General features: G+C 38.6%; 684 protein-coding genes, 7 tRNA genes and 3 riboswitches (1 of these 694 running past the window's edge). Of the genes, 414 read left to right on the forward strand and 277 right to left on the reverse strand.

Annotation, left to right across the window (positions count from 1 at the left end; translation table 11 throughout):
• From PSF86_RS01095 to PSF86_RS01110, 4 genes are all read right to left on the reverse strand, one after another.
• On the reverse strand, positions 1-222 hold the 5' portion of the coding sequence (locus PSF86_RS01095; protein WP_277898207.1) for a hypothetical protein. 75 nt of this gene lie to the left of the window's left edge; 222 of the gene's 297 nt are visible here — the first part of the coding sequence; it begins with the start codon at positions 220-222; its stop codon lies beyond the left edge, outside the window.
• A gap of 466 nt (positions 223-688) precedes the next feature.
• Positions 689-988: a hypothetical protein gene (locus tag PSF86_RS01100; RefSeq protein WP_277898208.1), complete on the reverse strand. Its 300-nt coding sequence runs from the start codon at positions 986-988 to the stop codon at positions 689-691.
• Between the two features lie 206 nt (positions 989-1,194).
• Complete coding sequence (locus tag PSF86_RS01105; RefSeq protein WP_277898209.1) at positions 1,195-2,121, reverse strand: DUF6807 family protein; 927 nt, start codon at positions 2,119-2,121, stop codon at positions 1,195-1,197.
• A gap of 10 nt (positions 2,122-2,131) precedes the next feature.
• Complete coding sequence (locus PSF86_RS01110; protein ID WP_277898210.1) at positions 2,132-4,567, reverse strand: M14 family metallopeptidase; 2,436 nt, start codon at positions 4,565-4,567, stop codon at positions 2,132-2,134.
• Positions 4,568-4,872: 305 nt separating this feature from the next.
• On the opposite strand from PSF86_RS01110, the gene bshC reads away from it, so the two are divergent.
• Positions 4,873-6,486, forward strand: a complete 1,614-nt coding sequence (gene bshC / locus PSF86_RS01115) for a bacillithiol biosynthesis cysteine-adding enzyme BshC (RefSeq protein WP_277898211.1) — start codon at positions 4,873-4,875, stop codon at positions 6,484-6,486.
• Between the two features lie 684 nt (positions 6,487-7,170).
• On the opposite strand, the gene PSF86_RS01120 is transcribed toward bshC, so the two are convergent.
• Together PSF86_RS01120 and rnhB are read right to left on the reverse strand one after the other, a co-directional pair.
• A complete protein-coding gene (locus PSF86_RS01120; protein ID WP_277898212.1) occupies positions 7,171-9,618 on the reverse strand; it encodes a ribonuclease HII in 2,448 nt (815 codons plus the stop codon).
• A 448-nt stretch (positions 9,619-10,066) separates the two neighbouring features.
• Complete coding sequence (gene rnhB, locus PSF86_RS01125) at positions 10,067-10,663, reverse strand: ribonuclease HII (protein WP_277898213.1); 597 nt, start codon at positions 10,661-10,663, stop codon at positions 10,067-10,069.
• A 364-nt stretch (positions 10,664-11,027) separates the two neighbouring features.
• Between rnhB and PSF86_RS01130 the strand changes: the two genes are divergently transcribed.
• From PSF86_RS01130 to PSF86_RS01140, 3 genes are all read left to right on the forward strand, one after another.
• A complete protein-coding gene (locus PSF86_RS01130) occupies positions 11,028-13,007 on the forward strand; it encodes a putative porin (protein ID WP_277898214.1) in 1,980 nt (659 codons plus the stop codon).
• 60 nt (positions 13,008-13,067) lie between these two features.
• Positions 13,068-14,153, forward strand: coding sequence for an aminotransferase class V-fold PLP-dependent enzyme (locus tag PSF86_RS01135; RefSeq protein WP_277898215.1), 1,086 nt, complete (start codon positions 13,068-13,070; stop codon positions 14,151-14,153).
• Between the two features lie 156 nt (positions 14,154-14,309).
• Positions 14,310-14,606, forward strand: coding sequence for an isoamylase early set domain-containing protein (locus PSF86_RS01140; protein WP_277898216.1), 297 nt, complete (start codon positions 14,310-14,312; stop codon positions 14,604-14,606).
• 21 nt (positions 14,607-14,627) lie between these two features.
• Here PSF86_RS01140 and PSF86_RS01145 read toward each other — a convergent pair whose 3' ends face one another.
• The 9 genes from PSF86_RS01145 to PSF86_RS01185 all read right to left on the reverse strand — a co-directional run bounded on the left by PSF86_RS01145 (position 14,628) and on the right by PSF86_RS01185 (position 24,442).
• Positions 14,628-15,401 carry a hypothetical protein gene (locus PSF86_RS01145; RefSeq protein ID WP_277898217.1) on the reverse strand — a complete coding sequence of 258 codons (774 nt, stop codon included), beginning with the start codon at positions 15,399-15,401 and terminating at the stop codon, positions 14,628-14,630.
• 2 nt (positions 15,402-15,403) lie between these two features.
• The gene (locus PSF86_RS01150; protein WP_277898218.1) at positions 15,404-16,372 is read right to left on the reverse strand and encodes an L-histidine N(alpha)-methyltransferase; all 969 of its coding nucleotides are present in this window, start codon (positions 16,370-16,372) and stop codon (positions 15,404-15,406) included.
• A gap of 5 nt (positions 16,373-16,377) precedes the next feature.
• On the reverse strand, positions 16,378-17,541 hold the full coding sequence (gene egtB, locus PSF86_RS01155; RefSeq protein WP_277898219.1) for an ergothioneine biosynthesis protein EgtB: 1,164 nt from the start codon (positions 17,539-17,541) through the stop codon (positions 16,378-16,380).
• A gap of 331 nt (positions 17,542-17,872) precedes the next feature.
• Positions 17,873-18,697, reverse strand: a complete 825-nt coding sequence (locus tag PSF86_RS01160) for a thymidylate synthase (RefSeq protein WP_277898860.1) — start codon at positions 18,695-18,697, stop codon at positions 17,873-17,875.
• Positions 18,698-18,936: 239 nt separating this feature from the next.
• Positions 18,937-19,992, reverse strand: a complete 1,056-nt coding sequence (locus tag PSF86_RS01165; protein ID WP_277898220.1) for a hypothetical protein — start codon at positions 19,990-19,992, stop codon at positions 18,937-18,939.
• A 123-nt stretch (positions 19,993-20,115) separates the two neighbouring features.
• Positions 20,116-21,783, reverse strand: a complete 1,668-nt coding sequence (locus PSF86_RS01170; protein ID WP_277898221.1) for a NupC/NupG family nucleoside CNT transporter — start codon at positions 21,781-21,783, stop codon at positions 20,116-20,118.
• Positions 21,784-21,849: 66 nt separating this feature from the next.
• Entirely contained in the window at positions 21,850-22,470 is a 621-nt protein-coding gene (locus PSF86_RS01175; protein WP_277898222.1) for a bifunctional nuclease family protein, read from the reverse strand.
• A gap of 86 nt (positions 22,471-22,556) precedes the next feature.
• Positions 22,557-23,525 (reverse strand): electron transfer flavoprotein subunit alpha/FixB family protein, encoded by a 969-nt coding sequence (locus PSF86_RS01180; protein WP_277898223.1) that lies wholly within the window; start codon positions 23,523-23,525, stop codon positions 22,557-22,559.
• A gap of 176 nt (positions 23,526-23,701) precedes the next feature.
• Positions 23,702-24,442: an electron transfer flavoprotein subunit beta/FixA family protein gene (locus PSF86_RS01185; RefSeq protein WP_277898224.1), complete on the reverse strand. Its 741-nt coding sequence runs from the start codon at positions 24,440-24,442 to the stop codon at positions 23,702-23,704.
• 176 nt (positions 24,443-24,618) lie between these two features.
• Here PSF86_RS01185 and PSF86_RS01190 point away from each other — a divergent pair, with 176 nt between their 5' ends.
• The 4 genes from PSF86_RS01190 (at position 24,619) to PSF86_RS01205 (ending at position 31,319) form a co-directional block, all read left to right on the forward strand.
• Positions 24,619-25,596, forward strand: coding sequence for a pyruvate dehydrogenase complex E1 component subunit beta (locus tag PSF86_RS01190; protein ID WP_277898225.1), 978 nt, complete (start codon positions 24,619-24,621; stop codon positions 25,594-25,596).
• A gap of 62 nt (positions 25,597-25,658) precedes the next feature.
• A complete protein-coding gene (locus PSF86_RS01195; protein WP_277898226.1) occupies positions 25,659-28,151 on the forward strand; it encodes a DUF5686 and carboxypeptidase-like regulatory domain-containing protein in 2,493 nt (830 codons plus the stop codon).
• A 169-nt stretch (positions 28,152-28,320) separates the two neighbouring features.
• Positions 28,321-28,848: an inorganic diphosphatase gene (locus PSF86_RS01200; protein WP_277898227.1), complete on the forward strand. Its 528-nt coding sequence runs from the start codon at positions 28,321-28,323 to the stop codon at positions 28,846-28,848.
• A gap of 116 nt (positions 28,849-28,964) precedes the next feature.
• Positions 28,965-31,319 (forward strand): sodium-translocating pyrophosphatase, encoded by a 2,355-nt coding sequence (locus tag PSF86_RS01205; RefSeq protein WP_277898228.1) that lies wholly within the window; start codon positions 28,965-28,967, stop codon positions 31,317-31,319.
• A 209-nt stretch (positions 31,320-31,528) separates the two neighbouring features.
• Here PSF86_RS01205 and PSF86_RS01210 read toward each other — a convergent pair whose 3' ends face one another.
• On the reverse strand, positions 31,529-32,146 hold the full coding sequence (locus PSF86_RS01210) for a deoxynucleoside kinase (RefSeq protein ID WP_277898229.1): 618 nt from the start codon (positions 32,144-32,146) through the stop codon (positions 31,529-31,531).
• Positions 32,147-32,532: 386 nt separating this feature from the next.
• Here PSF86_RS01210 and metK point away from each other — a divergent pair, with 386 nt between their 5' ends.
• The 16 genes from metK to PSF86_RS01290 all read left to right on the forward strand — a co-directional run bounded on the left by metK (position 32,533) and on the right by PSF86_RS01290 (position 53,519).
• A complete protein-coding gene (gene metK, locus PSF86_RS01215) occupies positions 32,533-33,807 on the forward strand; it encodes a methionine adenosyltransferase (RefSeq protein WP_277898230.1) in 1,275 nt (424 codons plus the stop codon).
• A gap of 447 nt (positions 33,808-34,254) precedes the next feature.
• Positions 34,255-37,653 carry a bifunctional aspartate kinase/homoserine dehydrogenase I gene (gene thrA / locus PSF86_RS01220; protein ID WP_277898231.1) on the forward strand — a complete coding sequence of 1,133 codons (3,399 nt, stop codon included), beginning with the start codon at positions 34,255-34,257 and terminating at the stop codon, positions 37,651-37,653.
• Between the two features lie 120 nt (positions 37,654-37,773).
• Positions 37,774-38,943: a trans-sulfuration enzyme family protein gene (locus tag PSF86_RS01225; RefSeq protein WP_277898232.1), complete on the forward strand. Its 1,170-nt coding sequence runs from the start codon at positions 37,774-37,776 to the stop codon at positions 38,941-38,943.
• A gap of 98 nt (positions 38,944-39,041) precedes the next feature.
• Entirely contained in the window at positions 39,042-39,299 is a 258-nt protein-coding gene (locus tag PSF86_RS01230) for a DUF2061 domain-containing protein (RefSeq protein ID WP_277898233.1), read from the forward strand.
• Between the two features lie 95 nt (positions 39,300-39,394).
• Positions 39,395-41,500 carry a ferredoxin-like domain-containing protein gene (locus PSF86_RS01235; protein ID WP_277898234.1) on the forward strand — a complete coding sequence of 702 codons (2,106 nt, stop codon included), beginning with the start codon at positions 39,395-39,397 and terminating at the stop codon, positions 41,498-41,500.
• Entirely contained in the window at positions 41,487-42,257 is a 771-nt protein-coding gene (gene cobA / locus PSF86_RS01240; RefSeq protein ID WP_277898235.1) for a uroporphyrinogen-III C-methyltransferase, read from the forward strand. Before PSF86_RS01235 ends, cobA begins: the two co-directional genes overlap by 14 nt.
• Before the next feature lie 8 nt (positions 42,258-42,265).
• Positions 42,266-42,844 carry a precorrin-2 dehydrogenase/sirohydrochlorin ferrochelatase family protein gene (locus PSF86_RS01245; protein ID WP_277898236.1) on the forward strand — a complete coding sequence of 193 codons (579 nt, stop codon included), beginning with the start codon at positions 42,266-42,268 and terminating at the stop codon, positions 42,842-42,844.
• 42 nt (positions 42,845-42,886) lie between these two features.
• Positions 42,887-43,942: an NAD(P)/FAD-dependent oxidoreductase gene (locus tag PSF86_RS01250; protein ID WP_277898237.1), complete on the forward strand. Its 1,056-nt coding sequence runs from the start codon at positions 42,887-42,889 to the stop codon at positions 43,940-43,942.
• Between the two features lie 292 nt (positions 43,943-44,234).
• Positions 44,235-44,537 (forward strand): hypothetical protein, encoded by a 303-nt coding sequence (locus PSF86_RS01255; protein WP_277898238.1) that lies wholly within the window; start codon positions 44,235-44,237, stop codon positions 44,535-44,537.
• Positions 44,538-44,773: 236 nt separating this feature from the next.
• Positions 44,774-44,944, forward strand: a riboswitch (SAM riboswitch).
• A 103-nt stretch (positions 44,945-45,047) separates the two neighbouring features.
• Positions 45,048-46,055 carry a homocysteine S-methyltransferase family protein gene (locus tag PSF86_RS01260; protein WP_277898239.1) on the forward strand — a complete coding sequence of 336 codons (1,008 nt, stop codon included), beginning with the start codon at positions 45,048-45,050 and terminating at the stop codon, positions 46,053-46,055.
• A 45-nt stretch (positions 46,056-46,100) separates the two neighbouring features.
• Complete coding sequence (gene metH / locus PSF86_RS01265; RefSeq protein ID WP_407933302.1) at positions 46,101-48,830, forward strand: methionine synthase; 2,730 nt, start codon at positions 46,101-46,103, stop codon at positions 48,828-48,830.
• Between the two features lie 155 nt (positions 48,831-48,985).
• Entirely contained in the window at positions 48,986-49,225 is a 240-nt protein-coding gene (locus PSF86_RS01270; protein WP_277898241.1) for a hypothetical protein, read from the forward strand.
• Between the two features lie 71 nt (positions 49,226-49,296).
• Entirely contained in the window at positions 49,297-50,250 is a 954-nt protein-coding gene (gene metF, locus PSF86_RS01275) for a methylenetetrahydrofolate reductase [NAD(P)H] (protein ID WP_277898242.1), read from the forward strand.
• A gap of 35 nt (positions 50,251-50,285) precedes the next feature.
• Complete coding sequence (locus tag PSF86_RS01280; RefSeq protein WP_277898243.1) at positions 50,286-51,392, forward strand: acyloxyacyl hydrolase; 1,107 nt, start codon at positions 50,286-50,288, stop codon at positions 51,390-51,392.
• Positions 51,393-51,403: 11 nt separating this feature from the next.
• The gene (locus PSF86_RS01285; protein WP_277898244.1) at positions 51,404-52,171 is read left to right on the forward strand and encodes a head GIN domain-containing protein; all 768 of its coding nucleotides are present in this window, start codon (positions 51,404-51,406) and stop codon (positions 52,169-52,171) included.
• A gap of 70 nt (positions 52,172-52,241) precedes the next feature.
• Positions 52,242-53,519 carry an NAD(P)/FAD-dependent oxidoreductase gene (locus PSF86_RS01290; protein WP_277898245.1) on the forward strand — a complete coding sequence of 426 codons (1,278 nt, stop codon included), beginning with the start codon at positions 52,242-52,244 and terminating at the stop codon, positions 53,517-53,519.
• Positions 53,520-53,628: 109 nt separating this feature from the next.
• Here the strand turns inward: PSF86_RS01290 and PSF86_RS01295 are convergent, their stop codons facing one another.
• Positions 53,629-54,312: an aspartate/glutamate racemase family protein gene (locus tag PSF86_RS01295; RefSeq protein ID WP_277898246.1), complete on the reverse strand. Its 684-nt coding sequence runs from the start codon at positions 54,310-54,312 to the stop codon at positions 53,629-53,631.
• Positions 54,313-54,522: 210 nt separating this feature from the next.
• The gene (locus PSF86_RS01300; protein WP_277898247.1) at positions 54,523-55,215 is read right to left on the reverse strand and encodes a hypothetical protein; all 693 of its coding nucleotides are present in this window, start codon (positions 55,213-55,215) and stop codon (positions 54,523-54,525) included.
• A 579-nt stretch (positions 55,216-55,794) separates the two neighbouring features.
• Here PSF86_RS01300 and PSF86_RS01305 point away from each other — a divergent pair.
• Entirely contained in the window at positions 55,795-56,253 is a 459-nt protein-coding gene (locus PSF86_RS01305) for a lipocalin-like domain-containing protein (protein ID WP_277898248.1), read from the forward strand.
• A 4-nt stretch (positions 56,254-56,257) separates the two neighbouring features.
• On the opposite strand, the gene gldA is transcribed toward PSF86_RS01305, so the two are convergent.
• Entirely contained in the window at positions 56,258-57,154 is an 897-nt protein-coding gene (gene gldA / locus PSF86_RS01310; RefSeq protein WP_277898249.1) for a gliding motility-associated ABC transporter ATP-binding subunit GldA, read from the reverse strand.
• A 276-nt stretch (positions 57,155-57,430) separates the two neighbouring features.
• Positions 57,431-58,618: a nicotinate phosphoribosyltransferase gene (gene pncB / locus PSF86_RS01315; protein WP_277898250.1), complete on the reverse strand. Its 1,188-nt coding sequence runs from the start codon at positions 58,616-58,618 to the stop codon at positions 57,431-57,433.
• 381 nt (positions 58,619-58,999) lie between these two features.
• On the opposite strand from pncB, the gene PSF86_RS01320 reads away from it, so the two are divergent.
• From PSF86_RS01320 to dnaG, 16 genes are all read left to right on the forward strand, one after another.
• A complete protein-coding gene (locus PSF86_RS01320) occupies positions 59,000-59,827 on the forward strand; it encodes a prephenate dehydratase (RefSeq protein WP_277898251.1) in 828 nt (275 codons plus the stop codon).
• Positions 59,824-60,969 (forward strand): pyridoxal phosphate-dependent aminotransferase, encoded by a 1,146-nt coding sequence (locus tag PSF86_RS01325; RefSeq protein ID WP_277898252.1) that lies wholly within the window; start codon positions 59,824-59,826, stop codon positions 60,967-60,969. The genes PSF86_RS01320 and PSF86_RS01325 overlap by 4 nt, the downstream gene beginning before the upstream one ends.
• A gap of 51 nt (positions 60,970-61,020) precedes the next feature.
• Complete coding sequence (locus PSF86_RS01330) at positions 61,021-61,881, forward strand: prephenate dehydrogenase (protein WP_277898253.1); 861 nt, start codon at positions 61,021-61,023, stop codon at positions 61,879-61,881.
• 11 nt (positions 61,882-61,892) lie between these two features.
• Positions 61,893-62,972, forward strand: a complete 1,080-nt coding sequence (locus PSF86_RS01335) for a bifunctional 3-deoxy-7-phosphoheptulonate synthase/chorismate mutase type II (RefSeq protein WP_277898254.1) — start codon at positions 61,893-61,895, stop codon at positions 62,970-62,972.
• Positions 62,973-63,164: 192 nt separating this feature from the next.
• On the forward strand, positions 63,165-64,112 hold the full coding sequence (gene rsgA, locus PSF86_RS01340; RefSeq protein ID WP_277898255.1) for a ribosome small subunit-dependent GTPase A: 948 nt from the start codon (positions 63,165-63,167) through the stop codon (positions 64,110-64,112).
• A gap of 168 nt (positions 64,113-64,280) precedes the next feature.
• A complete protein-coding gene (gene dtd, locus PSF86_RS01345; RefSeq protein WP_277898256.1) occupies positions 64,281-64,730 on the forward strand; it encodes a D-aminoacyl-tRNA deacylase in 450 nt (149 codons plus the stop codon).
• A gap of 89 nt (positions 64,731-64,819) precedes the next feature.
• The gene (locus PSF86_RS01350; protein WP_277898257.1) at positions 64,820-66,739 is read left to right on the forward strand and encodes a DUF3858 domain-containing protein; all 1,920 of its coding nucleotides are present in this window, start codon (positions 64,820-64,822) and stop codon (positions 66,737-66,739) included.
• Positions 66,740-66,743: 4 nt separating this feature from the next.
• Positions 66,744-68,750 carry a DUF3858 domain-containing protein gene (locus PSF86_RS01355; protein ID WP_277898258.1) on the forward strand — a complete coding sequence of 669 codons (2,007 nt, stop codon included), beginning with the start codon at positions 66,744-66,746 and terminating at the stop codon, positions 68,748-68,750.
• 2 nt (positions 68,751-68,752) lie between these two features.
• On the forward strand, positions 68,753-69,079 hold the full coding sequence (locus tag PSF86_RS01360; protein WP_277898259.1) for a nucleotide pyrophosphohydrolase: 327 nt from the start codon (positions 68,753-68,755) through the stop codon (positions 69,077-69,079).
• 35 nt (positions 69,080-69,114) lie between these two features.
• Positions 69,115-70,344: a 3-phosphoshikimate 1-carboxyvinyltransferase gene (aroA, locus tag PSF86_RS01365; protein ID WP_277898260.1), complete on the forward strand. Its 1,230-nt coding sequence runs from the start codon at positions 69,115-69,117 to the stop codon at positions 70,342-70,344.
• A 296-nt stretch (positions 70,345-70,640) separates the two neighbouring features.
• Complete coding sequence (gene queA / locus PSF86_RS01370) at positions 70,641-71,690, forward strand: tRNA preQ1(34) S-adenosylmethionine ribosyltransferase-isomerase QueA (protein WP_277898261.1); 1,050 nt, start codon at positions 70,641-70,643, stop codon at positions 71,688-71,690.
• 230 nt (positions 71,691-71,920) lie between these two features.
• Positions 71,921-72,961 carry a dual-specificity RNA methyltransferase RlmN gene (gene rlmN, locus PSF86_RS01375; RefSeq protein WP_277898262.1) on the forward strand — a complete coding sequence of 347 codons (1,041 nt, stop codon included), beginning with the start codon at positions 71,921-71,923 and terminating at the stop codon, positions 72,959-72,961.
• A gap of 90 nt (positions 72,962-73,051) precedes the next feature.
• A complete protein-coding gene (locus tag PSF86_RS01380) occupies positions 73,052-73,789 on the forward strand; it encodes a phosphatase PAP2 family protein (RefSeq protein WP_277898263.1) in 738 nt (245 codons plus the stop codon).
• Positions 73,790-73,971: 182 nt separating this feature from the next.
• Positions 73,972-74,373, forward strand: a complete 402-nt coding sequence (locus PSF86_RS01385; protein WP_277898264.1) for a hypothetical protein — start codon at positions 73,972-73,974, stop codon at positions 74,371-74,373.
• A 54-nt stretch (positions 74,374-74,427) separates the two neighbouring features.
• A complete protein-coding gene (locus tag PSF86_RS01390) occupies positions 74,428-75,405 on the forward strand; it encodes a polyprenyl synthetase family protein (protein ID WP_277898265.1) in 978 nt (325 codons plus the stop codon).
• Between the two features lie 264 nt (positions 75,406-75,669).
• Positions 75,670-77,673: a DNA primase gene (dnaG, locus tag PSF86_RS01395; protein WP_277898266.1), complete on the forward strand. Its 2,004-nt coding sequence runs from the start codon at positions 75,670-75,672 to the stop codon at positions 77,671-77,673.
• Positions 77,674-77,723: 50 nt separating this feature from the next.
• Here the strand turns inward: dnaG and PSF86_RS01400 are convergent, their stop codons facing one another.
• Positions 77,724-78,353, reverse strand: a complete 630-nt coding sequence (locus PSF86_RS01400) for a response regulator (protein ID WP_277898267.1) — start codon at positions 78,351-78,353, stop codon at positions 77,724-77,726.
• A 177-nt stretch (positions 78,354-78,530) separates the two neighbouring features.
• On the reverse strand, positions 78,531-79,319 hold the full coding sequence (gene nadE, locus PSF86_RS01405) for an NAD(+) synthase (RefSeq protein ID WP_277898268.1): 789 nt from the start codon (positions 79,317-79,319) through the stop codon (positions 78,531-78,533).
• Between the two features lie 214 nt (positions 79,320-79,533).
• On the opposite strand from nadE, the gene gldB reads away from it, so the two are divergent.
• From gldB to PSF86_RS01420, 3 genes are all read left to right on the forward strand, one after another.
• Positions 79,534-80,490 carry a gliding motility lipoprotein GldB gene (gene gldB, locus PSF86_RS01410; protein ID WP_277898269.1) on the forward strand — a complete coding sequence of 319 codons (957 nt, stop codon included), beginning with the start codon at positions 79,534-79,536 and terminating at the stop codon, positions 80,488-80,490.
• A complete protein-coding gene (gene gldC / locus PSF86_RS01415; RefSeq protein WP_277898270.1) occupies positions 80,490-80,825 on the forward strand; it encodes a gliding motility protein GldC in 336 nt (111 codons plus the stop codon). Before gldB ends, gldC begins: the two co-directional genes overlap by 1 nt.
• Before the next feature lie 148 nt (positions 80,826-80,973).
• Complete coding sequence (locus PSF86_RS01420; RefSeq protein ID WP_277898271.1) at positions 80,974-81,444, forward strand: DUF4252 domain-containing protein; 471 nt, start codon at positions 80,974-80,976, stop codon at positions 81,442-81,444.
• A 4-nt stretch (positions 81,445-81,448) separates the two neighbouring features.
• Here PSF86_RS01420 and yihA read toward each other — a convergent pair whose 3' ends face one another.
• Both yihA and PSF86_RS01430 read right to left on the reverse strand, forming a co-directional pair.
• Positions 81,449-82,057 (reverse strand): ribosome biogenesis GTP-binding protein YihA/YsxC, encoded by a 609-nt coding sequence (gene yihA / locus PSF86_RS01425; RefSeq protein WP_277898861.1) that lies wholly within the window; start codon positions 82,055-82,057, stop codon positions 81,449-81,451.
• Between the two features lie 10 nt (positions 82,058-82,067).
• Positions 82,068-82,832, reverse strand: coding sequence for an alpha/beta fold hydrolase (locus PSF86_RS01430; RefSeq protein WP_277898272.1), 765 nt, complete (start codon positions 82,830-82,832; stop codon positions 82,068-82,070).
• Positions 82,833-83,121: 289 nt separating this feature from the next.
• Here PSF86_RS01430 and mraZ point away from each other — a divergent pair, with 289 nt between their 5' ends.
• From mraZ to PSF86_RS01505, 15 genes are all read left to right on the forward strand, one after another.
• Positions 83,122-83,601 (forward strand): division/cell wall cluster transcriptional repressor MraZ, encoded by a 480-nt coding sequence (gene mraZ / locus PSF86_RS01435; protein WP_277898273.1) that lies wholly within the window; start codon positions 83,122-83,124, stop codon positions 83,599-83,601.
• Complete coding sequence (gene rsmH / locus PSF86_RS01440) at positions 83,588-84,484, forward strand: 16S rRNA (cytosine(1402)-N(4))-methyltransferase RsmH (RefSeq protein WP_277898274.1); 897 nt, start codon at positions 83,588-83,590, stop codon at positions 84,482-84,484. Before mraZ ends, rsmH begins: the two co-directional genes overlap by 14 nt.
• Before the next feature lie 13 nt (positions 84,485-84,497).
• The gene (locus PSF86_RS01445) at positions 84,498-84,815 is read left to right on the forward strand and encodes an FtsL-like putative cell division protein (protein ID WP_277898275.1); all 318 of its coding nucleotides are present in this window, start codon (positions 84,498-84,500) and stop codon (positions 84,813-84,815) included.
• 3 nt (positions 84,816-84,818) lie between these two features.
• Entirely contained in the window at positions 84,819-86,828 is a 2,010-nt protein-coding gene (locus PSF86_RS01450) for a penicillin-binding protein (protein ID WP_277898276.1), read from the forward strand.
• Positions 86,825-88,288 carry a UDP-N-acetylmuramoyl-L-alanyl-D-glutamate--2,6-diaminopimelate ligase gene (locus tag PSF86_RS01455; RefSeq protein WP_277898277.1) on the forward strand — a complete coding sequence of 488 codons (1,464 nt, stop codon included), beginning with the start codon at positions 86,825-86,827 and terminating at the stop codon, positions 88,286-88,288. Before PSF86_RS01450 ends, PSF86_RS01455 begins: the two co-directional genes overlap by 4 nt.
• Positions 88,289-88,329: 41 nt before the next feature.
• Positions 88,330-89,562 (forward strand): phospho-N-acetylmuramoyl-pentapeptide-transferase, encoded by a 1,233-nt coding sequence (gene mraY, locus PSF86_RS01460; RefSeq protein WP_277898278.1) that lies wholly within the window; start codon positions 88,330-88,332, stop codon positions 89,560-89,562.
• On the forward strand, positions 89,562-90,896 hold the full coding sequence (murD, locus tag PSF86_RS01465; protein ID WP_277898279.1) for a UDP-N-acetylmuramoyl-L-alanine--D-glutamate ligase: 1,335 nt from the start codon (positions 89,562-89,564) through the stop codon (positions 90,894-90,896). Before mraY ends, murD begins: the two co-directional genes overlap by 1 nt.
• A gap of 13 nt (positions 90,897-90,909) precedes the next feature.
• Complete coding sequence (locus tag PSF86_RS01470; protein ID WP_277898280.1) at positions 90,910-92,112, forward strand: FtsW/RodA/SpoVE family cell cycle protein; 1,203 nt, start codon at positions 90,910-90,912, stop codon at positions 92,110-92,112.
• Positions 92,099-93,196 (forward strand): undecaprenyldiphospho-muramoylpentapeptide beta-N-acetylglucosaminyltransferase, encoded by a 1,098-nt coding sequence (gene murG, locus PSF86_RS01475; RefSeq protein ID WP_277898281.1) that lies wholly within the window; start codon positions 92,099-92,101, stop codon positions 93,194-93,196. Before PSF86_RS01470 ends, murG begins: the two co-directional genes overlap by 14 nt.
• Before the next feature lie 7 nt (positions 93,197-93,203).
• Entirely contained in the window at positions 93,204-94,559 is a 1,356-nt protein-coding gene (gene murC / locus PSF86_RS01480; RefSeq protein WP_277898282.1) for a UDP-N-acetylmuramate--L-alanine ligase, read from the forward strand.
• Positions 94,543-95,262 (forward strand): cell division protein FtsQ/DivIB, encoded by a 720-nt coding sequence (locus PSF86_RS01485; protein WP_277898283.1) that lies wholly within the window; start codon positions 94,543-94,545, stop codon positions 95,260-95,262. Before murC ends, PSF86_RS01485 begins: the two co-directional genes overlap by 17 nt.
• A gap of 3 nt (positions 95,263-95,265) precedes the next feature.
• On the forward strand, positions 95,266-96,612 hold the full coding sequence (ftsA, locus tag PSF86_RS01490) for a cell division protein FtsA (protein ID WP_277898284.1): 1,347 nt from the start codon (positions 95,266-95,268) through the stop codon (positions 96,610-96,612).
• 78 nt (positions 96,613-96,690) lie between these two features.
• The gene (gene ftsZ / locus PSF86_RS01495) at positions 96,691-98,622 is read left to right on the forward strand and encodes a cell division protein FtsZ (protein WP_277898285.1); all 1,932 of its coding nucleotides are present in this window, start codon (positions 96,691-96,693) and stop codon (positions 98,620-98,622) included.
• Positions 98,623-98,725: 103 nt separating this feature from the next.
• On the forward strand, positions 98,726-99,175 hold the full coding sequence (locus PSF86_RS01500) for a GatB/YqeY domain-containing protein (protein WP_277898286.1): 450 nt from the start codon (positions 98,726-98,728) through the stop codon (positions 99,173-99,175).
• 35 nt (positions 99,176-99,210) lie between these two features.
• Positions 99,211-99,287 (forward strand) — tRNA-Arg (locus PSF86_RS01505).
• A gap of 285 nt (positions 99,288-99,572) precedes the next feature.
• On the opposite strand, the gene PSF86_RS01510 is transcribed toward PSF86_RS01505, so the two are convergent.
• Positions 99,573-102,083 carry a hypothetical protein gene (locus tag PSF86_RS01510; RefSeq protein WP_277898287.1) on the reverse strand — a complete coding sequence of 837 codons (2,511 nt, stop codon included), beginning with the start codon at positions 102,081-102,083 and terminating at the stop codon, positions 99,573-99,575.
• A 650-nt stretch (positions 102,084-102,733) separates the two neighbouring features.
• On the opposite strand from PSF86_RS01510, the gene PSF86_RS01515 reads away from it, so the two are divergent.
• From PSF86_RS01515 to fucP, 24 genes are all read left to right on the forward strand, one after another.
• Positions 102,734-105,919 (forward strand): SusC/RagA family TonB-linked outer membrane protein, encoded by a 3,186-nt coding sequence (locus PSF86_RS01515; protein ID WP_277898288.1) that lies wholly within the window; start codon positions 102,734-102,736, stop codon positions 105,917-105,919.
• 10 nt (positions 105,920-105,929) lie between these two features.
• The gene (locus PSF86_RS01520; RefSeq protein WP_277898289.1) at positions 105,930-107,759 is read left to right on the forward strand and encodes a RagB/SusD family nutrient uptake outer membrane protein; all 1,830 of its coding nucleotides are present in this window, start codon (positions 105,930-105,932) and stop codon (positions 107,757-107,759) included.
• A 20-nt stretch (positions 107,760-107,779) separates the two neighbouring features.
• Positions 107,780-108,502: a DUF3823 domain-containing protein gene (locus tag PSF86_RS01525; protein ID WP_277898290.1), complete on the forward strand. Its 723-nt coding sequence runs from the start codon at positions 107,780-107,782 to the stop codon at positions 108,500-108,502.
• Between the two features lie 14 nt (positions 108,503-108,516).
• Positions 108,517-109,956 (forward strand): GDSL-type esterase/lipase family protein, encoded by a 1,440-nt coding sequence (locus tag PSF86_RS01530; protein ID WP_277898291.1) that lies wholly within the window; start codon positions 108,517-108,519, stop codon positions 109,954-109,956.
• 19 nt (positions 109,957-109,975) lie between these two features.
• Positions 109,976-110,845 (forward strand): ROK family protein, encoded by an 870-nt coding sequence (locus tag PSF86_RS01535; RefSeq protein WP_277898292.1) that lies wholly within the window; start codon positions 109,976-109,978, stop codon positions 110,843-110,845.
• Positions 110,846-110,868: 23 nt separating this feature from the next.
• On the forward strand, positions 110,869-112,146 hold the full coding sequence (locus tag PSF86_RS01540) for a glycoside hydrolase family 99 protein (RefSeq protein ID WP_277898293.1): 1,278 nt from the start codon (positions 110,869-110,871) through the stop codon (positions 112,144-112,146).
• A gap of 10 nt (positions 112,147-112,156) precedes the next feature.
• Positions 112,157-113,422, forward strand: coding sequence for a glycoside hydrolase family 99 protein (locus PSF86_RS01545; RefSeq protein ID WP_277898294.1), 1,266 nt, complete (start codon positions 112,157-112,159; stop codon positions 113,420-113,422).
• Positions 113,423-113,469: 47 nt separating this feature from the next.
• Positions 113,470-114,480, forward strand: a complete 1,011-nt coding sequence (locus PSF86_RS01550) for a family 43 glycosylhydrolase (protein WP_277898295.1) — start codon at positions 113,470-113,472, stop codon at positions 114,478-114,480.
• 43 nt (positions 114,481-114,523) lie between these two features.
• Complete coding sequence (locus tag PSF86_RS01555; protein ID WP_277898296.1) at positions 114,524-116,275, forward strand: family 43 glycosylhydrolase; 1,752 nt, start codon at positions 114,524-114,526, stop codon at positions 116,273-116,275.
• Positions 116,276-116,976: 701 nt separating this feature from the next.
• Positions 116,977-120,036, forward strand: a complete 3,060-nt coding sequence (locus tag PSF86_RS01560) for a SusC/RagA family TonB-linked outer membrane protein (RefSeq protein ID WP_277898297.1) — start codon at positions 116,977-116,979, stop codon at positions 120,034-120,036.
• 98 nt (positions 120,037-120,134) lie between these two features.
• Positions 120,135-121,628, forward strand: coding sequence for a RagB/SusD family nutrient uptake outer membrane protein (locus PSF86_RS01565; RefSeq protein ID WP_277898298.1), 1,494 nt, complete (start codon positions 120,135-120,137; stop codon positions 121,626-121,628).
• A gap of 249 nt (positions 121,629-121,877) precedes the next feature.
• Entirely contained in the window at positions 121,878-123,824 is a 1,947-nt protein-coding gene (locus tag PSF86_RS01570; RefSeq protein WP_277898299.1) for an SGNH/GDSL hydrolase family protein, read from the forward strand.
• A gap of 2 nt (positions 123,825-123,826) precedes the next feature.
• The gene (locus PSF86_RS01575) at positions 123,827-124,216 is read left to right on the forward strand and encodes a hypothetical protein (protein WP_277898300.1); all 390 of its coding nucleotides are present in this window, start codon (positions 123,827-123,829) and stop codon (positions 124,214-124,216) included.
• 13 nt (positions 124,217-124,229) lie between these two features.
• Complete coding sequence (locus PSF86_RS01580) at positions 124,230-124,379, forward strand: DUF5989 family protein (RefSeq protein ID WP_277898301.1); 150 nt, start codon at positions 124,230-124,232, stop codon at positions 124,377-124,379.
• Positions 124,380-126,182, forward strand: coding sequence for a carbamoyltransferase family protein (locus tag PSF86_RS01585; protein ID WP_277898302.1), 1,803 nt, complete (start codon positions 124,380-124,382; stop codon positions 126,180-126,182). It begins immediately after the preceding gene.
• Positions 126,170-127,450, forward strand: coding sequence for a hypothetical protein (locus PSF86_RS01590; RefSeq protein WP_277898303.1), 1,281 nt, complete (start codon positions 126,170-126,172; stop codon positions 127,448-127,450). Before PSF86_RS01585 ends, PSF86_RS01590 begins: the two co-directional genes overlap by 13 nt.
• Before the next feature lie 12 nt (positions 127,451-127,462).
• Positions 127,463-129,703 (forward strand): GH92 family glycosyl hydrolase, encoded by a 2,241-nt coding sequence (locus PSF86_RS01595; RefSeq protein ID WP_277898304.1) that lies wholly within the window; start codon positions 127,463-127,465, stop codon positions 129,701-129,703.
• A gap of 22 nt (positions 129,704-129,725) precedes the next feature.
• The gene (locus PSF86_RS01600) at positions 129,726-131,981 is read left to right on the forward strand and encodes a glycoside hydrolase family 3 N-terminal domain-containing protein (RefSeq protein ID WP_277898305.1); all 2,256 of its coding nucleotides are present in this window, start codon (positions 129,726-129,728) and stop codon (positions 131,979-131,981) included.
• Positions 131,981-135,250 carry a glycoside hydrolase family 2 protein gene (locus PSF86_RS01605; RefSeq protein ID WP_277898306.1) on the forward strand — a complete coding sequence of 1,090 codons (3,270 nt, stop codon included), beginning with the start codon at positions 131,981-131,983 and terminating at the stop codon, positions 135,248-135,250. The genes PSF86_RS01600 and PSF86_RS01605 overlap by 1 nt, the downstream gene beginning before the upstream one ends.
• 11 nt (positions 135,251-135,261) lie before the next feature.
• Complete coding sequence (locus tag PSF86_RS01610; RefSeq protein WP_277898307.1) at positions 135,262-138,117, forward strand: glycoside hydrolase family 3 C-terminal domain-containing protein; 2,856 nt, start codon at positions 135,262-135,264, stop codon at positions 138,115-138,117.
• Between the two features lie 20 nt (positions 138,118-138,137).
• Positions 138,138-140,612 (forward strand): glycoside hydrolase family 95 protein, encoded by a 2,475-nt coding sequence (locus PSF86_RS01615; protein WP_277898308.1) that lies wholly within the window; start codon positions 138,138-138,140, stop codon positions 140,610-140,612.
• 7 nt (positions 140,613-140,619) lie between these two features.
• The gene (locus tag PSF86_RS01620) at positions 140,620-142,932 is read left to right on the forward strand and encodes a GH92 family glycosyl hydrolase (RefSeq protein ID WP_277898309.1); all 2,313 of its coding nucleotides are present in this window, start codon (positions 140,620-140,622) and stop codon (positions 142,930-142,932) included.
• Positions 142,922-145,528: a glycoside hydrolase family 3 C-terminal domain-containing protein gene (locus PSF86_RS01625; RefSeq protein WP_277898310.1), complete on the forward strand. Its 2,607-nt coding sequence runs from the start codon at positions 142,922-142,924 to the stop codon at positions 145,526-145,528. The genes PSF86_RS01620 and PSF86_RS01625 overlap by 11 nt, the downstream gene beginning before the upstream one ends.
• A gap of 2 nt (positions 145,529-145,530) precedes the next feature.
• Positions 145,531-146,847, forward strand: coding sequence for an L-fucose:H+ symporter permease (gene fucP / locus PSF86_RS01630; protein WP_277898311.1), 1,317 nt, complete (start codon positions 145,531-145,533; stop codon positions 146,845-146,847).
• 311 nt (positions 146,848-147,158) lie between these two features.
• Here fucP and PSF86_RS01635 read toward each other — a convergent pair whose 3' ends face one another.
• Positions 147,159-147,476: a hypothetical protein gene (locus PSF86_RS01635; protein WP_277898312.1), complete on the reverse strand. Its 318-nt coding sequence runs from the start codon at positions 147,474-147,476 to the stop codon at positions 147,159-147,161.
• Between the two features lie 188 nt (positions 147,477-147,664).
• Positions 147,665-148,525: an SDR family oxidoreductase gene (locus tag PSF86_RS01640; protein ID WP_277898313.1), complete on the reverse strand. Its 861-nt coding sequence runs from the start codon at positions 148,523-148,525 to the stop codon at positions 147,665-147,667.
• Between the two features lie 136 nt (positions 148,526-148,661).
• Here PSF86_RS01640 and PSF86_RS01645 point away from each other — a divergent pair, with 136 nt between their 5' ends.
• The gene (locus PSF86_RS01645) at positions 148,662-149,015 is read left to right on the forward strand and encodes a winged helix-turn-helix transcriptional regulator (RefSeq protein ID WP_338424008.1); all 354 of its coding nucleotides are present in this window, start codon (positions 148,662-148,664) and stop codon (positions 149,013-149,015) included.
• Between the two features lie 20 nt (positions 149,016-149,035).
• Here PSF86_RS01645 and PSF86_RS01650 read toward each other — a convergent pair whose 3' ends face one another.
• The 4 genes from PSF86_RS01650 to PSF86_RS01665 all read right to left on the reverse strand — a co-directional run bounded on the left by PSF86_RS01650 (position 149,036) and on the right by PSF86_RS01665 (position 152,200).
• Positions 149,036-149,554 carry a GNAT family N-acetyltransferase gene (locus PSF86_RS01650; RefSeq protein ID WP_277898314.1) on the reverse strand — a complete coding sequence of 173 codons (519 nt, stop codon included), beginning with the start codon at positions 149,552-149,554 and terminating at the stop codon, positions 149,036-149,038.
• 14 nt (positions 149,555-149,568) lie between these two features.
• The gene (locus tag PSF86_RS01655; protein ID WP_277898315.1) at positions 149,569-150,108 is read right to left on the reverse strand and encodes a protein kinase family protein; all 540 of its coding nucleotides are present in this window, start codon (positions 150,106-150,108) and stop codon (positions 149,569-149,571) included.
• A 339-nt stretch (positions 150,109-150,447) separates the two neighbouring features.
• Positions 150,448-151,365, reverse strand: coding sequence for a helix-turn-helix domain-containing protein (locus PSF86_RS01660; RefSeq protein WP_277898316.1), 918 nt, complete (start codon positions 151,363-151,365; stop codon positions 150,448-150,450).
• Between the two features lies 1 nt (position 151,366).
• Positions 151,367-152,200: an SDR family oxidoreductase gene (locus PSF86_RS01665; protein WP_277898317.1), complete on the reverse strand. Its 834-nt coding sequence runs from the start codon at positions 152,198-152,200 to the stop codon at positions 151,367-151,369.
• A gap of 861 nt (positions 152,201-153,061) precedes the next feature.
• Here PSF86_RS01665 and PSF86_RS01670 point away from each other — a divergent pair.
• From PSF86_RS01670 to PSF86_RS01715, 10 genes are all read left to right on the forward strand, one after another.
• Positions 153,062-155,272 carry an alpha-galactosidase gene (locus PSF86_RS01670; RefSeq protein WP_277898318.1) on the forward strand — a complete coding sequence of 737 codons (2,211 nt, stop codon included), beginning with the start codon at positions 153,062-153,064 and terminating at the stop codon, positions 155,270-155,272.
• A 47-nt stretch (positions 155,273-155,319) separates the two neighbouring features.
• A complete protein-coding gene (locus tag PSF86_RS01675) occupies positions 155,320-156,336 on the forward strand; it encodes a GntR family transcriptional regulator (protein WP_277898319.1) in 1,017 nt (338 codons plus the stop codon).
• A 2-nt stretch (positions 156,337-156,338) separates the two neighbouring features.
• Positions 156,339-157,934, forward strand: a complete 1,596-nt coding sequence (locus tag PSF86_RS01680) for a solute:sodium symporter family transporter (RefSeq protein ID WP_277898320.1) — start codon at positions 156,339-156,341, stop codon at positions 157,932-157,934.
• A 191-nt stretch (positions 157,935-158,125) separates the two neighbouring features.
• Complete coding sequence (locus PSF86_RS01685; RefSeq protein ID WP_277898321.1) at positions 158,126-161,197, forward strand: SusC/RagA family TonB-linked outer membrane protein; 3,072 nt, start codon at positions 158,126-158,128, stop codon at positions 161,195-161,197.
• 31 nt (positions 161,198-161,228) lie between these two features.
• Positions 161,229-162,743 (forward strand): RagB/SusD family nutrient uptake outer membrane protein, encoded by a 1,515-nt coding sequence (locus PSF86_RS01690; RefSeq protein WP_277898322.1) that lies wholly within the window; start codon positions 161,229-161,231, stop codon positions 162,741-162,743.
• Positions 162,744-162,801: 58 nt separating this feature from the next.
• Complete coding sequence (locus PSF86_RS01695; RefSeq protein ID WP_277898323.1) at positions 162,802-164,754, forward strand: glycoside hydrolase family 97 protein; 1,953 nt, start codon at positions 162,802-162,804, stop codon at positions 164,752-164,754.
• Positions 164,755-164,836: 82 nt separating this feature from the next.
• The gene (locus PSF86_RS01700; protein WP_277898324.1) at positions 164,837-168,352 is read left to right on the forward strand and encodes a T9SS type A sorting domain-containing protein; all 3,516 of its coding nucleotides are present in this window, start codon (positions 164,837-164,839) and stop codon (positions 168,350-168,352) included.
• Between the two features lie 43 nt (positions 168,353-168,395).
• Positions 168,396-169,094 carry a hypothetical protein gene (locus PSF86_RS01705; protein ID WP_277898325.1) on the forward strand — a complete coding sequence of 233 codons (699 nt, stop codon included), beginning with the start codon at positions 168,396-168,398 and terminating at the stop codon, positions 169,092-169,094.
• A 19-nt stretch (positions 169,095-169,113) separates the two neighbouring features.
• A complete protein-coding gene (locus PSF86_RS01710; protein WP_277898326.1) occupies positions 169,114-171,477 on the forward strand; it encodes a glycoside hydrolase family 95 protein in 2,364 nt (787 codons plus the stop codon).
• A complete protein-coding gene (locus PSF86_RS01715; RefSeq protein WP_277898327.1) occupies positions 171,455-173,476 on the forward strand; it encodes a sialate O-acetylesterase in 2,022 nt (673 codons plus the stop codon). The genes PSF86_RS01710 and PSF86_RS01715 overlap by 23 nt, the downstream gene beginning before the upstream one ends.
• Before the next feature lie 243 nt (positions 173,477-173,719).
• Here the strand turns inward: PSF86_RS01715 and PSF86_RS01720 are convergent, their stop codons facing one another.
• The 3 genes from PSF86_RS01720 to PSF86_RS01730 form a co-directional block, all read right to left on the reverse strand.
• Complete coding sequence (locus tag PSF86_RS01720) at positions 173,720-177,052, reverse strand: DUF5107 domain-containing protein (protein ID WP_277898328.1); 3,333 nt, start codon at positions 177,050-177,052, stop codon at positions 173,720-173,722.
• 18 nt (positions 177,053-177,070) lie between these two features.
• Positions 177,071-178,477, reverse strand: a complete 1,407-nt coding sequence (locus PSF86_RS01725; protein WP_277898329.1) for a sugar porter family MFS transporter — start codon at positions 178,475-178,477, stop codon at positions 177,071-177,073.
• A gap of 124 nt (positions 178,478-178,601) precedes the next feature.
• Positions 178,602-179,495 (reverse strand): AraC family transcriptional regulator, encoded by an 894-nt coding sequence (locus PSF86_RS01730; RefSeq protein WP_277898330.1) that lies wholly within the window; start codon positions 179,493-179,495, stop codon positions 178,602-178,604.
• A 139-nt stretch (positions 179,496-179,634) separates the two neighbouring features.
• Here PSF86_RS01730 and PSF86_RS01735 point away from each other — a divergent pair, with 139 nt between their 5' ends.
• Complete coding sequence (locus PSF86_RS01735) at positions 179,635-180,660, forward strand: aldose epimerase family protein (protein ID WP_277898331.1); 1,026 nt, start codon at positions 179,635-179,637, stop codon at positions 180,658-180,660.
• Positions 180,661-180,917: 257 nt separating this feature from the next.
• Here the strand turns inward: PSF86_RS01735 and PSF86_RS01740 are convergent, their stop codons facing one another.
• The 4 genes from PSF86_RS01740 to PSF86_RS01755 all read right to left on the reverse strand — a co-directional run bounded on the left by PSF86_RS01740 (position 180,918) and on the right by PSF86_RS01755 (position 183,511).
• Positions 180,918-181,664 (reverse strand): GNAT family N-acetyltransferase, encoded by a 747-nt coding sequence (locus PSF86_RS01740; RefSeq protein ID WP_277898332.1) that lies wholly within the window; start codon positions 181,662-181,664, stop codon positions 180,918-180,920.
• Positions 181,665-181,671: 7 nt separating this feature from the next.
• The gene (locus tag PSF86_RS01745; protein WP_277898333.1) at positions 181,672-182,121 is read right to left on the reverse strand and encodes a DMT family transporter; all 450 of its coding nucleotides are present in this window, start codon (positions 182,119-182,121) and stop codon (positions 181,672-181,674) included.
• Positions 182,122-182,140: 19 nt separating this feature from the next.
• Complete coding sequence (locus PSF86_RS01750) at positions 182,141-182,839, reverse strand: dienelactone hydrolase family protein (protein WP_277898334.1); 699 nt, start codon at positions 182,837-182,839, stop codon at positions 182,141-182,143.
• 72 nt (positions 182,840-182,911) lie between these two features.
• Positions 182,912-183,511 (reverse strand): Crp/Fnr family transcriptional regulator, encoded by a 600-nt coding sequence (locus tag PSF86_RS01755; protein WP_277898335.1) that lies wholly within the window; start codon positions 183,509-183,511, stop codon positions 182,912-182,914.
• Positions 183,512-183,763: 252 nt separating this feature from the next.
• Here PSF86_RS01755 and PSF86_RS01760 point away from each other — a divergent pair, with 252 nt between their 5' ends.
• The 6 genes from PSF86_RS01760 to PSF86_RS01785 all read left to right on the forward strand — a co-directional run bounded on the left by PSF86_RS01760 (position 183,764) and on the right by PSF86_RS01785 (position 195,637).
• Positions 183,764-186,481, forward strand: a complete 2,718-nt coding sequence (locus PSF86_RS01760) for a substrate-binding domain-containing protein (RefSeq protein ID WP_277898336.1) — start codon at positions 183,764-183,766, stop codon at positions 186,479-186,481.
• A 244-nt stretch (positions 186,482-186,725) separates the two neighbouring features.
• Positions 186,726-188,066, forward strand: coding sequence for a sugar porter family MFS transporter (locus PSF86_RS01765; RefSeq protein WP_277898337.1), 1,341 nt, complete (start codon positions 186,726-186,728; stop codon positions 188,064-188,066).
• Between the two features lie 69 nt (positions 188,067-188,135).
• Positions 188,136-191,234 (forward strand): SusC/RagA family TonB-linked outer membrane protein, encoded by a 3,099-nt coding sequence (locus PSF86_RS01770; RefSeq protein WP_277898338.1) that lies wholly within the window; start codon positions 188,136-188,138, stop codon positions 191,232-191,234.
• 18 nt (positions 191,235-191,252) lie between these two features.
• A complete protein-coding gene (locus PSF86_RS01775; protein ID WP_277898339.1) occupies positions 191,253-192,950 on the forward strand; it encodes a RagB/SusD family nutrient uptake outer membrane protein in 1,698 nt (565 codons plus the stop codon).
• Between the two features lie 50 nt (positions 192,951-193,000).
• Positions 193,001-194,692 (forward strand): glycoside hydrolase family 32 protein, encoded by a 1,692-nt coding sequence (locus PSF86_RS01780; RefSeq protein WP_277898340.1) that lies wholly within the window; start codon positions 193,001-193,003, stop codon positions 194,690-194,692.
• Positions 194,693-194,734: 42 nt separating this feature from the next.
• Positions 194,735-195,637: a carbohydrate kinase family protein gene (locus tag PSF86_RS01785; protein WP_277898341.1), complete on the forward strand. Its 903-nt coding sequence runs from the start codon at positions 194,735-194,737 to the stop codon at positions 195,635-195,637.
• Positions 195,638-195,858: 221 nt separating this feature from the next.
• Here the strand turns inward: PSF86_RS01785 and PSF86_RS01790 are convergent, their stop codons facing one another.
• Together PSF86_RS01790 and PSF86_RS01795 are read right to left on the reverse strand one after the other, a co-directional pair.
• Positions 195,859-196,248 carry a hypothetical protein gene (locus tag PSF86_RS01790; protein ID WP_277898342.1) on the reverse strand — a complete coding sequence of 130 codons (390 nt, stop codon included), beginning with the start codon at positions 196,246-196,248 and terminating at the stop codon, positions 195,859-195,861.
• A gap of 116 nt (positions 196,249-196,364) precedes the next feature.
• On the reverse strand, positions 196,365-197,081 hold the full coding sequence (locus PSF86_RS01795) for a FadR/GntR family transcriptional regulator (protein ID WP_277898343.1): 717 nt from the start codon (positions 197,079-197,081) through the stop codon (positions 196,365-196,367).
• Positions 197,082-197,209: 128 nt separating this feature from the next.
• On the opposite strand from PSF86_RS01795, the gene PSF86_RS01800 reads away from it, so the two are divergent.
• From PSF86_RS01800 to PSF86_RS01845, 10 genes are all read left to right on the forward strand, one after another.
• The gene (locus PSF86_RS01800) at positions 197,210-200,503 is read left to right on the forward strand and encodes a SusC/RagA family TonB-linked outer membrane protein (RefSeq protein ID WP_277898344.1); all 3,294 of its coding nucleotides are present in this window, start codon (positions 197,210-197,212) and stop codon (positions 200,501-200,503) included.
• A 17-nt stretch (positions 200,504-200,520) separates the two neighbouring features.
• Positions 200,521-201,972, forward strand: a complete 1,452-nt coding sequence (locus tag PSF86_RS01805) for a RagB/SusD family nutrient uptake outer membrane protein (protein ID WP_277898345.1) — start codon at positions 200,521-200,523, stop codon at positions 201,970-201,972.
• Between the two features lie 153 nt (positions 201,973-202,125).
• The gene (locus PSF86_RS01810) at positions 202,126-203,040 is read left to right on the forward strand and encodes a dihydrodipicolinate synthase family protein (RefSeq protein WP_277898346.1); all 915 of its coding nucleotides are present in this window, start codon (positions 202,126-202,128) and stop codon (positions 203,038-203,040) included.
• Positions 203,041-203,053: 13 nt separating this feature from the next.
• Complete coding sequence (locus tag PSF86_RS01815) at positions 203,054-205,681, forward strand: sodium:solute symporter family protein (protein WP_277898347.1); 2,628 nt, start codon at positions 203,054-203,056, stop codon at positions 205,679-205,681.
• A 17-nt stretch (positions 205,682-205,698) separates the two neighbouring features.
• Positions 205,699-207,369, forward strand: a complete 1,671-nt coding sequence (locus PSF86_RS01820) for a sialidase family protein (protein WP_277898348.1) — start codon at positions 205,699-205,701, stop codon at positions 207,367-207,369.
• Positions 207,370-207,443: 74 nt separating this feature from the next.
• Positions 207,444-208,604, forward strand: a complete 1,161-nt coding sequence (locus PSF86_RS01825) for a sialidase family protein (protein ID WP_277898349.1) — start codon at positions 207,444-207,446, stop codon at positions 208,602-208,604.
• A 31-nt stretch (positions 208,605-208,635) separates the two neighbouring features.
• Complete coding sequence (locus PSF86_RS01830) at positions 208,636-210,156, forward strand: PKD domain-containing protein (RefSeq protein ID WP_277898350.1); 1,521 nt, start codon at positions 208,636-208,638, stop codon at positions 210,154-210,156.
• 102 nt (positions 210,157-210,258) lie between these two features.
• Positions 210,259-213,429, forward strand: a complete 3,171-nt coding sequence (gene lacZ / locus PSF86_RS01835; RefSeq protein ID WP_277898351.1) for a beta-galactosidase, LacZ type — start codon at positions 210,259-210,261, stop codon at positions 213,427-213,429.
• A gap of 233 nt (positions 213,430-213,662) precedes the next feature.
• Positions 213,663-214,424: a DeoR/GlpR family DNA-binding transcription regulator gene (locus tag PSF86_RS01840; protein WP_335964760.1), complete on the forward strand. Its 762-nt coding sequence runs from the start codon at positions 213,663-213,665 to the stop codon at positions 214,422-214,424.
• A gap of 258 nt (positions 214,425-214,682) precedes the next feature.
• Positions 214,683-215,363: a GDSL-type esterase/lipase family protein gene (locus PSF86_RS01845; RefSeq protein WP_277898352.1), complete on the forward strand. Its 681-nt coding sequence runs from the start codon at positions 214,683-214,685 to the stop codon at positions 215,361-215,363.
• 28 nt (positions 215,364-215,391) lie between these two features.
• On the opposite strand, the gene PSF86_RS01850 is transcribed toward PSF86_RS01845, so the two are convergent.
• From PSF86_RS01850 to PSF86_RS01865, 4 genes are all read right to left on the reverse strand, one after another.
• The gene (locus PSF86_RS01850) at positions 215,392-216,330 is read right to left on the reverse strand and encodes an HAD family hydrolase (RefSeq protein ID WP_277898353.1); all 939 of its coding nucleotides are present in this window, start codon (positions 216,328-216,330) and stop codon (positions 215,392-215,394) included.
• A 12-nt stretch (positions 216,331-216,342) separates the two neighbouring features.
• Positions 216,343-217,128 carry a glycerophosphodiester phosphodiesterase gene (locus PSF86_RS01855; RefSeq protein WP_277898354.1) on the reverse strand — a complete coding sequence of 262 codons (786 nt, stop codon included), beginning with the start codon at positions 217,126-217,128 and terminating at the stop codon, positions 216,343-216,345.
• Between the two features lie 180 nt (positions 217,129-217,308).
• Positions 217,309-218,739 (reverse strand): SusD/RagB family nutrient-binding outer membrane lipoprotein, encoded by a 1,431-nt coding sequence (locus PSF86_RS01860; RefSeq protein ID WP_277898355.1) that lies wholly within the window; start codon positions 218,737-218,739, stop codon positions 217,309-217,311.
• A 10-nt stretch (positions 218,740-218,749) separates the two neighbouring features.
• Positions 218,750-221,908: a SusC/RagA family TonB-linked outer membrane protein gene (locus PSF86_RS01865; protein WP_277898356.1), complete on the reverse strand. Its 3,159-nt coding sequence runs from the start codon at positions 221,906-221,908 to the stop codon at positions 218,750-218,752.
• Between the two features lie 187 nt (positions 221,909-222,095).
• Here PSF86_RS01865 and PSF86_RS01870 point away from each other — a divergent pair, with 187 nt between their 5' ends.
• From PSF86_RS01870 to PSF86_RS01910, 9 genes are all read left to right on the forward strand, one after another.
• Positions 222,096-223,736, forward strand: a complete 1,641-nt coding sequence (locus PSF86_RS01870) for a glycerol-3-phosphate dehydrogenase/oxidase (protein WP_277898357.1) — start codon at positions 222,096-222,098, stop codon at positions 223,734-223,736.
• A 25-nt stretch (positions 223,737-223,761) separates the two neighbouring features.
• Positions 223,762-225,252, forward strand: coding sequence for a glycerol kinase GlpK (gene glpK / locus PSF86_RS01875; protein WP_277898358.1), 1,491 nt, complete (start codon positions 223,762-223,764; stop codon positions 225,250-225,252).
• Positions 225,253-225,269: 17 nt separating this feature from the next.
• Positions 225,270-226,001, forward strand: a complete 732-nt coding sequence (locus PSF86_RS01880) for an MIP/aquaporin family protein (RefSeq protein ID WP_277898359.1) — start codon at positions 225,270-225,272, stop codon at positions 225,999-226,001.
• Positions 226,002-226,023: 22 nt separating this feature from the next.
• Positions 226,024-227,223 carry a phospholipase D-like domain-containing protein gene (locus PSF86_RS01885; RefSeq protein ID WP_277898360.1) on the forward strand — a complete coding sequence of 400 codons (1,200 nt, stop codon included), beginning with the start codon at positions 226,024-226,026 and terminating at the stop codon, positions 227,221-227,223.
• 342 nt (positions 227,224-227,565) lie between these two features.
• A complete protein-coding gene (locus tag PSF86_RS01890; RefSeq protein WP_277898361.1) occupies positions 227,566-228,138 on the forward strand; it encodes an RNA polymerase sigma factor in 573 nt (190 codons plus the stop codon).
• 49 nt (positions 228,139-228,187) lie between these two features.
• Positions 228,188-229,321: a FecR family protein gene (locus PSF86_RS01895; RefSeq protein WP_277898362.1), complete on the forward strand. Its 1,134-nt coding sequence runs from the start codon at positions 228,188-228,190 to the stop codon at positions 229,319-229,321.
• A gap of 92 nt (positions 229,322-229,413) precedes the next feature.
• Positions 229,414-232,770 carry a SusC/RagA family TonB-linked outer membrane protein gene (locus PSF86_RS01900; RefSeq protein ID WP_277898363.1) on the forward strand — a complete coding sequence of 1,119 codons (3,357 nt, stop codon included), beginning with the start codon at positions 229,414-229,416 and terminating at the stop codon, positions 232,768-232,770.
• Between the two features lie 11 nt (positions 232,771-232,781).
• Positions 232,782-234,410, forward strand: a complete 1,629-nt coding sequence (locus PSF86_RS01905) for a RagB/SusD family nutrient uptake outer membrane protein (RefSeq protein WP_277898364.1) — start codon at positions 232,782-232,784, stop codon at positions 234,408-234,410.
• Between the two features lie 125 nt (positions 234,411-234,535).
• On the forward strand, positions 234,536-236,563 hold the full coding sequence (locus PSF86_RS01910; protein ID WP_277898365.1) for a sulfatase-like hydrolase/transferase: 2,028 nt from the start codon (positions 234,536-234,538) through the stop codon (positions 236,561-236,563).
• Between the two features lie 146 nt (positions 236,564-236,709).
• On the opposite strand, the gene susR is transcribed toward PSF86_RS01910, so the two are convergent.
• Positions 236,710-238,308 carry a SusR family glycan utilization regulator gene (susR, locus tag PSF86_RS01915; protein WP_277898366.1) on the reverse strand — a complete coding sequence of 533 codons (1,599 nt, stop codon included), beginning with the start codon at positions 238,306-238,308 and terminating at the stop codon, positions 236,710-236,712.
• 422 nt (positions 238,309-238,730) lie between these two features.
• Between susR and PSF86_RS01920 the strand changes: the two genes are divergently transcribed.
• From PSF86_RS01920 to PSF86_RS01960, 9 genes are all read left to right on the forward strand, one after another.
• Positions 238,731-239,255 (forward strand): DUF5004 domain-containing protein, encoded by a 525-nt coding sequence (locus PSF86_RS01920; protein ID WP_277898367.1) that lies wholly within the window; start codon positions 238,731-238,733, stop codon positions 239,253-239,255.
• A 7-nt stretch (positions 239,256-239,262) separates the two neighbouring features.
• On the forward strand, positions 239,263-240,336 hold the full coding sequence (locus tag PSF86_RS01925) for a hypothetical protein (protein ID WP_277898368.1): 1,074 nt from the start codon (positions 239,263-239,265) through the stop codon (positions 240,334-240,336).
• A gap of 40 nt (positions 240,337-240,376) precedes the next feature.
• Entirely contained in the window at positions 240,377-243,310 is a 2,934-nt protein-coding gene (locus tag PSF86_RS01930; protein WP_277898369.1) for a SusC/RagA family TonB-linked outer membrane protein, read from the forward strand.
• Between the two features lie 30 nt (positions 243,311-243,340).
• On the forward strand, positions 243,341-244,843 hold the full coding sequence (locus tag PSF86_RS01935; protein ID WP_277898370.1) for a RagB/SusD family nutrient uptake outer membrane protein: 1,503 nt from the start codon (positions 243,341-243,343) through the stop codon (positions 244,841-244,843).
• 126 nt (positions 244,844-244,969) lie between these two features.
• On the forward strand, positions 244,970-246,232 hold the full coding sequence (locus PSF86_RS01940) for a glycoside hydrolase family 99 protein (protein WP_277898371.1): 1,263 nt from the start codon (positions 244,970-244,972) through the stop codon (positions 246,230-246,232).
• Positions 246,233-246,255: 23 nt separating this feature from the next.
• The gene (locus PSF86_RS01945) at positions 246,256-248,268 is read left to right on the forward strand and encodes a glycoside hydrolase family 97 protein (RefSeq protein ID WP_277898372.1); all 2,013 of its coding nucleotides are present in this window, start codon (positions 246,256-246,258) and stop codon (positions 248,266-248,268) included.
• Positions 248,269-248,481: 213 nt separating this feature from the next.
• On the forward strand, positions 248,482-249,441 hold the full coding sequence (locus tag PSF86_RS01950) for a sugar phosphate isomerase/epimerase family protein (protein WP_277898373.1): 960 nt from the start codon (positions 248,482-248,484) through the stop codon (positions 249,439-249,441).
• A 43-nt stretch (positions 249,442-249,484) separates the two neighbouring features.
• Positions 249,485-251,068 carry a beta-N-acetylhexosaminidase gene (locus PSF86_RS01955; protein ID WP_277898374.1) on the forward strand — a complete coding sequence of 528 codons (1,584 nt, stop codon included), beginning with the start codon at positions 249,485-249,487 and terminating at the stop codon, positions 251,066-251,068.
• A gap of 199 nt (positions 251,069-251,267) precedes the next feature.
• Positions 251,268-251,341: transfer RNA gene (locus tag PSF86_RS01960), tRNA-Arg, on the forward strand.
• A 503-nt stretch (positions 251,342-251,844) separates the two neighbouring features.
• Here PSF86_RS01960 and PSF86_RS01965 read toward each other — a convergent pair.
• From PSF86_RS01965 to PSF86_RS01975, 3 genes are all read right to left on the reverse strand, one after another.
• Positions 251,845-252,222, reverse strand: a complete 378-nt coding sequence (locus PSF86_RS01965; RefSeq protein ID WP_277898375.1) for a hypothetical protein — start codon at positions 252,220-252,222, stop codon at positions 251,845-251,847.
• A gap of 292 nt (positions 252,223-252,514) precedes the next feature.
• Positions 252,515-253,498: a nucleotidyl transferase AbiEii/AbiGii toxin family protein gene (locus tag PSF86_RS01970; RefSeq protein WP_277898376.1), complete on the reverse strand. Its 984-nt coding sequence runs from the start codon at positions 253,496-253,498 to the stop codon at positions 252,515-252,517.
• Positions 253,495-254,220, reverse strand: coding sequence for a DUF6088 family protein (locus tag PSF86_RS01975; RefSeq protein WP_277898377.1), 726 nt, complete (start codon positions 254,218-254,220; stop codon positions 253,495-253,497). The genes PSF86_RS01970 and PSF86_RS01975 overlap by 4 nt, the downstream gene beginning before the upstream one ends.
• A gap of 538 nt (positions 254,221-254,758) precedes the next feature.
• Here PSF86_RS01975 and PSF86_RS01980 point away from each other — a divergent pair.
• From PSF86_RS01980 to PSF86_RS01995, 4 genes are all read left to right on the forward strand, one after another.
• Positions 254,759-255,607, forward strand: a complete 849-nt coding sequence (locus tag PSF86_RS01980; protein ID WP_277898378.1) for an immunoglobulin domain-containing protein — start codon at positions 254,759-254,761, stop codon at positions 255,605-255,607.
• A gap of 34 nt (positions 255,608-255,641) precedes the next feature.
• On the forward strand, positions 255,642-256,532 hold the full coding sequence (locus tag PSF86_RS01985; protein ID WP_277898379.1) for a hypothetical protein: 891 nt from the start codon (positions 255,642-255,644) through the stop codon (positions 256,530-256,532).
• Positions 256,533-256,571: 39 nt separating this feature from the next.
• Positions 256,572-257,753: a T9SS type B sorting domain-containing protein gene (locus tag PSF86_RS01990; RefSeq protein ID WP_277898380.1), complete on the forward strand. Its 1,182-nt coding sequence runs from the start codon at positions 256,572-256,574 to the stop codon at positions 257,751-257,753.
• A gap of 700 nt (positions 257,754-258,453) precedes the next feature.
• Complete coding sequence (locus PSF86_RS01995) at positions 258,454-258,891, forward strand: hypothetical protein (protein WP_277898381.1); 438 nt, start codon at positions 258,454-258,456, stop codon at positions 258,889-258,891.
• Here PSF86_RS01995 and PSF86_RS02000 read toward each other — a convergent pair.
• From PSF86_RS02000 to PSF86_RS02015, 4 genes are all read right to left on the reverse strand, one after another.
• On the reverse strand, positions 258,874-259,155 hold the full coding sequence (locus PSF86_RS02000; protein ID WP_277898382.1) for a hypothetical protein: 282 nt from the start codon (positions 259,153-259,155) through the stop codon (positions 258,874-258,876). The genes PSF86_RS01995 and PSF86_RS02000 overlap by 18 nt on opposite strands.
• A gap of 28 nt (positions 259,156-259,183) precedes the next feature.
• On the reverse strand, positions 259,184-259,642 hold the full coding sequence (locus tag PSF86_RS02005) for a hypothetical protein (protein ID WP_277898383.1): 459 nt from the start codon (positions 259,640-259,642) through the stop codon (positions 259,184-259,186).
• 22 nt (positions 259,643-259,664) lie between these two features.
• Entirely contained in the window at positions 259,665-259,847 is a 183-nt protein-coding gene (locus PSF86_RS02010) for a hypothetical protein (protein ID WP_277898384.1), read from the reverse strand.
• A 547-nt stretch (positions 259,848-260,394) separates the two neighbouring features.
• A complete protein-coding gene (locus PSF86_RS02015) occupies positions 260,395-261,450 on the reverse strand; it encodes a LacI family DNA-binding transcriptional regulator (RefSeq protein WP_277898385.1) in 1,056 nt (351 codons plus the stop codon).
• Positions 261,451-261,740: 290 nt separating this feature from the next.
• Between PSF86_RS02015 and PSF86_RS02020 the strand changes: the two genes are divergently transcribed.
• From PSF86_RS02020 to PSF86_RS02140, 25 genes are all read left to right on the forward strand, one after another.
• A complete protein-coding gene (locus tag PSF86_RS02020) occupies positions 261,741-263,942 on the forward strand; it encodes a formylglycine-generating enzyme family protein (RefSeq protein WP_277898386.1) in 2,202 nt (733 codons plus the stop codon).
• Positions 263,943-264,117: 175 nt separating this feature from the next.
• Positions 264,118-267,243, forward strand: a complete 3,126-nt coding sequence (locus tag PSF86_RS02025) for a SusC/RagA family TonB-linked outer membrane protein (RefSeq protein ID WP_277898387.1) — start codon at positions 264,118-264,120, stop codon at positions 267,241-267,243.
• A gap of 32 nt (positions 267,244-267,275) precedes the next feature.
• A complete protein-coding gene (locus tag PSF86_RS02030) occupies positions 267,276-268,856 on the forward strand; it encodes a RagB/SusD family nutrient uptake outer membrane protein (protein ID WP_277898388.1) in 1,581 nt (526 codons plus the stop codon).
• Positions 268,857-268,935: 79 nt separating this feature from the next.
• A complete protein-coding gene (locus PSF86_RS02035) occupies positions 268,936-270,552 on the forward strand; it encodes an ADP-ribosylglycohydrolase family protein (protein ID WP_277898389.1) in 1,617 nt (538 codons plus the stop codon).
• Between the two features lie 84 nt (positions 270,553-270,636).
• Positions 270,637-271,581 (forward strand): ribokinase, encoded by a 945-nt coding sequence (gene rbsK, locus PSF86_RS02040; protein ID WP_277898390.1) that lies wholly within the window; start codon positions 270,637-270,639, stop codon positions 271,579-271,581.
• Positions 271,582-271,606: 25 nt separating this feature from the next.
• Positions 271,607-272,611: a GRP family sugar transporter gene (locus PSF86_RS02045; RefSeq protein WP_277898391.1), complete on the forward strand. Its 1,005-nt coding sequence runs from the start codon at positions 271,607-271,609 to the stop codon at positions 272,609-272,611.
• 307 nt (positions 272,612-272,918) lie between these two features.
• A complete protein-coding gene (locus PSF86_RS02050; protein ID WP_277898392.1) occupies positions 272,919-273,209 on the forward strand; it encodes an RNA polymerase alpha subunit C-terminal domain-containing protein in 291 nt (96 codons plus the stop codon).
• Between the two features lie 69 nt (positions 273,210-273,278).
• Positions 273,279-273,875 carry a dihydrofolate reductase family protein gene (locus PSF86_RS02055; RefSeq protein ID WP_277898393.1) on the forward strand — a complete coding sequence of 199 codons (597 nt, stop codon included), beginning with the start codon at positions 273,279-273,281 and terminating at the stop codon, positions 273,873-273,875.
• 118 nt (positions 273,876-273,993) lie between these two features.
• Positions 273,994-274,470, forward strand: a complete 477-nt coding sequence (locus PSF86_RS02060) for an anthrone oxygenase family protein (RefSeq protein WP_277898394.1) — start codon at positions 273,994-273,996, stop codon at positions 274,468-274,470.
• Positions 274,471-274,514: 44 nt separating this feature from the next.
• Positions 274,515-275,003 carry a hypothetical protein gene (locus tag PSF86_RS02065; protein ID WP_277898395.1) on the forward strand — a complete coding sequence of 163 codons (489 nt, stop codon included), beginning with the start codon at positions 274,515-274,517 and terminating at the stop codon, positions 275,001-275,003.
• A gap of 144 nt (positions 275,004-275,147) precedes the next feature.
• The gene (locus tag PSF86_RS02070) at positions 275,148-275,597 is read left to right on the forward strand and encodes an SRPBCC family protein (RefSeq protein ID WP_277898396.1); all 450 of its coding nucleotides are present in this window, start codon (positions 275,148-275,150) and stop codon (positions 275,595-275,597) included.
• 134 nt (positions 275,598-275,731) lie between these two features.
• Positions 275,732-276,148, forward strand: a complete 417-nt coding sequence (locus PSF86_RS02075; protein WP_277898397.1) for a DoxX family protein — start codon at positions 275,732-275,734, stop codon at positions 276,146-276,148.
• Entirely contained in the window at positions 276,141-276,500 is a 360-nt protein-coding gene (locus tag PSF86_RS02080; RefSeq protein WP_277898398.1) for an iron chaperone, read from the forward strand. Before PSF86_RS02075 ends, PSF86_RS02080 begins: the two co-directional genes overlap by 8 nt.
• A 166-nt stretch (positions 276,501-276,666) precedes the next feature.
• Positions 276,667-277,095, forward strand: coding sequence for a VOC family protein (locus PSF86_RS02085; protein WP_277898399.1), 429 nt, complete (start codon positions 276,667-276,669; stop codon positions 277,093-277,095).
• Positions 277,096-277,166: 71 nt separating this feature from the next.
• On the forward strand, positions 277,167-278,393 hold the full coding sequence (locus tag PSF86_RS02090) for an alpha/beta hydrolase-fold protein (protein WP_277898400.1): 1,227 nt from the start codon (positions 277,167-277,169) through the stop codon (positions 278,391-278,393).
• Positions 278,394-278,885: 492 nt separating this feature from the next.
• The gene (arr, locus tag PSF86_RS17825; protein ID WP_407933307.1) at positions 278,886-279,293 is read left to right on the forward strand and encodes an NAD(+)--rifampin ADP-ribosyltransferase; all 408 of its coding nucleotides are present in this window, start codon (positions 278,886-278,888) and stop codon (positions 279,291-279,293) included.
• A gap of 125 nt (positions 279,294-279,418) precedes the next feature.
• Positions 279,419-280,291, forward strand: coding sequence for a sugar phosphate isomerase/epimerase family protein (locus PSF86_RS02100; protein WP_277898402.1), 873 nt, complete (start codon positions 279,419-279,421; stop codon positions 280,289-280,291).
• Positions 280,292-280,598: 307 nt separating this feature from the next.
• Positions 280,599-281,159 (forward strand): RNA polymerase sigma-70 factor, encoded by a 561-nt coding sequence (locus PSF86_RS02105; protein ID WP_277898403.1) that lies wholly within the window; start codon positions 280,599-280,601, stop codon positions 281,157-281,159.
• A gap of 70 nt (positions 281,160-281,229) precedes the next feature.
• Positions 281,230-282,375: a FecR family protein gene (locus PSF86_RS02110; RefSeq protein WP_277898404.1), complete on the forward strand. Its 1,146-nt coding sequence runs from the start codon at positions 281,230-281,232 to the stop codon at positions 282,373-282,375.
• Positions 282,376-282,545: 170 nt separating this feature from the next.
• Positions 282,546-285,863 carry a TonB-dependent receptor gene (locus PSF86_RS02115; protein WP_277898405.1) on the forward strand — a complete coding sequence of 1,106 codons (3,318 nt, stop codon included), beginning with the start codon at positions 282,546-282,548 and terminating at the stop codon, positions 285,861-285,863.
• A gap of 23 nt (positions 285,864-285,886) precedes the next feature.
• Entirely contained in the window at positions 285,887-287,365 is a 1,479-nt protein-coding gene (locus PSF86_RS02120; protein WP_277898406.1) for a RagB/SusD family nutrient uptake outer membrane protein, read from the forward strand.
• Between the two features lie 65 nt (positions 287,366-287,430).
• Entirely contained in the window at positions 287,431-289,032 is a 1,602-nt protein-coding gene (locus PSF86_RS02125; protein ID WP_277898407.1) for a sulfatase family protein, read from the forward strand.
• A gap of 34 nt (positions 289,033-289,066) precedes the next feature.
• Complete coding sequence (locus PSF86_RS02130) at positions 289,067-290,749, forward strand: FAD-dependent oxidoreductase (protein WP_277898408.1); 1,683 nt, start codon at positions 289,067-289,069, stop codon at positions 290,747-290,749.
• Positions 290,750-290,757: 8 nt separating this feature from the next.
• Entirely contained in the window at positions 290,758-292,212 is a 1,455-nt protein-coding gene (locus tag PSF86_RS02135) for a carbon starvation CstA family protein (RefSeq protein ID WP_277898409.1), read from the forward strand.
• Complete coding sequence (locus PSF86_RS02140; protein ID WP_277898410.1) at positions 292,212-292,943, forward strand: SGNH/GDSL hydrolase family protein; 732 nt, start codon at positions 292,212-292,214, stop codon at positions 292,941-292,943. Before PSF86_RS02135 ends, PSF86_RS02140 begins: the two co-directional genes overlap by 1 nt.
• 83 nt (positions 292,944-293,026) lie before the next feature.
• On the opposite strand, the gene PSF86_RS02145 is transcribed toward PSF86_RS02140, so the two are convergent.
• The 5 genes from PSF86_RS02145 to PSF86_RS02165 form a co-directional block, all read right to left on the reverse strand.
• A complete protein-coding gene (locus PSF86_RS02145) occupies positions 293,027-293,824 on the reverse strand; it encodes a 6-phosphogluconolactonase (RefSeq protein ID WP_277898411.1) in 798 nt (265 codons plus the stop codon).
• Positions 293,825-293,827: 3 nt separating this feature from the next.
• A complete protein-coding gene (locus PSF86_RS02150) occupies positions 293,828-294,052 on the reverse strand; it encodes a hypothetical protein (RefSeq protein WP_277898412.1) in 225 nt (74 codons plus the stop codon).
• A gap of 39 nt (positions 294,053-294,091) precedes the next feature.
• The gene (locus PSF86_RS02155; protein WP_277898413.1) at positions 294,092-295,267 is read right to left on the reverse strand and encodes an AraC family transcriptional regulator; all 1,176 of its coding nucleotides are present in this window, start codon (positions 295,265-295,267) and stop codon (positions 294,092-294,094) included.
• 140 nt (positions 295,268-295,407) lie between these two features.
• A complete protein-coding gene (locus tag PSF86_RS02160) occupies positions 295,408-297,018 on the reverse strand; it encodes a SusD/RagB family nutrient-binding outer membrane lipoprotein (protein ID WP_277898414.1) in 1,611 nt (536 codons plus the stop codon).
• Between the two features lie 12 nt (positions 297,019-297,030).
• Entirely contained in the window at positions 297,031-300,246 is a 3,216-nt protein-coding gene (locus PSF86_RS02165; RefSeq protein ID WP_277898415.1) for a SusC/RagA family TonB-linked outer membrane protein, read from the reverse strand.
• A 610-nt stretch (positions 300,247-300,856) separates the two neighbouring features.
• Between PSF86_RS02165 and PSF86_RS02170 the strand changes: the two genes are divergently transcribed.
• From PSF86_RS02170 to PSF86_RS02235, 14 genes are all read left to right on the forward strand, one after another.
• Positions 300,857-302,932 carry a glycosyl hydrolase family 18 protein gene (locus tag PSF86_RS02170; RefSeq protein WP_277898416.1) on the forward strand — a complete coding sequence of 692 codons (2,076 nt, stop codon included), beginning with the start codon at positions 300,857-300,859 and terminating at the stop codon, positions 302,930-302,932.
• A 209-nt stretch (positions 302,933-303,141) separates the two neighbouring features.
• Positions 303,142-304,224 (forward strand): glycoside hydrolase family 5 protein, encoded by a 1,083-nt coding sequence (locus tag PSF86_RS02175; RefSeq protein ID WP_277898417.1) that lies wholly within the window; start codon positions 303,142-303,144, stop codon positions 304,222-304,224.
• 24 nt (positions 304,225-304,248) lie between these two features.
• Positions 304,249-305,817 (forward strand): beta-N-acetylhexosaminidase, encoded by a 1,569-nt coding sequence (locus tag PSF86_RS02180; protein WP_277898418.1) that lies wholly within the window; start codon positions 304,249-304,251, stop codon positions 305,815-305,817.
• 26 nt (positions 305,818-305,843) lie between these two features.
• Complete coding sequence (locus PSF86_RS02185) at positions 305,844-307,316, forward strand: sodium:solute symporter family protein (protein WP_277898419.1); 1,473 nt, start codon at positions 305,844-305,846, stop codon at positions 307,314-307,316.
• 23 nt (positions 307,317-307,339) lie between these two features.
• Entirely contained in the window at positions 307,340-308,473 is a 1,134-nt protein-coding gene (locus PSF86_RS02190; protein WP_277898420.1) for an N-acetylglucosamine-6-phosphate deacetylase, read from the forward strand.
• Between the two features lie 263 nt (positions 308,474-308,736).
• Positions 308,737-309,330, forward strand: a complete 594-nt coding sequence (locus PSF86_RS02195; protein ID WP_277898421.1) for an RNA polymerase sigma factor — start codon at positions 308,737-308,739, stop codon at positions 309,328-309,330.
• A gap of 69 nt (positions 309,331-309,399) precedes the next feature.
• Positions 309,400-310,389: a FecR family protein gene (locus tag PSF86_RS02200; protein WP_277898422.1), complete on the forward strand. Its 990-nt coding sequence runs from the start codon at positions 309,400-309,402 to the stop codon at positions 310,387-310,389.
• A gap of 143 nt (positions 310,390-310,532) precedes the next feature.
• On the forward strand, positions 310,533-311,906 hold the full coding sequence (locus tag PSF86_RS02205) for a sulfatase family protein (protein ID WP_277898423.1): 1,374 nt from the start codon (positions 310,533-310,535) through the stop codon (positions 311,904-311,906).
• A gap of 186 nt (positions 311,907-312,092) precedes the next feature.
• Positions 312,093-315,377: a TonB-dependent receptor gene (locus tag PSF86_RS02210; RefSeq protein WP_277898424.1), complete on the forward strand. Its 3,285-nt coding sequence runs from the start codon at positions 312,093-312,095 to the stop codon at positions 315,375-315,377.
• Between the two features lie 11 nt (positions 315,378-315,388).
• The gene (locus PSF86_RS02215) at positions 315,389-317,044 is read left to right on the forward strand and encodes a RagB/SusD family nutrient uptake outer membrane protein (RefSeq protein ID WP_277898425.1); all 1,656 of its coding nucleotides are present in this window, start codon (positions 315,389-315,391) and stop codon (positions 317,042-317,044) included.
• Between the two features lie 53 nt (positions 317,045-317,097).
• Positions 317,098-318,573, forward strand: coding sequence for a sulfatase (locus PSF86_RS02220; protein WP_277898426.1), 1,476 nt, complete (start codon positions 317,098-317,100; stop codon positions 318,571-318,573).
• Positions 318,574-318,609: 36 nt separating this feature from the next.
• On the forward strand, positions 318,610-320,475 hold the full coding sequence (locus tag PSF86_RS02225; protein ID WP_277898427.1) for a sulfatase family protein: 1,866 nt from the start codon (positions 318,610-318,612) through the stop codon (positions 320,473-320,475).
• Between the two features lie 425 nt (positions 320,476-320,900).
• A complete protein-coding gene (locus tag PSF86_RS02230; RefSeq protein ID WP_277898428.1) occupies positions 320,901-323,402 on the forward strand; it encodes a TonB-dependent receptor in 2,502 nt (833 codons plus the stop codon).
• A gap of 65 nt (positions 323,403-323,467) precedes the next feature.
• Positions 323,468-324,595, forward strand: coding sequence for a PepSY-associated TM helix domain-containing protein (locus PSF86_RS02235; RefSeq protein WP_277898429.1), 1,128 nt, complete (start codon positions 323,468-323,470; stop codon positions 324,593-324,595).
• A 363-nt stretch (positions 324,596-324,958) separates the two neighbouring features.
• On the opposite strand, the gene PSF86_RS02240 is transcribed toward PSF86_RS02235, so the two are convergent.
• From PSF86_RS02240 to PSF86_RS02255, 4 genes are all read right to left on the reverse strand, one after another.
• A complete protein-coding gene (locus tag PSF86_RS02240) occupies positions 324,959-325,615 on the reverse strand; it encodes a cysteine hydrolase family protein (protein WP_277898430.1) in 657 nt (218 codons plus the stop codon).
• Between the two features lie 271 nt (positions 325,616-325,886).
• Positions 325,887-327,092 carry a M23 family metallopeptidase gene (locus PSF86_RS02245; protein ID WP_277898431.1) on the reverse strand — a complete coding sequence of 402 codons (1,206 nt, stop codon included), beginning with the start codon at positions 327,090-327,092 and terminating at the stop codon, positions 325,887-325,889.
• A gap of 110 nt (positions 327,093-327,202) precedes the next feature.
• Entirely contained in the window at positions 327,203-327,661 is a 459-nt protein-coding gene (locus PSF86_RS02250) for a RidA family protein (RefSeq protein WP_277898432.1), read from the reverse strand.
• Positions 327,662-327,923: 262 nt separating this feature from the next.
• The gene (locus tag PSF86_RS02255) at positions 327,924-328,787 is read right to left on the reverse strand and encodes an AraC family transcriptional regulator (RefSeq protein WP_277898433.1); all 864 of its coding nucleotides are present in this window, start codon (positions 328,785-328,787) and stop codon (positions 327,924-327,926) included.
• 131 nt (positions 328,788-328,918) lie between these two features.
• On the opposite strand from PSF86_RS02255, the gene PSF86_RS02260 reads away from it, so the two are divergent.
• Positions 328,919-329,740, forward strand: coding sequence for an alpha/beta fold hydrolase (locus tag PSF86_RS02260; RefSeq protein WP_277898434.1), 822 nt, complete (start codon positions 328,919-328,921; stop codon positions 329,738-329,740).
• A gap of 345 nt (positions 329,741-330,085) precedes the next feature.
• On the opposite strand, the gene PSF86_RS02265 is transcribed toward PSF86_RS02260, so the two are convergent.
• The 7 genes from PSF86_RS02265 to PSF86_RS02295 form a co-directional block, all read right to left on the reverse strand.
• On the reverse strand, positions 330,086-330,964 hold the full coding sequence (locus PSF86_RS02265) for a retropepsin-like aspartic protease (RefSeq protein WP_277898435.1): 879 nt from the start codon (positions 330,962-330,964) through the stop codon (positions 330,086-330,088).
• A 186-nt stretch (positions 330,965-331,150) separates the two neighbouring features.
• The gene (locus tag PSF86_RS02270; protein ID WP_277898436.1) at positions 331,151-331,519 is read right to left on the reverse strand and encodes a hypothetical protein; all 369 of its coding nucleotides are present in this window, start codon (positions 331,517-331,519) and stop codon (positions 331,151-331,153) included.
• 419 nt (positions 331,520-331,938) lie between these two features.
• Positions 331,939-333,354, reverse strand: a complete 1,416-nt coding sequence (locus PSF86_RS02275; RefSeq protein WP_277898437.1) for a purine-cytosine permease family protein — start codon at positions 333,352-333,354, stop codon at positions 331,939-331,941.
• A gap of 16 nt (positions 333,355-333,370) precedes the next feature.
• The gene (locus PSF86_RS02280) at positions 333,371-334,516 is read right to left on the reverse strand and encodes an alpha-hydroxy acid oxidase (protein WP_277898438.1); all 1,146 of its coding nucleotides are present in this window, start codon (positions 334,514-334,516) and stop codon (positions 333,371-333,373) included.
• An 11-nt stretch (positions 334,517-334,527) separates the two neighbouring features.
• Positions 334,528-335,901 carry an FGGY-family carbohydrate kinase gene (locus PSF86_RS02285; RefSeq protein WP_277898439.1) on the reverse strand — a complete coding sequence of 458 codons (1,374 nt, stop codon included), beginning with the start codon at positions 335,899-335,901 and terminating at the stop codon, positions 334,528-334,530.
• A 10-nt stretch (positions 335,902-335,911) separates the two neighbouring features.
• Positions 335,912-337,189, reverse strand: a complete 1,278-nt coding sequence (locus PSF86_RS02290) for a sugar isomerase (protein ID WP_277898440.1) — start codon at positions 337,187-337,189, stop codon at positions 335,912-335,914.
• A 111-nt stretch (positions 337,190-337,300) separates the two neighbouring features.
• Positions 337,301-339,397 (reverse strand): bifunctional aldolase/short-chain dehydrogenase, encoded by a 2,097-nt coding sequence (locus tag PSF86_RS02295; RefSeq protein ID WP_277898441.1) that lies wholly within the window; start codon positions 339,395-339,397, stop codon positions 337,301-337,303.
• A gap of 177 nt (positions 339,398-339,574) precedes the next feature.
• Between PSF86_RS02295 and PSF86_RS02300 the strand changes: the two genes are divergently transcribed.
• The 8 genes from PSF86_RS02300 (at position 339,575) to PSF86_RS02335 (ending at position 358,339) form a co-directional block, all read left to right on the forward strand.
• Positions 339,575-340,621 carry a GntR family transcriptional regulator gene (locus PSF86_RS02300; protein WP_277898442.1) on the forward strand — a complete coding sequence of 349 codons (1,047 nt, stop codon included), beginning with the start codon at positions 339,575-339,577 and terminating at the stop codon, positions 340,619-340,621.
• 95 nt (positions 340,622-340,716) lie between these two features.
• Positions 340,717-342,438, forward strand: coding sequence for a DUF3863 domain-containing protein (locus tag PSF86_RS02305; protein ID WP_277898443.1), 1,722 nt, complete (start codon positions 340,717-340,719; stop codon positions 342,436-342,438).
• Between the two features lie 363 nt (positions 342,439-342,801).
• On the forward strand, positions 342,802-345,912 hold the full coding sequence (locus tag PSF86_RS02310) for a SusC/RagA family TonB-linked outer membrane protein (protein WP_277898444.1): 3,111 nt from the start codon (positions 342,802-342,804) through the stop codon (positions 345,910-345,912).
• A 10-nt stretch (positions 345,913-345,922) separates the two neighbouring features.
• Positions 345,923-347,452: a RagB/SusD family nutrient uptake outer membrane protein gene (locus tag PSF86_RS02315; protein ID WP_277898445.1), complete on the forward strand. Its 1,530-nt coding sequence runs from the start codon at positions 345,923-345,925 to the stop codon at positions 347,450-347,452.
• 19 nt (positions 347,453-347,471) lie between these two features.
• On the forward strand, positions 347,472-350,243 hold the full coding sequence (locus PSF86_RS02320) for an alpha-L-rhamnosidase (protein ID WP_277898446.1): 2,772 nt from the start codon (positions 347,472-347,474) through the stop codon (positions 350,241-350,243).
• Between the two features lie 333 nt (positions 350,244-350,576).
• Positions 350,577-350,852, forward strand: coding sequence for a glycoside hydrolase family protein (locus PSF86_RS02325; protein ID WP_277898447.1), 276 nt, complete (start codon positions 350,577-350,579; stop codon positions 350,850-350,852).
• Between the two features lie 177 nt (positions 350,853-351,029).
• Positions 351,030-354,881, forward strand: coding sequence for a TIM-barrel domain-containing protein (locus PSF86_RS02330; protein WP_277898448.1), 3,852 nt, complete (start codon positions 351,030-351,032; stop codon positions 354,879-354,881).
• 80 nt (positions 354,882-354,961) lie between these two features.
• A complete protein-coding gene (locus tag PSF86_RS02335) occupies positions 354,962-358,339 on the forward strand; it encodes a glycoside hydrolase family 2 TIM barrel-domain containing protein (RefSeq protein ID WP_277898449.1) in 3,378 nt (1,125 codons plus the stop codon).
• A 68-nt stretch (positions 358,340-358,407) separates the two neighbouring features.
• Here PSF86_RS02335 and PSF86_RS02340 read toward each other — a convergent pair whose 3' ends face one another.
• The 8 genes from PSF86_RS02340 to PSF86_RS02375 form a co-directional block, all read right to left on the reverse strand.
• Positions 358,408-358,821 carry a DUF6691 family protein gene (locus tag PSF86_RS02340; RefSeq protein ID WP_277898450.1) on the reverse strand — a complete coding sequence of 138 codons (414 nt, stop codon included), beginning with the start codon at positions 358,819-358,821 and terminating at the stop codon, positions 358,408-358,410.
• Positions 358,822-358,825: 4 nt separating this feature from the next.
• Positions 358,826-359,386, reverse strand: a complete 561-nt coding sequence (locus PSF86_RS02345) for a YeeE/YedE family protein (protein WP_277898451.1) — start codon at positions 359,384-359,386, stop codon at positions 358,826-358,828.
• 120 nt (positions 359,387-359,506) lie between these two features.
• Positions 359,507-360,925, reverse strand: coding sequence for an MBL fold metallo-hydrolase (locus PSF86_RS02350; RefSeq protein WP_277898452.1), 1,419 nt, complete (start codon positions 360,923-360,925; stop codon positions 359,507-359,509).
• A gap of 113 nt (positions 360,926-361,038) precedes the next feature.
• On the reverse strand, positions 361,039-361,839 hold the full coding sequence (locus PSF86_RS02355) for a sulfite exporter TauE/SafE family protein (RefSeq protein ID WP_277898453.1): 801 nt from the start codon (positions 361,837-361,839) through the stop codon (positions 361,039-361,041).
• Positions 361,840-361,898: 59 nt separating this feature from the next.
• The gene (locus PSF86_RS02360; RefSeq protein WP_277898454.1) at positions 361,899-362,525 is read right to left on the reverse strand and encodes a Crp/Fnr family transcriptional regulator; all 627 of its coding nucleotides are present in this window, start codon (positions 362,523-362,525) and stop codon (positions 361,899-361,901) included.
• A gap of 89 nt (positions 362,526-362,614) precedes the next feature.
• Positions 362,615-363,535, reverse strand: coding sequence for a helix-turn-helix domain-containing protein (locus PSF86_RS02365; RefSeq protein WP_277898455.1), 921 nt, complete (start codon positions 363,533-363,535; stop codon positions 362,615-362,617).
• 15 nt (positions 363,536-363,550) lie between these two features.
• Complete coding sequence (locus PSF86_RS02370; protein WP_277898456.1) at positions 363,551-364,453, reverse strand: NAD(P)H-binding protein; 903 nt, start codon at positions 364,451-364,453, stop codon at positions 363,551-363,553.
• Positions 364,454-364,713: 260 nt separating this feature from the next.
• Positions 364,714-365,685: a helix-turn-helix transcriptional regulator gene (locus tag PSF86_RS02375; protein ID WP_277898457.1), complete on the reverse strand. Its 972-nt coding sequence runs from the start codon at positions 365,683-365,685 to the stop codon at positions 364,714-364,716.
• Between the two features lie 155 nt (positions 365,686-365,840).
• Here PSF86_RS02375 and PSF86_RS02380 point away from each other — a divergent pair, with 155 nt between their 5' ends.
• The 8 genes from PSF86_RS02380 to PSF86_RS02415 all read left to right on the forward strand — a co-directional run bounded on the left by PSF86_RS02380 (position 365,841) and on the right by PSF86_RS02415 (position 375,831).
• Positions 365,841-366,482, forward strand: a complete 642-nt coding sequence (locus tag PSF86_RS02380; protein ID WP_277898458.1) for a class I SAM-dependent methyltransferase — start codon at positions 365,841-365,843, stop codon at positions 366,480-366,482.
• A gap of 143 nt (positions 366,483-366,625) precedes the next feature.
• A complete protein-coding gene (locus tag PSF86_RS02385) occupies positions 366,626-367,681 on the forward strand; it encodes an NAD(P)/FAD-dependent oxidoreductase (protein ID WP_277898459.1) in 1,056 nt (351 codons plus the stop codon).
• Positions 367,682-367,766: 85 nt separating this feature from the next.
• Positions 367,767-368,060, forward strand: a complete 294-nt coding sequence (locus PSF86_RS02390; protein ID WP_277898460.1) for a hypothetical protein — start codon at positions 367,767-367,769, stop codon at positions 368,058-368,060.
• Positions 368,061-368,074: 14 nt separating this feature from the next.
• Positions 368,075-369,655 carry a PepSY-associated TM helix domain-containing protein gene (locus PSF86_RS02395; RefSeq protein WP_277898461.1) on the forward strand — a complete coding sequence of 527 codons (1,581 nt, stop codon included), beginning with the start codon at positions 368,075-368,077 and terminating at the stop codon, positions 369,653-369,655.
• 112 nt (positions 369,656-369,767) lie between these two features.
• The gene (locus PSF86_RS02400) at positions 369,768-372,143 is read left to right on the forward strand and encodes a TonB-dependent receptor (protein ID WP_277898462.1); all 2,376 of its coding nucleotides are present in this window, start codon (positions 369,768-369,770) and stop codon (positions 372,141-372,143) included.
• Between the two features lie 31 nt (positions 372,144-372,174).
• Complete coding sequence (locus PSF86_RS02405; protein WP_277898463.1) at positions 372,175-373,431, forward strand: DUF4374 domain-containing protein; 1,257 nt, start codon at positions 372,175-372,177, stop codon at positions 373,429-373,431.
• Between the two features lie 63 nt (positions 373,432-373,494).
• Positions 373,495-374,760 carry a DUF4374 domain-containing protein gene (locus PSF86_RS02410; RefSeq protein ID WP_277898464.1) on the forward strand — a complete coding sequence of 422 codons (1,266 nt, stop codon included), beginning with the start codon at positions 373,495-373,497 and terminating at the stop codon, positions 374,758-374,760.
• A 156-nt stretch (positions 374,761-374,916) separates the two neighbouring features.
• Positions 374,917-375,831 carry an NAD(P)/FAD-dependent oxidoreductase gene (locus PSF86_RS02415; protein ID WP_277898465.1) on the forward strand — a complete coding sequence of 305 codons (915 nt, stop codon included), beginning with the start codon at positions 374,917-374,919 and terminating at the stop codon, positions 375,829-375,831.
• Positions 375,832-376,125: 294 nt separating this feature from the next.
• Here the strand turns inward: PSF86_RS02415 and PSF86_RS02420 are convergent, their stop codons facing one another.
• Positions 376,126-376,599: a hypothetical protein gene (locus tag PSF86_RS02420; RefSeq protein WP_277898466.1), complete on the reverse strand. Its 474-nt coding sequence runs from the start codon at positions 376,597-376,599 to the stop codon at positions 376,126-376,128.
• A gap of 1,205 nt (positions 376,600-377,804) precedes the next feature.
• Between PSF86_RS02420 and PSF86_RS02425 the strand changes: the two genes are divergently transcribed.
• From PSF86_RS02425 to PSF86_RS02435, 3 genes are read left to right on the forward strand one after another with little or no spacing between them, the layout of a single operon-like run.
• The gene (locus tag PSF86_RS02425; protein WP_277898467.1) at positions 377,805-380,822 is read left to right on the forward strand and encodes a SusC/RagA family TonB-linked outer membrane protein; all 3,018 of its coding nucleotides are present in this window, start codon (positions 377,805-377,807) and stop codon (positions 380,820-380,822) included.
• An 11-nt stretch (positions 380,823-380,833) separates the two neighbouring features.
• Positions 380,834-382,252, forward strand: a complete 1,419-nt coding sequence (locus PSF86_RS02430; RefSeq protein WP_277898468.1) for a RagB/SusD family nutrient uptake outer membrane protein — start codon at positions 380,834-380,836, stop codon at positions 382,250-382,252.
• A 15-nt stretch (positions 382,253-382,267) separates the two neighbouring features.
• Positions 382,268-385,135: a M16 family metallopeptidase gene (locus PSF86_RS02435; RefSeq protein ID WP_277898469.1), complete on the forward strand. Its 2,868-nt coding sequence runs from the start codon at positions 382,268-382,270 to the stop codon at positions 385,133-385,135.
• Positions 385,136-385,250: 115 nt separating this feature from the next.
• Here PSF86_RS02435 and PSF86_RS02440 read toward each other — a convergent pair whose 3' ends face one another.
• The 5 genes from PSF86_RS02440 to PSF86_RS02460 all read right to left on the reverse strand — a co-directional run bounded on the left by PSF86_RS02440 (position 385,251) and on the right by PSF86_RS02460 (position 389,366).
• Entirely contained in the window at positions 385,251-385,514 is a 264-nt protein-coding gene (locus PSF86_RS02440; protein WP_277898470.1) for a DUF6520 family protein, read from the reverse strand.
• Between the two features lie 198 nt (positions 385,515-385,712).
• The gene (locus PSF86_RS02445; protein ID WP_277898471.1) at positions 385,713-386,174 is read right to left on the reverse strand and encodes a MauE/DoxX family redox-associated membrane protein; all 462 of its coding nucleotides are present in this window, start codon (positions 386,172-386,174) and stop codon (positions 385,713-385,715) included.
• A gap of 203 nt (positions 386,175-386,377) precedes the next feature.
• Complete coding sequence (locus PSF86_RS02450) at positions 386,378-387,055, reverse strand: response regulator (RefSeq protein ID WP_277898472.1); 678 nt, start codon at positions 387,053-387,055, stop codon at positions 386,378-386,380.
• 7 nt (positions 387,056-387,062) lie between these two features.
• On the reverse strand, positions 387,063-389,084 hold the full coding sequence (locus PSF86_RS02455) for a tetratricopeptide repeat-containing sensor histidine kinase (RefSeq protein ID WP_277898473.1): 2,022 nt from the start codon (positions 389,082-389,084) through the stop codon (positions 387,063-387,065).
• 123 nt (positions 389,085-389,207) lie between these two features.
• Positions 389,208-389,366, reverse strand: coding sequence for a hypothetical protein (locus PSF86_RS02460; protein WP_277898474.1), 159 nt, complete (start codon positions 389,364-389,366; stop codon positions 389,208-389,210).
• Between the two features lie 300 nt (positions 389,367-389,666).
• Between PSF86_RS02460 and PSF86_RS02465 the strand changes: the two genes are divergently transcribed.
• A complete protein-coding gene (locus PSF86_RS02465) occupies positions 389,667-390,512 on the forward strand; it encodes an RteC domain-containing protein (protein WP_277898475.1) in 846 nt (281 codons plus the stop codon).
• 44 nt (positions 390,513-390,556) lie between these two features.
• Here PSF86_RS02465 and PSF86_RS02470 read toward each other — a convergent pair whose 3' ends face one another.
• Both PSF86_RS02470 and PSF86_RS02475 read right to left on the reverse strand, forming a co-directional pair.
• Positions 390,557-391,528 carry a WD40 repeat domain-containing protein gene (locus PSF86_RS02470; protein WP_277898476.1) on the reverse strand — a complete coding sequence of 324 codons (972 nt, stop codon included), beginning with the start codon at positions 391,526-391,528 and terminating at the stop codon, positions 390,557-390,559.
• The gene (locus PSF86_RS02475) at positions 391,529-392,029 is read right to left on the reverse strand and encodes a hypothetical protein (protein WP_277898477.1); all 501 of its coding nucleotides are present in this window, start codon (positions 392,027-392,029) and stop codon (positions 391,529-391,531) included.
• Between the two features lie 301 nt (positions 392,030-392,330).
• On the opposite strand from PSF86_RS02475, the gene PSF86_RS02480 reads away from it, so the two are divergent.
• From PSF86_RS02480 to PSF86_RS02600, 25 genes are all read left to right on the forward strand, one after another.
• On the forward strand, positions 392,331-392,927 hold the full coding sequence (locus PSF86_RS02480; protein WP_277898478.1) for a Crp/Fnr family transcriptional regulator: 597 nt from the start codon (positions 392,331-392,333) through the stop codon (positions 392,925-392,927).
• Positions 392,928-392,993: 66 nt separating this feature from the next.
• A complete protein-coding gene (locus PSF86_RS02485; RefSeq protein ID WP_277898479.1) occupies positions 392,994-393,872 on the forward strand; it encodes a pirin family protein in 879 nt (292 codons plus the stop codon).
• Positions 393,873-393,926: 54 nt separating this feature from the next.
• On the forward strand, positions 393,927-394,244 hold the full coding sequence (locus PSF86_RS02490; RefSeq protein WP_277898480.1) for a GNAT family N-acetyltransferase: 318 nt from the start codon (positions 393,927-393,929) through the stop codon (positions 394,242-394,244).
• The gene (locus PSF86_RS02495) at positions 394,241-394,816 is read left to right on the forward strand and encodes a TMEM175 family protein (protein WP_277898481.1); all 576 of its coding nucleotides are present in this window, start codon (positions 394,241-394,243) and stop codon (positions 394,814-394,816) included. Before PSF86_RS02490 ends, PSF86_RS02495 begins: the two co-directional genes overlap by 4 nt.
• Positions 394,817-394,823: 7 nt before the next feature.
• Positions 394,824-395,129: a phosphoribosylpyrophosphate synthetase gene (locus PSF86_RS02500; protein ID WP_277898482.1), complete on the forward strand. Its 306-nt coding sequence runs from the start codon at positions 394,824-394,826 to the stop codon at positions 395,127-395,129.
• Position 395,130: 1 nt separating this feature from the next.
• Entirely contained in the window at positions 395,131-396,039 is a 909-nt protein-coding gene (locus PSF86_RS02505) for a pirin family protein (RefSeq protein WP_277898483.1), read from the forward strand.
• 488 nt (positions 396,040-396,527) lie between these two features.
• A complete protein-coding gene (locus PSF86_RS02510; protein ID WP_277898484.1) occupies positions 396,528-396,806 on the forward strand; it encodes a helix-turn-helix domain-containing protein in 279 nt (92 codons plus the stop codon).
• Positions 396,807-396,893: 87 nt separating this feature from the next.
• Complete coding sequence (locus PSF86_RS02515) at positions 396,894-397,553, forward strand: ATPase (RefSeq protein WP_277898485.1); 660 nt, start codon at positions 396,894-396,896, stop codon at positions 397,551-397,553.
• A 1-nt stretch (position 397,554) separates the two neighbouring features.
• Entirely contained in the window at positions 397,555-400,302 is a 2,748-nt protein-coding gene (locus PSF86_RS02520) for an alpha-L-rhamnosidase (protein WP_277898486.1), read from the forward strand.
• A gap of 272 nt (positions 400,303-400,574) precedes the next feature.
• Positions 400,575-401,474, forward strand: a complete 900-nt coding sequence (locus tag PSF86_RS02525) for a hypothetical protein (RefSeq protein WP_277898487.1) — start codon at positions 400,575-400,577, stop codon at positions 401,472-401,474.
• 167 nt (positions 401,475-401,641) lie between these two features.
• Complete coding sequence (locus PSF86_RS02530; RefSeq protein ID WP_277898488.1) at positions 401,642-402,064, forward strand: hypothetical protein; 423 nt, start codon at positions 401,642-401,644, stop codon at positions 402,062-402,064.
• A gap of 158 nt (positions 402,065-402,222) precedes the next feature.
• The gene (locus PSF86_RS02535) at positions 402,223-403,308 is read left to right on the forward strand and encodes an efflux RND transporter periplasmic adaptor subunit (protein ID WP_277898489.1); all 1,086 of its coding nucleotides are present in this window, start codon (positions 402,223-402,225) and stop codon (positions 403,306-403,308) included.
• A gap of 23 nt (positions 403,309-403,331) precedes the next feature.
• Positions 403,332-406,574 carry an efflux RND transporter permease subunit gene (locus tag PSF86_RS02540; protein WP_277898490.1) on the forward strand — a complete coding sequence of 1,081 codons (3,243 nt, stop codon included), beginning with the start codon at positions 403,332-403,334 and terminating at the stop codon, positions 406,572-406,574.
• 13 nt (positions 406,575-406,587) lie between these two features.
• Positions 406,588-408,021, forward strand: a complete 1,434-nt coding sequence (locus PSF86_RS02545; RefSeq protein WP_277898491.1) for a TolC family protein — start codon at positions 406,588-406,590, stop codon at positions 408,019-408,021.
• 450 nt (positions 408,022-408,471) lie between these two features.
• Positions 408,472-409,473: a hypothetical protein gene (locus PSF86_RS02550; protein WP_277898492.1), complete on the forward strand. Its 1,002-nt coding sequence runs from the start codon at positions 408,472-408,474 to the stop codon at positions 409,471-409,473.
• A 21-nt stretch (positions 409,474-409,494) separates the two neighbouring features.
• Positions 409,495-410,391, forward strand: coding sequence for a tail fiber protein (locus tag PSF86_RS02555; RefSeq protein WP_277898493.1), 897 nt, complete (start codon positions 409,495-409,497; stop codon positions 410,389-410,391).
• Entirely contained in the window at positions 410,384-411,352 is a 969-nt protein-coding gene (locus tag PSF86_RS02560) for a hypothetical protein (protein WP_277898494.1), read from the forward strand. Before PSF86_RS02555 ends, PSF86_RS02560 begins: the two co-directional genes overlap by 8 nt.
• A 1-nt stretch (position 411,353) precedes the next feature.
• Complete coding sequence (locus tag PSF86_RS02565; RefSeq protein ID WP_277898495.1) at positions 411,354-412,589, forward strand: hypothetical protein; 1,236 nt, start codon at positions 411,354-411,356, stop codon at positions 412,587-412,589.
• 10 nt (positions 412,590-412,599) lie between these two features.
• Positions 412,600-413,625 carry a hypothetical protein gene (locus PSF86_RS02570; RefSeq protein WP_277898496.1) on the forward strand — a complete coding sequence of 342 codons (1,026 nt, stop codon included), beginning with the start codon at positions 412,600-412,602 and terminating at the stop codon, positions 413,623-413,625.
• A complete protein-coding gene (locus PSF86_RS02575) occupies positions 413,618-414,496 on the forward strand; it encodes a hypothetical protein (protein ID WP_277898497.1) in 879 nt (292 codons plus the stop codon). The genes PSF86_RS02570 and PSF86_RS02575 overlap by 8 nt, the downstream gene beginning before the upstream one ends.
• On the forward strand, positions 414,493-414,966 hold the full coding sequence (locus tag PSF86_RS02580; RefSeq protein ID WP_277898498.1) for a T9SS type A sorting domain-containing protein: 474 nt from the start codon (positions 414,493-414,495) through the stop codon (positions 414,964-414,966). The genes PSF86_RS02575 and PSF86_RS02580 overlap by 4 nt, the downstream gene beginning before the upstream one ends.
• 15 nt (positions 414,967-414,981) lie before the next feature.
• Positions 414,982-421,614 (forward strand): RHS repeat-associated core domain-containing protein, encoded by a 6,633-nt coding sequence (locus PSF86_RS02585; protein ID WP_277898499.1) that lies wholly within the window; start codon positions 414,982-414,984, stop codon positions 421,612-421,614.
• Positions 421,605-422,267, forward strand: coding sequence for a hypothetical protein (locus PSF86_RS02590; protein ID WP_277898500.1), 663 nt, complete (start codon positions 421,605-421,607; stop codon positions 422,265-422,267). Before PSF86_RS02585 ends, PSF86_RS02590 begins: the two co-directional genes overlap by 10 nt.
• 284 nt (positions 422,268-422,551) lie before the next feature.
• Positions 422,552-423,679, forward strand: coding sequence for an ATP-binding protein (locus PSF86_RS02595; protein ID WP_277898501.1), 1,128 nt, complete (start codon positions 422,552-422,554; stop codon positions 423,677-423,679).
• 21 nt (positions 423,680-423,700) lie between these two features.
• A complete protein-coding gene (locus PSF86_RS02600; protein WP_277898502.1) occupies positions 423,701-424,147 on the forward strand; it encodes a PH domain-containing protein in 447 nt (148 codons plus the stop codon).
• A gap of 382 nt (positions 424,148-424,529) precedes the next feature.
• Here PSF86_RS02600 and PSF86_RS02605 read toward each other — a convergent pair whose 3' ends face one another.
• The 3 genes from PSF86_RS02605 to PSF86_RS02615 are packed head-to-tail and all read right to left on the reverse strand — an operon-like array spanning position 424,530 to position 427,016.
• Complete coding sequence (locus PSF86_RS02605) at positions 424,530-425,117, reverse strand: porin family protein (RefSeq protein WP_277898503.1); 588 nt, start codon at positions 425,115-425,117, stop codon at positions 424,530-424,532.
• Between the two features lie 56 nt (positions 425,118-425,173).
• The gene (locus PSF86_RS02610) at positions 425,174-426,127 is read right to left on the reverse strand and encodes a transketolase family protein (protein WP_277898504.1); all 954 of its coding nucleotides are present in this window, start codon (positions 426,125-426,127) and stop codon (positions 425,174-425,176) included.
• 43 nt (positions 426,128-426,170) lie between these two features.
• The gene (locus PSF86_RS02615; protein ID WP_277898505.1) at positions 426,171-427,016 is read right to left on the reverse strand and encodes a transketolase; all 846 of its coding nucleotides are present in this window, start codon (positions 427,014-427,016) and stop codon (positions 426,171-426,173) included.
• Positions 427,017-427,288: 272 nt separating this feature from the next.
• On the opposite strand from PSF86_RS02615, the gene tgt reads away from it, so the two are divergent.
• The 27 genes from tgt to PSF86_RS02750 all read left to right on the forward strand — a co-directional run bounded on the left by tgt (position 427,289) and on the right by PSF86_RS02750 (position 456,548).
• Entirely contained in the window at positions 427,289-428,419 is a 1,131-nt protein-coding gene (gene tgt / locus PSF86_RS02620) for a tRNA guanosine(34) transglycosylase Tgt (RefSeq protein WP_277898506.1), read from the forward strand.
• Between the two features lie 65 nt (positions 428,420-428,484).
• Positions 428,485-429,564 (forward strand): LptF/LptG family permease, encoded by a 1,080-nt coding sequence (locus PSF86_RS02625; protein ID WP_277898507.1) that lies wholly within the window; start codon positions 428,485-428,487, stop codon positions 429,562-429,564.
• Positions 429,551-430,453, forward strand: a complete 903-nt coding sequence (locus PSF86_RS02630) for a DMT family transporter (RefSeq protein ID WP_277898508.1) — start codon at positions 429,551-429,553, stop codon at positions 430,451-430,453. The genes PSF86_RS02625 and PSF86_RS02630 overlap by 14 nt, the downstream gene beginning before the upstream one ends.
• A gap of 47 nt (positions 430,454-430,500) precedes the next feature.
• Complete coding sequence (locus PSF86_RS02635) at positions 430,501-431,454, forward strand: acetyl-CoA carboxylase carboxyltransferase subunit alpha (RefSeq protein ID WP_277898509.1); 954 nt, start codon at positions 430,501-430,503, stop codon at positions 431,452-431,454.
• 169 nt (positions 431,455-431,623) lie between these two features.
• Positions 431,624-433,171, forward strand: a complete 1,548-nt coding sequence (gene dnaB / locus PSF86_RS02640; protein ID WP_277898510.1) for a replicative DNA helicase — start codon at positions 431,624-431,626, stop codon at positions 433,169-433,171.
• A gap of 185 nt (positions 433,172-433,356) precedes the next feature.
• Positions 433,357-434,151: a 3'(2'),5'-bisphosphate nucleotidase CysQ gene (gene cysQ, locus PSF86_RS02645; RefSeq protein ID WP_277898511.1), complete on the forward strand. Its 795-nt coding sequence runs from the start codon at positions 433,357-433,359 to the stop codon at positions 434,149-434,151.
• Complete coding sequence (locus tag PSF86_RS02650; RefSeq protein ID WP_277898512.1) at positions 434,152-434,568, forward strand: DUF2061 domain-containing protein; 417 nt, start codon at positions 434,152-434,154, stop codon at positions 434,566-434,568.
• Positions 434,569-435,162, forward strand: a complete 594-nt coding sequence (gene cysC / locus PSF86_RS02655; protein WP_277898513.1) for an adenylyl-sulfate kinase — start codon at positions 434,569-434,571, stop codon at positions 435,160-435,162.
• A gap of 2 nt (positions 435,163-435,164) precedes the next feature.
• Complete coding sequence (gene cysD, locus PSF86_RS02660) at positions 435,165-436,070, forward strand: sulfate adenylyltransferase subunit CysD (RefSeq protein WP_277898514.1); 906 nt, start codon at positions 435,165-435,167, stop codon at positions 436,068-436,070.
• Positions 436,071-436,091: 21 nt separating this feature from the next.
• Entirely contained in the window at positions 436,092-437,348 is a 1,257-nt protein-coding gene (gene cysN, locus PSF86_RS02665) for a sulfate adenylyltransferase subunit CysN (protein WP_277898515.1), read from the forward strand.
• A 111-nt stretch (positions 437,349-437,459) separates the two neighbouring features.
• Positions 437,460-439,166, forward strand: a complete 1,707-nt coding sequence (locus PSF86_RS02670) for an AMP-binding protein (RefSeq protein ID WP_277898516.1) — start codon at positions 437,460-437,462, stop codon at positions 439,164-439,166.
• 10 nt (positions 439,167-439,176) lie between these two features.
• Complete coding sequence (locus PSF86_RS02675) at positions 439,177-440,307, forward strand: cytochrome P450 (protein WP_277898517.1); 1,131 nt, start codon at positions 439,177-439,179, stop codon at positions 440,305-440,307.
• Between the two features lie 10 nt (positions 440,308-440,317).
• Entirely contained in the window at positions 440,318-441,457 is a 1,140-nt protein-coding gene (locus PSF86_RS02680) for a cytochrome P450 (protein ID WP_277898518.1), read from the forward strand.
• A gap of 7 nt (positions 441,458-441,464) precedes the next feature.
• The gene (locus PSF86_RS02685; protein ID WP_277898519.1) at positions 441,465-441,710 is read left to right on the forward strand and encodes an acyl carrier protein; all 246 of its coding nucleotides are present in this window, start codon (positions 441,465-441,467) and stop codon (positions 441,708-441,710) included.
• Entirely contained in the window at positions 441,707-443,395 is a 1,689-nt protein-coding gene (locus tag PSF86_RS02690; protein ID WP_277898520.1) for a carbamoyltransferase family protein, read from the forward strand. The genes PSF86_RS02685 and PSF86_RS02690 overlap by 4 nt, the downstream gene beginning before the upstream one ends.
• A 6-nt stretch (positions 443,396-443,401) precedes the next feature.
• A complete protein-coding gene (locus PSF86_RS02695; RefSeq protein ID WP_277898521.1) occupies positions 443,402-444,937 on the forward strand; it encodes an MBOAT family O-acyltransferase in 1,536 nt (511 codons plus the stop codon).
• The gene (locus PSF86_RS02700) at positions 444,924-445,877 is read left to right on the forward strand and encodes a hypothetical protein (RefSeq protein WP_277898522.1); all 954 of its coding nucleotides are present in this window, start codon (positions 444,924-444,926) and stop codon (positions 445,875-445,877) included. Before PSF86_RS02695 ends, PSF86_RS02700 begins: the two co-directional genes overlap by 14 nt.
• Positions 445,878-446,088: 211 nt before the next feature.
• Complete coding sequence (locus PSF86_RS02705; protein ID WP_277898523.1) at positions 446,089-447,354, forward strand: nucleotide sugar dehydrogenase; 1,266 nt, start codon at positions 446,089-446,091, stop codon at positions 447,352-447,354.
• 11 nt (positions 447,355-447,365) lie between these two features.
• Positions 447,366-448,442 carry a dTDP-glucose 4,6-dehydratase gene (rfbB, locus tag PSF86_RS02710; protein ID WP_277898524.1) on the forward strand — a complete coding sequence of 359 codons (1,077 nt, stop codon included), beginning with the start codon at positions 447,366-447,368 and terminating at the stop codon, positions 448,440-448,442.
• Between the two features lie 50 nt (positions 448,443-448,492).
• On the forward strand, positions 448,493-449,353 hold the full coding sequence (rfbA, locus tag PSF86_RS02715; RefSeq protein WP_277898525.1) for a glucose-1-phosphate thymidylyltransferase RfbA: 861 nt from the start codon (positions 448,493-448,495) through the stop codon (positions 449,351-449,353).
• Positions 449,354-449,408: 55 nt separating this feature from the next.
• Positions 449,409-449,963, forward strand: a complete 555-nt coding sequence (gene rfbC / locus PSF86_RS02720; protein WP_277898526.1) for a dTDP-4-dehydrorhamnose 3,5-epimerase — start codon at positions 449,409-449,411, stop codon at positions 449,961-449,963.
• 31 nt (positions 449,964-449,994) lie between these two features.
• A complete protein-coding gene (gene rfbD / locus PSF86_RS02725; protein WP_277898527.1) occupies positions 449,995-450,828 on the forward strand; it encodes a dTDP-4-dehydrorhamnose reductase in 834 nt (277 codons plus the stop codon).
• 191 nt (positions 450,829-451,019) lie between these two features.
• Positions 451,020-452,156 (forward strand): non-hydrolyzing UDP-N-acetylglucosamine 2-epimerase, encoded by a 1,137-nt coding sequence (gene wecB, locus PSF86_RS02730; protein ID WP_277898528.1) that lies wholly within the window; start codon positions 451,020-451,022, stop codon positions 452,154-452,156.
• Positions 452,149-453,360: a UDP-N-acetyl-D-mannosamine dehydrogenase gene (gene wecC / locus PSF86_RS02735; RefSeq protein WP_277898529.1), complete on the forward strand. Its 1,212-nt coding sequence runs from the start codon at positions 452,149-452,151 to the stop codon at positions 453,358-453,360. The genes wecB and wecC overlap by 8 nt, the downstream gene beginning before the upstream one ends.
• A gap of 208 nt (positions 453,361-453,568) precedes the next feature.
• On the forward strand, positions 453,569-454,798 hold the full coding sequence (locus PSF86_RS02740; protein WP_277898530.1) for an MATE family efflux transporter: 1,230 nt from the start codon (positions 453,569-453,571) through the stop codon (positions 454,796-454,798).
• The gene (locus tag PSF86_RS02745; RefSeq protein ID WP_277898531.1) at positions 454,788-455,282 is read left to right on the forward strand and encodes an acyltransferase; all 495 of its coding nucleotides are present in this window, start codon (positions 454,788-454,790) and stop codon (positions 455,280-455,282) included. Before PSF86_RS02740 ends, PSF86_RS02745 begins: the two co-directional genes overlap by 11 nt.
• Positions 455,283-455,291: 9 nt before the next feature.
• Positions 455,292-456,548 (forward strand): DUF6369 family protein, encoded by a 1,257-nt coding sequence (locus PSF86_RS02750; RefSeq protein WP_277898532.1) that lies wholly within the window; start codon positions 455,292-455,294, stop codon positions 456,546-456,548.
• Here the strand turns inward: PSF86_RS02750 and PSF86_RS02755 are convergent.
• Positions 456,482-457,771 carry an O-antigen ligase family protein gene (locus PSF86_RS02755; protein WP_277898533.1) on the reverse strand — a complete coding sequence of 430 codons (1,290 nt, stop codon included), beginning with the start codon at positions 457,769-457,771 and terminating at the stop codon, positions 456,482-456,484. The genes PSF86_RS02750 and PSF86_RS02755 overlap by 67 nt on opposite strands.
• 202 nt (positions 457,772-457,973) lie before the next feature.
• On the opposite strand from PSF86_RS02755, the gene PSF86_RS02760 reads away from it, so the two are divergent.
• From PSF86_RS02760 to PSF86_RS02805, 10 genes are all read left to right on the forward strand, one after another.
• The gene (locus PSF86_RS02760; protein ID WP_277898534.1) at positions 457,974-459,176 is read left to right on the forward strand and encodes a glycosyltransferase family 4 protein; all 1,203 of its coding nucleotides are present in this window, start codon (positions 457,974-457,976) and stop codon (positions 459,174-459,176) included.
• Between the two features lie 21 nt (positions 459,177-459,197).
• Positions 459,198-459,473, forward strand: coding sequence for a hypothetical protein (locus tag PSF86_RS02765; RefSeq protein ID WP_277898535.1), 276 nt, complete (start codon positions 459,198-459,200; stop codon positions 459,471-459,473).
• Positions 459,473-460,471 (forward strand): 3-oxoacyl-ACP synthase III family protein, encoded by a 999-nt coding sequence (locus tag PSF86_RS02770; RefSeq protein ID WP_277898536.1) that lies wholly within the window; start codon positions 459,473-459,475, stop codon positions 460,469-460,471. The genes PSF86_RS02765 and PSF86_RS02770 overlap by 1 nt, the downstream gene beginning before the upstream one ends.
• 7 nt (positions 460,472-460,478) lie before the next feature.
• On the forward strand, positions 460,479-461,390 hold the full coding sequence (locus tag PSF86_RS02775) for an AAC(3) family N-acetyltransferase (protein WP_277898537.1): 912 nt from the start codon (positions 460,479-460,481) through the stop codon (positions 461,388-461,390).
• 4 nt (positions 461,391-461,394) lie between these two features.
• The gene (locus PSF86_RS02780; RefSeq protein ID WP_277898538.1) at positions 461,395-462,384 is read left to right on the forward strand and encodes a polysaccharide deacetylase family protein; all 990 of its coding nucleotides are present in this window, start codon (positions 461,395-461,397) and stop codon (positions 462,382-462,384) included.
• 18 nt (positions 462,385-462,402) lie between these two features.
• Positions 462,403-463,101: a WecB/TagA/CpsF family glycosyltransferase gene (locus tag PSF86_RS02785; protein ID WP_277898539.1), complete on the forward strand. Its 699-nt coding sequence runs from the start codon at positions 462,403-462,405 to the stop codon at positions 463,099-463,101.
• Positions 463,102-463,869 (forward strand): methionyl-tRNA formyltransferase, encoded by a 768-nt coding sequence (locus PSF86_RS02790; RefSeq protein WP_277898540.1) that lies wholly within the window; start codon positions 463,102-463,104, stop codon positions 463,867-463,869. It begins immediately after the preceding gene.
• On the forward strand, positions 463,869-464,720 hold the full coding sequence (locus PSF86_RS02795; RefSeq protein ID WP_277898541.1) for a polysaccharide deacetylase family protein: 852 nt from the start codon (positions 463,869-463,871) through the stop codon (positions 464,718-464,720). Before PSF86_RS02790 ends, PSF86_RS02795 begins: the two co-directional genes overlap by 1 nt.
• Before the next feature lie 96 nt (positions 464,721-464,816).
• On the forward strand, positions 464,817-465,956 hold the full coding sequence (locus tag PSF86_RS02800) for an MraY family glycosyltransferase (protein ID WP_277898542.1): 1,140 nt from the start codon (positions 464,817-464,819) through the stop codon (positions 465,954-465,956).
• Positions 465,957-466,004: 48 nt separating this feature from the next.
• On the forward strand, positions 466,005-467,282 hold the full coding sequence (locus PSF86_RS02805) for an O-antigen ligase family protein (RefSeq protein ID WP_277898543.1): 1,278 nt from the start codon (positions 466,005-466,007) through the stop codon (positions 467,280-467,282).
• A 28-nt stretch (positions 467,283-467,310) separates the two neighbouring features.
• Here PSF86_RS02805 and PSF86_RS02810 read toward each other — a convergent pair whose 3' ends face one another.
• The 8 genes from PSF86_RS02810 to PSF86_RS02845 all read right to left on the reverse strand — a co-directional run bounded on the left by PSF86_RS02810 (position 467,311) and on the right by PSF86_RS02845 (position 479,386).
• Positions 467,311-469,359, reverse strand: a complete 2,049-nt coding sequence (locus PSF86_RS02810) for a tetratricopeptide repeat-containing sensor histidine kinase (RefSeq protein WP_277898544.1) — start codon at positions 469,357-469,359, stop codon at positions 467,311-467,313.
• Between the two features lie 167 nt (positions 469,360-469,526).
• Positions 469,527-471,479, reverse strand: coding sequence for a DUF349 domain-containing protein (locus PSF86_RS02815; protein WP_277898545.1), 1,953 nt, complete (start codon positions 471,477-471,479; stop codon positions 469,527-469,529).
• Between the two features lie 717 nt (positions 471,480-472,196).
• Positions 472,197-472,934 (reverse strand): shikimate dehydrogenase family protein, encoded by a 738-nt coding sequence (locus tag PSF86_RS02820; RefSeq protein ID WP_277898546.1) that lies wholly within the window; start codon positions 472,932-472,934, stop codon positions 472,197-472,199.
• The gene (locus PSF86_RS02825; RefSeq protein ID WP_277898547.1) at positions 472,927-473,949 is read right to left on the reverse strand and encodes a DUF368 domain-containing protein; all 1,023 of its coding nucleotides are present in this window, start codon (positions 473,947-473,949) and stop codon (positions 472,927-472,929) included. The genes PSF86_RS02820 and PSF86_RS02825 overlap by 8 nt, the downstream gene beginning before the upstream one ends.
• A gap of 2 nt (positions 473,950-473,951) precedes the next feature.
• Positions 473,952-474,866 (reverse strand): polyprenyl-phosphate transporter, encoded by a 915-nt coding sequence (locus PSF86_RS02830; protein WP_277898548.1) that lies wholly within the window; start codon positions 474,864-474,866, stop codon positions 473,952-473,954.
• Between the two features lie 32 nt (positions 474,867-474,898).
• The gene (locus tag PSF86_RS02835; RefSeq protein WP_277898549.1) at positions 474,899-476,302 is read right to left on the reverse strand and encodes a tetratricopeptide repeat protein; all 1,404 of its coding nucleotides are present in this window, start codon (positions 476,300-476,302) and stop codon (positions 474,899-474,901) included.
• Positions 476,303-476,390: 88 nt separating this feature from the next.
• Entirely contained in the window at positions 476,391-477,584 is a 1,194-nt protein-coding gene (locus PSF86_RS02840; RefSeq protein ID WP_277898550.1) for an aspartate aminotransferase family protein, read from the reverse strand.
• Complete coding sequence (locus PSF86_RS02845) at positions 477,581-479,386, reverse strand: OstA-like protein (RefSeq protein WP_407933303.1); 1,806 nt, start codon at positions 479,384-479,386, stop codon at positions 477,581-477,583. The genes PSF86_RS02840 and PSF86_RS02845 overlap by 4 nt, the downstream gene beginning before the upstream one ends.
• A gap of 367 nt (positions 479,387-479,753) precedes the next feature.
• Here PSF86_RS02845 and PSF86_RS02850 point away from each other — a divergent pair, with 367 nt between their 5' ends.
• Positions 479,754-482,915: a SusC/RagA family TonB-linked outer membrane protein gene (locus PSF86_RS02850; protein ID WP_277898551.1), complete on the forward strand. Its 3,162-nt coding sequence runs from the start codon at positions 479,754-479,756 to the stop codon at positions 482,913-482,915.
• A gap of 12 nt (positions 482,916-482,927) precedes the next feature.
• Positions 482,928-484,379 carry a SusD/RagB family nutrient-binding outer membrane lipoprotein gene (locus PSF86_RS02855; protein WP_277898552.1) on the forward strand — a complete coding sequence of 484 codons (1,452 nt, stop codon included), beginning with the start codon at positions 482,928-482,930 and terminating at the stop codon, positions 484,377-484,379.
• A gap of 124 nt (positions 484,380-484,503) precedes the next feature.
• On the opposite strand, the gene PSF86_RS02860 is transcribed toward PSF86_RS02855, so the two are convergent.
• From PSF86_RS02860 to PSF86_RS02880, 5 genes are all read right to left on the reverse strand, one after another.
• Positions 484,504-485,775 carry an adenylosuccinate synthase gene (locus tag PSF86_RS02860; protein WP_277898553.1) on the reverse strand — a complete coding sequence of 424 codons (1,272 nt, stop codon included), beginning with the start codon at positions 485,773-485,775 and terminating at the stop codon, positions 484,504-484,506.
• A gap of 18 nt (positions 485,776-485,793) precedes the next feature.
• Positions 485,794-486,237, reverse strand: coding sequence for a Fur family transcriptional regulator (locus tag PSF86_RS02865; protein ID WP_277898554.1), 444 nt, complete (start codon positions 486,235-486,237; stop codon positions 485,794-485,796).
• A gap of 41 nt (positions 486,238-486,278) precedes the next feature.
• Positions 486,279-488,483 carry a RelA/SpoT family protein gene (locus PSF86_RS02870; RefSeq protein WP_277898555.1) on the reverse strand — a complete coding sequence of 735 codons (2,205 nt, stop codon included), beginning with the start codon at positions 488,481-488,483 and terminating at the stop codon, positions 486,279-486,281.
• Between the two features lie 121 nt (positions 488,484-488,604).
• Entirely contained in the window at positions 488,605-489,843 is a 1,239-nt protein-coding gene (locus PSF86_RS02875; protein ID WP_277898556.1) for a M48 family metallopeptidase, read from the reverse strand.
• A 65-nt stretch (positions 489,844-489,908) separates the two neighbouring features.
• Positions 489,909-490,709, reverse strand: a complete 801-nt coding sequence (locus PSF86_RS02880) for a TrmH family RNA methyltransferase (protein ID WP_277898557.1) — start codon at positions 490,707-490,709, stop codon at positions 489,909-489,911.
• A gap of 261 nt (positions 490,710-490,970) precedes the next feature.
• Here PSF86_RS02880 and PSF86_RS02885 point away from each other — a divergent pair, with 261 nt between their 5' ends.
• Genes PSF86_RS02885 through PSF86_RS02900 form a run of 4 tightly spaced genes read left to right on the forward strand, consistent with a single transcriptional unit; the run spans position 490,971 to position 496,070 of the window.
• Positions 490,971-491,642 (forward strand): TetR/AcrR family transcriptional regulator, encoded by a 672-nt coding sequence (locus tag PSF86_RS02885; RefSeq protein WP_277898558.1) that lies wholly within the window; start codon positions 490,971-490,973, stop codon positions 491,640-491,642.
• The gene (locus tag PSF86_RS02890) at positions 491,639-493,285 is read left to right on the forward strand and encodes a peptidase domain-containing ABC transporter (protein ID WP_277898559.1); all 1,647 of its coding nucleotides are present in this window, start codon (positions 491,639-491,641) and stop codon (positions 493,283-493,285) included. Before PSF86_RS02885 ends, PSF86_RS02890 begins: the two co-directional genes overlap by 4 nt.
• Positions 493,286-493,288: 3 nt before the next feature.
• The gene (locus tag PSF86_RS02895) at positions 493,289-494,656 is read left to right on the forward strand and encodes an HlyD family secretion protein (protein ID WP_277898560.1); all 1,368 of its coding nucleotides are present in this window, start codon (positions 493,289-493,291) and stop codon (positions 494,654-494,656) included.
• Positions 494,634-496,070 carry a TolC family protein gene (locus PSF86_RS02900; protein ID WP_277898561.1) on the forward strand — a complete coding sequence of 479 codons (1,437 nt, stop codon included), beginning with the start codon at positions 494,634-494,636 and terminating at the stop codon, positions 496,068-496,070. Before PSF86_RS02895 ends, PSF86_RS02900 begins: the two co-directional genes overlap by 23 nt.
• Before the next feature lie 433 nt (positions 496,071-496,503).
• Here PSF86_RS02900 and PSF86_RS17830 read toward each other — a convergent pair whose 3' ends face one another.
• From PSF86_RS17830 to PSF86_RS02915, 4 genes are all read right to left on the reverse strand, one after another.
• Complete coding sequence (locus PSF86_RS17830) at positions 496,504-496,710, reverse strand: zinc-ribbon domain-containing protein (RefSeq protein WP_407933304.1); 207 nt, start codon at positions 496,708-496,710, stop codon at positions 496,504-496,506.
• Between the two features lie 51 nt (positions 496,711-496,761).
• Entirely contained in the window at positions 496,762-498,057 is a 1,296-nt protein-coding gene (locus tag PSF86_RS02905) for an amidohydrolase family protein (protein WP_277898562.1), read from the reverse strand.
• Between the two features lie 7 nt (positions 498,058-498,064).
• Entirely contained in the window at positions 498,065-501,070 is a 3,006-nt protein-coding gene (locus PSF86_RS02910; RefSeq protein ID WP_277898563.1) for an amidohydrolase family protein, read from the reverse strand.
• A 76-nt stretch (positions 501,071-501,146) separates the two neighbouring features.
• Complete coding sequence (locus PSF86_RS02915; protein WP_338424010.1) at positions 501,147-502,157, reverse strand: DUF3810 domain-containing protein; 1,011 nt, start codon at positions 502,155-502,157, stop codon at positions 501,147-501,149.
• Between the two features lie 183 nt (positions 502,158-502,340).
• Here PSF86_RS02915 and PSF86_RS02920 point away from each other — a divergent pair, with 183 nt between their 5' ends.
• On the forward strand, positions 502,341-503,804 hold the full coding sequence (locus PSF86_RS02920; RefSeq protein ID WP_277898565.1) for an aminoacyl-histidine dipeptidase: 1,464 nt from the start codon (positions 502,341-502,343) through the stop codon (positions 503,802-503,804).
• A gap of 46 nt (positions 503,805-503,850) precedes the next feature.
• On the opposite strand, the gene PSF86_RS02925 is transcribed toward PSF86_RS02920, so the two are convergent.
• The 5 genes from PSF86_RS02925 to PSF86_RS02945 form a co-directional block, all read right to left on the reverse strand.
• The gene (locus tag PSF86_RS02925) at positions 503,851-504,384 is read right to left on the reverse strand and encodes an NADPH-dependent FMN reductase (protein ID WP_277898566.1); all 534 of its coding nucleotides are present in this window, start codon (positions 504,382-504,384) and stop codon (positions 503,851-503,853) included.
• A 356-nt stretch (positions 504,385-504,740) separates the two neighbouring features.
• Positions 504,741-504,890, reverse strand: coding sequence for a hypothetical protein (locus tag PSF86_RS02930; RefSeq protein WP_277898567.1), 150 nt, complete (start codon positions 504,888-504,890; stop codon positions 504,741-504,743).
• An 850-nt stretch (positions 504,891-505,740) separates the two neighbouring features.
• The gene (locus PSF86_RS02935; protein ID WP_277898568.1) at positions 505,741-506,856 is read right to left on the reverse strand and encodes a peptidylprolyl isomerase; all 1,116 of its coding nucleotides are present in this window, start codon (positions 506,854-506,856) and stop codon (positions 505,741-505,743) included.
• Positions 506,857-506,867: 11 nt separating this feature from the next.
• A complete protein-coding gene (gene gldI / locus PSF86_RS02940) occupies positions 506,868-507,434 on the reverse strand; it encodes a gliding motility-associated peptidyl-prolyl isomerase GldI (RefSeq protein ID WP_277898569.1) in 567 nt (188 codons plus the stop codon).
• Positions 507,431-508,444, reverse strand: a complete 1,014-nt coding sequence (locus tag PSF86_RS02945) for a DHH family phosphoesterase (protein WP_277898570.1) — start codon at positions 508,442-508,444, stop codon at positions 507,431-507,433. Before PSF86_RS02945 ends, gldI begins: the two co-directional genes overlap by 4 nt.
• A gap of 74 nt (positions 508,445-508,518) precedes the next feature.
• Here PSF86_RS02945 and PSF86_RS02950 point away from each other — a divergent pair, with 74 nt between their 5' ends.
• Positions 508,519-509,547, forward strand: coding sequence for an alkaline phosphatase D family protein (locus PSF86_RS02950; protein WP_277898571.1), 1,029 nt, complete (start codon positions 508,519-508,521; stop codon positions 509,545-509,547).
• Positions 509,548-509,757: 210 nt separating this feature from the next.
• On the forward strand, positions 509,758-510,177 hold the full coding sequence (locus PSF86_RS02955; RefSeq protein WP_277898572.1) for a nucleoside-diphosphate kinase: 420 nt from the start codon (positions 509,758-509,760) through the stop codon (positions 510,175-510,177).
• 246 nt (positions 510,178-510,423) lie between these two features.
• Here the strand turns inward: PSF86_RS02955 and PSF86_RS02960 are convergent, their stop codons facing one another.
• From PSF86_RS02960 to recF, 5 genes are all read right to left on the reverse strand, one after another.
• Complete coding sequence (locus PSF86_RS02960) at positions 510,424-510,720, reverse strand: DciA family protein (RefSeq protein ID WP_277898573.1); 297 nt, start codon at positions 510,718-510,720, stop codon at positions 510,424-510,426.
• A gap of 27 nt (positions 510,721-510,747) precedes the next feature.
• A complete protein-coding gene (locus tag PSF86_RS02965) occupies positions 510,748-511,182 on the reverse strand; it encodes a hypothetical protein (protein WP_277898574.1) in 435 nt (144 codons plus the stop codon).
• Positions 511,183-511,325: 143 nt separating this feature from the next.
• Positions 511,326-511,670 (reverse strand): hypothetical protein, encoded by a 345-nt coding sequence (locus PSF86_RS02970; RefSeq protein WP_277898575.1) that lies wholly within the window; start codon positions 511,668-511,670, stop codon positions 511,326-511,328.
• Positions 511,667-512,971, reverse strand: coding sequence for a voltage-gated chloride channel family protein (locus PSF86_RS02975; protein WP_277898576.1), 1,305 nt, complete (start codon positions 512,969-512,971; stop codon positions 511,667-511,669). Before PSF86_RS02975 ends, PSF86_RS02970 begins: the two co-directional genes overlap by 4 nt.
• A gap of 39 nt (positions 512,972-513,010) precedes the next feature.
• Positions 513,011-513,074: riboswitch (Fluoride riboswitch) on the reverse strand.
• A 51-nt stretch (positions 513,075-513,125) separates the two neighbouring features.
• Positions 513,126-514,205 (reverse strand): DNA replication/repair protein RecF, encoded by a 1,080-nt coding sequence (gene recF, locus PSF86_RS02980; RefSeq protein WP_277898577.1) that lies wholly within the window; start codon positions 514,203-514,205, stop codon positions 513,126-513,128.
• Between the two features lie 131 nt (positions 514,206-514,336).
• On the opposite strand from recF, the gene PSF86_RS02985 reads away from it, so the two are divergent.
• The 7 genes from PSF86_RS02985 to PSF86_RS03015 all read left to right on the forward strand — a co-directional run bounded on the left by PSF86_RS02985 (position 514,337) and on the right by PSF86_RS03015 (position 520,769).
• A complete protein-coding gene (locus PSF86_RS02985) occupies positions 514,337-515,101 on the forward strand; it encodes a tetratricopeptide repeat protein (RefSeq protein ID WP_277898578.1) in 765 nt (254 codons plus the stop codon).
• A 66-nt stretch (positions 515,102-515,167) separates the two neighbouring features.
• A complete protein-coding gene (ribH, locus tag PSF86_RS02990; RefSeq protein ID WP_277898579.1) occupies positions 515,168-515,650 on the forward strand; it encodes a 6,7-dimethyl-8-ribityllumazine synthase in 483 nt (160 codons plus the stop codon).
• Between the two features lie 243 nt (positions 515,651-515,893).
• Complete coding sequence (locus PSF86_RS02995; RefSeq protein ID WP_277898580.1) at positions 515,894-516,187, forward strand: hypothetical protein; 294 nt, start codon at positions 515,894-515,896, stop codon at positions 516,185-516,187.
• Positions 516,187-518,022 carry a DNA mismatch repair endonuclease MutL gene (gene mutL, locus PSF86_RS03000; protein WP_277898581.1) on the forward strand — a complete coding sequence of 612 codons (1,836 nt, stop codon included), beginning with the start codon at positions 516,187-516,189 and terminating at the stop codon, positions 518,020-518,022. The genes PSF86_RS02995 and mutL overlap by 1 nt, the downstream gene beginning before the upstream one ends.
• Before the next feature lie 21 nt (positions 518,023-518,043).
• Complete coding sequence (locus PSF86_RS03005; protein WP_277898582.1) at positions 518,044-518,787, forward strand: rhomboid family intramembrane serine protease; 744 nt, start codon at positions 518,044-518,046, stop codon at positions 518,785-518,787.
• A 63-nt stretch (positions 518,788-518,850) separates the two neighbouring features.
• The gene (locus PSF86_RS03010; protein ID WP_277898583.1) at positions 518,851-519,723 is read left to right on the forward strand and encodes a rhomboid family intramembrane serine protease; all 873 of its coding nucleotides are present in this window, start codon (positions 518,851-518,853) and stop codon (positions 519,721-519,723) included.
• 32 nt (positions 519,724-519,755) lie between these two features.
• Positions 519,756-520,769, forward strand: a complete 1,014-nt coding sequence (locus tag PSF86_RS03015) for an endonuclease/exonuclease/phosphatase family protein (RefSeq protein ID WP_277898584.1) — start codon at positions 519,756-519,758, stop codon at positions 520,767-520,769.
• A 178-nt stretch (positions 520,770-520,947) separates the two neighbouring features.
• Here PSF86_RS03015 and PSF86_RS03020 read toward each other — a convergent pair whose 3' ends face one another.
• The 7 genes from PSF86_RS03020 to PSF86_RS03050 form a co-directional block, all read right to left on the reverse strand.
• A complete protein-coding gene (locus PSF86_RS03020; protein WP_277898585.1) occupies positions 520,948-521,259 on the reverse strand; it encodes a DUF6122 family protein in 312 nt (103 codons plus the stop codon).
• Positions 521,260-521,270: 11 nt separating this feature from the next.
• Complete coding sequence (locus PSF86_RS03025; RefSeq protein ID WP_277898586.1) at positions 521,271-521,906, reverse strand: WbqC family protein; 636 nt, start codon at positions 521,904-521,906, stop codon at positions 521,271-521,273.
• 113 nt (positions 521,907-522,019) lie between these two features.
• Positions 522,020-523,576 (reverse strand): signal peptidase I, encoded by a 1,557-nt coding sequence (gene lepB / locus PSF86_RS03030; RefSeq protein WP_277898587.1) that lies wholly within the window; start codon positions 523,574-523,576, stop codon positions 522,020-522,022.
• 117 nt (positions 523,577-523,693) lie between these two features.
• Positions 523,694-524,398, reverse strand: coding sequence for a 4-hydroxy-tetrahydrodipicolinate reductase (gene dapB, locus PSF86_RS03035; RefSeq protein ID WP_277898588.1), 705 nt, complete (start codon positions 524,396-524,398; stop codon positions 523,694-523,696).
• Positions 524,399-524,487: 89 nt separating this feature from the next.
• Positions 524,488-525,249 carry a DUF5683 domain-containing protein gene (locus PSF86_RS03040; RefSeq protein WP_277898589.1) on the reverse strand — a complete coding sequence of 254 codons (762 nt, stop codon included), beginning with the start codon at positions 525,247-525,249 and terminating at the stop codon, positions 524,488-524,490.
• Positions 525,249-526,145 carry a ParB/RepB/Spo0J family partition protein gene (locus PSF86_RS03045; RefSeq protein ID WP_277898590.1) on the reverse strand — a complete coding sequence of 299 codons (897 nt, stop codon included), beginning with the start codon at positions 526,143-526,145 and terminating at the stop codon, positions 525,249-525,251. The genes PSF86_RS03040 and PSF86_RS03045 overlap by 1 nt, the downstream gene beginning before the upstream one ends.
• Positions 526,146-526,919 (reverse strand): ParA family protein, encoded by a 774-nt coding sequence (locus tag PSF86_RS03050; protein ID WP_277898591.1) that lies wholly within the window; start codon positions 526,917-526,919, stop codon positions 526,146-526,148.
• Positions 526,920-527,395: 476 nt separating this feature from the next.
• Between PSF86_RS03050 and PSF86_RS03055 the strand changes: the two genes are divergently transcribed.
• Complete coding sequence (locus PSF86_RS03055; RefSeq protein WP_277898592.1) at positions 527,396-527,692, forward strand: helix-turn-helix domain-containing protein; 297 nt, start codon at positions 527,396-527,398, stop codon at positions 527,690-527,692.
• Entirely contained in the window at positions 527,679-528,494 is an 816-nt protein-coding gene (locus tag PSF86_RS03060; protein WP_277898593.1) for a DUF3800 domain-containing protein, read from the forward strand. Before PSF86_RS03055 ends, PSF86_RS03060 begins: the two co-directional genes overlap by 14 nt.
• Before the next feature lie 1,047 nt (positions 528,495-529,541).
• On the opposite strand, the gene PSF86_RS03065 is transcribed toward PSF86_RS03060, so the two are convergent.
• From PSF86_RS03065 to udk, 5 genes are all read right to left on the reverse strand, one after another.
• Positions 529,542-530,420, reverse strand: coding sequence for an SDR family oxidoreductase (locus tag PSF86_RS03065; protein ID WP_277898594.1), 879 nt, complete (start codon positions 530,418-530,420; stop codon positions 529,542-529,544).
• A gap of 137 nt (positions 530,421-530,557) precedes the next feature.
• Entirely contained in the window at positions 530,558-532,681 is a 2,124-nt protein-coding gene (gene scpA / locus PSF86_RS03070; protein WP_277898595.1) for a methylmalonyl-CoA mutase, read from the reverse strand.
• Positions 532,678-534,051, reverse strand: coding sequence for a methylmalonyl-CoA mutase subunit beta (locus tag PSF86_RS03075; protein WP_277898596.1), 1,374 nt, complete (start codon positions 534,049-534,051; stop codon positions 532,678-532,680). Before PSF86_RS03075 ends, scpA begins: the two co-directional genes overlap by 4 nt.
• A 128-nt stretch (positions 534,052-534,179) precedes the next feature.
• Positions 534,180-534,506, reverse strand: a complete 327-nt coding sequence (locus tag PSF86_RS03080; protein ID WP_277898597.1) for an FtsB family cell division protein — start codon at positions 534,504-534,506, stop codon at positions 534,180-534,182.
• A 2-nt stretch (positions 534,507-534,508) separates the two neighbouring features.
• Positions 534,509-535,117: a uridine kinase gene (gene udk, locus PSF86_RS03085; RefSeq protein WP_277898598.1), complete on the reverse strand. Its 609-nt coding sequence runs from the start codon at positions 535,115-535,117 to the stop codon at positions 534,509-534,511.
• Between the two features lie 415 nt (positions 535,118-535,532).
• On the opposite strand from udk, the gene PSF86_RS03090 reads away from it, so the two are divergent.
• The 11 genes from PSF86_RS03090 to PSF86_RS03140 all read left to right on the forward strand — a co-directional run bounded on the left by PSF86_RS03090 (position 535,533) and on the right by PSF86_RS03140 (position 545,952).
• A complete protein-coding gene (locus PSF86_RS03090; protein ID WP_277898599.1) occupies positions 535,533-535,862 on the forward strand; it encodes a four-helix bundle copper-binding protein in 330 nt (109 codons plus the stop codon).
• A gap of 20 nt (positions 535,863-535,882) precedes the next feature.
• Complete coding sequence (locus PSF86_RS03095) at positions 535,883-536,122, forward strand: DUF7218 family protein (protein ID WP_277898600.1); 240 nt, start codon at positions 535,883-535,885, stop codon at positions 536,120-536,122.
• A 76-nt stretch (positions 536,123-536,198) separates the two neighbouring features.
• Entirely contained in the window at positions 536,199-536,555 is a 357-nt protein-coding gene (locus tag PSF86_RS03100; protein ID WP_277898601.1) for a hypothetical protein, read from the forward strand.
• A 106-nt stretch (positions 536,556-536,661) separates the two neighbouring features.
• Positions 536,662-538,341, forward strand: coding sequence for an AraC family transcriptional regulator (locus PSF86_RS03105; RefSeq protein WP_277898602.1), 1,680 nt, complete (start codon positions 536,662-536,664; stop codon positions 538,339-538,341).
• Positions 538,342-538,489: 148 nt separating this feature from the next.
• Positions 538,490-539,044 carry a hypothetical protein gene (locus tag PSF86_RS03110; protein WP_277898603.1) on the forward strand — a complete coding sequence of 185 codons (555 nt, stop codon included), beginning with the start codon at positions 538,490-538,492 and terminating at the stop codon, positions 539,042-539,044.
• Between the two features lie 89 nt (positions 539,045-539,133).
• Positions 539,134-542,898 (forward strand): T9SS type B sorting domain-containing protein, encoded by a 3,765-nt coding sequence (locus PSF86_RS03115; protein WP_277898604.1) that lies wholly within the window; start codon positions 539,134-539,136, stop codon positions 542,896-542,898.
• Between the two features lies 1 nt (position 542,899).
• Positions 542,900-543,817 carry a PorP/SprF family type IX secretion system membrane protein gene (locus PSF86_RS03120; protein WP_277898605.1) on the forward strand — a complete coding sequence of 306 codons (918 nt, stop codon included), beginning with the start codon at positions 542,900-542,902 and terminating at the stop codon, positions 543,815-543,817.
• A gap of 213 nt (positions 543,818-544,030) precedes the next feature.
• A complete protein-coding gene (locus PSF86_RS03125) occupies positions 544,031-544,414 on the forward strand; it encodes a DoxX family protein (RefSeq protein WP_277898606.1) in 384 nt (127 codons plus the stop codon).
• 25 nt (positions 544,415-544,439) lie between these two features.
• Complete coding sequence (locus PSF86_RS03130) at positions 544,440-544,712, forward strand: Kazal-type serine protease inhibitor family protein (protein ID WP_277898607.1); 273 nt, start codon at positions 544,440-544,442, stop codon at positions 544,710-544,712.
• 2 nt (positions 544,713-544,714) lie between these two features.
• Positions 544,715-545,512, forward strand: a complete 798-nt coding sequence (locus tag PSF86_RS03135; RefSeq protein WP_277898608.1) for an AraC family transcriptional regulator — start codon at positions 544,715-544,717, stop codon at positions 545,510-545,512.
• 86 nt (positions 545,513-545,598) lie between these two features.
• A complete protein-coding gene (locus PSF86_RS03140) occupies positions 545,599-545,952 on the forward strand; it encodes a cupin domain-containing protein (protein WP_277898609.1) in 354 nt (117 codons plus the stop codon).
• A 25-nt stretch (positions 545,953-545,977) separates the two neighbouring features.
• Here PSF86_RS03140 and PSF86_RS03145 read toward each other — a convergent pair whose 3' ends face one another.
• Positions 545,978-546,958, reverse strand: a complete 981-nt coding sequence (locus PSF86_RS03145) for a GlxA family transcriptional regulator (RefSeq protein ID WP_277898610.1) — start codon at positions 546,956-546,958, stop codon at positions 545,978-545,980.
• Positions 546,959-547,075: 117 nt separating this feature from the next.
• Here PSF86_RS03145 and PSF86_RS03150 point away from each other — a divergent pair, with 117 nt between their 5' ends.
• From PSF86_RS03150 to PSF86_RS03175, 6 genes are all read left to right on the forward strand, one after another.
• Positions 547,076-547,492 carry an SRPBCC family protein gene (locus PSF86_RS03150; protein WP_277898611.1) on the forward strand — a complete coding sequence of 139 codons (417 nt, stop codon included), beginning with the start codon at positions 547,076-547,078 and terminating at the stop codon, positions 547,490-547,492.
• 56 nt (positions 547,493-547,548) lie between these two features.
• Positions 547,549-547,767 carry a DUF4287 domain-containing protein gene (locus tag PSF86_RS03155; protein WP_277898612.1) on the forward strand — a complete coding sequence of 73 codons (219 nt, stop codon included), beginning with the start codon at positions 547,549-547,551 and terminating at the stop codon, positions 547,765-547,767.
• A gap of 45 nt (positions 547,768-547,812) precedes the next feature.
• Positions 547,813-548,229, forward strand: coding sequence for a VOC family protein (locus PSF86_RS03160; protein ID WP_277898613.1), 417 nt, complete (start codon positions 547,813-547,815; stop codon positions 548,227-548,229).
• A 595-nt stretch (positions 548,230-548,824) separates the two neighbouring features.
• A complete protein-coding gene (locus PSF86_RS03165; RefSeq protein ID WP_277898614.1) occupies positions 548,825-550,594 on the forward strand; it encodes a hypothetical protein in 1,770 nt (589 codons plus the stop codon).
• 192 nt (positions 550,595-550,786) lie between these two features.
• On the forward strand, positions 550,787-554,713 hold the full coding sequence (locus PSF86_RS03170) for an MBG domain-containing protein (protein WP_277898615.1): 3,927 nt from the start codon (positions 550,787-550,789) through the stop codon (positions 554,711-554,713).
• 30 nt (positions 554,714-554,743) lie between these two features.
• Entirely contained in the window at positions 554,744-556,060 is a 1,317-nt protein-coding gene (locus tag PSF86_RS03175) for an OmpA family protein (protein WP_277898616.1), read from the forward strand.
• A 52-nt stretch (positions 556,061-556,112) separates the two neighbouring features.
• On the opposite strand, the gene PSF86_RS03180 is transcribed toward PSF86_RS03175, so the two are convergent.
• From PSF86_RS03180 to PSF86_RS03205, 6 genes are all read right to left on the reverse strand, one after another.
• Positions 556,113-556,186, reverse strand: a tRNA-Pro gene (locus tag PSF86_RS03180).
• Positions 556,187-556,258: 72 nt separating this feature from the next.
• Positions 556,259-556,828 carry an RNA polymerase sigma factor gene (locus PSF86_RS03185; protein WP_277898617.1) on the reverse strand — a complete coding sequence of 190 codons (570 nt, stop codon included), beginning with the start codon at positions 556,826-556,828 and terminating at the stop codon, positions 556,259-556,261.
• 156 nt (positions 556,829-556,984) lie between these two features.
• The gene (locus tag PSF86_RS03190; RefSeq protein WP_277898618.1) at positions 556,985-557,860 is read right to left on the reverse strand and encodes an endonuclease/exonuclease/phosphatase family protein; all 876 of its coding nucleotides are present in this window, start codon (positions 557,858-557,860) and stop codon (positions 556,985-556,987) included.
• Between the two features lie 13 nt (positions 557,861-557,873).
• On the reverse strand, positions 557,874-559,613 hold the full coding sequence (locus PSF86_RS03195) for a RagB/SusD family nutrient uptake outer membrane protein (RefSeq protein ID WP_277898619.1): 1,740 nt from the start codon (positions 559,611-559,613) through the stop codon (positions 557,874-557,876).
• A gap of 12 nt (positions 559,614-559,625) precedes the next feature.
• Positions 559,626-563,147, reverse strand: coding sequence for a SusC/RagA family TonB-linked outer membrane protein (locus tag PSF86_RS03200; protein WP_277898620.1), 3,522 nt, complete (start codon positions 563,145-563,147; stop codon positions 559,626-559,628).
• Between the two features lie 101 nt (positions 563,148-563,248).
• Complete coding sequence (locus tag PSF86_RS03205; RefSeq protein ID WP_277898621.1) at positions 563,249-564,193, reverse strand: FecR family protein; 945 nt, start codon at positions 564,191-564,193, stop codon at positions 563,249-563,251.
• 309 nt (positions 564,194-564,502) lie between these two features.
• Here PSF86_RS03205 and PSF86_RS03210 point away from each other — a divergent pair, with 309 nt between their 5' ends.
• The 3 genes from PSF86_RS03210 (at position 564,503) to PSF86_RS03220 (ending at position 568,094) form a co-directional block, all read left to right on the forward strand.
• Positions 564,503-565,753 (forward strand): hypothetical protein, encoded by a 1,251-nt coding sequence (locus PSF86_RS03210; protein ID WP_277898622.1) that lies wholly within the window; start codon positions 564,503-564,505, stop codon positions 565,751-565,753.
• 242 nt (positions 565,754-565,995) lie between these two features.
• A complete protein-coding gene (locus PSF86_RS03215) occupies positions 565,996-566,895 on the forward strand; it encodes an SMP-30/gluconolactonase/LRE family protein (RefSeq protein ID WP_277898623.1) in 900 nt (299 codons plus the stop codon).
• 614 nt (positions 566,896-567,509) lie between these two features.
• Complete coding sequence (locus PSF86_RS03220) at positions 567,510-568,094, forward strand: helix-turn-helix domain-containing protein (protein WP_277898624.1); 585 nt, start codon at positions 567,510-567,512, stop codon at positions 568,092-568,094.
• Between the two features lie 277 nt (positions 568,095-568,371).
• On the opposite strand, the gene PSF86_RS03225 is transcribed toward PSF86_RS03220, so the two are convergent.
• From PSF86_RS03225 to PSF86_RS03240, 5 genes are all read right to left on the reverse strand, one after another.
• Positions 568,372-569,262, reverse strand: a complete 891-nt coding sequence (locus PSF86_RS03225; RefSeq protein ID WP_277898625.1) for a PhzF family phenazine biosynthesis protein — start codon at positions 569,260-569,262, stop codon at positions 568,372-568,374.
• Positions 569,263-569,315: 53 nt separating this feature from the next.
• Positions 569,316-569,825: a DinB family protein gene (locus PSF86_RS03230; RefSeq protein WP_277898626.1), complete on the reverse strand. Its 510-nt coding sequence runs from the start codon at positions 569,823-569,825 to the stop codon at positions 569,316-569,318.
• Positions 569,826-569,848: 23 nt separating this feature from the next.
• Positions 569,849-570,034 carry a hypothetical protein gene (locus PSF86_RS03235; protein ID WP_277898627.1) on the reverse strand — a complete coding sequence of 62 codons (186 nt, stop codon included), beginning with the start codon at positions 570,032-570,034 and terminating at the stop codon, positions 569,849-569,851.
• Complete coding sequence (locus PSF86_RS17770; protein WP_338424011.1) at positions 570,003-570,185, reverse strand: hypothetical protein; 183 nt, start codon at positions 570,183-570,185, stop codon at positions 570,003-570,005. Before PSF86_RS17770 ends, PSF86_RS03235 begins: the two co-directional genes overlap by 32 nt.
• 434 nt (positions 570,186-570,619) lie before the next feature.
• The gene (locus PSF86_RS03240; protein WP_277898628.1) at positions 570,620-570,832 is read right to left on the reverse strand and encodes a hypothetical protein; all 213 of its coding nucleotides are present in this window, start codon (positions 570,830-570,832) and stop codon (positions 570,620-570,622) included.
• A 67-nt stretch (positions 570,833-570,899) separates the two neighbouring features.
• Here PSF86_RS03240 and PSF86_RS03245 point away from each other — a divergent pair, with 67 nt between their 5' ends.
• Both PSF86_RS03245 and PSF86_RS03250 read left to right on the forward strand, forming a co-directional pair.
• Positions 570,900-571,766, forward strand: coding sequence for a helix-turn-helix domain-containing protein (locus PSF86_RS03245; RefSeq protein ID WP_277898629.1), 867 nt, complete (start codon positions 570,900-570,902; stop codon positions 571,764-571,766).
• A 77-nt stretch (positions 571,767-571,843) separates the two neighbouring features.
• Complete coding sequence (locus PSF86_RS03250; RefSeq protein ID WP_277898630.1) at positions 571,844-572,407, forward strand: sugar O-acetyltransferase; 564 nt, start codon at positions 571,844-571,846, stop codon at positions 572,405-572,407.
• 106 nt (positions 572,408-572,513) lie between these two features.
• Here the strand turns inward: PSF86_RS03250 and PSF86_RS03255 are convergent, their stop codons facing one another.
• From PSF86_RS03255 to PSF86_RS03280, 6 genes are all read right to left on the reverse strand, one after another.
• The gene (locus PSF86_RS03255) at positions 572,514-574,064 is read right to left on the reverse strand and encodes a Fic family protein (protein ID WP_277898631.1); all 1,551 of its coding nucleotides are present in this window, start codon (positions 574,062-574,064) and stop codon (positions 572,514-572,516) included.
• Between the two features lie 447 nt (positions 574,065-574,511).
• Positions 574,512-575,186, reverse strand: coding sequence for a winged helix-turn-helix domain-containing protein (locus tag PSF86_RS03260; protein ID WP_072319405.1), 675 nt, complete (start codon positions 575,184-575,186; stop codon positions 574,512-574,514).
• 84 nt (positions 575,187-575,270) lie between these two features.
• Positions 575,271-576,602: a DUF3570 domain-containing protein gene (locus tag PSF86_RS03265; RefSeq protein ID WP_072319406.1), complete on the reverse strand. Its 1,332-nt coding sequence runs from the start codon at positions 576,600-576,602 to the stop codon at positions 575,271-575,273.
• 7 nt (positions 576,603-576,609) lie between these two features.
• Positions 576,610-576,822, reverse strand: coding sequence for a DUF4266 domain-containing protein (locus PSF86_RS03270; RefSeq protein WP_072319407.1), 213 nt, complete (start codon positions 576,820-576,822; stop codon positions 576,610-576,612).
• Positions 576,819-577,760 carry an FAD:protein FMN transferase gene (locus tag PSF86_RS03275; RefSeq protein ID WP_277898632.1) on the reverse strand — a complete coding sequence of 314 codons (942 nt, stop codon included), beginning with the start codon at positions 577,758-577,760 and terminating at the stop codon, positions 576,819-576,821. The genes PSF86_RS03270 and PSF86_RS03275 overlap by 4 nt, the downstream gene beginning before the upstream one ends.
• A gap of 43 nt (positions 577,761-577,803) precedes the next feature.
• Entirely contained in the window at positions 577,804-578,250 is a 447-nt protein-coding gene (locus tag PSF86_RS03280; RefSeq protein ID WP_072319409.1) for a thioredoxin family protein, read from the reverse strand.
• A 148-nt stretch (positions 578,251-578,398) separates the two neighbouring features.
• Here PSF86_RS03280 and PSF86_RS03285 point away from each other — a divergent pair, with 148 nt between their 5' ends.
• The 11 genes from PSF86_RS03285 to PSF86_RS03335 all read left to right on the forward strand — a co-directional run bounded on the left by PSF86_RS03285 (position 578,399) and on the right by PSF86_RS03335 (position 591,110).
• Complete coding sequence (locus tag PSF86_RS03285) at positions 578,399-579,067, forward strand: response regulator transcription factor (protein ID WP_072319410.1); 669 nt, start codon at positions 578,399-578,401, stop codon at positions 579,065-579,067.
• A 20-nt stretch (positions 579,068-579,087) separates the two neighbouring features.
• Entirely contained in the window at positions 579,088-580,461 is a 1,374-nt protein-coding gene (locus PSF86_RS03290) for a sensor histidine kinase (RefSeq protein WP_072319411.1), read from the forward strand.
• A 100-nt stretch (positions 580,462-580,561) separates the two neighbouring features.
• Positions 580,562-580,999: a DUF2231 domain-containing protein gene (locus PSF86_RS03295; RefSeq protein ID WP_072319412.1), complete on the forward strand. Its 438-nt coding sequence runs from the start codon at positions 580,562-580,564 to the stop codon at positions 580,997-580,999.
• Between the two features lie 41 nt (positions 581,000-581,040).
• The gene (locus tag PSF86_RS03300; RefSeq protein ID WP_277898634.1) at positions 581,041-581,769 is read left to right on the forward strand and encodes a rubrerythrin family protein; all 729 of its coding nucleotides are present in this window, start codon (positions 581,041-581,043) and stop codon (positions 581,767-581,769) included.
• A gap of 193 nt (positions 581,770-581,962) precedes the next feature.
• Positions 581,963-586,306 carry a CusA/CzcA family heavy metal efflux RND transporter gene (locus tag PSF86_RS03305; protein WP_072319413.1) on the forward strand — a complete coding sequence of 1,448 codons (4,344 nt, stop codon included), beginning with the start codon at positions 581,963-581,965 and terminating at the stop codon, positions 586,304-586,306.
• Positions 586,307-586,316: 10 nt separating this feature from the next.
• On the forward strand, positions 586,317-587,486 hold the full coding sequence (locus tag PSF86_RS03310) for an efflux RND transporter periplasmic adaptor subunit (RefSeq protein WP_072319414.1): 1,170 nt from the start codon (positions 586,317-586,319) through the stop codon (positions 587,484-587,486).
• An 11-nt stretch (positions 587,487-587,497) separates the two neighbouring features.
• The gene (locus tag PSF86_RS03315) at positions 587,498-588,196 is read left to right on the forward strand and encodes a VIT1/CCC1 transporter family protein (RefSeq protein ID WP_072319415.1); all 699 of its coding nucleotides are present in this window, start codon (positions 587,498-587,500) and stop codon (positions 588,194-588,196) included.
• Between the two features lie 81 nt (positions 588,197-588,277).
• Positions 588,278-589,129, forward strand: coding sequence for an RteC domain-containing protein (locus PSF86_RS03320; RefSeq protein WP_072319416.1), 852 nt, complete (start codon positions 588,278-588,280; stop codon positions 589,127-589,129).
• 295 nt (positions 589,130-589,424) lie between these two features.
• Positions 589,425-589,709 (forward strand): helix-turn-helix domain-containing protein, encoded by a 285-nt coding sequence (locus PSF86_RS03325; RefSeq protein ID WP_072319417.1) that lies wholly within the window; start codon positions 589,425-589,427, stop codon positions 589,707-589,709.
• A gap of 2 nt (positions 589,710-589,711) precedes the next feature.
• Positions 589,712-590,464, forward strand: a complete 753-nt coding sequence (locus tag PSF86_RS03330; RefSeq protein WP_072319418.1) for a hypothetical protein — start codon at positions 589,712-589,714, stop codon at positions 590,462-590,464.
• On the forward strand, positions 590,448-591,110 hold the full coding sequence (locus PSF86_RS03335; RefSeq protein WP_072319419.1) for a P-loop NTPase family protein: 663 nt from the start codon (positions 590,448-590,450) through the stop codon (positions 591,108-591,110). The genes PSF86_RS03330 and PSF86_RS03335 overlap by 17 nt, the downstream gene beginning before the upstream one ends.
• A gap of 82 nt (positions 591,111-591,192) precedes the next feature.
• Here the strand turns inward: PSF86_RS03335 and PSF86_RS03340 are convergent, their stop codons facing one another.
• The 6 genes from PSF86_RS03340 to PSF86_RS03365 all read right to left on the reverse strand — a co-directional run bounded on the left by PSF86_RS03340 (position 591,193) and on the right by PSF86_RS03365 (position 595,337).
• Positions 591,193-591,399, reverse strand: coding sequence for a GDCCVxC domain-containing (seleno)protein (locus tag PSF86_RS03340; protein WP_072319420.1), 207 nt, complete (start codon positions 591,397-591,399; stop codon positions 591,193-591,195).
• A gap of 12 nt (positions 591,400-591,411) precedes the next feature.
• Complete coding sequence (locus PSF86_RS03345; protein ID WP_009781463.1) at positions 591,412-592,758, reverse strand: dihydrolipoyl dehydrogenase family protein; 1,347 nt, start codon at positions 592,756-592,758, stop codon at positions 591,412-591,414.
• A gap of 1 nt (position 592,759) precedes the next feature.
• Complete coding sequence (gene merTP / locus PSF86_RS03350; RefSeq protein WP_121344427.1) at positions 592,760-593,362, reverse strand: mercuric transport protein MerTP; 603 nt, start codon at positions 593,360-593,362, stop codon at positions 592,760-592,762.
• Entirely contained in the window at positions 593,359-593,733 is a 375-nt protein-coding gene (locus tag PSF86_RS03355; protein ID WP_277898635.1) for an ArsR/SmtB family transcription factor, read from the reverse strand. The genes merTP and PSF86_RS03355 overlap by 4 nt, the downstream gene beginning before the upstream one ends.
• Before the next feature lie 135 nt (positions 593,734-593,868).
• Positions 593,869-594,546, reverse strand: a complete 678-nt coding sequence (locus PSF86_RS03360) for a class I SAM-dependent methyltransferase (protein WP_277898636.1) — start codon at positions 594,544-594,546, stop codon at positions 593,869-593,871.
• Positions 594,547-594,689: 143 nt separating this feature from the next.
• Positions 594,690-595,337: an N-acetylmuramoyl-L-alanine amidase family protein gene (locus tag PSF86_RS03365; RefSeq protein ID WP_277898637.1), complete on the reverse strand. Its 648-nt coding sequence runs from the start codon at positions 595,335-595,337 to the stop codon at positions 594,690-594,692.
• A 189-nt stretch (positions 595,338-595,526) separates the two neighbouring features.
• Here PSF86_RS03365 and PSF86_RS03370 point away from each other — a divergent pair, with 189 nt between their 5' ends.
• The 9 genes from PSF86_RS03370 to PSF86_RS03410 are packed head-to-tail and all read left to right on the forward strand — an operon-like array spanning position 595,527 to position 602,804.
• Positions 595,527-595,814 carry a hypothetical protein gene (locus tag PSF86_RS03370; protein WP_031428457.1) on the forward strand — a complete coding sequence of 96 codons (288 nt, stop codon included), beginning with the start codon at positions 595,527-595,529 and terminating at the stop codon, positions 595,812-595,814.
• Between the two features lie 33 nt (positions 595,815-595,847).
• Positions 595,848-596,126: a hypothetical protein gene (locus PSF86_RS03375; protein WP_277898638.1), complete on the forward strand. Its 279-nt coding sequence runs from the start codon at positions 595,848-595,850 to the stop codon at positions 596,124-596,126.
• On the forward strand, positions 596,119-598,521 hold the full coding sequence (locus PSF86_RS03380; protein WP_277898639.1) for a TraG family conjugative transposon ATPase: 2,403 nt from the start codon (positions 596,119-596,121) through the stop codon (positions 598,519-598,521). The genes PSF86_RS03375 and PSF86_RS03380 overlap by 8 nt, the downstream gene beginning before the upstream one ends.
• A gap of 4 nt (positions 598,522-598,525) precedes the next feature.
• A complete protein-coding gene (locus tag PSF86_RS03385; RefSeq protein WP_277898640.1) occupies positions 598,526-599,113 on the forward strand; it encodes a TrbJ/VirB5 family protein in 588 nt (195 codons plus the stop codon).
• A gap of 2 nt (positions 599,114-599,115) precedes the next feature.
• Positions 599,116-599,958 carry a hypothetical protein gene (locus PSF86_RS03390; protein ID WP_277898641.1) on the forward strand — a complete coding sequence of 281 codons (843 nt, stop codon included), beginning with the start codon at positions 599,116-599,118 and terminating at the stop codon, positions 599,956-599,958.
• Positions 599,959-599,969: 11 nt separating this feature from the next.
• Positions 599,970-600,584 (forward strand): conjugal transfer protein TraK, encoded by a 615-nt coding sequence (locus PSF86_RS03395; RefSeq protein ID WP_277898642.1) that lies wholly within the window; start codon positions 599,970-599,972, stop codon positions 600,582-600,584.
• 52 nt (positions 600,585-600,636) lie between these two features.
• The gene (gene traM / locus PSF86_RS03400; RefSeq protein ID WP_277898643.1) at positions 600,637-601,566 is read left to right on the forward strand and encodes a conjugative transposon protein TraM; all 930 of its coding nucleotides are present in this window, start codon (positions 600,637-600,639) and stop codon (positions 601,564-601,566) included.
• 31 nt (positions 601,567-601,597) lie between these two features.
• Positions 601,598-602,431 (forward strand): DUF4138 domain-containing protein, encoded by an 834-nt coding sequence (locus PSF86_RS03405; protein WP_277898644.1) that lies wholly within the window; start codon positions 601,598-601,600, stop codon positions 602,429-602,431.
• Between the two features lie 7 nt (positions 602,432-602,438).
• Complete coding sequence (locus PSF86_RS03410) at positions 602,439-602,804, forward strand: nuclear transport factor 2 family protein (protein WP_277898645.1); 366 nt, start codon at positions 602,439-602,441, stop codon at positions 602,802-602,804.
• A 5-nt stretch (positions 602,805-602,809) separates the two neighbouring features.
• On the opposite strand, the gene PSF86_RS03415 is transcribed toward PSF86_RS03410, so the two are convergent.
• A complete protein-coding gene (locus PSF86_RS03415) occupies positions 602,810-603,598 on the reverse strand; it encodes a nucleotidyl transferase AbiEii/AbiGii toxin family protein (protein WP_277898646.1) in 789 nt (262 codons plus the stop codon).
• On the reverse strand, positions 603,595-604,383 hold the full coding sequence (locus tag PSF86_RS03420) for a type IV toxin-antitoxin system AbiEi family antitoxin domain-containing protein (RefSeq protein ID WP_277898647.1): 789 nt from the start codon (positions 604,381-604,383) through the stop codon (positions 603,595-603,597). The genes PSF86_RS03415 and PSF86_RS03420 overlap by 4 nt, the downstream gene beginning before the upstream one ends.
• Positions 604,384-604,562: 179 nt before the next feature.
• On the opposite strand from PSF86_RS03420, the gene PSF86_RS03425 reads away from it, so the two are divergent.
• The 4 genes from PSF86_RS03425 to PSF86_RS03440 are packed head-to-tail and all read left to right on the forward strand — an operon-like array spanning position 604,563 to position 608,900.
• Positions 604,563-605,786 (forward strand): SIR2 family protein, encoded by a 1,224-nt coding sequence (locus PSF86_RS03425; protein ID WP_277898648.1) that lies wholly within the window; start codon positions 604,563-604,565, stop codon positions 605,784-605,786.
• Positions 605,776-607,641 carry an ATP-binding protein gene (locus PSF86_RS03430; RefSeq protein WP_277898649.1) on the forward strand — a complete coding sequence of 622 codons (1,866 nt, stop codon included), beginning with the start codon at positions 605,776-605,778 and terminating at the stop codon, positions 607,639-607,641. Before PSF86_RS03425 ends, PSF86_RS03430 begins: the two co-directional genes overlap by 11 nt.
• A 6-nt stretch (positions 607,642-607,647) precedes the next feature.
• On the forward strand, positions 607,648-607,857 hold the full coding sequence (locus PSF86_RS03435) for a KTSC domain-containing protein (protein ID WP_236979784.1): 210 nt from the start codon (positions 607,648-607,650) through the stop codon (positions 607,855-607,857).
• Between the two features lie 5 nt (positions 607,858-607,862).
• Positions 607,863-608,900 carry a putative PDDEXK endonuclease gene (locus tag PSF86_RS03440; protein WP_277898650.1) on the forward strand — a complete coding sequence of 346 codons (1,038 nt, stop codon included), beginning with the start codon at positions 607,863-607,865 and terminating at the stop codon, positions 608,898-608,900.
• On the opposite strand, the gene PSF86_RS03445 is transcribed toward PSF86_RS03440, so the two are convergent.
• The 9 genes from PSF86_RS03445 to PSF86_RS03485 form a co-directional block, all read right to left on the reverse strand.
• On the reverse strand, positions 608,901-610,481 hold the full coding sequence (locus tag PSF86_RS03445) for a type IV secretory system conjugative DNA transfer family protein (protein ID WP_277898651.1): 1,581 nt from the start codon (positions 610,479-610,481) through the stop codon (positions 608,901-608,903). It abuts the gene before it with no gap.
• 9 nt (positions 610,482-610,490) lie between these two features.
• Positions 610,491-611,522, reverse strand: a complete 1,032-nt coding sequence (gene mobB / locus PSF86_RS03450; RefSeq protein WP_277898652.1) for a MobB family relaxase — start codon at positions 611,520-611,522, stop codon at positions 610,491-610,493.
• An 11-nt stretch (positions 611,523-611,533) separates the two neighbouring features.
• The gene (locus tag PSF86_RS03455) at positions 611,534-611,914 is read right to left on the reverse strand and encodes a BfmA/BtgA family mobilization protein (RefSeq protein ID WP_150543776.1); all 381 of its coding nucleotides are present in this window, start codon (positions 611,912-611,914) and stop codon (positions 611,534-611,536) included.
• A gap of 545 nt (positions 611,915-612,459) precedes the next feature.
• A complete protein-coding gene (locus PSF86_RS03460; protein WP_277898653.1) occupies positions 612,460-612,657 on the reverse strand; it encodes a hypothetical protein in 198 nt (65 codons plus the stop codon).
• A 23-nt stretch (positions 612,658-612,680) separates the two neighbouring features.
• The gene (locus PSF86_RS03465) at positions 612,681-613,106 is read right to left on the reverse strand and encodes a DUF6876 family protein (RefSeq protein WP_277898654.1); all 426 of its coding nucleotides are present in this window, start codon (positions 613,104-613,106) and stop codon (positions 612,681-612,683) included.
• Positions 613,107-613,182: 76 nt separating this feature from the next.
• A complete protein-coding gene (locus PSF86_RS03470; protein WP_277898655.1) occupies positions 613,183-613,539 on the reverse strand; it encodes a single-stranded DNA-binding protein in 357 nt (118 codons plus the stop codon).
• Positions 613,540-614,447: 908 nt separating this feature from the next.
• Positions 614,448-615,002: a hypothetical protein gene (locus PSF86_RS03475; RefSeq protein ID WP_277898656.1), complete on the reverse strand. Its 555-nt coding sequence runs from the start codon at positions 615,000-615,002 to the stop codon at positions 614,448-614,450.
• A 78-nt stretch (positions 615,003-615,080) separates the two neighbouring features.
• Positions 615,081-615,881: a 4-hydroxy-tetrahydrodipicolinate reductase gene (gene dapB / locus PSF86_RS03480; protein WP_277898657.1), complete on the reverse strand. Its 801-nt coding sequence runs from the start codon at positions 615,879-615,881 to the stop codon at positions 615,081-615,083.
• Positions 615,882-616,116: 235 nt separating this feature from the next.
• Positions 616,117-616,596 carry a MarR family transcriptional regulator gene (locus tag PSF86_RS03485; protein WP_277898658.1) on the reverse strand — a complete coding sequence of 160 codons (480 nt, stop codon included), beginning with the start codon at positions 616,594-616,596 and terminating at the stop codon, positions 616,117-616,119.
• A 385-nt stretch (positions 616,597-616,981) separates the two neighbouring features.
• On the opposite strand from PSF86_RS03485, the gene PSF86_RS03490 reads away from it, so the two are divergent.
• The gene (locus tag PSF86_RS03490) at positions 616,982-617,155 is read left to right on the forward strand and encodes a hypothetical protein (RefSeq protein WP_277898659.1); all 174 of its coding nucleotides are present in this window, start codon (positions 616,982-616,984) and stop codon (positions 617,153-617,155) included.
• A 90-nt stretch (positions 617,156-617,245) separates the two neighbouring features.
• On the opposite strand, the gene PSF86_RS03495 is transcribed toward PSF86_RS03490, so the two are convergent.
• The 4 genes from PSF86_RS03495 to PSF86_RS03510 all read right to left on the reverse strand — a co-directional run bounded on the left by PSF86_RS03495 (position 617,246) and on the right by PSF86_RS03510 (position 620,646).
• The gene (locus PSF86_RS03495) at positions 617,246-618,082 is read right to left on the reverse strand and encodes a DUF932 domain-containing protein (RefSeq protein WP_277898660.1); all 837 of its coding nucleotides are present in this window, start codon (positions 618,080-618,082) and stop codon (positions 617,246-617,248) included.
• A 248-nt stretch (positions 618,083-618,330) separates the two neighbouring features.
• Positions 618,331-618,738: a hypothetical protein gene (locus PSF86_RS03500; protein WP_128767234.1), complete on the reverse strand. Its 408-nt coding sequence runs from the start codon at positions 618,736-618,738 to the stop codon at positions 618,331-618,333.
• 352 nt (positions 618,739-619,090) lie between these two features.
• A complete protein-coding gene (locus PSF86_RS03505) occupies positions 619,091-620,344 on the reverse strand; it encodes a site-specific integrase (RefSeq protein ID WP_277898661.1) in 1,254 nt (417 codons plus the stop codon).
• 227 nt (positions 620,345-620,571) lie between these two features.
• A tRNA-Pro gene (locus PSF86_RS03510) sits at positions 620,572-620,646 on the reverse strand.
• A 201-nt stretch (positions 620,647-620,847) separates the two neighbouring features.
• Here PSF86_RS03510 and PSF86_RS03515 point away from each other — a divergent pair.
• The 4 genes from PSF86_RS03515 (at position 620,848) to PSF86_RS03530 (ending at position 628,647) form a co-directional block, all read left to right on the forward strand.
• Positions 620,848-621,963 carry a PQQ-dependent sugar dehydrogenase gene (locus PSF86_RS03515; protein ID WP_277898662.1) on the forward strand — a complete coding sequence of 372 codons (1,116 nt, stop codon included), beginning with the start codon at positions 620,848-620,850 and terminating at the stop codon, positions 621,961-621,963.
• 177 nt (positions 621,964-622,140) lie between these two features.
• Positions 622,141-623,334: an MFS transporter gene (locus PSF86_RS03520; protein ID WP_277898663.1), complete on the forward strand. Its 1,194-nt coding sequence runs from the start codon at positions 622,141-622,143 to the stop codon at positions 623,332-623,334.
• A gap of 233 nt (positions 623,335-623,567) precedes the next feature.
• Entirely contained in the window at positions 623,568-627,026 is a 3,459-nt protein-coding gene (locus PSF86_RS03525; protein WP_277898865.1) for a methylmalonyl-CoA mutase family protein, read from the forward strand.
• Between the two features lie 115 nt (positions 627,027-627,141).
• Positions 627,142-628,647: an ATP-binding cassette domain-containing protein gene (locus PSF86_RS03530; protein WP_277898664.1), complete on the forward strand. Its 1,506-nt coding sequence runs from the start codon at positions 627,142-627,144 to the stop codon at positions 628,645-628,647.
• A gap of 73 nt (positions 628,648-628,720) precedes the next feature.
• Here PSF86_RS03530 and PSF86_RS03535 read toward each other — a convergent pair whose 3' ends face one another.
• Positions 628,721-629,149, reverse strand: a complete 429-nt coding sequence (locus PSF86_RS03535; protein ID WP_277898665.1) for a hypothetical protein — start codon at positions 629,147-629,149, stop codon at positions 628,721-628,723.
• A gap of 111 nt (positions 629,150-629,260) precedes the next feature.
• Between PSF86_RS03535 and PSF86_RS03540 the strand changes: the two genes are divergently transcribed.
• Positions 629,261-629,704 (forward strand): Lrp/AsnC family transcriptional regulator, encoded by a 444-nt coding sequence (locus PSF86_RS03540; protein WP_277898666.1) that lies wholly within the window; start codon positions 629,261-629,263, stop codon positions 629,702-629,704.
• A gap of 37 nt (positions 629,705-629,741) precedes the next feature.
• On the opposite strand, the gene PSF86_RS03545 is transcribed toward PSF86_RS03540, so the two are convergent.
• The gene (locus tag PSF86_RS03545; RefSeq protein WP_277898667.1) at positions 629,742-630,305 is read right to left on the reverse strand and encodes a DUF1543 domain-containing protein; all 564 of its coding nucleotides are present in this window, start codon (positions 630,303-630,305) and stop codon (positions 629,742-629,744) included.
• A 192-nt stretch (positions 630,306-630,497) separates the two neighbouring features.
• Here PSF86_RS03545 and PSF86_RS03550 point away from each other — a divergent pair, with 192 nt between their 5' ends.
• Both PSF86_RS03550 and PSF86_RS03555 read left to right on the forward strand, forming a co-directional pair.
• On the forward strand, positions 630,498-631,883 hold the full coding sequence (locus PSF86_RS03550) for an alpha/beta hydrolase (protein ID WP_277898668.1): 1,386 nt from the start codon (positions 630,498-630,500) through the stop codon (positions 631,881-631,883).
• A gap of 40 nt (positions 631,884-631,923) precedes the next feature.
• A complete protein-coding gene (locus PSF86_RS03555) occupies positions 631,924-632,658 on the forward strand; it encodes a class I SAM-dependent methyltransferase (RefSeq protein ID WP_277898669.1) in 735 nt (244 codons plus the stop codon).
• A 22-nt stretch (positions 632,659-632,680) separates the two neighbouring features.
• Here the strand turns inward: PSF86_RS03555 and PSF86_RS03560 are convergent, their stop codons facing one another.
• Entirely contained in the window at positions 632,681-633,910 is a 1,230-nt protein-coding gene (locus PSF86_RS03560; protein ID WP_277898670.1) for an MFS transporter, read from the reverse strand.
• Between the two features lie 292 nt (positions 633,911-634,202).
• On the opposite strand from PSF86_RS03560, the gene PSF86_RS03565 reads away from it, so the two are divergent.
• Positions 634,203-634,865 carry a DUF1684 domain-containing protein gene (locus PSF86_RS03565; protein ID WP_277898671.1) on the forward strand — a complete coding sequence of 221 codons (663 nt, stop codon included), beginning with the start codon at positions 634,203-634,205 and terminating at the stop codon, positions 634,863-634,865.
• 164 nt (positions 634,866-635,029) lie between these two features.
• Positions 635,030-635,599, forward strand: coding sequence for a PAS domain-containing protein (locus PSF86_RS03570; protein ID WP_277898672.1), 570 nt, complete (start codon positions 635,030-635,032; stop codon positions 635,597-635,599).
• Between the two features lie 653 nt (positions 635,600-636,252).
• Here PSF86_RS03570 and PSF86_RS03575 read toward each other — a convergent pair.
• The 5 genes from PSF86_RS03575 to PSF86_RS03595 all read right to left on the reverse strand — a co-directional run bounded on the left by PSF86_RS03575 (position 636,253) and on the right by PSF86_RS03595 (position 640,819).
• Positions 636,253-637,314 carry a porin gene (locus PSF86_RS03575; protein ID WP_277898673.1) on the reverse strand — a complete coding sequence of 354 codons (1,062 nt, stop codon included), beginning with the start codon at positions 637,312-637,314 and terminating at the stop codon, positions 636,253-636,255.
• 141 nt (positions 637,315-637,455) lie between these two features.
• Positions 637,456-638,685 carry an ammonium transporter gene (locus tag PSF86_RS03580; protein ID WP_277898674.1) on the reverse strand — a complete coding sequence of 410 codons (1,230 nt, stop codon included), beginning with the start codon at positions 638,683-638,685 and terminating at the stop codon, positions 637,456-637,458.
• 28 nt (positions 638,686-638,713) lie between these two features.
• Positions 638,714-639,052 carry a P-II family nitrogen regulator gene (locus PSF86_RS03585; protein ID WP_277898675.1) on the reverse strand — a complete coding sequence of 113 codons (339 nt, stop codon included), beginning with the start codon at positions 639,050-639,052 and terminating at the stop codon, positions 638,714-638,716.
• 304 nt (positions 639,053-639,356) lie between these two features.
• Positions 639,357-639,728 carry a fluoride efflux transporter CrcB gene (gene crcB, locus PSF86_RS03590; RefSeq protein WP_277898676.1) on the reverse strand — a complete coding sequence of 124 codons (372 nt, stop codon included), beginning with the start codon at positions 639,726-639,728 and terminating at the stop codon, positions 639,357-639,359.
• A gap of 41 nt (positions 639,729-639,769) precedes the next feature.
• Entirely contained in the window at positions 639,770-640,819 is a 1,050-nt protein-coding gene (locus PSF86_RS03595; protein ID WP_277898677.1) for an SRPBCC family protein, read from the reverse strand.
• Between the two features lie 683 nt (positions 640,820-641,502).
• Between PSF86_RS03595 and PSF86_RS03605 the strand changes: the two genes are divergently transcribed.
• Positions 641,503-641,889 (forward strand): nucleoside triphosphate pyrophosphohydrolase family protein, encoded by a 387-nt coding sequence (locus PSF86_RS03605; protein ID WP_277898679.1) that lies wholly within the window; start codon positions 641,503-641,505, stop codon positions 641,887-641,889.
• A gap of 60 nt (positions 641,890-641,949) precedes the next feature.
• Here PSF86_RS03605 and PSF86_RS03610 read toward each other — a convergent pair whose 3' ends face one another.
• A complete protein-coding gene (locus PSF86_RS03610) occupies positions 641,950-643,020 on the reverse strand; it encodes a branched-chain amino acid aminotransferase (RefSeq protein WP_277898680.1) in 1,071 nt (356 codons plus the stop codon).
• A gap of 107 nt (positions 643,021-643,127) precedes the next feature.
• On the opposite strand from PSF86_RS03610, the gene PSF86_RS03615 reads away from it, so the two are divergent.
• The 3 genes from PSF86_RS03615 to PSF86_RS03625 all read left to right on the forward strand — a co-directional run bounded on the left by PSF86_RS03615 (position 643,128) and on the right by PSF86_RS03625 (position 645,445).
• Positions 643,128-643,622, forward strand: a complete 495-nt coding sequence (locus PSF86_RS03615; protein ID WP_277898681.1) for a DUF4920 domain-containing protein — start codon at positions 643,128-643,130, stop codon at positions 643,620-643,622.
• A gap of 19 nt (positions 643,623-643,641) precedes the next feature.
• Positions 643,642-644,319: a tRNA (5-methylaminomethyl-2-thiouridine)(34)-methyltransferase MnmC2 gene (gene mnmC2 / locus PSF86_RS03620; RefSeq protein WP_277898866.1), complete on the forward strand. Its 678-nt coding sequence runs from the start codon at positions 643,642-643,644 to the stop codon at positions 644,317-644,319.
• Positions 644,320-644,509: 190 nt separating this feature from the next.
• Complete coding sequence (locus tag PSF86_RS03625) at positions 644,510-645,445, forward strand: TIGR01777 family oxidoreductase (protein ID WP_277898682.1); 936 nt, start codon at positions 644,510-644,512, stop codon at positions 645,443-645,445.
• 27 nt (positions 645,446-645,472) lie between these two features.
• On the opposite strand, the gene PSF86_RS03630 is transcribed toward PSF86_RS03625, so the two are convergent.
• Positions 645,473-646,144: a YceI family protein gene (locus PSF86_RS03630; RefSeq protein WP_277898683.1), complete on the reverse strand. Its 672-nt coding sequence runs from the start codon at positions 646,142-646,144 to the stop codon at positions 645,473-645,475.
• 229 nt (positions 646,145-646,373) lie between these two features.
• Here PSF86_RS03630 and PSF86_RS03635 point away from each other — a divergent pair, with 229 nt between their 5' ends.
• The 6 genes from PSF86_RS03635 to PSF86_RS03660 all read left to right on the forward strand — a co-directional run bounded on the left by PSF86_RS03635 (position 646,374) and on the right by PSF86_RS03660 (position 652,874).
• Complete coding sequence (locus tag PSF86_RS03635) at positions 646,374-646,931, forward strand: nucleotide exchange factor GrpE (RefSeq protein ID WP_277898684.1); 558 nt, start codon at positions 646,374-646,376, stop codon at positions 646,929-646,931.
• A 93-nt stretch (positions 646,932-647,024) separates the two neighbouring features.
• The gene (gene dnaJ / locus PSF86_RS03640) at positions 647,025-648,146 is read left to right on the forward strand and encodes a molecular chaperone DnaJ (RefSeq protein ID WP_277898685.1); all 1,122 of its coding nucleotides are present in this window, start codon (positions 647,025-647,027) and stop codon (positions 648,144-648,146) included.
• Positions 648,147-648,388: 242 nt separating this feature from the next.
• Entirely contained in the window at positions 648,389-649,315 is a 927-nt protein-coding gene (locus PSF86_RS03645; RefSeq protein ID WP_277898686.1) for an ABC transporter ATP-binding protein, read from the forward strand.
• Positions 649,316-650,653 carry an ABC transporter permease gene (locus PSF86_RS03650; RefSeq protein WP_277898687.1) on the forward strand — a complete coding sequence of 446 codons (1,338 nt, stop codon included), beginning with the start codon at positions 649,316-649,318 and terminating at the stop codon, positions 650,651-650,653. It abuts the gene before it with no gap.
• A 46-nt stretch (positions 650,654-650,699) separates the two neighbouring features.
• A complete protein-coding gene (locus tag PSF86_RS03655) occupies positions 650,700-651,548 on the forward strand; it encodes a mechanosensitive ion channel family protein (RefSeq protein WP_277898688.1) in 849 nt (282 codons plus the stop codon).
• 162 nt (positions 651,549-651,710) lie between these two features.
• Positions 651,711-652,874 carry a sigma-54-dependent transcriptional regulator gene (locus tag PSF86_RS03660; protein WP_277898689.1) on the forward strand — a complete coding sequence of 388 codons (1,164 nt, stop codon included), beginning with the start codon at positions 651,711-651,713 and terminating at the stop codon, positions 652,872-652,874.
• Positions 652,875-652,945: 71 nt separating this feature from the next.
• Here the strand turns inward: PSF86_RS03660 and PSF86_RS03665 are convergent, their stop codons facing one another.
• Positions 652,946-653,620: an MBL fold metallo-hydrolase gene (locus tag PSF86_RS03665; RefSeq protein ID WP_277898690.1), complete on the reverse strand. Its 675-nt coding sequence runs from the start codon at positions 653,618-653,620 to the stop codon at positions 652,946-652,948.
• Positions 653,621-654,121: 501 nt separating this feature from the next.
• Positions 654,122-654,946, reverse strand: a complete 825-nt coding sequence (locus PSF86_RS03670; RefSeq protein WP_277898691.1) for a hypothetical protein — start codon at positions 654,944-654,946, stop codon at positions 654,122-654,124.
• A gap of 128 nt (positions 654,947-655,074) precedes the next feature.
• On the opposite strand from PSF86_RS03670, the gene PSF86_RS03675 reads away from it, so the two are divergent.
• The 9 genes from PSF86_RS03675 (at position 655,075) to yidC (ending at position 667,357) form a co-directional block, all read left to right on the forward strand.
• Positions 655,075-655,953 (forward strand): PPK2 family polyphosphate kinase, encoded by an 879-nt coding sequence (locus tag PSF86_RS03675; protein ID WP_277898692.1) that lies wholly within the window; start codon positions 655,075-655,077, stop codon positions 655,951-655,953.
• 61 nt (positions 655,954-656,014) lie between these two features.
• Positions 656,015-657,364, forward strand: coding sequence for a M20/M25/M40 family metallo-hydrolase (locus PSF86_RS03680; RefSeq protein WP_407933308.1), 1,350 nt, complete (start codon positions 656,015-656,017; stop codon positions 657,362-657,364).
• A 270-nt stretch (positions 657,365-657,634) separates the two neighbouring features.
• Positions 657,635-659,032 carry an ArnT family glycosyltransferase gene (locus tag PSF86_RS03685; RefSeq protein WP_277898693.1) on the forward strand — a complete coding sequence of 466 codons (1,398 nt, stop codon included), beginning with the start codon at positions 657,635-657,637 and terminating at the stop codon, positions 659,030-659,032.
• Positions 659,033-659,114: 82 nt separating this feature from the next.
• Positions 659,115-660,644 carry a glutamine-hydrolyzing GMP synthase gene (guaA, locus tag PSF86_RS03690; protein ID WP_277898694.1) on the forward strand — a complete coding sequence of 510 codons (1,530 nt, stop codon included), beginning with the start codon at positions 659,115-659,117 and terminating at the stop codon, positions 660,642-660,644.
• A 149-nt stretch (positions 660,645-660,793) separates the two neighbouring features.
• The gene (locus tag PSF86_RS03695; protein ID WP_277898695.1) at positions 660,794-662,761 is read left to right on the forward strand and encodes an amino acid ABC transporter substrate-binding protein; all 1,968 of its coding nucleotides are present in this window, start codon (positions 660,794-660,796) and stop codon (positions 662,759-662,761) included.
• Positions 662,718-663,122: an OsmC family protein gene (locus PSF86_RS03700; RefSeq protein WP_277898696.1), complete on the forward strand. Its 405-nt coding sequence runs from the start codon at positions 662,718-662,720 to the stop codon at positions 663,120-663,122. Before PSF86_RS03695 ends, PSF86_RS03700 begins: the two co-directional genes overlap by 44 nt.
• Positions 663,123-663,385: 263 nt before the next feature.
• Positions 663,386-663,607 (forward strand): DUF3820 family protein, encoded by a 222-nt coding sequence (locus PSF86_RS03705; RefSeq protein ID WP_277898697.1) that lies wholly within the window; start codon positions 663,386-663,388, stop codon positions 663,605-663,607.
• Between the two features lie 148 nt (positions 663,608-663,755).
• Positions 663,756-665,372 (forward strand): CTP synthase, encoded by a 1,617-nt coding sequence (gene pyrG / locus PSF86_RS03710; RefSeq protein ID WP_277898698.1) that lies wholly within the window; start codon positions 663,756-663,758, stop codon positions 665,370-665,372.
• A gap of 104 nt (positions 665,373-665,476) precedes the next feature.
• Positions 665,477-667,357 (forward strand): membrane protein insertase YidC, encoded by a 1,881-nt coding sequence (yidC, locus tag PSF86_RS03715; RefSeq protein WP_277898699.1) that lies wholly within the window; start codon positions 665,477-665,479, stop codon positions 667,355-667,357.
• 78 nt (positions 667,358-667,435) lie between these two features.
• Here yidC and PSF86_RS03720 read toward each other — a convergent pair whose 3' ends face one another.
• Positions 667,436-668,395, reverse strand: coding sequence for a fasciclin domain-containing protein (locus tag PSF86_RS03720; protein ID WP_277898700.1), 960 nt, complete (start codon positions 668,393-668,395; stop codon positions 667,436-667,438).
• A gap of 165 nt (positions 668,396-668,560) precedes the next feature.
• Between PSF86_RS03720 and mnmA the strand changes: the two genes are divergently transcribed.
• A complete protein-coding gene (gene mnmA / locus PSF86_RS03725; RefSeq protein ID WP_277898701.1) occupies positions 668,561-669,748 on the forward strand; it encodes a tRNA 2-thiouridine(34) synthase MnmA in 1,188 nt (395 codons plus the stop codon).
• Positions 669,749-669,900: 152 nt separating this feature from the next.
• Positions 669,901-670,842 carry an NAD(P)H-dependent flavin oxidoreductase gene (locus PSF86_RS03730; protein WP_277898702.1) on the forward strand — a complete coding sequence of 314 codons (942 nt, stop codon included), beginning with the start codon at positions 669,901-669,903 and terminating at the stop codon, positions 670,840-670,842.
• A gap of 7 nt (positions 670,843-670,849) precedes the next feature.
• Here the strand turns inward: PSF86_RS03730 and PSF86_RS03735 are convergent, their stop codons facing one another.
• The 8 genes from PSF86_RS03735 to PSF86_RS03770 form a co-directional block, all read right to left on the reverse strand.
• A complete protein-coding gene (locus PSF86_RS03735) occupies positions 670,850-671,092 on the reverse strand; it encodes a DUF1456 family protein (protein ID WP_277898703.1) in 243 nt (80 codons plus the stop codon).
• A gap of 249 nt (positions 671,093-671,341) precedes the next feature.
• A complete protein-coding gene (locus tag PSF86_RS03740; RefSeq protein ID WP_277898704.1) occupies positions 671,342-673,132 on the reverse strand; it encodes an acyl-CoA dehydrogenase FadE in 1,791 nt (596 codons plus the stop codon).
• A gap of 116 nt (positions 673,133-673,248) precedes the next feature.
• Complete coding sequence (locus PSF86_RS03745; protein ID WP_277898705.1) at positions 673,249-674,433, reverse strand: acetyl-CoA C-acyltransferase; 1,185 nt, start codon at positions 674,431-674,433, stop codon at positions 673,249-673,251.
• A gap of 112 nt (positions 674,434-674,545) precedes the next feature.
• Positions 674,546-676,951 carry a 3-hydroxyacyl-CoA dehydrogenase/enoyl-CoA hydratase family protein gene (locus PSF86_RS03750; RefSeq protein WP_277898706.1) on the reverse strand — a complete coding sequence of 802 codons (2,406 nt, stop codon included), beginning with the start codon at positions 676,949-676,951 and terminating at the stop codon, positions 674,546-674,548.
• Between the two features lie 34 nt (positions 676,952-676,985).
• Positions 676,986-677,420, reverse strand: a complete 435-nt coding sequence (locus tag PSF86_RS03755) for a MarR family winged helix-turn-helix transcriptional regulator (protein WP_277898707.1) — start codon at positions 677,418-677,420, stop codon at positions 676,986-676,988.
• 162 nt (positions 677,421-677,582) lie between these two features.
• Positions 677,583-679,361, reverse strand: a complete 1,779-nt coding sequence (locus tag PSF86_RS03760) for an AMP-dependent synthetase/ligase (RefSeq protein ID WP_277898708.1) — start codon at positions 679,359-679,361, stop codon at positions 677,583-677,585.
• A 264-nt stretch (positions 679,362-679,625) separates the two neighbouring features.
• Entirely contained in the window at positions 679,626-683,285 is a 3,660-nt protein-coding gene (gene purL / locus PSF86_RS03765) for a phosphoribosylformylglycinamidine synthase (protein ID WP_407933306.1), read from the reverse strand.
• Between the two features lie 133 nt (positions 683,286-683,418).
• The gene (locus tag PSF86_RS03770; protein ID WP_277898709.1) at positions 683,419-684,105 is read right to left on the reverse strand and encodes an SGNH/GDSL hydrolase family protein; all 687 of its coding nucleotides are present in this window, start codon (positions 684,103-684,105) and stop codon (positions 683,419-683,421) included.
• A 126-nt stretch (positions 684,106-684,231) separates the two neighbouring features.
• Here PSF86_RS03770 and PSF86_RS03775 point away from each other — a divergent pair, with 126 nt between their 5' ends.
• Positions 684,232-684,711 carry a GyrI-like domain-containing protein gene (locus tag PSF86_RS03775; protein ID WP_277898710.1) on the forward strand — a complete coding sequence of 160 codons (480 nt, stop codon included), beginning with the start codon at positions 684,232-684,234 and terminating at the stop codon, positions 684,709-684,711.
• On the opposite strand, the gene PSF86_RS03780 is transcribed toward PSF86_RS03775, so the two are convergent.
• A complete protein-coding gene (locus PSF86_RS03780) occupies positions 684,708-685,529 on the reverse strand; it encodes an endonuclease I family protein (protein ID WP_277898711.1) in 822 nt (273 codons plus the stop codon). The two genes, PSF86_RS03775 and PSF86_RS03780, sit on opposite strands and share 4 nt — an antisense overlap.
• Before the next feature lie 30 nt (positions 685,530-685,559).
• Positions 685,560-686,774, reverse strand: coding sequence for an RsmB/NOP family class I SAM-dependent RNA methyltransferase (locus PSF86_RS03785; RefSeq protein ID WP_277898712.1), 1,215 nt, complete (start codon positions 686,772-686,774; stop codon positions 685,560-685,562).
• Between the two features lie 119 nt (positions 686,775-686,893).
• Between PSF86_RS03785 and PSF86_RS03790 the strand changes: the two genes are divergently transcribed.
• On the forward strand, positions 686,894-687,931 hold the full coding sequence (locus PSF86_RS03790; protein WP_277898713.1) for a WD40/YVTN/BNR-like repeat-containing protein: 1,038 nt from the start codon (positions 686,894-686,896) through the stop codon (positions 687,929-687,931).
• A 35-nt stretch (positions 687,932-687,966) separates the two neighbouring features.
• Here the strand turns inward: PSF86_RS03790 and PSF86_RS03795 are convergent, their stop codons facing one another.
• From PSF86_RS03795 to PSF86_RS03825, 7 genes are all read right to left on the reverse strand, one after another.
• A complete protein-coding gene (locus tag PSF86_RS03795) occupies positions 687,967-688,419 on the reverse strand; it encodes a hypothetical protein (protein WP_277898714.1) in 453 nt (150 codons plus the stop codon).
• 102 nt (positions 688,420-688,521) lie between these two features.
• A complete protein-coding gene (locus PSF86_RS03800; RefSeq protein ID WP_277898715.1) occupies positions 688,522-689,031 on the reverse strand; it encodes a hypothetical protein in 510 nt (169 codons plus the stop codon).
• A gap of 96 nt (positions 689,032-689,127) precedes the next feature.
• Entirely contained in the window at positions 689,128-689,661 is a 534-nt protein-coding gene (locus PSF86_RS03805) for an RNA polymerase sigma factor (RefSeq protein WP_277898716.1), read from the reverse strand.
• A gap of 124 nt (positions 689,662-689,785) precedes the next feature.
• A complete protein-coding gene (locus PSF86_RS03810) occupies positions 689,786-691,615 on the reverse strand; it encodes an ABC transporter ATP-binding protein (RefSeq protein ID WP_277898717.1) in 1,830 nt (609 codons plus the stop codon).
• Between the two features lie 281 nt (positions 691,616-691,896).
• Positions 691,897-693,615: a phospho-sugar mutase gene (locus tag PSF86_RS03815; protein ID WP_277898718.1), complete on the reverse strand. Its 1,719-nt coding sequence runs from the start codon at positions 693,613-693,615 to the stop codon at positions 691,897-691,899.
• A 74-nt stretch (positions 693,616-693,689) separates the two neighbouring features.
• The gene (locus PSF86_RS03820) at positions 693,690-694,637 is read right to left on the reverse strand and encodes a glycosyltransferase family 2 protein (RefSeq protein WP_277898719.1); all 948 of its coding nucleotides are present in this window, start codon (positions 694,635-694,637) and stop codon (positions 693,690-693,692) included.
• Positions 694,638-694,678: 41 nt separating this feature from the next.
• Positions 694,679-695,200 (reverse strand): DUF4199 domain-containing protein, encoded by a 522-nt coding sequence (locus PSF86_RS03825; protein WP_277898720.1) that lies wholly within the window; start codon positions 695,198-695,200, stop codon positions 694,679-694,681.
• 178 nt (positions 695,201-695,378) lie between these two features.
• Between PSF86_RS03825 and PSF86_RS03830 the strand changes: the two genes are divergently transcribed.
• Both PSF86_RS03830 and PSF86_RS03835 read left to right on the forward strand, forming a co-directional pair.
• Positions 695,379-695,630 carry a type B 50S ribosomal protein L31 gene (locus tag PSF86_RS03830; RefSeq protein WP_277898721.1) on the forward strand — a complete coding sequence of 84 codons (252 nt, stop codon included), beginning with the start codon at positions 695,379-695,381 and terminating at the stop codon, positions 695,628-695,630.
• Positions 695,631-695,793: 163 nt separating this feature from the next.
• Positions 695,794-696,969, forward strand: a complete 1,176-nt coding sequence (locus PSF86_RS03835; protein WP_277898722.1) for a GlmU family protein — start codon at positions 695,794-695,796, stop codon at positions 696,967-696,969.
• A gap of 108 nt (positions 696,970-697,077) precedes the next feature.
• Here the strand turns inward: PSF86_RS03835 and PSF86_RS03840 are convergent, their stop codons facing one another.
• Positions 697,078-697,593, reverse strand: coding sequence for a DUF2892 domain-containing protein (locus PSF86_RS03840; protein ID WP_277898723.1), 516 nt, complete (start codon positions 697,591-697,593; stop codon positions 697,078-697,080).
• A gap of 168 nt (positions 697,594-697,761) precedes the next feature.
• Here PSF86_RS03840 and rpmH point away from each other — a divergent pair, with 168 nt between their 5' ends.
• A complete protein-coding gene (gene rpmH / locus PSF86_RS03845; RefSeq protein ID WP_105217492.1) occupies positions 697,762-697,920 on the forward strand; it encodes a 50S ribosomal protein L34 in 159 nt (52 codons plus the stop codon).
• 101 nt (positions 697,921-698,021) lie between these two features.
• Positions 698,022-700,874, forward strand: coding sequence for a carbamoyl-phosphate synthase large subunit (carB, locus tag PSF86_RS03850; RefSeq protein ID WP_277898724.1), 2,853 nt, complete (start codon positions 698,022-698,024; stop codon positions 700,872-700,874).
• 85 nt (positions 700,875-700,959) lie between these two features.
• On the opposite strand, the gene PSF86_RS03855 is transcribed toward carB, so the two are convergent.
• The 4 genes from PSF86_RS03855 to PSF86_RS03870 all read right to left on the reverse strand — a co-directional run bounded on the left by PSF86_RS03855 (position 700,960) and on the right by PSF86_RS03870 (position 704,344).
• Entirely contained in the window at positions 700,960-701,664 is a 705-nt protein-coding gene (locus tag PSF86_RS03855; RefSeq protein WP_277898725.1) for a DUF3307 domain-containing protein, read from the reverse strand.
• Positions 701,665-701,674: 10 nt separating this feature from the next.
• Positions 701,675-702,283 (reverse strand): SatD family protein, encoded by a 609-nt coding sequence (locus PSF86_RS03860; protein WP_277898726.1) that lies wholly within the window; start codon positions 702,281-702,283, stop codon positions 701,675-701,677.
• 127 nt (positions 702,284-702,410) lie between these two features.
• Positions 702,411-702,956 (reverse strand): acyl-CoA thioesterase, encoded by a 546-nt coding sequence (locus PSF86_RS03865; RefSeq protein WP_277898727.1) that lies wholly within the window; start codon positions 702,954-702,956, stop codon positions 702,411-702,413.
• A gap of 26 nt (positions 702,957-702,982) precedes the next feature.
• Positions 702,983-704,344 carry a DNA recombination protein RmuC gene (locus PSF86_RS03870; RefSeq protein ID WP_277898728.1) on the reverse strand — a complete coding sequence of 454 codons (1,362 nt, stop codon included), beginning with the start codon at positions 704,342-704,344 and terminating at the stop codon, positions 702,983-702,985.
• A 140-nt stretch (positions 704,345-704,484) separates the two neighbouring features.
• On the opposite strand from PSF86_RS03870, the gene PSF86_RS03875 reads away from it, so the two are divergent.
• The 11 genes from PSF86_RS03875 to PSF86_RS03925 all read left to right on the forward strand — a co-directional run bounded on the left by PSF86_RS03875 (position 704,485) and on the right by PSF86_RS03925 (position 722,415).
• Positions 704,485-707,283 (forward strand): helix-turn-helix and ligand-binding sensor domain-containing protein, encoded by a 2,799-nt coding sequence (locus PSF86_RS03875; RefSeq protein ID WP_277898729.1) that lies wholly within the window; start codon positions 704,485-704,487, stop codon positions 707,281-707,283.
• 388 nt (positions 707,284-707,671) lie between these two features.
• Positions 707,672-710,659: a SusC/RagA family TonB-linked outer membrane protein gene (locus tag PSF86_RS03880; RefSeq protein ID WP_277898730.1), complete on the forward strand. Its 2,988-nt coding sequence runs from the start codon at positions 707,672-707,674 to the stop codon at positions 710,657-710,659.
• A gap of 5 nt (positions 710,660-710,664) precedes the next feature.
• Complete coding sequence (locus tag PSF86_RS03885) at positions 710,665-712,194, forward strand: RagB/SusD family nutrient uptake outer membrane protein (protein ID WP_277898731.1); 1,530 nt, start codon at positions 710,665-710,667, stop codon at positions 712,192-712,194.
• Positions 712,195-712,244: 50 nt separating this feature from the next.
• Positions 712,245-713,303 carry a LamG domain-containing protein gene (locus tag PSF86_RS03890; RefSeq protein ID WP_277898732.1) on the forward strand — a complete coding sequence of 353 codons (1,059 nt, stop codon included), beginning with the start codon at positions 712,245-712,247 and terminating at the stop codon, positions 713,301-713,303.
• Between the two features lie 16 nt (positions 713,304-713,319).
• The gene (locus PSF86_RS03895) at positions 713,320-714,699 is read left to right on the forward strand and encodes a glucoamylase family protein (protein ID WP_277898733.1); all 1,380 of its coding nucleotides are present in this window, start codon (positions 713,320-713,322) and stop codon (positions 714,697-714,699) included.
• Positions 714,700-714,705: 6 nt separating this feature from the next.
• Positions 714,706-715,692 carry a metallophosphoesterase gene (locus tag PSF86_RS03900; protein WP_277898734.1) on the forward strand — a complete coding sequence of 329 codons (987 nt, stop codon included), beginning with the start codon at positions 714,706-714,708 and terminating at the stop codon, positions 715,690-715,692.
• Positions 715,693-715,746: 54 nt separating this feature from the next.
• Entirely contained in the window at positions 715,747-716,541 is a 795-nt protein-coding gene (locus PSF86_RS03905; RefSeq protein ID WP_277898735.1) for a carboxylesterase family protein, read from the forward strand.
• Positions 716,542-716,682: 141 nt separating this feature from the next.
• Positions 716,683-718,953, forward strand: coding sequence for a beta-glucosidase BglX (bglX, locus tag PSF86_RS03910; RefSeq protein WP_277898736.1), 2,271 nt, complete (start codon positions 716,683-716,685; stop codon positions 718,951-718,953).
• Between the two features lie 22 nt (positions 718,954-718,975).
• On the forward strand, positions 718,976-719,890 hold the full coding sequence (locus PSF86_RS03915; protein WP_277898737.1) for an alpha/beta hydrolase: 915 nt from the start codon (positions 718,976-718,978) through the stop codon (positions 719,888-719,890).
• Positions 719,887-721,542: a sulfatase family protein gene (locus PSF86_RS03920; RefSeq protein ID WP_277898738.1), complete on the forward strand. Its 1,656-nt coding sequence runs from the start codon at positions 719,887-719,889 to the stop codon at positions 721,540-721,542. The genes PSF86_RS03915 and PSF86_RS03920 overlap by 4 nt, the downstream gene beginning before the upstream one ends.
• A gap of 39 nt (positions 721,543-721,581) precedes the next feature.
• Positions 721,582-722,415 carry an endonuclease/exonuclease/phosphatase family protein gene (locus PSF86_RS03925; RefSeq protein ID WP_277898739.1) on the forward strand — a complete coding sequence of 278 codons (834 nt, stop codon included), beginning with the start codon at positions 721,582-721,584 and terminating at the stop codon, positions 722,413-722,415.
• A 92-nt stretch (positions 722,416-722,507) separates the two neighbouring features.
• On the opposite strand, the gene PSF86_RS03930 is transcribed toward PSF86_RS03925, so the two are convergent.
• The 3 genes from PSF86_RS03930 to PSF86_RS03940 are packed head-to-tail and all read right to left on the reverse strand — an operon-like array spanning position 722,508 to position 725,507.
• The gene (locus PSF86_RS03930; protein ID WP_338424014.1) at positions 722,508-723,308 is read right to left on the reverse strand and encodes an ABC transporter ATP-binding protein; all 801 of its coding nucleotides are present in this window, start codon (positions 723,306-723,308) and stop codon (positions 722,508-722,510) included.
• Between the two features lie 4 nt (positions 723,309-723,312).
• Entirely contained in the window at positions 723,313-724,344 is a 1,032-nt protein-coding gene (locus PSF86_RS03935; RefSeq protein ID WP_277898740.1) for a FecCD family ABC transporter permease, read from the reverse strand.
• On the reverse strand, positions 724,341-725,507 hold the full coding sequence (locus PSF86_RS03940) for an ABC transporter substrate-binding protein (protein ID WP_277898741.1): 1,167 nt from the start codon (positions 725,505-725,507) through the stop codon (positions 724,341-724,343). The genes PSF86_RS03935 and PSF86_RS03940 overlap by 4 nt, the downstream gene beginning before the upstream one ends.
• Before the next feature lie 141 nt (positions 725,508-725,648).
• A riboswitch (cobalamin riboswitch) is annotated at positions 725,649-725,917 on the forward strand.
• Positions 725,918-725,986: 69 nt separating this feature from the next.
• On the opposite strand from PSF86_RS03940, the gene PSF86_RS03945 reads away from it, so the two are divergent.
• Complete coding sequence (locus tag PSF86_RS03945; protein ID WP_277898742.1) at positions 725,987-727,870, forward strand: TonB-dependent receptor plug domain-containing protein; 1,884 nt, start codon at positions 725,987-725,989, stop codon at positions 727,868-727,870.
• A gap of 59 nt (positions 727,871-727,929) precedes the next feature.
• Here the strand turns inward: PSF86_RS03945 and PSF86_RS03950 are convergent, their stop codons facing one another.
• Positions 727,930-729,426 carry a GFO_1087 family putative carboxy terminal peptidase gene (locus tag PSF86_RS03950; protein WP_277898743.1) on the reverse strand — a complete coding sequence of 499 codons (1,497 nt, stop codon included), beginning with the start codon at positions 729,424-729,426 and terminating at the stop codon, positions 727,930-727,932.
• Positions 729,427-729,622: 196 nt separating this feature from the next.
• On the opposite strand from PSF86_RS03950, the gene PSF86_RS03955 reads away from it, so the two are divergent.
• From PSF86_RS03955 to PSF86_RS03970, 4 genes are all read left to right on the forward strand, one after another.
• Complete coding sequence (locus PSF86_RS03955) at positions 729,623-730,135, forward strand: GFO_1088 family ECF-type sigma factor (RefSeq protein ID WP_277898744.1); 513 nt, start codon at positions 729,623-729,625, stop codon at positions 730,133-730,135.
• A complete protein-coding gene (locus tag PSF86_RS03960) occupies positions 730,119-730,556 on the forward strand; it encodes a PG0215 family putative anti-sigma factor (RefSeq protein WP_277898745.1) in 438 nt (145 codons plus the stop codon). The genes PSF86_RS03955 and PSF86_RS03960 overlap by 17 nt, the downstream gene beginning before the upstream one ends.
• A 20-nt stretch (positions 730,557-730,576) precedes the next feature.
• On the forward strand, positions 730,577-731,131 hold the full coding sequence (locus PSF86_RS03965) for a GFO_1090 family protein (protein WP_277898746.1): 555 nt from the start codon (positions 730,577-730,579) through the stop codon (positions 731,129-731,131).
• Positions 731,132-731,287: 156 nt separating this feature from the next.
• Positions 731,288-731,827: a GFO_1091 family lipoprotein gene (locus PSF86_RS03970; RefSeq protein ID WP_277898747.1), complete on the forward strand. Its 540-nt coding sequence runs from the start codon at positions 731,288-731,290 to the stop codon at positions 731,825-731,827.
• A gap of 99 nt (positions 731,828-731,926) precedes the next feature.
• On the opposite strand, the gene purB is transcribed toward PSF86_RS03970, so the two are convergent.
• Together purB and PSF86_RS03980 are read right to left on the reverse strand one after the other, a co-directional pair.
• Entirely contained in the window at positions 731,927-733,270 is a 1,344-nt protein-coding gene (purB, locus tag PSF86_RS03975; protein ID WP_277898748.1) for an adenylosuccinate lyase, read from the reverse strand.
• Between the two features lie 110 nt (positions 733,271-733,380).
• Positions 733,381-733,935, reverse strand: a complete 555-nt coding sequence (locus PSF86_RS03980) for a hypothetical protein (protein ID WP_277898749.1) — start codon at positions 733,933-733,935, stop codon at positions 733,381-733,383.
• Positions 733,936-734,009: 74 nt separating this feature from the next.
• Here PSF86_RS03980 and PSF86_RS03985 point away from each other — a divergent pair, with 74 nt between their 5' ends.
• Entirely contained in the window at positions 734,010-734,483 is a 474-nt protein-coding gene (locus PSF86_RS03985) for a heme-binding domain-containing protein (RefSeq protein ID WP_277898750.1), read from the forward strand.
• On the opposite strand, the gene PSF86_RS03990 is transcribed toward PSF86_RS03985, so the two are convergent.
• The 6 genes from PSF86_RS03990 to PSF86_RS04015 are packed head-to-tail and all read right to left on the reverse strand — an operon-like array spanning position 734,452 to position 737,338.
• Positions 734,452-735,138, reverse strand: a complete 687-nt coding sequence (locus tag PSF86_RS03990; RefSeq protein WP_277898751.1) for an SIR2 family NAD-dependent protein deacylase — start codon at positions 735,136-735,138, stop codon at positions 734,452-734,454. The genes PSF86_RS03985 and PSF86_RS03990 overlap by 32 nt on opposite strands.
• A gap of 52 nt (positions 735,139-735,190) precedes the next feature.
• Positions 735,191-735,772 carry a YdeI/OmpD-associated family protein gene (locus tag PSF86_RS03995; RefSeq protein WP_277898752.1) on the reverse strand — a complete coding sequence of 194 codons (582 nt, stop codon included), beginning with the start codon at positions 735,770-735,772 and terminating at the stop codon, positions 735,191-735,193.
• A gap of 4 nt (positions 735,773-735,776) precedes the next feature.
• Positions 735,777-736,142, reverse strand: coding sequence for an iron chaperone (locus PSF86_RS04000; RefSeq protein WP_277898753.1), 366 nt, complete (start codon positions 736,140-736,142; stop codon positions 735,777-735,779).
• Positions 736,139-736,534: a DoxX family protein gene (locus PSF86_RS04005; protein WP_277898754.1), complete on the reverse strand. Its 396-nt coding sequence runs from the start codon at positions 736,532-736,534 to the stop codon at positions 736,139-736,141. Before PSF86_RS04005 ends, PSF86_RS04000 begins: the two co-directional genes overlap by 4 nt.
• Positions 736,535-736,541: 7 nt before the next feature.
• On the reverse strand, positions 736,542-737,009 hold the full coding sequence (locus PSF86_RS04010; protein ID WP_277898755.1) for an SRPBCC family protein: 468 nt from the start codon (positions 737,007-737,009) through the stop codon (positions 736,542-736,544).
• Entirely contained in the window at positions 737,009-737,338 is a 330-nt protein-coding gene (locus PSF86_RS04015; RefSeq protein ID WP_277898756.1) for an ArsR/SmtB family transcription factor, read from the reverse strand. The genes PSF86_RS04010 and PSF86_RS04015 overlap by 1 nt, the downstream gene beginning before the upstream one ends.
• Before the next feature lie 211 nt (positions 737,339-737,549).
• On the opposite strand from PSF86_RS04015, the gene PSF86_RS04020 reads away from it, so the two are divergent.
• Complete coding sequence (locus PSF86_RS04020) at positions 737,550-737,915, forward strand: hypothetical protein (RefSeq protein WP_277898871.1); 366 nt, start codon at positions 737,550-737,552, stop codon at positions 737,913-737,915.
• A 29-nt stretch (positions 737,916-737,944) separates the two neighbouring features.
• Here the strand turns inward: PSF86_RS04020 and PSF86_RS04025 are convergent, their stop codons facing one another.
• Positions 737,945-738,490, reverse strand: coding sequence for an NAD(P)H-dependent oxidoreductase (locus tag PSF86_RS04025; RefSeq protein WP_277898757.1), 546 nt, complete (start codon positions 738,488-738,490; stop codon positions 737,945-737,947).
• Positions 738,491-738,590: 100 nt separating this feature from the next.
• Between PSF86_RS04025 and PSF86_RS04030 the strand changes: the two genes are divergently transcribed.
• A complete protein-coding gene (locus PSF86_RS04030) occupies positions 738,591-738,962 on the forward strand; it encodes a winged helix-turn-helix transcriptional regulator (protein ID WP_277898758.1) in 372 nt (123 codons plus the stop codon).
• A 28-nt stretch (positions 738,963-738,990) separates the two neighbouring features.
• Here the strand turns inward: PSF86_RS04030 and PSF86_RS04035 are convergent, their stop codons facing one another.
• Both PSF86_RS04035 and lnt read right to left on the reverse strand, forming a co-directional pair.
• On the reverse strand, positions 738,991-739,854 hold the full coding sequence (locus tag PSF86_RS04035) for a DUF5694 domain-containing protein (RefSeq protein ID WP_277898759.1): 864 nt from the start codon (positions 739,852-739,854) through the stop codon (positions 738,991-738,993).
• Between the two features lie 79 nt (positions 739,855-739,933).
• Positions 739,934-741,520: an apolipoprotein N-acyltransferase gene (lnt, locus tag PSF86_RS04040; protein ID WP_277898760.1), complete on the reverse strand. Its 1,587-nt coding sequence runs from the start codon at positions 741,518-741,520 to the stop codon at positions 739,934-739,936.
• Between the two features lie 151 nt (positions 741,521-741,671).
• Between lnt and PSF86_RS04045 the strand changes: the two genes are divergently transcribed.
• Complete coding sequence (locus PSF86_RS04045; protein WP_277898761.1) at positions 741,672-742,424, forward strand: CDP-alcohol phosphatidyltransferase family protein; 753 nt, start codon at positions 741,672-741,674, stop codon at positions 742,422-742,424.
• Positions 742,425-742,462: 38 nt separating this feature from the next.
• Here PSF86_RS04045 and PSF86_RS04050 read toward each other — a convergent pair whose 3' ends face one another.
• The 6 genes from PSF86_RS04050 to PSF86_RS04075 all read right to left on the reverse strand — a co-directional run bounded on the left by PSF86_RS04050 (position 742,463) and on the right by PSF86_RS04075 (position 746,599).
• Complete coding sequence (locus PSF86_RS04050; RefSeq protein ID WP_277898762.1) at positions 742,463-742,963, reverse strand: META domain-containing protein; 501 nt, start codon at positions 742,961-742,963, stop codon at positions 742,463-742,465.
• A 16-nt stretch (positions 742,964-742,979) separates the two neighbouring features.
• Positions 742,980-743,432 carry an MBOAT family O-acyltransferase gene (locus PSF86_RS04055; protein ID WP_277898763.1) on the reverse strand — a complete coding sequence of 151 codons (453 nt, stop codon included), beginning with the start codon at positions 743,430-743,432 and terminating at the stop codon, positions 742,980-742,982.
• 79 nt (positions 743,433-743,511) lie between these two features.
• Positions 743,512-744,258, reverse strand: coding sequence for an LPS export ABC transporter ATP-binding protein (lptB, locus tag PSF86_RS04060; protein ID WP_277898764.1), 747 nt, complete (start codon positions 744,256-744,258; stop codon positions 743,512-743,514).
• 91 nt (positions 744,259-744,349) lie between these two features.
• Complete coding sequence (locus PSF86_RS04065; RefSeq protein ID WP_277898765.1) at positions 744,350-744,700, reverse strand: carboxymuconolactone decarboxylase family protein; 351 nt, start codon at positions 744,698-744,700, stop codon at positions 744,350-744,352.
• 91 nt (positions 744,701-744,791) lie between these two features.
• Positions 744,792-745,634 carry a twin-arginine translocase subunit TatC gene (tatC, locus tag PSF86_RS04070; protein WP_277898766.1) on the reverse strand — a complete coding sequence of 281 codons (843 nt, stop codon included), beginning with the start codon at positions 745,632-745,634 and terminating at the stop codon, positions 744,792-744,794.
• Positions 745,634-746,599: a KpsF/GutQ family sugar-phosphate isomerase gene (locus tag PSF86_RS04075; protein ID WP_277898767.1), complete on the reverse strand. Its 966-nt coding sequence runs from the start codon at positions 746,597-746,599 to the stop codon at positions 745,634-745,636. The genes tatC and PSF86_RS04075 overlap by 1 nt, the downstream gene beginning before the upstream one ends.
• 86 nt (positions 746,600-746,685) lie before the next feature.
• Between PSF86_RS04075 and recQ the strand changes: the two genes are divergently transcribed.
• Positions 746,686-748,887 carry a DNA helicase RecQ gene (recQ, locus tag PSF86_RS04080; protein ID WP_277898768.1) on the forward strand — a complete coding sequence of 734 codons (2,202 nt, stop codon included), beginning with the start codon at positions 746,686-746,688 and terminating at the stop codon, positions 748,885-748,887.
• 5 nt (positions 748,888-748,892) lie between these two features.
• Here the strand turns inward: recQ and PSF86_RS04085 are convergent, their stop codons facing one another.
• The 3 genes from PSF86_RS04085 to PSF86_RS04095 are packed head-to-tail and all read right to left on the reverse strand — an operon-like array spanning position 748,893 to position 750,904.
• Positions 748,893-749,288: a gamma-glutamylcyclotransferase family protein gene (locus tag PSF86_RS04085; protein WP_277898769.1), complete on the reverse strand. Its 396-nt coding sequence runs from the start codon at positions 749,286-749,288 to the stop codon at positions 748,893-748,895.
• Positions 749,289-749,298: 10 nt separating this feature from the next.
• The gene (locus PSF86_RS04090; protein WP_277898770.1) at positions 749,299-749,799 is read right to left on the reverse strand and encodes a GNAT family N-acetyltransferase; all 501 of its coding nucleotides are present in this window, start codon (positions 749,797-749,799) and stop codon (positions 749,299-749,301) included.
• 37 nt (positions 749,800-749,836) lie between these two features.
• Positions 749,837-750,904, reverse strand: coding sequence for a S66 peptidase family protein (locus PSF86_RS04095; protein ID WP_277898771.1), 1,068 nt, complete (start codon positions 750,902-750,904; stop codon positions 749,837-749,839).
• Between the two features lie 162 nt (positions 750,905-751,066).
• Here PSF86_RS04095 and PSF86_RS04100 point away from each other — a divergent pair, with 162 nt between their 5' ends.
• The 8 genes from PSF86_RS04100 to PSF86_RS04135 all read left to right on the forward strand — a co-directional run bounded on the left by PSF86_RS04100 (position 751,067) and on the right by PSF86_RS04135 (position 756,684).
• Entirely contained in the window at positions 751,067-751,246 is a 180-nt protein-coding gene (locus tag PSF86_RS04100) for a hypothetical protein (protein ID WP_277898772.1), read from the forward strand.
• Between the two features lie 14 nt (positions 751,247-751,260).
• The gene (locus tag PSF86_RS04105) at positions 751,261-752,586 is read left to right on the forward strand and encodes a 2TM domain-containing protein (RefSeq protein WP_277898773.1); all 1,326 of its coding nucleotides are present in this window, start codon (positions 751,261-751,263) and stop codon (positions 752,584-752,586) included.
• A gap of 14 nt (positions 752,587-752,600) precedes the next feature.
• Positions 752,601-752,912: a 2TM domain-containing protein gene (locus tag PSF86_RS04110; protein ID WP_277898774.1), complete on the forward strand. Its 312-nt coding sequence runs from the start codon at positions 752,601-752,603 to the stop codon at positions 752,910-752,912.
• A gap of 12 nt (positions 752,913-752,924) precedes the next feature.
• Complete coding sequence (locus PSF86_RS04115; RefSeq protein ID WP_277898775.1) at positions 752,925-753,242, forward strand: 2TM domain-containing protein; 318 nt, start codon at positions 752,925-752,927, stop codon at positions 753,240-753,242.
• 12 nt (positions 753,243-753,254) lie between these two features.
• Positions 753,255-754,010, forward strand: a complete 756-nt coding sequence (locus PSF86_RS04120) for a LytR/AlgR family response regulator transcription factor (RefSeq protein WP_277898776.1) — start codon at positions 753,255-753,257, stop codon at positions 754,008-754,010.
• 185 nt (positions 754,011-754,195) lie between these two features.
• Positions 754,196-754,381 carry a hypothetical protein gene (locus PSF86_RS04125; RefSeq protein ID WP_277898777.1) on the forward strand — a complete coding sequence of 62 codons (186 nt, stop codon included), beginning with the start codon at positions 754,196-754,198 and terminating at the stop codon, positions 754,379-754,381.
• A gap of 30 nt (positions 754,382-754,411) precedes the next feature.
• Positions 754,412-755,338 (forward strand): alpha/beta fold hydrolase, encoded by a 927-nt coding sequence (locus tag PSF86_RS04130; protein WP_277898778.1) that lies wholly within the window; start codon positions 754,412-754,414, stop codon positions 755,336-755,338.
• Between the two features lie 782 nt (positions 755,339-756,120).
• Positions 756,121-756,684: a PQLLE family protein gene (locus PSF86_RS04135; RefSeq protein ID WP_277898779.1), complete on the forward strand. Its 564-nt coding sequence runs from the start codon at positions 756,121-756,123 to the stop codon at positions 756,682-756,684.
• Positions 756,685-756,750: 66 nt separating this feature from the next.
• On the opposite strand, the gene PSF86_RS04140 is transcribed toward PSF86_RS04135, so the two are convergent.
• The gene (locus PSF86_RS04140; protein ID WP_277898780.1) at positions 756,751-757,947 is read right to left on the reverse strand and encodes an LETM1-related biofilm-associated protein; all 1,197 of its coding nucleotides are present in this window, start codon (positions 757,945-757,947) and stop codon (positions 756,751-756,753) included.
• Between the two features lie 499 nt (positions 757,948-758,446).
• Between PSF86_RS04140 and mgrA the strand changes: the two genes are divergently transcribed.
• Positions 758,447-759,445, forward strand: a complete 999-nt coding sequence (gene mgrA, locus PSF86_RS04145; RefSeq protein WP_277898781.1) for an L-glyceraldehyde 3-phosphate reductase — start codon at positions 758,447-758,449, stop codon at positions 759,443-759,445.
• A gap of 49 nt (positions 759,446-759,494) precedes the next feature.
• Here the strand turns inward: mgrA and PSF86_RS04150 are convergent, their stop codons facing one another.
• Together PSF86_RS04150 and PSF86_RS04155 are read right to left on the reverse strand one after the other, a co-directional pair.
• The gene (locus tag PSF86_RS04150) at positions 759,495-760,244 is read right to left on the reverse strand and encodes a C40 family peptidase (protein WP_277898782.1); all 750 of its coding nucleotides are present in this window, start codon (positions 760,242-760,244) and stop codon (positions 759,495-759,497) included.
• Between the two features lie 24 nt (positions 760,245-760,268).
• Positions 760,269-761,444, reverse strand: coding sequence for an acetyl-CoA C-acyltransferase (locus tag PSF86_RS04155; protein ID WP_277898783.1), 1,176 nt, complete (start codon positions 761,442-761,444; stop codon positions 760,269-760,271).
• A 122-nt stretch (positions 761,445-761,566) separates the two neighbouring features.
• Here PSF86_RS04155 and PSF86_RS04160 point away from each other — a divergent pair, with 122 nt between their 5' ends.
• The 5 genes from PSF86_RS04160 (at position 761,567) to PSF86_RS04180 (ending at position 764,454) form a co-directional block, all read left to right on the forward strand.
• Complete coding sequence (locus tag PSF86_RS04160) at positions 761,567-763,615, forward strand: HD family phosphohydrolase (protein ID WP_277898784.1); 2,049 nt, start codon at positions 761,567-761,569, stop codon at positions 763,613-763,615.
• A 133-nt stretch (positions 763,616-763,748) separates the two neighbouring features.
• Positions 763,749-763,832 (forward strand) — tRNA-Ser (locus PSF86_RS04165).
• Positions 763,833-763,967: 135 nt separating this feature from the next.
• Positions 763,968-764,207: a GIY-YIG nuclease family protein gene (locus PSF86_RS04170; RefSeq protein ID WP_277898785.1), complete on the forward strand. Its 240-nt coding sequence runs from the start codon at positions 763,968-763,970 to the stop codon at positions 764,205-764,207.
• A 6-nt stretch (positions 764,208-764,213) separates the two neighbouring features.
• Positions 764,214-764,288, forward strand: a tRNA-Pro gene (locus PSF86_RS04175).
• 92 nt (positions 764,289-764,380) lie between these two features.
• Positions 764,381-764,454 (forward strand) — tRNA-Arg (locus PSF86_RS04180).
• Between the two features lie 269 nt (positions 764,455-764,723).
• Here the strand turns inward: PSF86_RS04180 and PSF86_RS04185 are convergent.
• From PSF86_RS04185 to PSF86_RS04195, 3 genes are all read right to left on the reverse strand, one after another.
• Positions 764,724-765,122 carry an STAS/SEC14 domain-containing protein gene (locus PSF86_RS04185; protein WP_277898786.1) on the reverse strand — a complete coding sequence of 133 codons (399 nt, stop codon included), beginning with the start codon at positions 765,120-765,122 and terminating at the stop codon, positions 764,724-764,726.
• Between the two features lie 115 nt (positions 765,123-765,237).
• Positions 765,238-766,611: a 30S ribosomal protein S6--L-glutamate ligase gene (gene rimK, locus PSF86_RS04190; RefSeq protein WP_277898787.1), complete on the reverse strand. Its 1,374-nt coding sequence runs from the start codon at positions 766,609-766,611 to the stop codon at positions 765,238-765,240.
• 116 nt (positions 766,612-766,727) lie between these two features.
• Positions 766,728-769,280 carry an ATP-dependent Clp protease ATP-binding subunit gene (locus tag PSF86_RS04195; protein ID WP_277898870.1) on the reverse strand — a complete coding sequence of 851 codons (2,553 nt, stop codon included), beginning with the start codon at positions 769,278-769,280 and terminating at the stop codon, positions 766,728-766,730.
• Positions 769,281-769,546: 266 nt separating this feature from the next.
• Between PSF86_RS04195 and gyrA the strand changes: the two genes are divergently transcribed.
• Both gyrA and PSF86_RS04205 read left to right on the forward strand, forming a co-directional pair.
• Positions 769,547-772,102 carry a DNA gyrase subunit A gene (gene gyrA / locus PSF86_RS04200; protein ID WP_277898788.1) on the forward strand — a complete coding sequence of 852 codons (2,556 nt, stop codon included), beginning with the start codon at positions 769,547-769,549 and terminating at the stop codon, positions 772,100-772,102.
• A 25-nt stretch (positions 772,103-772,127) separates the two neighbouring features.
• Positions 772,128-773,399: a tetratricopeptide repeat protein gene (locus PSF86_RS04205; protein ID WP_277898789.1), complete on the forward strand. Its 1,272-nt coding sequence runs from the start codon at positions 772,128-772,130 to the stop codon at positions 773,397-773,399.
• Between the two features lie 144 nt (positions 773,400-773,543).
• On the opposite strand, the gene PSF86_RS04210 is transcribed toward PSF86_RS04205, so the two are convergent.
• The 6 genes from PSF86_RS04210 to PSF86_RS04235 form a co-directional block, all read right to left on the reverse strand.
• Positions 773,544-774,308 (reverse strand): rhamnogalacturonan acetylesterase, encoded by a 765-nt coding sequence (locus tag PSF86_RS04210; protein ID WP_277898790.1) that lies wholly within the window; start codon positions 774,306-774,308, stop codon positions 773,544-773,546.
• The gene (locus tag PSF86_RS04215; RefSeq protein WP_277898791.1) at positions 774,283-775,269 is read right to left on the reverse strand and encodes a pectinesterase family protein; all 987 of its coding nucleotides are present in this window, start codon (positions 775,267-775,269) and stop codon (positions 774,283-774,285) included. The genes PSF86_RS04210 and PSF86_RS04215 overlap by 26 nt, the downstream gene beginning before the upstream one ends.
• 3 nt (positions 775,270-775,272) lie before the next feature.
• Positions 775,273-776,499, reverse strand: coding sequence for a glycoside hydrolase family 88/105 protein (locus PSF86_RS04220; protein WP_277898792.1), 1,227 nt, complete (start codon positions 776,497-776,499; stop codon positions 775,273-775,275).
• A gap of 11 nt (positions 776,500-776,510) precedes the next feature.
• Positions 776,511-777,542: a DUF4861 family protein gene (locus PSF86_RS04225; RefSeq protein WP_277898793.1), complete on the reverse strand. Its 1,032-nt coding sequence runs from the start codon at positions 777,540-777,542 to the stop codon at positions 776,511-776,513.
• A gap of 114 nt (positions 777,543-777,656) precedes the next feature.
• Positions 777,657-779,279, reverse strand: a complete 1,623-nt coding sequence (locus tag PSF86_RS04230; protein ID WP_277898794.1) for a RagB/SusD family nutrient uptake outer membrane protein — start codon at positions 779,277-779,279, stop codon at positions 777,657-777,659.
• 6 nt (positions 779,280-779,285) lie between these two features.
• Complete coding sequence (locus PSF86_RS04235; protein ID WP_277898795.1) at positions 779,286-782,390, reverse strand: SusC/RagA family TonB-linked outer membrane protein; 3,105 nt, start codon at positions 782,388-782,390, stop codon at positions 779,286-779,288.
• A 321-nt stretch (positions 782,391-782,711) separates the two neighbouring features.
• On the opposite strand from PSF86_RS04235, the gene PSF86_RS04240 reads away from it, so the two are divergent.
• On the forward strand, positions 782,712-783,725 hold the full coding sequence (locus PSF86_RS04240; RefSeq protein ID WP_277898796.1) for a LacI family DNA-binding transcriptional regulator: 1,014 nt from the start codon (positions 782,712-782,714) through the stop codon (positions 783,723-783,725).
• 6 nt (positions 783,726-783,731) lie between these two features.
• Here the strand turns inward: PSF86_RS04240 and PSF86_RS04245 are convergent, their stop codons facing one another.
• From PSF86_RS04245 to tsaD, 25 genes are all read right to left on the reverse strand, one after another.
• Positions 783,732-785,345 (reverse strand): UxaA family hydrolase, encoded by a 1,614-nt coding sequence (locus tag PSF86_RS04245; RefSeq protein WP_277898797.1) that lies wholly within the window; start codon positions 785,343-785,345, stop codon positions 783,732-783,734.
• A gap of 11 nt (positions 785,346-785,356) precedes the next feature.
• Positions 785,357-786,811 carry a tagaturonate reductase gene (locus PSF86_RS04250; RefSeq protein WP_277898798.1) on the reverse strand — a complete coding sequence of 485 codons (1,455 nt, stop codon included), beginning with the start codon at positions 786,809-786,811 and terminating at the stop codon, positions 785,357-785,359.
• Positions 786,812-786,833: 22 nt separating this feature from the next.
• Positions 786,834-788,129, reverse strand: a complete 1,296-nt coding sequence (locus PSF86_RS04255) for a TRAP transporter large permease (protein WP_277898799.1) — start codon at positions 788,127-788,129, stop codon at positions 786,834-786,836.
• A 1-nt stretch (position 788,130) separates the two neighbouring features.
• Positions 788,131-788,592, reverse strand: a complete 462-nt coding sequence (locus tag PSF86_RS04260) for a TRAP transporter small permease (protein WP_277898800.1) — start codon at positions 788,590-788,592, stop codon at positions 788,131-788,133.
• Between the two features lie 2 nt (positions 788,593-788,594).
• On the reverse strand, positions 788,595-789,575 hold the full coding sequence (locus PSF86_RS04265) for a TRAP transporter substrate-binding protein (RefSeq protein ID WP_277898801.1): 981 nt from the start codon (positions 789,573-789,575) through the stop codon (positions 788,595-788,597).
• Complete coding sequence (locus PSF86_RS04270) at positions 789,572-790,240, reverse strand: bifunctional 4-hydroxy-2-oxoglutarate aldolase/2-dehydro-3-deoxy-phosphogluconate aldolase (protein WP_277898802.1); 669 nt, start codon at positions 790,238-790,240, stop codon at positions 789,572-789,574. The genes PSF86_RS04265 and PSF86_RS04270 overlap by 4 nt, the downstream gene beginning before the upstream one ends.
• Positions 790,241-790,270: 30 nt before the next feature.
• Positions 790,271-791,281: a sugar kinase gene (locus PSF86_RS04275; RefSeq protein ID WP_277898803.1), complete on the reverse strand. Its 1,011-nt coding sequence runs from the start codon at positions 791,279-791,281 to the stop codon at positions 790,271-790,273.
• 28 nt (positions 791,282-791,309) lie between these two features.
• Positions 791,310-792,713 carry a glucuronate isomerase gene (uxaC, locus tag PSF86_RS04280; protein WP_277898804.1) on the reverse strand — a complete coding sequence of 468 codons (1,404 nt, stop codon included), beginning with the start codon at positions 792,711-792,713 and terminating at the stop codon, positions 791,310-791,312.
• The gene (locus PSF86_RS04285) at positions 792,714-793,499 is read right to left on the reverse strand and encodes a gluconate 5-dehydrogenase (protein ID WP_277898805.1); all 786 of its coding nucleotides are present in this window, start codon (positions 793,497-793,499) and stop codon (positions 792,714-792,716) included.
• 5 nt (positions 793,500-793,504) lie between these two features.
• Positions 793,505-794,341 carry a 5-dehydro-4-deoxy-D-glucuronate isomerase gene (gene kduI / locus PSF86_RS04290; protein ID WP_277898806.1) on the reverse strand — a complete coding sequence of 279 codons (837 nt, stop codon included), beginning with the start codon at positions 794,339-794,341 and terminating at the stop codon, positions 793,505-793,507.
• Between the two features lie 156 nt (positions 794,342-794,497).
• Positions 794,498-795,688 carry a mannonate dehydratase gene (gene uxuA, locus PSF86_RS04295; RefSeq protein ID WP_277898807.1) on the reverse strand — a complete coding sequence of 397 codons (1,191 nt, stop codon included), beginning with the start codon at positions 795,686-795,688 and terminating at the stop codon, positions 794,498-794,500.
• Positions 795,689-795,710: 22 nt separating this feature from the next.
• Positions 795,711-796,517 carry an SDR family oxidoreductase gene (locus PSF86_RS04300; protein WP_277898808.1) on the reverse strand — a complete coding sequence of 269 codons (807 nt, stop codon included), beginning with the start codon at positions 796,515-796,517 and terminating at the stop codon, positions 795,711-795,713.
• Positions 796,518-796,623: 106 nt separating this feature from the next.
• Positions 796,624-796,971: a cupin domain-containing protein gene (locus PSF86_RS04305; protein WP_277898809.1), complete on the reverse strand. Its 348-nt coding sequence runs from the start codon at positions 796,969-796,971 to the stop codon at positions 796,624-796,626.
• A gap of 11 nt (positions 796,972-796,982) precedes the next feature.
• On the reverse strand, positions 796,983-798,323 hold the full coding sequence (locus PSF86_RS04310) for a Gfo/Idh/MocA family protein (protein ID WP_277898810.1): 1,341 nt from the start codon (positions 798,321-798,323) through the stop codon (positions 796,983-796,985).
• Between the two features lie 4 nt (positions 798,324-798,327).
• A complete protein-coding gene (locus PSF86_RS04315) occupies positions 798,328-799,707 on the reverse strand; it encodes a 3-keto-disaccharide hydrolase (protein ID WP_277898811.1) in 1,380 nt (459 codons plus the stop codon).
• A gap of 113 nt (positions 799,708-799,820) precedes the next feature.
• Positions 799,821-801,428 (reverse strand): RagB/SusD family nutrient uptake outer membrane protein, encoded by a 1,608-nt coding sequence (locus tag PSF86_RS04320; protein ID WP_277898812.1) that lies wholly within the window; start codon positions 801,426-801,428, stop codon positions 799,821-799,823.
• A 21-nt stretch (positions 801,429-801,449) separates the two neighbouring features.
• On the reverse strand, positions 801,450-804,503 hold the full coding sequence (locus PSF86_RS04325) for a SusC/RagA family TonB-linked outer membrane protein (protein WP_277898813.1): 3,054 nt from the start codon (positions 804,501-804,503) through the stop codon (positions 801,450-801,452).
• A 306-nt stretch (positions 804,504-804,809) separates the two neighbouring features.
• Positions 804,810-805,865 carry a LacI family DNA-binding transcriptional regulator gene (locus tag PSF86_RS04330; RefSeq protein WP_277898814.1) on the reverse strand — a complete coding sequence of 352 codons (1,056 nt, stop codon included), beginning with the start codon at positions 805,863-805,865 and terminating at the stop codon, positions 804,810-804,812.
• A gap of 88 nt (positions 805,866-805,953) precedes the next feature.
• On the reverse strand, positions 805,954-807,084 hold the full coding sequence (locus tag PSF86_RS04335) for a class I SAM-dependent methyltransferase (protein WP_338424012.1): 1,131 nt from the start codon (positions 807,082-807,084) through the stop codon (positions 805,954-805,956).
• A gap of 58 nt (positions 807,085-807,142) precedes the next feature.
• Positions 807,143-808,243 (reverse strand): AI-2E family transporter, encoded by a 1,101-nt coding sequence (locus PSF86_RS04340; protein WP_277898816.1) that lies wholly within the window; start codon positions 808,241-808,243, stop codon positions 807,143-807,145.
• 128 nt (positions 808,244-808,371) lie between these two features.
• A complete protein-coding gene (locus tag PSF86_RS04345; RefSeq protein WP_277898817.1) occupies positions 808,372-808,881 on the reverse strand; it encodes a TrmH family RNA methyltransferase in 510 nt (169 codons plus the stop codon).
• 2 nt (positions 808,882-808,883) lie between these two features.
• Entirely contained in the window at positions 808,884-809,531 is a 648-nt protein-coding gene (locus PSF86_RS04350) for a DUF4159 domain-containing protein (RefSeq protein ID WP_277898818.1), read from the reverse strand.
• Positions 809,532-809,614: 83 nt separating this feature from the next.
• Positions 809,615-810,322 (reverse strand): 16S rRNA (uracil(1498)-N(3))-methyltransferase, encoded by a 708-nt coding sequence (locus PSF86_RS04355; RefSeq protein WP_277898819.1) that lies wholly within the window; start codon positions 810,320-810,322, stop codon positions 809,615-809,617.
• Positions 810,323-810,552: 230 nt separating this feature from the next.
• A complete protein-coding gene (locus PSF86_RS04360; RefSeq protein ID WP_277898820.1) occupies positions 810,553-811,590 on the reverse strand; it encodes a serine hydrolase domain-containing protein in 1,038 nt (345 codons plus the stop codon).
• A gap of 674 nt (positions 811,591-812,264) precedes the next feature.
• Entirely contained in the window at positions 812,265-813,287 is a 1,023-nt protein-coding gene (gene tsaD, locus PSF86_RS04365; protein ID WP_277898821.1) for a tRNA (adenosine(37)-N6)-threonylcarbamoyltransferase complex transferase subunit TsaD, read from the reverse strand.
• A gap of 91 nt (positions 813,288-813,378) precedes the next feature.
• Here tsaD and PSF86_RS04370 point away from each other — a divergent pair, with 91 nt between their 5' ends.
• The 4 genes from PSF86_RS04370 (at position 813,379) to PSF86_RS04385 (ending at position 821,250) form a co-directional block, all read left to right on the forward strand.
• On the forward strand, positions 813,379-817,809 hold the full coding sequence (locus PSF86_RS04370) for a translocation/assembly module TamB domain-containing protein (RefSeq protein WP_435369339.1): 4,431 nt from the start codon (positions 813,379-813,381) through the stop codon (positions 817,807-817,809).
• Between the two features lie 377 nt (positions 817,810-818,186).
• A complete protein-coding gene (gene pfkA, locus PSF86_RS04375; RefSeq protein WP_277898823.1) occupies positions 818,187-819,173 on the forward strand; it encodes a 6-phosphofructokinase in 987 nt (328 codons plus the stop codon).
• Between the two features lie 53 nt (positions 819,174-819,226).
• Positions 819,227-820,228: a type I glyceraldehyde-3-phosphate dehydrogenase gene (gap, locus tag PSF86_RS04380; RefSeq protein ID WP_277898824.1), complete on the forward strand. Its 1,002-nt coding sequence runs from the start codon at positions 819,227-819,229 to the stop codon at positions 820,226-820,228.
• Positions 820,229-820,392: 164 nt separating this feature from the next.
• Complete coding sequence (locus PSF86_RS04385) at positions 820,393-821,250, forward strand: N-acetylglucosamine kinase (RefSeq protein WP_277898825.1); 858 nt, start codon at positions 820,393-820,395, stop codon at positions 821,248-821,250.
• A 91-nt stretch (positions 821,251-821,341) separates the two neighbouring features.
• On the opposite strand, the gene PSF86_RS04390 is transcribed toward PSF86_RS04385, so the two are convergent.
• From PSF86_RS04390 to PSF86_RS04400, 3 genes are all read right to left on the reverse strand, one after another.
• Positions 821,342-822,901: a glycoside hydrolase family 10-like protein gene (locus tag PSF86_RS04390; protein ID WP_277898826.1), complete on the reverse strand. Its 1,560-nt coding sequence runs from the start codon at positions 822,899-822,901 to the stop codon at positions 821,342-821,344.
• A 99-nt stretch (positions 822,902-823,000) separates the two neighbouring features.
• The gene (locus PSF86_RS04395; protein ID WP_277898827.1) at positions 823,001-824,713 is read right to left on the reverse strand and encodes a RagB/SusD family nutrient uptake outer membrane protein; all 1,713 of its coding nucleotides are present in this window, start codon (positions 824,711-824,713) and stop codon (positions 823,001-823,003) included.
• A gap of 9 nt (positions 824,714-824,722) precedes the next feature.
• Positions 824,723-827,950, reverse strand: a complete 3,228-nt coding sequence (locus PSF86_RS04400) for a SusC/RagA family TonB-linked outer membrane protein (protein ID WP_277898828.1) — start codon at positions 827,948-827,950, stop codon at positions 824,723-824,725.
• Between the two features lie 279 nt (positions 827,951-828,229).
• Here PSF86_RS04400 and PSF86_RS04405 point away from each other — a divergent pair, with 279 nt between their 5' ends.
• Entirely contained in the window at positions 828,230-828,955 is a 726-nt protein-coding gene (locus tag PSF86_RS04405) for a DeoR/GlpR family DNA-binding transcription regulator (protein WP_338424013.1), read from the forward strand.
• Positions 828,956-829,000: 45 nt separating this feature from the next.
• Here the strand turns inward: PSF86_RS04405 and PSF86_RS04410 are convergent, their stop codons facing one another.
• Both PSF86_RS04410 and PSF86_RS04415 read right to left on the reverse strand, forming a co-directional pair.
• Positions 829,001-829,381 (reverse strand): RidA family protein, encoded by a 381-nt coding sequence (locus tag PSF86_RS04410; RefSeq protein WP_277898830.1) that lies wholly within the window; start codon positions 829,379-829,381, stop codon positions 829,001-829,003.
• A gap of 59 nt (positions 829,382-829,440) precedes the next feature.
• On the reverse strand, positions 829,441-832,137 hold the full coding sequence (locus PSF86_RS04415; RefSeq protein WP_277898831.1) for a putative LPS assembly protein LptD: 2,697 nt from the start codon (positions 832,135-832,137) through the stop codon (positions 829,441-829,443).
• 136 nt (positions 832,138-832,273) lie between these two features.
• On the opposite strand from PSF86_RS04415, the gene PSF86_RS04420 reads away from it, so the two are divergent.
• The 8 genes from PSF86_RS04420 to bshA all read left to right on the forward strand — a co-directional run bounded on the left by PSF86_RS04420 (position 832,274) and on the right by bshA (position 842,029).
• Positions 832,274-833,422 (forward strand): N-acetylmuramoyl-L-alanine amidase, encoded by a 1,149-nt coding sequence (locus tag PSF86_RS04420; protein ID WP_277898832.1) that lies wholly within the window; start codon positions 832,274-832,276, stop codon positions 833,420-833,422.
• 56 nt (positions 833,423-833,478) lie between these two features.
• Entirely contained in the window at positions 833,479-834,435 is a 957-nt protein-coding gene (locus tag PSF86_RS04425; RefSeq protein WP_277898833.1) for an MlaD family protein, read from the forward strand.
• Positions 834,435-835,763, forward strand: coding sequence for a 4Fe-4S dicluster domain-containing protein (locus tag PSF86_RS04430; RefSeq protein ID WP_277898834.1), 1,329 nt, complete (start codon positions 834,435-834,437; stop codon positions 835,761-835,763). Before PSF86_RS04425 ends, PSF86_RS04430 begins: the two co-directional genes overlap by 1 nt.
• Positions 835,764-835,790: 27 nt before the next feature.
• Complete coding sequence (locus PSF86_RS04435) at positions 835,791-836,237, forward strand: LNS2 domain-containing protein (RefSeq protein WP_277898835.1); 447 nt, start codon at positions 835,791-835,793, stop codon at positions 836,235-836,237.
• Between the two features lie 184 nt (positions 836,238-836,421).
• Complete coding sequence (locus PSF86_RS04440; protein ID WP_277898836.1) at positions 836,422-837,213, forward strand: (Fe-S)-binding protein; 792 nt, start codon at positions 836,422-836,424, stop codon at positions 837,211-837,213.
• Between the two features lie 46 nt (positions 837,214-837,259).
• Positions 837,260-837,745, forward strand: coding sequence for an ABC transporter ATPase (locus tag PSF86_RS04445; RefSeq protein ID WP_277898837.1), 486 nt, complete (start codon positions 837,260-837,262; stop codon positions 837,743-837,745).
• 105 nt (positions 837,746-837,850) lie between these two features.
• Positions 837,851-840,775 carry a serine hydrolase domain-containing protein gene (locus tag PSF86_RS04450; RefSeq protein ID WP_277898838.1) on the forward strand — a complete coding sequence of 975 codons (2,925 nt, stop codon included), beginning with the start codon at positions 837,851-837,853 and terminating at the stop codon, positions 840,773-840,775.
• 123 nt (positions 840,776-840,898) lie between these two features.
• Positions 840,899-842,029, forward strand: a complete 1,131-nt coding sequence (bshA, locus tag PSF86_RS04455; protein ID WP_277898839.1) for an N-acetyl-alpha-D-glucosaminyl L-malate synthase BshA — start codon at positions 840,899-840,901, stop codon at positions 842,027-842,029.
• Between the two features lie 16 nt (positions 842,030-842,045).
• On the opposite strand, the gene PSF86_RS04460 is transcribed toward bshA, so the two are convergent.
• A complete protein-coding gene (locus PSF86_RS04460; protein ID WP_277898840.1) occupies positions 842,046-842,708 on the reverse strand; it encodes a pyridoxamine 5'-phosphate oxidase family protein in 663 nt (220 codons plus the stop codon).
• A gap of 9 nt (positions 842,709-842,717) precedes the next feature.
• Positions 842,718-843,284 (reverse strand): cysteine hydrolase family protein, encoded by a 567-nt coding sequence (locus PSF86_RS04465; RefSeq protein ID WP_277898841.1) that lies wholly within the window; start codon positions 843,282-843,284, stop codon positions 842,718-842,720.
• 78 nt (positions 843,285-843,362) lie between these two features.
• Here PSF86_RS04465 and pdxR point away from each other — a divergent pair, with 78 nt between their 5' ends.
• From pdxR to PSF86_RS04480, 3 genes are all read left to right on the forward strand, one after another.
• On the forward strand, positions 843,363-844,838 hold the full coding sequence (gene pdxR / locus PSF86_RS04470; RefSeq protein ID WP_277898842.1) for a MocR-like pyridoxine biosynthesis transcription factor PdxR: 1,476 nt from the start codon (positions 843,363-843,365) through the stop codon (positions 844,836-844,838).
• Positions 844,839-844,916: 78 nt separating this feature from the next.
• Positions 844,917-845,855, forward strand: a complete 939-nt coding sequence (locus tag PSF86_RS04475) for a helix-turn-helix domain-containing protein (protein WP_277898843.1) — start codon at positions 844,917-844,919, stop codon at positions 845,853-845,855.
• Between the two features lie 104 nt (positions 845,856-845,959).
• Positions 845,960-846,727, forward strand: coding sequence for an SDR family NAD(P)-dependent oxidoreductase (locus tag PSF86_RS04480; RefSeq protein WP_277898844.1), 768 nt, complete (start codon positions 845,960-845,962; stop codon positions 846,725-846,727).
• A 702-nt stretch (positions 846,728-847,429) separates the two neighbouring features.
• On the opposite strand, the gene PSF86_RS04485 is transcribed toward PSF86_RS04480, so the two are convergent.
• Positions 847,430-848,401, reverse strand: a complete 972-nt coding sequence (locus PSF86_RS04485) for an NAD(P)-dependent alcohol dehydrogenase (protein WP_277898845.1) — start codon at positions 848,399-848,401, stop codon at positions 847,430-847,432.
• 692 nt (positions 848,402-849,093) lie between these two features.
• Between PSF86_RS04485 and PSF86_RS04490 the strand changes: the two genes are divergently transcribed.
• Positions 849,094-850,044, forward strand: a complete 951-nt coding sequence (locus PSF86_RS04490) for a phosphoribosylaminoimidazolesuccinocarboxamide synthase (protein WP_277898846.1) — start codon at positions 849,094-849,096, stop codon at positions 850,042-850,044.
• Between the two features lie 67 nt (positions 850,045-850,111).
• Here PSF86_RS04490 and PSF86_RS04495 read toward each other — a convergent pair whose 3' ends face one another.
• Complete coding sequence (locus PSF86_RS04495; RefSeq protein WP_277898847.1) at positions 850,112-850,783, reverse strand: hypothetical protein; 672 nt, start codon at positions 850,781-850,783, stop codon at positions 850,112-850,114.
• Positions 850,784-850,941: 158 nt separating this feature from the next.
• Positions 850,942-851,286, reverse strand: coding sequence for a hypothetical protein (locus PSF86_RS04500; RefSeq protein WP_277898848.1), 345 nt, complete (start codon positions 851,284-851,286; stop codon positions 850,942-850,944).
• Between the two features lie 803 nt (positions 851,287-852,089).
• Here PSF86_RS04500 and acs point away from each other — a divergent pair.
• The gene (acs, locus tag PSF86_RS04505; protein WP_277898849.1) at positions 852,090-854,000 is read left to right on the forward strand and encodes an acetate--CoA ligase; all 1,911 of its coding nucleotides are present in this window, start codon (positions 852,090-852,092) and stop codon (positions 853,998-854,000) included.
• A gap of 235 nt (positions 854,001-854,235) precedes the next feature.
• Complete coding sequence (locus PSF86_RS04510) at positions 854,236-854,988, forward strand: DUF6503 family protein (protein WP_277898850.1); 753 nt, start codon at positions 854,236-854,238, stop codon at positions 854,986-854,988.
• A 37-nt stretch (positions 854,989-855,025) separates the two neighbouring features.
• Here the strand turns inward: PSF86_RS04510 and PSF86_RS04515 are convergent, their stop codons facing one another.
• From PSF86_RS04515 to PSF86_RS04535, 5 genes are all read right to left on the reverse strand, one after another.
• Complete coding sequence (locus PSF86_RS04515) at positions 855,026-856,105, reverse strand: DNA topoisomerase IB (protein WP_277898851.1); 1,080 nt, start codon at positions 856,103-856,105, stop codon at positions 855,026-855,028.
• 6 nt (positions 856,106-856,111) lie between these two features.
• The gene (locus tag PSF86_RS04520) at positions 856,112-856,774 is read right to left on the reverse strand and encodes a 3'-5' exonuclease (protein WP_277898852.1); all 663 of its coding nucleotides are present in this window, start codon (positions 856,772-856,774) and stop codon (positions 856,112-856,114) included.
• Positions 856,771-858,690, reverse strand: coding sequence for a DUF294 nucleotidyltransferase-like domain-containing protein (locus PSF86_RS04525; protein WP_277898853.1), 1,920 nt, complete (start codon positions 858,688-858,690; stop codon positions 856,771-856,773). Before PSF86_RS04525 ends, PSF86_RS04520 begins: the two co-directional genes overlap by 4 nt.
• A gap of 64 nt (positions 858,691-858,754) precedes the next feature.
• Positions 858,755-859,306, reverse strand: a complete 552-nt coding sequence (locus tag PSF86_RS04530; protein WP_277898854.1) for an NUDIX hydrolase — start codon at positions 859,304-859,306, stop codon at positions 858,755-858,757.
• Positions 859,307-859,327: 21 nt separating this feature from the next.
• Positions 859,328-860,416 (reverse strand): M42 family metallopeptidase, encoded by a 1,089-nt coding sequence (locus PSF86_RS04535; RefSeq protein WP_277898855.1) that lies wholly within the window; start codon positions 860,414-860,416, stop codon positions 859,328-859,330.
• Positions 860,417-860,652: 236 nt separating this feature from the next.
• On the opposite strand from PSF86_RS04535, the gene PSF86_RS04540 reads away from it, so the two are divergent.
• Entirely contained in the window at positions 860,653-861,420 is a 768-nt protein-coding gene (locus tag PSF86_RS04540) for a DUF4294 domain-containing protein (RefSeq protein WP_277898856.1), read from the forward strand.
• Positions 861,421-861,900 lie beyond the last annotated feature (480 nt).

The following is an 861,900-nucleotide window of genomic DNA, read 5'->3' on the forward strand; positions in this document are numbered from 1 at the left end:
ATAGGTGTTCTCCTCGTTCACATATGCTTTTGTAATTTGAGCTTCAGGATAATCGGCTTGAAGCGCTTCTTGTACTGCTTGAGGAACTTCAGCTACCGCTATTTCCTTATAATCGTCTTGTAACGTTGCTACTTTTGTGTCGTTGTTAGCAACAGCAGGAGTTGCTGCAAATGCTGTTAAACTACCTAATGCCATTGCTACTACTAATACTATCTTTTTCATGATCTTAAAATTTTATGATTAAACTTTGTTTCTATATTTATTTGTTATGTATAGTGCTATTTCTGTACCATTTCTTTTTTTAGAAAGTGTTTTCTTATAATGCATTGATATACAGTATTTTAAATTATTGTAAGGAAAATGGAGTTTGTGGAGCCATTGTGTAATTTATTGATTTACTGTGTAATGAATACTCACTTTCGTTATGTTTTTATGCTGAAAATTGAAAGAAAATAAGAATTTTGTTAAGCAGGATATCTATTTTTTGCTGAAGGATCCGTGTATTTTTGAAGCATCGGCATTTTTTTGAATAAATACAAAGCCAGAAGAGGGAACTGATATGAAAAATGACAAAATAAAAACTGATAAAAAGAAAGCAAGAGATATTTATTGGTTATCGCAAATTATGCAAATAAAAAAGCCTTTCCGGATGGCCCGGAAAGGCTTTTAAGGTATCACCTAAAACGGATTATTGTTGTTCAACCCATTCACCGCTTTCATTGGCAAACAGTGTTCCTGTTTGATCACCAACTTTTACTTCAATCTTATATGTGTTCTCTTCGTTCACATAAGCCTTGGTGATTTCGGCACCTGGGTAATCAGCTTGAAGTGCTTCTTGTACTGCTTGAGGAACTTCAGAAGCTGCAATTTCTTTATAATCGTCTTGTACTGTTGCTACTTTTGTGTCGTTGTTTACAATGGCAGGTGCTGCTGCAAATGCTGTTAAACTACCTAATGCCATTGCTACTACTAAAACTACTTTTTTCATGATATTTAAATTTTACAATTAAACTTTGTATTCGTTATTTGTAGTGCATAGTGCTATTTTCGTACCATTGGCAATCAAGATATTTAAATTACATATAAACAACTGTAAATCAATAAAATATGTTTTTAGTGTTAAATAGATGATTGTGAAATTACTGTGTAATTGTGAAATTTATTGTGTAACGAATGCACACTTTTACGCAAAATTTAAAAATCGAGCAACTTGTTCAATGTAACTTGGTTGGGGTTTTCTTTATAGATAATAAGCCTGTATTTTAAAATAAGAGGCTTTCTGGTTGAAATTTTAATAGCTTTCCGTCCCGGAAAAGCAGCATTTTGCATGCTATTCTCCGATCTTAATATCCATTTATTGTTCGGTTCGGGGTTTTCTTTACCGGCAATTATAATGATACCCGACTTTTCTTTGTTGTTAAAACTGCCTTGAATGTTTATGTGCCTATTTGCCGTAACCGCTTGGTTTGTGGGAACAATATTGACATTGTTTGAATAAAACCCAACATCTTCGGGCAATTTTACCCGTGCCGAGAACCCGCCATAACCTTTTACATCTTTAGAGCCACCTATTTTTAAACTGTCAACCAAAGCCAGTAACGATATTTTAAAATCTATAATTCTGTAGCTAGCTGTGGCGGGCAATACCTTAATTTCGGTATTTTCATCTACAAAGGGCACTTCTTCCCCTTCCAAGGTATATAAAGGAGAGGTCCATTGGGTATGTGCCTTTAATAAAATAGCATCGTTTGCATAATCTTTGGTTTGCACGTTCTTTACATCCCATTTAAAATTCTTACATTCCCAAGAATCCCCTATTTCTTTTTTGCCCATTAAAACTTGGTGCCAGGCCCAAAATATTCCCCGGTGGTGCAAATGGTCGTCGGGGAAGTCTTCGGTTAAAACATTTCCGTCCAGATCAAACAACGGATGGATATAATTGGCCCGTGGGTAATTACCGTTCAACGATTTCTCCTGGCTTTGAAAAAACAATACTTTTTTGCTCCCATCTTTAAGCAGGATACCTTCGGGCGAAACTTCATGGCTAAAATTTTGCCCAAAAGTAGTTGTGGCAGTTAGCATTGTTAAAAATAAAAGGTATTTTATAATTAGTTTCCTCATGGATATGTTTTTACTCAAGCATGAATAGGGCATTTACAAAAAATAATTTCCCGTTTTCCCAAAATCCCCTAAATAAAGGGTCGTCTACCATATATACAATCTTTCCGCGCCCCATGTCCTCACTTCCAAATACTAAACTGTTGTTTTGTAGCTTTTGAGCCTCACTTCCGGCAAAACCTGCCAAAGGTTTTTGGGTATCTTCAATATAAACGGCATTTTCGCTTTCTAAAAACTCGTATGCATCGCCGCTTAGCTTTAAGGTATAGTAAATGTCGTCATATCCATATGCCAAAGGGTGCGTGGGATCTACTTTTGCTTTATAAATAGCGCCGGTAATGGTTTTTTTAATGTATTCGCGGGTACTTATGGCATAAGGCTCCGGTTTTTGTATACTATCGTTCTTTTTTCCATCCTTTTCAACAATCGAGAAGTCATCATCGTTTTCCAATACACTAATGCTGTTTCCCATGGCAATTAGCTTACCGCCTGCACGGATCCAGTCTTTTATGCTTTTCAACCGGTGATCTTCCAGGTTATGAAGCTGCGGAAGTATCAAAATATCATATTCAGCTAAATCAACACGATCAAAATACGCATCGTCGAGAACAGTGACGGGATAGTGCAATTGTTGCTCAAAAAAGTGCCAGACTTCCCCAAAATTCAGTGTAGAAACACTGCCGCCCGATAATGCCGCTATTTTTGGGCTTTTTATCATTTTTACGGCATCCGATCCAAAATCTTTTCCACGATCTACAAAACCGCTCGTTGCGGGGGTAAGTTCTTTATGATATTTGTTTACGGCATCGTTTAAAATAGAAACATAATCTTTTTTATGTGCATTATCTCCTTTTAATATTATCAAACTTCCCCTGTTAAAGGTTTTTCCGTTAATCTCAAAAGGTTCTTCGGCAACCCTAACGTTAATTTTGTTTTTAAGCAGAGCCGTAAGAAAACGTGCATCGTCCATACTGTTCCAGTCCGTAACATAGCCATAGGTAGCATTGTTAACCACCGTAATGGTGTATGCAGGGGCATTGGTATTTGTATTTACAATATTTCCCGTTGCAATGGCGTCCAATCCATATGCATAGGGCAGGGACCAGGCGGTAATGTCGTATGTAAGGGAATCGCTAAGTTTTGTCTGCGGTTCAAACAAAACTTTTACCAAAGTAGCTTTAGGTTGGTTGGTACTTACCACTAAATTGGTGTTATTTTCTGATAAATCCTCATTTTTTTGGTCTTTATAATTAAATCCGCGCAACTTTCCGGTGGTAAAGCCATATTTAATGGAATGTACGTCCAACAAACGGGTAAGCGCACCTATTTTATCCTTATCTCCCGACAGCACATAGCTGTTGTACTCAAAATCCCTATGCCCGTAAAATTTACCAAACTCATCGTTAAGAGCCTTTACATTATTTGCGGCCATTTCTATGGTAGAAAGCCCTGTGGTATAATGGTGAGAAATTCTGTCCTTTAAAGTCAGTGTATCTTTATTGGCCGTAATAACACCCAGTCCCGCGCGGCCACTGCCCCCTTGTTCGTAGGTCATACCTATGGATCCGTTGTAAATGGGGTACGTATCCCCATAACTTGGGTACAGCAAATCAAAAACCTCCTTGGTAAAGTACAACCACCCTTCTTTATCAAAATATTTGGCATGGTTTTTACCAATGGCCGTTTGAAAATCTTTTTGCCAATCTGTAATAACTTCATGCATGGGTTCTGCGGCGGGCGCAAAATAATAGGGGTTATTAATGCCCTGTTCATGAAAATCTACATGAATATGCGGCAACCACTCGTTATAAAGTTTCACGCGCTGCTTACTTTCCTTTTGTGTAACCCATGCCCAGTCTCGGTTAAGGTCGAACATATAATGGTTGGGCCGCCCGGACAACCACCCTTCATGGTGTTCCTTCGAGTTTATATCTACATTATTTGGCGTGTTTTTAAAGCTATTGTACCAATTTACATAGCGGTCGCGCCCATCGGGGTTTATACAAGGATCAAAAACCACAATGGTATTGGCCAGCCAATCTTTTTTTACCGTAAGCACTTCATAAATGGTCTGCATGGAAGCCTCGGTACTCACACTTTCGTTACCATGCACATTATAGCTCAGCCAAACAATGGCTTTCCCGGGAGACGTACCATTTTCAATGGCCTGCATATGTTTTTTTTGTATTGCCTCAAGATTATGTATGTTTTCGGCCGAAGAAACAAAGGCCACGAGCAATTCCCTGCCTTCATAGGTCGTTCCATATGGTTTTAGCTTCATCATCTGTGGAAACTGTTCGGCCAGGTACTCATAATAAGCAATTACCTGGTGGTGCCTTGAAAAATGCGTCCCGAGCTCATAGCCAAGAAATTCCGAAGGCGATTTTACATTTTGCGCAACGCAAATAACAGTAAATAAAAGCGCAAAGAACAAAAGTTTATATCTCATAGATTATTGTTGGGTTGGTTTGTCTAAACTACTAATATAATGCATTGCGCTACATCTTAACTAATTTTTAGCAGCTAAAAGCCCAAAGAATTTTATATTTACTTTTTTTATAATGGCGCTCCACAAAAATTATGATTTCCATAATTTTGTGGCGGGCTTTTCGCTGTATCTGTTTTGCATTTTTAATGCAGTTTAACAAAAAAATGTAGTTAACCATTAAGTTTTTGGTTTAATCCCGACCTATTAGCCATGCAAAACAGGATGCCGCTGCAATCCCTAGCGCGTTTACAGATTTAAACACAACTATGCCAACAAATTACATATCATTTCAAAAAACAGGATATTTTTCCAAGCTCATTTGCAATTATATAAGCCAGGAAGAAACGTTAAGGCCTTTTTACAACAGGTACCCAACGCTAGACAACTTCAAGGGCCAGATAGAAGAAAAGAAAAGCAGTTTCCCCTGTAAAAATCGTGAAATACTGGCATCGGTTTTAAAAAAGCAATACAAAAACATACAGGTAACCACCGCCACGCTCGAACATATAGAGGCTTTAAAGAAAAATAATGCATTTACGGTAGTTACCGGGCATCAATTAAACTTGTTTAGCGGACCGCTGTATTTTCTTTATAAAATTGTTTCCACCATCAACCTCACCAAAAAATTAAACCAAACTTATCCCGGTTCGCACTTTGTGCCCGTGTATTGGATGGCGACCGAGGACCATGACTTCGAGGAAATCAATTATTTTAACTTCAACGGGAAAAAATTTCAATGGCAAGGGCCCAAGACCAGCGAAGAAGGGGGAGCCGTTGGTGAACTTCCCACAAAAGGGTTGGAACAGGTCCTAGAGCTCTTTAGTTTAGAGCTGGGCATGGGAAAAAATGCCGAACAGCTTAAAAAAATGTTCCAACAGGCATACATCGGGCACGATAACCTTACCGATGCTACCCGTTTTTTGGCAAACGAGCTTTTTGGTGACCAAGGGCTGGTAATTATAGATGGGGCAGAGAAAAAACTGAAAGAACTTTTTGTTCCCTACATAAAAAACGAACTTTTTAAACAAGATTCCCACCAAGAAGTATCAAAAACCATTAATGAGCTCAATAAAGTAGACCCATCATACAAAATACAGGTCAATCCAAGGGACATTAACCTTTTTTACCTCGCAAAAGGGCTCCGCGGCCGCATTGTGGAGGTAGATGGGGGCTATGCCGTACACGAGACCGATATTTCATGGAACAAGGACGAGCTGGAAGCACATATAGAGGCGCATCCAGAGCGTTTTTCGCCAAATGTGGTCACGCGTCCGCTGTACCAAGAAGTAATTCTGCCAAACCTATGTTATATAGGCGGCGGCGGCGAATTGGCATACTGGTTAGAACTTAAAAGCTTCTTTAAACAGGAAAAGGTGCCCTTCCCCATGTTGCTTTTGCGTAATTCTGTACTTATCATTACCAAAAAGCAGGCCGATAAGCTGGAAAAACTAAATATCTCCCTCGAACAACTGTTTTTAAAGAAACATTCTTTTATCAATAGAAAAGTTAGGGAAATTAGCAACATAGATATCAATTTCGACCCTCAAAAAGAACATTTGGTTGCACAGTTTCAAGAAATGTACCGCCTTGCCGAACTTACTGACAAATCTTTTCTGGGAGCGGTCAAGGCGCAGGAAGTGAAACAACTAAAAGGGCTCGAACATCTGGAGAAACGCTTGTTAAAGGCACAAAAACGAAAATTATCCGATCAGGTTTCCCGAATGACCGATATACAGAACGAATTGTTCCCAAATGAATCCTTGCAAGAGCGTACCGACAATTTTGCGAACCTATATCAAGCATATGGCCACGTATTTATAAATTTACTGCTCTCAGAATTATATCCGTTAAGGCAAGATTTTGTAGTGATTACCGTTTAGCGGAATTATTGAACAAAATTCAATCATGTTCTAAATTTTAAATGTTCATTTTTTTCATTGATGAAAAACGAACCAACCACGCCCGAACGTAACGCTCGGTATGGACGGGAAAAATCTAGGCAGGCCAAAACAAAACCTAAATATTTCAAAAACCTTCAAATAAGTATGTCCATTGTACCACAGCGGTATTTTTCTAAAACATTTTGGATGAAATTGACACAATTGTGAAAATAACTTCCCTTTAGGGGCCGTGTCTTGTTTTTATATGTTTTTTTAAAGAAAAATTCTTCATCCTTCAACAAAAAACAAGTCAACCGATGCAAAAACTGAAAAAGATGAAGCATGCAGCACAAGTAAGTGCCAATGCTTCATCTTTTCAGTTTTTATCCATACTTGGGCACCGATGTTCCATTTTTTTCAACTTTATTACGCATTTTAGCACCTGTCATCCATTTTTTTCAGCAATAGTAAGCACCTCGGTATACAAATGATATAGATATGAAGCGATAAACCACCAAAAAATAAAGAATATCCTTTTCAAGCTTAGAAATCCTATATATTTGTCGCATTTGCCCGTCCCTGCATGGTTTTGAACACCTTGTAGGTTTTATAGGATACAAAAGCAGGCCTATAAGGACATAAAAAAAGACCTTGCAGGAGTATTTTATAGCGTATTTGGTACGCTTAATTGATTTTGTAGCAGATAACCGAGCTTTTATCGCCCACGGTAATCATTTCCAGCTTTTTATCATTGTCCATATCGGCAAGATCCACAGCAGCATCTCCGTAAACAGGGAAATTTTCAATCATTTTGGCATTGCTGTCAAACAAATAAACCTTATGCGTTTGTTTATCGGTAACCGACACGTATATTTTATCGTAGATGTAAAATATTTTAGGTTGGGTATAGATGCCAAAGTCTAACGTAGCCTTGTTTTCTTTGATGTTCAACATGTTTTCGGAAATCGTGGACAAGGTATGTGCAGTGGCATCGATTAAATGATTTTCCTTTAGATCGAGGGCAATTTTGTTAAGCCTTCCCTGTTGATCCACCTGGATTAGGTCGCCATTGGTATTGGTGGTGGTAAATTTTCCGTTGTAAAGGTATATTTCGTTCCCCGAAAAATCGATATTCCCCTTAACACGCACCCGTACATCGCCGGTTCTGTGGAGAATGTCCAGTTTTCCGTCGCTTTCCTGTAAAACAATATAATCTTTGTTGCCAATACGTATGTGTTTAGGGCTATTTATAACAGTATTGTTGGTTTCTTTTAAGGTAAACCCATTAACGGTTTCGGCATTGCGGTCGTACATTTTTATTTGCTTGCCCATCACAATTAAAAACCGGTAATCTCTGTTGTTGCTATAATCAAAAACAGCCAAGGGCTGGGTAATGGTGCTGTTAAAGCTTAACGGGAACGGGGATACGTCCTCGCCATTCCTGTCTACCACCATGAACTTAGTTGCGGTGGTAAAGGCCAGTTGGAGCCGGCCGTTCCTGTACAGGTCAACTTGAGAGATATTGCCCCTTATTTTGCTGTCCAGTTTCTTTTTCCAGAGCACCTTACCATTGGTGGCGATAAGGTAAAGGTTGTTTTCGTTGTCCTGGACAACAATTTCCATTTTCTTGGTATAATGGTTTAAAACAAACTGAGGCTTGGAAACTATGTCGGCATCCAGTGTGGTGCTGTACAATTGGGTAACCAGATTTGAATTTACCGTAGATGTATTGGCCTTTTTAAGCAAAACATGGAAATGGGCAAAGGTTCCTTCGGAAATGTACTGAAACGCGGCATATTTATAATCTTTAAACGAAGTTTTGGCTATTCCGGTTATAAAATCGGGGTTTAAAATAGAGCCGCTGTCCTTAATTTTTTCAAGATTGGCAATGGCCAGGACCGAAGATTCATCGGCCAGTTCGCTCCTTAAATTGGTGTATGTGGGAACTTGCGCCAAGGTAGCGTTGTTTTGGAAATTAGAAATAATGTCTTCCAGAAGGGCACTGTTTTGTGCAAATACATAATAATCGCCAACCTTTGCAACGTGGGCGGCCTTGATATGTTTGGCAATTTTGGTTAAATGCGTAACAAGTAAGTCGTCTGTGTTGAGCTCCCAAACGGTTTGGTCCCTGTACGTTGATTTTTGCTTGACAAATTGTTGCAGTTTATCTTCAAAATCGATGTTGTCGTTGTTTTTTACGGCAGCCACCTTAACTTGGTTAAGGCCTATTTCTACAAATTCTTCAATATTTTTAAAAAGGGAATCTTTAGGCTGAACAGTCCTTAAGTTATATGGGTTTACAGCAGGGTATGCAATAAAAAAACTGGCATTGAGCGGCACTATTTCGGCCGCATGCGAAGAAGCAGGGCTTTTGTGCTTAAAAAGGTTTAGTGTATTGGGAATAGAATCGCTGGAAGTGGCAATCCCGTTAAGCTTAATATAATCCTGTGCAATGCTGGCATCTACCGAGGTCCAATCGTTAAATTCCACCATATTGTTCGAAAGGTTTTCGGACAGGACGTTCTGGAACAGATTTGCCGACTCTTTATGGTTGATAAAAATATTGGCCGCAATGTTGTTTTGAGCCACCTGATAAAGTTTTTCAAGGTTTTTGTCTGCCTTAAGGTTTCCAGTGTTCCGGATCAGGTTTTCAATAAGTAGCCGGGAAGAAGAACCGATAAAATAGTTGTTTACCGAAGTACTGAAAATTTGCTTTTCGCCTATGGAAAGTATTTTAATGGAAGCTCCTTCATACTTTATTTCTTCGACTTTCCGGTTAACGGTAGAATCTATGCTAAATAAATCGTTATGGTTTTTGCATATAAGCGTATAGTTGAACTCATTTTTCCCGATTTCGGTAAAGGTTAACAGCGAAGTTCCTTTTGGGGTAATGTATTTTAAAGCGTTCAATAAGCCGAAAGTGTTTTTATACGCGGGGGTATTTTTTAAAAGCTTGATAAAGTTGTTGTTGATCAACTCGCTTTTAAACGCTTGATAATCGTTAATCTTAATTACAACATTGGCATTTCTGGGAGTATAAGCAATAAGGCCGGAGGCTGGAGATACGGTTTCCTCTTTACAAGATTGAAATAAAACGATAGCCAAGCATGTAAATACAAAAAATCTTTTCATGAAAGGATAATTTTAGACAAAAATAGAACTTCGAACCCAACTTCTTGATATAAAACATTTTTTTCTGCTCCAACATATTTATTATGGTTTAAGAGTAGTAAAAAAATATTCCTCGTGTAAAAAAAATATTTCATTACTTAAAAAACATGCCTGTATATAAAATATTGTCAATACTGAAACGTGAGAAAGATATTACATGTAATATTCTAACTGTCAAGAAAAATATACTATGATTCATGTGCTAAAGCAAATTAATTTAATATGAGGACAAAGTTTACTTGGATGCTAACGCTATTTATGGCATTGGTTGTACAATTCTCTTTTTCACAAGAGAAAACAATAACCGGGAATGTGATAGACCTAGACGGTATGACATTGCCTATAATAATATTGATTCACAGAATTAGTAAGTTATAAAAGGCCACCTTTTTGGGGTCTTTTTTAAATTCTAAAATTCCAATTTTAACTGTTCGGGTAACAGCCTGAAAGATTTTCGGTGGTATTTTGTAATGCCATATTTTTTAATGGCTTCGCGGTGCTCCATGGTTGGATAGCCTTTGTTTTTTTTCCAATTGTACATAGGGTACTCTTCATGAATCTTTTCCATATATGCATCGCGGTAGGTTTTGGCCAGAATAGAAGCCGCTGCAATACTTAAATATTTACTGTCCCCTTTTACAATACACTCAAACGGAACGTTTTTATAGGGTTTAAATTTATTACCGTCAACAATAATCTGTTCAATAGAAGCATTCAACATATCCAAGGCTTGATGCATACCAAGAATAGAAGCGTTTAAAATATTAATTTTGTCAATTTCCTCTGGGTAAATATGGGCAACCCCAAAATGAGAGGCCTTAGCTTCAATAAGTGGTTTTAGTAAGTTCCTTTTAATTTCGGTCAGTTGTTTAGAATCGTTTATAATGTTATTTTCAAACTCAATAGGCAAAATCACGGCCGCAGCCGTAACAGGCCCTGCCAAGCATCCTCTTCCAGCCTCGTCGGTACCGGCTTCTAATAGTAACTCGCTAAACGATTTAAGCATATAACTATATTATGGGTTTATACAAAAATATATAAATAAGACAGGAAACAATAAATAGGGGCATAAATCATTTTTAGTATTCAGTACGATAAATAAAAAGAGCATAATTTTCCAAATAGGTACAACATGTATATACATAAAATACCCTTTATCTTTTATTCCACAATTTCAAACTTTTAATTTCGTTCAAATAATATACCTTTGCCTTCAAACAGAAATATAAGGACAGGTGTTTTTTTTTGCTTATAAAATAGTTGTCTCATAATTAAAAGGGGATATTTATTTTCAGCACGGAGGCACAATTATTGTAGTACTCCGATTTATAAATAAATTTATCATTAGTTGATTACTAAAATATAAACGTGTGAAATATTTTAATTTCTTGATTTTTTTTCTTGTACTCGGTCTATGTAAAACCAATGCCCAAGAAGTTGAAAACACAAAAGTTGTTAAGGATACAACACTTGTTATCTCTAAAGACGCAAAATCTAATAAAAAGAAAGATAAGGAGTTTTCCATAGAGGATTATAAAATTATCTCTTATCAAAGGGACACCACTACTTTTGATACCACTTTAACCATATACAAAGAATACAAATACAATTATTTGCGGAAAGACGATTTCGAGTTGTTGCCCTTTGCAAATGTTGGACAAACCTATAATATTTTGGGTGCCGAGACCACACAAAAAGGGTTTTACCCCCGAATGGGCGAAGAGGCCAAGTACAATAATTACATGGAAGTAGAGGACATCTCATATTACCGGGTGCCCACACCAACTACCGAATTGTTTTACAAAACTGTTATGGAACAAGGGCAGATCCTGGATGCTATGATTACGCTTAATACTTCCCCTAGGCTAAACATGTCTATTGCCTATAAAGGAATGCGCTCGCTGGGGAAATATCAGCACATACTTTCCAGTACCGGAAATTTTAGGTTTACCACCAATTACCAAACCAAAAACGGAAAATATCAATTAAGGGCACATTACGCTTCTCAGGACATTTTAAATGAAGAAAATGGCGGTTTGGCTGTTCCGGAACAATTTACATCGGGGGATGATGAGTTTATAGACCGTTCCAGGATTGATGTTAAATTTGACGATGCAGAGAATTTTTTGTTGGGAAAACGATATTTTTTAGATCATCAATATTATCTTTTTAAAGAACAAGATTCTCTTAAAAATTATGGGTTGGCAATTGGGCATCAGCTTAATTACGAAACAAAAACATACGAGTTCCGTCAAGATGCTGCAAACGCCTATTTTGGCGAGGCATACCAGGCTGCTGACCTTAATGACAGGGCAAAGTTTAAATCTTTTAACAATCAACTTAATTTAAATTACCGAAGCAAGATTGTCGGAGATGTTACTTTTTTGGTTAATTTTTACAAGTACAATTACTATTTTAACAGTGTTGTGGTAACCCCAAATCAAACAATTACCAATCAGTTAAGAGATAACGAAATATCCGTGGGCGGTAAATGGAAAAAGCAAATAGGCGGTTTCTTCCTTAATGCCGATTTTACCCAGAATATTGTGGGCGATATGGGCGGAACGGTTTTAAATGCCCAAATGGGGTACCAACTTACCAATGATATAAGTGTGGACGCATCATTACATGCATCTTCAAGAATGCCAAACTATAATTTCTTATTATACCAAAGTGATTATAAAAATTATAATTGGCAGTATACAGATACGTTTGAAAAACAAAAAATAAGCACCCTTCAAGGAACTGCAACGCATAAAAAATGGGGAAGTTTGAGCGTAGCTTATACCATACGCGATAAATATGCCTACTTTGAAGAACAATTAATGGAGGGGGACTCTGTTTCGGTTGAAGACGATGTCCAACTTGTATCACCAATACAATTTGGTGGATCTATAAACTCCATGAAGGTTAAATTTAGCAATGACCTGCATTTTTTAAGGAGGTGGGGGCTTGCCAATACCATTATGTATCAAAATGTAAGTCAGAGTGAAAATATTTTAAATGTGCCGGATATTGTAACCAGAAATACATTGTATTATTCCAACCATTTATTTAAAAAAGCACTATACCTACAAGTGGGTGTTACGGCAAAATATTTTACGGAATATTATATGAACTCATATAGCCCCGTGCTTGGCGAACTGCTTATACAAGACCGTGAAGAAATTGGAGGTTTTCCGTTGTTTGACCTCTTTATCAATGCAAAAGTACGCCGAACCAGGATTTATTTAAAAGCCGAACATTTCAATACAATTTTTACCAGCGAATACAACTATTATAGTGCGCCAAACAATCCCTATCGGGATTTTATAGTCCGTTTTGGTGTGGTTTGGAATTTCTTTTCTTAAAAAATCAATTTTATGGACTAAGATATTTACCTTTAAGGTGATATATTTTAGTGAGTAAAAATGACAATAGAACAATTTTCGAAAGGGTTTCCCGTAATCAACCAATATACCTATGTAAATACTGCTGCCTCTGGTTTAATGTACGAAAGTTTAATGGAATGGCGTCAGGAACACGATATAGATTTTTTAATTGGGGGGAGTAGGTTCAGGGAAAGCGCCGGAGAACAAATTGAAGATATCCGTGCACAGGTGGCCGGTTTTTTTAATGCTTCAACACCGAATACCGTTTTAACACCCAATTTTTCATTTGCCCTGAAAACCTTTGTAAACGGAATCGACAAAAACCAAAATATACTTTTATTGGAAGACGATTATCCATCGTTAAACTGGCCGTTTGTAAGTAGCGGATTTAAAAATGTTTCGTATGTAACGGTAAACCCAGACATGGAGGAAAATATACGGGAGGCCTTTAAAAAATTAAAACCCGATATTTTTGCCTTTAGTGTGGTGCAATACTTGAGCGGGGTAAAAATCGATTTAAAATTTATCAAATCATTAAAAAAAGAATATCCAGAAGTACTCTTTATTGCCGATGGGACCCAATACAGTGGAATGTTCGATTTTTCATTTAAAGACTCTGAAATAGATATTTATGGCGGTAGCGGCTATAAGTGGCTTTTGAGCGGCTATGGAAATGGTTATATGCTGTTTGACGATGCCGTAAAAGATAAAATATATCCAAAGTCTTTTGAATTCGAGCCGCAAAAAGAACCTTTTTTGCACGGCGTAAACCATATAAGGGCGCATTTTGAACCCGGTCATTTAGATACTTTAAATTTTGGGAGCTTGGCCTTTTCAATGCAATTGTTCAATGAGGTTGGAATAGCAACCATAGAAAAACATACAAAAAGTATCTCGGCATATGCCATGCAAAAGTTTAAGGAACTCAACTTGCTTACCGAAACGGTGGCCGGGCAAAAAGAACACTCGTCAATTTTTAATCTTCAAATTGATAAAAAGAAACAAGCGGCATTAAAATCTAGAAATGTTACTTTTTCGCTGCGCGGAAGTGGGGCCAGAGTAAGTTTTCATTTGTATAATACCAAAGCCGACATTGATAAAATAGCTAGCATACTTAAACATTAAGCTTCTTTTTCATCAGTTTTGATAGTTAAATTTTGCTAATTTCATTTTTTGGTTAAGGTAGTTTTAATAAAATGATAAATATTTGATTGTTAGTTGCTTATGATGTTTTAAATTTATTCTTTTGAGGTAGGTTTAATCAATTAAAACATAAAGGCAATGGCAATTTCAAAACAATACTTAAAATCAAGACCGGTTTGTAAAGTAACATTTACAGTACCTGCCGAAGAAGCAAATGAAGTAGTGGTAGTTGGCGATTTTAATCAATGGAATCCAGAAGAAGCATCACTAAAAAAATTGAAAAACGGGAATTTTAAAGGGACTTTTGAAATACCAAAAGATAGTACCTATGAATTTCGTTACATTATAGACGGTAATTATACCAATGAAATAGAAGCCGATGCTTTTCAATGGAATGATTATGCCGGGACTGAAAATGCTGTTTTGTTTGTTTAACCGTTAAACGTATAATATACATTACAGGCGTGGGCGTATAATATCGGTAAATTCTTCGTATAATTTATTTACAATATTTAAATCGTAATTATGGTTTACGGGTATTATGGCTCCCTTCCAGTTTCCTAGAACCCAATTGCCCGTTGTTAAATTTGGCAATTGGTCGTAATTTATATTTTTGTCGCCCCATATATAGGCATAATAATATGGCTTGTCGCTTATGCTTCCGTCTGCAATGGCATAACCCAAACCAAATCCTTTTTTCTCAGTTTCTTCGGGGTATACCAGCATTCCGGTATCAAAATGGTGCGGCCAGACATAAATGGAGGATGTTTTTTTAGATGAAATTTTTATTTTTTCTAACGAACGTTGTGCAATATTGCGTTGTTCAACAAGTTGAAGTATAGCTTTTTCATCTGTTGAATCCAAAGCGATAAACGTATCAAATTTGGTATTAAGTTTGAAGCCCAGATTGTAATGAAACTTTCCGGCCTCAAGGCCATAATCGCTAATGGTCTCGCGTATCCAGGCATCGATATCGCTTTGGGTAAGCCCCAAAAGATCGATTTCTTTAAAATCGCTTCCTTTATACAAGCGCAAATAAACATCGGTGTAATTAAGTTCAAGGTAAAATACATTGTTTACAATTTGAGATTGCAATGCACTTTTTTCAATATTCCACAATAAGGCAGACTGGCTATCGTCTTCTCTTTTTTCTAAAAAGCTGTTGCTAAATGCAGCCAGAATCTGGGCCAGATGATGAAATTTATTTTGTATTTCGTTAATGTGTTCCATATTTATATAGCAAACAAAAAGTTTTTAAATAATTGTTGGGCATCTGTATATTGATTAACGATTTTTAGGTTTACTTGTCCGGCAATCCAGTCAATGGTCTTGAGATCGTATTTTTGAGATATTTCCGTATGAATGGTTTCCCAGGCATCAAAATCCACATGGAGGTTCATTTTCCTTATAAAAACGGTTTGCGGTTCTGTAGCAACCAAAAAGCTTTTTGCCGTCCCCGTTTCTGGATTATAGCTTTCCCATTGAATAAATTTGTCGGGATTAAAATTTGCATCCAGCTCGTTATTGATGCGCACCAAAATATTTTTGTTAAAAGCTTCTGTAATACCAGTTTTGTCGCTATATGCCTTGATTATTTTCTTGGGATGTTTTTTTTGGTCGAAGCCCATAAACAATAAATCTTGTTTGTGCATGCTTTTTTGAATGCCCTGCATAAAAGAAATTGCATTTTCGTGAACCATGTTGCCTATATTGGATCCCAACATCATAATTACTTTTTTTCGGTGCTTAAATTCGTTCAGTTCGTGCAGCACATCAAGATACGTTCCTTGTTTTGGCACGACTTCCAACTGGGGGAATTCTTTTTTTAAAGTAGTTTTAAGGTCTAAAAGGGCATGTTTGCTAATATCGATCGGGAGGTAGCTAAATTTATAATTGTTCTTTGTAAGGTATTGCAATAGTATTTTTGTTTTCTTTCCATCACCTGCCCCCAATTCTATAAGGTCGAACCCTTTTTCTTCATCTTTAAAAATTTCGGCAAGAGCAGGTGTGTAAGTATCAATAATTTCATATTCAGCATTGGTTAGGTAATACTCGGGCATTTCCATAATCTGCTGAAAGATTTTATCGCCCTTTTCGTCATAAAAATATTTAGACGAAAGTTTTTTAGGGTACGAGGTCAACCCTTTGTAAACATCTTCTTCAAAGGTGTTTTCTAGTTTTGTAAGTGTGTTTTTTTCCATTGAATTTATCTTTTGGCAAGTCTTATTCCGGTGAATTGCCATCTTAAATGCGGATGAAAAAAATTTCTATATGTATACCGTGTATGGTTTTTTGAAGTAACAACCGAGCCACCCCGCAATACTTTTTGGTTTACCATAAATTTTCCATTGTATTCGCCCAAGGCCCCCGATATTTTTTTATAATAAGGGTAGGGGAGGTATGAGCTTTCGGTCCATTCCCAACGTTTTCCCCAGTCAAAAAATTCTTGTGCTACTTCCCATTCAAATTCGGTTGGAAGTCGGTGCCCTCTCCATTCGGCATAAGCAAAAGCTTCATAATAAGAAACATGGGTTACGGGAGCTTGAAGTTCCACGGGTTTTAATCCCTTAAATGTATATTGGTACCATTCTCCATTTATTTCATGCCAGTATAAAGGGGCATAAATATTGTTGTTTTTTACCCAGTCCCAGCCTTCGGCATGCCAAAAATTAAAGTTGTTGTAGCCTCCGTCCCTTATAAACTCAATATATTCTTCATTGGTAATAAGCTTGTTGGAGATTTTGTAATTATGTAAAAAGACTTTGTGTTTGCCGAGCTCGTTATCAAAACAAAAATCAGTTGTAACGTGGCCAATTTCATAAATTCCTTCGGGGATCTTAAGCCATTTGGATTTTTGTTTTTCAATAGTATTTTCTTCAAACGTTTCGGAGTATTTAGGGAGCAAGGGGTTGTTTCCCAAGATATATTTTATATCGGTAAAAAGTAATTCCTGATGCTGTTTTTCATGGTGAATCCCAATGGTAATCAATCCAGCAATTTCATCGGTCAAATGGTCGTCTAAAAATTCCGACAAATGATTGGTAACATAATCACGGTACCGATATACTTCTTCTACCGAAGGCCGGGTTAAATTCCCTCTATCGGTTCGAAGTATGCGGTCACCCATACTTTCGTAATAACTATTGAATATATAACTGAATTGCGGGTTGTATTCGGTGTAATCTGGATGAAATTTCTTAAGGACAAATTCTTCAAAAAACCAAGTGGTATGCCCTAAATGCCATTTTGGGGGTGAGACGTCAATGGTTGGTTGGACTACATAATCTTCCTGGGTTAATGGCGCGCATATTTCTTCTGTGGTTTGCCTTGTTTGTATAAAATCGCCAATAATTTGGTTGGTGATTATCATAACAGTAATCGTTTTCTTATTGTTCTGTAAATAAATTTAACGATTTTATGTAAAGCTTTTTGTTTTAAGTAGTTAAAAGATGTTAAAAATGGAGATTATGAACTATTGTATTTAAATTTTTTTATAGCCAAACTACCTCTTTATATTCTTGTATTGTTCATAACATTGATTTCATCAGCAACAAAGTATTCAATAGGATCATCTTCTTGATTTTGAGCGGGAGTTACATTCATGTTGCTTTTATTTAATATGTCTAATATTTCCTGTCTAAATTTTTTATTGTCATAAATTACTACGCTGTTTTTAATGGCCCCTATTTTAGAGCAACTTATTAAATGGCCACAACCCCTTTAATATGTGGGTGCGGATCGTAATTTTCCAATGTAAAATCATCAAATTTAAAGTTGAATATATCTTTTACGTCTGGGTTTAATTTCATGATAGGCAATGGTCTTGGGGTTCTGGAAAGTTGCAGTTTCAATTGTTCCGTGTGGTTGTTGTATATATGGGCATCGCCAAAAGTGTGGATAAAATCGCCGGGCTGGTAGCCGCATACTTGTGCCATCATCATGGTAAACAATGCATAAGAGGCAATATTAAATGGAACGCCCAGAAAAATATCGGCACTGCGCTGGTACAATTGACAGGAAAGTTTTCCATTGGCCACATAAAACTGAAAAAATGCATGGCACGGGGGCAATGCGGCTTTTCCATTGGTCACGTTCTCGTCAAAAGAAACCGATGTATCCGGTAAAACGCTTGGGTTCCATGCCGAGACCAGCATTCTTCGGCTGTTCGGATTATTTTTTAGCGTTTCCACAACTTCCTTTATCTGGTCTATTTCCTCACTGTTCCAATTTCTCCATTGGTGGCCATAAACCGGGCCCAGATCTCCATTCTCATCGGCCCACTCGTTCCAAATACGCACGCCATTGTCTTGTAGGTATTTTACATTTGTATCGCCATTTAAAAACCATAGAAGCTCATGAATAATCGATTTTAAATGCAATTTTTTGGTGGTAACCATAGGAAACCCTTCACTTAAATCAAACCGCATCTGGTAACCAAAAACACTTTTGGTCCCCGTTCCGGTTCTGTCCCCTTTTTCATTTCCATGTTCCAAAACATGCCTAACAAGATCGTGATACTGCTTCATGCTGCTCATTCTATAAAGTGAGAAATTATTTGGGCGTTCCCCGACCCCTCCTTCCCGTCGGGTGCGGGGCGGGCTTTCCGAGGTATACGCCTGTATGGCCACTGCCAGTCAGCCGGGGTACCTTACTGTAATCCCTAACGCGCTGTATTGCGAAAATAAAAAAAGCTGTGCATTCATTTTTAAATGCCCGTGTTTATTTATCAAAAGGTTATCAACGTAATTGTAAATGCCATCCAGATTTACTCACTTCCAAAGCTAAAAGTAGGATCCAGTTTAGCGGCTTGCATGCCCACCCTAAAAATTGCATAGGTTACATTTTTAAAAGGGTCTTCGTAATTCCCCGAAACCAGGTCGGCATTGCTAACGCTGGCCGGCACCAGTTTTCCGTAGGTGGGGTAATAAAAGGCATCGGCATTTATAAATTGCATGAAATCCTTTCCCCGGGCCAATACACAAAATCCGGGCGACAAGGCACCTATTTTTATACGTTCGTTACCGCCGGTATAATTGTTTTTGGCTTTTTGCGAAAGCGCCAAGCGTAATGGCCTGCTTTTAAAAAGCACTTCGGGACTTGATTTGTCCAACTTGTTCAACAGTTCGTCAATTAAATTAATGGCACTGTGGGTAATGGCCGGAAAACCAATAGTACTTGTAAACACACGTCCGGTTTTCGATTGAAAAAAATTAAATATACGTTGCCACCATTTGGGTTCTTCGTGCTTTACCACTTCGAAGGTCATTTTTGCCAGTCCGCCGGGAATTTCAATGGGCCTATTGCCAAAAGCCTGCTTAAAATCGGCCTTAAGGTCCTTGGGGGTCGCTGGTTCTTTCTTCTCGTTATTGTAGAGGTCCAGCCCGGCCGCAATACTCCAAAATACAATGTCAAAATTGCTATTGACCGTACTTTCGTCCTGACCGATATTAATGCGCATGGTGGCCCGTGTATTTTTGTCTATTTTTACATCGTCCCCGATATGGAACGATTGCATGTCGAGATTCATCAAAACATCGGGTGTTTCCGTGTTCCCTTCAATACTCGGTGTAACTTCCGAAGATTCAAAAATTGCGGCACCATCTGCTTTGTCAGAAAGTTGAAATACAATAAACTGGTTACTAAGTTCCTTTTCAGAAAGAATAATGCTGTCTTCTTTTGTAAAAATAACCGAGCCCCTGTTTTTTGGTAGCTTGTAGGCGGCTAGTCCTGGATTTTCAACGGCATTGGCTATAGAAGCATCCGTTTCGGGATATAGCTCGGGCACCAAAATGTCTTTTTCCTTAAAATTAAATGGTTTCATGGCAGGCAAATATTTATCAATAAACAATGAGGTTGCTGCTTGGGGAATACCAAAGATAAGGTACTTGTCCCATTGAAAAAAGTATTTGTATAACTGTAGATAATGTTTGCCTTGAAATTTAAGCTATCCAATAATCATCCCGGCAATGGTAGCTGAAAGGAGCGAGGCCAAGGAGCCCCCGATAACAGCTTTCATTCCAAACTCTGATAAATTTTTGCGTTGTCCGGGAGCCAAAGATCCGATGCCTCCAATTTGAATCCCAATGGATGCAAAATTGGCAAATCCACAAAGCATATACGTGGCCATGATAACCGATTTATTGTATGTAAAATGCGTGGTGCTGGCTACATTTTTTAATTCGGCCAATTGAACATAGCCTACAAATTCGCTCGCGGCCAATTTTATACCCAATAACTGCCCCATGAGCATCATATCTTCTTTGGCTACGCCAATGAGCCACATAAGCGGCGCAAAAACGAAACCGAGAATAGACTCAAGGGAAAAAGATTCGTAGGGCGTGTAATTGGCCATAAGGGTATTTAGCGAAGTAATGTGCCCGATTCTTCCGAGGCCATAATTTATCATGGCAATAAAAGCAATAAAAACCAAGAGCATGGCGCCCACATTGGCGGCCAGTTTAAGTCCTTCGGTGGTACCGTTTGCAATTGCATCAAGAATGTTGGAGCCTATTTTATCTGAAGATACTTCAACATCGGTTACAATATCTTCTACTTGAGGATACAGCATTTTAGACACTACAATGGCGCCCGGAGCGGCCATAACTGAAGCGGCCAATAAATGCTTGGCAAATTGCAGGCGCAATGCCGGATCGTCGCCACCTAAAAAACCAATATAGGCGGCAAGCACGCCTCCGGCAACGGTGGCCATACCGCCAACCATGACCAGGAGGATTTCGGATCTGTTCATTCGCTCCAAATAAGCTTTTATCATCAAAGGTGCTTCTGTTTGCCCTAGAAATATATTCCCGGCTACCGATAAACTTTCTGCGCCCGAAATTCCCAATAATTTTGTAAGCACCCAAGCCATTCCCTTTACTATCACCTGAATAATTCCCAAATAGAACAGCACCGATGTCAGGGCAGAGAAAAATACAATGGTTGGCAATACCTGAAAAAGAAAAATATAACCAAAGCTGGTCGTATCCATTAAACCGCCAAGAAGGAATTCGCTCCCGGCGGCCGTAAAATCTAATACAAGAACAAAAATACTTCCCAGCCATTCAAAAGTTTTTTGAACAAACGAGATTTCCAATACGCCAATAGCCAATATTAATTGCGAGGCCAGGCCAATGCCCACGGTTTTCCAGTTAATGGCCCTGCGGTTGCTGCTACACAAAAAAGCAATAAACAATAAGGATAGCATGCCTAAAACGCCCCGCCATAAGCTTTCAAAGCTAAAACCTTGATTGGGTATTATGTTTTGTGCCTCTTTTGAAGAAACCAACGCTTGGCCATTTGCCGAGGATGGCGTAAAATTGTAAGTGGCGGTTTTGTTGCCGAATACCAATGTAGAATCGGTAAGCTCGGCTACTTTATACCTTTCGAGGCTGTCGGCCGGAGTGTCGTAATATAATATAAGGTTGTTGTTTTGGAAGATGTAGCTCCCTTTATAATCAAGGCCTTTTTTTTTGAAACTGAAATCGCCTTCTTTAAACCGTATTTCTTTTATTGAAGATGTATTTTTTTGAGAGCCCCAGTTTTTTTCGATATCCTGAGCAAACAATGCCCCCGTAAAACAAACCGATAATAGTAGGAGTAGTATATTTTTCAACACGTTTTTGTTTAAATAAATTGATGTTAGTTACGGCGGATTGGTTAAATATGCTTAATATAGTTTTTATTTTTCTTCCCTTTTGGAAATCTCATCCCTTATTTTGGCCGCCTTTTCATAATCTTCATTGGCAACGGCACCATCCAACATGGTATAAAGTTCTTGCAGGGAATAGGTTCTGTAGGAAGTATCGGACTTTGACGGTTTGTCTTCATTGCTCAGCACTTCGTCTACAATAATGCTTTCTTCCTGCTGTTCGTCTTCCTTTGGGGAAAATTTTAAATAAATCCCGGCCTTGTCCAGAATGTTTTTGTAAGTAAAAATGGGTGCGTTAAAGCGCAATGCAAGTGCAATGGCGTCGCTGGTACGGGCATCTATAATTTCTTCTATTTTGTCGCGTTCGCAAATAATACTGGAATAAAAAACACCATCTACCAGTTTGTGTATAATTACCTGTTTTACCACAATTTCAAAACGGTCTGCAAAGCTTTTAAAGAGGTCGTGGGTTAAGGGTCTTGGGGGTTTTATCTCTTTTTCCAGTGCAATGGCTATGGATTGTGCTTCAAAGGCCCCGATAACAATGGGCAATTTTCTTTCTCCGTCTACTTCATTCAATATTAAAGCATATGCCCCGTTTTGGGTTTGACTATAAGAAATTCCTTTTATGTTTAATTTTACTAAACTCATACATCATTTAAAATAGCGAGGGCTGTCTAAACAATGGGCAAATCCCAAAATTTAGACAGCCCTTTAGGGGCACAATTTAACAAAAATTATGCGTTATTCGCTTTAAATTCTTTCAATTTTTCAATTAGTTGCGGAACTACTTCAAAGGCATCTCCAACCACACCGTAATCGGCGGCCTTGAAGAATGGAGCTTCCGCGTCGTTGTTTATAACCAGTTTTACTTTGGATGCGTTGATCCCGGCCAAATGCTGAATTGCCCCAGAAATACCAACGGCAACATATAAGTTGGCTGCCACAGGCTTTCCTGTTTGGCCAACATGCTCGCTATGTGGGCGCCAACCCATGTCTGAAACTGGTTTGGAACAGGCGGTGGCTGCACCGAGCACATCGGCTAATTCTTCAATCATTTCCCAATTTTCGGGACCTTTAAGTCCGCGTCCGCCCGATACTACAATTTCTGCATCGGCTATGGTTACTTTGCCCGTTACTTTATCAACATTGGTCACTTCCGTAGAAAAATCGGCTTCATTTAATTCGGGGGAAAAACTTTCTTCGGTTGCGGCACCGTTGTTTTCCTTTAAACCATAGGCATTTTTGGAAAGCCCGATGAGTTTTACTTCCGAAGAAATTTCGGTAATATTGAAAGCTTTATTGGTAAAGGCTGTGCGCTTTACTTTAAATGGGCTGTCGCTTTCCGGTAATGCAACTACATTGGAGGCATAACCGGCATTGAGGTTGATAGCCAATATGGGCGCCATGAATTTTGCATTGGCACTTGAGCTTACTATTACTACTTTACTGTTTTCTTTTTGGGCGGCTTGTTTTAGTACATCGGCATAGGCCTTTGCGTTAAAATTACCCAGCTTATCGTTTTTTACGGTTAAAACCTTGTCGACACCATATTTAGATAATTCATTGGTGCTTTCGGCATTCACGGTTACGGCAGTTACCGTAGCCCCAAGCATATCTGCAACTCCTTTTGCGTAGGAAGCTACTTCTAATGCGGTTTTTTTAAGTTTTCCGTTTTCCGTTTCGGTATAAACAAGAACAGACATATTTTATGAGTTATAAAGTTATAAAGTTGAAAGTTTCAAGATCTTATTGTTTTTACTTGTATTGAGATCCTCTCATTTTTCAGCTTTGTATATTTTTATGTTTTATATGGTTGAAAGTTATAATGTTGCAAAGTTAGAAGGTATAATTACGCTAACTTTTTAACGGTTCAACTTCATTATATTACCTTAGCTTCGTTGTGCAGAAGGTCTACCAGCTCGTCTAAATTATCGGGGGAAATTAATTTAATAGCCCCTTTTGGTGCCGGCTTTTCAAAGAAAACGGCTTTTGTGGCAACGTCGCCACTAACGGGTTCTGTGATGTTGAGTGTTTTTTTACGGGCCATCATGATGCCGCGCATGTTGGGTATTTTAAGGTCGCTTTCTTCAACCAGTCCTTTTTGACCACCGATAACGAGTGGAAAAGTTGTTTTTAAGGTTTCCTTACCACCGTCTATTTCACGGACGGCGGTTGCGGTTTCGCCTTCAACTTCGAGCCCGATACAATTATTAACATAATTTGCATCGATAAGGGTTGCCAGCATTCCCGGAACCATACCCCCGTTATAGTCTATAGATTCCCTTCCGGCAATAATCAAGTTGTAATCTTTAGCAACCTCGGCAAGTTGTTTGGCAACAAAGTAGCCATCGGTTGGGGTTGCGTTTATTCTAATAGCTTCATCGGCACCTATTGCCAGAGCTTTTCGCAGGGTAGGCTCGGTTTCGGGTCCACCAACATTAACCACCGTTACAGAGGCACCTTGTTTTTCCTTGAACCACATGGCACGCGTTAACCCAAATTCGTCATTGGGATTTATAACAAATTGCACGCCATTTGTATCAAACTTTGTATCTCCGTCGGTAAAATTTATCTTTGAGGTAGTGTCCGGTACATGGCTTATACACACTAATATCTTCATATTTTAGCTATTTTTTTGTGATTTTAATGAATGTGCTACGAAGATACTGATAATTTTAAAAATATACTATGCGTGCATAATAATTTTTTATTAAAATCTTATTGAAATAGTTGTATTAGAATTACTATTTTTGCTAAGCTTAAAAAAACAGACGTTAATAATATCAAAAAAAATAGATGAGAACAATTCAGTTTAGAGAAGCGATTTGTGAGGCGATGAGTGAAGAGATGCGTAAAGACGACACTATTTATTTAATGGGTGAAGAAGTTGCAGAATATAATGGTGCCTACAAAGCTTCTAAAGGAATGTTGGATGAATTTGGTCCAGACAGAGTGCTGGATACACCTATTTCCGAATTAGGTTTTGCCGGAATAAGTGTGGGAGCAGCCATGAACGGGAATAGGCCTATTGTTGAGTTTATGACTTTTAATTTCTCCTTGGTTGGAATCGACCAGATTATAAACAATGCAGCAAAAATCCGCCAAATGTCCGGCGGTCAATTTAATTGTTCAATAGTTTTTAGAGGCCCCACCGCTTCTGCGGGTCAATTGGCGGCAACGCACTCGCAAGCTTTTGAAAGCTGGTTTGCCAATTGCCCGGGCTTGAAAGTAGTGGTCCCGTCTAATCCATATGATGCAAAAGGATTGTTGAAGTCTGCAATACGCGACAATGACCCCGTTATATTTATGGAATCCGAGCAGATGTACGGAGACAAAGGTGAAGTTCCCGAAGATGAATACAACATACCATTGGGGGTTGCCGATATTAAAAGGGAAGGAAACGACGTTACTATTGTTTCTTTTGGAAAAATTATAAAAGAAGCCTACAAAGCAGCCGATGAGCTCGAAAAAGAAGGGATTAGTTGTGAGATAATCGATTTAAGAACAGTAAGGCCAATGGACCATGATGCCATTCTTAAATCTGTTAAAAAAACAAACAGACTGGTAATTCTTGAAGAAGCATGGCCTTTTGGAAATGTTGCAACAGAAATAACCTACCAGGTACAATCGCAAATATTTGATTACCTCGATGCGCCAATCATTAAAATAAATACTGCCGATACGCCCGCGCCGTATTCTCCGGTTTTATTGCAGGAATGGTTGCCCAATGCAGGCGATGTTGTAAATGCGGTAAAAAAAGTTTTATACAAATAAAAGATTTTTCACGTTATTATAACTTCACTGACTATCTTTGGTCAGTGAAGTTTTTATTTTTTATGAAGCAAGCATTATCACTACTCATACTATTTTTTTCAATCTCCCTTTGCGCACAAACCAAAGTAAGCGGTGTGGTAGTAGATAATTTTGGCATAGCAGTCCCTTATGCCAATGTAATGTTTCCCGGTTCTACCGAAGGTACCATAACCAACGAAGAAGGCCGCTTTTATTTAGAATCGGACAATACATATACAACGCTTAACATATCCTTGCTGGGTTACACCACAAAAGAAATTCAACTGGATAAAAAGGTTAATTACGGACTGGAAATCGAGCTAACCGAGGGCGAAGAGCTGGACGAAGTGGTTCTCTATTCGGGGAAGCAACCCAAAAAAGGAAATCCCGCCATTGCAATCCTAAAGAAAATATGGGCAAAAAAGAGGCAAAACGGAGTCTATCTTTTCGATCAATATAAATATGATAAATACGAGAAAATAGAGTTCGATTTTAATACCATCGATAGTGCCTTTATGAACAAAAAGCTCTTTAAGGGGATGGAATTTATTTTTGATGAAGTCGATACTTCCAACGTTACGGGAAAAACCTATCTTCCTATTTTTATAAACGAATCGCTTGCCGAGGTTTATGGAGATAATAAGCTCAATGAAAAAATAGAGAAGCTAAAAGCCAATAAAAATTCCGGTTTCAGTACCAATCAAAGTATTATAGCATATGTGAAAGATCTGTATGCCGAATACAACATATACAATAATTACATTAAACTGTTCAACAAAAGCTTTGTAAGTCCGCTTTCCAAAACGGGTGTAGACGTGTACAATTATGTGCTGTCAGACAGTGCCTTTATAGACAATAAATGGTGTTACAACATTATATATTATCCGCGCCGAAAAAACGAAATGACCTTTAAAGGGAATTTTTGGGTAAACGATACCACTTTTGCCGTAAAGGATATTAATATGCAGGCCTCTAAAAGCGCGAATGTAAACTGGGTAAAAGAGCTATACATTGAGCAGGAGTTCGAAGTTTTAAACGATTCTGTTTTTCTGCTGAAGCGCGATTATTTGTTGAGCGATTTTAGTTTGCGCAAAAAAGAAGAATCAAAAGGGTTATACGGAAAACGCACCACTGTGTACGATAATTATGTGTTTAATGAAGAAAAAGCAAAAAGTTTTTATACCAAACGCATAGACCCATACAATCCCGTTGTGTACGACAGAGACAGTACTTTTTGGGAACAAAATAGGCTGGAAAAGCTAAACGACGACGAGAAAGGCGTATATAAAATGCTGGACACATTAAAAACAGTTCCCAAGTTTAAACGTTTATACGATCTGGCTACCATTCTCGTTTCGGGATATGTGGAATTCCCTAAAATAAATTTTGATTATGGACCCATATATTCCAGTTTTGGTTTCAACGAAGCAGAAGGCGTTCGTTTACGTGCCGGCGGAAGAACTTATTTTGGGCCCAACGACCCATGGAGAATTGAAGGCTACACGGCATATGGCTTTAGAGACCAGAAATTTAAGTATGGAATCTCTGCCAAATGGTTGCTGGACAGGAAAAACCGACTTATAGTTGAAGCGGGAACCCGAAGGGACATTGAGCAGCTGGGCGTGAGCCTAACTTCTACCAACGATGTGCTGGGGCGTAGCTTTGCTTCATCGGCCATCTTTACGGCAGGGAGCAACAATACCTTGACCGATATTAATTTAACAACCTTTGGGGTTGGTTACGAGCCAGTTAAAAACTTAAGGCTCCGTACCGGGCTTACCTTCAGGACGCTTAAATCTGCATTGCCGGACGATTTTAATTTGGATTATGTAGATCCCGAGGCACCGGGCGGAATTGCCAGCCAGACCAAGCAGTTCGACATTAAAATGGAACTGGATTATACGCCGGGAAGAAAAACAATTGGTTATGGGGTAGACAGAAACGATGTAAACCGTAATTATGCACGCTTGTTTTTACTTTATACATCGGGACTTAAAGGGTTCTTGGAGAGCGATTTTAACTACGAAAAGCTACAGTTTTACTACCGTCAACCATTTCAGTTGGGTGGTTTGGGAAGGGCTATTACAACTGTAGAAGCCGGTAAAACCTTTGGCGAGGTGCCTTTGGGTTTGTTGAGCCCCATTCCCGGAAACCAGACCTATTTTAGTATTTTTAACACCTTCCCTAATTTAAATTTCTACGAATTTGTAACAGATACTTATGTTTCGGGTCAATTAGAGCATAATTTTAACGGAAGGTTATTGGCAAGGATACCGTTCTTGAAAAAACTTAATTTAAGGGAAATTGTGGGCATTCGAGGAGTTTGGGGCGAAATTTCCGATGAAAACATTGCCTTGAGCGCTCCTGCCGGCGCCATATTGCGGGCCCCAACCGATAAGGTTTATTACGAATACTCATTTGGTATTGCCAATATTTTAAAAATCATTCGTATCGACTTCAACTTCAGAGGGAATTATTTCAAAATCCCCGATGCCAGGAAATTCTCGGTTACGGGCAATTTAGAGTTTGTGTTTTAACGATTGTTAAAATAGTATCAAATAATAATTAACTAAATCTTCCTTTCATTGCTTTTAAAATAGGTTTTCACTATTTTTGCACTCCATTTTAAAGGAGTATATAACAAATTTTATATGAAGGGTTTTTTAATTTAAACCCCATCATTTTAGAGTTTATAATTAAAAAAAGATGAGTTCAGATCAAATAACCTCTTTCGATGTACTAATCGAAATCCCTAAAGGAAGTAGAAATAAATACGAATACGATTTTAAATTGAAGAAAATCCGTTACGACCGTATGATATTCTCATCGATGATGTATCCGGCAGATTATGGTTTCATCCCGGAAACTTTAGCCTTGGACGGCGATCCGTTGGATGTTTTGGTATTGGTAACAGAGCCTACGTTTCCTGGTTGTGTAATGGAAGTAAAGCCTATTGGGGTTTTTCATATGGAAGACGAAAAAGGGCCGGACGAAAAAGTAATCTGTGTTCCGGTTTCAGATCCTATTTGGAACCGTGTAAACGATTTAAGCGAATTAAACCCACATTTAATAAAAGAGATAGAACATTTCTTTCAGGTATATAAAGACTTGGAGAAAAAGAAGGTCTCCATTGGTGGATGGGGCGACTACGCTGAAGCAAAAGAAATTGTTGCCAAATGCGTAAACCGTTTTGAAGACAGCGATGTGCCACGTGAAGAAGTAAGCATCGATTAATTGCAATAATTCCATATTTAACATATATAAAAGCAATGGCAAAAAGCTATTGCTTTTTTTATTCTGGTGATTTTGTTACATTTATCAGAATATTATTTACTAACTAACATTTAAATATGGAATCTAACATAATTTATGTACCTATTTTAATGGCCATTCTAGGCCTTATTTTTATGGGAATAAAAGCAGTTTGGGTAAAAAAACAAGCTGCCGGAAACGAGAAGATGCAATCAATTTCAAAAAGTATAAAAGAAGGCGCCCTGGCTTTCTTGAATGCAGAATACCGCCTTTTGGTTGTTTTCGTTATCATTGCTTCCATAGCCTTATATACCATTTCCATTATTGTTCCAACAACAAGTTGGATGATTGTCCCGGCATTTGTTATCGGGGCTATTTTTTCTGCACTGGCAGGTAATATCGGGATGCGTATTGCCACCGAAGCCAATGCCAGGACTACCGAAGCAGCCAAAACCAGTTTACCGCAGGCCCTTAAGGTTTCCTTTGGGGGCGGTACCGTAATGGGGCTGGGAGTTGCAGGACTGGCCGTATTGGGGCTAAGTTTATTCTTTTTAATTTTTACGGGCCAGTTTTTAGGGAACGGGGCTTCTTTTTATGAAAACATGACCATTGTGCTCGAAGCACTAGCGGGATTTTCGCTGGGGGCCGAGTCTATTGCCCTTTTTGCCCGTGTTGGGGGCGGAATTTACACCAAAGCTGCCGATGTTGGAGCCGATTTGGTAGGAAAGGTTGAAGCAGGAATCCCGGAAGACGACCCCCGTAACCCCGCCACCATAGCCGACAATGTGGGGGATAATGTTGGGGATGTAGCTGGGATGGGAGCCGACCTTTTTGGATCGTATGTAGCAACCGTTTTGGCAGCCATGGTATTGGGAAATTATGTAATTCGCGATATGAGTTTCGAAACCCCTTTTTCTGATGCTTTTAATAATATGGGGCCTATTTTATTACCATTGGTAATTGCCGGTGTTGGTATTTTAGCATCTATAATTGGTACTTTTTTAGTGAAAATTTCCAGTAACAACGCAAAGGAATCCCAAGTGCAACGGGCACTCGATACAGGAAACTGGGTTGCCATTGTTTTAACGCTAATAGCTAGTTTCTTTTTAATTCAATATATGTTGCCCGAAACAATGAACATGAAGTTTTTTGGAAATTCGTACATGGTTGCAGTACCTTCCATGAACGTTTTTTGGTCGGCTTGTATTGGGTTGGCAGTAGGGGCGCTAATTTCTTACGTTACCTCTTTTTATACCAGTTTGGGTAAAAAACCAGTATTGGACATTGTTCAAAATAGTTCTACCGGAGCCGCCACCAATATTATTGCAGGCTTGGCCGTTGGGATGAAATCTACCTTTTGGTCGGTATTGTTATTTGCGGCAGCTATATATGGTTCGTATGAACTGGCCGGATTTTACGGGGTTGCATTGGCGGCCTCTGCCATGATGGCAACTACGGCCATGCAATTGGCTATCGATGCTTTTGGACCTATTGCCGACAATGCCGGCGGTGTGGCCGAAATGAGCGAATTGGAGCCCGAAGTAAGGGAACGTACCGATATTCTGGATTCTGTAGGTAATACCACAGCAGCCGTTGGTAAGGGGTTTGCCATTGCTTCGGCGGCATTAACGGCCTTGGCCTTATTTGCTGCCTATGTTACTTTTACGGGTATTGACGGCATTAATATTTTTAAGGCCGATGTTTTAGCGGCACTTTTTGTAGGTGGGATGATCCCCGTTGTTTTTTCGGCATTGGCCATGAAATCCGTAGGGAAGGCAGCCATGCAGATGGTGCAGGAGGTACGTCGTCAGTTTAAGGAAATTCCCGGGATTTTAGAAGGAACCGGAACACCGGAATATGGCAAATGCGTTGCCATTTCAACCAAAGCAGCATTAAGGGAAATGCTTTTGCCTGGCTTGTTGACCATTATTACACCAATTGTAATAGGATTGATTTTTGGAGCGGAACCTTTAGGCGGGTATATGGCCGGGGTATGCGTATCGGGTGTTATGTGGGCAATTTTTCAAAACAATGCCGGAGGCGCTTGGGATAATGCCAAAAAATCTTTTGAAGCGGGCGTCAAAATCAACGGTGAGATGACTTATAAAGGATCAGATGCGCATAAAGCGGCCGTTACGGGAGATACCGTTGGAGACCCTTTTAAAGATACTTCGGGGCCGTCCATGAACATTTTAATCAAACTTACCTGTTTGGTGGGCTTGGTAATTGCGCCAATTCTTGGCGGGCATTCATCAGAGTCGATGATGGCAAATTCTAAAGAAACCCTTCAAAAACAAATACAAGTTGAGATGCAATCTTCAGCAGAAGTTGAAGCAAAAGCTATTATAACCACTACCAAGACCGTTAACGGAAAAGTGGTTACAGAAGAGAAGGTTATTGAAGGCACGCCGGAAGAAATTCAAGAAAAAGTTGAAGAACTGAAGAAAGAATAGCACACAACCATTAAAATTTAACATAAAAGCATCGATTAATCGACGCTTTTTTTGTGTAAATCATTGTAAATCAAAAAAATATACTTAAATTTGTAATGAAACTGTTGCCCGTAATTATAGAGTAGGATGCGGGTAACTTGGGGTAGTTTTGAGAAGCTAAAAACATTTTATACAAATGTTTTTAGCTTCTTTTCTTATATGTTTTCAGCTTATTCAAAAAGACCGTTAATCTCGGCGTCTATTTTATTTATAATTTCACCTAAATCTTCCGGGTTGTCCACAAAATTATATTTGTCTACGTCGATTACCAATAATTTTCCTTTGTCGTATTCATGAATAAAGGCTTCATAACGCTCGTTCAGCCTGCTTAAGTAATCTATTGAAATGGAATTTTCGTACTCGCGTCCGCGTTTGTGTATCTGGTTGACCAGATTGGGAATGGAGCTGCGTAAATAAATTAACAGGTCGGGCGATTGCACCAAACTTTCCATTAATTGAAATAAAGAAGAATAATTTTCAAAATCCCTATTGGTCATAAGCCCCATGGAATGCAAGTTGGGGGCAAAAATATAGGCGTCCTCATAAATGGTCCTGTCCTGGATTATCTTTTTACCGCTTTCCCGTATTTCAAGAATCTGCCTAAAACGACTGTTCAAGAAATAAATCTGTAGGTTAAAACTCCACCGTTCCATTTGTGTATAGAAATCATCTAAATATGGATTGTCCACAACATCTTCATAATGAGCTTCCCACTTAAAATGTTTTGAAAGCAACCGGGTCAAAGTCGTTTTTCCGGCGCCTATATTACCTGCAATAGCAACGTGCATGGGTTGATCTGTTTTTTTACTGAATTTAATACTTCGGTAAAGATACAAGATATGAGGGTTTGACGAAAAATAATTTTATTTCAGACTTCACAATTATTACATCCTTGTTATTTACCAGGTTAAAGTGATGCTTTTTACCGTTTAAAGGAGTTTCTTTAATATAGGTACATAAATAAACCTTTGATTGATAAAGTTGAAGTATGAAACATAAAAAAAATGGCCAAACATTTTTCATTTTCAATCTTATCCTTACATTTGCATCAAGATTTTGAGGAAAGATTTGACTGATTGCCACCTCGTAAAAAAAGAGCTAAAGCAGTGAGAACTTCTTTAGACGTGCCTGTCAAAATCCTTTCCGAAGTAATAAAGATTAAGAAAAAGCAATTATGGCATACTTATTTACATCGGAGTCGGTTAGTGAAGGACATCCCGATAAAATTGCGGACCAGATCAGCGATGCACTACTGGATAATTTTTTGGCATTCGACCCAGAAAGCAAGGTAGCCTGCGAAACTTTGGTTACAACCGGGCAAGTAGTGTTGGCAGGAGAAGTAAAAAGCCATACCTACTTAGACGTGCAGTCTATTGCACGTGAAGTGATTAATAAAATTGGTTACACCAAAGGAGCTTACCAATTTAGCGGAGATTCTTGTGGTGTTATTTCTTTAATTCACGAACAATCGCAGGATATAAATCAGGGAGTTGACAGGGCATCAAAAGAACTGCAAGGCGCAGGAGACCAAGGAATGATGTTTGGTTATGCCACCAACGAAACTACCAATTACATGCCTTTGGCATTGGATATTTCGCATAAATTATTAATCGCCTTGGCAGAGTTGCGTAGGGAAGGAAAAGAAATTCCGTATTTGCGCCCAGATGCTAAAGCGCAGGTTACCATTGAATATTCTGATGATAACATCCCGCAACGAATCGATACTATTGTAATTTCCACACAGCATGATCCTTTCAATGAAAACGATGGGGTTATGCTTGACCAGATTAAAAAAGATATTCTTGAAATATTAATCCCGAGGGTTAAAAAGCAATTGCCAACATATGTACAAAAATTGTTTAATGATAATATTAAATACCACATAAACCCAACCGGGAAATTTGTAATAGGTGGTCCACATGGCGATTCTGGCCTTACCGGAAGGAAAATTATTGTAGATACCTACGGCGGAAAAGGAGCCCACGGAGGCGGTGCCTTTAGCGGAAAAGACCCAAGCAAGGTAGATCGAAGTGCAGCTTATGCAGCTAGGCACATTGCCAAAAACTTAGTGGCCGCCGGTATTGCCGATGAGGTTTTGGTACAGGTAAGCTATGCAATTGGCGTGGTAGAACCTACGTCTATTTTTGTAAACACTTATGGGACTTCAAAAGTAGAATTGAGCGATGGCAAGATTGCTAAAAAAGTAGCTCAACTATTTGATATGCGCCCATTTGCCATAGAAGAGCGCCTAAAACTACGTAACCCAATTTATTTAGAATCGGCTGCATATGGGCATATGGGGAAAGAGCCAAAAATGATAACGAAGGTTTTTGAATCTCCATACAATGGACGCATTGAAAGGGAAGTTGAGCTTTTTACGTGGGAAAAGCTCGATTATGTAGAAAAAGTGAAAGAAACGTTCGCCTTGGTCGAATGTGTAGAAAAATAAATGCTCCTTTTAATTAAGGATCTAAAAATTAAGTTCCTGTGCAAGGTTTAAAAGAGTCGATTTATCCTCTAAAAAAATCAAAAAGCAGGCATAAGTTCAAACATATTTTGAAATGTTATCAAGAAAGGCTGAAGGAATAGACCTATTGACGCCTTAGCAACCCTTGTTCCTCTCCTTAACCCCTTCAAAGGTGGTGGTGTTTTTTAGCATCCTCCCCTTTGGGGAGGGCTGGGGAGCGGATAAGATAAGAAGGTGCTACATTCTACCCTTGGTACTGAACTTGCTTCCGTACCTGCTAAAATCATTATGAGTTTGATTTAGAGCAGGTATAAGCAAAGTGCCAGAGATAGATAACGTTGAAATTACTTCCTTGTAGTTTTACAGCTTTCTTTTTAACATCGTTTGAAGTTATTTATTAAGACGAATGAATAAAAAATGAATTAAAAGTTGAAAAACGAATTATTACATATTCCATTAAAAAATTTTACCACCTTAAGCGGGGCTACGCAAGATTTAAATTTATCGTACCAGCTATTTGGCAAACCGTTGCATTCGGCTCCGATTGTTATGGTAAATCATGCGCTTACGGGAAACTCCGACGTGAGCGGAAATAATGGCTGGTGGAAAGACCTAATTGGAGATGGAAAAGCCATCGACACCACTATTTACACCATAGTGTCGTTTAATATTCCAGGCAACGGTTACGATGGGTTTATTATCGATAATTACAAAGATTTTGTGGCCCGCGATATTGCCCGAATTTTCTTACTGGGGCTAGAAAGACTGGAAATTTCAAAGTTATATGCACTTATCGGTGGGTCGCTTGGCGGTGGGATTGCATGGGAAATGGCGGCTATAAAACCAGATATTACCCTGCATTTAATTCCGGTGGCAACCGATTGGAAATCGACTGATTGGTTAATTGCCAATTGCCAGATTCAAGAGCAGTTTTTGGTCAACTCCAAACAACCGGTGCACGACGCCCGAATGCATGCCATGTTGTGTTACCGAACACCGGAATCTTTTAAAGAACGTTTCAAAAGGACCACCAACGAAGAATTGCAGGTTTTTAATGTAGAGAGCTGGCTATTGCATCACGGTAAAAAATTGCAAGAGCGTTTTCAGCTTTCTGCGTACAAATTGATGAACCAATTGCTAAAAACCATTGATGTAACCCGCGGAAGGCCCGAACATTTTAATGTGCTGGAAACCATTGATGCTTATGTGCATATTATCGGTGTAAGTTCTGATTTGTTTTTTACGGCCGAAGAAAACAGGGAGACCTACAAACAATTGGCACAATCCAGTGACCGGGTACGATACGGAGAAGTGGTGTCGGTACATGGGCACGATGCCTTTTTAATAGAATATGAACAATTAGAAAAATTGATAGGGGGCATTTTTGAATCGTCCCTAAAAAATAATAAAATGAAAGTATTAAAATTTGGAGGAAAGTCGTTGGCAAATGGCGACGGAATCAACAATGTTGTGGAAATTATTGAGAATAAGGTGAACAATGGCGAACGCATTGCCGTGGTTGTTTCTGCAAGGAACAATGCAACAAACGAATTGGAGAGCATACTCGAAACCGCAGCAAGCAAGCAGGATTACGAACATTTGTTTGACGCTTTTAAAAAGTACCAACTGCAGGATTATCCAAATGTAAACCTTTCAGAAGAATTTGAAAATTTAGGAAAGCTATTTTCGGGGGTAAGCCTGTTGGGCGATTTCAGTACGAAAATAAAAGACGAGGTTTTAGCGCAAGGCGAATTGATTTCGGCTAAACTGGTTACCGAAGTTTTAAAAGAAAAGGGGGTGAACGCCAATTTTACTGATTCAAGAAAACTTATTAAAACCAATGAGCGTTTTGGCGATGCACAGCCTTTGGAAAAGCTTTCAAAAGAAAATGTGCTAAAACATTTTGCACAGCACAATGGGGATACGGTAAATATTATAACCGGCTTTATAGGTTCCAACGAAAAGAATGAAACCACCACTTTGGGAAGGAATGGAAGCAATTATACCGCGGCACTTTTGGCCAATTTCCTCGATGCCGGGGAACTGCAAAACTTTACGCATGTAGATGGTATTTTTACTGCCAACCCCGATTTGGTGCCCACGGCGCAACGTATTGAAGAATTGTCGTTTAACGAAGCAAACGAGCTGGCAAATTTTGGAGCTACTATATTACATGCCAAAACCATTATTCCGTTAATCGAAAAAAACATTCCCCTCCGTATTTTAAATACGTTCAACCACGACAATCTGGGGACGTTAATTACGGCTACGCCCAAAAAAGAGGGCATGAAATCGCTTTCTGTATTAGAAAATGTAGCCTTGGTAAACCTCGAAGGCCGTGGTTTGCTCGGGAAAGCGGGAGTCGATGCACGAATTTTTAACGCTTTGGGTAAAAAAGAAATTAGCGTGAGTATTATTTCGCAAGGTTCTTCAGAGCGGGGCATTGGCTTGGTGGTAAACGCCAAAGATGCCACCGAAGCAATGATTGCCTTGGAAAAGGAATTTGAAAACGATTTTTATTCAAAAGACGTAAATAAAATTTCGGTGGTCGACGATGCATCGGTAATCTCAATTATTGGTCAAGATTTAAGTACCTTTCACAAACCGTATAATGCCTTGATAAAGAATCAAGTAATCCCAATTCTTTTCAATAATACCGTCACTGGGAAGAATGTGAGTTTGGTGGTGAAAAAATCAGAACTGCACAAGGCATTGAATGTAATTCACGGCGAAATTTTCGAAATCTCAAAAAAAATCAACATTGCCATTTTTGGTCATGGCTTGGTTGGCGGAACTTTAATCGATCAAATATTAACATCGGCAGCCAATATCGAGGACCGTAAAAAAATTAAGCTCAACATTTTTGCCGTTGCCAATTCACGCAAATTGTTGTTGGATAAAGATGGAATAAGCAACGATTGGAAAACAGCTATCGCTGCCAGCGAAACGGCATCAAATATCAAAACGGTAATCAATTTTGCGAAGGCGCATCATTTGGAGAACTTAATTGCCATCGATAATACTGCCAGTAAGGACTTTGTGGACAATTATAAAACCATGGTCGAAAACGGGTTCGATTTGGTGTCTTCCAATAAAATAGCAAATACCTTAAGCTTTAATTTTTACAGTGATTTGAGGGATTTGTTGGAGAAAAATCAAAAGCAATATTTGTATGAAACCAATGTGGGCGCTGGGCTTCCGTTAATCGATACTATCAGGATACTTCATCTTTCAGGTGAAAATATTACAAGGATCCGCGGGGTGTTTTCTGGAACGTTGAGCTATTTGTTCAACCGGTTTTCTTCCGAAGAAAAACCTTTCAACGAAATATTAAAAGATACCATTGACAACGGCTTTACCGAACCCGATCCCCGTGAAGACCTATATGGAAACGACGTAGGAAGAAAATTGCTTATCCTGGCAAGGGAATTGGATTTGAAGAATGAATTTGAAGATGTAAACATTCAAAATCTAGTGCCGGAAAATTTAAGAAATGAAGAAGTGCCCGAATTTTTACAGAGCCTGGAACAATTTAACGCCCCTTATCAAGAAATTAAAGATGAGCAGGAAAGCAACCATGTTTTGCGTTATGTAGGCGATTTGCACGGCGATTTACAGCAGGACAAGGGCGAATTGGATGTAAAATTGGTGTCGGTTCCGGCCAATAGCATATTGGGTCAAGTAAAGGGCGCCGATTCTATTTTTGAAATTTACACCGAATCTTATGGTGATAGGCCCATTGTTATCCAAGGAGCCGGAGCGGGAGCTGCGGTAACGGCAAGAGGCGTTTTTGGCGATATTTTAAAACTGGCCGAAAAAGAAAAATAAAATTAGAATAACTCCTGTAAGGTTTTTTACAACCTTGTAGGTATGATTTAAAAAAATAAGCAAAATTAAAGGGAAGTGATTTTAAAATCTTTGACCTTTCAACTTTACAAACTATAAACCATGAACAAAAACCATTTTGAAACCGATGCAATTAGAACTCAAATTGAACGAACCGAATTTTTAGAACATTCGGCACCTCTTTATTTATCTTCAAGTTTTGTTTTTGAGGATGCCGAAGACATGAGAGCATCGTTTGCAGAAGAAAAAGAGCGTAATTTATACAGTCGCTTTACCAACCCAAATACCACCGAATTTGTGGATAAGGTCTGTAAAATGGAAGGTGCCGAAGCAGGATATGCCTTTGCAACGGGAATGTCGGCGGTATTTTCAACCTTCGCGGCATTGCTAAACAGTGGTGACCATGTGGTTTCGGCGCGTTCGGTTTTTGGTTCGACTCATGCCCTGTTTACCAAGTTTTTGCCAAAATGGAACATAGAAACCAGTTATTTTAAGGTAAACGAAGTGGATAAAATAGAAAGTTTAATCCAACCCAATACAAAAATACTGTTTGCAGAAACACCCACCAATCCCGCCGTAGATGTCTTGGATTTGGAATATTTGGGCGAAGTAGCCAAAAAACACAACCTTACTTTAGTAATCGATAATTGTTTTGCAACCCCTTATTTGCAAAAACCAATCGATTTTGGTGCACATATTGTAGTGCATTCGGCCACCAAATTAATGGATGGACAAGGTCGCGTGCTTGGTGGTGTTGCCGTGGGACCAAAAGATTTAATACGCGAAATCTATTTGTTCTCCAGAAACACAGGTCCGGCGCTATCGCCGTTTAATGCATGGGTGCTTTCTAAAAGTTTGGAAACCTTGGCCGTTCGTGTAGACCGCCATTGTGAGAATGCATTAAAGGTGGCAGAATTCTTAGAAACACACTCTCAGGTAAATTTTGTAAAATACCCCTTTTTAAAGTCACATCCGCAATACAAAGTTGCAAAAAAGCAGATGAAACAGGGCGGGAGCATTGTTGCTTTTGAAATAAAGGGGGGCGTTGAAGCCGGAAGAAACTTTTTAAATAACATTAAAATGTGTTCGCTTTCTGCCAACTTGGGCGATACCAGGACTATTGTTACGCATCCCGCATCGACTACGCATAGCAAACTTTCTGAAGAAGACCGTTTGGAAGTTGGAATTTCGGATGGTTTGGTGCGTGTTTCCGTAGGTCTCGAAAACGTTTCAGATGTTATAAATGACCTTAATCAGGCTTTAAGTAGTTAAAATTCCCAAAAATCGTTTGGTTTTTTGGAATTAAATAGTACTTTCGCTTTAAAATTCTATTAACCTATCGACTAAGTAGAGTAATAAAAAAATGAAAGATGATTCTAGACAAGGTTTTACAGACAAATAGCGACAAAAAAGCCAGACAAAAAGCTTCGGGCGACAAAATAAGCAGAAGCATTGCAAAATCGGTTAGTTGGCGTATCGTTGGGACCATGGATACCATTTTAATTTCCTGGTTTGTAACCGGAACATTTAAACTGGCCTTGTCTATTGGATTTATTGAATTGGTAACAAAAATGACACTTTACTTTGTTCACGAACGTGTTTGGGAACGGATAAAGTGGGGGAAATAGGCCAATATATGGAAAAGGAAGTTTTCTAAGAAACGAAATTTAAAAGTTATAGAAAACGGTAAGATTAACGAATTAGTGGCAAAAAATAAGTAAACATGCAAAGTTTTAGAACAGAGATCGAAAATCCCGTTGTAGAAAAAGACATTATAGAATTAGAAAAGAAAATCCGTCTTTTTCGCGAAGGAAAGGTAGACGAAGAACGCTTTAGAAGCCTGCGTTTGGCCCGTGGAGTTTATGGCCAACGGCAAGAAGGCGTTCAAATGGTGCGTATCAAGTTGCCTTACGGAAAGGTAACCGGAGATCAATTGTTGCGTATTTGCGATGTTTCTGATGAATATTCACGCGGAAGATTGCATATTACCACACGTCAAGATATACAAATTCATTACGTTAGTTTAGATAGAACACCAGAACTTTGGGCAGAGCTTGAAAAAAATGATGTTACCATACGTGAAGCCTGCGGGAACACGGTAAGAAATGTAACTGCAAGTCCCGAAGCAGGAATAGACCCAAATGAACCGTTTGACGTTACGCCATATGCACACGCAACGTTTCAGTTCTTTTTAAGAAACCCGATCTGTCAGGAAATGGGACGTAAATTCAAGATGTCGTTCTCATCTTCAGATGATGACACGGCCTTGTCTTATATTCATGATCTTGGATTTCTTCCGAAGATAAAAAACGGGGAAAAAGGATTTAAAGTACTATTGGGCGGTGGTTTGGGCTCGCAACCACGCCATGCCGATGTGATATACGAATTTTTGCCTACCGATCAAATTATTCCGCTTATAGAAAGCGTATTGCGAATATTTGACCGTTACGGAGAACGTGCAAAGCGCTTAAAGGCAAGAATGAAATTCCTCATTAAGGATATTGGTCTGGAAGCATTTTTACAATTAATTGAAGAAGAAAAATTAGCATTAGCGTACCAGTCGTATCCAATTAGTGAAGAAGGTTTTGAGTTTAACCCGTCAATTGTTAGCAACATTACCGTTCCAAAAGTAGATTTAGTTGATGTAGAGGGGTATGAAAAATGGAGGAAATCCAATGTTTTTGCACAAAAACAAGAAGGGCTTTTTTCCATAGGAATTAAAGTTCGTTTAGGCGATTTTTATACAGATAAGGCCCGGAAACTGGCTAACTTGATAAGAAAATATGCCGCTGATGAACTCCGCTTAACATTGCGTCAGGATATTTTAATACGTCATGTAAAAGCAGATTTGTTGCCTTTGTTCTATTTGGAACTCAAGGAACTTGGCTTTACAGAGCTGGGCTACAATTCTACTGCTGATATTACGGCATGCCCCGGAACCGATACCTGTAACCTTGGTATTGCCAGTAGTACCGGTATTGCAGATGTTCTGGAAGATGTATTGAACGAAGAATATCCGCAATATAAAGATAACCGTGAGGTAGCCATAAAAATTAGCGGTTGTATGAATGCATGTGGCCAGCACAACATGGCACATATCGGGTTTCAGGGAATGTCCATTCGTACCAAAGACAAATTGGTAGCTCCGGCGCTCCAGATTTTATTGGGCGGGGGTGTTCTTGGAAATGGACAGGGAAGATTTGCCGATAAAGTGATAAAAGTCCCATCGAAAAGAGGGCCGCAGGCTTTGCGGTTAATTTTAGACGATTTTGGTAAAAACAAAGAAAACGGGGAAGACTTTTTGGCGTATTACGACCGGAAAGAACAGATGTATTTTTACGATTTCTTGAAACCTCTATCAGATACAGAAAATCTAACTGAAGATGATTTTGTAGATTGGGGGCACGATAAAAAATATGTTCAGGAAGTAGGTGTTGGTGAGTGTGCCGGGGTTGTAATAGATTTGGTAGCTACTTTGTTATTTGAAAGTGAAGAAAAAATAGAGAAAGCACAACTTTCTCTTAACGATAAAAAATGGGCAGATAGTATCTATCAGTCTTATACCTCATTGATTAATACGGCGAAAGCTTTATTGATAGGAGAAAACAAAAAAACAAATACCCAAGCGGGCATTATAAATCAGTTTGACGAAGTATTTGTCGCAACAGGAAAGATTTCACTAAACACCACTTTCCCTGATCTTGTTTATCAAATTAAAAAAAATAAACCATCTGAAGCGTTCGCAAAATCGTTTTTAGAAGATGCGCAAGCTTTTTACAAAAAAGCAAATGCTTTCAGAAGATTAGAATTAGCACATGCAGACAAGTAACCAACTAAGACTGACTTTAATAGGGGCAGGTCCGGGCGATCCGGATTTGCTCACTGTTAAGGGTATGAAAGCTTTACAAACAGCCAATGTCGTGCTTTACGATGCCTTGGTAAATCCTGCCTTGTTGGAATATGCCCCAGATGCTGAACACATTTTTGTAGGAAAACGAAAAGGGTGTTATGCCTATCAACAAGAGCAGATTAACGAGCTTATCGTGAGCAGGGCAAAATCGCACGGTCACGTAGTTAGGCTAAAGGGCGGCGATCCCTTTGTTTTTGGACGTGGCGCCGAAGAAATGGAATATGCCATTACGCATGGTATAGAAGCCGTTTTTGTGCCAGGAATATCATCGGCGTTGGCAGTACCTGCATACCAAAACATTCCGCTTACCAAACGGGGAAGCTCCGAAAGTTTTTGGGTAATAACGGGCACCACCAAAGAGCATAAATTATCAAAAGATGTTGAATTAGCGTCAAAATCATCGGCTACGGTGGTTATTTTGATGGGAATGAGCAAATTGTCAGAAATAACGGCTTTGTTCGGAAAGGAAAATAAACAAGAAGTTCCTGTAGCAATTATACAAAGCGGTACAACACCAGAAGAAAAAATAGGCATCGGGACCATTGCGACCATAGAATCTGTGGTGAAAGAAAACAAACTGTCAAACCCGGCAATTATTGTTATTGGCGAAGTGGTAAAGCACCGGGGATTATTATTGAACATAAAAAAAGAGGTTGAATTTATAAGTAGTCATTGAAGTAGAAAATGGAGGAGCGTAACGAACTATATCCGGTATTTTTAAAAGTACATGCATTGCAAATACTTATTGTGGGGGGTGGAAATGTGGCTTTAGAAAAGTTAACATTTCTTCTAAAATCAAGTCCAAATGCAAAGGTATGTTTGTTAGCTCCTTTTTTTCGGGAAGAAACCGTAGCCAAAGCAAAAGTGTTTGGTCTAGAAATAATAAAAGATGCATACCATAAAAAGTACCTGCAAGGAAAAGACATTGTTATAGCCACGACCAATGACGAAACCGTAAATGTACAGGTTTATAAAGATTGCAAAGAAAAAAATATATTGGTAAACGTAGCCGATAACCCACCGTATTGCGATTTTTATATGGGCGGTATTGTTACCAAAGGAAATGTAAAAATAGCCATTTCCACCAATGGAAAATCGCCTACAACAGCCAAAAGACTGCGTCAATTTTTTGAAGAAGTGATTCCTGAAAATATCGATGACCTTGTTCAAAATTTGAATGCATATAGAAAAACCATCAAGGGAAATTTTGAGGAAAAAGTTGAGAAACTAAACGAGTTTACCAAAAGTTTGGTTTCAAAATAGAAAAAGAAAAAGTTAGAAAAGTTAGAAAAAAAAGTAGAAGTCATGATTAAAACAGATATACTTATTATCGGAGCGGGCCCCACGGGACTGTTCACGGTATTTGAAGCAGGTTTGTTAAAACTCAAATGTCATTTAATAGATGCCTTGCCGCAACCTGGCGGACAATGTTCGGAGATTTATCCCAAAAAACCCATTTATGATATTCCGGCCTTTCCGGAAATTCTAGCGGGGGATTTGGTAAACAACCTTTTGGAACAGATAAGGCCATTCGAGGCCGGGTACACCTTGGGCGAGCGTGCAGAGACCATAGAAAGACTGGAAGACGGGACCTTTATCGTAACAACAAACAAAGGCACGCAACATCATGCCCCGGTAGTGGTCATCGCTGGGGGATTGGGGAGCTTTGAGCCCAGGAAGCCGCAACTGGAAAACATTGCCAGGTATGAAGATAATGGCGTTGCATACATGATCAAGGACCCGGAAGCCTACCGGGATAAAAAGGTATTGATAGCCGGGGGCGGCGATTCTGCATTGGACTGGTCCATTTTCTTGGCCGGGGTAGCTTCTGAAGTATATTTGGTTCATAGGCGAAATGAATTTAGGGGCGCCTTGGATTCGGTTGAAAAAGTAGCCGAACTTTCCAAAAAAGGAAAAATCGAACTCATAACCGAAGCCGAAGTAACCCATTTGCACGGAAATGAAAAATTGGAGGCTGTAACCGTAAAACATTTAAAGGACGGGGAGTCTCATATAGAAGTGGATAATTTTATCCCTTTGTTCGGGCTTTCGCCAAAATTGGGGCCTATCGGGAATTGGGGCCTGGAGATTGAAAAAAATGCGATAAAAGTGGACAATTCTTACGATTATGCTACGAACATCCCGGGGATCTATGCCATTGGGGACGTAAACACCTATCCCGGAAAGTTAAAGTTGATCCTCTCCGGTTTCCACGAGGCGGCCATTATGTGCCAAAGTGCTTACCAGCGCATTTTCCCCGATAAGAAATATGTCATGAAATACACCACGGTAGGGGGTGTACAAGGTTTTGACGGCACCAAAAAAGAAGCTAAAAAAGAAGTGGTAAAGAGCATAGTGTAGCTCAATTACCTATAGAGATTATTTAAAGCAACTTTGAAAAAAAGTTACTTTTTTTTATTTATAATAGTTGTTTTTTTGAGTTTATCTTCTTTGTGTTGCAAAAATAACAAATACGATAATGAAGAAAATAAGCTTCCTTTTTATAGCATGCTTTTGTATGTGGAATTCTTCCTTTTCACAAGACGCACAATTGGAAAAGTCAATTTTTGGCATCCAAACAGGACTATTGGGGATTTGGGTGCATAATGAAGCGCGTTTGACCCGAAAATTGCATTGTGTAGCGAAATAGGGTTTGATACCGGTTTTTGGAAGTTCATACGAGGAAGATGGCTTTGCAATGGTCCCCAGTATTGCTCTTGAGCCACGGTACTACTATAATTTTGAAAAGCGCGAAACTAAAGGAAAGAGAATTCATCATAACGTAGCCAATGTAGAAGCTGTAGAAACCATTTCATTTATTCCCAAATGGGGCATCCGAAGAAATATAGGCCAGCATTTTAATTACCAAGTAGGTGTAGGAGAGGGATATTATATAGATGCATACGATTCTGGTCTGGCAATGGATATTCATTTGCGTATTGGCTATACATTGTAGGCAAAATTTATGTTGCTTCTACAAAGCATACAACAAATAAAACGGTTTTGCTTAGCAAACTAGAAATGGACGCACTAAAAAATCATCAATTAAACGGCGCATTTGGCATTGGTTTTAGAGTATATTTCAATCCGTTTTTCAAATAAAAATCATCACATATTTTTAAGCCTTCAAACACTTGTATTCCACTAAAATCTAACTTATATTTGCACCTCATTTGTTCATAACAATATTGCACGTTATCAAGAAAGGTGAAGGGATTAGACCCGTTGAAGCCTTAGCAACCCTTAATCCTTTTCCAGTTTTCCGAAGGAAGTGAGTATATAGCTCCTTTCCCTTTGGGAAGGACTGGGGATGGGCTCAAGAAGGTGCTACGTTCTACCGCGCATGGCGTGGACAGATAACAAAAAACTTCCGGTTTTTTCTTTCTTCTTGATACATATTATTGTAATTATTTTAACGGGTATTTACCCTGTTGAACAATGTTTTGTTTCTTATAAGAAAAAGAAAATGGAAAAAAATATTAAAAAAGAACTCGAAAACAGGATTTTGGTGCTAGACGGGGCCATGGGAACCATGTTGCAACAATATAAATTTACCGAAGAAGATTTTCGTGGCGAACGGTTTAAAGATTTTGGGCACCCGTTGCAGGGGAACAACGATTTACTTTCAATAACACAGCCCAAGGCTATTGCAGAAATTCATGCAAAATATTTTGAAGCCGGAGCCGATATCGTGGAGACCAATACGTTTTCGGGCACCACCATTGCCATGGCTGATTATCATTTGGAAGATATTGTATACGAGCTCAATTTAGAATCGGCTACAATTGCCAAAAAAGTAGCCGATGAATTTACGGCAAAACAGCCAGAAAAACCGCGTTTTGTGGCGGGGGCCATGGGGCCGACCAACCGTACAGCAAGCATGTCGCCCGATGTTAACGATCCTGGGTTCCGGGCCATTACGTTCAATGAATTGCGCATTGCATACAAGCAGCAAGTCGAAGGATTGATTGATGGTGGCGTGGACGTGTTGTTGGTGGAAACTATTTTTGATACCCTAAATGCCAAAGCGGCACTTTTTGCCATTGAAGAGGTAAAAGAAGAGCGCAACATTGATATTCCGGTTATGGTAAGCGGCACTATTACCGATGCTTCGGGAAGAACACTTTCCGGGCAAACGGCCGAGGCCTTTTTAATAAGTATTTCGCATGTACCTTTGTTAAGTGTGGGGTTTAATTGTGCTTTAGGCGCCGACCAATTGATGCCTTATGTAAAAAGATTGTCAGAAAAATCGCCTTTTTATATTTCTGCATATCCAAATGCAGGCTTGCCCAACCATTTTGGCGAATACGATCAAACAGCGGAAGAAATGCAAGCTTTGGTACGCAATTATTTGGAAGAAAATGTAGTGAATATTATTGGCGGATGTTGCGGTACCACACCCGACCACATAAAATTACTGTCTGAAATAGCCAAAGAATATCAACCGAGAAAAGTTTTGGTTGAAAATTATTAATGAATGATGTCATGCTGAGCTTGTTGAAGCACGAATTTATATAAAATGACTAAAAATAAGTTAGTGAAAAATAACACCAATAACCAACAACAAATAGCGAAAGACTACCAACGTGTCCCTTTAGTGCTTTCTGGACTGGAACCTTTGGTAATTGATGAAAATTCTAATTTTATCAATGTTGGGGAACGTACAAACGTAACGGGTTCAAGACGTTTTCTTCGTTTGATAAAAGAAGAAAATTTCGATGAAGCATTAGAGGTTGCCCGTGCCCAGGTTGAAGGTGGCGCCCAGATTATTGATATCAACATGGACGAGGGGATGCTTGACGGGAAAAAGGCAATGGTCACTTTTTTAAACCTCATTGCTGCCGAGCCCGATATTGCCCGTGTACCAATTATGGTAGACAGCTCCAAATGGGAAATTATCGAGGCCGGCCTTCAGGTTGTTCAGGGGAAGGGTATTGTTAATTCCATCAGCTTAAAAGAAGGAGAAGCACAATTTATCCATCATGCCAAACTGGTTAAGCGTTATGGCGCGGCGGTTATTGTAATGGCTTTTGATGAGGTTGGGCAAGCAGATAATTACGAGCGTAGGATTGAAATCTGTAAACGTTCGTATGATATCTTGGTCAACAAGGTTAAATTTTCACCGCAAGACATTATATTCGACCCAAATATTTTTCCGGTTGCCACTGGAATGGAAGAACACCGCCAAAATGCTGTCGACTTTTTCCGGGCCACCAAATGGATTCGTGAAAATCTTCCGCATGCGCATATAAGCGGTGGGGTAAGCAACGTTTCTTTTTCTTTCCGCGGAAACAACACCGTTCGCGAAGCTATGAATGCCGCTTTTTTATATCACGGAATCCAACACGGAATGACCATGGGGATTGTAAACCCCGAAATGCTCGAAATTTACGATGAGATAGATAAAGAACTGTTGGAATACGTAGAAGATGTATTGCTCGATAAGCGCGACGATGCCACCGAACGTTTGTTGGATTATGCCGAAACCGTAAAAGGAAACACCAAGGAAACCGAAAAGCAAAAACAGGAATGGCGTAACGGCAGTTTACAAGACCGTATAACACATTCGTTGGTAAAAGGGGTATTGGAATTTGTAGAAGAAGATGCGGAAGAAGCCCGGCAAGCTGTAGATAAACCCATCGAGGTTATCGAAGGACATTTAATGAACGGGATGAATGTGGTGGGCGACCTCTTTGGAAGCGGAAAAATGTTTTTGCCACAAGTGGTAAAATCGGCGCGGGTAATGAAAAAAGCCGTGGCCTATTTGTTACCGTTCATTGAAGCCGATAAAGATGAAAACTCTCGCTCGGCAGGAAAAGTATTGATGGCAACCGTAAAAGGCGATGTGCACGATATTGGTAAAAATATTGTAAGCGTGGTTTTAGGATGCAACAATTACGAGATCATTGACCTTGGGGTAATGGTCCCGCCCGAAAAAATTATTCAAACGGCCATTGACCAACAAGTGGATATTATTGGTTTAAGCGGCCTTATAACACCTTCATTGGACGAGATGGTGTACTTGGCCAAAGAATTGGAAAAACTCAACTTAAGCATCCCGGTAATGATTGGCGGAGCCACTACTTCAAGGGCGCATACAGCCGTGAAAATTGCCCCCGAATACTCTAAAACGGTGGTGCATGTAAACGATGCCTCCCGCGCCGTAAACGTGGCTGGAAGTTTGTTAAACCCGAAGTTGAAAGAAGAATATGGAATTTCACTCCGAAACGAATACGATAAGCTTCGCGAAGGTTTTTTAAACCGTTCCCGCGAGAAGAATTTTTTAACCATTAAACAGGCCCGGGCCAATAAATTACAACTGGATTGGGAAGAATTTACCCCCCAAACACCAAATTTTATCGGAGTGAAACAAGTAGCAGTTAATTTAGATGAATTAAGAAAATATATAGATTGGACTCCTTTTTTCCGTTCGTGGGAATTGCACGGGAAATATCCGGCCATTCTGAAAGATGAAGTGGTAGGAAAAGAAGCTGCCAAATTATTTGCCGAAGCTACCGAAATGCTGAACAGGATTATTGATGAAAAATGGTTAACCGCAAAAGGCATTTTAGGAATTTTCCCAGCCAATCAAGTAAACGATGATGATATTCAATTATATGACGAAAATGGAAAGGAACTGAATAAATTTCTTACCCTTCGTCAGCAATCAGAAAAAAACAAAAGGGCATCCAATATTGCATTGGCCGATTTTATTGCACCAAAAGAGCATGGAAAACAAGATTATATCGGTGCTTTTTGTGTAACTACCGGATTTGGAGTCGATGAGATATCCAATAGGTATGTAAAAGATCTGGACGATTACAATTCCATTATGATAAAAGCCCTTGCAGATCGATTGGCAGAAGCTTTTGCCGAGTATTTGCACGAACGGGTACGAAAGGAAATTTGGGGTTACGATGCAGCAGAACAGTTAACAAATGAAGAATTAATTAAAGAATCCTATAAAGGAATACGCCCTGCACCGGGCTACCCTGCTTGTCCCGATCATTTGGAGAAAAAAGTAATTTGGGAAATTTTGAATGTTGAAGAAGAAATTGGCGTGAAATTGACAGACAGTTTGGCCATGTGGCCTGCTTCATCGGTGTCTGGCTATTATTTTGCAAATCCTAAAAGTAAATATTTCGGATTGGGAAAAATAAAAGAAGACCAAGTTGCCGATTATGCAAAACGAAGAGGGATTTCTGTTGAAGAAGCTACCAAATGGTTAAACCCAAATATTGCAGATTGATGAATTATAATTATAGAGTTGAAAGTTATAAAGTTGAAAGTTTGGAAGTGAGGAAAAACAAAAAACGGTAATAAACCATAAAACAGGCTTAACTTTCTCCTCATTAACTCTTTAACTTTGAAAACCAGCAACCAACAAAAATAAAATAGAAACAGATGAAAACAGAATTTATAGAACTGTCTTTAGGGAGCCATGTTATTTCTCATGGGTTCGATGCCTTAAACAAAGAAATAACCGAAGAAGTCAATGTAAAAGGCTTCTCCATAAAGGTAGTGGCCATATCAAGGATTAAATCATTAAGCGAAAAATATATTTTAACAGATTACCTTGACGGAAGATGGATTTATTGGGAATACGAAAGTGATTTTGAGGAGCTTAAGAAGCAGTTGTTGTAAGTCTAAATTTTAAAGAAAAGCCAACAGAACAGACAATAATCAACTAGAAAAAGAGAACGAACAACTATAAAATGAAAGTAACCGAACATATAGAAAAAGCTAAAGGGAAAACCTTATTTTCTTTTGAAATAATCCCGCCGCAAAAAGGAAAAAACATACAGGAACTGTACGATAATATAGATCCTTTAATGGAGTTTAATCCGCCTTTTATAGATGTAACCACTTCTCGTGAAGAATTTGTTTATATTGAAAGGGACGGACTTTTCGACAGGAAAATAACGCGGATGCGTCCGGGAACGGTTGGAATATGTGCCGCTTTAAAACATAAATATAACGTAGATACCATACCCCATGTGCTGTGTGGAGGCTTTACAAAAGAAGAAACCGAATACATGCTGGTAGATTGCCAATATCTGGGAATTGAAAATGTAATGGCCCTCCGTGGCGATGCCATGAAACACCAACGCTATTTTGAACCAACCAATGGCGGACATACGTATGCAACCGGTTTGGTAAAACAAATACGCAATATGTGCGAAGGAAAATATTTACATGAAACTATAGAAAAAGCAGACGATTTTAATTTTTGTATCGGCGTTGCCGGCTACCCCGAGAAACATTTGGAAGCTCCTTCGCTCGATTTCGACCTTAATAAATTAAAAGAAAAGGTAGATGCCGGAGCCGATTATATTGTTACACAGATGTTTTTCGACAACAGCAAGTTTTTTGCTTTTGTAAAGAAAGCCCGCGCCGCAGGAATCAATGTGCCCATTATTCCGGGCATAAAGCCCATTGCGGTTAAAAAACACCTTCAGTTATTACCGCAAGTGTTTAAAATAGACCTTCCCGAAAATTTGGTAAATGCCGTAGATGCCTGTAAGAACAATAAGGAAGTGCGCCAGATGGGCATAGAATGGTGCATTGAACAATCAAAAGAATTAAAAGAAGCAGGTGTACCTTTGCTGCATTACTACTCAATGGGTAAATCCGATAATATTAAGGCTATTGCCTCAGCATTATTTTAATAAATAAGATTATTTTTGCAGTCGAAATTAAAATTATGCAACGCGTACTAGCTATTCTATTCTTGGTGTTTTCAAGTGTTTCTTTTGCACAGGAAAACACCAATTCTTATGCATCTTATTTTGATGTAAACTATTTTTATGGAAATATAACCAGGCACAATAACGACATTCTTCACCTAATAACAGCGCATCCCGAGGGTGTTGTTTTCAGTTGGAACAAAAAAACGTACGGAGATAAAGAATGGGAACAGTTGTATAATTATCCCGATTACGGAGCTTCCTTGATTTACCATAATTTCAAGAATGAATACATGGGAAGCAACGTGGCGTTTTACGGGCATTACAATTTTTATTTTTTCAACAGAAATTTAATGTTCCGGGTGGGGCAGGGAATTGCCATAGCCGGAAACCCTTATGATAAAGAAGACAATTATAGGAATGTTGCTTTTGGGTCGAAGTTATTGAGCAGCACTTATTTAATGCTGAATTATAAAAAAGAACGCATTTTTGATAAATTCGGACTTCAAGCCGGACTTACGTTGGTGCATTATTCCAACGGAAACACTAAGGCGCCCAACACCAGTATAAATACAGTTAATCTTAATGTAGGTGTAAATTATCAATTGGATGCCATTAAACCCGAATACATAAAAACCGAAGGCTTAACAAATAGGTTTACCGAGCCCGTACGTTTTAATTTTGTGTTTAGAACGGGCGTTAACGAGAGCGATGTAATCCATAGCGGCCAGTTTCCTTTTTATGTTTTTTCGGTGTATGCCGATAAGCGCCTTAATAAAAAAAGTGCCATTCAACTGGGGACCGATGTGTTCTATTCCAACTTTCTAAAGGAATATATTGAGTATAGCTCGATTGCCTATCCCGAAAGAGGCATCGATGGTTCCGAAGATTACAAGCGCGCCGGAATTTTTATTGGGCATGAACTGTTTATCAATAGGTTTTCTGTTATTGCACAAGCGGGGTATTATGTATATTACCCAATAGATTACGAAGGGCAAATGTATTTGCGGGGCGGTTTAAAGGGGTACATCACCAAAAATAAAAAACTATTTGGAGTGGTAACCGTAAAGGCACATGCTGCACAAGCAGAAGCGGTAGAAATAGGAATTGGTTATAGACTTTAAGATATTTTTAAATGAGAATACTACAAGGCATATATTTAATAACGGGTTTGCTGTTGGCAACAGTATTTTTAGGCTGCAATAGCGAAGATGCCAACGATTGTTTTCAAACCGCAGGTACCATTGTTCAAGAAGAAAGGCCGGCAACCGATTTTTCGCGTATTTTGGTAAACGAAGGCATAACAATGGTGATAAAACAAGCGCCCGAATACAGAGTTGTGGTAGAATCGGGAGAAAACTTAATGAACGACATCCATACCGAAGTAAAAGACGGTCAATTAATATTGACCAATAACAATATTTGCAATTATGTACGCAAATACGAGCTTACAACCATTTTTGTTACTGCTCCCGACATTGCAGAAATACGCAGTGCAACCCAGCGGGAAATCCGTTCTGAAGGCACCATTACTACCGATAAGTTAACGGTTTATTCAGAGAATTATCAAAACAACGAATACTTGACCAGTGCAGCTATTTATTTGAACGTTGATGTAAATCAGTTTCAAATTGTCTTCAATGGTATTTCCAATATTTACATGACCGGAAAAGCAAAAAGCCTGAATATTAACATGGCTTCCGGAAATGGCCGTTTTGAAGGACGTAATTTCCCGGTTGAAAACGCAACTGTTTACCACAGGAGTTCCAACGATGTAATTGTAAAAGCTTCCACCTTGCTAAAAGGCGATATTTATAGCACGGGCGATATTATTTCTGTAGGCGTACCACAAACAGTTGAAATAGTAGAGCACTACAAAGGAAAACTTATTTACGAAGAGTAATTATTGAACCAGATTAACTTTATTCCGGGTAGTTTCTCCTAACTTTGAAGAAATAAAAGTTGTTAAAGAAATGAATACCGATAAGAAAAAGAGAATTGTAGTTATTGGCGGGGGCTTTGCCGGATTGGAACTTATAAAAAAGCTGAAGCATTCGCCTGCTTACGAAGTTATTTTGGTAGATTTAAACAATTATAATTTTTTCCCACCATTATTGTATCAAGTAGCATCGGGTTTTATGGAACCTTCGGCCATTAGTTATCCTTTCAGGAAGATTTTAAGGGGAAAAGAGAACGTACGGTTTCGGTTGGGTGCATTGCAGCAAGTAATTCCCGAAGAAAACAGGGTTGAATTGAGCAACGGGAGCCTTACGTATGATATTTTGGTAATGGCCACCGGGACAGAAACCAATTTTTTTGGCAATGAAAATGTACAAAAATGGTCCTTGCCCATGAAAACCATTGGTGATGCCTTGGCATTGCGAAATTTAGTATTTACCCGATTGGAAAGGGCCACCCGTGTAGAAGACCCATTGCACAGAAAAAAACTATTGTCTTTTGTTATTGCCGGGGCAGGGCCAACTGGTGTTGAGCTTTCGGGTATTTTGGCCGAAATGCGCAAGAATATCCTCCGGAAAGATTACCCCGAACTAAAAAAAGAAGATTTAGGCGATATTTATCTGTTGGACGGGCAAGATTCCGTTTTGGCTACCATGTCTGATAAAACGCAGCATTACACCAAGAAAAAATTAGAAGGATTGGGTGTTATTGTGAAATTGGATACACTGGTACAGGATTTTAAGGAAGACACCGTGTATTTATCTGATGGGACTACTTTAGCATCTAAAAACCTTATATGGGCCGCAGGTGTTTCTGCCAAGGTATTCGACGGTTTTAAAAAAGAAGATTACGGGCGTGGCCGCCGTTTAAAAACCAATGCGTTTAACCGTTTGGAAGCCTACAATAATATTTTTGCCATTGGCGATACCGCTTTACTCACCAAAGATCCGACCTATCCCGATGGGCATCCGCAGGTGGCGCAAGTAGCCTTGCAACAGGCACGCAACCTGGGCGACAACTTTTTAAAGAAAACCGAGGACCAATGGCAGCCTTTTCAATATAGCGACAAAGGGTCCATGGCTATCATAGGGAGAAACAAAGCAGTAACCGATGGGCCCAAAGAGAAATTTTTTATCAATGGTTTTTTGGCGTGGTGCATATGGATTTTTGTGCATATTATGTCACTGGTAAATTACAGGAACCGTATTCGTGCCCTTTACGATTGGATTGGATATTATTTCCACAAAGACCAATCGTTTAGAATGATAATTAAACCAAGGAATGTAAAATAGCTTGTCTAATTGTATGTTGCAAAGGAGAAAGCAACAACCTGGAACATAGAAAAATAGAATTTACGATAGGTGCCATTTCATAATTGGCATTAGTAACAGCAGTTGACTTTTATTGATTTAAGGTGAAATTTACAATGTTTTCAACATGAATTTTTGTTGTATCAAATACCGGAAAGTCGAAATCCTTTTGATCGATTAGCATTGGTATTTCCGTGCATCCTAAAATGAGGCCTTCTGCTCCTCTTTCTATTAATTCATTTGCGTATTGTATAAATTTTAATTTTGATTCTTTATTTATAATTCCTTTTCCGAGCTCATTTTTTACAATCTCCTGTATTTCTTCAATATCTTCTTTTTTTGATGGAACAATGGTTTCAATGTTATATTCCTTCAGTTTATTTCGGTAAAAATCCATTTCCATTGTAAATTTTGTGCCTAACAGCCCTACTTTATGTAGTTTTTGCTTTTTTATTTCTTCTGCAGTGGCAGATGCGATATGAATAATAGGGATGTTAATTTTTGACTGTATTTCATCAGCAAATAAATGGGCTGTATTGGCGCACAAGACTATAAAATCTATATTGTTGGATGTTAAGCTTTTACAAGCGTTGAAAATGAGATCGTAAGAGTTTGTCCACCCTATATCTTGAATATCAGAAAAATTCAAGGAATATATAATACATTCAGCCGAATTAAGCCCTCCTAATTTTTCGTTTATGCCTTGGTTTATATATTTATAATAGTCTAAAGTTGAAGTCCAACTTATTCCACCAACCAATCCTATTTTTTTCATTTTAATGCGTTTTTGTTTTTTTAGCGTGTGCCCAATGTTTACAGTCAGTACGCCATAATTTCGGTTGTATATTCTACCATTGCACAAGTTATTAAAAAATTAAATTTTTAGCATGTAATTAAATTATGTAACAATACAAAACCCATAAATCTATCTAGTTTTTATTGAATTAGTGGGTTATATAATGGTTACTGTTGTTGGCATTAATTATTATTCAATTTTTAAAATGTCTTTCAGTTTTTTTCCAATTGATGTAATCCATATTACAACTTCTCCACCTTTAACAATATATTTATCTGATATTTCATAGTCCCGTTGGTCTTCTACTCTTGTTGGATTATATCCAAACCCACAAATCCCACTATTAATTAACGGAAAAGTATCATCGTCAGGCGCTTCTTCTGTTGATGCTTCAATTTCAATTTTGGATAGGTCACGACCTAAAAAATATTCCAAGTCTCCGTTATATATATTTTGAATTATGCGTGCACCTTGTAAAAACTCCTCGTAAGTTATTTGACTTTCCAGAAATCCACGGAAAAATTGCCCAATGTATTTAGCATCAAGATAATCATCACACTTGTCCAATATGAAAATCAGTTTTTCTCCGATTTTGATTTTCTGTTTTTCCGAGTTATCAATCGAGTCAATCATTTTTTCTCTCTGTTCGATTGGAATATCTTTTAACTCTGTCAAAAAATAAATTATTTTTTTTAGAAAAAGAGCATCTTTTATTGTTGAAGCAGTTTTTCCCATGCCAACGATTGAACCTAAAATCGGAATATCCTTTAAAATTCCGTCATCGAGCATCGAATCCAGTATAACTTCAGTCAAATCTGTCGAAACATTCTGAAGGTCAGAAGTCTTGACTGTTTTTGTTAATGATTTGTCTATTTTATTCAATTCTTGTAACAATTTATTTTAATTAAGTAACCGCTCAATAAACACCAATTTCTTATATAAAACACCTAAAAAATAGTAGTAGCGAAGTATATGGTATTGGTTTAGTTGTTACTAACAATACATATTTCTCTTACAAAATAATAGGTTATAGTGCTTTTTAGTCCTTTTTTTGCTAAAAATACAATTCCAGATACGTCCAGAACCCCTTTGGATAGGTAAAAAATAGGGTTGGATACGTGCCATGCCTGTCCATATAGGTATATAACCTCAAAAGACAGGTGTGTTAACGTATAATTTGGGGTTAAATGCTCTTCTAAATAGGTGCTTGAGGTATTTTTACCAATAAAAAACCCAAAAAAATAGGTATGTCAACGTATCTGGATATATAAAAGACCCCAAAAATTGGTGCATTAACGTATCAGGACATATAAAAAAAACCGCCATATAGTTTGCCCATGTATTGGTATGGTTCTATTTATAGGCTATGGTATTAAAAGGGTCGGGGTCCAAAAATTTTATTTAATTATCTTATCGATTCATCTATATTTGTTTATAGATTAATTTAGACCAACCATAACCATGCAAAAACTTACTTTTCTTATTGCGGTAGCAATCATAAGTATTTCCTGTTCACCTAAAAAAAATCAACCAAAAACGGTGGACAACCCATTGATAGGTACCTGGAGGTTGATTTCGGGAACTACCATTGAGGGATCGGACACCACGGTAACCGATTATACCAGGGACAGGGAAATGATTAAAATTATCAACAAAACACATTTTGCCTTTTTAAACCATGATTTAAACCATGGAAAGGACAGTACAGCGGCTTTTGTGGCCGGCGGGGGCACCTATTCTGTAAAAGACAGTTTGTATACCGAACATTTAACGTATTGCAACTTTAGGGAGTGGGAGGGCAACAGCTTTTCGTTTGTGTATACCGTTCATGGCGACACGCTTGTTACAAAGGGAATTGAAAGAATAGAAGATATCGGGGTAAACCGTATCAATATCGAGAAACTGGTGCGGGAAAAGTAAAAAATTAACTGCTGGTAAGCTCTACGAACAAACTTTCCAGGTTTTTGTTTTTTTGATTGAGTTGAAGCGTTTTGAGTCCGTTGTCATGGGCAAAGTCAAAAACGGTGGCGCGCATATCGGTGTCGGTTTCAAAGGTAATTTCATATACAAAACCAATACTGTTTTTTACCTGTTTGGCCTTTGGCAGTTGTTCCAACAATACTTCTTCCACACGGTAATCAAACTCCACTTCGATAATCTGCTCTTGTGCTTTTCTAAGTTCGGTAAGCTTTTTGTCGGCCACGATCTCACCTTTATTAATAATGATTACCCGGTCGCAAATAGCCTCGACTTCCTGCATGATATGGGTGGAGAGCAGTACGGTTTTTTCTTTCCCAACCCTTTTTATAAGTTTTCTAATCTCGATTAACTGGTTGGGGTCAAGCCCAGTGGTGGGCTCATCGAGAATCAAGACATCGGGGTTGCCAATCAGCGCAGCGGCCAGCCCGACCCTTTGGCGGTATCCCTTAGAAAGGGCGCCTATTTTTTTATTGGCTTCCGGGGTCAACCCGCATTGGGCGATTGTTTCTTCAACAACATTTTTTTTAACCTTGTATAAACTGGCGGTATAACTTAAATATTCACGCACGTACATATCCAAGTGCAACGGGTTGTGCTCAGGCAAATACCCAATGCTTTGTTTTACATCCATCTTTTGGGCATCAATGGCAAAACCGTTTATTTTGGCAGTTCCTCCGGAAGGGCTTAAATAGGTGGTAAGGATTTTCATTAGCGTTGATTTCCCGGCACCATTGGGCCCTAAAAAACCAACGATTTCTCCTTTTTTAAGGGTGAAGGATATATTTTTAAGCGCTTCTTGCGCTCCGTAATTTTTACTTATGTTGAAGACTTCTATGGACATATGCCAAATGTAGTTTTAATGTGTTAAAGTTAAAAGTTGAAATTTAAAAAGTTTTAAAGTTCGATAGTTGAGAGTTCTTCGTTGGTAGTTGATAGTAAATTTAAAAGAACAACCTTGAACAAATACCCTTTCCTCGTTAACTTATTACGTTATGCGGCTTCTCCTTCGTCGAAGTGACTGAAAATCTGGACTCTCAACTCTCAACAACATAGCAACATAACAGCGTAACAACCATAAACCTGAAACTTAAAACTATAAACTCTGCACCATACCCGGTTAAGCAATCCTAAGTAATTCTTTGGCCAAGGCAATCATTTTTTCATCGCCGGTATGCTTGCCGGGCTCGTCCGATAGTTTTACGGTAGGCAGCCATTCGTTGTCGCTAGTGAGTATGTCGGTAAGTTTAATTACAATATTCATGGGTTTCAGGCCAACATCGTTGGTTAAATTAGTGCCTATACCGAAGGAGAGGCCTATTTTTCCTTTACAGGCTTTGGTTATGGATGCTACTTTCTCTGGGTTGAGGCCATCAGAAAATATAATGTATTTGTACAGGGGGTTAATGCCATGGTTTTTATAATGCTCAATGGTTTTTTCGGCAAATTCAATCGGGTCGCCGCTATCGTGCCGGACACCGTCGAAAAGTTTGGCAAATTTGGTGTCGAACTGTTTAAAGAATACTTCCGTGGTGTACGTATCAGACAGTGCAACACCCAAATCGCCACGGTACACGTCTACCCAATGTTCGAGCGACATGGCATTGGCCATTTTAAACCCATACTCGGCCGCATGAAACATAAACCATTCGTGCGCATGCGTACCAATGGGCTTTACATTGTACAGCATTGCCATATGCACGTTGCTGGAACCTATAAAACTTTGCCCTTTATACGATGATAGCGTATGCATAACCTCGCGGTGCGTGCGGTACGAATGCCTTCGCCGGGTACCAAACTCGGCAAAGGTTACGCCCAGTTCGTTGTATAGTTTAATTTTTTCAAGTGTATTGGCCGTTATTTTTTCATCGCTCCAGCGTTTTTGTCCGGTAAGTTTGTAAAACAGCTCGCTAATAAGGGCCAAAATAGGGACTTCCCATAAAATGGTCCTGTACCAATAGCCAGAAATATAAACTTCCAGATTTTCCCCGGTTTGTGATATGGTCACTTCAGAGGGGTCGTAACGGTAACCTTCCAGAAAGTCTACATATGCCGGGTTGAGGTATTGACAGTTTTCTTTAAGGAACTGTTTTTCGCTTTTGGTTAGTTGCAATTGTGCCATTTGGTCTATAGCGGTTCTAAGTACTTGGCCAAATCCTTCAGGGAACTTGTGTGTTCCCCGGTTAATAAATTTATATCTTGCTTTTACGCGTGGAAACAATTTTACCACGGCGCATTGCATGGTAAATTTATAAAAGTCGTTATCAAGGATAGAATTAAAAATTGAAAAGTCGGGATCCTTCAGCATGCCTGTTACAGTTTATTTAGAAAGGTACTACATATTTTTTAATAGCGGCTATTGGCGAGCGTAAATATAGGGCAAAGGGCAAAAAGTGGTTATGGGATTTTTAAAAAAGCGTGATTTTTGAAATTAATTATTTAAAAAAAGTTATGAAATACTCTTTTTTTCAAAAAAAACGGGGCAAAGGGTTTTATTTTTCAAATTAATAATTACATTAGCACCACAAAACAGTATAAAATTCATGTTGGCAAACGCTTATATCTGGAACTTTTACTTTTTCTTCTTTTATTTTTTTAATGAAAGAACGGGACGGTTATAGGTTATTGCTAAAGTAAAATATATAAGGTCCCGGAATTTTTTCGGGACTTTTTTTTATGCAAAATTTAAATGAACAATAAAGTTGCAATACAAGGAATATTAGGTTCTTTTCACCATCAGGTGGCAAAAGAATATTTTGGCGATGATGTAGGCGTAGACGAATGTCTTTCGTTTGATGCCTTGGTAGATAGCCTGTTAAGTAAAACAAGCAGTGTAGGTGTAATGGCCATAGAAAATTCCATTGCAGGGTCCATTATCCCCAATTATGCCCTTATAGACATGAACGGCCTGCACATTATCGGCGAGCATTACATTAACGTACAGCATAATTTATTGGTATTGAAAGGGCAAAGCATCGAGGATATTACCGAAGTATACTCGCACCCAATGGCCTTATTGCAATGCAAGGTGTTCTTTAAGCAATATCCACATATAAAATTGATAGAAGATGCCGATACCGCCGAAGTGGCCCGGAGAATACATCAAGGGCAATTAAAAGGCGTGGGGGCCATTGCAAGCAAGGTTGCAGCCAATATTTTCGATTTGGATATCCTGGCGGAAGGCATACAGACCATGAAAAACAATGCCACACGTTTTGTAATTGTACAAACAAAAAATTCGGTCATACCAAAAGAAGCCATCAACAAGGCATCGGTAATGTTCGAGCTCGGTACCAAAAGAGGGAGCTTGGCAACCGTATTGAACGTAATGAGCGATTGCAAGTTAAACCTGACCAAGATACAGTCGTTGCCAAAAATAGAAACCCCATGGCGTTATTCCTTTTTTGTCGATGTGACTTTTGAACAGTATGAAGATTTTGAAAAGGCAAAGGCATTGCTTAAAATAATGGCATCGCACTTTAAGGTACATGGCGAATATAAAAATGCAAAAAAATGATACAAGTTGCAGACCGTTTACAAACCGTTGAAGAATACTATTTTTCTAAAAAATTAAGAGAAGTAAGAGGATTAATGGCCGAAGGGAAACCCATTATCAACATGGGCATAGGAAGCCCCGATATGGCTCCGTCCAAAGAAGTTTTAGAAGCACTTGTTACTTCGTTGGGAGACGATAAGGCCCACCAGTACCAAAGTTATCAAGGGCTCCCGGAATTGAGGAATGCCGCTGCCAATTTTTATAAAAAGCATTTTCAAGTTGAAGTAGACAGCAATACAGAGTTATTACCGTTAATGGGCTCCAAAGAAGGGATTATGCACATTAGTATGGCTTTTTTGAACGAAGGCGATGAGGTGCTCATTCCAAACCCGGGATATCCAACATACACATCGGTAACAAAGTTGGTGGGCGCAGTACCTAAATATTATGGTTTAACCCAAAAAGGTAGTTGGTTGCCCGATTTGGAAGCTTTGGAAAAAACAGACCTTTCCAAAGTAAAGCTAATGTGGTTAAGCTATCCGCATATGCCAACTGGTGCCAACGCCAATAAAGAGATATTTGAAGGACTGGTGAAATTTGCCAAACGCAATAACATACTGTTGGTAAACGATAACCCCTATAGTTTTGTGCTGAACGAAGAAAGATTGAGCATTTTGGCGGTACCTGGTGCCAAAGAAGTGGCATTAGAGTTAAATTCATTAAGCAAAACATTCAATATGGCCGGTTGGCGCGTAGGGTTTGTTTTGGGGAACGCACGGTTTATTGATGCGGTGCTTAAAGTAAAGAGCAATATGGATAGCGGTATGTTTTACGGTTTGCAAAAAGGAGCGGTAAAGGCATTGGAGCTATCGTCAAAGTGGTATTCAGCGTTGAACAACGTGTACCAAAAACGAAGGGCCTTGATTTTTCAGCTTGCCGATACATTAGGCTGTACGTACAATACAGATGCTTCGGGAATGTTTGTTTGGGCCAAATTGCCTTCAGAAATGCCATCGGCAGAAGCGTTTATAGACAAAATATTGTACGATAAAAGCATCTTTATTACCCCGGGTACCATTTTTGGGAGTAATGGAGAAGGGTACATCCGCTTTTCATTGTGCGTAAAAGAAGAACAGATTAAGGAAGCGATAAATAGGTTTTAAAATGAAACAGAAACAAATTCGTATATCAAAAACCATAAACCATAGACAGTGATGAATGTATTTGTAATAGGGTTAGGGCTCATAGGCGGTTCAATGGCATTAGACATTAAAACCTCCAATAAAGAAGCCAACATTGTAGGGTTTGATGCCAACGAAGCACACATGGAAGAAGCCGTATCTATTGGGTTTATAGATAGAAAAGGAACCCTGGAAGATGCTAAGGAGGCCGATGTGGTAATTGTATCCATTCCCGTAAATGTTTCTTTGGAAGTGATTCCCAAGGTTTTGGACATCGTAAAAGACGATACTTTGGTTTTTGATGTTGGCTCAACAAAAGCGAATATTTGCACTGCTTTAGAAAATCACCCAAAGCGCAGGAACTTTTTAGCAGCACACCCCATTGCCGGGACCGAGTTTTCTGGGCCAAAAGCAGCAATAAGAGGATTGTATACAGGAAAAACAAATATAGTTTGCGAGGTAGAAAAAACAGCCTTTAAATTACAGGAACGGGGCTTTAAAATATTTAACGATCTGGGGATGCGCATTCGTTACATGGACCCAAAGGCGCACGATAAGCACATTGCCTATGTGTCGCATTTATCGCATATCAGTTCGTTTATGTTGGGAAAAACGGTTATCGAAAAAGAAAAAAACGAACGCGATATTTTTGATATGGCAGGCAGTGGATTTGAAAGTACCGTAAGGCTGGCAAAAAGTTCGCCGGCCATGTGGAGCCCCATTTTCGAACAGAACAAAGAAAATGTAATAGAAACGCTTGAAGAATATATAGCAAACCTTCAAAAGTTTAAAGAATTAATGCAACAAGACGATTACAACGCTATCTATAAAGAGATGGCCGATACAAATAGAATAAAGGAAATATTAAAAGGAATTTCAATCAAAACTTCATAAGTAAATTTAAAATGGAAAATTCAGCAGGATTAAGAACATGGTTAGACGGGATGAACTTAGATCATCCGTTAGTAATTGCAGGCCCATGTAGTGCAGAAACAGAAGAGCAGGTATTAAAAATTGCTCACGACCTAAAAGATAGCGATGTAAATTACTTCCGTGCAGGAATATGGAAGCCAAGAACAAGACCTGGAAATTTTGAAGGCGTAGGCTCTATTGGGTTAAAATGGCTAAAAAAAGTTAAAGAAGAAACCGGTTTAAAAACTGCAACTGAAGTAGCCAATAAAGCACATGTAGAACTGGCCTTGGAAAACGATGTGGATTTATTGTGGATTGGCGCACGTTCTACCGTTAGCCCGTTCATTATTCAAGAAATTGCCGATGCCCTGGAAGGGACCGATAAAATTGTATTGGTAAAAAACCCGGTAAACCCAGATTTGGCCCTTTGGTTAGGCGGTATTGAGCGTTTGTACAGCAAGAACATCAAAAACCTCGGGGTTATCCATAGAGGGTTTTCTACTTATGAAAAAACTAAATACAGAAACAATCCGGAATGGCAACTGGCCATTGAGCTTCAAAATAAATTCCCCGATCTTCCATTGATATTAGATCCTTCGCACATTACAGGAAAAAGGGACATGATTTTTGATGTGTCGCAAATGGCGTTGGATTTAAATTACGACGGGTTGATGATTGAAACACATTGCGATCCAGACAATGCATGGAGCGACGCCGCCCAACAGGTTACCCCGCAAAGTCTAAAGCAGATCATGAGGGATTTAAAGATTAGAAAAGAAACCGATGAGGAAGCCGAATACAACAACAAATTAACCAATTGCCGTGCGCAGATTGACGTGATTGATAATTCACTGATAGAAATCCTGGGTAAGCGCATGAAGGTTTCTGATGAAATAGGGAAGTTAAAGAAACAACGCAACGTAGCCGTGCTTCAATCTAAACGATGGAACGAAATTTTAGGGAAAATGGTGCTGGAAGGAGAGCAGAATGGCTTGAGCGAAGAATTTATCTTACGGATATTCAAGGCAATTCACCAAGAATCCATCAATCACCAAGAAAAAATCGTTAAATAATAACAAGAGGTTAAGAAGTCAAAAGTAACTAACATTATGGTTGTGATTTGCTGCTGCGAAAACTGAAATTTACATCAGAAAAATATATAAATTTCAGTTTTACTTCAGGTAAATGCATAAAATTATTTCATTGGATCGGTATTAATTTTCAACGAAATAATTTTGTGTACTTTTGACTTCTAACTTTTCAATATGACAGGATTAGTCTACAAATCAACCGGGAGTTGGTATAATGTAAAGGCCGAAGATGGAACTTTTATTAATTGCAGGATAAAGGGAAAGTTTAGGATTCAAGGAATAAAAAGTACCAATCCCATTGCTGTTGGTGATGTTGTGGACTTTAATCTGGAAACCATCGGCGATGAAAAAATTGGTGTAATCGCTAACATTCACGACCGCAAAAACTATATAATACGCAAGTCTGTAAACCTTTCCAAGCGAACGCACATAATTGCAGCCAACATAGACATAGCTTTTCTATTGGTAACCCTTAAAGATCCGGTAACTTTTACAGATTTTATAGACCGTTTTTTGGTTACTTCAGAGGCATATGATGTTACCCCGGTGTTGCTGTTCAATAAAATAGACACCTATACAGAAGAAGAATTGATAGATGTAGAATATCTGGCCGATGTATATAAAAAAATTGGTTATCAGTGCTTTAAAGTGTCGGCAAAGGTAAATACAAACATAGCGGCAGTCCAAAATATAATGGAAGGGAATACCAGCATATTTTCTGGACATTCGGGAGTTGGAAAATCTACGCTTATAAATTGCATTCAGCCCGGTTTGAATTTAAAAACGGCCGAAATTTCCGAACAACACAAACAAGGCCAACATACCACAACTTTTGCCGAAATGTACGACTTGAGCTTTGATGCCCGGATTATCGATACGCCCGGAATTAAAGGCTTTGGAATTGTAAATATGGACAAATATGAAGTAGGTGATTATTTCCCGGAGTTTTTCAAGCTGAAAAGCCAGTGCAGGTTTAACAACTGTTTACACATAGACGAACCCAAATGCGCGGTAAAAAAAGCATTGGAAAACAACGAAATAGCATGGAGCAGGTATAAAAGCTATTTGCAAATACTTGAAGGCGAAGAAGAAAACTACCGAACCGATATTTATGGAGATTAGCTTTTTTGAGTTCAGAGTTTCAAAGGTGCAAAGCTTTAATCACTTCGACGAAGGAGAAGTCATATAATGTAAGGAGCTAATAAGTTAATAAGGAAAGGGTATTTGTTCAAGGTTGTCCTTTTATATCAACTATCAACCATCAACCCAACAAACAACAAACAACAAAAAATGCGTGTAGTTATTCAAAGAGTAAGTGAAGCAAGCGTTACCATAGAAGGAGAAATAAAATCAGCAATAAAACATGGGCTGCTTATACTTTTAGGGATAGAAGAAGCAGATGCAAAAGAAGATATTGAGTGGTTGTGCAGAAAAATAACCGGCCTCCGTATTTTTAATGACGATAATAATGTAATGAACCTTTCCATAAAAGAAATAAATGGCGATGTAATTGTGGTAAGCCAGTTTACCCTGCATGCTGCTACCAAAAAAGGGAACAGGCCTTCTTATATAAAAGCAGCCAAGCCCAATATTGCCATTCCGCTTTATGAGGCCTTTGTAGCCCAACTGGAAAACGAGCTCGGTAAAAAAGTAGGAACCGGTGAATTTGGTGCCGACATGAAGGTCTCGTTGCTCAATGATGGTCCGGTTACCATTTTAATAGATTCCAAAAATCGATAATAGCGAAAAAAAACACTAAAAAAATAAATATCCTCACTTAGATTTGAGGTTTTTTTATATATTTAGCGTCTAAACAAACCTAACTATTAATGCAAATTAAATCCTATTTAGGAGTATTCTTCGTGCTCTTTAATGTAATGACCGCTGTTTCCCAAGAAGCATTTCAACTTCAATCGATTGTACTAAATACAGCATTGACAAAAGATGCCAATGCCATAATGCGTAATGACAGCATTTCTATAAATATCCCATCGTTTGACAAGATGAGGGTATACAAAGAAGAAGTAGTTACCATATTGAACAAGGCAGGCGATAAATATGCATCAGCTTATGAATATTATAGCGATGACGTAAAAATCAAATCGGTTGAAGCTGTTATTTACGACCAAATGGGTAATGAAATAAAGACATTTAAAAAGAGGGATTTTAAAGACCGAAGTGCTGTTCCCAGAGGCACCCTCTATTCCGATCATAGGATTTTGTACCTAGATTACACGCCAACTTCGTATCCTTATACAATTAAATTTATTTCTGAAATAGAGACCCCGAACACGGTTTCCATACCTATATGGTATTTTGTTTCTGGTTACAACGTGAGCGTAGAAAAAAGTACGTTTCATATTAATTACGGAACAGATGTTACACTTCGTATAAAAGAAGACAACCTTGAAGGTTTCAATATTCAAAAAACTCAAAATGGCAATGACATCACTTATTCTGCACGGTCAATTCCAGCAATTGAATATGAAGATTTAGCACCCAGCCTAATGTACTTTATACCGAAACTCCAAGTAGCGGCCAATCATTTTAACATAAGTGGTATTGAAGGACATGCCTCTAATTGGGAAGAATTGGGAGGATGGATGTACAACAAGATTTTAACAGGTAGAAATATACTTCCCGAGCAAACCATTGCCAAGGCAAAAGCATTGGTGGCAGGAATAGACGACCCGATATTAAAGGCAAAGAAAATATATGAATACGTGCAGGAACAAACACGGTATATAAGCGTTCAAATTGGAATTGGCGGGATTCAGCCTATCATGGCAGAAGAAGTAGACAAGGTGAAATATGGCGATTGCAAAGGGCTTTCAAATTATACAAAAGCCTTGCTGGAAGCCATTGGGGTAGATGCCTATTATACACATGTGGAAGCAGGAAGCCAGATTGTGGATTTTGATGGGCAGTTTGCTTCATTGACGCAGGGGAACCATGCTATTTTGGCCATACCCAATGGCGAGGATTATTGTTGGATAGATTGTACTTCAAGGGTGCTTCCGTTTAATTATGTCGGGGACTTTACCGATAACAGAAAAGTACTTGTTATGAAGCCCGAAGGCGGGCAAATTACAACAACCGTTGCCTATATTAACAGGGATAATGAGTTGCGTAATATAGGCGAAATAGAACTGCATGCAGATGGAAGTGTAGATGCCAGCGTTTCCATTACCACAAAAGGTGTGCTGTATGACAGCCGTTTTTATCTAGGTGAAAGAAATAACGATGATATTGTAAAATCTTATAAAGATTATTGGCATTATATAAACAATCTCTCCCTAAAACAGCCCCGGTTTAAAAACGATAAAGAGAATGTGGTTTTTATGGAAGATGTAAGTTTATCGGCTACTAAATATGCATCGAATATGGGAGACAGGATGTTGGTGAACATCAATCTCTTCGACCGTAATACATATGTGCCCGCAAGGTACAAAGACCGAAAAATGCCCTTCGAGGTTCCAAGGGGCTTTGTCTATAAAGACAGTATAAAGATTAACCTTCCGGAAGGTTTTGAAATTGAGGCCATGCCAAAAAACGAAACCCTGGAGAGCGAATTTGGCAGTTATGCCCTAAACCTTGAAAAAGATTCAGAAAACAATATTATCTATCAAAAGGAATTCTTTTTGAAAAAAGGGTTGTACCCAAAAGAGAAATATGCCGATTATAGAGATTTTAGAAAGCAAATATCCAAACTAGAAAACGCTAAAATAATGTTGATAAACAAAAACTAAAACTATGTTCAAGACTTTTACCCTACTGTTAATCCTGTTTTTTGGAGCTGAAAGTATGTATTGCCAAGATTACGATTTTGGAAAAGTGTCCATAAGTGAACTTGAAGAAAAAATGCACCCCACTGATTCATCAGCGGTAGCTTCAGTTTTATTTGAAAAGAAAAGATCCTATTTTCAATATGTTCAGGACAAAGGTTTTTTGTTGATAACCGAAGTACAAAAACGAATTAAAATATACAATGAAAAAGGATTTGCCTACGGAACCGAAAAAGTCTACTTGTACAAAGGCGATTCTGATGATGAAAATTTATCCTCGTTAAAAGGATATACCTATAATCTGGTAGCTGGTAAGATTGATGAAACCAAGTTAAATAAAAGTGCAGTATTCAATAATGACGAGTCCCGATACTGGAAAAGCGAGACATTTACTTTTCCCAACCTAAAAGAAGGCAGTATAATTGAATATAAATACAATATTACATCTCCTTTTTTATCCAATATACATGAGGTTCAAGTACAAAGGGAGATTCCGGTAGACCAAGTAGAAGCTTCTTTTGAGTTTCCCGAATATTTTTACTTTAAACCATTGATAAAAGGATATTATCCACTTAACATTGCTACTAGCGCCAAAAGCGGCTCGATTAACTTTGTAAATAAAAACAGGTCGAACAATAATGGACATGTTGTAAAAACAACATACAGCAGCCAAAAGTTGGACTATAAAATAAACATCAACTCCATAAACTTATCCAACATTCCTGCGTTAAAAGACGAGCCTTTTGTAAACAATATAGATAACTACAGGGCGAGCATAGATTATGAACTTTCGTATATTAAATTTCCAAACGCCCCTATAGAATACTATGCCACCACTTGGGAAGACGTTACAAAAAAGATTTATAGCTATAGCGATTTTGGCAATGAATTGCGTAAAACCGGATATTTTGAAAAGGATATAGACCCACTTATGGCCAATGCTTCGACCAATGAAGAAAAAGCAGGGCTAATATTCAACTATGTAAAAAATAAAATGGCATGGAACCAAAATTATGGGTATACCTGTCACGATGGAGTAAAAGAAGCATACAAAAAGAATAGTGGCAATATTGCAGAAATTAATTTAATGTTAGCCTCCATGCTTAATTATGCAGGTGTTGAAGCCTATCCGGTATTGGTAAGTACCCGTTCTCATGGCGTTCCATTGTTCCCTACGCAAGAAGGGTTTAACTATGTGGTTACGGCCGCTAAATTGGGAGATGGCTATGTACTTATGGATGCTACAAGTAAATATTCAATCCCGGGAATGTTGCCCACCCGCGCGCTTAATTGGTACGGAAGGATAATAAGAAAAGACGGCAATTCCATGCAAATAGATTTAATGCCCCGGTCTACTTCAAGAGAAGTTGTCAATATGTTGGTAGACATAGATGTCCAAGGTGGGGCAAAAGGAAAAGTTAGAGGGCAGTATTTTGATTATAATGCACTTTCTTATCGGATAAATTATGACCAGAAAGATGAAAACGACATAATTAAAGATAGGTACAATGAAATAGTTATTGATGAATATGAAATAAAGAATAAAAAAGACCTTCAAAAACCAATAATAGAACAGTTTAGTTTCTATGACGAAAGTGCCTACGATTTAATAGCCGATAAAATATACCTATCTCCCTTGTTCTTTTTTGCCATGAAAGAAAACCCTTTTAAATTGGAGAAAAGAGAGTTCCCTATCGACTTTTCGTATCCAAGGGAAGAAAGTTATATGATTAATATCAACGTCCCTGAAGGTTACAAAGTAGAGTCTTTGCCAGACCCCATGAAAATGGTAATCCCGGATGGAATAGGCGAATTTAGTTACATGGTAGTCCAGAACCAACAAATACTTCAACTAAAGGTAGATTTAAAAATTTCTTCGGCAGTGATATCACCACTTTATTATGACGCAATAAAGCAGTACTTTAGCAAAATAATAGAAAAGGAAAAAGAAAAAATTGTAATAAGTCAACTTTAACAATGAATATAAAAAATGCACAAATCGAAGTCGATAAATGGATAAAAGAACACGGGGTACGCTATTTTAACGAGCTTACAAATATGGCCCAACTTACCGAAGAAGTCGGCGAGGTGGCCCGTATTATTGCCCGTCGTTATGGAGAACAAAGTGAAAAGGAAAGCGATAAGAACAAAGATTTGGGCGAAGAACTGGCCGATGTGGTTTTTGTGGTCTTGTGCCTGGCCAATCAAACGGGCATAGATTTGCAGGCATCGTTCGATAAAAAAATGAACCAAAAAGCCAAACGCGACCACAACAGGCATCATAATAACGAAAAACTAAAATAAAAACCAAAAAAAAAGAAACCGCGAGTCTTAAAATTATGAATATATTAATAGCTGCAACCAAAAACACCCTTCATCAGCATATAAATATTACAGGTTCCAAAAGCGAAAGTAACCGTTCCCTTTTACTGCAAGCTTTATACCAGAACGTACAAATAGAAAACATCTCAAACTCAGTCGATGCCCAAGTGATGCAAAAAGGACTTAAAGTACATCACGGAGAAGTGAACATTCACCATGCAGGAACCGCAATGCGCTTCTTAACGGCTTTTTTTGCCACCCAAGAAGGCAGGGATGTGTTGCTAACGGGTTCGCAACGTATGACGGAGCGTCCCATAAAAATATTAGTGGACGCATTGCGCCAATTGGGTGCAGAAATTGAATATGTAAAAAACGATGGCTATCCCCCAATTAAAATTAAAGGGAAAACAATAACCAAAAGTAAAGTGTCGCTGGCCGCCAATGTAAGTAGCCAGTACATCTCTGCTTTATTGTTAAACGCACCCCAACTTGAAAACGGACTGGAATTAACCCTTGAGGGCAAGATTACTTCGGTGCCTTATATTAAAATGACAGTGGCACTGCTCAACGAAATTGGTGCAAATACCAATTTTGAGGGCAATAGTATTACCGTGCGACCATTGAACGCTGCCAATGATACAACTTTGGTGGTGGAATCCGATTGGAGTTCGGCTTCTTACTTTTACAGCATAGTTGCATTGTGCCAAACCGGAACAGAAATTTCTTTGTCGAGTTATAAGGCAAACAGCTTGCAGGGGGACAGTGTTTTACAGGAAGTCTACAGACAATTTGGCGTAGAAACTTCTTTTAATGAAAATATTTTGAAACTTAAAAAAGTAACCGAAATACCCAAAAGCACAAATATCAATATAGATCTGGCCAATGCACCCGATATTGCCCAAACAATTGCTGTTACATGTTTCGGCCTAGGGATAAAATGCGAGCTCTCTGGGCTACATACATTAAAAATTAAGGAAACAGACCGCTTGGAAGCCTTGAAAACAGAGCTCTCTAAATTGGGCGCCCACATAAAGGTAACCGACAAAGAACTTTTTTTAGAGCCCTCTCAAGCCATAAAAGAAAATGTTGAAATAGATACGTATAACGACCATAGGATGGCAATGGCCTTTGCACCACTGGCCTTAAAAGTCCCAATTGTTGTTAACGATGCCGAAGTAGTCTCAAAATCGTACCCGGATTTTTGGAAGGATTTGGAGCAATTGAGCTTTTCCATTACAAAATTGTAAAATTGGGGTCTTTTTTAGGGCTATTTGGTCCCGTTATAAAATGTAATTCCTTGAAAACAAGAAATAATTACCGTTTTCCTTGACAACCCCTGTTTCCATATTGTATATTTGCGGCTCGTAAAAATACGAGTATTGGCAATTTTTGTTGGTTTAATAAAGATTGCCTTTAAATTATAACAGATTTGAACCACAAAAATTAAGTATAAATACTTGCCGATTTTTCAAGATCTATCATTGATTGTTGAATGTCGGTTTTTTATTTGTAATAATTTAGGTTCCTGAAAAAAAATGAATAGATGAAATTATCACATTTTAACTTTGAACTTCCAAAGGAGTTATTAGCAGAGTATCCTTCAGAAAATAGAGATGAATCCCGTTTAATGGTGCTTCATCGAAAAGAACAGAAAATAGAGCATAAACTGTTCAAGGATCTAATCGATTATTTTGACGAAGGCGATGTAATGGTGCTCAACAATACAAAGGTGTTCCCTGCGAGATTGTTTGGTAATAAAGAAAAAACAGGCGCCCGCATTGAGGTATTTCTTTTAAGGGAACTTAATGTAGAACAACGTTTATGGGATGTATTGGTAGACCCTGCTAGAAAGATTAGAATTGGTAATAAACTGTATTTTGGCGACGACGAAAGCTTGGTGGCCGAGGTAATAGACAATACAACCTCCAGAGGACGTACACTCCGTTTTTTATATGACGGTTCTTATGAAGAATTTAGAAAAAAACTAAACGACCTTGGCGAGACCCCGCTTCCAAAATACATTAAAAGAAACGTAGAGCCCGAAGACGAAGAGCGTTACCAAACCATATATGCCAAGTCCGAAGGGGCTGTTGCGGCACCTACGGCCGGATTGCACTTTTCAAAACATTTGTTAAAGCGTTTAGAGATAAAAGGCATCGATTTCGCCGAGCTTACCCTCCATGTTGGTTTAGGAACATTTAACCCAGTTGAGGTAGAAGACCTTTCTAAACATAAAATGGACAGCGAAGAGCTTTTTATAGATCAAAAAGCAGCGGCCATTGTAAACAATGCAAAAGCCAAGAAAAGAAAAGTTTGTGCCATCGGGACTACCGCGATGCGCGGTTTGGAAAGCTCGGTATCGTCAGACCATATGTTAAATCCATATGAAGGATGGACCAACAAATTTATTTTCCCTCCATACGATTTTAGTATAGCCAACTGTATGGTCACCAATTTTCATACGCCAAAATCGACTTTGTTGATGATGATTTCTGCTTTTGCAGGGCACGATTTTATAATGAAAGCATACAAAGAAGCCGTTAAGGAAGGCTATAAGTTTTATTCTTATGGAGATGCCATGTTAATTTTATAAGGTGTAGTGTTCAATAATAATGAAAAGTCCTGTTGTATGTTACAAACAGGGCTTTTTTACTTTTATGGATTACTCCCGTATGATTTCTTAAAAATTGTTTTAGGTTTTTAAGAAATACCCCATGGCAGCGTAGTTATGCCCACATAGCTTAAAAAAGACCTTGCACGATAAAAGCTTTGTGTGGTTTTATATAATTGAAATCCGAAAATCAAAAATGTATCTTTGCACATATGCAGGCAATAAAAAAAGATATCCGGGCATTGACCAAAGAACAATTAAGAACGTTCTTTGAAGCCCATGGCGATAAAGCCTTTCGTGGTAATCAGGTTTATGAATGGTTATGGGGAAAGGCCGCTCACTCTTTTGATGAAATGACGAACATTTCTAAAGAAACACGGCAAATGCTGGAAGATAACTTTGTTATCAACAATATACGCGTGGACCAAATGCAGCGGAGCAATGACGGGACCATAAAAAATGCAGTGCGACTCCATGACGATTTAATTGTAGAATCGGTATTGATACCAACTCCTACCAGAACTACGGCATGCGTATCCAGCCAAGTAGGTTGTAGTTTGGACTGTAAGTTCTGTGCCACGGCCAAGTTAAAGCGCATGCGCAACTTAACCCCCGATGAAATATACGACCAAGTGGTGGCCATAGACAACGAAAGCCGCTTGTATTTCGATCGGCCCTTGTCCAATATAGTTTTTATGGGCATGGGGGAGCCGCTCATGAACTACAATAATGTACTGGCGGCCATAGACAAGATAACTTCCCCGGAAGGGTTAGGTATGTCTCCACGGCGTATTACGGTCTCTACATCTGGGGTACCAAAGATGATAAAAAAAATGGCCGATACCGAAGTAAAGTTCAAGCTGGCCGTATCGTTGCACTCGGCCATAGACGAGGTGCGAACCTCCATTATGCCTTTTAATGCCACTTTTCCGTTGGCCGATTTGCGAGAGGCATTGGAATATTGGTATGGCAAAACCAAAAGCAGGATTACCTACGAGTATGTTGTATGGAAGGGCATAAACGATACACGTAACGACGTGGACGCACTGGTGAAGTTTTGCAAATTTGCCCCGTCCAAGGTAAATTTAATAGAATACAACCCCATTGGCGACGAGGTTTTTAAACAAGCCGACAACAGCGCCATAGAAAAGTACCAACAAATATTAGAGCGAAATGGCATTACGGTAACGGTGCGCCGTTCCAGGGGAAAAGATATAGATGCCGCATGTGGCCAGCTTGCCAATAAGTCATAGTTTAGAATCTTTTTTAATAGGCTTCTCTGTACAATTATTAAGTAGTTGCCTCGTTTCTTTAGCAACTAGTAACGAATTCTGCTATAAATAATGAGAAAGCTTATATTTTTTATTGCCTTACTAATGGCACAAAGTCATTATGGGCAAAAAAACAATCTTCAAGGCACTTTAAATGCACGAGACACAACTTTCCTTGAATTTAATTACAAAGCCTTAATTATTCCTTCAGTAATGATAGGTTATGGGCTCATTGCTACAGAGAGCCATAGTCTAATAGATATCAATAATGGAATAAAAGAAGAAGTTACCGAACACATTGACGAAAAATTCACTGTAGATGACATTTCTCAATACGTTCCCGCAATTGCGGTATATGGGCTTAATATGTTTGGGGTAAAAGGGAAACACAATTTGAAAGATAGGAGCATTGTTTTAGCAACATCATATTTAATAATGAGCAGTAGCATACTTGGCTTAAAGACAATTACCCGAGTTGAAAGGCCCGATGGCAGTTCTAGGAATTCTTTCCCCTCTGGGCATACGGCAACCGCTTTTGTAGGGGCCGAATTTTTGTGGCAAGAATACAAAGATGTTTCCATTTGGTACGGTCTTGCAGGATATGCAGTGGCCACAGGAACAGGGTTTTTTAGAATTTATAACGATAGGCATTGGTTTAGTGATGTTGTTGCCGGAGCCGGGATAGGAATTTTGAGTACAAAGATTGCCTATTGGATTACACCATTTATAGAAAAAAAGTGTTTAAAAAGCGGTACAAAAAGAATAAATATGATAAAGCTTTTGTACCATTTTACAACGGGAAAGAAATAGGAGTTGGTATGGTAATTCAATTTTAATGCAAGACAGTATATGTACAATATGCACAGATTCATCAAAATTTCTTAAATTGTACAGGTAGGTCACTCGCATGCAAGTATGTGTGGCTTTCAAAAGAAAATTAAAACCGCCATACATGGCATTTTAATCTCACTTTGTGAGTAAAACTCAAACCCATGCAATTGCAAAATGGAACACTGGAAATAGTAGACGGTGCACTCTATATCAAGGACGGAAAGAAAGCACAGTACCTTTTTTTAAAAATAGCCCTGTTGCTCAGTGCCTGTATCGGGGTTTTTCATATGTACAATTACTTTCGGGGCGATGCCCATTACAGTATATATGTTATTGTTATGGGAATTATAAGTGCCTTCATATTGATATGGCTTTTTCAATATTCCAATAAAGAGGTAATTTCTTTAGGTGAAATAAAAAAGATAAAGCAAAAAGACAAGATAGTCGGAAAAGTATTTACCATTTACTTAAAGTCGGGGCAGAAACGCAAGTTGACCTTCCCAAAAGAAGCAACCGACATAAAACAACTACTTACATTTTTTAAAGAAAAAGGTTTTTTGTAAAAATAAGAAAAGCCTTTTATATCGTAGTATTTTAATACTATCTTTACGCTTTCTATGAAAGTAGTAGAACAAATCAAGCAGCCTATACGTAAGGAAATGGAACTTTTTGAGAAAAAGTTCCACGATTCCATGTCTTCCAAGGTGGCCTTGCTCAACCGGATTACTTATTATATTGTAAACAGGAAAGGAAAGCAAATGCGGCCCATGTTTGTTTTTCTGGTAGCCAAAATGGTGTCCAATGGGGAAGTTAACGAGCGCACCTACCGCGGGGCCAGTGTTATAGAGTTAATTCATACGGCTACTTTGGTGCACGACGATGTGGTAGACGATAGCAACCGTCGTCGTGGTTTTTTCTCCATTAATGCCCTGTGGAAAAACAAGATTGCCGTACTTGTTGGCGATTACCTGCTTTCCAAGGGCCTGTTACTCTCTATCGACAACGGAGATTTTGATTTGCTCAAGATTATATCCGTGGCTGTCCGCGAGATGAGCGAAGGGGAGCTTCTACAAATAGAAAAAGCCAGGCGATTGGACATTACCGAAGATGTTTATTATGAGATTATACGCCAAAAAACGGCAACCCTAATAGCCGCCTGTTGCAGTTTGGGCGCATGTTCCATAAAACCAAATTCTAATGAAGTGGAACAAATGCGTAAGTTTGGCGAGCTTATTGGCATGGCCTTCCAGATAAAAGACGATTTATTTGATTATACCGATGGCCCTATAGGTAAGCCTACAGGAATAGATATTAAGGAACAAAAAATGACGCTGCCGCTTATCCATGTATTGAACAACGCCGGAAAGGAAGAAAAAAAATGGCTCATTAATTCGGTTAAAAAGCACAACAAAGATAAAAAACGGGTTCAGGAAGTGGTTGCCTTTGTTAAGGAAAAAGGCGGACTTACATACGCCGAAGAAAAAATGATAGTTTTCCAAAAAGAGGCACTTGCGCTTTTGTCCGGTTTTCCACCTTCGCCATATAAAGATTCCTTGGAACTAATGGTAAACTACGTTATAGAGCGTAAAAAGTAGTAGATTTTGCGCATTATTTCCACATGAGAGGCCATACAATTACCTTCTCAATACCTGTAAGGCTTGGATGTGTATTTTTTCCAAGTGATTAAATTGTAAAGTAATATTTTACAGCAAGGTATTCAACAATATAAGTTTTAAGCAAAGTGCCTACTACTGCCTGCCGAATAAAACAAATCGTCACCATATATTTAACAGATATTCATTATTTTTGATTCCCTTTTTTTGGAGAATCTTTATTTTTATAAAAAAGCCGCTTAGATTTTGATTTCAAAAGAAACCATAGATAAAGTATTTGATGCCGCACGGGTAGAGGAGGTGCTTGGCGACTTTGTGCAATTAAAAAAATCGGGTTCTAACTTTAAGGGACTTAGTCCGTTTTCAGACGAGCGTACACCTAGTTTTATGGTGTCGCCGGTTAAGCAGATATGGAAAGACTTTAGTAGTGGCAAAGGCGGGAATGTGGTTGCTTTTTTAATGGAGCATGAGCATTATACATATCCAGAGGCTATTAAATATTTAGCTAAGAAATACAATATAGAAGTTGAGGAAACCGAGCAGACCAATGAAGCCAAGGAAAAAGCAAGTGAACGAGAAAGCATGTATTTGGTTTCGGAGTTTGCCCAAAAAAACTTTCAAAATAATTTAAAAACTACAGAGCCGGGAAAAGCCATTGGCGGGACCTATTTTAAAGAAAGGGGCTTTACCCGGGAAACCATAGATAAGTTTAAACTTGGATACTCTCTGGACGAGTGGGATGCCTTTACCAAAGAAGCGCTGGGTAAAGGGTATCAATTGGAGTTTCTGGAAAAAACCGGGCTCACTATTATTAAGAAAAAAGAGGGAACTACTGAAAAAAGAATGTTCGACCGTTTTAAGGGGCGTGTAATGTTCCCTATTCATTCAATGAGTGGTCGTGTGCTTGGTTTTGGCGGACGTATTTTAACCAACGATAAAAAGGCCGCCAAATATTTAAATTCCCCTGAAAGCGACATTTACCACAAAAGCAAGGTATTGTACGGTATTTATCATGCCAAACAGGCCATTGCAAAGCAGGACAATTGTTATTTGGTAGAAGGGTATACCGATGTTATCCAGTTTCACCAAAGCGGGATAGAGAATGTTGTGGCATCAAGCGGTACCGCATTGACTTCGGAACAAATACGATTGATAAACAGGCTTACCAAAAACATTACGGTATTATTTGATGGCGATGCTGCTGGATTAAGAGCTTCTTTAAGGGGGATAGATTTGATATTGGAGCAGGGCATGAACGTAAAGGTTTGCACATTTCCCGAAGGGCAGGACCCCGATAGTTTTGCCCGGGCGCATACCGATAGTGAGCTAAAGGAGTTTCTCGACCAAAATGCAACCGATTTTATTCGTTTTAAAGCTTCTTTGTTGGTAAAAGATGCCAAGAACGACCCCATTAAAAAGGCAGATACCATTCGGGAGATTGTAAACAGTATCTACAAAATCCCAGACCGTATCCAAAGGGAGGTATACGTGCAGGAATGTTCCCGTATTATGGATATTTCAGAAGATGTGCTTTACAATACGTTGGCTCAGCTAGGAAACAAAGAAGTAGCTGAGGCCAATAAAAAGCATAAGGAGGAGCAAAAAAAGAATACGTTTAACGTAGTTAAAGATGCCGAAAGTACAGCTTCGGGGAAAATAAACCAATTAGATGAACTGGAAAAGGCCATTATTGGGATACTGCTTTTTCATGGAGATAAGACTGAAACTTTTAACGACGTTGTTTTAGAGGAAGATGAAGAAGGCAATATGATCGAAAATGAGGTAAAAGTGGATATGAAGGTTTACGAAAAAATATTTTTGGACCTCCAGACCGATGAAATTGAGTTTGCCAATACCGATTTTAACGAAATATACAACATCCTGATTGAATGTTTTAACGTTGAAGGAGCGCTTAAAATGGATGATTTCCTGCAAAAATTGTCGTTCAAGCAAAATGCAGTCGTGGTAGATATATTGATGAACGAAGAAAAGTATGCACTTTCCAATTGGGAAAGCAAAGATATTTTGGTGAAGGATAAGGATATGTCGGTTCGCTTATTGGTTTTTCAAACCATTTCAATGTTGCGGTTAAAACTTCTTAATATGTTGGTTGATAGTATTCATGAGGCCATTGGTGCTAATAATAATGCTTCGATGGACCAAATGGAAGATATAAAGAACTATTGGAGCTTAAGAAAAATTCTTTCAGATAGGTTTGGTCTGGTTACCAACACTACTTTTTACAATTAAAAAAGGTGCCCGAAAAGGCACCTTTTTTAATTGTAAGGACAAGAAGGTCTTTAGTAAAGTTCCAAGGCTTTTGCCTGTTGCAACATATCGACCATATTGTCTACATTTAATTTTCTCATGAGCCTTGCTTTGTAGGTACTCACGGTTTTCTCATTTAGATTTAGTTCCTCGGCTACTTGTTTATTTCGCTTACCGGCAGACAAAAGTTTTAACACTTCGACTTCACGGGTGGATAATTTTCTAAATAATTTTCGGGGCTTGTTGGTGCTTTCATCAAATGCTAGGCGCTGTGCCAATTCATTGGTGATGAACATACCACCTTCGGCAACCTTTTCAATGGCCCCAGTTAATATTTCAATAGAAGCAGTTTTGGACACATAGCCAGAAGCACCTGCCCGCAAAGTGCTGAGTGCATAAACGTCTTCGGGTTGCCCGCTGTAAATTAGTACTTTAACGTTTCCATAATCTCTTTTTAGTTTTCTCAAGGCGGTAATTCCATTTACTTCGGGAATATCCATTTCCAACAACACCACATCGGGTTGCTTAGATGAGAGTACGCTAAAAAGTTCAGAAGTTGTACTTACATTGCCAATAATCTCGATAATGTCGTTTTTTTTAAGAGCTGTTTCAAGGCCTATCCTTACTATGGGATGGTTATCAGCCACTAGAACTTTAATCATAATTAACCATTTTAAAGTTAGTTTCGAATAAGCCATAACAAAAGAGGATGCTATTCTAGCACCATCATGTTGGCTTGGGGGTATTTTATATTATTTGTAAGTAAATATAGTAAAATAAATCTTACACACCAAATAAAAAAGGGGGTAATTTCGAAAAAAAGTTCTACTCTTTTTTGTTTACCTAAGGCTTGCTGGTATTTCACAAACGGGAATTGGAACCATTTTGTGCTTATTGGCGTTGTGCAATTTGGTATAAATATCGATTATTTGTTTCTCACGCCCTTCAAAATCGGTAGATTTTTTTCCTTCGGATGTCATTTTCATTGCCCATTCCAGTTCGGGGTAAGAAGCACCTATTTGGTCTTCGTCCGTTCGGTCGTCGCCCCATAAACCATCTGTTGGGGCGGCTTTTTGAATGTCTTCGTTAATGCCGAGTTCTTTGGCTATGGAATAGACTTCTGTTTTTAACAAGTCTGCAATCGGGCTAAGGTCTACGCCGCCGTCTCCATACTTGGTATAAAAGCCTACCCCAAAATCTTCTACTTTATTTCCCGTACCCGCCACCAGATATTTATTCAATGCGGCAAAATAGTAAAGAGATGTCATGCGCAAACGGGCTCTTGCATTGGCGAGCGACATAAATCTTTCTTCTTCGTTTTGCACCTTTGGGAAAGAAGCTACGAGACTGTCAAAAACAGGAGTAAGGTCTACTTTTGTCATTTTAACGTTGCTGTAATTACTTTGTAGCCATTTAATGTGGTTTATGGCACGGCTAACTTGATTATCGGCTTGATGAATGGGCATTTCCAAACATAGTACTTCCAGTCCGGTTTTGGCACAAAGCGTGGAGGTGACCGCCGAGTCTATGCCGCCGGAAACACCAATTACAAATCCGTTCATGTTTGCTTTTTCGGCATAATTTTTTAACCAGCTTACAATGTGGGCAATTACTTTATCGGTTTTCATTTATATAAATTTTTTGTTTGCTGAAAATAAGTAAATCATATATTCGTAAAGGTTTGGAAGGTTCAATTCCTCAATTTTTATCGGGAGGGGAAATCACAAGATAGTCGATTTTTTTTGAACGTAATCCTCGTATTCGTTTTAACTTTGTAAGCAAATGTAACAGATTATTAAATTTATCAAAAGGGAAACCTTTAAAGGATTAAAAAATATGCGTATGAACAAAATTTTGGGTTTGCTTATTGCGATATTGATAATTTCTTGCTCAAAAGAAAATAAATTGGAGCAGGAAATAGCAAAAATAGAAGTGCATGTCCGTATTGATAGGTTTGATGAGGTTTTTAATAATTCGTCTACAAAAGACCTTCCGAAGTTAAAAAATAAATACCCTTATTTGTTTCCAGCGGAATATAACGACAGCATTTGGGCAAACAGGATGAACGATACCTTGCAAAAAGAATTGTATGCCGAGATAGACAAACGCTTTGCCGATTTTGAAAACGATACTGCTCAGTTTAGCTCCCTGTTTCAACATATAAAATATTATTTTACAGATTTTAAACCGCCAAAAATAGTTACCGTAATTTCTGATGTTGATTATAAAAACCGGGTTATTTATGCCGATACCCTGCTTTTGCTGGGCCTGGATAATTATTTGGGTCCCGACCATAAGTTTTATAAAGGGATTCAGCAGTACATCAGAAAAAATTTTGAAGCCTCGAAAATCCCTGTCGATATGGCAAAGACCATTGCCAAAAGCAAAGTGCGGCCGCCACAAAACCGCACCTTTATTGCGCAAATGGTTTATTATGGGAAAATATATTACATGGTACATTTGTTTTTACCCAACACGGCCAAGGAAGTCCAGCTTGGCTATACGGATGAAGAATTAAAATGGGCCATTGCCGACGAAGGCTATATTTGGCGCTACTTTGTGGAAAGAGAGCTTCTTTTTTCTACCGATGCCAAACTTCAGGAACGGTTTATCCATCCGGCGCCTTTTTCAAAATTTTATTTAGAGCTCGATAATGAATCTCCCGGTAGATTGGGGCAATATATAGGTTGGCAAATTGTAAATGCATATATGGAAAATAATGAAGTATCTTTGCAGCATATGTTGAATGCTTCGGCCGAAGAAATTTTTAATAACTCAAAATACAAACCCAAAAAATAATGGCAAAATCGCATAGATCGGATATAAACTTACGTATAGAACTCGATGAAAATAAAGTTCCGGAGAAATTGTTTTGGACCGCAAAAGACGGGGGCGTAGAAAATGAAGCCGCTAAGGCTTTATTGCTTTCTGTATGGAACAGCCAGCAACAGGAAACCTTGAAAATTGACCTTTGGACCAAAGATATGCCCGTTGATGAAATGAAAAAATTTATGCACCAGACCTTGGTATCTTTAAGCGATACTTATTTTAGGGCTACCCAAGACGAGAAAATGACGGCTACCATGCGGGATTTTTGCGATTATTTTGCAGAAAAACTGGAATTAAAAAAGTAAAGCATCAAATAGGTGCATGAATTTCCAAAATGGGGCCGCGATGTACTAAAAGTAACTGCCCGAGCTAGTATAGGGAATATTGATTTTAATGTTGGCTGTAACAATATGTGTTGCAATTCGTCGTAAGCATATAACCAATATTTTAATTATGAGAAAAATAGCAATATTAGCAGCAGTTTCCTTTTTGATAGTCTCTTGTGGAGCTTCTACGCCCTACGATTCCTTCAGAAAAGAAAATAAAAAAGACATCGCTTTTTCATTAAGTGCATCCAATTTTTTGGTCAAAATGTTTGTAGATGATGAAGATTTTAGGGAAATCAATAAAGTAGTATCGGGAATTCATAAATACAGAGTGTTGATTAGTGAAGAAGAGAGTTCTCAATATCTTGAAAATGAGTTTGATGATTTTGTTCAGCGAAAAGGCTACGAATCTTTAATGTACGTAAACAGCGACGGTAGCAAAGTGGGGCTTTTTTACTATCAAAAAAGAAACAAAATCAAGGAGGTGCTGTTGAAAGTTAAGGATGATGAAGATTTTGTTGTTTTAAGTGCTGAGGGAAATATAAAAATTAAAGATTTGGACAGGTTAGTGAACAATGCCGTTGCAGAAATAAAATAAAAGGTTAATTTTTTGTAATCTGCTGGTTTATCTGTTCAATGTAACTTAAAACATCTTCTTTTCCGGCTCCAGAAGTTGATGAAGTTACAAAATAATTTGGGGCTTCTTCCCAGATGTCGTCGGTCATTGCCTGTAAGTAATTGTTTACATTCTGGGGAATTTCCACGGGTTTCAACTTATCGGATTTGGTGAAAATAATGGAAAACGGAATTGCATGCTCGCCCAACCATTGCATAAATTCCATATCTATTTTTTGCGGACTGTGGCGAATGTCAATCAAAACAAATGCAGAGACCAATTGGTTACGCTTTTTAAAATATTCGGTTATAAATTTTTGAAATGTATTTTTGAGCTTTTTAGAAACTTTGGCATAACCATACCCTGGTAAATCTACCAAAAACCAGTTTTCGTTAATTTTAAAATGATTGATAAGTTGTGTTTTCCCTGGCCTTCCAGATGTCTTTGCCAAGTGCTTGCGGTTGGTAAGCATGTTGATTAACGAGGATTTCCCAACGTTAGACCGTCCAATAAAGGCATATTCGGGTATTGGCTCTTTAGGGCACTTTTCCACATTAGAGTTGCTCATTACAAAAGAAGCCGATTTTATTTGCATCATTTTAGTTTTATAAATCCCTTTCAGTAAGCCATTTGTCGAGAATCCTATTAAAATCGTTGGGATGTTCCATCATGGGTGCGTGCCCGCATTTGTCTATCCAGAAAATATCAGAGTCTGGCAAAAGCTCATGAAACTCCTTTGCAACGCTAGGTGGCGTAACCGTATCGTTTTCGCCCCAAATAATGCAAGTCGGTGTATGCATGTGCGGAAGGTCTTTGGCCATGTTGTGCCTAATAGCGCTTTTGGCTATGGCCAATGTTTTTATAAGCTTGTTCCGGTCGTTAACCGTTGCAAATACCTCGTCTACAATTTCTTTGGTTGCAACGGCGGGGTCGTAAAAAACATCCTGGCTTTTCTTTTTAATAAATTCGTAATTGCCACGTTTGGGATATCCGTCTCCCATGGCATTTTCATACAGCCCAGAACTCCCCGTAATTACAAGTGCCTTAACTTTTTGGGGATAAAGTTTGGTATGTAAAAGGCCAATATGTCCTCCTAAAGAGTTGCCTAAAAGAATTACTTCCTCCAGCTCTTTATACTCAATGAATTTCTCTAAGTAATTAGCAAAGCTTTTTACGTTTGTCTTCAATAAAGACATTTTGTAAATAGGTAATTCGGGGATTAACACCTTGTATCCTCTTGTTGAAAAATAATCAGCTACATCGTCAAAATTGCTTAACCCCCCCATTAAACCATGCAATACAATCATGGGGGTTCCTTCTCCAACTTCTAAATAAGTAAATTTACCTTCCTTCTTTAAATCGTGTGCCATTAAGGGTTAGTTACATTTCTTCGGGAACAAATATAGGCATTTCGAGCTTATAATAAATCATTTCTGCTCAATGCCGGAATTTGCCCATTTTAAAAATGTAAAATTATGAATTTTCGCTTTCGCCACGGCAATTATGCACTTATTAACAATTTTATAACTATTGGATTTACTGTTGGTTGGCGTAAAAAACGGAGAATTTATCAACAAAGTGGTAAAAAGTGACGAAAAGTGGTAAAAAGTGGTAAATAATTCTCTATATTTGAAAAAGTTAACCGCTAAAACGGATTGAGTGATTCAGTTTTCAGAAGAGTATGAGTGTAAGGCAGATAGCAAAGGGCGCATTATGGTGCCATCTTCTTTGCGTGCCAAATTAGCGCCCGTTCTTAAGGACGGTTTGGTGCTAAAGCGCTCTATTTTTCAAAAATGCCTCGAAGTTTATACCATGGCTGCTTGGGAAAAGGAAATGAAGCAGGTTGGTAAACTAAACCGTTTTGTGAAAAAGAATAACGATTTTATCCGTCAGTTTACGGCAGGAGTGAGAGTGGTGGAGATTGATGCAAATGGAAGACTTTCCCTTCCTAAAAATTTAATGGCGTTTGCGGGGATTGAAAAAGAAGTGGTTCTTTCCGAATCAATCGATAGGATTGAAGTGTGGGACAAGCAAAAATATTATAACGTGCTTGACGAAGGCGCCGGGTCTTTTTCTGACCTTGCCGAAGATGTAATGGGCGGGTTTGAGGTAAACAACTATGAGGATGGAGTATCATAACCCGGTATTGTTGAAGGAGGCTGTAGACGGACTTCATGTGGAAGATGATGGGGTATATGTAGACGTAACATTTGGCGGCGGCGGGCATTCCAGGGAAATATTGGCTAGGCTTGGTGAAAGGGGGCGGTTGATAGCTTTTGATCAAGATGAAGATGCGGCAAGGAATGCAATCGACGATGAACGATTTTTATTGATAGGAGAAAATTTTAGGTTTATAAAGCGTTTTTTGAAATTTAACGGAATAGTAAAGGTTGATGGGGTTTTGGGTGATTTTGGAGTGTCCTCACATCAATTTGATATTCCGGAACGTGGCTTTTCAACGCGTTTTGATGCTGAATTGGACATGAGGATGAGCCAACAAAATCCTGTTTCTGCTTTTGAGGTTGTGAACAACTATGAAGAAGCAGCGTTGCGAAACGTGTTGAGTATGTACGGAGAGCTAAGAAATGCCGGGGCTATTGCAAAAACTATTGTCCAGCAGCGGGCAGAAGCTCCAATAAAAACTACCGAAGGGTTAAAACAGGCCCTGAAGAAGTTTTTGCCTCAGCATAAGGAGCATAAAATATTGGCCCAGATATATCAAGCTATCCGTATTGAAGTCAACCAAGAGGTGCAGGTGCTAAAGGAATTTTTAATGCAAACTGCCGAAATTTTAAACACAGGCGGAAGGCTTAGTTTAATAAGCTACCATTCGTTGGAAGACCGTCTGGTAAAAAGATTTATAAGAAACGGAAAGTTTGAAGGGGAGCCGGAGAAAGATTTTTATGGAAACATCAATGTTCCGTTTAAAAAGGTGGGGGGCTTGATTACGCCTTCCGCAGAAGAAATTAAAGTGAATAATAGGGCGCGAAGCGCTAAACTTAGGATAGCGGAAAAGCTATAGAAAATGAAGTGTTATGAAGAAAGGGATTTTAGATTTATTGAAAGGGAAGTTTCTCATAAGCGATGATTCGGTAAAAAACTGGAGGTTTTTTCTTTTTGTTTCAATATTGGCCGTTATCATGATTTCTAGTGCGCACCATGCCGATAAAAAAGTACATGAACTGGCAAAGTTGAACGATGAGGTAATGGAGCTTAGGAGCGAATTTGTAGATGTCAGGACAAAAGTTCAGCAAGTGAAGCTGGAATCGAACGTAACAGAAAAAGTGGCCGCATCTGGATTGAGGCCTTCTTTAATTCCACCGAAAAAAATAATGGTAGCTCAAAAAAAATAAATTATGCCAATAACCGATAAGAACATATTAAGCCGATTGTATTTTGTGGCCGGATGTATGTTTTTCTTCGCTTTGGCCGTGGTGGTAAAACTTATTACCATTCAAGTAGTAGATGGAGAAAAATACAGGGGGTTGGCAGAACAACGCACTATTAAGAATTTTACAATAGAGCCAAAAAGGGGTAACCTGTATTCAGACGATGGTAGCTTGCTGGCTACTTCCGTTACTAAATATGATATCCGTTTTGATGCAATTACGCCGCAGCACAAAGTTTTTGAGGAAAACTTAAAGCCGTTGTCCGATTCGTTGTCGTTAATACTTGGCAGGCCTGCATCATATTATCAAAATTTACTTCGAAAAGCGCGTGCCAATAAAAACAGGTACTTGCTTATAGCACGCGATCTTGGCTATACAAACTATATCCGTGTTAAAAATTTTCCGCTGTTCAACCTTGGGCCATACAAGGGCGGACTTATCGTTGAACAGGAAACCAAGCGGGAATATCCCTTGGGCGGAATGGCACATAGAAGTGTGGGTTATGAACGCGTAGACGATAAAGGTTATTACACAAGGGTTGGACTGGAAGGTGCTTTTGGCGATTATTTAAGGGGAACGGAAGGACACAGGTTGAAGCAAAAAATAGCAAAAGGACAGTGGAAGCCCATAACCGATTACAATGAGGTCGAGCCAAAAGACGGTTATGATGTGGTTTCGACCATTAATGTAAATATTCAGGATATCGCTCATCATGCTTTGTTGAGCCAATTGGAAAAATACAAGGCCGATCACGGCTCGGTAGTGGTTATGGAGGTGGCTACCGGAGAAATCAAGGCAATCTCAAATCTGGGAAGGACAAAAGGTGGAAAATACTACGAACGGTTAAATTATGCCGTGGGCGAGTCTCACGAACCCGGATCTACCTTTAAGTTGATGTCCATGATTGCTGCTCTGGAAGATCATGCCGTTGATACCACAGATATTATCGATACCGAAAAAGGGGTTATTTCCTTTTACGGAGAGAAGGTAACGGACTCTAAAATTGGAGGCTATGGAAAGATAACGGTAGCTGAAGTTTTGGAGCGTTCGTCAAATGTTGGGATTGTTAAAATTATAGATGGATATTATGGAGACCAGCCCGAAAAATTTGTAAACCGCCTATACAATATGGGACTTAACAAAAAATTGGGCTTGTCCATAAAAGGAGAAGGGGCTCCCATTATTCCACATCCAAACGATAAAGACCGCTGGAGCGGAATAGCATTGCAATGGATGGCCTATGGTTATGGGGTGTCTTTTACGCCATTGCAAACGCTTGCTTTTTATAATGCCGTGGCAAACGGCGGCGAAATGGTAAAACCAAGGTTGATTAAGGAAGTCAGGGAGTGGGACAAGGTAATTTATAAGTTTGACAAAGAAGTTATAAATCCATCAATTTGTTCAAAAGAAACCATAAAAGAAGTACAGGCAATGTTGAAAAATGTAGTGGAATATAAGCATGGAACCGGACATGGATTGTACTCTCCAAATTTTTCAATGGCCGGAAAAACAGGTACCTGTCAAAAAGATTATAGGGATAAAAGCAAGTTGAATTACATATCCAGCTTTGCTGGATACTTTCCTGCCGAAAACCCAAAATACTCATGCATTGTTGTTATTCACGAACCCGATAAAAGCGTTGGTTATTTTGGAGCCGATGTTTCCGGGCCGGTTTTTAAAAGCATAGCACAAAAAATTTATACCAATTCTCCGCTTATAGATACCATTGAAGAATTAAACGAAGAAGATGGAGCAGTAGAAAAAGATTATAAAGCATATTACGCCAAAGTAAAAAAACGAAACGAGATTGTGCCCAATGTTGAGGGAATGAGTGGCATGGATGCTATTTCTATTCTAGAAAACCTTGGATTAAAGGTAAAAATAGAAGGAAGCGGTATTGGCGTGGTAAAAAGCCAGTCGCTTAAAAGTGGAGAAAAAATAAAAACAAACCAAACCATTGTATTGCAATTGTCATGATTTTGTTAAAAGACATATTATACAAAGTGAATATCAATGCTGTAGCCGGTAATACGGTTACCTATGTAAACGATGTTCATTTTGATTCCAGAAAAGTTTCCCTGGATGATGTTTTTGTGGCAGTTCCCGGTACTGTTGTAGATGGTCATGATTATATTACCAAGGCAGTCGAAGCAGGCGCCATTGCTGTAGTATGCGAAAGGCTCCCGGAGCAGCTTGTCAATGGGATTACTTATGTTGAAGTAGAAAATGCACACAAAGCATTGGCGGTAATGGCTGCGAATTTCTACGGAAACCCTTCACAAAACTTAAAATTGATAGGAGTTACCGGAACAAATGGTAAAACAACGGTTACCTCACTTTTGAGCCAGTTATTTACAAAAGCAGGATACAAAACAGGTTTGTTGTCTACGGTTAAGGTAATGGTAGGGAGTAAAGAATATCCGGCAACACATACAACCCCGGATTCCATGACCATTAATAGGTATTTAAAAATGATGAACGATGCCGGGGTAGAGTACTGTTTTATGGAGGTAAGTTCGCATGGCATTCATCAGGAACGCACTATGGGCCTGAACTTTGCAGGCGGTGTTTTTACCAATTTAAGCCATGACCATTTAGATTACCATAAAACATTCGCCGAATACCGAGACACTAAAAAACGCTTTTTTGATGAACTCCCCAAAAATGCTTTTGCCCTCGTTAATGTGGATGATAAAAACGGGGTGGTCATGCTGCAAAACACAAAAGCCAGAAAAATTACCTATGCCTTAAAAACATATGCCGATTATAAAGCCCAAATATTAGAAAATCAATTTACCGGATTGCTTTTAAAAGTAAACGATAACGAAGTCTGGTCGCGTTTAATTGGGAGTTTTAATGCATACAACTTATTGGCCGTTTATGCGGTAGCCGACCTTTTTGAGCTTGATAAACTAGAAATATTAAAATATATAAGCGAACTGGAGAGTGTGGGTGGCCGTTTTCAGTATTTTATTTCAGATGATAAGGTTACGGCCATAGTAGATTATGCACATACACCCGACGCTTTAAAAAATGTCCTGGAAACCATTAATGCCATTCGCACAGGTAACGAAACGTTGATAACGGTTGTAGGCTGTGGGGGCGACAGGGACAAAACAAAACGGCCAATAATGGCAAATATAGCGTCGACCTTGAGCACCAAGGCAATTTTTACTTCTGATAACCCCCGGACCGAAGACCCAAACAAAATTATAGAAGAAATGGAAAGTGGAGTCGAGCCCCAAAATTTTAATAAAACACTTTCTATTGAAGACAGAAAGCAGGCCATAAAAACAGCTTGCCAATTTGCACAGGCAAACGATATCATTCTTATTGCGGGGAAGGGGCATGAAACCTATCAGGAAATAAATGGCGTCCGCAGTGATTTTGACGATATGAAAGTGGTGAAAAAATTATTAACGCACATAAAAAAATAACGCAGCGGTTCCTTTTAGAATAGGGCCAAACAAAAATTTATATGTTATACTATTTATTCGAATTTTTAGAAAAAAACTATCAATTGCCTGGAGCGGGATTATACCAGTTTATCACCTTCAGGGCTGCTGCTGCTGTTATTTTATCATTATTGTTTTCTACCATTTACGGTAAAAGGATTATCAATTATTTACGTGCACAACAAATAGGCGAAAGCGTAAGGGAATTAGGTCTGGAAGGGCAGTCGCAAAAAGCGGGAACCCCGACCATGGGAGGTATCATTATTATCCTGGCTACCATAATTCCCGTATTGCTGTTTGCAAAACTGGAAAATATCTACATAATCGTATTATTGGTAACTACTATTTGGATGGGGGCCATTGGTTTTGTAGACGACTATATTAAGATTTTCAAAAAAGACAAAGAAGGGCTAAAAGGGAGGTTTAAAATCCTTGGCCAAATAGGAATAGGGATTATAGTTGGTGCAACGCTATATTTTCATCCAGAAGTAACCGTAAAAGAAGAATTAAAGGCCCCCAATAATATCGAGGTGGTATCAAATGGAGATGTAACGCAGGAATACGGAGAAGAAGAAAAGTCAACCAAAACCACCATCCCGTTTGTAAAGAACAATGAGTTTGATTACGCAATGTTGATTTCTTGGTTGGGCGATAACTATAAAAGCTACGCATGGCTCATTTTTATCCCTATAGTGATTTTTATTATTACGGCTGTTTCAAATGGGGCAAACCTTACTGATGGAATCGATGGCCTTGCCGCTGGCACATCGGCAATTATAGTGCTTACACTGGGAATTTTCGCATGGATTTCGGGTAACATCATTTTTTCAGACTATTTAAACATAATGTACATTCCGCGTGCCGGGGAAATAACCATATTTATTGCCGCTTTTGCGGGTGGCCTGGTAGGCTTTTTATGGTACAATGCATTCCCTGCCCAAATATTTATGGGAGATACGGGAAGCTTGACCATTGGTGGTATTATAGCTGTTATTGCAATAGCCATTAGAAAGGAGTGGCTTATACCCATTCTCTGCGGAATCTTTTTAGCCGAAAACTTATCGGTGGTAATGCAAGTGAGCTACTTTAAATATACCAAGAAAAAATTTGGCGAAGGGAAACGTATTTTTTTAATGTCGCCCTTGCATCATCATTATCAAAAGAAAGGATATCATGAAAGTAAAATAGTAACCCGTTTTTGGATTATCGGGATCCTTTTGGCAATTGTTACCATTGTAACACTTAAACTGAGGTAATGCAAAGACTGGTTGTGCTAGGCGGGGGAGAAAGCGGAGTTGGGACTGCCGTTTTAGGAAAGCAAAAGGGTTTTGATGTTTTTGTTTCTGATAAAGGAAGAATAAAGGAAAAATATAAAAACGTTCTTATAAATTCTAAAATTGATTGGGAAGAAGAAAAGCATTCAGAAGAAAAAATATTGAATGCAGATCTGGTAATGAAGAGTCCGGGAATACCCGATAAAGCTCCTCTGGTTAACGAACTTTTGAAAAAAGGCATCAAAGTGATTTCAGAAATTGAATTTGCATCGCTTTACACCAGAGCCACAATTATTGGGATTACCGGAAGCAATGGTAAAACCACCACCACCATGCTTACGCACCACATACTTAAAAATGGGGGGCTAAACGTGGGAATGGCAGGAAATATAGGCGATAGCTTTGCCCAAATGGTAGCCAAAAATGATAAAGATATGTATGCACTGGAAATCAGTAGTTTTCAGTTGGATGGCATAGAAACATTTAAGCCTCATATTGCAATAATTACCAATATAACGCCCGATCATTTAGATCGATACGATTATCGGTTCGAAAATTACATCGCATCCAAATTTAGGATCGCCATGAACCAGACCGAAGACGATTACCTTATTTACGATGCCGATGATCCCGTTGTTCGGGATTGGCTGGATAAGCATCCCGTACAATCAAGGTTATTGCCGTTTTCCATTGAAAAAACAGTAGAAAATGGAGCGTATTTAAAAGATGAAAGCATAATAATTAATATAGATAAACAGCATATAGAAATGTCTACAGATACTTTAGCACTAGAAGGGAAACATAATTTGAAGAACGCTATGGCAGCTTCAACAGTAGCGCAATTGGTAAAAATAAGGAAAGCGACCATTAGGGAAAGTTTAGAAAACTTTCAGGGCGCTTCGCACCGCTTGGAAAAAGTATTGAAAATTCAAAACGTGCAATACATAAACGATTCAAAAGCTACCAATGTAAATGCTACGTTCTATGCTTTGGATAGTATGAATACCCCAACGGTTTGGATTGTCGGTGGACAGGACAAGGGAAATGACTATCTGTCTTTAATGCCATTGGTACGGGAAAAGGTAAAGGCGATTGTTTGTCTTGGGCTGGACAACGGTAAGATTATTGAAACTTTTGGGAGCGTTGTAGACTTTATTGTAGAGACAACTTCTATGCAGGATGCTGTTAAAATTAGTAAAGAAGTAGCCGAAAGGGGCGATGCAGTGCTGTTGTCTCCGGCATGTGCTTCATTCGATTTGTTTAAGAATTACGAAGATCGCGGAGACCAGTTTAAACAAGCCGTTAAAAATTTATAAAAACTAAATATACGTGCAGGAATTATTTAAAAATATAAAAGGTGATAAGGCAATATGGGCTGTAGTGGCACTGTTGGCATTGTTTTCTTTTTTACCTGTGTATAGCGCAAGTACCAATTTGGTATACGTGGTAGGCAGCGGTACCACCTTTGGCTATTTGCTCAAGCATGGTATATTGCTGGCATTGGGCGTGGCCATAATTTATGGGGTGCACAAAATACCCTACCGATATTTTAAAGGATTGTCTATTATAGCCATGCCAATAACCATATTACTTTTAATATATACTTTGGCACAGGGGACAACCATTGGTGGGGCAAATGCAAGTAGGTGGATTCAGGTACCGTTTGTGGGCATTACTTTTCAAACGTCAACATTGGCCTCTATTGTCTTGTTGATTCATGTTGCAAGGTATTTGGCAAAAATAAAAAATGAAAAAATAACCTTTAAAGAGAGCATAGTGCCACTTTGGTTGCCAGTGTTCTTGGTTTTGATATTGATTCTCCCTGCCAATTTTTCTACCACGGCCATTATCTTTTTAATGGTTTTGGTATTATGCTTTTTGGGGGGTTATCCATGGAAATATTTAGCAGCAATTGTAGGAGCCGGATTATTGGGCTTAACCATGTTTGTTTTAACGGCCAAAGCTTTTCCGGGGCTATTCCCAAATAGGGTAGACACATGGATAAGCAGGGTTGAAAATTTTGCAGATGAAGGAGATAGTGAGGCCGATTATCAAATAGAAAGAGCAAAAATAGCCATTGCAACCGGCGGAATTGTAGGCGTGGGTGCCGGAAAAAGTGTAATGAAGAATTTCTTGCCCCAAAGCTCATCAGATTTTATATATGCCATTATTATTGAAGAATATGGTTTAATAGGCGGACTTACAATGGTTTTTATTTATTTGCTGCTCCTTTTCAGGATAGTAATAGTAGCACATAAGTCGGAATCCACCTTTGGGAAACTCTTGGTCATTGCAGCTGGATTGCCCATAGTTTTTCAGGCATTTATAAATATGGCGGTTGCCGTAGAGCTATTCCCGGTTACAGGGCAAACATTACCACTTGTAAGTAGCGGCGGTACTTCTATCTGGATGACGTGCCTTTCCATAGGAATTATTTTAAGTGTAAGCGCCAAACGCCAAGAAGATTTGGAACAAATTGAAGAAGAAGCCGATAATCAAAACCCATTAGATATTTTAAGTGAGCAGTTATAGATTTATATTATCAGGAGGAGGCACAGGAGGCCATATATATCCAGCTATTGCCATAGCCAACGAGCTAAAGCAACGGTACCCGGACGCTTCATTCCTCTTTGTAGGTGCTCAAGACAGGATGGAAATGGAAAAAGTGCCGCAGGCAGGCTACGAAATTAAAGGTTTATGGATTTCTGGCATTCAGCGAAAGCTAACGCTTAAAAATTTAATGTTCCCGTTTAAATTAATAAGCAGCATATGGAAGGCAAAAAAAATAGTAAAATCGTTTAAGCCCGATATTGCCGTTGGAACAGGCGGGTATGCAAGCGGGCCATTGTTAAAGGCTGCTTCAGGGAAAAAGATTCCGTGCGTATTGCAGGAACAAAACTCTTTCCCCGGAATAACAAACAAGTGGTTGGCAAAAAACGTAGAAAAGATATTTGTGGCATACAATGGCCTGGATCGCTTTTTTCCTGCTGATAAAATAATAAAAAGCGGAAACCCGGTCCGTCAGGATTTATTAAAGATTGATGATAAAAAAGAAGAAGGCCTTAAATTTTTTCAATTGACCAAGAACTGTAAAACCCTGTTTGTCATGGGCGGAAGTTTAGGAGCGAGGAGAATTAACCAGTTAATTGAAAAAGAGCTAAACTTTTTTAAGGAAAATAACGTACAACTTATATGGCAATGCGGAAAGTTGTACTTCGATGAATATAAAAAGCACCAAGGCGACACCGTAAAAGTGCACGCATTTATTAACGATATGAAACTTGCATATGCCGCTGCCGATATTATTATTTCCCGTGCAGGGGCCATCTCTGTTTCAGAATTGGCCATAGTGGGGAAACCTGTGTTTTTTATCCCATCGCCAAATGTTGCAGAAGACCATCAAACTAAAAATGCTTCAGCAGTTGTAAAAAACAATGCGGCTGTTTTAATCAGGGAAAATGACTTGGACACAACTTTTGAAGAAACATTTTTATCGGTATTTAATTCAGAAGAAAAACAAAAAGAGCTGGGCATCAACATTAAAGCCATGGCGTTGCCAAATGCCACTAGCGATATTGTTGACGAAATAGAAAAATTAATAAAAAAAGTTGCATAAGCATAAAATGGACTTAAATAAAATACATAACGTTTACTTTTTGGGCATAGGCGGCATTGGCATGTCTGGTCTGGCGCGTTATTTTAAGTTCATTGGGAAAAATGTAGCGGGTTACGATAAAGTTTCAACAGAAATTACAGACGGACTTGCAGATTTGGGAATCGATCTTCATTTTGAAGAAGATGTGGATAAAATTCCGCGTAGTTTCAAGGATAAAGAAGCAACGTTGGTGGTATATACGCCTGCGGTGCCCAAAAAGCATCAGGAGTATGTTTATTTTTTGGCAAATGGCTTTGAAATACAAAAACGCGCTGCCGTACTGGGCATCATAACAAAAGATACGTATTGCTTTGCCGTGGCTGGAACTCATGGAAAAACCACTACAAGCGCCATATTGGCCCATATTTTAAAAGAAACGGGAACCCCCATTACAGCCTTTTTGGGTGGGGTTTCAGAAAATTTCAACAGTAATTTTTTAATTGAAGGCAACGAGTATACCGTTGTGGAAGCCGATGAATTCGACAGGTCCTTTTTGCACCTTTCGCCAATGGTAGCTTGCATTACTTCCATAGATGCCGACCACTTGGACATATATGGAAATGAAAACGAAATGAAAAAAACATTCATTGAATTTTCTAAAAAAGTGAAGCCACAAGGAAAGCTTTTTGTAAAAAACGGGTTGCCAATTCAGGGGACTACCTTTGGGATAGAAGACAATTCGGACTTTTCAATCAGAAATATAACAATTACAAACTCAACCTACCTATTCGACCTAGTAACCCCGACAGAAACCATAAATGGGGTTATGTTTAACAAACCAGGAAAACACAATTTGTTAAACGCATTGGCAGCATTGGCAATGGCGACGACTTTAGGCACCCCCCTAAGTCGCCTTGCCAGGGCGCTTGCCAGTTTTAAAGGCATAAAACGCCGCTTTTCATACCAAATCAATGAAAAGGATTTAATTTATATAGACGATTACGCGCATCATCCTACAGAAATAGATGCCGTGTATGAAGCTGTTACGAGTACACACCCAAACAAAAGGATTACGGTGGTATTTCAACCACATTTGTTTTCAAGAACAAAAGATTTCGCCCTAGATTTTTCAAAGAGCTTAGCCCGTTTTGATGAGATTATTTTACTGGACATTTACCCTGCAAGAGAAGAGCCCATTGAAGGAATAACAGCTAATTGGTTGCTGGACATGATAGACCATGGCCACAAACAAAAAGTTGCAAAGCAAGACCTTCCTGAGATTTTGAGAGCAAGCCGTTCTCAAGTCTTTTTAACGCTCGGCGCAGGCGATATCGGACAAGAAGTTAATAGCATAAAAAAAGCGTTAAGTGAAAAAGTATGTTAGTTTTATAAAATTAGTAATAGTGCTCCTTGCATTGGTTTTTATGTATTCTTTTTCAAACAAAAGAAACAATAGCCGTATGTTGAGCAACAATTCCCGTATTGAGTTCCTAAACGATAATGCACATTTTATCACAAGGAACACAGTTAATAAATTGTTGATACAAAATCGGGACACTGCTTCGGGCGTACCCAAAGAAAAATTAGCTTTGAATATTATAGAGAAATCCCTCAACGCCAATAAAATGGTTCAAGAGGCTGATGTCTATGTATCTATAACTGGGGAAGTTGGGGCAAAAATACGTCAGCGTACACCAATTGCAAGAGTGGCGGCTAGTAAACCTTTTTATATTGATGTAAAAGGAGAAACGATGCCGTTATCGCCTGTTTATTCAGCTAGGGTACCTTTAGTAACAGGAAACAGTATAAAAAATAAATTGCCGGAGTTATATACACTGGCCAAATTTATATACGATGATGATTTTTTAAAGATGAACGTAATTGGCATCCAGCAAAAAGAAGATCATTACGAATTAAAATTGAGAACCGAAGATTTTGTTTTGTACCTGAATAAAATAGAAGAACTGGAATCTAAGTTTAATAATTTTAAGGCTTTTTATCAAAAAGGGTTGCACGATAAAACCCTGGATATATATAAGGTTGTAAACCTAAGTTTTGACAATCAGGTAGTGTGTACCAAAAAATAGATTATGGAAAATACTAAATACGCAGTAGGGTTAGACATAGGGACCACAAAAATAGTGGCCATGATCGGTCGTGAGAACGATTATGGAAAGATTGAAATATTAGGTATTGGTAAGTCCAAAAGTTTGGGAGTGCACAGGGGCGTGGTAAACAATATTACCCAAACCATTCAATCAATTCAACAAGCAGTACAGGAATCCGAGAGCGCATCGGGTCTTAAAATAAACGATTGCGTGGTAGGGATAGCCGGACAGCACATAAGAAGTTTGCAACACAGCGATTATATAACCAGACCCGATTCGGAAGAAGTAATCAGCGAAGACGATCTGGACAAACTTTGCAATCAAGTATATAAACTGGTAATGCTTCCCGGGGAAGAAATCATCCATGTATTGCCACAAGAATACAAAGTAGACGGCCAAGCCGAAATAAAAGAACCCATCGGGATGTATGGCGGTCGTTTGGAGGCCAATTTCCACGTGGTCGTGGGGCAGGTATCATCCATTAGAAATATTGGTAGGTGCGTAAAAAGCTCCGGTCTCGATTTGGCCGGTATTACTCTCGAACCCTTGGCGGCGGCCAATGCTGTGTTGAGCCAAGAAGAAAAAGAAGCTGGCGTTGCGTTAATCGATATCGGGGGCGGCACCACCGACCTTGCCATTTTTAAAGACGGAATTATCCGTCATACCGCGGTAATCCCTTTTGGTGGGAATGTAGTTACCGAAGATATAAAAGAAGGCTGTTCCATTATCGAGAAACAGGCCGAATTGTTAAAAATTAAGTTTGGCTCGGCATGGCCCGGCGAAAACAAAGACAACGAAATAGTCTCCATACCCGGTTTAAGGGGAAGGGAACCAAAGGAAATTACATTAAAAAACCTCTCTAAAATTATTCATGCACGCGTTGTGGAGATTATCGAGCAGGTATACATGGAAATTAAAAATTACGGTCATGAAGATCAAAAGAAAAAACTGATTGCCGGAATTGTATTAACGGGCGGTGGAAGCCAGTTAAAGCACCTAAAGCAATTGGTGGAATACATAACGGGCATGGATACCAGAATTGGCTATCCAAATGAGCACTTGGCAGGCGATTCGGATACAGAAATAGCCAGTCCGGTATATGCCACGGCAGTCGGTTTGGTAATGAATGCCATTCAGCAACAAAAAAAGAATGTGCCAAGACAGCCTGAAAACCAGTCGAAAAAAGAAGCACAAGAAACCAAACAAGAAGAACAACCAAACGATTATAATCAAACAGAGCCCCAATCAACTGAGCCAAAAAGAGAAAGAAAATCCTTTCTTGAAAAATGGTCAGAGAAATTAAAAGATTTTTTAGACAATGCAGAATAGTCAACCAACACTAGAAGCAAGCGTTTAAAAAAATATTAGTAAGTAGTAATAGGAAAAAATAGGGTAAAAAAAATTATTATGAGTAGCAACACAGATTTAGGGAACATCTCATTCGACTTACCAAAAAATCAAAGCAATGTAATTAAGGTTATTGGCGTTGGCGGCGGTGGTAGCAATGCAATTAATTACATGTTTCAACAAGGCATAAACGGCGTGGATTTTGTAGTTTGTAATACAGATTCGCAAGCATTGCAAAACACTGGAGTGCCAAATAAAGTACAACTGGGGGTATCTTTAACAGAAGGCCTCGGTGCGGGGGCAAATCCCGAGGTAGGCGAAAAAGCGGCCATAGAAAGCTTGGAAGAATTGCAGTCCATGCTGGACACCAACACCAAAATGGTTTTTATCACTGCCGGTATGGGTGGCGGAACAGGCACCGGAGCGGCACCGGTAATAGCCAAGCTGGCCAAGGATATGGATATCCTAACGGTTGGAATTGTAACCATTCCTTTTCAATTTGAAGGGAAAATGCGTAACGAACAGGCACAACGCGGCGTGGAAAAATTGCGTTCCCATGTCGATTCGCTTATTATGATTAATAACAACAAACTTCGCGAAGTATATGGAAACCTTGGTTTTAAAGCAGGCTTTTCCAAAGCAGACGAAGTATTGGCAACGGCTGCAAGGGGGATTGCAGAAGTTATTACGCACCACTACACGCAAAACATTGACTTAAGAGATGCCAAGACGGTGCTGTCTAACAGCGGAACCGCCATTATGGGGTCTGCAACGGCAACCGGTGCAAACCGAGCGCCCGAAGCCATTATGAAAGCATTGGACTCTCCATTATTGAACGACAACAAAATTACCGGCGCACAAAACGTACTGCTACTTATAGTTTCTGGTGCCGAAGAAATTACCCTAGACGAAATTGGAGAAATCAACGATCATATTCAAAACGAAGCCGGCCACAATGCCAATATTATCATGGGTGTTGGTGAAGACGAAGGTTTGGGCGATGCTATAGCCGTAACCGTAATTGCAACGGGATTTAACCCTGAGCAACAACATGAGATTGTAAATACAGAGGCCAAAAAGATTATCCATACACTGGAAGACGAACAAAAAGCGGTTCACGATCTTACCCCAAAGGCTTCACAAAAGAAATTTACAGCAGCTATTGATGAAGAAAAGTCCGAAGAAAAAAAGGTAGTGAAGCATGTTTTGGTGGACGATTCAGAAGAAGAAAAGATAGTTGAAGACCAACAAATGGAATTGATTCCAACTTCAGAAATTATAAAAAACATCAATGTTATTTATGATGAAGTGACATTGGAAAACGACGATGATTTTATTATAATAGATACCACTGCCAAAATTAAGGACATAGATGTTGTGGACCCAGAAATATTAAAACCAGAGGCCAAAAAGCAGACAATGCTTTCTTTTGACATGCCCTTGCAGGAAGAAGACCGCGAAGAGGAGGAAAACGTAATTACATTCGACCTTTCTGAAGATGTAAGTGATTATGAGGTGAACGACCATGTAGAAATAGTGCCGGTTACCGAAGTTTCGCATGATGGTACGAAGCGTTACAGCTTGGATGATTATATGGAAATGGAAGATCAGCTAAACAATGCAAGGCCAAAAGATAAAAAGGCCGAAAAAGTTGAAAAAGAACTGGATTTTGAAAAAAAGGTAGTCGAAGAAAAGCCGTCCCAAAACCAATCTTCAGACGAAATAGACCCCATGAACAGTTCTATTGAAGACAGTTTAAGGAGCAGGGCCGAAGAACGCAGGCGCAAGCTAAAAGATTTCAACTATAAATTTCATAACAATGCATCAAAAATAGAAGAAATAGAAAAGCAGCCCGCATACAAAAGGATGGGGATAGACCTTGAAAGTCAACAAGAAGAAAATCAATCTTCAAGAACGAGTGTAGGCTCAGATAGCAATGAAGAAATTCAGCTAAGAAGTAATAACTCCTTTTTGCATGATAATGTAGATTAGGGAAAATTGATAATAGCCATAAAACCCGAAATCTTTTTAAGAAGTTTTCGGGTTATTTTTTTATCTTCGCACTGCGAAAAAAGTTTTATAAAACAATAAGACCATGAGTTTACAAGATAAAGTGATGACCGAAATGAAAACTGCCATGAAGGCCAAGGATTCAAAGGCACTGGAAGCCCTTAGGGCGGTTAAGTCTGAACTTTTATTGGCAAAGACAAACGCAGCGTCCAAAGATGGTCTAAGCGAAGAAGAAGAGATAAAGCTTTTGCAAAAACTTGTAAAACAAAGAAAAGATAGTGCAGCTATATACAAAGAGCAGGGGCGGGCAGATTTGGCAGAACCCGAACTGGCACAAGCTACTATTATAGAGAAATTTTTGCCCGAACAATTGAGTGAAGAGGAAATTACAGAAGTGGTTTCTGGAATTATCTCCAAGATAGGTGCAGAAGGGATGAAGGATATGGGGAAAGTAATGGGAATGGCATCGAAAGAACTGGCTGGAAGGGCAGACGGAAAAACCATTTCTACAATTATTAAGGCTAAATTAAATTAAATGTAAAATAAAAATTCCGGCATAAGCAGGAATATGGCCCCGTGGCGCAACTGAATAGCGCATCAGATTTCGGCTCTGAGGGTTGCAGGTTTGAATCCTGCCGGGGTCACCATCGAGGACAAATTGATATTTTTCGATTTGTCCTCTTTTTTGTTTATTTGTAAGTTGCTGTTAATCAATAGTATTATAGCTATTGCTTCATTAATTTTAGTGGTTCAAACTTTTCCAGATATTATCGTTAGTATTTCAGGAAAAATTTTAAAAAGATTATAATTGGCAATTAAGCATAAAAAAGTAATTCCTTCTCAAACTGGATAATTCCCAAATTTGACGAAGAGCCGGTCACTTCAAAATACCCATAAATGTTTAAAGCCCTTAGGGCAAATGCATAGCTATTTTATTTTATAATATTAGAGAAAGACTTAGTGAACTCAGTTCCCAACAACGCTTCATATTCCTTCCTGAAAATATCATAGCACTGTTTTGCTAGTCCTTTTTTTCCTATTTTATAAAGTGATTTACATTTAAGTGTGATGGCTTCTTCATTTAACGGGTCATACTTTAAAATGCAATCTGCTATAGCATTGAGTAAATTTGGGTCAGTTTTCGACTTTGCTATAAACTCTAATCCATTGATGACTCGGTTCGAGAAATCTACTTTAAAAGTGTCCATCCACTCGATTTGAATATTAGGACAAATTTCACCTGCTGATACAGTTTGTAATAGTTTTACAATGGTACCTTCTTTAAGGGGGTGTTCTGATAGTGAATCTAATACTTGTATAGTTTTAATATAATCGCAATATATATTTTCATCCATACTCACTTTCCAATATGTATTGTCGTTTGTTATCTCGATGTTTCCTATTTTTTCAAGCAGTATTCTCAATTTGCTAATATTAACATTCCGATTATTTCTTGCACTACTTTCACTTTTATCAAACCATATTAGTTCAGTCAATTTAATGGAGGAAATACCTTTTTGATTTTTTACTGTATATAATACTATTAACAAGAATAATGATTTTAACGTTGGAGTGAACAGTGCAGTAATGTCTTTTCCTTCTCTATCATATACTTGTAATCCCCCTAAAAGATATATTGCGGACTCTCTTTTTTTGCTACCTTTTAAATAATTAATCTTCTTTGGATAGTTTGCTGTATGACTGATCTTATTTTCTTTTTGTTTGAACTTACTTATTATTTGTTTGATAAAGAATAATATTAAAATCAGAATCATGCCAAAAACTAACCATCTTTCCCAATTTATTAAATAGTTAGGATTATCTTGAAAAACTTCATTTTCGAGTAAAGGTGGATACGCAAGATCGTACAGTTTAATTGTATTATCTGAGGCAGTTACTGCGGTTAATTTGTTTTTTTTATTATTTAGGATCAATGTTCCCCATGACCTTACATCTAGAAAATTATAAGGAATTGAGTCTTGATAAAGGACTTGTTGTGGTTGATCTATAGAGTATCTCACTAAATTTAAATGAGTATTAAAGTTACTATTGTTATATACGAGTGTATAAAAATTTCGAGTTTCTTGGTCAATGATTAAAGATTCTAAGGGGACGAAAGGATTATCACTTGTATTTGTATATTTCCACTTTTGAGAAATATTAAAGTTATTGAAGTTAATTGAGTATAAATCATAATAATATTCACTATTGACTTCTTGCCTTCCTGTTTTACTGCCATAACCACCAAATATTAAGAAATGATCGTTATCTAATATTCCTGCCCCGCTCAAGTAGCGAGGGGAAATGGAATCTTTTATTTCGTAATTAGTCCAGTTTTTATCTATTCGTATATTTTTAATAATATTTTTATATCTATAGTGACCATAACCACCAAATGTAATTAAGGAACTGTCCTTTGGGGAAATTAACTTATTGTGATGCCAAAAATCTGTTTCCAAACAATTTGTATTATTAATACTCCAACTTTTATTTTTTATGTTGAAAATGTTTATATCTTCATTATCAAAGTTATAAGACCATAATTCGTCTGTGTATTTATTGTATATAAAAGTGTTGGATTGGCAGAAATATGGATGTCCTGTATATTTTAAGGTGTCAATATGGTTACTGTTTAAATGATATGCATAGACTGCTTTGGGGTCAATAAAAAAAATACGGTTATTTATATTATCTTTTGCGATGCCTATGAGTTTGTCAAATGTATATTCTCTTTTTTTCTTCCAGTGTAAATGTCGATCAATTTTCCAAATAGGATTATATACTAATGCTTTCTTGCTAGATATTTCATCGTAAACACTATTGTTTTTAGAATGTTTGCCTAAAATCCAATGCCGTATTAATTTGGAATTATGGTTGAAAATTTTAATGTTTTTCAATGTCATTGGGCAAACATCGGTAGTTATGAAAGGCTTAATGTTACTGGCTCCAAAAACAATATTATAATTTTTGATACCATGAATTGTTTTAGATCTTTTGTGTAGAGTATGACCATTAAGAGACAATGAGATTATGGAGTCTTCTTGATTGATTTTTAATTTTATGTTTATCCATTTGTCAAATGAACCATCGGGAATTTCATTCCATTTAACTGTAAATAGAATGGTGTCTTTAACAACTAGCCAAAAATTAGCTTCATTAGTATTTAAGTTAGAAACCAAATCGATATTTAGTTTATCATCACCTATAACTCTAACAATATCTCCATAATAACCATCACCCTTTCTGAAATTGGCATCGAATTCAAGTGTAAAACCTCTCTTTAAAAAAAGGGGATTATCAGGTGTTATATTTAATGATGTACGCTCATCTTGAATAACTTCATGCGAGGCAAAATAAAGGCCTTCATTTAAATAAGTTTGAGCATTAATTATAAAAACGTCACTAATTAGTAAAAAATAGAATGTTAGTTTGAGGATATTCACAATTTTAATTGATGAGTTTATTGCTTGATTTTTTGATTATAAAATATAAAAACTAATATGAAATATTAAGCGAGTTATAGTCATTTAAACTATATATGGTTGATTTGTTAAACTTTCATTGAAATTAGAGTTCTTTAAATTATTAAATGCATTCTAAATTATTAGTGGCTATAGGAATTTATACAAAGTAATAAATTTAATCATTTAATTGAATTTTAGCACTTATTTAGTCGATAATGTAAAAATAAGTATGTTTTTTAATTAAATTAATTAAAATTAAGCGAATTTTAATGTTTTTTTTATCGTTAATTATAATATAATTAAGTACGCTCTCCTTTATTTGCTTGAGTAAAAATTACGTGTATTGTCATATCAATTCAAATAAAACTTAAATCAAAATAAAACTTTTGTACTGTGTTTAAATTCAAAAAATCTGAATTGAACAATATACTTTTATTGTGGTCGTCTTGTCATTATTCATAATTTATATTGAATTGGCACCAACACTACATCGTTGTAGTATGCGAGTTTATATATTCTGTTAATAATCTAAAATATTAGCCTGTGAAAAACAACTTTTGATGTTTTACCTAATAACATCAAAAATAATGTAAAACTACAATTTTAATGAAAACTAAACTACTTGATTTATGAAATTAAACCAACCAAAAAATCATTATTGTAGTAAGTTTGGAAAACTTACTAAAACGTTTTTGTTGTTTGTTGTACTTATAACAACAAATTTATGTTTAATGGGACAGAATAGTCCTAGCCAGAGAAAAATAATAGGAACGATTACTGATGAAGAGGGAATTCCAATACCTGGAGTATCTATTATTTTAAAAAATACAAATAAGGGAACAGTATCAGACTTTGATGGAGGTTATGCCATAGATATTCCTTTAGCTGAAAATGCGACACTTGAATTCAATTATATTGGCTATAAAACAGAAACGATTCCTGTTGAAGACCAATACGAAATTAATGTTGTTATGAAGTTGGATGTAGAGGGGCTAGATGAGGTGGTTGTTGTGGGGTATGGAAAACAGAAAAAGGTTACAGTAACTGGTGCCATTTCCAGTATAACAAGTGATGAAATAACAACAACAAAAAATGAAAATGTTGTTAACACTATGACTGGAAAAATTCCTGGAGTAAGAATATTACAAAAGAGTAGTGAACCGGGATCTTTTGACAATGTATATGATATCAGAGGTTTTGGAAATCCTTTAATAGTGATTGACGGAGTTCCAAGAGGGGGGCTTGAACGCATGGATCCCAATGAAATAGAAAGCATTTCTGTTTTGAAGGATGCCTCAGCAGCAATTTATGGTGTTAGGGCAGCAAACGGTGTTATTCTGGTTACCACTAAAAGAGGGGCAGATAAGTTTGGGAAATTTGACATTAATTATTCTGTGAATACTGCCATGCAACAATTCATGGATTTACCAGATGGAGTAAATGCACTAGAATATATGATGCTTAAAAATGAACAACAGAAAAGAGGTTTTGCTAATAACTTTTTTACTCAAACAGATCCCGCCTTCGGTGAGGCGGATATGGATTTATATAGTAATGGAACATTATTGTCTACGGATTGGATCGGTGCAACAATGAAAAAGGCTGCATTTCAAAATCAGCATAATCTAAATATAAATGGTAGTGGTGAACGGGTACAATATTATTTTAACTTAGGATACCTTGATCAGGAAGGATTGTTTAAAAGCGATGACGTTAACTACAACCGCTGGAATTTTAGATCGAATGTACATATTAAAATATCAGATAATTTAAGAGCTGAAGCACTTTTATCTGGATTCACCGATGAAAAGAATCAGCCAAACAAGGGCATTTGGGAGATGTTTAAGAATGCCTGGAATCAATTACCAACAGATCAATTATATGCTAATAATAATCCTATGTACGTGCAGATGTTACAAAATAATGGAAATGGCAACCCATTAGCAATTAGTGATTCAGACTTTGTTGGAAATCAAAACTATATTAATAAAAACTTTCAAGGACAGGCAGCCATAGAATATGATATTCCAGGTATTAATGGATTGATGGCTAGAGGTATGTATAGTTATGGATTTACAGAAAATAACAATACAGTGATTAATACCTCATATACGCTTTACACATATGATAGGGAAAATGATGAATATATAAGCAATGAAATAAATACACCCTCCACCGTTAATCGCTATTTCGGAAGCTATATTTCTAAGTTGTTTCAGCTTTCATTAAGATATAATCAGAGTTTTGGTAACCATAATTTTAGTGGACTTTTATTGTATGAAGAAAGTAATGCCGAGGCCGACAATTTTTATGCTCAAAGGGAATTTTCATTAGGCATACCTTATCTGTTTGCTGGAAATACAACCAATCAAATTGGTTCAATGAATTCAGGGGGATTATGGGAAACAGTAAATAAAGGATTAGTAGGGAAAGTAAATTATGACTACAGGGGTAAATACCTTGTTGAATTTAGTTTTAGATATGATGGATCTTCAAAATTCAAAAAGGGTTCACAATGGGGGTTCTTCCCCGCAGCGTCATTGGGGTGGCGTATTAGTGAAGAACCATTTATGAAGAAACTCATTTCTCCTGAAGTTTTGAATAATCTTAAATTTCGTGGATCATATGGTAAGCTTGGAGATGATAGCGCCACTGGTTTCCAATACATTTCAGGGTATAATTATCCTGCAACTGGTTATATTTTTGGGGGTGATTACATTAATGGTCTTCAGTCAAGAGGAGTTGTTAACCCAAACCTTACTTGGTATACGGCCAAGACAATGAATTTGGGTATTGATTTTGATTTATGGAACGGCTTATTGGGTGGAACTACAGAATATTTTGTCAGGAATCGAGATGGGCTTTTGGCGACTAGGACTACAACACTTCCCGGAACTGTAGGAACTAATTTACCACAAGAAAATCTCAATAGTGATAGAACAAGTGGTTTTGAATTCCAATTAACTCATAGGAATAATATTAATGAATTTAAATATAATATCAGTGCTAACATATCTACAACCAGGACCAAGTTGATCAATGTTCAACAGACACCTGCAGGGAATTCTTATGAAAACTGGAGAAACAGTATGCAGAATCGATATACGAATATTTGGTGGGGTAAAGAATATGCTGGCCAATTTGAATCTTATGATGAAATTTATAATCATTTAGTAAATACAGGTGGTGGAAATCAAAATATTATTCCGGGAGATTATTATTATGAAGATTTGAATAATGATGGGGTAATCGATTATAAAGATGAACATCCAATTGCAGTTAGGGATTTGCCCTTGGTTAATTTTGGAATGACACTCAATGCCAGTTGGAAAGGTTTTGATGTGAATATTTTAATGCAAGGGGCAACTGACTTTTATGTGCAATATGCAGAACAATTAGCAGAGCCTTTAATGTATGGTAGGAGCGCATTATCACAGTTCATGGATCGTTGGCATACTATAAATCCTGAGGCCGATGTCTTTGACCCATCAACGGAATGGGTACCCGGTAGATACCCTGCTATGGGATCGCCAATAGCGGAAGGAACCAAGGCCGTTCAGGATGCGACATACTTTAGAATTAAAAGTTTGGAAATAGGATATACAATACCTTCAGAGGTGCTCTCCCCAATGGGAATAAATAAGCTTCGCGTATATCTCAACAGTTATAATCTGGCAACATTTACCGGATTAAAAAACAGTGACCCTGAGAGACCTGGAATGGTAGCTGATGGAGCTGATTGGAACTATTCGCAGGGCGGGTATAAATATCCACTTAACAGAACTTTTAACCTTGGATTCAATGTTAGTTTTTAAATTAAAAAAAATGAAGATATTATATAAATATATAGTAGTAGTTATAGGGGTATTGACTGTATCCTGTAATGATTTAGATGTAGATCCTTTAAATATAATTCAAGATAAAGATATATTTAATAACGAAAATGGTGTCGAGGCATATTTTGCTGGAATTTACAACACCCTTCCGGTTGAAGATTTTATTTATAGACAAGATGCGGGTTTTATGAGAAACGATGGTGGTCGATGGCAATGTTTTTATCATCCTGGAGCACTAACGGGAGAACTTGTGGGGCCATATGGTAGTACATATGATGGCGCGGGAGGTTTTGGTTATTGGCCATACTCTGATATAAGAACTGTAAATTATTTGATTCATAATCTACCCGAAAATGCCCAAAACTTTACAGAAAAACAAATTGGGGAGTGGCTAGGGGAAGCATACTTTTGTAGAGCTTTTTTATATTTTTCGCTAGTAAAAAGATATGGTGGAATCCCTATTATAAAAGATGTTCAGAATTACCCAGAGCAAAGTATAGAGGACTTACAGGTTCCAAGGGATAAGGAGATAGATGTTTGGAATTTCATAGCCGATGACTTGGATATGGCGATTGATTTAATGCCTGAGTCTAGTGATAAGGGAAGAGCCAACAAATACGTAGCTGCGGCATTAAAGTCAAGGGCGATGTTATATGCAGGAACAATTGCTAAATATGGCTCACAAAATCATGTTTCAGGTGAAGCTAGGGATTTAGGATTAGTAGGCATCCCCTCGGCAAAGGCGGAAGATCTTTTCAGACAATCCCTTGAAGCATCTAGAATTTTAGATGGGCAGTATTCATTATATAAAAAACGGATGGATGATAAGGAACAGAACTATGTTGATTTGTTTCTGGATCCAGAGAGCCCTGAGAGTATTTGGGTTAAAGACTATTCTTTAACAAGTGGGTCAGCACATAGCTGGGATGCTACTATGACATGTAGATTTATGACGGCCGATGGGCTTTCCAGATCATACCCAACATTGGAAACTGTTGAAAGGTTTGGAGAACTTGATGTGGTAAATGATGATGGAACTCCTAAAAGATTTGATAACTTAAGTGATATAACAGAAGGCATAGAACCTCGTTTATTGGCTTCTGTTTATTTTCCAGGGTCAATGCTAAGAGATATAGAGTTTGATATCCAAAGGGGTATATACGAGCAATTTTCAGGAACTGCTGAAGATGAAATCGGATTGAATCCACCCAATGAACAATATAGACATTTAGCAGGTAGTACAGATGTATTGTTCGAGGGAAAACAAGTGATTGGTTTTACGGGAATAAGTACCAATGGAGACGATAAGACAAGGACTGGGTTTTATGTCAGAAAGTATATTGATTACAATAAAGAACAGTCAAGTTGCGGGTTATATCAGAGCACACAAAGTTGGATTATTATACGGTACGCTGAAGTTTTGTTAAATCGGGCCGAAGCGGCTTATGAATTAGGAGAGGTTGATGAAGCCCTGAATGCTATTAATGATATAAAAGATAGGGCCGGGGCTGGTATTGTGAGTTCCGGAGAACTTACCATAGATGAAATCAGAAATGAACGTAATAAAGAACTGGCATTTGAAAAGCATTATTGGTGGGATTTGAAACGTTGGGCAATTGCTGACAGAGTTTTAGATAATACTAAGTTTCATGGTTTATTACCCTATTACATACTCGATGAGGATAAATACATTTTCCTAAAGGACTTTGAGACATTTCAGCGTACTTACACCTTTGAAAAGAAGTTTTATTATGAACCGATTCCTGGTGGTGAGTTAGGAAAAAATCCTAATCTATATCCAAATAACCCTAATTATTAATTGATTTAAATTCAAACCTTATGAAAAGAAATATAAAAATCAAATCATGGATATTGTTAGTAATCAGCTTATGTCTTTTTGCTTGTAGTGAAGTTGATAACTACAATGGGCCTGATTCTAGCTTTGAAGGACGTATAATAGATGAAACTACAGGTGAAATTTTTGTTACAGAAACGGGCGGAATTCAAATCCAATTAGAGGAACTCAGTTGGAGTGAAACACCTTCCCCCCAACATATACCGATAAAAGAAGATGGAACCTTTGAAGATAGTCAGCTCTTTAGCGGGCACTATTTGGTAATGCCCATTAATGGTCCTTTTTGGCCATTGAATCAAGGTATTGAACTTGATATAAACGGTAGCACTTCTCATGATTTTGAAGTTTTACCCTATTTAAAGATAGAAAATCTTGAGTATAGTTTAGAAGGAAATACACTGGTTTTAAATTTTAATTTGAAAGCTCCAATATCAGAGGGGTTACCTAATGTTTTAGATATAAAGCCATTTGTAAATATTACTAATTATGTCGGTAATGGAGCAACAATTAGCCAGTACAGTGATCCAAATAAAATAGATATAAATGCTGCATGGGATAGTGAAATGGCATCTACGACTTATGAGTTAAGGGTTTCTGATTTAAAGGCAGGGAGAAAATTTTATGCCAGAGTTGGGGCTAGGGTAGATGATAGTTTTAAAAAGTATAATTATTCCCAGATTGTTGAAGTTGATGTTCCTAGTGAGTAAAATCAATTAGAAAAATGAAATCGCAAACAAAGAAGAGCATTATCTATTTATTTCCGTTATTTATTCTTTTGAATGTTTTAACTGTAAAGGCAACAACAAAAATTGTTTGTATTGGAGCCAGTATTACATATGGGGCATTTATAGAGAATCGGGATAAAAAATCATTCCCTAGTCAACTACAATATTTATTAGGGCCAAAATATAAAGTCTTTAACTATGGGGTTAATGGAACAACTATGTTAAAGAATGGTGATAATCCTTATTGGGAAACACTACAATACCGGGAAGCTTTAATTAGCAACCCGGATATTGTTGTAATCGACCTAGGGGGCAATGACAGTAAACAAATTAATAGAAAGTATTTGGGCGAATTATATCAAGATGCAGTTTCATTGATAAAAAACTTCAAGAAATTAAAAAGTACGCCCAGAATTATCGTCTTATTGCCTGTGACATCTTTCGTAAAAGACAAATCAGGAATTTGGGATCCAGTAATAAATAAACAGATTATACCTTCCTTACAACAAGCGGCTATGGATATGGATGTGGAAGTGATTGATATGCATCCATTATTGATTGAACGTGCCGATTTGTACTTAGACATGATACATCCGAATCGAACCGGGTTGGGACTTATGGCAGGAAAATTATGCCAAGTAATTATACAACCTAGGGATCAACAATTTAAGATTGATTTAAGTGAATATGAACTTATACAAAGCTCATTTTATGGTTATAAAAACCAAAACTTTCTATTTAATGGAAGGCAAGCTACAATTGTTGAGCCAAAAATCCCAGCAAGAGGGCATCCCTGGATATGGAGGGCAAGATTTTTTCGACATGAACCTCAAGTTGACATTGCATTATTGGAAATGGGCTTCTATATAGTCTATATCGATACAGCTGAATTATTAGGCAATAAAGCATGCATCAATCATTGGAATTCATTTTATGCTTACTTAAAGCAGTTAGGCCTAAGTAAAAAAGGATTTTTTGAAGGAATGAGCCGTGGGGCTATTTATGTGTTGAACTGGGCTTCTCAAAACCCTGATAAAATTCAAGGCATTTATTTGGACAATCCAGTACTGGACATGAAAAGTTGGCCTATAGGATTAGGCAGTGCAACTCGGGATGAGGAAGTATATAATGCATTTTTGGTGGATTTTAAGATGAATGGTAAGGAATCAAAATTAAAATCTTTTATGGCTAGCCCTATAAATCAAATAGATAAAATTGTTTCAGGAGATTATCCGATTTTAATTTTATGTGCTGATTCTGATAAAGCTTTACCCCCTGAAGAAAATACTTTTATATGGGAAGCAATGAGGAAAAGGTTTAACGGAAATCTCACTATTATACATAAGCCAGGCTATGATCATCATCCACATAGCCTCGAAAATCCTTATCCGATTGTACAATTTATTTCAAATCAATACTATAAATCAATAAAATGACTAAACTATATTTTAACGTATGAAAAATGATGACATAGATTATATAGGGGTTGATATCGGAGGCTCGCATATAACAGTTGCCAGAATCGATAAACAATCAAGATGTATTGAAACGGGATCTATTCAACGAGAATATGTTGATGCTCATATGAACTCAAATGAGATAATAAAAAAATGGGGGGAAAGTATTCAAAAAATAATAAAAAATAAACAAAATACATTAATAGGAATAGCTATGCCCGGACCCTTTGACTATAAAGAGGGCATAAGCTATATAAATGGACAGGATAAATTTGATGACCTCTATAAAAAAAATGTCAAAATACTTATAGCCAATGAATTAAATATGAGGTCCGATCAAATTGAGTTTGTAAATGATGCAGCTAGTTTTTTACAGGGAGAGATTTTATCTATGGGAAAGGAGGGCTTAGACTCTGTTATTGGTATTACCCTCGGGACGGGATTAGGTTCTGCATATACTCAGTATGGTCAAGCATTTGATGCAGATTTATGGAGGTTTCCTTTTAAAAATGGGATTGCTGAAGATTATTTGTCCACGCGTTGGTTTGTGAAAAAATTTTACGAGGCTACAGGCGAAAAAGTTTTCGATTTAAAAGATATTTTGGAAAGGTATCAGCAACATCCATATACTACAAAGATGTTTGCTCATTTCTCAAATAATTTAGCTTCATTTTTATATCAATTCGTTGACCTTAAAGAACCAGAATTAATTGTGATTGGCGGGAACATGAGCAAAGCTGGAAATTACTTTCTAAATGAAGTTGATATTATTTTGAAAAAACAACATATAAATGTTCCGATTAGACTGGCCCGTTTAGGAGAGAAAGCAACTTTAATGGGAGCTGTGTATAATTGGATTATTACTTAAAACTAACCATAATGATAAATCAAATGAAATTAAAAGTTATTTATATATCTATAATAATTTTTGCAGGGTGGCTTATCCCGCAAAATATCAATGCTCAAAACAAGCATTCAACAAAAACAGATTATCCGTCTTATAATGGATTGGTAATGGCCGGATATCAAGGATGGTTTCATCAAAGAGAAGGAAAAATGTATAACGACGAAAAAAATATTAGAATAGATATGTGGCCTGATATGAATGAATATAAAAAAACATATCCAACTGGGTTGAAATTGAAAAATGGTAGTACGGCCTATTTTTTCAGTTCAGATGATAAGAGTACTATCGACCTTCATTTTAAATGGATGAAAGATTATGGTATAGATGGGGTCTTTATGCAACGTTTTTTTAATCCGGCGAAACATCGTAGCAAGATTGCAACTAAAATATTGCAGGATGCTTTTTCAGCAGCTTCAAATGAAGACAGAGCGATAGCCATAATGTATGACTTATCAGGGCTTGCAGCCAAAGGAGAAGATTGTTCCATATTAATTGAGGATTGGAAATTTTTGGTAGATTCTTTAAAGGTTACCAATCAAAACGGGACTCAGACCTATTTACACCATAAAGGGAAACCCTTGGTAGCGATATGGGGGGTAGGATTCCCGGATCGCCCATACAATATTAGGGATATAGGGATAAAGAGGTTCATTGATTTTTTAAAAAACGATCCCGAATATGGGGGTTGTAGTATTATGTTAGGTGTACCCACCTTTTGGAGAACTCTCCAGGCAGATTGTATTAGTGATCCTTATTTGCATGAAGTAATAAAACAGGTCGATATAGTTTTGCCATGGATGGTGCAACGATTTACACCTCTACTTCATAATGATATGGATCGTTACAGGGATTTGATCATAGAAGACTTAAAATGGTGTAATGCGAATGGCATTGATTATGTCCCGTCTATCTATCCCGGCTTTAGTTGGCATAACCTGAGCCGTTTTGAATTTCCGGACGATATAAAACCCTCAGGGTCTATACCTAGGCAAGGAGGGCGTTTTTATTGGCAACAAATAGGGACAGCCTTGAATTCAGGGGTGCAGATGTTGTATGTTGCCATGTTTGATGAAGTAAATGAAGGGACTGCTATTTTTAAAGGATCTGATAATCCTCCTGTTAGTGAATATGCAGAATTTATAAATATGGACGGTGTGCCCTCCGATCATTATCTATGGCTTACCGGTCAGGCAGCCAAAATGCTCAAAGGTGATAAAAAGCTTACACATTCCATGCCCGAAAGGGATTTAGATAGTCATTAACCTTATAGTTATGAAATATTTTAATATTAAGTGGACTCTATATGTCTGTATATTACCATTACTAGCTTTGTCTCAAGAACATAATTCAAGAAGAAATTATTATAAAAAGTATGAATTATCGCAAGGTTTGGTAATGGCAGGATATCAAGGCTGGTTTAATACCCCCAATGATGGGGCTAATAGAGGATGGCATCACTATGAAAGATTGGGGAAATTTGAACCGGGATATTGTACGATTGATCTTTGGCCAGATGTGAGGGAATATAAGGAAACATATAGTACTAATTTTAAATTTCAGGACGGGTCAGAGGCCAAAGTATTTAGTTCGTATGATGCCGGTACCGTAGATTTACATTTTCAGTGGATGCAAACCTATGGCATAGATGGTGTATTTATGCAAAGATTTATTTCTGAAATCCGGAATCCTTCAGGAGCCAAGCATTTTACGACTGTATTGAAGAATGCTACTCAAGCAGCTACGAAGTACGAGAGGGCCATAGCGGTTATGTATGATTTATCCGGAAGCAGTTCTAAAGAAATGAATATTGTTATTAAAGATTGGAAAAGGTTGTTGAAAACATTTAAATATAATAAAAGGGATACCTATCCAAATTATTTGTTTTATAAGGAACGTCCTCTGGTAGCAATTTGGGGAGTAGGTTTTAATGATGGACGAGAGTATACTCTTGAAGATATAAAGATGCTGATTTCGTTTTTTAAGTCAGATGAAGGGGGGAATTGTACTGTGTTACTGGGAGTGCCTACCTACTGGAGAGAACAGGGCAGGGACTGTATTAAAGATCAAGATTTTTTGGATGTTATTAAATCTGCTGATGTAATTCACCCATGGTTTGTCGGTCGTTTTCGTGAAGAAACATATGACAGCTTTAAGGATCTTATTGGGAAGGATCAAAAATGGTGTGAATCCCATGGATTAAGATATATGCCGGTTGTATTTCCAGGGTTTAGTTGGAATAATATGTTGTCCGAAGGACACAAAAGTAGTACTATACCAAGAAATGGTGGTAACTTTTTATGGAAACAGATTAGTGGTGCTTCCAGTCAGGGAGCTTCAATGTTATATGTAGCCATGTTTGATGAAATAGATGAAGGTACTGCGATTTTCAAAATATCCCGTGAAGTACCTATTGGAACAAGTAAGTTTATACCTGTTGCCGAGAATTTGCCAAGTGATTTTTATTTAAAATTGGTAGGAAAGGCATCGTCAATGCTTAAGAATCAAGTTCCTATTCCAGATGTTTTGCCAATAAAATAGTGATATGAGCGAATTTAAATATATTTAATTTTTATAAAAATAGAAAAATGAAAAAAATCCAATCTTTAATTTATGTGATTCTTGTCTCATTGTTTTTTAATGGATGTGAGCAGTCGCAAAAGAAGGAAAAAGTGGCAATCGAGACAGCCGTTATTAATGAAAAAGTTCAAAATCCAATATTCAGAAATATTTTTACTGCAGACCCTTCGGCACATGTGTGGAATGATGGTAGGTTGTACGTATATCCTTCCCATGATATAGCACCTCCAAAAGGATGTGACCTTATGGATAGGTACCATGTATATTCAACAGATGATATGATACACTGGAAAGATCATGGAGAGATACTTTCTTCTAACGATGTGCCTTGGGGACGCGAAGAGGGTGGTTTTATGTGGGCGCCTGATTGTGCCTATAAAGATGGAACCTATTATTTCTACTTTCCTCACCCAAGCGGAAAAGAATGGAACGATACATGGAAAATAGGGGTTGCAACTAGTAAGTACCCAGATAAGAATTTTAAAGTACAAGGCTATATTGAAGGTTTGGATCCTATGATAGATCCATGTGTATTTATTGATGACGATGGACAAGCTTATTTTTATTATGGAGGAGGCGGAAAGTGTCAAGGAGGAAAACTTGCGGAAAACATGACAGAGATACAAGGAAAGATGCAACCGATGGAAGGCCTTGAAGATTTTCATGAGGCAACTTGGGTACATAAAAAAGGAGATATTTATTATTTATCCTATTCAGATAATCATGATGATGGGGAAAAGCACAACCGCATGCGATATGCCACCAGTAAAAATCCGCTAGGACCTTGGACTTATCGGGGAATATATATGGAGCCTACCGATAGCTATACAAATCATGGTTCAATTGTGGAATATAAAGGGAAATGGTATTCTTTTTATCATAATAGTAAACTTTCCGGTGGCCATGATTGGTTAAGATCTGTTTGTGTAGATGAACTTTTTTTTAATACTGACGGCACTATTAAAGTAGTTAAGCAGACATTAGACCCAGATATGAAACCCTTACCGTGGAAGGAATAAGAAAAACATTCTTACTATACAATCAGTTATATAGTTCGTTTTTATGATCAAAAGGGATAAAAAAAATATATATAAAGGTATTATAATAGCAATTAATATTCTAATTATATGTATAACTCATGATGGTTATGCTCAAGAGCATAATATTACCGACATAGTTATAGGAACCTATTGTAATCCGGTTGATATAAGCTATCGTTTTAGCTTGGATTCACCGAGTAGAAGAGAAGCAGCGGATCCGTCAGTAATTCAATTCAAAGGGCAATATTATTTATTTGCATCTAAATCTGGAGGATACTGGAGGTCTTCGGACCTTTTGAAATGGAAGTTTGTCGAAGTTAAAAATTTCCCGACGGAAGACTATGCTCCTACAGCAGTGGTTATAAACGATTCGATTTATATGATGGCATCGTCTGATAAAATCTATCAGGCTAAAGATATTGACAAGGGAACATGGAAGATGATAGCTACTTTACCTTTCGGAGTAATTGACCCTGCCTTCTTTATGGATGATGATGATAAATTGTATCTATATTGGGGATGTTCTGATGTAGATCCATTATATGGAGTGCAATTAGACTACCATCAAAATAAATTTAATTTAATAGGAGAACCGAAGCCTTTAATATATACCAATCCTAATACTAACGGCTGGGAGGTAAGCGGTGATACTAATGAAACGGACGATAAAGCTCCATGGCTCGAAGGAGCCTGGATGAATAAGCATCATGACATTTATTATTTGCAATATGCTAGTCCAGGTACACAATATAAAAGTTACTCCGATGGGGTCTATTATTCAGAAAATCCATTAGGGCCTTTTGTACAGGCAGAAAACAATCCATTTTCTTATAAACCTTCAGGATATGCCAATGGTGCCGGTCACGGAAGTACTTTTAAAGATAAGTACGGGAATTTTTGGCATATAGCTACAGTAACGGTTTCTAACAAGCATATGTTTGAGAGGCGGTTGTCGTTATTTCCAGCTTTTTTCGATCAAGAAGGGGTCTTATTTGCTCAAACTGGTTTTGGAGATTATCCCATGCAGATTCCCAAGGGTAAAGTAATGGGGAAAGATTATGTTTTACCCTTTTGGATGTTATTATCTTATGATAAGCCCGTACAAGTTTCGAGTGAAAAGGAATCTTTTGTTAAAACTAACCTTGCAGATGAAAACTTGAGAACTTTTTGGTCTGCAAAAAGTGGTAATCCTAATGAATGGGCAGAAATTGATCTGCAAAATAATCAAGATGTTTATGCGGTGCAATTAAACTTTTATGAAAACAACTCGGTTATTTATGGAAGACAAAAAGGATTATGCTATCAATATACACTAGAAGGTTCATTAGATAGAAAGAACTGGAAAATTATTGCAGACAAATCTTCTTCTACGATAGATAACCCTCATCAATATATTCAGTTAAAAGAAAAAGAAAGGTTGCGTTACATACGCATAAATAATATTAAAGTACCTTCTGGGAATTTTGCATTATCCGGATTTCGTGTATTTGGAAAAGGATTGGGAAAAGAACCAAAACCGGTCGAACAATTTATAGTAGATAGGCAATGGGACAGAAGGCGAACTCGTTTGAAATGGAAAAATAATAAAAAAGCTATTGGATATATTATTTATTATGGAAACAGTCCCAATAAGCTATACCATAGTTATCTGTTATATAAAAAGAATTCATTTTATCTGAATAGTTTGAATGCAAATCAGCCATATGTTTTTCAAATTTATGCATTTAATGAAAATGGTTTTTCTGAAGCAAGCAAAATGGTTTTAATTAAGTGATTAAACTGAAAACATATACCCTATGTAAATAATAAGGGATTAGTTTAAGTGGCAATATGTGTGATAAAGAATATGATAATAATATATCTCGTGTATTTACTTATGGTTATAGTTAATCAGGGGCTATATATATTATAATATATGTAAAGGATTTTAAAATTCAGTGTTTTCATAAATACCCACTGAGCTAGTTAGCAGGGATAGGAAGGTAGTGTTTCCTATCCCTTTTTTTTGTTGATATTATTTAGCTTTATAGATGATAGCCTTGAGGTTCCTTGATTGTAAATGTACGTATATATAATGAATGATGAATTTTTTGTCGTTTTCCCTCCAAATATAGATGTTCGCCTATTTTAATTAAAAAATTGAATAATATGAGATATTGCCCCACATTATTTGACATATATATAAATATTAATCAAAAATTAAGTTTTTTTTTAGTGTTAATTATATCATTATTAAGCACCCCCTCTTTTCTTTGTTTTAAGAAATTCCAAGCTAACCTATTGTTGTGGGTAATTCAGTTGGGAAATTTTTGGTATATAAATATGCATGAAGAATATTCAATCAAACCTATATAATTTATGAAAATTTTAAACATTAAAAAGGGGCATTCTCTAATGCTTTATTACAAACGGAGCTCGTAAGCTAAAAACTAATACTAACATTAACAACAAACTTCATTTGAATAATTCAATTTTATGAAAAACAAAATTTTAGGTACCAGAAAACGTTCTGGTATGATGCAAAGCTTGTCTTGTACGATATTGCTTTGTATTTTATCGATTTCGTCAAATTTATTTGCACAGACAGCTTCAAACACACAACAGACTATAAAAGGGGTTGTTTATGATGAAAACAGCCAACCTATTCCAGGTGCTACTGTTATTGTAAAAGGGACATCCAAGGGGACTGCTACCGACTTTGACGGTAATTATGAATTAACCATAACTGAACCGGACGCTGTTCTAGAGTTTAGTTACATCGGTTATAAGACCATGGAACTTCCTATAAGCGGACAGACAATTATTGATGCTACCATGGAACTGGATGTTGAAAGCTTGAAGGAAGTGGTAGTTGTAGGATACGGTACACAATTAAAAAGAGATGTAACCGGAGCTACCAGTACTGTAAAGGCAGAAGAAATTGTAAAAAGACCTATTGTTCAGGTTGAGCAGGCTCTGCAAGGAACCGCTTCAGGAGTTGTAGTTACACAAAATAGCGGGCAACCAGGACAAGGAATGAGTGTGCGAATTCGTGGTGCAAACTCCATTACAGGTAATAATGAACCTTTATATGTGATAGATGGGAATATTGGAGGGAATATTACCGGCCTTAATCCTAATGATATAGAATCGATGGAAATTCTTAAAGATGCATCCGCAACAGCAATTTATGGATCTAGAGGAGCCAATGGAGTCGTATTGATAACTACCAAAATGGGAAATTCAGGGAAAATGCAAGTTAACTTTAATACATGGTTAAGCAAGGCAAGTATACCCAAACATTTGGATTTAATGAATGCTTATGATTTTGCCACTGTGGTTAATACTACGAATGTTTCCACGGGGGGATCACCGGCATTTACAGAGGAGGATTTGACCTATTTTCAAGAATGGGGCGGAACCGATTGGCATAAAGAATTAGAACAGAAGCCACTTATTCAAAATTACGATTTAAATATTTCCGGAGGTTCGCCTGAGATGAGATACAGGGTGTCGTATAACCATTTAGATCAACCGGGACTTATTGTTAATCAGTATTTTAAGAAAGATATATTTAGGACAAATCTTGATTTAAAGGCAGGAGAACGAATTGATTTAAAGATAAATTTATCAGCACTTCAGAACAAAGGGAGGAATAATTCATATCAAGGAGACCTGACAGATCCTTTCTCACAAGCTAATATTTGGGATCCAACATCTCCAGTCAGAAATCCTGAAACAGGTCAATATATTAAAAACTCTACCTATGGATCAACCGGGTTTAATCCTGTTGCTCAAGCAAATGGTCAGTTGGAAGACACAAGTTCCAGAAGTATTAATGGAACTGGGGTTTTGGTATATAGAATTACCGACGATCTTACATTTACAACTAATAATACGTATAATATGGGGTCAGGATATAATCAGGCATTTCGTGGACTGGATACCGATGAGGGAAATACGAACGGTGTTAGGGCTACTGTATATTCCAACAAATCATGGTCATTCCAGAACAGTAATTTTTTAACGTATAAAAAGAGTATCGGCGTTCATGATATTACTTTAATGGGCTTGTATGAGCAATACAAATATGAAAATGAATGGGTCCGTGCCAATTCTAATAATTTGTCAACACCTTCATTAGGATATTACAATTTGGGATTGGGGGCCAGTCAACAAACAACATCAGGGTACACATCGGATGCATTACAATCCTATATGGTTAGGGTAAACTATGCGTACAAGAATAAATATTTGTTAACCTCTAGTGTCCGCGTTGACGGATCTTCTCATTTAACAGATAAATACAGTATCTTTCCTTCTATAGCTTTAGGCTGGAATATTTCGGAAGAAAACTTTCTTAAGGATTCAGAGATATTGACAACCTTAAAACTTCGCGCAAGTTATGGAGAGACAGGAAATCAAGCCGTGGGTGCCTACTCAACCATTCCTAGAATTCAAACGGGAGGTCCGTATTTTTATGATGGCGTTACCCCAAGTGTGACTACTCCTTTAGGCCCACCCGTATCCTCGGATTTAAAGTGGGAGATTACCAAACAAACGGACATAGGACTGGATATGGCATTCTTTTATGGAAGGCTAAATCTTGCAGTAGATGTTTATAATAAGAATATCACGGATTTACTTTATAATTATCAAGCTCCATTTTACCTTGGGGGCGATAGCTACCAACGGAATTTGGGGGCATTGAACAATAAGGGGCTGGACTTTTCAATTAGCGGAAACCCAATTGATGGCGATGCTTTTAGTTGGAGTACCAACTTTACAATGTCTTTTAACAGGAACAAAGTAAAAGATTTGGGCGGGTTGGATAATATTCAGGTAAATAATATTGGATCTGCACAATCAGGAACTACTTATCTTAAGGTAGGAAGACCTCTTGGGGAATTTTATGGCTATAAATTTTTGGGGACCTGGAAATCAAGTGAGGCAGCAGAAGCTGCTGAATATGGGATGCAGCCTGGTGATGCCAAATATGAAGATGTAAACGGAGATAATGTATACAATACTGATGATCTTATGGTAATCGGTAATGGATCGCCAGATTTCTCATTTGGGTTCATTAATGATTTGAAATATCAAAATTTTACGTTGAGTTTTATGTTTCAGGGAACGTCCGGAAATGAAATATATTCACAAACCATGGCCTACCTATGGGGAGGACAAGGGCAGGCAAAGACACCTACAACACAAGAAGCATTGAATATGTGGACTCCAGAAAATGAAACAAATAATCCGGCCTTTAGTAATACGGGTAAGAATTTTATCAATAGTAGTCGTTATGTCTACGATGCCAGCTATATCAAACTGAAAAATATCTCTTTAGCCTATGACCTTCCTAAGGGGTTGTTGGATAAATTCGGGCTTAACAATATGCAAATATATATAAGCGGGCAAAATGTATTTACCATCACAGATTATCCAGGTTATGATCCTGAGGTAAACAACGCTCAAAATGCATTGACTCAAGGACTGGAAATGGGAGTGATTCCGAATCCAAGAACCTATACCGTAGGGTTCCGGTTAGGGTTTTGATAAGTAGAGATAATTAGAAAACTTAATATTCATTCATAAAATTATAAATAATGAAAATAAAATATTTAAAACAGTTGCCATTAATTCTCTTATTGGTGATGAGTAGCTGTCAAGATTTAGAAGAAGACCCTAAAGCTGATCTGACCCCCGGGACTTATTTTCAATCACAAAGTGATTTGGACGGGGCGGTGGCATCTATGTATGAAAAATTGGCAAGAGATGGTGCATGGGGCTTTACCAGTAGGATGACTTCATACTTTGGTTCTGACGACTTGACTACGGACCCAGGCTTGAATAAAGCAGATATGAGAGATTTTGATCGTTTGTCGGGGAGTGATGGAAATGCGAGTTTAAGAGCACAATGGGAGGGACCATGGAAGGCAATATATCAAGCAAATAATGTTTTAGATAATTATGAACAGGTGAATTCTACAGAAGAATTAAAATTACAATCTGCGGGGCAGGCATATTTTATGAGAGGGATGTGCTATTATTATTTGGTGCGGACTTTTGGTGAATTACCCATTATTACCACAGAGATTGATGTAAATGACCGCCCACCAAGAGAATCAATCTCTAAAGTATATGACCAGATTGTCAGTGACCTTAATATGGCAATAGAAACTTTGCCCCCATCTTTTGAAGGCGAACCGGGCAAGGCTGATCAAATAGCAGCTAAAGCAATGTTATCGGATGTTTATCTTACCATGGCAGGCTGGCCTTTAAATGATGAACCCAAATATGCCCTATCCGCAAAATTAGCCAAGGAAGTTATGGATACGGGAGAATTTAGCTTAATGGGGGATTATTTGAGTGTGTTTACGACGAACAATAATTCAGAGTCCATTTTTGCTCTACAATATAACGTAGATGCCGGATTGCCTCAAAGGAGTTTTGGGTCTTCAGCAGTGCCTTTGGAAGAAGAGGCTCTTAATGGGATGACAGGATGGGACGATTACTATAGTGAAATAAATTTCTTTTTGAATGCACCAGACTGTAAACGTACTGATGATACATTTTATACAACCTTTAAGTTATTACAGAAACCGGAAAACACCTTTGACCTTGTTCCTTGGGATTCACCCAGAACTAGGGTTCAGCATCCTTATTATAAAAAGTTCAGAGCCGGTTTGGGAGGGGATGGCGTAAATGAAACTGATACTGAAATTATTTCTATGAACCCGAGCACAAATAAGACATTAGAGATTATTCGTTACCCTCAGGTATTATTAAATTATGCTGAAGCATCCACAATGTCTTCAGGAGGGCCTTCTTCGGAAAGCTATGCTGCAATTAACCAGGTTCGTTCAAGAGCTGGTCTAGACGATTTAACAACGGGTCTAAGCAGAGAACAATTTAGGGATTCTGTGGTATATGAAAGGGCATATGAATTTGCAGGTGAATTTGGGATTCGTTGGTTTGATATCGTACGGCTTCAATTATTGCCACAAATAATTAGTGAAAGAGCAGTAGAAAATGAGAATGCATTGTCTCCGATTGCCGTATCTGATCCTGCAAATTATTATTTGGCACCTATACCTGATAATGAAATGAGTAGAAACCCGGAATGGCAACAAAACCCAGGATACTAGGAATAGATTTTTTATAAAAAAGTACCATAATTAAATCATGCATAATTGATTAGTTTTTAGTTAGCTTAAGATGATTCCCTTTGCGGTTATAGGTAATTAATTAAAGTATATGAGCGAATCGACGACGATTATATTTGTTTAATGAAACATAAGGATAATAAATACCATTTAAATAAGTCATTGAATCCAAAACGAGTAACAGTTTATAAGGGGATTTCAATTATAATGCCTTTTTTAATACTCGTTATTATGGAATTAATCCTCCGATTGTTTCACTATGGATATAATCCAGATCTTTTTATACCCTATGATCAAGAAGGGGATTATCTTATTTTTAACCCAGAAGCCTCGAAAAAATACTTTTCGGATATCTCTTATGCAACACAGGGAAACCGTGAACCTTTTAAAAGGGAAAAGCCTTTCGGAACATATAGAATATTCGTTTTAGGGGAATCAACTACCCTTGGCTATCCTTATTTTCACAACGGATCATTTCATAGGTGGTTGGAATATCGTTTTATGAAGGATTATCCAGAAAAGGATATCGAAATTATAAACTTATCATTAACAGCTGTAAATACATATACCATTGCAGGGTTTGCCAAAAGGCTTTCCAGTTATAAACCAGATGCGGTATTAATCTATGTAGGGCACAATGAATATTATGGAGCCATGGGAATAGCATCTACGCAAACTATTGGAGCCAACCCAATATTGGTACAAAGTGTCATATATCTCAGGAAATTTAAAGTTGCCCAGCTAATTTCCAACACACTTACTGCCCTTCGGGGATTATGGAATGAAGAACCTGATTCGGAAAGTTCCAGAATGGCTTTGATGGTTAATAGTGATAATATTTCTTTTGATTCCATTCTTTATAAAAAAGGGCTTTATCAATTTGAATATAATCTTAATAGAACATTGAGACAATTTAGCAAAGAAGGGATTCCGGTTTATATAGGGAACCTTGTTTGTAATGAAAAAGACTTGCCTCCATTTGAAAGCCATATTAGCGATGATACAGATAAGAAATTTATGCCTTTATTCGAACAGGGGGTAGAGGCAATTCGATTGAAAGATACATTAACGGCGTTTCAATATTTGTCAAAAGCCAATAGTGTGTATTCAAGACATGCTCTATGCAATTATTATATGGGAACACTTTTTTATCAAAAAAGGTTATATGACAGTGCAGCCTCCTATTTCTCAAAAGCTATAGATTTTGATGGCCTTAAATTTAGAGCACCTGGTAGTTTTAATGAAATCATCGAGACATTAGCTTCACGATATGAGGGTGTATATTTGGTGGACTGTGACCAATTGTTCAGGAGAGCTTCCATACATAATATACCTGGAGATAATCTTTTTACTGATCACGTGCATCCAAACCTTAGAGGATATGCATTAATGAGTGATGCCTATTTCAGAAAATTAAAAGAAAGCGATGAGTTTTCATTTATGGTAAGAAAGGGCATTTCTCTCAAGGAGCTTTATAGGGAGATGCCCATTACAGCTTTAGACTCTTTATGTGGTAAATATCGTATACAGCATTTAAAGGCCTCATGGCCATATAAAAATGATTATAAATGTAAGCTAAAAATAACTCTCCCCGAAGAAGAAATATCACAAAAAGTGGTCTCCCACAAGCTCAATTGGTTAAAAGCAAATCAGGATTTATATATGTATTATGTACAAAATAATAAGCTGTACAATGCTTCAAAAGTTGCTGAATCGATGGTTTTAGAATTTCCGAAAGACCCAGTTTTTTCCAAAAAGGCGGCTCAGGTATATGGTCAAATAAATATACCGAAAAAAGCATTTTTTTATATGGAAAGATCATTTAAACAGCATTCCTCTTTGGATAAAGCACGATTCCTATTAGTATATGCCTTAAAACTAGACGATCCTAAAACCGCTTTGTCTTATATAAATTATATCGGATTGAATGGCCGCTTTGAAAGGAACAGAATAACCCAGCTTATAAAAACAACACGGGAAATTATAAAACTGAAGGATACCATAGAAAAAGCAAGTCAACCTATACCTATATGGTTGGATATTGCAGACAAGTATAAACTGTTAAATACAAATGAAATGGCTATGGTATACCTGAAAAAAGTTTTAGAGGTGGATCAAGACAATAAAGCAGCTCAAAAATTACTTGCCAACATTAAGAAGAATATAGTAAAAGGATGAATATGGGTATAAAATATAAGGAGATTTCAAAAGAACAAGCGATTGATTTTGGCTTGGTCTGCATATTGCTGGAAGCTATCTATGGGTTTAATGAACCTGATAGAGTTATATATTTATTAATGGCCGGTTTAGTGTTGATATTATTGACTTTTCCTCTTTTGTTGAGGCCATTTGCTTTTTTGTGGTATGGTTTAGCTGGCATTTTAAATAGGGTAAGCAGTTTTTTAACCTTAAGTCTCGTTTATTTTTTGATGGTTACCCCTATTGGTTTCTTTAGAAAGCTATATATGAAAGATGGACTAATGCTTTATATGTTTAAAAAGGGGAACACATCTGTTTTTCATAATGTGGATAAGGATTTTACTTCTGGAGATTTTGAAAGAACCTTTTAAACACTTTGCATCAATGGATTTTATAGTAGAGCTATTTTATTTTCTGAAATATCGTAAGAAATACTGGATGATACCATTAATATGTACTCTTTTGGCATTATCGCTCTTAATGATCGCTACGGGTATATCTGCACTTTCACCATTAATATATTCCGTTTTTTAGATGAGTAGAATAGCAATCATAGGGATATCTGCCTATTTCCATGATAGCGCAGTGGCATTAATTATAGATGGAGAAATTATTGCCGCAGCCCAAGAGGAAAGGTTTAGTAGAATAAAAAATGATGCTAGTTTTCCAATTAACGCGTTGCGGTACATTTTGGAAAGGGCATATATGCATACAGATAAGATATCTGCCGTGGTTTTTTATGAAAAACCTTTTTTAAAGTTTGAGAGAATCGTGGAGATGTACCACATATTTGCCCCATATGGATTTAAGAGCTTTTTGGAGGCTATACCAATCTGGATAAAGGAAAAGCTTTTTTTAAAACGGAAGATACAAGTTGAAATTAAAGGGCTAGGGCTGGGCAATGTACCGCTATTATTTTCTGAGCATCATTTGTCACATGCAGGAAGTGCGTTTTATCCTTCTCCATATGAAAAAGCTGCAATATTAATAGTTGACGGTGTTGGGGAATGGGCAACCATGAGTATAGGATTTGGTTATGGAAAAAATATAAAAATCCTGAAGGAGTTAAGGTTTCCCCATTCATTGGGCTTATTCTATTCGGCTTTTACCCATTATTTGGGATTCCGGGTTAATAATGGAGAATATAAGGTAATGGGGTTAGCACCATATGGCGATATAGGTTCAGAAGAGTGTCAAAGAGTATATAATACCTTGTTGTCCGAGGTGATTGATATTCGGGAAGACGGATCCATATTGCTCAACATGAAATATTTTAATTATGTCAATGGCTTGACCATGACAAATAATGATGAAATATATAACCTCATACAAATACCATATCGTAAATCAGATGACATAATAACTCAAGGTCATAAGAATTTGGCAATGGCCATTCAGAAAATAACAGAAGAGGTAATGATTGCCCTGGCGAAAACAGCAAAGGAAATTACACAATGTAATTATTTGGTATTGGCTGGAGGTGTTGCCCTTAACTGTGTGGCCAATACAAAAATATTGGAGTCCAACTTATATGGAGGTATTTGGGTACAGCCAGCGGCTGGCGATGCTGGTGGGGCCATAGGGGCTGCCTTGAATATATATCATCAGTATTTTCATCGACCCCGAACTGAAAACTATGCCCATAAAATTAGTTCGTATTATTTAGGGCCAAAATATAGCTTAAGTCAAATAGAAACAGTACTCCTAAAGAACCGTGTAAATTATAAGCAATTTCGTGATTCATTTCAACTATACAATGAGGTTGCCTGTATGTTGGAAAAAGGAGCGGTAGTTGGTTGGTTTCAAGGAAGAATGGAGTTCGGGCCAAGGGCATTAGGGAATAGAAGTATTCTAGCAGACCCTAGATTAATTGAAATGCAAAAGCACCTAAATCAAAAAGTAAAATTTAGGGAAGACTTTCGCCCTTTCGCTCCTTGTGTTCTCAAAGAGGATTTCGAAGAATATTTTATGGGGAAAGGAATTTATGATTACATGTTATTTGTAGCCTATTGCAAGGAACATCAGCCATTGAAAGGAGATAAAAACAAGGAAGTTTTAAAAAAAGATTTGAATGTATTTCCCGCAGTTGTCCATTTGGATTATTCTTCAAGGGTCCAATCTGTAGACCGTACCCATAATGAAAAATTATGGAAACTGCTTAAGGCTTTTAAGAAGAAGACCGGGGTTGGGATGTTGGTTAATACCTCTTTTAATGTCATGGATGAGCCTATTGTTTGCTCACCAGAAGATGCCTATAGGAATTTTATAAAGTCAGGAATAGATGTTCTTGTAATGGAAAATTTTTTAATTAAAAAGTATAACAAATGCTCTCTTTGAAAATCTTTATAAAACCGAAAGCTGTAATCTATCTCTGTATTTTCTCTTTGTTTTTTTTCAGAAATGGTTATGCACAAAAAAGCGGAGATTTTTATTTTGATCGAAGGGGAATCTCGCAAAATGTACTGGAAAATTACCTTGACAGGGCTGTTACGATGGTTTATTTTTTAATGCCAGAGAAACCTGAAGGAAAGAGATTGTATCCTTTTCATCAAGATGATGTACGACTAATCCAAAATATTCACCCCAAATTTATTGGAAGGTCTATTTACAGATGGGGAGGAGAGGCTTTGTTAAATAAAGACTCTTTTTGGGATACGGCCCAAAAATGGGTTGACACTATTCATAAATTTGACCGTGAAATTATTTTTCAGGGCTGTTTATTCGAGATTGTTACTAAAGAAGTCGACCAAGTTCAGATTCCAAATTGGGTATTTAAGGATTTTGGAATTCCTGTGGAAGAAAGAACATTTATATATGCTAAAATGCTTAATAAGAGCGGAATGTATGTAGATCATTGGAGAAAAGGGAGTAGTGTCCCTGATATAAGCAGAAAAGAAACCCAAATGTGGTTTTATTATTTGGCTGCATCATATATAAAAATAGGGTGTGAAGCATTACATCTGGGGCAGGTTGAGCTAATAGGCATGAATGACCATGATTTAGAATATTGGAAATTCTTAATAGATAAAATAAGGCTTTTCGCAACTCGTAATGCACGTCGTAATTGGGTTTTATTAGATGCTCATGTCCCCAATCACGGAATGATCAAAAATGGTGAAAGTTTAATTGATTTTAATTCATTTCCACTTCGTATAAAGGAAACCCCTGAAAATTTTTTAGAAGGGAAGTTAGAAGTAGGATATCTGGATGCTTTATATACAAAAAGCAAGGGCTGTTATAGTCCGAGCGGATGGAAATGTGAACATCTTCCTTATCTGGTAGAGTTCGATAATTACGGGAGGGGAAAAACTCCCAATCAAGCAGACCTTACAACACATTTTGTATGGGGTTGGGATGAAATTTCATGGTTTTCACTCCAAAAAGAACCATATAGGAACAAATGGTTATCCTATGCATATCATTGGATTAAGGATACAGATTCATATGGTCATTTACAAATGCCCATAAATAGAATGATTTCATGTCCAAATAATAGCCAGGGAAGTTATCGAGCCAATACGAAATCCGGAAATTGCCCCATAGGATATAATCAAGAAGAAACCATTAAGGCATTATGGTTTAATAATAACAAACAGAAAAAATAATATCTACTTGCGATGGGTTCAAAAATAATGGTCAAATGGATACTAAATATATTGTCTTGTATTCCATTGATACTACAAGCACAAGAGGAGAATTTTACGGATTATGTTGACCCATTCATTGGATCGGGTGGACACGGTCATGTTTTTATAGGAGCTAATGTTCCCTTCGGAGGGGTGCAACTAGGGCCAAATAATATTTATAAAGGATGGGACTGGTGTTCGGGCTATAATTATGCTGACAGTCTTATCATAGGTTTTTCTCATTTAAGGCTTAGTGGAACCGGAATCGGTGACTTGGGCGATATTTTGATAATGCCTTATACCGGTAAAGTCAAATTGAATAAGGGAAAGCAGGAATTCCCTCATAATGGGTATTTGTCAACCTTTAGCCATAATAAAGAGAAAGCTGAACCAGGTTATTACAAAGTAACGATGGATAATAAGGTAATTGTAGAATTGACTAGTACCGAAAGAGTAGGATATCATAAATATCAATTTCCGCCTGATGAGCAATCACAAATTATAATTGACCTAACCGAAGGGATTAACGACCAAACAAAAGAGGCCTTCTTAGAACGTGTAGACAGCCATACCTTGATAGGATATCGTTATTCCTCAGGTTGGGCTAAAAATCAAAAAATTTATTTTGCTATTAAAACCTCTAAAGCCATTGAATCTTTGGAAATATATAGTAATAATAATCGACTGATAGAATCCGAGAGTTATACCGCTACCATGATAAAGGGGTTAATTAGGTTTAAAGAAAGTCCTTTGGATTATGAAATGAAAGTTGGAATTTCACCTGTAAGTACTAAGAATGCCCTGTATAATATAGATAAGGAGGTGCCGGACTGGGATTTTGATAAAATAAAGAAGAAAGCAAGAATAAAATGGAATAATGAACTTTCAAAAATAGAGGTTAGTAGAGAAGATTCAGTAGCAACAAAGATTTTTTATACCTCTATGTACCACTTGTTTATGCACCCTTCTTTATTTAATGATGCTAATGGGGATTACAGGGGGGCTGATGGGAAAGTATATACGAATAAACGATTTAATAACTATAGTGTTTTTTCAACCTGGGACACTTATCGAGCAGTACATCCATTATTTACACTATTACAACCCAAACGTATTAATGATTTTATCGATAGTATGCTTTCCATTGAAATACAACAGGGATATTTGCCTGTTTGGCACCTCCATGGGAATGAAACAGGAACCATGGTGGGGATTAGTAGTCTGCAAATTATAGCGGAAGCAGTTATTAAAGGATATGATGGTTTTGATGTTGACAAAGCATATCAGGCTGTAAAAAGAACCTCTATGTCTGATGTTAGGGGGATGGATTATGTAAAAAATTTAAAACCAATCCCATCAGATAGCAATGTCAAAGAACCTTTAGCGATGGGTATGGAGCTAGCTATAGGTGACGGTAGTACTGCCTTAATGGCTCAATACTTGGGGAATAAAGAGGATTATGAGTATTTCTATAAACGCTCCATGAATTATAAATTGTATTATGATGATGATAAGGGGTTTTTTAGGGGAAAACTTTCAGATGGCTCGTGGAATCCACATTTTGATCCATTTGTTTCAACTGGTCAACGGGCAGAAGATTTTACGGAAGGGAATGCTTGGCAGTACCTATGGTTGGTCCCTCAGGATGTACATGGCTTAATCTCTTTATTGGGAGGGGATTTGGCATTTAATGAGCGTTTGGATCAGTTCTTTCATGTGGAATCTCCGCATGAAGAGGTACTGGTTGATCTTTCTGGAGCTATTGGGCAATATGCACATGGTAACGAACCAAGTCATCACATTGCCTATTTATATAACTATAGTGGAGCCCAGTGGAAATCAGCAGAAAAGATACGTCATATTACAACTTCGTTTTATCATGCATTACCCGATGGAATTATTGGAAATGAAGACTGTGGTCAGATGTCTGCGTGGTATATATTTTCATCTATGGGATTTTATCCGGTATTTCCGGCATCTGGCAAGTATGTTTTTGGGAGCCCTTTATTCAAAAAAGTTAATTTGAATTTGCCAAATGGAAAAAGCTTGTTGATCGAGACAGAAAGCAATGGTCTTGAAAATCTTTATATCCAAAAGATATTTTTCAATGAGAAACCTCTATACAACTCATATATTACCCATGATCAACTTTTAGAAGGAGGGAAATTAAAGTTTGTAATGGGAAATCAACCAAATAAGCAATTCGGACAAAATATAATTAATCGACCATAATTTTAAATTAAATTACCATAGAATGATTAAATCCAAAAAAGCAATTTTCATAGGGTTATTACTAATGCTCTATGGGTGTACCTATAATACTCTTAACCCTATATATAAAGATGCTTCCCAATCTGTAGACAGTAGAGTGGCAGACCTTATTTCTAAAATGACCCTGCAAGAGAAAATAAAACAAATGGATATGTATTGGGGCAAGGAGGTGGCCATCATGAAGGGACATGATGCAATAAAGTTTTCTGAAGAAAAAATTTCACAAATGATGGATTCGTCTGGAATGGGATCAATTCATGATTTTTACCCATTAGATCCTAATATTGGCAATCAAATACAAAAATATGCTTTAGAAAAAACCAGATTAGGAATTCCAGTTATGTTTATAGAGGAAGGGTTACATGGCTATTCTGGTAAAAATAGTACTACTTTTCCCGTTCCATTACAACTTGCCAGTGCCTGGGATTCTACTCTGGTTAAAAAGATAGGTAGGGTAATAGCCAGTGAGAGTCGTATGCACGGTATACATATGATACTGGGGCCGGTCTTGGGACTTGCCAGGGATCCGAGATGGGGACGAGTAGAAGAAACCTTTGGGGAAGATCCATATCTAACTGCCTTAAATGGAACTGCCATGGTTATGGGGTTGCAAGGGGATACCTTAAGTAATGACAATGCCGTTATTGCAGAGCCCAAACATTTTGCCATACATAGTATTCCGGAAGCAGGAAGTAACATAGCTCCAGCATATATTGGGGAAAGAGAAGCTAGATCTAGCTTTTTGGTGCCGTTTGAGATGGCTGTCCGTAAAGGAAAGGCAAAAGGGATCATGGCTGCATATCATGAACTGGACGGCGTCCCTTGTGTATTTAATAAATGGCTTTTAAAATCGGTTTTACGTGACGAATGGGGCTTTAAAGGGTTTGTATTGTCTGATCTTGGAGCTATTCGAATGACTATTGAAAATCATAAAGTAGTAAAAGATACTGTAGAGGCCTTAGCCAATACTCTAAATGCGGGCTTAAATATGCAGTTTTACGATTTTAAACATGAAAGTTTTATGGATGCCATAGTGCAGGCAGTCGATCAGGGGCTATTAGATATGGAAACTATTGATGATGCCGTTGGGGATATTTTGAGGCTAAAGTTTGAACTGGGTCTTTTTGATAACCCGTATGTGAAGGTAAATAATAATTCGGATTTTCATAACAAGAAGCATCAATACCTGGCTTTGGAAGCAGCCCAAAAAAGTATTGTATTGCTTAAAAATGAAAAGGGGATATTGCCTATATCAGGGAAATACGAAAATATCGCTATAATCGGGGATTTAGCTACCAGCACTTATCCAGGAGGATATTCCAATCCAGATAAGAAAACAATTTCAATTTTAGAAGGATTAAAACAACGCTTGGCAACTTCAAAAAGCATTCAATACGAAAAGGGATACAGCTTGAAAGATACATTGGATTCAGAAAAATTAAAGACATCTGCTGTTAAAGTGTCTCAGGCATCAGATCTAGCTATCGTAGTTATAGGTGAAAACATTGAAAAGGTTGGAGAAGGAAAAGATCGTTCAGATTTGGAACTTGATTCGAATCAATTGGAATTGCTAAAAGCAGTCTATGGAACAGGAACCCCTGTGGTTGCTATATTATTTAATGGACGACCCCTAGGTTTAAATTGGGTAGACGAACATATACCTTCTATTGTTGAATCATGGTTCTCCGGAGAAAAAAATGGTTTGGCCGTTGCAGATGTTTTATCCGGAACAGTGAACCCTTCCGGAAAGCTTCCTATAAGTTTTCCCAGATCTGTGGGACAACTTCCTTTTTATTATAACCATAAGCCCTCCTCCAAACATAATTATGTAGATATCGACAATACACCTTTATATAGCTTTGGACATGGTTTGAGCTATACAACCTATGCATATTCTAATTTGCGATTATCGTCTTCGGAAATAGGAATAGAAGACTCCTTAACGGTTAAAATGACCATAACAAATACAGGATCACGCTCAGGGGAAGAAGTGGTACAAGTTTATCTAAACGATATGATAAGCAGCGTGACTACCCCGGTAAAATCTCTTTGTGGTTTTAAAAAAGTATTTCTGGAGCCCAAAGAGAGTAAATCTATAAGTTTTCAACTGCATAATGAAGCCTTTAGACTTTGGAACCAAGAAATGAAACACCTAGTTGAGCCTGGAACCTTTCAAATTATGATAGGAAGTAGCGCTGGCGATATACGATTAATAAAGAATATTGAAATCAAAAAATAATGATAGAAAATAAAATTTTTTTTAAGGTACTTTTTTCATGTACTCTAACCTTTGCACTATGTTTCATTAGTATAGAAATCAGGGCTCAGGATCAAACGTATAACAAGGTTTTTAATCCTGTAAAAGGCATGGTAAGAACTTATGAAAAACCATATAGGGATGAGATTTCCCTTAATGGGAAATGGAAGTTTATGCCAGTGATGGCGAAAGATACCTCTATGTTTATAAGACCGGATGTTTTTCAATGGGAGAATACACCACTTAAGATTCCATCTCCATGGAATGTAAATTCATTTGCAGGGCAAAAAGGAGGAGATTTCGTGACCTATCCATCTTACCCCAAATCATGGGAAAGCGCAAGTATTGGATGGATGCAAAAAGAATTTGAGATTCCTGAATATTGGTTGGGGAATAAACTCATATTGCATTTTAAAGCCATAGCCGGATATGCTAAAATATATGTAAATGGTAATTTTGTGGGGGAGAACCTCGATATATTTTTTTCAACTATAGTTGATGTTTCGAAATATCTAAAAGAAGGAAAAAATGTATTAACCGTTGGTATAGCTAAAGCAAGCTTAACAGATGACCAGGGAAGGTATGGTCGACGAAATTACATTGCCGGATCATTTTGGGGACAGCATATAGCCGGAATTTGGCAAGATGTTTCTTTAATAAAGGTTCCACAGATTAATATCTCAGACGTATACATACAGCCTAAAGTTTCCAAAGATGAACTGACCCTAGCCATAAAGCTTAAAAACAATGGCCATAAAGATGAAAAAATAAAACTACAAACATCAATACAGGTTTGGAACAGGCCACAACCGTTAAGTATAGATAACCTTGCTGAGATTGATGGATTGGAAAAAGAGGTGTTTTCTATAAAATATCCCCAATTAATAAATATTGCCGTAGGGGATAGTGTCGTTGTGTATCTTCATACCAAAGTTGATGGACGGTTACAATACTGGACGCCGGACACTCCAAATTTATATGGAGCTGTTGTAAAGTTGACAAAAGCCTCCGATAATACAGTCCTTGATCAAAAGTATACCCGTTTTGGGTGGCGGGAATTTAAAATTAGGGGGCAAAATTTATATTTAAATGGACGTCCGATAGAACTTAAAGGGGATTCTTGGCATTTTATGGGAATTCCCCAAATGACCCGGAGATATGCCTGGGGATGGTTTAAAATGTTAAAAGATGCGAAAGCCAATGCAGTTCGATTACATGCACAACCCTTTCCGGATTTTTATTTGGATATGGCAGATGAAATGGGGATTTGTGTATTGGATGAAACGGCTATATGGTCCAGTGACGGTGGACCGAGAATGGATTCTGAAGCTTATTGGACTTCTGCAAAATCTCATGTAAAAAATTTGGTATTGCGTGACAGAAATCATCCTGCAGTATTTGGATGGAGTGTTTGTAATGAAACGCTTCCCGTAGCGATTCATGTTTTTCATGCTCCCGAGACTATCATACAACGACAAATAACTGAAATCAACAACTGGATTTCAATAGTAAGGGAAACAGATTCTACAAGGAACTGGATTTCGGGTGATGGAGAAACAATGAAGCCTACTCATCTTCCGACAGTTATCGGTCATTATGGAAATGAAGAATCTATGAAAGAATGGTCGACAATGGGAAAACCATGGGGGATTGGAGAAACTGGAATGGCTTATTATGGAACCCCAAAACAAGTCGCCACTGTAAATGGAAATAGGGCCTATGAGTCTCAATTAGGTAGGATGGAGGGGTTGGCAACGGAGGCTTACAAACTTTTAAACTTACAAAAAAAATATAACGCTGTTTACCGTAGCATATTTAATATAATTTGGTACGGACTTAAACCATTGCCATTGGGGCTTGATAATACCAGTCGTTCCGCCACATTAGAGGATGGTATATTTTTTACTGCATACAAAGAGGGGCAGCCTGGGGTACAACCGGAACGTTTGGGGCCATATACCACTACATTAAATCCTGGCTATGATCCCAATTTGCCACTTTATGAGCCTTGGCCATTGTTCGAAGCTGTAAGGGCTGCAAATAGTAATGATGAATTTGTTATTGGAGACAACCCTATTGAAAAGAATTTTAACCAATCGTCGGCCCCGGCTCCAAGATCAACATTTATAGTTTCAGGTGAACAAAGCAGAATTTATTCCTACTTAACAGATCTGGGGGTAAATAAGGTAAGCTATAAAAGGGCGGGTATTGTTATTGTTGATGCTACCAACCCAGGGGATATCATAAAAGCTAAGAAATATATTCAAAACGGTGTTAGAAAGAATAAAACTTTCTTAATTATGGGAATACACCCCGGGGCAATTTCCTGGCTGACTGAAAGTGTACCTTTTCCTATTAAAATAACAAATAGAAAAGCGACATCCTTTCTTTTAGGCAAACCTGACATTATCAATATGAATATTAATAATGAAGACTTATACTTCAGTGAGTTAGTTAAAAATCCAGTTATGGAAAATGGGTTGTTTATAGACAGCCCCCAAGCAGTATCAATTATTGAAGCATCAAATACAGATTGGGCTTTATGGAATGGACAGGCTGAATATCAAAAAACAGCAGCGGTATATAAAAATGAACTTTTAAAAAAGGAATCTGGCATTGCCTTATATAAGGTGGATACTGGTAGAGGGGTTTATTATCTAACTACTTTAAAACTACTTGATTTAAGAAATAATGCTGATTGGTTAATAAAAAAAATGTTATCCAATTTGGGCGTAACATTTAATGAGCTTTCTGTAAAAGATCTTTCAGTTATGGACAATGACGGTGTGATTGACAGGGCATTATATCTAGAAGAGGGTTCTCAAATTTTAAACATGGATATTGAGAATATCAATGAGGATATAATAACAGAAAAGGTCGTTACATCTAATAATTCAGGATATATTAAAATACCATATGAAAAAAGTAAAAGTAATTCTTACCTCAGTTTTTGGGTAGATTCTCCTAGATCATTAAAAAACTTGCTAATCGAACCTGATATGCCCCGATTAGATTTGATAATCAGTGGTCAAGAACAGTATGTTATTAAAATCAATAATGAAGCATTGGATATGAGAAAAGGCAGGCAAAATTCTTTTAAAGGACTCCCGCTTGAAAAAGGCTGGAATCATATTCAAATATATCCAGAAGGAAAGAACACAAAGGTACCTATTAAGATTGAAATAAAATCAAGTAAAAAAGGCTTTCTAAATAAAATAAAAACGTCATTAATAAATCAAAATAATAATTGAGATTAAGAAATATGAAAAATACACTGTCAATATTTATAGCATTATTTTCTTACGTGGGCATATTAAGTGCTCAACAGACAAACTTTACCTCTGGTAGCGCTACGGTGCAATCTACGGAGGTATCTAAAATTTATGATAAGAATAAGAGCAGTTATTGGTTCTTAACTAAAAATGACCAAAAAACAAATCAACAACTAACACTAACGCTTACTAAGCCGGGAGATGTGTCAGAGTTAACAATCCTGACAAATATGGCCCAGAAGGAGCTATCAATACATAACCTACAATTATTTATTTCCTATGACCCTATGAACATGGGGGATCCAATCAATTACAAAGTAAGCAAAAACGGTGCTGATTATGTTCTTAAATTTCCGCCAAGATATGGGGCACATCTTCAATTAGTATTTGAGGGAAATTCTTTTAATGATTTGGTTAAAATTTTTGAGCTTTCCATAGGCTATGAGCAAAAATCAGATGATGTTCATGATACCTTTAAGTTAGAAGAACAACCTTGGATGGATGCCTCCAGATCGGTAGAGAAACGTGTTACTTTGCTTATAAATTCGATGTCTCAAGAAGATAAAATGGAACTGCTTAGAGAGGGGTGGGGGATTCCCGGTATACCAAGACTCGGAATTCCTTTCATTAATAAAGTAGAGGCCATACATGGATACTCTTATGGTAGTGGCGCCACTATCTTCCCTCAATCAATAGGATTAGGGGCAACATGGGATAAAGCTTTAGTTGAAAAAGTATCGGGCATTATTGGAGATGAAACAGTAAGCGCCCATACCATTCAGGCCTGGTCACCGGTTCTTGATGTAGCTCAGGATGCTCGATGGGGACGTGTTGAAGAGACTTATGGTGAAGATCCCGTATTGGTAACCAAAATTGGGAGTGCTTGGGTAAAAGGATTTAAATCCAGAGGACTTTTCGTAACACCTAAACATTTTGCAGCCCATGGTGCCCCATTGGGTGGTCGTGATTCACATGATATTGGGCTGTCCGAACGGGAAATGCGTGAAATTCACCTAGTGCCTTTCAGAGAAATTATTCAAAAGTATGATGTACAGTCAATTATGGAAGCTTACTCCGACTATTTAGGGGTTCCGGTAGCTAAAAGTAAGGAGCTATTACAAGGTATTTTAAGAGAAGAATGGGGGTTTGATGGCTTTATTGTCAGTGACTGTGGTGCCGTTGGGAATCTGACAGCTCGGAAACATTATACTGCAGAGGACTATATTGTAGCAGCAAATCAGGCTTTAGAGGCTGGTATAGCTACTAATTGCGGTGACGTTTATAATAATTCTGCAGTTATTCAGGCAGCTAAGGATGGTCGATTAAATCAGGAAGCATTGGACAATACATGTAAAACTATTTTAAGAACGATGTTTCGGAATGGACTTTTTGAGAACAACCCTTCCGAACCTTTAGACTGGGATATTATATATCCTGGATGGAATAGCGCGGAACATAAAGCCGTAGCAAGGGAAGCAGCTAGAAAGTCTATCGTTATGCTAAAGAATAAAAATGCTGTATTGCCACTATCTAAATCGCTAAAAAAAATAGCTGTTATTGGCCCGGGGGCTGATGATCTACAACCAGGAGATTATACGGCTAAACTACAGCCTGGACAATTGAAATCGGTTTTGTATGGAATCAAAGAAAGCGTGGATGAAAATACAAATGTTATTTTCGAAAAGGGTTGTGAATTTTTTGATACAAAGAACTCAGATATACAAGCAGCTGTAAAAGCAGTCAGAACTTCGGATGTTGCTGTCCTTGTCCTTGGGGATTGTTCAACTAGTGAAGCCAGCAAAGGTGTTACAAAGACATCGGGAGAAGCAAATGATTATGCAAGTTTGATTCTGCCTGGTGATCAACAGAAACTATTAGAGGCAGTTTGCGCAACAGGAAAACCCGTAATATTAATTTTACAAAGCGGGAGGCCCTATAACCTTAGTTTTGCTAAGGAGCACTGTAACGCAATACTTGTAAATTGGTTGCCAGGTCAAGAAGGGGGACCAGCTACTGCGGACGTGTTATTTGGGGATTATAATCCATCTGGAAAGCTGCCCATGACCTTTCCTAAAAGTGTGGCACAGCTTCCCTTATATTATAATTTTAAAACTTCTGGAAGAGGTTATAATTATGTAGACATGGACTTTTATCCTTTGTATCGTTTTGGTTATGGATTAAGTTATACCCATTTTACTTATTCTAATTTAAAAACCGAAGTTTTAGCAAATGGATCTATCTCAGTAAATATAGATATCACCAATTCCGGCCCTATAGATGGTGAAGAAGTAGTACAATTATATATTACTGATATGTTTGCAAGTGTGAAAACGAGGGTACTTGAATTAAAGGATTTTGAAAAGGTTATGTTAAAGCCGAAACAAACTAAAGCAATCAAGTTTATCCTTAGTCCGTACGCACTTTCATTACTTAATGATAAAATGGACAGGGTTGTTGAAAAAGGTGCTTTTAAAGTCTCAGTAGGGGGAGTTAGCCCAAGATATAAAGCCGGTAATAATATAAAAGAAAGTGTGGGTTATGGATCAGATAATGAGGGTCTTACATCGATAGTTGAATATGGCCAATCTTTTAAAGCAGATTTTCATATAGAACTTCAAAAGTCACAAGAAGCTACAGAAAATAATATAGCATATAAGATAGTGAATTTAGGAAATATTACAGACACCGACAAACTGAAACTTTACGTCAACGGAAAGGAATATACATCACAGAATATAGAATTGGCAGCTGGAGAAGAAAAAATAGTAAAATTTAAACTTCCTCAAATTCTCATTAAAGATGTTATAGTAACGAGTAAATATAAGAGTCTTTCAACCTCTTTGTAATAAATAAATTATTTCATTTTATGGAAAAAATAGTTAAAAATCTGATAGTTGTTATAGCTTTCTATTTGGTACAACCGATGCTATCACAGAACGTTGAACCAGCAAGTATTCGGACAACTGAAATTTCAAATACATGGAAGGACCGTGCTAAGGTCATTTCGAATAAGGAGTTACAAAATGATAAAAATATATTATGGTATGCCGAGCCAGCCAATGAATGGGAGAAAGCTTTACCGCTTGGAAATGGGCAACTTGGGGCTATGGTATTTGGGGGGGTTCAAGATGAAAGAATACAATTGAATGAAAGTACTTTATGGGATGGGTATGCACAGGATGCCAATAATCCGAAAGCACTTTCTGTATTACGGGAAGTCCAGGGTTTGTTGTTCCAGGATCAAAATGAGCGAGCAGTAGCCTTAGCAGAGAAAAATATGTTAGGCATACCTGCCGGGGTTAAATCCTATCAATCTTTGGGAGAATTATGGCTAGATACCCCCCATGATCAGGTGAATGGCTATGTACGGAGTCTGGATATGGAAAATGCCATAGTCCATACGGATTATTCTTATAAAAACACCAAATTTAATAGGGAGGCATTTATTTCTTCAGTGGATAAAGTAATGGTAATACGATTTACTGCGGACAAAAAAGAGAAAATAAATCTATCATTCACATTAAAAAGGGCACAGGATGCCCAGATTCAGGTTGATCCTATAGACTCTAATTCCCTTATATTAAAAGGTCAAATACGCTTAAACACCAAAATGGACACAATCGAAGGACTTAGTTTTTCGGCTCAAGTTAAAGTGATATCACAAGACGGAAAAGTTTCCCAAAAAAATGGTACGATAAAAGTAGAGAATTCAAGTGAGTTGATGATATTGGTGGCGGGAGCAACCAATTACCCAGGATTGGCCCATGCACATACTGGTATATTAAAACCTAAAGATTATCCACTTCATGCATGTAAGGATATTATTGAAAAAGCATCCGATAAATCATATGAACAGTTAAAATCCGATCATATAAAATTTTATAAAAAATTCTTTGACCGGGTTGAAATTAATCTTGGAACAGATAGAATTATGGGATCAAAGTCAACAGCTCTAAGATTGGATGATGCAAAAATTGACGGAAAACCTGATTTGAGATTAATTGAAAATTACTTTCAGTTTGGTAGATATCTCTTAATTTCAAGTTCACAACCAGGCACTATGCCCGCTAATCTACAAGGATTATGGGCCTGGCAAATGCATGCCCCGTGGAATGCCGATTACCATACGAATATTAATTTCCAAATGAACTATTGGCCTACTGAGATTACCAATCTTTCTGAATTGCACCAGCCATATTTTGATTTATTAAGTTCTTTAATTGTTCCAGGGGAACGAACGGCAAACACGATGTATGGAGCAAGAGGATGGGTTGTCCACCATTTAACGGATGCTTGGGGATTTACGGTTCCTGCCGATGGCCCCCAGGGGATATGGCCAATGGGCGCCGCCTGGGCTGTTCGTCAGGCCTGGGATTATTATGCATATACGGGGGATAAAATTTTCTTAAAAAACACTGCCTATCCCTTAATGAAAGGGGCTTCTAGGTTTATTATGGATTTTTTGGTAGAAGCCCCTAATGGAACTGCATGCCCTGGTAAATTAGTGACAAACCCTTCATATTCCCCAGAAAATACCTTTATTAAACCGGATGGTTCAACTTCTGTTTTTACTTACGGAGCTACTATGGATTTACAAATAATCCATGAGCTTCTCACAACAACCAAAGAAGCCGCTGACATTTTAAATATGGATGAATTGTTTCAAAAGGAATGTTTAAAAACCCTTAAACAACTAGCACCAATAAGAATAAGTAAAACTACGGGGAGGATTATGGAATGGGCAGAAGATTATGAGGAGGTAGAGCCACATCATAGGCATACATCACATTTATTTGGATTATATCCTTCAAACCAGATAACAATATTGGAAACCCCAGATTTGGCTAGAGCTGCAAAAAAAACTTTAGAGGGTAGAGGAGATGGCGGGACAGGTTGGAGTCTGGCGTGGAAAATAAATATGTGGAATCGTCTTCATGATGGGGAACATGCATATCTATTGTTATCCAATTTACTTAAAGATAAAACATTGCCAAATTTATTTGATAATCACCCTCCATTTCAAATAGATGGAAATTTTGGTGCCACTGCTGCAATAGCAGAAATGTTTGTTCAGAGCCAATCAAGGGATAAGAATGGAAATTATATAATAGAACTATTACCTTCTTTGCCTAAAGAATTTATAAGGGGCCATGTCTCTGGGCTTTTGGCAAGGGGAGGATTTGAGGTCAGTATTAGCTGGAATAATAAAAAAATAAGGGAGGTTCGAATCAAATCTAATAAAGGTGGTGTCCTGAATATAAAATACAATGGTTTGAGTTTTAAGGGGAAAATGACTCAAGGCACTACAATAAAATTAAACGGGGACCTAAATCGAATATAATATGACAATGAAAATAAAACTAGTTACCAAGGGATTGACTGCTATGGTATTAATAGTACTTTTAAGCAGTTGTGATAAGACTAAATATGATAATCAGGTAAGTCTACCGAATACACCGGTTGATTATGTCAATCCATATATGGGAAATATAAGCCATATGCTCGTGCCTACCTTTCCCACAATTCATTTACCGAACAGTATGTTGCGTGTTTATCCGGAGAGGAATGATTATACAGGGGATCGACTTCATGGACTACCATTAATAGTAACAAGCCATAGGGGGAGTTCTGCTTTTAATTTAAGTCCTTACAGAGGTTCAGAATTCGATTTAAAACCAGTTTTGAATTATTCATATGATCAGGAAAAAATCACCCCTTATTCCTATCAAGTCTACTTAGATGAACAAAATATATCATTGGATTATGGACTTTCCCATCAGTCGGGAATGTATGAAATATCTTTAGAAGGAGATTTAAAGAAAGATGTTTTTTTGATATTGAATTCAAAAAATGGATTTCTTCAATGGGATGGAACTGCGTTTTCAGGGTATCAGAATTTAGCAAACAATACAAAAGTGTTTATTTATTTCAAACCGGAACACCTACCAAAAGAGGTCACTGTTTTAAAAAATGGAGCAAGTATTTCCGGACATCAAACTACAGGTAAGAATGCTAGTTTGATACTTAAGTATGCAGAAAGCATTAAAAAAATAGCCATACAATACGGTGTTTCTTTCATAAGTGAACTTCAGGCGAAAGCAAATATGAAAAGGGAAATAGAAGGCAAAACCCTCGAAAAGATACAACTTTTAGGAAAGGAAATATGGAATGAGTCTCTTGGTAAAATTCAAGTGAAAGGTGGTGATATACAAGACGAGCATGTTTTTTATACTTCTCTTTATCGATGTTTTGAACGCCCTGTTTGCATTTCTGAAGATGGACAATATTTTAGTGCATTTGATGGCAAGGTACATCAAGATAATGGGAGGGACTTTTATACTGATGATTGGATTTGGGATTCTTATAGGGCACATCACCCACTACGAGTTCTTATTGACCCAAAGAAAGAGCAGGATATCTTAAACTCCTTTATCCTTATGTCAGAACAAATGGATAATTTTTGGTTGCCAACTTTTCCGGAAATTACTGGAGATAGTCGACGAATGAACTCCAATCATGGCGTGGCAGCTATAATTGATGGATACAGGAAGGGACTGACAGATTTCGATTTGGAAGCTGCATATAAGGCAGCTAAGGGTGCCATTACTCAAAAAACACTAGCGCCGTGGTCAGGAAAGCCGGCAGGTTGGTTAGATTCCTTTTATAAGGAACATGGATATATTCCTGCTTTATATCCAGATGAGGAGGAAACTGTGGAAGAGGTAAATCATTTTGAAAAGAGACAACCTGTGGCAGTTTCTTTGGGAACGGCCTATGATCAGTGGTGTTTGTCCCAAATAGCTAAAGAACTTCATAAACAAAATGATTATAAGGCTTTTCTTAATGCGTCCTACAATTATAGAAATTTATTTAATACCCAGACGCTCTTTTTTCACCCTAAAGATAAAGAGGGGAAATTTATCGAACCTTTTGATTATGTATTTTCCGGGGGTCTGGGAGCAAGAAACTATTACGGAGAGAATAATGCATGGACATACAGATGGGATGTACAACATAATATCGCTGATTTGATTAACCTAATGGGTGGAAACGAATCCTTTATTTCCAATTTAGATGCTATGTTTTCAGAGCCTATGGGCAAAGGAAAATCTCAGTTTTATGCTCAGTTACCGGACCAAACAGGAAATGTGGGGCAATTTAGCATGGCCAATGAGCCTTCCTTACATATTCCTTATTTATACAATTATGCTGGAGCACCATGGAAAACACAAAAAAGAATACATAAACTGATTCATACTTGGTTTAGAAATGATCTAATGGGAGTACCAGGAGACGAAGATGGGGGCGGTATGTCTTCATTTGTTGTCTTTTCTCAACTTGGATTTTATCCGGTAACTCCGGGATTACCTATCTATAATATAGGAAGTCCATTTTTTGAGAAAAGTACCATTGAGTTAGAAAACGGTAAAAAATTTACCATCATTGCCGAAAATTACTCTATGGAAAATAAATACATACAATCTGCAACCCTAAACGGAACCCCTTTAAATAAGGCATGGTTTACACATCAAGAATTGATGCAAGGAGGAACCCTTAAACTTCTAATGGGATCTAGGGCAAATAAAACTTGGGGAAGTAATCCGGCAATGGTTCCCCCATCCGCTGAACCATATATTAAAACTACAAAAAATGAAAACTAAATTACTTATAAAAAGAATAAAGTTCATAAAATTGATTTCCTTTTTGGTTTTGATACTATTTTTTTTGAATGGATGTCAAAAGAAAAAATCTACTCGTATTTATAAAGATTTTACAAAAGATTTTTCCTTGAGGGTAAATAATCTATTAAGCTATATGACTCTTGAAGAGAAGGTAGGCATGTTGCGTTACGACAATCCGGGAGTCCCCCGTTTGGGAATCCCCCGATACAATTGGTGGAACGAATGTTTACATGGAGTGGCAAGAGCCGGAGAAGCGACAGTTTTCCCTCAGGCAATAGGCTTGGCTTCCAGTTTTGATGAGAGGCTCATGAAAGAAGTAGCAACGGTCATTTCTGATGAAGCTAGGGCAAAACATCAATACTTTAAGAATCAAGGAGTAAGGGGGATATATAGTGGACTTACTTTTTGGTCACCCAATATAAATATCTTCAGGGATCCAAGATGGGGAAGGGGGCAAGAAACATATGGAGAGGATCCATATTTAACTTCTAGAATGGGAGTAAACTTTATACAGGGATTGCAAGGAGATAATCCTAAATACTTGAAGCTAGTGGCAACCGCTAAACATTTTGCAGTTCATAATGGACCAGAAATTTCAAGGCATAGTGATGATTTTGATGTTTCAGACAAGGATTTGAATGAAACTTATTTGCCAGCTTTTGATGCGGCAGTCAATGAGGCTAATGTGCAATCTATTATGTGTGCATACAACGCATTTAGAGGTGTTCCTTGTTGTGCTAATAATCTATTGCTTGATAGTGTTTTACGTAAAAAATGGAAATTCAATGGATATGTGGTTTCTGATTGTGGAGCTATTTCTGATTTTTACAGGGAGGGTGCACATGAGTATGTATCTACAAAGGATGAAGCTGCATCAGTAGGAATTAAATCTGGAACTGACCTGAATTGTGGGGATGTATATCAGAATCTGGATGCTGCCATAAAAAAGGGGTTAGTTGATACAACTTTTATAAATAAATCAGTGAAGAAATTATTGACTACAATGTTCAAATTGGGAATGTTTGATCCTGATAGTATTGTTCCTTATACACAAATTTCCATTGATGAAGTTGCCAATGAAAAGCATATTGATTTGTCAAGGAAAGCTGCTCAAGAATCTATTGTTTTATTAAAGAATAAAATGCAGGCGCTCCCTTTATCTAAAAAGATAAAATCAATAGCTGTGATTGGTCCAAATGCAAATTCATTGGATGCATTATATGGGAACTATCATGGAATTTCTAAAAATCCAATTACACCGGTAAAAGGCATTCAAGAAAAACTCGCTAAAGATGCAGCCATATATTATGCTCCAGGAACACCATATGTGGATGGAATGAATATTTATCAAGATATACCTGAACAAGTATTTTACGTAGACTCTACGCTTTCAAGACGTGGTCTTCAAGGCAAATATTATAAAAGTTTAGATTATACGGGAACCCCGGCTTTGGATAGGGTAGATAAAAAAATGGATTTTAATTGGATGGATAAAATGCCAATTGAACTTCCTTATAATAGTCGATTCTCTATTATATGGAAAGGGATTTTACTGCCTGAATATACAGGGAAATATAAGTTTAAAACTAGAGGTGAAGTTTTTGTTGATGGGAAGAAGGTGGATGGAGAAATATCATTAAAATCTGGAGTGAAATACAATTTTGAGTTCAGAATACACGGTAACCAAATGTATGACGAAACAATTGTTCCAGCAATTAAATTATTATGGGCTAGAACAGATTATGATTATGCTCAGGAAGCTCTTGATGTAGCCAAAAAAGCAGAGGTTGTTATTTTTTGTGGAGGACTCTCACCAAGAATTGAAGGAGAAGAAATGGGAACCTTTAAACTTGAAGGATTTGAATATGGAGATAGAAGTTTATTAAAACTTCCAGATGTTCAAACAAATTTACTAAAGAGAATGAATGCACTAGGGAAAAAAATAATATATGTAAACATGAGCGGAAGTGCTGTGGCCTTTAACTGGGTTAATAAGTATGTTAATGGGATAATCCAAGTATTTTATCCGGGGGAACAGGGAGGCAATGCATTGGCTGATGTTTTATTTGGGGACTATAACCCCTCTGGACGTTTACCGATAACTTTTTATAAATCTGTAGATGACCTAGGGGATTTTAAGGATTATAGCATGAAAGGTAAAACATACCGCTATTTTGAGGGCAGCCCATTATATCCTTTTGGGTATGGTTTGAGTTATTCGAAATTCAAATACAGCGATTTAGTTATTGAACAAGACACATCAAAAGATGAAGTTACATTATCTGTAAAAGTTACCAATAATGGTCATATGGATGGGGAAGAAGTTGTACAGGTATATATGGGGAATAATAAAGTAATTGGGCAGCCTATAAGGAGTTTAAAAGCATTTAAGCGAGTATCAATACCAAAGAATCAATCAGTCAAAGTAGAATTTGTCCTTACCGGAAAATCTCTAAAGTATATTGATCAATATGGGATTTCAAAACCAATTTCAGGCGAAGTTGAATTGACAATAGGTGGAGGCTATGCTACTATTAATGAAAATTATATCAAGAAAAAATTAGAAATAAAATAAAAATGAGAGACCAACTAAAAGAAAAAATTGTGCCAAGGAAAAACTTAGTTCCTTTTATTTTAATAACATCGCTTTTTGCATTATGGGGATTCGCAAACGCAGTTACCGATCCTATGGTTCAGGCTTTTAAAAAAGTTTTAGAACTTTCAAACTCTCAAGCAGCATGGGTACAAATGGCATTTTATGGAGGTTATTTCTGTATGGCATTACCAGCGGCACTCTTTGTGAGAAAGTATTCATATAAAACTGGGGTTTTAATCGGTTTAGGCCTATATGCCTTGGGAGCCTTATTGTTTTATCCAGCAGCAATATCAGGGCAATTTTGGTTTTTTTGTATAGGGTTATACATATTAACTTTTGGGTTAGCTTTTTTGGAAACAACAGCTAACCCATATATTCTTGCTATGGGAGATCCAAAAACTGCTACAAGGAGATTAAATCTGGCACAGGCCTTTAATCCTGTAGGATTGATATTAGGTTTATTAGTGGCACAACAGTTTGTATTGAAAAAACTACAGTCTGATGATATAGTTAATTTTGGTGCATTATCTCAGACTAAGATTGCTATGATCCGTGCCTCTGATTTGATGGTTATACGTAACCCTTATTTAATTCTAGGCCTAGTTGTTATTGGAGTTTTTGTGATGATTATAATAAGTAAGATGCCTCAGGCAAAAAGCGATGGTCAGATTATAGGTCTAGGCAATACATTTAAATCATTATTAAAAAATAAAGGCTACATATCAGGGGTCATTTCACAAGTATTATATGTGGGAGCCCAAATAATGTGCTGGACCTATATATATCAATATGCTGAAGCAATTGCTATTCCGAGTGATATTGCAGCTAATTATCAATTTATGGCATTTATGGCATTCTTAATAGGAAGAGCTATAGGTACCTATTTATTGCGGTTCTTTAATCCAGGTAAATTGCTAATGTATTTTGCGGTATTAGCCTTTCTTTTTACGCTGGGGACCATCTTTATTGAGGGAATTTTAGGGTTGTGTTGTTTGGTTGGAATTTCATTTTGTATGTCACTTATGTTTCCAACTATTTATGGAATAGCACTTGATGGCTTGAATGAAGAAGAGGCCAAAATAGGAGCAGCAGGATTAGTGATGGCTATTGTAGGAGGGGCTTTGATGCCAAAGTTACAAGGGATGATTATAGATTTAGGCGGGACAGGAGTTAAAGATTTGAATTTATTTGGAGTTACAGAAGTAAATTTTTCTTTTATTCTGCCATTGGCTTGCTTTATTGGGATTACTTTATATGGTTATTTTACATATAAAGAGAAAGAAAAACTATATAATTAGGCTAAATATAATGGATTATTATATAGGTTATGATATTGGCAGTACATCAATTAAAGGAGCTTTGATTGAGAATGAAAGTGGTAGGTCAATAAGTGTTTTACATATCCTAAAAATGAAATGAATATAGATTAAATGGGGTAGAATGTACTGAAAGGCAACATCAGGAAAATCGCAGAAGTGAATTTATAGTTGAAATTAAATAAGAAGAATTATCCATAACCTTATATATTTAGTTTAGTGAGATACTCTGATATTTTGTCGTACACAAATATTACTCCTGTTGATTATTTACATGTATAAATGAAAATAAATTATATGATACCCTCTTCAATGACTTCAATTAAATGTTTTATATCTTCAATAAAATGATTTGAAATTTGTATCTCTGGGGTCACCATCGAGGACAAATTGATATTTTTCGATTTGTCCTCTTTTTTGTTTATTTGTAGGTTGCTGTTAATCAATAGTATTATAGCTATTGCTTCATTAATTTTAGTGGTTCGAACTTTTCCAGATATTATCGTTAGCTTTTCAGGAAAAATGGAGGGAATTAACTTTCTTTTAACAAAAATATCTCCCTTTGAATACAGGATATCCAATTTTGAAATACAATTGTATCCTTTTTCCAATAAAGAATTAATATTAAAATTATCACTCTGAAAACCAGACAGTTTAGATTCTGTCTTAATGATTTCTTCTCCGCACTCTGATTTTATAGCACGGAAGTCCTCAGCATCAATATTGCCGTTTAATAAGAGGTTTCTGGTCTTTTTTATTTTTTTATCTTGTTTGGTGACGCTTTTATTTATCCCTGTCTTTATAAATTATAAACCTCTCTTAATGCTTCTGCAAGTGCTTTAGGTTTTCTGCCGATTAGCTTTTCCAAATCTTTAGTTACAATTTCATACTGATGGTTTTTGATATCGGTTGAAAAACCCGCAATTATAGAAACCATAAATTCATTTACACCATTCTGTTTCAATTTCTGTGTGAATTCTTTCAGATTTGCATTGGTATAATTAACTTCTTTGCCAGAGATTTCCGAGAGAGCTTTCGCAACATCGGTATAAGAATACAATTCGCTACCTGCAATTTCGTAGGTTTTATTTTCATGACCGTCTTGCAACAGCACATTAGCTGCAGCTTCCCCCATTTCCCTGCGCAGTGCATAAGGCAATTTTCCATTTCCGGCCGGAAGAAAAATGCCGGTTTCAAAGACATGTTCGCCTACGTGCATCGGGATTACGTCTGTATAAAGTGAGTTACGTAAAAAAGTGTAGGACAATCCACTTTTTTTAATATGACCTTCTGTTTGAAAATGGCTTTCCATCAATTTTTTTGTGGCAGACTTATTTACGTCCTTCAATGAAACGCCTGTATATGCAATATGTTTAATGCCTGCCTTTTTGGCTTCATCCACTACTGCTTTTTGTTGTTCTGCCCTGTTATGGTCTATGGTAGAAATAAGCAATAATTTTTCAATTCCTTCAAAGGCTTTCTCGATCGAGGCAATATCGTCAAAATCGGCAATGCGTACTTGTATGCCCTTTGCTTTTAATGATTGGGCTTTTTCTTCACTTCTTGCCAAAGCGATAAAGCTGTCTACCGATATGTTTTTCTGTAAATGGCTTATTACTGCTGAACCTAAATGTCCTGTTGCTCCTGTTACCAATATCATGATTTCTGTATTTTACGATTAATAATGGCACAAAAGTAGGATATATAGTTACTATTATGCTAATTGTTACCTATTGGTAAGTAGTTACCTTAAAGTAACTATTTTGTTTATCTTTGCAACCAATAAGATTAATAAAATGATGGATAAAAAATCGCTGTCTGAAGATTGCCTCAGAAATCTTCGAGGAATAAAAGACACTCAAGACTTATTGAGTGGCAAGTGGAAAACTTCTATTATTGGGGCGCTATACCATAACGGTAAGTTCAGGTTTATGGAATTAAAAAGGCATATAGATGGCATTGCCCCCAAAGTGTTGTCCAAAGAGTTAAAGGACTTGGAGATGAACCGCCTTATAACGCGTAAGGTAAGAGATACGATGCCTATAACTGTTGAATACGAATTGACCCCTCAAGGCAAAAGCTTGAATAAGGTTATAAATGCTATGGGAGAATGGGGGGTAAGATATAGGGAGTTAATGATGAAAAAATAATTTTTTATGACACTTATTATTTAGGGGCGCTTTAATTTTATTTCAAAGAAGCAAACGTCTGCTCCGTGATAATGGGAAGGCAAGCCTGAAGAGTCATTCAATTTCTTGATTCCTAAAAAATCAAAGCCACATTTTTTGTAATGATTTATTAATTTTTCATTATCACCACAAGTGTCCATTTTGATGAATCGTTTATGCTGGGTATCTGCTAATTCCTTTGCCCAGTCAACAATTATTTTCACGAAATTATTCCCCCTAAAATTGGGGTTTGTTGCTATTCTGTGAATATATATAGAAGATTCTTCTCCTTCGTCTTCCCAAATTTGAGGATCACTGTAAGTTATCGCCCAGATACAAGCTATTTTGTTTTCAATTACCAATTTAAATTGGCGATCTTCCATAACTTCATTGGATATTAATTTTTCATCAAATTCCGGCCATTGATTTTCTGGAAATTTTTCCTTTTGAAAATCAGTAGCCAATTTATAAAGTCTAAATATTTCGGGAATATCGCGTTGTGTACTGTTCGTAATTTTCATATTATTAAGCTACTTTAATTTTTTAATAACACACGGAACGATTTTACTGTTCTGTGATATATTCCATTATCACTCTTTTTTACAGAGGTTCCTATTTCCTTTCCAATTTTTCTATAAAAGTTAAATGATTTCGGGTGGCTACTGCTTACTAGGAGATACTCAAAATTTTTCTTTGCATAATATGGCAAAATAACCTCATTTAACCAATAAGAACCATAGCCATTTCCTTTATCGACAATATGAAAATACTTTAAAAGTACTGTTTTATTTTCTGGAAGATTTGATAAGTCTTCCATTCGATCTAATTCACCTCCCACAATTAATAATACACCAATTATATTTTTGTTTTTTTCAATTGTATGTGTTTCAAAACAAATGCCGGGCTGTTTTTTTAGATTTTCAATATAGCGTATAGAATGATAGAGTTCGTTATAATCATCCCAATCATTTTCTAATTTCCAATTGACATATTTTCCAATAGGAGTTAGAAAATTATGATGAAATTTTTTATGAAGACTAAAAATCACACCTTCTTTGTTGCTTGTTATTTCCATATTACAAAAATATGAAAAGGGTAAATGCTTTAGGTGGTTATTCTATCTTGATTTAAAAAGGTGCCCTTCAGTTTTATACGATACTTTACATCAATAACTTCAATTAAACGCTTTAAATCTTTAATGAAATGATTTTGAACTTTACTATCTAACAATAATAATTATATCATCAAGGAGCAATACCTGCCAGGACGAAAACTTTTCACAAATGCTTGGTCTCATCTCAATCTGCTAAATGACAAATAGATAACCAGTAGTAATTATTGCCTTTATAAAAGGGGAACTCGTTGAACAGATGCTATATTTTGGAGAGTACTTAAATGGTTTTCTTCTTAGCATTTAATTAAACAATGCCCTATACTGTAAAGGTGTTTGGTGGGTTTTCTTTTTAAACATACTACTAAAGGATTGGGGATGTTGAAAACCTAAATTATATGCTATCTCCTTAACGCTTAAATTGGTAGTTGATATTAAATCCTTGGCCTCATTTATTATGAAATTTTGAATATAGGTCTGTGCATTTTGACCAAGGAGGTTCCGTAGCATATCACTGAGATAACTTGGGGACATATTTAATTCTTCTGATAGGTATTGAACTGTAGGAAGCCCTGAAATACTAGCTTTCGTATTTAGATAATCACGAAGTATTTCTTCTATTTTTATTAATAGATCATTGTTTTCAGCATTCCTTGTAAGAAATTGTCGGTTATGAAATCTTCGTGAATAATTTAGAAGAAGATCTATATGAGATATTACCAGATCTTGGCTATAGTTATCAATATTATTTTTTAATTCATTTTTGATTTGTTGGAGCAGCGTCATAATTATTTCATTTTCTTTCTCTGAAAGATGGAGCGCTTCGGCAATAGCATAGGAGAAAAAACCATAGGTGTTAATGACTTTTCCTAAGGCCGAATGACGAATGAAATCTGCTTTAAAAACTAACATAAAACCGGTTACCGGATTATTTGAGATATTGGTGACTGAAAAAATCTGTCCAGGCTTGGTAAAACTCATCATCCCATCATCAAAGTCATAATCGCGCTGTCCATACTTAAACTTTCCTGAAGAACCTATCTTGCAGGCAACGCAATAGAAGTCATAAAAAAAACTTTTCCAAATTTCCCTATCATCAAACTTTATATTTTCAAAGTCAATGACACTTACCAATGGATGGTCGGGCTTATTTAAATGAAATAAGCTATGGAGCTCGGGTATTGATTTTATTTTTACCGGACCGGACTTTTTAATAGACATTTTATTTAAAATCAGTTTGTAAAGATAACTGTTTCCATTTTTCTAATTCTTCCCGTTCCCTTTCACGACTTTCCTTTATTGCATTAAAACTATCAGACCCTAACGGAAGATGTATGGGTGGGGATGACATTTCGGAAATTTTCAGTAAAACTTGAGCCAACTTTTTAGGGTCTCCTAATTGCATACCATCATAGCTTCGGAAAATTTCAACTTGTTTTTCCAAGTTATAACCCTCAATTGCATTTTTGGCAATTGATAGACTATCCTCACTCATAAAACTTGTACGAAAAGTACCAGGTGCCAGAATAGTAACATTGATACCAAAAGGTGCCAATTCCTGTGCAAGAGCTTCGGACATTCCTATTACCGCAAATTTAGAAGCGTTATAGCTGCCATTACCCGCATGCCCTATATATCCCATCATAGAAGAAGTATTTATAATATGGCCACTTTTCTGATTTCGAAGATAAGGAAGTACATGACGTATGACGTTTGCCATTCCAAATAGATTTACATCCATTGTCTTACGGAATTCCGCATTACTTAATTCTTCGATATTTCCCAATAAGTTATATCCTGCGTTATTAACAACAACATCTATGCGTCCAAAATGATGACAACCAATGTTAATAGCTTCCTTAACATCCTGTTCATTTGTGACATCTAAATCAAGGGCTAACAAATCAATCAAATTTCCATCGAGCTTTTCTAACATATTTTTGGGATTTCTCGAAGTAGCGATTACTTTATCTCCATTATTTAAAATAGCTTTTGTTATTTCGAGCCCCATCCCTTTAGATGCTCCGGTAATAAACCACACTTTTTTTGTAACCATAACTTTATTCTTTTTGTATGAAGCAAAATTACATAGCAATTATATTAACGAAGTATTCCAATTGAAGAAATAAGTATTTCAATTGAGTAGGAAGCAAATTGTGAATATTAGTATGCCGGAGATAATAAAAAACTAAACCTTCCATGCAGATTAATGTTTTGTTCTATGTAAGATAACTTGGCTCAATTAATAATACCAATGCCTGCAATTTGAAAACATCTTAAAAAGGACAGTTTCTTGTGATTTATAGGGGCGATGGACAAAGGGTGTATCGAAAAGAAAGAGAATAATTAGCAAAGAAGCGACTTGTGTTTTTACTTTCCGAAGACCAAAGGGGGGGCGTAAAGGGGTCAAACAGGTTATTATGGGTCATGAATTTCCTGATTCAAAATAAAATTTTCATTTATTTTGAAAGGCTTCGTTAGTTATTAATCAGTTGTATTATAGCTATTGCTTCATTGATTTTAGTGGTTCGAACTTTTCCAGATATTATCGTTAGTTTTTCAGGAAAAATGGAAGAAATTAACTTTTTTTAGCGAAATATATCCCTTTAAATACAGGATATACAATTTTGAAATGCAATTACATGCTTTTTTCCAGTAAGGAATTAATATTAAAATTGCCACCTTGAAAACCAGATATTTTAGGTTTTGTTTTGATGATTTCTTCTTCGCACTCTGATTTTATAGTACGGGGGAGTCCTATGCATCAAAATTAGTATTTCCGTCAAGTCTTATATTTAAAAAAAAGAATAAAAGTTTTTTGAATTAATCAATTTATAGTATTATTGTGGAATAGAATAGAACAGTTTAATTAATAGTTGAAATTTAAATAATAATATTTATTAATATCATAGTAAAAATGTCAAGTACTTTATCCAATCTCAAGAAATGTTGCATTATGGCCATGGTAACATTTTTAATTCCATGCCTTTCTTATAGTCAGAAACTAGTTTCTGTTAATACCGAAACCAATGCATTGGTATTTACTGTTAATGAAAATAATGAATTAAATACATTGTATTTTGGGGATAAATTAAAAAATTCTTCAGAATATGAGCTCATTGCAAAGCATTATAAGCAAGGAACGGATTATTCTGAAATTTATAATTCTATATATACCCCGGCAGGGTCTAAAAATCTTTTGGAACCAGCAATAAATATCACGCATACAGATGGAAATACTTCTTTAAGCTTGGAATATATAAATGCTGAAACCAATGAGGTTGAACCTAATGTGCACCTAACTAAAATTGTTTTACAAGACAAAGTCTATGATCTTGAAGTAGACCTTTTCTTCAAAGCTTATTATAAAGAAGATGTTATAGAAACATGGACAGAAATACATAATAATGAAAAGGGGGGAATAAGATTGCATAAATTTGCATCGGTAAATTTGTACCTTTATGGGGATAATGATTTTTGGTTAACCCATTATAGTGGAGATTGGGCTCAGGAGATGAGACCAGAAGAAACAAGATTGTCTCACGGAATCAAAGTATTGGACTCTAAGTTAGGAACACGAGCCAATTTATTTCAACCGTCAGTGTTTATGGTGTCTATAGGAAAACCTGCTACAGATAATGAAGGTACGGTACTAATGGGTGGTTTGGAATGGTCTGGGAACTTTCGCAATGAATTTGAGGTGGACCCATTGAATAACTTACGAATTCTTTCAGGTATTAATAATTATGCTTCTGATTTTGAATTAAAAAAAGGGGAAGCTTTTACTACGCCTAAATTTTGGTTCTCATTATCACGTACCGGAAAAGGAGATGCTAGCCGAAACATTCACAATTGGGCTCGAAACTACAAAGTATTGGACGGAAAAGGCACCCGTTTAACCCTACTTAATAATTGGGAAGCTACATATTTTGATTTCAATGAAAAGAAACTTAAAAAATTAATTGAAGATGCTGATAAGTTGGGAGTAGACCTGTTTTTATTAGACGATGGATGGTTTGGGAACAATTATCCGAGAAATGCCGATAATGCTGGACTTGGTGATTGGGAGGTGAATCAAAAAAAGTTGCCCAACGGAATAGGGACATTGGTAAAGACAGCGGAGAAAAACAACGTCAAATTTGGTATTTGGATAGAGCCGGAAATGGTAAATCCAGATAGTGACTTGTATCATGAACACCCCGAATGGGTAATTAAGCAACCCATGCGTGAGGAACATTACTTTAGGAACCAGCTGGTTTTGGATCTTTCCAACCCAGATGTGCAAGACTTTATATTTAATGTAGTTGATGGCCTCTTTACCGAAAATCCAAATTTGGCGTATATTAAATGGGACTGTAATTCGGTTATTTATAATGCACATTCTGATTATCTTAAAGATGATGAGCAATCTGAATTGTATATAAAGTATGTTCAAGGTCTTTATAATGTACTGGAACGAATTAGAGAAAAATACCCGAAAGTTCCAATGATGTTATGCTCGGGCGGTGGCGGAAGAGTTGATTATGGAGCAATGGAATATTTTACAGAGTTCTGGCCGAGCGACAATACAGATCCGCTTGAGAGAGTGTTTATGCAGTGGGAATATTCATATTTTTATCCATCTTCAGCCATTGCTGCCCATGTTACGGATTGGGGAAATCAATCTATTAAATTTAAGACAGATGTAGCAATGATGGGGAAAATGGGCTTTGATATTGTGGTTGATGAATTGCCCAAAGATGAGCTTGAATTTTGCCAGAGAGCGATAAAGAATTACAATGAGCTGGAAAATGTTATTTGGCAAGGGGATTTATACAAGTTAAAAAACCCATGGAAAAACGAACTGGCTTCTTTAATGTATGTGGGACAGGATAAAAAGAAAGCTATTGTATTTAATTATTTGGTGAATTATCGTTACGAGAAAGGAAGTCATTCTCCAATTAAGTTAAAAGGGTTAAATCCGGCCTCCATATATGAAGTTGAGGAAATTAATGTTTTTCCTGGTCATGAACCAATTATAAATAAAGAGCATTATAGTGGAGATTTCTTAATGAAAATAGGGGTTAATCCAAAGGTAAGCTCGGGGCATCCAAGTGTGGTGCTTCGACTAAAAGAGGTTTCAAATTAGGGTAAATCCAATAGAACATAATATATTTAGCATAAAATAAAATATAAATGGATCAAATTGTCCAGCAAATTAAGGAATTAGAATCTGTTAATTCACTTTCGAAACATGAGCAGATCGTTCAAGGAATTTTGAATGCAATCAATGAAAAACATGTTTCAAAGGGAGATATGTTGCCTTCTGTTAATAAAATGATTCAGGAATTGGGTTTTGCAAGAGAAACCATTGTTAAGGCATATAAGGAACTTGTTCATAGTGGGATTATCGAGTCCAAAAATAGATTGGGATATTTTGTGGCTACTGAGGATACACAGCAGGAGCTGAAAGTAGCTTTAGTTATTTTCGCTTTTGATATTTTTCAAGAAACATTTTATGAAAACTTTAGAAATGGTCTAGGCGATTCCATTCAATTAGATATTTTCTTTCATCATAATAATTTTGAAACATTTGATACAATTGTTAATAATATCAGAGGTAAATATGGAATGTATGTTATAGCGCCTATTCCTCATAAAAGCACCCCTGAATTGTTGAGACAGCTCCCGGTTAATCGGGTTCTGTTGGTGGATAGGTTTGTGAAAACAAAAGAAGATTATAGTTACGTGGTTCAGGAATTTAGAGAATCTTCTTATCAGGCATTTTGTAAACTGAAAGATAAAATCCAGAAGTTTGATCAAGTAGTTTTTTTCTTTAAATCAAATTCTGCCGAACCCAATGAGATATTGGAGTCGTTCAATCAATTTGTGAAAGATCACCATATAAACTCTGTTATTCGCGATAATTATAAGCCGGGATCTTTAGAAAAAGGAAAAGTATATTTTACCATACATAACCTGGAATTATGGGAAATGCTAAAAGATACCAAGGCCAAAGGTTTTGTTTTAGGTAAAGACGTGGGGTTTATTTCTCATAATGATGATATTGTAAAAGAAATCATCTTTGACGGCGTAACCACATTTTCTACTGACTTTTCCAAAATGGGAACACGGGCAGCAGAATTTGTTAAAAGTGGTGAGAAAATTAAAGTAGTTGTTCCAACAGTCCTTATTGAGAGAAACTCTTTGTAAAAATGAATGTAGTTGTATTTGGGAGTTTTGTATTTTGTACATTATTGATAGCAATAATCTCTTATATAAAAACCAGGAAAGATATAACCCGCACAACAGCGGGTTTATTTTTTGCCAATAAAGAGAACAATTTTTGGATTGTGGGGGGTGCCTTGTTCCTAAGTAATATCAGTGCTAATCAGCTTATTGGGGAAAACGAGTCCATTTATATTAACAATATGAGTGTAATGGCTTGGGGGGTAAGCTCCATTTTTGCCATGTTATTGGTGGCTAAATTTATACTCCCCATCTATTTTAAGACCAACTCCATGACTATTCCTGATTATCTGGGCAAGCGATATGACGGTGCTACCAAAAGACTGGTTTCCATAATTTTTTTATGTAGCTACTTGGTAAACTTACTTCCGGCTGTTCTTTATGGAGGAGCGGTAGCTTTTACGGGAATGTTTGATTTTATGGAATTGCCAGGTATGGGGTACTGGCAACAAATTTGGCTTATGGTATGGGTAATTGGTACAATAGGAAGTTTATATTCCATTTATGGAGGCCTTCGTGCAATAACGATATCCGATAGTGTTTTAAGCATAGGGCTATTGTTGATTGGCATAGCATTCCCATACTATGGCTTTAAGGTATTGGGGGGTGGAAATTTTTTTGACGGTTTAGGGATATTGCTATCTCAACATAAGGAACATCTCAACTCAATTGGAACTTCAAGCGATGAAATTCCATTTGGGACCATTTTTACAGGAATGCTTATCATGAATGTTTATTATTGGGGAATGGAGCAATACATAGTTCAACAAGCTATGACAGCCAAAAACTTAAAAGAAAGTCAAAAAGGAATGGCCTTGGCTTGTTTAGGTAAATTGCTATGTCCATTCTTGATAAATATACCTGGTTTAATTGGGGTTCATTTGATAAGCCGTTTAGATAATACTGCTGAAATATTTCCTAAAGTAGTAGGGGAGACCTTGCCCGATATATTAATTGGATTAACGGCAACAGTTGTATTGGGGGCGGCAATTACTACATTCAATGCTGGGCTTAATAGCAGTAGCGCCTTATTCATATTAAATATATACAAACCGCTACAAAGGAAAAGAGGAAAACGGACATCTGAACGTGACCTCACACGAAAAGGTAAACTTTTTCAAATAGTGGTCTCTTTGATAGCCATGTTTACAGCACCTTTTATATTATTTGCAGACAGTGGATTTTATACCTATCTTCAGCAACTGTCCGGAATGTTTTGTGTTCCCATATTTACAATTGTAATACTTGGTTTTGTTAGTAAAAAAGTCTCTCCTTTGGCGGCTAAGTCCGGGGCAATTCTTTTTATTATTTGTTATGTGGTTGCTAATTATGTAATGGAAATACGTTTGCATTATTTACATTTATTAGGGATACTGTTTTTGCTTACTTCAGCTTGGATGCTCCTCTTAGGAGCTCTTTTGCCAAAAAACGAAATAAAAATAATGCCATTGCAGTATTCTGGTAATTTTCAGTCTTGGAAATATCTCAATTATAGTGCAATTCTTCTAATAGTTCTAATGATAGCAGTTTTTCTACTCTTTTCTCCATATGGTATTGCATAAGGTTTTAACAAAGGGTAATAACCGTTAATGATAGTTTACGTGTTTTTCATCTTTTTTTTTAGTGAATTCTTATAAAAAAGAAAAAATATTTGTATTATTGTTTCTGAATAGAATAGTATAGTACAATAACTTTACTTAAAATTCAATTACAAGCAACTAACAATGTAAACTTTAAAAACTAATTTAAAAAGATGGAAAAAAGAATTAGACTCTTATTGACTGTTTCACTTTTAATGTTTTCCGGTTTGGCAATGGCTCAAACGGTAAGTGGGGTGGTAACCGATGAGGATCAAGTACCGCTTCCAGGAGTGAATGTTATCATTGCCGGGAAGAATACTGGAACTGCCACAGATTTTGATGGAAGGTATGAAGTAAATGGTGCAAATGCCGATGATGTATTGACTTTTAGCTATATCGGCTTTGAGACAAAAAAAGAACCTGTGCAAGGACGTCAGGAAATAAATGTTTCTTTAAAAATAGCTTCCGAGGCTCTGGATGAGGTGGTTATTGTAGGGGCTTCCGTTAAGAAAGGAGATTTAACTGGTGCTGTAGTGAATGTTGATGAAGAAGTCCTGGAAGAACGACCAGTAACCAGTATTAATGAAGCTTTGCAAGGGAGGGCCTCAGGTGTTTTTATTCAAAACGATCCTTCTCCCGGAGGAAATGCCAGCATCCGTATACGTGGAAATAACTCACTGCAATATGGGGGGAATCCAATTTTTGTTATAGACGGAATTGTAATGGATGGGGATTTTAACTTGACTAACTTAAACGATGTAGCTTCTATTAATGTACTAAAAGATGCAAGTGCAACTGCACTTTATGGGTCACGAGGAGCTAATGGAGTTGTAGTTGTAACGACCAAAAAAGGTAAAAGCGGTGAGGGGCAAATTAGTTATAAGACATGGATGGGTGTTCAGGAATTCACGAACGAAGATATTACTCTTAATGCAAATGATATTTTCGACTTACGAATCGATGCATTGGTAAATTCACATGTTGCTGATGACTATTTTGCAGCAAATCCAAACGCTTCCAGAGATCAATTTATAAACGAAGAGTTATTGGGAGACAATTCGAATTGGTTTGCCGATTATGAAAAAGAATCATACGCACAAGGTAAAAATTACAATTGGTTAGAAGAAGTTTCCAGATCCGCCATTCAACAAAATCACGCTTTGAGTTTCTCAGGAGGAGGCGAAAAAAATTCATATTACTTGAGCTTTGGATATATAGATCAGGATGGATTGATTAAAGGGTCTTCAAATAAAAGATATACAGGAAGGATCAATGCGGAACAACAAATAAAACCGTGGCTTAAAGTGGGGACCAATACTTCTTATACGAAATCAGTATATGACGAAGTTGACGGGTCGGTATTTGAAGATGCAAGGGGGGCAAATCCCCTATTGCCCATAGAGCGTTACCGGGATACGCTGTTCCTTGCCTGGGGAAATAATTGGGATATCAATGCAGAAAATCCTATTAATAGCTTAAAAATAGAGAAGGATAGAATACGAACCAAACTTGCTTCATCAAACTATGCAGAAGCTAAACCGATAGAAGGTTTAACAATTCGTACAACTTTTGCTGTTGATAATGTGAAACAGGAATATTATGAGTATGTCCCTAGAGATATTCAACAGGCAAAAAGAGATTCATATCTAGGACGGGCAATTCATAATTTAGATTACTCCAATTATTACCAATGGGATAATTCCATTACCTATGAGACCGATTTTGGAAAGCATGATTTAACGGCATTGTTTTCTACTAGTTTAAGTAAAGATGAATTTCATTATACCAATGTATTGGCACGTGACTTTCCAACAGATGACTTTAGTTATTACGATTTAGGAGGGGCTTTTGATAAGCCGAACTTTAGTCTGGGTTCTGATAAAAGTGCGGCTACATTGCAATCTTACCTGGGAAGGTTAAATTATAATTATGACAACCGCTATTTTTTGACATTAACGGGAAGGTATGATGGCTCTTCTCGCTTTTATGATGGTCATAAGTGGGGTTTCTTTCCGTCAGTGGCAGCTTCTTGGAATATAACCAATGAGCAGTTTATGGAGAGTCAACATGTTTTTGATTTAATGAAACTAAGAGTGGGTTATGGTAGTGTTGGTAATCAAAATATACCTAATTATGCTTTCTATAGTTTATACAACCCTGTTTATTCTAATGAACAGGTATCGTTTGTGTCTTCTGGTTTACGTGGTACTCCAAATCTCACTTGGGAAAAACAAGATCAGTTTAACTTGGGGATAGATTTATCTTTATTGAATAATAGACTTTCCATTACCGCTGAATATTTTGATATTGTAAACTCAAATCTTTTAATGAGGAGGACATTATCTACAATTACAGGGTATAGTGCAGCAATTGAAAATATTGGTGAAATGACCAACCGTGGAGTGGAGCTTACCATAAATGGGGTAATAATTGATAACGACAATTTTCATTGGGATGTCTCTGCAAATTTCTCAAAAGACAAGAATAAAATTACCAAACTATACCAGGATGTTGACGCTATTTATAACTTCGGAGGATTTACGGGCACTGATATACAACGAACAGGAAACTTCTTCTTGGAGGAGTCTTTAAACTCTATATATATGTGGGAGTTTGATAGGATAATTCAGCCCGAAGACATGGATTATGTTAATGGTTTGGAGTTGCCCGGAAAAACATTGCAACCTGGAGATATTTTGCCTAAAGATCAGCAAGAAGAAGGAGAAGAAGGTTACGGAGTTATAGATGAGGATGATCGCGTAATTGTAGGGAAACAAGATCCTAAATTTTATGGTGGTTTTTCTACTAGGTTTTCTTGGAAAAACCTATCATTAAATTCAGTATTTACATATTCGTATGGTGCTAAGAAAATAAGTGGTTATTACGAAGGATTAATGAGCGGAACCGGGTTTGGGCCAGCCCATACAGATATGCTCAATAGATGGACCCCTACCCATATGGATACATCGATACCTCGTGCTACCTACGATAATGCGCAACGGTTTGGAGCTGGTGATACTTCATGGGGGCTGCAGGACGCGTCTTATTTAAGGTTGTCTACTATTACTTTATCGTATGATTTACCTGGTGAATTTGCAAGCAAAATCGGGATGTCCAGTCTTAGATTGTATGTTTCTGGAAATAATGTGCTTACTTGGACCGATTACAAAGGTTACGACCCAGAAAATGGCGATTGGTACCCTACCGCAAGAATGCTTGTAACGGGATTGGATGTTACGTTTTAATTGTACTTAAGAATCTATAAAATTCAACAAAATGAAAACAATAATTAATATCAAATATAAATTTTGGGTTGTGTTTCTTTGTGTTGCCATGCTTGAATTGGTTTCATGTTCGGAATATTTAGAGGAGGACCCATATACGAGTTTAACAGAAGAAGAGGTATATGGCAATGAGGAAAACTTAAAGTTATTGATTTCCGGATTGTATACCCAGTGGCGCAACACAAGACAAGATAGAAGTGCCTTGTACATGGTGTTGGGCTCGGATGAAGGCAAGCAAGGTGGGCAGCAGGTTCAAGAGAATAATACACAAGCCGCTCTTGACAAGTATAATGGGGCCATGAATCCATTTAATTCTACATTAGCGGGAGAATGGAATAAGCGTTGGCCTGTTATAAGTGCTGCGGCAAAGGCAGTCCATTATTCACCATCTGATGAATTAAAAGCAGAGGCATCTTTTATAAGAGCATCAATTAATTTCGAATTGGCAATGCTGTGGGGGCCAATCCCCATTATAGACCTGGAAGACATGAAGGAATCCAGACAGCCTCTTAGCGATGTTTTTCAATTTATCATAAATGATTTAGAATTTGCCTCAGAGCATTTACCTTTGACACAGGATGATAAACGAATTCCAACCAAAGGTGCAGCACAAGCATTGCTCGGTAAAGTTTATATGTATGCGCCGGAAGAAACGGGATTGAGAGACTATCAAAAGGCGGTAGATTACTTTGATATGATGATTCCAAATTATGCTTTGATTCCTAATTATAAAGATTTATTCGATACACGATTGGATCAAAATACAAGTGAGGTAATCTATGCTTTCCAATTTAATAATATGTCGCCCGATAATAATATGATACAGCATCATGCGGGATCTAGAGCGGTAGCCGATATGGACTCGAACACGTATTTCGGAGGTTATGATTTGGCACTTCCTACCCAGTATTATTATGAAACTATTTGGGAAGGACAGGACGGAGATACCCGAAGAGAAGTGAGCATTCGATATGACTTTACATTGCCCGATGGAAGAGAACCGCAAATAACCTGGACAGGACAATCGGATGAATTGGAACCTCATATTAAAAAATTTGAGGATATACGAACCCAAGGTGAACAGAACTTTTGGTATTCTGGTGGCTTGGTTTATTATTTAAGGCTTGCAGATATTTTATTGTGTAAAGCAGAGTGTTTGAATGAATTAGGAAGAACGGGCGAGGCAATTAATTTAGTAAATAATACGGTCCGTGCCCGTGCTTATGGAGGAACACTCCCAGCCTCTCAAGCATGGCCATCTGGAACGTCTCAAGCGGAATTTGGTTCAGCAATATTGGATGAGCGAATGAGAGAACTTGGATTTGAAGGATGGAGAAGAATGGACCTTATTAGAACCGGACACTTTGTCGAATATGTTAAAGAGCGAAATCCATGGGCTAAAGAATCTGGAACAATTCAGGATTTTCATAAATGGTATCCTATACCGGAATCTGAAATCAAGCAGAACGATAATATTAATGAAGAAGATCAAAACCCGGGTTATTGATAGCCCGTGGTTTTGGCCTATTTATAAAAGACATTTTTTTATTAAAATTTAAATAACCATGCAAAAACTATTCGTTAAAAACAGAGTGTTGCTTCACCTATACTGTTTTTTTCTATTGTTAACAAGTTGTACTGAAAATCAATCATCGGAACAGATAAAATTGGCTTCAAAAAACGGAGTTAATGAAATTGTATTGTCCTTAACAGACTTGGGGCAACTGACTTACCATGTGAAACGTAATGGAAAAATATTAATTAAACCTTCTCCAATGGGAGTTATTTCTAATGATTATGATTTTACAAATGGGCTGAAGATTGTTGATATTTCATCTGTTCAGGAAAGAACTGAAAAGTACCAACTAAAAGTTGGGCACCAAAGCAAAATAAATCATATACTTCAAACCAAAAGTGTAGTAGTTAAAAATACCAAAGGAGGAACGATGGTTGTTGACTTGGTCTCTGGAGAAGAAGGTGTAGCCTTCAGGTATAGGTTTCCCGAAGCAGATCAAAAAAAGCATACTATAAAGAAGGAAATTACCGGTTTTCATATTGAAAAGAACGCACGGGGGTGGTTACAACCCTATAATAAGGCCGGAGATTATACACCCGGGTATGAGGATTTTTATTTAGAGGTATCCTCTGGAGATTCCATATCCGGAGCTCGAAATCCATCTGTTGGATGGTGCATGCCTGCTCTTTTCAATGTAAATCAAAAGAAGAACTGGGTGTTAATTGCCGAATCGGCTACCGATGGGAGCTTTAGTGGTTGCCACTTAAGGCCAATAGCTGAAGATGGAATATACAGCATTGCTTTTGCAAAGGCTGATGAAGCTTATACACTTCCTTTGGATAAAAATACAGAGGCATTGCCAACGTCAAAATTGCCATGGACAATGCCATGGAGAGTTGTCATTACTGGAGAATCTGCGGGAGATATTTTGCTTTCCACATTGATAACCGATTTAGCACCGGCATCTAAAATTGAAGATACCTCTTGGATTGAAACGGGAAAAGCTTCCTGGTCATGGTGGTCTCATCCTGATGATCATTCACCAGAAATATATAACAGGTTTACGGATTTGGCAGCTAATATGAATTGGAAATATACTTTGTTCGATGCAGGCTGGGAAAAAGCTAATGATGAAGGAGCTATTATTGATAAAGCAATAGCAAAAGGAATTCAGCCCATGGTATGGGGGTATTCTGGTAGCTATTTTAATCCAAAGGAACGTAAGGAACGATTTAAACAATTGGCAGATATGGGCATTAAAGGTGTTAAGATAGATTTTTGGTGTTCTGATAGGCAGGAGGTTATGGGAGCATTACAATCTTTATTTAAGGATGCAGCAAATCAACATTTGTTGGTCAATTTGCACGGGACAACAGTTCCTAGAGGTTGGCACCGAACCTGGCCTAACTTCGTGACAGCCGAAGCTGTGCTAGGAACCGAAAGTTATTTCTATGAAGAGCGTTTTCCGGATATGGCTGCCGGGCAAAATACAATTTTACCTTTTACCAGAAATGTAGCTGGGCCAACAGATTATACACCGGTTGCACTTACAATGAGAAAGTATAAACGCTTAAATACAGCAGTTCATGAATTGGCAACATCTATGATTTATACCTCGGGGGTTATTCATTTTGCAGATTCAAAAGAAATGCTAGAGTCTTTGCCTAACGATGTTCAAAATTTATTAAAGGAAATACCGGCTACTTGGGATCATACAGAGTGTATAATTGGGGAACCGGGTAAAGCAATAGTGTTGGCACGAAAAAGTGGAGAACGTTCATATATAGTCGGAATTAATGGAACCAATTCCGAACAACCTATTCAATTGGACCTTACCAAGTACAATAATAAATCCTCTAGTTATAGGATAATAAAAGAGGGTAAAAACCCACTAATGGAATTTGAATCTAAAATTAATTCTGTTAATTCAAATTTCGTATATAACATAGCGCCAAAGGGCGGGTTTATTATCGAATTCATTGAGGATGAGGCTATGAAATAACGAAGGAATATCATCTAATAAAGACTTAATGTCAATGGAGATAGATTTATATTCATTTACCTAACCTAATAATAACCAACCAATGAATAAAAAAATTACTTTTTTTAGCCTTGTGCTATTTATTATTACCAGTCATATAAGTGCCCAAACTTTTTATGAAGCAGAGAATGGCACTTTATTTGGCGTTGCCAGTATTCAGGATTGTGGAAATTGCTCGGGCGGTAAACAAGTAGGAGATCTGGGATATGATCGATATTTTACTTATGATGTGAGCATTGCCGAAGAAGGAATTTACAGATTGAAGTTTAGCTATTCTTCAGCACAGGATCGTTCTATATTTATTTCGATAAATGGAGATTCTGTCCCAGCACAAGCCCTTTGTAATAATGGAGAGTGGAGTACAAAATCGGATAGGGAAGTGGACGTAAAACTGGTGTCCGGCGTTAACACAATAAAATTTTTCAATGACTATGGATGGGCGCCTAATATTGATGGGTTTTCACTTGAGCTTTTGTCCTATTCCGATACATATTATGAAGCCGAAACCGACTCAAATTTATATGGAGTTGCCAGTATTCAGGATTGTGGGAGTTGTTCAGGGGGTAAACAAGTGGGTGATTTGGGCTATGACCGGTATATGACCTATGATGTTACGGTTGCACAAACGGGGTCTTATAATCTAAAACTAATTTTTAATTCTGGAGACCCACGATCTATTTTTATTTCGGCCAACGACGCTAATTCGCTAGAGCTTTCTTGTTTGTCTGGTGATTGGGGTTTGTACGCCAATCAAGACATAAGTATAAACTTAAACGAAGGGGTTAACACCTTAAAGTTTTATAATGATAATGATTGGGCTCCTAATATTGATGCGTTCTCGTTACGATTAATTCAGGAAGATGCTGGAGAATGTAATGATTGTAATCAATTTACCTATGGAAATGATGGCAAAATGGAATACAATTTACAAACAGGGACATTTGATGTTTTTCAACAAGATCAATTAATAGTACAGGCTTCATATTCAGAAGTATCTAATGGCGATACGTTATTTTCATCTAAAGAGTATTCGCAACGAACAATAAATCAAAGTAGTTTTTCAGATGATTTAGGGAGCGGAATCAAAGTAACAGTTGATTTAACTGACAGTAATTTCCCCGAAATGCAACAAAATTTTTATTTCTATGATGAGCAACCTTTCTTTTTAATGGAAGTTGTAATTCAAGGACAAATTTTGGAAAGTAATTATATGGCACCTATGGTCTCTTCGCATATTGCTCTGGAAGCACAAGGAGATAATCGTCTGTTGGATATTCCCTTTGATAATGATGCTTGGGTTCGTTACAATGCATTATCCTTAGGAGGTCAGGTCACGAATATCAGTTCTGAGGTAACTGCATTCTACGAAAATAATAGTAGAAACGGGATTGTAATCGGATCGGTAGAACATGCAGTCTGGAAGACTGGAATTGAAAGTAGTGGGGTGGGTAATGTATTGAATGATTTTCGTATTTGGGGAGGCTATACTTCGGCATCAGATACCCGCGATGAAAATCCACATGGTAAAATCAAAGGCGATTCCATAAAATCCCCTAAAATTTTTGTCGGTTATTTTGAAGATTGGAGATTGGGGATGGAATCTTACGGAAATGCAGATAAGTTGACAGGAGGAAGATATATAAACGATTGGAATGAAGCAGTGCCTTTTGGCTGGAACAGTTGGGGAAGTATACAATCGGATATTACGCTTGATAAAGCAAAATCGGTAGTTGATTTTTTTGCTGATGAAATTCCAATGTTCAGAAATAATGAAACAGCCTATATAGATTTGGATTCTTACTGGGATAATCTTGTTGAAGGTGGCTTGGAGGGTGACTTTACAAAGCTATCTGAATTTGTGGATTATTGTAACCAGCATAATTTGAAACCAGGAATTTATTGGGCCCCTTTTGTAGATTGGGGAAAGTTTGACCGAAGAGTGGAAGGTAGCACCTATAACTATGCCGATACATGGATTCAAGTCGATGGAGGTTATCATGATGTAGATGGAGCAAGAGCAATGGATCCTACACATCCAGCTACAAGGGATAGGATTGATTTGGTTATCGATAAATTCAAACAGGCAGGTTTTAAGATGATAAAAATTGATTTTATAGGCCATGCAGCTGCAGAAGCAAATACTTATTATGATCCAGATATAACGACAGGGATGCAGGCCTTTAAATCTGGGATGCAGTATCTTACCGATAAGATTGGGGGAGAGATGTTGGTATATGCTGCAATTTCTCCTAACATGGCTTCTGGGCGCTATGTACATATGCGAAGAATAGCCTGTGATGCATATGCCGATATTAATGCTACAGAATATACATTGAACAGTACTTCATATGGGTGGTGGCAATCACAAATTTATGATTATCTAGATGCAGACCATATCGTATTTGGGAATTCAAGTGAAGGAGAAAACAGAGCAAGACTTGCATCAGCTATTGTCACAGGGACCATTATAACCGGGGACGATTTTTCTTCTTCAGGAAATTGGGGAAACACTGCAAAGGAATTATTGCAAAATGAAGCACTTTTAAAACTTGCGAAAAATGGAAAAGCATTTAGGCCGGTCGAAGGTAATACAGGAGATCGTGCTAACGAGGTTTTTGTAAATCAAGTAGATGGGGTTAATTATGTGGCAGTATTTAATTATGGAGACCAAAAATCTTATAATATAGCTCTTGATAGACTAGGGTTTACTAATGAGGGGTATTGTGTTAAAGAACTTTTCACGGGAGATATGTTTGCCTTAAATGGTAATTCATTACAAGTAAATTTGGGCGCAAAGGATGTAGTGTTCTATGAATTTAATTCGGGGGAAAATTCCTGTATTTTCTCATTACCGGACAATTATCAGATTCAATCTACAGATGCAAGTTGTAATGGCAGTAAAGACGGAGAAATAAATATAGATTTCAAGAACGCTGATTATACGTATACCATTGAGATTTCTGGGAAAGAACCAATAATTTTACCCCAACATACTACAAACTATAATGTAAACGAATTATCGGCCGGCTCGTATGAGCTTTGTTTTACCATTGATGAGGCGCAAGATTATAAGCAATGTTTTGAGATAACTATAAGCGAACCCGGAACTATAGATGCGGTTTCGTCTTATAATAAACGTACATCCACCGTTCATATAAGTTTGAAAGGGGCAGAGCGGTATTATGTGGATTTAAATGGAGATGAATTACTTTTTAATTCGGGGGAACATGATTTGAAATTGAGGGATGGGTTAAACGAATTAAGCGTAAGAAGTGACCTCAGTTGTCAAGGAATATATCATGAAAAAATATATGTATCACAAGAGTCCAAGGCTTATCCAAATCCTACTAAGGATTTTGTGCAAATTTCTCTTTCAGATGTTGATGGTGTTGTTCAAACTACAATTCATGATCTTCATGGGAATTTCATCTTGACCAAGAAGGATACTACTATTAATTCAAAAATAACTGTTGATTTAAGTAGTATTAAAGGAGGAGTTTATTTTGTGAATGTTTCTGGGAAAGAATACAATGAAACCTTTAAAGTACTTAAAAAGTGATGCTGTAATAATTTTGTGTCACGTTAAAAAGCTAAAATAAAAAATGAAAGGAATTATTAGAACCATACAACTTTTACTCGTTACAGGTATCTGGACTGGATGTAATAACGATGATACTCCAACTGTTGTTCCGGCTGATGTTCAACTTATTTCACCAACTAAAGATCAGGTATGTGAACCGGGAACAAACTCAGAAACTGAGAACAGCCGTTTAATCTTTGAATGGGAAAAAGCCGAAAATGCCCAGAGTTACGACTTGGTTGTCGATGATATTGAAACAGGAGAGAATTTCATCGTTTATAAGGAGATATATGATACTAAAAAGGAATTGGAGTTGGTGCATAACCGTGCATATTCCTGGCATGTTATCTCAAAAAATATAAACAGTGACGTTCATGGTACCAGTCCGACCTGGAATTTTTATTTTGTTGGGGAACCAAAAAAAAATTATGCACCGTTTCCTTCCAAGCCGTTGTATCCTGATTATGGCAGTACCGTTCAATTAGAAGATGGGAAAGTAACACTGAGATGGGAAACTACAGATCCTGACAAGGATAAATTAACCTATACATTGTTCTTGGATGAAATAGATGGATTGCAAGAGCCTACAGATGAATTTAAAAACATTGAAATTCCATCGTATACGGTTCAACTGGAAGGGGGGACCTATTATTGGAGAGTTAAAGCATCTGATGGTACCAACAGTAGCTATTCTCAAGTATATACATTTACTATTAATTAATATTCTGAATTAAAAAATAATGACAAATACTCATAAGGGATCTTCTCTGTTGTTTTCTATTGGAGCTGCTTTTTTTTGTTTTTTCGGTTGTCAAGCTCAAAAGGACATAAATGCAATTTGGTATACCCACCCGGCTATGGTTTGGGAAGAAACACTTCCATTAGGAAATGGTAGATTGGGAATGACTCCCGATAGTGGAATACGAACGGATAAAATTGTTTTGAACGATATCACCTTATGGTCTGGGCAACCTCAAGACGCCAATAGAAAAGATGCGTACAAATATTTGCCACAAATAAGAGAACTATTAATTGATGGGAAAAATAAGGAGGCAGAAGCTATTATAAATAAACACTTTATAGCCAAAGGAAAAGGTTCTGGTAGTGGAAATGGTGCCGATGTACCATTTGGATGTTACCAAACATTGGGGAATTTATATTTGAATTTTGATTATGGGGAAAAAGCAATTATAGAAGAAGTTGATTATAAGAGAAAGTTGGACATTGATTCGGCAATTGCTTCTTGTGAATTTCGCATAAATGACATCAAATATACACGAGAATACTATACCAGTTTTGATGATGACATAGCTATAATAAAATTGTCTTCAAGTAAACCTGGTAGTATTTCCTTGGAAGTAGGGATGGATCGGCAGGAACGGTTTCAAACTTTTACAAAAGACGGAGCACTTATTATGGAAGGGCAGTTAAATAATGGTACCGATGGTTATGGTATGCGCTATAAAGCAAAAATAGTTCCTTTGATAAATGGTGGCAGAATTCAAAGCACTTCTAACAGTCTGCAAATAGCAGATGCAGATGAGGTGATTCTTCTTATTTCTATGGGAACAGATTATAAAAATAAGGATTATGAAAAGCTAATAGATCGGGAGTTGAAAAGTGGGCTGTCAAAATCAATTGCAGATCAAAGAAAGAAGCATATTGAAAACTATGCCAAACTTTTTAACAGGGTAAGCCTCAAATTAGGCCGTTCGGCAAATAATGAGGTACCTACAGATAAGCGCTTGCATGATTTTAAAGAATATAATGAGGGAGACGATGCCTTGGCGGCTTTATTTTTTCAATTTGGTCGATATTTAAGCATTTCTAGTACACGTCCCGGTATATTACCACCTAACCTTCAGGGGTTATGGGCTAAAAATGTGCAAACTCCATGGAATGGGGATTATCATTTGGATGTAAATATTCAAATGAATCATTGGGCGTTGGAAGTTGCTAATCTATCAGAATTAAACCTTCCACTTAAAGATCTGGTAAAGAGCATGGTTGTTCATGGAGAAAAAACAGCAAAAGCGTATTATAATTCAGATGGATGGGTAGCTCATGTTATTACCAATGTTTGGGGGTATACGGCACCAGGAGAACAAGCGTCTTGGGGTATATCAAATGCTGGTTCAGGGTGGTTGTGTAATAATTTATGGCAGCATTATTTGTATACCAATGATGTGCAATATCTCAAGGAAATCTATCCTATTTTAAAGGGGGTGGCCCAGTTTTATCTGGATATGTTAATAAAAGACCCTAAAACGGGTTGGTGGGTAACGGCACCTTCAGTATCCCCGGAAAATTCATTTTATCTTCAAAATGGCGAACAGACTAATATTTGTATGGGACCAACAATAGACAATCAAATTGTAAGAGAGCTTTTTCAAAATGTCGTTGATGCATCTACAAGCCTAGGTATAGATAAACAGTTCAGTACTGTTTTAGAAAAAAAATTGGAGGTAATCCCACCCGTTGCTGTAATTGGGACTGATGGTAGGATTATGGAATGGTTGCGGTCATATAAAGAGGTAGACCCACAGCACAGGCATATTTCTCATCTCTATGCACTTTATCCAGGAAACCAGATTACCATAGGACATACACCTGATTTAGCAGAAGCAGCCAAAAAAACTTTAATAGCACGTGGCGATGATGGCCCTAGTTGGAGTATCGCCTATAAAATGTTGTTTTGGGCACGTCTTAAAGACGGAAATCATGCGTTTAAGCTTTTGTCAAACATATTAAGGCCAACTAAGGCAACCAATATTAATTATGGTGCCGGAGGAGGTGTTTATTATAACCTTCTTTCTGCAGGGCCTCCTTTTCAAATTGATGGTAATTTTGGAGCAACTGCAGGGATAGCAGAAATGTTGCTACAAAGTCATGCAGGAGTAATCGAATTATTGCCGGCATTACCAGATCAATGGTCGGAACAAGGATATTATAAAGGATTAAAGGCAGAAGGAGGGTATACCGTTGATGTAAAATGGGAGCAGGGAAAGGTGACAGGTTTTATGATTTATTCCAGTTCGAAAAAATCTATTAATGTAAAAGTAAATGGTGTTGTGCAAGTTGTTGAAACAATTAAAAAAGGATAAAAAAATGAGAGTAGGACGTATTAAGCATTGTATGGTTTATTTCTTAAGAATTCAGCTTCTTTTAATATATTTATCAATTTTAGCGGGAAATGCACAGATAAAAGTGCCGGCTTATTTTTCTGACGATATGGTGTTGCAACAAAAAACGAATGTTCCTTTTTTTGGAACAGCTTCTCCTAATACACCTATTGAAATAAAAGTTTCTTGGGCCCCACAATCAATAAAAACCATTTCGGACCCAGATGGTAATTGGGAAACCCCTGTGCCAACCCCTTCCTACGGAGGACCTTATCAAATATCAATTTTAGGTAATGGAGAGATTCTTATAAAGAATGTATTGATAGGTGAAGTTTGGTTGTGTTCAGGGCAATCTAATATGGAAATGCCTTTAGGCGGATGGGGTAAAATTAATAATTATGAAGAGGAGATATTAAATGCCGATTATCCCAAGATTAGGTTGTTACAGGTTGAGCATAAGCAACATAGAGCTCCATCCGATGCAGATAATATCTCAGCTACTTGGCAGTTATGTAATCCTGAATCAATAGCCGGATTTTCGGCTACAGCTTATTTTTTTGCTAGAAAAATATGGGAAGAAACCAAAATTCCAATAGGTCTAATACACAGTTCATGGGGCGGTACGGTTATTGAAGCCTGGATGAGTAAACAATCCCTTAAAAATATCGATGCATTCAACATGGAATTACAAGCATTGACTTCAAAAAAGGCTCAGGATGCTCTTAATGTTATGAACACTTCAAAAATGGAGAATTGGGATAAGACTGTGGAGGTGTTGGATGGCAAGAAAAGCCATTGTTGGACAAAAGCTTCCTATAATGATTCTGGATGGGAGACTATGGCATTGCCTGGATATTGGGAAGATATGGACAAAACATTGAGGGATTTTAATGGAACAATATGGTTTAGGAAATCTATAAAATTAACCGATGTAGAAGCAAGGAGTGATATAGAAATTGTTTTTACAGCAGATGATAATGATAAGCTATGGGTTAATGGCAAATTTATTGGCGCTAGTGAAGGATACGATAAGATTTCAAAATATAGGATTCCAAAGCAGTGTTTAAACGTTGGAGCAAATAGTATAGTGATACGGGTTTTTGATGGAGCCAATCAGGGAGGTATTTATGGAAATGAATTTTTTATAAGGACCTCAGAAAGGCATATACCATTAGCTGGTATATGGAAGTGTCAATTGGGAGTGTCATTACAGGATTTGCCAAAAAAACCAACTATATATCAACAGCAAAATAGACCAAGTGTATTATTTAATGCAATGATTCATCCTTTTGTAAAATTCCCAATAACCGGAGTTCTTTGGTATCAGGGAGAGAGTAATGTTGATAGAGCGCATCAGTATAGAACTTTATTTCCGTTAATGATACAGGATTGGAGGTCACATTATTCTAATAACAGTTTATCATTTTACTTTGTTCAACTTGCTAATTTTAATGAGCCAATAGAGAAGCCCGTGAACTCTTCATGGGCAGAATTGAGAGATGCACAATTACAAACCTATAAAGCGTTGTCTAATACTGGAATGATTGTAACTACGGATATTGGTAATCCTTTTGATATTCACCCTAAGAATAAACAAGAAGTAGGAAGACGATTGGCATTAATTGCCCTAGATAAGAAATATGGTAAAAAAAATGTATTTACAGGCCCTATATATCAAGACTTTAAAGTTGTTAAAAATATCGTGGAAATAAGTTTTGAAAGCACAGGAACAGAGCATGGTTTGGTTGCGGCACATCATGAACCTCTCAAAGGCTTTAGTATTGCAGGGGAGAATAAGGTGTTTTATCAGGGAAAAGCTATTATAAAAGGAAATAAAGTATTTGTTTCATCATCCAAGGTATTAAAACCAAAAGCAGTACGATATAATTGGTCTGATAATCCCCAAGGAAATTTATATAACAGGGATGGATTGCCTGCATCACCGTTTAAAACAGACCAATGGGAAGATATTACAAAATGAAAGTTAAAGATGGATCTCAATTTTGGGACATTTTTTAGTTAGTTTGAAAAGAGCCGGGATTTGTTCCGGCTCTTTTTTAATAATTGGTAGTATCACTAAGGACACTATCCCGAAAAGTGTGTAAAAGTTAAAATATCGAGGAGTTGCAACCCCTGACATGTATTCATCTTAATGGCTCTCCATGTTTCTTCTTTTTTTGATTTAACTGAGCTCAATTGTTAACCGATTCTTCTGAGAATATATTTATTCTTGAGTTATAGAATCGAATAAAAGATGTTTGTATTTAAATATATTTAGATGTATGGTCGCTCCCATATGATTAGGATTAATTGCAATAATTTCATTTAAAAGGTTTTTCGCCTTTTCATATTGATTGAGACCTAAATAACCTAGAGCCATTAAATATGTACAATGAACATAGTTTCGTGTATCTAAATTATCTTCCCAAATCATTAAGTCGGGTAATGATACAGCAAAATAATCAATAGTTATTATGTCATTGCGATGCTCATGTCCATAGTGTATCAATTTCTTAAAGCGCTCAATGGCTTTTTGTACCTCTCCTAATTTTAAATTTGCCAGGCCTTGATAGAAGATTTTGTCCGGTTGTTGATCATTATAATAAATGGCTTCCGTAGGTTCCTCTATACCGGTAGTTGCTTTTTTCCAATATACAAGCGCTTCCTCTGATTTATTTATACAATTAAGAACAATCCCTGTCCAAAAATAAATATCGTTTTCTTGTGCACCATATAGTTTGCCCTCTCCTAAATTATCGGGATAGAATTGCGCTTGTTCTAAATAATTTATTGCATTTTCGTGATGGTCTTTATGAATAGCATTTTTGGCCATTTCGACCAAGCAGGTCACATATTGACCTGTTACCTTACCTTCACCACCTTCCCAAGGGTGAAATTTTCGGTTTTTTATAAGTGTGAATGCTTTTTCGTGTTTTCCTAGTAAATTATACAAGTTAATGCGTTCCAAGTACACATCGTCCCTTTGTATAACAAGCTCTAAGTTAGCTTCCAAAAATGAAAGTCGAAAGACAAGATCATAATTCAGCCGCTTGTATAATTGATCCAATTCCATTAAAATCCTAGCGTCTGTAGGATCTAATTTAAATGCTTTTTCCAAACTCTTTAATGCTTGTTCGGCATCTTTTTTCTTGTTAAAATAGGCAAGCGATAGATTTCGATGTATTGTTGCAAATCCGGAATCAATGGCTATTGACTTTTCCCAACAGCTCATAGCGTCTTCATATTGTTTAGCAGCATACCAAAAATTTCCAAGGTAATAAGGGGCTTTGGCATCGTTAGGATTGTTTAGGATTGCTTGGGAAAGTGCTAATACAGCTTCAATTTGATTAGGAAAGCAATATTTTGGATCGGCTTTCGATCCCTTTTCATAATATAGAGAAGCTTTTTTTATTTCGTTGTTTTGTTCATACATCCAGCCAAGGTAATACCAGCCCATAGGGTATGTTTGATTTCCCTGATTAATACCGGCTTCCAAAAGACGGATACCTTCGTTATACAAACCTGAAGCTGCATAGTCTAAAGCATATTCAATATAATTATGGATATTTCTCCTTGTAAGTTTATGTAGCTCTTCAATAGTTTCTTTTGAATTATCCAATAGATACTTTTCAAATAATACTCCAAAATTAAATGGATCTTTATTCAAGGCAGTTTCTATGTTTTCATATGCGTCAAGATTCTCACCTGTTAACCGTAAAAGAGCAATTTTTAAATGCAAAGCTTTATGGTCATTTGTATTCCGGGATATTGATTTATCGATATGTAATAAAGCATCCTGATAATTTCCAGAAACAGTATCCAATTGCGCAATATGCAAATACCCTGGATTTTGCCATGTTGAGTTCCAAACCGATTTGTAAAAAGCATTATAGGCCTTTTGATGTTTTCCTTGGTACTTTAAAGCAAGGCCGAGATTAAAAAAAGGTTCCCCATCATATGGATTAGGGTTTCTTTCGGTAATAGTAACTATGGACTTTTGAAAGTATGCTTCAGCTTCCTTGAACTTTGCTCTTCGAAGTAGCCATAATCCCATTGCATTGTTACAACGAGTATCCTTTGGATCTCTTTGCAGTGCTTCTTTGTAATAAGGGACTGGGCTAAAAGTGGCGTGTCTGTATTGTTCTAAATGTTGGCCTGTGAGAAATAGCTGTTCATGGTGCTCAATTTCAGAGGGGAGCAATGCAGGTCTTGCTGCATCCGGGATACTTTTAAAATCAGCTTCTTCCCATTTCCATTCGACCAAAATATTGTTTTTATAATCTTGAACCACAATATGAATCCCTTCCATAGATTGGCCTGCCGGATAAGCAATAGACTTTTCATATGAATTTGATGGCGATGCCATGTAAGAATCGACTAAAATAGTTTCATTTGAATTTAGAACCCTTATGGAACAGTTTGGATAGATCCCCGTTGTATGTACCTTTATAATTAAAGAGCCTGCTTTTTGCTCTATATTGACCATGGCGTTTTTGGTTGCATTTTTTATTGCCCCTAAATCCCGATAGGGCATAAAATACTGAACAAAATCTTTTTCCTCCTCTGGCATTAACCATGTAAAGTCCGGTTGATTATCTGTATATACCCCACACATTAACTCTATGTAAGGGCCATCTTCATCGGTTAGATTTCGGTCCCATGCATGACCAAAATTGCCATTTCCCCAGGTCCATTGCTTTTTTCCGGGTGATATATGATGATTAGCTACGTGAAGTAAGCCTGCCTTGGAATCATTTTCATAACCACCTACAAAATTATATTTGGAAGTTATTGCCATATAGGAAGTAGGAACCGGAATGTTTTTATATCGGGATATATCAGTTCCTGGAGAATAATCTACCTTGTAATAAGTCCCTTTAGCAATGGGGAATGAGGAAACATCTCTTTTCCCATGATCGAATACGGCGTTTACATCAGGAGGAAAAACAGATTGGTATGCATCATTTACTTTTACTGCCGGATTCGCCCACCATAAAAAAGTTTGAGGCAAGGGCGTTTTATTATATATTTTGGCTTTAATTTCAATATATGATTTATCTGGATGCAATGTAAATCCAGCCATTCCTTTTGTCCGGAACATTCTCTCCAGTTCACTACACCAAATAGTAGCACTACCATCTTTGTGCTCTTCCATCAGGTAATCAACTGGGTCAAATGTGGTAGGGCGATGGTGCTGCGGCCAATTAAATTCAATCCCTCCAGATATCCAAGGCCCCGTTAATCCAACTAATGCCGGTTTTATAACTTGATTGTAATATACGAAATGGCGTTCCTTTGTTTTATCGTAGGCCATTTGTATTCTTCCTCCCAATTCAGGAAGTACCATAATTTTAATGAATTGATTTTCTAAGAATAAGGCAATATAGGTTTTGTTTATTTTTGTGTCATGAATTTTTTCAATTACAGGGTATGGATATACCGCTCCACTACTACCTTGATAGACCCTTTTTTCAATAAATACTGGGTTCTTTTCGGGAGTTCCTATATCATAGGTAGGTAAAGTAATGTTTTCTTTCCAAATACGTACTTTTTCCATTTTGTTGAGTTTTTTATATTATGATGATTTCGTAGGATTTTTAGGAAATAGAGACTTCTCGATTTCCTCCAAGCTCTTATTTTTAGTTTCTGGAAGTCGGAAGTAAACAAACATAAAGCCCAAAACACATATGAATCCATAAACCCAAAAGGTGCCTGAGGCCCCTAAGTTTTTATTTAGAAGGGGAAATGTTTGTACCAATAAAGCAGATGCTATCCAGAGCGAAAAGGTTGAAATGGCCATTGCGGTACCTCGAAACCTATTTGGGAAAATTTCGGAAATGATAACCCAGGTTACCGGTGCTATCGAAACAGCATATGCGGCAATAGCAAGTAATACCAATATGAGCATAGGCCATCCCGAAACCTGTAAAGCGTACATTGAACCTATTCCCAGATAGACAAGAGAAAGACTGCCAGCACCATATAACATTAATTTTTTTCGCCCGATTTTATCAATGCTAAGCATGGCAATTACAGTGAAAACCAAATTAATACTTCCTGTAATTACAATATTCATAAATAAGTCGTTCATGTTGTACCCCGCAGCAGTAAAAATTTCTTGTGCATAATTGAATATGATGTTAATTCCGCACCATTGTTGAAAAACGGCGAGGATAATACCTATGGATAAAATGGTTGAAGATCTTTTTGAAAAGATTTCTTTAAAGCTGACTTCTGGTTTATTACCATTTAATGTGTCTTCTACTTTTTCACTTTCTAAATCTGCATAAGTTCTTCCGCCAACTTTAGTCAGGATGCTTTTCGCCTTGTCACTTTTTCCTTTTTTTATTAAAAACCTGGGGCTCTCTGGTACAAAAAACATTAGTATAAAAAATAGGCAAGCGGGGATTAATTCGCTCCAAAACATCCATCGCCATCCAGTTTGGCCATTCCATGAGTGTGAAATTTGTATTTGCGAAAATTCCTCAGGGATAGATTCAGAAATCAGCATATTGGTTATTTGTGCAGCTAGAATCCCGATAACAATGGTAAGTTGGTTTATAGAGACAAACATGCCCCGGGTTTTTGGTGGTGTAACTTCAGCAATAAACATAGGCGAAAGGGTAGAAGCCATACCAATTCCCACACCGCCAATAATACGGTAGATAATAAAGTAATTAAAATGTACAGCGGCTCCAGAGCCATAGGCAGAAATGGTGAAGAAAAGGGCCGACATTATTAGTAAGCGTTTTCTTCCAAATCGATCCGCTAGAAAACCGGCAAGTGCAGCACCAATAATGCAGCCAATAAGTGCACTGCTAATAGCCCAGCCTTGGAGGGAAGGGGTATTTGATATGTTAAAATATAATTCATAAAAGGGTTTAGCTCCGCCAATTACAACCCAATCGTAACCAAACAAGAGCCCTCCAAGGGCAGCCACAAGGCAGATGAAGAGCAAAAATGTATAATTGTAGTTTTTCATAACGCTTTAGATGCTTATGATGTAAAACTACTATATACGAAATCGTTTTCTATGGATATTATCTTTAATAAAATGGACTATTCTATTATTTATCACTTAAATAAAGAGACTAAATTATAATAATTTAATGTTGGTAATCTTTTCTGTATTTCAGGGGTGACATATTCATTGTTTTTTTAAACAATCTTGAGAAGTATAGTGGGTCGCTAAATCCCAGAGAAAAGCATATTTCTTTTATGCTCAATGAGGAAAAACTCAAATATTGACAAGCTTTTTGAACCTTTAATTGATTAAAATAGTGTATGGGAGAATAACCGGTTTCTTTTTTAAAAAGCGAAAAATAGTGTGATGGGGAGTAGTTGTGCTGCTTGGCAATATCGCTTACTTTTAGGGGGCTTTCTATGTTTGCTTTCATGTACTCTATAGAAGCTTGGATTGTATTGTTTTCTGAGAAGCGTTTACCAACTCCAATAAAAAACTCCTCGTATAAAAATGAATTTAATAATTGCCATAAGCTTATGTTGGTATATTCTATATTTTGAATACTAAATCCATCTTCCAATACATCAATGAGATTATCAAAAAGACTAATTCTTCTTTCTTCTAAAATGATAGAATTTGCTTTGTTTTTTCCGGACTCTAAAAATTTTTGATACAGGAATCCGGCAGTATTACCTGTAAAATGCAACCAATAAATACTCCATGGATGTACAGTTGAAGCATAATATTTGTGAGGGATGTCAGGGGGGATAATATAATAAGTGTTGGGGGACAAGGAAATTTTCTTTTTATTAATATGGACAAAACCCTGACCATCTCTGCAATAAATTAGAATGTATTGTTTGCTGCCCTTTGCCCGTTGTAAAAAGTGATTGCTTGCGTTTGGAAAAAAACCAATATCCGTGAAATACAAGGTCTTAATTAGCGGATTTTTTTTAATATTGTTTGTAATTTTTTTGGGAAGGACAATCATTCTTTGACCTATAAAGCCATCGTGTATTTTTTCGTTTTTTGTCATGCCATTCAACTGCTATAAGTGTAATTTAGTCCATGTTATTAAAAGCAAAGTCCATTGTATATAGCAGGTATCCCGCTATTTTTGATTGTGTTTATCTAATGCCTAAAGATAGGTATATTGTTAATTATGATGTATATAAATGAATAATAAATGGAATAAGAGTTATTTTGGGAAACATAACAACCAAACTGTCTATCTTTTTAAATATAAAGATAATAATGGCTCCTATGTCGAAATTACAAATTACGGAGCCATAATAAAATCCATATATGTTCCTGATAATAAAGGGGGCTTGAAAAACGTTGTTTTGGGATTTTCAACTTTACAAGGGTACCAGGATGATACTTGTTATATAGGCGCTACCATAGGTAGGTTTGCCAACCGAATAAAAAATGCATCTTTTACATATAATAATGAGGATATAAATTTAGAGGCAAATGACGGGCTTCATCAAAATCATGGCGGTAAAGATGGATTTAACTCTAAAATCTTTGATTATGAAATTAAAGGTCAATTACTTGTTCTATCATTAAAGTCTGCTAGCGGAGAAAGTGGTTTTCCGGGGGATGTTCAATTTGAAGTGCATTATAAATGGGATACGCTATATAACTTGTCGATTTGTTATTTTGCCAGGGCAACAAAGGTTACCCCCTTGAATTTTACAAATCATTGTTATTTCAATTTGACCGGCAGTATGTCGAAAATTTGGGATCATTTCTTAAAAATAGATGCTACTGAAATGTTGGATACGGACTCAGAATTTATTCCCAATGGAAAAATTATTTCTTCAAATTACCCCGTAAATCACAAAAGTCTTGGAGAAAACCTACAAGCAATAGGCCGCGGAATGAATAGCTATTTCATTAGGTCGCAGAAGAGTCAAGATCAGAAAGACAAAATACCAATCTGTTCTTTGTATGAGCCTCATGTTGGGATACGACTGGATGTTTACACATCATATCCTGGTGTACAGATATATACAGGAGATTTTTTAAATGGAAATTATAATAAGAACCAATCATTTCAGCCTTTTCAGGGAATTTGTCTGGAGTGTCAGTTTTATCCTGATAGCCCTAATCATGAACATTTTTCAGATACCTTTCTAATTCCCGGTAAAATATATCGACAAGAAATTATATATTCTTTTGAGACTATTTCGGGGTAGATAAAAAGCAAAAAAACACCAAAATAGCGCTATTTTATTGATGCGACTATTTCCAATTTTAACTCTTGATAATCATGTATTGTCTATTTATGTAATGTAGTAGTGCCAGTTTCATTAAAGGAGTTGAGTATCCGATTAAAAACAATAATTCCATATACGTGAAGATGAGTCAATTACAAGCTATGGTATTACTGATGTTCGTTTTTGATCTTGATAAACGGGCTGATTCTTTAATGAACTATCTAATCGTATTTTGATTAATTATCATAGAACCATACATTTCCATAAATATAATTTTTCATTAAAAAATCTTCAGAAAATCCAACGTTTTTATAGATGTTCTTACCCATGGATGAAGCTTGCAGTGTTGCTAAATTTTTCTTACCATCAATGGCCTGGTTGAGGAGCTTTAAGATTACTTCTTCAGCAAGGCCTTGTTTTCTATATGTGGGAATGATACCCATTCCATGAATTCCTATAACAGTACCTGTTTCGTATGTAATAGCTGTACCTATGGGTTCCGTGTCAAGATAGACCAAATAATAATTAATTTGTTTTTTTGTATGAAGAATGGTGGCTGCTGAAATAACATACCCAAAACTTTGCGGATATATGTTCTCCCAAATAGCTGCTTCTTTGTCCGTAACGATTTTTTTTAGCTGCACCCGTTTTTGATGTTCAAATTTCATCTTTAATTCAAGGGACATTCCTATTTGTTCGGATTTTACAAGAAACCCTCTTTTTTCAAAGAGCTCAAATGCATCACTCTTAAAATCATCCCAATAGCTAATGCTCAATACATGGTTGGAATGCTTTATTACTTGAGATATTTCTTCTATACTATCATAGTCGGCCAATCTGTTGAGCCAAATTCGGTTTGGCCACTGTGCGCCCCGTATAAGGCTGTGACTAAATCTTTTTTCTTCGGTATATTGTCCTGAAGCAGCCCCGGCTATTTGCCATAGAGAAGTTAAATTGTGTATGTTTTCAGTTAAATTTTTCATTTTCATGCTATTTTGAAGTTATCAATAGTATTCCCAATATCATTGCTGCCATTCCCGTTAATCTTTTTGTAGTGATGGGTTCAACTGGTAAATTTAGCCAGCCAAAATGCCCGGCAATAATTGAAAAAATAAGCTGGCCGCACAGTCCTAAAGCCATCATTTTGGCGATGCCAATTTTTGGTATGGCAAAATAGTATAGTGTAATTCCGGTAACGCTAAAAAGGCCTCCAACAAACCATAAGTAGCACGGCACTTGCTTTGCTGTATGTATGCTGATATTATCTTTAGAAAATAGTAAAACAAAAACAATGGCAAATATTGCCCCGCTGGAATAGGTTGAAATCGATGCCAAAATGGGCTTTTTAACTAGGGTTCCTAACTGTGCGCTATATGCAGATTGTACCGCCAAGCATATTCCACCAAAAAAGGCAATTATTGTTGTATAATATTGGTTCATAGCAGTTGCTTTATAAAAGTTATTTCAATATCTCAGCCAAAAATTGAAGTGCATGTTCCCATGCACGATTAGCCATGACTTTGTTGTAATCGGAAGATTTTGGATTGGTAAAAGTATGTTTGCTGTTCCCATATGTAATCAGTTGCCAATCGGCATTGCTTTCCTTCATTTCCAGGATTGAGTTCTCATAATCTTCTTTTGTAACTGTATGGTCATCTGCTGGGTGTTGTATTAAAACTTTGGCATCAAAAGCATCATTATTCCGTCTTGGGTCTTTGTAAAGCGAACCGTGGATGCAGATAATTCCGACAACGGGAAGTTTTCCCCGGGCAGCCTCCAGGGCTCCGGTTCCTCCGAAACAATATCCCATGACTGCTATTTTGTGTGGATTGGCTCCGGCTTTGATTAATTCGGTTAGCGCTACTGAAATCCGTTTTTGATAATGCTCAAAATGTTGTTTGTACCATTTTGAAGTTTTTGAAGCTTCTTCACTGTCTTCAGGAATGTTTCCTTCCCCATAAATATCGGCTATAAAAGCCATATAGCCTTCGGCCTGCAAATTTAAGGCCGCATTTTTTGCTTCGTCATCAATACCCAACCATGCTGGCAATATTAAGATTGCGGGAAGATCTTTTCCTTTATTGGAAGTGATGAATCCATTTAATTTATCATCTTGGCATTTGTAGGAGATTGGCAGTAATTGTTGTGCAGGTCTCATATCTTTTCTGTTTTCTACAAAACAAAAGTATGGGCTTTACATTGTTCGACTCTTTACATATGTTGAGTGGACCTATTTTTCTTTCAATTTTTTACGGATCCGGCTCAATTGCGTGGGTGTGATTCCAAGGTTTGAAGCAATGTGCTGTAATGGAATCCGTTTATCGATATCCGGATATTTATTTAAAAGTTTTTCATATCGGGTGCTTGCATCTTGCATAACGATAGAAATTTCCCTTTGCTCTTTTTCAATAACCCAATTCTTTTCCAGGTAAGCAATGTAAAAATTTTTTAGTTCCTCGTTGGAATAAATCAACTTTTTATATTGTTGGTGGTTAAGGCATAACACGGAGGTGTCTTCAATGGCCTGTAATGTAAATTCGGACGGGGTATTTAATAGAGCTGAAACAGTAGAGCCCGCAAAATGATCTTCCATGAAGATATTTTTATTATAGGTGTTTCCGTGGGCATCGGTAAAATATGCAATTAGGGCGCCATTATGAATGTAGTATAATTTTTTGGATACCTGACCCATAGAAAGCAGCACTTCGTTTCTTTCTAATTTCTGAAATTCGGCTATGTTCGCAACTAGTTGAAATGCTTCATTTGAAATGGGGCAATAGCTCAATATAAACGTCTTCAATTTAGATAAAATTTTTTCTTCTTCAGGCATATGTTTACATTTATTTGTGCGGGGTTAATTTTTCTTCGTGTTGTATACAAATTTATTCTTTATTTAGATGGGTTTTATGATATAACCCAACGTAAAACACAAAAAAATTACGATCTCCCTTTAAGTTAGTATTGTGGGATGATTAAAAAACCATAGCAGCAGCCGTTATATAAAATTTAATGAAACATGCTCCATTAATTTATTTTAATAATTACATTATGTTTGGTTAACTTGGGCTATTATTGCATTATCATGAGGACTTGTTACATACCTTACTTTTTATTAATAATATCAACATGTATTTCCTGTGGGCCCAAGGAGGCCAAGAACCACATTCAGGTTGGTTTTGCACAGGCCATGAGCTCGGATAACTGGAGAAAGGAGATGGAAAAGGGCATGCAGGTCCAATCTTCTTTATATCCTCATGTAAAACTGGAAATAAAAAACGCCAATAATAATGTAGAAAGTCAAATTCAGCAAATCCATGACTTTATTGATGAACGCGTGGACGTTCTTATTGTATCCCCTATTAAGTCCAAACCGGTAACCGCTGCTATTGAAAATGCCTTAAAGGCCGGGATCCCCACCATAATTATAGACCGTAAGATTGATGGCAATAACTATACGGCATATATTGGAGCAAATAATATGGATATAGGAAAAGATGCGGCTAAATATATTTTATCGGGAATAAAAGATTTTACTTCGGTCGTTCAAATTACCGGAGATATAGCCTCATCGCCTGCAAGGGAACGCCAATTAGGGTTTGAATCTGTACTAAAGAAATCAGAAAAAGTGAAACTGGTGGCCACCATACACGGCGATTGGGAGAAACCATCGGTTACGGGGCCTTTGGACAAACTTCTCGATAGCATGACCCCTGGTTATATATTTGCCCATAATGACCGTATGGCCATGGGAGTTTGGGAAGTACTTAAGCAACATGACCTTCAAAATAAAGTAAAAATTGTTGGAGTAGATGGGTTATATGGTCCAAATGGGGGGATACAATATGTAAAGGACAAAATATTATTGGCTACCATTTTATACCCCACGGGTGGGGCAGAAGCAATCGACCTTGCAGTGAAAATAGTTAATGGGGAGTTTGTACATAAAAACAATACGTTGAACACAGTGGTAATCGATTCGGTAAATGTGGATTTGATGCAAAACCAGTTTAATAAACTTGTGGAGCAACAAAACGATATAGAAGGTCAACAACAAGTAATCAATGAGCAAGTAAAGGCCTACCAATCGCAAAACAGCATGATAAAATTAATGATTGGCTTGCTGGTTTTATTGTTGGCATTGGCACTATGGAGCATATATTCAGCTGTAAAAATTAGCCGCAGCAAGCGTAAATTGGAAATAATTAACGAAAAGATAAAAACGCAGCGTAACCAAATAAAAAAGTTTGCTCAACAGTTAAAAGAATCCAACGATAGCAAAATTAATTTTTTTACGGCTTTATCACATGAATTTAAAACCCCGCTCACACTTATTACAAGTTCGGTAGAAACTATTTTTGAACAAAATAAGGCCCTTGTTGGGCAATCTTCTTTTGAAATGAATCTTATTATAAATAATTCCAAACGTTTAATAAGGCTTATTAATGAATTATTGGACTTTAGAAAGTTAGAAACAGATTCTTTTACTTTAAAGCCAAGAAAATCCGATATAAAAGAAATCATGGAACACGTACTTGGCGATTTTAAACTGGAAGCTGTTAAGCACTCCGTTCAATTGAAGGTAAAGTACCCCAAGAGCCCATGCTATCTTTGGGTGGACACCAATGCCCTTGACAAGGTTTTCTTTAACGTGCTCTCCAATGCCATGAAGTTTACACCGGCTCATGGAAAAATAGAGGTCGAAATTTTTGAAGAAGAAGAAAAGGTGAAAATATGCATAAGAGATACCGGAATTGGCATTCCCCAAGAAGACATACAGAATATCTTTAATCCATTTGTACAAGCAAGTAACAATGATAGGCCTAGCTCTGGCTTGGGCTTATATATTGCCAAACAATTTATAGAATTGCACAAAGGAACCATAGCAATCCATACACAAAAGGGAACAGAATTCATTATTGTTATCCCCAAGGGAAATAAACACCTTCAACATATAAAAATATATCCCGATAATATACAAATTACTGAAGAATTTGAGAATCACTTAAAACCTTCTGAACCTGAAAGTATATTGTTTGAGCCCGCATCTGTGCAGGATAATTTTTCTGATTTGCTTATTATTGAAGACAATACAGACCTGTGCCATTTACTGGTAAAACAATTAAAAAACGATTACAATATCTATATCTCCATAGGAAACGATGCCATTGAAAAAGCACTTGATATAATTCCAGATATCGTTATTTGCGATTTAAACCTTCCGGAAACTTCCGGTTTCGAATTGGCCAAAAAACTGAAAGAAGACCTTAGAACTTCACATATCCCGGTTATCGTTTTAACGGCCATGGGCGATGAAGATTCATATATAAAAGCAATGAATGCCGGAGCCGATTTTTATATCACCAAGCCTTTCCAGATGGATGCTCTTAAACAGGTATTAAAAACAATTTTATACAATAGGGAGCGTTTGCGGTATTATTATGCAAATAAATTGGATAGTATTGCAAGTGTTGGTTTTGACAAAGACGAGCAGGACTTTGTAAAAAAAATAAATGCATATGTGCTCGAAAATTTAAACAATCCGGAATTTTCCGTCGAAGAACTGGCTAAGGAATTGCATATATCAAGGGTGCAACTTTACCGAAAGGTCAAGGCCATATTGGGGGTTTCTATCAGTGATTATATAAATGGCGTTCGTTTGGAAAAAGCCCAGGAATTATTACAGGATTCTTCACTCCATATTTCTGAAATTGCATACGGGGTAGGTTTTTCATCACCCGGATATTTTTCCACTGCATTTAAAAATAAATACGGGATTACACCAAAACGCTATAGGAATTAAAAACGATTTTTTTACTTCAACGTTATCGATAACCATTTTTATGTATCAATTTTTAAAGTAATGTTACATAATCAAAACTACAACGTTGTAGGGTTTAATTGGTTGTATGAAGTAACTTGCTGAAAATAAAATTGTTATATATGAATGTGTTATTGATTAACAATTTTAGAACTTTTTGAATTTTCCTTAAAATATAGGTCGGTTTTTTAATCATAGTTTAGTTTTCGAACATTTAAATTATGATATGAATAAATTGATACGCTGGTCAATTACTGCTGCACTGGCAGGATTTCTTTTTGGTTTTGATACCGTGGTTATTTCAGGTGCCGACAAACAACTTCAGGAATTATGGAACACAACCGATGCTTTTCATGGATCGGTGGTAATGGCCATGGCTTTATGGGGAACAGTGGTGGGAGCCATATTCGGCGGCATTCCAACCAACAAGTTCGGAAGAAAAAATACGTTATTCATAATAGGGATATTGTACTTGGTTTCTGCATTAGGTTCTGCTTTGGCAAACGGTCCCTTTACTTTTGCGGCTTTTAGGTTTATAGGGGGCTTGGGGGTAGGCGCTTCTACAATTGCAGCACCTACTTATATATCAGAAATAGCACCTTCAAAAAGCCGTGGACGTTTGGTGTCTTTATATCAGTTTAATATAGTGCTGGGAATATTGATGGCCTTTCTGTCCAATTACCTGTTAAGAGAAGCAGGAAATCAACCTTGGCGATGGATGCTAGGAGTAGAAGCAATTCCTGCTTTTTTATATATGTTCTTTGTGGTTGCCATTCCAAAAAGTCCACGTTGGTTGATTTCTAAATCCAAAAAAACTGAAGCTTCAAAAATATTGAAGACCATTGGCAGTGATTTGGATGTGGAACAATTGTGGACGGAAGTCAACTCAGCAAGTCAAAACAAATTTACTGGAGAATCTATTTTCATAAAAAAGTATAGTTTCCCGTTAATGTTGGCCTTTTTTATTGCCTTTTTTAATCAAATGTCCGGGATCAATGCCTTCCTCTATTATGCCCCCCGCATATTTGAAATAGCCGGATTGGGACAAAGCGCTTCGTTACTGAGTAGTATTGGCGTAGGGGCCATCAACCTTATTTTCACTTTAATTGGGGTATTCCTAATAGATAAAGCTGGAAGGAAACAATTAATGCTCGTCGGTTCTTTTGGGTATATCGTGTCTCTCTTATTGGTAGCCTCGGCTTTCTTTTTTAACTGGGGAGGCCTTTGGGTGCCCATATTCCTTTTTTTGTTTATAGCATCTCATGCTGTTGGGCAGGGTGCCGTTATTTGGGTATTTATTTCTGAGATTTTCCCCAATCATTTACGGGCCTCTGGTCAGGCATTCGGGTCTTCCGTGCATTGGGTGCTGGCGGCCATTGTTCCTTCGGTGGTGCCGGTATTGTTTACATCAATTGGTGCTGGTTATGTATTTCTGTTCTTTGCCTTTATGATGTTTTTGCAACTCCTGTTCGTACTTTTTTTGATGCCCGAAACCAAAGGGAAATCCTTGGAGGTCTTAGGGGAAGAACTATCCTTGAAGACGAAATTAAAATCTAACCGGATATGAAAAATAAAATGCTAACCAGTAATAATTATATATAAAAACAAGCAAACTAAAACTTTAAAACTCAAACTTATGAAGCATTATACTTTATTGTTTTTTTGTTTGTTGTTCTCCTTTTCACTTTGGAGCCAGCAAACGGAAGTTAGCGGTACTATTACCGCCGAAGAAGACCAGATGCCGTTACCCGGGGTAACGGTAATCGTAAAGGGCACTCAAAAGGGGACCGTAACAGATTTTGATGGTAATTATTCCCTTTCAGAAGTAAACCCAGATGCCATACTGGTGATAAGCTATATAGGCTTTTCCACGGTCGAGATTCCCGTAAATGGAAATACTACCATCAATGCCGCCATGAAAATTGATGCACAACAACTGGACGAAGTAGTGCTTACGGGATATACAACGCAGAAAAAGGCAGACATTACAGGAGCGGTTTCTGTGGTTGATATAGCCGAGATGAATAAACAGCCGCAGGCAAACCCAATGCAGGCCATGCAAGGCAGGGTTGCAGGTGTAAAAATAACTTCGGATGGATCCCCGAGCGGAGGAGGTACCAAAGTACTAATTAGAGGGGTCGGTACCCTTAATAACACAGATCCTTTGTACATAATCGATGGAGTGCCTACCAAGTCTGGGATGCAGGAACTAAATCCCAATGACATTGAATCTATTCAAGTATTGAAAGATGCCGCTTCGGCCAGTATTTATGGCTCGCGGGCATCAAACGGAGTTATTGTAATTACCACAAAAACAGGTAAAAATGGAAAGATGCGCGTGAATTTTCAAAACTATACTTCTTTTTCTCAATATGCAAATAGACAGGAAGTGCTAGATGCAGATCAATACGGCCAAGTGCTGTGGCAGGCCATGATAAACGATGGTATAGACCCAAATACCAATAACTTAAGCTATCAATTTGATTGGAGCGAAAACGGTGGAACGCCAACGCTAAACAATATCATTATCCCTGAATATTTGGATGCCGAAAAGACCATAAAATCGGCCAATACAGACTGGTATGATGAAATATCAAGGCTGGGGATAGCACAATCTTATAATTTATCGGTCTCCAATGGGTCTGAAAAAGGAAATTACCTCTTGTCCTTGGGGTATTACGATAACGAAGGTATAATTAAGGAATCTAGCTTCAACCGAATATCGGCAAGGATGAATTCTTCATATAAACTTTTAAACGGCAGGGTTACCATTGGAGAAAACTTTACGATTAACAGAACAGACGAGATTGAAAGTCCAAGTGTATTAGACCCTGCTTTAAAAGCACTTCCTATTATACCCGTTAGAACTGCAGACGGTCAAGGTTGGGGTGGTCCGGTGGGAGGAATGAACGACCGCCAAAACCCTGTAAGGTTATTGGAATACAATAAGGATAACAACAAGGAGTTTCAACGTATTTTCGGGAATGTTTACATAGATGTGGAACCTATTAAAAACCTTCATGTAAAGACAAATCTTGGGATCGATCAGGGAAGTTTTTATCAAAGGACGCTACAAAGGAGTTATGTGTCGGGGTATTTGAAAAACGACCAAAATGCAGTGAACATCGATCAAAATACAACCAATAAAATAACATGGAGCAACACGGCCACATATAACTTTGCCCTCGACAAACATCAGTTTAATCTTTTAGCGGGTACGGAATTATATAGGGAAAAATATCAAAATACCTATTTAAGAAGACAGGATTTTTTATTGGAAACCCCAGAATACATGTATCCCGATGCCGGAACAGGAGAATCTTTTACTGGAGGGGGGGCTACCGGCTATAGCTTGGTTTCCTTTTTTGGAAAATTAGAATATGATTTTGATAGCCGGTATTTATTTTCGGCAACCATTAGAAGGGATGGTTCTTCTCGATTTGGTGCGAACAACCGTTTTGGTACGTTCCCGGCATTTTCTGCCGGATGGCGCATAAGCAACGAAAGCTTTATGAAAAACGCAACCATGATATCCGATCTTAAACTACGGTTGGGATGGGGGCAAACAGGAAACCAAGAAATAGGGAACAACGCCATTTACTCACTGTACATAGCCGATTATGCCGGTGGCGATCCAACTTGGGGAACATCCTATGGTACTGCTTATGACTTTTCGGGCACCGGTAGCGGTTTGTTGCCATCCGGGTTTAGGTCTATACAAATAGGGAACGATGACCTAAAATGGGAAACTACCACACAGACCAATATAGGGTTGGATTTTGGATTTTTTGAACAGCACTTAAGTGGCTCGTTGGATTTTTATTATAAAGAAACCGAAGATATTTTGGTTTTACCACCTTATTTGGGGGCTATTGGAGAAGGCGGTAACCGTTGGGTAAATGGTGCGTCTATGGAAAATAAGGGAGTTGAATTGGCACTTATGTATCGTGGAGGTAATACTAGTGGCTTTACCTATGAAATTTCCGGAAATTTTGCATTGAACAGAAACAAGATAACATACTTGCCCATAGAAGTTCAAAACAATTATGGAGGAAATGGTACAGATGATAATATTCTTGGAAGACCAATTAATTCCATGTATGGATATGTGACCGACGGGCTTTTTAGAACGGATCAGGAACTTCAAAATTCTGCCGAGCAACAAGGGAAAGGTTTGGGAAGGATTCGGTACAAAGATTTAAATTCAGATGGTGTTATCGATGATCTAGACCGCGATTGGATAGGAAACCCGAACCCGAGCTTTACCTATGGACTTAATATGAGTTTTGGATATAAACAATTTGATCTTAATTTGTTTTTTGACGGGGTTGGCGATGTGGATGTTATCAACTCAAGAAAATACCAAACCGATTTTTGGAGCGTAGACGATGTAGGCTCCAATAAGGGAACAAGGCTGCTTAATGCCTGGTCACCAAGCAACCCGAATTCTGATATTCCTGCACTTACAACCATAGACAATAACGCAGAATCCCGGTTTTCGACATATTACATAGAGCCGGGCGATTATTTTAAACTTCGGAACCTACAAATTGGGTATACCATACCGCAAAATACCATTGAGCGTATTGGAATAAGCAAATTAAGGCTGTATACAGGTGGACAAAATCTTTTCACTGTACATAGCAAAGATTTTACCGGCGTGGATCCCGAGAATGCAGCCTTTGGATATCCTTTGCCATTAACAGTAACTTTTGGAATGGACCTTACTTTCTAAACAATAAAAATGAGAATGATGAAAACAATATATTATAGTATTTTAGGACTTTTGACCTTAGTTTTGGCTACTTCCTGCTCAGATTATTTGGAAAACACCCCTAACGCCGTCTTGGAAGAAAACGAATTGATAAACCCCGATAATATTGACGGATTTGTTACTGCTGCATATGCAGCCTTGGGCAACGACCATTACGATAGCCCCTTTAGCTTATGGCCTTATGGAAATGTTCGTTCTGATGATGCCTACAAAGGTGGGAGCGGGCCAAACGATATTCAGGTTTTTCATTTCTTTGAAGTGTCCAATAATATTCGGACCGATTTTGGAGAGCTGGACCGGTTTTGGTACAACTCTTATATAGCCATTTCCCGAGTTAATAAAGCTTTAAATGCTTTAGACCAGATTGATAAAAGTGATTATCCTTTAAAAGACGTCCGAATTGCAGAAATGCATTTTTTAAGAGGACATTTTTATTTTATGCTGAAGGAAATGTTTAAATATGTACCTTATATAACTGAAGATATCCCAATTGAAGAATATGGAAATATATCCAACCGTGAACTCTCTAATGATGGATTATGGGAAGCCATAGCACAAGATTTTGAAAGCGCCGCAGAAAACCTTCCTGCAAACCAAGACCAGATTGGAAGGGTAAATAGTGCTGCAGCATATGCTTACTTAGCAAAGGTAAGATTGTACCAAGCTTACGAACAGGACGAGAATAACAATGTGGTAAAGATCAATCAGGAAAAATTGCAAGAAGTTATTCAAGCTACCGATGAGGTTGTGGGAAAATATCAGTTGGAGGATGATTTTGGCTTTAATTTCCTTCCGGGGAGTTACCAAAACGGCTCCGAATCTGTATTTTCTATTCAGTTTTCAAACAACGACAACACACTTCACGGACGTTTGAATTATTCTGATGTACTATCCACTCCACAAGGTCTTGGATGTTGCGATTTTCAAAAACCGAGCCAGAACCTGGTCAATGCGTTCAAAACTAATTCCGATGGGCTTCCCTTGCTTGATGATTTTAATGATTCAGACTTAGATTATAACAACCTAAATGCAACTACGGTAGACCCTAGATTATATCATACAGTGGCCATTCCTGGATTGCCATATAAATATAACAATTCTTATATTTATCAAGAAAGTTGGAACAGGAGCCCAAGCACGTATGGGTTTTATGCCTCTTTAAAAGAGAACGTTTCCCCCGATTGCGATTGCTTTGTAAACATAGATCCGTTTTATGGCAATTCTAAAAATAGAATTGAAATCCGTTATGCCGATGTTCTATTGATGCGGGCCGAAGCACTTATTGAATTGGGCAGGCACAAAGAGGCGCTGCCGCTGGTAAACCAGATTCGTCAAAGAGCAGGGCAAAGCACTACTTTGATTAACGGGTATGCCAACAATACCCAAGTGGCTTTATACGAAGATGGGGTAAACTGTAATTGGACACAAGATTTTGCCAGAAAAGCAATGCGGTTTGAAAGGAGATTGGAATTTGCCATGGAGGGCAACCGTTTCTTTGACCTTGTAAGATGGGGCGTAGCCGATGAGGTTCTTAATAAATATTATGAAGGGGAAAAAGAAAAGAGGGTTTATTATGAAGAGGCGCATTTTGACCCTAATTTAGAAGAATATTGCCCAATCCCTTTGGCACAAATTAACTTTAGTAGAAACGTGTACAAACAAAATACAGGATATTAGATTTATTAATGATGCATAATATTACAGAGAAAACAAAATTTTTTAAACAGATGAAAAAGTTCTTTATATACATATTTATAGCTACCTTACCAATGCTTGTTATGGCTCAAGATGATCAAAATGGTCAGTCGCAACAGAGCCCCTTAAATATTCAGGCAAGTAAAAAATGGTTGTTGTTGCCCGTTAAAAATGGGGTAAAAAGAGAAAAAGTGGTATTGTACCATGGAAACGAACAACTTAGGTCCTTTGATATTGAATTGACGAATGAAGCCCCCGATTGGTATGCATACCTCGATATTAGTGAGTGGAAGGGTAAATCATTAAAGCTTGATGTTAAAACAGGAGCAAATATGTCCAAAGCGCTTTCAATGATACAACAATCCGATAAGGAAAAGGATGCAAAAACATTGTATCACGAGAAAAAAAGAGCACAGTTTCATTTTTCACCCAAAAGAGGCTGGAATAACGACCCCAATGGGCTGGTGTACTACAAAGGAGAGTATCACCTGTTCTTCCAGCATAACCCCTATGGCGTAGAATGGGGAAATATGCATTGGGGGCATGCGGTAAGCAAAGATTTGGTGCATTGGAAAGAAGTTGGGGAAGCATTATATCCTGATAGTTTTGGAACCATGTTCAGTGGAAGTGCCGTTGTAGATAAAAACAATACAAGTACTTTGGGCAACGACTCTAGGGTTCCCATGGTTTTATTCTATACTGCTGAAGGATCTTGGATTCAGGGACTGGCATACAGTACAGATGGCCGGGAATTTAAAAAATTGAAAAACCCAGTAGTTTCAAAGTTTACGGACGGAAACAGGGACCCAAAGGTAATTTGGCACGAGCCTTCAAAAAAATGGGTAATGGTGGTTTATGTAGAGCTTGAAGGAAAGCAGCATACCATGCACTTCTTAACATCGCCCAACTTAAAAGACTGGGAAACATCGAGTATTGTAAAAGGAGGAATAGACAATGACCGTTATTTATTTGAATGCCCAGAGTTTTATCAGTTGGAGGTAGAAGGAAACCCCGACATTAAGAAGTGGATTTTAACCGGAGCCAATAGCGAATATGCCATTGGCACATTTGATGGTGAAGAATTTACTCCCGAACAGGAAAAACTCAACGGGCAGCATGGAAGGGATTTTTATGCAGCACAAACTTTCAATAACGAACCCAAAGGACGTAGAATAGAAATTGGCTGGTGGCGAACGCATACAGGAGGAGACGGCAATAACTTTAATCAATCCATGAGCATTCCCATGGAAATAAAGCTACTCGAAACATCCGATGGATTGAGAATAGCCCGTCAGCCGGTCGAAGAGTTAAAAGAATTAAGAAAAAAGCACCATACATTTGAAGATAGCGAGATAAATGACGGGAAAGCTTTTCAGTTTAAGAATATTAAAAGCGACCTTTTGGAAATTCACACCAAATTTACTTCTATAACTTCCAACCAGATTGAACTTTCAATTAAAGGGGTGAAAGCAATTTATAACGTAAAAACAGAAACGTTGAGTATCGATGGTGTTGATGCACATTTACCATTAACAAGCAATCAGTTGGACCTTACCATATACGTTGATAGAACCGGACTGGAAATTTTTGCACAAAACGGGGTATTCTTTATGCCTGTCAATATTAATATAGATGGCAATAATAAAGATATCAACCTAACGGTAAAAGGTGGCAGCATACATGCTACAAGTGAAGTATATGAATTGAAGAGTATCTGGAAATAATTTTGAGAAAAGTACAAATGATAAAAAGGATAGTTATTTCTAATGAAAAATGATTTGAAAATTACCTGTTTCGGTGAGGTGCTATGGGATGTGTTTCCGGATGGCGAGAAAATTGGCGGGGCACCGCTAAATGTAGCTTTGAGGCTTCAGAGTTTTGGCGTGCAAACTACCATGATAAGCAGTGTGGGCAAAGACATCCGCGGAAAAGAAATCATAACATATTTAAATTCGGTAGGGATTAATACCAATTGCATTGCGGTTTCTGCTGAATTTCCTACGGGTGTTGTAAATGTAAATCTGGATGAGAACGGATCTGCAAGTTATGAAATTAAATATCCTGTAGCATGGGATAAAATACCGTTGAGCTCATCCATGCTCCAATCCGTAACCCAAGCAGATGCTTTTATCTACGGTAGTTTGGTATGTAGGGATTCGGAGAGCAGAAAATCCTTAATAAACCTGCTTTCAAAATCTAAATATAACATATTGGATGTAAACCTGAGACAAGGTTATTACAGTCATGAGATTCTTATAGAATTAATGAAAAGCGCCGATTTTATAAAATTTAATGATGATGAGCTATTTGAAATTGGCGCAATGATGGGATCCCCATATAATTCATTGGAACAAAACCTTGAATATATAAAATCCTGGGTTAAGGCAACTTCTTTTTGTGTAACAAAAGGAAGGCACGGAGCACTGTTGTTCCATAAAGAAAAGTACTATTATAACAGTGGTTACAAAATAAACGTAAAAGATACCGTTGGGGCTGGCGATTCTTTTTTGGCATCGCTGCTTACCAAACTGTTGGAAGGTGAAAACCCACAGCGTGCCTTGGATTTTGCCTGTGGTATTGGTGCATTGGTAGCCGCTGAAAGTGGCGCTAACCCAATATTGAAAGAAACCCGGATAAATAATTTTATCAACGGGAAAGAGAACGGTTGAAAAATCAATTTGTAGCGTTAGTTAGCATGAAAATGGTACGGATGCGGTTTTACCGTTATTTGTATCATTTTTTTGTATGCTATATTTTTAATCTACTTATTGATAATCCTGTAGGGCACAATGTTTATAGCCCTATTTTTAATTAAACAATAAAGGTCATCCTTTAGAAATTCCCATTCAATTTCGGAGTATTCTTTTTTAGGGTTTTGGTAATGTAAATATCAATGGTAGGGGGTATAGCCTACATTGTTTTCCAAGCTTGTTTGGATGCCATTTTTAACTTCAACATCCTGTATGGCGTCTTTATAGTGTTTTTGGCATAAGATAACAATGTCCTGCCGGGTAACTACTCTTTCGTTTGAGATGAGGCTTTCCCGGTAGGCATATATCTTATCGGAATTTGTGAGTTCGTACCTTCCGCCAATTGTTGATGAAATAAATACCAGGGAATCTTTTTCAAAGGCAACGCCATTGTATAAGCTTAATTTGGAAAACGCATTAATGTTGTTTGCCTCCTCTCTGTCCTTGGTCCAATATTTTACAAAAAGGGTTCCATAATGTTCCGGTTTTTTTGAGTTCAGTATTAAATATGGTGCGGCTGTCCTGCTCATGGACAGGAGGTATAAAACAAATATCTTAGAAGCATGAAAAAACGATATTACAGTCCATTATGTATAAAAGTAGCATCCCAGGAGTCATAGAGATCTATAAATATTACAACTTCAACTTAATGGTTCCTTTTAAAAAAATCCATTTCAAAATAAGTGCTAAAATGCTGGTGCATTAGCTCTTGAAATTCACTTACGGTGCCATTCTCCAAGCACTCAACCAATTGCATATGATCTACTTTTTTTGGCGGGATTTTATGCATTTCTGTTTGGGATTCTATTTCCAAGACATAATCAAAAACAATTTTTAAATATTTTTGAAAACCGTATAGCGTTTCATTTTTAGAAACTTTATATAAATAGGAGTGGAAGCTAATTTCGTAATCAATCTTGTTTTTAGAGCCATCATTCCCTTCATAAGAATGTATAATCTCCTTTAATTTAAAGATATCGTCAGGGGTAACGTTTCTAAATAATGCATTGGCCATCCCTATTTCAAGCATAATCCGTAGTTCAAATAATTCATGTAAGGTAGATTTATCCAAAACACTCGGGTCTAGAACACGTTCTAAGGCCGAAAAAAGATTGAACTTAATTAATTGTATCCCTTTTCTTTTATTTGAAGATATAAGTCCTAACATTCTAAACCTGCTCAAGGCTTCCCTAATTACATTTCTGCTCACGTTCATGCTCTCGGCCAATTCCATCTCTGTGGGAAGGGCATCACCGGGTTTAAATCCATGGTCTTTAAAGTATATCCTCAAGTTTTTCTCTACCTGGTCTACCATACTTTCTTTTTGTACAGGCTTGATGGTTGGTTTGCTTTCTTCTTTCATACTATTTTTTTAAAATCGGTATTGTCGTTTTGTAGGACAAATGTAATAAAGTTTTTCAGTTAATTTTTGTGAATTAAAATAAAATACTATATTAGCACAATAATATTGTCCTACAATATACAAAAATTATGAAATCAATAAACCAACTAACACAAAAAAAAAGGCAGACATGGTGTTTGCTAATACTTATGACCATTGCGTCTATTATGTATGGTCAAGATGGAAAAACTATTACAGGTACTGTTTTTGATGAATCTGGAAATCAACCACTGCCTGGGGTCAATATTACACTCCAGGGAAAAAAGGTGGGCACGACTTCTGATTTTGATGGGAATTACACGCTTCAAGTGCAACCTACTGATGTGCTTGTGTTTTCATACATAGGCTTCCAGGTCGAAAAAATTCCCGTTAAGCAGCAAGAGGTCATAAATGTCTCAATGCAATTAGATGCTCAACAACTGGATGATGTGGTTGTAATTGGGTATGGTAAGCAATCTAGAAATTTAATAAGCAGTTCGGTTTCAAAAGTTAAAACTGAAGAAGTGGAAAATAACCCATCGGCAAATGCTATACAGGCTTTACAGGGTAAGGCGGCCGGCTTGAGCATTCAGGTAAATTCTGGGCAACCGGGCGCCGCCGGACAGGTGTATATACGTGGAGGTACACAGGTAAATGCCAATAGCTCGGCAAATAACCCATTATATATTATTGATGGGGTCTATAGAACTAGTTTGAATGGATTGAATGCTTCTGATATTGAAACGATTCAAGTGCTAAAAGATGCTGCTTCAACCGCTATATATGGTGCTAGGGCAGGTAATGGTATTATTCTCGTTACCACCAAATCTGGTAAAAGGAATACCAAAGGACAGGTAAGGGTAAGTTATAAATCGGGATTGGCACAACAACTTAATACATATCCCTGGACAAGTGCCGAAGATTATATAAGGGTTTCAAGAACTGCGGCAGAGCGGGGGATAAACTTGGAGAAACCTGGCGATAGGCTCGAGAATACAAATTTTGGTTATTCGGTCCAAACGCTTACACAGCGTGGACAATACGGGTTTAATCGTAACACATTAGCTTATTTAGATAATTTAATTGCTATTGAAGGTCAGGCCTATGTTAGTGATTTACTTGAAAATCAAGGATATCAATTAATGGATGATCCCGTGAGTGATAATACCTTAATCTTCAAGGATAATAATTATGATGACCTCATTTTTGTTACGGCCGAGGTGCATGACATTAACTTAGGCTTTAGCGGGGGTAGTGAAACTGGTAATTATAATGTTAGCTTGGGCTATCTGGATCAACAGGGAACATTTCTTGGGACCGGCTTTAAAAGGTTTAGCGGCCTTAGCAACGGAAGTTTTGAAGTGAGCGATCATTTTTTGATTAATTCCGGCGTTAACTTTAGTTATCAAGAGAGTAACCAGATCCAAGACGCTCGCAACTCTATCAATAGATCCTCAAGGTTGCCCCACACACTAAGGCTTTTAAATGATGATGGCACCCCGGCACTTGGAGAGAGTAGAAGCTCGCCAAGGAATAGGTTGCATGAAATGTACTATCAGGACATAGAATCAAAACAATATTTAACAACGTTGAATTTAGGTGCCGAATGGAAGATGTTCGAAGGATTTTCTTTCAAACCGTCAGTTTCATTCTTTAGGGATGAGTCTACGTTTAACTTTTTCGAGAGGGCTTCACCTGAAATCCCAGACCGGGCATCGGTTCGGGAAGAATCTGGATTCAATCAGTTGCTCCTCAATGGATTGTTGAACTATAAAAAAAGTTTTGGCGAACATCATTTCGATGCTTTGTTCGGGGTTAATTATACCAAGGAACGAAGGGAATATATTAGGGGAGAAGGTTCTAATGCCCCTACAGATATAATATCTACCATAAATGCATCGGCAACAGATCAAGAACGGGTTACCAGTAGTATTGTGGAAAACATACTGTTTAGCAATTTTGGTAGGATAAGTTATGACTATATGGGCAAATATTTGGTTTCTGCAAGTTACAGGAATGATGGGGCCTCTCAATTTGCCGAGGAAAACAAATTTGCATTTTTTCCCGCATTCTCTCTGGGATGGAACGTCCATCAAGAGCCTTTTTGGAAAGTTGACTTTATAAGTAAGCTCAAAGTTAGGGGGAGTTGGGGGCAAGCAGGTTCCCTTGCCGGATTGACCATAGAAGATACACAGGGCCAATACGGCACACGTTCTTATAATTTTCAGGGAGGTGCCTTGCTTTCCCAGCTGGCCAACACGCAATTAAAATGGGAGACAACCACAACAATAGATATAGGCCTGGATATAGGAGCATTTGATAATAGGCTGAATTTTTTGGTAGATTATTATAAAAAAACTACCGAAGACCGTTTAATAGACCGCTTATTGCCTCAACAGACCGGTTTTAGCTCCATTAGGGATAATTTAGGAAGTATTCAAAACGAAGGAATTGAGATTGAAGTTGGTGTGGATATCCTGAAGTCGGATAATTTTACATGGCATACCGATTTTAACTATGCATACAACAAAACTAAAGTCGTTGAACTACCCGATAATGAAAGAGCCAAGAACAGGATTCAAGGGGGTGTAATCTACGATCCCGAAACTGGGGGTGAAATGGAAGTTGGTGGATTGGCAGAAGGCGAAAGACCATACGGTATTTGGGCATGGGATTTAATTGGGGTATACGCCACAGACGAAGAGGCAGCTAATGCCCCGGAAGATATGTATGTTTCAGGCTCTAAGTTTGGGGACCCTAAAAATGGTGGTGATGCTATATGGCGCGATGTTAACGGGGATGATAAAATAGATGAAAAGGATTTGGTTTTTGTAGGATATCAAACTCCAAACATGTTGGGGGGAATGGTTAATACGTTTAATTATAAAGGCTTACAGTTGAGAGTAGCCATGGATTACGCTTTTGGCCATGTCATAGCCAACGAATGGCGCGCAAGGGCCAATGGGAATGCCAGAAATAACGTAATGACAACTACCGATGTTTTGGGAGATGATTTTTGGCACAACCAAGGAGATATTGCTAAATACCCAAGGTACGACAATGCTTCTGATTATGATAACGGCTACAGGAACCATGTTAGGGGGTTGGGGGGAACTTCAAACAGTAATATAGGAAGCCGAAATGGCGGTGTAGACAATACGCTTTACTTCCATAAAGGCGACTTTGTTGCTTTTAGGGAGGTTAGCTTATCCTATGCTTTTCCTCTGCAAGATTCCAAGCTCAAGGATTTAGGCCTGTCCGATTTCAACTTAAGTCTAAGTGGTTACAATCTTGGTTATATCACTGCCTATGACGGGTTAACACCAGAAATATACGACGGTGTGGATGAAGGGATTTATCCAAGACCTTTTCAAATAATTTTAGGATTAACAGTTTCCTTTTAATGTTAAAAAAAAGACACATGAAAACTATATATGGTATTTTAATTAGTTGCTTTCTTCTTGTAAGCTTACAATCTTGTATAGAAAGTGCCGTAGAAGCCGAAGTCCCTTCTAGTATAACGGGGGGGAATTTTCCAAAAACGCAAGGAGATTTAAGGGCGTTGCTCACAGGGCTTTACGATGGTGAAAGAGATGAGTATAACAGAACCCTGTATGGAGAAGATAGAGGGGATTCTTTTGAAGTGGGGCTCATAGGTTCGGTATCAGATTCCTGGGGACAGAATTTAAATGGTGGAAATGGCCCTAATTGGCGTGTTAATTATAATTTAATCAATAACGTTAACATTATTATTGCGGCTTCAGAGAATATTGAATTCAATAGTGAAGCCGATAAGGGTCAAATTTTGGGCGAAGCCTACTTTTTAAGGGCCTTTATATACTTTCAGATGGCTAAAATATGGGGCGATGTTCCATTGATTGCTTATCCCGTGGATCAAAATACTGAAATAGTGGGAAGAAGCCCTGTTGCTGAAGTTTTTGCCCTTGTTTTTGCCGACATTGAAATGGCATTAAATTATTTCCCCAACCCAGGTTTTGTTTCTAAATATAGCGCAAGTATGCCTGCAGCCTATGCTTTAAAAGCCGATGCCAGTCTATGGAGGGGTAAAGTTTTAGGTGGTGGCGAGTCCGATTTTACAGCAGCTATAACGGCTATAAATAATATACAAGGGGTAGAACTTCTAGATGACTTTGGGGCTATTTTTGATACCAAGGCAAACAACGAAGTCATATTCAGTATTTTTATGGATTATAATGAACAGGCTGGAATGTACGCTAGTACAGTTACTTCAAGAGATGTGAATGTAGACCCTGTTTTAAATCCTGATGTGCCTACTTCTACAAGTTTCAATGCAAGGCATAACTACAGGCCCAGTGAGATTATTATAAATTTATTTACAAACGATAATGATCAAAGAGCAACAAGGACTTTTATCCCAATCCTTACTCAGGATGGTAATGATGCAGATACAGAACCGGATGTGCTTTCAATTAGTCAAAATAAATTTAAAGGAACCGATTTTAATAACGATACCTTTTATGATAATGATATTATAGTATACAGATGGGCAGATATGTTGCTTTTACGGGCTGAGGCAAAGGCAGCCTTGAACCAAACAACAGGAGCTATTGCCGATTTGAATATTGTAAGGAACCGAGCCAACATTGGGGAATATAATGGCCCAACCGATAAGGTGTCCGTAGAAAAAGAAATCCTGGACGAACGTGGAAGGGAGCTGTTTTTAGAATTGAAACGGTATTGGGATTTGGTTCGCTTTGATGCGGGAGGAACAATTAATATATACAATCAAGTTCCTAACCTTAATGGAAAGAACATACCGGTTCTATGGCCGGTAAATGAAAATGTAATGGCCGAGAATGAACTCATAGAACAAACAGAAGGATATAATTAGAGTAGCCTAGTTAGCAGATTTTAGGGCGGGGATTTATTTCCTTGCCTTAAAATCAATAACAATAACTATCAAAGGCAAAAGCGACCTTATTTTAATAGGTCCTCTATTGTATAGATAACCAGTGATTAACTTCACATTGATACTATTATAAAAATGAAATTAAACTTTAAAGGGTTGATAGCCGCGGGGTTTAGCCCGTTCAATTTAAATGGTGATATTAACCTTAAACAAATACCTGTGCTGGTTGATAAATTAATAAATAATGGCATAAACGGGTTTTATTTAATGGGAAGCACCGGAGAAGGGCTCTCCATAAAAGTAGATAAACGAAACAAAATAGTTGAAGCATATGCCGAGGCAATAAACAAAAGAGTGCCAATAATTGTAAATGTAAGTCATTCCAGTTATGAGGTAAGTGCCGACCTCACACGGCATGCAATTCAAATTGGGGCCGATGCCGTTTCTGCAACGCCTCCAGCTTATTACAGTATTGAGAATCTCGGACAACTAACCTATGCTGTGGAGAAAATTGCAGACTGTCAAGATAGAATACCTTTTATTTACTATCATATTCCAGGTAAAACAGGCCTAAATTTTAAGATGCACCTGTTCCTTGAACAATTGGAAAAGCGGATACCTCAACTTGGAGGTATAAAATATACCGCTCCTGCATTAGATGATTTCATGATTTGCAAGGAAAATTTCGGAGATAGGTTTAAAATGTTTTTTGGTGTCGATGAATTGTTTTTACCTGCCTTGTCAATGGGTGCCGATACTTTTATAGGAAGCACTTACAACTTTATGTCTCCCTATTATCAAACAATATTGAAAAATTATGGTACCGAAAATCATCAACTGGCAGTGGATGCGTACCTTAAAGTAGTTGAGCTTATAGATGTCTTTTTACAGTTTGATGGCCTTGCGGCACAAAAATCTATTATGCAAATGATCGGGCATAATTTTGGGCCTCCAAAGGCTCCTATATTGCCGTTAACAACAAATCAATTTAATGTCCTGGAAAAGAATTTGGAATCTCTTGATTATTTTAAACTCATAAAAGAACATTAAAAAGCTTTTTTAAATGATGATGATTTTTCAAAAGTATAAGTTGCAATATGTTTTACCAGTACTGTTAATGGTATTGTATATTTTTCCTGCAAGGTCTCAAAAACTTGATTCCATAACGGGGTTGCAGCATCAATTTTTACCCAATTTGCCTTCAACCACAGTTTCCGTGCCTTCTTTAGGGTATGCGGGAATGTTTGGTGGCCCGGTGCAAAATGGCATATTGGCAATGGGGGGCGCTAATTTTCCAGAGGGAAAACCTTGGGAGGGAGGAAAAAAAGTCTGGAGCAGCTCTATTTATCTTTTAAGGGATAATAAATGGGAATTGCTAGACGAAAAGTTGCCTTCCCCAATAGGCTATGGCGCTTCTATTGCTATTGATGAAGGTGTTTTATGTATAGGAGGTAACAATCAAAAAGGTGGCTCTTCTAAGGTTTTTTTAGTGAAACTAAATCAAAATGATGAAATATCCATCATAAATTTTCCCCCCTTACCACGGCCTTTGTCCAATCTTACGGCAGTTAGGGTCGAAAACAGCATATATGTTGCCGGTGGAGACAATAAAGGGCAGAGTTATGGCGGTTTTTATCAACTAAATTTAAATGCCCATAAAAAATGGAAGGTTTTAAAAAGCATGCCCGGACCTGCAAGGAGTTTTCATAGTATGGCCGTTCAGGAAACTTCTTTTTCAAAAAAAATATTTGTGTTTGGCGGCAGATCATTGCAAAAGGGAGCTGGTACAGAACTACTCAACACATATACATCTTACAATTTAAAAACACAAAAATGGGACAGCATTTTACCTATAACGGTACATGGTGAAAGTAAAACAATAATGGCGGCTTCGGCTCAGCCCATAGGTTCCATGGGGATTCTTCTTTTTGGGGGGGATGACGGGAAGCTGTTTTCTGAGTTAGAAGCTTTGGAAACAAAAATTAGCAATACCGATAATGATGTTATAAAACAAGGGCTAATAAAGAAAAAGAGCGGTATTCTAGATACACACCCGGGCTTTAGCCCAGAAATATTATCATTCAATACCATTACAAAAAGTTGGATGGTTTACGATTCCATTGCAAGCTTTCCAGTAACTTCTTTGTCTTTTAAAAGTGGTAGGGATTTTTATTTTGTTTCTGGTGAAATCCGCCCTGGAATCAGAACTCCCAAAATAATGCGGTTGTCAATGGGAAGACATCCGAAATCTTTTGGAGCACTTAATTATGGCATACTTATAGCTTACCTTCTCATTTCCCTGTTTATTGGATTATATTTCTCCCGAAAACAAAAATCTACCAATGATTATTTTAAGGGAGGTGGCCGGGTACCTTGGTGGGCCTCTGGTTTAAGTGTGTTTGGGACTTTATTGAGTGCATTGACATTTATGGCAATACCTGCAAAATCATTTTTAACGGATTGGTCTTATTTTTTTCTTAATATGGCAGCTATTCTTATTGTTCCGGTTATTGCAATATATTTTATCCCCTATTTTAACAAGTTAAAAATTAATACGGCTTATGAGTTTCTGGAAGTCAGGTTTAATTATACAGCCCGGGTCTTGGGCAGTATTTCATTTATACTTTTTCAATTGGGGCGCATAGGTATAATTTTGCTTCTTCCTTCTTTGGCTATTTCTATAGTAACGGGTATTCCAGTAGAAGCCAGTATTTTAATTATGGGGTTTTTATGTATGGCGTATACCACGTTTGGAGGGATTGAAGCTGTTATATGGACAGACGTCCTACAGGTTATTGTTTTAATGGGAGGAAGTATTTTGGTTATTTTCTGGATACTTTTCCATTCAGAAACCTCTTTGTTAGATGCAATCGATATGGCCTCTGCCGATCATAAATTCAATATTATAGACTGGGACTTTAACTTTACATCTTCTACCATATGGGTAGTGCTTCTCGGTGGGTTGGCATCTTCTTTGATCACGCAAGGAACAGACCAAACAATTGTGCAGCGTTATCTTACCAGCAGCAGTGTAAAAAATGCAAGAAAAACACTATATACCAATGCAGTACTTACCCTGCCTGCAACGGTTATATTTTTTGGAATCGGCACTTTGCTGTTTATTTTTTATAGTAAAATGCCTGAAAAGCTTTCTCCAGATATACAAATTAACGATTCTATATTTCCATGGTACATAGTCAATGAGCTTCCCATAGGGGTGTCGGGACTTTTAATAGCCGGAGTGTTTTCTGCGGCCATGTCGAGCATTAGCAGTAGTTTGAATTCGGTTTCCACTGCTTTTTGCAATGATTTTTACCAAAAATATTACCCTAAGACCCCAGATTTAAAATTGTTGCTTATTGCTAGGGTCGCAACTTTGGTTATGGGAGCTATTGGGGTTGCTTTTGCATTGTGGATGGCCAATTCTAATATAAAATCATTATGGGATCAATTTTACCGTGTGCTGGGCCTAATAACCGGTGGTCTGGGCGGTATGTTTTTGCTTGGTATTATAACCAAAAGGGCAAATGCAGCCGGTACTTTATGGGGAGTATTGCTAAGTGCGGTGGCGGTATGGTACATAAGCAGTTATACAAAAATTAATTTTTTACTCTATTCATTCATAGGCTTGGCATTGAGCTACCTTCTGGGATATGCCTTGAGCTTGATATTAAAACCAAAGACCAATTAAATAAAAAAATCATAAAAATGTGTCAAGATAATATAATACTCAAACGATTTCTTTGTGCAACCATCTTTATTGCTATGATTGTTTCCTGCACAGAAAAGCCAGAAAATATTATTGTAGAACAACAACAAAAAATTTATCCGGTATTGAAGAATAAGGAGGTCAATCAATTATTGTTGATAGATGTTATACTGAAGGATACTTTGAAGCCGGCTGTTCTAAAAGGAATGAGCATCAATTTAAAAGGTACTGATGTAAACGATTTAAGTTCGGCAAGTATTTTTCATATAAAAGAAAAGCATAAAATAGGGGAGGACCCTATGCTGTTTTCAACCTTAAAAAAGCTTTCAGAAGAAATTACCTTCAAAGGAAATTTCAAACTAAACAAAGAACACAATTACTTTTTACTATCGTGTACACTGAAAGAAAACGTCGATATTACCCATAAAGTAATGGCCTATTGTGAGTCTGTTGCCACCATGGATGGATTTGTTGCCGCTAGACCACTTAAAGCCCCAAAAAAATTAAGAATGGGGGTGGCAGTTAGGAAACATGGGGATGATAATGTACACACCTATCGAATTCCGGGGATGGTTACCACTAATGATGGAATATTGCTAGCCTCTTATGATGTAAGAAGAGACATGTCAAGAGACTTGCAGGGAGACATAGATATAGGAATTAGCAGAAGCTTGGATGGTGGCAATACATGGGAACCAATGATAATTGCCATGGACAAAGGTGAGTATGGAGGCCTGCCAGAAAAGTTTAATGGTATTAGTGACGCCTCTTTACTTGTGGACAAAAAGACGAATACAGTTTACTTGGCCGGACTATGGATGCACGGCGTTATAAATAAAGAAGGAAAATGGATTGAAGGCCTTACCGATGAAAATGATGAATGGAACCATCAATGGAAGAACAAAGGATCCCAGCCTGGATTCGGTATTAAAGAAACTTCTCAATTCCTTATTTCCAAAAGTAACGATAACGGTAAAACATGGGGTCAGCCCATTAACATAACCAAAATGTGTAAGAAAAAAGGATGGTGGCTCTTTGCTCCTGCACCTGGAAGAGGCATTACAATGCATGACGGAACCTTGGTATTTCCAACACAGGGAAGGGATGAGCAAGGAGTATCTTTCTCTAACATTACCTATAGTACAGATAATGGCAAAACATGGAAAACCAGTAATCCAGCACATAATAATACTACCGAATGTGCAGTTGTCGAGCTTTCTCCAGGTGTATTAATGCTAAATATGCGGGATAATAGAAACAGAAAGGATAAAAGCAAAACCAATGGACGTGCCGTCTATATTACAAACGATATGGGTAAAACATGGAAAGAGCATTCTTCTTCGCATAAAGCGCTCCCAGAACCGGTATGTATGGCTTCATTGTATCAATTTAATATAAACAAGGACAATTGCAACAATTCCGTGTTATTGTTTTCTAACCCCAATACCAAAGAAGGCAGGAACAATATCACATTAAAGGCCAGTGTGGATAATGGTAAAACATGGCCAGAAGAAAAGCAGGTTCTCCTCGATGAAGGTTATGGTAGAGGATATTCTTGCATTACCCATGTAGGCAAAGATCATGTGGGGGTACTTTATGAAAGTAGCCAGGCAGATATGACCTTTCAAAAAATACCGCTTAAAGATCTTATGATAAATGATACAAACTAAAAGTTTTAAAAATGGAACAAATTCTTAAACTAAAATCACGAATGTTTATGATGAAGTGCTCAATATTTATATGCATGGCACTATTATTCTCAAATTGCGTAGAGGATCCAGGCGGAAGTTTAATTGTAGACGAAGACAATAATTCTTCTGATGGTACCAAGTATCCTGGAAGCGATGGGATAAACTTTATTTATGAAAAAGGACAGGAAGGGTACTCGTGTTATAGAATACCTGCGCTTTTAAACATAGATGATGAAGTGCTGTTGTCTTTTGCTGAGGCAAGAAAAAACAACTGCTCTGATACCGGAGATATTGATCTGGTTGTAAAAAGGTCTACCGATGGAGGTGCAACTTGGTCTGAAAATATTATGGTATGGAACGATGGTGGCAATACATGTGGGAATCCCGCTCCAGTTTATGACGCAGAAACGGGTGAAATAGTATTGTTGGCTTCTTGGAATAATGGAAACGATGATATTGGTCCCATTAACAGCGGGACTTCCATCGATACCAGAAGGGTATATGTAATTAGATCAGGCGATCAGGGGTTGACCTGGAGCGAACCGGAAGAGATTACTGTCGATGTAAAATTAAATAACTGGCGTTGGTATGCCACTGGACCCGGTTCTGGTATCCAAGTAACCAAAGGAACTTATAAAGGGCGTCTGCTTGTTGGCTGCGATTATATAGACGCTCAACGAAAAGGATATTCTCATGTTATCTATTCAGATGACCATGGGGGATCATGGAAAATTGGAGGCATATCTCCAGAACCCCAAACCAATGAATGCGAAATTGCCGAGTTATCCAATGGGTCACTGATGCTAAATATGCGGAATAGCAACAGTGGGGATAAACGAAGAAAAGTGGCCATAAGTCAAGATGGCGGGGAAAACTGGGATTATCTTGGGCTCGACAATACTTTAATTACGCCTATTGTACAGGCAAGCCTACACAGGTATAGTTTTGAGGGAGACCTTATTGACGAAAATATTTTGTTGTTCTCCAATCCTGCTGATTTTAACGATCGGAAAAACATGACAGTCCGGTTAAGTAACGACGATGGCCAGACCTGGTCAAAGTCTTTAATGCTCCACAATGGTTTCGCAGCCTATTCGGATTTGGCAAATTACAAAGATTACAGAGCCGCGATCCTTTATGAAACTGGCGAGACCGAAGACGATCGATATGACGGAATATCTTTTGAAACCTTTTCGCTTGACAAATTAAAATAACCAATCAAACAAACAACTAAAACCTTAAATTATGAAAAATGTACATTTACCCTCGTTGCTTTACTTTCTGTTACTGACATTATTCTTTTCCTGTAGCGATGACGATAGCTTGGCGGAAAAAAATATGGATGCTGCCTTTAAAGCTGATATTCAAAACATTAATGCTGGGGAAACGGTTCAATTTACAGATATGTCCATTGGAAATATTTCTAAATGGAACTGGACATTTAAAGGGGGAACACCTCCTACATCTTCTCTCCAAAACCCAGAAGTAACATTTAATGCTTCGGGAACGTATGCCGTGTCCCTTCATATTAGTGGTAGCGGGCAATCATCATCTATAAGTAACGAAGAATTTATTGTTGTTAACGCACCTGAAATCCAGGTAGACTTTAAAGCAAATAAGACCAGTGCCAGAGAAGGCGAAAATATAACATTTACAGACATGTCCAGTGGAAATCCCAATAGCTGGAAATGGGAGTTTATCCCTTCAAACGGGGCTTCATTTAGTTCGGAAGAGCAAAACCCAACGGTGGCCTTTGAAGATCCCGGTACATATACCGTAAAACTTACAGCCTCAAATGGAGATAAGTCTAGTCAAGGCGTAAAAAATGATTATTTAACTATAATCGACGCAACTTCTGTTGAAGCAAGCTTTACAGCTGATAAAACAAACACATATACAGGGGCTAGTGTTGCTTATACGGACACTTCAGTAGGAACGGCAACCTCATGGAACTGGACTTTTGAAGGTGGGACTCCAGCAACATCCAATGAACAAAATCCAACGGTAGTTTACAACACTTCCGGAAGGTATAAGGTTACTTTGACGGCCTCGAATAGTGAAAAATCGTCGCTGGTAGAAAAAGAAAATTATATAATGGTTATTCCTGGGGAAAGTTTGGCAGCCTTTTATCCCTTGAACGGAAATGCTAACGATATAGGCCCGAATGCAGTAACTACCAATGTGGCAGGCTCCATAGATTATACAGGTGCAAACAGAAATGGTATGGAGAATACTACAGCTACATTTACAGGAAGCAGCGCTATTATTGCATCAAATAATGCAGCCATGAATTTTGCGACTTCAGATTATAGCGTTGGGTTATGGGTTAAAACCGATAACACTACAAAAATGATGTTATGGCAGGAAAGTGGTGCCAATGGTCCAGGTGATAATCAAACATGGTTGCGTTTGGGAGATAATACCAGTGATAGGCTGTTGCGTTTTGCAACTGAGGATTCTGGTGGAGGCGCTATTTTAAATGTAGGTACTGCGGAAGTCCCAACGGGCGTAGCTGATAATAATTGGCACTTCTTGGTTTGTGTAAGGCAAGGAGGCTTGACCAAGGTGTATGTGGACGGTACTTTATCTAAAGAAATGTCGAAAACAGTAACAAAAGAAGTATCAAATGGACAAGACTTTAAAATCGGAGCCCAAGAAACTTCGCCGGGAGAATTAGGGAACTATTATCAAGGAGCTATAGACGATATTGTTATATACAACAAGGCCTTAACTGAAACAGAAATTGCCACTTTATATGGATTATAAATTTTATAGGATGTGGATATTAAATGGCGCTAAAGGGATATACATATTAAAAAATAATTAATTTGGTTCCACATTATTAATTATTGAAAATATACAAAATACATGACCACATTACCACCCAACATTAAAATCATAATGCTGACCTTGCTATCAGCATTATATGGCTTTTCCCAAAAACACCCAGAATGGGAGGACCTGTCCGTTGTCTCTGTCAATAGGGAAGAGCCACATGCAACTTTTTATGTATATAATTCCCTAGAGGAAGCAAAGAAAAATGATTTTGAAAAATCCGAAAACTATAAATTGTTGAACGGAGCATGGAAATTTCATTTTTCCAGTAAACCTCAAGACCGCCCAACGACATTTCATCAAATGGATTTTAATGTTGATAACTGGGAGGATATTCAAGTGCCGGGAGATTGGCAATTGCAAGGCTATGATTTTCCGCTCTATACAAATATTGAATATCCCTTTCCCATAAACCCACCGTATGTTAATAATTCTTATAACCCGGTAGGCTCGTACAAAAGGAAATTTACAATTCCGAAAACTTGGAACGGGAAAGACGTTTATTTATATTTTGGCGGCGTAAACAGTGCCTTTTACGTATGGGTAAACGGTAAAAAAGTAGGTTATAGCGAAGGGGCAAAAACCCCAGCGGAATTTAACGTTACGCCATATTTGAAAAAAGGCGAAAACGATCTGGCCGTTGAGGTTTACCGTTGGTCGGATGCCAGTTATTTACAAGATCAGGATTTCTGGCGTTTAAGCGGGATAGAACGCGATGTATACCTGTATGCAAAACCTAAAATAAGCATCAAGGATTTTTTTATAGCGGCATCTTTAGACCAAAGTTATACTTTGGGGATGTATTCGGCAAACATACTGCTGAAGAATACATCGAAAAGCAAAAATGGATGTGCCATAGAAGTCACCCTTTGGGATGAAGAAGAGGTTTTGTACAGGGAAGAAAAGCAATTGATGATTAAAGGTGAAGGCAACGATTCTGTTTATTTCGCATATGAACTAAAGAATGTTAAGCCCTGGAGTGCCGAATCACCAGAATTATATACGTCGGTTATCACTTTAAAAGCGGAAGGTGAGGTTCTGATGTCGACCAGCAATAAAGTGGGCTTTAGAAATGTGGAAATAAAAGGCGGAAATCTTTTGGTTAACGGGCAGCCTATTATACTTAAAGGTGTTAATAGGCACGAGCACGATGAGTATACAGGGCACGTAATTTCCAAAGAGAGTATGCTGAGGGACATTCGGCTCATGAAACAAAATAATATCAACGCCGTGAGGACTTCACATTATCCAAACGACCCTTATTGGTATGAGTTGTGCGATACCTATGGTCTGTATGTTTATGATGAAGCTAATATAGAAAGCCATGGCTTTGGTTATGATGAAGACAAAACCCCTGCTAACAAGCCGGAATTTGAAAAGATGCACCACGATAGAATATACAGGATGGTCGAGCGGGATAAAAACCATCCATCGGTTATTGTATGGTCCATGGGGAACGAAGCTGGCGATGGTCCCGCATTTGTAAATAATTATAAATGGATTAAAAACCGCGATGCATCTAGGCCCGTTCATTACGAACGTGCAGAGCTGGGGGAAAATTTTAAAGAGCGGCACACCGATATTATCGCATGGATGTACGCAAGTTTAGAGGATATCGATAAAAATTACATAGGCAAATATCCCGACCGGCCTTTTATATGGTGCGAATATGCACATGCAATGGGAAATAGTAGCGGGAATTTGATCGACCTGTGGAATTACGTGTATAAACACCCGCAACATCAAGGAGGATTTATATGGGATTGGGTAGATCAGGGATTGGTTAAAACAGATAGTTCCGGTACAAAATATTGGGCCTATGGTGGAGATTTTGCCCCAAGCCAGTATCATAACGACGGTAATTTTTGTATGAACGGATTGGTTAACCCAGACAGGTCACCGCATCCGGCATTATTTGAGGTAAAAGATATTTATCAAAATATTGATTTTACTTTAAAAGAAACTCTTAATTATACCTTTGAGGTTAAGAACAGGTTCTTTTTTACAAACTTAAAAGAATATGCCTTTGGTTACGAGCTTATCGAAAATGGAGTGGGCGTAAAGCAAGGCATGTTGAAAAGTTTTGATGTGGCACCCCAAAAATCCATTTCCTTTACCGTACCGGATCTTGCCAATTCCTTAAGCAAATCAAAAGAATATTATATAAATTTTTACGTAAAGACGATAAAACAAAAAGGCTTGGTCCCCCATGAATATATAATTGCGCGTAAACAGATAAAACTAAACCATGGAGTTGAATACGCAAAAATACAAGTGGCTTCTTCACTAAGGGGAGAAAAACCTAGGATAGAAGAAGATGGAGAAAAAATCAAGATTTTTAACCAGCGTTTTTCTGTTGAATTTGACAAAAAGAACGGGCTGTTAAGTTCGTATAAGGTTAATGGATATGAACTGATACAACGCGGGCCTAAAATAAACTTTTGGCGTGCTGCAACCGATAATGATTTTGGAAATGGATTGCCGAAAAGGGGGCATAAATGGAAAAAGGCTTCAGAGCATTACAAAATTAGCTCCTGTAAAATTTTAAACGCATCTAAAGAAAATGTTTCGTTAGAAATTTTATACAATATAGCCGAAGTTTATTCAACTTATAGAACAGTATATACTATTTATGGCGATGGTAGGATTAAGGTAGACAATAAATTTATGTTCGGATGGGAAGATAGCGCAACACCTGAAGAAAAAAAGCAAGGACTTTCGGAGTTGCCAAGATTTGGGATGAACATTATATTGCCCAAGGAATATAACAATGTAGAATGGTATGGGAGAGGGCCTCATGAAAACTATTGGGACCGCAGGCAATCGGCTTTTATGGGTATATACAAGGCCAAAGTAAAGGACTTGTACTTTCCGTACAGTCGCCCACAGGAAAATGGATACCGGACCGACAACCGCTGGGTCAAATTGACTAATGAAGAAGGCATTGGCTTGTTGTTTTCGGGGGTGCCGACCATATCCTTCAGTGCCCATCATAATTATATATCGGACTTTGATGCCGGGAAAAAAAAGCAACAACGGCATACCACAGATATAATCCCCAGGGATTTAATAAGCCTGAACATAGATTATAAGCAGATGGGCGTGGCCGGTGATAATAGCTGGGGAAGAAGAACATACGAAAAGTACCGGTTAAAGCCGGTTAATTGTGAATATAGCTATTACATATACCCCATAAATAAATAGTAAGCAGTTTTTTGTTTTTGATAGTTTACAATTGAATATTACATAACCTTGGCAATAATAATTTTTTAATGTCGATAAGAATGCATAAACATATTGAGTTAATTAATGATTTCAATACTATTTTATAATGCAAAATTAAAAGCTAATTTTATTTTTTATATTTTTAGATAATTATCTTTGTAATTTCTTACATAGATTTTTACCTCCCATATATTTTAAATAAAATTTATTGCATGAGTACTATCGACAGACACAAAAGTATACTTGAAAAAATTAACCAAGAAGGTCAGATCAAAGTTCAATATATATGCGATAAAATGGATGTTTCTCCTGTTACGGCAAGAAAAGATTTGAAGTTTTTGGAAGAAAAAGGGTTGCTATACAGGGTTCATGGTGGCGCTACATTGCATAACCCTTATGCTACCGATAAGCATGTTAGCGAAAAGGAAAAGATTCACTTGGACGAAAAGATGAGCATTGGCCTGGCAGCATCAAAGCTCATTACGGCCAATGACTCTATTTTAATAGGCTCCGGTACAACGGTATTGGCATTGGCAAAAAAAATAGAACCAAAAGAAAATTTAACGGTCATAACATCTGCCTTAAACGTAGCCCTGGAATTAAATAAGCACCTTGAAATCGAGGTTATTCAATTGGGGGGCGTGCTTAGAAAAAGGTCTTCGTCTGTTACAGGACTATATGCAGAAAACAATCTGGCCGATTTTTCTTGTAGCAAATTTTTTTTAGGAGTTGACGGGATTGACCTCGATTTTGGATTGACCACCGCAAATGTCATGGAAGCACACTTAAACAGGCAAATGATTCATGTGTCCCAAAAAACCATTGTGTTGACCGATTCCACAAAATTTGGAAAACGTGGGTTTGGAAAGATTTGCGGCTTTGATCATATTGATGAAATAATTACCGATGAAGGCATCTCTGATTTCACAAAAAATGCCTTGGAAGATTACGGAATCAAGGTAACCATTGTTTAAAAACAGTATGATTGTTTTCGATATTTACCATGCTTTTTTGCAAGAGCAATATCATCAACCTAATTTGTTATAGTGTGTCCTTATTATTAAAATAGTTTATAAAAAGGCTAAAAAACGTTGCTTGAAAATAGTTACAAAACACTTCCCATTAATCAAAATCCCTTCAATTAATAAAATAAAAATTAAATTATTGACGCAGGTTCTATAAAGTTTCTTTATATTACGTATTATTTCTTTTTTTACATTATTTTATTTACTATGAAAACAAAAAGATACGGTTGTATTGTACTTATTACTTTAAGTTTTTGTGTGTTAAATGCGCAAAATAAAACCATAGATACTACGTATAGGCCTAAAACATACAATGTTCAGGTTCGTCAATTTAAAAGCTATCCAGATAATCCAAACGATATTGTATTTTTAGGGAACAGCATAACGGCAAGGGCACATTGGAATGAATTGCTAGGGCTTCCCGATGCACGTAACAGGGGGATATCTGGAGATACGACTTTTGGAGTTCTGGAAAGGTTGGATGAAATAACCGAGGGCAAGCCCGAAAAGATATTTATGCTTATTGGTATTAATGATATTTCGCGCAATTTTCCAGACAGTGTGATTTTAGGGAATTATGAAAAGATAATACAGCACATTCAAAGCAAATCCCCCCATACCAAATTGTTTGTGGAAACAATCCTTCCGGTGAATAGTAATTTTAAAGCTTATGAAAGGCATTACCATAAGGACAATCATATTCTTGAGGTAAATAAAGGGATAAAAGAATTGGCTGATAAATATAGTGTGACCTTGATTGATTTATATCCGTTGTTTTTGGATAATGAAGCTAGGTTGGACGCTAAATATACGGATGAAGGACTTCATCTCAATGAAATTGGTTATTTGCACTGGAAAAAGATCCTCCAACCGTATTTGGCTAACTAAGCTAACATAATCTAACTAATTCTTTTGTTTAATGAGAAGCGTTTATTTTTACGTTCCATGCCCTGGAAACGTAATGTGTCTTTGCATTAACGGTGTCTTTACATGGGACTTCAATTGCGTGATGTTGTGTCCAAAAAGTTTTTAGGGTTTTACCGTTTAATTCCCGCACATTGGTTTCCGAATAGATTTTTTGGTCGTTTGGGTTTACAATAATTTTAATTCCGGTGGAGCGCTCCATCATCTCCAGATCTCCCCTGCTGTTCCCACCAACTATCATGGGGCTTGCTTTTATAAAGGTTTCAATGGTTTTTGCCTTGCCTTCTTCCTGCGGGATAGGGGATACAAGTTGATCGGTAAGAATGCCATTTGAAATAACAGACTTAACCCCTATAATCCTATTTTTAGGAATTCCAAGTTCTTCATTTACAAATCTTTGATAGAGCACTTCGGGTGAGGCAGTGATAACCCATACCTCAAAACCAAATTCTTTAAGGTTTAAAAGGAATTGCTTCATTTCTGGATAGAATTTCTGCCCGTACTTTTCTTTATAGGCATTCATGCCCATTGTTTCTACTTCGCTCACGGGAAGCCCTGCTAAAAAATTTATCCTTCGCTTTACATAATCGGTTCCTTGGTTATCGCCGTGCAATAAAGAATCTACTATGGCCATTTTGGAAACCGAAAGGGAATCTTTTTTGCCTTTATAATGTTCCATGGCATAAGCAAATAGGGCTTCATCGGCTAAATAATATGGCGCTTGACCAAAAAGGGTCCCGTCGCAGTCAAAAACGGCCACTTTTCTTCCTGTTTGGGACATGGTTGAATCGAGGTAGTTTTTTATGCTTGTATTGATCTCCTCATCCCATTGGGGTATTTTTTGATAAACCTGAGCATTTATCGATAAAAAACAGCAGAAAAATAGTAAAAAAATAAAGCTTGTCTGTATGGGGGTTTTTCGACTTTTCATCTTATAAATGGTTTATTGGGTAATTTCCATAAGCTTTTCGGGCGCATCGGTAGTTATAAAATCTGCTTCTAGTTTCAGCATATCCTTCATGTCTTCAGCATTGTTAACGGTCCATACGTTCACGGTCATTTTTTCGTCATGGGCTTCTTTTACCCATTCAGGATGTTCCCTAAATACATTTATGTTGTAATCAATGCCTGTGTAACCATCCAATTTTGCCTTGTTGGGCGCAATATCTCCTTTAAGGTATGCAACTGGTGCATTGGCATCCAATTGATGGACCAATTTTCCGGCATCATAATCAAAACAGATATATTCAACCATCTCGGATCCGTTTAATTCATGGACCATGTCGACCGCCATTTTTGTTAGTGTAAGAGTGCGTTGCTTCCCCGAAGGCGCAGTTTTAATTTCTAATATGAGTTTTGTTTTGTGTTGCTTGAGCCCTTCTTCTAAATATGCTTTTAACGTTGGTGTTTTTTCCCCGTTGGAAAGCGATTTGGAAAGTAGTTCCTTGTATGTTGATGTTTCAATGTCCAGTCCCTGAAAATCCTTGTCGTGATTAACAACCATTATGCTGTCTTTTGTTAGGTGGACATCAAATTCAGAGCCGTAACACCCCAAGTTTATGGCATGCTTTAACGATGCTATTGAATTTTCGGGCACCTGTTGTTTTTTCCATGCCCCACGATGTGCAATAGTGGGGTTTGTTGCATTTTCGCTACAACTTATTAAAAGTAAAGCTGTTCCGGAAATTGCATAAATGAAATGTTTTTTTATAAGTTTAGTAAGGTTCATTTTCCTGTTGAATATGTATGTTGAATAAATATGTTTAAAAGATTGAAATTTATGTTACCGCCCCAAGCCTGGTGAAATGTTTTTCTGGTTGATGGAAAACCAATCGTTTTGACATCCCGAGCTACAGAGCGGTTTTATATTGATGTATTTTTATTTATAAGACGGATTTAAATAATTTGATTATTCGTCCCACCAAACCTTGGTGTTAATATCATCGGGTCCGCCCAGCATCTCAACGGCTTCTTGATAATTTGCCTGATTGTTTATCTGAACATCCGATGGGTAATAAAAACGGGAGGGCATCATGGCGTTGTTCTGCATGGCATCGGTGGTAGGCAAAACCGGTAGCCCTGTACGTCTGTATTCAAACCATTGTTGATAGTCGGTAAAATAGAGGGCATAATATTTCTGAAGCATGATTTGTTCCAAACTTCCATTGTATGCCACATCTGGATTGTCGAAAATAGAATCTTCAACTTCGGCCCCGATTTGTTCGATGGCTGCTTTAACGCCGTTTTCATAATGAGTTTCTGCATTATCGATAAATCCCCTTTGGGCTACTTCGGCTTTAATAAACTCGACCTCTGCATACGTTAGCAAAAATATCTGCATGGGGTTTTCTACTTGTTCTATATTAAAGGTAGATGCATCATAATCAAATTGCGACTCTGGCCCTGAATATGCACTGGGGATACCTTTGTAACCAATCTCCTCATTGTTTTCGTCATGAGCCAAGGTGGCTATAAAAGGTCTTCTGGGATCTTCAAATTGATTCAAGTTATCAAGAAAAAATGAAGCAACTTTTACGTTCAACCGAAAATCCTGTGGTCTTCCCCACGGAGAAACATTTGGTGTTACGCCAGTTACCTGAAGTATAGCCGACTCGTCTGTACTTTCAAATACAGGATATTTACTGGGGTTGTTAATCATGGCGGTTAATTTTTGGAAGGCATTGGTTTCCGTTTTGTTGGAAATTCTAAGCAACAATCTCATGTGGAGCGAATTGGTAAATTTTTTCCATTTCATAACATCATTAAAAAATAGAATGTCTTCCGCATAGATCATATCTTCATCTGTTTCATACATTGCATTGGCTTTTTCCAGGTCGTCCAGAATGGTTTGATATATAGATTCTTGCGAGTCAAATGCCGGGTACAATATACCTCCTTCTCCTTGGCTGGCTTCTGTCATGGGAACAGGGCCGAAAAGATCGGTTAAATTGGCATATACCCATGCGTTTAAAGTTAAAGCAATGGCCTCGTAGTTGGCATCTTCCGCAGAAATTGCCGCTTCTTTCATTTCGTCGATATTGTTTAGCCATCTGTAGTACCAATACCAAGATGAATTTCCTATGTTTTGGCTTACATCGTAGCGATGAAGCCCACCGGAAACACTTGGAAAAGGCAACGAGACTTGCATCAGGTCAAAAGTAATGCTGGCACTTCTATCTGCATTATGTGTTGCAAGACCGTAAATAATAGGGTTTATTAGGGTTCCCGGGCTTATTTCTGAAATGAGGTTCGGGTCTGTGTTTACTTCTTCAAAATCACTCGTGCAACCTGCCATTATATAAGCGGCAAGACAAAATATGATATATTTTATATTTTTCATTGTAGTTGTTTTATAGGTTAACTTTTAAACTAAAACCATAAGTGGCCGGTGAAGGCATTTGTCCCATTTCAATCCCCGGTAAAATAGTGTTGCCGTTTAGTGCGGCCGTTTCGGGGTCGTAAATAGGAAAATCGGATATTACGGCAAGGTTTCTTCCAAAAACACCTATGTTCAACGATCTTATTCCTGTATTGTCTAGCCATTTGCTGGGAAAATCGTAAGAAAGGTTTATTTCCCGTAATTTAATATAAGAGGCATCAAAAGAATTAGATTCGACATTGGCCCTTCTGTAGTATCTTGTGTACCAATCTGGTGTCACTACTTCCGTTGTGTTTTCAGAATAGGTGCCATCGCCATTATCTACAACACCGTCGCCCACAATAAAACCTGTATCCCTTCCGTAGAAAGTTGAGGCTAGCTTTCCTTGCTCTGTAAGCTTGTGGTGTGTTTGCGAGTAGATAATGCCTCCATATTGCCCCGCCATCATGATGTTTACATTAACATTTCCTATTTTGAAATTATTGCTTAAGCCCGCTTCCCAATCAGGGCTGGCATCTCCTATGTATTGAATTTCATCGGGATATGCAGGCAGGCCTCCATCATCATAAACAATACGCCCATCGGGAGACCGCACGAACCCGTAGCCATATATGGCAGTGGTTGTCCCGCCTTCTTTGGCTATAAGTGTTGCCTGGCCTCCAGATCCTATTTCCTGTTGTCCTTCAATGCCGTCGGCTAATTCCATAACACGGTTCCAGTTTCTGGACCAAATTAAGGTTGAGCTCCATTTAAACTTATCAGATTTCATGATTTTTCCCGTTAGGGTAAGTTCTACCCCGCGGTTTCTAACCTCCCCCGAGTTTAGCACTCCGGAGCTGTACCCGGTTGTTATGTCAAGGGGAACGGAAAGGATCTGGTTTTTTGTAACTGTTTGGTATATGGTAGCGTCTAAATTAATCCTATTATTAAAAAGCCTGGATTCGAAACCAGTTTCGTAGCTGGTGGTAATTTCTGGTTTAAAATTGCCATTGTACAAGGTGGTCGGTACGGTAGCGGCGCTCGGAAACTCGTTTTGACTATAATACTTACTGGTTTTATAAGGGTCTGTGTCATTTCCTACCTGGGCGAAAGAAAAGCGGTATTTTAGAAAATCAATGGCATCGGGTAAGTTAAAAATATCAGAAACTATAAAACTTGCGTTTGCAGAAGGATAAAAGAAAGAATTGTTTTGAACGGGCAGTGTACTGGACCAGTCATTTCTTCCGGTAAGGTCCAAGTAGATTTTATTGTTGAACGATAAAGACAATAGGCCGTACAAGCTATTTACTTTTTTATTGCTGTCGTAAGTTTGAATTACTGGATTGTTTACGCCGTTGGAAAGCTTGTATACGCCCGGCACTACCAGTCCTTCTACAGAGGCGTCGGTCCGTCTGTATTTGTAATCCCGTTGGTTTCCGCCAAGAGAAGCAGATAATGAAAATTTCTTGGATAGTTCTTTATTGTAGGTCAATAGGAAATCGTTGTTTATTTCCTGCTTCCATATATCCTGGTTTTCAAAATAACCCTTTGCATAACGGTTTATACTATATGGCCTGTGTTGCTCTCTATCTTGGCGGTATGTGTTCAAGGAAGAACGCACCATAAGTTCCAGATCGGGTGTTATTTGGAAGTTGGCATATATATTTCCTACAATCTGGTTGCTTTCAAGGGAGTTGGTGGCTTCGTATGCAATAAGGTACGGATTGTCGATATACGAGCTGAAAGGCTGTATTTGCTGAATGTTTTCCTGACCATCCTGCCAAATAGGGCGGTACCAATCCAAGTCGACATTCGGATTTTGGAAAATCATAAAATAGGCTATTGAACCATTGTTGTAGCCCGTGCTTGGAAGATTGTCGCTGTTCCGGTTGTTATAGTTAATTACCGTACCTATTTTCACGCTTTTAGAAACTTGGTAGTTCCCGTTAACAGAGGCGGTAATCCTTTCAAAACCGGTATTTGGCATAATCCATTCGTTTTTTGAATGCCCAATTGATGCCCGCATGGAACCGTTTTCGCCCCCGCCTTGAATAGATACATTGTTGTTGATGGTCGTGCCCATTCTCCAAAAATCCTTCCTGTTGTCTTTGTATGGTTTCCAAGGCGTTCTTTGGGCCCCCTGTCCTTCTATTGTTGGGTCGTATTGATAAAAATCCTGACCATTGAATTCTGGTCCCCATGCACTACTGGTGCTTCCAGTGTTGTTTCCATCTTGCGAACTTCCGTAGGAGTAATACGGATTTCCGTCGTCATCAAAACTCTTTCCCGTTCCCTGTCCATATTTGTATTGCCAGTCCGGCCATCTTTGAATAACATCCAGGCTTAGGTTGGAGTTGTATGTAATGCCCAAGCCTTGTTTTTTTGTCCCCGATTTTGTGGTAATAATTAAAGCGCCATTTGCGGCCCTGCTTCCGTATAAAGCCGTTGCCCCCGGCCCTTTAAGGACGGTAACGCTTTCTATATCTTCAAGGTTTAAGTCGGAAATACCATTACCGTAATCTATGGGCGAATCATCTCCGGTATATGCAGAGGATGATCCCGAGGTTGTCATTTCACTACTTACGGGAACTCCGTCAACTACAATTAATGCATTGTTGCCATTAGGGTTAAGGGAATTATTGCCCCTTAATGTTATTTGTTGCGAATTAATAGGCCCGGATCCCGACGATACAATGTTGAGCCCGGCCACTTTCCCTTTTAATCCGGAAGACCAGTTGTTTGGCACCGTTTGCGAGAGGTTGTCGGATGAGACAGTGGCCTGTGAAAACCCAAGCTTTTTTTCTTCCCTTTTAATTCCCAGTGCAGTAACCACAACTTCGTTAAGTGTGTTTGTTTCGGCAGTCAGTGCAACCTGTACGGGGCTATTTGCTGTTGCAGCGACTTCCTGGGTTTTAAAACCTATAAAAGAAACCTCTAAAGTGGTTTGCCGTGCTGAAATTGACAGGCTGAAGTTTCCGTCAAAATCGGATGTAGTTCCATTGTTTGTGTTCTTTTCAATAATGGTAGCCCCGGGTAGTGGCATCCCTTCTTGATCGGTAACCTTTCCTGTTATTTGGTTGTTTTGCCCCCATGCTATTAAAGGTAACATGCACAATATGCATAACAGGGATCTAAGTTGTTTGTTTTTCATTACATTATCTTTTAAGTTTTTTTAAGTGAGTTAATTCGTTATATTTCGAAATAACAAATATTATACAGTCAGATTACGAATGTAATAAAAAATAACTAATAACAATGCTTTTATTTCAATATTTGCTATCTTTTTATTTTTTTTTATTCTTTTTAATGCTACATTTGTTTCTAAATTATGATATGTAATGAAAAACGAAACAAAAGAAAATATATACAACCGAAATAATTTACTAGAAAAAATAAGGGATAAAAATTGTGTTTGGGATGTTCTTGTTATTGGTGGAGGCGCTACGGGGTTGGGCGTTGCATTAGACGCTGCTTCAAGGGGGTATAAAACCCTGCTTTTGGAACAATCTGATTTTGCAAAAGGAACTTCAAGCAGAAGCACAAAATTAGTTCACGGAGGGGTACGTTATTTGGCCCAAGGGAACATAAAATTAGTATTGGAAGCTCTTTATGAAAGAGGGCTTATGATGAAGAACGCCCCTCACTTGGTAAATCCCCTTCCTTTTATTATTCCAAGTTACCGCTGGTGGGAAAAGTTTTTCTATGGTTTCGGACTTAAAATTTACGATTGGATGGCCGGCAAACTTAGGGTTGGTTCAACCCGTTTGTTAAATAAGGACACCGTGACAAAAGAAATGGGAAACCTTAAGCACAATAAATTGAATGGTGGAGTTGCTTATTATGATGGGCAATTTGACGATGCCAGGCTGGCAATTAACCTAGCGCAAACAAGTATAGAGAATGGTGGCGTTTTGTTAAACTACGTAAAAGTTTCCAAATTGTTGAAAGATCATGAGGGGAAAATCACAGGTGTAGAGGCTACTGATTGTGAAAGCGGAGAACTCTTTAAGGTGAATGCAAGAATAGTAATAAATGCAACGGGCGTATTTGTTGATGACATTTTAAAGCTGGACGACCCCAATGCAAATGCTCTTGTAAAAGTTAGCCAGGGAATTCATTTGGTGGTAGAACGCAGCTTTCTTAAAGGAGATAGTGCCCTTATGATTCCCGCTACTTCAGATGGCAGGGTTCTTTTTGCTGTTCCTTGGCACGACCATTTGTTGGTAGGCACGACCGATACCCCTTTGGACCGTCATCAATTGGAACCAAAGGCATTAACGCAGGAAGTAGAGTTTATCTTGGACACACTCAAAGAATATTTAGATAAGGCGCCAACAAGAGAAGATGTTTTGAGTGTTTTTGCCGGGTTGCGCCCCTTGGTTTTGCCGGAGGATAAAGAAAAAGGGACCAAAGAAATTTCAAGGGATCATAAGTTGAAAAAGTCAAAATCGGGCTTGATTACAATTACCGGAGGAAAATGGACCACCTATAGAAGGATGGCAGAAGATACTGTAGATATGGCCATTAAAACGGCCACTATGGAGTACAGGCCTTGTGTGACCAAAAATTTGAAAATTCACGGGTTTCAAAAAGAAAAAAATACAGATACTATGCAGTTATATGGAAGCGATGCTGGACGGATACTTGAATTGGAAAACAAAATGCCCGAATTAAAAAAGAAATTGTATCCAGATTTTCCATATACCATGGCAAATGTAGTTTGGGCCGTAAGGTACGAAATGGCCCGTACTATCGATGATGTTCTGGCCAGAAGGTTGCGTATTCTTTTTTTAGATGCCAAAGCTGCTGTAGAAATGGCGCCCATGGTAGCCTCGATAATGGCCAAAGAGCTTGTAAAGGATAAAGAGTGGGAAAAAGCACAAACACTACAGTTTTTGAAATTATCCAAAAATTATATGCTGAATCCATCCATAAATAATTCGGCTGAAAAAATCGATCAACCAGTTTCAAATTATTAAACCAAAAAAACAAAACTTATAAATTATGGCTAAATATATATTAGCATTCGATCAAGGTACCACCAGTTCCCGTGCATTAGTTTTTGATGAAAACGGTAAAGTGGTCAATATAGCACAGAAAGAATTTACACAGATTTTTCCTAAGCCGGGCTGGGTAGAGCACGATCCTAACGAAATCCTCTCCTCTCAAATAGGAGTCGCCGCAGAAGCTGTATCCATGGGAAAATTAAAATCGGATGACATTGCCGCTATTGGCATTACCAACCAAAGAGAAACAACCATTGTATGGGACAAAGAAACTGGAGAGCCTATCTATAATGCTATTGTTTGGCAAGACCGTAGAACTTCGGCCTATTGCGATGAATTGATAGATAAAGGCCTTGAACCCATGATTAGGGAAAAAACAGGTCTGGTTATCGATGCCTATTTTGTGGCCACGAAGGTAAAATGGATACTCGATAATGTTCCCGATGCAAGGACAAAGGCTTCTCAAGGGAAATTGGCCTTGGGCACAGTAGATTCTTGGTTGGTATGGAACTTGACCAACAGGGACAAGCATATAACCGATGTTACCAATGCTTCCAGAACACTGCTTTTTAATATAAATACATTGGAATGGGACCAAGAACTATTGGAATTGTTTGATATCCCGGCAACAATGCTGCCAGATGTATGCGATTCCAGTGGAGAACTGGCCAAGACCTCGGGGGCAATATTTGCTAAGAAAATACCAATTACAGGGATAGCCGGAGACCAACACGCAGCTTTATTTGGCCAGATGTGTACAGAGCCGGGAATGGTAAAAAACACTTATGGAACGGGTTGTTTTATGCTGATGAATATTGGCAATAAACCCATTATTTCTAAAAACAAGCTGATAACAACAATAGCTTGGAAACTTGGAGGTCAAATTAATTATGCCCTGGAAGGGAGTATCTTCATTGCCGGCGCAGTCGTGCAATGGTTAAGGGATGGTCTCGGGATTGTTAATTCGGCTTCAGATATTGAAGAATTGGCAACAAAAGTCGAAAATACCGATGGGGTATATTTTGTTCCGGCTTTTACGGGCTTGGGTGCCCCTCATTGGAATCAACATACCCGGGGAACCATAGTGGGAATTACCAGAGGAACAACTTCTAGCCATATTGCACGGGCATCCTTGGAGAGTATTGCATTTCAAACATACGATGTGCTCAAAGCCATGGAAGCCGATGCCAATGTTGAAATTAAAGATTTACGTGTAGACGGTGGGGCTACTGAAAATAACTTTTTAATGCAATTTCAATCCAACATATTAAATGCAAGGATTGAAAAGCCTGAAACTTCAGAAGTAACTGCCTTGGGAGTTGCTTATTTGGCTGGCCTTGGAGCCGGAATATGGAAAAATACTGAAGAAATCCGTAATAAATGGAAAACCGAAACCGTATACGAGCCAGATACTAAAATTTCTACCCAAAAGGAGCTTGATAATTGGAAAAAAGCAGTAGAAACTGCCAACACCTGGTCTGATAATTAAATTTAAAAAAATAGATGATGTCACAATTTACAGCAGAATTTTTAGGAACCATGTTTTTAATCCTAATCGGAAATGGAGTTGTAGCCAATGTTTTGCTTAAAGATACAAAAGGAAACAATGGGGGCTGGATAGTAATAACAACAGCATGGGCCCTTGGTGTATTTACAGGGGTTGTTATTGCGGCGCCATATAGTGGGGCCCATTTAAATCCGGCTGTATCCATTGGGCTGGCCATTATTGGCAAGTTTTCATGGAATTTGGTACCCATGTTTGTTATGGCCCAATTGGGAGGGGCAATGCTTGGTAGCTTTTTAGTGTGGGCAATGTATAACGACCATTATCGTAGAACAGATGATGCTGGACTTAAAATGGCCACCTTTTGTACATCCCCGGCAATAAGGAATGATTTTAAAAACATGTTAAGTGAAATTATCGGGACCTTTACTTTGATCTTTGTCATTTTTCATTTTACAGAACCAGTTATGAACAACGATTTGCAAACCCCCATTGGTATGGGGTCTTTGGGTGCTATACCCGTATCTTTTTTGGTATGGGCAATTGGTCTTGCGCTTGGCGGTACAACGGGCTATGCAATAAACCCGGCCAGGGATCTTGGCCCCAGGATATTATATGCGTTATTGCCCATAAAGGGAAAGACAAATATTTGGGGATATTCATGGATTCCCGTGCTAGGCCCCATAATAGGTGCTGCCATAGCCGCCATACTTTATATTACTTTAACTGTTTAACCAACAAATACCCTCTTGTACCATGAGATTTCATAGCCCCGTAACCAAAGCTTATAAAAAGCACTGCACGCTTTTAATTATTATACTGTATGCTGTATGTATATCTTGTATTGATAAAAAAACAGAGCGTTCAAAATCAATAGATCATGTTGTGTCGTCGCATGTTACTTTGTTTAGCGATCTTAAACTTATAGAAGGGCAAAAACCATCGACCATGATCATGGATTCATTGATAAACCTGGTCGATAGGACTTATGAAAAAGATACCATTTACATGGGGATATACCTGTTTGAGCATCAAGGGTTGATAAATGCCCTAATTAGGGCCGGGAAACGAAAAGTACAGTTAAATATATTGGTGGATTCCAGTAAAAGAAGCAATAATGGAAATACTGTAACCACACTTTCTGCCATGAAAGAGCACAGTGAAGTGGTAACCATAAAAAACAACAATGGGGCATCGGCAATTAATCATAACAAGTTTGTACTGTTCTCCGGAACTACTTTTTTAGGTGAAAGACAAAAAAATATAGTGTTTCAAACATCTCATAATTTTATTGAAAAAGGAACGCATAAAATACAAGATGCAAACATTATCTCCAACCGGAACCTATATGATGCGTATGTAGAGTATTGGTCTATGATGAAATCTCATAAAGACAGCACGATGAATAATTATGAGTTTATGGAATTTTATGATGAGCCCTCGCATATCCGGGCGCAATTTTATCCCAAAAGGCACAATGGTAAAGTTATGGAGCCCGACGGAATGGTAACCTTGCTAAAACAAATAAAAAATCCAGATAAAGCTTCAGTCCAAATAGGAATGTCCGACTGGTCTGACTCCCGAACAGAAATAGCCGATGAGCTCATACGGTTATGCGGGCAAGGGACAAAAGTAACGGTAATTACAAAAAATGGAAAAGGGCTCAAATTAATGGGTAAATTAGAAGAAATAAAGCAACAAGGCGGACGAATAAAAATATATAACCTTGTAAATAAGGACAAGCCCAGGATAAACATTCATATGAAAACAATGCTCATCAAGGAAATGGTTCAAGGAAAACCAATGACCAAAGTGGTTACGGGAACACAAAACTTCACCAATAATGCCATTTGGAACAACAACGAGACCACATTGATATTTAACGATACAATTACCTATAAGCATTACAGTTCATTTTTTAAAAAATTGATGGAACTGCCGGGGGTAGACGGTTGAATATTGTGATCTGGGTTTATGTTGGGCAGGATGCACATGGGGTCGGTCAATATGGAAAGGCGGGTAATTGTTCACAGAAATTTAAAATAAGGTTCATATTTTCTTTGTTTTTTATTGTAAGTTTGAGAACAAAGCCATTCGGCAGATGCATGATAAATTTATTTTGCGGCTGCATATGGGTTGGTGTTGCATCAAGACCTCATTTTTTAATACTGATATAAAAGCTATATTTCCATAGTTTAAAAAATGATGAGAGGCCCGTATGCACATGCACGGGTTGAACTTTTTTATGGATATAAGAAATTTGTTGACCGCTATTTTTTTAATGAATAAACTGTACTGTTGGACCATAATTTACTATTAATAAGCATTCAAAAAAAAGACACAAGAGCCTTCAAGGTTTTGTTCAATTCTTTGTATGAAGATTTGGTGAATTATGCCTTTAGGTATACCTACAACATTAGTGTAAGCGAAGACATTGTGCAGGAGGTTTTTATCTACCTTTGGGAAGAGTCGCATTTAATCTCCATAAAAAAATCTTTAAAATCTTATTTATTTATCACCGTACGCAATCGTTGTATTAACCATTTAAAAACTATTAAAATTACAGATACCGACCATTTAATAGATCTTAATTTAATTACCACGCTCAATAGCGATATCTTCGAAACATACAACGATGAGGAAAAAGTACGTCTGTACGAAAAAGTTCACGAAATTATTGCGGTTCTCCCCGACAAAATGAAGCAGATTGTAATAATGAAATACATAAATGATTATAAGTACAAGGAAATTGCAGACGAACTGGATGTTTCCATAAATACGGTAAAAACCCAGCTTAAGCGCGCAAAAGACAGAATTTTGCATGCCTGTACGTTGTTTGCAATAATTTTTCACATTTTTTGTCACCCATAATAACTTTTTTAGTGTCGTATAAATACGGAGACATTATAAATTGTTATAAATGGAGTTTAAGCTCTTGATAAAAAAACTTAACGGAGAACTAACCAATGAAGAAAAAAACAGCTTCGACAGTTGGTATGAAGAATCTGAAAAACACCGGGAATATTTTGCAAAGGTAAAAGAGAATTACAACAAAGAACCTTTTAGTGTAAATACAGATAAGGCCTATTCAAAGTTAAAGGGCAAATATAATTTGAAGAAGAAAAAAGGTCTGCCCTATAAAAAAGTTGCCATTGCAGCAATTACAGTCGGTGTTGCTTTTATATCCTATTTATTGTATAAGCCAGATCTTAAAAAAGAGAAGCAGTCGGAAGTGGTAAGCACAACCCTTGAGATTCCTTATGGCTCGAGTAAGGCAATTTTAAGCAAAGACGACGGAACAAAAGTAGTTCTCAGCAAAGGCGTAAAATACGAAGACGACCAAATTATAAGCAACGGAAAGGAAATTGCATATAAACATGCCGATAATAAAAGCGGGGAGGTCAATTACAACACCTTGAAAGTTCCCAGGGGCGGAATTTTTAAAATAAAACTTTCAGACGGCACCTTGGTCTGGCTCAATTCAGAATCAGAAATCCGCTATCCGGTTTCATTTAACAAAAATCAATCCCGAAAAGTAGAATTACACTACGGAGAAGCCTATTTTGATGTATCTTCCAGTGAAAAAAACCACGGTACTTCTTTTGAAGTTTTGTCGCATAAGCAATCCATAGAAGTTGTGGGTACCCAATTTAACGTAAAGGCATATAAGGAAGATCCGGTAATAGCAACTACTTTGGTGGAAGGTAAGGTAACAATTGAGTCGCCTGTTTCCAGACAAAAATTAGTTCCTGGAAATCAATCCATATTCAACAAAAACAATACTAAAGTTTCTGTAAATACCGTGAACGTCCACGATTATATTTCATGGAAAGAAGGCTGGTTCAGCTTTACCGATAAGCCCTTGAAAGAAATCATGAAGGTACTGTCGCGTTGGTACGATGTGGATGTAATTATCGAGAACACAAAGGCCGGCGAAATAAAGTTTAACGGCGTATTTAATAAGAAACAGGATTTAAAACAAATACTTTCAATAATTGAAAAAACTAACGAGATAAATTTTGAAATAACCAATAAAACCGTTGTTATGAAATAAAAAAGAGGATGGCATTTAGACCTGCAAAAATTTAAACTACCATCCTCGACTAATTTAATTAATTAAATATTAACTAACTAAATCTGATTTTTATGTATTCTAAAATTAATGAATTCCTCATAAAATATGGGGGACGCATTGTATTGGGCATTATGAAAACATTTATTTTCTTTTGTTGCTTTATCACATTCGCATTCAACCCCAAAGAGGGCTATTCACAAAATGCAAAAATCGTAATTAATTCTGATTCTGAGCTTTCTATTGAAGAAATTTTTGGATTGATTAAACGGCAAACGGACTATACCTTTATTTACCGGTCCGATTTATTTGAAGATTTCCCAAAAGTTCAGCTTGAAAAAGGAATTATCAAAGCAGGAGACTTACTGGAGAAGAGCCTTGCCGGTGAAGGTTTCACCTATTCCTTTACCAAGGAAGGAACCATTCTTTTAGAAAAAAAGTCGGTAAAAACACTTAAAACCTTACAGCAAAGCGTGAGCGGAACCGTTTATGATAATGAAGGTTATCCGTTACCGGGTGCAACCGTTTCGGTAAAAAATAACGAAGGGATAGGCACCCAAACCGATTTTAACGGGGTTTACAGCCTAGAGATAAACGACCTTGAAAATACCGTTCTCGTTTTTAGATATTTGGGCTTTAGAACGTTGGAAGTGCCTTTGGATGGTAAAAGCACCTTGGACGTAACCCTGGAAGAAGATGCGCAAAGCCTGGACGAAATCGTGGTGGTTGGGTATGGCAAGCAAAAAAAGGTGTCCATGACAAGTGCGGTATCATCGATTTCCAGTGACGAACTGGTAGAGCGCCCTACAAAAAATCTTAGTGCTGGCCTACAGGGTCTGGCGCCGGGATTAACGGTTATAGATAGAGGCGGTTCGCCGGGCAGCTCAGACGTAAATATGTACATCCGTGGGGTTACAACCTTGGGCAACAACAATCCCTTGGTAATCATCGACGGTATTGAAATGAACATAAATGACGTAGACCCGAATAATGTGGAATCCATATCGGTACTAAAAGATGCTGCATCTACAGCCATTTATGGTTCTAGGGGGGCCAATGGCGTTATCTTGATAACCACCAAGCGGGGTAAAAAAGGAAAATTTGCCGTAAACTATAACCAAACGCTGGATATGCAAAACCTTACGGTGGAGCCAGAGCATATGGAAACAGAGGCTTATTTGAGGCTACAAAACACGGCATATCAAAACCGTGGAAGCGACCCTTTGTATTCTGAAGAAGAAATACAAAAATACGTAGATGGAAGCGACCGCTTGAGGTACCCGCTCCCGAACGAATTTTTTGATGCCGTAATACAAGACGATGCACCTATGCAAAGGCATGCCTTGTCTATTGCTGGAGGAACCGAAATACTGCGTACCAATGTCATGTTGAATTACTTCGATCAAGACGGGATTTATCCAAATCAAAATCTCAAACGATATAGGGTCCGTGTAAACAACGATATCAATCTTTCCGAAAAACTTTTGGTCAGCGCAGATGTAAGCTTGGCCAAGAAAGACCGCCATACATTTAGGGATCAAGATAATGTTTACCATAGAATGTTGCACAGTTCTCAATTTACGGTTCCGCGATTCCCCGATGGAACATATGGATTGAGCAAACAAAGACACAACCCATTGGCTTGGACAGATACCAATATTGTTGGCGCCACAGATGCCACTACCTATAATGGCCTTGTTAATTTAAAGGCTACTTGGGATATTGTGCCCGGTTTGTCGTTCAGTTCTCAATATGCCGTTGATCTTAGCGATTATTCATCGGTTACAAACATACCTACGTATGAAATTAGGGATTATTTCAATCCGGATGTTGTGCTTAAAAACAACGAGGTAAATCAACTAACGGAATACAGGAGCCAATCCCTTCAAAAAACATGGAACAATACGCTTACATACAATCTCGTCCTTGGAAAACACGATATGAGCGCACTGGCGGGATATTCAGAAATAAGTTATGATTATAAGGAACTCGAAAGCAATGGGCGGAACTTTTATAACGACGACCTTCGCGACCTAAGTCTTAGCGACCCGCTAAACCGTGAAATTAATAGTTTGTATACAGATTGGGGGTTGCGCTCGCTGTTCGGAAGGTTGAATTATTCTTTTGATGAAAAATATATTTTAGAATTCAATATGCGCTACGATGGATCTTCCAGGTTCCCCGAAAACAACAGGTATACTTTTTTCCCTTCAGTGGCCGGGGCTTGGCGAATTTCAAAGGAGCCATTCTGGAATTCGGTTAAAAGCGTAATAAACGAATTTAAAATCAGGGCTTCGTGGGGAGAAACCGGGAATCAAAACGTAGGTCTTTATACGTATTACGATAACCTTAACTTGGCAAATTATTATGTCTTTAACGGTGTTCCCGTTACGGGCGTCCGCCAAACAGATTTTGCAAGCCAAGACCTTACTTGGGAGACCACCACCCAAACCGATATTGGTTTCGACATGAGTTTCTTTCAAAATAAAATCAATATTGCTCTGGACTGGTTTAAAAAGGAAACCGAAGGTATTTTACTGGAACTGCCCATTCCCGGGATTGTTGGTTTAAATCCATCGGCAACCAATGCAGGTTCTGTTGAAAACAAAGGTTGGGAGCTTCAGGTGAACTACCAGAATGCCGTTGGAGATTTTCGGTACAGTATAACCGGGAACATTTCAGATGTAAAAAATAAAATTACAGACTTGGCAGGAACAGGACCTTATTATGCTAACGAGCAGGATATGTTTATCCGCAAGGAAGGAGAATCTATAGATGCCCTGTTTGGGTATGTTACAGATGGCCTTTTAACTCAGGAAGATATCGATAACGATTACCCCACATATGCATCGGATGCAACGGCGGGAGATATTAAATATTTGGACATAAGCGGGCCGGATGGCGTCCCCGATGGAATGATAACTGCCGATGACAGAAAGGTTATTGGATCTTCCATCCCTCGTTTAACATATAGTTCGGTTATAAACCTGGGTTGGAAAAATTTTGATTTCAACCTTCAATTACAAGGAGTTGGAAATAAAGATATAATGCTTTATGGGGCTTTGGTGGAAGCAGGTTCCTGGGAAGGTTTTACAATCGACATTGCAGAGGACTACTGGACACCGGACAATCTTGATGCAAGATTCCCGAGGCCTCAAAAACAAAACAATAAAAACAGTCGCCCTTCAGATTGGTGGATGGTAAATGGGGCATATTTAAGGGTAAAAAACCTTCAGTTTGGGTATAGCCTTCCTACGGATGTAATTAAAAAGTTTGGTGTGAGCAGGTTGCGCCTTTTTGTAGGGGGAACCAACCTTTGGACGATTTCCGACCTGAACGAATGGGGGCTTGATGCCGAAGCAGCCACCGGAAGGGGTGTTTTTTACCCAGCTACTAAAACATATACACTAGGATTAAACGTAGGATTTTAAAAATTAGAATCATGAAAATATTCAATATAAAATTACTTATTCCGTTGGTATCCGTACTTGTACTGGTTTCCTGCGAAAAAGATCTTTTAAATACAGAGCCTTCAAACGAATTGAGCAATGCCAATTTCTGGAAGACCCAAAAAGATGCCCTTAATGCCGTAAATGCCATGTATGCTTTTCTACCAGATTATAACGAAGTTGAATGGGACAGGATGACGGATATAGCAACTACCAATAGCCCAGCCCAGCAAACGGTTACCATTGAACGTGGGGAACACGATGCTAGCTTGAGCAGATTTAAATCTAATTGGGATGGTGGATATCAAGCTATAAGGGCCGCCAATTATTTTTTAGAAAACATTGATAAGGTTCGCGAGGAAGACCCTTCGGTAAGTCAAGATATTATCAATAGATACAAAGCAGAAGTACGCTTTGTCAGGGCATTTTTCTATGTTCGTCTAACCATGCTTTTTGGCAATGTGCCCTTGATTACCAGAACCCTTAACATTGAAGAATCAAAAGAAATAACAAGAGACCCCCAACAACAAATATGGGATTTTGTAGCTACAGAATTTGATGAAATAAAAAATGAACTGCCAAAAGCATACAGTGGAAACGACATTGGCCGAATTACAAAAGGGGCCGCCTTATCCATGAAGGCAAGGGCAATGTTGTATGCAGGACGCTGGAACGAAGCTTCGGTAGCCGCAAAAGAAGTTATGGATTTGGGAGAGTATGAGCTTTATCCTAATTTTAAAGATTTATTTAGTTATGAAGCAGAAAATAGCAACGAAATAATTCTGGATAGGCAAAGGGCAAAAGATGTGGCCGCCCATAATTTTTTTGCCAGCCATGCACCGGTTAGTTTAAATGGGAGCGTAGGCATTTGTCCCACTCAAACCCTTGCAAATGCATACGAGACCGTAAATGGTTTGCCAATAGGTGAAGACAATTCTTACAATCCTTTAAACCCGTATGCAAACCGGGATCCTCGAATGGGATATACCATGTTTATTCCTACTTTTTCTGATGATGTACCCGGCGATGTACTTTTTAATGGACAGGTATATGACCCGCGCCCGGATTCTGGCACGGGCGATGAAATTGAAGTGGATTTTTACCGTACAAAAACAGGATATAGCATAAAAAAATATATTAACGAAGAAGAATTGAACGACAGAAGCAATGGAGGCGTTAACTTTATATTGATACGTTATGCCGACGTATTGTTAATGTATGCGGAGGCCAAAATAGAAATGGGCTCCATAGACCAAAGTGTTTACGATGCAATAAATGAAATAAGGGGCCGAAACGATGTTAATATGCCCGCAATAGCACAAGGGTTGTCGCAAGCAGAATTACGTAAGGTAGTCCGTCATGAACGAATGGTAGAATTGGCTTTGGAAGGGCTTCGGTTTTTCGATCTGCGCAGGTGGAAAACTGCCGAAAACCTTATGAAAGGAGTTATTCCCGGGATGAATTATATCCCGATAGGGGAGCCTACGGAAGCTTCAGCTATCGAAGAATTAACATATGGGGGTACAACGCGTGCGTTCAACCCAAACAGGGATTACCTTTTTCCCATCCCTCAAGAAGAACGGATCCTTGTTCCTTCATTGGAGCAAAACCCAAATTATTAATATTTTAGCAATTGCCCGTAATCATTCAAAATAAAATATTTAATGTCCGCCCATTTTGAAAAGGCATGCTATTACGGATGATTACGGGCATTCAAAATACACTTTAGATTAAAACTTAAGACCTGATGAAATATCTATTTTTTACAGTACTGACATGCCTCTTTATTGGTTGCAAGGAAGAAAAGCAAGTTTCAGAAAATTTTAGCAAGCCAGACTCCAAACCAAATATTATCTTCATTTTGACCGACGATTTGGGGTATGGCGATATTGGGGTGCTTTTCCAAAATCAAAGAAAAAAAGAAGGAAAGCCTCATTTTAAAACCCCGTTTATTGATGAAATGGCAAATAGCGGTATAACCCTTGCAAGGCATTATGTGCCGGCTCCCGTATGTGCACCTTCGAGGGCTTCCTTGTTGTACGGGGTCCACCAAGGACATTCAAACATTAGAAACAACCAATTTGACAAGGCCCTTTCTGACGTTCCAAATATGGCGTCCATGCTCAAGGAAGCAGGCTATGCAACAGCTTTGGTTGGGAAATGGGGGCTACAGGGGTTAACAGGGAACAGCCCAGATACATGGAAAGCATTCCCGACCAAAAGAGGGTTTGATTATTTTTTCGGTTATGTAAGGCATGTAGATGGGCACAATCATTATCCTGCGCACAAAGCACATGACCGGCCTAAAGTAGAATTGTACGAAAATAATGATGAAATTTCGGGAAAATTGGAAGGATGTTATACAACAGACTTGTTCACGGCCGCGGCCAAACATTGGATTTATAATCAGGCAAAAAGTAAAGACAAACCTTTTTTCTTGGAACTGGCGTTCGATACGCCCCATGCCGGGCTTCAAATTGCACCATCTCCATACCCTGAAGGTGGCGGGATTAATGGCGGAATTCAATGGAAAGGGACTCCGGGAAGATTTATCAATACGGCAGATACTACCATAGACGACTATTACCATCCCGATTATGCCAAGAAAGATTGGCCAGACCCCCAAAAAAGATTCGCTAGCATGGTGAGGCGCATAGACAATGCCATTGGCGATATCAGGCAACTTTTAAAAGACCTTTCGATAGACAGGGAAACATTGATAGTGTTTACGTCCGATAACGGGCCTCATAACGAATCGTATGGCTATGGAAAATACGATCCTACCTTTTTTGATAGCTTTGCTAATCTTGATGGCATTAAGCGAGATACATGGGAAGGAGGTATCCGTGTGCCCACGTTTGTAAGCTGGCCCGGCCATATCCCGGATGGCATTAAAAACAATCAGCCGAGTGCTTTTTACGATTGGATGCCAACATTTGCTGAAATAGCAGGCATTGCACCCCCTGCCAGGACAGATGGAGTATCGTTATGGCCAATATTGAATGGTGAAAAGGAAACTAACGATGGAATGGTTTATATTGAATATAGTCAAAACGGGAAGACCCCGGAATATTCCGAATTTGAAAAACAGCACCAGGGAGCAAAAAGAGGAGAAATGCAGGTTGTTTATTTGGAAGGCCATAAAGGCATCCGGCAAAATATACAATCTCAAGATGATGATTTTCAGATATACAATATTCAAGAAGATGCTGAAGAGACCAAAGATTTAGCTTCTTCAAGCCCTTATTTTGAAGCACTTCAAACCCGGATGAAGAGCAAAGTGCTACAAAGCCGCCGACCGGATCATGAGGCAAAACGGCCTTATGACGGAATAATTGTTCCTTCGGTTAAATTAAAAAACATACAAAAAGGCATACAATATACTTCCTACAAAAAAACAACCTCATGGATTCCGGATGTTAGGGTAATAAAGAACCAGCAACTGGCAAATGGAGTGCAAAAGGCATTAAATATAACCAACATTGTTAAAGGAGACTCCATGGTCGTTAGCTACAAAGGATATCTACATGCCCCAACTTCTGGTGAATATACCTTTAGCCTGCAAGCAGATTCAAATAGTATTTTAAGAATCCACAATGCAAAAGTAATCGATATGGAAGATAGGGAAGCGCCTTTAGAAGCCAAGATAATGTTGGAGAAGGGATATCATCCCCTTAATTTAATTTATGCACACAATAAAGGAGAACCCAGCTTATCTCTTAAATCAAAAGGACCAAACGATATTGTTTTTAAAGAAATGGATTTTAGTTATTGATGGAAGTTTGTAAGATTATAGAGTGGAAAATACAGCTATAAGTTATGAACTGAGTAATTTGTATAGTAAGGATTGAGTTTTTAAAACTTATATCTTGGCCATATATTTAAAATTGAATTGATAGATTTATAATTACCCCCCAACCATCAATATGTTTTAATCTCCATAATCCGTTTATCAAAATTATCCTTGTGTAGGGATTTACTTTTTATTCTGGTTTTATAGGTATAGATGGTTGTAATGGAAAGTTCCAAAAAATTGGCAATTTGATTATTGTCCTGTATTCCCAAGCGGTATAATGCAAAAATCCTTAATTCGGGGCTTAAAAGCTCGTTGGTTTTCATATTGTATTGATGCTCATTGGGAAAGAGGCTGTTAAATTCTTCAATAAAAGTTGGGAATAATTTCAAAAAGATTTCATCGAATTGGCGAAAAAGATTTTCGCGCTCCTTTTTTACACTGTACCTGTTTAGTGCCGGGAGGACATCATCAAACTTCTTCGAAATAATTTTTTGGCGGGTAGTTTTTTGTAAGGTATCCAGTTTATTAATAAAATCGGATGTTGCCTGAATGAAATAGGTAATATATTCTTGCTTTATAGTATCGGCTTCGCGTAAATGCACGTTTAATTCCTGCAATTGTTTGTAGGAGGCCGTTAATTCTTTTCTGGATTTGCTTTTGGACTTAAGCTGTTTAAAAATTATAATTAAAAAAACAATGACAATGATTGCCAAAACGGCCAGTAAGGTAACCATGATTTCAAGGAAGCGGTTTTGCTTCGAGATGTTGTACATCTGGGCTTCCTCGATAATAGGAAGAATACTGGATATTTGAATTTTTCGGTGCCTGGCATTGTAAAAAGTGGCATCGTCCATTGCCAAATGGATATAGGTATTTGCCTTTTTAACATTTCCGGCTTTGTATAGTTCATTGGCAAGATTCCTTAAAGCCACGGTTTCCTTGGTAGCACTTTGAATATCAGAGATGGCAGCCAGGGCCAAGTATTCAATGGCTTTCTCCTTAAACCCGCGCTCCGAGAAAATATAGCCAAGGCTCGAAGTGGCAATCCCATAAAATTCGGGAGAAAGGTCGTAGTTATTGATCCAATATTGAAAGGCAAATTCGGCTCCTTTAAAATCCTGTTGTTTCATGCGCCTCAAACTTTCGGCAGCCCAATAATCGTTATCGTTTTCATCCACCAGCTCCAGAGCTTTGGACAAGCATTCGTTGCCCTGTTGTATGTAATGGATATTAAACCTGCTATCGTTATTATAATCGGCCAGATCGTAATAAGTTCTTGCTTTTACCGAGTAATACTGGAATTTGTTCTCTTTATTCAAGGTTTTTACGTCAATACTGTTTAGTGTATCTATAGCCTCTTTGAAAAGTCCGGAAGATAACAGCACAAAACCTTCCTGTACCTTTATTTCGTTTTGAAGTTCGGGGTTTTTAAGGGCAATAGCCTTTGTTTTTGCTTTTTCGAGGTAATAATATGCAGAGTCGTATTTAAAAGATTTGTATTCTTTAAAGAGCGATAAATAAGTTTGGTATAGTTGAACGCTATTGCCATTTACCACATATTTTTGAACATCTTTTTTAAGCGCCTGTATGGCATCGTATTTTTTTTGAATATAAATTTCTTTTCGGGCAATTTCACGATCAAGCCGATTCAGGGTATTCTGTGGATCCTGTGAAAAGGATAAAGTATAAATAAGGATAAAAAAAATAGTTGCAGTATAGCGCATGCTGTAGTTGGGTTATATAGGATAAAAATCAATTCAAGAATAATAAAATATAAAGCTTAAATTAATCAAAAAACAGTAAGTTTTTTAATTAAAATGAGTTATTGCCTCAAATGGTCCTATTATTTATTATATCGATAAATATTGGATGCAATATATGTGTTTTTGAAAAAAATACCTCTAAAAAAATACTGTTTTAGCAATGTGTATTGTTTAAAACACCTATAAATTTTTAAATAGTATCTAGATTTTTTAGCGGTATAAAAAATATTAATCATTTAAAAATCAATAAATTAAGTTATTTATTGGCTCGATATTATCTTGATTTTAACTATATCGTTTTCTTTCCCTTCAATTTGCTCATAATTTTGATTGATTCCAAAATGGAATTGCAACTAACATAAATTAATCAAACAACTAAACGTATGAAAAGTCTACGCCTAAAAATCCTGTTATTGGGGTTATCTCTGGTATGTTTCTGGGGATGCAACAAAACCGACGACGGGAGCTACACAACACCCATTACACTTTATGAAAAAGTAGGCGGTAGTTGGAGCCTAAAAAGCTTGAAAATGGTAGATGAATTTGCAAAGGCAAACGAGATCAAGCCAGACGAGCAGAATTTGGAAAGCTTTTTTAATTATCAGGATTTTAAATTATTGCTGAATCTAGATCAAACAATGAACCCCACTTCTTATAAAGTAGAAGGAAATGTGCCACCATTGTTTGAGCCTTCGGGTTATTGGGAATTAAGCTCACCTTTTCAGCCCACTACTGCCAATGCGGTGCGCATTAAACTTTACAGCGATGCTTCAAAATCAAAACTTACTCAAGAATTGCGGCTAACCTCCATTCCGGGATCTACAAGTGACATGCAGGTGCAATTGGTAAGAAGCTCCGAAGGTACTGCTTACCTCTCTTATATTTTTAATCTAACGGCAACTAACTAACGATATTATGAAAAAACTACTATACGCACTCTTTTTGCTATGTTTTTTAGCACCCATAACGAGCAGGTCGCAAGAGGAAGCCGGGGACGTTTCCAAAATTTGGTCTTACCCCGTAATTTATAATTATGACGAAGAAGTTACTTGGTATTTTGATATGGCCGGAACGACCTTTACCGAGGATGAAGATTTGTATATATGGATTTGGTCACCTTCTGAACCCGATGCCGGGAACTGGGAAAATTCATCAGATTTTGCAAAACTTTCTTATGAAGGAAACTTTATATGGAGCTTTACCTTGACGCCAACAACGTATTTTTCTGTTTCTGCTGAAGATATTGCCGCAAGTGCAGGGTTTTGGCTCCGCCTGAAAAATAAGGACGGAAGCAAGCAATCGGGCGTTGCTCAGGTTAGCTATACGCCTTTCAATGATTTTGAAACTGCCAATGAGCTAATACGTTCCTATCCAACCAAGCCGAGTTTGGATGAAGGCTTGAGCATTCTTTTTAATGCCAATTTAGCCGAAGGCTTCGATGGGGTAGAGAGTGTGCATTTTCATAGCGGACTTAACGATTGGGAAGTATTGCAGGAATATCAGGCATGGCTCCCGGAAATTAGTGCAAAGACCCAATTAAAAGACTTAGGGGGCGGAATCTATAAAATGGACCTTATTCCATCAGAATACTACGGAACGGAAGACGGCTATGTAATGACCAACTTGAATTTTTTAATGGTTGCCAAAGATTGGGCGGCGACTATTCCGGATCAGGTACTTAACGCTGCCGAATATATCCCGCCGCCACCGCCGGAATTTAAGTTTTTCCCCCTTCAGATAAGTCAAAAAGATTTCCTGGGAATGATTAGGACAAACAACGAACGGGGTGTTACAACTTTAAAATATACCATAACAGCCGGTTCTAAAATAATTGAAGGGGAATTTACCGGAGGAACCAGTGAAATTAAGGGTTTTGTGGATTTGGTTACAGAATTGCATGGAATGTCCGGGTTGAGTCAAATTCACGTGTTGGTGAGCGATAACAACGATAGGGTAATTACAGATACAGCCATACCGCTTAAAAAATAGTGCTGGTATATAAGCACATTTACAACCAAAAAAATAAAAAATGAATACAAAAAATATAAATTATAAGTTGCCAAAACTTGCATCTTTTAAGGCTTTGGTACTAATTGGGTTATTGCTGATTTCTATTGTTTCGGCCAGGGCCCAGGATAAAAAAACAATATTGGGAACCATTTTCGATAGCGATGGGCAGCCACTAGCAGGAGCCACGGTAATGGAAAAGGGGACTTCCAATGGAACTACTGCCGATTTTGATGGAAATTACTCCATAGAAGTAACTAACGGAAGCACTTTGGAGATATCGTTTATTGGGTTTGTTACAAAGCCAATTGTAATTAACAATACAACAGCTTCGCCCCTAAACGTAACTTTGGAAGCCGATATGGTGAGCCTTGATGCCGTAGAATTGGTGGCCGTAGGTTATGGGACCATGCGTAAATCGGATTTAACCGGGGCCATATCAACAGTAAATTCCGAAGAGCTTGTAAAAGGAACATTATCTTCAACAGAACAAGCTTTACAGGGTAAAGTAGCCGGGTTAACGGTTGTTCAAGGTACGGGCGATCCAAGTAGCGGGGCCACTATGCGCTTGCGGGGCGGTACTTCTTTAACGGCCAGCAACAATCCTTTAATTGTAATCGACGGGATTCCCGGAGTAGACATCAATCAGGTGCAACCAAACGATATAGCTTCAGTAGATGTATTGAAAGATGCTTCTGCCACAGCCATTTACGGTTCCCGCGGGGCCAATGGGGTTATCATCATCACCACAAAAAGCAAGGCAGCAGGATTTTCTGTATCCTATTCGGGAATTTCAGGAATTAGTTTTGCTTCCAATCATCTGGATATGTTATCGGCCAATCAATGGCGGTCTTATGTAAGGGGAAATGAAACAGTTGGAGCTATTGATTACGGGGCCGATACCGATTGGCAAAAAGAGCTGGAACGGGCTGCATACCGCAGGTCGCATACCTTGAGTATGTCTGCCGGTGGCGAAAATAGCGGAATGAGAAGTTCCATTACTTATTTTGATAATGAAGGGATTGTTAAAACCACGGGCCTGCAACGGTTAAGCGGAAATATTAATGTGCACCAATTTACCTTGGATAAGAAAATCCGTTTCGATGTAGGACTTTTTGCTACCATAGATAAATGGCATCCATTGGATTACCGCATTTTTGAACGTGCTTTTAATTTGAATCCTACAATTCCTGTATATGATGAAAATGGGAACTTTACCGAAGTGGGAGGGACCCTTTATGAAAACCCAGTAGAGATCCTGACACATAGAACCACCGATGATAAAAGAAACAGGTTGTTGGGCTATTTTAAAACGGAATTCAATTTTACGCCAGCATTAAAAGGGGTGGTAAATCTTTCGTTGGAAAACAATGCCCATACCGGAAATACTTACAAACCATCTACAGCTGTTTTAGAAGGGCGTACCGAAGGCGGTTATGCCCAGAAAGTATACGACGAATATACCAATATGCAATTGGAAGCTTACTTGAGCTATACCAAAGAATTTGGAAAGCATATGCTTAATGCCATGGGCGGATATTCTTACCTTGAAAATACTTATGAGGGGTTTGGGGCTCAAAGAAGTGGCTTTGAAACCGATCTGTTTGAGTACAATAATTTAGGTGCCGGGCAAGATTATCGTTTAGGAGATGTATATTCCTACAAAGGAAAGTCTAATTTGGTTTCTTTCTATGCAAGGGCAAATTATTCTTACGACAGTAGGTATATGGTTACGGCCACCGTTAGGGAAGATGGTTCTAGCCGATTTGGCGATAATAATAAATGGGGATTCTTTCCGTCGGCATCTGTAGCATGGAACATTGCCAACGAAGAATTTATGGACGGAACCAATAATTGGTTGAATCAATTGAAACTCCGTGGCGGATATGGAGTAACAGGAAACCAAGATGGAATAGGAGAATATAAATCGTTGTCCATATTGGGCGTGGGGCAGGATAGTTATTACGATCCCGCTACCGATAGCTGGAAGCTGGCATATTCTCCAACACAAAACCCAAATCCGGACCTTAAATGGGAGTCTACCGAGCAATTTAACGTGGGATTGGATTTTGGCTTGTTTGGCAGGATTACAGGTTCTCTGGAATGGTACAGCAAGACAACCAAAGATTTGCTTTATACATACCAGGTTCCCCAACCTCCTTATTTGGTGGGCACCATGCTTGCCAATGTGGGCGAATTGTCTAATAAGGGTATAGAACTCACCCTGAACGCCAACATTATAAACAACGATAAATTTAAATGGGATGCCAATCTTAATTTGTCCAGCAATGAACAAAAAATAGAAAAGCTATCCAATCAGGTTTATGAGACCGACGTAATTTACAGCGGTTCGTTACACGGTTTATCAGGAATGTCCAATCAGTTTTCCCAGATTATCAAAGAAGGATATCCCGTAGGAACTTTTTGGGGTTACGAAAGTAGCGGACTTGATGAAAACGGGGCATTTATCTTAAGCGAAGAAAAAACAGATATCGGCGATATTCAACCTTCCTTAAATGTGGGTATCGGTATGAATTTTACCTATGATAGTTTTGATTTCAGCTTCTCGGGTTATGGAATGTTCGGCCAAGATGTGCTAAATGCCACCAATATGATGCTGTACGATCCAAACCGACTGCCAGCATATAATGTGCCTGATGATTTTTTAGATAGCGGAATTACCTCCGATCCAACATATTCAAGTTATTGGGTTGAAGATGCTTCATTTTTTAGGTTACAAAACGTTACGTTCGGTTATACAGTTCCTATGGACAAAGTATTTTCAAAATTACGCTTATACCTAATGGGCGAAAACCTTGCTGTTTTTACTGGGTATAATGGCGTGGATCCCGAGGTAGACATGACCGGCCTTGCAGATCCGGGGCTGGACCGCTTCAACAATTACCCAAGACCAACTACCGTTTCGTTCGGACTTAATATCACATTAAAAAATTAAAGGAACAGTTAGATTATTAAACCTATTAAAATGAAAAAAAATATTATAACCATACTCGTTACAACTTTATTGGTAACTGCTTCCTGTACAAATATGGAAGAAGAACTATACGATAAGGTCCAAGACGACGATTTCGGAACGACTCCCAAAGAAGTGGAAGCTTTGGTTGGGGGTGCGTATTCTTCGTTGCGAGGATTTAGCGATGAAATTTCAAATTCCTTTCCAACCTGCGAATATGTTTTCTTTTTAAATGAAGTAGCCTCTGATGAGGCCACCATCCCGACAAGGGGCCAAGATTGGTACGATGGGGGTCGCTACCAGCAAACACAGCGCCATACATGGGATGCCGAAAACGGAATGATTTTATCGGCTTGGCGGTACTGCTACACAGGCATATCTAAAGTAAACTCCATTATTTACCAAATAGATCAATCGGGGTTAAGTGAGGACGATAAAAAACCTATTTATGCCGAGTTAAAGGCCATAAGGGCATATTATTATTACAGGCTTTTGGACATGTTTGGGAATGTTCCCATTATTACAGACTTTAAGAACCAGGAACTTCCTGCCAATTCCACACGTAAAGAAGTGTACGATTTTGTGGAAAGCGAATTGTTAAATGCCCTCCCTTACCTGCGTTCTGAAATTGTATATTCAAAATTCACAAAGAATGTAGCCTATACCTTGCTTGCCCGGTTGTATCTTAATTCTGAAGCTTTTGTGGGAATTGCACGTTGGCAAGATTGTATTGCCATGTGCCAACAAGTTTCTGGATATTCCATCAACCCAGATTTCTTTGCCAATTTTGCTACGGAAAATCAAGGTTCCAACGAGCTTATTTTTGCCATTCCATACGATTCTGATGCGGGGACTGTTGGAAATTACCTATCGTCCATGACCTATCATTATTTGCACCAGTTTACGGTTTCTGTAACCGGGGATTATCCTTGGTGTGGAAACGGGATTTGTGCACAACCTGGCGCGTATTCTAAGTTTTTGGATACCGATAAACGTAAGGCCAGCATGCTTGAAGGCGAACAAATAAACTTGGCCACCGGCTCGGTATTGATTATGGATAGCGGTGAGCCCCTTATCTATACCGAAGCGATTGAAGATTTTACCAATGCGAAACAAAATGAAGGAGTACGCTTGAGTAAATACGAGGTAAAGGAAGGTGAAAAATGGGAAAGAGACCACGATTGGGTGGTTATGCGCTATGCCGAGGTTTTGATGATGCAGGCAGAATGTTATGTACGCATGGGGTCACCAGAATTGGCACGGCCGTTTTTAGACCAAATAGCACAAAGGGCAGGTACTGAAACCCCGGATGTAATAGATCTTGATTATATAAACGACGAATTGTTGAGGGAATTTGCCTTTGAGGGCCGCAGAAGGACAGACAACATACGTTTTGGAACTTTTTTCGAACCGTGGTGGGAGAAGGAAAGCACTCCAAAATATCGTGGGATTTTCCCCATACCGCAATCAGAGCTGGATAAAAACAAAAACCTAAAACAAAATCCGGAATATTAAAATACAGTAGAAGCAAAGGGGCTTAGATTACATATTTATAAACCCAATAGTTAGCTTTTTTGAACACGGCAAGCCCCTTTGTTATACTGGTTTTGGATACTAGATTATTAATTGAAATGAAGAATAATGTACACATACACAAAACTGTTTTCAGGGCTGTTTTACCTCTTTTTTTGCTGTTCTTGTGATGGGGATTCAGGAGAACAAACGGTTTCTCCAGAAAAAGAGTTTAAAGTAGAAGAATTAGCCGCTAAACCTGTAGATAAATCCAATTCGGCCAAGCTTTTAATGCATTACATGAGCTGGTTTGAAACCAAGGGAAGTAGTGGCAATGGGCAATGGGGCTACCATTGGACCATGAACCATAGCAATCCTGATGTTGTAGGAAAAAATGGAAAAAGAGAAATAGCTTCTCATTATTATCCGCTTATCGGGCCTTATCATTCGGGAGATAAAGATGTAATAGAATACCATTTGCTTTTGATGAAATATGCAGGCGTAGATGGAATTTTAATTGATTGGTATGGAACGTACAATTTAAACGACTATGCCATCATCCATGAAAATGCAGAGCAACTTATAGCCATGCTCGATAAAGTTGGACTGGAATATGCTTTTGTTTACGAAGACCGCTTTCTCAATAATATTGTAGAAGCACAATTGGCCTCAACACCTGTAGAGGCCGCCAAAAAAGATATGGTTTATCTAAGAAATAATCATTTTGGCAATACAAATTATATCCAACTAGACCACAAGCCGTTGTTAATGGTCTTTGGCCCCATTACTTTAAAATCACCCGATCAATGGATTTCTGTTTTTGATGAAAGTCAAACCGAACCCTCTTTTTTAACACTTTGGAACCAAATAAACGAGGCCGGAGAAGGTGCCGTGGGAGAATATGCATGGGTTTATAAAGGGCAATCTTATTTAGAAGACTTTTACCAAACACGGATTAAGGAACTGGATTTTTCCATAGGAAGTGCCTATCCCGGATTTGAAGATTTTTATGCCGAGGCCGGAGTATATGCCGGTATCGATTGGGAAATATCCCCTTTAAACGGGCAAACCTTCAAAGAAACCTTGATGCTCTTTAAAAACTCTTCGTTAGATTGGTTGCAACTTATTACATGGAACGATTTTGGAGAAGGAACTGCCATAGAACCAACAGACGAACTAGGTTTTAAGTACATTGAAGCACTTCAAGATTTTGCAGAAGTTTCACAAAACAAGGACGTTTTTGACGAAATATATCAATTATATCAGCTAAGAAAACTTCATAAAGACAACAGCTCCATTCAATTGCAACTGGATCAAGCTTTCTACCATTTCGTAGCGCTTCAGCCGCAAGAGGCAAAAACAATAATAAATAGCATAAAAAACAAACCCTGAAAACATATACAATGAATATGCGAATGTTTCAAAGGAATGTACTATTCCTCACATTAATAGGCTTATGCCTTTCCTGTACAAAACCAGTAAACGAAATATTGGTTTCCTCGCCCAACGGAAATCATCAATTACTATTTAAATTATCAACCAAAGGAGAACCACTTTATCAAATCAACAGTAACGGAAAAAAAGTGATTACGCCTTCAAAACTCGGAGTTGCTTTTGTAAACCAAGATAGTTTAAACAGCGGCTTTGAATTACTGGGAGTTGAAAAAAATAGCGTCGATACTACTTGGAACCAATCATGGGGCGAGTTTGAATTTATTAGGGATCATCATAACGAATTGATAGTACATTTAAAAGAGACCGATAAAAAACACCGCTTGTTGAACATTGTTTTTAGGGCATTCAATGACGGAATCGGGTTTCGTTATGAATTTCCGGAACAACCGGAATTAAAAGAAGTACAAATTTTAGATGAGTTCACGGAATTTAATTTTCCCGAAGACCAAAAAATTTGGTGGATCCCCGTGCATAGTGAAAATAGTTACTATGAAAGTTTCTACCGAAAAACCCCGATGAGTGAAACAGACACCATTAATACGCCGGCTACCATAGAAACCAACGATAGTCTTTTTGTGGCCATACATGAAGCAAATTTAACCGACTTTGCATCCATGACTCTAAAAAATACCGGGGGGAGCCATTTTAAAAGCGAACTGGTACCTTGGTCTAATGGTGTAAAAGTATATGCCAGCACGCCATTTGTAAGTCCATGGAGAACACTTATTATAGGTGAAAAACCAGGCGATCTGGTAACATCGACTTTAATGCTTAATTTAAACGAACCTTCAAAAATAGACGATTTATCATGGATCAGGCCTTCCAAATACATTGGAATATGGTGGGGAATGCACTTGGAAAAATTTACTTGGGGGCAAGGAGAAAAGCACGGTGCCACAACAGAAAATACCAAAAAATATATTGACTTTGCTGCCGAGAACGGCTTTGATGGTGTCTTGGTAGAAGGTTGGAACCAAGGTTGGGATGGCGACTGGACAGCCGACGGAAATGCTTTTAGCTTTGTGAAACCATACCCAGATTTTGACCTTGAGGAAATAGGCAAATATGCTGTACAAAAAAATGTGCGCTTAATTGGGCACCATGAAACGGCAGGGGCTGCCAAGCACTATGAAGATGAAATGGAAGATGCCTTTAAATTATACCATAAAAACGGGGTCAATACCGTAAAGACCGGATATGTAAATAAATATTTGGATAAAAAGGAATGGCATGATAGTCAATATGGCGTACGGCATTATAGAAAAGTAGTCGAAACAGCGGCAAAATATCATATCATGATTGATAATCATGAACCTGTAAAGGGTACCGGTCTGCAAAGAACATATCCTAATTTAATGACGCAGGAAGGTGGGCGCGGACAAGAATACAATGCCTGGTCGCCCGATGGCGGAAATACCCCCGAACATACAACTATTGTCCCGTTTACACGGATGCTTTCCGGGCCTTTTGATTTTACTCCGGGGAACTTCAATTTTGATTATGAAACCCCAAACGGAGCAATGGTAAATACAACCGTAGCCAAACAATTGGCTTTGTATGTAGTGATTTTTAGCCCATTGCAAATGGCATCAGACCTTCCTGAAAATTACAGGGACCGACCGGCTTTTGAGTTTATTAAAAACGTACCAGTTTCCTGGTCCGATACCAAAGTGTTAAATGCCCAAATTGGTAAATATGTAACTATGGTTAGAAAAGACCGCAAAAGTGAAGACTGGTATCTGGGTTCCATAACCAACAAAGAGGCCCGTAATATGGATATTTCCTGTAATTTTTTAGATAAGGGCAATACTTACGAAGCCACTATTTATACTGATGGAGAAGGCGCTAATTATAAAGATAACCCTTATCCGGTAGGAATTACAAAAAGAAAAGTAGCATCAAAAGATACCATAAACATACATCTGGCCCCGGGCGGAGGAACGGCCATAGCTTTTAAGGCATTAAAAGAATAATTTAAATTTTGAGTTAGCGTTTTTTAGTTTACATTATCTTTAAAAGATCGTTTAATTATCAATAGACGGTCTTTTTTTATTATATAAAAGCAAGTCTTTGTAAGAAAACGACAATCTATTTGTAACATATTTATAAAAGTGATAGATTTATAGCTTCATTTTTATCAATAATTAAAATATAGACGACATAATTAACTACCAACCGAATCTAAAATGAAACGAAGAAAGTTTGTAAACAATACAGCCAAAACAGGCTTGGCGCTTACCTTTTTGGGGGCCATGGCCTGTAAGGAGCAGTCAAAGAAAAAAGAAGCCCCAATAGCCGAAATGGTAGAAGACGTACCATTGTTTTTTAAAATTTCACTTGCCCAATGGTCTTTTCACCGCGCATTAAAATCTGGGAAAATGGATAATTTGGATTTTGCAGCCAAAGCCCAAGCCCTAGGTTGTGAAGGCTTGGAATATGTAAATCAGTTTTTTGCAGACAAGGCCAAAGATACTGCATATCTTTCCCAAATGAACGACAGGGCGACTTCTGCAGGTATGAAAAATGTTCTTATCATGATTGATGGAGAAGGCCAATTGGCCGATGCCGATGCCAAAAAAAGGATGGAGGCCATAGAAAACCATTACAAATGGGTAGAGGCTTCCAAATTTTTAGGATGCCATGCCATTCGTGTCAATCTGGGCGGTGGAAAGGAAATGGAAGAAGCTTCTAAGGCAGGAATCGATTCATTGACAAAACTGTCGGAATTTGCAGCTCAGGAAAATATCAATATACTGGTAGAAAATCACGGAGGGTTCTCATCAAACGGGGCTTGGTTGGCCAATGTAATGAAACAGGTTGAAATGAAGAATTGCGGGACATTGCCGGATTTTGGAAATTTTTGTGTGGAATATGACGAAAATTGGAGCTGTAAAAAAGAATACAATAGGTATAAAGGTGTAAAGGAAATGATACCATATGCCAAAGCCGTAAGTGCTAAATCACATGATTTTGATGCTGATGGAAATGAGACCCATACCGATTATTTAAAGATGATGAAAATGGTGAAAGAGGTGGGTTATACCGGCTTTGTGGGCATTGAATACGAAGGCGAAGGCGTTTCAGAAGAAAAAGGAATCGAACTTACCCGGGATTTGCTCATTAAAGTGGGCAAGGAATTAAGCTAATTATATTATTTAACCAACGCTATAGTTTTCTAGATATACATATATGAAACCACTAAAACCCTTCTCAACAAAGCCGTACTTTTTATTAATGTTCATTGCAGTTGTATTTTTAACCTCTTGTGAAAAAAAGGATAAGCCGCACACGCATTTATCCGATCGAAGTTTGATTCCAGTTCCGGCACAGGTGCATAAAATGGATGGAACTTTTGAAATATCAAAAAACACGATTTTATATACTGATGGAAATAAAGAGCTGGACAAAGTAGCCCAGCAATTTATCAATGACTTTAAAGGTCTAGGCAACCTAGAATTGAAAACCGCATCTTTAGCAGAAGGTATTGATAACGGGATTGTTTTTAAACTGTCTCAACAGATCGATACTGAAGAGGGATACAAACTAAAGGTAACCAATCATCAGATTCAGCTTGAAGCCAAAAACCCCGAAGGTATTTTTAGGGGGGCACAAACAATTTTACAGTTGCTTCCCGCCAAACAAACAGAAGGCTGGTTGGTACCGGCCGTTGAAATAGAAGATTTCCCGCAATATGCATACAGGGGAGCCATGCTCGACGTGGCCAGACATTTTTTTTCGGTAAATGATGTAAAACGGTATATAGATTTAATGGCCGCATATAAATTTAACGTGTTGCATTTGCATTTAACCGATGACCAAGGTTGGCGAATAGAAATAAAATCGTGGCCAAAACTTACCGAAATTGGCGGAAGCACTGAAGTTGGCGGGGAAAAAGGAGGTTTTTATACCCAGGAAGAATATCAGGACATTGTAAAGTATGCTGCCGAAAAATATATTACCATAATTCCCGAAATAGACATGCCAGGCCATACAAATGCCGCCTTGGCATCATACCCCGAACTTAACTGCAATGGCAAGGCTACCGAACTTTATACGGGTACAGAAGTTGGTTTTAGCTCTTTTTGTACCGATAAGGAAATTACCTATAAGTTTATAGACGATGTAATTAAGGAACTGGTTGCCCTTACGCCCGGGCCTTATATCCATATTGGTGGTGATGAATCGCATTCTACCGAACTGGAAGATTACATACCATTTGTAAACCGTGTGCAAGATATAGTTTATAAATACGGTAAAACCCCCATTGGTTGGGACGAGATACGTCACGCTAAATTAAAGAACACTTCTGTAGTACAGTTTTGGGCCAATAAAGAAAATGCATTGGCAGCTGTGCAACAAGGCGCAAAAGTATTAATGTCGCCTGCTTCCAAGGCATATGTAGATATGAAATACGATTCCATAACGCCGCTAGGATTAAGCTGGGCGGGGATTATAAATGTAAAAACAGCATACAATTGGGACCCGGCAACCTTGGTTGATGGCATTGGCAAGCCGGAGATTGTTGGGATCGAGGCACCTTTGTGGACCGAAACATTGAGCAAAATAGAAGATGTTGAATATATGGCCTACCCAAGATTATTGGGCTACGCAGAAATAGGTTGGTCGCAAGATTCGCTTCGGTATTGGGATTCGTATAAAAAAAGACTGTCAATGCAGTACCAATACTTAAAACAAAAGAACATCAACTTTTACGAGTCGAAATTAATTCCGTGGTATAAAGCAACTGTTGATTCCACAGCACATAAGCACTAAATATTATCATATAACTTTGGGTGATTTAAAGAGGACATTTATTAAATGAAATAAGAGAAAAATTAATACGATTATTGTTTTCAATGTTTTGCACGGGCAAAAAAAGGTACAGAGTAATTTTTGAGAAACTTTGGTTTATTATTAATAAAAAATATTATATTTGCACCCGCATTTGCTAATAGTAAAATGCAAAACAAACGGCCTCGTGGCGCAACTGAATAGCGCATCTGATTACGGCTCAGAAGGTTCCAGGTTTGAATCCTGGCGAGGTCACTAAGGGCAAAGCCCAAACAAGTCAAAAACCTTGCAAAATCTATGATTTACAAGGTTTTTGCTGTTTTATAGCTATTGTTTAAATTGAATTGATTTGGTTTAAAATGTAAATAAATCGGTCAACAAAAATTTAAGAGGTTAACACTGTTGACCGAATACATAAAACACTGAACCGTAGTTGATTTGACTTTCATCTTAATGTTAAACCTTAAAGATGACAACTATGAAAACATCACACACCTTTTCTATCCTTTTTTTGCCTTTAGCTTTTTATTAGTAATAATAGTGTAGGGTTCTCCTTTGGATAGAGCGGTCTCATCAATGGATAAATACTTGCCCATATTCTCAGGAAAGATTAACCAGTCTTTAGCGTGGGACTTTTGCTTCCACTCTTTAAACTCACTTAGATAATCTCGATAGTGTCGTTGTAACTTCTTGCCATTAACTCCATAAAACCCACCTATGGTGTGGCAATCATTAGTCTTGGTACTGACCAAGTACTTTTAAAAAAGCAGCGAACTCTTGCGCCATGCGTATGCACCCCACCAAGTGCATACGTTGTAATACATGAAATAACCATCCGATTTACCTAAGTCGAAGAACTTCACATACTGGTTGCTATTGATAAAAAAAAGTGTAGGTGCATCCGTATCGTAATCATTAAAATCCACATTCAACCGTATCCCTTTAGGAGCATAGACAATTTTAATATATCCATCGAACTCATGACTGTTTAATAATGCTAACGAGTCTGAATCAAAAGGAATAAAATCCCAAACGTTGGTAATTGGATTGAAATAATTGTGTTGACATAACTCAAATATAATTTTAATATCAAAATATTTACTTAGAATTCTCAAATTCGGTTCGAATCTTATCACCTTAAATTATTTAATAGGTTCGAACCAGCTATCTAAAAACAAATCCATTTCATTTTTTTTATTAGACCCAGTAAATATTTGAAAATTTCGAATAAATGATATGAATATGTAGAACTAGTTGGCTTTATAATACAAAAAGAGGCACCAAATTGGTACCTCTAATGTGAACCCGCCCGGATATGAAAATCAATTTTTTGGGTTTTGACAGTCTGAAAGTCTCGTATATCTGTTTATTTTAGGTATAAAAGTGTGACTACTTCCCATCGATTACATTATCTTGTGTTCGTCTTTATTAGTTTTCAAATTTGATATTCCAGTTAATGGCCGCTATTCTTTTTTGAATTAGAATTAAAGTACTTAATAGTGCTGTTTCCTTTGGGAAGGAACCGTAAACCAAGTTTTTAAAGTCTGACTCATATACGCTTTTTAAATCGTCCCATACTTTTTCAGGTTTTTCAAATATTAATGAATTGACAGGATGGTTTTTCAACCATTCATTGTTATTTTTAAAACTTATAACATCATCCTGAGCGACTTTTAATAGCATAGTATCAAATTCATTTGATTTAAAAAATGTGAGTAGTTCTTTTACAGAAAGAAGTTGGTTTAAGTCATAAACGTGTCTAATTTTATTCCTTAAATCTGTAATTGGATCTTCACCATATGAAAATCGAACTAAGCTCATGATTTTTTCACAAATAGTCCTGCTTGGTTCCAAAACAAGAACATTGAATGGTAGTAGCACTTGTTCTTCAGCCATTTCATTTTGCCCATTATTTATCATCATTTCACCTACAAAAGAACAAACACTTTTAGTTGTATAGGGTTCAAAGTAACCAAGCCAAGTAGCTTCCACCACAATGACATCTCTTACCTGACCATAATCTCCTTTAAATTCTTTATTATATGAGTGTGCTGTTTTACGGTTCATTCCCATTTTATGCGTTAAGCCTGCTATCTTTATTTCTGGTAGGACATCGCTTACTATATTACTAATTGTTCTTATTTTGGTTGTAAGTTTATTATTTGACTCTCCCGCTCTTCTCAAAACAATGAGGTCAATATCTTCTGAAAATCTTTCAATTATATTGTAACATTTAGATAATGCTGTTCCCCCTTTGAAAACGGTATTGCTGCCAATTTTATCATTGAATATTGTAAAGAGAGTGTATGTTACCCAATAATCCTTTTCTATAAATGTTGCCGGGATTTGCATTTGGTCAGATGTAAACTGTACAGCTTGTCTAAATAGTTTTTTATCCAGGTGAAGTTTCATATGATATTCCAGTTAGAAGCTTTGGTTAATGCTCTTTTTGCACCGGGAATCTCATATTTAGTAATCGGGTTTAGAGATTCTTTCAAGCCAATAGTTATAGATTTATTTTGTGTTTCATCCAACAATGCACCCAATAAAGCCCTTGTAGATGGTGGGTACTTTAAAGACAGTCGTATTAACTCTTTCTTGTCGTCTAAATTCAATTTTTTGATTATTTCCAAAAACCTTAAACAAGAAGCAGCTATGGTACTGTCGGGTATTTTTTTTATGTATTTAATGGAATCTAGGATTTGTAAAAGAGGAATGTTCTTTTTGGTAATTATATTTTTTTGTTTGATAAACGATATTGTATAACGCTCTCTTTTAAATTTAGGACGAATTTCATTTTTTCCTATTTGTATAATGTTACTAACTTGAGTTGTTAATCCTAATTTATTGTATATGCTATAACCTGTGAGATATCCAACTACCTTGCCATCTTCATTTATTAAATCTTTAACTATTTGTTCTTGATTGGGTTGAAGGGTGCCGAAAGGGGTTTTCTCAGGCTTGAAGTATTTTCCTTTTGATAGTTTTTCAATTTTACCTGAATTTACCATACGATTTAAAGCTTTGATGATTGCTTCTTTCTTACTCATATCAATGTCAAAATACTCGTAGGTGAAAATATACCCGTTTGGTAGTCGGTCTATCTTATTTCTTATATATTCAGTTACTTTCAAGTTTTTTAGTTTGTTCAAATATAGAAAAAATATCCAGTTTTTTAACTAATAAACTGGACAAAAAATAATTGATAAAACTTCTTTTTATATTAATTTATTCATATGAGTTAATTCGGGAGTTTATCAAAAGGCCCATAATGTATAGGGATGGTTTGTTTTGACTTTCGTCTATGAATGTTTAATCATTGTAGAGACGACTACCATGCCAATTACCGATACATTCTGAGATATCGCTTATGGAAGCGTATGGGATTGGTTTTCTGCAATTTTTTTTATACTTTTATAAATATCAAGACCTCTATGTATCTTTTTAAGATGCATTTTTATGTTTCTTCCCCCGGTCTAAAAATGAATTTACGCTTAACTTCCCCCTTACCTCTTTTTTTAAGTTAAACCAAACTATAGATGTTATGAGGACAAATCTACCGTTTTTAAGGACCCTTTTTAAAATAACGATAACACTTCGGAAGGGATTGTTGCTAAGGCGTATGTCAAGTTTTACACTGCTCCATAAATAGACTTTTAAAGCTCCTGAGATTTGAAACTTAACCATTTCCTTATCCTTTCAATAGGGGTATTCATAAATGCCCTTCCAGCCGGTGCCTATGGGCAAAGGGTATATGCCACGGTACAACAAAACGGTGTTTCTTTACCGTTATTGGCAAATATAGACAATCCACAAGGAGCAGTTGATACCATCTACACCAATTTTTCTACCCTAAATGTGAGTATTGGCGGGGTGGGTCTTGTATATGCCCAGCAGAACCTTCAGTTTACGGGTGCGCTTCGGCCTTCTCCTTCCTCACCGATTATTATAAAATTTGGAGCTGGAAATACACTTTTGGGACTGGTCAATGCATTAATTGTTCAGCGGACCAATGGAGGGATGAATACAACGGTAGGTACGGCATATTCATCATCTACATTGGCTACACTGATAACCTCTAATGCCGGGTCCAATGCAACGGAAGTTTCGATTCCCATACCGGGGCCCAATACTGCAAGCGACGGAATCCGCTTACGGATAAATACTGCTTTGGGAGTGGGAGTAGCTGCTAACCTCTTTTATGCTTTTTTTATCGTGCCCCCGATACCTGTTAATACTGCTATATCCATCTGTGAAGGAGAAACGGGCCTGATTGAGATAGCTAACTTTCAACCGGGTTATACTTATCTATTATATGACTCCCTTACCGGAGGGGTCCCGATATTAAGCGGTAACTCCCAGGTGATTTCCTTTAATGTTGCAGACCTGTCCAGTGGAAATTATTACCTCGAAGCTATAGAACCTGGTACCGATTTTGCATCAGCCAGGGCTGCCATTCAGATAGTAAAGTATTCTAAGCCCGGAAATCCGGATATTGTGATCCATATAAACGAGAACTAAAAACAATTGAAATTTAACCTAAAAATCACTACTAATGAAAACGTTCAGCAAATTTTTTTTTACAACCTTTTTGGTAACAATGTTATTGAGCTCCTATCAAAATTATTCCCAGACTGTACCAGCCCCTCAAGTTCCAATTTCAACCCCAACGGACCTGGATGTAGGGACTATTGATAGCGGGGCGGCAACGGTTACTGTAATGGATGAGGCAGTTCTATTTTATAATCCAGCCACCAGTGGTCCTTCCATTACACTAACGGCCAGTGTGGATGATGGAGAGGGAAATGTATTTGATTCCTATCAGTGGTATCTGGTCACTGCAGATGGAACTGAAAATACGGTAACAGGTCAGACTACCGCAAACCTTACCCTCTCTGGCCTTGCTCCGGGATATCATAAATACCGTATCTATGGATTATTGGATAATGAAGGGGGGACCGTAACCTGTCAATCTGAAGAATATCAGGATATAATCCTTTTTGTTTTGCCGCCTCTTGAGGTGGAAACTACCGTAAATTTAAACGGGAACCCATTGGGATATTGTGCAAATGATATTCCCGATGTGCCCATAAATTTATCGGTTACCAATCTTACGGCTGATTATTCTGCCAGCACCAACGGTTATGAAAATCCCCTGGGAAATGACTTTGAGGTCACCTATAGTTGGTTCGCAGTTTTAGAAGGCGGTACTGCCAATCCTATCGACCTTGGTACAACCACTGACAATTATGATATTTCAATTACGGATGCGGGAAGTTATACCTTTTATGTTGAAGTTGAATATGTGGTCAAGACCGATGACGGTTCAAGGGACTATATAACTTATGCAGGGGATGTGATAGATGGTTCAGGCGACCCATTGGAAATAACCGTCACTCCGATACCCGGAGCTCCGACCATTACCATTGGGGGTATTACCGATTAAATATGTCATGTGTAAAAACAAGGCCTTTTTGTATATATCATGAACTTATCCATGCATATTCGTTTTTCTTTATATCATATCAGGGTATATCTGGGCATGTTGGCTGTTTTTGCTGGGTTCCTTGAGAGTGGTTATGCCCAATCAGAAAATCAACGGATAGTTGTTGCCCCTGGAAAGTCTGTAGAATTAAATATTTCATCAAAAGGAGCAACACACTATATATGGTGGCGAAACGATACAATCATTAATGTGAGTGGCAGTAATTATATGGCAAAAAAGGAAGGGGTATATAGAGCCATGGCATACAATGGGTATGATTGTACGTCGATACTTTCAAATAGTGTCGAGGTTGTGCATGAAAATATCCCTGAAGAGTTTTCCGTGCAGCATTTTTGTGATATGGCAATGCCCACCATTATGGAAATAGATGTTGGTATGGAAGACTTGATTTGGTATGCGACAGAAGAGAGGGAAATAAGCCTTCCTGCGACCACACGACTGGAGGATGGAAAAACATATTATGCTTCCAGTATAGGGACACCGGCAAAATATGCCGTTCAGGTATTTATGGATGCCTGTATTGATATTGCACTCCATAAAAATGTAGACAGGACCCAAGCCCCTGTCGGGTCATTGGTAAACTTTACTGTTTCGGTTTCCAATAATACCCAAATATCAGCAGCAAATATCCTGGTTAAGGAACCGTTGCCCTCCGGTTATATATACCTTAGCCACCAATCCAGTACCGGTGCTTATCACGTAACCGATGGTATTTGGGAGTTGCCCGTTCTGTTGCCCTATGCGAAGGAGACCTTGACAATAAAGGTCAGGATTGCCAAAGGAGATAATTATCTCAATAGTGCGGATTTGTTGTATTCTGAACCAGAAGATTTCATATTGAGGAATAATGTTGCAACCGCGTCCGTAAATCCATTGTGTATAATAGTATTTGATATTTTCACCCCCAATAATGACGGGATGAACGATGCATTTAAAATTGGCTGTATTGAGCATTATCCAGAGAACGTACTCAACATTTATAATAGAAACGGGGTTTTGGTATATCATAAAAAAAGGTATGACAACAGTTGGAAAGGATATAGTAACGTACATGGTGTAATTAATAAAAACGAACGTTTGCCCGCAGGGGTCTATTATTATATTTTGAATTTGGGAACTGATATAAAACCGATAATGGGATGGGTCTATATGGGGTATTAATTTTGGACAGCGATAAGAATGGATTGTTTATGAAAAAGCTTTTTTCAGTATCGATTAACCTTTGAACAACATCTAAATATAAAAGAGAAACTCATTACTGAGATGTAGCTCAAAATATAAAGTAACGGTCCCCCTTATGAGTTTATAACGGTTCCAAGGCACATACCCCGGCAAGAGAAATATTGTCTAATCCTTTTTGGATATCATTGCTCGAGCTAATATAGTGGTGCTACCTTATGCCCGTAGAAGAAGTGGACATATGATATTAGCGGCAAGTATGGTATTTGAGTTGCTATGTTTTTTGTGAAAACGTTTTTTAGGAAAATTAAATATATAGGAGGTAGCTATGACATATATCATATGCTATAAAAATCTTTAGTTTCTCAGCCTTACATTTCCTTTTTATCTGGAAATAGAAAAGGAGATGTTGTAAATAAATTGGACTTTATATGCCCGACCATCATAAGAATGATGGATGAAAATCATTGTATGCATGTTTTATATTCAAATGTTTAGGCAATGCATTGTAAGCCTCAATTTGCTATATTTGTATGGCCTGAAAGAGATTGTTATACTGTAATGAACCATGCTATGGGTTTGTGTTCGTGTAATGTGGTACACTGTTCAATTCGAGTTATGAAATTATAATAAAGATGCCTTGTAAAGGTAATAACGACAAGGGATAAGCAATTAATGAATAATGGCAAAACAGGATTATAATAGGGATATTTTAACGAGTGCTGAAAGATTCAAAGAAGTCTTGAAATTTTTAAAAATGAATGCTTCTCAAATGGACGGTATATTGAAATCAAAAGGGATTTTCAATAGTCGGGCCGTTTTAGACGGCACAGAGGATATCAGTATGCCCATGGCCAGGATTATTATAGAGAAATGGCCCGAGATTAATGAACTATGGTTGTTGACCGGGGAAGGTACCATTACAAAGGGGGAAGTTGAAACTGGGACCGGCATTTCAGTTGGGGATATTGAAATTGTATTGAAGTGTTTATTGAACCACGAGGAAGTGCTCTTAAAAAATAAGATATTCAATAAGTGGTTGGAAAACAAAATATTAATACGGGAAAATAGTTTATTGAAGGAAATACAGGCCAAATATAATTTAACCGAAAAGGCCTAAACTTTTTCGAATTAAAAGATTCTCCCCTTTATTTTGATAGAATTCGGTTTCAAGCTTTCCGACCAGGTCCAGTTTATATAAAAGCCTTAAAAACTCTTCTTTTACCAACGCAAGCATATCAGCCTCTTCGCCTTTTTTGTGGGACTCTTTATTTTTATATTCATTTATAAGCTGCTCAAACCTCTTTATGGCAATATCATTTCTTAGCTCACCATTTCGATATTCGGATAAGAGTGTTTTTATTTGAATATTTAGTTCTTTCATTTTTAGGTTTTTATGCAGTAGCTTGGCGTTATTGTATTAGGGACTTGTTTACCTCGTTTATGAAACTGAATGCATTCTCAACAAATTCATCAGCTTCTTTTTTCTCCTGTAACCTTTTAATCCTGTAATTATTGAACAACTTGAAAATCAGAAATGAAATAAATAAAGAACAGGTTATATTAGCAATTTCATAGACATAGTCCGGATAGGGAGAATTTGAATCTATGAATACGTAGAATAAGTAATACAAGGCTACCGAACAGAACAATATATTGATCATATCCGATAGTCGCTTAACCGATAAATTTTTGTCCGGGATAAAACCTATGACCCAAAAAGTAAACATAGAGAGCCCGAAGAGGATGTAATGGGTTCCAAAAGTATAAAGGAAACTTCGCGTACTGCTAAAGCCAAACAATCCGTCATCAGCTCCTTTTTCGAAAAAGATATGCCAAAAAGGAGCGGTGATAGCGGATAGTGAAAACATAATTAATAGAACAAGATAGATATTATCCCTTGTCCCTTGGGTTTTCAATTTCATCTTTATCGATAAGCTGGTAGTTTTCAATTTTAGATGGCTTTTCTTGGTTTGCTTTGTATAAGCTTTCTGTGTCTGTTACCTGATCATTAGTACATGAAAAACTCAATGTAATAATCATCATTAGTCCGATAAATAAAGATTTTTTGATCATTTTTATATAGTTTAAAAGTTAATAAGTTAAAATTAACTTTCTACTATACGCATATGCCTTCACAGGTTAAAAATTATCAAAAAATTATAAACAAAATCTACATAATGTATTGATATTCATATGTGTTGATCTTATTCAATAAGATACAATATAATTTAAATTTTAATGGTTAAGGCCTCCTCTCATGCAAGTTAGGAGAACGTCAAATATAAAAAAAAATCTTCATTTAACAGTTATAGGGGACTAGTTTTTTTGATATATCCAATAACCCAAATAAACCCTAACGGATAGGGGTGCCAGGTACATCCTCTCTATAACCATTCCGATTTTTCGCTACCTCAGGGCTCAATCCATAGGAAAGAAATAGAAATTGCAGGACAAATTCCGGCAACATCCTATAGAAAATGTCATTGAAAATATAGAATTGTAAAAATTGCTGCCATAATCAAAGAGGCATATTTAGGAATCGGGGATACGCCCAATTTTCATGAAATGGAAGTGTATTGCGGAAAAGGAGCTATTTTGGCTAGATGAAACTATTGATTTCCTAGTCCATGAGTCTTTTAACTGAATTTCTGATTTTAATAGTAGGCTTTAAAAGGATCTTGGAAGTATTTTGCTCTTCATCATATAATTTGGTGTATAATAATTCCACGGCTACTTTACTGATATCTTCTACTGGTTGGACAACGCATGACAATGGTGTCGCCAAAAAATCCAGATAGGGGTGATCGTCAAAGGTAATTAAGGATATATTTTCAGGAATGTCCAATTTAGCCTCTTTAATGGCCTTCATACATCCCATGGCAATGGTATTGCTTAAGGCAAATATGGCGGTAGGCCTGTTTTTTTGTTTGAGCAACAGTTGAGTGGAAAGATATCCGTTTTGAAATGTGAAATTATCACCGATAATATTAAAATCATTGATTCCCGATTCTTTCATGGCCTCTTTAAAACCTTCAATACGGAGCTTGTTCGTATTGGACTCTTGCACCCCTTGAATGCATACAATATTATGATGTCCATTTTCAATAAAATATTTAGCGGCCATATAGGCCCCCTTATAATTGTCTGTTGAAACAAAAGGAATGTCCAGATCGATGAAATAACGGTCGATGCATACTACCGGTATGCCTTGATTGTGTATCTCGTCAATATGTTCCCATTGGTTTCCACAGGGGACAATAATCAGTCCTTCTATATTTCTGGAGACAAGCTGTCTCAATTCTTTTTTTTCAATTTCAGGATTTTCATCACTTTCCCCGATGATGGTAATGTAACCATGTTTCCTGATTTCTGTATTTATCCTACTGGATATCTCAGCAAAAAAGGGATTATTAAGAGAGGGGACAATTAAGGCTATGGTATTGCTTTTTCCACTTTTTAAATTAGCGGCGAATTGGTTCGGCACATAATTCAGTTCCCTGGCAACTTTTCTTATTTTTTCCTGAGATTTTTTCCCTATCCTATATTCCTTGGCCTTGTTATTTAGGACCCTCGATACAGTTGATATTGATAGACCTGTTTTTTCTGCAATGTCCCTAATATTTATTTTATTGCTATTATTTTCTTTATTCGGCATATATAGGATAAACGTTTGCATAAAGATACTTATTTTTCTTACATGATTTAATTTTTCATGTTATAAAATTTTTTTTTCGATAGATATGTTTGTATAAATTTAACATATCACTAATAATATAATAAAATATAAGGCCTATAAGTATCTTTATATCATTTTTAAGAGGTATTTTTTAAATTTTTATCAAAATAATTTGCGCAAACGTTTGCATAATTCAAATTTCTTCTTTAGGTTTGTTTTGTAGAACTATGACAGACTGGTTTTAATATGCACAAACGTTTGTTTTAAATAAACTAAAATCTATTGAATTGATGAAAAGAATTTTGTACTTAATCATTCCCATGTTACTTCTTTTAAATAGAAGTGCTGCACAAGCGGTCGGTTACACAAGTTTATTTGAAGAGGTTTTTGAGGGGCCTGACCAAAATAAAGATTACCAAGCGTGGCACATGTCGATGGATCAATGGCGGGAGACGACCAGAAGGAGTATCGATTATGATTCTTCCCAATATAACAACCGCGAACTGGAGTGGATTAACAGCTCATTTATATATGTCCAAATGATGGCGCATGACCGTTACTTTTATGACCCATTGTCCAGTACCTATACCGTAGATCGTTATTTGGAGGATTTAGAGCAGAGATATGGTGGTATTGATGCTGTCCTGATCTGGCCTACCTATCCGAATATAGGCATAGATAACAGGAATCAGTTTGATCTTCTTCATGATATGCCCGGCGGAATAGAGGGGGTAAAGAAAATGATAGGTGACTTTCATTCAAAAGGGGTAAAAGTATTTTTTCCAATCATGATATGGGATAATGGTACCCGGAAAATCGACCTGCCAATGGCCCTGGCATTGGTAAAGGAAATGAAGCGCCTAGGCGCAGATGGATTAAATGGAGATACAATGTTCGGGGTTACACGGGAATTCATGGCCGCAGCGGACAGCCTAGACTATCCACTGATTTTTCAACCGGAACTCAGCATTGGGAGACCCCAAAAATTTACACAAAAAAAAGAGACAGACACCTTGGAAGGGGACGGGGTTTCCAAATTAAAGCCTATCGAATGGAACCTGTCGAGCTGGGGTTATTTTTTTCCTTATGAATCCATTACCCCGGGGGTAAGTGTTTATAAATGGTTAGAACCCTCCCATCAGGTTTTTGTTACCAACCGGTGGGCAAGGGATAAAACGGATGATTTACAGCATGCTTTTTTTAACGGCATAGGCTATAATGCCTGGGAAAATATCTGGGGTGTATGGAATCAGATCACGGAAAGGGATGCAGCGGCCATTAAAAGGATATCGACTATTTATAGATCATTTCCGCAGATATGGAAGAGTAAACAATGGCGGCCCTATGTCCCGACCCTTCAATCACGGGTATATGCTTCGGAATTTCCCGGAAATGACCGGACCATTTATACATTAATTAACCGTGACAGTATACCAAGAGAAGGGGTTCAGCTCGAACTCCCCAATAAAATAGGGGCCGTATATTACGATATTTGGAATGGAAAGGTATTGCAACCAGAAAAGAAAGGCAACAAGGTACTTTTGAACTTTCCGATTGAAGCACATGGATATGGTGCCGTATTAGAAATTTTAAAGGAAAGTGTCGATGGTACTATTGATAGGTTTTTAAAAAAAATGCATGACTTTTCAAATCGTTCTTTAAGTTCATTCCCTGGGAAGTGGGGGCCGCTTCCTCAAAAAATGGTGGAGATACAGGGCACCAGCCCCCTATTGGACAAACCGGAAGGAATGATCTATGTTCCCGAAAACAAACATTATGAATTCATTTCAAACGGTGTCATGATCGAGGGGAATGACCTGCCTACTGCCGTAGGCATCCAACACCCATGGGAAAAACATCCCGCACGTTCCCAGCAGCATTTGATGAGCATCAAGGCTTTTTATATCGATAAGTACCCGGTCACCAATGAACAATACAAATCATTTATGGATGCAACCGGATATGAACCTGAAGATAAGCATAATTTCTTGAAGGATTGGGATAATGGTACATATCCGGAAGGTTGGGCGAATAAGCCCGTGACCTGGGTATCGATAGAAGATGCAAGGGCATACGCCAAATGGGCCGGTAAAAGGTTACCTCATGAATGGGAATGGCAATATGCGGCACAAGGTGGTAATAAGGACATATTATACCCATGGGGGCGTATTATGGATACTACCAGGATACCATCAATTGATTCGACGAGGACCCCCCGTGCGGTAACTGACGTGGATATTTTCCCCCAAGGCGCAAGTTCACTCGGGATAATGGACCTGATAGGCAATGTTTGGCAATGGACGGACGAATATAGGGATGAACATACACGGGCTGCCGTGTTGAAAGGGGGTGGGTTTTATCGGTCGGCTACTTCTGATTGGTATTTTCCGCGAGCTTATGAACTTAATAAATACGGTAAATATTTGCTGATGGCCCCCAGTATAGACCGTTCCGCCACTATTGGGTTCAGATGTGTCGGAGATACACCATGACCATGGAGGCGGCCCTGAACCGGAGCTTTATTTTTTAACAGATAGAACAAACGTTTGTTTTGTATAAGGACAATTGTAAAAATAATACCAGATCAAATAACTAATTAGCGAAACACGCAATCAAATTCCTTGATGAAAAGATCGGAAGGCGAATTAACCAAAAACCAAGCAAATTATGAAAAATACTTTTTACGCAAAGGGGTACTATTTGAAGGTTATACCAAAAATTTGGTTCTTATCATGTATACTAATGATGGGGACTTACCATTCGGCCAATGCACATAGGCCTATTGATACCGTTCGGATGGACCAAAATAAAGACATATACCAACAGTCCGTAACCGGTATCGTTACGGATGAGCAGGGCGTTCCGTTACCGGGAGCCAATATTGTGGAAAAAGGTACCAGTAATGGGGTAACAGCTGATTTCGATGGAAATTTCTCGATAGATATTTCTAATGGGAATGCAGTTTTGATTGTTTCCTATATTGGATTTGAAACACAGGAGGTTGCCGTTGATGGACAAGCAAACCTTGAAATACTTCTAAAGGAGAATGCTGCAAAGCTTGATGAGGTAGTGGTAATCGGTTATGGAACACAAAAGAAGGTCAGCCTAACCAGTGCGGTTGGTACGGTAGACGGGGAAACTTTGGAAAAAAGAACTGTAAAGAACGTGCAGCAATCGCTTCAGGGAAATGTATCCGGATTGACAATCCAGGATCAGGGAGGGGCGCCGGGGACCTCTAGAATGACAATGAGGATAAGGGGAGTAACGACTTTGAGCAACAATGATCCCTTGGTTATTGTTGACGGGATTGAGCAGGACCTTACCTATCTAAACCCAAATGATATTGAATCCGTATCCGTACTTAAGGATGCCTCTTCAACGGCTATCTACGGATCAAGAGCCTCTAATGGGGTCGTGCTTGTAACGACAAAACGGGCAAAGGAAGGCAAATTGAATGTTTCATGGAATTCCTACTATGCCATACAGAAATCCAATAATCAACCTGAACATATGGGCCTTGAAGATTATATGCGGATGCAGAATGTGGCATGGACCAATTCGTCGGGGAGCCCGATTTATACAGAAGAATACATTCAGGAATATATCCATGCAACGGACCGTCTTAAATACCCGCTCCCCAATACATGGTTTAAGGAAGTTTTGCACCCTGCACCTCAAACGAGTAAGGCCTTATCCATATCGGGAGGAACCGAAAATATCAAATCGCTGGTAAGCCTCCGACATTTGGACCAAGAAGGAATTATACCCAATTCGGACTCGAAAATTTCGGAATTACGCATGAACACCGATTTTAAACTAAGCCCTAAATTGAACTTTTCTGCTGATTTCAATTACAGGCACCAAAGCGCTACAAACCCATTGGATGTAGACCATGTAATCAATGGAATGTTGCAAAACTCCCAATGGACGGTTCCGGTTTATCCTGACGGGACTTATGGAGTCTCTGCCGATGGTTCCAGCCCCTTGGTAAGGGCAAATCTTGACGGAACGGCCAAGGATTACCAAGATTATTTCTTGGGAAATTTAAAGGGCATATGGGAAATTGTGGGAGGCTTGAAGTTTACCTTACAGTACAGTCTTCGTGCCACGTTTGATAAAAGCAAGGATTTTTCAAACAAATATCAGGTACTGGACTATTATGACCCAGGTAAAGTATTGGTCAATAAGCCCATCAATAGTTTAACGGAAGGAAGGTCCGATATGCGGGAGACAACGCTGAACGGGCTTCTTAACTATACCAAAACCTTTGGGAACCATGATTTTAATGTGCTATTGGGGTATTCGGAAATTGAGAACAAGGCCTCTAATTTATCTGCCTATCGTCAGGAATTTTACAGCAATGATATTCAATCGATTTCGCAAGGGGCCAATGATGGGACAAAAGATAATTCGGGTATTGATGTGGAATGGAGTTTACGTTCTTATTTTGGTAGGCTAAACTATTCTTATATGAATAAGTATCTTTTTGAAGCCAATGTCCGGTATGATGGATCTTCACGTTTTGCAAAGGGCAATCAATACAGTACCTTTCCATCCTTTTCTACGGGTTGGAGACTATCTGAGGAGAATTTTTGGAGCGGTTTAAAAAATACGTTCAATGAATTTAAACTAAGGGGTTCTTATGGTAAATCCGGAAACCAGGCGGTCGATCCCTATAGTTTCCTGGCGACATATAATTTACAGAGCTATTCATTTGGAGAGAACCCTGCCGTTGGCTATAGGCAAACAGATTTGGCCAATAGGGATATTTCTTGGGAAACAACTACACAGACCGATGTGGGACTGGATTTGCAAATGCTGACAAATAGGATTACGCTATCAGTTGACTACTATCACAAAAAGACAGAAGATATATTGTTGGAAGTTCCGGTACCGGCAACATTGGGACTGTATGCCTCGGCACAAAATATAGGCAGGGTGGACAATAAGGGATGGGAATTTACCCTGGGCCTACGAAACAGTTTTAATGAATTTAATATAAACAGCAATTTTAATTTTTCAATCAATAACAACGAGGTAATTGATTTGGGGGGGACCGGCCCCTATATATATGGACTGTATGAAGGAAACGCATATCTAGGGGGTGCTAATGAATCCAGAGTGACTACCAGGGTAGGCCTTCCGATCCATTCATGGTGGGGGTATAAAACCGATGGATATTTTCAAACCCAGGAAGAAGTCGCCAATTATCCCACTATTATAAGTGATGCCCAACCGGGGGATGTTAAGTTCCTTGACGAGAACGGAGATGGAAAGATCACACCGGACGATATGGTTAATTTGGGACAGAGTTTTCCAAAATACAATTTCGGTGCCAATTTTGATTTCTCATATAAGGCATTCGCTTTAAATATCCAGTTACAGGGAGCAGCGGGCTATAAAGCCCGTGTTGGGGGAGCTTTGGCTGAAATGGGGATATGGGGAGGATTTACCCATAAGGTAACCGGGGATTACTGGACCCCCGACAATCCGGATGCGCGATTCCCCAGACCGCTAAAATTTGACCTTAGGAATATAATAATGGCAGATAGGGACCTGCTGGACGGAGCATACCTGCGGGTGAAAAACGTACAGTTGTCCTATAAATTGCCTGTAGCCTTCACAAGTGTATTGGGCATAAGGGATGCCAGTTTATACGTCTCGACAACCAACCTGTTGACCTTCGCCGCTTTAAATGATTTTGATGTGGATCCTGAAGAAGTTATAGGTGGACGTGCCGAACGTTATCCACAGACTTCATTGACTACCTTGGGTGTGAACATTAATTTTTAGAGAATATTGAAAAAAACATAAACTTTACAAAAATGAAAAACTTAAAATATTTCATACTGATAACCTTTATAAGTACTTCTTTTTTTAGTTGTGATGATGATTTTTTGGATACCGTCCCCAATGACAGGATTTCTTCGGAACTTTTTTGGCAGACAGATCAAGATGCTGTATTTGCAGCCAATGCAGTATACCCATTTTTACTGCAGGATGCCTTTAGTTTTACCATGTGGGATGCCATGTCGGATATTGGGCATGTTACCCTGCAATGGCGTGATGAGTCCCTTGTTGAAAAGGGCGCGCACAACTCATCAAATGGGAAGGTGGCTTCTGAATGGGCATTTGCTTATAGAGGGATACAGGCAGCCAATATATTCATGGGCAATGTTGAAAAAATGACCCCCCAGGATCCAGCTCTGATTGAGCGCTTAAAAGCGGAGGTCAAAGTCATTAGGGCATATTCATATATCCGGCTGGCCATATTATACGGGGACGTTCCACTTGTGGATCATGAACTGACCTTGGAAGAAAGCAGGGAATTGACACGGACCCCAGTGGAACAGGTTTGGGATTTTATTTCCGATGAACTCACTGCTTCGGCAGTGAAGCTGCCGAAGGTCCAATCAGATAAGGGTAGAATAACAAAAGGAGCTGCCTTGGCCCTTAAGGCCAGGGCAATGCTATACGCTGGTCGATATACGGAAGCTGCCCTAGCTGCTAAAGAGGTGATGGATCTTCAAGTATATAGTTTGAACGCGTCCTATAAAGATTTATTTAGCTATCAGGCACAAAACACTACCGAGATCATATTGGACCGGCAATTTGCAAAAAATGTCAACAACAACAACATATTCAATTTAACCACGCCCAATAGTATATGGCCACAAGTAAATCAATTTGTACCCCGTAAAAGGGCCGTGGATGTATACCAGATGGCAAACGGAAAGGATATTACCGATCCCACCAGTGGCTTTGATCCATATAATCCTTATATAAACAGGGATCCACGGTTAGGTTATACAATATATACTTTGGGGGATACCTTGTTAAACGGCACAATATACAATCCCAAACCTACTAGTGGAACCGGTGATGCCATAGGGTCATCTGAAAACTCTACCTTTTCGGGATTCAATGTTAAAAAATATTTGAACCCCGAGGATATGGCCCAACCTACCAATTGTGGTATAAACATAATTTTATTGCGTTATGCAGAGGTGCTGCTCACTTATGCCGAGGCTAAAATAGAAGCAAATGATATCGACCAAAGCGTATTGGATGCCATTAATGAAGTACGGCAACGCCCCGATGTTAATATGCCGCCCATAACCGTTATGGGAGGCCAAGAAGAACTCAGGGAAATCGTGAGGAAAGAACGCACCGTAGAGTTGGCATTTGAAGGCCTGCGTTATTTTGACATAAGGAGATGGAGGGTTGCAGAAAACCTCACTGGGATTATCAGGGGGATGACTTATGAGAACAATAGCGGGGAGCTGGTGACCATAGCGTTAACGGGCTTTGACATTGCATTTGATAAGGAACGCGATTATTTATGGCCTATTCCCAATGATGAAAGGGTACTGAACCCCAATTTGACCCAAAACCCTGGTTGGTAATGGATTTTTGGCACTAAAAAACTATAATTATAAAAAAGTAAAATTTTTATAAACCGATTATAAACTTCAAAGATATAATATGAAAACTATAAAAAAGACCAATAGCAGAATATACTCAATAATCGCTATAAGCTTATTGATGTTGAGTTGTGGCAATGAAAGTTCGAAAGCACAAGAACTGCCTTCCGTTTCGATGCCCAAAGAAATCACACTGACCAAACAAGAGCTGAAGAATAAAATAAAGGGTGGATGGGCCGGTCAGACAATCGGGGTAACCTATGGGGGGCCTGCTGAATTTCGATTTAACGGAACAATGATACAGGATTATGTCCAACTCGAATGGAATGATGATTTAATCAGCTGGTTTTATGATAACGAGCCGGGGCTGTACGATGATATTTATATGGATCTTACCTTTGTCGATGTGCTTGAAAAAAAAGGGTTGGATGCACCCATTAGTGACTTTGCAAAGGCATTCGCATACGCTGAGTACCCGTTATGGCATGCCAATCAGGCAGCACGCTATAATATTATGAACGGTATAGAGGCCCCTGCTTCAGGACATTGGAAGAACAGTATGCATGCTGATGATATCGATTTTCAGATAGAAGCTGATTTTGCAGGTCTGATGTCACCTGGGCTTCCTAATGCCGCTTCCGATATTTGTGACAGGGTAGGACACCTTATGAACTACGGTGACGGTTATTATGCCGGGGTATATGTGGCCAGTATGTATACCCTTGCATTTGTTTCGGACGATGTGAACTTCATTGTGACCGAAGCCTTAAAGAAAATACCTTCCGAAAGCAAGTATTACCGTGCAATGCAGGACGTTATCGGATTTCATGAAAAATTTCCTGATGATTGGAAGCGTTCCTGGTTTGAAATAGAAAGGAGTAAATGGGCCCAGGACCTGCACTGCCCCGATGGTATTTTTTCACCTTTTAATATTGATGCCACCGTGAATTCAGCTTATGTTCTATTGGGACTCTTGTACGGCAAGGGGGATATTGCAAAATCTATGGAGATAGCTACCAGGGCAGGCCAGGATGCCGATTGTAATCCTTCGACCGTTGCCGGGATTTTAGGGACCATGGTCGGATATGACCATATACCGGATAAATGGTTAAAGGGACTAAAGAAGGTAGAGGACAGGGATTTTAAATATACAACGATTTCGTTGAACGATGTTTACGAACTTAGTTATAAACATGCCCTGGAGGTTATTGAAAGAAATAATGGTAAAATTGGTAATGACGAGATACAAATAATTTGTCAATCCCCTAAAACGCTTCCCTTAGAAGTTGCTTACCCCAATATTGAACCTACAGGAAACCTAAAGAGATCACGGGGTTCACTCTTTACGATTAATGACAATAAAGAGCATAGTATCGAATTTAGCGGTACGGGAATCGTTATAAAAGGCGGGATTGCCGGATTAAGCTTTTCCGGAAGCAGTGAACCTTTTGAAAATTATATCTATGAACTGGAGGTCAATCTGGACGGAAAGGTGGATAAGGTGATGAAACTTCCGGTTGATTACAAAAAGCGATCCGCAGAACTTTATTGGAACATGGAACTGCCAAAAGGGGACCATGTAATTAAATTAAAGTGGTTGAACCCTATGGAGCAAGGAAAGATAACCATCAATGAGTATGTGGCTTTTTCAGGCCAAAAAAACACAAATCATAATTAAGGGAACCGTGCTTGTACAAGGCCGTTTTCTTTATGAAAAATGCTTGGAAAAATTTAAATGAAGTCAAATTATTAAGAATTATTGATGAGTAAAATAGTAGTAATTGGAAGCTCCAATACTGATTTAATATCGAAAATGGAGCACTTTCCAATCCCCGGTGAGACCATAGAAGGAGAATCCTTTTTTCAGACCATGGGAGGAAAAGGGGCCAATCAGGCCCTGGCAGCACATAAACTGGGAGGAAATGTACAGTTTGTAACCTCTTTGGGAAAAGATTCAAACGGAAAGAGTACTATGAAGTATTATAAACGGGCACAGCTGGATGTGTCTTTATCTTTGGTTACGGATGAAATCCCCTCGGGCACGGCTATGATATGGGTCGATGGGAAAGGTGAAAATAGTATTGTCATAAATTCAGGAGCCAATAAAATGCTTTCCAGCACCTATATCGATAAGATACAAAAGGTTATAGCCGAGGCATATATGGTCGTCTTACAACTTGAAATTCCCTATGAGACCGTAAAGAGAGTTTGTGAAATAGCCTCTCGAAACAAAACGAAAATATTTTTTAATCCAGCTCCTGCGCAAAGAATTGATGCAGAGATTATAAAGATGACCGATATTCTCGTGGTCAATGAAACAGAGGCCAGAATTATTTCCGGTGAAAAATCCGGAAAATTAGAACAAGATGAAATGATTGATAGACTGAGGGCCATGGGTGCAAAAACAGTTATATTGACCTTGGGAAAAAAGGGAAGTATTTTTAAGGATGGCCGAACCGTAATATCCGTACCTGCCTTTTCGGTAAATGCGGTGGATAGTACTGCAGCCGGAGATGTTTTTTGCGGTGCCATAGCAGCAGAACTCTCCAAAGGAAGCTCATGGGAGAATGCCCTTGAGTTTGCGACGGCAGCATCTGCCATATCGGTGACTAAGATGGGGGCACAACCTTCCATCCCAACGGAAAAAGAAGTGTTGGAGTTTTTAAAAAGCAACACCTTAAGAATTAAGGTCAAGGCTGATTTATAAAAATAAACCTAAAATATAAACCATTATGTATATAGTAGATAATTATCTGGCAGCCATCGTTTTTTGTTTTATCACCATGTTGTGTTGGGGTTCCTGGGGGAATACCCAAAAACTTTCCAGCAAAGAATGGCCATTTCAGCTTTTTTATTGGGATTATGCTTTAGGGGTATTTTTAATGACAGTGGCAATTGCATTTACAATGGGTTCGATGGGAGATCAGGGAAGAAGTTTTATTCCGGACTTGCAACAAGCCGATGGGCGCTATATTTTTTATGCACTTTTAGGAGGGGTTATTTTTAACCTGGCTAATTTACTCTTGGTCATCGCCATTGATATTGCGGGAATGGCCATTGCCTTTCCGATAGGAATTGGCCTGGCGCTTGTCCTGGGAGTCGTCACTAATTATATAGATAATCCGGAAGGAAACCCATGGCTACTCTCTTCAGGAGTGCTTTTTGTGGTCTTTGCAATTGTTTTGGATGCCATGGCCTACAGGCAGATTTTGGAAAAAGTCAAAAGTGATTCCAGAAAAGGAATTATTATCTCTTTGTTGGCAGGGATTGCCATGGGATTCTTTTATAAATATGTTGCACTTTCCATGTCCATGGATTTTGTAACTCCTGAGGCCGGAAAGCTTACTCCTTATAGTGCTTTGGTTATATTTTCCGTTGGACTATTCTTATCGAACTTTGCTTTTAATACCATAAATATGTACCGCCCCATTTCTGGAACCCCTGTTACGTATAAAGATTACTTTGTACAAGGATCGACAAAGCTTCATATCATAGGAATCCTTGGGGGCGCTATATGGGGGCTGGGGATGTCTTTTAATATTATCGCTTCGGAACAAGCTGGTCCTGCCATTGCCTATGGTCTTGGGCAGGGGGCTACCATGGTAGCGGCATTATGGGGGGTTTTTATATGGAAAGAATTAAAAGGGCTCCCGAAATCTAAAAACTGGTTATTGATATTAATGTTTACCTTTTTCGTAATCGGAATAGGATTGATTATTTATTCAAAAGAAATATAAACTAAAAATTCATTTGATTTTTTAGAGTTGTATTAGTTAGCTTTATGTTAAAGAGGCGGCCTTTATAGAAGGCGGCCTCTTTTGTTTTGCAATATGTTGAAGCCTTCCATATAGTAGGATGTACTAGCCAAATAGTCTCCCGAGTCCCAAGGTTTTTTTTAGGCAATGATCGTTTTTTTTCACTCCATAGGACAGGAGGTGGCAGAATCAACCCTTTTGTTAGTCGTTTTCACACCTCTAAGTTACCAATATTTACTTTTATCTTTGGATAGGCATTAAATTCAACTAAAGAAAAGAGGCATCTAAAATGAAAATATTAAAGACATGCGATAAGGGACATAAATTTTATAAAAGCTCAGATTGCCCCACTTGTCCAATTTGCGAGGCTGAAAGAAAACCTAAAGATGGGTTTCTTTCACTTCTTTCAGCCCCGGCGAGAAGGGCATTAGAGAATAACAATATTGCCACTTTGGAAGAGCTTGCAAATCATTCAGAAAAAGAGATACTCAGTTTTCACGGGTTGGGGAAAAGTTCTATCCCGATATTGAAAAATGCCATGAAAGAACAAGGCCTGTCATTTAAAGGTGCAGAAGGATAGCAATTTTTAGCTACAATGGATTGAGCATATGGCATATCAAAAATAAAATTGGATTAAAAAGATTTTAAGATGAGAAAAATAACTGTTATATCCATGATTACAATGGATGGGGTCATGCAAGCTCCGGGCGGGCCTGGAGAAGATACGTCGGGTGGTTTTGAATATGGTGGCTGGGTTGCGACCTATGGCGATGAAACCTACAAAAAAATATTGCAAGAGGAACTGGAACAAAGGGCCGATTATTTACTGGGCAGAAAAACATTTGAGATTTGGGAGGGGTACTGGCCTGAACATAGCGATTTTTGGCCAGGTATCAATGAGGGTACAAAATATGTTTTATCCAATACCAGAGGAGACTCACATTGGAAAAATACCGATTTTATAAAAAGTATAGCAGCTATTAAAAAACTTAAAAACTCGCATGGACCGGATATTCAGGTTTGGGGTAGTAGCAAACTCGTTCAGCTATTACTTAAGAATGACTTGGTGGACGAACTTTGGCTTAAAATTTTTCCATTGACATTGGGTACGGGGAAGAAACTGTATGGCGATGGAACCGTGCCAGCCGCATTTGCATTAACAGAAAGCACCATTACTTCAAAAGGAGTATTTATAGCTAAATATGAGCGTGCCGGTAAAGTTGGTACCGGTAGTGTGAAGGTCTGAAAATAAGTAAAATTTTTCAGCTGCCATATTGGGAATTACTATATAACCATAAAAAGGGCAGAATCTTATATTTTAAAGATTGTTGGTTTTTATTAATATAAACTTAAATAAAGAACCTATGAAGTTTAACATAGTTATAGCTATAAACCTAATATTGTCAATGTTGGTTACCGGTGTTTTCTGGGGTACATGGTTTACATTGACCCGCTCTATAGACCAATTTTCAGCAGCAGAATTTATACATATTGGCAAGGTCATAATTGCGAATGTTGCCAATCCCATGAAAATACTAATGCCGCTGACCATTTTATGGTTAATTGTTCTAACTGGCATGAAATACCCTACAAAGGGCAAGGATTTTTATTTGTTTTTTGGTTCGCTGTTGTTAATGATAACTACTTTATTGATAACTTTATTGGTTGAAGTTCCTATTGATGATGAAATTAAGACTTGGACAGTGAACAATATTCTCAATAATTGGGAATCCATTCGTGAAAAGTGGGCATGGTATCATGGACTGCGTACCGTAACCTCAATTTTTTCATTTGTTGTGCTATGTGTAGGCTCGGTTTTATGTAATAAAAGGCCTGTTTAAATTCAACAGCTAGTGGGTTCTTTTTAAAGCGTTTAATTTTTCATATGAGAAATTTGAATGATATAAGAAAACCTTATAAAGGATTCCATACCAATAATCTGCTAATGCTTTCATTCTTGATGGGAACACTGGATATTTTGGCGGCTGTTTTATTAACGCTGTATTATGGTGGAGACCCCATAAAAATGCTCGGTTATATTGCAAGTGGCGCCTTAGGCACGAAAGCTTTATCGGGAGCTTTATATTATGTAGTTATCGGGTTGTTCTTTCACTATGGAATTGCCTTTGTATGGACCGTGATTTTTATGTGGGGATATAAAAAAGTTCCATTTCTGTCACAACACAGAATTTTAACGGGCATGGCATACGGACTTATTATTTGGTCGGTAATGGACCTTATAATTATACCTTTATCATTAATCACCCCAGGTCCGTTTAATATTGCCCGCGCCATAACCGGAGCCTTAATACTTATATTGGCCATAGGGCTGCCACTTTCCTTTATAACAAAAAACAAATTTCCAAAGGGTTAAAGCCAATGTTACTAAAAAGTTGACCTATTTGGTTTAAGATGACGCAATTGACCCTTTTATTGTGCGTAATCGCAACCCTTTAATTCCATGAATCCGTCTTAATTTTGGAATATAAAACAAGTCGAATTTAAAAATTAAACAATCATGTCAAAAAACACTGTAACATTACACCGTATTCTGGCCACTTCGCCAGCGAAAGTTTTTCGTGCATTTTCCAATGAAGATGCCTATGCATCATGGCTTCCTCCTTATGGTTTTGTCTGTAAGGTCCACCAAATGGAATTCAAGGAGAAGGGCAGCTATAAAATGTCTTTTACAAATTTTTCAACTGGTAATGGACATTCATTTGGGGGAGAATTTATAGAAATAAAAGAAGCAACACTGATTAAATATACGGATAGGTTTGATGACCCCAATTTACCAGGGGAAATGATCACTACCGTGCGGCTATCAAAAGTTTTATGCGGAACAGAACTGCACATTACACAAGAAGGTATTCCCGATGCCATTCCAGTGGAGATGTGTTATTTAGGCTGGCAGGAATCACTGGAGAAATTGAAAAAATTAGTAGAACCAGAAATACCAGACGCATAGAGCGGGGATGATGAATAATCATACTTCATTAAATAATACATCCAAATCCAATACGGTTAGGTAGGAAAGATAGTTCGAGTATTGGGCAAATTATTAAGCAAAAGTAACATGAAACAATTAAAACAAGGAAAACAATGAAAACTCAGGTGATAGAAAACAAGAATAATAAAAGCATTCATACAAAAAATAAAATAGTCTTTTGGATAGCTACAAGCATTATATTTTTATGGGAAGGATTAATGCCATTGGGCACGCTCTTGTTTGCCCATGAATATTTTAACGCTGGTACCAAACCATTGGGCTATCCCGATTATTTTGCCTATTCACTAATTGTTTGCAAAATTATAGGGGCAACTGCCTTAATGTTGCCAAAACTGCCCATAAAGCTTAGGGAATGGGCATACGCAGGACTGACGTTTAATCTAGTTTTTGCGGTCATTAGCCATCTAGTGGTAGACAAAAACATCGGTTATATTTTAATGCCTGTTGTAATTGGGGTAATACTTTCAGTATCTTATTATCAAAACCAAAAAATTCAAAACAATGGCTAAAACTAACTACCAAACAATTGATGAATACCACAGCACATTCACTGGAGATGTTCTTAAAAGAATGCAGCGCATCCGGGAATTGGTGCATAAAGTTGCACCCGAGGCCAAAGAAGTGATAAGTTATCAAATACCCGCCTTTAAGATAGACGACAAGTATTATTTAATTTATTATTGCGCATTTAAAAATCATTTAACGCTTTCCAGTCCATGGTCGGAGGCTATTTTAAAGAAATTTGAAGCAGATTTAAAAGGAATGAAAGTATCAAAATCTGCAATACAATTTCCACATAATATGGAATTACCGCTCGATTTAATAGAAAGAATTTTGAGATTTAGAAAGACCGAGATTTAGGCCACTGTTCAAAGATCATCTTTTTCTTCATTTGGGTTTAATGAAAAAAATAAAACCATCAGCATAAAGTATTAACTTTAGTTTACAAATGAAAAACGAAGGAAGGTTTTAAGCATATTTACTAATTAATTACACCAATTCTATGGTAAAAAGTAAATTATTAAGAATGGATAACGTAGGCATCGTGGTAGAATCTCTCGAGGATGCCATCACTTTTTTTACCGAAATGGGTCTAAAATTGGAAGGGCGGGCCACAATTGAAGGAGAATGGGCGGGGCGAGTTACCGGATTGGGCGATCAACGAGTGGAGATTGCCATGATGGTTACTCCCGACGGCCATAGTAGACTTGAACTTTCACGATTTCTTACCCCGCCAATTGAATCAGACCAGAGGACAGCCCCTGTAAACGCTTTGGGTTATTTACGGGCTATGTTTACCGTGCAAAATATAGATAATACGCTCGAAAGGCTCTATAAGTTGGGGGCAGAACTTGTAGGAGAAGTTGTCCAGTATCAGGACTCCTATAAGCTTTGCTATATCCGTGGTCCAGAAGGGCTTCTTATTGGCTTGGCAGAAGAGCTGGGCAATATATGAATTTTGCCCATGGCCGGTTATCTAGCCCATAGTTCATTCCATTAGATTGTCTCAAACCTATGCTTTTTAAAATGGATTATGTATCTTGGAACATGAAACATCCTTCAAGATATACACCGCACCCTACACAAAACGTTGTAGAATATCAGTATAAGAACTTAATTATGAGATTGTTATTTGCTTTTGTTAGTTGTCTTTTTTTTGATACATTATCTTTAGCGCAAGAAAGCGGTACCCATATCAACATTGGGGTTAATCATGTAATTAAGTCTTCCATATTAAAAGAAGATAGGGTAATTCAGATTTATACGCCTGATGGATATTCAGGCTCAAAACAAAAATATCCCGTGCTTTATATCCTGGACGGACAATGGTATTTTTTAAGCGGTGTGGCAATTCAAAAAGCCTTTCATAATAGCCCCCGTGCTATTCCGGAAATGATTGTAGTAGGCATCAATACTAGTAATCCATTAAGAAGAAAGCTGTTTGGAACTGAAAGCGAAAAATTTACTGATTTTTTAATGAATGAAGTCATTTATTACATAGAGTCCAATTATAGGATAAATGAAGAACGTGTCATTTTTGGGTGGGAAGATGCTGCATATTACATAAGCGGATTAATTTTGGAAAAGGGGAATGTTTTTGATGGAGCCATTATTTCTGATGGCGGATATGCTACTGAAGACCAAGTCAATGGGTTTGCTTCAAAGAAAGATGTTTATCTATTTATGGCTAACTCCAAAAAAGATATATATTATATCGATTCAACGGAAGCATTTCATGAAATATTGAAAGAGGCCAGCCCCGAGCGTCTTATTTGGAAATATGATTTATTTAATGATGAGGTGCATGAATCCCTGGCACATTTGGCAATCTATAAAGGATTGAAATACTATTATTATAATTATAACTCACCGGTTTTTAAAAGTATACAGGAGTACGTCGACTTAGGCGGAATGGATTATTTGACTGCCTATTTTAAAAAACGGGCAAAACGATTTGACTTTGATGATCAAATAGATAATGATACAAAAAATATGCTCATCTGGTTGGCATGGAAAAGGAACAATTTCGAATACTTCAATTTTTTCATGACCAAATTTGAAGATGTTTTAGCCACCCAAAGATATGCTTCAGCATATTGGCAAAATCGTCTTGGCCAGTTTTACTTAAAACATAATGATTATGAAAATGCCATTAAATATTTCAATGCCGGACTAACCAGGTATCCCAACTCAAAATTTGAAGAACAAATGCAAAAAGGCCTTACGGTTGCTAAGGACAAAAAAATTAATTAAAATGAAATACTCCAAGCCTTATCGGTTATAGAAAAAATGCATGCAAGCCCGTGCTTTATACTAAAAATCAAACTATTTTAAAAGCGGAACGGATTTTGAAATAGGCTGGTTACACAATTAACAATCCAGTAATAGAACAGGAAAAAGAAGCAGAAGATGGAATTTAACCCAAACAACCCTATTGTTAAACTTTGCATCCAGGCCATGGAAATGGAAGGAAAAGGCAAAACTGAAGAAGCATACAGCTTATTTCTTCAAGCTTGGAATGAAGCAACAAATGATTTTGAAAAATTTCTTGCCGCTCATTATATGTCCCGGTATCAAAAAAATAGTTCCGATAACTTGAAGTGGCTCGAAACGGCCTTACAATTCGCCTTAAAAATAAATAATGCATCTGTTCAGAGTGCTTTTCCAGCGCTTTATATAAATATAGCCAAATGCTACGAAGATTTAAAAGATCCCGATAATGCAAAAAAGAACTACGAATTAGCTATTTCATATAAAAATAACCCTATCGACAAAGGCCCTTTTTATCATGGAACAAAAGCAGCTTTGCAAACAGGAGATCTATTAATGGCTGGAGGGAGTTCCAACTACAAGCCAGACCTTAAAATGAATCACATTTACTTTACGGCCCTGGTTAACGGTGCAGGACTTGCAGCCGCATTGGCAAAAGGCGCCGGACGTGAACGGGTTTATACTGTTGAACCGACCGGCAGTTTTGAAAACGACCCGAACGTTACGGATAAAAAATTTCCCGGCAATCCAACGCGGTCATATCGCTCTACGGACCCACTTAAAATTGTTGGCGAAGTAACTAATTGGGTAAAACAAACCCCTGAGGAACTTCAAAACTGGCAAAAAAAATTGGCTAATTCTAAGCGAGATATCATCAATTAATCTCCGAACGATTTTTTTGATATTTATTTATAGTTGAGCCATCTTTTTTATAATTGGTACTTATTTATAAGCAAGCTATTAGTATCTTTATAATCTTAAGATGCATTAAAATTTAAAATTTTCTTATGAACAGAAGGAATTTTGTTAAGCAGACAGGCCTGCTTACGGCCGGTGCCATGGCCTTAAGCCATACCAATTTAATGGCACATGTTTTAAACAGCAGATCAATCAATCCGTTCGGGGTACAATTGTATAGCGTTCGGGATGTTTTGCCAAAGGATCCCAAAATGGTTATGAGGCAATTGGCAAAAATGGGATACAGGCAATTTGAGAGCTATAGCGGTCCGGAAGGATTTTTGTGGGGGCTTTCACCAAAAGAGATGCGATCATTTTTAAATGATATAGGGGTAAATATGGTAAGCACCCATTTTAATTATATGGAAGTTGCCAACAAACCGGATAAGTTGAAAAAAAATATTGAAATGGCCCAAGAAGCAGGCCTAAAGTATTTATTGTGCCCATATATAGGTGCACAGAAAACTTGGGATGATTGGAAAAGGATTGCCGAACAATTGAATAAAGTTGGTGAACAGGTAAATGAAAGCGGACTGAAATTCGGGTACCATAACCACGATTACTCATTCAAACCACTGGAGGGGGAGCTGCCCCAAGACTATTTAATTGAAAACACGGACCCCGAGTTTGTTATGTTCGAATTAGACCTCTGCTGGATCGATGTAGCAGGTGTGGATACAGCATTACATTTGCAAAAATATGGGAACCGATATGAATTATGTCATATAAAAGATTACACAATAATAAACGGTAAGCCTCATCAAAATGATCTGGGCCAAGGGAATGTTGATATTAAAAAAACGCTCAAAGCAGCCTTGGAAAGTAATATCAGGTATTTTATTGTAGAACAGGAGGAATATCCAAAAACGTCGCTGGAAAGCCTGGCATATGATGCAACTTATATGAAGGAACTTCAACTGTAAAGAACTTTTATGTTTCATAAAGACGGGTTGATTGTTTTACTTCAATACTTGTGAAAAAATAATATAGCCAAAGAGGTTATTCCATATATGATGGGATAGCCTTTTTTATAAAACAAACATATCTGAAACACTTAATGTCCCTAACTTTTTACCCCTGGAAATTTATAGGGATGGTTTTTTTATATTTTGTGAACATGATCATGTAATTTATAATGGTAATATGGTATTATTATAAGAGGTTTTTTCATAGAAACATATTTTTTGTATAAATTTATTGCGATTTATATAAAAATAAAAGGTTGTTGCATTGGAAAAAGCAAATCTAAACATACATAAAACTTCAGCAGATAGTGATAACGACAGTTTATTTGATCATGTTTTCCGATTGTACTATGATAAATTGCTCCATATTGCTCTGGGATATTTGAATTGTAAGGAAGATGCCGAAGAGATCGTGCAGAACACCTTTTTAAAGTTATGGGAACGTCGGAAACAAATTGACAAAATAGCAAACCTGAACAATTATCTTTATACGCTAACAAAAAATGGTTGTCTGGATCTTGTAAAGCACCAGAAAATTAAAATAGGGTATTCCAGACAACATCAAACCATGCAACAGGAGTTCATCAACGATCAGGCAGCTTCGCTACTTATTGAAAATGAACTTAAAAGTAAAATAGATCAAAGCATAGAGCTTCTTCCGGAAAAATGTAGGCAAGTGTTCTTGAAAAGTAGGGTTGAAGGGTTGAAAAGAAATGAAATTGCAACCGTTTTAAATATTTCCCCAAGGACCGTAGATAACCATATAGCGAATGCCCTTAAACATATGAAATTTCATTTAAGGGACTTTATATCCTTTCTTTTTTAATTTTTTAGAATTCTTTTTTAGGTAATCTTAACTTTTGAATCGTCTATATAATACTAAGGCATAGAATGGCATGGACGATTTAATATGGAAATACGTTAAGGGGGAGACCAATACACTCGAGTCGGAGCAGGTGGAAAACTGGATCAATGCCTCTGAAGGGCACCGCAAAAAATATCATTTGATAAAGGCAAAGTATGTATTGGGGACATTTGATGTAACCCAGGGCAATATCGATGTCGAAGCTAGGTTGACGAGTTTTAAAACTATGGCAACTAAACAACCAGTTCCATCTCTTAAGCCTTTGTTTAGGTATGCTGCGGTCTTTATTGTATTAATTGGTCTTGGTACGCTGTTTTTACTGATGAAGGGCGGCGATGTCAATATGACCGCACCTGATAATGCAATAGTGCTTGAGATGGAAGATGGCAGTACAAGGGTAGTAACGGAAAATAATAAAGAAATTCTTAGAAATAAACAGGGTGAGGTAATTGGGGTACAACAAGAAAACGAACTGGTTTATACGAAGAAGGAAACAGCCGTCGGTACTGATCAGGTAAACTATAATACCCTTAAAGTCCCTTATGGGAAACGTTTTAATATAACATTATCAGACGGATCCAAGGTATATTTAAATTCAGGGACCTCCATGAGGTACCCGACTCAATTTTCCAATAAGGGGAACAGGGAGGTATATTTACAGGGGGAGGCTTTTTTTGAAGTAGCCAAGGATTCTAAACATCCATTTATAGTATCCTCTAACAATCTGAATGTTCGGGTTTTGGGAACTAAGTTCAATGTGTCCTCTTATGAAGAAGATAGTTCTGTGCAAACAGTTCTGGTAGAAGGCGAGGTAAGCTTGTATAATAGTAACGATAGTTACGATACTTCCAAAAAAACATACCTAACACCGGGACATAAGGCAATATGGGATAAAAAGCAACATGATATACAAGTTGAACAGGCCGATGTGTCCATATATACTTCTTGGATGGACGGTCAAATGGTTTATAGACATATGGCCCTTAAAAATATTTTGAAAAAGCTGGAGCGCCAATACAATGTAACGATTGAAAAGCCTTCCGATTCCTTGGGGAATCAAAAGTTTACTGCCACTTTTGACGGTACACAGTCGATTTATGAAGTATTGAAGACCTTTAAGAAGCACTATGGAATACAATATCGTATGGAAGGAGGAAAATTTATCATTAATAAATAAATATCAATTAACCTTTAAATAAAAATACAATGGATACAAACTAACTTTAAAAAGATCAAAAAACACTCACAACGATAGTTACTTCTATAAAAGAAAATCGGAAAATGCGGCAACATTTCCCGATTTAGAAGTGATTAAATTTTATTAACCACAAACAGATTTATAAAAGTATGAAAAAACTACCTAATATAAGGGAAGAAATTCCCTTAGTTTTAAGTTATAGCTTAAAAATGAAACTTTCCGCCATACTGTTTTTCTTTATTCTCATCCAGGCAAACGCTAATTTAACTTATGGGCAGAAGGATAAAATATCATTACAGCTCGAACAAGTAAGCTTGGATAAAGTACTGACCAGTATTGAAAATCAAACCGATTACCGGTTTATTTATAAAGACGATGAAATTAATTATTCCCATTTGGTATCGGTACATGCAGATAAGCTGCCCTTGAGAAAGGTGCTGCCTAGGCTTTTTAAGGGCATGCAGATCGATTTTTATATAATGGATAATCAAATAGTCTTAAAACCAAGAAAGCCTGCCGTTCATAAGGGTTCGCTGCTAAAGCAGGTTCAGGTTAACAATATGCAGCAGTCCGTTAAGGGCACCGTTGTCGATGAACAGGGACAGCCACTTCCCGGTGCAAGTATTATTGAAAAGGGTACCTCAAATGGGGTGGTGACCGATTTTGACGGAAATTATTCAATAACGGTATCGGGGCCAGCATCTATATTGGTATTTAGTTACGTGGGATTTGAAACCCGTGAAATGACCGTAGGAACTCAGACCACTATGGAAGTCTCCCTTTTGGCAAGTTCCCAAGGTCTTGAGGAGGTGGTTGTTGTAGGCTACGGGTCCGTTAGTAAGAGTGATTTAACGGGGGCGGTTTCAACTGTTGACTCTGAAACGATTAACGCCTTTCCTACAACCGATGTTCAACAGGCATTAAAGGGAAGATCGGCCGGTGTCAGAGTAGTACAGAATTCCGGACAGCCCGGCTCGGGAGTGCAGGTACAGGTACGCGGAGGAAATTCCTATTTAGGGAACAACAATCCTCTGTACGTAGTTGACGGGTTCCCGATTACCGGCGGGATTGATTTTTTGAACCCTACCGATATCGAGAGCATTAATATCCTAAAAGACGCTTCTGCAACGGCTATTTATGGCTCCAGGGGCGCCAATGGCGTAGTGATGATTACCACCAAGGGTGGGAGCAAGGGACGACGGGGTAATATTAATGTTCAAAGTTATTACGGGATACAGACCGTTATTGATACCTATGAGCTGCTCAATAACAGGGAATTTGCCCAAGTTGCGAATGCGGCAGCGGCGAATGAAGGAATCTCGGCGCCGTTCGACCTGAACAATTTACCAACCGTTGAAACGGATTGGCAAGATATAATTTTTAGGGAAGCGGCCATTCAGAGCCATACTATTACTTTTTCCGGAGGAAGTGAGTCGTCTTCCTATTCTGCCTCTGCAAATTATTTTGAAAACGAAGGTATCATCATAGGAACGGGACAGAAACGGGGATCGGCCAGGCTTACTTTAGATCAAAAAGTGAACGATTGGGCGCGCATAAATGCCAACACCGTGGTAACACGGTTACAAATCGACGATGCAAATGTCAACAACGGCAATAGCGGAAGCAATATTTGGTCTGCCGCATTACAGGCCCCGCCAATGGTGCCCCCTTATGATGAAGCAGGGGGCTATAGCCCTGTCGATAGCTATCCTTTTAGTCCTGTGTCCATAAACAACCCATTATTGTACAATGAGGTGAAAAATCAAGTACTTTCTTCTAAAATGTTGGCCAATATGGCATTGGAACTAAGTTTTAACGAAAACCTAAAATTAAAAATCCAAGGTGGTACCGAGCAGGAATTTAGGGAACGGAATTACTATTCGCCGTCCATTTTAGTGAAAACGTCCCCTCAGGGTAATGCCGCTACCGATATTACCAGAGATGTATCTTACCTAAATGAAAATATACTTTCTTATGATAAAAATATAGGTGAAGACGATAAATTGTCAGCAATTGCAGGTTTTACCTATCAAACTTTTAAAAGGAGGTATAACCGTTCAAGTGCCACGGGTTTTCCAAACGATATTTTAGAAAATAATGCATTGGGAGGAGCAGAAAACACCAATCCTAATGAGTCTTCTGTGACGGATTGGAAATTACTTTCATGGTTGGGGCGTATAAATTATAACCTGGATAATAAATACCTTTTTACGGCCAGTATCCGTGCCGATGGTTCTTCCCGATTTGGAGAAAATAATAAATGGGGGGTATTCTCTTCCGGGGCCTTTGCATGGCGGCTCAGTAATGAAAATTTCCTTAAGGATTGGGAAAGCCTTTCTGATATGAAATTGAGAATAGGGTATGGGCAAACCGGGAGTACTGCAATCAATTCTTACCAGTCTTTAAACACCCTTGGGCAGGTAAGGGCTACCTTTGGGAAATCCGATGCTATTGGTTATGCCAGTGTTTCGGCACCAAATCCGAACTTAAAATGGGAGACAACGACACAATTGGGAATAGGTTTGGATATGGCCTTTTTAAACAATAAATACAGATTTACGGTAGATTATTATAAAAAGAACACCAAAAACTTACTCGCCATTATCCCATTGCCCGGTTCTACTGGTTTCACCTCTCAGATTACCAATCTGGGGGAAATACAGAACACCGGGATGGAGTTTAGCCTCGGGGCCATTTTTGGGAAAAATGATTTTACCTGGGACGTTTCCGGGCAATTGTCTTATAACCGGAACGAAGTTATTACCATTGGCCAGGATATTTTGGGGGCGCCTTTGGACATTCCCTTTAGTTCTTCGGTAAATATCGCCAGGGAGGGAGAACCCTTGGGGATGTTTTATGGATTTCTTGAGGATGGATACGACGATCAGGGAGTCATTAAATACAAAGACTTAAATGAAGATGGCGTTATCAATAACGACGACCAGACTATTTTGGGAAATCCATATCCCGATTTTGTATTTGGGCTGAACAGTACATTGGCTTATAAAGATGTTAGTTTAAATATATTCCTTGAAGGATCGCAAGGGAACGAATTGTTCTGGGCAACCGGGGGCTATATAGCCAATTCATTTAGCACCGGCGGTAACCAACTGGTAGATGTATATAAGGATTATTGGACACCCGATAATACCGATGCTGCTTATCCGGCCCCCAGTGAAAATAGGTCCCAATTGCGTACATCGGACCGTTTTGTGGAGGATGCTTCATATATCAGGCTTAAAAATGTGAAATTGGCATATGATTTACCAGTGGATAAATTGGATGTTGGCATTTCGGCCTTGCAATTATATATCAGTGGACAAAACCTATTCACCATTTCAGATTTTCCGGGCCTGGACCCTGATGTTAATACGCGGGCTTCCACCGGGGACCTAAGAATAGGGATTGCACAAACGCCCTATCCGAATGCCAAGACTTTTACCTTGGGATTAAATATCAAACTATAACAAAATATATAAACAACGAAGACATGAAAAAACTATTCATACTTCTGATCATTGCAACGGTCAGCAGATCGCTTGTTCAGTGCGAAGGGGCATTGGAGGAATCTCCCGAGAGCCTTCTTGTCAAAGAAAATTTTTATCAAAACGAAGCAGATGCTTTTGCCGCTTTAACGGCCGTTTACGGTACTTTTAGTTCAGCCGGGGATTATCCTACCATCTATTATATGGCTCTTCTGGAGAACAGGGCGGATTATTCTAATGGAAGGGGGAGCCAGGCCGGGATCAGTAAATACGACGTTCCTTTGGACAATACGACCCAAAGCAGGGTCTTTAATGCCTATAACGACCTGTATTTAGGGATTAACCGGGCCAATGCAGTTATCGGTAATTTACCGGGTATCGAAGCTATGAGTGCCCCTGTAAAAGCACAATATATTGCTGAAGCCAAGTTCCTAAGGGCTTTTTTTTACATGAACCTTGTTAAGTACTGGGGGGGAGTGCCCATTCGTTTGGAGGAATTTACCTCACTGGATCAAATAGCCGCCCCAAGGGCTTCTGCACAGGAAATATGGGACTTGGTAATTAATGATTTAACGGAAGCGCTTCCGGATTTGGCGGATTCATTTCCCGAATCAGAGAGCGGGCGTGCTACGGTATGGGCGGCAAAGGCAGCTTTGGCCGATGCCTATTTAAATACTGAAGATTGGGCCAATGCGAAGGAAATGGCCAATGATATTATAGATAACGGTCCATACACACTGGTAGAGGTAGGACAGGCCAACGATTTTATGAAAATCTATGGCCCCGATGTCGTAACGCATGCCGAAGATATTTTCTCGGCACACCAAACAGCCACTAACGGAAATGCCATAGCCTTATATATTCACAGGGCCAATACCGGGTATTCGGTCGGGGGTTATCATGCATGGCTTCCCGCTGAAAATTCAGTAATCGGTACCAGTTGGGATACGGCCGATCTGAGGCGTCAATTTAGTATCTATACCGAATATACCGATGTAAATGGGGTTGTACAGCCTCTTCCGGATGACTCCCCGATGCTTTTTAATAAATATAGGGATCCTGGTGCTACCAATGGTTTTCAGGGGAGGAATAATGTGCCTTTTTACCGTTTGGCGGAAATGTACCTCATTTATGCGGAGGCATCTAGCGAAGAAGCCGGAGGGCCCGATGCTCTGGCCACCGAACGGTTGAATATTGTACGGAGAAGGGGATATGGGTTGCCGCTCAATAGTCCGTCCGCTGAGGATTATCCTGAGGGGATGAGCGCTACTGCTTTCAAGGATGTGGTCTTAAAAGAGCGGGCTTATGAATTAAATTTGGAAATGAAGCGTTGGAACGATCTCTTGAGGACCGGGAGGGCACAACAGGCAATTGAAGCAACGGGAAAGGCATGGAACGATACAAGCTTGTTGTTCCCATTGCCCGTGGATGAAATTAATAACAATCCCGCATTAAGTCCCAGTGATCAAAATCCGGGGTATTGAGTTATATTATGTAATAGGGGGAATTGAATAATTTTTATTTGATCCCCTTTTAAAAGGATTTAATAATGAAAACATTATATCGAAAAAGGGAAAATACCTGCTCATGGAATTTTCTGTTAAAACAGATGTCCCTATATATTGGGTTTTATTTTATGTTGGGATGTACGGGCATTCCTGACGAAAAGTCCATCGAATCGGATATCAGCTCAAAACCAAATGTATTGATAATATTGGCAGATGATTTGGGATATGGAGACTTAGGGGCCTATAATGAACAATCTTTGGTACCTACACCAAATTTGGATACCTTGGCCTTACAAGGTGTTAAGTTTGTCAATGCCTATTGTCCCATAGCTGTTTGTTCTCCTAGTCGTTATGCCCTGATGACCGGTACTTACCCATGGAGGAGCTGGAATGTTTCCGGGGTCATGCGCAATTATGAGCGGTCCATGATGGCACCAGGACAGTTAACCCTGCCGGCCATGTTTAAGGCCTCGGGATATACCACTGCCGGTTTTGGTAAATGGCACCTAGGGGCTTCTTTTCCCACAACCGACGGAAAAAAACCAATAGGACATGGTAAATTTTACGACCCGGATAATGGCGCTAATATTGATTTAACGGGCGCTGTCCATGACGGGCCTATAGATCATGGTTTTGAGCAATGGTTGGGCTTTAGTTGTGCCAGTGAATGCTGGGTTTTGAAAGATAAAACCATTATAGGTGCTATGCAGCACGATTATTATACGGTAGAAAAGCATCCACAAGCAGGAAAAATAAAACAAATTCCCATGGATAGTTATCTTCCCATGATTACAAAGGCCTCACAAAACTTTCTAAAAGAAAAAGCTTCCAAAAAGGGAAAGCCGTTTTTTTTGTATTACGCGCCCTATGTTCCCCATGTTCCTTTAGCTGTTAGTAAGTCTTTTTTAGGAAGAACCCCGGCCGGGGCATATGGGGACTATGTTCATGAACTTGATTTCTATATTGGCGAATTGCTCCATACATTGGACAGTTTGAAATTGTCTGATAACACTGTCGTACTCTTTGCCAGTGACAACGGTTCGGCATTTAGAACTACCTATCAAGGGATGAACGCCTCAAATGCAGCCAATAAACTGCCAGGGCATTTTCGTGACACCATGGGCATTTATAAGGCACCTGCCAGTTCTTCTTTATCAGAAAAAGTACATAGCCCTAATGGGGCGCTTCGCGGTATTAAGAGCACAGCCTGGGAAGGTGGCGTAAGAAGCCCTTTAATTGTACGTTGGCCGGGGCATTTCCCTAAAGGGCTAACAACAGCAGCGCTTTTTGGCATGAACGATGTTATGGCAACCCTAGCACCGCTTACTGGATATATATTAAAAGGGGGCGTAACTACAGATGGAATGAACTTATTGCCTGTGTTTTACGGGAAAGGAACAAAGAGTCGTAAATCCATAGTAGTTCAATCGGGAAACAATATTTATGGGTTGCGTAATGAAAAATGGAAATATATTGAAATGCCATTAAAAGAAGGAGGGACTTATGATGAATTGTACAACCTCGAAGAAGATCCTTCTGAAAATCATAACCTGGCAACTGTATATCCCGAACGGTTAGAGCAGATGAAAAAAGAGTTAGAGCAAATATTACAGGGGCAATCCACAACTGTAAAAACAAATTGAAAATCTAGTATAGGATAACTGAAAAAAATAAAATATGAACACAAAAAAGTACATAAGAGTATTGGCAATATTTTTACTGGTAACTACCAGTTGTAGGTCGAAACAAATGGAAGACAAAACAGGAATTGGGTCCCCACAAACAGCCGATGTTATTGTTTACGGCGGGACCTCTGCGGCTATTACAACCGCAGTCCAAGTAAAGAAAATGGGAAAATCGGTCATAGTGATCTCGCCCGATAAACATCTGGGCGGATTGTCTTCTTCCGGATTGGGCTATACAGATACCGGAAATAAAGAAGTTATAGGTGGGCTCTCAAGGGAGTTTTACCAGCGCATATATAATTACTATGCAAAAGATAGCGCATGGAAATGGCAGACCAGGAAGGATTATGGAAATGTAGGACAGGGAACACCGGCCATTGACGGTGCCAATAGGACTATGTGGATATTTGAGCCTCATGTGGCCGAGCAGGTATTTGAAGATTTTGTTTCAGAGTACAATATCCCGGTTGTTCGCGATGCTTATTTAAATAGGGAAAGTGGTATTGTTATAAAAGACGGGAACATTCAAAGTATTACGACTACAGATGGTCAAAGATATTCAGGGACTGTTTTTATCGATGCTACCTATGAAGGCGATCTTATGGCATTGGCAGGAATACCTTACACTGTGGGAAGGGAATCCAATACAACCTATGGGGAACGATGGAACGGGGTACAAACCAATGTTTTTCAGCACCCCCATAATTTTGGGGATCTGCATGTCAGCCCATATAAGGTGCCGGGAGATCCCAATAGCGGTTTGGTAATGGGGGTCTCGAAAGAAGGGCCCGGAAATTACGGGGAGGCCGATGACAAAGTACAGGCATATAATTTTAGAATGTGCCTTACGCAATTGGACGAAAACAAGGTTCCTTTTAAAAAACCTGCCAATTATAATCCAGAACGCTATGAACTTTTGGCAAGGGTGTATGCAAAAGGCTGGGATCAGACCTTTCAAAAATTTGACCCAATACCGAATTTAAAAACCGACACCAATAATCACGGTCCTTTCAATACCGATTATATCGGGATGAGCTATGATTATCCGGAAGCGGGTTATAAGCGTCGTAAGGAAATTGTAAAGGAGCATCGGGAATACCAACAGGGGCTTATGTATTTTATAGCTACAGATCCCCGTATTCCGGGGAAAGTCCGAGAAGAATTTAAAAAATGGGGATATGCAAAGGATGAATTTCAGGACAATGGAAATTGGCCCTATCAGATATATGTAAGGGAGGCCCGTAGGATGTTAGGGCAGTTCGTAATGACAGAGAACGAGATCTTGGGTAAAAAGAAAGTTGAAAAATCTATCGGTATGGGGTCTTATACAATGGATTCTCATAATGTACAACGGTACATTACCAAAGATGGGTTTGTGCAAAATGAAGGGGATATCGGTGTGCATCCCCACGAACCCTATAAAATTGATCTGGGTACCATACTCCCCAAGAAAGGTGCATGCACTAATTTGATTGTGCCGGTAGCGGTGTCGAGCTCTCATATCGCCTTTGGTTCTATCCGTATGGAACCGGTATTTATGATCCTAGGGCAAAGTGCAGCAACACTAGCGGTGATGGCTATTGAAACAAGCAAAGCTGTTCAGGATATAGCCTACGCAGATTTGAAAGCACAGTTGCTCAAAGATGGGCAACGCCTCGAGTTGGAAAAACATTAAAACAGGCTATGATTTCATTTTTGATATCCATCGCGGCATTAATCCTAGGTTATTTTTTATATGCCACTTTTTTGGAAAAAGTGTTCGGCATCGATAGGAACCGGACCACGCCGGCTTACCATTTAAAAGACGGCGTGGATTTCATTCCCCTCCCTACTTGGAAGATTTTTATGATACAGTTTCTTAATATTGCAGGGCTTGGGCCTATTTTTGGCGCTATTGCAGGTGCCATGTTTGGACCATCGGCCTTCTTGTGGATTGTACTGGGGAGTATTTTTGCAGGCGCGGCTCATGATTATTTCTCCGGGATGCTGTCCGTTAGGCATAATGGATTGAGCATTAGTGAGATTTCCGGAATTTATTTAGGTTCTTGGTCCAAACATTTAATGCGGTTCTTTACCATCATCCTTTTATTATTTGTAGGGACTGTTTTTATGATGGGGCCTGCTAAAATTATCGATGGAATGAGTAGCCATATCCTGAATTTCTGGATATGGGTGTTTATTATTCTCTGTTATTATTTTTTCTCTACATTGTTGCCGATAGATAAGCTTATCAGTAAGTTATATCCAATATTTGGTATTGCGATGTTTGTAATGACCATTGGCTTGATCTTGGTGCTCCTTACCGGAGAGTACCATGTTCCCGAAATTAAATGGGGAAATTTGCACAATATGACAAGTTATCCGGAACAAACCCCAATGTTTCCGATATTATTTGTAACAATTGCCTGCGGTGCGATTTCAGGTTTCCATGCCACCCAATCCCCTTTAATGGCCCGTTGTATCAAAAGCGAGAGAAATGGAAAATTTGTTTTCTCTGGTGCAATGATTACCGAAGGTGTCGTTGCCTTGGTTTGGGCGGCCGTATCGATGGCTTATTTTGGCGATGTTAGAGGATTGAACATAGCTATGGAAACCCATGGCCACAATACTGCTTGGGCGGCTAATGAAATTTCCTTGAATATGTTGGGGGGAATTGGCGGGGTATTGGCACTAATAGGTATCGTAGCTGCCCCCATTACCTCTGGTGATACAGCCTTTAGGTCCTGTAGGTTGATTCTGGCAGATATTTTTAAGTTGGATCAAAAGAAAGTCAGTAAAAGACTTTATATAAGCATTCCTTTATTTATAACGGCTTTTGTGCTTACCCAAATAGAATTCGATATACTATGGCGTTATTTTGCATGGAGTAACCAAACATTGGCGGTGGTGGTACTTTGGACCATTACGGCCTACCTTATCAGGGAACAGAAATTGGCTTGGGTGACCTATGTCCCTGCCGTTTTTATGACCATGGTCAGTGCCACATATATCTTAATAGCCCCTGAAGGTTTTGAGTTGCCCAATATCTATGCCTATATAGGTGGAGCCTTTTTAACGTTGTTGGTTATACTGTTGTTTCAAAATTATGTCAACAACAAACAGGGAAATATTTTAAAAGCCATAAACATATGGAAATAATGTCAAAAAGGGTAGGCGTTAGAAAATACCTGTTAGCAATCAGTAGTTTTTTAGTTGTAGCGTGTTCCAGTAATTCCCGGCAGGTAAAAGTGATTAATGCCGGGATTCCTGGAAATAATTCCGAAGAATTACTAAACCGTATACGGACCGGATTTCCTTTGCCAATACCTGATATTGCAATAATTATGGTAGGAACAAACGATATGCTGAATACCGGTAAAATGTTGACCTATCATGATTATGAACATAATTTAAAGCTTTTGGTAGCATATTTTCAAAGAAAAGGGTCAAAAGTTATTTTGGCAAGCCCACCGCCTATAGACAGCATTTATTTATTTGAAAGACATGACAAAAAGGATTTTTTGCAATCACCAAATGTGAAGCTCGATTCTGTTAGAGAAAAAGCAAGACAAGTAAGTGCGGCCCTTAAAACGGGATTTGTGGATGTTTTCAAAGAGTTTAAAAACAAAAAAATCCCCGATCACAATCGGGATATTTTTATCCAGAATCCCATTAATACGGGTCAAAGGGATGGTGTGCACCCGACAGCCGAAGGAGCCAGGTTGATAGCCAGGTTGATAGCCGGTTATATACAAGACAATGGACTATGCCGGTCCGGGTGCAGTATATATTGTTTGGGCGATTCCATTACCTATGGGAAAGGGCTCAAAGGTGAAGGGTCAACCAATGGCGAGACGTACCCGGCTTTTTTGTCAAGGCTGCTGCACTAAAAACAAGGGGGATGAAGGCCCTTTTGCATATAATTTAAATACAACAGGGACATTGTATAAGGGATTGTGCCATTGCACTTAATTTATATCGGATCGGGCTCAAAGGCATTGTTTGTATTTATTTTAATCCCGGCACCACTTTTTGCATCTAAGTATAATATGGCATGTTCCTTGTTTCGGAGAATTGTAGAGGGCCATTCTTCGGTAATTTCAGAAAAAAGGGTCTTTTTAACGGCCTTTGCCTTTGTTTTACCCGGAACCACACAAAACATATACAGGGAAGAGAGCAATGTGGGAATTGTGACCGTAATGGCCTGTTCGGGAACCGATGCCATGTCGGGAAAACAACCGTCGTTAACCTGTTGCATTTTACAATCAGCGTCCAAGGTTACAATTTTCACCGCTTTGCCATCTTTAAAATCCGCAGTATGCGGATCGTTAAATGCCAAGTGGCCATTTTCACCGATACCCAGACAGGCTATATCGATAGGGAAATTCGATAATAACCGTGCGTATCTATGACATTCAACCTCAAGGTCTTTTGCCCGTCCATTGATGTAATGAACACTTTTAAAATTAACTACGCCAAAAATACGTTCCTTTAGATAGTACCCAAAACTTTGTGGGTCCTCCATGTTCAGCCCAATATATTCGTCCATATGGAAGGCATTCACCCTGCTCCAATCTATGTCCTGATTGGAAACTAATCGATTTAAAAGCTCATTTTGGGAAGGAGCTGCTGCAAAAACCATGTTTATTTCCTTTTTTACGGTCAATAATTCCTGGATTTTATTGGAAACATCAAGTGCTGCAGCAATTCCGATTCCACTTCTATCTAATAACAAATTGATTTTAAGTTTATCTTTATATATAGGGCTCATTAATTACCTTTCTTTATATTCGTTTACCGGATCCGTTATGGAGCCGTATTTTGTTTTATCGTATGTTTTTACATCTTCAAAAGAAATAAATTCAAACCTAACTCTGTACTTAAAACACGTATTGTAAACCTCAAAAAACGTATATTTTCGGTTATGTTTTGAAAGGTGTGTTTCTTTTGGATTATACCCATAAAAGAGAAATGCCTTTTTATCAAAGAGTAGGGGCATCTATTTTTTGATATTTCAGCCTAGGTTCCATATAAGGGGTTAAAGGCTATTTTCATCGCCACGGTGAAAATGCATTTTTCTGTATTGTCCGGGACTCATGTTTTTAAATTTCTGAAAAATCCTAAAGATGTTTTTATAATCGCTGAAGCCTACCATCCTAGCGGCTTCTATAAGGGATAGTTCGGTAGTGATCAGCAGTCTTGAAAATTTTTCGACCCGCACCAGTTGGATGTATTGATAAATGGTGGTACCGGTTTCCTTTTTAAAGGTCTTTTCCAGGACACGCCTGGACATGGGAACCATATCGATGATTGTTTTTACGGAAATGGATTCGGCATAATTTTTTTCGATGTATTGAATTATCTGCCCAACATATTTATTGGAGACCACAAGCCTTTCGGTCGATTCCCTGGTAACGATGCTAATAGGTTTTATAATGACGTCAACAGGGGGGATTACTTTTTTGTTAAAGAAAGAATTTAAAAGCTCCCCGGTTAAAAAACCACCGTTGACAACGTCCAATTCAATAGACGACAGTTTGGGATCGGATATGTTGCACAACAGGTCATCGTTGTCCACTCCCAATACCGAAATCTCATTAGGGATATGGATTCCGGAGATTTTGCACAGTTCCGTGATGTGCAGTGCATGCTGATCGTCGCATGCAAACAGTGCAATGGGCTTTGGCAGATTTTCCAGCCATTTTCTTAAATTCTTATGGTTGACCTCCAACTTTTCATTTTGTTCCTCTTCGCTTGAATTGTACAGAATTACCTCGCCCCCTTTTTTTTCAATAGTGGAGATATATCCTTCGCCCCGCTCGCGCATCCATACTGTTTTTTTTACGTCATAATAAGCAAATTGACGATACCCTTTCCTGTAAAAAAAATTGGCGGCCATGACCCCCGCATTAAAATAATCACCTGTAATATTGGAAGTTTGCTTGTTTCTCTCTTTATAGTTTTGGGCAATGATGGGAATGTTTAATTCCGTCAGCAAATGAATGTCTATTTCGTCGAATTGAGAGATAATGGCATCCGCTCCCCATTTTTTAGCCCATTTTATAACCCCTTCGGCTCCATAGAGCTCTTTATAGTACAATGGAAGCCTATAGAAATTCCACAAACAGGATTCTTTGGAGTAGTGTACGATCCCTTTCAGTAATTTCCTATTGTAATCACTGGACAAATCTGTTAATAGGAGTATTTTTTTCATAGGTGTTTTTTCATTGGAACGATAGTTTAAACTATGTATTTATGTGTGTCTATCAAGGGGTTATGGGCAAATATAGAGATAATCCTGCAAGTTGCCTGTATCGGCCTTGCAGGATTTTTTCAGCTAACTCAACATGATTTTTATTGTTCCACGTCCCACCAAACACGCTTTAACCAGTCGTCTTCACCTATTCTGGAAACAGCTTCTTCATAACTGCTTGTGTTTAGTTCCGCCTCTTGGCTCGGGTATTCCATCCTGCGGGGCATTTGTCCATTGGATTGGTTAAGGGACGGGACATAATTATGAAAAGTAACCTCGGGCATGCCGGAACGGCGATAGTTCGACCAGGCTTCCATGGGGTCCAATATATGCAATACCCATAGTTGTGTATTGATGTCCATAAGCTCTTGCCCGGGGGTGAGCGGGTTGGCATTGCTAAAGGCCGTAACATCGCTTTCATTTACTTCGGCGCCAAATATACGCCATTGCCTTACGGAGGCTTCTAGCCCATTCTTGTAATGTTCTGCGGCCGAACCCGGAACGTTCCAGCCCCTAAAAGCAGCTTCGGCCAGTAAAAACTCGACTTCGGCATAGCCAATATTGATAAAGGGCGCATCAAAAGCCTGAATGTATTTTGATGCACGCAGCAGGCTGTACCGGTATTCAATGGCCACTTCTTCGCCATTATAATTTATAGTCACCGGACCGCCGGGATATTTTGAGTTGGGATCCCAGGCATACCTTTGTGCCTGCATGGTGGAGGCAGCATAGGGTCCGCCACGTTCATTTAAGACCAGATCGGTAACATCGGTCCGGTTTTCATCCCTTAATTGAATGGTAGCATAATATCCATTGAGCAACCGCGGATCGTTCATGGCCTCCATGACTTCCACGATTTCGGTTGTAAGCCAAAACTCGCTCCCCCTGTCCGCACTGGACCCATATATTAAGTTTGCCACTCCATTTCCTTTTCCTATGCCCGTGGATGGGTTGCGGAAATCTTCATAGGTAACTGCGCAAATGTCTTCATTTGAAGTAAATACACCAGCTGCAACGGCCGTTTCAGCTTCTTGTTTGGCTTTTGCAGGATTAACCTTTACCAGCCGCATGGCTATGCGGAGCCGCAATGAATTTGCATATTTTTTCCACTCATTGATGTCGCTGTCGTATATGGCATCGTATTTGGCCAGTGGCTTGGAGGCGTCCAAAGCCTTGGAAGCTTCATCGAGTTCTTTAAAAAAATCATTGTAGATATCTTCCTGCCGATCGTATTGGGTAATGAGCTTATCTTCCAGATATCCCTTTCCTGCGTCAAAATAGGGGATATCACCATAATAATCGGTCAACCTTAAAAAGCACTGTACTTTTATTATCCTGGCCATGGAATTTATATTAACAAGTGCCGGATCATCTTTGGTCGCATCGATTAAGGTGATGGTTTTATTGATGACATCCGGATAGTATTTCAACCATAGCCGTGACATTTCGGGCGCACTTTTTTGTGCGTTTCCACCATATTCTACCATTCCCCATAGCCCGGTCCACTGATTCATAAAACCGCCCGGATAATAAAAATATCGTGTTTGATCTTGCCAATTGGCGCCGGGTAGAAACTCAATGGTGGTTAGCATAATTTCTGGGTCGATTGTAGCTGAGGTATTCGGGTTGGTGTTCAGGTCATCAAAATTGGAACATCCCAACCACGATAGGCTCGCTATAATGAGGATGGAATATGTTTTTATATTTTTCATCTTTTATTTTTATTAGAATTTAACGTTTAATCCAAAACCGATAGTCCTTCTGGATGGCAGGGAGCCGTATTCGAATCCTTGACCGTTTGAAGAATTATATCCGGATTCCGGGTCTATGTTCTTAACCTTGGAATATAAAGTTGCCAAATTTCTGCCATAAAGAGATAGGGATACGCCCGTTAACGGGGTCTTGTCCAAGATCCTAGATGGAATGTTGTACGAAAGGTTCAATTCCCTTAATTTAATATAGGAGGCATCATCGATAAAAGGCTCGGGGGAATTGGAGGCTACGTTCGTCCAATAATCCTGGGGGTCTACATATACGTCATTGGCGACATATTCCGGGGCTTCTTCAGTACCGATATTTTTAACCCCTTGACCTATATATCCGCCTGTGGGAACCCAATCTTCGGTAGTTTCCCCGGCGGCAATACGCGCTGCTTCCGAAGCATACCACCCGGCACGCCCTTCAAGGGTTTCTTTGGTGGTCCCCATTTGATTGGAAAGCATGTGGCTCATGGAAAAAATATCCAATCCCCATTTCATGTCAAATAAGACCCTTAGACTAAAATCCTTGTACCTGAACAATTGATTAAGTCCCGCGGTGAAATCGGGGACCCCATTTCCCAGAATTTCATTTTCGCTTTCGTAGGTGGGCATCCCGTTTTCAAAGATAACCGCACCATCTTCATTGCGTTTAAAAGGTTTGCCCACAATGACCCCGTAATTTTCACCTTCCATAGCATAGATATAAGTGTCCAACCACCGTGCTTCTGCCAGGGTATAGGTTTTTATGTCGGGGTGCAATGCCACGACCTCATTGTTGTTATTGGCATAGGTCAGGGTAGCGTCCCAATGAAAGTCCCTGGTCTCTACCGGGGTTACCGATAGGGCCACCTCAAAGCCCTTATTGACGATTTTTCCAGAATTAATGGAAGCGCTATTATATCCGGTGGTCGTGGAGGTGGTAAGTTCCAGTATCTGGTCCACGGTTTCCTGATTGTAATAACTTACATCCAGTTTGATCCTGTTTTTGAAAAACCGCAGGTCGGTTCCCACTTCATAGGAGTTGGTGCGGGTGGGTTTGAGGTTTTTATTGGGAACCACCGCAGATTTGATTTCCCCCAAAGAATAATCGTTAAAGGTAAAATCGTACAGGCCATAATTCAGTCCCAATTTATAAGGATCGGTGTCCCCACCGACCTGTGCCCATGAGGCCCTCAATTTTCCAAAAGAAAGGAACCCTTTGTCCATATTAAATAGGCTTGAAAAAACCAAACTTCCGGATAGGGATGGGTACCAATAAGAACGGTTGTTGGACGAAAGCGTTGATGAAACATCGTTTCTCCAGGTAAAATCCAAATATGCAAAATCGTCGTACCCAAGGTTCACGGCACCGTACACCGAGTTTACCTGCTTTCTGTATAAATCGTTGGAGAGGGTATAGGTGCGGTAGTTCAGTATGGATTTAAGTCCGCTTAGCACTTCGTTAACCCCGCTGTTTACATAGGTCTCACTTTCGTTGTACCGAATGTTGCCGGCAATGAGCGAAGAAACGCTAAGTTTGTTAAATTTCTTATCGAACCGGAGCATTGCCTCAAAATTATTTTCAACTACCGAGACCTGCCTGTGGACAAAGCTGCCATCCAATTGTGTAGGGGAATGCCTGGGTGTAAAATCATCCGACTTAAAGGTATAAAAGTCTGTTCCTCCATTTAGGCGCATGGAAAGAAAAGGAAGGATCTGATAATTTAATTGGAGGTAGCCCATGACCCGTTTCTTCTCGGAGTTGTTGCTCATTTCATTGATGGTCCAATAGGGGTTTATACGGTAGATATTCCCCCCGTTCCAGTCCACATACCTGCCTTCTTCGTCTTTGTAATTTTCGGAAAGCCATTTTTGATTAAAATTGGGGGCAATACCGATAATGGCATTGCCCACATTATTTGGGTGGTCGGACAATGCCGGTCTGTTTTTTACATCTTCAATGGTATAGTTGACCCTTCCCTGTACGGTCAGCTTTTCCCCAAAATCCGACTTTCCATTGAGCATGAAGGTAGTGCGCCTCATATCGGAATTGGGGACGATATCATTATAATTCATATCCGAAACAGAGGCCCTAAAACCATTTCCGCTTGAAAAAGAAACGGAGTTGGTGGTGGTCCCACCGGTTCTGAAAAAGGATAATATATTGTCCGGAACATTCTGGTAAGGCTTCAGTTCGCCATTGTAGATATATGTGCTTAGGGAAGGGTCCAGTTTTGCGCCCCAGGCCGCTTGTGTTGTTGTTTGCCCATCATCTAAAGTAATGGGCGCCTCACCATTGCGGCCTTGTCCGTATTCCCTTTGGTAATCGTCAAAGTTCGAGGCCAGTTTTACAAAATTAAACCTCGAAGAAAATTCAATGCCCAAACCGGTTTTCTTTTTCCCCGATTTGGTGGTTATCAATATTACGCCATTGGAAGCCCTGGATCCGTAGAGTGCGGAAGCCGAGGCGCCTTTTAATACAGAAATCGTTTCTATGTCTTCCGGGGAAATAGCACTTAGTCCGTCCCCATAATCATAGCCTCCCCATTTATCGGCTTGCCCCAATTGTGTATTGTCCATAGGAACCCCGTCAATTACATATAAGGGGGTGTTGTTTCCCGTAAGTTGTGAATTTCCCCTGATTACCACCCGTGTACTTCCGGCAGGCCCTGCTATTGTAGGCGAAATGTCAACACCGGCCACTTTGCCGGTCAATGCTTTCATGGCATTGTTCTCGCCACCTGCATTTAGGTTATCACTTTCTACCTCGGAGATGGCATAGCCTACGGCCCTGGACTCTCTTTTAATACCAAGGGCGGTTACCACCACCTCCTTTAAATTTGTGGCATCTTCCGTTAATTGAACATTTATCGATGAACGGCCATGTATGTTAATTTCTTTCGGGAGGAAACCTATGTACGAGATTACGATCGTTGCATTTTCATCGGAACAGCTAATGGTATACTTTCCGTCAAAATCGGTTGCAACACCGTTTTGGGTCCCCTTTTCGGTCACGGTGGCCCCTATCAAGGGAATATTATCGGATGCCGATGTAACGGTACCGCTAATGGTCTTTGTGTTTTGGGCTGTTGCCGGGATACTCATTATCGCAAATAAGAATATCAAAATGCAACGGGCTGCTGTCTTTTGAATTTTTTTATTCAAATACAGCTTTTGTTGTATGATTTTAAGTTTAGCCATATTAAATTAGTTTAATTTGTTGGTTTTTAGAATGTTATGAATTGATTAAAAAATTGGGATTTCACAAATATAAAAGAGAAGAAATGTGTTTTATTGGGCTATATGCGTATAAAAAACCTCAAAATACGTCAGTTGTATTAACGGTAGCCTTTTATGGTTATAATACGCGGTCCTTGTTTTTTTATAAGAAGAGCGCATCTGTTTTTAAGGTATGGTCGGAAAAGGAATAATTAGGGAATTATAATGGAATTGTTTGCCTAAATGACTTTTAAAGTGTATTAATTTGAACTAATTAACTATTTTATTAAATAATCTATAGCCATTACAACTTCATCTCCTTATTGAAAAAGTGAAATTTTAGACTTTGGCATACTTCCGTCTATCGAATATTATGAAGTGAACATAAAATTATCTTGACGCTTTTTGAAGTAAAACAACCGCTTTTAGCCATTATTTGAGAGCTAAAGCCAACTTACTTTTATGGCTGAGTTCATATACTGCATTTTAAGGGTCTTTTGGCTGTTCATTTTTTATTGAATATGATACTTGAAATAGCTGTTTGCCTTAAATGCGGATATGATTCTATTAACTAACCTAAATTTCAAGAAAGATGAAACAGAAAGCAAACTTTTGGTTGATGGTTTCCTTATGGGGATGTATTCAACTTCTGTCGGGATGTAATTTTGAAAACCTACCTGAAGAATCGTATGAGAGCATACATTTCATTTCAGGGGATGACAAGGTGGTAATCGGGTATATTCCTACTTATGTGGATATGGAAAGCACCATTGATAGTACAGATCTGGATATTCTAACACATATAAACATAGCATTTATGAACCCTGACGCATCTGGTACATTTTTATCGGGTGGTGAACCCGTTTGCAGCAATGCCTCGGCTTCTGATATTAATTATGTAGTAAACAAAGCACATCAGGAAAACGTAAAAGTCCTTGTTTCTTTAGGAGGAGGATCGGTCCCTGGTTGTTCGGGCGATTGGGAGACTTTATTGCAATCCTCTAATAGAACAACTGTAGTGAACAATCTTTCTGCACTTGTACAATATTTTAACCTCGATGGGATTGATGTAGACATAGAAGGCGCATTATTATCGTCTATTAGCAGTGCTGGAAATTACACTCCTTTTATTCAGGAATTAAGAAATGCACTTAACCCTCAGGGAAAACTGGTTACCTGTGCCACGGCAACATATACTGGTGGGCGCATACCTACTTCGTCCATAGCCTATTTTGACTTTATCAATATTATGTCATACGACAATGGTTGGGGAGGTACCGGGAATCACTCTACATATGCCGATGCGGTAAGCCATATGCAAACCTGGCTTGGACTTGGATGTCCCGCAGAAAAGTTGGTATTGGGAGTACCGTTTTATGGTTATCAGGGCACAGTGGGGAGTGGCGATGTTTCTTACAGCGATATTATAGTTCTGGATCCCAGTGCTGCTTATATGGATGAGTATCAAGGGTATAAATATAACGGAATTCCGACTATTGAGGCAAAAACGGCATATGCGCTGCAAAATGGTGCAGGCGTAATGATTTGGGAGCTCTCCCAAGATACTTTTGATAGCCTGAGCTTGCTCCAGGCCATAGGTAGAAAATTGTCTGAAGCGCCACCAGTTGGTGGCGGAGATGGGGAGATCCTTGGCTATTATACGGAAAGATCGGTTACCGATGATGTTTTCTCCATTGTCAATTTAAATACAAGCTCCATGACGGCCAACACTGCCTACCCCGATGCAGGAACCGATGGCGGAAGCACGGTCATCGAGGCCAAGGCCACGACCGGAGGTTCGGCTACCAATTACGCCACTTATTTTAACTATCCGGGAAGCCCTAACCAGGATTTAAGTTCATACAGTGTTTTCCACCTTTCCCTAAAGTCGTCCAGCCCCGACGAGACCGTTATCAGGCTGGAAGATGCCAACGGGCAACAAATAAACCTGGACCCCACGACATATGGCTTTTCCTATGACGGAAACTGGCACGCCATGAGCATCCCCTTTACGGATATGTACACACAGAACCCGAGCTTTGATTTTACCGATGTAAATGATGTGGTAGTGGTAAAGAGTATTCCCGGGATGGCCGCAAGCATCAACCCGGCAACCTATGTTTTTTATGTAGATGATGTATATTTTTCCACAGGGGAACGTCTTGGCTATTATACGGAAAGATCGGTTACCGATGATGTTTTCTCCATCGTCAATTTAAACACAAGCTCCATGACGGCCAATGCCGCCTACCCCGATGCAGGAACCGATGGCGGAAGCACGGTCATCGAGGCCAAGGCCACGACCGGAGGTTCGGCTACCAATTACGCCACTTATTTTAACTATCCGGGGAGCCCTAACCAGGATTTAAGTTCATACAGCGTTTTCCACCTTTCCCTAAAGTCGTCCAGCCCCGACGAGACCGTTATCAGGCTGGAAGATGCCAACGGGCAACAAATAAACCTGGACCCCACGACATATGGCTTTTCCTATGACGGAAACTGGCATGCCATGAGCATCCCCTTTACGGATATGTCCACACAGAACCCGAGCTTTGATTTTACCGATGTAAATGATGTGGTAGTGGTAAAGAGCATTCCCGGCATGGCCGCAAGCATCAACCCGGCAACCTATGTTTTTTATGCAGATGACGTGTATTTTTCGTATTGATGATCAATAAAAAAGAAATGTCAATTAAGTGATGCTCCCTTTTTATCGGGGGAGCTTAATTGACGTTTTTTGAGGCTATAGTTCAGGGAACGACCCTTTTTCGGAAATAAAAATTCATTTTTTTTTGTCTTTAAAAGTATAGAAGGATTGCATCTCAGGCTTATATTTTAAATAAAAGATTCAGGGATTTATTGTTAAAAAAACGATATATGTTTATCACTATTAAAAAGTGGCGCAATGGTATACTAATGGTATATGCTTTTTGTATGCATTCTTATGCATTAATGCCCAATACAACGATTTGCTTTTCCCAAAGGGATAATGATACCATTGGGCAGGATCATTCTATAACAAAGGTCAGTCCTTTTAAGGCCAATGGGGAATTGCAGCTAAAAGGTACCCGGATTTGCAATAAAGACGGAGATCCGATTCAGCTCAGGGGGATGAGTACCCATGGATTGCAGTATCGTGGCAACTGTTACAATGATGCTTCATTGGACGTTCTGGTAAATAATTGGGGGGTTGATATTATCCGGTTGTCCATGTACGTTCAAGAAGGGGGGTATGCATCAAATCCCGAATACTGGACGCAATATGTGGATACGCTGATAGAGAAGGTTTCTAGTCTTGGGGCCTATATCTTACTGGATTGGCATATGTTGCATCCGGGCGATCCAAATGCAAATACAATACTCGCAAAGAAGTTTTTTGAACACATGTCAAAACGCCATGCGGAAAAAGCGAATATTATTTATGAAATATGTAATGAACCGAACGATGACAATCATGAAGTTACATGGGCACTTATTAAAAGATACGCTGAAGAAATAATTCCAGTGATAAGGAAGAATGCCCCTAATTCCCTAATCGTTGTGGGAACCCCTAAATTTTGTTCAAGGCCCAATGATGTTATCGGAAATGAATTAAAATACCCGAATATACTGTATACCGCCCATGTATATGTGGGGGATGATGATCAGTTGCAGCGAATGGAAAATACCAAGGAGGCCCTAGCGGCAGGGGTGCCGATTTTTGTCACCGAATGGGGCACGCAAAACGGATGGGGGGACGGGGCCAACGACTTTGCAAAGGCACTGAAATGGATCGATTTTATGAAAGAAAATAAAATATCATGGTGTAACTGGAATTATTCAGATAGTCCGTTAAGCGGGGCTTCCTGGAAAAATGGCACTTGCCCTGATGGTCCCTGGAGCGATGAAAACCTGAAAGAGTCGGGAAAATGGATAAAAAACCACATTGATACCCCCATGGATTCATGGGCAAGAGAATAGTGATGGAAAATTAGTATATTTCAAATGATGAACAAAAATAAACAAGGCTTACTTTTATTGGTTACTTTTTTAGTGGTATCCGTTAATATAGGGTTCTCCCAAACTCAACAAAAAAAGGAAAAAGATTTTGAAATTGTAGGGTTTCATCTGGACCTGCGCATACAGGTAATGAAACCAAAGGCCCTAAGGGAACTTGTGGATGAACTGGCATATTTTGGGGTCAACACCCTTATTATGGAATGGGAAGGTACTTTTCCCTTTCAGACCAATCCCGTAATTGCCAATAAATATGCCTATACAAAAGAAGAAATCAAGGACTTTATAGCGTATTGCGGTCAAAAGAACATAGAAGTAATACCCCTTCAACAAAGTTTGGGGCATTTAGAATATGTTTTAAGGAATTATAGATATGCAGAACAAAGGGAAGACCAAAAAGATGTTTCCCAAGTTTGTCCCATGGAATTTGCATTGAACAAAAAATTGTTTACCGAGCTCATTACCGAAATGGCCGAAATACATCCATCAAAATATTTTCATATTGGCGGTGATGAGGCCTATCTGTTGGGCCATTGTGATAAATGCAAGGAAAAGATAGCTAAGAGCGGGAAAGCGGCCCTGCTGGCCGACCACCTTAAAATGATTACCGATATTGTGGTATCACTTGGGAAAATACCGGTCATATGGTCTGACATAGCGACCAGTTATCCCGGAGAATTGAACAAATTGCCCAAGGAGACCATATTCATTGTTTGGAATTACGGTTGGGACGTAGACCGGTTTGGTATCGTGAACGAACTTACCAAAAAGGGGTTTGAAGTATGGGGTTCACCGGCCTTAAGGAGCAATCCGGATAATTATTTTTTAACGGATTGGAAAAATCATTTTGACAATATAAAAGATTTTATCCCTTTTTGCAGGGAAAGCAACTACAATGGAGTCGTGATGACCTCTTGGTCCACTTCCGGGATTTATTCTCCCGTCTTTGAAGACCATCATACAATTACCGATTTAGTACCTGTTAGACGTGTTTATCCGCTTTCCGGTTTTAGGATACTTTTGGCGGCATATTCCCAGAGCATGCAGCAAACGGCACCTTTAAATGCAAAACGGTTTATCGTTTCTTATGCTGAAAAGCGTTTTGGGTTTAACAAAAGAGAATCCCGTGAGTTTTACAGGGCACTTTTGGGGAGCCCGTACCAAGTTATCAATGGGGAAGTAGAAAATCATTCCGAATTGACAGTGCCCATGTTGTACGATTCTGTCAAAGGATACCAAATGGTTTTTAACAAGTTGCGACCAGAAAGAAATCAAAAGGAATTTGAACATATAAGGCTTATGAAAGATATAAGGGAGAATTATATGCATTTCAAAAAAGTGGAGGGAAGAGTGAACAGTGATTCTTTTACCAAAGCCATGTTTCCACAAGTGATTTCGGAATTAGCTGAAATTATAAAAAAATACGATAGCCTGGGCCAGCGGTATACCAATTTAAATAGCGGATATTTATACCCCGAGGCCATTGATGAAGAAAATTACACACGTACAGTGCCCGTTAAAATACTGTATGAACGTTTAAAGGGACAAAAAAAATAATCTAACCGACTATAACCAACTAAATTATGACGCTTAAATTATGGGACTGGATGGTCATTATTGCTTTTTTTATGGCAATGGTTGCCATTGGTGTATGGGCACATTTTAAAAATAAAGATTCCAGTGATTATTTTATTGCCAGTGGAGGGCTTCCCTGGTGGCTGTCCGGCATTTCACATCATGTTTCCGGTTATAGTGGAGCTGTATTTGTCGCCTATGCGGGACTGGCCTATACACATGGTTTTTCAATTTATGTTTGGTGGGCAATGACGGTGGGGATTTCCATTTTAATGACCATCAATGTTTTTCCTGTACGTTGGGTTCGGTTAAGAAAAAAGTTTGCCATACAATCTCCCTTGGAATACCTTTCTGTTCGTTATGGCATTAAAACGCAACAGGTAATGGCATGGAGCGGGGTACTCCTTAAATTATTCGATGTGGCTGCCAAATGGGCCGCCATCGCTATTTTGTTGCGGGTATTTACCGGGGTGCCTATACTTTACGGGGTGCTTTTCTCAGGCGGGATTTCCATCATCTATATTACCATTGGCGGGCTTTGGGCGGTAACCATAAGCGATTTTATTCAATTTATCGTTCAAATTGGAGCCGGTATCGCGCTGTTTATCGCGACCATTACCAAGCTAGGCGGTATAGAAAGTGTTTTTACCATCTGGGACCAGTTGCCGGAAAGGAACAGCGAGTTTTTTGCCGAGCCGTATACCGTTGGTTTTGCCCTTGCATTTTTATGTATAAATACATTTAGTTATAATGGGGGGACATGGAATCTGGCCACCAAGTATATATCCTCCCCCGATGAATCCAACACAAAAAAAGCGGCGATTTTATCTGGGACATTGTATTTAATCTGGCCGTTGATCTTATTTTTCCCCATGTGGGCGGCTCCTGTATTATTGCCGGGCCTGACCGATCCTACGGAATCGTACGGACTGTTAACAATTCACCTTTTGCCTCCAGGGGTGGTCGGTTTGGTCCTGGCATCTATGTTTGCCACGACCATGTCCATGACTTCCAGTGATGCCAATACCATTGCCGCTGTTATTATACGCGATATATTACCGGTACAGTTAAAGAAATATAAGTTGATAAAAAGCATAAATTCGTTACAGATAGCAAGGTGGGTTACCTTCGTATTTGTGTTTTTCACCATTGTCATTGCCACCCAGTACGAATCTTTTGGTGGAATTTTAGGATTGATAGTTTCATGGTTTGCAGCCCTTGTTGGGCCTATTGCCGTTCCCATGCTGTTGGGTATGCTCCCAGCATTTAAAAAATGTGGAGCCGTTGCAGCATTATGTGCTATTTTTTTAGGATTTTTAAGCTTTATTTTTACAAAAATATATGCTGCCAATCTTTCATATACCCTAGAAGTAGGCTTGCCATTATTTATTTCATTATTGGTATACGTGGGAATAGGATTTTTAAATTATAAAAAGAAAGTCTCCAAGAAAGTGATCGATTTGTTGAAGGCTATCGATTAAAATGATAAATCAAATTTTGAAAGATGAAAGAAGTCATTTACTGTGCTGACTGTTTTACAAATGAAAATTTTCAGATAACCCTGAAAAATGGACAGGTTGTTTCTATGGCCAAGGTTGATTCGCACGATCGCAAGGTGCTGTACATGGCCCCGGGATTGTTCGATATTCAGATAAACGGTTTCCTCCATACCGATTTCAATTCTTTTCCCATACTTGAGAACGATTTTTTAAAGGTCATTGACCAGATGTCAAAACAAGGGGTATTGTTCTTCCTTCCAACGGTAATTACGAATTCCGATTCCAATATGATATCCCTTTTGGAAAATATAAATGAATTATGTCTGAAAAACCCTGTTATCCAATCCTATGTCGCCGGGATTCATTTGGAAGGACCTTTTATTTCACCGGACTCGCAGGCAAGGGGTGCTCATGACGGTGCTCATGTTAAAGCCCCCGATTGGGAACTGTTTACCGCATTTCAAAAGGCTTCCGGAAATCGCATAAAGTTGGTTACTTTGAGCCCGGAATGGGAAAATTCCGTCGAATTTATAAAAAAATGTGTACAGGACAATGTAAAAGTTGCCCTTGGACATACCATGGCCACCGATGAACAAATTGAAGAAGCCGTCCTGGCAGGGGCATCCCTATCTACTCATCTTGGGAATGGTGCCCCCTTGTTCCTCTCCAGGAACAAGAACATAATCTACGATCAGTTGGCAAACGATTTGCTTGTGCCCAGTTTGATAACCGACGGATTTCATTTGCCGGTTAATTTTATAAAGACCGTTTTAAAAGTAAAGAAAAACCAGATTATTTTGGTAAGCGATGCTACGATGTTTGCAGGCATGGCGCCCGGGGTATACAACTCACATATTGGCGGTAAGGTAAGACTAGACGGTAAGGGGAGGCTTTCCCTGTACGAACATAAAGAATTGCTTGCCGGATCGGCAGCTTCCCTTTTGGATTGTATTAATTTTTTACTCAAACAAGGTTTGTCCACGTTTGAAGAAGCCTGGGAAATGGCATCCAATATCCCCTATAAACTTATGTATCCTGAAAGAGAAAATACCGATCTGGTCTTGTTTGGCTTGGCTGACGGGGAAATTGTCATCCATAGTGCCTTTAAATCGGGTAAGCGGGTATATAAAAAGTATTGATGGGACACAATTAGTTTTTTTTTAGATAGTTAGCGTTTAGCGGCGTTAAAGAAAATCGGACAGGGAGTTTTTTCCTTGTCCGTTTTTTAATTGCATTCATTAATCAATAATTGTAAATAATTACAATGAAATGTAAAACAATGGGGTATTGCTAAATAATTGGCATTAAAATTAGTGAAAAACAAATTTTAATTCAGGTAAATTTTACTTTTATTATTTTTTTAAGTATTATTGTCACTACAAAACTAACTGAAAACCCAATAATGAAGGATACCGACGATCATTTTCTTTTCATTAAATTGAAACAGGATGATATAGCGGCTTTTGAGGCCATATTCTCCCATTATAGGCTTCCCATACTCAAATTCATTGTAAGTTATGCCAAATCCGTTGAAGTAGCGGAAGAATTGACCCAGGAAACATTTATCAGGTTATGGGAGTCCAGGGCGACTCTCAATGCCCAAAAAAGTTGCAGGTCTTTTTTGTATACCATTGCCAAAAACCTTTCGCTTAATTATTTAAGAAGTAACACAAAAGAAGAAATCCTTAAACAAGAATTATGGGACCGGGTAAAAATGGCACAGGCCAATCCCGAAGAACGTATTGTCTTTGAGGAATACCAAACTATCTTTAATCAGATTCTTGAGGAACTTCCCCAAAAGAAGCGGACGATCTACATTATGTCCAAATATGAAGGGAGGAGCAACGAAGAAATTGCAACTACATTGGGCGTAACAAAAAAGACGGTAAAAAACAACCTATGGGAGACTTTACGGATTATTAAAGACCGCTTGGAACCCTATTTGGAATACACCATCAGAATCGTGTTGATTTCTTTTTTTTCTACCTTTTTTTAAATTTTCAATCGATTTCGTCGGGACTTTTTCTAATTCCCGTGTATTATAGGTACAGCGCAATTGCTATTTATGGCCCAGGAAGAAAGAATAAAATATTTAATTGAAGTTTACCGGAACAATTCAATTTCCAAGGATGAATACGAAGAATTTGTTGCCTACCTTCAAGATCCCGTTTATAACGACCTTATTTTATTTTTGATGGACGATGGTACCGCACCGGAAATCAATATAAGTGAAAGGACTGAAAGCAAAACAGTTGATTTTAACCGTTTTGTCCGATCCCGGACCGGCCGTAAGCACTTTAAAAGGGCAATGCCATGGATCATGGCCACAGCTGCCGTTTTGGCCGTATTGATGATAGCCCGTATATATCCCGAACTAAGGGCCATGAAGGAGCAGCGGTTGGTAACCATGACCACCCCTATGGGAGAGAAGCGCAATATAACCCTTCCCGACGGCTCCTCCGTATTTTTAAACGCAGGTTCCAAACTGGTATATCCTCGGGAATTTAAAAAAGAACAGCGTGAAGTACGGCTTGAGGGCGAGGCATTTTTTGAGGTAGTGCACCGACCGGAACATCCGTTTGTGGTTTTAGCGGGCAATGTAAGGACCGAGGTGCTAGGAACTTCTTTCAACATACGATCTTACAAGGGCGATGCACAGGAACGGATAAGCGTGGCAACGGGAAAGGTGATGGTTTCTTCAAATGAGCTGAAAAAAGACAGGCAAGTGGTTTTGCTCCCCAATGAGCAGGCCATCTACCAAAGTGGCCATATGGACAAAAAGAAAGTAAATATCTCGAGGGCCCTGGCATGGAAAAATGGAATTTTGGTATTTGAACAAACCCCTTTGGATCAAGCTGCAATAATGTTGGAGCGATGGTATGGAGTACGTATTGTCATAAAAAATAAAGCACTCAACAAATGTACCGTTACCGGTGAGTTTTACAAGAAGGCCAGCTTAAAACAGATTTTGGAAAATTTTAGATATGTACTGGATGTAGATTATGAATATGTATCGGCCAATGTAGTGGAAATTGATGGAAACCCGTGTCATTAAAAAAATATTTAAAAAACTAAAACGATTAAGTATATGAACCTTATAAAAACTTCCGTGAAGCGATGATGCCATTAAAATATGTAATAATGCCTAATCCGGATATTAATTTTATATAATTCAACATGAAAAACTTTCATATAAAAATGCTCAAGCTACTTTTAATAATGGGAGTCCTGCTTTTTAACATCGCTGGATTTTCACAGGATAAACCAAATATTATCGTTATTCTTACAGATGACATGGGGTTTAGCGATATTCAGACTTTTGGGGGTGCCGGCATACCCACGCCTAATATAGACCGTTTGGCAAAAGAAGGTACTAAATTTACCCAATATTACAGTGCGGCCCCTATTTGTAGCCCGTCGCGAACCAGCATTTTAACCGGTATGTTCCCCGCAAAATGGAACTTTACCACTTTTTTAAATGACAGAAAGAGTAACGGGGCCGCAGAACAGGCCAATTATTTAAATGTAAATGCACCTTCCATGGCCAAAATATTGAAGCGGGGAGGGTATGTTACCGGACATTTTGGAAAATGGCACATGGGCGGCGGCCGCGATATTAAAAATGCACCCAATTTTGATAAATATGGTTTCGACGAGCACATAAGCACCTATGAAAGCCCGGATCCAGATCCCATTATCACTGCCACCAATTGGATATGGTCTCCTGAAGATAGCATAAAACGTTGGGATAGGACAAGGTATTTTGTTGATAAAACCCTGGATTTCCTTAAAAGGCACAAGGGAAAACCCTGTTTCGTAAATCTATGGCCAGATGATATGCATACGCCTTGGGTGCCGGAAGTAGATTTTCGTTTTACGGGCAAATTTCCCATGGACCCGGAAGAGGAAAAAGCTTTCCAAATGGTGCTAAAGGAATACGACAAACAAATTGGTAGGCTCCTTGACGGAATAAAAAAAATGGGGATCGAAGATAATACCATTATTATTTTCACCAGTGACAATGGGCCCCTGCCGAGTTTTAGGGGCAGCCGTTCGGGAGGACTTCGCGGTACAAAGTTGTCCCTTTATGAAGGAGGGATACGCATGCCGTTTATCGCCAAATGGCCCGGGCATATACCGGCAGGTAAAGCCGATGATGTTTCGGTATTGAATTCTACAGACCTGTTGCCTACATTGGCCGATATTGCTTCGGTAGAATTGCCCAGTAATTATCAGGGAGATGGAGAAGTCAGGACATCGGTATTGTTGGGCAGTCCGTCCCAACGCAAAAAGGATATGTACTGGGAATACGGAAGGAATCAACATGCCTTTAACTATCCGAAGGGAAAGGACAAGAGCCCGAACCTTGCCATAAGGTCCGGAAAATGGAAGTTGCTGGTCGATTACCTCCGTAACAATGCCGAACTTTATAATATGGAGAAGGATAAGTTTGAAACCACTAACCTTGCCGGACAATATCCGGAAATAGTAAAAGAATTGAAACAAAAAGTAATCACCTGGAGGACATACTTACCCGAATTAACACCAGAACGGGCCAATCCTGCCAGATAATATGTAAACAATGAAACGATAACTAACCAAACTAAAACAATTAGAACATATGAAGACCTAAAAAAAATGGCCTTCCGTTAATTGGTGACGCAATTAGCAGGGAAGGCCTTACTGAAACTTAAAATACGTTCCATAAATCAATTACACAAAATTATGAAAAATAATCTTATTAAGACGTGTGTATCTATGACTATACGCTCATTAATAATCTGTATCTGGGTGTTTTCAAACTTCACCCTGGCCAATAAGGCAAAAGCCCAGGACCTTAATCAGGTGTACCTGTCCATGAATGTTACCGAAGCAACTTTGCAACAGGTAATCCATCAAATACAGCAACAAACGGTATTTACTTTTTTTTATCAGGACGGTTTGTTGGATACTAAAGGTAAAAAAGTATCCATTTCCGCAGGAAATGTTCCGCTAAGGGACATCCTAGATGAAATTGCCGATCAGTTGCAGCTTAGTTACAAGCAGACCAATAATACTATTGCACTTAAAAAACGGGAAGAAAAACCGGAAATAACAGAGCAATCATATTTAGAACTTCCCCAGACGGGCATAACGGGAACCGTATCTGATGATACCGGTCCGTTACCGGGCGTTAATATTGTAGTTAAAGGGACTTCCATAGGAACGCAAACCGATTTTGACGGTCATTATAGCCTGACGGATGTTCCAGATGATGCCATTTTGGTATTTAGTTACATAGGTTTTGTAACCCAGGAAATCAAGGCGGCCAACCAGACCACTATCGATGTTACCTTAAGGCAAGATGCTCAGGCCCTGGATGAAGTAGTGGTTATAGGTTATGGTACCCGTAAACGAAAAGATGTGACTGGAGCCGTGGGAAGTGCAAACCTTGAAGATTTTAGACAAGTTCCCGTAAGTAATGTCGGGCAATTATTGCAAGGAAATTTACCGGGACTCAATGTAGGCCCGGTAGTGAGCGCAGGGTCAACACCTTCTATTTCGGTAAGGGGCAGAACCACCATATCGGGAAATCAAAATGTGTTGATTATCTTGGACGGAATACAATACAACGGTTCTCTGGAATCTATTAATCCAAATGATATAGAATCCATGGACGTATTGAAGGATGCAAGTTCAGTAGCTGTTTATGGTGCTCAAGGGGCAAATGGCGTAATTCTCATTACCACAAAACAGGGAAAGAAGAATCAACGGCCAAGAGTAACAATTTCTACTTCGTATGCAACTCAAGAGCCTTCCAAGGATTTAAGTCCATTAAATCGTGATGATTATTTAGAACATATTAGAAAGCTTCAATATGAAAATGCTTATTTGGGGCCCGATTATATAAACCCGAACCCCGATTTCGATCTGGCCGATTATATAGATTCTTCCATGTTGGACGAAAATGGAAACATTGTAGATACCAATTTCAATTGGTGGGATGAAGGAACCCAACTCGGTTTTATAAACGAGCAAAAAATAAGTGTTTCGGGCGGATCAGAAAAAATAAGGTTTTTAATATCCCTTGACCATACCAATCAGGAAGGGTTTATTGTAAACGATAAATTTCAGCGTAAAGGAGCAAGGATTAACCTTTCTACCAATGCAACAGATTGGTGGGAAGTAGGCGTTCAAAGTTTTGCTTCCTTTGTAAATAAAGACGGCGCCGAGCCAAGTATTACAGATTTGGTGCGTACTTCCCCCTTATTAAAACCTTTTGATGAAGAAGGAAACTTAATCCCAAACCCTGCCAATACAGCAGTACAGAATCCATTTATTCCTTATTATGTGGACAATTATGAGCGGCACGATTATTTCTTTGCCAACTTTTTCTCGAAAATCGATTTTCCATTTTTAGAAGGGCTTTCGTATAGGGTAAATTTTGGTAATAATTACAGGATCAATAAAAATTACGGTGCCAGCGAATATGGCTCGGGCTTAACGGGGTCCGCTTATAAAAACCATGATTTTTATTATGATTATAATTTGGATAACATAATAAATTACAACAGGACTTTTGGCAAGCACGCTATAGACCTGACTTTATTGTATGGAGCTATAGAAAGAAAATTTGAATATACAGGTGCAAGCGCAAATGATTTTGCAAGGTTGGACCTTGGATATAACAGCCTTGAACAGGGCGTCAACCAGTTTACCTACTCAGATGCTTGGCGGGAAGCGCTAAATTATCAAATGGCAAGGCTTGATTATAGGTTTGATGACAGGTACCTGTTAACGGCCACCATTAGAAGGGACGGCTTTTCAGGATTTGCTGCCAACAATAAATACGGTTATTTTCCATCGGTTGCACTGGCCTGGAATATAAACAATGAAAACTTCTTTAAGGCAGATTGGGTAAGCAATTTAAAGTTGCGTGTAGGTTACGGGACCAGTAGTAACCAGACCAGTAGATATAGTTCTTTGGCAGGTGTAACAACCCGAGCTGCCTATGTTTTTGGCGATGGTGGAAGTACGGTGTTTGGGCAACAGCTAACCTCGTTGGCAAATCCCAACCTGAGGTGGGAACGAACCACAGGTATTAATCTAGGGCTGGAATATGGTTTTTTAAACGCTAGGATAAATGGCACTGTTGAATATTATTATACCAGGACCAATGATTTACTATTTGATGTTGCCATCCCGGATATTACAGGTTTTGAAACCATAAGGACCAACATTGGTGAAATTGAAAACCAGGGGTTTGAATTTGCTATTAAAAGCCTGAATATTGGTACGGATAATTTTAAATGGAACACTACCGTTAACTTCGCTACCAATACTACCGAGGTCTTGGAATTAATAGGACGGGATAACGATGGAGATGGTGTAGAAGACGACCTTACCGCTAGCAATTTGTTTATTGGCGAACCATTGGGGGTTATTTATGATTATGAGACCGATGGGATCTATCAAATCGGAGACGATATACCCGATGGCTATTTCCCTGGGAGTTATAGAATAATAGACCAAAACGGGGACGGTGAAATTACCCCGGCCGACGATAGGGTTATTTTAGGGCATTCCAACCCGGCATATCGATTCAGTATCTTAAATACTTTTAAATACAAAGGCATAAGCTTAAGGGTATTTATAAATTCCATACAGGGTGGTAAAAATGGCTACATGCAAAACAACATTTACCCCATAACCCTCGACGATAACAATATTAGATGGAATTATTTAAATGACAGGGATTTATGGCAACCAAACCACCCGGAGGGCATAGATCCTGTATTTCCCGGAAAGAACCCACGGGTTTCCCCAGCTGTATATGGCGACCGCAGTTTTGTTAGGTTGCAGGATGTTAGCCTTAGCTACGACTTTGATAAAGACTTGGTGAACAAACTAAAAATGGAAAGTTTACAAGTGTTTATAAGTGGGAAGAATATCGCTACATGGACCAAATGGAGGGGGTGGGACCCCGAAACAGGTGTTGGATTGGGATCTGGTGGCAGGCCACTTCTTAGAAGCTATTCCCTTGGCCTAAATGTAACCTTTTAAAGAAAGAAAAAATGAGAAAAATAATACTAATAGTTTCAACAATACTTTTGGCAACAACTTCTTGCAATGATGATTTTTTAGAAGAGAAGCCATTGGATTTTTTAAGTAATGTAAATGCTTATGATACCTACGAGGGCTTAAATGCCACCGTTAATAATTTATATTGGTTTTCCAGAAGAATTTTTTTCGACAGGGACGAACACCGCCCTTTTGACTTTATTTATGGAACCGATTTGGTTTACGATGGGCAGTCGAGCACCGATAGGCATACCAATATGATCGCAGCCTACGACCCCAATAGCGGTATCCCTGCTACACATTGGGACAATCTTTATACAATGGTTGTCGAGTCTAATATTGTTATCAGTAGGGCGCCGGTTGCAGATATTACGGAAGAACAACAAATAGAAATATTGGCCCAGGCAAGGTTTTTTAGGGCATTTGCATACAGGGCATTGGTGTATATATGGGGCGGGGTGCCTTTGGTAACAGAAGAGATTACCGAACCGCGAACAGATTTTGTAAGGGCTTCAAAAGAAGAAGTTTTAAACCAGATAATTGAAGACTTAAATTATGCTGCCAATAACCTGCCCGGTATTACCGAAGCAAAAGATGGCAAACTTAACAATCTTGCTGCACAGCATTTATTGTCTGAAGTGTACCTTGCCGCAAATCGGCCACAAGATGCCGTAAATGCTGCCTCGGTGGTCATTAACGATCCTGCGACGGCTTTAATGCAAAATAGATTCGGGTCAAGGGCCAATGAAACGCCGGGCGATGTATATTGGGACCTGTTCAGGATGAACAATCAAAATAGGGGCTCTGGAAATACAGAAGCACTTTGGGTGATTCAGTTTGAAACTGATGTATTGGGAGGAAGTACCGTATCTGGAGGCAGAGGTGGTTCGTATATGTTGGAAAGACACCACGCACCCTTTATAAGAAATGTCAAAGTTAATGGAGAGTCTCCCTTTTTGTGGCCCAAGAGCGATTATACAGGTGGCCGTGGAATAGGTTGGGCCGTTCCTACTTATCATTTTACCAACGAAATATGGGAAAGCGATTTTGACAACGATATCCGAAATGCAAACCATAACTTTGTGAGGGAATTCACGGCCGATAATCCAAATTCATCTTATTATGGGCAGGTTTTTTCAACGGAAAACCCTCCAGAAGGGGTTGATACCACCCGCGATTTTTATGCTTATCAATCTAAGGTTACTACCCCCATGAACCATCCCGATGGACTTTATGACGATAAGGAACTTGGTACCTTAAAGAGTTCCGCGGGAGCGACCTATACCGACCAATATATGTTCCGGATGGCAGAAACATATCTCTTAAGGGCAGAAGCATATATGGACCTTGGTAACAATGCCAAAGCAGCAGCAGATATTAATAAGGTTAGGGAAAGGGCACATGCCAATCCAGTGGCTGCCGGCGATGTTGATATTGACTATATTTTGGATGAGCGGATGAGGGAACTGGGCGTGGAAGAAAAAAGAAGGCTTACCCTAATGAGGCTGGGATTGCTATATGATAGGGTAAAAAGGTTTAACCCCTATTATGCAGATGAAATTTTGCCCAAATATAATCTTTGGCCTATTCCAGCTGCTGAAATAGAAAGGAATATTGATGCGGAATTGGAACAGAATCCCGGCTATTGATACTGTGAACACAGTAAAGTTTATATGCAAATGAAGTTTTTAAAAAGTAGACCATGAGGTACCTTGTTTTTTTAGCATTCTTATCCTTTTTTAAGGTTTTCTCTTTTCAGGCAAAAAATGACACGCCACCCAATGTCCTGTTTATTTTTGTGGACGACTTACGTCCTGAACTTGGGTGTTATGGTACTAAAATAATAAAAACGCCAAACATAGACCGGTTGGCCTCACAAGGGAGTGTTTTTAACAAACATTATGTACAGGTGCCAACTTGCGGTGCTTCAAGGTATGCCCTGCTTACCGGTTTATTGCCAAAAGCAAAGAACCAATTGAGTAATGAGGCTATTAGGACCTATATTTCCGGTCAACCTGAAAAGGACACACCGGAGACTTTTATTCATCAACTAAGAAGAAATGGGTATTTTACCGTGGGGATAGGTAAAATAAGCCATTATATCGATGGGCTCTATGGTTATGCTGAATCCTCTATAGGTGCAAAGCCCGAACTTCCCTATAGTTGGGATAAAAATTTATTTGATCCGGGGAAATGGAAAGATGGCTGGGATGCATTTTTTGCTTATGCCGATGGCAGTAGCAGGATAACAAAAAAACGGCAGGTGAAACCCTATGAAAATGGAAATGTAGGGGATGAAGGATATCCTGATGGGCTTTCGGCGAAATTGGCATTGCATCAACTGGATTCCCTGTCAAATTCAAAAAGGCCCTTTTTTCTTGCAGTCGGGTTTTTTAAACCGCACTTGCCGTTCAATGCTCCAAAAAAATATTGGAACATGTATCGGGAAGACAGTATTCCCCTGACTCCTTCACCAGAGATCCCTGAATATATAAATCTGGCCAGCCTTCATAATAGCCCGGAATTTAACAGGTATGCACTGGGAGAAGAAAAGCCAGATTTAAATACCCCCGCTTCAAGGGCATATGCACAAAAAATAAGACATGCATATTATGCCGCGGTAAGCTATATGGATGCCCAAGTGGGTAAGCTTATAGAAAAACTTAAAGAAAAGGGGCTTGATAAAAATACCGTTGTAGTACTCTGGGGAGACCATGGCTGGCAACTTGGCGACCATAGGGTATGGGGCAAGCATACTTTGTTTGAAAGGGCACTCCGCAGTCCATTGATTATTGTGGATCCCAGGATTAAGGAGCAGAAAAAGAAAATTGACAAAATTGTTAGCTCTATAGATGTTTATCCTACTCTCATGGAGATGTGCAATGTAGAAATGCCCTATAAAACCAAGGGAAGAAGCATGATAGGCCTACTTTACCAAAACGAATTGGATAAGGCATGGAAGGAGGCTTCATACAGTTATTTCAACAAGGGAATATCCGTAAGGGTACCCCGTTATAGATATACAAAATATTTTAGGGATGAATTTCCTGTCGTTGAATTATATGACCATACTGTCGATCCCAATGAAAATGTCAATATTGCGGCAACCAAGCCTCACCTGGTAAAAAAGCTGGATAGTATATTAGAAGAAGGAGATACAGGGCTTTATTTAAAATGAGAGTAAAAGGAAAGGTATAAATACTAAAAACCACTTATGAATCTGAATCTTAAATTTCAACCCGTTTCAAGAAATGTACTGTGGGTATTCCTCTTAACGGCCTGTGTTTTACAGGCTCAAAAATCAAAACCGAATATTATAATTTTTATCAGTGATGACCAGAGCCAAATAGATGTTGGCTGTTATGGAAATACCGATGTTTATACCCCAAACATGGACCAGCTCGCCATGGAAGGGATGCGGTTTACTGCTGCTTATGCGGCAACTCCCATGTGCGCTCCTTCCAGAAGTAATATGTTAACCGGTCTGTATCCTTTTCGGAATGGTTCGCAAATGAATCATTTTGCCTTAAATCCCGAAACCAAGACCTTGCCCGATTATTTAAAAAAGCTGGGCTATTATGTGGCCATAGCCGGAAAGGTCGATGTATATCCCAAGCCTGATTTCGACAGGCACATTGGTGAATACTTTGGTAAATATTTTCCGGTAGAAAATAGAAACGACCCCCGAAATGCCACGACAGAATTCATAAATGGTTATTTTAAGGGCGAAAATAAAAATAAGCCCCTGTGCCTGATTGTAGCTACTTGGTTGCCCCATGTGCCATGGCAGGAAGGGGACAACTATGCCCCCGAAAAGTTAAAATTGCCCGATTATTTGGTAGATACCCCCCAGACCCGAAAAGCTCTGGCGGCTTATTACCAGAGTATTGCCAAGGCCGATAAAATGCTTGGGAAAATATTGGAGTCGGTTGACCAGAGCGGAGAAGGGGACAATACCGTTTTTATGTTTTTTTCCGATCAGGGCACGCAATTTCCGGGAGCCAAATGGACCACTTACGATCAAGGCCTGAACGTTCCCTTCGTGGTGCGGTGGCCCGGAAAGGTAAAAGCGGGCACAACCACCGATGCCCTTATTTCCTTGACCGACCTCACCCCGACCTTGATAGACTTGGCAGGAGGGGAACCGATAGAAAATTTGGATGGAACAAGTTTTAAAGATGTCCTGCTGGGTAAAAAAGAGCAACACCGTGACTATGTTTTTGGAGAGACCTCGATGGAACCTCAATATTGGTATAATTATACCCCTTCCAGAACCGTTATCGATGCCAATGGTTGGCAGTATATTAAAAATTACCACCCCGAGAGACGTTTTATAACCCATATAGATAAAGTGGAACAGAATATGTTTTATTTTGATTCCTGGGTGGAAAAAGCTAAGGCCAGTGACCGCGCCAATTTCCTTTTGAACAGGTACAGTTACCGTCCGCCGGAAGAATTGTACAACCTAAAGACCGATCCCTGGGAAACGGAAAATTTAATTAAAGGACATAAATTTTCCCGCAAGGAAGAACAATTGAAACGGCAATTGAACAACGAACTCTTAAGGCAGGGTGAAGGCATGGCCACGATCCTTCAAGGAGATTTGCCTGTTTTTCACAGCAACTCATATAGCGTATCACAGGGGATGAGCGTAAGCGACCTTTCTTTTGAACGGGATAGATGGTCCCCAAAGACCCTTATCATGAATTTGTTTATTGACGGAACCGGGAACAACGGTGTGCTTTGCGAATATTTTAACCAGTTTAGGCTCATCTTAAAAAATGGGAAGCTCGGCATTGTTTTACGGGACGGGCGTGAATTTTTTAGCGATATTTTATCAGATGTAAACGGGCACCTTTTGTTTCAGCTTTCAAATAAAGGGAAATTGTCGGTTTCCTTTAACGGAGCCGACATAGTAAACCATTCCCTTGAAAAAGATTTTACGGCTGTTAATTCGGGTTATTTTTCATGTGGGCTAGCCAGAATGCAGCAATTAAACCAGGGAGAACAAAATTACTTTAAGGGAAAAATAAGCGGTATAACAGTTTCCATGAATAAATTGATCCGAGAGCCCCGTTAAACTCAGCTAATAAAAGGATAATCAACATATAAAAGAAGAGTAGATTAGTTTTAATTTAGTTAGCAGTTTAGTTTTAACTTGTCTGAAGATCGTTCGGGGTTATCAATAGCCCTGAACGATTCTTTTTTTGAATTAGTTAAGACTTTCAAAAAACATTATCCTAAAACAAAGTTCATAGCAATTGTGTACTTTCAATATTGTATAAATACCGGCGTTGGTATCACAAAAAAATGTCACAAATACAAGTTTTACAGGGTACATATAACTTCAATATATAAATATTTGTACTTCCATATGATATTACAGAGAATCTAATCATGAAGTTTCAAGAATATTAAATTCCTAACAAAGAAAATTATTTTTATTAAATCTAAATAAATATATTTGTGCCGATTTATAACTGATCACGATACAAACTAAAAACTATGAAAAATATATACATAGCACTTACCTGCTTAGTCTTTGCATTTGCATCATTGCCTACACATGCATCCTACCGTATAATAGCACCCAACAATGATATACAAGAATACTTTAGGGTAGCGGGAAGTGTTTTGAATGAGTCTCAAGCCCCGGTTGCCAATGCATCGATTATGATAAGGGAATTGCAAAAAGGTACGGTAACGGACAGCAATGGAAATTATGTATTTGAACAAGTGCCAACTGGAAATTATACAATAGAAGTGCGTTATGTAGGAAAAAAAATGGTTTCTAAAAAAATAACGGTTAATGACAATTCCGTTTTTGATATAGTACTTTATAATGAAAATGAAGAATTAGAAGAAGTTACCCTTGAAGGGCAGACAAAAAATAAATTTGAAGCATCCAAAGAGACCAGCTCTGTTGGTAAAATGCCGTTAAAGGCGATAGAAACCCCACAGGTTTATACATCTATTGATGGCGAGGTATTAAAAAATCAATTTATTTTTACCGTAGACGATGCCTACCGGAACATTACGGGGCTCCAAAAAATGTGGAGTGCTACCAATAGGGCCGGAGACGGGGGAGCATTTGTAAACTTAAGGGGCTTTATTGTTAACAATCCATTGAGAAACGGACTTGTAGCTCCGGTAACAACTACGATCGATGCTATTAACATTGAAAAACTGGAAGTTTTAAAAGGTCCGTCTGCAACGCTTTTTGGTAGTAATGTAACCTCCTATGGCGGGATTATTAACAGGGTTACCAAAAAACCCAATGAAAATTTTGGGGGCGAAGTGGCAGTGGCCGGTGGAAGCAACAATTATTACAGGGCCCAGGCCGATATAAATACCCCACTAACAAACGACAAAAAACTTCTTTTTAGGGTAAATACGGCATATACCAATAGCGGAAACTTCCAAAAAAAGGATGCTGAAAATTCATTTTTTGTATTTATACCTTCCCTTACCTATAAGTTTACGGAAAACCTGGACGTTAACCTGGAGTTTGAAATGTTGGACACCGATGCGGTACCCGACCAGTTTTTATTTTATTTGAGCCCGGCCTTAGGGGTGGATAATATAGAAGCTATTGAAGATTGGGGGTTGGACTATAAAAATTCTTATATGGGAGACGGTCTGAAGACCAAATCTAAAACACGAAACCTGTACGGTGCCATAAATTATACCATTAGCGATCATATTAAGTCATCGACCAACATCAATTCTTCGTATTCACAATCAAACGGATATAACCCCTATTTTTATATAGCACCAGAATCTACATTTACACAGGATCCTGCCGATACGGAAATGGGCGTAATACGCTCCGACCAATCTACGGTAGATAGCAAGCAAAAATATTTTCAGGTTCAGCAAAACTTTAATTTCGATTTCCATTTATTTAATATGAGAAACCGCACGGCCGCAGGTTTTGATTACTTAAGAAGGGAAGACGAACAGATGTTTATTTTTCTAAGCGCATTCGACTGGGTTCCGTTTGCCGGAGGCAATTATGATTCTTTAAATGCGGAAAGCTTGGAAACAACTTATGAAACTTTACGAAATACACCGGGTTACGATTTTGATGCGAATAATACCTACCCCATAACCGGGGTTTTAAATACGTATAGTGGGTATATTTCCAATGTTTTGACTCCTGTGCCGGGATTAAATGTACTGACATCCCTTCGCTATGAAAGTAATAATTTTGAAGGTGGTAAAAGCGGTCAGGCAGCTACTCCCGAATACACTCAAGGTGCATGGTCGCCAAAATTTGGGCTAGTCTATGAACTGGTAAAGGATAAGGTTTCTGTTTTTGGGAACTATCAAAACAGTTTTACCAGCAATGGATATATTTTAACAAGTAGCGACGGCGAATTTGTCCTGTCCGATCCCGAAAGGGCCAATCAGTGGGAAGGTGGTTTTAAAACCAATCTCATGGACGGAAGGGTGAATGCCACGATAAGTTATTATAACATTGATGTGAAAAATTCACTGCTAAACACCGGTGAGTATGTAGGTGCCCAAGCTGTACAGAAACAATCGGGAAGCCTAACGAGCAAGGGGGTGGAATTTGAAGTAAGTGCATTTTTGGCAAAAGGCTTTTCTTTAATAGCAGGAACCAGTTATAACGACTCAAGATATACCAGTAAAGATGAACTTGATGCCGATGTTTATAATAGACGCCCCACAACGGCTTCTTCGCCTTGGTTGACCAATTTTAATGCCAGTTACCGTTTTATGGACGGCAAACTAGAAGGTCTTGGCTTTGGTGTTGGGGGCAATTATGCGAGCGATAATAAAATTGTTAACTCAAACTCGCAAGGAGTATTTATACTGCCTTCTTATTTCGTGTTGAATGCAAATGCCTATTACGATATACATAAATTCCGTTTTTCAATAAAGGCAGACAACCTTACCGATGCGCATTATTGGACCGGATATACCACGGCTAACCCACAATCGCTTTTGAGCGTGGTAGGAGGAATTACCTATAGGCTGTAACTATTGTATGGTTCAATTAAAAAATAGTATTGTTTTTAATTGAAGCAACAGCAAAAAAAAGAAAAATGAAACTTAAAACTGCAAAACGTTGGTTTTCATGGCATAAATGGACAAGTTTGATTTGTACAATTTTTCTCCTATTGCTATGTTTAACGGGACTGCCACTTATCTTTCATGAAGAAATTGAGCATCTACAGGAGAATTTTACCGTAGAAACCATCGAAGGGCAGCAAAGGTTGAGTTATGACAAACTGGTTGAAATTGCAGAATCCAAGAATCCCGGAAAACATGTAAGGTATGCTTTTTGGGAAAAAGATGAGCATCCAAACCAAGTGCTTTTTGATGTTGTTGAACATCCTGACGATCATTTTGAAAAGAGCAAATATGTTTTGATAAATGAGTACACGGGAGCGGTTTTAAGCGAACCCGAAAACGAAGGGTTTATGTACATAATGCTCCGCCTGCATACCGATATGTTTGCGGGAATCCCTGGAAAATTGTTTATGGGGCTTATGGGGATCCTCTTTATTATTTCGATTGTTTCGGGCATTGTACTTTACGGTCCCATCATGAAGAATTTTGACTTTGGGATGGTAAGGAAGCATAAATCTAAAAGGTTGCAATGGCTGGATACCCATAATTTACTGGGAATTGTAATGGTGGTATGGTTAACGGTCGTAGGCTTGACCGGTATTATAAATACCTTATCCGATGTAGTTTTGGGGCTGTGGCAACAGGGACAACTTGCAGAAATGACGGCCCCCTATAAAAATGAAAAGCCAATAGAAGGAAGTTTAAGTTCTCTGGAAGCTGCTGTAAATGTAGCCGAAAATAAAATACCCACCATGGATGTTTCTTTAGTTGCCTATCCTGGTACCCCTTTTACAAGCAAGCACCATTATGCCGTGTTTATGAAGGGAAATACAGAACTTACCTCCAGACTGCTAATGCCCGTACTTATTGATGCAAAATCGGGCACTATTACAGACGCACGTAAAATGCCGTGGTATGTGAATACACTTTTTATCTCACAGCCACTCCATTTTGGCGATTATGGCGGGATAACCTTAAAGATAATCTGGGCTGTTTTTGATGTATTGACAATCGTAATCCTTATAACAGGACTATATCTATGGTTTGAAAGAAGAAAGTCTAAAATAACTTTTTCAAAAAATAACAGTAAAGTTAAATGATGATGCGAAATAAACGATTTAAACTTTGGGGAATACCAATTGTTTTGGCAATCATTTCGTTATATGCTCTGATATCTGCCTTGGTAGGGGGATGGGTTGCCGATATCATTGCAAGTATATTATTGGCCATTCCAATCTATATTATGTTTAAAAAATACATATGGCATTCGTCAAAATAACAGGAAACTGTGAAAACTACTTCGATCCCTTATGTTCGCTTATGATGCCTGCTAAAAAGCTAGCTATAAAAATCCGCAGCAATCCCATATGGTTAATGTGACGAAGTATAAGAAAGCATTAAACTTCCACAAAATAAAGAATACCGAAGCTGAGCAACGCCTTTGTTGGACATAAGGAACATACTTATTTTAAAACTTTAAGGATACCTTCTAAATCCATGACCTTGGCATACCCTTTTCTTAATACCTGCAATTCCGGTTCTTGCATTTCAGGATTGTCGGTTGAGGTGACATCACTTCCAAAAATGACTTTAAATCCCCTTTCATATCCCTGTCGCGCTGTCATTCCACAGCAATAATTAGTCAATGTGCCACAAATTATAATGGTGTCCTTTTTAAGGTTTTTAAGTATTGTCTCCAAAGGGGTATCGTAAAAGGCCCCATAAGAGGGTTTAGAAATGACGATTTCATTTTCCATAGGCTTTATCTCATGCCATATCCTACCTTCTTCAAACCATGTAGGGTCCGAACCTATATGGGGATATCTATTGGGCATCAATTCTCCTGAACGGGGTCTGTCCTTAAAGAAATGTGTTTTTCTAAAGGCCGTATAAAGTACTGGAATATCGGTTTTTCTGCAATGTTCAATCAACTTTTTTATTTTTGGGACTTGTTTTGTAGCTTCGGGTATCCATGAAGAGGTCCACTCCGGTTTTACAAATTCATCTTGCATGTCAATTACGATCAAGGCGCAATTTTTACTATCGATGTCAAATTGGACATCTCCATGGTTATATGCATCGGTTGCTGCTTTGAGTAGAATTTCTTCTGTGTATCTCATTTTTAATTTATTTTTATTTAATACTGCCTATTTAAAATGGCAGGGTACAAGTACTTGCATGATTAAATGGTACAACGTCCCTGTACTTTGCAATAGGTTGAACATTCTTAATTCACTGCTTAGTATTCTACGTTACTGCCTTTAATAATTTCTCTGTGCATCTTGCAAATTAGTAAAAGAGGGACATTTTGCCAAAAATAAATAGTGGTCCAGTAGGGCCTATGGGACAACCTGGATTGGCCCGTTGAAAGTGACCGCTCCATGCTATTTTTTATTTGAATTTTATGACCGCGTTTGGTTTCGGGCGTTCTTCCTTTCGGTCTGATTGCGTTAAGTCATGTATTGGGGTCCAGGGCATTTTACCGAATTTTCCAAAATCTTCATAAGCCCCTAAGAATTGAAATTTCTCAAACACAAAAGGAATTCCCTCTGCACCCAATGGCGAGTTGGTATCCGCGACATGAAAATGTAGATGTGGTCCTGTTGTTTGCCCTGTAAAACCAAGGGATGCGATGAGCTCACCTTTCTTTATTTTTTGACCAACTTTTACTTTAATGCTTCCCGGTCTTAGGTGTTCGTAAAAAGCAAACTGACTATCCCCGATTTTAATCGAAATATAATTGCCAGTTGCTTGGTCCGCACTGTGTCGAGGATGGTCGGATATGGTCGGGCTTTCAAGGAAATCACTACCTACCGCGGAGACGATACCGTCTGCAACGGCAAACACATCCGCTCGGTATCCCAACCAATTCGCGACGATATTTTCATCACCGGTTGCATACGTGCCATTTTTGTCTACCTTAATAAAGTCAATCGCATACCGTCCGGGGATACGCGCCTTCCCATTTAACGTATAGATGACCCTGCGGTGTCCCCTTTCCCAGGAGGGCTCATATACCGTTGTCCAGTAACCGCCCTTTAAGGGTGCGCCCAGGACCAATTGATTGTTTGATATACATTTTATAGGTGAGGTATGAACAGAAATCTGGCTTGCCTTATTTTTGTGAATTGCTTCAAAAATAATTTGATGGGCTATGTTTTCGGGCTGTTTTTTCTGTGTGTCCAGGTCAATGTAAACTACAGCAGTGTTTCCGGGGGGCAACTGCATATCCGAATCTTTTTTTGAAGTCCCAATCCTAATATAATTGTTTTTTAAGCTATTTTTTTGAAGACTGAGCAATATCGAGCCATCCCTGCCATTTGTTATACGTATTTCTTTAATAGTAAAGGTATCCGTTGAAAAATTGGTAAGGTAGAGCTCATAATATGCTATTTTATTACCGTTTATACCTATTAAATTAATGGTGTCGGGGAGTTTTATATCCAGTGTTTCTCTATAGGACTGCCCGAAGGTCAAGGAGCCGGTCAACAAAAGGGATATAAGTGTTGCGATATTAATAAGGGATAGGTTTATTTTTAAACTTCGCTTATTCAGGATACGGATATATGTTTTGGAAAGGAAAAGGGAGAACATCATGGTTGGTGATTTTTATTTTATCGGATTGTGAACAGGCCGATTCTTATTGAGTAATTCAGCCTGCATAATTTTTATATTGGTTATAGTCCTATAAATATAAGTATTGGCTGTTAATTATATTTTATCACGGCAACGGCATTAATTTCGATCATAAAATCTTTATTGATCAGTCTATTGATTTCAACTGCGGTACTTGCCGGTGGATTTTTTAGGTTAATAAATTTATCCCGTGCGGTTCTAAATTTCCCAATCTTTGATATATCTGTAAAATAACAATCGAGATTAACTATATCATCCATTGTACCGCCGGCTTTCTCCACCTGTGATTTTATATTTTTAAAGACCTGTTCTGTTTGTAGTCCTAAATTGTTATATCCAACTAATTTTCCATCTGGATTTACAGGGACTTGTCCTGAAATGTATATTGTTTTAAAATGGCGAGGGTTGACTTCAATGCTTTGAGAATATCCTCTTTGGGATATGTCATTGAATTTTACATGCGTTTTATTATGTTGTTTGGAACAGCCAAATATAAAAATCAAAACCCCGAGTATTACTGTTTTTTCCATTGTTTTCTTCATAATTGTTGGGTCTATGTAACTTCGCAGGTGTTATCTCAGAAAATGTTCAACCTAATCTTTCCATGGCAGCTTAAACATAACAAATTATATTGAATCCCGATTAGTGCTACATATGAAATATTGCCATTTTTTCTTTTGTAGCTTCGGATATGCTGGAAATGAATTTCCTATATTTTTATCACCGGCCCTGTATGGCAAACCATAGGGCAACCTCTATCGATAAAAACATTATAATTTTCAAAATCAGATGTTAATAGAGGGCTTTCTTTTCTTGTCTGTATTTGCTTGGGCTCATACCTTTGTATTTTTTAAATTGGCGACTGAGATGACTTTCGTCGGTAAAGCCCAATTCGTCCGAAATTTGACCGATAGTATAATCACTGTATAGCAATCGTTGTTCTATATATTTCATTTTGTATAGGGATATATAGTGTTGTAGGGTTTCTCCAGTCAATTTTTTAAAATATTCACCAATATAATTTTTTGAAATATTAAAGGTTTTTGCTAGGGTAGTGGTCTTTAATTGTCCTGGATTTCCTATATTTTTTTTTATGTGCGTTAATATTTTATTGATTAACGGTTCATCATTCAGCAGGATTCCCGGATTAGGTTTAGTTGTAAGGTTTCTTGATAAAATATTTAATATCAATGTGATATACTGTTGCGTATGTTGTTGGGAACATAGCCCTTTTTGATCGTGTTCAATAATGATATTTGAAATAAGGTTTGTGATCATTTGACAGTCCTCAATACTTTGAATAACGACCGATTCATACCTGTTATGGTTATAAAAAATCTGTTCTAACTGTTTTAACCAGGAAAGTCTATTGTTTTGAAATGTAGGATTAGTTTCTGATGTCAGGAAAACTTCTGAAAAACGGATGGAACAGAATTTGGTGGGTTCCCTGCTTTTAAACCCTCTGCAATCCATGGGAGTGAACAAGAAAATATCTCCTTTCCCGTAGGTATGATTATTTTCGTTTACGATCCTCTGCCCACTCCCATCCATAATTTGAAGAATCTCAAAAAAATGATAAATCAATGCACTCTCTTGCCAATTTTCATTTTCTGAAATAAACAATTCCATGGGCTGGTACAATTGTTTTCTTTTCACAAACCTCAGATTTTACATTATTATCCTCTTATTTTAAAAGTACAGGGAATGCGGTACCGCTTACTTTTGTCCTCAATATACAAATTGCTTATTCAAAACCATAAAATTTTAATGAACAAAAAGATATAAAAATGGAAAACAATACAAATATGACTTCGGGCATATCATTCTTTACAACAGGCGATGGATGTAGAATCGCATACAAGGTCGATGGTGATTTTTCCCTCCCTGTTTTAGTTTTATCGAACTCTATAGCTACCGATTTTAGCATGTGGGATGGACAGATTGACAATTTTAGCAAATATTTCACAATACTGCGTTTTGATACAAGGGGGAATGGTCTGTCGGATGCTCCTATAGGGGATTATTCAATAGATAGGATGTCACTTGATGTGGTAGCGCTTTTAGATTATCTGAAAATTGAAAAAATTCATTTTCTCGGTCTGTCACTGGGAGGATTTATCGGGCAATGGTTGGGTATCCATAGCCCGGAAAGAATACATAAGTTGATATTGGCAAACACATCAGCTTATCTCGGACCCGCAAAATTATGGAATGAAAATATAGATTTATTGAATAATGGGAAAGGGATGGCATTTTTTGAAGCGAAGTTTTTAGAAGGCTGGTTTTCTAAAGAAATGGTGCAGGAGGAGGAAACCATTGTGTGGCTTTTTAGAAAAATGATTCGAAGAATGTCCCATATCGGACTGGCAGGGTCTTATGCTGCAGTAAGAGATGCAGATTTTCGAAAAACAGATGTGCTTATTCCCAATGAAACTTTAATAATTGCTGGTAAGAATGACCAGGTAACCATAGCCGAACACAGTGAACAAATACATGCTGTTGTTCGAAATTCAAAATTGGAGGTCTTACCTGTGGTACATTTTTCAAATATTGAAGGTAAGGATGCGTTTGAAAATTTGGTATTGGCGTTTTTGAACGATGATTTGTAAAATGGTGTTCTGCCAAGGGCGGGGGCTGACTAATTTTTGTGGCAAATTAAAAATTCGATGTGCAGGGTTCACCGCCCCACAGCATATACCATATCCAAGGTAAAAAGAAGCCCTTACAAGGTTTAATAGGATATATTATCCCTACAATATCGAGAACAATTAGGACAAACATTGTAGAACTAGGACTCGATCATCCAAATGGTGAATTGAATCTGGGACAGTATAGCACTGCTCACAAGGGCCTTTTCCCCGGGCAAGGGAATAAAAATATCAGAGAGCGATTCATTTACAAGCTTCAAACTTCGATATAAAGTCAGCATTCAACACTATCCATATACCGGAACACTACTTTCTGATATGCATTTTTTTATTCGGAATATCGATTGTCAGTTTTTTTCCTATCCAATTTATTCCCATAATCCCTTCATAAATCAAGCCCTCAATAAATGTAGCTTTGAAATTTTCAATGGAGACATTCCTGTTTTTATCTTCCATTTTTGGTAATCGGGAATAATAATAGGTGTTTCCGCTTTCGGGCTTGAAATAACTTGCCTTAAATTCACTTTTTACCGCTGTTTTGTCGATTCCCAATGTTTCCATAAAACGGGCATTAAATCGGAATACATCAAATCCTGCACCGCTGTCCAGTCTTACACTCAACGTCAGTTTGTCGTTAAGTCTCACTTGCGTTGATATATTTATTTCGATTTCACGATCGTTTGAAATTTCAATGGGCATTTCAAAGTCTTCTTGTTGTTTAATTTCTTTTAACGTAGTATCAGATTCGATATTCAGTGTCTTATTCTCAAAATCGATGGTGAAAGGGGTATTTTTCAATGGTGTTAGCGAAATTAATCCGTCAAGCGGGAACTTGATGTCATAAACGGCAAAAGTCTCGTTATCGATCTTGAAGTCTTCAACCTTTAGGGATTTGGACTTCCATAAATCTACTTGAAGTTCTTCGCCTGTTGCCCTATGTCCTGTATAAAAATGGTCGGTTTTTTCTAAATCGGTTATTTTGTCGGCAAAATCTTTAGTGAGAAGGTTTATTCCTGCCCCAGTATCAAAAATAAAGTTTCCTTTAATCCCATTGACTTCGGCCGAAATAACGATATGTCCACCCTGTGTTAGCGTAAATGGAATTTTGATTTGGGATTTTGGTTTTTCCTGAGCATAAGTAAGTGGGGATATTAAAATTAAAAGGATTAAAATAAGTTTGTTCATAAAGCTGTAGCATTTTGTGTGTATATGTACGACGATTGCCTTTCTATTTTGTTACAATTTAAAACATGTCCTTACCTGGTAGAGCTGATTGTTTCAATAGTTATATGTCCCGATTTATTGTTATATTTTTTGAAGTGTCCTCTTTCTTCTGTTTCCAGTTCTAATTATTTTGTAGCTGTTCATTTTTCAAATCCATCTTAGAACTGCTTCATAAGAGTCTGAAGGTCTGGTATTGAAGCAGATTTTAGATTGTGCTGCATTGCTGTGGATTACATTTATTATTTTTTCAAGAAGGAATAAATGCGCATTTATCATACGAATACCGGCACCTATCATAATGCAATCAAACCGGTTATTGTTTAAAAATTCCAAAATTGTTGACTCAGCTGTTTCACCCAAATCAGTAAAACAGTTATAGATTTCATATCCCAGTTCACTTAATTTCTGATTTGCTTGAATTGCTTCTCTCCGAATCAATTCAATGTCTATGTCCTGTGGAAGATTGTTAAAATCAATTAACTTTGGATCAATTCCTATTAATAAAACCTTTTTCATCTTATAAATATTAATATATGCTTATGAATTATAGCTGATCGGTCTTTTGGAGATACAACCAGTTGATATAATTTTATAAAGTCGGACAAAGGTACCTGCCGTTGAATATCAGTTGTTTTTTAGCATTTAAAAAACCGGGAATTTTCTCAATATACTAAAGACCTTGTCTTTATGTTTTTCTATTGATAGTTTATCAATCAGGTCTCCTACAAATTTAAGTGCTTTAGGACATTCAACAAAGAATATGGATGAGAAATCGGTTCCTTAACAATGTCTTACTTGCATAAATTCCCAAAAAGGGATTTATAGGGAAAATGTTCTATATTTTTTTATTGCGAGCAAAGGAAATATAGGCCGTCTGGTCCTGCTGGCAAGTTTTTATAAAACAGGATTTATTGGACTATAGTTTGATATGTTTTTTAAACAGTATGTTTTTTCTGATAATACCTGCTGAAAGCTATGTATAAAAATCCGCAGCAAATCCATGTGGGCAATGTAACAAAGGATAAGAAAACATTAAACTTCAACGAAATAAAATAAAAAATACCGAAGCTGAATAGCCATGCCCATAATACAGCATAGTTAAAGCTAATATTTGTTTTTTCAGCATAAAAAGAGGTAATTCCTGCCCTTCTGGCAAAGAAATGATCAAAAACGATAATGGCGCCGATTGGAGCGAGGATAAAGCCATAAAGTGCTACAAAATCCAATAATTTCATGGCAAATGCAGGAAAAAGCCCGGCAATGGTAGCTATTGCACCCGCTAAAATGGTAACCCAAAAAGTAGAGGTTTTCGGTATAATGGCTTGAAAGGCAAGTCCTGCTCGGTAAATTGTTGGATTTGCCGTTGTCCAACCTGCTAAAATAACCGCGAGTATACCAAAAATGCCAATCGCATTGTAGGCCAATGGGCCTGGTGCTACCGTTGGTGCTTGTCCGTTTGCCAAAAAAGCCTGGGCTTCCGGGGATTTTAAATAAACGGCATATAACAAAGCTGCTGCAATCCAGGCAATGTAATGTCCAATATATATCCCGCCGGCGGTTGTCCACCCGATAGAAGGGTTTTTGGCAAACCTGAAAACAGAGAGGTCAGACATGCCAATATGCATGGCCGCATTGGCAAACCAAGACCATAAAAACACATGCCAAAACGTATATTTTATCTGCCCGGGAAAGGGTTCGCTGCCTTCCCCCCAAAGGTTCCAAAAATCTGAAAAACTGTGTACTTCCAATTGAGATAAGGCCACGATGCCACAAACAATAAATGCCAAAACAATTATGGGCGACATCCAGTTGGCCGCTTTGGCCACTGTATTGTATCCTTTTGCAGCGATTATCGAAATAACGGCCCCCAAAACCAGTACAATGGTTATCCATGTAATGCCATTGGGCAGGGTATCGGTTAATTTGGGCATTTCCATATTAAAGGGAATTCCAACGGCGGTTGCCGAAACGGTTATCATGGCCCCGGCCAAAAAACAGAACAATACCCCATTTGCCAAATTATAAACAGTCACCAATTTTTTACCACATATTTTTTCTAAATGAAAATAAAGGGTATACCTAAATTTTGTCCCGATTTCAGCGGTTAAAAAACGCCAGCTCAATACGGCCATTAAGTTTCCGAGCAGAAGCCCGATAATTAAATCAAAAGCACTTACGCCCGTTGTAAGAAACAAAGGTCCGATTACAAATTCGGTTCCGGCGGCGTGTTCCCCGGCATACATTCCCAAAAAGCTTTTCCATCCTTTTAGTTTAGAATCCGGAACGCGTTCCCTTTCATATTCGCCTCCTGCAATTTGCTCGATATCTTCTTCAATGGTGTATTGTGTCATAATTTGGTTTTGGTTGTTAAATTAAGTGTTTGGGCAAGTCGGCAATTTTTTCGCAGCAAAGCTGATCCATTACTTGCTTTAATTGAATTTTTAACATAGATATGGTATGGTCGCCTCCTTTATTGCCCAAAGCCGCGGCTCCGTACATAAAAGACCTTCCCATAAAGGTAAATTTTGCGCCACTAGCCAGACTCCTTGCTACATCCGGGCCAGAACGTAGCCCGCTGTCCATCATGACTTCGATCTGGTCACCGTATTTTTCAGCAATGGTTGTAAGTGGTTTTATGGTAGATTCCCCTGCATCGAGTTGCCTTCCGCCATGATTGGAAACAATTATGCCGTCAAACCCTAAACGGATGGCTTCCCGGGTATCTGCTTCAGAAGAAACTCCTTTTAACACCAATTTTCCCTTCCATTGGTCGCGAATGGGTTTAATACGGTCCTCATTGAGCCTGCCAGAAAAAGTTTCATCCATGAATTTTCCCAATTGCTTTAAATTAAGACCGTTTGGCATATAGGGCTTGATATTTTCAAAATTGGGCTGTCCATGTTTAAGTGTTTCCATGGCCCAAATCGGCTTACCGAGAATTTGTAAAATATTTTGCAGGCTCATCTTTGGCGGAAGTGCCAAACCGTTTCTAAAATCCCTTGGCCGATACCCAAATGTGGGGACATCGCATAGTAAAACCAATACGGGGCAACCGGCATCCCCGGCACGCTTTATAATATTTTTTCTGATGGAATCATCAACAGGATTGTAAAGTTGAAACCAAGCATTTCCTTCGGTAAGTTTGCTGGCCCTTTCAATATCCATGGTTGTTACCGTACTTAAAATAAAGGGAATATTATGTTGAAAAGCCGCTTTGGCTAAAATTTCAGGTGAATTGGGCCACATAAGTCCTTGCAGGCCTACCGGGGCAATACCAAAGGGGGCATCGTATTCCTTCCCGAAAAGTGTGGTTTTGATAGACGAGTCTTTGTAGTTTTTTAGGTAACGGGGCTCCAATTGGACTTCTCTGAGTTCGGCGGTATTCCGGTGTATGTTTACATCTTCATTGCAACCGCCGTCCAAGTATTCAAAAGCAAATCTTGGAATTCTTTTTTGTGCTTTTTTCCTTAAATCTTCAACCGATGGATATTTATAATCGAAACTTAATGCCATGTAATATTTTGTTATTTTATAATGAGCGGAACATGTTTTTTTAACGAATAATTCTTTTTGAGGAATTTAGAATTAAGCTGCGTGTCCGAAATACTAATGGCCGCACCCAGGGCAGACCCCAAGGAAGCATCTGTTGTGCTCAATTCCATATTCCTTAAATAATGCGATAATAATTTTATATAGATGTCATTATCGCTAAAACCGCCGTCAATATACAATTTTGTAATGATGTCGCCTTTTTTGACCATTTCTATACTTTTAACCTGTAGTTTAACCAGTTCGATCATTAAATGGTGATAGGCATCTTCAAAAGTATCATAAGGTAGCTTGGTGGCAACTAACGGCACTTCGTTGGAAATGCTTTCCCATTTAAAAAGGTGTTCAAATTCTTTGTTGATTTCATAATAAGCATCTTCGTTGAATTTTACTGTTTTATGATAATCTTGTGGAACCCCGTACATTTCTGCCAACTTTTTTACCTGAATTTTATACTCGTTGCCCAAAAATAACCGCGAAGCTTTTACCTGTTTTCCATTAATCCGCATATAATTAATACAATTTTTTGTGACATCGTTTGTGGTTAATTCAGATGACGAAAAAGGATTTAAAGCAATACTCCAAGTACCTGTGGAAACCAATATAAACGGCTCGCTCAAACTTCTTACATATGGTAATAAAGCCGCGGAGCTATCGTGAATGCCTACGCCAATTTTAATGCGTTTTCCATTGTAGTTCATGTTAATACTGGTCTCGGTAGATACAATGGGCGGTAAAATTTTATGGATATCCTCTTGATAAACCCACTGGTGATAATCTTTTTTGTAGTAATCCCATAAGGCGGTGTGGCAACCAATACTGGTATATTCGCTTAATGGAATTCCCGTAAAAATATAGCTGAGGTATTGTGGCAGGTGTAGCGAATACTTGATCTTTTTAAATATTTCGGGTTTGGTATGTTTAAGCCAATACAATTGCATGCCCGAATTGAGCATGCCTTCCCTGGAGGAACCCGTTTGTCTTGTAAACCCTATTTCCGGGCCGTATTTTTTATAAAATGAATCGATTAACGATTTTTCGATGGGCTTGGTATAATTGTAAAGGGGGGTGAGCGCCTCCCCGTTTTCGTCCAAATGGACAAAGCTGGCCCCGTAGGATGAAAAGTTAATAGCCTTTACATCAAATTCTTTCGCCTCTAAAATTTGGTGGAACAGGTCTTTTAGCCAATTTTGAAGTTTTTCTAGGTTTTCGGTCGGGTGGCCGTCTTCATCTTCAATCGGATCAAAGCGTACATATTCACGATACACCTCTTGAAACTCTTCATCAAAAAGGAAAAACTTTTTATTGGTCTTTCCGATATCGAATACAGCGGTAACTTTCTTTTTCATCTTTCTATCGTTATAGGCCGGTGGCCACCGTATGCTTTCCACGTTCTTTTACCAGTTGTTCCCTTACCAAAAGCGATCTATAGGCTTTTAAGGGGTTTATAGCTCCATGTTGTTGCAGCCGGGCTTGTTTTACAAGCGGACGGACGTCTGTTAAATAGGCATTTTGAAGTATTTCTTGGCACAAGGTAACATCATTATTTTTTTGTGCTTCTTTAAGTTGATGTTGGTCTACCAATAACGCTTTAGCATAGATAACCTGAATGGCTTCCAAAGATTGAATGAGGTCTTCCAACGGGTCTTTTAAATTATGGCTGGCATCGATCATCCAGGAAAGTTCCGGGTTTTGCGGGTTGTTGTTCATTCCGTAGACCAATTCATTAAAAATAAGGAAAAGTGCATATGGCTTTATGGAACCTACCGTTATGTCGTCATCGCCATACTTGCTGTCGTTAAAATGAAAACCGCCCAACTTGCCTTTCCACATCAGGGTAGCAACTATTTGTTCGATATTGGTATTGGGTAAATGATGCCCCAAATCTACCAAAGTATAGGCCTTTTCGCCACATTCGTTGGCCAGCAGGAAAGAAGTGCCCCAATCTTGAATAACCGTACTGTAAAAGTAAGGCTCGTAAGGTTTGTATTCAATAAACAATTTCCAGTCATCGGGAAGGACATTATAAATTTCCTTTAGGCTATTTTGCGTGTGCGAAAGCGCCGTTTGAAAGTTGTTTTGCCCGGGAAACGAACTCCCGTCTGCCAACCAAACGGTAATACTTTTAGAACCTAGTTCTTTGCCAATATCGATAACTTCCCTGTTATGGGCAATGGCCTGGTCTCTTACAGTTTTGCTGGTATTGCTGAGCGATCCAAATTTATACGATTCTTTGGCATTGGGCTGGTCTTGAAACGTATTGGAGTTTACCGCATCGAATTTTATATCCAAACTATTTGCCAGCTCCTTAATTGCTTTATAATCTTCAGGAATATCCCATGGAATATGCAGGGAAACAGCTCCGGCACTTTTTGTAAGGGCATGGATTATCCCAATATCTTCCAGTTTTTGCTCTAATGAAGCCGGTTCACCATAATATGAAAACCGCCCAAATCGGGTTCCCCCGGCTCCTAATGCCCAACTGGGTATGGCAACCTGAAAATTGGCTAATTTGGCAACAATTTGATCTACTTCTATACCTTGTTTTGAAAGAGATGAAGCTAAATGATCGAATTGATTTTTATGAATGGAAATATCGTTTTTATTGGTGTTTAGTTGGTCTGGGTTAATAATCATATGTTTAGATTGTTTACAGGTTTTTTAAAACCTGAGTGAATTTAAAAATAAATCTCCATAGGTTGGTAAAACCTATGGAAGATTTACTTAAGCTAACTAACAACTGTGCATCTATCTAACAAATGCATTTGCCATTCCACCGTCCACATTTATTATGTTTCCGGTAGATTTATCCAGAATGGCCACGAGTGAAAATACACCATTGGCAATATCTTCCGGATAAATAATTTCGTTCAATAAATTTCTTTTTGCGTAGTGGGCGGGAAGCTCGTCTACGGAAATTCCATAGGCTTTGGCACGGCCTTCGGCCCATTCGCCTTCCCAAATTTTACTTCCTACAATAACACCGTCGGGATTTACGGTATTGACCCTTATTTTGTTGGCCCCGAGCTCGGCGGCCAATAGGCGGGTCATATGTTGCTGGGCTGCTTTTGCGGTTCCATAACCAACATTGTTCGGCCCGGCTACCAGTCCGTTTTTACTGGCAATATTTACAATATCACCTCCCAAGCCTTGTTTTTTTAGGATGGCAACTCCTTGTTGGGCCATTAAGAATTGCCCTTTTACAAGAATATTTTGCAACAGGTCCCAATCTTTTAAGGTAGTGTCTTCTAAAGATTTGGAGATGGCCAATCCTGCGGAATGAACAATAATATCTATGCCCCCAAATGCAAGCGCAGCATGCTCGAAGGCTTTTTGAATAGAATCTTCTTGGGTTACATCGCAAACAACGGTTGTTACCTGATCTTTTTTATATGTTTTTTCAGCTTCTTTTAAATAGGTTTCATTAATATCGGTCAATACCACATTGGCACCTTCGGCAACTAACTTATCGGCTATCGACTTACCAATGCCGCCCCCTGCACCGGTTACAATGGCAATCTTTCTGGAAAGGGGCTGTTCGGCAGGCATGCGTTGCAATTTGGCTTCTTCGAGTAGCCAATATTCAATATCAAAAGCTTCTTGTCTTGGCAAGGATGTGTATTGAGAAATGGCTTCGGAACCGCGCATTACATTAATGGCATTTACATAAAATTCGCTTGCCACACGTGCCGTTTGCTTGTTTTTGGCAAAAGAGAACATGCCAACTCCCGGATAGATAATAATAACCGGATTGGGATCCCGCATGGCAGGGCTGTTATTGTGTTTACAATTGTTGTAATAATCTTCATATTCTTTTCTGTACCGTTCAAAGGCAGGTGCTAATTTTTTTAAAAGCGTTTGATGGGATGTTACATCTTCATTTTTATCCAGGGTAAGAACCAAAGGTTGAATTTTAGTGCGTAAAAAATGATCCGGGCACGAAGTTCCCATTGGGGCCAAACGTTCCAGATCGTTACTGTTTATATATTCCAGTACGGTTCTGCTATCGGTAAAATGCCCAATCATTGGTTTTTCAGAAGAACATAACCCCCGTAATAGGGGCATTAATAGGGCGGCTCTTTCTTTTCTTTTTTCTGAAGGTAGACTTGTTACTTTTTCACCGCCAAAGACGTTGCCATTTTCTTTTACCTTTTTCTCGATATATTCCGAGGCCATTTCAATAACCTCCAAACTATTCATATAACATTCATGGGAAGTATCCCCCCATGTAAAGAGTCCGTGGCTTCCCAAAACAATGCCGCGAATTCCGGGGTTTTCGTTCAGGCATTTTTCTAGTTGTAAACCCAAATCAAATCCCGGTCGTTGCCAAGGTACCCATCCCATGGAATCCCCCCATATTTCTTTAGTTACCTTTTCACTGTCTTTTGCGGCTGCAACGGCAATCAAGGCATCGGGGTGTAAATGGTCAATATGCTTAAATGGCAATAATCCGTGCAAAGGGGTGTCAATAGACGGGGCCCTGCTATCGAGATCGTATATGCAATGGTTGAAAAGGCCAACCATCCTATCTTCATCTTCCAAACCTTTATATACATTTTTCAAGCTTCTTAACCGATTGGTGTATAAACCGGCAATACCGGCACGCGTAAGGGTCCCAATATCGCCACCGGAACCTTTTATCCACATTACTTCCACATTTTCATTGGTAAGTGGGTCTTTTTCAATGGTCTTGCAACTGGTATTTCCTCCACCGTAATTGGTAATTCTAAGGTCTGCGCCTAATATATTGGAGCGGTATAAGAAAAGTTCAACTTCGTTCCCGTTTAGAGCACTGGCTTTTTTATCATCCCAAAGATAGTTTACGTATTTAAAGGTTTTTTTCATGTTATAATGGGTTTCTACTTTTACACAAATTTATTTCAAAGTTATATGGCGTACATCGATAAGGTATCCTGCACTATCCTGTAGCAAGGGAAATTATAACAAGATAGGGAATTTGGATTATTTGTTTACTTTTATGTCCATTCTTTATGTAATAATAAACTTGGAAAAATCTATTCCATGGACAAGAAATTGAATATTAGTATTTTGGAAGAGTCACGTGTGCCTAAATATACACAAATTGTAAACTCGATTATTGGGAACATTAGTAGCGGAAAACTAGAAATGGGAGAACGCATACCTTCTATTAATGAACTTAGTGCCGAATACTACCTTTCTAGAGATACTGTTGAAAAAGCATATAATATCCTTAAAGAAAAAAAAATAATAACATCGGTAAAAGGGAAAGGATATTATGTTTCCAGAACACAACTCATAGCAAAAAAGAATATTCTTTTTCTTATTAATAAGCCCAGTTCTTACAAAATGAGGATTTTCAAATCGTTTACCAATGCCATTGGAGCTGATGTTCATGTAGATTTGAGCATATATCATTGTGATGAGACATTATTTTTAAATTTAATTGAGAAACATAAAAATAGTTACGATCATTATATTATAATGCCACATTTTAAAAATGATAGTTTAAAACACCTAAGTTATACTGATGAAATAACGGCTGCAATAAATGAAATCCCAAAGCACAAACTTGTTTTAATGGATAACAACAAACTGCAAATTTCTGGTACTATAAGGGAAATATACCAAGATTTTGAGAATGATATTTTTGATGCGCTTACCAAGGGGTTTGAAAAATTAAAACGGTATAAGAAATTGTTTTTAATCTACCCGAGAAAAGTAATCTATCCATATCCATTACGTATTTTAAGAGGTTTTGTAAAATTTTGCGGGACACATGAATTTGACTATGAAATTCTTGATGAAGTATACCAAGACATGGAAATAAAGCCCCTTGACGCCTATATTGTAATAGAGGAGAACGACTTGGTTAATTTGGTTAAAATGATTAGGGACCAAGGGTTTATTATGGGCAGAAGTGTAGGCGTTATTTCTTACAACGATACACCTCTTAAAGAGTTGCTTGATATAACCGTGGTAAGCACAGACTTTAAGGCAATGGGAGAGAAAGCTGCTGAAATGATTATGAATAATTCTTACGAGAAAATTAAAAATCCTTTCCATTTTATTGAACGTATTTCTGTATGACCGAATATAGCAGTACACTACAGGATAAGATTCTTATTATTGGTAATTAATATTGAAATGAAATAAAAGCCAAAATAAGTTAAACAAAACAATCTATGTATTACAAAAGAATGATTAAATACCTTATGTGCATCAATAAAAAAAATGCAATAAAGTATACGCTTATAGCAACTTCAATTATTTTCATTACTTCCTGTAGTAAAAAGAATGATGGGCCTGACAAAATCAATAATCAAGATAAAAAGCCCAAAATAATCAATATTGTAAATTTTATCAGGGATATAGAGCCGAGAGATCCAAAAATCACAAAAGAAGTATTGTATGAAACTGTTGTAGAGCAGGTTAAAATGATGAAAAAATATAATCTAAAAGGAACATTTTTATTGCAATATGATGCTTTGGTCGATAAACGTTACCAAGAATTGTTAAAAAATCTGCCAAAAGATCAATTTGAAATAGGTGCATGGTGGGAAATTCCACAACCGATGGTAAAGAAAGCAGGACTAATATGGCGAGGGCGTTTTCCATGGGATTGGCATGCCGACGTTGGCTTTTCAACCGGTTATAACCCAGAAGAACGAGAGCAACTGGCCGATGTATATATGGAAGATTTTAAAAGGGTATTTGGGTATTATCCAAAATCTGTAGCTTCTTGGTTTATAGATGCGCATACCTTAAACTATTTGTACGAAAAGTATGATATCGTAGTTTCGGCCAATTGTAAAGATCAGTATGGAACTGACGGATATACACTATGGGGAGGATATTGGAACCAAGCCTATTATCCAAGTAAGGTAAATTCGTATATGCCGGCACAAAATGAAGAAAGTCAAATACCCGTACCAATTTTTAGAATGCTGGGGAGCGATCCGGTAAGGCAATACGATACCGGCTTAGAATCTGATAGGCAAGGAGTAATAACTTTAGAGCCTGTATATAAAGAAGCTGGAGGAAATAAAGAATGGGTGGATTGGTACTTTAAAGAATTTATTAACGGAGAATCTATGGAATATGCATATACTCAAGCCGGTCAGGAAAATTCATTTACATGGTCGGCTATGAAGAAAGGGTTTCATATTCAACTCCCTTTAATCGCAAAACTGAGAGATGAAAATAAAGTAAAAGTTGAGACATTAAAAGAGTCTGGTTTCTGGTTTAAGAAGAAATACCAAACAACGCCTGCAACTTCTGTAACTGTTACGACCGATATGAAGGGGAGTGACATGAAAACAGTTTGGTACAACAGCAGATTTTATAGAGCAAACTTATTATGGGAGAATAATTCATTACGCTTTCGCGATATTCATGTATTTGATGAAGACATAGAATCATCTTATCTAACTAAGCCTGTTGCTTCTAATCAGGCACTTTTCTTTACACAACCTATAATTGATGGATTCCTGTGGAGTAAAGCCAATGATTTAGCAGGATTACGTTTTAAAATAATGGAACAAGGCAAAGAGTCATTAATAATAGGAAAAACACCAAAAGTTACAAGCCCTGAACATGGTGTTTTAAGGGTGTCTTGGCCTATTAAAAATCATGAAGCCAAATTGATTCTGGTTTTTGAGGAACAAGGCATTCAATTAAAAATGGAAACAGGCGAAAATCTTATATGGTATTTAGATTTTACAGCTCCTAAAGAAGTAGACTTGCCTTATACATCGATTACAAACAATCAAATTAACTGCAATTTTCAAGGTCATGCATATACTTTTAAAGCGTCAACAGGTAATTTTTCTGTTCCAGATAGCTGCACGGTATATAGGATTACACCTAAAGAGAATATCATAAATGTTAGCTTTTCCAGTAATTAGACATAAAAAGAAACGAAAATATAAATATGAAATCCTCTACACATTGTATGGAGGATTTTTTTAATGTGCAGGATTTATGAAACAAAACATTTTGAAAGCCATGGAGAAAAGTTTACATGAATTCATTACGAAATTCTTTTTTTTTAATACAAAATAGTCCATAAAACTACTTTTTTTGGCAAATTTTTTATCGCTTTTCCAACTTAACAGGATAGTGCAGGATAGAAATGGGATTCCCTATTAGTAATATTGGTTAAACGTTTACACAGCTTTCTACATAAACTCAAAAAATGGAAAGAATTGTAAATATCCTTATATAAACAAAAGGAAAACTAATGTTAACTAATTAATATTCATTTACTTATGAAAAGAAGTACAAAGAAGTTCAGCCTAACGACTCTTTTCTTATTGATTTTTGTTTTGGGACAATCCATACAGGCTCAAGAGAAAAGTGTAACCGGGAATGTTACAGATAATCAAGGAATACCTATTGCTGGAGCCAACATAATGATTAAAGGGACCTCTAATGGAACGACAACAGATTTTGACGGAAATTTTACAATTTCTATAGGTTCATCAACAGTTACTCTGATAGTTTCTTATATTGGTTTTGCATCTACAGAAGTAAAAGTTTCCCCTAATCAAAATATTAATGTAGCACTTAAAGAAGATGTTTCCCAATTAGATGAAGTGGTTGTAATAGGATACGGAACCCAGGAACGAAAAGATCTAACCGGTTCTGTAGCCACAATAAGTTCAAAAGATATTGAAGATATACCAGTGTCTTCATTAGATCAAAAATTAGCAGGTCAAGTTCCCGGTGTTCAAGTAAGTACTGTTACCGGGACACCCGGTGGAGCTTCAAAAATTAATATTAGAGGGGTAGGTTCCATTGGAGCTAATTCAGATCCATTGGTAGTAATAGATGGATTTCCTATTAGCAATAGTTTTAATCAAACCAGTAACCCCCTTAACTTGGTTAACCCTGATGATATAGAATCTATATCCATACTCAAAGATGCCAGTTCAACAGCAATTTATGGGTCAAGAGGAGCAAATGGGGTACTGATTATTAAAACAAAGCAGGGAAAAACAGGTAAATTGCAAGTCGATCTCAATACATATACTGGTTTTCAAACAGTACCAGAAAAGGGACGACCAGATATGCTTAATGCACAGGAATTTGCACAATTTCAAAAAGAGATTAGGGAAGATGCGGCTATTGCAGCTGGTGGTACAGTGGCAGATGCCGTGATTCCAGAAATGTATCAAAACCCAGAACAATACGGTGAAGGTACCGATTGGTTTGATACCATACTTCAAACGGCACTTCAACAAAATGTAAATTTAAATGTTAGAGGAGGGTCGGAAAGCTTAAGGGGTTCTATGTCATTAGGGTATTTTAATCAAGAAGGTGTAGTTCGCTATACAGGATATGAAAGGTACACCATGAGAACAAATTTTAATGCTGACATAGGTAAAAAGGTAAAAGTGGGGTTAAGTCTAGCACCTACATTTAGTAAACAGGATATAAATGATCTGGAACGGGATTTTCTTGATATTATAGGAAAAACACAATGGTTTAATCCAATTATTCCAGTAACCGACGAAAATGGAAATAGGACGCCCCATATTGGCGGTCCGGGTCTTTTTAGTGCTCCAAACCCATTAAACGAATTGGAATATGCAGGAACAGAAGTAGAGGAGTTTAGGGGAATTGCCAGTGCATTTGCAGAATTTGAAATTTTTAACGGGTTTACAGCCAAATATACTTTTACAGTTGATTATAATAACGGGAAGCGTTCACGGTTTTATCCAAGCTTTTTAGGAAATACCAATAGCCCGCCTCCAAATGTTCCCACCCTGAGTGTTTCCGAAGGGGATATTTTAAATCAGTCTTCAGAATTTTTACTGAATTATAAAAAGGATTTCAATGAAAAGCATTCCCTTGGGATAACAGCAGGATATTCAAATCAAAAAGAAACGGCAGAATCTATTTCTGTAAATGGAACGGATTTTCCAGATGATGAAATAGAGACTTTAGGGGCAGCTGGAAGAATTTCTTCTTATGGGCAAGGAGTAGAAGAATGGGCCTTAATATCATATTTTGCCAGGGTAAATTACGATTTTCTAAACAGGTATTTGTTAACTGCTACTATTCGTTCTGATGGTTCCTCAAGGTTTGGCAGTGAAAATCGTTATGGAACATTCCCATCTATTGGAGCAGCATGGCGTATAAGTGAAGAAAGCTTTATGGAAAATTCTTTTTTTGATAATTTGAAATTAAGAACTAGTTATGGTTTGTCTGGTAATTTCAACATCGGGAACTATACATATATCTCAACTGTAGGAACATCTAATTATGTTTTTGGAAATAGTATAGCCAGCGGGCGCTACTTGAACTCCCTTGGAAACCCAAATTTAACATGGGAAGAGTCAAGACAATTGGATATAGGGCTTGAGGCTTCTTTTTTAAATAATCGTTTGGATTTAACATTGGATTATTACCGAAGAAATACCGAGAATATGCTAATTGATACACAAATTCCTTTTTCGTCTGGATTTGGTTCTGCAACTATTAATGGAGGGGAAATCCTTAACCAAGGTCTTGAAGTAGCTATTAATTCCAGAAATTTCACAGGTGATTTTAGTTGGACTACAAACTTTAACATTGCTTTTAATAAGAATAAGGTATTAGCCCTTGACGGGGATAGCAATTTTATCCTTTCCGGGCGAAGCGGGGAGGGAAACCCAACACATATTACTCAAGTAGGAAAACCAATCGGGCAATTTTATGGTTATGTAATAGAAGGGGTTTATATGAATGAAGAAGATTTTGACAACTCGCCTAAACATTCTTCATCTGTAGTAGGCTCTATAAAATATAAAGATGTAAATGGCGATGGAGTAATAGAAGCGGTAAACGATTTTGATGTCATAGGTAATCCATATCCCGATTTTACATTTGGACTTACCAATTCATTTTCATACAAAAACTTCGATTTAAGTATTGTTATTGACGGTCAATATGGAGGCGAACTTTTAGTGGGTGCCAATCAATTTTTAGATAATATTGATGGAATATTCAATGTTACAACCGATGTTTTTAACCGCTGGAGGTCTCCGGAAAATCCGGGCGATGGAAAAACACCCACCACAAATGGAGCAAGAGTGATATATCGGGACGTAAACTCTAGTTGGGTAGAAGACTCTTCGTTTCTTAGGTTTCGGAATATAACATTTGGGTATAACTTACCGAGCGAAATTTTTGGTGAAAACAGTTTTATAAAAAGATTAAGGATATATACAACTGTTAACAATGCACTGATGTTCAGTGCCTATGAAAGAGCAAATCCACAAGCAGCGAGTCCATTAAACAGAGGGGGAGGAAGCGTGGCACTTGTGCCGGGCATGGATTTTACTTCATATCCATTAGCTAAAACATTCATATTAGGTCTTAATTTTTCATTTTAATACATAGATTATGAAAACGAATATATATAAAATACATAATGTAAAATATTGCCATCTATTATTTATGGCCTTATTCATGGCTGTAAGCTGTAGCGATGACTATCTTGAACTTGAACCACAAACAAATCTTAATGAAAAGTCATTTTTTAAAACGCCAACACAAATAGAACAAGCTGTAAATGGAGCTTATGTTCCATTGAGGAATCTCACCAATTTAGAATATTGGGTTTTTGCTGAAATGCGCTCAGATAATACAACCTTTCAATTTTATCAAGCAGACCGTGGATTGGAAAACAGAGGGTTGGTAGACTATTTTTTAACAGATGCTTCGCATGACTTATCCATGGGAGGTTTATGGAATGGTTCTTATGACGGAATTGCGCGCTGTAATGCGGTTTTGGAAAATATTGATAAAATAGAGGGGTTAACAGCTTCCAAAAAAAATCAATTTATTGGTGAAGTTAAGTTCTTGCGAGCTTTTTATTATTACAACTTGGTACTTCAGTTTGGAGGTGTCCCATTAGAATTATCCACAACTCAAGACCCGGGCGAGGCCAATAGTGATGGTAGGGCTTCAAAAGATGCAATTTACGAAAGTGTTATAGCAGATTTAATGGATGCTGAAAACCTACTGCCTAAAACATATGGCGATATCGATCGAGGCAGGGCTACATCGGGAGCAGCAAAAACTCTTTTGGCGAAAGTATATATGATTCAAAAAAAATATACAGAGGCATTAACAGTATTAAAAGGTATTACAGGCTATAGTTTGGTAACTGGTTCTGATGAAAGTTACAAGGATGTATTTAATCCAAACAATAAAGGAAATACCGAAATTATATTTGCGGTACAATATCTTGGTTCTGAAGAAGGTCAGGGGAGTAATTTTATGTACCAGTTTGCCCCAAATAATTCGGGGAATATTGTTACCGGAGACCCCCAAATGCTCAATTTAAATTCGGGATCGGGGTGGAACACACCAACACAGGATATGATTCGAGCTTATGAAGAAGGAGACTTGCGCAAAGACATTTCAATGCAGGAAGGTTTTGTTGATAATGATGGTAATTTTGTAAATCAGCCCTATGTAAGCAAATATAATTTTGGTTTTGATTTGAGTGGGAGCACAAGTGTTAATTTTCCTACCTTTCGCTATGCTGATGTACTGTTAATGATGGCAGAGTGTTTAAATGAGCAGGCTTATGTAGCCAATGGTGAAGCTTTTGATCTTGTAAACCAAATAAGGGAAAGGGCTGGTCTTGAAGACTTAACAGTAGTAGATGCAGGGAATCAAGAAGCATTTAGAAACGCTGTTTTTCATGAAAGAAGAATAGAACTGGCTTTTGAAAACCACCGTTGGTATGATTTGATTCGTTCAGGTAATGCAGTTGAGGTGATGAATGCCCATGGTGAAGAAGAACAGACATTAAGGGCAGATATTATCCCGGCAGGTGCCTATAATGTATCAGAAAATAAACTATTGTTGCCAATTCCTCAACGAGCAGTAACCTTAGATGGTTTGGAACAGAATCCTCAATAATTAACTTAAAAATAATACAATGAAGCAGAAAAACTTAATTTCAATATTTGTAATAGCACTGTTTTGTTTGCCCACTTTTTCACAGATAAATGTAGACCAGTTACTTGCCGAAAATAGGGTAAACCCTTTGGGAATTGACAATCTTCGACCAAAACTGACTTGGGTGTTATCTTCAGGAGAAAAGAGTAAAACTCAGTCTGCATATCAAATTCAAGTAAGCAACGATAGAACAGGTTTTAATAATGATTTAATTTGGGATAGTGATAAAGTAACTTCAAATCAGTCGGTCAGAATTATGTACCAAGGTCCCGAAATGAAATCTTTGAAAAAGTATTATTGGAGGGTTCGTGTTTGGGACGAAAAGGGGAAAGTATCCAAATGGAGTAATGTTGCTTTTTGGCAAATGGGAATTTTAAATAAAACCGATTGGAAATCCCAATGGATTTCGGCAGGATATCTAGAGGATTCTTTACGACCAAGCCCAGCTTTGAGGAGTGAATTTAAAATTCAAAAGAAAATAGAAAATGCATATGTTGTAATTACCTCGCACGGAATGTATCAAGCTTTTCTAAATGGAGAAAAAATCGGAAATGATTACTTAACTCCAGGTTGGACCAGCTACAACAAGCGTTTACAGTATCAAGTGTACGATATAAGCAATATGTTGAAACAAGGAAGAAATGCCATTGGAGCCTTGTTAGGCAGTGGGTGGTATAGAAGCGCACTTGGTTGGGGGGATAATGAAAATCTATATGGAAGTGAACTGGCATTACTCATGCAGATACAAATAGAATATAGCGACGGTACGCAAGAAATTATAGGCACAGATAAAAATTGGAAATCTGCCAAAAGTGCAATTCAAAGCTCAGAAATATATAACGGAGAAACAATTGATGCTAGAAAAACACTGGGGGAATGGATAGAAACAGGCTATAAGGACCGTTCTTGGCTACCTGTAAAAGTACAAAACTACGGATATGAAAATTTAATTGCAACCTATAACGAACCTGTAAGAAAACACGAAATTATAAAGCCCCTAAATATTATTATAACACCCGAAGGAGATAAAATAATTGATTTTGGGCAGAACCTTGTTGGTTTTGTTGAAGTGGAAGTACAGGGGAAAAAAGGGGATAGTTTAATCATCGATCATGCAGAAGTTTTGGATAAGGAAGGTAATTTTTATACCGAAAACTTAAGGGCTGCGAAGCAGGAAAATAATTATGTATTAAATGGAGAGGGGAAAGAACATTTTCAACCGCATTTTACATGGCAGGGCTTTAGGTACATTAGAATAAAAGGAAACATGAAAGACAAAATTTCATTGAATAACTTTAAAGCGGTAGTTCTGTATTCTGACATGCGAAAAACGGGCAGTTTTACCACCTCAAATAAGTTATTGAACCAACTTCAGCATAATATTCAATGGGGGCAAAAGGGAAATTTTTTAGATGTTCCTACCGATTGTCCGCAACGGGATGAAAGACTTGGTTGGACAGGAGATGCCCAGGTATTTTTTAAAACAGCTGGCTATAATATGCATGTAGATAATTTCTTTTCAAAATGGATGAAAGATGTTGCTGCGGACCAAAAAAAGGATGGAAGTGTGCCTTTTGTAATTCCAAATGTACTTGGAGAAAATTCTGCTGGTTCAGCTGGATGGGCAGATGTTGCAACTATCATACCATGGGATATATACTTGATTTATGGAAATAAGGATGTGCTGAAAACGCAATATTCAAGCATGAGATCCTGGGTGGATTACATGAGTAGTAAGAGTACAAATTATTTATGGAATACAGGTTTTCATTTTGGGGATTGGCTATTCTATCGTCCAGATGACGATAATGACGGAAGGGCTGCTATTACCGATAAATATTTAATTGCTCAGTGTTTTTATGCGCATTCCGTTCAATTATTGATCAATGCCGCCAAAGTATTGGAAAATAATAAGGATGTAGAAAAATATACTGCGCTGCTTCAGCATATAAAAAATGCTTTTGTAAGTGAATATATGACCCCCAACGGAAGATTGGTTTCGAGCTCGCAAACGGCTTATGTTTTAGCTTTACATTTTGGGATGATGCCTGAAAATTTGAGAGCTCAGGCAGTTGAACGCTTGGTTGAGAATATAAAAAGCTATAATTACCATTTAACAACAGGTTTTCTGGGAACCCCATACTTATGTTTGGTACTTTCAAGATACGGTTATCACGATTTGGCATATACGCTTTTAATGCAGCAAACATATCCTTCATGGCTATATCCTGTAACGGCAGGAGCAACAACAATATGGGAACGTTGGGATGGACGCAAACCCGACGGTTCTTTTCAAACTCCGGGCATGAATTCATTTAACCATTATGCATATGGCGCAATCGGTGATTGGATGTACAGAGAGCTCGCAGGAATAAATAATTCTGAAAAAATGGGAGAAACAGGATACAAAAAAATTGTTTTGACGCCTCATTTTGAAAGTAAATATGTTTCAGAAGAAGTGAAGAAACAGAACAATGGAGAGCAATTAAATGAAGTAAATGCAAGTTTGGAAACATATTATGGAAACATACGTTCCCATTGGAAAAGGGATGGTAATCGTGTAATTTATAGGGTTGAAATTCCAGTAAATACTTCTGCTGAAATACATTTTCCGGAAACTCAAGTAAATAAAATAAAAGAGAATAATAATGAAATAGCTACTTCTGATAAGAACATCAAAATAGAAACCAATTCAGAGGAAACTATTCTTTATATTGGTTCGGGAGGCTATAACTTTTCAATTGATGATTAACCTGTTGTCCTTTATTTAACTATGAACAATGTCAAATTTCTTTTTTAAAGGGTCAGTATATGGCTTTATGACCAGTCGATATAAGCTGCAATATGATCGGGAATACATATAAATGAAACAAAAAGGTTGTCGTAAGACAGCCTTTTATTTTGGAATAGGGACTGATATAATCAACTTTTGGTAATGGTCCTTTAAAATATGACCCTTTTTGAAGCTGAAAATTTTTCGTTTAACATGTGCCCGACCCCAGTCCATTGCCATGAATTAATGTGGTAGCTTATTCTTAAGCACTCCGTAGGTAAAGGTCCCCAGTAATATCCGAGGATAACTACTATGACGGGACCTTATGGGGATGCCGGGAAACCCATAACGGGCAATTATTGGGCTGAAGGCCCCACAGTAGCTAAGATTAATGGAAATTGGACGGTATATTTTGATAAATATATCGATAAAAAATACGGGGCTGTCACCTCTGCTGATCTGCAAAACTGGAGGGATATTTCAAACGAGCTTACCTTTCCGAAAGGAATACGGCACGGAAGTGTGATTGAAATTTCCTTGGAAGAATTCCGCACGTACTTTGGCGGTATGGAAATCGATGACCAATAAATAGCTATACCTATCATCCTCTTTAAAAAGGCTCCGGGGAATAATAGTGGGTCTAATTTTTTACGCTTTTCATTTTTCCGACCACGATATAGGCGGGACATTATTTTTTTAACACTCTATATTATTATTATTCATCAATGATGGTTAATATTGTAAAATAATTATAAAAACAAGGAAATGAAAATAAATAATATTTCTAATAGTTATTTTATTTTTTTATTTACTTTTTTATTTATTTTTCTCACCACAGCCATCAAAGCCCAAGAACCCTCAGTAAAGGGCGCTGTTAGTGGACGCTCCGATACGATTGTCCATGCCTCTCAGGTCGACAGTACGACCGTTGAGGTATTTTTTTCTGCCGGGCAAAAAATGATTTTTGATTTTTACGGGGACCATATATTCAGGCTTTTTCAAGATAATTCAAATAAGGGGATGAGGGCTCCCAGCGCAGAACCCCAAGCTGATATACTGGTGGATCATCCCAGAAAAAAATTCGAGAAACTCCATCTTTCCCAAACGGATCATAGCGTACTGATAACCACCGGTGCCATAGCGGTTTCCCTGGATAAGGCCACCGCTTTGATAAAGGTACGCAACCTAAAGACCGGGGCTGATGCGATAGAATTCCTGGCACCCGTAAGCTTTGAGAAGAACCGGACCAGGTTGGCTTTAAAAGAACATGAGGATGAGTACTTTTACGGGGGTGGGGTTCAAAACGGCAGGTTTTCTCATAAGGGGAAGCGTATTTTGATAGCAAATCAAAACAGTTGGACCGATGGGGGCGTGGCCTCCCCTAATCCCTATTACTGGTCTTCCAGGGGGTATGGGATGATGTGGCATACCTTTAAAAAAGGAACTTACGATTTTGGTGCCGAACAAAGCGGTATGGTAAAACTATCCCATCAAACCCCCTATTTGGATGTTTTCTTTATGATTGATCATGGAGTCAAGGACCTGTTGAATGATTTTTACCAATTAACGGGGAATCCGGTATTATTGCCCAAATTCGGATTTTATCAGGGACATTTAAATGCGTATAACAGGGATTATTGGAGAGCGGCCGGGGAAGGGGTTCTTTTCGAGGACGGAAAATATTATCAGGAAAGCCAGAAGGACAACGGGGGTATTAAAGAATCTTTGAACGGGGAAAAAGATAATTATCAGTTTTCCGCAAGGGCGGTTATTGACCGTTATAAAAATAACGATATGCCATTAGGGTGGATTTTACCAAATGATGGTTATGGTGCCGGTTACGGACAAACAAAAACGCTGGAAGGAAACATCCAAAATTTAAAGGAACTCGGGGTATATGCACGTAACAACGGTGTAGAGATCGGTCTTTGGACACAATCCGACCTGCACCCTAAAAAGGGCGTAAGTGCTTTGTTGCAGCGCGATATAGTGAAGGAAGTTCGCGATGCCGGGGTACGGGTTTTAAAAACCGATGTTGCCTGGGTCGGGCAGGGGTATTCCTTTGGGCTTAACGGGGTGGCCGATGTAGGGGAGATCATGCCTGAATATGGCAACGATGCCCGCCCGTTTATTATTTCATTGGACGGTTGGGCAGGCACACAACGCTATGCCGGGGTCTGGTCCGGTGACCAAACCGGAGGGGTATGGGAATATATACGATTTCATGTCCCTACCTACATAGGTTCCGGTTTATCGGGACAGCCCAATATTACTTCGGATATGGACGGTATTTTTGGTGGGGGAAACCCCATTGTCAATACAAGGGATTTTCAATGGAAGACCTTTACGCCCATGCAATTAAATATGGACGGTTGGGGGACCAATGAAAAGTATCCGCAGGCCATGGGAGAGCCTGCAGCTTCCATTAACAGAAATTATTTAAAGTTGAAATCGGAACTCATTCCATATACTTATAGTATCGCAAAAGAGGCCACCGATGGCCTGCCGATGATCCGGGCCATGTTTTTAAAGGAGAAAAATGCGTATACACAGGGAATACCGACCCAATATCAATTTATGTACGGCCCTAGTTTTTTGGTGGCCCCCATATACAAAGAGACTGATCCGGATACTCATGGGAACGATGTACGGCACGGGATTTATCTTCCCAAGGGATTGTGGGTGGATTACTTCACGGGGCAGCAGTACCAGGGAGGTCAAATTATAAATAGTTTTGACAGCCCCCTTTGGAAGCTCCCGGTATTTGTAGAAAGGGGCGCTATTATTCCAGAGGCCAACCCCCATAACAATGTTTCCGAAATAGATGCCGGGCTGCGAACCTACGAGGTATATCCCTATCAGGGTTCTTCCTTTACGGTTTATGATGATGACGGGACAACACAAGCCTATAAAAACGGAGCGGGCCTTTATACAAAAATAACATCAACGGCAGATGAAAAGGGCAACGCAAAGCTTGTTGTATATCCGGCCCTGGGGGATTTTAAAGGGTTGGTCAAGAAGAAGCTCACCGCATTTAAAATAAATACAACGGACCGCCCCACAGCAATCTCGGCCCAGATTAATGGAAAGCATATTGCATTGAAAGAGGCCGGTACCAGGGAAGGTTATGAAAGCAGTACCAATGTTTACTACTACGACCGGCGTCCTGACCTAAACCGGTTTTCGACCAAGGGCAGTGAATTCGAGCAGGTCGAAATGGTCAAAAACCCACAGCTCTTGGTACGGATTGAGGCATCTGATATTACCAAAGATACCATAGGGTTACATGTGCAGGGCTATAAATTCCGACCTGAAAACAAGGATAGGGTAAGCTCCGGATTATTGACCGCCCCCGGGAATGTTCGATTATCGGACAAAAACATAACGGCTTATACGCTGAAACCTGTCTGGGATAAAGTTACGCATGCCGATTATTACGAAATCGATTTTCAGCATATGCGTTATACGACCATTAAAGATACCGCCTACCTTTTTGAGAACTTAAGGGCAGAAACACATTATCGCTTTAAACTCAGGGCCGTGAATAAAGACGGGGTTTCTCCCTGGAGGACCTTTGAAGCCGAGACAAAATCGAACCCTTTGGAATTTGCCATACAGGGGATTAGTGGAACAACGAACGTTTATAATCAAGAAGGGTACGAGATCGCTAATTTTTTTGACTTTGATCAGGGAAATATGTGGCATACCCTATGGGGGGAGAAATCGGTCCCCTTTGAAATCGTAATGGACCTACGTTCATTCAATCAACTCGATAAATTTCAATACCTTGCCCGAAGTAGCGGTGGAAACGGCGTGTTTCGCCAGGGAAAGGTATATTATGGAAATGACGGGAACAACTGGCAGCCTGCCGGAACCTTTCAATGGAACGGGCGGGATGATCAAACCTTTGTCTTTACCGGGCATCCCACCGCGCGGTTTATTAAAATAGTGGTTACCGAGGGTGTGGGCGGTTATGGTTCAGGTCGGGAACTGTACGTGTTCAAGGTTCCGGGAAGCGAAAGCTACCTGCCCGGAGATATCAATAATGACGGGTTGATCGACGAAAATGATTTGACCTCTTACCATAATTACACGGGACTCCGACAGGGAGATGCAGATTTTGAAGGGTACGTAAGCAGGGGGGATGTGAATAAAAACGGGCGTATCGATGCCTACGATATTTCTGTAGTGGCAACCCAGCTACAGGGAGGGGTTCAACAGGGACAGCTTGAAAAAGTATCGGGAAGACTCCATTTGGGCACGCCGAAGAAGGATTATAAAAAAGGAGCGCTTATAGAGGTGACCGTTCGCGGGAGTGATTTAAAATCGGTCAATGCCCTTAGCATGGCCATACCGTTTCATACAAGGGATTATGAATTTGTCAGGGTAACCCCATTGGCCATGGGCCAAATGGACAATTTTACCAATGAGCGGTTGCATTCCAACGGGGATACCGTATTGTACCCCACTTTTGTCAATATCGGAAACCAACGGACAATAACAGGTGATCGGGCCTTGTTTGTACTTATATTCAAGGCAAAACATTCCCTTAGGTTTGATTTAAGCCCGGGACAGGGAATCCTGGTGGATAAAAATTTAAATATCATTGATTTTTAAACGGACAAAAGGGATGGGCCCTCAAATTCATTTTTTCTTGAACAATTGATAGGAAAAGAAGTTTTAAAACAATTTATTAGATGAAGCAATTAAACCTTATCGGGATTATCTTTCTTTTTGGCCACGGTTTTTCTTATGGACAGCCACTTCCGAAGAGTTTGGAACACTATATAGAGAACCCTCGGGTGATCTCGGAAAATAAAGAAGATGCACATGCCACCTTTTATTCCTTTTCTTCCGAGGAAAAAGCAAAAAAAAACCAGTGGCGAACATCTCAAAATTATCTTTTATTGGATGGGGACTGGAAGTTTAAATGGGTGAAAAAACCGACGGATAGGCCACAAGATTTTATAAACCCGGAAATAAATGTGGATGCTTGGGATACTATAAAAGTACCTGCCAATTGGGAAGTTGAAGGATATGGAACGCCTATTTATGTAAACCACCAATACGAATTTGCCGATTACAAGGCGCCGGTCTCCAAGGAGATCGCCTTTATCGACGGGGTGTATCCTTCGGATCCGGGAAAGGTACCACATGATTACAATCCGGTAGGCTCCTATAGGAGAGCGTTTGTAATTACGCCTGATTGGAGGGAAAAAGAAGTGTTCCTTCATATCGGTGCCATGAAATCCGGTGGCTTTGTTTGGATAAACGGACAGTATGTCGGGTATTCGCAGGGGAGTAAATTGCCTGCTGAATTTAATGTTTCCAAGTTCTTGCACGAGGGGGAAAATACCATTGCCCTGCAAATTTTCAGGTGGACGGACGGTTCGTATCTGGAATGCCAGGATTTTTGGCGGATAAGCGGAATCGAAAGGAGCGTATACCTGTATGCACAGCCCAGGGCCCGTATCAAAGATGTTACCATGACGGCCACCACCGACCAGGGTTATGGTGATGGCATTTTGGACCTGTCCGTGGCATTGGAAAATACATCGCCCAAAAAGAAAAAGCTTGAGGTTAGCTATAAAATATTTGATAGGGACGATATCCTGGTCGCCAACGATATGCAGCCCCTAACCCTTGAGGCCAATGGGGGAACAAGCATTGATTTTTCCGCTTATGTAATGGGCGCCATGCTCTGGAGCGCCGAAACGCCCAACCTTTACAAAGTGATCGTCTCTACCAAAGAAAAACGGGGCAACATACTGGAAGTTATATCTAATGAGGTTGGCTTTAGAACGGTTGAGATTTCCGGGGGATTATTAAAGCTCAACGGGCAGGCAATTACCTTGAAAGGGGTCAATACGCAAGAACATAACCCGGAGACAGGACATGTAGTCCATGAAGCACAGCTCATGAAAGATATAAAACTCTGGAAAGAGAATAATATCAATGCGGTGCGCTTAAGCCATTATCCGCAGTCTGAAAAGTTCTATGAACTCTGTGACCGTTATGGCATCTATATTGTCGACGAGGCCAATATAGAATCCCACGGCATGTATTATGGGGAACATTCGCTGGCCAAAAAGCCGGAATGGGAAAAAGCTCATGTGGACAGAATGCTGAGAATGGTTGCCCGTGATAAAAATCATCCTGCGGTTATTATATGGTCCATGGGCAATGAGGCCGGTAACGGAATTAATTTTTTCAAGGCCTATGATGCGATAAAAAACCTGGATCCTCAAAAGCGCCCGGTACAATATGAAAGGGCCTATAAGGAAATAGATGGAAATTTATTTGATATGGATACCGATACCGACATTATTGTCCCGCAATATCCATCACCTGCTACCTTTAAGGCCATTGGAACCTCGTTGACCGACCGGCCGTTTATTCCAAGCGAATATGCGCACTCCATGGGGAACAGCACCGGTAATTTTCAGGATTATTGGGATGTTATCGAACAGCACGATAACCTTCAGGGCGGGTTTATATGGGATTGGGTAGACCAATCTATATGGAAGACCAATGGAAAAGGACAAAAATATTATGCCTATGGGGGCGATTTTGGAGAGCATATGCCCACCGATAACAGTTTTTTGAATAACGGGATCGTTTTCCCCGATAGGGCCCCGCAACCGGCATTGCACGAAGTTAAAAAGGCACATGAGTTTATCAATTTTAAATACAAAGGGACTAACAGGGATAATGAGGTCAGGATTTTGGTAGAAAATTTATATGATTTCATAGCGCTCGATTGGTTTGCCATAACAGCCACCGTAAAGGCCGATGGAAAAATACTGAAAGCGGTTCCGATGGAACAATTGAAGATAGCCCCGCATACCGGAAAATTAATCCGTGTTTCATTGAACGGGATTGAATTCAAACCCAATACGGAATATTTTATGGAGGTTTCGGCGAAACTGAACTGGGACAATGGGATACTGAAAAAAGGGCACGAAGTCGCCCATGAGCAGATTCGGTTGGATAATAAAATACAATGGGATTCCCATCCATTAAAAAATGACAGGCCCGTACATCGTAAAGAAACCGAGGAGACCGTCATTTTTTATAATGAAGATTTTCAATTGGGGTTTGATAAAAAGACAGGCATCATGGGTTCCTATGGATTCAAAGGGAACGAATTCATTAAGGATGGGCACGGACCAAGACCTAACTTTTGGAGGGCCCCCACCGATAATGATTTTGGCAATCAGATGCAGAAGAGGAACATTGAATGGAAAAATGCTTCCCTCAATGCCAAGGTAAGCTCTTTTATGAGCGAAAAAAATAAAGATGGCTCTTATAAGGTAACGGTCGTATATGATCTGCCAGGGGTAAATACCACCTTTGAGAGCCGTTATACCATTTATGGGGACGGGATCGTTAAAATTGACAATACCTTAAACCGGACAACGTACAAAGCAGATATTCCCAGGGTGGGAATGCGGATGCAATTACCAAGGGAGTATAGTGAAATAACTTATTATGGTCGCGGTCCTTGGGAAAATTATAAGGACAGGAACGTTTCGGCCTTTGTCGATGTGCATAGATCAACGGTAAAAGAGCAATACGTGCCTTATATACGCCCACAGGAAAATGGGTATAAAACCGATGTACGATGGGTAGCCCTGACCAATGAAGTGCAAGAAGGCTTATTGGTCGTTTCTTCTCAAAATAATGAAAAAGACCTGGGCATAAGTGCCTTACATATGCTCAATGAAGATTTTGACGCTACCCCCGGAATTTCTTACAACGGCCAGCTTACCGAAAAAGTTAAAAAGCATACGTTGAATAATGATACGTATAGCGATGGGATGCCAGCAGTGAATATAAGTAAACATACCATTGACATTGTAGAAAGAGATCTTGTACAATTGAATGTTGACATGGACCAACGCGGGGTAGCAGGCGATAACTCCTGGGGGGCCATGCCACAGGAAGACTATTTAATAAAGGGAGATCAAATACATGCCTACTCCCTTTACCTGATACCATTTACAAACGGATCTCAAGAACAGTACATCAGTCAGTACAAGCGGTTTTATCCGATAGAACAGATAAATGACTAAAATATGGCTCCTTTAGAAGCTGAAAATTTTTTGTTTAACATGTGCAGGCCCCGGTCCATTGCCGTGAATTAATGCGGCAGCTTATTCTTAAGTACTCCGTAGGTAAAGGTCCCCAGTAATGCTCCGAGGATTACTACTATGACGGGATAAAAACCAGCCCCGGCCAAGACAAACATCGGTCCCGGACAGGCACCGGTGAGGGCCCATCCCAAGCCAAATATGATACCTCCGATCAAATACCTAGGAATGCTTTTTTGTTTGGGGCTTAACCGTATTTCCCGCTTGCCAAAAGTTTTGATATGGTGCCGCTTTATGGCCTGCACCCCGATAGTGCCCAGTAAAAGGGCTGATCCGATAATGCCATACATATGAAAAGAGCCAAATTGGAACATTTCATAAATTCTAAACCAGGATGCCGCCTCCGATTTGTACATTACGATCCCGAAGAAAATACCCACCGATAAATAGGTTATATATTTCATATTGCTATCCAAAAATTAAAGGGTATAATATATGGACCATCACCAGACCTCCGATAAAAAAGCCAATGACCGCAATAAGGGAGGGAACCTGTAAATTACTCAGACCGGAGATGGCATGGCCCGAGGTACAGCCACCGGCGTAGCGCGATCCAAAGCCCACCAAAAAACCGCCCAGGAGCAATAAACCGATCGTAAAGGGATCGTCAAGTTGCTCCGTTGAAAACAGCTCAGCAGGCAAATAGGCTTTCCCGGCACTTTCAATGTGATACTCCCTTGAGAGTTGTCCGGCCAAATCCGGGTTGATTTTTACAGTATTATCGGACATATACCGGGAGGCCAAAAAACCACCAATGACGGCGCCCAGAACCACCAGTAAATTCCATCCCTGTTTCTTCCAATCGAATTTAAAAAAACCGGACACCCTCCCGGCACCCCCTATGGAACATAATGTCCGAAGGTTTGAAGACATTCCAAACTGTTTTCCCGTCAGCAATAAAACAAACATCACTAGTGCGATGAGCGGGCCCGAAACATACCAGGGCCAAGGGTCATATATCCAACTCATATACCTTTGTTTTTAAATGCAAATATCTGGATTTTTAAAAAATGAAACAGTAACATTGGTTACAGGACAACATATATCTGCATATGAATGATTTCATGAGGCCCCCATAGTCTTCTGTACCTATTTTAAGGATGCGGGGCATATAGGACCTGAGGTCTTGATACCCGCTTCTTTGACCGCTTTAAAGCCCCCTTTGATATCTATAAGGTTATGAATGCCACGACGCTTGAGGATAGAAGCCGCAATCATGCTGCGGTAGCCCCCTGCGCAATGGATATAAAACATTTCCTTTTCCGGGAACCGGTTCAAATGCTCGTTGATGGAAGAAAGGGGCGTGTTTTGCGCATCAAGGATATGCGCTGATCGGAATTCACCTGGCTTTCGAACATCAAATACCGGGACGGGATGCTCACTATCCTGCTTGAGCTGTAGGAGCTCATCTGCCGGAATAGAAACAACGGTATCGTAGTGCCTGCCTGCTTTTTTCCATGCTTTAAAGCCTCCGTCCAGGTACCCAATGGTGTTGTCAAATCCGACACGGGACAACCGGGTAAGTACTTCCACGATACGCTGCTTTTCGGCAATTAGTAAAATAGGCTGTTGTACGTCTTTTATCAGCGTTCCCACCCAAGGGGCAAAATCTCCGTCGATGCCTATGAAGATCGATCCCGGGACATGGCCCCTGGCAAAATCAACCTGATGCCTTGCATCCAATAGTACCGCCCCGGTATGATTTGCCGCTATTTCAAATGCATCCGGTGCTAAGGCATTTTCACCATGAGCAATGATCTTCTCCATATCCCGATAGCCTTTTTTGTTCATTTTGACATTCATGGGGAAATAGGCCGGTGGAGGCTGTAGACCGGCAATCACCTCTTTGACGAATTCCCCTTTGGTCATATCTGCCCGTAGGGCATAGTTGACCTTTTTTTGATTCCCCAGGGTATCTACTGTTTCCTTCATCATATTCTTGCCACAGGCAGACCCCGCTCCATGGGCCGGATAAATGATAATATCATCGCCCAGCGGCATGATCTTATCACGCAGGCTGTCGTACAAGGTACCGGCGAGCTCTTCCTGTGTCATGTGGGCTGCTTTTTGTGCAAGGTCAGGACGGCCAACATCCCCCAAGAACAGGGTGTCACCTGTAAAGAGGGCATGATCTTTTCCATCTTTATCCTTTAAGAGATAGGTGGAGCTCTCCATGGTATGTCCCGGTGTATGTAAAACTATAAGGGTAAGTTCCCCGAGTTTAAATTCCTGACCGTCCTTTGCGATAATGGCCTCAAAGCCCGGGTTTGCGGTAGGGCCATATATAATCGGGGCGCCGGTCCTTTCGGACAGGGTTACGTGCCCGGAAACAAAATCGGCATGAAAGTGTGTTTCAAAGATGTATTTTATTTTTGCCCCGGCGGCATCCGCTTTATCGATATAGGGCCGTACTTCCCTCAAGGGGTCGATAATGGCCACCTCACCTTTACTTTCGATATAATAGGCCCCTTGTGCCAGGCATCCGGTATAAATTTGTTCTATGTTCATAGGTTCATTTTTTGTATGTTTTTTCAACGTCATAAAAACAGGGATCATTCAGTAAAATTAGATTTTGTCATTATCATATCCTGTAACCATTGTTACACAAGGCCGTTTTTAACTCAAGCATGTATGTGTGTAAGGGACAGTTCTTTATACAGGATATAAACCCCCATGATGAGAACAAACCAACCAAATGTCTTTTTGAGTTTCTTTCCTTCGATGAAATTATTGATCCATATCCCCATGGTAATTCCCATAATTGAGATTCCCGTGAAGGTCAACAAAAAGGGCCAGTCTATGTCGAGGTTTTGGACATCCCCAAAAAAGCCGGTCAATGAGTTGATCCCAATGATAAAAAGGGACGTGGCCACTGCCTTTTTCATGGGAAGCTTGGCCAGAAGGACCAGGGCGGGAATTATTAAAAATCCGCCCCCTGCACCTATAATACCGGTGACAAGCCCCACGATCAGGCCCTGTGTTATTAATAAGGGGGCGTTGTATGTTTTTGGCCCAAGGGACCGTTCGCCGATCATGGTCAGGGAGGCCGATAGCATGACCATGGCAAAGAATAACATAATGGCCAAATCCTTGGTTACGGCAAAACCGCCTATTTTGAATAATTCCTTTGGAAGTGCAGGGACCAAGTAGGCCCTGGTCAGGTAGATGGTCACAAATGCAGGAATGGCAAAAGGGATGGCCGTTTTAAAATCGACCATCCCTTTTGCCATGTTTTTAAGGGCCCCGATCAGTGATGTGGCCCCCACCACAAACAATGAATATGCCGTGGCAGTCACCGGATTAAGTGCTAGGGCATATACTAATAAGGGGACGGTAAGGATAGCACCGCCACCACCTATCAACCCTAAGACCAGCCCTATTAAAAATGCTCCTGAATAACCGAAAATTTCTACAATGTCCATATCTATTTTAATTCCGGGACAAATGTAACGGCTGTGCTTTTCAAGTTTGGTAACCGATGTTACAGGACTTCGATAAAACTGCGATGTAGGTTTATTTTGTTGTTGTTTTCCATTTTCTTCAGCAGTCTCGAGATTACCACACGGCTTGTGTGAAGGTCTGCCGCAATTTCCTTATGCGTGGTATATATATGCTTACTTTTTATGACTTTGACTTTATTGTAAAGGTAGTTTTCCAATCGTTGATCCATATTGTTAAAGACGATATTGTCGACACTTTCCAAAAGCTCCATCATTCGCTGGTGATAGCTGGCAAAAACAAAATTCCGCCAGGTTTTATACCTTGTGGACCAGGTTTCCATTTTATCGACCGGAATCATCAATAGGCTTACCGGGGTCTCCGTTACGGCATGGATCTCACTGATGGTATTTCCCATGCAACAGGTCATGGTCATGGCACATGCATCCCCTTTCTCGAGATAGTACAGCAATAACTCCTCTCCATCGGGATCGGGCCGCATTATTTTAATGCTCCCCGATAACAATAGGGGCATTGATTTAATATATTGCCCGGGTCTTATCAAATCCTGCCCTTCCGGTAACTCCATAAAAGTAGCGGCCCGGCTGATTTCTTCTATAAGAGCGGGTTCAAACCGTTCCCCGTAATATTTTTTAAGTTCCGATGTCATTGTTTACCGGTTATGTAAGGGATGTTTTTTATCATACGCATGGTGCTATTTATTAAAATCACTGCTCTGTCCTCTAACCAAGCGGTTTTTCAGTTAAACGACCCACGAAATTCCAAAGGGGTCATATCGGTTTTGTTTTTGAACAATTTACTAAATGATTGTGAGTACTCAAAGCCCAGCTCGTAAGCAATTTCACTCACGGACATGGCCGTTGTCGATAATTTTTCCTTGGCCTTTTCAATAAGCCTATTGTGGATGTGCTGTTGGGTATTCTGCCCGGTCAATCCCTTGAGCAGCGTACTTAAATAGCCGGGGGAGGTATTTAGGGCATCTGCAATGTACTGTACTGTCGGGACCCCTTTAAGAATCAGATCGCCATTGTTAAAATAATCTGTCAGTACGTTTTCCAAACGATCGAGGATTTGATGGCTGCTAATCTCACGGGTTATAAACTGCCGCTTGTAAAACCTGTCCGAATAGTTGAGCAAGGTCTCGATTAGCGGTACGATGATCCTTTGACTGAATTGATCTATGTTTTCATTGGATTCTTTGGCGATATTTTGGATAATGCCATTTAAAATAGCCTCCTCTTTATCCGAGAGGAACAAGGCCTCGTTTACGGCATAATCAAAAAAGCCATAGTTTTTAATGTTTTTGGCCAAGTAGGTATTCCACAAAAAATCAGGGTGGATAAGCAGCATCCATCCCGAGCGCTTTTCATCTGAATTTAATACCGGTTCTATACCGAACACCTGATTGGGAGCAATAAAGAACATTATGCCCTGATCAAAATCGTATACTTGTTGTCCGTATTTTAATTTGGCACCGATCCCCCTTTTTACCGCAATGTTGTAAAAATCGAAAACCACATTGGATACGCCTTCTTCGCTGTGGCATTGCATGGCCCCGTAATCGATGGCGCTGATCAGCGGATGCCTGGGCGCCGGTAGTCCTTTGAATTTATGAAATTCAGCGATGGTTTTGATTCTATGTGGTCTCATACCTGGCATTTTACAAAATTAGGTTTATTGATTGTAAATTTCGGCAAATTCCCGGGCGAATTCAGTAAATTTCACCTTGCCGGGTTCCGGCCGGTTGTGATAATAATCTTTGTACAGATGGCCATTTCTTTGGGCAGCCTGCATCTCTACAAACCCTTTGGACAATTCTGCATTCATTCCATGTGAGCGCATACGGTTCAACATATCCTGGTCGGAAATGGTCATCCATTTTAAATCCGGTCTGCCTATAGCCGTACCAAGTGTTTTCGCAATTTCCACCGCTGAAATTTCTTCACTGGCAATATACCGTACCTCCCTTCCTTTAAATTCCGAACCCATTTCACGGGCGATGGTGTGGGCGATATCCAGCGGTGCGACCCATGGTTCTTTTGCGGTGCCGCCAAAGTTTTGGACAATGGCCCCTTCTGCCTTTATAGTGGGGATGGACCGTAAGAGGTTGGTGTAGAATCCAACGGGCCGCATATATTTTATTAAAAAGGCAGCGGGCAGTCTGTTTAAGACCTGTTCTACATGATGATGATATTTCAAGGCCCCTATGCCGTTAGCTGTATGGGCACCGATCGTACTTAAATAGATAATCTTCTTAATCCCGGTTTGTTCAAGTACCTTTTTGTAATTGTGGGCCATTTTGATAAATCCCGATTCAAAATCGACCTTGTCGTCCATTGCGCTTCCCATGGCCTCCCATATCCCCATAAGGTATACGGCATCTGATCCATCAAAGGCACGCTTTAGGAACTCCGTATCCATGATTGTACCTATGGCCGCCCTTGCGCCCATTGCCTCAATTTCCCTTTTTCTTTCGGCCGTACTACTGATAAGGGTTACCGCATGTCCGTTTTTAATTAATTCCCGGGTCAGGGGTTTTCCTATGTTCCCCAAGGAACCCATTGCTGTTATTTTCATTTTTGATCGTTTTTATTAAATACAAAATTCAACAATCACATGCCGGGATATGTATCCATATCTTTTCCCGATGTATCCAAAATGAAACATATCAACGTAAAGTTCAAAACAGGGCCTTACATAAAAGCGTTGGGCTTATGCCGCGCCCCATAGTATGTTCGAAAAAACGATGATTGTCATAACCAACAATAACAGGGTTGTATCTAAAGGCCATTCAGCGTAAGATCATCCTAATGATCAGGTGGAAAAGGGGACCGTTATCATTTAAATTTACTGGGGACAATGCCAAATTTCTTTTTAAAGGCGGTGGTAAAATGTTGCGGGTTTTTATAGCCGACCATTTCGGAAACCTGAGAGATGCTTAGGTTTTTCTGAGCTAATAGTTTTTTAGCCCTGTGCATTTTAATATCATTGATATAACCGAATACGGTAGTGCCAACAAGTTCCCTGAACCCTTTTTTTAAGGTAAATTCGTTCGTTCCTATGAGTTTTGCCAGCTTGGGGATGGTAATCTGTGCATCGTAGTTGTTTATGATGTGTTCCTTGGCCCGCTGAATTTTAACGGCATCCAACTCCGATAGGGTCGAGCTGGGGGCCGTGGAATCATAGCGGCACTGGTCCAGCTGTAAAAGCAGTAACTCCAATACCTTGGCATGAAGGAAAATTTTTCGGTAATGCCCCTTCCAGGGCGACTCAATAATTTCTTCTAAAATTAGCGCTATGGCAGGGGTGATGGGGAAATTACTGTGCTGTAAATATCCGGTCTGCCGGTTCTGTATGAGATTTTTAAAAGTATCAAATGCCTTACCCCGTGGCATGAAACCTTCAAAAAAAGAAGGCGCCAATTGGATGTTTATAAAATGCATTTTCTTTTCCTTGAACTCAATAAGGGCATGGTTATTGGCACAATGGAAGAGATTATGGGTATCGCCCTTAAAACGCTGTTTTTCTTCGGTGTCGGGTAAATGTGCCTTGACGGTCCCTTTTAAAACAAAAATCATTTCAATGGTAGCATCGGTATAGTTACAGTGGACCTGCATTGGTCTTGACACGGTCAGTTTCCCATGGCCTATTTTAAGGTCGTCATATACTATTTCCTTATACCAGCCTGAAAAATACGGTTCCTTAAACTCACTGTATAATTCCTTGGTGTTACAATCATCTTTTTGGATATCCTTTTTTCCAAAATTAAATTCCGTCAGCCTGGAATTGTTCTTGTTTACCTCCAACATATTTATTATTTCGTATTACGTAGGTTTTATTCCGTTTAGCGTAATTACGGTACGAATTACCTCCATTATATTTGTCTCCAAAGTTAGTTATTTATATTTAATCTAAATAAGATTAATAACTATTTTTAATCCTTAATTTAAAACAAGCCATTAAAATGAAAGCGGAAATTGCCATGGAGAATTGGGAAGGGGGGCCGGGAGGGGCCCTTATAAATGCGTCCAATATCGAAACTATTGAATTGGAGTATAGGGATGCCGTTAAGCTTGTTGTTGAATCGTTGCGTCTTTACCCGAAATTGCGGTTGTTGGATTTATATTTTGGGAAGAATCCGCTGTTGCCTTTTTTCTTTAAGGCAAGTCCTCTCAGTTACTTCGGGTTTGAGACCGCTAACAAACTTGTTGAAAAAAGTAAAGCGGATTACCAATATTATATTCGACAGCGCAAGGCTGTTTTTGACGATTTTGATGGCCTGCACATCCCTTATGTAATGAACTTTTTTCATCGCGTAATCAGTATCAGCCCAAGAATAGACCCCTATCTTATTGAAGCATATCTTCAGGAGGCCTATAGGGTAATGGCCCCTGGCGGGGTCATGGTCTTTACGTTTAAAATTAAAAATTATGAACAGGCACTGCAACTTATTCAACGTGCCCGGTTATCCCCTTTTAGGATCGATGATTTAAAAATTTTAAATATGAATTTAGAGGACCCTTTATTGGTTAACCACAAATCGGTCTTTTTTGTATTGACCAAAGCGGTTGTAAAAAAGATACCCGATGAAGGATCCCAGCAGTAGCAAATATATGGGGATTCCCTATTGCGTAGGTATTTTTCCGTTTTGCGTATGATCAGAGGCGAAAGGTTGAAATATATTTGCATTATTTAGACTGTGTCTTAATAAAGGAAGCGTCAATTGAAATAAAAGCTAAGCATTTTAAAATGATCAAAACAGATATACTTATTATCGGAGCGGGCCCCACGGGACTGTTCACGGTATTTGAAGCCGGTCTATTAAAACTCAAATGTCATTTAATAGATGCCTTGCCGCAACCTGGGGGGCAATGTTCGGAGATTTATCCCAAAAAGCCCATTTATGATATTCCGGCCTTTCCGGAAATTCTAGCGGGGGATTTGGTAAACAACCTTTTGGAACAGATAAGGCCATTCGAGGCCGGGTACACCTTGGGCGAGCGTGCAGAGACCATAGAAAGACTGGAAGACGGGACCTTTATCGTAACAACAAACAAAGGCACGCAACATCATGCTCCGGTAGTGGTCATCGCTGGGGGATTGGGGAGCTTTGAGCCCAGGAAGCCGCAACTGGAAAACATTGCCAGGTATGAAGATAATGGCGTTGCATACATGATCAAGGACCCGGAAGCCTACCGGGATAAAAAGGTATTGATAGCCGGGGGCGGCGATTCTGCATTGGACTGGTCCATTTTCTTGTCCGGGGTAGCTTCTGAAGTATATTTGGTTCATAGGCGAAATGAATTTAGGGGCGCCTTGGATTCGGTTGAAAAAGTAGCCGAACTTTCCAAAAAAGGAAAAATCGAACTCATAACCGAAGCCGAAGTAACCCATTTGCACGGAAATGAGAAATTGGAGGCTGTAACCGTAAAACATTTAAAGGACGGGGAGTCTCATATAGAAGTGGATAATTTTATCCCTTTGTTCGGGCTTTCGCCAAAATTGGGGCCTATCGGGAATTGGGGCCTGGAAATTGAAAAAAATGCGATAAAAGTGGACAATTCTTACGATTATGCTACGAACATCCCGGGGATCTATGCCATTGGGGACGTAAACACCTATCCCGGAAAGTTAAAGTTAATTCTTTCCGGTTTCCACGAGGCGGCCATTATGTGCCAAAGTGCTTACCAGCGCATTTTCCCCGATAAGAAATATGTCATGAAATACACCACGGTAGGGGGTGTACAAGGTTTTGACGGCACCAAAAAAGAAGCTAAAAAAGAAGTGGTAAAGCGTATCTCATAAATATGTCCTACCCCCCATTAGATATAAAAAGCAATTGCACACGATCGGTATCCATTGTGATTGTCCGAACAAACCAAACAGATAAATGCCTGCCAATAAAAAATATTTAACAAAATCCCCCCTTCAGAAATTCGCAAAAATAACTGCTGCTTTTATCGGGGGATACATCCTTACCGAAGCCTTTTTTATGGTCCTGATTGCCTGGACGGCCCCGGCCTCTATGATATTTACCTTGCGGTATGCCGGTTTTGTCTTATGGGCGGTACTGATGATCATAGCTTTTATCGCCAAAAATGGCTGGTCCATATGGGGCATTTACCTATTGGCGACTTTGTCCCTGTCGTTAATCGCATACTGTGGAAACACAATTATTCCCTAATTCCCTATAGTTTTATGACCAATCGCGTATACAATATCCTTTTTCATACCCATACCATCAGCGGTATTGTCATTAGTGCCTTATTATATGTTATTTTCTTTACCGGCTCCATTTCCTTTCTAAGGGATGAAATCAATGCCTGGGAAAGAAACGAGCCAATTCAAGAACACTATTTCAGGAGCATAGATTTTGATACGGCCATTGAAAAATTGGATTCCGAAGAGAAATTATATAGCAAGGATGTAACCTTTTCGCACCGTTATTACGAGAAAAGGATTGGCGCCTTTGTTTCGCCCGCAAAAGATACCACGCTTGCCAAGGAGAAAAAGCAGGGGAGAAGAAGGGGCTTTTTCTATCTCGATGCCGAAAAGCACCACAGGACCGACTATACCTCTAATTATTCCCTTGGGGAGTTTTTCTATAGGCTCCACTTTTTTGCACAACTTAATTTTTTTGGGCGTTCCGGGTACTTTTTATCCGGTTTGGTGGCATTATTCTTTCTCTTTGCGGTGGTTACCGGGGTAATCGTGCATTGGAAGAAGATTGTACCGAGCTTTTATGTTTTTCGCCCCAAGGCAAAATGGAAAACCATATGGACCGATGCCCATGTAGCCCTGGGACTAATAGGACTGCCTTACCAATTCATGTTTGCCGTAACAGGTGCCTTTTTAATTATAGGATATACGGTAATGCTGCCACCGGTTCAAAAATTTCTTTTTGATGATGACCAACAAGCTTTTAATAAAGTTGCAGATTTCAATGAAGAAGAAGTCTATCCATTTATTGGGGAGCGTGCCAATTTCCATGTTTCTTACAACGATTTTATTAAAAAAACACAAGAAAAATGGCCCGATTTGGTAATTAATGGCCTCAAAGTGATTAATTATGGCGATAAAAACATGCATATTCAGGTGAGCGGGTCGCCCGATTATAAAGATGCGCTTACCGGGGCGGGGCACCTTACCTTTAGGGCGAGCGATGGAAAGTTGGTAAAGGCAAAAAATCCGTATGAAGTATCTTATATTGAAGGGGCCAATGGTGTTTTAAGAAGGTTGCATTACGGCGATTACGGTGGGTATGGAATGAAGCTTATTTATCTCGTACTTGGGTTTGTAACGTGTTTTGTCATTATTTCCGGGGTGCTTATATGGCTGGTGGCCAGGGACAAGAAAAATGTTCCCGAATACAAAAGACGCTTTAACTCATGGCTGGTAAGAATATACATGGCCGTATGCTTGGGCATATATCCGGTTACCGCATTCACCTTTTTGGTGGTAAAGCTCTTTGCCAATGGAACGCTTGTCGATCGCAAGGCCTTTATCAACCGGACGTTCTTTTGGTCATGGCTGGCGGTATCGCTTCTTTTGCTGATAAAGAAAAACCATTATTCCATTAATAAGCTATGCCTTGTTTCTGGAGGAATTATAAGCTTAATGATTCCTTTTGCAAACGGATTTATAACCGGAAACTGGTTATGGACCTCCGTTGAAAACGGATATTCCCAAATATTGGTAGTGGACCTTTTTTGGACATGCTCCGGGGTCATTTCCTTTCTCGTCCTATACAAAATGAAGCAGAAGGCGTCCAAGGCCTAAGGTCAATTATTCCGTATTACGTAGGTATTTATCCGCTTTGCGTATATGGGGACCCTGTTTAATATTATACTTTCGCATAAAATTTATATTAATTAAGTCTAAATAAAAATAAATGCAAACCCTCATCCCCCGTACTATTATATTGATAGGCAGTCTGCTGCTAGGTTTTTTTTCTTTTCCACAGCAGGGAAAAACGACCGTAAGCGGCGTTGTAAAAGATACAAACGATAAGCCTATTTATGGGGCCACGGTATTGGTAGAACCTCTTAACAAAGGGGTGTCGACAGATGAACAGGGATATTTTCAGCTGAGTATCGGTACTGGCAACGGGTCCTATACCCTTAGGGTGACCTATTTGGGATTCGATGAAAAAAGGGTCCCAATCGAACTGGGTCAAACTGGTGAAAGCCCGTATAATATTGTGTTGGAAGAATCTTCATACGACCTTGATGAAGTGGTGGTCTCGGGAAAAAGTATCGTCAATCAGGTTAAGGAAAAGGCCTTTAACGTCAATGTGATCGATGCCAAGAAATTGCACAATACGACTTTGGACCTCGGGCATGCCCTGGACAGAACATCCGGGATCAGGGTGCGGGAGAGCGGCGGGGTGGGTTCCCAGATGAATTTTTCCCTGAACGGTTTTAGGGGGAAACAGGTACGTTTTTTTATTGACGGTATTCCCATGGACAATTTTGGGTCTTCCTTTCAGCTTAATAACATTCCCGTAAACCTGGCGGAGCGGGTAGAGGTATACAAGGGGGTGGTCCCCATTGGCCTGGGTGCCGATGCCTTGGGCGGGGCGGTAAATATCATTACCAATACCTATGAAAAAAGCCATTTGGATGCTTCTTATTCTTATGGTTCCTTTAATACGCACCGTTCCATGGTAAATGCCATTTATGTTTCTAAATCTGGATTTACGGCACAATTAAATGCCTATCAGAACTATTCGGACAACAATTATGATGTTACGGTAGATGTAGCAGACATCAATACCGGGGAATACTATCCGGATCAAACCGTGGAGCGCTTTCACGACAAATACCATAATGAAACGGTCATTGCCAATATCGGGGTCGTCAACAAATCGTATGCAGACCAATTGTTACTGGGGGTAACTACCGGATCGAGTTACCGGGAAATTCAGACAGGGGCACGTATTGTAAGTGTATTCGGGGCCTGGCACCGAAAAGGGAACATTCTTATGCCGAGTTTGAAATACATTAAAAAAGACTTTATAGCCAATGGGCTGGACGTCCGCTTGAATGCCAATTATAATTTTGGACAGGAAAAAAATATAGACACGCTGCATAGAAGATACAATTGGTTTGGCCAATATAAAGAATATGACAATCCCGGCGGGGAACGCTCTTATTCTTTATATGAATACCGGAACAACACGGGTATTGCAACGGCAAGTTTTGATTATGAATTATCCCAAAACCACAAATTTTCACTGAGCAACACCTTTAATACCTTTAACAGGAAAGGAGAAGACCAGCTGGACCCCGACAGTGAGATATACGAACAACCGCGAAAGACCATTAAGAACATTCTCGGGCTGGGATATGGGTATGAGGCCGAAAACTGGAGTGCCAATATTTTTGCCAAGCAGTATTTCCAGCAGAATAAATTCAGTCAATCCTATAACCCATCCGGCGACTATGGGGACATAGCCTATAGGGACCAGACCAATAAGTTCAGTTATCTGGGCTATGGCCTGGCCCTGACCCACTTCTTTAACGATGATTTCCAAATAAAGGCCTCTTTTGAAAAAAGTTACCGTATGCCCGAGACGGAGGAGCTCTATGGCGACCTTGTCAACCTGCAGGGGAATATTGATTTGAAACCCGAACAAAGTTATAATTACAATTTGGGGGCCAGCTACTGGTGGCATATGGGGACCCAACATCACATTAACTTGAATGCCAATGGTTTTTACAGGGATGCCAGCGATTTTATCCGCCCTGTTTTAAACAACAACCAGACCATGCAGGTAATGGATAATTTGGGGAGCGTTACCAATTTAGGGATCGAATCGGAAATTAGGTATCAGTATAGGGAAAAATTTAGTGCCGGGGTGAACGTTACCTATCAGAACTTACGGAACAATACAAAGTACGAAGGCGGGCAGACTACCGAAAGTGTCGTGTACAGGGACAGGATTCCAAACATGCCATATCTCTATGGAAATGCAGATATGAGTTATACGTTCCAAAATGTAGGGGGGACGGGCAACCTTTTATCTATTGGATATAATATGCTGTATGTGCACGCATTTTACCTCTATTGGCCAAGTTTAGGCGATGATAAGTTCGATATTCCAGAGCAGATATCACAGGATTTCAATATTACCTATACCTGGAAAGAGGATTTACAGTTCACCTTTGAGTGCCGGAATATCTTCAATAAAAAGTTGTACGATAACTTCAGCTTGCAAAAACCCGGCAGAAGTTTTACCGGAAAGATCAGGTATACCTTTTTTTAACTAAAACCAATCGATTAAAAAAAATGGCATTATGAAACAAAAACTATTCACAACTTACCTATTTATAAATGCACTTATTTTATTAGGTGCCTGTAGTAGTGATGATGACAGTGCAACGGATAATGGTGGGGAAGGGCCCGTGCCTACTTCAAAATATATCATTACCGCAAATCCAACGGCCTCGGAAGGGGTGGCCGATTACATTTTAACAACAGAAGATCTTACCCAAGGAAGTATTACCACCGAAGGAAACGGCATAGAACAAGATGGCACTTACCGGTATTATGTGACCAACAACAATAAATTCTTTAGTCTTTTATATGGTCAGGGAAATCCTGGGGCGGTTACCACTTATGAATTAAATGCAGATGGGGAACTGGAAAAATTATCTGACTTTCAATCGGAGACCGTTCAGGCACGCGCAGCGGTTAATGATGATGTCCTTATGATAAAGCTTTCCAGAGATCTTGAGTCGCCTTATGCATATTGGTACCGTCTGGATACCAATACATCCACTTTTGTGGATGAAGGACAAATAAATACCGAAGTATTGGCAGACAACGGAGAGTTGGCTTATTTTTCGTGGATAACACAGGTCGGTGATATGGTTTTTTTGCCCTATTTCGGAATTAAGGCCTGTTGCAATGATGCCGATGGGACCAACTTCCCGGACCAGGCCAATATTGCCGTGTATTCATATCCTGAAATGGAGCTGCAAACAGTTATTCACGATAATCGTACCAGCTTTATAGGAAGGTATGCCAATACCGGACTTTCGGTAGATGAAAAGGGGGATGCCTATACTTTTTCTTCTTCGGTAGCAATGAGCAACGGCGAATTTACTTCTACCAAGCCATCGGCCGTTACCAAGATAACCAGCGGTTCCCTGGAATTTGACACCGATTACTTTTTTAACCTTGAAGAGGCCTCCGGTGGTTATTACCTGACCAATCATTACTATGTTTCCAACGGTAAGTTTTTAGGCTTTATGGAAAAAGAAAAAGTATCACAATATGATACGGGAAGGCGCTTGGCCGTTATCGATGTCTATAATCAGTCCTTTACTTGGATTGAAGGCCTGCCCGAATATACAACGGTTACCAATGTTACGGCAAGGAACAATTATGTATCCGAAGACGGAACGACCATTTATACGGGCATAACCTCCGAGTCAGATGGAAGCTATGTATATGCCATTGACATACTAAATGCCACGGCCGAGAAAGGATTAAAAGTTGAAGGTGGCGTCATCAGTGCCATTAGTAAGCTGGACATAGCTCAACAATAAAGAGGCAACATACATTAAAGCAATATATAGAACTGAATAATTGAATTTTTAAATTTTTATACAATGATCAAGCAATCTAATTTTTACTTTGGATTAATATTTTTAGGGGCTACGACCCTTATAGGATGTAGTAGTGACGACGATGCAGGAAATCCTGATGATGGTGGGGAAAACCCGGCGGCCGAGTCACAATATTTAATCACGGCCACGCCAACCGCCTCGGAAGGGGTAGCCGATTACATTTTAACCACGGACGACCTTACGCAAGGAAGTATTACTACCGAGGGAAATGGTATTGAGCAAGACGGAACGTACCGTTATTATGTAACGCATAACAATAAGTTTTTCAGTCTTTTATATGGGCAGGGGAATCCGGGAGCGGTAACTACCTATCAACTAAACGCTGAAAGCAATTTGGAGAAGATTTCTGATTTCCAATCAGAGACCGTTCAGGCTTTTGCCCCCGTAAATGATGATATCCTCATGATCAAGATTTCCAGAAATGCCGAATCCCCCTATGCGTATTGGTACCAACTGGATACAGAAACTTCTCAGTTCACCGGGGAAGGTCAAATCAACACTCAGGAACTAGCCGATAAAGAAAATGGGGAATTGGCTTTCTTTTCCTGGATTACCCAGGTTGGCGACAAGGTGTATTTGCCATATTTTACGGTAAAGGCATGTTGCAATGATACTTTTGGGACAGATTATCCTGATGAGGCCAATATAGCGGTGTATTCATATCCGGAAATGGAGCTGGAAACCGTTATTCACGACGACCGTACAAGTTATATTGGTAGATATTTCGACAACGGACTTTCTGTAGATGAAAACGGGGATGCCTATGCTTTTTCAGCTTCAGTAGCAACTACCAACGGTGAGTTGACTTCTACCAAGCCTTCGGCCATTACAAGAATTAAAAGCGGTACATCGGAATTCGACCAGGATTATTTGTTTGATATAGAAGCAGCCTCGGGCGGGGCCTATATTACCGATCATATTTATGTAGGGAACGGTAAGGCCATTGGAATACTTATGGATGAGAAAACCTCTGCCTACTCAACCGGAAACAGATTGGCGGTCATCGACCTGTATAATCAAACCTTGGAATGGGTAACCGGGATGCCAAGCCCAGAAACAATCCTAAATGTTACCAAAGGGATGGACAATTATGTTTCTGAAGACGAAAGCACTGTTTTTGTTGGCGTAACAACCGAAGGCGGAAGCTTTATATACAATATTGATGTTGCCGGAGCAAGTGCAACGCAGGGACTGGAAGTAGAAGGAGGACAAATTACAGCGATAAACAGGTTGGACCCTGTAGAGTAAGTGCAAAGTTAATGCATAATTTTTATTGTTGGTAAAGCAGCTTCACAAACGAAGCTGCTTTTTTTTAGGGCTGTCCTGATATTTATTGCGATGTAGTCGCAATAATGATTTCTATTCGTATCTTTGCTTATATAAGCATTTATAAAATTCATCGATATGAACCATTTGGAAAAATACGCTGTTATTATTATCGGGGGAAGTTATGCAGGGCTTTCAGCGGCCATGTCTTTGGGGCGCTCATTGCAAAAAACCTTGATTATAGATAACGGGAGGCCCTGTAATATACAAACCCCGCATTCACATAATTTCTTGACCCAGGACGGTAAGGCCCCAAATGAGATCACGGCCCTTGCCAAAGAACAGGTACTCAATTACCCAACGGTAACTTTTTATAAAGGAAAGGCTCTTCAGGGAAAAAGAATAAAAGACGGGTTTGAAATCGGGACCGGGATCGGTGATAAGTTTCAGGCAAAAAAATTGATCTTTGCCACGGGAATAAAGGATGAAATGCCAAATATAAAAGGTTTTAAAGCCTGTTGGGGCAAAACCGTTATCCATTGTCCTTATTGCCATGGCTATGAGCACAAAGCGCAGCCAACAGGGATATTAGCCAATGGTCCGGGGGCCGTACATTTGGCCGGTCTTGTAAGAAACCTTACCGGTTCCGTAACCATATTTACCAATGGAAAAGCTGATTTTACGGGCGAAGCGCTTCAAAAGTTAAGCAAGCGTGGAATACCTATCGTGGAAACCGAAGTAAAGGCATTGGAACATACCGATGGGATCCTTGAAAATGTAGTACTTGCCGATAGGACCAAGGTCTCGCTTAAAGCTTTATATGCCAAGGTCCCGTTTGTTCAACATTCGGACATCCCGGAATCCTTGGGCTGTGAAATCACCGAGCACGGCTACATCCAGATTGATCAAATGCAAAAGACCTCCGTGGCAAATATCTATGCCTGTGGCGATAATTCAACAGGAATGCGATCGGTCGCCAATGCCGTATATACAGGAAACCTGACCGGTGCCATGGTCAATATGGAATTGGTAGGGGAGAAGTTTGATCGATAATATAAATGATATATGTATAGGTAATGTATGAAGTTGGTTATTTAACGTATGGAGAGAACCCATACAAATGAGAAATAAATCCTTATGTTCAGGATTTTTAATTATGTCAATAATATGAAGTTTACCGTTTTATTAATATATAAAGTTCTGTTCCTACCAGAAACACATAATATATAAAAAATCCACTTTGGGAGTTAGGTCATAATGATGCCTATAGATACCAATCAAACTCATAAAACAAGAAACCGGTCGAAAGAGCAAATTATATATAATATTACTCTTCCCCTTTACCCATTATACTCCAACAATTGGCCGTTTTCCGTCGTCGTATAAGTAATGAAAGAGCTGGCTTGGTTTAAGGCTGAGGGATTTGGCGAGGCCATAGACTTCATTTGGGTACAGATGTATAAATTCACCGCTTAGCAACCTGCTCAATCTTGTATTCTCAATATTTGCAGCAGAGGCAATATCTTTTGTACCCTGAACAAAGGGAGACAAAAAGTCCTTTAACTTGTTATTAGAATCGGACTCTAGGTGAAGTAATGTGAACTTATGTTTTTTGAATAATTCATCACACAAGACATCAATATTTAAGTTTAACAATTGCAATACATAGTAAAAAGTTTCCGCTAAAACATGTTTCCTCGTGCCAAGAATATCCTTAACATAAGTTTCTAGTTCTCGCTTAGACTTTCCCTTATATTCTTTAGATATAATTTTTAGAACAAAATCTAAAAAATATGTTGTTTTTAATTTACTAGTATTCAATATATTATAACTTTTTATTGAATAAACAGCAAAAATATTTGCTGTTTATGTATATTGTTTTTATATTTGTTCAAAACCAACAAAAAAGTTGGTACGATATAGCTAAAAAACGTATCACCAAATAGGTGAGCATGAGTTTTTAAGAGCCTCTGAGTCCGAAACTAGCACATTCATACTCAAATCCGAGGCGGTAGATTAAAAACCTATGTCTAAAGTTATTGTGTATCTTTGCACAATTCTTTGGGCTGGGTGTCTATCGAATGCCGGGTTTGGGGCTAGTGCTAGTGCCTGGACAAAGGCAGGACATAGCCCCAGCCTTTTTGTATTATACAGCAGAGACTCGCTAATCATAACACCATTTATGAAATCGAGTAAGGCAAATCCATCAAAGCTTCTTTACTGCAAATCATATGCAGCAGTTGTCTACTATGTTGGTGCCAAACGGACAAAATTCCTTGAATCCATATCAAAACATTAATATGCACCTAAATAAAAGATTAAAAACCGAAATCAAAATTAGAAACCATACCATTTTAATTAAGGGTATATATTCTAATGGCTACTGTTCGGTAGCACCGACACCATGCCTATGGAAACGCTTGTGTTTGCCACAAGATGCAAGACGGCTATATCTATCGGATAATAACAAATATAAATGTAGTCCCTTTTTCCCTTTCATGCAAATTCACCTTTGCATTCTTATAGCATGTGGGATCGGTTTATAAACATAGAGTTTTCTTAAATCATTAATAACCAGTTAAAAACACTGAAAAATGATGCTTTTTTATTTAAGAAAAATATTAATTAATGGCTTTTACTTATTATTTAGGAAAATACCAAAAAAACCTGTTTAAGCCTTATCTATTGTTCGATTGGCAACATCTTAATTATTGATTTTAGTTAGCCATTTTCTGATATCGATCAATTTGTACACTTCACGAATCATGCTATCTGGCATGTCAAATATTAGCAAGCTTAGAACGAAATTTTAAGGCTTTTCTGTTTCCTTTTACGTCGACATTTTGTCTTCGTGTTTAGGCATGAAAACGCCATTGTTTAACTATTAAAAATGGAAGTATATAAGGAGTAAAAAATATACATATCAGCTTAAAACCAAAAAGAAAGAAGGGCTTCCTGAGTTGTGGAAGACCATAGAAGCCCTTTGTATCAATTAAACGAAGTCTAACTAATAACAATTCAAAATTATGCAAAAAAAATATAATATAAAGGATAGTTGCATCCTTTTATTTGCCCTTCTCATTTTCTTTACGGGCATCTATTCCCTCTTCGGGAATATCAAGGATGTTAATTTGTTTGATTTGGCTGCCTATCAGCATCGGATCAAGGGGACGGTCACCGATTCCAACGGTGTTCCCATTCAGGGAGTGAACGTAGGGATAAAAGGTTCATCAAGTGGCACTTTTTCGGATGAAAAAGGGACCTTTTACCTGGAGGCCGCCCCTTCCGATGTTTTGATACTGAGCTATATCGGGTTCAAGAAACTGGAGGTTGCCGTGGGAAGCTCGGCGGAACTTTCCCTGGTGCTGGAAGAGGACGTAATGGATCTGGGTGCCGTTACGGTCAATGCCGGGTATTATACGGTAAAAGAAAGGGAGCGGACAGGGAACATAGCCAAGGTGACCTCTGAGGAAATCGAGCTGCAGCCCATTGTGAGTCCATTGCAGGCTTTAGAAGGCAGAATACCCGGCGTGGAAGTAGAGCAAGGAAGCGGAATTAACAGATTAGCGCCGAGTATTCGTATACGCGGAACGAACAGTCTGCGCAACGATGGAAATTATCCCCTGTACATTGTTGATGGTGTGCCCATTAATTCCAGTCCTGTAAGAAGTAGTGGGGCATTAACTGACGTGGCCGGTATCGACCCTCTTAGCTCATTAAACCTGTCAAACATTGAGACTATAGAAATCTTAAAGGATGCCGATGCCACGGCTATTTATGGATCCCGGGGTGCTAATGGAGTAGTGCTGATAACTACCAAGAAGGGGCATGGAAATGATGGAAAACTTCGATTTGAGACTAAACTATATTCGGGAATCTCAATTGTTCCTAACAGAATGAAACTATTAAATACCCCGCAATATATAGCTATGCGAAAAAAGGCATTCGAAAATGACGGGGTTGAACCTACCCAACGAAATGCCCCTGACTTATTGTGGGAGGACCAACAGCGTTATACAGATTGGCAAGATGTATTTTTTGGAGGAGCATCGGAGGTGACCGATACGAATTTGGCAATATCCAGTGGGAACGAGACCACCTCTTTTTTGTTGGGCGGATCTTATCATAAAGAGGGTACGGTTTTTCCTGGAGATTTTGGATATAACAAGTTTACAGCAAATTTAAGCTTAAATCATAGTTCCATAAATCAAAAGTTTCATATCAATTTATCTATAAATTATGGTATAGACAATAACACGTTATTTAACAGTGTTAATTTAATAAATTATGCCTTAACATTACCCCCAAACGGCCCTGCCATATATAATGGGGATGGTAGTCTGAATTGGACAGATTGGATATGGGGAAATCCTTTTTCCGAGTTATATAAACCCCAGGAAATTAAAACCAACAGTCTTCTATCTAATATGGGGGCCTCCTATGAGTTCATGAAGGGATTGAAGTTAAAAGCAAGTTTAGGATATTCCAGCCTCAATAACGAAGAGGTCATTAAAACACCTAAATTGGCTTACAATCCCATATATTGGGATGTGGTGAATTCATCTTCTACCCACTCACTTGTCAAAAGGCTATCATGGATCATTGAGCCTCAGATCCAATATGAACGAAATTTTGGAAAATTTAATTTAAGGACATTAGCAGGTTTTACCTTTCAAAATAGTCAAAACGATCTTTTACTTTCGGTGGGGACCGGTTATAGTGATGAGAATTTGATGGGAAACCTGGCCGCTGCTGATCAGGTCCAGGTGCAAGCAAATGAAAATATTGAATATAATTATAATGCCATTTTTGGCCGGTTGGGGGCAAATTGGGATAAAAAATATTTTATCAACCTAACTGGCAGAAGGGATGGTTCTTCCCGGTTTGGGCCTGATAAACGTTTTGCCAATTTTGGTGCCGTTGGCAGCGCCTGGATATTCTCCGAAGAAGGGCTTATTAAAAGACTCCTTCCTTTTTTAAGCTTTGGGAAGTTAAGGGGAAGTTATGGAACCACCGGAAGTGACCAGATACCCGATTATGGTTATCTGGATACTTACCAGCCCACTCCTGGCCCTGGAGGGTTGTACCCCACGCAACTTACCAATCCCGATTACTCATGGGAAGTTAATAAGAAATTAGAGACGGCACTTGAATTGGGGTTCGTTAGGGATCGCATAAATTTAGGCATTAGCTGGTATAAAAATAGGTCATCAAATCAACTGGTCGGGTATCCTCTTCCTGCGATAACAGGTTTTACTTCCGTTCAAGCCAACCTTCCCGCAACCGTTCAGAATACGGGATGGGAGATAGAGCTATCCACAATTAATTTCAATGTTAAAGACTTTAGCTGGCAGACCTTTTTAAACCTTACTTTTCCTGAAACGGAATTAGTAGCATTTAAAAATCTCGATCAAACTTCATACAGGAATAAATATAAGGTAGGACAGCCGTTAAACATCGTCCTACTTTATCAATATGACGGTATTGACCCTAAAACCGGGCTATATAAGGTAAAGGACCTCAATGAAGACGGCAAATATAATTTTGATGATCGTGCCATTATAAAAAACCTTGACAGGAAATATTATGGGGGAATTAGTAATAACATTGTTTATAAAGGGCTTTCATTACAATTCCTGTTCGAGTTCATAAAGCAAGATAATTACACTCATTTAGCTGCACTAACTGCTCCGGGAACTTATGGAAATAAATCGACCGACGTACTTAATGCCTGGACGGGAAGTGAAAATGTCACTGGTATTCAAAAATTATCGCAATTGACCACAGCAAACCGGGCTTACTCCAATGCTATAAAAAGTAACCTTGCCATTGGGGATGCCTCTTTTTTAAGATTAAAAACGTTGTCTTTGTCCTACCAACTTCCGCCTAGCATTTTAAATAGGTATAAAATTCAGAAATGCACCCTATTTGTACATACTCAAAACCTATTTACAATTACAGATTATAACGGTTTGGATCCCCAAGGGGGACAAGTCTTGCCCCCATTACAAACGGTTACTTGTGGAATCCAATTAAACCTTTAAATACTAACGACATGAAATTTAAATTATTCGATATTTATCTGTATCAGACACTTTTTGTCCTGCTTTGTAGTTTACTTTCTTCCTGTGAAGATTTTGTTGATGTAGAAATCCCGGAGCATAAAATTGTGAGTGAGACTGTTTTTAATGATAACACTACGGCAAACAGTGCCGTAGTGGGCATATATAATGAATTGTTTCGATCTTATTTTTCAGGAGGCGGAAGAAATTCGACCCAAGTGCTGGCAGGGCTATCTGCAGATAACCTTCGGACCATCATATTGGACGATGACTTGATTGAATACGAACAAAATAAAATTTCTATTCAAAATTCTTCCAACCTCAATCTCTGGTCCAGCGCATACAACATTGTTTACATGTGCAATGCCGTATTGGACGGTTTGCAAAAATCTGAGGGGGTCTCGGCAGAAATGGAAGTTCAACTAACGGGAGAAGTACGGTTTGTACGTGCCTTCGTGTATTTCTACCTCGTTAATTTATATGGCGAAGTTCCATTGATACTAACCCCGGATTACCGGAAAAATGCCTTGGCATCGAGAAATACTATAGATGAAATATACAGCCTCATGATAGACGACTTGGAGAATGCTGTAGCTGTTTTGGGGAATACCTATAAAGACGGTGAACGTACACGAGCCAATAAGTTTACTGCTATGGCTTTACTGGCAAGGGTGCATTTATACAAAGGGAATTGGGATCGTGCCGAAACTTTGAGCAACCAAGTTATTTTGGAATCTCAAACCTACGAACTTTTGGATGATATGGGTCGGGTTTTTTTGGCCAATAGCAAAGAAGCCATTTGGCAGATATCCCCAATAGGCTCTGGATCCTCGTTGGCACATACTAAAGAAGGCAACCTGTTTATTATATTAGAAAACCCTAATTACGCTACACCAGTTTCGTTATCAAACAATTTTGTGGAATCCTTCTCTAAGGAAGACGCTCGACTCACTAGTTGGATACATACCTTTTCTACAGAAAGCAATACATTTTACCATCCTTTTAAATACAAGGTAAAATATGCTTCTTCTGGAGAGATTACAGAATACTCCATGGTTTTAAGACTTGCCGAACAATATCTTATACGATGTGAAGCGCGTACACATCAGGGTAAATTGCTTGGAGCTATAGCTGATCTGGACAGGATCAGGGAACGGGCTAATCTAAGCTTAATTTCAAATATAGCTCCCGGAATCGATCAAAAGGCCTTGTTAGACTCTATAAGTGCCGAGCGAAGAAGGGAACTGTTTACCGAGTGGGGGCATCGATGGTTGGACTTAAAACGTACCGGAAGGATATCAACCGTGTTAAGCCCCATAAAAACATCCTGGCAGGACCTGGATGCATTATATCCCATACCGGAGGGCGAAATAAGTAAAAACCCGAACCTGACACAAAATAATGGATATTAAATTCAGCTGAATATTATGAAGGATCAGATCATAAAAGATATTTTTTTCAAATTACTTATTAATGTTTTCATTTGGAGCTCTCTTCCGATGTATTCATTGACCTATCGGGATACCATACCCTTAGATCCCGGTATACGATACGGGAGATTACCCAATGGGCTTACTTATTATATCAAATCCATTAATACTGCATCTAAAGAAATAGACATGAGGCTTATTGTTAAGGCCGGGTTTAACCAGGAAGACCCGGATCAATATGAGTTTGCACATTTTATGGAACATATAGCGTTAAAAGCCGGCAAGCACATATCGACTAGAATGCTGTATGGATCGGAATTGTTCAATCAATTAGGTATTAAGCCAAATGCCATTAATGCACTGACATCAGGGGAATATACAGAGTTTAGGTTTATTCTTCCAAATCATAACCATAAAGCTCAAACAGTATCTTTTCGCTTATTTCGGGATATTATTTGGGATTTAGAATTTAAACCGATCTATATAGATAGCGAACGTTCTCCGTTTTTGGATGAATCCGAATTTAGGGGAGGAAAGACTTCCGTAACCAGCATGAACCATATTTTGGATTCGAGATTAATGGGATGCGGGGGAAAGTTCCCCAAAGATTATGCTCATCATATTAACACCTTTGAACATAAGCGTTTGATACGGTTTTATAACGATTGGTACCGTCCAGATTTAATGGCATTGGTCATTATGGGGAACATAAAAGATATCAATGGTTTGGAAAATGAGATAAAGAAAAAATTTTCTGCTTCTAAAACTATAAAAAAACCGAGACCACGTTTGGACTGTAATGAAAGTTACCTGAATGGGGATATGAGATTTGTCAGACTGGAACGGGAAATATTACCGCAGGAGAACATAACTGAACCCGTTTTCCTTCGTCTGTACATGAGAGAAAATAAAAAAAAGGAAAGGGGGACCATAAAAGGGCTTAAAAATGGCCTGAAAAGAGACCTGTTTATTAAAATGCTCAATGCCAGGTACACGCAAATGCAATGGTCTTATAATAACCATTTTGATATTTACAGTGAATTTTCAGAGTATCCATCGGCGTTTAAAATTAATATATGCGCATATGGAAATCAAGAAAGATTAGCGGTAATTGAGGCTTTAAAAACTTTAAAACAGGTAAAAGCATATGGTTTTACGAATACTGAGTTTAATAAGACAAAAACGGATTTATTTGAATCTTTGAAAAAGTCGGATACTACAGCCGTTTCCTATTGGAGGGAAGAATTTCGGAATCATTTTGTTTATGGTAAGGGATTGCCACAAAACAAAATTGGGCTTTTAAAAAAGATATTAAATAATCTTACCTTGGAAGAAGTCAACAATTTTTTCAAAGATCGTATCAATAAAACACCGGAAGATATTGGTTTAATTGCTCCAACAGCCAATATGGCCCTTTCTTACACGGAAAAAACAATTAGAAACTGGTTTTTTGAAGCCGATACTTCTAAAACAATACCATATACCGATCCCATTATCCCGTCAACATTAATGGATCCGATAAAAGTTTCAGGGTTAAAATGCTGTGACTATAAAGAAGGGACTACCGACATTCCCGGTATAAAGAAATACTTATTAAGTAATGGGGTTAAGTTGATTTTCAATTCCTTTAAACCCGCCCCCGATATTTTGGGAGGTAGTGAATCTGTTATATTTAAAGGTTTTGTTTCTAATGGGGCGAGCTGTTTTTCTAAAAAAGATTATTTTTCTGCCATTAATGCACCTGGAATAATTAAAAATTCGGGTGTTGGCGGAAAGGATAAATTTGACATAGAAAGATATTTATCCAATCAAGGTTTTAAACAGTATGTGACCCCTTATATAGGGTATAAGGAGAGCGGGATACGTGGGAGTACCACAACAACATTGAAAGATTTGGAAACGGCCCTACAATTAACCTATCTTTATATCACGGCCCCAAATTATAATGAATTGGCATATGAGGATTGGAAGATGAGTGCCCCGAAAAGATATTTGAACGATCTTGTTCAAGATGACCTTATAACAACAGTTAAAAATGTATTGAATGATAGCTTATTTCTTCCTAAAGGCTCTAAACGAATGGAAGGGGTAGGACATACCGATATGCGGCTAGCTTATAGCATCTATAACAAATTATTCGGAAATGTACAGGATTTTACGTTTTTATTTTCTGGAAATTTTCAGGAAGAAGAACTCTTGCTTTTGTGCAGAAAGTACCTGGGAAATATACCAAATACTACCGAACATGTCGAATGTGAACAGGGTTTAAAAACTCAAGAGGATATTCCCGAAGCTCCATTTATTAAAATATTCCCTGCTCGAAAAAACATACATAACGTACGGGTACGTATGGTATATGTTACCCCTTTGGACAAGATCTCCCTGGACTGGAAAGAGAAAACAAAATTAATGTTACTCTCCAGATTTCTGGAATATTCATTTTTAAAGCATTTGAGAAAAAATTCGGAAAAAGGGGGGCCTTATGTGGCTTTTGTAAGTAATGACAACAATGACGGGGTATCTGGGTATAATAAGTTTTCCATTGATTTTGGATGTAGCCCAGAGGATGTAGATCGACTGGTTATGGAGTCAAAGCAAATTATAGAAAATCTAAAAAAATCGCCTTCAACAGAGATAAAGTTATTTAAAGCGGTTAAGAAGAGATTAATGCCGGTAAGTGATATAGAAACCAATAAGGAGATGTTAGAAAAGATGTATTTGCATTATAAATACGGATATCCCTGGGTAGGTATATCGGATGTTCGGGATTACATGGGTTCACTTTCGTTAAAAGATTTACAGGAATCAGCACAAAAGTGGTTAATATCGGAGCCTTTTGAATTTAAGATGGTGCCTCCAGAATAAATAAAATAAGATTATCGATTCAAGAGAGACATAAAATTAATTAAAAATGGAGCACACTGCAGTATAATTGTCCGCAGCGTACTCCATTTAAACAAAATTTTCTCATTCAAGAAAATTAGAGATCCACTACTTCACCAGAGCCATCAAGTGGCTGTGAAGTATCAGGGGTTGCATAAACTTTATAAATCGTTGGGTCGGGCAAAAATCTTATTTTACAATCACTGGAGCCCTCACAATCAACATTTACTGATTGCCAATTTCCCGGAGATGCTTCATAATATCCTTGTACAACGGTTTTATTTGCGTCCACAAACGCAAACGACATTCCAATGGCCATAATAAAGGCCAACATCGGTAACATTAATTTTAAATTTTTCATGATTAAAATAATTTTAATTGTTAATACTATGCCTACTTCTATGGGGGCAGGTTTTCGGCGTTTTCTTCCCTGCTTTTGTTGCGCAACAAAATATCGTGGCGCCTAGAAAGGGTCAAGGCGGACTTTTAAACAATCGAGCAGGAACGGGGGAATACACGGGACGGTCCATCGGGGTCCGTATTGCTGCCCCGACATACTTTAGGGGAACGTTGGTTTCTTTTTCCCGTACAGCCTTATACCGGTTATAGCCAGTAAGATGAGCACTGTATTGAGCACCAAGTGCTGCGGCCAGGATAACAGCGTGATCACCCCGCCACAGGAGCATGGGACATAGGGGCTGAAAAATACGATGCCCGCTACATAAAGGGTGAAAAAGGCCATAAGGGCAAGGGCGCTGTAAAGGCCCTTGAGCCGGGTGGCGGGCCAAGCGATAAGGGCGGCCACTGCAATTTCCAAGAGGGGTACCGCCCAACTGAGCACAATGGCTATTGCTTTGCCGGGGATAATAGGGGAGTTGTTCAGGTTATTGAAAAAACGGTCCCCTTCCATAAGTTTGGTCGCTCCCGTAAAGACAAAAAGCAGTACAAAAAGGAAAACGATAAGTTCCAATAATAACTTATGATGTTTACCGACGAATTCATATGGATACCTTGCTCTCATAGCGTTTTGAATTTAATCGAGTAGTCGGGGGGCAGCTTTTACATGGTATAAAGTTACAATCCCGGATGTTAAAGCCGGTATCCGTTCCGAATACTTTTTTTATTCAAAAGGTATAATTATAAGCCGTTTTTTAACATTTTAAGGTGTTGTATGTCCAGATGAAGGCGCAGAGCAGTCTTTTTAAGGACCGAGGGGGACGGTTTTTAAATAAACCCCATTTCTTTGGCCTTGCGTACCAGTTCACGATCATTTCTGCCTTTCACGTTGAAGTATGTCCGCAACTTGGACTTACGGTTTAATAAAGTGGAATGTGCCAGTGGGATGATTTCGTCCATGTCGTTAAGGGTGCCACCTTGGGAAAGTTCATAGAGTATTCGCCGATCATGTTCATCAATGGTAAAAGTCTTTGCCACATAGGAGCGCATAGCTAGCCATACGCTGGGACTATAATAGGGCTCGTTATTTAAAACAAGGCTTAAATTGCTGTTCAGTTCATCCGGTTTTAAGTCATTTTTTACCATAAAACCTTCCGGATTAATGCTCTGCAGAATATTGTGTATGCGAAAAGGTTCGTTGTGAGTGGTTGCAATGATAATTCGGGTTTCCGGGTACTCCTTACGTATTTTAAGCCCTAGGTCTTCTCCCGATATTATCTTATTGTCCAAAGACGGGGGCAGGTTAATATCCAAAAAGAGGTAATCTATTTTGTAAAGGGACGATACCCTGTTAAATACCGCAAGGGTTTCATCAGAGGAATGCACCTCTATGATGTTCAGATTGAGTAGCTTATGATCGGCCACATCGATCAGCGTGTCACGAATGGCTCTTGTGAAGATCCGATGGTCATCCAATAGTACTACATTATAATTTTCTTTTTTCATAATTCGGTTATATTTTAGTTAAGGGGATTCGGATGTGGAGGATCGTTCCTTTTCCCGGTTTGGATTCAATTACAAAACGCCCATTGAGTTCTTTTACATTGGATTCAATATGGGAAAGGCCGATACCATGCGTTGTTTCCTGTTTCTTGATTCCTTTTCCGTCATCTGCCATGGTTAGGTGTATTTCCGGTTCCCGATAGGATAAACATACCTTTAGGTGCTTGGCTTGTGCGTGTATGATACAGTTTCGGACCCCTTCTTCAATGATGTTATAAAGGTGGTTTTTGATCATTAGCGGGACTGCCTTCCAGGGGATACCGCTATCGTTGTTTAAGTAATATTTCAGGTTTATGGTATTACACCGGGTTTGGATTAGTTTCTCGATTTCCTCTATAAAATTATTTTCAATGGCCGAAGCCATTTTATGGAGCTTATGCGAGGCATCCCGTATTTGCTGCTCGTATTCCCGGAGTTTCTCTATATTTTCCTTATGTTCCTGCATTATTTCAGGGGGACCGGTCAGTGGTAACCTGAACCAACTGATACGGAAACCTGCCATATCTCCCAATATCTTTCCGTGCAATACCTTTGATATGCGTTCCCGTTCTTTTTGAAGGGCCTTGTGCTTTTGATTTTCCTGATAAAGGAGCTTGTTGCGTATGTGCTGCTGTTGATTCTCCAGGTGCAACATCCGGTTACGGGCAATTTCACGGTAATAAAAATACGTGGTTGCCAGAAGGATAAAGACCACAACCGAAACAGAAATGATCCACAATCTTTGGGTAGTGAGCGTTTTGGTCCTTTCAATGTACTTATTGGTTTCGTATCGAACCCGGGCAAACTTGTTACGTACCTTTCTCTCATGGTTATGAATCCTTTCGGTAAGGATTGAAAATTCCTCCAGATAGGAGCTCTTCGAAGAGGGGTCTACTTTAGAGAGAAACTTCAAGCTTTTTAGGGTTTCACTGTTATTTTTTATTTTTCTTGCTTTCTGTAATGCTTCTTTAGCCAGTGAAATGGCCCGTTCCGTATTTTTTTTAAATGCAAAATATGCCGCCAGGTGCAGCATGCTGGTCACAACACCGGTCTGTTTATTTAGGCTATCGCGTAGATACAGAGCCGGATAAAAATCATTTTCATTTATGGTAGGATCTTTCATTAATAAGCGGGTATAGGCAACATTGTCTTTAAGACGGGCATATAAAGCGGGGTCTGTGGTTTTTAAATCTAACATCCTCAAAGCGTTATCGAAGTAAAAAAGGGAGCGGTCATACTGCTTCTGGTCCTGGAAAAGAATCCCCAGGTTATTGTTTAGATGGGCATTTAAAAGCTCTGTACAGCCTATTTTCCTGAGATTGTTCATGGCCATTGTGTAATATTCAATAGACCTTTCAGGTTCGTTGAGCTCGTAATAGACAATTCCCAATAGGTTATAGCAATAGTATAACTGTTTGTGTTTTTTAAGCGGCTCCAGGATAGTAATAGCTTGGAAAAGAAGTACTTCACAGGCCGTATAATCTTTGATACGGCTGTGTACGATGGCCATATTATACAGCATTTTACCGGTATAATATGGAGCAGGGATTCTTTGATAAAGGTTCAGGGCCTCATTATAGTGATAGTAGGCGCTATCATAACATTCCTTTTGAAGGTAAAATGCGCCATAGTTCCAATGAGCATCTGCTTTGACCGTATTGTCCCCATAGCTAGTAGCCAGATCCAAGGTTTTTTGATTCGCAGCCATGAAAAGTACGGAGTCTTTTAGTTGAAAGGCCCGGTAGGCAATGGTCGCCAAATACGATTTCTTTATGGAGTCATTGGTAAGGGTATTGGCATAGGTATAAGCACTGTCCAAATAAAACTTTCTCTTAGTGAGCGAGTGGTTGTCGTTCTGTGTTTGATGCAGCCATAGGGATACCTTGTCCTCATGGTCTTGTTCTTTGGATATTTTTTGGTTACAAGAAAAAAAAGAAACAACAATAACAAGAAGAAAAACACAGTAACAGTATGTTAGTCTACCAGCAATCAAAAAGATTTGGAATATTTTGCAAAAACAAATTTATAAAAAAACCCTCAACAAATACAGTTGAAGGCTTTTTCCGGATATAAAGATTAATTAAAATGTACCGATCCGCATTACTAAAATCGGTATTCAATCTTTTTCATTATCGGGTGGAATACTCACTTCATCCCCAGTAGCATATATATTGCTGGAGGTTTGTTGCTCATCGGCAAGGTCTTCTGGTGGCGTACAGGATTGTACGACCATCATGGACACTGCCAAAAGCAGTATCGTGCCTACGGTTTTCATGATTTAATATTTTAAAAAGGATCATTAGATGTCAGGGCCGTCAATGCGGCCTATTGCTAATCCGTAGTGCACTATGGAGGTATGAGCGGCGATATTTGCCCATACATAAAAAGCGGCTTTCAATGTGATAAAAGTAGATGGAGAAAATGTTAAAACACTGGTATAAACAGATAAAAAAAAGGATCATTACATATAATTTTTATTGCCCATAGAAAGGTAAATTGGAGCCCTTAAATTCCTTCCTTCATTTTTTTTGAACCTCACCCCCGGCCTTTTCATAAAGCAAAAAACTACCTGTATATGAATGATTATGAGAAATTGCTCAATGAGTTGGAAAATCAGCTAAATCAAATGGAAATCAATGAAAATGACGTATTAATAAGAGCGGAAAAAGGAATTCAGATTACCAAAGGGATTGTAGGGCGGATTAGGCGAATGGTCTTGGAAAGGGATTTTGTTAATAAAGCGGAAGAAAAAGATTTTTTTCGACGGATTAAACCGCGTGCCGTGAGCAGGTTCATCTGTTATACAAAGTTATATGACCTGGAGAGTAAACGGCCAATGAGCAGCAGCAAACTTCAAAAGCGTTATTTACAACATGCGATAAAAGAACTACAGTCCTATTTCACTGATAATATCGAATTTTACAATTATTACAGAAGGGGAGCGACCATCTTTGACGACGTATTTTTTTTAAGGAATAAATCGAACATCCGCATGGCCCCGGATGCGTTAGGCTCCTTTATGGACAGTGAATTCTCTACCAGCCATGATAATGTGGTGGCCATTATTTTAGGCCATGACATGCTAATTGATTATCTAAAAAAAGAAATGAAAAAGATAAGGGCAACAAACCGCACACAGCTGGCATCCACATCCCTTCCGGACCTAAGGTTGTCCTGGACCGCTTCCAAAGCTGCCTTAACAGAACTTATCTATGCCCTGTATTCCAGTGGGGTATTTAATCACGGGAGAAAGGACTTAAAGGGGATTACTGCAGCCTTTGAAAGGTTATTTGATATACGGATGGATACCGTTTATAAAAGTTATTCCGATATAAAGGCCCGAAAGGGAAACCGGGCCCGTTTTTTACAGGAACTGATCGACCGGTTCAATGACCGCATGGATGCGGATGATGCCCTATAGGCCAGGTGAGGGGACCAGCAACTGTCACAATATCCCCGAGGGCTTTATAGGTCCCAAAATTCGATGCCGCCTTTAAGGTCAACGGTTACCAGTTGTGATCGGTCCTGTGTGATATCCATGGCGCTCGGGGTCGCCCTATGTTTTGAGTATGTTTCTACAATCGCCCCGGACGGCTTGTTCCATTTCCTGATCGATTTGTCCAGGCCATAGGTATATAGATGACCCTTGGTCATCAAGCCTGTAATCACTTCCAGGTTCAAGGGCACGTTCACCGTGGTATCTTTATCAGCGAGATAAATCGGCCAGTCGGGGTGTTTTTTTGAATAATATAAACTATCTGATGCGGTATTGTAATATCCGAACTCCTTGCCGTCGATTAATAAAAAATTAGCTTCACTATCGACATCGGCCAGCTTCCCTTTTATCGTATGTTGTTTGATTTCGTTTGTTTTATAATTCCATACGAGGATCTTATTCATACGCCCGTCAAAGTAAATATCCCCGTTATCGGTGATATGTTTTGGACGCATTTGTTTTAATTCAGCCGGCGTGTCCAATTGTTTAAAATCATTTTCTGTATCCCATATATAGTGGTTCCCCTTAAAATCAAAAGTGGCCAGGATACCGTTTTTTTGATTGTAACAAAGCTGGTATGCCCAGCTTGCTTTCAGTGGTATTTTTTTGATAAGCGCGCCGCTTAAAGTATTAATAACGACAATACCAAGATGTAATGTAGCGGCATACACTTCATTTTTTTCGGCATTGTAGGCCATGTTGTATATCTCATCATCAATAGCGGCTATTTGTTTTCTGTTGTTTTTTTGGTTGATGAGCTCATATATTTTCCCATCATAGGTTGAAACAAATACGGTATCACGGCTTGATGTAAACACAACATCGGTATAGGATACCGGATTGATACCCGTGAATTTACTTTTCTTTATGGTGATTCTCTGTTTGCAATTCGTAAAAAGCAGGGATAGAAACACTAAGGTAGCTATTTTATAAAATTTCATTTATTGTTGATCGGTTTTGATTAACTCTTGTCTGTTCCCATTATCTAAAACATCCATCCAGGTACCATCGTCTGAGGTCCCGAGATTGATCTGATTTGCATTTTTACCCCACATCTTAAGGGTGGCCGCTCCCTGAGGTTCTGCCATAAACAACACCCGTTGGGATATTTTGGAGTCAAGGGTCAAAAATACGTTCCCATAGGAATCATCGGTCACATAACCGCCCCTTTCCTGTCCTTCGTGATCATAGAGCATGACCCCGGAGACCCCTGAATTGTCACCCCTGTAAAATCGATAACCAAAGGATTGGGCAGGGGGGAGATGGGATCCGATAATAACCCTTGCAACACCTGTAGAATCAGTAACTACCAGACCTTTGACCTTTAGGATTTCATTGGATAGGTCGATTTCTACCTTCCGGTTGTTTGCCATATAAATAACCAGGCCTATAGTAATTGCCAGGTTAAGAAATAAGAGGAATTTAAGTGTCCTATTTTTCATTCGTTGTTTTTTTTCAAGACGAGTTAGTTAAAATAATGTTACATCCTAATTTAAAAAAGGAAGATTCGGTACGTATCGATTTTAAAAAGACAGCCGATCCGATTCCCTTTGATATCACAAGGATTGAATACTCGGCACAAATATCAAAATTCTTTTTTTTCTCAAAAAATAGATAAGGCAGAATTATAATAGGGCGCTTTTTTGTTTTTTACAGATAATACCTGTGAAAAGCGCCTTTTATTTTCAAAATATAGACGATAAAGCGTATTTTAGTATTCTTATGGAAACTGTAATTTAAAAAATGAAGATTTTTAGGTTTAAAACATACCTGACCAGTAACATGGAGGTGCTTGAACCGCCGACGCAGGAGCTTTTGTCCAATTGCAGTCAACGGACTGTCGATAAAGGGGATTATTTGTTGCGTGAGGGTGAATCCACCGGTAGTTCTTATTTTGTGGAAGATGGCCTGCTCAGACAATTTTCAATCGATGAAAAAGGCAAGGAGCACATACTTCAATTTGCCCCTGAAAATTGGTTTGTTTCCAATAGGGAAAGTGAGTATCTGAACAGGCCTTCTTCCTACTTCATTCAGGCAATAGAGGATGCCAGAGTGCTTGTTGTCGAAAGGGAATTAATTGAAAGGCTATCAAAAAGCAATCCTGCATTTATTGAATTAAATACACGGTTGCTGCATAGGCATATTGCGGGCCTGCAAAAACGTGTGACGCAATTGCAAAGTTATACCGCACGGGAAAGATACCTGGATTTCGTCCGATCGTATCCCGATGTTTTGCTTAGGGTTCCCCAAACCTATGTTGCTTCCTATCTCGGCATAACGCCAGAAAGCCTGAGCCGGGTACGAAAGGAACTGGCCAAAGAACAACAGGTTATTTCTTAACCTACATCAATGCAGGTCGGAAGCAGCCACTGTAAATTTGTTCTATAAATCAAAAAAGGAGAAAAAATGAAACCAAGAACTATTGAAATGATAGCTACTCCAAGCGCTCCCCACTTTGTGGGTGACGGATTTAGGGTACATAATTTTATACCGAGTTATCCCAGGATGGATATGAAACGGATGGACCCGTTTATTATGTTGGATTACAATGCAAAATTTGAGTTTCCCCCTTCTGAAAGGCCAAAAGGGGTCAGTGTCCATCCCCATAGGGGGTTTGAAACCGTTACCATCGCCTATCATGGAAAGGTGGAACATCACGATTCATCGGGTGGCGGGGGTATTATAGGAGAGGGCGATGTGCAATGGATGACAGCGGCAAGTGGCGTGCTGCACAAGGAGTACCATGAAACCCAGTGGAGTAAAAAAGGAGGTGTTTTCCAGATGGTGCAGCTTTGGGTAAACCTCCCTGCAAAGGATAAAATGAGCAGGCCGAAGTACCAATCGATTGTAAATAGTGAAATGGCAAAAGTCGGGCTTGCGGACAATGCAGGGACGGTGGAGGTCATCGCAGGGGAATACAAAGGGATAAAGGGAAGTGCTGACACCTTTAGCCCCTTGCATATTTATAACGCCCGTTTGAACAAGGGCGGAAAAGCCGAATTTCAGCTGCCCCCGGACTTTAATACCGCACTCTTAATCATCGAGGGGGAAATACTCCTAAATGAAACCGAGACGGTTGCTGCCGATAATTTGGCGTTAATGGCCAATGATGGAGAAGATTTTACCGTTGAAGCTACCGAAAATGCCGTGGTATTGGTATTAAGCGGTGCTCCATTAAACGAACCTATAGCCGCACACGGCCCCTTTGTGATGAACACACATCAGGAATTGGTCGAAGCTTTCAACGATTTCAATACAGGGAAGTTCGGTTATTTAGAAGATTAAGTTATAACAGGAGCTGTCGGGGACAGGCCTGACAGCTCATTTTATCTAAAAAATATGAAAGAACGGTTCAAGAATATACCACTGGTAAAAAATGAAACAAAAAAGCGCTTCGAGATGGAAGTAGATGGATATTTTGCATTTATTAATTATGGCGAAATAGGAAACCAAATAGCACTGGTACATACCGAAGCAGCACCGGAACTCTCCGGTACGGGGGCAGCTTCTGCCGTAGTTGAAAAAACATTACATTGGTTAGGGCAAAACAATAAAACATTGCTGCCTTTTTGCCCTTATGTATTTGCTTATATAAAGAAGAACCCTCAATGGAAACGTATCGTGGATAAACGATTTAACGCATACGATAAATTATGAAAACAAACAGATTGGAAGCCTTTAGTGACGGGGTTTTGGCCATTGTAATCACCATCATGGTGTTAGAGATGAAAGTTCCGGAGGGTGCAAGCTGGGACCATTTATCGGCCGTATTGCCTAAATTTATGTCATATCTTTTAAGTTTTGTCTATCTCGGTATTTACTGGAACAACCATCACCATCTGTTCCAGGCCATACAAAGGGTAAATGGTAAGGTGCTATGGTCGAACCTCTTATTGCTTTTTACGCTTTCATTGGTTCCTTTTACAACGGCTTGGATGGGAGAAAACCATTTTGAGAAAAATCCGGTAATTCTCTATGGCATGAATCTGTTATTATGCGCCATTGCTTATGCACTATTGGAAAATGCCAGTACGGGCTCTGACGGGAAATCTTCTGTTATAGGTTCCGCCTTGACCGGTAAAAGAAAGGAAGCTGCCTCGGTAGTGTTATATCTGATCGGAATTGTATTGGCGGTATTTTATCCCTCTATGGGGATAATCTGTTTTATTGTAGTTGCGGCCATTTGGTTAATACCGGATAAACGCATTGAAAATCAACTAAAAAAATGATAAGGATATGGAAAGTTACAACAATTTGATCGAAGGCATAAACGGCTTAAAGGAGCAAGGTTATGTAGAAGATTTCAACCTAAAGGAAAATTGCCTTGAATGTCGCGAGGGAGCCTATAAGGTCTTTCATGACGAATTTGAAATAGATAAATGGTTTCGTATCGAAGGGGATGATTCCAGCGCAGAGAATGCTTCCATTCTCTATGCCATTTCATCTGAGAAGTACGGGTTAAAAGGAACCATGGTCAATGCTTATGGGGTTTACTCAGATAGTATTGCCGATCAAATGTTATCCAAATTAAAATTTGCCTGATATGCAATCAAACGTAGGTCTCATTATAGAAGAAAAAGCAGCCGATATCGGTAATTTTATGGTAGGCAGGCTGCTTCCCTTTAGACAAAAAAGAGCAGTCGGCCCATTTTTATTTATAGACCATATGGGCCCCGCCTGTTTAAAAGAATATCAAAATTTGGATGTCCCGCCACATCCGCATATCGGACTTTCCACGTTGACATATTTATTTGACGGTGCGATATTTCATCGTGATAGTCTGGGCAATTCAATAGAAATAAAACCCGGTGAGGTTAATTGGATGACTGCGGGAAAAGGAGTGGTACATTCGGAGCGGACACCCGAATATTTAAGGGGGCAGGATACGTACCTGCACGGATTTCAAATATGGATCGGATTGCCAAAACATTTGGAACAGTGCGAACCTTCCTTTTTTCATATAGATAAAGATGCCATTCCTGCCTGGGAAGATAAAGGGGTTGCCTATAAACTGATTGCCGGGTCGATAAAGGACAGGGAATCGCCCGTTCCGGTGCACAGTCCTATGTATTTTATAGAAATAAAAACCAAGAAGCCGCAAACAATAGATATCGGCAATAGGCTTTTTGGAGAAGTCGGCATGTACGTTCTTGACGGGACGGTAAAAATCGAGGGCAATGACTACGGTAGCAAACAATTAATGATAGCCAAAAATGCTTCCTTATGTGAATTCGAGACCAATGGGCAGACAACACTTTACCTGTTCGGAGGGGAGCCTTTTCAAGAGGAACGTTTTATGTTTTGGAATTTTGTAAACTCTGACAGGTCCGTTTTGGAAAGTGCCAAAGAAAATTGGAAAAATCAAAATTTAGTAGCTTTCCCAAAAATACCCGATGATGACAAAGAATTTGTGCCCTTGCCTGAACCCAAGGCCATCAAGAGTAAACGATAAAACATTGACCCGAAAAAAAGAGGGAGAACAGGGGAAGAGACCAGGCATTGTAGCGGACAATACCCTTTAGTAAAAATAAATGGCTTAAAGTATGGTAGTATCCCATGGCGGTTGGTGGTAATTTTACGGTATGCCCGTTGCTGTACGTACAAGCACCGGGGACCTTTCCCGTATATGGAACGTATTGCAAATACTTCGATAATAGGAAATAAGTTCGTAATTACCTTCAGTTTACGGATTTATTTCCTTTACGTTTTTTAAGGTAATTTATTGCTTTTACGGGGTTTCTTTTTATAGGGGAGGTTACAAATTGCCATAGACCCGGATAAATTAAATGTGTTAAAATTTATACGTAATTACGGGTGTCTTACGAATGATTCTTAAAAAAACCTTTCAAGTTTGTGTCGGAAAGTTAAATCACTGCAAAGCCGTCATGTGTAGTATCTAAGGTTTTACCTTTGGCGGTTTTGCTTTTTAAACCACAAATTATGAGCAGAAAGATAGTTACCAATGAAGACCTGTATCAGTTTAAAACGGAACTGATCAATGAAATCAAACAAATATTGAATTACGAAGGCGACGAATCCCAAAAAAAATGGTTGAAAAGCAATGAGGTCCAGCAGTTGTTGGGGATATCGTCCGGCACGCTTCAAAACTTACGGGTCAACGGGACCCTGCCTTATTCAAAAATTGGAGGGGTGTTGTATTACGAATATCAGCAAATCATAAATATCCTGGAGAACAACATGGTCAATTGCCGGTTTTAAGGGCCCGGGCATTCATTCTTCTCGAAGCCTATCGGAGAATGCCCGATAGGGAAGGAAAGGAACATCCAATAGCCATAGTATATCTTTATGAAAAGGCGCCATCCACTGATTATAAAAGAAGGTAAGGACACCTATCGCCTCGGTGAATTTAGGGGCGGTCTGCTGTTGTATGATTTTGAGGGGATTTTAAATTACCTAGAGGCCAGGGGGAAAATGCTGTTTGGGAGCAAATTTAGGATATATCCAAAAAACCATACAACACTATATAAATTATCGGTCTATCTTATCAGGGATACGAGAAGCTGTAAAAGACTCGGGATCGACCCGGACAAGGGCATACTTTTATCGGGCCCAAAAGGGTGTGGCAAGTCATGTCTTATAAAGCTGATACGGCATTTAATACCGGGGCAGCGGTTATATGAGCTTATCCCATGTCACAATATCGTGTTCGGCTTTAATTGCATAGGTGACCATATTACAAGGCAATATGAAGACGACCGTCTTTATTGTTTTGATAACCTGGGATCGGAACCTATGGGAAATTATGCCGGGGACAACCGTGATGTAATGGGCGATATATTACTGATCAGGAACCGGTTGTTCAGAACGCATAGGGTAAAGTGTTTTGCGACCACACGGCTCACGGCCCGGGATCTGGAAGCACGCTATGGCCATAAGGTATATAAAGGCATGCGGGAGTTATTCAATTTAATAACCTTTAACAAGGGGAACAGGAATAAACCATAGCTTGCTATTAAAATCAGTGGTTTTCTTTGTAAAGGGGAAAGAAAATGATAAATTCACTTCAAAAATAGAATTTCCCATGCGTTACCTCTTTCCACTGCTATGTGCCATTTGTCTTTGCTCATGTCAAAAGAAAAATAAAATATCCCTGGACCGTCTTCAGGTGGAACATCTATCCGCTCCCATGGGAATAGATACCCCCAAACCGAGGTTCTCCTGGACGCTTTCAACCGATACCCCTGAATTATCGCAAAAAGAATATCATATATATGTAGCTGAAGATTCTTTGTCCCTGGTGGAAGATGGGAATATTTTGTGGGACGAACATGGTGTTGCATCTGATAACCTGATAGTTTATAAGGGCCGGATGCTAAAACCTTTTACCAAGTATTATTGGGGTATTTCGGTAGTGGGAAATAATGGTGAGGAAAGTAATCTGGCCATCTCGCATTTCGAGACCGGGATGATGTCTACCAATAATTGGAAGGGTAAATGGATTACCGATACCGAAGATGTCAACCTAAAACCTGCCCCGTATTTCAGGAAAGAAATAGCTCTTGACAAAAAAGTGGTCAGGGCCCGGGCATACATTGTAGCCGCCGGATTATACGAACTTTACATCAATGGGCAGAAAGTAGACAATCACCGCTTGGACCCGGTCTATACCCGGTTCGACAGGCGTAATGTATATGTAACGTATGATGTGACCGATGAACTCCGGCATGGTAAGGCTGCCATTGGTGTATTGTTGGGCAATGGTTGGTACAATCATCAATCAACGGCAGTTTGGAATTTTGACAAGGCAGGATGGCGGCACAGGCCCCGGTTTTGTCTTAATATACGGTTGACGTACCAAGACGGTTCCACAGAAATTATTTCAACCGATAAAAGCTGGAAAACCGCGTTAAGCCCGGTAGTTTTTAACAGTATATACACGGGCGAACATTACAATGCCCTCTTGGAACAAAAAGGATGGGACAAAGCAGGTTTTAATGATTCTTCATGGAGCAATTCCATGGAAGTCAAGGCGCCTTCAAATACCATTGTGGCGCAGGCTATTCCACCAATTCGGAACATACAGGAGATAACGCCCGTCTCTATGAGGAGACTCGGCGGCAAACATTACATTTTTGATTTGGGGCAGAATATTTCAGGGGTCACAAAACTTCAGGTAAGCGGCCAAATAGCTGCCAGGATATGGGTGTCCCATGCCGAACAATTGGACAGTCTGGACTATCCGGACATGTCCAATATCGATGTGCATTACCGTCCGCAGGATAACTCGGACCCTTTTCAAACGGATATTTACACATTGTCCGGGGGTGTACAAGAGGTCTTTATGCCCAAATTCAATTATAAAGGGTTTCAGTATGTCGAGGTGAAAAGCAATACCCCAATAGATCTTCAAAAGAATGATCTAAAAGGAGAGTTTATGCATACCGATGTAAAGCCGATCGGGAGCATCCATACTTCCAACGAAACCATAAACAAAATATGGCAGGCGACCAATAATTCATACCTGTCAAACCTTTTTGGATATCCAACCGATTGTCCGCAACGTGAGAAAAATGGGTGGACCGGCGATGCGCATATCAACATAGAAACGGGACTGTATAACTTTGATGCCATTACCGTATACGAAAAATGGATGCAGGATCATAAAGATGAACAGCAATCCAATGGCGTTTTACCTTCCATTATCCCTACTTGGGGTGGGTGGGGCTACGATTGGGGCAATGGTCCCGATTGGACCAGTACCATTGCCATTATCCCTTGGGAGCTCTATCGGTTTTATGGAGATGATAAGGCTTTGCAGATGATGTACGGGCCCATGAAAAAATATGTAGATTATATTACGTCAATAAGTTACGATGGAGGATTGACCGACTGGGGATTGGGCGATTGGGTTCCGGTAAAATCGGTTACGCCCAAAGAACTCACATCGTCAATTTATTATTATGTAGATGCAAATATATTGGCCAAAACAGCCAAACATTTTGGAAAAGAGAAAGATTACCAAAAGTATGCACAATTGGCCAATAATATTAAAAAGGCCATCAATCAAAAATATTTGGATCCAGAAACGGGTATCTATGGAAATGGGTACCAAACCGAGCTAAGCGCACCGCTTTATTGGGGGATTGTCCCGGACTCCTTAAAGCCAAAAGTAGCCAAGCAATTGGCAGAAGCGGTTTTAGAAGCCAAAAATCATATCGATGTCGGTTTGCTGGGCACCAAAACCATTTTAGGGGCATTAAGTCAAAACGGTCATGCCGATCTGGCCTATAAAGTGGCTTCACAGGAAACCTATCCTTCATGGGGATGGTGGATAAAAAACGGTGCCACTACATTATACGAAAATTGGAATATAGATGCCGCCTCTGATATTTCAAAAAACCATATTATGTTCGGGGCAATCAGTGCATGGTTTTATAAATCCCTTGGTGGAATCCTGCCCGATGAAAATGCTCCCGGGTTTAAACATATTATCTTAAAACCAAATATGGTAAGCGGGCTTGAAAATTTTGAAGCCAGATTTCAAGGGCCACAAGGTGAAATACTATCCCGCTGGGAAACGTCCCGGGAAGGAATTGTAAAATATGAGGTTATTATACCCAATAATAGTACGGCTACCCTCTATTTGAATGCCAATAAGGTTGAGTTTAATGATAAAATCTCGGAGAATGCCAATAACTTATATACCAAAGCATTAAATCCTGGACATTATACTTTTTTGATTTATAACAATTAAGGTTGAAATTCTATAACGATGTAAATTCCTTCATGTGGAAGATGATAATTATTCAATATAATTTGTATTAGAATTCTTATTTTTTACGTTTTTTCAGTTATTTTTTAATAATAAGTACTTACCTTTAGTATAGAAAAAATAATTTATCGTTACTTAATAAAGCGTTGATTTTTATGTTTCTGAAGCTTGATATGACAACTTTAAACGAGAAAATTATTTCAATAGGGAATTAGTGATAATAAAATTTAAGAAGAAGATTAAATATAGAAAACATGAAACGATTGTTATGCCTTATAATGCTAGTTTTGGGTTGCGCAACATATGGTCAAATGAAAGATTCTCCATACAACAACCTTAGTGTTTTTCCCATGGATTCAGCAAATCTTCAGCAGGCAAATACTTTTGAGATGCCCCCATGGAGAGCAAGGCGTTTTAATATCACCGCTGGTTCTTTCTTTCCTATAAACAACACCCAGATTATGGTAGGAAGTAACGAAAGGGATTTTGGAACGACTATTGACCTTGAAGACGATTTGGGTTTTAACGATTTTAGCTATTCTTTTATGGTGAACGGACAGTGGCGTATTTCCAAAAGGTCGCGTTTCGAATTGGAATACTTTTATTTAAACAGAAAATCTACGCATACGCTGGAACGTGAACTGGAATTTAAAGACCATACCTATGAAGTAAATGCCAGGGTTTCCGCTTTTTTTGACGTCAGTATTGTCCGCTTTTTTTACAGCTATGCCTTTGTGGCAAAACCAACCTATGAAATAGGGGCGCTTATTGGGTCGCATGTGATTTTTGGCGATGTGGGCATGCAGGTCGATACGGAAACCGGGAGCGCGGAAGTAAGCGATAATTTTGATTTTACGGCGCCTATCCCCGATATCGGTATTTGGACCGATATTCAGTTGTCCAAAAAATTTGGACTTTATGCCAATGCCAATTATCTATCCTTGACCATCGATAATATTAAAGGTCGGGTATTGAGTACCAATATCTCCCTTTTGTACAATATTCACAACAATATAAGCCTTAAAGCAGGCTACAACAGCCTTAATTTTAGGGTAGATGTTGAAAAAGAGCGCTTGGACGGGTTTTTTAAATGGGGGTACAACGGCCCCATGCTGACCCTAACTTATGCTTTTGGCGAACAGGTAAAAATATAAGTATTGATAGCCTGTAAATTAAATTGATTTCTAATACCTTATAAACCTATTTTGTTTACGAAATCGTTGGCGTGATAAAATGATAAAAAATCAGGCTTATTTTTACTAATATTTAACGGTGAATGGCTTGTCTGTATAAACGACTTTTTTTAGTTTTGGCACCGGATATGAAATTACTACTCAAATTTTTTATATCGCTGTGCGTTATCCTTATAAGTGGTTTTGGCCAGCTGTATGCACATTCTTCTCAGGATGCAGTTGCTTATTCCTCTATCCGAAGCCTTGAAAACTTTACCCATACCAATTATTGTGTACTGCAGGATGCCCACGATCCAAATGCAGTATCGTTTTCTCCCGGCCTGGAAAAAAGGGATCATAAGATCGAAATCACTGAGAGCGAGGTTACCGAGGAAGAATTGATTTCCTTTAAAAAGGATTCGGAAATTGCCGATTACCTTACTTCCTTATGGCAACTGAATGCTTATAAATACGCTTTTCTCAACAATAGAAAAACTACATTTCTAGATAAGCAGACTTCTTATTTATCATCTTTTAGATGGTATATCGTATTCCGTGTAATCAGAATTTGATTTATAAATTTTTCAAATTGGGCAAATAATTAAATGCCCGATCTTCAATTTTTAATACGTGCATTCCTTTTAAATTGACCAAAAGGCTTGTGACAGTATTTCTATATACCTATTAATTAAATATTTACAAATTGTAACGCTTTAAAAAAGCAATTATTATGAAGAAAATTCTCATGGTGATGGGCTTGTGTGCCTTGTTGTGGCATACCGGCTGTACCTCTAAAAAGGAAAAAGGAAACGAGGACCAGACCAAATATTTGGTTACCAATCCCATTAAAATGGACACCTTGATCACAGATGATTATGTGTGCCAGATACAATCCATCAGGCATATCGAGCTGCGTGCCCAGGAAAGGGGCTATCTGGAAAAGATATATGTGGACGAAGGCCAGTTTGTAAAAAAGGGCCAATTACTGTTTAAGATCATGCCCAAAATTTATGAAGCTGAAAAGCAAAAAGCCAGTGCCGAAGCTAGTTTTGCTGAAATTGAATATCAAAACACCAAGAAATTGGCCGATAGTGATGTAGTGGCTCCCAATGAACTGGCCATGGCCAAGGCCACTTACGATAAGGCCAAGGCAGAACTTGCGCTGGCCGAGGCACATTTACAGTTTACCGAGATCCGTGCACCCTTCGATGGTATTATAGACCGGTTCCATATGCGACAAGGAAGTTTAGTTGATGAAGGAGAACTCCTTTCAAGTCTTTCGGATAATAGCCAAATGTGGGTATACTACAATGTGCCCGAGGCCGAATATCTTAATTACAAGACCAAAGTGAGCAAGGACAATCCGGTAAAGGTTAATTTATTGATGGCCAATAACCAGTTGTTTAAGCAAACGGGTGAAGTAGGGACCATTGAAGCAGATTTTGACAACGAAACGGGGAACATCCCCTTTAGGGCAACTTTCCCGAATCCCGACGGACTCTTGAGACATGGCGAAACTGGAAGTATTTTAATGAAAGTTCCATACAAAGAAGCCATTATAATTCCACAAAAGGCAACTTTTGAGGTATTGAGCAAAAAATATGTTTTTGTCATAGGGAAGGACAATAAAATTCAACAAAGGGAAATATCCATAAAAGCAGAATTACCACATTTATTTATTGTAGACAAAGGGTTGTCTGTAAACGATAAAGTATTGCTTGAAGGTATACGAATGGTTAAAAATGGAGAAAAAATTGATTACGAGCTTGAAAAACCGGATAAGGTATTGGCAAGTTTGGATATGTATGCAGAGTAAGTTAACCCATAATATTACAACAAATGTTTAGTAAATTTATAAAAAGACCGGTATTGGCCATTGTCATATCGGTGGTTATTGTATTTGTGGGCTTACTGGCCATAAAACAATTGCCGATCTCTCAATTTCCACAGATAGCACCGACCACGGTCAATGTTTTTATAGCATATCCGGGGGCAAGTGCGGATGTGTTGGTAAAATCGACCTTAATTCCTTTGGAAACCTCCATCAACGGGGTTCAGGGAATGCGTTACATAGCTTCTGATGCTACCAGTGCAGGGGAAGGGACCATGCGTATTATTTTTGAACCCGGAACCGACCCCAACCAAGCGGTGGTAAGGGTTAAGACCCGTGTCGATCAGGTAATGCCCCTGTTGCCGGAACTGGTGCAGCGGGAAGGGGTGGTTATCACCCCCGTACAGCCAAGTATGTTAATGTACGTAAACCTGTTCAGTAAGGAAAAAAACAACGACGAAAAGTTCCTTTATAATTATGCATATACCAAAATTGTACCCGAAATACAGCGTATTAAAGGTATAGCTAGTGCCAAAATACTGGGGAGCCGTAAGTATGCCATGCGGGTTTGGTTGAAACCGGACCGGATGAGGGCATACAAAGTCTCTGCCGAAGAAGTATTGGAAGCAATGGACGAACAGAGCATTATAGCCAGACCGGGGCGTCTGGGTAGGAGCTCGGGCAAAAAAGCACAGGCCCTGGAATATGTACTGGTATACAAAGGAAGGTATAACGAACCGGAAGATTATAAAAATATCATCATTAGGGCCAATAAAGACGGAGAGATTTTAAAATTAAAGGATGTCGCCGATGTAGAACTGGGAAGTGAGTTTTTTGACATCTACTCAAACCTGGACGGGCACCCGTCCGCTTCCATTGTCTTAAAACAAACTTTTGGTAGTAATGGTAGCGATGTTATTAAGGCCGTAAAGGAAAAATTAAAAGACCTCAAAGAAGATTTACCGCCCGGGGTAGACTATCAAATTGGTTATGATGTATCCAACTTCTTGGATGCTTCCATTGAGCAGGTAATACATACCCTCCGCGACGCCTTTATCTTGGTGGCCATTGTGGTATTCCTGTTTTTGGGGGATTGGCGGTCTACCATCATCCCGATTATTGCCGTACCCGTATCCTTGATCGGTACCTTCTTTATCATGCAGCTCTTTGGACTGTCCATAAACCTTATCACGCTCTTTGCGCTGGTACTGGCCATTGGTATTGTGGTAGATAATGCCATTGTGGTCGTTGAAGGGGTTCACGTTAAGATGGAAGAGGAGAACCTTTCGCCATACAAGGCATCATATGCGGTACTGGGCGAAATAGGAGGGGCCATTGTGGCAATTACCCTGGTGATGGTTTCGGTGTTTATACCTATTTCGTTTATGACCGGGCCCGTGGGGGTATTTTACCGCCAGTTTTCCATTACCATGGCAGGGGCCATTATTTTATCGGCGGTCGTGGCACTTACGCTTACCCCGGTACTTTGTGCGATGTTGTTGAAGAACAATCACGGCAAGCCAAAGCGAAAATCGCCCGTTGATAAATTCATAGACTGGTTTAATGGTAAATTCGACAGGCTTACCGGAAAATATGTAAACGTCCTTAAACGAATAGTTAACCGGCGGGTAATTACCTTCGGAATGTTAATAGCATTTTGTGTGGGGATATTTTTCACCAATCAGGTGTTGCCGGCAGGATTTATCCCTAATGAAGACCAAGGGATGATTTATGCCATTATTCAGACCCCTCCGGGAGCAACATTGGAGCGGACCAATGAAGTAGCCCGTAAATTGCAGAAGATTTGCGAGGAAATGGACGGGGTACAATCGGTTTCTTCCCTGGCAGGATACGAGATCATGACCGAAGGTCGGGGATCCAATGCGGGAACCTGCCTTATCAACCTCAAGCCATGGTCCGAGCGCGAGCATAGCGTTCATGAAATTATGGAAGAGCTGGAAGAAGAAACCAAAGACCTTGGTGCGGTTATTGAATATTTCGAACCGCCGGCAGTGCCCGGTTTTGGTTCGTCCGGAGGTTTTTCCATGCGTTTGCTGGATAAAACTAGTTCAACCGATTTTCATGAGTTTGAGAAGGTAAACAACGATTTTATGGATGCCCTTCGCAAGCGTCCAGAAATTACGGGGCTGTTCACCTTTTTTGCTGCCAATTATCCGCAGTACGAACTAAAAATCAATAACAAGGCCGCCATGCAAAAAGGGGTTTCCATAGGAAAAGCCATGGAAAACCTAAATATTCTAATTGGTAGTACCTACGAACAAGGGTTTATTAAATACGGTAGGTTCTTTAAAGTGTATACCCAGGCAGCACCAGAATATAGGGGGATGCCATCCGATCTGGAAAAACTCTATGTTAAAAATGAAGAAGGCGAAATGGTTCCTTATTCTTCTTTTATGACCATGGAAAAGAAATTGGGGCCTAATGAAATCACAAGATATAACCTTTATAATTCTGCCGCCATTAGAGGGCTTCCGGCCAAGGGGTATACCTCTGGGGATGCCATTAATGCCATTAAGGAAGTAGCGGCCGAAACCCTTCCAAGAGGTTACGATATTGCTTGGGAAGGCCTTTCGTATGATGAAGCTTCCAGAGGAAACGAATCCATTTACATTTTTGCCGTGGTATTGATATTTGTATACCTGGTACTTGCGGCACAATACGAAAGTTTCCTATTACCGTTGGCCGTTATCCTTTCCTTACCGGTCGGGGTATTTGGTTCCTTCCTGTTGCTTAAGCTCATGGGGCTTTCAAACGATGTGTATGCACAGATCGGTGTTATTATGCTTGTCGGCCTCTTGGGGAAAAATGCGGTATTAATTGTAGAATTTGCCGTTCAAAAGCGCAGACAGGGAGCTTCCATAATAGATGCGGCCGTTGAAGGCGCCAAAGTAAGGTTCAGGCCTATTTTAATGACGTCCTTTGCATTTATTGCCGGATTGATACCATTGGTTATTGCAACGGGAGCAGGTGCAATAGGGAACAGGACCATTGGCGGATCTGCCCTCGGCGGAATGCTTATAGGGACCATCCTAGGGGTAATGGTTATTCCGGGATTATATTTCGTGTTTGCAAAAATGTCGGATGGTCGCGATCTCATTAAAGATGAAAACACAGAGCCTGTTTCAGAGGAGTTTATGAGAATGACCGAAGGTGACAGTAAAATGAAAGCCAGCATTCGAAAAATAAACAAGCTTTTGAAAAAATTAATGAAAAAATCAGACGATGAATAAAAAAACACGAACTATGTTACAGTGTAAAAAGGCATATTGGGTGGGGATTTTTGCAATAGCGACCCTCTATTCCTGTGCACCGACCTTGGATACTGTACAGGAAGATACAACGGTGGTTCCCGATCAGTATAAAAACCAGTCGGGCGATAGCTTAAATACGGCCCGGATAAAGTGGAGCGAGTATTTTACAGATCCGTACCTGGACACGATTATCGACGTGGCACTGAAAAACAATCAGGAACTCAATATTACCTTACAGGAAATTGAGATAGCCAGAAACGAAATCAGGGCCAAAAAAGGGGAGTACCTGCCTTTTATAGGGTTGACCGGTGCCGCTGGATTTGACAAAAAAGCAAGATATACCAGTCAGGGTGCTAGCGAAGCTACCACCGACATCAGACCCGGGGAAGAAATGCCTGAGCCGCTACCGGATTTTATGGTAGGGGCTTATGCTTCCTGGGAAGTTGATATCTGGGGAAAGCTTCACGATGCAAAAAAAGCCGCCGTGAGCAGGTACCTATCTACCGTAGAGGGCAAAAACTTTGTGATGACCAACCTGATTGCTGAGATTGCCAACTCGTATTACGAATTATTGGCACTCGATAATCAGTTGGATATTGTGAACAAAAACGTGGAAATCCAAACCAATGCGCTCAAAATCGTAAAGCTGCAAAAACAGGCTGCCCGTGTTACCGAGTTGGCCGTTCGTAAGTTTGAAGCAGAGGTGTTAAAGACCAAGAGCCTTCAGTACGATATCCAGCAAAAAATAACGGAAACCGAAAATAAAATCAATTTTCTGGCCGGTAGGTACCCACAGCACATTGAGAGAAACCCGGTTGCTTTTAACGATTTGGCAATGAAATCCATTAGTACGGGGGTTCCGTCGCAATTGTTGGAAAACCGTCCGGATGTAAAAGCCGCCGAACTGGAGCTTGCAGCCTCCAAGCTGGATGTAAAAGTGGCCAAAAAAAGGTTTTATCCATCGCTTGATATTTCAGCGGGAATAGGTTTTCAGGCCTTTAATCCCAAGTATTTGTTCACGGCACCCGAATCCCTGCTTTATTCTTTGGCCGGAGACATAACGGCCCCTTTGATCAACAGGAACGAAATTAAGGCCACATATTACAGTGCCAATGCCAAACAGATACAGGCGGTTTATAATTATGAAAAGACCATATTGAATGCCTATGTAGAAGTTGCAAACCAGTTGGCCAAGATTGATAATCTAGAAAAGAGTTATGACCTTAAATCACAGGAAGTAGCGGCGCTTACCAAATCCATTGAAATATCCAACGTACTTTTTAAATCGGCAAGGGCAGATTATATGGAAGTATTGATGACGCAACGCGACGCACTTGAATCCAAATTTGAACTGGTAGAGACCAAAATGCAGCAGATGAATGCCATGGTCGATGTTTACCGTGCCCTTGGTGGCGGGTGGAATTAAGCAAGAACCCTAATAATGTTCGTAATTTAAAATAGTGGTTAGCAACTTTATCCAATAATTTGGATAATTACCCGAAGCCTTCAAGACTTATTTGTCTTGGAGGCTTTTTTTCTTTAACCATGCATACCACAACACCATTTAACTATGATTGTGATGTTTACTCTTCTATACAGACACATAGTTTTATAGGCCTTGAAAAATTGTCCGGTTTTTGTAATGAGTCAAATCATTAAATATAACCTTTCTCGAAACAAACCGATTATCTCCATGAATGGTATAAACATCATTCACATTAATTTCAACCATATGATTGAATAATGTAATTATATGTACTCTGTTGAGTAATTAATTTTTAGATTCTTAAAAAAATCGCATAAAAATTTTTCTAAACGGGAAAATTTTCTACTTTTGGAAAACCTAAATTTTTTACTATAATAACAATACCTACTGATGAGCATTCTAACTATACGAATAGCATTAGCTGCTATAGCGGCTTTTTTATATGCGATACCTGCAATTTCACAGAAACAATACGATGAAAGCTTAAGTCCTGAAAACATTCAGTACGGACTTTATTATCAGACTGGTCCCGGTTCAAATAATACATTGAACTGGACATATCCGTATGGCTCTAAGATTACCATGAATGCCGGGGCATATAGGAATTTTGAATTGCTTACCACTCATTATCCGGACGGAAGCTTAATGCTTCGTCAATGGACCCCCGCAGCTAATAGCTGGACAAATTGGAGAGAAGTTCTGGTCAAAAAGGAAAATGGCTTTCTGGGCTTAGGAATAGCAGAACCCCAGGCGCGATTGGATGTTCATCAGGAAATGCGCCTTAGTAGCATTAATGAAAGGGATAATGTTTATTTAAGGATCAATAGGGGAGATTCTGGAAGAGATCGAGCATTGGTGTCATTTGGGCAAGGTAATGAATATGTGTGGCATGTAGGCCTTTTGTATCGCGGTGGGGGAGCCAATTCGGATTTTTTTATTAGTCAGCGCAGCGAAATCAGAGACGGGAATGGAAACTTTGTACATACTCCTGATTTTACCATTACACAGAACGGAAATGTGGGCATTGGCTCTATTTCTCCTGACGCCAAGCTGATGGTAGCAGGGGATATCCATGCCAGTGAAGTAAGGCTGGATCTAAATGGTACCGTTCCTCCTGATTATGTATTTAAAGAGGGCTACTATTTAAAAAGTTTAAAAGAGGTTGAAAACCATATCAATGAAAAAGGTCATTTACCAAACATCCCTTCAGCAGAAGAAATGGAAGAAGAGGGGATCAATCTTAAGGGAATGAACCTGAAATTATTGGAGAAGATAGAAGAATTGACACTGTATACCATTCAACAACAAAAAATGATAAATGAGCAGAATAAACGAATTGAAAAAATAGAAAGCCTGTATTATAAAAATAAAGGACATTCCAATAATCAATAATACCAACTAAACTGAACTATCATGAAATATAACCATTTGCTTTGTAATATAATAATGTTACTATGCTTAAACTCTGCAATGAGCCAAATCCAAACGGGTGTATATAAAACGACTCCCGGAAACACAGATTATCATCAATTTGTAAGAAATGGGAATGGAGCAGCTGTTTATATCAATCAGGTATCGTCTAATGCAGCCCATCCTATTTTGAAGCTGTCTAGTGGTACTTCTCAGGCTAATAGAAATGTAAAATTAATTGTCGAAAACAATGGCTTTCTCGGGATAGGTACTGAACAGGCTACTTCAAATTTACATGTTTCATCTGGTATCGATGGTGATGCCATTATTTTATTGGAATCGGATACGGATAACAGTAATGAAGCTGATAATCCTATGATTAAATTTAGGCAAGATGGTGATATTATAGGGGTCAATATGGGTTTTTCAACCAATTTTGGAGAAAATCTTTTTGGAATAGGAGTTAGAAATACAACAAACGGGGGAGAAATATGGGATACTTTTATTGTAGATGTAACCAGAAATAGAATTGGGATAGGAACTAACAACCCCGATTCTAAATTGACAGTAAAAGGCAATATCCATGCCCAGGAGCTAAAACTTAATCTCAATGGATCAGTAGCTCCGGATTATGTTTTTAATGATGGTTATGATTTAAAAACATTGGAAGAGGTTGAGTTGCATATAAGGGAAAAGGGGCATTTGCCGAACATTCCTTCTGCAGAAGAAATGGAAGAAGAGGGGATCAATCTTAAGGAAATGAACCTGAAATTATTGGAGAAAATAGAAGAATTGACGTTATATACCATTGAGCATAAAAAGTTAATCAGAGAACAGGGCAATATGATAATTGATCTTAAAAATGAAATACATGAACTAAAATCAGGGAAGAATGACTAAGGATTTTATTAATACAGTCATGGTTTTGTTGCCATTATTGGCTTTTTCACAATCTAATATATTTCCAGGGTCTGGAAATGTAGGGGTCGGCGTGGATAATCCCATAGGTAAATTAGAAATTATTAAGAATTCTGACCTGTCTAGTTCACTATCGATGCCAAATAGTTCACTGTTGTTAAGAAGTGGATTAGAAGATTATAGTGCAACATTGCGATTCGGTGTTGATGGTAATAATATGAAAGCCGTCATTCAAACGCAACAAACAACTTCGGCGGCAAAATATGATCTATTAATCAACCCATATGGTGGAAATGTAGGAATAGGGACAAAAAGCCCTCTAGGAAAGCTTCATTTGAAAGGGGACTTATATTTGGACGGCACTGAGTCAGTTAATGGGTGGGCGAGAACCAGAGTTCATTGGAAAGGACATTCATTGATTTTTGGAACCCTTCCAGGACGCTACGCACATAATTTAATTGAATTAAAGCCCGGTGGTTCAACTAGTGGAGAGTTATATTCTTCGATGGAGTTCTACCAAGCTATTGGGGAAAACAATCATGAGAAAAGAATACGTATAATTTCACATAGCGGTTATCCTACATTTTTCAATGCAGGAAACGTGGGAATAGGCACTGAAGACCCCGGTTCATGGAAACTAGCCGTCAACGGTAAAATAAGAGCCAAAGAAGTAAAAGTGGAAACCAGTTGGAGCGACTTCGTCTTTGAAAACGATTATGAACTACCAACCCTTGAAGAAGTCGAAAAGCATATTCAAGAAAAGGGACATTTAAAGGATATCCCATCAGACAAGGAAGTAGCGAAGGAAGGGATCTACCTAGGGGAGATGGATGCCAAACTGTTGCAGAAGATCGAAGAATTGACCCTTTATATTATAGAACAGAATAAAAGAATAGAAGCTTTAGAAGATAAACTTGACAACTGTAACCATCATGATAAATAGTATGAAAACCAGCGTGATTTTTTACTGCCTTTTAATAACATTTATTTCTTTTTCCTATGGCCAGCAGGCCAACTATGATGTATCGGCTGCTGATGGAAATGGATTCCGGTTTTGGGGCGGCAACAATAGTTATAAGGTACATATGGGAAATACGGGCGAATATCATTATGGGCCCGTTACCGGTTACAGTATTAAGATGAATATGAACGAATCCCTCGGAAGAGGGTGGACATGGGGAGTTTCCGGTTTGACCCCAATAGCGGCATTAAATAATCAGGGCAATTTTCAAGTGGCAGGAAATTTAGTAGCCCTAAAAAAATTAGGGATAGGGATTGCCAACCCAACTACTTACATAGATATTATAAATAGCGAGGTTAGCGAAAGCTTTTTAAGATTTCGGGTTGCGGATGCTTTGGATGACTATTTTATGATTGCCAACACTACAACCGAAGACGGGCAATTTATCCCGCTACTTAAGGCAAGACATGTAACAGATAACAGGGCGGCAATAACCTTATTGGGAGAGATTGGCCCTAGTAACGATACAGGTAATGCACCTGTGATGTCCTTTGATGCCAGGAAGATTAATGCAGAGGTGGTCAACAGGCCTTTATTTTCATGGGCAAATTATTCGGACCGTTTAATGACTTTGGATGCCCAGGGCAGGTTGGGGTTAGGGACTACAACTACTCCAAAGAGCAAATTGGAGGTAAAGGGCGTAATTACTTCCTCCTCTACGACCTCCTCAAATTATGTCACAAGTTTTTTTGTAAGCGGTGATGGCAATGCCTATATGAATTTTGTTGGGGGAGATGCAGATAGTAGGGTCGGTTTCCAGATTGACGGAGGCAGTGCCATGAGCATATATAATGATAGAAGTGTGGGGATCAATACATCAAGCACCGGAAGTCATAAGCTTGCAGTTGGCGGTTCTATTGGAGCACAGGAGGTAAAAGTAGAAGTGGGCGGTTGGAGCGACTTCGTCTTCGAAAACGATTATGATCTGCCAACATTGGAAGAAGTAGAAAAATACATTCATGAAAAGGGACATTTAAAAGATATCCCATCAGCTAAGGAGGTAGAAAAGAATGGAATCTTTTTAGGAGAGATGAATGCTAAACTATTGCAGAAGATAGAAGAGCTTACACTTTATGTAATTGAAACAAATAAGGAAAACATAAAGCTTAACAGTAAAATCCTTGAATTAGAGAAAAAAATAGATGAACTGAAAAATTAAAAATTAGTTTATGAAATACATGTTATCAATGGTATTGATTTTAGCTTTTATGTCTATTGATGTGAAGGCGCAATGGGAAGTCAAAAACGGGACTTCCTTTATAGTCAACTCCCATATAAATAGGGAAAACGATTTTGGTTTTAACTTGGAAACAACCGGAGGGAATTATGGTTATTTCATTGAAAATAATAATACCGGAACAAATCAGCAAACATTTTATTTCGGGCAATCAAATGGAAGTAAAAACATTTTTGGAATAAGCAGTTCGTCAGATACAGGTGGTTCTTGGGAAAGCAGATTGGTAATCAATCAAAATGGGTTTATCGGCATAGGGACTAATTCTCCCGAATATATATTAGATGTAAAAAAAGGTATCAGGATAAGGAAATCAACCTTTGGAGTAACCATGGCCAGTTCAGATAACGGTTGGCTTCGGGATGAATGGCTCACAGGTAATTATGGTCCTGTACAATGGAATCAGAACACGCAGAAATGGTCTCGTCCATCGGGAGATTATAACGATATAGGTGGGGTTTTATGGCAAGATGAAGGAACATATTTTATTAGAGATCATGGAGGGGATAATCTAGAATACTCAAACAAAGAATTATTAGAACAAGCTTTTTTATTTGCCGACATAGTAAATGGCAATATTGGCATAGGCACAGCAGATCCCGGCTCATGGAAATTAGCGGTCAATGGAAAAATAAGGGCAAAGGAAATCAAAGTAGAGACCGGATGGAGCGATTTTGTTTTTGAAGAAAACTACAATCTGCCTACCCTTGAAGAAGTGGAAAAACACATTCAAGAGAAAGGACATTTAAAGGACATCCCATCAGCAAAAGAGGTAGCGAAAGAAGGAATTTATCTAGGAGAAATGGACGCAAAATTGTTACAAAAGATCGAGGAACTCACCCTTTATGCAATCGATCAAGAGAAAAGAATGGATAACTATGAAAATGTCATTGAATATTTGACCGAAGTGATAAAAAATCAACAGGAATCAATTGAAAAATTACAAGAAGCACATGACTAAAAAAATAATTCTTTTACTGGTAAGTGCAATAGGTTGCTTGAATACGAATGCGCAATCCTATTCTGGCATTTTAACTCATACCAACAGCTACTTTACCATAAAGCCATTCAACTCATCGTATGATGACGGTTATGGTGCCCGATTGTTTTATGATGGAAATAAAAAGGCATTGATATTCTGGAACATAGATCCAGGTTACCAATATACTAATATTGAAGTTGGAAATATTAACTCATATGATATTAAATCTGAAAAAATCAATGCTGGTAGATTAATATTGGAGGATAAACTAGGAATAGGAACAATCAGCCCTAGCTCTCCATTATCTATAAGTGTTGGGGGGCAAGGTATAAATTTTGCATATGGCACCAACTCTAGTGGTTATACGCTAAATGTTGGTGTAAATGATGATGGGGTTAATATTGAGAACAGCTCTTCTGTTAGAGGATATAATTTTAAAAATTCTAGGGGTACTTTACTTACAATTTCTCATAAGGGGAATGCTTTTCTGAATGGAAAATTCGAAGCCAAGGAAATAAAAGTCACCGCCACGCCCACGGCCGATTTTGTATTCAATGAAGGTTACAATTTACCAAGTTTAGATTTTATAGAAAGTTATGTAAAGAAAAACAAGCACCTCCCAGAAGTAGCATCTGCTGAAGAAATGAAGGAAAATGGTGTAAATATAGGGGAATTCCAAATTAAACTCTTGCAGAAGATCGAGGAACTTACACTTTATACAATTACCCAAGAAAAGAAATTAAAAGAATATGGGGTATTGGAAAATAAGTATAAAATGCTTCAGGAAAAAGTGATAGTTATGGAGCGGTTAATCAATCAGTTAATAGAAAAAGAAAATCAACAGCCATGAAAATAAAATTACTTGTAATGATTTTTGTATGCTTGACATCTTATGCCATACAAGCACAATCTGAAGAATATAAAATTAAATTTAGCTACGATAGTGCGGGCAATCAGATTTTAAGGGACCGTGTGTGCGTGAATTGTTCCAGTGCCAAAACGACTGCTCCTAAAAAAGAGCTAGTGGCTGAAACCCCTGAGGAAGAGGAAAAAATAGAAGAAACCGATAATCGATCTATGATTACCGCTTACCCGAACCCAGTTACCGATTTGTTGAATGTCATGTGGGTAGAAAGCGAGAATGCCGTAAAGCAGGTGGCCATATATGGTACAGACGGGCGGCTCCTGTTTACGCAAGAGATCAACTCCAAGTCAGGGCAGTTAAACATGGATTTCGGGAGGTACCCTTCGGGACTGTACTTGCTGTTGGTAACGTATCAAGACAACCATCAAGAAACTTTTAAAGTGATTAAAAAATAGCCTAAATATTACTTCATGAAAAAACTACTACTCGTTATATTTATAGCTGGCCTTATGATTCCTAATGCTCTTTCGCAGGAATTAGAAGTGAAAACAATCAAAGCGAAAGAGGTAACCCAAGAAGTCAAAGAGATGGAGGTTGCCGAAAACCAAATAAAGAAACAACCCATAATAGCGTCTAGGGGCTCCGGTGGTACCATAACAGGAAGTACCATGGGAGCACTTTCGGTGTCCTTGACAGGAGGCGCAAATTACAATATCCCAATTGATGTGCCACCCGGTCTTAATGGTGTTCAACCTGAAATTTCCCTAACGTATAATAGTCAGGGAGGGAATGGACTGGCCGGTTGGGGGTGGAATATTTCGGGTATTTCAATGATTACAAGGATTCCTTCAACACAATACCATGATAACAAAATAGATGGGGTAGATTTTGATGCTAATGACCGCTTTTCGTTCGATGGACAACGTTTGATATTAAAAAGTGGGTCCTATGGAGGGAGTGGAGCTGTATATCAAACAGAAAATTATTCAAATGTCAAGATCACCTCTTATGGTACGCACCCCATAAGTGGGGTAAATGGGCCTAAATACTTTACGGTCCGATATCCGGATGGGTCTTTTGCACATTATGGATTGACCAATGATTCTAGAAGTAGGGTTGACTATGCTATATCTTATTGGGAAAACCCACAAGGAGTACGTATTAATTACATATATTCTTCAGACAATAACGGAATAAAAATAGATAAGATCAGTTATGGAGCCAGAGCAGATAATGCACCTATAAATACCATTGAATTTAAATATGAGGATAGAGAGCGTAAAGAGCAATCTTATATAAACGGCATCAGTTTTATAAGGTCTCAATTACTAACTCAAATACAAGTAAAAGGCAAAGGAAGTGTTGGTTATAGAAATTATGTATTGACACATGATCATACAAGCCTGGGGTATGATCGGTTAATCAAGGTTCAAGAGAAGACGGGCGATAATAGCCTGTCAAGAAACCCCATTACCTTTAGTTATGGGAGTACGGCAAATAGTATCGTTCCTACGAACAGGCAACCCGAAGATCTTTCCGTGATTAATATAGAACAAAGAAATTCACAGTATGTTTCGATGGATTTCACGGGGAATGGCAAAATGGACTTTGCCATTTACCCAACCACCGGAACAGAAGCAAAGAAAAAGTTTTGGTTATTTGAGGATATCCAAAACAGTACTTATACAAATTTTGGGCATGAAGTATCTACCGGAGGAAAGTTTGAGGATATTTTTCCGGTTACGTTTTTAAATTACCAAAATAAACTCATGCCAAATCAGGCTGTGGTAGTGATTCAAAATATTTCCAACAACCGCACAAAATTCAAAGTTATTGGATATGGCGGTGCTGCACAACCGGTTGCATTGAAGTATGAAAAAACATGGGACGCTCCAACCTATCGGACCGTTGATGAATGTGCACCGGAAGTTGATCCTGATCACGGTATAAGCACTCATCGCATGCCTCAAAAGTATATGGCAGGTGATTTTGATGGTGATGGACTTACAGATATATTAAGTATTTCCAGAACATATAACGAATTTAATTGTTATAGGGACCCCGATCAGTCAGGTCATGCGAAACCCATTTGTGATTGTCAATCATATACGGTAAACAGCTCCCAAGTAAGGCTGATTTCACTGGACAGAAATACTGATATAAACGATACGACCACACGATTGGGAAATTTAAATTATTATTTGAAAGATTCCGATCAGATTCATGCATTAGATGTAAACGGAGATGGAAAAACGGATATTATTCAGTTCCGAGAAGGAAAAGCATATGTATATGGTTTGAATGAAGATAATACCTCTCTAGAACTTTTATGGTCATTGAGTGATACCAGGATAAAAATGGATTTTAGAATATTGCCGGGGGATTACAACGGAGATGGAAAAGCCGATTTCTTGATTCCTGTGGCAGATGATTCCAGTGTATTTACGCTTTTTATGTCCAAAGGTAATGGTTTTCAAGTGTTTGGTAACACTCCTTATCCATTTAAATATAAAAAGTACAATACCGATAATTACCCTTCAACTGTTAAAGGATATGATTTGATACCGGTGGATATCAACGGGGATAATAGAACTGATATTATAGATTTTCAGAATATAACATATGAGAATGGAGTTAATGGTTCTCAGACCATTAAATTATATCAAAATACGGTATCATCCACATCGGATGCCAAACCTTATTTTTCATATGCAGCCACGGGATATTATACGGGTGAACTAGAGCATTTTCCCGTTCCTATATTTTTAAGCTCAAACAGGCCCAATGGAAATTTGGATTTTGCTACCATGAGTGATAATTCAGTGACTTCATTTGAGTTTACCAAAGACCACCGAAAGGAGGTTTTACTGAAGTCGGTCACTAACAATGGCATTTCCACAGACATAGCATATGGTAAAGTAGATATTTATTATACAGGAGATGGTGGATATTATTCACAGGTATACAGCGCCGGGACTACACAAACCTATCCATATGTAAATGTCGATGTGGCCCCTTCGTTTAATGTAGTAAGTGAATTGGAGCAAACGGGAGCTGGAATGACCCGAAAAAAACAGTTCTATTATAAAGGAGCCGTGTCGCATGCTACAGGTTTGGGCTTTTTAGGTTTTACCAGGGTCATGCGTAGTAATTGGCAAGGGACCGATGTCGAAACTATATGGAATATCTCAGATCACGATCCGATGTTACGGGGTGCCGTTACGGAAGAATGGGTGTCAACTTCATCCTATCCCAGAGATAATTTAAGTCATACCACTTACGACTATGATTACAAGCTCATAGCAAACCCAAGTTCTCCGTCAAGACCTCAATATGATTCTGACATACAAATAGATTTCCCCATTTCGGGCCAAAAAACAGATGAGGCCTCAAATTCCATCACACTTTTGCCCGGTTTTTATGCCAATGGGAGCAATGGCTCCTATATCGCCAGGGTTGTGCCTCCCGAGGACCAACCGGGGGCCAGTGGGTATGCGGGCGTTTCCGATTTAACATTAAAGAAAACAACGAGTGAGAATGTGTTGACGGGCGTTACAACCACAGAGACATATACCTATGATGATTATAAGAACGTTACAAAGGCTTATACGACCTTCCCGGGGGGAAGCAAGACAATTACCTATCAATATAGTAATAACCCGTCTGCAAGCAGCACTTCATTTCATATTGGGCGAATTACCAATAAAACCGAGCGAACGGTTCTGGAAGGGAATTCCATGACCTCGGAAGAAGCTTATACTTACGAAGGTAATTTGGTTAAAACCCTAAAGAAACGTGGAAGCGGTACGGATTGGTTAACGGAAACATTTGCCTATGATGAAAACGGAAACGTACTCTCCAAGCAACTGAGCGGGGGAGGGGTCATAAGGACTGAAAAATTTGAATATGCCTCAACCTATGATAAACGTTTTTTAACGAAATCGACAGATGTTGAAGGGCTTTCAACCACTTATACCTATGATGTTGTTACCGGTAATCCGGCAACCACATCCAATCCCTATGGACTTACAACGACTTTTACCTATGATGCATGGGATCGATTGGTAACGGAAAAGAATTATTTGAACAAGACCACTACGCATGTTTATGCACCGCAAACAGGAGGAGGGATGAAAGTTACTACCAGTTATCCCGAAGGCGCCAAAGAAGAGGCGGTGTACAATGTCTTTGGATGGAAAACACGTTCCGGTACCTTGAGCTTGAATGGGCAATGGATATACAAAGCTTATGAATATGATATATTGGGGAGAAAGGTAAGGGTTAGCGAGCCTTATACCGGTGGCTCCAGTCAATGGAACGAAACAAAATTTGATGAGTACGGACGAATTATTGACCAAATCTTATTTAACGGGAAAGATATAGGTATAACCTATAGCGGCCTGTCTTCCACTGTAAACGATGGCACTAAAATGGTTACAACAACGGTGGATGCGCTAGGGAATAAAGTAAAAGTAACCGACCCGGGAGGAGCGGTCAACTATACGTATTATCCTAATGGAGTTATGAAGACAGCCAATTATGGAGGTCACGAGGTAACGGTACAAATAGATGGTTGGGGAAGAAAAACCAAACTCACCGATCCGGCAGCGGGCACCTATACCTACGAATATGATATTTTAGGGCAACTGTTAAAAGAGACAACGCCAAAAGGTTCTACTGAATATACGTATAGCACAGTTGGTAAAATGCTCACCAAAAAATTAACTGGCGATCATACCAATATGTCACTTACCTATCAGTATAATGGGACGACTAAATTAATCAGTTCCATAACTGGGGTCAACAATACGGATACAGAGACCTATAATTATACCTATACGTACGATTCGTACAAAAGGCCATACACGGTTAAAGAAGTAAACAGCAAAGCTTCTTTTGAGAAGCGGATGAGTTACGATGGCTATGGAAGGATAAACACAGAAACGTATATATCCAAAAACTTGGGCGACGGAACATCGAGTACCATTGTCACTAAAAATGTTTACGATCCATCCTCGGGCCTTTTGGAAGAGATCAGGAATAATGCCACAGCTGCGGTTTTATGGAAGATCAATGAACTCAACGCCCGCGGACAGGCTTTGGATATTACTTTGGGTAACGGAATGACCCAAACCACTACCTACGATGCCTATGGATATGTAGATAAAGTGGTAGACCAAAAGAAAAATAGCACCAATACCATTACAGCTTTAAATTTGGATTATAGCTTTAACGTACAGCGGGGAACACTGAATAATAGAAAGAACAATAAATTTGGTTGGAACGAGAGCTTTGCGTATGACAATCTGGACCGTTTAAAGACCATAAACGGTAGCGTATCCAAAACCATGACCTTTGACGATAGGGGGCGGATAACCAAAAATACGGATATAGGGGATTATGCGTACGAGAGCAACAATATGTATCGCTTAAAGGAGATTACGCCCAACACCAAAGGCAGTACGTATTATGAACAGCACCCTACGCAACAGATTTCGTACAATGCATTTAAAAAACCGGTGGAGATTATAGAAGAGGGCCATGGCAGGGCAAATTTTGAGTACAGCCCGATGCTCAACCGGAGCCATGCCTATTATGGGGGCACACAAACGAACAAAGAAGAAAGACGGTACCACAAACATTATTCTTCCATAATTCCGGCAGAAATTGTGGAAGATACTCAAACCAGCAGTACCAAAATAATAACCTATATAGCAGGCGATGCCTATTCGGCGCCTATTGCACATATCAAAAAGACAGGGAGTGGAGCTGTAGATGAATTTCACTACCTTCATCGAGATTATTTGGGCAGTATAATGGCAATAACAGATGCCTCTGGAGCCATTAAAGAACAACGCCAATTTGGTGCATGGGGAACGGTAGATAAGTTTTGGAGTAGTAGTGGTGCCACTGCCTTTAACCACGAAAGCTTATTAGGTAGGGGTTATACAGGGCACGAACATTTTTTTGAGATAGGACTTATCCACATGAATGGCCGTATGTACGATGCCAATTTAGGTAGGTTCCTCTCTCCCGACAACTTTATACAAAATCCATATAATACCCAAAACTTTAACAGATATGGTTATGTGCTGAATAATCCGTTACTTTATAACGACCCTAGTGGAGAGTTCTTTTTCTTAGCAGTAGCCATTGGTGCTGCAATAGGGGCAATAACACAGGCTCTCAAGCCCGGAGCAAATTTTGGTTCGATTCTTGGGGGTGCATTGATTGGAGCCGCAGCAGGAATGATTGGTGCCGGCGTAGGGAGTGTAGTTGCAGGTGGAGGATTTTTTAGCAGTGCTGCCGTATCATCATCTATGGGCTTTTGGGGCGGCGCAGCCAGTGGTTTTGCCGGAGGCTTTGCCGGTGGTTTTGTAGGCGGTGCTGGTAATGCGTGGCTTAATGGGGCAAATTTTGGAAGTGGTCTGGGTTCAGGGCTTAAAGCCGGGCTTATTGGTGGTGCAATGGGCGGTGCTATTAATGGTATTAGTAGTGGAATAAGAGCCGTAAACAATAATAGAACTTTTTGGTCAGGTAAAGAATGGAACGAATTTACTGTAGGTTATGGTGAAACGGATGCTTATCTAACTCTTGGGAAACAAAATTTTTCTACTAAGTGGGATACTGATTACAGTATGTCTATACCTCGAGTGCAGCAAAGTGGTTTATACGATTGTACTTATGCAACAAAGCTTTCAGCAGATAGATATTTTAATGTTCTTGGACAACAATCTAATAATAATAGTTGGTCTAAATTGGCTAATGCAGGTAGAGTCACGAATGCTAATACCCAAGGATTATACAAAGTATCAGGATACGGTGTAAATGCTTATAATAATGATTTAGTTCATACCTTTTCAGCTAAAAATTCATTGCCGTGGATGTTAAATGAAATGAAAATGAATAGAATGGTTCAAATCGCATGGAAACCATTAGGAGGGGGAGGTATTGGACATGCGAGTCTGATCTCTAGAGTTAGATATCTATCTGATTTTTCAAGATATGGAGTTCAAATAATGAATCCAGCGACAGGGAGTTATAATTGGATGTCTAGACGTGAATTATCTTCAATACATCAAATTTTTAGTTTATGGAAATAAAGAGAAATATATTGATATTATCATGTTTGTTTATTTTTAATATAAGTTTTGCTCAAGAATCTATTTTTAATCAAATGGACGAAAGGAATAAAATATCATATGAGATATTTAAAAAATGGTACGATATACAATGTGATTATGTCACAAAGAACAAGAGTAAATTGAGAGTAGAAGACTTGAGTAGAGTATTATGTAAAAATTTTAAATTGGATGAATTACACTGCATTAGTCTTCCTCTTTTTAAATTGAAAAAAGGGTTAAATGAATCAAAAATCAAGAGACAGGAGATGAGGAGTTATATTGATTTTAAATCTTCTGATTCTTTAAATTATATATTAGTTTATAAGGATAGAGAATTACTTACTTACTTCAACCCTATTATTAATGATGATGTAGATGAAGAAGAAATAGAAGAAAGGGTTTTTGAATCACTTTTAATTAAAGATGGAGGTAATTTAAGGTTGGTTAATCCAGTTGAAAATGATTGTTATTTTGGGATTATTGGATTGGATCCGATATACTCTTTATTTGAATTGACTAGTGTTAATGAAGTGTACGTAATGAATCCTTATTATACTCGAATGAGTATAGAAGATTATTTATTAAAGATTATAAAAATAAAAAACCTAAGGGAGATTATAAAGGGAAGATGATCAGATAAATTGCTATAGGTGTTGTAGCAAGTGGTTCTGTGTCAGGAGGTATTGGCAGTGTTCTCGGTGGTGGGAATTTTGGGGGTGGTGTCCGGCAAGGAGCTATCACAAGTGGGTCATATCAATAGGTGGCGAAAAATAAATTCTTTTATATTTTATCTTTGCTTATTAGAACAAACAAATAATTGCTATTTTTGTATATCAAAACTAACAAAATAGATTTTTTATTTGAACAGTTTAAGCAAAAATTAAAACACACTTCCCTTAATTTTGTCAGATCGGTGATGGAAGAGATCAATTGGAAGGCAAGGCTTATAGGAATCAAAGGAGCACGAGGTATTGGAAAGACCACCCTTTTACTGCAATATATCAAATTACATCTTGGCGGAGAACTGAACCGTACCTTATACGTAAGCTTGGATGATATCTGGTTTAACAACCATTCTCTGATTTCCTTGGTACGTGATTTTGAACGCCAAGGAGGGAAATACCTCTTTTTGGATGAAGTCCACAAATATCCCGGATGGGCACAAGAATTGAAAAATATCTATGATAGTTATCCGGAATTGAAAATTGTTTTTACGGGGTCATTGCTTATGGAAATACTGAATGCCCGTGCCGACCTAAGTCGAAGGACTGTGGTGTACACCATGCAGGGGTTTTCCTTTCGGGAGTATATAGGGGTGGAGACAGGAGCGGTCTTTGATAAGTTATATCTGAATCAAATCATGGAAAACCATTTAGAAGAAGCGCAAAGGATCAATGAAATGATAAAGCCGTTCCAGTATTTTGAGCCATACCTTAAACATGGCTATTATCCTTTCTATTTGGAACAGTCCGATCTATATGAAATGCGCCTGGGAGAAGTGGTCAATATGATTCTGGAAATTGAATTACCGTTATTACGGCATGTAGAACTGGCCTATGTGGCCAAGATAAAACAGCTATTGGTGATCATAGCCGAATCGGTTCCCTTTGTTCCCAATGTCAGCAAATTGAGCGATAAAATCGGTATCAACCGGGCCACTTTATTGTCATATCTGCATTATCTAGATGAAATTGGATTGACACAAAACCTGTTTAAAAATACCCAAGGCATCAGTAAGCTACAGAAACCTTCCAAAATATACTTGGACAATACCAACCTAATCTATTTGCTGGCACGGGAAAATGCCAATAAAGGGAATCTACGGGAAACCTTTTTTTCTAACCAATTGGCCTACAGGCATACACTTGGATATACAGAACAGGGAGATTTTATGGTGGATGACAGATTTACTTTTGAAATAGGGGGCAAGGGAAAGAACCAAAAACAAATCCGATTGGTGGAGAACGCATACATAGTAGCCGACGATATTTTGTATGGTTCCCAGAACAAGATTCCGTTATGGATGTTTGGCTTTCTTTATTAACAATAAATATAAGAAGAGGGTTTGGGGGACGTTAAAAAAGAAAAAATGGTTTATAAAATTAATAAGAAAGCGGTTCTTAAAAATTTAGATTATATAATTTTCATCACTATTGTGTATGCTGTGATTGTTTTGTATTATGAGGATTATAAAGTAGCATATACAATTAATGCTTTTACTTTATTTTATTTAATTCCCTTAATTGTTGTTATATTTTTATTCTGGGATTATTACTTTCATACCAAAGGACAAAAAGTTTTTTTCTCAGATGAGAATATAGTTGTGAAAACTGCAAAAGTGGATAAAAAATATGAGAAATCGGATGTTGAAAAAGTTACCCTATATGCAGCACCCTCATTTAGGAGGAATAGCACATTTAGGCTACTTCCTTTCGAGGCATTTCATTTTGTAGAAATAAAGATGAATAGTAGTAAGGGGGGTTATATATATAACATCTTTATCAGATCCTGAATTGTATTATAGTATTCAACAACAAAGTGTTTTAAAGGGGAAAATATATTATAAAAAGGGACTTATTAACTCCATTTTTTGGAATGGCTTGTAAATTATAAGTTTTATTATATCAATAAATATAACCCGTGTTAGTGCGAGATTACATTTTTATTTTTAGATTTTTCAGTAAACCAGTTGCTGCGGATGATTGTTTAGATAAGTTAATAGCTTTTAAAGCTGTTGTAGGTCTAGTCATATTGGTTTTATGCTGAGCAGGTTAGGAAGGACTTTTTGGTCTGGCGAATTGTAACCTTATCCAACTCCCGGGCATATCTTAATAGAAAACAAAAAAGGCTGCTTCATAAAGCAACCTTTTTGAAAAAATATTAAAAACCTTTTTTTAAAGCTTAACTGATAAACTTAAAATAAGTTGAGATGGCCTGGTATCTATTCTTCCTTCCGGAATATCTGCAAAATCGGCTTCGTTATCGCTAAAACCTCTTTCGTAACGTAGGCCAACACCCAACTTTTCACCAAGGTTTACGCCAACTCCCAGGTTGACACCAACGGTAAAGTCGTTTTCAACATCTTCGAGTTCTACATCTTCCAAATCGGTATCAAGGATATATTGTAAAGAAGGCCCTGCGAACACATGTAAAGGTCCTACTATATTCAACCCGACCAAAAGAGGCATATCCAGTTTGCTCATTTTGAATTTACTGTCATATCCGCCTTCTTCATATTTAGAGTTGGTCTTGGTATATACCAACTCGGGTCGCAAATAAAGTGTTCCCATATCTAATTTCCCGAAGGCACCCAAGTGAAAACCAACTTGAGAGTCAGACCCTATATTTCCTATGTCACTGCCTATGGAAGCATCTCCGTTGGAGTTAAAGTTCAAACCTCCTTTAAGTCCAAAACCGGACCCAGATTGTGCAAAACTTGTGAAACCTGCTAATAAACAGATTATTAAAAATGTTTTTTTCATAATTGTTGTTATTTTTTAAGATGTTAATCAGGAGTATAAACTAAAAGTTGACCAGTTTATTTCCTTTTTAACACTTTTGTAACAGCTTTAACAATTGCTTCACTATTTAATCCGTATTTATCCATCAATTGAGCGGGGGTTCCACTTTCTCCAAAAGTATCTTGTGTTGCAACAAATTCCTGTGGTGTAGGATTGTTAACGGCAAGTGTTCTGGCAACGCTTTCCCCAAGGCCGCCAAGATAGTTATGTTCTTCAGCAGTAACCACGCAACCTGTTTTGGCAACAGAGGCTAAAATAGCATCTTCATCCAAAGGTTTTATGGTATGTATGTCAAGAATATCGGCAGAAATACCTTGTTTGGCCAATTCTTCACCGGCCAAGATGGCTTCCCATACCAAATGTCCGGTCGCAATAATGGTTACATCGGTACCGTCGTTAATTTTAACGGCCTTTCCGATTTCAAATTTTTGGTCAGCGGGTGTAAAGTTTGGTACGGCCGGCCTTCCAAAACGTAAGTAAACGGGCCCGTGGTGTTCGGCAATGGCTATGGTCGCGGCTTTTGTCTGGTTAAAATCGCAAGGATTGATAACGGTCATTCCAGGAAGCATCTTCATAAGTCCGATATCTTCCAAAATCTGGTGGGTGGCCCCGTCTTCACCAAGGGTAAGCCCTGCGTGGGAAGCGCATATTTTTACGTTTTTATCAGAATAAGCAATAGACTGCCGTATCTGGTCATAAACGCGCCCGGTCGAGAAATTGGCGAAAGTACCGGTAAAAGGTATTTTGCCACCAATGGTCAAACCTGCGGCAATTCCCATCATATTGGCCTCTGCAATTCCTACCTGGAAGAAACGTTCGGGGTTTTCCTTGATAAAATCTGCCATTTTAAGCGAACCTACCAAATCTGCACAAAGTGCCACTACGTTCGGGTTGGTACGTCCCAGTTCTGTTAATCCTGCTCCAAAACCGCTTCGGGTATCTATTTTTTCTGTATATGTGTATTTTTTCATTTTTCTAATTTCTGTGTTTAACAATCAGTTTTCAAACAATGGTTTAGTAATCTCCTAACGTTTCAGGATTTTGTGCCAATGCTTTCTCTAATTGTTCGTCGTTAGGGGCTTTCCCGTGCCATGCGTGCGTACCCATCATAAAATCTACACCATGTCCCATAATGGTGTGCAGTAAAATACATACCGGTTTCCCTTTTCCGGTTCTGCTTTTGGCTTCTTTTAGTCCGGCAATTACGGCTTCAAGGTCGTTTCCTTTTTCAATTTCCATGACGTCCCAACCAAAAGCTTCAAATTTAGCTTTCAGATCCCCCATTGGAAGTACATCTTTGGTGGCACCGTCTATTTGTTGGCCGTTAAGGTCTATGGTAGAAATAAGGTTGTCTACTTTATTCCCGGCGGCATACATAATGGCTTCCCAGTTTTGTCCTTCCTGTAATTCACCGTCGCCGTGCAGGCTAAATATGGTATGGTTGTCCTTGTTCAGTTTTTTTGCCAATGCCGCCCCAATGGCAACAGACATTCCCTGCCCTAAAGACCCCGATGCCACACGTATACCTGGAAGGCCCTCGTGCGTTGTAGGGTGCCCTTGCAGGCGTGAATCGATTAGACGGAATGTATTTAGTTCTTTTACCGGGAAATAACCGCGTCTGGCAAGTACGCTGTAAAATACCGGCGATATATGTCCGTTGGATAAGAAAAACAGGTCTTCTCCAATACCATCCATATTGAAGTCTGTTTTAATATCCATGATTTCGTTATAAAGTGCTACAAAAAATTCGGTACAACCTAAAGAACCGCCGGGATGTCCGGAGTTTACGTTGTGTACCATCCTTACAATATCCCTTCTTACTTGGGTAGTCAAATTGTTTAATTGTTGTGTGTCTGGCATTTGTGATTGTTAAATTTAATTATCATAACAAAAATAAACCTTTATAAATCCACAGCAAAGTAATTTTGTACACATATTCGCCATATTTGTTTTAAATGTAAAGGTTTTAAGTGTTATTTATGAAGTTGAAGCTGTTTTGTTGATTATCTTTGCAGATTTAAATTGATAAGTAAGCATAGTAATTGTATGGTAATTGGCCGTAGGGAGAGGTTTTATAACTTTTAACTGAAGCATTTCCAAGCTTGGCCAACAACCAGCACCTAATTGATTAAATGGATTTTAAATTACATACAACCGATGCCGGTAGCAAGGCAAGGGCTGGGGAAATAACAACTGGGCACGGTACCATTGAAACACCTATTTTTATGCCCGTTGGAACGGTGGCCTCGGTAAAAGGAGTGCATCAAAGGGAGTTAAAAGAAGATATCAACCCGGATATTATCCTGGGGAATACCTATCATTTATACCTACGCCCCAAAACCCCCATTCTTGAAGCGGCAGGCGGATTGCACAAGTTCATGAACTGGGGCAGGAATATTTTGACCGACAGTGGAGGGTACCAAGTATATTCCTTGTCTTCAAACAGGAAAATCAAGGAGGAAGGCGTAAAGTTTAAGAGTCATATTGATGGGTCTTATCATGTTTTTACCCCAGAAAACGTTATGGACATTCAGCGCACCATCGGGGCCGATATTATCATGGCCTTTGACGAGTGCACCCCATATCCATGCGATTACAATTATGCCAAGCGTTCCATGCACATGACACACCGTTGGCTGGACAGGTGTATAAACCGTTTTAAGGAAACCCCCGCTAAATACGGGTACGAGCAAACGCTTTTCCCCATTGTTCAAGGGTCTACTTATAAAGACCTAAGGATGCAGTCGGCAGAATATATTGCCAATGCCGGGGCCGAGGGAAATGCCATCGGTGGCCTGTCGGTCGGGGAGCCTGCCGAAGAAATGTATGCCATGACCGAAGTAGTTTGTAATATCTTGCCAGAAGACAAGCCGCGCTATTTAATGGGGGTAGGGACACCTATCAATATTTTGGAAAATATTGCCCTGGGGATTGACATGTTCGATTGCGTTATGCCAACAAGAAATGCGAGGAACGGAATGCTCTTTACGGCACATGGTACCATCAACATAAAAAATAAAAAATGGGAAGACGATTTTTCTCCTATTGATGATATGGGCATCACCTATGTAGATACCTATTATACAAAGGCATATCTAAGGCACTTGTTTGCCGCCAATGAATATCTAGGCAAGCAAATTGCCACCATTCATAATCTAGGATTTTATTTATGGTTGGTTCGTGAGGCTAGAAAACATATATTAGCGGGAGATTTTTCCCAGTGGAAAGATGGCATGGTAAAGCAAATGGACAAACGGCTGTAAGCGTAATTACTGAGCATAAAGTTGTTCGTGAACGGGATGTAATAAAAACAGAAATAAAAAAATAGGTGAAAATAATAGATTGGTATATATTAAAGAGGTACTTGCTTACCTTTTTTACGATGATTATGCTGTTTATCCCGATAGGCATCATGGTCGATGTATCCGAAAAGGTAGATAAAATGATAGATAACGAGGCACCAACGGCTGCCATTCTCTCTTATTATATCGATTTTACCTTTTATTTTGCCAGCTTTTTGTTTCCTATATTTCTTTTCTTGTCCATTATTTGGTTTACTTCCAAACTGGCCAATAATACAGAAGTTATAGCCATTTTAAGCTCGGGCATATCTTTTTGGAGGTTTTTACGGCCTTATTTTATAGGGGCAACCATTATCGCTATCTTTTCCTTTATCATGGGCATGTTTATAGTGCCCGAAGCCAGTGAAGGTTATAACGACTTTAGGATAAAATATTTAAAAGGAGGAAGGGATAAGGGCCGCGAGACCACCAATCTCTTTAACCAGATAAACGACGATGAATATATATATGTGAGCAGTTTTACACCAAGCACAAAGATCGGGTACAACTTCACTTTGGAGCATTTCGATGGAAATACCTTAAAATATAAAATCAAGGCGAGTAATATCCGCTGGATAGACAAAGACAGCATTTATCGTTTAAGCGGTTATATAAAGCGGGGGGTTGGCGAAAACGATGACATTCTTGAAAAGCAGAACAGGCTGGACACGGTTTTCGATTTCGATCTGGACGACCTTACCCCGGTTTCCTATGTTGCCGAAACCAAAAATTTATTCGAACTGAACAGGTTTATTGACGAGCAGCGCAAAAAGGGAGCGCCAAACATCAACACCTATTTGGTGGTTAAATACAAACGCTGGAGCTTGCCTATTTCGGCATTTATATTAACCATTATTGCCGTTTCTGTATCTTCCATGAAGCGAAGGGGCGGTATGGGGGTCAATTTGGCAGTGGGGATTTCCCTGGCCTTTATTTTTATCTTTTTTGATAAGGTTTTCGGCACCATGGCCGAGCAATCGGACTTTTCGCCTTTATTGGCCGTTGCCATTCCTAATATTTTATTTGGTGTCCTGGCCATCTATCTCTTAAACAATGCTAAACGATAAATTAAAAAACTATCTCCATTTACATTTTATAGTGTTTATTTGGGGGTTTACCGCAGTGCTAGGCGCGCTCATAACCATAGACGCTATTCCGTTGGTTTGGTTCAGGATGCTGTTGGCCTCCTTTTTTGTATGGCTGTACGTGGCTCTTAACAAGTTCACCTTAAAAGTACCCAAAAAAGCACTTATTACCATGCTTATTGCAGGTTTGGTCATTGCCCTGCACTGGATTACCTTTTTTAAGGCAATAAAAGTCTCCAATGTATCCGTAACCTTGGCCACCATTTCAACGGGCGCTTTTTTTACGGCCGTTCTGGAGCCTATTTTTTACAAGCGGAAAATGATTTGGTACGAAATTGTGTTCGGACTTGTGGTCATTGCCGGTTTGTTTATTATTTTCAATGTAGAAACCCAATACACGCTCGGGATAGGCTTGGCGCTTATTTCGGCATTATTGTCTGCTACATTTTCATTAATCAACGGAAAACTGGCAAAACAGTACCGTCCATCGGTTATTTCATTTTATGAGCTCGGCAGTGGTGTAGGGTTTATTACTTTGTATTTATTGTTCTCCGGAAGTTTTTCTGCTGAATTTTTCAAGCTTTCTGCTTCCGATTGGATGTATTTGTTACTTTTGGCAAGCATCTGTACCGCCTATGCATTTATAGGTTCGGTAAAAGTGATGAAGCTTATAAGTCCATATACCGTTATGTTAACAATAAACATGGAGCCTGTGTACGGAATTGTACTGGCTTTTGTAATTTTGGGGGCATCAGAAAAAATGAGCCACGGTTTTTATATCGGGGCCGTAATAATAATTATGACAGTGGTGGTAAACGGGATTTTAAAAAATTCGTTAAAAAGAAAACGGCCTATCGGGCAGGCTAAATAGTATAAAGTTTTATATTTGTACGCTAATAAATTTTCAAAACAAAACTCATGGAGTATTTAGATTTTGAGTTACCAATTAAAGAGCTTGAAGAACAGCTTGATAAGTGTAAAGTTCTTGGATCGGAAAGCGATATCGACGTTTCCGATACCTGCAAGCAATTGGATAAAAAATTAGAAAAGACCAAAAGAGACATCTATAAAAACCTGACTGCATGGCAGCGGGTTCAATTGTCAAGGCATCCTTCAAGGCCATATACCCTTGATTATATCAAAGCTATTTGTGGCAATACGTTTTTGGAGCTCCACGGCGACAGGAACGTAAAAGACGACAAGGCCATGATTGGCGGATTGGGCAAAATAGGCGATCAGACCTATATGTTCATCGGCCAGCAAAAAGGGTACAATACCAAAACAAGGCAGTACAGGAACTTTGGAATGGCCAACCCCGAAGGATACCGAAAGGCATTACGATTGATGAAAATGGCCGAAAAATTTGGTATTCCCGTGGTATCGTTAATTGATACTCCCGGTGCCTATCCCGGAATTGAAGCCGAAGAAAGGGGGCAGGGAGAAGCCATTGCAAGGAATATTCTGGAAATGACACGCCTTAAAGTGCCTATTATTGTACTTATTATTGGCGAAGGAGCTTCCGGCGGTGCCTTGGGGATAGGAGTAGGAGACCGCGTACTGATGTTGGAGAATACTTGGTATTCTGTAATTTCACCGGAGTCGTGCTCGTCCATACTCTGGAGGAGCTGGGAATATAAAGAACAAGCTGCCGATGCTTTAAAATTAACCGCTACCGACATGAAAAAACTGCACTTGGTGGACGATATTATTAAAGAACCATTGGGCGGTGCCCATTCCGATAGGGAAACAACTTTTAAAACGGTTGAAACTCAAATTGCTTCGGTTTATGAAGAGTTAAAAAAGTTATCCCCAGCCCAGTTGGTAAAAGAACGTATGGATAAATATGCCAACATGGGGGTCTTTAAAGATTAAAACCCCGTGTTTGTTACCTTAATGTTAAGACCGAAGTTTTTGCTTCGGTTTTTTTTACCTTTATTAACAGGAATTAAAAGTTATCAACAGTTAAATTGTTGATGACCAGTTAAAAACCAAAGATACTTTTTAACCGCTTTTCAGGTTACAATTATATACATTCGCATTCATGGAAAAAGTGAACCCAATACATGGAGTTAAAGTTGATAAATCAAATGTCATCCAGCTGGAGAAAGGTAAAATACCTCCGCAAGCCATTGATTTAGAGGAAGCTGTGTTGGGGGCCATGATGATTGATAAAAAAGGGGTAGATGAAGTAATTGACATTTTGCATCCCGATGCGTTCTATAAAGACGGCCATAAATATATTTACGAGGCCGTGGTGCAGTTGTTTGAAACCTCCGAGCCGATAGACTTATTAACAGTTTCGGCCCAATTGAAGAAAAATAAAAGACTGGAGTCCGTGGGAGGCGATTTTTACCTTATCCAGCTCACCAAAAAAGTATCCTCTTCGGCACATATTGAATTTCATTCCCGAATTATCTTACAAAAGTTTATCCAGCGCAGCCTTATAAAGATTTCAAGTGAAATCATTGAAGATGCCTATGATGAAGGAACCGATGTTTTCGACCTTTTGGACAATGCCGAGGCCAAATTATACGAAGTAACGCAAGGAAACATAAAAAAATCTTCTGAAACTGCTCAGAGCTTGGTAATCCAGGCAAAGAAGAAAATTGAAGAAATCTCCAATAAAGAAGGGCTCAGCGGAATCCCGTCAGGATTTGACAAATTGGATAAACTAACATCCGGTTGGCAGCCCAGTGATTTGATTATTGTGGCGGCACGTCCGGGAATGGGTAAAACAGCCCTAACCCTTTCCATGGCAAGAAATATTGCCGTAAATTCCAATATCCCTGTTGCTTTCTTTTCGTTGGAAATGTCTTCCGTACAGTTGATTACCCGTTTAATTTCTTCTGAAACCGGCCTGTCTTCAGAAAAATTGCGTACCGGAAAACTGGAAAAGCACGAATGGGAACAGCTCAACGTAAAGGTGAAGTCGCTTGAAACAGCACCACTTTTTATTGATGATACCCCATCGCTTTCTATTTTTGACCTTCGGGCAAAAGCACGCCGATTGGCCTCTCAGTTCGGAATTAAAATGATTATAATTGATTACCTGCAATTAATGACCGCCGGGGGAAGTCAAAAAGGAGGGAACCGTGAACAGGAGATTTCTACCATTTCCAGAAACCTAAAGGCTTTGGCAAAAGAGCTGGACGTGCCCGTTATTGCACTTTCCCAGTTGTCGCGCGCCGTGGAAACCCGAGGCGGAAGTAAGCGACCGCTTTTGTCCGACCTTCGTGAATCTGGAGCGATTGAACAGGATGCCGATATTGTATCTTTTATATACCGGCCCGAATATTACAAGATCGAGGAATGGGACGATGAAGAAAGAAGCCCGACACAGGGACAGGCGGAATTTATCGTGGCAAAGCACCGTAACGGGGGCTTGGAGAACATCCGACTCAAGTTTATCGGGCAGCTCGGTAAGTTCGACAACCTCGATGATTTTGATTCCCCGTTCGAATTCCAATCAAAAATGAACAAAGGGGAAGAAAATCCATTTATCACCAAAGACCTTCCCAGTGCCGACGAGGCCTTTGGAAGTTCCATGAACGATGATTTTTCCGGTGGGGACGATGATGTGCCGTTCTAGGCAGCATTTGGAAACAAAACAATATCCGGTATACGATAATATTTTAAAGATTCAATCCATCAATAATTAAACACTTCGGCCAAAGCATATAACAGATGTCCTAAAACATATAGTAAAATATAACTTGCCGTGCTTTTTAATTATGCTATTTTTGATATTCCTATAAAAAAAGCTGCATATAACAAGTGAATATAGAGAATAAATTAATACAAATTGCTATTAAAGCAGCGGTCCGGGCAGGCATAAATATCATGGAGGTCTATAATGGTGCTGATTTTGATGTTTCCCTTAAAGCAGATAATTCCCCAATTACCAAAGCAGATAAACGAGCCAATAAAATTATCACCCAAATTTTGTCGACTACGGGAATTCCCATTATAAGCGAAGAAAACAGTATAATTGATTATAGAGTTAGGAAGCATTGGGAACAATGCTGGATTGTTGACCCCCTGGATGGGACCAAGGAGTTTGTAAAAAGAAATGGGGAATTTACGGTAAACATAGCCTTGGTAAAGAATCAAAAACCAATACTGGGGGTCGTATATGTCCCGGTGACCAAAGCATTATATTATGGCGTAGTTCCAAAAGAGAAGGCATATAAAACCATTCTTGATAATCCATCAGAAGAATTCTTCATTAGTGGTCAAGAATTATCGGGACCCGAAAAAAATTCATCAACAATAAAGATCGTTGGAAGTAAGTCGCATATGTCTTCAGCAACAAAAAGAATCATATCAGCTATAAAAAAGGGATCGAAAAAGGTAGAAATGGTATCCGTTGGGAGTTCGCTGAAATTTTGCCTGTTGGCAGAAGGAAAAGCAACCATCTACCCAAGGTATTCCCCTACCATGGAATGGGATACGGCTGCTGGACATGCCCTTTGTAGTGCCATTGGATTACGGGTTTTGAATGCAGAAACCCAAGATCCGTTAAGATATAACAAAAAAGAGCTGATAAATCCGTCATTTATTGTAAATTAAATGCAAGATAAAACCAGAAAGAGACATATAGCCAAAGCTATAACATGGCGCCTGGTAGGGACAATAGATACAATTACATTGTCCTGGATTATTTCCGGAGACCCATTTACAGGGCTTAAAATAGGCCTGGCCGAAGTAGTGACAAAAATGTTTTTGTATTATTTTCATGAGCGTATATGGTTTAAGGCCAATGTCCCCGATAGTAAAAAACGCCATCTATTGAAGACCGTTACCTGGAGGATTCTGGGAACCATTGATACTATGGTGCTGGCATGGATTATCTCCGGTGACCCGTTTACCGGGCTCAAAATTGGTTTTGCAGAAGTGATTACCAAGATGGTCTTGTATTATTTACATGAAAGGACCTGGTACAGAATAAATTTTGGACTGGATAAAAGAAACAATAGTACAACATAAATGGAGAAAAATATATTTCCATATCAATTTAAGGTTACCCAAAAAGACCGGAATAAACTTAACAGGCACAATTCCTTGCTTGTTTGGTTTACGGGATTGTCTGGTTCTGGTAAATCTACCATTGCCGATGCCCTGGAGCAAAAATTGCATTCCCGGGGAATAAAAACAATGGTATTGGATGGCGATAATATTAGGAGTAGTTTATGCAGAGGGTTGAATTTCAGTAAAAAAGATCGTTCTGAGAATGTTAGAAGAGTAGCCGAGACAGCCCGTTTGTTGCTCGAATCGGGGGCCGTGGTTTTGGCAAGTTTTGTATCACCCTACAAAAAAGATAGAGAATATGTAGAAAAGACGATAAAACCTAATATATTTGTCGAAGTTTTTGTGAATACGAGCATTGATATTTGTGAAAAGCGAGACCAAAAAGGCTTGTATGAAAAGGCAAAAAGCGGAACATTGGACAGTTTAACGGGTGTTTCCGCGCCTTATGAAAAACCAGAGAAACCAGCGGTTGAAATTACCGAAAAGGACAGTATACAGGAAGCTGTCGAAAAAATATATATAGAAATTAAGGATAAGTTAGAACTCAATTAAGAATGAGTAAGTATTATTTAAATTATTTAGACGAGTTAGAATCGGAAGCCATATATGTACTGCGTGAAGTTTGGGCACAGTTTGACAATCCGGTTATTTTATTTTCCGGTGGGAAGGATTCCATTGTAGTAACACATTTGGCAAAAAAGGCCTTTTATCCGGCAAAAATCCCATTTGCACTGATGCATGTGGATACCGGTCATAATTTTCCTGAAACCATTAAATTTAGGGATGATTTAATAGAGAGTTTGGGCGTACGTTTAATTGTAGGTTCCGTTCAGGAGTCCATTGATCAAGGGCGCGTTGCCGAGGAAAAAGGTAAAAACGCTACCAGGAATGCACTACAGATTACTACATTGCTCGATGCCATTGAGGACAACAAAGTTGATTGTGCAATTGGTGGAGGCCGACGTGATGAAGAAAAAGCAAGGGCAAAAGAGCGTTTCTTTTCACATAGGGACGATTTTGGGCAATGGGATCCAAAAAATCAGCGTCCTGAACTTTGGAACCTTTTTAATGGGAAACATTTTGAAGGGGAGCATTTTAGGGCTTTTCCGATAAGCAATTGGACTGAAATGGATGTTTGGAACTATATAAATCGTGAAAACATACAGATTCCTTCGTTATACTTTGCGCATGAGCGTAAAGTAGTTTGGAGAAGCAATTCATGGATTCCATATTCAGAATTTTTACAATTGGAAGAAGACGAGGAAGTAGTAACCAAAAAGATCCGTTTTAGGACACTTGGGGATATAACCATTACCGGAGGGATTGAAAGCGAAGCTGATACCGTTTCCAAAATAGCACAGGAGGTTTCGGCAATGCGGCAAACCGAACGTGGAAACCGTTCGGATGATAAGCGTTCTGAAACAGCCATGGAGGATAGAAAAAGACAGGGATATTTTTAAGATTAGATTTAAAGAGAAAAAATGCAGATAGATAACAATCAATTATTAAGATTTACCACTGCCGGAAGTGTAGATGATGGGAAAAGCACCTTGATAGGAAGGCTGTTATACGATTCCAAATCTATTTTTGAGGATCAGTTGGAGGCTATTGAAAACACCAGTAAAAAGAAAGGGCATGAAGGCGTGGACCTAGCGCTCTTTACCGACGGCCTTCGAGATGAAAGGGAGCAAGGAATTACCATTGATGTGGCCTATCGTTATTTTACCACTCCGAAACGGAAATTTATTATAGCCGATACACCGGGGCATATTCAATACACCCGAAACATGATTACGGGGGCCTCCACCGCCAATGCGGCCATTATATTGGTAGATGCACGCCATGGGGTTATTGAACAGACCAAGCGACATGCCTTTATTGCTTCATTGCTTCAAATACCCCATATTATTGTATGCATCAATAAAATGGATTTGGTGGAATTCAAGGAAGAAGCCTATGATAAGATTATTGCTCAATTTGAGGAATTCTCATCAAAATTATTGGTAAGAGACGTTCGTTTTATTCCAATTAGTGCGCTTTTAGGGGATAATGTAGTAAAGCGTTCCGAAAACATGGAATGGTATCAAGGGGCGCCGTTATTGCACACCTTAGAGACGATGCACATTAGTAGTGATATCAATAAGGTAGATGCGCGTTTTCCGGTGCAGACTGTTCTTAGACCTCAAAGTGAAGAGCACAGAGATTACAGAGGGTATGCAGGGAGAATATCAAGCGGGATTTTTAGAAAAGGGGATGAGATTACGGTCATGCCTTCCGGGTTTACTTCCAAGATAAAATCGATCGACACCTTTGAAGAAGAAGTAAACGAGGCCTATGCCCCTATGTCTGTTTCCATTACTTTGGAAGACGATATTGATATCAGCCGTGGCGATATGATCGTGCGTACCAAAAACAAACCGGAATCCTCACAGGATCTGGAAGTAATGCTATGTTGGTTGAACAATGAAGCCGCTAAGCCAAGAACCAAATATGTGGTACGCCATACATCCAATGAACAAATGGCCATGGTAAAAGAAATTATCTATAAAATCGACATCAATACCCTTGGAAGGAGTAGTGAAGACAGAGAAATGGAGATGAATGATATTTGCAAGGTAAAACTGCGCACAACCAAACCATTACTGTTCGATTCTTATAGGGAAAACCGGATGACGGGAAGTTTGATTTTAATCGACCCAGCAACCAATCAAACAGTAGCCGCCGGGATGATCGTTTAAAATTAAAGAGGTAGAATTAACAAGCTGGAGTATGCTATATGTTCCGGCTTTTTTATTTATGGATTCTTTGTTTATCTTTACTTTCCTAAACAACCTGCATACATTATTAAAATGGCTAAGACCATTATTAAATATACTAATTTGGCCTCTTGGCTTGAAGAGTCATTATTGAAGATTGATTCTCGAAGAGTCCTTACCTTTTTAGAGCGCGGAGAAATAGAAAAGGAAAATTTCCTAACTGGGAGACAGCTTCATGAATTTTCTATAAAATATGCTAATGCAATCCTTGAGAATTCAAATTTTAAAAAAGATTCGGGCCGTCCAGTTATCCTTGCTATGTCTCCAGGACTGGATTTTGTAATTTCATTTTTTGCATGTTTGTATTCCGGAGTTATTTGTGTGCCGGTTCCTGTTTCAAAAAATAGGTTAACGCTAAAGCGTTATGAAAGTATTATTAAGAACTGTGGAGCCAAAGAGATATTATGTGACCATACCGGCTATCATACCTCGCTATACTTATTGAAGGACAATTTTTGTCAAGTTGATAAATTAATAAATATTCACCAAGAAGATTTTTTTAAAAAAACATGTAAAAATGATTTAAATGGTTTTGGAAAGAAACTTTCAGACCCTATTTATATTCAATATACCAGTGGTTCTTCAAAGGACCCTAAGGGAGTAGTCTTGAGTAATTCAAGTGTAATTCACAATGCCACCTTAGCAGGTGGATTATGGGATATGAATTCGAAGACTACGGCCGGAAGTTGGCTACCGATGTATCATGATATGGGGCTAGGAATGATGTTATTTATAATATTACATACAGGACATTTTGTGTTTATGTCTCCCTTAGCATTTGTACAAAAGCCTGTTAGATGGCTTAAAATGATTTCACATTATAAAATTTCCTTAAGTGGTGCACCACCATTTGCTTATAATTTATGTATAAATAAAATTTTTGATAGAGATTTAAGCAGAATGGATCTTTCTTCTTGGAAACGTGCATATTGTGGTGCTGAAACAGTTCCCAAGACTGTTCTTAAGGCTTTTAAAGAAAAGTTTTCAAAATACAATTTGGATCCCAAATCCGTTTTTGCTTGTTATGGGATGGCAGAGGTTAAATTGTATATAGCAGGTCAGCGTTGTGAAAAAGCGTTAGAAACAGCTGATTCAGTTGATAATTATGTAGCACCTATATGGCTTTCAGAAGAAACTAAAAGTCAGATTAAAATTGTAGACCCGGTTAAATTAAATATCAAAGATGAAGGTAACAAAGGAGAGGTATGGGTTCAAACAAAATCAAAGGGGCTAGGATATATTCAGCAATATAAAGAAAATCGAATTGATATAAATGATACTGTATTCAATGCTAGTATTTCAGAATTATCTGGCTTATGGCTTAGAACAGGTGATTTGGGGTTAGTTTCTGAAAATCAACTTTATATATTAGGGAGGATTAAAGATAGTTTAAAAGTGAATGGGATGAATGTTTCTCCAGCTGATTTAGAATGTTATGTAGGAGGGCTTCATCCAAGTTTAAATGAATTTGGAGCTGCTGCATTCAGGAGCTCAAATAAAATTGAAGGAAGGGCACATTTATTAATAGAATTGCATGCATCAAATGAGAATTCTATTGATTTTTTATCTCTTGAAGATAAAATTAGAAAGGGTGTGTTAACCAATTTTTCAATTGGGCTGGATGATATCCTAATTCTTAAAAGGGGCACACTGGAACGTACTTCCAGCGGGAAGATCCGACGTCAAAAAATTAGAGAGCAATATTTAAAAGAAAACTATAGCCAATATATGGTCAACTAAGTATTTTAGAATGAATAATAACGCTATTGTATATAAAGAAATTGAGGATATTCAATTGGCTAAGGAGGTACTGAGACATCCTAGTTTTGGAGTGATTAGAATGGATCAATACCTGGAAAAACTACAAGAATTAACAAAAGAAGATTTGGGTTTGCTTATTAGATTTTCCAAAAAATCTTTGATTTTCCAATCAGGAGAATCCCATATAGAGTCCCGCCGTTTAATTGCTCATTTTTTTAGTCATCGGGAAGTACAGAGATGGAGGGACAGCATTGGAAACATCGTTGAAGATATTATGGCAGACCATACATCAAATGATATTGAGGTATTGTCTGATTTTAGTGACCCCTTATTTGTCAGTTCAATGATTATGGTAATGGGTATACAAGTGAAAGAAGAGGATTTGTTCTTAGAGCATATAAAAATAGCTAAGGCTATTACGGAACCACTTTTATCCAAAAAAAGATTGAGAAGAATTCAAATATCTCTGGAATACTTAATAAATCTCGTCAAGGAATCATTTAAAGAAAAAGACTATGAAGAACAATCATTCTTAAGTCATATAAAGAATAAAATTGAAAAGCCATGGGATAAATATGAAGAACTTCATATTCTTGTGGTTAGTTTAATTATAGCAGCTCATACCTTTAGTGAAACTTTTGTGATAATAATGTCTAAGTTAGCTTCTCCTATGAATGATTTGTGGAGTAAAACAAAAGATTTCGAGTGGTTGAATAAAAGAATAGATGCTTTTATCAGGCTATACCCAACTACCCAAAGTATTGGTCGAAGAGTTATTAAGGATTGTAATATATTGAATACCCAATTTCAAAAAAATGAAATAGTATATATAAAGGTTCCTATTGTTAATCGCAATCCGATTTTTACAGACGAAGAAGATATCTTATCCGGAACTGAAGAAATAAAATGTCCTTTTTCACATGTTTCTTTCGGCGGAGGGATTCATAAATGTCCGGGAGCTTCTTTATCTAGAATGATTTTTATGGAAGCTTTTTCAATATTAGCATCAAAATTTCCTGAATTTGTTTTAACTAAGCCTTTGAATACAAAAAATGTTTCATTTATGGTATCAATTCCTTCTGATTTACAGGCTCGGTTGAAATTAATGAGTGATATTTAATTTTTTTACTATGTCAGAAAATAGAAATGCCAACAAATCACATAAAGCCTTTGTTTATATTAATGATATAAAAACAGCTATGGAGATAAGCATGGATAATCATTTTGGACCACCCCGGATGAAACAACATTTGCTAGAAATAGATGCTCAAAGTAATCTAGATTTATCAACCCTTATATTAATTGTAGAGAATGCTCTTTTTTTTATGTCCGGAGAAAGGCATGCCATATTAAAACAGCGTATACTTAGGATAATTGGTCCTGCTAAAAAAAGAAAATGGGATTATATTATTGAAGAGGCTATTAGTGAATCCATTTCCAATCTTAGCGCCACTAAACAGATAGATTTAATAGCCGATTTTACCTATCCCATTTACAGAAATGCCACACAAAGATTATTGGGAATTTCACCAGAGAACCCCCAAATCTTCGAATATTGGGTCCCTAAACTTCAGGAATTGTTAGAACCTTTACTTCCCCTTCGTACTTTAGGGAAAATGGAAGAGGCTTTTAAATCACTGCTACAGGAGGTTAAAAGAAATAGGAATACCAATACGGATATGAAGAAGAACGAATTTATTCCGCTTATAGACGATTTAATAAAAAATCCAATTAAGAATTTTACCGATGATGATTATTATGCTGTGATACTTGTATTGTATGGAGCAAGTTTAAATATATCTCAGACATTAGGGAACATATTATTTCAATTGTTGAAAGCGCCTGAAGAAATAAAAAAAATGGCAAGTAATCCTAAATGGGTAAACCGAAACCTTGAAAGGCTTATTAAATCGGCAGGCTCAGCGCCATATGTTCACAGGGTAAGCAGTGATGATGCTCGGTACGGGGATTATAAAATTAAAAAAAATGACAATGTTCTTTTGGATTTACCACAGATACATACCGGAGGCTGCCCATTTCAGCAATTGGATTGGGGTGAAGAAAAAATTGGTAGGAACGATCATTTAGCTTTTGGCAGGGGAATCCACTATTGCGTGGGGGCCGGATTTGCACGGCACCTTATGGAGCGAGCCATAGTAATGTTGTTTGTTGAATATCCAGATCTAGTTATTGTTGAACAGACCTTGGATATTGTTGAAAACAACCCTATTGTTGCCTTGAATAGCTTAAAATGTAAATTAAACGAATAATATAAAGATGAATAATTTAAAAGAAAACGATATTATTGAATTTGTAAGGTTAAAGATTGTAGAACGAACAGACATTGATATAGATGATATTACCGAAGAGAGTAGTTTGGAAGAAATTGGTCTTGGATCTCTTGATGTAGTTTTAATATCCGGTGAAATTGAAGATGAATTTAAGGTTGAGGTCGATCCCATGATGATGTTTGAAAGTAAAACTCTAAAGGAAGTAGCCAGTAGGGTAATAGCATCTAAATGAGTTTAAAACAGTGTCATATTGGGTTGTCCGTCTCGGGCCACGATCCTGCTATTGCAATAATAGATGAGAAAGGGGAAGTAGCCTTTGCAGAGGCTACTGAAAGATTTGTCCAGCAAAAAAGGGCTTGGGGTATTTTACCGGATCATCCAGAGCATATAAGAAGTATACTACCTAAGTATATTGATAATAATTCCGAGATTTTTATTGCAAAGACATGGTTGAGTTCCAAAAGGGAATTACCATTAAATGTTTCCGGAGGATTTATGTTTGAAGATAATGATATTAAATGGCTATTAGGCCTTCAATCTTATTCTTTTAATGAAGCAGGAAATAATATAAGGCATCTATATGGAGATAAGGTTAAAAAGGACGAATGTTTTGATCATCATTTGACCCACGCTGTTAACGCATCTTATAGTGCCCCCTTTAGTAATGCATTATGTCTGGTGATTGACGGGGAAGGAGAGGTAGGTGCAGCAAGTCTTTATCGATTAGAATCAAGAAGGTTAAAAAGAATATGGAGGTCATGGGGCCCGGGTAGTTTGGGGAGTTATTATGGCCTATTGACCAAATTATGTGGTTTTGACTGGAGGGTAGGAGAAGAATGGAAAGTGATGGGGCTTGCCGCTTACGGGAAGTTTGATATAAGTATCCTAGATAACCTTAAAAAACTAGTGCAGGTAAAAAACGGGAAATTGTTTTTCCCACCTTCAAAGGAAGTTCTTGATTTACTAGTTGAATTGAGAAAAAGCGGAAGAGAACATAACGAAGATATTATGAAGGCCTCGGATCTTGCTTTTAATGGACAACTTGCTTATAGTTATTTTCTGGACCAAATATTGAAATCGATACAATTAGAGAGCGATGAGAATTTGATTTTAACTGGTGGTTGCGCATTGAATTCAGCATATAATGGTACTATAATTAAAAATCATAATTTTAAAAATATCCATGTGCCTAGTGCCCCTGCAGATGACGGAAATGCCGTGGGAGCTGCCTTGTTATCATGGATGAAATACAATCAAACAAATAAGATTCCATCGGGAGATGGCTCTCCTTATTTAGGAACCGATATCAGAGATAATTTAACCAAAAAAAAGCGACAGGCTATTTTGAAACACCACAGTTTTTCTCGTGTGGAATCATGCATAGCTGATAGTGGATATCAAGTAGCCCAACTTCTCTATCAAGGAAAAATTATAGGAATCATGCGCGGAAGGGCCGAGTTTGGCCCAAGAGCATTGGGGAATAGGTCTATTCTAGCTGATCCTTCTCGATTAAATTGTAAGGAATATATCAATTCCAGGGTAAAAGGAAGAGAAGATTACAGGCCTTTTGCCCCGGTAGTTTTTGAAAAGGATATCAAACGATTTTTTGATTATAATTTACCCTCACCTTATATGTCTTATACATTGCCATGGAAAGAAGATTTTTTGAAAAAGATACCCGGAGTGGTTCATCATGATAATACAGGTAGGTTACAAACTATAAACAAAGAGAGGAACCCTTGGCTGTCAAGTGTATTGAATGAGTTTGAAGCCTTGGGAAAGTTACCAGTATTATTAAATACCAGTTTTAATGTAATGGGTAAACCAATCATCCATTCTGTTGAAGATGCAATGGCTGTATTAACTACAACTGGCCTTGACGGTTTGTTAATTGACGATCTGCTCATTGTAAAATAAAAAAGCATGCTGTTTACTTCGTTGGAATTTGTATTTATTTTTTTTCCATTGACATGGATAATATTTTTCTTCTTATCAAGAAAATATAAATCTTTCTTAGCAGTTTTTTTATTAATTACTTCATGGGTATTTTGTTTTCTAACCTCTATCCAAGGACTTGTTATTTTATTATTTTCAGTTATTTTCAATTATATCATAGGGTCCTTTATCAGTAAGAAAAATGGCAACAATCTCTTAAGATGGACCATTTTTGGAATAGTAGCCAATATTACTGTATTATTCTATTTTAAATATGCCAGTGGGAAATTATCTTTTTTGATAGAGAATAGTGATAAAATGTCTGAGAATTATGTGGCATTTGGTATACCACTTGGTTTATCCTTTTACACATTATTTCAAATTTCGTATTTAATAGATCTATATAAAAAAAGAAAAGAAAATTTGCCTCTGATTAATTACGCGTTGACAGTATCCATGTTTTCTCAATTACCTGCGGGACCTATCTTAGTATACAAAAATGCATACAATAAGTTTAAAGATATTGGGAGGAATGATCTAAATATGGATATGGTGAATAAAGGGGTTTCACTCTTTGTTTTTGGCTTATACAAAAGGGCTCTATTTGCACAACCAATGAGCCTACTGGTGAATGAAGTGTATGATAAACTCAAATTGGGAAGTGAAATTACAGTTTTAGATTCCTTGATAGCAAGTTGGGGCTTTTTATTACAATTATATTTTGATTTTTCCGCGTATTCAGATATGGCAATAGGGATAGCTTTGTGTTTTGGCATACAGTTACCAATTAATTTTAATTCACCGCTGAAGGCTAAATCTGCAGGTGATTATATTCTAAGGTGGCATATTTCTTTAATAGCTTTTACAAGAGACTATGTGTTTGTACCGGTATCCAATTCAGTTAGAAAATATTTAAAAGGTTCTTCTGTTAAAAAACAATTGTGGGGTTGGATTTTAGGGACTTTTGCGGCTTATATGGTAATCAATACTTGGCATTCACCAACGCTGAATTTTTTGCTATATGGAATAATTGTAGGGGTTTTTGTTATAATTAGCCAAATGACAAATTTAAAATTACAAACAGCATTAAAATTAAAATCTCATAAATTTTTAAAACTGTTATACCCCTATTTAAGTCAACTTATGCTTTTAATTGTGGCTTCTATTATTACTATGTCTTTAAGGGCTGAAAATATGCAAATGATTCAAAAGGTCATAAAAGGAATTTTTATATTCCCTATGAGCGCAAGTACGTGGTTTGAATGGAAAAGTGTAAAACTATTTGGATATGGAACATTAGGCGTTTCTATAATTTTATTTATGAGTATCACATCTCTAATTGCAATATCAGGGCCCAATACTATGGAGATATTTAAAATAATCAGGATTAAAAAAACTGTATGGTATACGAAGTATTTTTGGAATCCAACTCTAATATGGGGCATAATTATCGGAGTATTACTTTTTTTATATTTGATTTTAGGAGATAGTTCTAAACAAGATTTTATATATGCACGATTCTAAAAATAACTTTACAAAGACGGTTTTCATAGTTTTTGGTGTATTAACCCTACTTTTAGGGCTATTTAATTTTATAATTGATCCTTATCGCTTACATAAAAAGCGAATACCTGGAATCAATGATCAAGTATGTAGAGGTTTTTTTTCATACAATTCAATGGATAACTTGATGCAATATTATTTTTCAAAATATAATGATGAACCTAATTTGATTCTAGGTACCTCTCATATCATTAGAGGAGTCCCCGATTGTCGATTTACGGATATATTCAAAATGGGAATAAGTAGTATGAGTATCGAGGAGGCAGCTTTAATACTAGAAAAGCTATTGGACAAGAAAAAACTTCCTGATAATATTTATATTGAATTGATGGCTGGAGAATCGATTTCATTCCAAAATGGAAAACCGAATCGAATCAATGATAAAATTTCTTGGTATAGGAGGTTTATTGATATTAAAACTTTGAGAATGACTTTTAGTACTATAAGAAATAGCATAGGGCTTAAGACTATTATCTGTGGTGTCCCGGACATTTCAGATACCTTTGTTGATAAGGTAGATGGGACGGAATATGTTCGAAGAATTCAAGAAGAGGAATACTTATCATGGTTAAGTCTTATTGATAAGTTAAATAGAAAAATTGGAGATCATAAGGTTAATATTACTTTTTTTACCTCTCCTTTGCCATATGGAGCAATGAGTAGTGTAAAGGCTAAGGGGATATCTAGATATAATTATATGGTGATTAATAAAGTTATAAATGCCAGTAAAAAATATAACAATATAATGTGTAATTATATTGACTTATTAAATTCAAGTATTGGTGCTGATTATATTCCTGGGACCACTTCTTTTAATCAGGGCTGGTATGATGCTTCTCATTATAAGTCAAAAATAGGAGAAAAAGTCGTAGATACATTGCTTCAAGTGACCCAAAAATAATTTGTTGGATAAAGCATTTTTAAAGCTTGATTTTAATATATATATAGAAATCCCAAAGCTTTTGTTAACACTTTCATGAGTTTCGTTTAGAAAACCTATTTTTACGTATTATTGAAAAATGCGGATCCTTTATCAACTAAATTGGGTATAACAACCGTATTTACATAATAAGGTTTCAAAATAAAATTTTCAAAAAGTTGAATTTACACACATGAAAGAAAAATATAAAATTGCCATAGTAGGTCTTGGGTATGTAGGGTTGCCCTTGGCCGTTGAATTTGCCATTAAAGGTTTTTCGGTAATCGGTTTTGATATCAATCAAAAAAGGGTTTCCGAGCTTAAACAGGGAAAGGATGTAACCGATGAGGTTATGGGTAACGAATTGGAAAAAGCAGAAAGTTTGGTATTCAGTTCAGATGAAAACGATTTAACCGATTGCAATGTATACATAATTACAGTACCGACCCCGGTAGATGATTTTAAACAGCCGGATTTACGCCCCTTAATTTCTGCAAGTACCACCGTAGGGAAACACCTTAAAAAGGGCGATATAGTCGTGTACGAATCCACTACCTATCCCGGATGTACCGAAGAAGACTGTGTGCCTGCGTTGGAATCTTCAAGTGGATTAACTTTTAACAAGGATTTTTTCTGTGGATATTCCCCGGAACGTATCAACCCGGGCGATAAACAAAGAAGGCTTAGGAACATTATGAAGGTAACTTCCGGAAGTACCCCGGAAATCGCCGAGGAAGTTGATAAACTATATGGAGCCATCATAGAAGCAGGAACACATAAGGCATCGAGCATAAAAGTAGCCGAAGCCTCCAAGATTATTGAAAACACACAGCGCGATATCAATATTTCTTTAGTAAATGAACTAGCCCTTATTTTTGATAGGATTGGCGTGGATACCGTTGAAGTATTGGAAGCCGCAGGGACTAAATGGAATTTTTTGCCATTCCGGCCGGGATTGGTTGGCGGACATTGCATCGGGGTAGATCCGTATTACTTAACCCATAAAGCTGAGCATTTGGGATATCATCCGCAGGTAATTTTATCGGGAAGGCGTATTAATAACGATATGGGCGTTTTTATTGCCAATAAAATTGTAAAATTGATGGTGAAAGACCAGCTTCCGGTTAAAAATGCCAGAGCCTTGGTTTTAGGGATAACTTTCAAGGAAAACTGTCCGGACGTAAGAAATTCGAGGGTAATCGATGTTATTGATGAACTGGAAGGTTTTGGGCTCGATGTGGATACATACGATCCCTATGCCAACAAGGAAGAAGTTAAAAAGTATTACGATGTTGATTTGATTGATGAAATAACCGATAGGTACGAAACCATTGTACTTGCAGTTGGACATAAAGAATTTGCCGATTTAGATTTCGATACGCTAAAATCTGGTCCGCGGACCATTATTTATGATGTGAAAAGCTTTCTTCCGAAGGAAATAGTGACCGCAAGATTATAAGAAGAACGTAAGTGAGCGTAGAAAAACATACCAAAAAAATATTAATAACCGGAGGAGCCGGCTTTATCGGTTCTCATGTGGTTCGATTGTTTGTAAATACATATCCCGATTATAAAATTGTCAATTTAGATGCATTGACATACGCAGGCAACCTGGAGAATTTAAAGGATGTTGAAGGTAAACCAAACTACACATTTGTAAAAGGAGATATTACCCATGCCGACTTTATCTATAATTTATTTGATAAATACCGATTTGACGGTGTCATCCATTTGGCGGCCGAGAGTCATGTAGACCGCTCCATAACCGATCCGTTGGCATTTGTAAAAACAAATGTTATTGGCACGATGAATTTGTTGAATGCAGCTAAAAAACTTTGGTTGGATACGCATCAGGATAGCCGGGAAGGGGCTCGTTTTTATCATATCAGCACCGATGAGGTGTATGGTTCTTTAGGGGAAAATGGACTTTTTACGGAAGAAACGGCATACGATCCAAATTCTCCCTATTCAGCATCTAAGGCAAGCTCGGATCATTTTGTCAGGGCTTACGGGGAGACTTATGGATTGCCATATGTTATTAGTAACTGCTCTAATAATTACGGTCCCAATCAATTTCCGGAAAAATTAATCCCATTATTCATCAATAATATTATCAAGAAAAAGCCTTTGCCCGTTTATGGTGATGGAAATTACACACGGGATTGGCTCTATGTTATCGATCATGCAAAAGCAATAGATTTAATTTTTCATAGAGGTAAGAACGGAGAAACCTATAATATTGGAGGATTTAACGAGTGGAAGAATATTGATTTGGTGAAGATTTTATGTAAATTGATGGATAAAAAATTAAAAAGAGCAGAAGGTGAATCGGAAAGATTAATCACCTATGTAAAAGACAGGCCGGGGCATGATTTACGTTATGCCATAGATGCCACTAAAATAAATAAAGAATTGGGCTGGAAACCATCGGTAACCTTTGAGGAAGGGTTAGAGAGAACTATTGATTGGTATTTGGGGAATCAACAGTGGTTGGAAAATATTACAACGGGAGATTATAAAAATTACTATAAGGAACAATACAAATAGTAGTGTTTTTCTATATATATGATATATAAATAAGCTTAAAGCTAAAAAAAATGAAAGGAATCATACTTGCTGGCGGATCGGGAACAAGGTTACATCCATTAACATTGGCGGTAAGCAAACAATTAATGCCCGTGTATGACAAACCTATGATTTATTACCCGCTTTCAACATTGATGAGTGCTGGGATAAGAGAAATTTTAATTATTTCTACCCCAAAGGACTTATCCTTGTTTAAAGAATTGTTGGGAAATGGTGAAAAATATGGTTGTAAATTTGAGTATGCCACACAAGAACATCCAAACGGATTGGCAGAGGCCTTTATTATAGGGTCTGATTTTATAGGAACTGATAAAGTAGCATTGATTTTGGGGGACAATATATTTTATGGAACAGGTTTCGATAAATTATTGCGGGAGAATGTTGACCCGGATGGAGGAATTGTATATGCATATCATGTTCACGACCCAGAACGCTATGGTGTGGTGGAGTTTAATAAAAACAATCAAGTGATATCCATTGAAGAAAAACCACTAGAACCTAAATCCAATTATGTAATACCAGGCATTTACTTTTATGATAATGATGTGGTTGAAATAGCAAAAAATATAAAACCCAGTAAACGTGGTGAGCTGGAAATAACAGATGTTAACAAGGTATATCTAGAAAAAGGAAGGTTAAAAGTAAGTGTAATGGACCGTGGGACTGCATGGCTGGATACGGGAACATTTCAATCTTTAATGCAGGCATCACAATTTGTAGAAGTAATAGAACAAAGACAAGGGTTAAAAGTAGGTTCTATTGAAGCTACAGCTTTTGAAATGGGATATATTACAAAACAGGAATTCAAGAACTTAGCAGAGCCTTTAGTAAAAAGTGGTTATGGCAAAAAATTATTGAGTTTATTAAAATGAAGCTATGTAGTTGTAGTTTCGCAATATGATAATTCAATATGATATAATAGAATTAATGAAAATAGAGGAGACCAAATTAAAGGGTTGTTTTGTGATAGAGCCAGAAATCTTTCACGATGAAAGAGGTCATTTTTTTGAAAGCTTTAATCAAAAAGAATTTGAAAAAAAAATAGGGCAGAAAGTAGACTTTGTTCAGGATAACCAGTCATTTTCAAAAAAAGGAGTCCTAAGAGGAATTCATTTTCAAATGGGGAAGTATGCCCAAGCAAAACTGGTCAGGGTGTTAAGTGGAAAAGTATTGGATGTTGCCGTGGACCTAAGAAAAGATTCAAAAACATTCGGTGAATATATAGCCGTTGAACTTTCAGCAGAAAATAAAAAACAAATGTTTGTGCCAAGAGGGTTTGGGCATGGGTTTATTACATTAAGCGAAACCTCGGAATTTGCCTATAAATGTGATAATTTTTATCAGAAAGAATCAGAAAGAGGAATTATTTATAATGATAAATCCATAAAAATCGATTGGCAATTAGCGGAATCAGAAATAATAGTTTCTCAAAAAGATAACCAATTGCCTAGTTTTGATGTAGCTATTTTAGAATTGAATTAAAAAAGCTTTTGTATGCCGAAGAACTTATTTTATGAAAGAAGATAAAAAACAATTAGCATCAAAAAGCATAAAACCGACGACTGTTCTTGTTACCGGCGCAAACGGTCTACTAGGCCGTACCATTCAAAAATATAAAGACGATTATCCCAAAATAAACTTTTTGTTCTGTTCTTCAAAAGAATTGGATATCACCATAAAAGAATCCATCAAGAAAAATTTTAAAAAAAACAAACCGGATTATTGCATTAACTGCGCTGCTTATACCAATGTAGAAAAAGCCGAAAAAGAACCCGAAAAAGCTTTTTTGGTCAATGCAGAAGGAGCAAAAAATCTAGCCGAAGTTTGTAAAGAAAGCGGAACGGTCTTAATCCATATTTCCACCGATTATGTGTTTGACGGTGAAAAAAGAACACCATACACTGTAAAGGATATCCCAAACCCCATCAATGAATACGGAAAGTCGAAACTTCAAGGAGAAAAATATATTCAGCAAATACTGGAAAGGTATTTTATTATTCGAACTTCGTGGTTATATAGTAAGGAATTTGAGAAGAATTTTTATCTAACCATTTTAGAAAAGGCAAAAAGAGGTGAAGAATTACGGATTACCGATGCCCAAATCGGATGCCCAACAGACACAGAAAACCTCACAAAGTATATATTAGAGTTGATAAATATTCCTCTTCCTTTGGAGGGGAAAGGGGAGAATTACGGAATCCACCATTTTTGTGACAAAAAGCAAATGACTTGGTATGGTTTTGCGATATCAATACTTGAAAAAAACAAGATAGATAATATGATACTCATAAATGATAACAGTTATAAAACTATTGCAAAAAGGCCTATTTATAGTGTGTTGGAATAAAGTAGAGCTTTTATTATGTTATGAAGTTGCATAGGGATTATTTTATGTTGCCCCTTTTTATTAGACAGCGTTAGATTATAACCACGTAGCAACATAACAAAATCTCATAGTATTAATTCTAAAAAGGCTTGGTGAAATAGCGGATTATTGTATTTTTGCATGAATTTGACAACTGAGCCGAAAAAAAATTAATGAAAATAAAAAATTTAATCATTTTTGGAACCCGACCAGAAGCTATTAAAATGGCACCTTTGGTGAAGGAGTTTCAAAAAAATAGTGATAGTTTTGAGACTAGAGTCTGTATAACAGCTCAGCATAGGGAAATGTTGGATCAGGTACTTCAATTTTTTGAGATTCAACCGGATTACGACTTAGACTTAATGAAGCCCAACCAGAACTTATATTCACTAACTTCGGATATTATTACTAATCTAAAAGAAGTCTTAGAAGATTTTCAGCCGGATTATGTCTATGTCCATGGGGATACCACAACTACCATGGCCTCAAGTATTGCTTCGTTTTATTCAGGGGCAAAAGTTTGCCATGTGGAAGCAGGATTAAGGACCTTCAGTATGCAGTCTCCTTTTCCAGAGGAAATGAACCGATGTGTTACCGGCGTGGTCTCAAATTATCATTTCTCCCCGACAGAAACATCAAAAGAAAACTTGTTAAAAGAAAACAAAGTTGAAAAATCGATTTTAATAACTGGAAATACGGTGATAGACGCATTGCTTTTTAGTGTTGAAAAGATTAAATCAGTTGAATTTTTAGATGATGAAGTTAAGAAGCTTGAAGGAGCAATCGACCTTGAGAAGAAGTTAGTCTTAGTTACGGGCCACCGAAGAGAAAATCACGGTCATGGGTTTTTAAACATATGCAAGGCTTTAAGGACAATAGCGGAAGAGAATCCCGATATTCAAATTGTTTATCCGGTACATCTAAACCCGAATGTTCAAAAACCGGTATATGAATTACTCTCTGGGATTCCTAATGTAAAATTAATTAATCCCCTTTCGTATCCCGCTTTTGTGTGGTTAATGGAGAAATCTTATTTAATAATAACAGACAGTGGGGGGGTGCAGGAAGAAGCACCAAGTCTGGGCAAACCTGTGTTGGTGATGCGGGACACTACGGAACGCCCTGAGGCCGTGGAGGCAGGTACGGTGTTGTTGGTGGGTACGGATAGCGATAAAATAATTAAGGAAGCAACTTCGTTATTAAAGAATGAAGAGCTATATAACAAAATGAGTAATCTACATAATCCTTATGGAGACGGTAGAGCATGCAAAAGGATTGTAGATTATATAAAAGAAATTTCAAATGGATAAGCCAGAAGTTGTAATGGTAGGCCTTGGGTATATTGGATTGCCAACAGCGGCGTTAATTGCCCAAAATAAAACTTGTGTTCATGGAGTTGATATAAATCCGCAAGTAGTGGATACAATCAATGCCGGAAAAATACATATTATAGAACCGGAATTAGACAACGCAGTTGCGCAAGCTGTTAAAGGGGGGTTTTTAAAAGCATCAACACAACCAGTAGGAGCAAATACATATTTAATTGTTGTTCCAACGCCATTTAAAGGTAAAAACGAACCCGATATATCTTTTGTGGAAGCGGCTACCAAAGCTGTTATACCTTTGTTGAAGGAAGGTGATTTGTATATTATAGAGTCAACCTCCCCAATCGGGACTACAGAAAAAATGATGCAATTGATTTATTCTGAGCGTTCCGAACTAGAAGGGAAATTATATATTGCATATTGTCCCGAAAGAGTGTTGCCAGGAAATGTGATGTACGAATTAGTTCACAACGATCGAGTGATTGGAGGAGTTGATGAAAAATCCACTCAAAAAGCGATAGCTTTTTATCGCCAATTTATAAAAGGAGATTTACACAAAACCAATGCCCGCACTGCAGAAATGTGTAAATTAGTAGAAAATTCGTCAAGAGATGTGCAAATAGCATTTGCTAATGAATTGTCGTTAATTTGTGACAAAGCAGATATTAATGTTTGGGAGTTAATCAATTTGGCAAATAAACACCCAAGAGTGAACATTTTGCAGCCAGGATGTGGAGTAGGGGGCCACTGCATAGCTGTAGACCCATATTTTATAGTAGCAGATTATCCTATGGAATCACAGATTATAGGTAAGGCTCGGGAAATTAATAATTATAAATCCTTTTGGTGTGCCGAAAAAGTGCAAACAGCCAAATTAGAGTTTGAATTAAAACATGGCAGAAAGCCAAATATTGCTTTAATGGGCTTGGCGTTTAAACCTAATATTGATGATTTAAGGGAATCACCGGCTAAATACATTGCGCAAAAAGTATTGCAAAATGCTAATAACGAAGAATATTTTATTGTGGAACCTAATATTTCTGAACATAAGGTTTTTAAATTGACCGACTATAAAGAAGCAGTGAAAAAAGCTGATATAATCGTGTTTTTAGTAGCTCATGATGAATTTAAAAATTTGAATTTATCTGAAGATCAAGTAGTGTTGGATTTTTGTGGGATAAAAAGATAGTTTAATACAAATGTTAGAAGAATTTTTGATGAAATTGATTAAAAGTGTTCACGGAAATTTAACTATTATAATATACTAGTGATATAAAAAGGGTTTACGGCAGGATAAGTAATTATTATAATTAATTTTGGAGATTTCGCAGGATGATATTTTCTACTAAAATGATGATAGATGTAAAGTTTAATTTTTTGGAATATTTTTATGACTGATGATTAATAAATTAAGAGAAAAAATATTAAGCCATGGATCCATAATTATAATGGCATTAGGTTCTTTACTTCTTTTTGTTTCAAATATTTTACTAAAAAAAAAATTATCTCCGGAAGAATATGGAGAGTATTCATTGTTTATAACATATCTATCTCTAATTAATTCATTTGGTCTATTAGGATGTGAACAAGTTTTTTTGCGTATTAGTAAATTTTTAAAGAATGATTTTATTGAAACGAGCAAGAGGTTATTTCTTTCCATAATATTGATTGGTTTGATATTTAGTTTCATTTTAAGTTTTATATTGGAAAATTATTTTTTAAAGAACTATTTCACTTTAATTTATATATGTACGGTTTCAATTAGTTTAGGAATGTTTCAATTTAATATTCTGAGACTTAATGCAGAATTTTTAAATGCTCAAATATTAGGAAATAGCTGGAGAATAATTTTGGGTGTTTTAGTATTTACTTTATTAATCAATAGTTTCAGTATTGATTTTACGGTTTTAATTTATGTTTTAACATTTGTTATATTTCTTTCTGTTTTGATAAGTGGGATTTATATATTAAAAAGAATACGGTTTGTTTTTAAAATAGACCATTCATCTTCCACATTGCTGAAATATTCTTTTCATTTTTTTATAGCTTTATCGACGCTTTCACTTATTGGTAATATAGATAAGTTTTATATAGAGTTTGAGTTTGGGAAAAAGCAGTTAGGGGATTACTTTTACTTAGCAAATCTTTTTATTTTTCCGTTTTCATTACTCCAAAGTTATGTTGGTTTCAAGGAATTAGTTCATTTTAAAAATAATTTCAATAAAGAGGTATTGAATAAAAAAATAGAGAAAATAAATGTCTTTGGAATTGCTTTAGGATTTTTATTAGTGTTTCTTAATTATATATTGTTTCGATTGAATTTTTTAGATGTGGATTTGTCGTCATACTGGTTATTAGTATTCTTTTTTATTTTGACAGGTGTTTTGAAATTAAACTATGCTATACAGTCATCTGTTTTTGGTGCCATTGGTGAAATTAGTACAATTAAATTGGCTAATTTTCAATCATTGATACTTATTTTTCTGTTAGGGTTGGTGTTTATACTAGTTTTACCTAAAAAAATTGAATATGTCGGTCTTGCAGTTTTTTTTCTATGGTTGTCTAGAGTTTGTATATGGAAATTTAATATTAACAAACAATTAAAAAAGAATGAATTTGAAGTATGAGATCCAATTATGGGCAAATGCGTTTGTAAAATTGATTCCTGGGTATATCGGTTGTCGAATAAGAAATTTGCTTTTACCATATAGAAGAGGAGTCAATGTAAAAGTTTGGGAGAATGTTCAAATAGACTCGCCTAGTAGGTTAATATTAGGAGATCAAGTTTCGATTAACAGAAATTGTGTGATTCATGCGGGAGGGGGGATTGTAATAGGGGATAATACCTTGATCGGCCCCAATGTAATTATCTATAGTCAAAACCATAGGTATAAAAATAGTTCAGAGTTAGTGAGAAATCAAGGTTATGACTTAAAGAAGGTTGTGATAGGTAGTAATGTTTGGGTTTCGGCCTCGGTAATTATATTACCTGGAATAGAGATTGGGAACAATGTAGTTATTGGAGCAGGGACAATTGTAACTAAAAATGTTCCGGATGATACTATAGCGATTGGAAGCCCGCTCAGGATTATACAAAAAACTAACTTTTAAACGCGTAACTTGATTCACCATATTTTTTTTATATTATTATCCTCCGTATTCTTAGGCTTAGGAACAATGAGCTCCTCGTCATTAATAGTATTGAAAAAAAATGGCATTAGGGGATTTATTGCACTAATCGTTTTACTTCCCATAACAAATTTCACTCAAATTTACCATACCAAGTTTCAGCTTTCGATATATTATTTCTTTTTTATCGGTACAACTTTGAATTCGATTTATAAGATAATACTAAGAAACAAGGTTAATAAAAATTCAATTATAGGACTTTGCTTATTAGTGTTGTTTTTATGCTTTTACCTTTTTCATTATTTAATATTCATTGATGAACAGAGAAGTGTAATCAATATCTTAAAAGATATTAAACCTATATTGCTTTTAACAATTGGATTTTTGTATATACCATATACAAGAAAAGATATTTTTAGGTTTTTAGATCAAAAGTTCATTAATAGAATTATTAAAATAAACTTTATTGTTTGTTCTGTAATTTATTTCTTGATGTACAAATTTAGAATTGATCAATATATTTCAAATGATTCTTATTTTAAAATAAATGAAACTAGATATTTGACCTTAGGATCATATTTCTGTGTATTTTATTTATTGAACCATATTTTTAACGGTAAGCCCCCATCCCTAAAGTATTTGTTTTACTCTGCAATGCCTGTAATTTTATACACGGGTAATCGCACCTTAGTATTATCAATTTTAATTACTGTTTTAATATATTATCTTTCTAAATTAACAGCTAAGAAAATATTAGGCATAGTTTTATCAGGTGTTGGAATATTAGTTAGTTTCACGTTTTTAGTCAATAATGTAAATGAAAATTCAGGTTTATATAGATTTAAAAGTTTAATAAGTTACGATTATTTGGAAAAGGCATTAAGTAATAGGTTTTCTCCTTTCTTTTATGAATTCAAAAATAGTTCTATATTGGATATAATCTTTGGTAAGGGGATAGGAAAAACTTTTTTTATACCATGGTTTGTATATAGGGATAATATTGATGATTATAACATTTACATAGACAGCCTATATTTTACTTTATTTCTTAAGTATGGTTTGTTCTCAATTTTTATTTATTTAATTATTTATAATTATATACGTCTTGGCAACAATAAAAATGTATCTATTTTTTATATGTTATTTTTTTTAATATTGAGTTTTACTAATGCTATAGTTTATCAATTTCCATTTTTATGGATACTTATTTTGTTAGCTTTTCCTTTTTCTGAACTAGATAAATCATAATTTACTTGCAAACATATAAATAAAGTGAAAAGCACTATACCGTTATGTCTTTCTAAATAAGATTCAGTTAAAAATAAAAAAGAAATTAAAGTCACAAACAAAAATCCAGTAATATTTTTACTTTTCCAAAAGAAGACGGAATAGTAAAATATTAGAAATATCAAAGTTAATTCGCCAATAATCCCCGCACCAACGTATATTTGTATGTATTGATTATGCGCATTATATCTTTCTTTTGCAAAATGGAGCAAACCATTTCTCTCATATGATTTTATAATTGCATTATTGGCATTTTGAATGCCATTGCCAAATAAAATACTTTTGTTTGCCTCAATGGCTGCGTCAAATTGTCTAAGTTTATTCAATCCATCTCTGTGCGTAGTTCCGTTACTAAATGTAAAACCAATTATTTGTTGAAATCGGTATCGGGTGGCTCTGACATTGTAAAGTGCGGTAGACAATATTATTGCTGACGTGATGGTGACGACGATACCTAGAATTGCTTTTTTTCGAAGTATGAAATAATAAAAAATATAAAATAGAATTAGAATTACCAAGGCAACGATGTTCATTCTTGAAGATAGATGTATAATGAAAAATGAAAGATAAAGAATAGCAGTTAAATATATGCCTACATATAATTTCTTTTTGGCAACTAAAAGAAAATTGAAAAGTAGTATTATCGCTAATAATACAAAAAATGAGTAATATGTGCTATCAAGCCCAATTGTATCAGCTAGTTTTATATAGGAATAGTCTTTACGAAATAACAAATTTAAACTTTCATTTTTAGTGATCAATAGGCTTATCATTGTAAGATGAGAATAAATGGCATTTAATATTATCCATAAAACATAATATAATTCTATTCTTAGCAATTCTTTTCTGGATATTTTAATAAAAATGAAAATAATTGGAATAATAAGAAATAGTAATGCCCTTAATAAATATTTCTTTGTTTCACTAAAATCGTAACTATCAAATAAAAGTAGATTTAAAACTGTTAAAATAAAAAATAAGATAATTGGATAATAATAAGTGGGAGCGTTTTTTTTTTTGTCTTTAATATATTGCGCAGTAGAAAAGATAAATAATACAATTAGGGCAATACTATTTATATTTTCCTTGATAGTTAAAGATATAAAAGTTAGAGATAATAGAATTACTTTGATATTTTGCTTAAATTCTTTTTTTAAGAATGATAAATTAAAACTTAAGTGCATATGTTTTATTTTTACAACTGGGTTAAGCTTAGCTTATGAATATAATTTTATATTTGCTTTTCAAGAGTTATTTTAATAACTCTTGCAAAAATACAATTCTTTTTACATGTTTCTATGTGTGATTTTTTATATACTCTGATGTGAAAATAATTGTGAATATGTTTTTTTGACACGAATTATTAAATAAATATCATTATTTAAATTGAAAATACTACATATATTATATCAATCATTACCTCAAGTATCAGGCTCTAGTATTAGATCACGAGATATTTTAATGTCTCAAAAAGAGGTGGGGCTTGATGTATTTGCAATAACAGCACCGTTTCAAGAGGCTCGAAGTAGAAGTGAAATCATAAACGGGGTAAAGTATTACAGAGCGCGGATAAATAAAAAAGATAGTATTTCTGATAAAACGAAACCATTTCTAAAAAGATTAATTAGAGTTTTTTATATATTATCATTTTATAAGAAAATCGAAAAGTTGATTACTGAAGAAAAACCAGATGTTTTACATGCGCATGCTGTTTTTATTTGTGGCTTACCAACCTTGATACTTTCAAGAAAGTATAAGATACCAATGGTTTACGAAGTTAGATCCTTATGGATGTTAAAAAAAGATAATAGTGTTAAAAGCCAATTTTTTATATTTGTAGAAAAGCAATTATTCAATCTGGAAAAGTTTATTATGAATAAAGCAGACAAAGTAGTTGTAATTAATGAAAATTTGAAAAAAGTTTTAATAGAATTAGGAGTAGCTTCATCAAAAATTTTAGTAGTTAATAACGCAGTAAATACAACATTTATTGAGAACTTGAAACGTGATTTTGAAGTCTCAAAATCTAAAAAAAGGCTTAATTTTGGCTATATAGGTACTTTGACACCTCACGAGGGAATAGATTTGTTGATTCAAGCTTTTTCCATATTCAATAAAGAACATCCTAATTCGAGTTTGCATATTTATGGAAGCGGTTTGGAAGAAAATAGGATTAAACAATTGTGTAAAAGTCATGATTTTATTTTTTTTAATGGAAGAATTGACCCAAATAGTGTAAATGTAGCTTTTGAAGGGATTGATATAATTGTTAATCCTAGATACAAAAATAGGCTTACAGATTCTGTTACACCGTTAAAACCCTTAGAGGCAATGGCTTATGAAAAGCTATTTATAGGGAGTGATGTTGGGGGAATTAAAGAATTGGTAAACCATAATGTAAATGGATTTTTATTTAAATCTGGGGATGTTTATTCGCTTGTTGATTTAATGAAGTGTGTGTCATGTCTAAGTGATGAACGGTTAAAGAGCATTAAAATGAGTGCTTTAGATTATGTTATTAAAGAGAAAAGTTGGTTAAAGAATGCTGAGCGTTACAAAAAAATATATGAAAAATTAAATTTTAATTAACAATTAATCTGAATCATTAACATGGAAAGAAAAGAGAAAATAAAAGAAATAGTTATAAATAGTTTGAAAAAACTAGGTAAAGAAGAAATGATCGATGGTTTCATTAATGCAAATAAAGATACTAAAATTCAAGAATCAGTAGACAGTATGGCAATTGTAGTTTTATCTGTTGACATAGAAGAAGGATATAAAGATGTTTTTGATAAAGAAATTAAGGTTTTGAATGATCAAGACCCTAATTTCTTAACAAATTTCAGGGATGTCTCAACTCTTGTTGAATATATTAATAAACTGTAATGGGTAGCCAAATTAATTTTATAGATTACTATTTACCAAAAAAAATAGTCTCAAATGAGGAGTTGCAAACTCAATTTCCTGATAGAGATATTTCTAAAATGGCAAATAAGATTGGTGTGTACAAAAGGCATGTTGTAGATAAAGAAGAAACAGCCTTAGATTTAGCTGAAAAGTCATGTAATAATCTTTTCAAGACATATGATAAAGACAAGATTGATTTTGTCATTTTATGTACACAAAGTCCAGATTATTATTTGCCAACATCTGCTTGTTTATTACAGCAAAGGTTAGGTCTTTCTAAAAATGTAGGAGCTTTTGACGTAAATCAAGGCTGCTCAGGCTTTATTTATGGTTTAACAATTGCTAAAGGTCTTATATCTGCTAGTATAGCTAAGAATGTGCTTTTGGTTATGTCTGAGACATACTCTAAACATATTAATTCAAGTGATTTAGGAAATAGAATGATTTTTGGAGATGCATCTTCGGCAATAGTAGTAGAGCATGGAGAAAGTGAAAAAATTGGAAATTTTGTTATAGGTACTGATGGAGAGGGAGCTGACAATCTAATAGTTCGTAATGGGGGTATGAAATGCCGTTTTGATATCAATGCTGAGACAATAGTTAGCAGGAATATGGACGAGCAGACTAATAATGATCTCTATATGAATGGCTCAGAGATTTTCTATTTTGTTGGAAAACAAATACCACAAGTTGTTGAAAATACATTACTTAAAAATAATTTAGCAAAAAAAGATATTGATTATTATATTTTTCATCAAGCAAATGAATATATGATTGATTTTTTAGCAAAAAAATTAAAACTAAATAAAAATCAATTTTATAACAATATTGAAGATATCGGAAATACCGTTTCGTCAACAATACCAATAGCTTTATTGAGGAGCATTAGCGAAGGTTTAGTGAAGCAAGGAGATAAAGTAATGCTATGTGGATTTGGTGTTGGTTATTCTTGGGGAGCAGTTATTATTGAAATTTAAGAAATAAATGAAAGAAAGGATAGTTGTATTATTAATTAAAATTTTACCAAAAGAGACTAAAAATAAAATAAAAAAAATAATCTTAAAGCTCAAAAGTAAAAATCCTAAATTGTTCACTTTTCTTAACGGAACTTTTAATGATGATGATATAATAAAAGAGTTTGAAAGAAAAAACCTAATTAAAGAGTTCGATATTTTAATGGTTCATAGCTCTATTAATAATCTGGTTCCAATGTATCAAGGAAATGTTGGCACTTTGCTAAGTGCATTGATAGATTATTCCAAAAAGAAAAATATAACTTTAGTAATGCCTGCTTTTGTGTTGGGTAAAAAAAACAAAGGAGTGAAAGAATTTTATTCTAAAAAGAAGGAATTTGATGTAGAAAAGACTCCAACAACAGTAGGCTTGTTAAATGAAATGTTTAGAAGGAAGAAGAATGTTTATAGAAGTCTCCACCCTACTCATAGTGTTGCTGCATATGGGCCTAAAGCACAAGAGTTAACGGAAAAGCACCATTTGTCGTCTACAACCTTTGGAGAAGACACACCGTTTGGTATCATGAATTCCTATAAAACTGTTATTTTTGGTGTGGGGGTTTACTATTATCGAAATTTAACGCACGTGCATGTAATTGAAGATTTATTAAAAGAAAAATTTCCTTACCCAATAGAAAGAACATATATAAATATACCAGTTGATATGTTTTATAAAGAGAAAAGATATACATACAATTTAAAATGCTATACAGATAACTTATCCAATCGTCGGGATTTAACGGTTATAGCAAAGAATATTGCAAAGCCTGATTTATTGCAGTGGTCTTATAAAGGTGTTCCAATGTTTATTGCAAATGCTGGTGAAGTGACAAATACATTGTTGAAACTTTCTAGAGAGGGTAAAAGTATTTATAAAGCGTGAGAATATGAACATATATGTCACCTTAGATTACGAACTTTTTTTTGGAGCAAGGAGTGGTTCTGTAGATAAATGTATTATAGAACCCACAGAAGCACTTTTGAAAATTGTTGATCCATACAATATTAAATTTGTTTGTTTTGTAGATGCAGGGTATTTGGTTCAGCTGGAAAGACAGAAAGATCAATTTCTTGAGTTGCAGAATGATTATAATAAAGTAACACAGCAGATACGTTATCTTGCAGATAATGGACATGGAATAGAACTGCATGTTCATCCCCATTGGGAAGACTCTTATTATGACGGGAGACAATGGGTTTTTAATACTTCAAGATATAAGCTATCTTGTTTTAATCAAGAAGAAATATTGGATATAGTCACTAGGTATAATAATGTTTTAAAGCGGGTGTTAGGCAAAGCACCTGTGGCATATCGGGCAGGGGGCTGGAGTGCCCAGCCATTTACTCCGATTAAAAAAGCCCTTGAAAAAAATAATGTGTTTATTGATAGTACCGTTTACCCAAATGGATATTACAATTCAGCTAATCAGGTATTCAATTTTAGGGGAGTTCTTCAATATAAAACTGAATATAATTTTTCGGAAGATATAACTAAAGAGGATATCCATGGTAGTTTTAAAGAGATTCCTATCAGTTCATTTAAGTTGAGTCCGTTTTTCTTTTGGAAGTTTTTGATAATAAAGATTTTAAAGCAAAAACAGCATCAATCTTATGGAGATGGCTTTGCATTAGGAATGGATAAAAAAGAAGCACTAAGGCTTCTTACCTTGCCTTCTTATAGTGTAGTTTCAATTGACGGCTATAAAGCCAAATTATTGGATAAATCTTTTGACAAGTATATACGGAAGACTTCAAATTCAGGTAATTTTGTAATAATAGGTCATCCTAAGGCTTTTACTCCTTATTCATTAAAAAAAATCACTTCTTTTATAGAGAAAAGAAGTAGTGAGCATAAGTTTGTAATATACCAAGGATAATTAATTTATAAGGTTTATATGGAAGTGATTTCGAAGGATATCAATAATAAAAGGATATACGCATTTAAATCCAAGGATGTTTTTTTACACTTCATTAAGGATAAAAAAAGCATTCTAATAGCTTTGAATGCTGAAAAATTAAATAAAGCAGATCAGGAGTTAGATAAAATAATCAATAATAATATTGGCTATCCAGATGGTATTGGAGCTGTATTAGCTTTAAAACGAAAAGGCGTTGAGTCTATAAAAATTGCTGGAGCAGAATTTTGGTTGGATATTATTAAAAAATATCAAACAAAAAAATCGTTCTACTTGATTGGAGGTTCAAAAGAAGTAATTGAAAAGACGATAGTTAAATTATACGAGGATTACCCAAGTATTAATATCAATGGTTATCGGGATGGCTATTTAAAAGATGGATATGAGGCAGCTTTATTGGAAGACATTGTTAAAACAAAGCCTGATGTGATTTTTGTTGCAATGGGAAGTCCTAAGCAGGAATTCTTAATGGAGAAATATTTAAAAGTATATCCAGCGTTGTATATGGGATTGGGAGGAAGTTTTGATGTATATACAGGAAAAATAAAAAGAGCACCTAAAATATATCAAAACTTAGGGTTAGAATGGTTTTATAGGTTGCTCAAAGAACCTACTAGGTGGCGAAGACAATTAACTTATATAAACTTTTCAATACGCTTAATGCTTAATAAAATTTAAATGCGAATAATTATTTTAACACAGGATGAACCTTTTTTTCTGGCTAAGAATATTGATTATCTAATTAAAAACTTGCCAGAGGGAACGGAAATTGTATCAACTATTTTGTTTGATGTTTCACCTTTTGGTAAAAAGGAGTCTTTTTATAGGAAAATGAAAAAAACATGGACTATTTTTGGTTCTTATTTTTTTCTATATTACACAATAAAATATATTAAAAGTACATTTAATAAACAAAAAAGAGTTTCATATGTACTAAGTAAACATGGAATCAAAGAAATTAGATTGAAGCAAGGAGTTAACCATCATAGATCATTAGAAATCATTAGATCCTATAGGCCTGATTTGTTAATTTCAATAGCAGGAAATCAAATCTTCAAAAAGAAACTAATAAATTTAGCTCCTTTAGGTTGTTTAAACCTACATACTGCATTATTGCCAAAATATAGGGGATTAATGCCAAGCTTTTGGGTGTTGAAAAATAATGAACCTAAAACTGGAGTAAGCATTTTCTTTGTGGATGAAGGAATAGACAGTGGGCCTATTTTGATTCAAAAAGAACTAAAAATAGATGATCATATGACGCAAGAGGAACTTATTAAGCTATCAAAAAAATTGGGGATGAATGCTATATTAGAATCTATAAGCTTGATTAAAAAAGGAAAATATCAATTAATTGAGAATCCTGATAGCCAAAAAACATATTACACATTCCCTACTAGAGAAGATGTTAAAGAGTTTAAATCCAAAGGGAAACGATTTTATTAATGAATATATTAACATTTGATATTGAAGAATGGTTCCACATTCTAGACAATAAATCTACTAAAACAGAAGTAGATTGGGGACAATATGAATCTAGAATTCATAAAAATATGGATAGGATTTTTAAAATCTTAGAAGATAATGATGTAGATGCTACTTTCTTTTGCTTGGGATGGGTTGCAAAAAAATATCCAGAGGTAATAAAAAAAATAGACGAATTAGGTTATGAAATAGGAACACATTCTAATCTACATCAGTTGGCATACGAAATGACTCAAAAAGAGTACGAAGAAGATTTAAAACAGTCAATTTATGAATTAGAAGATATCATTGGTAAAAAAATAATATCATATAGAGCTCCTGGATTTTCTATTAAAAAGGATAATCTATGGGCCTTTGAAAGTCTTCACAAGTTTGGGATTAAGAACGATTGTTCTATTTTTCCTACAAATAGAGCACATGGGGGGATTTCAAATTTTGCAATTTCAGAACCATGTATATTAGTACATAATGGAGTTTCACTGAAGGAGTTTCCTATTAATACCACTAATATATTAGGAAAAAAAACTATTTTTTCGGGTGGAGGTTATTTTAGACTTTTCCCCTATAGTCTTATAAAGTCAAAATCTAAGCAATCCCAATACATTATGACTTATTTTCACCCAAGGGATTTTGATAAGAACCAGCCTTTAATTGATGATTTGAGTATTTTTAGAAAATTTAAATCTTATTATGGATTAAACAATTGTGAGAAGAAATTAAGAAATTGGCTCAATGATTTTAATTTTATTGATTTAAAGCAAGCTGATGGATTAATTGATTGGTCCAAAGCAAACATAATAGAAATAAGTTAATTTTCTGGTTAATCAAATATGAGTATTATATTCTGAGTTGGAAAAATTATATTTGTTAGTTGTGGTTAGTTCTTAATAGCCTTTAGAAGTTTATTTATGTATTTTCTAGAAACAGCAATTTTACTATTTATAGGAGGTTTTCTTCTTACTTACTTTACCATCCCAAAAATAATTGGGGTAGTAGAGCATAAACGCTTAATGGACAATCCCAATAGTAGGAGCTCACATAAAAAAGTGACCCCGACATTAGGGGGTGTTGCGTTTTTCTACTGCTTAATTTTTGCTATCTTTTTTTTAAAAGAAAGAGATTTGCATAATGAAGCCATCTATTTAATACCAGGATTAACTATATTATTTATTGTAGGCTTAAAAGATGACTTAGTTGTTCTATCCCCTCTTACTAAATTGGGGGCTCAAATATTAGCGGTTTCGTTTGTACTAGCAAGTGATAGCTTTATAATAACCTCTCTACATGGTTTTTTAAATATAAATGAAATACCTTATTTTTTATATTTATTAATTGGTGGATTTTTTATGATAACCATTATAAATGCCTACAACTTAATTGATGGTATCGATGGATTGGCTGCCATGGTGGGAATAGTCATTTTAATACTTTATACCACTATATTTTATATGTCACATGAGTATTTTTATGCTTTATTATGTATTGCTTTAAATGCTTGTTTAATAGCTTTTTTGGGTTATAACCTTTCATCTACCCGAAAGATTTTTATGGGGGATACCGGGTCTTTAATTGTTGGTTTTATGCTGGCCATGTTTACACTTAAATTTCTGGCATTAAAACCTACATCATATAAGGATTTGCCTTTTTTATTAGAAAATGCACCCTTGGTAGCAATAGGTATTCTTATTGTTCCTTTATTTGATACTGCTAGGGTTTTCACTTTAAGAATAGTAAGTAAGAAAGGGCCATTTTCACCCGATAGAAATCACACCCACCATATTTTAGTAGATTATTTGAATCTTTCCCATCAGCAAGCTAGTTTTATCATTGCCAGTTTCAATTTTATTTTTGTAGTACTACTGATAGTCTTAGGGAGTACATCGAACAATCTATGGATGATATTAGCATTAGTTACCACCGTAGTATTTTTGGCATATCTTTTTTATCGCTTAGATTATAGTTTTGCTAACCTAAAAAGAAAAATATTTTTTAAACGTAAGGTTGAAAGTTTCAGAGAAAGGTTAAAGAAAAGGAATAAGAATAAGTGATATTTATTAATCCTCTCATAATATAAGCTTACTAATTATAATTTCATATTGACCAACACCATCCAACATATAAAAACGTTGTTTTATCAAGATGAAAACAGTAATCTGGTACAACGTGTGTTTTGGAACAGTCTGTATATCGCTTTTTTTTTATTGCCTATCGATATTAATTATCCTACGCCATTTTTTGCGGTAGCCATTGTAAGCGGGGGCATTAATATTTTTAAGGGTGATAAACAATACCTATCGGAGAATAAAATATTGTTGCTTTTCCCGCTTTATTTTTTGATGCTTCTTTTAAGTATGTTTTATACTGAAAATGTAAGCGATGGCTGGTATCTTATCCAACGTTCCTTAACATTGCTGTTGTTTCCGATTATTTTTCTTTTTGTAAAGGAGGATGGGCTCTCGGTCCGTAAACTTTTCGATTTTTTATTATACGGGCTTATTGTATCCTTCTTGATCAACCTTTTAATGGTATTGTATGACGTTTTCTTATTTCTGGGGAATATTCCTCCCAATAGTTCCTTTTTTGACTATGTAAAACAAGGATGGGACTTTTTTATGCACGTACAGTTCTCCAGCCTTGTGAATCCCGGATATATCTCTTTGTACATTTTATTGGTACTGAGTTATTACCTGAAAAAAGAACTAAATACCATTTTTAGGCTTTTAACGGTGATCGTATTATTTGTCTATCTCTTTTTATTGGCCACCGAATCGGCGTATTTTACCTTGTTTATCATGGCTTTGCTATTACTCCTTAAGGTGAAGGATAAAGTGAGGCGTAATTTGTTGATACTGGTGCTTGTATTGGGGACGTTGGTGTTTCTCAGTAACCCGCGCATCATTGATTTAAATTCCAATTTGAATGCTCGCGGATTAAAAGAAGTATCGGTGAACAATCCTACCATTTCCGAGTCCTTGCGGCTGCTCTCCTGGAAGGCCTCCATAAAAGCGATCAACGAGGCACCCTTATTGGGTTATGGGGTAGGGGACGCCCATGAGGTATTGGTACAAAAATATAAACAACTGGGATACAATGAGAATTATGAGCACCGGTATAATGCCCATAATCAGTTTTTGGAAACATGGTTGCAAATGGGGGTTGTAGGGGTATTTGCTTTGATGCTTATTTTTACTTTTTTAGCCTATAGCATGCGAAGGAGCTATAATGAATTTTCGGTCTTTCTGGCCCTTTTCATTGCTTTATTGTTCGAATCCATGTTGGTGCGTTTTAACGGAATCGTTTTTTTCTCCATCATCGTTCCATTGTTGCTCAAAAAACGGAGCATCTTGAGCAGTCGAATCATCCGGAATGAATAAAACTCGGTTAAGTGCTTTTTTATTTCATTTAGCCTTCCATTTTTGGCAGGGTGAAAAAGAAACTGGTGCCTTCGTTTATTTTTGAAACAATCCAGAGCTCCCCGTGGTTCTTTTTAATCATTTCCTTGCACAGGTTAAGCCCCAATCCGGTTCCTTTTTCATTATGCGTCCCATAGGTAGAGCTAAAATGGGTTTTGTCTGAAAGTATATTGTCTATTACTTCCTGTGCAATTCCAATACCGCTGTCCTTGATTTCTATTTGCCAGTGGTTTTTAAGCTCAGTTCCTATTATTTCAATAAATCCGGACTCGGCCGTGAATTTAATGGCATTGTTGACCAGGTTTCTAAATATTAGTTGTACTTGGTCCCTGTCAACATAGGCAAAAGCCTTGTCGGGAACCTTATTGTATATGTCGATGTTCTTTTTATGGGCAAGCTCTTTTAGCAAAAGCATGGTCTCGGCCACTTCGTGTTTAATATCAACTTTCGAAGGCCTTGAAATGGCCCCTTTCATTTGTGCCTGTCCCCAGACCAATAAATTGTTCAGCGTAAAGGAGATGCTTTTTACCTGCTCGCTGAGCTTCGGTGCAAATTGCATAAAGTCGTTCGGACTGATCTGGTTGTCCTTTAAAAGGTCTATCAGGGAATTAAGGGAAGCAATCGGGGCCCGCAGGTCGTGTGCTATGATCGAAAAGAATTTGTTTTTGGTTTCATTGAGCTCTTGGAGCTCCTGCTCCCTCTTTTTTAAATCGTAATTTTTATTGGCCAATAGCCCGTTGAGCTTGCGCTCCAGTTTCCTGCTGCGCTGTGTAAAAAATAAAACCGTAAGCAATATAAGAACCCCGCCAGTGGACAGGTAAATGAATAGTTTTTGCTTGTTGAGCTCTTTTTCGTTTTTTAAAATAAGCTCGTTCTCCTTTTCAATAAAATCCATCTGCGCTTCATGGGCGGCAATACTTTTGGTATTTTCATGGTTAAAAATACTGTCGTTGTATTTTTTAAACTGCTCGTGGTATTGAAGGGCCTTTTCAAAATCTTTTGTTTTTTTGTAAATGACCGAAAGCGTTTGAGAGCATTCCTTGATGTCTTCAAAAGAATTTAACTCCTTGGCAATAACAAGCGCTTCTTCGGCATATAATTTGGCAAGGTCGTATTCCTGCATGCCGCTATAGGTCTTGGCAATACCGTTTAAAAGGGATATTTTTTCCCGTTTGTCCTCTACTTTTTCATAAAGGGAAAGCGATTGCATAAAAATATCCAGGGCCGGTTCGTACTTGTTCATCTCCACATATAGCTGCCCCTTTACCTTTAGGGCATAGGCCAACCAGTCGTCGTAGCCCAGCTCTTTAAATATGGGAATACTTTTATCGATGTTCTTTAAACCTTTTTCAAATTCCCTGGTCTTTAATTGAAAACTGGCAATATTGCTCAGGGTCTGCCCTTCCGATAGGGTATTCTTTGTTTCAATGTTTATTTTTTGGGCTTTGTATAGAAACTCCAATGCCTTTTTGTATTCCCGTTGCATTCCATAGGTAATCCCGAGGTTTTCGTATAGCAAGCTTAGGTACAACTTGGCATCTTTGCTTTTATGCCCGTTGTGCTCGCCCAGACTTATGCCCTTTAAGCTAAACTCTACCGAATTTTTTATGTCGCCGGAATATTCATAGAAAGTAGCTATGTTGCAATAGCACATTAATGTTTGTTCCAGGTTATTGGAGTTCAGGGCTTTGGCCAGGCTTTTTTGTGCGATGGAAATAGCTTCCGTGTAATTCCCCAATTCGCTTTCATAAAATGCAAGGTTGATAAGGGCCTCGACTTCTCCTCTTGTGTAGTGTATGCTTTTGGATAATTTTAAACTTTCTTCAGAATAAAATTTAATGGTATCGTTGCTTATATAAAAGTTGGCAACCACATACCTGTTTAAAAGATTGATATATGCGGTATCCCTTTTTTCTTCTATGGAGCGGTGTTTTTGCTGGGCAATTCTTTTCGCAAGACTGTCTTTTTTTTGCTCCTGGCCATAGCTGTTGGGGCAAAATAATAGGCATATTGGTATTAAGAGTAGCTTAAATTTCATTCAGGGAAACAAATCTGTTTCAAATTTAATATAAAAAAAAATATTTTTTAGTATTTATCTGATAAATAGGGGACTAAATACCAATGTAATCGATTGATAAAAAAAACGGCCCTGCTTTTCGAGGTGGAGCAAGGCCGTTTTTTAAAGGAAATCGGTGCAGATACAATTTATTGATCCATATTTTTTAGCTTTTTAAGCTTGGCTTTCCATAAATTAAGGTCGTCTTTGTGCTTTTCTATGTTCTTTTTAACCTCCATAACAATGGGATTGTTGTCATCGGCATTGAAAAACTGTAAGTTGTTTTCAAGCTGGCGGATTTCAGATTTTGCCTCGTCGATGCGCCTTCTAATAAAAACACGCTCGTTCTGGATAAGCGAATCGTTGTCCGAGTTGGCCAGCTGATCCAGTTTGTTCCCGTACTTTATAAGCTCGGCTTTCTGTTTGTCAAGATCGAGCTTTTTAAAGAGGGCATCCAGGATTTTGTTAAACTTTCCTTCAATGCTCTTTTTGTTATGTGGAATCCGGCCAATGGCTTTCCAGTCCGAAATAAAACTCTTTATTTGCTCCAAGTCCTTTTCCTTGTCACCGGAAAGTTGATATTCTTTCAGGTCGTCCAAGAATGCTTTCTTTTGCTCAAAGGCTTCCATTTCTTCTTTAAAATGTTCGTTCTTTCTGGCATGGAGCCGGTCAAAATAATGGTTACAGGCCGATTTAAATTCGTTCCAGACCTTGTCCGAATATTTCCTTGGCACATGGCCTATTTTTTTCCAGTCTGCCTGGATCTTTTTCATAATAGGGGTGGTTTCCTCCCAATCTTCACTGTCTTTTAAAGATTCTGCAAGTTTTACCAGTTCTATTTTCTTGTCGAGGTTGTGCTGCTGGTCTTTTTTCAGACTTTTATAAAAAGCGTTTTTATTCCTGTTAAATTTCCGTACCGCTTCCTTAAATGCAGACCATGTCTGCTCGTTTACCTTGTATGGTACGCGTCCGGCATTAAAAAAGTCTTCCCTTAAGGCCTCGACTTCCTTAATCTGTTTCTGCCATCCGCTATGGTTGCCCGCCGGATGCTGGGTAACGTCCATTATCTTTTTGATAATGTCCTGTTTTACCAGTAAATTATCTTCATGAATGGCGTCCTGGTTCTTAAAATACTCCTGACGCTTTTGGTGTATGACCTTTGTGGCGGCACTAAAGCGGTTCCAAATATCCTCACGGTGTTCCCTGTCCACGGGGCCCAGGTCTTCTTTCCAGATTTTATGGAGCAGCTGCAACTCGCGGAACGCCTTGTTTACATCGCCCATTTCGGTAAGGGACTCGGCCTGTGCAATTATTTTTTCCTTTTCTTCAAGGTTGTGCTTAAAGTCAAGGTCGCGCAAATCGCGGTTCAGGTCCAGAAAATCGTAGAAAATCTCTACGTGGTGATGGTACGTGCGCCAAACATCGTTGTAATTTACGCGTGGAATAGGGCCTGCATTGCGCCATCTGTCCTGAAGTTCCTTAAAATGCTTATAGGTATCGTTAATATTTTCTTCAACGTTAATAAGGCCTTTCAGTTCTTCTATAATCGCCAGGCGGTTTTCCAAGTTGGCGTGCAGGCGGTGCTCCAGATTTTTATAATACTGGTTGCGCTTCTCTTTATATTCGCCATACACCTCGTTAAATTGCTTTTTAACGGGAGTGCTGTAGCTAAAATCTATTTCATTGCCGCCCTCGTTTATAAAATCTTCCTTTTTTTGCTCTAAAAGTTCCTGGTACTTTAAATCAAATTCAGATTTTATCTGGTCCACATGGGCCTTAATGGCTTGAATCTTTTCCTTTTTAACCAGTTTTTCAAGTTCAGATACCAATTTGTCCATGTTCATGGCATGGTAGTCCAGTAAAGGGATTTCATGACGATCCTTATGCCCTTCATCTTCGGCATCCTCCGCATTGGATTCATCGATCTCGTTGTGCACGTCCTCCTCTTCGCCAGAATCTTGTGCAGCATCCTTTTTAACTGCTTCCGGAGCTTTTTCGGCAGTACTTTCTTCTTGATCCTCTATTTGCGCGGCCTCTTTGTTACTTTCGTTCTCGTTTCCATCTGCATCGGGATGCAGGTTATCGTTTTTTTCTTCTAACATTTTATAAATGTTTAAGGTTCGTCAATACTTTCAAGTTGAAAGATACTAACAAGTAACAAATTAGCCAAGTGTTTTAAAGCGCAACTATAAAATATTTAGATTTTAATCGTATCCAGGGGGCGTTATCCCCCATAAATGAGGCTTTGTTAACATGTATGTCCCATAAATATAGAAAATGGCCATGCTGCACAGGGGTTGTTTCGTGCACTCCCGGTTATTTTATAAATGTTCCTGTTGATGTCTCCCTTTTCTGAAATATTTTTTATAAAAAGCGTAAAAATGATGTATTGCAAATAGCCAAAACCTGGCAAGGTTGCCCATGTGCATGATAAAAACCCATATGGTAGGAAAGGTTTTGCAGGATATTAAAAATGAAGCTACTACACCAATGGTGAAGCATGGAATATTGCTGAAAAAGATGAAAGAAAGCTGAATATAAAATCATAAATTCCTGCAAGGTCTTTTTTTCGACCTTGTAGGTCTACTTTCAACCGTAAAAATGAAACATCGGCTCCAAAGTATGGAATAAAGCCAAAAAAGATGCGCTATAGCTGATGCAAGATGGGGCATTGTAGAAAAAGACCATAAAATTGACAAAGCCCGTGGAACAATAACCATTTTTTCGGTACCAAATATGCGGACCTTTAAACATGAAGGAATGCGGGCGCCTTATTACCAAAAACGGAGGGAGTTTTTATAAAATTAGTATCGAAAAGCCTAATTTTCATTCCAAATTTTCCATGCTTTTTCGGCTTGCAGCTTTAACATCTCATGTCCGTTTACGGCAGTGGCTCCTTGTGCTTGTGCATGCTTCATAAAGCTGGTTTGCGGGGGATTGTAGATAAGGTCGAACACCAAGTGCTTATCGGTTAAAAATTGATACGGAATTGCGGGCTTTTGCTCTACATTGGGGAAGGTCCCCAGCGGGGTGCAATTAATAATAACGGTATGCTTGGAAATCGTGGCCGCATTTAGGTCGCCGTAGCCAATTTTCCCACTAGAAGCGGTCCTGGATACATATTTGTATGGAATTTGCAGACTTTTTAGGGCATGGGCAACCGCTTTGGAGGCGCCCCCCGTACCCAGTATCAAAGCGTTGGTATGCCATGGTTTTAAGTGGGGCCTTAAAGATTCTTTGAAACCATGTACGTCTGTATTATAGCCTTTTAGGCCATTTGGCACAACCTTGACCACATTTACGGCGCCAATTTCTTTGGCTTCGGGATCTATAGCTGTTAAATAGGGAAAAATGGCTTCTTTGTACGGAATGGTAATATTAAAGCCCACCAGACCTTTGGTACTGTTTATTATTTCTTGAAAATCCTCTATTTTTTGTACATCAAAGTTAACATACGAATAACCTGTAAGCCCCAGCTCCTTAAATTTCTCGGTAAAGTACCCTTGAGAGAAGGAATAAGAAATATTTCTCCCTAATAATCCAAAACGCTTATCCATTTTCTGTATTTTTTTCCCCGTACCAGTCCAGTGCCAGTACAATTAAAATTCCAATAATAATAAAACCAACGGCAATCCATGTTTCGCCATTATGTATGTGCGGAAGGTAGCGTTGGTAGTTTGCTATGATTTTTTCGCCGGCAGAATCTGTCATGATATCACCGTGTGCGTCCAATCTGTAAATGGTTTTCTTCCATGGCCACACCACGCCCAGCGAACCCGTGATAAAACCTAAAATAATGGCCGTTGTAATGTATTTATAGTGTTTTAGCACATAACTTAATAAATGAGAAAGGGTTACCAGCCCGGTAACGGAGCCCAAAGTAAAAACCATGAGGATTTTAAGCATTTCAATGCGCTCGGAATTATTTACAAAGCTAACATCTCCTTGAAAAACTTCGGCAAAAGTGTCGTACAGGGCATTTACCGAGTCTACCAAAAGCAATACGTAGTTGCCGAGCAAAATTAAGATGAAGGAACCGGAAAGCCCGGGCAGCGTCATTCCCGAAACGCTTATAATTCCGCAGAAAAAAACAAAGAGCAGGTTGTCGTTTTGTTTGGCGGGGTTGAAAAAGCTCAGGGAAACGCCAATGGCAATGCCGATAATGGAAAAGAAAACGGTTTTTCTGCTCCAATGATGAAAATCCTTGGAAATGTAATAAATAGAACCGACGATCATCCCGAAAAATGCGGCCCATACATACAGTTCTTTCTGTGCAATAAAATAATCCAGTATTTTGGAGACGCTAAAATAACTGACCAGCATGCCCAGAAGGAGCAAGCTTAAAAAGCGCCCATTGATGTATTGAAAAAAGCTTTTAAACCGCCCGTTCAGGATAAGTTTTAAGGCCTTTAAGTTGATTTTTTGCAGGGAATAGATAAATTCTTCGTAAAAACCGGCCACAAAAGCAACCACACCGCCCGAAACCCCCGGGACTTTATTGGCCGCACCCATGGCCAGCCCCTTGATAAAGAGGAAAAATTTATCCATAAGTGTGCGCGTGGGTTGTTGCATCGTTATTCTTTTACCGTAGCAAGTTTTTCTAATAGGAAGATGGTTAAAAAACCAATAAATGCCAAAATTATTGCCCACATTAACTTGGGGTCGCCATCAAAATAAAACGGACTGATGCTTCTGTCTATAGTAATGGTCTTATCGCCAAACTTTTCAATTTCCATGATTTCCTTCCAGGGCCATATTTTATTGAGCGACCCCAGGATAAAACCGGTAAGTAAGGCCAAGGTACTGTTTTTGTAATTGGTAAAGAGGTATTTTAAGAGCCTTGAAAAACTTAGCAGTCCAAATACAGCGCCCAGGCCAACAATGGCCAAGGTAATCAGGTCTCTGTTGTTGACTGCCGCCAAGACCGTTCCGTATGCGCCCAAAAGGACTAGGATAAAGGCACCGGAAATTCCGGGAAGTATCATGGCACAAATGGCCAAAGCCCCTGCAAAAAACAAATAAAGATAGCCCCCGCTTGCATGGGATGGGGGGATGGTAGTGATGTAATAGGCAAGTGCCGCCCCAATGATGAATGCAATGATAACACCGATGGACCATTTGGAAATTTGTTTGCCCACAAAAAAGATACTGGCCACAACGAGCCCAAAAAAGAAGGACCACAATAAAATAGGATGGTGCTCCAGCAACCACTCCAAAAGTTTGGCCAAAGAGAGCACGCTTATGGCTATGCCCAAAAAAAGCGCTGCCAAAAAGTTTCCGTTAATGTGCTGCCAGGCTTTTTTGAACCCTTCTTTTCTTAATAGCTGCAGGGTCTCCAGGCTGATATTGTTAATGGAGGTAATGAGCTCTTCGTAAATACCGGAAATAAAGGCAATGGTCCCGCCAGAGACGCCCGGGACAACATCGGCGGCCCCCATGGCGATTCCTTTAAGGGTTATAACGAGATAGTCTAAAAATGATCTTTGCATATGTTGTTCTTAGGCGAACAAAAATAGCAATTTTATAGGGATGCATTTTTAAAACTACAGATTATATTTTTGACCGTTTTTCTACTGTAAACGGCCGGGAACAATATTTCCATGGTATCCCGTTCTTCGTAGTTGTGTTTTAGGGCATTTTTTAAATGGTAGGTACCTTTTAGGGAATCGGAGGATAAATAGTACATTCCGGCCAAACGGTACTCCAGATCGGCATGTTCCGGATAAAATTCCAGTGCTTGTAACAAGCTATGGATAGCGCTGTCGTATTCGCCTAATTTTAAGAGGATATCCGACCATGAAATCCAGGTTTCCAGCTCGTAATTGCCAAGTTCTATGGTTTTTTGATAAGCCAAATCGGCTTCTTCATAAAAATGGAGCAATTCGTTTATTTTGGCACTCCGCTTCCAGTACAGAACATTTTCACTATCTATATTGATGGCCTTATTGATGTAATACAGCGCTTTTTGATAGTTTCCCAGTTTGAAGTAAAAATCGGTAATGGCAATCCAGCCTTTGTCCAAGAGGGGGTCTTCGTGTACCGTGCGGTAAAAGAATTTTTTGGCCAGTTCTAAATTGCCAAGCTTGTCGTGGCATTTTCCTATTCTTAAATAGGCAAAAGAGGTAGGATCGTCCAGTCCAAGGGTAATCTCGTAATTTTCAATGGCCTCGTTATACCTTTTTAAGCGCTCCAGTACCCGGCCTTTTTCAAGATAGGCACCAATGAAGGTATCGTCTGAATAAATGGCAAAATCAAAGCTGGAAAGTGCTTCTTTGTACATTTTTTTACTAACAAACTGTTTTCCCAGTTGATGCCATGCAACTTCGCAATAAGGGTTTTGGTCCAGATAGGAATTAAGGAACTCGATGGCCCCATCGAAATCTTCCAAAAAGTCAAAACAATAAATAACATTGTACAGAGCGGCATAATCTTCAAAGTCTTCGTTCAGGCATTGAATAAAAGCATCTTTGGCCGACTCGTAATCGTCCAGAAAGAGGTATTCCATACCGAGCAACGAATATATGTCGGCATTGTCGTCATCGGTCATCGACAGGGCTTCATGAAGCAGTTCAATTGCTCTTTGATGGTTGTCCTGCTTGGAATAGATGTTGGCTTTTTGGATATAAATTTCTTCATTGGAAGTCTCAATGGCCTCTACTTCATTTAAAATCCTTTCGGCGGCTTCAAATCGGTTTTCAAAAACAAGGATCTCCACGTGCAAGAGTTTAAGTTCTGAAGAAGAGGGGTGTTGCTGTAACCCGATCTGTATGGCTTTTTTTGCCAAAGCTACTTTTCCGGAATTTAAATAGTGATGAATAATGTCTTGAAAATCCTCTGAATCAAAGAAATAAACGTCGTTTGTTTTTAGCATTGATTCAAATTTTGCTAATGGAAGGTTATGGTCTTCGTGAGCACTAAATGGCATAGGCGATGCATTTTTAGATTTCTACGTTAATAAATTTAGGGCTTGAAGCGTTACGATATGAGCCAAAAACCTTATTGTTATTAACAAATTAGTTAACATTTTGGCTATTCCACTCCTCCAGAAGTTCTAGAATGGCAGTACAGCCTTCTTCAATTTCTTCATTAGAAATGGTTAATGGCGGTGTAATTCTAACGGCTTTCGGTTCAAAAAGCAACCAAAATAAAAGGAGTCCTTTTTTCATGCCTTCCAAAACCAGAAAATTAACTATTTCCGGGTCTTCCAGAATGATGGCCAACATTAACCCTTTTCCTCTAATTCCTTTAATCAAAGGATGTACCAAAAGCGATCGGAAAAGTTTTTCTTTTTCAAGGGTTTGCGGTATTAAGTTGGAACTTGTCAATTCCTGAAGCGTGGCAAGGGCCGCGGCGGCAATAACGGGGTGTCCGCCAAAGGTGGTGATATGTCCCATTTTGGGAGATTCCTTCAGCAATGCCATCATGTCATGCGAGGCAGTAAAGGCCCCGACCGGCATCCCGCCTGCCATTCCCTTTCCCATGACCAAAATATCGGGAACTACTTGATAGTTCATAAACCCGAAAAGTTTGCCCGTGCGGCCAAACCCCGGTTGTATTTCATCCAGGATCAAAAGTGCCCCGACTTCTTCGCAACGTGCCTTAACTTTTTTTAGGTAGCCGTTTTTAGGTTCTATAAAACCTGCGCCTCCTTGAATGGTTTCCAAAAGCACTCCTGCGGTGTCCTCGGTTATGTTGTACAGGTCGTTTTCATTGTTGTATTCAATAAACGATATTCCGGGGAGCAGCGGCCTGTATGCCTGTTTGCGCGGCTCGAAGCCCATAAGGCTCATGGATCCTTGCGTATTGCCGTGATAGGCATGCTTTGCGGCAATAAGTCCGCTTCTTCCGGTGGCGCGTTTGGCCAGCTTCATGGCCCCTTCGATAGCCTCGGTGCCGGAATTGACCAAATAAGTGGTTTCAAGTGGCCCGGGCAGTGATTTTGCAAGCAATTTGCTAAACTCCACAGCGGGTTTCTGTATGTATTCCCCGTAGACCATTACATGCATGTACGAAGCAGCCTGTTTTTGTACGGCTTCCACTATTTTTGGGTGGCTATGGCCGAGCGTGTTGGCGGATACCCCGGCCACAAAGTCCAAATATTTTTTATGGGAGACGTCATAAACATAAGTCCCCTTTGCATGTGAAACTTCAATGCTCAGTGGTGCAGGTCCTGTTTGCGCCTGATATTTTAAGAAGTCTTTTTTCATTTGGAAGGCGTATCTTCTTCTTTTTCTTTGTTTTGTTCGGGCAAGGTTGCTTTTTTGCTTGGTCGGGCCCTTTTTTGTTGGGGGTCTTTTTGGTCGTCTTCCGGCTTATTCAAGGTTTCTCCGGGGGCCAAATCAGGGTTATCGATATCTATGGGGTTGTTTACCCCTTTTATTACCGGAAGTACAATGTTGTTGTCTTCTTCACTAAAAAGATCTTCCTTGCTTAAAATCATTTCGTCACCGCGCCAATAAAACCCTCTAAATTTCCTTCCGTTTACAGGAAGGTCATCATCTGGGTAGATGGTTCCTTCAACATCGATAAAAGAAGTGGTGTTGTCAATTTCATTGTTTTCCATAATCATTTGTATGAGTCCACACTTTCGTTTGTCGATCCCCACAAATTCATCTTTGTCGTTCCACAGGAAATAAATAAGTTCGGCATTTTTAACAATGTCAACAACCCTTAATTCATTCTCTTCGAACAGCCCATAAAGATATTTTCCTTTAATTTGGTTGTAGCCCTGTTTTAGGGAGTCTTTAAATTTTATGCCGCTCAGGGAATCTTTTTGGATTATAAATGCATTTTCCCAGACTTTTAAGGAGTCCAGTTTGTCGGTCTTTAAGTCGGACAGGATGTGTATACTGTCTCCGGTCATTTGGGTCTGTCCGCTCCAAAGAATGGGACGGAAAGCCGAAATTTTATTTTCGGGGGTACTGGGCGGGATCTTGCCAATGAGTTGTGCAATGCCGGTTTTTTCATCCGAGTGAATGGAGTCGCATTTGCCGCTAAGGTCGGTTTTGTAAAACCGTGCATCCCTATAGGCACGGATAACCCTTTCGTTTTCTTTTCCGGTAACCATCAAAGTGTCTGCGTGGATATACATGGAGTCTTTTTCAAAAACGCTAATGGCCAAGGCTCTTTTTGTAACCAGCACCGAATCCTTCGCTTTGTATATTTCGGCATAATGGCCCCTTAAAACCCCGTCGTTAACGGTATCTATTACTTTAATGTTGTTGGTAGCCGAAGCAAATTCTGTCGCCTTGTCAAAATAGAGGCTGTCGCCATAGATAATCCGTTGGCTATAATCAATGCGGGTATTTTTTAGCCCATACCCGGTCTCTGCAACGGTATTGTAATACCCTCTTTCGCAGTACATTTTATAGTCTTCTCCGGTAACAGTGGAAGGCCCGTACATGTATGCATTTTTAGATTTGGTGTAATAATCCATACGTGCAGAATTAATAATATAATCGGGATTTGTTATTTTAACGTCGCTTTTAAATTCATATTTATCAATCTCCATATAATAGCGCCCTTTATTGCTTGTTAAAACATTGGCGCTGTCCTTAACGGTACCAAAATTATCGTAAAACGCCTCTTGGGTATTCCTGTCAAACTCCAATTCTTCCGTGTTTAGTGTCATCGAACTGTTGCGCAGCTCTACGTTCTCTTTTGCAATGGCAATTTTCGAGGTCCCATCATATTCAATGTATTCGCTGTTCATTTTAATGGAATCGCCCTGTTGGAAGAAAACGTTTCCATAGGCTTCAATACGGTTTTGTTTTTGGTAATATACGGCCAAATCGCACCAAAGATCTATACCCTGATGCTCAAACTGTACTTGTTGGTCGTCTTTGCTAAAGATTGAGGCCCCGGGATATTTTTCTTCATCCTTGTTAAAATCCCCACCGTGGACAATGGTAATCTCTTTCTTTTCTTGTGCCGAAAGTAGTGGGGTGCCAGCTATCAGCATTAAAAATATATATGTTCTTAAAATCTTCAAAAGCTCTGAATTTTGCATCAAAAATAAAGCTTTTTCAGTTAGTTGATGATTTGTTGGGAAGAATTTATAAAAATGAAATTTTTTGAATGATAATAGCAAATGCCACTTCTTCTTATGAATTTTTTATAGTATAAAATCAAGCAGGTAAAGACTACTATAACCAAATGTAGAAGATGTTATAAATCTACTCATTCTATGGGGAAATGTGACAATATATCAAATCGACAATTTAAGGACGTCAAAATAAAAAAACTGATAATTTTTAGGTGTTTGAATTAAAACTTTAAAAATAATTATCATTTTGGCTGAAAACTATAAAATATCTTCAATGATTTAACTTTTTCTTTTATAAGTTAGTCCCTGCTAATCTCAAACTATATTAACAATGAAAATTAAATTACGTGTATTTTTAATGCTGATGCTAGCATTAATTGTGCAATTTACATTTGCGCAAGAAAAAACCGTAACAGGGACGATTACCGATCAAGACGGATTACCGTTACCTGGAGCGAATGTTGTAGTCAAGGGCACCGCCAATGGTGCCCAAACTAATTTTGATGGGGTGTACTCCATCTTGGCCAGCGTAGGAGATGTTCTGGTGTTCTCTTATGTCGGTCAAAAACCGGAAGAACGTACCGTAGGTGCTTCTAACGTAATAGACCTTGTACTGGAACAGGACGCACAGGCATTGGCCGAAGTGGTTGTGACCGGGCAGGGGATTAGAAGGGAGAAAAAGGCACTTGGTTTCTCTCAGCAATCGGTGGAGGGCGACCAATTGGTGCAGGCCCGGGAAACTGATGTAAACAACGCACTGGCCGGCCGTGTTTCGGGTATTCAGGTAGTGGGAAACAGTAGTTCGACTTTTGGGGAATCAAGGGTGAGGCTTCGTGGAAACGATGATCTGCTTTATGTGGTGGATGGCGTTAGAATTAATAATTCCAGCGATATAAATACCGATAATATTGCGGAAATGTCGGTGTTGAAAGGTGCTTCGGCAACGGCCATTTATGGTCCCGAGGGAAGGAATGGGGTCATCATTATTACCAGTAAATCAGGCACCGTGGGTGCAGCAAAGGTTGAAGTGAATTATTCCGTAGGACTTAGTTCTGTATCTGCTTTACCGGAGTATCAAAATGAATACGGCGGCGGTTATAGTCAGACATTTAATGTTTTTCATTACGACCCCGCACAGGATCCTGCTTCATGGGCTTCTTTTGAGGGACAGCTTTACCCGGATTTTTGGGCCGATGAAAGCTGGGGACCCAGACTTGACGGGCAAATGGTCCGTCATTGGGACAGCTGGATACCCGGCACCCCAGAATTTGGAGAACTTCGCCCTTGGACACAATCCCCGAACGATGTACGCAGTTTCTACGATTCTGCACTTACCAATAATACCACGGTTTCTTTTTCAAAAGCCGGGGAAGATTACAATGTAATGAGCACCATTTCTTATGTAGACCAGAACGGGGTCATCCCTAATTCCAGTAACAAATACACCAAAGTAGCTTTTAATGCTTTTTACAATGTTACGGAGAAATTAAAATTTGTTGCCAATATCAATATAGAAGACAGGGACCGGGTTAACAATCCCGATCAGGGATATGGGAACTTAGGGTCTAATTTTAATCAATGGTGGCAACGACAGCTCGATTTTACCAGACTGCGTGATTATATGAGAAACAATCAGGCAGTTTCATGGAACATCCGGGGGCCAAGAGATGCCAGGCCCTTGTATTGGGATTCCCCTTATTTTCATTCTTATGAAAATGAAAAACACGATTATAAAAACTCTTATTTTGGTAAAGTAGGGATTGTCTATGAAATTACGGACGACCTTGAATTTACCTTCGATGTAAGAAGGACCTTTTACTCTTATCTGGAAGACGACCGCGGAACGACCATCAGCCTGTTGGATCCCGCTTTTTACCTAGAAGAACATAGAAGGGAGGAGAGACAGGATTTCTTTGGGATGCTAAATTACCACAAACGTTTGTTTAATGACGATCTGGATGTAGATGTTGTTGTTGGCGGTGAAAAAGTAGAGGAAGACTACAGAAGGTTATACAGTACGACCAATGGCGACCTCACGATTCCTGATTTTTATAATTTGGCCGGTTCTCAAGATCCCGTTACGGCCGAGAACGAGATAGGAAAGGAAAAGAGAAATGCCATGTTTGCAAAAGCTTCCCTAGGGTACAAAAGCCTTCTTTATTTGGATGGTTCTTACAGATTGGACTGGTCTTCCACAGCGAGGGACGACGATAACCGGGTGGATACTTACGGAGGGTCCCTAAGTTTTCTTCTACATGAAATCCTTCCTAAAAACGATGTGCTGACTTTTGCAAAGCTGCGGACGGGTTATGCCAGTGCTCCTTTTTTTCCAGATCGGTATCTTACCAGGAATGTTTATGATGTAAATCCTTTGTATCAAGGAAACGGGCGGTTGTCGGTTTCCAATGTTCAGGAAAACCCCATTTTAAAAGGAGGTACCAGGGACGAGTTTGAAGTAGGTGCCGAATTGCAGTTTTTTAGAAATAGGCTTTCGTTGGATCTGACTTATTATAACAGGATAGACAAAGACCTTCCTATTAATGTGCCTTTGGACGGCGCCACGGGATATTCTGATATTACGGTCAATAGCGGTAAGCAAACGACCAATGGTATTGAGGTGGCCCTGACAGGGGATATTATTGACGGCGAAGATGTAACCTGGACACTTGGAGCAAATTTTGCCACGTTGAAGAGGGAAGTCAATGAGCTTTATCCCGGGATTGATGCCAGGGATTTAAGCGATTATGGATCTAGTATACGCTTACAGGAACGAGTAGGGCAGGAATATGGATTGTTCTACGGAACTGGTTATGCCACCGATGAAAATGGCAATATTCTCTTTACGGAAAACGATGGGAATTATTACTACAGTATTCAACAAAATAAATATTTGGGGTCTTTGTTGCCAGATTATACCGGGGGTATCTTCTCTAATTTCAGATACAAAAATGTATCCTTAAACCTTGGGTTTGATTTTCAAAAAGGTGGGAAGTACTATTCCAGGACAGAGCGCTATTTCGATCATTCGGGGCTTTCGGCCAAGACAGCTGGACTTAACGATCTAGGAAACCCTAAAAGGGATCCAATTTCTCAAGGTGGGGGAGAGCATATAGTTGGGGTACTGCAAACGGGAATCGATGAATCGGGAAACCCCATTAGCGATGGAACAGTGGTTGACGCCTATGTAGACCCACAGGTGCTCTATAATTCAGGGAACCTTGGTGCGATTTATGAAAACAACCTCCACGATGCAACATATATCAAGTTAAGGACCATTCGGTTGAAATATGACTTCAACAAGGAATTACTTGAAAAAATAAGCCTGTCAAGCGCATCCATAAGCCTTTATGCCAACAATGTTTGGTTGATTTATGCCGATGAACCTTGGATAGACCCTTCGGAACTGGAAAAGAGAAACGATATCAACTGGGCAGAAGGTGGAACTTTACCAATGACCCGGACCGTAGGTTTAAACCTGAATTTAACTTTCTAAAAAATAATGATGATGAATACGATAATAAAACATATAAAAATAGTGGCATGTATAACTGTATTGTGCAGTTCGTGTAATACTATTGATTATGACGATACCAATGATAACCCCAACGGGCCGACCGACGCGGTGACCTCGCAATTGCTTACCAATGCCTTATCGAGCATCCCGGATATTGTAGTCGATGAAACACCCATATTGTATATGCAGCACATTACCGAAGGGCAATACCCGGGTTCATCAAGATATTCTGGGCTAACCTATAGTTACGACAGCTGGTATACGGGGCCGTTACAGGATTTAAATGAAATTATAGCCATCAACAGCAATCCGGAAATTGCCGAAGATTATGCCATTTACGGTGCAAATGCAAACCAAATTGCAACAGCCAAAACCATTAGGGCCTATTTTCTGCAATATATGACAGATCGTTGGGGGGCACTCCCTTGGTCCGAAGCGTTTATGGGAATAGAAAACCCGCAACCAAAATTTGATACGCAGGAAAGCCTTTACGATTTTATGTTTGCAGAAATTGAAGATGTATTATCCTTAATAGACCATAGTGCTTCGGGGCCTAGTGGCGATATTTTATTTGATGGCGATATGGACAGGTGGGAGGCCTTTGCCAATAATTTAAAAATGACAATGGCATTGAGGATTTCTCATGTAAACCCTTCCCTGGCAAAAACAAAATTTGAAGAAGCAGTGGCTTCCGGTCTTTTGGTAACTTCTAATGATGATAACATTGAGTACCATTACGGTACCGATGATGCCAGTGATAGCCCGTGGATGGATAACTTCAGGACAAGGGAGGATTACATCCTTTCCCGGACCATGGTAGAATCACTTAGGGAAAATTTAGATCCCAGACTGTTTGAATATGCCGCCCCGGCAAGAGATAGTGTTTCGACCGTAACAAACTTTCCTGATGCCATTGATGCTGGATATGTTGGCGCCCCCAATGGAAATGTAAACGGGAATGTTCCCAGCTATTCTTTTATTAACAATGAAATTATTTACACACCGGATTATCCTTCACCAATCTATACGGCAGCTCAAATAAAATTTGCCATGGCCGAAGCGGCCGTAAATGGTTGGGATGTTGGTGGAGGTGATGCCGCTACCTTATATGAAGAGGCCGTTACCGCTTCTATGGAATATTGGGGGGTTGCCACTGAAGATATTACAGAATATATCGCGGCACATCCTTATGGGGGGATCGAGGACATTGCTTATGAAAAATGGGTGGCATTATATTTGAACGGCCCCGAGGCCTGGGCCGAATGGCGAAGGTTGGATGCGCCTGCTTTGGTACCTTCCTCCTATGCAAATGACCCGAGGATTCCTGTAAGGCATGCATATGATGCCTCTATTGCAGATAATAATGCTGCCAATTATGCTGATATGATATCGTTTCAAGGTCCAGATAATTTGCACACCAGGTTATGGTGGGATATACACTAAAAATGTTTGTGGACCTTTATAAATTTATTTTATTAGCTAACCATTAACATCAAAGCCGATCTATGATCGGCTTTGTTTTTTTTGGTTGAAAAACAATTTGTTTTTCTATGTCCTTTCTAATTATTTATCTGTGGATCGTTTGTGTTCTGTCCGGTCCCACTGAAACAATTTTTATGGGCACGTTCAATTCTTTTTCCAAAAATTCAATATAGTCGTTCAATGCTTTCGGAAATTGACCGGCTGCATCCAATTGGGTCAGGTCCTTGTCCCAGCCTTTTATTTCGGTGTAGACAGGCGTTACGTTTTCTTCTTCTATATTATAGGGCAGGTGTTGAATGGTCTCCCCCTTGTATTTGTAGGCAGTGCATATTTTTAATGTTTTAAACCCGCTTAAAACGTCGGCCTTCATCATCATGAGCTGCGTAACCCCGTTTACCTGAACGGCATACTTTAAGGCTACCAGATCCAACCATCCACAGCGTCTGGGCCTTCCGGTTACGGCACCGAACTCGTTTCCTATTTTGGCCATTTTCTCACCATCGCCATCAAATAGTTCAGTGGGGAAGGGACCGCTTCCCACGCGGGTGGTATACGCCTTAAAAATACCAAATACTTCACCGATCTTGTTCGGGGCCACGCCAAGTCCGGTACAGGCGCCCGCGGCGGTCGTGTTGGAAGAGGTTACAAAGGGATAGGTGCCAAAATCGATGTCCAGTAAGGAGCCCTGTGCGCCTTCGGCCAAAATGGTCTTATTGTTTTTAAGCGACTGGTTTAAAAATTCCTCACTGTCGATAAAGGTAAGTTCCTTAAGTGTGGCAACCGATTCAAAAAATTCTTTTTCAAGTTCTTCCAAATCGTATTGTACATCAACGTTGTAAAAATTGATCATGGCCTCGTGCTTGTCTGCCAGTGCCCTGTAGCGTTCTTTAAAATCGTCCAGCTCCAGATCGCCGATACGCAATCCGTTCCTGCCGGTCTTGTCCATATATGTAGGACCGATCCCCTTTAGGGTGGAACCAATTTTAGCCTTTCCTTTGGAGGCTTCCGAAGCGGCATCCAGCAAGCGGTGGGTTGGCAATATTAAATGTGCTTTTCGCGATAGGATCAGTTTCTTTTTATAATCAATGCCAAATTGGTGTAAACCTTCCAGTTCTTTAACAAAAACTACAGGGTCTATTACAACGCCGTTGCCGATTACATTGATGGAGTTCTCATGAAAAATACCAGAGGGAATTGTTCTCAATACGTGTTTGATGCCGTCGAATTCAAGTGTATGGCCTGCATTTGGACCGCCTTGGAAACGTGCAATAATATCATAATCTTTGGTGAGGACATCTACGATTTTACCTTTTCCTTCGTCTCCCCATTGTAAACCTAGTAGTAAATCTACTGCCATTGTAATTAAATAAGATGATTAGCTTTTTTCGTTCTTGGTACCGTAAAAGTACAACGAATGATTTTGAATTTTTATGTCGAAAACTTCTTCGATCGTTTTTTTGATGTTCTGTATCCTTGGATCGCAAAACTCCATTACCTCCCCGGTATCCGTTAAAATAACATGGTCGTGCTGTTTATCAAAATACGATTTTTCGTAATGGGCCTGATTTTGACCGAATTGGTGTTTTCTGACCAGTCCGCATTCCAAGAGAAGTTCTATGGTATTATAAAGCGTAGCACGGCTTACACGATAGTTCTTGTTCTTCATTTTTATATAGAGCGATTCTATATCGAAATGTTCCTTGTTATCGTATATTTCTTGCAGTATAGCATACCGTTCAGGAGTTTTCCTGTGCTTGTGTTCTTCCAAGAATTTGGTGAACACGTTTTTAACGATTTCCTGGTTTTTGTCGTTCGCCATGATCAATTCTACGAATTAGATTACAAATGTAGTATTTAAAATTAAATTCGTCTTACTTTATCGATACCATTAATTTTTTTCAAGTTTTCTAACAATTTTTTTAAGATGGTTTTATTTTTAACTTCCACGGTAATTTTTCCGGAAAAAACACCGCCTTCGGTTTCAAAGTTGATGTTTTTCATGTTTACGTGCATGTTGTTGGAAATTACCTTGGTAACGTTGCTTACCAGCCCTAAATTGTCTATCCCGTCCAATTTAATAATGGCCGTGAACTCCTGTTGTGTCGAATCGATCCATTTTGCGGGAATAATCCGGTATGCATAATTGGACTGGAGGGTAATGGCGTTGGGACAGTTTTTCTTGTGCACCTTGATGCCTTCGTTTACCGTAATGAAACCAAAAACTTCATCTCCGGGGATGGGGCTGCAACAATTGGAAAATTTATAGTCCAGTTTTTCCTCCTCCTTGCCAAAAACAAGCTGGTCGTAATTGGTGGTAATTTCTTCTTTGTTAATTTCTTCGGAAGATGCGGGCTTGCGCATTTTATTTTTAAAGAAATTAATGAAGGTATTGTTTCGCGAGGCGGCAAAATCCTTTAGCATCTGGTTGTCTATGGTGCTGATCCCGATGCGGTAGAATAAATCCAAGCTGGTTTTCAGTTTAAAATAGACCACCAGATCGTTTACCACTTTTTCGTTAAGGGTAATTTTAAGCTGCTTTAATTTTCGACGGAGGATTTCCTTGCCTTCTTCGGCAATTTTTTTCTTCTCTTCTTTCAGGGAAGATTTTATTTTGGCCCTGGCCCTGGCCGTTGTGGCATAATCCAACCAGTTGGCATTTGGTTTTGAACTCTCGGAAGTAATGATCTCTACCTGATCGCCGCTCTTTAATTCTTTGCTGAGCGGGACCAACTTACCGTTTACTTTTGCCCCACGTGTTTTCAGGCCTACTTCCGTATGGATATTAAAGGCAAAATCCAGTGGGGAGGCCCCTTTTGGCAATGATTTTAATTCGCCTTTTGGGGTAAAAACAAAAATTTCCTGCGAATAGAGGTTCAGTTTAAATTCCTCAACAAAATCCACTGCATTTCCTTCGGCGTTTTCCAAGGCTTCCTGCAGGCGGTTGAGCCAAATTTCAATTCCCTGTTCTTTTTGGTCGCCGTGCTTGTATTTAAAGTGGGCCGCATATCCCTTTTCTGCAATTTCGTGCATGCGCTCACTTCGTATCTGCACTTCCACCCAACGGCCCTTGGGACCGATCACGGTAATGTGCAGTGCTTCGTACCCGGTAGTTTTTGGGGAAGAGATCCAGTCGCGCAAACGCGTCGGGTTGGGCCTAAAGTGGTCTGTGACGATGGAATATATCTTCCAGGCGAGAAACTTTTCGTTTTCGCGGTCGCTTTTGTAGATAATACGGATGGCAAACTTGTCGTATACTTCATCGAAGCCCACGTTTTGGGCCTTCATTTTCCGGCGGATGGAAAAAATGGATTTTGGCCGTCCTTTGATCACATAATTCAGCCCTTCATCATCAAGGCTTTCCTTGATAACATTGCTAAATGAACTTATGTAGGCTTCCTGGTCTTCCTTGCTTTCTTCCATTTTGCTCAAGATGTCGTTGTAGACATTTGGCTCGGTATATTTTAAACCAAGGTCTTCCAGTTCGGTTTTTATGTTATAAAGCCCAATCCTATGGGCGAGCGGGGCATAAATGTACAGTGTTTCCGACGCAATTTTTACCTGCTTATGATCGGCCATGGAGTCCATGGTCTGCATATTGTGCAGGCGGTCGGCAATTTTTATGAGTATTACCCTGACATCGTCGTTTAGGGTAAGCAGCATTTTCCTGAAATTTTCGGCCTGAAGGGAAATGTCCTGTTCGGACGTCATTTGTGAAATCTTGGTAAGACCGTCTACGATCCTGGCCACGGTTTCACCAAACAGGCGTTCCATATCTTCGAGCGTATACGAAGTGTCTTCCACCACATCGTGCAACAAAGCTGCCGCAATGGCAGTTGCATCCAGCCCTATTTGCTGTGCCACTATTTTTGCAACCGCAATAGGGTGGAAAATATAAGCTTCGCCACTTTTTCTCCGTTGGTCCTTATGTGCATCAACGGCAGTATCAAACGCCAACCTGATTAATTTTTTGTCTTCATCAGAAAGTGTTTGGTAACTTATGCGCAACAATTCCTTGTATTGCCTGGCAATCTGCTTGTTTTCTTTTTCTATGTCCAATACCCTCATATACTAAAAATACTATAATCTTTATTATTTAACAACAAATTCCATGCCCTATTCTCATGGAGATGTTAACAAGTTTATTTACAGAAAAGGGCGCTTCTAAGGTATGAGAATACACTATATATTAATGTTGTGCGCTCAAATTTTTAAACCTTTCCAGTAATGTAGGGTGCGAATAATGCACAAATACATACGCCGGATGCGGGGTTAGATTGCTCAAACTGTTTTTGGACAGCTTTTTAAGGGATGTGATCAGCGGTAATGGAGCATAGGTTTCTTTTGCATAATCGTCGGCCTGGTATTCAAATTTTCTGGAAAAATAGTTCATGATAAGTCCCGTAATTTCCGAAATGGGGCTGTACAAAATACCAAAGGCAATCAAACCTGCATGAAAACTGGGCTGTTTAACGCCAATGGCCAAGGAGAGTTCGGGAATGTTGATGAAAAGGGAAAGGATGTACAAGGTCAAACCGGTTAATACGACCGATGCGGTAATGTTGAAAATAATATGCCTGCGCTTGTAATGCCCCACTTCGTGTGCGAGCACCGCTACAATTTCATCCTCCTCCAAATCTTTTATAAGGGTGTCGAACAGGGTTATCCTTTTTTGTTTGCCAAACCCCGAAAAGTAAGCATTTGCCTTGGTAGAGCGCTTTGAGCCGTCTATCACAAAAACATTGTCCAGCTCAAACCCGACCTTTTGGGCATATACTTCTATTTTTGACCGTAGGCTCCCATCTTGTAAGGGGGTTTGCTTGTTAAAAAGTGGGACTATAAGGTTGCTGTAAAACATATTGATAAAAACGGTAAAAACAGCCACCAATGCCCAGGCGTATATCCAAAAATCAGCACCCGTCAGCATATAAAACCATATAACGAGCGAGAGTATCCCGCCGCCCAGGACGATCATCATCAGCCATCCTTTTAGCTTATCAAGGAAAAATGTTTTTTTTGACATTTTGTTGAAGCCAAACTTTTCTTCGATGACAAAAGTATGGTAATAAGAAAAGGGTATGGTCAAAATATCACCGGCCAATAGAATGGTCCCGAAGAAAATAAGGGTCACGGCTATTTCATTGTTGCTGATGCCCCTTGCAAGCTTGTCCACAAATTCAAACCCGTCCAAAAAGAAAAAGGCCAGTGTAAGCATTAAAGAGTACAGGGAACTGATATTGGAAAATTTGTAATTGGTTTTTTTATAAGCCTGCGATTTTTTGTATTCGCCCTCGTCATAGACATCGTTTAATTCTTTTGGGACGGGACGGTCGAAATTCTTGGCATTGAGGTAATCCAGGATCTTATCAACGATAAAATCGAGCAGCAGGATCGTTATGATGCTATAAAAAATGGTTTGTGGTGTCATCTTCTAAATAATTGGATGCTACAAAAATAGGATTGTTTTTTTAGGCCATGGACTTTTTCTGAGATTTACAAGAAACCACGTTGCCTTTTTGCCTCAAAAATAACGATGGCGGCAGCTACCGAAACATTCATGGAATCGATTTCGCCTTGCATGGGGATAAGAATGTTCTGGTCGGAAGCATCGAGCCATTCCCCGCTAAGTCCGGTAGCTTCGGTTCCCACAACAATGGCGGTTGGAACGGTATAATCCAAAGTACTATAATTTACCGGTGCCGTCAAGGCGGCACAGTTGATGGCAATTTTTTTTAATTGCAGGTATTCAATAATCTCCATAGTCGTGCCCGTTGCAATTTTATTGGTAAAGACACAACCTACACTGGAACGGATGATGTTCGGGTTGTACAGGTCGCTTTTTGGATTGGCAATGATTACCGCGTCCAAATTCGCCGCATCTGCCGTGCGGAGCAATGCACCGATATTTCCGGGTTTTTCTGGGGCCTCGGCCACCAAAATTAACGGATTTGCGTTTTTTAAATCCAAACTGTTTAAGCTATGCGGTTTGCTTTGGGCAATGGCCAAAACTCCTTCTGTGGTTTGCCTATACGCAAGTTTTTGATATACTTCTTTTGAGATTTTAATAAATTCTACCGAAGGAAGTTTTTTGATCAAAGCGTCCAGATTTTCTTCAGAAAAAATATCGGCAAAAAAAAGAAGGGTTTGTATGTTGTAATTTCCCTTGAGGGCCAGTTTGAGTTCCCGTTGTCCTTCAATAACAAAAAGTCCTGACTTGCGCCTTTCTTTGGATTTTTCCTTGAGCTGTAAAATTTGTTTTACAAGATTGTTTTGAGTGCTGGTAATTTCTTTCAACGCTATTTTTTTTCAAAAATAAATTAAAATCACCGGAAAACAATATTCCTATTTGGCATTGAATTTCATTGGGCATGAATGATTTTATAAAATATACATTACGATATTTCAAATATAACGGCCTTATTTTTTTACATCAATAATTAAAAACCCCGCTTTTGAGAATCCCGTTTTTTTACTGTTAATTAACGTTAAATATACATAAGTTAATAGTGTTACTATTAATTTTGTGCGCTTTCATATTAAAATGCTGAAAATTAAATGGAATTTCCTGGAAATTTACGTTTTACAATTAATGAGAAGTTATACCTGAAGGACCCTGAATCTTCCGAATTAGGGAGGAAAATCCTTAAGTATAGCATTATCCTTATCGACCAGATAGGATTTGAATCCTTCACCTTTAAAAGGTTGGGGCAATGCATAGGATCCAATGAAAGTTCGGTATACCGCTATTTTGAGAACAAGCACAAATTGTTATTGTATCTATCTTCCTGGTACTGGTCCTGGATAGAATACAGGATGTTGTTTTCCATCCAGAACATTGCCGACCCCCTGCAAAAACTGCATAGGGTAATTGAAGTGGTTGCTGCCGAAGTAAAAGACGATGAGACAACGGCATATATAGATGAGGCCATACTTAACAGGATTATAATTTCCGAGTATTCCAAAACATTTCTCACCAAGGAAGTGGACAAGGAAAACAAGGATGGTTTTTTTTTGGTCTACAAGAGGATAAACCTTTTGCTGGCCGATATCATATCTGAAGTTAAGCCCGATTATCCATACAGTAAAACATTGGCTTCATCCATAGTTGTTGGTACCATTAACCAGCATTTTTTTAAACAACACTTTAAAGCGATTACCGATTTTTCCGGTCATGATGGGGAAGTCGCATCGTTTTATATTAAAACCCTTGATAAAATATTGCTATGACACCATTTAAAAGATTTAGAGGCTTGCTGAAAGTGGATAAAAAAGATATATACCAGATTTTTTTGTATTCCATCCTTGCCGGGGTAATCAGTTTGTCGCTTCCCTTGGGGATACAATCCATTGTTAATTTCCTTCAGGCGGGAAAGGTAAGCACGTCTTGGATAGTGCTGGTAATTATTGTGGTTCTGGGGGTAGCAATGGTTGGGGTTTTTAGGATTATGCAATACCGTATAACGGAAAATTTGCAACAAAAGATCTTTGTGCGGTCTTCTTTTGAGTTTGCTTATAGGTTTCCTAAAATGAAGTTCAGCAAGCTTTACCCTTATTTGCCGGAAGAACTTGCCAACCGCTTTTTCGACACGCTCAATGTCCAAAAGGGCGTTTCAAAATTATTGCTGGATATTTCCGGAGCTGCGCTTCAGGTTATTTTCGGCATTATCCTTTTATCGCTATACCATTCTTTTTTCATTCTGTTTGGCATGATGCTCATTGTGTTGTTATACCTAATATTCAGGTTAAACTTTTCTTCGGGTGTGGCAACAAGTTTGAAGGAGTCTAACTATAAATACAAGGTAGCGCATTGGTTGCAGGAAATAGCAAGAAACCATATGAGCTTCAAAAACAAAAGGGTTTTTAATTTTTCCCTCGACAAAAATGATGATTTGGTTGGCGGTTATTTAAAAGGAAGGGAAAGCCACTTCGATATTTTAAGGAGACAGTTTATACAACTTACCGGGTTTAAGGTGCTTATGACGGCAGGACTGCTTATTATTGGCGGTTTGCTGGTATTAAATCAGCAAATGAACATTGGTCAGTTTGTGGCCGCCGAAATTATTATTCTGAATATTACCAATGCCGTTGAAAAACTTTTTTCGGGCACAGAGTTGTTTTACGACGTGCTGGCATCGTTGGAAAAAATAGGAAAGGTCATGGATATCGAGTTGGATGCAGAGGAAGAAGGGCAGTATAAATTAAACGAAAAGCCCATAGCTATTGAAACAAGGGGGTTGTCGTACAAGTTTCCCGATTCCGACCAGTTTGTGCTCAAGGACGTTTCCATGGAGATAGCACAAGGCGACCGTATTCTTATCGAAGGGCCCAACGGATCGGGAAAAACAACACTGGCCAGGCTCTTAAGCCGTGTAATAGAACCCACAGAGGGCATGTTATATATCAATGGGACTAACTATAAAAAGTATTCCTTGGAAGATTTTAGGTTTAACATAAGTACCATAAACGTTAACGACAATGTTTTTGAAGGGACTATTTTAGAGAATATCACCTGTAAAAATCCCGATATTTCACTTGCAAGGATAGTGTCGGTAATGGAAGATTTAAAGCTGGCAGAATATATCAAGTCCCTTCCTAACGGATTGGACACAAAGGTCCACTCGGGGGGAAAACAGCTTTCGTCTTCCATCGTCGAAAAAATATTATTGGTCCGCTGTGTCCTTTCCGATCCCAGGATGATTTTTCTGGAAGAACCTTTGGAAAATGTAGATAAGGACTCTGCTAAAGAAATTATTGATTACATGACTGCCAAAGACAAGCCCTGGACATTGGTGGTAATTTCAAAGAACCCTTATTGGAAGTCAAAATGCAATAAGAGTTTTTATATGGAACAAGGTACTTTAAAAAATTAAGCTATGTTGAATATTTCAGATAATAGAATCCATAACTATATAGATGTTGGCAGGTTTAAATCCATGAAGATTTTTGCCGACAACAAACACTATAAAATCATCCGTAAAGTTGTTTGGGGTGTGTTTATTGCATTGATCTTGGTTTTGTTCCTGCCGTGGACGCAAAATATAAGCGGAAGCGGTTTTGTAACTACGCTCAAACCCGGACAACGGCCACAAACGGTGCATGCCATTATTGGCGGTAGGATAGAAAAATGGTATGTGCAGGAAGGGGATTATGTAGAAAAGGGCGATACCATTTTATACATTTCCGAGACAAAATCGGAGTATTTGGACCCCAACCTTATCGAGAATACCGAAAGCCAGGTCAAGGCCAAAGAAAATGCTGTTGCATCGTACATGGCCAAGGTGGAAGCCCTTGGAGAGCAAATTGAAGCCATTAAAAGGGAAAGACAACTTAAACTTAAACAGGCCGATAATAAATTAAAACAAAGTAGGCTTAAAGTAGAAAGCGACAGTATGGAACTGGAAGCCATAAAAACGCAGTTAAGTATTGCCGAAACTCAATATCAGCGGGCATTCAATTTAAACGAGGAAGGCCTAAAGCCTATGACGTATGTTGAAGAAAAGAGGGTTAAGCTTCAGCAAATGCAGGCCAAGATAATAACACAAGAGAATAAGTTTTTGGCAAGCCAGAACGAATTGATCAATAGCGAAATGGAGCTTACCCGTTTGTCGGCATCCTATTCGGAAAAACTGGCCAAGGCAAACAGCGACCGCCAAACGGCATTGAGCACCCAATTTGATACCGAATCGAATGTAAGCAAACTCCGGTCGCAATTTGCCAATTACAAGCTCCGTAATGGCATGTATTATATTACCGCGCCCCAAACGGGTTATGTGAACCGGGCATTACAATCGGGTTTAGGGGAAACGGTCAAGGAAGGCGCCTCGATAGTGAGTATTATGCCGGCATCTTTTGAAATTGCCGTGGAATCGTATGTGGAGCCCATGGATTATCCTTTAATAAATAAGGGAGAAAAGGTCAGGATATGGTTCGATGGATGGCCTACAATTGTTTTTAGCGGTTGGCCCGGGGTTTCGTACGGTACCTTTGGGGGCGTTATTGTGGCCAAGGAGAATTTTATAAGTGCCAATGGTAAATACCGGGTATTAATAGCCCCCGACCCGAGTGATAAGCCCTGGCCAAAGCTATTGAGCATTGGTGCGGGCACACAAACCCTTGCCTTGTTGGACACGGTTCCTATTTGGTTTGAAATATGGCGGACATTAAACGGGTTCCCGCCTAACTTTTACAGGACCCAAACGGGTGCAAATACAAAAGCAAATGCAGAAAAAACAAACAAGTAAACTTAGTTTGCAACAAAAACTGAGAAAATATATAATTGGGTGTGGCTTATTATGGCTTATGTGCTTTACGGGAATTGCACAGGCTCAAAATGCCAACCAAGAATTTACCTATGATGAATTTCTGGGCATTGTAAAAAAATACCATCCTTTGGTAAAGCAGGCAAACCTTATTGTAAGTGCCTCCCAGGCAAAATTATTAAAGGCAAGGGGGTATTTCGACCCAAAAATATCGGCTGATTTTTATAAAAAGCGTTTCGACGATAAAGAATATTACAACTTATTCAACGGCAACCTTAAAGTGCCAACCTGGTACGGGGTAGAGTTTAAGGCAGCTTTCGATAGAAATCAGGGGGAATATTTAAACCCTGAAAATTACGTTCCCGAAGATGGGCTGGCAAGCATTGGGGTTTCTGTACCTATTGGTCAGGGACTATGGATTAATGAGCGCATGGCGGAAGTTAAAAAGGGAAAGCTTTACCGGCAATTGGGTGATTACGAAAGGACCTTGGCAGTAATGGATGCACTTTTTGAAGCATCTGAAGCATATCTGGACTGGAAGCAGCAGTACGAAAAAGTGATGCTTTACGAAAGGTTTTACCATAATGCATTGGAACGCCAACAATGGATAAAAAAGGCTATCGAACTTGGAGAGCTGTCGCCAATAGATAGTGTAGAATCCGGGATTATACTTAAAACGCGCAAGCTTGAACGGGACCAGGCCGAACTTAAATTAACAAAAAGCCGGCTGCACCTCTCTAATTATCTTTGGGCAGCGGATGATATCCCTTTGGAACTTTCGGAAAAAATGGTGCCGGAAGAAAACCTAAAAGATAATATGTTGGATGTATTGGGCATTAATCCCATGGCCACCGAGATGAACCTTGAAAATCATCCAAAATTGAATGCCTTGAGTACTAAAATAGACATGAAAGAGGTGGACCGCAAGTTAAAGGCGAATAAGCTTTTGCCAAAATTGCGGCTCAATTACAACTATATAGCAGCACCAAATTATTTTAATAATTATAATTGGGACGATTATAAAATTGGGGCTTCGCTTTCGTTCCCTATTTTGTTGAGAAAGGAAAGGGCAGAAGTGAAAATAGCAGAGGCCGAGCTTAACAATGCACAATATGGATTGCAGTTTCAAAGGCAAACACTTCAAAATAAAGTGAGGTCTAAATATGCCGAGCTGGAGTCGTATCAATCACAAATGGGCATGAACATGGACCTAATTGCCGATTATAAACAAATGCTCGATGCAGAGGTTAGGCTTTTCGAGTTGGGCGAAAGCTCCATATTTTATATTAATACCCGTGAAAACAAATTGGTAAAAGCCAAAGTGACACAAATAGAACTGGAAAACACCTATTTTTTAATAGTTGCCGATTTGTACCGGGCTTTGGCTAAAATATAAAAACGCTTAGTTAATTTTGACTGAAATTGGTGTCCGGTTGGGTCAATTCACTTAAAATGCCCTTGAAATGGCTTGGCGACATTTCCATAATTTATGCCATTTCTTTAATTAAATTTATTTCTGATGAATCAATATGGCCATCGGCCGCCGCAACTGCAAAAGCACATTATATAATATTTTCCTTACCATGTTCGTTTAAAGACGGGGTAATTTGCTTTAAATAGGTGTCGATTTTTTCAGGGTTGTTCTCAATTTCTTCAATAAGCGCCTCCAATTGGCCCATATCTATATTGTTCTGGATATATATTTGTTTAGAATTTTAAATACTATTTCCTTCTCGCTATTAGCTATTTCTCCATCGGCTAAAATCATTAAAACCATTAAATGTTTGATGGTCACATGCATTGAGTTTTGTGTGGTAGGCTCTTATAGCTTAATCCCTGGGGATAAAAGTTCCCTTGCAATGGTTGCATTCAACATATTCGCCAGCACTTCCAAGTGGAATTATAGGAATGAAATAAAGCGTGAAAAATTTGGTGACCTTACGGTGCCTGTAAGGTTTGCTTGTGTCGCATCGGGGGCAGTTAAAGTCGCCGGATTTAATGGTAGACTTAATGCCCCTTGTTCCAAAAATAATCATAGTATTATACGTTTAGGTCAAAAAATGAGGTTGAACATATTAGGGTAATTACTATTTTTTGCCGTATTTTTCGGTATAGCGTTTCCACAGTTCTGTTTGGTGGGTTTCCAAGCTAATGTCCCTTCCCTGAATATAAGCTTTACTGATAATGTTTGTCCGCATGTCCAGTGCATCGCCCTCTGAAATAAACAACGTAGCGTCCTTTCCTGTTTCTATAGTTCCAACCAGCTTGTCTACCCCGGCTATTTTAGCGGCATTTTCAGTGATCAATTGTACGGCCTGTTCCTTGGCCATTCCATAAGCGGCAAAAGATCCGGCATAAAATGGCAGGTTCCGTGTATTCATGCGTTCCATGCTCCCGCTCGGGTCTATACTACACAATACGCCCGCTTTGCTTAGTAATGAGGCCAGCATGAAGGTATGTTTGATGTTTTCATCATCACTGCTCGGGAGCCGGTGCGGGCGCTTAACCACTACGGGAATATTATTTGAGGCCAATAAACCGCTGACTTCATCGGCTTGGTCGCCGCCAACAACCACTATTTTTTCAATGCCTGCTTTTTTGGCAAAATTAACGGCATCGGTAATTTCGCGTTTTCCGTCTACATGAATAAATAGTTTTTGGGTGCCGTCAAAAAGACCTTTGGTAGCTTCGTAAGGCAGATTCCTGGGGTTTTGGTTTCCCGCCAGATATGCTTTGGCTTCCATTAAAAAGTGTATTATCCCGTCTATTTCTTTGGTATAATCCTCGTTGGGTTTCAACCCCGGGTCCTCGCCCCGCCATGGACGCCCTCTTTTTAAACTGTTTGGCCAATTCATATGAATGGCATCATCGACCTTTATGGCCGCATCTTCCCAGTTCCAGGCATCAAACTGTACCACCGAGGATGTTCCGGAGATACTACCGCCCCGTGGGGTAACCTGCCCCATTAAAACTCCGTTTGGGCGCATGCTTTCTACCACTTTAGACTCGGCATTGTAGGCAATTAAACTCCGGATATGGGGCAGGAGCGAACCAATTTCGTCCTCGTCATCGGTGGCCCGTACCGCATCAATTTCCACGAGTCCCAATGTAGAGTTTAAGGCAATAAAGCCGGGATATATATGTTTTCCAACGGCATCTATTACTTGGCTAAACTCATTTTTATCAACAGCAGAGGCACTTCCCACGTAGGTGATTTTTCCATCGTTAAAACCAACGGCCCCGTTTTCTACCACGGTTCCGTTGCCAATATGTATTGTGGCCCCTGTTATCAAGATGGATGTTGTTTGGGGCGATGCTGGTGTTTGCTGTGCTAAGATGATGTGGGTTATCATCAAAAAGGCTATATATATTAAATTTTTCATTTTAAGGCTATTTCAATTGATAAATTAGTGTGTTGCAATGGAACGCTTCGTCTTCCTTTACTTTTGGGGCCTGTGTTTTTACCCCGTTGTTTTTGGCACGTATCATCATATTAACGAGCTCGTTTTTTTCCTGTCGGATTAGGGTTTCTGCTTCCTGCATTTGCTCATAGTCATAATAAACGGCACCTTCAATAATTGTTTTTTCGGCAATAGCGTACACCGAAAGCGGATGGTCGCTCCATAAAACCAAATCGGCATCCTTCCCTTCTTTAATACTTCCAATATGGGTATCGAGGTGCAATAACTTTGCAGGGTTGATGGTAACCATTTTCCATGCTTCTTCTTCGCTCATACCGCCGTATTTAATAGTTTTGGCGGCTTCTTGGTTTAGCCTTCGCGACATTTCGCCATCGTCTGAGTTGATGGCGACGGTAATTCCCTGATCGTGCATAATTGCGGCATTGTAGGGAATGGCATCGTTTACCTCAAATTTGTAAGCCCACCAATCAGAAAAGGTAGAGCCGCCAACCCCGTGTTCTTTCATTTTATCGGCAACTTTGTAGCCTTCCAGAATATGGGTGAAAGTGTTAATGTTGAAGTCGAATTTCTCGGCTACTTTCATGAGCATGTTTATTTCGCTCTGCACATAGGAGTGGCAGGTAATAAAACGCTCTTTGTTTAATATCTCGGCCAAGGTTTCCATTTCCACATCGTAGCGTGGGGCTTTTGTTCTGGATTTTTTAGAAGAAGAAAGCGCATTGTATGCTTTCCATTGTTCACTGTATTCTTTGGCCCTTTGGAAATAATCGGTAAAAACCTGCTCCACGCCCATGCGGGTCTGTGGAAAACGGATGGTCTGCGAAGCTCCCCAATTGGATTGCTTCACGTTTTCGCCCAAGGCAAATTTTATAAACTTGCTGCGTTCTTTGTATAAAAGGCCGGTTGGGTCCTCGCCCCATTTTAGTTTTATAATGGCTGAACGTCCGCCAATCGGGTTTGCCGATCCGTGCAGTATTTGAATGGTAGTGACGCCCCCTGATAAATTTCTGTATATGTCCGCGTCTTCAGAGTTAACGACATCTTCAATGGTAACTTCGGCAGAGCTGTTATGCCCGGCCTCATTAATTGCGGCGGCCGCAATATGCGAATGCTCGTCTATAATCCCTGCGGTGAGGTGTTTCCCGGTTGCGTCTATGATTTTTGCGCCCGATGCGGATAAATTTGTACCCATGCTGGCAATTTTTCCATTTTTTACCAAAACATCCGTGTTTTGCAAAATGCCGGTATCTTCACTGGTCCAAACCGTGGCATTTTTAAACAATATGGTTTGTTGTTGGGGCAGGCTTTTTAAACCAAAGGCCTTATTTGGATAGGTAACGGGAAATACTTTTGGAATCTCATCCGTTTCGGTTTCTTTTTCCTTTTCTTGTGAAGTTTTTTTGATGGCTGTCCAATTTGTTGTGTTTCCGTTGGTAAGTACCGCTTCACCTTTTAAATTTCCTTCGGAAGCAATTAAAGAAGAAAGCCTGATGAATTGATCTTTGTCGGCATCGCCATTAGGGTTGAAAAATAAGTGCAGCCATCCGTTCTGGTACGTAATATTTGAAGCAATCTTCGTGGCCCCCTTTTTAAGTTCCGATTTTATTTTTTCAAGTTCACCAGAGAGGGAAAGCGCATAACTTTCGCTATTGATATTCAAGGTATATTCTCCCCGGATATCAATGGTTTCCATATTATTTACAACATGTTTGTTGCCTTGAACCCAGTTTTCGTAAAGTGTGGTTTCTTTATCAAAAATATCGCCGGAGGTAATTAAAAAATTGGCATAACGCCCTTTTTCCAAGGTCCCTATTTCATCGCTTTCGTTCAGTAAGGAAGCGGGGATTGTAGTTAAGGCTTCCAAGGCCGTGGTTTTATCGAGACCGTATGCAATTGCTTTTAAGAGGTTTGCCTTAAAATCGGTTAGTTTTTTATTGTCTTTTGCGGTAATGGCAAAAGTTACATTGTTTTCGGCCAATACTTTTGGGTTGGTAGGGGCCTGGTTCCACAACAGCATTTCTTCCAAAGAAATTTTGTTGGCCATGTAGGGGTCGGTAACATCGTAAGCATCGGGAAAATTTAGCGGGATAATGTAAGAGGCCTTGGTGCCTACGATTTCATCAATGCGCTCAAATTCGTTGCCGCCACCTTTTATAATGTAATTCAATTTAAATTCGTCGCCAAGGTTGTCTGCCCTTAAGTCGTTTAATTTATCATCTGCAATAAAAATCTGCGGAAGCGGTCTGTTTTTAATCAAAGCTTCCAGGGAAAGGTCTTTTCCTTCTGCATTTCCTGCTTCATACCATTGTGCATCAAAATACATTTGCCGCAATAGGGCAATGGCCCCCATTAACGATGTCGGATAGGCCTGTCGGGAAGCTTTACTTTTTTCGAATGAAAGGAATTGAGCGGCATCTTCGGCAATAATTCTTTCACTATTTGTAGTATTTTCATTCAATGCGATCAATGCTCCGCTACCCCTTATAATTCCGTCGGAAATATGAGTGTTTACAACGCCAAAACCTGCATCTAGCAATTCTTTGGCTCTTTTTTCTTCAAAAGAAAATTTTTCAACTGCCCTGTTTTCCGGCATCACATGATCGTTCCAATAATAGCCTTCGCGTGATGCATCGTATTGTGGGGTATTGCTTTTTTGCGGTTCTTTGGGGGCCAAAATTCCAAAATCGGAACACATATCGATAAAGGAAGGATAAATGGACTTCCCGTTAAGGTCGATGGTAACACTGTTTTCGGGAATGGAAACCGAACTGCCAACGGCGGCCACTTTTCCGTTTTGGACAAGGAGCACTCCGTTTTCAATAATGTTGGTAGGGGTCACGTAAATTTTTGCGTTTTTAAATGCAGTGTAGTTGGAGTTTTCTGTTTTAACACCGTCGTTTTGTGGGAAATATTCTTGAGAAAATAAAGATAAAGAACACCCGAACAGTGCTAAAATGCATAGTTTGATTTTCATTTATTATAAGAGTTATAAATTAGTGGTAAGTAAATTTAAAATTTTTTAGATGAAAACGGTTATTTTACGAGTGTATCTATAAATTTTTGTCTTTATAATAATTTACAAGCAGTGCTACTACATAACTGTAACTTTTTAGACCTTCTTTTTGATTATTTGCTTTTAGGAAAGAGTTGAACGTATTTTTAAAAACAGGCTCGGCCTTGGTTTTATGACGACGCCAAAAATTGGCGACTTCTATGTAATTTTTAATGATACCTGGATGAATTTTACCGTTGAATTCTTCAAATTTTTTAATGTCCCGCCTTTTTACTTCACCTAAACAATAGCGCAGTACATAAATATAACCCGAATATTGAAAATAAAGGTCGTTGTTTGAAGTAGCCGCCAAAAAAGCGATAAAATTGGCCTCGTTTTCCGCCGAATACCCAATTTGGTGTGCTTCTTCGTGGCAGCTGACGGTAGGGTACTTAAAATCAAGTTGTAGGCCATTTACCTGTGCCTCGTTGGTAAATGGGTTTAAGTAACCGCTGTACCCCATATAGGTCAGGGCCGTACTGTATAACGAAGTTTTAATGCTTTTGGGATGGTATTGAAAATCCGGGATTTTTTTTACCAGGTTTTGATAACCGTTTATGGACATGCCATAAATCTCTTTTTTCGAATATGGAATTTTAACAATAATGGTGTCCGAATCAACCAGTTTGCTATGTATGGAGTTGCTTTTGGCAACTAATTTTTCGGTAAAAGCATAGAGTTCCTCAGACGTATATTCATTGTCTATTTTTAGTTTTTTATGGATGGGCAAGCGGTAATAATTAAAGCCCCAAAATACATGAAAGACAAAGTACGCAAACGAAACCACAAGCAAGACTTCCCTGAGAAAATAGCGGGTACTGTTAAAAAACATCTTTCCCTTTAAAATTAAAAACCTAATTATCAATACGGCTAAAATGGTATACAAAATGTCGCCCACCGAAAAAGGGACCCAGCCAAAGACGTAGCGAAAGCCTTTGGATATTATTGGATATACCAATGTACTGTAGTATTCTTCAATAAACCAAGGATATCCCGCCAACCATTTCACGAAGATGATTTGAGGAACAATGGATAAAGCTAAAATGGTTTTAACCCGATTGGACATAAAGTCAAAAATAGAAATAAGTTGCAGTTTATTAAAACAGTTAACAAACAAATAAGAGAACTTCTTTTTTATAAAGGCACAGGGCTGTTAAAAATCCCTATTTTTGTAAAAAACAAGTATACATTAATGAATTCAGAAATAAGAGAACTACAACCCGAAGAAGTTTGGAATAAGTTTACCGACCTAAATGCGGTACCAAGACCATCTAAAAAAGAAGAACAGGTAATAGCCTTTATGCTCGATTTTGGAAAACAGCTTGATTTGGAAACTTTTAAGGATGAAGTAGGGAATGTAATTATAAAAAAGCCGGCAAGCCCCGGCATGGAAAACCGGAAAACGGTGGTACTGCAATCGCATTTGGATATGGTACACCAAAAAAACAACGATACTGTTTTTGATTTTAGTAGCCAGGGAATAGAAATGTTTGTAGAAGATGGCTGGGTAAAGGCAAAAGGAACAACTTTAGGGGCCGATAACGGTTTGGGCGTAGCGGCCATAATGGCCATTTTGGAGAGCAAAACAATAGCGCATCCTGCCATCGAGGCGCTTTTTACCATTGATGAAGAAACCGGGATGACAGGTGCCCAAGGCCTTAAGGAAGGGCTGCTTGCCGGCGATATACTTTTAAATCTGGATACCGAGGAAGACGACGAAATAGATATAGGCTGCGCCGGGGGCATTGATATTACCGCTTCCAGAAAATACGAAGAAGAAACAACCCCGGAAGATGTTACGGCCTATAAAATAGCTGTAAAAGGCCTGCAAGGTGGGCATAGCGGAATGGATATCCACCGTGGGTTTGGGAATGCAAATAAAATAATGAACCGGTTGTTGTTTGACGGGTTTGAAAATTTTGGACTTAGGATTGCCAAGATCGACGGGGGCGGACTTAGAAATGCCATCCCGAGGGAAAGTGAAGCCATTGTAGTTGTGGACAGGATCCATCATGATGCTTTTGCCTTGGAGTTTAACCAATTGGCCACTTCAATAAAAAAAGAGTACAAAACCATGGAACCCTCCTTGTTTATTTCTGCCGAAGCTACCGACACTCCCGACAAGGTAATGAATATTGGCGTTCAGGAAGGCATTACAAAGGCATTGTATGCAGCACATAATGGTGTGTATGTTATGAGCCCCGATATGGAAAATCTGGTACAAACCTCCAATAACATTGCACGTGTTAAAATAGGCGAAGGGAAAATTAAGGTGCTTTGCTTAACAAGGTCTTCGGTAGAAACCTCCAAAATAGACATGGCAAACTCGTTAAGGGCCACTTTCGAGCTGTGTGGTTGCGAGGTAAAGTATAGCGGGGAATATCCGGGATGGAAACCCAACGTAAACAGCCCCATACTAAAGGTGCTTAATGAAAAATACCAAGAACTCTTTAAAGAAGCCCCGGAAGTGGTTGCCTGCCACGCCGGATTGGAATGCGGTATATTGGGGCAAAATTACCCCGAAATGGACATGATTAGTTTTGGGCCAACCATAAAAGGAGCACATTCCCCCGATGAAAGGGCCCATATTGCCTCGGTAGAAAAATTCTGGAAATTCTTAAAAGAGATACTAAAGGAAATTCCCGTAAAGGATTAGAAAATGGAGCATAAATAACTGCATGTGTAGCGAAAATGATTATTGGCTATTTAGTCAATTCTTTGAACGATTTGATTAATTTGTGTATTTCGGTTTCAGTTTTGCCGTCTATTATTTCCCCGTCTTTAGATGCTTTTCCTTTTATTCCTTGAATTAGAAGAGTTGTGTCGTCCGTAAAATAAGTTTGAATTGTTTTCATAATCAGTTTCAATTCCTCGTGTCCTTTCTCTCCGCTGGCCGAGGCTGTTATAAGTCCGACCGGTTTATCCGAAAACACAGTTGTTGAAACGCACCATTCAAGTATGTTTTTTAGTCCACTTGGAATACTGAAAACATATTCAGGTGTACAGATTATTATTCCGTCCGAACAGGATATTTTATTTCTGAAATCAGTTATTTTTTTCGGTACATTTTCGTCAGTCAATTCAGTTTTATAATGTGGGAATTCGGTCAGATCCGCTATAATTTCCAATTCCATTTCGGATTTCCCCAATTCAGAGATATATTTTAGAATTGCCAAATTTCCCGAGTTTCGACTGGCACTTCCACAAATTCCAATTATCCTTTTTTTAGTGTTCATTTCGTTCTATTCTCGTTATTTTGGCTTGAAGCTATGTTATTTTTATGTAATTAACGAGTTGTACCGTGATTTTATATTTTTTTCTTATTTGGATTCTTCCTATTTGAAAATAAGGAGATAATTTATACTGAATTTTTATTAATTCGATAGTATAGGTAGTTATGTTTTTCAATAACAGCTTTTCTTATGTTCTTTTTCTCAAATGATGCAGGGAGAATTTCGGGTGTTTTTGTAATGAGCTCAATGGGATGGTCCAATTTTGCAGAAGAGGTTCTTAATGCTCTTTCGGCCCAATTATTTTCGAGGTATTCAATAGTTTTTTAAGTTCAGATATTGCATGGTCTCCCCATAGTATTTTATAACCACTTTTCATAAATTCCTCTCACTTTTGAGTGAGAAGTTAGTTTTTTATTATCGGCATCTTCAATCCCTTTTTCTATAGATCGTTTTTCACTAGCTGAAATTTTATCCCTCCGGTCCGCCTTTTCTTCCTTTCTTAGTTTCATTAGTTTGTCAATCGATGACCTGTCGTTTAATGTTGATAGCCATTGAATTAATTCAATTTTTTTATTTTCTAAACTTAAACCTATAAAATCAAAGTTACAAAAAAATTAAATTGAGATAAAGATGCTTTTAGCATGCAAACTAAATTATGCAACAAAATAAAAGGCCATAAAGGGCTTAAATCTATCCTGTTTCTATAAAATTAATGGTTTGTGCAATAACTATAATTACCGGTGTTAGTTTTTATTGATGTAATTCCTGTAGTTTAGTTATTGTTACCCTTGGAGCACCACGAACACCCTGTCTATTGGTTTGAATATCTGGCTCAACTTCTTTAAAATTCCTAGGTCGTCCATTATCATAAAGACTAACATCGAGTAGGTATACCGAATATCTCTTACCGTCGGATGGGGCAGCGCTTGTGTTATTTCCTATAACGTGTAGAAACCTTAAACCCACAAGTTCCTTGATAGCTTGATTGATGAATTCTGCTTTGTTTAGGCGATCATTTTCAATTAAAAAAAATGTCTTTTTTTGAGAAAAATAGCAGCTCTTAAGAAATTAATATAAGATTCTAATGTGTTACTTTCATTAAAAGAATCTTTTTCAAGAGCTTTCTTTTTGTTAACATAATTCTGAATTGCAACCTCCCGTACATCAGGTACTGTTATGGCCGATGTTCCTTCATTGATTAGGTGGCAACATTTAATGAAAAGGACTAAAAAATCTCTTGGATCCCCAACCGATACGGCGACCAACCTGTCTGGAGATATAAAAAACCCGCCAGATGGATTTTGCCATCGGGCGGGGGTGTGTATAAGTTCTTCGGGTTTTCTATACAGGAGTTCTTTTCTATTCTTGAATGCCCGTCATTTCCAGATCGAAAACCAAATCTGTTTTTGGTGGAATGGGCCCGTAACCAGAATCGCCATAGGCTAGGTAAGAAGGGATAAACAAGCGTAGTTTATCTCCTACTTTCATCATCATGATGCCTTCTTTAAAGCCCGGGATCAAGGTAGCGTCGGGGCTTATTACCATTGGTGCGGGTTTGTACAGGCCCCTGTCCAGTTTGCCAGGGTTTACATTGCCGAATTTTTCTGCAATGTCAAGTATACTGGTATCAAAAACATTTCCATTTTCAAAATACCCAGCATAATCAATCAATGCTGTTTGCCCTACTTTTGGTTTTTCGCCGGTACCTTCTTTTATATAGATGTAATGCAGTCCGGATTCGCTGCTTTGGGCTTCTTCTTTCTGGGCTTCAAACTCGCTGGCTATTTCTTTTTTGGCATCTTCAATAGCTTTTTGTCTTTCGGCTTCTTCGGCAAAATAGTCTTCAAATACTTTTGAGGCGTCAAAACTTTTGGCTTCTTTTCCAACCCGGACTATTTGTACATGGTTGACTTTAACGGTGTCTATGGGCCTGTCTTTATTGGCCGGGTCTTGCGAGGTTTCTACATTGGCAATACTGTCTATAACTCCCAGTCCCGCTACAACTTCACCAAAAATAGAGTATTTCCCGTCTAGAAAAGGGGTTGCCTTGTGTGTAATAAAAAACTGGCTCCCATTGGTATCGGGGCCTGCATTGGCCATGGAAACCATTCCTTTTTTGTCGTGTTTTAGGCTGTCAACAATTTCGTTTTTAAATTTATAGCCAGGATTCCCGCTTCCAGTGCCAGTTGGGTCGCCTGTTTGTATCATAAAATCCTTGATTACGCGGTGAAAGGTTACCCCATCGTAATACAATTTGCCTTTAAGCGTATCGCTCACATAGGTATTGGTCCCTTCGGCAAGGCTTACAAAATTGGCTACGGTTATTGGGGTTTGATTATAAAAAAGTTTTACAATCATATCTCCTTTGGTGGTTTGGATATCTGCATACAAACCATCTCCCAGATCGGAGTATTTAGAGCTTGAACAAGAGGTAAGCACAATGGCCAAAATGAAAATAAAACTTAATTTTTTCATTGAATTTATATTTAATTATTTGTTTTTATACTGTCTGATGCTTTTTCGATAATATCGATAAGCGTAATGGTACTTTTTATAGGTTGATTGGTGCCTATCCGCTGGTCATCGCCATGATATCCGTATGCTAGTGACGAAGGGAACAAAAAAGTAGCCTTTTCGCCTTCTTTAAGCAGCTTTACGGCGGTGCGCAGCCCCGGAAAATAGTCTTCCTTGTCGACCTTAAAATGTACTTCCCCGATTTCTTCACTTGAATATATGGTTTCTTCGGAGAGCGACCTAATATCGTAATTAATTTTTACTACGTCTCCTTCTTTTGGAACATAATTTTGCGTACTGTCCCTAATGTCAAAATAATACCAGTACCCATTGGAAGATGCGTGGTATTGGTGCAGGCTGTCTTTGGCAATAATACTGTCTATACGTTTTTCTTCGTAATCCAGCAGGTTTTTGTTCCTTTCAATAGAGGTCCGCATAAAAGAGCCCGTTTTGGCGCTCACGGGCCGCCGGGCCTCAGGCTGTTTGCAGGCCACCAGCATTAATAGCGGGGCAAATATAATTAAGCAGGTTTTTGTCATTGTAGTTCTTCTTTATATGCTTTCAGGGTTTTTTCGAAAAATGCGGTAGTTTCTTCTAAAGACATTTCGCTCCTTCCCCCGGCGGCATTTATATGGCCTCCGCCATTAAAGTGTTTTCTGGCAAATTCGTTCACGGAGAAATCGCCTTTGGAGCGTAACGATATCTTTATAATGTTCTCTTGGGCGCTTTCAATAAATATAGCTGCAAATTTTATTCCCTTTAAGGAAAGTCCATAGTTTACAAAGCCTTCGGTATCGCCTTTTTTATAGTTGAATTGTTGCAGTTCTTCTTTAGAAAGGGTTATGTAAACGGTATGGTACTGCGGCAGCTCTACCAAATTTTTAAGTGCACAGCCCAATAAATGAAGCTTGTCTAGCGAATTTGTGTCAAAAATATCGTTGTGGATCAGGGCATTTTTGGCGCCATAATCAATTAAATTGGCAATAATGCGGTGCGTGGCACTGGTTGTGGACGGAAACCGGAAAGAACCGGTGTCTGTCATAATGCCGGTATAAAGGCAGGTGGCTATTTCGGCAGTTATTTTATGGGCCTCTCCCAGAAAGTCGATAAAATTATATACCATTTCGCAGGTGCTGCTCATGGACGTGTCAGAATAGGTATACTTTGCATAATCATCGGGCGCCTGGTGATGGTCTATCATAACATAATCTCCCGTAAAGGCCTTTAAGCCGTTGGCAACTTCATCGATCCTGCTCAACGAATTAAAATCCAAGGTAAATATCAGTTCGGCTTCTTTTATCTTCTTGCAGGCAATATCGTTTTGGGCATCGTACTTGATAACGACCTCCTCGCCGGGCATCCATTTTAAAAAATCGGGATAATCATTGGGGGAAATTATACTAATATCGTGTTTATTTTGTTTTAAGTAATGGTACACCCCTAAACTGGATCCAATGGCATCGCCATCTGGGTTTTTGTGAGGGATAACAACTATCTTTTTTGGTGAGGATAGTACCTTTTTTAGTTCTTTTATCTTACTTTTTTCCATTGTGGGCTAATATACAATTTAATAATAGAAAACTTGAAAAAGGAATAGTACATTTGTAAGTATAAACTATATCTATGCGTGTAATACTCTGTGTTTTTGGGGCAGCTTTGCTTTGCTTCGGGTGCAAATCGGTAAAAAATAGTACCTATGCGCTTTCCGAGGGCAATTTCGTTATCGCCTTTGGTTCCTGCAACAAGCAGGGCGAACAAAATTTATTGTGGGACGATGTGCTTGCAAACAAACCGGCCGTATGGATTTGGGGTGGCGATAATATATATTCTGATACCGATAACGTGCGCGAAATGCGCAAAGATTATGAAGAACAGCGTTACCAAGACGGCTATAAGGAAATAAAGAAGCACATGGACATAATTGGTACTTGGGACGATCATGATTATGGCGTAAACGATGGCGGTGCCGACTGGAAGATGAAGAAAGAGGCACAGGAGCTTTTTTTAAATTTTATGGATGTGCCAAAACACGACCCGAGAAGGAGCCAGGAAGGGGTATACAATGCCAAAACATACCATACCACAGCGGGCGATGTAAAGGTAATTGTGCTGGATACACGCTATTTTAGGAGCCCGCTTACCAAAAACCTGGGCGATGACGGTAAGCGCTTTATGCCAAACCCAAAGGGCGTGGGAACCATACTTGGGGAAAAGCAATGGGCCTGGTTGGCCAACGAGCTAAATGGCTCCACGGCAACTTTTAATATTATTGTAAGCAGTATTCAGGTGCTGTCCAATAAACACGGCTTTGAAACATGGGGCAATTTCCCGGGCGAAGTTGAAAAATTGTTTACATTGATAAAATCCAGTGGCGCCCAAAGGGTTATCATGCTTTCTGGAGATCGCCATATTTCTGAATTTTCTCAAATTAACATTAGCGATTTAAGTTACCCGTTAATAGACTTTACTTCCAGTGGGCTTACACATACCTATGAAGCCTATTCGGGAGAAGAAAACCCATATAGGGTAGGAGAAGTGGTAATTCAAAAGAGCTTTGGCCTGTTAAAACTCAATATGAAAAACCACAGGGTAACCATGGAAATGATAGGAAACGGAAACCGGGTTTTAAACGAATTGGAGCAGGGGTATTGATGCCTGTTTTATGCAATGACCTTAATTCGGTAGCCCTCCCTTTGATTAAAAGTCTTTATTTTTTTCCATCAGAAAGTAAAAATAAATATAAAACCCTTACTTTTGCCGCAAATTTAAAAAACCCATAAAGGGATGTTTGGCATAAATAATAGCGCAAACAAATACAAATTAGGATGCAGCCCAGTGTGGCTTGCAAAATTTTATTGAAAAATGGCAACAAACAGAACATTTACAATGATTAAGCCTGATGCCGTAGAAAACGGACATATAGGGGCTATTCTTGAAAAAATAACTGCAGCAGGGTTTAAAATCGTTGCAATGAAATACACGCAGTTAAGCAAGCGTGATGCAGAAGCGTTTTATGCAATCCACAAAGAGCGCCCGTTTTTTGGGGAATTGGTTGAATTTATGACCCGCGGCCCCATTGTGGCGGCTATTCTTGAAAAAGACAATGCAGTAGAAGATTTTAGAACGCTTATCGGGGCTACCAACCCAGATGAAGCTGCCGAGGGTACCATTCGTAAATTATACGCGGCCTCCATTGGTGAAAATGCCGTTCACGGCTCCGATAGCGATGAAAATGCAGCTATTGAAGGCGCTTTCCATTTTTCGGGAAGGGAAGTTTTTTAAGCAAGAAAAAAATAGTGAAACTCCATTGCTGTAAAGTGATGGAGTTTTTTTATGGTTAGCACAGTAGTATTCAATAAAAACGTATCTCCTTACAGTTCAATTAACCATTAACAAATAACTGGTCCCTTATCCCTGGTCACTGTTATTCAAGGTTTCAGGTTTTTGTTTCAAAGTTGCAAAAGGTTCAAAAGTTTAAATTCATCAACGATCGTTAAACTAATCCCTAGTCCCTAATTAATACAACAATCACCTTAAAACAATACTTTTGACCACCTCTTTGCCCAGCTCCTCATTGAGCATTGTTACAATTTTTTCTTTCCCGTAGCTCAGTTCTTGCCGCAATACGGCCGAAGACAAAGACACATAAAGCACATTGCGCTTTAGCACTACTTGCGTTGTGTAATTGTTAACGCCGTTGCCCATAAGTTTTTGCCATGCATTTTTTACATCGACTTTATCCATGCCTTTATCCAACTTGTTTTCCTGAACAAATTCTTTTAAAGCTTCGTTAAGCGATATGTATTCGTTGCGTCTTTTGGACATTTTATATAAGTTAAATGAGCTAATGTTTTAATGCTCCGCAGAGCCCTTTTTTAATGAGAATTTTTCAAAGCGTTTGTAAAAATAGGTTTTGTCCTGGTCGTTACTAACGGCAAAAATGTCTTTGGTTAATTTAACAAGTTGTTCTTTTCTATACCCCTCTTCATTATTATAAACCATAAAAAATTGCCCGTCTTCTTTTTTTATACTGAAGCTTTCATATTCGTTCATGGAAATAAAAGTGCCGTCCAATCGTGGCATTACTTTTTCACGGGTCCCGGTCGAATCGTTTTTTACCTGAATAAAATCGATAACCGTATTTACCTTATATCCTTTGCTTTCCCCGGAAGGGAAAGTAACCTTCTCGATTTCCCAATAGCCGTTTAACTGGCTAAGGTTTTCAATTTTTTGTTGGGAACAGCCCAAAAGTAAAAAGCTTAACCCGATAACTATTTTTAATTTCAATACAAATGTTTTTGTGCCAATTACAAAGTTAGGTAAAAGTTTAGCGCATACTGTTTAAAAACCCTGCAATTTTATATGGAAGAATCTTAAAATATAACGTTAGAATTCATTAAATGATGTGGGGGTATTCCGATGAATTCATTTTATGGGCGAACTAGGATTTCATTTTTTACGATAATTACATTGGTTTTTAGGAGCAATGCTTTTTCTTGTTCCAAAAAAGCGCTTATTTTCTTTTCATTATCTGTAATTTCTATTAAATGTGGATGATTATAATGACGAGTCTCTCCAACGCCCCAATTGATTTTTTCCTTATTGAAATACCCTTTACCGATGTTAATGTTTAAAACCTGGTGTAGGTCAAGAGCTTTGGCCCGCTTTATTAGTTCTGTAGAAAAATCAGGAGCATATATTTTCTTCCAAAAAGAACGGTCTTTTATTTTCTGACCATATTCAAAATAAATTCTAATGGTAATTATGTTGTTCATTTTTTATTTCTTTTATTTTTAATTTCAGACAAATGCAAGCCTTTTTCCCTAATGAATGAGGTGTGTTTAGGGCTTCCTATTATTTGTGAAGAATATACCCCTGAGTGACCTGAAAATAGATAGGCTGTACTGCAGGCCAAGGCAATAAATACTCCAGATTCTACGCCAAATAACTCAATGCCCATTACGGTACATGCAATAGGAGTATTGGTGGCTCCAGCAAAAACAGCCACAAAGCCCATTCCGGCTAATAAGCCCATTGGTAGCGGGATAAACCATATCAAAACATTCCCTAAAGCCGCCCCAATATAAAAAAGAGGTGTTACTTCTCCTCCTTTAAAACCGGCTCCTAAAGTAAAAGATGTGAATAATAGCTTTAACAAAAAGTCATAAGAATTAAGCTTGATATTAAAAGAATCCACAATGGTCGGTATTCCAAGCCCGATATATTTTGTAGTCCCCATTGCATAAATAGCTATTGCTAAAATAACACCCCCAATAGCAGGGCGCAGTGGAGGATATGAAATAAATTTTTTAAATAGGCTGTTCCAAAAATGTGTGGATTTAGAAAATAGCATCGCTACCAAACCAAATAAAATACCTGCCAATAAAGCCCATAATACGTTTTCAGGGTTTATTTCTGCAACTGTTTTAATATGGTAATGTGTATGTCCAACATTCCAGATACTGCAAAAGTAATCGGCAAATACCGCTGCCATAAAACTTGGTATAATGGCATCAAGCCTTATTCTGCCCAGAACAAGCACTTCCAGAGCAAAAATACCGCCGGCGAGCGGTGTTCCAAAAACCGAAGCAAAACCTGCGCTAATCCCAGCAATTAATACAATTCTCCTGTCTCTTTTGGAGAGTTTAAAGATTTTTGTAAATCTATCTGCAACTGCACCTCCAATTTGTACAGCCGTACCTTCCCGGCCCGCAGAACCCCCAAACAAATGCGTAACAACAGTGCCAAATAAAACAAGGGGTGCCATTCTAAACGGAATGATTTTTTTAGGTGAATGAAATTCTTCCAACAATAAATTATTTCCTTTTACGACACTGTTTCCATAAAGATGGTAAGATAGCCCAATAATCAAACCGCCAACAGGAAGAAGACCGATAATCCATATATGTGATTCTCTCCATCCGGTTGCCCAGTTTAAACTAATAAGAAAAAATGCAGAAATACTTCCGGCTACAATTCCCAGCAATAAACATATTACAATCCATTTTAATAAATAAATCAAGGAAGGGATTTGCTCAAAAGAGCTCAAGAAATTTTTAATTTTGAGAATGTTCATATGGCGTTTTTATATACAATTCTACTTTGGCATAAGCCATTTAAAGTAGAAGCCATCAGCTTTTATAAAGCGGTTCAAGGCAGGCCTCATTGCCATATGAAGCTGCAAATTTACACTAAAAAATAAATTAACTGTATAGGTTGAAGATAAATTTTTACAAACCAATCATTTTGTACGATTGGTGTGTTTGCTTGACCACATTTTCGGTACGCTCGTAATGCGTATCGCTTATAAATATTTGACCAAATTCGTCCTGGTCTACCAGTTCAATAATCTGGCTAACGCGGTTTTCGTCCAACTTGTCAAAAATATCATCCAATAAGAGTATGGGGGTATGTCCGGCCTGTGCTTTTATAAAATCGAACTGTGCCAGTTTTAGTGCAATTAAAAAGGATTTTTGCTGTCCTTGGCTACCAAATTTTTTTATGGGAAAACCTTCAATTTCAAAATTAAGGTCGTCTTTGTGCGTGCCTACCGAAGTATATTGCAAGGCTTTGTCCTTGTTGAGGTTTTCAAGAAAGAGGTCGGCAAGCGGTTGTTCGTGCAGCTGACTTTGGTACGAGAGGTCAATTTGTTCTTGTCCCCCTGAAATGGCCGTGTACCGCTCTTTAAAAATCGGGATAAAAACCTCTAAAAAGGCCTTCCGTTCCCGGTATATCTTGCTTCCGTATTCGTTAAGCTGTTGGTTGTATACCGCTAAAGTGTCTGTATTAAAAGTATTATTGAGCGCAAAATATTTTAAAAGGGAATTTCTTTGTGCCAGTACTTTGTTGTAGTTAATAAGGTTTTGTAGGTATGGCCTGTTGCTTTGGGAGATGACGCTGTCTATAAATTTTCTTCTGGTTTCGCTTCCTTCAACAATAAGGTCCCTGTCGGCTGGGGATATAATCACCAATGGTATAAAGCCAATATGGTCAGATAATTTATCATACACTTTGCCGTTGCGTTTTATGGTCTTTTTTTGCCCCTTTTTTAAGCTGCAAATAATGTTCTCTTCCTTTTCTCCCCTTAGAAAGCCACCATCTACTACAAAAAACGACTCTCCATGCCTTATATTTTGTGAAGCAATAGGGTTAAAATAGCTTTTCCCAAAAGAAAGCAGGTAAATAGCGTCCAGTGCATTTGTCTTGCCAATACCGTTTTGACCTACAAAACAATTGATTTTAGCATCAAACTCGAAACGCTGTGAAGTAAAATTCTTAAAATTAATAACCGATAATTTTTGCAACTGCATTATGGACCTTCTGCTTTTATTAAGATTTTAGTACCTTGTAAGAAGTTGCAAATTATTGAAAATAATCAAATAAATTCCCTTTCCTATTTGAATAAAAATTTTATTTTTGCGAGGCTTAAAAAAATGAAGATATGGCAACATATAAGAAAAGAGGTTATAAAAAACCAACCGGTAAGGAGGAAACTTCAGCTCACGACGCGCATAGCACGACCGAAGAGGTTTTTAGTACTTTAGACCAAAGTGCTAGTAAGACAGAAGAATGGGTAGCTAGAAACCAAAAAGTAATTCTTGGCGCCATAGGTGTAATTGCTTTGGTGGTTTTGGGGTTCTTGGCATATCAGCAATTTGTAATGAAGCCAAAAGAGGCAGAAGCTTCCAACGAAATGTTTTTCGCCCAACAATATTTTGACGAGGCCGTGAACAGTACAGCCAAAGATTCTTTGTACGGGCTTGCCCTAAACGGTGCAGAAGGAAAATATGGCTTACTTGACATTATTGACAATTACAGTGGTACAAAAGCCGCTAATTTAGCACATTACAGTGCCGGAATGGCATATTTGAATACCGGAAAATATGATGAAGCTATAAAATATCTTCAAGACTTTGACTCAGATGACCCTATTTTAGGGGCGCTTGCCAAAGGTGGGATAGGCGATGCTTTTGTTCAATTGGGTCAGGAAAGCGATGCGCTTGAGTATTACGAAAAGGCCATTGCACATTCTGATAATGCCTTTACCACCCCCAAATTTTTATTCAAATCCGGTGTAATGGCAATGCAAGAAGGCAATAAAGATAAAGCCTTGAAAAATTTCAACAGGATTAAAGATGAATATCCAGATTCTGAAGAAGGAAGAACCATTGATATCTATATTGGTAAGGCCGAAACTGCCAAATAAATAATCGATTGTTATTTCTTTTGTTCTTTATCGACTAAAGGGCAGCAATTAATGTAGAGTATAAATATGGCTACTGAAAATAAAAATTTATCAGTTTACGATAAAACAACAATCCCAAATGCGAAGAACCTTCGGTTTGGGATTGTTGTTTCTGAATGGAACGGCAAAATAACCGAAGGTTTATACAATGGGGCATTAAGTGCCTTGCTCGATTGTGGCGCGGTAGTGGAAAATATTATCCGATGGGACGTTCCCGGAAGTTTCGAACTTACGTACGGTGCCAAGAAAATGATTTTAAAGCACGAACCCGATGCAATTATAGTTATAGGAAGCGTAATTCAAGGAGAAACCAAACACTTCGACTTTGTTTGTAGTGCCGCCGCACAAGGGATAAAAGACCTGAACGTAAAATACAATACGCCCGTAATTTTTTGTGTTCTTACAGACAATACCATGCAACAGGCCATAGACAGGAGCGGGGGCAAACATGGAAATAAAGGAACAGAGGCTGCTATAGCGGCCATTCAAATGGCAGTTCTTGGAAATTAACGGTTTCTTCTGTTTTTTTCTTTCATCTTCAACAAGCTCCATGCCCGAACAAAAAAACACAACCGCATAACAATAGTATAAAAGCTCGTAATGTAAAGCGGTATTGTTAACAATTTTTAGGAGTTAAAAGCCTCGATTCTCTTTGTTTTTAAGTAATTTTGATAATTAGCATATAATTATTGTTTTTGATGGGGCGCTTTTTAAATAAAACCATCAAAAATTATAACCTGTAAATATAAAACCGTGAGGCTTCCAACACTTTTTAAACAACGATCTGCAAAAGGGTATAGCTATACCCCAAGATATTACGATGAACGAAAAGAACGTTTGGAGGAGCTTAAAAAAAGTAAGGAGAATAGAAGCAACGAAGATTATTTTAAAGGCTACAGAAGGAAAAGCTACCGTGAAGACTGGAAATCGACCCGAAAACCTTCCGTGGACACAAATTCCCGATTTAGATTTATTGTAATCCTTATTTTACTGCTCATGTTTGCCATGGTTGCGGTTCGGTATATTAATTTAGATAAACTCTTTTAATGGCGGATATTATTCAGCTTTTACCGGATCATGTTGCCAACCAAATTGCAGCAGGAGAGGTGGTACAAAGACCAGCTTCTGTTGTTAAAGAGCTCATTGAGAATGCCGTTGATGCCGGGAGTACTTCCATAAAATTAATTATTAAAGATGCGGGAAAGACCCTTGTTCAAGTGGTCGACAATGGTAAGGGAATGAGCGAAACCGATGCACGCTTGTCTTTTGAAAGGCATGCAACCTCAAAAATTAAGGCTGCCGAAGACCTTTTTCAATTGCATACCAAAGGATTTCGTGGTGAGGCACTGGCATCTATTGCCGCAATTGCCCATGTGGAAATGAATACAAGGCAGGCAGATGAAGAGGTTGGCGTTCAAATAAAAATTGAAGGGAGCACGGTTGTAGGGCAAGATGTTACCGTAATACCGCAGGGAACTTCCATATCGGTAAAAAATCTTTTTTTTAACATTCCGGCACGCAGAAACTTCTTAAAGTCAGATACAGTAGAGCTGCGCCATATTATCGACGAGTTCCATCGGGTGGCACTGGCGCATCCAGACATTCATTTTGAATTTTATAATAACGGAAGCGAACTTTTCAACCTTCCGGTTTCTAACTTAAGGCAAAGGATCGTTCATATCTTTGGAGGAAAAACCAATGAAAAACTGGTTCCCGTTGAAGAAGAAACGGAAGTGGTAAACTTAAAGGGCTTTATTTGCAAGCCCGAGTTTGCCAAAAAGACCAGGGGCGAACAGTTTTTTTTTGTGAATAACCGGTTTATAAAAAATTCGTATTTGCACCATGCAGTTTGTGCCGCTTTTGAAGGGCTAATCAAAGAACAGACACACCCGAGTTATTTCCTGTTTCTGGAAGTAGATCCATCGGGGATCGATATCAATATCCACCCTACAAAGACCGAAGTTAAATTTGATGACGAACATGCCATGTATGCCATATTGAGGTCGGCTGTAAAGCATAGTCTGGGGCAGTTCAACGTAGCCCCGGTTTTAGATTTTGAACGGGACTCCAATTTGGATACTCCTTATGGTTATAAATCTAAGAATGTAAATTTTCCAACCGTGGAAGTGGACGCGGACTTTAACCCTTTTGAAAAAGAAAATAAAGGAAAAGTTTCTGTAAGTTACCCCAAACAAGAACGATTAAACAACAGTTGGGAAAGTTTATATGTTGGGCTGGAAAAAAAATCGGATTTTAGTTCCATTGAATTTGAATCAGAAGAAGTTACAGGGTCACTTTTTAACGAAAAAGAAGATGAAGTTTCAACGGCCACGTATCAACTCCATAAAAAATATATTGTTACCACCATCAAATCCGGGATGGTAATAATTAGCCAGCACCGGGCACACCAAAGGGTGTTGTACGAGCAGTATTTAAAAAATATTACGGTAGACAAGGGCGTGAGCCAACAATTGCTTTTTCCCTTAAAACTGAATTTTTCGCACACCGAAATAGAATTATTAAAAGAATTAAAGGACAGTTTGGAGAATACAGGCTTTATTTTTTCTAATTTTAAGGATGATGAAGTGGCGGTAAATGGAATTCCGCTCAATATTTCAGAAAGCGAAGTGGCAATGGTGGTAGATCAGTTATTGTCCGATTTTCAATCGGAAATACCGGAAAGTTCATTCTCGCAAGCCGATATTTTGGCAAAGGCAATGTGTAAGACCTTGGCCGTAAAAAGCGGGGAAATATTAAACGCAGCTTCACAAGAAGCATTGGTAAACAACCTTTTTGCAACCAAAGACCCCACGGTGTCGCCGTTTAACAAGCCCACATATATAACAATGTCGGTTGAAGAAATAGATAAAAAATTTTTATAATATTAAGATAAATTCCAAATAATGGGCAGAATTACCGATGCTGTAAAGCATTTATTAATAATTAATGTGTTGTTTTTTATAGCTACACAATTGTTGGGAGATCAAATGTACGATCTCTTTTCGCTTTGGTTTCCTAAAAACGAACATTTTCAGCTGTGGCAAATCGTTACGCATATGTTTATGCATGGAGGATTTATGCATATTTTGTTCAATATGTATGCACTTTGGGCATTTGGTACGCCATTGGAGCAGATATGGGGCCGTAACAAGTTCTTTTTCTTTTATTTTTCTGCCGGTCTGGGTGCTGCGTTAATTCATACATTGGTTAATTACTATTATTTTAATGAAGGAATGCAAGCATTGTTAAATGCAGGATTTAACCAGGCCAATATTATGGACATAATCAGTCAGGGAAAATTTGATACAGCCTGGCAGAATGCCATTCCGCAAAGCACATTACAGAATTTTTTAGGGGCATATATGACGCCGGCCGTGGGTGCTTCCGGGGCCATTTATGGAGTATTGGTAGCCTTTGGGATGATGTTCCCCAATGCCGAGCTCATGCTTATATTTTTACCCATCCCGATTAAGGCAAAATATTTTATTCCCGGACTTATTCTATTGGATTTGTTTTCGGGCGTTACGGGATTTTCGGTCTTCGGTGGCGGTATAGCGCATTTTGCACACGTTGGAGGCGCCATATTTGGATTTATCATGATGTGGTACTGGAAACGCAACCAGTTTAAAAATAACCGTTGGGATTGAAAAAGGAATAACGAAAGACAGATAGTGCCAAAAAATAATAAAAACGGTCAATAAACCTAAATCATGGGGATAACAAACGACATACGATACAAATTTTCAACATTGAATATTGCTGAAAAAATCATTGTGATCAATGTTGCTATCTTTATTATTGATACATTGTTGGTGTTTCTTTTACAGCTACCGGGAGATTATATAATGCGTTGGTTCGAGCTTCCAAAAAGCTTTAATGTGTTTCTTTTACAGCCGTGGTCTTTGGTAACCTATGCCTTTTTTCACGGAGGGTTTATGCATATATTCTGGAATATGATATTGTTGTATTTTTCATCTAGGATATTTTTAAATCTGTTAAGCAAAAAATATTTTTTGAATGTTTACTTTTTAGGGGCCATTAGCGGGGGCATACTTTTTTTGTTGAGCTACAATATATTCCCTGCATTTTCGGGTATTAATTCTTCGCTTATAGGTGCCTCGGCTGCTATTATGGCCATATTGATATTTATTTGTACTTATTTGCCCAACCAAGAGGTAAGAATCATATTTTTCAATATAAAACTATGGTATATTGGCGCCTTATTTGTGCTATTGGACCTTATACAATTACCGTTGGGAAATTCGGGCGGCCATATAGCACATTTGGGAGGCTCTTTGTTAGGTTTTGTTTATGCAAAAAAGCTTCAGGAGGGTACCGATATCGGAGCTGGGTTTTCAAACCTGATGTCGTCCGTGGGAAATATGTTTTCCAAAAGGAAGAAATCCCCATTAAAAACGGTGCATAAAAATAAACAACGGCCAACAGCTTCAAGAAACAATAAGGCTTCCGGGAACGAACACCAAAAACAAATTGACGCCATTCTCGATAAAATAAGCAAAAGCGGCTATGAAAGCCTGTCCAAGGAAGAAAAGGATTTTCTGTTCAAGGCCGGTAAAGAATAAATAAACCAACCAATAACCACAACCAACCGACGATGAAAAAGCTTAACTGGTTTCATAAAACATTATTTCTTGTTAATTCGGTTTTTGCTTTTCTGCTATTGCTAAGTTTGTTGGTTCCTTATGTACCCATAAAATCATTTCCCAAGATTGCTATTTTTAGTTTGGCCACTCCTATTTTAATCATCTTAAATATCCTTTTTATGGGGTATTGGATAATCAGGCTGAAAAAACAATGGCTGTTATCTTTTTTTGTATTGCTATTGGGTTATCAGCAAGTGGCTTCCTTATACAAATTTTCGGGAAAACAAAATGTGGCAACCAGTTCGGCGCTCAAGGTAATGACATACAACGTACGTGTGTTTGATGTTTATAAATGGATTGGCAAGGATGGTGTTTTTGATGATATTTTGGGAGTCATCAAGCAAGAAAATCCCGATATACTGTGTTTACAGGAGTTTTATTACACCAAGGAAAAGGCATTTAAGTTTTACCCGTACCGGTTTGTAAAATATAAAACCAAAGAGACCGGGCAGGCCATTTATTCAAAATTTCCAATTATTAACAAAGGTTCGCTCAATTTCCCCAATTCCGGGAACAATGCCATTTATGCCGATATTGTCAAGGATAACGACACCATAAGGGTATATAATTTGCACATGCAATCGTTTCATATAAATCCACAGGACGAAGAAATTTCCCAGGAAAATTCAGGACGATTGGCAAGGCGCATGGGGGCGGTGTTTTCCAAACAGCAAATACAGACCAATATTTTTGTATCGCATAAAGAAAAATGCCCTTATAAAACCATTACTTGTGGCGATTTAAACAACAATCAATATTCTGCAATTTATAATCAGATAAAAGGGAACGACGTAGATACCTTCGATGAACAAGGCAGTGGAACGGGAAAAACCTATTATTTTAAATATTTTCCTTTTAGGATAGATTTTATTTTAGTTGATGAGGCAATCCCGGTAATTTCCCATAAAAACCGTTACGAATTGCTTTCCGATCATTATCCAGTGATTTCCCAGTTAAAGATTTAAGTTTAGTTTATGTATGTTATATGCGTAAGTAAGTACAATGCCATTTGGTGGTAAAGATGTTACAAGAAAACAATGTATTTATACATCATATATTATTTATATTTCATTATACTTTTGAAGTAAGACTGTTACTCTTTTTCTAAGGAGGATTTAATCTTATAACTAACCAAAAATAGTATTATGACATCAACAGGCAATCTGCAATATCCGCAAGTATATGGAGCAGTAATGCTATCCCGAATATCCTTGTCCGTTTTAAAAAAAGCAAGAGGAGGTACAGCGCAATTGCTATATAAGAATGAAAAAAATGAAAGCCTATGCTGCACCGGTCGGGATCAAAAACAGGACTTGCCCAAAGATGATCTACATCTATAACAATCCCAAGCAATAAAATAAGGCTAACCTTTATAAAATCCTTTCTAAATAAAAAATGTGCAATAAGTACCGGGGCAATAAAATGAAGGCCATAATGAATAATAAACCGAAACACCGAAATATATTTTATGGGTTTTGTTGTTCCAAACTAAGTTGGTCTAAATAGCTTAACGCATTGGTGCCTTCGTTGAACAATAAATCCAACCCGCTTAAATTTTCTATAAACCCATGCTTGGCATCAAAGACTTGGGTATAAGGATCAAAACCGTAATTCTTTTCCTTTTTTGCAAGTACCAGAGAACGTAGGTCCTGGTACTTTGTAACTTCAACCCGGTAGGTTTCTGTATATTTTAGGGCTATTTCCAGTTGAAGGCAATCTGCCATGAGCATGATGCTTTCGAGGTTCATATCATACAGAAAACGGTGCTTTTTTTCAAAAAAGGGTGCAAATTCATCTTCATAAAATTCAAAAAATGGAGAAGTCCTATAGGCCGTTTGAATTGATTTCCAATGTTGTTTTTTCCAATCAAAACTATCTTCCAGCATAACGTCCCTGTATTTTTGATGCCCCTCTCCTTTGGTGTGTTTAATGGGAATGGAAAGCAACTGTTTTCCATTCGGACTGTATATATATGTTCTATTTCTATAGGTCTGCTTTTGGTAATTGTCCTGTTTTTCAAAGATAATATCCCCTTCATTCTCATTTAGCGCTACCCAATGAGCCACCGAAGGAAAATATGTAGGATGAATAATGGTTTGCATGAATAGGTTTATAAGGTTGAAAGTATGTAAAGTTAAAAGTCATTGAAAAAGATCCCATAAACCGAACCATATCCCAATACGATAATTACAGAATATCAAGCCCAGCTTAATTATCAGCTATTTCCTTTTTTCCTTTTTTTGAATTTGCTGTACCCATACCAAAGCGCAAGAGCAACCAGGAAATAAACCAAATAAGAGCGGGGTTTGCCCTCACCACCAACAGTAGTGAACACGCGATCCCAACGAACTTTGTTCCAGAAAGGCCCACTAGCATTGCTGTCCCAACTAAACCATATAAAAACAGGTTTTCCAACAACATGATCTTCAGGTACATACCCCCAATAGCGGCTGTCTTCTGATGCATGGCGGTTATCTCCCATCATCCAGTAATAATCCTGTTTAAAAGTATAGGTTGTGGCAGGTTTGTTGTTAATGGAGATTTGGCTTCCGTTTACTTGAACAGTATTCCCTTCATAACGCTCAATAATGCGTTTATACAGTGGTAATACATCTAGGTTGAGTTCCACGGTTTTTCCTTTCTGTGGAATGTAAATGGAACCGTATTGATCTTGATTCCATGGGCATTTGCTTGATTGAGGAAAAACAGGTGCCATTTTAGAGGCTCCTTTGGATTCTATGTTGCGTTTAACACTAATTACATTCGGGTTGTCCTTTAGCATATCTGCTGCTTTCTCTGTCATAGCAGAAAAATAATAAATCCCTTGTTTTACTTGGCCAAAACTTCCCGTTACCCCATAACGTTCGTACATGTACCTCGGCGTAAGGTTGCCTTTGGCCTGTACATAATAAGAGTATTGCGGCTTGGCCCTGTCGGGTAACTCCAGGCGCTTGTTGTTTATGTATACATAGCCATCTTTTATAGAAAGGGAGTCTCCGGGAAGCCCAACGCAACGTTTGACATAGTTTGATTTTTTGTCGATGGGTTTGCGGATTTTTCTATGTGTAATTTTAAAAAATTGTTCAACTGTATCTGTTGGCCAACTAAAAACGACAATGTCGTTTCTTTTAATTTTTTGCAAGCCGGGAAGCCTAAAATAGGGCAATTGTGGCTTGTTTATGTACGATTTTGTGTTTAGTACGGGAATTGTATCGTGTACCATTGGAAAAGCAACAGTTGTCATGGGTGTTCTGGCACCATAATGAAACTTGCTCACAAATAAAAAATCGCCTACCAATAATGTTTTTTCCAAAGATGAAGTGGGGATAACATAAGGTTGCATAAAATAGGTGTGAACAAGAGTTGCCGCAACAATAGCAAAAAGGATAGAGCTTACCCATTCTCCCGTAGCTGTTCTGGGCTTGAGGTCCCTGTCTTCTATATAAGTAGCATCTAAAGCATAGTTTACGTAAAAAATATAAAAACCAAGGGTTAAAATTACAAGCCAAGTATCTGCGGTACTGTTCCTGCCAAAACTCCTAATGGTTTCCACCCAAACCACGGGAATCATGATCAGGTTTATAATCGGTATAAAAAGCAGGATGACCCACCACCATGGGCGGTTGATTATTTTCATTAAAATAACGGCGTTGTATATGGGAACAATTGCTTCCCAAGGTTTTCTCCCTGCTTTTATGTATAATTTCCATGTAGCCAGAAAATGAATTACCTGGATTACCAGAAAAAAAATAAACCATTGTGTCATTGTCATAGTTGTATGCTTTATATACTTTACATTTTACCAAGAGGGCTTAAGTAAAGCGTTTAATTGGGTAAAAATAATTTTTTTCTTAATGATATAGGCCCTGGTAAGAATCAAATTTAGCATTTAACCCAAGTTTAACACATCCTTCATGCTAAAAACCCCTGTTTTTCTCTGAATCCATTCAGCAGCAATAACCGCGCCAAGGGCAAAGCCTTCACGGTTGTGGGCTGTGTGTTTTATATCAATTGTATCCACATCGCTTTTGTAGCTAATACTATGGGTCCCCGGGACTTCTGGCTCCCGTAGGGCGGTAATCGGGATTTCGTTTTCTTGGGCCTCTTCCAGTTTCCATCCGGTATTCTCGGTATTTTTTATAATTCCCTCAGCTAAAGTAATGGCAGTTCCGCTCGGCGCATCCTGTTTTTGTGTATGATGGATTTCTTCCATGCTAACTTTGTATTGCGATAGGTTTTTCATCATCTTGGCGAGGTATTCATTCAGTTCAAAAAATACATTCACGCCCAAGCTAAAATTGGATGCATAGATAAAGGCCCCTTTGTTTTCGTTACAAATGGACACGGCCTCATTGTATTTGTCGAGCCAGCCCGTAGTTCCTGAAATTACGGGAACATTGTTTTCCAAGCAATGTTTTATATTGTTAAAGGCTGCCGATGGAATGCTAAAATCTATGGCCACATCGGCTTTGGTAATAGCTACATCATCACTGTTGTTTACATCTACCTTGGCAATAATTTCATGATTACGGGATATGGCAATTTTTTCTATCATTTTTCCCATTCTTCCGTATCCGAGTAATGCTATCTTCATTGGTTGTTATTTTTATTTTAAAAGTGGTCCTTTTGTTGTGTTTAATTGGATCGAAAAGCAATCCTTAAACGGTATATTTTATAAAAACATTAAAAATTTAAGCTTAACCTCACACCATAGTTTGGTTTATAGTCAATTTGATTTTGTTCTAAATATGGCTTTAACGATAATTGCTCGTTTACATTGAATTGCTTTAAATGTGCATCCACATTGGCATCAATGATATTAAGGGCATACAAGCCAATGGTAATGAGCAGGGAAAGGTCCCGGTTTTGTTGGTAAAATTCCTGGGCATCCCGCAGTGCATCGTCACTTACATCCGGATTTCCGGGAACGATACCATCATTGTTTATATCGTAAAATTCATCATCGGTAAAACCTGCGAGGCGCCTTTTATAAGCATCGCGGTATTGATTGTAGTTCTGCGTGTTCTTTATATAAAAATATACCCCGGTACCAATAGCCCCGTAAACAATGGGCACTTTCCAGTAACTTTTGTTGTAAATCTGTCCCAGTCCCGGCAATATGGCTGAGTAAAACGCTGCCTTCGCAGGGGATAGCGGATCTATATTTACGGGCAGTTTAGCAATACTGTCTTTCTTCTGCTGTCTTTTTAATTGGCGCAACTCTTTTTTAGAAAGGGTATCGGTAGCTTTTAAGGTATCTTGGATTTGATAAGGTGCAAGACTGTCCTGTGCCTCCTTTTCCAGTTTCCTAAGCTCCCTTTGTGTCATTTCATGGACAGCCTCAGTTTCTGGTTTTTGAGGTACCGAATCTGTAGCCTTTTCCTGCGCTATGGAATAGAAATGAAAAAGCAATAAAAATATGGCGGCAATACTTCTTTTAAGCACTATTTAAAAAGTTTTGTAAGACGTAAAAAGTCTTCTTTGGAATGAAAGGGGATAATAAACTTTCCCTTACCATTCTTAGCTACTTTAACGTCTACTTTAGAAGAAAAGTATTCGGTAAGTTCCTCAATATTATTTGAAATATAATCGGGGAGCTCCGGAGCGGTATTTTTAGTGTTTTTTTGTTCCTTGCCTGTTTGGTATTCCCTTACCAATTTCTCGGTATCCCTTACGGAAAGCGAATTGGAAATTACTTTTTCATAAATTTCCAGTTGGTCTTTTTTGTTTTCAATGTTTATAAGGGCGCGTCCATGTCCCATGCTAACGAACCCATCTCGCATACCGGTTTGGATAATGGGGTCCAGCTTCAATAAACGCAGGTAATTGGTTATGGTAGAACGTTTTTTGCCTACCCGGTCGCTCAATTGTTCCTGAGTAATGTTTATTTCGTCGATAAGGCGCTGGTACGAAAGCGAAATTTCTATCGGGTCCAGATCCTGGCGTTGAATGTTCTCTACCAATGCCATTTCCAGCGACTCTTGGTCGTTGGCAATACGGATATATGCAGGAATGGTTTTAAGGCCTGCTAATTTGGAGGCCCTGAGGCGCCTTTCACCAGAAACCAATTGATATTGGTTGAACTCGATTTTCCTGACGGTAATAGGTTGGATTACACCTAGTTCCCTGATAGAGGTAGAGAGTTCCTGTAACGTTTCTTCGTTAAAATTGGTACGTGGCTGAAATGGGTTTACTTCAATGGAATCAATATCCAGTTCAACAATATTGCCCACCACTTTATCGGCATTTTTATCCGAAGCTGTTTTAATATCATTGTCCGGATCTTTTAACAATGCCGATAATCCTCTTCCTAAAGCCTGTTTTTTTGTTGCCTTTGCCATTTAAACCGTTTGCTTGTTCTTTTTTATTATTTCATGTGCCAAACTCAGGTAATTGGTAGCTCCTTTGCTGGTGGCATCATAATTAATAATGGTTTCCCCATAACTTGGTGCCTCGCTCAAACGAACGTTCCGCTGTATGATAGTGTCAAAAACCATATCGCTAAAGTGTTTTTGCACTTCTTCCACAACTTGGTTGGAAAGTCTTAACCTGGAATCGTACATGGTAAGCAACAAGCCTTCAATGTCCAGATTCGGGTTGTGTATTTTTTGAACACTTTTTATAGTGTTTAATAATTTTCCAAGACCTTCCAATGCAAAATATTCGCATTGTATTGGAATGATAACCGAGTCGGATGCCGTTAAGGCGTTCAATGTTAACAGTCCCAGGGAAGGTGCACAATCAATTAAAATATAATCATAGGCTTCCTTCAAATCTTTAATGGCCTTGCCCAACATGTATTCGCGCTCGTCTTTATCTACCAATTCAATTTCGATAGCAACAAGGTCAATATGTGCAGGTATTAGATCAACGTTTGGGGAATCCGTTTGTATAATAGTCTCACTCGGTTTTGCCGAATGTTCCAATAATTGATAAGTACCCCCCTCAACCGTTTCAACATCAATTCCTAGACCGGAAGTAGCATTCGCCTGCGGATCAGCATCAATGAGAAGTACTTTTTTCTCCAATACCCCCAATGAAGCAGCAAGGTTAACAGATGTTGTGGTCTTTCCAACACCACCTTTTTGATTAGCTACAGCAATTACTTTGCCCATGTGTTTATATTCGATTTTAGTAAGGTATATTTAGTCAGGTAAAAATACAATTATTTGTGAGTTTAGAAAATGAATTTTGTTAACAGTTATCCACAGCCTTATTTTTACATCACATAATAATTGCCATATAACTGTTTTATCATGGAAATAGATGGATGTCGATTGTCAGAACACAGTTAAAATGTTTTTTCTCGGGGAGCTGTTTCCCGCTTTTTGCTATACTGCATGAAAACTTCGTTTTCTCTGGGGGTGCCGCTACAACCGGGACTGGAAATACTGTTTCAGGTGTAGGCTCGATGAAGGGTAAATCGCATATTATTCCATGGGTAAATAGGTCAACGAGGAAAGTTTTTCTGGTTAAGGGTTGATAGTTATTTGTTGCTCGTTACTCGTCGTGACCCTAATTAGGCCACTAAACTAAATTTTCTGGTCTATATTTTTATTTATATACTTGACAAATTTTGTCAAGTCAAAATATGGAAAATAGCTTCGGGGAAACAATACGCAAATTGCGAGAAGGAAATAATCTTCTTTTAAGAGAGGTTTCAGCAAAACTGGAAATTGATGCTTCTGTTTTGAGTAAAATTGAAAACAATAATAGAATAGCAAAAAAAGAACTTATTAAAAAGTTTGCTAAAATATATAACGTAGATTACAACAAACTATTAATAATATGGCTTTCGGATAAAATAGTAAATGAGCTAAAAGACGAGAATAATATTGATGAAATATTAAAAATAGCAGGGCAAAAAATAAAATATGGGAAAGAATAAACTAATGGACTATCATCGCTTTTTAGATGAAGCTGGAGATACTACTTTCTATGGCAAAGGAAAGAAAAACATTATTGGACAAGATGGAGTGTCTAAAACCTTCATTCTTGGTATGATAAAAGTGAAAGACCCATTAGATGAAGTCAGAGATAAAATAAACGCGCTTCAAAATAAGATTGTTAGTGATGAATTTTATCACGTTCCAAGTGTCTTAAAAAAGATTAATAAATCTGGTTATTACTTACACGCTACAGATGATTTACCAGAGGTTAGAAAGGAGATGTTTGACTTAATGAAAACCATAAATTGCAGCTTTGAGGCTGTTGTTGGAAGAAAAGATATTGAGCGTTATGAAACAAAACACAAAGGGAAAGAAGAGTATTTCTATGCGGATTTACTTTCACATTTGCTTAAAAACAAACTCTCAAAGCACGACAAACTTGTTATGCATATTTCTGAACGCGGAAAAAGCACCAAAAACCATAATTTAGAATTAGCATTTCTTAAAGCCAAACAAAGGTTCTCTAAAATTAACGGAAACAATGAATCAAAAACTAAAGTAGTTTTCAATGTAAATTATCCGACAAAAGACCCATTACTAAATTTGGCAGATTACTTCTGTTGGACTATTCAGCGAGTGTTTGAAAGAGGAGAAATTAGATACTATAACTTTATTAAAGACCAAGTGAAACTGGTAATTGACTTGTACGACACTAAAAAATATGATGGGTGGAAAAATTATTATGACAACCGAAAAAATCCATTAACGGCTGAAAATAAAATAAGCCCACCAAAACACTAATTCCAAATTAAATTTGAAATAACGACTTGGAGTCGACTTTCGTGTTTTGCAGACTTAACTATTGCAAATGTACAAAATATTTATGAATTTATAAAAAAGTATACCAATAACGTATCCTATGAAAAATAGCTAACCTTGTACCAAACTATTGTTAATATTCAATCTATTAACGTTATATTAGACGAAAAAGTATATGAAATGTTACACGTTACTTTTCATATGTGTACCGAGAGTAACGAACGGCTGAAATTCGTTACGTAACTGTTTATAAGATGGTGGAACCGACCCACCGGTGCTGTTCTACAGGGGAGAGCATCAAACCCCATAAGGTACTTTGGTAAAGAGCCAAGGTATTGAGCGTTATGGAAACGACTGTGCCACGAGTGTGGCCAGGTATGAATAAAGGAGATGAATGCAAATGAACCTCTGATGAAGTGTCGAGAAAGTGCAACCTTCTGTCAAAGTGTTTGAAGTATGACAAACATGATAAGTTTAGCGGTTACCTGTTTACTGGCTAAGCGGCAGGCGTCATTTAGGAGGCATGACCTTTATTTGGGCTTATAAGTGGAACTCGGGAACCTGTGCCAAGATGCAAAGTGAAAGGCACAATAGCGCAAACTAGAGGCTAAATAGCGATGCTTGGTTCAGAGGCGGACCAGTCTGTAGTAGTGATGAAGCTCCTGTAATTGGAGTGGAACAAAGGGGTTAGCTAATTTAAAATACGATTTGCCAACTTTAAAGAGGATGAGCTTATATTTGTAAATTAAATTAGGAGAGCCGTATGATGGGAGACTATCACGTACTGTGAGCGGGTAAGGGTGAAACTCCCTTTTCCTACTCGACACAAACACGTTATGACTTTAATCTTTATATCAACATCGAACACCTAACAATAACCCACGCTTATATTTTCAGTCACTTAGACGGAGGAGAAGTCTCGTATTATTCCATGAGTAAATAGGTCAACGAGGAAAGTTTTTCTGGTTAAGGGTTGATAGTTGTTCGTTGCCGGTTGTTCTTTGTTATTTTAAGCCTTGAACCCGAAACCTATTTTTTCTTACTTCTTATCATGGCCTCCAACATATCCCACATTTCTTCGGGAATGGCTTCCAAGATATTAAACTGTCCGGCTCCTTTAAGCCATTCGCCACCATCCAAAGTAATAACCTCGCCATTTAAGTAGGCACTAAAATCCGATACCATGTATGCCGCCAAATTGGCCAGTTCCTGATGTTCGCCAACTCTTTTTAAAGGTACTTTTTTTGCCAGGTCAAACTTTTCCTTTAATTCTCCCGGTAGCAAACGGTCCCAAGCCCCTTTTGTAGGAAACGGCCCCGGTGCAATGGCATTAAACCGCATACCGTATTTTGCCCATTCTACGGCCAAACTACGTGTAAGTGCAAGTACGCCGGCCTTTGCCGTAGCCGATGGAACCACATATGCAGAACCCGTCCATGCATAAGTAGTTACAATATTTAACACGGCCGTATTTTGCTGTTTGGTATCGATCCAATGTTTCCCGCACGCCAATGTACAGTTTTTTGTCCCTTTTAAAACAATGTCGATAATGGTATCAAAAGCATTGGCGGAAAGCCTCTCGGTAGGAGAAATAAAATTTCCGGCAGCATTGTTTAATAAAATGTCGACTTTTCCAAAGTTATCAATAACGGTTTTGTGCATAGCTTCAACTTGGTCGTAATGCCTAACATCGCACTTTACCGCCAAGCATTTGCCGCCGGTTTCGGTTTCTAGTTCCTTGGCTGTATTTTGTAGCTTTTCAAGGTTTCTGGAAGTAATGGCCACTTGTGCGCCTAATTCTAAAAAGTATTTGGTCATGGCTTTTCCAAGTCCGCTGCCACCTCCTGTTACTATAATGTTTTTACCTTTAAGGGCATCGTCACGGAGCATTTTATCTGTGTATTTCATATGTGTGTTTTAGTTTGTTCAAGGTTCAGAGTTGTAAAGGTTCAAAGCTGCATTGGCTCAAAGCTCAATAATTAAGAAATAACTAACTCCTAACCCTTAATCCCTTTTCACTTATACCTTAATTCATTAATTCCCCATCAATCAATCAAAATTTCTAAAATGGTAATTGCAGCATCGCTTATTTTTGTTCCCGGTCCAAATACGGCTATGGCGCCGGCATCAAATAAAAATTGATAATCTTGTTGGGGAACAACGCCCCCCACAATTACCATGATGTCGTCCCGGCCATAATTCTTCAACGATTCAATTACTTGCGGGACCAGTGTTTTATGTCCGCCCGCCAATGAAGAAACCCCCAGAATGTGCACATCATTTTCCACCGCTTGTTTTGCCGCTTCCTGCGGGGTTTGGAATAGCGGACCAATATCCACGTCAAAACCAACATCTGCATACCCTGTAGCCACTACTTTGGCACCCCGGTCGTGACCGTCTTGCCCCATTTTGGCGATAAGTATGCGCGGCCTTCTTCCGTCTTGTTCGGCAAAACGATTGGCTAATTCCTTGGCTTTTTCAAAACTCTTGTCGTTTTTCACTTCTTTGGCGTAAACCCCGCTAAACGATTGTACCTTGGCTTTATACCGACCATAAACTGCTTCTAAAGCAGAAGAAATTTCGCCCAGCGTTGCCCGGTGTTTAGCGGCTTCTACGGCTAAAGCTAATAAATTTCCTTCGTTTGACTTGGCTGCTTGGGTTAATTTTTTCAACGAAGCCATAACGGTTTCTTTATTTCTGGACTTTTTAATAGTATCCAAGCGTTCCACCTGCTGTTTGCGTACCATTTGGTTGTCTACTTCCAGAATTTGCAAGGGATCTTCTTTTTTCAGTTTGTAGTTGTTAACACCAACAATAATATCCTGTGTACTGTCTATCCGGGCCTGTTTTTTGGCGGCGGCCTGTTCGATTCTCATTTTCGGTACTCCGGCTTCAATTGCTTTTGTCATTCCCCCCAATTCTTCAACTTCTTCAATAAGTTTCCATGCCTTTTCTGCTATCTCATTGGTAAGGCTTTCCACGTAATAACTTCCGGCCCAAGGATCTACGGTTTTGGTAATCAAAGTTTCTTCTTGTAAATATAATTGCGTATTTCTTGCTATTCTTGCCGAAAAGTCGGTTGGCAGTGCAATGGCTTCATCCAGGGCGTTTGTGTGGAGCGATTGTGTTCCGCCAAAAACAGCGGCAGAAGCCTCTATGCAGGTGCGTGCAACATTGTTAAATGGATCTTGCTCTGTTAGGCTCCATCCACTTGTTTGGCAATGTGTTCTTAACGATAGGGATTTTTGGTTTTTGGGGTTGAACTGTTTTACCAGCTTTGCCCAAAGCATTCTTCCGGCCCGCATTTTGGCTATTTCCATAAAATGGTTCATGCCAATTGCCCAGAAGAAAGATAAGCGCGGGGCAAAACGGTCAATGTCCATGCCAGTAGCCAATCCGGTTTTTATGTATTCCAGACCGTCGGCTAGGGTATAGGCAAGTTCAATATCGGCAGTGGCACCTGCTTCCTGCATATGGTAACCGGAAATGCTAATGCTGTTGAATTTTGGCATGTGCTTGCTGGTAAACTCAAAAATATCGGCAATAATTTTCATGGAAGGAGCAGGGGGGTAGATATAAGTATTACGAACCATAAACTCCTTTAGAATATCATTTTGAATGGTTCCCGACAATGTATTTAAAGGTACGCCCTGTTCTTCGGCGGCTACAATATAAAACGCCATAATGGGAAGTACGGCCCCGTTCATGGTCATGGAAACCGACATTTTTTCAAGGGGAATGTGGTCGAAAAGAATTTTCATGTCCTCTACCGAATCGATGGCAACCCCGGCTTTACCCACATCGCCAACCACACGTTCATGGTCGGAATCGTAACCACGGTGCGTGGCCAGGTCGAAAGCTACCGAGAGCCCCTTTTGTCCGGCGGCAAGATTTCGCCTGTAAAAAGCATTGCTGTCTTCGGCGGTTGAAAAGCCTGCATATTGCCTAATGGTCCATGGTTTTTGTACGTACATGGTGCTGTACGGCCCCCTTAAATATGGCGGGAACCCGGCAGCAAAATTGAGATGACCTAAATTTTCGGTGTCTGCTTTTGTATAAACCGGTTTTATGTTAATGCCTTCCGCGGTTTTGTATAAAGCTCCGGGCTCTGCTTTTTTTTGGACGTTTCTTTTTTTTAGACGTATGTGTTGCAGTTCCTTCCGTTTCATTTGCTTTCTGTTTTTAAGCGTTGCTGTTCTGATGTTTCTGCAATCCGTTGTTCGATTATAGGTGCGATAAGCGTTTTTCTAACTTCGGTCTTTACAAAGGGGTACAATTCCAATTGGTCTTGCATTTGGTCTTCTTCGTTTTGGTATTTATTGGTCCCGACCAGTATTTTTTGTCCGGCATCAAAGGCCTGTTGTTCTTTTAAGGCATTCTCTTTTATTTTTTTCTGAATTACATGATCCTTCAACTGTTGCAGAAAACCGCCTCCCGATTCTATTTGCTTGAACAATGTTAATGCTTTTTCTGCCATTTCATCAGTAATAGATTCCATGTAATAAGATCCATCGGAAGGGTTACGAACCTTGTCGAAATAGCTTTCGTGTTTTAAAATAAGCAACTGGTTTCGCGCAATCCGACCGGCAAATTCGTTGTTTTTATGATAAATGGCATCATATAAAAGTGTACAAATGGTATTGGAGCCCCCGATAATGGCGCTCATGTATTCCGTAGTGGTACGGAGCATGTTAACATTATAGTCGTAAAGTGTTTTGTTGCGCTTGGTAGGAATACAATAAACATGGGCTTCATGGTGATTGTTGTATGCTTCTGCAACCGTGCCCCATAATAGGCGTAGCGCTTTTAGTTTGGCAATTTCAAAAAAATAATTACTTCCTACACTGGTTAAAAAGCAGGGTTTGAAAGCCTTTCCGTCAAGTATGTTTAAATATTCATTAGCATGTGCCATTGCGTAGGCCAATTGTTGGACCATGTTTGCACCCGCATTTTGGTACAATGATGTATTTATGGCAACGTTTGTTATAATTTGCGGACACGAGCTGGCCAATGTATGTATTTCCTCAAAGGCTTTCATATCATCCTTTAAACTATTATACCAGTTCCCCGTTTGTGCCAAATGGCCAATAATGTCTATATGAAGATGGAGCTTGGCCTCTTTATCAGAAAAAAAAGCAATAATATCTCTTACATATGAAGCCGATAAAAATTGAGGCTCAAGGTGCAACTTAATCGATTTAAAAGGAAAATCCTTAAAAAGTGCCGAAAAATCGGTGGTATTGTCCGGTAATATAAAATGAAGGCTTCCCGTTCCTTTTTGTATGTTGCGCAAGGCTTTGGCATTGGCTCCTGCTTCTTGGGTTACATATATTTTCTCGCAAATGTTCCACTTTGGGTTAACGGAAATTTGAGGTTCCTTACCATTGGTAGCACAGTAAAAAGGTTTTATGTTGATGTCTTCGGGAGTTCTGGTAAGCAATGTTTCATTGTAATCGGCACCATCCAGTTCGACCTGAATTTTTTGTTTCCACTGTTTTTCAGGTACTCCGGGGAAGTCGCTAAAAAGTGAATTTTGCATATTGATTAGTTTTTATCGCCTTGGGCGATATGTTTTTAAGTTTTCTTTTCAATGCCCCGCAGGTTTATATTGCGGTAGTTTACTTAGATTTCAAATAGCATGGAGAAATTGATTGGCGGGCCTTAAAATTAATTTTGCTCCAAGCTGTCTTCATATTCAATAAGATAGATTTCTTCATCTTCTTTTTTAAGGTAATATTGCTCCCGCGCAAACTTTTCAAGGTCCTGTTTGCTGTTTAATTTTTTTAAGGTAGCCTTGTCTTTTTCAATGGCTTCTTTTAAATGGATTTTTTGCTCCTGTAATTTTTTTATTTCATTATTGAGTTCCCGGTGCGTAAACCACCAAGAGTTGGTATCGAAAAAAAGCATCCAAATAACAAATACGGTAAGTACCAGCACGTAAATATTGCTGAAAAACCTAAACCATCTCGAATTTCGTATCTCTTTAAGTGTCATAATTACAACAGGCGTTCATTTATAATGGTGCGTACAATATCAACGGCAACGGTATTGTATCTATTGTTCGGGATAATAATATCTGCAAATTCCTTGGTAGGCTCAATAAATTGCTGGTGCATGGGCTTGAGCGTATTTTGGTAGCGCAGCAATACTTCTTCAACATCCCTGCCACGTTCTGAAATATCCCTTTTAATCCTTCTTATCAACCGTTCGTCTGAATCTGCATGAACAAATATCTTGATATCGAACAATTCCCGTAGTCTAGGGTTTGTCAATATTAAAATACCTTCCACGATCATTACTTTCCGCGGATGTGTAAGAATGGTATCCTGTGTACGATTGTGCTTTACAAAAGAATATATGGGCTGTTCAATGACCTGATTGTTCTTTAATGCTTTTAAGTGCTCGTACAGAAGGTCAAAATCGATGGCCCTTGGATGATCGAAATTTATTTTGGTACGTTCTTCATAATTAAGGTGCGAAGTGTCGTTGTAATAAGAATCTTGAGAAATCACCCCGACCTCGTTCTCCGGAAGTTCGTTGACTATTTGGTTTACTACCGTTGTTTTTCCACAACCGGTCCCTCCGGCAATCCCTATGATGAGCATATAGTTTTATTTTTTACAAAAATAACAATTTTAAGGGTTTTTTGTTTTAAAAGTTACAAAGGCTCAGAGATTCAAAGCTTCAATTACTTCGATCCCGACCAATAGCATCGGGAGAGAAGTCGGATATTGTCATGAAGAAATATGTTAACAAGCAAATAAGGAAAGGGGGGTGTAGTTCAGAGTTTCATGTTTTGGTCATTGTTATGCTGTTATTTAGCCATGATGCTATGTTGTTGAGAGTTGAGAATTTCAAATATAGTTAATAACAATTATAAGCATGAACAAATAACGAGTCCCTGTTCAATTGTTAAAAGAAAGAAAAAGAATGCTAAAAGTATGGTAAACCTACTCATTGTTATTGTATTACGGTTATTGATTATGTAAATTTATATAGATAACAAAAAGCTTAAAAAAGATGAAAAAGAACGATATAATACAAATTTTATACGAATGTGTTGCCGCATGTAATCATTGCGCCGATGCATGTTTGGACGAAAAGATGGACATGAGCGATTGTATAAGACTCGACAGGGTCTGTGCAACTACGTGCAATGCCCTTGCAGAAGTTTTATCGACCAATTTTAAAGATACTTCAGGGTTGATTAATTTCTGCTTTTTTGTGTGCCAGCAATGCGAGGAAGAATGCAGCAAACACGAGATGAACCATTGCCGTGAATGCGCAAGAATATGTAAAAAATGCGCAGAATCTTGTCAGGAATACCTACAAGAAGTAAAAGTAGCATAATTAACCTTAAATGTAAGACAATGCCAAATCCGAGAATTAAAGATGAAGACAAGTACGAGGCCCTGCGCGATAAGGGATACAGCAAGCAAAAAGCAGCGCGGATAGCCAATACGCCAAACTCTGGAAAAAAAGGGGGAAAAGCAAAGAAATATGAAGACTGGACCAAAGACAATTTGTACGATCAGGCTAAAAAAGTAGGAATTTCCGGGCGGTCCAAAATGAGCAAGAAAGAGCTTATACATGCTTTGCGTAATAATTAATTGGCAAATACAATACCTATTATTTTGATATAATGATACTTTAAACAATGGGTAAATAATTTTAACGGCCACAACTATGAAAGCATCATATCATTTGTACGGGAACAGGGATGAATCGTACATTAAATTTTTAAACAAAACGCTTGCTTCACTAAAAAAAGACGAATATACAGAGGAGTGCAGGAAACAATTAAAATTCTTAATCGATATCTACCAGCTTAATGCAAAGCTTCAAAATGCGAACAACCGTTTTACCAAGAAATATTGCGCCTATTGCATTGAAGAAACAGAACGGTTTATACAAAATTTTCAAGCTTCGGCAAAAATGAAAAGAGTGGTGTGGATGCTAAAGAAGTTAATAAAAAACTGCGAAAACGTCATCGGGGCATCAACCGTGATACAATTAGAAGAAAAACAAGCTTATAAAGTTTAGATAAAAAGTTGGTTGATAGTTTTTTGAGCCAGATGCTTTCTGGAAACGTAGATTTTTCTACCTTGTACCACCAAAACATTAAACAAAAAACCGACTAACTAAAACCGTGTACTACCTTTACCTTTATAAGAAATATCTTCTTTTTACGCTGTTATTTATAGGCCTTATTGGTTTTTCTCAAGAAAGAAAAAGCACCACCAAAAAATGGCTGGATACCGTTTCTATTCCCGGGTTAAGGTGCAATGCTTATTTAAATAAAGCCCATGAATATTATGAGCTAAGGGACTTTCCTGTCTTCAAGGTATACAACGACTCTACGCTACTTGTGGCACAATATTACAATTTAAAAGAAGTTCAGGTCAAGGCTTTGATAAACCTTGGTATTTATTATGATATAGTTGATGAATACGAAAATTCCCTCTCGCTTTACCATAAAGCATTGACCGTGTGCGATTCCCTTCCGGAAAAAGAGAAGACCAAAATATCCATTTTAGTAAATATAGGTAACGTATACAACAACATCGGGTCTTACCAAAAAGCAATTAAGGCCATGGAAGAAGTATTGGTTTTATCTGAACTTTATAATGTTTCGGGAATCTCCAAAGTGGCCGCATACAATATTTTGAGCAATGCATATTCTAAATTGGGCGAAGAAGAAAAGGCCATTGATTATTTAATGAAGATGAAAAATCTAGGGGAGAAGCTACAAAATCACGAGATTGTACTTACTGCGCTGGACAACATTGCCAATGCTTATTACAAACAGGGAAAATATGATGAGGTTATAAAAACCGAAACAGCTGCGGCACAATACAGCAATGCCCATCAACCGGGCAATAAAAGGGCCATTACCATGTTAAACCTTGGAATGGCTTATGTGAAAAAGAAAAATGCACAAAAGGCCATCCAGTATCTTTCTGAAGCACTGGAAATAGCCACGGCCCAAAACGACAAGGAAGTTCAAAAGGTATGTCATTTGCACCTTGGAAGGGCATACGAACTGAAAGGGGAATACCAAAAATCTTTAAAAGAGCAGGAAATGTACGCACATTTAAGCGAAAGTTCTTTAAAAGATATTGCCGCCGCCGGGAAGCTCGATGTTAAATATGAGGCCGGACAGGAAAAGAAAATTATAGAAAATCAACTTGAAACAGCTGCATCATCCAACAGGAACAAAGAAAAGTTGATAATTGGGAGCGGCACGGCTATTGTTTTTTTGGGTGGAATGCTTTTTTTCTTTATCCGTAAGAAAAGAAAGGTAGAAAAGGAACGGTTACGTTTTAAACAAAATTTCGATATTCTTTTTGATGAAAACAAAGCCTTGAAAACCAAAATGAAGGAACTTGCCGAAAAATACCGGGAAAGAAATGAAGAAGTACAAAAAACCATAAAAAGAGGGCCTCAATACAAAAATTCATCTTTAACGCAGCAAGATCGCAAGCGGTATATGAATGGTATTCTGGACCATATGGAAAAAGAAAAGCCGTATCTGGATTTTGACATCAGCCAATCCGATTTGGCAACAAAACTAAAAATGAGCACGCATCACTTATCTGAAGTATTGAACTTTTGTTTTGAACAGAATTTTTACAACTTCATTAATATTTATCGGGTAAACGAAGCACAAAAACTCATGCGGGATATCCGCTATAAAGATTACAAGGTTCTGGCTATTGGTTACGAGGCCGGATTTAAAAGCAAAACGTCTTTCAACCGGGTTTTTAAAAACCATACCGGACTCACACCTTCTCAATTCCGAAAAGAAAATAACTTCGAAGACGCATAATCAATACAAGGGGATCGAAATAGGCACTTAGGACTAAATTACTGGTGTCATTCGTTCGGATGGCACATTTTTACAATGAGGCTTCTCTAATATTGTACCGTTCCATAATACTGCCTTGGGCGGGTTTTGGAATCCTAAACAAAGTACAATGAAAAGAATATTGTTTTTAATGGCCCTGTCCATTTTATTGGTTTTAACTATTTTATTGGCCATGTCTACCTTTCTGGTTTCGTGTAACCGGGAGAACAAACTTCAGTTCGATTTAAGCAAATTGCCACAAAAGTGGGTGAAACTTACCAAAAATGAAGGTAATTTGGTGATTTTCAATCCGTGTAACGCTGCCAATACAATGTTGTCTATCCATAAAAATGAAAATGGGTACCGGCTTGTAATCGATGAAGGGCACAAAACTTTCGAACTAAAGGTTGTGGAAGCCATGAAAGTGGCCGACACTCTTTTTTTAAGGGCCAAATGGAATTGGTCGGAATCCGAAAAATTGCAGGATATCCGGTTTGTATGGAGCGATGAAGAAAATGGAATTGGGCATTGGGTCACAGTGTATTCCGGGGGCTTCACTACAGATTTTCCTTATGTAGCTTCTTATAAAAAAGATAGTTTTTCCATTGTAAACGAACCTTGCGAGGCCTGCTGGGGCATAGCATGCGATGAAGTCCTTGCCGATAAGCAGACCGCATTACCTTAAAAAGAAGTGCCATCCGTGCGGGTGGAACGCTTTTTAGTCGGTGCTTGTTTATACTTGCGCCTTGAAAACCCTGAATCAAGTAAAAAAAAATGAAAATAAAATTGCCGATTCTCTTGGCGTTGGGCTTTTTTTTGTCGGCCAATGCACAAACAACTCCGGTTCCCGATGTAAACTTTGAACAATTCCTGATAGATGCGGGTTACGATACCAATGGCCTTAACGGAAATATTTTAAACAGCGATGCGGCTGCCGTGACCGAACTGGATTTCTCAAGAAATGATATTACCGATTTCTCCGGCTTGGAAGCTTTTGTAAATGTAGTAATGCTTAACCTTAGGGACAATCAATTTGCAACGCTTCCTTTAAATACACTTACCAAACTTAAACGCTTTTATTGCCGGGATAATAAAATTTTAGCATCACTGGATTTTTCCAAAAATGTGGCATTGCAGGTGCTCCATATCGACGAAGATGTATTTAATAGTACAGATTACGACAGGCCAATAACACAATTGGACCTTTCGGCAAACATAAACCTGGAAGACCTGCAAATATTAAAAGCGCATAATTTTAACAATATAGTCTTTCCCGTAACCTCTACTCTAAGGTCGATAGAACTCGAAGATTTGATTTTAGAAAACATCGATATTTCTCAATTAAACGGCTTGGAAGAGTTTGATCTGTCATACAACAAAGGTTCAACCAACTTAACAATGCCCAATGAAAAAGAAGTACTTAAAAGTTTTACCATTCAGGGCATAAATGTAACAAGTTTTAATGGGCTCCTTGTTGATTATACAGCTTTGGAAGAATTGAATTTGTGGTATACGGGAATACAAAGCCTTGAATTGCCCCATACAGAAACGTTTGCCAAACTTGTTATCTCAAATCACGATTTAATTGCTCCAATGTCTTTTGATATGGTCCCGAACCTAAAACACTTACAGATTTCTGATGCGCAAACGGCTCCATTGATCATAGACATTACAAAAAACCCGAAGTTGCAGCTTTTGTCTTTGCGCAATAACAGAATGACATCGCTTGATGTAACACAAAACACCGAACTTACTTCCATATACGTTAACCGAAACGATTTATCAACACTAGACTTAACACAAAATACAAAAGTAAATTGGCTGAGCGTAGAAAGTAATAATTTAACCACGTTGGACATTAGCAATTGTATAACGCTGGAGAAATTGGAAGCAGGTTGGAACGAATTGGATAATGATATTCTACAGCAGTATTTCGAGATAAGAAAAAATGACGGCGGATTGGGAAATAACAATTGGGTAGAGGTAAATGGCAACAATCTTTCGGGTAAAGTACCAGACTTTACGGAATTGGTAGTTACAGGGCAAACACAAAGCTTTTCATTGGATTTTTCGAGCAATGCTTTTGAATTTGGGGATTTTGAAGAGCAACATGCCGACTATCTTCAAATGAGAACAGACGGTTTAATAGCTTCTTATTCATACAGATATGCGCCACAGGCAAAGGTCGATACCGAAGAAACCATAACGGCCAATGCCGGGGAAACCATAACATTGACCACCACCGTGAGCGGAAAGCAAAACCATTACAAATGGTTTAAAGACGGGATGGCCATTCCCAATGCTCCGGATTCTCCAAATTTAGAATTAGAAAATCTAAGTGCTTGCGATGAAGCTGAATATTATTGTGAGATTACCAGCGATTTGGTCCCTTTTGAAAATGCCGATCCACCCGGTAGGAACAGCAAGAATTTGTTGTTGGAACGTAATATAATTACTGTATCGGTAAATGGTGCTGGTCCAATGGTATGTGTAAACTTATCTTCTCCAATAAATGGAGCCACAAATGTACCTATAGATGCTGAAATAAAATGGACAGAAACCGAAGGTGCTTGTGGTTATATTCTAAGGGTAGGAAGTACTTCGGGAGGCGTAGATATTGTGAGCGATTTAGATGTGGGGAAGGTTAATCGTTATGAATTTGATGATGATTTCCCTTTTGGAGCAGAAGTTTTTGTAAACATTATTCCATATAACAACGATGGGAATCTTAATGGATGTATTGAAGAGTCTTTTACGATCATAGATGTTCCCGATTGTACTTCCTTGCTTCAACCGTTGGACAATGCCACGGGCGTATCGGTAAGCACGGGTCTGGAATGGCAGTCGGTCGCCACGGCCACGGGCTACCGCCTATCTGTCGGGACTTTTTCAGGTGGAACGGATTTGGTGGCTGATGAAGATGTCGGCAATGTAACTTCGTTTGTTTTTACGGAAGAGCTTCCCGAGGAAACGACCGTTTACGTAAGCGTTACGCCGTACAACTCGGCGGGCGATGCAGAGGGCTGTTCGGAAAGCGTTTTCACGACCGAAAAACTGGTTGAAATCCCTGATTGCACATCATTGCTTCAACCGTTGGACAATGCCACGGGCGTATCGGTAAGCACGGGTCTGGAATGGCAGTCGGTCGCCACGGCCACGGGCTACCGCCTTTCTGTCGGGACTTTTTCAGGTGGAACGGATTTGGTGGCTAATGAAGATGTTGGCAACACAACTTCGTATGTTTTTACGGAAGAACTTCCCGAGGAAACGACCGTTTACATAAGCGTTACGCCGTACAACTCGGCGGGCGATGCAGAGGGCTGTTCGGAAAGCGTTTTCACGACTGAAAAACTGATTGAAATCCCCGATTGTACTTCCTTGCTTCAACCGTTGGACAACGCCACGGACGTATCGGTAAGCACGGGTCTGGAATGGCAATCTGTCGCCACGGCCACGGGCTACCGCCTTTCTGTCGGGACTTTTTCAGGTGGAACGGATTTGGTGGCTGATGAAGATGTCGGCAATGTGACTTCGTATGTTTTTACTGAAGAGCTTCCCGAGGAAACGACCGTTTACGTAAGCATTACGCCGTACAACTCGGCCGGCGATACGCAGGGCTGTTCGGAAAGCGTTTTCACGACCGAAAAACTGGTTGAAATCCCCGATTGTACTTCCTTGCTTCAACCGTTGGACAATGCCACGGACGTATCGATAAACACAAGTTTGGAATGGCAATCGGTCGCCACGGCCACGGGCTACCGCCTTTCTGTCGGGACTTTTTCAGGCGGAACGGATTTGGTGGCTGATGAAGATGTCGGCAATGTGACTTCGTATGTTTTTACTGAAGAGCTTCCCGAGGAAACGACCGTTTACGTAAGCATTACGCCGTACAACTCGGCCGGCGATGCAGAGGGCTGTTCGGAAAGCGTTTTTACGACCGAAAAACTGATTGAAATCCCCGATTGTACTTCCTTGCTTCAACCGTTGGACAATGCCACGGACGTATCGGTAAGTACGGGTCTGGAATGGCAATCGGTCGCCACGGCCACGGGTTACCGCCTTTCTGTCGGGACGACTTCCGCAGGAAATGACCTGATCGATAATCTGGACGTTGGCAATGTGACTTCGTATGTTTTTACGGAAGAACTTCCGAAAGACACTCAACTATATGTAAGAGTGGTTCCGTATAATCAATCTGGATCCGCTTCGGGATGCAATGAATATAGTTTTAGTACAATTGCGTCACATTCAATCAGCAATAAAACCAAATATGGAATTTCACCCAATGGGGACGGGATTAATGATTATTGGGAAATCCCCGGAATAGAAGCATATCCCGATAATACGGTTGCGGTATACAACCGATGGGGCGATAAGGTTTTTGAGGTAAACGGTTATGATAACCAAAACCAAGTTTTTAGGGGAACCGCAAACAGGTTGGGAAGTTTGGGAGCCAATAAACTTCCTGACGGCACTTATTTTTATTCAATTACCACCAATCAATCTAACATGCAAGGATTTATTGTGCTAAAAAATTAATATGAAACAGTTAAAAATTATAATATTTTCAATTCTTTTTATTGCAATTATGCCCATTACGGCACAGCAAACACCTACATATTCAGACTATATGTATAATGCATTGCTAATTAATCCGGCACATGCAGGTTTGTATACAGAAACTGAAATCGTTATGACGAACCAAGGGATGGGAAATTCTATTGAGGGAAGTCCGAGAACTTTTACAGGAACGTTTAATTCGTCTATAAACCGTGGAAAAATGGGATTTGGTGGCGGTATTTTAAACGATGAAATAGGAGTTACACAAGCAACGCAGGTTTTCGCATCGTATGCCTATAAAATACGCCTGGGACACGATTACGATCAGCCAAGATGGTTTCAGGCAAATCCGCAGGTGATTTCTTTTGGAATAACGGCCGGGTTTTTATCGTACCGCGAAAATTTATTGGAACTGGGGCTACAGGACGATCCAAATTTTGATGAAAATATCAACGTAAATATTCCAACCATTGGCGTTGGCTTTTTATACAACCGACGGGATGTTTACTTTGGTATTTCTGCACCGAATGTACTGGGAAATACATTGGCCTCAGATAAAAGTATTAATCTTCAGAGTCCGTATTATGCTTATTTTGGATATCGGTTTTACGGAAATATTTTGGAAGATTATATGATAAAACCCAATGCACTCCTTAAATATGAAGAAGGGGTACCCATGCAATTGGATATAAACCTTTTGGTGAGTTATAGGAACAAAGTTGAAATTGGAGCAGGGTACAGGACCACTTCCATGTTTAATTTTTTGGCAGGATTTTACCTGCTCAATAATTTTAGGATTATTTATTCCTACAACTATAGAATATCAAATTCGCCCCTTACCAATACACATGGACTGTCTTTAAGTTACCGTTTTGGTAAGGGGTATAATAATAGTTGAAAGTAGGAATATATTTTTGAGATTTCCAACTTGAGCATTTATTTTATAATAACGAAAAGCAGTTGTCGCAATCGCCCCTTTTTATTGATGGTTCTTGCATCTTCTATATTGAAAATTTCTTATTAATTTTATACTGAAACAATTCCGGTATAAATCTATACAGGTTTTTGTTTAAACTAAATTGATTATTAACCAACTTTAAAATTTAATAAGATGAAAAAAATCATTCTTTTTATTTTGTCCCTTTTGTTTGGGCTTATGTTTATTAATGCGGGCCTAGATAAGTTTTTACATTACATGCCAATGCCCGAAGAGATGCCCGAGAACCTCTTGAAAGATATGCAGGCCATGATGGAAATTTCCTGGCTTTTGCCATTAGTTGCCATAGCGGAGATTGTGGGCGGAATATTAATTATTATTCCAAGAACAAGAGCTTTGGGCGCATTGATTATCTTCCCGGTAATGGTAGGTATTTTACTGGTAAACACAACAGTTGTAGTGGATAGCAGTGGTTTAGTTACAACACTTGTATTATTTGCCATTTTACTTTGGATACTTTACGAAAACCGTCATAAATATAAGCCTTTGATGGACTAGCTGAAAAATAATTAAAGTACGATTTATGAAAAAAAATGGTTCGTATACCAAAAGAAGCATAGGAGTTAAAAGGCTCCTTGCTTTTTTTTGCATTTTTATCTTTGTCATTCTATTAGCTGCATGCGGAGCCAAAAAAGGTTTTGGTTGTATAGACACTTCTGCAATAACCGATGGACCTTGTACCATGGAATATGCCCCAGTTTGTGGTTGCGATGGAAAAACCTATAGCAATCCATGCCAGGCCAAAAATAGCGGTGTAACCTCATGGGACCAAGGTGCTTGTGAAATTGGTAAATAGCAATGGTAACAATTGAAACTTTCGGGGAAGATATAGATATTACCACACCCAAACGGATGATGAAGTATGTGTTAATATGGTGTTCTTCTGGAAATGCAATTGTTGTAGTAGACGATAAGGAATTAAAACTTGAACCACATGCTGTTATAACCATTACTTCTGGGCAGGTACATTATTTTAAGAATGCCCATAATGCCAAAGGTTATATTTTGGAATTTACCTTGGATTATTTCTGTAAAGATGATAATGATATAGAACTCGTTTTTCAAAATGGACTCTTTTGTCACTTTGCCATGAATGAAGTAATAACGATAGAAAATTTCAAGTTTTTGGAGGAACAATTACGAAAAATTGAAGACGAGTTAAAACAAAAACCTTATCAATATCTTATTTCTGTTCATTCTAGAATCGAGTTGGTTTTAATTGAAATAAACCGTTCGAAAATAAAACAAGGGAATGAAATCTGGAAACCCGATGCCTTGTTCCTGAAATTCCTGGAACTGGTGCGTGCTAATTTTGAGGAGCAATATTCCATAAGCAAATATGCTCAATTGCTGGAAACTACAGAGTCTAAGCTCAATGAGCAGTCAAAATTATTTACCGGAAAAACTGCACAAAATGTTATTTACGGACTTATAGCTTCCGAGGCAAAACGGCTTCTTACCTACGAAAAGTTAATTGTAAAGGAAGTAGCTTTTAATTTAGGGTTCTCCGACCCGTTTTATTTTTCAAATTTCTTTAAAAGGTATGTTGGAATGTCACCAAAAGCTTATCAAACCCAATATGCAATTGTAAACTGAAAAAGTACATGCTTTTCTGGAAATTGTCTATGTTCTCACGTTCTGTGGCTCCATACATTTGTGATGTAATAAAAAAATAGAAAGTCATGAAAGTTACCGTTAAAAATTCAATTGTAAAAAGCAGTTCGCTAGCATGGAAACCTTTGGTCGAAAAGGGCATTTTATATCAGGGGGTATATGTAAAATCGTTAAAATATGATGAAAAAGCCAAACGTTCCCCGTCAATTTTATTAAAGTTCGAGGCAGGGGCTTCTTATCCATACCACAACCATCCGGGTGGCGAAGACATTTTTGTGCTAAAAGGAAGTTGTAAAGTCAACGATGAACACATGGGGGCGGGCGATTTTTTGCATACGCCAATACATTGCAAGCACGGTGTAAGCTCAGCTAAAGGTTGCGAATTGCTCCTTAACATTCCACAAGAAGTAGAAATACTATAAAAGCACTTAAAAAAGTTAACCGCAATTAGTCGGCCATTCCCTCTTTATTGTATTTGTTACGATATTCAATGGGGGTCAGGCCGGCTATTTTTTTAAATACGTTCCTAAAAGCCTTGCTGTCAGAATATCCCACATCGTACATAACTTCAGAGATATTTTTTCTACTCGATTCAAAACTCCGCTTTGCAGCTTCCACCTTTACCCTTTGCAGGTATTCTATTACCGTATTATCGGTTGCCTGTTTAAAGCGCCTTTCAAAGCTCCTTCGGCTAATGGCCACCATTTTGGCCAAATCGTCAACCGTAATTTTCTCTTGGAAATTTTGTTCTATGTATTCTTGTGCTTTCTTTATTTCTTCGTCATTGTGGTCTTTTTGGCCTTTAAACATCATAAAAGCAGCCTGGCTGTTTCTATCGATGTCAATGGCAAAATATTTAGAGGCCAGAATGGCGGTATCCCTATCGGTATATTTTTCCAGCAGATAAAGTAACAGGTTAAAATAAGAGTTGGCCCCACCGCTGGAATATATTCCAGATTCTTCGGTAATAATGCTTCCGTCCATAATTTCAACTTCGGGAAAACTTTCCTTAAACTCATCATAATAGGCCCAGTGGGTAGAGCATTTTTTTCCGTTGAGCAACCCGGTGGCGGCCAATAAAAAAGCACCCACACAAAGCGATGCAATTTCGGCACCATTTTTATAGTGGTTTACTATCCATGGAATAGCGGTGTCGTTTTGCGCAATGGCCGTTTTCATGTCTCCAAATAATGGAGGTATAATAATAAGGTCGGCTTTATTTGCTTCATCAAAAAGCATATCGGGCTGTACGGAAAACATCCCGTTGTTAAATTTCACCTCTTTAGTGCTCCCCACCAAGCTAACATTAAACAAGGCTTCCTTTCCATTGGCCTGTAAAAACTGATTGGCACCAGAAAAAATATACCGTGGGGAGGCAATGGTTTCTATGACCGCCGACTCTGGAACGAGGATAAAAACTTTTTTCATAATCCAAAGATAATGAAATGATGTGGCGCAATCAACCCTTATAAATGCCGTAATTATGCCCTTGATATGTGCGCAATTATTTAAAAATTTGTATCAGAACCATTAAAAAAGAAAATTATGAAACAGATAACGGTAAAAAGCAAGGTAAATGCCCCGGTGGGTAAGGTATGGAACTTATGGTCTACCCCAGAACATATTGTAAAATGGAATACCCCTGCGGAAGATTGGCACACGACCCGGGCAGAAAACGACCTTAGGTCAGGAGGCAAATTTTTGTCAAGGATGGAAGCCAAAGACGGAAGTTTTGGTTTTGATTTTGCCGGAACCTATAATGAGGTAATACCCAATAAGCACATAGCCTATACCATAACAGATGGCCGAAAAGTAACGGTAGACTTTCAAGAAGAAAATAATGAAACGTTAATCGAAACCGTATTTGAAGCAGAAAACCAAAACAGTTTGGAGCAGCAGCGCGATGGCTGGCAGGCCATAATGGATAATTTTAAAAAGTATGCCGAAAAACATTTAGTTTAAATCAATATAAACTGAAAGTAAATAAGGTAAGTCCAATTAAATAAAAACAGATAGCCATGTCATTTCAATCATATTTAAATAATATTCAAACAAAAACAGGTAAAACACCTTCCGATTTTTGTGCGTTGGCCCAAGAAAAGGAATTTACCAAAAATGGCATCATCAAAAAAGAAATAAAAGCCACCCAAATTACCAATTGGTTGAAAGAAGATTACCAACTTGGACACGGGCATGCAATGGCTATTTATGCCTATTTAAAAGGTAAAAGGGAATAAAAAGTTTGTAAAAAGCAAAAACAAATTTTTCTGAATTCTTTTACTATGAACCAAATCATTACATACTTTACATTTAACGGAAATTGCAGGGAAGCCATGGAGTTTTATAAAAATTGCCTTGGAGGGGAATTAAATATACAGACCATTGGCGATTCTCCCGAGGCCTATAAATTCCCCAAAAACATACAAGAGCTTGTATTGCAGGCTTCCCTAAAGTTGGGCGCCATAAAACTAATGGGTACAGATATGAACGATGATGAGCTGGTAAAAGGAAACGCTGTTTCCATATTATTAGACTGTTCCAGTGAATCTCAGGCCAATAAATATTATAAAAATTTAAAAAAAGGCGGTATTTCTTCACATCCAATCAAAAAAACATATTTAGGAGATACTTTTGGCGGGCTCACCGATAAATATGGACATCATTGGCTGCTTTATTGCAGGAAGGTAAATAACCGGTAAAAATAAAAGTAAAGAAGTTATATCCTTGTTCATTTGCAGTCCATTTCTAGTTTTTTATTTAATATACAGATATTATTGGGTACTTTTATTTTAGTTTGTACACTGTTGCGATGGGTAATATAAATGTGGGGGTCCAGACGCCCCCCTATTTTTAGAAGGGGCTTTGTAATGGACCGAATTGTGGAAGGTGTTAAAATAGGGGCCATGTATGTTGATATTGACAATGGAACATCTCTCCGGACGTAGAGGTAGAGCTTGAAAAAGTAATAATTGAGGGGGTAACCTTACAGACCTTAAAGGTCGACGTACGCTTGCTTATCGATAGTATGGCAAGCGTTTTTTACCTGAAGCGGTCGGGGAACCGGACCAGACGATTATCGATTGTGTCATTGACAAATGGGGAGCGAGTTTATTGTCATGGAGGAGAAAGCTTGGGAGGTAACAAATGCAGGAATAATCGGTTGAACAGTCATATTTACTTAGGTTAATTTTGAAAAGGTTTATGAACTTCTTTTAAGTTAAGAATCTTAAGATGAAATAATAGGGGGGATATTTTAATTTATAAATGATTAAATTTGACAGAAACCCTAATTGAATGAGCAGATTTTATCTTTTTCTACTACTTATTTCTTATGTTTCTCCAATAAATGCACAACAAAGTATTCAACTGGAACCTATACTTAAAAATCGATCATCTGCTGATAGGATTCGAAATATAAATCGGTACATAATAAAAAAGATTGAAGAAACTGACGGCAACGACAATAAGCAAAAGGAGTTGGAAACTATATTGAAAATAGCCACTTCATTAGCCTATAAATATAAAGATGAGCCCTTTTTAAAAGAATTAAATTTTATAAAACTTACTCCATTTACTTTTATTGAGACCGATTCTCGAAACAGGATTCAGGGATACGAAAAAGTACTTGAAAATGATAAATTCAAAGAAAATTCTTTATACAGGGCAATCTGCCTCCACCAAATAGGACAAAATCAATTTGTATTGGAACGGTACGGATGGGCATTTGAAAACTCCTTAAACGCCCAGAAAATATTCAAAAAAATTGGATATGAGAATGTACCAAATATAGGTAAATATTTGCATGACCTAGCTTTGGATTATTATTATTTTAGGAATTATAAAAAGGCCATCGAAGCGATGAAAACTTCAATAACATTGCCAAAGTTTAATAACAATCTTGATATACAGCGCTACAATACCTTAGGAATGTCATATTTGAAAATAAATAAATTGGACAGTGCTAAATTTTATTTAAACATGGCATACAAAAGAGCTGAAATTTATCATGATTCTGTATGGATGGGCATTAGTTCAGGGAATATTGGAGAGGTTTATTTATTGGAAGGGAATAAAGAAAAGTCCGTAATGTACTTTAGAAAAAATTATAATCTCAACAGAAATACCTATCAGCATATAGAAATATCCAGAGAAGCGTGTTCAGACCTTGCAAAAGGTTATTTGGCAACTGATTCGCTTGAAAAGGCATATAATTATATTACCTTAACTGAAAATTATTTCAATAAAAATAACTCCTTTGAATTTGGTGAGCAACAACAATATGAAGTAGCAAAAAAAGATTACTATCACAATTTTTATCAATATTATAATAAAACGAAAGATTACCAAAAAGCACTTTTATATAGGGATAGCCTTCAAGAAGTGGAAAAAATAATTAACTCTAAATACAAGACGGCACTGGTTAAAATGTCTCAAGATAAACTGCTAATACAGGAGAATCAGGCCAAATTAAATTTACAAAAAGAGGAGCAGGCAAAGCTTAGGTTGCGTTCAGGAATATATATTTTAATCGTTTCCTTGCTAGCGGCTTTTGGTTTTTTACTCTATTACATAACAAACACCAGGAGAAAAAAGGAGCGACAGATATCATTGCAAAAACATAAAATAAAGGAGTTGGCCTACCAAAATACTCAAAATGAACTATCGTTAGCAGTAAATAAATTAAATAACCTTACAGAAAAAGTAAAAGAAAAAAACGAACTTATTCAGCAATTGCAGCAAAAAGATAAGGGAAGGCAGGATATGCAACTGTTAAATGAATTGAAAAGCAGTATTATCCTGACCGATGAAAACTGGAAAGAATATCAAGAAATATTTGAACAGGTTTATCCAAATTTTATCCATAGACTCAAACAACAGACCCCGCAATTAAGCCCAGCTGAGTTACGCTGTTTGTGTTTAGAAAAATTACAGTTGTTTAATAAAGAAATGGCTGCTGTTTTGGGGGTTTCTGCAAATACCGTCATGGTAACAAAACACCGTATTCGAAAAAAATTACAATTAAAAACACAGGACGAACTACAGCAATGGGTCATGGCCTTATGACTTCAAATACAATAAATTGGCTTGAGTATATAAAATTATACGTTGGTTAATTTGTTTATTTATTAATAATCTAAACGATTCATGGAGGCAATTGTAATGTTTTTGTAATGCGTGATTTTCTTCTTTTTATATAGTGATTTCTACCTTTAGCGCTAACCTTTGGTTAGCCAATCAAATCTATAAGCTGAAAATATGAAGAGAGTTTTACTTTTAGCACTTTGTAGTGTCACTTTTTTTTACATAGAAGTTGGTTTTTCGCAATCCTGTATGGATTCCCAGGTTCATTTTTATGGACCAATTTTAGGTTATAACAAAACCTTCTCGATTAACTTTGAGATGGACAGCGAATTATTGCTACAATCATTTGTTCCCGCAGGCGGGAGCTTAGGAGAAAATCCGGGTCAGATTACTACCAATGTAACCTATGAAAGTAGTAACACATCGGTAGCGGTTATTAGCGTAAAGGCATCACAATATTACATCAAAATCAAAGGGATTGGGACGAGCATTATAAAATCTCATTATAATGATGACCCTGTAGATTGTAGCATTGCTTTTACGCTAAAAGTAGTTTCTCCGGTAATAACTCCAAGTTCGGGAAACATTCTTTATGTTAATAAAAATGTTAGTGGAGGAAACCAAAGTGGCAATAGTTGGAACAATGCTATTCACGAACTCAGTGATGCCCTAAGTTGGGTTAGGTCAAATTGGGATGTTGACTTAGATGGTAATTTGGAAATATGGGTAGCACAAGGATTATATATGCCAGTTACACCTACCGATCTTAATAATGTAACTGATAACGAACGAAAAAAATCGTTTTCAATGAGAAAAGGGGTGGCTATCTATGGTGGGCTTTCTGGAACGGAAAGCACAAGTTTTAATATGGACACAAGAGATTGGCAGGCGCATCCTACGATTTTGAGTGGGGATATAGATAGAAATGATAGTACGGATGGCAATGGAGTACTTACATCTTATGAAGATATTTCTGGAGTTAATAGTTATAGGATATTTGATAATTCCAGTTTAGATACTTCGGCCATATTAGATGGTTTTATCATTACAGGGGGAAATGCTAACGGAGCGCTTACAGAAAATGAAATTACAAACGGTGGCGGGATGTATAACGGACAAAGTTCCCCGACTTTAAAAAATCTGATATTTTCTGGTAATTCGGCAATACTTTACGGAGGTGCAATGATAAATAGTAATGTTGTTGTAGCAGGGGTTTCTAGTAATCCCATAATAAATAATGTTATGTTTACGGGAAATCATGCTGGAGAGTCTGGAGGAGCAATATGGAACGATATAGGAAATCATCCCAGTTTGGTAAACGCCACTTTTTCCAACAACCTTGCAGACCATTCAGGAGGTGCAATATACAACAGTGATGGTAGTCATCCTACAATACATAATTCACTTTTTAAAAACAATATATCAATTATTGGTGGTGCTATGGCAAACATGGGCAATCTAGGCCTAGATAATTCATTGCCTAGTGCATCACCAACCATTCTTAATTCTGTTTTTTCTGGTAATATGGCCATAAGTGATGGAGGAGGAGGAGCCATCTACAACCTTGGAATTATGTCCCCAACAATAGTAAACTGTACATTTACAAAGAATGTTGCAGAAGAAGAAGGGGGAGCTATTTATAATTTGTTGTCGTCTCCTTTGATAAAAAACTCCATTATTTGGGATAATGAGGCATTAGGGAGTACATCTATTCCGCCGGCATCGGTATATACCAATAGCGGGGGGCATAAAACTTTTTTTTCAAACAGCATTATTGCCAATTTTGGGGGGAGTAGCACCTGGGACGATGCAATGGGAATCGATGGAGGCAATAATATAGACATAGATCCAGAATTCGTAGATACTGTTCCTGGAACTACAGAATACTTGTTCTTAAAAAAATATAGTCCGGCAGTTAATAAGGGAAGTAACCAAGCTTATATCGATGCTGGTGGAAACCCGACGACTGATGTCGATTTGGCGGGAAAACAACGCCTCTATAACGGGTCTTCTACGAACGATATTATCGATATGGGCGCTTATGAGCTCCATACAGATCCTGTTCCATTTGTTAAAAATGTTTTTTCCTCAGAAGCAATAACGGTAGCATATGGGACTGCTTTAACCGAAATAAACAACCTTCCCACAGAGGCAACAGCTATATTAAACAATGAAAACGAGGTTATTGTTTCGCTAGACAGAAATACAGCTAATTGGACATTGTTGACACCTTCAGGAGGTGTATTTAATGCTGAAGTTGCAGGAACATATGTATTCAACGTACCACTAATTCTTCCAGAGGAAGGAGATATTCCATATTTTGCCAATCCTGATGAAATAAGTGCACAAGTAACCATTAAGGTATTAAAAGGTTCCCCCGAGCTTACAGTTTTATGGAATGGAATAAACATCGATTTAAATAAAGGACTTTTGTTAACCTATGGGGATCAAGGAACGTTAACAATAGAAAGTAGCAACCCTAATGGGAGTTTTAGTTATACTTTAGAGGGTGATGCTTCTAATATTTTGAATTTAAATGACTTGAAATCTGTATTCGCTCAGCAGGTGGGGAATGGTATTTTAACTATTGAACAAGAAGCTACCGAAAATTTTGAAGAAATCACAAAACAAATTGATATAATAGTAGAACAAAAGCAAATTACTATTCTTACAGAATCAGACCAAGGGAAAACTTATGGTTCACCAGATCCGGAGCATTATGGTTTTGTGCTTGATAGCGGAAGTTTCTTGGCCGAAGGTGATGGCCTAACAGACATTGTTTCCGAAAGCAGACGAGAAATGGGCGAAAATGTGGGGAATTATAATATCAAATTGGAATTAAATGGCGTAAAGGCATCTAATTATAATATTACGTTTCAAGAAGACAATGATGCATTTGTCATTTCCCCTAAGTTGGTGACTATAGTAGCCGATTATCAGAAAAAAAAGTATGGCGCATCCGATCCCGAACTTACTTATACAGCAAGCCCAAGTTTAATTGGCAACGATAATTTTGAAGGAGTACTGGCAAGGGAAAAAGGAGAAGCTGTAGGCACATATAGCATTGATCAAGGAAGTTTAAAACTAAGTAATAATTATACAATCAATTATTCATCGGGTACTTTAGAAATTACAAAGGCGCCCTTAACTATAACTGCTGAAAATACATCAAAGGTCTTTGGAGAGGCCGATCCAGAATTGACCTATAAGGTTATGGGTTTTGTAAATGGAGACGGTACAAGTATTATAACAGGAAAATTATCTCGAGAAACCGGGGAAAATGCAGGTACCTATCCAATAACCCTTGGAAATTTAAATGCAGGGAAGAGCTATGATATATATTTTGAAGCTTCAAGTTTAGAAGTTGTCAAGGCTGATCAAAACATCGTCTGGAATCAGCAATTAAGCTTTGGTTGTGGGAGTGGGTCGCAGGTTTCATTGACGGCTTCGGCCAATAGCGGGCTGCCTATAAGCTATGTTGTTTCAAATAACTCTATTGCTGAAGTGTCTGGCAATGTTTTAACCCATAAACGGTCTGGAGCTGCAACAATAATGGCCATGCAGTCTGGAGATAAAAACCATAACCCTGCTACTTCAATTCAAAAAACATTATTGATAAGCCAGGGAGGGCTTATACGTCAGCACTGGGACGATGTTTTGATGTTCGACAACAGTAACGGAAACTTTGTAGGTTACCAATGGTATAAAAATGGTACCGCCGTTCTTGGGGCTACCCAACAGTATTACTCCGAAAATACTGCCTTGAATGGTAGCTATTACGTAGAGGCTTTTACCGAAAGCGGAGAAGTAATCACCTCTTGCCCCTTGGAATTATCAAGAGAAAGTGTCAGCAGAAGGGCAACCGTAATACCAAATCCTGTTATGGCTGGATCGGAATTTGTTCTTGATGGCAATTTTGAAGAACCATTGCTCAATGGGGCCAGTATTAACATTATTGACTTTAATGGAAGGGTCCTGCAAACGGTTCCTGCCATGGGCTCCCAGACACGGCTTACGGCACCTATGCAAACGGGCATCTATGTGGTATTGCTCAGTCTTTCCAACGGAGAAAGGAAAACGGTAAACCTTTTAGTAAAATAAAAAGCACATAGCATTATCAATCAATAACATATGAAAATAAGAATAGTAACAAGCCTGTTTTTAATATGGATGCTATCTGGACAGGCTCAGGAAATTATGTTTAAATTGGATGGAGGTACCTCCGGGATAGCTTATAACAGTTCGATGGGAAATGGTACATTGGGCTTTGGCGGTGGTATAGGGGTAGGATACACCTATTTTTTTAATAATCATTGGGGACTCCAAACCGGAATAGAGGCCAGGTACAATAGCAATACATTTGAATTGTATGACAACCAACAGATTGTAACCAATGAGATAGACGACCAAGGCTCCGCTTTCGAGTATAGGGTAAATACAAGCAAGTATAGAGAAGATCAACATTTTTATAGTTTTGGTATTCCCGTAATGTTACAGTACCGAGGTGCAATTTCAGATAAAACGGGATTTTATGTCGGGTTTGGAGGTAAAGTACTGTTTCCTACAAAGCAGCAGGTGGCGGCTAGCGCCAAAGATTTAGAGTTAAGTAGTTACTATCCGGATCTTAATCTAGAGATAGACGATCTTCCCGTTCATGGATTTGGTAATACCAACGATTGGGAAAATCATGTGGAAGTTTCCTTAAAAACATCTGTGCTGTTAAGCATAGAAGGGGGGCTGATTTTTAAGCTAAAAGAACACCTAAAATTATATACGGGCATTTATATAGATTATGGGCTTACGGATTTACAAGACGAGAATCCAACGCAGAACCTAGTGGACTATAGCCCTAATGGACTGGAAATGGTAACTGCAAATGGAGTGATGGCAGCAGAAGGAATTGTAGAAAGCAGCAAGTATCTTTCGGTAGGGATACAGGTTAAACTAGGTTTTCGGTTAGGAAAAAAAAATGCATTACAAGCAGAAAAAACAGAAGTGGTTACCATAGAAGAGCCTATGGAAACAAAAGTTTTGGTCCCCAAAGTGGTTGAAAAAAATCATGAAGAAAATATAATAGAGCCAACACTTACCGCTTCAGAGGTTGCTTATATGGAAAAACCGTTGGTTTTTGGAAATATTGACCAGATAGAAATACCGGAACAATTAACCGAAAGGTTAAAAACCATTGCCAGACTAGCAAACAAAAATAAGGAATCAAAACTCTATATTACCGGTTATACTTGTGACTTGGGAAGTGAATCAATAAATAAAAAAATCGGGATGAAACGTGCCAGATCGGTAGCAGCTTATTTAGAAACACAAGGAATTTCCCGTGACCGTATGAAAGTAGAGTCCAAAGGAGAGGCTGAACCACTGTTCCCTAATATAACACATAAAAACAGGGAGAAAAACAGAAGGGTTTCAATAGAAGTTGTGAGCGAAAATTAAAATAATAAAAAACGCCATCACTTATTGGCTATGTGATGACGTTTTTTATAAGTCGGGATGACTGGATTCGAACCAGCGACCACACGCACCCCATGCGTGTACGCTACCAGACTGCGCCACATCCCGTTTGTTGTGAGAGCAAAAATAAAAAGATAAACCAAATATCAATAGTTTTTAAAAGGAATAATTAACTTTTTTCTAGAAGATTTTTAATAACATGAAGGTAAGTGTAAGTAAATGAGAGAAATGGAACCTAAAATGTTTTAATGCCTTACTTATATGGGTCTCTACGGTCCTTACCGAAATATTGAGCTCTTGGGCAATTTCAAGGTTATTATAATCTTCAATTCTACTTAAATAAAAAACATTTCGGCATTTTTTTGGAAGGGTATCAAGTATTTGCAATACTTGTTTTTCAAGGTCTTGAAATTCAACGGTTGTCTTGGTATTGTTTTCCGATGGTAATTTTGCTATAACTCCTTCGTTTATACGGGTGTATTTGGCATCTCTAAGGCTGTTGGCAATTTTGTATTTAAGGGCTTTGAACAAATAAGATTCTAAATGTTGAATGTCGCTGTTTGGTGCTTTTTCCCATATGCTAACAAATATGTCCTGCACGATGTCTTCGCACAATGCCTGATCTGCAATAATTTTATAAGCATATACAAACATTTTTTTCCAATACGTATTATAAAGTTGTTTTAATGCCCAATGTTCCCTTTTTTGGAGCGCTTTAATTAAAAGTGAGTTTTTTGTTGGAGGTGCCATCGAGTTAGTCATTAACGAACCATAAAATTAGAACTTGAAATGCTGAATTTGGAGAAGTTTATTTTATGGTTATGTTATGAAAAGGTTTCAATATTTAAAAGAAAGAGGATGTTTAAAATTTTTATAAACATCCTCTTTGTAAGGATAATACATGGGTTATTTTACAATAGCATCCACTGCAATGGGGAAGTGGTCTGAGATATAATTAGGACCCCGTTGCCCATCGATGGTTTGATGTTTCAAAATGGCTACATTTCCATGGAAGAAGATATAATCGATGCGTTCCCTGTCTTGATCGGGTTCTAGCTTAAAGCCGTTAAAAGTATATTTGGGCCCGTATGTTTTTTCTGCCCTCGTATAGGTATCTTCCAGATTAAAACCTACCGGATTATTCTTGGTAAGCACACTGTATGCTTTAACAGAAGGCGGAAGGTTAAAATCTCCCGTCACAAAAAATGGAATATCCCCGGCTATCTCCTTTGTTTTTTTGGTAATAAGTTCGGCACTTTTTAAACGCGCTTCTTTGCCTTTATGGTCAAAATGTGTGTTGAAAAAGAAAAATACTTTCCCTGTTTGTTTATCTTTCAGCTTTACCCACGTTACAATGCGTGACAAAGCGGCATCCCAGCCTTTGGAATTTTCTTTTTCGGGTGTTTCAGACAGCCAAAAGGTATTGCTGTCCAGAAGTGCGTATTTGTCTTTTTTATAAAAAATCGGACAAAATTCGCCTTCATTGCCGCCATTTCTACCAATTCCAATATGGTCGTAGGCCGGTAACCTTTCTATCATATCTTGAAGCTGGGCATATATTACTTCTTGACCGCCCAGTATATCGATATCCATAAAGTTAATATTATCGCAGATCCAGTCTTTTCTGTTGTCCCAAATATTAATCCCGTCATTGGGGTTTTCATACCTTATATTGGTTGTCATGATTTTAACTGGCGTTTGTTCTTGCGCTTTTGTTTGTTGAATGGCAAGACTATTTATCAATAGTACAAAGGCGATAGTTCTTAAAAGTGAATTGTTCATGTCTTTTTAAAATTTATTCCCAACCAGGGTTTTGTGTTAAATTTGGATTCAATTGAAGCTCAACTCTTGGAATAGGATATAGATAATCACGTTCCTCGTCAAAAGTCCTGTTGTTAAAATCGGGTTGTGGATCTACAAGGTTGTTTTCATCCAAAAAGATGTCCGAGCCTAATTCTATATATTGAATGCCTTCTGTTTGGCCGCCCGGTTCTTCTCCTTCAAATAAAACCACATCGGTATTACCATCTCCGTCAAGATCGTAATTTCCGGGGCCGGGGAAATACATGCCGCGAAGTGGATTTGTAATAGTTTGCCCAGATTGCCAACGAACAATATCGTCCCAACGATGGTTTTCCATATACAGTTCGATACGCCTTTCACGTCTAATTTCCAGAATCAGGCCTTTATTTGCCCCCGCAACGGTTGGGTATTGCTCTGCCATAAAAGGATCGGGATTGCTATTGGCTTCTGCCATGCTAAGCCCGGGCATACCCACACGGTTTCTTAGCTGCTGAATGGAGTTATCTAGGTCGGTTTGTGAAATGGTTCCCAGTTCTGCTTTTGCTTCGGCATAATTTAAAAGCACTTCCCCAAAACGTAAAATGGGCAAATCTGTAATAGATTCGTCGTTGGTATCATAAATAGGTTCCGTAACATATTTTGTTAATTGGTATCCTGTTGTGGTAGCCCCTAGGTTTGGTGCAATTTCCATGGCTTCGCCTTTTCTTGTATAACCGGGCGTGCGTATGGTTTGCGAGAGCCTTGGGTCTCTGTTTGCTACTTCTTCTAAAAAGAAAATTGCATTGTAATTGGCCTGATCTGTAAAACGGGAACCATCATTCATTAAATAACTATTTACCAACTCTTTTGGCATTCCCGGACGCCCATAAGATGAAGTTGTGGTATAATAATTTACATTATGGTCTACCGCCACTGTTTGTGTAAATTGCCTGCTCAAGATCATTTCACTGGTTTCGGCATCATGTGCATTGAACAGGTTCATGTAATCGTGCATGGTATCACCAGTGCTGTATATGGTATATGGAGAATCGTCCATGAGTATCAATGAAGCATCTGCCGACGCCAGCAAGAATTTTTCGTACCCATCAATATTTCTGTATTTTTCATAAGTACCTTCATAAAGCCCAACTCTGGATTTTAATGCCAGTGCACTGTATTTGGTAATTCGGTAAGCTTGGGTTTCATCGTTTAAATTGGCAATAGCATAATCTAAGTCTTCAATAATCTTATCGGTTACAAACTGTCTGCTGTCCCTTGGTTTTTGCAAGCTTTCGGTATCGGTTGGATCTATTGTATAGTCGTACCACGGAACGTCGCCAAAACGCTTTAACTTGTCAAAATAAAAATAGGCCCTAAAAAATCGGGCAACACCGCTGTAATGCTTTTTAGCATTCTCGTCGTCACATTTTTCGTAATGCTCCAAAAAGTAGTTAATATCCCTTAAATAATCCCAATTCCATCCGCCGCCACTGGTCGGTATCAAGCGGGCGCTTCTCATTTCTTCACTTAAATTGGTGGTAATAATTTCGCCTGCTCTTTCATCGCCGTTATAGACAGAGGCTTCCGGGAACATTCGGTAAAAGCCGTTGGTGTAGAGTTCTAAATCGCTGGATTTCTGGAAAAAACTTTCTTCGGTCACGTCCGAAAGCGGTTCCTTATTTAAATATTCGTCGCTGCAACTAAATAGTATAAGGCTGCATAGAAATGTTAGTATGTAAATTCGATGTTTCATGTCTTTGTTTTTTTAGAATTGAAGTGAAACCCCTAAAGAATATATTTCTGAAAATGGTACTGTTTGTGCTGTACTTCTGTTGGTTGAAGTTGATGGGGAGTTTAGGTTAACAGAATTACTTGCCGCTTCCGGGTCGATATAATCGGTAAGCTTGCTGAAAGTCAACAGGTTTTCTCCACTGAAATAGAGGCGTAACTTGCTAAACGGAAGCTTTTCTATGGCCGAAGCTGGCAACGTATAACCAAAAGTCAGGTTTTTTAGCCTTAAATAAGAGACATCCTGTAGATAACGGTCGTTTACGGCCCCTAAAGCATCATTGTCCGACAGTGCAATGTAACCGAACATCCTCGGGAAATAGGCATCCGGGTTCTCGGGGCTCCAAATATTGTTTGCCAAATCCTTGCGGATAAACGAATCGTATGGGCGGTTGTACATTGCCCAGAACGTTCTTGAATCTGTATTCGGGTACCAGTCCTGCTCACCGACCCCTTGAAAAAATGCAGAAAGGTCGAACCCCTTCCAAGATGTACTTACTTTAAAACTATACAGATAATGCGGGGCCGTATTTCCAATAATTCGCCTGTCCCCAGAGTTGTCGGCTGTGTTTTCGCCTTCATTGATAACTCCATCGCCATTTAAATCTACATATTTTACATCGCCGGGCTGTAGCCCCCCGGCTGCCATAATTCGGTTGGAAACCCTGGTTTGGTCTGCATGTCCGGCAATTTCTTCTTCTGTTTGAAACAAGCCATCAACATGGTACCCCCATAATTCTCCAATTGTCATCCCTTTATAATAATCCAGCAGACTATTGTTCGGGTTGTCAAAGCGGGTAATAATCGTTTCAGAATCAGAGAGTGTTCCTACTACCGAAAAATTAAAGGGCGAATTAGCTACCTGAAATGTTTTATTGTATCCAAGGGATATTTCAAACCCGCGTGTCCTTAAATCGGCTGCATTTTCTTGCGGGGAAGAAGTCCCCAATACACTTGGTAAAGTTGCACCTGCCGTGAGCATGCCATCGGTATTTCTTTGAAACCAATCAAAGCTAGCATTTAATCTGTTGTTGAAGAAGTCCAAATCTACCCCAAGATTGAAGGTTTTTACTTCTTCCCAAGTAATTTCATTTGGATTTAACCCCGGAGATTCAATATATCCCAATGTGGAACCGTCAATGGCATATCCGGTATTAATATCTTTTGGCAATGTTGGAATGTACGCATAATCGGCAATGTTCTGATTTCCTAAGGAACCATAAGATGCCCGTAATTTTAAAAGGCTGAAAGTATCGTTGATTCCTTCAAAAAAACCTTCCTTGCTTACAATCCATCCGGCTGATATAGAGGGGAAGAAGCCCCATCTATATTCTTCGGGGAATCTGGAAGAACCATCGTAGCGCCCGTTGAATTCAATAAGGTATTTTTTCATAAAGTCGTATGAAAACCTGTAAAATAAACCTTGTAGGGCCCATTCTGAAGCGCTTCCGGTAGCCTCGGCGTTGGAAGTTGCCAGCCCAAGCGAATTAAGGTCGTCTGAAATACTATTTTGCTTGCTGGCTTCAATTTTCTTGATTTCGTAGTTTTCTTGGTTAAAACCAATCATTCCACTAAAGGAATGTTGCCCGACTTGCTTTTTATATTCTCCAAAAATATTGAAAGCATTATAGCTGGACTGGTTGTTGTATTCGGTAAGTTTATCGCTGCCCAAAGCACCTATTTCGCCTACAAAAATGGAATAAGGAATTCTGGTAGAACGCTGAAAACGGTTAAAAGTAACCTTTCTTATGGCATAACTGGCCGTGATATCGAGCCCGGAAACCGGATTGAGTTTTGCGGTGGCAATGTTTGAAAATTCAGAATCGTCTGTTATCTGTTTGGATTTTCCGTGCAGCAAAGAAGCATATACGCCATCGCCAACCGTATAATTATTCAGTTCCGTTCGCCATAAAGCAGACCCATCTGGATTGGTTGGTATGTAAGAAGGCAATGCGTGTACCCAAATTAAGCTTCCCCAGATATCTCTCCATCCATATTGGCTTCCGCCGTGTTCCACGTCGTTGGCGCTGTTGTATTGCATATTATTGGAAAAAGAAAGCCAGTCGTTTATTTCTACGTCGATTTTTCCCCTTAAATTGTATTGTTTGTATTGATCGTCCTGAACCTTTAAAATTCCGGTTGCCTGGTAATTTCTGTAAGAAAAATAGCTTTTCACCTTTTCCGAGCCTCCAGAAATGGAAACATTGGTTATGTTTGACGGGTATGTTTTTCTAAAAAAGCTGTCCCACCAATCGGTTGCCCCATAATGGATATATTGTTCGCGCCCATTTCTAATATCGGTTACCACCCTTGCCTTAGAAGGGTCTTTAGAAACTTCCAATAAAGCGGCATAATCTTTTTCAGTATATCCGGTATACGACCTTCCAACGGCTGTTCTAAAAGCTTCGTCGACAAGGGTAACTGCCTGATAGGGATCCGTTACAAAATCGGTATTTATTGTTGGCGAGCTAAATGCTGTGGTGTTACTTATATCTACTGTAATATTCCCTTTTTTGGCTCTTTTTGTGGTTACCAAAACCACTCCAAAAGCACCACGGGCTCCATAAATAGCTGAAGCCCCTGCATCTTTTAAAACACTTATGGATTCAATATCGTTTGGATTAAGACTGTTAATGTCGCCTTCAACCCCATCAACAATTATAAGCGGGGAACCACCATTAATAGAGGTAAAACCACGTATGTTTATACGGGGGTCGCTACCGGGTTTTCCGCTGGCCTGTGTAACATTTAGCCCTGGGCTAACCCCTTGCAGTGCATTGGCGGCATTTGGTAGGGGTCTTTCTTCAATAGATTTTGGGTCTACTTTATTTACGGCATCGACCAGTGTTTCCCGGCTTGTTTCCCCGTAACCAATTACCACAACATCGTCCAGCATTTCTTGGTCGGACTGCATGGCTACGGTAACGGAGCCGGTGCTGGCTTTTACCGGAATGGTAAAAGTCTGCATTCCAACATAGGTAAATTCCAAGGTGCTGCCAATGGGGACTTTTATATTAAAATTTCCGTCAAAATCGGTTGTAACGCCATTTGGGGTTCCTTTTTCCATTACGTTTACACCCATTAATGGTACTCCGGCATCATCGGTCACGGTGCCGTTTACTTCCTTTAATTGTTGTACGGCCACTTTCTTGAGACTAATGGCCACCGTGTTGTTTATTTTTTTATAAGAAATATTAAACTGAGCAGCAATGTCGTTTAAAACAACATCAAGCACTTCATTGTAATAATTAATGGACCGTTTTGTGGTTAGTGTTTTTATGTCGTTTCCGTAAACGAATGAAATTGCCGATTGTTTTTCTATGGACGAAAGCACGGTAATTAATGTTTCGTTTTGGGTATTTAGTGTTATCCGTTCTTTTTCCAAAGATAGGTTTGGGTGTGCGTGAATCTCGAAAAAAGAAACCGCCAAGATCATAAAAAGGCATAAGTGCCATTTGTGGGTTACTACTGTTCTACTTTTTTGTATTTTTGATTTCATTATAGTTTTTCTATTAAGTTTGATAATGACTTTTAGATTAATTAGGCCTTTTCTGTGCCAGCAGGAAAGGCTTTTCTTTTGTTATTCGCTCCGGATTTTTTTCATGAGGAATTTTTCTTTTTAATGATTATTTGGTTGTTGGTACGCAGGGCTTTAATTCCTATGGAAAACTCTAAGCTTTCCAAGACATCATCAAGTATAGGATTTTTATATTTTCCGAAGATCCGTTTCGATTTAAGGCCTTCACCTTCAATGGCAATGGATACGTTAAACCATTTTTCAAGAATCTTGGAAGCCGTTTCCAAATCGATGTCGTCCAGGAGAATTACATTGTCTTTCCAGGCAATGTCGTTTGCAGAATTGCGGTGTTCTTTTGTGTATTTTTGGTTGGGGATATTGTAAGACAGTTGTTCATTTTTTATAAGAAGTTCATTAACGGCCCCTGTATTGTATACGTTTACCTTTCCAGTAGTCACGCTTACTTTTGCGTTGTGGTTCCCGTTATAGGCATTAATGTTAAAGGATGTACCCAAAACCTTGGTATTTAAGTGTTTTGTGTGGACAATAAATGGTTTTTCTTTGATGTGGGTTACTTCAAAATAGGCTTCCCCGCTCAACGTTACTTCCCTGTTTTTTTCATTAAAACCAGAAGAATAGCTTAACACGGTCGCCGAATTTAAAGAGACCACCGACCCGTCGGGAAGGGAAATGGTTTTCTTTTCGCCCAAAGCAGTAGTTTCGGTATAAAATTCTTGCTTGTTAAGGAGTTTGTACACAGTTCCGCACCCGATAATAAAAAGCAGGGCTGCGGCAATTTTCAAAAATACCTTTCGCTGTTTCTGTAGTTTTAGGTTACGCGCTCTCTTTTGTATGGTTTTCTTTATTTGGCCATACATTCTGCTTTTAATTATAGCAGCTTCTTCGGGAAGCTGAATGTTATTTTCCTGACAGTTTTCAAAATACGTTTCAACAAAAATTTCTTCCTCCCGATTACATTTTCCGTCGGCATATTTTTCAATAAGTAACCAAAGTTCTTCCTTTTTCAATTAAGTATTCTTTTGTGTTATTATTTATAAGTCACTTAAAAAGAAGAGTACACGTATTTAAAAACTCATAAAATATTAGCTTTAACCATTTGGTAGCATGATGGTTTTTCCTTAACAGAAAGGAAACATACTGGAAAAGTTTTGTAAACATAAACAAGGCAAAGGAGATTGAACTCAAGGAATTGCCCATAAAATTGTTATCTTTATTTTATTTCAAAAAGACTTCATTCTATGAAACTGCCCTTTTTTATTTCGTTCATTTTATCCAGCATAACTATGTGAGGGCAGGTAAATACCGGTTTTAGTCAAGTGCAAATACATAAGTTGAAAGGAGGCTGTAAAATAATTGGCAATAATATTGTAAGCGTAAATGCAACCGAAGCATATAACGATATTGGCTACCATGCAAAAAAGAACGACAGGCTGCCAATGGTCTATGTGGATATTGATGACAATACCAATACCTTTAGTTCCAGTTCGGCCAGTTTGGAATTGCCCGAAACGACCAATAAAATAGTTAAGGTGGGCTTATACTGGGCCGCCACCTACCAATACGGCAAAGGCGATATTAAAAAAAAGGAAAATGAATACATGTATACCAATGAAGCCGACCGGGTAGACGATTTTAATATTATTTTGTTTAAAGCCCCCGATAGCGCTTATACAACCGTTACCGGAAAAATACTGGAAGATCAAAAAGACAGTATTGGAAGGCCCTATTTATGCTATGCAGACGTTACGGAGGTTTTAAATGGATCGAAAAAAACATCGGGAAGCTATACCGTTGCAAATATGAGAGCATCAGAGGGGCATATTTTGGGTGGAAGTTCTGGCGGATGGATGTTAATGGTGGTGTATGAAAATCCCGAAGAGCCATTAAGGCAAATAGACATATATGAAGGATTTAAGTCCGTAAGCGAATCTTTTTTTGAGGTTGAAGTAGACATTGGCGATAACTTTAATAAAGAAACCGACAATGCCCAATTGTTTTTAGGAGTATTGGAAGGTGATGAACGCTTAAAAACCGATGAAGTAACCATTAAGGCTCAGGATTATGCCGAAAAAAAACCTTTATATTCAAAAGTAAGGCCACAAAACAATTTTTTTAATAGCAGCATTACCTATTTTGGTGAAATAGTGGACAATAGAAACCCGAACAGTATAAATACACTTGGTTTTGATTTGGCCACCATGGACATTACCAAATATAAAAGTAGTGGAAGCGGAAAATTAGGGATCAAGTTCAATTCTGTACGGGATGCATTTTTACTTTTTTTTATGGGCGTGGCCAAGGAAATTCATGCCAATGAAACTTCTGTTGCAAAGCAAATAGCTGTAAAGGATACCGTTGTTAATCTTACTGATAGTTTGAAAATTAGGGAATCTTTTAGAATTGAAGGCATTTCGTCCGGATATTATTTAGTTACCAATGTATTTTCTAATGATGAGTTGGCCAGTAAATGGAAGTTGCGTGTAGAAACATTGGGACTTAAGCCAAAATCGTTTGTAAACCCCAAAAAAATTGGGAATATATTTATGTGGCCGAGGGAAAAAGCATAGAAGATTGTTATCCAACGTATGTTGATTTAAGAAAGAACCCCGAATTTAAGGACGCATGGTTACTGGAAATATTAGAATGATTTTTTGGATGTATCATTCAGAAATAGCATTAAAAAATTAAGGCTTCCTTGCCCAGACATTCCCCGGGAACCATTATAGTATAACTGCCAACAGAAAGTTACTTATTTCGCATATATAATTCAGCTATAAAATTCTTACCTTTCTTGTTTGAAAATCTTAATATGATATTAAAAACAATTATAGGAACAGCTTTTCTTTTGCTGAATGTGTTTTTAGTAAAAGCACAGGGGAATCCTACCATAAAAGAAGGGGCAGAGTTACAATTAGTGGCCAACGGATATAAATTTACCGAAGGCCCGGCCGCAGATAAGGAAGGGAACGTATACTTTACAGACCAACCCGATAATACTATTTTAAAATGGACTGTGGCCACAGATTCGGTAACCGTTTTTATGGATGATGCCGGGAGGGCAAACGGATTGTATTTTGACAAAGAAGGCAACCTCTATGCCTGTGCCGATGAAAAGTTTGAATTATGGAAAATAAGTCCCGATAAAGAAATAACGGTCGTGCTGGACAATTACAAAGGCAAAAATTTAAACGGTCCAAACGATTTATGGATTGACCAAAAAGGCGGGGTATATTTTACCGACCCCTATTACCAACGTACTTATTGGACACGGACAGAACCTGAAATGAAAGAACGCCGCGTTTATTACCTATCGCCCAATGGAAAAGACCTAAAAGTAGTAGCTGATGGATTTGTGAACCCGAACGGCATTATAGGTTCTTATGAAAAAAACATATTGTATATCTCTGATATCGGTGACAAAAAAACATATGTCTATCAGGTTTCCGAAAATGGTGATTTAAAGAACAAGGAGCTATTTACCAGTATGGGGTCTGATGGAATGACCATGGATACCAAAGGCAATGTTTATCTTACCGGTGATGGCGTGCATATCTTCAGTAAAACGGGAAAATTAATCGGGCATATAGCTGTAGATCGCGATTGGACGTCCAATGTTACTTTTGGCGGGAAAGATTTTTCAACATTATTTATAACCGCCTCCGATGCCATTTTTAAAATAGTGATGAGTACAAATGGGATGAAGCGTTAATGTGGCGATTTTTAATATAGGCATAATACCAAATTAATACATAAGTTTTTATTTGGATGGATATCCAATATTTATACTTATAGATGATGCAGATAAACTTGTAGTTGTTAAACATTTACCCGTTATATTAGGTGAACATATTTGGTTTAAAAAAATTAGATTTATAGCTATGACTTGTTTAATAGGTTTATTATTTACTGTAATTTGCTCTATGATTATTCATTGATGATTGTTTTTTATCAATATGGAAATTTATTGCTTATCACCGGTTTTTAATATTTTTTTCAACCAAAATATATAATGAAAAAACGAATGGACTTGACATCTTTTGATGTATATGGATATTTAAAAGAGAATTTTTTTGACAATAATAAAGAGCCTTATATGTTGGTTCCTGGGGAGGTATATAGAAAAGCAAATATCAAGTTTCCGATACGAAATATTTTTTACGGCATAGCCTCGACAGATTCAGGGGAAACGTACACATTAAAATTTCAAGCGAGGAATACTTTACCAAGGAGAAGTCGCTCATTTTATTGGGGAAGGGAATTGTTTCTGAGTGGATAGTAGACTAGAATACACTCACTAACACCATATTGTTCAGGGAAGCTTTATTGGAAGGGATAGTAACTCCGGAATTTCTTGCTTCTTTACCATTCTTTCTGCTTGGAGAACAGCACGTAATCAGTATTTCGAACGATCAGCATCAAAAAATAAAAGCAATTTTCAAACTAATGCAGGACTTTGAAAAGGAAAGGGAAGTGGTCATGGGTATTACTTTTTCTTTGTTGGTTTATATAAAAAAACTGTCCGAAGCAGAGGTATTGGCAAGCAAATACCATCTATCAATTAAGGAACAGCAGGTGAGGAAATTTAGATCTTTGATAGCCAAACATTTTAGGGAAGAAAAACAGGTGCGTTTTTATGCCGATAAGATGAATACTACCCCTAAATATCTGGGCGAGTTTCTTCTTTCTGAAACTGGAAAGTCTGCAAAATGTATTATAAATGATGTCATTTTTCTAGAGGCCAAGAGCTTACTTAAACAGATAGCTATGTCTGTCCAGGAAATTTCCTTGCATTTGAGCTTCGCCAACTCTTCATATTTTTCAAAAGCTTTCAAAAAATATGTGGGGGTCGCTCCTTTGACATACAGGAAAAAACAATTGCATTCTGAGTATTGGGAGTTACCCTCATAAAATGAAAGAGAAATAATAGTGACAGAAGGGAAATATGATTGATTTTTTAGTTCGTTATACTAAGCCTTTTTTGCTATTCCCAAGAGTTCTATTTAGATTTTATTAAGCCTGATCAAGATAATGTTGATAAAATTTTTTATTGATTGCTTGCGCTTGAAATAGCTTTTCCCATCCGATTTTAAAAACAGCATTTTTATGATTGACTATGTACTAACAAAGCAAATTAATGCCTATTATCTATTAAAAGCATGTAATATTTTTGTTGTTCATAGTATTTTTATAATTGAAGTGTTCCTTCCATCGTAATTACAGTAGTTCCTCCAATTAGTATTCCGTCATCTGTAACCTTACCATGTATGTACGAGGGGCGCCCCATTTTTTCTCCTTGTAAAAGTTTGTATTCCTTGTTTTTCATAAGATATCCTTTTTTATGAAGCAACCCAATTAAGGGGCCTGCCGCACTTCCGGTTGCAGGATCTTCATCAATTCCTATTCCGGGGTTGAAAAATCGTGTTTTGGCAATAATATCCACGCCATTTCTAATAAAAGAAAAACAGTAAACACCTTGGAAACCATATGTGTTAGCAAGGTTTTTTAAAAGAACTTTATCAGGTTTTGACATATTTAAAGTTTCCACACCTTCTAAAGGTACAATTAAATGGGCGACCTCCGTTTTAACGACAGTTGGTTTTAAGTTTTTTACTTGAAGTTTGTCTTCAGGAACAGAAAGAGCCTCGGCAATTTCACTACTTGAAACAATAGTTTTGATATTTGCAGGTTGTTGTGCCATACTTATTACATCATTACTTATTGAAATAGATACCGGCTTTTCTTTCATGATTATTTTGGGAATTTTACCTAGATCGAGTTTAAATTTTTTTTCATTGAAGAGAACTGCATGTACAGCACCTAGAAGGTTATGTCCTACACCATTAATTTCAAATCCAGTTGGCGTAAAGGAGCGGACGGATAATGTATTCTCGGTTTCTGAATATTGGATAAAGGATGTTTCGGAATAGCCGAATTCTTTTGAAATGTTCTTATAATCAGAGAGTGATAAATCATTATCGGTGACAACTACGGCCAGTGGGTTTCCTTGATATCTATGCTCTGCAAAAACATCTAAGACATAATACGATAGAGAATTGTTCTTACGTTTCTTTGCCATGTGGTTTATGTTATGTTTTATAAAAGTATTCATTTTGAGGTTTTTTTTCAGTTTTATCCTGCTTCATTTTCCTTATAAATATTCCAAAAATTAGAATCGGTCATCGGAGCATCGGTAATGCCAATATTTCTTCCTATGGTTACAATCTGTCCCCGGTGATAGGTACTGTGTATGACCAAATGTTGTATATAGTCATACTTTGAAAAGCTACATGAGAACCATTCAGTCTTAATTCTTACTTTTCTTTGCAATTCCTTTTCTGAAAGTGATGCTATATAGGCTTGTACTTTCTTTGAGTTTTTGTCCAGTGCATAAAAGATTTCCTTCTTATTTAAATACGCATTATTTTGTCGTGGAACAAATTCGGAACTTTCATTTATAATGCTCCACCAGTATTCCTGTGTACTTAAAATGTGATTTAAAGTTTTGATAATGCTGTTATAGCTGGAGGGTACTTCTTTGTTGAGTAACTCTTCCGGTTTTTTGGACAACCATTCCATATACTTTTGATGCACCCAATTAGTATAGGTAACGCTATCGGTTATAACTTTCTTTAAATTCATGATGTTGTTTTTTATCGACTTACTTAGTTTAGGCTAAAATGCTTATTTATAATTCCATTAATCATTGATAATTGGCCACAGTACCACATTGTATGTTTTATGTTCCAGTCTATTGCCCCATACTTGGTCTTGGCAATAGGGTGTGGGGGCTGTAATTCTTTTAGAGGCATATCCAGTTCATTTTCTGAAATTTTTTGGATAGTTTCCAATAATGCTTTCTTTGACTAAAACGGAACGCTTTAAACTAATTTCTAATCGCTTACTATTAACTATAATTTGCACATAAATAGAAAGTTCATGTGAATTGTTTCTTGATTTCCTAGTGAAGGAAATAACCGTAAAGGGGTTTTTTGATTTCATTTTAAATGACTTTAATTAAACAATATCTGTTAAATCAAAGGTCAAATCAATCTCGAAAGATTCTTAAAGATAATACATTTCGTGTAAACTACTGCACACCGAATTGCACACCTAATATTTAGTTTTAAATGAAATCAAACAAATGCATAAAAAACAAAAAACATTAAAAATCAAAAGATTAACAGTGTTTTAGTTTCACTTATTACTAAGTTCGTCGGGGGTTTGCCATGACCCAGAGCTTACAGAGCTTAAGCTTTACTATGAAAGGAAGGCTAATGAAGGAAAGAATAAAATGCTCGTGCTCAACAATGTTAGGAACAAACTTGTTTTGAGGGTCTGTACCATAGTCAAAAGGCAAAAGCCGTATCAAAAAAGAGTGGCTTGATTGTGATTTTTTCTCTGTTATAATTTCTTTCATTTTTTGCTTGGTTTTATCATGGAAATCCCATAGATTTTCTTAAACTAGCCGATTTAACATAATAATAATAATCTTCTATAGTACCTCCTTTTATTTTCTCCACAACTTCATCAATTATAAATATTAGAACTAGTAACCATTCTTTTTGATATACTGGTTCTCCAAAACTGTCTTTAATATCAATATTTAACTTTACATTTTTAAAGAAAGATTGTATTAAGTTTTCCAATTTATGACGAAGGAAAAAAGATGTAGAACTAAAACATTGATTTATTTGAATTTCTTAACTTTGCACTATGTCAAGAACATTGTCAACATACAACAGCGAGTTAAAACTAAAGGGGTTCAATGTCTTTCAGATTGAAGAAGATGGCAATGCTACCAAGGCTTATAACCGAAAGGATTTTTATAAAATCTGTTTGACAACGGGCAAAAGCAGTATTCACTATGCTGATAGAAGTTTTGATGCCGAAGGAACTATTTTGTTCTTCGGAAATCCGAATATCCCCTACGCTTGGGAAACGCTTTCTACCCAATATGTTGGCTACACTATTCTGTTTTCGGAAGACTTTTACACTTTAGGGAAACATTCGGAAAATCTACAAAAATCGCCTTTGTTTAAAATGGGTGGTACACCGATTTTGGATATTTCGGAACAACGACGACAGTTTCTAAACAGTATTTTCAAAAAAATGATTGAAGAACAACAGTCTGATTATGAATATAAAGACGACCTAATTCGCAATTATATCGACTTGATTTTACACGAATCCTTAAAATTAAAACCGTCTGAAAATTACAATCAAGACAAAAATGGATCAGAACGATTGACTAATATTTTTATGGAGCTCTTGGAAAGGCAATTTCCTGTGGAAAGTCCCGACAGACCTCTTCTATTAAGAACTGCCAAAGATTATGCAAAAGACCTTTCGGTACACGTCAATTACCTGAACCGTGCTGTAAAGGAAGTCACGGGGAAAACCACCACAACTCACATATCAGAACGTATTACCAATGAAGCCAAAGCCATTTTACAAAACACAGATTGGAATGTTTCTGAAATTGCCTATGCTTTAGGATTTGAGTACCCAACTTACTTTAACAATTTCTTCAAAAAACAAGCAGGAGTAAGTCCATCTGCCGTTCGGTTAGAAAAAGTTTGAATTTCATAATCATTGGTTTGAAAATCTTTAACAGCACCTGTTAAAATCGTCCGACCTTTGTATCAAAGGATACAAAGATGGATAAGTCAGATATTTTTGAGCGATTGAGAAACGGAGAAATTATTCCGTCCAGTGACAGCCAAAGAAAAGAATTAAGAAATGCCTCATACGACACGAAAAAACTGCTCGTGCAAATGAATAATTCGACTGACCCAAATGAAGTCAGAAAAGTATTAAGTCAAATCACCGATTCGGAAATTGACGAAAGTACAGCCGTATTTACACCGCTATATATCAACTACGGGAAGCATACCAAAATAGGTGAAAACGTATTCATCAACTTTGATTGTGTTTTTTTGGATTTAGGTGGCATTACCATTGAAGATAATGTACTGATAGCACCGAAGGTCAGTTTGTTGTCGGAAGGGCACCCTTTAGAACCCGAAAACAGACACACACTCGTACCGAAACCCATCCACATCAAAAGGAACGCTTGGATTGGTGCAAATGCCACGATTTTACAAGGCGTAACCATTGGCGAGAATTCGGTAGTTGCTTCAGGTGCTGTCGTTTCCAAAGATGTTCCCGATAATGTGATTGTAGGTGGTATACCTGCGAAATTTATAAAGAACATTGAATAAGTATGAAAAGTCTGATTTATGCCATTGTTCTTTTGTCAGTTTGTCCGCAACTGTACGCTTTCTATAGCATAAATTTAGCCAAATGATTTCAAATAATATCATGCGACTATTTTTTGTTCGGTAATTTTACCGGGTTTTTACCTTTCATCCTATCATAGACCAAATCTCCCAAGAATTTTGCAAATGGGCCTATATTCTGCCTTACACTGGCCTCTTCCAATGCCTGCATATATTCATCCCGCTTTTCTACGGGAATTACTGTCCACGGATAGCCACCGGAGGCCAGCATTGCATTCATAAGGAATCTGCCCATACGACCGTTACCATCCATATAGGGGTGGATAAAAACAAAGACAAAATGGCCCAGCACGGCCCGTACGGAAGCCTCGGGCTCTTCCTCCAATAATTCAAATAAGATGGGCATGGCATCTACATTTAAGGGAACATGCTTGGAATTACCGATGTACACCTGGTTATTGCGGTAACCGGAAAGGTCGGAAGCCTTCAACAGACCTGCCACTACACTTGGGTCGAACAGTTGCCTGTACCATGCGGCATGGTCCTTATCGACCTGTGTTCCCGAATTTGCTCCTTCCAATATGGCTTTGATGCTCTGCTTTACGGATTGGAAAGCCTGATAATAACCCCGGGCGGCCATGGCATCCCGTTGCTTCCTGTCCCCTTCGTTTTCCTCGGTGTCCCATTCCCCCGAACTCACTTTTTGAATCAACTCAGGGGTCACACGATAGCGCTCAATTGACAGCGAATGATAGGCATCCGTTATATATATATCGTCCACGTCCTTCATATAGGATTCGTGGTCGGTCTGTATGCCAGGGGCTTTCGGGAAATTGGCCATTACCGCTTCACGCATCTGTTGCCATATCAGGCGTATACGGTTGGCATAGGGAGAACGTTCCCTTGGCGACAATTTCAATTCCAACCTGGTATCAAAAGGATCTTCCTCCCGGATGTCATAATCGGCCTGTTTGAAGGTTTCCACAATCTGGTCTGCTATTCTATCACGTTGAATGTTACGAAAAGCCCCGGCCAATCGGCCGGCCAAGGTGGTATGCCCATTTTCCAGTAGTATGGGTAGTAATTCCGAAGCATCCCGAATCAGGGACAGCGTGGTACGGGCATCGATGGCATTATTTGTATACAACGATGCTCCCGTGTAAATCAGGGAGGTCTGTAAATTATACATGCGGATGCCTTCTTCTACTACGGTCTGCTCTGAAGGAGGGATATCGGTCTTCAAATTGAACAGGGAGGTGTTATGGGGTAACGGAGTGGGCTTGTTATTGCCCTTGGGCGATCGTATAAGCAATTGTTGTGGTACCGAACGATTACCGGCATGAAATAACAAAGATTGGTCTGCCGAAAGCGACCAATCGTCTCCATATTTTTGATTGAGAAACCGTGCTATAAACTCCCAATAAGAACTATACCAAGCCGTGGTTTCACCATCTTTCTCATTGGGGTCCGTGGCAATATACCATCCTTTGGTGACTTCCTTTAAAAAACCGTTTTTGACAAGCAGTTGACGGTGCTTTACATTTGGGATCTCATCAGTATGAATTCCTACTATACCCTGGTCCTGTAGTCCTTTCAGAAAGGTGAGGGCCTCTACGAATCGTTCTCTTGGGGTTGCCATGTTGTTGAATTTACTTTTTCAATCTTTGCTTTCGGGCTAAAATTAGCTTTTTATATTGTGCCAAAATTAGTAAACATAAATGTACTAAAATTAGTAAACATAAGTGTGTAAAAATTAGTAAATTTTTGGAAATAGGACACTAACGAATATGCCTTCAAATGGCAACAAAAAAAACCAGTAAAATACATTTTTACTGGTTTTCATTAATTTACGTATTAAATGATTTTATTTAATACCCTATTTGTCGGGGTGGCAGAACTAACTTACCAAACCACAATATTTTAATTACCAGACACTTATGTTATTTCAATAAAACGAGGTAACCGAATAGGTAACCTTTGCCTCGATTTTATTCGTGAAAACAAAGATATATGAATATCTTAAACTAAAAAACAATAAATAGGGTCAAATTTCATTATTACTCAAAGTTGAAAATAATAACAGCACTCAATCCTGAACCAACATATACCCCATTCCATAAATACTCTTTATATAACCGGAACTTTGCCAATTTAATTTTTTACGTAAGTTATTGATGTGGACATACAAAAAATTAAAATTATCAAGTAGATCACTATCATCGCCCCAAAGATATTCGGCAATTCTTTCCTTTGTCAGTACTCTTCCCCTATTTAAAATAAGGTATTGTAATAGTTCGTATTCCCTTCGGGTGAGTGAGATCGCTTTATTATCCAAGTATACTACACGGGCGAAGGTGTCGATTTTAATTTTCTTAAAAACAAGGGTCTCATTCCCATTTAATTTCCCCCTTCTTAAAACTGCCTTTACCCTAGAATGCAATTCTTGCAGATGCAACGGCTTAGCCATATAATCATCTGCACCACAATCAAAAGCAGTTATCTTCTCTGATAAAGATGAGTTGTCTGAAATTATTATGAATGCAGAAGATGCGTGTTTTTTCTTCTGCTCTGATAAAAGGTTCAAGCCTATTTCTTTACTTGAGCTAAAATCTAAGATGACCAGGTCATATTCATAGCAATAGAGTTTTTCGGAAGCCTCCTGAAAATTTAGGGCAGCTTCACAAACATAGGCTTCATTCTTTAAATAATTGAAGATAGAAGTTTGAAGGGCATTATCGTATGCAGTTATTAATATTTTCATCAAATCGTCCTGTTCAGCTTCACTTGACAAATCTTTTTTCCAAAATTACTTGGACAGGAAATGCAACAAATAAAGCATTATATGCTACTTCGATCCATCCAAAATAAATTTGAAACCACCCGAAATCATATCTGCTCGAAAACTAGAGTTTCTAGCATAATGATGATATTTTAAATCAATGCTTTTCAACCCGAAATCCCAAATATGGAAATTTGTAAAAATGTCGGTATAGCTTACGCCAAAACCGTATTGATTGGCGGTAAATTTTGAAAGGTCATAATCTGAAGTATAAAATTCTTCTGTAGAAAGATGGCTTTCGTAGGGCGCAAAATAATCTGCCGCTGTTTGGCTGTAATATCGATAGGAAGGATATAGAGTAAATTTTTGGGAAATCTTAATGGGTACTTCCAAGCTTGCGGTATGCGATTGAATTCCCCAATCATCTGTGTAGTAACGGTAATACCCCCTAAGCACAAAAATTTCATTCAGGTAATAGTTGAGACGGCCTCCCACAGCTATTTTGTTCCGGGTATCGGGTAATTGCTCAATGGCATCTGCCAATTGAAAATTCTGTATAAATGAATCCTCAACATCACTAAAATACACGCGTTGAAATGGGGTGGATAACAAGCCCTGTTGGCGTACCACATCGCCTTCCAGGGACATCTGTAGTTTTTTGGATAGTATTTGTGAAAAACTAAAGCCCAGAGAGTACGAATTCCGTGATTTGTTCCCAAATTCAGAGAATATGGGGTTATAGTCCTGATTCCCTGTAATGGAATAGCTTCTGAAAAGACCATTGGAAAGGCCATCCCCCCCTGCTGCAAAAGGTCTTAATTCGTAGGGATATATAGGTTTCCAGGTGTCCAAATAAACGTTGGCTTTCAAGGTCAACTCGGTATTTTTTTCGTTGAACAACCGGGTATAGCTTCCGCCAAAACCAAAAGAGAAATAGTCATATTCGCTGGAAAGCGAAAGATTGGCCGACCAGATTTTATTCCGATCATCTGAACTATGGCTATAGGAAGCGTTCACATTGGCCCATACATCGCTTGATGAAGCTCCCGAGGAAGCTACAAAAGGATCGGCCTCGCCACTACCGTCAAACGGATTGATATTGCTGGAAGAAGCAGAGGTGTAAGCCGATACGTTCGCATCTATACTCAGAATGTCGTCCGCATTGAGCGGAATGGAAACCACAATGCTCGGCGCAATGTCGGTAAGCTTTTCTGTTCCCTTCCCGCCGCTTACGGCAGCATTTTCACCATCCTGAGAATAATAACTGGCCAATACATCTACTTCTGTATTTTCGAGTACCCTCTTTTTATAAGTTTTTGTTGAATCTTGGGTTTGCGCGGAAAGCGCTCCACCACAGAAAACACACAATATACTGACTAAGAAAAATTTCATTTTCATCACTTTATTAATTACAACCACAACCACCTCCGGTTTTTCCGCCATTGGCTCCAGAAGCAGCTTCACGATACGAATGGAAATTGGTTTCGTAGCGATCTACTTTCTTTGTTCCCAAGACCATATCAGGATCGTTGATATATACTTTTTCATACTCCTTGACTGCGGTACAGGATGTTATTCCGCCCATAAACACTAAGAGCAATGCGGCTTTTTTTATCATTTTGAATCTATTTTAATATTGTTCGAGGTAAAAATATCTCCTTTATCATCGATTACGATACATTCTATGTCAGGCAATTGGTTAATGCGGTCTATCCCAACATCCTTTCCCATTACGAAAACGGAAGTCGCCAAAGCATCGGCCAATTCTGCTTTCGGGGCAAAAACCGTGGCACTAACGATCCCGGTAGCTGGATACCCCGTTCGCGGGTCGATGATGTGGGTATAGCGTTTTCCGTTAAAAATCACATACTTTTCATAATTACCGGAAGTAACGACCGCTTCATTATCAATTGGCAACAATGCAAAGGCGTTATTTTTGTTCAACGGGTTGGTTATGGCAACTTTCCATTCGCTGCCATCAGGTTGTTGCCCCCAGGTATTCATATCACCGGAGGCATTGATAATACCTGCAACAACTCCTTTTTTCATCAAAAGCTCCTTTGCCTTATCTGCCGCATAACCCTTGCCGATGGCGCCAAAGCCAATCTTCATTCCGGGAAGTTTTAGCAAAACGCTTTGATCTTTAGGGTTTAGTACAATGTTTTTATAACCTACTTTGGCAACCGAAGCTTTGATTTTTTCTTCGGAAGGCATTTTGGTCATACTCCCGTCAAACTTCCAAAGGGCATCCATCGATGCATACGAAATATCGAAAGCGCCATCTGTCAATTCTGAAATCGACTTTGCCCTTTTTATAAGCTCAAGCAATTCCGCAGAAACTTTTACCGGTTTTATTCCCGCGTTTTTATTGATTTTGGAAGTCTGTGAATTTGGATCCCAAGAAGATATTAATTTTTCGATTCGGGAAATTTCAGAAATGGCAAGGTCAATTTCTTCATTTGCTTTTGCCTCATTTTCTGATACCACCGTAATTTCGAAACGGCTGCCCATTAATTTGAGCACGCGTTTGTGGATTTCTTGTGAATGTAAATTCACAGAAATTGTGGCGATTATTATGGTGAGAAGGAATTTTTTCAAATTATTTCTGAAAGGAGTTTAAGGTTTTTATGTATTCTTCAGGAGTAGTCTTTTTGTAACCGGTTTTTCCCAACACCGTTCCGCTTTTATCCAAAACAACAACGAGTGGAAAATAACCTTCCGGATTATAGGTTTCGGCCAATTTGTTGTTTTTTTCCTGTTGTTCAGCCGCCAACTTATTTTTGCTCCGACGCGGAAAATCAGCTTTGAGCATCACAAAATGCTCTTTAGCATAATTTTTAAAGGCATCGGTTGACCATATTTCTTTATCCAGTTTAATACAGGGCGCGCACCAATCTGAACCCTGAAAGACCAATACAATAGGTTTGTCTTCGGTTGAAGCGATCTTCTCGGCCTTTTTGAGATCTTTTTGCCATTCCTGGGCATTGGCTACATTCAAGAAGCTCAGCGCCAAGATCAAAACCATAGCTATTTTTTTTACTGTCATAGTATTATTTTTTCTTGTATCTTTTTTGGGTTTTTAAAAAATCAAATATATAGGTCTTAATTAACACAGCATTGCCGAATTTTAAATCTTAAGCGAATCTTAAGGAAAGTAATACCTAAATTTTCAATTTAAAACCAACATTTGTAAAATGAAGATACTTCTCGTAGAAGACGAACCAGGAATCGCTGATTTCGTCCAGCAAGGTCTGGAAGAAAAGGGCTTTCGTTTAGATGTCGCGGAAGAAGGCGTCAAAGGCCTGGAGTTGGCGCTTACCGGAGAATATAAGTTACTGCTACTGGACTGGATGCTACCCGGGATCAGCGGTATTGAGATTTGCACCCGGTTCAGGGAAAAATTCAAAAACACACCCATAATTTTTTTGACCGCAAAGGACACGGTAGATGAGACTATTATTGGATTGCAGGCCGGGGCCAATGATTATATAAAAAAGCCGTTCCATTTCAAGGAATTATTGGAACGGGTGAGGGTACAGTTGCGTAGCGGCCCGCAGGAAGAAAATCAATTACTTTCCGTAGGAAACATTGCGCTTAATAGGGAAACCCATCAGGTTTTTAAGAATGATCTGGAAGTACACCTCACGCAAAGGGAATTTGATCTGTTGCAGTATTTGCTTCAAAAAAAGGGGAAAGTCTGTGAACGTATCGAAATTATACAGCAAGTATGGGATATTTATTTTGACTATGACACCAGTATCATTGATGTTTATATTAATGCCCTGCGGAAAAAACTGGACTTGGGGAAGCAGGAAAACCATATCCAGACGATTCGGGGTATTGGATACATTGTAAAAGATTAATGAAATACTGATTATTTAAAATGAAGCTTAATTTCAAAAATAGGATTGCCCTTCATTATATTGTGGCGACAGGGCTGATAATAGCGGTCGTTTTTCTGGGGATTTTTTTTGTGGTGAAAAGCAGCGTTTATGCCAACTTGGATAAAGACCTCAATTTTGAAGTACAAAAACATACCCGTGAAATCGCTATAACCAAGGACAGTATCTATTTTTTCAACAAAAAGGAACTGGAAGAACGGGAACATACCGAGGTTCAGGTAAACCCGGTATTTGTTCAGCTTTCGGGTAAAGACGGTACACTTTTCGATAAATCCCCCAATTTAAAAGAAAACCAATTAACCACCTCCGCAGATCAGGAAGCTGGGCAACACTTCAATGCCCTTCTCGCTGATCAACCCCTTCGGCAGGTGCAACTGCCCATCGAAAAAAATGGAGATCTGAAGGGCTATGTGGTAGCGGCAATGTCGCTAGAAGGTTCTATCAAGGTAATCAATAATCTTGGCAACACATTACTGATCATCTACCCCATAGTCCTTTTTGGGTTGTTTTTTATTTCCAGCTTTTTGGCCGGGCGCAGTATTGCCCCTATACGATCTATTATTTCGACCACAAACAACATTACCCGCAACAACCTGAACGAACGGGTCATACTACCTCAAAAAAAAGATGAACTGCACGAATTGTCCTCTGCGATCAACGATTTGCTGAACCGAATAGAGAGGACGATTGAGCGTGAACGGCAATTTACCTCAGATGCTTCGCACGAGTTGCGCACCCCCTTATCCTCTTTGAGTGGAACTTTGGAGGTTCTCATTCAAAAAGAGCGAAGCCAACTGGAATACGAAAAGAAAATAGGGTATAGCCTGGGCGTTATCGATACAATGACACAAACGCTAGAGCAGTTATTGACATTAGCTAGAATGGAAACCCCCTCGGAAGTATCATCTGATGATCTCGAAATCCTCCCCATCTTAATTGATGGGATCCTTTCAAAATACAAAGATAAAATCCTTGAAAAAGGGCTTCGTATTAAAACAGATTTAGATAATTCCATCGAATATCAAGTGCCCCGGTATTATGCCAATTTGATCTTGGATAATGCGATTCAGAATGCCATAAAATACTCTGAAGAGGGAGGTAGTATTTTCATTTCAATACAAAGGAAAAATGATTCCGTTGTGTGTTCCGTCAAGGATGAAGGTATCGGTATTAAGAAAGAGGATATGGATAAAATATTCAATAGTTTTTACAGATCCGATGCTTTGGCGCATAAACATATTTCCGGGAACGGCCTCGGCCTTTCAATTGCCAAGAAATCTGCCGATGCCATAGGTGCTACCCTTTCCATAGAAAGTGAACTTCATAGGGGAACTATCCTTCGCATTACATTTTAAGCCAATCTTAAGGTGCTGCTGACCAAAGGTGTAGGCAATGTCAATACCTTTACCTTGAATTTTAAAAACAAACAAAATGTCAGCAGTACACCTTCACGCAATGATCATCCATTTTCCCATCGCGCTATTGATGGTCGGGTTTCTCTCTGAGATCATTGCATTGTTTTACAATCAAATCCTTTTTAGGAAAATAGCATTTTACCTCTTACTGCTGGGTGCAGTTGGAGCGATAGCGGCCTATATCAGCGGCGGCTATGCCGCCGAAGGTATCGAGACCGGAAGGTTGGCCGAGGCGATCGAGGCCCACGAGGAAGCGGCGCTCATAACCCTTTGGCTCGCCATTATTACCGCAATCTACCGTGCAGCCCTACTCTTTTTTAAATATGAACGTCCTTGGACCAAATGGGTGGGCATTTTATTGTTTGCCGCATTGGTAGGTTCCATAATAAATACGGGAAATAAAGGTGGTGAGCTGGTCTATGAACACGGAGCAGGCCTTGAGCTTAAACTGCCTGAGTTTAATGAAAAAGTACAATAACATTTAGGGATAGCTAAAGTTCCCTGACAAAATCTATAATTATGAAAAAATCAGTTAAAATAAGCGTAATGGCAATGGCCTTCTTGGGGGTGCTATTTCAATCGTGCCAAGACCGGCCCCAAAAAATAGAACTTAGGGATACCACGAAACAAAACAAGGCCCTTCCCGAGCAACAAAACGGTGCAACCGTAACTATTGAGAACAAAAAACTCGACCCCAATGGCAAGGCCGCCAAAGACCTACAGGACGGCTATAAGGGGGAAGGAACGGCAATAGCCAAATATCAGGCATACAGTAAAAAGGCCGAAGAAGAAGGATACCACGGCATTGCACTTCTTTTTAAAGCGGTATCAATGGCAGAGACGGTCCACGCCGGAAACCATCAGACCATTATGGAAATGGAGGGCGTTAAAGTCCCAGAAGTAAAGCCCGATTACCCCCTTAAAGGCACTAAGGAAAATCTGAAAAACGCCATCGGTGGCGAGAGTTATAAAGCCAAATCAATGTACCCGGGTTTTATAAAAGATGCAAACGCCGAGGGTAATTATATGGCTCAAATGAGCTTTACCTATGCTTATAATGTGGAAAAAAAACATAGGGATTACTATAAGGCCGCATTGGCCGATCTGGAAACTGATCATTTAAACTCCTTGGCCAAAGTATATTATATCTGCCCCGTATGCGGAAATACTTACGCAGATAAAGCACCGGAGCGGTGTGAGATCACGCTCGCAAAAGCGGATACGTTCACTAAAGTGGAAAAACTCTAAATCAACTTTGGTTAGTGTTGATGGTTGAATTGCCAAGGTTCTAGGATCATTCTCAGGGCTTTGGCTTTTTTATTGGCAGAGATGATAGATTAACTCACATTCCTCACCGTCATATCTTAAGCCAATCTTAAGGAAGCCAATGTATTAACATATAGCAATTCATTTAGATTTGTGATCTCTAAACAACTTCGTTATGCTCGATAAGATTATTAAATTCAGTATTACCCATAAACTGATCATTCTTCTGTTTACGGCCTTTATTATCGGTTTTGGGGTGTATTCCCTTTCCCAAATCCCCATTGGGGCCGTACCGGATGTGACCAACAACCAAGTTCAGGTGATAACCACTTCGCAAAACCTTTCCACCCAGGATATGGAACAGTACATTACCTATCCTGTAGAACTGGAAATGGCCAATTTGCCCGGGGTAAAAGAAATTCGCTCGGTATCTAAATTTGGCCTGTCGGTGGTTACCATTGTATTTGAGGAAAATCTCGGCACCTACTTACCTCGACAGGTTATCGCCGAAAAAATAAAATCGGCTTCCGAAAAAATCCCCGATGGATTTGGAAAGCCCCAAATGGGGCCTATTACCACCGGTCTGGGCGAAATCTATCAATATACCTTGGATACCAGGCCCGGTTTTGAAGACCGTTATTCGGCCGAAGACCTCAGGACTATTCAGGACTGGATCGTAAAAAGACAACTTTCAGGTATTAAGGGGGTCGTAGAAATAAACGCTTGGGGCGGTTATGTAAAAGAATACGAAGTTGCCATCAACTCCAAAAAACTGAACGCGATGAACATTTCCATATCCGATGTGTTCACGGCCCTTCAGAACAACAATAGCGTTGCCGGTGGCGGTTATATAGAAAAAGTAAATCAAGCCTATTTTATCCGTGGTCAGGGACGGGTCACTTCGCTGGACGATATTCGCAACATCGTAGTTAAAAATGACAACGGCACCCCGGTTTATATCAACAACATAGCCGAGGTGGGTTTTGGACAAGCCACACGCTTTGGTGCAATTACCGCCAACGGGAAAGGCGAAACTGTGCTTGGTCAGGTAATGATGTTGAAAGGCGCAAATTCCAATCAAGTAATCGAAGCGGTTAAGGCACGAGTAGCTAAGATTGCCGAATCCCTGCCCGAGGGTGTAGTGATAAAACCTTTCTTGGACCGTAGCGAACTCATTGGCCGTACAACTTTTACAATTGCCGAAAATTTAATCATTGGCTGTCTTATCGTGATTTTTGTGGTTGTTCTTTTGCTGGGCAACTTCCGCTCCGGTCTGGTGGTGGCGTCGGTTATTCCGCTCTGTCTGTTGTTTGCGCTTTCCCTGATGTACATTTTCGGGATAGACGCCAATTTAATGAGCCTGGGGGCGATCGATTTTGGGATCATCATAGATGGCGCGGTAATTATTGTGGAATTTACCGCCTACCAAATCACCCAAAAACACAAGGAATACGATAATCTTGCAAAACAGGAACTCCGCCATCTAAAAGACCGGGTTACCTTCAATAGTGCTTCCCGGATGATGAATTCAGCAATCTTCGGGCAGCTGATTATTCTTATCGTATTTATCCCGATTCTATCCTTGAGCGGCGTCGAGGGCAAGATGTTCAAGCCGATGGCACTTACCTTCAGCTTTGCGCTCATTGGGGCGATGATTCTATGTCTGACCTATGTGCCGGTAGCTTCCGCTGTATTTTTAAAATCGGAAGAACCTTCTGATAAGAATATTTCGGTACGGCTCATCAAGTTTCTGAACCGAAAATATAAACCAGTAATTTACTGGGCACTTCGCAGAAAAAAATTTGTACTGGGGATCGCCGTGCTCTTGCTTATAATTTCAGGATTTATCTTCAGTAGGATGGGCGGGGAATTTATACCGCAGCTGGATGAAGGGGATTTTGTGATTCAACCCGTTTTAAAAACTGGTACCTCCCTGAGCAAAACGATAGAAACCACTACCCGAATGGAAAATATTTTGATCGATAGCTTCCCAGAAGTAGAACAGGTGGTGAGCCGTATAGGCGCGGCCGAGGTACCTACCGATCCGATGTCTATGGAAGAGAGCGATGTTATTGTATCCCTAAAACCAAAAGATGAATGGGTTACCGCTGAAACAAAAGATGAACTTGCCGATGAATTTAAAAAGGCACTTTCCGTAATTCCGGGAATGGAAATAGAGTTTACCCAGCCCATAGAAATGCGCTTCAACGAACTCATTACCGGGGTACGTGCCGATATCGCCGTAAAGATTTTTGGTGAAAATCTGGATATTCTGAATGCCAAGGCACAAAAGATAAAAAATCTCATCCAAGACGTAAATGGGGCTACCGATATCACCGTTGAAAAAATTGTGGGCCTCCCACAGATGAACGTCAATTACAAACGTGATAAAATCGCACGGTATGGATTGAACATTGCAGATTTGAACAAAATCGTCACAATGGGGTTTTCGGGGGCAACGATGGGCAGCGTATTTGAAGGTGAAAAACGTTTTGATATGGTGCTGCGGCTTCAAAAGGACAGTCGGCAGGATATTTCAAATTTAAAGAACCTTTATGTGGACACCCCTTCCGGTGAAAAAGTGCCGCTCAGCGAATTGGCCGACATTACCTACCAAAAAGGGGCGGCCAAAATCTCACGGGACAATACCCAGCGACGGATTGTGGTGGGTGTAAACGTAAGGGGCAGCGATTTGCAGACCGTGGTCGATAAAATCAAAAAAATCGTGGATGACAACATTAGCCTACCGCCGGGATATACCGTTACGTATGGCGGACAATTTGAAAATTTACAGAGTGCAACGGCGCGGCTCAAAATTGCGGTACCCATAGCTTTGGTGCTTATTTTTATATTGCTATACTTCGCATTTGGGACCATACGGGAAGCATTGATGATTTTTTCGGCCATTCCGCTCGCGGCGGTGGGGGGCATACTTTTTCTCTGGATCCGTGGAATGCCCTTCAGTATCTCGGCAGGGGTGGGTTTTATCGCATTGTTCGGGATTGCCGTGCTCAACGGAATTGTTCTCATAGAACATTTTAAAGAGCTGCGCGAAGAAGGAATGAAAAATGACGATAATTTGATCGTGAGCGGTGCCCAAGATCGCTTGCGTGCCGTTTTATTGACCGCTAGTGCTGCAGCGTTGGGCTTTCTGCCGATGGCTATTTCAACAGGGGCGGGTGCCGAGGTTCAACGGCCCTTGGCAACCGTTGTGATCGGTGGTTTAATTACCTCCACCCTGCTTACCCTGGTTGTATTGCCCGTAATTTATGCCCTGTTCAACAAAGAGAAAAAGGATACGAAAAAAGGGAATGATAATCATCGAATCAAGGCTTTGAGCGTAGTGCTTTTGCTGATCGGTTTTTCGGGATATTCTCAAGAGACACAAGTCAAGACCATCGAAAATGTGGAGGAATTGAAGGCGATGGCATTTGAGAACAACCTGGGACTGAAAGCTTCTTCGCTTCGCGTGGATGAGGCCGATGCGCTTATAGGGAGTGCCTTTGCCTTCGATAAAACAGAGGGTTATTTTGGAAAAGACGATAGCAACCGTTCCAACAACAAGGCGCTGAACGTGCTGGGCGTGACCCAAAACTTCAATTTCCCAACGGTTTATTTTGCCCGAAAAAAGATGAACAAAACCAAATTTCGGCAGGAGCAAAGTACCTACCAACTGCAAAAATTGCGATTGGAACGGGACGTAACCCAAGTGTATTATCAACTTCAATATGAAAAGGCGAAAATCGGAGTGTATGAGCAGTTGGACAGTTTGTACCAAAAATTTGCTTATGCAGCAAAAAGAAGGTTTGAACTCGGTGAAAGCAATTACCTCGAAAAGATAACCGCCCGGTCCAAACAAAAACAACTGGAAACCCAACTTAAACAGGCCCGGGATGAACTTGATATCTCCCGAGAAAGATTAAAACCGCTGCTAAATACGGAAGAGGAAATTGTAGTCAAAATACAGCCTTTTCAAAAATTGACCATAAAGAATATGGGGATCGAGGGCAATCCCGGTCTGGATTATTATCAGGATCGAAGCGACTACTTTCAGGCCGAAGCCGGGTTGGAGAAACAGCGGCTATTGCCCGATATCAGCTTGACCTATTTTCAATGGAACAATGATGTGATCAACAGCCCCCTGCAAGGCTATCAAGTAGGTGTTCATATTCCCCTGCTGTTCTTTGGGAATTCTTCAAAAATAAAAGCGGCCAAAATCGCAAAACGGGCCGCAGCGCAGGAAAGTGCCGATTATAAGGTGCGCTTGAATTCGGAATATAACCAGCTTATTCAGCAAATGAGCAAGCACCAAGAGGCACTTTCGTATTACGAAAATGAAGGGAAAGGTCTTTCTGAAGAGATTATTAAGACCGCTACATTAAGTTATAAGAATGGGGAGATCGATTTTTTTGAATACATCCAAAGCCTTGAAAACTCCTATACGATCATACTTTCTTATTACGAAAACCTTAATGCATATAACCAAATCGTTACCCGCATAAATTACCTAACACTATAATCCTGACGCAATGAAAAAATATATATTTAAATTTATCATTTCCCTTTCTGTATTGATAGTTGCTGTTTCTTGTGGAAATTCCGAAGGAAATTCTAAAGAAACGGGGGGCAACGGAGCAAAATCCGATTCTACTGCCAATAACGGCGGAACACAAGTAAGCCTTGCACAGTTTGAGGGCAGCGATATGGAACTGGGCAAAATGCAGGAAAATACCTTTCCTGTAACCGTGGATGCCACGGGGATGATCGATGTCCCGCCCGAGAATAAGGCAATAATAAGTTCGTTTGCAGATGGCTACGTGAAGGAGACCCCATTGTTAATAGGTGATCAAGTTAAAAAAGGACAGTTTTTGGTAAGTCTTGAAAATCCCGATTATGTACAAATGCAGCAGGACTATCTGGATGCGATGGAGCAGATGAAGTATTTAAAATCGGAATACGACCGTCAAAAAGCCCTCATTGAAGAAAATATCACTTCCGAAAAAAATTACCTTAAAGCGGAAAGCGAGTATAAGCGAAACCTATCTAAATATCAGTCGATGCGGAAAAAATTACAGATGCTCAATTTGAACCCCAAAGCGGTTGAAAACGGAACTATTTCTTCCGTTATACGCATTTACGCCCCTATTGCCGGAAGTATTACCGAAATGAACATCAATAAGGGAATGTATGTTTCGGCTGCCGATGAACTAATGCGGATTATTGATACAGATCACCTGCACCTTGAGCTAAATGTTTTTGAAAAAGATGTGATGAAGTTAAAAAAAGGCCAAGAAATACGGTTCAGCATTCCCGAAGCTAGTACCGATACCATTGAGGGCGAAGTACATTTGGTAGGCACGTCTATCAGTGAGGAAAAGAGGACGGTAAAGGTCCACGGTCATTTTAAGGATGAGGATAAAAAGACCCGTTTTGCCACCGGAATGTTTGTGGAAGCCGAAATCATTACGGACCAAAAAAATGCAAAGGCACTACCCACCCAAAGTATCGTTTCTTTGGATGATACCGATTACGTATTGGTTTTACAGAAGAAAACCGATAGCAGTTATGTATTCAAAAGAAGGGAAGTAATGACGGGCAACGCTTTTAATGGCTTTACGATCATCAAAAACACTTCCGATTTTAAAAATAACGACCAGTTTTTAACAAAAGGGGCATTCCCTTTGATCAAGGAAGAATAGACCCCCCTATTATGAAACACACGAACGATGAAAAACATTATGGATCACGAAGCGGGTGGCTGAGGGCAGCCGTATTGGGTGCAAATGACGGCATACTTTCAACAGCGAGTATCGTTATTGGCGTCTCTGCCGGGAGCGCAACAAAAGAGAATATTGTTCTTGCAGGGATTGCCGGCCTTGTGGCAGGGGCTTTCTCGATGGCCGCAGGAGAGTACGTTTCGGTAAGTTCACAAAGCGATATAGAAACTGCCGACTTGAAAAGGGAAGAACAGGAATTACGGGAAACTCCCGATGAAGAACTGGAAGAACTGGCTAAAATATACGAAAAAAGAGGCTTGGATAAGGAACTGTCCAAACAGGTAGCCCACCAGTTAACGGCCCATAATGCTCTGGAAGCACACGCAAGAGACGAACTCGGAATCAATGAGATTACCCAAGCCAAACCCCTACAAGCGGCTTTGTCTTCTTGTGGAGCATTTGCTTTTGGTGGCATACTTCCTGTAATAGTGGCCTTGCTTGCCCCTTTGAATGGAATGGAATATGTGCAATACCTTTCCGCAACACTTTTCCTAATAGTTTTAGGTACAATTTCCGCTAAAGCCGGTGGTTCTAACGTCAAAAAAGCGGTTTTGAGAATTACTTTTTGGGGAACTATCGCAATGGGTATGACCGCTTTGATTGGCTATTGGTTTGGTATGAATGTTTTTTAAAAAAGAATTTTACTGTAATGTAAGAACACGCACACTTTTAAATGCCCCCAAACTAAAGCTTATCAAAAACCCAGATCAGATTTGAAAAAACTTTTACTCAAGATAATAGATGATTACAAAAAAGAAATAAGAACCATTGAGCAATCCAACCTAAATGATTTCAGCGTCGTTGAAAAAGGAATCTCGATTTCCAGACAGTATCTTCAAAAATTACGAATATGCGTGAGGGAAAATGAGTTCGGCAATCCACAGGAAGAAATAACATTTTTTAAAAACCACAAACCCTATGTGTATAGCCGTTTGAAATTTTATGCTAAACTCTATAATTTTTTGATTAATAGGCCCGCAGGAACCATTAAATCCCAACAGATTTTCATAGATAGTGAGATTAAAAAACTTCAGGAAAGCAATCGCCGCCATTTGGACTTTATAAAGTATTATAGGGAGGGATCTACCGTTCTTGATGAATTTTATTTTTTGAGGGGAAAGGACAAAATCAGCTTGGTTTCAGATACATCCCACTTTTACACCGATGCGGAATTTTCTACAAGCCACGATAACGCCGTTGCCAAAATTATGGCGTATGACCTCTTGGTCAACCACTACATTCAGGAATTGGAAGATTTAAGGAATCTATCTTATGGAAAACCAAGGAAATTAAACACCTTGGCAAACGGGGACCGGCTAAGCTGGACTGCTTCAAAAACAGACTTGATCGAATTGATATATGCCTTGCAGGCCTCTGGAGCCATAAAAAGCGGAACGGCAGGGATTAAAGAAATGGCTATGGCTTGTGAAAGTATTTTTGATCTTAATCTTGGAAATGTGTATCGAACTTTTTTAGAAATACGTGAACGAAAAATTGACCCCACCAAGTTTATTGACAGGCTAAAATCCACGCTTTTACAAAGGATGGAAGAAACTGACGGTTAATTTATAGCGACTCTGAAAACGTTAAATTTTCTCCCAAGTTGGGTGCGACTTGGGGAAAAATAAAATTAATTTTTTTTAATGGTATTTAGTATTGACCTTCCAAAGGTAAACAATCAAATAAAACCAATTTAACACATTGAAAATGAGAATATAAAAACACCCAACTTGGGTGTGACTTGGGAATAAAACCCAATAAACTACCCCAAATTTGTAGAACGAAAGTCAAATCCTGCGAGGGGCTATCAAATTAGTTTAGACTGAGGCGGTAGTCCTTTTCTTTTAAAACCGTTCTATTATGCCAACAAGTATCATTACCACAGACGATCTTCGGGAATTCAAAATGGAATTGCTCGATGACATTAAAAAGCTCCTATCCCGACAAGCGACCGGCAAACTCAAAAAATACCTCAAATCTTCCGAGGTTATGGATTTACTCCAAGTAAGTCCGGGAACTCTCCAAAACCTTCGCGTCAATGGCACATTGCCCTACACCAAAGTGGGCGGTATCATTTACTATGATGCCGAGGAAATCCAGAATGTAATGACCGCAAACCGTGTGCAGCACGGACTAAATTCTTAGCGATGAATTATATAAAGCTACTCAATGCGGCTTTTGAAAAATTTTTCTTCGATGACCGCTTGAACCCAACCCATATCAGCCTGTATATGGCTCTGTTCCAAGAATGGAACAGCAGCCGATTTGCTGATGAGTTTTTTGTGAACCGCCGCGAGCTGATGCGCGTGGCCAAAATAGGTTCCAAATCTACTTATCATCGCTGCATAACCGACCTCGATTCTTGGGAGTATCTGATTTATTTCCCATCGAATAATCCGTACAAAGGAAGTAAGATCAAGATGTCCATTATCGGGACAAGTGATGAACCGGATATGGGACGGTACAATCCCGAATTGGAACAGCTTGCGGAACGGTACCATCCCATACGTGAACCAGTAGTGAACCAGCACCGTCCCACCAACGGACAAGCTGTGTACCCGCACCGTCCCGTGAGTGGACAAGCATTGGTATCTAATATAAACAATACCAAACAAGTAAACATTAATAAACAACCAAAGGGCAGGCAGGCCGTTTTAGATTTTTTTATTGAAAAAAGTTTTAATGTTGATGAAGGAAAAAAATTCTTTGCGCATTATGAAGCCAACGATTGGAAAACAAGCGATGGAAAAACGATCAGGGATTGGCGAGCTTTAGCTAAAAATTGGATGGATAGAACCGAGTTATTTACCGAAGAAAACAAACCAAACAAAAATGGAGCGTCCCAAAATCGGGACAACCTCAAAACCACTAAAACCAAGGATTATGGACAACCCCTCTAAAATAACCGAAGGCGGCGTAGAATATTCGCTGGGCAAATTCGACGGGAAATGTGTGCTTTACGATTTCCCGAAAATCCTGACTTACCTGAATGCCAAGGGCAAGCTGCTTTTTGGCGAAAAATTCAAAATCTATGAAAAGGACAAGGATATTTTACTGAAACTCTGTTCCTACTTCATCAAGGACAAGGAAAACTGCCAAAAATTTCAGATCGATGTTGACAAAGGTATTTTACTTTCGGGCCCAGTAGGGTGCGGGAAAACCAGTTTATTGAAACTTTTACGCCATTTAGTGCCATTGCAAAGACCTTATGAAATGATCCCCTGCCGAAATGTGGCATTCAGTTTTAATCATCTTGGTTTTAAGACCATCGAGGATTATGGAAATACAAAATTTTTCTGTTTTGACGACCTGGGCGTAGAACCTGCCGGAAGGTTCTACGGTAAAGACCTGAATGTGATGGGTGAAGTCTTACTTTCGAGATATGAACTTTACCTTCAAACCAAGCATAAAATCAAAACTCACGCAACTACAAACCTAAACGCTGAGGAACTGGAAGAACGTTACGGAAACCGTGTCCGTAGCCGGATGCGGGAACTGTTTAATTTGATAGCCTTTGATGAAGGGGCTGGGGATAAAAGAAAGTGAACTTAAAATATTTTTTTCAAAGAGTACTTTCTTTGTGCCTGGGCATCTATATACTATTTGGCGGTCAGAGTCGGCGAATTTTTTAGCAACAACTTTTGTTTTCTTGAATTGGCGGACAAGGTACAGTTCCATAAGAGCAATAAACACAACAATCTCCTTCGTTTGGTTTTAGAACCGTTTTACAATTCTCACACTCGTAAAAGAATTGACAAGCGTTTGTTGGCATATCTTCTACTTTTTTATGTCCGCAGTTTGGACAAGTAATTTCTGATTTTAATATAATTTCCATTCAATTTTTTTATTATAGCATATGTGGTATGTCCGAAGCCAAAGTTGGATATGAGAAAATCATTGTTCTAATATCATTAACCTTCATCTTTGTTTTTATGGCCATTGCAAAGAGATTTATTGTTTCTTCTGTATGTGGTCCGATTAAATGCGCTCCCAAAATTGTTTGAGTTTCTTCGTCAATAATAGTTTTGAACGCATATTCTTCTACATTCAAACGCTTGGCATTGAACCAATTACCAACCTCCTTATAATTAATTCGAATATTGTAATTCAGCTCTTTCGCTTTCGATTCAGTACATCCAACAGAAGCCATAGTTGGTAACGTAAACACCACTGTTGGCATTGGCGGATAACTTATTTCTTTAGAATTGCCTTTAATAATATTTGAAGCAACCGTATGACCTTCCAGAACTGCAACTGGCGTTAAGGGCAAACCTTCTGAATCTGCAGCATCGCCTGCTGCATAAATATGAGGGTTTGAAGTACTTTGCAAGTATTTGTTCACTGTAACACCTTTATTAGTAAAGGCTATGTTCGCTTTGTCTAATTCCAAATCAAATATGGCTGGTGGTCGTCCGGCAGAGTTAAAAACAGCTTCAGCTTCAAAATATGCTGTTTTCTCTTGAGATTTACCTTTTACTCGATACTGGCTATCCACTTTCTCAATAGCCGTAACATCTGTATTAAGAATGAGTTTTATGCCTAACTCTTTTGTGGCAGAAACAAGATGTTTTACAATATCCTGTTCAAAATTTTCCAAGGGATTTTCTCTACGATGAACAATAGTGACTTCTGCTCCGCATCGAGCCGCTATATGTGCAAACTCAAAAGCGATATATCCACCACCGATGAATACTAAAGATTTTGGCAATTTTGCTAAATTCAAGAAATCGGTACTGGATTTTGCATAATGACCACCTTCAAATTCTAAAACCCTTGGCTTGGAACCCGATGCGATTACAATTTTGTTAGCCTTTATTTTGTCTGTTCCAACTTCCAATGTGTTTTCTGACAGGAATTTTGCTGAACTATGAAAGGTGTCTATTCCGTTCTTTTTATATCCTTTTTCAATTTTTGGTGGCATTTCATCCACAAAGGATTGTTTAAAGGCCATAATGTCCTTCCAATTGACTTTAGGTATGGTATCAATACCATTTCCTTTAAGCCTATTAGCAAAGTCTCGAACTTCCGTAGCGCCTATAATCACTTTTTTTGGGTCACAACCTCTCAAAGCACAGGTGCCACCATAAGGTAATTCATCCGTTATTCCTACTTTTAGCCCTTTTGAGGCACATTTATTTGCGATGGTCATTCCTGCCATTCCCGAACCAATTATAAATACATCATATTCTTTCATACTAATTGATTTCTTTTTTGTCGGTTACTTTATAACCTGTTGAGTTAATTGCTTTCTCGATTTCCGTTTCATTAGATTTGGATTTGTCAAATTCAATGATTGCGTTTCCATTCTCGTAGGACGCTTTTGTATCTACAATTCCGTTTAGTTTATTTACTTCGTGTTTGACGTGTTCTTCACAACTGACACAGGTCATTCCGCTGATTGTAAATTCTGTTGTTTTAATATCCGATTTGTCAACTACGATTATTTGCTTTTCCGTGTTTGGGTAAAAAATTCCTGAATAGTACGGGAAAGCCAACATTATAATTGCAAATGCAGTTACAATTCCTAAAAAGGTTTTTGATTGAATGAATTTTGGTTTCTCTTCCGTTTCGCATTCACAGTCAATTTCTTTTTGAGGTTTTAGTTTTTTATACCAAGCAAAAGCAAGAACTAAAATTGTCATTCCAATTAGATAAGGTCTAAAAGGTTCTATCCAAGAAAATGTTGAAGCAATTCCGCTTGTTCCTGCGATTAGAGCCAATACTGGCGTAATACAACATAATGAAGCTGTAATTGCAGTTAACAAACCTGCACCAATTAATTTGTTGTCACTTTTCATATCGTTTCTAAAATTTTGTTTTTATCAAGTATCTCAAAAAATGGGTTTAGCATTTTTTCGTATTCAGCTGTGAGTGAGTAAAAAATCGTTTGGGCTTCTCTATTGGTTTCTAATAGATTTCGGTCTTTCATTTTTCTTAAATGTTGAGAAATGGCAGAAATATTCATTCCGAGAATATCGCTTAAATCACAAACGCAAAGTCTTTTTTCCTCAAAGAGTAGATAAAGTATTTTAAGTCTTACACTATTCCCGACCAATGAAAGTCCATTCGCTAAATAGTCGAACGATTCATTTAATTCTGAAACCGTGTCTTTGCAACGATTTATTTGTTCAATATCGGCTTGTTGTCTTATGCAAGAATTATTTTCCATAGCACAAATATACATTTATTTCTTATTTAAGCAAAAACTAAACTAATGAAGTACAAAAAAAACTTAGATTTTTTAATTTGATAGCTTTTGAGTAGGCTGGTGATACAAAAAAGTAAATTTAAGGTGAATGGTTTTTCATAAACAGTGTATAGGGTTTATTCGGGTTTTACTACCGGAAGCGACAAATACACCTCCATAATTAAAACTATCATCCACTTTAAAATTGGAAACCTTCGTCTCTAAATATTGGTATATTGGTCTGTCCACTTCGCCTTTCCCAATCCATTTTACAAAATCGCCCTTCAAACTTGGTTTTTCAAGATACCAGTCCAGAATAACAATTCTACCGTTTGGTTTTAAAATTGAAATCATATTGTCGATTATGTTTCGCCATTCGGGCAGCCCAGACAAACCAAGGTCGCAAAAAACGGAATCGATGATAATTCTGTTATCCCGATAATCAAGCCAATTTTGATCAATATTTGTGGCGTTGTTCAATTCTGTTTTGACATTTGTCCAACCGTTTTTTTCTATTTTTTGTCTTGCCTTATCAAGCATTCCGCTGGACAGGTCAATGCCGATGATTAGTCCTGAATTGTTCAAATATTCGTTGAAATATTTGAAGTTGACCCCTGTTCCGCAGGGCACGTTTAATACGGTCTGTCCATTTTTGAGTTGAAGTTCTTTGATGGCATAGTTCCTGGCTTTTTTATAATACCAATTTGAGATGTAATCGTAAATGACGGAAAGCTTATCGTAGTAATGAATAGCGTTTTCCTGTTCTTCCTTTGTTCCGTATATTTGAGTTTCCATTATGCTTTTTTACCTGGTGATGAACTTGATGTATAAAAATACTCATTTCTTATTTTTTAGGTCATAAATCTGCCTTAGAACTTCTGACAAAAAAACTTTCAATACTTCTCGGATGCTTTTAATTGTTTCGATGAATAAGTCTTTCATAATCGTTTATTTGAGTAGTTATAGATTCCTTTTAAAATAGCCATCGCCACGGCCTTGACTTTAGAAGGCTGCAAAAAATAGAACCCTTCATCTTCGTTGGTAAGAAATCCAACTTCTACTAAAACAGCAGGGCGGTAATCAACATTTTCCCGTAGCACCTGAAAATTCGCAAACTTCACGCCCCTACTCTCAAAACCCAATTCTTTTTTAAAATAAGCCTGCAACAGATAAGCAAGCAAGGTTGAAAGGCCTGAAAACTGAGATTTAGTATTAGCCACATAAACTTCAATGCCTCTTGCGTTAGCATTATCTGAATGATTGCAATGCAAGGAAATAAATACATCCGTATCTAAAGTATTGGCCAATTTAGTTCGATCCGATAACGAAATAAGCGTGTCGTTATACCGGGTCAAAAAAATATTCAATGGTGTTTTTGACTTTTTGTTAAGCCTCAAAACTTCCAGAGCGATGTTCAGTACGACATCCTTTTCTTTAATGCCATTTATTCCGATGGCACCGGAATCTTTTCCGCCGTGTCCAACGTCAATAACAATTCGTTTTTGAGGTGCGGTTTCCTGCCCAAAAATGAAGCACATTTTTAGGAGCAAAAAGACAAAACTGACGTTTTTGAACACTTTTTTCATTTTCAATTTTCGGGTTATTAACAACTTACCTTCCAAAATCCATAAAATTTGATGTCAAATAATGGCAATGGAATTCAATTAATATCAAATAATATTTTATTCACAAAAATTTGATTTTCAAGTATTTAAATACAAATATATGTACTTTTCCCTTAACGAAAACGAATCAAAAACTTAAACTGTTCCGTTATGAAAAAATCAATCTACTTGGCAACTTTTCTTTCGTTGCTCTCAACATCGCTTTTTGCACAAATTGGAGGAATCGAAGATTCAGTTGACGATGTTTCCAACACCATCAGGACAATTTTTCCAATAATCCTTGGTGTAATATTCCTAATCGGTTTCCTGTTCAACGCGGGACATTTCTTCGGGGAAAACGCCGATCTCAAAAAAGGGATTACCCGTGTTCTCGTTTTTGTATTGATTGCAGGAGCTGTGGTCGGCATTTTCACTTACCTAATCGGAATCGTAGTCTAAGCCTCTAAGAGGCATTTTAAAAAAATATGTGATATGAAAAAATTCGAGGTTTATAAAAACATCAGGAAGCGGGCGGTCATTTTCGGGCTGCCCATTTCCCTGTTTGCCATAATGATGGTTTCTATTCTTGCTTCGCTATTGGTCATCATCTTCTCGTTCAGCTTCGGGATTATCATTGGCGTATTGCTTCTCAATTCAGGGTTGTATATCGCTTTGACCCGGATAACAAGCAATCCACAGCTTTTCCAGATAGCGAAAGCATTCCCTAAAATCATCAGTAACAAAAGAAACTCCGACATCGATTATGAATAAGATTAACCTTTCGGCATACCGACCCATCGCAGATATTCAGGACAATATCATTTTTGCCAACAATGGCAACGTAGTCTTATGTTACGAAGGCAATTTGCCCGAGATTTATTCCTTGTCCGAAAAAGATTTTGAGGATATGCACGGGGCTTGGTTTCAGGCTTTGAAGTCATTACCCGTGGGTACGGTAATCCATAAACAGGATATTTATTTGAAAAAATCCTACTCTTCGGAACAACTGCCCAGTAAAACCTTTCTGGAAAAGGCGACTCACGACCATTTTAAAGGGCGCGAATATATGGAACACCGCTGCTTCCTGTTCTTTATCCTGACCAAGAATAAAGCGCTCAACAATCCAAAATATGTCAACCCTTTCCGAAAGGTTTCAAAGAGTATTATTAGGGAACTCGATGATACCGTGCAACGTTTTATCGGCTCGGTAAGTGATTCGGTTTCCTTTATCAACAATAGCCGTAAAATGGAATTTCTTCCGCTTGAAGCGAAAGGGATTGAGCAACTGACCAATGGGTATTTCAATGGCTTCAATGAAGGTTTTGATACGGATATTTTACTTGAAAAGAAAAACGTCAATATAGGCGAAAATTATTTTGATGCCCTGGCCATCAACAGCGAACTGTGCTTTGGCGAAAGTGTACAGAGCAGCAAGACCAATGAGAAATTCACTTCTGACGATTTTGTATTTCATCAAGGGTTTATTGATGGTTTAGGGCTTACGCTAAACGAAAACCACATTGTCAACCAGATCCTGTATCTGGACGATAAACAGAAGTGGCGCAAGCTACTTGATAAGAAAATCGAGGAACTCAACAAAAGTTCCAACTTCGGTTCGCAGAACAAAGTGGTACTCGGTAAAATCCAGCACATTCTCGACCAGATCAATGCGGATGGCAATGCACGGATTATCCGTGGTCATTTGAACATCGTCTATTGGGATAAAAATGCCGCCAACCTAAGCCGCATCGGTTCTAAAATCAAGACTGAATTTAAGGAACTGGACATTATTCCCTACTATCCACGAGGCGAGGAACGTAAAAATTATATCCTGAACAGCTACTGCTGTTTTTCTTCAAACTTCTCTAACAATGATCTATACGTAACGGATCTGAAACACGCGCTTTGTCTGTTCATCAACAACACCAATTACAAGTCGGATGCTACCGGCATCATATTCAATGATCGGGAACATAACATTCCAGTTCTCAAAGATGTCTGGGACGAGCGCAAAAAACGAATCAAGGCTCGAAACTTCGCCATTTTTGCACCCACCGGCGAGGGTAAGTCCTTTTTGGCCAATAACATTTTGCGTCAATATTTTGAAAGTGGCGTTCGCCTGGTCATTATTGACCTCGGCGGTTCTTATACCAAGTTTGCCAAACTCTATCCTGAAAAATACACCGTGCTCAGATACGAGAGCGGAAAAAATCTGGGCATCAACCCATTTTACATCAGCGATACAAATGATCTGACACCAGAACGGCTCGAAGATTTATCGGTCTTCCTGTTTGAACTCTTTGCCTCGGATCTGAAAGTGACCAAGGCGCAATCCGTCTCGATCAAAAAAATACTGCGCCATTATTATGATAGCATTTCAGAAAACCACTCCTTGGATGGTTTTTACCATTTTATCGAGCGCAACCAAAAAGACCTTTTAGGTCAGCTCAAAATCCATCCTGACTACTTCAATGTTACGGGCTTTTTGCACGTAATGTCGGAGTATGTTGGCGATGGTCTATACAGCTTCCTCTTTGAAGTGAGCGAAGACCAAACCTATAAAATCGAGGATAAACGTTTGATCGTTTTTGAGCTGGACGAAGTCAAGGACAATAAGGAAATCCTGTCCGTAATGTTGAAGCTGATTAAGTCCGCCATCCAACGAACCATTTGGAAGAACCGTGCGGAAAAGGGGATCATCCTGTTCGATGAGTTTGCCAAGCAGTTGAAATTTGAAAACGTACTGGAAAGTGTGGAATTTTATTATCAGGCCATCCGAAAACAGAACGGGGCTATTGGGATCATACTTCAATCCATCAATCAACTTCCAAATAATTCAACTTCGGCAAGTATCCTGGAAAATACACAGGTTATCTACAGCCTGAACAACGAGAAAGGTTATGCAGAATTGGTCAAAAGGCTCAATCTATCCAGCCACGACCTGAACCAGTTGAAATCCATCAAGAACAATCTTTCCGGGCCACGCAAGTATACCGAAATGTTCATCAAAATCGGAAAGGAAAGCAACGTTTTCCGTCTCGAAGTTCCCAAAGAAGTTTATGCAGCTTATCTAACTGATGGACAGGAAAACGAAGAAATTATGAAGCTCTATGGGCAGCATCAGGATATGGAAAAAGCAATAATTCAATTCACTTCTAAAACATAATATTATGAAGACAAAAATCAAAACAATCTTGTTCGGACTAATCTTTACGGTTGCTTTTTTATCGCCCGGCGGTGCTACCGCCCAAGGGATGCCTGTTTATGACAACACAAATTTTATCAGCCTTGTCAAATCTCTCGTGGAATCTGCCAAACAGACATCAAACCTTGTGAAGACCGTGAAATTTCTAAAAACCCAGAAAGAGAATCTTGAAAAGGTCAACAATGTGGTCAAGCAGTTAAAAGCTGTTCGGGAAATAGGCCGGAACAATCAGCGCCTGATCAACGTGATGCAAAATGATTTAAGTGATATTCTTGACAGTCCTTACATCAAACCCGATGAAGTGGCAAGGGTATCGGAATCGTTTAGTGCCATTGTAGAAAATTCCTTGGACACAATGGACTTTATCGACCAGATCTTGTCCAGCGATTACCTAAAAATGAGCGATGCCGACCGTGCTGATATCCTTAAAGAGAAAGAAGAGGAATCTAAAAATATGGTTTCGGAAATCACATTAAAAACCAAACGCTATCGCGACATCATTTCCTTCAGGAAAATGCAAGATAAAATCAATAATAGGGAAACAGGATATTAATTATGACCTCGGCAATAATCTTAGGGATAGGTTTGGAATACGTCGATACCGTTTTCCAGACCATACAGAACAGCAGCTTCTCGCAATATACCATTGCGGGAATGAAAACGCTTGCGGTACTGTTTTTTCTGATCAATATCCTCAAAAAATACAATGAGGGTGTTGCGGATCAGGGTGGTTATACCTGGGGGTTGAGCCCGGGGGAATTGATCAAAAACTTTGCGGTCGTGCTTCTGGTCATTTTTTCAACACAGGTACTGGGATTTTTTGATGGTATCTTGGTGGCCATAGAAGGACAATATCGGGGAACTGCTCCGGCTTTGTTGCCCTTGCAGATGCAGGATATTCCCATTGAGGAAGAGGTAAATATTATAAAAGCAGCCCAGGCCGCAATGTCTTTGCTTTATGAAGCTTTGGTAACACCACTTTTCGGTTTTAAGATATTTGCCTTCGTCGTGAGTACAATATTATGGATTCTCGATTTATTCATTTACCCATTATTCCTTGCGGAACGTTTCTTCTTGTTGGGGATATTGCAGGCATTCTTCCCTTTGGTCATAAGCCTTGCCGTTTTTGAAAAGTTCCGTTCGCTCGCCTATAACTTTTTCAAATTGTACGCTGCGGTTTATATGCTGGTACCTGCGTTCTTTCTGGTCAATGTATTCGTCAATGCGCTTTATACCGAGATAAATACCAATTTCTGGACAAATTTGTTCGGAACCGATGTGGGCAGCGGCTTTTTTGCTCCGGTAGTACAGCTTGGTTCGGTCGGTTTTATCGTCTTTCTAAAATTCAAACTGTACCGACGCGCGACCTCATTTACCCTAAAATTATTTACTGCCTAAAACCCATTCAAATGAAAACACCTTATAAAAATATTTACGCAGTCCTTAGAATTAATCGGTTCATCGTCTTGGCCGTTGTCATTTGCTCCGTTTTGTCCAGTTTCTTTGCCGTTTGGATGGTATTCAACATCAATAAAAAAGTCCTGAACAATGCCTTTGCGATCAATACCGATGGAAGTATTATTCCCCTAAAACTCGTTACCCAAAAGGAAAACTTTAAGGTGGAAGCCTTGGCCCATTTGGAACTGTTCCACAATTACTTCTACAACATTGATGCAAGCAATTATGAAAAGAACTTGGAAAAGGCACTTTGGTTGGGTAACAGTTCCGTGGACAATCTCTATCGCCAAAAGAAGGCCGATGGTGTCTATAATCGGCTCTTGCAGTATTCTCTTGTTCAGAAAGTGCTTAGCATTGATTCCCAAATCGAAGAAAAGAACGGGGCTTACACCTTCAGAACGGTTACCGTTTTTGAGATCAACAGGGGATCGATTGTCGATACCTATGAGCTGGTTTCCACCGGAAACCTTATTGCCGTTGATCGGAATTTCCCCAACAATCCCCACGGGTTATTGATTACCAGCTATTTTGAAAAATCCCTTAAAAAAATAAACGATGAAAATTGAAAACCCATAACCTGACCGACGGTCTGCGGGTAGGTATTTAAAACCAATGATTATGAAGATAGAAAAGAACAAAATAGTATTTGCGGCCGTCTTGGCGGTAATATTCATTTTCCTGATCTCCTATTCTATTATGGTAATGGGCGATGATGAAAGCGAAAATGAAAGCCTCAAAGAAACATCGGTTCCTGCATTGGAAGAAGATCAAAAGGAATACGATTCCAAACTGGATGCCATCAATGACTTGAAGGAAGTGCGTGAAACCAATGCACCGAGCATCTACGATGAAAAGTTGATTGATTCTGCGGGCTTCTACGATCCGGGTTTACCTGAACGTGAAAAAGAACGCATAGTGGATAGTATCTACTCCGCTGGGAAAATCGAGTATTCCAAAAAAAGTTATCGGAATATTGGTGTTAAGAAAACTGTTACCAAGGTCGCAAAAGTAGTTGACTCCGCAGCAATAAAGGCCGAACAAAAAATTGCGGCTAAGGAAATGGGGTTGGAACACCAGTTATTCTTTGCCTCTGATCCAAAGGAAAGTGCTGTTTCCGTTTCCGGCACAACGGATGCAGTAATTTATGCGGTCGTGGATGGCGACCAAGTGGTCAAGGCAAATTCACGCTTGCGGATGCGCCTGACCAAAGCCGCTACCGTTAATAACAAACGGATTTCAAAAAATACTCCAATTTATGGTTTTATCAGTTTCCAGCCGAATCGTGTATTGATTGAAATTGAAAACATTCAACATCATCCCACAAAACTGAAAGCATTCGATCTACAGGACGGTAGTAATGGCATCTATGTGGAAAACAACTTTCGTGCAGAGGTCACCAATGAGGTTGTCGGCGATATGGTGGACGACCTTAATATTGTCGGTGTACCACAAGTAAGCGGTTTCAAAAAGATCTTTCAACGCAACCACCGGAACGTAAAAGTTACCGTACTCAACAATTACAGACTAATCCTAAAACCTAAATTATGAGCCTATAATGGGCATTTAAAAAATCATTCCTATGAAAAATCTTATTTTTATCTCAACATTTTTATGTGGCACAGCCTTCGCAAAAGCGCAAACACCTATCACACTCGATACGATTTATGCGAATGACCAAAAGAACGTAGCCTTGTTCTTCCCTGAACCCATACGTCAGGGGATTACAGGATCTGATAATTTTGTATTTACCTACAATCGCGAGAAAGAACAATATTTTGGATTGCTTCAGGCAAAGCCGGGAAAGGAAAGTAATCTTCTGGTGGTCAACAGAAATGGTTCAGTTTTTTCGTATATTGTAAGGTATAAGAAACAGCTTGATAGACTGAATTATTTTATACCGAAGTCTAAAAGCATCGGTAATGAAAAGCCCATTGTTGCTGATTCGACAAAAGTAGATGTGTTTAAGAAGGAGTTGGGAAATGAGGTCTATTATTACCAAAAATTCTGTTCCTATCTAATTGATCGAAAGCAACGGATTGGCCGGATAAAAAAGCGGAACGAGGGCATCGTTTTAAGTGTTGAAAACATAGTTTTCGACAAGGATGAATTGTATTTCGTGATCCAGATTGAAAATAAATCGACCTTGGATTACGATCTGAATTTCTTAAAATTATCGGTAGAGACGAGACAAAAGGGTAAAAAGAAATCATTGCAAAGTCTTTATCAAGAGCCTATTTTTAAATATAATCTGCCCACCAAAGTAGTTGAAAATGAAACCGTTAGATTGGTTTACGTGCTGCCAAAATTTTCGATAAGCAATGACCGCAGGGCGGTTTTAGAGATCAACGAAAAGAACGGGGAAAGGTACTTAAAATTAAAAATATCGCATAGATTTATCAATAACCCAAATTAAGATCGTTATGAAAAGAATAGCCATTTTTTCGTTAGTAGCACTTTTTCTGTCCTGTGCCGGGAAACAAGACCTTTCGCCGAGCGAAACTTCAAAAATCGTGGTGGAAAGTTTCTACAATAAAGATAATACCACCCTAAAAAAACATACCACCCCCGAAGGTTACAATGGCCTTAAATCGATACAAGATTTAATGGCAGCAGGCAAATCAGGGGATTCCAATTTTAAAGTGCTGGAAGAAACTGCCGATGGTAAGACCGCTTGGGTAAGGTTTACAACCTCTTATGAGGAAAATCCTGAATTGTTCAAGCTTCTAAAGGTAGATGGTCAATGGAAGGTTACGCAGCAAGGGCCAAGGGAAAAAGGACCTTTTTGAAATAGTTACATTCTGGGGATAAACGCTTCTTTCAACCATTGAAAAGCAGTTTTTTGATCGTAGTTAATTTCAGGTCGTAGCAAACCTTCCATATCGCCTTCAAAAGCTGCATCATTTTCTTTAGCTTCCATATTTTGGAGAAATTCTCTTTGGGAAGGGACTTTGCCAACGGAAAATTCCATATATTCCCTGAAGCACTTGATAATTTCATCAATGTTGATATCCTTATGTTGTCTGGAATAATCCAGGTCGAACAGATCCCTTCCTTTACTTCGCTGATAAAGCGCCCTCAACTTCGTGCCCAAAAGTTCATTGATTTTATATGTTTTAATATCAGCTCTCCCCGAAAACCAAGGGTTCGCCATTTCAAAAGGGAAATCTACCCAATCGAGTACGTTGAAGTGTTCTTTACAATTAATCTCTAACTTGAGCCGGCGACGTTCATTTTCATATTCTGAATTAAAACGATATAAGGCCTTTGCTCCGTGCCCCCTCACTTGTGTGCGCCTATCTTCTTCAAAAAAGGTAATGACCTCGCCTATGCGCTTCATAATGGGTTTGATAGGACCTTCCTTAACCTGAACAAGGTCGATATCTTCGGAATACCTTGGAGCGGGGTTGAGATATAGTTTATGTAAGGCTGTACCACCACGGAAAGCAAGGTTTTCCCTCAGAAAATCGTCTGCAAAAATTGCTACCAATGTGCGGCTTATGATCAAATCCTGCTCAACTTGTGCAAATTCTTTCCACGGTGCATATTCCCGCCATTGGGCTATATAGGGTCTTGAAATCATAGGTCGCCTTCTAATTTTAGATTGATGTCCACTTTCCATTTATTATCCACCGAACCAGGTCGTTGTTGGTTGGTCGGCTTCAATAAAACCGGATGTATTTTTTGATTTTCCAAATGTTGAAAAATTAAATTTGACAAACGGTTCTCTTGATCTATTTCATCCAATAAAAAACCCAGTCGTTGGAGTGTGGCTTTATTGCCATACCAACTCAATAAATCTTCAAGGTCTTTTTGTGTAACTTCTTCCAACAGTTCTTCAATGGTGGATAGCATTCGGTTCAGCCCCCCCAATTTATTCTGATAATGTACCAGATCGGCCAAGGTCAGAGAGGGACTCGAAATTTGATAAGTTCCGGCATCCGATTTTCTTTTAAGGATATTTTTTTCCGGCCAAGCGGAAGTCGTCAAAAAACGGATATCAATTGTCGATTTTTGAATATCCAAAAGTTTGGGAGAAGATGTCATCACATAATCGCGTTGGGCTTGTTGATGGCTTGCGCCGTAAACTTTGGCCGCGCTGTAAAAACCCAAATAATACTTACGGTCTAAATAATCGAAAAGTTTATCAATGTAGAGGCTTATGGGAAGTTTTCCAAAATTGGAATATCTGGGGGTAAGAATAAGGTAGAAGCCTTTTCTTAGATTAATGACTTTGTTCCTTTCGATCAAATGTGCCAATTCCAGCCAAATTGCATTTTTGCTCTTTGTGCTCTGTTGTATCAGTTCGTCTAAAGAAAAAGAATATTCTTCCATAGACAGCAATTTATTGATATATTCTGACACCATAACTTTAGTAATTATTAGAGCAATATATGCTTTTTAGACATAAAACTAAAATAAATACTATAAAATTTATACTTATTCATAAAATCTAAAATTGGGTTTATTTCAAACAAACTTGAAAAGTTGGAAGCAAATTCTAAAAGTTTGTTAAATTTACTCAAAAACAGAAATCAATCAACAATATGGATAATTATCACGATCCTATTAAACATATTAAGTTTTTACGCCAAACATTATCCCAAGATAAAAAACCAATAGGCTATTTTATATCTGCTGGTTGTCCTCTAGCGGTGAAATTGCCGAAAGAGCAATGGCCTTTAATCCCAGATGTAGCCGGATTGACCCAATTTCTAAGTTCGGAACTATCATCAAAAACAGATGTCAAAAATGATTATGATAAACTTTTAGATGAAATAAGTTTAGCTCAAAAAAGTATTAAAAATATTGAAGATATTTTGAGTTTTATAAGAGGTTTGAAAGATGTTTCGGTTGGTAACAGCGTTAGAGGTTTTAGCAATGAAGAGCTTATCAAACTCGAAAGCGAAATTTGCACGAAAATCGTAAGTAAATTGGATGTGGAATTACCAAATAAAGAATCCCCATATCATAAACTTGCAAAATGGATATCAATAGATCGTGAGAAACCTGTCGAGGTATTTACAACGAATTACGATTTGTTAATGGAACAAGCCTTTGAGGACTTATCCATACCCTATTTTGATGGTTTTGTCGGTTCAAGACAGTCATTTTTTGACTTGAGATCAGTTGAAGACGATTTAATACCAAATCATTGGACACGTCTTTGGAAAATTCACGGCTCTATTAATTGGTTTCAAAAGAAAAATCATCAGGTATTCAGGTCAAGCAGAACTAAAGAAATAGACGCTTCACAGCTAATTTACCCATCCCATCTCAAATATGACCAAAGTAGAAAAATGCCTTTTTTGGCTTTGATGGATCAACTTTCTCGCTTTTTGAGAAAACCTAACGCATTACTTATTATCTCAGGTTATTCTTTTAACGACGAGCATATAAATGATTGCATTTTAGGTTCACTAAGAGCGAACCCAAATAGTATGGTAATTTCGATGTTATTCGGCTCTTTAACTGAGAAAAATAAAGAAAATGATTCAACGACTGAAAAGTACCCTAAAGGTGTGGATGCTGCATTAAACAGAGGCAATCTTGCTATATGGGCTAAAGACGAAGCGATAATTGGTACGGTTAGAGGCAAGTGGAAATTAGGAGCCTTATTGGAAGATGAGGATAATTTAGCTAATTGTCTGTCTAAAAGGGATGACGAAGAAGCAGCTCTTTGCGATTTAGATCTTGGTGATTTTTCAAAAATGGGGGATTTCCTTCAAGCTTTAATCGGATATAATCAAACTCTTTTGGATGAAAAATAACTCTACTTATCTTGGTTCCGTACAAGACGTTAGTGGCACTACCATTAGAATAGCAATGGTCAACGATTCACTATCTGGTTTGACATATGTAAATGGTGAAGGTTACAAAATTGGACAAATTGGAAGTTTTGTTAAAATTCCAATTGGATACAATTTTTTGTTTGGAATTATTACTCAGGTCGGCGCAAGCGCAGCACCAGAAAACGACCAACCTTATGGAAATAGATGGATAACTGTACAACTGGTTGGGGAAGGACATCGATCTGGTGAATTTCAAAGAGGGATTTCTCAATATCCAACAATTAGTGATGAAGTGCATTTAGTATCTGAAGTAGACCTAAAACGAATCTATGGACAACCAGACAAACCATACTTTGTAAATATTGGACATATTGCGGGAGCCGAATCTATTCCAGCTTTGGTGGATGTAAATAGGTTAATTACGAGACATTCGGCAGTAGTTGGAACAACTGGTTCAGGAAAGTCAACGACAGTTGCAAGTCTGTTAAATGCGCTATCCGATTCTGAGAAATATCCATCATCACGAATTTTGGTGTTTGACATACACGGAGAGTATGGACAAGCTCTAAAAGATCGAGCGAATATTTTTAAAATTAACGCTGACAAAAGCGAAGGAAGTCAAGAAAAAGAATTGGTTATTCCCTTTTGGGCCTTAAATTTTGAAGAATTATGTGATATCAGTTTTGGAAAATTTGCTGCCGAAAAAGATCAAAATGTAATTCTAGAAAGAATTCAGCAAGCTAAGTTGAAAAGTTTGGAAAAACATCCTAAAACCGGAATCGACATAGATAACCTTAGTATTGATTCTCCCATACCATTTAGCTTGAATCATCTATGGTATGACCTTTATACCGAAACGCTAGGAAAGTTCTATCCGGACAAGGATGGAACGATTATGGAAAATCTTGCTTTTGAAACTGATGAAAATGGAGATAAGATATTAGGTGATCCAGTTCGGGGTATTCCTCCTATTTTTAAAAAAATAAATACCTCCAAAGCAAATGGTGATCGAGTTCAATACTTGCCTGAAACCCCTTTAAATAATAGCCAACAGTTACATTCATTAGGTTCAAAGTTGAGAATTCCAAGGTATGATTTTATTTTCAAACCTGGGGATTGGACTCCAAAAAAGGATGGATTTATAGAAGAAGATTTAGATTCCCTGATAAAAGGTTGGATAGGAAGCGACAAGCCAATTACTATTTTGGATTTATCAGGTGTTCCAATAACTATTTTAAATACAATTATCGGAGTTTTACTGCGTATAGTTTATGAAGGCTTATTCTGGGCAAGAAACCTCTCGCAAGGAGGCAAGGAACGTCCATTGCTTTTGGTAATGGAAGAAGCTCACAATTATTTAAACTTTGAAGGTAGCGCGTTATCGATTGTGCAAAAAATTGTAAAGGAGGGTAGGAAATATGGGATAGGCTCAATGATAGTTAGTCAAAGACCGTCTGAAATAAATTCTACAATTCTTTCACAATGTGGTACATTCTTTGCTCTCCGATTGGCGAACTCTACTGATCGCGCACACATAACAAGTGCTGTCACAGATAATCTGGAGGGTCTTACAAGTATGCTCCCAATATTAAAAACGGGAGAAGCTATAATCTTAGGGGAATCGGTAAAGCTTCCTATGAGATCGCTTATCAAAGCTCCACCGAAGGATAAAAGACCTGATAGTCAAGATCCGATCGTATTCGATATTGTTGATACAGAAGAATCTTTAATGCCTGGGGGTTGGGGCAACAAAATGGAAGAAAGCCCTAACTACGAAGAATTTATTGAGGCCTGGAGGTCTCAAAATCCTAAAATTAGTAAAATTATCAAATAAAGTATTATGAATAGAAAACCAGTAAAATCATCAAACATAGCATCTATTGGCTATGACGACAATTCATCCACATTAGAAATAGAATTTAAAAACGGCACGGTCTATCAATATTTTGACCTTCCAGAAAGAGAATATAAAGGGCTTATTGGTGCTGAATCCCACGGAACATATTTAGCCCAAAGTATCAAAGGAAGGTACAGGTACTCTAAAGTTTAAGCAAAATGATAAGACTCAATCAACAACTGAAACGAGTTGAAGTAAAGGAGTTTGAAATTGAGAATCAAATAGTCTTTAATTATTTTGATAATCTTCCCGTGTCTGATCGTGATGAAAAATTATTAAAAGCTATTTATATTGGTGTCCTCGCACTTATGGAAGATCGACTATCCGCATTTTTATCGAAAACATCAAATGAACTGGGTACTGAACTGGAGAGTTTGAAGATGATTTTTGAAATGAAAAAGGAACTTTTCTACAAATCGGCAATAAAAGGAAATTTGGCTGAGGATGAAGTCGCGGAATTTCTAAATCAGTACTTTAAGGATAAGCGGTTAAAAGACAAAGCCTACTTAACTGGAAATGTACAAGGTAAAATTAACCGAAATAAAACTGGTGATATAGTCTGCGAAATAGAAGGGAATGAAGACTTAAAGATTGTTATTGAGTGCAAGTTTGATAAGAGTATCAAATTTGGAGATATAGAATCAAAAGAAATTTTTACTCGTAGAACCGATACAGCCTGGAGTCAATTAATAGAAGCTCAAGCAAATAGGGATTCAAAGGTTAGCCTTATCGTATTTGATATTTCTCTCGTGGATAACTCAATTCTTAAAGCATTTGAAAATGTGGGCTATATTCCCTCTATTGGTTTTATCGCCATAATCGATTCCCAAAAAGGAGATTATTCAAATTTGGCAATAGCTTATATGTTGGCAAGGGATATAGTCTTAAATGCCAAGGATGTTAAAGTCGATAAGAATATTTTAGCTATTCTGGTAAATCGAATTATTAAGGACATAAATGAAATATCCCTAGTTAAAAATCTAGTTGAGAATAATATTGAGAATAATAAAACAATTTTAAAACAAATTAAGAAATCTATGTTGTTATTAGATTTCAACCAACAGTATCTAAATAAATTTTTAGAAGATGGAACTTTGGATAAAAATGATCTGTTGGATTTTTATATGGGTGAAGATGTGAAGGACAAATATAAAATTATTGAAAAGGAAATTAATGAAAATTTTAATTTATCCTAATTATTCAAATATTGACCTAGCCTCCTCATAAACCTTTTTAAAATTATCCTCTAAATCCACCTGAGAAAACTGGTTGGCTTCTTCCGGCAGCTCTCTTTGAATATTCTGCAATTTAAATTGCACCTTTTTGTCTTTCCCATCGGCATAAGTGATAAACTCGCCCTGCTTCAAGCGAAAGAAAACATCTGCCCTAATTTTCGGGATTTCCTTTTCTCCGGTGGTTATTCGGGTATCAAAATCCAAGTTATGGCCACGACTCACGCTTTTGGTCGGATCCTTAATAATTTCAAAAAAGCGTTCATAATATTTTGCGGTGTCCGGATCGTTGACCTTACCGAAAAACTGGTAGGAAAGGTTGCTCAATATCGCTTTGCTTGCCTTGTCGCCGTACATCATATCATTCTGTATCTTGTCCTGCATCACGTAGATGGTGGCAATATCATAACTCCGCAGCGTGGCCGGAATACGGTGCATATTTAGTAAGCGTATAGTCGGCGCTTCTTCCATCAACAGGAAAGAAGGTTTGGAATTCCGCACACTCATTTGTTTGGTGATCGTATGGATAATGGTTGCAATAACAGGCGAATAAGAAGTTTCAAATTTGGGATTGTTTACCACCGAAATCACAGTTGGATTTTCAGAACTATTTATATTGAGTGGCACTTCATCCGCAGATAAGGTCATAAAGATGCGTTGGGTGCTGATTCTTTTTAGCGCATTGGCCAAGGTGCTTTTTACCCCGGCGGTCTGCCGTTCCGAGTCCTTACCGCTAATAAAGGCATCTGCCATTGCCCGTGATGTCGTATTGGTTTCCAAAAACTGGATTAGGCTGTTCGTATCCAAATATTGATAAATGGCAATCAGATGGGGAAGGGTACAGAATTTTGGGTACGAGGTTTTAAGTTTCCAAATCAGACCACCGATCAAGCCTTCGGCAGCATCGTTGAAAAATTTGGTCGTTCCCGAAGTGCCGGATTCCCGTTGCTCCAATAGATTTTCGATCAACACCCTTGAAACCTCGTTTACGCTTTCCTCGTTCTCTAAATACCGTGGGGCAATAGGATTTACCCTATGGATGATTTTGTCAAAGGAAATGACCTTAAACGGGATATCGTTATCCTTGAAAAGCGGATACGCCATTTCCGTCAGTTCAAAATCCTTGTAGTCGTGAATAATTCCGCAGAAACCTTCTTTCTGGAAATGTCTTAGAAATCCATATACCACACTTTCGGTCTTTCCGCTTCCGGCCGAACCTATGATGGAAGCACCTCGCTTTACATTTTCCAATATAAAACTTCCCTTGCTTGTTGGAAAACTTACACGATACTTGCTCTCGGCACTTTTTGGCTCGTCCGTTTTATGCAAAAAAACGTACAGTCCGGTATTGATTAGCATCAGCGGGCAAACCAGAACCAATGATATCGAAATTAAGTCACTAACGCTAGATAGGTAAAACACCAAAACCCCGAGCAAAACCACGTTTAATATAAAAGCAAAACGCGTCAATCTGTACCCCATATAAAATAGCGTGCTTATTAAGCCAATAATTAACAGTATCGTTGTAAGATTATCCAGTTGCATAACAAAGATTTAGATTCCGATGGAACTTGATTTGATGGCCACGTCCAAACCTTTGCGCAGCTTGTTGAAAACTTTTAGGGCAAGCTGTGCCTGATTGGTCGGGATGCTGGGCATTATCGGGATGCCCGTTTCCCGCATCAGTCTAAAAGCGATTGCCTTTTCATTGGTGGGCAATTTCATCAAGGAAGCAAAATAAATTTTCGGGTTCTTGATGAAATTTTTTCGCGCCTTATATGTTTCCGCAAAGTTCCGCTGATAGCCAAAAGTCTTATCAAAGGTATTTTCTGCATTTTCAAAAAATCGATCCCGGTCAAAGCCCCGTTTGACATTCTTGCCGTTCATCTCAACATCGGAAGCCTTGTATTTGCTCCCGGGCGAAAGGCTGAACGAATTGGATGCATCCTTGCGGCTCACGATAATATGGATATGGCTTTGGCTTCCGGCCTTTGGCATTCCCTGGACAATCCTTTTCCCATCCTGTTGATGTGGGGCTTGTTTTTCTAATTTTGCGATTTCCCGTTCCCGATTCCCAATACTTCCTTCCATCGAGCCGGTTTCAATACTTCGGATCTCATTTCTTAGCTGAAGTATTTTGGTGGCAAAGGGTTGGTTTTCCCTGATCTTTCTGTCCGTTCCCTTAAAGGTTCGTTGATGTTCGATTTTAGCATAATATTTAATGTCATTGATAGACACAGGTTGCCCATTGATCTCACGGTTGAACGATGCCACATAATCCTTCATCAGCTCACGGGTGTACTTTTTCAGATCTTCACTGCTGTTCTGTAACCGGTTCAGTTCGTACTTCGACGGACTGACCGTGATCGAATAAAATTTCGGTTCGGTCTTTTTCAGTTTGGCACCATTCCCGTCAATATCCTTTACCACTTCTTCCGCTGAAAATTCATCCCCATATTGGTTGAAAAAATGTTCCATATCCTCCTGCTCCAGACCTTGGTTTTCCTTCTCCAGATAGCCCACAAAATCGGCTGAACTTTGGGAATAGTTCCCGCCCAATTTTTGAGGTGTGATCGTGATGTACATAGTTCAAAAATTTATAGTTCGTTGTTGTGGTTTTGCTTTTCCTGAAATCTTACTTTCGGCTTTTCTTCCACAAATTTCTTCTCCAAGATCAAGGGTTTCTTTTTGGGTTCTTCGGTCTGGAAAAGGGATTCGATCATCGCCACGGTGGGTCTGGTCTGGGTCTTTTCCATATCCCGCATTATGGCGATTACCGCATTGATACGTTTCTTTAGATTGGCCTCGATCGTCCTTCCGGTCGGGCCCAGTTTTTCCCGTGGGGATATCTCGTTGTAGTGGAAAAAATCGAGCATCGTGGCCATTGCCTCGGTGTGCGATTTGAAGTGTGTTCTTGAAAATTGCTGGAAACGCTTGGCGGTTTCCTTTTTGAACCTAATGCCGATAAATGAGTCCATAATTCGCCGATTTGTCGCAAATCCTTCCCTAAAAATGGGCGCTCACAGGGCATTTGTCGCAAATTGTAGAAATCTAAATAATCGGCTAATTTTTAAGTATTTAAAAATCAGTTGATTACCAAGGAATAGGAGTGCTTAACATCGCATCGCGTGTTACCCTCTTGCTACTCCTTTTCGTTCGCCACAGGCGAACAAAAATTTCGTACAATTTGGCTAAAAGCCAATTGCCAATTTCAGGGAAAAGATTTCCCGTTATGTAATTTTTCGATGGGCAGGGTTATCGGCGAAAGTCAAAAAATGGATACCCCTGCGTAAAGTTAAATGCTGAATTTCAGCGGAATAAAGATAGGTATTTTTCAACTTATGGGATATAATTTTCTTAAAAAAATAGCTTCTGTTTTTAGAAAAAGTATTAAATTTAAACAGTAGACCTTTCAAGGTCTAAAGGACAAAGGGAAAATTCAGGTAACAGCGAATTTTCCCTTTTTAGTTATTATATGTACCCCTGAAACTTCAAAGGTATTTCCATTCCTATTTAGACAATTTCAAATATTAAATACATAGGTATAACTGTATAAATTCCTTAGTGCTTCTTCCTCGATCATCACATCAAAATTGGTGCAATGTTCTTTGGCAAACTTCCGGATATCATCGCCAAATTTTTGTTCAACGTCTTTTTTGGAACTTTCCAAAAGGCGTGCTTGGGTTTCCCCGTTCAGGTCTGAAAAATTTAGATAGATCATAATTTTTTAGGTTTATGAATGGGTCAATATTCGCTTGGCAACATCAGCGTATTATCCACAAAAAACAACCGCAGTTCATCCAATGGAAAATCGGTAACTCGATAGCCGTGTTTTCCAAAAATGTTCCCGTTTCCATCGCTGTACGTTATCTCGGCTTCGTACCCAGAATGATCCTGTTTCTCCTTAGGCAACCGTTTGAAGTCTATGGTTATAAAATAGCTTTTGTCCATTAAGGTTTTGGCAAATGCGGAAGTGTCCGTAATGAGCCAAAAACATTCAGCAGCTTCCGCCAAATATTTCAGTCCGTTGGTGTAACGGGTTCTTAACAATGGGATTTGAAACACGGTTTCCGAACCGTGAAAATATTGCAATCCCGCTTTGATTTCGTTAACTTGTGCTTTACTCATCGGTAAATATTTGTTTTGGTATTCGTGAATCTTCGATTTCATTTTGATTTCTATTTATGGAGTTAATAATGAAAAAGAGGGCGTGACTTTCGACCGTAACGCCCTCTTTAATTTTAAATTAATCGGCTGAATTATTGCCGTTCTTAGTTCCCAACAAAAGGATTTCGTTGGCTTCTACTTCGGTAACGTACCTTTTGATACCGTCCTTGTCCTCGTAGCTTCGGGATTTCAATTTTCCGGTTACCCCGATTTCCTTGCCCTTTCCGGCATATTTCTCGATGATTTCGGCAGTTTTGCCCCAAGCTACTACGGTATGCCATTCGGTATTTTGTGTTTTCTCGCCATTGGTGTTTTTATAAAACTCGTTTGTGGCAAGTGAAAAACGGGCTACCTTTTTACCGCTTTCAAGGTTCGTAATGGTTGGCTCCTGTCCAACGTTTCCGATTAACTGTACGTGATTTTTTAAAGTACTCATAATAAAAGATTTAAAGATTAATTAAAATGCTACCCGAACCATTCAGATAGTTTACGTTTATATTTTTTTGAAGTGATTTACTTATTATATCCAGAGCGTTTTCCTTTTTTGTTTTTTTTAGTCCCGCTTCCTTTTTGATGTTTTTGTAAGATTTCATACTATTCAGTTTAGATTTACTTCCCATAGAGCCGTCCGCTGTTACCTTTTTTTTGTTGCTGATACATTTTCAATAGTTGGAATTAATAAGGAGTTATAAAAGGGAGGCACGACCGGTTATGCACTCCGTTTAACTTCCAACTGTTGGTATTTTGCTTACAAAAAAAGGGTAGGGACAGCGGCGGTGCGGGAGTAGGTCTAAATGCCTTTTGTGAAGTACGAAACCATAGGAAGCGGGACTAAATGATAAATGGAATTCCTATCAGGCGGACTTAACTTTAAAGATGTAGATTGGGAATGAAGTGTTCCTGCCGTTTTTCAGGCAGGGTTTAACGTAATGGAAATCGGAATCTTTAAAGTTGTGTTCAAGACCTTTGCAGGGAAGCTCTTTGCCCGGAATGTAGCCCTTCGGCTAAGTTCAGGACAGGCTTTTTCGCGCGATGGAGCGGCAATGTGCTGACCGGGTTATGAAAACGTATTATCCTCTTTAAGTAGGATTTAAGACGGACTTGACTTCAAAGCTGTAGATGGGAATGGAGTGTTCCTGCGTATTTCAGCAGGAATAGTGCAATGGGAATCGAAAGCTTTGGAGTTGTGTCCAAGACGTATGTAGTGAAGCTCTTTGCCCGAAATGAAGTGGTTGCCTGCTTTTTCAGCAGGCGAGCGTGGAATGTAGGGGAATGTGCTGAGCGGGTCATGAAAATTTAATTCCGGACGTATTTCCTATATACAGCTTGTGCGCAGTTTTTATATTATTTTCCTATATAATTAAGATAATCTGATTTATAAAACTGTTCTTTTTCACCAAGAAACTTATTTTTGGTAAGTACATATTTACCTTCATTTAAATGGACATATCCTATTGGATAAGGATTGAAATTTTTTAAAAATAATTCTGAAATATATTCCGAACTGTTTTCATCATCAATGAAGATAATTCTATCAATAACATAGCTTTCAAATATTGATTTAATATTTTCTCTTAAAATGGAAAACAGTTCTATTTCTGAGATTGAATTTTCTTTAAAACGCCTGAAGTTAATTATTGTTTTTTTGGTTTTGATATGGTGAGTTACTTGACAGAAACCTAAAATGGTCTGGTTTGACTCCCAATAGAAATATTTATTTTCAAATTTAGATTTATCTTGATTGGTTCTTTTCAAAATATTGAACATTAAACAACTTACCCCCATATCTTTAATTCTATCATCTTTTAAGAAGCTATTTATTAATGTTATGGAGTCTAGTATTCGGATTTTTCGATTTTGATTTATCTCTCCTAAATTATTCATTGTTATATTTGTCATTTTACTCGTTTTTTAAGTTAATTATTAAGTAATTGGACATTTATTTCTTCAAAGAACTTTTTTATGCAATTCTGTTTTTTAAAAGTCCATTATACTATCCAATCCTCTTCGCAAGCCCTTAAATGTTCCAATTTTTTCGATTGCCAAAAGTCCGCCTTTTACGTACGGAACTGCACTTGCTCCCGAATCGTGTCTTATCGATAGTTTTTCGTCTTTAAGACCGAATATTGTTTCTATGGAAATAACGTGTCCTGGAAGCCTGACCGAATGGATTTGAACGTCATTTAAATTTGCCCCGCGACTTGATTTATCGCCAATCAATTCATCTTCTGTCACAAATTTGTTGGGTTTTTGAACTTTTGAAAGTCGATGAGCCAATTCTCTTGCTGTTCCACTTGGTGCATCAATTTTATCCTCGTGAGTGTAATCAATAATCTCAAAATTGGGAATATATTTTGCCGCCATTTCCGAAAATTTTTGAAGTAGTACAACCGTAATTGCAAAATTACCAACCGCTAAAACAGAAGTTTTGTTTTCATTGGCGACCTTCTCAATTTCCGAATAATCTTTTTCGGTCAATCCCGAAGTTCCAACAACAACTTTTTTCCCTTTTTTTAGAGAAGTAAGAATATTTTTCTTGGCAACGTCTGGTTTCGTGTAATCCACTAGAACATCAAAATCAGTTTCATCTAATGCAGTTTCAATGTTTTCATAAATTGGAATATTTGTTGAACCTAAATCGAGAATTTCAGCTAAGTTTTCTCCTTTATGACTTCTAGAAAGTGCTCCAACAAGCTCCATCTTTTCGTGGTTAAAAACCCCTTTGCTCAATGCAGAACCTGCCCAACCTGTTCCGCCTGCTATAAATACTTTTATCATAATGTTTGTGTTTTATTATTACTGTTATTTTTGAATTTTTTTAAATGGTAAATGTGTATGATGCAGAAAATAATACCTGCAATGATTAACGGACTTGATTTTAGAAACAGGCCGTAGATAATGTAGAAAAAACTTGAAATGAGATGCCATAAACGAAATTGCCCCATTTCTTTCTTGGTAATTACGAAAAACCCTGTCCTAATTGCCAAATACCCTAAAATTTCAGTTATCCAAATCATAGTTCTTTTACATTTTCTATTGTTCTTTCGTTATAATTTTTGTCAGCTACTAATTTTTCAAATTCAGTAAGTTCTTGCATAAAGTTAGGACTGTTTTCAATCAGTTCTTTTGTTGTTTCGATGCAAGCATCCCAATGTTTATGTAAATTTGGAAGTTTGTTTTTCGATTTTTCGGATAATTCTAAAAGCTGCTTTCGTGAATCGTTTTTATCCGTTTTGGTCTCGATGTAATTCTTTTTCTTCATTTTGTTGATGATTTTCACGCAAGCAGGATGCGACATTCTTAATTCTTGTGAGATTTCCGTAATTGTCAAGGAATTATGTTTTTCCAAAAGAAGGAAAATTAAATGCCAATTAGGTTCAATATTAAGTCCTGCGTTTTTGTAGTAGTCTCTTGTGCTGTATAATAGTTCATCACTTAAACGCTTTATTCTACTGTTCAATCCTGCATACCCGATTTGTTGTAAAAAGTCCATATCTTAATTATTTGTAACTGGTTACGTAAATATTTGATTTTATGAAAATTTTAATAGGAAGTAGTTCGGTCAAATTGCATTACAACTTGTTATATATTGTTATTATGCTGTTTCTTAGTTAAATCCACTTCTACAAATTAGTAAAGCGGACTTGATTCACGATTTTGGCTCTGGAATGAAGTGTTCCTTCCCAGCGCAGCGGGAAGGGTTAGCGGAATGGAAAGCTGAAATTGGGGATTGTGTCCAAGACCTTTGTAGGAAAGCTCTTTGCCCGGAATGCAGCTTTTCGCGGAATGGAGCGGCAATGTGCTGACCGGCTTATGAAAACGGATTATCCTTTGAAGTAGGATTAAAAGCGGACTTGACTTCAAAGATGTAGGTGGGAATGTCTGTACTGAGTTTAATCGAAGTAGAGTTTGGCTGCTTCCCGATTTTTCCTGGGAACAAGCGGGCAAGTGAAATGGAAATCGGAAGCTTTGGGGTCGTGTCCAAGACCTTTGTAATGAAGCGCTTTTCCCGGAATGCAGCTTTTTCTGCGGAAGGTAGGGGAATGGGCTGAGTGGGATTGCAAAGCTAACTTTCCAAATAAATTCTTTTGCTCAGAATAAAAAAAATCCAGTTTAAGGTACTGGATAAACCTATTATGACATTAAGCCATTTCATAAACGGCATCGAACAGTTTTTTGTCCAAGCGTTCCTGTTGTGAAAAGCTTTTTTTCAATGTATTGTGAAGCATTTGATTGAAAGCATTATAGCCTATCCACAAATTAGGTTTTTCATCAAGTAACAACGCTTCGTTATCCAGAATTTCAAGTACTTCCCGGGATTTCTTTGAAGGATCATTGTTCTTATCGCTACATTCGTACCGGAACAATTTCGTGCTTTCCAGAATTTCTTTTACAAATTCCTTGGTGTTGATGATTTCAAATTCCCTCATTCTGTCGAACTTCTTGGTAATGGTGTAAAATTCATTATCCAAGAACTTATCGAACAGATTGTTCAACCTTGGCATTATCAGGTCGGTATTGTTCTTACTATGCTTGATGGAAAACTCAATTTCCGCTTGTGAAACGTGTAGGCCATTGGAGCATACTTCCCTATAAAAGCCAAAATGTCCAGAAGTTTTCTCGCTACCATCATAGGAATTCTTAAACCGCAGCATCGGCAGTATCAGGTCTTTTTCATTCTTTACCGAAAATTGGCTGTTATCATCAATGATAAAGTCGGTAATGAAAGACCTATCATTCCTGTTGATTGTCCGCTTCTGATAATTCAGTCTGGCATCGGTCAACATTTCTTCGGCCTTTTTGAAGAAAAGTTCGTTCGGTACGTGGCCGTAGCTGTTCGATACCACGTTGACAATTTTGCCATTCGAAATTATGGCATTTTCAAGTCCCCTTCGGGATTCCATCTGGGTCAGGATTTTCAAGGATTTCATTTCTGATGGAACGAAGATTTCATCCTGCTGTAAATTTGATAAATACATAACATTTGATTTTAGTTAAACAATTAATATTTAAGCTAGAACCAAACGGAAGATAAAATCTCAGCTCAAAAGGAAACGGAATAAATAGCGAGTGCGGGAGCGGCTTTATGCCGTAAGCTTTTGATGGGAGTATTTTACGAGTTTACCTTTGCGCATATATTGATTGAATATTATAACTCCCTTTTTAAGGAAAAAAGAAAACCTACTCTTGGGGAGTAGGCTTCCTGTTTTAAGGATTTGAAGTTACCTTAGAGTTCAAATTTTACAATCTGTTCCTCAATTTCGGATTTTCGTTCCTCCAAAGTGGACTGTAAGTGAGTTGTAACCAATTTGATAAGGTTCGTATTGGTCGTTTTAAATTCCAAATTGTGGGAATCCCGGATGTAAAATGAAGCTGAATCCCCTTGGTTATAGTTGAACTTTGTCAACTCGCTCAAGGTCTGGTTCAACCGTTCCCGTTGGGTGGCCAATCCTCTCAGTTTCTCGAAATTTTGGATCCGGTCATCCAAACTGATGGTAGCTTTTTTCGATGCTACCGCTTTTTCTGTTGAAGCAGCTTTTCCAATGGCTTCATCGGTCAGCTTTTTCTGTACTTCCTTTTTAACGGATGCATTTTCCTTTTTTGCAGTTCCGTTTTGTTTTACTGTTGTTGCCATAATTAAAATTTTTAAGTTAAACATTATTTTAAATCGTTTTGGCAGCTTGTAAGGCAACGAGCAATACCAAAACAGGGCATTAACAGCCACAGGGAGGAAGGGGCAAGGTATGAGCGGTTATTTTTCGCAGAAAAATGTTCGGCATCCCGAAGGGCTTGACCTTGACCAAGCGATGGGATGTGGCTACATTTGCCCACTGTTTGGTTTTGGTTGCCTCAGCTGACCGAAAAATAAAATAACTTAGTGTTAAAATTTATGGCTCAATACAAAACCCAAATCTGCAAGGGATTATTAGACGAAAAAAAAAGAGTGCCGACTGGATTAGAACCTAAAAGGTGTTTTCCAAATCAAATTATTGATAGTGCACCCTTGTTTCGGCCTTGTCCGTGGTGTTTAATTTACTACGCAACGAACGCATATCAGATGACACTTTTTGTTCGATGACCCTGGCGTAGATTTGCGTTGTGGAAAGCTTTGTATGACCGAGTAATTTTGAAACGGTCTCAATGGGCACGCCATTGGAAAGCGTAACCGTAGTAGCAAACGTGTGCCTTGCCGCGTGGAACGTAAGCTTCTTATTGATTTTTAGGATAGCAACTACTTCCTTCAAATATTTATTGATTTTTTGATTAGAAAATACCGGCAGCAATTTTTCGCTTTTGTTTTCAGTTCCCTGGTCATACTTTTTCAGGATGTCAAGGGCTTTATCCAAAAGCGGTATTTTTACCGCTTCATCGTTCTTTTCCCTTTTTGTGAATATCCAGTAATCCCCATCGATGCCGCGTACAATATGGTCGTCGCAAAGCAACTTCACGTCGATATAGGACAGACCCGTATAACAGGCAAAAACAAAAACGTCCCTTGTTTTTTGGTGCATCCCTTTTGAAAGCTGACTGGATTCCAGAACTTCAAGTTCCGATTGGGACAGAAATGCTCGCTGGTGTTTTGTGAACTTTAGCGAGAACCTCACAAAGGGGTCTTTTTCGATCCACTCCAACCGAAGGGCAAGGTTCATCATCTTTTTCAAGCGTTCCAAATGTTTCATAACCCCATTGTTCTTTAGGGGCTGGGAGCGGTTTATGGATTTTCCGTTACGTAGGAACTGTTCAAAGTCAATGATGAATTTATAGGATAATTGTTTAAGGAAAACATCGTTGGTCTTTAGTTTGTGCTTCAAATACCGTTTGATATAGCGTTCCGTAGTGAAGTAATTTTTCAAGGTGCCGGGCTTGAGTACCGAAACCATATTCTTATTATGGTAGGAAACCAGTTCAAGCAGCGTTTTGTGCTGTTCATCTTCTCCGAGATACCGGGCCTTGATGGCCTGGGCGGTAACATATTTGGATTCGCCCAAAAGCTGTTTGTGGCAATCCAACAAATCGGAATACACTTGGTCAAGGTAAACATTTAGTGCCTTGCCGTCGGAAGTCCTTAGTGTTGACCTTTTGGAACGGGTATCCCAATAGGTAACCGATGTGGATCGTTTTAAACTGATCTCGGCACGTTTTCCATCGACCGTGATACGGGCATAAATAGGTGCAAAATCATCTTTTGCTTTGGCCATACTCAGCCAAAAATGAATGGTAAAAGTCTTTGAAGTCTGCATAAACTCTCGCTTTAAGTGAATAATCGATTTGTTTACGAAAGTCAAATCGCTGCGAAAGTCAAGTCTATTGAATTACCAATGTAGTGAAAATTCTGGTAACAATTTAGGTAACCGAATAGGTAACCTTTGAATTGATATTAAAGCCAATCTTATGATTTCAAGAAAAATAAAAACCCTTGATTTTCATAAGATTAGCTATATTTTGGTGTCTGTTGACACCGTAATTGTCGGGGTGGCAGGATTCGAACCTGCGACCTCCGCGTCCCAAACGCGGCGCGATAACCGGGCTACGCTACACCCCGTGAGTAAAGTTCAAAAAAATACTTTGTAGAAATTATATTTCTGATGCCTACAAAGCGGGCACAAAAGTATTATTCTTTTTTCAAATTAACATGTAAATTTAATTTTTTTTCAAAAAAATGTTTTTTAACGATTATTTATGATTGGTATTCAGTTAATTATGCTTTTTTGTGTAACTGTTACACAACCAAAATAAGATTGCTATGAAACATAAAATTCTTTTAATCCTGATAGTTATAATTCAGTTTTCCTGTGCTCAGGACGATAAAACTATTACAGTTCCCGAAGAAATCACTTATACCCTTGAAACTGTTGTAAGCGATATAAACATACCATGGGGCATGGCCTTTCTGCCAGACGGGAAATTACTTGTTACCGAAAAATCAGGAAAACTATATTTAGTAGAAAACGGCAATAAAACTGAAATTTCTCATAATCTTACTGTTTATGATAGGGGACAGGGCGGACTTATGGACGTGAAGTTGCATCCCGACTACAAAAACAACGGCTGGATTTATTTTTCTTATGCAAGCGATGAAGGCGATGGCAGTGGAGGCAATACCGCCATTGCACGTGCTAAATTAAATGGAAATGCTTTAACTGGCACAGAAGTGCTTTACATGGCAGAACCAAATACCACCAAGGGACAGCATTTTGGTTCGAGAATAGAATTTGATGATAATGGCTACCTTTATTTTTCCATTGGTGAGCGTGGCGAACGAGACGTGAACCCGCAGGACATTACCCGTGATGGAGGAAAAATTTACCGCTTGTACGATGATGGAAGAATACCTGAAGATAATCCGTTTATAGATTCCACAAATGCCAAAAAAGCAATTTATAGTTATGGGCACCGTAATCCACAAGGAATGCTTAAACACTACCAAACAGGAGATATTTGGGTGCATGAACACGGTCCGCAGGGTGGCGATGAAATCAATGTCATTAAAAAAGGTGCCAATTATGGCTGGCCCGTAATTAGCTACGGAGAGAATTACGACGGCACTTCTTTTACCGATATTACCGAAAAAGAGGGCATGGAACAGCCACTCCATTACTGGGTGCCTTCCATAGCACCAAGCGGGATGGCTTTTGTTACTTCTGATGTCTACCCGGGGTGGAAGGGCAGTTTAATGGTGGGGTCTCTTAAATTTGGCTATTTGGAACGTATGGTCATAGAAGGGAATGCCGTTACAAAACGCGAAAAACTGGTTGAAGGAGAAGGCCGTATGCGTAATGTAAAACAAGGCCCGGATGGTTATTTGTATTTGGGCATAGAGGGAAGCGGTATCGTAAAGATTGTTCCTGAAAAAAAATAATGTAATTTTATGGGTTTTTATCGTACTAAGTTGTCTATACCATTTGGTATGGGTGTTAAAATGCTATTTATTTACATAAACTTGATAATGTAGCACAGTATATAAATTGATAACTATAGTACTTTTGTAATATAAACTTAGGGCAATTTCATATTAAGATATAATAAAGACCAGAAAATGAAAGAAATAACAAACAAAAAGGCATTATTGGCGCTTGCAATCGGTGGATTTGGTATTGGAATGACCGAGTTTGTTATCATGGGTATATTACCCGATGTGGCTACCGCATTGAATATTTCCATTCCACAAGCGGGACATTTTATATCGGCATATGCACTTGGCGTTGTGGTTGGGGCACCCCTATTAACAAGTATCGGCAATAAATGGGCTCCTCATAAAATGTTATTGTACCTCATGGGATGGTTTACGGTATTCAACACATTATCTGCGTTTGCAGATAGTTATTACCTGCTGTTGGTTTCCCGGTTTCTATCAGGCTTACCGCACGGTGCTTTCTTTGGTATTGGCGCTGTGGTGGCTGGAAAATTGGCTCAGGAAGGAAAATCGGCAAAAGCCATTGCTACCATGTTTTCTGGGTTAACGGTAGCCAATGTAATTGGTGTTCCGCTGGGGACATATGTTGGGCATCACTTTCACTGGAGTATTTCTTTTATGATCGTGGGTATAATAGGGATATTGACCATGCTCAGCATCTATTTTTGGATGCCCGAAATTGAAAAAACTCCCAATAAGGGAATTAAAAACGAATTTAAACTATTTAAAAGAATAGATTTTTTAGGGCTCATATTGCTTACTACCATCGGGACCGGAGGCTTTTTTGCGTGGTACAGTTACATTGCTCCCCTTATCACCGATGTTGCTGGATTAAGCGATAACATTGTTAGTTATGCCATGATTATTGCTGGTTTGGGCATGGTTGTGGGGAATTTTCTGGGAGCAAAGTTGGCCGAAATCTATTCGCCGCTCAAAGCGGTAATTATAAGCTTGGCGGTAATGGTCACGGTATTGCTTATCAATAACTTTGTTGCTTCAAGCGGATATGTGGTTTTGGTTATGACCTTTATCATCGGGATGATTGCCTTTACTGTGTCTACGCCTATCCAAATGGCAGTTATCAATAGTGCCAAGGGTTCCGAAATGTTGGGGTCTTCGGCCAACCAAAGTGCGTTCAATATGGGAAATGCATCCGGGGCCTATTTGGCAGGGCTGCCCATTGCATATGGTTTTGGGTTTACTTCGGCAAGCGTTGTCGGGGCCGCAATGGCATGTAGCGGTGTGGCATTGGCTATTGCTATTTACATGTTTAAAAAACAAAAACAGGCAAAAAGGCAAATGGCCTTCCAACATTAAAAACGGCATACTTCTTTTTTTAAGTTGAATATCAATTATATTTGATAAAGAGCAGTAAGTTTAAACTTCCTAAATTATCCTTATTTTCTTTTCTTTTGAAGACAGTATTACTTCAATAACCTAAAAAATCTTCAATGTAGTATTGTATTTCCGTCTTAACTAATTATAAAAAAAAGCTTCATTTTTTTGCAAATTCTGTAAATTGCAGGCGTAAATAACATACCTCATTAATGATGAAGCAAGTAAATCAGTATAAACCTAAGAATAAAGTAAGAATAGTAACCGCCGCTTCCCTTTTCGATGGACATGATGCGGCCATCAATGTAATGAGGCGCATTATCCAGTCTACAGGGGTAGAGGTTATTCATTTAGGGCACGACAGGAGCGTTGAAGAAGTGGTAAACACAGCCATTCAGGAAGATGTAAATGCCATTGCGCTTACTTCGTACCAAGGGGGGCATAACGAGTATTTTAAATACATGCACGATTTACTTGAAGAACGGGGTGCTTCACATATTAAAATTTTCGGTGGCGGTGGCGGCGTTATTCTTCCGCAGGAAATAAAAGAGTTGATGGATTATGGAATTTCCCGAATTTATTCACCAGACGATGGTCGTGAAATGGGCTTGCAGGGAATGATTAACGATTTGGTTGAAAGTGCCGATTTTCCCATTACCACTTTAAAAAAGCAAAAAAACATACAGCGGGATCTTTCAGAAAAAAACAGCAATACCATTGCCCGTTTTATTTCTTTGGCTGAAAATAACCATGACGAATTTTTAAAACTTTTTGCTGAAGCAAATTCAGAAAACAGCAACATCCCGGTCTTGGGAATTACAGGAACCGGTGGATCTGGAAAAAGTAGTTTGGTCGATGAAGTGGTACGTCGTTTTTTAAACGATTTTGAAGATAAAACCATTGGCATTATTTCCGTAGACCCTTCCAAACGAAAAACCGGCGGTGCATTGTTGGGCGACCGCATTAGGATGAATGCCATTAACAATTCGCGGGTGTACATGCGCAGTCTGGCCACAAGGCAATCCAATTTGGCCCTGTCCAAACACGTGGCAGAGGCCGTAGAGGTACTAAAGGCCGCCAAGTACGACTTGATTATCCTGGAAACTTCGGGGATTGGGCAAAGCGATACAGAGATTTTAGACCACTCAGATGTTTCCTTGTATGTAATGACGCCCGAATTTGGTGCCGCAACCCAACTGGAAAAAATCGATATGCTCGATTTTGCCGACTTGGTTGCCATAAATAAATTTGATAAACGTGGAGCCCTGGATGCATTGCGCGATGTAAAAAAACAATACCAGCGCAATCACGGTATGTGGGACGCCAAACCAGATGATCTTCCCGTGTTTGGTACCATTGCCGCACAGTTTAACGATCCGGGAATGAATACGCTATACAGGAGCATAATGGACACAATTGCCCAAAAAACGGCAGCCAACCTTGCTTCTAGTTTCGAAATTTCTTCTGAAATGAGCGAGAAGGTATTTGTAATCCCACCAAACAGAACACGGTACTTATCTGAAATTGCAGAGAACAACCGTGCCTATGATAAAAAAGCAGAAGAACAGGCCGGGGTTGCCCAAAAACTGTATGGGGTTTACCAAACTATTTGTAGTGTTGCCGATGCAGAAATTAAACTATCAAAATATGGGCTTGATGTAGACGATATAAGTTTAACTTCAGCAAAAAACAAAGATTTCCTAAAACTATTATTGGCCGAGTTCGACCGTGTTAAATTAAATTTGGATCCGCACCATTGGGAGACCATCACGAATTGGAACGAAATGGTATCTACATACAAAGAGCCTATTTATAGTTTTAAGGTACGCGATAAAGAAATTAAGATTGAAACCCATACCGAGTCCCTTTCGCACACACAAATCCCCAAAGTGGCATTGCCTAAATACAAGGCTTGGGGCGATATTTTACATTGGGTGTTGCAGGAAAACGTTCCCGGGGCATTTCCTTACGCTTCGGGGCTGTACCCGTTTAAGAGAACCGGCGAAGACCCAACCCGGATGTTTGCGGGAGAAGGCGGCCCGGAGCGTACCAACAGACGTTTTCATTATGTAAGTTTGGGCATGCCGGCCAAACGTTTATCAACAGCCTTTGATTCGGTTACCCTTTACGGTAACGATCCTGGCCACCGCCCCGATATTTACGGGAAAATAGGTAATGCAGGGGTTTCTATCTGCTGTTTGGATGATGCCAAAAAATTGTATTCCGGTTTTAATTTAGCCGACCCGATGACCTCGGTGAGTATGACCATTAATGGCCCCGCACCAATGCTCCTTGGTTTTTTTATGAATGCCGCAATCGATCAGCAATGCGAAATCTATATCAAGGAAAAGGGGCTGGAAAAAGAAGTAGAAGCAAAAATTGAGTCTATTTATAAAGAAAAGGGAACCGAACGGCCTAAATATCATAGCTTTTCACGTGCCGAAGGTGCCAAGGAAGAAGGACTTCCGGAAGGTAACAATGGCCTCGGACTTATGCTTTTGGGCGTAACCGGAGATATGGTCCTGCCAAAAGAAACCTATAAAGAAATTAAACAAAAAACAATCGCACAGGTACGCGGAACCGTACAAGCAGATATTTTAAAAGAAGACCAGGCGCAAAACACCTGCATTTTTTCAACCGAATTTGCCCTGAGGCTCATGGGCGATGTTCAGGAATATTTTATCAAAGAGAACGTTCGTAATTTTTATTCGGTTTCCATATCCGGCTATCATATTGCAGAAGCAGGCGCAAACCCCATTACACAATTGGCATTTACCCTGGCAAACGGCTTTACGTATGTGGAGTATTATTTAAGCAGGGGGATGGACATTAATAAATTCGGTCCAAACCTTTCTTTCTTTTTCTCCAATGGTGTCGATCCCGAATATGCCGTTATTGGCCGTGTGGCAAGAAAAATATGGGCCAAGGCACTTAAAGAAAAGTACGGTGCCAATGCCCGTTCGCAAATGTTAAAGTACCATATTCAAACCTCGGGCCGTTCCCTGCATGCACAGGAAATAGATTTTAACGATATCCGTACAACATTACAGGCATTGTATGCCATTTACGATAATTGTAACTCGTTGCATACCAATGCTTACGACGAGGCCATTACAACCCCCACAGAAGATTCTGTGCGCCGTGCCATGGCAATTCAGCTTATCATTAACAAAGAACTGGGATTGGCAAAGAACGAAAACCCCATTCAGGGAAGTTTTATCATCGAAGAATTAACCAATTTGGTCGAGGAGGCCGTATTGGCAGAATTCGACAGGATAACAGAACGTGGCGGCGTTCTGGGCGCTATGGAAACCATGTACCAACGCTCCAAAATTCAAGAAGAAAGCCTGTATTACGAAACCTTAAAACATACGGGCGAATATCCAATAATTGGGGTAAATACCTTTTTAAGCAGTAAAGGCTCTCCCACAATTATTCCTTCGGAAGTAATCCGCGCTACCGAAACCGAAAAACAACTACAAATAGGCACGCTGGAAAGATTGCACAAAACATACAAAACTGAAGCAAATGAAGCTATAGCAAAGGTAAAAGAAGCCGCAATTCATAATAAAAACATATTCGAAGCATTAATGAATGCCACCAAGGTTTGTTCATTAGGGCAGATTACCCAGGCCTTGTTTGAAGTTGGCGGGCAGTACCGGAGAAATATGTAACCGTATAGCGTAGGCTTGCCAAAATATATGGAATGCTTTTCAATTATAAAATTTTAACCAAAAAGTTGGCTGTTTCTTCTTCAAAGTTCGAAATTTGTAGGGAAAAATAGTAACAATGATAAAATCGGCAGTTGCAAAACCAATAACCGTACACAATATGTGCCTTTCGGTAAAAGGGCATATCCTTTTGGAAGACATAAACCTTAAAATAAATGCGGGCGGGGCCTTGGCCATTACCGGAGGATCAGGGAGTGGAAAAACCTCGTTGGCAAAACTAATATCGGGAAAGATAAAACCCTCAAAAGGTGTTTTGGAAAATACCAATAAAACGGTATTTGTTACCCAGCAAGATCAGTTTAGCCAACTTTCGGGTTTGGCCAGTACCTATTACAGTAAAAGGTACGAGTTTCATGAATACGAAAAACAATTGGGCGTCAAGGCCTATTTAGAACAGCTAAACAAAACATTTAACTATACCAGTGCCCCTATAGAAGATATCCCGTTGCTTAAAGCGTTTAATGTGATCCATTTGCTGGACAGGAACCTCATGCAGTTAAGCAATGGCGAACGTAAAAGGCTTCAATTGGTATCGGCATTTTTTCAACGTCCGGAAGTATTGTTAATGGATCAGCCCTTTACGGGTCTGGACGTAGCCTCAAGAGCGCATTTATCGGCATACTTAGAGACCATTTCCAAAAGCGGTATAAGCATTATAGTTATTTGTGGGGTTCGAGAGGTCCCCGACTTTTTTACACAGGTTCTGGTCCTTGAAAACGGTAAGGCAATAAAGACCGGGATCCCTTCAGAAATAAAAAAAATAAAACTTCCTTCAAAAAAAATAAATAGAACGATCGAGGTAGATAATTTGCTAAAAACACATGCCGAAACATACCAGACCATTATTAAAATGAAAGATGTTTGCGTAAGCATGAAAGGAAAAGGCATCTTGAAAAATATCAACTGGGAAGTCAAACCGGGCGATTGCTGGGCTTTATTGGGGCATAATGGTGCCGGGAAATCCACATTGCTAAGTTTGGTAACGGCCGATAACCCACAGGGGTACAATAACGATCTGGTATTGTTTGACAAACAACGGGGCAGTGGGGAAAGTATTTGGGACATTAAAAAGAACATAGGTTTTCTCTCTCCAGAACTGCACCTGTATTTTATGCGGGGCAAAGGCGTATTAAACAGCGTCCCCGGCATCTCTACACAGGCCGAAACATACAGTACGCTTACCTGTATGGATGCAATTATATCCGGGTTCAACGATGAGGTCGGCACGGTTTCCGTTCCAACCGGTCACCAAAAGGAGCTTGCCCTGCAATGGCTTGCATTGGTCGGCCTGTTACACTTAAAAGAGGTTTTGTTTATCCATGCTTCATTAGGAGAGCAAAGGGTGCTGTTGTTGTTAAGGGCATTAATTAAAAGCCCGGCTTTATTAATTCTGGACGAACCATGTCAGGGAATGGATGCCAGTCAAATTTTATACTTTAAACAGTTGCTGGACCACATATGCACTTCAAAGCACATTACTTTGGTATACGTTTCGCACAAAAAAGAAGAAATACCCAATTGTGTTACAAAGGTATTAACGTTAAGCAAGGGGCGGGTAATTTAAAATAAAACAGGGAGAAGCATTCATTTTTAAGTAGTAATGGGCAAAAAGCGTGAAGTCTAGGAATAGGGGAACCTTAATTCTTATTACTAATACTTAATGCCCATTTATTTTGTAAATGCCCAAATTTGGTAACTTCTTTGCGCAATGTAGACAAAAATTCTTTACCATGGCCATGATTAGCCTCCAATTTTTCACAATAATGCAATAAAGCATTGGTTGTTCTCTTTATGGAAGAGAGGGATTCTAGCTTTACATTGGGGTCTGGCGTGGCTTCTGCCATTGCAATTTTGGGGGCCAGGCCAAGCGAGGCCATTACCAGTTTATCCGAAAACTGATCGGCCATATATTTAGAACGGTGCAGATCCAGAACCGATTTGTCGCCTCTCAGGTATTCAACAATCTGCCTGCTAAGCTTAAAAATATAAAGCGCTTTTTTGTATACCGGTAATTTGGTTACATTGCGCCTCCTGTAATGGTAGCGTTGGTAATGTTTTTTCATCATAGCTTCTTTTGTTCAAATTTACTACGGAAAACAAAAACATTAATTTCGGTTTTAAAGTATAAATTGTATTTTGCATTATAAATTAAAGGATTAATAGTTAATTTATTTAAAATGAAAATAGACGAGCTTAACTGGACGATTTTAAGGCTTTTACAGCAAAATGCACGCTTCACCAATGCCGAAATCGGTAGGAAAATAGGACTCTCGTCCCCTGCGGTTGCAGAGCGTATAAAAAAGTTGGAAGACGTGGGCGTTATCAGTGGTTATAAGGCAGAGGTAAACCACATACAAACCGGTTATCAGTTAAAGGCATTTGTAACCTTAAAGGCCTTTATGGGCAAATTAAAGCCCTTTCTCGATAAGGTTAAAGAATACAAAGAGGTACTTAACTGTTACCGCATTACCGGAAACGAAAACCTCGTAATGGAAGTTGTGCTGTATGATCAATTTCATTTAGAGGAGTTTATAGATAGGCTCATAACCTATGGAGAAGTCCGCACCTCCATTGTTTTGTCCAACGTAATAGAAAACAACCCCATAGGAAAAAACCGTTAGGTCAAACAATACCATCTCCATTAAATTCCCCTAAAAGCTACAGCTTGCTTAATTTTAAATATCCAATATGTAAAGCATCTTCCTCGGTATGGTCTGTTTTGGTATATTTTAGGCTAAAATTCTTTTTAAAAACCTCCGGTAGCATGTCCTCGATATTATAAATATCGTCAACATCAACGCCATATTTATCGTCAACGTGAGAAACGGCCCCTTCAAAACTGCAATGTTTATAAAAAGTAGTGTTTTTGGCCTTTTTAATAGCTGCTGCCTTTGTGGGGGTTATCGCTAGGGTTTTATAATGGTATTCTTCAAATTCGTTTTCCTTATATCCGCCAAGGTTAATAAAAAACAACTGTTCTTCTGCGGTTGCCTTTTCTTCTCTTTTTTCAATCTCGACCAGGTAATTGTCAACAACATTTACTTCCCTCCAGGCATCAATGTGCATATGCCCTTTTGCTTCTGGCCAAAAAGCGTTCATGTGCGGCACCAGCTCTTTTAAAGAAGTGCCAATGCCAAAAAAAATGTCATGTTGCTCGGTAAACCTTCCCTCGGGCTTACAGCCAAGCATGACCATATACAATTTATATGCAGGTCTATCCATATATGTTTGTTTAAGGCTTCAAAGATATTGTATTTTTAAACTAATAAAAGAATTAAAGGCATGTACATATACAGTTGACCCCTTATTTTTTAGCCTTTGACAAAAAGTTTAGAGACGTTCGTTGTTAAATAACCTTTTTTATCAATAAATTTAGGGACATATTTTGGCTAGATTATTGATGGCAATACAGTTATGAAAAAAACACTTTTATTTCTTTTTATAAGTACCATAGCATTTTCACAAACAAGAGAGCCCAAAGCGGGCGAGCTTATAGATTTTGTTCCCATTACTGCTTCGTTAGACACCTATGCTGTTTACCTTCCCGTTAATTATACCCCAGAAAAGCAATGGCCGGTAATAATGGTTTTCGACGCTTCCGGCAGGGGCAAACTGGCCGTTTCCCGTTTCCGGGAAGCCGCCAATAAGTACGGTTATATAATTGCAGGTTCAAATGGAATAAAAAACGGCACCTATCAAGAAAACCTAAACATTGCCCGTTCTTTTTACAGCCAAGTTTTAGACAATTACAGCGTGGACCAAGATGCCATTTACCTTGCCGGTTTTTCCGGCGGCGCGCGTTTGGCAACAACCATAGCAGTTATATCCAAGCACGTAAAGGGCGTTATTGCCTGTGGTGCGGCATTTGCCAATAACGATGCCTACATACCTAAAAAGAACAGTTTTTTATTTGCGGGCATTGTGGGCGACGAAGATTTTAATTACCGGGAAATGACCAACTCTGAAGATTACCTCGACAAATTAAAGTTCGATGTAGACCTGCTGGTATTTTCCGGCGGTCATGTTTGGCCTCCCGAAAACTATATTACCAAAGCCGTCCGCGTCATGTCGTTAAAGTCCATGACCCGCAATATTATCCCTAGAGACGAAAGCGCGATTTCCAAGTACTTTTCAGAAGATATGCAGTTCAACAAAGAATTAATAAACAAAGGAGCCATGTTGGTAGCATACAACGATATACAGGATATCATGAAAAACTACAGGTTTTATGTAGAAAAAGATACTATGAAAGACAGGCGGAAGGAAATAAAAAGAAGCAAGCTTTTTAGGTCCCAAAGAAACGATCAGTATTATATAAACGATGTAGAGTCTGCTTTTTATATGGATTATATGACCTACCTGCCCAGCGATATCAATTCGGGCGAGCTCGAATCCCTGGCCTATTGGGAAGATGAAATTAATACACTCAATAAAGAGTATGTCAATTCGGCCAACCTGCAAAAACAAAAAATGGGCAAAAGGGTACTAAGCTTTCTAAATGTTCTCCCTACCGAACTTGAAGAAAAATACAACGAAAACAATGGCCTGGACAACCTATTGTACATCAATATTTTTAAAACACTGGCCAACCCAAAAGATTATAGCGCTTACATAACCGTAATGCGCTATACGGTAACAAAAGGAGAGTATGGCATGGCACTTTATTATCTGGAAAAAATGCTGGACAATGGCTTTAAAGATACCGAAAGGCTTAACAACGAAGATGGCATAGCCCTTTTGCGCATCCAGCCCGAGTACAACGAGCTCTTGGATTCTTTTGGGCTCAAAACCATGTACTAATTGTTTTTTAATTAAATAGTTAAACAGCCAAACCAAAGCCATGAAAAAGAAAATCGACCGTTTTTCTACAGCTGCCAATTTATATCTTAAGTACCGCCCGGTCTTTCCCAAAAAATTCCTTACAGAAATCTGTAACCTTGCAAACGGGCATGGCAATGCACTGGATGTAGGTACCGGGAACGGTCAAGTGGCCATGGTTTTAAGCACATTCTTTAAAAATGTAGAAGCCATAGACATCAGTAAAGAACAATTAAACAATGCCGTTAAAAAAAGCAACATCCATTACCATGTCTCACGGGCAGAACAAACATCTTTTTCAAGCCATCAGTTTAATATAATTACAGTGGGGCAGGCCTTTCATTGGTTCGATTTTAATGCCTTTTATAAAGAAGCGGCACGTATTATAAAACCAGGGGGCATATTGGCAATATTTGGCTATGGTTTAATAGAGGGTACCCCGATTTTCAATCAAAAAATAAAAGCGTTCTACCAAAAAACAGAACCCTATTGGGACCCCGAGCGTGCCTATATCGATGCCCAATATAAAAATATAGATTTCCCGTATACAGATATAGCACTTTCAAAACCATATTATATAGAAGTAACCTGGACGGCCGCTCAATTAAAAGGATATTTAAATAGCTGGTCGGCAATCAAGAAAATAAAGAAAGACAATCCGGTAGATGCCTTTATCAAAGAGATAACAGCTGCACCTACCGAAAAGCTTACTTTAAAATTCCCGGTTTTTTATAGAATAGCCCGTATTGGCCAATAATAGGCACGGGTTGGCATACAAGCTATTGGCCAACAATGGCATTTTTTTCTTCAACAGTCCTGGTAATGGTCTTTCTAAGGTACACGACCAACAAAGATCCAAGCACACCTAGAAAAATCATAACATACCATGTAAACTCAAATCCCAGCGCATCTATTAATTGCAGTCCCGAGTTGTGCCCAAAAATATGCGAAACAGAAAAGGCAATACTGTACAAGGCCAGGTATTCCCCTTGGTTGCCCCTCTTGGCCCTGTTTAGCGCAAAGGCATTAGAGAACGGGAATACCAGCATTTCGCCAAAGCTCATTAAAGCCATCCCTATAATTAAAATACCAATCCAAGAAGTCATGTTTAAAACCATAAAGCTTATTATGGTAAGCAAAAAGCCTATCAACACGCTCGAAAGGGGCGTTAAAAACTTTTCTTCAAAATACTTGACCAACGGCATTTCAAATACAAAGATCAAAAGACCGTTAAGCCCGAGCAAAATACCAATTTCACTTTCGGTCAACCTAAATAGCTCCTTATAAAAAATCGGGATCGTAGAAAAGTATTGTAAAAATATAAACCCAAACAATACCATTGCAACAAAAAACACCCAATAAGGAATATCGCTGTAAACAGATTCTGGCGAGTCGTTCTTTGCCGCGTCCAAAACCCGTGCTTTCTTGGGGTTTAAAACATTTAGCAACAATACCCCGGCTAAAAGGCAGGTAATGCCATCCACCCAAAACAAACCATTATAGCTAAGCTTTGTAATTATAAGCCCACCTATGGCCGGGCCTGCCGAAAAACCAAGGTTAATGGCCAAACGTATAAGCGTAACAGACCGTGTTTTGTTCTGTGGCTTGCTATAAGCACTCAAAGCAACAAATACGGCCGGCCTAAACATATCGGCCGCAAGCATAACCACAAAAATACCAAAGCAAATGCCCCAAAAAGACTGCAAAAATTGTAGGCCAATAAAACAAAAGGCCGATAGGACAAGGCTTAGCGCCATAACCCTGTAATACCCTATCTTATCCGTAAACTTACCGCCCAGCCAAGAACCCACAACAGACCCCAGCCCGAACGAAGACATTATCCAACCCACGTCGCTCAACGTAAAATGAAGCTTTTGGGTCAAGTACAAGGACAAAAAGGGAATTACCATCGTGCCCGCTCGGTTTATCAATGTTATTAAAGAGAGCCACCAAACTTCTCTGGAAAGCCCTTGAAAAGACGAAATATACCCTAAGTATAATTTTCTCATTACTGAATTGTTTTTTGATTGATGAATATTTAAATAAAAAAGCCCGACGTTTTTGGTGTCGGGCTTTTATATATGTTTATGCATGTAACATATTATGTCATATAAAAGCACCAACAGCTATACAGTTGCTTCACCACATTGGTTTTGTTACATGAAATAATACGTTCCATCATTTTTTCTTTGATTTATACAAACAAAGCTAAATAAAAAATCTATAAGTTGTATTTTTGAATCAATAAAATTCTGGCATTTTTATTTGTGCAAAAAGAAAACGGCCATAAAACATTGGTATATGCAACATATCTATAAAACTTTTTTAACCTTCATTATCCTGTTCAGTGCTTGCAAAAGCGATAAACGCTATCACGATAACAATACAGATAAAAAAGCCCTAGCCGATAAAAAAACAGGAAGTACGGTAAGCGGAATAAAAAAATTTCAAAAAGAATTAAATGAAGAATATGCCAACCCCGAAGAGTCCCCACTTACGCAAGAAGACCGGGAATCCTTCAACGGACTCGATTTTTTCCCAATAGATACGACATACCGTGTAGTGGCACGGTTCGAGCGCACCCCCGACCAAGAACCCTTTTTAATGCCCACCACTACCAGCAGAACCTCAGAAGAGGTATTGTACGGTATCGTGCATTTCATGCTTCACCAAAAAGAATTTAAGCTAAACGTCTACCAAAGTACCCAGTTAAGAGAAACCCAGGAATATAAAGATTATCTTTTCCTCCCGTTCTCAGACAAAACCAACGGAGAAGAAACCTATGGGGGCGGTAGGTACATGGACCTACGCATTCCCGAGGGCAATACCATTGTATTAGATTTTAACAAAGCATACAACCCCTATTGTGCCTACAATAAAAAGTATTCATGCCCAATCGTGCCCAAAGAAAACACCTTAAATTATGCCGTAAGGGCAGGGGTTAAAAAGTTTAAAAAGCCATAAAAATGGCAAATGTTCTTTAATACAAGGCCATCTATATATAATTATAAAATCACAGCTCCCAATGGCCATTGCAAGCAATACGGTTAAAAAAACCTTATGGAAATTACTTAAGTTGAAGAAAACCTTGGTATCTTCATTTTCAAGAAATTAAAAACCTTAAACAGATGAAACATAATCTAAACAAGATGATGAGCCTGGATTTTTATGTATCGTCTTTAAATGAAGAAGAATACAAAAAAATAAGCCCATTACTAAGGCAAACAAGCAAAACAGCAAAACTACCATTGGTAAGCTGGGGTCTTCAGAATGAATACAATAAAAATGAAGCGTCCATGATCCAGCAAGAAGAAGATATAAAGCAATTACGGCAACTGGCAAAAAAATTTAACTGGAAGAACAATCTCGAAGCAATCCTGCAAAACAACATATATGAAGCTTTGGTAGTAACTACGCTCCAAAAAGAAATAATATGGCTTAATAAAGGTTTTTTTCCCATGACTGGCTATAGCCAGAAAGAAGCCATAAATAAAACCCCCGCTTTTTTACAAGGGCCAAAAACCCTAACAACCACAAAAAACAGAATACATAAAAAACTTCAAGAACAAAAACCCTTTAAGGCTGTTATAACAAACTATAAAAAAGACAAAACAACCTATAAATGCCAATTGCACATATTCCCATTGCGGGCCCATAAAGTAACACACTTTTTAGCACTGGAAAAACAGGTAGTATAACCATAGACAAACCTATAAAAGAAATCAAGGTTACCATTTTTAAAGCCACCTCCCTATTACCATTACCCAAAACAACAAAATGCACAACCCCACATTCATTATATCAGCGTTCCACATTCTTGCAAGGTTTCCAAAACCTTGTAGGTATTATGTAATAGAAAAAATACATACCTAGAAGTTCAAAAAAAAGACCTTGCAGGAGTTTCGGTTGTTATAATAATAAAAAAGGAACCCCTTTATCTTTTTAATGAAGTCTTTGCAACCCTTCCCTTTAGTTTATACCTGTTAAAATCAAGGTTTTACCGGCATTGTTTCTTTTGGCAAGCCATAGATAAATACCTTATAATATATGCAAAGCATTAATAAGCAATAACAGCAACAAAAAATGCAGTGGGTATCCATAAATAATAAAGAAAGCACGTTCAATTAGTATTGGAGTACATTCAAAAAGTATATTGTCATAAAAAGGAAATATAACTAAAGCACATAGCGCAAAAAAAAGCCTAGCGGAGCCACCGCTAGGCCTTGTAACCCTAAGGTTACTACTTAGAACGAGTAAACGGCTAATTATAAATTTCTTTTCAACCCATACTATGGGTAGTATTCATTTTGGTTAGGCCAGGTACAAACCAAATTGAACTTTTGTTGGTTAATTAAAAAGAATAAACAGCCGCTACTAAAAACGATGCCAAACTTCCCGTAGGTTCATCATCACCATCTAGGAAAATATCTTCTGAAGCACTGTCGAATCTAAGCTCAGGTTTAAAAGTTAGGTCATTAATAGAGTAGTTTCCAGTTAGTGTAAACTCAAAAACATCTGCATCTTGGTCTGGAGCCAGCCCAAATACGCCAACACCACCATCAAATTCCTTAAAGTACTCACCACGTAGCCCTATAGAGAATTTTTCAGAGGTAGTCATTTGTGGGTAAAGGGCAAAGCCATAAAAACCAGAATCATCAGTAGTATTATAAGTGGTATTAATACCAAGGTAAAAAGCATCGGTTAAATCAAATCCGCCTGTATAGTCAATCTGGAAAGTTTCTCCCGGCAGACCTGTTTGGGCACCGTAAAGAAGATTTAAATACTGACCTTTATACCCCAGTTGCGCACCAGCAGTATAACTTCCGTCAAGATTGATCTCGGTAAAATCGGTACTGTTCATAACAGCCAACATTAAAGAAAAATCTTCAGACAAAGTAAAGTCTGCTTTCAAGCCAGTATGAGAGAAAGGCCCGTAAGAAAACATATAAGAGGTAGAATAGTTAAAGTTACCAACGGGAGAAATTACCTCATACCCTAAAAAGGTATTAAAGTTACCCATGGTAAGCCTTACTTTCTCGCTTACGTTCCAGTATACGTACAATTGGTTTACAATATTGGCAGATCCAGTCGATAAAAACACGGCATCTTCTCCACGGGGGCCAAAAACAAGGTCGGCAACAAAGCCTACCTTTTCGCCTTCGTAACTTGCAATTAAATTGGCCATCCCCAAAGAAAACCCGCTCCTGTTTGCAAAAGAGGTTGGGGGGGTATTAAAGTTCCCATCTTCATCGGCTTCATTGGTTCCCGTTAAATTGGTTTTCCAATATACGTCCGCAGAACCGCTAAAGTTAAATTTTTTGTCTTCTTCCTGGGCAAAAGCACCTAAACTAGTTAATGAAATAGCTAGGAAAAATATATTTTTTACGACATTTGTTGTTGTAATCGCTTTCATAATAATAAAAGTTAATTTGTTGTTTGGTTTAATTAGAATTGGTCAAATAAACAGTCGTTAATTTTTTATGATCGGGTTACCGAACGGAGCGTACCGCCAAATACCGCTCCGTTCTTTTTACCCTTGTTTAATAAAAACTAACTAACGATCTATGGTAAAGTCAGGATAAGCAGCACCATCGTGCTCATGCATATCCAATCCTTCAATCTCTTCTTCTTTGGTAACCCTTAGCCCCATTGTCTTTTTAAGAATAAAAAGAACAATAAAGGAAGTTATCAGTGCCCATGCGCCAATAGCAATAACCCCGATGGCCTGAACACCAAGTTGTGCAAATCCGCCACCATTAATCAAGCCACCGTCTATGGCAAAAACGCCAACCAATAAAGTTCCCAGCGCTCCGCATACACCATGTACAGATACCGCACCAACAGGGTCGTCTATTTTAAGTTTCTTGTCGATAAACTCAATAGAGAACACCACTGTAAGTCCGCATATCACGCCAATAATAGCTGCACTTAAAGGAGAAACGGCAGCACAGCCCGCGGTAATACCCACAAGTCCGGCCAAGGCACCATTTAATGTCATGGACACCTCTGGTTTTCCGTAACGCACCCAAGTAAGGAACAGGGCCGTAATTGCACCGGCGGCGGCAGCAAGATTGGTGGTTATAATAATACCAGCCACGTTAAAGGCGCTATCGCCGCTAATGGCAAGCTCGGAACCACCGTTAAAACCAAACCAGCCCAACCAAAGGATGAACACACCCAATGCGCCGTACATCATGTTATGGCCGGGAATGGCATTCGATTTTCCTTCGGTATACTTTCCAATTCTAGGCCCTACCAGTGCAGCGCCAACCAATGCGGCCCATCCACCTACAGAGTGTACCACGGTAGACCCTGCAAAGTCAATAAACCCTAAAGATGTTAACCATCCGTCTCCTTGCCATACCCAATGCCCGGATATGGGATAAATAAATATGGTCATGACCAAGGAGAAAATTACATATGTAGAAAACTTTGTTCTTTCGGCTACGGCCCCGGAAACTATGGTAGCGGCCGTGGCGCAAAATACTGTTTGAAAGAACAAGTTGTGCATGTCTTCCCGTACACTATAAAATAGGGAGGGAGAACCTATAAAGCTTCCAATGGATTCCCCGTACATTATTGTGTAACCGATAATCCAAAAACCCAACGAACCTACAATAAGGTCCACAAAGTTTTTCATTACTATATTGATAACATTTTTAGATCTGGTAAACCCAGACTCAACAAGGGTAAAACCTGCTTGCATAAAAAATACGAGTATCCCCGCAATTAATATCCACATCAAGTCTAAAACCGCATTTGTTTCAATGACGTTTGTTTCCATAAAATGATTTTTAAGTTAGTTTAGTTGATTATTTCAATGATTCTTTGCCTTTTTCTCTCGTTCTAATGCGATAGGCTTCTTCTACAGGAGATACAAATATTTTTCCGTCGCCAACATTTCCTGAATATGCCGACTTAAGGATAGCTTCAATCGTGCGTTCTTCAAATTCATCAGAAACAATGATTGATAAATAGCGTCTTTGGATGTCTGCGGTACTGTAACTCACGCCACGATATACATGGCCTTTTTTCTCGTTACCTACTCCCGTAACATCCCAGTAACTAAAAAAGTTTACTTCTACTTGATGCAATGCGTCCCGCACGTCATCAAATTTTGATTTACGAATAATGGCTTCAATTTTTTTCATATTTAAATGATTTGTTTGCCTAAAACTATATTAAAAAATTGTTAACATAAAAAAAAATGGGGGTATATCCGTAATTTTTATTGAATTATTAAATTAACCCCCCTAAAAATTATGGGTAAGTATAATAAAAGGAATTATTTTAAATTTTTTCTTCTGAAGTTTTTTAGTTTTTGATAAAAAAGAAAGAGGAAGGCTTTTTTAATTTCATGGAAATCCGGCAAAATAGTGCACAGGTATGCACAACATTTTATATGAAGAAAATAGCAAAGCCGATTGAAAAGAATAAATGGTGTTAAAGAAGTATTTATACAAACTTTATAAGCCATGCCCCAAAAAACACAGCAGAAATTCCTACTATAAAGGTTATAATTGCATATGCTGCGAAGTTTAAAAAATCACCGGACTTTAAAAAAACATGATTTTCAAAGGCAAACGTCGAAAAGGTAGTGAAACCGCCACAAAAACCGGTAGCGATAAAAAGCAGTTGGTTTTGGGTCAACGAATTGTGCTTGGCGGCAAGGCCAAGAATAAAACCTATGATAAGGCTCCCAAGGATATTGGCGGCAAAAGTGCCATAGGGAATCCCGGAAATGGCAGAATTAAGGTATTTGCCAATTAAGTATCTAAGAATACTACCGAGCCCGCCGCCTATAAAAACAAAAAAGAGCTGTTTCATCCAAAATGAGTTTTATACAAAAATAATGTATTGTAAATTTATCAATCTGGCCGTTCGGCATTTTCAATAATCGGAATGTAGATTTCAGACAAGAGGTCTGCGGGATTTGGGTACTCATCCGGACTTTTTATGTAAGTTTCAAAAGCATCCCTTGCCGGGTCTATTGCTATTTCGTTCTTTTTAATTGCCTCCCGGGTCTTGCTCCATGCTTCGTCCATGTTTACATAATCTCCCTTCAAAATAGTTTTGAAATAAACTCCGGGCTCCATGTACCCGCATAAAATCATGCTTCCCGGCGGGGTCATAATCTTTTCCTTGACTGGGATACAAGCAGAAAATATAGCGGTATTATTGGTATCGTCCCATTCTTCAAAAAGTGTAAATGGGGTTCCGGAGGGACTTATGTAGTTTTGCTCCATAAATGCGCCTAGCTCTGGGAACATTTTATTGGTGGCAAGGTTCACCTCGTTTTGTTTGGAGCTGGCTGTTTGGTATAGGTAATAACCCCCTCCGTATTCGGTTTTTCCAATCAGGGAGATACTGTATTTTTTCATGTCGGCAATAACAAGACTGTCCAGTTTTTTCAGCCCTCTTTCAAAATCGGGACCAATATTGTTTTCCATGCCCCCTTGAAACAGCATTACGGCCTTTTCCATAAAACCGAGCTCGCCTTCTATTCCCCAGGTAACAATGGTTGCGTCTTGCTGGTTGGAAGGTTCGAGTTTCCAAAAATCGTGTGCAGAAGATTCATAAGGACTTATAAAATGTATATTCTGGCTTATGGAGTCTATGGTGCTGTAAGTAGTTTTAATTTTGCCTTTTCCTATAAACTCACCGTTCCAGGAATAGGTAGCGCCTACACCTTTTGTTTTTTCTCCGTATCTAAGCTGTGCATTGGGGTCTTTTTCATACCATGGGTCCCAATTGGGCCATTCTTTGGTATCGTTTATATAATTGTACAATACAGATTGAGGTGCGTTAATAACGGTAGTCCTTGTAACTTTGTAGTTATCTGGTTGAATTGCAATGTATATGGCAAAACCAATTGTTACAATTAAAAATAAGAATATAAGGTATTTTAAAATTCTCATAGCTTTCGGCACGTTTTACCTGCCTAATGTACGAAAAATGTACATTAAAGGTGAAAATTTTTAAATACTTTCATAACAAATGTTGAATATATAAACTATATGGCTTCTTTAAGAACCGTGTCGTATTCTTTGTTTTTAACTTCTTTTTCCGTTTTTAGAGCACTATACTGCTTCTGGTAAATTGCAGTATTTTTTGCTTTGGTTTTTGGAAGTCTATTTACACTGAATAATAATAACACAACATTAATTATCAGTAAACTGAATAATATGGTAAAGAAAATCATCATTGCTTAAGTTGATTGCTTTGTACAAATTTAAGTAATTTGTCGTATAAATTCTAATAATGATTGAAGAAATTTACTTTTAATGGAGATGCGTGGTGTTTTCTTGATTTAAACACTATTTTTTTGTTAAAAGTTTAATTAATACCAAACATATTAAGAAAATGATAAAACCTATTAAAACCCATTTTGTGTCTCGGTATTGCTTTATATGGATTTTTTTATCTCGTTTATAACTGAAAATCATAACAATTATAAAGCATAAAGCAAATAAGCCCGCAAAAACTAATTGACCATTACTGAACATAAATATTTTTAATTTTGAACAAAATTAGTCAAATTAGCCATAGTAAAATATTATATTAATTTCTTTTTCACGAAAGAAGAAAACAATCAAAATAGATGAAGGATAAAATACAGGCCGTAGAAAAATTTCACAATGCATTTGGGCTGGGCGTTTTAAATGCCCCGATTGCCAAACTCGATGAAGCAAAAATTGTATTAAGGCATAATTTAATGGCCGAGGAAAATGACGAATACCTGGAGGCTGCAAGGAATAATGACCTTGTTGAAGTAGCCGATGCCCTTGGCGACATGCTTTATATTTTGTGCGGTACTATCCTAGAGCATGGGATGCAACATGTAATTGAAGATGTGTTTAACGAAATACAACTAAGCAATATGAGCAAGCTTGGGGCAGATGGAAAGCCTATTTACCGGGAAGACGGCAAGGTGCTAAAAGGGCCTAATTATTTTAAGCCCGACATAAAAAAGGTAATTCAAAAGTAAGCAATAAAAAACCCACGCTGTCAGCGTGGGTTTTTTATATGGTTTTTCAACATTTGTGCTTTAGTCAACTTTTATGCGCCATCCAAATTTATCTTCAGCTTTGTTGTACTGAATATCCATGATGGCCTCTTTTATTTTCTTTGCATACGAATTTTCTATTTTTGGAAGCTCCCATTTGTCGCCTTTGTAGCCAAACCCGGCAATAGGATTTATTACAGCTGCGGTACCGCTACCAAAAATCTCCTTTAAAGTCCCATTTTTATTTGCCTCCAATACTTCGGCAACCTTTATTGGGCGTACCTCTACTTCAATATTTAGGTCTTTCGCCATAGTGATGACACTTTTTCTGGTAACGCCATCCAGGATACGGTCACTTATCGGGCAGGTAACCAGTTTGTCCCCAATTCTAAAGAAAACGTTCATGGTCCCGGCTTCTTCCAGATATTCGTGCGTGTTTGCATCTGTCCAGATTACTTGTTGGAACCCTTCTTCTTTTGCAATGTTCGTGGGGTAAAACTGCCCGGCATAATTTCCGGCAGCCTTGGCAAAGCCAAACCCACCGCTTGCTGCCCTGCTGTAATGGTCTGCAATTTTAACACGTACTTCACCACCGTAATACGACTGGGCCGGCGAACAGATAATCATAAATTTATATTCACTGGAAGGCGATGCCGATACTCCGGCTTCGGTGGCAATAACAAAAGGACGTATGTAAAGGCTGTTTCCAAACCCTTTTTTTATCCACTTGTTGTCCAGTTTTAAAAGCGTGTTCAAACCATCAAAGAAATATTCTTCCGGGAATTCCGGGATTGCCAATCTCTTAGACGATTTGTTGATCCGGAGGAAGTTTTCGTCCGGTCTAAATAGCCAAATGCCATCTTCGTCATCTTTATAGGCCTTCATTCCTTCAAAAACTGCTTGGCCGTAATGAAATACACGTGCCGAAGGATCAAGCATGAGCTTTTGGTACGGAATTATTTTTGGTGTTTGCCACGAACCATTTTTATAGTCGCAAACAAACATGTGGTCTGAAAAAATGCTCCCAAAAGACAGGTTGTTAAAATCAACATCGTTTATTTTGGATGTTGCTGCTTTTTCAATTTCGATCTTGGTAATGGTTTCCTTGCTCATAACGCATCATTATTTCTGCTAAATTAGAAAATATTCCAGCAAAAGAGTGTTTATTTAAGACAAAAATAAGTTATTTTGTAATGCTTTTTTTTATAAAAATGTTAACTATGAAAACCAATTATATTTTAATGGGCTGCATCGCTGCATTAATTGGGTGCAAGCCCAACACAGATGGCGAAAAAAAAGAAATAGCAGAAGCATATAATATTTATGGCGATACTATTGCCGCAACGGGTATAACCGAACCCCGGAAAATGCAAAAAGAATATAATAACATGCAGGTCGGCGATACCGCAGTTTATACTTTGCGGGCACAGGTAACCGATGTCTGCAAGGCCAAAGGATGCTGGATGAAACTAGATTTAGAAGATGGCTCCGAGGCTTTGGTGAAATTTAAGGATTATGGGTTTTTTGTGCCAAAAAACATTATGGGTGAAGAAGTAATAATAAAAGGGAAGGCCTTTTTAAATGAAATGCCCGTAGAAGAACGCAGGCATTATGCCGAAGATGCCGGGAAAACAAAAGAAGAAATAGCCGCCATAACCGAACCGTTGATTACTTATTCTTTTGAAGCAGATGGCGTGCTTATTGCAAAACAGTAAAACCAATAGCTATACAGATTTGGAAAGAAAGGTAATAAAAACCTCCGACGGGTCTACCACTATTTATATTGAAAACTGGAACGAGCATTACCATTCCAAACACGGTGCCATACAAGAAGCTTATCATGTATTTATAAATAGCGGGTTTTACCCTTATTTGAAAAATAATAAATCAGAAGAACTTTCCATACTGGAAATAGGCTTTGGTACGGGGCTCAATGCTTTTATTACCTATCTGGAAGCCGAAAATAACGGAGTTCAAGTTAAATACGATGGAGTAGAGGCCTATCCGGTAAAATCCGAAGAAATAGCCTTGCTCAATTATGTGGAGGAGTTAAAGGCAGAAGAAAAACGGGCAATTTTTAATAAAATGCACGAAATAGACTGGGAAGATTACAAAAGAGTGTCCAAGTTTTTTCAATTAAAAAAAAGAAAGCAATTTTTTTCAGAAATTACAGATGTAAACCTTTTTGACATTGTGTATTTTGATGCTTTTGGAGCCCGTGTGCAACCAGAGCTTTGGGAAGAAGTAATTTTTGAAAAAATGTACAAAGCACTAAAAACCAACGGAATATTGGTTACCTATGCGGCAAAAGGAAGTGTAAGACGCGCCATGCAAAAAGTGGGCTTTATGGTAGAAAAATTGCCGGGCCCTCCCGGAAAACGGGAAATGTTAAGGGCTGTTAAGAACTGCTAATAAAAATCTTCAAATACGTTAAATCTTTATAATGAGACTGTTAAAGCTAATTTAATTTACATTCTTTAGTAGTTTAAGTTCAGTATATTTATTCTAAAATAAGTTTACGGGCAAATGGCGGCTGTATTTTTGTAGTGGGTAACTGCTCTTTTCAAGGACTTATTCGTCAAATGATATTAAAGCTAAACGAATGAAAATTTTAATAGCAGGAGCAACTGGGCTGATTGGGAGCGAAATTGTAAGGATATGCCACAACAGGGGATATGCTGTTAATTATCTTTCTACAAGTAAGAAAAAAATTGTGGTTTCAGAAAATTATCAAGGATTTTACTGGAACCCTTCCAAGAAACGTATAGATATGGCGTGTTTTGATGACGTGGATGCCGTGATAAACCTTTCGGGGGTTAGCATCTCCAAAAGGTGGACACCTACAAACAAGCGGAAAATAATGGGTAGCAGGTTAAAACCCCTGGAACTTTTAAATGAAGCCATAGCACGAACAGACCATACTATTAAATCTTTTGTATCTGCATCTGCCATTGGGATTTATCCGCATTCTTATACCAATTATTACGACGAGGCATGCAACGAGGTAGATGATTCCTTTTTAGGGCGGGTGGTGAGCAAATGGGAAGTGGCTGCCAAAGAGCTCGACGCACATACCTTTCCCGTGGCCATTGTTAGAACCGGACTTGTATTGGCTGCCAAAGGGGGCGCATTTCCCAAAATGGCCAAGCCCATAAAGTTTTTTGCAGGGGCTGTTTATGGAAATGGGGAGCAATGGCAAAGCTGGATACATATTACCGATATAGCAAAAATATACCTGCACATTGTTGAGAACCAATTGGAAGGGATATACAATGCCGTGGCGCCCAACCCGGTTACAAACAACAAACTTATGCACGAAATAGCACATGCTTATAAAAAACCAATTATATGGCCCAATATTCCCATGGCTTTAATGAAACTAATATTGGGGAAAATGACCTATTTGTTGTATGTAAGCCAACGGGTGAGTGCCAAAAAAATAGAAGAAACAGGCTATCATTTTAATTATTCAAACATTACGGTTGCAATAGGGGATGTGGTAAACGAAAAAAGCCAGTTCCGGGAAGAACTGGCTTAGAAATGTTTTAGTCGTTGTGTGCGTTTTTTAAGCTTTTTTTGCTTTTACCTTTACAACAAGCTCAATATCATCATTTACAAACTTATCGCCTAAATCATCAAATACAGATTTAGAACCGTAATTTACGTTCCAATTGGTACGGTCTATGGTAAAGGGCTCGCTTGTCAAAGTGGCAACATCGCCATTTTCGGTAACTGTCACCGGAAAAGAAATGTTTTTCTTGGTACCTTTAATGGCAAGGTTTCCTTTAATATGTGTTTTGCCTTCTATTTCTTCAATCCCCGTAACTTCAAAATAAGCGGTTGGATGTTCGGCAACGTTAAAAAAGTGGTCTTCTTTTCCTTCAACCGTGCCTTTTAAATGTGCTTCAAGGTCTTCTTTTCCGTCGCCTGCCTCTAGGTCGGTTACGGTAATCGTGTTCATATCGATTAAAAAATTCCCGCTTTCAAGCGCACCGTCCTTTATTGCTATTATGCCAGATTCCAAAGAGATGGTCCCCGTGTGCGTTCCAGTAGGTTTAGAGCCTTTCCATTCAATAATACTTTCTTCCGGTACGGCCTCGTATTTTACTGCTTCAACAGTGGTTTCGGTAACGGTTTCAGCATCGTTTGCGCTGGTTTCGTTCTTTTTTTCGGTTTTACATGCCGTAAAGACAGTTAGGCATGCTATTAACGAAATAGATAAAAAATTCTTCTTCATCTTAAATATGTTTTTTATTGATTAGCATACCAAAAATAGAAATAACATCGAATAATGCTATTAAAATTATACTAATTTTTTTGGTGACATTTTGACATTTTTAAATAAATGGCAATACTTTTGCCATTTCAAAAAAGAAAATAAAATGTTTGTCGCGGCAATGGTCAAACTATGGCCGGGTAAATATTTTTTCATTTGAATTATAAAAAATTAGAAGAAAGATAAAAACATGTCTAAGGAAGAAGATAACAAGGAAGCAATAGCAGACGAACAATTTGCTGCTGAAGAAAACGCAGGCCAAGAAGTCATTGACGAAGTTGATGAAAAGGAGGAAATTACTGAAGAAGAAAAGCTAAAAGAAGAACTGGCCGCCGAAAAAGATAAGTTTTTAAGGCTTTTTGCCGAATTTGAAAATTATAAAAGACGGACCTCCAAAGAGCGCATCGAGCTGTTTAAAACGGCCGGACAGGATATTATGGTTTCCATGTTACCTGTTTTGGATGATTTTGACCGTGCACTCAACGAAATATCAAAAAGTGAAGACAAAGAGCTTTTAAAAGGAGTAGAACTTATTAGCAATAAATTCAGGAATACCTTGAACGGAAAAGGCCTTTCTTTAATAGCGGTAAAGCCCGGCGATGCATTTGATGCCGAAATGCACGAAGCTATCACCCAAATTCCGGCCCCGACCGATGAACTGAAAGGAAGAATAGTAGATGTAGTGGAAAAAGGATATACACTTGGAGACAAAATTATACGTCATCCCAAAGTAGTGGTGGGGCAATAATCCATTTATCAATATTTTTGGCGCACATAAAAAACAGCTATAAAACGTCAAAATCTCGCACGGCGAGGCAAAAAATTCAATACTTATTTATACATGAAGGAAGATTATTACGAAATATTAGGAGTTAATAAGAATGCTACCGCAGCAGAAATAAAAAAAGCATACCGTAAAAAGGCCATTCAGTACCACCCGGACAAAAACCCCGGCGATGCCGAAGCTGAAAGTATGTTCAAAAAAGCTGCCGAAGCTTATGAAGTATTGAGCGACCCCGCAAAAAAACAGCGTTACGACCAGTATGGCCATGCAGCCTTTGACGGTGCCGGCGGATTTGGCGGCGGAGGTATGAATATGGACGATATCTTTAGTCAATTTGGAGATATCTTTGGAAGTGCCTTTGGTGGCGGATTTAGTGGTTTTGGTGGATTTGGCGGTGGGGGAAGGGCCCGCGTTAAGGGCAGTAACCTCCGCATCCGGGTAAAGCTTACCTTGGAAGAAATAGCCAATGGAGTAGAAAAGAAAGTAAAAGTAAGAAGGAAAAAACAGGCCAGTGGCGTTACGTATAAAACTTGCCCAACTTGTCACGGTAGCGGCCAAGTTACAAGGGTGACCAATACTATTCTTGGTAGAATGCAAACGGCAACCGCCTGTAATATGTGTGGTGGCGCTGGAGAAGTAATAGACAACCGGCCGAATGATGCAGATGCGCAAGGCTTGAAAGTAGACGAAGAAACAGTATCCATAAAAATTCCGGCAGGAGTTGTGGAGGGAATGCAGCTTAAGGTTACCGGAAAAGGGAACGATGCGCCGGGCAAAAACGGAATTCCGGGCGATTTATTGGTGGCCATAGAAGAAATCGAGCATAATACATTAAAAAGAGAAGGCGACAACCTTCATTTCGACCTCTACATTAGCATTGCCGAAGCCGTTCTGGGAACTTCAAAAGAAATAGATACCGTAACCGGAAAAGTACGTATTAAACTGGAAGAAGGTATACAATCTGGAAAAATATTGCGGTTAAAGGGCAAAGGGATACCAAGTATAAATGGATATGGCCAAGGAGACCTGTTGGTGCACATTAGTGTATGGACACCAAAAACCCTGAATAAAGAACAGCGCGAATTCTTTGAAAAAATGGTGGGCGACGAGAATTTTTCACCCAATCCGGAGAAGAGCGATAAATCGTTTTTTGAAAAAGTAAAAGATATGTTTTCATAATTTAACTTTTGTGTTTTATAAAAAAATATATCTTTGTAGGAACACTGGTTCTAACCTAGTGTTAATTTTTTCTTTTTCATAGCAATTTTTTCCCATCCTTGATACTTTTTTAAGGGTGGGTTTTTATTTAATAAATATTTAAACCTAAGTTTGATTATTCGTGCTGAGGTTTAACCCATAAAAGCGGGTTTCCCTTTTATGGTATGTGAATATCCGATATCTTTGAAAAAATAAAATTTAATATGCCCAATTTACTGGTAGCTGAAAATGTTTCTAAAACTTTTGGAAACCACACCGCATTAAACAATGTTTCCCTTGAGATTCCCGAAGGAACAATTTTTGGGCTCTTGGGCCCTAATGGAGCTGGAAAAACCACTTTTATCCGTATTATTAATCAAATAACATACCCCGATAAAGGAAAAGTTATCTTTAACGGAAACCCCTTAAACCCAGATCATATTAAAATGATAGGTTATTTGCCGGAAGAAAGGGGGCTGTACAAAAGCATGAAAGTAGGCGAGCAGGCTCTTTATTTGGCACAGCTAAAGGGAATGAGCAAAGCCGATGCCCAAAAAAAACTAAAATATTGGTTCGAGAGATTGGAGATAGGCGACTGGTGGAACAAAAAAATACAGGAACTTTCTAAGGGGATGGCACAAAAAATACAGTTTGTGGTAACAGTGCTCCATGAACCGAAACTTTTAATTTTTGACGAACCTTTTAGCGGTTTCGATCCCATAAACGCAAATTTAATTAAAGACGAGATCCTTCGTTTAAAAGAAAACGGCGCTACGGTAATCTTTTCCACGCACAGGATGGAATCTGTAGAAGAACTTTGCGACCATATTGCCCTGATAAATAAATCCAATAAAATTCTAGACGGAAAACTTATCGACATTAAGCGGGAATTTAAAAATGGTACTTTCGAAGTAGGGCTGGAAACCCTTCAGAAAGAGCCGTTAAAAAAAGAACTCGAAGAAAAATATACCGTAACTGATGCTCATTTTAAATCCTTGGGAGACGAATTAAAATTGAGGGTCCAACTAAAAAAAGGGGAAACTGCCAACGATTTATTGGCACACCTTTCCAGCAGGGGCATGATTACCCATTTTGTTGAAGTAGTGCCCACTGCCAACGAGATTTTTATTGAAACGGTAAAAAGAAATTAAATGGACAAATTAATACTTATTATAAAAAGGGAATACCTGGCCAAGGTAAGAAACAAGTCGTTTATTGTATTGACCATTTTAAGCCCATTAATTATTGTGGCCATGATTGCCCTGGTGGTCTATTTGGCCAAGGTAAACAGTGAAGAAAAGAGAATCGTGGCCGTTTTGGACGAAAGTCCGTTTTTTGCCCACCAGTTTGAAACTGGTGCCGAAGCCTCTTTTATGGATTTTAGGGATATTCCACTTCAAGAAGCCATAGATTCGGTGCATAGCCTTGGTTATTACGGCCTGCTCCATATTCCAAGCGGCAACAATATAGATTCGGTGGCAGAAAATATCCAGTTTTATACCAAAGAATCACCCAGCTTGGATATTTTAGGGAGTCTGGAAGGAAAGATTTCGGCCAGGGTCAGGGAAGAAAAACTTTCAACCTTACAAATTACCCCACAGGTAATTAACGCATTGGACAAAAATTACGAAATGAACATCGTTAATTTTAGCGGAGAAAAAAACGTAAAGGGCATTAGCGAGTTCAAGGCATTTATTGGTGGTGGCTTTGGCTACCTTATCATGATGTTTATTATTATCTACGGTGCCTTTGTAATGAGGAGCGTTATAGAAGAAAAAACCACAAGGATCATAGAAGTAATAATATCATCGGTAAAGCCATTCCAGTTAATGCTCGGTAAAATTATAGGTACTTCATTGGCGGGAATTACACAATTTGTTATTTGGATCGTATCGGCTGGAATTTTAACCTATGTGGTACTTTCTGTAATGGGCATAGAGATAGATACAATGCATTCCAGGGCAAATATTTCTCCGGAGGCCATGCATACATTAGAAGCATCTGCTTCACAGGATACCATTCAATTATATGTAAACGAGCTGGTAAAAATACCTTGGGGTACCTTAATTGTTTCGTTTCTATTGTATTTTTCCTTGGGATATTTAATATATAGTTCTATTTATGCTGCAATAGGTGCCGCCGTAGACAACGAAACAGATACACAACAGTTTATGTTTCCGGTAATTACACCACTTATGCTGGCAATTTATGTGGGCTTCTTTTCGGTTTTCGAAAACCCGAACGGGCCAATTGCGGTAGCCTTTTCATTATTTCCATTAACGTCGCCCATAGTAATGATGATGCGCCTGCCGGGCGGCGTTGGTGGGGCAGGGGTACCCTGGTGGCAATTAATAACCTCAATTTTGTTGCTTATACTTACTTTTTTGTTTATTGTATGGCTGGCAGCTAAAATTTACCGCGTTGGGATTTTAATGTACGGTAAAAAACCGAGCTACAAAGAAATTTATAGGTGGTTAAAATATAAATAGAATTTATTTTATATATATTGTAGTTGTTTTTGGTATTATAAAAAAGATGAAAGAAATAATTAACGATATTATAAAGGGAATATCCAATTTTTTTTCCTATCCCATATTCGAAGGGACAAAATCAACAATCACAGCCGGGACATTGTTGATGATTATTTTATGCTGTATAGCATCATTTTATGTTTTAAAGTTAATAAGGAGATTGATGACCTCAAAGCTCCCACTAGACGATAGGCTTAAGTTTAAAGGCATATTTAAGTTTGCAAACTACTTTATCTATCTTATAATAATCATCATAGTTTTAAGCTCGTCGGGAGTAGATTTAACGGTGCTTTTAACGGCTTCGGCAGCATTGTTCGTAGGGCTTGGTTTTGCATTGCAATACCTCTTTCAGGATATCATTTCTGGGGTTCTTATAATAATAGACCAATCCCTGCATGTTGGAGATATTATTGAAATTGAAGGCAAAGTGGGAAGGGTAATAAACATTAAACTTAGAACTACGCGTGCCATTACCCGAGATGATAAAATTATAATAATACCCAACCATAAATTTTTAACCGATATTATTTACAATTATACCCAAAACCATAGAACTACCCGGGAAACCGTTACCGTGGGGGTGGCATACGGGAGCGATACTAGGTTGGTAGAAAAACTGTTGCTCGATGCCGTAGACGTACAAAAAGGAGTATTAAAAAATCCAAAGCCAACGGTAAACTTTAAAAATTTTGGGGATTCTGCTTTAATATTTGATGTAAATTTTTTTATTAACGACAGCTTTTCGGATCCGCGCATAAAAAGTGCGGTACGGTTTACTATTGATGATTTATTTAGAAAACACAAAGTAAGCATTCCTTTTCCACAAAGGGATGTGCATATTTTTAATAAATAACCCGCCTAGTCCGGCAAAGTACCGTTTTTCCGGACAGGGATTTATCTGTAAAGGCTTGTGCACCATATATTGTAAGACCTACCGAAATAGGGTGGGTAACTCTAAACAAAAAATAACAATAACTTTTAGTGGTAAAGCTATAAAGAAAACAAACAAGAAGAAATGTCAAAAATACTGGTTATAGAAGATGAAGCCGCCATAAGGCGCGTGCTTGTAAAAATATTGACAGAAGAAAACAACAATTACCAAGTTGATGAAGCAGGAGATGGCCTGGAAGGAATGGAAGTTATAAAGAAAAATGAATACGACTTGGTTTTATGCGATATTAAAATGCCCAAAATGGATGGCGTGGAGGTCTTGCAGGCAACCAAAAAAATAAAGCCCGAGCTTCCCTTTGTAATGATTTCCGGGCACGGAGATCTCGAAACGGCTATTAATACCATGCGTATGGGAGCTTACGATTATATTTCTAAACCGCCAGACCTTAACAGGTTATTAAACACGGTACGCAATGCCTTGGACAAAAAGCAACTGGTTACCGAAAACAAGCAACTTAAGAAAAAAGTTAGCAAGAATTACGAAATGATAGGGGAAAGCAAAAACATTTCCTTAATCAAAGAAATGATAGAAAAAGTCGCCCCCACCGATGCCCGGGTAATGATTACGGGCCCCAACGGAACGGGTAAAGAATTGGTGGCTCACTGGTTGCACCAAAAAAGCGACCGCTCTGGCAAACCCATGGTAGAGGTTAACTGTGCCGCAATCCCTTCAGAATTAATAGAGAGCGAACTTTTTGGACATATAAAAGGCGCCTTTACTTCGGCTGTCAAGGACAGGGCGGGAAAGTTTGAAACAGCCAATGGCGGCACTATTTTTTTAGATGAAATAGGAGACATGAGCCTTTCTGCCCAGGCAAAGGTTTTAAGGGCGCTACAAGAAAACAAAATATCGCGCGTTGGTAGCGATAAGGACATAAAAGTAGACGTGCGCGTGGTGGCCGCTACCAATAAAGACCTTAAAAAGGAAATAGAAGAAGGGAAGTTCAGGGAGGACCTGTACCACCGTTTGGCGGTTATTTTAATAGATGTACCTGCCTTAAACGACCGGCGCGATGATATCCCGATACTTATAGGTCATTTTGCAAAAAAAATAGCCTCAGAACAGGGGAATGCCGTTAAAAAATTTACAGACAAAGCTATAAAACTCCTTCAGGAATACAATTGGACAGGCAATGTACGCGAACTCCGCAATGTAGTGGAAAGGCTTATTATTTTAGGCGGAAAAGAAGTTACCGAAGACGATGTTAAACTTTTTGCCAGCAAATAACCACGGTATAAATTAAATAACATATCGGGATTCAGCTGCAATAAACTATATAAGCTATTGGCGGCAGTTTTTTAATTTTCATTCAAATATTTTGCTAATTTTTCTCCTCCATTTCCTTCGATTATTTTATAATGAAATGGGTAAACGTTTTCAAAATCATAGTCCAACAGTTTTTTGCAACTCTCTATTCTGTCCGAAGGATTTTCATAATCAGCAGGATTTTCTTTACTGAAATCCCTGATTTTACCATTTTTGTCTCCATAGAAAGTATCTCCAGAGAATAATGATTTTGATGATTTATCCAATACACATACTGCTCCCGAACTATGGCCTGGCGTGTAAATAACTTCGATGTTTTCTCCTAATTTGGGCATTTCTGTAAAGAAAACATCAGGTTTCATTCTTAACCAAGGATGATTTGTGTCTGCTTCGTGAGCATACACTTTAAGTCCGATTTCTTTTTGCCATTTTGTTCCGTCTGAAATTCCGCACGACCCGTGTGATAGTATTGCAAATGCAGGTTTTTTGAAAGATGTGATGAATTCTTTAATTTCATCGGAATAAGTCGGGATGTCAAAAAGCAAGACTTTATCATCTAATTCGATTAAATACGTGTGTACTTTTTCGCTGTAGAAGTATTGGTTGTTTATCTCATAGATGTTTGGCTGTAACTTTGTATAAACAGGCCCATTATTAGTGGTGCACGAAAACAAAAAAATGAAAAGACCGATGTATGTATATGTCATTCTCATAGGTTTTTAAAATTATGGCCAAGGTTTTATGTATGGCTTTTTTCGGGAAATCCGCGAGGATTTTCACCGTAACACGAAGATAGCAAATTGTAATGAGTTCCTTAATAGGGGTTTAGCCGTAATAAGCTATATACATTGTTCCTGTTGCACAAGTTAATAAAAATGTGAGATGATGGCCTTTTAACCTATACTTCTTGATTGTTGTTAGATAAACTTTGAACCTCTCAACTCTGGCCTCTCAACCCTCAATACTGAACTCAAGAGGTCAACCAATGCGAACAATGAGTAACTACCAATGAACAACGACATAGCTACGTAACAACATAACATCACAACAGTACTTTTTAGTCCTTTTTGGGTTAAAAATACTACTCTAGACACGTTCGGAACCCCGTTGGATACGTCCACCAACGTATCTGGACATATTTGGAACCCTACGGGATACGTCCACCAACATAAAAAAATCAAAATATACTAATTTGGAATACCGCTTCCTTATTTGGTGCATTTTTTCAATGCTTCCAAAACCTTTTGTTGGGTAGCCGCTGTTAGGTTTAGGTAATAAGCACGGGTTTGCTCCAGGGTTTCATCGTTTAAAACATCGTCTTCCCTGGAATAACCACCTTTTAAAACTGCTGTAGCTTCTTGGCAATTTAGGGCGCGGGCCAGTTCCTGGTAATTTTTTTCAATATCAAAAAGGACCTGTTCGGCCATGTGCTTTAGTTTTATTTGCTCTTCGAGCTCCAATTGCCTGTTAACTCTGGCCTGTTCGGCCAATTGCTTTTGCTTGGCTATTTTTTCTTCCAATAGGCGCTGTTGTTCCAGTAAACGTTGTTTTTCGGCTTCCAGCTCTTGTTGCTGTGCCTGTAAGCTCCCTTCGCCTGCCGAGGGTCCCGAAGTATTTGTGGCGCTAACGGTGGGTGCCGTGGTTGCTTCTACTTCGTAATTAACGGTGGCTGCATTGCTGGTACATAAATCCAGTTTGGTCATCAGGGTTTGCAGGTATTCATAACCGTGCTTGGCATAGAAACGGCCAGCTTCCCAATCGGCAGGGTCTTCGGCCAGCTTTAAGTTGTCCAGTGCGTCCAGTACGGGGCTGGTTGCTTCACTGCACCCACAGCTTTCTACCAAGGACTTGGTTTTTTCCAGGGCTTCTATGGCGCGACCGGCATAATATTTTTGGTGGTCGAAATTATCTGAGCTCAACGATTTTTTGGTATGGGCCAACGCATAACTTGCCTGCGAATAGGCCGATGTACATTGGGAAACCGCATAATTGGTTGTTAATACAAATAGGAAGAATAAAGTAAGGTTCTTCATAGCATAGATTATTTAGGTTCATAAATTTGGGCAAAGCAATATTACAATATTAATTGTATTTTTAAAAAACTTTGTGGTAAACTTATCGCTATATGTGGTATGGGCCAATTAATTTAAAGGAAAATAAAATGGACAAAATTAAAACCTCTCACTACAGGATAGATGCACCCGTCCGGTTACAGGAAGTGCCAACGCTCAATAATTTAAATGCTACAGACGATGCGTTGAAAGATAGGCTAAAACATATTAGAAAAAAGATAGGGGAGCTCCAGGATGTATTGTATGCACATGGTAAATACAGTGTGCTTGTTTGTTTTCAGGGAATAGATACTGCCGGGAAAGATAGCCTTATCCGCGAAGTATTCAAGGATTTTAACTCGCGGGGCGTTGTGGTGCACAGTTTTAAAACACCAACGACCCTTGAGAGACAGCACGATTATTTGTGGAGGCATTACATTGCCTTGCCCGCCCGGGGTAAATTTGGCGTTTTTAACCGGACACATTACGAAAATGTTTTGGTAACACGCGTGCACCCCGAATTTATTTTAGGCGAAAATATTCCCGGGATAGATACCATAGACGATATTACCGATGCTTTTTGGCACCAACGTTTTGAGCAGATTAAAAATTTTGAGAAACATTTAGTACAAAATGGTACCATTATTTTTAAATTTTTCCTTCATTTGTCCAAGAACGAACAAAAAAACAGGCTCCTTAGAAGGTTGCGCCTGCAAGAAAAGAACTGGAAATTCTCTCCAGACGATTTAAAAGAGCGTGCCCTGTGGGACCAGTACCAACAATATTACCAAGAAGCCATAAATGTTACATCGACAAAAGATGCCCCTTGGTATGTTATCCCTGCCGATAACAAAAAAGCGGCCAGGACCATAGTGGCCGATATTATGTATGATGAGCTGAAAGATTTAAAAGATATAAAATACCCTCAACTTGATGAAGAAGTAAAGGCAAAACTGGATACTTATAAAGAACAATTAAACAATGAATAGACCAACAATGATTAAAAAAAGCGTATTATTTTCAATGCTTTTATTGCTTCCTGTACTGGCAATGGCCCAAAATGAAGACGAAGTACAGTTAAAAAAAATATACACACAATCTTTAACCAATGGCAAGAGTTACGCATGGCTGGATTACTTGTCCAATCAAATTGGCGGTCGCTTATCGGGTTCTTTTAATGCAGAGCGCGCCGTAGAATATACCAAGGCCCAGTTAGATTCTTTAGGGCTCGACCGTGTATGGCTACAACCGGTCATGGTGCCAAAATGGACCCGCGGGATCAAAGAATTTGCTTATATAGAATACAGCCCCGGCGATACAAATAATATTGATATTTGTGCCCTGGGAGGTTCGGTTGCAACACCATCGGGAGGATTAAAGGGAAATGTTATAGAAGTGCAGGGGCTGGAAGACCTTGAAAAGTTAGGAGAAGAAAAAATAAAGGGCAAAATAGTATTCTACAACCGCCCGATGCAGGCCGATTTGATACAAACATTTGAAGCCTACGGCGGATGTGTGGACCAGCGTTATTCGGGTGCAGCCGAAGCCGCCAAATATGGGGCCGTTGGCGTTATTGTGCGTTCCATGAACCTGCGCTTGGACGACTATCCGCATACGGGCAGCATGAGCTATGGAGACACACCCGCATCCAAACGTATCCCGGCCGCGGCAATTAGTACCAATGGCGCAGAGCTTTTAAGCAGTGTTTTGGCATTGAACAAAGACATAAAGTTTTATTTTAGGCAAACTTGCAAGGTTTTCCCCGATGCACAGTCGTTCAACGTTATCGGTGAAATCAAGGGAAGTACATACCCCAATGAAATAATTACGGTAGGCGGGCATTTGGATTCATGGGATTTAGGCGATGGCTCTCACGACGATGGAGCAGGTTGCGTACAAAGTATGGAGGTATTGCGCTTGCTAAAAGAAACGGGCTACAAGCCCAAAAGGACAATCCGTGCGGTTTTGTTTATGAATGAAGAAAATGGCTTGCGCGGGGCTACCAAATATGCCGAAGTTGCCAAAGAGAAAGAAGAAAATCACGTGTTTGCCCTAGAAAGCGATGCTGGCGGATTTACGCCAAGGGGCTTTTCTTTTGATTGCGATGATGCCAATTTTAAGCAAATTACTTCATGGGAGCCACTGTTTAAACCGTATTTAATTCATTATTTTGAAAAAGGGGGCAGCGGTGCCGATGTAGGACCCTTAAAAGGAAACGGAACCGTATTGGCTGGATTGAGGCCCGATTCTCAACGTTATTTCGATCACCATCATGCGGCAAACGATACTTTTGAGCACGTAAACAAACGCGAACTGGAGCTGGGTGCCGCAACAATGACCGCTTTGGTTTATTTAATTGATAAATACGGTACGGTCCCATCAGAAAAAGTAAAAGGATAGACAAAAATAAATATATCAAGTACTTAAAAAAGTCTAAAAGTTTTTTTCAGTACTAAATGTCAGTTTGAGCTTGTCGAAGACTTTCTTGACTTCAGTAAATTACACTCCATCAGGCTTCGTGTGACAGAGATATTGTATACTTTTCTGGCATCTTTTTTATGCCAATAGCTGTTTGTCTGCATAATATTCAAAATAATATAAAGCGATGGCTTTTTCGGTTACGTATTTTTACTCAAATTAAGCTACATTTGTTTCATAATTTATAGTGAAGTGAGTTTTTTTAAAATACCAATACCCAAAAATGTCCTTTATGCGGCATTGTTTGTTTTTGTGGCCATTGTTTTTATATCTTTTTTAAAAGTTGCTCCCGAATGGGAAGATGCCGAACAGGCATATTATTCGCAATGGTTCCGGTTGGGGTACAACGACCAGCCGCCTTTGTATACGTGGATTCAAATATTGGTCAACAAAATAATTGGCGTAAACAGGGTTTCCTTTGCCGGAGTTCGCGCCCTTTGGTTTACCGGCACGTTGTTAATGATGTACCGTTTGGCAAAAGATTTTTATAAAGAAGAAAGACTTGCAGAAATAGCGTTGTGGCTCTTGGTGCTCATCCCTGTTTTTATCGATTTTACCTTTAGAAGATTGTCTCATACTTCTTTTATGTGTTTTTTATCGGTATCGCTTTATTTTGTTTTCTCAAGGCTTCTGGTAAATAAGTCCTGGAAAAACTACCTCATGTTTGGGGCAATAATTGCATTCGGTCTCTTGGCAAAGTATAATTTTTTAATGCTGTTGCCAACTTTTATCCTGATTCCGTTTTTTGATAAAGAAGCCAAGAAAGTGTTTCTGGACAAAAAAATATGGATTAGCCTAATTGCCTGTTTGTTTTTAATTAGTCCGCATGTATATTGGTTATTTACACATTTAGAATATCAGGATACGTTTCATCAAAGTATGGAGCGTAAGTCGAAAGCCAATCTAGATGGCGGCATATGGATAATAACACCTATTTTGGCGTTTGTTAAGAGTTTTTTGAATTTAATTTTGCCATTTTTAATAATAATGGCTGTAATGTTTTTTACCAAACAGGTAAAGCTAACCAAAACAAAGATAAACTGGCTGGTAAAAATGTTGATTATTCAAACAGTGGTAGTATTGCTTATTTTTACCATTGTTAATTCCGGAAGGATTTCAGAGCGTTGGTTATTGCCGTTGTATTTGCCGTTTTCCATATTGTTATTAAAGGTTTTTGTGCCAAAAAATAAAACCTCATGGCAACGATGGGGAATGCGGTTGTTTGTTTTTGTAATACTTGTTCAGGTATTGCGTACCCCTTTCGAAAGTTTACTGGGCATAGACTCCGTAGTGCATCATTCTTTTACTCCGGTAATAGATAAACTAGAAAGAAACCATCCTGAAAAGGCATGGCAGCTTCCCGATATTGTTTATGCAGGGAGCGTTTTGTACAAAAAGCCCGGGAAAACCATTTTTTGTGCCGATGATTTTACATTGCCAAAAAATGCCTTGGACTCATTGAATACTGTTTTTGTGACCAAGCAAAAGGTAGAAGGATTGGAACTAATAGATAGTATTATGGAATTTGGTTATGCAAAGGACAACCTCTATTTTTATGAAATATCTTCACAAATAACCATTCAGCAATAGTTATCAACCATTTTGGTTTGTACTGTTTAAAAAATACTTCTTTGAACCCTTTTCATTTTCTTATTAAATAGTATTTTTGCGCATGCAAAACAACGTACTCATTTTAGATTTTGGTTCGCAGTATACCCAGTTAATCGCAAGACGCGTTAGGGAACTCAATATTTTCTGCGAAATTTATCCATATAACAATTTACCAGGAGATTTAAGCACATATAAAGCCGTAATACTTTCCGGAAGCCCATTTTCTGTAAGAGGCGAAGATGCACCCCATCCCGATTTGTCGCAGATTAGGGGAAAAGTGCCTATACTTGCCGTATGTTACGGGGCACAGTATTTGGCCCATTTTGGCGGAGGTGAAGTAGCCCCGTCCAATACGCGAGAATACGGAAGGGCAAACCTTTCTTTTATTGCAGAGAACGAAGCTTTTTTTGATAATATACAAATAGGGAGCCAAGTATGGATGAGCCATAGCGACACCATTAAGAAGTTGCCCACGGGAGCAGTTAAATTGGCTAGTACGAGCGATGTGGAAAATGCTTCCTATAAAATTGAAGGCGAAACCACTTATGCTATTCAATTTCACCCAGAGGTATATCATTCAACTGACGGAAAACAGTTGTTGGAGAATTTTTTGGTTAAAATAGCCGGGGTAGACCAAACATGGACGCCCGATAATTTTGTAGACATGACCGTTGCCGAGCTAAAAGAAAAATTAGGGAACGACCGGGTAGTGCTAGGGCTTTCTGGTGGTGTAGATTCTACTGTAGCCGCAGTACTGCTCAATAAGGCAATAGGCGATAACCTGTACTGTATTTTTGTAAATAACGGTTTGTTGCGTAAAGATGAGTTTGAAAGTGTGCTAAAACAATACGAAGGAATGGGACTTAACGTAAAAGGAGTAGATTCTTCGGCACGCTTTTTGGACGCGCTTGCAGGGATAGACGACCCAGAACTTAAAAGAAAAGCCATAGGCAGGGTATTTATAGAAGTTTTTGATGATGAAGCGCACGAGATCAACGATGTAAAATGGTTGGGGCAGGGAACAATTTACCCAGATGTAATAGAATCCATCTCTGTAAACGGCCCATCTGCCACCATTAAAAGTCACCACAATGTAGGTGGCCTGCCCGATTTTATGAAACTAAAAGTAGTCGAACCATTAAAAATGCTGTTTAAAGATGAGGTAAGGCGCGTTGGAGCATCCATGGGTATTAACCCCGATTTGTTAGGAAGACACCCGTTTCCCGGGCCGGGATTGGCAATCAGGATTTTGGGCGACATTACTGCCGAAAAAGTTCGTATTTTGCAAGAAGTAGATGCTATATTTATTAACGGACTCAAACAATGGGGACTATACGATAAAGTATGGCAGGCAGGAGCCATTTTATTGCCCGTAAATTCGGTTGGTGTTATGGGAGACGAGCGAACTTACGAAAAATGTGTAGCTTTACGTGCAGTAGAAAGTACCGATGGAATGACGGCCGATTGGGTAAATCTGCCTTATGAATTTCTACAAAAAACCTCTAACGATATAATAAATAAAGTTAAGGGCGTTAATAGAGTAGTGTACGATATAAGCTCAAAACCACCGGCAACCATCGAGTGGGAGTAGCGATAGAGAATACAATGTATGATTTTAGAAATACCGGGATTAAATTTTTTAAACCTGAAGTCGTGGAAGTCTAATTTTTTTTTGCAGTCACGGTAGTTACAAGAAAAATTTAATCCTGGCCTAAAATCTGAAAAACCAAAATAAACCTTATGAACAATTGTAAAGTCTTTTTTATACTAGCATTTCTTTTTTGTGCAACCCTACATGCACAAAAATTCGAAACACATGCTGTTAAACAAGGGGAAACATTAGAGAGCATAGCCAAACAATACCAAGTTACGCCCTATGCCATTATAAAGTTAAACCCCGAAGTAAAAAACGGTGTAAAGGCAAACACAATTGTAGTAATCCCTATTTCAGAAAAAAAAGATACGCAGGGACAATGGGAAGGCACACAAGTCCAAACAGGCGAAGTAGAACGTTTTGTAGAGCACAAGGTAAGCCGTAAAGAAACTTTATATGCCATTTCAAAAGAATACAATGTTACGGTAGACGATATAAAACGTTACAACAAAGAACTCTATAGCAGGCAGCTCAAAAAAAATGAAGTAATAAAAATTCCCGTTTTTAAAACTACGACCAATCCTTCAATGCCAATGGTAAAAGAGGGGCTTATTGCATACAAAGTGGCACCCAAGGAGGGGCCTTGGCGCATTGCTTACGAGCACGGTATTACCGTAGATTCCCTTAAGGCCCTTAATCCGGGCATGCCTGAAGTACTAAAAGAAGGCGCCACGCTTTGGGTACCGTTTGTGGCCGGAAACGATAAAAAACCTATTGAAACAGATGCGTATAATTATTATACCGTATTGCCAAAAGAAGGATTTTACAGGCTAAAAGTTAAATTGGGCATTACCCAAGAAGAAATCGAAGCCCTTAACCCAGAAGTAAAGGAGGATGGTTTAAAGGCAGGAATGGTGCTCAAGTTACCAAAAGACAAAATGGGCGATTTAACGGTAAACAATGGTCAGTTGGTCGAAAAATTCTCATTGTTGGATAGCCTGCATTACGATCAGCCATCAAAAATAGCCATGATACTCCCTTTTAAGTTGGACGAGTTGAACTTTGAGGACCTGAACACCAACAAAGAAAAAATAAAAAAAGATAAGCTGTTAAGCGTTTCCCTTGATTTTTATACCGGGGCTTTAATGGCGCTGGATTCGGCAAAGCAAATAGGCTTGTCGGTAGATTTAAAAGTATTCGACAGCGGTGCCAACGAAAGTACTGTGTCGCAAATAGCTTCAAGTGGGAAACTGTTGGGCAGCAATGCAATTATTGGCCCCATATTACCACAAACCTTCAACAGGGTTTCCAATTATGTAAGGGCCAGCAATACACCTATTTTTGCCCCCTTTTCCAACAAAGGGATAAACCTGTACAACAATGTGTACCAAACCTTGCCGCCCGATGAATTGTTGCGTAAGAAAATGCTTCAATTCTTAACAGAAAACGGAGCGGATAAAAACATCATCATTATTTCAGATAAAAAAAGTGCCGCTGTAAAAACCCAGTTGCAAACTATATTTCCCGGTGCAAAGGTAATAACCCCAATAGACGATAAATTTATCAGACTGGACGAAATCAATCCGTTTTTATCAGCAGAAAAAGAAAACTGGACCATTGTAGAAACAAACAGCATCCCGTTATTGACCAATATAACCGGAGTGCTCAATTCAGCAAAAACAGAAGAGCACAACATTACCATGCTTACCACATTGAAAGGAAGTGCCTACGATAGTGACAACATATCCAATATGCATTTGTCCAACTTGCACTTTCATTACCCTACAATCGATAAAATGTCCGATGTAAATTCGGCTTTCAGCAAAAAGTACGAAACAAAATACGGAACAACGCCCAACAGATATGCCACAAGAGGATTCGATTTAACAATGGACGTAATTTTAAGGCTGGGCTACAATAAAAACCTGGATTATGTAGCGTCGCGGGTAAGCGAAACCGAATATATCGAGAACAAATTCGATTATATAAAAGAAGCCACCGGCGGTTATTACAATCAAGCACTCTACATAGTTCAATACGATAACCTAGAAATTAAAGAAGTAAAAAACAATGCCAACCTCGATAGTAACATACTTGGGAGCACTTCGAACTAAATGTGTTCACCTAAAAAGCAGCAACTCCTTTATAACCGATGCCCCGACCGATAACAATGGGAAAGGCGAAGCTTTTTCCCCCACCGATACCGTGGCAACGGCCCTGGCCAGTTGCATGCTCACGGTCATGGGCATAAAAGCCCGTGATATGGACGTAGAGCTAACCGAAACCACCGCAACGGTAACCAAAACAATGGCCGCCGACCCGCGTCGGATATCAAAAATAGGAGTCGTTTTCGATATCCCGGTTCATGTAGACGAAAAAAGCAGGAAAATACTGGAAAAAACTGCAAATACCTGCCCAGTGCACCATAGTTTGCACCCCGATATAGAAAAAGTTATAACATTTAACTGGAAATAATTAATTTGGGCATTCCCAAGTTTTGAAAAAAAACTTGGTCGGGCTTTCGCTACTCGCTCCCAGATATTCCATTGTCTGGGGAGCTTAAACACGCCGCTCAATCCCTAATGCAAAAAAGCGTAAACCTTCTTAATTAATCATATTAAAACAATGCAAGCATACCTACAAGGTTGTTAAAACCTTACAGGAAGTATAGGTTCAACAAAATAACTAAGCTTAAATTTTTAAAAAACCATTAACAAACCCAAACCCAAAAAGATCCAATGAATATCGAGCCAAACAAAGCGTTTTTATTAAAATTGGCACACGCAAAAATGCCGTTCGGGAAATATAAAGACCGCTATTTGGTAGATATCCCAGAAGCATATTATGTATGGTTCAAGCAAAAAGGCTTTCCAAAGGGGGAATTGGGGCAACAGTTAGAGGCCATGCACGAAATTAAAATTAGCGGACTCGAAGGTTTGATACGAAAGATAAGGACGTAACAAAATTTTTCACAGCCCCTATTTTTCACAGCTATTTTCATAAAATCAAAAGAGGAGAAAACCGTTTTTTTAATTCTTATTTGTATTTTTGCCGCGTTATTTCAACAACCTGTTTATATGCAGGCAAAAATCAATTAAGTAAAGATAAATGGCAGATACCAAATACATTTTTGTTACGGGTGGTGTAACTTCTTCATTGGGAAAAGGAATTATAGCAGCATCATTGGCAAAGCTTTTACAGGCTAGAGGATATAAAACTACAATTCAAAAACTCGACCCATACATTAATGTAGACCCGGGAACGCTAAACCCATACGAACACGGCGAATGTTATGTTACCGACGATGGCGCAGAAACCGATTTGGATCTGGGGCATTACGAGCGTTTTTTAAACGTAAACACCTCTCAGGCCAACAATGTTACCACCGGTAGAATTTATCAAAGCGTAATTGAAAAGGAAAGAAAAGGAGAATTTCTAGGAAAAACGGTGCAGGTGGTGCCGCATATTACCAACGAAATAAAAGAACGCATTCAACTACTCGGAAAAAATGGCGAATACGACATTGTTATTACCGAAATAGGTGGTACCGTGGGCGATATAGAATCGTTGCCATATATTGAAGCTGTTAGACAGTTAATGTGGGAATTGGGCGATAATAACGGGATTGTTATCCATTTAACGCTTGTTCCTTATTTATCGGCCGCAGGCGAATTAAAAACAAAACCTACACAACACTCCGTAAAAACATTAATGGAAAGCGGAATCAAGGCCGATATATTGGTTTGTAGGACAGAGCATGAACTTTCAGACGATCTGCGGGAAAAATTGGCACTGTTCTGTAACGTAAAACGTGAGGCCGTAATACAATCCATAGACGCTTCAACCATATACGATGTGCCCAACATGATGTTGCACGAAGGTTTGGACACGGTTGTGCTTAAAAAATTGGCTTTAGCAGAAAAAGCTGCTCCCGATTTAATGCGTTGGAACCAATTTCTGGACCGCCATAAAAACCCCAAGGATGAAGTGCATATCGGTCTAGTGGGTAAATATGTAGAGCTTCAGGATAGTTATAAATCTATTTTAGAGGCATTTATCCATGCCGGGGCCGAAAACGAAGTAAAAGTAAATGTTGAATACATCCATTCCGAGCATATTACACAGCATGTATTAAAAAATAAAATAGCAAAACTGGACGGGGTTTTGGTAGCTCCCGGTTTTGGAGAAAGGGGCATAGAAGGAAAAATTGAAGCAATTCAATATGTTCGAGAGAACAATATCCCGTTTTTAGGAATCTGTTTAGGCATGCAAATGGCAGTAATAGAGTTTGCGCGCAATGTTTTAAATATAAAAGACGCAAATTCTACCGAAATGAACCCAAATACCCCCAACCCGGTAATAGACCTTATGGAAGAGCAAAAGGATATTACCCATATGGGCGGAACAATGCGTTTGGGAGCTTGGGACTGTAATGTGCAAGCAAACAGTTTGGTGGCAAAAGTATATGGCGCAAACAAAATATCAGAACGCCATAGACACCGTTACGAATTTAACGATAAATTTAAGGGGCAAATAGAAGCCGCAGGACTAAAAGCTACAGGTTTAAACCCAGAAACAGGTTTGGTAGAAATAGTAGAACTACCTTCGCATCCTTGGTTTGTTGGGGTTCAATACCATCCGGAGTATAAAAGTACGGTTGCCAATCCGCACCCTTTATTTGTAGCGTTTGTAAAATCTGCACTTCAATATAAAAAGAACAAATAATGCCAGTTTGGCATGAAAGGAAGATTTGGGCACATCTTTGTATGTTTTATGGCATCATGGAAGTTGCCCTTCTTTTAAAAGCAACTTATTTTAATAATAACTAAATGGAACAAAAGAAATTTGACATTAACTCCATACTTGGATTTGTGCTTATAGGCGTAATTTTAATTTGGGTAATGTACAATAACCAGCCTACCGAAGAAGAAATACAAGCTGAAAAGGCCAAACAGGAACAGGTTGAAAAAGCAAAAGAAACAGAAAAAAACGCGGCAATGATAGAACAGGTCCCTGCTGTTGATTTAAAAGATTCTACCGCTCTTTCTCAATATAAAAGTACCTTGGGAGCTTTTGCCTATTCTGCTTCATTGCCATCGGCTACCGATAATTCTACTACTTTCGAGAATGAATTGGTCCGTTTTAAAATAAGCAACAAAGGGGGGCAGATTGTAGAAGCTGTTTTAAAGAATTATAAAACGTTCGATTCCATTCCCGTGTATTTAATTAAAGACGGAAATGCATCCTTCAACCTAAATTTTAATACTAACGATAACAGGACATTAAATACCCAAGATTTATATTTTGAACCTACTTTGACAAAAAATGGAGAGAATCAAGTACTTTCCATGAAGTTGAAGACCGGTAGCAATAAGTACCTTGAATACCGTTACGAGTTAAAACCAAATGAATATCTGGTAGATTTTACCATCCGCTCGCAAGGATTAAACGGGGTGATTAACAGTTCGCAGCCAATAACCCTTGATTGGAAACTAAAAGGAATACGCCATAGCCGAAGCATTAAGTACGAAAACCGATATACTCGCTTGACATACGAACACGATGGTGATACCGGAAAATTATCACCGGGAGGAGAAGACGATGAAAGCGAGAAAAATATCAGTTGGATTTCATACAGGCAACACTTTTTTAGTTCTATCCTGGTTAATCCCAATGCCTTTTCTGATGCTTCGTTTACTTCAGAACAATTATTTGAAGATGAAAGCCCTGAAGAAAAATATGTAAAACTTTATACCACTTCAACACCTTTGGAATTAAAGGGAGGGGAATTAAATTATAATTTACATTGGTATTACGGACCCACGGACGCAAGGATTTTTAAGCAATATAAAGATTTAAACCTATCAGATTCCATTCCTTTTGGTTGGGGGATTTTCGGTTTTATCAATAAACATGTGTTTACGCCTTTGTACGACTTCCTGAGTTCGGTATTTCCTTATGGTATTGCCATTATTATAATGACCATTATTGTAAGGTTGGCGTTGTCTCCGGTAACATACAAGTCGTATTTATCGCAGGCCAAGATGAAGGTTATTAAGCCTGAGGTGAATGAAATTGCGCAGAAGTACAAAGACAATCCAATGAAGCGCCAACAGGAAACCATGAAACTTTACAGCAAGGCAGGAGTGAGCCCAATGAGCGGTTGTATACCGGGGCTTCTGCAAATTCCTGTTTTCTATGCGTTGTTTATGTTTTTTCCAACAGCTATTATGTTGCGGCAAAAATCGTTTCTTTGGGCAAACGACCTTTCATCATACGATATTATATACAAGTTCCCGGAAGGGTTCAGTATTCCGTTCTACGGAGACCATGTTAGTTTGTTCCCGATTTTGGCCTCTATTGCCATATTTTTCTATATGAAAATGACAACCGGGCAACAACAGGCCATGCAACAGCCAGCCCAGGAAGGAATGCCCGATATGGGAAGCATTATGAAAGTAATGATATACATTTCTCCCGTAATGATGTTGTTCTTCTTTAACAATTATGCCAGTGGGTTGAGTTTGTACTATTTTATTTCAAACTTGATTACCATTGTGATAATGCTCGTGATTAAGAAATATATTATTGATGATGAAAAAATCCATGAAAAAATTCAGGAGAATAAGAAAAAGCCTAAAAAAGAAAGTCGTTTCCAGAGGAAGATGAGGGAAATGATGGAGCAGGCAGAATCTCAGAAAAAGAAATAAATATATTATATATAATGCAACAAAAAGCGGCAAACTGTATACAGTTTTGCCGCTTTTTGTTTAGTGAATTGTTTAATATTATTCGTATTCCAGAACCTTGTCTATTACATGGGCAATCCCGTTCCAGGCCACATAATCGGTTTTGGCCATTGTTGCTTTACCGCCTATATTATCGGTTATGGTAACGTTGCTACCGGTATTTGTGGTAATATTTGTGCCTTGCCAAGTTTTAAGTTCTCCATTGTCTTGAAATTTGGTTGCAGAAAAAACATTTCCGTCCAACACATGGTATTTTACGGTTTCTTCAAGCTTTTCCACCGTAATGGTACCCATGGCCAAAAAAGCGGCTTCATTGGGTACAAATAGAGTTAAATCGGCAGTTGGATCGTTTAACTTGGTATAAATATCGCTATTTATTGCTTGAGAAGCATCATAGAGATTGGTAAATGCCGGGTCTACTTTTATAAAGGTAGCCAAGGTATTTGGTTTTATTACAGCATCAACCTCATGGATAACCCCATTTGTAATTTCAATATCTGCTTTGGTAACCAATATGCCATCATTAATTATAAATGCATCATTGGGTTTGGATACAAACAAGTCTATGTTGGCTTGAGACGAAAATTCCTTCGCCTGGGTTTTGTTGTAGCCTTCAGCAATAGCATTAATCATTTTTTCCTTGCCAAGAAGCATATGGTTTAAAATAATTTGCGTTAACGTATTGGTTGGGATATTAATTACGCTGTTAATCTTATTAGCTTCCAAATATTCGGTAAAAGCCTCGTTGTTCGGGGCAAAAAAAGTATACGAACCAGCTCCGTCTACATTCAGGGCATCTTGGTACCCTATCTGGTTGATGGCTTCCACTAGAATACTGTAATCGGAATCGTTTTTTAAATAAGTATACAGGCTAACAGATTCTTCCGGAAGTTCTGTTTCCGGGTTATCTTCTGAAGAAGAATTGCTACATGCAATTAATGAGCATGAAAAGATTAGCAAAAGCATAATTGCTTTTAATGGTAGGTTTTGTTTATTCATGATTTGTAAAATTTGGTGCAGTAAATATATAGTTTTTATTAATTCATTTTAAGAATATACAAAATGAATGTTGTAATCTCACTATTTTTGAAAGTACTTCCATGCATATCCGACAAAGCTATCCAACGAATTTTGTAATTTTGCATAAGATTTCAATTAATTATCATGAAGCGAGTTATTGTAGGCTTATCGGGGGGAGTAGATTCCAGTGTTACGGCATACCTGTTAAAAGAACAAGGATATGAAGTAATTGGATTGTTCATGAAAAACTGGCATGATGATTCCGTGACCATTTCCAATGAATGTCCTTGGCTGGAAGATAGCAATGATGCATTGATGGTCGCCGAAAAATTGGGCATACCTTTTCAAACTGTAGACTTAAGCGAACAGTACAAAGAACGTATTGTTGATTATATGTTTAATGAATATGAAAGAGGGCGGACACCAAACCCTGACGTACTATGTAACCGTGAAATTAAATTTGATGTTTTTTTAAAAATTGCCCTTGACCTAGGTGCCGATTATGTGGCAACGGGGCATTATTGCCGAAAAGAGACTGTTGAAATAAATGGAAAACCAGTACATAGGCTTTTGGCGGGGGTAGACCCTAATAAGGACCAGTCTTATTTTTTGTGCCAGCTTTCTCAAGAACAATTGAGCAGGACATTATTTCCCATAGGGGAACTTACCAAACCGGAAGTACGTAAAATAGCTTCTGAAAACAATTTAATTACCGCAGAAAAGAAAGATTCGCAAGGACTTTGCTTTATCGGGAAAGTACGATTGCCCGATTTTCTTCAGCAAAAATTAAAGCCGAAAGAAGGACAAATTATCGAGGTTGCTCCCGAAAAGGTATTGGAAAAGCGTATTGTTCCCGCTTTTCACTCAAAAAAAGAAGAATTGGAATTTAATGCGCAAAAGGTTAATTACAGCACTGCCGATGGAAAAGTAGTTGGCAAGCACCAAGGGGCACATTATTTTACCAAAGGGCAACGCAAAGGATTGGCAGTTGGGGGAACGCCCGAACCTTTGTTTGTTATTGAAACCGATGTAGATGAAAATGTAATTTATACGGGGCAAGGGAAAAATCACCCCGGATTGTATAGAAAAGCCTTGTTTGTTACCAACGACGAATTGCATTGGGTGCGTGAGGACCTAGCTTTAAAGGTAGATGACACCATCGAAGTAATGGCACGTATACGTTACAGGCAACCCTTACAAAAAGCAACGCTTTATAAAGTTGATAGCGGACTGTATGTAGATTTTGAACAAGCTCAAAGTGCCATCACCGAAGGCCAGTTTGTAGCATTTTATCTTGGTGAAGAATTAATTGGATCAGGGGTTATTAGTTAATTTCAAGTTCAGAGTTTATGGTTGTTGTGCTATTACGTAGCTATGCTGGCACCAGTGGCTAGCCTAATAACAATTAACAATTTCTTTAACCTCTAATCGCTTTTCTCTGGTCCCTTTTTCCATCTAAAAACAAAACTTTTCTATCTTTGGATATGCAAAACAGGATTTCCGAGTTATTTAATATAAAATACCCCATTGTTCAGGCCGGAATGGTATGGGCAAGTGGGTGGCGTTTGGCTTCGGCGGCTTCCAATGCAGGTATTTTAGGGATTATTGGTGCAGGTTCTATGTACCCCGAAGTACTGCGGGAACATATTCAAAAATGTAAAAAGGTCACAAATAAACCTTTTGGGGTCAATGTTCCCATGTTATATCCAGATATCGATAAAGTAATGGAAATCATTATAGGAGAAGGTGTAAAAATAGTGTTTACCTCGGCGGGAAATCCAAAAACATGGACCTCTCATTTAAAGTCGTATGGAATTACAGTTGTGCATGTGGTAAGTAGCGTCAAATTTGCCTTAAAGGCTCAAGAAGCAGGCGTAGATGCCATTGTGGCCGAAGGTTTTGAGGCCGGTGGACACAATGGAAGGGACGAAACCACAACGCTTGCATTAATTCCAATAGTAAAAGAGAAAATTTCCATCCCGATAATTGCCGCAGGCGGTATTGCAACTGGTAAGGGAATGTTGGCCGCTATGGTACTTGGTGCCGATGGCGTTCAGGTCGGGAGCAGGTTTGTAGCAAGCGAGGAGGCGTCTTCGCATGTTAATTTTAAACAGATGGTAGTAAATGCTAAAGAAGGCGACACAAAACTTACCTTGAAGGAATTGGCCCCTGTACGGTTGCTGAAAAATAAATTTTTTGAAGACATACAGTCGCTTTACGCTAAAGGAACAAATAAAGACGAACTGGCAATTTTATTGGGGAAAGGACGTGCCAAAAAGGGAATGTTTGAAGGTGATTTGGAAGAGGGGGAATTGGAAATAGGGCAAATAAGCGGACTAATTCACGATATTTTACCCGTAGCTACCATTGTGAAAAATATAATAACCGAATTTGATGCGGCCAAGAAAGAAGTAACAGGCTTTTGAGAGGCTGTTATTTCTTTTTCTTCTCTGGCATTGGTCCGCGTAAATGTATAATCAACCCATTTAAAAAATTCCGTAAAATCTGGTCGCCACACTCCATATATTTCGGGTGGTCTTCTTTTCTAAAAAAAGCGCCCAATTCACTTTTGCTTATTCTAAAGTCTACCAATGCCAAAATGTTTACTATATCTTCGTCGCGTAATTTGTGCGCAACACGGAGTTTCTTAAAAATATCGTTGTTTGATAATGCCATGGTACAAAGGTACGCATTGTTTATAGCTTTTTTGAAATTATTATTGGTATGTCATTTCAAATTTTCAGTTAAGGTAAAATAACAAGGTTTGAAGCCGGTTTTACAATATTCTTCAAGAGGATGTTTACCCAACTTCTATTTTCTTGTAGTTTGTATGCATAAATCCATTAAAAATAAAACGCCCCGAAATTTTTCGGGGCGCCTTTAAAACAACTAAATCCTAAAACTTAAAATTTCAAATGATATTGCCTAGAAGCAATATTTATTTTCTGCCGATACTTTTTCAGCTATTGTATTCCTTAGCGTCACTATATTTGGCAGGTTCGCATATTTTGTAAAGCGTTTTAAGCCCATCAACATCATGCGTTGTTCATCGCCTTCGGTAAAGGAAGCAATGCCTTCTTTTCCTTTTGAATTGATTTTTTCAACGGCATGGAACAGATTTAGCTTTGCCATGGCTATTTGTTCTTTCTGGTTTTCTTTGCCAAAACGTTTGGCATTTTTCTCGGTTCTTAAAATAGCCGATTCGGCCATGTAGATTTCAATTAGAATATCTGAAGCCGCCATTAAAAGCTGTTGATGTTCTTCCAGTTCGGGACCATACTTTTGTACTCCGGCTCCGGCAATCATTAAAAATGCTTTTTTGAGCTTACCGATAATTTCCTTTTCTTCGGCAAATAGTTCAGAATAATCAGGAGTATCAAAATCAGGGATTCCCATCAATTCATCTTTAACGGCCATGGCAGGTCCCAATAAGTCAACATGGCCTTTCATGGCTTTTTTAATCAACATTCCTACGGAAAGCATGCGGTTAATTTCGTTGGTACCTTCGTAAATCCTTGAAATTCGGGCATCCCTCCATGCAGATTCCATTGGGGTATCTGCCGAAAAGCCCATTCCGCCAAGAATTTGAATACCTTCATCGGTACAATTTTGACAATCTTCTGAAGCGGCCACTTTTAAAATGGAACATTCAATGGCATATTCTTCAACACCTTTTAATTCGGCTTCTTGGTGTGAATCTCCTTCCGATTGACGGATTTCAATCCTGTTTTCAATATCTTTTGCAGCCCGGTACACGGCAGATTCTCCAACATATGCCGCAGTTGCCATTTCGGCAATTTTAGATTTTATGGCTCCAAATTGACTAATGGGGGTTTTAAACTGAACCCGGTCGGTGGCATATTTTACAGCTTCGGTTATTACTCTTCGTTGTGCATCCAAGCAGGCCCCAGCCAGTTTAATACGGCCAACGTTTAAGGCATTCATGGCTATTTTAAATCCATTTCCCCTTTCTGAAAGCATATTTTCAACAGGAACTTTGGTATCGCTAAAGAAAACTTGGCGGGTAGAGGAGGAGTGGATTCCTAGTTTGTGTTCTTCCTCGCCAAAAGTGATTCCGTTTGAAGAATCGTTTTCAACAATGAAACCCGTTATATATTTATCATCTTTTATACGAGCAAAAACAATGAACAAATTTGCAAAACCGGCATTGGAAATCCACATTTTTTGCCCACTTATAAGGTAGTGCTTTCCGTCCTCAGAAAGGACGGCTTTGGTTTTTCCACTGTTGGCATCCGATCCGGCTCCCGGCTCTGTCAAGCAATAGGCACCGAACCATTCGCCAGTGGCCAATTTCGGTACATATTTTTTCTTTTGTTCCTCTGTTCCATAAAGTAAAATGGGCATGGTACCAATTCCGGTATGGGCGCCAAAAGCAGTTGCGAGCGATCCGGTTGCTCCCGAAATATAATCGCATACCAACATGGTAGTTACAAAGCCCATTCCCAGTCCGTCGTATTCTTCGGGGACTGCAATTCCCAAAAGTCCCATTTCTCCGGCCTTGCGCATTATTTCTTCGGTAAAGGCATAATCCTTTTCCTCGAAGCGTTTTTTATTAGGCCATACTTCGCGATCTACAAATTCTTTTACAGAATCGCGCATCATTTTTTGCTCTTCGGTTAAATCTTCCGGTGTAAAAATATCTTCAGCCTTTGTTTCTTTTATCAAAAACTGACCACCTCGTGTTATGTTTTTCATATCAGCCCCCTCTAACTCCCCCAAGGGGGAGGATTTTTCCTATGAGGAGTCAATAGGATTTTTATGGTTTGTAATTCTTTAGTTTTCTATAATACTTTCCCTGTTAAGGAGGGGATTTAATTCAAAAATTCGTATACCCCTGCGGCCCCTTGTCCTGTACCGACGCACATGGTAACAATGCCATATTTGTTTTTGCGTTTCCGCATTTCGTCAAACAGTTGAACGGATAGTTTTGCTCCCGTGCATCCCAATGGATGTCCTAAAGCAATAGCGCCACCATTTACGTTTACAATGTCTGGATTTAATCCTGTTTCCCTAATTACAGCCAACGATTGCGAAGCAAAAGCTTCGTTAAGTTCTACCAAATCGATTTGATCTAATTTCATCCCTGCTTGCTCCAATGCCTTTGGAATGGCTTTTATGGGACCGATGCCCATAATTCTCGGTGGAACTCCGACTGCGGCATAGGAAACCAGTCGTGCAATGGGTTCCAGGTTGAGTTCTTTCACCATTTTTTCGCTCATTACCAATGTAAAAGCGGCACCGTCGCTCATTTGAGATGAATTTCCTGCGGTAACGCTTCCTCCTTGTGCAAATACGGGTCGGAGTTTTCCCAAAACTTCAATTGAAGTATCGCTACGTGGGCCTTCATCTGTATCGACCGTATAAGATTTGGTAGCTTTTTTTCCTTTTCCGTCTACATATACCTGCTCAATGTTAATAGGTACAACTTGGTCTTTAAAGCGCCCTTCTTTGATTGCTTTTAATGCTTTTTGATGCGAATTGTAAGCAAATTCATCTTGATCTTCGCGGGATACTTTGTACTGTTCGGCTACGGCCTCGGCTGTAAGTCCCATGCCCCAATAATAATCTTCATGACCGTTTTTTGCCAGTTGATAGTCGGGTACGGGTTTATATCCTCCCATAGGGATGTAGCTCATGCTCTCGGCACCACCCGCGATGATGCAGTCGGCCATTCCCGATTGTATCTTGGCAGTGGCAATACCAATGGTTTCAAGTCCCGAAGCACAATAACGGTTTACGGTTACGCCCGGAACATCTTCAATTTTAAGTCCCATAAGCGAAATCAACCTTCCTACGTTTAATCCTTGTTCGGCCTCTGGCATGGCATTTCCCACAATAACGTCGTCTATGCGCAATTTGTCTAGTTGCGGTACTTCATTTAGCATGTACTGAATGGTTTCGGCAGCTAGTTCATCCGGTCTTTTAAATCGGAACAACCCGCGGGGAGCTTTCCCAACGGCTGTTCTGTATGCTTTTACGATATATGCTGTTTTCATAATAGGCCCCCTCTAACTCCCCCGAGGGGGAGGATTATTATGGGGTTATTTTTATAGATTATACATTGTTTTATTATTTTACTCCTCCCCTTAGGGGAGACTGGGTGGGGCTTTAATTACGTAACGGTTTTCCTGTTTTTAGCATGTGTTGTATGCGTTCCAGGGTTTTTCGTTCGGTACAAAGTGATAAAAAGGCTTCGCGTTCTAAATCCAACAAATATTGTTCTGTAACCTGCGTGGCTTCAGATAAATCGCCCCCGGCCATTACATAGGCCAATTTATTGGCAATTTTCATATCGTGTTCAGAAATATAATTCCCGGCATTCATGGAATCGGTACCAACAAGGAACATACCCAAGGCCTGTTTTCCGAGCACTTTAATATCTTTTCGCTTGGGTGGTTGCGTATAACCAGCTTCTGCCATTAACAAAGCATGTTTTTTTGCTTCGGCTATCAAGCGGTTATTGTTTACCACCACTACATCTTTTCCTTTTTGAAGGATATTTAGGTCGAAAGCTTCATGAGCTGAAGTGGAAACCTTGGCCATTCCAATATTAAGGAAGTGTTCCCGAAGTACATTTAATTCCACATCATCTTTTCTGAATAAATCAGAAGCACGCAGTGTCATTTCCTTAGAACCGCCACCACCGGGAATAACACCAACGCCAAATTCTACCAAACCGATATAAGTTTCGGCGGCAGCCACTACCTTATCGGCATGGAGCGATAACTCGCAACCACCGCCAAGTGTCATTCCATGCGGGGCAGACACCGTAGGAATGGCAGAATACCGCATTCGCATCATGGTATCTTGAAAAGTTTTGATAGCAAAGTTCAATTCGTCGTACTCTTGTTCTACCGCCATCATAAAAATCATCCCGATATTGGCACCGACGGAGAAATTTGCTCCTTGATTCCCAACTACCAGACCTTGATACTCTTTTTCGGCCAGATCGATGGCTTTATTAAGTCCGGCAATAACGTCGCCACCAAGCGTATTCATTTTAGAGCGAAACTCCACGTTAAGGATACCATCTCCCAAATCTTCTACAACTACGCCGCTGTTTTTCCAAACTTCTTTTGATTCGCGGATGTTGTCGAGAATAATAAACGCATCTTGTCCCGGCTTTTTGGTTTGTTTCTTTGTAGGGATATCATAATAATAAGTAGCCCCGTCATTTATAGTATAGAACGATTTACTGTCATTTTCCAGCATTTCTATTACCCATTTGGCAGGCTTTTTTCCTTCGGCTTTCATTAATTCCACGCCTTTTTCTACGCCAATGGCGTCCCAAATTTCAAAAGGCCCATGTTGCCAGCCAAATCCGGCCTTCATGGCATCGTCTATGCGGTACAATTCATCTGAAATTTCAGGAATTCTGTTTTGAACATAAGCAAACAATGCAGTAAAGTTTTTACGGTAAAACTCGCCCGCCTTGTCCTTTCCGTCAACTAAAATAGAAAACCTGTCGGCTACAACATCTACGGTTTTTGTAAGCTCTAGCGTTGCAAATTTAGCTTTTTTGCTTTCGGTATATTCCATGGAATCTAGGTCCAATGAAAGAATATTGCTTTTTCCGTCTTTATCTTTTACCTTTTTGTAAAACCCTTGTCCGCTTTTACTGCCCAACCATTTGTTGTCCATCATGGTTTGAATGAACTCGGGGAGTTTGAATAGGTCGTGGGCCTCGTCATTTGGACAGTTTTCATAAATTCCATTGGCAACATGTACCAATGTGTCCAGCCCGACCACATCTACGGTACGAAAAGTAGCCGATTTAGGGCGGCCAATTACCGGACCGGTTAATTTATCGACTTCTTCAACGGTAAGTCCTATCTCTTTTACCTGATGGAACAAACTTTGAATCCCGAAGATACCAATACGGTTCCCGATAAAGGCAGGGGTGTCTTTGGCAAGGACCGAAGTTTTTCCAAGGAATTTTTCGCCATATGCCATTAACAAATCTGTGACTTCTTGTTTGCAATTTGGTCCGGGAACTACTTCAAAAAGTTTTAAATACCGGGGCGGGTTAAAAAAGTGCGTCACGGCAAAATGCTCTTGAAAATCCTGGCTTCGGCCTTCGTTCATGAAATGAATGGGAATTCCAGAGGTATTTGAAGTAATTAGCGTTCCGGGTTTGCGGTATTTTTCAATTTTCTCGAAGACACTTTTTTTAATGTCCAAGCGTTCAACAACAACTTCAATAACCCAATCTACATCTTTTATTTTAGAGAGATCATCTTCGAGGTTACCCGTACTAATCCTATCGGCAAATTTTTTATTGTAGATAGGAGAGGGGTTCGATTTTAATGCAGCTGTCAAGTTATCGTTTACGATCCTATTTCTTACGGCAGGATTTTCCATGGACAAGCCTTTGGCTTTTTCCTTGTCGTTAAGTTCACGCGGAATAATATCGAGCAGTAACACTTCTGCCCCGATATTTGCAAAATGGCAGGCAATGCCACTTCCCATAATTCCAGAACCTATAACTGCTACTTTTTTGATTCTTCTCTTCATTTTTCTTTATTGAGATTAATTATGTTGATACGTTCTATTTGTAAATCTTTTTTTCTGAAATAAGTTCGTTTATCACTTCGGCAACTTTAAAAAAACTGTCCAAATCGTTTTGCGAAACATGTTTTTTTACGGTTTCATTAAAAGTGAGTACCGCTTCTTTGGAAACCTCCCTTTTCTCTTTACCAAAGGGGGTAAGGCATATAAGAACGCCACGTCCGTCTTCCGGGTTTGGTTTTCTTTTTATTAAACCTTTTTCTTCCATACTTTTTAATGTTCTCGATAAGCTGGTACCTTCCATGCCCATTTTTGGGCCCAATGCTGTAGATGGGGATCCTTTTTCGGGGTCTATGCTTAATAAGGTGAAGCCTGTAGCCATTGTGCTATCAAATTTTCCGGCTTCTTCATTGTACATTTTTGCTACCGCTTGCCAAGTAGCCCTTAATGCGTAATCTATTGTTTTATCCTTCATTTTTTCAATGGTGGTGTGTTCAAATATACAAATAATATATTATGCACGCATAGTAAATTAATGTAAAATTTGTTAAATCGTAAAATGAAGTAAGAACAGATATTAAGTTAATAAAAAAACTCCCCAAAAATGAGGAGTTTATTGAAAATTTGTGTTAAGATTTTAATTGGTGTGCTCGTATAACTTGTCGTACAAATCCATATACTTTTCCTTAACAATCCTACGTTTTAATTTTAAAGTAGGGGTGAGGTGGCCATCTTCCACGCTCCATTCGTCTGGAGTGAGCTCAAATTTCTTGATGCGTTCCCATCTGCCAAATTTATGGTTGTGCACATCTATTTCTTCTTGTATTCGTTCTATTACCTTTGGGTTGGCAATTAATTCGGCATTTGTAGTGCCTATGTCCACATTGTGCCTTTTTGCCCATTTGGACACAAATTCGAAATTTGGCTGTATAAGTGCACAGGGCATTTTTTCGCCTTCGCCTATAACCATTATCTGCTCGATGAAGCGCGATTGTTTCATTTCGTTTTCAATAAGTTGGGGTGCAATATATTTTCCGCCAGAAGTTTTAAAGATTTCTTTTTTCCGGTCGGTTATTTTAAGAAAACCGTCGTTGTCTACTTCCCCAATATCCCCTGTATGAAAAAACCCGTTTTCCATAACTTCATTGGTTTTTTCTTCATCTTTGTAATAACCCATCATTACATTTGGGCCTTTGCACAGGATTTCCCCGTCTTCGGCTATTTTTACTTCTATACCGGGTAATATCCTTCCAACGGTACCAATTTTCCAACCACGGTTTTTTTGGTCGTTAACTGCAATAACCGGAGAAGTTTCCGTAAGTCCGTACCCTTCCATTACGGGAATATTTGCAGCACCAAAAATTCTTGATAACCTGGGCTGCAAAGCTGCACTTCCGGAAACCATGACCTTTAGGTTCCCGCCAAGGCCCTCTTGCCATTTGCTAAAAATAAGTTTTCTGGCAATGTTGAGCTGTATTCCATACCAGCTCCCGTTTGCACCATATGGTTCGAATTTATGCCCGAGTTCTAAGGCCCAAAAGAAGAGTTTTTTCTTGATGCCCGTAAGCTCGGCACCTTTTGCATGTATTTTATCGTATACTTTTTCGAGCAATCTGGGAACAACGGTCATTACGTTTGGTTTTACGTCTTTAAGGTTGTCGCTCATCTTGTCTATGGACTCGGCAAAATAGATGGTAATACCACAATGTTGGTATAAATAAACTACCATTCGCTCAAAAATATGGCAAATAGGCAAAAAGCTTAAGGCTGTATCTTTTGGATCGAGCGGTACGCGCTCTTCACTGGCAAGTACATTGGAGACAATGTTTTTGTGGGAAAGCATTACCCCTTTGGGTTTCCCCGTGGTTCCAGAAGTGTAAATAATAGTTGCCAGATCGTCGGTTGTAACGGCTTCTTTTCTTTTTTCTACTTCGTCTTGATTACTGGTATCTTTGCCCAATTCCAGTATTTCCTCCCAGTTTTTTGTACCGTTAAGGTTTATGAAAGAATATATTTCCTTTAGTTTCGGGACATTTTTTTTGATGGCATTTAGTTTCTCTAATATCTCGTTATCGGAAACAATGCAGTAAGTGGCTTCAGAATGATTTAAAATATACTCATAATCTTCTTCTCCGATAGTTGGATAAATAGGTACGTTCTGTGCCCCTATTTGTAAAATACCAATATCGGCAATATGCCATTCGGTCCTGTTGTTATGTGAAATAACGGCTATTTTTTCGTTTGGCTGTATGCCCAGCCTCAATAAGCCCCTACTAAATTGATTTGCTTTGTCTACATATTCCTGCGATGAAGTATGTACCCATTCGTTTTTATATTTAGTTGAAAAGGCAATATCCAAATTATATTTTTCCAATTGATGATATGGAAAATCAAACAAACGGGTTACTTTATTCATAATGGTTTAAAATGATGTTTACTGATTTGCAAATTATGAAATTTGCCGACTATTTTCAAAAGAAGTCATAAAAAAAGGAGTTGTTTGTTGGCAACTCCTTAATTCATTATGATTTAACGGACGTTTGTTTTTGTTGTTCGTTGTTGGCTTTAACTATTCCTTGTTCAAGGTTTCAGGTTTTTGGTTCAAAGTTGCAAAGGTTCAAAGATTTATAAGTTCAATAATTAACCATTAACTAATAACAGTCATCAATCAACTAATCCACTATTTATTCTCCAACCATTTTCGGGCATTTATAAATGCTTCCAGCCATGGGGAAACTTCATCGTTTCTGTTTTCTGGGTAATAAGCCCAGTTCCATTGAAAAATAGAGCGCTCAAAATGCGGCATGGTTACCAAATGCCTGCCGTTGCCCGAAACAATCATGGCCGTGTTGTAATCAGATCCGTTTGGATTTGCCGGATATTCTTCATAACCATATTTTGCAACGATATTGTATTTGTTTTCTTCATAAGGAAAACTGAATTTCCCTTCTCCGTGGGACACCCAAATACCTAATTTGCTTCCGGCGAGCGTAGATAGCATTACCGAATTGTTTTCCTGTATTTCTACGGAAGTGAATATGCTTTCGTGTTTGCCGCTTTCGTTATGAAGCATTTTTGGCATTTCTTTATGCTCTGGATGAATTAGGCCCAACTCTACAAACAACTGACAACCATTGCATATGCCTATTGATAACGTATCTTCCCGGTTGAAGAAATTTGCCAAGGTTTTTTTGGCCTTATCGTTGTACATAAAAGCACCTGCCCAACCTTTGGCGGAACCTAGCACATCGGAATTGGAGAAACCTCCCACGGCACCGATAAACTGGATATCTTCCAAAGTTTCGCGTCCGCTTATCAAATCGGTCATATGGACGTCTTTTACGTCAAAACCTGCCAAGTACATGGCATTTGCCATTTCCCGCTCAGAATTGCTTCCTTTTTCTCTTAAAATAGCCGCTTTTGGACGCTTGCCATTGTGTACGGTTAATTTTCCTGTGAAATTTTCAGGGAAATTATATTGAAGTGGCTGATTTTTATAATTGTTGTAACGAGCTTCAGCAAGGTTGTTTTGTGTTTGTTTTTGATCGAGCAAATAAGAGGTTTTATACCAAATATCCCTTAACTGACTTATACTGAACGAAAAACTGTCGGTATGGTTTACAATTTGTAATCTGTCGCCTTCAAGCGGGCTTCCGATTTTATTGAATTTAATTCCAGCTTCGGCAAGTGCTTTTTCAACAATGGCATCGTTTTTTGCCTGAAAGACAATTCCTGCATTTTCGTTAAATAGCAATTTTACCGAATCTTTTTCAGCAATATTTGTTAAGTCTAATTGAGCTCCTAAATTAATATCGGCAAAACACATTTCGAGCAAAGTGGTAATAAACCCACCGCTGGCCACATCGTGCCCCGCAAGAATTTGCCCATCTTTTATAAGTTGTTGAATGGTGTTGAACGTAGTTTTTAATCCCGTTGCATTTTTAATTGTGGGTACTTCGTTGCCCACCGAATTCAGTATTTGCAAAAACGAGGAACCGCCAAGTTTCAACGAATCTTCAGAAAGGTTAATGTAGTATATGCCGCCGCCGTTTCGTTGTAGAACGGGCTCGATAATCTTGTTGATATTGTTACAATGTGCCCCGGCAGAAATGATTACCGTTCCGGGAGCGATTACTTCTTCATTTGGATATTTCTGCTTCATGGAAAGCGAATCCTTTCCGGTAGGGATATTAATGCCTAATTCTATGGCAAAATCCGAACACCCTTTTACGGCTTCGTACAAACGTGCGTCTTCACCTTCGTTTTTACAGGGCCACATCCAGTTTGCCGAAAAGGAAACCGATTTAAGGCCTTCTTCTAACGGGGCCCAAACAATATTGGTTAAAGCTTCGGCAATAGAATTTCTGCTTCCCGCAACAGGATCTACCAAGGCAGAAACGGGCGAATGCCCAATGGAGGTTGCAATGCCTTCTTTACCTTTAAAGTCGAGCGCCATAACCCCGCAATTGTTTAACGGTAATTGTAAGGGGCCTGCGCATTGCTGTTTGGCTACCCGGCCACCAACGCAACGGTCTACTTTGTTGGTAAGCCAGTCTTTACAAGCTACGGCTTCCAATTGTAAAACCTGTTCTAAATAACGGTATATGTCTTCGGCGCGATATGTTTTTGTGTTGTAATTTCTTTGGATATTTACATCGTTCATAATGGTTTTAGGAGAACTTCCAAACATATCCGAAAGGGCCAAATCCATTGGTTTATCTCCATTTGAAGCGGCTTCAAAACAAAAAATATCATCTCCGGTTACATCGCCCACCTGGTACATCGGGGAGCGCTCCCGGTCGGCTATGCGCTGTAATTTACCAATGTTTTCTTTTGCAATGACCAAGCCCATGCGTTCCTGGCTTTCGTTACCTATTATTTCTTTGGCCGAAAGGGTTGGGTCGCCAACGGGAAGTTTGTCAAGATCTATTTTTCCTCCGGTATCTTCTACGAGTTCTGACAAGCAGTTTAAATGCCCACCGGCACCGTGGTCATGAATGGAAACAATTTCGTTTTCGTCACTTTCAACCATGCCGCGAACGGCATTGGCAACACGTTTTTGCATTTCCGGGTTGGAGCGCTGTACGGCATTTAACTCAATGCCGCTACTAAACTTGCCTGTATCGGCAGAAGAAACCGCGGCACCTCCCATTCCAATCCTATAATTTTCCCCGCCTAAAACCACTATTTTATCACTTGCTTTTGGAGTGGCTTTTAGTGCCTGTTCTTCTTTTCCGTAGCCAATTCCCCCTGCGAGCATAATTACTTTGTCGAAACCCAATTTTCGGACGTCTTCCTCATGCTCAAAAGTGAGTACCGAGCCTGCAATAAGCGGTTGTCCGAATTTATTACCAAAGTCCGATGCCCCATTGGAGGCTTTTATTAATATATCAATAGGGGTTTGGTAAAGCCATTTTCTTTCTTTCATTCCCTTTTCCCATGGGCGGTTTTCTTCCAAACGGGAATAAGAAGTCATATAAACAGCGGTTCCCGCCAATGGCAAAGAACCTTTTCCACCGGCCAATCGGTCTCGGATTTCACCTCCCGAACCGGTAGCCGCACCGTTAAATGGCTCTACGGTGGTTGGGAAGTTATGTGTTTCGGCCTTTAGGGAAAGTACCGAATTGAATGTTTTTTCCTGATAAAAATCTGGTTTGTCGGCTGTTTTTGGTGCAAATTGCACTGCTTTGGGGCCTTTTAAAAAAGCTACATTGTCCTTATAGGCCGAAACGATGGTGTTTGGGTTTTCTTCGGATGTCTTTTTAATCATTTTAAACAAAGACATGGGCTTTTCTTCCCCGTCTATTACAAAAGTTCCGTTGAAAATTTTATGCCTACAGTGTTCCGAGTTTACTTGAGAGAAACCAAAAACTTCAGAATCGGTTAATTTTCGCCCTAATTTTTCAGAAAGCCCATTCAGGTAAGCAACTTCTTCATTGCTTAACGATAATCCTTCCTGCTCGTTGTAAGCGGCTATATTTTCTATTTCTTTTATTTTTTCTGGCTGTATATCGATGTCGAAAATATGCTGATTCAATTGTGTATATTTTTGAGACAGCATGGGATCAAAATCTTTCGAGTCCTTATCGGAAGCATGAAATTCTTCAATCCTGATAATTCCGGGGATGCCCATATTTTGAGTAATCTCAACGGCATTTGTACTCCAAGGTGTAATCATGGCGGCACGCGGACCAATAAAAAAAGCGTCTACAGACGCCGATTCGATTTGTGGCTGGTTGCCAAACAGCCACGTTAGTTTTGCAATATTTTCTTGAGGGATTTCGTCATTCGTTTGAACGGCAAAGACCTTGCTTTTTGGGCTTCCGAAGAAAAGAATCATACTGTGTTGTATTTGTGTCTTTATGGTTGAGACCTTTGTTTTTATTAAAGCGCAAATTTAAGAAATTACTTCCTATTTATAATTAGAAATTAAGCCAATTCTAACATATATTTTGAGCTTTATTTTTTGGCTGTTAGTTGCCCAATACTTTGTCGATTCCTTTTTTTACCATTGGTTCCATTATTTTATATCCTTTAAGGGTAGGGTGCACGCCATCTTTGGCAATATCAGGGTCAAGTCCTTTTGTATCGTTAACCATTTCCGAATAATAATCTACATATACCAAATTGTTCTCTTTGGCATAGTTTTTTAGCATTTTGTTTAACGAAATAACCTTATCGGCAGGTTTTATGGAGGGCCTCCACGGGAAATCATTGGCAGGCAGTACAGAACAGAGCACCACTTTTATGTTGTTTGCCTTGGCCAATTCTATCATGGAAGCAATATTGCCAAAAATATCTTCCAGGGCAATAGGCCCTGTGTTTTCGGCAATGTCATTGATTCCTGCCAAGAACACTACGGCCTTTGGTTGTAATTCAATTACATCCTTACGGAAGCGCAACAGCATTTGCGAGGTGGTCTGCCCACTTATTCCACGATCGATATACGGGTTTTCTTCAAAAAAATCGGGATGCGTGTTTTTCCAGCCTTCGGTTATGGAATTTCCCATAAAAACAACCCGGTTTTCATTGGCGGCCGGAGCATTTAATGCTTCGTTTTCTGTTTTGTATTTTTTAAAATTGGCAAACTCTACAGCGGTTTGCTGGGCAAAAGACTTTAAAAATGTAAGCATAATAATTAACAGGAAATACTTTTTCATGAGGTTGTTGGTTAAAAATTATTAAATATATCCAAATATAAAGAATCCAAAAATTAATTGTGTAAACTACTTTAAATCTTTTCAACTAGAATCCCTAAATTTGGTTACATTTAATAGCTATTCTATATGAACTACAGCCTGAAAGAAATAAAAACGGTCTATTTGGTGGGAAAGTCGATAAAAATGTCGTTCGCGGTCAATAAAACAGCACAATTATGGAGCAGTTTTATGCCTTTTCGCAATAAAACACCCAATAGAAAAGGGGATGAGTTATATGCTGCTGAAGTGTATAATGATGTTGATTTTTTTACAGATTTTGATGCATCCCGAAGCTTTCAAAAATGGGCTGCGGTGCAAGTTGAGACCTTGAATGAAGTACCCGAAGAAATGAAAACCCTTGAAGTTTCGGGCTTGTATATGGTTTTTAATTATAAGGGGAAATCTAGTGAAGCCGCATCATTTTATCAAAGTATTTTTTCCAAATGGGTTCCCGCCTCTGGATATACATTGGACAACAGGCCGCACGTGGCCGTGATGGGAAAGAAATATAAAAACGACGACCCATCTTCCGAAGAAGAAATATGGATTCCTGTAAAAAAACATTAATCCCACTTATTTTCGGCATTGGGGCCGCCCCAAATAAATGTAGCTAAGTGTGGGTTGTCTATAAACGGGTTCCTGTTCCCCTGAATTTTTTCAATGCTATTGTTGCGCTGTTCTTCAAAAGAAGATACGGGATCTTCGGCATTCCATTTCAAAAATAACTTTATATTTCCTACATCTTCAAATGTTTCGTTATAGCGTAGGTTTAAATACAAAATCATCCGTGCTACATCGCCTTTCCATTCATCGCCGGGGTACCAACTTTTATAGTGCAGTTTGTATGTGCCGCTCCCTTCAGAAAAAGGATTGTTGCTACGGCGTGTATTTACGGTTTGGTCGCATACCCTTAAATGGTGCAAGTCGCCTTTGGCCGTATTTTCTATAAGCGATTGCGGATATACATGCTCTGTGTTAAAAGTTTGCGGTTCATGCCTATTGTTTCCAGATACATATTCTTCCCAATACCGGTGTTCGCCCGAATAAATTAGAACCACACTATCTTGTTGTTGCGGCACAGCATCTACCCGGTATAGGTATTTATGGCGTTCCCGGTAACTCAAAATAGTGGTATGTTTGGCAATTGTAACCGTAGCTAAGGCTTCATAAAGCGGAATGGTACGCAAGTTAAAATCTACATCCTTATAGTAGTTTAGGAGTTTTTTAGGAACTTGAATTTCGGTAGAATCTTTCCGCGGGTCGTTAAGTGCTACCGGTGTGTCTTTGTTTGCCAAATTGTCCTTACATCCGCCCAAGGCAAAAAAACAGATACATAAAAAGCCTATTTTTTGGGCTATGCATAATTTTAAAGGAGGAAAAAACATAAAAACAGCTATCAATTTAAATCCGACAATCTAGGAGACTTTTTCCAAAAGGGCCATATAAAATCCATCGAACCCAGAAGTTGAGGCCAGTACTTTTTTATCTTTAATCAATTTAAAGTCTTTCCCGTTTTCGGAATTTAAAAAAAGGGCAACCTGATCCTGATTTTCAGAAGGAAGGACCGAACATGTGGCATATACCATTTTACCGCCCGGTTTTACCATTTTGGAATAATCGTTTAAAATATCTTGTTGTGTTTTTTTAATGTTTTCTATAAATTCCGGTTGAAGCTTCCACTTGGCATCGGGATTTCTTTTTAGTACGCCCAAACCGCTACATGGGGCATCTATCAAAACCCGGTCCATGCTATTGTGAAGCTTTTTTATCACTTTGGTGGAATCAATAGGGCGCGTTTCAATGTTGTGCGCGCCGTTTCTCCGTGCACGTCGTTTTAATTCTTTTAGTTTATTTCCATAAATATCCAATGCAATAATCTGGCCTTTGTTTTCCATTTTAGCGGCCAGGTGCAACGATTTTCCCCCGGCTCCGGCACAAGCATCGGCTATCCGCATACCAGGCTCTGCACCCAGAAAAGATGCCACCAATTGTGACGATGCATCCTGTACTTCAAAAAGGCCGTCACTAAAAGCATTTGTTTTAAAAATATTCGCCCTTTCCTTTAGTTCCAGTGCTTCAGGATATCCTTTTATGGAGAGGGTTTCAATAGCTTCTTCTTTTAAAGCGGCTTGAAGTGCTTTTTTGTTGGTTTTTAATGTGTTAACACGAATAATTACACTAGCTTGTTGGTTTAACGCATGCAGTTCTTTGGTCCATACAGCTTCGCCAAGCTCTTTCTCGCCAAGTAAATCGAGCCAATCGGGAATGGACTCGCGGTATTTCCGTATTTTGGACAATTCGTCAAAGTGCCCTTTGATGCGCCGCGCAGGAGTACCTTCCAACTGGGGCCAGTCTGGTAAACGTATTCCTTTTAACACGGCCCAAACGGCAAAGATCCGCCATAGGTTTTCGCGGGAAAAAGGTTCCTTTACCTCGGCAATTTCAGCATACAAACGTTTCCACCTAACAATATCGTAAGTAGTTTCTGCAATAAAACCACGGTCCCTGGCTCCCCATCTTTTATCTCTTTTTAGCAGTTGTTCAACTACCTTATCGGCATATTTATTTTCGTTAAATATAAGCTGAAGTCCGTCTATTACGGCATATACAAGGTTTCTGTGCAATCGCATAAAACTATATTTTGAAATTGTTTATTGATCGATTTTTGAAGGTCGTTCAAATTATCGTTTGCAAAGGTATTGCTTTGTTGATGATAAAACTTATTTTTATCGAAAGAAAAACATATAGAATGAAGAAGTTGATAGTAATTTTCGAGTTGCTTTTATTGTTTTCGTGCGCAAACGAAAAATTTGAGCCCCATCAATATTCAAAAGTAACGGTTGAAGACGTTTATACCGATTCGATTAGCATTCGGGCCATTACCATGATGCAGGGCAATGTTGGTTTTGCAGGTTCTAAAAATACTTTTGGAATTTATAATACCGGCGTGGGAAAAGTGGTGACCCAAAAAATAAAACAAGATTCTTTGGATATTGAATTCAGGGCCGTAGCAAGTACAAGCACCGATTTTTATATGTTGAGTGTCGCCAATCCGGCATTGTTGTACAAAACCGGGAATCGTGGAAAAATGGAACTGGTATACCGAGAGGATAATGAAAAAGTTTTTTATGATGCCATGCGTTTTTGGAACGACCAAGAAGGGATCGCCATGGGCGACCCCACCAATGGGTGCCTGTCAATAATTGTTACCCGAGATGGGGGAAATACATGGAATAAATTAGCTTGCGAAGCATTGCCCGATGGGAGTAACGCCGAAGCTGCCTTTGCGGCCAGTAACACCAATATTGCCATTGTTGGCAACAACACATGGATTGCGACCGGAGGAAAAAAGACACGTATTTTTTATTCGCCCGATAAGGCCAAGACCTGGCAGGTTTTTGAGACACCAATTGTACAGGGAGAACCCACGCAAGGGATTTATTCGGTTGATTTTTACGACGAAATGAACGGTTTTGTTATTGGCGGCGATTATACCAAACCAGAAAACAACAAGGCCAATAAAGCCGTAACCAACGATGGCGGAAAAACATGGAAATTGGTTGGCGAAGGGCAGGAGCCGGGCTATCGTTCGTGTGTACAATACCTTCCGGGTAGGGAAGCCAAAGAATTGGTAACGGTAGGTTTTAAAGGGATTTCCTTTTCGAATGATGGCGGACAAACTTGGAAACAGCTATCCAATGAAGCTTTTTACACCATCCGCTTTGTAAACGACAGCATTGCATATGCGGCCGGAAATGGTCGTATTTCTATGTTGAGGTTTGAGTGAAACTTCTTGTTTGACAGTTTACTTTAAATAGAAAATCAATCTTTTTTGTTGTGGTATTCTTTTCGGAGCCTGTCTAGAAGCTCGCGGTTAAAGTCGTCTTCCAGTTTTTTCAGGTAAATTATTTTTTTTGCCGAAATAACATTGTCAAGGTTCTCAACAAACCGTTTATTGAGCTCGTATTCGTCTTTTTCTATTTGCTGTAATTTTTTAAGCACTTCTTTAGCCTCGTTTTCGGTAAGGTTTTCAAAACCTTCATCTTTTAACTGGTGCTTTATTTTTTTGTACTGTGCATATTTTACCCGGTACATTTCTTCGTCGTATGCGTTGTAAATGGGCCAGAACTTTTGGGCCTCTTCCGTGGTTAGGTCCAAATGATCGGTGATGTATGCAATTTTAAGGGACTTTATATGGTCGCGTTTACTTTTCTTTTGCGCTTCCATATGAAGCGAAAAGAACGTAAGTAGTAGTAATAGAATATATTTTTTCATTTTTTATACGTTGTAAATCTTAATTAAGCAGGTAAATCTATCAGTTTTTAAGTTGAAACGATTTGTTTTTAACCGTTGAAATTATCTTTATTTAGCAAGGGTTTATTGATTCTCGTCTAAAGAAGCCCCGCTATATGTTTTCATGTTTTTTGATAAATAATCTATAATCTCGTCTTCGCTCAGGGATTCGGTAATTTGGATTTCATCCAAAGGGACATCGTTAAAAGTTTCCACAATATCATAAGAATTTAAATGAAGGTAACCTTCTTCTAAATAATTGTCGATTTCTGAAACTGCCAAGTTGTCTATGGTTGTGTTTGCGGGCCGGATATCGGTTTCAATAAAAAAACCAATTACAAATACCGCAGCAATGGCAGCGGCACTGTATAGCCATGTTAAATTTACAACTTTGGTCTTGGCTTTTTGTACGGTTGCCTTTAGTATTTTGCTTTCCAGTGAATTAAAATACCCTTCCGGAGCTTTAAAACCACTGGTTTTCGGCATTATTTCTGATAAGCCGATTTGAGCTGACAAACGGTTTTCAAAATCCGAAAAATAATTTTCAGGGATTTTAAAGCCTTCTTTTTCAGTATGTAACTTATCTTTTTTCATTTCTATGTTTTGACTCTTTCCAGGTCGTTTGGTTTAATTGTTTGCTAAAACAGTTTTCGTGTACGCTAAAAAACACTTTAACCGAGTTGAATATATCTATTTTAAAAAAGCTTCTATTTTTTTTACCGCATGGTGGTATGAAGCTTTCAGGGCACCGACCGAGGTGTCCAGAACTACGGCCATGTCTTCATATTTCATTTCTTCAAAGTACTTCATGTTAAATACCAAGCGTTGTTTTTCGGGCAGTTCTGCAATGGCTTCTTGTAATTTTAACTGAATTTCATCACCATCAAAATAAGGGTCTGCTCTTAAATTTTCAACAAGCGACATTTGCAGTGCTTCTCCCGATGTTTTTAGCTCGTTGGTCCTTTTCTTTAAAAACGTGAGCGCTTCGTTTGTTGCAATCCGGTACATCCATGTATACAAGGCGCTGTCTTCTTTAAAGCCTTGAATGTTTTTGTAAATTTTTATAAAGGTGTTCTGCAACACATCATCGGTATCGTCATGGTTCAGTACAATCCTCCGTATGTGCCAATAAAGGCGTTCCTTGTAACGGTTTACAAGTTCCCCAAAGGCATGCTCTTGTGTGGCAACGCTTTTTAGTTCTTTAATTAGAATGTCTTCTTGCAATAGCGATTATTTAATCTTTAGACTCTAATTTAATAAAAAGGTTTAATATCAACCTTTAAAGCAGCTGTAAAGAGGCTAAAGCCGTAATAATGTGAATGTGCTGTGTTGTAAAATCAATGAAAAACTAGTCAAACGACTGCATTTCTACCAGTTTTTGGTATACTCCCTTTTTGTTCAATAATTCTTGGTGGGTACCTTGCTCGACAATTTGCCCTTTTTGCATTACCGCAATGGAATCTGCATTTTGAATGGTAGAAAGCCGGTGCGCAATTACTACCGATGTCCTGTTTTTCATCATGTTTTCCAAGGCGGTTTGTACCAGTTTTTCGCTTTCTGTATCAAGTGCAGATGTTGCTTCGTCCAAAATCATGATAGGCGGATTTTTAAGTACGGCACGTGCTATGGAAAGGCGTTGTTTCTGTCCGCCGCTTAATTTGCCGCCGGCATCGCCAATGTTGGTATCGAAACCATTTGGAAGGTTTTTTATAAATTCATGGGCATTGGCAATTTTGGCCGCTTTTTCTATTTCTTCCATTGTGGCATCAGGTTTTCCAATGCGGATATTGTTGGCAACCGTGTCGTTAAACAAAATAGAGTCTTGGGTTACAATGCCCATAAGGCTGCGTAGGCTTTTTATGGAAATTTCTTTAATGTCAATCCCGTCAATTTCTATAGTTCCGTCATTTACATCGTAAAAACGGGTGATTAAATTCGCAATTGTACTTTTACCACTTCCCGATTGTCCCACCAAGGCAACTGTTTTTCCCTTGTCTATATTTAAGGTGAAGTCTTTTAGCACTAATTCGTCTTCATATTTAAAAGAAACATTCCCGATGCTGATACTTTTATCAAAAGAAGTTTTTTCAATGGCATTTGGAGCGTCTTGGATTGAATTTTCGGCATCGAGGATGTCAATAATTCTTTCGGCGGCCGCATCACCCCTTTTTACGCCCGATAATGCTTTTGAAATTTGTTTTGCGGGAGTTAATATGTTGTAGGCCGAAGCTAAAAAGGCGATAAACAGTCCCGAGTCTAAAGATTTTTCCTGAAGGACCATAATCCCGCCAAACCACAATACGCCCGAGACGGCAATAATACCTAAAAACTCGCTCATGGGCGAGGCAATATTTTGCCTGTTGAGCACACTGTTCATGTATTTATTGAGGCGGTCGGTGGCATTGGTAAAAGTTTTAAAAAACCTGTTTTCGGCATTAAAGCCTTTTATAACCTTTAACCCGCCCAAGGTTTCTTCTATAATGGAAAGCACGTTTCCCTGTTCTTTCTGTGCCCTGTCGGAATGCTTTTTTAATTTTTTTCCGATGTATGAGATGAAAAAACCCATAATAGGAAGAAAAAGAAATACAAACAGCGTAAGTTTAGGACTAATGACTATCATGGCAATTAAGGTGAATATAATGGTGAGGGGTTCCCTCACTATTAATTCTAGAATGGAAAGGAATGTCCATTGAACTTCCTGAATATCATTGCTTGCCCTTGCCATGGTGTCACCCTTTTTTTGATCTGAAAAATAACCAATTGGCAGGCTTAATATTTTTTTGTACAAGGCATTTCTCAAGTCCTTTAAAACACCGTTTCTATAAAAGGTAATAAAAAACATCGCCAGGTAATTGGAGACATTTTTTAAAAGAAAGAGTCCAATAATTAACAAACAAGAAAAGAGCAACGCTTTCATCTCGCCATCACTCCCGTTGGATTCAATGTAGGTGTTAAGCTTGTAATTAACAGAGTCCAAAATAAAAGCTTTGAGGTCTCCGGTGAACTCTGGGGCTACTTTAATGGGCGGGACCGTTTTAAAAAGGACGTTGAGCATTGGGAAAAGTGCAATAAGCGACAAGGCGCTGAACAATGCATACAGGACATTGAAAAAAATATTCAAGTAGCCATACTTTCTATAAGGTTTGGCAAAGCGTAATATCTGTCGGAAGTAATTCATTAATTATTAATAACATTTGTGGTAAATAACACGTTGGTCGAAATAAGAATACAAATGTATGGTTTATTATCATAATAGCCTGCTGTTATGAGCAAGCTGTTTATTTGATAAGTTTTTTTAATTCGTAGATTAACTTGATCTTTTCTGCCCATCGAGCATGTCCTGTAATAGAAGCTTGTAATCTCGTTTAAACATACATCAAATCTTCTTCGATAGATTGAAGTATCGTTTTTTAATTCCTTTTTAATGTTGATTTTATTTCCTTCAAGGACTTTATAGCACTAATTTAAAGCTAATTCCTTAATAATACGGTCGATTTTTTCATCAAGCTTTGCAATTTCCTTGTCGTAATTTTTGGCATGGTCCAATGTTCCCTGTACGCTGAAATAAAATTTTATTTTAGGTTCGGTTCCACTGGGCCTTGCGGCTATTTTGGTACCGTCTTCTGTATAATAAATCAATACGTTTGAAGATGGAATAGCTAGGGTGTCTTTATCCCCGGTTAGTAAATTGGTACGCATGGAGCTTTGGTAATCTTCTAGAAACTGTACTTTTGAGCCACCTATTTCTTTTATTGGGTTTTCCCTTAAACCTACCATCATTTGCTTGATTTCATTGGCACCGCTTATTCCTTGTTTTGTTAATGAAATAAGTTTTTCCCTATAAAGCCCAAAATCTTCATAGCATTTTAAAAGGTCATTGTAAAAGGAGCTTCCTTTTGCCTTGGCATCGGCTGCAATTTCGCAGGCCAGTAATGAGGAGGTAACGGCGTCTTTATCTCTTACAAAATCGCCTACCATATAACCAAAACTCTCTTCGCCACCACCAATAAATTCTTGCATTGGGAAATCTTTTATCATTTTGGCAATCCATTTAAACCCGGTAAGGGCTTCTTTGTATTCTACCTGATAATTTCTTGCAAGGACTTTCATCATTGGCGTAGAAACAATGGTAGACGCAATGTATTGGTTTCCGTTAATCCTGTTTTCTTTTTTCCACTTATCCAAAAGGAAACGGGTCATTAAAATCATGGTCTGGTTTCCGTTTAACAAAACCATTTTGCCCTCGTTATCGCGTACTGCAATCCCCAGGCGGTCGCTATCTGGATCGGTACCAATAACCATATCGGCATTTACTTCGGCTGCTTTTTTTAGGGCCATGGCCAAAGCTTCGGGTTCTTCTGGATTTGGTGACTTAACAGTGGGAAAATCGCCATTTGGCACCGCTTGTTCTTCAACAAGATGCACATTTTTATATCCTGCCCGCTTCAAAACTTCTGGAAGTACTGTTATGGACGTGCCGTGAAGCGCTGTAAAAACAATCGAAAAATTATCTTTTTCTTGGGCGTTAAAGCTTCCGTTTTCAACAGAAGCATTTATAAAGGCTTCATCTACATCTTTATCGATATACTGAATATTGTTTTCTATTGCCTTAAAATTGATATCTTCAAAAGAAAGGCTTTCGATCTCGTTTATAATTTCATGATCCTGCGGAGGGACAATTTGCCCGCCATCTTGCCAATATACCTTATATCCATTATATTCCGGAGGATTGTGCGATGCGGTAAGAACAATGCCGCATTGGCATTCCAGATGCTTAACAGCAAAGGAAAGCTCGGGAGTGGGGCGAAGCCCGGAAAAGAGGAAAACTTTAATTCCATTGGCCGAAAAAACATTGGCCACTATTTTTGCCAAAGTATCACTGTTATGGCGGCAGTCGTATGCAATAACTACTTTATGTTTTTTATCTGGAAAAGATTTTTTTATATAATTGCTCAATCCCTGGGTGTTTTTTCCCAAGGTGTATTTGTTGATCCGGTTAGTGCCAACGCCCATGGTACCGCGCATGCCCCCGGTACCAAATTCAAGGTTCTTGTAAAACCTTTCTTTTAATTCTTCGGGGTCGTTGTTTATAAGTTCTTGTACTTTATTTCTGGTATCGGTATCAAAAAAATCGGCTAACCAAGCCTCGGCATTCTTTAAAATTTCTTCTGATGTCATTTTTTAAGCGATTATTTTTTCTCAAAGTTAGTTAAGTTTAAAAACTTAAGTGCTAAAAAATTATGTAGTTTTTATTATAAATTGGCAGTTTCCAAAACTTTATATCTTTTTTCCTGTTTTTTAGAGCGTAGGATAAGTTCTCCTAAAAAACCTGCTATAAAAAGCTGTGTCCCTATAACCATGGCAATAAGGGAAATGTAAAATTGCGGGCGGAGCGCTATAAGCCTACCATGCGGATTGATAAAGAGCTTGTCTATGCCTATATAGGCGGCAAAGCCAAACCCGATAATAAACATAATAACGCCCAATGCTCCAAATAAGTGCATGGGCTGCTTTCCAAACTTGGATAAAAACCAAATGGTAATGAGGTCCAGGAAACCGTTTATAAAACGTTCCATGCCAAATTTTGTGGTTCCGTATTTGCGTGCCTGGTGTTTTACCACCCTTTCTTCAATTCTGGTAAAACCTGCGTTTTTGACCAAAACCGGGATGTAACGGTGCATTTCGCCATGAACGTCAATAGATTTTACAACAGTGTTTTTATAGGCTTTTAGGCCACAGTTAAAATCGTGCAGATTAACACCCGATGTCCGTCTGGCGGCCCAGTTAAATAGTTTGGAAGGAAGGTTTTTTGCCAGAACGGAATCGTAACGTACTTTTTTCCATCCAGAAACAAGGTCGGCATTATTGCCTTTAATCTGCTTGTAGAGTTCGGGGATTTCCTCGGGATTGTCCTGAAGGTCGGCATCCATGGTAATCACGACATTCCCATTGGCTAGCTGAAAGCCCGCATGCAGGGCCTGCGATTTCCCAAAATTCTTTAAAAAACGTATACCTTTTACATTTGGATCTGTACTGGCCAGGGCCTGTATAGTGTTCCAGGAAGTGTCGGTGCTTCCATCGTCGATAAAAATGATTTCATAAGAAAAACGATTGGACTGCATCACTGTTGCTATCCAATCGTATAATTCCTGTAAAGACTCTTGTTCGTTGAGTAGTGGTATAACTACTGATATATCCATGAATGTTCTTTATATCTAAAAATAAATATCAAAGATATAAATTACATTTCACTTTTGGTTTTTTTCATTATAAGTCCTGTGATTAATGATACAACAAAGCCAATAAAAATATTGAAAATTAAAATTATTGGATAAGTAACCCAAAAGAACTTGCGTTGCATTTCAATAGCTTGGTCTTGTTGTTCTGTGCTTAAATCAGGATTAGCTTCAATCATTTTAGCTCTGGTAATTTCGGCCAGTTTATCATGGTAATCAACTTCAATAAAGTTTATGTACAATACAAGGTAAATCACTGTTATTACAGCGGCAATTGCTGCAACGCCCATTCCCACTTTAAGTGCTTGCCCTAACTCAAGATAGCCGTCGTTTGCTTTTTTAAATTGATAAATGGCAACAATGACAAGGGATACCAAGATAAGAGTAGAAACTATTTGTACACCCGTACTTTGTGAATATTGCATGTCCATAAAATGTAGCATCAAGCTAAAAGCAATTCCGATTACCGAAGTGATGATTCCATACTTCAAAGCAAACTTTCCTGTTGTTGGTTGTGTATTTTCCATTTTTTTGAATAGTTAATTAAGTTTTTATATAAAATTAGTGGTAATTCTTTTAATTTTGTTACAACTCATGTGAATAAAAAAAATACTTGCAATTTTCGGGGCAAAAAAATTGGTTATCCAAAATAAATGCATAAATTTGCACCTCGAAAAAATTCTGAAGTTTAAAAATATTAAGGCGATGAAAAAAGGTATACATCCGGAAAATTATAGATTAGTAGCTTTTAAAGATATGTCTAATGAAGATGTATTTATTACAAAATCTACAGCAGAAACTAAAGAGACGATAGAAGTTGACGGTGTTGAATATCCTGTTATTAAATTGGAGATTTCTAGGTCATCGCACCCTTACTATACAGGTAAGTCTAAATTGGTAGATACTGCTGGACGTATAGATAAGTTCAAGAACAAATACGCAAAGTTCAAAAAATAAGAAACTTATATATTTCAATAAAACCTCTGATACTTTTCAGGGGTTTTTTTTGTTTACATACCCAGAAAACAGCAATGAACCCATAAATTGCTTCTTAGGGCGTAAACTTTTTTAGAAATACCAATCAATATCCTATCTTTAATAAAATAAAAAATTGTACGCCATGAACTATATTCTTTTTGATGGTCCTGTTCGTAATGCCCTGCTTCCGTTTACATATACACGTCCGGTGGCAGACATACGCATAGGGATTTTAACGGTTCGCGAAAAGTGGGAAAAATACCTGGGCTATACAACCACCACGATTACCGAAGAATATCTTGCCGACAAGTACCCCATGGTGGAAATGGAACATAACATTCTTATAAATGCTTCTTTTTTGCCAAATGAAGATATAACCGAACTCATAAAAGGCCTTGAACCGGAACAGGCTATTTTTTACGGAGAAGAAGTTGTAGCCTTTTTTACTACGGAAGCTCAAGAAGAAGTAGATCTAAGTGCGTATGAAGCCATTGAATATGAAGGCGAAATTATACAGATACAAAATACATGGGATCTGTTCTCTAAAAACGGGGAGGCCATTGAAGCCGATTTCGATTTGATAACTTCCGGGAGAACAAGCCTGCCCTTGCCCAGTAGCAACAATGTAATTTCGCCCGAAAACATCTTTTTGGAAGAAGGCGTTAGCATTGAGTTCTGTACGTTAAACGCCTCGACAGGGCCCATTTATTTGGGCAAGAATTCCTTTGTAATGGAAGGCAGCATTATCCGTGGCGGTTTTGCTCTTGGAGAAAGCTCGGTGGTAAAAATGGGCGCACGTATTTATGGGCCAACCACTATTGGCCCCGGTTGTAAAATAGGGGGAGAGGTTACCAACTCTATTTTATTTGGCAACTCCAACAAAGGGCACGAAGGGTATCTGGGAAATTCCGTGTTGGGCGAGTGGTGCAACATAGGTGCAGATACCAATAGTTCTAATTTAAAAAACGATTATTCGCATATACGGCTTTGGGACTACGAAACCGAAAGTTTTGCAAAAACAGGGTTACAGTTTTGCGGCCTTTTAATGGGCGACCATAGCAAATGCGGTATTAATACCATGTTTAATACCGGAACGGTAGTAGGTGTGAGCGCCAATATTTTTGGAAGCGGATACCCGCGCAATTTTATACCTAGTTTTAGTTGGGGCGGTGCGGCTGGTTTTGTAACCTATAAACCCGAAAAAGCATATCAAACGGCCGAGGCCATGATGCAGCGTCGGGGCTATGAGTTTACGGCTGGGGAGAAAGCTATATTGAACCATATTTTTGAAATCACCAAAAAATGGCGCAAAGATTAACTTGCCAACACATTGACTATTAAGTGCGTAATCCCCTTGAATTATCGGAATTGAAGTTGAACTGAAAAAACGCTTAGCTTGGTAGTTAATTCATACAAAAACCAAAGACTAAATTTTCTTCATCTGTTGCTGCATCATTTTTATTTGATCTTTCAGCATGTTCTGTTTGTCCAGTTTTTTGGCTTCATTTAAAAGCATGGTAGCTTCGCGTTTACGTCTTTTCTGCATGGCAATACCTGCAAGGCTCAATTTGGCCATGGCAAGGTCGTAATCCATCGATAAGCCCAGCTTCAAGGCTTTCTTGAAATATTTTTCGGCTTCCGTTAGGTTGGTTTGAGAAGACATAATGCCCTTTAGGTAGTTGTAATATCCCTGTTGCTTGGTTATAAGTGCGCTTTCGGGGTTTTTAATTCTGTTCAGCCATTTTTGGGTGCCGGCAAAATCCTGTTTTCGCATTCTTAAAAAGGCAAGTAAAATCATTTCATTTCTAAAATATAGGAACACAAAAATTCCGGCAAGTAGGATTAAAAAAATACCATTGCCTATTTGGCCTTCAATAAATTGATAAATTGCATATGCAAGGATAAGTCCAGCTATTACTAGTTTTATATTTTTGTTGAACATATTGGGAATTTTCAATTGAGGGGCAAAGGTAATAAAAACAAATAAAAATATTTTTAAAAAGGTATTTGTCAAAGTAAAAAGTCTTTGTATATTTGCGCCGCGCTTTTGTGAAGATACATTGCAAGCCGTTAATAGATAGAATTACAAAGAAGATAAAGATATTTAATAATGAAAAGAACGTTTCAACCCTCAAAGAGAAAAAGAAGAAATAAGCACGGTTTCAGAGAAAGAATGGCCTCTGTGAACGGGAGAAAGGTGCTTGCCAGCAGAAGAGCAAAAGGCAGAAAAAAATTATCAGTTTCTTCTGAACCAAGACATAAGAAATAATGGTCATATTGATTATTAAAATATAGAGGTGTTACTTTTATTAGTAACACCTTTTTTTATATCCAACAACATCTTATATTTATACAACACTTTATTAAAAAATGCCAAAAAGAAAAGAACTTAAGAGTATACTCATAATAGGATCTGGCCCTATTATTATTGGACAAGCATGTGAATTTGACTACTCCGGGTCGCAAGCATTACGGTCATTGAGAGAAGACGGTATAGAAACCATCTTGATTAACAGCAATCCTGCAACAATCATGACAGACCCTTCTATGGCCGACCATGTGTATTTAAAACCACTTACCACAAAATCTATTGTTGAAATATTAAAAAAACACCCAAATATAGATGCAGTGTTGCCAACCATGGGCGGTCAAACGGCGTTGAACCTTTGTATAGAAGCCGATGAAAAAGGCATATGGGAAGATTTTGGGGTGAAAATCATTGGGGTCGATATCGATGCCATAAACATAACCGAAGACCGCGAAAAGTTCCGTGAGCTTATGGACAAAATTGGGGTTCCAATGGCGCCACAGGCAACCGCGACTTCCTTCTTAAAAGGAAAAGAAATAGCCCAGGAGTTTGGGTTCCCGTTGGTAATCAGGGCTTCTTATACCTTAGGTGGAGCCGGAGCTTCCATTGTCCATAAGCCAGAAGATTTTGACGAACTTTTAAGCCGTGGACTGGAAATATCACCAATCCATGAAGTAATGATAGACAAGGCCTTGATGGGGTGGAAAGAATACGAACTGGAGCTTTTAAGGGACGATAACGACAATGTGGTTATTATCTGTACCATTGAAAACATGGACCCCATGGGGATCCATACCGGAGACTCCATTACCGTTGCTCCCGCCATGACGCTTTCTGACAGGACTTTTCAAAGAATGCGGGATATGGCCATCCACATGATGCGAAGCATTGGGGATTTTGCCGGAGGATGTAATGTGCAATTTGCCGTAAGCCCAGATGAAAAAGAAGATATTATTGCCATTGAAATCAACCCACGTGTATCCAGGTCGTCTGCATTGGCATCAAAAGCAACGGGTTACCCAATAGCAAAAATTGCCAGCAAATTGGCCATAGGTTATACACTGGATGAGTTGGACAACCAGATTACAAAATCTACTTCAGCCTTATTCGAGCCCACTTTGGATTATGTAATTGTAAAAATACCACGGTGGAACTTCGATAAATTTGAAGGTTCCGATAGGGAATTAGGCCTACAAATGAAAAGTGTTGGTGAAGTTATGGGAATTGGACGTTCTTTTCAAGAAGCATTGCACAAGGCAACGCAGTCTCTTGAAATTAAAAGGAACGGCCTTGGCGCAGACGGAAAAGGATATAAAGATTACGACCAGATAATAGATAAACTTACACATGCCAGTTGGGACCGTGTATTTGTAATATACGATGCCATCCAGATGGGTATTCCGTTAAGCCGTATACACGAAATTACCAAAATAGACATGTGGTTCTTGAGGCAATATGAAGAACTGCATTTCCTTGAAAAAGAAATATCTACGCATACTATAGAAACCTTGCCCAAAAGCTTGTTGCTGGAAGCAAAACAAAAAGGCTTTGCCGACAGGCAAATAGCACACATGCTTAATTGTTGGGAAAGCGAAGTGCATACCAAGCGCGACGAACTTAACATAAACAGGATCTATAAATTGGTAGATACCTGTGCTGCCGAATTTAAGGCCATGACGCCATATTATTACTCAACTTTTGAAGATGAAGTTGAAACGGCCGACGGAAAACGTTTTTCGGATAACGAAAGTATAGTTTCCGATAAAAAGAAAATTGTGGTTCTTGGCTCTGGACCAAATAGAATAGGACAGGGAATTGAGTTTGATTACTGTTGCGTGCACGGGGTATTGGCTTCTGCCGAATGTGGCTACGAAACCATTATGATAAACTGTAACCCGGAAACAGTTTCAACCGATTTTGATACGGCCGATAAATTGTACTTCGAACCCGTTTTCTGGGAACACATCTACGATATCATCCGTCATGAAAAACCAGAAGGGGTAATTGTTCAACTTGGGGGGCAAACGGCACTTAAATTGGCAGAAAAACTGGATAAATACGGAATTAAAATTATCGGGACCAGTTTTGAATCTTTAGATTTGGCCGAAGACAGAGGAAGTTTTTCAACATTGCTTAAAGAGAACAATATTCCTTATCCGGAATTTGGCGTGGCCGAAACCGCCGATGAAGCTCTTGCCTTGGCCGATGAGCTCGATTTTCCAATCTTGGTAAGACCTTCATACGTATTGGGTGGACAGGGAATGAAAATTGTAATCAACAAAAAAGAATTGGAAGAACACGTGGTAGATTTGTTGAGAAAAATACCAAATAACAAATTGCTCTTGGACCACTACCTTGATGGCGCCATTGAAGCTGAAGCCGATGCGATTTGCGACGGGGAAGATGTGTACATTATTGGAATTATGGAACATATTGAACCGTGTGGTATTCACTCTGGAGACTCCAACGCAACCTTGCCGCCATTCAACATAGGCGACTTGGTATTGGAGCAGATTAAAGACCATACCAGAAAAATTGCCTTGGCACTAAATACAGTTGGGCTAATCAATATCCAGTTTGCCATTAAAGATGATAAGGTGTACATTATTGAAGCCAACCCACGCGCTTCCAGAACGGTGCCGTTTATTGCAAAAGCATATAAAGAACCGTACGTAAACTATGCTACCAAAGTAATGTTGGGCGAGAAAAAGATAAAGGACTTTAATTTCAACCCGAAATTAGAAGGATATGCCATAAAGCAACCGGTATTCTCTTTCAATAAGTTCCCGAACGTTAATAAAACATTGGGTCCCGAAATGAAAAGTACAGGAGAAAGCATTTTGTTTATCGATAGTTTAAGAGACGATGATTTCTACGATTTATACCAAAGAAGAAAAATGTATTTAAGTAAGTAAAATACATTTTTGCTAATGGTTTGATAAAAATGCAAAGCTGCTAAAGAAATTTGGCAGCTTTTTTTGTTCTAAAATTATTGCAATATCAAGAAAAGAAAATAAACAGGAGGGAAGCCATAATAGCAATTCCAAAACTAAGAAGCGTACCAATTAATATATATTCGGTTAGTTTGCGGTCTTTGGCTTCGGTAAGGTCGCTAAACCTAAAAATAGACTTTGCGGCAATTAAAAAGCCCACGCCTTCCCAATGGTTAGTAACTATAAAAACAAAAACCAGTAAACGTTCCAGCATTCCTATGTATTTTCCAGCATTTTCAAGAGAGTCGCCCTTGTCCATTTCGGTTTTAGGCGTGTAAATAGAAATAAGGGTTTTAATGATAATGGAAGTTGGGTGCGTTAAAAATATAATCGAAGAAACAATCAACAGAAATTGTTTCCCAAAAATGTCTTCAATAGTTATAGCTGATGGATTATTGAGCAGGCAAATAATTAAAATGACGGCTATATGTAAAATTTGGTCTACAAAAAAAAGGAGCCTTTTATTATTTTCTGTCTGAAATAAAAGCTTTCCCGCATCAATAAAAAAATGAGAAATACCTATAATCAATGGGATGTACCATAAATTTATATCCCAAACAAATAGTGCTGCCAGTACACTATGAAGCAATACATGCAAATAAAGTTTTCCCGAACGTAATTTTTTTTCCTCTTTTTCAGCGACCCATTTTTTAGACTGAAAAGTAAAATCTCCTAATAAATGTGCTAAGAATAGCTTTAAAAACAACTCCATTTTTAATGTTTTATAAAATGCCTATTTTTTTTCGGTACATACAGTCCAGTTCCATAATCTCATCAAAAGAAGCCCTTTTTAAATGTTCACTAACAGTATTTTGTTTAATGCCTATTAATTGTCCAATAGCATTCTGTGATAAATTTGGGTTTTCAATGCTTATCTTAACAATCTCGGCAGAACTTTTTGTCCAATTATCCATGGCTATTAATGCAAGCTTGAAATATAAGTTTAGTTCATCGTCAAGTTCTTTGTGGTCCGTCTTTATGGCCAAATTAATCTTTTGTTCTTTAAGGGTCTCGAATTTTTCTCCCGAATATATAAAGGCAGAACCATTCGATTCGGATATGCTTGCAGCATCGTGCGTTTTTTCCCCAATGCCAATAGCCATACGCACATCGAGCTCTTTTATTTTTTTTACTGTAGATTTTATCAATGTTGCCATTAAAAACGTTTCCCGAATGTCTTTTATTTCAATTTGAAAACTATCGCCCCTATATATCTCCCAATCCCGGTTAGATGCTATGCCAACAAACACTTTTTTTAGTGGCTCAAGCCATTCTTCCGGATTTTTTATATTTCTGGAACTTATAATGTCACCTGTTATAACGCTTGTCATCTTTTAATAAAGCTATAATTTATTGGGTTATTACCCGATGTTATCAAATATCGTCTTTTTAAACGATAATTCCAAATATCGTCTTTTTAGGCGATAATTATAAATATCGTCTTTTCAAACGATGTGTTTATATGTCAATCTGAACATTATAACCTTCTAGCTCATGGACAAGTTGATTCACGGTATAGTCAAGCTGATTGGCATATGCGGTACGCTCTTTGCGCAACTGCATTCTTTTAATGCTTTTGAAAAATCGTTTTATATCGTTTTCAGATTCCAGGATAAGTCCGGGAACCTTCACGCTTTTTCCTTCACTATCTTTGGCAACCATTGTAAAATAAGAGGAATTACAGTGTTTTACAACGCCGGTTTGTATGTTTTCGGCCTCTACCCGAATGCCAATTACAATAGACGTGTTACCAACAAAATTTACGGAAGCTTTCATGGTAACCAATTCCCCAATTTCAATAGGTTTTAAAAAATCCACCGTATCTACAGATGCAGTTACGCAATACGAACCACAGTGTTTGGAGGCACATGCAAAGGCAATTTGGTCTAAAAGCGATAGAATAAATCCACCGTGAATTTTTCCGCTAAAATTAGAATGCGAAGGCAACATTAATTCGGATATTTCAATCCTGGAAGCCGAAACAGGTTTAAATTTTGGTGTCATATTCATGAAGGTTGATAGTTGTCTACTTACAATAATTTCTCTTGTGGGTTTTCGGGCAATTCATCTTCATCATCTATTTCAGAGGCTCTGTTTAGCCATTTTTGGTCTATTTGCTTGCTAGCCTTGGCACCTAGTTTTTTCAATTTTTCTACACGCGTAAGCAGGTTTCCTTTCCCGGTTAGTTTGGTCATGGACGAAGAGTAGGTGTTTTGTACCGTTTGTAGCTGCTTGCCCACTTTTTCAAGATCGTCCAGCAGGTTTTTAAACTGGTCGTATAACCGGCCGGCCTGTGTGGCAATATCCAATGCGTTTTTATGCTGTTTGTCGTTTTGCCACATGCTGTCAATGGTACGCAATGTTGCCAATAATGTAGAAGGGGTAACAATAACTATGTTTTTTTCAAAGGCCATGTTGTACAATTGGGGCTCTTCTTGAGAGGCTGTAGCAAACGCGGGCTCCAGCGGTATAAAGAGTAGTACAAAATCAGGGCTTTCAATTTTATAGAGCTCGTGGTAATTTTTGGCACTTAATTGGTCTACGTGTTTTTTTATGGAGTTTACGTGCTCTTTGAGCAGTGCGGGCTTGAGCATTTCATCTTCTTCATTTACAAAGCGCTCATAAGCAATTAAAGATACTTTAGAATCGACAATCATTTTTTTATTGTCCGGTAAGTGGATAATTACATCTGGCAATACACGTTTTCCTTCATCTGTGGTAAAACTATTCTGTACAGTATATTCACTCCCTTTTTCTAGTCCAGATTTTTCAAGTACGCGCTCCAAAACCAATTCGCCCCAGTTTCCCTGCATTTTGGTGTCGCCCTTTAGTGCTTTGGTAAGGTTAGAGGCTTCTTTTGTAATTTGTAGGTTTAGCTCCTGCAAATGCTTTAATTGTTGTTGCAATGCCGAGTGGCGTGTAATGCTCTCTTTATTGCTGTCTTCTACACGTTTTTCAAAAAATTGAATTTTCTCTTGAAGCGGACTCAAAATATTTTTTATGTTCTCTTTGTTCTGAAGTGTAAATTTCTCCGATTTTTCTTCAAGAATTCGATTGGCTAAAATCTGAAAATCCTTTGTGAATTTTTCCTGTAATTTTTCCACTTCGGCTTTTTGTTCCCTGTTTTTTTCCATTAGGTTGTCAAAATCTACTTCCTTTTTAGAAAATTGTATGGCAAGGCTGTCTTTTTCGTTCCTCAACTGTTCTTTTGCGGCAATTTCTTTTTCAACCTCATTCTGTAGATTGGTTATATTGTGCAGTAACTGGGTTTCCCGCTCCTGAAATGTACTTTCATTCCCTTTGTTTTTTAATTTTTGTATGTAAATACCTAAAAAAGCACCAAGAATGGTAGAAATAAATGCAGTGAAAATTAAAATAAGATTTTCGGTCATTATATGTATTTTCGTTTAAAATTTTGTGTTGAACAGAATTGATGTAAAGATAAAAGAAACGCTTCTATTTTAAGGCCTCAACAAAAAACAATTGATAATTGTACTCGAAAGTAGTATTTTAAAAGAAATTTCACTTAAAGATGTTTGTTAGTAAATTCTATAAGGTATTTTATTCTGTATGGCTGTTTTTGTCGTTTTTCATGGTAAATGGCCAGCACAGACCTCCAATACATAATTTTAACGTTCATGATTACGAAGCCGGAATTCAAAACTGGGGCATAACTTATGGAGACAATAATATTTATGTGGCCAATAATGAAGGTTTGCTGGAATTTGATGGCATTCAATGGCGGTTTTATGAACTCCCTAATAAAACTATAGTCCGTTCGGTTGCTTATATTGACAAAAAGATTTATACAGGCTCTTATGAAGAATTTGGTTACTGGGAAAAAACTTCAACGGGCCAATTAAAATATTACAGTTTAAGCGAAAAAATCGAGGCTAAAAATATAGAAACCGAATCCATTTGGGGAATTTATCAATATAAAGATGCAATTATATTTAAATCCTTCAGCAGTCTTTTTATCTACAGGAACGGTAAAATAGAAGTTATCAAGCCTGGAACTACAATTATGGGCGCCAATGTGGCCAATGGCCATTTTTATGTCTTTGGAAGGGAAAAAGGAATTTACGAGCTGGTTGATTTTCATTTAATCCTTTTAAAAGAAACCGAGGCGTTAAAAAACTACAAAGTCCAAACCGTAAATGCCATTTCCAGCAATGAGGTGTTAATAGGGACTTCCTTAAATGGCTGTTTTATATGGGACGGTAAATTGCTAAGACCTTGGAACCATCCTTTTAATGCTATTTCAAAGCAAAATCAGCTTAATAAAATTACGATAAGCAAGGATTTTATTTTTATGGGCACCATTAAAAACGGGGTATATGTATTCAATATAAAATCGCAACGCTATTACAACTTAAATGTTCAAAACGGGCTACAGAACAATACGGTACTTGGCAGTGTTTTTAACGAGCGTGGAATGTTATGGCTGTCGTTGGACAATGGAGTCTCTGCTATTCCCATACATTTTAATGCTTATTACCTAAATCCATCAAAAGAAGACATTGGCGGAGTGTACGACATGGTTGTTTATAATGGCGATACTTACATTGCTACCAATACAGGAGTGTATGTGAGCGGGGACAACGGGATTAGCTTTATAGATGGTTCGCAAGGCCATATTTGGGACTTGACATTGGTTGGCGATGTAATAGTTTGCGGCCATAATTTAGGGACCTATCAAATTAAAAATAAAAAATGGGAAAGTATTTCGCCTCAAAACGGCGGTTATGTTTTTAGGGAAATCAAAGGCCGTCCAGATACTTACGTACAAGGAAATTACTCAGGATTGACCTTGTATACCAAAAGAGATAACAGTTGGGAAGCAATTAATATTGAAGGAATAGACTTTCCTGTTAAAAGGCTGGTTTTTGAGAAAGACCACATAGCATGGGTGGCACATGCATATAAAGGTGTTTTCCGGATTCATTTTTCTGAAGATTATAAAAAAATAACCAAAATAGAAAAGCAGTATACTAAGGATTTTGCAAATAGCTACATGATAAAGCTCTTTAAAATAGAAGGGCAAATAGCTTTTTACAACGAAAAAGAATGGCTTGTATACAATCCTTTAGAAGAAAAAATAGTTCCTTTTGAATCGTTAAATACTATTTTGGGCAAGGACAAGGATGCTTACCCGATAACCGATCAGGATATTGAACCCATTGTGTTTAAAAAATCGGACGGGACGCTCTTTGTAAGGGAAGACCTTAATAGTCGAGACTCTCAATTTTACCTGCCACTTCGCTATTACAACAACAGACTTTTAAAAAACGACGAAAAAGCAATTGTGGTAAACGATTCTTTAATACAGATAGCTCTTTATAATGATATTTTGGCAATCAACCCTCAAAAAATAACAGCCGGCAGCGCTCCTTTTAAGCCAAAAATAAACAGGATACTAAAAAATGGAACCCCGCAGCCATTAGATACCGTTTTTTCATTAAAGCAGCGTGATACTATAATAGTCGAAACATCCGTTCCTTTTTTATCAAACAATACTATTGTTTATTCATTGTCAGATGATGTAGAAACCGATTACAGGAAAGTTCCCAATGGTAAGATCATGCTCACCAACCTGCCTTTTGGCGAGACCAAATTAAATATAAATTCCATGGTCAAGGCCAAAATATCCAATTTGGGAGTTTCCATACCCATACAAACAAAAAAGCCCTGGTACATGGGTGTCTGGGGAATAATATTGTTAATGGTTATATTGGCCGCACTTACTTTTTTTGTGGTCACTATTAACAAATATATGCTTATTAGGCACAAAAAATATCTCGAAGATCAGTTTGAGCACGAAAAAGAACTAAACCGAAAAGAAGAAGCGCTCCGTCACGAGAAAAAGTTAAACGAACTGCAAAAAAAGCAACACGACCTGGAACTGAAGGGCAAAACAAAAGAGCTGGCAAATACGGCCCTTGAAATGACCAAAAAGAACGAGATTTTGATGAAGCTCAAAGATGAACTGCTCTATTTTAAATCAGAAATTATAGACAAGGTACGTTATAATAAACTACTTAAAAGCGTAGACCGAAATATAAATAATGCCAACGATTGGGAAATATTCGAATCCAATTTTAATGAAATACATGATTCCTTTTTCAAAAACTTATTGAAAAAACATCCGGATGTGCTAACTTCAAAAGATCTTAAATTATGTGCCTATTTAAAGATGAACTTATCCAGTAAGGAAATAGCGCCATTGATGAGCATATCGGTAAGGGGAGTTGAAATTCACAGATATCGTTTAAGAAAAAAACTAGAGTTATCTTCCGAACAAAATATAAATGAATATTTAATGAATGTATAAGGTATTTTAGCTTAATACTTAAAATAAAAACAGCCAAAATTGCTTATATTTAAGGAGCCAAAGGGAATAAAGCAATATGTTTTTCGGTCTTATAAAAATTGTTTTAACGAAATTTGAATTGATTAAATCATAAAATTTTAAGTTTTAAGCGATAATTTGATAAAAAATGGCATTGTAAATTAATGTTTTGCCAATACAAAAATACATCATTACTACATCATATTTAGTTTTCCCATCCTACATTTTATTTTTAACATGCTTTAAATTGCTGAAAACACTAGGATTTTCAGTGTTTAATATGTTTGATGTATTCAAGGTGAGGTATAATTTTACTACATCGATGTAGTTTGTGATAATTTTAAGAAGCTAACTTTAATATGTAAGAGTAATGAAAAATCATTTATTGACATTTTTATTGTTTTGTTGCATAACCGCTTTCGGGCAACAAACAATCACCGGGGTTATAACCGACGATCAAGACATGCCATTGCCAGGAGCTTCGGTATTGATTAAAGGGACGACCACTGGAACGCAAACCGATTTTGACGGGAATTATTCCATAGAAGCAAATACAGGCGATATACTTGTATTTTCATACGTTGGAATGGATACTCAAGAAATTGTTATAGAAAATTCTACAGAAATTAATATTTCTTTAACCGTTTCAACCAATGAACTTGATGAAGTGGTAGTTATTGGTTATGGTACACAAAAGAGTAAAGATTTAACTTCTGCCATTACAACAGTGAAATCTGAAGAGATTGAAAAAACACCTGCAGCTCAACCAATGCAAGCTTTACAAGGTAAGGTAGCAGGTCTTCAAATAGTAAATAATGGTACTCCAGGGCAATCCCCAACCGTTAGGATAAGGGGAGTTGGCTCTTATGCTACAGACGAATCAGGACCTTTGTATGTAGTAGATGGAGGATTTTATGATAACATAGATTTTTTAAATCCTTCTGATATTAAATCAATTTCAGTTTTAAAAGATGCTTCTGCAGCTGCTATATATGGTGTAAGAGCTGCTAATGGGGTTGTTCTAATTGAAACAAAATCTGGATCAATAAATCAAAAACCTCAACTAACTTATGATGGTTATACGGGATATCAAATAGCTCAAAATGTTGTTAAAATGGCCAATACAGAACAGTTTGTGCAGTATGTAAATGAAACAGGACTCGCAGCTGATATGCAGTTTGTGGATAATGCAATGCAACGCTATGGAAGAAGTAGGGTTAACCCTAATATCCCTAATGTAAATACAGATTGGTATGATGAGATTATAAGACCGGCAACAATTACTAACCATAATATAGGTTTAAGTGGAGGTGGAGAAAGTGCTACTTACGCATTAGGGGTTAACTATTTTGAGCAAGAAGGCCTTTTAAACATGAAAAATGAATACGAAAGACTCAATTTACGGAGCAAAATAGATTTTAAAGTAAATGACTGGCTTAAAGTTGGAGGGAACACTGTATTTAGTAATGCTGTTCGTTATAACCCGGAAGCTTCAGCATGGCGTCAAGCGTATTATGCGGTTCCTACCTTGCCAGTTTATGACGAGTTAAATACAGAAGCATCTCCAATTCCATATGCAAATGCTAAAGATTTAGGGTATAGAAATGGGCAAAACCCTTTTCCTACTATGGAGTTTGCCGAAAATAGAGATAAAATAAGAAATATTTTAGCCAATTTTTATGCTGAAATTAGTATTATCCCAAATAAATTGACTTTCAAAACAGCGTATAACCATAGTTTTGAAACAGTAGAGGCTAGGAATCTTAGATTTCCATATACAATAGGTCAAGGCGTACAAAGAGTAAATTCCGAAATAACAAAAGAGAACAGAACCAATTCCAATCAAATATGGGATAATACTTTAACATACGATAATAGTTTCGGTAAACATAATATAACCCTTTTAGCAGGTACATCTTTCAGGGATGAATCTTATGAGATGTTAAAGGCAAAAGGGATAGATTTTCCTTATGCAAATGGAGAACAGGCTTATTATATAGACCAAGCTCAAACAATAGATGTCGATGGAGTGGGCGATGATGGAAAAAGAGAATATGGGCTTTCTTATTTTGGAAGAATAGCTTATAATTTTGACAGTCGATATTTATTATATGGAACCTTTCGTGCAGATGGAACTAATAAGTATCAAGAAAAGTGGGGTTACTTTCCAACTGTTGGTGCTGGTTGGGTAATAAGCGAAGAGTCTTTTTTCCCAGAAAACGATGTGTTAAACTTTTTGAAATTAAGAGGTAGCTGGGGTAAACTGGGAAATGATAACGTAGCCTCCAGTGAAGGGGCACTAACCTCAACTGTTGTAACTACCGATTTTGGAGATGTCATGTACAGTGGATTACAGGCCTCAAATGATTTCACGGCTCTCCGTTGGGAACTTACAGAAGAAATAAATGCTGGTTTATCGGCAAGGCTATTTAACAATAATCTTTCTTTAGAAGCAGATTACTTTAGGAGGGATACAAAAAATGCAGTTATCCCTGTTTCAAGATTATTGATTGCAGGAGAGACTAGGGAAAATGTTGGAGAGATCCGTAATGAAGGTGTTGAAGTTTCCCTTAATTGGAGTAAACAGGTTTCCGACGATTTTAGCTATGGTATCGGAGGAAATTTATCCACACTTAAAAATAAAATACTGAGCCTTGGTGGACAGGAATATTTAAATTTCGGGAGTTCGGATTTTCAACGTAGAAGCATTGTAGGGGAAACGTTATTTGCTTTCTATGGACTGGAGGTTGATGGAGTTTACCAGAATGATGCTGAAATACAAGCCGATCCAATTGCTATTGATAATGGTTTGGTGCCTGGGGATTTTAAGTTTAAGGACAGAAATGGAGATGGTATAATAAATGGTGACGACAGAACCGTATTGGGTTCGTTTATTCCAACATATTCATACGGGTTCAATTTTAACCTAAATTATAAAAATTTCGATTTCTCATTGTCTGCATTAGGACAGGGAGGGAATAAAATACTTAATAGAAAACGAGGAGAATATCGTTATACCCCAGATACCAATGTCGATAGGGACTTTTTTGTTAATCGTTGGCACGGAGAGGGAACTAGTAATAGCTATCCTTCTTCTGGGGGACTTCGTAAACCTTGGAATTATCAATTGAATACATTTTATGTAGAAGACGGAGATTTTTTCAGAATTCAAAATATAACCTTGGGTTATACCATAAAAAAAGAAAAAATTCCACAGACCAGAATTTATTTCACTGCCGAAAAACCTTTGACAATATTTAAGTATAACGGCTTTAATCCCGAAGTGCCTGATGGATTTGACAATCAAACATATCCAGTCCCAGCAATATATACATTAGGTGTAAACATAAAAATATAAAAACCATGAAATTGTATTATAAAATAAAAACAATCTGTTTACTAGTCATATTACTTAGTACAAGTGGATGTATAGATAAACTTGACGAACCAGAATTGAACAATAACTTTACTGGAAATACCGATTATACAAAAACAGATAATATGATATTATCGTTAATTGGTGTATACGATACCTTTTATGATACTGGTTGGGAAGTTCCCTTATTAATTGGAGTAAGGGGAGATGATGTAAATGCAGCTGGAGACCAGGCCGTCTATCAAGATACGGATGTGTATAAATACGATGCCAATAATTGGATGTACAACAGTGCATGGAAAGCTTTTTACGGAGACATTGCAAAAGCTAATGCAGCAATAGAAGAGATAAACAAATATCAGGATTATGCCGATAGCGATGGAGTTAAGTTAGGAGAACAATACAAAGCAGAGTTAAAGGTAATGAGGGCTGTAGACCATTACTATCTGTCTGAAATGTGGGGAAATGTCTTTATTGTAGATTCTTCTAATATAGCCGAAGAAGCAAGAGTTCAAGAATTGCCAACAAAAGAGGAAGTAATGCAGTTTATCTCTGATCAAATGGACGAAGCAATACCCAACCTGCCTAAAGTCCGACCCAACCAGCGTGTAGATCTTCCTGGTGCGATAACAGCCTATACTGCATATGCCGTAAAAGCATTGGCAAATCAAGAAATTGGTAATTACCAAGCAGTTGCAGATGCTACTGGAGAGATTATAAGATCTAACTTATTTAAGCTGTATCCGGATTATTATGAATTGTTTAAAACACCGGGTAAATTAAGCGACGAGAATTTATTGGAATTACAATTTTCAGATTATGGACAAGGTTCCGGAGACAGAGAATCTCATTTATATGCTCCATATGGGCCGGCAAATTGGACACCATCAGTTACAGGAGCATCTGGCGGATGGGGGTTTTACGAACCCAGTTTAAAATATGTGTTGTTCATGCTGGATAGAGGGGAAACAGATCGTTTGGAAACAAGTGTGTTATTTACAAATGAAGGAATAGCGCAAATTCAGCAACATCCTGGAAATGAAACCCTACCAAGCTTTGTAGCAAATACTACACGGGATGGAGATGTCATAAACGATAATGTTAGAGCTATGTTTTCAAGTGGAAAACACTACTTGCCGTCGAATCAATTAATTCCCGGCCGTACTGAATATGGGAGCAATAAAAATTATATCATGATTAGATATGCTGAAGTATTATTAATGTATGCTGAAGCTCTTACCCGTGGTGCAAGTGGCATGGGCATGACAGCTGATGATGCAGTAAATATGGTAAGAGAGCGGGTAAATATGGCTGCACTTTCTAATGTGACTACTGAGCAGGTATTGGATGAGAAATTTGCCGAATTAGCCTTGGAATGGGGGAAACGTTATTATGATTTAATCCGGGTTGATGATTATGATGATTTAAATTATGAAGGAAGAACTTTCTCTGGGGATAAAGAACTTTTGCCTTATCCGCAAGAACAAGTTGATGAACTTCCTCTTTTAAGTAATTAAAGAACGATTTAAACGTAAATAAAATGAAAAAAGCATTATATATATTCGGGATGATTGTAGCTTATACATTGATGTGCTGCGATAATGGAATAGATCCCATAACTGAAGTAGATCCAGGGCCAGATCAATCCCCTCCCATCGTAAAAATTAATTTTCCTGCTGATGGGTTGGAAATACAAGTAAAAGAGGATGTAATTCCAATAACAATTAAATTTGAAGTTGATGATGATATTGAGGTAGCTTCCATAGAAGCAAAAATGGATGGTAAGACCATAGGTCAGTATTCAAGCTTTAAAGATTATAGGAGGATTATTATTGATGATTTGGTATATACCAATTTAACCAATGGGGAACACACACTTATAGTAACAAGTATTGACACAGACGGAAAAGAGACTACTGAGGTTTCGAATTTCCTTAAAAAAGAGGCATATAAGCCAATTTATGATGGTGAAACTTTCTATATGCCTTTTAATGGCGATTATACAGAATTAGTTAGTGTAACTACGGCTAATGAGATAGGTTCTCCAAGTTTTGCCGGAGAAAGTGTGGTTGGCCCTAATGCATATTTAGGAGCAACAGACTCTTATTTAACATTTCCAACAGAGGGATTATTGGGAGAAGAATTTAGTGCTACTTTTTGGTACAAAGTTAATGCAGACCCAGATAGAGCAGGGATTTTAGTAATTAGTCCTCCAGATGAAGAAAACCCTGATAGTCCGAACGATAGAACAAAAGGAATTAGGTTTTTTAGGGAGAATGCGAACGGAAATCAACGGCTTAAGTTAAATATAGGTACCGGCTCTGGAGAAACATGGGTCGATGGAGCTGAGGCCGCTGATATAGCTTCAAACTCTGATTGGGTACAAGTTGCATTTACTATTTCTGCAACTAAAGCAATTGTTTATATAGATGGACAGATTGTTAAAGAGGTTGATTTTGTAGGTGTAGATTGGACTGGTTGTGACCTGTTATCTATTGGTTCTGGATCACCCAGATTTACAGGTTGGGGGCATTTATCAGACTTAAGTGAAATAGATGAATTGCGTATTTATAACAAAGCATTGACACAACAGGAAATACAAGATATTAGAGCCGCAGACTTATAACAATAAACAAACCTTCATGCGATTAATTTTAGCATTTATAGCTGCCACATTCATACTAAGTGGATGTGACAGTTCTAAAAAAACAGAAAAAGAAGCCGTAGAAACGCCTTCTGAAAAAACCAACGAAGAAACTCAGTTTGCGCCCTCCAAAGACGACAATGCTTTAATGGATAAAGTGCAGCAGCAAACTTTTGAATATTTTTGGGATGGCGCGCAACCAAATTCTGGCTTGGCCGCCGAGCGTATTCATTTAGACAATATTTATCCTTCAAACGATAAACACATCGTTACAACCGGTGGTAGCGGTTTTGGTTTAATGGCTATTCTGGTAGGGATAGAAAGAGGCTATATTACCCGTGAACAAGCTTTGGACAGGTATGTTAAAATTGTAGATTTTTTAAAGAAAGCAGACCGTTTTCACGGGGCTTGGCCACATTGGATGGACGACAATACTGGAACAGTAAAACCATTTAGTAAATTCGACGATGGAGGCGATTTGGTGGAAACGGCCTTTTTGGTCCAAGGACTTTTAACCGTTGCCCAATATTACAAAGACGGCAATGAAAGAGAACAGCAACTGGTAGCCGATATCCAAAAAATGTACGAAGAAGTAGAGTGGGATTGGTACACCAAAGAGGAAAACGTACTCTATTGGCATTGGTCGCCCAATAATGGCTGGAAAATGAATTTCCCAGTGGGTGGATACAACGAATGCCTAATTATGTATGTCTTGGCAGCAGCTTCTCCAACACATTCAATTTCTAAAGAAGTATACGAACAAGGCTGGGCGCGTAACGGTGCCATTGCGAAAAGTACCACTTATTACGATCTACCAACGGTATTAGACCATTACGAGCACAATGATGATCCTGTAGGACCCTTATTTTGGGCACATTATTCTTATTTAGGCTTAAATCCAAAGGGACTTAAAGATCAGTATGGAGATTATTGGCAATTAAATCGCAATCATGCACTTATTCAGTACAGGTATTGTGTAGACAATCCAAAGCATTTTAAAGGATACGGAAAAGATTGTTGGGGGCTAACTTCCAGTTATTCCATGAATGGTTATGCTGGCCATCACCCCGGAGACAAAGATCTGGGCGTAATTTCTCCAACGGCCGCATTGTCGTCAATGCCATACACTCCAGAAGAAAGCATGCAATTTTTAAGGTATATGTATAAAGAGCAGGATTCCTTAATTGGTAAATATGGGCCATACGATGCTTTTAGTCTTCAGGATAACTGGTATTTACCAAGATATCTGGCGATAGACCAAGGTCCAATTCCAGTGATGATTGAGAATTATAGAACTGGATTATTGTGGAGTTTGTTTATGCGAAACAAAGATGTTCAAAAAGGACTGGATAAACTTGGATTTACGATTTCTAATTAATATTGAATGAGGTTTACTTGGCAATTAATAACCTGTATTTTTTTTGCAGCGACCATTGGTTGTAGCCCAGAAAAAACTTCGTTTGAATTTGTTGTCTTACCCGATACGCAATCGTATGTCGAGGAACATCCGGAAATCTATTTAAAGCAAATGCAATGGATTGCCAGGAATAAAAACCGATTTTCATTTGTTATTCACGAAGGGGATATTACACAAAATAATTCTACCGGAGAGTGGCAAATTGCGAAAAAGGGTTTTAATATGCTCAACGGAAAAGTACCGTATACTTTTTGTTTGGGGAACCACGACATGGGAAGCGTTCCGGGGAAATTTGCAGATGTAAGAAATACAGAAAAGGCCAATAATTTTTTTAAGGTAGAAGCCCTTAAGCAAAATTCAAACCTTCTTGCTTCCTTTCCCTCGGGAACTATAGATAACCTATGCAGCCAATTTAATATTGCAGGATATAAATGGTTTGTATTCTCATTAGAGTTTGGTCCGAGAAACAAAACCATAGCATGGGCAAATAAAATTATTAAATCGCATCCAGATGCAAAAATTATTATCAATACGCATGCATATTTGTACGAAGACAGTACATGGCAGGATGGTGAAGATTGGTGGCAGGCGCAGGCTTATGGCGTAGGGAAAGAAACTGGGGATAATGCCGTAAATAACGGAAAGCAATTATGGAATAAACTGGTTGCCAAGCACCCTAATGTTATAATGGTTTTTTGCGGTCATGTTTTAAAATCGGGAGTGGGCACTTTGGTTTCTACTGGAGAAAACGGAAATAAAGTATACCAAATGTTGGCCAACTATCAAAAAGGCGTCGAAGGCTCAAAAAATGGCGGAGATGGATTTTTAAGAATCGTTAAGATGGACATTGATAATAAACGTATTTCGGTAAGCACATATTCCCCTTGGCTGGATGCTTATAAAAAAGATGCCGATCACGATTTTACATTTAAGAATGTTGATTTTTTGAATTGAAAGAAATAGAAGTAACAAACGAAACGAAAAACAAACAACTATCAACAAAAAAAAATGAACAATAAATTTAAGTTAGTTAGTTTTTTAATATTGTGTTTTCCAATGATTATGGTGGCGCAACAAAGCCTTTACCAAAAAGATAATTTTGTTAAAGACAGCGATACGTTGCGTTACCGTATCATGTTGCCAGAAAATTTTTCAGATAATAAAGCATATCCGCTTGTTTTCTTTTTGCATGGTGCGGGAGAACGCGGTAACGATAACGAAAGTCAGTTAATTCACGGTAGCGACCTTTTTGCTTCCGAGGAAAACCGCGAAAATTATCCGGCAATAATAATATTTCCGCAATGTTCAAAAGACAGCTATTGGTCCAATGCCAGTGTAGACCGTTCCGATAACGGCGTAAAGTTAAAGTTTCATACCGATAAAGCTCCTACCAAAGCTATGGCTTTGGCCATGGACCTACTTCGGGAATATATAAGCAAGCCCTATGTAAATAAACAACAAGTGTATGTTGTAGGTTTGTCTATGGGCGGCATGGGCACTTTCGAAATCCTTTCCCGAATGCCCGATACATTTGCGGCCGCAATCCCAATTTGTGGCGGCGGAAGTACAGAATTGGTAAAGAAATATGTAAATACCCCTATTTGGGTTTTTCATGGTGCCCAAGATAATGTAGTAAACCCCAACCATTCCCTTGAGATGGTAAAGGCATTGTTAGCTGAAGGAGGTTCCCCTAGATTTACATTGTACGATAATGCAAACCACAACAGTTGGGATCGGGCTTTTCATGAACCCGATTTTTTATCGTGGCTGTTTTCGCATAAACTCACCGAAAACAAAGACTGAAAAATATGTCGATTTCTGTGCAAACAGAAATCTTTTTCGACATTATATTATAATTCGGCAAGGAGCTTTATAGGCCTGGCAGATAAGAACGGCAACTTGTTGCAGATGAACAACACTTAAGAAACATATCAATTTAAAAAAATGCGAATATTTAAAACCCTATTATTTTGTTTTATTGGCACTACAAGCCTAATAGCCCAAAATGCAAAGAAAATCCCAGAAGTAGAACAACTTCTGGAAAAAATGACGATCGAAGAAAAAATCGGACAGTTAAACTTATTAACGCCCGGCGGAGGTGTTGCCACCGGCGAAGTTGTAAGTAAAAATGTAGAAGCTAAAATTAAAACAGGAAATGTTGGAGGGCTATTTGGTGTGGCAAGTCCCGAAAAGATGAAAAAGGCGCAAGACATTGCCGTAAAAAATAGTAGGCTTGGAATCCCTCTGTTATTTGGTTCAGATATCATTCACGGTTATAAAACTACTTTTCCCATTCCATTGGGACTTTCGGCCAGTTGGGATATGGATTTAATTAAAAACACGGCTCAAATAGCTGCTAAAGAAGCCACTGCCGACGGTATTAACTGGAATTTTTCTCCCATGGTAGATATTGCCCGCGATCCACGTTGGGGAAGAATTGCCGAAGGGGCAGGGGAAGACCCGTATCTGGGATCGGCTGTTGCAGAAGCGATGGTTAAAGGATATCAAGGCACCGATTTAACGGCAAACAATACAATGCTGGCCTGTGTTAAGCATTTTGCACTGTACGGTGCCGTAGAAGCTGGACGTGATTATAATTCGGTCGATATGGGCCATGTAAAAATGTTCAATCAATACCTGCCGCCATACAAAGCCGCAATAGATGCCGGGGCGGCAAGTGTTATGACTTCTTTTAACGATGTAGACGGGGTTCCATCAACCGCAAATAAATGGTTGTTGACCGATTTGCTCCGGGATAGTTGGAATTTCGACGGCTTTGTGGTTTCCGATTATACTTCGCTTAACGAAATGATTGCCCATGGCCTAGGCGACTTGCAAGCTGTTTCTGCATTGGCCCTAAAGGCAGGACTGGATATGGATATGGTGGGTGAAGGCTTTTTAAGTACATTGAAAAAATCTTTAGATGAAGGTAAGGTAACCGAAACCGATATTACAAATGCATGCAGAAGAATATTGGAGGCAAAATATAAATTGGGCTTGTTGGATAACCCTTATCGATATATCGATGCTTCACGCCCCGAAAAGGATATTTTAACGGAAGAAAACAGAAAAATAGCCCGGAAAGCGGCTGCACATTCGTTTGTGTTGTTAAAGAACGAAAACAACATACTGCCAATTTCTAAAACCGCCAAAATAGCTTTGGTTGGCCCGCTGGCCGACAGTAGAAACAATATGCTGGGAACTTGGGCGCCAACTGGAGACGTAAAATATGCTGTTACCATTAAGGAAGGCTTTAATAATATTGCCCCCAACGCCACAATTAATTATGCCAAGGGAAGTAATGTTTTAAATGATAAAGAGCTTGCCAAAAAAATAAATGTATTTGGGCCCCGCGTTGAGATTAGCAATGAAACTCCCGAAACCCTGTTGAAGGAAGCCGTAGCTGCCGCCGAAAAATCGGATGTTGTAGTGGCTGTTGTAGGCGAGGCCACAGAAATGAGCGGAGAAGCCGCAAGCAGAACGGATATTAGCATTCCCCAAGCGCAGAAAAAATTAATAAATGCACTGGTTGCCACCGGAAAACCTGTGGTTTTGATACTTATGAGTGGTAGGCCTTTGGTAATTACAGAGGAGTTTGATTTGCCTGTAAGCATTCTTCAGGTATGGCATCCGGGCGTTGAGGCTGGAAATGCCGCAGCCGATGTTGTTTTTGGAGATTACAATCCGTCGGGGAAATTAACGGCCACATGGCCGCGTGCCGTAGGCCAGATTCCTATTTATCACAGTATGAAGAATACCGGACGTCCGGCTCCCGAAAACGACCAGTTTCAAAAATTTAGGTCCAATTATCTAGACCAGCCAAATGCACCTTTATTTCCTTTTGGATACGGGTTGAGTTACACAACTTTTGAATATTCAGATGTTCAGCTAAGCAAACAAAAAATAGCGCAAGGCGAATCGATAACTGTTTCTGTCAAGGTTAAAAATACCGGAAATTACGATGGAGAGGAAGTAGTTCAGCTATATTTAAGGGATGTGGTAAGGAGCATCACCCCTCCAAAACGTCAATTAAAAGGTTTTAAAAAGGTATTCATAAAAAAAGGCGAGAGCAAAACGGTTACCATTACCTTACAACCGGAGGATTTAAAATTTTATAACGGAAATTTGGATTTCGTGGCCGAACCAGGCGATTTTGAAGTATTTGTTGGCGGTAATTCCAATGCCGACTTAAAAAAATCATTTATCTTAGAATAGAAAAATTATAAAATCCGTTAAAATGAAAAATAATGTTTTAATAATCACGTTAATACTTTGTTTTTATGCCAATCTTGGAATTTCTCAAGAACGTTATAAAGATGCAGTTTTTTCAGAAATAGATTCAGAAACATATACCTATATTGATTCCCTTCAATTAGACTTTTATCATGCAAATGATGATAAAGCAATAATAAAACCGCTGCTGCTGTTGGTCCACGGTGGCGGTTTTTCATCAGGTAAACGCGATAATCCCGTAGAGAAACAATTTAGTGTTGAAATGGCCAAAAAGGGGTATGCAGTGGCTTCCATGAGTTATCGTTTAACCAGGAAAGGCACGGCTACCGGGTTTGGTTGCGATTGCCCTTCCGAAGAAAAAATAAAAACTTTCAATGCTTCAAGCGAGGATGTTTTAAGCGCGACCAAATTTTTAATAAGCAAGTCAAAAACATTAAAAATAAATCCCGAAAAAATTATTTTGGTGGGAAGTAGTGCCGGGGCCGAGGCTGTTTTAAATACTGTTTACATGAAGGGGAGCAATACAACCCAAAATCTAACATATGGTAATATTGCCTATGCTGGAGTTATTTCTTTTGCGGGTGCAATAGTCGATATTGATGATCTGAACGAAAAAAATGCCATTCCCGCTTTTCTTTTTCACGGGATTAAAGACAACCTTGTTCCTTATGGACAGGCGGCACACCATTATTGCGATGAGGGCACACCGGGCTACTTAATGCTGTATGGCTCTAAACCAATAGCCGATAAATTATCGGCACTTGGGGTTTCATATATTTTGGCAACCGACCCGGAAGGGAACCACGATTGGGCAAATTTGGCATACGGATATACCAATGAGATAGCCAATTTTATCGAGGAGGCCATCCTAAATAACGAAAAAATACAATCAAACATTCAATTGAGTTCAAAAAAATGAGTTTCCTAAAAAAAATAGTTATAAGCTGTATTAGTATTCTTTTGTGTTTTTCGGCATGTAAAAAACAGGAAAACAAAAAAGAGGATATAGCACAACAGCAAAAACCGAATATTTTGTTTATCATGGCCGATGATCATGCTTATCAGGCTATAAGTGCCTATGGTAGCGAACTTAGCAAGCTGGCACCAACCCCCAATATCGATAGGATTGCAGCAAACGGGGCCTTATTTAACCACACGTATTGTACCAATTCCATATGCGGACCGAGCAGGGCGGTTATCCTTACGGGAAAGCACAGTCATATTAACGGATTTAGACAAAATGGCGAGCGTTTTGACGGAAATCAACCAACATTGCCCAAAAAGCTTAAAACCTTGGGCTACCAAACTGCCATGATCGGAAAATGGCATTTGTATGGTTATCCGCAGGGGTTTGATTATTGGAATATTATTGATGACCAAGGACATTATTACAATCCGGATTTTGTAAGGATGGGCGATTCCATTAGAATAGATGGATATGCTACCGATATTATTACGGACGATGCCCTGGATTGGCTAAAAAATAAAAGAGAAAATGGTAAGCCGTTTTTTATGATGCTCCATCATAAGGCACCGCACCGAAACTGGATGCCGCCTTTACGTTATTTATCGGTTTACAATTCGATTGAATTTCCAATTCCAGACACTTATTTTGACGAACATGAAAACCAAGTGGCCGCTCAGCAACAAATACAGACCATCTACAAAGATATGTACGAAGGCCACGACCTAAAACTAAGCAAAGCATATGGAAGTACCGAGCTTTCCAACAATCCCTGGACAAACGATTTTGATAGAATGTCCAAAGAGCAGCGCCATATATGGGATTCGGTATATTTGCCAAAAAATAATGCATTTTGGAAAGCAAACCTGCATGGCAAAGCACTTGCCGAATGGAAGGCACAACGCTATCTACACGAATATTTAGCCACCGTAAAAGCTGTTGATGATGGCGTGGGCAAGGTTTTGGATTATCTTGAAGCAAATGGGATGGACAAAAACACTATTGTGGTTTATACCTCCGATCAAGGGTTTTATTTAGGTGAAAAAGGATTTTTTGACAAGCGTTTTATGTATGAGGAATCGTTTAGGATGCCGTTCATGATTCAATATCCAAAAGAAATAAAACCGGGAACAGTGGTCGATGCGCTAACGCAAAACCTAGACTTTGCACAAACTTTCTTGGATTATGCCGGGGCAAACGACTCTCTAACGGATGGAATGCAGGGAAAATCGTTTAAACCTGTCTTGGACGGTACTGTAAGCGACGACGATTTTAGGGGCGCTATTTACTATCATTATTACGATTATCCTGCTTTTCACATGGTGAAAAAGCATTATGGCGTAAAAACCAAACGGTATAAGTTGATGCATTTTTACGACGATATTGATGAATGGGAATTTTACGACCTTCAGAAAGACCCTAAAGAACTTCACAATGCCATAAACGACGAGAAATATGCCGATGTTATCGCGATGATGCACCAAAAACTGGATTCCCTTCAGAAGGTATATAAAGTTACCGATAAGGAATTTGAGCGGGCGCCTAAAAAGAAAGTCGAAAATTCGTATAAAGTTTTTGAAAAACTAAGGGGAACGCCAATAGAATAATGTAAATTTGAACATATAACAACAGCATATTTTAAACCAATGAGAAAGCTTTTTATCGGGATATTCTTTTTTATATCCTGCACATTAATGGCCCAGGACCTTAAGGTAATGACGTATAATATTAAGTACGATAATCCTTCTGATACGGCAAATAACTGGCAAAACAGAAAAGAATTTTTAATTTCACAGCTCAACTATAATGCCCCCGATGTTTTTGGTACGCAAGAAGGGCTGCACCATCAATTGGAGGATATTCAAAACGGACTGGAAAACTATAAATATATTGGCGTAGGGCGTGATAATGGCGATGAAGAAGGCGAATATTCGGCTATATTTTACAATGTCGATAAATTAAAGGTTATTTCTGAAAATACATTTTGGCTGTCGCCAACGCCTGATAAACCTTCCAAAGGATGGGATGCCGCCTTGAACAGAATTTGTACATATGCAGAATTTGAAAACAAGGCATCAGGGAAACGGTTTATGGTTTTTAACACCCATTTTGACCATATTGGCGAGGTTGCCCGTTATGAAAGTGCCAAACTTATCCTGAAAAAAATAAAAGCCTTAAACAAAGAACAGTTGCCGGTTGCATTAACAGGAGATTTTAACCTGGATAGCACTTCTAAAGGAGTTGTGGAAATTAAAAAGGAAATGATAGACGCGCATAGTGAAGCCGGGAAAAATGCTTTTGGCCCCGATGGGACATTTAATGGTTTTCATTTTGAAAAACCCGTTAAAAATAAAATTGATTTTATCTTTATTTCCAAAAATGATTTTAAGGTGCTTAAAAGTGGTATTTTGAGCGATTCTAAGAATTGTAAATATCCATCAGATCATTTTCCGGTAGTTGTATATTTGGATTTTAAATAGAAGTAGGCATTTCCGGCAAGGTATATAAAAACCGTGTAGGTTTTTTACTTTTAATGCCAGCATTTAAAGTTGAAAAAATATCGAAAAATATGTTATTTATTTATCTTAAAAGTACCCGAATTGCTATCAAAAGAAACGAGGTCGCCGGGAAATAAATGTTGAAAGCTTCCTTTTTCAATTAAAGAACAAGGTTCGCCAAAACTGGAATTTTCGGTATCCAAAACAAGTATTTTATCACATAATTGAATGGCCATATCTATTTCGTGAGTCGAAAATAGTATGGCTTTTTCTGTTTCTCTTGCTATTCTTTTTAGCAGATTAAGCACATAAGCCTTGTGGTAAATATCGAGATGAGTTGTGGGCTCGTCCAAAATAATTATAGATGTGTCTTGCGACAAGGCACGTGCAATCATGACCCGCTGTAACTGCCCGTCACTTAGCTCGTAACATTTTTTATGTTTTATAGTTTCCAGTCCTATCAGGGAAATTGCTTCATTTACCTTTTGTTTGTCCACTTGAGAAAGTGTTCCGACCCAATTGGTATACGGCTGTCTTCCAAGGGCAATTAACTCAATAACGGTTAAGTTTTTAGCAGGGATATGTTCTGTTAAGACAACACTGATCTCTGTTGCCAGTTGAATCCCCGTATAGGTATGTAGCGGTTCATTTTTTAATGTAATATCTCCAGATAAGGCAGGTTGGACCCTGGCTAAAGTACGCAACAATGTGGATTTCCCTATTCCATTTGCCCCAACAACTGCCGAAAGCTCGCCAAGATTTAAATCGAAATGAATGTTTCTGGCTACCGCATGGGGACGTTTTCCTGAAAAAAACCCAATTTCAAGGTTGTTGATGTTTAAGACGGTATGTTTATGATTTAAGTTGATAGTAATATATTTAAAAAATCATTTTTCTTTTTCTAATAAGCAACCAAATAATAACGGGAGCCCCAACAATAGAGGTGATTGCATTAATGGGCAATGAGAACTCGCTATTTGGAACCTGAGCTACAGTGTCGCAAATTAACATAAGCAGAGCTCCATAAAGTGCCGTAGCAGGAATTAATACATGATGATTTTGAGTGTTGAAAAGTTGTCTTGTTAAATGGGGGACCGCCAAGCCTATAAAAGCAATGGGCCCGGCAAAAGCCGTAATGCTCCCGGCCAAAATACTGGTGGCGGTAATTATAAGATAACGGGATTTTTTTAGGTTAACACCAATGCTGCGGGCATAATTTTCGCCCAGCAGGAATGCATTTAGCGACTTTATGCTTATTACGGTTAAAACCAGCCCTATAAAAACCATACAGATTAACAAATAAACCTGATCCCAACTAAGGTTTCCGAGGCTGCCAAACGACCAAAAAATGTATTGTTGCAGTTTTTCTTTACTGGTAAAATAGGAAAGCACATTGACTATGGAAGCAGTAATACTGCCAAACATCAACCCGATAATGAGCAAGGCCATGGTGTCCCTAACCTTATTCGCTACCACAAAAATTGAAAAAAGGACTATAAAACTTCCTAAGGTAGCGGCTATGGCGGTAGAAACGCTGCTAATCATGAACGAGGCAAAAATTCCCGTAAATATGGAAGACCCCATTATAAAAATGGCTACACCCAAACTGGCACCAGAACTGATGCCCAATACAAATGGACCGGCCAATGGATTTCTAAAGATTGTTTGCATTAACAAACCGCTTATGGATAATGACATTCCTACCAAAATTGCCGTAACAGCTTTGGGCAGGCGGTAGTTTATAATGATATATTGCCATGATTGGTGGTCTGTACTTTCCCCGAACAGCGACTTAAATACTTCCTTTAACGGAATATGTACAGAGCCTAAACTTATATTAATCAAAAAGCAGGCACATAATAAAATTATTATGAAGATAAATTGTACGCGGTATGATTTTAATGAGTTCAAGGCTGTAATTGCTTAAAGAAAACAGTTTTGTAATCTGGGAGGATTTCGGGGTGCAAAATATGAATTATATCTTTTAAAACAATATCCGGTCTGTTTGGCGCCAACTCGTAATAGAGCAAACCTCCGGTTACCCCGGTTGCAAGGCTATAGGTATATACTTTTTTGTCTTTATAGGCCTTGAATTGCGTATAATGCTTATTGGTTTCTTTTAATTGATTGTAGCTTACAAACTGTCCGGGGCCAATCCAGAAATCGGCATTTTTAGCTTTTTCCAATACGGTTTCAAAATTTAGGGAAAGGCTTCCTGTTCCAAAGCTGTCTTTCCATAAATAATTGGCATTGGCATCTTCCAGGAAGTGTGCTACCCAACTCTTTCCTGCTGGAACGTACCAAATATCCTTAAACATGGACCCGCTTAAAACCGTTGGCTTATTTTTAGCCGTAGTGGCCAATGTTTTTGCTTCTTGATACGATTTTGCTATGCTGTTAAAAATACTGTCGGCTTCTCTTCCTTTTTGAAAAAACGGACCGAAAAACTTAATCCATTCTGCTTTTCCCAAAGGCGTTTCCTCGACCCAGTCGCCATTGTAGACCACCGGAATGCCTGCATTTTCAATGGTGCTGTAGGTTTTGTTTTGCCCTTCAACTGTAAAACCCATTATAAGTTCCGGTTGCAGGTTAACCAGTACTTCGGTGTTTATGGACTCGTTGAGGCCAAGGTTTGTAACTTTACCTTCATCAATCTTTTTCCTTACTTTTTTAGAAGAAACATAATTGGTTCCCGGAAAGCCAATTAATGTATTTTCAACGCCCAATGCCTCAATGGCGGGAATGTGTGTTGTAGAAGTAGCTACAAGTCGGTTAACGGGGGTAGGGATAACGGCATCATATAAAGAAGAATTTATACGGATGGTCTCCATTTTCTTTTTATCAATCAATGCATATGTATATGTTTTACGTGCATTTGGCCATGGGGCATTGACTTTTATAATGGTTAGGTTACCTTGTTTTTGTATGGAAAAACCCTTTGCGTATTCAATGGGAATATCAACGGCATCTTCTTTTTTAACGGGAATGTTATTTGGTGTTTCTGAAGTTGCTTTTTTGGGCTCTTTCTTGCAGGATATGAATGCAATAATTAGTAGGAAAACTATTTTTTTCATTTAAGTTGTATGCTTAGGTTGTTGTTGGGTTACTTATTGTGAATGTAGCCTACACTTATGGCTAGTAACTATACCATGAAAAATTCAGCAATAAAATTAAGATTAATTAATGTTTTAATGGCAAGCTATGGCAAAATGTTTAATTTCGTAGCGAATTTAAGGTTTTAGATTTGCTTTTTCGGCATATCTAAATGAAAAGGGAATACGGTTAAAATCCGTAGCTGTTCCCGCAACTGTAAGTTTTATACCGTCCCGAAGATTATCGGGGTCGTTTTTGGTATCTAAAAAAAGTTGAAAACGTATTTTTTTAGTGTGTTGTTTACTTCAAAAGACCACTGTTTCAAGTTGAAGCGGGAAGGTAAAACAACGTAAGAACAAGCCAGGAGACCTGCCTTTATTCGATATTTATGTCAAACTTTCGGGATAAAAGTTTGCGTATGGGTAAACTCATACTTTTTTCCCATTTATTAACTTAAAAAATGAACAAACGTATTTTTTTACTTTGTGCAACAGGATTTTTATGCACAGTTGGGGCGGCTCAAGAAAAAGAAAACCAGCAGGATAACGATGTCCGTCAGTTGGAAGAAGTAGTGGTAACCGATTCCCGTTTTTCGCTAAAAAGGGAACATTCGGGCAAAACGGTAATCCAAATTACACAGGCCGAGCTGCAACGTAACCAAGGGAGGTCGGTTGCAGAGATTATTAATTCCAAGAGTGGTATCGAGATTAACGGGAGCCGCAGCAATGCCGGGCAAAATCTTTCTTATTTTGTCAGGGGCGGTAACAATAGGCAGGTTTTGGTTTTGATTGATGGGATACAGGTAAGCGATCCGTCTCAAATAGCGGGCGATTACGATTTGCGCCTGATGGACCTAGGCGAGATTGAATCCATTGAAATTGTAAAAGGTGCTTCGAGTACGCTGTACGGTAACCGCGCAGCGACAGCGGTAATTAATATAACCACCAAAAAGCCGGAGAAAGACAAAATATCTGGGAATTTCCAAAGTAGTTTTGGTACCAATCAACCGGCCAACGAAGACGATTATAACTTGTCTGATTTTTCCAACAATGCTTCCGTAAACGGAACCTTGGGAAAATTTAGTTATTTGGCAGGATTTGGAAATCAATATACCAACGGACTTTCGGCAGTAATAGGGGATGAAAAAGACCCGTTTAACCGTATTAATTCAAATATCAACTTGGGTTATCGTTTTTCCGATAGGTTTTCGTTTAAAATATTAGGATATTACGATAAGTTTAAAGCAGCTTTTGATAGTTCTTCGCCATTGCAGGACGACAATAGTTTTTCTGAAAGTGAACAATTTAGGGTTACCATTGCACCCGAATATACATATAGCAACGGGAGTGTAACGCTAAACGCATCTTATAATACAATTGACAGGGATATTTATTCAGCCTATCCTAATGCTTATGAAGCAAACAGTACCGTGGTGGATTTGTTTAACAAGTATAATTTTAGCGATAAATTTTATACCATTGTAGGGATAAATTATATAAAAAACGAGGCCACCTTGGGAGCGGAAACCGATTTTAATATTACCGATCCATATGCAAACGTGGTATGGGTTTCCAATTTTGGTTTGAACCTCAATGCCGGTGGCCGTTGGAACAACCATAGCGAATATGGGAGTCATTTTACCTATAATCTAAACCCGTCGTATGTAATTGACCTCGACGGGAGTTATTTAAAATTCTTGGGCTCCTACAGCAGTTCGTACATAGCGCCAACATTATCGCAATTATTTGGGGCGTTTGGGGCTAATCCCGACCTAAAACCTGAAGAAGACCGAACCTTGGAAGGCGGGATGGAATTTAACAACAACAAATTTAGGTTGAGCGCTCTTTATTTTAATAGGGAAGCAAAAAACTTTATAGATTATACTGTGGTAGACCCAGATACTTTTGAAAGCATGTACACCAATGTAGAAGAAGCTTTTACCGTAAACGGGGTAGAAGTAGAGGTGGCTTACAATCCTTTGGAAGCATTGCAGCTAGATGCCAATTACACATTTACCGAAAACAGGGACAAAGTGGCGTTGCGTATCCCGAAGCACAAGGCAAATGCCAATATAAGCTATAAGTTGCTGCAAAAAACATTTCTTGGCCTGAACTATCAATATACAGGGGAGAGGCTGGATGTTGTATACAACCCCGATTTTACTTCAGAAAATATAGCATTGGATGCGTTTTCATTGCTTAATTTTAATATAAACCATCAATTCTCGAAAAGATTGAATGTGTTTTTCAATTTAGATAATATTTTTAATGAAGAATATGTAGAAGTAGTGGGGTATACCACTAAAGGAAGAAATATAAGGGCAGGATTTAGATTGAGTTTGTAGGAAACAAAAACGGGTGCAAAATTTTACTTTGCACCCGTTTTATATTTTGTTGGTTTGTATTATTTTAAAAACTTTTCATCGCCTGGTGCGATATACATTTCGGTACTAAATTTCTTCCCTTTAATTTTTGCTACAGTTGGCAAGGTTCCTTTTCGCGATAGGCTACTTTTTGCACTAGCGCCCGATATAGCATCCAGTGTAGTTCTCAGCATAATTTCGTTGGGGTCTCCAAATGGCAATATATTGGCTGCATAAGGCGCTTCTTCAACGGGAATATCTGGTTCAAATCCGTTATCGTAATTATTTTCTTTTTCGCTGTTAAATATTTGAAAAACGATTGGTTGAAGCCCAACATTATGGTTAGGGTTTCTATTTTCACTATCTGTATAATTAACACCGGAGTCGTATACTGTAATAGAGCCTTCATTTTTACCAACTGTTGTTTCCCCCACCAATATTACATCCATAAAAGGACGTAACCCGTTAATAATCATTTCGCTGGCAGAAGCTGTATAGCCAGAGCCAATTACATATAGTCGGTTCAAAGTAGTGAGACGGTTAATTTGAATATCTTCATCTTCACCGGCATATTCACCGGTTGTTTTGTCATATATAAACGCCTTATCAAAGAAAGGATAAGTACCTCCTTCTTTTTCGTTTCTTTTTGCGTTGAATTCCAATTCGGCAAAAACATCCTCTGTTGTGGTTGTACCATCAATCATACTGGCCAAAAATGCCGCGGTCAGTACAGAACCCCCACCGTTATACCTTAAATCTAAAACAAGTTCATCGATATTGGCTGCTTTAAATTCTGCAAAAACATCATTAAGTTCTTTATGGTATGTATTTATAAAGCTATTATATACTAAATAGCCAATTTTTTTACCGTTTTCTTCAATAACAGAATGGTAATGAACTGGATTTTCATTAAGAAGGACAGCTGTTAGGTCGGTATCGTTTGCATTGCCTGTAAAGGCGCCATTTTCAAATTCACCAAAACCAAGAGAAATGGATTTTTCAGTAAACAAATTATTAAGTAGTTGATAGTTGTTGACTGTTAATTTTGTTCCATCTACCTTGTATATTAAATCGCCGCGCTTTATTCCAGCATCGCTAGCTGGAGAATTTGGAATTACATAGCCAACAAAGGCAACAACGTCATTACTGTCTTGACTTATACGGACAATATATGCTAGGCTGATTCCATAAGATTCTGAAATACCTCTAAATTCATTAGCTTGTTCGTCAACATCTTCAATATACCATGAAAAGTCGTCTTCTTCAGTATATACTAAATTGTTAAATAAATCTTCCGGATCAGTATAATTGCTTAAGAAATTTGTGTATTCTTCATCAGTAGCAAATCTATCATCAGCTAAATCGTTAACGTCTTCTTGCCAGTAATACCAGTAATTCATACTTTTCCAGATAAAATCCTGGATTTCATATTCCCCGTTAACGGGTGGGTCTACGGGATTGTCGTCTCTGTCTGTACAGGCAAAATTTATAAATAGGGCACATAATAATACCCATTGAAATTTTAATAAACGTTTCATTTTATAGGTTTTAAAGTACAACCGGTATGACTTTTTACATAGGGCTAATCACAACGGTAATGTAAATAGATTAGTATTGTAATTGTAAGATTACTTACATTTATTGAAATAAAAAAATTTATTGTAACAAAAATCAAGGTTGTTCGTCTTCCATGTAGAGAGTGCTTAAAAACACTTCTCCAAATCAACCAACAAAATGCAACAAACGGAATTTTTACATATGGTCATGCCATTTAAGGACAAGCTGTTTAGGCTGGCAAAAAGGTTGTTGGTCTCGACGGAAGAAGCAGAAGATGCTACGCAGGAAGTATTGTTGAAACTATGGTCTAAAAAAAACAAAATGGGCAATTATAACAATGTGGAGGCTTTTGCAATGACGATGACCAAGAACTATTGCCTGGACAGGCTCAAGTCTAAACAGGCATCTAACCTAAAATTGGTACATACCAATTACAAAGACGAAAACGTTTCTTTACAAAAAAAGGTAGAAGTAAACAACAGCCTGGAGTGGATGAACAAAATAATGAATACCTTGCCAGAACAACAACGCATGGTATTGCAATTAAGGGATATAGAACAATATGAATACAGTGAAATAGAAGAAATGTTGAACATGAACCAAACCGCAATAAGGGTAACCCTATCCAGGGCCCGTAAGGCAGTAAGGGAACAATTATTAAAAAAACATAGCTATGGCATCAGTAAATAAAATTGAAGAATTACTGGAGAAGTACTTTGAGGCCACGGCAACCGTAGCCGAGGAGAACGAATTGAGGAGTTATTTTTCTCAAGAACGGGTCGCCCCCCATTTGGAAGAATACAAAACTTTGTTTAATTACTTTTCTGTAGCCAAAGAAGAGAAAAGCACGCACGACGTTCCATTAAAACCTAGAAGAAATACGAGTTATTTAAAATGGATTTCTGTTGCTGCCGTTGCCGCCCTTGTATTTGGTATTTATTTAAACAGACCGGGTACTGCTTCGTTGCACGAAGAGTACACCCCCGAGGAAATCCGGTCGGCACAATTAGCGCTGGCGCTGTTATCTGATAATTTTAACAAAGGAACAGAAGGCGCGGCCTATTTGAAGGAATTTGAAAAAAACACTAACCGATTTTTGAGTAACGAATAAAAAAACTAAAAATTAAACGCATGAAAAAATTAATTTTAATAGCAGTATTAGCGGTGAGCCCGCTATTGTCGCAGGCACAGTCTATTTTTGATAAATATTCGGAGAACAGCGAAGTAACTTTTGTGGCCCTACAGCCAAAAATGTTTCAGATGTTGAGCAAGATCAACATAAGTACCGATGACCCCGATGCAGAAGCTGTTTTTGACCTAGTGAACAACATAACCAGTTTTAAGGTTATTACCACCGAGAACCCGAATATAACCAAAGACATCGATGGTTGGGTTACAAACCACCTAAAAAGTTCTTCTTTTGAAGAGTTGATGCGGGTGCGCGATGGAGAATCCAATGTGAAGTTTTACGTAAAGGAAGGCGCCGATGCCAACCACGTCAAGGAGTTGCTTATGTTTGTAACCGATCTAAATTACGACGAATTGGAGTTTAATGGCAAAAAACCCGAAACGGTACTCCTTTCCCTGACCGGAAATATCGATTTGAGGCAAATTTCCAAACTAACTTCTAAAATGGACCTTCCCGGTGGCGATCAATTGGGGAAAGCCGGAAACGACAATAAATAATTAGGCACAGAGGGAAACTTTGAAGCTGGAAGGCGAAAGTTTTTTTAACGCTGCACTTTGTAGCTTTTACGAACGCTCGAATTTACAGCTTCACACTTTAACCCTTTCCCTCACTTCCTTTTTAGCTTTACAAACTATCAATTTTATAAACTCATCATGAAAAAACAAGTCATTTTATTAATAATAACAGTTTTTGTTGCAGTATCTTGCAGCAATAACAAACCCAGTTTACAAGAATATTTTGTAAACAATAACGATAATCCAAATTTTATTTCCCTGGATATTCCTTCGAGTATTTTAGATGTTTCAAAGTCTTCTTTAAGTCAACAACAAAAAGAAGCCTACGAGTCTGTTAAAAAACTAAATGTTTTGGCCTTTAAAATTAATGGAGAAAATAAAGCCGAATATGAAGTTGAAAAGAATACCGTTAAGGAGATTTTAAAAAATGAAAAATATGAAGATCTCATGGTTATCAATAGCGGAAAACATAAAGGGGTTGTAAAGTATTTAGGCGATGACGATGCTATTGATGAAGTAATTGTTTTTGGAAGCGATGACGAAAATGGCTTTGCCTTGATACGCATTTTGGGAAACAAAATGAAGCCCGAAAATATGATGACCTTGGTAGAGGCCGCTCAAAATGGTGCCGTTGATGCCAGTGGGATAGGGAAACAGTTAAAAGGACTGTTTGATTGATAAAATGTAAAAAGTAATTTGTTATTGTCAAACTGAACCCCAGAACGATACGATATGATCGGGCAGGGCTCAGTTTGACATTTTAAGTTTTTAATACTTTTATATCCCGGTATAATTTGAAGGGGTAATTACTTTTAATTCGGCTTTTATATCCTCAGAAATATCAAGGGTATCAATAAAATTGGCAATAGATTCTTTATTTATTTTTTCATTGGTACGCGTAAGCCCTTTTAATGCTTCGTACGGGTTGGGATAGGCTTCCCTTCTTAAAACGGTTTGAATGGCTTCTGCAACAACGGCCCAATTTTTTTCTAAATCTTCTTCAAACTTTTCTGCGTTCAGTAATAGTTTGTTCAATCCTTTTAAGGTAGATTGGAAAGCAATAAGTGTATGGCCAAAAGGAACGCCAACATTTCTTAAAACAGTACTGTCGGTAAGGTCGCGTTGCAATCTAGAAATAGGTAATTTGGCAGACAAATGCTCGAAAATGGCATTGGCAATACCGAGGTTCCCTTCAGAATTTTCAAAATCGATGGGGTTTACCTTGTGCGGCATTGCCGAAGATCCTACTTCGCCTTTTTTAATTTTTTGTTTAAAGTAATCCATGGAAATATAAGTCCACATATCCCTGTTAAAGTCTATTAAAATGGTATTAATACGCTTTAATGCATCAAACAACGAAGCCATATGGTCGTAATGCTCGATTTGCGTTGTAGGGAAGGAATGCCTAAGTTGTAGGGCTTCCTCAACAAATTCGGTTCCAAAAGCCTTCCAGTTAATGTTTGGGTAAGCTACTTTATGGGCATTGTAGTTCCCGGTAGCACCACCAAATTTTGCCGCGATCGGGATATTTTTAAGGCCGTTAAATTGCTCGTTCAAACGGACAATAAATACTTTTATTTCTTTTCCCAAACGGGTTGGGGAAGCAGGCTGGCCATGTGTACGGGCCAACATGGGCACATTTTTCCAGTCTTCTGCCAATGCGTTCAACTTGGTAACGATTTCTTCATATACGGGTAGGTACACCTGTTCTAATGCTTCTTTTATAGAAAGGGGAATAGCCGTATTGTTGATATCTTGAGATGTGAGCCCAAAATGGATAAACTCTTTGTATTGTTGTATTTTTAAAGTATCGAATTTTTCTTTTATAAAATATTCAACAGCTTTAACGTCGTGGTTTGTGGTTTTTTCTATTTCTTTTATGGCCAAGGCATCTGCTGCTGAAAAATCCTGATAAATTGCTTTCAGATTGGAAAACAAAGCGGTATCAAACCCTTTTAGTTGAGGAACCGGAACCTTGCACAAAGCAATAAAATATTCAATTTCTATCCGAACGCGATATTTTATAAGTGCTTCTTCTGAAAAATAATCGGCGAGTTTTTCGGTTTTGTTTCGATACCTTCCATCAATAGGCGAAACGGCGTTTAATGGCGTTAATTGCATGTCTATATTTTAAGAAAGGGCAAATTTAACCTTCTCTTTTAAAAGCATCAACTATTTTAAGGAAAAGTTATTGAGATGGCTAATTTTCAGTCGAAAATGATAAAAAATGTTCAAATTTTTTTCAAAATATGCCTTGCCCGTGCCTTGTATGCCGCGGAGTGGTGTGCAAAACCTTGTTCCAGCGTATGCTTTAGCTCGGGATAGATCCAATGGTACTTTTTGCCCAGTAAAAATAAACAGTGCATGGCATAGGCTTTGGTGGCCACTTTTACATTAGAAATTAACCAATCGAAATTAATTTCGGCAAGTTTTTCCAAATGGGCATCATTTAATTGGGATAATGTTTTTGGGTCTTTTTTTATAAAATATGACTCGCACAATAATTCGCAAACCTTTGCTAATGGACGGATGGAGGAATCGTTTTTAAGGGAGGGCAATTTTATTAAAAAGAAATCCAAATGAGGAAATAGCCATGTTAACTTACCTTTACATACCAATTCTGTAACCCAACATGCTTTATGCGAGTAATTTTCTTCATTGGAAAAACAATGTTCCAGCAATTCAGGAAAATAGGCTTCATGAGTTAAAATAAAGTTGGCCAAAGCTTGCCTGTTTTCCCGATAACCGCTTACATATGAAAGTTTCTCTGTTAAAATCGTATTCAATTTTTATTTTCCTTAATTTAGAAGATTAAAAGTAAAAATATTTTAGCGTTAAAATTCAATAAACAACTAAGCTAATGAGAATAATAAGAAAAATAATATTTCTGCTATTTGTTGTACTGATAATTATGCAATTTTTTCCACCTGCCGAGAATAAATCGGACACGACGCCGCCGACAGATTTAATTTTGGCAACCAGCCCGCCAAAAGAAGTCGAGGCCATTATTACAAATGCCTGTTACGATTGTCATTCTAACAATACCCGTTATCCGTGGTATGCAAACATCGAACCTGTTTCGTATTGGATGGCGGCCCATATTGAAGAAGGGCGCGAGCATTTGGACTTTTCGCAATGGGAGCTGTATGCCAACAAGAAAAAAGCGCACAAGCTGGACGAAATGATCGAGGCGGTTACCGAAGGTTGGATGCCGTTAAAATCGTATACCTGGATACACAACGATGCAAAACTTACAGATGAACAGGCAAAAACCATTGCAGAATGGGCAAAAATGCTAAAGCTTACATACGAGACAACCGACCAACCGCAATAGGAACGCCAACAGTGGCTTTTTCGGCTATAATTTCCAGGCCGGGAATGGCATTTTCTGAAATGGAAGGTTTTGGGTCGATAAAAAAGAGCGGAGCATTTGGCTTTTTATAATCAACCAGTCCGGCCGCCGGGTACACTTGCATGGAGGTACCAATAACCATAATGATATCTGCTGTTTTAACTTCTTCAATGGCAACTTCTATCATCGGGACGGCTTCTCCAAACCATACAATATGCGGGCGCAATTGCTGCTGATGTTCGCAAAAATCTCCAATATTGATATCGTTAATCCAATCGTACACCAAATCTTTGTCAAAAGTGCTCCTGGCCTTTAAAAGTTCTCCGTGTAAATGAATTACACGAGCGCTTCCGGCTCTTTCATGAAGATCGTCTACATTTTGGGTTACAATGGAAACATTGTAATTTTTTTCAAGTTCGGCAAGGGCTAGATGCGCTTTGTTGGGCTTTACCGTTTTTAGTTGCCTGCGGCGTTCATTGTAAAAATTCAATACCAATTCCATATTGTTGTGCCAGCCTTGCGGCGATGCCACTTCCATGACGTCGTGTCCTTCCCAGAGCCCATTGGCGTCCCTAAACGTATTTATGCCACTCTCGGCACTCATTCCGGCCCCGGTTAGTACAACTATTTTTTTCATATAAATGTGTTTGTAACTTGTTGGTTAATTGCTGTGAAGTACAAAAATATCTTTAATGATCGTTTAAACCCTTCCCTTCATGTATTTTAGGAGTGTATTTTTCTATTCTTGAGTAGCGTGTTTTAGATTGTTTTGCTGAAGAAAAATAAAGCAAATAGCCTCTTTGGCGACCCGGGGTTAATGCCTTGAAGGCTTTTTTTAAGGAAGGGTCTTCATCTAAGGCCTGTTGAAACTCTTTTGGTATTTCATACTCGGAAGTTTTCTTGAGATCGACTTTTAAACCGGCTTTTTCAACTTCAATGGCTTCAAAAATATAGCTTTTTATAATGCTTTTCATTTTTTGCACTTCCTCGGCATTTGTAAAACGTATCTGGCGTGCCGTCTGGACATTTTTGGTTTGCTGAACCAGAATATTATCAGTGTCGTTCAATAAAGAGCCTTTAAAAAAAAGAAGCGCACAATATTCTTTAAACCCATGTATTAAAACAATGTTGTCTTCTTTGTACATATAGCACGGATGTTTCCATTTTATGGTTTCGGTCAACCCGCAATCAAGGCAAACGGCCCTTAAATGTTTGAATGCCGCATGCCATTTATCGGCGTTACTGAAAAAAGAATCGACTTTAGGGTTCATATATTTATTTTTTTGACTGTTTATTGATTTCTGCCTGCGATTTGAGAAGCTTTTTTATGATGGTTGTTGGGACTTTTTGATTGAATTTAATTTGAATCGTTTTTTTTCCGGTTTTATAGCCCTGTTCCTTAAGTATCTTATGGTCTTCTTCCGTAAGCGTGTCAATACCAAAAGTTACATGTTGCTTAAAGATATTAAATCCTGCCAGAATACCATAATATTTATAAATAGGAACATTCCAACTTATAACTTCTTCGGCTTCGGGAACGGTAGTCTTTATTGTTTCCCGGAGCGTTTCCATAATTCCATGGCCGTCTTTGTCTGCATGGGCAATATAGGCATCAACGTCCTTTGGCTTTGAAACGCTCATGCTGCTTCGGGCTGTTTATTGGTAATTACTTTTCTACTGGCGGGCCGCAAATACCAAGAAAGTACGGTAAGTACCAGCAACAATATAGGGCCAAAAAGTATTGACGGGTTATCTCCATTGGCCACATGAGAAATTATAGCCCCCGACATGGCAAAGAAAAATCCTGCATATGCCCATTCTTTAAGTAAGGGCGATTTGGGTATTAAAACGGCAATAACACCCAACAATTTCCAAATGCCAAGTATGGAAAGCAAATAGATGGGATAGCCCAGGTTGTTCATGCTCTGTACTTCTTCTTCGGTTTTTAATAATTGTACAATTCCCGTAGACACCATTCCAAGAGCAAGCCAGATGTTGGTAATCCAATAGATGATTTTAGCTGTTTTGGTCATAATAATGTTATTTTAATTTGTTAACGATTTCTTGTAGCCGGTTATGGGCCATATTGATGCCTTGAGCAAAAGGCATTTTTAGCAATTGGTCCCTATATGCCACCGATTTAAATATAATGTGCATGGTAAGCTTGCTGGTTTCATCAGTTAGTTTTTCAAATTCTAGAAACTCCAACTGTGTGGTAAACGGCGAATTTTCCATTTCAAAAGTCCGCGTAATGTTTTTGTTCACATTAAAATCGTGTATGGTGCCATTGGCACGAAATACTACTGTTCCTTGTTCGTCGGTGGTTTCAAACTGCCAGCTCCCATGTTTTTTGTTTTCCAGCTTCAAAACATTTGTTCCCATCCATTGTGCAACAATTTTTGGGTCTTCATAGGCTTTAAAAAGCAATTCCAACGGCAAGTCGAATTCCCTTGTAATAACAATTTCCTGTTTATTGTCTTCAGCATGCACTTTCGTTTTTGGCTCCATTATTCTTTGTTTTTTGTTGGATAATTTTTCATGATTTCTTCTAGTTTGTTAAACCGATCGTCCCATAATTTTCTAAAAGGCTCTATAAAATCGGCTATTTCTTTTATTTTTTGAGGATTTAAATGATAATAAATTTCCCTACCATTTTGTTTTTGTTTAAGTATTTGGCATTCGGTCAGGATTTGAATATGTTTTGAAACAGTTTGTCTGGATGAGTCAAAGTTCCCTGCAATTGCAGTGGGTGTCATGGCATGTACGGCCACTAACGATATTATGGCCCTCCTTGTGGGGTCGGCAATTGCTTGAAAAACATCCCTTCTTAATTCCATTTACGCAGTTATTTGACTGCAAATATATATGCAGTTATTTAACTGCGCAATTTTTTTAATACAAAATTTTCATATTACTGTGTTTTCTAAAAAGAATTATAAAGCGATATTCGTTTGATTTTGTTATTTTTAGGCAACCAAATTACTATTGATGCACCATGATCCATAAAGTTTTATTTGGTATTTTATTTGAAGTTCAAAATTTTATGAAATGAAAAAACTGTTTTTTACACTTATCGGGATAGGGGTTCTTGCCATTGTAGGTTATTCTATTTTTCAAAATAAAACGGAATGGTCTTCCACAGAGACATTGGAAGGTTACGACAAGGAAGCTGCGGCCAAAGAAACCCCTGTTGAAACGTTTAAAAATACCAATACACAGCAATCTGCCCCGGCAAATGGGTTAAACCCGGCACACGGGCAGCCAGGCCATAGATGCGATATAGCGGTTGGCGCCCCATTGACATCTCCGCAAGGAGGCGCTATGCTTAATACTTCGGCTACATTGAACCCTGCGCACGGGCAACCCGGACACCGATGTGACGTGGCCGTGGGTGCACCATTACCCAATAGCTAATGACTTTGGTTATGTGTTTTTATGCCTGTTTATTTTAGGCTTGCCAAACGTGTTATTAATCTTTTTGCGTGTTCTTTTGCGGTATCCCTTATTTCTTCTTCAGTATAACCATCGGCCAAAGAAGTCCTGTAGCCATATATGGGCTCTATATAGTTCATCTGTGAAAAAAGGGCCGTTTGTTCCAGATTTTTGCAAAATTCATGTACTCGGAAATGATGTTTCTCCAAAACGTTATATTCTTTTTCCTTGCCACCAACGGTAAAACTTGGCAAAAAGTTTTTTCCTTTTAATTTATCGCCTTTGGATCCAAAGGCAAATTGATGTTGAAATACGGCATCGAACCACTGTTTTAAAATGGCTGGCATGTTGTACCAATAAAATGGATACTGAAATACAATTGTTTTGTGCTTCAACAGTTCTTTTTGTTCTGTTCCTGCATCAATATGATAATTGGGATAAAGTTTTGCTATGTCCCGTATTTCGATTGCCAAATCACTTTTTTGTAATTCTTCTATAATTGTTTTGTTTGCAAATGATTTTTTAAAAGTGGGATGCGCTAGAATAATTAATGCCATACTGTTTATTTTATACTATAATAATTATAGTTACAAAATTAATTTTAGTAATATTGTTGTGCAATAACTATCGGTTTAGATAGGTTTAAATTCAGTTATTATGAAAGATGAATGCATAGGCGAATATGTTAAATTTAAAGGAAAGGTTTATCCTTGTACCGTTAGTTTAACAATGGATTTGGTAGGAGGGAAGTGGAAGGCTGTAATTTTATATCATTTAAGCGATACCAAAAAAAGATTCAGTGAGCTCTGTAGGGAAATGCCGTCTATTACAGAAATGACATTAAGCCTTCAACTGAAACAATTGGAAAAAGACGGACTGATTTCAAGAAAGGTTTACGGTAAAAAGCCCCCGGTAAGGGTAGAATATAGCCTTACGGCGTTTGGCAAATCGTTTATACCTGTCTTAGATTCCATTACCAATTGGGGCAATAATGTAATAAAAGAAAAGGGCGAGTTTGTAAAAGAATAAAAATAGGGCATGGATTAGCCTGAATTTTTTAATCTAAATATTCTGAAGCCTCGATAATTTTATAATTTGGGTTATCCTCAAGTAAATCTTTTAATACACCAATATGTAGCTGCCCCATGATTAATAATATTCGGTTTGTATTATGAGCTAGTTGAGTATTTAAAATATTTGAGTAAATCTTTAAATTTCTATTATAAAATAGCGTAATGTATTCTGCCCCGATATACTTTTCATCAATATTTCCAATATCTACAGTATTGGTGCCTTTTTCTGAAAATTTACCGTCCATAACATAAGCCGGGAGGTTAAAAATTATGTTGTGCGAAAGCTTGACGTACTTTGGCAGATTCATGGTTTTTATGTAGTCGTAGATTGATAGACTGTCTTGTTGAACGCTTTTTTTCATTGGCCGGGCTGCATTTATAAGCGTACCCATTCCTTTTTTAAACAGTTCTATATTTTTTCCAGAATTCAATAATGATTGGGAAGTTGATTCATAATGGTCTATTCCATACACGCTTTTTAGGTTCAGCATTTTTGCCAATCTAAATCCTACTTGATAAGTTTCGGAAGTTCCATATTCTATATTGGAGAGCTGAAGCTTGTTTTCAAGATAAGAAGTATAAAGGCTGTCTACTACAGCCTGTTCACTGGGTTCTTTCTCGACCATTATCATATTTGGAGAAAAACGTTTTAGCTTTTCAGTTAACTTAACAATCTCCTTTTGCTTTTTAGGGCTAAAAATATTGGAAGATGGCGTGCCATTGTCTATCTGACTTAAATGGTCAAATCCAACTAAAAGGATTTCTGTTTTTTGGTTACCTTGGGCCGATATGTAAACTACGCTAAAAATTGTTAAGAATAGGCATAGGGTAATTTTTTTGGTGGTCATTTAATATTGTATTATGTTGTGATTTTATGTTAGTTATGATTGATTAAGGGCTAAGATACATTAAAAAACAAAATAATCTTTATGTCTTTTTTCTGGCAATGGCAAAGAGGAATATTAACCCTGCTACCAGTACACCGCTACGGGCTATATAGTCGCCGTATTTTACATAAAAAGTTTGTTTGTTGTTAATGGTAATGGTTCCCGAAAGTGTCCCTTTTGCTTCGTAAGCTAAGGTTTTGGTAATTTCGCCTTTTTCGTTAATAAATGCAGAAATACCCGTGTTGGCACTTCTGGCAATGCTTTTACGGGTTTCTATAGCCCTTAGGCGTGCATAACTGAGGTGTTGTTTGTGCCCCTGTGTATTGCTCCACCAGGCGTCGTTGGTAATAATTGTCAGGAAATTGGCGCCTTTTTTAACATATCCGGTAACAAACTCGCCATAAATAGATTCGTAACAAATAATAGGAGCCGCCTTAAGCGTTTCATCTGTAGCAGTAAAAACACCTCGGTCTTTTTGTGTAGCGCGCATGGCCACTGTTCCGCCCAAGTCGAGCATAACGTCTCCCAAAAGGGGCTCTAAAATGTTTTTAAAAGGAAAGTTTTCGACTCCTACAACTAATTTTGATTTAATATATTTTTGGTCAGAACCTTGCTTGTCTATCTGCACGGCCGCATTGTAAAAGTCGAACCAATCTCCACGCTGAAATAGGTTGGCGGTAACGGTAGGTTTTTCTTTTTGATTGTATCTTCTAAAAAAGTCAACGCCGGTAATAAATTGCAAATGTGGATATTTATTTACAAATTGCTGTATAATGTGTTCCTCCTGCCGATTTCCAAACTGATCAATGGGCGTGGGGTTAGACAATGCAGTTTCGGGGGCAATTACATAATCTGTATCTTTAGAAACATCCTGTTGCGCCAATTCAACCAATGCCGTTGCCATTTGTGGATTTGAAATATCATATTTTTCAGAATACGGGTCGATATTTGGCTGGAGCAGGGTTATTTTAGCTTCCTGGGCCCCTTCTTCATAATTATTCAGCAGAAATAAAGAAAGAATAATAGGAATGGCAATTAGTAAAACATTTCGGGCAATTCCTTTTGTAAGAACACTTCGTTCTTTTGTTTTTTTATAATGAACAATGGTTTTAAAAACACCAATGTTAATAATCCAGATCCATAATGCACCGCCAAAAACGCCTGTATATTCGTACCATTGGATCCAGGTGGTATATTCAGAAAAAACATTGCCAAGATTAAGCCAAGGCCAGGAAAAATCCCAGTTTAGATGAAATTTCTCAAAGGCCATCCACATGGCGGGAAGGAAAATTAAATGTATTTTGGAGGGCAGGCGTCTGGCAACAAAATGGTACAGCGAAAAAATAATGGTCATTAATAAAGAATTCACCAACAAAGCAAAGAACATCCCGAAAGGAGTAGAATACCAAATCCACCAAGTGGTTATGGAATTCCAAACTAAAAAAGAAATATATGCCAGCAAAAATACTTTGGCGCCCCTTCTCTTGTAATTGGATTCGCGAATATTCTTTTCTGCCAATAGCAGAGGTACAAAGCCAACAAAAGCGAGTAGGGGAACCCCATAGGTTGGCCATGCCAAGGCTAATAATAATCCGGATAGAATAGCGAGTAGATAAGAATTTTTCATGAACGGTATTTATAACGCTAATATCTTAATAAAATTTGATAGTGCCATAGACGGAAAATGAAGAATGTACTGCTTTTCTTTGAAATTTTGAATAAACGGGCATTTAGAAGCAATTTTAAAGTAGTAATTTTACATAAGAAAACGAAAAATTATGAAGAAGTATATTCCAAACGGATTAACGTTATTAAATCTTCTATGCGGTGTTATCGCAGTGGTTATGGCGGTGCAAGGTAACTTGATTTTTGCGGCTTATTTTGTTTTTGCAGGAATCTTTTTTGATTTTTTCGACGGCCTCGCCGCAAGGCTTTTAAAGGTACAAAGCGACTTAGGGATACAATTGGACTCTTTGGCCGACATGGTTACCAGTGGGGTCGTGCCCGGTATAGTAATGTTTCAGTTGTTTTACATGAGCATGGGCAGTTATACATGGGGGGAAGAAGGAAATGAAATAGGAAATTTAAATATGGATATTTCATTATTGGCCATTTTTGGCTTTCTAATCACTTTGGGTTCGGCTTACCGTTTGGCAAAATTCAACATAGACGAAAATCAGGTGAGTTCTTTTATAGGCTTGCCTACGCCTGCCAATGCGTTGTTGATTCTTTCTTTTCCGTTAATGTTGCATTTTCAGCCCGGTGCTTTCGATGCGTTAATTTTAAACAAATGGTTTTTAATCGGCACCACGATTTTAAGTACTTATATGCTTAATGCGCCCATTGCCCTGTTTGCTTTAAAGTTTAAAACCTGGGCATTTAAGGAAAATAGCATTCGCTATGTATTCCTTGCATTGAGCCTCGTTTTATTGTTAACCTTGCATTATGCGGCAATTCCGCTTATTATTATTTTGTATGTACTGTTTTCTGTTGCGACCAATTTTCAACAAAAAAACAAGGCTTTCAAATAAACATTCAAAAGCCTTGGGTAATTTTATGAAATTATTTTTTATTCTTCTGATAGTTTAAATTCGGCTAGCGGAGCCATTCTTGCCTTGGTTATTGTAAGGGTACCATCTTTTATAATATAAGTGTCAGATTTTTGCAGCACATCCATAAACTGTTGTTCAACTTCCATGTTCATGCATGCTTTCATGGTACTTGCCAACTTTCTCAATTTAAACCTGTTGCCTTCCAATAGGGTGTAGGTCCCACCAAAGCTGTTGCAGCCAGAGTTTCCGCCAACCCTGTTTTCTTCGGTAGCAAAGGTTATAAAAACATTGGAGGCACTTTTGTCCAGTTCAGCTACGGGTTTTCCCATCAATTTTGTAAGTTTCCATATTTTATCTGTCAGTGCATTTTCTTCAGTAGAAGTTTTTCCTTCAGTTGTTTTCACTGTTTCGCTTTCAATATTTTCTTCTGAAGTATTTTCTTTTCCCGATTTTTGGTTACATGCAACCATTGTCATGGCCAGGATCATGATGCTTACTTTCGCGAATGTATGTTTCATAGTTTTAATTTTATGTTTAATTATAAATAAGCGCAATGATATATTTCTTGATATATATTGTTATTAAAAAACAAATGCCTATAATGGCCAAATTTGCCAAGGCACGGATAATCCATTTTTGCTCCGAATAATTATGATTCAAAAATTTGGTGGTTAAAACGGCCAGTCCCATTAACAAGAACCATAAGGTAAAGAACAAAGAGATTTTTTCATGAAAAAGCATGGAAACGGCATCGTGTATAAAACCACAAAAGACAAAGGTAAATATTAATGAAATTGTGGCTGGAAATATTTTTTTTAAGGGTTTGAATACAAATTTTCCCAGGTAATACCCAAAAATTGGGTTCCAATAATTCCAGAAACCGGAAAAGTTTTTAGCGCCTAATGAGCGGTATAGGTTGTTCCTTAATGATTTTGAACTTCCAATAGGTACCCCGTTCCTTTTCTTGATATATCCGGTCAAAGTCATTTAAATAAATCTCTTTTTTTGATTGGGCAGGACAAATTACCTATTTATATGGATTGTTCTTCTTTTTTTAGGCGAATTTTTATGAATGAAAATCTAATTTTTTCTTTCTCAATTCAAAGTTTTGCCCTAGATAAACCTTTCTTACCATTTCGTCGGCCGCCAGTTCTTCGGGCTCCCCGGCTTTTAAGATGCTACCTTCAAACATTAAATAAGAGCGTTCTGTAATGGCGAGGGTTTCCTGCACGTTGTGGTCGGTAATCAAGATGCCTATGTTTTTATTTTTAAGCTGAGCCACAATGCGTTGAATGTCTTCCACGGCAACGGGGTCTACTCCGGCAAATGGCTCGTCCAAGAGAATAAAACTCGGGTCGGTGGCAAGGGCACGGGCAATTTCGGTCCGCCTTCGTTCCCCACCAGACAATAAATCGCCCCTGTTTTTACGTATATGGCCCAAACTGAATTCGTCAATCAGGGCTTCCATTTTCATTTGTTGTTCTTTTTTGGAAAGCTTGGTTAGTTGAAGAACGCTCATGATATTGTCTTCAATGCTCAATTTCCTAAAAACAGACGCTTCCTGTGCGAGATAGCCAATTCCGTTTTGGGCACGCTTATACATGGGGTAGTTGGTAATTTCCTGGCTGTCCAGGAAAATTTTACCTCCATTGGGTTTAATCAGGCCAACAATCATATAGAAAGAGGTTGTTTTTCCGGCACCGTTTGGCCCCAATAAACCTACAATTTCCCCACGGTTAACTTCCAGGGAAATTCCTTTTACTACTTTTCGCCCCTTGTAGGACTTCATGATGTTTTCGGCTCTTAACTTCATACAATTGTGTGTTCAGGTGTGTTTGTGTTCAAACATCGTACCGTTCAAAAATAGGGATTTTGAATTTAACCAGCTTTAATTTAATATAGGTTTAGGATTCTTTGTTTTCCAGCGCATCCCAAAATTCGTATGCTTTTCTAAGGTGAGGGATTACAATGGTACCGCCAACAAGTGTGGCAATGCCCAATGCCTCGACCACTTCTTCCTTGGTAAGGCCTTCTTTATGGCTAGTTTCCAAATGGTATTTAATGCAATCGTCGCAACGTAAAACGGCCGAAGCTACTAAGCCTAAAAGTTCCTTGGTTTTTACGTCCAGTGCACCGGACATATATGCGTTGGTATCCAGATTAAAAATACGCTTTATCAACTTATTGTTGTCTTCCAGTATGCGGTCGTTCATTTTAGAACGGTATGCATTGAATTCATCAACTATATCTGCCATTTTGTATGTTTTTATATAATTATAAACTATTGCATTACGGGCATTGTTATGTTGCCTTCAAGCCTTCTTCGCCAAAACTGCTAAACACGACTTATTTATTTTTCATCTTTTTCAATTTACGGTCCTCTCTTTTAAGAACTATTTTTGAAATGTAAATGCTAACTTCATACAAAATAATAATAGGTATGGACACCACAATTTGACTGGCGACATCCGGAGGTGTTATAACTGCTGATAGAATAAGCACAATTACAATGGCTATTTTACGGTATTTTCTTAAAAATTCGGGAGTAACCAAACCAATTTTGGTCAGGAAATACATCAGGATGGGTAACTCAAATATAAGTCCGCACGCAATAACCGATGCCCGTATGGTTGAAATATAGGAAGACAGGTCGATGTCGTTAAAAACTTCTTCGCTGACATGGTAATTGGCTAGAAAATTTATTGAAAGCGGGGAGATAACATAGTACCCAAACAATACACCTGTAAAAAACAAAAAGGAGGCCACCATGATAAACCCGCGGGAGTTTTTCCGTTCATTGTCATATAATCCCGGGCTTATAAAGCGCCATAATTCCCATAAAATATAAGGGAAGCCAATAATAAAGCCTGCCCAGATGGAAGTCCAGATATGTGCCGAAAACTGTCCGGCCATCTGTCTACTTTGTATTCTAAATTGTGGCCCTTGGCAAAAAGAATCGTCCATGCCAAAATACCTTGAAATGTTACAAAAGAACTCGTAGGTAGGGAAATCTGCTTTTTTGGGGCCAAAGAGAATGGTGTCGAATATAAAATCCTTGGCAATAAAGGCAACAATACCAATAATAATTACGCCCAGTGTGGCCCTTATTAAGTGCCATCTTAATTCTTCAAGGTGATCTAGAAAAGACATTTCTTGCTCCTCTTTACCTGTACCAATTTTTTTTGTCATTATATAATACCTTCTTTAATTAAATCATGAATATGGATTACTCCAAAATAATAGCCGTTTTTTTCTACCAAAAGCTGCGAAATGCCATATTGGTCCATTACGTCCAGCGCATCGACTGCCAAAATATCACAACTGACAGTCTTTGGGTTTACTGACATAATGTCTTTAGCTTTTAATCCGTTTATATGCTCATATTTTCTTAGCATTCTACGAATATCACCATCTGTAACGATACCCACAATTTTATTTTTATTTACAACTGCCGTTACGCCCATTAATTTTTCTGAAATTTCAACAATAACATCTCTAACATCTGCATCCTCAGAAACTTGTGGTTTCAGGTTCATGGTTGCAATGTCCTTTACGCGCAGGTAAAGTTTTTTCCCCAGCGCACCACCGGGATGGTATTTTGCAAAATCTTCGCTGCTAAAGCCTTTTAGTTTTAACAAGCAAATAGCCATGGCGTCTCCAATAACCAATTGGGCGGTAGTACTAGTAGTTGGCGCAAGGTTGAGCGGGCATGCTTCTTTGTCTACATGCGCATTCACAACAAAATCGGCTTGTTGGCCCAAAAAGGAATTTTTATTGGAAGTAATGGCGATAAGCTTGTTGGGGCCTTCTTTTATAAAGGGGACAAGGACTTTTATCTCGGCCGTATTCCCGCTTTTGGAAATGCAGATAACCACATCGTCCTTAAGGATGGTCCCAAGGTCTCCGTGAATTGCATCGGCGGCGTGCATAAAAACTGCCGGAGTGCCAGTCGAATTAAAAGTTGCAACAATTTTCGTTGCTATAATAGCGCTTTTTCCTACGCCAGTTATAATAACTCTCCCATTAGATTTGTATATATACTCAACAGCATCAGCAAATTCTTCATCTATAAAAGAGGCAAGGTTTTTGATGGCATTGCTTTCTGTATCTATAGCCTCGATAGCATTGGCTATGATGGCACTTTTAGTATTCAAATTTTAATTTTTTTAGAATTTGTTATAACTAAAGATTAATAGTATCTTTAGTAGTGCAAATGTATATAAAATAGTAAAACGAAAGGATGAGTTCAGCTGAAATTGACTTACAGGCAGCGCTTAAACAGTATTTTGGATTTAGTCAGTTTAAAGGTTTACAAGAAAAGGTCATAAAAAATATTGTTAATGACCATAATACGTTTGTTATAATGCCTACAGGCGGAGGGAAGTCCCTTTGCTACCAATTACCTGCGCTGGTTAAAGATGGCACGGCCATCGTTATTTCCCCCTTGATAGCTTTAATGAAAAATCAGGTAGATGCCATTCGGGGGATTTCCTCCAACAAGGGTATTGCCCATGTTTTAAACTCTTCGTTAAACAAAACCGAAGTCCGTCAAGTAAAAGAGGATATTACCAACGGGATTACCAAATTGCTTTATGTGGCTCCCGAATCTTTGACAAAAGAAGAATATATAGACTTCTTGAGGACTGTTAAAATATCGTTTGTAGCAGTAGACGAAGCACATTGTATTTCAGAATGGGGGCATGATTTTAGGCCCGAATACAGGAACATACGTACCATTATTCAGCGTTTGGGCAACGATATTCCCATTATAGCCTTAACGGCAACGGCAACTCCAAAAGTGCAGGAAGATATCCTGAAAAATTTAGGAGTAAATAGTGCCGAAGTTTATAAAGCGTCGTTCAACAGGCCAAATTTATATTATGAAGTGAGGCCGAAAACCAAAAATGTAGATGCCGATATCATCCGTTTTGTAAAACAGAACGAAGGAAAATCCGGGATTATATATTGCCTCAGCAGGAAACGTGTTGAAGAACTTGCACAAACACTCCAGGTTAATGGTATCAAGGCGGTTCCTTACCATGCCGGGCTCGATGCAAAAACACGTGCCAAACATCAGGATATGTTTTTAATGGAAGATGTAGATGTAGTGGTTGCTACCATTGCATTTGGTATGGGGATAGATAAACCCGACGTCCGGTTTGTAATACACCACGATATTCCCAAAAGCATAGAAAGTTATTACCAGGAAACAGGTCGCGCTGGCCGTGACGGGGGCGAAGGCCATTGTTTGGCATTCTACTCTTATAAAGACATAGAAAAACTAGAGAAGTTTATGAGCGGCAAGCCCGTTGCCGAACAGGAAATTGGCCATGCCCTGCTTCAAGATATGGTTGCCTATGCCGAGACCTCGATGTCCAGAAGAAAATACATTCTTCATTATTTTGGAGAGGAATTCGACGATGTCAATGGGGAAGGAGCCGATATGGATGATAACATCAGGCACCCCAAGAAAAAGCACGAAGCAAAAGAAGATGTTGTTAAATTGCTGAAAGTTATAAAAGGTACTAAAGAAAAATACAAGGCAAAAGAAATTGTAAACACCCTTGTCGGGAAAGTGAATGCCTTGATAAAATCCCACAAAACAGATGAGCGTCCGTTTTTTGGTACGGGAAAAGACCACGACCCAGCTTATTGGATGGCCTTGATACGTCAAGTATTGGTTACCGGGATGCTCCACAAGGAAATAGAACAATATGGTGTTTTGCACGTAACAGATAGAGGGGAGGCATTTTTGAAGCAACCGGAATCCTTTATGATGACCGAAGACCATACCTATGAAGATGCCAATGACGACACCATTGTGACCGCTGGAAAAAGCGGTGGCGCCGTAGCCGACGAGCAATTGCTTAAAATGCTAAAAGACCTTAGAAAACAAGAAGCCAAAAAGCAAGAAGTTCCACCATTTGTGATATTTCAGGACCCTTCGCTGGAAGACATGGCTTTAAAATACCCAATTTCAATAGACGAGCTCATTAATATCCACGGAGTTGGGGAAGGAAAAGCTAGAAAATTCGGGAAACCATTCGTTGCCTTTGTAAAAAAATATGTTGAAGAAAACGACATTATAAGGCCAGACGATATGGTAGTTAAATCTACCGGGGCAAATTCTGCCTTGAAACTCTACGTAATCCAAAATATAGACAGAAAGCTTCCATTAGACGATATTGCCGCTTCCAAGGGTATATCCATGGACGACTTGATTAAGGAAATGGAACAGATTGTGTATATGGGCACTAAATTGAACGTAGATTACTGGATAGATGAAATCCTTGATGAAGACCAGCAGGAAGAATTGCACGATTATTTTATTGAAGCCGAAGATGATAAAATTTCATTGGCCATGGAAGAATTCGATGGCGATTATGAAGACGATGAAATACGTTTGTATAGGATTAAATTTATAAGCGACGTGGCTAATTAATAAAATTATTTTTTTGATAAAAATTCTAAATAATCACCATTTTCGATAAGTGTAAAAGTATCGACAGCTATTTTTAAATGATATACCAGAGCTTTGATTTTTGTGTTGTTTACTAAAATTATGGCTTCCCTTTTTTCGTAATAATCAAATTCCGGGTCGTTAATGCCTTCGTAAGTATCTAAAGAATCCATGATGCTTTTTACGTTTTTCTCGACGTAATAGACTTCACCTTTAATTTTTAAATCGGCCGAAGCATCAAAAACGGCACCGGGAAAAGCACCCAAGTCGTATAGCCTGCCAGATGCCTGGCCTTTTCCAATATATGTTGCGTTTGTATGTAAATTTTGGGCAAATGTATTATAAAATCCACGCATTAAAGTGCCGTATACAAATACATGCATGTTGTTATTGTTAGTTGGAGAGTTTATAATAACGGTCAATACAATTGTCCTGTTCGTTGTAGATTTCTTTTATAAACCGAAAGGTAGAGTCCAGTATCCGTACCGATGTAAGATTGTTTTTGTCCACATACGCTACAATTTCCTTTATCTTTTTTTCTTCAAAGGCATATTTTATCAGTCCGTTGGTAACTTCCTTTCCAAAGCCTTGTTTCCAATACTCCTTTAATAAGCGGTAACCAATCTCACATTCTTCTTTTTCGTTTTTAACCAGTGCAATGGTACCAATAAAGCTGTTGCTATCTTTAATGGTAATGGCCCAAACCCAAAAATCGTTCTTCGGGTTTTTATAAAAGTTTAGAATGTTTTCCAGGTCTTTTTTATTTTCTTCAAGGCTAAAGATTTTCCCTCCAATATAGCGCATCACTGTTTGGTCGTTCTGCATTTTATGAAACAGATCGAGGTCTTTCATGGTGAGCTCCCTAATGGTTAATCTATTTGTTTGGAATATCATACATATAAAGGTATGATAAAAAACCTAATACTGGAAACTATGAAGCCACACTATTTTCCAATAATTGCAAATTGAAATTTTTAGTGTCCAAAGTAGCTTCTATCCCTACGGGGATGGTTAAATGTTTTTTAATATGTCCAATGGAGAATCCGTAAATGGAAGGAATATTTAAGGGCTTAATGCGGTCCAGGATAACTTCCCGTAGGCTAAAAGAAACCCGTTTGGGCTCGTTGCACCCTTTAAAAACGCCCAACACGATCCCGCGTGCATTTTTAAAGGTTTTGGAGTCGAGCAATTGGGTTAACATTCTGTCAATCCGGTACGGGTCTTCGTCTATGTCTTCAATAAAAACAATTTTATCGGTATAATCTATATCAAACTCGGTTCCCGTCATGGCCGATAGCAGCGAGAGGTTCCCGCCCACCAGTTTACCGGTGGCTTTTCCAGAGTTTATTACATATTGCTCAAAGGTTGCGTCGTCTGCAACGGTCTGGCTGGAATAGGTTTCGGGCGTTAAGGCAATGCTGTTGTTGGCATGGCAAATAATATCTTCCAGATGAGACCTGTTAAACTCATTGTCCAGGGTGGTGCCTACCGGCCCGTGAAAGGTTACCAGTCCGGTTTGTTGGTATATGGCATTTACCAGTGCGGTAATATCGCTAAAGCCTACCAATACTTTTGGATTTTGACGGATATGCTCAAAATTTATCTGGTTAAGTATGCGGGTACAGCCATATCCGCCCCTGGCGCAAACAATGCCATCAATGTCCGGGTTTAAAAACATTTCATGTAAGTCTGCCACCCTGGCTTCGTCGGTATTGCTTAAATAACCAAAATTACCTTCTATCCGTGGGGTATGGTACGGAACAAAACCCATGGTTTTTACATTGGTAATGGCATTTTGCAGGGCGTCGCTGGACAGGGCGTATCCGGGGGCTATTAAACCAACCGTATCTCCTTTCTTTAACTTCTTTGGAAGGATAATGGTATCTTCTTGCGCTTTTTGCAGGGTTTCCGGTATTTGTTGGGAAATAGCAGTTCCCATGGGAACTGCTGTAAGGGCAGAAACTTGTACCCCCCGGGCGATAAATTTTCTTCTATTCATTGTAAAAACTAATTAGCAGCTTTTCAAAACTACTTAATTTTTTTGGCTTCGTCACGGGTTTTTACAATTCATCCCGTAAAAGTAACAGCTCGGTAATTCATTTTTTATAAATAGAGGGCTATTTATCAATTTTGAACTGTATTAATCAAACAACCAAATAAAATGATACGACTTCTTTATTACATGTTGCTTTTGCTCTTTAACTTGTTGGGGGGCAAACTTCAGCAAAAAGAAAAACCGATGGCCGTTCAAAAGGAAAAGATAACATCGGTAAGCAGGGCAGTATGTATTTCAGAAAAAATAAAAAAAGAGAAACTTTCATTAACTTTAAATTCATTTTAACAAACCGTAGGGGTATGAACATTATTAAAGAAATAGCAAGGGGATTTTCGTTGGGGGTATTGATTTTTCTCATTATAGGGATTATCAATTATTTAAACGGTACTCCTGTTGAATTCGACCACACTTTTATAACCAGCTTTCTGTACAACCAGCTTTACACCATTGTTTTGTATACCGCCAACACAATTTTGATAAAGCTTTTGTTCAAGAGGTACGGGAAAGAGCTGTATACGCTCAAAAACATTTGGATTTTTTTAGTGGGCTCGGGCGTGGTAACCTTTATCTGCCTTTTCTTTATTAACCTTTTTATAAAAACGGTCATCGGGGGAACATCGGTTGCGACGTTTATTTCAAACGAAGAAATTTCGGATTACATACAGCCTTTGGTCATATCGTTTATCATTGCGGTACTGTTCTCGGCCTTTTTTTACTACCGGAAAAGGCAAGAATCTAAGGTAAAGGAGCAAAAAGTAATTGCTGGAAGGGCCACGGCACAGTTTGATGCCTTAAAGAACCAACTGGACCCCCATTTTTTGTTCAATAGTTTAAATGTACTTACAAGTTTGATCGACGAGAACCCGGATGCCGCCCAAAAATTTACCACCGCCCTCTCCAAAGTATACAGGTATGTACTGGAACAAAAGAACAAAGAGCTGGTAACGGTGGCCGAGGAGATAAGTTTCTCCAATACCTACATGAGCTTGCTTAAAATGCGGTTTGAAGACAGTATTATCTTTAATGTTTCTGAAGGATTACTGGAGAACGAGGCCAAAGTAGTGCCCCTATCCTTGCAGTTATTGCTCGAAAACGCCGTAAAGCACAATCAGGTAAACCCTAAAAAGCCATTGCAGATCAATATATACCAAGACCACGGTTATTTGGTAATAAGCAACCGGTTGCAACCTAAAGAAGTAGTTAAAAAAAGCAGCGGCGTTGGCCTGTTCAACATTAAACAGCGCTACAACTTGCTAACAACCAGAAAAGTACTTATAGAACAGGATACAGAACAATTTAGTGTAAAAATACCTATGTTAACCAAACAAATTTCAACAATGACAATACAAGAAGATTACATACGGGACAAGCGTTACAAGCGTGCCAAGGAGCGCGTAGACGCCATTAAGGGTTTTTATGGCAATTTAACCGCCTATATAATTGTAATACCCTGCCTTGCATGGCTTAACTACCAAACAACCAGTTTTCCATGGATTATATTTCCAACGCTGGGCTGGGGCTTCGGGATATTAATGCATGCAATGGAAGCCTATGGCTACAACCCATTGTGGGGCAAACGGTGGGAAGAAAGAAAAATCAAGGAACTAATGGAAAAAGATATTTAAAAGTAGAGACGGCCATGGAAAATACAGAAAAGCAAAATAAGTACCTGCGCGCAAAAGAACGTGTGGAGGCAATGAAAAAGTTTTACAACAACTTAACGTCCTATATTATTGTCAATATATTTTTATTTATAATAAATTATTGGACAAACGGTTTGTCTTACGCATGGTTTCTGTGGGTTACATGCTGGTGGGGCCTCGGGCTTCTTTTTCACGCAGCAAAGGTATTTGGTTGGAACCCTGCCTTTTCCAAAGAGTGGGAAGAACGAAAAATCAAGGAATTCATGGAAAAAGAGGAAGAAGATTACAAATCGTCCCGGTGGGAATAAAACAAATATGTCATGGAAGTATCTGAAAGCGAAAAATACAGAAAGGCCAAGAAAAAAGTAACCGAGCTAAAAAGCTTTTACTGGCATTTGGCAATATTTATTATTGTAAACAGCTACATATTTGTAAGCGTATACATAGATACCTCAAACAAAGGGGAGAGTTTTTGGCATTACACAACTTTTATAACCTTTTTTTTCTGGGGAATAGGGCTCTTGATACATGGGTGGCATGCACTGTGGAAAGATTACTTTTTTACCAGGGAGTGGGAACAAAAACAAATACAGCGTTATATAAAGAAAGACGTGCAGCAAGAAAAACGCTGGGAATAACAAACAATAACAATGAATGTAATTATTATAGAAGACGAGGCACCATCGGCAAGACGGTTGCGCAGAATGTTGGAGCAGCTGGGTGTTAACGTAGACCAGATACTGCACTCGGTAGAAGAGTCCGTTCAATGGTTTTCCAAAAACGGGCACCCGGAACTTATTTTTCTCGACATACAACTGTCCGATGGCCTTTCTTTCGAGATCTTCGAAACCATCAACATACAAAGCGCCGTTATATTTACCACTGCTTACGACGAGTATGCCCTACAGGCCTTCAAGCTTAACAGCATAGACTACCTGTTAAAGCCCATAGACCAGGAAGAACTAGAGAAGGCCGTGGTTAAATACAAACAATTTAAACCTTCGCAGCATGGGGCCCAGATAGATTTTAGCGATATCAGGAAATTACTGGTAAATCCGTTGGAACGCGACTATAAAAAGCGCTTTACCGTTAAGGTGGGCCAGCATATCAAGCTTGTGCCCATTAACGATGTGGTTTGTTTTTACAGCGAGAACAAAGGCACCTACCTGCATACCAACGAGAACCGTAGCTATTTGCTGGAGACAAGCTTGGACGCGTTACAGGAAGAGCTTCATCCCGAAAAGTTCTTTCGGGTAAGCCGTAAGTTTTTTATCAATGTAGATGCGGTGAAGGATATTATTAGTTATTCCAATGCGCGCCTACAGGTTAAGCTCCATCATTTTAACGAGCAGGAGATTATTGTAAGCCGAGAGCGCGTTAAAGACTTTAAGGACTGGTTGAGCTAGCATGGTTGCCCGCCGTTTGCACAACATACAGGGTTATATGGGCGTGCGCCCCCCTTTTACGTAGAACAGGCGGGGTTTTCTTTATAAAAAAGGTTCCCGTGGATCGATTTGTACAGGGGGATCATTAACTTTTTTGTAACTTTAACCGGAAAATCAATCAAAAACCAATCTAAAACATACTACAAATGCAAAAAACTGCAAACCGCACCCTTTATTTTATCATTATCGGTATCTTTTTTCTTTCCATCCCTTCCATAGCAGACAGGTTTGTACCCGTGTCCGATATTTTTCGGGGCCTTTTTATGGGTATCGGGGTAGGAATCCTGTTATTGGCACTTATATACAGGCGCAAGAAGACCATTGACCAATAATTTTCTTTACGTACAGTTATTTTTTATACCATGAAGCATACATTTTTTATCGCTATCGCATTTTTAGTGCTCATAGTTACGGCATTGCCTGCACAAAACGGCATTGATCCCGTTAAAGAGGCACAAAATTACATAACAACTACCAGTGGTGTACGGTTGTACGTAAAAAAAGCGGGCAAGGGCCCCGTTTGTATCTTTGTTCACGGCGGGCCCGGGGCCTGGAGCAAATCGTTTGAGGACCTTGGCGGGAACAAGCTCGAAGAGCAGCTCTCCATGATCTATTTAGACCAGCGTGGGTGCGGGCGATCGGGAAATCCGGCCGATAACGATTATTCGCTGGACAGCATGGTAGACGATATCGAGCAAGTAAGGCAAAACCTTGGCACCGAAAAGGTATATATCCTGTCGCACTCCTTTGGGGGCATCTTGGCGGTAAACTATGCAGCCAAATACCCGCAGCACGTTAAGGGGTTAATACTTGCAAACTCCACATTAAACCTTTTATATTCGGTAAACGGGCAAACCGATTATATAAATAGCCTTTTGGGTACCAATTTTACCGCATCGGGTCCAGAAGACGTGTTCCCCACCTTTATAGAAGCCACCAAACAGCTCAACGAAGAGGGATTGGGTTATAAAAGACTGTCCGACATAGAAGAAAACGTAAAAAAAGTAGACAGTGTAGACCTTACCAGTCCAAGTACCTACCAATTTGCTCAAAATGCATTGCGTATCGATGCTTATTTAAAAGATTATACCACCATTACGCCCAATATTTCCTGCCCTGTATTGATAATTACGGGAAAAAAGGACCATGCCATTGGGGTAGACCACTACAAGGCATTTAAATTTCCAAATCAAGAGGTAGTTAGCATAAACGGGGGCCATATTTTGTATTTTGAAAACAATAAAGCCTTTGTAGACGCCATTTTTTCGTTTGTGGACAAGACACAATAGAAATCCCGTCAATTTTTAGCAATATTTATTAGTAATTGACAAACAGTTGTTTCTTTTTTTCTGAAAAGGAATCAGACAGATGCTATGCTGTCTATTTTTTTTGAAAAAGATAGAACTCGGCTAAAAATGTGTGCAATAAAGTTGAAAAAAATGGATGTTGGGTGCAAAAACGTGTAATAAAGTTTAAAAAGATAAAAGAAAATTGAAAAAGATGGAAGGTAGATGCGTAGGTGTGGAAAAAAGCCAAATATAAAACCATAAACTCCTGCAAGGTCTTTTGTTTGACCTTGTAGGTCTACTTTCATCAATAAAGGTAAAAAAGATCTGAAAGGAATAGATGATGGGTGCCGCAATGTGTAAAAAAGCTGAATAGGGTAGCACATTTATTAAAATTGATATGGCATCATTTAAAACCGCTTTATAGGGTTTGAAAAGGGATGGCAATCTTCAAAAAAATAGTATCTAAATTCTTTTCCGTAGGGTATTTTACAATTTCTTCCTAGATACTTCATTTTTTGTTTAAAATTCTTCAAAAATCATCAAAATAAGAATTTTATTACGACTATACACCTAAAAATTGGTGTATATCAATACATTAATTTTAATGTATTTCGTGTTTTTTAAGAGAATTTATAATTTTTATTATAGATTATATTTTATGTTGTCCGCAGAATTTCAAAAATAGGATATTATGAAAGGAAAGAACACCCTTATGGGAAAATTGATGCAATACGGTATAGCATTGCAAAACGTAGAAAAATCAAACTACATAAAAAGAGGCCATGATGTTATCTGGTTACGACGAGAAGAAGATAAACGAAGGAAAAGTGCTGCTAAAAGGCACAGAAGATGCAACTAGGAACCAAACACGTAAAAGCATCGAGCTTTCTGCGGCTTCCAGCGAATTTAAACGCCTAAAAAAACAAGTTACCGAGTTTTATAAGGAGCAACGCGCCAAGGCCAAGATAGTTTTTGAAGAAGATGGCAACGCAATGGACGAGCTGGGGATAAACAGGCCGGTTCCTTCAAAATATGCACAGTGGCAAGATTCGGTAGCGCAGTTTTACGAAACTTTGTACACTTCTACGGCTTTGCAAAAAAAGATTGCCGGCATTGGCATCAAAAAAGAAGATATTATAAGCGCTATAGATTATGTAACGCTGTTAAAGAACAAATACATCGATTATATAGAAATAAAGGGTGTAAAAGAGGATGCTACCAAGGACCGCAACAAAATTTTTGACAAATTAAATCGGTGGATGCATAGTTTTTATGTTGTTGCCGAAATTCAGCTAAAAGAGCATCCGCAATTATTGGAATCGCTGGATAAAAGGGTAAAAAGTTAATAGTTAGCCTACATATGTGGCCCCGTGCACAATTTTGTGGCAGTGGGGCAAAAAATTGTGCCAAAGCTATTCTTCGTCTATACGGTTATCGTCAAAGGCAGAGGGAAGGAGCTTTGGTATCAATTTTATAAAAATAGGGAGCAATATGGCCCCGCCGGGCAGTGCAAAAATGGCCAAGGACGGAATGGATTTAAAAATGTCCAGCAATTGTTCCTTTATTTTCCTGCGTTCCTCGTCAGAGAGATCGGTAGTGGTAGATTTTCCCAGTAAATAGATAAGTTCCTTGCTTTCGGTAAGCTCTTTTACCAAGCGTTTGCTGTTTCTTTTTATCAATCGTTTTACCAACGTATGCGAATTGTCAAAAAACTGCATAATGGGGTGCGCGCTCTTAAAAAGCGATACGCGGTCTTTGTATTTTTCAAAAAAAATGCTCACATGGTTTATGGATTCTGTTACCATGTTGTCGTCGAGCCTTAAATCTTTGCCGGTGCCAAAGATAAATTCAGATTCCTTGTAATCTACCGAGTGATCTTCCCAAGCGGCCAGGCATACCATGTCTATAAAGTATTTTTTTTCGGGCAAAGAGAAATCACCTTTCAATTTATCCCGGTAGGTACCGTCAAATTGTTCGTCTTCTACATTGTTGTACAGCAACGATGCGTTAAAAAGCTTGAGCAGTTGGTTATCGTTCTCGGTTTTTTCCTGTTTGGCGTTAATGGCGTGGTATGCCAGGTTAATAAGGATACTTTCCATTTTTTTGGCATGCGGGCGTAGGTTTTTGTGTCCGTTTAGGTGTTTGGTGTACATCAAAACGTCTACATACAGGAGCGAATTGGTAAGTATTTTGCTAAAATTTTTGGTAAGCAGGTTATCGAGTATATGCACGCGGTTGTGCACGATTTTTTCCAATCTTGCACTTGGTTTCTTCCCCGTAAACAGATTGTCTATAAAAGAAATCTTTTCGGCCTCAAGGTCATCATAAAAAAGCAGGACATCGTTTAAAAAATCTGTAAAATTGCCGCCATCGGCGCAATAAAACTGGTAAGTGCCATGCAAAGCCGTGAGCAGGTTAACCTTTGCCATTTCATCTTCAGAGAGATCGTTGTTGGACTGTAAAATACCCGGAATATCCACATTGGCACCGTAAATAAAGCCAAGTTTTCTCATTTCTGTGTACAAAACCTCGGCAGAAGGATAAAGAATTTCCTTCTTTTTTACTATTGAGCCATATTTATCGATCCAGCCTTGCGCAGAAGGATTCATACTGATGAAAATTTATACTGCTAAAATACAATAGTTAATGTAAATACATAATTAAACCATAGGGATGTTTTTCTGTTTGGCATCCGTACAAAACCTATAAAAAACTTTACTTCCCGGCTTTTATTGTACAACATGCTGCCAAAAAACAGTAACGGGCCCGGCCATAGAAAATTTTTGTGCAAAAAAATAAAACCGACCTCCAACTTGTTACGTAAGTAGTACTGAAAGATAAGTTTTTTTGGTTAATAGCCCATTCGCTCCCGTACCAATGGGAGCAGTTGGGCTTTAATGCTCACTCGATGAGTTAAAATTTAGGTTTTTTGTTAGGTTTAAAAGCGCTTGGCTCTATATAGCTGGCGCTTTTTGCCGTTTGGTTGAAATATGTTGGATTTATGCCGAAAACATTAAAAAATGTTGATTTTAATGGCATTTGTGCCGGTGCATGGCAGTAGTCTTGTACATTTATGTTAATTTTATGTCTCAAGAAAACCTATATTAAATGAAAAAATACAAACCCGCCGAAAACCGATACGAACAAATGCAATACCGCCGCTGCGGAAAAAGCGGAATAGACCTGCCGCTGTTATCGTTGGGATTATGGCACAACTTTGGCGATAACGACGATTTTGACAATGCCGCAAAGCTATTGCGTACTGCTTTCGACCATGGAATTACACATTTCGACCTTGCCAACAATTATGGCCCCCCATATGGTTCTGCCGAGAAGAATTTTGGCAAAATATTTAAACGCGACTTTAAAAAATACAGAGACGAGCTCATTATCTCTACAAAGGCAGGCTGGGATATGTGGCCCGGGCCTTATGGAAATTTTGGGTCCCGCAAATATTTAATTTCCAGTTTGGACCAGTCTTTAAAAAGAATGAAACTGGACTATGTGGATATTTTTTATCATCACCGGCCCGACCCAAATACGCCATTGGAAGAAACCATGGGCGCCCTGGACCAAATAGTACGGCAGGGAAAGGCATTATATGTTGGAATATCTCAATACAACGCCACCGATACCAAAAAAGCGGCAAAAATATTAAAAGAACAGGGCACACCGTTCTTGATTCATCAACCAAGGTACAATATGATGGACCGTTGGGTAGAAAACGGCCTTTTGGACACCTTGGACGAGGTGGGCATTGGCAGTATCGTGTTTTCTCCGCTCGAACAAGGAATTTTAACATCAAAATACCTCGGAGGGATCCCAAAAGATTCGCGGGCCGCTACCGAAGGGAGTTATCTGGACGCTTCGCGCATAAAACCCGAACTTGTTGAAAAAATACAAAAGCTCAACGATATAGCCGAAGCCCGGGGCCAAAGTCTGGCACAAATGGCAATAGCCTGGTTGCTAAAGGATGCGCGGGTAACATCGGTATTGATTGGTGCGAGCAGGGTGTCTCAGCTAAAGGATAACCTAGAAGCTATAAAGAATATAAAGTTTACCAAAACAGAATTGAATAAAATAGATAAAATTATAGTGGATAAATAAAAACTAAAGCCACTGTTCATTATATTTTGGACAGTGGCTTTTAATAAGTTTATATTATTTTTTTTATGACCCGCAATTTATGCGAATGTGTTTTGGTATCTACATTAAAGATCCCGGTATGGTCAATGCGGTCTATCCTAACTTTTCCATGGGCATGGATAATGTAATTATCTATCATAATAATACCAACGTGGATAATACTGCCTTCATCATCATCAAAAAAAGCAAGGTCGCCGGGCTCACTTTCTTCAATAAAGCTTAAAGCTTCACCTTGCGATGCCTGCTGGGCTGCATTCCTTAACAATTTATGGCCGTTTAGTTTGTATACCATTTGTGCAAACCCGGAGCTATCGATTCCAAAAGGTGTTTTTCCGCCCCATAAATAAGGAGTATTGAGGTACAGATAAGCAGTCTCGATAATATTTTCTTTTGGCAAGACGCCTTGTTTTGTTTCACCGTCGAAACTCCCGGAAAGGTGTTTGGTAGCCTTTACGTTGCAGCCCAAAGGAATGGGGAGCAGGTTATTTTGATTGTCGTATACAAATTCAACTAAATCGGCAGACAATACAAGTTCTTCCTTTTCTACAATATGGTATAGTTCTTCATCTATAAGCTGGTATTGGGTATTCTCTATCCACCCTTCGTATTTGTCGAATGCCAAGCGTATTTTACTCCATTGTTTTCTGCGTTCCAGTACTTTAAAATGGTCGCCATAAAGCACTTGTGAGCTAAGTTCGCCTATATGTTGGGGTTCATTACGTAAAGGAACGATACTTAGATGACAAATTCCATATTGCATTTAGCTGATGATTAGGTATAAATATTAATTTCTTTCAATTACAATGGCCGAAGCACCACCGCCGCCGTTACAAATGGCCGCGGCACCTTTTTTAGCGTTATTTTGTTCTAAAACGCTTAGTAGGGTAATCAAGATACGCACTCCGGAGCACCCCAATGGATGCCCGAGGGACACAGCACCTCCGTTTACGTTTACCTTATCGTCTGTAAGCCCTAAAATTTTCATATTGGCGAGACCCACTACCGAAAAAGCTTCGTTAAACTCAAAGAAATCAATATCATTTAGTTTCAGTCCGGCTTTATCAAGCGCTTTTGGCAATGCTTTTGCTGGGGCCGTGGTAAACCATTCCGGCTCTTGAGCGGTATCTGCATGGCTTAAAATAGTGGCCAATGGTTTTAACCCTAATTCCTTGGCCTTTTCCCCGCTCATTAATACCACTGCTCCGGCACCGTCGTTTATGGTAGAGGCATTGGCTGCCGTTACCGTTCCTTCTTTTGTAAATGCAGGTCTTAATGACGGTATTTTATCGAGCTTTACATTTTTGTATTCTTCATCTTCCTTAAATAGAATGGGTTCACCACGGCGTTGAGGGACTTCCACGGGAACAACTTCATTGGCAAATTTTCCTTCTTCCCATGCTTTGGCAGACCTTTTGTATGATTGAATGGCAAATGCATCCTGATCTTCACGTGTAAACTTGTATTTTGTGGCACATGCATCGGCACATACGCCCATTGCATTTTGGTCGTATGCATCTACAAGTCCATCTTTTTGGAGCCCGTCGATTAATTGGCCGGGGCCAAATTTTGTTCCTTGTCGCATATGTACGTAATGAGGGATAAGGCTCATGTTTTCCATTCCTCCAGCTACAACAATAGATGCATCTCCCAGGGCAATAGCCTGCGCACCTTGCATAATAGCCTTCATGCCGCTGGCACAAACTTTGTTGACCGTGGTACATGGAACCGTGTTTGGTATTCCGGCAAAAATGGCGGCTTGCCTTGCCGGGGCTTGCCCTTCTCCTGCTTGCACTACATTTCCCATCAATACTTCCTCAACCAAAGTAGGGGCCAGGTTTATTTTGTCAAGAGCCCCACGAATAGCAACAGCACCCAATTTAGGCGCAGGCACCGTAGATAGAGAGCCCAAAAAGCTTCCTATGGGGGTTCTGGCAGCCGATACAATTACAACTTTGTTCATAATACTCGTTTTATTGTTGCGAATTTAGTTAATTTAAAAAGATATTCACAAGAACTTCCTTTTTAATAAATATCAATAAGGATACTATTTTTTGTTACATTTGAATATCAATACCCTGTTAAATGAAGCGATTTTTAGACAACTTATATAAAAATCAATCTATAGTTTATAAAGGATTTTTATTTATAGCCACTATTGTTTTGATAGTTTACCTTTTCCCAAAAGGAGGGAAATTTAAATATGATTTTCAAAAAGGAAAATTGTGGCAATATGAAACTTTATACGCGCCATTCGATTTTGCCATATATAAAACCGATGCGGAAATAAAAAAAGACAAAGAAGCCATACAGGCCAACCATCCTGATTATTTTAGGTATGAAGATGCCATAACAGATGCCGTTTACAACGGTTTCGACGAAAAGTTTAACTCATATTTCCCTTCGGATGATTACGGTAAGAGCGAAAGGGATCGGTTATATTCATATGGGCAGGAACTGCTTAATACCATATATGAAAAAGGGGTTGTACAGTTTAACTCTGATTATACAGACGATAGCGTTGTGAATGTGGTTAAGAGAAATGAAGAAAGAACGGTTTTATATGGAAGTTTTGTTAAACTAAATCAAATAGACCGGTTAATAAGCACTTTTATAAAAGAAAAAGGGCTTACCGAATATAAATCTCAATACAACAGCCTCTATTTTGATATTATTCAACCAAATGTCTTCTTTGATGAAGTACTTACCGCGAAAACATTAGAACGTGAACTGGCAAAGGTAACAACCACAAGGGGGAACATAGATAAAGGAAAACGGATTATTGCCAAAGGCGAAGTTGTAGAAGGCGAAAAATACAATATTTTAAGTTCCCTCCGGAAAGAATACCAGTCTAAACTGTGGAATGAAAGTAATTATAACTGGATTGTATTCGGGTATACCATTTTGGTGGGGATTACACTGTTTATGTTGCTGTTGTTTTTGCAAAAATACCGTCAAGAGGTATTTATAAACAACAATAAGGTAACATTTATTTTCTTTAATATTTTGGTGATGATATTCTTAACAACCACGGTAGTTAAGTTTAATGTAGATTATGTGTATGTCGTTCCGTTGTGTATCATGCCCTTGATATTAAAAGCATTCTTCGACCCACGGCTGGGCTTGTTCACGCATGTTTTAACCGTGTTGTTGTTAGGCTTTATCGTGCCTAATAGTTTTGAATATGTTTTTCTTCAAATTATTGCGGGGATCGTAACCATTCAAACTATTTCCGAACTGCATAAAAGAGCCAATCTGTTTATATCGGTAGCACAGATTACCTTGGTGTACATTATAGCGTATTTTGCATTTTATGTGATCCATGAAGGAAATTTTGAAAACATACATTGGATAACATTTGGGTTGTTTGTATTGAACGGGTTAGCAACGCTGGCCGCATTTCCATTGATTTACATTTACGAAAAATTGTTTTCATTGGTGTCTGATGTTTCTTTATTGGAATTATCCGATACGAATTCCAAATTGTTAAAAGAATTATCCGACAAAGCACCGGGAACCTTTCATCATTCCCTGCAAGTGGCAAACCTAGCGGAAGCAGCAGCCAATGAAATTGGGGCAAACTCTATGTTGGTAAGGGTAGGGGCATTGTATCACGATATAGGGAAAATGAACAATCCAACTTATTTTACCGAAAACCAGACTACAAGTGTAAATCCCCACAACGAGCTATCACCCGAAGAAAGTGCCAAAATTATCATCGATCATGTTATTGAGGGGATTGAATTGGCAAAGAAAAATAATTTGCCCGATCGGGTAATCGATTTTATACGTACCCACCACGGGACGTCCTTGGTTTATTATTTTTACAGAAAGGCTTACGATTTAAACGAAGATGTTTCAAAAGAAGATTTTCAATATCCGGGCCCCATTCCGTATTCAAAGGAAACAGCAATATTGATGATGTCGGATTCGGTTGAAGCAGCATCTAAAAGTTTAAAAAACCCCACGTTCACGATTATTAACGATTTTGTAGAAAAAATTGTTACAAAGCAAATAGACGAAGGTCAGTTTTTAAATGCAAATATTACTTTTAAGGAAATAGAACAAATAAAAAAGGTGCTAAAACAAAAATTGACAAATATATACCATTTGCGAATAGAATATCCGGAGTAGTATTTTATTGGTAGCTAGGAAAGTACTTTTTTACTTTAAAAATAATTAAAAAAATAGTTGCATTGTTCTAGATGAACTACTACATTTGCATCCGCAATTTTAGGTTGCACGTTCATAATTAATATAAAGAATTGGAGAGGTGCCGGAGTGGTAACGGAGCAGATTGCTAATCTGTCGGCGGGTAACTGTCGCCAGGGTTCGAATCCCTGTCTCTCCGCTTTTATTTTTCGATGTTATTTATTTTAAAACCGAAAAAATTTCGGATGTAGCGTAGCCCGGTTATCGCGCCGCGTTTGGGATGCGGAGGTCGTCACGCTTGAGGCGTGACCACCCCAAACATATGAAATGAAGAATGGATTATGTGGTTTATATATTGTTCAGCGAAGGTATTTCGCAATATTATGCTGGGCAAACCGAAAACATTGAAAAAAGAATAATCAGGCACAATCGGGGCTTGGTGAAATCGACCAAAAGGGGAGTGCCTTGGAAGTTGATAAAAATAATACCAGTTTCAAGCATAGCAGAAGCTATGAAACTGAAAAGAAAAGTTAAAAAACGAGGAATAAAAAGGTTTCTTGCCGATTTAACTTAACACCTTCGGGGTGTAGCGTAGCCCGGTTATCGCGCCGCGTTTGGGACGCGGAGGTCGCAGGTTCGAATCCTGCCACCCCGACAAAAGATGGAGGTCGTCGCGCTTGAGGCGTGACCACCCCGACAAAAGATGGAGGTCGTCACGCTTGAGGTATGGCCATCTCAATTCACAATGGTCGCGTAGCTCAGTTGGATAGAGCATCTGCCTTCTAAGCAGACGGTCCCAGGTTCGAATCCTGGCGCGATCACAAAAACCCTGCAACCATTTGGTTGCAGGGTTTTTGTTTTTCTGAAGTTATTTTTTGATACAAAGCATATTATTTTATCTGATATTATTCTTTTTTATGTATTGCCATAAAATTTAATTAATTTGAAATCTAATTTTTGAGGTGTAGTGAAGAAGAAATGAAGCTTCAAAGCCGAAGCTCCGGAAGTATTAGGTTTAAGTTATGACGCTTGTCTCTGCACTATCACGAGCGTCACAATCGTTTCGGGAATGAGTAAGCAGGGGAAAACATTATTGGTCATTGCAATTGACATGAACCCATTGAATGGCATTCTCAATATTTCGGAAAAGTTTCATTTCTTTTCCGTAAAAATATTTTTCTATTTTATAATTGTGCTTAAATATTTCTTTGGTAGAAACAATGGCTACGGCCTTTAGGTTTTCGACCTCTTTGATATATGCATACAAAGCGGGGTCTATGGCATACGAATTTTTTCTTAAGGAAATGTACCCAAAGTTTTTGTTTCGGTAATGTATTTCGGCCAATGAGGCCAATGATGAAATATTTTCCAACGTAAGGTCTATACCATCATTCATAGAGCCAATGGCAAAATTGGGGTAAATCTCTATATACCCAAAATCCAGCGTATATGATTTTATTAACCGATGCTTGGAAGTAAGTGCATTCATGTGGCAAAATTACGCTATTTCCAAAGCAAATTGTAGTGGCCTTTTAAATATTAGATTAACTACATTTTTATTAGATAAATTGATGTGGTGCTTAAAAAAAGATAATGGTTATATGTTATTTTTTAGCTTTCCAGTTCAATTTTTTTTCAATAGATTTTATCATGAGCCCTGCAATGTCTATGTCGGTAGCGGTTTCGATCCCTTCCAAACCTGGCGACGAATTTACTTCCAATAGGAGCGGGCCTTTGGAAGAACGTATAATGTCTACTCCGGCTACGTCCAGTCCCATGGCTTTGGTGGCTTTTACGGCAATCTTTTTCTCGGCCGATGTTAACTTGATTAACGATGCCGTTCCGCCAAGGTGCATGTTTGCCCTAAATTCTCCCGGAGGTGCTTCCCGTTGCATGGCCGCAACTACTTTTCCGTCAATAACAAAACAACGGATATCTTTGCCGTTAGCTTCTTTTATAAATTCTTGGACAAGAATGTATGCATTAAGACTTTTAAAGGCGTTAATAACACTTTCGGCCGCTTTCTTTGTTTCGGCCAGCACGACGCCTTTTCCCTGGGTGCCTTCCAAGAGTTTTATAATCAGGGGCGAACCGCCAACCATTTTTATTAGGTCATTGGTATCTAGCGGGGAGTTTGCAAACCCTGTCGTGGGAATGCTTACGCCGTTTTTAAGGAGCAATTGCAACGAAAATAGCTTGTCCCGGGACTGCCTAATGGCTTCGGCTTTGTTAAGGCAGGCTATATGTATAGACTCGAAATGCCTGGCCAGTGAGCATCCGTAATAGGTCATGCTCGGCCTGATTCTCGGGATTATGGCGTCGAGATCGTTTAAAATCTTTCCACCACGGTAATGTATTTCCGGCGTTTCTGCATCCAGTTTCATATAACATTGCCGGATATTGAAAAACTCGACTTCGTGCCCCATGCGTTCTCCGGCTTCAATAATCCTCCGGTTACTATATAAATTGGGGTTGCTGGCCAGTAATCCAATTTTTAAGCCTCCTTGATTTTGCACATTGGCCTTGTAGCGTTTGTTTACATCTTCATCGCTTAGGTCGCCAAAAATAAAACTGCTTTCTGGATCTACAATCAATCTCCCCATCATGGCTTCCCTTCCAAGGAGCATGCGGTAGCCCATACTGTCTCTATTGGTCAAGGAAACTTCAATATCCCAAGTGGTGTCGTTTATATTGAGCGTAGTTTTAATTATGTACCTATTCTCGCGGTTTCCGGTAGAGCTTTTTATAACACGCTTGTCTATAACAACGGCCTCGCAATGAATAACCTTTTTACCGTTATGCTGAATAGGGTATACGTCAAAGGTAACCCAAGTTTCGTTATTCCTCTGAAAGGGCTGGATGTTAACAGCGTGTAGGGCAGAAGTTTTGGCACCGCTGTCTACCCTTACTTTTATGGTTGGAATCTCTAGTTCTGGTAATGATACCCATTCTTGGCTACCAATGATCGTTTTACTCATTTATTTTAATTTGATTCACTTCTAAGTTAAGAAGAATTTTAGAGCGGATAAAATTAAATAAAAAAACGTGCGATAATTAATACCGCACGCTTTAATATTTGGAATTATTTTAATGTTTACGATTCAGCAGATTTTTCTGCTTTCTCGATAGTAATGGTAAGTTCTTCCTTTTCAGAAATTAGGTCCATTAAAATACTATCGCCTTCAGTTAACTTGGAAGTAATAATTTCTTCCGCCAGGGCATCTTCAATATATTTTTGAATGGCCCTTTTTAACGGCCTTGCCCCATATTGCTTGTCGAAACCTTTATCGGCTATGTAGTCTTTGGCCTTATCGGTTAGCTTTAAATGATAACCCAGGCCTTCAATCCGCAGGTAAAGTTTTTCCAGTTCGATATCGATAATCTTGTGGATATCTTCTTTTTCCAATGGATTGAACACGACAACATCGTCAATTCGGTTTAAGAATTCTGGAGCAAAAGCTTTTTTAAGGGCATTTTCGATAACACTTCTAGAGTGCTCATCGGCCTGTGCCTTTTTAGCTGAAGTTCCAAAACCAACTCCTTGACCGAAATCTTTTAATTGACGCGCACCAATGTTGGAGGTCATTATAATGATGGTGTTCCTGAAATCTATTTTTCTTCCCAGGCTATCGGTAATGTAACCGTCGTCTAAAACCTGAAGCAACATGTTAAACACATCGGGGTGTGCTTTTTCTACCTCGTCGAGGAGAATAACGGCATAAGGTTTTCTTCTTACTTTTTCGGTAAGCTGACCGCCTTCTTCGTAGCCTACATATCCCGGAGGTGCTCCTATTAATCTCGACACGGCAAATTTTTCCATGTATTCGCTCATGTCGATTCTAATTAAGGCGTCGTCCGAATCGAACAATTTATTGGCCAACACTTTAGCCAATTGGGTTTTTCCAACCCCTGTTTGCCCTAAAAATATAAACGAGCCAATTGGTTTGTCGGGATCTTTAAGCCCGGCACGGTTACGCTGTATTGCTTTTACAACCTTGGCAACCGCTTCGTCCTGACCAATAACTTTTCCTTTTATGAGTTTGGGCAGTTCGGCCAATTTAGAGCTTTCTGCCTGCGCTATACGGGTTACGGGAACCCCGCTCATCATGGAAACCACGTCGGCCACGCTTTCGTCCGTAACGGTTTCCCTGTGGAGCTTGCTTTCTTCTTCCCATTGGTCCTGCGCCTGCGTTAATTCTTTTTCCAAACGTTTTTCGTCGTCCCTTAATTTAGCGGCCTCCTCGTATTTTTGCTTTTTGACTACGGAATTTTTCAGTTCTTTTACATCTTCCAGCTGTTTTTCGAGCTCTAGGATTTGTTTTGGAACTTCCATGTTGGTTATATGGACACGGGATCCGGCTTCGTCTAAAGCATCAATGGCCTTATCGGGCAAGAAACGATCGGTTAAGTACCTATTGGTTAGCTTAACGCACGATACAATGGCCTCTTCGGTATAGATTACATTGTGGTGTTCTTCATATTTATCTTTAATATTATGAAGTATTTCAATGGTTTCTTCTACCGAAGTAGGTTCTACGATTACTTTTTGGAAGCGTCTTTCCAAGGCGCCGTCTTTTTCAATATACTGTCTGTATTCATCCAAAGTGGTGGCACCGATGCATTGAATTTCGCCCCGCGCCAGGGCCGGTTTGAACATATTGGAAGCATCGAGGCTTCCAGTGGCACCACCGGCGCCTACAATGGTGTGTATCTCGTCTATAAAAAGAATAATATCGTCGTTCTTTTCAAGTTCGTTCATTACGGCTTTCATACGCTCCTCAAACTGGCCGCGGTATTTTGTGCCGGCAACCAACGAAGCCAAATCAAGCGTTACAACGCGCTTGTTGTAGAGTATCCTTGAAACTTTCTTTTTAACAATACGGAGTGCCAAGCCTTCGGCAATGGCACTTTTACCAACACCCGGTTCGCCAATAAGCAATGGGTTGTTTTTCTTTCTTCGACTTAATATTTGAGAAACCCTTTCAATTTCTTTTTCCCTTCCAACAACTGGGTCCAATTTGTCCTCCTCGGCCAGTTGGGTAAGGTCCCTTCCAAAATTGTCAAGGACCGGGGTTTTGGACTTTTTGTTTGATTTAGGGGTACTTCCCGTACCGCCAAAAGGATTGTCCCTTCCTTCTTCTCCTGCACCCGTTTCGTCTGAAAACGATTCGGATGTTGGCGAATCTATAAAATCGTCATCACTGGTAATCATAAGCTTGAATTGTTCTTTAACGTTGTCATAATCGATTTTAAGCTTATTTAGCAACTTTGTGGTCGGGTCGTTTTCATTCCTTAAGATACAAAGTAATAAGTGAGCTGTATTGATCGACGAACTTTGAAATAGTTTGGCCTCCAGAAAAGTAGTTTTTAATGCTCTTTCTGCTTGTCTGGTGAGATGCAAGTTGCGTTTGTCGTTCGCAGCTACATTAGTTCCAGGGTTTGAGGGGCTTAATATTTCTACTTTTCTCCTTAAATGATCAAGGTCTATGCTTAATGCAGTTAAAATGTCTATAGCTTTTCCGTTTCCGTCACGCAAAAGTCCGAGCATAAGATGTTCTGTGCCAATAAAGTCATGACCTAAACGTAAGGCCTCTTCTTTACTATATGCTATAACATCTTTAACCCGAGGTGAAAAATTATCATCCATACTTCTCTCTTTCTTCAATTAAAAATAGTAAAACAACTACAAGTAGGCAAAAACTATACCCTAATTAATTAGAATTAGGACTACTTTTAGCTAATAGACAAAAAAACTCGGCAAAATCAAAAAAATTAACATTCAATTTATTAACCTTTTCGCAGCTGTTCTTTGTTGATAAAAACATGAAAAAACCTTTTAACGGAAAGCGAAAGCGTCTATAAAATACGTATATTGGCACGATTTATAATTAAAACATACATAAAATATTTAATATGGCAGAAGGAGAAAAGCTGATCCCTATTAATATTGAGGACGAGATGAAATCGGCTTACATTGATTATTCAATGTCGGTCATTGTGTCACGTGCTCTACCAGATGTTAGGGACGGACTAAAACCTGTTCACCGACGCGTTTTGTTCGGGATGCATGAATTGGGAGTTAGATCTAACAGTTCTTATAAAAAATCTGCGAGAATTGTAGGTGAAGTTCTAGGTAAGTATCACCCGCACGGAGATACTTCCGTTTACGATACCATGGTACGGATGGCCCAAAGCTGGAGCTTGCGCTACATGATGGTAGATGGTCAGGGGAACTTTGGATCGATAGATGGAGACAGCCCGGCGGCAATGCGTTATACCGAAGCCCGTATGCGGAAAATATCAGAAGATATGCTTGCTGATATTGATAAAGATACCGTAGATCATCAGTTAAACTTCGACGATACCTTAAAAGAACCTAAAGTACTTCCTACCAGGGTGCCAAACCTATTGATAAATGGTGCATCGGGGATTGCTGTGGGAATGGCTACCAATATGCCCCCGCACAACCTATCGGAAGTTATAGACGGTACCGTAGCCTATATAGAAAACAGCGACATAGAGATAGACGAGCTCATCGAGCACGTAAAGGCCCCCGATTTTCCAACAGGAGGTATTATTTATGGCTACGATGGCGTTCGTGAAGCTTTTAAAACCGGAAGGGGGCGCGTGGTAATGCGTGCCAAGGCCCATACGGAAGAAGTTAACGGAAGAGAGTCTATCGTTGTAACCGAAATTCCATATCAGGTCAACAAGGCAGACATGATTAAGAAAACGGCAGACCTTGTTAACGATAAAAAAATTGAAGGGATTTCGAACATCCGTGACGAATCGGACAGAAACGGGATGCGCATTGTTTATATCTTAAAGCGCGATGCCATTCCAAATATTGTTTTAAATACACTTTATAAATATACGGCACTGCAATCTTCGTTTAGCGTAAACAATATTGCATTGGTAAACGGTAGGCCGCAATTGCTTAATTTGAAAGACATGATCCACCATTTTGTGGAACACCGTCATGAAGTAGTTGTAAGAAGGACCGAATACGAACTGCGCAAAGCGGAAGAACGGGCCCATATTCTTGAAGGCTTGATTATTGCTTCTGATAATATAGACGAAGTAATTGCCATTATCCGGGCTTCCAGCAATGCAGATGAAGCGCGTACCAAATTAATAGAACGTTTTAAACTGTCGGAAATCCAGGCCAAGGCAATCGTAGAAATGCGATTGAGACAATTAACGGGGCTGGAACAGGACAAACTGCGTTCTGAATATGAAGAAATTAAAAAATTCATTGATGATTGTAAAGATATTCTTGCCCGTAAAGAGCGTAGAATGGACATCATCAAAGAAGAACTTCTGGAAGTAAAAGATAAATACGGAGATGAACGTCGCTCTCAAATAGAATACGCCGGAGGCGATTTGAGCATTGAGGACATGATCCCGGACGAGCAAGTGGTTATTACCATTTCTCATGCGGGTTACATTAAAAGGACACCGCTTACCGAATACAAAACCCAAAATAGGGGCGGGGTGGGCCAAAAAGGCTCTTCGACAAGGAACGAAGACTTCTTGGAGCATTTGTTCGTGGGTACCAACCACCAATACATGTTGTTCTTTACCCAAAAAGGAAAATGTTTCTGGATGCGCGTTTACGAAATCCCCGAAGGGAGCAAAACTTCCAAAGGAAGGGCTATCCAAAACCTAATCAATATTGAACAAGACGATAAGGTAAAAGCTTTTATTTGCACCAAAGATTTAAAAGACGAAGAATATATCAACAGTCATTTTGTCATAATGGCCACAAACAAAGGTGTGGTCAAGAAAACGTCACTTGAGCAATATTCGCGTCCGCGCCAAAATGGTATCAATGCCATAACCATTCGGGAAGGCGACGAACTTTTGGAGGCAAAGCTAACCACCGGAAACAGCCAGATACTGCTTGCGGTCAAGTCTGGTAAAGCCATCCGGTTTGAAGAAAGCAAAACACGGCCAATGGGAAGAAATGCTTCTGGTGTGCGTGGGATTACCCTTGCCGATGATAACGACGAGGTAGTCGGGATGGTTTCCGTTAACAATTTTGAAGACAATATTTTAGTGGTTTCAGAAAACGGTTACGGAAAACGTACTTATCTGGACGACCCAGAAGATGGAGAAGCCGTTTACCGGATTACCAATCGTGGCGGTAAAGGTGTTAAAACCATGTCCATTACCGAAAAAACAGGTGCTTTGGTAGCTATCAAAAACGTGTCTGATGAAGACGACCTTATGATAATTACAAAATCTGGAGTAGCCATAAGAATGGCCATTGAAGATCTTAGGGTAATGGGCCGTGCCACACAAGGCGTAAAATTAATAAATTTGAAAAACGATTCCATTGCCGCTGTTGCCAAAGTGATGAAAGAAGAAGAGGAGATAGATGATGTAGAAGATATCGAGGTAAACGATGATGGCATAGATGTTGATTCGAACACGGAAGAAAATACAGATAACAACAATAACGAATAACACTTAACACAAATTTTTATTACCAATGAAAAAACAAGTTTTATTAGCGTCGGCAATATTGGCTTCTTCTTTCGCAATAGCCCAAAAAAGCGAGCTGAGGGATGCTGAAAAAGCCTTGGACAAAGGGAGTTCTGCCGAAGCGAAAAGCACATTAGAAAGCATATCGTCTACCATTGAAACAGCGGACGATAAATATAAAGATGAGTATTATTTCCTTTTAGGAAAAACATATGTAGACTTGGCCAAAAAAAGTGGCTCTGATGCAGATTACGAAAAAGCCGTAAATTCTTTTAACCAGTTAATCGAATTTGAAAAATCGTACAAGACAAAATATACAGATGAAGCCAAAGAAATCCTTAACGGCTTGTCTGGAGACATTGTAAATGCCGCTGTTGAAGATAACAAAAACGAAAACTTTGCCGGGGCAGCCAAAAAACTGCATATGGCTTATGAAATGACCGACAATCAGGATTATTTATACTTTGCTGCATCTAGTGCAGTAAACGGTGGAGATCTGGATACGGCTCTTGAATATTACGAGAAATTGAACGAGTTGGAATACACCGGAGAGAGTACCGCATACATGGCCGTTAACAAAGAAACCGGTGAAACCGAAAACCTTGGGTCTGAGCAAAATCGTGACCTCATGGTTAAAACTGGTGAATACACAGATCCATCTGAGGAAGAAACCGAATCGAGATATCCTGAAATTATAAAAAACATTGCGTTGATTTATAATGAAAAAGGAGAGACCGAGAAGGCCGCTGAAGCCATTAAAGATGCAAGAGAAGCAAATCCAGAAGATATTAACTTATTGCTTACCGAAGCTAATATGTACATAAAAATGGGGGATAAGGCCAAGTTTCAATCTTTAATGGAAGAGGCTATTCAAAAAGACCCCAACAATCCTACACTTTATTACAACCTTGGCGTTATAACTGCCGAGCAGGGTAATAAGGAACAGGCTAAAAAATACTATGAAAAAGCCTTGGAATTGGATCCCGAAAATGAAAATGTATATTTAAACATGGCTTCCTTGATCCTTTCTGATGAAAGAGCAATGGTTGATGAAATGAACGGATTGGGGAATTCTGCTGCCGACAACAAACGTTACGACGAATTAAAAGGTCAGCGTGAAGAATTGTACAGAAGCGCGGTTCCTTATCTTGAAAAACTTTTAACCATCAATCCAGATAATATAGATGCCGTAAGAACACTTATGAATATCTATGGAACACTTGGTGAACAAGCTAAGTTTAAAGAAATGAAAGATAAATTGGCTACTTTGGAACAATAAGAGAGCTAAAAATATTATTAGGAAAAGCGCCTTGAAAAAGGCGCTTTTTTATTGGCGCCGCCAAAGGGTATAATATCTCGAGGCTTGCCTCGAAATTAAAAATTTGTTTCCGACCAATGCCTCGTGTGTTTGCACCGAGGTAGTTTACTTTAGGTATTTTGCTAACGGGCTATTGCTCTTTTTTAATTTATCTACAGCCAGTTTGGCAATTAAGGTAGCTCCTTTTACGGATAAATGGGTGTTGTCTTCTTTACCGTTTGGGTAATAGGCAATTTCGCCCGGTTTATAATGCAAGTGGAGTTCTTTTGATTTTTCCGGCCCATAGGATTCCTCTAAAATTTCGGTCATGTACTGAAGGTCGATAAAAGGCACATTCATTTCACCGGCAACCAAACGTGTTTCTAGCGGATATTCCCCATGTGTATCTACCAAAACCCCATGTTCGTTAAAATTTCTTCTTACAATAGACGACAATAGAATAGGGGAGGCACCTTTTTCTCTGGTTTCGCGCACAAACTTTATTAGGTTGTGCCTATAGGCCGTATGTGGATTGGTATACCTTGTGGCATCTTTTATTTTTTGATCGTTGTGCCCAAATTGTATAAAAACATAATCTCCCGGTTTTAATTCATTATAAATAGAATCCCAGCGGTTTTCATTAATAAAGCTGCGGGTGCTCCTTCCGTTTACGGCCTTGTTTTTAACAAGCACATCATTATTGAAAAACTGCTGTAGCATTTGTGCCCAGCCCCTTTCTGGATTTTCTTCTGGATTGGGTTTGTTTGCCATGGTAGAATCTCCAATGGTGTAAAGTGAAATTTGCTGGGCGTTTACCTGAACCGCAAAAAGGAACATGACAAACAGGCTTATAACCTTTATTTTTTTATGGTTTGAGGTACCATTTATCATCTTGGTCTGTTTTTAAAATGTTTTTAACTGTATATACCTTGTATTGCTCTTTGGTAAGTTGATGCGACCATGGAACGCGGCTTGTTATATTTTTACCCAATCCTGTCGAGTTGTATTCGGCATAAAGGGTTTTTTGGTGGGTATCGGGTTTGTCCCAATCGTCCCAGCCTTTCGGGAGTATATGTTGCCCCATATTGCAATTTATAAAAACGGTTTTTGCATACACGCGCCACGGCCTTCCTAAATAAACCTTGCCCACATTGGTAGCGGCGGTAAGCCTGCAATTAATAAATACCAGTCCAAACCCGATTCCTTTGGGTGTAGAGGCTGCTGTAATATAGGAATCGCTTTTACTGTGTAAGATGCAATTATTAAAAACAGCGGTTGCCTGACCAAAAATAAAATCGGTTGAGCCCTCAATATAACAGTTTTTAAAATATTGTTTATTGCCTTCCCCGGCAACGTATACGGTATCTTGATTTCCGTTAATGTTGCAATTTTCCACAATTACCCTATTGGATGTTATTGCCAGTGAAATGGCCTGCCCAACAGGACCAGCCGAATTGGAAATGGTAAGGTTTTTTACAATACAGTCGTTTGCATCAATTTGAAGCGTGGCGGTATGGAAGGTACTGTTTCTTCCCAGTCCGATGGCATCAAAATAATCGTTGTATTCAATAATCGTTTCTTCTTTACTTTCGCCAATAATCGTGAGCATGGGGTTCCATTGGTATATTTTTACTTTTTCATGGTAAGTACCTTTTTTTATAAAAATGGTGATTCTTTCGTATGGAAAAGACTTTATAGCGTTAATGGCTTCCTGTATTGAAGTATAATCACCGCTTCCGTCTTTGGCCACTATAAAATCTATTTCTTCTTTATGAGAATTATTGTCGATTCCATACAATTGAAGACTTATCAGAAATAAAAAAACAAAGAATAATTTGAATAAAGGTTGCATGGTTTATTTATCGAGTTGTAATGCTGCCAAAATAAAAGGTCCGGTTCCCTTGGGGTCGTTGTCCTTTTTACGCTCGTTGATGTAATATTTGTACGTTCCATCCCTGTATGGGTTACCGCCAAGGCCTGCCACGGCACATACTTGGGTAAGGGTTATGGTGCCATTATCTTGTACCTTGATAAGTTTTGTGGTAAGCCCATTAAAACCTTTTGTTGCATTTTCCATGAAATAATCCGGCAAATAACCTTTGTTTACACCTTTGGCCAATGCATAGGTTAACATGGCCGAACCCGAAGCTTCCAGGTAATTCCCATCACGGTCGCCCATATTGGGCACTTGGTACCAAAGTCCACTTTCATCTTGAAATGCAACAACGGCTGTGGCCAATTGGTTAAGGGACGTTATCAGCTCTTGTTTTTTAGGGTGATTTTCTGGAAAATAATCGAGCACATCTACCAAAGCCATTGCATACCACCCCAGGGAACGTGACCAAAAATTAGGTGAAGTCCCCGTTTTTTTATCGGCCCATTCCATTTGCCTACTTTCGTCCCAACCATGATATAATAATCCGGTATTTGGGTCTTTGGCATTTGTTTCAATAAGTTGAAATTGCTTGGCAATGTCGTTCAATGCTTTTCCTTCTTCAAAAGTTGTGGTGTATTGGGTATAAAAGGGGGCTCCCATGTATAGACCATCCAGCCACATTTGATTTGGATACCGTTTTTTGTGCCAAAAACCACCGGATTTCGTACGTGGCTGATCTTTTAATTGAAGCCGCAAGGTGTCCATGGCAATTTTGTACCGTTTATCATTTGTTTTGGCATATAGATCGAACAATATCTTACCGGCATTGATCATGTCTATGTTATATTTTTCTATTTCGTAATTAACAATATTGCCACTGCTATCTATTAAAGCATCGGCATAGCCTTTGGCATAATCATAATAAGCTTTGTTTTGGGTTTCTGCATACAATTTTTCAAAGGCCAGCGAAACCAGGCCGTGTACATAATCCCATTTGGGCCTTTTTGCATCGTCAATTTGCCAAGCTTCCGGGTTTCTGTACATAATGGATTTTGCCATTTTTTCTGACCATTTTTCAGTGGAATCTACAACCATTTTTATTCGAGACGTAGTCGTTTCGGCTTTCTTTTCAGTCTTCTTACAACTAAAAAAAGATGCGGAAATAGCCAAAATGGCCATAAAAGAGATGCAGTAAGTAAATTTCATAAATAAATTGGTTATGGTAATTGGTTATTAGAGTTTAAGGTCTCAAGTACACCATTGATGTATTCAATAAAATCGGCTTGATTGGTAATACCATCTTTTTCTTTTTCCCAAGCCCCTAAAAAGTAATAAGATATGGCATTGGCAGTGGGTTTGAAAACCAATAAATGATCGTCCGGGCCTTCAACCTCATTTTCAACATCTGTGGTTTTATAGAAGATTGCCATTCCCAATTTATCGGGGACAAGAGTTTGTGTACCGTATGTTGCCATATATGCCCAGTTGCCATTTGCACTCTTTTTGGAAATTAAATCAATGTCATCAAATTTTACGATTCCTGTGCATATGCCTTCAATAGCTTTGGAAGGAGTAACGGTATGTTTTGTATAACGGTGATTTTGGGTAATGCTTAATTTTGAAAAAAGGTCTATTTTTTGTTGATTGGTTTCCCACCCGTGATAATCCACATACACTGAAGAAGCAGTGGCAGAGTTTTCAACTTTTGCATAGGTGGAGTCCACTTTTTCAAAATGCAGTACTTTTCCGTCTATATATCTTCCAATAGAACCTATTCCAAGGGATTTTCCGGCTTTTAGGATGTCCATTCCCCAATCGTTCATTTCGTGGTACGAGTCAAAATTGTCCTGTCCAACGTTGGGGAGCACCATTTCGCTGGTTTTTTTTCCGAAGATATCTATGGCGTTACGCCAGTCCAGATATAAGCGATAGCCTACTTTGTTGCTTTCCCACCCGGGGCCTTCATACCTTATGTACCATGAATGATCTGTATGTTCTTTTGGTACTTTGAGTTCTTGAACATTTTTATAAGATGTTCCATTGCTATATTCTTTGTGATTTTTTGAACCGTCTACCCATTTGCCACCTTGGGCAATAGAAATTTCGGCATATGTTTTTCTTTTGTTTTGTTGTGTCTCTACAGGTTTTTCAGCAGGGGCATTATCGGCTGATTCTTTTTTTGGTTCGGTTTTGCATGCTGTGGATAATGCCAAGCAGCATAATGGGATTAAGAATTTAACTTTTTTCATTGTATTGATTTTAATATTGAATTGTAGGTTTTTATTTTAAACATTATGAACTTGGCGACTTTTATATCACCAAGTTCATGAATGCTAACTAAATGTACGATTTAAAAACGAAAACTATTCATATGCAGTATTTTGAGGGAAATCTTTATTCTGGTTTAGGTCTATTGCCTCTTGCGGAATAGGCCTTAATATTTTAAGCTCCCCATTGGCTCCAACAAAGTTTCCTTCATCGATTAAATAATGGTACATGGAGGCTCTTTCTACCAATTTTCCGGTACGTTTTAAATCGAACCAGCGATGGTATTCCCCAAGGAGTTCCCTTGCTCGTTCATCCAGGATATAATCAATATCCATATCGGCGGCCGTTGCGGGAGTGGCATTGGCTCTTTCCCTAACGGCATTAAGTCTCGCCAAGGCCGTTCCGGCATTTCCGTTTTGAAAATAAGCTTCGGCAGCGATTAAATAGGTGTCTGCCAATCTGGACAAAATAATATCTCTTGTGCTTCCTCCATTGCTGCTGAAAGGTGATTTAGGGTCGTCAAACTTTTTAACGGGAATGGTTTCGTAATCAAAATTTCTGTTTTCAGAAGGTACATATTCCCCATATGCATGTATGGTTGTATTTGGATGATCCAAACGGTAAGCAGTAGTATCGGCCGTGGTGCTAGCCCATTTAGGCGCATAATAATGCGCTACTTCCAGCCCACTATGATCTTCTACCCTAAAATAATCGTAATATTTTTGGAAAGCTTCCGTCATAAATGTTCCTTCCCAGCGCTCGTCGCCTTCATCAAACAGGCTAACGGCAAAAGCGGTAGGGCATAGGGTGTATGATCTGTATGGTGCATTATCGGCAACTTCGGCCCCGCCTAAATACGAGCTGAAATAATAGTTTTGCTTGTTCCCGATATTAGTTGGATCCGAGCTGTTTGATGTTTCATCATATTGAACGGAAAAAATGGTTTCAGCATTCATTTCATTGCCCGGGGCCCACAATTCTTCAAAAGGAATGGTTAATGCCTGCCCGTTAATGGCATCGTCGGCATAGCTGGCGGCTTTGCTAAAATCGTCGGAAGCGGCGAAACTTTCGTACCCCCTTGTTAAATGTACCTTGGCAAGCAAATGCTGAACCGCCCTTTTGTTAACATGGCCATCGAATGCCCCGCTACCAACCATGGTTAAAGATTCTTCAAGTTCCGAAACTATAAAACTGTAAACTTCTTCGGCAGAGTTCCTGTCGAACGTCAATACCGGGCTGTCGATATAATCGGTTACCAGTCCAACGCCACCATATGTCTGAACCAATAAAAAATAGGCATTGGCGCGTAAATATTTAACTTCTCCAAGTTGTTGGCTAAGATTAGGTGTTTGTTCGGTCAAGTCGCTATAATAAATGGCCATATTCGCACTTTGTATGGCTTGATAGCAGGTTGTATACAATTGTCCAACGCCTTGAGAAGAAGACGTTAATTGGGTATATCGGCTTAATCCCGGCGGTTCTTGGTCACGTCCTTCGGCATAAAGATCTGTACCAGCACTAAACAGCCAAGCATCGCCACCATAAATATCTTTAAGTTTTGCATAATTGACATTGATTAATGAATTATAACCATTAGCAGTGGTATAAAAGCTGTCGGCAGTAACGTTTGATAGATTTTCTTCTTCTAAATAATCATCACAAGAGAAGCATGTGATGCTTATGATTCCTAAACCTAGTAATATATTTTTGATCCTCATGATTGATTAAAATTTTAAGTTGATTCCTAACTGATATGTAATAGAGCTTACGCGCCCTACACCTAAACCTGCACCTGCCCATTCCGGGTCGTACCCATCATAATCTGTAAATACAAAAGGATTTATAACGTTTGCGTATATCCTGAAATATTTAATATTTAATTTTTCAATTAGGTTATTGTTAAATGTATATCCCAATGCAATGTTTTTTACCTTTACAAAGGAAGCGTCCCTGTAATATCCTACGCCGTCGTCTTTCCAATAGGTCCCCATATTCCTTGGTTGTGGGTAACTATTTGAATATTGCGCGGGAACCCCGGCTTGGTTTTCCGGCACGTACCAGTCGATATCCAATTTCTGGCGGCCACGGTCTTCTGTATTGGTGAAATTGGCATGGAAATTACTATAAACATACATACCTTGATTTGTTATTACAGAAGCTGAGAGGTCAATATTGCCAACTTGTAGTTTGGTAAATAAACTACCGGACCAATCTGGGTTTGGAGTTCCTAAAAATATACGGTCGTCATTCGGGCTAATTACCCCATCGTTATTAATATCCCTTACTTTTGCTTCTCCTTCGCTTTGGTTGTATGATGCTGCTTCGGCAACTTCGTCACCTTGCCAAATACCATCAAAGTCATAATTATATATTACATCAATGTCTTCTCCTATGAACCATCCATTTCCTACATCGTCTACTTCATCTTGACCATACAATTCTTCAACAGAATTTTTGTTTTTGGTAAAAGTAAGCGTGGTCGACCATGAAACTTTTTCATTGTCGATTATACGTCCTGTTAAACTGGCTTCCACCCCTGTGTTTTTTACCGATCCAACATTGGCATTTATCAATGGCCAACCTGATTCCAATGGAAGGTTTTGTTCCATAATCAAATCATCAGAAAGCCTATCGTAAACATCTACGGTACCGCTAATACGGTTGTTAAAGAAACCATAGTCCAGACCAAAGTTCATTTCCCTGGTTTTTTCCCAGCCTAATACGGTATTCGCTAATTTACTGGGGAGCCAACCGTTGGCAGTAGTTCCGTTAAAATCGTAGTACAGTTGCTGGTCCAAGATATTTTGCGTGGAATAGGGGTCCACATTATTATTTCCGGTATAACCGTAACTAAGTCGTAATTTAAGGTTGGAAATGGTATTCGAATTGTTCAAGAAATTTTCTTCACTTATACGCCATGCAAAAGCTGCCGAGGGGAAGGTATCCCATTTTCTATCCTGTGCCAATAATGATGAACCGTCCCAACGGTTGGAGAGTGTAATTAAGTACTTGTCTTTATAGCCATAGTTGAGGCGCAGGGCATAAGAGCTTAAAGTTTGCTTAGAATAAGCCGACCCTAAATTGAAGGTGCTTTGTTCCCCGGAACCAAGATTGTAGAATCCCGTATCGAAAGGCATGTTTCTGGCGCTCTCAAAAGAACTTTCGCTCCTGCTGTAATATAAACTTTGAAGTGCCAAAAAATTAAAAGCGTGAACATCGTTAAATGTATAATCAATATTAAACTGGTTGTCCCATGTGCCGTTAAAATTCTCACTGTTTTCAATAGATGCGGAAGCTTTGTTGTTATTGGAAACCCCGGTGGCCGTCATAGCGCCCCATGACTGTCCTCTTCTCGAACTGGTATATCCTGCGGAATAGGTTGTTTTAAACGATAACCAATCCAGTATGTTGTACTGAAAATACACATTTCCAATCCCGGTCCATCTTCGTGTTTCATCAGAAGTATTTCTAATCTCGAGAATTGGGTTGTAGGTACTGGTTTTGTCAATGACCATATTTCCATCTGCATCGGTTAGTTTTCCCGGTAGCGGAAACAATCTCGTGCCGTCCAGTTCATAAGGGTTTAAGAAAGGATTTAGCCTAAATGCTTCCTGCATGGCAATATCACTACCATCTTGTTGTTCCGTCATGGCAACGGTAAAATTGGCACCTAATGAAAATTTATCGTTGATTTTTTTATCGAGCCCCGATTTAAAACTATATTTTTTAAGGGATTCATTTTCAATATTTCCTGTTTCGTTTTGAAGCCCTATACCTAAATTATACCCCAAACCATCATCGGTCCTTCCGGATACATTTACGTAATTGTTTTGTTGAATACCGGTTTTCAATACGGCATCGTACCAATCGAACGTTTCGTTGTTATTGGCCCTTCTCAATAATTCTGAGTTGCGGGTACCAATTACTGCATTGTACAAAGTTTCTGGGGTTACATAGCCATCGGGGCCATCGCTTGCGGTTGCCAGATAAGCCGATTGATGGTAATACCACCATTTTTCACCGCCCATCATTTTAGGAAGCCTTGCTACTTCTTTTACCCCCATATAACTATCTAGGGAAACTGTAAAATCCGATGGTGCATTGGCGCCACTTTTTGTAGTAACAATTACCACCCCATTAGAACCCCTTGAACCATAAATGGCCGTAGAGGATGCATCTTTTAAGATATCCATTCGCTCAATGTCCTCTGGGTTTAAAAAGTTAATATTGCTTGTGGGAACACCATCAACAACAAAAAGCGGTCCTGAATTTCCACCCAGGGAATTCTTACCCCTAATAGTAATGTCATACCCGTCGCCAATACGTCCTGTTGATTGCGTAATTTGCACCCCCGGAACATTACCCTGCATGGCCTCCAGCGGATTGTTCATGCTCCTGTCGGTAAGGGTTTCGGTATCCATACTCCCCACAGCTCCGGTCAGATCGGATTTTTTCTGGGTACCATATCCAATTACAACTACTTCATCCAACGATTGCGTATCGGGCTCAAGAACAATGTTTATGGATGAAGCTCCATTTAAAGGAATTTCTTGAGTTTTGAAGCCAATATAGCTAATTATCAGTGTTGCATTTAGACTGGAGACGTTAATGGAATAATTTCCGTCAAAATCGGTTGTGGTTCCATTAGAACTCCCTTTTTCAACTACATTAACACCCGGTAAGGGTGTGCCAGTTTCTGTTTCAGTAATACTCCCTGTCACGGTCGTATTTTGCTGTCCAAAACTTAAGCTACATGCCAGCAAGCAAAGAGCTGTTGTAGCTTTTAAAAGCTTTGAAGGTTTTAAACGGTTAATAAAGTTAATTTTCATAATTGCGTTAGCTTGGTTTTTGTAATTTGGTTTAATCTGTTCGTGTTAGTTTTTTTGTAATCGATTGCACGAAACTAATGAAATACTACTAAAAAACAAATTTTTTATCAAAAAAAATGATAAATCGGTAATATAAAACCTTCAATTTTAACAAAATAGTATTACATTAGCATATATTTTATGGATTAAGGGGTGCTACATCCCTTAATTATAGAGCTTTTGACCCTTTTATAGTTTAATTTGTAATCGATAACATAAAAATTAGCACTATAAACCAAAATAGTTACATTTGTAAGCTATTATCTATTAAAGGATAACAGAATGAGTGAAAAAACTACCATTTACGATATAGCCAAGGCACTAAACATTACAGCTGCTACGGTTTCCAGGGCACTTAATAATAACCCGAAAATTAGTGCCGCTACAAAAAAACTGGTCATGGAAACTGCGGCTAAGATGAATTACAAACAAAATAGGCTTGCACTGGCTCTTAAAAGCGGTAAGAGCAATAACGTTGGCGTTATTGTTCCTTATATTGATAGAAATTTCTTCTCGGCAATTATAAGGGGCATTGAAGAAGAATTGTACCCGTTGGGCTATCATGTCATTATATGTCAAACGCACGAGCAGGAAAGCACCGAAATCGATAATATCAATGCATTGCTCAATGCACAGGTTGACGGTATTTTAATGTCGGTTTCCAAGTTAACCACGCAAACGGACCATTTTGAATACGTATTGGAAAAGAATGTGCCCTTGGTATTTTTTGACCGTAAAAAAGATTTAAAAGGTGTAAGTACCGTAACCATTGACGATTTTGAGGGCGGATACAGGGCAACCAAGCACCTAATTGACCAAGGCTGTAAACGCATTGCTCATTTATCGGGGGACTGGAGCCTAGAGATTTATAAAAATAGGTACGAAGGTTACAAGAAAGCATTGACCGATCATGGCATTGCCCTTAAAAAGGAATATGTAATTAAAACAAAAAGCGATATCCGGGCCGGTCAAAAGGCTTCAGAAAAGTTATTGATGCTCCCGGAACCACCCGATGCTATTTTCTCCTCCAGTGATTACGTGGCTTTGGGGGCCATTCAGCAGTTAAAGAAACATGGAATTAAAATTCCCACCGAATTTTGTGTGGTGGGCTTCAGTAACGAGCCTTTCACCAAATTTTTAGAACTTTCCATGACAACGGTCGATCAATCGCCGGTGGAAATGGGCAAAATGGCTGCCAAGGTTTTTCTGGAGCAAGTAAAAGACTCGAACGTTAAAATAGAAAAAAAAGTGGTGCTTTCGCCCACTTTAAAAATAAGGATGTCTTCGGTTAAATAATGATGATTACAGGGAAACACCTCTTTTCCAAGGGATAAAATCGTTTTGATTTAATGCCATGGCTTTCGACTTTTTCCCGCTAGCTATTTCTATGATATATTCCAATAGGATGCCTGCCATTTCTTCGATGGTTTTTTCGCCACGGATGATGGCCCCGGTATCGATATCGATTATATCGGGCATTTTTGAGGCGAGCTCGCTATTTGAAGCCACTTTTATTACCGGCGTTATCGGGTTCCCGGTCGGGGTTCCCAGACCTGTGGTAAACAATATAATATTGGCTCCAGAACCGGCCATGGCGGTGGTGCTTTCTACATCATTTCCGGGTGTGCACAGGAGGTTTAACCCTGGTTTGGTGGCATATTCGGTATAATCCAGAACATCGGTAATGGGAGAGGTGCCTCCTTTTTTGGCGGCCCCTGCCGATTTCATGGCATCGGTTATGAGTCCGTCTTTAATATTTCCGGGCGAAGGGTTCATATCGAAGCCCGATCCCGCGTCTACAACAGATTTTTCGAAATCTTTCATAAGCTTCAAAAAGCGTTCTGCTTGGGAGTCGTCGATGCAACGGTTTACCAATTCTTGCTCCACGCCACAGAGCTCCGGGAATTCTGATAAAATTGCTGTTCCTTTTAAAGCGGCCAGAATGTCTGAAACATGACCAAGGGTCGGGTTGGCGGAAATACCTGAAAACCCGTCGGAACCCCCACATTCCAGTCCTATTTTAAGTTTAGAAAGAGGCGCAGGTTTACGTACTATTTTATTGGCCTTTTTTATTTCCTCAAAAGATTCTTCAATAATGGTATTGAGCATGTTTTCAATGGTTCCCATTTGTTGTTGCTCATAGATTAAAATAGGCTTTTCGTTATCCGGGGAAACTTCATTTAAGGCATCTTTAAAAATCTTGATCTGCAAATTCTGGCAACCAAGGCTCAATACCGTGGCCCCGGCTACATTTGGGTTGTTAACATAGCCGGCCAAAAGCCTTGCCAATGTTTCCGAGTCTTGGCGGATACCACCGCAGCCTCCTTGATGCGTAATAAATTTTACTTCAACGTTGTTAAAAACGGGGACTTGCCCTGAAGTGGTTTCTTCTTGACCGGCACCTTCCTTTTTATTGATAAGGGACCGAAGTAACAATCGGTGTTTGTTGATGTCTTCATTTAAAAGCTCTTTTTCGAAAACTTCTTTTAGGACTTCAATATTTCTATTTTCGCAAAATACCAAAGGAAAAAACAGCCAGACATTACGGGTACCTACCTGCCCGTCTTTACGATGGTAGCCGGAAAAAGTCTTGTTTTCCCATTTTTTTACATCGGGTGCTTCCCAATTGTAGGTGGCGGTTTTTCCAGATACCTTTTCACTTTGGTGTTTTACGTTTTCGGTGGTGATAACGTCTCCCTTTTCTATGTTTTGGCCTGCACTGCCTACCAACACACCGTACATAATGATACGGTCCCCGGGATTAAAAGCTTGCAGCGCAATTTTATGTTTGGCCTTTACGTTGGTGGTTGGTATAACGTTTTCACCTTCAAAGGTAATGGAATCTCCGGCCGATAGGTTTTTTAGTGCAACGGCCACATTATCTGAAGGGTGTACCTTAATTAACTTCTTTTCCATAACTCATCATTTTAAACATTCTGAAGATAGGCCTTAAAGTTTTCAAAGCCTTTTTCAACACCGTGGCCTTCAATTTCCTTTAGGGCCATTGTTATCGCTTGTTTAAGTCCGTTTATATTGCTTAAGTCTTCATCCCAGAACAAAGTTTCTGAAAGAATGGTTTCAGAAATGGTTTCCATGGAATTTACAGTCCAAACATCCTTAAATTTATTTACAATGCTTTTGTCGTCATGGACCGGGAGTAGCTTACCGTTCCATTCGCCTTTGTAAAACCGTATTAGGCATGCCAGTGCAAAAGTTAGGTGAGGAGGAGGGGTTTTGTTTATTTCAATATAGCCTTTTAGGCTTGGCAATACCCTTACCTTGAATTTTGATATTGAATTTAGGGCAATGCTGGAAAGTTGATGTTTAATAAACGGATTCCTAAAGCGGTCCAATATATCATTTGCAAAATTTTGCAGTTCTTTTTTGTCCATGTTCAGGGTTGGGATAATTTCGTTAAAAACCGCTTTTTGAACAAAATCCCCCGTAAAACCATTATCTATGGTCTCTTTTACGGTTTCATTCCCATAGAGTAAAGAAAACGGGACCATGGTGGTATGGGCACCATTGAGTATCCTTACCTTTCGGGTGCGGTATGGTTGCATGTTTTTTACAACCAGTACATTTAACCCTGTTTTGCCAAAAGGAAGTTTTTCTTTGAGATTCTCATCCCCTTCAATTACCCAGAGGAAGAATTTTTCGGCTGAAACGATTAAATCATCTTCATAATCGAGTTCTTTGCGGTATGTTTCAATATCATCCTTTGGATATCCGGGAACAATTCTATCTACCAAAGTATTATGAAAAGTATTGTGGTTTAGCAACCAGTTTTTAAAGGCATGGTCGAGTTCCCAAAGGTCGATATATTTTAAAATAATTTCTTTTAAGGTATCTGCATTGTAATTTATCAATTCGCACGGGATGATGGTCAGCCCTTTGTTTGGGCTTCCTTGGAAATAATTGTAGCGTTCCAACAACAAGCGAGTTAGTTTTGCCGGAAAGGAAGCAGGAGGCTGCATGTTTGGGGTATCGTTTGGATTAAAAGCAATACCGGCTTCAGTGGTATTGGAAATGATAAACTCCAATTCTTCTTCCTTGGCCAAGTCTAAATACTCTTGAAAGTGAGTGTACGGGTCAATTCCCCGAACAATGCTGGTAATCAATTCTTTTTCCTGAACCTCTTCGCCTTGATAAAGACCTTTCATAAAAAGGGTATACAATCCATCTTGCTCATTTAGTTTGGCTACCATGCCTCCGGCCAATGGTTGAACCACGGCCACTCCGGCATTGAAATTGCATTTTTGGTTAAGGGTATGAACGGCATAATCTACAAAAGCCCTTAAAAAGTTCCCTTCGCCAAACTGGACAATCTTGACAGGAGGTTTTGTTTGGTGGGTTTTAATGTTTCTATTTAATTTTTTCATTTTTATAGCGTAGCATTTTTATTTATAAATCGAATAAACTTGGTAACCAAAGCGTAAGTTGTGGAAAGTAGGTTACGAGGAACAGGGCAAAGATCATTGCCAAAAACATAGGAATTAATGGTTTTACCACTTTTTGTATGGTTGTATTTGCCACCCCGACGCCCACAAACAGTACCGAACCAACGGGAGGCGTACACAAACCTATACAGAGGTTCAGTACCATGATAATACCAAAATGTACAGGATCCATGCCCAATTTGGTTACCACGGGTAAAAAAATAGGGGTGAAAATTAGTACCGCCGGGGTCATATCCATAAAAATCCCTACAAACAATAAGAGCAGGTTGATTATAAGCAGGATTATAATGGGGTTATCGCTAATGCCCAACAGAACACTACTGATATTTTGAGGGATGTTCTCGTATGACATTACCCACGACATACTCATCGATGCGCCTATCAATAACATTACAATGGCGGTTGTCGCGGCAGAATCCAATAAAACCTGCGGAAGGTTTTTAAATGATATTTCCTTGTAGAGAATCCCTAAAACCAAAGTGTACAATACTGCAATGGCTGAAGCTTCAGTAGCGGTAAACACACCTATAACTATTCCGCCGATAACAACTACAAGTAAAAATAAACTGGGAAGGGCATCGATAAAAGTTTTAAAAACTTCTTTTAAAGAACTTCTTTTACCAACCTTATATTTTTTCTTTTTTGCCCAAACAGCAGCCACAATCATTAAAAAAAGCCCTGTTAATATTCCCGGGATATACCCGGCAAGGAACAGTGCTGCAATAGAAACCCCGCCACTGGCAAGAGAATAGACAATTAGCACATTACTGGGCGGTATTACCAATCCCGTAGTTGCAGAGGTAATATTTACGGCCACGCCAAATTGCTTGGAATACCCTTCTTTTTCCATTTCAGGGCCCAAAATGCTTCCCATGGCCGATGCAGAGGCCATGGCCGACCCGGCAATGGCACCCATTAACATGGCAGCGATAACATTAATCAATGCAAGCCCGCCCGGAAGCGAGCCTACCAAGGTTTTGGCAAAGGCAATAAGCCGATGGGCAATCCCTCCTTTGTTCATTAATTGGCCCGAGAGAATAAAAAAAGGAATTGCCAAGAGGGCAAAACTGTCGAGGCCAGTGGCCATTCGTTGCGATACTGTTGTAAAAGCCGGTAATGCCGAAATACTTACCAACATTGTTAACAAAGATGAAATGGTAATACTCCACGCAACGGGGGTTCCAATAGCCAATAAAGCTATAAAGCTAATTACCAATACAAGTACAGGTATATATTCCATGTTATGATTTCTTTAAAATATCCGAAGTTTTATAAAAAATAATGAGTAAGCCACTTATTGGAATTACCAAATAAACAACTGCCAACGGTACGTTAAGGGCTGGCGAGTGTTGACCGAGAATGTAGCTTATGTAAACAAGGCGTATGCCCCCAATAACAAATGCAACCAAGGCAAACAATATAATTAATACATTTACCAATATTTTAAGCTTTTGCTGTGTTTTGGTACTGGCTTTGGACGGAAGTACGTCTATGGCCACGTGCATGTTCCGCCCGGAAACATATGCAGCGCCCAATACCCCGACCCATATCATTAAATAGCGGGCCAGTTCGTCTGTAAAAGAGCTTGGGGTTCCGGTAACATAACGTGTAAATACCTGCCACAATACGTTTATAACCATAATGGCCATTATTAAAACGAGGAATCTGCCCAAGAGAAGGTCTATCTTTTTTCTAATGTCCATGCTTATTTTGTTTGTTTAATTTCCTGAATGAGGGAATACATTTCCTTATTGTCTTTATAACTGTTGTAGACGCTTTGTACTTCTTTGGCAAAAGGCTCTTTGTTTGGGTGAATAATTTCAACACCTGCTTCTTTTACGGCGTCCAAGGCTTCTTTTTCTGATTTGGCCCATAATTTACGTTGGTATTTTACCGATTTGTCTGCGGCTTCCTGCAACCATTTTTGTTCTTGTTCCGTTAGGCTGTTCCAAAAATGTGTTCCAACCACCAACACATCGGGAAGTACGGTATGCTCGTCGAGCGAATAGTATTTACATACCTCATAATGCCTGGAGAGGTAAAAACTTGGCGGGTTGTTTTCGGCTCCATCTACCACACCTTGTTGCAAGGATGTATATAACTCTCCCCATGAAATAGGGGTTGGGGAGCCGCCCAAGCTTCTTACCATGTCCATTGCCGTAGCACTTTCCATCACCCTAATTTTCATTCCTTTTAGGTCTTCGGGATTTTTTACAGGCCTGTCTTTTGTATAAAAGCTTCTGCTTCCCGCATCGTAGTAACAAAGCCCTTTTAACCAATATTTTTCACCTTCATTTAAAAGTTGCTTACCAATGGGTCCGTCCAAAACATTAAAAGAATGTTCCTTGTTCCTGAAAAGAAACGGAAGCCCCAGCACCTTCATTTTAGGAGCAAAATTTTCCATAACGCCTACAGAAACCTTTGTCATGTCAAGGCTTCCTATTTGAAGCAGCTCCAGACATTCCCTCTCGGAGCCTAATTGTTGGTTGGGGTAAATTTTAATGGTGAGCTTGCCGCCGGAAGCTTCTTCAAGGTTCTTGGCCATTTCAAGCATTGCCTTGTGTACCGAATGGTTTACGTCCAGCCCGTGAGCCAGCCTTATTGTTTTATGTTTTGTAGATTCATTGCACGATAAGCACAACAGAAAGCCAAATACAACGATTGAGATTTTTAAAAAATTCTTCATTTTTTGGCCTTTTTAATCATATTAAGTACTGCTTCAACGTTTTTCTCCAGTTTTTTGTAATCGCCTTTTTCTATAATTTCCTTTGAAATTAATTTAGAACCCATTCCAACACATGTTACCCCGGCATTAAACCAGTCGGTAATGTTTTTTTCGTCTGGACTAACGCCGCCCGTTGGCATAATACTTGTCCAGGGACATGGCCCTTTTATGGCCTTTACAAACGATGGGCCGTAGGTTGCTCCGGGAAAAAGTTTTACAATTTCACAGCCAAATTCTTCTGCTTTTGCAATTTCGGTAAGGGTTCCGCATCCTGGTGCCCATAAAATTTTTCTACGGTTGCAGGCAATGGCTATATCTTCCCTAAATACGGGGGTTACAATAAATTGTGCTCCCAATTGAATGTATAATGAAGCCGATGCTGCATCGGTTACCGAGCCCACGCCCAATATCATATCGGGGCAATGCTGGCCGCAATATTTTACCAAGTCTGAAAAAACTTCATGGGCCAAGGCACCACGGGCCGTAAATTCGAACAAACGTGCGCCACCATCATAACAGGCCTTTACTGCCTGGCATACAACATCTTTATCGGGGTGATAAAACAAAGGCACCAGTCCGGTACTTTCCATTGTTTTGGCGACTTCTATTCTTGTATATGTTTTCATGTACTTAATTTTATAGTTTTTGTTGACGGTTTACCTATTTACCCTACCGGAAGTATCACCGCCCATTAAATTTTCCACATCATCTTTAGATACCAGATTGGCATCACCGTATATAGTGTGTTTTAAACAGGAGGCTGCAACGGCAAAATCCAGTGCCTTTTGGTCGTTGTAATGGCTGAGCCCGTAAATTAAGGCGCCCATAAAACTATCGCCCGCTCCAATCCTGTCAACAATATCTGTTATGTCGTAAGATTGAGACGAGCGCATTTTTTCCCCGTCATACATTACGGCCGACCACTTGTTGTGCAATGCGCTTATGTTTTTTCGGTTGGTAATAATTATTTTTTTGCTATTTGGAAAACGCTGCTTCAATTTTTCGCAAAGGGACTGTTGAAGCTTTTCTTCTGAATCTCCATCGGGAACGATATTAAAATACTGTTTAGAAGCATAATCGCCCGCAAGGATTACATGGCATTTAGAAACCATTTTTTCCATGATATCTCCGGGGGTTTTCCCATAGTTCCAAAGGTTGGCACGGTAGTTAAAATCGGTTGAGACGGTAAGGCCCAACTGTGTGGCCTTTTCAATGGCTTCCAGGCAAACATCGGCGGCACCTTGAGAGACCCCGGGTGTAATTCCCGACCAATGAAACCATGCGGCATCTTTAAAAACCGTTTCCCAGTCGATCATCCCTTTTTCAATATCGGCAAAAGAAGAATGTGCACGGTCGTATATAATTTTACTTCCCCTTACAGAAGCGCCTTTTTCCAAAAAATAGAGCCCTAAACGTTTACCGCCTTTAAGAATATGTTTTGTGCCAATATTGTATTTTCTCATTTGCATGAGTGCTGTTTGGGCAATATCGTTTTCGGGCAGGCGCGTAACCATTTCTGCCTGCATGCCAAAATTTGCCAATCCGGTAAGTACGTTTAATTCGCTTCCGCCATAATCGGCATTGAGTTCAATGGCTTGAGAAAATTTTAAATGACCTTTGGTGGAGAGCCTTAACAAAACTTCCCCCAGTGCAACTACTTTTTTCAAGGTAATAGGTTTTGGTGGTTAATGCTATTTAAAAATTAAAATATTCTTTGGCGTTATTATATGAAATATCCTGAACGATCTTTCCAATCCATTCCATATCATTGGGCAATTCCCCATTTTTGATTTCTTCCCCAAACAAGTTACATAAAATTCTTCTGAAATATTCATGTCTTGGGTATGAGAGAAAACTTCTGGAATCGGTTAGCATGCCTATAAAACAACTAATAAGCCCCATGTTTGATAAAGCGTTCATTTGCTTTATCATCCCGTCTTTTTGGTCTAAAAACCACCAACCGGAACCAAATTGTACTTTTCCTTTTATGGAACCATCGTTAAAATTGCCAATCATGGTGGCCATAACTTCGTTATCGGCAGGGTTAAGATTGTATATTATGGTTTTTGTTAACGTATTGTTAGTGTCCAGACTGTTGAGGAACTTGGAAAGGTTTTCCGCTTGCGGATAATCGGCAATGGAATCCCAACCCGTATCCGGCCCTAATTCCTTCAACATACGTGTGTTGTTGTTTCTTAAAGCCCCTAAATGAAATTGTTGTACCCAACCCTTTGCGTGGTATTGTTCGGCTAGGAATTGCAATACGGCACTTTCATATTTAGAGATTTCTTCATTGGTAAGTTGTTTTTTATCGATACGCTTTTTAAAGATATCCGTAATTTCCTTTTCGGTATATGCTGCATAGGGAATTGCATTTAAGCCATGGTCGGATACTTTACAGCCATTTTCATCAAAATAAGCTATCCTGTCTACCAACGCATCTTTTAGGTCTTTGTACGAATTGATTGAAATTCCCGAACTTTTCTCAAGTTTATTCAGGTATTGAACAAAATCTTCGTTTCCAATTAAAATGGCCTTATCCGGCCTAAAGGAAGTTGAAATATGGGTTTTAAAATTACTTTTTGCCAGTTTTTGATGATGTTCCAGGGAATCTGTTGGATCTTCTGTGGTACAAACTACTTTCACGTTCATTTTAGAAAGCAGGCTTTGGCAACTAAAGGCATCAGAATTTAATTTTTCTGAAGCTTCTTTATAGATACTTTCAGCGCTTTTTTCATTCAACAAATCATAGATATCGAAATAGCGGGCCAATTCCAATTGTGTCCAATGGTACAATGGATTTCGCATGGTATACGGAACAGTTTTAGCCCATTGAAGAAATTTATCTTTATCAGAAGCATTTCCGGTAATAAATTTTTCGTCAATGCCCAAAGTACGCATGGCACGCCACTTGTAATGGTCGCCATAAATCCATATTTGCGTTAAGTTTTCAAACACCTTATTTTCTGCAATATCCTTTGGGGGCAAATGGCAATGATAATCTATAATCGGCATTTTGCTCGCATACTTATGATAAAGCTCTTCTGCGTATTTATTTTGAAGTAAAAAATTGTCGTTTATGAAAGTATTTTTCGCCATTTATTTTTCATTTATTGGTTTCCCGATGGTGGCCAAAATGCCGCCATCTACATAAATTACCTGACCGTTTACAAAATTACTTGCCCCAGAAGCCAGGAAAACCGCAGTTCCGGCCAGGTCTTCCGGATTTCCCCAACGGGCGGCAGGTGTCCTGTTGATGATGAAATCGTTAAATGGATGGCCGTCAACACGAATGGGTTCGGTTTGCGAAGTTGCAAAATAACCCGGCCCAATGCCGTTTACCTGTATATTGTGCTTGGCCCATTCGGTAGCCAGGTTTTGGGTAAGCATTTTTAGGCCGCCTTTGGCCGCGGCATATGCGGTAACGCTGTTCCTGCCAAGTTCGCTCATCATGGAACATATATTTATAATTTTACCGCCTCCGCGTTCAATCATATTTTTTGCAACCAATTGAGACATGATAAACGCTCCCACAAGGTCCACATCGATTACACGGCGGAAATCGGCAACATTCATGTCCAATGCAGCTTCTCTTTTTATAATGCCCGCATTGTTTACCAAAATGTCGATATGACCTTGATTTTTATATATTTCCTGTACTTTTTCGGCAGCTTTGTTCTCATCGGTAATATCAAAAAGATAACCGTTTGCAACATACCCCTTGCTTTTGTAATGGTTTAATGCATTTTCGAGCTTTTCGGGGGTGGTACTGCTTATTACAAGTTCGGCACCCGCATCGGCAAGGCCTTCGGCCATGGCCATTCCTAGCCCGTGCGTACCTCCTGTTACTAATGCCCTTTTTCCTTTTAGGTTGAATAAATTCATCTATTTTATTTTAATTCGTTTGGCGCAACACCGTCCATGTCGCCATAATCTAGATTTTCACCGGCCATTCCCCAAATAAAAGAATAATTGGCCGTTCCCGACCCAGAGTGGATGGACCATTCGGGAGAAAGCACAGCTTGATGGTTTTCCATGAAAATATGGCGTGTATGCTGAGGTTCCCCTAAGAAGTGGCATACGGTTTGACCTTCTTCCAGATCGAAATAAAAATAAGCCTCCATTCTTCTTGTATGGGTATGTGAGGGCATGGTATTCCATACATTTCCTTCTTGAAGCTCCGTAACCCCCATTTGAAGCTGGCATGTTTTTACAATGCTGTTTACAATAAGTTTATTTAATATTCTTTTGTTGGCGTATTTTTGGTCGCCCAATTCTATAATTTCGGCATCTTCGCGGCCTACTTTTTGAGTTGGATATTTATGATGGGCCGGGGCAGAGTTAATATAAAATAAAGCCTGCTCGCCGTCGGTAGATTCAAAAACAATATCTTTACATTCCTTGCCTACATATAAGGCCTCTTTTTTGCTGAGCTCATAAACATTGCCATCTACGGTTACAACTCCCTTTCCGCCAACATTTATAATTCCCAATTCGCGCCTTTCCAGAAAATAATTGGCCTTTAAATGGTCGAACGTCTCTAATTTAAGGGATTTATCAACCGGCATGGCACCGCCAACAATGTACCTATCGTACATGGTGTAGGTTAATCTTATTTCATTTTCCTTGAAAATGGGATTCAACAAAAAATGATCCCTTAATTCGTCTGTTCCGTACTTTCTGGCATCTATTGGATGCGTTGCATATCTAAAGTCTACTTTAGTCATAATTATGTGTTTATGTAATCGATTACACAAATATAAATCAATTTTTTAAATATTACCAAAAATCAAAAAAAACTTAGTGTTATTTTTATTATCCATTGATTTTTATAAAAAATTTAATGTATTTTTCAATAAAACAAACAATATTGTCTTTCAGGTTTACGCTGTCGATTTCCTGATGCCCATTTCGAGCCCCCTTAATTCTGCCAGTCCGCGCAACCTGCCAATAGCCGAATAGCCGGGGTTTGTTTTCTTTTTAAGGTCGTCGAGCATTTTATGCCCATGATCTGGGCGCAGGGGCATCCTGTAATCCAATCGGTTGTTTGTTGCCCTTTTGCACTGCTCGTTAATCAATTCTTTCATGACCCCATACATGTCAACATTGCCTTCCAGATGGTTAGCTTCATGAAAATTCCCTTCGGCATCTCTTTGTGTACTTCTTAAATGAATAAAATGTATACGATGGCCAAAGCGTTTTACCATTGCTGGAAGGTCGTTATCGGGACGCACCCCAAACGAGCCTGTGCAAAAAGTGAGCCCGTTAAACTGGCTGTCAACAGCGGCAAATATATCGGCAATGTCCTTTTCTGTACTTACCACCCGGGGAAGCCCAAGAATAGGGTAGGGCGGATCGTCTGGATGGATGCAAAGCCTTACGTTGGATTTTTCGGCTGCTGGCACAATATTCTCCAAAAAGTAAAAAAGGTGTTCTTTAAGTTTTTTGGCGTCTATGTTGTTATACTTTTGAAGCACATTGTTGAATTCGGTTAAAGAATAACCTTCTTCGGCCCCCGGAAGCCCGGCAATAATATTATTCACCAGTTTTTGCTTTTCTTCTTCCGATAAGCTTTCGATATACAGTCTTGCAGCTTCAATTTCTTCTTTTGAATAATTATTTTCGGCCCCAGGCCTTTTCAGTAAAAACAATTCAAAGCCTGCAAATGCCTTTTTATGAAACCGTAAAGCCGTAGATCCATCTTCAACTAAAAAATCCAAATCGGTACGGGTCCAATCCAGTACAGGCATGAAATTGTAACAAACGGTATCGATGCCGCACTGGCCAAGGTTAATAAGTGTTTGCTTGTAATTGTCTATATATTGCTTGTAATTTCCTGTTTGCGTTTTAATGCTTTCGTGCACGGGAACACTCTCTACAACCGACCATGACAAACCTGTTTTTTCAATTACTTTTTTATGTTGCAAAATAGCCTCCATTTCCCAGACATCGCCATTTGGGATATGGTGGAGTGCGCTTACAACCCCGGTTGCCCCGGCCTGTTTGATATCTTGAAGCGATACGGGATCGTTTGGTCCGTACCAACGCCATGTTTTTTCAAGTGTAAGATCCATTTTATTGATTTTCATAATTCAATTAAACCCCGCTAAAAGCACTAAACCCACCGTCAATGGGGATAACGACACCAGTTACAAAAGAAGCCCCGGCAGATGCCAGCCAATTTACTACCCCTTGCAGTTCTTCTGGTTTTCCAAAGCGTTTCATGGGTGTTTGCGCAACAATGGTATTTCCCCTTTGTGTTAGAGATCCATCTAGATTTAACAAAAGGGCCCGGTTTTGTTCTCCCACAAAAAAGCCTGGTGCTATGGCGTTTACGCGTATTTCGTCTCCGTATTTTAGTGCCATTTCCACTGCTAACCACTTGGTGAAGTTATCTACCGCAGCCTTACTGGCCGCATATCCTACCACACGGGTTATGGCTTGTTGTGCCGCCATTGATGAGATGTTGATGATGCTTCCGCTTTTTTGCGCTGCCATTTGTTTGCCAAAAACAAAAGAGGGGAGAACGGTACCTTTAAAATTAAGGTCGTTTACTTTGTCAAAATCATCCAAGGAAAGATCGAAAAAGGTGTCTTCGGGAGCTATGGTAGCCCCTTTTCTGTTGCCTCCGGCCGCATTTACCAATATATCTATTGTTCCCCAGTTTTTTACAACAGTGGTTTTGGCGTTTTCGAGTGTGTTTTTGTCCAGAACATCTGCAACCAGAACCATTGCCTGTCCGCCATTTTTCTGTATTTCCTTTACTACTTGTTGTACGGTTTCTTCGGTTCTTCCTAAAATGCCTACCTTGGCACCACATTGTGCAAGGCCTTTTGCAATAGCCCCGCCCAATACGCCATTTCCACCAGTAATTATGGCTACTTTATTTTTAAGTTGATTCATGTAATTTTTTTTATTGGCACCGCCAAAGGGTATAATACCCCGAGGCTTGCCTCGAAATTAAAAATTTGTTTCCGACCAATGCCTCGTGTGCTTGCACCGAGGTAGTTTACTCTGATAAAAAATCTTCACGGGCGGGATTAAAAACATCGACCAAAACACCATCTTCGATACATTTTGCCCCATGGATGATGTTTGGTTGCACAAAAAAAGTATCTCCGGTCGTTAAAATCTCCGTTTTGCCGCCTATGGTTATTTCAAATTTCCCCGATGCAATAAAAGAGCTTTGCGAATGGATGTGTTGGTGTTGGTAACCAATGGCTCCTTTTTTAAACTTAACCTTCACCATCATAAGGTCGGTATTAAATCCGGTAATTTGCCTGCTTATTCCTTCAGCAACAGCTTCCCAAGGATTTTCATCTTCTTTAAAAAAATCGGTTGTTTTCTTTTCCTGCATCAAAAAAAAGTTTATAAAGTTGGTTCCCAGCCTTTTTCATATTCACGTCCCCAAAGTTTCATGGCATCGTTATCGAGCATTTTTCCGTTCTTTTCATCAATTTTAAAGCCTTTTTTAATGCGATAAGCAATATTGGTGTAATGCACCATTGCCATACTCACACTGGCATCATCGATAGGGGCGTTTAATTTTTCTTTTCCACGGATGGTTTCAAAAAAGTTAACCATATGGCTTGTAGACATGTCGCCACCACCACCGAGTGCCGTGCCTGCTTCATTAGAGCTTGCGTTGACTTCTTTTACCACTTTTCCGGAGCGGTCCATAAGAATGTATTTTTCCCTGTCTACATAAACAGAGCCTTCACTTCCATAGATTACGGTACCGCGGCCACCGCCGTAGGTTTGATAACCGTTTCTACTTTTTCCGTCCCATTGGATAATTTTATTGTCGGCAAATTTAAAAGTGGCCAACATGGTATCGTACATTTCCCAGCCATCATCTAAAAAGTGTCTTTTATTGCCTTCTACTTCTGCATGTTGCGGAAAGCCTACCTGTAATGCCCAACGGGCAACATCCAGTTCGTGCGTGGCATTGTTTCCGGCTTCTGCCGTACCGTAGTTCCAACCGTACCAGTGCCAGTTATAATCCCAAGTGTTATCAGTATATTCCCTGTGGACTGCGGGCCCTTGCCAAAGTTCCCAATCGAGCCCTTGCGGAACGGGTGCCTTTTTTTGGATTGGCGTTTCGCCACGGCCATTGCTGTAAAAAGCAACCGCTTTATATGGGGTGCCGATTACGCCGTTATGAATTTGATTGATGATATCTATGGTATGGCCAGACGAACGTTGCTGGTTCCCCATTTGTACAATTTTGTTGAATTTTTTAGAGGCAGCAACCAACATTTCGTTCTCGTTCATGTTATGGCTACAGGGTTTCTCCACATATACGTGTTTATCGCCCTTCAAGGCCAGAATAGAGCCGGGGGTGTGCCAATGGTCTGGGGTTGCATTAACTAGGATATCTACCTTTTTATCGTCTATAACCTTTCTAATATCGTTTTCCAGTTTTGGGGTATAATCAATCAATTTGGAGAAATTTTCCTTGGCCTTAAGTCTTTGGCTTTCCATAACATCGCACAAATACATAAGGTTTACATTGCTTTTTTTTCTTGCAATGGGCTGGTAATATGCACCCAAACGGCGGCCCAAGCCGGCAATGGCCACATTTAAACGGTCGTTGGAACCAATAATCCTTCGGTAACTGCTTGCGGGCATCCCCATTACAGAGCTGCCCACGGCAAGGGCGGTACTGCTTAATACGGTGTTTTTTATAAAGTTGCGTCTAGTTGTCATGATTTTATAAAGTTTTTATTTTGATGTTTTTATAAGATACTCTGTTTCCGTGGTCTTGTAATAGGATGCTTCCTTTTTCCAGTTCCCCGAAGTTTGGCCATTTTTTGTATTTACTTTCTGAAACGAGTTTACGGAATTCATCGCTTCCCCTTTCGTATTCCAAAACCTTCATTCCGTTTAGCCAGTGTTCCACATGATTGTCTTTTGAAACAATTCTAGCGGTATTCCACTCCCCGATAGGATGAATTGGTTTTTTAGGGTTGGCTTGAATTAGGTCGTATAAAGAAGCAACGGTCCTACTCCCGTCGTGGTTCCCTAGTTTTGCATCCGGGTGATTGTCGTCGTCAAGGATTTGATACTCCAAGCCTATGGAAGAGCCCGGGCCTTTGTTTATTTCGGTATCAACATAATATTTAATGCCGCTATTGGCCCCTTTAGTAAGTTTAAAATCTACTTTCAGCTCAAAATTGGCGTATGGCTTTTTGGTAACAATATCGCCACCGGCAGCCGATTCCTTTCCTTCACTTTCCAAAACGGTTAAAATACCATTTTCTATTACCCAACCTTTATCTGGGAATTCATCGAGTCTGGCACCTCTCCATCCGTTGGTGGTTTTACCATCCCAAAGCATTTTCCAGCCGTTTTTCTTTTCGTCTATGGTTAAGTTGTTTTTGGTAACAACCGGGGGAACTGGGGTTTTTGTGCTGTATTTGCTTAAACTATCGGTAAGTATATTTATGTTTTTCCATATAATTTCTGTTCCCTCTTTGGCATCTTTGCCAATTGCATGTACTTGCAGGGCTATAAACCCAGTATGTGTTTTGTCGTCTACGAGATGTGCAGCGGGTACACCATTGATCCATGTTTTTATGGTATCTCCAATGGCTTCAATTCTATAATGGTTCCAATCTCCTTGTTTAAATGCTTGCTGCGCCTGTTTATCGTCTGTTAGCGGGAAAAGCCACCCACGTCTTCCTTCATCATAAATACCGGCGCTCCAGGCCCTGTCGGAAGGGTCTATTTCAATTTGGTAACCATGTACGCGCCCATTTTGGTATTGGGGAATGCTGTTACTTCGGATTTGAATACCGGAATTCATCGTAGAATCTACCTTATAATCAAGTTCCATAATAAAATCGTCGTACATCTTATCGGTTGTCATGAATGAGTTTGGCGTATCGTGAACGGTACTTCCTATAACCATTTCGTTTTCTACCCGATATTTTGCTTTTCCGCCTTTTTGCGTCCATCCGTTTAAGTCTTTACCGTTAAAAAGCGGTGTCCAAGGGGTATTGTCTTTTGGACCTTCCTGGCAACCCGATAAACTAACGGTAAGGCCTAATGCTAAGGCATAGAGTTTGTAATTTTTGATTCTTGATTTCATGTGTTTGTATTTAGTTGTTTTTTAAGTGGAAAAAATGAAACATCCATGAGGGTCTATTTTATTGTGTGTTGAATATGGATGTTTCATTTTAATATATTTTTTTTGAATATTCATTAATATCCCGGGTTTTGTGGAAACTCGTTTGAGGTCCTATCTATTTGGGTTAAGGGGATAGGCCTCAAATTATGATAATCTTGAATGAAGGAAGCCGCTTGCGGGTTGTATAGTTTTACACGTTCCACCAACTTTCCGGTACGTACAAGGTCGAACCACCTTTTTCCTTCCTGAGCCAGCTCTTTGGCTCTTTCTTCAAGAATTACATCAATATCAACAGCATCAATGGTTGGAAGCTCGGCAACATTATCTACACCATAAGCCCTTTTTCTTACTTCATTGAGGTAAAAAAGCGCTTTTGTTTGATCGGGGCTTGACTTTAAAGCATTTGCTTCTGATGCGATCAAGTAAATTTCGGCCAAGCGGTAGGCAATAAAATCCCTTCCACCAGATTCTTCGTTGGTAGAAGCCCTATTGGGCTGCAACCATTTTTTACTGGACGGATATATTTTCTCGGTATATTCATCTTGGTTATAAATACTTTCCCCATATGGCTTGGCATCTTTTTCGGTCTGTGAAAAAGGAACACGTGGCAGGTAAACGGCAGTATCGCCCACTTCGACACCAGGTGGTGCAGAATCCGGGTTATTTGCATAATATACCGTTACAAAAGTGCCATCGTACCTTTGATCTTCCATATCGTATAAATTTAATAAATAATTTGTAGGTCTAAACCTTTTCCACGGTCTTCCGTTTACAACATCCCTTTTCATGCCCGGTAATTTGTCATATTCCATTAAAAAGAAAAGGTGCGCCGGGTTCCCGCCATTATCGTATTCCAGTTCGTCTGCAAATTGCGTAGACCATATTACCTCGCTGTTTTGTTCGTTTTCAAGCTCCCATAATTCGGCATAAGAGCCTACCAGTGAAAATGGGCCATTGTCTATAATGTCCTCGGCATAGGTAGCTGCCATATCGTAATTTTTACGGGTAAGGTACAGGTCTGCCAAGGTTGCCTTAGCGGCCCAAGACGTGGCTCTTCCAAAATCGTCCTGAACCCCCGGTAAATTATCTTCTGCAAATTGCAAATCTTCTATAATTTTCGGGTACAATTCTTCCAGGGCCATTCTGTGCGCCTCGGTTTCGGCTGTTGTTGTTTCTTCATTGGTATAATGTACGGGTCCCCATATACGTACCAGCCAATAATAGTAATAAGCCCTTAAAAATCGTGCTTCGGCTACAACTTCCGTTACTTTTTGAGGATTGTTGGGAATTGCTTCTTGGGCCCGGCCAATAACTGTATTGGCGGTATTGATGCCTTTGTAAAATTCGTCCCAGGATTCCCGTACAATCTGCGAACTCGCATTGAGGTCGGAATCATATGTATTGAAATATTTAAAACCACCATCCGAACCGTTGGTATAGGTATCGGTACCAAAGGCAATAAGGGTCCATCCGGTTTCTTTGTTTGTACCGTCCCGAACGGTATTGCTGTTCCCTATGAATACGCCCAGCGAGGCATAGGCTCCGTTCAGGGCAAAGTCGATTCCTTCTTCATCAATAAAAACGCCATCGGCCGTAAGGTCCCCGGTAAGTTCTTCATCTAAAATATCACTACAGGAGATTAGTGACAATAATGCGAATATGTATATTATGTTTTTCTTCATGACTTTTTCTTTAAGATTCAATTAAAAGGCTACGTTTAGCCCAAATAAAATGGTTCTTGGCGAAGCAATAAAGTCGTCTCCACTACCAAGTTCGGGATCAAAACCTTTTAAATCGGTTTTTGTAAACAAGAAAGGATTTTGAGCAGATGCATAGAACCGCAATCTATCCAATCCCAGAATTTTATTTACATTTTGATTAACAGTGTACCCCAGCGTAATATTACGTACACGCACAAACGATGCATCCACATAACTTAGAACACCGTTGTCCAGAGGCCTTTCCCTGTTTATGTTAGGCCGTGGATATTCGTTGCTCGGGTTTTCGGGCGACCAGTAATTTAGGTCCAGATCGTTGTTACGTCCAAAAATGGTTACGTTTTCTAATGCGCGGGATCGGGTTAAATGCCCTTGACGTGTATAAAGCGATACCACAAAATCAAAACCGGCATACTCCATTTTACTGGTAAAACCACCAATCCACTTGGGATCTAGCTGCCCCAAAATTTTTCGGTCATCATCATTTAATGCGCCATCGTTGTTTAGATCGGCCAGTTTAATATCTCCCGGTCTTCTTCCGTAGCTATTGGCGGCATCATTTTCGTTAAGTTGCCAAATTCCGTCAAAAACCCGGTCGTAATAAACGCTTAGGGGCTGCCCAATAAACCAACCGTTTCCAACATCGTCTGTTTCGCTGTCCAAAAGCTTCACGATTTCACTTTTGTTGGCAGAAAAATTAAAATCGGTGGTCCACCTAAACTTATCTGTTTCAATATTAACCGTACTTAAAGTTAATTCGATTCCAGAGTTTTTGGTTTCCCCAACGTTTTGAAGAATAGAAGAATAGCCAGAAGTAGCAGGCAATACCCTATTTAGCAGCAAATCGGTTGTTTTTCCGGTATAGAAATCGATACTTCCCGCAATTCTGTTTTTGGCAAATGCATAATCCAGCCCGATATCGAAAGTTGTAGTGGTTTCCCATTTTAAATCTGGGTTGGCAATATCTTCTGGCTGAAAACCATAGGCGGGGTTTCCGCCAAACGAATTTTCGAACCTTTTAATGCTCCCGAAAGTAGAGTAGGGGGCAATGGGATTACGCCCAACTTGACCGTATCCCGTTCTAAGCTTAAGGTCGCTTAAAACAGATTGGTTTTTAAGGAAATCTTCTTGAATGATCCTCCATGCAAAGGAAGCAGAAGGGAAGAAGCCCCATTTTTTTCCTTTGGAGAGTTTAGAAGAACCGTCATACCGGCCGGTAAGGGTAAGTAAATATTTATTTTTATAACCATAATTAACACGCCCCATATAAGAAACCCATCCTTCGGTTTCCAAGGAACTGTCACGGTTGTCTACTTGAGAGGCATCGCTTAAATTATTGAAAGTCTGACTGTCGTTTGCAAGTCCTGAAACCTGAAGGTATAAGCGGTCCCTTTTAGTTTCCTGAAAACTGTATAGGAAAGTGGCATCAACCGAGTGGTCCTGCCCGAAGACTTTGGTATAATTTAAAATGTTCTCGATGGTATAGGCCGTATTGACCCTGGTTTCTTTTGATGCTTGAGATAACCCGCCCGTGCGGCTCTGAGACATAGAAGCCCTAAAATCGTTATATGTAACGGACTCAAATTGCGGTTGAACGTTTAAAGTATATTTTAGCCCATCTAAAATTTGATAACTCGCAAAAATATTGGCAAAATACCGGTAGCTAATATCTTCATCGATATAATTTCCCGGGGTTTCATTGCTAAGCGGGTTCCAATTTAACCCATCGGCCAATGGATCGAGCGTAGCTACGCCATCTTCGTCAAAGGGAGTAACCAATGGTGGCTGGTTCATTAAACTGGCCAAAGGGTTGAAATTGTTTTTTTTAGAAAAATTGGCCTGTTGCGATAGCCCTACTTTAAGTTTGTCGGTAGCGTTAATATCGAGGTTTGTCCTGAAAGTATACCTTTCATAATCGGCTAAATTGTATACTCCATCCTGATCGAAATAACTAAGCGAAAGATTGTACCTTATTTTTTCTGAACCCCCTGAAACGCCGAGCTGATAATTGATTTGTTGCCCAGAACGTGTGCCGAGGTCGATAAAATCGGTATCCACTCCATTTTGGTAGGCTTCCAATTGAAGCGGTTCCAGCGAACTTTGCACCGATGGCAATGGCAAGGTACCGGGAACAAGCCCCTGTTCTTCTTCTTGTCCGGCCCTTCTGGCTTCACGTCTAAGGTTTACGTAACCATCTGCATCGAGTAACTGGTAATTTTCAGGTACTTCGGCAAAGCCATAATACGTATCGAAGGTAAATTTGGCTTTTCCGGCCTGTCCTCTTTTTGTGGTAACTAAAATAACGCCATTCGCGCCTCTTGCACCATAAATTGCGGTTGAAGAAGCATCCTTTAAAACTTCTACGGAAGCGATATCGGCAGAATTGATGTCGTTCAGGCTTCCTTCCATGGGAATCCCATCCACGACGATCAAGGGTTCGTTTGAAAAGTTAAGCGAACTCCTTCCCCTAATAAGCAAACTAGGCGATGTACCTGGCGATGCACTGGTTACACCCACATCCAATCCGGCCACTTTACCTGCCATGGCGTTAAAAGCGTTCCCTTCTTTTGTAGAGTTGATATCGTCTCCGGAGATAGAAGAAATGGCCCCTGTAACATCGGTTTTCTTTTGAGTTCCATAACCTATTACAACCACTTCGTCCAGTGCGGCGGCATCGGTTTCCAGAGTGATGCTTACATTGCTTTGCCCGTTGAGCGGAACCTCTTTGGTAGAAAAACCAACAAAAGATACTGCCAGCGTAGCATTTTGGCTGGATACGGGTAATTGAAACTTACCGTCGAAATCTGTTTGAGTTCCGTTTTGAGTTCCTTTTTCTATAATCGTGGCGCCCGGGAGGGGGAAACCTTCAGCGTCCAAAACCGTACCCGTAACTGTAGTTTCCTGAGGCTGTTGGACAATGTTTTTTGCATGCAACGGGTTTATAATCCCGATGCATAAGGTAAAAAGCAGCAAAAATAAATTTTGATACCTACAAATGGATGCAGACATCCAAAATACAGGTTTTTTAAAGTGTTTCATAATTTTAAAGTTTTTGTTAGCGGTGTTTATCAGTTTAGAATGTGTACGTACACATTTTTAATAAAAAGTTTATTTCATAAGCGTTTAATTAGTGATTAATTTAAATTTTCATTGATTTTAAAGCCGAAATTTCGCCCAAGTTAACATTTTTTTTGGATAAAAGTAATTTTGAAGGTTGAAAATAAGGTACGTATAACATTTGGTTACTTTCAAAAGTGAAATAGTTATTTTAATATTTAATCAATAAAAACTATAAATAATTGGTGATTATTCAGGATAAGAGAAACATTCTAGATTGTTGTTGTGTTACACGACATCGTCGTTGTAGTACATTAAATTTTCCTGCGTGATAATGTCCAGCGGAAGGTATTTTTTTTGCGGCACCGATTTGCCCAGTACCAAATGCTTGTAAAAACTTTCGAGTGCCAAATAGCCTTGGTTTTCGGGCCTTTGACCAATTAAATAGTTGATGACGCCTTTTTTTAGGTACTTTACATTGTTTGCAATTAAATCGTTCCCCACTAACTTTATATTGCTCATGGTGTCAAAATTGGCCTCGATGCATTTGGCGACATGGTGAATCATGGAGCTTGGCACAAAAATCCCAACGGTATTATTGGTGGGCGTACAGGCTTGCATTAAGTTTTCCTCCCAATTGGCAGTTCCTAAATGTATGTTGTTTTCTATCAGGGTAATGTTGGCAATAAAATTACTGTTATAAATGTAGTCCTTAAAGCCCTCAATACGCTGTTGAAGCGTTTTGTTGTGGTTTTCGTTATTTTTTATGGATATGATCGAAATGGTGCCTTGTGAATTTATTTCAGAACATAATAGTTTGGCCGCTAGTTTCCCGCTTTGAAAGGCATCTTGCCCAATAAAGCTCAATGCCTTGCTGTTCGGGATGTTCGAGTCGATAAGACTGAAAGGAATCTTGCCCGATTCTAGTTTTTTGGTAAGTTTTACGGCTTCAAAATTAATGACCGGAGCAAGTATAACGCCGTCTGGTTTTAGTTTTAGAAGTTCGTCGACCTTTTCGTTAAACGAAGGGACAGAATTTTGGTCGAAGTATAATATATTGAGGTTTACCCCAAACTGGCTCAGGTTTTTTTCTGCCATCTTGATTCCTTTTGACGGCATTTCCCAATATTCCCCTTCAATAAAAGAAGGGACCAGCGCAACAATGGTATACGATTTGTTTAAAACCAGCCCGCGGGCATAGATATTTGGTTGGTAATTTACTTTCTCGATGATGGCCAATATTTTTTCCTCGGTTTTCTTGGAGACCTTGCCCCGCTTGTGGATTACACGGTCTACAGTCCCTAATGAAACATTGGCTAATTTGGCTATTTCTTTAATTGTCAAGTTTTGTGTTCTTTGTTGGTTGAGCGACTAAAATAGTAAATAAAAAATAAATGAGGTACGTTAACGCTCGCTTGTTGTTTTTGTGTTTTTACGTTTTTTTGGCACTGATAACTATTTTTTCATTGTTGAAATTAGTACAAAAAAACAAATAAATATCCCCACCGTCTTTTATGCCCGTTTTTTTGCGTATCTGTGCAACGCTTTCCGGGAAATTTCTTGTGGTAATATTGGCTTTGTTGCCTGGCAAAGCTTTCTTCAGTATTTTTTTGTTGTAAGGTAATATTTCTTTTATAATAAAACCCCTGCCCGGAAAATCAATTTTATGGTTGCTTGTATATAAATGGGTGTTTGGATGCAGTTTGCTTACGGCAAATTTTTGAGTCAGGATATTAAATGCGCCGCTTTTTAAAACGGCCGCATTGGGCTCGTATAAATATTTTTCGGGTACCGAAAAGGTGGCAATATTGGCGCTTTCTTCCTGCCAGGCAAAATTAAGGCATTGGCTCCCTTCATTCAGCATGTTTACGGTCTTTATTTGAATATCCGTACCGGCATTTGGCCCTAATAGCCACAACAGTTCCTTGACTTCGTTATTAACGGCAACAATATGTATTTCTTTAACATGTCTCAAATCTTCAATGCTCTTGGAAAGATCTATTAAAGGTGAAGTCTTCATTAAAACAAGATTACTTTTCTTGAGTAAAAAGGGAAGGATTTTTAAAATATCCGGCTCGCAATCATGTAGTAAAAACACTTTATTTTTTGAAGCGTCCCTGCGTGATGGATCTAAAAAAATAACATCAAAGTGTTTTTTGCTTTCCTCTAAAAATGCTACTCCGTTTTGATGGATTGCATGGATGTTTTTTGTGTTTAAAATTTTAAAATTGTGCGCTGCAATTTCAGCTAATTCTTTATTTATTTCGCAGTGTATAACCGTTTCGAATTTTTTAGCAAAATAGTAGGTGTCCACACCAAATCCACCGGTGATGTCAACAAGGGTTTTTCCCTTTATGATTTTTGATTTATATTGTGCTGTTTCTTCAGACGAAGTTTGTTCTATGTTTAATTTGTTGGGGTAATAAATTTGCTTGCTGTTAAACCAAGTAGGGAGCTTTTTTTTGGTTTTTTTCTTCGCTTCAATTTGTTGTGCCACTTCTTTTGGCGAAACACCGTCCAAATGTACGCCTTTTAGCAAAAGTGACGAAATGTCAGTGTTCAAATTTTTTGTTATAAATAATTGTATACCAGTATTTAATATGTTTTTATTCAAAGTTTTACTATAAGTTTTTTGTGAGCTTACTAACGATGTTGTTTTCTGATAAAAATTCTTTTAAAACTACCTTAATTGCTGTATATGCAGGTACTGCAAGCACCATCCCGAATACTCCAAATACCATTCCCGCAATAATAATTACCAAGAAGATTTCTAATGGATGCGATTTTACACTGCTTGAAAATATAAGGGGCTGGCTAAAGAAATTATCTACTAATTGACCAATGATAAAACCAATTAAAACATATATGGCTTTTGGTAAGATTACGGTGCTAAAATCTGCTCCCAAATTACTAGACATGGTTAAGGAAACCATAAGTATTCCCCCGATAAGCGGACCCACATATGGAACCAAATTTAGCAGGGCACAAAGAAAGGCAATAACGATTGCATTTTGTATACCAAACACCAATAAAACTATGGTATAAATTACAAAGAGAATTGCTATTTGTAACAGCAAACCAATAAAATATCTTGATAGTAAATTTTTTATACTTTCCAACGAATTTATTACGCGCTGTTCGTTGCTTGGCGGAATAAATGTTAACAGGCCATTTTGGAAAAGGCGCCTATCTTTTAAAAAGAAAAACGAAATGAAAATAATGGTAAACAATGCAACGGTAATCGAGCCGAGCCCCCCGATGATGTAATTGAACATATTAGGAATGGCAGATAGGTCTATGGTAGATATAAAATCGGATTTTTTAAGGGATTCTTCAATAGATGCCTCTACTTCGTAACGGCTTACTGAAAAATAGTCGGATAATTCCCGGTATACATCCTGTAAGCTCATCCTGAGGTTTTCTATGTTTAGCAAAGATAAATTCTTTCCCTGTTCAATAATAAGCGGTATAAACAGGCTTACAATGCCCACCAAGAGAATAATCATTACCATCATGGTTATAATAACGGCCACATTATTGTTGAATTTGCACCGTTTTATTAAAAAGCGTACCAGCGGCCTCCCGATTAACGAAATTACTACTGCTATAATAATATAGGCTATCACTGCTTGAATTTTGTATAAGAAAAACAGTAAAAGCAAAATACCAACAATGGTTGCAATGGCTCTTAATATGCCATTGGCTATAGTTTTAGAATCCATGTTTTATTGTATTAGTTAAGTCTAAAATTTTATTGTGTTTAGCCAGATAAATTATTTGTTGTTATTGTAAGTATAGGAGGAGTGTGGTTTATTGATGTCCGTAAAAATAAATAAAAAGCATCAACTATCTATATCTTGAGCTTATTTGTTAATTCATAGAGGCATATGCCGGTGGCATGGGCAAGGTTCATACTGCTGTTGTTCCCGTACATTTCTATATGGTGGACCGTATGGGCAGTTTCCAGCCATTTTTTTGAAACCCCGTGATTTTCGTTTCCTATAACAAGAACTATAGCGGTATTTTTTGGCAATTGCATGGTTCCAACCGGGCTACTGTTACTTGTAATTTCCAGGGCAATGATATATTGTTTTTCTTTTTTTAGGTTGTTTATAAAGTCATTTTCGTCTTCAATATATTTGTATGGAACCGTTTTATGGGTAGTACGGGCTGTTTTTTCCATCCGTCTGCTAAGTAGTGGTTTTATGCCCGTAAAAATAATCTGTTCTACGCCAAAAGCATCGGCTAGCCTAAAAATAGAACCTATGTTGGATGCGCTCGATATATGGTCGCAAACAATGGTTATTGGAAATTGCTTTTTTAAAAAAGGCGTATTGGTATGTTGAAGCTGCGCTGCCATGATTAATTTTCAAAGGCATATTGAATAATATTGGCGCCCATTTCCAGCGCTTGAATCCTCACGTTTTGCGGGTCGTGATGCACTTCTGGGTCTTCCCACCCGTCTCCAAGGTCGCATTCAAAAGTAAAAAGAAGAATTAGCCTGTTATTGTCGAAAATGCCAAAGGCCTGGGGCCGTTTTCCATCGTGCTCGTGTATTTTTGGAAGTCCGTTTGGAAATTTATAAGTCTGGTTAAAAATGGGGTGGTTGGCGGGAAGCTCGGTAAATTCTTTATCCGGGAATATTTTGGGGATTTCTTTTTTAAAGTAATTTATCATTCCATAATTATCGTCTACATGTAAGAAACCGCCCGAAAGTAAATATTTGCGTAAATTTTGAGCCTCTTCATTGGTAAAAAAAACATTTCCGTGGCCTGTCATATGTATAAAGGGGTATTGAAAAATATCGCTGCTTCCGGGTTCTACCGTGGCCGGTTTTTCATTAATGGTGGTATGGATATTTTTATTGCAAAATTTAATGAGGTTTGGCAGGGAAGTGGGGTTGGCATACCAGTCGCCGCCACCTTTGTACTTTAGCAAGGCTATTTCTTGCGACTGCGCCAAGAGCCCGAACAAACAAAACAGCAAGCATGCCCAATATTTTTTTATCATTTCTTTTTATAAGAAGTTTATCGTGTACCACAAACTTACACAATTTGTTTGGTATTGTATTTCTTGAAATGTGATGTGCTTTTTTAGCCGTTCGCAATAGAAATAATATGGCACCCTACAATGGCGGCTGTTTCGGTTCGTAAACGGTTGTCGCTAAGTGTAACCGGGATATAGCCACTGCTAGTTGCCTTTTTAATTTCAGCAGAAGAAAAATCGCCTTCGGGCCCGATTAAAAGCAGGGTCTTGCTGTCTGGTAATACTTTTCGTTTGAGGTCGTATTTCTCATCATCTTCACAATGGGCAATAAATAATTGACCTTCGGAATTGTTGTTTTCAATAAAAGTATTAAAATCAATGGCATCGTTAAGCTTTGGCAAATAACAGGTAAGCGATTGTTTCATGGCCGACTGAAGTATCTTTTCATAGCGTTCGGGCTTTATCACTTTTCTTTCGGAATGTTCGCAGATAATGGGGGTAATTTCATCGATACCGATTTCCGTGGCCTTTTCAAGAAACCATTCATAGCGGTCGTTCATCTTAGTGGGGGCCACCGCCATATGCAAGTAATAATTTTTTTTATGTTTTAGGCGTGCCTGGGTAATGGTTACATTACAATGTTTTATGTCGGCGTTTATTATTTCGGCTTCAAAAAGCCAGCCTTTTCCGTTTGTAATATATAACTGGTCTCCCTCTTTTTTACGCAGAACTTTGCTTATGTGCTTGCTTTCTTCTTTGTTAAAAGAAAACAGTTTGGTGTCTTTCTCTATTTCGGGCGCATAAAAAAGTTGCATGGGTTTAAGTGGAGTTTATAATGTTGAAAGTTTGTAAGGTTTATAAAGTTATAAAGTTGTAAAGTTAAAAGTTATATGCAAAACGGATTGATTTTTTATTTAGAAAATTTAATGGTTATTGTGTGCGGGTTTGTTTGTTGAACAAATCGGCAAAAAGGATATGCCAAAGGCGACATCCTTAAAAGCGCTTTTGTATGTCTTTTTTTACGATTATGGGATTTTTACAGCAGCTAGTTTTCCTTTTTTAATATTTTAACGATTCGGTTATACATTATTTCTGACATATTCCAATTATAGCCATCAAAATTAACCGTGTTTGTAAATTGTATAACGACAGCATCTATATCTTTATGGTATTTGGCAATAGTTTGGTATCCTGGTATCAAACCTGTGTGTTCATACTTATAAATGGAAGAATAGATTTCTTTTTCTTTTTTATCCCTAAAAACCGAACCATCGTTTAGGGCACGTATAAATTTGCTCAAATCTTCTGCTGTTGCCAGTATCGAGCCTATATTGTCCGTTTTTAAATCTGCATCATAGCCCACATAGTAACCGCTCATTATATTATCTATATTTACATCTTGAATCGATCCAAACGTATGCTTTAAGCTTAATGGATTTAAAATTTCTTCTTGAATGTATTGGAACGAACTATATCCAAGAACCTGGTTCATTATTTTGCCGAGTAATAAGTAATTGGTATTGGAATATTCATACCCTTGGTCGGGTTTAAAATTAGCAGGCAGGTCCAAAACCAAAGCAAGATTTTCATCTGCTGTCTCTTTTGGAGCCGCCCAATACATATAGGTATCTGTATAGTTTGGAATACCGCTTCTATGTTTGACCAACATACGCAAAGTAATTTTGTCGGCATATTCTATCCTGCCTTTTAATTCGGGCAAATAATCGGCAAGTGTTTTGTTTAATGATAATTTTCCGTCGTAAACCAGTTTTGCAACGGCTACGGCATTATACAATTTGCTTACGCTGGCAATTTTAAATAGGGCATTGGGGTCGGCTGGAATTTTGTTTTCCCTGTTTTTGTAGCCCGAAGCATAAAATTCTGATTGGTTACCTTTTTTGTTCACGCAAACAATAATACCATCAAATCCGTAATCGGCTGCTTTATCAACTTGTTCCTGAACGGTGTTTGGAAGTGGCATAATCCAAGCTTTTACAATGGGCCAAGGGACAAAATATAGAGAGATAATCGCTCCCAGGAGCAATAAAACCCTAATGATGCGTTTTGATTTTTTTTTAGTCATTTTATTTTTTGTTCAATATTGATTGAAAAATAGGTGAAAAATGCAATTGCATTTATTTATTTTTTAACACACCAAGTTTCATGTATAAAATGCCCTAAAAAAATAATAGCAGCGAAGAATGGTGTTGGTTTAGTTGCCCTAAAATACATATTTATCTTACAAAACAATGTTTTAACAGTATTTTTTAGTTTATAGGAGCAAATTAAGTGTGGAATGACCTATTGGATACGTCCGGAACACCGTCGGATACGTCCACCAACGTATCTGGACATATTCGGAACCCCACGGGATACGTTCACTAATGTATTTGTATGGAAATAGTTAATGGTTGAACTTTGCACCTTTAAACCCTCAACAACATAGCATCGTAACAACCTTGAATAGTGAATAGTGAATAGTGAATAGTGAAAAGGGGTTAGTTGTTTTTTAATGGTTAATTGTTAATTGTAGAGCTTTGAACCTCTGAACCCTAAACTATAAACTCTCAACCCTCAACAACATAGCACCATAACAACCTTGAATAGTGATAAGGGAAAAGGAGTTAGTTATTTGTTAATAGTTAATTGTTGTATGTTAGGGATATTTGAAACCTGAAACATGGAACATGGAACCTTTGTAACTTTGAATCTTTGCACCTTTGAACCTCTAGACTCTCAACTCTCAACAATCAACTCTCAAATAGAAAACCGTGCTTTGGCGGTGATGCGCTGATCGGTAAAATCTTCTTTCAAAAATTTATAATATCCTACAATACCTATCATGGCGGCATTGTCTGTGGTGTATTCAAATTTAGGAATGTAGGTCTGCCAGCCAAAGCGCTTTTCGCATTCTTTTAAAGTATCCCTTATTCCCGAGTTCGCCGAAACCCCGCCACCAATGGCTATTTGCTTAATACCTGTTTGTTTAACCGCTTTTTTTAATTTATCTATTAAAATATTGATTATTCCCTGTTGTATGGATGCACAGATATCATTAAGGTTCTTCTCGATAAAATCCGGGTCCTTTTCGGTTTCTTTTTGAATAAAGTACAATACAGAAGTTTTAAAGCCGCTAAAGCTAAAATTAAGTCCGTCAACCTTGGGTTTCGGGAACGGATAGGCTTTAGCATCGCCCTGCCTTGCATATTTGTCCACCAAAGGGCCGCCCGGATATGGAAGGCCTAATATTTTTGCCGATTTGTCAAAAGCTTCGCCAACGGCATCGTCTATGGTTTCGCCAATAACTTCCATATTAAAATGGCTGTTCACTTTAACAATTTGTGTGTGCCCACCACTAATGGTCAGCGCCAAAAATGGAAAACTGGGCATGGGCGTTTCGGGTTCCTTGATAAAATGTGCCAATATATGTGCCTGCATGTGGTTTACCTCGATTAACGGGATGTCTAATCCCAGGGCAAGCGACTTTGCAAACGATGTTCCAACCAATAACGAACCCATTAATCCAGGGCCTCTTGTAAAAGCTATGGCAGATAATTCTTTTTTGTCGATATTTGCCCTGCTCAATGCTTGATGGACTACCGGAACGATGTTTTGTTGATGCGCCCTGGAAGCCAATTCCGGTACAACGCCTCCATATTCTTCATGAATTTTTTGGTTGGCAACAACATTGCTCAACACTTTATCGTTGTGGAGTACAGCGGCCGATGTATCGTCGCAAGAAGATTCTATGGCTAGTATGTAAACATCTTGAGTATTCATGCTATCTTTGGAATGGAAATTGAATGGCAAAGGTAAAACATTAAGAACTATCAAAAAACTCAGAAAAATATTAATTAGAATACTACTTGTTTTGATCCTTATTTTGGTGATGGCAAGTATTTTTCTATCCTTACCTTTTGTGCAGACATCCATTGCAAAACGCGCTACCAAGTACTTAAACGAAACCTTCAATACCAACATCAATATAGACGAGATACATTTTATTCCCTTTTTTGGCGATGTAAACATTAAAGGGGTTTATGTAGAAGATTATAAAAAGGATACGCTTATCTATATCAATAAATTGAGCACATCTATTTTAAGCCTTCGCAATGTGGTTAAGGGCGATCTGGAGTTTGGCGAGATTAGGGCCGATGAATTGTTGCTTAACCTAAAAATCCACAAGGGCGAAGACAATACCAATTTAAATGTTTTCGTGGACAAGCTCGATAGTGGAGAAGGCGATCCGGACCATCCTTTTTTAATGACTTCTTCTAATATTTCGGTAAAAAAAAGCGAGTTCAGGCTGGTAGACGAGAACAAAGAGAACCCTGTAATATTGGGACTCGAAAATTTACATATTGAAGCCGACTCGTTTAAAATTTTGGGCCCGCAGGTAAATGTCGGGGTGGAGCAGCTGGATTTTACCTCCAAGAAAGGAGTGGTGGTAAACCGTTTAAAAACAGAATTTTCTTACAACAGAACCGAAATGCGATTGGATGGCCTGTCAATCGATACCCCCGAATCGTTTATCAAAGGAGATGTGGTTTTTAATTATGAAGTGGAAGATTTCCGGGATTTTATGAATAAGGTAAAATTAACCGGGCACTTTGACGATTCTACCGTTTCCCTTGACGAGATAAACCTTTATTTTGATGAATTTGGTACCGGAAGGGAAGTAGAGCTGTCTTCTAATTTTAAAGGGGTTTTAAACAAGCTCGAAATGAACAATCTTAACATGACATCGCAAAACACACTTATAGACGGCGATTTTGTTTTTAACAACATGTTCGAAAAAGCCAAGCCCTTTAGCATAGATGCCCATCTAAGGAATGTATCGTCCAACTATTACCAGCTTACCAATTTACTGCCGGGCATTTTGGGCAAGGCGTTGCCTTCTTCTTTTCAAAAATTCGGTCAGCTTTCCGTTTTTGGAAACATGCGCATCACCGAGCAATCGGTTTATGCCAAGGTAAACCTTATTTCGGATATCGGTAAGGGATATTCCGATTTAACGCTTACCAGCATTAACGATATAGACGAGGCCTCGTACAAAGGAACGCTCTCTCTCCAAGATTTTAACATGGGGACCTTTATTGAAAACGATCAACTGGGCGAAACCGATCTGGATATTCGGGTAGACGGGAAAGGATTTAAGCAGGAGGCCCTCAATACAGAAATAATTGGTGAGGTATATACCGTTGATTACAATGGGTACGAATATAAAAACCTGAAGGTTTCGGGAATTTTAAAGGATCAGCTTTTTGATGGTTCGGTAACTTCTAAAGACGAAAATTTTGATGTTGCCTTTAAAGGATTGGCCGACCTTTCGGGCGACACCAATGAATTTAAGTTTGTGGCTTCTGTAAACAGGATAGACCTCAATCGCTTAAACTTTGTCGACCGGGACAGTATATCGGTATTCAAAGGGAATATCGTGGCCGACATGGCAGGAAATACAATGTACGATTTGGCAGGGGAGATAAGCTTTTACAAAACCAATTATACCAACCAGAACGACAGTTATTATTTTGATGATTTTACGGTAACCTCAAAGTTTAAAGGAGACGAACGTATTATTACCGTAAATTCCCCGGACATTATTACCGGTTCTTTAAGGGGCAAGTACAGGGTTAGGGAACTGGGTAATTTGGTAAAAAATTCCATTGGTAGCATTTATACAAATTACGAGCCCGTTGAAATTACACCCGGACAGTATGTAGACTTCAATTTTAAAATATACAACAAGATAATCGAGGTTTTTTTCCCAAAGCTTGAATTTGGGAGCAATACCTTCATAAAAGGGAGCATGGCGGCCGATGAAGGTGATTTTAAGCTGAATTTTAACTCGCCTAAAATTAATGCCAACGGAAACATCTTTGATAATATTCAAATACAAATAGACAACAAAAACCCATTGTACAATACCTATGTTGAAGTAAAGGATATTCAGTCTAATATTTACGATGTAAGCGATTTTAGTTTGATCAACACAAAAATTAACGATACGCTTTTCTTTAGAACAGAATTTAAGGGCGGTAAGGAATTCAACGACGTGTACAACCTTAACTTTTATCACACCTTCAACAACAATCAAGAGTCTGTTATTGGCTTAAAACGTTCCCAACTTGGATTTAAGGGAAGAAACTGGATAATTAACGAAAACAACGATACCAATAATAAAGTAAGTTTCAACAAAACCTTGGACACCATAAACATTAGCCAGGTTGTAATGAACTATAAAGACGAACAGATACGCCTGGAAGGAACGCTTATAGACAGTACGTATAAAGATATCGATCTGGAATTTGAAAAAGTAGCACTGGACAAGATAATGCCCAATGTAGATAGCCTAAAACTGGATGGCATTGTAGATGGATATTTAAACATTTTACAGCGAAACAGCAACTATACGCCTTCGTCCAATGTAAAAATTTCAAACTTTGCCGTAAACGATTTGCCATTGGGGAATTTGTTTCTATCTATTCTCGGGAACGACAACCTCACCACTTTTGGGGTAAATGCAAAAATTGTAAATCAAGATACCGAATCGTTGAATATTTTAGGCGAAATTAAACCAACTGAGACCAATACAATGCTGGACCTTAATGCGCATTTGGAAGGGTTGAACCTAAAAGCACTGAGCCCGTTGGGGGGCGATGTAATTTCGGATATGCGCGGGCTTGCATCGGGCGATTTTAAAGTAACAGGCGCCCTGAAAAATCCTGAAATGAACGGAAGCATACAAATAACCGATGGCGGACTTAAAATTCCATATCTAAACGTGGATATGGATTTTGATAAACTTGCGAATGTTGCGCTGGAAGGCCGTGCTTTTAAGTTTGACAATATTGGCCTTATAGACTCAAGGTACAAAACAAAAGCTAGCCTGCGCGGTTCCATAAGTTACGACCATTTTGAAGATTGGTACCTAGATCTTTACCTAGATACCATGGGCGAACGCTTCTTGGTGCTTAATACCGGGCATAAAGAAGAATCTTTGTATTACGGAACGGCTTTTATAAGCGGTAATGCGCAAATTTATGGACTTACCAACGAAATGATAAATATAGACGTAAATGCAAAAACCGAAAAGGGCACTACGTTTGTCATACCCGTAAGCGATATTACGGAAATAGGAGACACGTCTTTTATTAATTTTATTGAAAAAAACGAAACCGAAGAAGAGGTAGAACAGCGAAAACTAGCCGATGTTCAGGGCATAGAAATGCAGTTCGATCTGGATGTTACCCCCGATGCCGAAATTGAGATTGTAGTAGACCAAAAAACCAGAAGCTCTTTAAAAGGTACCGGCGCAGGAAACCTACTGATTGAGATAAATACCAACGGAAAATTTAGAATGTATGGCGACTTTATTACCTATACAGGGGAGTACCTTTTTAAATACGGGGGCTTTATAAACAAACGCTTTGTAGTACAGCCCGGGGGGACAATTACTTGGGAGGGCGATCCCCTCGACGATGTAGACATGAACATAGCGGCAAAATACTCGTTGTATGCAAACCCAGCGGTATTACTGGATAATGCACAGCTTACCCGAAAAATAGAAACCGATGTAATTATTAGGCTTCAGGGGCAATTAATGCAGCCAAGCCTTGATTACGAAATTAACTTCCCGTCTACCAACGCCGTTATAAACGCCGAGCTTCAATATAGACTGGATGATAATGCAAAACGGGAGCTGCAAGCTTTTTCCCTGCTTTCCCAAGGGGTTTTCTTAAACGAATTGAGCATCAACCAAACAGCAGTTACGGGAAATTTGGTGCAAACGGCATCGAGTTTGTTTAATCAGGTATTAAACTCGGGAGACGGTAAGTTTGATGTGGGCGTTTCTTATGAAATAGGCGAGCGCAACCCAGAACTCGATTTTGTAACCGAAGACCGGCTTGGGGTTACGGTCTCTACACAAATAAGCGATAGGATACTTATTAACGGAAAAGTGGGAGTACCCGTTGGAGGTGTTACCGAAACCGTTGTTGCCGGCGATGTGGAAGTACAGATTTTATTGAATGACGAAGGAAATTTGACCGCCCGGATTTTTAACCGCGAAAATGAAATCCAGCAATTCTTTGCCCAACAACAGGGCTATACGCAAGGTATTGGGCTTTCTTATCAAGTCGAGTTTGATACTTTTAGGCAATTGTTGCGAAAAATCTTTGAGGGAGACCCCGCCAAAGCGCAAACAAAAAAAGAACTTAAAAAGGGAGAAGAGGCTACGACCGAAGATGATAGTATGGGGAATGGCCTCGTAAACTTCCGCACCAAAAAAAGTAAGGAATAAGTCTTTTTTACGTCTATATGGATGAAGTTTTTTTTAGACTGTATTTGGGCCAAAAAATCAGAAAGCATTGTAGAGTTTTGCGTTGGAATTAAAAAAAATAGGAGCGGTAAACAAAAATGCCATATTCTTACCTTTGGGCTTAATTATCATAATACATTTGGTTATTCTTATAATTGCACACAAAAATTTATTACAATAACCGTTAAGAGGGCTCTTTTTTTGTTAATTCAGAAATTCAGACTTAAAAAAAAATAACACATTTGTTAAGAATTTAGCAACGAAAACGATTGAATCTTTCATTATTGTATTTTTAAGCAAAACAATATGAGAAAATTGAAAATTCTTTGGTAGTTTTACCATCCAAATAATAAAAATTAATGTCTGCAAACATCAAAAAAATAGGAGTATTGACGTCCGGTGGCGATGCGCCGGGAATGAATGCTGCCATTAGGGCAGTTGTAAGAACATGTGCATATCATAATATAGAGTGTGTAGGTATATATCGAGGTTACCAAGGTCTTATTGAAGGCGATATGGAGGAACTAACCGCAAGAAGTGTAAGAAATATTATAAATAGGGGCGGTACCATATTAAAATCGGCTCGATCAAAAGATTTTAGGACAAAAGAAGGCAGGGCCAAGGCCCACCAACAATTGGTAGATAACGGAATTGATGCCTTGGTATTAATTGGTGGCGATGGAACCTTTACCGGAGGCGTTGTTTTTAACGAAGAGTTTGGCTATCCCGTAATCGGGATCCCGGGAACCATAGACAACGATATAGATGGTACCATGTATACGCTTGGTTACGACACTGCCTTGAATACCGTGGTAGACGCCATTGATAGAATTCGGGATACCGCAAGTTCGCACGACAGATTATTTTTTATAGAGGTAATGGGGCGCGACTGTGGCCAGCTTGCATTGAACTCGGGTGTTGGTGCCGGAGCCGAGGAAATATTGATTCCAGAAGCAAATAGGGGGCTGGAGCGTTTGCTGCACTCTCTTGAAAGAAGCCGTACCAGTGGAAAGACATCGAGTATAGTGGTGGTCGCCGAAGGTGATAAAACCGGGAAAAATGTTTTTGAGCTTGCATCATATGTAGAAGAAAACCTGCCAAACTACGATATTAGGGTGTCCGTGCTCGGGCATATGCAAAGGGGTGGAAGCCCAACGTGTTTCGATAGGGTGCTGGCCAGTAGAATGGGTGTCCGTGCAGTAGAATCGCTCATGGAAGGTAAATCCAATTTCATGGTCGGGATTATAAAAGACGAAATTGTCCTTACACCAATAGAACAGGCCATTAAGGGAAAAACCACTATCGATAAGGAATTGATGAGGGTCTGTGAAATAATGTCAACATAATACTAAAAATAAAAACAACAGATAATTAATAATTTTTTAAAACTTAGAATAACATGTCAACAATTAAGATTGGGATAAACGGATTTGGACGTATAGGAAGATTGGTTTTTAGAGCTACGGTAAAAAGACCAAATGTAGAAATAGTTGCGATTAACGATTTATTGGATGTAGACCATTTAGCTTATTTATTGGAGTACGATTCTGTACACGGTAGGTTCGACGGGAAAATTGAAGTAAAAGACGGAAACCTGATTGTTGATGGAAAAACAATTAGGATTACTGCCGAAAGAGACCCTAAAAACCTTAAGTGGGACGAAGTAGGTGCCGATATCGTTGCCGAATGTACGGGAATATTCACAACTATGGATACGGCTCAGTACCACTTGGATGCAGGTGCTAAAAAAGTTGTAATTTCTGCTCCTTCAAAAGACGCTCCAATGTTTGTAATGGGCGTAAACCACAAAGATGCCAAAGCTTCCGATAGAATAGTGTCCAATGCTTCATGTACAACCAACTGTTTGGCACCGATTACAAAAGTTTTGCATGACAATTTTGGAATAGAAGAAGGTTTAATGACAACCGTACACGCTACAACAGCTACACAATTAACGGTAGACGGACCTTCCAAAAAAGATTACAGGGGCGGGCGTAGTGCAATGCTAAATATTATACCAGCTTCAACCGGTGCCGCAAAAGCAGTTGCCAAAGTAATTCCTGCAATGGAAGGAAAACTTACTGGAATGGCCTTTAGGGTACCGACCGCCGATGTTTCTGTAGTAGACCTTACCGTGAAACTAGGAAAAGACACTTCTTACGAAGAAATTAAAAAAGTAATGAAGTCTGCTTCTGAAAACGAATTAAAAGGAATTTTAGGATATACTGATGAATTGGTAGTTTCACAAGACTTTGTTGGGGAAACCTGCACAAGTATTTTTGATGCCGATGCCGGTATTGAGCTAAACTCTAAATTCTTCAAAATTGTTTCTTGGTACGATAACGAAACAGGTTATTCAAACAAATTGGTAGACTTAGCCGAGCATATTAGCGCATTGTAAATAATAATAGATCTTTAAAGTAACCTAAATAGTATTTTAAAAAATAAGCAAACCGAAGCGATAGGCAGTTTCTACATGCCATTGGGCACAACAACCGTCTTTTGTTTGGGTTTGCTGAAAAAAATGTAAAACTGTTTGGGTGGCTATTAATTTAAATTTAAAATATGATTTTAATAGTAGATAGTGGTGCAACAAAATCAGATTGGATCGCATTAGATGAAGAAGGTAATAAGTTATTTGTTACTAAAACTTTAGGATTAAGCCCTGAAGTATTAACCAGAGAGATTATAGACGAACGTCTCGCAAATAACTTTGAGCTTTACAAACATCGGAAAGAAGTGACCCAGCTTTATTTTTATGGGGCAGGTTGCGGTACCGAGAGAATGCGAAAGTTTTTAAAGGAAATTTTTAACGAATACTTTATAAACGCCAAAATTTCTGTAAAAGAAGACACATATGCCGCTATTTACGCAACTGTAGAGCCAAACCAGCACGCCATAGTGTGTATTTTGGGTACAGGATCCAATTGTAGTTACTGGGATGGAAAGGAACTTTTTCAAAAGGTAACCTCGCTAGGATATATCTTGATGGACGATTGCAGTGGGAATTATTTTGGAAGACAGCTTTTAAGGGATTACTATTACCATAAAATCCCGGAAAAACTTGCCGTGAAATTTGCCAGTGAATACGACTTGGAAGAAGACAGTATAAAAAATCATTTATACAAACAACCAAACCCGAATACCTATTTGGCAACCTTTGCCAGGTTTTTAATCCAGAACAAAGATGAGGAATATAGCCAGGCTTTGATAAAGAAAGGAATGCAGTTGTTTATTACCAACTCTATAACACAGTTTGAACAGGCAAAAGACGTGCCCGTTCATTTTATAGGGAGTATAGCTTATTACTTGCAAGACGAGTTAAGACAAATATTGCAAGACAACGGCTTGTCCATGGGGAAAGTACTAAGAAGGCCCATAGACGGATTGGTAGATTACCATAAATCTGTTTTGTTTGAATAAAACATAAAAATTGAGCTACAAAAAATGCCCGAACTAAATCAGTCCGGGCATTTTGCATTTAATGAGAACATGTAGGTATTGGTACGGAAACTTATTCGGTATATATAATTTCTTGTTCCTTAAATTGACTTTGGTTTCCGGTTCGGTCTACAGCAGTAATTCCTATTTTTAGTAGCGAGGAATTTGTTTCTGCATTTAGCAAGGGGATATTTTTTAACAGCGTTGAATTGGTTAAAATCTCATAATCCCATTTAGTTCCTTGATACTGAAAGTAAAAAATATAACGAAAAACATCTTCTGGCTTATGAGCTTTCCAAGTAACAAAAACCTCATCTTTTTTCACATTGATATGAGAAATAGGGTTTTCGGGCGGTGTGTTGTCGAGCCATGGACTTGGCGGAACCAGTGCTTTTTTTGCATAGGGCCTTTGTACTATATTAAGAGATAACGTATCGTACTTTATTAGCGGGCCTATGCTCCAATGTACAGTCCCTTTGCTTTTTGGGAGTATTCCACGGCTTATCATGATTTGATTGATGGTTTCGTCAACATTTACTTGCCCGCCCCCGTGGTCAACCCTAATACCGGGCCATAAATGCCTTTGTTGGTAATTTTCATGGCTCCACCATCCTAATAATTCAGGGAAACTTTGCCCTTGCTTGTTAATTTTCCAATATAGTTGAGGAGTAAAATAATCAATCCATCCTTTATTTAACCAGAGTTTTGCATCGGCATAAAGTTTATTGTACTGGTCATAACCCGTTACAGATTGTGGATATCCCGGGCGCCATATTCCAAATGGGCTTAAGCCAAACTTAACATATGGTTTTTCTTTTTTTATGGCATAGTATACCATTTTTATAAAGTCGTTAACTTGTTTTCGCCGCCAGTCGCTTTTATTTAATTTGCCTTCAGAATTTTTGTATTGTAGCCAACTTTTATCATCAGGAAAATCTTTCCCGTCATTATAAGAATCGTAAGGATAAAAATAATCATCAAAATGGATACCGTCAATATCGTAGCGTTTAACTATATCTTCAACCACAGATAGCGAATGCTTTTTTGTGGCTTCTAAGGCGGGGTCCATCCACCACATTCCATTGGCAAGTTCAACAACCAGTTCTGGATGTGTTTTAACTATGGAATTTTCTGAAATGGCTCCCCCAGAAGTATGGTGAGCCCTATATGGGTTTAACCAAGCATGTAATTCAAGTCCTCTTTTGTGTGCTTCTTCGACCCAAAACTTCAATGGGTCGTAAAATGGAGCAGGGGGATTTCCTTGTTTCCCTGTGAGGTAGTACGACCATGGTTCGATATTGCTTTGGTATAAAGCATCACATTGGGGCCTTACCTGAAAAATGACAGCATTATAATTATGTTCGGCCAAAAAATCCAAAAGTGAAAGAGCTTCTTCTTTTTGCTCTTCAGTTGAAAGCCCTGGTTTGCTTGGCCAGTTAATATTTGCTACCGTGGCCACCCATGCTGCCCTAAACTCTTCTATATTATAAGGAGTATTTGCTTGCCAGATTTTTGGTTTCTTTTTGGTAATGTCAATCCCGCTTGTCTTGTTGTAATAAGCTGTTTGATGTCCCGATTTACAAGAAGCAACAAAAAAAAGGATGAGAATAATCGATTTGAGTTTAAAGTTCATGAATGGTTATTTATTAAAAACATATGTATGGTAACTAGAACAAATTTAAAAGTTCTCCAGAAAATTTTCTGGAGAACTTTTTAGGGTTTAAGGTAGTGGCTACCATCCCGGGTTTTGTTCTAAGTCTACTCCATGATCGCTGTACAGTTTAATTTGATCTAATGGAATTGGACTTAAATATACTTTTGGATCGTCAAAAACCCTTGCAGATTCTGATGCCGATGCAGGAATGATATATCCTGTAGCACCATTGGTAAGGGTAATGCTTTCCAGGTTGCTGTCTGGATAGTTTGCTTTATCTATCCAAGCCCCACGATTAATATCTTCATTCGACACCATATCGCTGTATTCAAGTTTTTTCCATCTTCTGAGGTCGTCCAGTCTGAAGCCCTCCATCATGAGTTCGATTCTACGTTCCCTGCGTATTTCCCATATAACGGAAGGTACCTCTGGGTCCCTGTTCGGGTCATCATACGCTACACCGCCAACAGTAACAGAATTTCCAGATACTTGGAGATGGGGGAGTGCTATTCCGGGACGGTCCCTTAATGCGTTTAATGATTTGTCCAAATCGCTTTGGGTTAGTGCCGGACCACCTATGGAAGCCAATTCGGCTGCTGCTTCGGCATAATTTATAAGGACTTCGCCATAACGTATTACCGGGGCATCAGTTGGGTTTAAGTTTGAACTTCCTTCTGGGTCGTCTTTTATTTGTTCATTTAAAAATTTATGGACGGCAAATCCTGTCGTAGAAAAATTAAAGTCTATTCCATTTAAACGGAGTATATTGGGCACAAAAGTCTCATACATTCTAGGGTCTCTGCTTGCCATTACATTTTCAATCCCCATATCTCCTTGGTAATTTGGAGAAACAGAAATGGGAAGGCCATCATCCATTAAATAAGATTCGATAGCATTTTTTGAAGCCCCCGATTGAGGTTCTTTATTGTTATAACTATTAAGGGCGTGCGTTAAAATACCTGCTTCGTATTCGCGGTATAAAATTACTTCCGGATTATTGGCCAAGCTTAAAGAATTGAATACCTCCCGGTAATTCCCTAAGGAGTAATTCCCTTGATCTATAATTTGTTCAGCGGCCCACTTGGAGGCTTCAAGGTATGTTGTGGCTCTTGTATTGTCCCCTATATGATATTTTTGCCAAGTTCCTTCAAAAAGGAATACACGCGACATATATGCCAAAACAACATCGCGATTTACTTCTAGCCCCGGGCTGTCAACATTAGCTCTTACATATTGGGCCGCATATTGAAAATCTTCCAATACTTTGTCCATTACATAGCCACGGTCGTCCCTTGGTTTATAAAGTTCTTCCGTATCTTCTTCGGAAAGTTCTTTGTCATAATACGGCACATCGCCAAACCGGTTTACAAGGTCATGATATTCAAGCCCCCTAAAAAACCGTCCAACACCTGTCCAATGTTCTATTGCTTCCTGTTCCATAGGTACGGTTTGCACGCGCTCAATAAAAATATTTGCTTTTCTGACCCATGAAAAAGACCAACCGCCACTACTTGTGGGCACTTGTTGTGTAAATTGAGGAGGGTTTGAAGGTGCAAAATCGTCGTTTAATGTTTGTCCGGAAAAATAGTCGCCCCAAGTATATCCAGAACCATAACCGGTAAAATAGCCTGTATAAAAACCAAAAGCAAAAGTTCTTACGTTGCCTTCATTGGTCCAGTACGTTTCGTCAACTAATTGGTCTTGTGGAGGCACTTCAAGGAAGTCTTTTTCGCATCCTATTAGTAATAATAAGGAAAAGATAATTGTTGTTATTTTGTATTTCGTTTTCATTTTTTTTATTTAGAAGGTTAATTGAAGTCCAAATGAAAATGATCTTCTAAAGGGATATACCCTGCCAAAAGTAGAAGTGTCGTTCAATCCGGCAGTTGTATAGTCAACTTCAGGATCTACGGGAACTTGGGCATCTGTAAATTCAAACAGATTTTCGCCACTGAAATATATTCTAAGCCTGTTTACATGAAACTTAGACGTAAGTGATTCTGGAATGGTATATCCAAAAGCCATGTTTTTCATTCTGATGTACGACATGTCAAGAAGGTATTTGGTCTGTGGCAAGAAATTCATAGCATTGTTGGATTGTCCTTGATCGTTGGGCCTTGGGTAATATGCATCTGGATTTTCGGGGGTCCAATAATCCAACTGGTGAGTATACCAACCTTCGCCATACCGATATCCAGGGATAAATACCGGCCCATTGGCCCAAAAATCCCGCTTGGCCACTCCTTGTAGAAACATACTAAAATCGAAACCTTTCCAGTCTGCCCTAAATTGAAACCCGTATTGATAACGTGGTGTTGTGTTACCAATTACTTTCATGTCTCCAGAATCTCCTACGGTTTCCGTGCCATAATTTATAACACCGTCGCCATTTAAATCTTTGTATTTAATATCTCCCGGGCCATATTTAAACCAGCCATTGGTTTCAAATATTTCCTGACTGGGAACACCATCTGCATAGCTTCCATCAGAATTGAAATCAGATTCGTTGAAAAAGCGGTCGGTTTCATACCCCCAAATTTCACCAATCTTTTTTCCTTTATAATAAGAGTTGATACCTTGTGTTTCATTTTCGTATTTCGTGATTTCTTCAGTAAAATCGCTTAGCGTGGCTATGGCGCTAATGCTTAGCCCGTTGCTAAATTGATGTTTAAAATCTACTGAAAGTTCCCAACCGGTTGTTTGCAACTCTCCGTAATTTCTGGTTGGGGATGATGTGCCAAAAGTATTGGGGAGCGTAACTCCTGGACTGTGCATATCGCTTACGGTTCTTTGATACCAGTCGAAAACAATGCCTAATTTATTATTGAAAAATTTAGAATCGAAACCAAAATCCATGGTGGTTACTGTCTCCCATGTAAGCGAGGCAGGAAGTGCCCCGGGAGTACCTACCGTAACTTGGTTTTGTGCATCGATGAGCCATCCAGAATTGGAAGACGACATGACCCGATATATATTAGACAAATATGTGTTCTGGTTTCCTACAGACCCATAAGACCCTCTTAACTTTAAGAAAGAAAGAGTGGGTTGCAGGCTTTTCATAAAGTTTTCCTCGGTGAGGACATAACCTGCCGAAAACGATGGGAAATACCCCCATTCTTGATCGGGGGAAAGTCTTGAAGAACCATCATAACGAGCATTTACTTCTAATAATATTTTGTTTTTATATGCATAGTTTACACGCGCAAAAAAACCTAGAGTGGTCCATTTATCACGATCACCACCTATAAATTGATCTCCGGTTGCCAATTCCAGTTCTCCTTGATCTGGATTTAAAAGATTTCTTCTTTGTGAATACTGAAACCAATACTCATATTTCTCCATGTCACTACCAACAGTAAAATCGAATTTATGCACATCGTCAAATGTTTTGGTATAATTGCCAAATATTTTTGCGGTATTCCTTCTGCTCCATTCAGAATTGTATTGAACCCTATCGTATGCCGGGCTACTGTATGGAACATAGGAAAAATCGGCTCCTTGTGCCCAAAAATTATAAGCATACAAAGTACCTCCAGTTTGATGTTCGTGTTCTTCTATTCTATCATGTGTAAAATCGAAATTAACAGAAAAATTATCAGAAGGGGTTATGGTAGTCCCTAGATTTAGGCGCGACAAGGAATAATCGTTTTTATTCATTTTTGCTTGTTCGACCTCTGATATATGATTTCGGAAAGGTTTGCCATCCAGTGTGCCATAAGGATAAAAAGCCGGCCATCTGGTAGTGTAATACCAGGCATCGTACGTTGCACTACCAAACGCAAATGGTTCTGTTGTTATTGAATTGGTGTTGAGTACTTTTGCCCGGACATCCAACCAATCTGTAACAGATGTATTGATGCTTAAATTTACGTTGTAACGTTCGTATTTATCAGGATTGGTTTTATATACTCCCCCTTGGTTTAGGTACCCAAGCCCTAAATAATAATTGGTGTTTTTGCTTCCTCCCGATACTGAGACATCGTGTTTTTGCTGCAATGCCCATTCTTTTACAAATAATTCACGGGGGTCCCATGACCTATAAAAAAACAAGCGTCCGTCCCTTATTTCAAAATCTCGTCCTTCAACCATTTCCATGCCCAAATCTTGACCGCCGTATAGTTCTTCCCATTCTCTCATTTTTTGTATTGCAGTTTGGTCTATGTACATGCCTACAACACCAAAAGCATCCAAAGATGGAATCCTTCTATTTACGGCAGCGAAAGCCATTTCTGCACCTTCTGCCGCAGGCGCTACTTTGGGTGTTACGGTAGGGGTTGCCCATGAAAAATTATTGGAATAACTTATGGTAGGTGCCTGCTCCCTCCGGCCGTTTTTTGTAGTTATTAAAATAACGCCCCATGCACCTCTAGACCCGTAAATGGAAGTTGAGGCTGCATCTTTTAAAACAGAGATATTTGCTACATCTTCCGGGTTTATGGATTGTAAGCTTTGTATTTCCACATTATCAACTAAGATTAATGGTTGTGCCCCGCCCGGCGTTCCAAGGGTGCCAATGGAGCCCCGTAACTTAATAATAGGGTCTTGGCCTATTTGTCCACTCGATGATAACACGGTTAATCCAGGAGATACTCCTTGTAATCCACGGCCAATATCGGTAATCGGTCGAGATTCTAAGACCTCGGCATCAATAGAGGCAACGGCTCCCGTTAAGTTTCTTTTTTTCTGGCTACCATAACCAACAACAACAACTTCTTCCAAACCTGTTATGTCTAACTCCAATTTTATGCTAACAATAGTTTGGTTATGCAACGGTAGCTCCTTAGTGGCAAAGCCAATAGTCGAGAAGACCAGAACATTGTTTTCCTTTTGCGGCACGCTGATTAAAAATTTGCCATCAAAATCGGTAACTACACCATTGGTAGTATTTTTCAGGATTACATTGGCTCCGGGTATCGGAACACCATCTGGATCGTAAACAACACCGGTAATTTCTTTGGTTTGTCCCCATGCCGTTAAACAACAGCTAATGGATAAAAACCAGAAAATGAATTTTAATTTTCTTTTCATTGTTTTAGGAATTTAGGTTGATTAAATAGATTTAGATTGTTTCTCAATCCATAGCGCCGAAGTTATATTTATGGTTTTTTTGGGCTGTTTTGTTATAAATACACAAAAGTCGACTGTTAAATGTAGGTAAAATATTGCATAAGACTGCAAAATATTGCAGTTTTTTATATGAAAAATCCATTATTTTAAATTAAAGCATATGATAATTGCATTTTTTTACCGTATTTTGTCAAATATTACTAATATTGAAAATCTGTGTTAAAAGCCGAAAGAAAGCGAGTGATTCTAAATGAGGTTAGAATTCACAATAGAGTTTTATTAACTGATATTGCCGAAATTTTAAAAGTTTCCGTTGATACTATTCGACGTGATATTACAGAGCTGCATAAAGAAAAACAGCTTAAAAAAGTCCACGGAGGTGCTATTTCCTTGGGGTTTGATAATTACGATACTGGCCGGAAAAATATCTATTCTTTGGAATTAAAGACCAAGATCGCCCAGAAAGGAATCGAACTCTTAAAAAAAGGGCAGGTTGTTTTGTTAAGTGGTGGAACTACAAACATGGAATTGGCCAGATTGATACCCCCGGACCTTGAAATAACATGTTTTACCCCAAGTATACCAGTTGCTAACCAATTAATGACAAAGCATAATGTTGAACTTATTGTAATAGGCGGGAAGGTTTCCAAGGGATCGCAAATATCTATTGGGGGAGAGGCATTAAATCTCCTTTCCGACATAAAGGTAGATTTGTGTTTTATGGGAACAAATTCCATCGATGCAAATCATGGCCTGACAGAGTTTGATTGGGAAATCGTTCAGCTCAAAAAAACAATGATGAAAGCTTCAAGGAAAATTGTTTGCCCGGTTATATCAGAAAAATTAAATACGGTTCAACGCTATAAAATATGCAATATTGATGATATCGATATTTTAATTACCGAACTTTCTCCGGAAAATGAAAAGCTAGCCGTATTTAAACATAAAAAAATATCAATTTTATAAAAGCCAGCTTTTTGAATGTCGGGGGTTTTTCTATTTAATGAATCTTTATTTCACGGCAATCATGGATATTTCAACATTTACGTTTTTAGGCAATGTAGAAACTTCTACGGTTTCTCTGGCGGGTGCAGTGGCTTCGTCAAAATGAGCTCCGTAGATGGTGTTTATTTTTGCAAAATCGTTCATGTCATTTAAAAAAATAGAACTTTTCACCACATTATCAAAAGTCATCCCGGCAGCTTCCAAGACTGCTTTTAGATTGAGCATTACTTGCTCGGCTTCGTCTTCAACGCCTGTGGAAATCAGTTGGTTTGTTTTTGGATCGATGGCTATTTGCCCCGAAACAAACAAAGTATTGCCTGCTAAAATTGCTTGATTGTATGGGCCCAAGGGCGCAGGAGCTTTGTTGGTGTTAATTATTTTTTTCATATGTTTTATTTTGGTTGAATATAAGGTTTAATTTTTATGCCTACTGCTACCGCCTACTACTACAGCCTCTTATCCGGTTCGCTTCGTTTTTCCCACTTAAGGTCGCTCAACATGGACGATTTAATACCAATAAAGAAAAACCAAGAAGCCCTATTGCTAAAAGGTACCCAGTTAAAATTAAGCCTAAAGCTTTTTAAGTCCCGGGCAAACCTCAATTGGGTATATGTAAACCCTTTTTGTTTAAAATCGTATCCCGAGGAAACACCTACCTTCCACTGTGGAGAAAGCTCTATATTTCCCGAAAACATAAGCGAGTTGTTAGAAATTTCGCTTTCCCTGTTTCTGTTGGAATAGGTCAGGGAATATGCCATTCTAAGATCCCAAGGTAATTTTGCAGCATAGGCTTCTGTTGGGATGTCTTCTTTTTCTTCATCATCTTCATCTGCAAAAGTACGTTCGTCGCTAAAATCTTGTGCGCGCCCAAATAAATCGTCGTCACGGCCACCACTTTGGGTGTTGTCTACTTGTTCTTTGTCTTCCTCGCCCGAAAAAGTCTTGCTGTTTATGGAGTAACTTACATTTACATTGGCTTGGGTCAACCTAAACAGGCTTCCGCCGTTTTCGTAATTAAAAACATCTATCCGGGTTCCGGTATTGTCAATGGCATAAGGGTCTAAAGTAGCACCAAAATTTACGTTCATCTTGTTTTGGAAAAACTGAGTTCCACCACTCATCCGGACAGGGCTCCAAGGGAGCGAATCGGCAACAATATTGTACGAAGTACTAAAGTTAAGGTTGTTCAAGAGCATGACCTTTTTGGGTTCTGTGGCTGTAGTGTCTTTGTCCCTTACTTTTGCCTCGACCACATTGCTTAAAGATAAACCTATGCTGTTGGAGTTATTAAGGCCGGGTTGCCCGTAAATCCCGTTTTCGAATCTAGTATACTCACGTTCCACGCCATCTTCTCCAATATATTCATCATAATATTGGTCGAAAGCCGGCGTATACCCATAACTTATGGATGGCCTGACGGTATGGCGGATAGCCTGTATTTTTTTGTCTTCCCCAAAAACAAAAGTTCCATAAAGTGTGGTACCAAGGCTGGCATTAAAATTATAGGTACCAAACCTATCGAAACCACTTATGGTGTCAATGGTTGCTTCTTCTAATATAGGGTCGTAATCATTTCGCTGAATGGTTTTTAACTGCCATACTTCGTTGTAATTGGCTCCTACGGAAGTACTGAAAAACTTAAAGATTTTAAAGTTCGTACTAATGGGAATGGTGTGTTGAAACCCAACTTTTGCATTGTCGAACATTTCCTTTTTAAAAAGAAGCGTATCAATAGTACTTATCCTGTTTTCTGCCCTAAAATTATATTGAAAGTTAATATTTTGTATAATCCCCTTTTTGGCACCATCCCTTTTTGCAAACGGAAAAATACGTTCCATGCTGGCCTGTAAGGTTGGCAATGTCATATTTACCGATTGGTCCCTGGTATTTTGCTGGATGGAAGTGGTAGCGTTTAAATTTACCATGGGATAGCCCGGAAATGTTTTATTGTACGAAATAGACGATTGCAATGTGTTGTTTAGGAAGTTGGGCGTGTTTAATTGGTTAAATGAATTTTGGTAATATTGACTACTACCAAAGTTAACCGATGCCGATAACCTGGAATTTGGGTTGGCTTTTGCATCCTGACTATGGTTCCATTGAATATTGTATATGGTACTCCTGCTATAATCTGGAAAACCGCGTTGGCTCTCTACATTATTTTCGTACCTAAAGCGCAATGCGCCCCTAAATTTATAGCGTTTTGCATAATTGGTTTCCGTTCGAAGACCATAGCTTCCGTTGGTATAATAATCTCCAAGTAAGGCCAGGTCGAAATAATCGCTTATGGCAAAATAATAACCACCATTTTGTAGGGAATACCCCCGTCTGTTTGTTTGCCCGGGGGTTGGCATGATAATCCCGGAATTTCTACGTTCTTGCGACATGGGGAAATAGGCAAATGGTACGGCAATGGGCGTAGGCACATCGGCAATGTACATATTGCTAAATCCTGCTATGATTTTTTTGTTCGGCACAAATTTACCTTTCCGTACACGTATGTAATAATCGGGGTCGTCAATATCTTCGGCGGTCGTTATCCTACCTTCCCTTAAAAAGTATACCGAGTCGTTTTCTTTCTTTACGGTTTCGGCAAAAACGCTCATCGATTCGCCCATGGACTGCTCGGTCCTGGAATTAAAAATAAGGGCTTTTTTGGTGTCGAAATTAAACCTTATGGAATCGGGTTCCACAATGTTATTCCCCTGCTTAAAATACGGAGGTTGAATTAATGCGCCGGTGGAGTCTTTTATACGTCCGGCATGGACTTCGTTGGTGGTATAGTCGATAACAATAATCCCCGACTTTAATTCGTAATCCTGGTAATAAACTTCGGCTTCGTTATAGAGGTAGATTTTATTTTCCTTACGGCTCATTTTCATATAATCTTTGGCCTTGTAGTCTATTTTCCCCTGTAGAAAACCTTGTTTGGTAGTGTCTTTAGATATGGAGTCTGTTTCGGTTGTGTCAACAACGGCCAAGCTTGTCAAAACTTCACTGGCATTAATTTTAAGGGAGTCTGTTTGCTCTTTTTCAGCCTTAATATCCAGCGCTTGAACTTTAGGTCTTTCTTGGGCATAAAAAAAACCACTGAAAAACAGAGTTAATAGCGCTAAAAGTATGTAACGTTTCTTTGCTCGCAAAGCTTTTAATCCTATTTTTGTATAAAGAATGGCTTGGTTTTTGACGTGCCAAACATACGTATATTTTTTGGTCTGTTTGGTATAGATTAACAAATTTTAATCAAAATAAATAACTGCCATAAACCGTTATTATTTTATGAAGAGATTTTTTGGTGTCCTGTTTTTAGGGATGAGTTTATTAATAACACAGCCTATATTTTCATTTGAAAAAAATAAACCCAATGATGGCAAATTTACCGTTGTTCTTGATGCTGGTCATGGTGGTCATGATCCTGGGAATTTGGGTAATGGGTTTAAAGAGAAAGATATAGCATTGAAGATTGTGCTTAAAGTGGGTGCAATTTTAGAGAAGCATCCAGATATTAAGGTAATTTACACTAGGGACGACGATAGCTTTGTAGACCTATACGTTAGGGGAAAAATAGCCAATGAGGCAAAAGCAGACCTTTTTGTGTCGGTGCATTGTAATTCTCATGGTTCCAGTGCGCATGGTACAGAAACTTTTGTATTGGGGCTTCATGCAAACAAAAGAAATTTTGAAGTAGCCAAAAAAGAGAACTCGGTTATTTATTTGGAGGATAATTATGAAGTAAATTATGCTGGGTACGATATTAATTCTCCCGAATCGTTTATTGGCTTAACAATTATGCAGGAAGAATTTTTGGATCAAAGTGTGTTTTTGGCAAAATCTATTCAGGATAACTTTACCGATAAGCTAAAACGTGTGGACAGAGGGGTCAAACAGGCGGGGTTTATTGTGCTCCATCAAACATTTATGCCCAGTGTATTGGTAGAAACTGGGTTTTTAACATACAAACCAGAAGGGTCTTACTTGAATTCAAACAAAGGAAAATCGGACATGGCCACTTCCATAGCCGATGCCATTTTTAAGTATAAAAAGCATGTCGAGGAGAATATTGGCGACGATTTTTCATTTGAGGTAAAAGATCACTCATCGGGGCAGGTTGCTATAGAACAAACTGACGTTTCCGGAAATTCTTCAGATGTGGTAACTGCCGAAGGGGTAACCTTTAGGGTACAAATAGCGGCCGGGTCCAGTGCCATAGAAACCAAAGCCTACAATTTTAAAGGCCTTTCTCCCATCAGCAGGGAAAAAGAAGGGAGTATTTACAGGTATTATTACGGAGAAGTAACAAATTACGATGATATAAAACGCATGCAGCAAGAAGCAATAAGCAAAGGATACAAAAGTAGTTTTGTGGTAGCTTTTAAAAACGGCGAGAAGGTTAAAGTGAAATCTGTGCTCAATTCCATATCAAATTAAAGCCAATCTTAAGAAATTATTTCTAATTTTGTTGCTTATAGTATAAAAAAAAGCTTTTGAAATTAACTAAAGAATTAAAAACCGGAATTATAGTAGTAGGTGGCATTGTGCTGTTTATTCTAGGCTTTACTTTTTTAAAGGGAAGCGACCTCTTTAATTCCAGCCGGACTTATTATGCCGTATACGAGAACGTAAACGGGCTTTCTACGGGAACATCCGTAAGCATTAATGGGTTGCAGGTAGGGAATATTAAAGATATAAGTTTTGTTAATGGTGAAGGGAATCTACTCATTACCTTTACGGTCAACAGCGAGTTTCAATTTTCGAAAAATAGTGTAGCCGAAATATACGACACCGGAATTATAGGAGGTAAAAGCTTGCGCATTGTTCCTGTTTACGATGGGAGCGAACGCTCTAAATCGGGAGATACCTTAAAGACTAATGTACAGCCAGGACTTACCGAGCTGGTAACCCAAAAGTTGGGGCCCTTGCAAAGTAGCCTTGACGGGGTGTTGAAAAACGCCGACTCGGTTATGGCCGGGGTAGACGATATTCTGAATGAAGAAAGCCGTGCCAATATAAAATCCAGTCTGGCAAACCTGGACAAGGTTATTTATAACTTTAGCCAGGCATCGGGAACGCTTAATGCATTGTTGGCAAACAATAAAGATAAATTAGACAGGTCTTTGACCAACATAGACAATCTTACAACCAATCTATCCATGGTAAGCGATACGCTTGCACAGGCCAATATTGGCGAAGCCATAGGCGATCTTCAGTCCAGCATGGCAAAATTGGATGATATTATGGCCAAAATCGAATCTGGAGATGGATCTGTAGGAAAATTGTTGAACGATGAAGAATTGTATAAAAACCTCACCGATGCCTCTTTGGAACTAGAGCTGCTGTTGGAAGACCTTAGATTGAACCCGAAACGGTACGTACATTTTTCGTTATTCGGGAAAAAACCCAAACCATACGAAGCCCCCGAAGAAGAAACCAATAACGAGTAATGAGCTATATTTCCCAAATACTATTTGCTGTTGTATTAGTAGCCGGCATCGGTTACTTTGCCATTAATGTTAAAAAACTTGTCAGGAACATCAGGCTTGGAAGGGCAATAGACCGTACCGATAATAAGGCCGAACGGTGGAAAAACATGGTGCGTATTGCTTTGGGACAACAAAAAATGGTGGTGAGGCCATTGGCAGGGTTTCTCCATATTATTGTATATGCAGGATTTATCATTATAAACATAGAGGTATTAGAAATTATTATCGACGGGCTCTTTGGTACCCACCGTATTTTTTCATTTTTAGGAGGGTTCTATAGCTTTTTAATAGCTTCTTTTGAAATATTGGCCGTATTGGTTATTGTAGCAGTGGCCGTATTTTGGGCCCGAAGAAACATTGTTAAATTAAAGCGTTTCTTTTATCCAGAGATGAAGGGGTGGCCAAAAAGCGATGGGAACATCATTTTATATTTTGAAGCAGTGCTTATGTGCCTGTTTTTAGCCATGAACGGTGCCGATTATTCGCTTCAACAAATGGGGGCAGAACATTACACAATGGCTGGAAGCTTTCCAGTAAGTCAGTTTTTAGTGCCGTGGTTCGAAAACTATAGTACCGCAACCCTTATTTTTATAGAACGGACGGCTTGGTGGCTACATATTGTGGGAATATTGGCATTTTTAAATTATCTATACTTTTCCAAACATTTACATATTTTACTGGCTTTTCCAAATACATGGTATGCCAATTTAAAACCAAAAGGCGAATTTAACAACTTGGAATCGGTTACCAAAGAGGTGCAGTTAATGATGGATCCCAATGCAGATCCTTTTGCCGCACCGGCCGAAGATAAGGGAGATGATATGCCGGAAAAGTTTGGGGCCTCAGATGTATCCGACCTTAATTGGGTACAGCTTTTAAACGCATATACCTGTACCGAATGTGGGCGCTGTACCAGTGAATGTCCGGCAAGCCAAACCGGAAAAAAATTATCCCCGCGCAAAATAATGATGGATACAAGGGACCGTTTGGAAGAAGTAGGAAAAAACATAGATGCCAACAAAGGCGAGTTCAAGGAAGACGGAAAACAATTGTTGGACGATTATATAAGCCGGGAAGAACTTTGGGCATGTACCACGTGCAATGCCTGTGTCGAGGCCTGTCCGGTAAGCATTAACCCGCTTTCCATCATTATGGATATGAGGAGGTATTTGGTAATGGAACAGTCGGCCGCACCAATGGAATTGAACAATATGATGGGGAATATTGAAAACAATGCTGCCCCATGGCCATATAACCAAATGGATAGGCTGAACTGGAAAAATGAGTAAACATAAACCAATAAATAAAGCTTTAAAATGAACAAAGAAGAAGTTGAAAAATTGCTACATGAAAAGTTAGAAGACGGAGAACATATAAGTCCGGTCTTGCCAAAGGGGATAAAAAACTATTTAATCGATATAGATGGTACTATTTGCGACGATATCCCCAATGAAGAACCAGAGAGAATGGCTACCGCACAGGTATATCCGGATGCTTTAAAAACATTAAACAAGTGGTATGAGGAAGGGCATATTATATATTTCTTTACTTCCCGTACCGAAGAGCATAGAAAAACCACCGAAGAATGGTTAAACCGTCATGGGTTTAAGTATCACGGGATGGTAATGGGAAAACCAAGGGGCGGAAATTACCATTGGATCGATAACCACTTGGTGAAAGCAACCCGCTACAATGGTAAATTTACCGACCTTATCGACAAGGAGGTTACCATTCAGGTTTTTGACGATGGAAAACACGATTAAAGATATTCAACCTTTACCAAAGCAGTATTGTAAATATTGCAATGCTGCTTTGTATAATGTCTATTACATATTGTAGTTGCAGAACAAATAGTCTTGAACGCTCCTTTTTTTGAAAAGGCCAATGTTAAGCCAAATACCTCAAGAATAAATTGATGCAATTATAATAGCTAAAAAACAATTCAGTATGAGCGATACAATAAAAGTGCCTACAATGGCAGAAATGATGGCTGAGGGAAAATCCCCCGAAGTACTTTTTTGGGTGGGTTGCTCCGGAAGTTTTGACGATAGGGCCAAAAAAATAACAAAGGCTTTTGTAAAACTTTTAAACAAGGCCAACGTTAGCTTTGCTGTATTGGGTACTGAAGAAAGTTGCACGGGAGACCCTGCCAAGCGGGCCGGAAACGAAATGCTTTTTCAAATGCAGGCAATGACCAATATAGAAGTATTGAACGGTTACGAAGTAAAAAAAATTGTAACGGCATGCCCACATTGTTTTAATACCCTAAAAAATGAATATCCTTCATTGGGCGGAAATTACGATGTGGTACACCATACACAATTTTTACGTTCTTTATTGTCTGAAGGAAAGCTTACGATTGAAGGTGGTAAATTTAAAGGAAAGCGGATAACGTTTCACGACCCGTGCTATTTAGGAAGAGCCAATAACGTGTATGAAGCACCGCGGGACCTTATTCAAAAACTGGATGCAGAACTAGTTGAAATGAAAAGCTGTAAAAAAAGAGGTCTGTGTTGTGGTGCAGGCGGGGCACAAATGTTTAAGGAACCCGAAAAAGGAAATAAGGACATTAATATAGAACGCACCGAACAGGCCCTGGAAACCAAACCTGAAATTATTGCAGCTGGATGCCCTTTTTGTAATACCATGTTAACCGACGGAATTAAAAACAAAGAAAAGGAAGCACAAATAGCCGTTATGGATGTTGCAGAACTTATTGCAAATGCAGGCGATTTATAAAAAAATATTTTAACTGAAAAACGGACTCTTTTAAAGATAAAAGAAAATGATAGTAGCTTTTAATGAAATATCGGAAACGGCACGCGTATGGATATACCAGGCCAACAGAAGTTTTACAGAAGATGAGATTCAGGAACTAAACCAAAAAATAACAAACTTTATAGAGCAATGGACCGCTCATGGAGCCCACCTGCAAGCTTCCTTTGAAATACGTTATAAAAGGTTTATTATCATAGCATTGGATCAAGAATTTAATGCTGCAAGCGGTTGTTCCATTGATGCTTCGGTACGTTTTATCCAAGAACTGGAAAAAGAGTACCATGTCGACCTTCTGGATAAAATGAACGTTTCCTACAGACAAGGCGACTTTATTGCCTACAAGCCCTTGGCTGATTTTAAAAAAATGGCAAAACAAAAGGCAGTCTCCCAAAACACAATAGTTTTTAACAACTTGGTGACCAATAAAGAGGAATACCAAAATTATTGGGAAGTCCCCGCAAGAGACAGCTGGCATGCCAGGTTCATGAATTAAACTTTAACTTTTTACCTGCTAACTAGTATTTTATACATCGTTTTTTTATAGTAAAATGATGTCGATTTTTTATGAGAAAACATTCTATTTAATAAAAATTATTCAATGGTATTAAAGAAAAATGTTTTTGTTGTTGTATTCCTATGTGGATTTTTAAATCTGTCTGCTCAGGGAGTAGACCCTTTAATTACCAGTGATTATCAACAGCAAAAAGCATGGGTAGATAGTGTTTATAATGCATTAACACTTCAGGAAAAAATAGGTCAGTTGTTCATGATCCGTGCCTTTACGGACAAAGGGCAGGAACATATACAAAAAGTAAAAAACCTTGTGTCCAACTATCAAGTGGGTGGGGTTATATTTTCTACCGGGGGGCCTTACCGTCAGGCAAAGATCAATAATGAGCTACAGGATCTTTCAAAAGTAAAGATGATGATGGCCATGGATGCCGAATGGGGACTTTCCATGCGCTTGGACTCTACATTTGCTTTTCCCTACAACATGGCACTGGGCGCTGTTAAAGATACAGACCTGATTAGGCGTGTTGGAAAACACATTGGCGAACATTGTAAACGCTTAGGGATGCAAATTAATTTCGCGCCAGATGTAGATATCAATACCAATCCCAAAAACCCCATTATAGGCAACCGTTCATTTGGAGAGAACAGAGATAAAGTTGCACAAAAAACCTTGGCATTTATGCAAGGGATGCAATCGGCTGGCGTGCTTGCCAATGCAAAACATTTTCCGGGTCATGGAGATACGGAACAGGATTCCCATAAAACCTTGCCCACTATAAATTTTTCAGAAGAACGTATAGACAGCGTAGAGTTATATCCGTACAAGCAGTTAATCCCGCAAGGACTTGCAAGTATTATGGTGGCCCACCTCAATGTACCGAGTTTAGAATCGCGGGATGGTTTTCCGTCTTCTCTTTCCGAAGGAATTGTTACGGGCTTGCTAAAAGAAAAGCTTCATTTTAACGGCCTTATATTTACCGATGCTTTAGAAATGAAAGGAGTTGCCAATTATGCCGATTCGGACAATGTAGACCTTTCTGCTTTTCTTGCCGGAAACGACATGCTTTTAATTTCCGGGGATACCCCCGAGGGAATCAAAAAATTAAAAGAAGCTTATGATGAGGGCGTTATTACCGAAGAACGCTTGGCCTATTCAGTAAAAAAAGTCCTAAAAGCCAAATATAAAGTTGGTTTAAACGATTACCACCCCGTAAAGATGGAAAATCTATACGAAGATCTTAATAGGGTGGAAGATACCATTTTGTACGAAGAAGTCATGGAGAACGCCATTACGGTTGCTAAAAACGACGAACAGCAAATTCCTGTCCGCGATCTGGATAAAAAGAAAATAGCATATGTGGGCTTTGGCGACGGGGAACATCAATCTTTTTTAACAACACTACAAAAATATGCGGAGGTAGATTATATACAGGCTTCAACTTTGAGCGATATGGTCGAGCGCTTGCAACCATACAACTTGGTAATTATTGGGCATCACCGTTCTACGGAAACCCCATGGAAAGCAGCCGATTTTACCAATGAGGAGAAGGTTTGGATTTATGAAATTGCCAGATTGAAGAAAGTAATTCTGGATGCCTTTGTAAAACCATATGCACTGCTGGACCTTCAAAGTATAGATAATATTGAATCGATTGTAATAAGTTTTCAAAACGATGCCATTGCACAAGAGAAATCAGCCGAAATTCTTTTTGGTGCCCTGTCTTCAAAAGGGAGTCTTCCGGTAATGGCACATCAAAAATTACCCGAAAACAGGGGGTTTTTAACCAACTCGCTTTCCCGTTTGGGGTATAGTGTCCCAGAACGTGTAGGGATGAATTCCAAAGTGCTTAAAAAAGTAGATTCGGTAATGAATACGGCAATTAGCTCTGGGGTAACGCCCGGTGGGCAAATCCTTATTGCCAGAAACGGCAAGGTTGTTTATAGCAAAAACTTTGGAAGGTTTGATTATGGAAGGGATGCAGAGAAAGTACAGAGCAATAGTATTTACGACTTGGCATCGCTTACCAAAATTACAGCTACCTTGCCCAATATCATGCAATTGGTAGAAAATGGCGAGCTTACCTTTAATACAACCTTGGGCGAAATGATCCCCGAGCTTCGAGGGAGCAATAAAAGCGACCTTAAACTCTTGGCTGTTTTATCTCATTACGCACGGCTAACCCCTTGGATCCCGTTTTACTTGCAAACCCTTGATGAAGGCACCAAAAAACCGTTGGAGAAATATTATCATGAAGAGCCCAATAAAAAGTTCTCAACGCAAGTGGCAGACCATATGTATATTAGAAACGATTATAAGGATACCATTTTTGAGCGAATAAAGGAAAGTGAGCTTTTGCCTAAATTGGAATACAAGTATAGCGATCTCCCTTTTTTATTGCTACAAAAATATTTAGAAGATTATTACAAAGAATCTTTAGATGCAATAACCCAAGAACGCTTTTATAAATCCTTGGGGATGAACTATACCACCTTTAAACCGCTGGACAAGTTTAAAAAAGGCGAAATTGTGCCTACCGAGGTAGACGACTATTTCCGTTACCAAACCATACAAGGCTATGTGCACGATATGGGTGCAGCCATGTTGGGAGGCGTTGGTGGACATGCAGGATTATTTAGCACGTCAAACGATTTGGCCAAAATGATGCAAATGTATCTTCAAAAAGGATATTATGGCGGGCGCAGGTATTTTAGCGCGGCCACTTTGGATAAATTCAATACCTGTTATTATTGCGAAGAAGATAACCGGCGGGGCGTTGGTTTTGACAAGCCCCAATTGGGAACAGTTGGCCCCACATGCGGTTGTGTGTCCATGACAAGCTTTGGCCATAGTGGCTTTACCGGAACCTATGCTTGGGTAGATCCAGTGGACAATCTTGTGTACATATTTTTATCCAACAGGACATACCCAACAATGATGAACAGAAAACTTATAACCGAAGGGACACGTACCGTAATCCAGGAAATTATATACGAATCCATAGAAAGATAAATTTTTTTGTCATACTTTGTAAATTCAAGTAAAGACAACCGACTTAGGTTTTAAATAACTTTAAAATAACCTATCTGTTCCTTTCTCATATTTTAAGGTTCAGGAAATTAATAGTTAAAAGATATGCGTATAGGGATTGTATGTTACCCAACCTTTGGAGGTAGTGGCGTAGTTGCAACAGAATTAGGAATGGCTTTGGCAAACAGGGGTCACGAAATCCATTTTATAACATATAAGCAACCCGTACGGCTGGCTTTATTAAGCGGAAAGATTCACTTTCATGAGGTAAACGTGCCAGAGTACCCGCTTTTTCATTACCAACCCTATGAGCTGGCATTGTCCAGTAAGTTGGTAGATATGATTAAGCTATATAAAATTGAAGTGCTGCACGTACATTATGCCATTCCACATGCCTATGCAGCTTATATGGCAAAGAAAATGCTTCAAACGCAAGGTATTGACGTTCCTATTGTAACCACTTTGCACGGTACCGATATTACCTTGGTTGGAAACCATCCTTTTTACAAACCTGCGGTTACCTTCAGTATAAATAAATCGGATGTGGTGACTTCGGTTTCCCAAAGTTTAAAGGACGATACCAAACGCCTTTTTGATATTAAGAGAAAGATTCATGTAATTCCCAACTTTATAGATGTCTCAAAATATAGCCGCTCTTTTACCGATTGCCAGCGTGCCATGATGGCCTCCGATAACGAGAGGATTATAACACATATTAGTAATTTCAGGAAGGTAAAGCGCATCCCCGACGTAATCAATATATTTTACGGTATTCAAAAAGAAATGCCCGCAAAACTTATTATGGTAGGCGAGGGGCCCGAACGGGAAGGCGCCGAGGCCCTGTGCGACCAATTGGACATTGGTGAAAAAGTTATCTTTTTAGGGAACAGTAATGAGGTGGATAAAATACTTTGCTTTTCCGATCTTTTCTTGTTGCCTTCTGAAACCGAAAGCTTTGGTCTGGCGGCACTTGAAGCAATGGTGAACGAAGTTCCCGTAATTTCCAGCAATACTGGCGGTATTCCGGAAGTAAATAAAGATGGGTACAGTGGCTTTTTAAGCAATGTGGGAGACGTTGCTACCATGACAAGCAATGCGCTTAAGATATTAAAGGACGATGTTATTTTGAACACTTATAAAAAACAGGCCCACGATCAGGCCCGCAAATTCGATATAAACAATATTGTACCTCTTTATGAGGAAATATATGAAAAGGCATACGAAAAGATTTTTTAGTTTTTTGTACCTCCAATTACTTTGAATTCTTGTTTACATAATTATCTATATGTTCTGGAATAGCTACACCTTCAGGTAAATAGGGATCGCTTTGGGGTGTTTCTGCCAATTGTTTTATAGGGACAATCCCTGCCCAGATAGGAAGTTCCATATCACTTTTTTCATCATGAACGCCAACGTCCCTTATTTTTGCCGAAGCCGTTTCAATCACCATTTCGGCTACCAAGGTTCCGTTCAGTTCTTTTTCAAGTATAGGGCGTAAATTTTCCCATCTTCCCGGAATCATTTGGTCAATTACACATTTTAGTCCTTTTTCTTTTTCAAGAGAATCTGTAACCTTTTTCAATTTTCCAAATAAGGTGGCCGACCTGTAATTTACAGAATGGTGCAATCCAGACCGTGCCAACACCAATCCGTTCAAATGCATTACAGTCATGCTTATATCTTCGGCTTCGAGTAGGGTAAGTAACATTCGGTTTTTCAAAGAACCGTGCAGGTATATTTTATTGTTTTCCCTTCCATATGCCATTGGCAAGGAGATTGCACGCCCTTTGTATGCATAACCCACATACCCCATAAAATCGGCGTCGAGTATTTGGTTTACCGTTTCAATATCATAAGAAGCCCTTTTGGCGCCTCTTTGCACTTTGTTTAGAGATGTTTTTGGATAGGTAGCCATGTTTTTTGCTTATATAATTTCTAAAAGTTTTTTTGTTGAGATAATATCGGCAAACTCATCTTTTAGGTTTGCCAATGTGGTTAAATGTATCAACGCAGCGTCGTACTTTTCACCATTAACACCAACCCTGTCAAAAGCCGCTGTTGCATCGTTAATTAAAATAGTTTTATAGCCATAATTTCCTGCCATACGTGTAGTTGTAGAGACACAATGGTTGGTGGTCAAACCCATAATTACAAGCGTATCTGTACACATATCGTCAAGCATCTGTTTTAAATTGGTGCCAATAAAGGCACTGTTTACATTTTTGGTTATAAGTGTTTCATCGGGCAATGGGATAACTTCCTTTTTAAATTCAAAACCTGGGCTGGAAACATGTAATTTAGATGTTGGTTCCTGCGAACTATGCCTTATATGGTAAATGGGAAGCTCGAGCTCCCGCCATTTTAATAAAATCTTTTCGGCATTCTTTTCAGCATCTTTATTATTCCTGTTTCCGCCCCAATATGCTTCATCGTTAAATGCTTTTTGAAAATCTATAAGTAGTAATGCCGGGCGTTTTGTTCTTAAGCTCATGTATTCTTTTTTAATGTCAAATGTAGTAGATTTGTGGAGCATTTATTTCGTCCACTTTTTATTTAATTGATAGTCCAGATGATTCCGTACAAAACTATAATCAAGCTCGATAAGGATACCAAACAAGCATTGTACCTTCAAGTTGCAAATCAATTTATTGAGTTGATAAAAAAAGGTATGATCGCCCCAAAAACAAAACTTCCAAGCAGCCGATTGCTTGCAGAAACATTACAAGTACATAGAAGGACTATTGTGGCCGCTTATGATGAATTGATTTTACAGGGTTGGGTTGAAACAATTCCAAAAAAGGGAACTTTTGTACACCGGGACTTGCCCATATTAAAACAAAAGGCTTTGGGAAGTTTAAGCAAAGGAGTCCATAAGGAGCGCATTGGGTTTTCTTTTAACAAGGAACCGGGAATTGATTTTCCGGTTTTTGACAAAAAAGAAAACTTTTTATATATAAACGATGGCACACCCGATGCGCGTTTGGCCCCTTTACCAGAAATTGCTAAAATTTATAGGCGTATTGCAGCCAAAAAAAGGAGCATTCCTTATGCTACATATCATTCCACTTACGGAAATCCCGAGTTAAGGCAAGCCCTTGCCCAATACCTAAACCAAACACGTGGCCTGCGATGTACTAAAGACAATGTAATGATTACCCGCGGGAGCCAGATGGGAATATACCTATTGTCACAGTTATTACTACAGGAAAAAGAATATATAATAGTTGGAGAAACCAATTACATTGCAGCAAACATTACTTTTTTAAATAGGGGTGCACAATTATTGCGCATTCCGGTAGACCACAACGGAATAGTAACCGAAGCCGTAGAAGAATTATGTAAAAAGCATCCAGTAAAAGCTATATTTGTTACCCCGCACCACCATCACCCTACCACCGTAACTTTATCGGCAGAAAGGCGGCTACATCTATTAAATCTTTCTCAAACTTATGGTTTTGCCATTATTGAAGACGATTACGATTATGACTTTAATTATAGTCATGCTCCTATTTTGCCATTGGCAAGCCATGATAAAAACGGAAATGTAATTTACATAGGCTCTGTTTGCAAAGCCGTGGCACCGGTTTATAGAATAGGGTATTTGGTTGCCCCCAAACCTTTTGTAGATGAATGTGCCAAATTAAGACGGTTTATAGACAGGCAGGGGGATTCCCTTTTGGAATATGCGTTTGCCTATTTTATAAAAGAAGGCGGCATGGAAAGGCACTTAAAGAAAACGCTCAAAATATATAAAAAACGTCGGGACCTATTCTGTACACTATTGAAAACAGAATTAAAGGATTATTTTAATTTTGAAATTCCCAAGGGAGGCATGGCCATTTGGGCGGTGTTAAATGCTAAATATAAATGGGAAGACCTAGTTGTTTTGGCGGAAAAGCATGAATTGGAGATTGGTAACTGGCAACGTTACGATAGTGCCAAAATAGGACATAACGGTATCCGGTTTGGTTTTGCTGCATATAATGAAGAAGAAATACACGAAGTAATACATAGATTGAAACAAAGTTGTTTGGGGTTACTATAATGCAATCTGTTTTAAGGGTATTAAAAAAGAACATAATGGTGTAACTATATTGTTGTACCTTTGAATTTTGCAAATGTTATGAAAGCTGTTAAAAGTACTTCCCTTGAAGAATTTTATAAAGAAGCCGCTGCATTTACCGGTCGGGAAATAGACACTTTGTTGCCACCTGGGATCAACAAGGAAATAGGTCATTTTAATGTATTCGATATTTCCGAGACCATAAAGCAGGTAAAGCGCAAAAATGTCATGCCATACAACCGCAGGGCATACTATAAAATAAGTTTAATACGTGGCAAGAATAGGGCGGAATATGCCGATAAGGTTATAGACGTTAAAAAAAACGCATTGCTTTTTGCCACACCAAAAGTCCCTTACCATTGGGTTCCTTTAGATGAAAACCAATCGGGCTCTTTTTGTGTTTTTACCGATGAATTTTTGGCAAAGAACATAACGGGGATAGTCTTGGACGAACTCCCCATATTCAGGTCGGGCGGATATCCCGTTTTTGAGATTGAAGATGCGCAGGCAGATCAATTAGCATTGACTTTCAACAAAATGAAAGAAGAAATTGCTTCCGGTTATGTTTATAAATACGATCTGCTCCGCAACTATGTCCTTGAGCTTGTTCATCAAGGTCAAAAGCTACAGCCCGCAACACAATTGCATACCAACCAAAATGCTTCGGCGCGGATAATTTCCCTGTTCATAGAACTGTTAGAACGCCAGTTTCCTATAGAGTCGCCCGAACAAAAATTAACATTGCGTACTGCCAAGGAATATGCCGAGCGTTTGGCCATACATGTAAACCATTTAAACAAGGTACTTAAAGACAATATGGGGAAAACAACAACCGACATTATTAGTAGCAGGATTGTACAAGAAGCAAAAATATTACTAAAGCAAACCGATTGGAACATCTCGGAAATTGCTTACTGCCTTGGTTTTGAAGAAGTGGCACATTTTTCCAACTTCTTTAAAAGACAAACTTCCGTAGCCCCTGTTACTTTTCGTACGTAAGTCTTTTTATTTGAATTTTGCAAACAATCCTTTGATGTTTACAAACCACACCCCTTGTTTATAGCCTAACTTTGTACTATCAAAAATTTTAAAAAAAAGTACAAATGAAAACAGAAAACAACAAAGTGGCTTTGGTTACCGGTGGTAGCCGTGGCTTGGGCCGGGATATGGCCATTAACCTCGCAAAAAAAGGAATAGACGTTATTCTTACTTACAGAGGCAATAAAGAAGAAGCAGGAGCCGTTGTGGCAGAAATTCAGTCAATTGGCCAAAAAGCCATTGCCTACCAATTGGATACTTCAAAAACAGGAACGTTCCAGACATTTATTAATCAGGTTACCGGTCATTTAAAAGAGAATACCGGAAGCCCTAATTTCGATTTTTTAATCAATAATGCGGGAACGGCACTTTATGCACCTTTTACCGAAACCACCGAAGCACAGTTCGACGATATGTTGAACATTCACTTAAAAGGCGTTTTCTTTTTAACACAAAGAGCAGTTCCTTATATAAACAAAGGCGGCCGCATTATTAACATTTCTTCGGGATTGGCAAGGTTCTCTTTTCCTGGTTCTTCCACATATGCCGCAATGAAAGGTGGAGTAGAAGTGTTAACCAGATATTTGGCCAAGGAACTGGGAGAAAAGGGTATTGCTGCCAATATTGTGGCACCAGGCGCTATTGAAACCGACTTTGGCGGAGGCCGTGTGCGGGACAACAAAGAAATGAACCAACAAATAGCCGGGGTAACGGCATTGGGCCGTGTAGGATTGCCTCAGGACATAGGTGGGGTAGTAGCTTTTTTATGTACCGAAGAAGCCCGCTGGATAAACGGACAACGAATAGAAGTTTCTGGCGGGATGATGTTGTAGTTTATCAGAAAAATAAAGAATTAAAAAGCTTGTATTTGGAATGTACAAGCTTTTTTTGTAGTATTTTTATAGAAGGGTTTATATTTTCAATAAAAAAATGATAGATAGATTTGTGTCCATATTATATTCAAAGTGGATTGGAATATGTATCTGCTGTGGCTTTTTTATATCTATTGTATTACGCAATGTTTTAGAAAATTGGTGCCGGTTTTCTGCTTGTAGAACTTGGTATGAAATATTGGCCCCTGTATTATTGTTTTTTTCATTGGGAGTTTTATTGATTTCATTTTTATACCTTATCTACATCTTGATAGAGATCTATAACAAAACCCTTGAAGAAGATATTTTAATACGCTTAACAGGAGTAATACCTATTGTATATGTTTTTGTAAAAAGTTTTATGAACTTTGTTTAAGGAGCTTCAAATACCTGTCGTATACAAAAATAAAATTGGACATAGGTTAGCTGTTAATTGTTGTTAGTGATAAGGGAAGAGTGAAAAGTGATTAGGGGGTTAGTTATTTGTTAATGGTTAATTGTTGTATGTTAGGGATATTTGAAACCTGAAACCTGAAATCTGAAATCTGGAACCTTTGAACTTCTGGACTCTCAACCTTCAACAACACAGCAACATAACAGTGTAACAACGACCAACCATCAATTAGCTCGGTATGAGCATGATATTCGCACTAGCAAGGGGTGTTATTTTTTAATTTCGACTACAATTTTTCCTTGGTGTCTTCCCTCGCCGAAATATTGAATCAACATAGGGATTTCATCAAATTCATAAGGACCATCAATTATTGGTTTAATCTGCCCATTTTCCACAAGGTTAGAAATTTGATCTAGGCCCTTGTTTGTTTTAAGGTTGAGCACACTTAACTTTTTGCTTGTAAAAAGAGATATCAATTTTCCTAACAATAATACTTCGAATAACCTATACATCAATCCTCCAACCGTTATATAAGTACCGTTTCTCTTGAGGGAGCGCGCATATTTAAATACGGATCTGTTTGATTTTGTATCAAGGATAAGGTCATATTTTTCGCTACTATTGGTGAAGTCAATTTTTTTATAATCCATAACGTTATCAAATCCCATCGATTTCAATAAATTAAGTTTTTCACCACTGTCAACGCCGGTAGCCTTTATTCCATGTAATTTCAGGATTTGAATTCCCAAGCTACCAACACCACCACCAGCGCCATTGATTAGGATATGTTGTCCAGACTTTACCTTTCCCTTTTGCATAAGTCCTTGAAGCGCTAATAGTCCGGCATGTGGCAGGGCAGCTGCATCGTTATAACTTATATTGGAAGGTTTTTTGGAAATTGTTTTTTCTGGAACACAAACATATTCGGCAAATCCGCCAAATCCACACTCCGACAGGTCACAGTATATTTCATCACCAATTTTAAAAGAGTTCACTTTACTGCCAATCGCCTCAATTTTTCCCGAGATGTCTGCCCCGGGAATATTTATTTTTGGCTTTTTTAACCCATGAACCAAGCGAATTACAAATGGCCTACCCCTTACCAGACCCCAATCCCAATCATTGATGGATGCTGAGTGAATTCTCACCAATACTTCCTTGTCTTTCGGAATCGGTTTTGAAACTTCCCCAATCTCAAGGAAATTAGGTAAACCATATTCCTTTAATAGAATCGCTTTCATGAGATTTTTATTTGTTTATAGTGATGCATAACTTACTACAAGTATACTAAAAATACATTTTGTTATATAAAATGGTTTGATAACTACTCGTTTTTAAATTAATAAAGCTTGTAGTAGCTAATGTATAGAATACAATGCAGAGGCATGTGTTATATTAAGCATTAAGTTAACAACGAAAAAAACTCAAATAGTGAATAGTGATAAGGGATTAGTTACTTGTTAATGGTTAATTGTTGTATGTTAGGGATATTTGAAACCTAAAACCTAAAACCTGAAACCTGAACTCTCAACCCTCAACTAGAAAACTCCCTATACTCATTACTTTATGCGACTTCTCCTTCTTCGAAGTGACTGGAACTTTATTCGTTGATTGTTATTAGATGTTCGTTGTTAGATGAATTTTGAATCTCTGAACTTCTGGCCTCTAAACTCTAAACCCTCAACTAGAAAAAACCTTTCCTCATTAACTTATTGACTTATTAGTTTATGCGACTTCTCCTTCGTCGAAGTGACTAGAGCTCTACTAGTTAATCGTTGTTAGATGAATTTTGAACCTTTGCAACTTTGTAACTCTCAACAACATAGCAACGTAACAACATAACAGCATAACATCCCACTAACACAAACCAAAAACTATCAAATAAAAATTAAAATATCACCTATATTTGCCATAAGAAACAATAGATATATTCATGAGCAACACCATTACAAGTAGCAATTTTAACTTTCCGGGCCAAAAGAGTGTATATAAGGGAAAAGTAAGGGAAGTATACAATATAAACAACAATCTGTTAATAATGATTGCTACCGATAGGCTCTCTGCTTTCGATGTAATTATGCCCAAAGGAATACCCTATAAAGGACAAATACTTAACCAGATTGCCACTAAAATGATGGAAGCCACCAAGGATATTGTGCCCAATTGGTTAATGGCAACCCCCGACCCCAATGTAGCCATAGGAGATTTATGCGAACCTTTTAAAGTAGAAATGGTTATTCGCGGATACTTATCCGGGCATGCCGCCAGGGAATACAAAGCAGGAAAGCGCACGCTTTGCGGAGTTACAATGCCCGAAGGAATGAAAGAAAACGATAAGTTCCAGCAACCAATAATTACACCTTCAACCAAGGCCGACCAAGGAGACCACGACGAAGACATTTCGCGTGAAGCTATTTTAAAGAAGGGGATTGTTAGCGAGGAAAATTATAGCACACTAGAAAAATATACAAAAGCCTTATTTCAAAGGGGAACAGAAATAGCCGCAAAACAAGGACTCATTCTGGTTGATACAAAATACGAATTCGGAAAAACAAAAGATGGAAAAATAGTATTGATAGACGAAATCCATACCCCCGATTCTTCCCGTTATTTTTATGCTGAAGGATATGAAGAACGTCAGGCAAAAGAAGAACCGCAGAAGCAATTGTCCAAAGAGTTTGTGCGTCAATGGCTTATAAGCAATGGCTTTCAGGGAAAGGAAGGACAACAAATTCCAGAAATGGACGAAGCTTACATCAATTCCGTATCCGATAGGTATATTGAATTGTATGAGAACATCACCGGAGAAAAATTTGTTAAAGGCGATGTTTCCAATATACAATCGCGCATAGAACAAAATGTATTGGAATATCTTAAGAAATAAGATTAGCCGATAATTATCTTTTCATTACTGAAGTTCTTAAAGGGGAGCTGCACCTGTACATTTTCGTTTATATGTTTCTCTTTAGCCGTATGTTTAAAGCAGATATATATTCTTTTTTAGCGCTTAGTTTCTCTAAATCGGTTTGATAGGTGTTAATATTGTGCAATTTCGGAATTGAGAACCTGTTCTTGGATATGGAATTAGAGAGCAATATATTTGGGAAATTATAGATAAGTACAAGGCTATCTATAAAATTGGTTTCAACAATGTCAAACCCAATTTTTTTAGCAGTCCTTTTATTTATAATATAGCTGGTCCCCTTTATGGTATAGTTCTTTAAAGTACCATTGTTGTAGTGTTCAATTAAATTTAAAAGACCTTCCAAATACTGTTGTATAATTAAAGAAGTACGTTGTTTTCCATTCATCGAAAAATTAAGCACATACACATAATCAAACAAACTCCCTCCGTGAACCTTCATGATGTTATTTTTGGGTTGTTCCGTTAAAAATAAGCTTGAATAGTAAACAATTTTTCCACTTTTTTTAAGTGAAGGAACATCAAAAAAAGGAGCTATTATGGAGATTACAATGGGGAGGGCTAAAAATGCAATAATATAGAAATGCAAAAGCCAGGAAATGGCCAAAGAAATTAATAGTACCAATAAGGCAGTTCCGGCAATTGATATTTGGATCTTTATTTGTGTATGTTTGGGTTTGTTATAATATTGATGCTTCACAAAAAACGACTTTATTAAAGTTGGTAGTTTTGGAAATTACGGCTATTAGAATAGGAATACGGGAAAAACGATTAACTGAAAACTCTAATAGTTATAAGCTATAATTCTTTAAAATGCTCAAAATCCATATACGTGGTAAGATGGTTTTTAGGAACAGCTCATTCACACAATAAAGTATCAAATTCTAATTGGAGTTGTGTAGTACCATCATCATCTACGGTAATCCATTTATAACTGGTAAGAACATAAGGATTACCACCATCTATTTCCAGCCATTCATCTATTCCTTTAGCACCGTTTTTTAAATCGTTTTTTGTTGTAAGTCCAATAGGGGCCATATAACTTCTTCCTTTGACCAAGTATTTGCAATTACCTGTTTTTATAGCGGCTTCTGCCTGTTGTTGAGACATAAGTTTTGATTTGGTCAAAGTAGGCAATGTATTGTTTACTTCTATTGGAGTCATTGAACTTGCACAAGAGATAAAAAATAGGGCCATTCCCATAATCATATTCAGTTTAATAAAATACTTAAACATATATTAGGCTTTAATTGATTAGTCTAATTTGATATTTTTTCCTGTTTCCCCATCTCTTATAAAACACATGATTTCCATTTTATCCGAAAATGAGGTGTTTGAAGGCTAAAAGGCTGTAAGATACTTATTTTTTAAATGATGAATGTTAATTGTTGTTAGGGAAAAGGGATTAGTTATTTGTTAATTGTTTGAGCCTTGAACCTCTCAACTCTAAACCCTCAACTCTCAACAACAACAAAAAACCTGAAATCTTGAACCCAATAAAGACCAGACTTTCAGTCACTTAGAAGAAGGAGAAGTCGCATAACGCGATGATTCAACAAGCCAATAAGTTAATGAAGAAAAGGTTTTCTGGTTGAGCGTTGAGAGCCTAAAGTTTTGGTTTTTGTTCTCTATTAACCTCCCTAATCCCTAGCACCTAATCACTTTTCCCTAACAACAATTAACTGCCGTCCCAAGACCCAGAACTTCCAACTGCCACTTACATTGTGCCAACTTCAAACCCAGAACTGCCGACTGCAAACCCAAAACTGCCAACTGCCATTTTTTAGCTAAAACACCGTAATCTACATATCAACAACTTCAAAAAACAAACAAACAACACAAAATCGTATTTGTTACTATAAAAGCATAATAAAACAAGTTGCTTATTGTTTGTGTTGATTACCAAAAAGTTACGACCGGATAAAGGGGATAAACCCTCATTGCCCATTGTAAATCTAACGTTTTCGTATTAGGTTGTTCTTATAAAAATAAGTACTTTAGTTGCTATGAGTAATTACCACATCAAACACTTAGAAGAGTATTTTCAAGTTTACAGAAAGTCAGTTCGCGAACCCGAAAATTTTTGGGGAGAAGTAGCCGAGGAGCACTTTGTATGGCGAAAAAAATGGAAAAACGTATTAAGTTGGGACTTCACCAAGCCCGAGATAAAATGGTTCGAAGGAGCCAAGCTTAATATTACCGAGAATTGCATAGACAGGCATTTACGTACACGGGGCGATAAAACCGCTATTATATGGGAACCCAACGACCCCGGCGAAAAAGCTTTACATATTACATACAACAACTTGCATGAGCGCGTTTGTAAGTTTGCAAATGTGTTAAAATCCAAAGGAATAAAAAAAGGCGACCGCGTTTGTATCTACTTACCAATGATTCCTGAACTTGCAATTTCGGTATTGGCATGTGCCCGTATAGGGGCCATACATTCGGTAGTATTTGCCGGGTTTTCATCCACCGCCTTGGCAACACGTATAAACGATGCCGATTGTAAAATGGTCATTACGGCCGATGGGTCATTTAGAGGGAGCAAGACCATAGACCTAAAAGGGATTGTAGACGAGGCACTGGAAAAGTGCAGCAGCATAACATCGGTTTTGGTAGCAAAGCGTATCAAAGCAGCTATTAATATGAAAGAAGGTCGGGACGAATGGTTACAACCATTGCTTGATAATGCAAGCCCGCAATGTGAACCCGAAATAGTTGATGCCGAAGACCCCTTGTTTATACTGTATACATCCGGATCTACCGGGAAGCCCAAAGGAATGGTACATACTACCGGGGGGTATATGGTATATACGGCCTATACCTTCAAAAATATTTTCCAATATAGGGAGAACGATGTATATTGGTGTACCGCCGATATAGGTTGGATAACCGGACATAGCTATATTGTTTACGGTCCGCTAGCAAATGGGGCCACAACCGTAATGTTCGAAGGCGTACCTTCATATCCCGATTTTGGCCGTTTCTGGGAAATTGTAGACAAGCACAAGGTAAATCAGTTTTATACCGCACCAACAGCCATAAGGGCCCTAGCAAAAAAGAGCCTTGACTTTTTAACAACCTATAACCTGTCTTCCTTAAAAGTATTGGGCTCTGTTGGAGAACCTATAAACGAAGAAGCCTGGCACTGGTACAATGACAATGTGGGAAAAGGGAATTGCCCTATTGTAGATACCTGGTGGCAGACCGAAACGGGCGGTATCATGATATCCCCAATACCATACGCAACGCCAACCATACCAACCTATGCTACATTGCCCTTGCCGGGAATACAACCCGCATTAATGGACGAAGAAGGCAACGAAGTAAAAGGCAACCTTGTAGATGGCCGTCTGTGCATTAAGTTTCCATGGCCGTCCATTGCCAGGACCATATGGGGAAACCACGAACGATATAAGGATACCTACTTTTCGGCATACAAAAACATGTATTTTACCGGAGATGGGGCCCTTCGCGATGCCGTTGGCTATTACAGGATTACCGGCCGCGTAGACGACGTGGTAATAGTTTCGGGCCATAACCTTGGCACGGCTCCCATAGAAAGCGCTATTAACGAGCACCCTGCCGTAGCCGAATCGGCCATTGTTGGTTTTCCGCACGATGTAAAGGGAAATGCCCTGTACGGTTTTGTAACCCTCAAAGAAGTAGGCGAAACCCGCGACCGCGACAACGTAAGGAACGAAATCAACCAACAAATAACCGAACACATAGGCCCAATTGCCAAACTGGATAAAATACAGTTCGTAAACGGATTGCCAAAAACAAGAAGTGGAAAGATAATGCGAAGGATATTGCGTAAAATTGCCTCCAACGATCTCTCCAATCTTGGCGATACAAGTACCTTGCTCAACCCCGATGTGGTAGAAGAGATAATAAATGGCAAACTGGATTAAAAACATAAAACTTTATTAGTTAATGGTTAACTGTTATTAAGGAAAAGGGAAGAGTGAAAGGGGAAAGTGATTAGAGGGTTGGTTATTTGTTAATGGTTAATTGTTGAACTTTGAACCTTTGCAACTCTAAAGCCTCAATTCTCAAAAACATAACAGCGTAACAATAAAAAACCAACAACCAACAAAATGTAATTTTACAATCAGGGCTACGTCTAAGCATGAAAACTAATCCATCATGCAAAAACATTACCTTGTTTTAATTACGTCAATATTGCTTTGTGCTTGCAACGGCAATACAGAAAAGGCTTCAGAAACAAATATGGATATATATCCACAAGATTTCACTGAAGTATTAAAGGCACATGGAGGTCTTGATAAGTGGAAAAAAGCAAAAACTCTTTCCTTTAAAAAAGATAAAGAAACCTATACCATAGACCTTAACAGTAGAAAAGCACTAATTAAAACTCCTAAATATTCATTGGGATATGATGGAAAAACCGCTTGGTTGAAAGAGAAAGATACTGCCGCATTTAAAGGGAACGTAGATTTTTACCACAACCTGTTTTTTTATTTCTTTGCCATGCCTTTTGTTTTGGCAGATAGCGGAATAGTATACAGCGAAACGCAACCTATTACCGTGGAGGGAAAAACATATCCCGGTATTAAAATAGCGTACCAAGATGGGGTAGGGGCATCATCAAAAGATAACTATTACCTTTATTACAATGCCAAGACCCATAAAATGGAATGGCTTGCATATACCGTTACTTACTTCGACCAGAAAGAAAAAGGAAAAGAACAGGCCAACATTATAAAGTATAGCGATTGGCAGGCTATTGGTGGGGTGAAGCTACCAAAAACCATTATTTGGTATGCAAAAGATTCTTTGGGAAATATTGTTGCGCCAAAAGACCCCAAGCCCGTTACTTTTTCAAAAGTTTCTTTAAGTGCAGTACCCGTAAACCCGTCTATTTTCAATAAAAAATAAATAGATAAAACACGAATTTAAAAGCTTTGGCAATTGGTTAAGGGTTGTCCAGGTCTATTTTGTAATCTTTAATAATGGTTAAAACGGCGCCCTCTTCTTTAGAAAAGTAAGGTTGTTCTTTCCTTCTGTTCAAACCTTCAAAATAAGAAGCTATTTCATTGGTTTTGTATTTTCTCACTATTTCGGGGTGTATATAATACTTTTTGCATACATTTCTTGTATTACCCAATGCTTTGGCAGCAACATCGTAGGCTTGTAGAATGTTTGTTTTGTTCTTGGCTTCATCTTCTTCAATACCTGCCATATATAAAGATTCAAAAAAGAGGGTAGTGGCTGCCCATGTTCTAAAATCCTTGGCAGAAAAGCGGTCGCCACTCAAGTCGTGTATATAGGCATTTACCATGCCCGAATCTATGGAGTGGTGCTGTTGGTCCGCATCATAATACTGAAAAAGTTCCCATCCGGGAATCTCCTTGCATTGAAGGATTAACCTTTGCAGGCGTTTGCTTTTAATGGTTATACGGTGCTTTTTTCCTTTTTTCCCCACAAAATGGAACTTCATTTTATGGTCAACCGTTTTTAAATGCCGGGTCCGCATGGTAGACAGCCCGTACGAATTGTTGCTCTTGGCATAATGGTCGCTACCGATCCTTATATGTGTTTCGTCCATAAGCCTTACAATTAGGGCAAGAACCTTTTTTTTAGGAAGTCCTTTTTGCTTTAAATCGTTGTCTACTTTTTCCCGAATTACGGGTAAGGCTTTTCCAAAGGCGTTCATTTTATAAAATTTGGTGCTATTCCTTATTTTATTCCATAATTCGTGGTATAAATATTGTTTTCGTTTTTTCTGGTCTTCACCAATAACCTGTAGGTGGGCATTGGCATTGGTTGCAATTTTTACGTTTTCCCAAGCAGGAGGAATTACTAATTTTTTTATGCGCTCCAGTGTTTTTTTATGAGTGAGTTTTTTGTTTCCCTTTTTATAGATAAATCCTTTTCCTTGTTTTTTCCGGATAATGGATAGCTGATCTTCATATACATAAACAAGGTCACAGAAATTGGCTACTTTTTCCGGGTCGTTTAAAATTTTGTCCAGTTCTTTAGAAGAGATGCCCATTTTACATTAATTTACTTGAAGAAGGTGTTTTAACTTTCCCTTATCCTTTTTGTTCAGCTTGGCTACAATCTTTAAAAAGGCAATGGCGGTAATCATGGCGTCGCCAGCGGCAGTGTGCCTGTCCTTTACGGAAATATTGAGGTTTTCGGCAACTTCGTCAAGGCTGTAATGCTTGTTTTGGTCTATTAAGTTGGAGTTAATCCGCGTGGCCCTGTAAAGTACCATGGTATCGAGTACTTTGTTTTTTAACTTGGGCAGGCCCAACCGTTTTAGGGCATGGTTTATCATTGCGATGTCGAATTGTGCATGGTGGGCAACAAGCACGGCATTTTCAATATAATTTAAAAAAGTTACAAGCGCTTCCCTTTCCGTAAGGGTATTCAGATCTTCGTTTTTTATAATACCGTGGATTTTCACCGTATCGGGGTTAAAAGTTTCCTGATCTATATATAGCTCTAATGTCCGGGAAATTTCAATATTATTATGTTCAAGGTTAACCGCACCAATGCAAAGGATGCGGTCTTTTTTTAAATCAAAACCCGTGGTTTCGGTGTCCAGAACTACAAAACGGACGTCTTGTATAAGTTCTGGGAGCTTATGCTGAAATTTACGTTCGTAATCTTTCCAGAAATCGGGGTGATTTTTATTCTTCTTAAAAAAGGAAATCATAAAAATGCGGTTATTTTAAATCGTAACTTAATAAGCTCCTGGACATCGTTAATGGTTTTAAAACAACGTTTAAGCTTTATCTTTTCTTCTTTAGAAAGGGTGTCGAGTTCTATAAAACGTCCGGTATCATTATGTAAGAGCCCTTGTTTTGTTCTAAATTTTAAAAGCGCCTTTGCGGTATAAGAACAAGATAGGTACAGTTCGCGGTTCTGTGGTTCCAGCTCTGCCAGTTTCTCAAAGCGTTCTGCAGTATTGTTGATGTTTTTTATTTTATGCTGAAGGATTAACACCCTTCCGGCATCGGTAATTGGCATAATGGCTCTTTTTTTTAAATCGAAAAAATCTTTGTACTCTCCATTTGTTTCCACTAAAAATTGTCTGAAAAATCCCAACGGCGATGCACTTCTTATGGAGCTCGATGCCAATGCCGTTAAGAACAGTTGATTGTTCTCGCTCAGTTTAAAAATATGATCAGATATTTGGTTGGTAAGCCAAACGTCACCATAAGAAATATCATAATCAAAGAAAATGGAGCACAATAAAATTTCATCATTCCCCGGGCTGGTCATCCATTCGGTAAACTGTTTTTTCCATTCCTGAAGGGACAATGTATAATTCGGGTTCCGTGCCATCATATCGGCGGGACAATAATCGAAACCAATATTGTTCAAGCCCTTATTGACCAATTTGGCCAATTCCAAAAAATATGCTTTTGTAGCTTCCAGTTTGTTTTCGGGAACATCTTCAAAAACAATGGCATTGTCTTGGTCGGTATGCAAGAGTTGTTCTTTTCGTCCTTGGCTGCCCAGCGACATCCATGCAAATTTGACCGGTGGTGGGGTTTTTATTTTTTCAAGGCTTCTTTCAATAACACGTTTAATGGTGGCATCGTTTAGTTCGAACATAATTTTGGAAACATGCGTCATGGGTATGTTCTGTTGAAGGTATCCGTTTAGTAAATGCATGATCCTTTCGTGTATGGCCTTAAGTACTTTAGACTTATTGGCCCTTTCTATGGCTTTAATCAATACCGCGGGATTGTTTCCCTGACTTACAATAATATCGTGTTCAGATACAATACCGAGTACTTTGGTATTTGGGGTGCCGTCTTTTGTTATGCATAGATGACTTATTTTATGTTTCATCATTGCTACTTGTGCCTGTGCAATGGTCAACCCTTTTGCATAACAGATAACCGGGGCCGACATAATTTTTTCAACGGCAATGTCAATGGGGTAGATACCAACGGCAATGGTATTTCTAATATCCTTATCGGTTACAATGCCGAGGGGGATTTCGTTTTCGACCACAAGAACAGAACCTACGTTTTTGGCCGACATTAATTTGGCAACCGTAGAAACAGCGGTATTTTTTGTGCACGAAATAATGTTTTTTACGTATTGTACGGGTTGTAGTTCAAAGAGTTCCGGGGCGCTGTCTTCCTGAATTTCGTTTTCGGTATAAAGTTTTCCACGATGCTCACGCGAATAAGGGTTTCGTGTATTAGAAGCAAAGCTTTCAATTAAAAATTGACCAACCCTGTAATTTCTTTTAATAAGTGGCTGGAATATTTCAATGGGAATGGCATAGAGTATGGATTCTTCTTCTGCATTGGCGCTTATCATGTAATTTTCCTTAGCAAACAATGGGCGTAGGCCAAAAATATCCCCTTCATCGCATTTGTCGAGGGTATCGGTTTGCCCATTTTCTTTTCTCTGGATTGCAACAGCGCCTTTCTGAACTACATAAAATTGAGAATGGCCTTCGTCTCCTTGATTAAATATGGTATCTCCTTTTTGGACATATACTACTTTTACTTCCCGGGATATATCTAATAACTGATGCGGCTTTAACAAATCGAAAGGGGGAAAGCGCTTTAAAAAATCGGCAATACGTTCTGCAATGGTATTTTTCATTTTGAAATATATTCTTACAGCTAATTTAAACAAAAGCCCCTGATTTTTTCAGGGGCTTTGTCTTTTATATAAGTTTTTTTCTGACGGAAGAAAATACCAAGTCTAAATAATCCGGCAGATGCGGCACATAATCTTTTAGGAGCGTGGGTTCTTTTAAAGCACCCAAATAAACATCGATATTAATAAGTTTTATATCGGCTACCTCGCTTTCCTGAATTTTAAGCTTGCTTTCGGGAACGGTAAGTTCAATAAGGTAAATATGATGAAATTCGCAATCGATAATATCTTTATTGTGCACCACCGCCGATCGGTAAACGCCAATCTTCTCCAAGTCGTTAGCGGTTACTTTTAAACCTATTTCCTCCTCGATTTCCCTTATGGCCGATTTGGCTGGTGCTTCGCCGGCTCCAATATGCCCCGCTACAGAAACGTCCCATTTGTTTGGGTATGTTTTTTTACTGGCAACACGTTGTTGAATTAAAACTTCTCCTTTTTTTGTGTACAACCATGCATGGATAGTAGGGTGGAAAAGCCCCTTTTTATGGGCTTCCGATTTTAACATTACTTTTCCGGTACTGTTTCCTTTGCTGTCCAATATGTCTACCAGTTCGTCCAAGAGGGTATATTGTTTTAAAATTTAGTCAAAATAACTAAAAGTTTCTTCTGGTTTTATTTTCAACAATGTTTCATAAATTAATTTGATAACATTTTCAACATCGTCTTTGTGCACGGTTTCAACCGTAGTGTGCATATAACGCAACGGAAGCGATATCAAAGCCGAGGCAACACCGCCATTGCTGTAGGCAAAGGCATCGGTGTCGGTACCCGTAAACCTCGATGCTGCCATGCGCTGAAAAGGTATTTTCTTTTCTTCGGCAGTTTCAATTATCAGTTCGCGTAGCTTGTTTTGTACAGCTGGCGCATAAGAAATAACCGGGCCTTTGCCAATTTCGGTATGCCCTTGTTTTTTCTTTTCTATCATAGGTGTCGTGGTATCGTGGCAAACATCGGTAACAATGGCAACGTTTGGCTTAATGGTTTGTGTTATCATTTCAGCCCCGCGCAAGCCTATTTCTTCCTGAACGGAATTGGTAATATATAAGCCAAAAGGAAGTTCTTGCTTGTTTTCGTGCAATAACCTGGCAACTTCGGCAATCATAAAACCACCTGCCCGGTTGTCAATGGCACGGCAAACAAACTTGTCTTTGTTCAAAACAAAAAACTCGTCTGGATAGGTAATAACACATCCTACATGAACTCCCATTTTTTCAACTTCTTCCTTGTCTTTTGCCCCAATATCAATAAAAATATTGTCCAGCTTAGGGCTTTCTTCCTTATCGTTGCTCCGTGTATGGATTGCGGGCCAGCCAAACACACCTTTTACAATACCCTTTTTTGTGTGGATGTTAACCACTTTTGAAGGCGCTATCTGGTGGTCGCTCCCGCCATTCCTAATTACATATATAAGTCCGTTATCGGTTATATAGTTTACATACCATGAAATTTCATCAGAATGGCCTTCAATTACAACCTTATATTTGGCATCGGGGTTAATAACCCCAACGGCAGTGCCATAGGTGTCGGTTATAAAAGTATCTACATACGGTTTTAGATAATCCATCCATATTTTTTGGCCCTCCCATTCATACCCGGTCGGGGAGGCATTGTTTAAATATTTTTCTAGGAATTGAATAGATTTGTCGTTTATTATATTCTTTTTCGCCATATGTCATATATATTTTAGTCCACGAAAATACTAATATTCATATAGATTTAATGAACACGGATAATTTTTTTATATGAAACTGAAAAATGTTTTTTATGCTAAATGAAGATTTTTTCGTTAAAGAATAGTACCGTAAATCAAAAAAGACTAAAATTTGGGATAAATGATGATTTTTAGCCAACCCGCATGAACGTCAATCCGGCTAGTTGAAAAAAGTTTAAATGCGTTCCATATGTATGCACAAGTTATTTGCTATTTTTGAATGCTATAAATACACAATTTTGTTTAAAAGCTTTTTATTAATACTATGTATCTTTCATTTTGCTATTGGTTGGTCTCAGGTTGTCCAAAAGGACACGCTTTCCAATTCGCCGGCAGACTCTACGGAAGTGGAATACTATTTCTTTGAAGGAGATTCAGTTCCCAAAAAAACCATTGAACTCGATCCTGTATATCTTTTTCAAAATTTAAAGTTTGCCTCCTATAAAGACAAAGTACGTTATTACATACTAAAGCGAAAAACCATAAAAGTATATCCATATGCCAAGCTGGCCGCCGAAAGACTAACAGAACTAACCGAAAGGTTGGACAGGGTTAAGTCAAAATCCAAAAGAAGGCAGTACACAAAAATCATACAGCGTTATATCGAGGACGAATTTTCGGCCGAACTAAAAAAGCTCACCCGAACCGAAGGGCAGATATTGGTAAAGTTGATACACAGGCAAACTGGCATAACAACTTTCAATCTGGTCAAAGAGCTCCGGAGCGGATGGAGGGCCTTTTGGTACAACACGACCGCCAAAATGTTTGATATCGATTTAAAAAGGGAGTATCATCCCGAATCTGTCCACGAAGATTATTTAATTGAAGACATCCTGCAAAGGGCCTTTGCCGGTGGTAAACTAGAAAGACAGGAAACCGCGCTCAATTTCGATTACGACGAGCTCTCCAATCAGTGGCGGGACCAAAATAAAAATATCTCCTTCGAAGACAAAAAAGATTAACTTACTGATTTACAATTTTATAGTTGTGGGATTAATTATTTTTGTTTAAATTAGCTACCCTTTTCTTTGAAATTCACCTAAAAGTCCACTTTTGTTTTGGATGAATTTTAAACTTTACAGTTGTTTTTTTAAGACTGAAGATGTAATTATATATAATAATGAAATTTTTTTTTATTTAACATGATTGATAATCAGCGTGTAATAAAAAAATGTTTATTAAAGTTGAAAAAACATTTGGAAAGGAAGAGAAATAGTTTCTATATTTGCACCCGCTTTGAGGGACGGCCGTTGGCTGTCCGGGACAGGCGGAAGTTCATTTGTTATTGGTGCTCCGGGGGGTTTTAAGGGAAAGCGGAAAGTTTTTCAAAAAAAAGATCCGGAAAAGTTTGCGGGTAACAAAAAACGCATTACTTTTGCACCCGCTTTGAAAACGAAAACTTTTCAAGGTACAGGGACAGAGAAGAAGAGTTCATTGATATA

This window comes from Galbibacter pacificus (genome assembly GCF_029603165.1).
GTDB lineage: Bacteria > Bacteroidota > Bacteroidia > Flavobacteriales > Flavobacteriaceae > Galbibacter > Galbibacter pacificus.

Coding starts and splice junctions, on each gene's coding strand:
- PSF86_RS01870 (WP_277898357.1), top strand. CDS start 222,096: ATGAAAAACGAAACAAAAGAAAATATATACAACCGAAATAATTTACTA.
- PSF86_RS02060 (WP_277898394.1), top strand. CDS start 273,994: ATGAAGTTTAACATAGTTATAGCTATAAACCTAATATTGTCAATGTTG.
- PSF86_RS04315 (WP_277898811.1), bottom strand. CDS start 799,707: ATGAAATCAAGAATCAAAAATTACAAACTCTATGCCTTAGCATTAGGC.
- PSF86_RS04110 (WP_277898774.1), top strand. CDS start 752,601: ATGGAAAATACAGAAAAGCAAAATAAGTACCTGCGCGCAAAAGAACGT.
- murD (WP_277898279.1), top strand. CDS start 89,562: ATGCAAAGACTGGTTGTGCTAGGCGGGGGAGAAAGCGGAGTTGGGACT.
- nadE (WP_277898268.1), bottom strand. CDS start 79,319: ATGAAAACCGATAAAGTAATTGCCCACATTGTAAGCTGGTTAAAAAAT.
- PSF86_RS02210 (WP_277898424.1), top strand. CDS start 312,093: ATGACTATACGCTCATTAATAATCTGTATCTGGGTGTTTTCAAACTTC.
- PSF86_RS03245 (WP_277898629.1), top strand. CDS start 570,900: ATGTCAAGAACATTGTCAACATACAACAGCGAGTTAAAACTAAAGGGG.
- PSF86_RS17830 (WP_407933304.1), bottom strand. CDS start 496,710: ATGATTATTTTTGGAACAAGGGGCATTAAGTCTACCATTAAATCCGGC.
- PSF86_RS01195 (WP_277898226.1), top strand. CDS start 25,659: ATGAAGCAAGCATTATCACTACTCATACTATTTTTTTCAATCTCCCTT.
- PSF86_RS02770 (WP_277898536.1), top strand. CDS start 459,473: ATGGGTAGCCAAATTAATTTTATAGATTACTATTTACCAAAAAAAATA.
- PSF86_RS03610 (WP_277898680.1), bottom strand. CDS start 643,020: ATGAGCAAGGAAACCATTACCAAGATCGAAATTGAAAAAGCAGCAACA.
- PSF86_RS02120 (WP_277898406.1), top strand. CDS start 285,887: ATGAAAAAACTATTCATACTTCTGATCATTGCAACGGTCAGCAGATCG.
- PSF86_RS03810 (WP_277898717.1), bottom strand. CDS start 691,615: ATGAATTACTTCCGACAGATATTACGCTTTGCCAAACCTTATAGAAAG.
- PSF86_RS02705 (WP_277898523.1), top strand. CDS start 446,089: ATGAAAGAAAAATATAAAATTGCCATAGTAGGTCTTGGGTATGTAGGG.
- PSF86_RS03730 (WP_277898702.1), top strand. CDS start 669,901: ATGCAAAACAGGATTTCCGAGTTATTTAATATAAAATACCCCATTGTT.
- PSF86_RS02160 (WP_277898414.1), bottom strand. CDS start 297,018: ATGAAAAATATAAAAACATATTCCATCCTCATTATAGCGAGCCTATCG.
- PSF86_RS02795 (WP_277898541.1), top strand. CDS start 463,869: ATGAATATATTAACATTTGATATTGAAGAATGGTTCCACATTCTAGAC.
- PSF86_RS02180 (WP_277898418.1), top strand. CDS start 304,249: ATGATGAACAAAAATAAACAAGGCTTACTTTTATTGGTTACTTTTTTA.
- PSF86_RS03635 (WP_277898684.1), top strand. CDS start 646,374: ATGTCTAAGGAAGAAGATAACAAGGAAGCAATAGCAGACGAACAATTT.
- PSF86_RS02250 (WP_277898432.1), bottom strand. CDS start 327,661: ATGGAAAAAACAGTAATACTCGGGGTTTTGATTTTTATATTTGGCTGT.
- PSF86_RS03465 (WP_277898654.1), bottom strand. CDS start 613,106: ATGAAATCGAAGATTCACGAATACCAAAACAAATATTTACCGATGAGT.
- PSF86_RS02700 (WP_277898522.1), top strand. CDS start 444,924: ATGCACGATTCTAAAAATAACTTTACAAAGACGGTTTTCATAGTTTTT.
- PSF86_RS04125 (WP_277898777.1), top strand. CDS start 754,196: ATGCAAAAAACTGCAAACCGCACCCTTTATTTTATCATTATCGGTATC.
- PSF86_RS03900 (WP_277898734.1), top strand. CDS start 714,706: ATGAGGTTTACTTGGCAATTAATAACCTGTATTTTTTTTGCAGCGACC.
- egtB (WP_277898219.1), bottom strand. CDS start 17,541: ATGATAATCACCAACCAAATTATTGGCGATTTTATACAAACAAGGCAA.
- scpA (WP_277898595.1), bottom strand. CDS start 532,681: ATGAAACGGAAGGAACTGCAACACATACGTCTAAAAAAAAGAAACGTC.
- PSF86_RS03720 (WP_277898700.1), bottom strand. CDS start 668,395: ATGAATAAACAAAACCTACCATTAAAAGCAATTATGCTTTTGCTAATC.
- PSF86_RS02975 (WP_277898576.1), bottom strand. CDS start 512,971: ATGAACATTCTCAAAATTAAAAATTTCTTGAGCTCTTTTGAGCAAATC.
- uxaC (WP_277898804.1), bottom strand. CDS start 792,713: ATGGCGAAAAATACTTTCATAAACGACAATTTTTTACTTCAAAATAAA.
- PSF86_RS02400 (WP_277898462.1), top strand. CDS start 369,768: ATGCAAACCCTCATCCCCCGTACTATTATATTGATAGGCAGTCTGCTG.
- PSF86_RS03265 (WP_072319406.1), bottom strand. CDS start 576,602: ATGAAAATGAAATTTTTCTTAGTCAGTATATTGTGTGTTTTCTGTGGT.
- PSF86_RS03515 (WP_277898662.1), top strand. CDS start 620,848: ATGAAACATAAAATTCTTTTAATCCTGATAGTTATAATTCAGTTTTCC.
- recQ (WP_277898768.1), top strand. CDS start 746,686: ATGAGTTCAGCTGAAATTGACTTACAGGCAGCGCTTAAACAGTATTTT.
- cysN (WP_277898515.1), top strand. CDS start 436,092: ATGCAGATAGATAACAATCAATTATTAAGATTTACCACTGCCGGAAGT.
- PSF86_RS04010 (WP_277898755.1), bottom strand. CDS start 737,009: ATGGAGCCAAAAACGAAAGTGCATGCTGAAGACAATAAACAGGAAATT.
- PSF86_RS02050 (WP_277898392.1), top strand. CDS start 272,919: ATGAAAATATTAAAGACATGCGATAAGGGACATAAATTTTATAAAAGC.
- PSF86_RS01185 (WP_277898224.1), bottom strand. CDS start 24,442: ATGAAGATATTAGTGTGTATAAGCCATGTACCGGACACTACCTCAAAG.
- PSF86_RS03455 (WP_150543776.1), bottom strand. CDS start 611,914: ATGGACTCATTTATCGGCATTAGGTTCAAAAAGGAAACCGCCAAGCGT.
- PSF86_RS03550 (WP_277898668.1), top strand. CDS start 630,498: ATGAAAAAAACACTTTTATTTCTTTTTATAAGTACCATAGCATTTTCA.
- PSF86_RS01145 (WP_277898217.1), bottom strand. CDS start 15,401: ATGGAACACATTAACGAAATACAAAATAAATTTCATCATCTGGCCCAG.
- dtd (WP_277898256.1), top strand. CDS start 64,281: ATGCGTGTAGTTATTCAAAGAGTAAGTGAAGCAAGCGTTACCATAGAA.
- PSF86_RS01860 (WP_277898355.1), bottom strand. CDS start 218,739: ATGAAAAATATAAAATATATCATATTTTGTCTTGCCGCTTATATAATG.
- rsgA (WP_277898255.1), top strand. CDS start 63,165: ATGACAGGATTAGTCTACAAATCAACCGGGAGTTGGTATAATGTAAAG.
- PSF86_RS02920 (WP_277898565.1), top strand. CDS start 502,341: ATGAATTCAGAAATAAGAGAACTACAACCCGAAGAAGTTTGGAATAAG.
- PSF86_RS02340 (WP_277898450.1), bottom strand. CDS start 358,821: ATGAAATATATAACCTATTTATCGGTGGGTATTTTCTTCGGGATCGTA.
- PSF86_RS02605 (WP_277898503.1), bottom strand. CDS start 425,117: ATGAAAAAAACATTTTTAATAATCTGTTTATTAGCAGGTTTCACAAGT.
- traM (WP_277898643.1), top strand. CDS start 600,637: ATGAAGATAGAAAAGAACAAAATAGTATTTGCGGCCGTCTTGGCGGTA.
- PSF86_RS02430 (WP_277898468.1), top strand. CDS start 380,834: ATGAAATTTAAATTATTCGATATTTATCTGTATCAGACACTTTTTGTC.
- PSF86_RS04055 (WP_277898763.1), bottom strand. CDS start 743,432: ATGACTTTGACCGGATATATCAAGAAAAGGAACGGGGTACCTATTGGA.
- PSF86_RS01920 (WP_277898367.1), top strand. CDS start 238,731: ATGAAAAGTCTACGCCTAAAAATCCTGTTATTGGGGTTATCTCTGGTA.
- PSF86_RS03960 (WP_277898745.1), top strand. CDS start 730,119: ATGGCATCAGTAAATAAAATTGAAGAATTACTGGAGAAGTACTTTGAG.
- PSF86_RS03440 (WP_277898650.1), top strand. CDS start 607,863: ATGATAAGACTCAATCAACAACTGAAACGAGTTGAAGTAAAGGAGTTT.
- PSF86_RS02405 (WP_277898463.1), top strand. CDS start 372,175: ATGAAACAAAAACTATTCACAACTTACCTATTTATAAATGCACTTATT.
- PSF86_RS02310 (WP_277898444.1), top strand. CDS start 342,802: ATGAAAAGAAGTACAAAGAAGTTCAGCCTAACGACTCTTTTCTTATTG.
- dnaB (WP_277898510.1), top strand. CDS start 431,624: ATGGAAAAAGTGAACCCAATACATGGAGTTAAAGTTGATAAATCAAAT.
- PSF86_RS03315 (WP_072319415.1), top strand. CDS start 587,498: ATGAAACACACGAACGATGAAAAACATTATGGATCACGAAGCGGGTGG.
- PSF86_RS01790 (WP_277898342.1), bottom strand. CDS start 196,248: ATGAGCAGGACAGCCGCACCATATTTAATACTGAACTCAAAAAAACCG.
- PSF86_RS02185 (WP_277898419.1), top strand. CDS start 305,844: ATGACGCTTAAATTATGGGACTGGATGGTCATTATTGCTTTTTTTATG.
- PSF86_RS02495 (WP_277898481.1), top strand. CDS start 394,241: ATGAAAACAAACAGATTGGAAGCCTTTAGTGACGGGGTTTTGGCCATT.
- PSF86_RS01990 (WP_277898380.1), top strand. CDS start 256,572: ATGAACTTATCCATGCATATTCGTTTTTCTTTATATCATATCAGGGTA.
- PSF86_RS02355 (WP_277898453.1), bottom strand. CDS start 361,839: ATGGACATTGTAGAAATTTTCGGTTATTCAGGAGCATTTTTAATAGGG.
- PSF86_RS03175 (WP_277898616.1), top strand. CDS start 554,744: ATGAAAATAAGAATAGTAACAAGCCTGTTTTTAATATGGATGCTATCT.
- PSF86_RS02585 (WP_277898499.1), top strand. CDS start 414,982: ATGAAAAAACTACTACTCGTTATATTTATAGCTGGCCTTATGATTCCT.
- PSF86_RS02390 (WP_277898460.1), top strand. CDS start 367,767: ATGCCTGCCAATAAAAAATATTTAACAAAATCCCCCCTTCAGAAATTC.
- PSF86_RS03905 (WP_277898735.1), top strand. CDS start 715,747: ATGAACAATAAATTTAAGTTAGTTAGTTTTTTAATATTGTGTTTTCCA.
- PSF86_RS02825 (WP_277898547.1), bottom strand. CDS start 473,949: ATGCAACAACCCACGCGCACACTTATGGATAAATTTTTCCTCTTTATC.
- PSF86_RS01600 (WP_277898305.1), top strand. CDS start 129,726: ATGATTAAATCCAAAAAAGCAATTTTCATAGGGTTATTACTAATGCTC.
- PSF86_RS01620 (WP_277898309.1), top strand. CDS start 140,620: ATGAAAATAAAACTAGTTACCAAGGGATTGACTGCTATGGTATTAATA.
- PSF86_RS04260 (WP_277898800.1), bottom strand. CDS start 788,592: ATGGACATTAGAAAAAAGATAGACCTTCTCTTGGGCAGATTCCTCGTT.
- PSF86_RS01535 (WP_277898292.1), top strand. CDS start 109,976: ATGAAAAATGATGACATAGATTATATAGGGGTTGATATCGGAGGCTCG.
- PSF86_RS04195 (WP_277898870.1), bottom strand. CDS start 769,280: ATGGATGATAATTTTTCACCTCGGGTTAAAGATGTTATAGCATATAGT.
- PSF86_RS01615 (WP_277898308.1), top strand. CDS start 138,138: ATGGAAAAAATAGTTAAAAATCTGATAGTTGTTATAGCTTTCTATTTG.
- uxuA (WP_277898807.1), bottom strand. CDS start 795,688: ATGGATCTTACACTTGAAAAAACATGGCGTTGGTACGGACCAAACGAT.
- PSF86_RS02465 (WP_277898475.1), top strand. CDS start 389,667: ATGAATGATTATGAGAAATTGCTCAATGAGTTGGAAAATCAGCTAAAT.
- PSF86_RS01320 (WP_277898251.1), top strand. CDS start 59,000: ATGAACAATAAAGTTGCAATACAAGGAATATTAGGTTCTTTTCACCAT.
- PSF86_RS04390 (WP_277898826.1), bottom strand. CDS start 822,901: ATGAACTTTAAACTCAAATCGATTATTCTCATCCTTTTTTTTGTTGCT.
- PSF86_RS03325 (WP_072319417.1), top strand. CDS start 589,425: ATGCCAACAAGTATCATTACCACAGACGATCTTCGGGAATTCAAAATG.
- PSF86_RS01855 (WP_277898354.1), bottom strand. CDS start 217,128: ATGAACCTTACTAAACTTATAAAAAAACATTTCATTTATGCAATTTCC.
- PSF86_RS02800 (WP_277898542.1), top strand. CDS start 464,817: ATGTATTTTCTAGAAACAGCAATTTTACTATTTATAGGAGGTTTTCTT.
- PSF86_RS02845 (WP_407933303.1), bottom strand. CDS start 479,386: ATGCAAAATTCAGAGCTTTTGAAGATTTTAAGAACATATATATTTTTA.
- PSF86_RS02905 (WP_277898562.1), bottom strand. CDS start 498,057: ATGAAAAATTTAATATATATAGCCTTTTTGATGATAACCCACATCATC.
- PSF86_RS02165 (WP_277898415.1), bottom strand. CDS start 300,246: ATGGCTAAACTTAAAATCATACAACAAAAGCTGTATTTGAATAAAAAA.
- PSF86_RS03745 (WP_277898705.1), bottom strand. CDS start 674,433: ATGAAAACAGCATATATCGTAAAAGCATACAGAACAGCCGTTGGGAAA.
- PSF86_RS17770 (WP_338424011.1), bottom strand. CDS start 570,185: ATGAAATCAAAAAACCCCTTTACGGTTATTTCCTTCACTAGGAAATCA.
- PSF86_RS02285 (WP_277898439.1), bottom strand. CDS start 335,901: ATGAAAAAGAAAGTTACCGCTGTATTCGATATCGGAAAGACCAATAAA.
- PSF86_RS04520 (WP_277898852.1), bottom strand. CDS start 856,774: ATGATTTCCTTTTTTAAGAAGAATAAAAATCACCCCGATTTCTGGAAA.
- PSF86_RS04090 (WP_277898770.1), bottom strand. CDS start 749,799: ATGATATTCCAAACAAATAGATTAACCATTAGGGAGCTCACCATGAAA.
- PSF86_RS01660 (WP_277898316.1), bottom strand. CDS start 151,365: ATGTCTATTAAAAAGTCCGGTCCGGTAAAAATAAAATCAATACCCGAG.
- PSF86_RS04500 (WP_277898848.1), bottom strand. CDS start 851,286: ATGGGAATGGCCCTATTTTTTATCTCTTGTGCAAGTTCAATGACTCCA.
- yidC (WP_277898699.1), top strand. CDS start 665,477: ATGGAACAAAAGAAATTTGACATTAACTCCATACTTGGATTTGTGCTT.
- PSF86_RS03230 (WP_277898626.1), bottom strand. CDS start 569,825: ATGAATTTAAAGAAAGTTATAACCGATAGCGTTACCTATACTAATTGG.
- PSF86_RS01280 (WP_277898243.1), top strand. CDS start 50,286: ATGCAACGCGTACTAGCTATTCTATTCTTGGTGTTTTCAAGTGTTTCT.
- PSF86_RS03945 (WP_277898742.1), top strand. CDS start 725,987: ATGAACAAACGTATTTTTTTACTTTGTGCAACAGGATTTTTATGCACA.
- PSF86_RS02950 (WP_277898571.1), top strand. CDS start 508,519: ATGCGTGTAATACTCTGTGTTTTTGGGGCAGCTTTGCTTTGCTTCGGG.
- PSF86_RS02135 (WP_277898409.1), top strand. CDS start 290,758: ATGATTTCATTTTTGATATCCATCGCGGCATTAATCCTAGGTTATTTT.
- pfkA (WP_277898823.1), top strand. CDS start 818,187: ATGTCTGCAAACATCAAAAAAATAGGAGTATTGACGTCCGGTGGCGAT.
- PSF86_RS03645 (WP_277898686.1), top strand. CDS start 648,389: ATGCCCAATTTACTGGTAGCTGAAAATGTTTCTAAAACTTTTGGAAAC.
- PSF86_RS01800 (WP_277898344.1), top strand. CDS start 197,210: ATGAAATCAATAAACCAACTAACACAAAAAAAAAGGCAGACATGGTGT.
- PSF86_RS01610 (WP_277898307.1), top strand. CDS start 135,262: ATGAAAAATACACTGTCAATATTTATAGCATTATTTTCTTACGTGGGC.
- PSF86_RS02775 (WP_277898537.1), top strand. CDS start 460,479: ATGAAAGAAAGGATAGTTGTATTATTAATTAAAATTTTACCAAAAGAG.
- PSF86_RS01645 (WP_338424008.1), top strand. CDS start 148,662: ATGATGGATAAAAAATCGCTGTCTGAAGATTGCCTCAGAAATCTTCGA.
- PSF86_RS02685 (WP_277898519.1), top strand. CDS start 441,465: ATGAATAATTTAAAAGAAAACGATATTATTGAATTTGTAAGGTTAAAG.
- PSF86_RS04410 (WP_277898830.1), bottom strand. CDS start 829,381: ATGAAAAAAATAATTAACACCAACAAAGCTCCTGCGCCCTTGGGCCCA.
- PSF86_RS01450 (WP_277898276.1), top strand. CDS start 84,819: ATGCCAATAACCGATAAGAACATATTAAGCCGATTGTATTTTGTGGCC.
- PSF86_RS02350 (WP_277898452.1), bottom strand. CDS start 360,925: ATGAACATAGAACAAATTTATACCGGATGCCTGGCACAAGGGGCCTAT.
- PSF86_RS03010 (WP_277898583.1), top strand. CDS start 518,851: ATGGGGATAACAAACGACATACGATACAAATTTTCAACATTGAATATT.
- PSF86_RS01595 (WP_277898304.1), top strand. CDS start 127,463: ATGGGTTCAAAAATAATGGTCAAATGGATACTAAATATATTGTCTTGT.
- PSF86_RS04525 (WP_277898853.1), bottom strand. CDS start 858,690: ATGAAAAATACCATTGCAGAACGTATTGCCGATTTTTTAAAGCGCTTT.
- PSF86_RS02855 (WP_277898552.1), top strand. CDS start 482,928: ATGAATACGATAATAAAACATATAAAAATAGTGGCATGTATAACTGTA.
- PSF86_RS04005 (WP_277898754.1), bottom strand. CDS start 736,534: ATGACCAAAACAGCTAAAATCATCTATTGGATTACCAACATCTGGCTT.
- PSF86_RS04270 (WP_277898802.1), bottom strand. CDS start 790,240: ATGAAAACATATACAAGAATAGAAGTCGCCAAAACAATGGAAAGTACC.
- PSF86_RS01880 (WP_277898359.1), top strand. CDS start 225,270: ATGTCACAATTTACAGCAGAATTTTTAGGAACCATGTTTTTAATCCTA.
- PSF86_RS02370 (WP_277898456.1), bottom strand. CDS start 364,453: ATGAAAATAACAGCAATGGGTTCCTTGGGGAACATAGGAAAACCCCTG.
- PSF86_RS03865 (WP_277898727.1), bottom strand. CDS start 702,956: ATGACACCAAAATTTAAACCTGTTTCGGCTTCCAGGATTGAAATATCC.
- PSF86_RS04130 (WP_277898778.1), top strand. CDS start 754,412: ATGAAGCATACATTTTTTATCGCTATCGCATTTTTAGTGCTCATAGTT.
- PSF86_RS02870 (WP_277898555.1), bottom strand. CDS start 488,483: ATGAGGGTATTGGACATAGAAAAAGAAAACAAGCAGATTGCCAGGCAA.
- PSF86_RS03950 (WP_277898743.1), bottom strand. CDS start 729,426: ATGAAACGTTTATTAAAATTTCAATGGGTATTATTATGTGCCCTATTT.
- PSF86_RS03290 (WP_072319411.1), top strand. CDS start 579,088: ATGAAGCTTAATTTCAAAAATAGGATTGCCCTTCATTATATTGTGGCG.
- queA (WP_277898261.1), top strand. CDS start 70,641: ATGAAATTATCACATTTTAACTTTGAACTTCCAAAGGAGTTATTAGCA.
- PSF86_RS04100 (WP_277898772.1), top strand. CDS start 751,067: ATGATACGACTTCTTTATTACATGTTGCTTTTGCTCTTTAACTTGTTG.
- mutL (WP_277898581.1), top strand. CDS start 516,187: ATGGCGGATATTATTCAGCTTTTACCGGATCATGTTGCCAACCAAATT.
- PSF86_RS01285 (WP_277898244.1), top strand. CDS start 51,404: ATGAGAATACTACAAGGCATATATTTAATAACGGGTTTGCTGTTGGCA.
- PSF86_RS02065 (WP_277898395.1), top strand. CDS start 274,515: ATGAGAAATTTGAATGATATAAGAAAACCTTATAAAGGATTCCATACC.
- PSF86_RS03790 (WP_277898713.1), top strand. CDS start 686,894: ATGAAGAAGTTGATAGTAATTTTCGAGTTGCTTTTATTGTTTTCGTGC.
- PSF86_RS02820 (WP_277898546.1), bottom strand. CDS start 472,934: ATGGATAAGCGTTTTGGATTATTAGGGAGAAATATTTCTTATTCCTTC.
- PSF86_RS02865 (WP_277898554.1), bottom strand. CDS start 486,237: ATGGCGAACGACAAAAACCAGGAAATCGTTAAAAACGTGTTCACCAAA.
- PSF86_RS01955 (WP_277898374.1), top strand. CDS start 249,485: ATGAAACCACTAAAACCCTTCTCAACAAAGCCGTACTTTTTATTAATG.
- PSF86_RS01650 (WP_277898314.1), bottom strand. CDS start 149,554: ATGAAAATTACGAACAGTACACAACGCGATATTCCCGAAATATTTAGA.
- PSF86_RS01845 (WP_277898352.1), top strand. CDS start 214,683: ATGAAAACAAAAAGATACGGTTGTATTGTACTTATTACTTTAAGTTTT.
- rnhB (WP_277898213.1), bottom strand. CDS start 10,663: ATGCTTAAATCGTTTAGCGAGTTACTATTAGAAGCCGGTACCGACGAG.
- gap (WP_277898824.1), top strand. CDS start 819,227: ATGTCAACAATTAAGATTGGGATAAACGGATTTGGACGTATAGGAAGA.
- PSF86_RS03125 (WP_277898606.1), top strand. CDS start 544,031: ATGAAAAAAATCATTCTTTTTATTTTGTCCCTTTTGTTTGGGCTTATG.
- PSF86_RS03115 (WP_277898604.1), top strand. CDS start 539,134: ATGAAAATAAAATTGCCGATTCTCTTGGCGTTGGGCTTTTTTTTGTCG.
- ftsZ (WP_277898285.1), top strand. CDS start 96,691: ATGAGTAGCAACACAGATTTAGGGAACATCTCATTCGACTTACCAAAA.
- PSF86_RS03150 (WP_277898611.1), top strand. CDS start 547,076: ATGAAACAGATAACGGTAAAAAGCAAGGTAAATGCCCCGGTGGGTAAG.
- PSF86_RS01190 (WP_277898225.1), top strand. CDS start 24,619: ATGAGAACAATTCAGTTTAGAGAAGCGATTTGTGAGGCGATGAGTGAA.
- PSF86_RS02335 (WP_277898449.1), top strand. CDS start 354,962: ATGAAGCAATTAAACCTTATCGGGATTATCTTTCTTTTTGGCCACGGT.
- PSF86_RS03395 (WP_277898642.1), top strand. CDS start 599,970: ATGAAAACACCTTATAAAAATATTTACGCAGTCCTTAGAATTAATCGG.
- cysC (WP_277898513.1), top strand. CDS start 434,569: ATGGAGAAAAATATATTTCCATATCAATTTAAGGTTACCCAAAAAGAC.
- PSF86_RS01550 (WP_277898295.1), top strand. CDS start 113,470: ATGAAAAAAATCCAATCTTTAATTTATGTGATTCTTGTCTCATTGTTT.
- PSF86_RS04320 (WP_277898812.1), bottom strand. CDS start 801,428: ATGAAGAAAAACATAATATACATATTCGCATTATTGTCACTAATCTCC.
- PSF86_RS03860 (WP_277898726.1), bottom strand. CDS start 702,283: ATGACAAGCGTTATAACAGGTGACATTATAAGTTCCAGAAATATAAAA.
- PSF86_RS01390 (WP_277898265.1), top strand. CDS start 74,428: ATGAAAGTAGTAGAACAAATCAAGCAGCCTATACGTAAGGAAATGGAA.
- PSF86_RS01560 (WP_277898297.1), top strand. CDS start 116,977: ATGAAAAACAAAATTTTAGGTACCAGAAAACGTTCTGGTATGATGCAA.
- PSF86_RS03045 (WP_277898590.1), bottom strand. CDS start 526,145: ATGGCAAAGGCAACAAAAAAACAGGCTTTAGGAAGAGGATTATCGGCA.
- PSF86_RS03705 (WP_277898697.1), top strand. CDS start 663,386: ATGAATATCGAGCCAAACAAAGCGTTTTTATTAAAATTGGCACACGCA.
- PSF86_RS01895 (WP_277898362.1), top strand. CDS start 228,188: ATGGAGTTTAAGCTCTTGATAAAAAAACTTAACGGAGAACTAACCAAT.
- PSF86_RS02245 (WP_277898431.1), bottom strand. CDS start 327,092: ATGATGTTCTCCCTTTTCCTTTCCAAAACATATATCCGTATCCTGAAT.
- PSF86_RS04050 (WP_277898762.1), bottom strand. CDS start 742,963: ATGAAACATACATTCGCGAAAGTAAGCATCATGATCCTGGCCATGACA.
- PSF86_RS01850 (WP_277898353.1), bottom strand. CDS start 216,330: ATGAAAAGTCGAAAAACCCCCATACAGACAAGCTTTATTTTTTTACTA.
- wecB (WP_277898528.1), top strand. CDS start 451,020: ATGAAAATAAAAAATTTAATCATTTTTGGAACCCGACCAGAAGCTATT.
- carB (WP_277898724.1), top strand. CDS start 698,022: ATGCCAAAAAGAAAAGAACTTAAGAGTATACTCATAATAGGATCTGGC.
- PSF86_RS03160 (WP_277898613.1), top strand. CDS start 547,813: ATGAACCAAATCATTACATACTTTACATTTAACGGAAATTGCAGGGAA.
- PSF86_RS03130 (WP_277898607.1), top strand. CDS start 544,440: ATGAAAAAAAATGGTTCGTATACCAAAAGAAGCATAGGAGTTAAAAGG.
- PSF86_RS02010 (WP_277898384.1), bottom strand. CDS start 259,847: ATGATCAAAAAATCTTTATTTATCGGACTAATGATGATTATTACATTG.
- PSF86_RS04155 (WP_277898783.1), bottom strand. CDS start 761,444: ATGAACAAAGTTGTAATTGTATCGGCTGCCAGAACCCCCATAGGAAGC.
- PSF86_RS03965 (WP_277898746.1), top strand. CDS start 730,577: ATGAAAAAATTAATTTTAATAGCAGTATTAGCGGTGAGCCCGCTATTG.
- PSF86_RS04345 (WP_277898817.1), bottom strand. CDS start 808,881: ATGGCAGCGCAGCTTCAACATACCAATACGCCTTTTTTAAAAAAGCAA.
- PSF86_RS03305 (WP_072319413.1), top strand. CDS start 581,963: ATGCTCGATAAGATTATTAAATTCAGTATTACCCATAAACTGATCATT.
- PSF86_RS03310 (WP_072319414.1), top strand. CDS start 586,317: ATGAAAAAATATATATTTAAATTTATCATTTCCCTTTCTGTATTGATA.
- PSF86_RS04065 (WP_277898765.1), bottom strand. CDS start 744,700: ATGGCAGATATAGTTGATGAATTCAATGCATACCGTTCTAAAATGAAC.
- PSF86_RS01515 (WP_277898288.1), top strand. CDS start 102,734: ATGAAATTAAACCAACCAAAAAATCATTATTGTAGTAAGTTTGGAAAA.
- PSF86_RS01295 (WP_277898246.1), bottom strand. CDS start 54,312: ATGAAAAAAATAGGATTGGTTGGTGGAATAAGTTGGACTTCAACTTTA.
- PSF86_RS03380 (WP_277898639.1), top strand. CDS start 596,119: ATGAATAAGATTAACCTTTCGGCATACCGACCCATCGCAGATATTCAG.
- PSF86_RS03005 (WP_277898582.1), top strand. CDS start 518,044: ATGGGCAGAATTACCGATGCTGTAAAGCATTTATTAATAATTAATGTG.
- PSF86_RS02635 (WP_277898509.1), top strand. CDS start 430,501: ATGGAGTATTTAGATTTTGAGTTACCAATTAAAGAGCTTGAAGAACAG.
- PSF86_RS01735 (WP_277898331.1), top strand. CDS start 179,635: ATGAATAATAAATGGAATAAGAGTTATTTTGGGAAACATAACAACCAA.
- rbsK (WP_277898390.1), top strand. CDS start 270,637: ATGAGTAAAATAGTAGTAATTGGAAGCTCCAATACTGATTTAATATCG.
- PSF86_RS01590 (WP_277898303.1), top strand. CDS start 126,170: ATGCTCTCTTTGAAAATCTTTATAAAACCGAAAGCTGTAATCTATCTC.
- PSF86_RS02555 (WP_277898493.1), top strand. CDS start 409,495: ATGAAATATAACCATTTGCTTTGTAATATAATAATGTTACTATGCTTA.
- bshC (WP_277898211.1), top strand. CDS start 4,873: ATGCCAACAAATTACATATCATTTCAAAAAACAGGATATTTTTCCAAG.
- PSF86_RS03360 (WP_277898636.1), bottom strand. CDS start 594,546: ATGGAAACTCAAATATACGGAACAAAGGAAGAACAGGAAAACGCTATT.
- PSF86_RS02955 (WP_277898572.1), top strand. CDS start 509,758: ATGGCAACAAACAGAACATTTACAATGATTAAGCCTGATGCCGTAGAA.
- PSF86_RS01725 (WP_277898329.1), bottom strand. CDS start 178,477: ATGAAAAACTACAATTATACATTTTTGCTCTTCATCTGCCTTGTGGCT.
- PSF86_RS03755 (WP_277898707.1), bottom strand. CDS start 677,420: ATGAAGGATAAAACAATAGATTACGCATTAAGGGCTACTTGGCAAGCG.
- PSF86_RS04510 (WP_277898850.1), top strand. CDS start 854,236: ATGCAAAAACATTACCTTGTTTTAATTACGTCAATATTGCTTTGTGCT.
- PSF86_RS02450 (WP_277898472.1), bottom strand. CDS start 387,055: ATGAAAAAAGAAAATTATAATGTAGTACTATTGGATGACCATCGGATC.
- PSF86_RS03530 (WP_277898664.1), top strand. CDS start 627,142: ATGATAAAATCGGCAGTTGCAAAACCAATAACCGTACACAATATGTGC.
- PSF86_RS01865 (WP_277898356.1), bottom strand. CDS start 221,908: ATGAAAAACAAACAACTTAGATCCCTGTTATGCATATTGTGCATGTTA.
- PSF86_RS01670 (WP_277898318.1), top strand. CDS start 153,062: ATGTCAAGTACTTTATCCAATCTCAAGAAATGTTGCATTATGGCCATG.
- PSF86_RS01820 (WP_277898348.1), top strand. CDS start 205,699: ATGTGTCAAGATAATATAATACTCAAACGATTTCTTTGTGCAACCATC.
- PSF86_RS03545 (WP_277898667.1), bottom strand. CDS start 630,305: ATGGATAGACCTGCATATAAATTGTATATGGTCATGCTTGGCTGTAAG.
- PSF86_RS03185 (WP_277898617.1), bottom strand. CDS start 556,828: ATGGCACCTCCAACAAAAAACTCACTTTTAATTAAAGCGCTCCAAAAA.
- dapB (WP_277898588.1), bottom strand. CDS start 524,398: ATGAAGATAGCATTACTCGGATACGGAAGAATGGGAAAAATGATAGAA.
- PSF86_RS02475 (WP_277898477.1), bottom strand. CDS start 392,029: ATGAAAAATAGGACACTTAAATTCCTCTTATTTCTTAACCTGGCAATT.
- PSF86_RS03835 (WP_277898722.1), top strand. CDS start 695,794: ATGAACTATATTCTTTTTGATGGTCCTGTTCGTAATGCCCTGCTTCCG.
- PSF86_RS02535 (WP_277898489.1), top strand. CDS start 402,223: ATGAAGAAAATTCTCATGGTGATGGGCTTGTGTGCCTTGTTGTGGCAT.
- PSF86_RS03920 (WP_277898738.1), top strand. CDS start 719,887: ATGAGTTTCCTAAAAAAAATAGTTATAAGCTGTATTAGTATTCTTTTG.
- PSF86_RS02570 (WP_277898496.1), top strand. CDS start 412,600: ATGAAATACATGTTATCAATGGTATTGATTTTAGCTTTTATGTCTATT.
- PSF86_RS03875 (WP_277898729.1), top strand. CDS start 704,485: ATGTTTGTTAGTAAATTCTATAAGGTATTTTATTCTGTATGGCTGTTT.
- PSF86_RS01135 (WP_277898215.1), top strand. CDS start 13,068: ATGACAATAGAACAATTTTCGAAAGGGTTTCCCGTAATCAACCAATAT.
- PSF86_RS04285 (WP_277898805.1), bottom strand. CDS start 793,499: ATGAATTTATTCAACCTAAAAGGAAAAAGGGCATTAGTAACAGGAGGT.
- PSF86_RS03650 (WP_277898687.1), top strand. CDS start 649,316: ATGGACAAATTAATACTTATTATAAAAAGGGAATACCTGGCCAAGGTA.
- PSF86_RS03895 (WP_277898733.1), top strand. CDS start 713,320: ATGCGATTAATTTTAGCATTTATAGCTGCCACATTCATACTAAGTGGA.
- PSF86_RS01250 (WP_277898237.1), top strand. CDS start 42,887: ATGATTAAAACAGATATACTTATTATCGGAGCGGGCCCCACGGGACTG.
- PSF86_RS03335 (WP_072319419.1), top strand. CDS start 590,448: ATGGACAACCCCTCTAAAATAACCGAAGGCGGCGTAGAATATTCGCTG.
- wecC (WP_277898529.1), top strand. CDS start 452,149: ATGGATAAGCCAGAAGTTGTAATGGTAGGCCTTGGGTATATTGGATTG.
- PSF86_RS01940 (WP_277898371.1), top strand. CDS start 244,970: ATGTACACATACACAAAACTGTTTTCAGGGCTGTTTTACCTCTTTTTT.
- PSF86_RS02900 (WP_277898561.1), top strand. CDS start 494,634: ATGCAGAAAAAACAAACAAGTAAACTTAGTTTGCAACAAAAACTGAGA.
- PSF86_RS03195 (WP_277898619.1), bottom strand. CDS start 559,613: ATGAAACATCGAATTTACATACTAACATTTCTATGCAGCCTTATACTA.
- PSF86_RS04085 (WP_277898769.1), bottom strand. CDS start 749,288: ATGCATGTATTTGTATACGGCACTTTAATGCGTGGATTTTATAATACA.
- udk (WP_277898598.1), bottom strand. CDS start 535,117: ATGCTCATCATAGGGATTGCCGGAGGGACCGGTTGTGGAAAAACAACG.
- PSF86_RS02595 (WP_277898501.1), top strand. CDS start 422,552: ATGGAAGAGATCAATTGGAAGGCAAGGCTTATAGGAATCAAAGGAGCA.
- PSF86_RS04160 (WP_277898784.1), top strand. CDS start 761,567: ATGAAGCGATTTTTAGACAACTTATATAAAAATCAATCTATAGTTTAT.
- PSF86_RS01995 (WP_277898381.1), top strand. CDS start 258,454: ATGGCAAAACAGGATTATAATAGGGATATTTTAACGAGTGCTGAAAGA.
- PSF86_RS01950 (WP_277898373.1), top strand. CDS start 248,482: ATGAAACGAAGAAAGTTTGTAAACAATACAGCCAAAACAGGCTTGGCG.
- PSF86_RS02270 (WP_277898436.1), bottom strand. CDS start 331,519: ATGAAAAAGGTTTTATTAATAGGAATTGATCCAAAGTTAATTGATTTT.
- PSF86_RS04205 (WP_277898789.1), top strand. CDS start 772,128: ATGAAAAAACAAGTTTTATTAGCGTCGGCAATATTGGCTTCTTCTTTC.
- metH (WP_407933302.1), top strand. CDS start 46,101: ATGACTAAAAATAAGTTAGTGAAAAATAACACCAATAACCAACAACAA.
- PSF86_RS01100 (WP_277898208.1), bottom strand. CDS start 988: ATGAAAAAAGTAGTTTTAGTAGTAGCAATGGCATTAGGTAGTTTAACA.
- PSF86_RS02460 (WP_277898474.1), bottom strand. CDS start 389,366: ATGAAAACCGTAGGCACGATACTGCTTTTGGCAGTGTCCATGATGGTC.
- PSF86_RS01710 (WP_277898326.1), top strand. CDS start 169,114: ATGACAAATACTCATAAGGGATCTTCTCTGTTGTTTTCTATTGGAGCT.
- PSF86_RS01605 (WP_277898306.1), top strand. CDS start 131,981: ATGATAGAAAATAAAATTTTTTTTAAGGTACTTTTTTCATGTACTCTA.
- PSF86_RS03075 (WP_277898596.1), bottom strand. CDS start 534,051: ATGCAAAATTCACTTTTTAGCGACTTCCCCGGAGTACCTGAAAAACAG.
- PSF86_RS01795 (WP_277898343.1), bottom strand. CDS start 197,081: ATGAAAGAAGAAAGCAAACCAACCATCAAGCCTGTACAAAAAGAAAGT.
- PSF86_RS03285 (WP_072319410.1), top strand. CDS start 578,399: ATGAAGATACTTCTCGTAGAAGACGAACCAGGAATCGCTGATTTCGTC.
- mraY (WP_277898278.1), top strand. CDS start 88,330: ATGTTATACTATTTATTCGAATTTTTAGAAAAAAACTATCAATTGCCT.
- PSF86_RS01900 (WP_277898363.1), top strand. CDS start 229,414: ATGTATTCTAAAATTAATGAATTCCTCATAAAATATGGGGGACGCATT.
- ftsA (WP_277898284.1), top strand. CDS start 95,266: ATGGAAAATACTAAATACGCAGTAGGGTTAGACATAGGGACCACAAAA.
- PSF86_RS03495 (WP_277898660.1), bottom strand. CDS start 618,082: ATGTATTTATCAAATTTACAGCAGGATGAAATCTTCGTTCCATCAGAA.
- PSF86_RS01380 (WP_277898263.1), top strand. CDS start 73,052: ATGAGAAAGCTTATATTTTTTATTGCCTTACTAATGGCACAAAGTCAT.
- tsaD (WP_277898821.1), bottom strand. CDS start 813,287: ATGAATACTCAAGATGTTTACATACTAGCCATAGAATCTTCTTGCGAC.
- rlmN (WP_277898262.1), top strand. CDS start 71,921: ATGCAGGCAATAAAAAAAGATATCCGGGCATTGACCAAAGAACAATTA.
- PSF86_RS02840 (WP_277898550.1), bottom strand. CDS start 477,584: ATGAAAAAAGACTTCTTAAAATATCAGGCGCAAACAGGACCTGCACCA.
- PSF86_RS01140 (WP_277898216.1), top strand. CDS start 14,310: ATGGCAATTTCAAAACAATACTTAAAATCAAGACCGGTTTGTAAAGTA.
- PSF86_RS02230 (WP_277898428.1), top strand. CDS start 320,901: ATGAAAAATATATACATAGCACTTACCTGCTTAGTCTTTGCATTTGCA.
- PSF86_RS02330 (WP_277898448.1), top strand. CDS start 351,030: ATGAAAATAAATAATATTTCTAATAGTTATTTTATTTTTTTATTTACT.
- PSF86_RS04140 (WP_277898780.1), bottom strand. CDS start 757,947: ATGAATCCTTCTGCGCAAGGCTGGATCGATAAATATGGCTCAATAGTA.
- PSF86_RS03825 (WP_277898720.1), bottom strand. CDS start 695,200: ATGGAAAATACACAACCAACAACAGGAAAGTTTGCTTTGAAGTATGGA.
- PSF86_RS02505 (WP_277898483.1), top strand. CDS start 395,131: ATGCAATCAAACGTAGGTCTCATTATAGAAGAAAAAGCAGCCGATATC.
- PSF86_RS03630 (WP_277898683.1), bottom strand. CDS start 646,144: ATGAAGAAGAATTTTTTATCTATTTCGTTAATAGCATGCCTAACTGTC.
- PSF86_RS04540 (WP_277898856.1), top strand. CDS start 860,653: ATGCACAAGTTATTTGCTATTTTTGAATGCTATAAATACACAATTTTG.
- PSF86_RS02960 (WP_277898573.1), bottom strand. CDS start 510,720: ATGTCCAAAAGACGCAACGAATACATATCGCTTAACGAAGCTTTAAAA.
- PSF86_RS02580 (WP_277898498.1), top strand. CDS start 414,493: ATGAAAATAAAATTACTTGTAATGATTTTTGTATGCTTGACATCTTAT.
- PSF86_RS02385 (WP_277898459.1), top strand. CDS start 366,626: ATGATCAAAACAGATATACTTATTATCGGAGCGGGCCCCACGGGACTG.
- PSF86_RS02305 (WP_277898443.1), top strand. CDS start 340,717: ATGTATTACAAAAGAATGATTAAATACCTTATGTGCATCAATAAAAAA.
- yihA (WP_277898861.1), bottom strand. CDS start 82,057: ATGCAAATAAAATCGGCTTCTTTTGTAATGAGCAACTCTAATGTGGAA.
- PSF86_RS04430 (WP_277898834.1), top strand. CDS start 834,435: ATGAGCTATATTTCCCAAATACTATTTGCTGTTGTATTAGTAGCCGGC.
- PSF86_RS03155 (WP_277898612.1), top strand. CDS start 547,549: ATGTCATTTCAATCATATTTAAATAATATTCAAACAAAAACAGGTAAA.
- PSF86_RS02035 (WP_277898389.1), top strand. CDS start 268,936: ATGAAAACTATAAAAAAGACCAATAGCAGAATATACTCAATAATCGCT.
- PSF86_RS03870 (WP_277898728.1), bottom strand. CDS start 704,344: ATGACCGAAAATCTTATTTTAATTTTCACTGCATTTATTTCTACCATT.
- PSF86_RS03540 (WP_277898666.1), top strand. CDS start 629,261: ATGAAAATAGACGAGCTTAACTGGACGATTTTAAGGCTTTTACAGCAA.
- PSF86_RS03100 (WP_277898601.1), top strand. CDS start 536,199: ATGAAAGCATCATATCATTTGTACGGGAACAGGGATGAATCGTACATT.
- PSF86_RS02325 (WP_277898447.1), top strand. CDS start 350,577: ATGACGGGACCTTATGGGGATGCCGGGAAACCCATAACGGGCAATTAT.
- PSF86_RS01925 (WP_277898368.1), top strand. CDS start 239,263: ATGAAAAAACTACTATACGCACTCTTTTTGCTATGTTTTTTAGCACCC.
- PSF86_RS02220 (WP_277898426.1), top strand. CDS start 317,098: ATGAGGTACCTTGTTTTTTTAGCATTCTTATCCTTTTTTAAGGTTTTC.
- PSF86_RS02130 (WP_277898408.1), top strand. CDS start 289,067: ATGAACACAAAAAAGTACATAAGAGTATTGGCAATATTTTTACTGGTA.
- PSF86_RS03785 (WP_277898712.1), bottom strand. CDS start 686,774: ATGCGATTGCACAGAAACCTTGTATATGCCGTAATAGACGGACTTCAG.
- PSF86_RS01400 (WP_277898267.1), bottom strand. CDS start 78,353: ATGATTAAAGTTCTAGTGGCTGATAACCATCCCATAGTAAGGATAGGC.
- PSF86_RS01685 (WP_277898321.1), top strand. CDS start 158,126: ATGGAAAAAAGAATTAGACTCTTATTGACTGTTTCACTTTTAATGTTT.
- PSF86_RS03435 (WP_236979784.1), top strand. CDS start 607,648: ATGAATAGAAAACCAGTAAAATCATCAAACATAGCATCTATTGGCTAT.
- PSF86_RS01105 (WP_277898209.1), bottom strand. CDS start 2,121: ATGAGGAAACTAATTATAAAATACCTTTTATTTTTAACAATGCTAACT.
- PSF86_RS04185 (WP_277898786.1), bottom strand. CDS start 765,122: ATGAATGCACTTACTTCCAAGCATCGGTTAATAAAATCATATACGCTG.
- PSF86_RS04465 (WP_277898841.1), bottom strand. CDS start 843,284: ATGAGCTTAAGAACAAAACGCCCGGCATTACTACTTATAGATTTTCAA.
- PSF86_RS02140 (WP_277898410.1), top strand. CDS start 292,212: ATGTCAAAAAGGGTAGGCGTTAGAAAATACCTGTTAGCAATCAGTAGT.
- PSF86_RS03695 (WP_277898695.1), top strand. CDS start 660,794: ATGAACAATTGTAAAGTCTTTTTTATACTAGCATTTCTTTTTTGTGCA.
- PSF86_RS03655 (WP_277898688.1), top strand. CDS start 650,700: ATGAAAGAAATAATTAACGATATTATAAAGGGAATATCCAATTTTTTT.
- PSF86_RS02630 (WP_277898508.1), top strand. CDS start 429,551: ATGCTAAACGATAAATTAAAAAACTATCTCCATTTACATTTTATAGTG.
- PSF86_RS03340 (WP_072319420.1), bottom strand. CDS start 591,399: ATGGAAATTATATTAAAATCAGAAATTACTTGTCCAAACTGCGGACAT.
- PSF86_RS04440 (WP_277898836.1), top strand. CDS start 836,422: ATGAGCGATACAATAAAAGTGCCTACAATGGCAGAAATGATGGCTGAG.
- PSF86_RS02890 (WP_277898559.1), top strand. CDS start 491,639: ATGACACCATTTAAAAGATTTAGAGGCTTGCTGAAAGTGGATAAAAAA.
- PSF86_RS02280 (WP_277898438.1), bottom strand. CDS start 334,516: ATGGCATTAAGTTTCGATTATAAATATCCATCGGTTGAAGATTTAAGG.
- PSF86_RS04250 (WP_277898798.1), bottom strand. CDS start 786,811: ATGAAAAAATTAAATAGAAACATTAAAACCCACCAAACAAAACCTCCT.
- PSF86_RS01720 (WP_277898328.1), bottom strand. CDS start 177,052: ATGGAAAAAGTACGTATTTGGAAAGAAAACATTACTTTACCTACCTAT.
- dapB (WP_277898657.1), bottom strand. CDS start 615,881: ATGATAAAAGTATTTATAGCAGGCGGAACAGGTTGGGCAGGTTCTGCA.
- rimK (WP_277898787.1), bottom strand. CDS start 766,611: ATGAGTAAAACGATCATTGGTAGCCAAGAATGGGTATCATTACCAGAA.
- PSF86_RS01885 (WP_277898360.1), top strand. CDS start 226,024: ATGAGATTTCATAGCCCCGTAACCAAAGCTTATAAAAAGCACTGCACG.
- PSF86_RS03580 (WP_277898674.1), bottom strand. CDS start 638,685: ATGGAAACAAACGTCATTGAAACAAATGCGGTTTTAGACTTGATGTGG.
- PSF86_RS01945 (WP_277898372.1), top strand. CDS start 246,256: ATGTTTCAAAGGAATGTACTATTCCTCACATTAATAGGCTTATGCCTT.
- PSF86_RS04340 (WP_277898816.1), bottom strand. CDS start 808,243: ATGGATTCTAAAACTATAGCCAATGGCATATTAAGAGCCATTGCAACC.
- PSF86_RS02780 (WP_277898538.1), top strand. CDS start 461,395: ATGAACATATATGTCACCTTAGATTACGAACTTTTTTTTGGAGCAAGG.
- PSF86_RS01270 (WP_277898241.1), top strand. CDS start 48,986: ATGAAAACAGAATTTATAGAACTGTCTTTAGGGAGCCATGTTATTTCT.
- PSF86_RS02850 (WP_277898551.1), top strand. CDS start 479,754: ATGAAAATTAAATTACGTGTATTTTTAATGCTGATGCTAGCATTAATT.
- PSF86_RS03445 (WP_277898651.1), bottom strand. CDS start 610,481: ATGCAACTGGATAATCTTACAACGATACTGTTAATTATTGGCTTAATA.
- PSF86_RS01430 (WP_277898272.1), bottom strand. CDS start 82,832: ATGGCACACGATTTAAAGAAGGAAGGTAAATTTACTTATTTAGAAGTT.
- PSF86_RS02260 (WP_277898434.1), top strand. CDS start 328,919: ATGGAAAACAATACAAATATGACTTCGGGCATATCATTCTTTACAACA.
- pdxR (WP_277898842.1), top strand. CDS start 843,363: ATGATTCCGTACAAAACTATAATCAAGCTCGATAAGGATACCAAACAA.
- rfbD (WP_277898527.1), top strand. CDS start 449,995: ATGAAAGAAGATAAAAAACAATTAGCATCAAAAAGCATAAAACCGACG.
- PSF86_RS04490 (WP_277898846.1), top strand. CDS start 849,094: ATGAGCAACACCATTACAAGTAGCAATTTTAACTTTCCGGGCCAAAAG.
- PSF86_RS03405 (WP_277898644.1), top strand. CDS start 601,598: ATGAAAAATCTTATTTTTATCTCAACATTTTTATGTGGCACAGCCTTC.
- PSF86_RS03585 (WP_277898675.1), bottom strand. CDS start 639,052: ATGAAAAAAATTGAAGCCATTATTCGTAAATCAAAATTTGATGACGTG.
- PSF86_RS02860 (WP_277898553.1), bottom strand. CDS start 485,775: ATGGCAGTAGATTTACTACTAGGTTTACAATGGGGAGACGAAGGAAAA.
- PSF86_RS03095 (WP_277898600.1), top strand. CDS start 535,883: ATGCCAAATCCGAGAATTAAAGATGAAGACAAGTACGAGGCCCTGCGC.
- PSF86_RS04400 (WP_277898828.1), bottom strand. CDS start 827,950: ATGAAAAGAAAATTAAAATTCATTTTCTGGTTTTTATCCATTAGCTGT.
- PSF86_RS02810 (WP_277898544.1), bottom strand. CDS start 469,359: ATGAAATTTAAGCTACTCTTAATACCAATATGCCTATTATTTTGCCCC.
- PSF86_RS04420 (WP_277898832.1), top strand. CDS start 832,274: ATGAAGAGATTTTTTGGTGTCCTGTTTTTAGGGATGAGTTTATTAATA.
- PSF86_RS03880 (WP_277898730.1), top strand. CDS start 707,672: ATGAAAAATCATTTATTGACATTTTTATTGTTTTGTTGCATAACCGCT.
- PSF86_RS03735 (WP_277898703.1), bottom strand. CDS start 671,092: ATGGCATTATCAAACAACGATATTTTTAAGAAACTCCGTGTTGCGCAC.
- PSF86_RS03110 (WP_277898603.1), top strand. CDS start 538,490: ATGAAAAGAATATTGTTTTTAATGGCCCTGTCCATTTTATTGGTTTTA.
- PSF86_RS02395 (WP_277898461.1), top strand. CDS start 368,075: ATGACCAATCGCGTATACAATATCCTTTTTCATACCCATACCATCAGC.
- PSF86_RS02195 (WP_277898421.1), top strand. CDS start 308,737: ATGAAGGATACCGACGATCATTTTCTTTTCATTAAATTGAAACAGGAT.
- PSF86_RS01260 (WP_277898239.1), top strand. CDS start 45,048: ATGGAAAAAAATATTAAAAAAGAACTCGAAAACAGGATTTTGGTGCTA.
- PSF86_RS02075 (WP_277898397.1), top strand. CDS start 275,732: ATGAAAACTCAGGTGATAGAAAACAAGAATAATAAAAGCATTCATACA.
- PSF86_RS04000 (WP_277898753.1), bottom strand. CDS start 736,142: ATGAGCGTTTCAAAGCCAAAGGACGTTGATGCCTATATTGCCCATGCA.
- PSF86_RS03345 (WP_009781463.1), bottom strand. CDS start 592,758: ATGAAAGAATATGATGTATTTATAATTGGTTCGGGAATGGCAGGAATG.
- PSF86_RS04095 (WP_277898771.1), bottom strand. CDS start 750,904: ATGAATAGAAGAAAATTTATCGCCCGGGGGGTACAAGTTTCTGCCCTT.
- PSF86_RS01745 (WP_277898333.1), bottom strand. CDS start 182,121: ATGAACCAATATTATACAACAATAATTGCCTTTTTTGGTGGAATATGC.
- PSF86_RS04030 (WP_277898758.1), top strand. CDS start 738,591: ATGAAAGATGAATGCATAGGCGAATATGTTAAATTTAAAGGAAAGGTT.
- PSF86_RS02055 (WP_277898393.1), top strand. CDS start 273,279: ATGAGAAAAATAACTGTTATATCCATGATTACAATGGATGGGGTCATG.
- PSF86_RS04255 (WP_277898799.1), bottom strand. CDS start 788,129: ATGGAATATATACCTGTACTTGTATTGGTAATTAGCTTTATAGCTTTA.
- PSF86_RS03255 (WP_277898631.1), bottom strand. CDS start 574,064: ATGGCAACCCCAAGAGAACGATTCGTAGAGGCCCTCACCTTTCTGAAA.
- PSF86_RS02550 (WP_277898492.1), top strand. CDS start 408,472: ATGAGCATTCTAACTATACGAATAGCATTAGCTGCTATAGCGGCTTTT.
- PSF86_RS01815 (WP_277898347.1), top strand. CDS start 203,054: ATGATGATGATTTTTCAAAAGTATAAGTTGCAATATGTTTTACCAGTA.
- PSF86_RS01575 (WP_277898300.1), top strand. CDS start 123,827: ATGGGTATAAAATATAAGGAGATTTCAAAAGAACAAGCGATTGATTTT.
- PSF86_RS03520 (WP_277898663.1), top strand. CDS start 622,141: ATGAAAGAAATAACAAACAAAAAGGCATTATTGGCGCTTGCAATCGGT.
- PSF86_RS02265 (WP_277898435.1), bottom strand. CDS start 330,964: ATGAACAAACTTATTTTAATCCTTTTAATTTTAATATCCCCACTTACT.
- PSF86_RS03605 (WP_277898679.1), top strand. CDS start 641,503: ATGAAGGATAAAATACAGGCCGTAGAAAAATTTCACAATGCATTTGGG.
- PSF86_RS04020 (WP_277898871.1), top strand. CDS start 737,550: ATGAAAAAACTGTTTTTTACACTTATCGGGATAGGGGTTCTTGCCATT.
- PSF86_RS03490 (WP_277898659.1), top strand. CDS start 616,982: ATGTCTGTACTGAGTTTAATCGAAGTAGAGTTTGGCTGCTTCCCGATT.
- PSF86_RS03250 (WP_277898630.1), top strand. CDS start 571,844: ATGGATAAGTCAGATATTTTTGAGCGATTGAGAAACGGAGAAATTATT.
- PSF86_RS01585 (WP_277898302.1), top strand. CDS start 124,380: ATGAGTAGAATAGCAATCATAGGGATATCTGCCTATTTCCATGATAGC.
- PSF86_RS04035 (WP_277898759.1), bottom strand. CDS start 739,854: ATGACCACCAAAAAAATTACCCTATGCCTATTCTTAACAATTTTTAGC.
- PSF86_RS02575 (WP_277898497.1), top strand. CDS start 413,618: ATGACTAAAAAAATAATTCTTTTACTGGTAAGTGCAATAGGTTGCTTG.
- PSF86_RS02100 (WP_277898402.1), top strand. CDS start 279,419: ATGAACAGAAGGAATTTTGTTAAGCAGACAGGCCTGCTTACGGCCGGT.
- PSF86_RS02510 (WP_277898484.1), top strand. CDS start 396,528: ATGAGCAGAAAGATAGTTACCAATGAAGACCTGTATCAGTTTAAAACG.
- PSF86_RS03355 (WP_277898635.1), bottom strand. CDS start 593,733: ATGGAAAATAATTCTTGCATAAGACAACAAGCCGATATTGAACAAATA.
- gldC (WP_277898270.1), top strand. CDS start 80,490: ATGGCAAAATCGCATAGATCGGATATAAACTTACGTATAGAACTCGAT.
- PSF86_RS01520 (WP_277898289.1), top strand. CDS start 105,930: ATGAAGATATTATATAAATATATAGTAGTAGTTATAGGGGTATTGACT.
- PSF86_RS03680 (WP_407933308.1), top strand. CDS start 656,015: ATGGCCCAAAATGAAGACGAAGTACAGTTAAAAAAAATATACACACAA.
- acs (WP_277898849.1), top strand. CDS start 852,090: ATGAGTAATTACCACATCAAACACTTAGAAGAGTATTTTCAAGTTTAC.
- lacZ (WP_277898351.1), top strand. CDS start 210,259: ATGACCACATTACCACCCAACATTAAAATCATAATGCTGACCTTGCTA.
- PSF86_RS04210 (WP_277898790.1), bottom strand. CDS start 774,308: ATGATAAATGGTACCTCAAACCATAAAAAAATAAAGGTTATAAGCCTG.
- PSF86_RS04240 (WP_277898796.1), top strand. CDS start 782,712: ATGAGTGAAAAAACTACCATTTACGATATAGCCAAGGCACTAAACATT.
- PSF86_RS02155 (WP_277898413.1), bottom strand. CDS start 295,267: ATGAAAAAAATACTCCTATTAACAGATTTGTCCAGTGATTACAATAGG.
- PSF86_RS02170 (WP_277898416.1), top strand. CDS start 300,857: ATGAAACAGAAAGCAAACTTTTGGTTGATGGTTTCCTTATGGGGATGT.
- PSF86_RS01765 (WP_277898337.1), top strand. CDS start 186,726: ATGAATAAATTGATACGCTGGTCAATTACTGCTGCACTGGCAGGATTT.
- PSF86_RS02565 (WP_277898495.1), top strand. CDS start 411,354: ATGAAAACCAGCGTGATTTTTTACTGCCTTTTAATAACATTTATTTCT.
- pncB (WP_277898250.1), bottom strand. CDS start 58,618: ATGCTGAAGGATCCCGACTTTTCAATTTTTAATTCTATCCTTGATAAC.
- PSF86_RS02085 (WP_277898399.1), top strand. CDS start 276,667: ATGGATAACGTAGGCATCGTGGTAGAATCTCTCGAGGATGCCATCACT.
- PSF86_RS04360 (WP_277898820.1), bottom strand. CDS start 811,590: ATGACTAAAAAAAAATCAAAACGCATCATTAGGGTTTTATTGCTCCTG.
- PSF86_RS02590 (WP_277898500.1), top strand. CDS start 421,605: ATGGAAATAAAGAGAAATATATTGATATTATCATGTTTGTTTATTTTT.
- PSF86_RS03190 (WP_277898618.1), bottom strand. CDS start 557,860: ATGAACAATTCACTTTTAAGAACTATCGCCTTTGTACTATTGATAAAT.
- PSF86_RS03505 (WP_277898661.1), bottom strand. CDS start 620,344: ATGCAGACTTCAAAGACTTTTACCATTCATTTTTGGCTGAGTATGGCC.
- tgt (WP_277898506.1), top strand. CDS start 427,289: ATGGATTTTAAATTACATACAACCGATGCCGGTAGCAAGGCAAGGGCT.
- PSF86_RS01665 (WP_277898317.1), bottom strand. CDS start 152,200: ATGGTTACAAAAAAAGTGTGGTTTATTACCGGAGCATCTAAAGGGATG.
- PSF86_RS03270 (WP_072319407.1), bottom strand. CDS start 576,822: ATGATAAAAAAAGCCGCATTGCTCTTAGTGTTTATGGGCGGAATAACA.
- PSF86_RS02470 (WP_277898476.1), bottom strand. CDS start 391,528: ATGAAATTTTATAAAATAGCTACCTTAGTGTTTCTATCCCTGCTTTTT.
- PSF86_RS01235 (WP_277898234.1), top strand. CDS start 39,395: ATGCAAAGTTTTAGAACAGAGATCGAAAATCCCGTTGTAGAAAAAGAC.
- PSF86_RS04515 (WP_277898851.1), bottom strand. CDS start 856,105: ATGGGCATCTCTTCTAAAGAACTGGACAAAATTTTAAACGACCCGGAA.
- PSF86_RS03385 (WP_277898640.1), top strand. CDS start 598,526: ATGAAGACAAAAATCAAAACAATCTTGTTCGGACTAATCTTTACGGTT.
- PSF86_RS03300 (WP_277898634.1), top strand. CDS start 581,041: ATGAAAAAATCAGTTAAAATAAGCGTAATGGCAATGGCCTTCTTGGGG.
- PSF86_RS01905 (WP_277898364.1), top strand. CDS start 232,782: ATGAAAATATTCAATATAAAATTACTTATTCCGTTGGTATCCGTACTT.
- PSF86_RS04445 (WP_277898837.1), top strand. CDS start 837,260: ATGATAGTAGCTTTTAATGAAATATCGGAAACGGCACGCGTATGGATA.
- PSF86_RS03770 (WP_277898709.1), bottom strand. CDS start 684,105: ATGAAAAAGTATTTCCTGTTAATTATTATGCTTACATTTTTAAAGTCT.
- PSF86_RS01200 (WP_277898227.1), top strand. CDS start 28,321: ATGAGTTCAGATCAAATAACCTCTTTCGATGTACTAATCGAAATCCCT.
- pyrG (WP_277898698.1), top strand. CDS start 663,756: ATGGCAGATACCAAATACATTTTTGTTACGGGTGGTGTAACTTCTTCA.
- rfbC (WP_277898526.1), top strand. CDS start 449,409: ATGAAAATAGAGGAGACCAAATTAAAGGGTTGTTTTGTGATAGAGCCA.
- PSF86_RS03670 (WP_277898691.1), bottom strand. CDS start 654,946: ATGAAGAACCTTACTTTATTCTTCCTATTTGTATTAACAACCAATTAT.
- PSF86_RS01700 (WP_277898324.1), top strand. CDS start 164,837: ATGAATAAAAAAATTACTTTTTTTAGCCTTGTGCTATTTATTATTACC.
- PSF86_RS03675 (WP_277898692.1), top strand. CDS start 655,075: ATGGACAAAATTAAAACCTCTCACTACAGGATAGATGCACCCGTCCGG.
- PSF86_RS01785 (WP_277898341.1), top strand. CDS start 194,735: ATGAAAAATGATTTGAAAATTACCTGTTTCGGTGAGGTGCTATGGGAT.
- PSF86_RS02790 (WP_277898540.1), top strand. CDS start 463,102: ATGCGAATAATTATTTTAACACAGGATGAACCTTTTTTTCTGGCTAAG.
- PSF86_RS03470 (WP_277898655.1), bottom strand. CDS start 613,539: ATGAGTACTTTAAAAAATCACGTACAGTTAATCGGAAACGTTGGACAG.
- PSF86_RS01625 (WP_277898310.1), top strand. CDS start 142,922: ATGAAAACTAAATTACTTATAAAAAGAATAAAGTTCATAAAATTGATT.
- PSF86_RS02240 (WP_277898430.1), bottom strand. CDS start 325,615: ATGAGATACACAGAAGAAATTCTACTCAAAGCAGCAACCGATGCATAT.
- PSF86_RS04475 (WP_277898843.1), top strand. CDS start 844,917: ATGAAAGCTGTTAAAAGTACTTCCCTTGAAGAATTTTATAAAGAAGCC.
- PSF86_RS02925 (WP_277898566.1), bottom strand. CDS start 504,384: ATGAACACTAAAAAAAGGATAATTGGAATTTGTGGAAGTGCCAGTCGA.
- PSF86_RS02345 (WP_277898451.1), bottom strand. CDS start 359,386: ATGAGTTGGATATATGACCCTTGGCCCTGGTATGTTTCGGGCCCGCTC.
- PSF86_RS04220 (WP_277898792.1), bottom strand. CDS start 776,499: ATGAAATTTACTTACTGCATCTCTTTTATGGCCATTTTGGCTATTTCC.
- PSF86_RS01675 (WP_277898319.1), top strand. CDS start 155,320: ATGGATCAAATTGTCCAGCAAATTAAGGAATTAGAATCTGTTAATTCA.
- PSF86_RS02225 (WP_277898427.1), top strand. CDS start 318,610: ATGAATCTGAATCTTAAATTTCAACCCGTTTCAAGAAATGTACTGTGG.
- PSF86_RS03370 (WP_031428457.1), top strand. CDS start 595,527: ATGAAAAAATCAATCTACTTGGCAACTTTTCTTTCGTTGCTCTCAACA.
- PSF86_RS03575 (WP_277898673.1), bottom strand. CDS start 637,314: ATGAAAGCGATTACAACAACAAATGTCGTAAAAAATATATTTTTCCTA.
- PSF86_RS02515 (WP_277898485.1), top strand. CDS start 396,894: ATGAAAAGGCGCCATCCACTGATTATAAAAGAAGGTAAGGACACCTAT.
- PSF86_RS02410 (WP_277898464.1), top strand. CDS start 373,495: ATGATCAAGCAATCTAATTTTTACTTTGGATTAATATTTTTAGGGGCT.
- PSF86_RS02560 (WP_277898494.1), top strand. CDS start 410,384: ATGACTAAGGATTTTATTAATACAGTCATGGTTTTGTTGCCATTATTG.
- PSF86_RS02215 (WP_277898425.1), top strand. CDS start 315,389: ATGAGAAAAATAATACTAATAGTTTCAACAATACTTTTGGCAACAACT.
- PSF86_RS01770 (WP_277898338.1), top strand. CDS start 188,136: ATGAAGCATTATACTTTATTGTTTTTTTGTTTGTTGTTCTCCTTTTCA.
- PSF86_RS04325 (WP_277898813.1), bottom strand. CDS start 804,503: ATGAAACACTTTAAAAAACCTGTATTTTGGATGTCTGCATCCATTTGT.
- PSF86_RS01760 (WP_277898336.1), top strand. CDS start 183,764: ATGAGGACTTGTTACATACCTTACTTTTTATTAATAATATCAACATGT.
- PSF86_RS04115 (WP_277898775.1), top strand. CDS start 752,925: ATGGAAGTATCTGAAAGCGAAAAATACAGAAAGGCCAAGAAAAAAGTA.
- mobB (WP_277898652.1), bottom strand. CDS start 611,522: ATGTACATCACGATCACACCTCAAAAATTGGGCGGGAACTATTCCCAA.
- PSF86_RS02610 (WP_277898504.1), bottom strand. CDS start 426,127: ATGAAAAAATACACATATACAGAAAAAATAGATACCCGAAGCGGTTTT.
- PSF86_RS03065 (WP_277898594.1), bottom strand. CDS start 530,420: ATGAAATACACAGATAAAATGCTCCGTGACGATGCCCTTAAAGGTAAA.
- dnaJ (WP_277898685.1), top strand. CDS start 647,025: ATGAAGGAAGATTATTACGAAATATTAGGAGTTAATAAGAATGCTACC.
- PSF86_RS02125 (WP_277898407.1), top strand. CDS start 287,431: ATGAAAACATTATATCGAAAAAGGGAAAATACCTGCTCATGGAATTTT.
- PSF86_RS02695 (WP_277898521.1), top strand. CDS start 443,402: ATGCTGTTTACTTCGTTGGAATTTGTATTTATTTTTTTTCCATTGACA.
- PSF86_RS04310 (WP_277898810.1), bottom strand. CDS start 798,323: ATGACAACTAGACGCAACTTTATAAAAAACACCGTATTAAGCAGTACC.
- PSF86_RS03740 (WP_277898704.1), bottom strand. CDS start 673,132: ATGAAAAACATAACACGAGGTGGTCAGTTTTTGATAAAAGAAACAAAG.
- PSF86_RS02295 (WP_277898441.1), bottom strand. CDS start 339,397: ATGAAAAAAACCTTTAAATACGTAAACTATCTTTGGGATGATAAAAAA.
- cobA (WP_277898235.1), top strand. CDS start 41,487: ATGCAGACAAGTAACCAACTAAGACTGACTTTAATAGGGGCAGGTCCG.
- PSF86_RS04230 (WP_277898794.1), bottom strand. CDS start 779,279: ATGAGGATCAAAAATATATTACTAGGTTTAGGAATCATAAGCATCACA.
- PSF86_RS03225 (WP_277898625.1), bottom strand. CDS start 569,262: ATGGCAAAGAAACGTAAGAACAATTCTCTATCGTATTATGTCTTAGAT.
- PSF86_RS03330 (WP_072319418.1), top strand. CDS start 589,712: ATGAATTATATAAAGCTACTCAATGCGGCTTTTGAAAAATTTTTCTTC.
- PSF86_RS02380 (WP_277898458.1), top strand. CDS start 365,841: ATGAAAGCGGAAATTGCCATGGAGAATTGGGAAGGGGGGCCGGGAGGG.
- PSF86_RS03840 (WP_277898723.1), bottom strand. CDS start 697,593: ATGTTCAACAAAAATATAAAACTAGTAATAGCTGGACTTATCCTTGCA.
- PSF86_RS01705 (WP_277898325.1), top strand. CDS start 168,396: ATGAAAGGAATTATTAGAACCATACAACTTTTACTCGTTACAGGTATC.
- PSF86_RS01545 (WP_277898294.1), top strand. CDS start 112,157: ATGAAATATTTTAATATTAAGTGGACTCTATATGTCTGTATATTACCA.
- lptB (WP_277898764.1), bottom strand. CDS start 744,258: ATGAAGTTAAGAGCCGAAAACATCATGAAGTCCTACAAGGGGCGAAAA.
- PSF86_RS03425 (WP_277898648.1), top strand. CDS start 604,563: ATGGATAATTATCACGATCCTATTAAACATATTAAGTTTTTACGCCAA.
- PSF86_RS03430 (WP_277898649.1), top strand. CDS start 605,776: ATGAAAAATAACTCTACTTATCTTGGTTCCGTACAAGACGTTAGTGGC.
- PSF86_RS02005 (WP_277898383.1), bottom strand. CDS start 259,642: ATGTTTTCACTATCCGCTATCACCGCTCCTTTTTGGCATATCTTTTTC.
- PSF86_RS02540 (WP_277898490.1), top strand. CDS start 403,332: ATGTTTAGTAAATTTATAAAAAGACCGGTATTGGCCATTGTCATATCG.
- PSF86_RS02910 (WP_277898563.1), bottom strand. CDS start 501,070: ATGAAAATCAAACTATGCATTTTAGCACTGTTCGGGTGTTCTTTATCT.
- PSF86_RS02200 (WP_277898422.1), top strand. CDS start 309,400: ATGGCCCAGGAAGAAAGAATAAAATATTTAATTGAAGTTTACCGGAAC.
- PSF86_RS02690 (WP_277898520.1), top strand. CDS start 441,707: ATGAGTTTAAAACAGTGTCATATTGGGTTGTCCGTCTCGGGCCACGAT.
- PSF86_RS01970 (WP_277898376.1), bottom strand. CDS start 253,498: ATGAAACTTCACCTGGATAAAAAACTATTTAGACAAGCTGTACAGTTT.
- PSF86_RS02145 (WP_277898411.1), bottom strand. CDS start 293,824: ATGAGCCCTATATATAAAGATAAACTTAAAATCAATTTGTTATTAGAT.
- PSF86_RS02150 (WP_277898412.1), bottom strand. CDS start 294,052: ATGCCCCTACTCTTTGATAAAAAGGCATTTCTCTTTTATGGGTATAAT.
- PSF86_RS02290 (WP_277898440.1), bottom strand. CDS start 337,189: ATGATTATTAACCCAGACCAACTAAACACCAATAAAAACGATATTTCC.
- PSF86_RS03420 (WP_277898647.1), bottom strand. CDS start 604,383: ATGGTGTCAGAATATATCAATAAATTGCTGTCTATGGAAGAATATTCT.
- PSF86_RS02875 (WP_277898556.1), bottom strand. CDS start 489,843: ATGACACCACAAACCATTTTTTATAGCATCATAACGATCCTGCTGCTC.
- kduI (WP_277898806.1), bottom strand. CDS start 794,341: ATGACTAAAGTAGACTTTAGATATGCAACGCATCCAATAGATGCCAGA.
- PSF86_RS03200 (WP_277898620.1), bottom strand. CDS start 563,147: ATGAAATCAAAAATACAAAAAAGTAGAACAGTAGTAACCCACAAATGG.
- PSF86_RS01805 (WP_277898345.1), top strand. CDS start 200,521: ATGAAAACTATATATGGTATTTTAATTAGTTGCTTTCTTCTTGTAAGC.
- PSF86_RS02945 (WP_277898570.1), bottom strand. CDS start 508,444: ATGGAAAAAAGTAAGATAAAAGAACTAAAAAAGGTACTATCCTCACCA.
- PSF86_RS02080 (WP_277898398.1), top strand. CDS start 276,141: ATGGCTAAAACTAACTACCAAACAATTGATGAATACCACAGCACATTC.
- PSF86_RS02895 (WP_277898560.1), top strand. CDS start 493,289: ATGTTGAATATTTCAGATAATAGAATCCATAACTATATAGATGTTGGC.
- PSF86_RS01690 (WP_277898322.1), top strand. CDS start 161,229: ATGAAAACAATAATTAATATCAAATATAAATTTTGGGTTGTGTTTCTT.
- PSF86_RS03060 (WP_277898593.1), top strand. CDS start 527,679: ATGGGAAAGAATAAACTAATGGACTATCATCGCTTTTTAGATGAAGCT.
- PSF86_RS03390 (WP_277898641.1), top strand. CDS start 599,116: ATGACCTCGGCAATAATCTTAGGGATAGGTTTGGAATACGTCGATACC.
- PSF86_RS03625 (WP_277898682.1), top strand. CDS start 644,510: ATGAAAATTTTAATAGCAGGAGCAACTGGGCTGATTGGGAGCGAAATT.
- PSF86_RS03890 (WP_277898732.1), top strand. CDS start 712,245: ATGATTGTAGCTTATACATTGATGTGCTGCGATAATGGAATAGATCCC.
- PSF86_RS02935 (WP_277898568.1), bottom strand. CDS start 506,856: ATGAAAAAATTAAGTTTTATTTTCATTTTGGCCATTGTGCTTACCTCT.
- PSF86_RS04350 (WP_277898818.1), bottom strand. CDS start 809,531: ATGATAAAAAAATATTGGGCATGCTTGCTGTTTTGTTTGTTCGGGCTC.
- cysD (WP_277898514.1), top strand. CDS start 435,165: ATGAGTAAGTATTATTTAAATTATTTAGACGAGTTAGAATCGGAAGCC.
- PSF86_RS02675 (WP_277898517.1), top strand. CDS start 439,177: ATGAATAATAACGCTATTGTATATAAAGAAATTGAGGATATTCAATTG.
- PSF86_RS03050 (WP_277898591.1), bottom strand. CDS start 526,919: ATGGGCAAAGTAATTGCTGTAGCTAATCAAAAAGGTGGTGTTGGAAAG.
- PSF86_RS02885 (WP_277898558.1), top strand. CDS start 490,971: ATGGAATTTCCTGGAAATTTACGTTTTACAATTAATGAGAAGTTATAC.
- PSF86_RS02070 (WP_277898396.1), top strand. CDS start 275,148: ATGTCAAAAAACACTGTAACATTACACCGTATTCTGGCCACTTCGCCA.
- PSF86_RS03555 (WP_277898669.1), top strand. CDS start 631,924: ATGAAAAAGAAAATCGACCGTTTTTCTACAGCTGCCAATTTATATCTT.
- PSF86_RS01985 (WP_277898379.1), top strand. CDS start 255,642: ATGAAAACGTTCAGCAAATTTTTTTTTACAACCTTTTTGGTAACAATG.
- PSF86_RS01330 (WP_277898253.1), top strand. CDS start 61,021: ATGAATGTATTTGTAATAGGGTTAGGGCTCATAGGCGGTTCAATGGCA.
- PSF86_RS03570 (WP_277898672.1), top strand. CDS start 635,030: ATGAAACATAATCTAAACAAGATGATGAGCCTGGATTTTTATGTATCG.
- PSF86_RS02275 (WP_277898437.1), bottom strand. CDS start 333,354: ATGACACAATACACCATTGAAGAAGATATCGAGCAAATTGCAGGAGGC.
- PSF86_RS01120 (WP_277898212.1), bottom strand. CDS start 9,618: ATGAAAAGATTTTTTGTATTTACATGCTTGGCTATCGTTTTATTTCAA.
- PSF86_RS01445 (WP_277898275.1), top strand. CDS start 84,498: ATGAAGAAAGGGATTTTAGATTTATTGAAAGGGAAGTTTCTCATAAGC.
- PSF86_RS02815 (WP_277898545.1), bottom strand. CDS start 471,479: ATGTTAGAAGAAAAAAACGATAACCTGCATCCCGATGCAGATGGAAAC.
- PSF86_RS01210 (WP_277898229.1), bottom strand. CDS start 32,146: ATGCACGTTGCTATTGCAGGTAATATAGGCGCCGGAAAAACGACTTTG.
- PSF86_RS01525 (WP_277898290.1), top strand. CDS start 107,780: ATGAAAAGAAATATAAAAATCAAATCATGGATATTGTTAGTAATCAGC.
- PSF86_RS02490 (WP_277898480.1), top strand. CDS start 393,927: ATGAAAGAACGGTTCAAGAATATACCACTGGTAAAAAATGAAACAAAA.
- PSF86_RS03995 (WP_277898752.1), bottom strand. CDS start 735,772: ATGAACCCTAAAGTCGATTCTTTTTTCAGTAACGCCGATAAATGGCAT.
- PSF86_RS02445 (WP_277898471.1), bottom strand. CDS start 386,174: ATGAGAGCAAGGTATCCATATGAATTCGTCGGTAAACATCATAAGTTA.
- murC (WP_277898282.1), top strand. CDS start 93,204: ATGGACTTAAATAAAATACATAACGTTTACTTTTTGGGCATAGGCGGC.
- PSF86_RS01205 (WP_277898228.1), top strand. CDS start 28,965: ATGGAATCTAACATAATTTATGTACCTATTTTAATGGCCATTCTAGGC.
- PSF86_RS01935 (WP_277898370.1), top strand. CDS start 243,341: ATGAAAAAAAATATTATAACCATACTCGTTACAACTTTATTGGTAACT.
- lnt (WP_277898760.1), bottom strand. CDS start 741,520: ATGAAAAATTCTTATCTACTCGCTATTCTATCCGGATTATTATTAGCC.
- PSF86_RS03855 (WP_277898725.1), bottom strand. CDS start 701,664: ATGGAGTTGTTTTTAAAGCTATTCTTAGCACATTTATTAGGAGATTTT.
- metF (WP_277898242.1), top strand. CDS start 49,297: ATGAAAGTAACCGAACATATAGAAAAAGCTAAAGGGAAAACCTTATTT.
- crcB (WP_277898676.1), bottom strand. CDS start 639,728: ATGAAACAGCTCTTTTTTGTTTTTATAGGCGGCGGGCTCGGTAGTATT.
- PSF86_RS04225 (WP_277898793.1), bottom strand. CDS start 777,542: ATGAAAAAAGTTAAATTCTTAATCCCATTATGCTGCTTGGCATTATCC.
- PSF86_RS04300 (WP_277898808.1), bottom strand. CDS start 796,517: ATGAATCAACTTAAAAATAAAGTAGCCATAATTACTGGTGGAAATGGC.
- PSF86_RS02985 (WP_277898578.1), top strand. CDS start 514,337: ATGGCAACATATAAGAAAAGAGGTTATAAAAAACCAACCGGTAAGGAG.
- PSF86_RS04015 (WP_277898756.1), bottom strand. CDS start 737,338: ATGGAATTAAGAAGGGATGTTTTTCAAGCAATTGCCGACCCCACAAGG.
- PSF86_RS02530 (WP_277898488.1), top strand. CDS start 401,642: ATGAAATTACTACTCAAATTTTTTATATCGCTGTGCGTTATCCTTATA.
- PSF86_RS01840 (WP_335964760.1), top strand. CDS start 213,663: ATGAGTACTATCGACAGACACAAAAGTATACTTGAAAAAATTAACCAA.
- PSF86_RS01695 (WP_277898323.1), top strand. CDS start 162,802: ATGCAAAAACTATTCGTTAAAAACAGAGTGTTGCTTCACCTATACTGT.
- PSF86_RS03780 (WP_277898711.1), bottom strand. CDS start 685,529: ATGTTTTTTCCTCCTTTAAAATTATGCATAGCCCAAAAAATAGGCTTT.
- PSF86_RS03475 (WP_277898656.1), bottom strand. CDS start 615,002: ATGACAAATATAACAATGAATAATTTAGGAGAGATAAATCAAAATCGA.
- PSF86_RS01150 (WP_277898218.1), bottom strand. CDS start 16,372: ATGGAAAAAAACACACTTACAAAACTAGAAAACACCTTTGAAGAAGAT.
- PSF86_RS02000 (WP_277898382.1), bottom strand. CDS start 259,155: ATGAAAGAACTAAATATTCAAATAAAAACACTCTTATCCGAATATCGA.
- PSF86_RS02440 (WP_277898470.1), bottom strand. CDS start 385,514: ATGAAAAATTTAAAATTAATGTTACCGATGTTGGCCTTTATTATGGCC.
- PSF86_RS02175 (WP_277898417.1), top strand. CDS start 303,142: ATGTTTATCACTATTAAAAAGTGGCGCAATGGTATACTAATGGTATAT.
- PSF86_RS02500 (WP_277898482.1), top strand. CDS start 394,824: ATGGAAAGTTACAACAATTTGATCGAAGGCATAAACGGCTTAAAGGAG.
- PSF86_RS03500 (WP_128767234.1), bottom strand. CDS start 618,738: ATGGCAACAACAGTAAAACAAAACGGAACTGCAAAAAAGGAAAATGCA.
- PSF86_RS04045 (WP_277898761.1), top strand. CDS start 741,672: ATGAAGAAGTATATTCCAAACGGATTAACGTTATTAAATCTTCTATGC.
- PSF86_RS03145 (WP_277898610.1), bottom strand. CDS start 546,958: ATGAAAAAAGTTTTTATCCTCGTTCCAGAGTCGGCGGTCATAGAAACC.
- PSF86_RS04025 (WP_277898757.1), bottom strand. CDS start 738,490: ATGGCATTAATTATTCTAGCGCATCCCACTTTTAAAAAATCATTTGCA.
- PSF86_RS01830 (WP_277898350.1), top strand. CDS start 208,636: ATGAAAAATGTACATTTACCCTCGTTGCTTTACTTTCTGTTACTGACA.
- PSF86_RS01570 (WP_277898299.1), top strand. CDS start 121,878: ATGGAATTAATCCTCCGATTGTTTCACTATGGATATAATCCAGATCTT.
- PSF86_RS03660 (WP_277898689.1), top strand. CDS start 651,711: ATGTCAAAAATACTGGTTATAGAAGATGAAGCCGCCATAAGGCGCGTG.
- PSF86_RS02425 (WP_277898467.1), top strand. CDS start 377,805: ATGCAAAAAAAATATAATATAAAGGATAGTTGCATCCTTTTATTTGCC.
- PSF86_RS02740 (WP_277898530.1), top strand. CDS start 453,569: ATGATTAATAAATTAAGAGAAAAAATATTAAGCCATGGATCCATAATT.
- PSF86_RS01565 (WP_277898298.1), top strand. CDS start 120,135: ATGAGTAGCTGTCAAGATTTAGAAGAAGACCCTAAAGCTGATCTGACC.
- PSF86_RS04480 (WP_277898844.1), top strand. CDS start 845,960: ATGAAAACAGAAAACAACAAAGTGGCTTTGGTTACCGGTGGTAGCCGT.
- PSF86_RS03940 (WP_277898741.1), bottom strand. CDS start 725,507: ATGAAAAAAATAGTTTTCCTACTAATTATTGCATTCATATCCTGCAAG.
- PSF86_RS02765 (WP_277898535.1), top strand. CDS start 459,198: ATGGAAAGAAAAGAGAAAATAAAAGAAATAGTTATAAATAGTTTGAAA.
- PSF86_RS01740 (WP_277898332.1), bottom strand. CDS start 181,664: ATGAAAAATTTAACTGAAAACATACACAATTTAACTTCTCTATGGCAA.
- PSF86_RS01175 (WP_277898222.1), bottom strand. CDS start 22,470: ATGAGTTTAGTAAAATTAAACATAAAAGGAATTTCTTATAGTCAAACC.
- PSF86_RS02415 (WP_277898465.1), top strand. CDS start 374,917: ATGAACCATTTGGAAAAATACGCTGTTATTATTATCGGGGGAAGTTAT.
- PSF86_RS02110 (WP_277898404.1), top strand. CDS start 281,230: ATGGACGATTTAATATGGAAATACGTTAAGGGGGAGACCAATACACTC.
- PSF86_RS02045 (WP_277898391.1), top strand. CDS start 271,607: ATGTATATAGTAGATAATTATCTGGCAGCCATCGTTTTTTGTTTTATC.
- PSF86_RS01180 (WP_277898223.1), bottom strand. CDS start 23,525: ATGTCTGTTCTTGTTTATACCGAAACGGAAAACGGAAAACTTAAAAAA.
- PSF86_RS03165 (WP_277898614.1), top strand. CDS start 548,825: ATGAGCAGATTTTATCTTTTTCTACTACTTATTTCTTATGTTTCTCCA.
- bglX (WP_277898736.1), top strand. CDS start 716,683: ATGCGAATATTTAAAACCCTATTATTTTGTTTTATTGGCACTACAAGC.
- PSF86_RS02755 (WP_277898533.1), bottom strand. CDS start 457,771: ATGCACTTAAGTTTTAATTTATCATTCTTAAAAAAAGAATTTAAGCAA.
- PSF86_RS03560 (WP_277898670.1), bottom strand. CDS start 633,910: ATGAGAAAATTATACTTAGGGTATATTTCGTCTTTTCAAGGGCTTTCC.
- PSF86_RS03815 (WP_277898718.1), bottom strand. CDS start 693,615: ATGACATCAGAAGAAATTTTAAAGAATGCCGAGGCTTGGTTAGCCGAT.
- PSF86_RS03080 (WP_277898597.1), bottom strand. CDS start 534,506: ATGACACTTAAAGAGATACGAAATTCGAGATGGTTTAGGTTTTTCAGC.
- PSF86_RS04385 (WP_277898825.1), top strand. CDS start 820,393: ATGATTTTAATAGTAGATAGTGGTGCAACAAAATCAGATTGGATCGCA.
- PSF86_RS02525 (WP_277898487.1), top strand. CDS start 400,575: ATGAAACGATTGTTATGCCTTATAATGCTAGTTTTGGGTTGCGCAACA.
- PSF86_RS01245 (WP_277898236.1), top strand. CDS start 42,266: ATGGAGGAGCGTAACGAACTATATCCGGTATTTTTAAAAGTACATGCA.
- PSF86_RS03535 (WP_277898665.1), bottom strand. CDS start 629,149: ATGATGAAAAAACATTACCAACGCTACCATTACAGGAGGCGCAATGTA.
- PSF86_RS03830 (WP_277898721.1), top strand. CDS start 695,379: ATGAAAAAAGGTATACATCCGGAAAATTATAGATTAGTAGCTTTTAAA.
- mgrA (WP_277898781.1), top strand. CDS start 758,447: ATGAAAAAATACAAACCCGCCGAAAACCGATACGAACAAATGCAATAC.
- PSF86_RS03090 (WP_277898599.1), top strand. CDS start 535,533: ATGAAAAAGAACGATATAATACAAATTTTATACGAATGTGTTGCCGCA.
- PSF86_RS01355 (WP_277898258.1), top strand. CDS start 66,744: ATGTTCAAGACTTTTACCCTACTGTTAATCCTGTTTTTTGGAGCTGAA.
- PSF86_RS04235 (WP_277898795.1), bottom strand. CDS start 782,390: ATGAAAATTAACTTTATTAACCGTTTAAAACCTTCAAAGCTTTTAAAA.
- PSF86_RS02830 (WP_277898548.1), bottom strand. CDS start 474,866: ATGCAAAGATCATTTTTAGACTATCTCGTTATAACCCTTAAAGGAATC.
- PSF86_RS02320 (WP_277898446.1), top strand. CDS start 347,472: ATGAAGCAGAAAAACTTAATTTCAATATTTGTAATAGCACTGTTTTGT.
- PSF86_RS02115 (WP_277898405.1), top strand. CDS start 282,546: ATGAAAAAACTACCTAATATAAGGGAAGAAATTCCCTTAGTTTTAAGT.
- PSF86_RS03260 (WP_072319405.1), bottom strand. CDS start 575,186: ATGAAAATATTAATAACTGCATACGATAATGCCCTTCAAACTTCTATC.
- PSF86_RS01500 (WP_277898286.1), top strand. CDS start 98,726: ATGAGTTTACAAGATAAAGTGATGACCGAAATGAAAACTGCCATGAAG.
- PSF86_RS02365 (WP_277898455.1), bottom strand. CDS start 363,535: ATGCCAGGTATGAGACCACATAGAATCAAAACCATCGCTGAATTTCAT.
- PSF86_RS03025 (WP_277898586.1), bottom strand. CDS start 521,906: ATGCAAACCATTATTCATCCTACATATTTTCCTTCGGTGGCTCATTGG.
- PSF86_RS01825 (WP_277898349.1), top strand. CDS start 207,444: ATGGCACTATTATTCTCAAATTGCGTAGAGGATCCAGGCGGAAGTTTA.
- PSF86_RS01160 (WP_277898860.1), bottom strand. CDS start 18,697: ATGAAGCAGTATCACGATCTTGTTAGGCATGTTTTGGAACATGGAAAT.
- PSF86_RS03955 (WP_277898744.1), top strand. CDS start 729,623: ATGCAACAAACGGAATTTTTACATATGGTCATGCCATTTAAGGACAAG.
- recF (WP_277898577.1), bottom strand. CDS start 514,205: ATGCAGTTGCAAAAATTATCGGTTATTAATTTTAAGAATTTTACTTCA.
- gldA (WP_277898249.1), bottom strand. CDS start 57,154: ATGTCCATAGAAGTCTTCAACATAAGTAAAAATTACGGAGCGCAAGAA.
- PSF86_RS02615 (WP_277898505.1), bottom strand. CDS start 427,016: ATGCCAGACACACAACAATTAAACAATTTGACTACCCAAGTAAGAAGG.
- PSF86_RS01680 (WP_277898320.1), top strand. CDS start 156,339: ATGAATGTAGTTGTATTTGGGAGTTTTGTATTTTGTACATTATTGATA.
- susR (WP_277898366.1), bottom strand. CDS start 238,308: ATGCGCTATACTGCAACTATTTTTTTTATCCTTATTTATACTTTATCC.
- PSF86_RS01325 (WP_277898252.1), top strand. CDS start 59,824: ATGATACAAGTTGCAGACCGTTTACAAACCGTTGAAGAATACTATTTT.
- PSF86_RS02375 (WP_277898457.1), bottom strand. CDS start 365,685: ATGTTGGAGGTAAACAAGAACAATTCCAGGCTGACGGAATTTAATTTT.
- PSF86_RS04105 (WP_277898773.1), top strand. CDS start 751,261: ATGAACATTATTAAAGAAATAGCAAGGGGATTTTCGTTGGGGGTATTG.
- lepB (WP_277898587.1), bottom strand. CDS start 523,576: ATGACAATGACACAATGGTTTATTTTTTTTCTGGTAATCCAGGTAATT.
- PSF86_RS01555 (WP_277898296.1), top strand. CDS start 114,524: ATGATCAAAAGGGATAAAAAAAATATATATAAAGGTATTATAATAGCA.
- PSF86_RS03970 (WP_277898747.1), top strand. CDS start 731,288: ATGAAAAAACAAGTCATTTTATTAATAATAACAGTTTTTGTTGCAGTA.
- bshA (WP_277898839.1), top strand. CDS start 840,899: ATGCGTATAGGGATTGTATGTTACCCAACCTTTGGAGGTAGTGGCGTA.
- PSF86_RS03985 (WP_277898750.1), top strand. CDS start 734,010: ATGAGAATAATAAGAAAAATAATATTTCTGCTATTTGTTGTACTGATA.
- PSF86_RS02300 (WP_277898442.1), top strand. CDS start 339,575: ATGGACAAGAAATTGAATATTAGTATTTTGGAAGAGTCACGTGTGCCT.
- PSF86_RS02360 (WP_277898454.1), bottom strand. CDS start 362,525: ATGACATCGGAACTTAAAAAATATTACGGGGAACGGTTTGAACCCGCT.
- PSF86_RS03410 (WP_277898645.1), top strand. CDS start 602,439: ATGAAAAGAATAGCCATTTTTTCGTTAGTAGCACTTTTTCTGTCCTGT.
- tatC (WP_277898766.1), bottom strand. CDS start 745,634: ATGACAAAAAAAATTGGTACAGGTAAAGAGGAGCAAGAAATGTCTTTT.
- PSF86_RS01290 (WP_277898245.1), top strand. CDS start 52,242: ATGAATACCGATAAGAAAAAGAGAATTGTAGTTATTGGCGGGGGCTTT.
- PSF86_RS01780 (WP_277898340.1), top strand. CDS start 193,001: ATGAAAAAGTTCTTTATATACATATTTATAGCTACCTTACCAATGCTT.
- PSF86_RS02015 (WP_277898385.1), bottom strand. CDS start 261,450: ATGCAAACGTTTATCCTATATATGCCGAATAAAGAAAATAATAGCAAT.
- PSF86_RS02485 (WP_277898479.1), top strand. CDS start 392,994: ATGAAACCAAGAACTATTGAAATGATAGCTACTCCAAGCGCTCCCCAC.
- PSF86_RS04435 (WP_277898835.1), top strand. CDS start 835,791: ATGAACAAAGAAGAAGTTGAAAAATTGCTACATGAAAAGTTAGAAGAC.
- PSF86_RS02190 (WP_277898420.1), top strand. CDS start 307,340: ATGAAAGAAGTCATTTACTGTGCTGACTGTTTTACAAATGAAAATTTT.
- PSF86_RS01385 (WP_277898264.1), top strand. CDS start 73,972: ATGCAATTGCAAAATGGAACACTGGAAATAGTAGACGGTGCACTCTAT.
- PSF86_RS02930 (WP_277898567.1), bottom strand. CDS start 504,890: ATGAAACTAAGAAAGGAAGAAAAGGCGGACCGGAGGGATAAAATTTCA.
- PSF86_RS03295 (WP_072319412.1), top strand. CDS start 580,562: ATGATCATCCATTTTCCCATCGCGCTATTGATGGTCGGGTTTCTCTCT.
- PSF86_RS01455 (WP_277898277.1), top strand. CDS start 86,825: ATGATTTTGTTAAAAGACATATTATACAAAGTGAATATCAATGCTGTA.
- gyrA (WP_277898788.1), top strand. CDS start 769,547: ATGGCAGAAGGAGAAAAGCTGATCCCTATTAATATTGAGGACGAGATG.
- PSF86_RS01810 (WP_277898346.1), top strand. CDS start 202,126: ATGAAATTAAACTTTAAAGGGTTGATAGCCGCGGGGTTTAGCCCGTTC.
- PSF86_RS03215 (WP_277898623.1), top strand. CDS start 565,996: ATGATATTAAAAACAATTATAGGAACAGCTTTTCTTTTGCTGAATGTG.
- PSF86_RS03170 (WP_277898615.1), top strand. CDS start 550,787: ATGAAGAGAGTTTTACTTTTAGCACTTTGTAGTGTCACTTTTTTTTAC.
- PSF86_RS03375 (WP_277898638.1), top strand. CDS start 595,848: ATGAAAAAATTCGAGGTTTATAAAAACATCAGGAAGCGGGCGGTCATT.
- PSF86_RS01640 (WP_277898313.1), bottom strand. CDS start 148,525: ATGATATTGGTAACAGGAGCAACAGGACATTTAGGTTCAGCAGTAATA.
- PSF86_RS04120 (WP_277898776.1), top strand. CDS start 753,255: ATGAATGTAATTATTATAGAAGACGAGGCACCATCGGCAAGACGGTTG.
- aroA (WP_277898260.1), top strand. CDS start 69,115: ATGAATATATTAATAGCTGCAACCAAAAACACCCTTCATCAGCATATA.
- PSF86_RS03015 (WP_277898584.1), top strand. CDS start 519,756: ATGAAAAAGCTTAACTGGTTTCATAAAACATTATTTCTTGTTAATTCG.
- PSF86_RS03915 (WP_277898737.1), top strand. CDS start 718,976: ATGAAAAATAATGTTTTAATAATCACGTTAATACTTTGTTTTTATGCC.
- PSF86_RS01730 (WP_277898330.1), bottom strand. CDS start 179,495: ATGACAAAAAACGAAAAAATACACGATGGCTTTATAGGTCAAAGAATG.
- PSF86_RS02090 (WP_277898400.1), top strand. CDS start 277,167: ATGGATTATGTATCTTGGAACATGAAACATCCTTCAAGATATACACCG.
- PSF86_RS02670 (WP_277898516.1), top strand. CDS start 437,460: ATGGCTAAGACCATTATTAAATATACTAATTTGGCCTCTTGGCTTGAA.
- gldB (WP_277898269.1), top strand. CDS start 79,534: ATGAACAAAATTTTGGGTTTGCTTATTGCGATATTGATAATTTCTTGC.
- PSF86_RS03795 (WP_277898714.1), bottom strand. CDS start 688,419: ATGAAAAAATATATTCTATTACTACTACTTACGTTCTTTTCGCTTCAT.
- PSF86_RS03415 (WP_277898646.1), bottom strand. CDS start 603,598: ATGATTTCAAGACCCTATATAGCCCAATGGCGGGAATATGCACCGTGG.
- merTP (WP_121344427.1), bottom strand. CDS start 593,362: ATGAAAAGTGACAACAAATTAATTGGTGCAGGTTTGTTAACTGCAATT.
- PSF86_RS02025 (WP_277898387.1), top strand. CDS start 264,118: ATGAAAAATACTTTTTACGCAAAGGGGTACTATTTGAAGGTTATACCA.
- PSF86_RS02545 (WP_277898491.1), top strand. CDS start 406,588: ATGTTACAGTGTAAAAAGGCATATTGGGTGGGGATTTTTGCAATAGCG.
- PSF86_RS03365 (WP_277898637.1), bottom strand. CDS start 595,337: ATGAAAAAAGTGTTCAAAAACGTCAGTTTTGTCTTTTTGCTCCTAAAA.
- PSF86_RS03140 (WP_277898609.1), top strand. CDS start 545,599: ATGAAAGTTACCGTTAAAAATTCAATTGTAAAAAGCAGTTCGCTAGCA.
- PSF86_RS01360 (WP_277898259.1), top strand. CDS start 68,753: ATGAATATAAAAAATGCACAAATCGAAGTCGATAAATGGATAAAAGAA.
- PSF86_RS03665 (WP_277898690.1), bottom strand. CDS start 653,620: ATGACATATACATACATCGGTCTTTTCATTTTTTTGTTTTCGTGCACC.
- PSF86_RS01225 (WP_277898232.1), top strand. CDS start 37,774: ATGAACAAAAACCATTTTGAAACCGATGCAATTAGAACTCAAATTGAA.
- PSF86_RS04450 (WP_277898838.1), top strand. CDS start 837,851: ATGGTATTAAAGAAAAATGTTTTTGTTGTTGTATTCCTATGTGGATTT.
- PSF86_RS03760 (WP_277898708.1), bottom strand. CDS start 679,361: ATGAATAAAGTAACCCGTTTGTTTGATTTTCCATATCATCAATTGGAA.
- PSF86_RS04460 (WP_277898840.1), bottom strand. CDS start 842,708: ATGGCTACCTATCCAAAAACATCTCTAAACAAAGTGCAAAGAGGCGCC.
- PSF86_RS03750 (WP_277898706.1), bottom strand. CDS start 676,951: ATGAAGAGAAGAATCAAAAAAGTAGCAGTTATAGGTTCTGGAATTATG.
- PSF86_RS03820 (WP_277898719.1), bottom strand. CDS start 694,637: ATGGATATATCAGTAGTTATACCACTACTCAACGAACAAGAGTCTTTA.
- PSF86_RS03775 (WP_277898710.1), top strand. CDS start 684,232: ATGAACTACAGCCTGAAAGAAATAAAAACGGTCTATTTGGTGGGAAAG.
- PSF86_RS03120 (WP_277898605.1), top strand. CDS start 542,900: ATGAAACAGTTAAAAATTATAATATTTTCAATTCTTTTTATTGCAATT.
- glpK (WP_277898358.1), top strand. CDS start 223,762: ATGGCTAAATATATATTAGCATTCGATCAAGGTACCACCAGTTCCCGT.
- PSF86_RS01655 (WP_277898315.1), bottom strand. CDS start 150,108: ATGGAAATAACAAGCAACAAAGAAGGTGTGATTTTTAGTCTTCATAAA.
- PSF86_RS03565 (WP_277898671.1), top strand. CDS start 634,203: ATGCAACATATCTATAAAACTTTTTTAACCTTCATTATCCTGTTCAGT.
- fucP (WP_277898311.1), top strand. CDS start 145,531: ATGAGAGACCAACTAAAAGAAAAAATTGTGCCAAGGAAAAACTTAGTT.
- PSF86_RS04305 (WP_277898809.1), bottom strand. CDS start 796,971: ATGCAGGAAAAGAAAACAACCGATTTTTTTAAAGAAGATGAAAATCCT.
- PSF86_RS01580 (WP_277898301.1), top strand. CDS start 124,230: ATGGATTTTATAGTAGAGCTATTTTATTTTCTGAAATATCGTAAGAAA.
- PSF86_RS04135 (WP_277898779.1), top strand. CDS start 756,121: ATGATGTTATCTGGTTACGACGAGAAGAAGATAAACGAAGGAAAAGTG.
- PSF86_RS01165 (WP_277898220.1), bottom strand. CDS start 19,992: ATGAAACCATTTAATTTTAAGGAAAAAGACATTTTGGTGCCCGAGCTA.
- PSF86_RS01305 (WP_277898248.1), top strand. CDS start 55,795: ATGCAAAAACTTACTTTTCTTATTGCGGTAGCAATCATAAGTATTTCC.
- PSF86_RS01420 (WP_277898271.1), top strand. CDS start 80,974: ATGAGAAAAATAGCAATATTAGCAGCAGTTTCCTTTTTGATAGTCTCT.
- PSF86_RS02480 (WP_277898478.1), top strand. CDS start 392,331: ATGAAGATTTTTAGGTTTAAAACATACCTGACCAGTAACATGGAGGTG.
- PSF86_RS04150 (WP_277898782.1), bottom strand. CDS start 760,244: ATGCAATATGGAATTTGTCATCTAAGTATCGTTCCTTTACGTAATGAA.
- PSF86_RS04245 (WP_277898797.1), bottom strand. CDS start 785,345: ATGGAAAAGAAGTTAATTAAGGTACACCCTTCAGATAATGTGGCCGTT.
- PSF86_RS02650 (WP_277898512.1), top strand. CDS start 434,152: ATGCAAGATAAAACCAGAAAGAGACATATAGCCAAAGCTATAACATGG.
- guaA (WP_277898694.1), top strand. CDS start 659,115: ATGCAAAACAACGTACTCATTTTAGATTTTGGTTCGCAGTATACCCAG.
- purB (WP_277898748.1), bottom strand. CDS start 733,270: ATGCAATTAACGCCATTAAACGCCGTTTCGCCTATTGATGGAAGGTAT.
- PSF86_RS03885 (WP_277898731.1), top strand. CDS start 710,665: ATGAAATTGTATTATAAAATAAAAACAATCTGTTTACTAGTCATATTA.
- PSF86_RS03460 (WP_277898653.1), bottom strand. CDS start 612,657: ATGATCTATCTAAATTTTTCAGACCTGAACGGGGAAACCCAAGCACGC.
- PSF86_RS02020 (WP_277898386.1), top strand. CDS start 261,741: ATGAAAAGAATTTTGTACTTAATCATTCCCATGTTACTTCTTTTAAAT.
- PSF86_RS01755 (WP_277898335.1), bottom strand. CDS start 183,511: ATGCCTGAAGAAGAAAAAATTTTATCTAAATTGAAGACGTTTATATTG.
- PSF86_RS03990 (WP_277898751.1), bottom strand. CDS start 735,138: ATGAAAAAAATAGTTGTACTAACCGGGGCCGGAATGAGTGCCGAGAGT.
- PSF86_RS01230 (WP_277898233.1), top strand. CDS start 39,042: ATGATTCTAGACAAGGTTTTACAGACAAATAGCGACAAAAAAGCCAGA.
- PSF86_RS03595 (WP_277898677.1), bottom strand. CDS start 640,819: ATGAGAATTTTAAAATACCTTATATTCTTATTTTTAATTGTAACAATT.
- rsmH (WP_277898274.1), top strand. CDS start 83,588: ATGGAGTATCATAACCCGGTATTGTTGAAGGAGGCTGTAGACGGACTT.
- PSF86_RS04215 (WP_277898791.1), bottom strand. CDS start 775,269: ATGCAACCTTTATTCAAATTATTCTTTGTTTTTTTATTTCTGATAAGT.
- PSF86_RS01350 (WP_277898257.1), top strand. CDS start 64,820: ATGCAAATTAAATCCTATTTAGGAGTATTCTTCGTGCTCTTTAATGTA.
- PSF86_RS02835 (WP_277898549.1), bottom strand. CDS start 476,302: ATGCCATTTAGTGCTCACGAAGACCATAACCTTCCATTAGCAAAATTT.
- PSF86_RS04535 (WP_277898855.1), bottom strand. CDS start 860,416: ATGGCGAAAAAGAATATAATAAACGACAAATCTATTCAATTCCTAGAA.
- PSF86_RS02435 (WP_277898469.1), top strand. CDS start 382,268: ATGAAGGATCAGATCATAAAAGATATTTTTTTCAAATTACTTATTAAT.
- PSF86_RS03055 (WP_277898592.1), top strand. CDS start 527,396: ATGGAAAATAGCTTCGGGGAAACAATACGCAAATTGCGAGAAGGAAAT.
- PSF86_RS03525 (WP_277898865.1), top strand. CDS start 623,568: ATGAAGCAAGTAAATCAGTATAAACCTAAGAATAAAGTAAGAATAGTA.
- PSF86_RS04265 (WP_277898801.1), bottom strand. CDS start 789,575: ATGAAGAATTTTTTAAAAATCTCAATCGTTGTATTTGGCTTTCTGTTG.
- PSF86_RS01540 (WP_277898293.1), top strand. CDS start 110,869: ATGAAATTAAAAGTTATTTATATATCTATAATAATTTTTGCAGGGTGG.
- PSF86_RS02205 (WP_277898423.1), top strand. CDS start 310,533: ATGCTCAAGCTACTTTTAATAATGGGAGTCCTGCTTTTTAACATCGCT.
- metK (WP_277898230.1), top strand. CDS start 32,533: ATGGCATACTTATTTACATCGGAGTCGGTTAGTGAAGGACATCCCGAT.
- PSF86_RS02315 (WP_277898445.1), top strand. CDS start 345,923: ATGAAAACGAATATATATAAAATACATAATGTAAAATATTGCCATCTA.
- PSF86_RS03135 (WP_277898608.1), top strand. CDS start 544,715: ATGGTAACAATTGAAACTTTCGGGGAAGATATAGATATTACCACACCC.
- ribH (WP_277898579.1), top strand. CDS start 515,168: ATGGCTACTGAAAATAAAAATTTATCAGTTTACGATAAAACAACAATC.
- PSF86_RS03700 (WP_277898696.1), top strand. CDS start 662,718: ATGCCAACCTCGATAGTAACATACTTGGGAGCACTTCGAACTAAATGT.
- rpmH (WP_105217492.1), top strand. CDS start 697,762: ATGAAAAGAACGTTTCAACCCTCAAAGAGAAAAAGAAGAAATAAGCAC.
- mnmA (WP_277898701.1), top strand. CDS start 668,561: ATGAAGCGAGTTATTGTAGGCTTATCGGGGGGAGTAGATTCCAGTGTT.
- PSF86_RS03615 (WP_277898681.1), top strand. CDS start 643,128: ATGAAAACCAATTATATTTTAATGGGCTGCATCGCTGCATTAATTGGG.
- PSF86_RS01335 (WP_277898254.1), top strand. CDS start 61,893: ATGGAAAATTCAGCAGGATTAAGAACATGGTTAGACGGGATGAACTTA.
- PSF86_RS03800 (WP_277898715.1), bottom strand. CDS start 689,031: ATGAAAAAAGATAAGTTACATACTGAAAAAGAAGGCTTTAAAATCCCT.
- PSF86_RS02970 (WP_277898575.1), bottom strand. CDS start 511,670: ATGAACAACATAATTACCATTAGAATTTATTTTGAATATGGTCAGAAA.
- PSF86_RS04355 (WP_277898819.1), bottom strand. CDS start 810,322: ATGCAACTTTTTTATGCGCCCGAAATAGAGAAAGACACCAAACTGTTT.
- PSF86_RS03485 (WP_277898658.1), bottom strand. CDS start 616,596: ATGGACTTTTTACAACAAATCGGGTATGCAGGATTGAACAGTAGAATA.
- PSF86_RS02235 (WP_277898429.1), top strand. CDS start 323,468: ATGAAACTTAAAACTGCAAAACGTTGGTTTTCATGGCATAAATGGACA.
- PSF86_RS03280 (WP_072319409.1), bottom strand. CDS start 578,250: ATGACAGTAAAAAAAATAGCTATGGTTTTGATCTTGGCGCTGAGCTTC.
- PSF86_RS04170 (WP_277898785.1), top strand. CDS start 763,968: ATGGATTATGTGGTTTATATATTGTTCAGCGAAGGTATTTCGCAATAT.
- PSF86_RS04485 (WP_277898845.1), bottom strand. CDS start 848,401: ATGAAAGCGATTCTATTAAAGGAATATGGTTTACCTAATTTCCTTGAG.
- PSF86_RS02030 (WP_277898388.1), top strand. CDS start 267,276: ATGAAAAACTTAAAATATTTCATACTGATAACCTTTATAAGTACTTCT.
- PSF86_RS01530 (WP_277898291.1), top strand. CDS start 108,517: ATGAAATCGCAAACAAAGAAGAGCATTATCTATTTATTTCCGTTATTT.
- PSF86_RS04395 (WP_277898827.1), bottom strand. CDS start 824,713: ATGAAAACGAAATACAAAATAACAACAATTATCTTTTCCTTATTATTA.
- gldI (WP_277898569.1), bottom strand. CDS start 507,434: ATGACAAAAACCTGCTTAATTATATTTGCCCCGCTATTAATGCTGGTG.
- PSF86_RS03925 (WP_277898739.1), top strand. CDS start 721,582: ATGAGAAAGCTTTTTATCGGGATATTCTTTTTTATATCCTGCACATTA.
- PSF86_RS02680 (WP_277898518.1), top strand. CDS start 440,318: ATGTCAGAAAATAGAAATGCCAACAAATCACATAAAGCCTTTGTTTAT.
- PSF86_RS02785 (WP_277898539.1), top strand. CDS start 462,403: ATGGAAGTGATTTCGAAGGATATCAATAATAAAAGGATATACGCATTT.
- PSF86_RS01110 (WP_277898210.1), bottom strand. CDS start 4,567: ATGAGATATAAACTTTTGTTCTTTGCGCTTTTATTTACTGTTATTTGC.
- PSF86_RS01910 (WP_277898365.1), top strand. CDS start 234,536: ATGAAATATCTATTTTTTACAGTACTGACATGCCTCTTTATTGGTTGC.
- PSF86_RS01930 (WP_277898369.1), top strand. CDS start 240,377: ATGAATACAAAAAATATAAATTATAAGTTGCCAAAACTTGCATCTTTT.
- rfbA (WP_277898525.1), top strand. CDS start 448,493: ATGAAAGGAATCATACTTGCTGGCGGATCGGGAACAAGGTTACATCCA.
- PSF86_RS01775 (WP_277898339.1), top strand. CDS start 191,253: ATGAAAACAATATATTATAGTATTTTAGGACTTTTGACCTTAGTTTTG.
- PSF86_RS01750 (WP_277898334.1), bottom strand. CDS start 182,839: ATGAGACCTGCACAACAATTACTGCCAATCTCCTACAAATGCCAAGAT.
- purL (WP_407933306.1), bottom strand. CDS start 683,285: ATGATTCTTTTCTTCGGAAGCCCAAAAAGCAAGGTCTTTGCCGTTCAA.